Here is a 922,746-nt window from a genome sequence, read left to right on the forward strand (position 1 = left end):
GCCCATTCCTGCGACTGCTTGGTCCGCGGTTGTCCATGCCTATGGCGGCGCCGTCACGGTCGAAAAACGCCCGGTTTATCCTCCGGGACCCGGTGAAGCCCTGGTTCGCATCGCCACATCGCCAATCAACCCATCGGATCTGCTCTACATCATGGGTGAATATGGTTTTCGCAAACCCCTGCCCATGATCCCTGGCTTTGAAGCCAGCGGCCAGATCGTGGCGGTCGGCGAGGGCGTCAGCGAGGCGCTGATCGGCCTACGCTTCGCCTGTACCTATGGCACGATGGATGGGACCTGGGCGGAATACATGCGTACAGCCGCCACCAACTGCATCCCCCTCCCCGACCATATTGATCTGGAGCACGGGGCGATGCTGATCGCCAACCCGTTGACCGCACATCTCCTGCTTGATAAGGCGTCCGGGATGAAGGCGGTCGTCCAGACGGCGGCGGCCAGCGCCTTAGGCCGAATGATCATCCGCCTCGCTCAGCGCCGGGGAACAGGTTATAAACGTCGTCCATCGGCAGGAACAGGTCAGCGATCTGCAGGCGTTGGGGGCGGACCACGTCCTGAACAGCAGCGACCCCGCTTTTGAAACCCGCCTGCGCGAACTGTGTCACGACCTCGGTGCGCATCTCGCCTTTGAATCCGTCGCCGGCCCCTTGTCCGGGCAGATTCCTGAGTGCGCTGCCCGACGCAAGTACGCTCATCGTCTATGGCGCATTGAGCCTGCAACCCTGTGCGATCCCGCCCGCCGAATTGATCTTCCGCAAAAAGCGGGTCGACGGGGTTCTGGCTCATCGACTGGCTGAGTGCTTCCTCCATGGAAACCCTGGTCTCGATTGTCACAGAGGTATTCAGCGCCGCCTAAAGTGACTACAAGACCGAGGTCCGCGCTCACTATCCCTTGCCCGAGGTCGCAGCCGCCATCAACGACTACATGAATCACATGACGGGCGGGAAAGTCTTGCTTGTGCCCTAATCCGCCCGCCAATTAGTCCCTGAAACCAGTTGAAAGAGTGTGAATTGTGTCTGCCCAATCCAACAAAGCCCTGATCGAGCAGTATCTGGAGGCTATCCACATGGACAAGTCACCGGCCACTCTCGACACTTACATCAGCGATGAACTCTTGAAAGAGCACATCGCAGTATCGAGGCGGCTTTCGCTGACTACTGGATCGAAGTGAAAGACATCGTCGCCGAAGGCGACAAAGTGGTGGTCAGGGGGATGATCCACGGCGTGCACGCCGGGCAGCTGATGAACATCGCCCCCACAGGCAGCGAAGTGTCGATTCAAAGCTTCAGTACGTACCGCCTGAAAACGGCAAGATTGTTGAGCACTGGATGCTGGTGGATATGCTGACCCTGCTCCAGCAAATCGGGGCAGTGTCCGCACCGTCTTTGACCTGATACATCAGCAGCCTGTTGAGACACCTGTGCAGTCGTAGATCGTCAGGAGTGGCTCATGGATGTCTCAACAGTGCTTTCCCGTTCAGCTGCTGCACAAAGGAAGAAATACTATGCGCTTACATCGCCGCCCAGCGACGCTAACGTCAGCCAGTCAGGATGTTTGGGAACTGCTTGAGCCCGCCGTTCCCGACTGCCTCGTACACCTTGGCGACAACCACTATCAAGCGAGTTGGTGGAAGCCTGTACCGACGGGCGATATCGAGATACTGCAACGCAACGAGAGAATCCGCATCCTGAACGGGCCGTATGAGCCGAAGAATCTCTCAGGCGGTCTCGCGCTCGATTTTCAGATCCTTACCCAATCATTCATCCATCGTCCGCGGACCAGAGTGGCGTGGACAGCGCAGGGTCGAACTGCTCAACCCATGAACTGAGCACCTCGGCGTTATAAATACAGCCCTCGCTGAGGGCCAATGGCTCGCTTGTTTTCGTTAACTTTGACCGCCTGCCCACCCGGGACCTCGCACTACTCGCCCCGGCAGCGCTCCGGTATGCTCACCCTCACTAATCACGGGCATCCCATTGACAAGGACATGCTGTACCCCGGTCGCGAGTTGATGTGGCTGCGTGAACGTCGCGTGATCCTGAATGGTCGCGGGGTCAAATACGACGAGATCAGCGTAGTAATTGGGCTGAATCAAGCCACGCTGGCGGATGCGCAGCACCGACGCGGGCAGCCCCGTGAGCCGCCGAATCGCATCCTCCAGTGTGATTATCTGCTGTTCGCGCACATATTCACCGAGTACTCGCGCGAACGCCCCATAGGCGCGCGGATGCGGATTAATCTTCAGGAATGCTCCCTCCGGCGCGGGCGCTTGCTCATCTGAACAGAAACTCACCCACGGCAGCGCCATCTGCTGCCGCAGATTCGCCTCGGAAATCGTGAAGTACACCGTATCAATCCGCGAATTGTCTTCCACCAGCAAATCTAGAATCGCTTCTTCTGGCGGCTGATTACGGTCAGCAGCGACGGCGGCGAGCGTCCATCCCGTGTACCTGCGCAGCGGCTCGGTGGCGAATCCGCACAAAAGCACTTTGTCTGCCCCGCCCGCCAGCCGGCGCATGTTCTCCCACGCTGTGGACTCTTCGCCCATCTCCTTGAGAATGCGTGCGCGTGTCTCCGGTGCGACTAACCGTGCGTTCAGCGCGGCCCGTCCGCCTTCGTGCGCCCAGGGCGGCACAGACGAGTCTAGTCCCGTCGCGCCAGCCGGATACGGGTACATATCCGCTGTGATCTCAAGTCCACTCCGACGCGCGTCCTCAATCCGTTCGATCAGCCAGTCGAGCTTGTCCCAGTTGCGCTGCCCCATCACTTTCAGGTGATAGATCTCGCCCCGAATACCGCTCTCTTTGAGAATCGTCAGGAATTCGTCGAAGGCTTCAGCCAGCGTATTGCCCTCGCTCCGCAGATGCGAGATGTACAGCCCACCATATTCAGCGGCTACCCGCGCCAGCGCGATCAGTTCATCGGTTTTGGAGTATGCCGCGGGCGGATAGATGAGCGCCGAAGACACGCCGACCGCCCCGTCCAGCATCGCCTGCCGGGTGAGCGCCTGCATCGTCTCCAGCTCGCTTGCCGTAGGCGAACGATCTTCGTAGCCCATCTGATGGAGGCGTAGCGTCGTCATGCCGACGAACGACGCGATATTGGGGCTGATGCCGCGCCGCACCACCGAATCGAGGTGCTCGCCCAGTGTCGTCCAGTCGATCTCGTATTGCAGTTCCTGTGCAGCCATCATCTCGCGGAAATAGGCTTTCATCGCATCGTTCAGCGGCCCGTAGGAAAACCCTTCGCCGACGACTTCAAGCGTTACGCCTTGGTGTACGTCGCTCTTTCCGCGGCCGTCGTGCAGCAGCGTCTCGGTCGCCCAACTCAGCATGTTGATGAAACCGGGTGCGACGGCGCGCCCGCGGGCATCAATTTCGTTCCGCCCGTGGTCCAGCGCCAACCGACCGATCTTGACGATCCGGTCGCCATCCACCGCGATATCGGCTTCGACGGGCGGCGCGCCACTGCCATCGTAGACCATTCCGCCCCGCACTAGCACATCGTAAGTTGTCACCGTGCCGCTCCTGTTACTTCTTGCTGTAGGGGTCAAGCGCGTCACGCAGCCCATCGCCGATGAAATTGACGCTCAAAACCGTCAGTACGATCAACACACACGGGAACAGCCACAGCCACCACGCGCGATCCATGCGCTCCATCGCCGCCTGCACCATATTTCCCCAGCTCGCCGACGGCGCCTGCACCCCCATGCCGAGAAAACTCGCGCTGGCTTCCGCGAGAATCACGCCCGAGATGCCCAGTGTTGTGGTCACAATGATCGGCGCGAGCGTGTTCGGGAGAATATGCCGCATAATGATCCGCCAGTCCGACGCTCCGAGGGCGACTGCCGCCATGACAAATTCCCGCTCTTTGAGCGATAACACATTCGCCCGTACGAGGCGCGCCAGCCCCATCCATGTCGTGAATCCGAGCACGAGCACGATGACCAGCACGCTGCCGCTCACCGTGCGTCCCAGAATTGTGACTTCGGCGATATTCGCGCCGAGGAACTTGGAGATCACCAGCAGCAAAAACAGCAGCGGAATGCTCATGAGTGCTTCGGTCACACGCATGATAATGCTGTCGAGCAGCCCGCCAAAATAGCCCGAGAGCAGCCCCAACAGCGTGCCGACCATGGTGGTCACCAGCACCGACACCACGCTGATCGCCAGCGAGATTTGGCCGCCGTAGATCGTTCGCGCCATCACATCGCGCCCTACCCCATCCGTCCCCATCAGATGCTCGGCGCTCGGCGCTTGCCACTTCGCCCGGATATTCACGTCGTTGGCATAGGCTTCGCTGAAGGCGAACGACCCGATCACCAGATACGTGATCACCAGCCCAAACAGCAGCACACCGACTAGCGCCATGCGGTGCGTGCGAAACCGCCTCCACATCAGGCCGCGCAGCGTATGCGGCTTGCCGCCTCTGTCGATAATCGGCAGACCGATGCGCGCGGCGGGGCTGCTGGTGCTCACTTCTGACATACCTGCACTCCTGTTGCGCTGGCTAACGGTACGAAATTCGCGGATCGACAATCCCGTAGACGAGATCGGCCAGCAGTTGAAACACGACGACCGCGATCGCCACCATCATCAGAATGCCCATCAACACCGGGAAATCCGACGCAGTGATGCTCTCAATGAACAATCGACCCATGCCCGGCCACGCGAAAATGCTCTCTGTGATTGCTGCGCCGCTCAGGATAAATGGCAAATCCATGCCGACGAGCGTCACCAGCGGCAGCGCCGCATTCTTCAGCACGTGCAGCGCAAATACGCGCCGTTCACTGATGCCTTTGGATCGCGCTGTCCGCACGTAATCGTGATTCATCACGTCGAGGATGCTCGCGCGCACATAGCGCATATAGCCCGCCGTACTGACCAGCACGAGACTCATGACCGGGAGGATCATGCTGCGCGCCAGATTGATCGGCGTTTGCGGTTCACCCAAAATATACATACCCGCTGTCGGCGTGGCGGGTAATCCGATTTGCCGGAACCACACGGAGAAGATGAAGATCATGGCGAGCGAGATGAAGAAGACGGGCATCGACCGCAGAATATACGCGATTGTCGTGAGGAGGTTATCCGCAGCTGAGTACTGGCGGAGCGCGGCGACCACGCCTAACCCGGTCGCCAGCACCAGAGTGATGATATAGACCGGAATCATCAGGATCAGCGTGTTGGGCAGTCGCTCCAGAATGCGCTCGCCGACCGGCTGCCGTGTCACCAGCGACAGACCAAGGTCGCCTCGCAAAATCCCTTGCCTCGTCCCATACAGCGCTTCGTCGACATCCCCGTCCCCGTCCGCATCGATCAAGGTCCAGTCGTTGCCCACCAACCAGTAGAGGTACTGCGTCAGAATCGGCTTGTCCAACCCCAATTGCCGCCGCAGCACGTCGAGCTGGGCCCCGGTCGGGCGGTTTGGTTCGCGCGACAGCACGGCGAGCGGATCGCCAAACGAGTTCATCAGCACAAACAGGAGGATGCTGACCACGAACAAGACAGGCAGCGCTTCCAGAATGCGGCGGAGCGTATACCGACCCATCAAATCACCTTAGCATTGAGCAGATCGCGGGCAGTATACCCGCGATCTGCCTGAACTCGACGGCTTACTCGCTGCGGCTCCACTCGTTCGCTTTATAGAACCGGGTGTTGCCCTGACCATAGACGATATTTTCCAACTGGTTGCTCAGAACCACCGCGTCCGGCAGCCCGACGAGGAAGTACACAAAGTTTTCCTCGGCCATGAAATTCTGAATCCAGTTCACAGCTTCCTGACGCACGGCCGGATCCAGTTCATTCGCCAGTACCGCCCACTGTTCATCCATCTCTGGATAGCATACGCCGTTGAAGTTGATCCCGGCGGGTACCGTCTCGCTCGGAACTTCCGCGCATGCCCACTGATTCGGCTGATTGATCTTGGTGATGCCCACGCCCCACCCGGCCACATGGATATCAAACTGCCCGTTCGGCAGGATACCGCCTTCGGTGAACGGGGCTTGCAGCGTGTCATACGGCTGCTCGCTCATCTCGATGTCGATGCCGAACTCGGTCAGCATGTCCACCAACGCCAATTGCGTGTTGCGGTACGGCCCCGACCATGAGTCCGAATATGTGTTGCTGCGCAGTTGCAGCGGCGTCCCATCCTCAAAGCCTTCGACGCCATGCGCTTCCATGATGCCATCGCCGTCGTCGTCATACCACCCGGCCTCGCGCATCAGTGCGAGCGCGCCTTCGAGATCATACGCGATCTGCGGCGTATCGGGGTTGAACCACGGGGTCCCATCCCAGTAGCTGCGCGGCACATGGGTCACGCCATTGAACAGATCATCCGTCAGCGACTGGCGATCAATCGCCATCAGTAGCGCTTGCCGCACGCGCGGATCTTGCAGCGCCGGGTGCCCGGTCTCCGCGAGGTTGAGTTGGAGTTCGATGCGCGTGCCGGTGAAGTTCGTCTGCACGTTGACCGTCGGCACTTGCGCGGCGAATTCCAGCGAGTCCAGCAGCGGCAGCCCCGCCGCCATATCCGCGCCACCCGTCGCCAGCGTCTGCGCCAGCACGGTCGGGTCCGGGTAGAACGCGATGTTCATTTCATCGAAGAAAATGTCTTTCCAGTAGTTCTCGTTACGGGTGAAGCGCATGAAGCTGGCCGACACCCATTCGGCAAACACAAAGGCGTTATTGCCGACGCTTGGGCTGCGCACCCAATCGGTCAGCGTGTCAAAACCTCTGCCTTCCGCCAACGCCGCCTCGTACATGGGGCGCAGGACGTGATCCGGCAGCGGCATAATCCATGTATTGATGATATCCGGCTGTGGCCCCGCAAATGTGACGACCACATCCTTGTCCGTTGCGCCCTGCGTCACGCTTTCGACCGCCGCACCGTTGGCGAAGCGATTCTGAATCATGACCGACACGCCGTCATTCATCATCTCGAACGGCAGGATGAAGTCCGCTGCGGTGATCGGCTCACCATCGGACCACACCGCCCAGTCGGCCAAGGTGAAGGAAACGGTCGTTTTCCCGTCGGCATTGACGACGCCGCCATTGTCGAGGCTCGGAATCGCTTCGACCAGGATGGGAATGGGCTGCGCGGTGTTATCAAGACCCCACGGCGGCTGGTTGTAGATTTCGTTGAAATACATCGCTGCCCCGCTCAACGCGACGTAGCCGACTAAACCGGGAGGTTCCACGAGAGATGCAATGCGTAGGACGCGCGGAGATGCGTCCTGCGCCTGCAGCCCTCCAGCGATCAGCATAAACACTAGCGACAAAAGACCAACAATCATAAACGGAGTGCTTCGACGCTTCATCACAAACTCCTCGTGCTGCCCGGAACGACGAACAGAAAGGCGGTGATCACGGCTCATGACTCCACTGGCACCTGTCCTATAATATCGCAGGGCACCTACCAGATCCGCCTCATGCACCATGACTTACGCACTATGTTAGCACCAAATCGTTGCATCACAACAACTTTTTGCATCAACATGTTGCAGACTTTTTGTGGATTTGGCATAATTCGTCTAAACGTGAGGCCGGATATGAATGATAAGCAGCGCTCCAGCGACATTGTCGAGCACTTACGCACACTGCACGACAGCCTGAGTGACAGCCAGCGCGCCGTGATCGAGTTTCTTCTGACACATGGGGTCGAAGCCATCTACATGTCCTCGTCGCAAATTGCTGAACACGTAGCGGTCAATCGTTCAACGGTGATTCGTACCGCTCAGGCGGTGGGCTTTGCGGGCTTCTCCGAACTGCAAACGGCCTTGCAGCAGCATTTCTCGCGCCAGTACGGCGGGCTGACCGCCCCGGACATCGGGTCGCACCAGCTCCTCTCGCTCATGGAAACGGGTGATCACACCCAGTCCGTCTTGCAGCGTATGGTCAGCATCGAACTGGAAAAACTGAAGTCGCTGCCGGATATCATCCCCGCCGAGGACTTTGAACGCGCGGTGCACCTGCTCGTCAGCGCCCAACGGGTCGGCATTGTCGGTCTCTATCTCTCCAAGTCCCTCGCGCTCAATCTGTACTACCCGCTTACCTTGATGCGCTCAGGTTGCCTGCTGCTTGAACCCGAGGCGACATCCTTTGTGCGCGATCTGGGCACGCTCACCGCCGGGGATGTGCTGTTCGCCATCTCCAACACGCGCTATGCGCGTGTCACCCTGCAATCGATGGAACAGGCGCGCGCCGCCGGGGCGACCGTCATCGCGCTCACGGACAGCCTGCTCTCGCCTGCCGCCAAACGCGCCGACCTGTCGCTGGTCGTGCCGCCCAAACTCTGGTTCTACGGCAATTCCGTCGTGCCTTCAACGTTGCTGAATGCCCTCTGCGCCTCACTGCTGCTGCACCATTCCGGCGGTCCCAGTCAGGAAATCAACGTCGCAAACCAGATCTTCACCCGCTTTAACACGTTCATCGACGGGGACGATTAAGTCACCCGGCTGAATCAAAGGGCACGCATGGATGATCTCTTTTTGCCTCGGCTGTCGAGCTGGCCCGCCTCATCCGGACGGGCGTCGTCTCCTCTGTCGAAGTGGTGAGCGCGCACATTGACCACATCGAGCGCATCAACCCGCACCTCAACGCCATTGTGCAGTTCCGCCCCGACGCCGCGCTCGCCGAAGCGCGTGCGCTTGATGCCCAGCGTGCGCGTGGTGAGATCGTTGGCCCGCTGCACGGTGTCCCCTTCACCGTCAAAGACTACATGGCCATCCCCGGGCTTATCAGCACGTTTGGTACGCTCGGCCTGGCGCAGAATGTGATGCAGCACGAGTGCGAAATCGTTGCGCGCTTGCGCCGGGCGGGCGGCGTGGCCCTCGGCTTGACCAATATGCCGGAGTTCGGGGTCGCTATTGAGACCGATAATCTGATCTATGGGCGCACCAACAACCCCTATGATCTCGACCGCTTCCCCGGCGGCAGCAGCGGCGGCGAGTCCGCGATCATTGCGGCGGGCGGTTCGCCGCTCGGTGTTGGTGGAGATAGCGGGGGCAGCATTCGTGAGCCTGCGCATTACTGTGGTATTGCCGGGCTGAAAATGACAACCGGCCGTATTCCGCGCACGGGTCTTCTGCTCGCCCCCAGCGGAGCGCTCGCCTTCAAATCCCAGAATGGTCCGATGGCGCGCTACGTCGAAGATTTAGCCTTGGGCATACAGATTCTGGCGGGCGAAGATGGTCGCGATCCGCATGTCGTCCCGATGCCGCTGCTCGACCCCGCTCAGGTCGACTTGAAGGCTCTCCGTGTCGCCTACTACACGGATAACGGCATCGTTTCGTGCACGCCCGAAATCGTCACGATGGTGCATCGGGCCGCCGCGGCCTTCACCGATCTCGGCGTCCCGACCGTCGTCGAAGCGCCGCCGCCGAATGTGAGCAAATCGCTTGATCTGTACCTGCGCTTGTCGATGGCTCCCGGCGCGACCGCGGCGCGTGCCGGCTTACAGGCGCTCGGAACCACCCAGATGAGCGATTTTTACACGGCGATGCTGCCGTTGCTGGAGCAGTCTGACAACCTGAGCGCTGCCGATTTCCTCAACCTGACCGAAGAATGGGATCAGTTCAAAGCGGACATGCTCGCCTACATGCGCGACTATGACATCATCGTCTCGCCGACCACCTCAATTCCAGCCATGCCGCACCGTTCGTCGCTCACCAACCAGACGATTATGCAGTCATTCACCTACTGTTCGCTGTATAACCTCGTCGGCTATCCGGCGGCGACCGTGCGCGGCGGCACCTCGCCCGAAAACCTGCCCATCGGCGTTCAGGTCGCGGCTCGTCCCTGGCGGGAAGATCTCGTCCTCGCCGCCGCTGCGTATCTGGAACGGACGCTCGGTGGTTACCAGAAACCCTCGCTGAGTTGGTTGTCAAACGCCTAAAGGGATCAAATCGTGAACGCACAGACTATCGCCGATGGCATTTACCAGCGTTATCTGGCCCGCACCGCCACCTCGCGCCGCCGTGACGAGGAAGCGCAGCAGGTGCTCCCCGGCGGGGATACGCGCATCGCCACCTATTACGCACCGTACCCGACTTATATGGTACGGGGATCGGGCTGTACGCTCTACGACGCCGACGGCGGCCAATACATCGACTTTCTCAACAACTACACGTCGTTGATTCATGGGCACGCCCATCCGGCGATTGTCGAAGTCGCGGCGGATCAGGTCATGCGCGGTACCGTCTTCGGTGCGGCGGCTGAGCCGCAGATTCAGCTTGCGCGGATGCTCACCGAGCGCGTGCCCAGCATCGATCTCATCCGCTTCGCCAATTCCGGCACGGAAGCGACGATGATGGCCATGCGCACTGCCCGGGCCTTCACCAACAGGAATGTCATCGTCAAAATCGACGGCGGTTATCACGGCTCGCACGACTTCGCTGAAGTCAGCGTTTACCCGGACACCACCTCCAACCGCTTGCCCGAACCGCATGTCGAGGGCCGCGGCGTGCCGCGCTCCGTCCTCAACGAGATCATGGTCGCGCCGTTCAACGATCTCGCCGGGCTGGAACTGATTCTGTCACAGCACGCCGCCGTGATCGCCGCCGTCATCCTGGAACCAATGCCCAATGCTGGTGGCATGGTGCCCCCGCAGCCCGGTTATCTTGCGGGCGTGCGCCGCCTGTGCGACCAATACGGCGTCCTGCTCATCTTCGACGAAATTGTCACCTTCCGCCTGCATTCAGCCGGGATGCAAGCCATTGCCGGCGTCCAACCCGACCTCACTGCGCTCGGCAAAATCATCGGTGGCGGGTTCCCGGTCGGCGCATTCGGCGGCAAACGCGAAATCATGAGCCAATACGACCCGCGTCATCCTCAGTTCATCATGCACACCGGGACGTTCAACGGCAACAACATGACCATGTCTGCCGGAATCGCCGCCCTGGAGCATCTGCCCCAGTCCGCCATCGACCGCGTCAACGCCCTCGGCGACCGTCTGCGCGACGGCATCACTGCCGCGTTCCATACGGCAGGCATCGCTGGGCAGGCGCTCGGCTTCGGCTCATTGATGCAAGTGCATTGGACCAATCAACCCATTCCCGCGCCCCGTGAAGCCGCACTCGCCGCGCGGTCTGCCGGACGACTGCAAGAGCTGCTGCACCTCGAATTGCTCAATCGCGGCGTGCATATCGGCCCGCGCGGTATCATCTGCACCTCGACCGCCATGACCGACGCCGACATCACCTTCGCGCTCGACCAGTTCGCCGCTGCGCTGGCGACTCTGCGCCCGTATGTCGCCGAAATGGCTCCCCACCTGCTCTTGAACCCTGCGCCCTAAGGACACTTGAACGATGGATTATGCAGCCCTTGAACAGTTTCTCTTTCAACAAATGTCGCAGTTCAATACGGCGGGCGTCAGCCTCGCGCTGATCGCCGACGACCAGATCATCTGGGCACGCGGCTTTGGTCTGCGCAGCATCGAACAGTCGCTGCCCGCTACCACGCGCACCATCTACCCGGTCGCCTCGGTGTCGAAATCCTTCACCGCCGCCGCGATTCTCCAGTTGGCGGAAGCGGGCAAGCTGAGTCTGGACGACCCCGTCGAACAGCATCTCCCGTGGTTCACCATCAAACCGGGCGGCGAATCGATTCGCATCACACATTTGCTCTCGCACACCTCCGGCATGGCCGCGCTCGGCTCGTCGGAGCGCATCGCCGGGGCGCTCAGCGGCGCGCGGAATGATTTTCTGCCGCTCGTCACCTATGCCGATGTGCCCCAGTTCCTGAAGGGCGCGGAGTCATGGACCGTTGGTCGCCCCGGTGAACGGTACATGTACAGCAACGAAGGCTATATGCTGCTGGGCTGCATCATTCAGCAGATCACCGGACAGCCACACGAAACTGTGATCCGTGACCAGATCTTCCAACCCCTCGGCATGGCCAACGCCTACTACAACCGCGCCGATGTCGAAGCCTACGACGATGTCGCCTCGCTCTACCAGCTCACCGCGGAAGGCAAGCGCCTCGCGCTGCGTTCCCCCTACCGTGAACTGAACGCGCACAGCGGTATCGTGACCAACGTGCTTGACCTCAGCCGCTACGTGCGCATGTATCTGCGCGGCGGCGAGCTCGACGGGGCGCGCGTCCTGCAACCTGAGTCGGTCGCCGCCATGCAGACCGCGCGGGTGGCGACCTCAAATGGCGCGGAAAACGGATCCCGCTTCCACTACGGCTACGGGTTGCTGAACATACCGGACTTTTTCGACGACACGCTCATCGGTCACGGCGGCTCCATCGGCATTTCGACCTCCTTCATTGGCTGGCTGACCCAGCGCAAAGTCGGCGTCGCCGTCTTGATGAACGGTACCGGCGTCCCGACTGAGTTCATCGGCATCGTCGCGCTGACCATGCTGGCAGGCGCTGACCCGTATCAACTGCCGTTTGTCGTCAACGAGGGATACTACGCGCCGCTGGTCGGCACCTACCGCACCTACATGAACACCGTAGAAGCGCAGGTCCGCCGTCAGGGCGATTTCCTGTCCGTCACCTTCAAATATGACGATTACCGCTCCGTTACGACCGCGCTCGCGCCCGACATCATCACCCGCGACTACTGCCGCTTCTACACCGTGGCGTTCGGCAGTCGGATGAATGTCGAGTTCCATATCCGTGAACAGGGACAGGTCGACTTACTCTACGAACGCTATTTACTGCGGAAGGCGCGCTCATGACTGCCGCGCTGATTGACCAGATCACGCACGATCTGATCGCCGAAACTGACCTCAGCCTTGCTGATCCGCCGCGCCGCACCATCGCCGCTGAGCAGGCGCGCCTGCACGTCCCCGGCGTCAGCGTCGCGTTGCTCGACCACGGTGAAATCGCGTGGGCGCAAGCCTTCGGCGTCCTCGATATCGGTGGCTCGACTCCGTGCGACGCCCAGACCGTCTTTCAGGCCGCGTCGATCAGCAAACCGGTTAACGCGGCGCTGGTGTTGTCGCTGGTCGACGCGGGCTTGCTCGACCTCGACGTCGATGTGAACACCTACCTGCGCTCGTGGCAGATCCCTTCCGTCGGCGACTGGCAGCCCCGCATCACCTTACGCCAGTTGCTCACTCACAGCGCCGGGCTGACGGTCCCCGGTTTTGGTGGCTATTCCCCTGGTTCGCCCATCCCGACCGTGCCGCAGGTCTTAAGCGGATCGCCCCCTGCCAACAGCGCGCCGGTCGTCGTCGATACTGTGCCCGGTTTGCAGTATCGCTATTCCGGCGGCGGCACGACCATCACGCAGTTGGTGTGTATGGAGGTCACCGGACTGCCCTACCCCGAGTTGATCCGCCAGCGCGTGCTGGAACCGCTCGGCATGACGCGCAGCACTTTCGCGCAGCCCCTCCCATCTGACTGGACGGCGAATGCCGCGCGCGGCGTCGACTATCGCGGTCTCCCCATCGACGGCGGCTGGAACATCTTCCCCGAATTGGCGGCGGCGGGCTTATGGACAACGCCCACCGATCTCGCCCGCTTTGGCCTCAGCTTGAACCACGCGCTCGCCACTGACGGTCAATTTCTCTCTCGGGCGATCCGTGCCCAGACCATGTTCAGCCGCACATCGCTGGGGATGCCGGCACGCTCTACAGCCTCGGCTTAGGCGTCTACCTGTCGCCGATCGGCGGCGGCACCGGTTACTGGCACAACGGCTCGAACCCGGGCTACAAAGCGGACTGGATTATGTTCGGTCAGTCCGGTGTGGGCATGGTCGTCATGACCAGCGGCGACAACGGTTTCATGCTCGCCCAGTCGATCATGCGCGCCTGTGCGCGGGCGTACGGTTGGGTCGGCTATCAGCCGCCGCCGCGCCTGCGTGTTTACAAGCCGCCCGTCACCCGTTTGGAACTCTACTGCGGTCGCTTTCTGGTCGATGACCGCCTCACCCTCAAAATCTACGCTGAAGGTGAGAACCTGCATGCGGTCTTCCCCGGTCAGCCTGCTGTCGCTCTCATCCCGGTGACCGAAACGCTGTTCAGCCTGCCCGGCCTGAGCAGTCAGATCGACTATAAACTGGATGTGGCGAGTGAGACTTTCCCTGAGCTGGTCATCAAGCAGAATGGGCGCACCTTTACCGCGACCCGCACCCCGGAGATAAACCCGTGAACCTACTTGAACACACGCAGCGCATCGAAGAGCAATTGATCGCGTGGCGGCGCGATTTGCATCAGCACCCCGAACTCGGCTTTGAGGAAGTGCGCACGGCCACGCTCGTCGCCGATACCTTACGCAGCTTCGGCATCGCCGTCCAGACCCAGGTTGGCAAGACGGGTGTGATCGGCACATTGGGCTCGGGGCATCCGGTTATCGGCATCCGCGCCGACATGGATGCGCTGCCGATTCAGGAAGCGAACGACGTACCCTATGCCTCGGCTACCCCCGGCGTGATGCATGCCTGCGGTCATGACGCCCATACCGCCATGCTGTTGGGCGTCGCGCGCGTGCTCAGCGAACTGCCAGATCGCCCGCCCGGCACGGTCCGCTTCCTGTTTCAGCCGTGTGAGGAGAAGCAGGACGCCGACGGTCTGAGCGGCGCGTCGCGGATGATCAGTGACCACGCGCTCGCCGGGGTGGACGCGGTAATCGCCCTGCACATTGCCAGTGAAGCGCCAACCGGGATCGTCATCATTGATGATGGCCCCATTCACGCCGCCGCTGATGCCTTCGAAGCCGTGATCACCGGGAAAGGCGGTCACGGCGCCTATCCGCATCAGGGTCTCGACCCCATTTATTTGCTCGGATTGGTCATTCAGGCGATCTATGGCATCCGCTCCCGCCGCATCGACCCGACGCAGCCCGCCGTCATCTCCATTGGCAGCATCCACACCGGCACCGCGTCCAATGTCATTCCCGATGAAGTCCGCCTCAACGGGACGATTCGCAGCCTCAGCGACGACATCCGCGCGCAGCTTCACACCGAACTGGAGCATGCCTTCGCCATTGTGCGCCCGCTGGGTGGCGACTACCAACTGACCATTCAGCGCGGCTACCCGCCGCTCCACAACGACGCCACCATCGCGGGCGCTATCCGCGCCGCCTCGGGCGAAATCGTCGGCGCAGAGCGTACTATTCGTTACGGTTTCTCGATGGGCGCGGAAGATTTCGCCTATATGACCCGCACGGTCCCCGGCGCCATGTACTTCGTCGGCGCGCAAATCGGCAGCGATATGCGTCCCCATCACAGCCCCATCTTCAATATCGACGAGAACGCGCTCAAAATCGGGGCCGCCGTGCTGGCCCAGAGCGCGGTACGCCTGCTCACACAGTTAGCAGGTCAATCATGACCGACATCCGCCTGGAACGACTGGCACATCTGCTGGTGCATTACTCGCTGGAAGTCAAGGCGGGGGAGTGGGTCGGCATCACCGGGGATGTCGCCGTGCTGCCCCTGCTCCGCGCGCTGCATCGTGCCATCCTGCGCGCGGGCGCTCATCCGAGCATCATCACGAGCGATGAAGCGATGGAGTTTTGCCTTGCTGCGCGAAGGCAGCGACGAACAGCTCGCGTGGAACGACCCCATGACCAGGTCCTTTATCGAAAACGCACAGGGTTACATCCGCGTTGCGGGCGTCCCCAACCCCCGCGCCAAAACCAACATCGACCCGGCCCGCATACAGAAGCAGCAGGCCGCGCAGGGCGCCACCTTTGGCACCTTCATGCACCGCACCAGCACCGGCGATCTCCGCTGGGCAGTCACCCTCTTTCCGACTCACGGTTGGGCGCAGGAAGCCGGGATGAGTCTCGAAGAATTCACCGATTTCGTCTACGGTGCCGCGTTTTGCGATTTGGACGATCCGGTCGGGGCGTGGCTCAGACTGCGCGATCTCCAGCAGCAAAAAGTCGACTGGCTGCGCGGCAAGCGCCAGATTCGCATTGAAGGCGCTCAAGTCGATCTTGAACTATCTATTGCGGGGCGGAACTTCGTCAACTCGCACGGGCGTCACAGCATCAGCGACGGCGAAATCTATACCGGCCCCGTCGAGAATTCCGCCAATGGCTGGGTGAAATTCAACTTTCCGGCTATGATGCGCGGTCAGTGGATCAAGGGCATTAAGCTGGTATTTCGCGATGGGCGCGTGGTCGAAGCCACCGCCGACGAGAACGAACGGGGACTGCTGGCGCTGCTCGATACCGACGAGGGTGCCCGTGCGCTCGGCGAATTCGCCTTCGGCATGAACGAACGGATACTGCGTCCAACTGGTCAGCTGCTCTTTGATGAGAAGATCGCGGGCACGTTCCACATCGCGGTTGGCGCGGGCTACCCGGACACCGGCAATACCAATCGCAGCGCCCTCCACTGGGATCTGGTGTACGACATGCGACCGGGCGGGCGCATGTACGCTGATGGCGAACTGTTCTACGAGAACGGTGCGTTCATCATCTAGCCTGTCGTGGGCACGGGTCGCGGGGAGGCCTTCTTTCTCCCCTCGCCTTTAGGAGAGGGGTTGGGGGTGAGGTTGCACCGCTTTACCAACCCTGACTTAACCCAAACGCCTCGTCTCCGCACAGCGTTCCCAATCTTTCTCCCCTCTCCTCTTTTCGGAGAGGGGTCGGGGGTGAGGTTCATTCGATCACCCAGCATGCATCGCCTCAGCGCGCGCTTTGAGCGCCGCCGCCATCGCTTGAAACCCGCGCTCGACATCGCTGCCAAACAACGTCACGACGACCAGTCCCAACCCGCCCCGAAATGTCTCCCACGTGTGATAATGCGTTCGCGTTGGCGTGACCGGAGTCAACACCTGATAGCGTGTCGCTGCAACCAACCAGTGCGGATACGCGCCGCGCCACGCAATCCGGTGAGGCGGCTCAATCAGGTGAAACACCTCCGGCGCATCGAGCTTAAGGGCAGCATTCATCCGCACCTTGAACACGAACGGTTCCCCTACGCCCAACGTACCGGAATACCCGTAGGTGAACGGATTCCATTCAGCATAGCGTTCCAGATCCACGAGGATCTGCCAGATCAACGCTTGCGGCGCCTCGATGTCGATTTCAGCGTGGCGTGTCCGCATCTGGTCAAAGCGAGATTGGGGCAGCATCGTTTTCCTCGAATCGTCCAGAACCACGCTATTCCGTCACGGTCACCTTCGTCAAACCTATCGGTTGATCAATCGGCAGCCCGCGCGCCCCTGCCAGTGACAGCGCAAACACCTGCCCCGGAATCACTGCGACAATGGGGCTCAGCCATTCCGGCACATCCGCCGGAATCGGCAGCACGCGCCGTGCCAATCCGGCACACTCGGTTGAGTTCGTCACCACCAAACACTCTGCACCCTTTTTGTGCAGTTGTTGCAGCAAATCATACTGTTTGGCGAACGTGTCCCCGGTCGGCGCGACCAGAATCACCGGGAACCCGGGCTGCACAACAGCAATCGGCCCATGCCGGAAATCCGCCTCACTGTATTCCTCGCCCGGGATATAGCACAATTCCTTGATCTTCAGGCTGATTTCAAACGCAGTACAGTAGTTATAACCGCGGCCAAGCACCGCGTAGCGCTCCATATAGCGATAGCGTTCCGCCCAGACCGGGGTATCCGCCGCACTATCGAGCGTAGCGCGCATCCATCCGGGCAGGCGCTCCAGCGCTTGCCAGAACTCCGGTCGATCGATCAGTGCCGCGCCAATCATCGCGACCGCGGCCAACTCCGCCGTGTACGTTTTGGTCGCCGCGACGCTCAGTTCTTTGCCCGTCCCTAGCGGCAGATGATACGCGGCCACCTGCGCCAGCGGCGATGTATCATCATTGGTGATGCTCACGGTCAACGCGCCCTGCTCTTTCGCATCGCTCAGCACGCGCCGCACGTCCTCCGACTGCCCCGATTGTGAGATACCAATCACCAGCGCCCGCGACAAATCCGGCGTGCTGCCGTAGAGTGTGTGCACCGAGGGCGTCGCCAACCCCACCGCCATTCGCGCGTGCACGCCCCACAAATACTGCGCATACCGCGCCGCATTATCTGACGTTCCGCGTGCGGCAATCCACACAAACGCCGGCTTAAACGCCCGAATCGCTGCACCAATCTCTTTGGCTTTCCCCTGCTGTTCCCGCAGCAACCGCTCTACTACTGCGGGTTGCTCGTAGATTTCATCGTGTAAATGGCTCATCGTCGCCCCCTTGACACCCTCAATTATGCTCCTTATACTACCACAAAGTGAGAAGTAAGTAAAGTTAACTAACTAACAAGTGAAGCAAACGAAATTCATACGCGCGAGTCGATTAGGGGTACGCGCGGACAGCGAAAGTGGAGACAGCACATGCGGCAGTTGATGCACAGTTTTACCGGGTTGCGGGCGCCGACGGACATTCTGGTGGGGGTGGAGCGCGGGCAGATAAGCAGCTTCTGCTTGTTCGCGTACATGAATGTGGAGACGCCCGCGCAATTGCGTGAGTTGAGTGAGGCGCTGCGCCACGCGGCAGCCAAAGGCGGCAATCCCACGCCGCTGATTGGGATTGACCAGGAAGGCGGGCAGCTCATTGCGATTACGGGTGGGGCGACGGAGCTGCCGGGCAATATGGCGCTCGGGGCGACGCGCTCGGTGGCGCTGGCGGAGAAAGCCGGGCGCGTCCTAGCGCGGGAACTGCTGGCGATGGGCATGAACATGAATTTTGCGCCGTCGGTGGATGTGAATATCAACCCGGCGAACCCGGTGATTGGGCTGCGGTCGTTCGGGGATGAGCCGGAAGTCGTGAGCGCGCTCGGGATCGGGATGATCCATGGGATGCAGGCCGAAGGGTTAATCGCGACGGCGAAACACTTCCCCGGGCACGGCGACACTGGAGCGGACACGCACCACGGCGATGCGATCATCCCGTATGACAGCGAGCGCATTCACCGGGTGGAACTGGCGCCGTTCCGCGAGGCGATCAAGGCGGGCGTGGACGCGATCATGTCGGCGCACATCCGCGTGACGACGCTTGACCCGGATTGGCCAGCGACGATGTCACGCAAAATCCTGACCGATCTGCTGCGGCGCGAACTCGGCTTTGACGGGCTGGTGATCACCGATGCGATGGACATGTGGGCAGTGGCGCGGCACGGTAACGAGGAAAGCATTCAGGCGGCGCTCGACGCGGGCGCGGACTTGATTCTGCTGGGACACATCAAAGGGCAGATGGAATTGATGACGCGCTTCACCGAGAATGCGGCATCGGTCGCGCGCATCAATGCGGTGCGGCAGAAGTTAGCCACTACCCTGCCCGCGTTCGACGTGGTGGGATGCGCGGAGCATCAAGCGATTGCGCGAGAAATTGCCGAGGCATCGATCACGCGGGTGAAAGGTGATGTGCGTCTGAATCCGGCGGATAATGCCCATATCCTCGTGATCACGCCCTATCCCGAAAACCTAACGCCCGCCGATACGTCAGCCACGGTGAAGATCAAGCTCGCCGAAGCGATCAGCAAGCGCCATCCGCACACCACGCACATGCAGATCCCGATGGGCGCGGCGGATGTGGCGGCGATTGTGCAGGTGGCAGAGTCGGCGGATACCGTGATCGTCGGGACGATCAATGCGTACCGGGATGCGACGCAGGCCGCGCTGGTGAACGAACTGCAGGCGCGAGGCAAGAATCCCATTGTGATTGCGCTGCGCGCGCCGTACGATCTGGTCGAGTTCCCGAGCATCGAGAACTATTTGTGCACGTACAGCATTCGACCAGTGAGCATGGAAGCGGTGGCGCGGGTGTTGTTCGGGGAGATTGAGGCGCACGGGGTGCTGCCGTGCAAGATTCCGCAGGAGCGGTTTTAGGGGAGGCAACTTCACCCCCTACCGCCCTCTCCGTGGGGAGAGGGGGAACCAACCTCATCCTCGAAATCTCTCGCCAAAACGAGGCGAGGAGACGTGAAAAGCGGACTCACCGAGGGGTGAGCGCAGATTTCATAGAGGAGGTTGCAGGGGGAAAGTCAACCTCACCCCTAACCCCCTCTCCGTGGGGAGAGGGGGAACCAAACTCATCCTCGAAATCTCTCGCCAAAACGAGGTGAGGAGATGTGAAAAGCGGACTCACCGAGGGGTGAGCGCAGGTTTCAGAGGAGGTTGCAGGGGACCCCTAACCCCTTCCGTGGGGAGAGGGAACCAACCTAAAATTTGAGGCGAGAGATGAAAGGTGAGGGTGAGGCAGGTTTCATAAGGAGTTCGGGGAGCAACCTCACCTAACCCCCCTCTCCGTGGGGAGAGGGGGAACCAACCTCATCCTCAAAATCTCTCGCCAAAACGAGGTGAGGAGATGTGAAAAGCGGACTCGCCGAGGGGTGAGCGCAGGTTTCATAGAGGAGGGAAATTCAACCTCACCCCTGCCCCTCTCCTAAAGGAGAGGGGAAAGGCACCTCGCCTGCTTGATCTTCGCTCCAGTGAGAGGAGCAGGACGTGCACTTTAACCAAGAGTGGAAAGTGGAGGCAAGTGAAGAAGGCGACGCGCGGGCAGATCCGAGGGCACAACCGCCAATTGGTGCTGCGTCATGTCTATGACGGCACGGCGACGAGCCGCGCGGCGCTGGCACTGGAAACGGGACTCTCGAAACCGACCATTTCCGAATTGGTCGATGGGCTGATTACCGAGGGGTTTCTGAGCGAGGGCGGCTTCGGGGACTCGACGGACAGCGGCGGCAAGCGTCCGCGCCTGCTGCGCTTTGTGCCGAGCGCCCGCGAGGTGATCGGTCTGTGGCTGACGCCTACGCAGATCATGGGCGTGCTCACCACGCTGGACGGCGAATTGATCGCCGCGCATGCCGTGGAGATCGGCACGCTGACGCCGTTCAATGACGCGGGTATCGACGAAGAATTCGTGCCGCGCTTAGGCGAAGTTGTGCATGGACTGATCGCGCAATTGGACGCACCGCTGCTGTGCATAGGAATCGGCAGCGCAGGCGAAGTGCTGCCGGATGGGGCAATCTACGCGCCGCGCTTCAGCCTCAGCCCAATCCTGGTAGGCGAAGCGGTCGCCGAACGACTGGAAGTCCCGGTGTACAGCGCGAACAGCAGCGCACTAGCGGCGTTCGCACTGTACAGCGCAAAACACCGCTTCAAGCACCAGAATCCACTGGAAGGCGTCAACGAGCGACTGGCGATGCTCACAATCAGCGAGGGCGTGGGGATGGGCGCCGTGCTGGAGAGCGCCGAGCAGCAGTTGGGCAGCGAAATCGGGTCGATGAGAGTGGGTGGCAGCACACTGGATGCCCGACTCGGGTGGTCGGGAGTCCGCGAACGAGCGCGGGCGTTGGGACGAGACCACGCGAGCCCGTATCTCCAGACCACAAGCCTGAATTACCTACACATCCGGCACGCCGCCGAACAGAACGATCCGGCAGCGCTCACGCTGAGTGATGAACTGGCGGCACAGGTGGCCGAGGTGTGCGGTTGGATCATCACACTGCTGCAGCCCAAGCATCTGGCGATCACCGGGGAGATCAGTGCCCTAGGCGAAGCGTTCCTCAAGAACGTGCGGAAGCGCCTGCCGCTGAGCACACAAGCCGGGGCGCGCGTGACGTTTTCGATTGACGAACTGCCGAATCTGGCGGCATTGGGAGCGGCTTACCGGGCAATCCAGATGGAACTGGGGTTGGTTTGATGCAGACCATCGGCGTAATCACCAACGACGAAACGGGCGTGTTTCAACAGGCGATCATCCAGGGCGCGTGGGTCACCGCCGACACCGAGCCGTGCGCGATTGAGGTCTTTTCGGGAAGCAGAGCGGCGCCAGCGCCAAACGCGGCGGATGGTTGGCTCGTGATCGCGAATGCCGCCACCCCGGAATGGCTCGCGAGGATACAGGAGGCGGGTAGACCGATCACGCTGGTGAGCCATGCCCTCCCCGGCTTACCCGCGGTGGTCTTCGACAACCGTCAAGGCATGTTGGAATTGGTCAAGCATGTGGCAGTCCAGTGCGGGCGGCGCAAGTTGGTGTTGGTGCGCGGCGCGGCGGGTCAATATGATACCGAACAGCGCGCGACAGCGTTCACCGATGCGCTGATGCGCTATTCGGTGAGCGCCGCGGGCACAATCAACGGAGAGTTTGCGCCCGACAAAGCAGCGGCGGCGCTCGAGGCATTTCTAGCTGAGGGGCACGACTTTGACGCGGTGGTCGCGAGCGACTATATGATGGCGCTGGCGGTGATCGACACGCTGAAGCGCAAAAAACGCCGTGTCCCACAGGATGTGTCAGTTGTGGGGTTCGGCGATGGGCCGGAAGCCCGCCGGGGCAAGCTGACCACCGTGGCGGCGGATGTCGAGGAACTAGGACGGCGGGCGGCAAAACAACTCGTGCACCAGATGAACGGCGCGAAGGTTAAAGGCGTAACGACACTGAGCGTGAAGCTGATTGAACGGAACACGAGCTATGATGACCCGCCGGACGTGGAACTCCGCAAAGAGAAAACCCCGAAATTCACGAAGAAGCGTTGAGGGCTGCGCAGTGGGTCGGAAAGCTAACCTCACCCCTAAGTCCCCTCTCCGAAAAGAGGAGAGGGGACTTAAGAACTCTGCGCTTCTCCCCACTCCTTTAGGTGTTCATGGCAGGACAGTTTTAGTAATCGGAAGTGCCGCCCGACCCTCAAAGGGTCGGGCTACGGGAAGAAAGCCCCGTAAACGGGGCTGCCTAGCCAGCTTGAGCGGGCTTGCAAGCGCTACGATTTGCCGGAGGCTGTTAGCCTCCGGCGCAAAAACACCCCAATTGTTCAAAGTGTCCTGCCCTCAAGAAAAGAGGAGAGGGGAATTAAGTGGTGAAGGTGGCGGTGAGGCCGAAATGGTCGGAGGGATAGAGGCGCGGGTCATGGGCGGCGGGCTGCGCGGCGACGAGTTCGGCGGCGGTCGGAGTGAGGCGAGCAGGATCAAAGAAGATGTAGTCAAGGGCGACCGGCGGGTAGTCGTAATTGACTAACGGCGTCGGGAAGGTAAGCGGATCGGCACCGTGGAGTGTCGCGTAGGCAGAGCGGAAGCGCGCCGCAATGCGCTGGACGGTGGTGGAGTGGGGCTGCGCGTTGAAATCACCACAGACCAGCCAATTGCGATCCGGTGAGACGTTCAGCCAGTCAAGGAGCGCGCGCATCTGTGGTTCGCGGATAGACTCTTCGAACTCTGGCTCATGGTGCAAATGGGTGTTCACAACGTCGAAAGCATGACCGTCTTTGAGCACACGTATACGCTGAGCCACCCGATTACCCACAGGCAAATCGAGGCTTGACGATTCGAGAACAGGCAAGCGGGAGAGCAAGGCAATCCCTTCGCGGTCAAACTCTGCGCCAGTTTTGGGCTGAACGCGGATCGTATAAACGGGCGCCCTCGTCAACGCAGCGAGATCCGCGGCAAGGAGATCGGCTTGCTGGATGGGAAGCGAAACTTCCTGAAACGCGATCACGTCCGCGTCGTGAGCGGCGAGCGCGGCGGCGACGAGCGAGCGGCGTTCGGGCCAGCGATCCGCGTTATGGCGCAGGTTGAGGGTCAAAGCTTGAAGGTAGACATCGTTAGGCCGCTTCGAGTTCGGCGAGTTCAAGCCGAGCAGTCTCACGCACGGACGGATCAGGATCAAACTGCATCATCTGGCGCAGGTCGGCGCGAATGTCAACGCGCAGGCGGCAGCGATCCGGTTTGCATTTTTCGCAGGCGAGCGCGTGGATGGCATGGCGGCGATTCCTGGGCGTGGGGTCGGTGTAGGCGGCAGCCAACAGCGGAGCGACGTAGGTTTCATCGGCGATATGATCCAGCAACTGAATGCACCACCAGCGAACCTTGCTGTTGCCGTGCTTGAGGCCGCGGATGAGGGCGACTTGCGCGGCATCTGACACGTGCACGCGGCGCAGTTCGGTAGCAGTCAAGCCGCCGATGAGCGCACGAATAACATCGTTGCGCTGCGTTTTGTCCGCTAACAAGTCGACGAGTTGCTCGGGTGAACAGCCTGAATAGTCCATCAGCGCCCTCTGTGAACCAACGATAAAAGCATTATAGAGCGATTTCGGCGCAAATGAAAACATCCAGCGAGGCTGGATGTCGTGCGCGCCCAGAGGGATTCGAACCCACAACCTACGGTTCCGAAGACCGGCGCTCTATCCATTGAGCTATGGGCGCAACTACTCTTATTTTAGCGGAGACGCGGGGAAGTGGCAATATGGTGTGACCTCACTCCCGGGCCGATTCGGGACGAGGGCATTTCCAGTGGCTTTCAGACGAAGGGTAGCTTGGAATCGACCCCACCCCGAATTCAGGGAGGGGAGACAGCAGACGCGCCGTACCCGTGTTCGCGCAATTTGCTGGACTCCGAAATTACCAAGGTTTTTGGAAGACGACGACTCGGAGTATAAGGCGTCTGCGAACATCAAGTGTTGTGGAGGATGCTGCGATTGTGGCGCGTGGTCATGAGGCCAACCTGATCACCGAGGCGGGTTTGCGTGGTTTCGGCAGCGGTGAGCAGTTGGCGGGCATCGGCAGCGGCGTGGTCGCGCGGCAGGCCTTGATCGCGCATTTTGATGAGGAGCGCGGCGAGGTTGGTTTGCGCGCGGGCCAGCGCGTAAGGATCGTCGGCCTGTTCAAGCAGCGAGACAACCCGGGCTAAGTAGCTTTCGGCAACCAGCAACTGCCCTTCGCCTTCGTAGGTGCGGCCAATAGTGGTATAGAGGCTGACCTGAGTGAGTAGATCCCGTGAAGCGGTCACGAGCGCGGCTTCGGCATGGCGGCGGCTGGCGGCATAGTCGCCGAGCGCGAGATAGGCTTCACCTTGCACCATGAGCACACGCGAAACGTCCGGGTGCAGCGAGTCAAGCTGGAGGGCGTCGAGCAGCTGCAGAGCGCGACTGCCCTGCCCCGCTTCGATGAGGATTTGCGCTTCGAGGAGAGTCAGGCGCAAACGCAGATCAGCGTCCAACTGGCGCGAGCGACGCGCCTGCGCGATGAGATCAAGCGCGTGCTGGTAACGCCCCTGATATTTGACGGCGATACTCCATTCAAGCAGCACATAGGCTTGATCGCGAAATTTACCCGCGCGACCTAATTCGGTCGCGGCGTCGAGGAAGACGGTCTGCGCAGCGTCCCAATCCCCAAGGCGGCGGAGGATCACGCCGTAGAGGGTGCGCAGATGCACATCGAGCTGCGTATGGCGGGCGAGGTCTTCAAGGATGGCACGCCAGCGGCCGTGGCGTCCCCGTTCAAGGCCGATGAAGCAGAAACGACGGCACCACGCGATGCGCTGATCGATGGGGAGCGGCGGGAAGTTCGCGGCGAGCACGTGTTCAGCAATGGGGTAAATTGTGGGCGGGCTGAGGGTGGAAAGCGCGGCGATCAGGTCAGCGAGGGCAGCGGAGACGGCGGGCGTGGTCGAACGGAAGATGAGTTCGCGCGCGCCGTTGACGCTGAGCAGGACGTCCGCGCCGTGACGGTCGGCGAGATGGTGGCGCAGCAGCGGCGGCACGGCGAAGTCGGTCAGGGCGTCCCACGGGAGGCGGGGCGCAAGGGCGAGCGCGCACCACGCGATCTGCGCGGCAGAAGGTAGGGAGTCAAAGAGGCGACCAAAAAAGTGCTGCAGCACCCGGTCGGCGAGCTGCGCACCGTCTTCGAACGCCCAGTTGAGCAGCAGCGCCTTGAGCGCGTCCGGGTTGCCGCCGACATGGTCGACGCAGTAGGCGGCGATGGCGCGGTAGTCGGGCAGGTCAGCAGCGCTGTGGCGCTGGAGGAGATCGCGCACGAGCAGTTCGGCGTCCGCCGGCGCGAGATCGCGCAGGGTGAAGTGCGCCACATCAAGCGGGAGATGGACGGTATGCGTTAAGATGACGGTGGTCGAGCTGAGCGTGCGCAGCAGCGATTCAAGGTCGGCGGAGGGGAACGCGGCGAGGTCGTCAAGCACGAGGCCGAGACGAAAACCGTGTAAGCGTGCCGCGAGATCGACGCCTTCGGGCAGCAAATGGTCGGTGAGGTGGTCGAGGACGGCTTGGGCGGAGGTCGGCTGGTCAAGCCAGACGACCGCGTCGAGGCGGTCAGCCTCGATCCAGCGGCGCAGGAGTGCGGCGGCGAAGGCGGATTTCCCCACCCGAGCACGCCGCTGACGAGCAGATGCGCGGGCATGGTCGTGAGCAGAAGCTGCTCGGCGACGTCCAGATCGGCGGCGCGACCGATGAGCGGGACAGGCGCGGGCAGCGCGAGCGCGAGGTAGCGGCGCTTGTGATCGGCGCGCGCCTGCGTCTCGATCTGGATGAGGCGATACGTCAGTTGGCGCACGGCGTACGCCTGATAGCGGCGAAACGTGCGTTCCGTGGCACTGATGAGGTCAGCGAGCTGCGCCGTCGTGAGATTGAGGTCGGCGCGGATGTAGCGATGATAGAGCAAGCTCCAGGCGAGCAGCTCGGGGTTGCGCGGGGCGGCGTCCTCCCGCAGCCAGTCGGCAGCGGCAGCGAGCGGAAGATCGAGTGAGGGAAACGAGAGTTCAAGTGCGCGGCGGATGGCGAAATAGCTATTCAGAATCAATTCGGTGAGCAGATCGCGGATGGCGTAGTCGCGGTCAAGCTCGGTGCGCGGGAGGTCGCTCACACGCTGATCGACAATCAGCAGCCCGTGGAGATCAGCCGGAGGCTCGGCGTGCGAGTCGTAGAGGAGCGCATCGAGGTGACGCGCAACACTGGCGCGGCTGATGTACGGACGGACGCTCACCGCGGGTCACCAGCGCGATTCGGGGAAGGAGTTCACCCCGGAGTGATGACCAATCCGCTTGTACATCTGGAATCCGGTGAAGGGGTGGCCGAGAATGCCGTCGTGAATCGCCCAAGAGCGCCCGCGCACGGTCTGCCAAGCGTCGGCTGGACGGAAGGGATTGTCGCCGCCGAGCTTCATATGGAAGGCGCCACCCGGCTGGAATTCCCGGTTGATGTTTTGCATCTCCTGAAAACCGCGGACATAGCTGAACCCGTAGCGTTCGAAGACGATAGCGTTGTGGTAGGACATGGGCTCGATGAAAAACAGATCGTGCCCCATATTGGTGATAAACTGCTCGAAGACCGGGACCAGTTGGCGGAAAACGCGCAGCCCCTGCCGCACCTGCCCCGGCGCAAGGCCAGCCCGCATGGCTTCAATTTCCGCGGGGATATTCCGCGTGGTCGTGCCGAGATGCGTCGGGTTGCCATCCTCATCATGGTCGATATTGAAACGCGGCGCGTCGGGATCGTTGACCACAACGAGCAGCACCAAGAGTTGATTATTGAACGTATCCGCCATGTTGAGATAGAGCATGGGGTCGATGTCCCCCGCGTTGCGGCGGACGATGCTCTCCAACGCGCGACTGCCCGCCGGGCAGCGAAAGCGGACGACGCGCTGACCGTTGACGGTCAGCGTGTGCCGATCAATGCCGTAGGTCGTGTACAACCACTCGGGAAGCAGGGTCTGATAAATGGCTTCCTTCTCGTCTTCTGGCAGCGCGTTGATGGCACGAATCGAAGTTGGGTAGATCATGGTGGTCCTATTCGTACGAGCGTTCCTTGAGCGCCTTGCGGATTTCGCGATCGCTATCACGCTTGGCGATATCGGCGCGCTTGTCATACTGCTTCTTGCCTTTGGCCAACGCAATTTCAACCTTCGCGCGTCCATCTTTCAAATACACCATCGTCGGAACGACCGTGTAGCCGCGCTCCCGCATGCGTGACGCGATCTGCGCAATCTGCTTCTTGTGCAGCAGCAGCTTGCGCGTCCGCAGCGGATCGACCTTGCCATAGACACCCGCCTGTTCATAAGGGGAAATATTCACGTCGAGCAGCCACATTTCGCCGCCGCGAAACTCCACATAGCCTTCCTGCAGGCTGATGCGGTTGGCCCGAATCGATTTAATCTCCGAGCCGGTCAGAACGATACCCGCCTCGTATTTGTCTTCTAAACTGTAGTCGTGGCTCGCCTTGCGGTTGCGGGCGACCACTTTAATCCCTTTGCCGTCGCTCATGTCGTTTCTCTCCGCATTATGAGCTTCATTATAGTGGTTCATGCGAATGGCGGACAGCCTCATCCTGTGGGGGATGAGCCTCACCTGTCAGGGGGAGGTGCTTAATTGTAGGGACGAGGCATGCCTCGTCCTCCTTTGCCAGCATGGCTGTCACCGCATCCCCTAAAAGATCCTTTTGCTTTCACCGATGATAGATCGGTGCGCAATTCAGGGGGAAACAGGACGAGGCATGAGGGTTTTTAGAAAGCATCCCTTAAAACCCTTCCTTTCGTCAGCGGACGCAATGAATTGCGTCCCTACGAAGACGGATTCGGCTTGGCAGGCACTGTTGGCTCCCTCCCTGAATTCGGGGAGGGGCCGGTGGGGTCGGAATCTGACCTTTTTTCAACACCCTCATGCCTCGCCTCTACAGGAATTTTGGGTGAAGAAAGCCAACACTCCATTGGGAAGCATGAAATACCTACCCCTGTTAGGTGAGCCTCACCCCCGGCGCTCTCCCAAGGGCGAGGGCCGGAGAGATCAGATGGGTTGGAGTTCGTCTTGAAGGCGGCGGATGGCTTCGCCGAGTTCGACATCCCGCCCTGTGGCATCGGGGATCATGGGGATGTCGGGCGTGAGGCCGACGGCGTCGAGCGGCTGGCGGGACGGCGTGAACCATTCAGCAGAAGTGATGTGCATGGAGGATTGGTCGGAGAGCGTGAAAATCTGCTGGACGGTGCCTTTGCCAAAGGTGGTCTGACCGATGAGGATAGCGCGCCCCGAGTCGCGAAGCGCCCCGGCCACCAGTTCTGCGCCGCTCGCGGTCATGTTGTTGACGAGCACCAGCATCGGCAGATCGATCATGCCACCGCCAGACGTCCCTTCAAAGGTGCGCTCACCGTTGCGGTCCCGCTGGTAGACAATGGCCCCGGTGTCGATGAACTGATCGGCGACCTGAATCGATTCCTGCAGGAGTCCGCCCGTGTTGTTGCGCAGGTCGAGGACGAGCGCCGTGATATTGGCGGCGCGCAGGTCGGTGAAGGCGGTCGTAAGCTCGTCCGGCGTGCGCGCGGTAAAGCGCAGCACCTGAACGTAGCCGATGCGCTCGTCTTCCGTGAGGACGCGCCACGTCACAGAGGGGACGTTGATCACGGCGAAGGGAATGAAGACCGTAAATTCCGCTCCACCGTCGGCGCGCGTCACCGTGATTTCGACTCCACTCCCCTCTTTGACCTCACCGCGCAACAGCTGGTCAATGGCGTCCTGCGACAGCGCAGGATCGAGCGGCGTGCCATTGACCGCACGCAGGATGTCGCCATTCGCAATGCCCTGCGCGGCAGCGGGGCTATCGACAAACGGAAAAAGCGCGATCTCCCCGGCTTCGGTGCGTTGAATTTGCACGCCAATGCCACCATAGGTTCCGGAGAGGACATCGGCTTCACTGGCGGCCACGGGTGGATCGATGAAGAAGGTGAAGCGGTCGCCAAGCGCGCCGAGCACCCCACGCACCGCCGCGTACTGCCGCTGGGTATAGTCAGGCTGAGAGCGCAGATAATGCTGGTCGAGCAGCGACTGCATTTCGTCGAGCAGCGGGTAGCTTTCGGCATCCGACGCAAAAGCGGCGGGAAGCGGCTGCACTAGGTCGCGAAAGAAGAAGCCGGCGAGAAAAATCAGGGCAATCCCTAAGCCGAGCACGAGGCCCAAGAGAAGAGAGCGCCCCAGCGCGCGGTCGGTCGGATTGTGATAAGGCTGTTTCATACGTTGGTTTCCATTGGTTGGCGGTCACAACGAGTAGGCGCGATGGTGCACGCCCGTATCCAGAATGTTAGACGAGTTTTGGATTCGGACAAGGTCGGGTCGTTTAAAACACGGTGAACAAGCGCCAACCCCAACCTCACCGTTGGACAAACGAGAAGAGTTTTACGAAGAGTGGCAACGTTTTTGCAATCACCGAAAATTCGCGCATATGATTGATAAGTGGGATGGCATAGACCCCCAAGCTGCGAAAAATAAATTACCGCCACTAGACATGGATAAAGACCGATGGATAAAAATAACTCATCGCCACTGCTCCTCGTAGCAGATGATGAGGTGAATACCACGATCATGCTCCAGCACATCTTTGAGCGCGAAGGCTACCGCGTCAAGGCGGTGACCAACGGGATCGCCGCGCTGGAGACGGCGAAGAAACTGCTCCCGGATGTGATTTTGCTCGACATTCTCATGCCGGGAATGAACGGCTTTGACGTGCTGCTGAATTTGCGCGAAGATGAACGCACGGCCAATATCCCGACAATCATGGTCACGGCGAACGCCCGCGAACCCGCCGACGTGGCGCGCGGCCTCACGCTCGGCGCCGACGATTACCTGTACAAGCCGTTCGCGCCACAAGAACTGCTCGCCCGCGTGCAAAGCAAGATCAAAGCGCGGGCGCTCGAAGAAGCGCTGCACCGCCGCACCCAACAACTGGAAGCCCTACTTCGCGCCAGCGAAAAACTGAATGGGCATCACAAACTTGGTAATCTGCTGGAATTGATTCCAGAACTGGCGCTGCAACTGCTGCCCGGCGAGGTCGCCGTGAGCTATCACCTAGGCGAGAACGGCGAAATCCGCGACTCGCGGATTCTGAATCGCAGCGACAGCGAGACGATCACCCAGCGGATCGAAGAGTGCATTCCGCTGGCGCTAAAGGCAGAGACGGCCGTCAACTGGAACACCAAGACGACCAGCGGCATGTGCGTGCGCATGGAGCATGCGAATTTGCAGTTAGGCGTGCTGGTGGTGCTGAGTCAAGACCAGCCCTACGAAGAACATCACCTGCGCCTGTTCGAAGGTCTGGCGGGACAGGCGGCGCTGGCGCTGCGGAACGCTCAACTCTACGAGATTCAGGCAGACTATGCGCAGCACCTCGAAGAGAAAGTGCAGGAACGCACGGCAGAACTGCAGTCGGCACAAAAGCTGCTGATCCGCTCGGAAAAGCTGGCATCGATTGGGCACCTGGCAGCGAGCATCGCCCACGAAATCAACAACCCGCTGATGCCGATCAACATCTTCCTCGAAGATCTGGAAGGTGATTTGAAGGCGAAGGGCGTGAAGTACGACATGCGCGAGCTGCAGATGATCCGCGACAACGTGGAACGCATCAAGCGGATTGTGCGCAGTCTACTGGAATTTGCGCGCGACAGCGGGCCGGAACTGCGACCGCTGGATGTGGCGCAGCTTTTGGAAGGTGTCATCAAACTCAACCGCAAGTTCTTCGAGCATGAGCGCGTTGACATCAAGTCGAACCTCCCCACCCTGCCGAATGTGTACGGCAGTAAGGATCAGCTCGAAGCGGTGTTTATGAACCTCGCGCTAAACGCGGAAGCGGCCATGGAGGACGGTGGCACGCTGACGATCAACGCCAAGCATCAGGGCAATGAGGTGGTGATCGATTTCATCGACACGGGATGCGGCATCGAGCCAGACAAGATCGAACGGATTTTCGATCCGTTCTTCTCGACGAAACCGAATGGGACGGGTCTGGGTCTGTTCCTGAGCTACGGCATCATCGAGGGACATCACGGGACGATCACCGTGAAAAGCAAGGTAGGTCACGGCGCGAACTTCACGATTCGCCTGCCGATTCATCAGCCGAGTCAGCCACAGAAGTAGGGAAGACCTCACCCCCAGCCCTTCCCCGAATTCGGGGAGGGGAGACAACAGGGAAATAAAAAAGGACGAGGCTTATGGCCTCGTCCTGTGATTCACGGGGAAGTCTGGGTTAGCGCTGCGGCTGCCAACGCTGGCGGAAGTCAACGTACGGGAGTGTACCCGCGGCGTGATCGAGAGCACTCTGGCGGTCGACAGCCATGATGACGAACGCGCGGCCCGTGTTGCAGTCGAGCATGCGGACGCCAACGGCCTGCACGTCTTCGGGCAGAGCAGCGGTGCCATTAGCCAGCGCGCGCATGATGGGCCGGAGGAGCGTCGGGACTTCGCGGCGGTCATTCACGCACACGCCCGCGAGCAGCGCGTCGCCGACGGTCGTCGATTGGCGAACCAGTGGCTCAGCGGCGAGGGTGTAGCGGCCTAACCCGGCGAGCAGCGACTCTTCGGCGGCGCTCAGGGCGACCAGCGTGTCGGTCGCGGCGGGAGCGACGATTTCAGTCGCGAGAATTTCGGCGGTGGGCGTCGCGTCGACCAGCGCGACTTCAGCAGTCGGGGCTTCAGCAGTAGTATCCCCTATCAGCGCGGTTTCAGTCGCGGCGGCTTCGACAGTTGAGGCGGCATCCGTCGCTTCAGCAGTCGCAGCAGCGGTGGCTTCCGCCACAGGCGCAGATTCAGTCGCAGCGGCGGCTTCGGCAGTGGCGTCGGGCGTGACTTCGTCGGTCACAACGAGAGACGGGAGGGTAGCGAGCGCCACTGTAGTCGGCGTGGCGGGCGGGTTCTGCGAGCGCGAAAGCAGCGAGTAAGCCAGCGCAATGATGACGACGATGAGCAGGACACCCGCGAGGATCGGAATCAAGCGACTGCGCGACTCTTCTTCCTGGGGTTCTGGCGCGGGAGTCGCCACGGACGAAGGCGGGAGCGCAAAATCCGGCTCGTCGCCCGGCAGATCCGGGATGTCAATGGGCGGCGGGGGTGGCGGCGGCGCCTGACGGCGCGGCAGTCGGTCACGCAGCGTGGTCAGGAGTTCGGCAGCACCGGGATACTGGGGGTCGATCCGAACGACATTTTCCAAAGCATCGAACGCCTCCTGCGGATCTGTCACGGCATGGCTAAAAACCCACCACGCATCCACATTGTCAGGCTCCGCAGCGAGGACCGGCTCGAGAATGGTGCGGGCCGTATCCAATTCGCCAGCTTCTATCGCGTCAAAGGCCTGTCTCAACGCCGATCTGGTCTCATCGCTCATGCGTGCGTATCCTCCGGTGGCAATTACTCTCTTGGAGTGTACATCGAATGTCGGGGCATCGGCAAGTTTAGGAAATTCAGAAATAGGGGAGAAAGACGATGTGTCGACGGATCAAGACAATGAGGGGAGCAGCACAGACGCGGGAACGACACTTGAGCGGACTAGGAAAGTCGGAATCCAACCCCACCCCCGGCCCCTCCCCCGAATTCAGGGAGGGGAGACAACACTGATCGCAACGTCTCGCCAGTTGCCTGGGAGACAAGCTAGGCGGACACGATCAGCTGCGTCCCCACAAAACTGATTCTGGTGAGCCTATGGGAAACAAAAACATCCAGCGGGTGCTGGATGTTTTTGTATGTTGCCCCGGAGAGGACTCGAACCTCCACGCCCATAGGGCACAACCCCTCAAGCTGCTGCGTATGCCATTCCGCCACCGGGGCGTCAACATAAGCGTATTATACCGAAGGCGATTCGGCTGTCAATGGCGGAGTCTCGCTCAAATGCAAAGAAACTCGGTGCGTTCTGAACCTTTAACGGCGGGGGGATTTCCGCTACACTTCACAGGCAAAAAGCATAAATAGGCCGAGCGCGGCAAAGCACAAACACTCAAACTAACAAAGGATCAACTATGCGAATCGCTTTAGATGCGATGGGCAGCGATACGTACCCCGTCCCCGATGTAGCCGGTGGCGTGCTGGCAGCGCGAGAATGGCGCGACGATACGATCTGTTTGGTCGGCGATGAGAAAAGCTTGCAGGCTGAGCTCGCCAAACATGACACAACCGGCTTGAAGATCGAGATTGTGCATGCGGGTGACGTGGTCACGATGGAAGATAAGCCGTCGGTGGTGGGCAAAGCCAAGCCGAACTCATCAATGCATGTGGGGATGAATCTGGTCAAGGATGGTAAGGCGGACGGTTTCGTCACCGCGGGCAACACAGGCGCGGCACTGAGCATCGCTACCCTGTTCACGCTGCGGCGCATTTCCGGCGTCAAGCGCCCGGCGCTGACCACGATTCTGCCGCTGGGAACCGCCAACCCGATCATGTTGGATGTGGGCGCGAATGCCGACTCGAAGGCCGATTGGCTGGCGCAGTTCGCGATCATGGGCAAGTTGTACGCGCAGAACGCGGGCAAGATCAATGAGCCGCGCGTGGCACTGCTCTCGAATGGCGAAGAAGAAGGCAAAGGCACAGCCCTCATCCATGAGGCGGCGGCGCTGCTGCGCGACCTGCCGATCAACTTTGTTGGGAACATCGAACCGAAGGAAGCGCTGACCGGCGGCGCGGATGTGGTGGTCATGGATGGCTTTGTCGGTAACATCTTCATCAAAACGGCAGAAGCGGCAACGCGAACGATGGCGCTGCAACTGCGCGAGGAAATGATGCGGACGACGATCACGAAGCTGGGCGGCGCGCTGGCTCGACCGGCCTTCCGGCGCGTGCAAAAGATGATTGATCCCTTTGAGATTGGCGGCGCGCCCCTTTTGGGGGTGAACGGTGTTGTCATTATAGGTCACGGACGATCCAACGACAGAGCGATTAAAAACGCGATCGGCCAAGCACGGAAAGCAGTCACTGGCAGAGTCATCGAGTCGATTGAGTCCGGACTGAAGACCTTAGCGTGAATCTAGCTTAATAAGGAGGACGGCGGCATTCGCGCCGCTCAACGCACATGGAACTACTGCGTAACGGTCGCCCCCGCGTGGTCATCACCGGGATGGGCGCAGTCACCTGTTTGGGCGACGTGAAGTCGCTGTGGGAGAACCTGAAGGCCGGAAAATCCGGCATCCGCCACATCGAGACGATTCCGATTGAACACGTTCCCGTGCAAATTGGCGGCGAAGTGCGCGGTTTCGAGCCGACCAAGTATATCGAACATAAGGAAGCGCGCCGCATGGGCCGCGCATCGCAGTTCGCCGTTGCGGCGGCCACGATGGCGACGCAGGATGCGGGTCTGACGACCGAGATGATTGAGGCGGAAGGCGAGCGCGTCGGCACGGTGATCGGGACGACCCTCGGGTCGCACGAACAGTCGGAACAGAGCACGACGCGCTACAAATCCTCCGGCTACAAGAAGCCGAATCCGCTGATGCTGATCAATTCACTACCGAACATGCCCGGTCATTACGTGAGCAAGTTCATGCGGACGCTCGGCCCGCTGATCGCCCCGGCGACGGCGTGCGCGGCAGGAACGCAGGCTGTCGGCGAAGCGAGCGAACTGATTAAGAATGGGCGCTCGGATATGGTGATCACGGGCGGCGTCGAAGCGGTGCTGCAAGACTACGCCATCGCCGGATTTGAAGCGATGGACGCGCTGGCCACCGGCTACAATGATCGACCGGAACTGGCGAGCCGCCCGTTCGATAAGAACCGCTCCGGCTTCGTGTTCAGCGAAGGCTCAGCGGTTATGGTCATCGAGAGCTTGCAGCATGCGCTCAAGCGCGGCGCGCGGATTTACGCGGAAATTCTCGGGCACGCGTCGTCGTCGGATGCGTATCACATCGCGGCGCTCGACCCCGAAGGCAAGGGCGCGATGCGGTCGATGCGGTGGGCGCTGGAAAACGCGCATGTTAATCCCGAAGATATCCAGTACATCAACGCGCACGGCACGTCGACGCAGGCGAACGACGCTATGGAAACGCTGGCGATCAAACAGGTGTTTGGCGAGCACGCCTATAACATGGCGATCTCGTCGACCAAGAGCATGATGGGGCACGCGCTCGGCGCGTCCGGCGCGATTGAAATCGTGGCGTGCGTGATGAGCCTCGTCGAAGGCGCGCTGCACCCGACGATCAACTATGAGACGCCCGATCCCGAACTCGACCTCGATTACGTGCCGAACGTCGGGCGCGATATGAAGGGGTTGAAATACGTGCTGTCGAACAGCTTCGGGCTGGGCGGGCAGAACGCGTCGATTGTGCTAAAGGCGTGGTCGTAAGGGAGGGCTAGCCTCACCCCCGCCCTCTCTCCCAAGGGAGAGGGGCGAAAGAAAAAGCGACCTCACCCCCTTGCCCCTTCTCTGGGTGGCGAGGGGGTGTTTTTTTGTAAAGCAAACCTCACCCCTGCCCCTCTCCTAGAGGAGAGGGGGGAAAGCACGCCCGACGGAGTACCTTCACACAAAGTCTGAGTCGGCAGTCTCTACCCAAACGGCGGGATTTCTGCGATGATTTAGTGGTGCAACGGCGCGCAGCGCGGTTCACGGCTAGATTACCGGAGGGTGAGATGCTGGAACAATTACAGACGATTGACGACCTGCTGCTGAAGCGCGACATCAAGAAAGCAGAGGTGCTGATCGCTCGTCTCCTTCGGTCGGAACAGTCGCTGCAAGGCCGCGCACGGATGCTCATTTTGCGTGCTCGCGCCCGACTGTTCAGCGCGCGGGTCGACGATGCGCTGGAGGATTTGCAGAAGGCGCAGAGCCTCGCGCCGGATCTGTTTGAGACGCCGCGAAACTTAGAATTACTGGCAGATACGCATTTCGCGCGGTTTGAACTAGCGAGCGTCGGATTTGCCGACCGCGCGGATACGGCACATGCCCTGCTGGCCTACGAGAAGCTGCTCACCGAGCACACTACCTACGAAAATCTCGGCTGGATTTACTACCAGAAGGGGCGCGTGCTGCTGACCGAAAATCGCACGATTGATGCGGTCAAGTGTTTGCAGCAGGCGCTGCTGACGCCGAGCACCATCGCGCCGCTGACGGCGTATTGTTACGAACGTCTGGGGTTCGTCGCTTTCTATGAAGATCGCGATCCCAAAGGGGCACTCGCGTTTCTGAACAAAGCCATTGCCACCTACCCCACCACTGAGCCGCGCTTGTGGCTGGTGCAAGTTCATACGCTGCGCAGTCGCATTCTACGGGAGATGTACGATTACGAAACGGCGTTCGAAGTCGCAGCGACCGCGATCACGGTGGCGACGGCAGCGGGGGTCGAAGGGCGACCGGGCTTGAGCGACGCGCTGCTCACAGCGGCAGAAACGCTCTCGCACATGGCAGGGCGCGACAAAGAGATCATCGGGTATTTGCAGCAGTTCGCGCAGATCAACAAGCGACCGTTCGGCATTGACGTGACATGGTCACGCGCACAAGAGATGCTCGGCGATGCGTACTTCCGGACAGCCCAGTACGCGGCGTCGATCACGGCGTACCAGAACGCACTGCAGTTCAATCCTTATCACCCGTGGGAGATTTCGCTCCATTACCGAATGGCGCGCAGCTATTATCAACTGGGCGAGTATGAGAAGGCGATCAGCGCGATCAAGCGGTTGATGCAGTCGGCGAAGACGGATGATCAAGACATCTACGATTACCGCATCTACTATGTGCTGGGGAATGCCTACTTCGCTTTGGGACAGTACGCGAAGGCGCGGGAAGCGTATGGTGAGGCGTTGGAACTCGCGCCGCCGAGTGCGGAACATCTGGACAAAGTGCGGCAGTATTATCAGCAGGCGGGGGAATTGAGCTAGCCTCCCCCCTAGCCCCCTCTCCGAAACGAGGAGAGAGGGAAAAGATGGCGTTACTTAAGGGGAAAACGATCACTAGACTGCTCCTAAAGGAGCAGTGGAATTGGATGTAAGACGGATGGCGACGGTAAAAGTGATTGGCGGCGGGCTGGCGGGGTCGGAGGCGGCGTGGCAGCTCGCCGAGCGCGGGTTCGACGTTGAGTTGTATGAGATGCGACCGCGCAAAACGACGGGCGCGCACGTCAGTGACCGGTTGGCAGAGCTGGTTTGCAGTAATTCGTTCGGGTCGAAACTGGCGGATCGGGCGTCGGGCTTGCTCAAGACGGAACTCGATTTGCTGCGGTCGCTGCTGCTCGACGCAGCGGAAAAAGCGGCGGTCCCGGCAGGCGGTGCGCTGGCGGTGGATCGCGAATTATTCGCGGAAAGTGTGACGAGTGCCCTGCTCAACCACCCGCGCATCCGGTTGATTCGCGAGGAAGTGACGAGCGTGCCGGAAGGGCCGACGATCATCGCGACCGGGCCGCTCACCTCAGAAACGCTGGCAGCCGACATCGCGCGACTGACCGGGCAAGAGTATCTGTACTTTTATGACGCACTCGCGCCGATTGTGACCGCGGAAAGCATCGACATGAGCATCGCCTTCCGCGCGAGCCGCTACGGGCGCGGCGACGAGGACGAGGGCGATTACATCAACTGCCCGATGAACAAGGAAGAATACGAGCGCTTCATCGGCGCGCTGCTCGGATCGGAACGGGCGGCGCTGCGCGACTTCGAGACGGAAGATAAGCTGTTCTTCGAGGGCTGCCTACCGATTGAACAGTTGGCGTCACGTGGGGCGGACGCGCTGGCGTATGGGCCGATGCGTCCGGTCGGGCTGACCGATCCGCGCACAGGGCGGCGACCGCATGCGGTCGTGCAGCTCCGGCAGGATAACGTCGCCGGGACGCTGTACAACATCGTCGGCTTCCAGACAAATATCAAGTGGGGGCAGCAGGAAGAAGTCCTGCGCCTGATCCCCGGGCTGGAGAATGCCGAATTTGAGCGCATGGGTCAGATGCACCGCAATACGTTCATCAACTCCCCCACCCTGCTCCACCCAACGCTGCAATTCAAGACGCGCGCGGACTTGTTCTTCGCAGGTCAGATTACGGGCGTCCACATGCGGAGGCGAAGCACTTCCAGCCGATGAAAGCGAACTTTGGCATTCTGCCGGAGCTGGAAAAGCATGTCAAAGACAAGCGGATGCGCTATGCAGCGTATGTCGAACGGGCGCTGAAAAACATGCAGGCGGAGATCGACGGGTTGGGCGATCCGTATCTGGTTAAGGCGGTGGAGGGGTAGCGCGGCCTCACCCCTATCGAGTAATAAACCTCACCCCTAACCCCTCTCCTAAAGGAGAGGGGACACCGACCTCACCCCCGGCCCCTCCCCGAATTCAGGGAGGGGAGACGACATTGACTGCCGTGTCTGTTCTCTCGGCGAGGCATGGGCGCGGAGAAGCGGAGAGCAGCGGAAGCAATGATGCGATTTAACTTATGAAGGCGGAGTACCGACCCCACCCCCCGGCCCCTCCCCGAATTCGGGGAGGGGAGCCAGCAAAAGCGTCTTTTCTCCCCTCTCCCCGCTTGCGTGCTGAGGAGAGGACATGTTTGGGAAAGGGGTTGAAAAGCAGGGAGTTCATCGTTCACACTGGTAGCGACCAAGCAAACCGAGTATGAGCGATGAACTATCCATTACTGTACCAATGGGAGAGACTGTTGTCAGCCCATTTACCGGGTTTCAATAGTTGGCAACGAGCGAATGTGGCGCTGTTTAGCTACGGGGTGATACAGGCAAAAGCTGCCAGCAAGGGGCATTGCCCAAGCCACCAGCTGTGGAGAGCAAGTGGAAAGCACCGCGCGGCGGTTTCGGCGCTGGTTGGACAACGAGGCGGTGGACTTGGGGCGTTTTTTCGAGGCCTGGAGTCGCTGGGTGGTGAGTTGTGTCGGGGGCGCAGAGATCACGTTGCTCGTGGATGAAACGAAGCTCCACGACCGGATTGGGGTCATGCTGGTGGGAGTGGCGTGGCAAGGACGCTGTTTGCCGTTAGCGTGGCGCACCTACCGAGCCAACAGCGAAGCAGCGTATCCGGCCGAGGGACAAGTTGGGATGATTCGCGCCTTACTGCAAGCGGTGAAAGCAGGCATCGGCGATCTGGCGTCGGTCCTCGTCTTAGCCGACCGGGGGATTGGCTGTTCGCCCGCCTTATGCCGGGTGGTCGAAGCCTTAGGCTGGCGCTATCTGTTCCGCGTAACCTGTCAGACTAAAATCGTGACTGAAGATGCCGACTATCGCATCGCTCGCCAAGTCCAACCGGGCGAGGTGTGGAGGCAGGCGGGTCGGGTCTTCAAGCAGCGGGGACGGATTGAGGCGCACGCTCGGGCATTGTGGGGCGTTGGTTACGACGAACCGTGGGCGCTGGTGACTAATGATGAACGGCTCACCGGATACGAGTATGCGCGGCGCAATTGGCAGGAGCAAAGTTTTCGTGACCTGAAAAGTGGCGGTTGGCATTGGGGCGACAGTCGCCTACGTTCTCCCACCACGTCGCGAACCTGCTCATCCTCTTGGCCATTGCCTACACTTGGATGGTCGCGCTCGGCAGTCAAGCGGTCGCGGCAGGTTGCGCCCAACCCCTGGTCCGTCGCCCCAACGGTGCTTTCCGGCGCTTGTGGAGTCTCTTTCGGGAAGGACTGCGTTACTTCGCGCAAGTCGTTCAACGGCATACCGTGTGTCTGGGCTTTACCTTTATCCCAGACACACGGCTCACTTGAAAACGTGTCCTCTCCTCAGCCGCTTGCGTGGGAGTGGGGTTGGGGGTGAGGGGTAATCCGTATCGTTTTCTTAAACTGCATCATTGCGTCCCTACGAAGGGCGGCCTCACTCCTAACCCCACATCACAGGCAATCGGAACAAAAAGGACGAGGTATACCTCGTCCCTGCGAAAGACAGCCTCAACCCGAGCCCCTCTCCTAAAAGAGAGGGGGGATGAAGTGCCTTATTTGTCGCGGGTGAGCGCGAAACCGCTCATGAACTGCTTTTGCAGCAGCAGAAAGACGATAATTGGCGGGATGCTGGCGATCACGGCGCCGAGCATGAGCGGGCCGAAGCTGGTCATCTGGTCACCGCCCGCCAGTGTGCGCAAGCCCACCTGCACCACCTGCCCCTCCTGCCCCTGCATAATGAGCGCTGGCCAGATGTACATATTCCACATATACACAAACTGGATCACGGCGAGCGCACCAATAGTGTTCCAGCTCATGGGGACGAGCACGCGGAACAGGAACTGCAGCGGATTCGCGCCGTCGAGCTGCGCCGCCTCGGAGAGTTCCGCCGGGATGTTGGCGAAATGCTGACGGAACAGGAATGACCCGGTCGCGCTGGCGAGGAAGGGCACGATCAGCGCGAGGTAGGTGTTGCCCCAGCCGATCTGATTGACGAAGCGGAACAGCGCGATGATCAGGATTTCGGTGGGCATCATCAGCGTGATGAGGACAAACCCAAACACGATCCATTTGCCGGGAAAGCGGAAATAGACGAAGGCCAGCCCCGCCAGCAGCGAAAGCAAAGTCTTGCCCACAGTCACGGCGATGGCGATGAACACGCTGTTGATCATGTAGCGCCACAGCCCCGCGATGTTCATTACGACATCCCAGTTGAAGGCGAGCGAGTCGCCGGGGAGGAAGCGATAGGCGAACACATCGGAATTGCTCTGCGTGCCGACGAGCATGGCGTAGAACAAGGGAAGCCGATGAACAGGCAGGCGATGATCAAAATGAGGTGCACATACCAGCGTTTCGGGATGAGGCGCTCCCGCAGGCTCACTGTCGTGCTGTCCGCCGCGCGGGTGTGATCAAGCGTTGTGGCCATTGGGTTATGCTCCATAGGTGACGCGGCTGTCGGCGCTGCGGAACTGGATCACGGTCAAACCGATGACCATGACGAACAAAATGATCGACTGCGCGGCCGCCTTGCCGAGGTCGCTGTTCTGGATGCCGATTTCGTAGATCTCATACATGAGCGTGCTCGTCGAGTTGAGCGGGCCGCCATTGGTGAGTGTGTCGACCGTGCCGAAGCTTTCGAAGAAGGCGTAGGTCATGTTGGTGATGATCAAGAAGAAGGTGATGGGCGAAAGCATGGGGATGACGATGTGGCGAAAACGCTGGAAAGCGTTCGCGCCGTCAATCCCGCCCGCTTCAAGCAAATCTTTGGGGACGTTTTGCAGTCCGGCCAGATAAAACAGGATGTTGAAGCCCATTGACTTCCACACGCTGGCAAGGATGATCGCCCACGGAGCGGCAGCCGGGTCGTTCAACCACGGGATGGTGAAGCCAAATGCTCCGCGCAGGAAGTAGTTGATGATGCCGCCCGACGGATTGAACAGCAGCAGGAAGATCGCGCCGGCGACGACAGGCGAAATGGCATACGGCCAGATCAAGAGTGTGCGGTAGATCTTGGCGCCAGTAATCGGCTGGTAGGCCATCGTCGCGATGAGCAGCGACAAGCTCAAGCCGATGACGACGATCGCGATGGAGATACCAAACGTGACCAAAAGCGAGCGCCCATAGTCCTCGCTGAAAAAGCCGCTGGCGGCGTCAAACAGGAGGCTGTAGAGCACAACGCCGATGATGAGCGGCACGCCGTAGCGCAGCGCGACCGGGGCGCGGCGTTTGGTGCCAATGAGCGGCTGATCGGTGAAATGGGCGGCGAAGCGCAGCACCAGTACGCCCGCAATCAGCAGACCAACAGCGATGCCGATGAGGGTTAACAGCGACTGCCCGTCACCGGGGTCGCGGAGTAGTCGAGTGAAGTTATCCACGCAGATGAAGGCCGTGCGCCGCGCATCCAACCGGGCAAGCAGAGTCGACAGGCGAAAGGTTTCCAGCGACGGATAATACAGGAACAGCGCCAGAATGATCAGCGTGGGGGCAAGCAGGAACAGCGGCAGCAGACGGCTCTTGAACGCCCCCGGCGAGGTGGTGTCACCCGCGAGCGGCGCATTCTGCAGCAAGCGCGACACGATCCAGCGCAAAGGCAGCAGCACAATCGCCAGGCCGACGACGATCAGCACTAAGCCAAAGAGGACATCAGCGGGGTCGCGTTCCGCCTCAAAAGTGCAGTAGTTGAGCGGCAGCATGAAGAGCACCGGGGCAACCGCCCCGGCGACGCCGCCCAGCGCGATGCCGACCAGCGGATTACCGTGCAAACGCCGATACGTGACGTAGAACAGCGCTGCGCCGATGATCGCCGCCACGGCGCTGATCAGGATGGGGAGTACGGTCAGGTCGGTAAGAAACGAGGGCATAAGCAAAACCCCGGGTAGTTTTCGCGAAAAAAGGTAGGGGCGCAGCATGCTGCGCCCCCACAAATTACACTTTGGATCGGATCTATTCCACGTTGAGCAGGTTGTACTCTTCGAGGATGGTGTTAGCTTCCGCCGCCGCATCGTTCAATACGGTCGCGGGGTCGGCATCAGGCGTGAGCAGCACGGTATCAATCGCCTGCGTGACGACGTTGCGGATCTGCGGGAATGCGCCAAGGAGCGCGCCGCTGGTCGCAGGGGTGACGGTGCTGGCCGCAAGCTGATCCGACGCGACACGGAAGTTCGGATTTTCATCGTACCAACCAGCGGCGGTGAGCTGATCGACCGCGCTCTGGCGAATGGCGATGTAACCGGTGGTCTGGTGCCAGGAGGCCGCATTTTCGGTATTGGTCATCCAGAACAGGAAGCTCAACGCGCCATCTTCAACTTCGGTCGACAGGCCGTCGACGAGCCACAGGCTCGCGCCACCGATGAGGTTGCCAGTCCAGCCGGTCGCATCATTGTAGGGGAGGAACGACGCCACGACTTCGTAGCCATTGTCCACACCCGTCTGGGTGTAAACGGCGGTGTCGCTGCTGCTGTACGCGGCCATCGCGACCTGCTGAGCGCCGAAAGCCTGATCGACGGTGCCCCACGAGTCGCCGCCCTGCGCGCCGCTGTAATACAGGTAACCCTTGTCCTGCTGTTCGCGCATCCAGTTGAGGATCGCCACACCGGCGTCGCTGTTGAAGGCGACTTCGGTCGCGCGTTCGGTACGCCCGTTGTCATTGTTGGCGAACACGGCATCCTGCTGCGCCAGCCACTGTTCGAAGAACCAACCGTGATTCGGGAACGTCCAGCAATATTCCGGGGCTTCCGGCAGCGCCATAATGGCTTCACAGGCGGCGTCAATTTCGGCCCACGTCGCTGGCGGCGTGTCGATGCCCGCGGCGTTGAGGATGTTCATGTTCGAGAACCAAATGGCCGACGAGGTGTTCCACGGCATGGAGGTGAATTCACCGTCGAGGGTGTAGTAAGCGGCCACCGGGCCGATGATGTCATCGAGCGCGGTCGAAATGCCGTTGATTTCGGTGCGGTCACCGAGCGCGGAGGCAATCGACTTGAAGTAGCCGCTGTCACGCGCGACCTGGGTCGCCACTTCGAAGTACTGGACGACGGCGGGCAGGCTGCCCTGTTCCGCGGCGAGGGCGGTGGCGGCGAACAGCTCTTCGTAGTTCGCGTAGCCCTGAATGGTCACGTTATACTGCGGGAACGCGGCGTTAAATTCGGCAGCGCGATCCTGCGCCCAGCCGAGACGATTAGCGTCGGTAAACGCAATCCACACAGGGACTTCAGCCGGATCCTGGGCGAAGGCAGGCACAACGGCCAGCACTGCCAAGAGGGTGAGGCTCAACAAAACGACCAATTTACGATTCATGACGTAAGTCTCTCCTAGATGAACCACTAAACGCAATATTGCAGTGTAGTGGCGTTCGTTTAAGTGAATTACATCACTTGTTTAACGCCACATGATCCGCATTTTATCCCTAAACCAAGGGCAAAATCAAATCCGGGCGATCTGTGGTGATCACATCGACGCCGATGAGATACAAAATCCGGGCGATCCACGGCTCGTTGACCGTCCACACGATGACCTGCCGTCCACTGTGATGCGCGCGCCAGACGAGCGTCGGATCATAGAGCGCGGCACGCCATTCGACATCGACAAACTGGGCATTCGGGATAGTGTCGGCGGTCGGCATCCACGTCCAGAGGCCACCCACGCGCAGATCCGGCGCGGTCTCATGGAAGGCGCGCAGCCAGTCCAGATCGAACGAGATGATGACGACATTGTGTTCGGCGTGGCGGTCACGGATCATGCGCAGCATTTCCTCACCGATACCCGGATAAAGGTTCGGGTCTTTCATCTCAATGACCAGCGTCAGTTCGTGTTCCTGAATGAAGTCCAGCGCTTCGGTCAGCGTGGGGATGCGTTCCCCGGCGAATTCATCACCGTACCATGAGCCCGCATCCAGTTTGGCCAGATCCGCATAGGCGATATCTTTGACATGACCGACGCCATTGCTCGTGCGTTCCAGCTCGTTGTCATGCAGGACGACGATCGTGCCGTCGATGGTGCGCTGGACATCGACTTCCAGCCAGCGAGCGCCGACCGCGTAACCGTTCCGCAGGCTGGCCATTGTGTTTTCCGGCGCAAGCCCTGCCCCGCCGCGATGCCCGACCACGATCATGGGCTGGCGGTTCTGGTTGAGCCGTACAAGATAGATCACCACGCCGAAGACCAGCCATTGAAGCCAACGGGGAATTTTCATCGAGAGTCCTTTTACTGCCAACGTCACGTGGGAGAGTATACACAGGGAATGCGATTTAGGGGCGGCGGAAAGCTGGCAACCGAGCGGACGAGCACTCTAACAAACTTAGCCCATAGCCTAGATCTGCCAGTCTTTTCAATAGAATACCCGAATATACTAGAACAAATATTCTGACTTATCAATCCACCGCCTTATGAGTGAATGTGATACAATATGGGTCTTAACGTCAGTGTGGATGAAGGTAAAAATGCCAACTCCTGCCGCTCGTCTTCAAGCGCTTCCGCCGTATCCGTTCGCCTTACTCACGCAGCGGGTGCGCGAATTGAATCAACAGGGCTTTGACGTGATCGGACTTGACATCGGCAGCCCGGATATGCCGCCGCCCGAAGCGGTGGTCGAAGAACTGTACCGCTCGGCACGCGAACCCGATCATCACGGGTATGCGGGTTATAAAGGCACACCGGAGTTTCGCGTCTCGGTCGCACAGTATTATGAGCGCCGCTTTGGCGTGAAGGTCGACCCGGAAAAGCAGGTGCTGCCGCTGCTGGGGAGCAAAGAAGGCATTGTCAACCTGAGCCTCGCGTATCTCGACCGGGGCGCCATCGCACCCGTGCCCGACATCGGCTACCCGGCGTATTCGATGGGCGCGCTGCTGGCAGGCGGTGAAGTTTACTGGCTGCCGACTCGCGAGGAAAACGGGTATTATCCGGAGGTTGAGAACATCCCGGCGGACGTGCTCCAGCGCGCCAAACTGCTGTGGATCAACTACCCGAACAACCCGACTGGCGCAGTCGCGGACTTGGCCTTCTACAAACGCATGGTCGATTTCTGCCGCCAGCACAATATTCTGCTGGCGTCGGATAACCCGTACTGCGAAGTCACCTTCGATGGCTATGTGGCAGGGAGCGCGCTGCAAGTCGAAGGCGCGATGGACAGCACGATTGAGTTTGTGTCGTTCTCCAAGTCGCACAACATGGCGGGCTGGCGGCTCGGCGCAGCGGTGGGGAACGTCGACGCGATCAAGACGCTGCTGACGGTAAAAAGTAACGTGGACAGCGGGCATTTCCAGCCGATCTATGATGCGGGAATTATGGCGTTTGATGAAATTCCGCAAGAATGGATTTATGAGCGCAACCAAGTGTATCAGCGGCGGCGGGACAAGATTGTCGCTGCCCTGCCCCAGATCGGGCTCAGCGGGCACACACCCCAAGGATCGCTGTATGTGTGGGGGCGCGTTGAGAATGGGTTGGGCGATGGCACCAAGTATGCCGAAGAAGCGCTGATGAAAGCGCATGTGTCGGTGGCGCCGGGCGGCATTTACGGGCCGGGGGGCGCGAATTACGTCCGCTTTAGTGTGGGCGTGCCCGACGCACGTCTGGACGAAGCGCTTGAACGTTTAAAGAAGTGGTACGGGACTCGATGAATCAACTCCAATTTGAACAAGAACAGGCGATCGCAGTCGGCGTTAACCTCAAGGGAAGCCGCCCCCTGCTGTCGATGGAAGACTCGCTTTCAGAATTGAAACTGCTCGCCGATACTGCCGGAATGGCGGTAGTCGGACAAATAACTCAGAATGTCGGCAAAATCGACGCGGCCACGTTCGTCGGGTCAGGCAAGGTCGAAGAAATCAAAGATGCGCTGCTGGGGACGGGCGCAAAAACGGTGCGGTTCGACGACGAACTGTCGCCGCGGCATCAGCGCGAACTCGAAGAAGTGTTTGGCGAAGAAGTGAAGGTACTGGATCGTTCAGCGCTGATCCTCGACATCTTCGCGCAGCACGCCAAGACGCGTGAAGGCGCGCTGCAAGTCGAACTGGCGCAGTACGAGTATCGCCTGCCCCGGCTGACGCGCATGTGGACGCACCTTGCCCGACAGGCGGGCGGCGGCGGCGGTCGCAGCGGCAACGGCGGCGTCGGTTTGCGCGGCCCGGGCGAAACGCAGCTCGAAGTCGACCGCCGGGATATTCGGCGGCGCATCAGCAAGCTGAAGGAAGACCTCGAACACGTGCGCGAACATCGCAGCCGCCACCGCACCCAGCGCGAACGCACGGGCGTGCCGCTCGTGGCGCTGGTCGGGTACACAAACGCGGGCAAGTCAACGCTGCTGCGGGCGTTGACCGGGGCGGACGTGTATATCGCGAACCAGTTGTTCGCAACACTCGATCCGACGACGCGGCGCACCGATTTGCCGAGTGGGCGACAGGCGCTGATCACGGATACGGTCGGCTTCATCCAGAAGCTGCCGACGACACTGATCGCGGCCTTTCAAGCGACGCTCGAAGAGATCAAAGATGCCGATGTGATCCTGGTCGTGGCAGATGTGAACCATCCGAACGTCTTGCAGCATCTGGAAACTGTGGAAGACACGCTGGCGGAGATCGATGTGCCACCCGTGCCGCGCGTGCTGGTCTGGAACAAGGTTGACCAGTGGAAGGGTGACAAAGCCGAACTGCCGAAGCCGGAAAACGCGGCAGATTACGTGGCGCAGGTCGCGGTTTCCGCGACCCAAAACATCGGGTTGGAGAAGCTGCTCGGCGCGGTCGAAACGGCGTTGAAGGCGGCACTGCAAAAGACGAAACTGCTGATTCCGTATGAACGTGGCGATCTGGTATCGCTGCTGCACGAGACGGCCTCAGTCGAAAAGCAAGAACATACGGAAGGCGGCGTGCTGCTCACGCTCAAGCTGCCGCAAGATATGCATGAACGGTTCAAAGCGTACCGCGTTTAGAGGAGTTGCATCGTGTTCAAAGGCATTGACCGCTCCAGTACCCTGGCTCGCTTCCTCGAAGGCCTGTCCGCTTGGCTGGCCAAACGGCGCGGCCTGCCGATCGTGCTCGGTGTGCTGCTGATCATCGTCAGCTTTGTGGTATCGCTGATCGGCGTGAATTCACCATCGCCGCTGCTGGATGTCGTATGGTCGGTGACGCACCATCTGGGGATCATCATTGCGCTGATCGGCTTGCTGCTGGTGCAGCCGCTGGGGAATTAGGTAACCTCCCCCTAGCCCCCTCTCCGAAAAGAGGAGACGGGGAATCGGCTGGCACGCGGGCGAGGCAAGCCTCGCCCCTACAGACGCAGTCATTAGGAGAATGGCCTCACCCTCATTCCCTCTCCCAAGGGAGAGGGAGGAAAGATAAACCTCACCCCCAGCCCCTCTCCTAGAGGAGAGGGGAGAAAGAAACTAACGCCCCTCTGATGAGGGGTGAATTGTGTATGGAGCAAACGGAAGAACATGGCAGCAGACATCGCATACCGAGTGCTGAGCGAACCGGAGCAGTTTGAACACGTCATCGATCTGGAGATTCGCGTGTGGGGCATTGAGCCCCGCGATGCCGTGCCCTCGACAATGCTGCGAGCGCTGCAACATGGAGGCGGGCTGATCAATGGCGCGTATTTGGGCAATCAGCTGGTCGGCATGGCGGTCATGTACCCGATTCCGCTGGCGGGACGGCTGGTGCAGTGGTCGCATATGGCGGGCGTGCATCCTGAATATCAGAAATACGGCATTGGGCGCGGACTGAAGCTGCAGCAGCGCGCATGGGCGCTGGCGAACGGCTACGATGAAATCCGCTGGACGTATGATCCCCTGCTCCGTGGCAACGCAAACTTCAATCTGCGCAAGCTCGGCGCAACATTTGACACCTACCTAATCAACTTTTACGGCATCATGACGGACGCAATCAACGCCGACGGGCTGCCTTCGGATCGCGTGGAGGCGGTGTGGCGACTGAATGATGCGCGAGTGGTCGCGCTGGTGAACGGCGAAGCACTCGAACAGACGGTGGACTACCCGGCCTTGCTGCAGCGCGACGAGCACGGACAGCCTCAGATCGTCGGCGTGGCGGATGGCAAGGCCGTGGGCTATCGGGTGCAGCTCCCGCAGCAGATCAAGGGGCTGAGTCACGATACGCTGGTGGCCTGGCGCTTGGCGCTGCGTGCCACCCTGCAGACAGCCTTTGCCACAGGCTATGCCGCGGTGGACTTTCTGGCAGATGAAGCAGCCTACATTGTGCACAAAAGATAGCTTCAGAACTCGGTACGCCTATCTGTTGCATGATCCCCCAAGCTTCGTATAATTCATCCTCTGTTGTGGATTAGCTACAAAAGTGGAGTTCAGGAAGATGCAGAAACGTTGGCTGGTGCTGCTCACCATTGCGCTGCTGCTGTTCGTCGTACCGGCGATCACAGCACAGGACACCCCGCTCCCGGATCTCGGGGGACGTGAAATCACGATTGCGGTCGAAAACGCCTACCCGCCCTACAACTTCATCAACGAAGACGGCGAAGCGGTCGGTTGGGATTACGACACGTTCAACGACATTTGCGAATTGATCAACTGCGTGCCTGTGTACGTCGAAACGGCGTGGGATGGCATGCTGGTCGCGATTGCCAACGGCGAATATGACGTGGCGGCGGACGGCATCACCTACACCGAAGACCGCGACGAAACGGTCGATTTCTCGTCGCTGTATCAGGCGTACGATGAAACACTGCTCGTCCGCGAAGGCGAAGACCGCTTCACCAACGCCGACGAATTGCTGGCCATCGAAGACGCCTTCGTCGGCACGCAGATCGGCACGACCAACGAAATCACCGCGCTGAGCTTCTTCCCGGCGGAACGCGTGAACTCGTTTGACACCTTCGGCGCGGCGATTCAGGCGCTGCTCAATGGCGATGTCGACGCGGTGCTGGTGGATCGTCCGGCGGCGGAAGGCTGGATCGAGTCACAGGGCGGTCTGATGACGCTCGAATCCTCGATTGGCGATCAGCAAGGTCTGGCGTTCGCCTTCCCCAGCGGCAGCGACCTCGTCGAACCGATCAACGCGGCAATGGCGGCTCTGCAGGCCAGTGGTCGCTGGGATCAGATTTACACCCGCTGGTTCGTGACGCCGGAAGTGCCGGACCTTGAAGGGCGCGAACTCACGATTGCGGTCGAAAACGCCTACCCGCCCTACAACTTCATCAACGAAGACGGCGAAGCGGTCGGTTGGGATTACGACACGTTCAATGCCATCTGCGAACTGCTGAACTGCGTGCCCGTGTACGTCGAAACGGCGTGGGATGGCATGCTGGTCGCGATTGCCAACGGCGAGTACGACGTGGCGGCGGACGGCATCACCTACACCGAAGACCGCGACGAAACGGTCGATTTCTCGTCGCTGTATCAGGCGTACGATGAAACACTCCTCGTCCGCGAAGGCGAAGACCGCTTCACCAACGCCGACGAACTGCTGGCCATCGAAGACGCCTTCGTCGGCACGCAGATCGGCACGACCAACGAAATCACCGCGCTGAGCTTCTTCCCGGCGGAAAACGTGAACTCGTTTGACACCTTCGGCGCGGCGATTCAGGCGCTGCTCAATGGCGATGTCGACGCGGTGCTGGTGGATCGTCCGGCGGCGGAAGGCTGGATCGAGTCACAGGGTGGCCTGATGACGCTCGAATCCTCGATTGGCGATCAGCAAGGTCTGGCGTTCGCGTTCCCCAGCGGCAGCGACCTCGTTGAGCCGATCAATGCGGCAATGGCGGCTCTGCAAGCGAACGGCGTGTGGGACGACATCTACGAGACGTGGTTCGAAGCAGAATAACCTCCTAACATCGCCTGAGGCGGATCAAGCAGTTGATCCGCCTCTTTTTCTAGGATCGCACAATGGCCCAAAACAACCCTGACCTAGCCGCACCCAGAACCTTCTTCGACGGCAGAGGCCTCGTCCGCAACATCATCATGCGGCGGAGCTGGTTCATCGCCTTCATCCTGATCGACATCTTTGTGCTGTATTCCATCTTCAACAGCGAAGTGATGATCGAAGCCTGGGATTACATCGTCGTCGGGATCGGCGTGACTGTGCAAATCACGATCTTGTCGTTTCTCCTATCCCTGGTCATCGGTTTGATCGTGGCGCTGGGTCGCATCTCCAAAAATGTCATTATTTACAACGTAACTACCCTTTATGTGGAGCTATTCCGCGGGCTGCCGCTGCTAGTGATCATCCTGATCTTCGCCTTCGTGGTCACGCCGGCGCTGGTCGATTTGATCGCAGGTACAGAAACACTGCCCGGCATCCCCTTCTTAGACAATTTCATTCAGAGCATTGTGGGCATTGACCCGGCCGTGATCGATACGACGACGCTGCGTGCGCGCGATATTGACCCGGTGGTGCGCATCGTACTGGCGTTCGCGGTCACGTATGGCGCGTTCATGTCAGAAGTGTTCCGCGCGGGCATCGAAAGCATCGGCAAGGGACAAATGGAAGCGGCGCGCTCGCTGGGTATGACGTATGTCGAAGCGATGCGCTATGTGATTCTGCCGCAGGCGATTCGCAACGTGCTGCCCGCGCTGGCGAACAACTTCATCCTGCTGCTGAAGGACACCTCGCTAGCTTCAGTGGTCGCCGTGCCGGAAATTTCGCATCTCACCCGGCAGTACGCCAGCAACCGCTTCCGCTATCCGGAAGGCTTGCTGATTCTGTCGTTCATCTACGCCAACGTCACGATCCTCATGTCGTTGGGCGTGATCTATCTCGAACACCGTTTGCAACAGGATAAACGCGATGAATGAAGCTGCCGCCATAGAAAGCAAGCCCGGTCAGATCGAAGAACCGATCATCCGCATTCGCAACGCGACCAAGCACTTTGGCGCGGTCAAGGCGCTGCGTAACGTCAGCCTCGACATCTACGCGGGCGAAGTAATCGTCATCATCGGGCCGAGCGGCTCGGGCAAGTCAACGCTGCTGCGCTGCATCAACCGGCTGGAAACGGTGAATTCCGGCGAAATCTGGGTGGAAGATGTGCAGGTCAACAGCCCGAAGTGCGACATTAACCGCGTGCGCGAAGAAGTCGGCATGGTGTTCCAGTCGTTCAACCTGTTCCCAAATTTGAGCGTGATGGGCAACCTGATGCTGGCGCAGACGGTGGTGCGCAAGCGCAACCGCGCCGAAGCCGAACAGATCGCGCGGCGGCTGCTGGTCAAGGTCGGCATTCCGGAAAAAGCCGACGTGTTTCCGGCGAAGCTTTCCGGCGGGCAGCAGCAGCGCGTGGCCATTGCCCGGGCGCTGGCGATGAACCCGAAGATTATGCTGTTCGACGAGCCGACCTCGGCACTCGACCCGGAAATGATCAAAGAGGTGCTGGATGTGATGCTCGACCTCGCCCGCGAAGGCATGACGATGGTCGTGGTGACACATGAGATGGGGTTTGCCCGCGCGGCGGCGAATCGCATTATCTTCGTGGATCACGGCGAGAAGATCATCGAAACGACGCCCGCGGATTTGTTCGAAAATCCGCAGCATGATCGCCTAAAGCAATTCTTGGGGAAGATTCTGTAAAGACAAACCTCACCCCCTAACCCCCGCTCCTAACAGGGGTAGGTTTTCAATTGTAGGGACGAGGCATGCCTCGTCCTCCTTTGCCAAAACAACCGTCACCCTATTGGCTAAAACCTTCTTTTGCTTTCACGGATGGCAGGCTTTTCATCCAATCCAGAGAAAAACAGGACGAGGCATGCCTCGTCCCTACAGGGGTTTTGGCGAAAGAAACGCGCATTCCATTGGGAAGCATTAAAAACCTACCCCTGACAGCTAATCCCCTCTCCTAGACGAGAGGGGGAAAGACGACCCCTCCCCGAATTCAGGGAGAGGAGAAAGCAACATCCGCACAGGCAAACGTTAGTCAGAATCCGCGCAGTGTAGAGCGAACCTCACCCCTGCCCCTCTCCCAAAGGAGAGGGGTTTTGTTTGACTGGGTTAGTTTTGGATTTGCGCCCAGTAGAGTTCCGGGGCGAACATGGTGTGGACGAAGATGCGCATGTCTGGCGTGATGACAAGGCCAGCGAGCGGCGCGGTCAGGTCGGTGTAGAGGACGATTTCGACGTCGGCGTTGGAGCAACCGCCGTTTTCAAGGCAGGTCTGCGGGTTGACGCGCCCGACGACACCGCGATTCGCCAGCGAGTAGGCGAAGTAGAGATTACCATCCGGCGCGAGTTGAAGCCCCGTTGTGTTCTGCAAGCCGCTGACGAGCACCTGAGTCTGATCGGTGGGCGCGGCGGTCGGCGTGGCGGCAGAAGCCAGATCGTCCAGCGCGTACCACTCAATGGCGCGGCGGGCGCTGCCGTTGTTGGCGACAAACACATGTTCGTCGGTGTTCACGATGCCCGTGGGCGAAGAGAGACCTTCGAGCACGGAGGTGACATCACCTGAACGCGACACGCGGGTGATCGAGTTGCCAAGCAAATTGGTGATGAGGAAATCCTCGTCACTGATGGCGGTGATGCCCCACGGCCCGTTCAGGCCGGAGGCGACACGCTGCATGCCGAGGCGAGTCACCTGCTTGAGGTTGTTCTCCTGATAATCCGGCACCCACAGATGCATCTGGCGGTCGGAGCCTTCATCAATGTACAGGGTGTGAGCGTTCATGACGCCCCAGATGTAGGTTGCGGTCAGGCCGCTCTCGGAATTGATCTCGTAGAGCGTGCTGTCACCAGTACAGGCGACATACAGGTTGTTGTTGAACAGCCCGATCCCGTTGGGGCGCTGCACGTTCCCGGTTAGGATGTGCAGTTCATTCTGCGTGAGCGGTTCGAGTTCCGCTGATGCCGAAGCGATTTCGGTCACTTCGGGCGCGGGCGTAGGGGTTTTGGTGGGCGCGGGCGCGCTGTCCTGCGCGTAGACGGTCAGCAGACCAAAGACAAACACGAGGCAGACTGCCCCGATCAACGTGAAGCGGCGCATACGACTCCTAATTCTTGACGGCGGTGAGCGGCACGGTGACGGTGAACGTCGTACCAACGCCCACCTGACTGGTGAGCGTTACTTTGCCGTGGTGGTTCTCCACGATGGTCTTGACCAAGCTCAACCCCAAGCCCGACCCGGTGACGTGTTCTGTCCCCTTCTGGTTGGCGCGATAGAAGCGATCAAAGACCCGCGGCTGGAGTTCCTCCGCGATACCGACTCCTGAATCTTCAACTTGAAACACAAGCGTACCGTTTTCTGCGCGAACGCGCACCCCTACCGAGGCGCCTGAGGGAGAGAATTTAATCGCATTCTCAACTAGATTGATGATGGCACGCTCAAACTGGTCAGGATCGCAGGCGAGCGCAGGCAAGTCCAGCGGGACATCGGCGACGAGTTGGATGCGGCGGTCGGTGGCGAGCGCGGCCATTTCGTCGAACGCGCGGTCGACAATCTGCGCGGGGGGGCAATAGTCAAAATTACGCGCGCCGATTTTGACGCGTTCCAGGTCGAGGATACCGCGGATAATGCGGTTCATGCGCGACAACTGCTTGTCGATTTGCGTGATGGAGTCGTCGATTTCGGAGTTGTGAATATCGGCGTCGGTGAGTTCGTCCTGCAAGAGTTCGAGGTTGGCCATCGCCGCTTGCAGCGGGTTCTTGAGGTCATGACTGGTCATGCGCACCATCTCGCTCTTCATGCGATCCAGCTCTTTGAGCTGGGTCACATCGTTGAGGACGGCGACCCACCCGCTGATGCGGCGCGGCGGGTAGCCGAGCGGCGCGAGATGGCAGAGGTAGAATGTATCGCCGAGGGCGAGTTCGTAGGTGTGCGCGCGGCTGCGGCGAATATCGCGGAAAAGCTGGCGGGTGGGCAGCGCATCCGGCGGAATTTGCCCGACGAGGGGGAGATCGTCGCGCACAGGGAACAGGGCGCGGGCGGCGGGGTTGGCGAAGATCAAGCGGTAGTCGCGGTCGACGGCGACAACCGGGCTCTCGGTGCTGGAGAGCACCGTTTCAAGCTGACTGCGCGCGTATTCGACCTGCCGATTCAGCTCCTGCTGTTCTTCGAGCAAATTGCTATGGACGATGGCGACGACAGCCTGGGCCCCGAGCAATTCGAGCAGATAGACATCTTCACGTCCGAATAGGCGCCCCTGCCGACCCGCGACGACCAGCAAAGCGCCGACGGGCTCATCGCCATGAATGAGCGGCGAACACACGAGCGAGCCAAAAGTCTCTTTGGCGAGGGGGAGATCGTCGGAGCCACGCCAATCACGCGCATAGTCGTCGAGCGCGACGGATTGGCGGGTCTGCACGGCGCGTCCGGCGATGCCCTGCCCTAGCGGCATCTGGACGGTCAAGTAGCTCGACGGGAGGTTGTAGACATTCGCCAGTTGAAATACGCCGTCATGGTGGAGGAAGATGCCCACGCCATCGGCTTGTAACAGGGAGGCGGCTTGCCGAGCGATCTGGTTGAGGAAGCGCATCAAGCGAGGCCTGCCGGGTGATCGCGAGGTTGAGGCGCTGAATCGCTTCAACCTGCGAATTGCGTTCCGCCAGCGGGCGCAGAATCTCCAGCTGCAAAATGGCAAAGCTGATGATCAGCGAGGCAAAGGCAGAGATGCCAAGCGAGAGATCGGTGATGGTCAGTTGGGGATTGAGGAAGCTGACGCCCTGCCCCACGACGAACAGAATTAGGCCGAAGCGCAGCATGCTCGACCGGATTTTGCGGTAATAGCGCCAGAGCAGGAGCAGCGTACCGCCGCCAAACAGCACAAAAAACACGGCGGGCAGCACCTGCGGTTGTTCGGGCATGGCCGTAGACGGGACGACGAGAAACAAGCGATAGACGAAAATGACCAGCAGCGAGGCGAACGTCAGCCAGCGGAAGCGCAAGGCAAAGCTGCGCACGAGCACGACAGTCAGCGCGTACAGAGCGACGCTCGACCCGGCAAAACCGAGTTCGACAAAGAGCACCGCCGCATTTCGCAAACCGGGATCGACTTGATCGAGGAGGCCGAGCGCCTGATAAATGAACGAGCCGCCGTTCCAGAAGCACACGAGCAGCATGAACACGCCGAAAAACTGGTTGAGTTCCTTGCGGCGGTCGCTCCACAGCACGATGAGCAAGAAGCTCAGCGCGAGGGGGAGCGTGAGACCACTCAGCAGGAGGGTAGGCGTGTTGAGTTCAGTCGCAGGCGCTAAATCCGATCAATACTTGGCGAGGCAAGATCACGCTAACCCCCCGAATAACGGGAAGTCGGTTTGATGCCAGTAGAGCATGGAATTGCGTCCCTACGAGAAAATTATCTTGTCACGCCTCAGGATCGCGATAAATCGCGTCCGCAAACTCAAAAGCCGACCAGGACAAGCTGCTTCATAGTGTTCTACGCACGTACCGGCAAGCGCCTCGTCCCTATATTCAGAACAGCAGGCTGGCGCAAAAGGGATTTAGCCTCACCCCTAGCCCCTCTCCCCAGGGAGAGGGGAACACGAAGCGCCGGGTCAGGCTTTTTTGGACTGCTTTTCGAAGCGGTAGCCGATGCGATGTTCGGTCAGGATGTAGAGCGGGTTGGCGGCATCCTTCTCAATTTTGCGGCGCAGTTGGCTAATGTAGACACGCGGGTAGTACACGTCGTTGACGTATTCGTGTCCCCATACCTGTTCCAGCAGATCCCGCTGCGAGACGACCCGCCCGGCGTTTTCGAGCAGCACGGCCAACAACTTGAACTCGGTGGGCGTAAGATGCTCTTTGCGGTTGTTGACGTGCACCTGCCGCCGATGAAGATCGACGCTGAGGTAGCCGTCATCATAGCGCTGGTCGCTGTCAGAGCTGGCGAGGCGCATGCGGCGCAGCAGCGCGTCGACGCGGGCGACGAACTCGTCCAAGCGGACGGGTTTGATCAGGTACTCGTCCGCGCCCGCGGTTAAGCCGTCGATCACATCCTCTTCGGTGACGGCCTGCGCGGAGAGCATGAGGATCGGGACATCGGAAACGTCGCGAATCCGTCGGCAAACCGTCAGGCCGTCAATGTTTTCTGGCATTACAATATCCAGTATGACGATATCAGGCCGTTCGGCATAGAAGACCCGCAGGGCTTCATTGCCATCCTGACACAGAAAGACATCATACCCCGCGCGCTTCAGCTTCTTGCCGAGCGCATCGCGGATCGCTTGCTCATCATCTACAATCATAGCTTTCATGGCGCTTACCCCTACGACGAACGGTGCTTATGGCTATAATCTTGCTCAAGAACGCTTGCTTTTTCGATTAAGAAAGGGACGTGATTGATGGTACAGTACAGGAAAATTGTCCTGGTGCTGCTGGTCGTGCTGGCGCTCATCCTCAGCGCGTGCAATCTCGGCGCGGGTAATCCAGCCGAAGAAACGCTGCAGGCGGCCACGACAACCGGCGGTCCAACCGGACTACCAACGCGAACGCCAGCCACAACGAGCGGCGCGCCCACCACCTTGCCGCTCACAACGAACCCAACGCGGGTCAATCAACAGATTCCGCCGACGGCGGTCGTAATCGTCCCAGCGACTGTGCGTCCGCTCCCAACGATCCCGTCTGTGCCTGTCAATATCGTAATCCTATCGCCCGTTCCCGGCAATGTGGTGGCGGGTGGGATCACGATCTTCGGGTCGGCAACCCACCCCAACTTCCTCCAGTATCAAGTGGAATATGGGCCGGAACCGAACCCGGGCAACCTGTGGTACCCGGCGACGCCGGCAATTACCACACCCGTATCGAACGGCGTGCTCGGCGGGTGGACCACATCGTCGATCCCTGACGGCACGTACCAACTGCGTCTGCGCGTGTTCCTGCGCGATGGCACGCTGCTGACGACGGTCGTCAATGGCATCCGCGTGCAGAATTTCCGCCCGACGCCCGTGCCGTCGAATACGCCGCAGATCGAACGGCCGATTGCCGCGTTCAACGTGAACACCGCGACCGGCCAAGTTCCGCTGACCGTGAACTTCACGAACCAATCGAGCGGGCAGATCAACTCGATTCAGTGGAATTTCGGCGATGGCACCACATCGACGGAGGCGAATCCGAATCATGTGTTTGCCAATCCCGGCCTGTATACCGTGACACTCACCGTCTCGGGTCCCGGCGGATCAGCCAACGTATCGCGACAGATCAGCGCGCAGAGTCCGAGTGCTCCGGTCGCGGGCTTCACGCTGGATCGCACCAGCGGGGTCGCGCCGCTGACGATCCAGTTCACGGATCAGTCGACGGGGACAATCAGCGCGTATGCATGGAACTTCCTCGACGGCACGGGCAGCGCCGAACGCAACCCGGCGCACACCTTCAACATCCCCGGCACGTATAACGTGCTGCTGACAGTGATCGGCCCCGGCGGTTCGTCGACCGCGGTGCGGCAGATCACGGTAACCAGCCCGGTGCCGCCGACACCAACATGGACACCAACGTTCACCTGGACGCCGACGACCGTGCCGCCGACGCTCACCTTCACGCCGACTACAACCACCGTGCCGCCGACGTTCACCTTCACGCCGACGAATACGGATGTGCCGCCGACCGCCACGAACACCGATGTGCCGTCCACGGCGACCGAAGTCCCGCCCGATGCCCAGTACAGCTTCGCCGTCGACGCGGTCAATCCGCTGGCAGTGCAGTTCTTTGATCTGTCGACAGGGCCGATCACGTTCTGGCAGTGGGACTTCGCTGATGGCACCACGTCGAACGAACAGAACCCGATCCATGTGTACGCGGCAGGCGGCACCTACAATGTACGCCTGACGGTCGCGAATTCCAGCGGCGCGTCCGACTTCATCGACCAAGCCGTGACCGTCGTCGCGCCTCCGACCGCGACGCTCGAACCCACTGCGACCAACACGGATGTACCTGCGACGGCAACCGAAGTCCCGCCCGATGCGCTCTACAGCTTCGTCGTCGATCCGGTCAACCCGCTGGCGGTACAGTTCTTCGATCAGTCAACAGGCCCGGTCACCTTCTGGCAATGGGATTTCGGCGATGGCTCGACCACTAACGAGCAGAACCCGATCCATGTGTACGCGGCGGGCGGCACCTACAATGTGCGCCTGACGGTCGCCAATTTCAGCGGCACGCCCGACTTCCTCGACCAAGCCGTAACCGTCGTCGCGCCGCCAACCGCCACGCCTGAACCGAGCGCAACCAACACGGAAGTCCCGCCGGTGGCGAACTTCACCTTTGCCCCCGTGGGTGGTGACCCGCTGACGATCCAGTTCACAAACCAGTCGACAGGCAATATCGGCTACTATGAGTGGAATTTCGGCGATGGCTCGGGCGTGAACGAACAGAACCCGATTCACACCTTCCCGACACCGGGCACGTATAATGTGCGCCTGTTCGTCGCAACATCGGCGGATCCGGGTGCGCCGAGCGCGGAGACCACGCAGGTGGTCACAATCGAGACGCCGCTGACGGCAAGCTTCAGCTTCGCGCCGGTCGAAGGCAGCCCGCAGTCGATCCAGTTCTCCGACCTGTCGAGCGGCAACATCGCGTTCCGCCAGTGGGACTTCGGCGACGGCACGACCTCGAACGAACAAAGCCCGCTGCACGCATATGCGGCAGGCGGCGATTACACAGTGCGCCTGACGGTCAGCGACCCGAGCGGCGCCTTTGACACGGACGAACAGTTGGTGTCCGTGACCGCTGCGCCCACGCCGACGGAAACGCCGACGACGGAGCCGACGGTCGGCGCGCCGAGCATCGTCATGCAGACGCCAGTGCTGCCGGATCTCAGCCAGATTCTGGCGAACCTCGGCAACATCTTCAACAACGGTGTGGCGATGGGCAACTCCGCGCAGGTGTTCTCGCTAGCTGGTGACGACCTGTTCGAAAATCGCTTCGACGCCGGGCTACCGCTGCTGACCCCGTTTGGCACAGCCCAGTTCAACCTCGGCGAGAATGGTGACCTGCAAACCGTGATCAACTGGTATAACGCGGTCACGCTGGCGGATGGCACGAACAGTCTGGTGCATGAGTCGCAGGCGATTGGCAGCGACCGCCGCTCATACGACCTGCTCGACTCGGGCAACGTGAACCAGAGCCTGTGCCCCGGCGGCGCCAACGTCCTCGCCTGCGAACTGCAAGCGGTGAAGCCCGCGATCCTAATCATCTCGGTGGGCGCCAACGATGCGCTTGATCCGGGTCGCGATATGTCGGCGTTCCGCAACGACCTGCAGCAGATCATCAATACCGTGATCAGCAACGGGACGATCCCCGTGCTGATGACCACCCTGCCACGCAATGACGGCTTCGTGTCACAGGAGACACTCAATGCGATTAACGAGCAGATCATCGACGCGGCGAACGCGAACATGATCCCGCTGATCAATGTGTATCGCGGCCTGAGCGAACTGCCGAATGCGGGTCTGGACGGCGACAATGTGTCGCTGAGCGTCTCGCCGAACGGCGGCGGCAGCCTCGCGGTCAGTGATGTGACGACCTACGGTGTCAACGCGGTCAATCTGTACATTTTGCGGACGCTGGAGCTGCTGCGCAGCAGCTTGTTCCCGGCGTAGTACAACCTCACCCCCTTGCCCCCTCTCCGAGTGGAGAGGGGGATTAGCCTCACCCCTCAGTCCCCTCTCCCAAGGGAGAGGGGAAGAACAAGCACCCCATGGCAGCGCTGGCTGACGACATCCATACGCTGACGGGGAGGCTCTATCCGAAGCTGACAACTTCAGGTATAAAAGGACTCCAATGCACGATGGAGTTCCCTATGCGACGATTCACTTGGCTGATATTACTGACGTGGGTTCTGCTCGCCGGATGCACAACCAACGATCAACCCTCACTGATCGTGTCACTGGTGGTCGATGGGCAGGAACGCGCCTACCCGCAGTCCAACCCGATCACGGTGGGCGAGTTCTTGACGCAGGTTGAGGTCGAACTAGGCACGCTGGATGATGTGACCCCGCCGCTGTACACCCAGATCAGCGATGGGATGCGCGTCACGGTGGTGCGCGTCAGTGAAACCGAGGACTGTTCCACGACAGATATCGCCTTCCAAGAGCGGCGCGTGCCGAATGAAGGGCTGCCGCCGGGTGAAGAACGCGTCGTGCAAGCGGGACAAAGCGGCGTCGAAGAAACATGCTACCGCGTCCAGATTCGGGATGGCGTGCGGCAGGAACCAGTGCCGATTCGCAGCACGATCATCACCGCGCCCGTGGATGCGGTCGTCTCGTACGGGCCGACGGGCGAACTCGACCCGGTGCAAATCGGCGGGACGCTGGCGTATATCAGCAATGGCAATGTGTGGATTATTCGCGGGAGCAGCATCGACAAGCGCCCACTCACGACGACAGGCGATGCCGACAACCGTGTGTTCGCGCTGACGGACGATGGACGACAACTGCTCTTTAGCCGGGAAACTTCAAGCGAGGACGGCGGGACATTCAATCAACTGTGGCTGATCAACGATACGACGGGCAGCGGCGACGCGATCGCGCTGGTGCCGGAGAACATCATCTCCGCGGATTGGGTGCCCGGCGAGGAAAACACGATCAGCTATTCGACGGGCGAAAAGACGGGTGAAGCGCCCGGCTGGCGCGCGAACAACGACCTATGGATGATGCGGATTGACACCAACAGCGGCGAATCGCTGAATGCGCGGTCGTTGGTCGCGGCATCGACCACGGGGCTGCTCAGTTGGTGGGGCACGACATTCGACTGGTCACCGGACGGGCAGCGACTCGCCTGGGTGCGCGCCGACTCGATGGGGCTGGTCGACCTCAGCTCGGGGTTATTCAATACGCTGCTGACGTATCCCGTGTTTAACACGCGGCAGCCGTGGTCATGGCGGGCGACGGTGTCATGGTCGCCGGATGGCAACCTGATTTTGACGACCGTGCATGGCCTCCCCATTGGGAGCGAATCGGCGGAAACGAGCCCGGCGTTTCATGTGGCGATCACCGAGACGGCCGGAGCCTACAGCGCGGATGTCGTGGAAAATGCGGGCATCTGGTCGAAGCCGCAGTATTCCCCGCTGGTCGCGGAGAACACGGGTTATATCGCTTATCTGCGCGCGCGTGATCTGTCGAACAGCATCAGCGGGAGCGCGGAATACGATCTGGTGGTGGCGGACCGGGATGGCAGCAATGCGCGGGTGTTGTACCCGGCGGCAGGGCAAGCGGGAATCACCGCGGATGCGCCGTTCTTCACGTGGAGTCCCGATGGCCAGCAGATCGCGTTCATCTACGGCGGCAATTTGTGGGTTGTGGACGTGGAGTCGGGCATCGCCAACCAGATCACGCTGGATCGCGGGGCGAGTCACCCGGTGTGGACGCGGTAGCCGATGAAGCCCCCTCACCCTCTCCGAAAAGAGGAGAGCAAGCAAAGAGGACGAGGCATGCCTCGTCCCTACCACCCCTAACAGGATTTCCCCTCAGAGGATGGCATGAGACGAGACATCATCATTGCGCTGGTAGCGCTGATGGCGCTGTGCGGCAGCAGCGTCGCGGCGGCAGGTACAGCGCGCGAACGCGATGAACGCCTGCGCGGCTATGTCGATGCGACGCAGACGGCGGATTTGCCGTTTCGACAACCGCTGCTCGGCGTAAACGCGGAACTCACGCAATACAATGAGCAAGAACTCGCCCAACAGCTCGATTTGATGAAAGCAGCGCAGGTGCACTGGGTGCGGCAGTTTGTGCGCTGGGATGAGATTGAGCCACAAGCGGGTGCCTACGATTGGTCGGCGTGGGATCGGATTGCGGCGGCGTTTGCGGGGCGCGATCTGAAGCTGGTCGCGGTGCTGATGAATAGTCCTGAATGGGCTGCGGGCGAGGCAAGCCTCGCCCCGACAGATGCCTCTCATAGATCGGCGGCGCCCGACGATCCGGCGGCGTTCGCGCGGTTTGCGGCAGAGTTTTCAGCACGCTATGGGCAGACATTTGATTTCTATCAGATCTGGGACGAGCCGAACCTTACAGCGGCCTGGGGAGGCTATGAACCGCGTGCAGCAGACTACGCAGCGCTGCTGCAGGCCGCCTATGCCGCGATTCACAGTGCAGACGCCGGGGCGACGGTAATCGCGGCAGCACTCGCGCCGACGACGGAGAATACGGCGCTCAACATCAGCGATGTGACGTACTTGGACGATCTGTATCGCCTTGGCGCAGCGGACTTCATGGATGCGGTCGCCGCGAAGCCGTACGGCTTTGATCGACCACCAGAGGACTACACGGTAGATCCCAACGTATTGAATTTTTCAAGGATCGTGGCGCTGCGCGACATCATGCTGGAGTACGGCGACGGCCAGAAGGCGCTGTGGGCGTCGGCGTGGGGCTGGAACAGTCTGCCAGCTGATTGGACGGGCGCACCGTCGATCTGGGGGCAAGTCACAGCCGATGAGCGGGTGGCGTACACAGTCGGAGCACTGGAGCGCGCGGAACGAGAATGGCCGTGGATCGGTGGGATGATCCTACGACAGTGGCAGCCAGTCGCCCCGCCCGACGATCCGCAGTGGGGGTTCGCGCTGGTGGATCAGCGGGGAGAAGCAACGCCGCTGCTCAACGCGCTAATTGATCGTCCACAAGTCAATGCGGCGCAGAACGGGCTGTACTTCCCAGCGAATCCGTATACCCGCTACAGCGGCGTGTGGACATTCGGGGAACTGGGCGCGGATATCGGGTGGATCAACGACAGCCAGTTTGAGGTCGACTTCGTCGGATCCAGCGTGGCGCTGCTGCTGCGGCAGGGCGATTATCTGGCGTTCCTCTACCCCACGATTGACGGACGGGCGGATCTCGCCAACGCCGCGCCGCGTGACCCGAACGGGAATGCCTTTATCAACCTGCGCAGTGGATCGGAACTACCAGAGTTAGCCCTCGTAGCCGTGGCACAGGATCTCGGGAATGAAGCGCATACGCTGCACGTCGTGGCGGATCGCGGATGGGATCAGTGGGCGCTAGCGGGCATTGCTGTGAGTTCGGGCGATCTGGCTGCACCGTATAACCGGCAGATCGGCGTCGCGCTGGTCACGGCAGCGGTGAGTTTGGTCGCTGCGGGGCTAGCGTTGGCGCGGATCAACTGGTCGCCGCTGTGGCAGCGGCTGGGAAAGCTGTGGTCAGCGCTCGGCGGCGTCGGGCAGTTGGTGCTGAGTGTTGTCACGTCGCTGGCGGTGATGATCGGCATGCTGCTGACATGGAACGACGCCGTACCGAACGTGTTCCGGCGCGAACCCGTTCAGCTCGGGCTGGCGCTGGTTACAGCAGGTCTGATCTATATACAGCCCCATATGGTGGTGACGATCCTCGCGTGCCTCGTGTTGTTCGTGATCGTGTATCACCGCGTGGAACTCGGCGTAATGCTGGCGCTATTTTACGCCCCGTTCTTCCTGTTCCCGGTGGAGCTGTATCTGTTCGCGTTTCCCATGGCGGAACTGGTGATTCTCATCACGGCAGCGGCGTGGGGCTTGAAGATGGTACAAGCGTTAGCGCCGAAAAAAGCGAATTTCACCCCCGGCCCCTCTCCGGAGGGAGAGAGGGAATTAGCCTCACCCCCTAACCACCTCTCCGAAATGGGAGAGGGGGAAGACGCCTCACGACGCTAGATTGGGGGGTGGTGGCGCTGGTGGTGTGGAGTGTGCTGTCGGTGCTGTGGGCGGCGGATCGCGGTAAAGCGATCACCGAGTTGCGCGTCATGGTCATTGAGCCCGCCCTGCTCTATCTGATGCTGCGAACGACAGCGCGCGAAATCAAAGATCTGCTGCGGGTAGTCGATGTGTTCGTCATCGCGGGCGTAATTGTGTCGGTCATCGGCTTGGTGTTATTCGCCAGCGGGCAAGGCGTGATCACCGCGGAAGGCGGCGCGCAGCGGTTGGCGAGCGTGTACGGGTCGCCAAACAACGTCGGCTTGCTGATCGGGCGGTGCTTTCCATTCGCGCTGGCGTTCGTGCTCGCGCCGCTTGACCGAGCGCGGCGGCTGTTCGGCCTGGGTGCGCTCGGCGTGATGGGGATCGCGGCGGTATTGAGCCAAAGCGCGGGCGCGCTGTTCATCGGCATTCCAGGGGCGGCGCTGCTGGTGCTGCTGCTGGCGCTGCGACGACGGGCACGATTAGCGGTCGTTGCGCTAGCAGGCGTAGGCGCGGCAGTGTTCGCGTTGGCCATGCAGTCGCCGCGCTTCGCGCGGGTGGTTGATTTCGGCGAGGGCACGAGCTTTTTCCGCGTGCGGGTGTGGCAAAGCGCGCTCCAGATGATCGCCGAGCGGCCGCTGACGGGTTGGGGACTGGACCAGTTCCTGGATGCGTTCCGTGGGCAATATATGATGCCGGATGCCTGGCAAGAGCCGAGCCTATCACATCCGCACAACTGGATCCTCGACTGGCTGGTGCGCTTGGGCGCGGGCGGGCTGCTGATCTTCGTCGCGGTTCAAGCTGCCTTCTGGCAGACGACGATCCGCGTGTACCGCGCACAACCGGAGATACTGCGACTGGCGCTGATCATCGGGGCGATGGGCAGCATGCTCAACTTGCTGGCGCACGGGCTGGTCGACAACAGCGTATTCGTCCCCGACCTCGCGGTAATTTTTATGTTTTTGTTGGGGATCGCGAGCAATCTACACAGACAACCGCCCAGTTCTCTGGTAGACTCGACTCAGGTAATCAGTCAGGAAGGATAGGTCCGACTTGCGCGTTCTCATCACTGGAGCAGCCGGATTTCTCGGCTCTCATCTCTGTGACCGCTTCTTGAACGAAGGTCACACGGTTATCGGCATGGATAACGTAATCACGGGCAATCAGCGAAACATCGCCCATCTGGCAGGCAATGCCAATTTCAGCTTCATTCGCCACGATGTGTCCAACTACATCTTCGTCAAAGGACCACTGGATGCGGTGCTGCACTTTGCTTCGCCCGCCAGTCCAATCGACTATCTGAAATTCCCGATCCAGACGCTGAAAGTCGGCGCGCTGGGCACGCATAACGCACTCGGGTTGGCGCTGGCCAAGGAAGCGCGCTTCCTGATCGCGTCGACATCGGAAATCTACGGCGACCCGCTGGTGCATCCGCAGCCCGAAACCTACTTCGGCAACGTGGATACGATTGGCCCGCGCGGGTGCTACGACGAAGCCAAGCGCTTCGCCGAGTCGCTGACGATGGCGTACCATCGCGAACACGGGCTGGCGACCCGCATCGTCCGCATTTTCAACACCTACGGGCCGCGCATGCGTCTGGATGATGGCCGCGTTGTGCCCAACCTCGTCGGGCAGGCGCTCCGGGGTGAACCGCTGACCGTGTACGGCGACGGATCACAGACCCGCAGCTTCCAGTACGTGAGCGACCTCGTCGAAGGCGTGTACCGTCTGCTGCTGAGCGACTTCGCCGAACCGGTCAACATTGGCACGACCGAAGAAATGACCGTGCTGCGCTTCGCGGAAATCGTGAACGAACTGACGGGCAACAAGGCCGGGATCATCATGAAGGAGAGCGAACGCATCAAGGGCGACCCGCAGATGCGCCGTCCCGATACAACTCGCGCCAAAGAAATCCTCGGTTGGCAGCCGAAAGTCACGCTGGCGGAAGGTTTGCCGCCGACCGTGGCGTACTTCCGCGACGTCATCTAAGCTGCGTATGACCACGACCCGCTCGCGTCACAGCGTCCTATGGGGAATGCTCGCCTTGCTGTTCGGCATGGCGAGTGCCCTGTTCCCGGCTCCGATTTCCGGCGCGGGGTTGGCGCTGGCAGCACTGATCACCTGCATCGTGATCACACCCTATGCGGGGCTGGTGTTCCTGCTGGTCTTCGCACCCTTGCGCACGCTGATCGCCACCGAAGCGCCCGTCCAACTGCCCCTCGACATCGGTCAACTGAGCCTGATTCTGCTGATCGGCGTGTGGGCGAGCGCGGCGCTCGTCAATCACCGGAGGCTGCCGCGCATCCGCTGGACGCCGATCTACCTCCCGGTAATCGGGTTTTTCGCGGCGGCGAGTCTGTCGGCGTTCAGCGCGTGGAGCATGAGCGCATGGCTCAACGAATGGCTGAAGTGGGCGCAGATTCTGCTGCTGATCGCCATCGTGTACGACCTTGGGCAGCAGAAGCAGGGACGCGAGTGGATTGTATTCGCGCTGACTGTAGCGGGTATCGGCAACGCGTTGATCGGCATCTACGAGTATTTCGGCGGGAGCGGCGCGCTGCATCTACTGGTGAATGGCAACCATTTCCGCGCCTTTGGGACGTTCGGACAGCCAAATCCGTTTGGCGGCTTCATGGGGCTGCTCGCCCCACTGGCGCTGATGTCGGCGGGCGGATATGGGCTGCGCCTATGGCGCAAAGGGCGGCGCGAGCCGATCGCGCTGGCGGATATCGTCCCAGTGGCGTTTTACGGGATCGCATTTGGGTTGATGGCCATTGGCGTGTACGTGTCGGTGAGCCGCGGCGCGTGGTTGGCCTTCGCTGCCTCGCTCGGCATGATGGCGTTCGCTCTGCCCCGCCGCACGGGCTACGGCCTCGGGCTGATCGTCGTCGGCGCGGCGCTCGGCGTATTCCTGTGGACGACAGGGCGCGTCCCCGCGTCGATTGTGGCGCGCATCAACAGCTTCACGCAGGAGACATTCGCGATCAGCGATGTGCGCGGCGTGACGATCACAGCCGAGAATTACGCCGTGATCGAGCGTTTGGCGCACTGGCAGGCGGCGGTCAACATGGCGACCGCCAACCCGCTGCTCGGGGTAGGTTTCGGCAACTATGAGGCTGCGTATCCGGCTTACAGTCTCATGAACTGGGAGCTAGCGCTCGGCCATGCGCATAATTACTACTTGAATGTTTTAGCAGAGACTGGCATGATAGGATTGCTCAGTTATGTGGCACTTTGGGTGATGATCGGGTGGATCACCTGGCGCGTACGGCGTCACCCCGATCAACTGAGCCGCTTCACAGCTGTGGGTTTGCTCGGTACCTGGGTCTATTTAGCTGTCCACAGCTTCACGGATAACCTGTGGGTGAACAATTTGTTCATGCACATGGGCGTGATGCTTGGCATCCTCGCCCTACTCCAGCACGAAGTTAGAGGACAAGAGAATCTAGGTCTATGACGCATATCCGACGTATCGCCGTTCGTAACCCGCTGGATGCACCGATTCAAACCATTGCCTCCCGCATGGGCGGGGGCAAAGCGAAAGAACTCGAGCGCTTCCTCAAATTTGCCATTGTCGGCGCCCTCGGCGCCATGATCGACGCCGGAACGCTGTTCATCCTCCAAGCGACGATCCTCGCCCCGGTCGAACCGAGCAAAGACCTCAAGGTCGCTGTGGCCAGCAGTATCGCCTTTATCATCGCCGTGGCCAGCAACTTCATCTGGAATCGCTACTGGACCTACCCGGATTCGCGTTCCAGTTCAATCCGCAAGCAGTTGGCGCAGTTCTTCGGGATCAGCTTTGTCGGATGGTTCGGGCGAACAATCTGGATCAGCAATGCGTATCACTGGCTCGGGACAGCGCTGATGCCGGTTTTCCTGCCGGAAATTCAACTGCTGCGACCGGGCTATGTGCCGTCGGAGAGCGCCGAAGCGAAACTCGGCACGATGGTGGCCTGGCTGATCGGCGTGATCATCGTGATGGTGTGGAATTTCCTCGCGAATCGCTACTGGACGTACAAGGACGTTAAGTAGGATCACCCTCTCCCTTCTCCCAAGTGAGAGGGGAACGAAACCTCACCCCCGGCCCCTCTCCTAGAGGAGAGGGGTGAAACATACTCTCACCCTGCGATCTGCGGGAGTCAGGTTAACCCCAATGCCAAGCATCGGAATCGACTATACAGCGGCCTATGAGCAAGGCGGCGGCATCGGGCGGTATGTGCGCGAGCTCGTCACGGCACTGGCGCGGCTCGACACAGCGACCGATTACCGCCTGTTCGTGAGCGGGGTCACGGCGCAAAAGCCGCTGCCCGCTGTGCCGGGCAGCAACTTCACGTGGCGGGGCACCTCGATCACGCCACTGTGGCTGGCGCGGCTGTGGCAGCGCGCCCAAGTGCCGCTGCACGTCGAGCTGTTCACCGGAACAGTCGACCTGTACCACGCAACGGATTTCACGCTGCCGCCGACACGCTCCACGACGCGGCACGCTGCTCACCGTGCATGACCTGTCGTTTGTGCGCGTGCCCGAGGCGGCGAGTCCATCCCTGAAAGCGTATCTCGATGTCGTCGTGCCGCGCTCCGTGCGCCGCGCGGATCATGTACTGGCGGACTCACAGGCGACGAAAGATGATTTGATCGCGCTGTACCAGACGCCCGCCGAGAAGATCACCGTGCTGTTGAGCGGCGTGGATGCGCGATTTCAGCGCACAGAAATGCCGTCGATCCGGGCGAAATACCAGATTCCGGAGCGGCCGTACATTCTCTCAGTGGGGACGGTGCAGCCGCGCAAAAACTACGCCCGGCTGATCAAGGCGTTGGCAGCCCTGCGGGCAAGTGGCCATGATGTTGGTTTGGTGATCGTCGGCGGGAAAGGTTGGCTGGAAGATCCGATCTACGAGACGATCCGGTCGACCGGGATGACCGACTACGTGCGCATGACGGGCTTTGCGGATGATGCCGACTTACCTGCCCTGTACAGCCAAGCGCTGATCACGGCCCTGCCCTCCCTGTACGAAGGTTTTGGCATCCCCGTGCTGGAATCGATGGCGTGCGGGACGCCGGTGCTGACTTCCAACGTATCGTCGCTGCCGGAAGTGGCAGGTGACACGGGGATTATGGTCAACCCGAGCGATCAGGACGCAATCACCGGGGCGCTGGAACGGCTGATTACAGATGCGGCGTTACGCGCGGAGTTGTCGCGGCGCGGGTTGGAACGCGCGAAGACGTTCACGTGGGATGCAGCGGCGCAGCAGTTGGCGAGCGTGTATCGGTCGATGCTAGGGTAAAGCAACCGCCTCTCTGCCCGTCTTGGCGCGGCAAAAGATAGCCTCACCCCCCTCTCTCCTAGAGGAGAGGGGAAAAACCAACTTCACTCCCGACACTTCTCCGAAACGAGGAGAGGGGAGAAAACATCGTTTGCAGAAGCAAGCAGATTTGCGTAACAGTGGTACAGACAGCGGACGCGATGAATCGTCATCGCGGCCCTACGAAAACTATTGATTTGCCCAAACTGGCAATTCTGGCACACAAACAAAAACTTCCCGTTCTCCCGCAGGTCTTTCTTAAGCCGCACGCGAGTTTATCCCCATATATAATCCAAGAGCATTGTAATCATGCCAAGGAAAGTTCATGTCCCGCAGATTCGTCATTGATCCGAACAAACCGTTCTTCATCTTCGACACGGCTGGTGATTGGCAAGCGACTAAGCTCGGCGAATATCTCTTCGACGGGCGCGGCGACTATATCGGCTTTGTGCGTACCGAATACTACGACGTGTACACCAAGTATGGCGAATGGATCGGCAACCTATTCCCGGATGGACGCATTGTGCGCAAACGCAGCGCCAAACGTCCGCCCCTGCTCCATTCCAGCGAACTCCCGTCTGTGCCCCCCAAGACAAAAGTCCCCGGTCGTGCCCCCCTCCCCCCCATCAGCGGCGATCTCGGCTATGACAAGATCGATGTGCTAGAATGGGATCCGGATATCTTCAAGCGCGTCTCCGACCTCGCGCCGGACGCGGGCGAAGATAACGCTTAATCGGATCAACAAACAGCAGATGGGATAAGGTGGCTTGTATCTCACCCTACCCCCGACCCCTCCCCAAATTCGGGGAGGGGAGCCAGCCGAGTCGACGAGGTCGACCAGCAGGCTATATATTGGGGCAGCGACCCGAGCAGTCACTGACTCACCTGCCACACAACAGAACAGGAGAGCAGCCGAGTGGAACGCACGCGCAAGAAAGTCGCGGATTCCCGGTTTACGCTGAGCGCGTTGATGGGGCCGCAGGACGCGAATGGTCACGGCAACGTACACGGCGGCGTGATCATGCGGATGGTCGATGAGGCGGGCGCGCTGGTCGCCATGCGGCACGCGAATCGCCCAGTCGTGACGGTCGCCATCGACAGCATGACGTTCGAAGAACCGATTCTGCTCGGCATGCTGGTGATGTGCAACGCGGAACTGACGTATGTCGGGCGGACGAGCATGGAAACGCGCGTCGAAGTCGTGACCGAGCACCCGCTGCATGGCACCTCCAAAACCACTAATATCGCGTATCTGGTCTACGTGGCGCTGGATGAAGATGGTCGCCCGGCGGTTGTGCCGGAGATCGACTACGTCAGCGATGAGGAACGCGAACGCGCAGAACGAGCCAAAGCCCGGCAAGAATTCCGCAAGCAGCAGCGCGCCACCGAAAAGCGGCGCCATGACTGACGATCAATTCCTCCCCGATCTCGAAGGCACAGGCGCATCGACCCTGCTGCGCATCCTGAATCAAGCGGGGGCGCGGCGCGTACTTTCGGCCAAAGCGCCGGAGCTCGGCATCGCCGATGCGCGCCCTTACCCCTTCACAGCGGTCGTCGGACAGTACGAGATGCGCGTCGCGCTGATGCTGGCGGTGATCAACCCGGCGATTGGCGGCGTGCTGCTGATTGGACCGCGCGGCACGGGCAAAACGACGGCGGTGCGCAGTCTGACCGAAATTCTGCCGGATGTCGAGGTCAGCGACTGCGAAGACGGCGCGCTCCCCTACGAACTCCAAAGCGAGAACGCGAAGTATCTGTACCCCGACTGCTGGGAGAAATTTCAAGCGGGTGAGGCGATCTCGCATTATGAGGCGGTCAAGCTGGTCGAGCTACCGCTGAACGCCCGACTCGAGGACGTGGTTGGCGGGATCAACGAGCGCATCGCCGTGCAGCAGAACAAAATCCGACTGGAACGCGGCATTCTGGCCCGCGCCGATAACAATCTGCTGTACATCGACGAGGTCAACTTGCTGAACGACGAAATCGTGGATGCGATTCTCGATGCGGCGGCGGCGGGCAGCTATACCGTGCGGCGCGGCGCCATGGCGGGGACGTATCGCTCGCGCTTCGTGCTGATCGGATCGATGAACCCGGAAGAAGGTCGCCTGCGCCCGCAAATCATGGATCGCTTTGGGCTGCGGGTGAACGTGCGTGGGCTGATGGAGACCGAAGAGCGGCTCGAAGTGTATCAGCGCGTACGGGCGTACCGACAGAACCCGAATTCCTTCGTGCGGCAGTGGGAAGAAGAGACGGCGATTGTGCGCGAAGAAATCCTGATGGCACGTGACCGCCTGCAAAAGACCACGCTGGCGGACGATGCGGTCAAGCTAGGGCTGAAGCTGGTCAATGAGCTGGATATTGATTCGCACCGCGCCGAATATACGATGTTCGAGGCGGCGCGCGCCCATGCCGCGTCAGACAGCCGCGACGTGGCGACAGTGGATGACATCCGCGCGGTCGCGCCGATGGCGCTGCGGCAGCGGCGGAGCGAATTCATGGTCAACTTCTTCGAAGCGCAAAAGGCCGAAGATGATCAGATTCGCCAGCGGATTGATAACCTTGTGAGTCAAGGATAAGCGCCATGCGATTCCGATTCTGGCTGCTGATTGGCGTGATGATCGCCTGTTACGTGCTGCCGTGGGTGATCAATCCAGGCGTCAGCCTGACGCTCGGCGGGTATGATCTCGGCGAATGGACGAGTCTGCATGAGGCTGTGCGCGGGGAACAACCGCCGCTGCTGACGAGCTTTCTGCTGCGACTGCCGCTGGCACTGATCGCGATGCTGGTGGGGATGCAACCTCACCCCCCAGCCCGCTCTCCGGGTGGAGAGGGGGCGAAGAGATTAGCCTCACCCCCTAACCCCCTCTCCCATGGGCGAGGGGATGACAAGCAGCCTCACTCCCTAACTCCCTCTCCCAAGGGCGAGGGGGTACACCGATGGCTGCTGCCTGTGCTGGTGATCTTGCTGATTACGGTAGCGCTGCTGCCGCCGCTGGAAATTCTCGATTACCCGAACGACCCGAATTATCAGCAGCAGGCGCTGGTCGCAGGCATCGCGCTGGTCGGTGGATTCATTGGCGTGAGCGGGATAGTGCGGCGGGTGGACTCAGGGCTGCGCGTCGGGATCAGCGTGGCGGGTACGGCGGCGGTGCTCATCGGACTGAGCAAAGCCTACCAGTTGATGCAGGGGTTCAACCTGCCCGTGAGCGTGGGACTCGGCGGGGTGCTGCTGGCGGCGCTGTTTGCATCAGTAGCGGTGATCACGATGATCGGGTTCTGGACAGGGCGACGCATAGAGTAAGAAGTCGCGGTCACACCTCACCCCACCCGCTACCCCTCCCCGATTTCAGTTGAGGACAGGACACTTTTAATCTTGGGACCCATTAAGATTCGCGCCTGAGGGCAATCGTATTTCGTAGGGACGCGCAATGGCGCATCCGGCGGACGCCCCGTTGGGCGTCCCTACAATTCCCGCGATTGTTAAAACTGTCCTGCCGTGAACCGAATTCAGGGAGGGGGTGCCAACATCGCGCGCCGAACCGGATATCTTGCCGCCTACGTGGACAAGAGGCAAACGCAGGTAGTGAGCCGCGAATCAGGCAACAAAAAGGACGAGGCGAGGCTCGTCCTGATTGGTGCAAATTTCCGCGCTGAGAGCACGGACAAGGCAAACCGCGCCCGTCCCTACTTGATCATGCGCTCATTGATATAGGTGACAGCTTCACCCACGGTGGTGATCTTCTGGGCATCTTCGTCGCTGATTTCGCCGCTGAATTCTTCTTCAAAGGCCATGATCAGTTCGACGAGATCCAGCGAGTCCGCTTCGAGGTCTTCGCGGAAACGCGCGGGCGGCACTACTTTTTCAGGATCAACGCCGAGCAGGTCGACGACAATATTACGGACACGTTCATCGGTTGACGCCATGCTTTATCCCCCTCCATACGGAGCAAGTCAGTAGATCGAGTTCAGATGCCAAATTATACAAAGATTATCAAGCCCTGCCAGTGTTGTTTATGTTGACACGGTTTGACGTGATCAGGTACGATTGGCTCGTTCAAAATGTGGAAACACGCGAGTCGTGTAAAAGTCACGCGCTTGCGTGAGCAAATTCTCAGAAATACACCATCGCTGCCCCAACATGCGTATATACTCCAGTGGCACAGGCCAGTTTATTTAAAGGAAATCCTCGTCTATGACGACACCCTCGATTGAAGATCGGAAAGCCGATCACATTCGCATCAACCTCGAACGGAATGTCCAGTTTCCCCATTTGACGACCGGACTAGAACGCTATCGCTTCGTGCATCAGGCGCTGCCAGAACTCAACCTGAGCGAAATCAACACGCAGGTGACACTGTTCGGCAAGACGATCAGCGCGCCGATCCTGATCTCGTCGATGACCGGCGGGACGGAACTCGCGCTTAAGCTTAATCGGAACCTAGCAGAAGCGGCCCAGACGCACAAGATTGCGCTCGGACTCGGGTCACAGCGCGCCGGGATTCGCAACCCGGAAGTCGCATACACCTATAAAGTGCGTGATGTCGCGCCGGATGTGCTCTTGTTCGGCAATCTAGGCGCAGTGCAGTTCAACTACGGTTACGGGTTGGACGAATGCCGCCGCGCGGTCGAGATGATCGGCGCGGACGCACTGATTCTGCATTTCAATGTGCTGCAGGAGGCCGTACAGCCTGAAGGCGATACCAATTTCGCCGGGCTGCTGCCCAAAGTCGAGGCGGTGTGCCGGATGCTGGAAGTCCCGGTGATCGCTAAAGAGGTCGGGTGGGGCTTCAGCGAAAAGAACGTGCGCGACCTCGCGAACGCAGGCGTGAGCGCCATCGATGTGGCCGGGTCGGGTGGGACGTCGTGGAGTGAGGTCGAATACCACCGCGCGCCGAACGATTTCCATGCGCGCGTCGCGGCGGCGTTCGCCGACTGGGGTATCCCCACATCGGAAGCGGTGTGCTATGCGGTCGCGGGCGCGCCGCACCTGCCGATCTTCGCCAGCGGCGGTCTGAAGGATGGCATCGACATCGCCAAGTCGATTGCGCTGGGCGCGACGCTCGGTGGACTGGCAGGCGCGTTCCTCAAGGCGGCGGACGTCTCCGTCGAAGCCGTCGACCAACTGATTCGTGAACTCAACGCGCAGCTGCGCATCGCCATGTTGTGCAGCGGCGCGGAAACCATTGCTGACTTACAGCGGACACCACTTCTAAAGGACTAAGCCCTCTTGATAACCCAGCTTGCCAGTCGTTACCTTGCAGAACTCGACGCGACCATGCGCCGAGTCGTCGATGATATGGTCACCGCGCCGGACTTTGGTGTCATGCTGCGTTACCCACTCGGTTGGGTTGATCAGAACGGGCAGCCCTACAATCACCCGACCGGAAAGCGCATTCGCCCCATACTGCTGCTGCTGGCGACGGAGGCCACGGGCGGCGATTTTCGCTCCGCCCTGCCCGCCGCGGCGGCGGTGGAACTGCTGCACAACTTCTCGCTCGTCCATGACGATATCGAAGACGACAGTCCGACGCGGCATGGTCGCTCGACGGTGTGGACGATCTGGGGACGCGCAAATGCTATCAACGCGGGCGATGCGCTGTTCGCGCTGGCCTACGGCGCGATGCAGCGCCTGCCGATCCCGGCGGAAGTCGCGCTCAAAGTATGGGGCATCTTCAACGCCACGAATATCGAACTAACGCGCGGTCAGCACATGGACATGCGCTTCGAGAAGCAAAAAACGGTAAGCGTTGATGAATATATCTCGATGATCCGCGGCAAATCGGCGGCGCTGGTGGCAGCGTGCGCCCAAATGGGCGCGCTGATCGGGTCACACGACGACGAGACGGCGGCGCATTTCGCCGAATTCGGGCTGAACCTCGGGCTGGCGTTCCAAATCCGCGACGACATCCTCGGCATCTGGGGCGACCCGGCGGTCACGGGGAAATCGGCGGCGACGGATATCCTGTCGCGCAAAAAGTCGCTGCCCGTGCTCTATGGGCTGTCACAAAGCCCGGAACTGGTCGAACTGTACGCGCGCGAGCCCTTTGGCGCGGCGGAAGTCGACGCGGCGGTGAGCATCCTCAACGCGGTCGACGCGCAGGCGAAGACGTTGGAATATGAAACGGACTTCTATCAGCAGGCGATGGCGGCGTTGGAGCGTGCCCAACCGCAAGGCCCGGCGGCTGTCGGTTTGAAGAAGCTGACCGAGAGTCTGTTTCAGCGAGCGTTTTAAGAGATAGACGCCTCCCTTCCCCCTCTCCCAAGGGAGAGGGGGAATCTGTGTGCTACACCAATTCACGAAAGACGATGTTGCTGAGCAGGCGACCCTGATCGGTAAGGGTGACGCGCTCATCGGTCACGCTGAGCAGACCGGAGGCGGTGAAGCGGTCGATGGCAGCCCGGTGCACATCCAGCAGGTCGACGCCGAAGCGCTGGCGGAAAGTCTCGCGGTGGATACCCTCGCGCACGAGGCGCAGCCCCATAATGAGCGTGTCGGCGATCTCCCCTTCTCGTGTGACGGGATCGAACATGTCGGTGACGGGCGCGCGCGGGAACTGGTAGTCCTCCGAGACATCCTGCAGAAGCTTGATGTAGCGCTGTGGTGAGAGCAGCACCGAGTAACGCGCGCCACCCGCGAAGCCGTGTGCGCCGGGGCCAAACCCGAGGTACGGCAGATTGCGCCAGTACTGGAGATTGTGCCGACAGGCATAACCGGGACGCGCCCAGTTGCTGATCTCGTACTGGTCGTAGCCCGCCGCGCCGAGCACCTCGGTCGCCAGATCGTACATGTCGGCGGCGAGATCATCGTCAGGCGCGGGCAAACGCCCGGTATTCACCCAGTGATCCATGGCGGTGCCCTCTTCCAGACCAAGCGCATAGAGCGAGATATGCTCCGGCTTAAGCGCAACGGTCTGCGTGAGCGTGTTGCGCCACCCGTCGAGCGTTTGGTGTGGGATGCCGTAGATCAGATCAAGGTTCAGGTTAGCGAAACCGCCCGCGCGCGCCGCGGTCACAGCCCGGGCGACGGCGTCGTTATCGTGACGGCGGCGAAAGAGCTGCAGCTCGTTCTCGTTGGCCGACTGCATACCAATACTGATGCGATTGAAGCCCACCTGCCGCAGCGCGGTCGTGTAATCGCGGTGCAGGTCGTTGGGATTGGCTTCCAGCGTGATCTCCGCGTCCGGGTAGACGTTGTAGACTTCACGGAGCGCGGCAAAGATGCGCGCGTATTGTTCGGGCGTGAGCAGACTCGGCGTACCACCGCCGAAGAAGATCGTATGCACGTCGAGACCGGGCTGGCTGCGCCCGACCAAACGAATTTCAGCAATCAGGGCCGTAACAAACGGTTCGATGAGATGTTCAAGCTGAATATAGGTATTGAACGCGCAGTACGTACATTTTGTCGAACAAAACGGAACGTGAAGGTAAACCGCAACAGGGGTCATGTTAGAATACACCAAGAGCCTCATGATTGCGGTATTCTGTCAGGTTCAATATACTATTTCAAGACTATGATGCCTTGGGTTATAGCTCTGTGCACGTCTGTAAAGTGAGGTCGAATGCCTGAGACGACACAATTCACGGGTGGAGGCGACAACAGTCAAGACACCTCGCTTAAGCCAAATCACGTGCTTCACAACCGTTACAAAATCCTCGGCGTGCTGGGCGGCGGTGGCATGGGGACTGTTTACCAAGCCCGCGACCTCAACTTCTCCGATGTCAAGAAACTGGTAGCGATCAAAGAGATGCTGGCGCAGGTGACTGATTCGGCCCTGCGCGCTGGGATGCTCAAGACGTTTCGGCGTGAAGCGAATATTCTGGCCTCGCTGAGTCATCCGGCGATCCCCAGATCTATGATTTCTTCGACATCAACGACCGCGCCTATCTGGTGATGGAGTACATCAACGGGAAAGACCTCGAAATTCTGCTGGCACAGCTCAAAGAGTTCCCGATTGATAAGGTGATCGAATGGGCGATTGACCTGTGCGACGTGCTGGATTACCTGCACTCGCAGAAGCCCGATCCGATTGTGTTTCGCGATGTGAAACCGCCGAACATCATGATCGACAGCCTGGGTAAGGTTCGTTTGATCGACTTCGGGATCGCCAAAGCGTTCGTGACAGGCGTCAAGAACACGATGATCGGCACGGAAGGCTACTCCGCGCCCGAGCAGTACAAAGGCGATGTGTCGCCGCAAAGCGACATTTACAGCCTCGGCGCGACGCTGCATCACATCCTATCCCGCAAAGATCCGCGCCTCGAACCGCCGTTCAGCTTCCATGAGCGGCCGCTGGCCACGCTCAATCCGAAAGTACCGCCGGGTTTGATCGCCGTGGTCGAGCGCGCGCTGGCCTTCAACGCCATTGATCGCTTCCAAACCTGCCGCGAGATGAAAGAGGCGCTGGAAGGTTTGCGCCAGCGCCCCGGTCTGGTGGTCGCCACACCGCAGACACCCACGCCGCAGCAAATGCCACCGCAGTACCAGCAGCCCTACCCGCCGCCGCAGTACTATCCGCCGCCACAGTACCAGCAGCCCTACCCGCCGCAGTATCAGCAGCCGCCGTATGGGCAGCCGGGTTATCCGCCGCCCCAGCAGCCGCCACCCGCGCAGATACCAACGGAAAAGGCGACGGAATTCTTCAACGAGGTGACGGACAGCACGGTTGAACCGAAGTGGCAGTTCAAGACCGAAGATGAGATTCGCTGCAGCCCGACCGCCCTCGGCGAGACGGTGTTCGTCGGGTCGTATGACAGCAATGTCTACGCGCTCAAGCTGGACAATAAAGAGATGCTGTGGAAGTTCGCGACCAAGGGCGGTATTGCCTCGTCGCCCGTCATCGATGATGTGAATCGCAACATCGTGTTCGGCTCAGAGGACTTCAGCCTGTATGCGGTCGATTACCGCTCGGGTCGCGTCAACTGGACCTTCGCAACCAAAGAACGCATCCGCAGCACGCCCCGCGTCGCGCACAACTTTGTGTTCTTCGGGAGCGACGACGGCAAGCTGTACGCGGTCTCGGCGCCCAATGGGCGCCAACACTGGGCTGTGAACATGGAATCGCCGATTCGGGTGCGTCCGTTCGTGACGAACGAACTGGTGATCGCGGGCTGTGAGACCGGCGAAGTGAGCGCCTACACGCTCTCGGGCAACCGCAAGTGGACGTACCGCGCCCGCCGCAACGTCATGTCGTCGCCGTTTGTCAACATGGTGGAAAGCATGTGTTACATCGGCGCAAGCGATGGCTTTATGTACGCGCTGGATGCCAACACAGGTTACAACTCGTGGCGCTTTCGCACAACCGGCGCGATCATCTCGTCGCCGATGGAAGCCAAATCGCTGCTCTATTTCGGGTCCACGGACGGAAATTTCTACGCCGTGAACACGCAAACTGGGCGCGAAAAATGGAAATTTGAAACCGGTAAACCGATCGTTGCCTCACCACTCGTTCACAAAGACGCCGTATATTTCGGCGGAACAGACGGTTATTTCTACTGCTTGAATGCCGACAACGGGCGCGAACGGTGGAAGTACAAAACAGGAGGTGCGATTACAGCAACGCCATTTGTTGCCGGGGATGTCGTCTTGATCGGCTCGCTCGATCACAACCTGTATGCCTTCCCAATCGGCACTTAAGCACGCACTTCGGAGAAAATGATGAATCTGTTCCGACGCATATTCAGCAACGACCCCAGCAAGCCAACGGCTGACTCTGGGACGCCGACCACCACACCCGCGCCGCAGCCGATCACCGAACTTAAGGTTGAAGCGCCGTACGAAGCGCCTACGACCGCACCGGATATCGCCCCGCACATCATTGCGGACGGTGCGACGCGCCCGCTGTCACAGGAATCCCTGCTCAGCTACCTCGGAAACGATCACCTGATCTTCGGTCAGTTGAGCGATGTGGGCATGGTGCGCAATAACAATCAGGATGCCGTGCTGTGCTATTTCGTCAGCAGCCGGAGCGCGGATGAGCGCCCGGATTTCGGGCTGTTCATGGTCGCCGATGGTATGGGCGGACATCATGATGGCGAAAAAGCGTCGGCCTTAGCCATCAAGACGGTCGCGGCAACGGTCGCCACGACGATCTGGCTGCCGATGCTCAGCGGGCAGACTGAAAACCAAGCGCCGATTACGGAAGCGCTGACCGAAGCAATCCAGAAGGCCAACGGTGATATCATGGTGCAGGTGCCGGACGGCGGCACAACGTTCAGTTCCGTGATTCTGATCGGGGATCTGGCGTATGTCGCCCACGTGGGTGACAGCCGTGTGTATATGATCTCGAAAGACGGGGTGATCGAGCAGCTCACCCGCGATCATTCGCTGGTGCAGCGGCTGATCGAGCTCGATCAGCTCACGCCGGAAGAGGCCGCCGAGCACCCACAGAAGAACGTACTGTACCGCGCGCTCGGTCAGAATGATGTTGTCGAAGTTGATACCATGTTCCGCCGCGTGCCGCCGAAGTCGAGTCTCGTGGTGTGCAGTGATGGGCTGTGGAATCAGGTGCAGGACAAAGAAATCGTCGACATCGTGCGCCAGAACAGCAACCCGCAAGACGCCTGTAACAAACTGGTGGCACTCGCCAACAAGCGCGGAGGTTTGGATAACGTCACCGTCGTGGTTCTGAACTTGCCAGGATAGCCTCTCGCCACTAGACTAGAGGTTGGACGTTAACTTTACTTAAGCTCACTAAGAGTTCGCTCGGATAGCGCGGCCTATGCCTGTCGACTTTGATCCCTATGTGTTGCTAGGCATCGCCCCAGATGCCTCAGAAGACGAGATACGTGATGCCTACCGGCGGGCAGCACGGCGACTGCATCCGGATACAAACCGGAATAATCCCGGTGCCGCCGCGCAGTTTCAGGACATCACCGCCGCGTACAACACGCTCAACAATGCACGTGAGCGGCGCGCCTATGATGACGAGGCGAAACTGCGGTCACCGGATGCGCTCACCTTCTCGCTGCGTGTGACGCCGAGCAAACGCAACATCTACCCGCTGAGCGAGACGCAGGTGGTGTACATGCTGGCTGAGATCCAGGCGGACCCGCGCGCTGAGGAAGTGCAGGAGCTCATTCGCGCCCAAACGCATTTGAATCTGACGCTCGTGCTCGACAAGAGCAATTCAATGAACGCGGGACGCATCGAACGGGTGCAGATCGCCGCGCACCGGATCATCGACCAGCTCGGGCCGCAGGATATTCTGTCGGTAGTGGCCTTCAATGACCACGCGGAACTCGTCATTCCGGCGACCACGGTAGCTGACAAACCGGCGCTCAAAGCGCGCATCAGCATGTTGAAGGCATTCGGCGGCACGGAGATTTACAAGGGTCTAGCGCTCGGCATTGAGCAAAACCGCAAATTCCTCGCGCCGCGCCTGATCAATCATGTCATTCTGCTGACGGATGGCAACACCTATGGCGATGAAGAACGCTGCCTCGCGCTGGCCGCGGAAGTCGAAAAAGAAGGCATCAGCATCAGCGCGATGGGCTTAGGGCACGAGTGGAACGACAAATTCCTCGACGACCTCGCCTCGGTGACGGGGGGCGCGTCAACGCACATCAAAACCCCCCGCACCGTCGTGCAGTTCCTGAATGATCACGTGCGCGGACTCGCCAACGGCTTCGCCGAACGCTTGATGATCTCGATTGCGCCAGATTTGGGCGTCAAGCTGGAATCGGCCTTCAAATTGATGCCAAACCCGCAGCCACTTTCAATTGACACGGGCTATATACCGCTCGGCAGCCTGCAAATCGGACGCCTGACGACGGTGCTTCTGCAATTTGAACTGCCCCCCGATATGACGGAGGGCTACCGCTCGATCGCGCGCATTGTGGCGGTCGGCGACATCATGACGAATGCGCAGCGCAAGTATCAGACACTGAGCGACATTTCGCTGGGGATCACACAAGCACCGGTCAATGAGGAAACGCCGCCCGCGATCATGGATGCGCTCGGACGGCTCACGCTGTACCGCATGCAGGAACGCGCGCAGGAGGCCATCGACCAGGGTAACATCGCCGAAGCGACCAGCCGCCTCGAAAAGCTGGCAACACGCTTGTTCCAGCTGGGCGAAGGCGAACTGGCCGAGGAAGTCCGGCAAAACGCGATTCATGTGCAAAACACGGCGGTGCTCTCCGATGAAGCGCGAAAAAATATCAAGTATCAAACCCGCACGCTCGTGAGCGGAATGATCCGTAACAGCGAACTCGAAAGTTAGGCAGGCTGTATGAAGGAGTGCCGGTTCTGCAAACATGCCAACCGCGAAGGGTTCTTCTTTTGTGAAGACTGCGGCCAACCGCTCGCCGAGGATAAGCCCACAACGGTGTTGACGACCCAGAAGATCGATGAGGAAGCTTACGAGTGGCGCACCAGCTACGGGACAGCCGAATTCAAGCCCGGCGCGAGCATTTTGCTGCGCATTGTCGGCACATCAACGCCGCTGGTGCTAAAGCCTGCTGACCAGATCACTATCGGACGGCTTGATGCCGAGCACAACATCAGACCGGATGTTGATCTGATGCCCTATGATGCGGTGGAAAAAGGGGTGTCTCGTATCCACGCCGTCATTGTCCGATCCGAAGACGGTCTGCTGCTTATCGACAAAGGCAGCGCGAATGGGACGCACCTCAATGGTCAGCGGCTCGTCGCCCAACAACCACGCGTCCTGCGGGATGGTGATGAGATTCGCCTCGGCAAATTGGTCGCTCGCATCTTTTTCAATACGTAGTTGATATAGGAACAAGCCGCTATGCAGACCGTTCTTGTCCATGTAACGAACGAAAATCCGATCAAGTGTGATGTTGATGAACTGCCCCGTCCGACCGATAACGTGTTCGTGGGTAAGAATGTGCGCGATAAAGCCGACAAAGACCTAGACAACCTTGAAGATGGCGTCAATACTCTGATCATTCCGTGGTGGCGGATCACCTTCATCGAAGTGCTGCCGTCGGCAGATGATATCGATGCCTTCCCGCTGCCGTTCCGCAATGATTAGCCGAGAGCTAAAGAGTGTAGCCTCACCCCTGCCCCCGCCTAAAGGCGTGGAATATAGTCGGGGTAGGAAGAAGGAACGTTATGACGAGTAAAGTCCCTAAAGCGACTGGACGCGACGGCAAACGCATCCTCGTAGTGGATGACGAACCGCGCATGATCAACTTCATCCGCATGAACCTCGAGCTCGAGGGGCATCAGGTGGTGGAAGCGCACAACGGACTTGAAGCGCTGGAAGCGGTGCGGACGAAGCTGCCCGATATTGTACTGCTCGACGTGATGATGCCCGAACTCGACGGGTTTGAAACGCTGCGAATGCTGCGCGAGTTCACGAACATCCCCGTGATCATGCTCACGGCGAAGGGTGAAGAAAACGACAAGGTCTACGGGTTAGAACTCGGCGCGGATGATTACATCCCCAAGCCGTTCGGCCCGCGCGAATTGTCGAGCCGCATCAAAGCGGTGATGCGCCGCTTCGACATGCCGTCCAGCTCGCCCGATCAGGCCGTGCTGCGCATTGACGAGCGGCTGAGCGTAGACTTCAACCGGCGCGAAGTGATCGTCAACGGCGAGCGGATCAAGCTGCGCCCGACGGAGTATCGCCTGCTCTACCACCTGATCGAGAACGCGGGCTGGACCGTGCCGCACGATCAACTGCTGGCGAAGGTGTGGGGCTACGAGTACCGCGACGAGGCGCATTACGTGCGGCTGTACGTCAACTACCTGCGCGAGAAGATCGAAGAAGACCCGAGCAACCCGAAATACATCCTCACGGAGCGCGGGGTCGGGTACCGGTTTGTCGATTTCAAGCGGCAAGTGGAGAAATAGGACTGAGGGATGAGGACTGAGGACTGAGTAAGAAGCCGCGTCAGCCTCCCGAAGAGATCGGCCTCGCCCCTACCCCCTCTCCCAAGAGAATTGAGGACAGGACACTTTTAACAATTGAGCCATTGTAGGGACGCGCTTCTGCGCGTCCGTGGTCAGCGGACGGCCAGAAGGCCGTCCCTACAACGTATCGTTTAAGGGAAGATGGTCTCGAAGCATTAAAACTATCCTGCCGTGAACCCAAGAGAGAGGGGGATCTGACCTCACCCTGATCATTGTCCGGATGTAGAGGCTAAATGTTCACTGGTGAAAGCAGTCGTTTCTTCGAGTTATACCTGGATATTCCTGAACAGGATGACGCTCCACCGATTGGATGGTTCCCGGGCGACGCGGTCAATGCTGACGGACACTACTACACGGTGGGTGCCTTTGGTCAAGGAACCTATTTCGAGTCGATCCCCTATGTCGCACTGAAGAACACGCGAATTTTCACACAACCAGATGACTTTGCCTTCAAAGCGGCTTCGTTCACACCCCTCGTCAGCCGACGGTTTGCGGATCTTGTGTGCAAAACAGATCCAACCGCTGTGCAACGCATTCCGGTAGCGTTTCTCGACACAGACATCACTGGTTTTGAAATTCTCAATATCATTCGCAGCATTCAAGGGATCGATTACGAACGTTCAGGACATATCAGCCGATTTAACGCGAATCTTGAACCAGATCGAGGTGGAGAGATCAAATCGATCATTGATCTCAAAATCCGGTCAGATGTCCCACAGGACTATCACATTTTTCGATTGCAGGATTGGCGGCTTCCAGTCATTGTTTCTGCCCACCTGAAGGCGCTTGTCGAAGCAAGTGGCTTTACAGGGGTTCGCTTTTTGCCGTGCTGATCGCGCCCTACTCATCGGTAACCGTGAGTTTCACCTCTTATACCGTTCCTACGTTTTTTTGACAGTCGTCATATACACCCCACCTATAATGAAGCTCGTAACGTAAAAAGAACGAGCTAAAAGGGAAAAGTTAAAAGTAAGGACGGCATAGAAGCTTTCCACTCTTAACTTTCAATTTCGGCTTTTAACTCCTGAATCAGGGGTGTAATGGATATGGCGAAAATTGTCGGTATTGACCTTGGTACGACGAACTCGGTGGTGGCGGTGCTGGAAAACGGCGAACCGGTCGTGATCGCCAGCGCGGAAGGCAGCCGCACGGTGCCGTCGGTGGTGGGCTTCACGAAGAATGGGGAACGGATCGTCGGGCAGGCGGCCAAGCGGCAAGCGGTGGTGAACCCGGAAAATACGGTCTTCTCGGTCAAGCGGCTGATGGGCAAGAACATCAGCGAGGCGGGCGCGGAGACGAAATATCTGCCCTACAAAGTAGAGGGCGGTTCAGCGAACGACGCGCGGATTCGCATTCCGGCGAATGACCGCACGTACACGCCGCAGGAAATCAGCGCGATGATCCTCGGCAAGCTGAAGAAAGACGCGGAAGCGTACCTCGGCGAGACGGTCACCCAGGCGGTGATCACGGTGCCGGCGTACTTCAATGACGCGCAGCGGCAGGCGACCAAAGACGCGGGCAAGATCGCGGGGCTGGACGTGCTGCGCATCATCAACGAGCCGACGGCGGCAAGCCTCGCCTACGGGCTGGATAAGAAGGAAACCGAGACGATCCTCGTGTTCGACCTCGGCGGTGGGACGTTCGACGTGTCGATCCTCGAAGTGGGCGACGGCGTGATCGAAGTCAAGGCGACGAGCGGCGATACACACCTCGGCGGCGATGACTGGGATCAGGTGATCGTCGACTGGCTGGCGGACGACTTCAAGCGCGAACAGGGCATCGACCTGCGCGGCGACCGGCAGGCGCTTCAGCGTCTCAAGGAAGCAGCGGAAAAGGCCAAGATCGAGCTGTCGAACACGGTGCAGACGGAAATCAACCTACCCTTCATCACGGCGGATGCCTCCGGCCCGAAGCACCTGACGGCGACACTCACCCGCGCGAAGTTCGAGCAGTTGAGCGCGGGGCTGGTAGAACGCCTGCGCGGCCCGGTCAACCAGGCGCTGAGCGACGCTGACATGAACAAGAGCCAGATCGACGAAGTGGTGCTGGTCGGCGGTTCGATCCGCATGCCGATGGTGCAGGAGCTGGTGCAGCAATTGATCGGCAAAGCGCCGAACAAGAGCGTCAACCCGGATGAAGTGGTCGCGGTCGGCGCGGCGATTCAGGCGGGCGTGCTCGGCGGCGAAGTGAAGGATGTGCTGCTGCTCGACGTGACCCCACTGAGCCTCGGCGTGGAGACGATGGGCAGCGTCATGACGAAGCTGATCGAACGCAACACGACGATCCCGGTGCGCAAGAGCGAAATCTTTTCGACGGCGGAAGACGGTCAGACGGCGGTGGATATCCACGTGCTGCAGGGCGAACGGCCGATGGCGGCGGATAACATGACGCTCGGTCACTTCCGGTTGGAAGGGATTGCCCCGGCGGGACGCGGGATGCCACAGATTGAAGTGGCGTTCGACATCGACGCGAACGGCATCCTTAACGTGACGGCGACCGATAAGGCGACCGGGAAGGCGCAGAAGATCACCGTGACGGCGTCGACGAATTTGAACAAGAACGAGGTTGACCGGCTGGTGCGCGAAGCGGATCAGAACCGCGCGGCGGACGAACAGCGGCATCAGTTGGTGCAGGCACGTAATGAAGCGGATGCGCTGGTGTATCAGGCGGAGAAATCGCTCATGACGCTCGGCGACAAAGTGCCAGCAGCGGATCGCAGCGCGATCGAAGAGCAGATCAACGCGGTCAACGAGGCGGTCAAGCGCGACGACGTGAACGCGATCAAGCAGGCGTCGAGCGCGCTGCAAAATGCGACCTACGCCCTGTCCCAGCAGATGTACGCGGCGGATAACAGCGCGAACGCGGGCGGCAGCTACAATCCCGAAGGGCAGCGGAATGGTCGACCGGAGGATGTGGTCGAAGGCGACTTCACCGAAGCGTAAATCGGCAAAAGCAGAAAATCGATCTAACGCAGAGAACGCGGAGAGCGCAGAGGAGAAGGTAAATACTCTGGTACTGTTTGCCTCTGCGGTTTTATTTGGCCTGGGGTTCGAGATGTTCGGCGCGGAGGGCGGCGAGTTCGTCGGTGACCTGCGCCAGCAAATCTGACTTGGCGTCTTCCGGCAGGAAGCTGGCGCGTACGCCGTTAAGCGCAATGTCTTCCGCCTCTTCCACCGTGAAACCAAGCTGATCAACAAGCGCAGTGAGTTCGTCCGCCAGCGTGGTTTTGTACATCAGCGGCATATCGGAACCGACCACCAGCGACACATTCTCGTCATAGAGGCGGCGCAGCGGGTAGTCGGCGAGCGCCGTGACCCAACCCTGCTTGAGCGCACGCGTCGGGCAGACGGCCAGCGTGATCGCCTGATCACGGAAGTCGTTGAGCGCTTCCGGTGAGCCGGCCACGCCCCACCCGTCGACGACGCGGTTGGGCACGAGGTGCTCCACCGCCTGCCGTACACCTTCCGCGCCCGCCAGTTCACCAGCGCGAACCACACGCGGAATTTCTTTCTTCTCCACCGCGCGGAACGCCCGTTCAAACGAGGGCAGCGCGGCCATATCTTCACGACCACTCAAGGCCAAGCCGATCACCCCGGCGCGTTTGGCAACGGCGGTGCTCACCCAGCGGGCATAGTCGTCAGCGCGGCGCGAGTCTTCACGAGGGGCGGACAGAATCCAGGCGATGTCGATGCCCCAGGCGCGCTTGGCGCGATCCCGGCCATCGTTGAGGGCGGCGAAGAATGTTTCGATCTGCGACGGCAGCTCGACGTAGAACGTCGGATTAACCATGATTTCGGCATAGCGCACGTTCTGCTTCGCCAGCCAAGTGCCGAGGTCATAGGCGGCACGCGTCAGGTCTTCGCCGTGGAGAAACCACGTGCTTGTGACCTTGAAAATGTCCTGCATGCGCTTGGGATCAGGCTGGTCAAGCAGCTTGATCCAGTCGTTGAAATGCTTAAGCGTTTCGGCGATGTCATTGCGATCCGCCAGCCCCACGAGACTGGCTTTCGGCAGCGCCCCTTCAAACTGGATCAGGACTTCGGCTTTGGGGATCGCCTGAAAGTAACTTGCGACCGACATAAATTTCTACCTCACTTTCCGGTAACGTTCTCTGGTTCGCGTTCATGTGTAGGCGTGTGGCTCGTCTGGATGGCCGTCTGGATGAGCCGCAGGAACAACGGGTGCGGCTGATTCGGACGGCTGAGAAATTCTGGATGGAACTGGCTGCCCACCATGAACGGGTGATCGGCAATTTCCGCGATTTCGACCAGCGTCCCATCCGGGCTGAGGCCGCTGAAGACCATGCCATTATCCTGAAAAGCCTGCCGGAAGTTGTTATTGAACTCAAACCGGTGGCGATGACGTTCCTGCACAGGCTGATCAATCGCGCCGACCGCGCTGTAGGCGGCAGCGGCGGCTGATCCGGGCGTCAGATGGCACGGATAGATGCCGAGACGCATTGTACCACCAAGATCGGTGATGCCGCGCTGTTCGATCATCATATCAATAACATGTGTATCGCCACTGCCTTCGAATTCAGAGCTGGTCGCATCTTCCACGTTGAGGACGTTGCGCGCGAATTCAATGCACATGGTCTGCATGCCTAGGCACAAGCCGAGATACGGAATTTTGTTATCCCGTGCAAAGCGCGCCGCCAGGACTTTACCTTCGACGCCACGATAGCCGAACCCGCCGGGCACGACAATCGCATCGACGCTGCGCACGAGATCCCAACCCTTGTCTTTTTCGAGGTCACCCGAAGGTATCCACACGATTTCCAGCTTGTGATCGCATTTACTGGCAGCGTGGAACAGCGCCTCTTTGACGCTCATATAGGCGTCGTGCAGTTCGACATACTTGCCAACAATGCCAACGCGCACCACCTCTTTGACTTCGCGCATGCGGCGAACCATCTTGCGCCATTCGTCCAACTGCGGCGCAGGCGGCTTGAGACCGAAGTGATCCATGATGAAATCGCCTAAGCCGAGGTCTTCGAGGATGAGCGGCACATCATACAGCAAATCAACGGTCTTGAGAGGTATCACCGCGCGTTCGTCTACGTCGCAGAACAACGCAATCTTGTTGACGACATCTTTGGTCACGTCGTGGTCAGTGCGGGCAATGATGACGTGCGGCTGGATGCCGATGCCGCGCAGTTCCGCCACGCTGTGCTGCGTGGGCTTAGTCTTGAGTTCGTCGGTCGCGCCGATGTGCGGCAGGAAGGTCACATGCACATAGAGCGTGTCAGCGCGATTCATACTCTGGCGAATCTGGCGGATGGCTTCGAGGAACGGGAGGCCTTCGATATCGCCGACCGTGCCGCCAACTTCGACGATGACGACATCCGCATTGTTCTCGCGCCCGACCAGCACGATGCGACGCTTGATCTCATTGGTGATGTGCGGGACGACCTGAATCGTGCCGCCGAGGTAGTCACCGCGCCGCTCTTTTTCAATAACATAACTGTAGACCTGCCCCGCGGTCACATTGCAGCCCCGGTTGAGGTTTTCGTCGATGAACCGTTCGTAGTGGCCGAGGTCGAGGTCGGTTTCCGCGCCGTCCGCGGTCACGAACACTTCACCATGCTGAAACGGACTCATCGTCCCCGGATCGACGTTCAGATACGGGTCAAGTTTCTGCACGGCCACTTTCAAGCCGCGCGCCTTCAAAATCGTCCCGATAGCGGCGGCGGTGACACCCTTCCCTACGGAACTGACCACCCCGCCGGTGCAAAAGATATACTTGGGATTCGCGCTCATCGTCTCCCCGAAAAGATCATACTCAGCGAATACAAGAGAAATTCCGGTGGGCGCAGGAGCGCCACCGCCTAGACACAGCCACAATACAAAAATGCGGCGGGGTGGATGAGTGCCCCGCCGAACTGACTTCTGTGAGGGTTAAGGTAATGACCTCGCTAAACGAGGCGTTCGAGATCGTCGGCGGTCCGGCGCATATCAAGAAGGATCAAACCGAGGCGCGCGCCTTCACGCACAAGAGTCGTCAACACCGCTTCTTCCCCGACGGACATCAGGATGACGAGTCCGTCTTCACCACGAATGTACACCTGATCCAGTTCACCGCGCCCGAGTTCCGAAGCAATTCGTTCGCCGAGCGAGAGCATCGCCGCCGACATCGCGGAGACACGATCTTCTTCAATGTTAGCAGGGAGCGACGAGGCCATCGCGAGTCCATCAACACTGACGACCGCTGAAGCTTCGATTTCCGGCGTGGTCGCCTGGAGGTCTCGAAGCCGATCAACCATCAACTCAGTCCGCGATCTTGGCATAGGGTGCTGCTCCTGTTCGGGGTCGATACTGTCAGAATTATTATACAGGAGGAGGTTCAAACGGCAAGTTAGGGTTCTTCAGATGATGAGCCGATCTGCGAGCGTAACGAGATCATTGGGGCTCACCGGCTTGATCAGCATGAGGTCAGCGAGCGCGGCTTCCGGCGCATGTTCAACTGTCGAATTGCCGCTGACGAGAATCACCTGTACATGTTTCATGGTGGAGGTGGCCCGCACGTGCTGCAGCAGATCTAAACCGCTCACGTACGGCATATTGACATCGAGGATGATCACATCCGGGAGTGGCTGCGTATTGAGGAAATCGAGTGCCCGCTGCCCGTCTGCCGCCGTGTGCACGGCATAGCCGCTTTTCTGGAAGACATACGAAAACAACTTGCGCAAGTCGGCATTATCTTCGGCAATCAGGACTCTTTTGGCATTTACGGGGGCAGCAGTTTGAATTTCAGCAGGCATCATTGAGATTCCACAAACACATCCGAATACCTTAATTCTAGACGCGTTTGTGGAACATCTCAACAGACAAGCATAAAGGTTTGGCCGTCAGCAACCCTACTCAGAGCACCAATTTCTGCTGATGCGCGATCGAGACAGCTTCGGTGCGGGTCGCCGCGCCGAGTTTGCCGAGAATGCTGCTCACATGGAACTTGATGGTCGATGAGCTGACCGACATGCGATCCGCGATTTCGGCATTGCTCAGGCCATCGACGAGCAGGCTGAGCACTTCGAGTTCGCGCTTGCTCAAGTTGTAGTCTTTGGGGCTGCGCTGCGTCTTGGCCTGAATGAGCATGCGGGTGGCTTCCGGCGCGAGCACCGGCGTGCCGTCATAGGCAAGACGGATCGCTTTAGCGAGGTCGGCAATCGAGACATCTTTGAACAGGTAACCGATGGCACCCGCGTTGAGCGCGTCCTGCACCAACTGCTTGTTATCGGTGAAGCTGGTGAGCGCGATAACCTGAATGTTCGGATTCGCATCCCGAATGACGCGAGTCGCATCCACGCCGCCCAAGCGCGGCATGATCATATCCATGAGGATCACATCAGGCTGGAGGCTGCCCGCGAGTTCGACAGCTTCTTCACCGTTGACCGCCTCGCCGACAAATTCCAGATCAGGAAATGCCTTGAGGAACACGGCGAACCCTTGCCGGACAACCTGATGGTCATCGACGATCATGATACGGATTTTGTGTTCATCGCTCATAAGACTGCGCTGCTCCGTTTTTCTGCAAATGGACCTGAGTGCCCTCACCCGGTACGCTAATAATGTCAAGTTCAAGACCGCTGGATTCGGCGCGTTCATACATGATGCGCAGCCCCATGTGGCTGGCAGATATGCCGCGCGCATCAAAGCCAACACCGTTATCGCGGATGTCCAGTTCCACCAAACCCGGCCTACAGTTCAATTCGACCGAGACGAAGGTCGCGCGGGAATGGCGCACAATGTTGTTCATAGCTTCTTGTGCGATGCGGTAAATGCTGACCTTCGTCTCTGGGTCGATGCGCTTGGCACACCCGGCGTTTTCAAACACGATCTCACCTTCCAGACGAGTGCGAAAGCTGTTGACAAGATACGTGAGCAGCTGGCTCAATTCGATCTCCGTGAGCGCGCCGGGGCGCAGTTCAACCAGCAGCGTGCGCATTTCGGCGAGCGCGCCTTTAGTCAACGCAGAGAGTTTATTCAGCCCCTTCATGACTTCGTCGGGATTGGTGTCGTACAGAATGGGGAGCGTTTCCGCGATGACGCTGGCTGAGAACAAGGTCTGGCTGACAGCATCGTGCAAATCGCGGGCGAGGCGCTGCCGTTCTTCCATGGCGACCAACTAGCGCGCCTGTTCAATCGCCTGCTCGCTGACCGTCTCCATGACCGGCGCGCAAATGATCCAGGCATCTTTGCCATGTTCATCCTGCTGGACCGTCATGGTGTTCTCGACCACGACATAATCGCCGTTCTTGATACGAACCCGGTAGCGGAGCGAAGTGGCCTGCCCGCTGCCCTGCGCGAGCTTCTGATACGCATCCAGCGCGATATGGCGATCATCGGGATGGACAAGCTGCACGGGAGTACAATCGCTCAGATCTTCCAGTACATAGCCGGTCAGTCGCTGAAAGAAAGGATTAAGGTAGACAAAGCGTCCCGCGACAGATTGGATCACGAGGGGATGACGTAAGCGGTCTGCCATCAGGCAGAAGTCTTGGAAGCGTATGAAAGAAGTCATTGGATCGTCGCTTAAACACCGTACACATATGCTAGTATAGCGGCTAATCGCCTCGAAAATTATCACAACCTGTGTTACACTCGACGGATACGCAGGTGTAAGGTGAACGCATGCCCGATCAGAATCAGGTCTACAATAACGCCCGTCCGCGCCAACGACTCGAAGTCGTCCAGAACGTCGCAGAACGCATCGTCCACAGCGTCAGCCAAGTGATTGTCGGCAAACGCAATGAAGTCCGCATGACTGTGCTCGGCTTGCTCAGCCAAGGACACATTCTGATTGAGGACATCCCCGGCGTCGGCAAAACCATGATGGCGAAAGCGTTATCAAAGTCGATTGGATGCAGTTTCAGCCGCATTCAGTTCACGCCCGATATGCTCCCATCAGACGTAACGGGCGTCTCCCTGTTCAATCAAGCGACCCGGCAGTTCGAATTCCGCGCTGGACCGATCATGGCGCAGATCGTCCTCGCCGATGAAATCAACCGCGCAACGCCGAAAACGCAAGCCGCGCTGCTGGAAGCGATGGAAGAAAAGCAGATCACGGTGGATGGCGTCACCTATGCGCTGGATCAGCCGTTCCTGCTGCTGGCAACGCAAAATCCCATCGAGTATGAGGGGACATTTCCGCTGCCAGAAGCGCAGCTCGACCGCTTCATCATGCGCATCCAGTTGGGCTACCCTACCCCACACGAAGAAATGAGCATTCTCACGTCGCAGCAGTATGAGCATCCACTCGCGAATGTGCTGCAAGTGGTCTCAGTCGAAGAATTGATCGCCGCGCAGAACGCGACGCGCCAAGTGTATGTGTCGGAATACGTCAAGCAGTACATCATCGCGCTGGTGAGCGCCTCGCGGCAGCACCCGGATGTGTACCTCGGCAGCAGTCCCCGCGGATCACTGGCACTGTTCCGCTGCGCGCAGACCCGCGCGGCGATGGCGGGGCGCGACGCAGTCGAACCGGATGACGTGAAGGCGCTGGCAGAAGCGACGCTGGCGCATCGCATCATCGTGGGGCCAGCAGCGCGTATCCGCGATATTTCGGCGCGCACCATCGTGCAGGACATTCTGAATGCGACGCCTGTCCCCGGCGGTTCAGCGCTGGGTATGCGCCCATAGCGTCGAACCCCATGCAAAATCGCCGCAACACGATCTATTTGCTGCTGATCGGCGCGCTGCTCACCGGGTTGTTCACGGGGCGCGCCATCTTCTTCAACCTTGCGTATTTGCTGGGCGGTTTGCTGATCGTCTCGCTGCTGTGGGCCTGGGTGTCGGTGCGCTGGGTGAGCGTCGCCCGCAAGACGCGGGCGCGCCGCGCGCAGGTCGGGCGCAACCTCGAAGAGGCGTTCGTCGTGCATAACCGGGCGTGGCTGCCCAAGTTGTGGTTGGAAGTTCGCGACGAATCCGAGCTGCCGGGACACCGCGCGAGCCATGTGGTGCCGTCGCTCGGCATCCGGGGCAAGTATCGCTGGTACGTCGAAACGCCGTGCCTGACGCGGGGTGAGTTCCGACTTGGTCCGTTGACGATTATGAGCGGCGACCCGTTCGGCCTGTTCATTTCGCCGCGCAAGTTCGCCGCCACCTCGCGCGTGACCGTGTACCCGGCGACCGTGCCGATCAGCCGCTTTCAACTGCCGATGGGTGTGCTCTCCGGCGGTGAGGCGCAGCGGCAGCGGGCGCAGAATGTGACGACCAATGCGGCGGGTGTGCGCGAATACGCCTCGGGCGACAGCTTCAACCGCATCCACTGGGCATCAACCGCACGCAAAGATCGGCTGATGGTCAAGGAATTTGAGATCGACCCGATGGTCGACATCTGGTTGTTCATGGATTTCTCGCGCGGATCCCTGGTCGAAGAGCCAACCGTACAGCGCCTTCGGGGGAACGGACCGGTTATTCCCAATGGGATCGGCATTCCGCCCTCAACCGAAGAATATGGCGTGGTGATCACGGCGTCGCTGGCGCAGCATTTCATCGAGCAGGAACGCGCGCTCGGGTTCGCGGCGTATGTGCCGCACCGCGAGGTGTATCAACCCGAACGCGGCAACCGACAAATGCTGCATATATTGCAGACGTTGGCCGTCGCGCGGAGTCTATCATCGTACACGCTCGGTCAAATGCTGACGCTGGAAACGCCCTACCTGACGCGCGGCACAACACTGGTGATCGTCACGTCGTCGCTGGATGCGTCGTGGATTGGCGAAGCGCAGATATTGGCGCGCAAAGGCATCCGCCCGGTGTGCGTACTGATCGATCCGTATTCGTTCGGCGGCGGCAGCAAAGTGGATGACACGCGCGCGATGCTGCGACTCGGCAAGATTCCGAGCGTGGTGGTGCGCAAAGGCGACGACATCGCCAATGCGTTGGCGCAGCCACTGAACTAAACAAGTTTTCGGCGAGTCATGAAGCGGACGCGATAAATCGCGTCCCTACAAAAGATATTTTCCCCTTCAGTAGCGCAGCACGTACTGGCGGTAATTGGCGACGTGTTTGTAGCCTTCCGCCTCCACCAACTTGAGCAGTTTGCGGTCGCTGCGCGGGATGAGCGCCCCAGCCGCATGCCAACCGCGCACACCGATCACATAGCGCGCTTGCTGCAGGACGCGGTCGGTGATTTCACCTTCGATCCAGATCGCAGTATCGTTGAGGCGATTGACCGTGATCAGGTAGGATTGGCGGTGATCGGCGACGGAACGCAGCTCTTTGAGCGGCTGATCACTGATATAGAGCGCGAGCACATCCGGCGACGGCTTATAGTCATTCTTCTCGAAGGCTTTCTCTGAAGCGACATTGCCGATACGCACCAGCGCGCGCGCCACGGTCGCATGGGCGGCGCGCCCCGCTTCAGTCGCGGCGGCAATGAGCGCCGTTCCCGTGCCGTGGCCATGATTTTTCGGATCGACGGCGAGCCAGTCGACTTCCCAGCGGATTTCGGCGTCGTCTTCGTCGCGCTGCGTGGCGAACGAATCGACAAAACCGATGATCCCGGCCTCGCCCCGCTCAGCAACAAAGGTCATATGTTTGGGAATCACGTTCGGGAAAACGTCAGGGTTATATTCTTGCCACGCCGCGCGTATAATTCGGGTAATTCCCGGCGCATCCGCGGGTTCAGCACGGCGAATGTGGGTGTTCATTGATTTAGGATTCTCAGTCATTGGCTTACCTTTACCTCGCAGTATTCACCAGCGGCATGACGACCCTCGCGGTCGAAATGCTGGCGTCGCGTCTGTTGGGCAGTGTCTTCGGCACAAGTAATCTGGTCTGGGCCAACGTGATCGGCTTGATGCTGTTATACCTGACCGTCGGTTATTTCGTCGGCGGGCGCTGGGCCGACCGTTCACCTCATTTTTCCACGTTTTATCGCATATTGGTATGGGGCGCATTTCTCAGCGCGGTAATTCCGCTGGTGGCGCGTCCGGTATTGTCGGCGGCGGCGACCGCGTTCAGCAACTTCGACGGGGCGCTGTCCATCGCATCGTTCGCCTCGGTGCTGGTGCTGTTCGCCATTCCCATCACGCTGCTCGGCACGGTGTCGCCGTTCGCGATTCGCCTGACGGTCGCGGACGCACAGTCAGCGGGCAAAACGGCCGGACGCCTATACGCGATTAGCACGCTCGGCAGTCTGGTCGGCACTTTCCTGCCCGTTGTGATCCTCCTGCCCGAACTCGGCACCTTCCAGACGTTTCTGCTGTTCGCGGGCGTGCTGTTTCTCGTCGCACTGATCGGGTTGTGGCGCGTAGAAGGCACACGGGCGCTGCGCTTTTTGTGGATGCCTGTGCTAATCGCAGTGCTGTCACTGTTCGTGCTGAACGGTTCGCCCCTGCGGGCGGCGGCGGAAGGCGCGCAACTAATCTATGAGGATGAGAGCGCGTACAACTACATTCAGGTGCAGGAAGATGCCGCGGGCAACCGCTACCTGTATCTGAACGAGGGGCAAGGCATTCACAGCCAGTGGCACGCAACCCAGTATGCCTACGGGCGCACGTGGGACTTCTTCCTGACCGCGCCATACTTCAACCCGGACACCCAGCCCGACGATGTAGAATCGCTGGCGCTGATCGGGTTGGCGGCGGGGACGATTGCGCGGCAGTACACGCACATCTACGGTGACATTCCCATTGACGGAATCGAGATCGATCCGGCGATTGTGGAAGCGGGCGCGCGCTACTTCGACATGAACCCGGAAGCCATGCCGAACCTGAATGTGATCGTCGAGGATGGACGCTACGCGCTGAATCAACTCGAACGGCGCTACAGCGTGATCGGCATCGATGCTTACCGTCCGCCATATATCCCGTGGCAGTTGACGACCGTCGAATTCTTCAGCGAAGTGCGCGATCATCTACTGGATAACGGCGTGGTCGCGATCAACGTAGGGCGCACCGATACGGATCGGCGGCTGATCGACGCGCTGACCGCGACGCTGCTGCAAGTCTACCCGACGGTGCACGCGATGGATGTCCCCTACTCGTTCAATACGATCCTCGTCGCGTCCGTGCAGCCCACGACCAGCGAAGACTTCATTCGCAACGTGGCGCTCATCCCACAGGACGCGCCGGATGACCTAAAAACGACGCTCAACCTCGCGGTGTCGGCGCTCGTCCCGGTGACAGCGTCAGAAACAATCTTCACGGACAACCGCGCCCCAGTTGAAACAATGGTCGACTCGATGGTGCTGAATTTCCTGTTTGGTGGCGGCGTGGAGCAGCTTAGATGACGGAGACGACCGAAGCGCAGCGCATTGATCGCCCAGCACTGCGTTGGTTGGCGCAAGCCTACTTAACGATCATCCTCGCGCCGCTGATTGTGCTGCTGATCGTGCGCATCGTCATGACGCCCGCCTTCCTGTATTTCGAGTACACGCGCCCCGGTTTCCCTGATGACCCCTATTGCTTCACAACCGAAGAACGTATGAACTACGCACCGTATACGCTGCGCTATCTGCTCAACGGCGAGGATGTCGAATACCTCGCGGATTTAACGCTGAATGATGGGCGCGCTATGTATACGCTGCGCGAACTCCAGCATCTGCGTGATGTGAAGCTGGTCACGCAAATCGCGTTTGCAGCCGCGTTGATCGGCGCGGTGCTGGCGCTGGTCGCCCTGCTCTACCTGTACTATCGCGGCGCGGCGAATCAGGTGGCGATGAGCATCCGCAATGGAGCGCTGGTGACGGTGGCGCTGCTGGTCACAATCGCGCTGACGGCGGTCTTCAATTGGGAGTTCTTCTTCACCGGCTTTCATCAACTGTTCTTCGAAAGCGGGACGTGGCAGTTCTACTACTCGGATACGTTGATTCGCCTGTTCCCGGAACAATTCTGGTTCGACGCGGCGATCACCATCGGCGGGTTGACGATCCTCAGCGCGATCACCCTGTTCTTCATCACGTATCGTGTTAAATCCGCCTAAAAATTTTGACAGCCCGCGGACGTGGTGTTACTCTCTTTGATCAGTGTATGGCGGGTTACGACTAGATGAACCTGGCAAATGCGCTCCAAAAGTGGTTTACGGTGGGGCTGGGAGTTAAGCGCTGGCTGCTGCTCCTCGCACTCGGAATCGGAATCATCGCGCTAAGCCTCGCCTTTGCGATTTTGGAGCTCGCGCAGCCCACGCTGGCGGCGCGCAGTGTGCCAAGCATCGGTTGGCTGGAAATTGGCGCAGGCGTATTCGTGGGGCTGCTGCTCTGCGGGATTGCCGAAATCAAACTGTCGCGCAACATCCTCGCGCCATACCGGAAAATGGTTCAGGGTCGAGTGATTGACGCCGTGTACCGACACAGCATGACGCAGAAGGGCATCAAGGTCGTCGCCGTTGGCGGCGGTACCGGCCTTCCGTCCGTGCTTAAAGGGATGAAACCGTACACAGGCAATATCACAGCAATCGTCACCGTCGCAGATGACGGCGGAAGTTCCGGGCGACTGCGCCGCGAACTCGGCGTGCTCCCTCCCGGCGATTTACGCAATAACATCGCCGCGCTGGCCGATGACGAAAGCCTCATGACCCAATTGTTTCAGTATCGCTTCAACAGTGGTGATCTCGGCGGACACGCCTTCGGCAACCTGTTCATCAGCGCGCTGGCGGGCGTGACAGGCAGCCTCGAAAAGGCGCTGATCGAGACCGAACGCGTCCTCAACATTCAGGGGAGCGTACTTCCGGCAACGTTGGAAGATGTCACCTTAGTCGCGAATGTGCGACTGGCGAGCAAGACCCGCCTGCTGACAGTGCGCGGCGAGTCAAACATCACCGAGGCGGGCGGCGTGATCGAGAAACTCTCGGTCGAACCGGCAGACGCCGAAGCGTATCGCGGCAGCGTACAAGCCATTTTGCACGCGGACATCATCTGTCTGGGTCCGGGCAGCCTGTACACGAGCATCCTCCCCAATATGTTGGTCAAGGGGATTGCCGAGGCGCTGCGGGCAACATCCGCTTACAAGGTGTACATCTGCAATATCGCGATGCAACCGGGAGAAACGAGCGGGTATACGGTGGCCGATCACGTGCTGGCGCTGGAGCGCCACATCGGGCGCGGTGTGTTTCAAGCCGTGCTGGCTAACAATGCCTATCCGTCGGAGAACGCCGGGGCGAACACGCGGTACGTGCAGCCTGCGCCGGAGAACCACGAAATATTGCAGCGATACCAAGTGCATCACACCGATCTAGTGGACTCTGATCGCCCTTGGCGGCATGACCCGCAAAAACTTGTACGGGCGATCTTGTGGCTGAGCGAAACGGAGCGTTCCGGTGGAACGCCGCCCAAAATGTCCATCGCTCAAGTGCCGTAATACGTAAGGAGACAGCAAACATGGCAATTCGTGTAGGTATCAACGGTTTCGGTCGCATCGGTCGTCAGGTCGTGCGCACTCTGCGTGAACGTTATGCTGGCGAAATCGATCTCGTCGCTTTCAACGATCTCGGCGATCTGGATACGATGACGCATCTGTTCAAGTATGACTCGACCTATGGCCGCTATCCGGGCACGGTCGAAAAAGGCAACGGCTCGATCATCATCGACGGTGACGAACTGAAGGCGCTGGCGGAAAAAGACCCGGCGAAGCTGCCGTGGGGCGACCTCGGCGTGGACATCGTCATTGAAAGCACCGGCCGCTTCACCGACAAAGAGACGGCGGGCAAGCACATTGAAGGCGGCGCGAAGAAGGTCATCATCTCCGCCCCCGCGAAGAACGAAGACATCACCATCGTCATGGGCGTGAACGAAGAACAGTATGACCCGGCCAAGCACACGGTCGTGTCGAATGCCTCCTGCACCACCAACTGCCTCGCGCCCGCCGCGAAGGTGGTCAACGATGCATTCGGCATCAAGCACGCGCTGATGACGACCATCCACAGCTACACCAACGATCAGCAGCTCCTCGACCTGCCGCACAAGGATCTGCGCCGCGCGCGCGCTGCCGCTCTGAGCATGATCCCGACGACGACGGGCGCGGCGAAGGCCGTGTCGCTGGTCGTCCCGGACCTGAAGAACAAGTTCGACGGTTTCTCGGTGCGCGTTCCCACCCCGACGGTCTCGCTGGTCGATTTCGTCGCCGTGCTGAACACCCCCACCGATACCGCGACACTGATCGCGAAGTTGGAAGAAGCCGCGAATGGCCGCATGGCGGGCATCCTCGGCGTGTCGCACGAACCGCTGGTTTCCATCGACTACAAGGGCGACCCGCGTTCGAGCATCATCGACGCGATGTCGACGCAGGTGCTCGATGGCACGCTGGCCAAGGTCGTGACCTGGTACGATAACGAATGGGGTTATTCGTGCCGCGTGGCCGACCTCACCAAGTACATGGGCGACCGCCTGTAACACTCAACCTCACCCCACCCCCTCTCCAAATGGAGAGGGGTGCTTGCTAAAGGCGCGCCCCCGTCACACTGGGAGAGCTGCGCCTTTTTTACGCAACACACCCAACTGCCTATCCCGTAGGGGCACGGCACGCCTTGCTCCTACCATCAACAGGAGACACAACCATGAACAAAATGAACGTGCGAGACATCGATCTGAAGGGCAAACGCGTGCTGGTACGCGTGGACTTCAACGTGCCGCTGGACGGTGACAAGATCACCGACGATACGCGCATCCGCGCCGCCGTGCCCACGCTCAAGTACATCCTCAGCCAGGGACCGAAGTCAATCGCGCTGATGTCGCACCTCGGTCGTCCGAAGGGTGGTCCCGATCCGAAGTACTCGCTCAAGCCCGCCGCGGCGGCGCTGGAAGCCCAGCTCGGCGTGCCGGTCAAGTTCGCCAGCGCGACGGTCGGCCCAGAAGCGGAAGCGTTGGTCGCGGAAGGCGGCGTGATTCTGTTGGAAAACACGCGCTTCTACCCGGTCGAAGAGAAGAATGACTTCGAGCTCGCCAAGCAGATGGCGGCGCTTGGCGACGTATTTGTGATGGACGCGTTCGGTTCGGCGCACCGCGCGCACTCGTCGACGGTGGGCGTGACGCAGTTCCTGCCGTCGGTCGCGGGCTTCCTGATGGAAAAGGAAATCGACTATCTGGCGAACGCGGTCGAAAGCCCGAAGCGTCCGTTCGTGGCGATCCTCGGCGGCGCGAAGGTGTCGGACAAGATCGCGGTCATCGAATCGCTGCTTACCAAGGCCGACAAGGTGCTGATCGGCGGCGGTATGGCGAACACGTTCTTCAAGGCGCAGGGCTACGAAATGGGCAATTCGCTCGTCGAAGCGGATGCGATTGAAACGGCGAAGTCGCTGCTGGCCAAGGGCGGCGACAAGCTCGTGCTCCCGGTTGATGGTGTGCTCGGCGACAAGTTCGCGGACGATTCGCAGGTGCAGACCGTCGACGTTGGCACGCCCATTCCGGCGGGCTGGTCGATGTACGATGCGGGGCCGAAGACGATCGAACTGTTCGCCAAGGTGATCGGATCGGCGCAGACGATTGTGTGGAACGGCCCGATGGGCGTGTTCGAAAAGAAGCCGTTCGCGGCGGGCACGAAAGCGGTTGCGCAGTTGGTGGCGGATCGCACCAAGCAGGGCGCGGTGTCGATCATCGGCGGCGGCGACTCGGTCGCGGCGATTGAGGATGCCGGTCTCGCAGACCAGATCACGCACATTTCGACGGGCGGCGGCGCGAGTCTCGAGATGCTCGAAGGCAAAGTACTGCCCGGCGTCGCGGCGTTGAAGGATAAGTAATCTGCGCCCCCTAGTGGGACAACAACCTCACCCCTAGCCCCTCTCCTAGAAGAGAGGGGGATTTGCCTCACCCCTGCCCCTCTCCTTTAGGAGAGGGGTTTTATTTTGCAGTGGCAAACATTCGTTACAATAGAAGAGGATTCGGGCAGGCCGATGGAGCACGCATGGAACAAGTCGGGGCTTACGAGATCAACGCGGTGGTGGGACGCGGCGGCATGGCGACCGTCTACAAAGCGTATCACCGCCGCCTCAACCGCTACGTCGCGATCAAGATGATTCATCAGGGCATGCACAATGATCCGGCGTTTCGCGGACGCTTTGAACGCGAAGCGCAGATCGTCGCCCAACTGGAACATCCACACATCGTCCCCGTGTACGACTTTTCCGAACACGAAGGCAACCCGTACCTCGTCATGAAGTACATTGAGGGTCGGTCGCTGAAAGACATCCTGAGCGCCGGGGCGCTCGCCATCGGCGACCTGGTCAAGATCATCAAGCCGATAGCCGCGGCCATCGATTACGCTCACAGTCAAGGTGTGCTGCACCGCGACATCAAGCCATCAAATATTCTGCTCGACAAAACGGGTGTCCCGTATCTCTCCGATTTCGGGCTGGCGCGGTTGGCGCAAGCGAACGAAAGCACCCTGAGCGCCGACATGGTGATCGGCACGCCGTTCTACATTTCCCCGGAGCAGGCGCTCGGCAAAGGTGAAGTAACCGCGAGCGCGGATCTGTACTCGTTCGGCGTGGTGCTGTACGAGCTGATCACGGGGAAAGTGCCGTACAGCGACGGCACCCCCTACTCTATCATTCACGATCACATCTACCGCGAGCTGCCCCTGCCGAGCGCGATCAACCCGAATGTGCCGAAAGCAGCGGAAGCGGTGCTGCTGCGGGCGCTCGCCAAAGACCCCACCGATCGCTACCCGACGGCAGCGGTACTCGTTGGCGAACTGGAAACAGCGCTGGCGGGCGAGAACAGCCTGGCGCTGCGGCAGGAAGTACGGCACGGCGCTAACGAAACGCTGGCTAAACCGCGCGCCTTGCTGCCCATCGAAGCGAATGTCGCGACCACCATCGAGAAAGCCGCGCGCGCGCCCAAGCAGCGATCGTGGGGGCTCATCGCGGCGATCAGCGTGATCGCGGTGCTCGTGCTGGTGATCGCCGGGCTGCTGATCCGCGGGCGACTGCTCGCACGGAATGCAACCGCGACGGAAGTCAGCACCAGTACCGAGATCGGCGCGGGCACCTCTGGCCCGGTCGCGACCCGCCCGCCGCCCCTACGACCGATTACCCTGTATGATGTCCCCGCGCTGCGACTGCCGGACGCCCGGACTAACCTGACCAGCAACCCAACCGATCCGCTGGCTTACCTCGCGCTGGCGCGCGCGCTGATGGAACAGCGGCGGCTCACCAGCCAGACAGAGGCGCTGCAAACAGTCGTCGATGGGCTGGCGTATGCTGATGATCCCGTGCGCTACGCGCTGACGGCGGGGCAACTGGCGCAGGATACGGGACGACAGGAAATCGCCTTTGAGATTTATCTGGAAGCGATTCGGCGGGCAGAAGGCACTGACCTATATCCGGCAATCCGCGAGCAAGCGGGCGCCCCCGCGTACCGTATCGCCAGCGATGAGACCTTCCCGCGGGTGGTGATCATGGCGGAAGTCACGCGGGCGGTCGAAGCAGAAGATTCGCCGCTGGCACTGAGTCTGCTGGCGCGGGTGCTCATCGAGAATGGGAACGCAGAACTGGCGAATGCCGCGCTCGGACGGGCACTCACGCAGAACAGCGCGCTCGCTGAGGCGCATCTGGTGCTCGGAGAACTGTACGCCCAGCAGAACCGCGCGGGGGATGCTCGTGCCGAGTGGGAAGCAGTGCTCGCCAGCCCAGATGCACCGGGTTGGGCCAGACAACGCGCCTCGGCATTGCTGCAAAGCGCGGTACAATAAGCGGCATAAGATCCACAATCTAAGGAGCTATCACACAATGCGTCAAACTATCATCGCTGGCAACTGGAAAATGTATAAGACCGTCGCGGAATCAGTCGATTTCGTGCGCCAACTTCTCCCGCGCCTCGAACCGTTCAGCAATGTCGAACGCGTCGTGTGTCCGACGTTCGTCGCGCTCGCCCCAGTCGCCGATGTGCTGCGCGGCAGCGCGGTCAAGGTCGGCGCGCAGAATGTGGCGTTCAACAAGGAAGGCGCATACACCTCGCAGATCGCCCCCGGCATGCTGCAAGGGCTGGTCGAATACGTGATCATTGGGCACAGCGAAGCGCGCAAGTATCTTGGCGAAACCGACGAGGACATCAACAAGAAGGCGAAAATCGCGCTGGAATACGGCCTCAAGCCGATCATTGCGGTCGGCGAGAGCCTCGAAACCTATGAAGCCGGGCAGACGGCAGCGTTCGTCGGCGGGCAGGTGCGCGCGGCCTTGAACGGCATCAGCGCGGAGCAGATGGCGAGCATCGTCATCGCCTACGAGCCGATCTGGGCGATTGGCACGGGCAAGAACGCCAGCGCCGACCTCGCCAACCAGATCATCAGCGGCGCGGTACGCGGCACGGTGCGCGACTTGTACGGCGATGCGGTGGCGGGCGCGCTGCGCATTCAGTACGGCGGCAGCGTCAAGCCGGACAACATGGCCGATTACATGAGCCAACCGGATATCGACGGGGCGCTGGTCGGCGGCGCGTCACTCAAGCTGGATGATTTCACCAAGCTGGTCGAAGCGGCGGCGCAGGTCAAGTAAATCCCCCCCTACCCCTCCCCGAATTCGGGGAGGGGAGCAGACATTGCACGCAGGCAGTGAAATGCGCCCAAAGGGTACAGATGCGGTAAGGTTGAACAATGGACGCGATGAAGCGCGTCCCGACGAAAGAACAGATTCAGCGGTAGGTTGAGAAAGGTAAGCGGCTCTGGGTATTCTGGAATTGGTCTTCCCGTGGCTGCTCGTGATCGGGCTGCTGGTCGCCATGCGACGACTTGAGGGATGGCTGCACCAGCATATCTTCAAGGTCGGGTGGCTGATCACCAAGAATCTGCACACCACCACGATTTTGTACTACACGTTCTTCCTCCCTGGCGTCGTCTTTCATGAGTTCGTGTTGTGGCTGGTCGCCGGCGTGTTCAATGTGCGGGCCGAACGAGCGATTGCGTGGCCGGAAGCGCAGGCGATTGCCGAACTCAAACTGAACTTCATTCGTCTATCCAAGAACACGTCCGCATTCAAAGTCGCAGTGATCAGCGTCGCGCCGCTGCTGGCAGGCATCGCCTTGATTGCGTTCGTGCTGACCAGTGTGATGGATATCAGCGGTATCCGCATTCTGATTGCCTCCGGGTCGCTGGACGATGTGAACGTTGCGATTGGCCGACTGACGGCAACGCCGGATTTCTGGCTGTGGTTTTACCTCATCTTCGCCGTCGCCAACACAATGATGCCGGAATGGGACAAGCTGAAAGGCTGGCGTCCGGTACTGATTGTGCTCGGCGTAGGCGTGGTGCTGCTGTTCCTGCTCGGCGTGGGCGATGAGCTGTTCGTCGAGGCGTTCACCGGGCCGCTGGCGACGCTGCTCTCGCTGCTGGCCGGGTCGCTCATCGGTGTGATCGCCATCAATCTGGTGATGACGGGCGTGCTCGGCGGCATCGAATCGTTGATCGAGCGCGTCACCGGGGACAGCGCCACGTTCCAGAACGGCAAGCTGGTCGCCATGCGCCGCGAGGAAATCCTCAAGCAAAAGGAGCAGGCGCGGCAGAAACAGCAGAAGCAGTTGGAAGCGGCGAAGAACGCGCCGAAAACACCGGGCGGCCCACCCTCGATTTACAAGCTGCCGCTGCCGATCCCCGGAGCACCCGGCAAAGAGCCCGAAGCCCTTCCCCGCCCGGCCCCCGTGACAGCGCAGCCCGCACCCTCCGATGATCGCGCAGGCCCAGTGATGATCACCGGGACGGCGATGCCAAAACCGCCAGCGGACGAAGCTGCAGAAGAATAGAGCGAAACCTCACCCTAACCCCTCTCCTAGAGGAGAGGGGAGAAAATCATTTATCTGATGATGCAGGGTGGGAGCGATTGAGGCGCGTGAGGATGACGAAGCCGAGGGCGACGAGCAGGAACATCATCGCGAGCGCGATGAACTTGAACAATTGGCTGGCCGTCACCAGCGTGAGCACCCCGAAAAACGCACAAAACAGGTAGTAGGCGACGACAATTTGCCGCTGCGTGAAGCCGATATCCAAGAGGCGGAAATGCAGGTGTCCCCTGTCGCCCGAGAACGGACTGCGGCCATCGCGAATGCGGCTGACGACCTGCCAGACGGCATCGACGAGTGGGAGGCCAACCACAAGCAGAATGGTCGCCATCTTCGCGCCGCCGATGATGCTCAGCGTGCCGAGCGCGTAGCCGAGGAACGGCGCGCCACCGCCCATGATGATCCGCGCCGGATGAAAATTGAAGAGCAAGAAGCCAAGCGACGCGCCCATCAAGGCGAGATGCAGCAGGCTGACGCTGGTCTGCGCGGGTTCGACGCGAAAAGCGCTGTTGACAAACAGCATCGTCCCGGCGATGAAGGTCACGCCCGCGGCCAGGCCATCCATGCCGTCGAGCCAGTTCATCGTATTCATCATGCCGACGAGCCAGAACAAGCTGAGCACGACCGTCACGATGTACGGGAAGGGATCGGTCTGCGCGCCCGTGAACGGGTTATTGAAATACTGGATGAAGATCTGAAACAGGATGGCGATAGCCGCCGCCGCAAACTGAAAGAGGAACTGTGGGAGCGCCTTGAGCTCGATGAGGTCGTCCAGCAGACCGCCGACGAAGATGATGAGCGAGCCGAGGATGAGCCCAGTCAGGCGGATGATTTCGTAGGAATCCAAGCGCGGCACAGGCAAAAACTGCGCCGCGATCACCGCGCTGATGAAACCGCCGAACAGCGCGATCCCGCCGAGGCGGGACAGGCGCTTATGGTCGGCTTCACTGCTGCGCCGACCACCCGCTTTCGCGACCGCCCCAATGCGCTTGCCCAGCCAATCGGCCAAGGGGATGAGCGCCAGCGAGACACTCAACGCCAGGCCAAAAACCAGAAGATAGGCGTAGCCTTCCGACACAGGCGGCTACGTCCCGAACTGGCGATCTCCGGCATCGCCCAGCCCCGGCACAATGTAGCCGATTTCGTTCAACTTTTCGTCAATTGTGGCGACATGGATCGGCACGTCCGGGTGCGCGGTGGAGAGGCGTTCGACGCCTTCCGGCGCAGCGATCAGGCCAATGTACTTGATGCGCGGAGCGCCCCATTTCTTGAGCACATCGACCGCGGCCACCGCCGAACCGCCCGTGGCGAGCATCGGGTCGAGCACGAGGCAGAGCTGGACGGTCGGCGCATCCGGCAGGCGATTGTAGTAAGCGACTGGACGCAGCGATTTCTCGTCGCGGTAAAAACCAAGATGCCAGACCTGCACATTCGGCAGGAGCGCGAGCGCACCTTCGACCATGCCCAAGCCCGCGCGTAAAATCGGCACGAGGCCGATGGTTTCTTCGGCTTTGCTGCCCGTGGTCGTGGCCATCGGCGTGGTGACCTGCTTGGGCGCGAGCTTCAGGTCGTGTGTGGCTTCGTACATCAGCAGCAGGCAGAGCTCGCGCGTGAGTTCACGAAATGACCGATGATCGGTCTGGACATCGCGCAGCAGGGTCAGCTTGTGCTGCACGAGGGGGTGTTTGGACACGAAGACTTGGCTCATGGGGTGAAATCCTTAAGTTCTGGTGTGAGTGTAGCGAAAAACCATTTTCGGGCCCTTCCCCGTATCCGGGAAGGCAGGCGCGCAAACGCCCCGATTTTACGTCCCCACTACCGCCGTGTCAAAGCATCGGCTATACTACAATAGAACATTTATGCAGAACCAGCGGAGAATTCTATGTCCGATGACGACCGCTTAGTGAGCGGCAAAGCCCAACGCGATGACCGCGAAAATATCGCTTTGCGCCCCAAGCTGCTCCGCGACATCGTCGGGCAAGATCGCGTGCGCGAAAACCTCAAGATCATCATCGACGCGGCGAAAGCCCGCAGCGAACCAATCGATCATGTGCTGTTTTACGGACCGCCCGGCTTGGGCAAGACGTCGCTGGCGTTCGTGATCGCCAATGAGATGAACAGCAACATCCGGATCACCGCTGGACCATCGATTGAACGGGCGGGCGACCTCGCGGCGATTCTCACGCATATGAAGCAGAATGACGTACTATTCATTGACGAAATCCACCGCTTAGGGCGGGCTGTCGAAGAAATTCTCTATCCGGCGATGGAAGACTTCGCGCTCGACATTGTGATCGGCAAGGGGCCAGCGGCGAAGAACGTGCGTCTCAACCTGCCGCGCTTCACGGTGATCGGCGCGACAACCCAGCTCGCGCTGCTGGCGGGGCCGTTACGCGACCGCTTCGGCGCGCGCTTCCGCCTCGACTTCTATGACCAGAAGTCGATGGAGTTCATTATTGAACGCGCCGCCGGAATGCTGAAAATCGAAATCACGCCGGAAGGCAAAGCAGAAATTGCCCGCCGCGCCCGCGGAACGCCGCGTGTGGCGCTGCGTCTGCTGCGGCGCTGCCGCGATTACGCGCAAATCCGGGCGGACAGCATCATCAACGGCAAAGTAGCGGGCGAAACGCTCGAATTGATGGGGATCGACTACCTCGGCTTGGACGACATCGACCGCCGCATTCTGAACGCGATCATCCTGCATTATGAGGGTGGCCCGGTCGGTTTGCAGACGATTGCCGCGTCAATTGGTGAGGATGCGTCCACGATTGAAGATGTGTACGAGCCGTATCTGATGCAGCTCGGCTTCCTCAAACGGACGAAGAGCGGGCGCATGGCAACCTTCCGCGCGTACGAGCATATGGGCATCCCGTATGCGTCGCGGGAAGAAGACAATCAGAAGCCGCTGTTTTAGGTAAGAACTCCTGCCCTGCCCCTCTCCGATCAGAGAGGGGTACAAAACCCACAATTGACACAATTCAACAGAACATGAGTACGTCCATGAAGCTAGCTGATTTTGATTATGAACTGCCGGAGTCGTTCATTGCGCAGACGCCCGCCGAGCCGCGCGATTCGTCGCGCTTGATGCGGCTGAACCGGCAAACGGGCGCGCTGGAGCACCACGTCTTTCGCGACATTGTGAATTACATCAATCCCGGTGATGTGCTGGTGCTGAACACCACGCGCGTGATCCCCGCGCGGCTGCACGCCACCAAAGCCGACACGGGCGGCGCGGTCGAAGTGCTGCTGCTGCGGCAGATGACCGACGTGCGCTGGCACGTGCTGGTCGGCGGGCGGCGGATTCTCCCCGGCACCAAGCTCGTGTTTGGCGACACCGGGCTGACGGCGACCGCCGTCGAGATGCTGGAAGAAGCTGAGCGGATTATTGAGTTCAATGAACCCATTAATAGTCGGCTGGATAACATGGGCGAGATGCCGCTGCCGCCCTACATCCATGCGCCCCTGATCGATCCGGAGCGCTACCAGACGGTCTACAGTCGACAGGAAGGCTCCGCCGCCGCGCCGACTGCGGGTCTGCACTTCACGCCGGATCTACTGCTGGCGCTGCGCAACAAGGGCGCGATCTTCGCGCATGTGACGCTGCATATCGGCTTAGGGACGTTCCAGCCTGTGAAAGCTGAAGACATCCGGGATCACCATATTCACAGTGAGCTGGCGATGCTGACCGCCGACGAAGCCCGCGTGATTAATGAGGCGAAGCTGGCAGGCGGGCGTATTATCGCTGTGGGCACAACCGCAGTGCGCGCACTGGAAACAGCCGGAATTCTGAGCGCAGGCGGTGATCCCGCCCACCCAGAGATCACGCCGAACGCATGCCCGTGGCGTCCGGTGACGGCGTTCAAGCAGGATACGAATTTGTTCATCTACCCCGGCTACCGCTGGCGCGTGGTCGACGCGATGGTCACGAACTTTCACCTGCCCAAATCGAGCTTGTTGATGATGATCAGCTCGTTTGCCGGGCGCGAGCACGTGATGAACGCTTACGAAACAGCCAAGCGCGAAGGCTATCGGTTCTTCTCGTTCGGGGATGCAATGTTCATTGAGTAGAGTTACATGAGGCTAGACGAGCAGTTGTTGGCGGACGATCAAGCACTCATCAAGCGGATCAAGGCGCAGGTGATGGGCGGCACGATCACGACTATGCAGGAGAAATTCGGCATGGGAGCGCAGATGAGCACCCCGCCGCCGCTGGATGAGATTGCGTGGGCGGAAGAGCAGATCGGCTTTCGGCTGCCAGCGCTCATCCGCGAAATCTGGCTGCAGGTCGGCAACGGCGGGTTTGGTCCGGGCTACGGGATTACCGGGGGGCGCCGGTACCCAGCGCTGGTGGAGAGTGCGGTCCACGCCACCAGGGATTGGCTGCTGCAGAGCGCCCAAAGGGGGGCCGCGCACACGCCGCGTCGGTGGAGCGACTGGCAGATGGACCCAGCAGCGTAAAGCGGCGGACGCGATAAATGCGCGTCCCTACGAAAGACGTGTCAGTCGTTTGGCGCTTACCTCAGGATTGACGTTCGCCGCGTGCACCGATACAATACCCGTTCTGTTAGCCAATTTTCCCCGTATTGCGCTACCCGGTGGCGGATGCGGCGGTAAGCGAAATTGGAGTCTCGCGCATGTATGCAATTGTTCGTACCTCTGGCGGCAAACAATACCGCGCAGAACCCGGCACGGTCATTGATGTTGAACGCCTGCCGAATAACGTCGACGAGAAAATCGTCCTGAACGAAGTCCTCTTGATCGGCGACGGCGATAATACGCAGGTCGGGATGCCGACAGTGGCGGGTGCCAGCGTCACGGCGACCGTCGTAGCGCAGTATCGCGCGGCGAAGATCATCGTCTTCAAGTATCGTCACCGCACCAAGTACCGCCGTAAGCGCGGTCATCGCCAGTACTATACCCGTCTCCGCATTGATGAGATTACGGTTTAGGTCGAGGTTAACTAAAAATGGCACATAAAAAAGGTGGCGGCAGCAGCCGCAACGGTCGTGACAGTAATTCGCAGCGCCTCGGCGTGAAGCGTTTCGGCGGTCAGCTCGTTCAGCCCGGCACGATTATCGTGCGCCAGCGCGGGACGCAGTTCCACCTCGGCGAAAACGTCTTCATGGGCAAGGATCACACGATCCACGCCAAGATCGAAGGCTATGTGTACTTCGAAGCGATCCCCGGCAAGACGGGCCGCAAGAAGATCAGCATCTACACCGTGAACCCGAATCCGCCCAAGACGGAAGCGGTCGTTCAGTAAAACCCAGCACGTAAGGATCGCCCCGCTGGGGCGATCTAGATTTCATAGAGCGTACGGACAGACCGTGCGCGTTAACCTAAGGACACCCTCTGATGAAAGAAAAACTTCATCCGGCATGGTTCCCGGAAGCTCGCGTGACCTGCGCGTGTGGTAACACCTGGGTCACCGGTGCCAGCCAGGCGGAAATTCGCACGGACATTTGCTCGGCGTGCCACCCCTTCTACACCGGCGAACAGCGTATCGTCGATACCGAAGGTCAGGTTGACCGCTTCATGAAGCGTCTGCAAGTGCGTGATGCGCGCAAGCAGGAAGTGGAAGATCGCGCCGCTGCCAAGACGCCGCTGACGCTCAACCTGTCGGAAATCGGCCTCGACAAGCGCACGGTCAACCTGCTGACGGAAAACGGCGTGGCGACCGCGGGCGACGCGCTGGCCAAGCTGGAAGGCGGCGATGACGCCCTCCTGAGCATCCCCGGCGTGGGCCGCAAGGTTCTGTCGGACCTGAAGCGGGCGCTGCGCGCGCGCGGCTTCGACGTTCCGAAATCGGAAACCGCAGCGGAATAAGCTCCGCAAAATGAAACCTGAAGGCAGGCCGCATTTGACGATGCGCCTGCCTTTCTTTTTGTATAGACTCCGTGAGGTTGATTGATGATTCACAAATCCGGACGCATTGAAGTGATCTGCGGGAGCATGTTTTGCGGCAAAACTGAGGAATTGATCCGCCGTGTACGCCGCGCCGTGATTGCCAAACAAAAAGTGCAGGTCTTTAAGCCGTTGATTGATAACCGCTTTGCGGTCGAAAAAGTCACCAGCCACAGCGGGCAAAACCTGGAAGCCCAGCCCATCAGTGCGCCCGCCGAAATCATTCCCCTGCTCCACCATGACACCACCGTTATTGCCATAGACGAAGTGCAGTTCTTCGATGAGTCGATTGTCGCGATGGTGGATGAACTGGCCGATCGTGGCTTGCGGGTGATCTGCGCGGGGCTCGATATGGATTTTCGCGGCGAGTGCTTCGGCTCGATGCCGGAACTGCTGTGCCGCGCCGAAGAAGTCACCAAACTGCACGCGATTTGCGTGGTGTGCGGCGACTCGGCCGCCCGCACGCAGCGACTCGTCAACGGGCGCCCCGCGCGCTACGACGACCCGATCATCCTCGTCGGCGCGCAAGAAGTGTACGAGGCACGCTGTCGTGAACATCATGTGGTGATTCGCGAGGAAATAGGTGACAGAACCTAAAAAGCTTGCTAGAATTCTTTAGGTACGCTAAGTAATTAGGAGGATACCTATGAGCGTTGCAAGTGCAAGCTTCTCGACAACGCCGTCTCAGACCGTCCAACAGTCAGGCTTGTGGCTGCGCAGCCGCAACTGGGATCTGGCGTTCATCACCTTCAGCGTAATTTTTGTCCCCCTGCCCTATCTGGTGTATCTGCTGCTCCGCGATGTGTTCGGCGTGCAGGATGACGTCAGCCGTAATGCGGTCAACGCGTTTGTGGCGATTGCGGTTGGTGGACCGCACATGATGTCGACCTTCCTGCGCACGGGCCTGGACAAAGATTTCAACCGCCGCTACCCGATGCTCATCCGTTCGTCAATTATCATCCCCATCGTCGTAGTCTCACTGGCCTTTTTGAGTATTGAGCTGTTATTGACCGTCTTCTTCTTCTGGGCAGCGACACACGTGCTGCACCAGATCATTTACGTGGTCGAACTCTATGCCCACAAAGAGTCGAAGTTTGTCCGCCACACCAAGATTCAATTCTGGTCGCGGATGATCGACTACGGCGTGATCATGACATGCCTGTTCCCGTGGGCGGCGTACAAGATCAGCCAAGGAGAGCAGGGTTTCATGGTCGGCGTGAACGACCTGACCACGGTGATTCCGAAGCTGTTCCAAGCGCAGTGGTTCTTCCTGCTGATGACAGGCATTTTCCTGATCGCGCTGGTGCTCTTCCTCGGCAAGACGGTGTGGGAATTCCGTACGAACCGCCTCAACTGGCCGAAGACAATCTTCCTGCTGCTGACGGTCACGGTCGCGTTCATCATCCCGTCGCTGCCGAATCTCGACACGGCCTTCCAAGGGCTGAACACGTGGCACTCGTTCCAGTATCTGGCGCTGACGTTCTACATCGTCAAGCTCAAGCAGAAGTCGGGTGAACTGGAAACGGACGCCCCGATTGTCGCGCGTTTTGCCAAGCGGACAAAGGACTCAAAGGGGTTATTCCTGCTGAGCACCATCATGCTGGTCGGGTCTCTGGTGGTGTTCTTCATCGTGTTCGCGCTGTCGAACGTGCTGCGCGCGGGCGTCGACACGAACCTACACTTCGACACAGCCTATTACACAGGCATTCTCTCGTTCCTGTGGATCCACTACTACCACGATCACTTCCTGTTCACGAACTTTGAGGCGCTCGACAAAGCGTACACGTGACGCTCGTCAGCATATCAGATCTGAGAAGGACGCACTGCGGTGCGTCCTTTTTATTTTCCACCCATCCTCACCCCACCCCGAATTCGGGGACGGGAGACCGATGGGCGCTCATCAAACCAAAGTCGTTTTCGTGGGGACGCGCAGCGGATGCAATTCATTGCGTCCCTACAAACCTGCAGAGGTAATCAGCGCGGGCGGCGCTGGAGGGTCGGTTCGTTGGGGAGCAGCGTGCGGGTGATTTCGATGCGATTGACGGTTTCTTCGGCGTTGACTTCGAGCACGCCACCATCGTAGTACCACACGGGCGCGCGCTGCCGATCCAGCTTTACCTCAGACGGTTCGCTTTGCATGCCCGCAACTTCGATGCGAATGCGTTTGTACGGCGGTTCAAAGCGCCCGGCACTGCGCCGGGTGATCACAAAGCGGGCATCGCCGCCTTCCCACAGACAAGACATGTAAATCCAACGGTAATTGCCCAGCTCAAAGTCACGGCCATCGCCCGCGTCCTCATAGTGGACATTTTCCCCGTTGCCGGGGAACACATGCAGATGCAACGTATCCGGTTCAGGCGAGATCATGGGCAGAATCGTGCCGCCGCGAATGAAGAGCGGCAGGCGTTCCAGCGGCGCGGTGACTGCAAAGGTCGAACCGCCGCGCACGGGTTCATTCGACCAGTAGTCGTACCACAGCCCCTTGGGGAGCGTCACGGAGCGCGTCACCGCGCCCTTTTCAACGACGGGCGCGACGAGGATGTCGCCAACGAGGTAGCAATCATCGACGTTACGCACGCCGGGATCGCACATGAACAGCGGGCGAATCACGGGCGTCGAGTACTGGCGGCTGTAGGCGATCACCGAATAGAGATACGGGAGCAACCGAGCGCGCAGTTCAAGCGTGAGCCGATTGATCAGCTCATACGGCTGTCCAAAGGTCCACGGCGATCCACTGCCGCACACCTGCGGCACCAACAGCATGGCCTGCAGCCAGCGTGTATAGAGTTCCGGATCACCGCCCACTTCCACGCCCGCGAGCATCACACCGGACAAACTGAGGTTGATGATCTGGCCGATAGACATCTTCAGGTTGTCCCACGTCGGCAGGCCGCCACCGACGCGCACGAAGACGGAGCGCGGCGTATTGAGACCGCCGGAGCGCGTCGTGATCAGCGGGCGGTGCTCCGAGCCAAACGCAGCAACCGACGCCTGCGCCATCAAGCCGCTGAAGAGATTGTGCTGATCGGCGTGCGGTTGACCGTTCGCGTGCAGCAAGTCTTCCGGCAAAGGGATGGGTTTGCCCGACGCGTTCAGGATCGTCGGCTCCGCACCTTCGAGCGCAAACCCGTCAATGCCCACGCGGATGAGCGTGGCGAGGCGATTGCTCCACCCCAACTGCGCCACGGGATCGGTGAAGTCCGGAATGATCGTCACCCCATTGGGCGAGTACAAGCGATCATCGGTCAGCCGCAGGGCTGGCAGGCCATCGTTGAGGGGAATGGCCGGCGAAAGTGAGGCGATCACTTTGACGCCGCTGCGATGAAACTGCTGGATGGTCTGCTGCTGGACATCCCCGGTCAGATACACGACGCTGGTCGGCACACGCTGATTAGGGGCGAGCAGCTGCGGGAGGGTTTCCGCTGTGACGAGATGGCCATAGCCGAGCGCCCACAGCGGCGGCTGATCGAAGCGCCCGAGCAGTTCGTTGTAGCGCCGCTCGACGAGCGTGGCATCCGCGCCCACCATGATGGTGTAGTGCAGATCGCCGCCATCCGCCTCAAACACAAGCTCGCTGCCCGTCAAATCGACTTGGCCGCGCTGCGGGTTGTCCCACAGGATGCCGTAGGAACCGTGCGCATGCACGCCCAGATAGAACGGAAGCGAAAACGGCACGGGGTCGACATCGCGTTTCAGCGGGCCGGGGTCGGTATTCCACAGCTTGTAGCGTCTGCCGCGCAGGTTCAAGCGCGCCGCCCGCGCCCCCAGACCAAAACACTGTTCGTCGGAATGCAAGCTCAGGCTGAGCGCAATCTCGCCGGATTCGCGCCAGCCGATGCCGCTCGCATCCTGACACACCATATGGTGATCGGGCAGCAGTTCCACGCGCAGGCGATAAGGTCTGCGCGCAATCCGGCAAAGCATCGAGCGCGTGCTGAGTTCGATACTGTCCTCGGTATCGGCAAACTCATTTTCGACTGCCAGCCACTGTTCGGGCTGGAAAGTGGTGAAGCGAGGCGGCGCGTGGTCATCGCTGAGCCGCCACCACACCCGCACCGCGTCGGGCGCAAGCAGCGTAAGGTCGACCCAACCGTTTTCACACTGCAAGAGCACCCCGCGTTCGTGCCGGTAAATCTGGCGGACGTGCCCGGGTTGATACCAGACAGGATTAGACCGCGCGCGAAACCCGAGACGTTTCATCATGAAAAGGACTGCTGAACCCACTGCATCGCATCGACGGGGACGCCATTGACCCACACTTCCCAATGGAGGTGGGCGCCCGAGACACGTCCGGTGCTGCCGACCGCGCCGATCACCTGCCCGGCGGCGACGGTATCGCCCAAGCCGACATAGCGATCTGACTGATGACAGTAGACGGTATATACGCCCCACCCGTGATCGATAATGGTGGTCATGCCGCGCACGTTGAGCAGATCGGCGAGCACGACAGTTCCGGGCGCGGTCGCCAGAATCGGCGCACCCGGCGCCGCCGAGAAGTCGGTACCGATATGTATGGTCTGAAAGATGCCGCCGTTATACGAGCGCAGATTGCCGAAATGTGACGAGAGCGGCGCAGCGGCGGGCAAGCCCATCGGCGCGTCGAAATAGCGCGTGGGCGTGAAACCGCTCATGGCGTTGGTGAGGAGTTGAATCTCGGCATCATTGACCGCCGGATCGAGCAAATCGAGGCGATCCGCCAGCACAGTGATGTATTCCTGCCAATAGCCGCCGCCGATCACCTGCACGTTGGTGCTGAAAGCCGTCTGCACGCCAGCACTGTCAGTCAAGGTGAGCGAAAGCGGATAAATGCCCGGCGCCGTGCCCACGGGAACGCCGACCAAGAGCGTGTGGCGGGTGTTATCCTGCTCTGCTCCATCCCGGAGCGCCCGGTCGAGCAGCATACCGCTCACCGTCACCCCGCCGCTGGTCGTCAAGCGAATGCGCCCGGTCTGGCCTTCGGTCAAGACGAGCGGGAAGACATCAAAGCTGGTAAGCGGCGCGGGCAAATCGAGCGCCAGTTCCGGCGATTCAAAGCCGGGGATAATGAGCTGCTGGCCCGCGTAGATCGTCTCTGGATCGGCGATGCCGTTGGCGGTCGCCAGCTCGTTGACGGTCGTGCCGTACTGCGTCGCGATACGAAATAAGGTTTCGCCGGATAGGACGGTGTGAATCAGCGGCGTGGACGCAACCGCGGGCGCCGGCTCCACGGGTGGATCGGCGGCGGCGATGATGAGGCCGAGGCCGACGTAGAAACCGGTCTGATCGGTGATGCTGTTCTCGGCGGCGAGCGCCTCGGGAGTGATACCGTAGAGCGCGGCGATGCTAGCCAGCGTTTCGCCCGGTTGCACCACATGCGCCTGCGCGCTGCCGGTCGTGCTGGTGGGCACAAGCAAACGCTGACCGACAGCGATGCTATCGGCCAGCGTGATGCCATTCAGTTGAGTCAGGACGTCGACGGTCGTCCCATATTCAAGCGCGATGCGAAACAGGTTTTCGCCACGCTGCACGACGTGGATGGTGACATTGGTGGTTTGCGGCGTCTCTTGCGCGGTCAGGCTGGTGGCCATAACCAACAAGGTCAAGAGAAGAGCAGCACGGAGCAAGCGACGCGTCATACAACCTCATCAAACCGCAAGCGATCTCCGATTTGCACCCGATCGAGCAAGTCGGGATTCGCCTCGACATAGTACATAGCTGGCGAGCGCGGCGCGTACATGGGTCGCCACGGCTTCGCCAGCGCTTTATCCACCACTTTACCCGACGCATCCAGCCACACGACGGCAATGGTGAAGAGCATGAAGAACATGTGGATCGCCGTGTGCGACCGGCCTTCGCTGCGGGTGACAAACAGCAAACCCGCATCCGCGGGCAAACGCGGGGTGAGCATCAGGCCTTTGAAATGACACCAAAAGCTCGCACACCACCGCGTCCGCCCTAAGACCACCGCGCCTGTATCCGCATTCCGGAGGACGCGGTAACGGCTCATGGCGCCGGAATGACCAGGACTTGCCCGACATAGATGCGATTCGGATTCGACAGGTTGTTCGCCTCGATCAGGCGGGACACCGGGATGCCGAAGCGCAGGGAAATCGTGTACAGGTTATCGCCGGGCAACACGCGGTACGTCTGACCACTTACGGAAGTCGGAACCGCTGTCGGCGCAACAACCGTCGCCGGAGCGCTGGTCGCCGGAGTGGGCGAACCGAGCGAGATCACGAGCAGTTGGCCGTAGTAGATCAGGTTGGGGTTGGTGATGCCGTTGAGCTGCGAGAGCGCGCGCACGGTCGTGCCGAAGCGGAAGGCGATGGACGACAGCGTATCTCCAAACTGGATCACGTAGGTCACGGGCTGCGAGGCCGCGGGCGGGTTGACAGCGACACTACCAGTTGTCGGCACCGGCGACGCGGTCGGCGCGATGGCCGTCGCAGTCGGGATCGCCTCAACCGGGGTCTCCGACGGCACAGCGGCGGTCGGCGCTTCGACCGTGGCCGTTTCGACTGTAGGCAGCTTGGACACCGGAATCATCAGCGTCTGCCCCACCTGAATGAAACCAAACTGATTCAGCCCATTGGCGGTGATGATGGCGTCAATCGTGCTGCCATAGCGCAGCGCGAGATCGTTCACCGTGTCACCCGTCTGGACGGTGTAGGTGAAAGACTGCGGGAAGGCCGTGGTGTCCAGCGTCGGCGACGGCACGGGCGACGAAACGGTCGTCGGTTCAGCCGTGGCTTCCACCGCCGCTTCAGTCGGCACTTCGACGGTCGGTTCGGTCGTGGGTACGGCTTCAGTCGCGGCGGGCGCAACCTCGGTTGCAGCTTCGACGGTCACCGCTTCGGTCGGAACGGGTGCAGCTTCAGTCACTGCTTCGGTGGCTTCAACAGTCGCAGGGGCTTCCGTTACGACCGGGGCGGCTTCCGTCACTTCCGCGGTCGGAGCCGCTACTTCGGCAGTCGGATCAACAGCGACCGGCACTTCGGCGGTCGCCGCGTCCGTGGCAACCGGAGCGGCTTCGGTGACAGCCGCGCCACCCGCCGCAGTGAGGCTGGCATCGTCCACGTAGATGACGTTGTTAGCGATTTTGGCGGTCGCCGTCGAGCGAATGAACACGGTCACCTGCTCGCCAGCCGCGGTCGCGCTCACACTGGACTGGCTCCAGTCGTCGTACACGGACGCAGGTTCCGACCAGACGATGCTGGCGCTCTGACCATCCGTGCCGCCTGTTGGGTCGATGCCGACGCTAAAAGCAATCTCGCCCGAGCCATCGCTCGTTTCGCTGGCGTCCGATGCCCACAGATAGGCAAACACGCTGAAGGTCAGCTCGGTGCCGGGAGCGATCCCGCTCACCTGCTGATAGAGACCGCCCGTGTGCGTTGAGTAGTAGGAGAAATATTGCTGAGCATCCGCCCCGCCATGGATGCGCGTGGTGAGGCTCAAACCGTTGACCGTATCCGTTGCGGCGAAAAACTCCGGCATCACGTTGTCCGAGGCACTCTGCCCTTCCGTCGCGGGGACATACCAAGGTGACCACCCGGCGGCGACGTTGCTTGGAATATCGCCGCTCAACGGGAGAAACGGCGCTTCAAACCCACCATTCGTCAGCAGATCGCCCGACTGGGCGGATAGCACGCCAGCAGACAAGAGCAACAACATACATAGAACGACTAGACGATACGTGTTTTTCATCTGATAGACTTCCCCTCGAAGCAAGGTCGGTTTCGGTTTGAAAAAAGTTTACACTGTTTTTAGGTTTTACGCTTGCGACAGTGTTCTGCGAATGGTACTGAGTAATACGCTCGCCGTGAAAGGTTTGAAAATGAATTGATCGTCGCGCGACACCCGCATCTCGATCAGCTTCTCGTCGCTCTGCGCGGTCGCGGTCACGATGATGATGGGGATATGGCTGGTTTCCGGGTCATGCTTCAGTGTTTCGTAGACGTTCCAGCCGTCCATGTCGGACATCATCAGGTCGAGGAGCACAATATCCGGTTTTGAATCAAACACTGCTCTGAGGCCGCGGACGCCGCCGCGCGCCCCGATATAGTCATAGCCCTCACGAACCATAAGCAAGCGGAGCAGGTCAATCATTTCAGCGTCATCTTCAATACAGACCACGCGATAGGCCATGCTCATCCTTTCCGAGGGCCACACATCTGAACGGCATTGCTTATTATGCTTCAAGTATTGCGATTTGCGCCTTAATTTCAAGATAAAATAGCGCAGATTGCCAGTATCGCAATTTATTCCGCAAGCCCGTATACTAAATGTTACTGATTCGGTTATCCTATCCATAAACCCTATGCCTCGGATTGCCATTGGCTTGTGTACGTTGGAACTCCACCTACCGGGAGTCGAGTCACTCAAAGAAAAGCGCAGTATTCTCAAATCCCTGCTCAAGCGTCTGCATAACACCTTCAACGTCGCCACCTCCGAAGTGGATTACCACGACGTGTGGGAGTCTTCCGTGATTGCGATTGTGACCGTCTCCACCTCGAACCAGCACATTGATCGATCCATCACCGAGATCATCAAGTGGATCGAGCAGCACTACCCGGATGCACAAATCGTGAATCAGGAGATCGAAATTGTCTGACGCATGAATGTGAATGCGCTGCAAGCTTACCTAGCCAGCTTCGATATTGCCATCGCTACCCCTACCCCGCAGTCGGCATCGCTGCATTTCGGCTTGCGGATCGCCGCTGATGTGATCATTGGCGCGCCGGTGATCGCCGTCTTCCAAGGTCAACATGAAATCGCGCGGGAAGTGATCAGCCCCCTGCTCGGGCTGCGCGCCTACCAAGCGCGGAATCTCGGCAATACCGCCAACCTCGCCCGCGAGCACTGGGATGAGTTCATGCAGTTGGCCGCGGACTTGTACCGCTGCTATCTGGCGGCCAACGCGCTGCTGATTCAGCTCGAAGCGCTGCATATCAGCGAAGGTCACATCACGGCGACACACTGTACGCTGCACCTCGATCAAGCCGCCGAGGTTGGTCAGGCCCCCGAACTCGTCGAGGTGGAGTCCGCCGACGCGCCTAATTTCCGCGCGGTGACGCGCGAAACCGGGATCGCGTTCCTGCCCCTCAAGGGGCAGATTGGCGTGCTGGCGAACGGCGCGGGCTTGGCGATGGCGGCGATGGACATGATCGCGCACTACAGCGGCGACAGCGTCCGCGCGGCAAATTTCATGGATATTGGCAACGACCTGCGCATCGACAAGCTGGCGACGGCGCTGGAGATTTTGCGCGAAGAGACGCAAATTCGCGCGCTGCTCATCACCTTGTTCGGCGCGGCCCAATGCGTGACGGCGGCGCATACCCTCACGGCGCTTGATCATGTGGTGCCGACGGTGGTGTATTTGAGCGGCAGCGACACGGAGGCCGCGCGGGCGATCATCGAGCGGACGAACAGCCCAATCCTGCTGACGGCGGGCACGCTACGCGAAGCGGTGCGGCGGGCGATTCATCTGGTCAGCGGCGCGCAAGCCGAGGGAGCGTGAGATGTCGATCCTCGTGAACCGCGAGAACTACGTGATCGTGCAGGGGATCACCGGGCGCGAAGGCAGTTACTACACGCTCGAAATGATGCAGTATGGCACGAACATCGTCGCCGGCGTGACGCCCGGCAAAGGTGGCGACTGGATCCACGGGAAACCCGTGTTCGACAGCGTGATCGCCGCCGTCGACGCGACAGGCGCGAATACCAGCGTAATCTTCGTGTCCGCGCCGACCGCGCCGGATGCGATCTACGAGGCGATTGACGCGGGCATCGGCCTGATCATCTGCGTGACCGAGGGCATCCCGATCATGGAGATGATGCGCATCCGCGAGTACCTCAAGCAGACATCGACGCGCCTAATTGGTCCGAATTGCCCCGGCGTGCTCACTCCCGGCGACGCGAACATCGGCATCATACCCGGTTATATCAGCAAGGCGGGCAGCGTGGGTGTGGTCTCGCGCAGCGGCACGCTGATGTACGAGGCCGTCCACGCGCTGACGAACGCCAACATGGGGCAATCGTCGATTGTCGGCATCGGCGGCGATCCGATCCTCGGCACATCGTTTGTCGACGTGTTGATGCTGCTGGAAGACGACCCGGAGACGGAGAAAGTCGTGCTGATCGGCGAGATTGGCGGGCGCGGTGAAGCGGAAGCCGCCGAATTCATCAAAGCGCGCATGACCAAGCCCGTGTTTGGCTATATCGCCGGACAGACCGCGCCACCCGGCGTGCTGATGGGGCATGCGGGCGCGATCATCGTCGACGAGAAGTCGACGGCGCGCGCGAAGGTCGCTGCACTACGCGCGGCAGGCGTCCGCATGGCCGACAATCCGCAGGAACTGCCGGAGTTGATGCGATACTGAGGTCAAGCCTCCCCCCCAGCGCCTCTCCAATCGGAGAGGGGACATAGAGACGGCGGGTCAGGGTGTGGGACAGGCGGACGTTTCGGTGGTGGTGGGAGTCCACGGATCGGACGCGCTGACGCGGGTGAAGGTCTCGCAGTAGATCAACGCATCGGCCTGCCCTGACCAGAGCAGAAAGTTGATGTTCGTCTGCAAGCCAATTGTGTTTAGGTCGAGCTGCTGGGTCGACGTGCTGGAGACACCGAGACCACGTTCGTCCGCCTCCATAATCAGCCACAGGCGAATCTGCTGCCCCGGCAGGTTGCCCTGCGAAATCGTAAGTTCACCCTGTGTCGCCATGACGATCAGGAAACAGGGAGCGAGCAGCAGCGTAAACCAAATGATCAAAGCGATGGTACAGCCCAACCGCCGAAGTGGACTGCGACGGCGAACAGTTGGCGGATTCAAGGAGTCGGTCATTCGGTTACCTCGGCAAAACGCAGTTGAATCACATCATGCTCGTCATAGCTCAGATGGGCGAACAGCGGCGCGGCGGGCGGATTATCCAAGATGCGCGGCAAAATCAACGGCAGGTCTTCGACGAGATCCAGCGCGTAGACCTCGGAGCGCGGTATCCAGTGGAGTGTGCCTTCGCTGTTCGCGACGACCGCGCGCTGATCGGCGTAGGCGGTGAAGACGAACAGCATAATCCCGGTCGCTTCGCCCGCGTCAATGTTGTAGACGATGTGCAGACGCACATCATGAACCTGTAAGCCCGTCTCTTCGAAGATTTCACGGCGGGCGGAGGTCAGCGGGTCTTCATCACGCTCGATGTGCCCTCCCACCCCATTGTAGCGATTCGGGAAGACCCGTTTGTGCGGCGCGCGCTTCATGAGCAAAATGTCATCGCCGCTGAGGACAAAGCACAGCGTACGCGGAATGGTCAACCAGCGACCAGCGGTCGCATTGGCTCCCTGCTCGTTTGCTCCCATCACAGACATCCTTCATGCTGTACAATCTAGCTAATCTGAATTGCCGCCCGTGAGCGGGCATGATAACCTTAGCGATGAGCGCTGTCTTAACCTGTTAGGCTGAAAACCCATGACGAATAAAGATGTGCCTACGCCGGATCTGCGAATCGTGCCGACTGCCAGTCTCAAGCCGCACGAAGAACACGATTCACAGCGGTCGCTGCCATTGATCGAGAGCCTCAAGACTGCGCGCTATATGATCAACCCGCCGCTCGTCGCCCCGATGGGCAACGGCGATTACGTCATCCTGGACGGCGCCAACCGCGCCTACTGCTTCTCCGCACTCGACTACCCGCATATTCTGGTGCAGGTCGCCAGCTATGAAAGCGGGCTCGTCGATCTGGACAACTGGCAGCATGTCGTCGCCGGGTGGAACATCGACGCGTTCCTGCAGCAGCTCCGCGCCATGCCGGAAATCCGCCTCGCGGAAGGCGACGCGACCGATGTGGTCGACGATATCAGCGAAGGCGATGCCGACCTCGCGCTCACGCTCCATGAGTATCACCCCGGCGACGATGACCGCGAAGAAGCGCTGGCGCAGATGTACCTGCAGGATGGCCGCGTGGTGTCGATCTATGCGCCCAACAGCTCGCTGCACGAACGAAACGCCGCCCTGCGCAAGGTGGTCGCCGTTTATCAGAAAAACGCCGCGCTCCACCGCACCACCCTCGTCGATACGGACGAAGTCTGGTCGCTCTACCCCGACGCCATCGCGCTGGTGATCTTCGCGCGCTACACCCCGCGCGATATCATCGCCGCCGCGCGGGAATACGCGTATCTGCCGCCGGGAATCAGCCGCCATATTGTGAACGGTCGGGCGATCCGCGTCAACTACCCGCTGGATAATCTGCGTGACGACAGCAAGAATCTGGATGAGAAAAACATGATTCTGCGCCAGTGGATGCAGCAAAAGCTGGCAAATCGTCAGGTAAGATTCTATGCTGAAGGCACTTACCAGTTCGACGAATGATTAAAGGGCAACCATGAGCCAGACCGTCGAGGATGCGCTCAAAGCAGCAAAGCTGTACACGGATAACCAGATCTACCGGATGATTAAACTGCCCGCCCGTGGGGTCGTCGCAGCGGCGGGCGTACTGTCGGAAATCAACGAGCCGTTTGGCGCGGTGATCCTCGACAAAGATGAGGTCACGCTGGTGCTGCCGGACGAAGCGCTCACCGATTTTGCCCGGCGTTTGTATGGTCACACAGCCAGCGCCGCCACCTATCGTCTGATCACCTTTGATGTCGAACTTGAACCGACGCTGACGGGCTTCATGGCGCGCGTCGCGGCGGCGCTGGCGCAAGCGGGCGTGACGATTCTGCCCTTCGCCGCGTACAGCCGTGATCATCTGCTCGTGCCGACGGAGCAGTTCAACACAGCGTGGTCTGCGCTCCAAGGGATCACCGGTTAGCCTCACCCCTTACCCGTTCTCCCAAGGACTGGGGGTGAGAGAAACAGGAATTGACGCATGAACATGCAGTTTTTCGATGAAGATCACGCGCCCCAGGCGCGCGAGAACGTGAAGATCGAACAGCTCGAAGTCGTGGTGTACCCGGATCGCTTCCGCGTATATATTCACATTCGGGTCACACCGTTTCTGGAGCGCCCCAACCTGCTGCTGGCGGCGCGGTCGGAAGCGGGCAAGATCGTGAGCGAGTTGAGCATTATCGAAACGATGCATCACGATATGGAATTCACCATGCATCTGCGCGGTTTGCAAGACCCGGTGGGTACCTACACGCTGACCGCCGATTTGTTCTACGAGACGCGCAACCCGCCGCTGCATCGTGTGGAGCAAATGTTTGTCGTGCCGAGCGAGTCTGAGGTTGAAGAAGAGTAGCCTCACCCCCTCTCCCAAGGGAGAGGGGAGAAAAGCTGGCCTCACCCCTAACCCCTCTCCCAAGGGAGAGGGGAACAGACACTAGGAGTTCAATGTGCGGTTGTGGTTGAAGGATGCGCGGGCGCGGGAAGTCGTCGAACATGGGCAGGCGGAGCATCCGCGCGAAGCGTGCGGCGTGCTGCTCGGTGTTGGAGACGAAGTGCGGCGTGTCGTGCCAATCCGCAATGTGGCAGATAACCCTCTGCATCAGTATCGACTGGATGAGCGTGAACTCGCGCGGGTAATCGGCGGTGCGGATGGGCTGGAGTTGGTCGGTTTCTATCACACCCACCCCAACGGCGACCCGATTCCCTCGCCCGTCGATGTGGCACAGGCAGCCTACCCCTCTACCCCATTCCTGATTATGGGGCTGAAAGATCGTAACTCTCCCCAATTCGCAGTTTGGCTTATTGACTACACGCAAGTGAGTCGTGTTGAGCTGCATCTGAGCGACTCGGCGCCCGACTGGGAGGCCGCAAAACCCCTTAACGGGACACCGCGAATCGCCATATTGACAAGCGCGCTGATCGCCTTCATCCTCATGATCATACTGTCTCTTGCCTTGCTGCCGCCCGCGCCGCCGATTCCGAAATAGGCCGTCCAGCGCTGGCAGTTCACCGGAGTTGACCTTATGGCTTATGTTCTCATCGCGCTGCTCGGCATTATCGTGGGCGGCGTGATCAATATGCTCGCCGATGATTTGCCGCACCGCCGCCGTGTCCAGTTTCCCCCACGCTATCCCGATCTCAGCCCACGACCGCCAAGTGCCTGGCTCGGGTTGACGGCATACCTATTCAATAAGCGCGTGGCACCGAGCGGCGCCAAGCTCAACTGGCGCTACCCCGCGACCGAACTGCTCACCGCCGGATTGATGCTGCTGGCGCTATTCAGCACGGAAAACGACCCAAAAATGACGGGTTTGCAGTTCGCCTTCTGGCTGATCTATATGGCGATTTTCACGCTCATCACGGTGATCGATCTCGAACATCGCCTGATTCTGTTCGTCGTCGTCATCCCGTCGTATGTGGTCGCGTTGATCGACGCGGCGACGACGGGTTACGGCGCGGATCTCGGCGAGGCAATCCTCGGTGCGCTTGTCGGTTTCGGCGTGTTCTTCCTACTGTATATGGGCGGATTCCTGTTCACGTACATCCTCGGCAAGCTGAATGGGCGGCAAATCACCGAGGTCGCCTTCGGCTACGGGGATGTGATGCTAATCACGCTGTCGGGGTTGGTGCTCGGCTGGCAGCCGCTGATCGCGACGATGTTCATCACCGTGTTCCTCGGCGCATTCGGGGCGATTCTGTATCTGATTGTGCGGCGCTTGGCGGGTCGACACTATTCGCTGTTCACGCCGCTGCCGTATGGGCAGTATATCGTGATCGCGACCGTGCTCATGCTGCTGTTCAGCACGGAAGTCACAGCGATTTTGTTCCGCCCGGGCGTGTAGCCTCACCCCGAGCCCCTCTCCCAAGGGAGAGGGGAATAACAATGGCATAAGCGGCAGACGCGATAAATCGCGTTCCTACGAAAGTCAGTTGTGGGTTGCCGCAGGACGGGTGATGACGCCGCCGCCGAGGCACAGATCACCATGGTAAACGACCGCGCCCTGCCCCGGCGTGATATCGCGCAGCGGCTCGTCAAAGGTGACGCGCATCCGCGCATCCGGCAGCGGCTCGACGAGCGCGGGCGCGGGCTTAGCCTTATAGCGGATTTTCACCTCCGCGCGGAAGGGCTCAGTCGGTGGTTCCCCGCTCACCCAGTTGACGCGCTGGGCAATCAGTTCGCGTGAGCCGAGTTCATCGGCTGTGCCGACGATCAATGTATTGGCGACAGTTTGAATGTCGATCACATACAACGGCTCCGGGCTGGTCACGCCTAAGCCTTTGCGCTGACCAATCGTGTAGTTCGAAAGGCCGCTGTGCTCACCGAGCACCGAGCCGTCACGGCGAACGATGATACCGGGCGTCATCATTTCCGGCGCGTGCTCGCGCAGGAAGCGGCGATAGTCGCCATCCCCCAAGAAGCATAAATCCTGACTATCTTTCTTACTGGCGGTTGGGAGGCCGAAGCGCGCGGCGATTTCGCGCACCACCGGCTTGGCGAATTCGCCCACCGGGAAGAGCGTATGGCTCAACTGGGCCTGCCCCATCACACTCAGGACATAGCTCTGATCTTTGGCGTCGTCCAGCCCCTTACGAAGCTGAAACTTGCCATCGTCACCCTGCGCGATGCGGGCATAGTGCCCGGTCGCGAGGTAGTCGGCATCGAGCGCGAGCGCGTTTTTGAGCAGGAAGTCGAAGCGAATGTGACGATTGCATTCCATGCACGGATTCGGCGTCACCCCGTCACGGTGACCGTCGATGAAGAAGTTGACGATGATGTTGCGAAAGACTTCTTTCGTGTCCAGAACGTAGAAGGGGATCTTTAGTTTGTCGGCGATGCGCCGCGCATCGTGCATCTGATCAGGCGTGCAGCAGCGGTTGTGCGCGGTGATCGTCTCTTCGGACCACAGCTTCATCATCATGCCGATCACGTCGTAGCCGCGTTCGACGAGCAGCGCCGCCGCGACCGATGAATCAACGCCGCCGCTCATGGCGACGACGACACGTTTGCGTTCAGTCACAGTAAAACCTCAACTTAGGACTGAGGACTGAGGGCAAAGGACTGAGTAAAATACGCTAACGCAGCAACAGATCGGAAATGGTCAACCTCTCCGTATGCGTCAAAGCAAATGTTTTGCTCAGTCCTCAGTCCTTGTTTGACTCAGTCCTATGCTTTCAGGATGTGCAATTTGGCGACGACGGCGGCGAGGGTGTCCACTGCGTATTCGATGTCTTCGGCGGTCGTATCCTTACCGACGGTCATTCGCAGGCTGCCGAGCGCTGCTTCCGGCGAGCAGCCGAGCGCCAGCAGCACGCTGGACGGCTCCGGATTGCCCGTCTTGCAGGCCGATCCGCTGCTCACGGCGACGCCGCGCACATCCATGTGCATCACGAGCGTGTTACCGTCCACACCATCGAGGATGAAGCTGGCATGGGAAGGTAAGCGCTGCGTCGGATGACCGGTCAGATATGCGGCGGGAACGGTCGAGAGCACACCATCGATGAGCAGATCCCGCATAGCCTGCAAATGGGCAGTACGATCGTCAAATTCGGCGTAGGCGAGTTCCAATGCCTTCGCCATGCCGACGATCCCGGGCGTGTTGGATGTGCCCGCGCGGCGATTGTTCTCGTGCGCGCCGCCCGTCTGCACAGCAGCGAGGTCGACGCCATCACGGAGCACCAGCGCGCCGACGCCCTTCGGCCCGTAGAACTTGTGCGCGGACAGGCTCAACATATCCACGCCGAGTGCGTTCAAATCGAGTGGAAGCTGACCGCCCGCCTGCACCGCGTCGGTGTGCATCAGCACGCCGCGTTCGCGTGCCAACACCGCGATCTGCGGGATGGGCTGGATCGTGCCGATCTCGTTATTGGCATAGACAACGCTAACGAGCGTGGTATCCGGGCGCAGGGCGGCGACAACGTCCTCAGGATCGACTAGCCCATGCGCGTCAACGGGGAGCAGCGTCCGCTCGAAGCCCAGCATATCGGCGAGCTGGTTGACGGTGTTGACGACAGCGGGATGTTCGATGGGCGTGGTGATGAGATGCCGCCCCTGCCCCACCCGACTCCACGCCGCGCCGCGCACGGCAAGGTTGTCACTTTCCGTGCCGCCGCTGGTAAAGATGATGTTCTCCGGTTCCACGCTCAGAATCCGCGCCATGCTCTCGCGTGACTCTTCAATCGCGCGCTCTGCCGCCCGTCCAAAGCGGTGCGCGGACGAACCATTGCCGAAGTCCTGCGTGAAGTACGGCAGCATGGCTTCGAGCACGCGCGGATCGGTCGGCGTGGACGCCGAATGATCCAGATAAACTGAACGTGACACCGTGTGATTCTTTCCCCTAGAGAATTTCGTCTATTTTACCTGAGAATATTCCCTGTGTCAGGATCCGTCATTCGGGCGCTTTCGACATGCGTAAATCGAAAGTCGCGGTATCATAGATACGTTTTGTTCTGAAAACGATCCCATAGGAGATCAATCATGTCGATCATCGAACGCATTCACGGGCGCGAAGTACTGGATTCGCGTGGCAATCCTACGGTAGAAGTCGAAGTTACGCTGGCGGACGGCGCGTTTGGCAGCGCGATTGTGCCGAGCGGCGCCTCGACGGGCGAATATGAAGCGCTGGAACTGCGCGACGGCGATAAAAGCCGCTACGGTGGCAAAGGCGTCTTGAAGGCGGTCAGCGCCGTCAATGGCGCGATTGCCGAAGCCCTGACCGGCGAATACGCGCTAAATCAGGTCAGCGTCGATCAGATCATGCTGGATCTGGACGGAACGCCGAACAAAAGCAACCTCGGCGCGAACGCCATCCTCGGCGTGTCGCTGGCAGTGGCGAAGGCCGCAGCGGAATCGGTCGGCCTGCCGTTGTATTCGTACCTCGGCGGCGTGCACGCGCACACCCTGCCTGTCCCCATGATGAACATCATGAACGGCGGCAAGCACGCCATCGGCGCGACAGACTTTCAGGAATTCATGGTCATGCCCGTGGGCGCGCCGACCTTCCGCGAAGCCCTGCGCTGGGGCGCGGAAATCTATCAGGCGCTCAAGGGCATCCTGCACAAGAAGGGCTTCCTGACGACGGTCGGCGACGAAGGCGGTTTCGCGCCCTCGCTTGGTTCGAATCAGGCGGCGCTCGACGTGATCATGGAAGCCATCGTCAAAGCGGGTTACACCCCCGGCGAACAGATCCGCATCGCGCTTGACCCGGCGACGTCGGAACTTTTCAACAAGGAAGATGGCAAGTATCACCTCGACATCGAAGGGCGCGTGCTCTCCGGCGAAGAGATGGTAGAATTCTGGGCCGACTGGGCGAATCGCTACCCGATTATCTCGCTGGAAGACGGCCTCGCGGAAAACGACTGGGCGAACTGGTCGAAGCTGGTGGCGACGATTGGAGACCGCGTGCAGATCGTCGGCTATGACCTGCTCGTCACCAACGTCGAAAAGGTCAAGCGCGCGATCAAGGAAAAGTCGGCCAACGCGCTGCTGTTCAAGCTGAACCAGATCGGTTCGCTGACCGAAGCGCTCGCCGCCGCGCAGCTCAGCCAGCGCCACAACATGACCGTCGTCAGCAGCCACCGCAGCGGTGAATCGGAAGACACGACCATCGCCGATCTCGCCGTCGCGATGAACGCCGGACAGATCAAAACGGGCGCGCCTTCCCGTACAGACCGCATTGCCAAGTTTAATCAACTGCTGCGTATTGAAGAAGAGCTAGGAAGTGCGGCAAAATATGCGGGACTAGCTGCGTTCAGCAACCTAAAACTAGACATCTAGCCCGTAGAAGAGAGGCGTGGAATTGATCAGCAATCGCATCAACGGTAAGCGCACAAAGGTCGTCGCCACGATTGGACCGACTTCACGCGATGAAGAAACTATCCGCCAGATGATTCGGACGGGTCTGGACGTCGCCCGAATCAACTTCTCCCACGGCGATCACGAGACGCACAGCAAAGCCATTGACGATGTGCGCCGCATCGCGTATGAAGAAGGGGCGGTCGTCGCGATTCTGTGCGACATTCAGGGCCCGAAAATCCGGATCGGCAAGATCGCCAACGAACCGATCGTGCTGCAAACCGGAGACAAGATCACCTTGACGCTGGACGAAGCCGACGGCACGAACAATGTCGTCAGCCTGCCCCACCCTGAATTCGTGCGCGACATCAAAGCCGGAATGCCCTTGCTGCTCGACGACGGCAAAATGGAATTCGTCGTCCGCGCCACGACGGGTCGTTCACTCATGTGCGAAGTGGTTGTCCCCGGCAACCTGACTTCGCGGAAAGGCGTCACCGCGCCAAACGCGAAACTGACGCTTTCGGCCATCACGGAAAAAGATCGCCGCGATGTGGAATTCGCCATCTCCAAGAACACAGAATATCTGGCCATGTCGTTCGTCCGTTCGGAAGACGACATCCGCGAAATGCGGTGGCTGATCCGGCACTTGGGTGGTAACGCGGCGATCATCGCCAAAATCGAAAAGCACGAAGCGCTGGAGAACATTGAGTCCATCGTGGACTCCAGCGACGGCATTATGGTGGCGCGCGGCGACCTCGGCGTGGAAACGCCTGCCGAAGAAGTGCCGTTCCACCAGAAGCGCATCATCCGCCTCTGCAACGCGACCGGCAAGCCCGTCATCACCGCAACGCAGATGCTCAACTCAATGGTGGATAACCCGCGCCCAACGCGCGCCGAGGCGAGTGACGTGTACAACGCCATCCTCGACGGCACGGACGCCGTGATGTTGAGCAATGAAACGGCGAGCGGCATGTACCCGATCCGCGCGGTCGAAACGATGGTCAACATCGCGGCGATTGCGGAACAGCACATCATTCGCGGCGCGGCGCAGGATCGGTCGATTGTGAAGACCGAACTGGAAGGCCGCGAGGCGATTTCGGATGGGATCAGCCAAGCCACCTGTCAGATCGCAGAGACACTCAACTGCAAGGCGATTGTCACCTCAACGCTGACGGGTTACACCTCGCGGCGCGTGGCGAAAGAACGCCCGCGCACGCCGATTCTGTGCGTGACGCCGAATGAAATCACGTATCGCCGCATGGCGCTGGTGTGGGGCGTCTTCCCGCTGCTCGTGCCCGAATTCAACACCATCGACGAGATGATCGGGATCGTGGTGCGCGCCGCCGTCAATGCGCGGTTGGTGCAGCTCGGCGACTTGCTCGTGATCATCGCCGGTGTGCCGTTCGGCATCGGCGGGCAGACAAACTTCCTGAAGATTCACACCATCGGCGAAGCGGGCGAGCTGGAACTGCGGTAACAACACCTCACCCCTAACTCCTCTCCGAAGGGAGAGGGGTAACAGGAATAAAGACGGACGCTCTAAGAGCGTCCGTTTGTTTTGGCGGGAATGAAAAGAGGACGACGGTTACCTCGTCCTGTCCAGACTAATCAGTTGCTTCAGGCGTCGTCGCTCTCGACGAATTCGAGCGAAGCGCGCGGGCGCACATGACTCGACGCGGCGCTGGTCGGCGCGGTGCGTTCGCCGCTGTAGTTCGGGAGCGCCGCCGCGCAGTGCGGGCACAGATCCCACGAGAGTTCGAGCATGCGACCACAGCGCGGGCAGGGTTTCTTCAAGCGCGTGTGGCAATTTGGGCACGCCTGCCAATCATCGCGGACGCGCTGTTTGCAACCGGGGCAAATCGGCTTTTCCTCGATCTCCTGCAGGAGCGCTTCTTCTTCGAGCGAGCGCTCGTAAGCCTCCGACAGCGTTTCGCGCGGACGGAGGAACAGATAGATCAGCAAACCGGGAAACGTGAGCAGCGCCACCATGAGCGCTACGAGAATGTGCGCCAACGCGTCACGAGAGCGGGCACGCATATCGCGGTACGTCCATATGATCATCGCCAGCCACGCCGCTGCCAAAACCATGCCGCCGTAGACGACAATGCCTGTTAAAATTCCGTCGTTGATAATCATCTACACACCTCAAGCGTACAAATTCAGTATAACAGCGGCCCTCCAGTGGCGCAATTGCCCTCACCTTCACAAAGAATCATTTCATAGTAGAATGACAAGCATATATTTCCCGACTTACTAAGGGACATTCATCGGTGACACCTTTGACCCGCTTACTCGCAGATGGTGCCAGCGGCCTGACCAATGCAGAACTCATCGCCGTCTTCTTCGACGGTGAAACAGAGACCACGATCACATTCGCCCAGCAGCTTTTGTCCAGCTATACGGACTTACACAATCTGGCCCAAGCAACCCCGATCGATTTGCAGCGGCTGACGCCAGCACCTACAGCGGGTCGCATCCTCGCCACCTTCGAACTCTGCAAACGACTGGCGCGCGAACAGACGCAGGAGCGCCCGGTAATCGCCAGCGCCGCCGATGCGGCCGCCCTACTGGCAGATATGGCGTATCTGGCGCAGGAGAACGTGCGCGTACTGCTGCTGGACATTAACCGGCGGGTGATCGCCGCGCCGACGGTGTATATCGGCACGTTGACAACCTCGGTTCTGCGCGCCTCAGAGATTTATCGGGAAGCCATCGTACGCGGAAGCGCCATGCTAATCCTCGCGCACAATCACCCATCCGGGGATCCAACGCCGTCGCCCGAAGACGTCGAGATGACCCGGTCACTGGCGGCGGCGGGTCGTCTGCTGGATATCGCGTTGGTTGATCATCTGATTATTGGGCGGGGGAAATGGGTATCGCTGCGGGAAATGGGGTTTAGTTTCTAGGAACATCTTCGCCTGAAACCAACGGCAAACCTCACCCCTAGCCCCTCTCCTACAGGAGAGGGGAATACCGCAGAGCGTTAGCCGAGAGGAATTTCGTGACCATCGGCGAGCAGCGAGATCTCACTCACGTACACATCGTATTCGTGACCGGAAGCGTAGAAGCGAAACACGGTGATCGCATCCGGGCGGGGCAGCAGCGGCTGCGTGAGCAGGTTGCCGCTCTCGTAGATGTACCACGTATCCTGATTCACAATTTCGTGCTGGGTGCAGCCCGCACTGTCACAGTTGAGCGGGTAGTTCAGCTCCGGCCTGAACGTCGAGAAGAAGCCGTGAATCCAGCTCACGAGCTCACCGCCGCGCTCATTGGTGGCCGAATCGACGGGATAGTAGTCCATGCGCAGCATGAGCGGGCATTCGCTGCCCTGTGACCCACACGTACTCAGCGAGTGCCCGGCGACTTTAAACGTCGCGCGAACCGACAGATAGGTGAGCCTGGACACGTCAAAGCCCTGCGTGCCGAACGACAGCGAGCATGACGTTTCAGCGTGCGACACCGCGCCATCGTCGCGGTAGAAGTTCATGGTAGGGCGGCTATCTTCGGTCAGCAAGCGATAGATACCGTCCGGCGCGTCGTTTTCGACGCTGTTGCAGCGCCAGGTATAGGCTGAACGCGAATTCGGATCGTTGTAATCGGCAACGTTCTCGGGTGTGAAGGTCCGCGAACCAATCAAACTGGTGAGCGCGAGCGATGTGTCGAGCGTGTCGGTGTCAACCTGATAGATGATCGTTTCGCCTGCGGGAATGCGATCACTACCCTGCTGTCCCGGTCGAATGAGGACCGCCTCGCCCCCGTTGTTGGTCACCGCGACCTGCGTCCCCACGGCGACAATTGAGTACTGCCCGGGCGCGGTCAGCCAGACGGCGGTCCCCTGCGTCGTGCGCAAGGTGATCAGGATATCGCGCCCCAGATTTTGTGGGATGTACACGTCGATATCGCCATACACCGAGGCAAAGTCCATCCAGTAGGCTTGGGTGCCCCAGTCAAAACGCGGGCGAGAAACGTTTTTCATGTCGACAGCCGAACCACTCTTGAGAGTGACGGTGGCGACAGCCAGATTATCGTGATTCTGGTCGAACACAGTGAGCGCCGCCTGCGAAATGGCATCGGTGCTGATGAGCGCGCTGTTGAACAACTGTACGCCTGTGCGCACGCCCTGCTCCAGCATATCGGAACCGACGACGACGGCCGTCCCGCGGCTGACGCGAAGTTCGGACTCCATCGGCATCGTCGATTCGAACAGAAAGAGGTACGCACCAATCACCGACGCGACACAAAGCAGACAAAAGATCGCGAATGAAATGAGCAGCACACCCCACGCCACCCGCTGCGTGCGATCAAGCGATGCTGATGGAATGATCGACTCTGCCACTAGCTTACCCCCGTTCCATGCGCGGGCATTATAACACAACGTCCGCGTGGAGGGCGGCGATGAGCCAACAGCGTCGAGTGATCGGTGGCTAGTGCACACCAGAGTTTTGATGTTCACACCCCACAGCGGCGTGGATGCATAAATAACAGGATCCCTCTACCTAGAGAGGATAACGGTCAGGTATAATAGAATGAAACAGTTGTGGTACGTGGAGAAAAAGCGGTCATGTCGGGTCATAGTAAGTGGTCAACGATCAAGCGCAAGAAGGGCGTGGCGGATGCGCAGCGCGGCAAAATTTTCACGCGCATCGCGCGCGATATTGCACAGGCGGCGCGTGAAGGCGGCAGCGACGAAAATTCGAATGCCAAGCTGAAGCTGGCGATCCAGAAAGCAAAAGCCAGCAATATGCCCAAGGAAAACATTGAACGCGCGATTCTGCGTGGCACGGGCAAGCTCGATGGCGCGGACATGGAAGAAGTGACGTATGAAGGCTACGGCGTCGAAGGCGTCGCCTTCCTGATCGACACGCTGTCGGATAACAAGAACCGCACGCTAGCCGAAATCAAGCGGGTGTTCAACAAGGCGGGCGGCGCGCTGGCGTCGGCGGGGTCGGTGGCGTGGCAGTTCGAGCAAAAAGGCTCGATTGAACTGGCCGGCGACAACCTCGACTTTGACACGGTGTTCATGACCGCCGCCGAAGCGGGCGCGGAAGACGTAGTCGACGACGAGGGCGCGATCACGGTGGTCACCCCGCGTGAAGCGCTCGCGCTGGTCGAGGAAGCGCTGACCGCGGCGGGCTATGTCGTGGAAAACAGTGAACTTAAGTGGATCGCCAAGAACGAAACAGAAGTCAGCCCGGACAAAGCGGTGGCGAACATGCGCATTATGTCCAACCTCGAAGAACTGGATGATGTGCAAGCGGTCGCCAGCAACCTGATGATCACCGATGCGGCGCTTGAGGCTTTCGAGACCGCCTAAGCGATGCTGTCATTAGGGATCGATCCGGGAACAGCCACGGTCGGGTACGGCTTGGTCAGAGAACTGAATGACGGTTCTCTCCAAGCCGTCGATTACGGCGTGATCACCACGCTGCCGTCGATGCCCATGCCCGAACGCCTCAAGTTGATCTACGACGGCGTCACGGCGCTGGTCGAACGCCATCAGCCGGATCGCGCAGCGGTCGAAGATTTGCTCTTCGGCAAAAATGTGACGACGGCGATCACGGTGGCGCAGGGGCGCGGCGTGATTCTGCTGGCGCTGGTCAACGCGAAAGTGCCGACGCAGGAATTCAAGCCGACGTTCGTCAAACAGTCGATTTCCGGGTATGGTGGCGCGAAGAAACCGCAAATGCAGGAGATGATCCGCATGCTGTTATCACTGGAGACCATCCCCCGCCCCGATGACGCCGCCGACGCGCTCGGCATCGCCATCACTGACTTGCACACAGCTCGATATAATTCATACTAAATACAGCACGGATCGCCGCGAGACGCGTCGAGTTAACGCGCGTCTCGGTAGGGGTGAGGCACGTCTCGCCCAGAGGTCGCTATGATCGCCAGTCTGGAAGGGAAAGTGGCCGTCTCCGCCTTCGATCATCTGGTCGTGGTCGTGAACGGCGTCGGTTTCAAGGTCTTTACGCCGCGCGGCACGGTCACGGCGCTGGAAGGCGAATCGGTCTATCTGCACACGGAGATGATCGTGCGCGAAGATGCGATTACGCTCTATGGCTTCAGCTCAGTGGCGGAACGCGACGTATTCAACAAGTTGATCATGGTCAGCGGCGTCGGACCAAAAGTTGCGCTGTCGGTGCTGGGCAGCGTCAGCATCGACACGCTGCGGAATGCAGTCGCGACCGGGCAGCCGGATCTGCTCGGGCGCATCCCCGGGGTCGGCAAGAAGACCGCCGAGAAAATCGTGTTTGAACTCAAGGATAAGCTCAAGGGCGCGGACGGCATCATTGCGGCGAGTTCAGCGGGCAACGTCGACAAGGATGTGATGGACGCCCTGATCGCCTTTGGCTACAGCATCGCAGAAGCGCAGGCCGCCCTCCAGTCGATTCCGCCGGAGACGCCGAAGGACTTCGACGAGCGGATGCGCCGGGCTTTGCAGTATTTCATTTAGCTAGCAACCTCACCCCCTGCCCCTCTCCTAAAGGCGAGGGGAGAAAAGCAGGAATGAAGTATGGCTACACCAATTGTAAATCTCGGCGTGCGCGCCGATGTGTTGGATAAGGGCTTCGTGGAGCTGCTCGACTACATGCCGCACCCCGCGACCAATGTCTCGGGCGATCTGGCGATCGTCAACGCAGCCCGCGTCAGCTTTATGGGCGAGAGCAAAGGCGAAGACGCCGACCGAAAGCTGCTGTTCTATCTGCTGAAGCATCAGCACACCAGTCCCTTCGAACAGGTGCAGTTCAAGTTTCGCGTCAACGCGCCGCTGCTCACCTACTGGCAGTGGATCCGCCATCGCACATTTCACTATCAGAGCGTGAATTCGCAGTCGGGGCGCTACACGCCATTTGACGAGAATGACTTCTATGTGCCGAGTGTCTGGCGGCAGCAATCGAAGAGCAATAAGCAGGCAAGCGAGGGCGAGATCGCGCCCGAGAAGTCCGCCGACCTGATGCAGAAACTGCTGGCACACTATGATCAGGGCTACAAGCTGTACAGCGAGGCGCTGGAAGCGGGTGTGTCGAAGGAAATGGCGCGACTCTTCCTGCCGGGATTCAGCGTGTATTACACGTGGGTGATGTCCGTTGACGCGCTCAACCTGATGAACTTCCTGCGCCTGCGCATGGCCCCAGACGCACAGTATGAAATTCGCGTCTATGCCGAGACGATTTACGAGAAGTTCTTCAAGCCGGCGCTGCCGTGGACGGCGCAAGCCTTCGATCAGTTTGTGCTCGGGATTGGCGAGGCGAGCGATCCGACGTCGGATTGAATGCGAACCTCAGTTTTAGAAACACCCGCTTGCCGCGCCCAGTAGCGGGAGGGGCAAGTCCCTCCCCTACATTTCCGTCTTTGGGTTGTCAGCCAATGACCGGTGTGAGCGGCGCGCCGCGGGAAACGCAGATCTGGTTCCCGCTGACATCGAGCGGACGCACTTCCCAGGCATAATTGCGCCCCTCGGCAAACAGTCCCTCATCAAACGTGTAGCTGGTGCCACCGCTGGTCGTCACCAACAGCACGTTGGATTGATCATCGCGCAGAATGATGCGGTAGGTCAACGCGCCGGACACTGCCCGCCACACGACTGTTGGCTCAGTACCAATGGTGAAGGTGGACGGCGTGCGCCCGAAATCGACCCCGAAGGTCGCGCATTCGGCGCGGGTAGGCTGCGCCAGGAGTGTCGCATTGGGATCGACGGTGGGCGTAAACGTCGCGGTCGGCGCGTCAGTCGCGCGGACAGTGGTGGCGGTGACCGCCGGCGTCCAGGTCGGTGGCAGCGCCGGGATGTCCGTCGAAGTTGGCGGCGGAGTATTCGTCGGGCGCGGGGTAAACGTCAGGGTCGGCGGCGCGAGCGTCACCTCGGTGGTCGGCGTGGGCGTCGGCGCTGCCGTGCAAGCCGCAAGGGCAATCAGTAGGAGAAGACTAGCGAACCGGCGCAGCATAGTTTTTCCTCAACGACGTGTCAATCCGAAGATAAAGAGAGTCAGCGCAAACACGGTGATGAACACACCGATCGCTAAATAGATGTACAGTGCCCGGGTGAAGCGCGGACGCTCCCCGGCGAACCCAACGAAGACCCGCCACCCAATCACGTAAACCACCACGCCCGCGGCGCTCGAAAGCAGGGCGGGCAGCATGGCCGTCTCCGGGCTGTAGAAGTTGTTCAAGTAGATGTTATCAACCACCGGGGATATGAGCGCTGTCAGCATCAAACCGAACAACGCGCAGATGACGATCCGCGCAAAACGCGGCAGTTCGACCACCCACCCCATTACAACTGCTCCACGTTGATCATGTGCGTTGCGGCGTTTTCGAAGTACTTGTGCATCTCGGCGCGCGCCGGGTCGGTGATGCCGACTTCGTCCACCGCGGCGAGCATGTGCTCTAACCAGTGATCGCGCGCCTGCTGGTCGATCTTGAAGGGCATGTGCCGCCAACGCAGCTTCGGATGCCCGCGCAGTTCGGAATAGGTGGTGTCACCGCCGAACAACTGCATTAGAAACAGATACTGCCAGCGCTTCCCATCGGCGAGATCTTCGGGAAAAAGCGGGCGCAGCACCGGGTCAGCTTCGACCCGCGCGTAGAAGATGTCGACTAGGCGTTTGAAGGTCGGTTCACCGCCGACCACTTCGAAGATGGTCATGAGCCTCACACAGTCCAGATGAATGCGAAGGTCTGCCGCCAAGTTGTCAGCGGACTTGAAACAAACTACGTCTGGAAAAAGCCCCACGTCACGATACAATGGGTAGGGTTTGATTTAGACCATTATACGCTATCCACAAGGAGCAACCACTTATGAGTTTTCTCCCGCGCCGTGTTGGAGGTGGGATGCTCGCCCTACTTGCGCTGCTGATCGCCCCTGTACTCCTCTTAGCTCAAGAGGACGTGACTATCAGAGTTGTGGGATCCGGGGTTGTCACCCCGCTCCTTGAACAAGCCGGGGCGACTCTCGACGTGACCGTGACAGGCACGAACGACGGTTTTGCGCGCTTCTGCCAGGGTGCAGCTGATATCGCAGCGACGACCCGTCCGATTTCCGCCCAAGAAGAGGCGAACTGTGTGGCCAATGGCGTCACGTACCTCGAACTCGTGGTGGCCCACAACGTCGCCGCCGTCGTCACCAGCAGCGAAAACACCTTCGCGCAGTGCTTGACCATCGACGAACTCGGCGCACTGTTTGCTCCGTCCAGCCAAAATACGAATTGGAACCAGATTAACGCCAGTTTTCCGGATAGCGCTTTAAGCCTGAGCGTCCCCGAGTTCAACACCGCGACATTCGCGCTGCTGGACGCGCTGGTTGAAGGTGAAGGCGTGCGCAGCGATGCCACCGCCCTGTCCACCGAAGAAATTCTCGCCGCGGTCAGCGCCAATCCCGGCGCGGTCGGCGTGGTTCCGCTCCCGGCAGCGCTGGCGGGCGGCGTCAAGATTGTTGAATTGAACGCAGGCGACGCGGGTTGTGCCGCGCCGTCGGCGGAAACGGTTGAAGGCCGCACCTATACCGCGGCGCAGCGCTTGTTCGTGTATGCGAACGTGGCGAGCCTGAGCAAGGCCGGGCTGACCGACCTGCTCAACACGCTGGTGGGTGAGAATGCAGGCGCGAATGCCGAAGCCGCGGGTTTCACCGCCGCGAGCGCGGAAGCGTACGAGAATGATCGCGCAATCATCGCGGAAGGCCGCGCGGGCCGCGCGTTCAGCGAAGACGTGAGCGCCTACACCATCCCCGCGGACGTGAGCGGCGCAGTCACAATTGGCGGCGCGGCGGCAGGCGCGAACTACCTCACCTCGGTGACGAGCGCATTCGCAACTGAATTCCCCGGCGTAACCGCTACGACCACGATTGAAGGCGAACAAGCTGGGATCCGCCGCCTGTGCAACGGCGAAGTAGATCTGATCGCCGCGACGGGCGAACTCACGCAGGAACAGGCCGACAACTGCGCGGCGAATAACATCAGCGTGACCCCGGTCGACCTCGGTGAGCAGGCCGTGGTGCTGGTCGCCAACGGCAGTAGCTCGTACCTGCAATGCCTGACCACCGCCGAACTCGGCGCGGTGTGGAATGCGACGAGCACTGGTTCAATCCTCACGTGGGATCAGGTGCGAGCGGACTTCCCCGCCACGTCAATGACGCTGTTCTCGCCGGAAAGCGTGACCGCGCTGACCGACCTGCTGCTGAATAAGACGGCGGGCGTCGGCACGATCAACCGCGTTGACATTCAGTTGAACGATGATCCGCTCTACCGCGCGGCGGCCACGGCGAACGTCGAAGGCGCGCTGACGTTCATGGATTGGGCGGAGTACCAGACGGTGCTGGCCAACAATCAAGCGAACATTCAGCTCGTGGGCGTTGGCGAAGGCTGCGTCCAACCGAGCGAAGCGACCATCGCCGATGGCAGCTACCCGATCAGCCAACCCCTGCGCCTGCTGGTGAACAACACGGCGCTGGCGCGCCGGGAAGTGCAAGCGGTGCTGTATTACGCCGCGAGCGATGCGCAGTACGGGCTGATCACCGCGCAGGGTCTCGTCGGCTTGGGCTTTGACGAGCTCGCCGGTCTGCGCCAGTCGCTGCAGGAAGCGTTCACCGCGGCGGAATTCGCCGTCGCGAACCCGACGCCAGAAGCCACGGCTGAACCCTCAGCCGAAGCGACCGCACGAAGCGACTCCGGAAGCCACCCCGGCGAGCTAGACACGACCTCGGGGTTACGTAGGAGCGCACGGCCGTGCGCCCCTACACAAACCAAATAATCCAGCAGGGGCGCAGCATGCTGCGCCCCTGTCATAACCGCAGGTGTACGCCGGGTCGTCCGGCAGGAAAAGGACTGCTATGCGCGGCGAACTCGTCGCCCTTGATCTTGAAACCACCGGACTCGACCCCACGCAAGACCAAATCATCGAAATCGGCGCGGTTCGCTTCCGCAACGGCGAAGTGATTGACGAGTTCAACGAACTGGTCGATCCCGGTCGCCCGATCCCCCCGATCGTCTCCACGCTCACCGGCATTCAGAACGACGATCTTGTCGGCAAACCCCGGCTGGCGACGGTGCTGCCCAAGCTGAAGGAGTTCGTCGGCGACAGCCCGTTCGTGGGGCACAATATCGGCTTTGACGCGAGTTTCCTGTATAAGCAGGGCGCGCTGCAGGACAACCTGCGCATCGACACCTATGAACTCGCCTCGGTGCTGCTGCCGACCGCCCCGCGCTATAACCTGACCAGCCTGACACAGATGCTCAATTTCGACATCGAGTCGGCGCACCGCGCGCTGTACGATGCGAAGGCGACCGCCTTCCTGTACTGGAAGCTGTGGGAGAAAGCGCTCACCCTGCCCTATGGGACGCTGCGGGAAATCCTGAATCTCACGGGCGAGTTGACGTGGGACGGGCGCCCAGTCTTCGAAGCGGCGCTGCGCGAACGGGTGCTGGACGAAACGGAAGCGGTCTACACGCTGTTCACGCCGGATATGACGGAGCGCAAACCGCTGCGCCCCAATGATGCTCAGACCAAGATCAAGCCGGAAGAGATCGCGGCGACGCTGGATGACGGCGGTTCGCTGGCCGCGGCATTCCCCGGTTACGAACATCGTCCACAGCAGGTCAGCATGGCGCAGGCGGTCGCGAAAGCCTTCAATCAGACGGATCACCTGATCGTCGAAGCGGGCACGGGCACGGGGAAATCGCTCGCCTACCTGATCCCGGCGGTGCAGTGGGCGCTGCGCAACAACGAACGCGTCGTCATCTCCACCAATACGATCAATTTGCAGGATCAACTGCTCGAAAAAGACATCCCCGCGGTACGGGACGCGCTGGGCGTCGATTTCAATGCGGCGATCATGAAGGGGCGCGGCAATTACCTGTGCCCGCGGCGGCTGCTGACCGTGCGCCGCCGCCGCCCGTCCAGCGTGGACGAACTGCGCGTGCTGGCGAAGATCCTCGTGTGGCTGCTGGAAAGCCCGAGCGGTGACCGCGGCGAGATCAGCCTGCGTGGGTCAGAGGATTATGTGATGTGGTCGCGGCTAAGCGCGGAGGATGAAGGCTGCACGACGCATCGCTGTTTGGTCGAAATGGCGGGTGCGTGTCCGTTTTACAAGGCGCGCAAAGCAGCAGACGCGGCACACGTGCTGATCGTCAACCATGCGCTGCTGCTCTCCGACGCGGCCTCGGATAACGCGGTACTGCCGCCGTATGACTACGTCGTGATCGACGAGGCGCACAACCTCGAAGAAGCGACGACCAGCAGTTTGAGCTGGCGCTTGGATGCGCCGACGCTCTTCCGCCGTTTGATCGATTTGGGCGGGGTGCGGCGGGGGCTACTCGGTAACCTGCTGACGAGCCTGAGCGCCAGCCCAACGATCACCGAGAAAGACACGAAACGGCTCAACAAGTACATCAGCATCATCGAAGAAGCAGCGACCGACATGCAGGCACAGATTGACAAGCTGTTCGCGGCTTTCCGCGCGCTGCTCGCCGAAATGAACATCACCCGTTCCGATTTTGCGATGCAGGTGCGCGTGTTGGAGTCGGTGCGCAAAAAATCCGGTTTCGGCCAGCTTGAATCGACGTGGAAGGTGCTGCGCGAATACTTTGACGCGGTCAGCGAGGCGATGGGCACGGTGGCCGCGGCGGTGCGGCGCTTCGAGGATATCGACCAGCACGCCGAACTGCTCAACAGCACGGAGACGGCGGCGCGCTACCTCGACGAAGTGCGCGCACAACTGAACGGGTTCATCGCGGAACCGGATGACAATACGATCTACTGGATTAACTTAAGCCAAGATGACGCGCTCTCGCTGCATTCCGCGCCGCTGCACATCGGCAAACTCGTGACCGAGAAGCTGTGGGACAGCAAGAAATCGGTGGTGCTGACGAGCGCCACACTGGAAACGCGCGGCAACTTCGACTATCTGCGGGACCGCCTGAGCGCACAAACCATCAAGACGCTGGAAGTCGGGTCGCCATTCAACTATCGCGAGTCGACGCTGATCTACGTGCCGAACGATATGCCCGATCCGAACGAAAAGAGTAAGTATCAGCAGGGCGTTGAACGGGCGCTGATCGAGCTGACGACCGCGCTTGATGGGCGCGTGCTGGCGCTGTTCACGAGCTATACGCACCTGCGGACGACAGCGCAAGCGATCACGCCGCGGTTGGCGCTCGGCAACATCGCTGTATACGACCAGAGCGATGGGTCGAGCCGCCAAGCGCTGCTCGAAGGCTTCAAGGCGTCGCCCAAGGGGATTCTCCTGGGCACGCGCAGCTTCTGGGAAGGAGTCGACCTGCCCGGCGATTTGCTGCGTGCCGTGGTGATCACCCGCCTACCCTTTTCGGTGCCGACTGACCCGGTGTTCGCCAGCCGCGCTGACACATATTCTGACGCCTTCAACGATTACACGCTGCCCGACGCGATTCTGCGCTTCCGCCAGGGCTTCGGGCGGCTGATTCGCACGCGAACGGATCGCGGCGTGGTCGTGGTGCTGGATGCGCGGGTGATCACGAAGAGTTACGGGCGGGCGTTCATTGAGTCGCTCCCTGACTGCACGACCATGAAGGGCGCACTGAGCAACCTACCGACCGCAGCGGTCGATTGGCTGCGGAACGAATAACCTCACCCCTCTCCGGCGGCCGCATGAAGGGGTGTTTTCCGCGCAGGATTCAAACGAAAGTAATGTGCGCGTCATACAAAACTCAAATCGACACCGATCAATTTCATGCTATGCTAGTCACGTAAGAGAAGTCGGGAACCAAGATCTATGCGGACGCCAGCCGGAAAAGAATGCAAATTCTATTACGCTGATTTCAATCGCGGGCGCAACCTTCAGGAATGCCGCCTGATAAAAGCGAACCCGGACTCGCTGCCGTGGCAGCCGAGTACATGCACCGCCTGCCCGGTTCCGGATATCCTGTACGCTAATTCCAGCCCGAACCTTGAACTCCAGCTCAGCATCCGTCCACGACTGCTCGGTCTCGGGCGCAAACTGCACCTTGAGGCGAGCTGCGTGAAGCATCGCGTCGCGGTGGCTGACCCGTACGTTGGCTGCCCCCAATGCAATGCGGAACGTCCCAGTCTGGATGCATTTATCCAGGCGCTGGAACAGGGTGACAACGACCCCGCAAAACCGGAGTAAGGCGACGGCGTGTGACTGAGACCCAGCATGTTAGCAGCGTTGAAGATCAGTGGGCTTTGCTCGCGCTCGCTCAGTTAGCCGCCGAGAATGCTGCCCTGCGCGCTCAGCTCGACGAACAGAAGCGCATGACCGATGAAGTCGATGTGCTGCGGAATGCCATCGTGCGCAATGTTTCGCATGAACTGAAAACTCCACTGTTACAGATCAAATCGGCGGTGGCTCTGCTCGCCGAAGAACAGCGCGGTGAAAGCAAATTAGCCGATTACGCGATGGAAGCTACCGTGCGGCTCGAAGCAGTGGTCAGAAACATCACGCAGTTGGCCGATACGCTGGATATTCAGCCCGAACCCATGCCGATCATGGATGCCATCGATCAGGCACTGCGCAATCTCCGCCGCAGTTGGGAGTTTAAAGGCCAGACCGAGCGCATCAAAGTCGAATTAGGTGACGATTTGCCGCTCGTCCTCGCGGATAAGCAGGGTTTGGGCGTGACGCTGCAGCTCCTGCTCGACAACGCGCTCAAATTCAGTCAGAAACCGGTGCGCCTCACCGTCCGGCGTAAAGCGCGCTGGGTGATCTTCACGGTGCGCGACTCGGGCATCGGCATTGCCCCCGATAAGCTGGACAAAATCTTTGACCCCTTCTATCAAGTTGACAATTCCTCGACACGGCGATTCGGCGGGACGGGCGTCGGTCTGGCGATTGTGCGCACAATCCTCGAACGGCATCAGACCGAGATTCAGGTCAAGAGCGAGGTCGGCAAAGGCAGCACGTTCACCTTTGCGCTGCGTGTGGCGGAGCTGAAAAGCCAAGTTTCGTAATAATTAACCGATCGCTCAGCCATCTTTCGTTGACTCTGGGTAGAGATTTAGGTAGAATCAATTCAATAAATTTAGATAGTTCTAAACGGAACAATCGAAATATAAGCATAGGGATTTCCCAATGACCATGCAACACACGTCGGTCGCCGCCGTACAGCCCCGGACAGAACTTGCTGAGACGCTGCCCGCGGCGTTTCAAGCAGTTGAAACCCTCTTGGTTGACGCCGTGGACAGCGAAGTCGCCGTCCTCCGTGACGCCAGCCGCCACATTATCGCGGCAGGCGGTAAGCGATTTCGTCCGCGCCTGACGCTGCTGGCCTACGCTGCGGTCGGCGGAGAAGATCCTAACCACGCCGTCCCAGTGGCCGCCGCGGTGGAACTGGTACATACCGCGAGCGTCGTCCACGACGATATCAACGATCATGGTGTGGTGCGGCGCGGTCGCCCCTCGGTGAACGCCCTGTTTGGCCGCACGTTCGCCCTGCTGACGGGTGATTATCTGTTCACCAAAGTCTACGAACTGATGGCGCCCTACGGCGACCTCAACATTCTGCTGGCTGAAGGTACGAGCGCGCTGGTCGAAGGTGAGACGCTGCAAGCCGCCGCGGTCAAAGAAGGCAACTTCACCCGGGAAGTCTACTACCGCGTGATCGCGCTCAAGACGGCGGCGCTGTTCAAGTCGGCGGGCGCGATGGGCGCGAAGCTGGCGGGCGGCACCACCAAGCAGATCGACGCGCTGGCGAATTTTGGTTTCAACATCGGCCTCGCCTTCCAGATCGTCGACGACATTCTCGACCTGATCGGCGATGAAGAACAGCTCGGCAAGACAGCCGGACTCGATCTCGAACAGGGTCGCGGCTTCGCCACCGCCTACGCGCAGGAAGGCACGGAACCGTCGCTGGACGATAAGGTCAATGCGATCAAGCGCAAGGCGATGGAAGGCGACGCGCTGAATCAGGCGCGCACGCAGGCACACATGCTCGTGCAGCAGGCGATCAACGAATTGGAGATTCTGCCGCCCTCGGCAGCCAAGGACGAGCTCGCCAACCTCGCCCACATGATCGTCGACCGCTCGTTCTAACTATACAACCCCGACTGAAAGTTCCAAAGGGCGCGCCGCGGTGCGCCCTTTTTGATTCAACCCCCACTCCAACGTTACACTCATACGGAGACTGAAACCAAAGAAATGGTGTTACGCGATGATTAAAGTTGTTTCGGTAGCAAAAACACGAGAAATCGAAGCGGCAGCGGACGCGGCCGGAATCACCTACGCCGACATGATGGAACTCGCGGGACGCGCGGTCGCGGACCGGGCACTCGCATTTCTGGCGACGCTGCCCAAGCCGGAAGAGGCGCGGATCACGGTGCTGATCGGCCCCGGCAACAACGGCGGCGACGGCTTGGTCGCGGCGCGACTGCTCGCCGAAGAATCGCCCGCGCTGGTGCGCCTGTATCTGCTCAAGCGGCGCGATGACGAACTGTTCAAGGCGGTGGAGGGCAAGGGTCTGTTCATCGCCCATGCCGAGGACGATCAGCGGAACCGCGTGCTGACAAACATGATCGCCAGCGCGGCACTCGTGATCGATGCGGTGTTCGGCATTGGCGTGGCGCTGCCCCTACGCGACGATGCGGCGAAGTTCCTACGGGCGGCAAAGGCAGCACTCAAAGCCGAGGATGAGAGCGCCGAAGGTGAAATCATCGTGCGCCCGACCGAAATCCCCGCCCGCCTCCCCCACGCCTACGTGATCGCCGTAGACTGCCCGAGCGGTCTGGACTGCGACACGGGCGACATCGACAAGACGGCGCTGCCCGCCGACGAAACCATCACCTTCATCGCCGCGAAGCCGGGCTTATTCGCCTTCCCCGGCGCGGCCAGCATCGGTCAACTCACGGTGGCGACGCTCGGTCTGCCGGATGCGCTCGAAGGACTGAAGTCCGAGAAACGCGTGATTGCCGATGCGGTCACGGTGCGGGATCGCCTCCCGGAGCGCCCGCTCGACGCGCATAAAGGCACGTTCGGTAAAGCGCTGATCGTCGCGGGATCGGTCAACTATACAGGCGCGCCGGGTCTGGCCGCGCGCGCCGCCTATCGAGCGGGCGCAGGCCTGGTGACGGTCGGTGCGCCCGCCCCGACGATCAACGCGCTGGCGGCCAGTCTGCTGGAGGCGACATGGCTGCTGCTGCCGCACGACATGGGCGCACTCGCGGAGGGCGCAGCGCCGATCCTCCGTGAGGAAGCGGCAGAATACAGCGCGCTGCTGCTCGGCTGCGGCTGGGGGCGCGACAAAGCGACGAAATCGGCGCTCGAAAAACTGCTGAACAAAGCGGAGACAGCGCGCCAACGCGGACAGATGGGCTTTACCAAAGCGCCGCCAGCAACGACCATCACAGAAGACAAAAAGCTGCCGCCGCTGGTGATCGACGCCGATGGGCTGAATCTGCTGGCGGAGATTGAGCATTGGTGGGAACGGCTCCCGGCGGAAACCATTCTCACGCCCCATCCCGGCGAGATGAGCCGTTTGAGCGGGTTGGCAACGAGCGAAATTCAGGCGGATCGCTGGAAGATCACGGCGGAAAAAGCGGCGGAGTGGAACGTGATCCTTGTGCTGAAGGGCGCGCACACGATCATTGCGCATCCCGACGGACGCGTCGCCGTGCTGCCGTTCAAGACGTCGGCGCTGGCGACTGCGGGAACGGGCGACATCCTCGCCGGGCTGATCGTCGGCTTGCTGGCGCAGGGCCTCAAGCCGTTCGATGCGGCGCTGTGCGCCGGGTATGTGCATGGTCTCGCGGGCGAAATGATCGGCAATGTGTACCCGCGCGGCGTCATGGCGAGCGATGTACTCGACATGATCAACGCAGCATGGTTAGCGCTCGAAGGCTAAAGAATAAGGTATTGGTCACCCATGTGTCGGGATGCAGTGTATCCACCCATCCCTATGCATGGGTGGCGGTTATTCCAGACCCAGTTCGGCACGACGGCGGCGCGCGGCGGCTTTGCCTTCGGCGAGGCTTTCGGCGACGGGATCCGCCGGGGTGACCGTCGCTTTGATCTGCTGACCAGTTTCCGTCACCGTTTCGGAGACCTGATCGCGGAACTCGCGCCCGCTCTTCGGGGCGGCAAACAGCGCGACGAGCGCCCCGGTCGCCATACCGAGCAGCATCCCCATCACCAACAGGCCACCGTCGAGTCCAGAATTCGCATCACGCCGCATTACTCAGTCTCCTCTTGAATGCGCTTTAAAGCGCGGCGAATGCCGAAGACGTTGCCGACCAGCACAGACATGCCCGCCATAAAGCCGCTGGCTGCGATCACCGGTTCGGCGAGGTTGCTGCCCACGAATTCGACCGTGCCCTGTGCGGTCTTGACTGTTTCCTGCGTGTTTTCGAGAATCGGCTTGACTTCGGTTTGCAGCAGGTTGACGAGACGCGCAACCTGAAGCGTGAGCACGGCCAAGCCGAGAATAATCAGTACACCTTCGAGCGCGAGGAAGATGATGACCAGATCGCGAATAATACGCACAACGCTGCCCACCGATTCGCCGCCCGTCGAAATCAGCAGTGCAATGAGGAACAGCAGCACGATCAAGCCGATGATCACGCCAGACGCGATCAATACAATCCGCCGGATGTCGAAACCCTGTCCTTGTTCCGTTTGAGGTTTGTCCGTCATGCCAGTCCTTTACTTTGCGCTCGTGCGCGCACGAGCCAAGAGCCAAACGGCTACCAGCGCCGCGATTGCACCCAGCGCAGCCGAAAATAAGCGCAGCGTGCCGACGTTCAATGCGTTGATTCCAAAGAAAACGCCGATGAAATGTCCGAGCCCGAAGCCGACCCAGCTTGCCCAGATGTAGAGGAGGAGTCGGCGTAAACTGCCACCCATGATAAAATGGAACGCGGCGCCAAGGAGTGTGGCGAGGATGGCAGCAAAGACGAGCGTCGGCGTTGGCAAGCGCGGTACTCCTTCATAGAAAGATCGTTTGTTATTGTAGCGCAAAAGCGAGAATTTGAACACAGACGCAAAGCGTTTATAATCAACCTGTTATGACTACGATTGACCACAGAATCTTAATCGCCGCAAACCCACCCGTGGTTTGGGACTATATCAGCAATCTGTCACGGAACTCCAAGTGGCAGGTCGATTGCAAGAACGTGACCTTCCTGACCGGTAAGCATGAAGGCCCCGGCACACGTTGGCGTCAAACGAGCGAGAGCGGACGCGAGTACGTACTGGAAGTCACCGCGTGGTATAACGGACTTGGCTACGAGTACGTGTTTGTCGACGGCCCCGGTTACGAGGAGAACATCGGGCGCATCCGCTTGCAGGAGATCCCCGAAGGGACGATCGTGCAGTGGACGTTCACGTACAGCTTGCCGGGCTTATTCGGAGGCATGCGCGACTCGCTGAGCACCCGCCGCCAGATCGACAAGTCGATTGCGGACAGCCTGCGTAAGCTCTACCTGCAGATCAAAGCGCACGGCGCGACGTCACCGCTGGAACCGAAATCCTTGATGCGGGATGCGCCGAACGCCGAAGAACGCGCGCAGTACCAACCGCGGCATCCCAGCCAGCCCAAAGAGGGCGAAAAGCCTGCCGAACCCGTCATCGTGCGCACACCCGGCTTACCGATCATCGACGAGCCGCCGCTCTCAGATGACGACGCGCAGTCGCTCAAGCCGTTCACGCCGATCAGTGAGCGCGATTTGCAGCCTGCACCGCCGGCACCAATAATCGATGAGCCGCCGCCGGCAGTGGATGACACGCGACCGAATCCCGTCATCAAGCCGAGCTCGGAGCCGACAGTCACCACGCCGCTGCCGCTGGTGTCTGAAGTTGACTCATCAAGTAGTGACAAGCTGAGCACCGCCGAGGTCGAATCGATTCCGCCACACAGCGAGCCCGATTTCGATTTCAGCTTCGAGATGGAGAGCACGCCGCCGCCCGCCTACGTGCCGCCCGTGACGAGTTCCGCGCCCGTCGTGATCGCCGAGCCGGAACCCGACCCGCTGTACGATACGCAGCCGCGCCAGCCCGTCGACGACGCGCCGCCAGCAAGCGCGCCTTACGCCGAACCGACGCTCACACATCCGGTCGCGCCCGCGGAACCCGAAGCGATGCCCGTGATCGACGAAGCGCCGCCCGTCACCGCTATCAACGAGCCGACGGAAGAACACGCGTCGGAACCGATTGAGGTCAAGCTGGACACCCCGGTTGAGCGCCCGAAGACGGCGCTGCCGCCGCAGCCGGAACCCGAGCCCACCAAAATCCTTGCGCCCGAGCCGGAGCTTGAGGTCCCCGCCCCGGTAATGGATGAGCCGGTGGTCGAAGAACCCGTCATGGCGCTGCCCGCGGCAGTGGAACCACCACCAGCGCCGGAACCCGTCGAGGTGACGAAGCTCAACGAGGGGCCGACCAGCCGACCGTGGGAAGAGCCGACTATTTCACCGAATGCGACGATGGCGCAGCCGACCACGCAGGATACGGCGAACATCAGCATCTGGGAGATCTTCGGCGTGCAGCGTCCGAGTGATACGCAGCAGATGAAAGCCGTCAGCGACGTGAAACCCGAACCGCTGACCAAAGCCAACCGCCCGGATATGACGCCGCTGCGCATGGGTCTGCGTACGGCGCTGCGCCGCCAGCGGAAGACGATCCGGCGGATTAAACCAACGCAGCAGTAGCCAAACAAAAACAAAAACGGACGGGAGACCCCGTCCGTTGTGTTTCAGGTTGAAACGCTCTGTTCAGCCGCTGCCGCGACTTCGGCCTCTGGCGCATAGGATTTGTGCAAAGCCCCCATGCGGCGCAGTTCCGGCGACAGCCACGCGACCGCACCGACGACTGCCAGCGTCCCAAAGCCACCAAAGACCACCGCCCCCACCGGGCCGAGCAGTGCCGCCGCCAACCCCGATTCGAAACCGCCCAATTCGTTCGATGCGCCGATGAACGTACTATTGACCGCATTGACACGTCCCCGCATGTCGTCAGGGGTGTGGGTGAGCACGAGCGTATGGCGGACAACCACGCTGATGTTATCGAGCGCGCCCGTCAGCGCCAGCATCAGCAGCGACACCCAGAACGAGGTCGAGAGGCCAAAAGCAATGGTCGCCACGCCGAACCCCGCCACGGCCCATAAGAGCGTGCGCCCCGCGCGCTGAAACGGCGGTCGGCGCGAGAGGAACGCCGCCATCATCAATGCGCCGATAGAGGGCGCGGCCCGGAGGAAACCTAACCCGGTCGCATCCACGTGCAGAATGTCTTTGGCATAAATCGGAAGCAGGAAGGTCGCGCCGCCAAAGAGTACCGCGAACATATCGAGCGAGAGCGAGCCGAGAATCACCTGCGTGTTGCGAACGAAATGCCAACCCGCGCGCAGTGCCTTGAGCGGCGGCTCGTCGGTCGGCGTGTAAGTCTGGGGCTTGAGGCGGAGCATGAGCAGCACGATCACCAAGACCGCACCTGCCGCTGCATTCACCATGTAAACCGCCGCCGCATTTCCGGCCAGGCCAATGATGAAACCACCAATCGCCGGGCCGGTGATGGCGGAAGTCTGCCAGACCATCGAACTCCAGGTGGTCGCATTGAAGTAATGCTCAGGCGGAACGGTCTGCGGCGTGAGCGCGCCTTCCGCCGGGTTATTGAAGGCCCGCGCCGCGCCGATCACCGCGAGAACCACATAGAGCAAAGGTAACGGCCCACGGGTCAAGGACAGCCCGGCCAGCGCCAGGGAACAGACGATCAGCACAACCTGCGACCAGAGCGTAATCAGCTTGCGGTCGTAACGGTCGACGATGTAGCCCGCGGGCATCGAGAGCAGCATCACGGGGATGACCTGCACCAACCCGACCAGGCCGAGCGCGAAGGCATCGCCTGTACGGTCGTACAATTCCCAACCGACGGCAACGCTGACCATCATCTCGCCGACCTGCGCGACAAAGCGACCGCTGAACAATAACCGGAAGTCGCGAAAACGCAGCGCGGCATACGGATCGTGTGGAGTTACAGCCATGTTTCTAAAAACCTCATGATTTCCCAACGCATCGCCGCTGTCTCAAGGTGACCGCACGCATAGCGCTTGAGCTGCCAGCGGTCCGGATGAGCGGCATAGACCGCCTGTAGTTCGCGGTCAATGCGATCCAAGCCCGCGACCGGAGTCAGCGGATCGTACAGCCCGGCGAGGCTCAAATGCGGACGAGGCGCGATCAAGGCGTTGATCTGCGCGGTCGTAAAATGTTTGAGTAGTGACGGCACGTAGTAATAAACGCTGTGCCCATCGAGGTTCGCACTCTCGATGAGGGCGTCAAAATCGGTCAGGCAGCAAATATCAACGCATACGCGAATGCGGGGATCAAGCGCGGCTATCCACCAAGACATCGTACTGCCCATAGATAAGCCTAACGCACCTAACCGCTCCGGATCAATATCCGCCCGTGAGACCAAGTAGTCCACCGCGCGCAGCGAATCGTAGACCATCATGCCCCACAGCACCTGCCCGCGCCAGAGCATTTCCTTGAAGACGGCGCTTTCCGCCCGCCCGCGGCGTTCGCCGAAGCACCAGTGATCGATGCACAGAGCGGCATAGCCCCGCTGAGTCAACGCGGCAGCATAGGGTGAAACGAGCGCTTTGCGTCCGGTGAGCAGCTCGCGTTTGCCTAATTCGTAATCGCCACCGTGCGCATGCGAATAGACGATGCACGGTAGGCGTCCGACGGCGGTCAAAGGTTTGACAAAGTAGGCGGGAACGGTCTCCAGACCATTCAGGTCCAAGACGAGGGTTTCGAGCAGATAGCCGTCACGCTCCGTCTGGTCGACGACCTGTACAGAAATCGGGTAATCGCGCGGCGGCAAGTCACCAAGCAGAGCGTAGAGCTGCATTCGATCAGACATAGGCGGTACATCCTCGCATCGGGAGCATCTGGTAGAATAACGCGAAATATGGATAACGCTTCTCTGACCCCACCCCGGCCCCTCCCCGAATTCAGGGAGGGGAGACAACATCACTCGCCATTCCTTTCCTCTCCCCGCTTGCGCGGGAGAGGGGTTGGGGGCGAGGGGACGCGTGAATGAGGCTTATCCCTAACTGACGTTAGAATACTAACTTTCTCACGGACACCAGCGCAATAATCCGATGACGAACAACGAACATAACAACAATTCTGCGGAGCGACGGTGGTGGATCGGTCTGCTGGTGATCGTGGCGGTCGCCGCGATCTTCCGCGTGGTCGGCTACAATTTCAGCCTCCCCTACGTCGATCACCCCGATGAACCGGTCTTCTATCTGACCGCCCTCGAATGGCGCGGCCTGTTTGACAATCAGGCGTACCTGACCGGGTATCCGCCGCTCTATATCTGGCTGATCATGGGCGTACAAGTCGTCATGGAAACGCTCGGCATTACGTCGATGGCGGCGGCGGTCGCCGTGCTGCGGCTGATCAGCGCCGGGTTCAGCCTGCTGACGCTGATCTTGAGCGCGCTCACCGCTCGCTCGCTGTTTCCACGGGGATCGCTGGCGGGCGATGCCGCGGGCTGGATCGCCGGAAGCGCGTGGGGAGTCGCGCCGCTGGTGGTCGAAAACGCGATCTACGCCACGCCGGATCCCCTGCTCTACCTGCTGGTGAGCGCGGCGCTGTATCTTGGGGTCAGAGCGCTGACCGAACCGAATGCAACCCGACTCGCACTTTGGAGTGTAGTCGGCGGCGGACTAGCGATTCTCGCTAAATATTTCACCCTCACTGCCGTGCTCCCCAGCCTGGTCGCTGCAGCGGTGGTCTGGCGGACGGATCGGCGGCGCGGTATACGGTTGGCGGTGATCAGCATCGTCATTCTCGCGGCGGTCATCGCAATCGCCGTGACGGGCATTCTGGTCGTCCCCCGCGAAGGTGCGACGGCCCGTGAAGGCGGGTTCGCGAACATCCTGAATGTCGGGCGGGTGGCGAACAACATCTATCACGCGCTTGTGCCGTTGAATTTCACCGCGTTCGCGCTGATCGTCGGCTTGGGCGCGGTCTCGTGGTTCGCAGGCAAGACCCGTGCCAAGGTGCTGCCTATCGCAGTAACCGCAGCTCTCATTGTTACCATCCCGTGGCTGGCGGCGACCTTCAGCGAAGTCAACGTGCGCGAACGCATGAAAGATGTGCTGCCCGCGACCGCCGCCGCGTGTGTGCTGTTCGGCGTGGCCGCGGCGCAAATCATGAGCACGCTGACGGAATTCAGCGCCAGGCGCGGGCCAAAGCTGGCACCACTGGCAGCGGTGATCGTGCCGCTGGCACTCGCTGTGGGCGTGTTGTTCCCGCACATCAGCGCCAGTACGCCGATCCTGCAAAATCGCCTGCTGCCGGATGCACGGGTCGCGCTGCGCCTGTGGGCAGACGAGAATCTCGAGTCGGGCACGGTGCTCGTGGGCGAAGACAATCACAAGACGTTTAACCCGTTCTGGGGCGGCATCGTCGGGCGGCAGTGGTTCGACTGGTGGCTGAACGACGATTGGGCGGCGCTCCCCCCCGCTGAATGGCGCGCCCAGCACGGAATCAGCTACGCCGTGATTGAGCGCAACGCGTGGGCAGCGCAAACGAGCGGCGCTTGGCTGACCGATGCCCTCCCCTTGCGTACATTCGGCGCACCAACGCGGTCACCGGAATATGTGGTCGTTCGGTTGTGGACAATGCAGCAGCCGCTTGAGGCACGGTTCGGCACGGCGATCCGGTTAGTCGGCGCAGACTTACCCGCTACCACGGCAACAGCAGGTGCATCGCTCCCGTTCCGGTTCTACTGGCAAGCCGACAACACGCCCCCAAGCGATTATTCGCTGTTCATCCACTTCACCCCATTGGACGCCGATCAACCGCTGGCACAGGTCGATGGTGCTCCCGCTGCACCGGCCCGCCCCACCTACGCATGGAACGAACCGAAGTGAGACGCTGATCGGCACGCCGCTCACGCTCACGCTGCCTGCCGATCTGTCTGCGGGACGCTACCGGGTACGCATCGGCTTGTATGACTATCAGACTGGCGTGCGGCTGCCGCTCAGCGGCGGTAGGGACGTGTACGAACTGATGGAAATCACGGTGGAATAAAAGCCCGCCCCGAATTCAGGGAGGCGGATAGAGTAGGAAGCGGCGGACGCGATAAATCGCGTCCCTACGAAAGTCGCTGCCCACATCAATACCCGACCTGCGCCTGCACGGCGGCCAGTGCCTGCAAGACGGTGAGGTTACGCATGGTCGTACCATAGGCGAGATTCGCCGAGTTGAAGATCAGCGTGGCGGCGGGCGCGCCGGGTGGCTCGGAGAGATGAATTCCATCCGGGCTCAAGCCCTGATTCGGTAAAGGCAGCAGCGCGGTATAGAGATCGGTGATCGGTAAGCCGTAAAGCTGAGCGAGCTGCGTGATCACGGCATTGTATTCGAGAATGCGGTCGTTGTACTGCGTGCGCGGCGGCAGCGTGCTCAAAATGGGCACGACGCCGTGCGCGATGCTGATCTCGATGATGCGCGTCATATTGGCACGGTACGTGTCCGCCGGGAAAGCGGGCGCGTCGTTCGTGCCAATCATGATGATGGCGTAGGCAGGCTGGGTGAGCCGATATTCGCAGTCGAGCGCGAGTTCACCAGCGGCACACGTTCCCGAAAGTTCCGGTCGCTCTTCCACCACGACGCTGAAGGTGCTCCACCCCGCCTTGGCCGAAAGCGCCCGCCGCAGAAAAGCATTCCCCTGCCCCGTATCAACATTGAAGTAGTTGATGACGGGCAGCAAATAGCCGTACTGTCCGAGGTCATACCCGTTCACGATGTGGCGGAGGAAAGTTGGGCGTGTCGGTCAGGCTGTCGCCGACCGTAGTAAATACGTTGGCGCGATTGCCCATCTGCCGCCCCGACTCAAAGATGCTGCGAGCGCCCCCGCCGATCAGGGTGACGGAGGGAGCATTGGCGGGCGTCGGCGGCGTGAAGTAGGCGACAGGCTGCGGGTTCGGGTTAGCCGTCACCGCGTCGAGCGTGATGTCCATGAGTTCGACGTACTGCGCCGACACCCACCCGCGATACCCTTCCCTAAGCTGTACAAGCAACCACGCGTTGTCGGTGGTGCGTTCGGCGACGGCGAGCTGGGTGCCCGCCATGAGATTGAGCAGCACGGTCGCATCGATGTTGGGGGCTTGGCGCAAACGCAGCCCGCCGGATTCGAGTTCGACCCGTGCATTCATCTCCGGCACCGCATTGATGGTCACTTCGCGAGTATCCAGCGACGCGATCTCGAAGGTGAGCTGCACACCGTCGGCAGCCACCCACCCCATGCGCCCCTGTTGATCCGTGCCGTGCAGCCACGCGTTGTCGCTGGTGCGCGCATCGATGCGCAACGCGGACAACTGATTGAGCGTATCCTGCAGCGCGTCACCCGCCTCCACATAAAATTGGAGCGCAGCCGACGATACCAAGGCCACCCGGTCATACAGACGCGATTCCCCCGTCACCGCCAGCGACTCGAGCGCGACGGTATGCGCATCCGGCAGATACACCAACCAGCCGACAAACCCATCATCGAAGCGAACTTGCAGCCACTGATTGTCTCCCGTGCGCCCAATTGCCGACCACGGCGCGACCACATTCACGGTGCGCGTAACGGGTGCGAGCAGATCCGGTTCGTCACGCACGTACACCATGTCACCGGCGACCGCCAGATCGCGGGGAATCAGTGAGACAAGCGGTGTCGGCGACGGAACAGGCGTTTCAGTCGGGACGACCGTCGGCGTGGGCGTAGCGCTCGGTTCAAGCGTCGGTGTGACGGTGGGTGTGGGCGTTGGGGTGGGCTGCGCCAGCGTACAAGCACTGATCAGCACGGCGGTGAGGCCAGCGCTGATCAGTGCCCGCACTCCGGCGGGACGGAGGCAACTCATGAGTGAATAGAGGCCGTCCGTTAATTCATAGCAGACATGAGATCGTACAGAATTTGCAGCGATTGCAGTTCACGGTAGGTGCGGCCGTAGGTCAGCTCATCACCGCCAAATTCGCTGCGCGTGGTGTCGCGCACCGACAGATGATAGCCATCCGGCCCGGTGCCGTGATTGTCGTAGTTGAACAGCGCCGCGCGGAAGTCGAGCAGCGGCACGTTGAGCGCATGCGCCACATCGCGGATTTCCTCGTTGAAGAGCTGCGGGCGATTGTTGGTGTTGAAGCTGTCGGCGGTCGGCCACGTGCCCAGGATCGGCACCACGCCGTTATCGCTGAGATAGCGCACAATTTCGCGCAGATTGGCGTTGTATTCGGCTGGGGTGAGGATGCCCGTATCCGCTAAACCGATGTAGATGAACGCGAACGAGGCGCGCGAGCGGCGCACTTCGCACGCCAGCGGCGATTCGTTCGGCTGGCAGATGTCGGCGGGCGCGAACATCGGGTCGAGCGCGTTAACGGTCGCGAAGCCGTTTTGCGCGGAGGCATTCACGCGGCAGAACGAACCAGTCGCGCTGAAACCGTCGACGATGCCCTGCAGATGGGTATACGTGCCGAGGTCATAAGCGCGCCATTCAAAGTTGCACAGGTAGACCGTGCCGGCGGTGTTGCTCTCGCCGACCTTCATCAGCACCCACGGGTCGTTGCCAAGCTGGCGACCACGCGCCCAGATGTTGCGCACATTGCGCCACACGGCTTCCGGCATGTAGACGGCAGGGTAATCGATGTTGTCCGGGATGATGGCGACCGGAGCGGCTTCACCGCCCGCAGGTGCGCCATTGGCATTCATGGTCGTCGTGTTGACCTGTTCGGTCGACACGGGAATTTCCTGACTCACGCGCACTTCGCGCTCAAACGTGACAAAGCCGATCGCGATCCAGCCGCGCAGGTTGAGCGCGGGCGCGGTGACCAGCAGCCAATCGGCGGCTTCGTTGCGCGCTTCGACGATGAAGTCGGTGTGGGGTGGGAATTGGGCGAGCGCCGTACTGGCCCGATCCGGCAATTCACGGACATTCAAAACCTGTCCGCTCGTCGTACCACGAATCACATCCTGCGCGCCGACCAATGAACTGCTCACCAGCACCAGCAGTAGGATGACGAAAAGCCCAAAACGCTGTTTAAGCATAACTACGATCCCCGTCAAGCTGACACATTCGCGCCCATTATAGGGTAAACGTCCAGACCTGCCTAGTGTTCGGACGCTCGGAGAATACGCTATAATGGACGCGTTTTCTGGCTGGGAGAAGAACTGCATCTATGCTGAAACAACGAATTTTGCCGCTCATGGTCGCTGGCCTTTTCATGTTCAGCGCGACGAGCTTGTCCGCGCAAGAACCGATCACACCGCCTGAACTCGGCGACTTTGACCCCGCCGCACTGGACGCCATCGATCCGGCGGATGTGCCGCTGCTGCCCGCGCTGACGGAGCGCGCCCGCGCCATTTTCGAAGCGGGGCAAGCGCTCGACGTACCGCACAACCCCCATGCGTTCTCGAAAGTCGGGGACTCGATGACGGCGTCGGAACACTTCCTCGTAGATTTTGGGAATGGTGAGTACGACCTCGGCGCGTACGCCGACCTGCAAGGGGTGGTGGATTTCTTCGCCGCGGACGACGTGAATGCGTTCAACCGGGAGAACTACGCTAACGCGCTCGGCTTCTCGACCGCCAGCGCGCTGGACACGACGTGGGCGATTGCCGACGTCTGCCAACCGAACGAAACGCCGCTCGCCTGTGAGTACCGCGAATCGAATGCCGCCTTCGCGCTGATCATGTTCGGCACGAACGATGTGATGGCCTTCGACGCGACGCTGTTCGACTACTTCATGCGTCTGGTGGTGATCGAGACGGTCAATGCGAACGTCGTGCCAGTGCTGTACACGATGCCGATTCGACCGGAAGCGCCGGAACTGAGCGTCACCTTTAACCAGATCATCCTGAAGATCGCCACCGACTACGATCTCCCCGTGATTAATCTGCTAATCGCGCTCGAACCGATGCCGAATTACGGCGTCGATTTGAATGACACGCTGCACCTGACGTCGCCCGAAGCGCCGGACAACGCGGCGACGTTCACCGAAAGCGGGCTGACGGCAGGCTATACCGTGCGCAATCTGGTCACCTTGCAGGCGCTCGACGCGCTGCTGACTGAACTTGAACTGTTACCGAGTGAGGGATAACCATGCTCAAGCGTTTTTCGATCCTCCGCTGGCTGACCTATGCCCTGCTGGCAACCCTGGCGATCAGCACGGCAGTCGCGCAGGAAACGTGCGATGTGCCGCTGCTGATTAGCGCGTGCTCTGAAAGTGCCATCGGCACAGCGTGTCTGGCGGACGGCACAAGCGTGCCGCTCGAAGAAGCTCTCAGCGCAACCGAACCGCAGGTGCTGCGCTTGAGCGATACGCTGACCGTGACACTCATCGGGGCGCGGCTGACCGCGTTCGAACAGGGCGAAATCGCCAGCACCAGCGTCGAGATCGGCAATGCTGCCGGGTACAACGTCAATCTGCGCAGCGGCCCCGGCTCAAACTTCGATCAAGTGGGTATCTTCCGCTTCGATGATCGGCTGACGGCCGATGGTCAAAGCGCGGATGGCGCCTGGCTGCGCGTGCAGTTGGAAGATGGTACAGTCGCGTGGGTCGCCAAAAGTCTTGTCATCGTCGATCCAGCGCTCGATACGCTGCCCGTCGTGGAGCAGGGTGCGACCGGGGGTGTCGTCGGTTACGGGCTGACGCTCGAACCCGCTGAGACAGCCTGCGCGCAAACGGGCGCAGTCATCGCCACGAGCGGCGACGCCCCGCAGCGGCTGACGGTCAACGGCTTTGAGTTGGCGAACACCAATGGCGCGCTCTACCTCAGTGTGGGTCCGCTGGGCTTCACGACTTACGCCCTAGCAGGCGAAACGGCGGTCGGTACGGGTGAGAACCGGCAGGTGCTAAACCCCGGCGATGTGGTCGCACGGGTGAATGACGGCAGCGATCCGGCGTCCGAGATCTTCGCGCCGTTCCCGGCACTCTCCCTGCTCGATAACCTGAGGATCGCGCCGAGTGTCTGCCTCATCAATGGCTCCGTGGCAGCATTCGCTGAACCGGACATCAATGCCACTGTGGACACGAACCTTAACGGGGGCGGCAGCTACCCCGTAATTGAAACAAGCGGCGATGGCTGGTATCACCTGACCGAAGCCTTTGGTGGTGGTTGGGTGGAAGCTGACGCAGTAACGACGCTCGGCCCGTGCGCCGACCTGCCAGATGCAAGTGCTGCGCCCGTCGTGTCAGTGATCGGAGGAGGCATGACGCCGGATCAGGTGATGTACGAATATCTCTTGGCACGGTTGGTCGCCGATGGCGGACGGATGCAGGCGCTGTCGTGCGCGAGCTGGGACTCGCAGGCCCTGCTGCAATCGCAGTCGTTCCGGGCAATGCGCGCGGAACTGCTCAATGTGGCGTGCTATACGGCGTCCCAGAGCGGTGCGAACGCGACCGTGCAGTGCGATGGTCAGATCCAGACCGAGTACAACGGCGAATTTCGCCAGTGGGAACTCGGCGCGTACGCCATGAGTCAGGGAAATGGCGCGTGGCGCGTGTGTGGCGAAGCGCGGTAAAGACTAACCTCAGCCCTACCCCCTCTCCTAAAGGAGAGGGGAAGGAAGCGGGGGGAGGGGGGGGGGGGGGGGGGGGGAGGACCGAAAGAATTCGGCAGGCGAGGGGCGGGACAAGTCCCGCCCCTACAAAAGCAGCTGTAGATAGACGGTGCTTTACTGCCCGACGAAACCCGGAGCGTCGCAGTTGGTGCAGGCAACGGTATTGACGTTGCGACCAGCGGCGATGTCCGCGACCCAATCGCGCAGGCGCACCCCGTTGACGGCATACGAGTAGAATTCGCCGCGCGGGAGCATACAGTGCAGGTTGCCGCCCTGCGTATATGAACGGAAGTTGCGCGCCCGGTTGCTGATCTCACGCAGGTTGAGGCGCAGCCCTTCGCGGAAGGCGTAAGCGGCAAAACCGACATCGTGGAAAAAGGTCTGCGTTTCGTCCCAGGCGGTGTTGTACTGCGCGACCCGGCTGTTCGGAAAGCTGCGCGCCGTCGAGCTGTAAAAGGTTTCGATGCTCAGGTTGTTCCCGGTGATGCCGTTGTAGTTCGTGCCCCACAGCGTCCACGCCGCGCCGAGTCCGCGCCAGCCTCCCCCAGAATCGCCGAGTAAGGCGGCGCGTTCGCCCGGGTAGTGCGTCATAATGTCGCTCGCCCAATAGGCCGCGCCAACTGATCCCGCGCTGCAGCCGGTCACAAAAACGGAGTCCGGATTGGGAAAGTTGTTGTAGACCCAGTTCAGCACCGCGGAGGCGTTCACCACCCCCTTGTGCCGGGTCTCAAAATAGTTGCCCTCGAAGTTGTAGCCGACGACGGCGTTCCCCGTGTGCATATCCCCGGTGCAGTAGTTAACATAGACCATGTCATAATTGAGGAACGGGTTCTCCGGGTTGCTGAAGTCGGTGATGCCAACCGGGAACAGCGCCGGGTTATCGCTCGGATCGCCGGGGTTGATCCAGTCGTCGAAGGTGGTCGTCGAGACGTTGCAGGTCTGCGCGTTCCAGCACATGCCCCCACCTTGAAAATTGATCAGCAGGTCTTCGCCCGGGCCTTCGCGATAGTAAAAGCTGTAGGGCGCGCCATGTCCGCACGTGGTTTCGCCTCCGGGCGAAATCTGATTCCATGTGCCAGCGGGCAGCTGCCAGCGCGCGGGCACCTCTTGGGCATAGACCTGCCCGCTCAACGTAAGCAGCAGGCCGACGATCAAGACGAGTCGTTTCATCAAGAGCCTCTATTCCAGTTTTGCGTCTATTGTAGCGTGTTCCGCTTAGATCGACTGGCGGGGCACCAACGCGCATGCGATCTGATGCTGTACGGGCGGGGACGCCCCATTATGGGCGGCCAACAGATACTCGGCGGCCCACCGCCCCATCGCATAGTGCGGGAGCTGCACGCTGGTCAAGCGCGGGTACATCGCCTCGCAGATATCCACCTGATTATCAAAACCGACCACGGCGACATCATCGGGGATGCGCAGTCCGAGTGACATCAAGCCGTTGTAGCACCCGACAGCCGTGCGATCATTGCCGCAGAAGATCGCCGTCGGCGGTTGGGAGCGTCGCATCAACTCCAGCGTGATGGCGTGATTGGTCTGCGGGCGCTGATCCGTGTAAATCAGCAGCGCGTCGTCGAAGTGGACGCCGAAATCCTCATGAGCACGAAGAAACCCTCTGAGCCGACCTTCCGCAGCGGGTGTGGGCGCAATCGGCGTGCCATAGGCGCGGTTCAGGTTGATAAAGGCGATCCGTTTGTGCCCCTGCTCCAGCAGCGCGCATGCGGCATTGTACCCACCAGAAAACTCGTCCGGCACGACCGACGGCAGGTTGCGATCTTTGGCGTAGCAGTTAGCGAGCACGGTCGGCAAGCGCGACATCTGCGGCGGGAGTTCGACTTCGCGGTGAAACATGGTCGCGTAGATGATGCCTTCGACGCGGCGCTCGATCAGCACTTCCAAAGACGACTGCGTCGTCTCGAAATCATAGCCCGCGCTGATGACGAGCAGCACTTTCCCGTTCTGGCGCAGGGTCTCCTGCGCGCCGCGAATGATGTCGACCGCGTACGGCGTTGTGCTGACTTCGTCCGTCTCGAAGCCAACCATATTCGAGGTCTCGGTGCGCATATGGCGGGCGCTGTAATTGGGGCTGTAGTTGAGCCGCTCGATCACGTCGAGGACGCGGGCGCGGGTGTCATCACTGACAGCGGGATGATTATCGAGCACGCGCGATACCGTCCCTCGGCTGACCTCAGCAAGGCGAGCAATATCTTCAATCGTTGGTTTTTGCGTCATGAAGTGCAACCTTTAGTCAGCCCAAAACGGTCTCGTCGACGCAACGACGTTGCGTGAATATAGTTTAATGGAGACCTATTGCAATTTCACAAACTTGTGTTATTGTCGTGTGCATGTGATCGATCCCACGCAAACAGTATAGCTGATTGCTGGCGCGAATTAAACCGATGATCGATGGGAATAGATGGTTCCGGTCGGTCGATTTTTATAGAAATTGTATTTGGGATCGATCCCACAACATAGATTGGTGAGATGATCTTGACAGATATTGCGCGTTCTTTTGTTGATCAAGCTGCGGCCAAGCGCCAGCAACTGGCGACTGATATCCACCGCCCCCGGTATCATTTCTTGCCGCCGTCCAACTGGATGAATGACCCGAATGGCTTCATTCAGTGGGCAGGTCAATACCACCTCTTCTACCAATACAACCCGTTTGGCGCGACCTGGGGCAACATGCATTGGGGTCACGCCGTCAGCACCGACCTCATTCACTGGACCGACCTGCCAATTGCCATCGCCCCCACGCCAGGTTCGTACGATGAAGCGGGGATCTTCTCCGGCTGCATGGTGAATAACAACGGCGTGCCGACGATCTTCTACACGGCGACGGCTGAACAGTGCACCGTGCAAACTCAAGCCATTGCGACCAGCGCCGACAGTCTGATCACATGGACGAAACATCCGAGTAACCCGGTGATGCGCGACGTACCGGCAGAAGCGGGCCAGACGCGCGACTTCCGCGATCCGTTCGTATGGAAAGAGGGCGACACGTGGTATATGGTGGTCGGCTCGCGCATTCAAGACGTCGGCGGCGTGATCTTCCTCTATCGCTCAGCGGATCTGCTCCACTGGGAATTTCTGCATCCCATACTCACCGGCGATATCAAGCAAGACGGCGTCATCTGGGAATGCCCCAATTTCTTCAAGTTAGGCGATGAATGGGTACTGATCATCTCCATGCACGACGGCCGTGCCACCGGCACCGTGATCTATGTTGTGGGCAGCTACGAAAACCAGCAGTTCACGCCCGTCTATCGGGGCGTACTAGATCATGCAGTGTTATACGCTCCCCTTTCGACGTTGGATGATCAGAACCGCCGCGTGCTCTTCGGCTGGCTGCGCGAAGATCGGACAGGTGCTGAGATGACCCGCGCCGGATGGTCCGGCGTGCAGTCGATCCCGCGCGTGCTGACGCTCGATGCGCAGCACCGCCTGCACATGACTCCCGTCCCTGAACTGAAGGCGATTCGCGGTCATCACCAGCAGTTGACCGCGGCAGGCAGTCTAAACGTGAGCGCCGCAGCGGTGGACATTGAGGCGCAGATCGCCGCGGACGGAAACAGCGGTCTCAGCTTCGTGTACTCGTCGGTTACGGAGGAACAGATCGAGATTCGCTATAACGCAGCGGCGCAGCAGTTAATCATTCACGCAGACAGTGCGCGGCGCCGACAGCGCGCCGATCACAAAAGTCAAACAAATGCCGCACAGCGCCGGTACAACACTCAATCTGCGTGTGCTGGTCGACGGTTCGGTGGTCGAAATTATCGCCGATGAGGTCACAAGCAGCACGCACCGCATCTACGCAAGCGGTGTCGGAGATTGTTCGGTGCAGCTCACGGGCAGCGGCGCAGTGGATGTGTGGGAAATGCCGTCAATCTGGCAATTGAGCCAGTGAACTAAGTCTTGGGAGATCAAAAAAAGGAAAACATTGGGACGTCGACGCTCATATCGTGAAGCTTTGCCTCTAGTCGTTTTTCTTATTTAAGGAGATCCAATAATGGCTGAGAAGATTAGCCGTCGTGATTTGCTCAAGATGATTGGCGTGAGCGCCGCCGCTGCTGGCGTCGCCGCCGCGCCGCTGGTTAAGGTCTTCGCCCGCCCCGCTGGCCAAGATGCCGTCACCCTGCGTTTCCAGGAAAATGCCGACGATTACGCCGCCGTCGTGGCCGCGTTCAATGAGCTATTCCCGAACGTCACCATCGAATTCGTCAATGTCACCGGCGTCGACCACGCCGAAATCGCCAGCAAGATTCTGGCGCAGCTCGCCGCTGGCACGCCGGTGAACATCGGCTATGCGGCGACGGAAGCGACCCAGTTGTACGCCGGTGAAGGTCTGGCGATGCCGCTGACCGAACGCGCGCTGGCCGATGCCGACGAAATGGCCGAATACTTCGCGGACGTCAGCCCGACGCTGATCGAAGGCATGATGTACGAAGGCGACCTGTACCAGCTTCCGCGTGACTTCAACGCCGCGCACATTTATTTCAACAAATCCCTGCTTGAAGAAGCGGGCTTCGAAGTCCCCGGCGAAGACTGGACGAAGGATGATTTCCTCGCCATCGCGCAGGCGACCACCGGCATTGGCCCGGACGGCGACAGCTTCGGCTTCGGCTGGACGAATCGTCTGTGGGGCAGCTGGACGCCGTGGTTCTTCGTCAATGACACCAACCTGCTGACCGAAGAACGCGCGCCCGGTGGCGAAGCGATCTGGTCGACCTTCTATGCTGACCAACCGCTGGCTGAAGGCCGTGGTGGTGGCTGGCGCTGGCCGGCCCCGCAGGCGAATAACCCGGCGATGGTCGAAGCCCTCGAATTCGTCGTCGGCCTGACCAATGACGGCTTGACACCGCAGGTGGAAATTGGCGGCGGCGATCGTCTGCAAGGTTTCTTCACCAGCAACAAGCTCGCCATGACGATCGCGGGCGGCTTCTGGGCTGGTTCGCTGAACAATGCCGGCATGGAACCCGGTTCGTTTGATGTCCAGTACTGGCCGATGTGGAAGTCGCAGCGGCACCAGTTTGGCACGGGCGGCGCGTGGATCCTCAACGGCGGCGGTGGCGAAGATCAGGCCTGGGAATTCGTCAAGTTCAACAGCCAGACCGAAGTCATGCTCATGATCCCGTGGATGGCGAATGCCTCGACGACGCCCGTGCGCCGTTCGATGAACACCGCCGAATACTGGGGGCAGACGGGTATGGAAAACTGGCACGTGTTCTATGATGCGCTGGATCAGCGCCCGGACACCGCGCCGATTCCGGCCCCGGTCTTCTCGATTGAAATGACCAACATCTACACCCGCTTCACCAGCCTCGCGACCAGCGGCGAAATGACCCCGCAGGCGGCGCTGGATGGCATGCAGGCGGAACTCGAAGCCCTGTACGCGCGCAACGCCTAGGCGTTTACAACTCCAGTAACTGTTGGGGGACTCGTGTGAGTCCCCCAGCCTAATTATTTCGAGGTGGGGTATGGTTTCCAAAACCGCAGCATATTCTGAACCGCCACGCCGCAACTTCATCGGGCGTTGGTTGGCGGCAGACACGTTGAGCGGCATCAAGCGCCAGCGTGCGATCCTCGGCTATCTGTTTTTGCTGCCGACGATCATCGGTTTGATCGTTTTCATCATTGGCCCGATGATCGGCTCGCTGGCACTGAGTTTCTATAAATGGAATGTTTTTAGAGCCCCGGAATTTATTGGTTTTGACAATTTTGAACGTCTGTTTGCCGATGCGCGGGTACTCGTGGGTTACCGCAACACGGCCATCCTCGTCTTGATGACGGTCAGCTTGCTGGAAGTGCTGGCCTTCACACTGGCGATGCTGGTGCATAAGATCGGCAACCGTTTCCTGTCGACCTTCTTCCGCACCGCGTATTTTCTCCCGGTGCTGCTCTCCGGCGCGGCGACCGCCGTCACGCTCGGTTACCTGTTCCACTATGATTTTGGCGTCATCAACTACTACCTCGGCTTCTTCGGCATCGACAAAATCAAATGGCTGACTTCCAGCGACGTGGTGTTGATCGCCATTTCGCTGACCACGGTGTGGCGTAACCTCGGCTTCACGTTCATCATCTATCTCGGCGGCATCGCCAACCTGCCGACCGAAGTTCTGGAAGCGGCAGAAGTCGATGGCGCGAGCGGACTGCGGCGCATCCTCCGCATTGTGCTGCCGCTGCTCAGCCCGACAATTCTGTTTGCGACGGTGACCGACATCATCAAGATGCTCCAGTTCTTCGACGAACCGTTCATCATGACGCGCGGTGGCCCCGGTGACGCGAGCCGCACCGTCGTGATGCTGATGTACGAATCCGGTTTCGGCAATCTGGAATTCGGATATGCCTCGGCTATCGCGCTGTCGCTGTTCATCGTCATCCTCGGCGTGACGGGCATGCAGTTCTATCTCAGCAAGAAGTGGGTTTTCTACCGCTAACGAGGAATAGGAGCGAACAATATTATGGCTTCGACTAATGTCATGTCGGCGTCAGCGCAGCGCCCAGCCTCACGGCGGAACTTGGCATGGTATCAAAAACGACTGGGGCGCGTGCTGTCGTGGGCATTCCTGCTCTTCATCGCGATGCTCACACTCATGCCGTTCCTGTGGGTCGTGTCGACATCGCTGCGCACGCCCGCGCAATCGTTCAACCTGCCGCCGGAATGGATTCCGGTGGACATGGATTTCACCAACTACAACCGCGTGTTTGAAGAGATTCCCTTCTGGCAGCAGATGGCGAACAGCTTCTTCATCACGCTTTCAGTCGTCTTCGGGCAGTTGCTCACCGCCTCGCTAGCGGGGTACGCGTTCGGGCGCTTGAAATTTCCCGGGCGCAACATCCTGTTCTGGATCGTGCTGGCGACGATGATGATTCCCGGTCAGGCGACGATTATCCCGGTGTTCATCGTGATTTCGCGCGTGCTGCACCTGAACGACACGCTCGGCGCGCTGATCTTCCCCGGTCTGGCGACCGCGTTCGGCACGTTCCTGCTGCGCCAATACTTCATGGGCATCCCCGATGACTTTGAAGAGGCGGCGCTGGTCGAAGGCGCAAACCAGTGGCAGATCTTCACCAAGATTTACTTCCCGCTGGCGTCGCCGGGCATGGCGATCCTCGCCGTGCTGACGTTCAACGCCAAATGGAATGACTATTTCACGCCGCTGATCTTCATGAGCACGAAAGAACGATTCCCGATTACGCTCGGCATCGTCGACTTGCAAGGGTACATGGCGACGGGCAGTATCTCGGTCGTATTGGCGGGTATCGTGCTCTCGACCATCCCCGTGATCATCATCTACATCCTCGGACAGCGGTATCTCGTCGAGGGGTTGATGATGGGCGGCGTTAAGGGCTAATTATGAAAGGTAAGCAGAAACCGGGAGTTCTGTTTCAACCGCAGGTGCATCACTGTTTGCAGCGCGGCATTCACCAGATGGTGAGCGCCATCCGCCCGACCCTTGGACCATTGGGGGGCGGCGTTGTCATCGATCACTTGTACGATACCAAGCCCCTCCCGGAATTCATCGAAGATGCGGGCGTCATCGCGCGGCGCATCATCGAACTGCAAGACCGGGACGCGGATGTCGGCGCGATGTTGGTGCGCTCGATGCTCATCCGCCAGCATGAGCGGCTTGGGGACGGCACGGCGACAACCGCGGTGCTGTTCGAGGCGATCTTCAACGGCGGGCTGAAGTATATCGCCGCCGGAGGGAATGCTATGCAGTTCCGGAAGCATCTGGAACACGCTTTGCCCCACCTGCTCGACGCCATCGACGCCATGACCTTTCCGCTGGAAGGCCGCGCCGCACTCACGAACATGGCGCACTCGCTGTGTCATGACGCCGAACTCGCGGATTTCATGGGTGAAAGCTTCGACCTGCTGGGTGAGTACGGGCGCTTGGCGCTGCGCGAAGGCTATGGCCGCCGCCTGCTGAAAGAATATGTCGAAGGCAGCCATTTCTACGCGGGCGCGGTGGCGCGGTCGCTGCTGCCGGAAGATGCGGAAGCGACGCTGCGCCTCGAAAACGCGGCGATCTTCCTGTGTGACCACACGGTTACCGAGTATCAGACGTTGTTCCCCGTATTACAGGCGGCGAACTCCGCGAATGTCAGCGCATTGGTGATCGTCGCCCGTGACTTATCGGAGAAAGCTGTCTCGCTGCTGCACGCGCACAACCGGCTCAATCGGTTCCCAGTGATCGCGGTCAAGCTGCCGGGTCTGAACGCGGATGATCGCGTGGCGGCGCTGGACGATTTGAGTCTTATGACGGGCGCAACGCCGATTCTGGCCGTCATCGGAGCGACATTCGAGAACGTCAGCGCGCGTGACTTCGGCAAGGTGCGGCGCTTCTGGGCGAGCACCCACGAGTTCGGGTTCGTTGGCGGGCGCGGCGATCCACGCAAGCTGCGCACCCATGTGCTGAAGTTGAAAGCCCGCGCGCGTAAGGTGTTAGACGTGGATGAGCGCAAGAAGCTCCACGACCGGATCGGCGCGCTGCTCGGTGGATCGCTCACGCTGTGGCTCGGCGGCTACTCCGAACCGGAAATCAAGATGCGCAAGGCGCTGGCCGAACGCACAGCACTCGCGATGCGCGCGGCGCTGGAAGAAGGCGTCGTGCCCGGCGGCGGGATAGCGCTGCTGAACTGTCGTCAGGTGCTGGCGGGCCAGATTGGAGCGGACGCGGACGAACGCGCGGCTTACCGCGTGTTGATCGAAGCACTTGAAGCCCCAGCGCGCACCATCTTCCAGAATGCGGGCTGTGACCCCGGTGACATTATGGGGCGCCTGCTGTATGCGGATGTCAACGCCGCCTATGACGTGATGACCGACAAGGTCGTCGACGCGCGGACGGCAGGCATCGTAGACAGCATGTCCGTACTCAAGGCGGGTCTGCGCAATGCGATCAGCACGGCGGCGCTGGCGCTCACCATCGACTCGGTGGTGCATCTGTCCCACCAGAAATGGTAGGCGAACCGGGATGACCCTGCAAGTGAATCTCACCACTGACGCAGTAACTGGATTAGCACGCTCCGGCGCGACCCTCTACGCGGCACGGACGTCCGGCCTCTACCGGTCGGTAGATGGCGGCGCGACGTGGCAGAATACCTTCGCAAAACTGGATGAGGGCCTCGCGGCAACGGCGGTCGCCGCGCTTGACCAAACCGTATTCGTCGGCACGAAAGGCGCGGTCCTGCGCTCAGAGGACGCGGGCGACACGTGGCACATCAGCGGATTAGTCACGCCGCCGCCGCTCGTCGTCGCGCTGGCGGTCTCGCCAAACTTCACCGAAGATGGCACGGTGCTTGCGGGTACGGCTGAAGACGGCGTGTTCGTCTCGACGGATCGCGGCGCTTCGTGGGTGCCTTGGAACTTCAGCTTGCTCGATCTCAATGTGTATGCGCTGGCGCTCTCCCCCCACTATGCGCAGGATCACACCGTCTATGTGGGCACGGAGAGCGGCATCTTCCGCAGCAGCAACGGCGGTCGCGGCTGGCGCGAACTACTCTTCCCCATGGATGTAGCCCCGGTGCTGGCGCTCGGCGTCAGCGCGAACGGGACGATCTACGCCGGGACGGAAGACCATGGCCTGTACGCTTCGACCGATGGCGGCGCTGTGTGGACGCAAATCAAGGCGAGTGGTTCCGTGCAAACGCTGGACGTCAGCGCGGCCCTGAACGTGCTGCTGCCTGACCAACTCTGGCATTCGACCGACGGTGGCCAATCATGGAGCGAGCACCACTTCGCGACCACCGAGTCGGCTTTGAGCCTGCTTCCCGACGGAGAGAACGTGTTCGTCGGGTGGTCAGATGGAGCAATTACCCGCGTTACTCCATGATGTGGTCCCAAAATTAAACCGGGAGCCAGCGTGGGCGTTTGAAACACTCACCTCTCCCACGCAAGCAGGAGAGAGGGCAGATGGCTGCCCGAATTGACATGTCCAAAATCTGGCTGCTCATGTTCGGCCCGGTCATCGTCCTCGTCATTTCAATTATCGGATTGTTCGCGATGCAAACGAGCGTTCCCGTGTACCAAGAAACGTTCCGTCCGCAGTATCACTTCAGCCCGCCCGAAAAGTGGATGAATGACCCGAATGGGCTGGTGTACTTCGACGGTGAGTATCACCTGTTCTACCAGTACCACCCGTACGACGTTATCTGGGGGCCGATGCATTGGGGTCATGCCGTCTCGACGGATCTCGTCCACTGGGAAAACCTGCCCATCGCGCTGGAACCGGACGACAACGGCACGATCTTCTCCGGCAGCGCGGTCATCGATGTGAACAATACGGCAGGTTTCGGTGCGAACGCGATGGTCGCCATTTACTCGTACAACACGCAGACGCAGGGCGTCGCTTACAGCACTGACCGCGGGCGCACCTGGACGAAGTACGCGGGCAACCCCATTATGCCCGCACTGGCGACACCCGATTTCCGCGATCCCAAAGTCTTCTGGCACGAGGAAAGCGGCCAATGGGTGATGGTGATCGCCGCCGGACGTGAAGCGCAGTTCTATACATCGCCCAATCTACTGGATTGGACGTTCGCCAGCAGTTTCGCCGCCGGACATATCGTCGCAACGTGGGAAGTGCCGGACATCTTCCCACTGGATATCGACGGTGAGACGAAATGGGTGCTGCTGGTCAGCGTGGGCGCGTATGCCCCGGCGGGCGGCAGCGGGATACAGTATTTCATTGGCGACTTTGACGGATCCACGTTCACCAATGACAACCCGACCGGGACAACGCTGTGGCTGGATTACGGCGCGGACAATTACGCCGGGACGACTTGGAACGATGAACCAAACGGCGAGCGGATTTACATCGGCTGGCTGAACAACTGGACCTATGCCAACAACATTCCGACCTCAACGTGGCGCGGCGCGACCACCCTACCGCGCACTCTGCGGCTGGTTAACACCGCGGAAGGCGTGCGACTGGCACAAGCCCCGGTCGCCGCGCTCGAAAGTCTGCGCACGCCGTTGGGCACCTGGGATGATTTGACCATTTCCAGCACCGAACAAGTCATCGACGGGGTGGCCGGACGCACGCTGGAAATCATCGCAGAGATCGAACCGAGCAGTGCCGAACGCTGGGGGTTGAAAGTCCAGCGGAGCGACGAGACGGGCACACGCATCGTCTATAGTCCGGCGCGTTCGAGCCTGCTGATCGGGCGTGGAGACACTACCTCCGCCGGACCAATCTACAGTTTCAGCCCGGCCTTCGGCGCGCCGCTGGAACTGAACGGCGACACGCTGCGCCTGCACATCTTCGTCGACGAGTCATCAGTCGAAGTGTTCGCGCAGGACGGGCTGGTTACGCTGACTGCGCAGACGTTCGTCGAGCCGCCCGCGAATGGGCTGTCGTTCTTCGCAGACAATGGCGACATCACCGTGAAGCATCTCGAAGTCTACGCGCTGGACAGCATCTGGTCAGCGCCGGAATAACGTGAACGAGCTATCCCGCCGCCGTGCAGTCACTCCTCGGCCACCTTGTGGCGGGCTTTGAGCGCGTGCTCGGGAGCAATCTGGTCGGCATTTACCTACATGGTTCGCTGGTGCTGGGGTGCTTCAACTACCGCACCAGCGATGTCGATTTGTTGGTGGTGATCGAGCACCCATTGACGCCAGAAACGCACGAAGCATTGATCGCGCTGACGCTGCAGCTCGCGGCCGAGGCGCCGACCAAGGGTCTGGAGTTCAGCATCGTGCTGCGCGAACACGCCGCGCATTTCACCTACCCCACCCCGTTTCAGTTCCATTATGGATTAAACTGGCACGAGCGCTTTGTGGCTGGCGACGTCGACTATGGCGCGGATCCGCGCGATCCCGATCTTGCCGCGCACTTCACGATCACCAAGGCGCGCGGTCACTGCTTGTCTGGCGAACCGATCGCAGCGGTATTCGGGGACGTGCCCGACGGTGATTACTGGGCATCGATCCGCGCCGACGCCGCCGACATTCTCGACAATCTCGCTTATAACCCCGTATACAGTGTGCTCAATTTATGCCGAGTTCTGGCGTACCGCCAAGCCAAATTAATCGTCTCCAAAGCCGAAGGCGCGGCATGGGCACTTGAGCACATCCCCGCCATATATCACGCCCTCATCCAGCAAGCGCTCCACAGCTATACCGCTGAAATCGAGCCTGCTGTCGACGTGGAATGAGGCGGAACTGCGCCAGTTCGGCAGCTATGCCCGCGCTGTAATCTTCACATAGCCTGCGACATTCGATCCATTCGCGCGATTCTTCAATAATGAATATGCGTGCCCTTCTGACTAGACCTTAACGTCAACGCCAAGCCAATGCTGGTGTACACTGTAAGCAAGTTTGTCATCATGAGGTTCTATCGATTATGCGTAGGCTGATCTTTTTGGTGTTCGTACTGCTGCTCACCACAGCGCTCTACCCGGCCCTCACGCAGGAAGGCGAGTGCCCGGCATTCATTGCGACCGCGCTCGACCTGGCGCATGAAACCTGCGACGGCACCGAAACCAATTTCGCCTGTTATGGCCATGCCAGCCTGGAAGCGGAGCTGTTCTCTACGGCCAACAGCGTCGCGTTTGAACAGGCGGGCGATATGGTCGAATTGTCGGATCTGCGGTCACTGCGCCTAAGCGCGCTCGACACCGGTAATCAGCTCTGGGGGGTGTCACTGATGCGTGTGGCGGCGGTGCCGCAGCTCAATCAACCGCTCGAACCGCTCACCCTGCTGTTCTTCGGAGATGTATCCGTCGAAAACCGGGTCGCTGTACCTGTCGAATTCCCGGTGACAGTGGCGGGACGCCGCAATGTGAATATCCGCTTTGCGCCCAACGGCGATGCGGTCGTCCTCGGCACGCTGAGCAGTAGTGCGACCGCGCTGGCACAGGGGCGACTGGCCGACAACTCGTGGATCTACATCAAACAGGAGGCGACCGGGCTGACCGGGTGGGTCTCCGCAGCGGCGCTTCAGATGGATGGCGATCTGGAAGCGCTGCGCGTGGTCACAGCGTCCAATGCCTACTTTGCCCCAATGCAGGCGTTCTATCTCGAAACGACCAGCCCGACCGCTGCTCCGAAGTGCCGGACAGCGGTGTGCTCGTCCAAACGCCGGAAGGCGTGGCGGAGATCAGCGTGTGGATCAACGAGGTGAAAATCAGCCTCGGGTCGACAGCTTATGTGCGCGCCCAACCCGACGGCGACCTCACCGTCACCATGCTCGAAGGCCACGCCAATATCGAAACCTTCGGCGTGACGCAAACCGCTATCGCCGGAACCGAAGTGCTGGTATCGCTTGGTGCCGACGGTCTGCCGGATGCCGTTCCGGAACCACCGCGCGCGCTCACTCCCGAGGAAATCGCGAACCTCCCGGTGACCCTGCTCCCACGGGAAATTCCGCCCGTGCAGCCGGTCACCCCACCTCCGGCAAGTCAAGCAGGCGGCAGTGAAGCGAGTCAAGGCGGTGGCAATGGCAACCAGAATGATCCCTGCCCCGGCAACAGCTGCAATGCACCCGGTCAAACGGACTGCCCCGGCAACAGCTGCAACGCTCCCGGTCAAACGGACTGTCCCGGCAACAGCTGCAATGCGCCGGGTCAGGGTGGCAGCGGTAATGGGAACGGCAATGGCCAGGGCGGTGGCTAAGACAACTAGCCATCTCCGGTGTATAATGTGAACTGTCATACACATCACTCCATTCTAGAGCAACGCTCCGAACGCCCCGCACTGACGGGGCGTTCGCCTTTTTAGCCAACTGTGTAATATTCTGCAATCTAAACATGAATTGTAACAGTGAGAGGAGCTGGCTGAATGAAGCACCGCTGGATCGCCCTATTGTGCGCATTTACGCTGTTTGTGGTCACAGCAATTAGGGCGCAAGACAGTTACCCTCCGGAAGTGGATATCGCCATGGCTGACCTTAACACCCGCCTGGGAACCAATTATCGACTGGGAGCGCTGGTCAACTGGTACTGGGAGGAGCGCGTCTTCCCCGATGCGAGCATGGGCTGTCCTCTGCGGGGCGTCGACTATGCGCAAGTCGAAACAGGCGGGTTTGCGATCTTCCTCACGCTCGGCAGTCAGATCTACGAATACCGCGCGGCTATCAACAGTAACGCCGTCACATTTTGCGGGTCACAGCGTGCCCAACCGCAGCCAACGCCTGTGGGTCGCGCCACCCGCACGCCGGGCAACTGGGAGTACTCGGCGGTGCGCGGGCAGTATCACCCGGCGTTGGCATGGTCACCGACGGCAAGCTGGATCGCGGTCGCCGGAGCTACGAGCGATGCGACGGGCACAATCTATCTGTACGAGCCTGACGATTTGGACCTCACGCCCACGGAACTGACGTTTCCGCAGCCGGTCACGGCGCTCGACTTGTGGGCAGCCGCCAATGGCGTCTACCTCGTGACGGGTGGAGCAGGCGGAGCGCTCGGCCTGCTGCCAGCCGACCCCACCAGCGGCGCACTCATCGAGATGCGCACCGAAGCACTAACCACGCGTGTCAACGCGGTCAGCATCAGCCCGGATGGCAGCGTGATCGCCTCAGCCAACCTGGCCGCTGATCCCGCTGAATCGGCACGAATCAACTTATGGAACGCAACAAACGGCGAGTTGCTTACCAGCATCGATGCGCCTTCACCCATCACATCATTGGATTTTGGCGGCGCACTGCTGGCAGCGGGCACAGCGACTGGTCGTTTGCTGCTGGTAGACTACGCGACGGGCACCACCATCGCGGAAATCGGTCAAAGCGCCGCGGCGTCGGCGCTGGTCAGCTTTAGCCCGGATGGAATGACGCTCGCCGTTGCCATCGACACACAGGTGACGCTGTGGGATAGCACCGATCCCGCCAATATCAGCGCGCAGCAGACGTTCAGCGCTGATTACCCGATCCACACGCTGACGTTCAACCCCGACGGCACGCGGTTAGCCACAGCCGGTGGCGATGAGAACCTGCCGAGCGTCAGCGCCAGCGTGATTCGCGTGTGGGATGTCACTACCGGCGAAACTGCCGCGACCCTGCGTGCGCACACCAACACGGTGAACGGCATCGCTTACAGCCCGGACGGCACGCGCATGGCGTCGGTTAGCGCGGATGGGACGCTGCGCGTGTGGCGCTTTGGGCCAATCCCGTAAGCAGAGTGAGCGTTCGGCTCGTCCGTCGGAATCGGGCGAGCCATGACGGTTCAATGCCCGTGTTCGGCAAACTGCCAATTCAGACTCGCGGATTCCCCTGTTATCATCTGCTGTATCACCCGTCGCGGCACCCCAAAGCGAGGCAGCTATGCACAGGCAGTTCGACGGCACGCTGAAGCACCAGCACGACAAAGCGCACATTCCCCACTCATTCGCCGTTCCCGACGGGACGACAGCGATCAGCATCACGCTCGACTACACATGTGAGAGCCAAGCCGTTGTTCCGCCGCAGATCAGTCTGAGCCTGTTCGATCCGGCGGGGGCGCGCGGCACACGGCACAACAATGGCGATCAGTCGATTCGGCTCACGCAATCGACGGCTTCGCCGGGTTACATGCCAAGAGCGATCCGCCCTGGGGAATGGACCGTGTGGATCGATGTGCATCGCCTGCTGGAACCCGATGTGATGACCTACTCGATCAAGGTCGAGTTGAGCGCTGCGCCAACCGACGAGGCTCCGGTCGCCGTCACTCGGACACCCACGACACCGCGGGGTCGTGGGTGGTACCGCGGTGATTTGCACGCCCATTCGCTGCACTCCGACGCGCGCTTTGAAGTCGCGGAGTTGGTGCAGTTCGCCCGTGACTATCATCTCGACTTTGTGACGCTGACCGACCATAACACGGCCTCGGGTTTGGCCGAATTTGACAGCCTCGCCACCGATGATGTCCTGACGATGGGCGGCGTCGAACTCACGACTTACTATGGGCACGCGCTGGCACTCGGGGTGCGGGAATGGCAGGAATGGCGTGTGGGTCTGGAGGGCTTGACGATGTCGGAACTAGCGCGGCGCGTCATCGACGGCGGAGCGCTGTATGTGATCGCCCATCCGACGAGCGTCGGCGACCCGTGGTGCACAGGCTGTGACTGGCAGTTCGCCGACATGCAGCCCGGCAGCGCGCGACACATCGAAATCTGGAACGAATCGTGGGGCGGTATGGGCAGGAATGAGCACGCGCTGGCGCTCTGGTACCAATGGCTCAACGAAGGCTACCGGATGACGGCCACCGTTGGCACCGATCTGCATGCCCCGCTGACTGATCCGCGCCCCGGTTTCAATGTGGTCTATGCGGATGAGTTGAGCGAACAAGCAATTTACGCGGGGCTTCGGCAGGGGCATAGCTATGTCAGCGCGGGGCCACGTTTGGAATTCACGGCGACCAGTGATCGCGGTGCACAGGCCATGATGGGCGATGTGCTGGCAGGTGAAGTGCTTGACATCACGGTGATGTGGTCACAAGCGGAAATGGGCGCACGAGTGCGCTTGATCGAAGACGGGCAGATCGCAGACGAACAAGGGATTCCCGCTGAAGGTCAACGAGCATGGCGGCGGATCAGTGGTCGCTGGTATGTGATAGAAATCAGGGCTGCCGACGGTGATTTACTCGCGGCCACGAATCCAATTTTCCGGGGCACGGCTGCCGACTGGCGCTAGTCTTTGCGCATGACCAGGACGCGCACGCCAAACAGGCGCAACACGGTGGTCGGCGCAAGTTTGACTTTGAGCGCGGTCGGCGCGTCCTTCCAGCCAATCGTCTGGTAGCCAAAGCGCTGGTAGTAGGGTTCCATTTTGCTGGCGCACAGCAGATACAGCGGTCGGCGTGCGCGCGCCTCAAGGGCAGCGATGAGTGCGGCAGCAATACCGAGGCCGCGATACTCCCGCAACGTGATGAGGCTCCCCAGTTCCTGACAGCCGGGGTACTCTTTGACTTGCCCAATGCCGACGATCTGGCCGCCGACCTCGGCCACGAGGAAGCGTGACCAGTGCGTGCTGGTGGGGTCAAGCTGTTCCTGCCGGATGAGACGGCGAATGGTCGCCTGATCCTCGGCGGTCGCCGCCCGTATCGTGAAATCAGTCATGTTCGCCCCCGTGCGGAAAACAAAAACGCCTCGTCTGCACGAAGCGTTTTGAGAATGGGTGGGAGAAGGGACTTGAACCCTCGACCTCTTGTTCCACAGCTAACCGCTTTTGCGGATAGTCTGCCCCGTGACGCTTTCGAGCACGAAACCAAAATCGATTGTAGCAGATCCACCTATCAGTGAATTACCGCTTCGACTTCTTCTTGCCGCCGCTTTTCTTCTTGCGCATGAGTATCACCCCCTTTCAAAAGCCCAGACAATCAAATACGCAAGCCCAATACAGAACGAGAGCGCCACAACCACCGCTCCCCAACCGAGCATTAGTTCCCGCCGCATTCGCGCCACGTATTCCTTTGGAGCAACGCGCGCGATCAACTCTTTCTCTGCCTTAAGCCAAGCCGTAGTTGGAGTGAAGGCCATGCGCAACCAATCCCCGGTCTGCGCATCCGACAAGACATAGTATTCATCGTCCCAGCGATCGCGCGGCTGCAGCGGTGACTCGGTGACTTCGAACATTGAGGTGAACTCGTCATAGGTAAGGCCGCGGGCTTCGACTCGTTTGCGCAGCGCCTGCATCGTTCTGCGATCATCAGCTTCCACGAGCTTGGTGAGTGCCCATGTGAAGAGCGCCGTGATCCCTAGAATGACGGCGTTGCTCAGCACGATTGCGCCGAAGAATTTGACAAAGAACCAAAGCCAACCGATGGAGGCAAAAACTGGCAACTGGTACACGCCAATGTACGCACCAATCAGTACAGCGACACCAATCTGCATCTCAACAACCACAGACAGCCGCCAATCCGTGAGTCGCTCGAGCATGTAAAGCCGGGCAGCATGGTGAAGATCAATGCAAAGGCCAGCTCATCGCTGATCCTCGCGCCTTCTGGTTGCGTTTGAATCAACCAGATGAGCACGTAGTACCCAAAGGGCAACTACCATCCCCGTGAAGAGCGCAAAGTCCAGACGGTCAATCAACCAGCCCCAGTTGGGCTTAAAGCGCAAAGCCCACCCGAAATACGGATCAGACTGCAATGTTTTGAGACTTACCCCCATTCTTCACGTACCCTTCACTAAGCTGAATATCTGCCACGCAAACAGCAGCGAGCACGCCAGGCTGCTGAGTCCACCAACCCATGAGGCCATGTAATTCAGCGCGACCGCGCCGCGCTCGCTCACCATGAACAAGTTGATCGGACACGGGGACGGCCCGACGAACGACAGGTCACATGCTGGCACCGGACGCCCGCGAAACAATTCCTGACGCGCGCCCAGAGCATAAGCAGCCGCTTCATATTGACCGCTCCAGCGTTTTGACCAGCGTGCTCACCCGGCGGCGCATCTCCATCACCTGCAGGTCGTTGCGGTCGCGCAGCTCGCGGCCCAGCTCGCGCATCTGGGGCGCGTTGGGATCGAAGTTGTGGCTGTTGGTCATCCGACAGATCAGCGCGCTCAGCCGCTGGCGAAACTGGCGATCAACCTCGTGATGCTTCAGCAGCTTCACCAGCTCATCAATGCTATCGACCTTGTAGCGCTTCATGGCGACGGCAATGCCGCGCGGATCGCGCGCGCCCAGCCGGGCCAGCACGCGGGCTTCATCGGGTGACAGCCGCGCATACTCTCCGCTCAGCAATCCGCGGGGCAGCTTGGGGATGCGCTGGCGTGGCAGTACACGCCAGAGAATAGAATGCAGTTTACGTATCATCGGTTTCGTTACTCAGTGACCGGACATACACAAACAGGATGATCATGGAAAGCAGCACTAGCACGACAATCGCGGAGACCCTGGATCACCTGCGTGGGCGTAGAGCCAAAGCGATTCCACGCGCCGACAGCATCGTCTGCGAATTGCCAAACGTTCCATGTCGGCACATTGATCGGCGGCGCGACCGCTGCGGGCATAGGCGTAGGAGTGGGCGGAATAACCACAGCCATTGTTGACCTCGCTAAATGGGCAGTAACGAGCGGGCACGGCTGATGAGCCACACCACACCGCGGAAAATAAGCACAGCCACCCGGATAGTGAAATAGACACTGGTGATGATCACCAGCAAGGTGAAGACAGTTAGCACGAACGTTCCGAGCGGCGCGACGGTCGGACCAAGAAACTCATACATGGACGAACCGGAGAGCAGCCATCGGCCATACCCAAAAACGATACTGGTGTTGGCGCTGGCCAGCAACGGCACACCACCGGGCCGGCTGATGTCATCCGGCAGGTTGTTGACGTTGGCCGCTGTCGTAGCGAGAAAGTTATAAACATCACGCGCGGCACAACCGATTGACTGGTAGGCAGCGGCGTGATCGTCGGGATCGCCGTTGGCGGTGGCAGCACTTGAAGCAGAACTGCGAACAGGATATTACGCCACATCGGTTACGGTTTCTCCTCTGCGGACTAGCTTCATCACCAGCCGGGCAAAAAAGATGATCGACCAGATCACCTCGTCGACAACAAGAATGGGCACGATATAAGCGCCAGGAGTGCCGGGAGCAAGGAGCGTGTAATCAAGGATGTACCAGATCGCGCATAGGTCATGACTCATTGGCGCGCTGGCACACATGGGCAGGCCGGGGATTGGTACCGGTGCTGTGGTCAAGAAGCCGGAAAGCAGGAAATGATTAAGCCGATGATCTGGAATATCCACCCAAAGATGAGGGTGAAGAGTCGCACCGCGATCTGAATGACCAGCAGCACGATGTCGATCAGCTCGCGCAGCGCGTCCAAAATCGAATTAATGATGGCCAGCAGCGAAGCAAAAATCTTGAGGATGGAGCCGATCAGGTTCTGGAAAGTCAGATTCAGCCAGTTGATGAATTCTTGGAAGGTATTCTGAACCCAATTGAAGAAGCCACCAATGGCGTCCAAGATGGCCCATTCACCGTCATTCTCGCCGATGGGATTTCCCATCGGCACCGGGCGTCACGGCGGGATCTGGTGTGCTCGTCATGAACTTGGTGGGGGATGGAATCGGCGTCAGAGCCGTCGCCGTGATATAGGTAGGTGTCACGTTCATGGTGGGCGGTGGCGTGGTGGGCGTCGGGCTGGCTGCGTTTAGCGGCGTGCGGGTGGGCGTCGGGCTAGGGCCTGATGTGCGCGGAAATGGTGTAGATGTTGAAGCGGTCACAGCGGTGTCGAAGTACGCGTATCTGTTGGTGTTCGCGTATTGAGGCGCGTGCGTCGTTGGTGTTGATGTCGGAAGATCGCAATTATGCGCGCCAAAAGGTGAAACACCACCCGAATTACCACGAAATGTGATTGATTGAAAGTGTTATAGTAAGTTGGAGACGTCGGAACTGGATTGTTTTGGATACCAACCGTCAGCGTTCCGAGACTTTGAGTCCCTGACCATGTGTAAGTATGTAAGCCGCTTACGGTTGATGTTAAATAGAAGTTACTCCCATTATTGTTAAGGTAAACTGCTTTAGCAGTAACTGTCCGGGATGTCAGCATCGATAACCAGTTCAATTTGATTGACTGTGTGTGCTACAGCTTTAGTTATGCTTAGAACCTGATACGCAACCGAACTGATCGCAACCCAACTGGTTCTCCAACCTGTACCAGATAGATAGTTGCCATAGGTAGATGGTGATAATGTGAAACCGCCATTTGAAGCTGTGAAATCGAAACGATAGCACCACGGGCCCGAGGGCGTCGCGCTGGGGCCGGGCGTGTTGGACGGTGTAAACGTCTCGGTTGGTAGCGGTGTTTCGGTTGGCAGCGGCGTCTCAGTCGGTAGTGTTGTCCTTGTTGGTTGGAGTGTTGGTACGGTGAATTGTGTACTGGTCGGCGTAGGGGTTGGTTGGCCACAATCATTTTCGGGTGCAAACGGATTCGGATCATACCCCTGAATTTCAACGGACTTTAGCGCCAGCGTGTTCTGGGCCGCCAAGGTAATATTCATCTGCGTTCCAGCTAGCCCAGCATCATTCGGCGCCAGATCAACCGTAGCCTCTGTCAGCGCGTTGGGCAGCGTTTCAACCTGATAATCCCCAGCTTGGGTAATCTCAAAGATGTTCCCAACGAACGCGACATCGATATCGCCAGTGATGCCAGCGCCACGCGCAACCGTGACTCTGACCAATGCTGGCGCAACCAAACGATCATGAACGTAGCTAAATGAGAGATAGCCGTCGACGTTGGTGACAATTCCCACGCCATTGGTTTGTGTACCGGCGGAAATACTCACGCCTTCTGTCCCCGATGTGAAGTCGAAGACATAGCACCAGTCTTCACTGATGACCGGCCCTGGCGCGCATGAGGCGATCAGCAGCGCAAACAAAATGAGCGCGAAAGACAGGCTGTACTTCATTGCGTCGCCTCGGGAGTGGGAGTCTGCGTGGGCGTGGCGGTGGGCGCGTCGCACTGAATAACAGATGTCAGATAGGGAGTCACCGCGTCCCATGACTGATAGATGATGAGCTGATACAGCCCGGGCACGTTCACCCAGGCCGGCGCGCTGGCGTTCGCAAACCCACCTGTACCTAACTCGGGGTATTGCCAGAACCCATTTGCGGCGATCAGTTCGCCTTGGCGGATCTCCCACAGCGCGAGCTGGAGCGGCGCGCCGTAGTTTTGAATGGCGAACGATGGATAGTGATCAATGCACGTTGCGCCAATTGCTACCAGTGCCGGCGGCAACGTGGCTGTGAACGTGGGGGTTAGGCTGGGCGTCTCGCTGGGCGTCCAAGTCGGCGACGGCGTGAACGTCTCAGTATATGTGGCCGTGGGCGTAGCGGTCGGAATTTCTGTCGCTGTTTCCGTGGCCGTGTAGGTAAACGTTGGGCTTGGCGTGACAGTGTAAGTCTCCGTTGGTGTTGCCGACGGGGCGAACGTCGCCGTGACAATAATGATCTGCGGCGGCTCGGTGTTGATGACGATAGGCGGCATTGAGGTAGGCTGCACCTGCGGCGGTGCAACCGTGGGCTGGAGCGGCTGCGCGGCTACAGGCGCAGCGGTATTGAGCCGAAGCGGTGGCAGTGGGGTAGCAGTCGGCAGATTGGTTGGAGGAAGCGTTGGCTGCTCCAGGTACATCCAATCTCCAACCTCATCGGTTGTTTCAGGCGTACCGCGTCGCCAAAGTAATGGAAATGGCGTAAGTGTGGGCGTCTGGAGATCGCACCATGCGCGCGGGCTGGGACGCGTCGCCGTGGGCGTCGGGCTGGGTGTGCCAGTCTCCAAATAAACCGCGGTGCCGGTTAAGCTCCAAGCATCCAACGTAACCTGGATTGGTGTAGCGCTGGGCGTCGGGCTGGGCGTTAGGAACCAGCAATAATCTGGGCTTGGTGTTGGGCTGGCGGTCATAGTTGCTGTACTAACTGCAATCGCAGTGCCGGTCAGGCTCCAACCGTCCAAGGTAGCAGTTGGTGCTGGGCTAGGCGTTTCAGTCGGAGGGAGTGTCTGTGAAGCGGTGGGAGATGCGGTCATGATCACCGCTTCAGAGTTCACCGTGTTTGGCTGTTGCTGCCCAGAGGCAAACCGCGCAAGCACACCGATCAGCAGCACAACCACGCCAATGCCCAAAGCGCTAAAGCCAACCACGCGCAAACAGCCTTTATTCTCGCGTGGTGGGAGCCGATCAAGTTCCTCTTGGTAGCCAGGCGGAACCATGTGAATCGGCGCGCGCTGGGCGAACGGATTGAGATTCATGGCAGCCCTAGAACAACGGGCAGAATAAAGACCAAAGCAATTAGGCAAGCCGTGGTGACAGCTATGCTCCAAGCACGGACCCGTTTCACGCCCGACAGGCTGAATATCGCTTGCACACCACGGTACAACAGGAAGACGAACGCACCGAAGGAAAGCAACACAAACAGCACGGGCACAAGCAGTGCCAGTACGAACATCCCAAGGATGACGGTTGCAACCAAAACCGATTTATCGCGTACAAGAAGCAAAGCTGCTGTGAACACTTTTCCCCCTTAACCAGCAGTGCCGGCACTGGCGATGCCGGCACCGCTGAAGCCCACACTAACGGACGCCTGAGCCGCCGCGAAACGCTTTGATGATTTGCGCGCCGATGAAGGTCAGGATGGCCAGCGCGATCGAGATCGCCACGCCGACGAAGATCACGTCGTCCAGCGAGGTCGTCCAGTTGTTCACCTGCGTGAAGAGGGCGTTCGTATCAATGGTGATCGGCACAGGCGTCTGGGCAAGCATCTGCTTGACCTGAACAGCGAGCGCCATGACGAGCGTAACGAATACGCCCAGAAGCTGGGCGCGCCGGGCGGCCACCCACATGGCCGCGTTATTCATCTGGGTTTGCAGTGCGAGGAGCATTGGACTTTGTGTCCTTTTCAAAGTTAACGAGGTCACGAAACGTAAGGAGAGCTGCCGACACAATCAGCAAAGCGATAGTGATCCCGGCGGATGCCATCGCTGATTGTCCAAAGACGTGCGCAGCAAACTGCGCGTAGGTCGAGTCATTCATTCAGGCTGTCCAGTCACCCCGCGGATCAGGCGGACGCCCACGACAAACGCCCAGAGCACTCGCTCGAACACGAATAAGCCCCCAAGCATCACCGTGAGCGGGAAAGCCAAACTGTAAATCACCTCCATCTCTCAGCGGCTCCTGTAGCGCAGATACAGCACGAACAGACCGAAGAAGAACATGCCCCAGAGCGTATAGAGCAGCCACGTCAGCACGTCGCCGATGTACTTTTCTCCCGCGGTGATCGTGTAATCGAACCGCGTTGCTTGACCGGGGGTCAGTCGACGCGGGCGCGATCGTCGCATAAATGGCTGTATCGGGCGTGGGCGTAACCGTCGGGATGTCTGTCGCTGTCGCCGTAGGCGTGGGCGTATCTTGCGCGTGGGCAGGCGCGATAAAGAACAGCAGTACGAACAGCAGACCAATAACTCTGAGCATGTTTCCCCCTTAAGTAAGAGAGTAACAGAGTAGGAGAGTCACTTGTTGCACAACATTTGTGCAGTAACTTTGTTGCACAACCATTGTGCAATAAAATAAGAGGAGATGGTTATAGCATCGAGGCAAGGATCATGCGGTCATTCATCGTGATAGCGGACATGCACATCAGAGACGAACGAGTCCTTGAGTTCATCAAAGGCGAAGCTAAAGAGCACGGTGGAAGAGCGCGGCTGACCCATGACGCGATCGCAGAGAAGTTTGGCTGTCATCGCAACACAGTGCTGGCCATCACTAATCGCCTCAGTGTTGCTGGCATGATTCGCGTGGATCGCTCAGCAAAGCGCGGCGGGTATATTTACGAGGTCGAATGAATTCACCGGTCGAACTAGATGATGCGCTACCCAAGCCGGGCGAGCCGCTCACGCCGGCAATCGACCCGGCGAACTTGGCCGTGCTGGAGGAGGATCTCGAAGAGCGCAAACGCCGGCTATCTGGCAAGCTGAGCAAGCGCGACCTGTCCCGGCTGCGCAAGCGATACCATCAGTTATGGCAACACCTCACTCGCGTTCACTGGAATGACCTGATCATCGAACGCTGGCAGCTTCACCAAAAATACCAGGAACTGAAATTCGAGTATCAGCAGGCTAAGACCAAAGCCAAGCGCGAGCGTATTGGCGCGCAGGCACAACCGATCCACGCCCGCGGTCGTGAGCTGAATGCAGAGATTCGCAAGCATCAGGCGCTGGCAGACGAATTCGAGAATATCAAGAATCGTCTGACAACTCACCAAGCGGTTATTCAGTGGGAACGCGAAGAGGCGGAGAACTACAAAGCCTTCAAGCGTGAAGCGCGTGTCTGGGAAGATCAGATCAAGGCAGCACTCAGGCAGACGCGGCGCTGCCATCACGCGGGCTATGATGAGCAGAATCGCTGGTTCTGCCACATCCCCAAAATCCAAGATATCGTCTTCAAACCTGACAAAGTACTTTTTCAGATTGCCATCTCTGAGCAGAACATCTTCGGTAAGTGGCGATCAGCGCTGCCTTACAATGTCGACATCACGGCGCTCGCCAGCACCGAAACGCTCGAAAATCTGAAAGGCCATACCAACCGCGTGGTATCGGTTGTACGTGGGGAAAAGGGACAAAACTTTTTCTACGCTGTCAACCGCCCAGACTCACCCGACGGCATCCCGAAACGTGTCCTGTACGCCAAAGTGATGCCGTGGTACCCGGTCGATGACCACGCCAAAACACCGTGGCCCGCCGGCGTCACTGCGGACCGCAAAACCAAATGGTACACGTTGGAGGAAGTGCCGCACACGCTGATCGTCGGCACAACCAAGAGCGGCAAAAGTAACCAAGTCAATCAGATGATCGCGACGTTTGCGACCATGAACAGCCCGCGCGAGCTGCGCATGATATTGATTGACAACAAAGGTGGGATGGAGTTCACCCACTGGAAGAAGCTCAAACATCTTGCGCGTCCCATGATCAAGAATATCGACGACGTGCTGCCAACGCTGGAATGGTTGAACAGAATCATGAAGCGGCGCATCACGGCGCACGAGGCGATCATGGCCAAGACGCTGGAGAAGTACAACTCCAAAGTCACGCCAGAGTCCCGGTTGCCCCGGATTGTCATCATCATTGACGAGCTGGCCACGCTCATGGGCATGGGCGCGCTGACCACAGAAATCCAGAATGCGCTGCGCGACATTGCCTCACAGGGGCGCGCGGTCGGCATTCACCTGGTCGTCTGTACACAGCACGTCAACGCTGAAATGCTGCCTGGCTGGATTCAGACGAACATGACCATGCGCATCGCCGGCTACATCCCCGGCATTCAGGCGAGCTTTGCCATGATCGGCAGTACCAGCGCTGCGCAGATCCCGCAGGATGTCATCGGGCGGCTGGTGTTTGCTCAGGGGCGTATGGAGACAATTTGCCAATCACCCTACATCAGCGATGAAGAGATCGCCGACTCGGTGGTCATTGCCAACAAATACCCCGATCCCGACAACCGTGAATTCGAAGTTTCGCCCGCGGGCGAAGATGACGAGCTGCCCGCCGTGCTGCAGCCCGTCGAAAAGTTCACCAGGTACGATCTAATCAAAGTTGCGCTCGAGCAGTTCGAAGGTCGCCTACCAGCGAAGCGCATTCACGAGGTTCTGGGGAATGAGGTTGTTCCCCGGCGACGACTGGAAAAGCTCGTTGCTGAAATCACCTCAGAGAGCCGGTGGGTCTTCGAAGGCACCACTTACGATGTGGTCAGAGACGGTAAGACCTACGCATTGCGCAAGGCTACGCAATTCCACACCGATCAGGGAACTGGCGACTCTACGATTGGCGGTGGAATTGATGATGGAGATCCGGAAGATGCCGATGAGATCGAAGCAGAAAAGGAGCTCGCAGGTGCAACCGATTGAAGTGGATTTGAACACTGTCTTTGACGCAATGAACACATTGAATTGCCTGCCTATCGGCTTGGTTGTTTCGGCTATCTCTATAGGCATTGCGATTGTAAATCGTGTCGCCAGCGAAGTGATGCACGCAATGAAATATGGGCTCGAGTCGCCCGCCATGATCGAGGTTGAGCCCATGCCGGCAAAACATCAGGAAGACGAAGCGTCCGAATTCTATATCGGTCACGGCTTTGTGATGACTGACGACGGCGAAATTGAGCCGCTGGATCTGTTCAAATGAAAGCTGAAACACACATCGCCGTGGGCGCGCTGGTCGGAGCTGCCATCGTCTCACAGACAAGCGGCTCACAGTTGGACACTGACGACTTGATCATCTTCCTGCTCAGTGTGTTCGGCGCGCTGCTACCCGACATTGACCACGAGGCCAGCATGATCAGCCGGCGCGCCGGCCCGCTCGCCTTGCCCTTTCGACTCGTGTCACACCGCGGCGTAACGCATTCGTTGGCAGCGATCGCGCTGCTCTACTTCGGATTGACCAAGCTGGGCGCGCCACAATTGATCGTGATCGCGCTGCTGGCCGGTTATGCCAGTCACATTGCGGCTGACATGCTCACGGTGCAGGGTGTTGAGCTGCTCTGGCCAGTGTGCTGGCGTGTACGACTCCTGCCTAAGCTGCTCTGTATCAGCACGGGTGGTGTGGGTGAACACGTCTATGCCGTCGTCACCTTCCTACTCCTGCTCGTCATTGGCGTGCCGCTGGTGATACGATGAGACGTGGCGAACAGCGCATTCTCGTGGGAGGAACGATCAGCGCGCTGGGCTTCTCCGTGGCCGCGCTGGTTGTGCGCGACATTGACATCTGGTTGCTGATCGTCGAAGTCATTCTTGGGCTACTGCTGATCGTCTGGTTGCAGCTCATCTTCATGATGATCGAACGGAATGACCGAAATGAATAAGCGCAAGCTCGCCATTGTCTTCAGCGGTTGCGCATTGATGGCTGTTGGTATCTGGACACTCGATACAGCCCGCGCTGATCAGTTTGTGCGCTGCGCTGGAGCGGCGGTCTTTGTGGCTGCTGGAATGCTATTGGCTGTATATGGAGGAAACTAAAGATGGAAGTTCTGGCATCCCGGGGGGGCGGATTTGGAGCGTGGTCTATGGCGTCGGGTTATGTTGGCGCATTCAGCCCGGGGCGTGCGGGGGGCCGCTTTTTATGGGGCGGGTTTTTTTCCGGGGGCGGGGGGGGGGAAGGGGGGGGGGTGGGGAAAGGGGGTTTTGGGCCCGTTTATCGACATTTGGCAGGACTACAAAGCCGGGAAATTGTTCAGCAAATAGCCTATGCAAATGACCATTTGCGAAAGTAATCCGATGATCTATTCACCACGCGAAAACTTCCAAGCTTGGGTTAAACAGTTAATCGTCGACTGTCTTTTGTCAGTTGTCGTACTCACCTTGACAATGGCCTTCGCATATTGGGTTAGGACATCTCCAGTACTTTCACCGTTCTGGGTGTGGTTCGATCAGACCTTCGGTTGGTTATTCGATCATGGTGATTGCCGGATGTGTCTATGATGAGCAGTGAAAGGAATCCTGATGCAACAGATGTTTGAACTCCTGGTTATCCTGGCGTGTGTGCTTTTTGGCTTGAAAACGATTTTCGAAATTACCTATCGCATCATTGACAGCTTTCGCGGAGATGGTCTCGTCGACGTCGACATGCTGTATAACGACGACTTCGAACCTGAGCCCGCTCCAGCGCCAATCAGCGATCCGCAAATGCAGATCATCCGGATGATCGACGATGAGCTACCCAGAGACATGCCGCCGGTCGAGCGCTTCATGCTCGCCATGTCGATCGAAGAGCAGATTGAAGCGGCTCTCATCCAACATCTGTCAAAGGAGCAAGCGTGAACCTTATCCGGATACAACTATTGGGCTTGGCCTTCTCCGCTGGCATGTTGATCATCGTGTCTGCGAATGGGGATTTTGGAACGTTCTTCGGTGGCGTCTTTTTTACGGGGACGGTCATCTCCGCTATCGAGTTAGTAAACTCTCTCTCAGACTTACAAAAGGTGCACCATGATCAAGCTGGCTGAACACATCCCCACCCTCGAGCGGTTGGATCTGACCCAGAAGACGCTCTCAGAAATGGCGAACGACACGGGTTTCAGTATTGCGCATCCGGAGCAGATCAACGAGACGTTCCGGATGGTCGTGGCCGCGCTCGAAGTTTATGTAGAGTGGGTGAAGAACGAAGAGCACCCGGTCGACGAAGAGCTGCAGGCCGGCGACGTCGTGTATGCGCGGACGCTCGTCAACGCCAACCTGTTGGCCGCGCTTGAGCGGTTCAACACCTACCACAATCCGGACAGCGCCTATATCGTCGCCCACGTGTCGGGTGCGCAGATATGCCTCACTCAGCCGGAGTCTGACTGGACCAGCAGCTACTATCCCATGGCGCTATTCACCAAGAGCGACAAGCAGTTCAGGTAGTAGATTACAGGTGGAAAATTCCCCACCTGCCCTAATCCGTGCGTCTGATGCCTTTTGGTTTTCCTCGGTGGACTCTTTCCCCAAACACGTTGTATGTTGGCTGCTGGAGATTGCGACCGTCGCGAATGCTGCCCGGATGATCGCTCCAGATGTGCCGATTAGGATCGGGCGCAGTCGGTGCTAGGTCTTCCCTCGTTGACTCGCGGCGACGGCGCGACGCCCTAACTACTTGCGCCACGTCGTGCACATCCCCTTCTATGCTGAGCAGTAGATCAATCGCCTTTGCAACACCGTAGGTGAGCAGCATAGGCACAACTCCGCCTATGATCGATCCGGCGACAATATACGCTACCTGTAACCAATTGTTCGATGAACTAAGCCAAAAACCTAAATTACTGGCTGTCTTCAATACCACTTCGAATACAAACACAAGGACCGCTGTCAATTTGAGCAAGACGCTGATTAGGTGTAGTTGGGAACGTGTTGACATGCTACAGCAATTGCTCCAACAGTTTCACAGCCAATTCGCGCCGGTCTTCAGGTAGTTGATCCACGATATACGCGGCTCGCTCTGCTTGCTCGCTATGCAGCGAATTCTCGGTAGGATAACCAGCAATCCTCAGGAGTTCAGTTTCAGTGACTTTCAACACTCGTGCGAGCGCGCGTAGGAAATGAGGCTCTTTAAGTGGTGGATCATTTCTGCCATTTTCCCAATGCGATACAGCAGCTCGCGTAATGCTGACCCCTTCAAGTTGGAGCTTAGCGGCTAATTCATCCTGTGTATCAATCCCTACAGCCTCGCGGCGTTGCCTCAGCCAACTCGTCTTCATAGTTATTCGGTTTGCTTTTCGTTTAGTAACTGATACAAAGCATATCAATTAGTTGACAAGTTATTGATACATGATGTACTCTATTCTGCAACAGATTGTTGCTGTGAGGTCATATGGAACGAAAACGGAACAGAACCAAAAAGCAGATGGAAGCGCGGCTGCCTGTTACACCTTGTAGCGCGCAGACACGGGATCGGATGGTCGAAGTAGCAGAGAAGTCAGGGATCAGCTTGGCAGAAGCGCAGCGCCGGGCATTCGATCTTTTTTTGTCCAAGTACGATACAAAGCGTATCACTAATGGACACAAGTTGGAGCAACACCCGTGATCAACTTTTCGCGCGACTGGCCCGGTCAAGTCCTGGCTGTTCTGTTCATGCTGGTGTGGCTGCCCATTTTCGGCGCGCTGGTGCTTGTACTGTTCTGTGTTCGCTGGATTGCGTATCAGCTTGACCGGGCAGAAATTCGCCTGCTGTTCGCGCTGCTGCTCGTGGCGCTGTTCTTGCTGGTCAGCGCGCTGATCGGCGTGCAGCTCCCACTGGAGACGCTGGTACTGCTCTCCCCCGCTGTGCTCGCCCTGTATGTTTTCCTGTCGGTACTTGCCGACCTAACCAAAAGTGAGGAAGAAGATGGAACGCGATAAGCAGTTGATTGAAGCTCTGATTCAGGCACTCACCTTCGTGCGTGATTGCGTCGACGAACAGCACACCGAAGCGGTTGAGCGGCTCAAAGAAGCCATGCTGCCCAAGGCGCTGGAGTTGTGCGGCTTCAGCTTCGATCCCAAGTCGCCCGCCTATGTGGAACTTGTCGATGACTTCGGCGACGAAGTGACGCTGCAGGTGAAGTCGGCATGACCGCCACAACCACGGAACCTAACGATGTGCCCATTGAGGAAGTCATGCGCACCCTGACCGAAGGGACGCGCTGCCTCACGCCGCATCCGGATACCGGCGCGCTGGAGCTGTCCCAGCATGGTCACGACGTGGCGCGCCAACTCATTCGGGAAAAGCTGGACTGCTACTTCGAATACGAGAAGTGGCTGAGCGCACGGCTCAACCCGGCCACGGCGATGATCCGGCTGCTGACCAACTACACGAGCAAAGCCCTCGCCATGAAGGACGAAGCGGCGCTATTCATCCTTAAGCCCAAGATGCGTTACTCACGAGACGGTCAGCCGCGCCCACCGATCGTGCCGTGGGGTGAGTAGATGCGCCAGACTGCCAAATACACGGCGGGGATCACCCTCGCCCGGTCACAGGGTGCCAGCGTGCGCGCGGGCGTCACGTCCCACGAGGCGCTGTATGACACGCTGGAAGCCAAAGGTTATTGGTGGGACTCGGATGCGCAGAAATGGACCGATGCGCCCAAGCCGAGCACCAGCGTGTTCGCCGATGACGGCGCGGGCGATATCCCGTCGGGCGTGGTCAAGCTGCGCGTGATGACGCATCCCAACGAGTCCGACCCCACGGTGAAGCGGCTGCGCGAGCTGCTCGAAGACGACGGCTTCGAAGCGTTGGAGCTGTCCAAGCAATACGAAAATCGCAGAGGGATTGGCGTGAGGGTCTACCTCACTGTATTGAAAAGGAGATCGTAGTTGGCAACACATCAGATCGTCAGTATGACCGCCGGGGAAACGTCCGGCTCAAGTCCCCCATGTGGCGCTGTCGCACACTGGACGGGGAAAAGGTCAACGTGTTCAAGCACGCCGACGAAAGCAAGAACACCTTCGCCCTCTTCGAAGCAGCGGGCTATGCGGCCACCATGCTGGCACTGACGCCCGGCGACGAGCTGACCTGGGAGAACTCCCCGGTTGGCGTGACGCTCCAGCGCACGCCCGACGGTAAATGGTGGAACGTGATCGGCGTGGATGCCATGCCCGCCGGCGCGCTGCCCGATCCGCAATTCATCCCCGATCCGGAACTGTATCGCAGCATGGCCAGCGAGCAAGCCTCTGCCCTGCTCTATCCGCTTATTGACACGGTGATCTGGGATACCGAAACCAACGACGTGGGCAGCAAAGCAGAAATCGTGAGCATTGCCATTGTGCACTGCAGCGGTGAAGTCCTGGTCAATACACTAGTCCGCCCTGAGCATCCGGAGAAGCTCTTGCAGAACGGTTCCGGATTGGTGAACGGTCTGACGCCTGAAGCGCTGGCGACTGCCCCGACCCTACCGGAAGTCTGGCCGCAGATCTGCGGCGCGCTGGATAACAGCAACTGGGTGATCTACAACGCCAAATTCGATGCGCCACTGCTCGAGCGCGAATGTGTCAAGCACGGCCTGCGACCGCCCTATCCCGTCGGCACGACGTGCGCAATGGAACTGGCCGCCAAATTCAATGGGGAATGGGACAAGGCTCGCCAGCAGCATACGCCGAAGAAGCTGAGCGAGATCGCGGAAGCGCTGGGCGTGGAAGTCGTCGATGCCCACAACGCGCTGGGCGACGCACTCACGACGTTGGCCGTACTCAAGGCCATCGCCGCGCAGAGCGAGGAAGAGCCGAGCTGATGCGCGATACCAAGGTGATCTGTGATGGCTGTGGCAAACCGATCCACGCCATGACGAACGCGGGCTTCGTACCGCGTTTCCACGGTGCCCGGTGCCGCAAGCTCTATAAGCGGCGCATGGCGCGCTGGCTGCGTAAGTAGGAGTCGCTCAGACGATGGCCGTCGTCTAAGCGACCAACACTCACCCATAACGGAAAACGGGTGCCCATAGTTTACCAGACGGGGCACCCGCATCAATCACACGACAGGGAGTAAGTGGTTATGAAAATAGTAAAGGAATTATCCAGCCCGTGTCAACCACTTGGGAGCAACCGATCATGATGCTCTCAACTGCGGACAAGGTGCTCCAAGCGCTGCAGGCGTTTGGGATCAAGGAAGAAGGCAAAGGCAAGTATCGGCTGAACTCTCCGCTGCGACCGGGCTCGAACAGCCATGCGTTCACCGTGACCATCGACGATGGCGAGCATGGTGCCTACCATGATTTCGTCAGTGGGGATCACGGCTCGCTCTACGATCTGGCGAAGGCCCTCAACATTGAAATCGAGCGGGTACAGGTCGACGACACCAAGCGCAAGTATCGCGATCTCCTGGACTATGCCAACGCCCATGGCATCGGCGCTGATGTGCTCATCAAGGCGGGCTGGAAACAGGTGGTCAAGGACAACCGCCCTGCTCTGTTGTTCAAGACGGCAACCGGCGACCGCTGGCGCTTCTTGGACGGTGAGAAGCCAGTGTACAAGTCATCGCCGGGTTACAAGAAGTGCTGGTACGGTGTGCAGCGCGCGCTGGCCAATCATGACAAGGATCAACCGCTCATCATCTGCAACGGGGAGATCAGCACGGTCGTTGCGCAGCACTACGGCATGGCCGCCATGTGTGTCACCAGCGGTGAAGGTAAGCTGCCAGATGACTTGCTGCGTGAGTTAATCAGCAAGATCTGGGTGACGCCCGGCGAAACACAGATCCTAGTCGCGCTGGATTGCGACGTGAAGGGACGCATGGCCGCCATGCAGATTCAGTCCCAGCTCGTGCTCGTGGGCTTCACCCAAGCGCGGGCGGTCGATCTCATGCTGGGCGACAAAGGCGACCTAGCTGACTTCTGCAAACTGCATGAGGATAAGGCAGCCGCGGCGATCATCGCCCTGCCCTCGCTCGTCACCAAGGATGACGACGATGCCTTCGACGATGAAGACTTCGAGATCATCGACATCACCCAGTTTCGCGATCTTCCCCCGGTGGAATGGATCATTGATGGGGAAATCCCCAAGCGCGGCTTCGTCACTATCTTTGGCGAGTCGAATGTGGGGAAATCTTTCATCGCGCTGGATTACGCGCTGCGCATCGCGCGCAATGAGCTGGTGCTGTACGTCGCGCTCGAAGGCGAGAGCGGCATCCCGCTGCGCGTGTTTGGCTGGTGCAAGCATCACCACGTCCACCCGGAAAACCTGAAGTTCAAAATGCTGGTGGGCTACGTATCGTTCTTTGACGGCGAAGACATGAAGCGCTTCATCGATGCCATCAATCCACTGAAGCCCTACCTCATCGTCGTCGATACCTTCGGCTTGGTCATGGGCAGCGGTGACGAGAACAGCGCCGGCCATGTCAACATGGTCATGAAGGCCACGCGCCGCATTCAGAACAAACTCGGGTGCACCATCATCTTCATCCACCACACGAACAAAGGCGGTGTGCAGGAACGCGGCTCCGGCGCGCTGCGCGGGCGTATGGACACGATGATCCAAGTGCTGCCCGACGATGACTTGATCCGCGTTGAAAACAGCAAGTCGCGCGATACCAAGACATTCGTACCCAAGTCGATCAAGCTGCTGCCCGTGCAAGTCGACGATATGGGCGAAACGCTGGTACCGATCGACGCTGCGCAGTATGTGCGTGACGAGGATGCCATCACTCCGGACCAGCACAAGATCCTGACGGTGCTCGCCATGTCCGCCAACCGTGAAGGCCTGCCCCAGCGCGAGCTGGCCGAACTGGCCCGCATCACCTACGGGCGGACGGTCCGCGCGCTCTCCAACCTCGTCGACAAGGAACTGATCGACCCGCCGAAGAAGCGTGGGCAGCATCACCGCGTCAACAACGACGGGCGCAAGGCGATAGGGTTGACTCCAATCGACGATGACAAGGACGACGAAGAGGATGATGGATCACAAACGGGGCTTGGATCGCCCGCCAAAAAAGCCGCGTGATCCAAGAATCTCCGCTCGTGGATCGCATGGATCGCATGGATCGCCCGATTCTGCTGACTCCACCAAATTGACTCCATTTCCAAACGGGGGTGATCCACGCGATCCAAGCGATCCAAGCGATCCACACGGGGAAATCATGGATCACGACTCCTACGAAGCGATCCAACAACCCGCCCTTCTCAACCTTGAAGATATGCCGGCAACCGGCAACAGCCAATACAAAGCAGGTGCATGATGAGCGAACAGAAAATCGCACTGGAAATGATTCGGCGGGACGGCGGCACGCAGAGCCGGTCTTATCTCAGCAGCTCCACCATTGAAGACTATGCCGCGGCGATGAAGCGCGGCGAAGAGTTCCCGGCGGTCAAGCTGATCTACACCGGCGACGCCTACTACCTCGTCGACGGCTTCCACCGCGTCGCCGCGGCGGAAAAAGCCGGTCTCGCAACCATCAACGCTGAAGTGGAGCAAGGCACGCTGGAAGATGCGCAGTGGGCCTCCTACGCGGCCAATCCCACGCACGGTCTCCCCCGCTCCAGCGATGACAAGCGCCGCGCCATTACCGCCGCGCTGAAGCATCCCAAGGGTGTAGAGAAGAGCGACCGCGAGATCGCCACCCACATCCGGGTGGACCACAAGACGGTGGGCAGCGTCCGCAAGCAACTGATCGAACGTGGGGAAATTCCCCACCTCGAAGAGCGCGTGGGTGCCGACGGTAAAACGTACAAGGTGCCGGTCGTGCAAGAGTCGATGGACGGATGGAAAGAGAAGTGGCTGCAGCCGTGGGTAGATAGCTTTGGCGAGGCTGAACTCGTGTTGGTGCAATACCAAGAGGGTCTCTACCTCTGCCTTTCAGATAAATGGTCACAGCTCCTGGTGGATAGCTACGCGCTGAGAGTTGATTACACCAGCATTCGCAATGCGAGCGGCTATGTCCGCACGGTCAAGCTCGGACAATCCTACGCTGAAGCCCTGCTCAGCGTTGGGCACTCCATCCACGTCGTTGAACTCAGTGACCTCACACCTTTCTTGAAGAAGTTTGCTGACGCTGCAGCAGCATCACGCCATGCCTGGCAGAGTTTCTCGCCGCTCAGCTTCGATGTTCAGGCTGGTGACTTGGTGATGTCAGAAGGCAGCGTTGTCTATCGAGTAGCAGATGTTCGCCCCATTGTTTTACTCATCGAGATTAACGGCGGTGAGGGCAAGCAGATATTTCAGTTTAGTGAAGTCAAACCCTACAAACTGACCTGGAGCATGGACCAAGAGAACGAATTATCTTGGCAGCATACCCAAAGTGTTAGTGGTGGCACATGGCATAAGCGGTATGCCGCGCTCAAAGCCTACTACGCAGCCAACGCGGTCTTGATTTACAAGACGGCCAACATGGTGATCGCCCTAGGCGAAGACGCTGAACGTTTCAAGACTACGGGGCTGGGGTTGTACGCGCAAACCAAGCTGGGGCCGGCTTACGTGATCATGCTGGGCAAAAAGAAGATCGACTTGAACTTCGGTATGCCCGTGGTCAGCTTTAGCAGTTACCACGATGGCGATGCGGTGAGCTGGGCGAGCGGTTTGATTGGCGATACGTTGCGCAACACGTCTCAGGCTGCCCCTGAACCAGCGCATTCGCCCACGGGCGAAAGCCTCAGAGCTTCAGCGCGACGTGCTCTCCCTGCTGTACGAACTCCAAGAACAGCGTGGCGGCTGGATTGGCAACACCCTCATCAACATCAACGGTACAGAACCCGGTCTGCTGTCCGCCGGGCGCATTGTCCGCCTGCAGCGCCGCGGGCCTTCGGGCGGCGTCATGCTGTGGTATCAGATCACGCCCGCCGGTTGTTCAGACATCGGACGCGAGCCGCTGCCCGTCGTTCCGGAACCGAAAGACGAATACCCGCCGGCAGACGCCAATGCTGAGCGCTACGCGCTGGCCGTGCGCCTGAATGAGCGGTTGATCGAAGTGCGGAATCTGCTGCGTGAAATGGACTCGGTTGATCCGGATCTGCATGGGCAGCTCTACCTCAGCTATGAAGTCATGCGCACGCAGGTGCTCACGGTCATGGGTGTTGAGCTTGAGCCGGAACTGCTCGTCTAGGAACAATCGCGCCGCGGGGTTGGGAGCCAGCGCGGCGCGTTGTGAGTATCGAGATACCTACAGGAGATTATAGCAGTGAACCAATTAGCAAACCTCAAAGGCTTGAACCTTGACCAGTACGAGCAAGCGCGCGGGCGTGCCATTGAGCGCGTCAAGGCTCGCATCGGTGATCGCCCAACCCGTAAGCAGTTCCAGCGCGAGCTGGGTAGCCTGTGGACCGTGTTGGATGGTCTGGCGCTGATCGTCTTCGTGGCAGCGCTGGCCGTGTCCAGTGCCCACATCATCACCCACATGGGGACGCTGGCGACGAACAGCTATGAAGACTCGACCCGCGCGGGCATCATCCTGTCGATCGGCGACTACACAGTGATTCACCAGATCGCCATGATTATGTTGGCTGAGGCTTCCCATGTTGCTGTTTATGGTCATGCACGGAATGAATGCCCACGCCCGCGCCGACCGGTCGAAGTGGCTGGAAGCCGTTGTCACTGCCATTGGTGCTGGCGCTGATCGCGGCGACGTTCGTCTTTGTGGCCAACTGGCAAAGCGGGATCGGGCTGCTGGAGTCAATCATGCCGCCGGTCTTTACCGTCGGCATTGGTCTGCACCTCGAGCGGCTGATCGTCGCCGGGCTGCGCAGACGAGATGACATCGACCAACGTTACTTGACCGCGCTGGAAGTGTACGAGCGGGCGACAGAAGATCCCACCAAGCATCCGGAGTTCAGCGCGCTGCTCAGGCAGGAAGTCTGGGCGCGCCTGATCGCCCTGCCCACCAACAGGGAATGGAAGGAAGCCCCCGCCGCGGTCAAGCACGCTGCTGTGCGCCGTGAGATGGAGCGCGACCCGTGGGCACATGAAGATGCGCCCGGGCTGGTTGAGGAGTGGCAACCGCCGCGCCCTACCAGCGCCCGAACGGGCGATATTGGGAGTACAGCCCCCACAGCGGACGCCCACGAATATACGCCGATGATCGTACCCGTAAGCGTGAATGGAAACGACGTTTCGATCAGCAGCAACGGCAACCATCGCTAGAAAAGTAGACGAAATAAACAGATTGCCCCGGTGTGCAGCCGGGGCAGGAGGTAACCGTGGCAACTATCATCACTTGTATCGACCGGCTGGAGCTTGGCCCCAATGCTCTCGAAGAATTGGTCGCATACATTCCTGACGGCGCGACGATCGAACAACTGAAGCGACTGCTCGAAATGAAAGCAGAGCTTGAAGAGCTGGGCTGCCGAGTCGATATCACCGTGCGCCGGCTGCGCTACATTCACGACATGAAAGCACCTGAAGGCTTTGAGTACGTCGATCCTGATTTGTATCCCGGCTATGTGCCGCCGAAGTGCGATAAGTGCAAGGGAGTCGCTCTGTTCGGTCGCTGTTTGCCGAACACTAATCCAGCCACGACGGCGATGGAATTCCAATGCTTCCACGGCCATCGATGGACTGAAGAAACGCTGTGGGATTGATCGCGATGAGCCCAACCTACACCATTCTCCAGTGGACTCCAATTCCGGGCGTCTATCAGCCACTCCCGCGTTGGCAGATTCAGCAGGCGGAAATCCAATTGAAGATGAAACAAGCTCTTCTCTACGAACAGGCGGTCGTCGTCTGTAACAGAGATGTTACAGTGAGGCGCTCTACTTCTATCACTTCGAGCAAGCGCAGGCGATTATTGACTACTGGTCCAAGCTGTACCCGTTCGCCAAATACCTGTTAATTGGCGGCGTCATGGCACAGCACACCGGGATACACACCAACTAGATCACAGGTGGGGAATTTCCCCACCTGACTCGAGGACACAATGCAGATCAGAGACGCCCTACAAGAGTTTGTGGAAGCCCTGATCGCTGACCGGATGAAGCGTAATACCGCGGAGTGGTACATGGTCATGTTGCAGAACAATGCGAACAGCCCGATCACGTGGCTCGAAGCCCAGCAGTCGGACCGACTCGAAGCCATCACAGTCAAGACCATGCGCCGCTATATCGTTTACTATAGCGAGTGCAACAACACCCGGACAGGTAAGCCGCTCTCCGAACAGACGATCAATGCGATGATCCGCGCGCTGCATAAGTGGCTGCGCTGGTGCTCAGTTGAATACAGCATCCCGAATCCAATGGCCGGGATAGCCTATCCCAAGAGGAAGAGACCGAATAAACGAGTTGAACTAGACAACCTCATTGATTCCCTCCGGAAGATGATCGCGGCGACTGAAGGCAGCGACACGCTTTCCATTCGTGACCGGGCGCTGCTGTTCCTACTCATCGATAGTGGGATGCGTGCCGGCGGGCTGGTGGGGATGGAACGAAGTGATTTGTACCTGGAGCAGAACTGCGCACTGATTTATGAGAAGGGCGATCAGTGGCGGTGGGTAGTGTTCAGCGCAGAGACGAACGCAGCGCTGCAGAGCTGGCTCGCCATTCGAGACAACACGACGAAGGCCGTCTTCCACAATCTGCGCACGCGTGAGCCGCTGACCGTCTCCGGATTGCGGTCGATCATTCGCAGTATCGCCCGGCGCGCCAAAGTCGCTGAGCGCATCTACACACACCTGATGCGTAAGTCGTTCATCTCGCTCTACACCTATTCAGGTGGCGACGTGGTGACAGCATCAAGATTGTCTGGCCATGCCGATGTGAAGACATTGATGGATCATTACGTGGTCTACAATGCCAGGGACCTTGCACAAGTCCACGATCAACACAGCCCTCTGCGTTTTCTGCTAGGAAAAGAAAACGCCCCGTAAACAGCCGGAGCGTTTGTTCTGATTATGGTATGGGTGGGAGAAGGGACTTGAACCCTCGACCTCTTGTTCCACAGACAAGCGCTCTAACCAACTGAGCTACGCCCACCATATTGGATTGAGGGGAGTATAGCATAGGGCAAAAGTGATTTCTAGCCCCTTTTTTGCGCGATGATCACTGTGACGGAGCTATTCGAGCAGGCTTCTTCAACGACCTGCACGGTGAAACCGTACGGTTCCAACAGGCTGATCCACAGGGAGTGATGTTCCGCACTGGCCTCGCGCTGCCCGGTGGCGGCATAGAGCGCATCGATCAGCTTGGCGATTAAGCCGCCGCCCGTGAAGCGCGACGTCGGCACGATGACAAAGCGTCCGCCCGGCTGCAGCACACGAGACACTTCGCGCAGCGTCTCCGGCGCGATGATGAAGTCCGTCGGGAAGGTGCTGATCACGGAAGCGAACGCTGCAGCGCGAAACGGCAGCGTCTGCGCCCTGACCCGCACCAAGTGTGGACGGATGCCCGCACGCATAAGCTTGTTCGTCGCGATCTGCCCCATCGCAGGCGACAAGTCGCAGCCGATAGCATCCCGCCCCGCGGCGTGCAGATCGAGCTGGAGGTTGCCCGTGCCATGCGCCAGTTCGAGGATCAGGCCGTCCGGGTGAAGATGCTTCAGTGAGGCGCGCACCCAGCAGCGCCAAGCGCCGAGCGAGACGACCCAACTGACGAGATCATAGGTGAAGGCAAATTCGTTATAGAGCAGACGAAAGCCCAAGCGGACGAGATGCCACCACAGCCGCATGGCGCTAGCGTTTCACCTTGCCAATTTGCACGAGATCCCCTTCGACGCGCACGGGGAATGTCTTCACGGGCGAAACTGCGGGCGGCGTCAAATGCTGCCCAGTGGTGATGTCGAAGGTCGCGCCGTGCTTGTGGCACTCGATCTCACAGCCGTTGAGCGCACCTTCCGAGAGCGGAACATCTTCATGCGAACAGCGATCTTCCAGCGCGTAGAACTGCCCCTCAACGTTGAAGATCACGACCCAGTCGCGGCCAATCTCTACGACGAGCCGATCACCCGGCGCAATTTCGTTCACCGCTGCCACACTGATCCAGTCGATGGTCACGCTCACTTAGTCATCCTCGAATTTGCGCCACTCGGCGATGCCATACAGCCCAGTTTTGAGCACTTGCAGCGACAACAGCGCGCACTTGATGCGGTTGGGCGACAAATGAATGCCGAGCATCTCGAAGATATCTTCTTTGTTGATCTGGCGGATTTCGTCGAGCGTCTTGCCGAGAATTTCCTCGCCGAGCATCGACGCGGACGCCTGACTGATCGCGCAGCCCTGCCCATCCCAGCCGAGTTCGGTCACACGGTTGTTCTCGTCGATGCGCAGCGTCAGGCGGAGACGGTCGCCGCACAGCGGATTGTGCGCCTCGTGGTCAACCGTCGCCGGATTCAAGATACCCCGGTTACGCGGATTCATCCCGTGATCGAGAATGTTCTCGCGATACAGATCATCCATGATTACAGCCTTTCAAAGAGCGAACAGGAGTGTCCACTCTGCGTACGTCATACTTCTATTATAGCAGAGGACGACCCGCTGATTTGTGACCAATTGACAGCGCGCACGCGATAAATCGCGTCCCTACGAAAGAGGATGTCTCTCGTAGGGATGACGCTTCACGCGGGTTAGACTGAGAATTTCTTCTTGGCTTTGTAGAGCGCGTCGATGAGCGCGTCCACTTCGGCGAAGGTGTTGTAGAGGTAAAAGCTGGCGCGCGCCGTCGCCGGAATGTTCAGGCAGTCGTGGAGCGGCATGGCGCAGTGATGTCCGGCACGCACGGCAATCCCTTCGGCGTCGAGAAGCTGCGCGATGTCATGCGCGTGAATGCCCTTGAGCGAGAACGCGGCCACCGCGCCCTTCTGGTCGGCGTCCGGCCCATAGAGAGTCAAGCCGGGGACTTCGGAAAGGCGATCCAGCGCGTACGCGGTGATGGCTTCCTCGTGCATGCGAATCTTGTCCATGCCGATGCTCGTCAGGTAGTCGACCGCCGCGCCGAGGCCGATGCCTTCGGCAATCGAAGGCGTGCCCGCCTCGAATTTGTAGGGCAGTTCGTTCCACGTGCTGCCGTCGAGCGTGAGGATGCCGCTCCCGGTCGGGCCGATCATTTTGTGGCCGCTGAAGGTGAAGAAATCGGCGTCGAGCGCCTGCACATCGACGGGCAGATGCGGCACGGCCTGCGCGCCATCGACCAGCATCAGCGCGCCCACGTCATGGGCGAGCTTGGCCATGTGCGCAATCGGGTTCACCGTGCCGAGCACATTCGAAACGTACATCACGCTGACCAGCTTGACCGGCTCATCCCGCAGCAGCGCGTCATATACATCCATGTCGAGCGTGCCATCAGGCAGCACGGGCACATAGCGAATCGTGAAGCCCTTTTCCGCGGCGAGCATCTGCCACGGGACGATATTCGAATGGTGCTCCATCTGCGTGAGCACGACCGTATCACCCGACTTGAGGTTCGCCCTGCCCCACGTCTGCGCGACGAGGTTGATGCCCTCGGTCGTGCCGCGCACATAGATCACTTCGCGCTTGTTCGCCGCGTTGATGAACTTTTTGACCTTGATGCGCGCCTCTTCGTAGGCAGCGGTCGCGGCTTCGCTCAACTTGTGGATGCCGCGATGCACATTGGCGTTGTAGCGACGGTAGTAGTCGTCAATCGCGTCGATCACCTGCCGGGGCTTCTGGCTGCTGGCGGCATTGTCGAGATAGATCAGCGGGACACCCGCGTGATGCTCCTGCTGCAAAATGGGGAAATCTGCCCGCACCGCCTCGATATTGTAAGGCAGGGTTCGATCGGTCATGGTGAACTCCTAACAAAAAGGCGCGGTGAGACTCGCCGCGCCTTGATCAGAGCAATCAGGACGAGGCATGCCTCGTCCCCACAAAGTCTACGGCTTATTTCAGCGTGTTCACGCCGACGATCTTGGCTTCCAAGGCGGCGCGCAGACGATCCTGCACGCGCTCAAACGGGATACGTTCGAGCAGTTCCTCGAAGAAGCCTTCCGTGACCATGAGTTCAGCCTGCGGGCGCGGAATGCCGCGGCTCATCAGGTAGAACACGGGCGCTTCTTCCAGCGTGCCGAAGGTCGCGGCGTGTGTACAGCGCACGTCATCCGCTTCGATTTCGAGGCCGGGGATGGCGTCCATGCGCGCATCCTCGCTCAACACGAGGTTGCGACTTGCCTGAAACCCATCGATCTTCTGCATCTGTGGCTGCGACTTGATCATGCCCTGCCACAGGCTGCGAGCTTCGTCTTTCGCCGCGCCCTTGAACAACAGGTCCGACTTGGTCATCGGCGCGTTGTGATTCTGCTGGGTGTCGTGATCAAACATCTGTACGCCATCGGCGAAGAACATACCGGACACGCGCCCCTGCGCTGCATACCCATCGAGTTCGACTTCGATGAACGCCTTGACGAGCTTGCCGCCCATCGTGCCGAGCACCCAATCCAGCGTGGCGTCCTTGCCGACGCGCCCGCGCTGGTGGCTGAACTCGTAGGTCTCGCGATTCCAGTCCTGCAAGCCGACATAGCGCAGGTTCGCGCGCTCGCCGACGAGCAGTTCGGTCGCGCCAATATACGCCGACTGCGCATCGCCTTCGGGCGACAGGTAATCAACCAGAATGGTCGCGCTCGCGGCTTCGTCCAGCGAGACAAGCACGTGACCGAGGGTCGCGCCGGGCTGCGTGTGATACATCACCACATGCAGCGGCAGTTCGACCATTTTACCGCGCGGCACATAGAGGAACACACCGTGCGTCCACAGAGCAGCATGGAGCGCGGCGAATTTGCCATCGCTCGGCTTGACGGCCTGTGTCATCAAACGTTCACGCACGAGATCAGGATATTCACGACAGGCGGTCACTAAGTCCGTGAAGATCACTCCCTGCTTCCGCAGATCGTCGGTTACTTCGTAGAAGACCACTTTACCATCGACAAAGATGAGCGTGCCACCCTGCTGATCGCCGATGAGCGGTTCAAGGTTTTCGCGTGGCACCACATCCAGCGTGGACTGCGCGTTGTTGACAAGCTGGGCTTCATCCCAACGGATGCCGCGGTAATCGGTGCGCCGCCATTCTTCGTCGGTGCGTCCGGGCATCGGGAGCATTTCATAGAGTTCCCACGCCACATGACGGCTCTCGCGCAGCCAATCCGGTTCGTTGTTGGCGGTGCTCAACGCGTCAATATCCGCGGGCGTGTAGATGGGCGCTTCCGGCGAGGCGGAGCGGCGTCGGACTGCAAAAGTCATAAAATCACCTCAAGCTGGTGTGTGGGTGTCGTTATCATCAAGGTAGGGGGAGGGGCATACCTTCCCCTACGGGAAGCGTGTCTGATGTTTAGCCGATTGAGCCTTCAAGCTGAATCTGGATCAGGCGGTTCATTTCGAGCGCGTATTCCATCGGCAGCTCCTTGACGAGCGGCTCAATGAAACCGTTGACGATCATGGCGTTGGCTTCATCTTCGCTCATACCGCGGCTCATTGCATAGAAGAGCTGATCTTCGCCGATACGTGTCACCGAAGCCTCATGCCCCATCGTGACGTTGCGGGCATCGCATTCAATCGTCGGGTAGGTGTCGGAGCGACTGCGATCATCCAGCAGGAGCGCGTCGCACACGACATTACTGCGGACGTTGTCTGCACCTTCGACAATCTTCAGCAGACCGCGGTAGGTCGCGCGACCGCCATCGCGGCTGATCGACTTGCTGATGATCTGGCTGGTGGTGTTCGGGGCGAGATGCGTGATCTTCGCGCCCGCGTCCTGATGCTGGCCGTGCCCCGCGAACGCGATGGAGAGCACTTCACCGTGCGCGCCTTCGCCTTCGAGGATGACAGCGGGATACTTCATCGTGACTTTGCTGCCGAGGTTGCCGTCAACCCACTCCATGGTGGCATTCTTCTTGGCAACCGCGCGCTTGGTCACAAGGTTATACACGTTATTCGACCAGTTCTGGATGGTCGTGTAGCGGCAGCGACCGCCTTCTTTGATGATGATCTCCACAACCGCGCTGTGCAGGCTGTCCGAGCTATAGATCGGCGCGGTGCAGCCTTCGACGTAGTGGACGTACCCGCCCTCTTCGACGATGATCAGTGTGCGTTCGAACTGGCCCATGTTCTGCGTGTTGATGCGGAAATAGGCTTGCAGCGGCATTTCGACGTGGACACCCTTGGGGACATACACGAACGACCCGCCCGACCACACCGAGCTGTTGAGCGCCGCGAACTTGTTATCGGCGGACGGGATGACCGTGCCGAAGTATTCGCGCACCAAATCGGGATAATCGCGCAGCGCCGAGTCCATGTCCGTGAAGATCACGCCTTTGGCTTTCGAGGTCTTTACGGATGCTGTGATACACGACTTCCGACTCGTACTGCGCCGTCACGCCTTGCAGGAATTTCTGCTCGGCTTCGGGGATGCCGAGGCGGTCAAACGTATTCTTGATTTCCGGCGGCACTTCGTTCCAGTCTTTGCCCTGCTGATCGGCAGCACGGACGAAGTAGAAAATGTTGTCAAAGTCGATCCCGCTGAGATCAGCGCCCCAATTAGGCATCGGCTTGGCGAGGAAGAGTTCATAGGCCTTGAGGCGATATTCCAGCATCCACGCCGGTTCATTCTTCAAGGCACTGATCTGGCGCACAATATCGGCGTTCAGACCGCGCTGGCTCTTAAAAGAATAGCTCGTTTCCGAGTCGTGGAAACCGTACTTCTCTTCGTAGGAGCCGCGGACATCCTTCAACGCCGATTCTTCGGCGGTCAGCTGCTTTTCGCTCTCGACAAAATCCGTCATTGCGCTTACTCCTGCTCTACGCCGTACTTTTCACGTACCCAGTCATAGCCTGTTTCTTCAAGGCGCAGCGCGAGATCCGGGCCACCGTTTTCGACGATGCGCCCCTCGAACATGATGTGCACGTAGTCGGGTTTGATGTAGTTGAGAATGCGCTGATAGTGGGTGATCACCAGCACACCAAGATCCGGGCCACGCAAGCTGGCGACGCCTTCCGACACAACGCGCAGCGCGTCGATGTCCAGACCGGAGTCAGTTTCATCCAGAATGGTGATCTTCGGGTTCAGCACGGCCATTTGCAGAATTTCGGCGCGCTTCTTCTCACCGCCGCTGAAACCTTCGTTGAGATAACGTCCCGCAAAGCTGTGATCCATGTGGAGCGAGTCCATCTTAGCGCGCATCAGCTTGCGGAAATCCGACACGGAAATGCCTTTGCTGGTCGGGTCAGCCGCCTTCATGCGGGCGTTGATCGCCAGACGCAGGAAGTTAGCCAGAGTGACACCGGGGATGCTCACGGGATACTGGAAGGCAAGGAACAAGCCCGCGCGGCTGCGTTCGTCGGCTTCCATTTCGAGCAGGTCTTGACCGTCGAAAATAATCTGCCCGGCGGTGACTTCATAGGCGGGGTTGCCGAGCAGGACGTTGGCCAACGTCGATTTGCCCGAGCCGTTAGGTCCCATAAGCGCATGGACTTCGCCCTGCTTAACAGTAAGATTCACACCCCGCAGGATGGGTTTGTCTTCAACCGTGACGTGTAGGTTCCGAATTTCTAAAGCAGCGCCCATTCCGGCGTAACCTCCGCTAAGATCAACAGCAGTTAAATTTACTCTGTACCCAGAGTAGAAAACATAGGGGTAGTATACCAGCGCGGAGCGGCAGAGTCAACATTTTTATGATAGCTATTATAAAAATTGACTTAGAAAAATGGCTATGCTACGATTCGCTGGCACTGGTCAGAAATTGCATGAGGAACTGGTATGACCCAGCAGACGATGAAAACGGAAGAAGAACTGCGCGAGCATCTCCGCGTGGTCGTTGACCCGGAAATTGGCATGAATGTCATCGAACTTGGTCTGGTTCGCCGTGTCGAACTAGACGATAAGCACTGCCATCTCGTCATGATTATGACGACGCCCTTCTGCCCCTACGCGCCGCAGCTGCTCGAACAAACGCGCCGCACCGCGCAGGAATATGCCGCCGTGCCCACGACCATCGAAATGGGCATGGAGATGTGGGACCCGACGATGATGGAAGAAGGCGCCGCCGACGATTGGGGCTTGTTCTAGCGATGAGCCAGATCGTAGGGGCATGGTGGCGCACCATGCCCCTGCAACTGTAGGCCAGCTACCGCTTATTTCGGGCGATTGGCGAGAATGAAGTCTTTCGGATCGACGTAATTGGCGAAGGTCGCGACTTTGTCTCGAGCCGGCCAATGCGACGGATTCGCCTCCAGAATGTTGGTCGGGCTGAGATCAAAGTGCAGGTGGTAGGCGTAGCGTCCGAACGCGTTGCCGACGCGCCCAATCGCCTCCCCACGTTTCACTTTTTGCCCCGGCACCACTGCCATCGCTTCCAGATGCGCACTGCGCGAATACATCACGCGCAGACTGCCCGGCAGCGGATCATGCTTGATGATGATCACATTGCCCCAGATCGGCAGCGCGTTCGCAAACGTCACGATTCCATTTGCGGGTGAGTAGACGAGCGCGTGCGCGTCCGCATCGCTCGGCAGATTGAGATCCGCGCCCGTGTGATACGCTTCCTGCGGTGACCCGATGAAATAGAGTTGGCCAAAGGGACTCGCGTCGAGCCACTTGCCACCCCACACGGTTGCGCCGCGCCGTTCGGCTTCGGTGCCCACGGGTTGATCATAGCCATCGCTGAAGACGTCACTCGGCAGACCGCCCGTCGCGGTCAGCACGCGCCGCCAGCGAATTGCATCGAAGGCGATCTCTTTGCCGCTCTCGCCCGTGAGATCGTTCAGGAAAATCGACCCGGCGTTGGCGAGATTCTTGTCGATATCGAAGACGCCCAGCGTCACCCATTGATCGCGGAAGCGCGACTGATCGACGGGGATGATCGTTTCGGCGCTTCTACCGCGCACACCATGCAGTTTGAAACGCGCATTGAGCGTCGTCGCATGGCGCGTTGGGACAAAGACCGCGATTTCATGGCGTCCGGACTCTTTGATGGTCGGCGTCCAGCGGGCAACCGCTTTACTGGTGCGCGTTTCGGTCGCTTTATAATACGACGTCCAGCCCCACGCTCCGGTGAACGGAATAAATTCTTCTTTGCCGGTGTAGGAGAAGCGCCGGAAACCAGTATCAGTCGGCTTGATGATCTGCTCATCGCTATAAACCGACCCGCCGCCGGTCGACTGATTCGTGCTGTACATCGGCTTATTGATCGCCGCCCATTGGCTCACCACCCCCACGCGCCACCAACTCACACCGGGGGCTTTATGCCGCCATGTAGCCAGCGCCTGCGCGGCCAACATCGAGTCGCCGTTCGCATCCGCTTGCAGCGCCGGGATGATCGGCTTGCCGTAGCTCCCCCACACCTGATACGTCTCGCGCAGTACATCATCCGGAGTGCGCGCCATGATTTCCCAGTAGACCATCGGGTGAATCGAGTTGACGAACGGCTGCCATTCCAACGGGTAAATCGAGTTGTAGTGCCCCGTGCGCGGATCAACGCACATGCCGACGTGGAATGTGCTCGGAATTCCCCGGCGCAGCGCCACCATGAACGGTCGCACCGTCTCCCGGCTGCCCAACCAGAAACCCGCATAAGGCTCAACATCGAGAATCAGCGATTTGACGCCGGGGCGGGTGCACGCCTGAATCAGCAGGCGCGTCTCAGCAGCAATGTCGGCGCCGCGCGGCACCGCCCACGCATGAAACTCCAACCCATACTGACCGAGCACCTTCACCCAACGGTCGATGCTGGCCGTGCCATCAATGGCGAGGGCACGTTTCGAGTCCCAGTAGCCTTGCCACTGCGCGCCGGATTCGCGCGTGTAGTCGCTGACCTTAACCCAGACTTGCGTCACGGCGGGCGCGTTGGCCTTCAAGCGCTGCGCGAATTCCTCGATGCTGTTTTCGGCAATCGAGTCGCCGCGCCAGTGCCACACTGCGACTTTGCGCGTATACGGCGTCGCCGCGAGGCTGGTAGGCACCGAGACCGCCTCAAATGTGACCAGCGTACCCAGCACCCAGCCCTTTGACTGAACCCTGCTCGATCCACACCCAACCGTCTTTCGTGCGGGATTGAGGGTAGTAGGTGCACAACGTGAATTTCAGGAGATCGCCGATATCCCGGTAGCTCGTGCCGGGGCCAGTACGAATATTCACAAAGGCTTGAGCCGTGCCGGCCAGAGAAAGCTGCGGTGTGCCTAAGGTTGCGGGCAGAACTGGTGTATCTGTGGTCATGAATCCATCGCCTGATCAATTAGAGTCCAAAAGCGCTGTACTTCAGACGGCCCCAGTTGCACCGAATAGGTGCCGGCGCTGGTAGAGCCAACGATTTCGATGCCGCCCGTGGCGAGCGGCTCGATGAGCATGTGTTCCGTGATTGACGGGACATTGACGCCGCGAAAGAGCGCGGTCGGGAGCCGTGCCGTCACATCATCGGCATCGTCGGGAAATAAATGGCGGGCCAGATGAAACCACAGCATGTGGGCGGCGCGTTTCGACAGGATTCGCGTCCAGCGGCTGCCATCCTGACTTCGACCGCCGAAGACATACGTGTCTCCGACACCCCGGCGAATCAGAAAAGTGTCTTGCGAGTAGCCGTAAACGCGGTTCGCCGTCATCGAATAATTATCTCTCCATCTCCGGGCAGCACCGATCCGATCAGGGCCGCCGCTTCGCCGGATGCCAGCAATTGGTCGAGCAAGCGCGGCGCGTCCGCGGAGGGCAGCGCAATCAACAACCCACCGGATGTCTGCGGATCATACAACAGGTCCGCCTGATAAGACGCCAGGTCCGCCTCAAGGGTGACCCAGGCTTCGTAATATTCGCGGTTGCGGCCCAAGCCACCTGCGAAGATTTCCTGCTGACCATACACTTGCGCGCCATCAACCCACCGCAGCGCCGCGTAATCGAGCGCCAAACGCACGTGACTGTGATGCGCCAGCTCATGTGCGTGACCGATCAGCCCGTAACCCGTGATATCGGTCATGGCGTGGACGTGGTACGCGGACGCCAACTGCGACGCCGTCCGATTTAAACGCAGCATGCTGGCGACTGCCGCCTCGACATGCGCGGGGTCGGCGACGCCGCGTTTCAATGCAGTAGTGATCGTACCAATGCCGAGCGGCTTGGTCAGGATGAGCTGATCGCCCACCCGCGCCCCGCCCTTCGTGCGAATCCGGGCGGGATGGATCAAGCCAGTGACGGCGAGCCCATATTTCGGTTCGCGATCAGTCACGGTGTGGCCGCCCGCAATCACCGCGCCCGCTTCCCGCACCTTCTCTGCCCCACCCCGCAGAATCTCTGTGAGTATTTCATAGCCGTAGCCATCGGGGTAAGCGACGAGGTTCACGGCAAACAGCGGTTCACCGCCCATCGCGTAGATGTCGCTCAATGCATTGGCAGCCGCAATCGCGCCGAACTGGTACGGATCATCGACGACCGGCGGAAAGAAATCGACAGTCGAGATGACCGCCTGATCAGCGTTCAGGCGATACACCGCCGCATCATCGGGCGATTCAAGTCCGACGAGCAGCGCGGGATACATTTGGGCGGGGAACATCCCCTTCAGCGGCGTCAGAACCTGAGCCAGATCGCGCGGGGCGATCTTCGCCGCTCAACCAGCGCAGGACGCAAGCGCAGTCAGCTTGATGTCCATCACCTACTCCTTGGGTAACTAACAATCTTAGTATAGCGAAAGGTCAGCCGCGTCTCCAGTAAGGATCCGGTGAGCTGACGGTCACTTGCCACTTGAAAGTCATTCTGGGGTGCTCTATACTTAGAAGAAGTACGGCGTATGGCGCAGCTTGGTAGCGCGCTTGCATGGGGTGCAAGAGGTCGTGGGTTCAAGTCCCGCTACGCCGACACCTAACCTCTGAAGCTGTCACAAATAGCTTCAGAGGTTTTTATTTTTTCGTGACAAATCTCCTAGATATTTCCCTCGCTCCTTGCTACACTAGCCGCTGTGGGAGAATCCCTCAATTTTTGAACCTTCTCCAATACGCGTGTGTATTAGTTGTGGACGAAGTACACGCACGTGAGTAGCAGGTTCCATCAATACTTGTAGGTGTATTACAAGGAGTGACGTACATGAAGATTTTCCGTAAGTTCTTGATGATCGGAACCGCAGTCGCGCTGCTCGGCGCGTTTGCTCCGATCGCCGCTCAAGAAGGTGGGCAAGGCGGGATCATCATCGAAGGCAACCTGAGTGCAGACGTTGCTACGATGAACCCCATCATGTCCAGCGACACCGCCAGCCAGCGCGTTATTGGCTTTATGTTCCCCAGCTTCATTGGTGCCGACCCGGCCGCAGCGGTTCTCGCCCCTGCGCAACCGAACTCGCTCGCCGAAAGCTGGGAAATCAGCGAAGACGGTCTGACCTACACCTTCACCCTGCGTCAGGACATGACGTGGAGCGATGGCACCCCCATCACCTCCGCGGACATCCTGTACTCGTGGGAAGCGATCAAGGCGGGTGCTGAAGGTCTGATCGACGTACCCGGCAGCTACATCATCGACCCGACCGGCGCGACCGGCGTGCTCGACGTTCAGGCTCCCGATGATTACACCGTCGTGGTGACGATGGCCTCGCCGGAATGCACGTCGCTGAGCTATGCAGCGTCGATTGTTCCCGCGCCGTCGCATGTTCTGCCCGAAGATGTGACCACCCTCGGCGACAGCGAATTCAACCTCGCCCCGTCGGTTACGCGTGGCCCGTTCACCTTCGGTGAATTCCGCCCCGGCGAACAGGTCAGCCTCGTCAATGACCCGACGTACCCGGCGGTCGATACCGTCCTCGGCTACGTTGCGCCCGAAGGCTTCATCTATCGCACCGTGCCCGATCAGACGGTCATGGTCGAACAGTTCCTCGCTGGCGAACTGAACGTCATCGACGGCCCCGCCGTTGCGCGTCGTCAGGACATCCGCAACAGCAGCGCGACGGTTTACAGCTACCCCGGCAATGCCTGGGATTACCTGGCCATGAACCTCGCCGACCCGAACAATCCGCAGAACGCGTTTGACGAAGCCGGCAACCCGATTGACCAGGGCAACCACCCGATTTTCGGTGATGTCCGTGTCCGTCAGGCGATTGCCCGCGCGATTGATATCGAATCGATCATCGACGCCGCCGTGTTCAACGAAGGCGAACGTATGACCTCCTTCCTGATCCCCGCGTCGTGGGCCTATGCGGACGACCTCGCGCCGATTCCGTTTGACCCCGAAGCCGCCGCCGCCATGCTCGACGAAGCTGGCTGGGTGGATGCGGACAATGACCCCGCGACCCCGCGCGTTGCGCAGGGCTCCATGTACGCTGAAGATGGTGCCGAATTCGTGTTCACGCTGTATACCAATGAAGGCAACACCCGCCGCGAAGCCATCGGCACCCTGATTCAGGATCAGCTCGCGCAGATCGGCGTCCGCGTTGACTTCCAGACCATCGACTTCAACACCCTGCTGGACATCATGGACAGCCAGACGTTCGACACCATCATCCTCGGCTGGCGCAACGGCTACCCGGATGATCCCGATGCCACGCAGCTCTTCACGCCTGCCAGTGACGTCATCGGCAGCGGCAGCAACTTCACCTCGTTCAACAACGAACGCTTCACCGAACTGAACGCTCAGGCGAAGTCGCTCCCCGGCTGCGACCCGGCGGAACGCGCGGCGATCTATGGCGAAATGCAGCAGATCATGCAAGACGAACTGCCCTACATTTGGCTGTTCGCCACCAACGGCATGTACGCTGCCAACAGCATCGAAGGCTTTGACCCGTATCCGTCCCAGCTCTACTGGAACGCGGACGCGTGGTCGGTCAGCACCCCGTAAGTTGTAGGTAGCAATACCTCATCGCCCCCTCGCCAAGTGTGAGGGGGCGGTTTTCAAGAGTATCAACTTAGATATGCTTTCTTTGTAACTTGCAGGCTGCATCTACCAGACTCATAGCGAGCCTAGTTTCGGATAACCGCAGGTTTCCCGATGTACCTGTTTTGTAAAAACATCGTTCTCGTGATCAGACATGTTGGGGACTTAGTCCATGATCAAGTACACACTACGTCGCTTAATTCAAGCGATTCCCACCTTCTTCGGCATCACTATTTTCTCATACTTGCTGATGTCAGCCGCGCCCGGAGGCCCGGTGGCAGCACTGACCTTCAGCCCGCGCATGACCGTCGCGCAGCGTGAATTGGTCGCCAAACGCCTGGGTGTCAACGACCCGCTGCCAGTGCAATACCTGCGCTGGCTGCTTGGTGATGACTGGATGCGCTGGGACTCCGACGGTGATGGTGTCGCCGACCGCAGCTTTTTGCTGGCGCTCGATGTCGATAATGACGGCGAACCGGAACCGCCCGGCCAGAACCGGGGTATTCTCCGCGGCGACTTTGGCGATTCCTTCTTCTACCGCCGTCCGGTGATTCAGATGCTCGGTGAAAAAGTCGGCGCAACGCTGGAACTCGGTATTTCCAGTCTGCTGTTCGGCCTCGTCATCGGCGTGCCGATCGGTATCCTCGCCGCCGTCTACAAAGGCAAATGGTTCGACAATATCACCCGCGTGCTCGCGGTGGTGTTCAACGCGATTCCTATCTTCTGGCTCGGCCTGATCCTGCTGCTGATTTTCGGCTCGTGGCTCGGCGTCCTGCCGATGGGCGGTCGAACGCCAACCACGCTGACGGGTGGTATCCCGCCGATTTGGGATCGCTGGCAGTTCCTTGTCCTGCCGACTTTCATTCTGGCGACGGGGACGATTGCCATCTATTCGCGCTATATGCGGGCGTCCATGCTGGACGTCATGTCGCAGGACTACATGCGCACGGCATTGTCCAAGGGTTTGTCGAGCCGGAACGTGTGGTTCAAGCACGGTGCACGTAACGCGTTGATCCCGCTGGCGACGTTCCTCGGCCCGCAAATCACCGGCCTGTTGAGCGGTGCGGCAATCACGGAAACGATTTTCTCCTGGCCGGGTCTGGGACGCTTTGCGGTGCAAGCCGTGATCGCGCAGGATTTCCCGATCGTCATGACGGTGGTCATTGTCGGCGCGGCGGCGACGATTTTTGGCTACATCCTCTCGGACATTCTGTACGCGGTGATTGACCCGCGCATTCGCTTCGACTAGTGAGATAGTGATAGGAGACTTATCATGACAGCCCAATCTTCGGTCGCAAAACTCTCAGTCGAAAAAGAAGAAAAACGCGTGGGTATTTCGCTGACGCAGTTGGCAATGCGCCGCCTGCGCCGCGATCGGCTCACATTGACGGCTCTGGCCATCGTCGCGCTAATGGCGATCATGTCCTTTTCAGCGCCGCTCATCAGCCGGGTCCTGGATGTCAGTTACACGCAAACCGACGCGTCGCGCACGTTTCTCCCGCTCGCCGCGGGTAACCACATACTCGGCACCGATGATCTCGGTCGCGACCATTTCGCGCGGTTGTTGTACGGCGGACAAGTCTCTCTGGCCGTGGGCTTCCTCGCAGCTATCGTTTCAATTTCCATCGGCGTGACGCTCGGCATTATCACCGGGTTTTACGGTGGTCCCATTGATGACTTCATCAACTGGATCATTTCAACACTGAACTCGATCCCGTCGCTGTTCCTGCTGCTGATCGTCGCGGCGGTACTGCAACCATCGCCAACCACGTTGATTCTCGTGCTCGGTCTGCTCGGGTGGACGGGGACAACGCGTCTGGTGCGCGGCGAAACGCTGTCGCTCCGTGAACGCGAATACATCGTCAGCGCGCGCGCTATCGGCGCGTCGCCGCTGCGCATCATGTTCATGCACATCCTGCCGAACCTGTTCTCGATCATCGTGATTTCGCTGGCGATCGACATCGGTGCGCTCATCCTCTCTGAAGCGGCGCTGAGCTTCCTCGGTCTGGGCATCAAGCCGCCGACGCCGAGCTGGGGTAACATGCTCACCGGCGCGCAGACCTTCTTCACACGCGGCGTGCATCTGGTGATTTTCCCCGGTTTGATGATCTTCGTTACGGTGCTGTGCCTGTATGTCATTGGCGACGGCATCCGCGACGCGTTCGACCCCACCAGCAAAGACTAGCATTTAGCAGTTTCAGTGGCGGTTCAGCGTCAACGACGTTGGCTGAACCGTCTTTTTTATGGCATCGATCAAACGCGCAGACCTGTCCACACTTTGTCCCGGCCCTAGTCTTACGCTAACCGTTACAGCTGCTTCTACCCCACAAACATCTTGCGGCGGTAAATCTCGTCCGGTCGGAAGTAAATGTGTTTGATGTCCTCTGGCGACATGAACACCGGTTCGCCAACCGCGCACGCCCCCGTGAAGATTTTCGCCGCTTTCACAGCCATCGCCGTGATGTTCAGCGCTTCAGTGGGCGTCTGCCCGAGCGCGATCAAGCCGTGGTTCTGCAGCAGAATCACTTTCGGCGCTTCGCCCATCTCATCCATGTAGCGGCGCACTTCGTCGCGAATGGCGACCGCCAGCGGCAGTCCCGGATCAACGTAAGGCACGAACACCGAGCGCGGGCCGCACAATACCGCTTCATCGGGGAATAAGCGATTGTCGGCAAATTGGCGCGCGCGCGTGGAACACAAAATGCCATTCACGGCGACGGGATGCGTGTGCGCGATGCACTTCACATCGCAGCCGTGCAGCAGCATTGCATGGAACGTCACCTCGACGGACGGACGCCCCGGCGCCGACGCATCGACTTTGGCGTCGATCATCGCCTGCTGCAGCGTGGCACGGTCGGCCTCCTGCCGATCAAAGAGCGCGAGAATCGGGTCGAAGCGCACCGCGACGAAGCCGTTGACGTCAATCGCGCTCATGCCCTGCCCGCTCGCCTTGATCAGGAACGTATCCTGATCGATGCGGTACGACGTGTTACCCTCGCCGATGATGACGTATTCGTTCTGCGGCTGTCCTAAAGTGCGGGTCAGGTTGAAAATCTGCTCAAGGGGTGTCGAGGTCGTCACGAGGTTTGTCCCAATCCTTTAAACCGCGCGAAGGCAGCATCCCACGCAGCGGTATTCTTCGGCTCATAAACTTTGATATCGGACTGCTGGCTGAGCAGCGCGCGACCATCGGCGACGCTCTGCAGCTCACCCAACGCAATCAGTTGCACGATGGCATTGCCCAACACGGTCGCCTCGACTGGCCCCGCATACACCGGGCGACCGATGGCGTCGGCGGTCATCTGGCAGAGAACCGCGTTCTGCGACCCACCCCCAATGATGTGCATCCGGTCGACGGTTTGCCCGGACAGCGCGATCATCTTGTCGAGCGCTTCCCGGTAGCGCAGCGCGAGGCTTTCGTAGATCACGCGCAAAACCGCGCCGGGGGTTTCCGGCACAACCTGACCCGTGCGCGCACAGAACTCGCGGATGCGCGCGGGCATGTCGCCGGGGGGGAAGAACGACGGATCGTCCGGGTCAATGAACGCGAGGAACGGCGGCGCGTCGGTCGCCATCGTCGCCAGTTGATCGTAACTGTAGTCGGTGCCTTCGGCCCGCCACGCTGCACGCGACTGCTGCACCAGCCACAAACCCATGATGTTCTTCAGGAAGCGCAGTTTACCTTCGGCGCCACCCTCATTCGTGACGTTCGCCTCGTAGGCGGCGTCGTTGATGATCGGCGTTTCGATCTCCAGCCCGATCAAGCTCCACGTTCCACTGCTGATATAGGCGAAATTGCGTGTGGTGGTCGGCACCGCGATGACCGCCGAACCTGTGTCATGCGTCGGCGGCGCGATCACGGGGATGCCGCGGTAGTCGCCGAGACGCGTCCCCGGTTGGACGATGTGCGGGTAGATGTCGGTCGGGAGACCCACCGCGCCAAGCAGTTGGCGATCCCAATCTCGCGCTCGTGGGTTGTAGAATTGGGTCGTTGTCGCATGCGTAAATTCACACGCCTTGACGCCCGTCAGCCAATAGTTGATCAAGTCAGGGAAACCGAGATACGTCGCCGCGACTTCCAGCAGCGGGCTGTTAGCGCGCAGCAGGCTGGCAAGCTGGTAGAGCGTATTGAGCTGCAAGAACTGACTGCCCGTACGCTCGAAGATTTCGCGCCGCGGCACCCGCTTGAACGTCCATTCCATCGCGCCATCGGTGCGGCTGTCGCGGTAGCACACCGGGTTACCGAGCAGATTGCCGTCGCGGTCAAGCAGCGCAAAGTCGACGCCCCAGGTATCGACGCCGATGGAACGCGCACCGTCTTTAATCAGCTCAATGCCTGTCTTGATTTCGTGCCACAGGCGAAACGTATCCCAGTAGAGCGTTTTGCCGACTTCTACCTGAATATTTGGAAAGCGGTGCGCCACTTCCATCGTGAGGGACGCCCCAGAATACGTGACTTTAGCCACGCGCCCCGACTCCGCGCCCAAATCGACGGCGACTAAGTGTGTCATATGCCTAACAATCCTTTGTTCATTCAACCGGTACGAGATCTACGCGCGTCCCGCCGTGACGGAACGCCTCCACTTGATCGAGCGGCGCGTCTTGCGTGCTGATGATATGCTGTGTTTTATCAGGTCGGAGGAAGGTATACGGGGCAACTTGACCCCACTTCGAGCCATCCGCCAGAATAACCGTGTGCACACACCGACCGATCATGGCGCTCTTCATCGCCACTTCATCCGGATCGATCTCCGTGCAACCGCCAATCAAGGAAATACCACGTGTGCCAAAAAAGCCAATATTCAGGTTGATATCGGGTAAACCATCGGGACGGCCCACCGTCGAGATTGAGTCGCGGCGCAGACGTCCGCCGGACACCAGCACCTGAATCTGCGGGCTGTCGAGGAAGTTCTGCGCGATCAGCAAGCTGTTGGTGATGACGGTGACTTTCTTGAGATTCTTGACGTACGGGATGAGCGCGTAGGCAGTCGTACTGGCGTCGAGCGCGACACTGCACCCATCTTCGAGCAATTCTGCCGCCGCCGCCGCAATCGCGACCTTTTCGGCGCGGCGTTTGGCTAAACGCACGTGAAACGAAAGTTCGGGCGGAATCGTGCTGCTCTCCCGGCTGACCGCCCCGCCATACGTGCGTTCAAGCAGGCCGCTGTCTTCCAGAGCGCGCAAGTCTTGACGGATGGTCACGGCGCTGACATTCATGAGCTCGCTCAAGGCTTTGACGGAGACCCGCCCGTGCTGTTTGAGCTGTTCCAGAATAATGCGGCGTCTTTCTTCAACAAACATCGGGTCAGACATGTAGGCACAACTTTCTTGAGCGCTGACTCTGACAAACAGACAGCAAACGGAGTCAAAAGAAACCAATTTACTTTCATTGTAGCCAATCCTACGCGAAAGCGAAAATCAGAAAGTGGAAAATTGAGCGAGAAATCGGCAAAATACTATAGAAAATTCAGTACGGGAACCCGTTTCGCTGTTCCCGCATCGCTTAAGGAGAAACAAGCTTATGCAGTATCGTGATTTTGGACGAACCGGATGGACAGTCTCGGATATCAGTTTTGGCGCGTGGGCCATCGGGTCGGCGTGGGGCTCGGTGAATGACGACGATTCAATGGCGGCGCTGCATAAGTCGCTGGATGTGGGCATCAACCTGTTTGATACCGCCGACGTGTACGGCGATGGTCACAGTGAACAGTTGATCGCGCGGCTGCGCAAAGAACGCCGCGAACCGTTCTACGTCATCACGAAGGCGGGTCGCCGCCTGCCCCAGCAAACGGTCGCGGGGTACACGCGCGAAAACCTGACCCTATGGATCGAGCGCAGCCTGAAGAACCTCGATGTCGAAACGCTCGACCTCGTACAATTGCACTGCCCACCGACTGACCTCTACTATCACGCCGAAGTTTTCGGCATCTTGGATGATCTCGTGCAGGCGGGGAAAATCCGCTACTACGGCGTGAGCGTGGAGCGCGTCGAAGAGGCACTTAAGGCCATTGAGTATCCGAACGTGCAGAGCGTGCAGATCATCTTCAACATGATGCGCCTGCGCCCGTCGGAGCTGTTCTTCAGTGAAGCCAAGCGGCGCAAAGTCGGCATATTGGCGCGCGTACCGCTGGCGAGCGGCATGCTCACCGGGAAGATGAGCAAGCAGACGCAGTTCGCCGCCGATGACCACCGCAACTTCAACCGCCACGGCGAAGCCTTTGACGTGGGCGAGACCTTTTCCGGCGTGGACTATGAGACCGCTCTGGCCGCAGTCGAGCGGTACAAGGCGCTGCTCCCCGCGGGCGTGACTCTCGCCGCCTACGCGCTGCGCTGGATTCTCATGTTCGACGCGGTCTCCTGCGCGATCCCCGGCGCGAAAAACCCCGCGCAGGTGGAGAGCAACGCCGCCGCCTCAGATCTGCCGCCGCTCACGCCCGAAGCCATGACCGAAGTGCAGCGCGTGTACGACGAGCTGATTCGCCCGCTCATTCATCACCGCTGGTAGAAATAAGTCTTCAGTTATCAGTTCACAGTTGACAGTAAAGAAAAAGGACGAGGGTACCTCGTCCTTTTTGTATGGATTATAGGTACAGTTCGCTCAACCGCCGACCGGGAGCACCCCGGCGACTGTGCACGAGTTGTAGTTGCTGCCGAGAATGACATCGAAGTCATATTCGCGGTTGGCGTTCGGCTCCAAGCGAATATTCTCCGGACGCACGTTGAGCGTGTGCGCGATTTGTTCGAGGCTGCTGCCCTTGGTGCGCCCCGTGTAATCGATGAGAACCGTATCGGTGTAGTCCGTCCTGTCCGCCGCACCCGCTGCCGTCGGATTGAAGCCATCCCATGCCAACCGTTCCGCCGCCACGCGATCCCAGTCAGCGTTGGCCGTGCCATTCAGCACACGGATGCTTGACCCTTCCGAGACAAGCTGGCTGTCGGTCGCAGGGCTATAAAAGTCAACCAACGTCTGACGGATCGGCTCATAGTTCGGGAGCTGAACGTTTTCGCCATCGGCGGTCGTCCACGGCGTGGTGTGATACAGTCGCTGCAAATTGAAACTCTCGATACGCGTCGAGTCCATGTTGAGCGCCAGAGGCACCAGACTGAGCAGATCTTCAATCGCCAGGTTGGTTTCGACATACTGGCTGCCCTCATTCCACAGCGGAATGATGTTGTTGAACAAACCCTGGTCGCGCGCACGGCGCAGCACCGCCCGCAGCACCTGCTGCTGCCGCCGACCGCGGTCAAAGTCGGAACTGTTATCACGGGAACGCGCATACCAGAGCGCTTCGCCACCTGTCATGTGATAGTAGCCGACCGGCAGTACGTAGTTGCCGACTTCATCCGAGCGATACGCCGACGCGGGCACATCCGCGCCAATAAGCGGCAGATTCTCGATGGCACAGTCGACCGCGAGATCGACGCCGCCGACCGCATCGACCACGGCACGGAAGCCGCTCAGGTTGACCATCGCATAATAGTGCACATTGATGCCAAAGTTATAGAAGATCGTCTGGCGCAGCAGACCAAAGCCGCCGCCCGTCCAACCGATTGACTCGCCGTGTATATAGGCGAGATTCAGGCGCTGCATCGTCCAACCGGGGATGTAGACGAACAGGTCGCGCGGGAGGCTGAGCATCGACACCGTGCCCGCCGTCCGGTTGATCGACACGATGATCATGGTATCCGTACGGATAAAGCCGTCGTTGGTGAGTTCGCCATCATGCCCCAACAGCACAATATTGAGCAAATCCATGCCGTGACGATCCACCGCTTCGACAGGCGTGGGTACGGCAGTGCCGTTGGCTTCCACCACATCCGGCCCCTGATACACGAAAAGCGTGGGGAGCGGGCGCGGCGTCGCGGTGATATCCGGGGTTGGCGGCATGGTCGGCTCGACCACGGCCTGCGGGGTATTGGTCGCAAACGTGATATCCTGCGCGGGCGGTTCAAACAGCTTGGCTAAATTGAGTTTGACATCGCCTTCGGGCGTGATTTCAGCAATCGCGGTCGCCGTGGCCGCATAGGCCGGACGGCGGCTGGTCGCCTCAGATTGTTCGCCGAGATAACGCAGCAGGTTCTGCGCGACACCGACCAACACCACGGCAATCGCGATGATTAGCACTAATGGAAGCAAGCGGGCAAACACCAACCGCGCGACGCGACTGCCCCGCCTTTGTTTCTCTACAGCCATGACTCTCTCCAGAATGCAGCACACTACTGTGCGGTTTTGCCGCCCCAGTGTAACGGATGATCCCCGCTGACGGTAGAGTCAGCGGGGAAGCACAGGGCAAGCAGTGGTCAGCGGAAAATGACGGGGATGGCGCAGGGCGTCGGGAATTCGCCATTCGGCTGCACCAGCGTCAGGCGAATCCAGTGTAAACCATCGCCAAACAGATGCGTATTCACCTCGGCCAGCGTCCCATTGAAGATTTGCACCTCGGAACGCGAGTAGAGATTAAAGAGCTGGGCGGCGTCCGGTCGGATTTCGATGCGATAATAAGCGAAGCTGTCCTGACTGGCCGTACCTATCACGCTGAAGACGCCATCCAGTTCTTCACCAGGGAGCGGCGCCGTGATCACCGAACCGGGGAACGTGCAGCCAACCTGCGGGGGCGATGCTTCCGGAACAACGGGCGCATAGACGGCGACCGGTTCGACAAACGGACGCGGAAGCGCAATCGTCATGCCGGGGAGCGGAGTCTCTGCGCCGCTCAAGCAGTTGCCGACAATCAGTTCGTTAACCGACGACCCGGTCGCCGCAGCCAGCGCGAACAGGGTGTCGGTGTCGGTGAGGGTATAGGTCACCCAGCCTTCGGGCAGCGGGCAGTCGAGCGTCATCGGCTCAGGAGGCGATGTGGGTTCCTGCGTCGGGCGCGGCGTCCGGGTCGGATGGGGCGTTTCGGTGGGCAGCGGCGTCTCCGTCGGCGTTTCCGTGAAGGTCGCCGTCGGTTCCAGCGTCGCCGTATCCGTCGGCGTGGGGCTGGGCAGCGGCGTTTCGGTGAACGTCGCCGTCGGCGTCAGGCTCGCGGTCTCCGTAAACGTCGGTTCTGGCGTAAACGTCTCGGTCGGCGTTTCCGTTAAAGTCGCCGTGGGTTCAGGCGTCGCCGTTTCCGTCGGCGTGGGGCTCGGCAGCGGCGTCTCGGTTGGCGTCGCCGTCGGCGTCAGGCTCGCGGTCTCCGTAAACGTCGGTTCCAGGCGTAAACGTCTCGGTGGGCGTTTCCGTGAAGGTCGCCGTCGGCGTCAGGCTCGCGGTCTCCGTGAACGTCGGTTCCGGCGTAAACGTCTCCGTCGGCGTTTCCGTGAAGGTCGCCGTCGGTCCAGCGTCGGTATGGGTGGGGGGCGGTCGCGGGCGTCGGTGGGTGTCTCCGTGAACGTCGGTTCAGGCGTCGCCGTCTCGGTGGGCGTTTCCGTGAAGGTCGCCGTGGGTTCAAGCGTCGCCGTCTCGGTCGGTGCTGGGCTGGGCAACGGCGTTTCCGTGAAGGTCGCCGTCGGCGTCAGGCTCGCGGTCTCCGTGAACGTCGGTTCAGGTGTCGCCGTCTCGGTCGGCGTTTCCGTGAAGGTCGCCGTCGGTTCCAGCGTCGCCGTCTCGGTGGGTGTCTCCGTGAACGTCGGTTCAGGCGTCGCCGTCTCGCTCGGCGTAGACGTGGCCGTCGGTTCCAGTGTCGCCGTCTCCGTTGCAGTCACTTCAAGCGTAGCGGTCTCGGTTTGTGTAGCCGTCGGCGTCTTGCTTGGGAGCAGCGCGGTCGCGGTTGGTTCCAACGTCGCCGTCTCAGTTACGGTTTCCGTCGCCGTTGGCTCCAGGGTAGCGGTGTCCGTCGCCGTTGAGGTTTCGGTCGCGGTTGGTTCCAACGTCGCCGTCTCAGTTACAGTTTCCGTCGCCGTTGGCTCCAGGGTAGCGGTGTCCGTCGCCGTTGAGGTTTCGGTCGCGGTTGGTTCCAACGTCGCGGTCTCAGTTACAGTTTCCGTTGCCGTTGGCTCCAGAGTAGCGGTGTCCGTCGCCGTCGCTGTTTCTGTGGCCGTCGGTTCGAGCGTCGCCGTATTTGTCGCAGTTACTGTCTCTGTGTTTGTAGCGCTGGCGACCGCGAGGGGCTGGACAGCGGTCGAAGGCGGCACTGTAACCGTAGGCGCAACCGTCGGCGGAGCCACCGTATTGCTCGGTTGGAACGTGAGCGTAGGCGCGGCGGTTGAATCGGGCGGGACAAACACGGTCGCGCTCGGCAGCACGGTCGCCGGGAGAATCGCAGTTGGGTTCTCCGCGACCGCTGTCTCGACCGGGGTGGTCGCCGTGGCGGCGCTGGGCGGTAAGGTGAACCGCACGGTGGGCTGGCGGGTGGCGGACAACGGTATAGCGGTCGCCGAGCCTTGTTCGCCATTGGAAATCGTGAGTACGATGCCGAAGATCACTGCAAACGCGATGACCCCCACTGCGGCAATTGCTACAATCACCTCATTACCGATGTCCCGACGCACGTTCAGCCTCCGGTTGGATTTCGAGCGGAAGTGTGAAGTTAAAAGCGCTGCCAATGCCGGTTCGGCTTTCCAGCCAAATTTCGCCACCATGCGCTTCAACGAGCGCCCGGGCAATAGCCAAACCGACACCCGTATCGCCTAACCCCTGAATCAGCGGGTTTTCGGCTTTGTACTTGCGGGCGAAGACGCGGCTCTGGTCTTCCGGCGCAATGCCGCCGCCGCGATCTTCGATGCTCACCAATACCCGATCTGCGACGCCGCGGCGCGCCTGCCGGGTATCGCGCCGGGCGCTCACGAACACTTCGCCGCCGGGCGGGGACGCGAGGTACGCGTTCGTCAGCAGTTGGCCGACGATCTGCGTGATGGCTTCTTCGTCAGCGCGCGCGGGCGGCATGGAATCTTCAAGGTCGAGGTGGACGATCAAGCCCTTCTCGCTCAGCGTGGTCGAAGCCGCGGTAATGGCATCTTCAATCACCTCGACGACATCCACGCGATCTGGAACAAGGACGAAACGCCCGGCATCGAGCGTCGTGATGCGCGTCAGATCTTCAATCATCGACGTCAGGCGCACGACATTCGCCGAAACGCGCTGCAGGAACTTGCGCTGCATTTCGCCGAGAATGCCCGCCGACTCGTTCATGAGCAAATCAACATAGCCGACAATCGAGGTCATGGGCGTGCGCAGTTCCTGCACCATACCAAGGATGAGATCGGGGTTGTCAGGTCGATACGCCGGCTGCAGATTCTGCGCATTGGAGCGAATTTGCAGCATTTCGATCCGGTCGTCCGCGGTGGCCAGTGCGACGCGCATGTCGTTGAGCTGACGTTCGAGATCGCTGCGCTGACCCGGAGAGTTCTTCGATCATCTTGGTGAGCGTGCCCACGCCTTCAACACCCAAGTGTTCCAGCCGCTCGCGGTCACCTTCGACACGCGCCAGCAGTTGATCGCGGTCGTTTTCCACAGCCTTGAGCGCGGCGGTCAAGCGATCGCGTTCGCGCACGTAGAAGCTGCGCTCGTTCATCAAGCCTTGAATTTCGCTGCGCAGATTACGCTGCTGTTCGTGCGCCTCAGTGAGTTCCTGCTCGAAGCCTGCGACTTCCGCCATAAGGCGCGCCTGCTGCTCTTTGAGCGATTCCTGCCGCTGCGCCACTTCATCTCGCTCGCTGCGCAGTCGATCCCGCTGGCGGGTGATCGCTTCGCGGTCAGCGGCCAAGTGCTGTACCTCAGTCGAGAGCGCTTCGAGGCGCTTCTCGCGTTCTTCTTCGCGGCGAATGGCTTCTTCAAGCTGCGCGCGCTCGTGGAGGAGCGCATCGCGTTCGCGCTTGAAGGCATCGCTCTTGGCGATCAACGCCGAGCGCTGTTCGTAGAGCTGGGCGATCAACTGCGCGACGCCGTCGGTACCGCCTTGAATGCCCAATGCGACCAACTGCGTCTCAATATCGGTCAATTTGCTGGATAGCCGCTCGTTTTCGACCTCCAGACGCGACTTTTCCGTGCCCATGCTGTCGATGAGTTCTTGCAGCATATGCGGGATCGGCGCGCCGCGCCGCAGTTCGGCCAGTTGATCGTGTAGGCGGTCACGCTGCGTCACCAGTTGATCGCGTTCGCGCCGCAGCAAATCGATCATGCTGCTGAACATGATTTCCTGATCAGAAGAGGTTGCGCCTGCTAAGGCGGTCTCAGCTTCGCGCAAACGCGTCGCCAAACGGTCACGTTCTTCGGTCAGGCGCTGCTGGTCGTCGTTGAGCACTTCCAGCCGCTGTGTGATCGTGCGTCCCGTATCGGAGTCGCCGAGTTCAGACGTCACGCGACTGCGTTCGTCGTCGAGTTCAAGCTTGAGGCGGGTAACCTGCTGCGCCATTTCGGTGAGCTGCCGCCGCGCTTCGTCGAGTTCGGCGGTGAGCTGCTTACTCTTGTCGGTATCCAGCAGGGCATCGACATCGCTGTCGACGAGCGTACCAATGGTCTGATTACGCGCGCGCAGGTCCAGTGCCGCATCACCGAGTGCCAGCAGGTTCGCTGCGATAATGCCGATCCCCTTGAGCAGTTCGACTTCCTGCGGCGTGAGTTCCCGGCTGGAATACGGCTGTCCGATGATCAGTACGCCGAGCAGCTCTTTCTCGCTGACCAGCGGCTGGAAGTAAGTCGGGCCAATGGGCTCAATATCAAAGCGCGTATACAGGTCGTGCAGTTCTTCGATATTACGGTCGGAGTACAGCGGCCGCTGCAGCTTGCGCTCAATTGCATTGACGAGCGTAGGCTGCGTTTCAAGATTAATCGATAGGCCGCTGATCGAGCGATTGAGCACCTTGTCGACGCCCCACACGATGTCGGCGTAATTGGCGCTTTGAATGCGCAAGAGCGCGCCAATGTCAGCCCGCAGCACCGTGAGCGTCGAGGTGACGATGCGTTCCGGGATGGTATCAAGCGTGGTACGTTCCAGCATCATGCCGAGCGCGCGCATCAATTGGGCGGATTCGCGATCCGCAGGCGTGATCGGGGCGACCTCAGGATTATCCATGCGCACGGCGGGCACAATCAACGGCGCGGGCTTCTGAGCGATCTCAACTTCGAGATGCAGCAGAATCGTGCGGTAGATCAGCACCGGAACGATGAGCAGCGCGCCGACAAACGTCAACCGGATCAGGCCGGAGTAATCGCCGATGATCGTCCCCTGCGTGATTTGCACGAGGGTCGCCACATAGCCGACGAGCACCATGACGAAGAACACCAGCTTGAGCGGCACATCGACGACACGGCGATAGTAGGCGACCATGAGCAGTGTGCCCAAGGCTGCGATCACCGCGGCGTTAAACGTCCACGCGACGCCAAACCCGCTCAGGTTGAAATCAGTGGTGGCATAGTCGCCCGCCCATTCCAGCCCGGTCAGGATGTAGCCGAGCGCCGCCGCGCCGATCAAAAGCAGGAGCGCGTAGTTCGGTACCCTGCCCCAGTGGTCGTGGTCGGCGGTCAAAAACGCCCAACCAAGCAGTACCAGCGCGACGAGCTGCGCAATGCGTTCCATGGGTGGCAAAATCGAGTCGGCGGGCTGGCGCGTCAGCAGCGCGAACAACGCTCCGATTAAGAGCAGCGCCCACGCGATCACCACACCACCGAGCGCGATGGTGTACTGCCGGAAAGGACGCGCCGTCGGGCGTTTCAACTGCTGCCCCAGCGACATGAAAAGCGCCGCCTGACTGATCGCCATGACGATCAGATAGTAGAGGAGATCACCGGGTGGGCGTAGGAACAGACTCGTAAAATCGACTGAGATCAAGGAAGCATCCTCTTTTCACGCAATCAAGTATAGCACAAGCGCATTTATCGGCACGCGTTTTCGCCAGCAGCTTGACGACGGGTTGTCAGAGCTCCGGTTGTCGGCTAGACTCAGGCGCTGGTGTTGGTTTAGTTCAACTGTATGGGTTATGACTTCTCTCAGTGGATTGGGTACGCGTCGGCGCTCGCGCCGCCTCCCGATAATTCCCCTGTTTTCGTGGTTGTTCATCTTCGCGGCGCTCGGGCTGCTGCTGCTCGAACTTATCCGCTTTAGTCAGCAAACCGAACGGTTCTCCAATGAAGTCGTGGTGGCAGGCGTTCCGATTGGCGGGCTCTCCGCCGTCGATGCCGCCAGCCGCATCGAACAGGCCTACGCTCAACCCGTCACGCTCTGGTACGCGGACAGCCCGATTCTGCTCGATCCAGCCTCAATCGGCTTCCGGACGAATCGCGAAGCTATGCTCGCTGAAGCGCGCGCAGGCGGCGCCAGCGAAGTCGCCTTCTGGCAGCAGTTCTTCAATTATCTGGCGGGCAGTGAATCGGAAACACAGGTCAATGTGACTTTGACGGCGGATTATCAGGAGGCGCTGCTGCGGCAGATTGTCAGTGATATTGCCGCGCGCTACGACCGTCCGCCCGGCGAAGGCAGCTATGACGTGCAAACGCTCACCTTCCGTACCGGCGACGCGGGCTATGTACTGGATACGAATGTCGCCCTGCCCCTCATTGACGCGGCGCTGCGCGACCCGATCAATCGACAGGTCGTGCTGCCTGTCGACAGCACCGATGGTCGCAACACCAACATCGATTCACTGCGGCAGTTGATCATCGCCTATCTCGACTCGGAAGGCTTCGTCTACGACGGGCAGTCGACCATCGCGTCGGTGTTCGTCATGGATTTGGAGACGGGTGAGGAAGTCAACCTGCTGAGCGATGTGGCCGTTTCCGCCGCGAGTACGGTCAAGGTGTCGATCATGATCGACTACTTCCGCAACCTGCTGTTCGCGCCCAGCGACGACGAGGCGTATCTCATGGCGCAGTCGCTGCTGTGCAGCAATAACAGTTCTTCGAATCTCATCATGCAGATCATCGGCGGCGGTACAGATACCAGCCTCGCGGCGGGCATCGCCGACGTGACGAACACCGCGCGCTATGTCGGCGCCCGGAACAGCTACATCTCCGCACCCTTGTTCTTGGGTGGCGATCAGCAGTTGTTCTCGATTCCGGCACCGTCGACTTCCCCCAATCAGAGTTTCAACACGGGCGCGGATCCGTTCAACCAGACGACAACCGAAGACCTCGGCACACTGTTCAGCATGATCTACGACTGCGCGAATTACGGCTCAGGCTTGATCACGGCGTACCCTGACGGCAGTTTCACCCAGAACGAGTGTCGTCAGATGCTGGAACTGATGAGCGCAAACGACCTCGAACGCCTGCTGCAAGGCGGAATTCCGGCAGACGCGCGCATCTCGCACAAAAATGGCTGGCTGGAAAACGTGCATGGCGATGCGGGGATCGTGTTCCCGCCGAATGGTCGTGACTATGTCATTGCCGTGTTTGTGTGGGAGAACACCGATTTCTTCAGCTACGCGCGGGCGTGGCCGCTCATTGAAGGTATTTCGCGCGCCGCGTGGAATTACTTCAGCCCGGAAGATCCGCTGATTGCACCGCGCACTGATCTGCCGGAGCAAGCGGTCGAGTGTCTGAATTTCGCCCCGCCCTACGGTGAGGTGAATCTCGACGATATCAACAGTTGGCGCAGCGGCTAGCCGCGAGCTTACTTCTTCAGGCGGGCAAGCGCGTGTTCCGGGGAGTCGGCGATGGTGAAGACGAGGTTTAACCCGATCATCTCCAGGACTTCCCGAACGCGCCCAGTGAGCGTGACGAGAATGAGATCACCTTTGGCCGCGCGCGCCGCTGCCACGCGCTCACGAGCGTTTTGAACCCCGCGCTGGAGATATAATCGACTTCAGCTAAATCCAACAACAGCCAGCGGTTGCCGTCCGCGAATACCTGCCCGAATACCACGGCGAGTTCGCGACTCTGCACCGAGTCGAGTTTGCCGCTGGGTGCAATGAGGACCGTTTTCGGGCGCAGTTCCTGCAGGCGGATCGGCTGTAAGCGCGCCTCGGCGGGCGGTTCACCCCCATTGTGATGGGTGCTGATGCCTTTGCTCATCATCAGGCGATTGCTGGCTCCATCATGGATGTAGTCGACGCGATCCATCAGCTTTTTGATGAAGAAGATGCCCCACCCGCCCGGTTCGCGCTGAGCCAACGGCGCTTTCACATCGGGATCGGGCACGCCCAACGGATCAAATGCGGGGCTGTCGTCAATGATCGTGATGATGAACTGATCGCCTTCCACCGCGCAGATCAGCTCAATGAAACCTTCCGGGCAGGATTGACCGTAGCCGTGTTCGACGATATTCGTACAGGCTTCGTCCGTTGCCAGATAGCAGTGATGACACGCGGTGGCATCGAGCCCGGCGGCTTGAGCCTGATCAGCGACGAACACGCACGCGGCAGCGACTTCTTCGAGGACGCTCGGAATCCGCAGCAAACTGGGAGTCATGCACCCGGCCCTGGCTAGTAGCTGCCGACCGCATCCAGTTGCGTGGGGAAGATTTGGAAAATGGTGTCCAACCCAGCCATCTCCAAGACTTCCTGCACGCGGGGTGAGGGTTGCGCAAGCCGCAGGTCACCGCTGATCCGGCGCACCTTCTTGAAAGCGGAGACGAGTTCGCGCAGACCCGCGCTGCTCATGTAGGCGACCTGCGACAGATCGAGGACGATCTGGGTGCCGCCATCCTCAATGGCGCTGGAAAGCGACAGCCCTAATTCGCCAGCATTTAAGCTGTCGACACGTCCATTCACTACGACAAGGGTCACCTGCTGTTGTTTAGTCACGTGAATGTCGAGCATCGCCTTACTCCTGAACCAGTATCTCCCGAATTATAACCTCAGGCACATAGGTTATGCACATGACAAAAGATGGAGCTTTTACCTCCGACTAAGGCAGGAGTTGTACAATAGCGCGCAATTGAGTCGTTGTATGCGAAAGTGGAAGCCATGCAGATCGGGATTATCATCCTGCTGACGGTTGCTATCGGCATCATGCTGATGCTCGTTCAGCGCAGTGAGCGCAAACGGCGGTTGATGGTCGCCATCGGGATGCTGCTCATCGGCGAGATCATCCGCCGCTATATCTGGTATCGCAGTTACCATGCGGAAGGCTGGATCGCCCTCATCGCCGCGTTGGTGCTCAACGGGCTTTTTTGGGCGCTGATCGGGCGCTACAACCCCGTGGGCAGCAGCGACCGGATTCATGTGTACGGGCTGGATGACTAGCTTCTGCGTATAAATCAAAAAGGACGAGCCATGAGCCTATTTCACAATTGGTGAAAATGCTCAACCTCACCCCCGGCCCATCTCCTAGAGGAGAGGGGAGACGTGCCGAGATCTTAAGTCCCCTCGGCCTTGGGAGAGGGGACTTAGGGGTGAGGTTAGGCAGACTACCGATTCTGAAATGACTTCATGCCCCGTCCCCACAGGGTTGGCTGGACTGGGTTAGCCGATGATATTGAGCGGAATTACGTCGGCAGTTTGCAGCATGACCACGCTGATACGAGCGGCCACGGTCTGCGCCATCTGCGTGAAGGCTTTGCCCGCCGCGCTGTCCGGCTGGACAATCGCCACCGGGCGACCATAGTCCCCGCCCTTGCGCACTTCAGCATCCAGCGGAATGCGCCCGAGGAACGGGATCTTGCGATCGTTGGCGAGGCGTTCGCCACCACCCGTGCCAAAGAAATCACCCGCCATATTTTCGACGATCCCGAGCAGCGGCACATTGAGCTGTTCGAACATGGCAGCGCCGCGCAGCGCGTCGGAGACGGCGACATCCTGCGGCTGCGTAACAACGATCGCGCCTGTCAGCGGGAAGGATTGCGCCAGCGACAGCGGGGCATCACCCGTGCCGGGCGGCAGATCGACGACCATGTAATCGAGGTTGCCCCAGTTCACATCCGTGAAAAACTGGCGAATGGCGCTGTGCAGCATCGGGCCGCGCATGATCATGGGCTTGTCCGCTTCGATCAGGAAGCCCGTGCTCATCACCTTGACGCCGTACGCCTCAATCGGCAGCATCTTGTTGTTGACGACGCGCGGGCGGCCATTGCCGAGGCCCATCATCATGGGGATGTTGGGGTTGAGGATATCGGCGTCGATAAGACCGACACGCGCGCCCGCATCCGCCAGCGCAACCGAGAGGTTGGTCGCAACCGTGCTCTTGCCGACGCCGCCCTTGCCACTGGCCACGGCGATAATGCTGCGCATGGGCACATCCAGATTGCCGCCGATGCGTCGATCGGTTGGCACCTGCGCATCCCACTTGATGTCGAGACGGCTGATGCCCGACACTTTGCCGATGACCGCATCATTGCAGCGGCTCAGGAAAACATTCTTGAGGGGACAGGCGGGCGTGGTGAGCACGATGGTAAATGTCGCGGTATCGCCCACGATCTCGAGATCGCGCACCATATTCAGCGACACAATATCACGGTGGAGTTCGGGTTCGATGACGGTGCTGAGTGCCGCCATGACCTGAGTTTTCAAATCGCTCATTGGGACTCTCGATAAATATGCTGATTTCCTTCTATTTTATCCCCGATGGACAGCGCTTCCAAGGTGATCTTCATCCCGGTTTTAAGTTCGCCCCAAAATCGGCAGCGTTACCGTGAAGGTTGAGCCCTTATCAGGCTGACTTTCAACCTCAATCCGTCCGCCGTACAGCTCAACCGCCTGCGCCACCACGCTGAGGCCGATCCCCATACCGCGCTCCCCTTTCGCGTTGCTGCCGCGGAAGAAGAGTTCGAACACATGGCCCTGCTCCTCGGCGAGAATCCCAATACCCTGATCACGCACGACGAATTGGAGCGCGTCGCCAACCCGCGTCACGTCCAGGCGAGTCGTGGTGGATTCGGGCGAGTATTTCACGGCATTGAGCAGCAGGTGCGTGAGAATGCGGCGGACGAAGGTGCATTCCATGTTCACCTGCGCCAGATCGCCCGTAAACGTCGTTTTGATCAGTCGGTTAAGGCCGACGACCTGCCGGAAGTCGAGGATGAATGCATTGACGAACACCTCGACATTTTCCACCTGTGGTCGCAGTTCCAACGCGTCAACCGTGCCTTTGACGAGAAAACTCAAGTCTTCCAGCATTTCGGTCAGTCGATACACCTGCTTGCGGATGATACCGAGGCGTTCGTGCCGCTGGGCATCGGTCAACTGGGCGTGATAGCGGTCGAGCACGTCGCGCTGCAGCAAAATGAGTGCCAGCGGTGTGCGCAGCTCATGCGCGATGGTGACCATCAGCTCGGCCTTGGTCGCATTGAGTTCGCGTTCTGTCTCCAGTTCGAGGCGCAGACGTTCCTGCTCTAGCCGTTCGATCTCCAATTGCTTGCGCTGGGTCACATCGCGCAAAATGCTCTGGATGTAGAGCGGCGCTCCAGCTTGGTCGCGGATCAGGGCGACGTTCACTTCAGCAATCAGAATCGAGCCATCTTTACGCTGAAAACGCCGCTCATAGATGGGCATCACCACGCCTTGAAGCAGCTGCTCGCGGACATCTTGGCTTTGTGGCACTTCATCTGGGGCGACCAGATCATGCACGCTCATCTCCAACAGTTCGGCGGTAGTAAACCCGAACATTTCACAAGCGCGCTGGTTCACTTCGCGGTGAATACCGGACATGCCGATGATGAACACCGCGTCATTCGTGTGATCAAACAGGGCGCGGTAGCGCCGTTCGTTGAGGCTGGACTCGTTCGTCGGCATCAGGTTGGCTGACAGTCGGGAGTACGATGAGGTGTTTGCGTTATCTGGGAGCATAGGTCACTTCGATCACCACCACTACTGATCTTTTAGTGTACGGACAAACATAGTTCACAACAATAGTGTGTGAATCCCGCATGAGAAATGCCGCGCAGAGCAATCGCAATACACTTCGTTATCTTATAATAGAGCCGACGGTAGACATAGGAGGAGAACCATGACGATGCGACAGAACGAGTCCGGCCAATCACGGTCGATCATGTCCATGGTCCGCACAGGCATGGCGGTCTATGATGCCAATGGCGATCACATCGGTAAGGTGGAGGATCTGTACTTCGGCGCGGATGCCGATGCCTCACTGCTGGACGCTTCCGGCGCGGCGACGACCGGCATGCCCCGCACCACGCGCGGTGGCGGAGTGCTCGACGACTTGCTGCGGGCGGTGTTCGCGGACGACCGCCTGCCCGAAACGCTGCGCAATCGCCTGATGAACGAAGGGTTCATTCAGATCGAACCGGGCACCCTGCTGGGCGGCGACATGTTCGCGACGCCTGACCAGATTGCGGGGGTGACAAACGATGGTGTGCGCCTGAGCATCGAAAGAAAACAGCTCATCCACGAGTAGGCCCCGAACTAGACCGCAGCTAGAAAAACGACGAGCCCCAGCGGTGGGCTGGGGCTCGTCGTCTGCGTCGGGTGAGTCCGCTATGGACTACCCGTTACCCTTTTCCTTCTCGGCGCGCTTGCGGGCGAGCGCTTCTTCGCGCTTGCGCAGACGTTCGGCCTTGGCGGCTTCTTCGTCTACGACAGGCGCGGCCTGAGCCTGCGTCTCGACCGTTTCCGCGGCGCGAGCAGTCGCCGCGGCGCTGGCACTCGCCGCCGCTGCCGGCTCGCTGGTCGCCGCCACCGGGCCGGGAGCCACGGCAGCGGGAGCCGCGGGCTTCGGCGCTGCCGCGGCCTTCGCCGCCGCATCCGCCTGCTTCTTCTTTTCCTTGATCACGTCCGGATGTTCCCACCCGCCGCGCGCTTCGGCCTCTTCTGCCGCCGTGGTCGGCGCGATGGTCTTCCAGTAGCTGAATGGCTTGCCGAGCTTCTGCTTATCGTAGATGTGATTCTGCGTGCGGTCGTAGCTCGCCAGTTCGTAGTTGTGATCCATCTTGATCGCATCGAACGGGCAGAATTCCGCGCAGTAGCCGCAGTTCATGCAGATGTCGATGTCGATGAAGAAGGCTTCCGGTTCGGGAATCGGGCGCTTGGTCACCGGGTCTTCACCGCGCACAATCCAGATGCACTGGGGCGGGCAGACCTTCGCGCAGATACCGCAACTCGTGCACCAGTCATGGCCAGGACGATCCGGGTGATCCGGGTCTTCCTGCACGAGGAACGGCACAAAACGGAAGCGCTCCGGCACGGCCAGCTTCTCATCGGGATACTGCACCGTGTAGATACCTTCGGAGTCGAGGCTCTGGCGGCGGGTGAACACCGTTTCGTCACCGAGCAGTTTCGCCCCTGCCCCACGCAAGTCTTCGATGTAGCTGTTGATGAAATGGCGGAACGTGACGCCCAGCCCTTTCAGAATACCTAATCCGTACATAGATTCGCGCTCCTAACGATCCGTCTCACCCAACACGATGTCGATGCTGCCGAGGATCGCCACCACGTCGGCCACCTTATGACCTTTGCACATTTCGCCCAACGCCGTCAGGTTGATGAACGATGGGGCGCGCACGTGATACCGCCACGGGTTCTGCGTGCCCTTCGGATCGCCCGCCGACACGACATAGTAGCCGAGTTCACCCTTGGGGTTTTCCACGCGGCCATACGACTCGCCGAGCGGAACGCGCGGCGTGTGCAGCTTGCTGCCCGCGAGGATCGGTTCACCCTTGGTCGCTTCAAGGCGCGGCAGAATCTGCTTGAGGATGCGGATGCTTTCGCGCATTTCGTCGAGGCGCAGCAGGTAACGGTCGTAGATGTCACCGTTCGGGCGCACCGCGATGTCGAAGTCGAGTTCCGGATAGATGCCGTAGGGATCCGCGCGGCGCACATCGTACGGCACACCACTCGCGCGGAGCAGCGGGCCAGCGGCGCTGGCATTGATCGCCAGTTCCGGCGGCAGGTAACCGACGCCAATGGTACGCGTGCGGATGATTTCGCTGTCGCTCAGGAAATTGTCGAGGTCGTCAATCGCGCGCGGCAGACGCTCATTGATGAGCTCAGTCAGATAGTCCATCGTGTTGAAGTCGCGCACGCGGTCATTAAGCAGATTCGCCACGCCACGAATGCGATCCGGCAGGTCTTTGGAGACGCCGCCAAAGCGCATGTAGTTGCACATCATGCGGCTGCCCGCGGTCGCTTCGAAGAAGTCCAGCACCTTCTCACGTTCGGCAATCGCATACAACGCGGGCGTGAAGAACGCGCCGAGGTCGTTGAGCAGGAAGCCAATCGCCCAGAAGTGATTGACGATCCGGGTGAGTTCGGCCATCAGTACGCGGATGACTTCCGCACGGTAGGTCGGCGGTTGGTAACGCGCGCCCTTCGCCAGCAAGCCTTCGACTGCCATCGCATAGCCCCAGTTATTGCTCATGCTGGCAATGTAGTCGAGGCGATCCGTGAACGGCATGTTGTGCAGGTAGGTGTTGCGCTCCCCGATCTGCTCGTGGTTGCGATGCAGATAGCCCATGACGGGTTCGAGGTGCTCGATGGTCTCGCCGTCGAGCTGGATGACCATGCGGAACACGCCGTGCGTACTGGGGTGATGCGGCCCGAGGTTAACGACGAGCTTATCCGTCTTGATGCCGCCGCCGTCTTCAAGGTCACTCGCGTCCACGCCTAAACCCATGCTGCCATACAGGCTGGATTCGGTCGTGTCGGTCAGCTTGCTCAGGTCGAGATCCGCCGGGTACTTGACGTTCTTGCCGTAGGCGTTCAGTTCTTCGGCGCGGCGCACATAGCCCTTCGGCCAGCGGCTCTCAAACGGCTTGTGTTCTTCTTCGTAGTAGGCTTCTTTCCAGTCCTTACGCATCGGGTGGCCATCAAAGCCGTCCCATAACAGAATGCGCTTGAGATTGGGGTGACCGCTGAAGCGAATGCCGTACAGGTCGTAGATTTCGCGTTCCTGAAAGTCCGCGCCCTGCCACACGTCGATGACCGACGGGACTTCGGCATTGTCACGCGGGGTCTGCGCCTTGAAGAGGAGCGCCGGACCGCCGGATGTGCGGTACGCGTGATACACGACTTCCATCTGGTCTTCGATGCCCAGATAGTCGACACCGGTCACGCTCGACAGGTAGTCAAAGCCGAGATCATCCTTGAGCGTGCGCGCGACTTCGGGCAGCTGCGTGCGATCCACAATGACGCCGCTGTAGCCCGGACGCGTATCCGCCTTGATCGCACCGGGGAACTTCTGGTTCAGGTAGTCGACGGCATTTTCAATCGATCCCGTCGTCAGAGGGGCAAGTGTTTGATCGACCATTTACTCACTCTTTCCTTGCGCGGCACGCTTCCGCGCCAACGCTTCTTCGCGCTTCCGCAGGCGTTCGGCCTTTTCGGGGTCGTCAGCCGCATCCGCCGCCTTGGGCGCCGCGACCGCAGGCGCCGCCGCCGGTTTTGCCGCCGCCGCAACCTTCTTCGCCTTCTCGACCACGTCAACCGCCGCCTTGGGCAGTTCACGCGCGCCGAACGGCAGACCGGCCGCCGCAGCCTGCGCCTGCTGACGGATCAATTCCATCTGGCGCGGGTCGATGACGTCCGGCCCGAGGATCGGCACCGGGACAGGATCCGACGGACCGACGCCGTACCACGGAATGTCGTCCATATCCATGAGCGACTGACCGTCAATGCGCTGCTGCAGGCTGATCAAGCCGAACATGAGCGCTTGCGGGGTGGGCGGGCAGCCGGGCATATACACATCGACCGGGAGATACTGGTCAATGCCGGACACGACGTTGTAGCCTTCCTTGAAGGGGCCACCGCCGCTGGCGCACGCGCCCATCGCCAGAACGTATTTCGGTTCCGGCATCTGGTTGTAGAGGCGGACAATCGGCACGACCATCTTCTTCGTCACCGTGCCGGAAACGATCATCAGGTCAGCTTGACGCGGGCTGGCGCGCATCACTTCCATCCCGAAACGGGCCAGGTCGTAGCGCGATGCGGCGGTGCAGATCATCTCAATCGCGCAGCAGGCCAAACCGAACAGCAGCGGCCACATCGAATTGCGGCGGCTCCAGTTATAGATCCGGCTCAGGCTGGTGATGGCGACGTTGTCCTGCAATTCCGTCGGGACGGGAAACTCGGTGCTTTGCAGTTCACGTAGATCAATTTGGCTCATTCAGAGCTGTCCTCCTCGTACCACTCCCGTAGAATATCCCGCAGGATACCCTCGTTCGCTAATCGCGGGTCATCCGCGAACTCTGGTAACTCGACAATCATGCGGTACAACTGATCCATCCCTACGGATTCAACCTGCACGTCAGGATAACGCTCCATGAGCGTCAGGACGATTTCGTAGGAGTTTTCCCAATACAACAACATCCGATACCTGTATTTTACCGCAAGTCGCGCTCAAATCCGAGTGTCGGACACGCCGTATTTAGAGCATTGGATGAGGGAGATTTCATCCCGACATACGGATGGCTACCCTTCACGGTTGTCGATTTGCGCGCGCTGTAAGCGTCCGCTGTAATCGACATAGACCGACTTCCATTCGGTGAAGCTATCCAGCGCCGTCGACCCGGCTTCGCGCATGCCGTTGCCCGTGCCGCGCGTGCCGCCGAACGGGAACTGAATTTCCGCGCCGGTCGTGCCGTGATTGATATAGACGATACCCGTCGTCAGGTCGCGGATGGCGCGGAAAGCGGCGTTCACATTTTCGGTGAAGATGCTGCTCGACAGGCCGAACGGCACACCGTTGTTGACTTCAATCGCCTGTTCCAGCGAGTCGACTTCGATCATCGACAGCACCGGCCCGAAGATTTCTTCACGGGCAATGCGCATGGTCGGCGTGACGCCTCCAAACAGCGTCGGGCTGTAGAAATAGCCGCGTGCGGTGTTGGGACGACCGCCGCCGATCAGAATTTGCGCGCCTTCGTCGCGACCAATGCCGACGTAGCGTTCAACCTTCTCTAACGCCTTCGCGTTAACGAGCGGGCCAACTTCGACGCCGTCTTCCAAGCCATAGCCAACTTTGAGCGTGCGCGCGCGATCGCCAAGCGCCTCGACCAACTGCGCTTTGATATCCTTGTGGACAATCAAACGGCTGGTGGCGGTGCAGCGCTGCCCGGTCGTGCCGTAGGCGCTCCACGTGATCGCCTTACTCGCCAGTTCAAGGTTCGCATCATCCATGACGATGATGGCGTTCTTGCCGCCCATCTCCAGGCAAACTTTCTTGCCCAACGACGCGGCTTTCTGGTACACCTTCAAGCCGGTGTCGGTCGAACCTGTAAACGAGATCACGCGCACGTCGGGATGCGCCACGAGCGCGCCGCCCACATCACCCGCGCCCAACACGAGATTCAGCACGCCGGGGGGCAAACCCGCATCTTCGAAGACCTTGACGAAAGCCGCCGCGACGGCGGGCGTCTCTTCGCTCGGCTTCCACACGACGGCATTACCGGCTACCAGCGCGGGCAGCATCTTCCAGCTCGGCACAGCGACCGGGAAGTTCCACGGTGTCACCAAGCCGACGACGCCGACCGAGTCGCGGAGCGCCATGCCGAACTTGTCCGGCATTTCGACGGGCGCGGTATAGCCAAGCATGCGCCGCCCTTCCCCGCCCATGTAATACGCCATGTCGATGGCTTCCTGCACATCGCCGCGCGCTTCGGACAGCACCTTGCCCATTTCCTGAGTCATCAGGCGCGAGAGCGCTTCTTTGCGTTCGGTGAGGAGCTGCGCGACCGCATAGAGCACTTCACCGCGCCGGGGCGCAGGCGTCAACCGCCAACCGCGATACGCCGCCTTCGCCGCCTGCACCGCCGCGTCGACCTGCTCGACCGTGGCTTTGGCAATCGGCGCGATCAGCTCTTCGGTCGCGGGGTTGCGTGACTCAAACGTCTCGCCCGACTCCACCCATTGACCGCCAATGTAATGGCGTACAAGTTCAGACATTTCTTTCCTCAAGAAAAGGTTATTTTGCAGATGGTGAGTATAAAAAGCCCATCTGCGTTTGTCAACGATTTCACAAATGACGCGATGGTGTTTTCATCGTAGGGGCGCACGGCCGTGCGCCCCTACAAACGCAATAACACGGAATGCTTACGCGCCTTCGGAGACGTGCACGCTCGATCCCTGTTCGCTGACCGAGGCTGCGCGCGCTGTGCAGCCCAACCCGAGTTCGGCGTACACCATTTCTAAAGCAGAGACGACTTGCAGCGCCGTTTCGTGACTCGCGCAGACCGCGCACAGCGTCGGTCCTGCCCCGCTGATCACCAGAGCCAGCGCGCCCGCAGCTTTGGCCGCGCGCCGCGCTTCGAACAGCCCCGGCATGAGATGCGCGCGGGCGGGTTCGATGACGACGTCGGCTTCCATCGCCGCGGCCATGCTTTCGAGATCGTCGGTGTAAATGGCGCGGATCAAACGGGCGACTGAACCCGTCTGCTTGACCATGCTCTTGAGCGGAATCTCTTTGGGCAGCACCGCGCGCGCCATCGCCGTCGCGACTTCGACATGCGGCGTGACCAGCGCGAGGCTGAGTCCGCGCGGAATGGGCAGACGTTCGATTTGATGCGCTTCGATGCCATAGCTCAACGTGATGCCGCCGAACAGGCACGGCGCGACGTTATCAGCGTGGTAGCCGCTGGCAATCGCCTCACCGTCCAGCGACGGTGCGAGGAGTTGGTCGCGGGTGAGCGGTTCACCAAGAAGCGCGTTGACTGCGACCGCCGCGCCCACCGCGCTCGCCGCGCTGCTGCCGAGACCGCTGGCCGCGGGCAAGCCCTTCTGAATGGTAAGCGCCACACCTTGCGTCGAACCGGCAGCGCGCAAGACGCTCAGCCCGGCGACACAGGCGGTATTCTTGTTCGGATCACGCGGAAGCTTGCCGCCATCCCCTTCGATCCCGGCGACGGTGACGCCGGGCGTGTCGGAAAACTCGGCGCTGATGGTATCGCCAGGGTTGTCCAGCGCGAGTCCTAAAATATCGAAGCCAACACCGATGTTCGCCACCGTGGCGGGGGCAAAGGCAACCGCTTTATTCACGAACTGTCCTTAACTTGGGCAAAACGAACAAAACACGGGAAGTATAACATGGATTGTATGTCAGCGCCCAAGTCATTACAATCGGGGCGTATCCATTGAAATGAGGTGCCGTATGTTGAGCGTGCTTGAGTGCATGAACTGTCATCATCAATACCCCGTCGACCAAGTCATCTACACCTGTTCGACTTGCGGCGGCTTGCTCGATCTCAAGCACGACATGGATTGGCTGCGTAAAACTGTCACTCGCGAGTTGTTCGATTCCCGCCTCGGGACGCTCGACTTTCCGTATAACAGCGGCGTGTGGCGCTACAAAGAAATGATTTACCCGGACGTTGACCCTGCCCTGATCGTCAGCCGCCCGGAAGGCAACACGAACCTCTACCCGTCACCGCGCCTATCCAAATGGGTCGGCGTGGAGAAGCTGTACCTGAAGCATGAAGGCGAAAACCCGACCGGATCGTTCAAAGATCGCGGCATGACGGGCGGCTTGACGCAGGCGCAGGTGCTCGGTATGAAAAAGGTGGCGTGCGCCTCGACGGGCAACACCTCGGCGTCGCTGGCGGCGTACGCGGCGTGGAGCGGTATTCAGGGAATCGTGCTGTTCCAGAACAAGCAGATCGCGCTCGGCAAACTGTCGCAAGCGGTCGCGTATGGCGCGACGTGCATCCGCATTGCCGCCGACTTCGACCGCAACCTCGAACTCGTGCGCGAAATCTCAGAAAAGCTCGGCATTTATGTGCTCAACTCGGTCAATCCGTTCCGCCTTGAGGGGCAGAAGTCGATCATGATCGAGACGATCCAGCAGTTGCGCTGGCAGGTTCCCGACTGGATCGTCGTGCCCGGCGGCAATCTCGGCAACAGTTCGGCGTTTGGCAAGGGTCTGCGCGAAATGTATGAGATCGGCCTGATCGACCGCCTGCCGTCGCTGGCGATCATTCAGGCGGAAGGCGCGAATCCGCTGTACCGCGCCTACCAGAACGGTTTCACTGACTATCAACCGATGGAAGCGGATACCATCGCCACGGCGATCAAGATTGGCAACCCGGTCAACTACCCCAAGGCCGTGCGCGCGCTCCAGTGGACGGAAGGCGTGGTCGAACAGGTCACCGACCAGCAGATCATGGATGCCAAGGCGCTGATCGACGCGCAGGGTATCGGCTGCGAACCCGCGTCGGCGTGTTCACTGGCGGGCGTCAAGAAGCTGGTCGAAAATGGGGTAATCAAGCCGCATGAGACGGTGGTCGGCATCCTGACGGGTCACGTGCTGAAAGACCCGGACGCGACGATTGCGTATCATGAAGGGCTGCTGGACGACATCGAGTCGGCGTTCCCGAACCGGGTGTTCGCGGCCAAGCCGACGGTCGAGTCACTGGCGGAAGTCATCAACGACGCGAACTTAACGCCAGCATAAAAGCAAGAAACGCCAAGATTAAACGCAAAGGCGCGAAGACGCAGAGACGCAAAGGAGTTAGTAGAACAATTCCTTTGCGTCTTCGTGTCCTTGCGTCTTTGCGACGAGTCTTGTGCTTGTTACTGGCGGAAGCGGACTTCCCACAGGTTCTGAATCTGCGGATATTCGTGACGGGCACGGATGCCGGACAGCGCCTGTTCCAGATCGTTGATGAGGTCGTTGGTATCTTCGATGCCGACGGCGAAGCGCACCAGATTGTCCTTGATGCCCAACGCAAGGCGTTCTTCGGTCGTCTTTTCGAAGTAGCTCATCAGCGCGGGCTGCTCGATCAGGCTTTCGACCCCGCCGAGGCTCGGCGCGATGTACGGAATGCGCATGCGGTCAATGAAATCACTGGTCGTCTTGAGGTCCCCCTTCACTTCGAAGGTCACGACGCCGCCGAACGCGTCCATCTGCGAAGCCGCGACGGTGTAATCGGGGTGCGACTTCAGGCCGGGATACCACACGCGGTCAATCGACGGGTGCGCTTCGAGGAAGCGCGCGACTTCGAGCGCCGTTTCGTTCTGCTGCTGTACGCGCACGCCCAACGTTTTGATGCCGCGATCCACCAGATACGCTGCATGCGGGTCAACCACGCCGCCGAGCACACCGCGCGCGTCACGCAGCGCCTTCATGCGGTCGCCCTGCCCCACAATCACGCCCGCCAGCACATCGTTGTGCCCCGCGAGGTACTTGGTCGCGCTGTGCAGCACAAAGTCGATGCCCCATTCCAGTGGACGCTGATTGACCGGCGTCGCAAACGTGCTGTCGATGAGCGTGAGCACACGGTGCTTCTTGCCAATCTGGGCGATGCGTTCAAGGTCGGCGATGCGGAGGTAAGGGTTGGTCGGGCTTTCGGAGATGATGATGCGGGTTTTCTTGGGGATGATGGCGGTTTCCATCGCTTCGTAGTCACCCATGTGGACGACGGTGGTTTCAATGCCAAAACGCTTGAGGAAGGTCAAACAGAATTGGCGGGTGCGGCGATAACAGTCATCGGTGATGACGATGTGCGACCCCGCCGGGAGAATGGACAGCAGCAGCGAGGTGATCGCGTTCATGCCCGAGGAATACAGCACGGCATCGTCGCCGCCATCCAGCGCCGCCAGCTTGCGTTCGACCGCGGTTACGGTCGGGTTGCCATAGCGACCGTATTCCTCACGGTCTTCGCCATCGCCCCACGTCTTACGTTCCATAAAATCGATCAGCTCTTGCGTATCGCTGAAGGTATACGTCGCTGTCTGCACGATCGGCGCGGTGAGTGAGTTGTAGGCTTTGGCGCGCTTCGTCCCGCCATGGACTGAACGTGTTTTGCTTCCCCGATTGTTACCATTGAGCATGATCGACTGTCTCCACACCATACAATAAAACCCCACCGTGGCACTCGCTCCACACGGCAGGGTTCGGGAATAAAAAGAGACTTCGGCATGAAGTCTCTTTGAGGTCGTAACCTGGGTCACCAGAAGTACGCTCTCATCTTCCAGAATAATCTGCCGGACTTAGCACCTTCCCGCACCGATAAGGCTGGTGTGGGGGTTGCCGCGAGTTCATCGAGCCGTACTCTCCCTCGCTCTGGATAAGAGTGTTGCGCTATGGGGTTTGTTAACGTACTTGGAGAGGACTATAGCATGCTTTTGGTGTGCTGGCAAGCAGGCAATTCGACCACCCGTCATTACCTATCCACAAGCGGAGGAGTCCCGCTATACTTATGAGAGCAGGATCAGATAACAGTGGTCAGGGTGGCGATGGAAGATAAGTACGTCGGCATTATGCTGATGAGCGGCGTGGATGACGGCCTGCTGCTCACCTTTGGGGATGACGCTGGGTCGCAGGACGGCGGCGATTGGACGCTGACCATCGGGCGCAAGGAAGACAACGATGTGTGCCTGCGTAACGACACCTATAGTTCGCGGTATCATGCCAAACTGCATCGGCGTGACCAGGGGTGGTGGCTGGAAGACTGCGACAGCAAAAATGGCACCTTTATCGAAGATAACGTGGATGACCAGCGCGTGACAGGCACCATCCCGTTGAGCGACGGCCAATTGTTCCGCGTCGGACGCACGTGGATGCGCATTCAGCCTGTCGAATAACCGCGATTACAGACCAAAGACAAAGACTTATGGCGACGATTGGGCTTCGAGACATTCTGATCAATGCGCGGCAAGAATCTTTCCGCATGAATCACTACTACCTCGGCGTCGAGCATCTGTTCATTGGCCTGCTGGACATTCAAAGCGGCCTGACCGGAACGCTGCTCGAAGAACAGGGGTTAACGCCGCAGTATGTGGTTGATGCGATCCGCCGTTTGACAGGCAAAGGCAACCGTCAGCGCCTGTGGGCGGGCGTGCCCGATACACCGCGCACCAAGGTCGTGTTGAGCATCGCCAACGACCTCGCGCTCGAAGCGCACCGTCCGGAAATCGACGAGCGCGATTTGCTGCTGGCGATCCTCGAAGAGAATGACAGCATCCCCGTGCGCGTGCTGCGCAAGCTCGAAATTAATCTGGAGCGGTTGCGATCCGAGGCGCGCACGCGGGCCCTCACCGACGCTCCCGCCCAGTCCTATATCAAGATCGATTTTGGGCAGGACTTCGACGGGACCTTCGCCCTTTCCGACCAGACGATTGCGCTGCTGCGGCGCATGTTCCACGGCTACAGTCAGATTCGCGTTGAGCGGCGGCTGATGGGCGGATACACAGCCGCGCTCATCCTCGTGGTGACGCCCATCGGGACGGATCGCATGGAGGACGCCGCGGTCGTGGTCAAAATCGACACGGCAGATATCGTGCTGGATGAAGCGCAGCGCTACGAGCAGCATGTTAAGAATTCACTGCCGCCGCTCACCGCGCGTCTGGAAGACAAACCGACGACGTCGGAGACGTCTGACCTCGCCGGGCTGAAATACACGTTCGTCGCTGGGACGGACAACAACGCACAGGACTTGCGGACGGTCGCTCAGAAGATCGGCGTGGACAACCTCGGTGACTGGCTGCGGCGTGAACTCTACCCCTACTTCGGCAAAACGTGGTGGCAGCAGCGCCGCGAATTCAGCTTTCAGGTGTGGACGGAATATGATTGGCTGCTGCCGCCGCTGCTCACCCTCGAATACGTGGGCGAAGAGGACGGTTCCGCGCCCATCACTGCGATCAAAGAGCCGATCAAACGCAAGCGCATCAACGAACTGCACTACGGCGACGTGATCTCCATCGAAGGCTTCATCGTGCAGCGCGTCAACCGCGAGAAAAACTGGATTCAGCTCGCACTCGGCAAGGGCGCGGAAGCGGCTAAGCGCGCCTACAAGATTCAGGTGCGCAATGTCAACCTGTCCCGCGACACCTTCTACCGCGGTGAGACGGTCGATCGATTGATCGGACGCGTGTGGCAAACCCGCGAAGAAGCGCTGCTGCGCGCCGCCAGTTCGCTCGACCCTGATTTTGATTACCGCGCGGCGACCATCCCCGTGATCGGCATCCGTCCGGATGCACTGCCCAACCCCGTCTACGCCTACGACGATTTATTGGATCGCTACGTAAACGGCTCGTTCAGCAAGATCCACGGTGACCTGCATCTCGGCAACATCCTCGTCGGGCCGAACAGCAGTGCCTTCCTGATCGATTTTGCGCAGACGCGCGACGGACACACCCTGTTCGACTGGGCGTCGCTGGAAATCAGTCTGCTGAACGATATTGTGATGAAGGCGGCAGGCGATTCGTGGCAGGGCGCGCGTGATGTGCTGCGGTTGATCGCGGCGTTGAACGCAGGGAACGCGCCGGGGGTCAGCCCGACCAGCGTTACCATGCAGCCTATCAGCGCGATCCGCGAGATTGTGCGCGAGTGTCTGGCCGTGCCGGATCAGTGGGATGAGTACTACATCGCGCTGGCAATGGCGTCGATGCGGGCGTTCACGTGGGACACGATGTCAGTGGGCGGGCGGCGGCTGATGTATCTGCTGGCGGCGCTCACCATGAATCTGCTCCAGCATAAGCTGAGCGGCGCAGGGTCGTTCGATACGCTGTCCACCGATCAACCGCAGGAAGAGTAAGGGCAAGAAAAGACTCAACGCAAAGACGCTAGGACGCAAAGACGCAAAGAAAGTAGCAAAAATCTACTTTGCGCCTTAGCGACTTCGCGTCTTTGCGTTAAGCAGTTGACCTTAGATTTTCTCCGCGACGGCCTGCGTGAATTCGGTCGTGCTGACAAAGCTGCCGCCGCGCGGCGCGATATCCGCCGTGCGCGCGCCCTGATCCAGCACGCTCTCAACCGCCGCTTCGACTGCTTTGGCTTCCGCTTCCAGATTCAGGCTGTAACGCAGCAGCATGGCGGCGCTGAGGATCGCGCCGGTCGGGTTTGCCTTGCCCTGCCCCGCAATATCCGGCGCGGAGCCGTGCACCGGTTCGTACAAACCGAGACCGTCTGCACCGAGCGACGCCGACGGCAGCATGCCGAGCGACCCCGCCAGCACCGACGCTTCATCGCTGAGGATGTCGCCGAAGATGTTGCTGGCGACCATCACGTCGAAGCTCGCCGGACGCGTGATCAGGTGCATGGCGCACGAATCGACCAGCGCGTGATCGAGCGCGACATCAGCGTAATCTTCCGCCACCTTGACGACCGTCCGCCGCCACAGACGCATGGAGGCCATGACGTTCGCCTTGTCGACCGAGGTCAGCTTCTTGCGCCGCCCCTGCGCCGCCCGGAAAGCGATGTGCGCGATGCGTTCAACCTCCGGCACGGTGTACAATTCGGTGTCGTAGGCCGAGTCGCCGTCGCCCTGCTCCTGCCGCGGCCCAAAGTAGATGCCGCCCGTCAGTTCGCGGACGATAAGCATATCCACGCCGTTGAGCAGTTCGATGCGAAGCGGGCTGTACTGCGCCAGCGCGGGATAGGTCTTGACCGGACGCAAGTTGGCGAACAGACCAAAGTGCTTGCGAATCTTGAGCAGACCCTGTTCGGGGCGCACCGCCGCCGTGGGATTATCCCACTTCGGGCCGCCGACCGCGCCGAGCAGAATCGCGTCCGACTGTTCGCCGGTGCGCAGCGTCTCTTCAGGGAGCGCTGTGCCGGTCTTGTCGATGGCGATGCCGCCGATCAGCGCTTCTTCATACGAGAATTCGTGACCAAACCGCGACGCGACCTTGTTCAGTACGGCAACCGCCGCGCTGGTAACTTCCACGCCAATCCCGTCGCCGGGCAGTACTGTGATCTTTGCTTTCATCCATGCTCTCCTAAAAGAAATGAAACCGCAGAGAACGCAGAGAACGCAGAGCAATTTACTCTGCGTTCCGAGAGCACGCCGCGGATAGAGTTCTCACATCTCTAGAGGTTATAACCTCTGCAAATCGCTGACCGTGCGCTCGTTCTGCACGTTGCCGGTGTTGAGTGTGCCCTGCGGCTCGATCAGCATGACGTGCACTTCCTGTTCGGCGACGGGCAAATGCTCGACACCGCGCGGGATGATGAGGAATTCGCCTTCGTCCAGCCACACATCGCGATCCCGAAACTTGAGCAGGAGGCGGCCCTTGACCACAAAGAACATCTCGTCCTGATCGTCATGCTGATGCCAGACAAACTCACCGAGCAGCTTGACGAGCTTCACGTCCATGCCCTGCACAGAGCCGACGATCTTCGGGCTCCAGTGTTCGGTAAACTGGCTCAACTTGTCCGCCACATTCACTTTGTCCATGCTGACCTACCTTTTTGTTTGGGACAAACGATCGTCCTGATCGTAACCCCCATCGCTCCCCTCCCTGAATTCAGGGGGGGGGGGGGGCGGAAGTGGCGGACGCGATGAAGCGCGTCCCTACGAAAGACAGGTCAGGCTTGAATTTCCTGCTGTTCCTGCTCGGCGGCGATACACACGCCATACTCGACGCTGTCCGCCAGCGCCAACCAACTCGCGCGAATGATGTTCGCGCCCGCGCCGACGGTACTCCACCGCTGCGTGCCGCTCTGCGTTTCGATCATTACGCGGGTCGTCGCCGCGGTGCCGTTCTCCCCGTCGAGGATACGCACTTTGTAGTCGGCCAACTGGAAATCGGCGATCTGCGGGTAGCGCATGACAAGCGCCTTGCGCAGCGCCAGGTCGAGCGCATTGACCGGGCCGTTGCCTTCGCCCGCCGTGAGCACGATTTCGCCGTCCACATCCAGCTTGACGATGGCCTGCGCCTGTCCACCGCGCCCGCGCCGTTCTTCGACGATCACGGTGAAGTCGACCAGTTCAAAGATCGGCTTGTAGTCTGGTTTGGCGCGATGCAAGCGCACGGCGACGGAAGCCTCCGCGCCTTCAAAGACGAAACCCTGAGCTTCCAGCCGTTTGATCTCTTCGAGCACTTTGACCGCTTCGCTCGTGCCCACGTCGAGGCCAAGTTCTTCGGCTTTGCTGAGCAGGTTGCCCTGCCCCGATAGATCCGACACGAGGATGCGCATCTCGTTGCCGACCATCTCCGGGTCGATGTGCTGGTAGCTGTGGATGTTGCGACGCATAGCGGCAACGTGGATGCCGCCTTTGTGCGCGAACGCACTCTTGCCGACATACGCCAGATGATTATCCGGCGCGAGATTGGCGATCTCCGCGACCGAGCGCGAGACGAGCGTCAGGAAACGCAGATCGCGGTCGGGGAGGCAGTCGTAACCCATCTTCAACTGCAAGTCGGGGATGATGCTGCACAGATTGGCATTGCCGCAGCGTTCGCCGTAGCCGTTGATCGTGCCCTGTACCTGCGTCGCGCCCGCCTCCACCGCTGCAAGTGAGTTAGCGACCGCCAGTTCGCCATCGTTATGGGTGTGGATGCCGACTTGCACCTGCGGGAAAAGTTCGCGCGCAGTATGGACGAGCTTGGCGACTTCCCACGGCAGGGAACCGCCGTTGGTATCGCACAGGCAGATCCAGTCCGCGCCGGAGTCAACCGCGGCGCGCAGCGTGTCAAAGCCATATTCGTAGTCGAGCTTCACGCCATCAAAAAAATGTTCGGCGTCGTAGATGACCTCTTTGCCAATGCTCTTGAGGTAGCGAATGCTGTCACCAATCATGCGCAGGTTTTCTTCAGGCGTCGTTTGCAGCACATCGGTGACGTGCAGCATCGACGTTTTGCCGACGACGGTCACGACGGGCGTTTCCGCTTCGACCAGCGCGCGAATGTTCGGGTCGGTTTCGGTATCCACGTTTTTGCGGCGGGTCGAACCGAAGGCGGCAATCTTCGCGTTCTTGAGCGGAATTGACTTGACCTGCTGGAAATACGCGGCGTCCTTGGGGTTCGACCCCGGCCATCCGCCTTCGATGTACGCCACGCCCATGTCGTCGAGCAAGCGCGTCACGCGCAGCTTGTCCGCCACCGACAGCGAAATCCCCTCGCGCTGAGTGCCATCGCGCAGTGTGGTATCGTAGATCGCTACTCTCGTCATCTTGATTGCGCCTTTGTTTCCATTTGCAGTACCCAATCGGACACAGCGAACAAGGACGAGGCATGCCTCGTCCCTACATCCGTGTTCGTGGGGTTTAGACCGTCTTAACGCGCTGCGGGTGATCCGCTTCATAAGCGGAGATTTCGGTTTCGAGCATGAGCAGATAGCCCATCTGATCGACGCCGTTGAGCAGGCAGTGCTTGGAGAAGCCGTCAATCGGGAACGTGACGCCGCGCCCATCGGGCAGCGTGATCGTTTGCGTCTCCAGATTGATACTCACCCCGGTGTTCGGGTCTTCTTCCGCCAGGCTGATGAGCTGGCGGTGCGTTTCTTCGTCCACCTGAATGGGCAGCAGACCGTTCTTGAGCGCGTTGTTGCGGAAGATGTCCGCAAAGTAGGTGCTTACAACCGCCTGAAAGCCCGCGCCGACCAGCGCCCACGGTGCATGTTCACGCGAGCTGCCACAGCCGAAGTTGTGCCCGCCGATCAGGACAGACGCGCCCTGATGCTGCGGCTGGTTTAGCACAAAATCCGCCTTAGGCGAACCATCGGCATTGTAACGCCAATCCGAGAACAGCGCCGCCCCTAAGCCGGCCTTGTCGGTCACCTTGAGGTAACGCGCCGGGATGATCTGATCGGTATCGGTATCGTTGATGGGAAGCGCGACGATTTTGCCGCTGAACGTGTTGATCGGTTCCATGTCGTCGTCCTCCTAGACCGTGATCAATTCGCGTACGAGTTCGCGCGGGTCGGTGACCACGCCGCGAATGGCCGTCGCCGCCGCGGTGAGCGGGCTGGCGAGGAAGGTGCGTCCGCCCTTGCCCTGACGCCCCTCAAAGTTGCGGTTGCTGGTGCTGACCGCGTACTGCCCCGGCGCGAGCTGATCACCGTTCATGGCAATACACATGGAGCAGCCCGCTTCACGCCATTCCGCACCCGCCTCGCGGAAGATGCGATCCAGTCCTTCGGCTTCGGCCTGCGCCTTGACCTGCTGCGAACCGGGCACAACCATCATGCGGACGTTGTCGGCCACACGGCGCCCCTGAATAAACTTGGCTGCTTCGCGCAAATCGCCAATGCGGCTGTTGGTGCAGCTCCCGAGGAACACAACATCAACGGGCTTGCCGAGCAGCGGCTGATTCGGCTGCAAGCCCATATAGGTGAGCGCCTTCTCCATCGCCAGACGCTGTGAGACATCGCCAAACGCCATGGGGTCAGGCGTGCGTCCGGTGATCGGCATGCCCATGCCGGGGTTCGTGCCGTAAGTGATCATCGGGACGAGGTCATCGGCGTTGAGGACGACTTCGTTGTCGAAGGTCGCGCCCTCGTCAGACGGCAGCTTGCGCCACGCCTCGACCGCGCGATCCCACGCTGCGCCCTGCGGCGCATGGGGACGTCCCTTCAAGTATTCGAAGGTGGTGTCATCCGGCGCGACCATACCCGCGCGGGCGCCGCCCTCAATCGACATATTGCAGATGGTCATACGGCCTTCCATGCTCAGCGCACGGATCGCATCGCCCATGTATTCGAACACGTAGCCCGTACCGCCGCCTACGCCGATCTTGGCAATGATCGCCAGAATGATGTCTTTCGCGGTCACGCCGTCTTCAAGGCGACCGTTGACGCGCACCGCCATCGTCTTGGGGCGATTTTGCAGCAGCGTTTGCGACGCCAGCACGTGCCCGACTTCGCTCGTGCCGATGCCGAAGGCCAGCGCGCCAAACGCGCCGTGCGTGCTGGTGTGGCTGTCGCCGCACACAATCGTCATGCCGGGCTGCGTGAAGCCCTGTTCCGGCCCGATGACGTGGACGATACCCTGATTGCGCGTGCCGAGGTCGTAGAGCGGAATGCCGAAATCGGCGCAGTTCTTGCGCATCACGTCGAGCTGCGCCGCCGCCTGCGTGTCGGTCACCGGGATGATCCCCAGTTCGTTGCGCGGCGTGGTCGGCGTGCTGTGATCCATCGTCGCGAGTGTGCGATCCGGACGGCGGACTTTGAGCCCGCGCTGGCGCAGTTCGGTGAACGCCTGCGGCGAGGTCACCTCGTGGACGAGGTGCAGGTCGATATACAGTACGGCGGGAAGATCATCCGTCTGCGGACGGACGAGATGGCTCTCCCAGACCTTTTCAAACAGCGTTTTTGCCACTTACTCTACCCTCTTGATGTCTCGGTGCGCCTGTGCGCCATTACGTTAATGATTCGACGGTGGTTGTCTTGAGAGGACGAAGCATGCCTCGTCCCTACAGAACAACCACCATCAGATCTGCAATTCCAACGCAGCCGCCACGGCAGCCAACGCATGAATTTCGGTGGTATCGAAAGCGGGAACAGGACAATCCGCCTGTTTGATGAGCAGTCCGATCTCGGTGCAGCCAAGAATCACGCCCGCTGCCCCCTGCGCGACCAACTGATTGACTATGCGCAAGTATTCCGCCTTCGAGTCGGGTTTGATGATCCCCAACACCAGTTCTTCATAGATGATGCGGTTCACGATCTGGCGATCCGCCGCATCGGGTACGATCACGTCCAGCCCGTGAACGTCAGTCAACCGCCCGCGATAGAAGTCCTGCTCCATCGTGTACCGCGTACCCAGCAAACCGATCCGCTGGATGCCCGCCGCCTTGATCGTTCGGCGGTCGGATCGGCAATGTGCATCAGCGGAATGCTCACCGCCGCTTGCACTTCCCGCGCCATCCGGTGCATGGTATTCGAGCAGATGATCAGCAGATCCGCGCCGCCGCGTTCCAACCGCTGCGCCGCATCGATCATGCGCTCGGTCGCCGCGTCCCAGTCGCCCGCGTGCTGCAAGCGTTCGATCTCCGCGAAGTCGAACGAGAACATGAGCGTTTGCGCGGAGTGCAGCCCGCCGAGGCGCTGCTTCACCGCTTCATTGATCATCCGGTAGTACTCGGCGGACGACTCCCACGAGAGTCCGCCGATCAAGCCGATGGTTTTCAAACCGTTTTCCTAACCTGCTAAACCTCGGGCGGGAGGCGGAAACCCCCCTCTCCCATGGGAGAGGGGTCGGGGGTGAGGCGACTCCGTTAATCCCCAATGGCGACGGTCGCCGCTTCGCCTTCCGGCTTGACCGCGCCGAGGCCGAGCGCGGCGATCATCCGATTGAGCGCCGCCAGATACGCCTTGACGCTGGCGACGATGATGTCGCTGTCTGCGCCGTAACCGCCAAACGAGCGCGCTCCGTCGGGTGTTTCAATGCGCACGGTCACTTCACCGAGCGCATCAATGCCTTCGGTGACGCTGTGCACGCTGTATTCGATCAGCGTATTGGGCAGGTTGATGATGGCATCGAGCGCCCGATAGCAGGCATCGACCGGGCCAGCGCCCACCGCCGCATGAATATGAACTTCGCCGTCGCCCGTCGAGAGCTTGGCGGTCGCGGTCGGCATGCCCATCGTGCCGGACATCACCTGAATATCATCGAGATGGAAGAATTCCTGTGGCTTATGGAGTTCGTCGGTCATGAGCGCCGTGAGGTCAGCATCGGTGACGTTCTTTTTGGCGTCGGCCAGCACCTTGAAGCGGTCAAAGACCTGCTGCAAACCCTCTTTGTCGAGCGTGTAGCCCAGTTCTTCCAGACGCACTTTCAGAGCATGGCGACCGCTGTGCTTGCCCAAGACCAGACGACTCTGCGTCCAACCGACGCTCTCGGGCGTCATGATCTCGTAGGTGCTGGCGTTCTTGAGCATGCCATCCTGATGAATGCCCGCTTCATGCGCAAAGGCATTCGCGCCGACAATCGCCTTGTTGGGCTGGACATGAATGCCCATGTAGTTGCTGACCATACGGCTGGTCTTGACGATCTCTTTGGTGTTGATGTGCATGCCGACATTGTAGTAATGCGGACGGGTGGCCAGCGCCATCGCGACTTCTTCGAGGCTGGTGTTGCCCGCACGTTCGCCAATGCCGTTGATCGTCACTTCGACCTGCCGCGCACCCGCCATCACCCCCGCCAGCGTATTCGCGGTCGCCAGACCCAGATCATTGTGGCAGTGCACCGACCAGATCACGCCGCTGCCCTTCCCCGCGCCGGGAGTTAGTTCAATCAGGCGGGCGATCACGTCGTGCCATTCGCCGGGCGTCACATAGCCGACGGTGTCGGGGATGTTGAGCGTCCGCGCGCCGCAGGCGACGGCCAGCGCGCACACTTCCACCAGATAATCCGGATTGGTGCGTCCGGCATCCATCGGGCTGAATTCAACATCGGGCGACAGGCTGGCAGCGAGCGTCACCGCTTTGCGGATCGCATCCAACCCCTGCTGATAGGTAAAGCCAGTCTGGTATTTGAGGTGAATGTCGGACGTGCCGAGGAACGTGTGAATGCGCGGCTTGTGCGCGTCCTTCACGCCTTCCCAGCAGGTGAGGATGTCTTTTTCAACCGCGCGCGCCAACCCGCAGATCGTCGGACTGTCGGGGCCTTGCCCAACTTCACGAGCAACGCGCTGCACGGCGGCAAGGTCGTCGGGGGAGGCGGCGGGGAAACCCGCTTCGATGATATCCACACCCAAACGCGCCAACTGCCGGGCGATCTCCAGCTTTTCCGCGCTGGTCAGCGACGCGCCGGGGCTTTGTTCGCCATCGCGCAGCGTCGTATCAAAGAACACCACTACATCTTGATTGACTACACCGTCGTCCATCACGCTTTCCGCCTTTTCCGCATTCCGCCTGTGCAATAAGCCTCAGTCACCTTTGTAGGGGCGCACCTGCGTGTGCGCCCTTGAGGGCAGACACATCGGTCTGCCCCTACAGGTGGTGAGGTTAGAAGTCTAATTTTCCTGCTTAATTCGCTTGGCTTTCAGGAACGGCATCATGTCGCGCAGTTCCGCGCCAACCTGTTCGATCAGCAAGCTGTGTTCGGTGTTGCGCCGCGGGCGGAAGTTCGGACGCCCGTTGATATTTTCGTCGATCCATTCGCGGGCGAACGAGCCATCCTGAATGCGCGCCAGCACCCCGGCGAATTGTTCCTTGACCGCTTCTTCGACCATGTCGCCGACGACATAGCCACCGTATTCGGCGGTGTCACTCACGCTGTACCACATGTAGCTGAGGCCGCCTTCGTACATCAGGTCAACGATCAGCTTAAGTTCGTGCATGCATTCGAAGTAGGCGATTTCCGGCTGGTAGCCCGCCTTGACCAGCGTTTCGAAGGCCGAGCGGATGAGCGCAGTCACGCCGCCGCACAGCACCACCTGTTCACCGAAGAGGTCGGTTTCGGTCTCTTCCTTGAAGGTCGTCTCAATGACGCCCGCGCGGGTGCAGCCAATCGCTTTGGCATAGGCCAAGCCGAGCGCCTTCGCCTGGCCGGTCGCATCCTGATACACCGCCAGCAGACCGGGCGTGCCCGCGCCGTCCTTGTAGACTTCGCGCACGCGGTGACCGGGGGCCTTCGGCGCGACCATCGCCACGTCGACCGAGGCCGGCGGCTTGATCGTGCCGTAGTGGATGTTGAAGCCATGCGCGAACATCAGCATGGAACCGGGCTTGAGGTTCGCTTCGATGTCGTCGTGGTAGACCTTCGCCTGCATGGTATCCGGGATGAGCACCATGACGATGTCGGCCTGCTTGGTCGCTTCCGCCACCGAGTAGACCTTGAGGCCATCCGCTTCCGCCTTGGCGCGGCTCTTGCTGCTTTCATGCAGGCCAATGATCACGTTCGCGCCGCTTTCTTTGGCGTTGAGCGCGTGCGCGTGTCCCTGACTCCCGTAACCGATCACGGCAATCGTTTTGCCATTCAGCAGCGAGAGATCACCATCTTTGTCGTAGAAAAGCACTGCCATTCGAGATTTCCTTGTAGGTTGAGAATTTGCCGACACATGGTAGGGACGCGCAACGGCGCGTCCGTCTTTTCATCCGATCCCGGCGGACGCCCCGTTGGGCGTCCCTACAAACATACCGGTTTTCGGCAGAAACCAAGTTGTTTCAGTTACACACCGTACACCTGATACTGCGACGTGTGACCATTCGCCGTGACAGGGACGACAGGTTCGTAATCAGTGTCCAGAATGCGGACGCCGCGCCCCATCGCCACCACGCCCGTGCGGACGAGTTCCACGATTCCCAACGGTTTCACATCTTCGATCAGCGCTTCGACAATATCCTCTTGCGCCGCAATTTCCAAAATCGCGACTTCGGGGCCAATGTCGACGATGCGCGCCGGGTAGCGGTCGCAAATCTGCGTGAGCGTGTTGCGCGAATACGCATCATTCGCGCGCACTTTGATCAGCGCGAGGTCACGGCTGACATAGGGTTCTTGCGAGACGACCGTCACGTCGATGACGTTGATCAGCTTGAGCAGGTTGAGCGCCACGCGGCGCGGATCCATGCGTCCGCTTTCCAGCACGATGGTCATGCGCGACATGTGCGGCTTGTGGGTGCGCCCGACGGTGAGGCTGTCGACGTTGAAGTTGCGCCGCCGGAACATGCTCACCACACGATTGAGGACACCGGGCTTGTTTTCGACCAGCGCCACCAGAATATGTTTAGCTCGTGATTCAGACATTTGCTTTGCTCCGCGTTTCGCTACTTCTGTTCTTCTTCATCAGGCTTGGGACGACGCACCATGTCGTGCAGGGCTGCGCCCGCCGGCACCATTGGATAAATCATTTCTTCTTTCTGGACGACGTATTCGATCAGCACCGGGCCGGGGGTTTCCCGCGCAAACTTCACCGACGCTTCCATCTGATCGCGGCTCGTGACCTTCATCGACGGGATGCCGTAGGCTTCCGCGAGCTTGCAGAAATCCGGGTTAAACATGGGGGTGGCATTGTAGCGTTCTTCGTAGAACAGCTCCTGCCACTGGCGCACCATGCCGAGATAGCTGTTGTTAATGATGGCGATGTTGACCTTGATGTTCTCCTGCCGCAGCGTCGCCAGCTCACACAGCGTCATCTGGAACCCGCCGTCGCCGACGATCGCCCACACGTCTTCGTCCGGCTTGCCGAACTTCGCGCCGATGGCGGCGGGCAGGCCGAAGCCCATCGTGCCGAGGCCGCCGCTCGTGAGCATGCTGGCGGGACGCTGATGCGGGTAGTACTGGGCTTCGAGCATCTGGTGCTGCCCCACGTCGGTCACGGTGACGGCGTTACCGTCCGTGAACTTCCACAGGTCATTGACCACCTGCGCGCCGAGCAGCGCGTCTTTGATGTCGCGCTTAAGGATGTCGCGCTCGTCGGCATCTTCGTGCCAATCACGGATGCGGTTCAGCCATTCGCTGTGCTGCTGCGGTTGAACGCTGGGCAGAAGCTGTGACAACACCGTGCGCAGGTCGCCCGCGATCCCCACGTCGACATGGACATTCTTGTTGATTTCCGATGGATCAATATCAACATGAATCTTCTTGGCGTTGGGCGCATATGTCTTGAGCGTGCCCGTCACGCGGTCATCAAAGCGCATACCGAGCGCGATGATGAGATCGGACTCCTGAATGGCGAAGTTCGACGCGGCGTTGCCGTGCATGCCCATCATGCCGACGGTCAGCGGATGATCTTCCGGCATGGCACCCTTACCGAGCAGCGTCAGCGAGACCGGCGACTGCGTGCGTTCGGCGAGTTCGCGCAGTTCCTGCGTCGCGCCGCCCATCACCACGCCATGTCCGGCGAGGATGATCGGTCGCTGTGCCTTCGCGATCAGTTCGAGCGCGGCGGCAATATCGTCGGCGCTCCCGCCCTGCGGCGGACGGTACCCCGGCAGATGGATTTCATCTTCGGGATACACGAATTCGATGCTTTCGTTCTGCACGTCTTTCGGCACATCGATCAGCACGGGGCCAGGGCGACCAGAGCGCGCAATGTAGAAGGCTTCGCGAATGATATACGGCAGTTCATGCGTGTTCATCACCAGATAATTGTGCTTGGTGACCGGCAGCGTCACGCCCGTCACGTCGCATTCCTGGAAGGCGTCGGAACCGATCACCCCGCGTGAGACTTGCCCGGTGATAGCCACAATCGGGGAGGAGTCCATCATCGCCGTGGCCAGTCCCGTGACCAAATTAGTCGCGCCGGGGCCGCTCGTCGCAATCGCGACGCCGACTTTGCCAGTCGCGCGGGCGTAGCCATCCGCCATGTGCGCGGCGCCCTGTTCGTGGCGCACCAGCACATGGTGAATCTGCGGGTACTTCGTCATCGCGTCATAGGTGGGCAGAATCGCCCCGCCGGGATACCCGAACATCACTTCCACCCCTTCGCGGAGCAGACATTCCATGATGATCTCAGCGCCAGTCAGTTTCATTTTTGCATCCTTTGCACAACCAGGTTATCGGTCGCGTAGTCGTCTGGCTCAGCCCGACGATTCCTGTTTCTCAGTCTGATAAACGGGGGTCAGCCACCCGTGACGATCCGCTTTTTCGCCCGACGTGATGGCGAAGAATTCTTCTTGCAGCGCCTGCGTGATGGGACCGCGTGAACCTTTGCCCACCTTGATGCGATCCACGGAGCGCACCGGGGTGATCTCCGCCGCCGTACCCGTGAAGAAGATTTCATCGGCGATGTACAGCAGGTCGCGCGGGATCGCTTCAAATCGCACATTCATGCCGAGGTCGCCCATCAGCTTGATCACGCTGTCGCGGGTGATGCCATTGAGGATCGACGAGCCGATGCCGGGGGTGTAAACCGTGCCTTCGTACACGACGAAGATGTTCTCGCCCGCGCCTTCACTGACCGTGCCGTTAAAGTCCAGCGCGATGCCTTCGGTGAAACCGCCATCGTGCGCTTCCATGCTGATGAACTGGCTGTTGACGTACTGCCCGCCGATCTTTGCCAGCGAGGCGCCTGTATCCGGAGCGACGCGCCGCCACGTGCTGATCTGTACGTCAACGCCCTGCTCGATGGCTTCCTTGCCGAGATAACGTCCCCATTCCAGCGTGAAGATCACGCATTCGGTCGGGTTCTTGCGGCCCTCGACGCCGAGCACCCCCGCGCCCCGAAACACGATCGGGCGCATGTAGCAGGATTCGTGACCGTTGCGCCGGACGATTTCCAGCGCGGCTTCGTTGAACTGCGCTTCGGTGAACGGTACCTCGATGCGCGCGATCTTCGCCGAATTGAGCAAACGTTGCATGTGCGGCTGCAAGCGGAAGATCGCCGTCCCCTGCTTGGTCCTGTAGGCGCGAATGCCCTCGAAGACGCTCGATCCGTAGTGCAGCGCATGGGTGGTGACATGAACCGTCGCCTTCTCCCAATCGACAAATTCCCCGTTACGCCAGATAAGCATGAATGTTATTCTCCCTTGATAACCTGTGACAAAAGTTGAAAGTTAAAAGTAAAGAGTCGGCTGCTTTCAACTTTTGACTTTTACCGTTTAACTTTGGTTTACAAAAACAAAACGCGCTTTCTAGGCATATCCACGGTTGTAGATGTGAGAAAGCGCGTCATGCGTCGGCTGAAGATCCTGATCGTCGCTATGAGACGAACGGCGATCATCCGCGAAACTGAACTGATACGGTTCAGTCCACGGACTGGTACATGGCATGGCGGTCGGCTGCGCCGCGCGACGCGGGCTGACAGGTTGCTGCTGACCGTTGGCTTTTGGTTCCACGTGCAAACTCCTGGAAAAAGAAAAGCCCCCAGGGCTTGGGGGCTTTTTTCGCTGACGTTTCGCTAACTACGTGCCGCTGAACTCACCCAAGCCCAATTACCCCGCCCGTAAGGACGAGTACGCTAATAAGGCTAATGAGGCTAATCAGTACGCGGCTTTTGAAGGACATTTCGTCATTCCTGCTAAAGAACTGTAAGATAGCGTAACCATTAACGCCAAAGCTGTCAACAATCAGATGCGAACCTGCATAAAGTTCGTATAGTGTAACCGTTTACGATTATGCAGGTTGCCTAAACGAGAGAATCTGGGAAGAAAACGCGGACCTGTTCGGATTAGAGCAGCAGCGGCGCACTAAAACGCGGCCTACAACAAGCGTTTCGCGTGTGCGATCTGCTGGCGCACAGATGCCGGTGCCGTGCCACCGATCACGCTGCGGCGCGCGACCGAGGCCGCAAAATTGAACACGTTGTTGACATCGTCCTCAAACAGCGCTGACAGGCCGCGCAGCGACTCAACCGTGAGTTCATGCAGCTTAATCCCCTGCTCCGCCGCTAACCGTACCGCCCGGCCCGACACATGGTGCGCTTCGCGGAACGGCATGCCCTTCAACACGAGATAATCGGCGAGATCGGTCGCCAGCATATCCGGATCGAGTGCCGCCCGCATTTTGTCCGGGTTGAGCTTGAGCGTCTTGATCACCGCAGTGACGACCGGAAGAATCCGCATCAGCGTATCAAACGAATCGAACAGCGGCTCTTTGTCTTCCTGCAGGTCTTTATTGTAGCCTGTCGGCAAGCCTTTGAGCGTCGTCAAAAAGCCCGTCAGGTTCCCGATCAAACGCCCGGCTTTGCCGCGTGCCAACTCCATCGGATCAGGGTTGCGCTTCTGCGGCATGAGGCTTGACCCGGTGCTGTAGCGGTCATTCAACGCGACATAGCCGAAGGCCGGGTTGCTGAACCAGATCAGATCTTCACTGAGGCGGCTCAGGTGAATGGTCAGCATCGACAAGGCATACAGACTGTCCGCGACGTAATCGCGGTCGCTCACGGCATCAAGGCTGTTCGGACTGGCCGCATCAAACTCCAGTTGACTGACGAGTTGATTGCGTTCAATCGGGAACGCCGTCCCCGCCAGCGCGCCCGCGCCGAGCGGCAGCCATTCCAAGCTGGCATCGGCAGCGTGACTCAAGCGCCCGCGGTCGCGTTGGAACATCCAAAAGTAGCTCATCAGCCAGTGTCCCGCCGTGACCGGCTGCGCGGTCTGCACATGGGTATAGCCGGGCATGAGCGTCTCGATGTGAATTTCGGCTTGCTCGACCAGCGCGGCTTGCAGTTGAGCCACGGCTTCACGAGCAGCATTCAGCGCGGCATGGGTCCACAGTCGGAGGTCGGTCGCCACCTGATCGTTGCGGCTGCGCCCCGTGTGCAAGCGACCGCCGACCACGCCGATCAACTCGGTGAGGCGGCGTTCGACGGCAGTGTGAATGTCTTCGTCGCCCGCTTTGAACGCGAATGTCCCCGTGTCGAATTCCGCGCGCACTTTCTCCAGCCCATCGACGATGTGTTCGACATCGTCGCCAGAGATCACACCCGCCTGCCCTAACGCGGTCGCCCATGCGATGCTGCCCTGAATGTCTTCTTTATACATGCGCTGGTCAAAGCCGATGCTGTCGTTCAGCGCGCGCAGATCGGCATCGGTCGGCTCGCTGAACCGCCCACCCCATAATGTCATAAAGCCTCCAAAGTTATCAGTGGTCAGTTCACAGTTCACAGAGAAAAAATCCTTCCTCTGTGTTCTGTGATCTGTGGTTAATCGTTCTTGGCTTTTAGTCGCGCTTGAAGCGGCTGTAATCGGGCTGGATGTACGGGCTCTTGCCGCCGCCGTCAATATTGAGCAGCGCCTCGACCTTCATCGGCAGGCCGAACAACTGGATGAAGCCTTCGGCGTCACGCTGGTTGTACACGTTTTCCTCACCGAACGAGGCGTAATCTTCGCGGTACAGGCTCTGCGCGCTCTTGCGTCCCACGATGATCACGTTGCCCTTGTACAGCTTGAGGCGCACCGTCCCGGTGACGTTTTCCTGCGAGATGTTCACGAAGGCATCGAGCGCATGGCGCAGGCGCGTGTACCACAGGCCGTTGTAGACCAGTTCGGCATACTTAACGGCGAGGATGTCCTTATAGTGCATGGTGTGCTTATCGAGCGTGATGCTCTCCAGCGCCTGATGCGCCGTATGCAGCACCGTGCCCGCGGGGGTTTCGTACACGCCGTGACTCTTCATACCGACGAGGCGATTCTCGACCATATCCACGCGCCCGATGCCGTGCGCGGCGGCGATGCGGTTCAGTTGTATAAACAGCTCAACCGGCGGAAGTTCCACCCCGTCAACGCTGATGGGGTCGCCCTTGTGGAAGCCAATCTCAACGTATTGCGGGGTGTCCGGCGCGTTTTCCGGGCTAACGGACAGCTTAAACATGTCTTCTTCCGGCTCATTCCACGGATTTTCGAGCGGACCGCCTTCATGGCTCAAGTGGAAGAGATTGCGGTCACGGCTGTAAATCGACTTGAGCGTGCTGGTGATCGGCACGTTGAATTCCTGCGCGTAGGCGATGGCATCTTCGCGGCTGCGAATGTCCCATTCACGCCACGGCGCGACGATCTTCAGCTTGGGGTTGAGCGCCATCACGGTCAGTTCGAAGCGCACCTGATCGTTGCCCTTGCCTGTCGCCCCATGCGCGACCGCATCCGCGCCTTCGGCTTCCGCGACTTCGACCATGTGCTTGGCGATGAGCGGACGCGCGAACGACGTGCCGAGTAGATACATGCGTTCGTAGACTGCGCCTGCCTTGAGCGTGGGGAAGACGAAATCGGTCAGGAATTCTTCGCGCAGGTCACGAATGTAAAGCTTGCTCGCCCCCGTCTTGATCGCCTTTTCTTCCAACCCGGTCAGTTCTTCTTCCTGCCCGAGATCGGCGGTGAAGCAGATGACTTCACAGTTGTCGTAGTTGTTCTTCAGCCACGGGACGATGATCGACGTATCCAGCCCACCGCTGTAGGCGAGGACGATCTTCTTGATGTCTTTTCTTGCCATGATCCCCTATCTCCAGAAATAAAAAAGACCCCGTTGGGGTCTTCGCATCCACAATGCATTTGCCGTCACGCAGACGCAATTACCCCGAGATGGAATCGGTATTGCGACGACGGATACGACGGAAGAAGCAGGTAGAAGTTAACATGGGTATAAGGATAACGCGCCCGTAAGAATTGTCAAGCAGTCTAAAAGGCGAACTTGGGCGCGTTATCAGCATTCCAGACGCGGGATAACTTAGGTGCGCTGGGCCGTGATGTTGACCATCCACTCGATGCCGTATTGGTCGGTGAGCATTCCGAAATGATCGCCCCAGGGCGACGCTTGCAGCGGCTGATCAATCGTCGCGCCCACCGCGAGCTTGTCCCAGTAGCCGCGCAGCTGCGCTTCGTCAGTGCCGCTCAGCGACATGGTGATCGTCGCGCCCGGTTGGTAGGCCATATGGCTGGGCGTGTCTGAACCCATGAAGACCAACCCGTTCGCCGCTTCGAGCTGGGAGTGCATAATCTTGTTACCTTCGGTCGGATTGTCGGCCATACCGTATTCACTGAACGTGCTGATGTTGAGCGTGCCGCCAAAAACGCTCTGATAGAATTCCATGGCTTCACGGGCATTGCCCTTGAAATGAACGTACGGGTTCAAGCGAATCATGGGGTCTCTCCTCCTGAGACTAGTGCGCGAATCAGCACATATTCACTGAGTGCCACCCTACATGTTCAGATAGCGCCCATGTGTGAACAAATGTGCTGTATTTGCAGTTTTCAGGTGGATGTTCGCCGGGACGCGCAGCTCAGGTTACAGCGGGACACTGCCCGGCAGCGGCGTCAGGGAGTTCACAATGTAGGTCTGGATAACGGACTGTCCGCTGTCGGTCTGACGAATGATCGTCCATGTCTGATCGGCGAGCATCTGCAAGCGTTCGCTCTTGGCCGCAGGTGCTTTCCAGCGGCTGGCTTCCCAACGCCCAACCACATGCACAACCGCCCGCATCCCGTTATCGGTGATCTCAATATCCAGCTCTTGCAGCGTGTGGACTTCGTCAAAATAGGTGTGGATGATGCCGTCATACCACTTGGAGAACTGAGCGTGACCACGGACTTTCGCTTCGGGGAAGCGCATTTCCATGCCCTTGTCCGCCAGATAGCTGAGCATCTCATCGGTGTCAGCGTGCGTATCGAGCGCGGCATACCAGTTTTCGACCAGATCCTGAATTTCGGGTTCTGTTAAAGGAATCGTGATCATCGAATATGGTTTCTGCTGTTCATTGTCTTCAGTACCAGAGCCTTTTCTACGTTTTAGCTATCGACATGAGCATAGCCCCTTCCGCGCAATTTACTAGCCCATATTCGGAATCATGGCACGATGCCGCTGCGCCAGCGCCGTAAGGTGATACACCAGCTTATCGACATGTTCTGGTGTGCTGTGCTTACCGAGCACAAAGCGCACCTGCCCCATCAAGCGATCCGGATCGACGCCCATCGCCACCAGCACGTGACTCGGCTCCTGCTGGCCGGTCGTGCAGGCGCTGCCACCACTCGCGCCGATGCCCACTTCGTTGAGGTCAAGCAGCAGCGAGTCGCCGTTGAGGCCGCGCAGGGCAAAGCTGGTATGTCCCGGCAAGCGGTCGGTCGGATGGCCAGTCAGCGCCGCTTCGGGAATCGTCTCCAGAATGCGGCGAATGACATCGTCGCGCAGGGGAAGCAGCCGCGCAACTGTGTCAGTGCGTTCGGCTTCGGCCAGTTCGAGCGCCCGCGCCAGCGCAACAATCAGCGCGACGGGTTCGGTCCCCGCGCGGCGATGCGCTTGCTGCGTCCCGCCGAGCAATTGCGGCTGCAGGGGGATGGCACGGCGCACATACAGCAGTCCAATGCCCTTCACGCCGTAAAACTTATGTGCCGACAGGCTCAACAGATCGACGTTGAGCGCCTGCACATCGAGCGAGAGCAGACCGGGCGCTTGCACCGCATCGACATGAAACGGGACACGCCGCTGACGCAGCTCCGCGCCGATCTCCGCAATAGGGTTCAGGCTGCCGACTTCGTTGTTGGCGTACATCACGCTGACGAGGATGGTATCAGCGCGCAGCGCGTCGATGACCTGCTGCGCGGTCACGCGGCCATATTGATCAACGGGCAGAAACGTCACGTCAAAGCCATGTTCGGCCATGTCCTTGAGCACATCGTAGACGGCGTGATGCTCTACTGCGGTCGAGATGATATGCGCGCCGCGTCCGCGCGCCTGCTGTGCTGCTGCGACGCCGCGCAGGGCGAGGTTATCGCTCTCTGTGCCGCCGCTGGTGAAGATCAGCTCGGTGGGCGAGCAGTTGAGGACGCGGGCGATGGTCGCGCGGGCGGCTTCCAGCGCCGCGCCCGCCGTTTTGCCCGCGCTGTGCAGGCTCGACGGGTTGCCGTATAGCTCGGTGAGGAACGGCAGCAGCGCTTCGACTACGCGCGGATCAGTCGGCGTGGTGGCGCTGTGATCCAGATAGATAAAGTCGGTCATGGGGATTATTCCCTTCCCATTTGATTACGGTTAACAACACCCCCCCCCCCCCCCCCCCCCCCCCCCCCCCCCAAGCAGGGGAGAAGGGGAGCTGTCTTTGCCTTGCCCCTTACGCGGGGGGGGCAAAAGGGCGATGCTTGCGAACCCCCCCGGGGGGGGGGGGGGGGGGGGGTTACGACCGCCGCATGAGCACGTCTTGAATGTCGCGCTGTTCGTCGGCGCGATAGTGCGTACCCCGGCTGACCTTGTTGCGCTGCGCGGCAAAGGTGATGGTACGCGCCACTTGAATGGCGTTACGCAAACCGATCAGCGCGTCGTTGAGGCGAGCGCGGCGGTAGAAGTTCTCGATTTCGTGGGCGAGGTGGCGCAGTTCGCGGTCGGCGCGGGCGAGGCGTTCTTCGGTGCGCACGAGGCCGACATAATGCCACATGACGTTCTTGATGGTGGTCATGTCGCCTTCGAGGAGCGCGGGATCGGGTTCATCCACGCCGATATAGCGCCATTCGGGAACGCGATTCAAGGCGATGGGGTCGCGCTGGCGTTCCAGCACATGCCGCGCCGCCCGATCGCCCCAGACTAGACCTTCGAGCAGGCTGGTGCTGGCGAGCCGATTCGCGCCGTGCAGTCCGGTACAGGCGACTTCTCCGACCGCATACAGATTGTCAAAGCTGGTGCGCCCCCAGTCGTCAACCAACACGCCGCCGCAGAAATAGTGCGCGGCAGGCACAACCGGAATCGGTTCGCGCGTCGGGTCGAGGCCGAACTGCGCCGCCGTTTCGACCAACTGCGGGAAGCGGTCGCGGATGAAGGCGGCGTCGCGTTTGCTGGCAATGTCGAGCAGCACGTGTTCGTAGCCATGTTCAAGCAGTTCGCTGTGAATGGCGCGCGCGACGACATCACGCGGCGCGAGTTCCTTCCACACAGGATCATAACGATGCATGAACGGTTCGCCGTTGGGCGTGAGCAGCACCGCGCCTTCGCCGCGCACCGCCTCGCTGATGAGCAAGTTAGGCGCGCCGCGCACGCTCAAAGCGGTCGGGTGGAACTGCACATATTCCGCATTGATAACGCGCACATTGGCACGCCACGCCATCGCAATACCGTCACCCCGTGAGCCGCGCGGGTTGGTCGTGTTGCGATAGATTTGGCCTAAGCCGCCCGTCGCCAGAATGGTATGGGCGGCGAGCACGCGGTGAATTTCACCGGAGTCCCGATCCAGCACATACGCGCCGTGACAGGTCATCGGCTCGTAGGCATCCAGCGGATCGAGCGAGTGATGGGGAAAGGTGATCAGGTCAACGGCGGTGTGATTGGTCAGCAGCGTGACATTCGGGCAGCGTTTGAGCGTGGCCAGCATCTCCGCGATGATCGCACCACCCGTTTTGTCGCCGACATGGATGATGCGCCGCGTCGAATGGGCGGCTTCCAGACCATAGATCAGCTCATCGTCCTCGGTGCGGTCAAAGTGGACGCCCGCCCGTTCAATCAGCACGGACTGCACGAGCGCCGGACCTTCCTCGGCCAGCAACCGCGCCGCACGGGGTGAACTCAAGCCCGCGCCCGCGTTGAGAATGTCGTTCACCAGCAGATCCGGCGAGTCCTCCAGGCCACGCGTGACAATGCCACCCTGCGCCCACGCCGTATTGCTGCTTTTGGCCTCGGGCGAACGCGTGATGATGGTGACATGGTGGCTGGGATCGTCGCTCAAGCGGAGCGCCGCCGCCGCCCCGCCGATGCCGCAGCCGATAATCAGGGTATGGGTGCGTAAGTCGCTCATTTGGGGATCGCCAGCATCCGATCCAGCGCCAAGCGGGCATTGGCCGCAACATCGGCAGGGACGGTGATCTGATTGATCACGCGCCCTTCGACCAGATTTTCCAGCACGTTCGCCAAGTCCAGCGGGCTGATGCGGTACATGGTGCTGCACAGGCACGAAAACGGCGACAGGAGCTGAATGAACTTGTCCGGGAACTGATTCTTGATGCGGTTGACGAGATGCACTTCCGTGCCGACTGCCCACTTCGACCCGGCGGGCGCGGCGCTGATCACATCCACGATGCGCGCCGTCGAACCGACATAATCGGCCTTGTCGACCACTTCCATCGCGCATTCGGGATGCACGATGATGTTGATATCCGGGTGATGCTTGCGCCACAGATCGATGTGATCGGGTCGGAACTGCTGATGCACGCTGCAATGGCCCGCCCACAGGATGATCCTGGCGTTGAGGATTTGCGCATCGGTCAGCCCGCCAAACGGCTTGAAGGGATTCCAGAGCACCATCTGATCGAGCGGAATGCCCATCGCCTTGCCGGTGTTGCGTCCGAGATGCTGATCCGGGAAGAAGAAGACCTTCTCGCGCTGGTTGAAGGCCCAATCAAGCGCGCCATGCGCGTTGGACGACGTACACACGGTGCCGCCACGCGCACCGACGAACGCTTTGAGGTTGGCCGCGCTGTTCATATAGGTGATCGGCATGATGCGGTTGACCGGATCAGCGCCGAGCACCTGTTCCAGTTCATCCCACGCGGTCAGCACCTGTTCAAGGTTGGCCATATCCGCCATGCTGCACCCCGCATTGAGGTTTGGCAGAATCACGACCTGATCCGGCCGACCGAGCACGACGGCGCTTTCCGCCATGAAGTGCACGCCCGTGAACACGATGTATTTGGCGGTGACCTTCGAGCCTTCCTTGCATAGTTGATAGCTGTCGCCCTGAAAGTCGGCGAACTGCACCACTTCGTCGCGCTGATAGTGGTGGCCGAGGATGACCACATCATCCCCTAAAATGGCGCGCGCCCGCGTGATGCGCTCAATTGCGTCTTGCTCACGTTCCAGCAGGGTTTCATCCTGCGTCAGCGTCATATACCGTCATCGTCACTCGCCTTAACTACTTAACCGCATGGACAGATCCAGCGCGGGCGCGGAATGCGTGAGCGCCCCGACGCTGATGTAATCGACACCGGTCGCCGCCACAGCGGCGACGCGATCCAGCGCCATGTTGCCCGATGCTTCCAGCGGAACATGTCCCGCCGTAATCGTCACCGCCTGCCGCATTTGCTGAAGGTTCATGTTGTCCAGCAAAATGCGATCCACCTTCAACGTAAGCGCCTCGCACAATTCATCGAGATTTTTGACTTCGACTTCAATCGGCAAGGCCGCCGCTTGCGCCGCGGTCACCGCCGCCGTGATGCCGCCCGCCGCGTCGATGTGATTGTCTTTGATGAGCACCATGTCGTACAGGCCGATGCGGTGATTCTGCCCGCCACCCATCCGCACGGCGTATTTTTCCAGCAGACGCCAGCCGGGGGTTGTCTTGCGGGTGTCGAGGATGACCGCCTTCGTCCCCTTGACCGCCGCGACGAACTTCGCCGTGAGCGAGGCAACGCCGCAGAGGTGCTGCAAGAAGTTGAGCGCGACTCGTTCGCCCGACAACACCGACCGCCCTGCCCCACGCACTTCACAGATCACAGTGCCGACCTCGACGGACGTGCCATCAGTGAGTAGCAAGTCGACTGTCACCGCTGGATCGATCTGCGCGTAGACCATACGCACGATCTCTAACCCAGCGATTACGCCCGCTTCTTTCGCGCGGATGCGACCCGTGATGATCGTGTCCGCCGGAATCGAGAGTGCGCTCGTCACATCGCCCCGGTCCCCTAAATCTTCGGCCAGCGCCAGCTCGACCAGATGCTGGGCGGCAGTTTGCCATGTGGAATGAGCTCAACTTAGTGTCATTTCTACACTATCTGAACCGATATTTTGAGAGCGCACTCGGCGCTCTCACTTGACACTATCATAGGACCATTCGGACTTGTAGTCAATGTGACACTAAGTCCATTCGGCGCATCCCCCCGCTTTGTAGGGGTCGCAGCAGCACCGGGGGGCGGGGCTCCCCGCCCCACCCCCCCCCCCCCCCGCCCCCGGGGGGGGGGGGGGGGAGGGGGGGGGGGGGTGGGGAGGGGAAGGAGTGGGAGGTCCCCCCCCCCCCCCCCCCCCCCCCCCCGGGCGCGGGGGCCGGGAGGGGGGGGGTGCCGGCCCCCGCCCCCGCCGGGGGGGGGGGGGGGGGGGGGGGGGGGCGGGGGGGTGATGTGCGGATACTAAAGTTCTAGGACACCACCTGTACCACTCGTGAAATGTTCCAGCAGCCGCGCCGCGACTGTAGCGGCGGAGAGCGCGGTTTTAGGCAGCGCAAACGGGACGTTCTGCCAGAACGGCGTATCGACCGCGCCCACTTTGACGAGCGTGAACTTTTGCCGCCGATTCTCTTTCGCCAGGACAGCGACGAAGGTTTCCAGCGCGGCCTTCGCGCCCGCATAGGCGGCGAAGCGCGGAAGCGTGATCTTCTCAGTATACGCACCGATGAACACCATCTGCCCCTCGGGCTTGAGCAGCGGCAGGCTGTGCTTGGCGCACAGATACGCCCCGGTCAGGTTGGCATCGATGACCGCTTGCCAGTCGGCGGCGGCGAAATCGCTCACGGTTTCCGCCTGCAAACCGCCCGCCGCGTACACGACCAGATCTAGCTCGCTCGTCTCGTAAGCGACGCGCGTCACCGCCGTCTGCATACTATACTCGCTCGCCGCGCCGAAGGTCAGCACCAGATCGGCCTCTGCCGGGATACGACTCTCGTCGCGGGCGGCCGCGTACACCTGCCACCCCGCGCCTTTCAAGGTGCGAACAAGGGCGCTCCCGATCCCCCCAGAAGCGCCCCAGATCAAAGCCTGCGGCATGAGGTTAGGCGCGCCCCGCAGTCAACGGGCGATCACTGCCCCGCCGCGTGAAGTAGGCGATCAGCACCGCCACACCAACCACCGCCGCCATCAGGCCCGCGGGCAGCGCCACCACTGAGACAGCCCCATGGCGCACAAGAATGCCGACAAACGCCCACACGACTACGCCCATATAGGCGAGATCACGATTGACAAACGCAATCGTCCCGGTAATCAGTCCGGCGACAACCAGCATGATCGCGCCCCACGTTTCATAGGCGATGCCGAAGCCATCCCAGTTGGCGACGACGCCGACATAGGTGAAGTTGGCGACCGTGGCGACTGCGACCCACGCAAAGTAAATGCTCATGGGCACACGCACCATCCAGAATTCCGTACGGGAAATGGTTTGGCCGTCACGCAGAATGAGGTAAACGCGCAGGAGAGCGAAGAGCAGCACGATGATCACGAGGGTGCTGATGGCGAACTGCTCGTAGTGGAACAGAACTAACCAGGTGCAGTTGGCGATACCGGAGAGGACAAACCAGTAGCCGATGCGGCGCATGCGCGGGTTCTCACGCTGCGATGGCAGCGCCTGGAAGATGGCAAACGCGATCATGCCGAGGTAGATCACGCCCCAGATAGCGAAGACATAGTTGGCCGGAAGAAAATAGGTCCGTTCAGCGAAGCGATTGGCGATTTGCGCGCTGGTGAGATTGTTAATCGGAATGGCTTCCGCGAGACTGTTGAAAACGATCGTAGCGATGACGGCGATCACATTGACGATTTGACGAATTACATCACGATTCATTTTGACTTACCTCTTGTGCTACAAAACTCAAAAGATCCCGGTTAAAATCTGCCGGGTGTTCTTCCATCGGTAAATGTCCCGTCTCCGGGTAGGTGTACCATGCGGCTTCAGGCAGCAGTTCACGCAGACGTTCGCCGCCTGCGATAGGAACCCACGTATCGTTTTCGCCCCAAAGAATGGCGACTGGCACGCTGATCGCGCTGATCTCCGCGGCGGTCAGCGCCTTGCCCCCCAGCCCCGGTCCGGCCAGAATGCGGAGCAGCGCGGCATCCCAGTCCTCGACCTTGAGCGGCGTCGCATAGCCAGCGAGCATCTCCGGTGTGACACTGGTTGGGTCATAGTAGGCATCGCGCTGCAAATCGCCGAAAGCATCCGGGCGGACAAACGTCCGCACGCCAATTCGTGCCCAGCGCGCAATCGGCGCGAAGTCCAGCGCGGCACGCACGATGGGCGGGAAACCGCCCCCTTCGACCTCTTCACCTTGAATTTGCACGGCGGCCGCCACAAACCCGAGTCCCAAAACGCGTTCAGGATGCTGAACGGCGAGATTGGCGATCACCCCGCCGCCCATGCTGTGACCGATCAGTACGGCCTGTTCAATGCCGAGTTCGTCCATCAGCGCCACGGTGAATTCAGCCTGATCGGTCACGAGCAGCGGCAGGTTGTCACCCGTCTTGGTCGATAAGCCATACGGCGGGCGGTCGAAGGCAATGACACGGTAGCCAGCTTCAGCCAGCGCGGGGATGGTGTCGCGCCATGAGAACGTCGACGCCCCCCACCCATGCAGCAGCAGGACGGGTACGCCATCGGATGATCCGCTTTCACGGACATAGGTCTCCAGCCCATTCACCGTGATGAAACGTCCATCGGGGTCGGCGAAGGTCGCTGGATCAGCGCCAATGGTCGGCATGGGAATCAGAAATGGGACGATGAACACCAGTATCAGCAGCACAATCACTATGCGCAGTAACCACTTTTTCATACAGTCTTGACCTTTTTGAAGGCAGCGAGGGTTCGTTGGCGCGCCGCGCTGTGTTCAACCATGGGCGACGGGTAGTCTTTGGGCGGCGTGGGCAGCGTCCACGGCGCGTGAATGTAGGGCGTCAGCACGTCGCGCAGCTCGGGCACAAAGGCGCGGATGTACTCGCCCTCCGGATCATACTGCTCTGATTGGCTAATGGGGTTGAAGATGCGGAAATACGGCTGTGCATCCGTCCCCGTCCCCGCCGACCACTGCCACCCGCCGTTATTCGCCGCGAGATCGCCATCGATCAGGTGCTGCATGAAGTGCAGGTCGCCGCGCCGCCAGTAGATGAGGAGGTCTTTGGTCAAGAAGCTGGCGACGATCATGCGGGCGCGGTTGTGCATCCAGCCGAGCGTATTCATCTGGCGCATGGCCGCGTCGATCACCGGATAGCCCGTCATGCCCGCCGCCCACCGCTCAAACTCTTCGGGCGCATCACGGTACTCCACTCGATCATACTCCGGTTTGAAGCTGCGCTCCAGCACGTGTGGGAAGTGATAGAGGATGTGATTGTAGAAATCGCGCCACGCCAACTCGCTGATCCAGGTCTGGATCGACTGGCGTTCGCTGGCGCTAAGGGCGTCGGCATCTTCCAGAAGACGGGCGGCAGCATGATAAGCCTGGCGCGGCGACAACATACCGAAGCGCAGATACGGTGAGAGCGCCGAGGTGCTGACCAGATCGTCGAAAGGATACGCTGTCAGGCGGTTGCGCGTGTCGCCGTAGCGATAGATCGCGTCGGCGGTGAAGCGTTCCAGCCGATGCAGCGCCACCGCTTCGCCCGCGTCCGGCACGTCGATGACTGCCCCGCACACCCCGAGCTGGCACAGTGACGCAATCGGCGGACTGCACCATAGCGGATGACTAAGCCGCTGCCCCGCCGCTTGAGATCCGCGTCCAGCGCTTCCAAACCTTTGAGCATGAACTTCAGGCGTGCCGCGCTGAAGCGTTCGCCTTTGAGCAGCGCCGGGTCAAAGATGAACAGCGGAATTACGGGCGCGCCCGTCGCCAGCGCCGCATTCAGCGCGGTGTTGTCGCTCAGGCGCAGGTCACGCCGAAACCAGTGAATCACGGGCGTCATTCGACCCCACCCCCTGCGCTACTGCGCATGCGGGGTGTCGTTTCAGTTGAGGACGAGGCATGCCTCGTCCCTACAGAAGGCTGGCGTTTGGAATGGGGAACACGGCGCAGCACATCGGCGGCGACGCGCAGCGCGCCCAGCGTCACGCCCGCCGTCGATTGACCGGGGAAGATCGAGTCGCCGACGAGGCGCACATTCGGGATTCCGGTGAGCGGCGACCGCGCCTTGAACAGCGAGGTCTGCGGGAAACCGCCGACCATGCCCAGGTGCCGCCCCGTGTAGAACTCGTAGGTGACGGGCGTGCCGGGGAGCAGCAGCTTGACCGCGCTCTTGAAACCGGGGATCGCCCGGTCCAGATTGGCGAGAATCTTCTCGGCGTAGTCGGCTTTTTTGTCACCGTATGCCGATTCGTCGAGGCGCAGCAGATCCCACCATGTTTGCGGATTAGTGTGCGTGGTGACGGTCGCGGCGCGCATGCCCGCCGGGGCACGGGAAGCATCCCACTCTGGCGAGAGCGACAGGAAGGCGGTGCGCGTCTCCCCCATCGGCCCGGCCATATCCGCGATCACCTGATGGTGATCGGGCAGATTAGTGGGGAGCTTGGACGCATCGAGTCCCATGTGCAGCACGAACGCGCCCCAGGTACTCGGTCGCGTCTCCGTTTCGCGGCGCAGCGCGGCGGGACTGTCGTCGCCCAGCAGGTGATCGAGCGACCACGGCGTGAGGTTCGCCAGCAGGAAGTCGCAGGCGAAGGTCTCGCCCTTCTTGGTCGTCACGCTGACGGCACGCCCGTCCTGCACGTTGATGCGTTCGACGCGTTGGCGATAGAGCACCTGCCCGCCCAACTCGCGGATCTTCTCGACCAGCGTTTCGGCGATGCCGCCGATGCCGCGCTCGACGTGATACACGCCCTGTCGCGCCAAGTCGAGCGCGGTGGCGCTGTACATGGCATTGGCGTAACGTGAGGTCGTCTGCGAGGAGATCAGCAGTTGGCCATCGATGAAGCGTACGAACGCCGGGTCTTTCGCCAATCCTCGCAGACGCACCCAATCATAGGCGGTCATCAACGCGAAGGGGAGCATGCGCAGATCACGCGGGAAGTTACGCGCACCGACCTTGACCAGCTGCGCGAGTTCCGCGGCGCTCGTCGGCGGCCACGGCAGTCCCTGCGCCGAAAGCGACCAACCGAGATCGGCCAGCGCCGATTGTTCGTCCCAGAACGACGCGCTGTGCGGGAACTGGGCGAGCACATCGGCGTTGTCCCGCGTGAGCGCGACCGTGCGGTCGGGCAGATGCACCACCCACGCGGGATCATGCAGGCGCACCGGCCACTCGATGCCGAGCTTCTCTCCAATGACGGCATGCGGGCCGTTCGGCTGGAAGCCGCCCGCGACCGTCGCGCCCGCCTCGAAGCGGTACCCCTTGTGATAGAACGTGCCTGCGCTGCCGCCGGGATACGTCTGCGCTTCGAGCACGGTCACGGCGCAGCCCGCTTGCGCCAGCAGCGCCGCCGCCGACAGCCCGCCGATCCCCGCGCCGATCACGACGATCTGCGTCATCGAACCTCGCCCCCCTGCCCCGTCTCCGAACGGAGAGGGGGAGACATGCGGGGAGCACCAAGCCGCGTCCGCAGATGCCGGTAGACGAACAGGAAGCGCAGCGGCAGCCCGTCGAAGAACAGACGCGAGAACAGCGCCCAGAAGCCGCCCGACTTGTGCGTGATCTCGATGTGATCGATCAGTTCCGTGCCGCCGGGGACGGCGCGCATGGTGTGCTCGTGCACCCACGACTCGACCGGAGCCGAGAGCGCGCGGTCGATGAACGAAAATGGCGTCGAACCCGCCTCGTGGCGGACATGCCAGCGCGCGGGCAGAAACGTAAACCACAGCGTAAATTCGACCTCGCCCGCTTTGAGCGAGGTGCGCCCGTCGCGGTGCACCTGCACGAAGATCGGCGGCGGGGTCAGCAGTTGAAAGGCGTTCGGTTGGTCGTGGAACGCCCACACCTGTTCGACAGTCGCGGGAATGATGGAACGATGTTCAAACGTGGTCATGGTCGTGCCTGCTTTGGTTGCGGTACACCACCATAATACTTAGCCCACCTTACTGTTGAATCACATAACAGTGAGAATTGGATAAATAGGGGAAACGTCAGGCAACAAAAACGGCCTTGGTGTAAGCTAGAATAAGCAAAGCTAATAACCGTCGAGGTGCGCCATGTTCCGCCGCTTGATTCCCCTGCTGCTCTTTCTGCTGATCACCCCATTCACGCTCACCGCACAAGATGCACATCCGCCGCAGTTCTTGTATCGTGACGGCGATCAGTTGGTATTGGTGAGTATCACGGGTGACACGAGCGAAGCCGTGCCCTTACCAACGATCAGCGTAGGCGGCAATGATCAAATTCGCTGGTCGCCGGATGGACGCTCACTGCTGACCCTAACCGCTTCAGACGGTCGACTCTTTTCCTACTGCCTAAATGTTTACGATGTCGAAAGGTTGCGCTGGATGTATGAAGCGCCAATCGCGTGCCATGTTAGGGAGGCGCAGTTCGCGCACGATTCCTCTACGATTGCCTTTTCTGTTGATATGGGTGAAAACGAGCAGCTCTGGCTCTACAAGCTAGCAGACGATACGGCAGTGATGGTTACAGAAACGACCAACGGCATCACGGGGTTTGAAGCCTATGTAGTCCGCCTTCGCTGGTCACCAACTGATAAGTACCTGCTGTGGGAGCAAATCAAGGATATGATGGGTGGCGGAAGTTCTACGCTCTATGTTCGTGACCTAACCAATAACTTCACTTACACGATCATCGCAGGTTTTGACGGTTACTACGCTTCCTATAATCCGATCTGGTCGCCTGACGAAGAATGGTTTTTGCTCGGTCTGCGAGAAGAATACATCCGCACGAACCATAAAGGGGATGTGTATCTTGTTCATGCGATAGATGGGACGCTTCATAGAATCACCTATACACCTGCCGAGGAGGAGTGGAATCTTCGGTGGACGGACGATGGGCATATCGGCTTCGATGTCGTGCATTCGCGCTACCTCAGCCTAGAGGATGCACTCGGAATCCCGGAAACAGAGATCGATGCAGCATTGGAGCCTGCTCCATATGATCCCAGAGTATTGGCAGTATTGAGTCGGTTTCCCGACAGAGTGAGTAAACTCGACGGTTGGATAGTTTCAACCGGAGAGTCAATCGATAATCCGGCAAGGCTCATCTTGTACATAGGAGACTTTACCGCAAATTGGGAACAACTCTTTTCCGCTGAACTCCCTCGTGACTACCGCACGGACACCGGAATCATCGGTTGGCGACCGACGGGGGACGGAGATTCGTAGAACGCTTGGTACCCGCACAATGAAAAGGACGAGGCAGTGCCTCGTCCTCTCAAATTCAGTTGTACAATAGACAGACAAACCACAGTTCGTCCTGCTTGTCCAACAAGCAGCAACTTTCCCCTCATGCCCAACAATGACCTAGAACAACTCCTAAAGCAACTTCGTACAGCCGCTCATACCGCCGATTGGACGCTTGGAATGATTGTGTGTACGTGACACATCAAGTCGTGCGCGCCCTGCCCATCAAGCGTGCTATGGCGCTGGCACTCGAGCTGGCGACAGCCTTCTTACCCACCTTTGAAGAATTGAATCCGCAGCTCACGTGGGTAAGAGACTGGATCAATGCTGCTCAGAAGCTAGAACGAATTGACTACTCTCAACATAGCTTCGCAATCTGGGCAGACTACGAGGGAGATGAGGCATCAAAAGCCTATCTGGATGGTATTCGGAGTCTCGATGCAGCCTTGTATGTTCAACGGGCCGTTGACACGAATTACCACAATATTGGTGCGGCTATCCACGCGTTCGCGGGAGCCTTCCTTGAAGTTGAAATGAGGCAGTATGACGCCGCGGTGATCACCGCTCATCATGCGGCATTCGATGAGTCGGCTCCGATGTCGGAAGATGAGCGCTATGAATGCCTGATGGCCTTTCGCGCAAGTCCGACACGCAAGCGATTTACCGAACGATTCTGGAATGACTTGGCGGACAAAATTGCCGCGCAAGACCTTGAGGAGAACGGTGGAGCGAACACCTGAATTCGCTCCACCAAGCTGCTGACAGTTATTCTTCCAACGTGCTCGTGTCACCGAGGGGTTGACCCGTCGCCTGCGCCTTCAAGACGCGGCGCATGATTTTGCCGGAGCGTGTCTTGGGCAGGCTGTCCACAAATTCGATCTTCGTCGGCACGGCAATCGGCCCGACTTCGTGGCGAATGTGGTCTTTCAAAGCTTCGCGCAGCGTTTCGTTGCCCTGGAAGTTCGCCCGCAGAATGCAGTAGGCGTAAATCACGTTGCCGCGCACTTCGTCCGGCACGCCGATGGCCGCCGCTTCCGCCACCGCCGGGTGACTGACCAAGCCAGACTCGATCTCCGCCGTGCCGAGGCGGTAGCCGCTCACCTTGATCACATCGTCGTTACGCCCGATGATCCAGATATAGCCGTCCTCATCCTTACGCGCCGAGTCGCCCGTCACATACCAGCCCTGCTTCTCGTACGCGCTCCAATACTGGCGCTTGAAGCGCTCCGGGTCGCCGTAGATGGTGCGCAGCATCGACGGCCACGGCTTCTTGATGACGAGGTTGCCATCCGTGCCCGCCGGGACGGGGTTGCCCTGCTCATCCACCACATCGACTTCGACGCCCGGGAACGGTCGCGTCGCGCTGCCGGGCTTGAGGCCGACCGACGGCATGGGCGTGATCATGAAGCCGCCCGTCTCCGTCTGCCACCACGTATCCATGATCGGACAGCGTTCCTTGCCGATCACCTTGTGGAACCAGCGCCACGCTTCCGGGTTGATCGGTTCGCCGACCGAGCCGAGCAGGCGCAGACTGCTGAGGTCATGACGATTGGGCCACGCATCGCCAAAGCGCATCAGGCCACGAATAGCGGTCGGCGCGGTGTAGAGGATCGTGATACCGTAGTGCTCGATCATCTTCCACCAGCGGTTGGGGTACGGGAAGTTGGGCGCGCCTTCGTACATGAAGGAGGTCGCGCCGAGAATCAGCGGCGAATAGACGATATAGCTGTGCCCGGTGATCCAGCCGGGGTCGGCGGCGCACCACCAGCGATCCTCATCCTTGATATCAAACACCCATTTGAGCGTGGTCGAGGTGTACACCTGATATCCGCCGTGCGTGTGCAGAATGCCTTTGGGCTTGCCCGTCGTGCCGCTGGTGTAGAGGATGAACAGCGGGTCTTCCGCGTCCATGACTTCGGTTTCGCACACTTCGCTGGCAATCGGCAGGTTCATCAGGTCATGGAACCAGTAGTCGCGCCCCTGCTCCATCTTGATCGGCTGCTCGGTGCGCTTGACGACGACCACCGACTCGACAATCGGCGAACGCTTGACCGCTTCGTCGACCATGTCCTTCAGCTTGACGATGCTGCCGCGCAGCCACGCGCCGTCGCAGGTGAGCACCACGCGGCTCTGCGCGTCTTCGATGCGGTCGGCCAGCGCCTGCTCGGAGAAGCCGCCGTAGACGACGCTGTGCACCGCGCCAACCTTCGCACAGGCCAGCATCGCCATCAGCAGTTCGGGGATGCGCCCCATGTAGATGGTGACGCGGTCGCCCTTCTTGACGCCAAGGCTCTTGAGCACGTTGGCGAACTTGTTGACTTCCTTCCACAGCCGCCAGTAGGAAAACGTGCGGCGGTCGCCGGGTTCGCCTTCCCAGATCAACGCCTCTTTGTTGCGCCGCCAGCTCTTCGCATGGCGATCCAGCGCGTTGTAGGCGATGTTGGTCTTGCCGCCGACAAACCACTTGTAGAACGGCGGGTTGCTCTGATCGAGCACCTGCGACCACGGCTGGAACCAATCCAATGCTTGCGCCTGCTTCGCCCAGAACGCTTCGGGATCGGCTTGGGCTTCGGCGTAGAGAGCTTCGTAATCCGGCACATGGGCGGAACGAACAATTTCTTCAGATGGGTAATACCATTCGTTCTCATTGCGTCCGCTGCTACAACAATGGCTGCGGACGATTCGCATGTAGCGCGTCATACCCCTACGATTTCCCTGCCCGATTCGCTTGATACCAATCGCACAGGTGCTTGAGGGGGCACGGCGCGCAGTTGGGGTTCGCCCAGATGCACAACTGCTGCCCATGCTTGAGGTTGGCGACATGGAAGTTGTACAGAAAATACGGGTCGTTCGGCAGCAAGTCGAGCAGCACGCGATGCGCTGCTTCCGTACCTACCTTCGCGCCAATCAAGCCGACGCGCTGGCTCACGCGGTGCACATGCGTATCCACGGGCATGATCGGCTTGCTGAAGCAGAACAGCATGACGAGCGAGGCCGTCTTGACGCCGACACCGGGCAGGCTCATCAGCCATGTCATGGCTTGATCCAGCGGCAAATCCGCTAGGAAGTCGATGTTCGCTTCCCCCCGTTCCTCGATGATGCGCCGCAGCGTCTCTTTGATGTGCGGTGCTTTGGTCTCGGGGTAGTTCGACGGGGCAATCGCCTCGGTGAGTTCGTTTACATCAGCGTCACGAATTGCCTCCCATGAGCCGAACCGATCCCACATTCGCTGGTAGGCAAGTGCTTCGTTGGCATTGGTCGTGCGCTGCGAGAGAATCGTCGAGATCAGCTCATGCATCGGCTGACGGCGGGGCTTGAGCGGACGCTCGCCGTAGCGCTCTGTCAACAATCGGTACATATCCAGCGCCTTCGCCCGCACATCAGTCTGCGTCATCATCACACTTCCTTCGCTCATCCATGTCTATATATGCACCCATTTTCACCGCCCAGCGCTTAACGTCTGATGAACGCAACCCTGCACCTATGCCCGTTATCACTAGCCGAGCGGTGAGCCTCTGCTAAAGTAGAGTTGTTTTGCACAATTCCAACGCTACAATCGGGCCTCATACGGTGAGGCGGGAGAGAACAACCTGATGAAACGAATCGCGGTGCTGACCAGTGGCGGTGACGCGCCCGGTATGAATGCGGCTATTCGAGCGGTGGTGCGGACAGGGCTCGACTACGGCTGCACGATCTTTGGCGTGCACGATGGATATCGTGGGCTGATCGACGATGACATGCAGGAACTCGGCGCGCGTGACGTGGGCGGAATTATTCAGCAAGGCGGGACGATGCTCGGCAGCGCCCGCTGTCCGCAGTTCAAAACCGAGGAAGGGCGCAGACAAGCGCTCGACAATCTCGGCAAGCGCGGCATTGACGGCTTGATCGTAATCGGTGGCAACGGTTCGCAAACGGGCGCGTATGAGCTCAATAAGCTTGGCCTCCCCGTCGTCGGCGTCGCCTCAACCATCGACAATGACCTCGCCGGATCAGACATCACCATCGGCGTGGATACCGCGCTGAATATCGCGCTCGAAGCAATTGACCGCCTCAAGGTGACAGCCTCGTCACATCGCCGCGCGTTCGCGGTCGAGGTGATGGGGCGCGACAGCGGCTACCTCGCGCTGATGGCAGGCATCGCGGGCGGCGCGGAAGCGGTCGTCATCCCCGAAGCGGAAATCGCACCGGAACGCCTCGAAACCATCTTGAATGAGGCGTACGAGCGCGGCAAAAAGCACGGCCTGATCGTCGTGGCCGAAGGCGCGAAGAATAACGGGGAGAAGCTCAAAGAATACTTCCACGCGCACAAAGACCGCATCGGCTTTGAGCTGCGCGTGACGATTCTCGGGCATGTGCAGCGCGGCGGCACGCCCGGCGCCTTTGACCGCCTGCTGGCGACCCGGCTCGCCGCCAAAGCGACGCGCACGCTGTGCGAAGGTCAATCCGGCGTGCTGATCGGCTGGCTCAAAGGGGTGGCGACGCCCACGCCCTACCCGGAAATTGTCGGCAAGCACAAGCCGCTGGATATGGATCTGTTTCAGCTCGCGGATGTGCTGGCGCAGTAGAGTTATCAGTTCATAGTCGTCAGTAATCAGTCAGGACGAGGGATCACCTCGTCCTGTTTCGATCTATTCCTCTGTGCCCTCTGTGTTCACCGTGGTTAATTCGTTTGGCTTTGACCCTCCAGCAGCGCCGCCGCGGGTTTGTCCAGAATCCAGTGGACGTTCGCTGCGCGGACGAGATGCGCGGGAATCGCCTCGGATGGATCGGCTGGCGGCGTGAGCGCCCGCTTGACGATGGCCGCTTTCTCTTCGCCGAGTACCAGAAAGATAATGTTCGTCGCCGCGTTGATCACCGGATAGGTGAGCGTCACGCGCCATGTGTCAAGCTGCGGCACTTCGTTAGCCACCACCCAGCGTTCTTTTTCCGCCAGCGCCTGCGTGCCAGGGAACAGCGACGCGATGTGGCCATCCGCGCCAATGCCAAGCACCATCAGGTCAAATTTGGGGATCTTCATCCCGAGCCGCCCGGTGAAGAATTTCTGCATGGTCGCCTGATAATCATCAGCGGCCTGCTGCGGCGGATGCTGACTTTGGATGCGGAACAACTGCGGCAGTGGCAGCGGAACATGATTGAGCAGCGTCTCTTTGGCCATGCGCGCATTATTGTCGGCATGGTCAAGCGGGACGGCGCGTTCGTCGCTCCAGAAGATATACGTCTGCGACCATTTGATCTGGCGCGAAAACTCGTCCGTCGCGATGAGGCGATAAGCGTCGCGCGGTGTGTTGCCACCGCTCAACACCGCCGTAAAGCGGTCGCGTGAGGACGTCGCTTTGTCGGCAATCCGCACAAATTCGGTCGCCAGCGCGCGCGCCGCTGCGCCCCGGGTCGGGTACACTCGATAGCTCATTCGTCATGCCCTCCGCAGCCGAGACGCCATCCGCGTCCCTCCTGAAACAGTAATAAGTCAGCTTCCTCCGGCCCCCACGAACCGGGTTCGTAGATGCACAAGGGCGGCGCTGACGGCGACTCCCAGCCATGCAAGATGTAATCGACCAGCTTCCACGACAAGTCAATCTCATCCTCACGCGTGAACAGCGCGGCGTCCCCTTGAATGGCGTCTAACAGCAGACGTTCGTAGGCTTCGGGCAGCGGCTGCCCCGCATAGCCCTCGCTGTAATGGAAGTCCATGTCCATCGGGTGAATGTCCGCCGCACCGGGCATCTTGGTCTCAAAGCGCAGATGAATGCCCTCGTCGGGCTGAATGCACAGCGAGAGCAAATTGGGATCAAGCGTTTTACCGCGCGTCATATTCATGAACAGGTGGGGCGGACGGCGGAACTGGATGACGATTTCGCTCGTCTTGCGCTTGAGTGCCTTGCCCGACCGGAGATAAAACGGCACATCCTGCCAGCGCCAGTTATCGATGTACAGTTTGAGCGCGGCGAAGGTCGCCGTCTGCGAATTTGGCGCGACCCCCTGTGTCGCTGCATAGCCCGCGTACTGTCCGCGCACTGTGTCGCTGATGGACATGGGGCGCAGCGCGCTCAACACCTTGACCTTTTCGTTGCGCAGCACTTCAGCCGAGAACGAATTGGGCGGTTCCATCGCCACCAGTGAGAGGAGCTGCAGCAAGTGATTCTGGAACATGTCGCGCATGACACCCGCGCTGTCGTAGTAGCCGGCGCGGTGCCCGACATCGACATCTTCCGCCACGGTGATCTGCACATGATCGATGTAATTGCGATTCCACAGCGGTTCGAAGATGGCATTGGCAAAACGGAAATACAGGATGTTCTGCACCGTCTCTTTGCCGAGGTAGTGATCGATGCGATAAACCTGATGTTCGTCAAAGGCCGAATGAATGGTGTGGTTGAGCGCCGCCGCCGAACCGCGGTCAAAGCCAAACGGCTTCTCGACGATCACGCGCCGCCAGCCGTCTTCCTCACTCGCCAAACCGGAGTCCGACAGGTTCTTGAGCACCTCGTCGTAGTAATCGGGTGAAGTTGCCAGATAGAACAGGCGGTTTGACTGCCCCACTTCGAAATCGTACAAGAACCCCTGCAGCGCGTCGTAATCCGCGCGCACGCCCAGATCGCCGCGGCAGTACCACAGGCGGCTGATGAAATCCGCCCAAGTCTCGGGGGTATAGTCCGGCGTCTGGTTCACCGCATCGTCGAACAGCGCGCGGAATTCCTCGTGGGTGTACGGGCGGCGCGCAAACCCGACGACGTGAAAATTACCCGGCAGCCGCCCCTGCACCTGCAGGCGATACAGCGCCGGGATGAGCTTGCGGTGTGTGAGGTCGCCGGATGCGCCGAAAATGACAATCGTATTGGTCTGCGTTCCGTTCGTCGTCATTTCGCCTCACCGTCGTGCTTGATCGCGTGCCCGCCGAACTGGTTGCGCATAGCGGCCAGCATTTTCGCCGCGAAGCTGTCCTCTTGGCGACTGACAAAGCGCATCATCAGCGAGAGCGTGATCACGGGCGCGGGCACGTCGAGGTCGATGCCTTCGAAGACCGTCCAACGACCTTCGCCGCTGTCCGCGACATACGGCGCGATGCCATCGAGGGTCGGATTCTCACGGAGCGCGGCGGCGGTCAGGTCGAGCAGCCACGAACGCACCACACTGCCGGTACGCCAGATTTCCGCGATTTGCGCCACATCGAGATTGAGATCGGTCTTGGCGTCCATGATCTCGAAACCTTCGGCGTAGGCCTGCATCATGCCGTATTCGATACCGTTATGAACCATCTTGACGAAGTGTCCCGCGCCGTTCGGGCCGACGTGACCCCACCCGCGATCCGGCGCAGGCGCGAGCGTTTCGAAGATCGGGCGCAAGCGTTCGACGGCCTCGGTCTGCCCGCCAACCATCAGGCTGTAGCCTTCCTGCAAGCCCCAGATGCCGCCGCTCGTCCCCACATCGACGTAATGCATGCCGTTGGCCTGCACCATCTTCGCGCGGCGCAGCGTATCCTTGTAGTTGCTGTTCCCGCCGTCAATGATGGTGTCGCCCGGCTGCAGCAGTTCCATGAGTTCGGTGACGGTTTTTTCGGTGGGCTCACCCGACGGGATCATGATCCAGATCGCCCGGGGAGCGGTCAGTTTGCTGACAAGGTCAGCGACTGAGTACGAAGGTGTCGCCCCAGCCGCCGCCGCAGCCTCAATCGGCTCCGGGGTGAGATTGTAGACGACCATTTCGTGCCCGCCGCCCAGCAGCCGCACATTCATATTGCCGCCCATGCGTCCTAAACCGATCAAGCCTAGCTGCATCTCAGCGTCTCTCCTTAAATAGTGAGGGTATGATTATCATAGCGCAGTCCGCGAGTCCCGGTAAATTAACAAAGATATTCGCTCTGCACTCCTGGCCCCGGTTCGCAGACCATCAGGCTGCGCTTGTGTAAGACGTCACATTGTGACTGCCTTACTTCTGTGGCAGAATCTTGATCATTCTGTAGTGAATGGAGTACCCCGTGCAGCAAGTCCCACCCAACACCCAAACCCTTCCCAGCGCGGCCCAAGGCCTAAACGCGATCTTCGCTCCCAAGAATGTCGCCGTGATCGGCGCAACCGAGCGTGCCGGCAGCGTTGGCCGCACCATTCTGTGGAACCTCATCAGCAGTCCGTTTGGCGGCACAATCTATCCTGTCAACCCCACCCGGAACAGCATTCTCGGCATCCGCGCCTACCCGAACCTCGCGGCCCTGCCCGAACAAGTTGATCTGGCTGTCATCGTGACGCCCGCCCGCAGCGTCCCCAATGTGATGCGCGAATGCGCGGCGAACGGCGTCAAAGGCGTCATCATCATCTCGGCAGGCTTCAAGGAGATCGGCGCGGAAGGCGCGGCGCTGGAAACGGAAATCCTCGCGATTGCGCGCGAGTACAACATGCGCATTGTCGGGCCTAACTGCCTCGGCGTCATGAGCCCAATCACCAAGATCAACGCGACTTTCGCCGCGGCGATGGCGAACCCCGGCAACGTGGCTTTCATCAGCCAATCCGGCGCGCTGTGCACCGCCGTGCTCGACTGGAGCTTCAAGGAGAACGTCGGCTTCAGCGCGTTCGTCTCACTCGGCTCGATGCTTGATGTCGGCTGGGGCGACCTGATCGACTACCTCGGCAATGACCCGAACACCAAGAGCATCGTCATCTACATGGAATCGGTGGGGGACGCCCGCTCCTTCCTGTCAGCGGCTCGGGAAGTCGCGCTCAAGAAGCCGATCATCATCATTAAGGCCGGGCGCACTGAAGCTGCTGCGCACGCCGCCGCGTCGCACACCGGATCACTCACGGGCAGCGATGATGTCCTCGATGCGGCCTTCCGCCGCAGCGGTATCCTGCGCGTGGATCGCATCTCCGACGTGTTCTACATGTCGGAAGTCCTCGCCAAGCAGCCCCGTCCGCACGGCAACCGCCTGACCATCATCACCAACGCGGGTGGTCCCGGCGTGCTGGCGACCGATGCGCTCATTATGGGCGGCGGGGAACTGGCGGATATTTCGTCGGAAACGATGGACAAGCTCAACGCGATTTTGCCAGCGCCGTGGAGCCATAACAACCCCGTCGATATCCTCGGCGATGCCGACCCCGATCTCTACGCGAAAACGTTGAGCATCCTCGCCGAAGACCCGAGCAGCGATGGTCTGCTGGTGATCCTCACGCCGCAAGCGATGACCGACCCGACCGCAACCGCCGAACGCCTGACCGAATACGCCCAGATCGAAGGCAAGCCGGTGCTCTCCGCGTGGATGGGCGGCGTCGACGTGGATCGCGGCGACAAGATCCTGAATCAGGCGAATCTGCCGTCGTTCCAGTTCCCGGATACGGCCGTCCGCATGTTCAACTACATGTGGCAGTACAACACCAACCTGAACAGCATCTACGAGACGCCCAGCCTGCCGACCGACTCCGTCGAAGAGACGCCGAATCGCCAGTTGGTCGCCAGCATCGTCGAGCATGCGCGCTCAACGGGGCGCACCATCCTCACCGAGTACGAATCGAAGCAGGTGCTGGCGGCGTACTACATCCCGACGGTGAACACCATGCTCGCGCCGACCGAAGATGAAGCGGTCGCCCGCGCCGAAGAAATCGGCTATCCGATTGTGGTCAAGCTGAACTCGGAGACGATCACGCACAAGACCGACATCGGCGGCGTGCAGTTGAATCTGCGCGACGAAGACGCGGTGCGCGCGGCCTTCCGCCGCATCCAGAGCGCCGTGGTCGACAAAGCCGGCGCGGAACACTTCCAAGGGGTGACCGTGCAGCCGATGGCGAAGCTGGACGGCTACGAGCTGATCATCGGCAGCAGCATCGACCCGCAGTTCGGCCCGGTACTCCTGTTCGGTTCCGGCGGAACGCTCGTCGAAGTCTACAAAGACAGCGCACTCAGCCTGCCGCCGCTCAACACGGTGCTCGCGCGCCGCATGATGGAAGAGACGCTGATCTATAAGGCGCTGAAGGGCGTGCGTGGGCGCGACCCGGTCGATCTCGCGGGTCTCGAACAACTGCTCGTGCGCTTCAGTCAGCTCGTCGTCGAACAGCCGTGGATCAAGGAAATCGACATTAACCCGCTGCTGGCTTCGTCCGAACGCCTGCTGGCGCTGGATGCGCGTGTCGTGCTGCACGGCGCAGACGTCACCGAGGACAAGCTGCCCCGCCCGGCGATCCGTCCGTACCCGACGCAGTACACCGAGGCGTGGGTGTCGAAGCAGGGGCTGGATGTCACCTTCCGTCCAATCCGCCCGGAAGACGAACCGCTGGTTGCCAAGTTCCACGAAGGATTGTCGGAACGCACGGTCTTCATGCGCTATCTACAAGCGATGAACCTCAACGAACGTATCGCGCACAACCGCCTGTCGCGCTTGTCCTACATTGACTTCGACCGTGAGATCGCGCTGGTGGCCTGCACGCGGAATCAGTACAACAGCCAGCAGGAGATCATGGGCATCGGTCGCGTGAGCAAAATCCGCTGGACGAATGAGGGCGAATTCGCCATTCTGGTGAGCGATCGCTACCAGCATCAGGGTCTCGGCAAGGCGATCATGACGCGGCTCATCAAGGTCGCCCAGGATGAAAAGCTGTCACGCATCTTCGGATTCGTGTACAACGAGAACCGAGAAATGATCCGCCTAGTCGAACGCCTGGGCTTCACGCTCCAACCGACAGATCGCGAAGGCATCCTGCTCGCCAGCCTGAACCTGTAATCAGCGTGAGATAAGCTAACCCTCGCTCGCTCCCGCCCAGCCCGTTCCTGAATTCGGGGGGAGGGGGGGAGGGTGCGTGAAATCCGGGTGAGCGGGTCACGGAGACACAACCTGACCTCTGTCCTCCTGCAATCGAAGCGCGCACCCTTGAAACACGATAGAATAAGGCAACTTTGACCGTTGAGACTTACGCGCGTGCAGCCAACCTATGACAAATGAACTTAGCCAAAGCGAAGAACAGCTCCGTTCGCTTATTTCATCACTCGACGATTTTGTTTTTTCGCTTGCTCTTGATGGAAAAATACTTTTTTACCAACCAGTGCAGTGGTCGATCTATGATACGCCCGCAGTGACGAGTGCATATGTGGGCGCCGCCTATCAGGACGTGCTGCCGCCAGAAGTCTCGGCGGTGATTCCCGGCGTCATCGCCGAGGTCAACCGCACGCTGAGCCCCTATCCGATCGAATACACGCTCACTGCCGACGACGGCGTACATTATTACAAAGGGCGGATCGCGCCTATGTTCAGCCCGCAGTACACGCTGATCGGCTACACCTTCGTCGTCAGCGATGTAACGCAGGCGGTGCTCGCCAAAATGCGTGATGATCGCTTGCTGGCGCTGGAAGGCTTGCACCGGGAGATCGGCGCCATCTTCTTTGAGCGCACGGATCCAGCCGCGGCAGTCGATTTAGTGTTGGCCAAAATCGGCGAGATGCTCCGCGTATCGAGCGTATATGTGTGCCACTTCCGCGAAAACGAGCGGCGGCTGGACATGACCCACGAGTGGTGCGCGGCGGGGATTAGCGCCAAACGCGCCGAAACACAAAACTTCGCGTTTGACGAACATATGCCCTCACTGGTGCAGCTCCTGACGCGCGATGGCATCGTAGCCGCCAAAGATATCAACCAACTCCCGCCTGACATGCAATCGGTGCTGAACGGGCAATCGCTGCATAGCCTGCTGCTGCTGCCGTTCCGCGTCAACGAACGACTGGAGGGTTTTCTTGGACTGGAAGAAACCCACTACCAGCGCGATTGGCTGCCCGAAGAGACGGCCGCCCTGCGCACGGCGGCGGATGGCTACGCGCGCCTGATCGAACGCCAGCGCGCCGAACGCGACCTGATCACCGCGCGCGATACAGCGATCCGCTCGGCGCAGCACAAGAGCGAATTTGTCGCCAAGATGAGCCATGAGGTGCGTACGCCGATGACAATCATGCTCGGCATGATGGAGCTCATCGAAGAAACGCCCCTCTCGGACGAGCAGCGCGATCTCCTCACGATGGCGCAGGAGAACGCGCATCGCCTGATGAATATGCTGGTCGAAGTGCTCGATTTCTCGGAACTGGAACGCGGGACAGTCTCACTGCAGGCGATCCCGGTAGATGTGCGCGGTGTACTGGCGGAGATCGAAACGATGTGGGCGGACGCTGCCCACCGCAAGGGACTCGACTTCGCGATCAGCGTGGATGAGCAGGTACCACAGCGCATCGTCAGCGACCCGGCGCGGTTGCGCCAAGTGATCAGCATTTTGACGAACAATGCGGTGAAATTCACTGAAGCGGGCAGCGTTCGCATCGCCGTGTGGCCCATGCCAAGCCGCTACGGCGAATCGCGCCTGCGTTTTCAGGTCAGCGACACCGGCTGCGGCATCCCGCCGGACAAACAGCAGCTCATCTTCGAGAGCTTCATGCAGGCGGACAACTCCTTGACGCGCCGCCATGAGGGCGCCGGGGTGGGGCTCGCCATTTACAAACAGTTGGTTGATCTCATGGAAGGCGAGATTGACGTGCAGAGTGCCGAAGGCGCGGGCAGCACGTTCAGCTTTGCGGCGACATTTCCGCTCGCCTAAGGGGTGGCGGTCTCCGACGGTGACTCGGCCTTGGGTGGCTCGGGCGGCACAGGCGCAGGCGGCGGCGGCTCCGCGGCGGGCGGCGCTTCCGACAAAGGCGCAGTCGGCGGTGGCTCTGTAACAATCGGCGCGCTTACTACCGCCGGCTCAGGGGCTAGCGGTACAGGTGGCACGATCAACTCAGGCGCAGGCAGCGGATCAGGTTTCGCGGGTACAGTGATCGGCACAACTTCCACGGCGGGCAAGCTGGAGGCCACGGGCGCAGCAATCGGCGCCATCTCAACGGTGGGCTGATCAGAAGAAGCCGGAGGAATCTCTACTGTGGGCGGCGTGAGCACGGCGGCGGCTGTGCCGAGTGGTGTGCCCAAGCGCGGCTCAAATGCAGTCTCCGGACGAATGGGCATCGTCTCCTGCGTGGTCGCTTTGGAGAGATAATTCGTCACCAGCGTGCGCAGTTCGGCGGTGGTGAACGGCTTGTACAGGAAACCATTCGCGCCAAGTTCACTCGCGCGCATTTCGTCTTTCGGGTTGCTGCGCGCCGTGAACATGATGATCGGCACGCCATTCAAGTTGGGCAGGCCGCGGAGCATGGTCAACAGGGTGAAACCGTCCGTCATGGGCAGGTTGATGTCAAGCAAGATCATCTTGAAATCACCTTCGGCGGCGAGCTTCATGGCTTCGGCGCCAGTTTCGGCCCCCGTCACTTCAATGCGCAGCGATTTAAGCGTATAGGCAACTAAACGTCGGGTTGCGCTCTCGTCGTCAACCACCAGCAGATTCGTCATTCGTCCCTCACCGACTGAACTGCTTCGCCAGCGACCACTGATTGTGACCTGCGAAGCGTTCGTATTTTACGCTGTCCATCACCTGATGCACAATATAGATACCCCACCCACTCTCCGGAAAATCGAAGATATTGGGCGGCTTAATGACATCCGGGCGCACAAACGCGTGTGATCCGGTATCGCGGATGGTCAGTTCGAGCCGCGAACCGCTCCAGTGTCCATCAATTTCAATCATACCGGTTTCGCCAGCGTAGGAGTGCTGCACGATATTCATACACAGTTCGTGCACGGCCAATACCAACTGCGAACGAGTTTCCGGGTCGATGTGGGCAGCGAGCTGCATGATGTAGTCGGTGATTTGCTCTAGAGCCTGAAAAGTCGCCGGGATGATCAATTTCTCCCTCCCAAGAATTGCAGCGCCATCATCGTTTGATCATCGTGCGGCGGCGCGTTCCCGCGATAGGCATCCGCCTCGGCAAAGACGGTATCCACCACCTGACGCATATCATGGAATTGGCCGGGAATCGCGTTGCGTACGCCCGCTTCCCCCCACATTCCGGCTTCGGTCTCAATTTCGCTCAGGCCATCGCTGATGACGATCATCATGTCGCTGAAAGCCAGCGTTCCCGCGTCCATGTTCGGGCGAAACTCTGGCAGCACGCCGATTGGTGGCATGTTCGCCATGTACGACTGCCACTGGCGGTTCTGTCGGATCAGCACCGGGACATGGCCTGCGTTCGCGAGTTGAAACGCGCCCGTCTGCGGGTCGACGCGGAAGACGACCGCCGTCGCCAGAATGCCCGCGTTGGTGTACGGATCGTAAAATTCGGCATTGGCCGCTTCGAGCGTTTCGTCAGGTGCGAGATCGAGGCGCAGCAGCAGACGCAGCGCCGTGTGCAGCGAGACAGCCGCCAGCGCCGCGGGTAATCCCTTCCCTGCCACATCGACGATGAAGCAGGCGAGTTGACCGCAGGGCTGCGTCACCCAGCCCCAGGCATCCCCGCCGACGTTGCTGGCAGGCTGCCATTCCGCGGCAGTGTCGAGATTGGCCACGTTCGGCACATTGCCCGGTTGAATGGAACGCTGGATGTTTCCGGCGATCTCCAACTCATGCATCATCTTCGCTTCGCGGGCGCGGCTCTCTTCGAGGCGCGCGGCGATCAGTTGGTTAGCAGCGCGCTCGCTCATGCGCGTGAGCATGCGCCGATCCAGCGAGCTCAGCTCCTTGGCCTGATCAGCGAACCCGACGCCCAACGCGCCGATCACTTCACCGCTCACGTTCATCGGCATGAACATCCACAGCGTATGGTCGCCATCGCGCGTAGGGATATCATACGCCCAATAGATATCGGTCTGTTCGCCAAGGTCGACGAAAAAGGGTTGAAGGGCGCTGTGGGCAACCTGATCGTCGGGGAGGATGAACCATTCTTCCGGCTGTCCCTGCCGCGGAAGCAGATAGACCGCGCCAAACGTGGCATCCAAACCGGTCATCAACGCCTCAATGACGGGAGCAATGTCCTGACTCGATTTCGCTTGCTGCGGCGCTTCCTGCAGGAACGGCACAAGCTGATCCCACGCTTGCGCCAATGCCGCCGTCAACGAGTCGAGTTCTTCTTCAAGCTGTTGGATTCGATCTTGGTAGATGGCTTCGTCTGTCATGTTGCTAGCTTAGCATAGAAAGATGGGCACAAACCATAAACGCTCTGACCGACGCGCAGCGCACGCCGCCTGCCGAGCAGAGTATGGTGCGAGTCATTATGGCACGAAGACCGTCCGCGCGACAGCAGACGCGTTGGCGTGAACTGAATGCGACGATCGCCACACTTTTCCATGAAACGTGTGCGTCTTGAACATAGAACCCGTACAAACTTGTTTATTTTTGCCAAAATCAGGTCAGCGCTTTTGATGTAAAGCCGCATAGCCCGTTGTGAATAGTGCACTATAATCTGCACATCGGATAACACGGTTGTGAAAAATGAACGCTGTCGATCTCCCGCCACCTTTCACGCACTACCAACTTTCGGGCGCTTACGACGAGATGTTTGATGCTGACGGCAGCACACGTGGGCACTATGAAGCCTTGTTTCAGCGCCTGCTGGAACTGCCGCCGGACGAGCTCAAACAGCGCCAGCAGGCCGCCGACCTCTCCTTTCTGCATCAGGGGATCACCTTCACCGTATACGGGAACGATGAGGGGACTGAGCGCATCTTCCCTTATGATCTGCTCCCGCGCATCATCCCTGCCGACGAATGGGATGTGATCGAGCGCGGCCTCGTCCAGCGCATCACAGCGCTGAATCTCTTCCTCAAAGACATCTACCACGATGGGCACATTCTCAACGACAAAATCGTCCCGCGCGACCTCGTCTACAGCTGCAAGTACTACCGGCGGCAAATGCGCGGGGTGCGCGTCCCCAACGACGTGTATGTCGCCGTGGTCGGCACGGATCTGATCCGCGTCAATTCCGGCGAATTCGTCGTGCTGGAGGACAATCTGCGCGTGCCGAGCGGCGTCTCGTATATGCTCGCGAATCGACAGGTGATGAAGTACGTTTTCCCGCGCATGTTCAGCACGTACGGCGTGCGCCCGGTCGACCATTATGGGCAGGCGCTGTTGGCGACGCTGCGCGCGCTCGCCCCCAAGCGCCGCGCCGACCCGAATATTGTGCTGCTCTCCCCCGGCGTGTACAACTCCGCCTACTTCGAGCACGCCTACCTCGCGCGACAAATGGGGCTGACACTCGTCGAGGGGCGCGATCTGCTGGTGCATGACAACGTCGTGTACATGCGCACGACAGCGGGCTTGCAGCGCGTCGACGTGATCTACCGCCGTCTGGACGACGACTTCCTCGATCCGCTGGCCTTCCGCCCCGATTCAATGCTCGGCGTGCCCGGTTTGCTGAATGTCTATCGTTCCGGCAACGTCGCGCTAGCCAATGCTATCGGCACAGGCGTCGCCGATGATAAGGCGGTCTACGCTTATCTCCCGGCCATCATCCGCTACTACCTCAACCAGGATGCGATCCTCAACAACGTCGAGACGTATCTGCTCTCCGACGACAAGCAGCGCCGCCATGTGCTCGCCAACCTCGACAAGCTGGTCGTCAAAGCCGTGGGCGAATCCGGCGGCTACGGGATGTTGATCGGCCCGCACGCCAGTAACGGGGAACGCGAAGCCTTCCGCGAGAAGATCACCGCTGATCCGCGCAACTACATCGCGCAGCCGACGCTGGCGCTCTCCCGCGCGCCCTGCTACATCGACGGCAGCGTGGAAGCCCGCCACATCGACTTACGCCCGTACATTCTGTACAGCGGCGATCAGGTCACGATTGTCCCCGGCGGTCTGACGCGCGTCGCCCTGCGGCGCGGGTCGCTGGTCGTGAACTCGTCGCAGGGCGGCGGCAGTAAAGATACGTGGGTTTTGAGCTAAGGAGCGCGGGCCATGCTGTCACGAGTCGCCGATTCACTCTACTGGATGAGCCGTTATCTGGAACGCGCCGAACACAACGCGCGCGTGCTTGACCTGCAGCTCCACTTGATGCTGGAACTCGCCCCGGAAATGGCGGAGCGCAGTTGGATGCGCCTGCTCGACAGTCTGGTCGTCGAGCCTCCCAGCGGGCCGTGCGATCCCTATTCGCTCACGCACCTGCTGACGTTCGATGCGCGCAATGCAAATTCGATTGTCGCGTGTGTCAGCTCGGCGCGGGAGAATGCGCGCCACGTGCGCGAACAGATTAGTTCGGAAATGTGGGAACATGTCAATCGGCTGTCCCTGCAAGCGCGCACCGTCACCCTCGACGCCATCTGGAACGATCAACCCCACGAGTTTCTACGCAGCGTCAAAGAAGGCTGCCACCTGTTTCAAGGCATCACCGATTCGACGATGACGCACGGCGAAGGCTGGCAGTTCATCCAGATTGGACGCGCCGTGGAACGCGCCGCGGCGACCGCCCAGCTCCTTAAATCGCATTACGCCGCCTATCCACACATCGACTCACACGCCCGCGTCAGCGAAGATTTCGTGGAGTGGATTGGACTGCTCAAGTCATGTACGGCCTTCGAAGCCTACTGTAAGGTATATACTGCGGATCTACGTCCGGATCGCATTGCGGAATTTCTCGTCCTCAACCCGGATTTCCCGCATTCGATTCGCTTCGCAGTCAACAGCCTGTCCGCAGCGCTCCAGGCGGTCACGCAGATGACCGAGAGCAAGCGCGCTAAGAGCGTCAACCGGCTTGGCGGACGTTTACGCGCAGCGCTCGACTACGGGCAGATTGACGAGATCATGGTGAGCGGGCTGCATAAGTATCTCGACGCCGTGCTGGTTCAGGCCGAAGCGATTCACGATGCGATCTATGAGGCGTATATCTGGTATCCAATTGATGAACTGGTGATGTAATGTACTACGCCGTCCAACATAAAACCTATTTCCGTTACAGCGCGTCGGTCAGTGAGAGCGTGACCGAAGTCCACCTGCGGCCGCGCAGCGAAGATACTCAGCGCTGTCTGCGCTTCAACCTCATCACCTTCCCGCACGCCCGTGTCAGCGAAACAGCCGATTTCTTGCGCAACAGCGTGCACTTCTTTGACATCCCCTCCTTCCATCAATCGATGACCATCCTCGCGGAAGCGACCGTCGAAATGCTGCCCATGGCGCCCCTGCCCGAGGCACTGACGGACAGCGTATGGGCGGACATCGATTTGCTGGGAGACAACGCCGACTTCTGGGATATGCTCACACCCAGTCCGCACATTCCCGATGGAACACTGCTGCGCGCCTTCATGCGGGAGCTGAATGTGTACCGCCATGCCGATCCACTCACGCTGCTGCGGGCACTCAACACTCAGGTTTACTACGCCTTCGACTATGTGCCGAATGTGACCGCCGTCGATTCCGCGATTGACGATATTCTGACGAATCGTAAAGGGGTGTGTCAGGACTTCGCCCACATCATGATCGGTGTGACGCGGATGCTCGGTTTGCCCTCGCGCTATGTGAGCGGCTATCTTTATCACCTCCGGTCGGATACCGAGCGCTCCACGCCGGATGCCACTCATGCGTGGATGGAAGTCTACCTGCCAACGCTCGGTTGGGTCGGTTTTGACCCGACGAACAACGTCCTCGCCGGAGATCGCCATATTCGCGTCGCCGTGGGACGTGATTACAGCGATGTGCCGCCGACCCGCGGCGTGTTCAAAGGGAAGGCGGAGAGCGAACTGGAAGTCGAAGTGCACATCACACCCGCCGAGCGTCCTTTCGAGCTGGAAGCGCTCGTGCCAATGACGGGCTGGACACCGGAAGAAGAACGCGCCATGCAGGCCGAAGCTCAGCTTCAACAGCAGCAGCAACAGCAGCAGTAATTCGAAAACGCGCACGTCAATTTCGCTCGAGATCAAAACGCGAGATGCAGGCATCTCGCGTTTGATTTTTTGCTGCAAAATGGAGCGAGTTTTTGTCAATTTTTCCGGACAAATAAATCCTTCCCTGAGGGTTCATACAAGACCACTTGCAAAAAATTTGTTCTAATTGTATACTTGAAAAGTTAGTGTTGAACAGTTCATCACACTTCTACGTACTAACGACATAGATCAGAGCGAACTGCCACCTAGGGTCGGTTCGCGACGTACCTTAACAACTGCATATCCTATCAGACGCATTTGGAAGGATAAAGGCTCATGGTTGTGTACTCAAGTTTGCCGGTGTCGCTCCATTCGCTCGTTCTACGTATGCTCCCCGTCCGCAATGAAGATCCCGCGGATCGGATTCGCGCTTGGAACGAATGGCTCTCATTCGGCGGCAGCGATCCGGTGCTCAAGTTCATTCGGTGGAGCAACGGAACAACGACGGACGACGAAGAAATCCTGCAAGAGACACTCATCCTCGGCTATCTGAAGGTGGAACGGGGCGAATATCAAGATCGCAACCTGCCGTTCACGGCATTTCTTGAAGAAGATCGCGTGGTACAAGATCATGGAAGCATCGCGCAAACACGCGGGGCAAGTACCGCTCGACGACTTTTACGAAGTGCTCGCCGAAGAAGGTGAAGAACACGAAGTTGCCGAACACTGGAAAGAGCACGAAGCGCTGCATCAGGCGCTGGCCCAGCTTCCTCCTCGGCGGGCGCGCGTGATGGTGTTGTACGAAGATGGTTACAGCACGGCGGAGATCGCGCAGCACCTCGGCATCAAAGAGGAACTGGTGCGCAAGGAAAAGAGTTTGGGGTTGCGCCAGCTCCGTGACGCGATGCGGCATGTCGCACTGGCGGGTTAATGGTTTGGGGAATTCTGGGCGGGTCGTTGTACTGGTTTCCGCCCGCCCAGAGTTTCCCAGAACAATCGGGGGATTTTTCCCTACCTAGCATGTATTAGCGATAAGGCTTAAAATGCCCTGTAAATCGGGCATTAAACGCCCTGCAGCGTGTGGAATTTTCGGTCAACGCCCGATCGCTAAGGGTTTCGGATTGGGGCGTAAACCAACCCAAATTTCGCCGCTACACAGAATTCGGTAAATCACGTGGCCGATTTCCGACTAAGAGCGCTCTGAGGCTATGCAGCAGCAATTTCATTGGGCCGTTGGCAGCGAATGGAAACCAGCAAATTGGCCCCCTCACGACAGACTCGGCGCAGGCGCGGCGAGTCTGTCGTTTTGTCTTCACACACCGCCGATTTCGCGCATATAGGCTTACGCCAACCGAAAGGAGTGACGTTTGTCCACGCACAGCGAGTTTACCGTCCAAGGTTTACCCCGTTACAACCACAAGAGCGCCATCCGCTGGATCCTCTCTCACCTCTGGCAGCACCGGGTGTTCGTCGCCGGCACGCTCATCTTCAGCTTCATCAGCTACTTCCTGTATTCACAGGGGCAGGTGATGATCGGGCAAGCCGCCGAAGAGATCATCAATCCCACCACCACCGACGCGCTGCTGACAATCTCACTCATCACGCTGGCCGTGTTCGTAATCAGCGGCATCACCGGTTTGATTCAGGCACTGGCGCTGGAAGTTCTGGCGCAGCGGTTGGAGTACAGTGCGCGCCACGAACTCTACGTGAGTCTGCTCGGCAAGAGCCAGACATTCCATGACCGTCAGCGCACCGGCGACATCATGGCGATGGCGACCGACGATATGCAGCAGTTGAACATGATGATCAACCCCGGCATTCTGTTCATCGCGGATATCGTGCTCGGCTTCACCATCCCGACGATCTTCATCGCCTCGATCAGCGTTGACCTGCTGCTGGTGCCGCTCCTGTTCATCCTCAGCTATGTGATTGCGACGCGCATCTATTCGCGTCAGCTCAACCCGGTCGCGTACCGTCAGCGCGAACAGTTCGCCAAGATGAATGCCGTCGCCGAAGAGACGATCTCCGGCATCGAAATCGTTAAAGCGACCGCGCGTGAACCATTCGAACGGCGCAAGTTCCGCCGCAACGCCCGGCTGTTCCGCGGCTTCTTCGTGCGGCAGGGGTGGATCGAAGCGCGCTACCTGCCGCTGCTCCTCTACGGGATCGCCTTCGGCTTGGGCTTCCTGCACGCGACCTACCTGTACAGTCTCGGGCGCATCCAGATCGCCGACATCATCGCTTGGGTCGGCCTGTTCAATCTGCTGCGCTTCCCGACGTTCGTCTCGCTGTTCGCGTTCACGCTGCTGCAAATCGGCGTGGCCAGCGCTGACCGCATCCTGAACATCATCAAAGCAGAGACGGAACTGGACGAGAATCTCGGCGGGCATACGGGCGGGATCAAAGGCGAAATCGTCTTCGAGAATGTGTCGTTCGGCTATGAAGACGGCTTGGTGCTGGAGAACGTATCCTTCCATGTGAAGCCGGGCGAAACCGTCGCCATCGTCGGGCAGACCGGCTCTGGCAAGTCGACGCTCACCGAGCTGATCAACCGCACGTACGACGCCACCCAGGGGCGCATCCTCATTGATGGGGTGGATGTGCGCGAGTGGAACCTGACCAGCTTACGTTCGCAGATCTCAAAGATCGAGCAGGATGTGTTCCTGTTCTCGCGTTCGCTGGCGGAGAACATCGGCTTTGGCGTACCTGACGCGACGCAGGAGCAAATCGAACAGGCGGCAAAAGAAGCGCAGGCGCACGACTTCATCAAGTCATTCGCTCAGGGTTACCACACGGACGTCGGCGAACGCGGCGTGACGCTCTCCGGCGGTCAGCGCCAGCGCATTGCCCTCGCCCGCGCTTTCCTGAGCAACCCGCGCATCCTCATCCTCGACGACTCGACGAGCGCGATTGACAGCGCGACCGAAGACGAGATCCAGAAGGCGATCCGCCGCGCGCAGCAGGGCCGCACAACGCTGCTCATCACGCACCGTCTGTCGCAGATCCGTTGGGCGAATCATATCCTCGTGGTGGATCACGGCAAGGTCGTCGCCAGTGGCACGCACGAAGAACTGCTGCGCCGCTCGACCGACTATCGCCGCATCTTCGCGCGCTACGACGTCGAACTGCCGCCGCTCGAAACTACCGTAGTTCCCGCCTAAGGCGAAGGGAGAAACTCACCTATGGGCTTCATTATGGATGGCCTTGACGCCGAGGCTTACGACCGCAAGTATCGCGATAACGACCTGGTACGCCGCATCGTGGCCTACTTCCGCCCGCACGTCCGGAAGATGGTCGTCGTGGCAGTGGCGATTGTCGTTGCGGCGCTCGTGGAAACCGGTCTGCCGATTCTGATCTCACGCGGCATCGATCAACTGCAAGTGGACGCCAACACCAACCTCGTGCCGTTCATCGTGATCATCACGGTGCTGGCGTGCTCGGGGTTCGTATTCAACCTGCTGCGGCGCTGGCTCTCCGCCGATGTGATCGGCAGCGTGGTGCTCAAAGTTCGCGAAGATGCATTCGACGCGGTGCTCAAGCGCGATCTCTCCTTCTACGACCAGTACACTTCGGGGAAGATTGTCAGCCGCGTGACGTCCGACACGCAGGCCTTCTCAAACGTCGTATCGCTCACCCTCGACCTGATGAGCCAGCTGCTGCTCGTCGTGCTGCTGATCGGCTACTTATTTCTGATTGACGTGCAGTTGACGCTGCTCTTGCTGGCCATCGCGCCGCTTGTCGTCTTCGTCGCGCTCCAGTTCCGCAAGATCGCGCGCAGCACGATCACCCAGTCCCGGCGCATCCGCGCGGTCGTCTCGTCGCACATTCAGGAGACGGTCAGCGGCATCAGCGTGGCAAAGACCTTCCGCCGCGAGGACACGATCTATAAAGAGTTTCTCGACATCAATTCGCAATCGTACCAGATCAACATCCGCACCGGGTTTGTGTTCAGCGGCATCTTCCCGATCCTGAACATCATCGCCGGGATCGGCACGGTCGCGCTGGTCTACTTCGGCGGGCAGAACGTCAAAGGCGGTACGCTCTCCGCCGGCGACTGGTACCTGTTCATTCAAGGGCTGGCGCTGTTCTGGTTCCCGCTGACGAGCATCGCTTCATTCTGGAGCCAGTTCCAGTTGGGGCTGGCCGCCGCCGAGCGTGTGTTCGCGCTCCTGGATGCCGAAGCGAAGGTCGTGCAGACGGATAGCAAGAAGCTCGGCCAGATCGCGGAGAAATCACGTTTGATCACGTCGACTTCCGCTACAACGAGAAGGAAACCGTGCTCGACGACTTCTCGCTGACCATCCGCCCCGGCGAAACGCTGGCGCTGGTCGGGCACACGGGCGCGGGCAAGTCGAGCATCGGCAAGCTGGTCGGGCGCTTCTACGAGTTTCAGGGCGGGCACATCCTCATCGACGGCGTGGACATTCGCTCGCTCGATTTGAGCGACTATCACAGCCGCTTGGGCATCGTCACACAGACGCCCTTCCTGTTCGACGGAACGGTGCGCGAGAACATTCGTTATGGACGCGCGGGCGCAACTAACGCCGAGATCGAACAGGTCTCCAAGCAGATCGGCAACGGTGACTGGCTCAACAGTCTCCCGGCGGGGCTCGAAACTCCGGTCGGCGAACGCGGCGCGAGCCTGTCGATGGGACAGCGGCAGTTGGTCGCCATGGCGCGCGTGCTGCTGCAGAACCCGTCGATCTTCATTCTCGACGAAGCGACGGCCAGCGTCGACCCGATGACTGAGGCGCTCATTCAGGAAGGGCTCGACGTCGTGCTGGACAACCGCACGTCGATTGTCATCGCGCACCGCCTGTCGACGATCAAGAACGCAGATCGCATTATCGTGCTGAGCAAGGGCAAGATCACCGAGCAAGGCACACACGACGAACTGCTCGCACAGCACGGTCACTACGCGGAACTGTACAACACCTACTTCCGCCACCAGTCGCTGAGCTACATTGAGAACGCCAAGCACATCACCGAAACGAGTGAGATGGAACGGCTCGGATCAGTGTAAAGCGGGTACACTCTCGGGGCGCATCAATGTGCGCCCCGACCTGTTTTCTAGAGGCAACCCCATTATGAGCAACTCCCCCTTCGAACAGTGGTTGGATCGTCTCGCTCGTGCCGAAACCCCGGCCGATGCGACCAACCAGTTCGCCTATGGCAATCCCAATAACGACATCCGCCGGGCGAATTTACGGCGCTACCTCGCGCAGATGAACGAACGTCAGCCGACGGTCATGCTGGTCGGCGAAGCGCCGGGGTATCGCGGCTCACGACTAACGGGCATTCCGTTCGGGAGTCGACGCGTGGTGCTGAATGGTGTGCCGGAACTGGGGCTGTTCGGTGTGGAGAACGGTTATCAGGATGCGCCAGAGCCGGGTTTTGAGCGTATTCAAGGCGAGCAGAGTTCGACGGCAGTTTGGGGCACGCTGGCAGCGCTGCGCCAAACCCCGCTGATCTGGGCGGCGTATCCCTATCACCCGCATCTGCTCGGCGAACCGCTGACGAATCGCAAGCCGCGCCGACCAGAGACCGATCTCGGTCTGCCCTTGCTGCGCGGCCTGATCGCGCTGTACCCGGTGACGACGTTCATCGCGGTGGGTAACGTGGGCGAAGAGGCGCTTAAGCGGCTGGGGATCACGGCCGTCAAGGTACGCCATCCGGCGCAAGGCGGTAAAAACGACTTCGTGCGCGGATTGACAGAGGCATTTGCGGCTATAATGAGGTAGAGGTTATCCGAGAGGGTTGGTGATGTCGGCACTGCCAAAACACGTCTGGACGCCAGAAGAATATCTCACCTTTGAACGCGCCAGCGAGGTCAAACACGACTTCCTCAACGGCGAAATCTACGACATGACCGGCGCCAGCCGAAAACATAATCAGATTGTAGTCAATCTCGCTATATCCCTTGGCAGTCAGTTGAAAGGTCGAACTTGTGAGATCTATACGAGCGATATGCGGGTCAAGGTCAACAGCCGCCACTATACCTATCCCGATGCGGTTGTCGTCTGCCCGGAACCCCAGTTTGAAGATCGGGCCTTCGACACACTGCTTAATCCGACCGTGATCATTGAAGTTCTGTCCCCTTCGACGGAAACCTATGATCGGACGGCGAAGTTGAAGAACTATCGGGCCATCGCGTCACTGATGCACTATATCCTCATCGCGGAGGACAGCGCCCATGTAGAGCAGTATAGCCGCACAGGGGATACAACGTGGGTGATCTCGGAAGTCGATGGACTGGACGGTGTAATCGAACTTCCGGCAATTCAAGGCACACTCAGCATGCTGGACATCTACGTTAAGTTGACTTTAGAACTAAAACCCCCAAACTCTGAGGCGTAGACGGCTGAACTTCACCCCATTCTCAGACAAGCATGCTATAACTGAAAAGATGTTTACATTTTTCAGGATTTACATGCTGCGCAAACTCTTCCTCGTCGTTCTGCTGCTCACGACGATTCCCTTACAGGCCCAGACCTCCAGCAAGCCGTTCATCCTGCCGATGCAAGACCCACCCGGCGCGTCGACGTGGCTGCTCGGACAGCCGTACGGCAACACCATCGGCGCCTATTTGCGCGGCGCGGACTGGTATGAAGCGGGTCAGCGGCTCCACTTTGGCCTCGATTTCTCGATGGAATGTGGCACCGCCTTAGTGGCGATGGCCGATGGTGAAGTCGCCTTTGTGGATGATCTCGGCTTCGGTTCCGGGCCGCACAATCTCCTCATCCGCCACGCCGACGCGGGTGTGATCGCGCTGTATGGGCACTTGCTCCAACGTCCGGCGCTCAACCCCGGCGACCGGGTGACGCAGGGGCAGGTCGTCGGTTTATCAGGCGACCCGGACGTGACGTGTGACTCGCGTCCGCACCTGCATCTCGAAATTCGCTCGCTCGACTACTTCACGACCTACAATCCGGTCGACTACATCAACGCCAATTGGCACATGCTGACGTCGCTCGGCGGCTTCCGCTATCCGCTGTTCCAACAGGACTTGGACAACGCACGCCAGTGGATGAGCATCGACGATCAGCCACCTGTGCAGTTCGGCGGACGCGCGCTCAACGCCTATGCCGCTACCTATCCCGATTGGGATGAAGGTCTGCCGCCGGTTAATCCGCCGCTGGCGGTCGCTCCTGCCCCGCTACCCGAGAATGCGACCTTTTCGATTCGGCGCTTTGGCTATGACGGCTGCTGCGCAGGAGCGTGGTGGAATCCGCTCGACCCGACGCGCCTGTTCGTCATTGATGGCGCGGCGAGTCAGCGCGCGGCCATCTTCGAGTTCAGCGCGACCGACAGCGGCGTGTTCAACCTGATCGGGCAAGCGCCGCCACCGCTCACATCACCGGATGGCACGCATCAGGTCGCGCGCGTGAATGGGCTGATTGCGATTCGACGGTTGACTGATAATCTGGAGTGGACGGTTGAAACCGAAGACACGCTGCCTGCCTTCAGTACGGACAATCGATTGCTGATGTGGCAGCTCGTCCGCGAGCCGGCAAACCCGGACGCCCCGGTCGAAATCTGGATCAGTGACGCGGACGGAGCGAATCGGCGGATGGTACTGGCGGAACCGGACATCAGCGCGCAGTGGCTGGACGAGTCACGCTTGCTGATCACGCGGCGCGAAACGATCACGACGACGCTGTGCGTGCTGGATACAACCAGCGGCAGCGACACGGTGCTCGGCGCGTGGGCTTGGCTCCGCGGTTTGAGCATCGGTCCCGGCGGCGAACGACTCATGTTCTATCTGGTGTACGATGACGCGGCGAGCGGGATATACAGCCTGCGCACGCAGAGCGGCGCGCAGGCCGAACGGATGCCGTTTTTCGGCGCGTGGCGCTGGCGCGATGCGGACAGCGTGTTTTACCTGCCCTATACACCCGACGCCGCCTATCATACGCTGTCGTACTATGACTTGGCGAGCGGCGCGAACCGCAGCTTTGTGACCGATCCGTTTCTCGTCGCGAATGGCGATTGGTCGGTGTCACCGGACGGAACGCGGATCGTGTTCCTGAACGCGCTCGATCGTACACTGGGACTGATCGAGCTGCTACCTGTATAATACGGCTCAGAACAGCAGACGCGCGCTGGATACAGCAGATGCTGTGAATGGAATAATGTGATGAGTGAACATGCGCGAATCACGCCTAGCGGCATAACGGAATCGCTGGGGATCCAAGGATGGGATCATCTCGACCCTATCCTCCTCGCCGCCCTCGCCACCGAATCCCCTCTCTTGCTGATTGGCCCTCACGGAACAGCGAAATCGCTGTTGGTCGAAAAGATTGCCGGGGCGCTCTCGCTCTCAATGCGCCACTATAACGCCTCGCTGATCAACTATGACGATCTGGTCGGCATTCCGCTGCCCGAGGTCGGCACCAATCAGCTCCAATTTGTCAGCACACCGGGCGCGATCTGGGATGCGGAGTTCGTCTTCTTTGACGAAATTTCGCGCTGTCGACCGGATTTGCAGAACAAGATGTTCCCGATTGTGCACGAACGCCGCATTGCGGGCATTCGTTTAGGGCGTTTACGCCACCGTTGGGCGGCGATGAACCCGCCCGCGCCGGACGACCCGGATACGAGCACAGGTGAGTACTATCTCGGCTCGGAACCGCTCGACCCCGCGCTGGTGGATCGCTTCCCGTTTGTCGTGCCCGTGCCCAACTGGAAGCAGTTGAGCAAGGAAAATCGGCGGCGGCTGGTGACGCGCTGGCAGCGTGTGGAACATAGCGAACTGGAGGTAGCAGCATTGGGCGATCAGGTGGTGCAGTGTGCCGCGCTGATCGAAACGCTGGAAGAAGAACTCCGCGACTGGTTGATCGATTACGTGGTAAGCGTGGTCGACCTGCTGGAGCAGGCGCAGTTGGGGCAAAGCCCCCGCCGCGCCTATATGCTGGCGCGCTCGTTAGTCGCCATTCATGCCGCGCGCATGATTCTCGAAGGGGACAACGCCGAACTCGAATACAGCGCGGAACTGGCGCTCACATTCGGGCTGCCGCAGAATGCCAGCGAAGTACCGCCCTCGCGCACGAAGCTGATCGCGATTCACCGTCAGGCGTGGGAGATCAGCAGCTTGTCGGAAGATGATGCATGGCGGCAGGTGCTCGAAGAACTCGACCCCGCGCGGCGCATCGTGCTCGCCGATCAACTGGATCTCGCGGACAGCGACATTTCGCGGCTGATCACGCAGGCGATTGGTGCGGAAACATCGGATGCACGGCGCACGGGGCTGGCAGCGGCGATCTTCATCGCCTTCCAGAAGCGGCGCGATCTCTCCGCCTCCGCGTGGGAACCGCTGGCGCAGCTCGCCACCCGCGTTCTGGAGCCGCGCGCTCTGTCGACCCCACTGCGGGCGGGCGCGATGACGGACATCTGGAACGAGATCAATCACTGGCTGCCCGCGCTGGAAGATTGTGTGAATATACGTATGCGTTTGGAACGGAATTATGTGTTGAGCGGCTTCCCGGAATTGTGGATGCGCGTCGATTGGAAAGACGCGCTAGAGCAATTCCGCGCCGACCTCAACCTCTTCAACATTGACGAGGCGATGGAATAATGTCGAAACTTCCCAGTTTTCCGCCGAAACCTTCTGGGCAACCGACCCCGACCCCACCTGCCCCCGGTCAGATTCCGCGACCAGTGCCGCCGAATCCGCTGGGTTCGCTCGGCTCGCGCTTCGGCGCCAAAGCCATGTGGGAGATTCTGCCGCTGACCGATACGCTCATCTCGTTTGAGCTGGCCGCCATCGCCGATGGGTTGGCCAAGCTGTTTGATCTTCCGGCAGATGCTCCACCCGTCGAGGCGTTCTTGACGCTGCTCCACGGCGACAAGGCTTTTGCTGCCGAGCTACGGGAGCGTCTGGACGAAGATTGGCTGCGCTGCGAACTGCATGGTGCGTTCATGGTCTACAACTGGCGCGACGAAATCCGGCAGGCGATGAACGCCCGGCTGCTCGCCATCAAAGTGCCGCCGATGTACACCCTCGTGCGCGACCCGCTGCTCACGTTGAATGTGCTGGGGCGCGCGCGCACAGCGCTGCTGCTGGCGACCGCGCCGCTGGCACTGGACCGCCCTTTCCTGACGCGCTCGCTGGTCTGCGACGATCAACGTATGGCCGAGATTGCGCAAAGCCGCGCGTTTTCGGTCGAACATCTCATCGAACCCCAAGACGAGGAATTCGACGAAGAGGAGTGACCACTACCGCGCCTGTCATATAGACAGACCACACGCGAGCAGAAAGGGTAACGATGAGTGCGAACCGAGTGACGGTGAACAAGGCGACGGAGAGCAGCGAGCTCATCGCGCGGTTGGTGGCATGTCTGCCCGCCGCGACCTTCGAGATGGAAACGCTGTGCCGCCTCGCCGGGATCAAGGCCAGCCGCGAGATTCCCTCGGCAGCGGTCGAGTGTACGTTCCGCCCGCGCCTGCTGCTCAATCCGGATTTCGTCGGGCAGTACTGTGCCCGCGACGAGCATCTGTTCCTGCTGGTCATGCATGAGCTGTGGCACGTGATCCTCGCGCACACGCGGCTGTACCCGCGCGCGACACTGGCCAACAACATCGCCTTTGACGCCATCATCAACGCCGGACTGGCGCGGCAGTTCGAAGCGCCAGAATACCGTGGTTTCTTCGAGGCGATCAACAAGGCAGATGAGTTCCCCGGCTGTCTGCTGCGCCCGCCGGAAGGCTGGCCGGCGAACCCGCAGTACATCGATGCCAAAGATGCGCCACCCGGCGCGCGCCAGATCATCGAACGGCTGTACCCGCCCAATAACCGTTCGCGCTGGTCGGCACCGCTCTACGAGGAGATCCTCAACCTGCTCAAAGAATGGATCAAAGACAAGATCGCCAAAGGCGAAATGATCGTCGAGCCCATGCTGATTGGCGACCACGACGCGCCGGAAAACGATCGCCGTGCCCTCGAAGACCCGTTTGTGCGCGATGTCCTGCGCCGCGTGACCGAAAAGTGGCCGCCGCCGCCGTTTGCCGTGAATAAGCGCGGCGAAGGGTCAGATCTCAGCGAGTTGCAGAACGCACTCGGCGAGAGCAGCGAAGACGCTCGGCGCGCCTTTGTACACGTACTCCAACGCTGTCTCGGCGTGCGCCATGGTCGGCAGTTACGCCGCTCCCGCACGCCGATTCCGGGAATATCCGGCTTGAACGTGATGCCGAACGCCCGCGACCGCCTGGCCTCTGCCCGCCAGCAGCTTGGCGTACAGGGTGTACTCTGGAATCAGCCGGGAATGGTCAAAGCGCGCGTGCCCGAAACGCCGAGCCGCGCCTACGTCTACCTTGACGTGTCCGGCTCGATGAATCAACTGCTGCCGCATTTGCTGGGCTTGCTGCTGCCCTATGTGGCGCACGGTCAGGCGCTCGTGTTCCAGTTTTCAACGCGTGTCGAACCGCTGCCCTTGCCGCAGCTCCGCCGCGCCCAGATTCGCACCACGCAGGGCACCGACATCAACTGCATTCTGACACACGCGCTGGCTGCCAAGCCTGCGCTCAAAAAGGTGTTGATTCTGACGGATGGCTACGTCGGCGCAGCGCAGCCTGACCTGCTGCGCCAGGTGCGCGCCAGCGGTTTGAAGCTCTATGCCGTCCTCCCCGGCGAATCGGCCTACACTCAGGAATTGCAGGGCGTCGCGCGTTCGATTACCATACTACCGCTAATACGATAACGAAAGCGGCCCGCACACTATGATCATCGGCGTGGACATTGGCGGAACCTTTACTGATCTGGTCCTGAGTGACGGCCAGTCGCTCAAAATTCATAAACTACTGAGCACACCCGGCAAGCCCGCGCAGGCCATGCTTGACGGACTGCGGCAGATGGGTGGCGATCTGACAGCCTTTCAGCGCATCGGGCACGGCTCGACCGTGGCGACCAATGCGATCCTCGAACGCAAGGGCGCGCGCTGCGCCCTGATCACGACGGCCGGGTTTCCGGATCTGCTGCTCATCGGACGGCAGAATCGCCCGGTTCTGTACGACCTGCATCCGCACATTGCCCCGCCGCTGATCGAACACACCTTTGAAGTGCCCGAACGGCTCGATCACACGGGCACGATTCTCACGCCGCTCGATCTCGACGCGCTTGATCAGGCGCTGGATGCTATCGCAGCGCTTGGTGTGGAAGCCGTCGCCGTTTCGCTGCTCTACAGCTACGTGAATCCCATCCACGAGCAGCAGATTCGTGCCCGGATCATCGCGCGCGGACAGATGACCGAAGACCAGATCGCGCTCTCGTCGGACGTGCTGCCCGAATTCCGCGAGTACGAACGCACCAGCACCGCCGCGCTTGAAGCCTATGTGCGCCCGGTGATGAGCCGCTACCTTAGCGAATTGGAACGCGCGCTCCCGCCCAACACGCTCAGCGTGATGAAGTCGGATGGCGGGGTGATCAGCGCGCGCACAGCCAGCAAACAGGCGATTCTGACCGCATTGAGCGGCCCCGCCGCGGGCGTGATTGGCGCGTTTCACCTTGCATCGCTGGCAGGTTACACGGACATCATCACGCTGGATATGGGCGGCACCTCGACCGATGTCGCGCTCTGCCCCGGCATCCCCATTCGCCGCGCCGACTCGGAGATCGATGGTCTGCCACTGCGCACGCGCGTCATCGACATCGAGACGGTTGGCGCGGGCGGCGGTTCCATCGCCCGGCTGGACAGCGGCGGTGTGCTGCACGTTGGCCCGGAGAGCGCCGGAGCGGACCCCGGCCCGATCGTCTACGGGCGCGGCGGACGCGAAGTGACCGTGAGCGACGCCAACGCGGTTCTGGGACGGCTGGTGAGCCGCTACTTCCTCGGCGGCTCAATGCCGCTCGACATCGAGGCTGCCCAGCAAGCCTTAGCCCACTTGGCTAAAGCGATGAATCTCTCGGTCAATGACGCGGCGGCGGGCATCATCCGCCTCGCCAATACCAATATCGACCGCGCTATTCGCCGCGTGTCGATTGCTCGCGGTTACGATCCGCGGCGCTTTTCGCTGTTCGCCTTTGGTGGGGCCGGCGGTCTGCACGCCTGCCGGGTCGCCGAAGGCTTGGGCATCCCGCGAGTGATCATTCCCCGGCATCCCGGCGTACTGTGCGCGCTCGGCCTGCTCGTCGCCGATGTGACCATCGACTACAGCAAGTCGGTGCTCGGCCAATCGACGATGAACACGATGGTAGTTTTCGATCACCTGCTGCGGCAGGCGCATCATGATCTCGAAGCGGAAGGCTTCACGGCGGACAAGATGGTCTTTTCGCCGCAGATCGATGTGCGCTATGTCGGCCAAGCCTATGAATTGACCGTGCCCTATCACATCAACTATGTGAACCTGTTCCACGAGGCGCACGCCGAACGCTACGGTTACGCCCTGCGCGACCGGGAGGTCGAAGCGGTGACTGCCCGCGTGCAGGCGATTGGCCTGGTGGACAAACCCACCTTCCCGCACGAACCCGTCACCGATGCGACGGTGCAAACGGTCGGCGGCACCAAAGAGGTGACGCTTTATGACCGCGCGCAATTGCACCCCGGCGCCCGCTTTGTCGGCGCGGCGGTGGTGGTGCAGCCCGACAGCACGACGTTCGTCCCGGTCGGCTGGGCCGCGGAAGTCGACACCTATTACAATCTCATCCTGGAAAAGATCTTTTGACGGTGCGCCATCCCTGCACAGAGGCAACCTGACATGGCAAGCAAACTTTTGACGCTTCTTACGCTGGTGATAGCGTTATGCGCCAGCCCCGTCACGGCACAGACGAGCACGCTGCCCAATGGCGTGGCCGCTGGTGACGCCGATCAGACGTCGGTGGTGCTGTGGGCACGCAGCGAACATACTGGCGCTGTGGTGTTTGAACTGGCCACCGATGCGACCTTCGCCGCGGTCAGCACGACGCTCACGGCGGAAGTCAGCGATCCGCTCATCCCGGTCAAAGTCGACGTGACGGGGCTGACGGCGGGCACGACCTACTTCTACCGCGCGACCGATGCAGCGGGTGTGATAGGAAATGGCACGTTCCGCACGCTGCACGCTCCCGGCGCGCATACCGGACTGCGCTTTGGCGTCTCGGGCGACTGGCGCGGCGATATCGCGCCGTTCTCCTCGATTGCCAATGCCGATGAGCGCGATCTCGATTTCTTCGTGCTGCACGGCGACACGATCTACGCCGACTATCCGAGTCCGGCGGTCAGGGCGGGGCAAGCCACCACACTCACCGAATTCCGGCTGAAACACGCTGAGGTCTATGCGGAACATCTCGGGCTAAATACGCTGGCCGACCTGCGCGCAGCGACGAACGTCTATGTCATGATCGACGATCACGAGGTGACCAACAATTTCGCGGGCGGCGCCGCGCCGCAGACCCATCGACGTTTCGCCGGGGCGAATGTCGAGTACATCAACGACGCGCCGCTGTTTGAAACGGGCCTGCAGGTTTTTCAGGAGTACAACCCGATTCGCGACGAGTTTTATGGCGAGACTGGCGACCCGCGCACGGCGAACGAACGCCGCCTCTACCGCTACCGCACGTTTGGCAGCGACGCGGCGCTCTTCCTGATTGATGCGCGCTCTTTTCGCGATCTGGAGTTACCGGATATCGACGACCTAACGCCCGAAGCGCTGGCGGCGTTTGAGCAAGCCGCCTTCGACCCAGCGCGGACGATGCTCGGCGCAGCGCAGTTCGCCGACTTGCAGGCGGATCTACTGGCAGCGCAGGCCGCAGGTATTACCTGGAAGTTCGTGATGGTGCCCGAACCGATCCAGAATATCGGCGTTATCGAGGCCGCGGATCGCTATGAAGGGTACGCCGCCGAACGCACCGCCCTGCTCCGCTTCATTGCCGAAAACAACCTGACCAATGTGGTGTTCGTCGCCGCTGACATTCACAGCACGTTCGTCAACGACTTGTTCTACCGCGAAGCAGCGGGAGGCGAACAAATTCCGGTCGCCAGTTGGGAGATCACGACCGGCTCGGTCGCGTTTGATGCGCCGCTTGGCCCAACGGTGATCGACATCGCCGCAGACCAGAACCTGATCACCGAGCAGCAGCGTGCGCTCTTCACAGTGCTGCCCCTGCCCGCCCGCGACACCCTGCTGCGCGCCTTCATCGATGGACGGTTGGCGGCGGAAGGTTATGATCCGATTGGACTGGAAGGCGGCCTGATCGACGTTGAACTGCTGCGAGGCAGCTACCTCGTCGCGCACACCTTTGGCTGGACGGAGTTTGAGATCGATGAGGTGACGCAGGCGCTCACCGTGACCACCTACGGCATCCCGGCTTACACGCACGCGGAGATGCAGTCCGACAGCGCGACTATCCTCGCGCGCCAACCGAGCATTTACAGCCAATTCATCGTCCAACCGCACTCATAAGGAAGCCGCATGCCCGTTGATTCGATCAGTTTGGCCGTGTTCCGCAGCCTGTTTGAGGCCGCCGCCGAAGAAATGGGGGTGACCCTCCAACGCGCGGCCTTCAGTCCCAACATCCGCGAACGGCTGGATTTTAGCTGTGCCCTATTCGATGGTGACGCCCGCATGATCGCGCAGGCGGCGCACATCCCGGTGCATCTTGGCAGCATGCCGGCCTCGGTCGAGGCGGCCATTTCCGCCTTCCCGGATCTCGCGCTGGGCGATGTCATCGTGCTCAATGATCCGTATTCCGGCGGCACGCACCTGCCCGATGTGACGATGGTGTCGCCCGTGTTCGTCGACGACATGGTGCAGTTCTACGTCGCCAGCCGTGCGCATCACGCCGATATTGGCGGCATGTCGCCCGGTTCGCTCCCATTGAGCACCGAACTGTATCAGGAAGGTCTAATCATCCCGCCAATCAAGCTCGTCGAGGCCGGGTGGCGTAACGAAGCGGTCATGCGCCTGCTCACTGCCAACAGCCGCGCCCCGCAGGAACGCCTCGGCGACTTTGAGGCGCAGCTCGCCGCGCAACGCATCGGCGAACGACGCTTGCTGGCAATCATCGCCGCGCATGGCCTGCGCGCCGCCAACGAGCACGCCGCCGCGCTACTGGACACATCGCGGCGCATGACGGAAGCCGTCATCGCCAGCATCCCTAACGGCGTCTACAGCTTTGCCGATGCACTGGAGAGCGACGGTCAGCGCGAATTTCTGATCCAGATCCGCGTGACCATCACCGTGAGCCGCTCCCGCTTGATCGTCGACTTCACGGGCAGCGCGCCGCAGGTCGCGGGCAATCTGAACGCCGTCACGGCGATTGTGCGGTCCGCGACGTGGTACTGCGTGCGCCTGCTGGCCAAAGACGATGTACCTGTCAACCACGGCTGCTTCGAACCAGTGCTGGTCATCACGCCGCCGCACAGCCTGCTCAACCCGGACTTCCCCGCGGCGGTCGCGGTCGGCAACACCGAAACCGGTCAGCGCGTGGTCGATGCGGTGCTTGGCGCATTGGCGCAAGCGCTGCCCAACCGCATCCCGGCGGCGAGTCAAGGCTCGATGAACAACATCACGGTGGGTGGCACGTACAACGGCAAGCCGTTCGTCTACTATGAGACGATTGCGGGCGGTCATGGCGGCGGCGCGGCGGGGGATGGGCTGAGTGGGCGGCACAGTCACATGACCAACACGCGCAACACCCCTATCGAAGCGCTGGAGTATGCCCTCCCCTTGCGCGTGACCGCGTACCGCCTACGGGAAGGCTCGGGCGGAGCGGGCGCGGCGCGCGGCGGAGAGGGCGTCGTCCGCGAGTATGAATTTCTGTGTCCGGCGACGGTCACGATCAACAGTGAGCGGCGGCGTTTGACGCCGTACGGCTTGGCGGGCGGTGGTCCCGGTCACTGCGGAGTCAATACCCTCATCCACGGGGACGACGTCCGCACGCTGGGCGGCAAATGGACAGGCAGCGTCGAGGCGGGTGATCGCCTGCGCATCGAAACGCCGGGCGGCGGCGGGTGGGGTCAACTGCCATAAAAAGATGCGCCGGATGATGGAGATATCATCCGGCGCATAAGTGAGGAGGTCAGCGAGGCCCAACAGCAGGCTTATGGTACAGGGGTCAGTTCCTTCTCAGCCGGTTCTTCTTCCGACTTCGACAGCTTCGCTTTTTCCATCTTGCCGATCATCTCGTCGATGGTTGCGTTGAACAGCTTACGGTAGCCTTCAATTACCTCTTTGAATGCGGACTGGCCGTGCTCCTTGAAGCCTTCCGGCAGGAGCGATTCAATGGCCTTCCCGGCTTCCTCGATCGCTTTCTTCTGGTGTTCGATAAACGCCTCGAACGGCTTTTCGTCCACTACCGGGACAACTGCGGGTGTCTCTACAGGTTTCACGGCTTTCTCTTTCTTCTGACGGACTGGTGTTTTGGTTGTCATAACCTTCGCACTCCTTCGTTACGTGCGTTCATCGTTTCAATATAGATTATCGCGACTCGCAGCCACGCCGTCAGCGTGATTTGTATGATCTATTTTGTGATTTTTGTCACGAAACACTTTGCGCACTGTGAACCAGTTCTTGCGCTGACTGCGTAAACGGCATCAGCTTCGCCATCGACCCCTTCTTGAGCTTGAGCGTGCCCCGCATCAACATCATCAGCGGCTGCGACTTGCCCGACAGAATGTTCATCCAGTGCTGGTAATCTGTCTCAAGCACGAAGGCCGCGTGGCTCATCGCTTCGTCGAGCGGGAGCGCATTGGCATCCTTGCACACCCCGTGATCCAGGTCGAGCAGCACAGCGGCGGGTTCCGGGAAACCATGCCGCACGTCGGCTTCCATGACGAACGCGAGCGCGCCCGCATCCCAGCGGGTCGACGCGCGGTAGTAGGCCTGATTGTCATTGATGGCGACTTTCAGCGCTTCCGCCCACGCCTGCGAAAACAAGGCAGGCTTCTGGGGCGCGGCGACCGTCTCTACAACTGGATCAGCGGCCAGCTCAGGTTCGCTGGCGACCGGCGCAGCCGTGGTTAGCTCAGGTTCCGGGGCGCTGATGACGTCCTCGACGGCGGCAATCACTGCTTCGGCGTTCGGCTCGACCGCGGCGACCACTTCCTCACTGACTGGCTGAACATCGGCAGTCGGTTCGGGAACGTCGATCACGACCGTATGCACATCTACGGACTGCTCCACTGCCGCCGCCGTCGCCTTGCCATTGGGCGCAGGCGGCCCGTAGCTCTCTACCGTGACGATAGTTTCAGTCACCACGACCTTCTCGACGGACGGCTCCAATTTCGCTTCAACGACGCGCGGCGGCGCGGGTTTGCTCTCCGGCACCTTCGCCGCTTTGCGGAGCGCCGTATACGCTTCTTGTACGTACTCGTTGAGTTCCAGCACATGCGGGATGATCGCTTCATCCGTGACGAGCGTCACCGTGATGCGTCCGTCATAGCTCATGATGACGCTCGCGAGCCCATTGCCGGGGTTGAGCGGGAAATAGCCGTAGGCATGCAGCATTTTGTGACCAGAGAGGTAGAGCGGCAGCGGCGGCGCGGCTACGTTGGTCGCCCACAAATGAGCCAGATAAGCGAACGCCCCCGGCGCGACATGCCAGATCAGCGGCTGCGTGGGCGATGGGGCGAGTGACGGGAGTGTGAGAATCATGTCGAGGCCGTGCGCCAAGCCGGACTGCTTCATCATCTGCGTGTAATCGGCTACGGCCAGCAGCCGTGCCATCGGATCCGTGTTGAACGGCACATCCATCGGCAGCACGGAGATCCGGTTGCCGAATTCGCCCTTCTCTTCTTTCTCGCGCATGTTGACCGGGACAAGCATCCGCACGAAGTTCTGTCCCGGCGTCAGTCCGTGACGGCGCATGTACTGATGAATCGCACCGCCGATCACCGTGAGCAGCACATCGTTGACCGAGGCATGCTTGACGGTCGCACGGATCGCCTTCACCTCTTCCAGCGGGAATTCGTTCCACGCCAACTGCATCCTGCCCGAATTCTGGCCGTTGATGACCAGTTTCTTGAGCGGCTTAAGGTTGTCATTGATCAAATTAGCAATGCCAATAAAGGTCTTACGCCGCTTCTCGCGATCCGCGAAGATCGAGCTGAAATAGTTCACTTCATGGCCGAGTTTGTCGATCAGGCTGCGTTTCGTATCGAGATCCCGGCGGAAGGCTTCAACCACCATTTCCGGCGCACTGGGGAGCGGCGGCGGCGCATAGGCCGGCTTCTCGTCCGAAAACGGTTTGGAGTCCGGCGTGATGTCGAGCAGGAGCAAAAACAGCTCAATCGCAGACATACCGTCGACCATACAGTGATGAATTTTCCAGATGAGGCCGGTGCGGTCATGCGCCAGCCCATCGATCAAATATACTTCCCACAGCGGCTTCGCCCGATCCAGCATCTGGCTGATCACGGCCCCAGCGAGCTCGCGCAGGTCTTCATCCGTTCCCGGCGCGTCGAGATGCAGCCGGAAGACGTGGTTCTCGATCGCGAACTCCGGGTCGAAGGCCCACGTCGGCTGCCCCAGCGTCAGCGGCGCTTGAATCACCTTCTGCATGTACAGAGGAACGTGATGAATGCGGGAATCGATGAGCGCACTAAAGTGATCAAAATCAATCTTGCCATCAAATATTGTCACCGCGCCGATATTCATCGGCGTTTCGCGGCTGTCTACGTAATAAAAGGCCGTATCCACTGGCCCTAAAATTGTCAGCGGCTTTTGCATATCCATCGAGAACCCCCTCTTCGCATTAACCTCATTGTGCGCGGTACGGCAGATATTCTCAGCGGATAAAGATCATTCATTTTTATGTAAATAGACATGTGTGACAAACATCAGGGGTGATGATTTCTATTCAGCACTAATTTGCTCTCGTGAAAAGCGTTACGTTTAGGCAGACAAATCTATTGAGGCGTGTTATGACCACAAACGGATTAGATGCTAAAGCAAGTCTCGATCCGGCGATTCAGCCGGTGGGACAGGTAATCGCCCTGGATGCTCCTCCCCGCGCCTTCTTCCTAACGGGAGCCACCGGCTTTATTGGCGCGTATCTGCTGCGCGAACTTCTGGAAACAACCTCGGCCACGGCCTACGCGCTCGTCCGCGCGTCTGACCCGGCCAATGCGCTCGACCGCATCCGCAAAAATCTACAAACCTACGCTTTGTGGGAAGAGTGGATGGCCGCGCGTATCGTCCCCGTAGTTGGCGATCTCAAGAACCCCTTGTTCGGTTTGACCCAAGAAGAATTCACCGCCATCGGCGCGGCCGTGGACGTAATCTTTCACTGCGGCAGCAAGCTGAGCTATATCGCGCCGTATGAATACCTCGATTCGGCCAACGTCGGCGGGACGCACGAAGCGCTGCGCCTCGCGACCACCGTCAACACCAAACCGCTGCACTATGTCTCGTCACTCGGCATTCTGCTCGACTACAAGGAACCAGTCGGCGGCGCGGAAGACGATGAACTCGACGAAGATAAAGTCCCGGGGATTGGCTACTTCCAGACTAAATACGTCGCGGAACGACTGGTGCGCATGGCGCGCGACCGGGGCATCCCGGTGACTGTGCACCGTATCGGCTTGATCGTCGGCGACAGCCGCACGGGCATTTCCAACGAAGATGATTTCGTTGCCCGCATGATCGTCGGCTCGATCCAGACGGGTTACGCGCCGGATGTGCGCGCTAACATGGACATGACCCCGGTCGACTTCGTTTCCAGCGCGATGATCTATCTGTCACGCCAGCAGAGTTCGGCGGGCAAAGTCTTCCATCTGCTCAATCCGCAGCCCGTGAACTGGAGTGGCGTGTTCGATTTAGCGGCGGAAGTCGGCTACGCGTCGACCAAGCTGCCCTTCAGCGAATGGGTCGAAAAAATGGATCTGTGCGCTGACCCGAGCACGAACCCGCTCTGCCCGCTGCTGCCCTTCTTCCACATCAATTTCGCGCGGCGGATGATGGGCGTTAACGGTGATGATTACATGGCGCTGCACACCGATGCGACGCAGGCGGCGCTCGCCAGTTCTGGCATCACCTGCGCGCCGATCAACAGCCATTTCATGTCGATCTACCTGTCACACTTCGTTCAGCACGGTCGCTTAAGTGCTACAATTGAGTTAACCTGAGCGCAGACTGACGCCTGCCGCTGAGGTGTGCTTTCAGCCAATGGCGGAGCAATGAATGTGAAACGCCTACGCAATCTCATCGTGGCGCTGGCGGTGATCGCCTTCCTGATGCGGCGCTATCACCGCCACCTCCTCGCCTATCTCCTCCGGATTTCGCCGCCGCGTTACCGCGTCAAAGTGGAGCGCGGCCTTGTCATCCCCATGCGTGATGGCGTGCCCCTCAGCGCGGACCATTACGCCCCGGCGACGCCGCTGCCCGTCCCAACAATCCTCATCCGCTCACCGTATGGACGCAATACGCGGCACAGCCTGTTCGGGCTGCTGCTCGAATTCTTCGGGCAGCGCTTTGCCGAACGCGGCTACCATGTGTTGATTCAGGATACACGTGGGCGCTTCGATTCGCAGGGCAGTTTCAACCCGTACTTCAACGAAAACGACGACGGCAAGGCAACGCTCGACTGGTTATGCCGTCAACCGTGGTCGACCGGGGTGATCGGCCTGTGGGGGGGCAGCTATCTCGGCATCGTGCAGTGGTTAATCGCAGCGGAGAATCCCGCCATCAAAGCGCTCGTGCCGAGCATCACCAGCACGCAATTGCATAAGATTCTGTATCCTGACGGCGCATTTGACCTCGGGCTGGCGCTGCGCTGGCTGTCCCTGTTCCAAACGCTGGACCAGAATCGCCACACGCGGAACCCGATCAAGTGGTTCACCGTGTTGGACGACATCGAACGCGCCATTCAGCCCGCCCTGCTCCACCAACCGCTGGCAGAAGCTGACCAGATCGTGCTCGGGGAGACCACCGCGCCGTTCCAGGAGTGGATCGAATACAGCCGCGCCGACGATGACATCTGGCGCGACAACCTCGAACAGATGCGTCTGCAGGATGTCACCGCGCCGACCCACCTCATGAGCGGGTGGTATGACTTCTTCCTGCGCGGGCTGCTGGACGACTACGAGACGCTGGTCAAAGCCGGACGCCAACCCTATCTGACGATTGGCCCGTGGCATCACTTCATGGCGATCATCGCAATGGCCGACTTGCGTGAAGGGCTGCTGTGGTTCGACACATATCTGCGCGGCGAACCGAATCGGCTGCGCGAAAAACCGGTGCGCCTGTATGTGATGGGCGTCAACCAGTGGCGCGACTTTGACAACTTCCCACCGCCGGCAACGGAGGCGCGCTACTACCTGCAAACAGGGCGGTTACTCTCGACCGAACTCCCGCATGAACGGTCACAGCCCGACCACTATACCTACGACCCGACGGATCCGACCCCCGCGGTCGGCGGCGCGATCTTCAGCATTCGTGGCGGACGCGTGCGCAATAATCGCCTTGAAGCGCGCCCCGACGTGCTGACCTACACGACCAGTCCGCTGCGCCACCCCCTTGAGGTGATCGGACGCGTGCGCGTGGAACTCTACGCGCAGTCAGACCTTGAGCACACCGATTTCTTCGGGCGGTTGTGCGATGTCACACCCAATGGCCGTTCGCTCAATATCTGCGAAGGCTTGTTCCGCGTCGAACCGGGCAAGCTCGAACGGCAGGCCGATGGCTCGCTGTGCGTTGAGATCGACTTGTGGGCGACCGCGCACGTCTTCAAGCGCGGGCACAGCATCCGCTTGCAGATCTCCAGCGGCGCGCACCCACACTGGAATCGCAACCTCGGCACAACCGACTATTTCAGTACCTGCTGCTCGTACCGCAGCGCGCACCAGACGATTTATCACGACAAGGTGCGCCCGTCGGCGTTGATTTTGCCGGTGACAAAATGACCAGTCCCGCTGGAACGCTGAATGCCAGCGGACGCGCAGAAGCGCGTTCCTACGCTGGATCAACGCGCCATGCATGAACTCGCTGTAACCACCAATGTGCTGGAAATCGCGCTGCGGCACGCCGAAAATGCCGGGCGCGTGCGTGAAGTGCGCCTCGTGATCGGCCAACTCTCCAGCATGATCGACGATTCGGTGCAGTTCTATTGGGACATCATCAGCGAGGGGACGAAAGCCGCAGGGTCAAAACTCATCTTCTCGCGCATTCCGGCGGTGCTTAAGTGTCAGGCATGCGGCGAGGAGTACCCGATTGCCACGCGCTATGACCTCACCTGCCCCGCATGCGGCGGTCTCAAAGTGCGCGTACTGACTGGCGAAGAATTTTATGTCGAGTCCATTGAAGTAGAGGAATGCTCGCATGACTACTCAGATTCCCGTGTTGGAGAAGATTCACAGCGCGAATGACCGGATCGCGGCGGCTAACCGCGCCGCCCTCGACGCCGCGGGCGTATTCGCGCTGAATTTTATGGCCTCGCCGGGCGCGGGCAAAACTTCGCTCGTCGAGCAGACGGTCAAGCGACTGGCAAACGCGGTGCACGTCGGCATGATCAACGGCGACATCGCGACCAGCCTCGACGCGGAACGCGCGCAGCTCGCGGGCGCGACCGCCGTGCAGATCAACACGGGCGGCGACTGCCACCTCGACGCAGTGATGCTCTCTCAAGCTCTGCCCGCGCTCGACCTGAACACCATCGACTTACTGATCGTGGAGAACGTCGGCAACCTGATTTGCCCGGCGAACTTCGCGCTCGGCACGCATCACAATGTGCTGATCGCCTCGATCCCCGAAGGCGCGGACAAGCCGTACAAATACCCCGGCATGTATCGTGGCGTCGACGTACTGGTGATCAACAAGATCGATTTACTGCCCTACGTCCCGTTCGATATGGAGTTCTTCCGCAAGGGCGTGGAAATCCTCAATCCTGGCGTGACCGTCTTCCCGCTCTCGTGCGTAACCGGGGAAGGCGTCGACGCGTGGATCGACTGGCTGCGCGCACAGGTCAAGCACGCCTAGGCATTACTGGTACGGGATCGTCGACAATGTGATCAGGTTTTCCAATCGGCGATTCCCGCTGTAGCCCAACAATTTGAGCAGCATGTGGAGCGTCATCACCGCCGCTTCGTCGTTGTTCTTCGGACCAAGAACAATATTCCGCAACGGCACAATCGTTTCATCCGCGCGATCTGAGAAATCGAGGTTGACGTACGGCACAATCCGCGACGACTGCACGCGGAAGTGCACGCCCGTCAGCGCATCGTCATCGGCCACCGCTTCGATCTCGCGCCCCCATTTCACCTTGATCACGCGCCATTCACGCTCGCTCTTGTAGGCCACGTGTTTGTACATGACCGTGAGGTTGAGCAGCGCATTGACCAATTCTTGTGCGGCGCGCCCGCAAAACGGCTCAACGTCGCGGTCGTGAACCTGATCAAACTGCTCCTGAAACGCCTCCGTCATCCGGTCGAGCACAAATTCGAGATGGGCGCGCTGCCGTTCTTCGTCATATTCGACCGGGACAAACGCGATCCCGTCGGTGGGCAGCAGCACCACGCCTTCGACCTTTGCGCGCAGGGCTTTGGGGTCAATGCCCATTGCATAGCCCGACCCGTCATCTCCATAGGCGCGCCACTGATCAAGTAAGTCGCCCTCGTCGCAGAAGCTGGCGATATAGAAGTCACAGTCAAAGGTGCGAATGACGGACGCATGGCCGCCATATTTCTCGCCCAGACACGCCTGATAGATGCGGCTCAAACGCTTATCACAGTGTCCATTCAGCCGATCATGCAGCAGACGCACGGCGAGATCGTCGCCGAATTCGACTTCCTTGCTGTCGTTGAAGTGCTTGTAGTGGGTCGCCCGAAACTTGCGATCCTGCAAAATGCCGAGCAGCCCGGTCGCATCGGTGTAGTGGTAGAGGGTGTCGGGCAGCTTCTTGCCTTCAAACACCCGTTTGGCCAGCTCTGAGCGAATATCTTTGACGGCGCGCAAATCAAACATGACCACTGCCCTACCCCGTTTCGAGTCGTAAGCACCTGATCATACCCCAAATAAAAAGGACGATCCCGTCGGGGACCGTCCTTCTTCCAATCATTGAAGCTAAAGGCGCGTTACGCCTTGTAGCCCTTTTCCTTGAGCGCCGCATGCGCCGCCGCGAGACGCGCCACCGGGATACGGAACGGCGAGCAGCTCACGTAGTTGAGGCCAGCGCTGTGGCAGAAGGCAATCGACTTGGGATCACCACCGTGTTCACCGCAGATCCCGACTTCGATATCGGGACGAGTCGCGCGACCCTTTTCCACCGCGAGGCGGATGAGGTAGCCCACGCCTTCTTCGTCAATCTGCTGGAAGGGATTTTCCGGCAGCAGCCCCGTCTCGACGTAAGCGAGGAGGAACTTGCCTTCGGCGTCGTCACGGCTGATGCCGAACGTCGTCTGGGTCAGGTCGTTCGTGCCGAACGAGAAGAATTCGCTGTATTCGGCCATCTTGTCCGCAGTGATCGCCGCGCGCGGCAGTTCGATCATCGTGCCGACCTTATAGTCGATGCTGCAACCATACGCTTCTTGGACTTCGTTCGCCACGGCGACGATCATTTCGCGCATCAGCTTGACTTCGTTGGCATGGTTGGTCACCGCCACCATGATTTCGGGGTGAACCACCACGCCTTCCTTCGCCAACTGGCAGGCAGCTTCGAACAAGGCGCGCACCTGCATCTTGGTCAGTTCAGGACGCATAATGCCGAGACGCGTGCCACGCAGACCGAGCATCGGGTTGAATTCGCGCAAACCTTCGACCGCGGTCATCAACTCTTCGACCTTCTTCAGTTCGTTCGGACGGTCGCCCATCAGGCGCAGACCAGCGGCGCGCAGCGCCAGACCTTCGTGGTCGGGCATAAACTCATGCAGCGGCGGGTCGAGCAGACGGATGATCACCGGATAGCCGTCCATCGCCTTGAGGATGCCGTAGAAATCGTCGTGCTGGAAGACCTGCAGCTTTTGGAGCTGGGTCAGTTCTTCGGGGCTGTTCGGTTCGGAGAGGATCATCGCCTGCACGATGGGCAGACGTTCTTCCTGGAAGAACATGTGCTCGGTACGGCACAGACCCACACCCTGACCACCGTATTCGCGGGCGCGGCGCGCATCCTGCGGATAGTCGGCGTTCGCGTAGATGCCCAGGCGGCGGAATTCGTCAGCCCAGCCGAGCAGCTTACGGAGATACTGTTCACGCGCGAAATCGGGTTCAACGCGGACGAGTTCGCCAAAGAAGACCTCACCGCTGCCGCCGTCAATCGAGATCGTATCGCCTTCACGAACGATCACGCTGCCGACCTTGAACATGCGATTACGCACGTCAATGTCGAGGGCTTCAGCGCCGCACACGCACGGCACACCGAACTGACGGGCCACCACCGCGGCGTGGCTGGTCGCGCCACCGCGGGAGGTCAGAATACCCTTGGAAGCGAGCATCCCGCGCACATCATCCGGCTGGGTTTCCGGACGCACCATGATGACCGCCTTGCCCGCCTTGCCCCACTTCTCCGCGAGGTCAGCGTCGAACGCTGCCACACCGACCGCCGCGCCGGGGGAGGCATTTACGCCCGTCCCGATCATCCAGCCGTCCTTGCGCGCCTTCGCCTTGGCGTCGGCGTCGAACTGGGGGTGGAGGAGCTGCAGCACGTGTTCGGTCGTGACGCGCATGACCGCTTCTTCTTTGCTGATCACGCCTTCTTCGGCCATTTCGACGGCGATCCGGATCGCGGAACGCGCGGTGCGCTTGCCGTTACGGGTCTGGAGCATCCACAGTTTGCCGCGTTCAATCGTGAACTCGACATCCTGCATGTCGCGATAGTGCTTTTCGAGCTTGCTGACGATGTCGACGAACTGGTCGAAGACCGCCTTTTTTTCCGCGGCGAGGTTGGAGATGCTGATGGGGGTCCGGATACCGGCCACCACGTCTTCGCCCTGCGCGTTCATGAGGTAATCACCGAACAGCTTCTTGTCGCCGTTCGAGGGGTTACGCGTGAAGGCCACACCGGTGCCCGAGCTTTCGCCCATGTTACCGAAGACCATCGTCTGCACGTTGACAGCGGTGCCGAGGTTGTGGGGGATGCCAGCCGCATTGCGATAGTCAACCGCGCGCTTGCCGTTCCACGACTTGAACACGGCCTGAATCGCGAGTTCGAGCTGTTTGTAAGGATCCTGCGGGAAGTCACTGCCGATGTGTTCGGCGTAGACCTTCTTGAATTCACCGGTCAGGCGCAGCCAGTCTTCCGCCGCGAGATCGACGTCCGACTTGACGCCTTTTTTCTGCTTCGCTTCGGTGATCAGGTCTTCAAACGGTTCGTCGGCGATACCCATCACGACCGAGCCGAACATCTGGATCAGGCGGCGGTACGCATCATAGACGAAACGCGCATCGCTGGTCAGCTTGATCATGCCTTCGGCGATCTCATCGTTCAGGCCGAGGTTGAGCACGGTGTCCATCATGCCGGGCATCGAGAATTTCGCGCCGGAACGGACAGAGACGAGCAGCGGATTCGCGGCATCACCAAACGTCTTGGCGGCCTTAACTTCGACGGCGTGCAGGGCATTGACGGCCTGTTCCCACATACCTTCGGGGAACTGCTGGCCCTTGGCGCTGTATTCATTGCATGCTTCGGTCGTGATGCTGAAACCGGGAGGAACTGGCACGCCGGCGCGGGTCATATCCGCGAGGCCGGAGCCTTTACCGCCGAGGAGGGCGCGCACGCCGTCCCACGAACCGCCGACTGCTTCTTCAGCCAGCTTGACTTCATCAAACAGATAAACCCACTTCTTCGTAGCGGTCTGTTTGCCATTGCGCGATTTGGCGTCTGCTGTCGCCGTAGCCATCAGTTGATGTCTCCTAAGTTACGTAAGCGTCTCTAATGAGGCTATTTTCCCACATCGCACCCGTCACCCCTACTGACATTGTGCCGTGTTCGGGGGTGACGGGTGTAATACTTGAATTGATCAGATCGTTGGCTTGTACGTGGTGAGCGCCCGCATATACTGCACGCGTTCGAACACGCTCGGGTCTTCGCTGTTGACCTGGCTCATGCTGCCGCGCATTTGCTGGATCGACACGTATTCATGCTGTTCCATCCATTCAACCATCTCGCGTTCAATCTTGCGGAAGTGGTCGATGCCGTTCTTGAGAATGGCGGAGGTCATCATGGCGACGTTCGCGCCGACCATCATCACCTTGAGCACGTCTTCGGCGGTATGGACACCGCTGGTCGCCGCCATATCCGCCTTGATACGCCCATGCAGGATCGCGATCCAGTGCATCGGCAGACGCAGAGCTTGCGGCGTGCTGAGGATGAGGTTCGGACGAATTTCCAACGTTTCGAGGTCAATATCCGGCTGATAGAAGCGATTGAACAGGACGAGCGCATCCGCCCCAGCGTGGTCGAGGCGTTTCGCCATGTTCGCCATGTTGCTAAAGAACGGGCTCAGCTTGATCGCAACTGGAATGCTGACCGACGATTTGACGGCTGTCAGAATGTTGATGTACATCTGCTCGACTTCCATCCCGGTCACTTCGGCATCCGTCGGGATGTTGTAAACGTTCAGTTCGAGCGCATCCGCGCCCGCCTCTTCCATCTTCTTGGCGAACTGCGTCCACCCGCCGATGGTCGCCCCGTTAATCGAGGCCACCACGGGAACATTCACTGACGCTTTGACGCGGCGAATGTGTTCCAGATATTCATCCGGCTTGGCGTGGAACGAGACCGGTTCGGGGAAGTACGTCAGCGCTTCGGCAAAGCTTTCCGTGCCGTGCGTCAGGTAGTAGTACAGCGCCTCGCGTTCGCGCCGGATCTGCTCTTCGAACAGCGAATACAGCACGACCGCGCCCACGCCCGCATCTTCCATGCGCTTGATGTTGTCGATGTGCTCCATCAGCGGCGAGGCCGACGCCACCAGCGGCGAACGGAGCTTCATCCCTAGATAGGTGGTTGAAATGTCCATGACGATTCCTTATGCCTTCTCGTTATGGCCGTTGCCATAGGTGCGGCTGGCGAGATATTCGTACATTGCCCACTTGAGCTTGACGTCTTCCTGCGCGTGCTTGAACAGTTCGCGCGCGACTTCCGGCTTGCTCAGTTCCAGCATCTTGAAGCGATTTTCCATGTGCAGGTACTCGATGAGCGGGAGCTTCGGCGGACGCGAGTCCAGCGTGAGCGGATTTTCGCCCTGTTCAGCCTTCAGCGGGTTGTGGCGGTACAGCAGCCACTGGCCAGATTCAACCGCGGCCTTCTGGTTCTTCATCGCCGTGGTCATGTTGATGCCGTGCGCGATACAGTGGCTGTAGGCGATGATGAGCGATGGACCGGGGTACGCTTCAGCTTCCAGGAAAGCGCGCAGCGTCTGGTCATCCTTCGCGCCCATCGCCACACGGGCGACATACACATTGCCATAGCTCATGGCGATCAAGCCGAGGTCTTTCTTGCCTGCGGGCTTGCCGCCAGCGGCGAACTTCGCCACCGCGCCCATGGGGGTCGCCTTGGACATCTGGCCACCCGTATTCGAGTAAACTTCGGTATCCATGACGAGGATATTGACATTCCGTCCGCTCGCCATAACATGATCCAACCCGCCAAAGCCGATGTCATAAGCCCAACCGTCACCACCGACGATCCACACGTCACGCTTGACGAGGTCATCGGCGATCGTGAGCAAGCGCTTGGCATCCGGATCGCTCAGTTCGGCGAGCTTGTCCTTGAGGACGGCCACGCGTGCGCGCTGTTCGTAAATACCCGTTTCGTCCGACTGTTCCGCGTTGAGCAGATGTGTCACGAGGTCTTCGCCGATCTGCGACGACAGCTTCTTGAGCAGTTCCGACGCATATTCGACGCGCTTGTCGAGGGCCACGCGCATGCCGAGGCCAAATTCGGCGTTGTCTTCAAACAGCGAGTTCGCCCAAGCGGGGCCTTTGCCTTCCTGGTTCTTGGACCAGGGCGTTGTCGGTAGGGTACCACCATAAATTGAGGAGCAGCCCGTCGCGTTCGCGATCAAACTGCGATCCCCGAACAACTGCGAAATCAGCTTGAGATACGGCGTTTCACCGCAGCCCGAGCACGCACCGGAGAACTCAAACAGCGGCTGCTGCACCTGCTGCTGACGGATGCTGGACACCTTGATGTTGCGGCGATCCATCTCCGGCAGACCGAGGAAGAAGTCCCAATTGCTGTTTTCCTGCTCACGCAGCGGCGCTTGCGGGCGCATATTGATCGCCTTGAGGTTGACCGCCGACTTGTTCTTGGCGGGGCACACATCCACGCACAGCGCGCAGCCGGTGCAGTCTTCCGGCGACACCTGAATGGTGTAATCCATGCCCTGCCATTCGGTATCGCGCACCGCTACCGCTTTGAAAGTCTCCGGCGCGCCCTCGAGCTTAGCGGGGTCGTAAACTTTGATGCGGATCACGGCGTGCGGGCAGACCATCGCGCACTTGCCGCACTGGATACAAACTTCGGGATCCCAGACGGGGATTTCCTGTGCGAGATTACGCTTCTCGTACTGGGTCGTGCCACTCGGATACGTGCCGTCAATCGGCATCGCACTAACCGGGAGGCTGTCGCCATTGCGGGCGATCATCGTGCCGAGGACGTTGGTCACAAACGGCGACGCGTTGCCCTTGATCGGCGGCAGCAGATCGACCGTGGCAGTGACCGCCGACGGAACCTTCACCTCGTACATAAATTCGAGCGTACGATCCACCGCCTTGAGATTCATCTCGACGATGGTCTCGCCCTTCTTGCCGTACGTCTTCTCAATCGAGTACTTGATCGCGGCAATCGCTTCTTCACGCGGCAGCACGCCGGAAATTGCGAAGAAACACACCTGCATCACTGTATTAATGCGCCCACCCATGCCGCTGTCTTTGGCGACACTGTAGGCATCGATCACATAGAAGCGCACTTTCTTAGCAATGAGCTGTTCCTGCGCGGAGCACGGCAGGTGATCCCAGATTTCATCCGGACCATAGGGTGTATTCAGCAGGAACACGCCACCCGGCACGAGTTCTTTGAGCATGTCGTAGCGCTCAAGGAAGATCGGCTGATGGCAGGCAACAAAGTTCGCCTTCGCAATCACATACGGGGAGTGGATCGGGTTCGGGCCAAAGCGGAGGTAGGAAGTCGTCGCGGAACCGGATTTTTTCGAGTCGTAGAAGAAGTAGCCCTGCGCGTAGTTGTCGGTGTTCTCGCCGATGATCTTGATCGAGTTCTTGTTGGCACCGACTGTGCCATCCGCGCCGAGACCGTGGAAAATCGCGCGGACGACGTTGTCCGGTTCAATCGAGAAATCGGGGTCATAGCTCAGGCTGGTGTGCGTGACGTCGTCTTCAATGCCGACGGTGAAGTGGTTCTTTGGCTTGATCATCGCGAGATTATCGAAGATCGCCTTGATCATCGGCGGGTTGAATTCCTTCGAGCCGAGACCATAGCGCCCACCGACGATGCGCGGCATCGGGCCATCCCACGCTTCGTGGAAAGCGGTGACCACGTCGAGATACAGCGGTTCGCCGCCCGCGCCCGGTTCCTTGCAGCGATCCATCACCGCAATCGACTTGACAGTCTTCGGGAAAGCATCGACGAACATCTGCATGTCGAACGGACGGAACAGGCGCACCTTCAATACGCCGACCTTTTCGCCATGCGCGTTCAGGTAGTCCACCATTTCGTGCGTTGCTTCGGCCCCCGACCCCATGATGACGACCACGCGATCCGCATCGGGCGCACCATAGTACTCGTAGACCTTGTACTGGCGTCCGGTCAGCTTCGCGAACGTGTCCATTTCTTGCTGCACAATGCCCGGGGTCGCCGTATAGTACGCGTTGACTGTCTCACGCCCCTGGAAGTACACATCGGGGTTCTGCGCCGTACCGTGAATGACTGGCTTATCAGGCGACATGCCGCGAGCGCGGTAGGCGAACACCATCTCGTCAGTGATCATCGCCCGCAGATCATCGTCGTTCAGCAGTTCCATCTTGTTGACTTCGTGCGAAGTGCGGAAGCCATCAAAGAAGTGCATGAACGGCACGCGCGCCTTCAGGGTCGCGGCCTGCGCGATCAACGCGAAGTCGTGGGCTTCTTGTACGGAATTGGAACCCAGCAGCGCGAAGCCCGTCGAACGCGAAGCCATGACATCGCTCTGGTCGCCGTAAATCGACAAGCCCTGCGCCGCCAGCGCGCGCGCGGCCACATGCATGACCATCGGCGTGAGTTCACCGGCGATCTTGTACATATTCGGGATCATCAGGAGCAAGCCCTGCGACGCCGTGAAGGTCGTCGTCAGCGAGCCCGTTTGCAGCGAGCCGTGGATGGCACCCGCCGCCCCGGCTTCGCTTTGCATCTCAACCACGCTCGGCACCGTTCCCCAGAGGTTCGGCTGCGCCAGCGATGCCCATTCATCCGCCCATTCACCCATCGGCGACGACGGGGTGATCGGATAAATGGCGATCACCTCACTCAGCTTGAACGCGACTCGCGCCACCGCTTCGTTGCCGTCGATGGTCGTGAACGTTACCGTTCGCTCACTCATCATAGAGTTCTCCATGTTTGTTGATGGTTACGGATCGATCATCCCCCTGTAAGGCGCATTCTCACTAGTGATAGGTATCACAGGTGAACGGGATCATTGTTCTGTTTTTACGCGCCATTACGCGATGGAGAGGTCGAACTGAGATTTGCGGGGAAAAGTCGCATTCTTACCCTTGACGGGTGTGTGGGCGGGATTGTATACTCCTCATCGTTGCGCCCAAACAGACGCAGCAACAATTTAGGAGACGTGGTGTAGCGGTTAACATATTGCCCTGTCAAGGCAAAGATCGCGGGTTCGAACCCCGTCGTCTCCGTCGAACACAATATGTGTTCAATTCATAAAGCCCGGTCTATCTGATCGGGCTTTATTGTTATTTAGTTTCTGTACGTACGGGTTCGACTATCAAATCCAAATCATTCATCATATGCGCCACAGTCTTTCTACAATCGGTATCAAGTTAACATCTTCGCTGAAATCCACATTTGCCTAATGGCTATATTTGAAAGTGTCTACTATGCACCATGGATTGGGATCCTTATCGTAAACGTTGTTCCCGTTCCGAGGTAGCTTTCGACATTCAGTGTCCCGCCATGCAGTTCGACGGCTTGTTTGGTGATGCTCAGTCCTAGACCGGTACCAGAAATGTTGCCGACATTGCCCGCCCGATGAAAAGGCTCGAACAGGTGCTTCAAATCTTCTGTGGGAATGCCGATGCCTCTATCTTCTACCGTCATCAGCACCTGTGCACCATCGACAGATAAAGTCAGCTGAACCTGGCTATCTTCAGGAGAATACTTCAGCGCGTTGGACACCAGATTGGTGATCGTCTGACGCATGAGACGTGCATCATAGGTCATGCGGATAGGGGCTCCGAGAGCTGTATAAACTATCCGTCCGCGATGAAGCGTCTGCCCCTCAAAATCGTCGACAATTTCCCGACAAAGCGCCGACACATCACCGGGTACTGGCTTGAATTCCAAGCGTCCAGACTGAATTCGCGCTAACTGCAGGATATCCTCGACGATTCCGTTAAGATGTTCTACCTGCTGCTGGATCCTGCCTAAACGCGCATCGATTTGCGCATTATCCATGCGGTCGCGGTATTTCAGCAACGTTTCGCTGGCGGCCAGGATGGCGGCTAGCGGCGTGCGGAATTCGTGCGACGCGATCGACACAAAGCGCGATTTGAGTTCGCTCAGTTCTTTCTCTTCTTGCAGAGCGCGTTTCAGTGCCTCTTCCGCCTGTTTCCGTTCGGTCACATCCTGCCCGATACCAATACTGCGTCCATCAGACAAGCGCACATTAGCCCAGGAAGTCACCCGTTCGCCACGATGTTTTGTCTGGCTGTTGAAGTCGCGCCACTCTGACCCCGGTGAGAACATGTACTCAAGGACTTGCTGACGATACTGCAGATCAGGATAAAACAGGGCCAGAGAATGCTCAGCCGTGGAAAGGTCTTCAATCGTCCACCCCACCTGATCAAGCCAAGCCTGGTTGACATATTCGAAATGTCCCACCTGATCGAAGAAGCTGATCATCACCGGGATATTTTCAACAATCGTGCGTAGGCGTTCTTCACTCACATGCAGAGCTTCTTCTGCCTCCTTACGGACTGTCACATCCCGTGCCGAAGAGACGAGCTCCATGGCTTGACCACTATCAGGAGAGAAGATGACTTGCCCGGACGATTCCAGCCAGATGTAGTGGCCATCCTTGTGCCGAAAGCGGAACATCAATTGAGCAGCGGGGGTGTTGTTCCGATATAATGCTGACAATCTGCAACAAGTTGGATCGATCATCCGGATGGATATCATCCAAGCCATTGCGGCCAACCATCTCTTCAGGCGCATAGCCCACCACCATGCGACTGGACGGCGATACATACAAGTACTTGCCATCCAGGTCCTGGCGAATGACCAAATCCGTTGCATTTTCGGCGAGAAGACGATAGCGGCTTTCGCTCTCGCGCAGGGCGTCTTCCGCCTGTTTACGCTGGGTAATATCGCGTAACACCGACACAAAGTTGAAAACCTTGCCCGTCTCGGGATCGCGCATGATGCGTGTGTGAACCTCGTACCAGATGTAATGCCCGGCTTTGTGTCGAAGCCGAAATGAGCTGGTATAGGCGTTCTTCCCAGCGACAACGGCGTCTCGAGTTCGGTCGACGACCTGCGGATAATCATCCACATGAATGAATTCGCTGTGCGTCCGGCCCACGACTTCCTCTGGCAGATAACCGAGAAGCTTCTGGCATGATGGGCTGAAATACGTAATCCGCCGATCCATGGAAAATGTCATGATGATGTCTTCGATATTTTCCGCCAGCAACCGATAGCGAGCGTCGCTTTCCGCGAGGTCCGCTTCGACTCGTTTGCGTTCGGTAATGTCATGGACGGCCGCAACGAGCCCATCGCCGGGGATCGAACCGATGCCCAGGACCACGTCAACGTTAACGCCATCGGGGCGCTTGACGCTGACCTCCATTTGGGTAGACCGCTGATCGGTAATGGCCTTCTCAACGCCAGCGCGCACTCGTGCCACCGCCGCAGTATCGAGATAGTTGAGCAGGTTTTCACCCGGCAGTTGCGGCGAAGCATCAAGGAGCAGTTGATCGAAAGCCGGATTGGATTGCACGATGGTGAGATCGCGATCGACCAGCAGAATCCCATCGCGACTGTTGTTCAGGATGGCTGTGAGGCGATCATTGGTGGCCTGCAGTTCCGCCGTGCGCGCCATCACCCGCTGTTCGAGTTCGGCATAGCTGCGAGCGAGCTCGTCCGCCAGCTGTTTTTGATGGACACCGAGCGCCAATTGTCGGCTGATTTCCAGCGCAATTTCCTGATAATCAGCAGTGAAGAATCCGGGAGTATCGGCTAATAAACCGAGCAGTCCGATCGGGCGATCCTGTTCTAGCAGAAGCACCTGTAACCCAGAAACCAACCCCTCATCAGCGAGCTTCTTTGCCTCAGGATGTACCGAGCTCAGTGGTCGAATGTCATCGATGATTTTCATATGCCGTGAGTCGAGTCCTTCAAAGGTAGAAGGCCGAATGGGCACGCGCGTCCCTTGAATCAGGGCTGTCTCCCCGGTGAGATCAACCGCAAAGAGGAGTCCTTCTTGCAAATTGGAATCAAAGACGCCGACTGTCGCCCGCTGGCAAGGAATGAGCGTGCGAATGTTCTTCAGAGCACCTTCAATCACGTGCTGGATCGGGCCGCCCTGGAGTAAGCCACGGTCAATGTCATGAAGGATTTCCAGCCGCCGAACATAACGCCCCAACGCTTCAGAAAGGTGCATCTGGTGGAGAGCAACGGCAAACTGGCTCCCCACCTCAACAGCGACATCTTGATGTTCCAGGGTGAAGAAATCAAGTGTTCTGGACGAAAAACCGAGCACCCCTATGCTAGCGGCCTGACCCCGCAGCAGCACCTGAAGGTGAGACTGAAACCCCTCTTTGGCGAGCTGCTTGAATGGCGGTTCGTCCGCGACATGAAGATTGTTGACGATCCGAGCCCCTTCCGCGTCGAACATCCTCATCCAGTTCGGCGGAATCGGTATGCGCGTGCCCTCCAATAACTCCGATGGATAGTCGAAATTGCTCGTATAAATAACAATCTCCTGGCGGGACTGGTCGATGAGACCCAGCCCAATCCGCTCGCAGGGAATGACACGCTGGAGGTTCTGCAGGGTGCTGGCGATAAGTGTCTTAATCGAACCGCCTTGAATCAAGCCCAGATCAATCGCATGCAGGATTTCCATACGCTGGGCATAGCGTGCCAATTCATCAACCAGCGCCGCTTTGTGCATTCCGATGGCCAACTGGTCGGCAACTTCGAGGGCAATATATCGGTGTTCATCTGTGAAATATTCCGGCGCGACCGAGTGAAAATTGAGCATGCCGATTAAGCGATTCTCGGAATACAGCCCAACCAGCAGAATGCTGCGATCCCCTCGCGAAACAACGTTTGAGGTTCGGGTTTGTCGTCGGAGTGGTATCCTGCAAGAGCACCCACTTGTCATTTTCCAGAGCGGACAAATAGGCAGGCATCACCGGATAAATCCCATGGGGATCAATGTCGGAGGGTTGTTCACTATGGACGGCCAAAAGTTGGAGCGTTTTGGTTTTCGCATCATAGCGGCCGATCGAGATGCGGTCACATGGGAATAAGCCGATAATGTGGTCCAGGGCGACTTTGGCCAGTGTTTCGAGAGAGTCGGCTGTGAGCATCGCTTGATCCAGGCGATGCAGGCCTTCGATCCGCTGCGCCAACCGCTGCGCTGCCCGTTCGGCCTGGATGCGCTTGGTAATATCCCGTCCAACGCCCTGGTATTCCATGATGCGACCGGACGTATCGAACACTGCGCTATCTGTCCATTCGATTATGCATTCTGTCCCATCGAGGAGTATGGAGGGATGCACCGATGTCGTCGCAGGCTGTTCGACGCTTAACGTTCGCACTTTGGATAGAGCTTGCGCACGGTCCGGCGCGGGAATTTCGTCAATGAAGATCGTACCAAGCAACGCTTCGGCTGACTGCCCCTGCCAGAGGCTGTAGGCGCGATTGACGAACGTGAGCCGAAAATCTTTGTCATACCGACAGATCAGTTCAGTCTGCTCATCCACGATGTTTTGATAGTGTGCTTTGGCAATCTGCGCGTCAGATGACCGGGCAGTCAAGCGCCTAGCTGCCAGTTCCTGCCGCACCAACGCGATCAGGTGTTCCCGATCTGTCCACTCGACAAAACCCTGTGCGCCCAAACGCATCATCTCCACGGCATCACGAATCGTACCGCTTTGGGACACCACAATGAGCACGGCCCGGGGTTGGGCCGCCTGGATGCGCGCCAGCGCGCGCGTTGCATTGGGTAGCAACAGTTCAAAATCGCACAGGACAAGATCCCACATCTGGGCGGCCAAGGTGATGTCCCAGTCGTCTGACGTAGCGATCATCCGCTCATCGGCTCTGATTTCAAGCGCAGATTCGAGGGTTTCACGGAGCGACTGAGTCTCAGAAGAAGAACGATTTACCAACAATAAGGTCGCTGTGGGGTCGGACGATGCCCCTGCAAGATACATTATTTTCGACTACCCCAATTCGGAAAGTTATTGTGGTCATTATAGACAAGATATAGTTAATTCAATGTGTCGAAGATCACGATTCCGGCAGAATGCCTTCTGCGGCTGACGGTAACGGACGCTCAACGTGCCGTCTCGGCTCGACCATATTGCACTGCTCTTGCTTGGAAGATTACTGAGGTCTGAATGCGTATGCAGTATGCCGAATTCGAATTCAGATGTACACTTATGATCGAAATAGAGTTTTGCCTCTCCCCCTCCAGCTCATGACCTCAACCGTGATAGAAATTACTGGAGGCACCTACTTGGGTGGACTTTATGCTTCCCCTTGCAGTCCGCTTGTCGCAGTTCATTGCTCAATTACAGCGTTTCGTTAAGCAGTTCTTTGCCCCTGCTCGCGCTGAGCAACCTTTAGATCTGCTTTGGATCCAGCAGCAAATTCTGGACAACAGCCCGTATGGCATGATGCTGGTCGATGCGAAACAGCCCGCTCAACCAATCCTCTATGTGAATCATGCTTTCGTCAAACTGACCGGGTTCAGTTCTGCTGAAGTCCTGGGCAGGAACAGTCGCTTTCTTCAAGGGACGGAACACAATCAGCCGGGAGCTGTGGTCATGCGGGCAGCCATCGAGCACGGCGAGGCTTGTTCCGTCGTCGTGCGGAATTATCGCAAAGATGGCAGTGCCTTTTGGAATGAAGTGCAGGTTGTGCCGATTTGTGATCCACAGGGTGTGCTCAATTACTTTGTGGGAATGCAAAAAGATGTTACCGTCCAGGAAGAAGCCCTACGCGCACTGGAACACAGCGAACGCCGTTACCACCAGATGTTCGAAAGCAACACGGCGATCAAACTGGTGCTCGATCCGGAAACAGGGAGCATCAAAGACGCAAACTCCGCAGCCCTCAAGTTTTACGGGTATACGCGGGAACAGCTGCAGAGAATGCGGATTTCCGATCTGAACACGCTGCCCGAAACGGACATCCAGGAGCAGATGAAGCGCGCTCTAACGCGCGAACGTACGTATTTTGAATTTAGGCATCGCCTCGCCTCCGGAGAAATTCGGGATGTGGAAGTATATTCCAGTCCGGTTGACAGCCCTGATGGGCGGCGTTTGTATTCGGTCGTTGTCGATGTCACTGGTAAACGGCAGGCAGCGCTGGAGTATCAAGCCCTGTTCGAGCAGTCGAATGACGCAGTCTTCATTATCGACCTTGAAGGTCACCACAAGCGGGTGAATCAGCGGGCAGCAAATCTGTTTGGTTACGCGGTGGCAGAGCTGCAGGATCTGTCATTTCGTGAGCTGATCGTGTCCAATGAGCAGAACGAAACCCACAAAATCTTCGCGCGCTTACTTCAAGGAGAGCGGATTGCCCCCTACGAACGCACCTTCCGGCACAAAGATGGCACTCCCATCTACACCGAAATTAATATTGAGTTGGTCCACAACAGCCAAGGCAACCCCGTACACTTTCAGAGTGTAGTGCGCGACATCACCGAACGTAAGCGTCTGGAAGTCAGTTTGCGGGAGAGTGAAGAGCGAACGCGTTTAGCGTTGCAAGGCACATTCGCTGGAACTTGGGAATGGGAGATTCAAACCGGGCACGTAGTCTTCGATGAGCGGTGGGCCGAAATTATCGGTTATACCCTGCCCGAACTGCTGCCAACCACCATCCAAACTTGGAGCGATCTCGCCCATCCTGATGATTTGGACTTCTCAAATCAGCGATTGCAAGCACATTTTGCTGGTCAAACCAAGCAGTATCGATGCGAAGCCCGGATGAGGCACAAAGCCGGGCATTGGGTGTGGGTATTGGACAGCGGCTGTGTCACGGAATGGACGGAAGACGGCCGCCCCAAGCGCATGTTCGGTACGCACATCGATATCACCGAAAGTAAGCAAATGGAAGGTGCGCTGCGGGAGAGCGAAGCCAAGTACCGCCTGATTGCCGAGCATACCTCGGACGCGATTTATGTAGTGAACGCGAAACAGCAGATTCTGTACGTTTCCCCAGCGCAAGAAAGTATGCTCGGGTACAGCACGGACGAATTACTCGCGCTGACGCCCGAATCGGTAGCAGAATTAAATCATCCAGAGGATCGTTCTCGCATCATCACGCATCTCCGCGCTGCCGTGGCTGAGCAAGCGACGACCGTCAGCATTGAGCGCCGCCTCCGCCACAAAGATGGGCACTATATATGGAGCGAAGATCGGGCGACCTTAAACTATTCGCCCACGGGAGACTACCTTGGCGCACACATTGTTTCGCGCAACGTAAGCGCGCGCAAACAAGCTGAACAAGCGCTCGAATTGAGCGAAACCCGCTACCACGCCGCCCTCGAATCCAGTATGGAAGCCTACTACCTGCTGGAAAGTGTGCGCGACGTTAGGCATGAGATTATCGACTTTCGGATTGTACAGGTAAATGGCAACGCGCTACGCGAAATGAGACTTCCTGAAGGCGAACTCGTCGGCAGCTTGATCTGTGAGCACTTCCCAATCAACCGCACCAATGGCTTTTTTGAGCGCTATAAACGCGTCGTCGAGACGAGCGAACCACTCGACGAGGAATACGAAGTTCCACCCGGCTACCTGGCATCAGGCTGGTATCGCCATCAGGTGACGCGCGTGGGTGATGGCGTCGCCATCATGAATCGGAACATCACCGAACGCAAACAGGCCGAATGGGCCCTCGCGCAAAGCGAAGAACGCCTGCGGACAATTGCTGACCATATTCCCATCATGATCAGCCTGTATGATCAGACAGGCGTTATTGAATACGCCAACCCCTTCTGGTGTGATCGCTTAGGCTGGTCATTAAAGGAGGTTCAAGCTATTGGCGATCCGCTGATCTTGTTCTTCCCAGATGTGGCGGAGCGACGACAGGCGCTTGAGTACATGCTCTCTGGTCTTCAGGGCTGGCGTGATTTCGAAGTGATGACTAAACATCACGGGCGCTTGCGAACTTCATGGTGGAATGTGCCCTTATCGGACGGGCGCAGCCTTGGCATCGGCCAGGACATCACCGAACGTTACCAAATGGAACAAGCACTGCGCGAGAGCGAAGAGAAATTCCGCGCGATTGCGGAAAACATGTCAGATGGCATCATCATCTTTGATGCCGCGAGCCGTCCACTTTACGTCTCGCCTAGTTATGATCGCCAGTATGGCTACACCGATGGCGAGAGTTTGACCCGCGACCCACACCGCCTCACCGACGTCCTCCACCCCGAAGACCGCGAGGCGACCGTCGCTGCACTGCGGAACGCAATCTGCAGCCATGCGGAGACCTTGACCTATAGTTACCGAACACGACACAAAGATGGGCACTACTTCTGGCGTGAAGATCACGCGCGTTTCAAATATGGGACTGACGGCACATACCTCGGTACGGTTGTCGTAGCGCGCGATATCACGGAGCGCAAACGGATGGAAGAAGTCGAGTACCGACTGCGGTTGGAAAAAGACCGCCTAGCGATGCTCACGCGCTTCTTTCAGGAGGCGGTGCATGAATTCAGCACGCCACTTTCAACCATTGGCACAGGCCTCTATCTGTTAGCGCGCTCCAACGATGCGGAACGCCGCGCGCTCAAAGCCAAGCAAATGGAAGGCGAAATCGATCGAATCAACCACTTGCTGCAATCGCTTGTGCTAATCATGAAAGTGGAAAGCGTCGGCAGTGCCGAGGTTGCTTCTGTGGATGTCAGCAGCGCGGTGCGCACAGAATGTCGTGTTCTTGAAGACCGATATCGCGGTCAGCCTTCCCTTCAACTTGACATTCAAGCCGATCTCCCCTTGATCATGGGCTATGGTCACTACCTGAATCAGGCGTTCCACGAGCTGTTGGAGAATGCGTATCGCTTTACCCCGGCTGAGGGAACGATTAGGGTCAACGTCCAGGCAGTCGATGATCATATACTGGTAGAAATCAACGATACGGGCTGCGGGATCGCTGAGGCGGATTTACCGTACGTATTTGACATGTTCTGGCGGCATGATGAAGCACACACTACACCGGGTTTTGGTCTGGGCTTGGCCATCGCAAAGCGCATTATCGAGCAGCATGGGGGGACAATCAGCGTTAGCAGCGAGATCGGGCAAGGATCATGCTTCAAACTCACGCTGCTCGTGCAGATGACATCCTAGTCTACCAGAAGGCTTATTTCGGCAATACTTCCCGCGATCTGTGGCTTCTCCTTGGCGTTCCATAGACGACGTTCTGGTCGTCCTATTCGTATTTTGCGAGCTTGGTTGTCACCCTTTGTCACAAGAACGCTACACAGGTACCTCTGCAGTTTTACTTTCGATTCAGCTCGCTGATTGTACCTGTTATGTTTCACGCTTTCTCAACCACTCACATTTTAAATGCAATACACGCACTTTTGCGCCATTCTTGCTTATGTGGAGGAACCAGACGTAGATTGTACACGGTCGTATACAAACCCCGTCGTCTCCGAATTGACTATTTATTACAGATGTGCCAGCACTCTGTAAAGTCGACTGGATAGCGTTCCTCACTTCGAGGGGCGCTATTTTGTTTTCCCCTACTACGAGCGCGAAGTCGCCATGCAGTACGATCGCAATTACTTTATCGTCGTAGACAAAGATTCGATCGACAATTTTGGCGATCAACTGCTTTTTCGCCTCAAGCGGGTTGTCTACAGTGTCGCATTCGCTCCAGTAAAGACGGAAGTTGCCGAGCAAGTCAGCGGCTTCGGTGAGGCTGTCATAATCAAGCGGTCGCAGCGACTCCATCTCTTGTTCAAGCTGCTGGCGCTTTTCGAGATATTCGTCTTTCTCCAGCCTGCCCATATCCCACCGAAAATCAATGCGCTCGATAATTTCATTTATTTCCTCCATTCGCTCCAGCGCCGCCGCGTTCTCGATTTTGTTGCGCACAGCGTGTTCAATCTTCTCTTGGTAATCAGAGGGGATTTGAAGATCCGAGAGAATCGCGACGATTTGGCTATTCAGTTCGTTCTCTTGGACAACACTCTCTCCACAAGGCTTGTAGCCCTGAATGTGGGCAATGCAATGATAGTAGGCGACGTGGTTCTGTCTATGGAAGTACGGTCGCATACGTCCGTAGTTCTCGTGGACTAATCCATGCGGCATATTCGCGCGCAGAATACGCGATCATATAGGATGTGAGTGTGCATGTCGCCGACTGTCTTGCGGTAGCGTTGAACGGCCTGACATTCGTCAAACAGCTCATCAGAGACAAAACCTTGATGCTTGCCTTCAAACCATTCTGTTCGATTACGTCGAGACATCTTGCCCTGCCCCAACGTCTTTTTGTATATGGTGTCGGTGTGTGGGACTCGCCCCGTGTAGGTCCGGTTCTGAAGCAGTTCACGCATCATCTCTTTGTTGATGGGTTTCTGCCCTTGCCGAAGAGACTGAATGTAGGGACGCTCATGCAACCACGCGGCCATATCCGCATCGCTAAACTCCCCAGTGGAATACAATCTGAATGCACGCCGAACGAGCGCAACCGCACAATGATTGACATGTAGTCCAGGACGCCGATCTGATGTCGCATTTGCAGCAATTACAAGATCATAGCCCAGCGGAGCGATACTTCCGTTGTATTCGCCATTTACCGCACGATGCCGTTTGCCGCGTTTTGTCTCAGTACTCAGATTCTTGGAATAGAATGCTGCATTGCGGCGGGGTTGGTCGGCATCGCGAACGCGATGCGGCGCTGCTGCTAGGCAGCGCCAGAGCTCGGTAGGAGCGGACAGGTGAGATTTTCGAAGTACTAGTTCTGTTCAAATGAAGTCGTAGTGTTGAGCTGCTGACGATGGTCTCGCCAATTCGGGAGCACCTGATCTAGGAGTGCGTAGAATGCGGCTTTGTGGTTCATTTCGCGCAGAAAGCAGAGCTCATGCAAAATCACAAAGTCGATCAGTTCGACGAGTGCTTGGATAATCTTGCGATTCAGCGATAGAGTGCCTTTTGCCGTCAAACTACCCCAGCGAGCCTTCATGGAACGCACCACCAGCTTAGGGACTGGTACTCCCCAGTGACTGATACGAGCGAAACAAATACGCAATCGCTCGGCAAACACCCGGGATGCCTGAACATCGAACCAATAATCGACACAATGTGCAAGAGCAATTGGCAAGATCGGCTTGCTGATTTCAACGGATAAGGTTGTGCGCGACCGAGTCGCTCGTGGTACAGAGGGTTCGACTACCTTCAAACGAGGTTGGCGACCAAGATAGCAGTACGCTTCACTACTGGTCTACCCCCGATAAAGTGATTCATTTGCAATTTATGTAAAACGTTAGACTGATCCCTAAAGAAGCAGCAGAATCTTCAGTCGATACTTCATACAAAGTGCGGATTATCCACTTCACGCAGGCCGTCCAAAGTTTTTCATTTGACAAAGAGCCAGCTTAATTATGGTTCAAGGTTGACACATTATAATCTTGTTTGCGAACAAGCAAATCACTGCGACAGCAGGCTTTCTAGCCCTAATAATAGATGAAGCATTGGTTCCAGCCTACCACCACGCTGCTGATGAAACTCTACGCTTTGACGAGCCGAGAATGGCTTATTATGACTACAAATGGAGTTCGATCGCCGCCCGTCGCCTTAGTTCGATCAACTTCCCTGACAACGTGATGAATCTGCCTCGTCCCATCGTTAATCTTCTCACTCGCCAGCGCTGGCTGCTTGTCGCGCTGGTGGTCGCGCTGTTCTTTCACGGCGCGCTGCTGCTGGCCGGGAGCTACCGAGGCACTTATGACGCCTATGTGCACATCTTCTTCGGCGACCACTACCGCCGCGACTGGTTCAGCCTGTGGGATACGCGCTGGTACACCGGCTTCACACTGGTGAGCTATCCGCCGCTCACCCACCAGTTGATCGGCTTGATCGCCAAGCTCACGGGCAACCTGACGACGGGCTTCGTCGCCGTGATGCTCACCTCCTCGCTGACGACCACGCTCGGTGTGTACCGCTTCAGCCGCCTGTGGATCAACGAGCGCGCCGCAGGCTATGCCGCGCTGCTCACCGCCTTCAGCAGCAGCATCGCGGAGACGGTGCACGTCTTCGGTCAACTGCCGACTATGTTCGTCATGGGCGTGATGCTCAACGCGCTGCCGTTCATCTGGTCGTGGCTGAAAGACGCCCGCCTGCGCGATCTGATTCGCGGGTGGGCTATGCTGATGATCGCGGCGGCGGGGCATCACGTGACCACGCTGTTCGGCATGGTGTTTTTTAGCGGTCCGATCATCGCGACGATTCTGCTGTTGATGTTTCGCACCCCGCGCGCCGACGAAGGGGAACGCGCGGACGAACGGGTTTCCCTACACACTTTGTTCCGGTGGGGTGTGCGCCGGGTGCGCCGCGTCTTCCCAACGCTGGCGCGAACGGGCGTGTTCGGCGTCGGCCTGATTCTGATCCTTGTGATCACGGTGCTGCCCTACTGGCTGTGGAGCAAAAGCGACCCGATCACACAAATCAGCATTCCGCACGCCAGCCGCGACAGCTTCATCGTCAACAGCGCCGCTGGCCTGATGTTCTTCCTCGTGCCGTGGGGTGTGCAGCTCATCGCCTTCCCCTATGCGCTGTATAAGGGCTTCGGCTCGCGGAATTGGATTCTCGCTGCATCGTTTGCGGGCTGCGCCTTCCTCGGCACAGGCGGCACGACGCCGCTGCCCGCCTTCCTGCTCAAAGGCGCGTACTACATCCTAACACTGGATCGCTTCACTTTCTGGTCAACGATTCTGATCTTGCCATTCGCCGGGCAGTTCGTGGAAAGCCTCGTGCATGGGCGGCTCGGCGCGTGGATCGCGGCGCATTTTGGCGCGTGGTGGCGCATCGGGTTCATCAGTGTATATTTCGGCGCATTGATCGCGGTGGCGCTGTTCACGGCCAACCTGACGCAGTTCCGCAAGTTCCAACCCGCGCCGCTCGATATGACGCCGATTGTGGAATTTCTCGCCAAAGACAACCACGATCATTGGCGCTACCTGACGCTCGGCCTCGGCGATCAAATGGCGTGGCTCTCCGCGCAGACGACCGCCCTCAACGTGGAAGGCAATTATCACAGCGCGCGCCGCCTGCCAGAAATGACGAGCACGCCCGTCGAACGATTGGACGGCGCGAAGTTCACGGGCATTCCCGGCTTAGGCAGTTTGCAGCAGTTCTTGACCAATCCGCAGCGCTACAACCTCAAATATGTGTTCTCGAATGACGCCTTTTACGATCCGCTGCTGTATTTCTCCGGCTGGCATCGCTTGGGCCGCCTCGACAACGATGTAATCGTGTGGGAACGCTCAGACGTGCCGCCGCTGCCTCGTCGATCCGGTGCAGGTCTACCCGACGTGGCAGCGCATGATGTGGGGCATTCTCCCGGTCGGCAGCATCGTCATTACGCTGATCGTGTTCATCGTGACCACGCTGATCGTCCCCGGCATCCGCTGGCGTTCTGGCCTGCTCGACCGGGTGCGCCGCATCAAGCTCATTAACGACTGGCTGTTCGATGCGCCCGGTCAAGCCCCCGAACCCGGCGGCGATTGGCAGTTCTGGATCAAAATTGTGCGGCGCCTCTTTCCGCGCATCAACATCAAACCGCTGCCGCACCGCGTCATCTATGGCCTCGGTTTGCTGGCGCTCGTCGCCGCGATCGTCATGGTCGGCTTCCTGACCTTCCGCCGCACCGCGTATGCGCCAGAGCGCGTGCTGCTCGACTACTACGACGCCATCGACTTCAAGCGCTTCAGCGACAGCTACGCGTATCTCGACACCAACCTGACGCGCGAAGAATACCTGCGCTGGCTGTCGCTGCGCGGCGGGCTGGTGGCATCGTTCGCCAAGCTCGACAACCTGTACACAACCATCACACCGATCGACGCGACGCATGTGCAAGCCAACGTAACCGCCGAATGGGTGACCGCGCTCGGCACATACCCGCAGGAAGTCAGCTATCAGCTCAACTTGACGCCGGAAGGCTGGCGCATCCAATTTGATGAGGAAGCGCCACCGCGCCCACGCGAAACGTTCGTCGCCGCGCCGACCACCGACTGGTTCCAGAATTTACCGCTCGGCACTCTGGACGAAACAGCGCTCACACGCGGCGTCATTGACCGCTCGTTGGTGAGCGCCAGCCCAGCAACCGTCGTCTATCGCCCCGAAGAACTGGTCGGCTTTCTGCCCACCGGCATCGACGCCAACCGCGAGGGGCGCTTCTACGGCATGATCAGCGTGATTGGCTGGGTGACGAACCGCGATCCCTACCCGGCGGACGTGACTATCACCGCGATTTTGCGCGGCGAACACAACGAACGCCTCGCCGAAACTAACACGATGGACGTGCAGCTCCATCAACTGCTGCCCGGCGAAACGACACCGTACCGCGTTGACTTCTTCGGCGCGGAGGGAAGCGAACTGATGGAGATTGAGACGATAGCGTCGGTCGAACTGAACATTCGCGGCGTCCCCACCCCCTACAACCTGTCCCGCCAGCTCACGCTGATCGGTCCAAACGAGCTGTACAACACCGGCGCGACGATGGTTGACGTACCACGCGTGCTGATCGCGTACATGGACGATGATCAGAACCTGACGTGGGTCGACGGCTACACGCTCGAACTCTCGATCCCGCCGGATGATCAGCTGATTTTTGATCTGCCCGCCGTGCCGGACGACTTGGAAACGCTGGACATTCCGGTGACTGTGGACGGACCGCGCCTAGCCGACTGGGTCCAGCCCGATACCATCACCGCGCCAATCTATCTGCTGCCCTACGGGTTCACGCGATGATGAGGCTCTGGCCCACACCCAAAGTCTGTAGGGGCAAAGCATGTCTTGCACCAACGATTCTCATCCTCCTGCTGGTTGGAGTCCTATCGACACACTTGATTGCTGCACAGGACACGCCGACCGTGATCACGCCGGATGCGCCGTGGACGATCAATGCGGGTGATGAGTGGTCACTCACCGTGATCATCGATGGCGCGGCGGCCGGTACCAAAGCGGACACCACCCTCATCACGGGATTGCGCCGTTACGACGCCGAACTCACACTCGGCTCCGGTGGGATCGCGCGGTGGGACGTCGGCCCGGTTGCCAGCGCGGGCGCGGGCGTCGTGATCGTGCGCTTCGGCGATCAGCAGGTGCGCCATGCGTTGATCGTGCAGCCCGCCCCCGCCGAGACGCTGCAAGCCTTGACGACCGCCAACAATCTGCCCGCCTATGGCGAAGGCCAAGGCATTGTGATCGCGCTGGTCGAAGATGCATGGGGCAATCTGATCGAGCACTGGCTGCGCGCCACCATCACCGCCGATTACCCGGCTGCTGACAGCGAGTCGTATCCGCTGCGCTATGCGAGCGGCCTGTTCTGGACATGGCTGCCGAGCGGCGGCGAACCGGGGCGCGTACTGCTGACCATGAATGTCGATGCGGCGACCGATACGTTCGAACTGAGGCAAGTTCCCGGGGAGGCACAGTACATTCTGCTGCACACCTCGATGCGCTGCCTCGAACAGACCGACGGACGCGATGTGCTGACACTCACTGCGCGTGTGACCGACTCGCACCGCGAACCTGTCATTGATGGCACACTGGTCACGTTCGCTTGGGAAGATGGTAGGGGTTCGGCGTCCGTCGTCAACGGGCAGGCGACGCTAGAAATCCCGGCGCGAGCGGGCACGTATCAAGCCCTGACCGGAAATGTCGTTTCGAGCCGGATGCGCTTGGGAGCCTGCTAGCATGTCCAAGCGCCGTGCCAAGCTGATCATCTTCCTCGCCGCCGCTCCGGTGCTCGCCGTGCTTGGGCTGGTCGCGCTGCGCGGCTTGAGCACGTTCATCGCCTCGTTTCAGGAAGGGGCGAACCCCGCATCGATCTTTCACGGCGCGGAACTGCGCTTGCCCTACTCGGATCAGGTGTTGTGGCTGGACGATTTAGGCGATACCGGTCACACGCCGACGGTGGCGCAGCGCGAAGAACTGATCGCCGCGTACTGGAACGCGTGGAGCGCGCTGGAACGCGCTTACCTCACGGGCAACGCCGACGATTTGACAACCTACTGGGCAGGCGGTGCCTACGAGCAGCTGCACATCGAACCAAACGGCAAGCTGCACCAGTCCACGAGTGGGCATCAACTGCGCCTGCGCTTCTTCGCCGACGATGGCACAGTCGCCGCGCTCGACGATCTCGATTTTCAGATCACGCAAACGCTGGACGGCGAAACGCTCACGTTCACAGCCAGCGCCGCCGTGATCCTCACGCTCGATAACGGCTACTGGCGCATCCGGTCAATCAGCGTGGATTACGCGGTGTAATCCTAAAGACGAGGTCTGAGCGTGCTTAAAGCGCAGCCACTAAAGCCGCTCCACTCGCCCGCGGACGCGATAAATCGCGTCCCTACGAAAACACACTCGGTTTGGCAACAATTTTGTCTCCCCTCTCCTATTTTCGGAGAGGGGCTGGGGGTGAGGTCAGACCTACGGCACGAACAGCTTCAGCCCGGGGATGCGCTTGATCACAGTGACAACGCCGACCGAGAGCACGAACGTCAGCACGGCGGTGAGCGGAATGCCGATCAGCGTGCCGAGCGTGTAGCTGTCGATGACGAAGCCAAGCTTGCCGCTGCCGAGCAGTTCCATGATCAGCATGTGGACGAAGTACACGCCGAGGCTGCACGACGCCAGATACAGCACGACCTTCTGAAAACGCGGGAAACGCGCGTAGATATCTGCCCATGGCAGGCTCTTGAGGAACAGGAACATCCCCGCCGAGACGATCACCATGTTGAAGCCCTGATTATTCAGGAAGAAATCGTCAAGCTGACCGTCTTTCGCCATTGTTAGCGCGTAGGTGCTGTACTGCGTGAACAGCAGTGCCCCGACGACGATCAGCAGCGTCGGCAGAATCTGCTTCGGTTTCAGGAACACATCACGCAGGTAGTACCCGCCGATGAAGTAACCGACATAGTTGGTCATGACGACGAGATCGAGGTTGATCTGCATATTCAGGAGGCGCGAAATCGTCGGCAAGAGCGTCCACGCGACAAACCACACAATCAGGAAGTAGCGCAGGTTGGCACGGGTGGCGCTCTGCACGTATACGCGCAGCACGGGCGTCGCCAGATACAGCCCGAGGATCATCTTGATGAACCACAGGTGATCGTAGACCACGCCGCCGAGCAGCAAGCGAAGCATATCCTGCGGCGCGAGCGGTTCGCCGCGAAAGACGACGCGCCACGCCAGATACACCGCCGCCCACCCGAGAAACGGGATCAACACTTTGAGGAAGCGCTTCTTGAAGAACACGCCCAGCGGCTGATCTTTCGAGATGCCGAGCAGAAGCGCGCCGCTCACAATGGTGAAGATCGGCGGGCCGCCCTTCGACAGTGCATGATAGAAGTTGGATGTCCACCAATCGGTGAGCGAGATGGTGTTATAGTGCGGCGCGAGAATCGCGGCGACGTGGATGAACACCACCAGCGACATGGCGTACACGCGGATCGGTTCGATGTAGAGCAGGCGCTCCGCGGCGCTCGCCTTGGTACGAGCGACCGCAGGCGCAGCACTGATCGGAGCATCCGGCGCGGCGACCGGGGGATCCAGCGCAATAACGTTGTTCATGGCTTTCATGACGAGCGCACCGTGAAGTCTGTGAAGCTAACCTGAGCGAGTGAAGTGGTGAGTCCGAGGTAGCCGCCAGCGCTGAGCAGCGGCACGGCATTGGCGACGGGTAAGCCGTCCAGTTCGATGAAGTACACGCCGTTTCCGACCTTGACTGTCAGGGTGTGCGGGTTGGTCTCCGGGTTGGGAATGCCGAGCGAGCCCTGCGCGACGAAGCCCTGTGACGGGTCAAAGTAACCCCAGACCAGCGTGGACGCATCGACATAGCGCACGAGCTGACCGCCCACGGTCGATTCGCGGTTGGGAACGTTAAACACGATCCCCGCGCCGACCCCGGTCACATGCTGGAAGCGCGTGGTGATCTCCACCTGGCGGCTGTACTGCACGCCGTTCAGGAAGACGAAGTCGTAGCCATCCGTTTGCGCCTGCACCAGACCCCCGCCAGCAAATGACCAGTTGCCGCCGAGACTCACCCAGTTCGTCGGGTCGGTGAACAAGCTCACCGGATTATCGGCAAACGTGGGTGGCGTGACCGTGACCGCATCGGGCGAGATGGCCGTGAGCTGCGGGCGCACAATCAGCAATGTCATCAGCACATTGGCGATCAGGTAGACCCCAACCGCCATCCCCAACCCGCGCACTGCGGTGCGCAGCGAAATTGTTGTCTCCATGCCTTGTCCTGGTGTCAGTGTTTGGGCGCCCAACGCGTGAGCAACTTTTTCAGTTCACGCAGGATGAGTGGCTTGCTGACAAAGTCGTCCATGCCCACTTCTTTAGAACGCTCCATCCAGTCCGCGTGATTCAGTGCCGTCATTGCGATGATCGGCACGCGCGCCGTCCCTTGCTCAGCTTCCAACGCGCGAATGCGGCTCGCCGTCTCAAAGCCATCCATTTTCGGCATCATGCAGTCCATCAGGATGAGATCGTGACGACGAAACGTCTGGGTATATACGAGCAGCGCTTCTTCGCCCGAGGTGACAGCATCCGCCTTGTAGCCCAATGCGCTCAGCATATCGAGCGCCAACTGCCGATTCGGCGCATCATCTTCGACGATCAGCACACGCACGCTCTTGGGTTTCGGTTCGGGGGTCGCTTTGACTTCGGCCACGGGGGACTTCGCGGCAACGCCCAGATGCAGCGTAAACCAGAAGACCGTGCCTTCGCCGACGATGCTTTCCACGCCGATTTTGCCGCCCATCTGCTCGACGAGGCCGCGCACTATGGCCAACCCCAAGCCCGTGCCGCCATAGCGCCGGGTGATCGTGCCGTCCGCCTGCGTGAACGGCTGGAACAGGTGCGGGAGCTGATCCGCCGGAATGCCGATCCCGGTATCGCGCACCAGGCAGCGCAGGGCAACGGCGTCACCTTCTCGCTGCAGCACTTGCAGCACCAGCTCAACCTCTCCCTGCGCGGTGAACTTGACCGCGTTATCCAGCAGGTTGAGCAGAATCTGCCGGAGTCGCACCTTATCCGCCAGCACGCGCGGCAGAGACCGATCCAGTTCCCATTTGAGCATGACTCCCTTGTCTTTGGCGCGCGGGTTCACCACTTCCAGCACGCTTTTGACGACATCGTTCAGGCTCATCTCCACGGGGTCGAGCACAATGCGCCCCGCTTCGATTTTCGAGAAGTCGAGGATGTCGTTGATAATATGGAGCAGATGCTTGGTCTCGTTGTGCAAGATACCGACGAGCTCTTTGTGCTCCGCCGCCAGCGGCGTCAGCCCGAGCAGTTCCGCCGACCCGAGGATGCTCGTCATGGGCGTGCGAATCTCGTGGCTCATCATGGCCAGGAATTCCGACTTGAGGCGAACACTTTCCAAGGCGCGGTCACGAGACTCCGCCAGACCCAGTTCCAACTGCTTAAACTTGGTCACGTTGCGAATGATCCCGACGATACCGATGTAGTCGCCAGCATCATTGCGCAGCGGGATTTTGGTGACCGTGAACCACTCGCGTTCATCCCCCGCGACGATAACAGCCTCTTTGTCGATGATCGGTTTGCCCGTTCGGAAGATTTCGACATCTTCATCGTCAAAGCGCGTAGCGACATCCGGCGGGTAGAAATCAGCGCGGGTATGCCCGAGCACGCCGCTCGGTGCAGTTTTGCCCGTTGCCGCGGCAAAGGCTTGATTTGCCACGATATAGCGGCCATATTGATCGATGATATAGATCTGCTCGGGGATGGCGTCGACCAGCGTATTGAGCAGATGCCGCTCGCTGATCAGGAGCGCTTCGGAACGCGGTTGCTCGCCGAGGTCGCGGATGATACTCTGGATGTAAATCGGCAGTCCAGCCTCATTACGAATGAGGCTCAACCAGACTTCGCCGGGCACGCGCGATCCGTCCGGACGGATGAAATAACGAACGTATGGTGTCACCACCTCACCGTGCATGAGGTGCTGGAGGCGTTCCTGTTGATCCGGGAGTTCCGCTGTACTTACAAAAGTTTGAATGGGCAGCCCAACCACCTTTTCGCGGGGCACTCCGATCAGGAGTTCAGCCCGCGCGTTGAGGTCGATGATTCTCTGGTCGAGCGAGAAGGTGAAGACAGCGTACACTGGAATCGGGTCATGCGCGTTCACCGAATCATAGGTCGCGCCCACCGCTTGCAGGAATGCCTGCCACGCTTCCGCCGACGGCGGAGCATCCGCCGTCAGTCCCAGCGTGCCCAGTTGATGGTTCAAAAACACGTTCATCGTCTAATCCGCCAACAGACCAGCTACAGTTTGCATAATCATCTGCGAACTGGAGGGCTTCGTTAAAAATGAATTCGCGCCCATTTCGCGCGCCGTGCGCACATCTTCGTCCCGACCGCTGGCAGTGAGCATGATGACCGGAATGTGCTTGTAGGTTGGACATTCGCGCACCCGGCGCAGCAGGGTGAAGCCATCAATATCCGGCATCGCGATATCGAAAATGGCAAGATCCACGGGTTCCGCTTCGAACACAGCGGGCGCTTCCGCGCCGCTAGTCACGCCAGTCACCTCATAGCCAGCCGCTTCGAGAATCTGTACGATGATCCGGCGCGCGACCACGCTGTCATCGACTACAAGAATATGCGCGCTCATCAGAAAACCTTCAACGCGTCGATCACCGTTGTTTTCATCACAAACACGCGGTCGAATTTGGTCAGGTGAAAAATGCGGCGGGCGTCATCGCTGCGAGGTGAGACGACAGCCACATCGCCTTCCTTCAGGCGCGCATTCTTCAGCAGGCTGATGAAGGCGGCCATGATCGCGCTATCCATAAACGCGACCTCTGACAAATCCAGCACAAAATTGTAGAAGCCCTGGTTCAACAGGTCCTGCAACCGGGTGCGGAGTTCGGGCGCGTTGTTAATATCCAAACGTCCCTTCAGTGTGACGAGCGAGACCCGAACGATGTGTTCGGCAACCTGCATCTCCATAGCGCTACTCCCTTACTTGAATGTCTTGATCATGCGCCACCGGTTAAACGTGCCCGCGCACGTGTATTCCACCCGATCCATCAGGCTGTACGCGAGCATCAAGCCGAGACCATGTTCCGGCAGCGTGTCTAGATCCGGCTCGGCAACGGCGTTCGGGTCAAAGCCCGTGCCGGTATCCAACAATTCGAACGTCATACAGCGACTCTCAGCCGCATAGTAAACAGACAGTCGAATACGCCCATCGCTCCGGCCTGCATAGGCGTGGTTCACAATATTGACAGCGATCTCATGCAGCGCGAGCTGCACATTGTAGCGATCCTGCTGGACGGTGATGCCGACGCGCTGGAGCGTTTCTTCCACGCACACGCCGATCACCGCCATGAAGGCATTGACTGCCTGAATATCGAGGGTGAGAAGAGGTTGCTCGTCGTTCATTCAGCACTCATTCGCTTGATTATCATGAGAGTCTGGTCATCGTCTTGCGGACGTTGATCGCGGAAATAACGCACCGCGCCGAAAAATGCCGCGGCGCTGTCCTGCGCGCTGACCGCGGCGGTCTTCTCCGTTAAATGGAGCAAACGGTCATAGCCGAATATCTCGCCGGACGGAGCGAACGTTTCGGAGAAACCATCGGTCGCAATTACCAGCGAGCAACCGGGGACAAACGGCAAGGTGTGGTCTTCACAGAAGTTACTGGGGAGCGCGCCCACCGGCAGACCATCCGCTTCCAATAGCTGGGCACTGGCTCCGGGAGCATGATACAAAACGGGCGAATGCCCGGCGTTCGCAATCGTGATTTCTGGGCAGTCGGGATCAACCCGCGCGATGAACAGCGTGGCAAACACGCCAATTTCCGTGAAATCATCGTAGAGTGTGTTGCTCAGATGCTCAATCAGCGCGCTCGGCGAGGATAGCTTGAGCGCATCGACCGCGCTGCGCAGCGCCGACCGCAGCATCGACATGATCATCGCGGCAGGTACCCCCTTGCCGGACACGTCCCCAACCACAAACAGCTGGTTGCCGCAGGCACTCTGCAGAAAGTCATAGTAGTCGCCGCCCACCGAGAGCGCGGGAATCGAGCTGGCGAAAATATCCAGCCCCCTGACCGTCGGCGCACGCCGCGGCAGCAGGTACGACTGCACCTGACGCGCCAGTTCCATCTCTCGATCCGCCCGCTCACGCTCCAGCGTCTCGCGATAGAACACGACTGTTTCCAGATGGGCAGCGGCTTGTTCAGCCACCGCCGTCATCAACTTGATGTCGGGCGAATTGAATATACGCCCCTGCCATAGCAGGACCGCGCGCAGTTCACCGCGTATTTGCATAGGCAGGCAGAACGTCGCCGCGTATTGTTCATGCGTGCCACGTTCCAGCGTCTGCAAGGCGACAGATTCCAGCACGGCTGAATATTCGTAGGCGGCAGTGTGAAAGCGATGCAGCGTCTTGCCATCGTTAAACAGAATCGCCGCCGCGCCGACCTGCAGCATCTGGCGCGCCGCGTCGGCAATGGCGCTCAGGGCAGCCTCCAGCTTGAGATGAGGGCGCAGCGTGTGCTGCAAATCGTAGAGGGTGAGCAGTTGATCCTGATGCTCGACCAACGCCGCCGTGACACTGTCTACTTCCCGATCCTGCGTGAACAGCGCCGCCAGCAGATGCGCATCCGCTTGTAAGTGCGCGGCCTGACCGGGTGCGACGCCCCCCCACACCAAAGCTTTGAGGGCGGGGAGAGTGGACGCTGTGGCGGTCAAACCGGGGTTTTCGGCTGGTAAGGTTCTCGGCAGAGACATGAGCAGTTGATCGTCTTCGCATAAAGCAAATGCAGACGCGCCGGCGTCGAGCCACGCCCGAGCGAGCGTGTCGATTTCGGCGCGAAAGTGTTTCCAACGAATCACGGCTTGGCCACCATCAAAGCTTCGACGGCATCCGCTTCGCTCGGGTAGATGTTGAAAGCTTTATCCAACCGCGTCAGTTCAAAGATGATGGTGACGGGCTGCTGCAGGTGCGACAGGTAGAGGTCGCCGCCCTGTTCGCGGCAGCGCTTCATACCCCGCAGCAGGCAGGCCATCGCCGCCGAGTCGATGAAGCTGACTCCGGCCAAATCGATGACGACGCGGCAGGCCGCCGCCGAGACGTGAGCATCAAACCAACCGATGATAGCGGGGACTTCAAACGCATCAAAGCGACCGGACAGCACGAGAACTTCAACACTACCAGCAACGCGATCTTTGAGTTCCAATTTACTTGGCTCCCTGTTTAATAAGCTGCTCAAAGTGCAACAGATACCAGTCCACCACATCGCGCATGGGAATCCCGCGCGCGGCAGCATAATTGGCTAAACCAAGTTCCCGGCGATGATCCGGGTCGTCGATAATGCGGGCAATGGCCGTTTCCAGGCTCGCCACATCTTCCGGCTGGAAGAATTCGGCGCGGTAGCCTTCTTCGGTCACCAGATGCGCGAAATCGCCGATATTCGGCAGCACCGCGGCTTTCCCATAGCTGCCTGCCTGATGCAGCACGCCTGAACTGCCCGTGGTGCTGCTGTACGGGAACACGACGACCGCCGCCTCGTTGAAGATGCGCGGCACATCATCTTCCGCGACGTAGCCCGTATAGCGCACATCGGGCACGTCGGCGTATTGCTGCCGCATCGATTCGAGATACCCCGCGGCATTCGGGCTGTCCGTCCCAGCGATCACCAATTCCAGCGGTTGTTTCGCCTGCCTGCGCAGCCCGCGGAAGGCTTCAATCAGCATGTCGACGCGCTTGTACGTGCCGAACTTGCCGAAGGTCATGATCTGCGCGGCGCCCGGCGGCAGGTTGAAGTCGGGTTCGGGCGTCTCTTCAAACACGCCATGCGGCGCGAGGAACACGTTCGGCGCGCCGTACTTCTTCTCCAGAATGTCGACATACAGCGGAATCGTCACCGCGATCAGGTTGGAGGTGAGCAGGAAGCGCGTGAACACCGTCCCGAAAATGCGGATCAGCGCCGCCTTGATCGGGTTATCGCCGAAGCCCGCACTCTTGAGATCGACCGTCTCGGTGATGTTGTGCAGCAGGACCGCCGCGGGCACACCGGACAACCGGACGAGCGGCGCGGCCAGCAGCCCGAGCGACGCGGCCACCGGGCTGCCCCCAAAGGTGGCAAACTGCAGGTTGAAGAACACGATATCCGGCTGGTGCTTCTGGACGGCGCGGCGAATGCGCAGCGCATTGTCGAGCGCGCCGAAGCGCCAGCACACCTCCACTTTGACCGGGACGGGCGCGTCCTCAAACTGATACTGATCGCCGGGGGGCAGCTCGTCGACGAGCATGATCACTTCGCTGACTTCCGCCTTCTGGCGCAAGTGCCGGACGAAGTGAAACGCGTACTCGTTGAGCGAGCCTTTACCCGGCGGATACGTGCTGACGATGGCGATACGCATTGTCCCGCTCCCGGTAGATTCCACTAAGGCTGTTGCGTTGAATGGTGACGATGCTCTGCAGGAACCGTTTGACTTCTTTGCGCGTGTCCACCTTTGAACCGGGCGCATCGACCCACGCGACTGGGACTTCGGTCACTTTGTAACTGAACTTTTCCGCGAGGAACAGGATTTCGAGATCAAATGAGAAGCCATCCTGCGTCTGCATGGTATGCAGATGCTTGGCGGCACGCTCGGTGAACAGCTTGAAGCCGCACTGCGTATCCCGCACGCCGACGCGCATGCCGTAGCGCACGAGCAAGCGCAGCCCGCCGCTGAGGATGTGGCGCAGCAGCGACTTGTTGCCTTCCGCTGCGCCTTCCGCCGCGCGCGAACCGACGGCGATATCGAAGCCCTCAACTTCGACTTTGCGCAGCAGCTTGGGCAGTTCTTCGATAGGCGTGGAATTGTCCGCATCGGCGAACAAGACATACTGTCCGCGCGCCGCGAGAATGCCGCGCCGCACCGCGCTCCCCTTGCCGCCGTTCTTCTCCGCGATCAGCAGGTTGAGATTGGCGAAATTGAGGTCGCGCACCAGTGCGACCGTGTTATCCTTCGAACCATCGTCGGCGACGATCAGTTCCCAGTCAAAACCGAGATCCGAAACGTAAGAGGCAATTGCGCCAATGGTGGGCACGATGCGCACTTCCTCGTTGTAGGCCGGAATGACGACCGAGAGTTTGGGTTGCCCCGTGATGGGCGTGAGTTTCCAGTGTTCGTAGTTTTGATACGGCATTAACAGCTCCCTCTCCTGTGACGGTGCCTAGCCGATGAAAATCCAGTTGACGAAAATGGTGGTGAAGATGCCAAGAAAGACGCTGAACCCGACGAGAAGCGCCCGATCCAGCACGGTATGGCGTCCCCAGTGCGCGAGCATCATGAAGAATGGGAAGATCACGAGCACGTAGCGCGTCAGGCTGCCGCTGCCGCTCGACATCGGGATGAGAATCGCCAGCAGCACATAAATGCCGTAGCCCGCGCCCATGCGCCGCCAGATCGCCCATGTGGTGAACAACACGGCGAAGAAGGCGCCGAGATCGAGCAGCACGTGATACCAGATCTCCCCGGTCAGGAAATTCTGCCGCAGCAGCCCGCCGAGATCCCGCAGAACGATGGCGACCGGGCCGAGCATCTGCCGTCCCCACGCCGACTGCGTCGTATTGAACGCGAGCGGGTCGCCGAAGGTGCGCCACAAAAACACCATATAGCTGACCATGCCGAGCGGAATCAACGCGATGATCAAGAGTTGGGGCCAGTCTTTGCGGATGCCATCCCACAGGTTGGCCCATGCCTGCTTCTTATAGATCGTGGCCAGCGTCCAACCGTGTGCCATCAGCCATTCGTAGATGACCAGACCTGCGACCAAAAAGCCGACGATGCGCGACGCCGAGCACAGAATACCTGTCACCGCCGCCCAGCCCCACTGATGTTTGCGCGCAAAATACGCAGTCGCCGTCGAAAACAGCAGGAAGGTGCTTTCGGTGTACACGGCGCTGAAGAAAAAGGCGGTCGGGAAGGCGGCGATATAGAAGACAGCGCGCGTCGCCGTCCCGCTGTCCTTGAAGATGGTCTCAGTGAGCCGGTAGAGGAAGATCAGCCCGAAGAACAGGTACACGTTGCTGACCAGCACGCCCGCCGCAAGGTTCGACCCGGCAAACGGCGCGAGCAAATTCATGCTCAGCGGGTAGACGGGGAAGAACGCGACCGACGACTGCTGGCCGATCACGAAACGGTAACCTTCTTCGGCGATGCGCAGGTAGAAACCACTGTCCCACCGCGCCCAGACATCCAACCAGACGTTGGACGGATTGACATGATAGAGCCCGTCGCCGCTGATGCCCGGAATGGCGATTTCGGCGATATAGGCCGCAAAGAACACAATCGCGCGGGTGATGAGGAAGGCGGCCAACGGGCGCGTCACCCAGTGGTAGCGCGGGTCGTTCAGCTTGTGGAGCAGCGTGCCCACCCCATGGACAGACTGGTTGAATTGGCGTACGGCTTGCATCGCTTAAGCCTCCGGCATGGTGAGCGTGAATTCGGAGAAGCTGACCGGACCGCGGAAGCTCACCAGACCGATCCAACCGGACGCGCGGTCCAAGGGCACGCTGTTGACCAGCGGCTCATCGTCCACGCTGATGCTGTAACTGCCTGCCATGACATCAATGGTGAGGCGATGCGCGACGCTCCAATCGAGATCGAGTCCTGCCCCGCCGAGGCCGACAAACACGCGATCTGCGGTGTAGCTGCCCCAGAAGATCTCGTTGCCACCATTGGCGAAGCGCACCATCGCACCGAACGCGTGGTTATCGCGTTCTGCCATGTGGAAAACGATGCCGCCGCCCGCATCGTCCGGCGCGGCGCTCAACTTCACGTTGACGCTCACGCGGTAGCTTTCTCCGGCGATACCAGTCCCGGCGAAATAGTCGGTCGCTTCTGCATCCGACTGAATAGTGACACCATCCTGCGTGACCCATGTCCCGCTCACCCCATTGAAGTCAACTTCGGTGGGGGGCGGCGTGGGCATGACGGTGGCTTCAGCGGTCGGCGCGGCTTGCAATGCGCGCACTTCGACGCGGTCAAAGGCGACGACAGACTGCGCGGCAGCCAGCCCAACCGCGCCCTGACGGGCGAAAAGGGGCACACCCGCCGCTAGTTCCGCCCCATCCAGGCGCACGGCGTACGTCGTGCCATCGCTGCTCACGCTGAGCGTGTGCGCGTCCGTGCCGGGGTCCGGTACGGACACGCTGCCCTGCCCGACAAACGCGCCGGTTTCGTCGAAATAGCCCCACATCAGGAATTCGTTGTTGTCGACATAACGGACAAGGTGCGCGCCGTTCTTGCTGCCGGGGTTGGTGAGGTTGAACATCACGCCGCCGCCCTTGCCCTGCAGGTGGCGGAACGTCGCATCGAAGGTGAAGGCCGAGAACACCTGATCATTCGAGGCGAACAGATCGAAGCCTTCTGGCTGCGTCTGCACATACGCGCCGTCTTGATAGCCCCACGTACCGGCCACGGGCGTCCAGATCGAGCCGGTACCTGCCGGATTGTCGAAGTCATCGGCGAAAATGACATCGCCTGCTGTGGGTGACTGCGCGGTCGCTTCCGGTGCAGCGAGCTCCGGTGCGGCGGTCGGATCGAGTTGGGCAACCGGGGCATCTGGCGGCGCCCATACATCCGCGGCAAGGTTGTCAAAGCCCACCTGCGAGGTCGAGGTGATCAGACCGAGGCCGCCGCCCTTGTAGACCAGCGGAATATCGCTGGCGACGGGCGCGCCGTCGAGCGTCACCTGATAGGTCTCCGCGCCAACGTTTACACCTAACCGATGCCAGTCGGGGTCGTTGCGGAGCAGGTTGGTCAGCACGCTACCCTGCCCGACGAAATTGCTGTCGTCAGCAAAGTAACCGTACACGATGTACAGGTTGCCATCATCTCCCACGTTGAAGCGGAACATGTGCGTCGCCTGCCGGCTGATGTCCTGCTGTGCGTTGAACAGCAGTCCACCGCCCATGTTTCCGCCCAAATAGCGCAGATCCGCCGCGAACTGATAGGGCTGATCTGCCGGGATGCGAATGGGAATGTAGGTGCCGAGGTCGTAGCCGCTGGGGCTCATCTGGACCAGCGCCTCATCGCGCTGTGCCCAGTCACCGCTGAAGTTTCGGAAGGTCACGGGCGCGGCGAAGGCTTCAGCATAGGGTAGGGTGTATAGTGGGGCGAGAATGGTATCGGCGTGCGGCGGTGCCAGCCGCAGATACAGTCCGAGGTTCAGACCGATCAAGGCCAAGCCCGCAAGCGCGAGAGGGAGCCAGGTACGAGAGATGGAGGGTCGAGTGAGCTGCATCCAAGAATCCGCTCGTATAGAATGATAATCTATTGAAATCTTAGCATTAAGAATGCACGAATTGAATTAAGGTCGCCAACTTTTAGCGAATAATTCACATTGCGGAACGGGGCACCGTGGGTTGATCCGCCGTCCGTAACGCCTGCCACAACACGCCGATCACCAGCAGCAGCATGATGACAATCTGCACGATGATCACCGCGGGCAAGGTTGCATGGAACAGCAAAATACCGATAATCTGCGCCACGCCTGCTGCGAGCAGCATCCACGCGCCGCCGCCCACATTGAGCGCGACGAGATAGGTCATGGCGACGTTGGCAAACACGAACAGCGATGCGGCAATCGTGTAGGTCGGCAGGAGCGCCGCCGCCGGGAGGTAGGCGTCGCCGTAGAGCAGCCCAAGCACTTGCGGAGCAAACAGGAACGACACGAGGAACAACGCCCCGGTGAAAACGCCAACCACGCCCATCAAGCCGAAGAAGATCGGGCGAGTGGGTCGTCCAAGCGCCTGCTGCCGCGCGACGGCGGGGAGCATGAGCAGCATCAACGGCGTCGCGCCGAAGTACGCGATGCGGCCTAACACGGTCACGGCGGCATACTGTCCGGCTTCTTCCGGCGAAAACAGCGTTTTGACGAGCATGAAGTCGCTGTTGGTGATCAACGTTTGGCCGAGCAGGCTAATCGCGACGAAGCCCAGCAGACGCATCCACTCTGATTGTTCAGACGACGCGGAGGCCGTGGCTGGCAGCTTGAAATGCCGCAGCCCTAACCAGCTCACAAACCACGTGATAATCATCGCCTGCCCCAAACCCCACGCCGCGCCATCGACACGCGTGCTTACGGCGACGATCAGAGCGAGGCCGACGCCAGCGCCAAACCGCACCACGCCTTCCGCTAGATATGCTCCCGACAGCCAGAAGTAGCGGCCTGTGCCCTGCAGCACGCCGCGATCCAGCCCCATCAGCACGAACAGCGGCGCAGCGATGATGACGGGCAGCAGCAGTTCCGGTCGTGTGATCTGGAATAGATTGGCGAGCGGCTGTGCCCCGACGATCAGCAGGGCGAGGGTGCCCAGCGCCAGCCGGAAACTCCAACGGCGGCCAAACTGAATCAGCGCTGCCAGCGCTTCCTCTTCACCACGGGCAGCATAGGTCGCACTGAAGCGCGCGCTCACCGTCTGGATCACGCTCGGAAGTAGGCTGATGATCAATTGAATGGTGATGAGCAGCGTGATCTGGCTGTATTCGGCCGGCGTGAGCAAGCGCCCGATCACGAGGTTGTACAGAAAATTGAGGCCGTTGACGCCCGTGGAGATGAGCAGGAAGATGACGCGCCCCGTGAGCAGCGCCGAGCGTACACGCTGAACGAGCGACACACGCCCTTCGGCCAACAGTTCGACGGCCAACCAGTCCATGGCGGTCTGCACGGTTGCCTGCGCCTCTGCCGCGTGCAGGCTGTCCGGGTGCAGGCGAGCGATCACCGAGAACGGATAAGTATAGGGCAGCGGCAGAATCGGCACTTCGAGCGTGAAACCGCCCGTCTCCCGAATCAGCCGCCCATCCTCCGACGTGTACCAGAGCGCCCCGGCGAGGCGCGCGTGCGCATCCTGTTCGGAGAGCGGCAGGCGCGGCGCATCCGCTGGGAAGTAACCACCAGCGGCGGTCAGCGGTAGCACGCGCAAGGCGTCGGCGCTTTGCCGGGTAAGCGGAATGGTATCAGTGCCGACCAGCAGCCACCCACGCTCAAAATCGACCTGTTCCGGCGTGAGCGCGAGCGCATTTGCGGCGGACAAGCCGTTGAGGATCAGCAGCAGCAGGGCGCGTTCGGTTGGATTCAGGAAAGAGGGCGTCAGATTGGACGGCTGGGGAGTCATGAGACTTGTCGCAGTGTAATCATGTGAATGTCTTAATCTTACTCTATTATAGTTTCAATTAAACGCTTGAAGGATTGAGGATTTGTCGGTAAACAAGATAATGTTCAGAAAACTGGGCTGGCCCCGATAGAATGGCACATCCGCACTTTGTGTGAAATATTGATTGAAAATATTCTAGATTGTGGTTCTCAGTTGGAACTGGTTTACCATTCATCTGGGGTAGACCAATCCGTGTGAGACACGGTTTTCGATACTTGTGGAAATCCACTACACCGATTACACCGAATACCGTGTCCCGTGGGGCGTTCATTACCTGAGGTTATTCCTGATGCATGCGAAATTGTTGATATGATGCCAGGTCTTGTCGAGAGAGCTTATCCTGACTTCCCACACAGTGTATCAACCGTAGATTGATACTCGTAAACAAAGACTCCCGAAATATCAAGACGCGCGTTTGAGGATAGCGTCGATTTCGAGCGTGTAGCTCAGTTTGGGCAGGAGAATTACATTGCGAGAGCGGGAACGAGACCCGTCGTCTCCGAACCAGTTATGAAGAGCACCCTCAGATTGAGGGTGCTCTTTTGTTTTCTCCCAACAGCTTGGCAGAATCGCCAGGAAGTACAATCGCCAAAATCTGGACTGACCCGGTTCTGAAGGACGTTAAGCGATATGGCCGGCAGCTCAACACCGCCAGCCAAAGTTCGTTGAGACGGCTCTTCAGATTATTCGCTGCTGCCAGCCCACAGCATGGTATAACCCCAATCCGTCCGGCGCGGCGCAAAGCAATCATCACGGACGGCGTGATTGAGCGCGACGAGCTGACCACCGACCTTGATGACGCGCAATTGATAGTGCCCGGCTCGACATTCCTCTGGCATTAATTCGACTGGCGTGTTTGGGTCAAGAGAGGTGAACAGTCCATCCTCATCAAAACTGAACATACCGCTCGGATAGCCTTGAACCGGAAGACGCTGTGGTACTTTCTACTGTGTCACCAATTACCCATGTGCCGTCCGGGTTGTAACGGATGAAGCCTGGACCGGCGTTAAAGTAGACCGACCACACCCCCACAATGTCCTCCGCTTTGGTTGCGATTACGTCGCAAATCGTGGTCGAGGTAACATCCGTCGGGCATGGCATCAGCGGTTCAACTGGGACGGGCAGTAACGCGGCCGCCACGCTGAGTTCCGAGATGACCGACTGTCCTTCATACTGCAACCGATCCCGGTTGTAGTCGAAATCGGTTCCAGCACTCGGTTCTGGCGGGGCATCCTGGGCGAAAACGAGCACGAAACTCAAGCCCAGCGAGATAATCAGCAGAATAGCAGCCAAAGAACATTTCTTCATCGTGAATTCCTTTTATAAGCCGCTGACACCTCCTATTGAACCTGCATGACTGCTTTTCACGAAGCACTTTGTGATACAGTAACTGATACAGAATTGATACAAAGTGATTATACCGGTGACATTCAGAGAGACGGAGGCGATGATGAACGCCAGCGTATCGTTCGGCCAGTGGCTGAAGCAGCGGCGCAAAGCTCTCGAGCTTACGCGCGAAGCGTTGGCGCAGCGAATTGGCTGTGCCGTGGTCACCCTCAACAAAATCGAGGCGGACGAACGCCGCCCGTCCCACCAACTCGCCGAACTCTTCTCCGAGCACTTGAATATCCCGTTGGATGAACGCCCAGCTTTTATCAGCTTTGCCCGAGCCAAGGCCGGGAAAAATGGCGCGCTCGAGAATCCGCTGTTTCACTCGCCCACCAATCTGCCTGCACCGCCCAATCTCTTGATTGGGCGAACGGCCGATGTCGCGGCTCTCCGCAAGCAGTTGCTGCAGCCGCAGACGCGGTTGCTCACGCTCACAGGGCCGCCGGGGATCGGCAAAACCCGCCTGGCACTCCAGCTCGCTGCCGAGGTACGAGAGGATTTTCTCGATGGAGTCTTTCTGGTTAGCCTCGCTCCCGTCACCGATGCTACCCTGGTCTTCACGACGTGTGCGAGTACGCTGGGCGTACCCGAAGGCGGGCCGCAAACCCCGCTAGAACGGTTGAAGACCTTTCTCCGCGAGAAACAGATCCTGCTGGTACTCGATAACTTCGAGCAAGTTTTGGCGGCGGCCGCTCACATTGCCGACCTGCTCGCTGCCTGTCCGTGGCTGAAGCTGCTCGTGACCAGCCGCGCACCGCTCCGTATTCGACCAGAACGACAATTTCCGGTCACGCCCTTGGCGCTGCCCGATCTCGTCCAGCTACCCGATGCCGACACCGTGTCCCAGTATTCCGCCGTAGCGCTCTTCTTGGAACGGGCGCAGGCCGTCACGCCGGAGTTTGCGCTGACGGAGGCGAATGCCGAAACTGTCGTCGCTATTTGTGCTCGCTTGGACGGCTTGCCGCTGGCGATTGAACTGATCTCGGCACGGATCAAGCTGCTACATCCGGCGCAGCTGCTGGAACGGCTGAGTGGCGGATTAATGCTGCGATCTGACGGTCCACGCGACCTGGAACCGCGTCATCGCACGCTGAATGCAGCGATAGAGTGGAGTTATCAACTGCTCGACCTGGAAGAGCAAACCCTGTTCCGTCGGTTGGGGGTTTTCGTAGGGGGATGGACGCTGAAAGCCGTGGAAACCATCTGTATGCAAAATCTGAGCTTAGACCCGGTGGATGGGTTGGCTTCGCTGCTGGACAAAAACTTGATCAGGCGGGAGGCACAATCCGATGGCGGGCCGCGTTTCGCGATGTTGGAAACCATCCGCGAGTATGCATTACAACAGTTTGGCTTGAGCGGTGAAGCCGAGCTAATCAGTAAACAGTATGTCGCTTATTTCGCAGCGCTTGCGGAAGCACACAACCTAGAATTTGACGGATTGCAGCCTAAGCTGACATGGGATCTTCAGGAAGCCGAACACGCCAATTTCCGTGCAGCGCTCATGTGGTGCCAAAATGCCGGAGATAGCGAAACTTTGCTGCGGTTGGCGAGTTCCCTGCGCGACTTTTGGTCGAGGCGGGGTCATATGCGCGAGGCAAGTGTATGGCTCGCCGATGCCCTCGCACGCTCTAGAGACGTTGTCCACACCAAGCTGTCGGTTCACGCCTATCAACGCCTTCGGGCTACCGCGCTCGAAGAACTTGGACTGATCGACCAGTGGCTGGGCGACTTGGACGCCGCACAGTCACATACTGATGAATCCGTGGCACTCTGGCGAGAACTTGGGGATCAACCAGCGCTTGCGGAAGCAATTAGCGTTTATGGCATGGTATTTGTTTTACGAGCAGATGTCGAGCGAGCCAGACCGTTGCTAGAGGAGAGTCTCGCCCTGTTTCGTACGCTCAATAACTTGAGCGGCATCAGCCTGACTATCTACTTTTTGGGCACACTGGCTTATCTCCAGGGAGAGACCCAACAAGCAGACCAGCTCTGGGAGGAGAGCACCATTAGCACAAGCGCGGCAGGCGATGTTTGGCAACTCGCATCGATACTGGCACAACATGCAATGGTCGCACTGGATCAGCACGATTACGAACAGGCGCGCGCGCGTTTAGTCAAGAGCCTGACGTTGTTTCGAGAAATGGGCGAAAGCTGGCAGGTTATCCATGCGCTCGAAGTAACGGCATCTCTGGCAGCGTTACAAGCGCAGCAATCGATGGATAGTGAGTCGCGGTTGCTTCGGTCAGCGCGCATTTTCGGCGCGGCAGAAAGACTGCGCGACATCTCAGGCGCATTAGTGTTGTCGTTTCAAGGACGTTCCTACGAACGCGGTGTCGCTACACTCCGCGCCCAACTCGACCAGGCACTATTGGCGGAATCCTGGGCGGAAGGTCGGTCGATGACGCTCAATGAGGCGGTTGCTTACGCGCTGTCAGGGATAGATACGGCAGGTGAAGCGGAGGCACCGAGTGAATAACGACGTCCGCTTGGGGGTAGAAAATGCAGTGGAATCACGCCATGATTGTGTACGAGGGGGTATAAGACGTAGATTGTACACGGTCTTATGCGAACCCCGTTGTCTCCGAACCAGCTATAAAGAGCACCCTCAGATTGAGAGGTGCTCTTTTGTTGTCCAACATCAGCCGGGCGAGATCGCTATACGAGTTGTCACCCCCCAAGCAACCGCCGACGTCTGATGGGCTAAGTGTTCAATTCGGCACGAACAAGATTTGTACCCGCCACCATCGCCTTGAGCTTCTCCCGAGCGACCCAGCGCGCAGTCATGCTGAAACCGCAGTCCGAACTAACCCACACGCGCTTCGGATCATTGTATTTGAGCACATCGCGAATGCGCTCCGCGACGATGGCGGGCGTTTCGATAGCGCGGGCTTTCACATCGACCACCCCCGCGGCGAGATACTGATCAGGGCGGGCGTATTTGCTGAAGAGATCGGTTTGCCACATACCGCGGTTGGCGAATTCGAGGTGAATGATATCCACATCGAGGTCGGGGAAGATCGGCGCGATGTGCTCATAGGTGCGATGCGCGACCGCTGGCCGTCCCATGAAATTGCCGAAGCAGATGTGTAAGCCAATGGTCACGCCCAGGCCTTCGACGCAGCGGTTGAACATCTCCACGAAGTCGGGCAGCGGCACAAAATCGTCAATCGCGGATGGCTCGTCGAGCTGGATGTGCGTCGCCCCGGCGGCGACTGCGCGTTTGAGTTCTGCGTTAATGATCGGCGCGAGCGCCCAGGCGATCTCGTTCTTGCTGCCGTAAATGCGCCCCGGGTTGATGCGAAACGCGAACGTCACCGGACCACCGAGCGGCGTCACGAGCGGTTTGCTCGTGCGCTTGCGGGCATAAGCCAGTTCTTCCGGCAGGCCTAACCCGTCCGGCGTGCTGAGTTCGCCAATTGCGCGGAACGCATCGATCATATCCGGCCCTGGGTAGCCTAACTGACGCTCCCACGGGATCTTCTCCAACCCTTTGATCGAGTCGTAGAAGCCAACGAGGAAATTGAAGCGGCGCATTTCGCCATCGCTGATGACATCGACGCCCGCTTCTTCCTGCTCCATGATGGCGAGGTTGGTCGCGTCGTCAAAGGCTTCGCGAATGTCGACTGATCCCATGTCGCCGCGTTTCATCGCTTCGCGCACGACAAATAACCAACCGGGCGTACCGTAACTGCCAATCACTTGAGTCGGCAGCAAGGGCATATTTTGGTAGAGATACATAAGCTTTTTTATCCTTGGGCAGTGGGTTCGATAGGTTTGGTTTGTCCGGTACGCGGATAGTGGTAGTCGCGGATCAGTCGATCTTCTTTATAGATGTACCACGGACACGGCGCGCCGTGATCCAGCGTGTGATCGAGTGGGCGCAGCAGATAGCCGCGCGTCCGTCCCGGCAGCCATTCCATCGCGATGGCACAGTGCGAGCAGTACCAATGAACGCCGGTCTTCTGCCACGTCCACAAGTGCGCTTCCTCGTTGACGCCGTGCACCGTCACATTGATGGGCGCGCGCCCGGTCTCCGGATCGCCGCGCCGCAGCACGCCGCCGCTGCCACATGGGTCAAACGCCACCATGTAGCGGTCGCCCTGATCTTCGACGATGACATCGCCGCGCCGCTGGATTCCGCTAAAATGTCCGCCGCGCATGCCTTCGACGGTGAGCGCGACCTTCTCCCACGGCGTCATGCGATCCCACGCTGCGTAGCGGTCACCCCAGATATCCTGATGCGTGTGCAAAATCGTCTCCAGCACGGCAGGCTCCTGGTACTCCTGCGCAATGAATGTAAGCAGATTTTGCATCCACGCGACAAGAATGTCGTGGACATTGAGAAAGGCGAGGCGCATGCGCTCCAACCAGAACCGCGCATTGGCCGTGTCACCGCGATCCAAGGCGCTGACCGCCTGATCGCGTTCGGTTTCGCCGATGGGATATTGGTCGAAGGTGCGCATGATGCCTGCGGCGGCAATCGTCGCCGGATTATCGCCCGAGCCGGATTTCACGATGATGTAACGAATCGTGTCCTGAATCCACGTGCGCATGATGTTATGCATGATGCGCATTTCCGTGTGGTAGTAGCGGATCAGTGCCGCGGCCAATGCGGCCTGCCCTTCGATTATCGCTTCTTCCGCCAACGTCTGACTGCTCACGCCAATCGTCTCGATAGTGTCGAGGCGCAGCGCGCGTCCAATTGTCTCGGAATGCGCAATATTGACATACTGCAAACGGCTCATCTAGTTCATCTCGATTCCGCCGTCGACGTTGAGCGCCTGCCCGGTGATGTAATCGGCATCATCGGAGCACAGGAACGAGACCGCCGCGGCCAGATCGCCGGGGGTGGCGGCGCGTTTGAGGGGCACACTGTCCACCGTCTTCTTGATCCAACCGCCGCGTTCCAGCCCGAACCGTTCGGCTTGGACACGGTCAATGTCGTCCCACATCGGGGTAGGCACGACGCCGGGGCACACCGCATTCACGTTGATGTTATACGGCGCAAGGTAACCTGCCGCGCTCTGCGTGATGCTGATTGTCGCCCACTTCGCCGCGGAGTAATGCGCGGCATACGGGCGACCGCTGCGCCCGGCAATTGACGAAAAGTTGACGATTTTGCCGTAGCTGCGGTCGGCTTTGCCCGCCGCTTTCACCTCGTCGGGAATCTGCGCGACCATCTGTTTGGCGACCGTCTGCAAGCAGAAGAACAGCCCGCGCTGATTCACGCGCTGCAGCCAATCCCACTTTTCCGGCGTCAGGTCGAAGAGCGGCAGCGTTTCCAGCACGCCCGCGTTGTTGACGAGGATGTCGATGTGCCCGAATTCCGCGACCACATCGGCGACCATTTTGGCGATCTGATCCGTATCGCCGATATCGACCGGATAAGCGAGCGCCCGCGTGTACTGGCTGCATTCATCAGCAGCCGCCCGCGCATTCGCCGCACTGTATTCGGCGATGACAACATGCGCGCCTTCCTGCGCGAACCGCAGCGCGACGCCGCGCCCGATGCCCTGCCCCGCGCCCGTGACGATGGCGACTTTGCCTGCATGACGGTTAGGAATGATGGCCATGTTTACGCTCCGATCTCGCTGGGACGCACCGAGCGGTGCTCGGCGGCGGAAAGATAGGCCGCTTCGATCAAACGCAGCGTGTTAAGGTTGTCGGCGGTATCAGTCGCCGGGAGAGTATCCGTTTCGATGGCCTGCATCAGCCCGGCCATCGGGCCGACGAACGCATCAGGAATCCAGAATTCGTCGAGCGGTAGATCAACGGGCGGCTGATCTTTCTGGCTGTAGCGCAAGGTGTCCGGGCGGCCGCTCGGATAGTTGTACATCAGGCCAATCGTGCCTTCGATGGCGCCCTCGGTGCCTAAGAAGCGGAAAATTGCCGAGGCTTCGGCGTGCATGTTGTAGTGGTTGACGGCGACGAGCGCCTGTAACCCGCTGGCGTAGTCGAAGACGGTGATGGTCTTGGTTTCCGCGCGTACATCGCCCTGCCCCGCATATTTGGCGTGGCGGCTGGTCACCCACTCCGGCGAACCAAACAGGAAGCGCATCGAATCGATGTAGTGGATACTGTGGTACTGCACTTCGAGGCGCGGCGCAGTCGCTAACCACGGCCACATGTGCCACGGGGTCGCGCTGCTCACCTGAATCTGGGCGTCCGTCGGCGTGCCGATCATGCCGCGTTCGATCATGATCTTGCTGGCGGCGATGCCCGAATCCCAGCGCATCTGGTGGTTGACCGCCTGCTTAACGCCCGCTAGCCGCGCCAACTCCACGATTTGCGTCGCCTGCCCGAAATCATCGCTCAGCGGTTTCTGGCACAGCATGTGCTTGCCCGCCGCTGCGACTTGGCGCACCACGTCCAGCTGCGCCCACGGCATCACGGCGATATCGACGATGTCCACGGCGGGATCGGCGAGCAGTTCATCCAGCGACTCGCACACGCGCGCTGTCCCGGTCAGTTCCGCGACCTTTTCGGCGGATTCCCGCTTGATGTCATAGGCCGCGACCATGCGAAAGCCCGCTTTCTGGTAAGCGGGAATGTGCGCGTACTGGACAATGCCGCCGCAGCCGACAAAGCCAATCCCATAGTCCGTCTTGTTTCCCAGTTGGGGACGCCAGTCAATTGAGTTGATGTCCATGCTCTACAGTCCCAGGTTATAGAAGCGGTTCGCAGTGCCACCCCAGATCGCGGCTTGATCGGCGGCGGACAAGCCCGACAGACATTTCCGCGTTTCGGCGACGACTTTGGCGTAGTCCCCGGCGAGGATGGCAACCGGCCAATCGCTGCCGAACATCAGGCGGGACGCGCCGAACTGGTCGAGCGCGAAGTCGATGGCGGGCTGCAGGTCAGCGGCGGTCCAATCGGCCTTAGCAACAGCGGTATTCAAGCCGCTGATCTTGGCGTACACGTTCGGGTTTTGCGCGGCGGCGGCTAACTGATCACGCCAGATCGCCATATCGGCGGCGCTCGGGTACGGCGGTTTGGCCAGATGATCGATCACGATTTTGAGGTTCGGGATACGCTCGGAGAGCGTCGGCACATGCTTGAGATGATTCGGGAACACGGCGACCACATCGAAGGTATAGCCGTGCGCGGCCAGCAGCTTGAGGCTTTCGATCACCGTGTCCTGCACCACCCAGTCGGGATCCGCTTCCGTGTGGATGAGGTGGCGCATGCCCTTGAACAAAAGCTGACGGCGCTTGTGTTCTTCCAACTGGCGGGCGGTTTCTTCCGGCTTGAGCAGCGGCACCCAACCAACGATCCCAGCGACCCACGAGTAGTGCGCCGCCGTCTCGAACATGTAGGCGGTGTCGGCGTACGAGTCCATCGACTGCACGATGACGGTGTGGTCAACGCCTGCCGCCTGCAACTGCGGTTCCAGTTCCGGCGCTTCAAACGTCCGGTAGATTGGGCCGTACTCTGGGACGAGCCACGGGTATTCGACTTTAGCTAGATTCCAAAAATGCTGGTGGGTATCAACGATCATCAACAAAATCCCTTCTAATTCACTAAATTGCACTTCTAACGCACGCAGCAAAGGTTTTCGGTTACGACTGCTCCTCCTTGAGCACGCGGTCGACGAACTGCGCGGCCAACCCCGTATACGCGGCGGGGTCGAGCAGCGCGGCGATCTCGTCACGGGTGAGATGCGCGCTGACCCGGGCGTCTGCAACCAGCACATCGAGGAACGACTGCTGCACCTCAATCGCATGCATCGCACATTCATACACGACGTCATGCGCGTCCTGACGCCCGATATGCTCACCCAACGCAAACATGACGCGTTCGGCGAGCAGCAACCCGCCCGTCACATCGAGGTTGCGCCGCATGCGGTCGGGGTAGACCATGAGGCCACTCATCACCCGCGTCATGATTTCCAACGCGCCGTGGGCCATCACGCACAGTTCGGGCAGGTACGCCCATTCCATCTGGAAAGGACGACCAGTCACGCTCGTGCTCGTTGTAGACGAGCGTGTCCATCGCCGTGGCCGCTTTTTCGCGGCACAGGCGTGCCAGCGTGAGCACGGCCTCGCACAACATGGGGTTGCGCTTGTGCGGCATAGTACTGCTGCCGACCTTCCCCATCGCGAAGGGTTCTTCGACTTCGCCGAATTCCTGTTTCTGCAGGTCGATCACTTCGTGCGCCATACGGCCCATGAGCGCGGCGTACTGGCAGATGATCAGCGCGAATTCCACAATCGAATCGCGGGAGGTGTGCCACGCAATCGGCGGAACGCCGAGGCCAAGTTCGGCCATGAGTGCCGCTTGCACAGCGAATTCGTCGATGCTGCTTTCGGCCAACCCGGCCAGCGTGCCGACCGCGCCGCCGAATTCGCCGACGAGCACCCGCGGCTTGGCTTGATCGAGGCGTTCGCGCCCGCGCCGGAGCTCAGCGATCCACACCGCCAGCTTGGCGCCAAAGGTGGTCGGCAGCGCCTGCTGACCGTGCGTGCGTCCGGCAATCGGCGTGGCGCGGTGCTCCCGGGCGAGGCGGACGAGTGCATCGTGCAGAGCGTCGAGCGTGTGTTCGAAAGCGGGAATGGCATCCCGGATTTGCAGAACGATAGCGGTATCCATCACATCCTGCGTGGTCGCGCCCCAGTGGACATAGCGCCCGGCGTCGCCCGCGCAGCGGTGCGACAACTGCCAGATCACCGAGACGAGCGGATGCACCGTCTTGTCGATGCCCTGCTTGATCGCGTCGGTGTCCATCAAGGCGGCTTGCGCTTGCTCGGTGATCTCGGCGGCGGCGGCTTGAGGGAACAGTCCGAGTTTAGCCTGCGCGCGGGCGAGCGCCGCTTCGTAGTCCAACCATTTTTGCAGCAGCGTGTGATCGTCGAAAATGGCACGCATCGCCGCCGTGCCGAACAGGTCTTTAAAGAAGATGGAATCGATGACGTGCGCGGGCATTAGTCCTCACTCGTCTCGGTCGCGAATTCGCTGGCCAACTGCTGATAGATGCCGTTGCGCGTATGCCAGATGTGATCCTGCGCCAACTGCCGAGCGCGGTCGACGTTCCGGGTCTGGCACGCGGTGAAGATGTCTTCATGTTCCTGATGGATGACGTCGGCGTTGCGCAGCACAAACATGTAACGGTAGCGGTAGAGTTCGCTGCGATCCCACAGCGTTTCGATCATCTGGAAGAGATGGCGATTCTTGGTCGCCGAGTAGATGTGCATGTGGAAGTCGCGGTTGTACTGCATGAAGGCATGAATATCGTCATTGGCGGTCGCGGCGCGCATCTCGTCAATGATGCCGCGCAGGATGACGAAGTCGTGGTCGCTGAGGGCTTGGCACGCCAAGGCGATGGCTTCCCCTTCGACTAATTTACGCGCGAAATACAACTCGTCGAGGTCGTCGAGCGAGATCTCCGTGACAAACGCCCGCGCCGCGGCGTGATCGTTACCAATCCTTCGGCTTCGAGCGTCTTGAGCGCTTCGCGGACGGGAACGAGACTCACATTCAAATCCTCCGCCAACTGGTATTGATTGACACGCGAACCGGGTGCGAGATCTCGCGTGAGGATGGCTTGGCGGATGCGTTCAGCGACCTGGGCTGCCAGTGTGCGCCGATTCTCTTCAATCGGACTGAGAGCCTTCGACATGCTTTATTCCCTTCGGATGCGAGCTACTTGCCATATTATACGACATAAATTATAATACTTCAACAGAACGTAGAAATTGAATTTTTATGTGAAGACACTATGCCTAAACTACAGGTTTTGTACCGTGTATTTGCTGGCTTTGAACGGTCGTTTGCGGCGCAAGCGGCGGCGTTTCAACGCCAGCATCCCGACGTTGATTTCAACATCGTTCCGATTGACCCGGAAAAGCTGTATGAGGATCTGATCGCCAAGCGCGGGATCCTCGGCTCGGACTGGGATGTCGTGCTGCTGCTCACCGACTGGCTGCCGGAACTGCTCAAAATGGGCGGGTTAGCGCGGCTCAACGACTTCATCCAGCGCGACCCGCCACCCGATTATCCGCAGGGTTGGTCAGATAGCCTGCTCGAACTGCAGCGGGATGCGGCAGGCGGAATCTTTGCCCTGCCCTACCATGACGGGCCGGAAATGTTCATGTACCGCGCCGACCTGTTCGAGAATCCCGCCGAACAGACAGCATTTGCCGCACGCTACGGCTATCCGCTCGCCGTCCCGGAGACGTGGTCGCAGTTCCGCGACATGGCGCGCTTCTTCACCCGTCCCGAACAGGGACTATATGGCGCCATGATCGCCGGGCTGAACGACGGTCACAACAACGTGTATGACTTCTTCCTGCATCTGTGGAGCCGCGGCGGTCAGTTGTTCGACGCCGCGTGGAAACCCACCTTCAATGATGCAATTGGGCGCGAGGCGCTTCAGTTCTACGCTGATCTCATTCTGACGGACAAGGTGTGCCCGCCCAAGACACTCGATTATGACAGCGTGGCGTCCGGTGTCGCGTATGCGGCGGGCGAAGCGGCGATGATGTGGAACTGGTGCGGTTTCTCGGCTGTCGCCGAACTGCCCCCATCCAAAATCATCGGCCAGAACCGACTCGGGCTGGTGCCGCGCGGCGATCACGGCGCGCATGCCACGCTCAACATCTACTGGGTGCTCGGTATACCCGCGGGCAGCGCGCAGAAAGAGCTCGCGTACCAGTTTTTGCGGCACTGCGCGACATCCGAAATGGACAAGATCACGGCGCAGAGCGGCGGCACCGGCGTACGCCGATCCACGTGGCGCGATGCGGAGATTCAGGCGCAGTTTCCCTACTACCGCGTGCTGGAAGCGGCACATGCCAACGCCAAAAGCCCGCCGCGCCTCCCGGAATATCCCGCGATCAACGAAGTGTTCAACCAGATGCAGCACGCCGTCGTCACCGGGGCGAAAAGCGTCGAGGAGGCGCTGGATGACGCGGCGCGGGCAGTCGAATCGATCATGGCGGCGGCAGGCTATTACACCTGAGCGCGGCTGTGTTGAGAGAAAAGCTTTTTTGAGTTGAGGAGAGAGAAAATGCTTAGAAAGTTGTTGTTGCTGGTTGGGCTGCTCGCCGTCTTCGGCGTGAGCATGGTGGCGGCGCAGGACAGCGAACCGCAGTTTGCCGGGTTGGATCAACGGTTTGACGGCGTGACCATCAAGGTCGCGACCATCGGCGGCGCGCCGTACGAAGCCATGTACGATTCTATCAGCCAGTGGGAAGAAGCGACGGGCGCGACGGTGGAAATCGTCTTCCTCGGCGACGGCTTCGAAATTGACCGCTACCTGAAGACCAACTATGCCGCGGGCACGGTCGATTTTGACGTGGCGTGGAATCACACGAGCTTCATGAGCCAGTATGTCGACTTCGTCGAACCGCTCCAGAGCTATTTCACCGAAGAAGAACTCGCCCCGTTCAGCGATGCGATCATCTCGTCGGCGATGATTGATGGCGACCTGCAGTTGATCCCGCGCCACGCGGACATCAGCGGCATGCACTATCGCACCGACTTGTTCGGCAATGCCGATTATCAGGCGGCCTTCGAAGCCGAATACGGCTACCCGCTCGCGCCGCCCACCACCATCGACGAAATGTACGACATGGCCGAATTCTTTGTCGCGCAGGGCGCGGTGCAGTACGGCACGCAGTTCGCCGGTAAAGAAGAAGCGCTGAGTGGTCGCTACTACGAACTGCTCGTCGCCAATGGCGGCAACTATTTCGACGACGCGTTCGAGCCGACCTTCAATAGCGAAGCGGGCATCGCGACGGCGCAGTGGATGCGCGATCTGTATGCCAACGGCCTGATCCCCGCGGACACGCCGAACCTGCTGTGGCCGGAAGTCGCGCAGAACTTCTGCGATGGCAATGTGGCCTTCTATCTCGAATGGTACGGCTGGTACAGCTACTTCCAGAGCCCGGATAGCTGCCCGGCAGTTGCCGGCAACTTCGCGATCGTGCGCGGCCCGGTCGGCGCGTCGGGCGATGTCCACACGGGCTGGGCGGGCGCGCATGCCTTCTCCGTGACCCGCGCTTCCCAGAACAAGGAAGCCGCGGTCGCATTAATCAAGTTCCTGACGAGCGAAGCGGTGGAATATCAGGAAGCCCAGCTCGGCGTGCTGCCCGTGCGCGATGACGTGTGGGCGCGCATCATCAGCGATGCCTCCGGTTCGGGCGTGGCGCTCGACACCGAACGTCTGCAAGTCGCGCAGGAGCAGATCAGCGCGGACTTCTTCACACCGCCGCTGTTCCCCGATTGGATCAGCTTCACGAACCTGTGGACGCCCATCCTGCAAGGCGTCATCCTCGGCGATGCGTCGGTTGAAGACGGCGTTGCGCAGGGCGCAGACGAAGCCCGCAGCCTGCTGGATGATCTCGGCTACTACGAATAGCGTTTGAGCAAGCATTATGGGGGTGGGCCTGCCCTGCCCCCATGATAGACAAGGCACAACAGGCATGGTTGCAGATGCAACAACGGTCAGCGCGTCCCGCCCAGCGCGGCGCAGCGCGTTTGAACGACGCAAACTCGTGTTTCCGTGGATACTGCTCGCGCCGACGTTGTTCATCATCGCGGCCATCGTCATCTACCCAATGCTCTACTCGGTGTACGTCAGCTTTACGCCCTTCAACCTGCTGCGCCCGGAAACGTTTGCCTTTGACGCGGAAAAGATGTTCCGCAACTACCAGCGGTTAGTCGAAGACGAAGTCTTCGTCGGCGCGTTCTTCCGCACCATCATCTTCATGGCCGTAACGGTCAATCTCGAATACGTGATCGCGCTCGGCCTCTCGCAGTTGATCGCGCGCGTGACGTGGGGACAAGGCCTCATCCGTACGCTGCTCATGATCCCGATGATGTTCGCGCCTGTGCTGGTGGGCTTTCAATACGCGTGGTTCTTCAACGCGACGGTGGGCTTAGTCAACAACGCACTGATGTCGCTCGGCCTGATGACCACGCCCAAAGCGTGGCTCGTCGATGTGCCAACGGGCATCTTCTCGGTTGGGCTGGCCAGCATGTGGATGAATATCCCGGTGACGACGATCATTTTGCTGGCGGGGACGCTGTCGCTCCCCAGCGAAGTCTACGAGGCCGCCGAAGTCGACGGTGCGAACGCGTGGCAGCAGTTCCGCAAAATCACCATGCCGCTTTTGCAGCCCTTTGTGCTGATCGCGCTCACTGTGCGTTCGCTCGATGTCGGGCGCGCCTACGATATTGTGCGCATCATGACCGACGGTGGCCCGGCAAACCGCACTGAAGTGGTGTGGACGTATGTCGGCGAAATGGCGATTCAGAACTCGCGCTTTGGCCTCGCCAGCGCCATGTCGATGGTGAGCGTCGTCGTCGGCATTTTGTTCACGCTCTACTTGTTCCGGCAGTTGATGAAATCAAGGGTGGTGCAGTAATGCTGACCCATGCCGTCCGCCCGCATGGGCGGTCACGACAGGCGCTCTACAATCTGGTGGCGTTCGCCATCCTCACCTTGGGCGCGCTGCCCGCTGTGTGGATCATCTTCACCGCGTTCCGCCCGGCCTCCGAAGTCAACACCACGCCGCCCATCTGGATTCCGCAGCAAATCACGCTCGATGCCTTCGCCTCACTGTTCGGGCTGAACCCGGACTACGCGGCGGGTGTGCCCGTCGGCGACTACATGCGCAATTCGATCATTGTGGCGACGATGAGCACCGTCGTGGCGCTGGCGCTCGGCACGATGGGCGGCTATGCTTTTTCGCGGTTTGAGTTCAAAGGTCATCGGCTCGTCTTCCTGCTCATCATGCTGTCGCGGGCGGTTCCCGGCATCGCGCTGAGCCTACCGCTGTTTTTGCTGCTGCGTAACTTCGGTCTGGTCGATACCGTCGGCGGGTTGTCATTCGTGTATGTGGCCGTGAACACCCCATTCAGCGTATGGCTGATGGATGGCTTCTTCCGGCAGATTCCGCGTGACCTCGACGAATCGGCGTACATTGACGGGTGCGGCTACTGGACGGCCTTCCTCCGCGTCGATTTGCCGCTGGCGCTGCCGGGCATGGGTGCGGCAGGCATCTTCGCGTTTCTCGCAGCGTGGAACGAGTACCAACTGGCGAGTCTGCTCACGCGCACGCCCGCGGCGAAGACCTTCCCGGTGGGGTTATACGATTTCACCAGCCAGTTTACGGTCGATTGGCGCGGCATGTGCGCCATGTCCGTCCTCATGATGATTCCGGCGATTCTGTTCGTCATCGGCACGCAGCGCAGCATGGTACGCGGCTTGACCTTCGGTGCGATCAAGGGGTGAGGATCGAAAAATGATTGCTGTTTATTTACAAATCTGGATTACAGGGACATTATCATGCCCACAGTGATCGTATATTGGTCACCCGGGCGCAGCCAAGAGCAAAAACAGCGCGTCAGCCAACGCATTTATGCGGCGCTGGTCGAAGACGGCGGCGCGCGACCGGAAGATGTGCTCGTCATTTTTCAGAATATTGAAGCCGGGGATGCATCCCGCCCCGGTGCCGCGGCCAAACCCGCAGAGGATTAGTTGAGCATGGCAGTTGATGTTTTGATGCCCAATCTCGGCTTTGACACGCAGACCGGGCGCTTGCTCGAATGGCTCAAACAGCCCGGCGATGCAGTGTCCAAAGGCGATGCCATCGCCGTGATTGAGTCGGATAAAGCCAATGTCGAGCTGGAGGCGCTAGCGAGCGGCGTGCTGCTCGAACACTTGGCGCACGCCGAGCAAGAAGTGACCATCGGCGCGGTGATCGCCCGAATCGGCAGCGCGACTGACTATCAGTCCGCTGCGCCGAGTACGCCCGCTGCCACTCCCGTGACGAGTGGATCTGGAGCGCGGGTGTCCCCGGTCGCCCAGCGGATAGCACGCGAGCTGCAGGTGCCAGTCGAGCAATTGGCGGGCAGTGGCGGACGCGGGCGCGTCACGCGGCGCGACGTGGAAGCCTATCACAAAGAAGCGGCCCAACCCCATCCCAGCCTGACTAATGGTACGGATGCGCACGGGATCAAAGCGCTGCCGCGTGTGCGTAAAGCCGCCCGAGAACGCGGCATTGATCTGGCGGCGGTTGCCGCAGCCGGCTTCCCCAACCCGCTGACGCTGGAGATGCTCGACGCTTTCAGCGCGCCGAGCGCCGCGCCTGCGCCGTCCGCTCCGACTGTGCCCGAGGGGGCTGTGCTCGTCCCGCTCTCGCGCATGCGGCAGACGATTGGCCGCCGACTAAGCGACAGCATGCGGGAAGCTCCCCACTTCTACGTAACGGGCGAATTCGTGTTCGACGCAGCGCTGGACAAGCTCAAGACCCTGTCGGGCAAAGCCAAGATCAACGATTTGATTCTGCACCTCGTCACGCAAACCCTCAGCCGCGTCCCCGCGCTCAACGCGACCTTTCAGGACGGCTCGCTCTACCGGCACGAGCAGATTCATCTGGCGGTGGCGGTAGCGCGTGAGGATGGTCTGATCACGCCCGTACTGCACAACGCTGGACGATTTTCGCTGCCCGGTCTAGCGGCGGAAGTCCGCAGCCTCGTTGAGCGAGCGCGGACGAACCGTTTGAGCGTCGATGATTTGCAGGGGGGGACATTCACGGTGAGCAATATGGGCATGATCGCCCAGGTCGAACACTTCACCGCCGTGATCAATCCGCCGCAGGTGGCGATTCTCGCGGTCGGCGCGCTCAAACCGCGCCCGGTGGTGATCGACGGCGGGCTGTTCATTCGCAGCACCGCGCATCTGACGCTCAGCGGCGATCACCGCGTGGTCGATGGCATGGATTTGGCCCGCTTCATGGCGGTCTTTCAAGAAGAACTGGATCGGTTTTCAGCGTAAGGGATGGGCATGACACTCGCACTAGAGGCGCGCCAACAGGCGCTGCGCCAGATGTTGGAAACACGGGTGGCGGAAGAGAAGATTCAGGAACTCTTCCTCGCCAACCTGATTCGCGGGACGACGCATCTCGCCATCGGTCACGAAGCGGTCGCGGTCGGCACAGCCGCCGCCTTGATCCCCGGCGACAAAGTGACGTGTACCTATCGCGGGCATCATCACGCGCTGGCGCTCGGCATGACGCTGCGCGCCATGATGGGCGAAATGATGGGCAAGGCGACGGGCGCGTGCAAGGGGAAAGGTGGCAGCATGCACATGACCGATGCCACCGTCGGGCTGCTGGGCGCGAACGCGATTGTCGGCGCACAGCTCCCAATTGCGATGGGCGCAGCGCTCACCGCGCAGGTCAAGAAGACGGGAAATATCGCCGTGACGTTCTTCGGCGAAGGCGCGTCGAATATCGGCGTGTTCCACGAAGCGCTGAATATGGCGGCGGTGTGGAAGCTCCCGGTGCTGTTCATCTGTGAGAACAACCTGTACGGTGAGTACAGTGTGTGGAGCAAAACGACCCCGATTCAGAACATCGCCGAACGGGCAGCGGCCTATGCCATCCCCGGCGTGATTGTCGATGGACAGGATGCTGAAGCGGTTTACGCGACGGTCAAAACGGCAGCGGATCGGGCGCGCGCCGGACAAGGGCCAAGCCTGATTGAGTGCAAGACATACCGCTATCGCGGGCACTCGCGGACAGATACGGCCCCGTACCGCAAGCCGGGTGAACTGGACGAATGGCTTAAACGCGATCCGATTGACATCCTCAAAGCGCGGATGATCGCCGACGGTCAGTTGGACGACGTCGAATTTGAGGAACTGCGCCAAGCCGCCGAAGCGGCGGTGGTCGATGCGGTGGAATGGGCGAAGAACGAGCCGTTTCCGCCGCTGGAATCACTTTATGCCGATGTGTACTACGAAGGGTAAGCGGTCATGGCGGAAATGACGTATCGAGAAGCAGTGGTCAAGGCGTTGGCTGACGAACTCGCCAGCGACCCGGATGTGATCTTTTTCGGCGAAGATGTCGCGGAGGCGGGCGGCGTCTTCAAAGTGACGCCGGGACTCTACGAACGGTTCGGCGGCGACCGGGTGCGCGACACCCCGATCAGCGAACAGGCAATCATCGGGACGGCGCTCGGCGCGGCGATCACCGGGCTGCGCCCCGTGGCAGAATTGATGTTCGCGGATTTTGTGCCCGTCGCGCTCGACCAGATCGCGAATCAGGTTGCCAAGTATCGCTACATGTCGGGCGGGCAGTTCATCGTCCCGCTGACGATCCGCGCGGCGCAAGGCGGCGGCAATGGTTTCGGCACGCAGCACAGCCAGTGCGCGGAGTCGTGGCTGATGAGCTTCCCCGGCATCAAAGTCGTGTCACCGTCCACGCCGGTCGACGCGTATGGGCTGCTGCGCGGCGCGATCCGTGAGAATAACCCGGTGTTCGTGCTGGAACACAAAGGCCTGTATAACCTGAAAGGCGAAGTACCCGACGATACCCAGCCGATGAAGCTGGGCGAAGCGAAAGTGGTGCGCGCGGGCAGCCATGTGACGGTGGTCGCCTCCCAGTTGATGCTGCATCGTTCGCTGGAGGCGGCGGCGAACCTCGCCAAAGAGGGCATCGAGTGCGAGGTGATCGATATACGCTCGTTCGTGCCGCTCGACAAAGCGACAATCCTCAATTCACTCGCCAAGACGAATCGCCTCGTGATCGTCGAAGAAGCGCCGCATCAAGCGGGTTGGGGCGGCGATATTGCATCGCTGGCCGCGGATGAAGGCGTGTACTGGCTGGCGGCGCCGGTGAAGCGTGTCAACATGGGCGGCGCACTGATCGCCTACAGCCCACCGCTCGAAGATGAAGTGCTGCCCAACGTCGGGCGGATCACACAGGCGATTCGCGCCGTGCTGGCGGACTAGGAGCGATCACCATGCAGCGCTTCGGACAAATCATCCGGTTGAAGCCGGAGAAGTACGACGAATACAAACGTCTGCACGCCGCCGTCTGGCCGGAGGTGTTGGCCAAACTGCGCGAGGCGAATATCACCAACTACTCGATCTATCATCGCGGCGGGCTGCTGTTCGCCTACTTCGAGTACGTCGGCAGCGACTTCGCCACCGATATGGCGAAAGTCGGGGATGATCCGCGCACGCATGAATGGTGGGCGGTGACCGATCCCTGCCAGCAGCCGTTTGAAGGCGACTCCCAAGGCAGCACTGAGGGGAACTGGTGGCTGCCGATGGAAGAACTATTCCACATTGATTAAGCAGGCGGTACAGCAAATCTACTGGCGATCACGCTGTGGGAGCACAGAACAACCATGAAAATCGGACTGCTCGGTCTCATCATGAGCGATTTTTCTGATGTCAACTACGACAAGCTGCGCTTTGCGGCGGACCTCGGCTTTCACGGGATCGGCGCGCACTTGACCGTGCCCGCCAGCACCATCAGTGACGAGACGGCGGCGCGGGTCAAAGAAGTGTTCGCCAATCAGCGGATGCCGTTTCTGCAGTTGTGGGGGCCGTACCCCTGCATCATCACCCCAGATGAAACCGTGCGTCGAGCGGGCGTGGAAGGCGCGCGCGATCTGATTCGGTTAGCGGCGAAAATGGGCGTGCCAGAGTCCGGTGTGCGCCCGACGAGTCTGAGTCCACGCGGCGAGTGGTGGCCGCACGCCGACAATTACAAGCCGGAGACGGAAGATCGACTGGTGCGCAGCCTGTGCGAGATTCTCGAAACGGCGGAAGAGTACGACATCACCGTGGTGCTGGAAACGCACGTGACGACCACGCTCAACACGCCTGAGACGATTCGCCGCGTGATCGAGCGTACCGGGTCAAAGCGCTTGAAGCTCAACCTCGATCCGTGCAACTTCGTCGGGGACCTGCAAACCGCGTTCAACTTGCCACCCATGCTCCAGCATCTGTTCGATGTGCTCGGCGACTACATCGCCACAGTGCATCTGAAGGACTTCCTGCTGGAAGATCGCTTCGTCGTCCACATCACGGAGACGGTGATCGGTACGGGACTGATGGATTTCGACACGATTCTGCGCCTGGTCCACCAGACCAAGCCCGACGCGTATGTCGTGATCGAGCACCTGCCCATCAGCTTGATTCCGCTGGCGAAGCGCAACCTTACGCAGAAGATCAAAGACTTGGGGCTGCCGCTCGGCTGAGGCACTTGGCTGCGCACAGCCGTTCATCTCGTAAACGTGAAACAGCACAAACGGGGCGCACAACTTCATTGTGCGCCCCGCCTCAACAACTAACTTCAGTTCAGGGGTGGTGGTCTATTTGACCCCCGCGCTGCCCCCAGAGATATTCGCCTCAAAGACATACTTCTGCCCGAAGAAGAACACCAGCAGCATCGGCACAGTCAGCAGCATGGACGCGACCATGACGAGATTCCACAGCGGCATCGCGCCCGCGCTGGTGACAGCGCTCAACGTGCGCACGGCGACCGCCAGCGGCATCAATTCCGCGTCTTGCAGGTAGAGCAGCGGTTCGAGGAACCACGACCAGTTGAACTGGAACGTAAAGATGGCAACGGCAACCGCGATCGGGCGGATCAGCGGGAAAATGATATAACGGAAAATGCCAATCGGCCCCACGCCATCGATGCGGGCGGCTTCATCCAGTTCGACAGGCAGGCGCACGATGAACTGGCGCATCAGGAAGATATTGAACGCGCCACCAAAGAAGTTCGGCACAATCAACGGGGCGAACGTGCCCAACCACCCGAGCGCGCGATACAGCGCAAACTGCGGGATGAGCGTGACCGCGCCGGGGATCATCATCGTGCCCAGCAGAATCAGAAACAGCACGTTCTTACCGGGGGCGTGAAAGCGCGCGAAACCGTAAGCGACAAACGAGCTGACGAGCACCTGTCCGATCATCGAGCCGACGACGATGATCAAGCTGTTGAGAATGTGCCGCCCGAGATCGATGGTCGGCGTGGTGAACACGCGCGCATAGTTGCCCACCTCAAATTCGTGCGGGATGAGCGTAAACGTCATCTGGACAGCGGTCGTGTCGCTGGCGAGCGACATCGAGATCATGAGCAGGAACGGCGTGATCATCACCACGGCCAGCGCGCCGAGCAGCGCGTAGGTCGAAACAGTTTCAGCCAGTCCAATGCGGCGGTTCATTTCTTCATCTCGCTTTCGTAGAAGACCCACATCGACGAGGAGCGAATGACCACCAGCGTGAACACGAAGATGATGATGAACAGCACCCACGCAATCGCGGACGCGTAGCCCATCTTGTTGAAGCGGAAGGCGTTATCAAACAGGTACGGGATGATCATGTTGATGGCGTTGTTCGGCGTGTTCGGGTCGGCGTTGAGGATGTAGACCTGCGTGAAGGTCTGCAAGCTGGAGATGATGCTCATGATCATGTTGAAGAAGATGACGGGGCTGAGCATGGGCAGCGTGATATTGAAGAAACGCTGGCGCTCGGACGCGCCATCAATGGACGCGGCTTCGTACATCTCTGATGGAATGCCCTGCATACCCGCTAGCAAAAACACGACGCTGCTGCCCATGCCCCAGAGCGACATGAGGACGAGCGCGGGCTTCACCCACAGGGGATCGAGCAGCCATGCCGGGCCAGTGATGCCGATCAGCGCGAGAAAGCTGTTGAGCTGACCGTTGGTTGGCGCGAACACCCAGCGAAAGACCATCGTCGTCGCGACGACCGGCACAACATACGGCAGATAGATCACCGTGCGGAAGAAACGCATCCCCGGCAGGCGCTTGTTGAGCAGATAAGCGACGCCGAGCGAGAGCACGATATTCAGCGGGACGTAGAGCAGCGTGTAGTAGAAGGTGTTGCCGAGCGCCATGCCAAAATTGCGGTCGCGGGTGAACAGGCGCACGTAGTTGTCGAGGCCAATCCATTCCGGCGCATTGAACAGGTTCCAGTCGGTGAAGCTGAGGTAGATCGAGTACACCATCGGCCCGGCGAGCAGCAGCAGCAAACCGACCAACCACGGCGAGATGATCAGGTAGAACCACAGACTTTCGCGGCGGCGCGCCGTGAGCCGCCGCTTGGGTTGGGCTGTCCGCGCCCGATTGGCTAAGTGAGCGGGAGCGTCCACTTGCGCCATCGGTTACGTCCCTTCGCTAAACACGAACGTGGTCACGCTGTGCGGCGTGAGTTGGTAGCTGGCTGACGGCGCGCCAGTGTAGACAGATGCGAGATTATGCTCGTCGGAAGTCTCGTAGGCGCTGACATGCGGCTGATCCAGCCCTTCGAGGCCTGATCGTCTCCGTCTGTGCGCTGTTGTTAATGACAACCACCGTCACCGCGCCCGTCGCCGGGTCAAGGTAGCCGCTGGCGCGGACGACTTCACTATCGAGATCAAGTTGCACGCGCACGGCGCCGGGACGCACGAAGCGGCTGTAGTTGCCGAACGCCCACAAACGCTTGGTTTCGATGAGGCTTTCGCCGTATTCCGGCGCATAGATGAGGCCATCGCGGAAGTTGTACTTGGACACGGCGATCCAGTACTGCCATGAGGTCACACCGCCGAGCGTCAGGTCATCGTGGATGGTGTTCGCCATGATCAGGGCGGAATCCATGCCGTAGTCGCGCCCCTGCTGCATCTCTGTCCATTCAGACATCCACAGCGGCAGGTCAGGATAATGGTTCTGCATGAAGCTGACGAAGCGCAGTTTGTCGCTGGCCTCCGACCAGTACGAATGCACAGCGAAATGCGGAAGTTCGGCGGCCAAGGCTTCATCAGGGAGGATGAGCTGGGCGTAGACCGAGGCTGTGCCCCATTCGCCCGCTTCGATGGCCGAGATGGCGAGATCGAGGCCGGAGTCGTCGATCGCCGTCTGCAGCGCGTGCAGCACGCTCATGATCTCCGCGCCGACATAATGCGTCCCCTCCTGCCCTTTCGATGGCTGCCAATCCCACTGCGGCTCATTGATCGGGCTGATCCAGCGCACCGGGATGTTTTCATCCTCGATCAGGTGGCGGGCGATATCGACCAGATACTGGGCAAAGTCGTCGTGCATGTCTGGCAGCAGATTCGAGTCGCCGCCGGGGTTGCCCGCCGCGCGTCCGCTGATGGTCATGCGCCCGGGGGCACTGTTGGCAAAGATGATCACATCGGTCACGCCGGCGTCCCGCGCCGCGCGCAGCACCCACATCGCGTTGGCATCGCGCGACCAATCATAGTCACCCGGCGCAACCTCGAAGGTCTCCGTGTTGCGCCACGGATCAATTAAGCCCTGCTCACCGCCACCCACATTGTAGCGGTACATCGTCAAGCCGATGCCAAGGGTCGGGTCAAAGAGCAGATCGATCACCCGCTGCCGGGTCGCATCGCTCCACCCGCCAATGATTTGCGACCACCACGCGCCGGACGCGCCGAACCCTTCGAGCGTCTGGAACGTCTGCGTTGGCTCTACCCGGATCGTAGTCACGTCTTGTGCCTGTCCATGCGTTGAAAAGAGAAAGAAAACGAGGAAACTCAGAAGTAAGAAACGGTGCATGTCGTATCCGTGTCAATAAGTTGGGGTCAAGCCTGCGCCTGACCCCAAACTATTTTAGCGTGCTTACTGGAGCAGATCTTCGAGGTCGAACTGCATCTGATCGACGGCGGTCGGCACGTCAATCGCGTTGATGAACAGTTCGTCCAGCGTCGTCCCCATCACGGACTGCATTTCGTTCCACTGCGGGATCAACGGCAGCGCAATGATCGCATCCGCCGATTCGCCGAACGCTTCCATATAGATGTCACGGTTGGCGAAGGTTTCGCCGCTCAGGAACAGCTCACTGTTGAGCACGTTGACGTTGGCGGGCGCATCTTCACCCCGTTCGACAATGACGGTCTGTGCCGCTTCGTCGGTCAGGAAGTTGATAATCTGGAAGGCTTCTTCCGGGTGGGCGCTGCCACTGGTGATGGCAAGGCCGCTGCCGAAAGCGACGGTGCCGCGAGCCACATTGCCCCACACCGGCGCGATATCCCAGTTGATGTCGGGGACATCACGCAGCGTCGAGATGTTCCAGAAGCCGGTCATAATCATGGCGACTTTGCCCTGCGCGAACAACGGGTCGGGGCTGTTTGTGCCGAGGTCGGCGTAATCTTGCGGCGACGGGGCGACGGCATAGGTGTAGACGAGGTCATTGTAGAACTGGAGCGCTTCCTTGACCGCATCGCTGTTCATGACGGGCGCGCCGTTTTCGTCCAGCACCGCGCCGCCGTTCTGATAAATGAAGCTCATCCACCACGGCCACCAACCGCCTGCCGCGAAGCCGTACTGCGTGGTCGCATCGCCATCCTTGATGGTGAGCGCCTGCGCCGCCGCGAGGAATTCCGCCCACGTCCATTCAGCCGTCGGGTAGCCAATGCCAGCCGCGTCGAACATGTCACGGTTGTAGTAGACGATCATCGCGCCGCCGCGATCCGGCAGCGCGTACAGGCTGCCTTCATACTGGTATTGCCGATAATTCGTGCCGAAACGCGCGTCGAGATCGAGCTCAGCATCGGCGACAAATTGGTCGAGCGGCAGGAGCTGGCCGCGGCTGGAATAGCCGTGAATGGCTTCGGCCAACTGCACGATATCAGGGGCATCGCCGCCCGCCATCATCGTCTGAATCCGCTGATCGTAATCATCTGGCGTGTACAGGAGTTCGATAGTGATGTTCGGGAAGGCTTCGTGCGCGAGATCGAGACGGGCTTGATACGCTTCCTGATCCGCCAGACCGCCCCACATGCTCAAACGAAGGGTGACGGGCTCTTGCGCGGCGACCATTGACACGGACAGCGCCAGCAAACATACGACTAAAAGTAAAAGAGCGCGAATTCGCATTTTAAAGTCCTTTCTTAAACAGCAATAGCTCATGAAAGCGGTTTCGAAACCGCTTTCATGAACATAGCATGAGAACACAAGCTTGTCAAACAGTTGGGAGCGGCTGTAAGCCCCTGCATTCGTTTGCGTTACAGGATTCAAATAGTTGATTGTCGGACAGGCCCTAAGCCAGGTACCGGCCCTTCCTTGGCTGCAAACGGTCGCTTCGCCCTGCCCCACCCTGCCGATTACACGCGGCGGCACGAGTCGCGCACCACCAGCTCCATGTCGATCAACACAGAGGCGGGGACACTCTCTTCGTTGATACGCTTGACGATAGTGTCGATGATGGTGCTGCCAAGCGCCGCATAATTATGGCTGACGGTGGTGAGTTCGGGCGCGGAGACGGCTGTCAGGTAAATGTCATCAAAACCCACAACCGACAACTGTTTCGGTACATCCAATTGATGATGGCGCGCGGCCTTGAGCACGCCGAGCGCGACCAGATCGTTGATGCAGATGACCGCAGTCGGTTGTTCGGGGAGCTGCAGCAGTCGTTCGAGGCAGACCTCGCCGCTCTCAATTGAAAAGCTATCCGCGATCAGCCATTCGTCACACACAGTCAGCCCATGTTCGGCCAGCGCTGCCCGCAGTGCTGCCTGACGGTCACGCGTCACGGTGATGTGGGCGCTGCCGCCCAGCATGCCAATCCGCGTGTGGCCGAGCCCCGTCAAATAGTCGACGGCTTGCGCGATGCCGCCGCGCTCATCGGTCTGCACGATGCTGACGAGATCGCTTTGGATGCCGCCATTGACGATCACCGTGGGCACTTTGGCGGCGAAATCGACCAATTCCGCGCGGTAGCGGTCAGACAGCGTAATCTCATTCACGCGCCCCCCCATGAAGATCAAGCCATCAACCTGGTGCCGCGACAGATAGGCCAACCCTTCCGATTCAAGTTCGAGGCTGTTCATGGCATTGAACAACAGCAGCGAGTAGTCGCTGGCGAGAGCGTCGCGCTGCATTTCGGCAAAAATGGTCGAGAAGTAGGGGTTTGTAATATCCGGCAGAATCACACCGAGCATCATCGAGCGCTGGTAGGAGAGGTTGCGCGCCAGCTTGTTTGGGCGGAACTTGTGCTTTTGCAGCACCGCCTCGACGCGCTGTTTGGTCTCCGGGCTGACGGGGGCGCTGCCGGTCAAAATGCGCGAAACGGTGGCGACGGAGACTTCTGCTTCGCGGGCGATATCGTAGATAGTGATTTTGGTGCTCACGGTGAGTTGCCTTAAACGAACTGCCGCACAGGGAACGGCGAAAGCGGTTTCCAAAGGGTCATTATACCGGAAAGCGCGGCATTCTCAGCCCTGAATGACAAAATAGCGGCATTGAGATCACTCAATGCCGCTGTCTAGCTGACAATTGTGTACCGCTGTAAGAAGCCATTTGAAGAATCAATCGTCTTGAATTTCGTAGGGGCAGCGATGTGTCTGCCCTATATTGGGCGCGCACGTTGGTGCGCCCTACGAGAACATTTCCGAATATTCAGATGGCTTTTAAGGCTATTCGGCGACGCGCACCAGCATCGACTGCGGTGACATGACATCCGGGTCGCTGATCCACACCAGATGATTGCCGCTTAGCGTCACGGAGTTAGCGATGAGCGCCCCCTTGATCACCAGACCGTCATTCCCGGCGCTCAACTGGACGTTGGCATTCGGCGCGTAGATCAGACCCCGGAACAGCGTTTCGCCGGAGATTTTGACCGCATTATATGAGCACGGATTATTCCCTGTCCCAAGCGCCATAAACAGCACTCCAGTCGAACCCGACAAGCGGTTATCGCTGATGGCGCGTACTGGTAGTACTGCGCCTCGATGTGATCGCCCTGAATGGTACCCGTGGCGATGAAGGACACCCACCCACCCATGACGGGCTTGGGGGGCGCCCCGGCCCCCCCCTTTTTTGGCGCCCGCCCCCGCCCCCGGCCCGGGGGGCGGGGCGGCCCGGGGGGCCCCCCGGGGGTGGCATCGTTGTAATCAGGATCACCATAAAGATCCGTCCCCCGATGCGTAATCGCGTGGTATTCCGGAGCGTAGCCGGCGACGATGCCGCCGGGCGCGTACTGGCCGATCGCATAGACATAAGCCAGCGGATCAGGTAAAGCAGTGTAGCCTTGATCCGCGAGATCACCCGTGTACGGCGGGTTGAACGTATCGTGGTTCCCCGGATCGGTCTCTTCCAGTGACTGCACCAGACCCGTGAAATCGTTGCCGCTCGTACCTGCCGTCGACTTGATCTCGTTGTTGCTCCAGATCAGCGCTTGTTCCGGATGCGCGCTGCTGGTGCGGATCTCGCCATCCGAACCATCCCAACTGATGGTATTGCCGCAGGTGGGCTCCCGATCCCCGCGATGCCGGGTTAAAGGGGACGGCATTGCGCGCTGGCGCCCAGGGGCCGCGATAGACGACCTGCGCGAAGTAGCTCGGCTTGGAGGCCGAGATATCCGCCTGTACCGCCCATTGATCGTTCGCCAGCGGGCCTTCGGTGGGCATACTGAGGGTCACGGCGCGGCCGTCGACCCCATTGAAGAAACCGTTCGCGTTGCCGCCTTCCCTGCTCGCTGGCTGCTCGGGTTGCCGCTGTTGATGCTGGTACAGCGGGCATAGGCGCCCGCAATCGCCGCCGCGTCTGCCGCGTTTTGCGCGTCACGCTGCAGGAAGAACAAGCCGCCGCCATCCACGGCCAAGCCCAATGCGCCGATTAGCACAACGAAGGGCCATCAATGGCCGCTGGGCTTGAGCCCAGCCGGAGTGTTTTACAGTTTGCTTCTGTTTAGTGTTCATGCTGTGTTTCTCGTTCATGCCTTTACCCTTACGGATTGTATGGCGGTCGTGCCCCGTGTGGGACGTCGCCACGCTTTCAGTACCCAAACCATGCGCTGTTGGAGGCCGGCGGTGATCGGGATTGTGGTGGTCGTCGTACCATTCGCCGACGGCGTGTACGTTCGGAGGCCAGTTCCCAGAGGCACACACGTGTAATCATGACGATTCTGCTGAATTTGATCGCACAGCGCCGTGCCATTGACCGTATGGTAATTGATCGTCAGCGACTGGCCCGCGTTGCCGTACATGACCGTGACCGGGAAGTTCGCTACCCCCGCCGCGCGCGAGACATTCGTGATGTTGCCAATGCTCACCGTCGGCACGTTGCCCGGGTAGGCGTCCGTGCCATCGTTGACCCCATCGCCATCCGTATCGGTCACGAGCGGGTTGGTCAGTGACGTGTTGACTTCGTAACCATCGTTGAGACCATCACCGTCCGTATCGGCTTTGAGGTTGTCGGTGATGTAATTGAACGTGCCGCGCGCCTCATGGTAGTCGCTCAGGTTATCGCCGTCGCTGTCGGTGAGCAGCGGATCGCTGTAGTACTTCGTGCCGGAGCTGGCGGTGTACCCCATGACTTCCTGCGCGTCGGTGAGCAAGTCGCCGTCGCTGTCCGCCGAACGCGGGTAACTGCGGAATGTCCGTACCCCGACCTGCGTGGTCACCGTGACGCCATTGACTTCCTGCGCGTCGCTCAACACATCGCTGTCGGTGTCGGCCATGTTCGGGTTGCTGACATACTGCGCGGTCGCCTTGACCTCCGCGCCGTCCAGCAGCCCGTCGTCATCGGAGTCTGAATCGGAAGGCACGCTTGTATAGGTGGCGTTGTTCGCCGCCAGATACCCGTAGACTTCCTCATAGTCGGTCACGTTATCCGTATCCGAGTCCGCCAGGAGCGGGTTGGTGCGGTGAACGGACTGTTCAGCGCCATCACCCAAACCGTCGCCGTCGCTATCCGAATTCGCCGGGTTGGTGATGTACACGCTGCCGTTCGCTGCGGTATTGCCGAGGAGCTCGTTCCGATCCGGGATCGTGTCACCGTCACTGTCGAGGCTGGTCGGGTTGCTGGTGTAGGTCGTGCCATTGGCCGTCCGGTAACCGAGAACCTCGTCACCATCCTTAATGGTATCGCCATCCGTATCGCGGACCGTGGGGTCGGTCAGGTAACCGTAGGTCGCGTAAACTTCCTGCCCGTCCATCAAACCGTCGCCATCCGTATCAGGGTTAAACGGCGAAACGTTATAAGTCACCACGGTGCCATTGATGTTCACACCGTAAAACTCTGGCCCATCCATCAAACCATCATTATCAGTATCCGCGTCCAGTGGATCGGTCGAAAGTGGATATTCACACTGCACATTGTTGCAACCATCGTTGTCCGGGTCATCGAGGCCGCCATAGGCCCGGGTGAACAGGTAAGCCATTTCCCAGCTATCCGGCAAGCCGTCACCATCGTTATCAAACAGACCGCCGTAGGTGATGCCATCACCGCACTGACCAATAACCGCTAAGTTATCGGCGCAGTTGGCGACAAACGTGTCCCACTGATTCGGGTTGCTCCAAAAGGTGACCTTTTCCTGATAGTCCGTGAGCGTGTCGCCGGGGTAGCCGGAATAGAGCGAGTTCGGGCCGTCGCTGTTGATGTTGTTCGGGTCGGTGCCGTAGAAGCGCACTTCGTAGTAGTCGCTCAACCCGTCGCCGTCACCATCGCTGTTGAGCGGATCGGTCACGGCAAGGCGCAGGTTATAGCCGGTGACTTCGTCGTAGTCGCTCAGCCCATCCCCATCGCTGTCCGATTCCAGCGGATCGCTGAAGTAGCGCGTGCCATTAGTCGCTACGTAGCCGAGCAGCTCCTGTAGATCCGTCAACTGATCGCTGTCACTGTCAGCCAGCGTCGGATTGCTGAAATATGGGTGCGCGAGGTTCTGCCAATCTGTGATGGTGAAACCCGTCACTTCCTGCAGATCAGTCAGCCCGTCGTTATCGCTGTCGTTCGTGTAGGGGTTGGTGTAGTAATGGTTGGCGTTATTCCCGGTGACTTCGTCGTAGTCGGACAGGCCGTCGCTGTCGCTATCCCCGCTCAGCGGATTGCTGTAATAGGTACTGCCATTCGCCACAGCGTGAACTTCCTGATAATCCGTCAGGCCATCCGTGTCGCTGTACACTTTCGGGTTGCTGATCAGCATCACATTCAGAATTGTGCCGTTCGGCATATTGATAGCACGCCGAGCACCTCTTCCCCATCGCTCAGCAGATCGTCGTCCGAGTCGCCATCCAGCGGATTGCTGGTCATCAGATAGCTGAGCGTGCTCATGTCGGGCAGCACTACCGTCACATTCCGCCCGATGACTTCGTCGCTGTCGCTGAGCAGATCGTCGTCGGTGTCCCAATCCAGCGGCTTGGTGCGGTAGCGAAATACTTCGTCGCCATCGTTGAGCAGATCGCCGGGGTCGCCCGCATTCGGCAGATCGAGAGCGTCGCTGTTGGGGTTGGTCGGATCAGTCAGATTCGCCTGTTCACAGCCGTTGTTGCAACCGTCGCTGTCCGGATCATCTGACCCCGTGTACACGTTGTAGACCTGATTCGGATTGATGCCCCGAGCGGCGGCCGCGGAGAAGTACAGCGCTTCCCACGCATCATCGAGGCCGTCATAGTCGACATCCCCCGAAGCACGCGTCGTCAGGCGGATATCAGTCACTACCGTGCGCTGACCCTGAAATTCGAATGTGAGGTTCGGCGCAATCTGGCTGATCAGCGGGGTGATGAGCTGAATCGAGTTGGCGATATCGATTTTCAGCATATCGCCCGTTTCGAGCACGTCGGGGTTGCCGCCCTGCGTCGGATCGACGGCGGAGCACGGCCAGGTAACGGGCGTACCATCGGCATTCTGTTCCACCGCCGATTCATAGCGAATATTGATGGTGGGCGTGCCGACGAAGAACGTCTTTTCGATGGTCTCTTCCATCAGGGCGCAGTTGAGGTAATTGTTCTCGCCGTCACCATAGCCGTACACGGCAGCATTGCGCAAGGCACTACGCAGCGCGTTCGACGCCATCGCATAGCTGAAGAACACGCGTCCGAAATCGAAAATACCCATGATCAAGAGGAGCAGAATGGGCGCGACGAGCGCGAATTCGGCCAAACCTTGGCCCGGTTTGCGTTTGTTCAGCATGAGAAACTCCCGCTTTCTCGGTAGAGTCACGTCTACGTCTCCCGAATGATGGTATTGGAGGCGGACACGGTGAGCGTCACGGGGTTGACCCCGGCGAAACGCGGCATAAACGGACTGAGCAGAGTGAACTGGTAACTGATCGTTACCAAAACCGAGTTCCCGACTGAGTTCGACGGCACTTCGACAGTGATATCCGCATTTGACCAATCAATGTTCGCGCCGCCGGCGTTGCGCGCCCGGTATTCGGCGTTGTTAGGGTCGAGGCAGTCAATCGGAATTTCAGGATGTTCCAAACCGGGCGGATTCGTGCATTCGGGGTCGATGGAGAGGTAAAGAGCTGCTTCGCCTGCCGCGTCTTCGAGCGCCACATAAATATAGAAAGCGCGCCCGACATCGAGGAGCCCGGACAGGACGATGAGCAGCAGCACGAAGCCGAGCGCCATTTCGACCATACTTTGGCCGCGCTCTAGTCGGTGGGATGGCAATGACTTCGAGTTTTGGTTCATGCTTCGCACTCATTTAGTGGGTTATCTTTGATCGTTAAATACAGAAACGTTGGGTTTACATGAATGTCACCCCACATGTTGTAAATTTATCCTTACGATTACGAATTTATTCTTAAGCCTCTCTCTCACATATAATTGAGGAAATGTGAAGAATGTCTGAATCGGGGTGCGTATCACCGAGGGTCTACCTACTGGACATGAAGGCCAGCCTGTACGATCTTCTAACTTTCATGCTAACTTGATTATTCTTCTGAGGATGTATGAATAGGTAGAGTAGTAGCGGGTCAGGAGATTTTGGAACTTGCACCGCCTGATCGGGGCGGCTATACTAGCGTTGCACTTTCTATTACTGTTCGCATTTCACTCACCTCCTTCTGAGCACCGCCCCTCCCTCTGAAATCCCTATTGATGGCTGACCACCCTGCCGCTTGGCGCTGCAGTGCTGCTTGCTGATCGCCTGATAGAAGGTGCAAGTTCTGTTCGGTCAGGTTGAGGGTATTATGTTCGAAACACAGCGGAAAGTTCTCGTGACAGGCGGAGCGGGATTTACGGGCAGTCACCTGCTCCGACGGCTCTTGCAAGCGGGGCATGAGGTGCGCACGCTAGTTCGTGATCCACAGAAGCTCCAGCGACACGAGGACGATCAGTTGGATGTCGTTGTCGGTGATGTGCGTGATCCAGAAATCTGCCGTCAAGCCGTACAAGATTGCGATGTCGTGTACCATATCGCCGCATCCTTCCGCTCCGGCAAGGCCAGCGCGGCCGAGCTGATTGAAACGAACGCCGAAGGCACGACCAACATGCTCAATGCAGCCGAAGCGGTTGGCGTCTCCCGGTTTGTCCACTGCAGCACCATCGGCGTGCTGGGGCATATCGAAGCGCCGCCCGCCACCGAAGACACGCCGTACAACCCGTGCGACGATTACCAGTACTCGAAGATGCTTGGCGAAAAGATCGTGCTGGATTACGCGCAACAGGGGCGCGTCCCGACGACTGTCGTGCGCCCGGCCAGCATTTACGGGGAAGGCGACCTACGCCTGCTCAAACTGTTTCGCTCCATCAAGAAGGGACTGTTTGTCATGGTCGGTTCCGGCGATCCGCACTTTCATATGGTGCATGTCGACGATCTGGCGACGGGGTTTATGCTCGCGGCTTCCAGCGATGCCGCCGTGGGACAAGTCTATATCATTGCGGGCGACCGCTCGGTGGCGCTCAAAGACCTGGCTCGCATCATTGCGGAGGAACTCCACGCCGCCCCGCCCCGCCTGCATGTGCCCTACAACCTGATGTGGGCGGCGGGCGCCGCCTTCGAACTGATCTGCAAGCCGTTCCACATGGACCCACCGATCTACCGGCGCCGGGTCAGCTTCTTTCATCACAATCGCTCATTTGATATTCGCAAAGCGAAGGAAGAGCTCGGCTACCGACCACAGGTGGATCTACTGGAGGGGATTCGCCGGACGGCAAACTGGTACGCGAGCGAAGGTCTGCTGTAGCGCGACCACGTAGGAATCAAACTGTCGGGAGGCACGCACGTGCCTCCCGACAGCAGGCGGTTTACGATCCCGGTGTAGGGGTGGTTTCGGCGCTTTCGACCAAAGTGATGCGGTCTTCTAGGGTCGGGCTTAGCGGACTATGTTCACGGACATACGACTCGAAGACGTCATCGAAGAACACGGTCGTATCGATGGCATCAATCCCCCGATCCGCAAACACCTGATACCCATCCCCACCCTTGCGCATAAAATCATTGGTGGCAATCGTATACAACGCGTTCGGGTCGAGCGGCTCGTAGCTCGTGCCATCAGCGCTGAGCATCTCTACGCTGACAATGCGGCTGAACACGGGTTGACTGAGATCGTAGCTGTAGCGCAGACCCGAAATTTGCGGGAAGCGCCCGGTACCACTGGATTCCCCCACGCGCGAGACGCCATTTTCCAGCGCCAAGACCAGATCAGAGCCGCGCACGCGGAACGTGCTCACCCGGTTGCTGAACGGCAGGAATTCGAGGATGCTCCCGCGCGTCAGCGCCCCTGAGGCGAGACCACCGCGCATCGAACCCCCATTCACCAGCGCGAGATCGGTCCCCATGCGCCAGCGTAACCCATCGGCGACCAGATTCCCCAGTTCACACTCGCGGATGCGGCAGTCGTCGACCGTATAATCGGCGGCGACGAGGACCTGCTCACCTGTGAGTGTCCGCACCGGGCGCGCGCGTTCGATTTGCACCTGCTCGTTGAGATCATCGATGAGCGCGACGATATCGGGATCGGGACGGATACTGCTGGCAAGCAGGATAGTATCCCCCGACCAATCGATGAGGACGCCCTCGGCATCAAACGTTAAGTCGATGCGTCCGAGGAAGCGCAGTTCACCGCGGGCGCCGCCGCCCGACTGCACGATCAGGATCGGGGCGCCGTCGGCGCCTGCTGTGACCGCGGGATACGGCCCGGCGGCCTCGGCATCCGTGTTACTCAACAGTGTGCGTGTATTGCCGCCGACAATCAGATCCACGCCGCGCAGTTCCGGTGCTAAAGCGAGGTCTTCATCATAGCCGAGATACGACAGCAAAATGATCTTGTTGATGCCCTGCTCGGTCAGCGCGTCAACCTGCGCCTGGACGCTGCCGCGGTAGTCCGGCGAGAAGATGAGATCCCGCCCCGGCGAGGACACGCGCGGCGCATCCGCCGTCGTGACGCCAATCACGCCGACCGCTGTGCCATTCACGTCGACAATTGCCGAAGGCTGAATGAGGTCGGCCAGCACATCGGACTCGCTGGCGTCAATATTTGCGCCAAGCACAGGGAAATTCACATTCCGGATGAACTGCGCCAGCGTCTGATCGCCATTGTCAAATTCCGGACTGCCGAGCACCATCGCCTGGTAACCCAGCGCATTCATAATCTGTACGTTATCCTGCCCGGCGTACACGCGATGAAAGAGCGTTCCGGTGAAGCGCCCACCCGCATCCACGAGCAAGCTGTTGTCGACCGCGTCGCGCAGCTGCTTGATGACGGTCGCGGCGCGGGCGGCGCCGCCGACATCGTCGGCATCCGGCAGATGATTGGCGCGCGTATCATTGGTGTGTAAAACGGTAAGCGTGAACGCGGACTGCGCGCTCATCGGGATGACCCCGATGCACAGGCCAGTAATTAGGAGTAGGACGGTGAGTCGACGGACCATAGGTTTCATCCTCAGCGCCAAAAGAGCACGGTTCAGAGCGTCACCGATTGTACGATGAAACCCAAGCCGCCTGTTTTAAGGTTTGACCAATTATTACAGTATATACGATGATCCTAAGGGCGGCGATCTGCGCGGTTATGGGGTAGCGACGCGAACGCCCACCGACGGACTGCGTCGCCCCGGATCGCGCGACACGCGAATTGCCAACCGCGCCGCCTCCGGCGAACTGTTGAAGTTGCCGCCGCGGACCACGCGCTGCGTGCCCTCGCTTGGCCCCAGCGGGTCTTGCACCGCCTCGGCGGGATAGTCGCCAAACCAATCGTTGACCCACTCGCTCACATTGCCGACGAGGTCAAACACGCCGCTCCAACTGCGATCCAGCGTGCGCGAACCACCGCCCAATGGCGCCACAAAGTTCACGCCGCCGGTTGACGTTTCGTTGACGACACTGTAGCCGTTCGACCAACCGTTCCCCCACACATAAATCAGATTGTCCGCGCCACGCGCCGCATATTCCCATTCCGCTTCGGTCGGCAAGCGTCCACCGCGCCAGCGCGCATACGCATCCGCCTCGTACCAGCTTAAATTGGAGCGCGGCGCTTCCGGCACCAGTTCACCGCCGCGATTTTCCGGGCCGACGAATCCATTCTGCTGCACCCACGCCCAGCCCTCTGGCGACCACCAGCTTTCGGTCGTATAGCCGCCATCGTCAACGAACGCCTGAAACTGTCCGTTCGTAACCTCATAAATGTCGAGCCAAAAACCCGTGAGGCACACCTCATGCGCGGGTTCTTCGTTGTCAAAGGCGCGTGAATCGACGCGGATATCGCTGCCCATCTGGAAGCAGCCCTCAGGCACAAAAACCTGCTGCACACCGCGTTCGTCCGTACGATTCTGCCCGGCAACACGCGCCGCCGTGGGCACAACCGTCGGTGTCGGCTCGGGTGGCGCGCCGAACTGTGTCACGACGAGGACGACTCCGAGCGCCACCACTGCGATCAAACCGGCGACCAGCGGCACCAGCGGAATGCGCCGCCGTGGGTTGACCGGGACAACCCGCATCATCTCCGATGTGACCAGCGCATCGTCGACGGGCGGCGGCTTGTGCAGCGTCGACCGCGTCATATCGTGCAGCGCCGCGCCTTCTGGCGCAAACAGGGCGAGGTGCAATTCACGGTAAAGCTCACCCGCGGTCGCATAGCGATCATCGGGCTCTTTCGCGAGCGCGCGCAGCAGCACCGCATTGACCGCCGCGGGCAGCCCGGTTCGAAATGCCTCAACCGGGGAGGGGCGTTCGGTCAGGTGCTTATACATCATGCTGCTGGCGGACTCCGCCTGAAATGGCAGCACGCCCGTGAGCATTTCGTAGACGAGAATCCCGAAGGCGTAGATATCGGAGCGGCGGTCGAGCGGCAGCCCTTTCCACTGTTCCGGCGACATATACGATGGCGTGCCGACAATCGCGCCTGTCTGCGTGAGGTTGGTTGAACCGCTCAACAGCTTGGCAATGCCGAAATCGCTGAGCACGGCGTTGCCGGCTTCGTCCAGCAGCACATTTTGTGGCTTCAAATCGCGATGGATGATGTTCTGGTTGTGGGCATAATCCAGCGCGTCGGCAATCTGCGCGGCAAGGCGATCCGTGCGCTCGATGGTCAGCGTGCCCTCGCTGATAAGGCTTTCGAGGTTGCCTCCAGGCAAATAGTCCATCACAAGGCATACCAGATTACCCTGATTGATGTACTCGATTAACCGGAGGATGTGAGTATGCCGCAGCGTGGCAATCGTACGCGCTTCCTGTTCCAAGCGCCGCGCGAAGTCGCCTTGACCGATCAGCTCAGCCCGGATGACCTTAATCGCCACCGGACGCTCAAACGCATTCAACTGCTGCGCCAGATACACCGCCGCCGACGTGCCCCACCCCAACAGCGATGTGATTTTGTACTGACCTATTTCACGACCGATCAAGTCGTTCATCCACGTTTTCGCCTTGTGTTCGTATCAGTGAGGTCTGAGCATTGTTGTCTGCTGCTGAGGAGTATAGCGCAAAACCGCCCACTTTTGGCACAAGGTTAGGCAGGCATCCGGGACGCGGTTGCGCGTCCCGGATGCGGGTCTCAACTCAATCCGAATCCGTGCCGTTCATAGGAAAGTTTCTCCGGTCTGCGCGCTCAACGCGCTCAGCACCGCCTCGGCCTCAGCGCCCGCGCGCCCATCCTTGATCGCCTGTGCCAACCACTGGGCCGCCTTACGCAGCTGCACCCGGTAATCTCCCGCGACCGTCGTGTGCCCGGCCTGCATGAAGGCCGCCAGCGCGTCAGCGGTCAACTGCGCATCGTCCGCCCAGCTCCCGTTGATCTTTTGCTTACGCGCCAACAGCTTGACCAAAATCTCCGGCTGTCCGTTGTTGGCGGTGAAAATCTGCTTGAGTTCTTCGCGCTCGTCCAGCGGCGGCAGCGTGATCGCGCGCTCATATTCCGGCTCAAAGTCCGCGCTGGACTGGGCACGCGCCGCCGGGGCGCTCCGCTTCCTGAAGAAGTGGTTCCCAGCCTCGCGGTCAGACCGAACAATGGGTCTGGGTGCAGGAGGCGGCGCGCTCATGGCGAAGTGCAGCGCAGCGCCAGCCGCACCACCTGCCGCGCCAAAGCCCTCATAGCGCAGACCTTCAGGCAGCGGCAAGGCAACTTGCACGAGCTGGTCTTTCCCGCCCGTCGTGACTTCGCTGTCAATGGCGACAAACGAGGTATGCCGACTCGCGAGTCCATATTTGAGCGCCAGCTCAATGATCTGCTGGCGTGCGGCTTCGAGGTCGGCAAGCTGCATGCTCAAGGCCTCAATGCGCGCCCGCGCCCACAAGCGCCGCAGCAGCGGCAGATTGCCGGGCGGCACATCCGCGCTGAACTCGACAGGCTCTCCGCCCCGCTGACCGCGAATCATCAGCGTGACGGCGCCCTCGCCCTGCCGCGCCAAGCGTGTGATGATCTCCAGAGGCGCGCCCACATACAGATCGGGCATATGGTTCGGGTACGTGTCCCACGCGTTCGCGCCATGCCATTCCAGCGTGATGTCTTCGAGCGCAGGATAGCTCACGCGATCCTGAAAGCGTGTGATCGCCTTCTCGATATCGTCATCCACGCCGAGGAACTCTGCCCAACCACGTCCGAGCGCCGCCATCTTGTCGATCAGGTAGCGATTGACGGACGGCCCCAGCCCAAACGTGAAGATCCGCGCACTGCCCCGCTTCGCCGTGACTTCCCGCAGGGCCGCGTCCTCCGCGGAGACCGCGCCGTCGGTCAGGAAGACCACATAGCGCCGCCGTTCCGCATCGACGGGCAAAGCGAGCGCGGCGCTGATCGCGCCGAGGATTTCGGTACCGCCACGCGCATCCACCTCGTCGATCCAGCGATCCGCCGCGTCGACCGTCTCCTGTGTGATGGCCATCGCCACGCGCGCGAACCATTCCAACTGGTCATCGAACACGAGAATCCAGAAGCGGTCGTCGGCGCCGAGCATGCGCAAACAGGTCTTCAGCGCGTTACGGGCCTGAACCATCGGATCGCCACCCATCGAACCGGAGCGGTCGATCACGAACACGAATTCGCGCTGTGCGGCGACCGCCTGCCCGGTCGAGCGCGGCGGCTGCACACTCAGCAGCGCGATTTCACTGCCGCCATCATCGATGGTCGCCCACGCTTGCGGGCGAACCGTATCTACCGCCGCCGCAAAGCGCATAACAAAATCCTTGTTGGGGATGTGCTTTCCCGCCAGCGTGACAGTAATCGGTTCACCGCGCGCCACGACGAGTGGATGCGTTGGGCTCACCGGGTCGGCAAAAGCGCCGCGCAAATTGAGCGTTACTTCTACGGGTCCGATGGGCGCATCGGGCGCGGCCAACGGCGCATCGACCGCAGCGGGATGCGGCAGCGTCGGCGTGTGATAGCGCGGCGTGAGGCCCATGGGGAAGACAAATTCGTATTGACCGTCTTTGAAGGTCAGTACCTCATCATATTGAACTTCACACAGAATCTTTTCGCCGGGTTGAATATTGGCCACACGGATAGTGAATAGGTTCGGGCGCTGCTGTTCAAGCAGGCTGGCGCGTTTGCCTTCGGCCTGGGCGTCAGCATACGCTTGCCGTGCCGCCTCGCGTTCGCGCACCTGCGCTTGAATGCGGCGCGTACCAATCGTGATGGCATAGTCGCTGATGGCCGCTTCATGGGGGAGCGGAAATAGGTATTCGACCTCAATCGGGTGTTTAAAGGGGTTACCGAACCGTTGGGCGACGCGCACGGTGGCCGCACCGCCGACGATGTCACCGCTCACCGTCGTGAGTTCGAGCGGGAGCGGTGATGCGGGTTGATCTGCTTGGACAAGGATGAGCGCGCCGAGCGAGAACTCTTCAGACATAGGGCCTCCAAGTTACGTGATCGGGATTTCGCGCAGCGACCTCACCCACCGGTACGGTGTTGTCTGATAGAGTGACGCCATGCGCCCCGGACGATCGACTAACCAACACATCATGCCACAAGCTTCGGCAAAAGCACCATCTGTCCACGGATCATCCCCTACAAATACGGGGGTGGTGGTGTGTAATACCGGATAGCGGTTGAGGATGGCCTGCCAGAGACTTGGATGCGGTTTGCGTTTCGCGCCGGGGAACATGTGCGGCGTAAAGATTTCGCGCACGTGGGCCGCGAGCCCCAGATCACGCGCGTTTGAGGGCGCGATCAGGTTATTCGAGATGACGTAAACCAAATGCCCCTTCTGATTGAGGGCGCGCAGCAATTCCAGTGCGTCGTCAAAGAGCACCGGTTGGTAGCTGGAACGCAGGTCTTTCGCGAAGACGGCCTGCAGTTCATCGGACCAGCCCATGTCCTCAAACAAGCCGCTGAGGACGCCCTGAAAGTGGTCGTTGACACTCCAGCGCTGCTGCGCCGCCAGCACAGCCCGGGCGAGCCGCTCGGGGTCGGCTGGCAGCGCATACGTCTGGATGAGTTTGGGCAGCGCCGTGTTCAGCGCCCACGTGAGCTGGGCAGTCGCCAACGTGTCGTCGAAATCAAAGAACCAGCTCGTAATCTTCATACCACAGCCATTCGGTTCACGCGTGGTACTGGTACAAGACGCTCAAAATCGCCGCCCGGACGATGTTATGCGGCGTATACAACCCCTTGCTGATCCACAACGGGACGTACGTCGTATCGTGCAGGTGATCGGTCAGGAAGCGCGCCGCCTCGTCCATGATGGACGGATCAATGCGTTCGACCGTGCTGTTCCACGTCAGCAGCGACTCCAGCGCGTAGGCCGTCTCTTCGGGCGTAGAGTCGCCGAGATAGCCCCAGCCGCCATCATCGTTCTGCGTTTTGAGAATCCACTTGAGGCGCGAGGACGCGAGGTTATCATCGACGCCGCGCAGCGCGTGGATCGCCACGTTGCTGACGTAGTACGGTGACGTATGCCACTTATCCGACCAGAACGAGCCATTCTCGTCAAAGCGCTTGAGCGCGGTCACGATCTTCTGCACCCACGTTTCGTACATGGGGTGATCCTGCGCGTACTGCAGCGCCTGCAGCAAACGCAAATGTGTACTCGCCGACGGATTCGTTTCGCCCTGATAGCAGCAGAAGTGATCATCTTTCTCGTAATACTTGAACACATCAGCGCTGACGTCGTAACCGCCCCACTTCAACAGCATGTAAGTGGCCGCAGTATCGTCAATATCGACCACCGGGAAATGCGTCGAGTAGCTGATGCCATACTCCGGCGACCAGCGCGACGCCAATACAGCGAGGATTTCCTGCACATCCCGGTCGTTGGGCTGAACGGTTCCCGTCAGCACGAGCTTCATCAAAGTCCAGAGCATTTCAAAAATGTCGATCCGTCCGAACGCCGGGATACCACCAGTCCCGTCGTCGGTCATCAGATCCCGCAGATAATCGACCGCTCCCTCGTGGGAATGCTGCAATAGATAAGCAGCCGTCGCCGCCGGTGAAATGCTCACCGAATAATTGGCTTCCAGCACATCATCGTGCTGGCTGACGGCATGACGCAGCGCTTCTAATGAGAACGTGATGGTGCTTTGACGCCATGGGCGGACCGGCGAGTCGATCAGCGCGGCAACTTTTTTCTTATACGGCGCGGCGTACCGAACCGGAGGCTGCGGCACGTCGAGACCGAGTTTTTCGGCTTCTTGGGCTAGGGAGGTAGACAGGATGGGAAAACCGACGGTGTCACTATCATCTTTGCCGAGATGACCAACCAGCTTCCACAGGGCGTCTTCACCGCGCTTGACGCGGCGTTTGTCACGGGGGTGCGTGCCCACTTCACGCAGCGCCACTATCGCCGCGAGCGTGGAAATGAAACGATCGTGATAGTGAACGTAGGGCGCACCCCACGTACCATCTTCATATTGGTTGCGACGCAGCCATTCGAGCGAAAACTCAAAATCGCTATAGCGTCCCGCAAGTCGAGCAACCCAAGCCGTGTCATAGGCTACGCCATAGACTCGGCCCCGACCAAGGTCGCGAACGAGCATCTTGATTTCATGCGCCAGCAAAGTGCTTTGACCAAGATTCGGTGTCACTGAGCCATCCTTCCATGCACAAACACTGGGGGCGGAGTGCCATCAGATCTTGATCATAATATGAACTTCGTAAATCTATACCGTGAGGAATGTAATCGATTTACGAGATTTAGTAATTACTTTCCCTTTTAGTACTAAAGTCCTGTCACCTACTGGGGTGTTAACCAAAAACGCACCGCAACACCGCCGGGCAGATTCTTAGGCTCAAAGGGTTCCGCTACGACTTCGATATCGGCCTGCCGGCGCAGAATTTCGACATCCATCACCGGAACGGGCTTCCACCAGACGGCCTGATAGACGCCGCCGCCAAGGTGTTCTAAGCAGTCCGGCACTGCCGGAGCGATCAAATCCCAGACACTGTCTTCGACGTTAGTTCTCTGCTGTGGGCGCGTGATCGGACGCATTGTCAGTCCTTCTGTGGAATGTTACCGACTATTAACTCAATCTAGCACAGTCACCCCCAAAATTGATGAAGTAAGGTGTGAATAATTCGTCAATTTTGCAGCGCGTCATAACATTCCTATGTACGCATCAATCAAGCCCGGCATTGACGCGGGTCGGTTTCCGATCAGGTCGACGACGATGGCGCGCTGGTGCGCCCGCTCCGCGGCGTTCATGTACTCCAACGGCGACCGTCCCGCCACCCGTGCCAGCAAACAGGCCAGCGTGTGCTCAACGCACCGATCTTCGTACCCCTCAAGCCAGTCGACTGGCCCTAAGGTTTCGACATACGTCCGCCAATATAAGCGAGCGGCTTCGGCAAAGGTCGCGCGGTGCTCCGGCAGGTGATGCGCTTTGCTCAGCAAATGCGTCAGCGAGAAACCGACATCAAACGCGGGTTCGCCCACATGAATCACTTCATGATCAAGCAGAATGAGCCGATCCTGATAAACGAGGATGTTCTTTGGACTGAAGTCGCCGTGCACGAGCGTCCGCTGCACGGCGCGTGTATCCTCCACCACCCGCTGGATGAACGCCGCGACTTCTGGCACCTGCTTCCCGGTATAGAGATAGTAGGCTTCCAGCCGCAGCGTTTCGTAGAACTCCCGGTTGAAGAACTCCGGCGCGTCGCGGCGAATGTCGTCGAGGTGCTGCCCGGATAAGCGGTGGATCGTGCCAAGCAGCCGCCCAAACTGATCGACATGGCGCAGATCGACGCGGCCGGTCAGCAGCAGCTTTTTCCAGTTTTCGTGCGGTTGGGGTACGGCTTCCATCGCGAGGATGTAGTTCGGCTCATCCTCAAAAATGATCAGCGGGATCGTGCCGGCGGGCGTCATGCGCGGTAGGATGGTGAGTGCGAGTGCCTCATGATGAATGCGTTCCGGCTTGGTGAACCAATCGACGGCGACGCGCAGTTTGGGCAGGCACTGCTTGATCACCCAGGCGCGGCCATCGGGCAAATCCAGCCACACGGTTTTGTTCGACACGCCGCCTTCCAACACGCGCATCGTCGGTTGTGAGTCGGCCGTGATGCGCCCCAGTTCCCGCAGATAAGCAAACAGTTGATCCGGTTGTTCGATGTCCATAAGCGCTCCTTGTGTTCCGCTCAGATTATACTCGGTACAATCTGGTTTTCCGTGTTCCTGCCCGTCTGGCAGCGTCCCCAGTGGAGGATTCCATGCAGCTCAGCGATTTTCAACCGCGCCCGCGCCTCGAAGTCAAACACACGGTGGTCGAGCGGCCGCGTTTTCGCGCCATCGACGCGCACAATCACCTGTCGCCGCCGTTCGGCGGGGATTGGGACGCGCGCCCGGTCAGCGACCTGCTGGACGTGCTGGACGCCGCCGATGTGCAGTTAGTTGTCGATCTAGATGGCGGTTGGGGTGAGGCCAAACTGCAGCAGCATCTTGATCACTTCAAGGCCGCCGCGCCCGAACGGTTTCAATGCTTTGGCGGCGTCGACTGGTCGCAGTGGCAGGATGATCACTTTGGCGAACAGGCGGCGGATCGCTTGCGTGTACAAGCGTCGTGGGGCGCGCAAGGTTTGAAGATCTGGAAACCGTTCGGTTTGCACGTGCGCGACCAGCATGGAAATTTGGTCGCCGTCGACGATGCGCGGCTCGATCCGCTCTGGCAGACCGCCGGGGAACTGGGCTTCCCGGTACTGATCCATGTGGCTGACCCGGTCGCCTTCTTTGACCCCATCGATCAATACAATGAACGCTGGGAAGAACTCGGCAACCATCCTGACTGGCATTTCCCGAGTCCGCCCTACCCCGCCTTCCTCACCATTCTGGAAGGACTGGCGAGCCTCGTCACACGGCATCCGCAGACGACGTTCATCGGCGCGCACGTCGGCTGCTATTCCGAAAACCTGGCGTGGGTCGGGGCGCTCATGGATCGCTGCCCGAATTTCAACGTCGACTTCAGCGCGCGCATCAGCGAGTTAGGCCGTCAGCCGTACAGCGCGCGACGCTTCTTCCTCCAATACGCGGATCGCATTGTGTTCGGCGCGGACGCCTCGCCGAGTGTCGACTACTATCGTCTGCTGTACCGCTTTTTGGAGACGGACGACGAATACTTCTCGTATGGACTGGGAGACGTACCCGGGCAAGGCCGCTGGCAAATCTACGGGCTGCATCTGCCGGATGATGTGCTGCTCAAGGTCTACCGAACGAACGCGGAACGACTGCTCAAGCTTTAGCTCGCAGGATAACGAACCGGGGCAGACCAGAGCCTGCCCCGACACGCATGGCGTGACCTAGCCGCTGAGATTGTCAGCGAGGAAGGCCGTGATCTGCGCCCATGCATCCCGCGCCGCGCCCTCATCGATGGTGTGCGGGTTGACGAACGCATGCCCCACACCCGGATAGATCGTCACTTCGTTGGGAATCCCGGCCGCATCCAGCGCCGCATCGAAGGCATTGGCTTCGCTCACCGGAATTTGCGCATCTTCCGCGCCGAAGACGCCGAGCACGGGACGCCCGTTGGTCAGCAACGCGCCGAAATCCGTCGGATCGTCAATCGTGTCACCGTATAGGTTGATCGTCGCGACGATCTCCGCATTAGCGACACCATGCCGCAGCGCGACTCCCCCGCCGTAACAGAACCCCATCACAGCGATGCGGGTCGGATCGACGTTCGGCAGGCTGGCGAGATGGTCAAAGGCGGCCTGTATATCGCTGTCAACACGCGCTTTGTCCGCGCTAATGCGGAGCGCCAGCGCGCCGGGCACCGTCGTCGCCACGCGCCCGCGATAGGTGTCTGGCGCCAGCACAACATACCCCTGCTCCGCCAGAATATCGGCCATCTCGGCGATTTCGGCGTTCAAACCCCACCACTCATGCACCATGAGCACCGCCGGACGCGGCTCTGAGGCGGCCTCCGGCTGCGCGAGATATCCGACGAGCGTTGTGCCGTCTGCCGCTGGGTATTCGACGTTAGTCACATCCCCAGCCATCTCAAACGCCTGACTATCACCCACCACAACACCGACCACCGCGACCAGCAGTACGCCAATCACGATTCCGAGACCCAGTAAGACTCTACGCAGCATAAAATATCCCCGTTTCACTTGTTTTGAGCGAGTGTACGGGGATTAGGTGAATCTCACGTGAAGAAACGTGGATTATTCGGCGGCTAGTACGCCCGGTGATACTGCGGCGGGCAGGGGATTGGCTGGTGCAGGCGCTGTGCCGCGCGCAGCACCCACTGCGGATCGCGCAGCAGTTCCCGCGCCAAGAACACCATGTCCGCGCGGCCATTGCTGATGATTTCGTCGGCATGGCTGGAATCGGTGATCAGGCCAACCGCCGCCGTCGCGATCCCGGCGCCGTGGCGCACCTGTTCCGCCAGCGGCACTTGATAGCCCGAACCCACCGGAATCTTGATCCCGGCGGCAATCCCGCCCGAACTGCAATCGACCAGATCCACGCCTTCGCCCTTGAGTCGTTTTGCCAGGTCGACTGAGTCCTCAATCGTCCACCCTTCCGGCGTCCAATCGGTCGCGGAGAAGCGAATACCGAGCGGCTTATCATCGGACCATACGCGGCGAATCGCCCGCGCGACCTCGATTACGATGCGCACCCGGTTGTCAAAACTGCCGCCGTACGCATCCGTGCGCTGATTGCTGATCGGCGAGAGAAATTCATGCAGCAGATAGCCATGCGCCGCGTGGATCTCGATCCACTGGAAGCCCGCGGCGTCCGCGCGCTGCGCCGCCGCACCGAACTGCGCCACAATCTCCGCGATTTCGACGACGCTCAGTTCGTGCGGCGTCCGGTAGTCGTCGGTGAAGGCAAGCGCACTCGGCGCAACGACATCCCACCCACCCTGCTCATCGCTGAGCGGCTTACCGCCATCCCACGGTCGAGCCGTCCCGGCCTTGCGCCCGGCATGTGCCAGTTGAATTCCGGCGACCGCGCCCTGCGACCGCATGAAGCGCGTCACCCGCGCCAATGGTTCGATCTGCCCGTCGTGCCACAGACCGACATCGTAAGGCGAGATGCGCCCGCGCGCTTCGACAGCCGTCGCCTCGACAATGACCAGCGCCGCGCCGCCTGCCGCCCGCGCACCATAATGCACCAGATGCCAATCATTCGCGCAGCCGTCATCCGCGCTGTACATGCACATCGGCGACACCCCAAGGCGATTTCGGAGCGTAATGCCGCGAATCGTCAACGGTTCAAACAAGTGACTCATGCAATGACCTCAATGTATGTGACTAACCGCCGACTATTCTACCGCCGGAAATGCGGAATCACGTCCCGGCCTAACGCTTCCACCGCGGCCAGCACATCGCTGCCGAGCGGCGGGCCAAAACTCATGTGCGTGACGCCGAGCGCGGCCAGTTTCTCCATGCGCGCGATCACGTCCGCGGTCGAGCCGACGATGCCAATGCGCAGCATGGCCGGCGTGACCAGACGTTTCGCCTTCTCCATATCGCGTTCGGTCATCACCGCCTGTTCGATGCCGCTGAAATCTTCGCGCGTCAATCCGAGGCGCTCCCAGATCAACGGGCTGAGCGCGTGCCCATAGTAGGCGATTTTCTCGCGCAGCGGGCCGTCATCGTCGCCGATGCAGCACCAGATACAGGCCGCCACATCGATCTCGGATAGATCACGTCCCGCCTTGGCCGCCCCTGCCTGAATGAGTGGCAGCACGGTTTCGTAGTGTTCCGGCGGGAACAGCAGCGGTAGACCACCATCCGCGATCTCGCCAATCGCCTTGAGCATGTTGGGGCTCATCGCGCCGATGTAGATCGGCACGCGGCGCCGCGGCTGGAAGCGTAAATAGGCGTCGGTTTCCCAACCGGGCACGGGTTCGCCGTTGAACAGCGCGTTGATCGCCCGAACGCACTCGGTCACCGCTGTGAGCGGCTTCTCCGGCGTGATATCGATCCATTTGAGGAATTCCGCCGCGCCCGACGACAGCCCGAGATTGAAGCGCCCGCCCGACAGCTCGTCGAGCGTGGCCGCCATCATCGCCATTTCGGCGGGGTGCAGCGTATACGGGTTGACGATGCACGTCCCGATCTCGATCCGACTGGTAGCGACCGCGACCGCCGACAGGATCACCGGGGCGCTGCGCAAAAAGAGGTCATCGCTCACCCAAATCTGATCGAAGCCCGCCCGTTCTGCCGCCTGCGCAATACGCACATACTCGGCGACGGGCAAGTCGTTATTGAGGCGGAGGCTGAATTTCATCGCCTGCTCCGATGATGGCCTCAACTTCGATTTCGACCATGTGCTCCGGCGAGACCAGCGCGCGCACCTCGACCATGGTCGAGACGGGGCGAATGTTCGCAAAGACTTCACCGTGCGCCCGCCCGACTTCTTCCCAGCGGCTGATGTCGGTCACGTACATGCGCACGCGCACGACATCAGCCAACGTCGCGCCCGCCTGCGTCAGCGCGTTTTCGATCTTCTTGAAGATGTACACAGACTGCGCATACGGGTCGCCAATGCCGTGGACGTTTCCCGCTTCATCGCTGGCCGTCGTGCCGGACACATGGACGATGTTGCCGACCCGCACCGCCCGCGAATACCCGACTTTGGCTTCCCACGGCGTCCCGCTCGAAATGTTCTGGCGCATTTCTTCTCTCCCAATCGACATTCCGTCTCTGCAAGTGAAGTCGTTGATGATACCCTATTTGGCACGGTCTGAACCGCCTGCGACATAGAGTCGTTCAGAAGGAGGCACAGCATGATCATCGGCATGGACTTTGGCACGACGAACTCCGGGATTGCCCATTACGACGGCAAAGACCTATCTTTTGTCCCCATCGACGGCGACCTGACCGTCGCGCGCACGGCGCTCTACATCACCAATGAGCGGCAAATTTACCTCGGGCGCAAGGCCATCGATACGTATTTCGAGCAAAACCTCGACCGCCCGGTGCGCCTGGAGATGGTACGCGTGGGTGAAATCACACTGGAATTCGCGGAATTGCCCAAGTTCTACGTTGACGTGCATGTCGAAAAAGACGTGCTCGCCCCCGGTCGGCTGTTCACTTCGTTCAAGATGGGCTTGCCCTCGCTGGATACGCTGGGAACAGTCGTCGGCCAGCACTTCTACATGCTGGAAGACATCGTCGGCACGTACCTCTACATCACCCGGCGGCGTGCCGAGCAGTTCTACGGGCAGGAGATCAAGCGCATTGTGCTTGGTCGCCCCGTGCGCTACTCAGTCAACCCCAAAGATGATCTGGTCGCGTGGCAGCGCATGCTCCGTTCGGCGTTCCGCGCAGGCTACGAGGAGGTCTACTTCCAGTACGAGCCGATTGCCGCCGCCTACCACTACGAATCGACAACACAGCGCGAACAGACCGTGCTCGTGTTCGACTTCGGCGGCGGCACGCTCGACATCAGCGTGATCCGCGTGGGCAACCCAGCGACGCGCGCCGTGCTGGCCAACGGCGGTCTACCGATTGCGGGCGACGTGTTTGACCAGAAGATTGTGCGCGCCAAACTGCCGCCGCACTTCGGCGAAGGCAGCAGCTACCGTGTCAACGGCAAAACACTGCCTGTGCCGAGCAGCTTCTACGAAGCCTTCGCCCACTGGCAGGAACTGCTCACGCTCCAGCGGCGGCAAACGCTCGAACACATCGAAAAGATCGAGCGCACGTCGCAAGCGCCGCTCAAAATCCGCGCGCTCAAGCACCTGATTTCGAGCAACTATGGCCTCAAAATCTACGACATCATCGAAGCGACCAAGCGCAAACTCTCCTCAGCAGACCGCGCCTACATCCGCGTGGAAGCGCCGAACTTCAGCGTCTACGACCAGATCAGCCGGGCGGAATTCGAGGGCATCATCAGCGCGGAGATTCGCCAGATCGATAGCTACCTCGACACGCTGCTGGCGACCGCGGGCATTCAATCGGACGAGATCGACGTTGTGATCCGCACAGGCGGTTCATCGTTGATCCCCGCGTTCGTGCAGATGCTGGAAGGCAAGTTCGGCGCGGCGAAGGTGCGCGCGCTGGACGAGTTCAGCAGCGTAACCGCCGGATTGGCGATCACGGCGCAGCGGATCGAAAGCGGCGAACTGAGTCTGAAAGCGTATCACCCCGGCGAGCTGCCGCCCGAACGCCACTTTGACAGCCCGCAGAACGCGCAGATCATCGACTTTGAGACGCTCAAGAAGTACATCAGCCTGACGGAAGGGAAACCCGAACAGAGCGATCAGATTGTGCTGGTGGGCATCAACGGCGACGTGATCGCGACCGAACTGCCCGCCGATCAACTGGCGGAGGCGGCACCGATCCCCGGCGGCGTGACGGCGCTGCTCGCCCTGCCCGCCGATCAAACCGTGGTGCTCATGACGACCGAATACCGCCTGCTCACGCGCTCCGTCCGCGAACTGGCGCAGATGCGCGAACTCGGTTTGAAGCTGGCGGAGAGCGCCAAGTTTCACCGTGACGACTTCGGCGCGGAGTCGATCAGCGGGATCGCGCCGACGCACGGTACGAGCGAGCACGCGCTGCTGGTCACGTCGGCGGGCGCGTACAAGCTGTATGCGCGCGAAGCGCTGTACGAAAAGCTCGGCGGCACCATCCCCTATTCGATCACACGCATCAAAGGCGACCCGGTCGCGCTGGTGGATGTGCCCGCCAACGGCGAGATCATCGCTTTCAGCCAGTCGGGCAAGGTCGTGCGCCTCAACGTGGGGCTGCTGGCGAACGGGAACGGTCGCCTGATGAGCCTGTACGGAGAAGATCGCATCATCGCGGCGTTTGCCTACCACCCCGGCGATCAATTTGTCATGGCGGCGCAGATTGGGGTGTTACAACGCGTTGGGAACATCGCCCCGGCAACCGCAGTGGACACCGCGGGCGTCAAGATGGCGCAAGGACGCACCGTGAGCGCAGCCAAGATCGACGGTGAGCTGTGGGCGATGACAGATCGGCGGATGCTCAAGGTGGACGCCGCGCAGCTCGACAAACCGCGCGGGACTGTCAGCGTGGCAGCGGGCGAAAGCGTGCGGGCACTGGTTTCACAAGCCTTTAATAGCTGGGGGGTGGCAGAGTCCACCGGGCGAGCTTTCCCGGGCCCGCGACCCTTGCGACAGCCGGGGCCCCCTTACCCGCGTGCCGGGCGCATTCGTGGAAGGGGCGCGGGGCACCTCACCCCGCCCCTAGGAGGGAGCGGTACGTTTTGAGTCCCTCGCCAGGGGGGATAGGGAGGTTTGTGTTACCCATAGCGCGCGTGGTACGTCGGCAGCCAATCCTTGAGCTTGGCTTGGGTCGCCGCGTAGCCGAGTTCGAACAGCGGGCCAGACGCGTCAAATTCGAGGATGCTGTACTGGCTGGCATCCGGTCGAATGAGCAGATCGACCTGATCTTCGACGGTGCGCACGCGGTACACGCTGCTGACCTCCAGCGACCGCAAAATCGTCTTGGCGAGCGTCGGCACGCGCTTGTTCCGCCGCAGCAAGCGGTTGAGCAGTACCGTCCACCCGGAAATCGAGTCTTCGAGATCAAACGGGTGCTTGGGCGCATCGCGAATCGGTGAGACTGTGCAGCCGATCACCATCCCGCCTTCGAGGAAATCGGCCATCACGTCGACCGGAAAGTTGTTCATCGCCCCACCGTCCACCAACAGCTCACCGCCAACTTGCAGGGGCGGAAACACAGCCGGAATCGACAGGCTGCCCCGCACGGCCTGCCGCAGCAAGCCACGCTGGTGCTTAATCGGCTCCGCGCGCGTCAGGTTGGTCGAGATGCAGAAGTACGGCAGCCACAAGTCCTCAATCTGCGTGTCCGCAAAGACGGCTTTGAGCGCGGCGGTCAGCTTAGCAGCGCGGTTGAGCGCGACCAGCGGCAGCGTCGGGTCGAACAGTTTGCGCGTACTGGCAAACTGCTCGGCGATCTGGAACATCGAGTCGACGGCCTGCTTCAGCGCGTAGCCCGCCGCGACGACCGCGCCCATACTCGTCCCACCAATCGCGTCGACCTCTACACCCGCTTCCTGCAGCGCGCGGATCGCCCCGACATGCGCGTAACCCCGCGCCCCGCCGCCGCTCAACACCAAGCCGATGCCGTTCCCCGTCAGCAAGCGCCCGAGACGGCGCACATGCTGCGGGTCGTCACGGCGAATGTGGTGATGCCGCTCTACGGTACGTACATCCAGCCATGCCGCCGCACCCTGCGGCACGGTGGTCTGGGACGGATGAAGCAGCACCAATTCCGTACGGATGTTGGGAAAGCGCTGCGCGATCAAACGCTCGATGGGTCGTACCGTGGGCAAATCATCAGCGGAGGCCAGCAAGATCACCCGGTCGGCCTGGGCGAGGCAGCGCGTCGTCCACGGTGAGGCGTTCGGATCGCCGACGTAGAGCACATATTCATAGCGGAAATCGATGTCATTCATCCAACGCGCAATGGCGATATCGAGCGGATGTGTAAGGCTGAGCTGGGACGCCCCATCAACGCCGTACAGCGCGTCAAACTGGCTGCTGTCGAGCGGGATCGCCGTGCCAAAACGTGCAATCACCGCAGCCAATTGATCGGTGAGTACGCGCAGCGGCAAATCATGCGAGAGCGGGATCAACGCGTAGTTATACGAGCGGGTCGCGTGCACGCCTTTGAGCATGCGCATCTGCCGCCGCATCAGGATGCGCGTGATCTGCGTCATCATGCGCGGGTACTCGTCGAGCAAGCGTTCAAACAACGCAGTCGGCAGCTTCACGAGATTCGAGTCACGCGCCGCGACGATGGTTGCCGACCGCGGATCCCCCGTGATGAGCGCGACTTCGCCGACAGTTTCGCCGACGCTGGCTTCGGCCAGCAACCGCTCGTGACCATCCTCCTCGGTGTACACGATTTGCACGCGCCCCGTCACCACAATGTACAGGCCGTCACCGACTTCACCCTGCCGGAACAACACCTCGCCTTTATGGAGTTCGACCCACTGCATCTCGGCTTGCAGCGCCTTGAGCACGTCGGATTCAAGCTTGCCGAACAGCGTGTTGAGGATGTGCGCGACCTGCATCCGCTGGAGCCGCGGCAGAATCGCGGAGGTGAGCTGCAGCGCCACCTGCGGATAACGGTTGGCAATCTGCATCAAGCCGTGCTTAGAGAGCTGGATGAGGTCACTGGCTTGCAGCGTGTAGACGGTCGCCGTGCGCGGCTGCCCGGTCAGCAGCGCGATTTCGCCGACGCACGCGCCCACACTGTGTTCGTCGATCAACACTTCGGAGCCGTCTTCGGCTGTGCCGCACACGCGGACTTTACCCCGTCCGACGATGTACATGCTGTCGCCAGCTTCACCCTCGCGGAAGACGTACGCCCCCGGTTCCAGCGTGACCTGCTTGAATTCGTGCTCGATCTCGCGCAGCACCGCTTCATCCAGATCGCGAAAAAATTCACTCTGGCGAATGGCATTCAACTTGGCAGCATGAAACTGATCAGTCATTCAACTGCGCTCCGAGCATTACGGGTGATCGACAGCGGTCATTCTACAACCAGGGCGCAGGAATTACACGGCTATACGTTCAACGGCCGCCAGCACCTCTTTGAGCACCGGCTTGTTGGTGAAGTACAGCACTTCACCGGGGATATCTTTCAGGCGTTCCGGCGCGAGGTTAACGCCTTCGTAGACCAGCAGCAGGAGGTCACGCCGCCCCGCCGCCCGCGCCTTCTCGACCTTGCGCCGCAGATAGTCGGGGTGCCAGTAGCCGACGATCTCGATCAGACAGCGGCGGCCATCCCGCGTGTGCGTTACCGAAAAGTCGGGGATCATAACCGAATCGCCAAGCAGAATCACTTCGTCTTCCCGCTGCAGCACCCACTTGCCCCGTTGGGCGTCGCCGAACTTCGCGGCAAATTCGGCGGCGAAATCAGCTTCGAGCGCGCTGTCGTACAGGCCGCTCTTACGAAAATGCGAGGTGAGGGGCAGCGACGAATCAAGGTGATATTCGGTGTTCCAATCGGGCAAATGCACGTCGGCCACCATCGACCAGCGCTCGCCCAGAAACAAGGCGGGCAGAAAGGAAGCGAACTGCCGACCATAGCGCGTCGTCTGGTGGACGAACGGCGAGATCGCGCCTTCCAGCAGCACCTGATAGCCCCCGTCGGGCAGGGCCTGCGCCTCAAACATCAGCTTGAATAACTTCAGGTAGCGCCAGAAATCTTTGTAACCGTCGTGAATGTCGACGCGCATCTGGCTTGACCAGTACAGCACGCCGCGCGCCAATTCGAGGTTGTAGCGACCAATCAGGTCAGCGGGCGTCCATGCCTGCCCCACCGCCGCCAGCACATACTCGGCCGGACGGTCGGCGAACAGCGCGCGCTCAATCGTATCAACGGAGACATCAAAGTGGGCCGCCGCCTCACGGAGCGCATCCGCGCGCGTCTGCGGATGAAACAGATCGGCGCGCTCGAAGACCAACCCACCCCCGAACAGGTAACGCCGCACGTCCACCGGATCAATGTCCAGCGGAATGGGCGTGAAGGTCGAGGCATCTTCTAGCACCTTCGCCAGTCCCCGCACGACAATATAATCGACGCGCGTGCCGACGTAGGCCTCAAATGCGCGATCCCACACGGCGCGCGGTTGGCCAATGTGCGCCGCGAACAACGCGATCAGCGCGTCCGCGGTCGCCAGCATCTTGGGACTGGCCCGCAGCCAATCGATCACCAGTAGTGAGCCACGCGCCTTGATGCGCGGACGAATGAGGTCGGCGGTGAGCATGGTTAGCTGCGCACGGGTCGCCGCCGTTGGGCGCGGCTGACATCGGTCGTGTCGCGGGCAATGACTTCGTAAAGGAGCGCCTCACGGTTTCCCGACTTACGCAGCACGCGCCCCAACCGCTGAATATATTCGCGGGCGCTTGATGTGCCCCCGAGCACAATCGCGACTTTCGCCTCCGGCACATCGACGCCTTCGTTGAGCACCTTTGACGTCACGACCGCGTGATACTCACCTGCCGCGAACGCTTCGAGGATGTGCTTGCGTTCAGCGGCTTTGGTCTCGTGCGTCAGCGCGGGGATCAAATGCTGGCGGGCAATCGCATACACGACGGCGTTATGCTCAGTGAAGATCAGACAGCGGTCGTCGCTGTGTTCGCGCAGCAGACTTTCCAGCGCGGCGAGCTTGCCCTCACAGCCCGCCAGCAGCGTGAGGATGCGTCCCCGCGCCAGCACTGCCGCCCGCGCCTCTTCGTCAAAGCTGCCGCGGCGCAGCAGTTCATTCAGCCAATAGCGACCATGCGTCTTTTGGAGCTGATGCCGCCGAAAATAGCCCGCGTAGATTCCATAGTCGGCGTCGTAGCGGGCGCGTTCCTCCGGCGTGAGGTCGACGCGCACACGCTGCGTCCGGTATTCCGCCAAGGTATCCCCGGCGAGGTCGTCAATCTTGAGCGCGTAAACAATGCCGCCGATCAAATCCTCGACGCGCCAGCGCCCGCCCGATTGTTCTTCCTCGTTGGGGTAGGTCGCAGTCAAACCGAGACGAAACGGCGACGGTGACATGAGCGCGGTCTCGCCCCACGAGGGCGCGGGTAAATGATGTACTTCGTCAAAGATGATGAGCTTGAAGGCATCGCCATGCGCGGCGATCACATCGCCCGCCGAGTGGTACGTTGTCACGGTGATGGGCAGCACGTTCTTCTCGCCGCCGTAGTACACGCCGATGTCGATCCCGAAGGCGTTGACGAACCGCGCGTACCACTGGTGCAGCAAATCAATCGTCGGCGCGACGACCAGCGCCGACCGCTGCACCCTCTGTACAGCGTGGATGGCGACGAAAGTTTTGCCCGCCCCGGTCGGCAGAACGATGCTGCCCCGCCGATCCGCGGCATCCCACGCGTCGAGCGCGGCGATCTGGTAGGCGTGCGCCGGGCGGTCGTCATGCAGCTTCAGCTTGAGCGTTTCCCAGCGCGGCACCTGATCGCGGATGCCTGTTTCGTGCAGCCAGCCGATCAGCCGCGGATAGTGATACGCCTCACAGCGGAGTCGCCCTTTGATGAGTTGAAACGGCACGGGCGCATCGGACACGTCGTACAAGACCAACGTCCCGCCCTGAAACTTGATCGTCCCGGTCACTGCCCATCATCCTGTGTAATCCGCGCTATAATCATACTCAATATTTGAATTTTTGTTCGATAGGAGCTTGTTACATGGACTTTCTCCACGGCGGCGAACTGATCGCGCGCGCGCTGAAGGCGCAGGGGGTGAGCACGCTCTACACGCTCTGCGGCGGACACATCGCGCCGATTTACGAAGGCTGCTTGAACAATAACCTTGCGATCATCGACTTCCGGCATGAGCAAGCCGCCGCGCACGCCGCCGACGCCCACGCCCGCTTAACGCATAACATCGGCGTAGCGGTAGTCACAGCCGGGCCGGGCGTCACCGACGCCGTGACCGGAGTCGCCAATGCGTTTCAGGCACGCAGCCCTATGCTGCTGATCGGTGGAGCCGCGCCACTCAAGACCAAAGGCATGGGCGCGCTGCAGGAGATGCCGCAGACCGAGATGTTCAAGACCTTTACTAAAGCGAGCTTCACCATTGAACGGACCGAAGACATCCCCGCCCTACTCTTCGACGCCTTCCGCACGGCCTTGAGCGGACGCCCCGGCCCGGTGTTCATCGAAGTGCCATTTGACGTGCTGTTCAACGCGGTCGACGCCATGCCCATGCCCGACCGCGTCACCATTGAACCTGTACAGCCGGAAGTTGGCGATCTGGCGCGGATGTTCGAGATTTTGCGCGCCGCCCGCAAGCCCGTGTTGATCGCCGGGACACAGGTCTATTGGGACGGCGGACACGTCGCCTTACGCGAACTCGCCGAACAGACGGCGATGCCTGTGTTCACGAACGGTGCAGGGCGCGGCACGCTGCCCATGACGCACCCCAACTGCCTGAAAGCTGTGCGTTCCGCCGCCACCCGCGACGCCGACGCCATTCTGCTGATCGGCACGCCGCTCGATTTCCGGCTGAAGTATGGGCAGGACTTCAACGCGGATGCCAAGCTGATCCAGATTGAAAACGACCCGGCGGAACTCAATCATAACCGCGCCGCGGATGTCGCCGTCTGCGCGGATGCGCGCCTCGTACTCGAAGCACTCGCCGAAGGCTTGCAGGGTGTTCGCTATGACGAATGGCTAAGCACGCTGCGCGGCAAAGAGGATCGCAAAGACGCAGAACTGCACGACTGGCAGTCCATCGAGTCGCTGCCGGTAAATCATTTTCGGTTTGCGGCGGAAGTCAACCGGTTTGTGGATAACAACACCATCGTGATCGGCGATGGCGGGGATATTGTCTCGGCGTGCGCCAAAGTCATCGACCTTGCGCAGCCCGGTCAATGGCTCGACCCTGGGCCACTCGGCACGCTCGGCGTCGGGCTGCCGTTCGCGATTGCGGCCAAACACCTGTATCCCGAAAAGCGCGTGCTCGTCATCAACGGCGACGGCTCATTCGGCTTGAACGGCTTCGAATTTGACACAGCGATCCGCTTTGGCCTGCCCATCGTCAGCATCGTCGGTAATGACGCGGGTTGGGGGCAAATCCGCACGCCGCAGAAAAACATGGTGGGCGCGGATCGGGCGGTCGCGACGTCGCTCGCGCCGACGCGCTATGATCGCGTGGTGGCGGCGCTCGGCGGCTACGGCGAACAGGTCGAGTCACCTGATAGCATTCTGCCCGCGCTCGAACGCGCTTACGCCAGCGGCCTGCCCGCCTGCATCAATGTACCGCTCGATCCGGATGGCATGAGCAAAACCGGCGCGAGCACGCCATATATCGTTTAGGAGACACGCTTGGATCGTTTGACCGGAGGGCTGCGCTGGATCGTCAAGGGCGCAGCTCTGATCGCCCTGCTCTTTCTCACTCTGCCCATCGTCGCGCTGGTCATCCGGGTCGTGCAAAATCAGGCATGGCAGGATGCGCCCGCTTCCGCCGTCCCGGACGCGATCTGGTTGAGCTTTGTCACAACCTCGATCACCGTAGTGATCACCCTCGCGTTCGGCACGCCGCTCGCCTACCTGTTGGCGCACTGGCGCGGACGCCTACCGCGACTGATCAGCGTGCTGGTCGAACTGCCGATTGTCCTGCCGCCCGCTGTCGCCGGGTTGGCGCTGCTCATCACCTTTGGCCGGCGCGGCCTGCTCGGCGGGGTGCTGAGCGCGGCTGATATTTCGCTGGCTTTCACCACTGCCGCCGTGATCATGGCGCAGGCGTTCGTCGCCGCCCCCTTCTACATACGCGCGGCGCAGGTGGGTTTCGCGGGCGTCCCGCGTGATCTCGAAGACGCAGCGCGCGTCGACGGCGCGGGGGATGCGACGCTGTTTTTATACATCACTCTGCCGTTGGCAAGTCGAGCGTTGGGCGCGGGACTCGTGCTGATGTGGGCGCGCGCGCTCGGCGAATTCGGCGCGACGATTCTGTTCGCGGGGAGCCTGCAAGGGCGGACCCAAACGATGCCGCTCCTCATCTACAATGTGATCGAGCGCGATATTGACGCAGCAATCTGGACGGGGCTGCTGCTGATCGGCGTGGCGCTGGTTGCGCTGGTGATTTCGCATCTGTTAGGGCGCACCGACAGCGACGCGCTGTGACAGCGGAAAATAAAAGACCGGGACAGAGTCCCGGTCTCGTAGTCACTTACTCAGCAGACGGCTTAGTGATGCTCGTCCTTGTTCAACCACTTCGGTTCATTCCACAGTGAGGACAGCAGCAGTTCGCGGACGGCGACCAGTTCCTTCGGCAGGCGGTCATACAGCTTGATGAACAGTTCTTCGTGCGACAGGATTTCATTCTTCCACGCGTCACGATCAATCGACATGACCTTGTTGAACTGCTCTTCCGTGTAGCCTTCCAGACCACGCCAATCGAGGTCTTCGTAGTGCGGCACGCGGCCCAAGGGCGTTTCCGTACCGGCGGCGCGAGTCTGCGCGCGCTGAACGATCCACTTCAGGATGCGCATGTTTTCGCCGTAACCGGGCCACAGGAACTTGCCATTTTCATCCTTGCGGAACCAGTTGACCAGGAAGATACGCGGCGGGTTCGGGATCCAGCGGCCAAAACGCAGCCAGTGATTGAAGTAGCTGGCCATGTGGTAGCCGATGAACGGCAGCATCGCGAACGGGTCACGGCGAACTTCGCCAATCTTACCAGCGGCGGCGGCGGTCATTTCCGAGCCCATGGTCGCGGCATAGTACACGCCGTACGTCCAGTTGAAAGCCTGGAACACCAGCGGCGCAACCGTGCTGCGGCGGCCACCAAAGATGAACGCGCTGATCGGCACACCGTTCGGGTCTTCCCACGCGGGATCAATTGTCGGGCACTGCGAAGCCGGCGCGGTGAAGCGGGCGTTCGGGTGCGCGGCCTTGCTGGTGCTCTGCGGCGTCCACGGGTTGCCCTGCCAGTCGATCAGTTCGGCGGGCGGAACATCGCTCATACCTTCCCACCACACATCGCCCTCGGGGGTCAGACCCACGTTGGTGAAGATCGTGTTGGACTTGATAGTGTCCATCGCGTTCGGGTTGGTCTTGTAGTTCGTCCCCGGCGCAACACCGAAGAAACCGGCTTCGGGATTGATGGCGTACAGCTTGCCGTCCTTGCCGAGCTTGATCCACGCGATGTCGTCGCCGACCGTCGTGACTTCCCAACCCTCGTCTTGGAAAGCCTTGGGCGGCACGAGCATGGCGAAGTTCGTCTTGCCGCAAGCGCTGGGGAACGCCGCGCCAACGTACGTGCGGTGACCCGACGGATCCTTCACGCCGACGAGGGCCATGTGTTCAGCCAACCAGCCTTCGTCACGGGCGATATTCGACGCAATGCGGAGCGCGAAGCACTTCTTGCCGAGGAGCGCGTTACCACCGTAACCACTGCCATACGACCAGATCGCGCGTTCTTCCGGGAAGTGGACGATGTACTTGTTGTCCTTATTGCACGGCCATGTCACATCCTGCTGGCCGGGTTCAAGGGGCGCGCCGACCGAGTGCACCGCCGGGACAAACTGGCCTTCCGTGCCGAGCACATCATAGACCGCTTTACCCATGCGGGTCATGATGCGCATGTTGACGGCCACGTAAGCCGAGTCGGAGAGTTCGACACCGACATAGCTGATGTGGGAACCGAGCGGGCCCATGCTGAAGGGGATGACGTACATCGTCCGGCCCTTCATGCAGCCTTCAAAAATCGAGTCCAGCGTCTTGTGCATGTCACGGGGATGCACCCAGTTGTTCGTCGGGCCAGCTTCGCTTTTGCTGACGCTGCAAATGAAGGTGCGGTCTTCGACGCGCGCCACATCGGCCGGGTCAGAGCGGCAGAGGAAACTGTTCGGACGCAGTTCCGGGTTCAAGCGGATGAACGTGCCCTTGTCGACGAGCAGTTCGCACAGGTTGTTGTATTCTTCCTGTGAACCGTCGCACCAGTACACATCATCCGGCTGGCAGAGGGCAACCATCTCCGCAATCCACTGGCGGAGTTTAGGGTGCTGGACGTAATCGGGAAATTGCACAAGATCGAGAGTCGCGTTGTATGCAAGAGTCATCGTCGAGTTAACCTTTCGTGGCTCGGGATTATCGTTTCAGGGCTCAGCAAGAGCTCGGTATTTCGTTACGGCGGAACCTCACTGAATTCCGATGTATATGGTACTTCTCCTCCCGCACAGTCGTTAGTGCTTCTTATCACAATCAGAGGCGATAAACGTAACGCGGTGCATCTATGTTAGCCGATAATGTTGCGAAAGTAACCAATTAGACGGTCCGTATGCTCGTCAAATGTGAACAAATAGCGTGCAAATCGTGTCAGTCAGGGAGCAATCAGCGCCCATTTTCACTGGTGCTCGCCCGAACCCCATTTGGAAATGACCGTGGAAACGCGCCGACTTTCAAGGAAGGCATGACACCAAAGTTCATCTGAGTCCAAGCGGTACGCACATTAAATGGGATTTTGCTGCAGACGACAAGAGGGGTAACGTTTTTGTAGGGCGCAGCGCGCCGCGCCCCTCGGTGCAGATTTTCATGCCAACACTAACGTTGAATCGCCTTGAACGCTTCGACTTGCGCCCGGATGGCACGTTCAGTCGGCAGACGTTCAGCGCTGGATGCGCCGTAGAACCCGGCGATTTTCGGCATCTGCTTGAGCGCGATGGCGACATTTTCCGGCTCGTCGAACGGCCCGCCGTGGCAAATCACGAGCGCATCCGCGCGCAGCGACCAGATAGCGTCTGCCATCGTCATCACGCTGCTGATCGCCTCATCTAGCGTCATGGCGACCGCCGCACCGATACTGCCCGCCGTCGTCAGGCCAACATGGCACACCAGCAGGTCCGCGCCCGCCGCCACCATCGCCCGCGCCTCGTCCACGTTGAACACATATGGTGAAGTGAACAGATCCATGTCATGGGCGAGACGGATCATCTCGACTTCTTTGTCGTAGCCTAACCCGGTCGCTTCCATATTCTGGCGCATGATGCCGTCAAACAGGCCAGCCGTGGGGAAATTCTGCACGCCGGAAAAGCCGATATCTTTCACCTGCCGCAGAAAGTGCGGCATGATCTTGAACGGATCGGTCCCGTTGACGCCCGCCAGCACCGGCGTATGCTGGACGACAGGCAGCACTTCGCCCGCCATCTCCATGACGATGCTGTTGGCATCGCCATACGCGAACAGCCCGGAGAGCGATCCGCGTCCGGCCATGCGATAGCGCCCGGAATTGTAGATGATGAGCAGATCCGCGCCGCCCGCTTCCGCGAACTTAGCGGAGATGCCTGTGCCCGCGCCGCAGCCGATGATCGGCTTGCCCGCCGCAACCTGCGCGCGCAGCCGGGAAAGAATTTCAAGACGAGGGATGGTCATCAGTTGACCCTTTCAAGTGCTGAGTATAGGTAGCAAGATCGCGTTTCGAGGCGACAAGTCGCCATGACCGCACAAATAAGTCGTCGAAAGCAGCCCGGTCAATCTGGGCGAGCCGCACCAGCACCAACGAGGTTCCCGCATAGTGCGGCGTGATGTAGTAGGTTTCCGGTTCGGCCTCGATCAGATAACGCTGCTCAATCTCCCCGACCTTGAGAACCAGCGCCGCGCCATCATCGGATACCCGTGCGAGAAACTTCTGGCGGGCACGAAATGCGGGTGTCCCGTACGAGGTGCCCTCTTCAACCCCCGGCAGCGATGTCGCGACTTCACGTACATCGTCCAGTGTGATCATGCTTGGCGATGCCCCGAATGCCCCAACATACTGAGGAGTGTCTGCGCGGTCTGCGCGGCGAACTGCGGGTCATTGATGTCCGTGTCGACCTCAACCACGGGAATATCCGTCCGTAAGTTGGCTTTCAGCGTCCGCACGAACGCGGCAATTGCCTCCGGCGCGTAAAAGGGCTTGCCCTCAGTATCCAGTTCTGACCAGCCCCGCAGCGGAATATAGACCGCGGTTGGCCCAGTCGCCGCATTGAGCTTCTCCGCGAAGATTTCGCCGAGCCGCGCATTTTCATCAGGCGTGGTGCGCATCAGCGTGACATTGGCGTTCCATTCGTAGAACGTCCGCCCCGCGTATTTTTCGACCACCGTGTTCCGTTCCCAGAAATTGCACATGTCAAGGCAGCCCGGCGCGACGATCTGGGGGATGCCCGCGCGTCCTGCCGCCTCCAGCCGCGTCGCTCCGGCGCTCAGCACACCGCCGAGCAGTTCATCTGCCCATTCAGTTGTGGTGAGGTCAAGCACGCCCGTGATTAGCCCATCGGCGATGAGCGACTCCATCGTGCGCCCACCCGTCCCCGTCGCATGGAAGACGAGGACTTCGTAGCCCGCCGCTTCGAGGATCGGCTTGGCCTGATTAACTGCGCGTGTCGTGTTGCCGAACATCGTCACGGCAATCAGCGGTTTGTCGTCGCCCTGCGTCGGTTCACCGCTCACCATCCCGCAGATCGCGCCCGCGGCGTTGCTGTAAATCGTGCGGCTGATGCGGTTGACACCGTTCACATCGATCACGGAGGGCATCATGACGATGTCGCTCGTGCCGACGAAACCGCTCACATCGCCCGCCGCCAGCGTGGAGAGCATAACTTTGGGAAAGCCGACCGGGAGTCCGCGCATGGCCGCCGTCGCGACTGAGGTTCCGCCGCCGCCCCCCATGCTGATTACGCCGTGAATGTCGCCATCCGCGTACAGGCGGCGTACAACTTCGGTCACCCCGTCGGACATGGCCCGCATCGCCGCGCCGCGATCTCCGGCGGCAACCAGCGCGTCGAAATCCGCGCCCGCCGCTTCGGCGACCTGCCGCCGCGTCACCTCCGGCGCAAACCCAGCTTCGCCGAGCACGCCGAAATCAATGATCAGCGTCTGGCAGCCGCGCTTCTCAATTTCCGTCTTCAGGAACGCAAAATCCTGCCCCTTGGTATCCAGCGCGCCGATCACGGCGATGGTCTTGGGCATGAGTGCCTCCTAGAAAATCCTTTTGGGCAAGCAATAAGCAGCATCTATACGAGGACTGAGGACTGAGGTTCAAGGACTGAGGTTGTCTCAGCCCTCAGTCCTCGCGCCTCAGTCCTAGTTTTTACAGATTGTACTTGATATCGACCGCGCGCCCGGTCTGCGAGGATTCGACAATCGCGTCGCAGATGACGGCGTTCTTGTAGCCATCCACGAAGTCTGCGCCGTAGGGTGCAACCTCATGCTGGCCGAGGATCGCGCCGAAGAAGTGGTGGAATTCGTGGACAAACGTGTGTTCCCACCCGATGATGTGCCCCTGCGGCCACCAATTCGCCCAGTACGGGTGATACGACTCGCTCACCAGCACGTTGTGGAAGCCGCGCGTTTCTTTCGGCTCTTCATTCGCCCAGAAGACCTTCAGCTCGTTCATGTTCTCGAGATTGAACTCGACCGAGCCGTTCTCGCCGTTGATCTCGATACGATTGAAGTTCTTTCGCCCCTGCGCGAAGCGCGACGCTTCGACCGTACCAATTGCGCCGTTTTCGAATTCCAGCAGCGAAATGAAGGCATCGTCGACATCGACTTTGCCCATGCCGGAGCCATCCGCCAGCGGCCGTTCTTCGACGAACGTCTTGGTCATGCCCATGACGCGCTTGGGTTCGCCGACGAGGAAGCGTGCGAGGTCGAGCACGTGCGCCCCGAGGTCGCCGAGCGCCCCGCTGCCCGCCACCGACTTATCCAGACGCCAGATCTTCGGGAAGTTCGGGTCGATGATCCATTCCTGCAGGTAGACCGCGCGGAAGTGGAAGATGCGTCCGAGCTTGCCGCTTTCGATCAACTGCTTGATGAGCGCGATCGCCGGGACGAAACGGTAGTTGAACGCCACCATGTGCTTGACGCCCGCCTTTTGCACCGCGTCAAGCATCGTTTTGGACTCTTCAGCGTTGCGCGCCAGCGGCTTCTCGCAGAAAACGTGCTTGCCCGCCTGCGCCGCGGCGATGGTCGGTTCGGCGTGCGCGTCGTTCGGCCCGCCATTGTCGAACACCTGCACATCCGGGTCGGCGATCAGGTCACGCCAATCCGTATAGTATTTCTGGTAGCCGTAGCGTTTGGCCGCTTCCGCCGTCGCCGACGCGTTACGCCCCGCGACCGCCACCAGCTTAGGGATGGCAATCGGCGGATACATCATATACGGCAGTTTCTTGAAGGCGTTGCTGTGCGCCTTGCCCATGAAGGCATAGCCGAGCATGCCGATCCCAATTTCGGGCGCTTGACCTTCAGCCTTCGCGCCCGCCATCGTCACAAATCCGACTTGATCACTCATCGCAGCCTCTACCCTTTACTTGTCCGAGTCGAACGCGGCGTCAAAGGCCACATTCGACGGCGCGAAATCCGTCTTGCGGATGTGGTCAATCGCATCCTTCGCCCCGTGTTCGCGATCCATGCCGCTGTCTTCCCATTCGACTGAGAGCGGCCCTTGATAACCAATCCGATTGAGCACGCGGATGATCTTTTCGAGGTTCATGTCGCCGTGACCGGGGGAGACGAAATCCCACCCGCGGCGCGGATCGCCAAAGTTGAGGTGTGATCCGAGGATGCTCGACCGTCCGTTGAGGTTGACCTTCGAGTCCTTGACATGGACGTGATACATGCGATCCGGGAAGGCGAGGATGAACTCGGTCGGGTCAAACAACTGGTGGATAAAATGGCTGGGGTCGAAGTTGAAGCCGAAGGTCTTGCGGTTGCCCAACGCGGCGAGCGTCTTCTCCGCCGTGTAGATGTCGTAGGCGATTTCCGACGGGTGCGCTTCGAGCGCGTAGCGGATGCCCTGCTCATCGAACGCATCCAGCACCGGGTTCCAGCGGTCAGCGAATTCGCGGTAGCCAGCGTCGATCATTGCGTCGGAGGTGGGCGGGAAACGATAGATCAGATGCCAGACGGGGCTGCCCGTAAAGCCATTGACCACGCTGACACCCATCAACTTGGCGGCGAGCGCCGTATTCGCGACTTCCTGCGCGCAGCGGGCTTTCACGCCTTCGGGATCACCATCGCCCCACAGACGCGGCGGCAGAATGCTCTTATGCCGTTCGTCGATGTAGGCTTCGGCAACGCACTGCCCCACCAGATGCGTGCTGATGGCGAAGCACTTCAGCCCGTGCTGTTCGAGAATATCGTGCCGACTGCGGATATAGGCGTCGTCCGAGAGCGCCTTGTCCACTTCGAAGTGGTCGCCCCAGCAGGCGAGTTCTACGCCGTCGTACCCCATGGCGGCGACTTTTTGCGCGAGGACGGAGAGCGGTAAATCCGCCCATTGACCAGTAAATAACGTGACGGGTCGAGCCATTGTGATGATCCTTTTCGCAATACTTTTGAAAAGCGGGGATTGCTCCCCGCGTAGACCACTTTATCCAGTTCTTTGCACTGCCCGCGCTGGTGTTGGCGCAGGCGCGGGTAGGAACACCCCCACCAATTCGCGCACGGCAAAGAACATCAAACCCGCTGGAAACAGATTCAAGATGATGAGAAACCAGCGATCCACATTATTAAACTGCGAAAGTGTCGCGTCGGCAATTTCTGCTTTGCGCGCGTCGTCGTAGGTGTTCCACAGGCGCTGGCGCACCCCATACGGCTCGACCGGTTGGTTGGCGGCAATCGCGCTGCTCGCCAGGACGAACAACACAATCAGCGCAACCACCGCCGCGATGATCTGCTGCGTCGAGGTGAACGGCGGCAGCGAGGAATCGGCTTTGGCGCTCTTGGGCACGACGTGGCTCCACAAGATGAACAGCAGCACCGACGCCAGTACCAGCAGGAAGCCGTAGCGATAGCTGACGAAGAAGAAGGGCTGGAACAAGAAGACCACGCCGCACAGGATACCCGCAATCGCCATCAATTCTATCGGGCGATGCGCGCGATTGGGCAGCTTGCCGTTGAAGCGCCGTGCCACCAGCACGATCACCAGGATGTAGAGCAGGAGCACCATGATAAAGAAGGCGACAAACGGCACGGCGCGAATCAGCACGCCATCGCGCACACGCTCATCGCCAATGCCCGCCGAGAGCGATGGAAACACCAACCCGATGATCAGAAACAGCAGCGCGAAGCCGCCCAAACGTTTGATTGGCGATAAATACTTTTGCATGTTAAGTCCCATAGGCTCTTAGCGACTAGGCCGTTAGCTAACGTCGGTCTCTTGTTTTGAGCTGTTTGCCAACGGCTAACGGCTGATCGCTACGTCAATAACTGTTTCAGGAAAGTGACGCCGTTCTGCGCCAGCGCATCCTGACTCGCCTCAAAGGGCCGCCAGATAGCCGCCGCGCGGGCGATGCTCTTGACTTTGTTGGTGAATGATTCAATCACGACCGGGCCATCGTAGTTGATCGCCTTGAGCGCCGCTGCGACATCGATCCACGTCACATTGCCCGACCCCGGCGCGCCGCGATCATTCTCGCAGGCGTGGAAATGCGCCAACCGCGACCCAGTCTTGCGGATCGCCTCACCGAGCGATTTCTCTTCAATGTTCATGTGGAAGGTGTCGAGCATGATTTTGCAGGACGGGTGGTTGACACGATCGACCACTTCGATAATCTGCGTCGCCAGATTGATGAAGCTCGTCTCAAAGCGGTTAAGCGGTTCAACGCCCATCACCGCGCCGCAATCTCCAGCCACCTTTGACAAGGCGCTCAACTGCTGCACCAGCGTGTCGACATCGCGCGCGCGTTCGTCGGCGGTTTGCTGCCACACCCGACCGACCGCCGAATAGATCGGACCGACGAGATTCGTCCCGCCGACCGTCTGTACCGCCTGCAAGCAGTGGCTGATGTAGGCTACGCCGTTGTCGCGGATCGCCTTGTCCTCGTGAATCAGGTCACGGTCCGGCCCCATCGCGGCGCACATACTCACGTCCAGACCCTGATCACGGATGATCTTGCCCGCTTCAGCATAATCGAAATCGTTCAGACCTTCGATTGGCAGTTCGATCCAATCGAAGCCCATGCCCTTGACTTTCGGCGCGAGTGTCTTCAGCTCATCAGTCGTCAGGGGCGAAGTCCATACCCAGGTATTGACGCCAAAACGCATGATCTTTACTCCTAAGTAATTTTAGAAAACGCACCCGTCATGCCCCCTCTCCTCTAGGAGAGGGGGTGGGGATGAGGTTTTATAAACGTGCTCCATCCACATCAAAGAAATGCAGGCGTTCCCGCGCCAATGTGAACGGCAGTTCATCCCCCAGGCGATAGTTCACTGTGCCGGGGACGACACTGGTCAGCAATTGCTCACCGGACTGCAGGTGCAGGATCGTCTCCACGCCAAGCGGTTCGGTCAGCACCAGCTTGCCGCGATAATCGCCGCTGCCGGGTTTCACGTCTTCCGGGCGAATGCCGACCAGCACTTCGGCGGGCGTTGCCTCGGTCGGCGTGGGGACGGAGAGCGCGCTCTGCACAATATTGAGCGATCCGTTTTCCCGCCGGGCGGGCAGCAAATTGATCTTCGGCGTGCCGACCAACTGGGCGACAAACGTCGTCGCCGGACGGTCGTAGATGTCGTGTGGCGTCCCGACTTGCAGAATCTTGCCCGCGTCCAGCACGGCGATGCGATCCGCCATCGTCAGCGCCTCGATCTGGTCGTGCGTGACGAACAGCGTGGTGCTGCCTTGCGTCTTTTGCAGATGCTTGAGTTCGACGCGCAGCGATTCGCGCAGCTTGGCGTCGAGGTTGGAGAGCGGCTCATCCATCAGGAAGATGCGCGGGCTGCGCACAATCGCGCGCCCGATGGACACGCGCTGCATCTCACCACCCGAGAGCTTGGCCGTCTTGCGCTCGATCAAGTGCATGATGCGCAGCTTTTCGGCGGCTTCCAGCACACGCTGGCGGATTTCATCTTCCGGCGTCTTGCGCAGCGGCGACCGCAGCGGGAACGCCAGGTTGTCGTAGACCGACATGTTTGGGTAGAGCGAGTACTGCTGAAACACGAACGCCGTGTCGCGGTCGGCGGGGGTCAGCTCGTTGATGTTCTCCCCGTCGAAGTACACGCTGCCCGCGTTCTGCTTCTCCAACCCGGCAATGACGCGCAGGGTCGTGGTTTTGCCCGCGCCCGTCGGGCCGAGCAGCACGAAGAACTCGCGGTCTTTGATCTGCAAGCTGATGTCATCCAGCGCGACCGTGTCGCCGAACTGCTTCGTGATGTTTTCCAGCCGAATGTCGCTCATGGGATTACCCTCAGCGCCGCTTCCGTTTCCGGGTTGAAAAAGCGCACCATCGCCGGGTCGATGTCAAAGCGCAGCGGTGTGCCGATAGGATAATCCAGTCCGCGCCCTGCCCGCGCATGCACAATCACGCCGTCCGCGATTTCGAGGTGCAGCATCGAATAGCCGCCGTGCAAATCGCTGGCGTACACGTTCGAGTGCAATTGACCATCCGAACTCACGCGCACCGCCTCCGGACGAAAGCCGAGGATCGCTTTGCCGCTGGCGGGGAGATGTTTCTCCAGCGTGCCGCGCCACTGATCCGGCACGCGATAGTTGTTTTCGCCGGGCAGCGTGATCACGCCTTGTCGGTAATCGCCGCTGATCAGGTTCATGCCGGGGCTGCCGATGAAGCGCGCCACGAACAGGTTGGATGGGTCGTGATACACTTCGCTCGGCGTGCCGATCTGCTGCACCACCGCATTCGACATGATCACGATGCGGTCGCCCATCGCCATCGCCTCGACCTGATCGTGGGTGACGTAGGCGGTCGTCGCGCCTTGGTCGAGATGCAGCTTCTTGATCTCGGCGCGCATCGATTCGCGGAATTCCGCGTCCAACGCGCCGAGCGGTTCATCCATGAGGAAGGCGGCAGGCTTGCGCACGAGCGCGCGCGCCAGCGCCACACGCTGTTGATCGCCGCCGCTCAGTGAGCCGGGGCGCTGGTCGAGAATGTGCTCGATTTTGAGTAAGCGGGCGACGCTCCCCACCTGTTTCTTGATGTCCGTGCCATTCAAACCAGCCGCTTGCAGCGGAAAGGCGATATTTTCGCGCGCGGTCATGTGCGAGTACAGCGCGAAAAACTGGAACACGAAGGCGATATCCCGTTCGCTCGGGTGCAGCCACGTCACGTCGCGCCCATCGAACAGGATGTTGCCGCTCGTCACCGCTTCCAGACCGGAGATCATGCGCAGCGTGGTCGTCTTACCGCAGCCCGACGGTCCCAACAGCACGATGAATTCGCCGCTGTTGATGGTCATGTTGAGCGGTTTGACGGCGTAGCTCTCGCCGAATTTTTTCTCTACGTTTTGCAGTTGAATGGTTGCCATGTTAGCCCTTGCGGATTGCGCCGAAGGTGACACCGCGCAGCAAATGTTTGCGCAGCACGAAGGTCACGATCACCACCGGGATCAGGAAGGCCAGCGACCCCGCCGCAATCGCCGCCCATTCGATGCCGCCCGTCCCGAGCACAAGCGGGATGCTCGGCGGTGCAGTCCGCGCGACGTCCGACGTGAGCATGAGCGCGAACGCGTACTCGTTCCACGAGAAAATCAGCGAGAACACGGTCGTCGCGGCAATGCCCGTGATCGCCTGTGGCAGCACGATCTTGCGGAACGCCTGCAAACGGGTGTAGCCATCGACCAACGCGGCTTCCTCGTATTCCTTCGGGATTTCGTCGATGAAGCCCTTGAGCAGCCACACCGAGAACGACAAGTTGAAGCTGGTATAGAGCAGCACCATGCCGAAGTGCGTATCGTACAGACCAACCTCTTTGTACATCAGGAAGATCGGGATGGTCACGACGACGGCGGGCAGCATGCGCTGGCTGAGGATGAAAAAGAGCAGGTCGTCTTTGCCGGGGATGTTGAAGCGGCTGAAGGCATAGGCCGAGAGCACGCCGAAGCCGACCGAGAAAAACGTCGATGCACCCGCAATGATCAGCGAGTTGACAAGCTGGCGCGGAAAGGCGCTCGTGCCGATGATCGTCTGACCGCGCAGCAGCGCGATCTGATTCGCCCAGTCCATCTCGTCGCGGCGCGTTTCGGCCTCGGCAATCTCCGCCTGGGTCATCTGGCGGCGCTCGGTCAATAGGCTGATGAAGCCTTCGAGACTCGGCTGAAAGAACAACACGGGCGGCGCGGACACCGCATCGGGGCGCGTTTTGAACGCCGTCATGCCCATCCAGATCACCGGGACAAGCATCAGCAGTGCGATCAACACGGCGATGATGGCGCGCACGGTCACGCTGATGCGCTGGCCGCGCCCCACCTTATCGACGCGCGTTGAGTAGTTGACAGGCGTTGTGGGGGTATAAGTCGTCGTCATGGCGATCACCCTTCCCGGGCGCGGTTGAGCGCGCGAATGTACAGGTTGCTCACGGCGATGATGATGACAAGCACGATGTAGGCCAGTGCGGACGACTGCCCGGTATTGAACTGTCCCTGAAACGCCAGTTGATACAACTGCACGCTGACCGTGCGCGTCACATCGCCGGGGCCACCGCCCGTCAAGCCCATGACGAGGTCGAACTGCTTGAACGCCTCGATGGTGCGGAACAGCACGGCGATCAACAGCAGCGGCATGACCTGCGGCAGCGTGATGCGCCGGAACTGGAACCAACCGCTGGCGCGGTCAATCGCCGCGGCTTCATACAAGTATTCAGGAATGGCGCTCAAACCCGCGAGGCACAGCAGCATGACGAACGGGCTCCACATCCACACATCGACGATGATGATCGCCCACATCGCCAGCACGGGTTCCGCCAACCATTCTGGCCCGGTTTCAATCGCTGTCACCCGGGCGAAGAAATCGCCGTAGGTCTGGTCCTGATTGAGCACGAAGCGCCAGAAGAGGTGCGCCGCGACCGGGATCAGGATCAGCAGCGCGATGCGGCCGTAGCGCGCGGACGACTCGCCGATGAGCCTTGGCACCACACGCCAGAGCAGCAGCACCAGAATCACGCCGATGAGCGCGGGCAGCAGCAGCGTGAGAAAGCCAAAGATATAGTTGAAAATGCCGTAGGAGGGGTTGAAGATCAGCCGCCAGAAGACGGCCACGACAATCGGCGAGAGCATCATCGGCACGAGGATCAGCGTCGTCACCACTCCGCTGCCCGTGAACTTCGTCCGCAGGAGCATCGCCAACCCGAAGCCGACCAGCGTCTGGAGCGCCACCGAGATCAGCGCGTACGTGCCCGTCACGCCGAAATAGTGCCAGAACTGCGGGTCGTTGAGGATGTTGGTGTAGTTTTCCAGCCCCACCCATACGGGCGGGTCGGAGGAAATGACAGAGTATTCGGTGAAAGACAAAAATAAGCTGTAGATCAAAGGGAATATATTCATCAGAATGAGCAGGATGATCGTCGGGAGAATGAAGAGCTGGACGATCCGCCGATCACTCAGGTGACGCCGTGCCGCTGGACGAGGCGTCGCCTCTGCGGGTTGAGCCGTGCTGACTTGAGCCACAAAATCACCTCATGGAACGGAGATGCGGAAGTTCGCCGATGGATGGTGTCGGGGCGACCACCTTGATCGCCCCGACTGAATATGATTTATTCGGAGATGTAGCCAGCTTCGACCAGCACTTCGTCCATCTCCGCCGCCATGTTGTCGAGGGCTTCCTGCGCCGTGCCCTGACCACCGACGACGTACGCGTTGAGATAACGCTGCGAGATTTCGAGGAGCTGCCCGTAGACCGGAATGTTCGTGAAGTCCTTGACGAAGGTCATGGTTTCGGCGAACGCGGCATTGTACGGCGCGACTTCGAGGAATTCCGGCGATTCGAGCACGGCGATGTTGCAGGTGTAACCACCGAGTGCCGCCCACGCCTGCTGGACTTCTTCCGAAGCGAACCACGTGATGAAGTCGAACGCGGCCTGCTTACGTTCGTCGCTGATGTAGTTGTTAACGCTGATACCCTGACCGCCGAGCGCCGCGAAGCGTTCGCCATCGGGGCCAGCCGGCATCGCGAAGTAGCCGGTCGATTCCGCATAGGGGTTGATGTTCTGGTTGGCAAGCGCCGGGAAGAAGGCGAAGTAGTTCATAATCATCGCCGCCTGGCCATTCACGAAGGCATCGTTCATTTCCTGGAAGAACGCATTGTTCGTTCCGGGAGGCGCGAATGAGTACAGATCCTTGTACAGTTCGAGCGCCGCAACCGAGGCATCTGAGTTCACCACGCCGAGCGTGTTGAAGGTTTCATCGTACCAGTCGCCACCGTAGGAGAAGAACGGGTTCTGGAAGCCCATCGTGATGGCGTCGCCTTCAAGCTGGGTATAGACGGCCACGCCGTACAGACCTTCGTCCGGGCGGGTGAAGAATTCGGCGATATCGCGCAGTTCGTCCCACGTCGTCGGGACGGCGAGCGGACGGCCATAGGTGGCTTCAAACGCGGCCATGTTGTCGGCGTCTTCGAACAGATCCTTGCGGTACGCCCAACCATTGGCATCACCTTCGGTCGGATAGGCATAGAACGTGCCGCTGCCCGCCGGGTATTCGCCGTAGTACTGGAGGGTCGCCGGGGTCACCGTTTCGGTGATGCCGTTGCTGTTCAGGAATTCGGTCATGTCGACATAGTGGCCTTCAGTCGCGGCCTGCCCCAACCACTGGCTGTCGCCGACGATCATGTCGTAGGCCGTACCCTGCGCCGCCCATTCAGTCGACACGCGGTCCAAGTAGCTTGACCACGGCGTCGTCACGACATTGACCTTGATGCCCGTTTCGGCTTCGTAGTTGTTGCCAATCTGCTGCAAATAGTTGGCGGGATCCCATTCTGCCCACCAGATGTTGATTTCGGTCACGCCTTGCGCGCTCACCGAAACACCTGTCACCACCATCAAGAGCACCGCTACCAGCAAGAGTTTCTTTAACACGAGTAATCTCCTTAAGTGAATACTAAAGTTGATACCTTTTCGAGTCGAGAAACCTGCACAGACTTCTCGTTCACCCCTTACGCCTGATGTGCTCGGACCGCTGCTCCCGAATCTTAGTCGGCACGCAGACAGGATACCTGATGTGTTAGGTCTGGAGAGACAAAAGAAAGTGAAATCATTATCCGGAACGTATGAAACTTATCGAGAAGAAAGCGACTTTACACAAGCAACAATAACATAACTTTGCGAAAGCTGTCAAATATGAATTATAATTTACACAACAGCGACAGATACGCCTAGCTTAGGCGGTAGCAGGGGGTAAGAAATTGAGCGAACGCCCCACTGCCGACTCACGGTGCTGTCCGTCGTTGACTTACATTCCACGCTTTGAATTATGGTTTTGAGGAGAGAATTTTCATGTACGTTTGTATGCACAACTGGATGCGCCCGGAACCGATTGAAGTCACCATTCAGCGCCTCAGCCGCTTGGGCTACGACGGCATCCAAATCATGGGCGAACCGCGCAAATATGACTGGAAAGCAGTTCGCAAGCAGCTTGACGACCACAACCTGAAGTGCTTCGGCTCGGTCAGTATCATGATCGCCGGACGCGATCTCATCCATCAGGACCCGTACTACCGTGAGATGAGCGTCGCTTACGTCAACGAATGCCTCGACATGGTCGGCGCGCTGGGCGGCAACATGTTTACGCTCGTGCCGAACGAAGTCGGGCGCGTGACGCCCCGCTCTACCCCGGAACAAGAATGGGAATGGGCAGTCGAAAATGTACGTAAGTGCGCCAAACACGCCGCGCAGTACGGCATTCGTATCGCGTTAGAACCGCTCAATCGCTTTGAGACCAACTTCCTCAACCGCCACGATCAGGCGATCAAGCTGGCGCAGGATGTCGGCGAGCCGAACGTCGGCATCGCGCTGGATGCGTTCCACATCAACATCGAAGAAGCCGATCCGTATGACGCGATTATGAAGTCGGGCAAATGGCTCGTCGACTTCCACGTCGCCGACAACAACCGCCGCCCGCCGGGCGAAGGCAACTGGGACTGGAAGAAGTTGATCCAGACGCTGAAGGATGCGGGCTACGCCAACGGGCCACTGACGGTGGAATTCGTCGTGCCGTTCGACCGTTCGCCGCTCGCCGAAGCCGCCGAAGCCGCCGGAACGGAAGCCAGCGAAGCAGAACTCAAGTTCATCCGCGACCACGGCAGCGACCTGATGAGCGACGCCGCGTATACCAAGCACGTCGAGAACAGCATCCGCCATCTACGCGCTTGCGGTGCGTAACGGCTGATGGCCACGGTTCTGCTGATCGGTACGCTCGATACAAAGGGACCGGAGACGGCGTATCTGCGGGAGCGCGTGCAGGCGTTGGGGTGTGACGCGCTGGTGCTCGATTCGGGCATTCTCGGTGAGGCGGTTGGGATTGAAGCGGATTTCAACCGCCGCGCCGTCGCAGAAGCTGCCGGGTCGACGATTGACGCGCTGCGCACCGCCGGGTCGCGCGGGAAAGCCGTTGAGGAGATGCTCAAGGGTGTCCGGGCGATCACGCTCGATCTGTTCCACGCGGGGCGTATTCACGGCGTCGCGGCCTTGGGTGGCGCAGAAGGCTCGGTACTCGCCGCGGCGGCGATGAAAGTGCTGCCCGTCGGCTTCCCCAAGCTGATCGTCTCGCCGATTGCCTCCGGTCAGCGCAAATTCGCGCCGTTTGTCGGCACCAAAGATGTCCTCGTCATGCATTCTATCGTCGACATTCTCGGTCTGAACCCGATCAGCCGCGCCGTCTTTGACAGCGCCGCCGCGGCGATCACCGGGATGGCGCACGCCTACGCGACTCGCGCTCCCATCAAGGCGGATAAACCCGCCATTGCGGCGACGATGCTCGGCAACACGACCAAACCGCTCATGCGTGTGCGCCCCAAAGTCGAGGCGGAAGGCTACGACTTCGTGATCTTTCATGCGAATGGGGTGGGCGGCGTGGCGATGGATGAGTTGATACGGCAGGGGTATTTCGCCGCCGTGCTCGATTATACGCTGAGCGAAATCGCCGCGTACATCGCGGGCGGTTTCCACAACGGCGGAGCGACGCGCATGGATGCGGCGGCGGAGACAGGGGTCACCCAGTTGATCGTCCCCGGCTGCCTCGACTTCATCGTCTTTGGAGCGAAGCACGAAGTGCCGGAAACACTGCGTGATCGACCGACCTACTATCACAACCCGGAGTTCACGCTCGTGCGCCTCACCGCCGACGAGCAGATCCGCGCGACTGAACACCTGCTGAGCAAGATTAACGCGGCAACGGGCCAAGTGCAGGTGCTCGTTCCCCTGCGCGGCGGATCGGTCATGGATATCGACGGCGGCGCGTTCTGGCAGCCCGAGCTCAACCAGACGTGCTGGGATTTGCTCAAAAACGGGCTGAAACCCGGCATTCAGTACACCGAAGTCGACGCGCACATCAACGAAGATCGCTTCGCCGACGCTACATTCGATGCCCTCAAAAACTTGCTGCGCACCTAATATTGGCCAACGGACGCCAAGCGTCCGGTAAGAAAGGATTTTTACGATGGCTGAAAGAACGACCAAGTCGCTCGGTTTCCCGTCATTCTGCATGGGTGACCTGAGCTACGTTGATATTCAACAGTATTTGAAACATTCCGATACGATTCTGATTCCGAAAGCGAGTCTCGAACAACACGGGCCGCACCTGCCGCTGTACTGCGACACCATCACCGCAACCGAAGTCGCGCAGCGCGCCGGCGAAGAGGCAGGCATCCTGTACACGCCGACCATCTGGATGGGCTATTCGCCGCAGCACATGCGCTCGCCCGGTTGGGGGGCGGGGACCATCACGCTGCGCGCAGACACGTACCTCAACATGATTTACGACGTGGGCCGCAGCCTGATTCACCACGGCTTCAACCGCCTGATCTTCGTCAACGGGCACGGCTCGAACGTCAAAGTCATCGACCCGGTGCTGCGCAAACTGCGCAACGAGACGGGCGCGCTGATCGCCTACTACAAGCCCTATGCCGAACGCTACATCGGCATGCTGAAAGACGTACTCGAAGGCCCGGTCGAGGAGACCCCCGGCTGGCACGCTGGCGAGTTGGAAACTTCGCAGTGCCTCGCGCACAACCCCGACCTCGTGCGGCTGGATCGCGCGGTGGTCGACAAGGCGCATAGCCCGAAATGGCTCGGCGAAGCCTGGGCGAAAAAAGATGGCATGCCCGACGCCGAATTTCAGGGCTACCAGTACTTCAATTTCCCGTTTGAACACGAGGAATTCACCGATTCGGGCGTGATGGGCAACCCGCACCGCGGGACTGCCGAAAAAGGCGAAATCGCCTTCTCGCGCTTCTCGCAGCATCTGATCGACGCGGTCGCCGAACTGGAAAAAGTCGACGTACAGGTCAAGAACCGCGACTTTACGGAAGGAAAATCGTGGGGATGGTAGCCGATCTGCACAGTCAACTGGCCGCTATTGTCGGCGAGGCGAACGTTATACCGGAGTCTGAAGCGCGCATTCACTACGCCAACGATCAATGGTGGTACGCCGTCGCGGCGACCGGCGCGGGGCAATCGATCAGCCGACCGCAGATCGCCGTGCGTCCGGCGCGCACTGAACAGGTCGCCGCGATTGTGCGCCTCGCCAATGAACTGCGCGTACCGATCACCCCATGGGGCGGCGGCAGCGGCGTGCAGGGCGCGGCCAACGCCGATCAAGGCGGCATTGTGCTCGATTTGCGTGGGATGCAGCGTGTCCGCGCCATTGACACCAAATCACTGACCTGCGTGGTCGAAGCGGGGCTCGCCTGCCGCGACTTCGAGGCCATGCTCAACGAACGCGGGCTCTCGTTCACCCACTACCCTGCTTCGGCGGAATGGGCGACCATCGGCGGGAGCATCGCCGCGCGCGGATCAGGCGTACTCTCAACCAAGTACGGCAAAATCGAAGAACATGTGCTGAGTATCGAGTGGGTCACGCCGACGGGCGAAATCGTCAACACGCCGAATGTGCCGCGGCACGCCGCCGGGCCGGAGCTGACGCAGCTATTGGTCGGCGCGGAAGGCGTATTCGGTATCGTGACCGCCGCGACCGTCAAGCTGCACCTTGTGCCCAAACGCCGCGCCTTCGGCGTGTACGCCTTCGCCAATCTCGCGGACGGGGTCGAAGCGGGGCGGCGCATCATGACGACCGGGCTCAAACCGCCCGTGCTGCGTCTGTACGATACCCATGCGGCCTCCCACAGTCTGGCGCGCGCGGTCGAGACGCCGCTCAATGCGCCGACCATGGTCATGATGTATGACGGCGAATATCCGGAACTGGTCGATCTGGAAGCTAAAATCGGCGGTGACGTGTGCCGCGAACTCGGTGGCACGGAACTCGACCCGGCGATTGGCGCGTTGTGGTGGGATCGGCGCTATGTGTTCTACTACCCACCCTACGCGCCCGAACTGCCCAGCATCTGGGGCACGATCGACGTGGTGGCCGACTTCGAGCATATCGAGGCCGTGTACGATGCGACGACGACGGCGATCCGCGCGGCCTGCCCACCCGAATTCAACCTGTCGCTGAACCCGCACTTCTCGCACTGGTATGAATGGGGCTCAATGATCTATGCGCGCATGAAAGTGCCGACCGGCCCCGCCAAGCTGGAAGAGGCCAAGGCGCTGCACGACGCGATTTTCAAAGCGGGCGTTGAGGCGGCGCTCGATGCGGGCGCGGTCATCAATGACCATCATGGCGTCGGCCTCCGGCTCGCCCCATACATGCCCGCGCAATACGGCGATGGCGGCATGGCGACGCTTAGACAAATCAAAGCAGCGCTTGACCCGAACAACATCTTGTGTCCGGGGAAACTGGGCTTGTAACGTGTGAGCGGTGACAGTACAGTCGTAGGGACGCCGTCTCTGGCATCAATTCGAAAGCGATTGAGCGCGTCCCTACCGTGAAAACTCATTTCTCATTCCCTGCCCTGTTTCTGCGCGGAGCGCTCGTCGTGGCGTGTGCCGCGCTCATCAGCACCGGCAGTCTGCTGATTCTGCTCCGCACGCAAGCGCCACCCGCCGCCATGATCGTATGGATGCGCGGAACACAGGGGCAAGCGTTGTATGTGATCGACACCCAGCGCCGCGTGCAAACGCCGTTGATCGAACCGCCAAGTGCACCCGTGATTGAAGTACCGCACGCCTCCCGCGATGGGCTGCGGGCCGTCTTTCAAACCTCTGACCACGGGCGCTTAACTATTCAAGTGGTTGATGCCCGACGCGGCGTGCTGTACAGCACGGGCACGGAAACCGCCGAGCGACTGGCGGCGCTGTCGCCGGATGGACGGCAGCTTGCCTACTGGGCCACGAACGACACACGTCTGAGCATCCGCTTTCAAAGCTGGCATCTGGCGATTCGCGACCTCGACACCGGTGAATCGCGGATCATCACCGAGCAGAACGCGCTGCTGCCCTACGATCGTCCGCTCTGGTCACCGGATGGTCAGCAGTTGGCCGTGCGCTTCTGGTCGGGCGCGCAGGACGCGGGCGTCCATCTCATCAGCGCCAGCGGCGGCTCTAGTGAAGGCATCTCCGAACTCACCCCATCGAGCGAGCTGTCATGGTCGCCCGACGGCACGCGCATCGCCTTCGACTCCAGCCGTGACCGCAACACGGAAATCTATCTGCTCGACCTCCCCTCGCGCCGCCTGCAAAACCTAACGCAGCATCTGGACAACGATTTCCAGCCGACCTGGTCACCTGACGGCAGCCAGATCGTGTTTGTGTCGAATCGCGCCGACGGCGGCGGCATCTATCGCATGAATGCCGCAGGCGCAGACTTTCAGCGTGTGGTCGAGGCGGGCTGGCAGCCGCTGTGGTCACCGATGGGCGACGAAATCGCGTTCATCTCGCAGCGCAATGGTGACACAGCGATGTACATGATCAAGGCAGATGGGAGTGACCTGCATCTGGTGACAGCCCTCGACGACACCGCGCGGTTTGTCGGTTGGTACGCCAGCGAAAATTAAGTTATTCTCGAAGCGAAAAGCGAGGAAGAAGATGACACTTAACCCCCAACGCACGATTGCTGAACTTAAAGAACTGCGCGCGCTCACCGGCAACGACGACGGAGCGCAGCGCGTCGCCTTTACCGATACCTGGGTCAAAGCGCGTGACTGGCTAAAGTCGAAGCTGGCGGGCCTGCCCGTCGAATATGAATGGGATGAAGCGGGCAACACATGGATTACGCTGCGCGGCGCGTCGGACAAGTGCATGCTCATCGGCGGGCACATTGACTCCGTGCCAAACGGTGGGTGGCTGGATGGTTGCCTGAATGTGGTCGCCGGGCTGGAAGTGCTGCGCCGCATCGCGGAAGAAGGCACGCCGCCCGTCACCGTGCGCCTCGTCGACTGGGCGGACGAAGAAGGCGCGCGCTTCGGGCGCAGCCTGTTCGGATCGAGTGCCGCTTCCGGCACGATGAACCCGGATGACCTGCGCAGTCTCGTCGACCGTGATGGCATCAAGCTGAGCGACGCGATTGCCCGCTTCGACCTTGACCTCGACCACGCGAAACAGGCGCAGCGCCAATTGCAGAACGCCGTCGCCTATCTCGAGCTGCATATTGAGCAGGGCCCCGTGCTCGAAAAAATGGGTTTACCGCTCGGTGTGGTGCTGGGGACATTCGGCGTCGAACGCCACGCAATCCGTTTCACCGGACAGTCGGCACACGCTGGCTCAACGCCGATGGATCAACGGCGCGACGCGCTCGGCGCGGCGGCGAAACTCTCGCTGGAAATCCGCGAGATCGCCAAGCGCAACGGCGGCGTGTGCACAGTCGGCAGCGTGACCACCAAGCCGGGCATTGTGACGGCGGTCGTCGGCCAATGTGATATCACGCTGGATCAGCGCCACTTGAACGCCGAGGCGCTGGCGAAGATGCTGCAGGAAGCCAAAGATGCGAGCGAAAAGTTCGCCGCTGAGGAGAATGTCACCGTCGAATGGCGGCGCATCTGGCAGATTCACCCGATCCTCTTCCACCCGGAATTGATTGAGATGGCGCACGAGGCCATTCAGGAGACGGCGGGCGTGGTGCATCGCTTGCCGAGCGGTCCGCTCCACGACGCGGCAGAAGTCGCGCGCGCCGGCGTGCCAACCATTATGCTGTTCGTGCAGAGTCTGCGCGGGCTGTCACATGCCAAAGAAGAAGATACCAAAGAGGAACATCTCGCACTATCGGTCGAGGCGCTCGATAAGCTGGCGACCAAGACCATGAAGTGGCTGGCGGCCCAGAGTTAGCTGACGGTAGGGGCGCACGGCCGTGCGCCCCTCCGTATCCCGATTCGCCAATCTTTACTCCAACGGCAGCCCCGCGGCCTGCCACGCGATCACCCCGCCGAGATCATAGATGCGGCTGTACCCTTCCCCATTGAGCAGGTTCCAGGCCTGATTCGAGCGGTTGCCGCTCCGGCAGTACAACACTACATCGCGATCCTGCGGGATCTCCGACAGGCGCGTGCTGATCGTGTCAAGCGGAATGTTCACCGCCCCGGCGATATGGCCGCTGGCGAATTCCTCCGGCGTGCGCACATCGACCAATACGTGATCGGCGCTGGCGAAACGCGACTGGTAGTCCTGCGGGCTGATCACGCTGCCCGTGGTCGCGCTTTGGTTCTGCGTCAGGAGGATCACCCCGACGACAACGGCCACGACCACCACCAAAGCGGCAGAAAGAAATAGTCGATTACGACCGGGCTGCTGTTGATTACTTTTCTTCACGGAAATTCCCTTCAAGCGGAGTGCGAGGTCTAAGTGCGAGGGAGGCAGACTCTCACCGGGTGTTCACGTCATGCCACTGCCTCATACTAGAATAGAGAGCTTAGCGTACGGACTTCTTACGATAAGGGCGAAATCGGCAAAGATTCGGATGTAGGTGCAACCCAGCCAAAACGCGGTACACGTCAGCATCGCTTGCGCCCCCTGGCATTGTAGCTGAAGTGGCCAACTGACCCGTTTTCTCGGGCGCACAAACCGTCTATTTTATGACGATGTGTCTGACGATATGGGGAAGCGGTATGCCGCTGTTTCGCAGTTTCTATATGGGCGGGTTTGAGTGTTCGACGCATCGCCTGCGATCAGGTAAGCGGTTGGACGTGATCGCCGCTACGCATCACGATACCCATGTGCGGGCAGATTATGCGCGCCTGCAAGCGCAAGGTATCTACACGGCGCGCAGCGGCCTGCGCTGGCATTTGATTGAACCGCGCCCGTACCAATACGATTTCGCGAGCATCCGCCCCATGCTGGAGGCGGCACGCGACCTCAACATGCAAATCATCTGGGATATGCTGCACTATGGTTACCCTGATGATCTCGATCCGTTCACGCCCGAATTCGTACGTCGCTTTGCGGGAATGGCGCGCGCGTTTGCCCGAGTCTACCGGGAAACCACGGATCAAGTGGCGTTCTTGTGTCCGGTCAATGAGATCTCATTTCATGCGTGGGGTGGCGGGGATGTCGGCTATTTGAACCCGTTTGCGACCGAACGTGGGTTCGAACTCAAAATGCAGTTGGCGCGCGCCGCCATCGAAGCGACGGAAGCTGTTTGGGAAAGTCTGCCTCAAGCGCGCATTGTACACGTCGACCCGGTGATTCACATCGCCCACCATCCCGAGCATCCGGAAGACTTCGACGACGCCGAAGGGCACCGCTTGGCACAATTCCAGGGCTGGGACTTGATCGCGGGGCGCATCGCGCCGCAGATCGGCGGCGATCTCAAGTATCTGGACATCCTCGGCCTCAACTACTACTCGAATAATCAGTGGTTTCACAACGAAGGCGGGATGATCCCTCTAGGCAGCCCGTATTACCGCCCGTTTCGCGATCTCGCGCGCGAGGTGTTCATCCGCTATGGGCGTCCCCTGTTCATCGCGGAGACGGGCGCAGAAGATGGTCTGCGCCCGCGCTGGCTGCGCTATATGGCTGGCGAAGCACGCGCGCTCCTGCAGGAAGGGATTCCGCTGGAGGGGCTGTGCCTCTACCCGATCCTCAATCACCCCGGCTGGGACGATGAGCGGCACTGTCATAATGGGTTATGGGATTACTGCGATGACGCGGGTGAACGCGAGCTGTGCCAGCCCTACGCCGAAGAACTCCAGCTGCAGCGGGCGCTGCACACCCTATCCGACCATATCCTCCCGGATAGCACGCAGCTCGCAAAGGCATCGACCTAAAGCAGCGGGGCGATCCTTGTGAACGCCCCGCTGAATAAAACCGCGGTATGAAGCTACCCCCACAACTGCTTGAGGAAGCGCGCTTTTTCAACCCACTGGTACGTGCCGCCGCCTTCGTGATTATTGAACTGCCAGATCAGCATCTCTTTGCTGCCCGCGTAGTGATTGTAGGCCGCATAGACGGTGCGCGGTGGGCAGATCGTATCCATCAAGCCAACGGAGAACTGCGCCGGGCATTGGGCACGCGCCGCGAAATTGAGGCCGTCGAAGTACGACAGCGTTTTGAAGACGCGATCCACCTTGTCGCGGTGCGTCTTGAGGAACAGCGCGATCTCGCCGTAGGGATGCGTGTCGACCAGTTCGACGGCGGTGCGGTAATGGCACAGGAACGGGACATCCGGCAGCGCAGCGGACACGTTGCCGTCGAGCGCCGCCGCCGCCAGCGTAATACCCCCACCTTGACTGCCGCCCGTCAGCGCAATCCGCATGGCATCGACGGACGCATGCGACCGCGCCGCTTCCACCGCGCGCGCCGCATCAGTGAACACGCGGCGATAGTAATAGGTGTTCGGGTTGAGCACCCCACGCGTCATGAAGCCGGGATAGGCCGTGTCGCTGCCTTCGGGATCGGGCGTATCGCCATTGCGCCATGCGCTCCCCTGCCCGCGCGTATCCATGACGAAATGCGCGTAACCGAGATTCGCCCAGAACAACCAGTCAAACAGATGACCACGCCCACCGCCATAGCCGATAAATTCGACCACGCACGGCAGCGGCGCTGTAGCACCACGCGGTACAATGAACCACCCCTTGATCGGCTGCCCACCATACCCGTTGTAGGTGACGTCGTAAGTGTCGAGCATCGCCAACCCGACATCGACGCGTTCAAAGCGCGCGTTAAGCGGATGCTGGCGGGCCTCGGCCAGCGTCCCCGCCCAGAATTGATCAAAGTCGGCGGGCTCATCGCGCGGCGGGCAGTAAACCTGCAACTGCTCAAGGGGAAAGTCAAACATCGGCATGGTCTGGGCTCCTGCTGGTTAGGAAAAGTTGCGTAGATACAGGTGGGACAAAGCGCAGTTGGGAAGCAGCGCGATCATGCTCTAGAGTCCGGCAAGCGCGAGGAACAGCATGGTGATCATGACGACCATAAGCATGCCGTCAATGCGATCAAACACGCCGCCGTGCCCGGGGAATACATTGAGCCACGGGATATTTGAGTCTTTCGCCCCGTACAGGCGTTTGACATAGGACTCGAGCAGATCGCCCGCGAGATCGGCAAAGGGCATGGCAATCGTCACGGCGATCAGCACCGGAATCAGCGTGTTCGTCGAAATAAGCAGCGCAACTGCGATCACAATGGCGCACAGGCCGCCGATCACCGCCCCTTCGACCGTCTTCCCCGGCGAAATCGCGGGGGCCAGCCGGTGCCGCCCGAACAACCGTCCGCCAATATACGAGAACGTGTCCATCCCAAACGCGCCGATGAACATCAGCAGCCACAGGATGAAACCCGCGGGGAGGTCACGAATGTAAAGCGAAAAATACGCGCCGAGCGCGAGGTACGTCGTGCCGATCACCGACACGAGCGCATCCCGCAGGCGATGCTGCCGCTCACCTGCGGCATAGGCCAACACGAACAGCAGCCCAAGTCCGAAAGCCGCGCTGATCCACACAAGAGGGATACTGCCGCCAAAGAGCGGGCGCATCAACCCGACGACTGTGACAATGATGACGCTGGTGATCGTTGAGAAACGTACATGTTTGTGGGCGGCCAGATTATTGACTTCGAGCGTCGCGATCAAAAGAATGACCATGATCAGAATGGTGAACGCCGTCCCCCCGTAGAACAGCGCCGCCAACGCGACCGGGAATAACAAGAAACCTGTGAGGAGTCGAATAAGGAGATTTCGGGTCATTAAGCGCCCAATCGCGAAGGTCGACTGGTTCGTTAAGGGTGCTGCGTCTGTAGAGGAATCGCCCATTTTTTCCGCCGAACGGGGTAATTATCCTCCATATTGTACCTAAGACCGCGCAGAGACACTAGTACTTAAATAACGGCCTACGTTGGTATTTCACAACCATTTCTCAATTATCATACCACAGTATTGCGATTACATTGAAACGGTTGATGAAAATCGTAAATTTCTCATTTTCACCAACGCTGTTGACTATTCTATCTTCAGGTTCCATTAATTTTTCTTCGTCGTGTCATCGCTCTTACCCGCCGCCCACTGAACCAGATAGAGCCTCAGGAGAACGGTAGGACTATGCTCAGGTCTCAAGTTTCATTGCTCCGGCTGGCTTTGCTCATTGCTGTCTGCACCGCCATTGTCGTCACGCAAGCCCAAAACGCCAGCCCTTCCCCGGCGAATCCCAACGCCAACGCGACCGCCCGCGCGATTCTCAACTATGCCTACGGGCTCACCAGCCGCACTGACAACCGCGTCATCAGCGGGCAGTTCGGCAGCTATGGTGACGGCACAACCTATAATACCGCCCTGCAGCAGATGCAGGCCGTCTACAACCTGACTGGGCAGTGGCCAGCGATCACCGGCATGGACTGTGCCACGCCCGCGGGTATGGGCGAAGTTGTGCGCTACCTCACCGATATGTGGAACGCGGGCAATCTCGTCACGTTATCCTGCCATTTCCGCAACCCGTGGACGGGCGGATCGTCGACCGATTGGGCGAACCGGGATACTGCCGACCAATGGGATCGGCGCAGTGTGCTCGCGCTGACGACGCCCGGGTCCTCGGCCTACACCAACTGGATCGGCATGCTCGATAACCTCGCCGCTAATCTTCAGATTCTGGAAGATCGCGGCGTGGTGGTCATGTGGCGTCCACTGCATGAACTCAACGGCACATGGTTCTGGTGGGGCGGCCAAAGCCCGGCAGATTTCACCGCGCTGTGGCGGCACATGTTCGACTATTTCACGCGCGTCAAAGGCCTAGATAATCTGCTCTGGGTGTACTCGCCCAATACGGGTATGAATGCCACTGCTAACTATCCCGGTAACGACGTCGTTGACATGGTCGGGCTCGACGAATACTCCGGTGTGACGGAAAACCCACTGCAAATCAACTCAGCGGGCGAATACGATCAGCTTGTCGCCACTGGCAAGCCCATCGGCCTGTTTGAGTTTGGCCCGATCCCGGCCACGGGCGCGGGCTGGGATACCACCAACTACAATTGGGGCAACCTGATCCGGGACATCAAGGCGTCCTACCCACGCATTTTCCTCGTGCAAGCGTGGGAATACGTGTGGCAAATGGGCTACAGCCGCTATCAGGGTCAAAGCACGTTCATGAATGACTCGTGGGTGATCACGCGCAGTGACCTGCCCCGCTGGTCAAGTATGCCGACCACGGCGCCAATCACGGCGACGACGCTCGCGCCTACCACTGTCCGCACTAACACGCCGACCCGCACCGCAACTACGCTCGCCCCCACGAACGCCCTCCCCGCCGCCACGCAGGCGCCAGTCGCCGCCCCCGGCACGCGAGTGACGAGCGGCATCCAAGCCTTGTACACTTTCAATGAAGGAACGGGCAGCATCGTGCGCGATACCTCGGGCGCGGGCACCGCCATCAACCTGAATATCAGCTATCCAGCCAACACGCGCTGGTTGCCCGGCGGCGGTTTGGAGCTGTTCCGCGACGTCAACATCACCAGCGGCAGCGCTCCAGCTCGCCTCTACAGCAGCCTCATACAGAGCGACGCCGTCACGCTGGAAGCGTGGGTGAAACCCGCGAACACCAGCATGAACGGGGCACGCATCTTCTCGATGTCCAACGACACGGCGCGGCGCAACCTCTCGCTGGCGCAGTTCGGCACGCAGTATGAAGGCCGCATGCGGACAAGCACAGGCACGGATGGCAACGGCACACAGTTTATGGCGCCGACGAATACGGCCGCCGCGAGCCTTCAGCACATCGTCATCACGCACAGCGCCGACGGAGTCACGAACCTGTATGTCAACGGTGTGGTGCAGTCGACAGCGACGCTCGCAGGGACGCTCGACAACTGGAACACCGTACTCTACCTCAATATTGGCAACGAGTTGAGCGGCAGTGCATCGTGGTTTGGCGAAGTGCACCTCATCGCGCTGTACAACCGCGCGCTGACACAGGCGGAAGTCACCCAGAATCTAGCCGCCGGCGTTCATGGTCAGTCCGTCACTGGGCCGACGCCGCCTACGGCAGTTCCGACCAACACGCCCACACGCCAGCCAACCACAGCCATTCCCACAAATACGCCACGCGCGTTCCCAACAACAGTGGTCCCGACCAACACGCCCACGCTGATCCCACGACCGCCGTCCCCACCAGCCTGCCCACGCTCGTCCCGCCCACCGTCATTCCGCCGACCACCACCCCCGGAACGCCGCAGGTCGGCACGATCCTAGAGTCCGATAACCCGAGTGTCATTCGGTCGGTCGGCTGGGTCAGCGTGAGCGCAGCCAACGCCAGCGGCAGCAGCTATGTTATCAATACCCGGGCGAACGATAACCTGACCGCGACCTTTGCCGGTGTCGGTGTAGAAGTCGTGTATGTGAGCGGATCGTTTGGCACGTTCAATATTGAAATCGACGGGCAGGTGGTGCGCACCGTCACGACGACCGCCGCCGATGGAGAGGTGTATTTCAACGCCCGGGCGCGCATCGATGGGCTGGCGAACGCGCCGCACACACTACGCATTCTCCCCGCCAGCAGCGCTGTGGCGATTGATGCGATTGTGCCGCTTGTGCTCAGTGGCGGGACCGCTGCCGCTCAACCGTTGGTCGCGGGCAGCGAGAATCAGCCGCAGGGGCACGCTTTGGCCGCGCAGTCGGTGGAAGTTCTGCCAACTGCTGATACAAATCTCCCGGTCGCCGTGGTCGCTCCGCTCAGTTTGACGGCGGGGACTACGAATCCGATCACGCGTCGGTGATCAAGACGGCGGGCTGGTCGCTGGCGAGTAGCGGCAGCTTCAGCGGCGGGACCGCGCTGATGAGCAGCAGCACAGATGACAGCCTCACAGTGGTCTTTGAAGGTAGCGCGATCAGTGTGGTGTACGCGGGCAACAGCGGCACGGGCGAATTAGCGCTCGAAATTGACGGGCAAATCGTCCAGCAAGTCAATACGAACAGCGCGACAGATACGTTTGGTTTGGCGCTGAGTCTAGATGGCCTGACGCCGAGCATTCACACGCTGCGGGTTCTGCCGGTCAACGGCGCACACATCATCATCGATGCTATCGTGATTGGCGCGTCCGTGCAGCAGCCAGCGCCCGTCGTGGCTACCAGTTTGCCAGTCGACCCAGCGGCTATCGTGCCGACAGCCGCGCCAACGCTCGCGCCTGTCGAACCTGTCGTCCCAGCCGCGCCGATTGCTCCAGTGGCTTCAGGGGCGTTGGGCGCAGATCATATGGAGGCAGGGACATCGAACTGGATGACGGCGGGCGGCTGGCAGCTCGTCCACGACGACGCGAATGCAGCCATCGGCTACTTCTGGCAGACGATTACGCCGGATAACAGCTCGGATACGCTCACATGGCTCATCCCGTTTGATTTTACGGCAGCCTCGCGCCCGACGCTGACCTTCCAGTCGTGGCTGCAAGCGCCTAACTCGCTCGGTTGGATCGAAGCGTCTGTCGATGGAGTCAACTGGCAGCAGATCACAACGGTCACGCCGTCAGATGCATGGACAACCGTTGGGATAGATCTGTCCGCTTTCGCTGGTCAGCCCCGCGTGAATGTCCGCTTCCTGTGGCAGCAAGGCACAACTGATGCCGGAGCGGTCAACCAGTGGCATATCGACGACGTTGCGCTCAACGCGCAGTAGCGAAGTTCTGAGCAGGAAACAGCTCCTGCCCTTTTAGCAGTTGCTTGGAAGGGCGCGGCGTGCCGCGTCCTTTATTTGTTGGGAAGAAGCAAAGCTCTGAAGGAGAGGGGAATCAAAAACGGACGCTGTTGGCTATCCGTTCGTCGGGTCATGTCAGTTTGGGAATAGAAAAACGAGAAGGGTGGGTTGGCAGTGACCTACTCTCCCACAAGGTCGCCCTTGCAGTACCATCGGCGCTGGTGAGCTTAACTGCCGGGTTCGGGATGGAGCCGGGTGGACCCTCACCGCTCAAACCACCAACACACACACTTCTCGTTCATTCACAAGTTGTTGTTCACTCAATAACGCGTATTCTAGCACGCTCTCCCCCTCGTTTGAAGGGTCAATCGCGCTGTCTGGGTTTCGACTTCATCATTCGCAGCTTCTCCAGCTCAGCCAGAGTATTCTCTTCCCCGCAACACAGAACTCAAAGCCCTCGACCATTAGTACGGGTCAGCTCCACACATTACTGCGCTTCCACCTCCCGCCTATCAACCAGGTCGTCTACCTGGGGTCTTACTCGCTTTCGCGATGGGGAGTCTCATCTTGAGGTCAGTTTCCCACTTAGATGCTTTCAGCGGTTATCTGCTCCGGAGATTGCTACTCGGCTGTGCCGTTGGCACGACAACCGACACACAAGCGCTCCGTCCACCCCGGTCCTCTCGTACTAGGGGCAGATCCTCTCAAACTCCCGACGCCCACAGCGGATAGAGACCGACCTGTCTCACGACGGTCTGAACCCAGCTCACGTACCGCTTTAATGGGCGAACAGCCCAACCCTTGGGACCTTATCCAGCCCCAGGATGCGATGAGCCGACATCGAGGTGCCGAGCCTTGTCGTCGATGTGAACTCTTGGACAAGACTAGCCTGTTATCCCCGGGGTAGCTTTTATCCGGTAAGCTACGACCCTTCCACTCGGAGTCGTAGGATCACTAAGTCCGACTTTCGTCTCTGCTCGGCGCGTTGGCCTCGCAGTCAAGCTGGCTTGTGCCTTTGCACTCACTGGCTGGTTTCCATTCAGCCTGAGCCAACCTTTGAACGCCTCCGTTACCTTTTAGGAGGCGACCGCCCCAGTCAAACTGCCCACCTGCCACTGTCCCCCGAAGGGTTAGGGTCAAAACCACGTCAGGCTGGTATTTCACCGTTGAGTCCACCGAGCCTAGCGACCCAACTTCTCCGTCTCCCAGCTATCCTACACAGACGCAGTCCTAACGCAATGACAGGCTACAGTAAAGCTCCACGGGGTCTTTTTGTCCTGCTGCGGGTCACGCGCATCTTCACACGTACTTCAATTTCGCCGGGTCCCCTGTTGAGACAGCGCTCCACTCGTTACGCCTTTCGTGCGGGTCGGAACTTACCCGACAAGGAATTTCGCTACCTTAGGACCGTTATAGTTACGGCCGCCGTTCACCGGGGCTTCAATTCGCAGCTTGCACCGCTCCTCTTAACCTTCCGGCACTGGGCAGGCGTCAGCCCGTATACGTCCGCTTGCGCGTTAGCACAGACCTGTGTTTTTGGTAAACAGTCGGTAGAGCCCTTTCACTGCGACCCCCTTGCAGGGGCGCCCTTTCTCCCGAAGTTACAGGGCTATTTTGCCGAGTTCCTTAACAGAGGTTCTCCCGTTCGCCTTAGTATCCTCTACTCGTCTACCTGTGTCGGTTTGGGGTACGGTCAGTATGCTTCACCGCTCCGCAGTCTTTTCTTGACCCCTCTCCAGCATCCGTTAACATCCACCCGCTAACGGCTACCTTCAAGCGATGTGCTGCTTCGCTCCACATACTGGTGCAGGAATTTTGACCTGCTGTCCATCGCCTACGCTTTCCAGCCTCGGCTTAGGCTCGACTCACCCGACGTGGACTGACCTTCCGTCGGAAACCTTAGACTACCGGCGACGTTGGTTCTCACAACGTTCTCGCTACTCATGCCCGCATTCTCACTCCCCACCACTCCACCGCACGTTGCCCGTGCGACTTCACCGCTGTGGGGACGTCTCCTACCACTTGCTTGCGCAAGTCCCTGGTTTCGGTGTCATGCTTACAGCCCCGTTCCATTTTCCGCGCAGTCGCGTTCGACCAGTGAGCTGTTACGCACTCTTTCAAGGATGGCTGCTTCTAAGCCAACCTCCTGGCTGTCTCAACACGACCACATCGTTTCCCACTGAGCATCAACTTCAGGACCTTAGCCGGGGTCTGGGTTCTTTCCCTCTCGACGGCTGAACTCATCTCCAGTCGTCCGACTGCATGGCTCACCGACCGGCATTCGCAGTTTGATTGGGTTCGGTAAGCTCACAGCCCCTAGCCCATTCAGTGCTCTACCTCCGGTCGTCATCACCACACGCTAACCCTAAAGTTATTTCGGAGAGAACAAGCTATCTCCAAACTCGTTTGGCATTTCACCCCTAACCACATGTCATCCCCGTTTTTTGCAATAAACGTGAGTTCGGGCCTCCCGTCCGTGTCACCGGACTTTCACCCTGCACATGGTTAGCTCGTCTGGTTTCGTGTCCAATAACTGCCACTAATCGCCCTATTCAGACTCGCTTTCGCTTCGCCTCCGGGTGTCACTCCCTTAAGCTGGCCACAGCTATTGACTCGCGGGCTCATTCTCCAATAGGCACGCCATCAGGGGTTACCCCCCTCTGACCGTCTGTAAGCATACGGTTTCAGATCTCTTTCACTCCCTCGCCGGGGTTCTTTTCACCTTTCCATCACTGTACTCTTGCGCTATCGGTCGTCAAGTGTATTTAGCCTTGGAACGTGGTCGTCCCAGCTTCCCACCAGGTTAGCGTGCCTTGTGGTACTCAGGATACCCCCCACAACCGTCCCCTTCACCTACGGGACTCTCACCCCCCCTCTGGTCGGCTTTCCCAAGCCGTTCGGTTCAGTTTCGGTTGCTGATAGAGGTCCTACAACCCCAGCTTGCGCTGGTTTGGGCTCTTCCGCTTTCGCTCGCCACTACTCGCAGAATCCTTCTCTTTTCCTCGGGCTACTGAGATGTTTCAGTTCGCCCGGTTCCCTCCCCTCGCGGGGTGACAAGCTCACGCCTGCCGGGTTTCCCCATTCGGACATCGTGGATTATTACGGCTGCACACGCCTCATCCACGCTTTTCGCAGTGTACCACGTCCTTCATCGGCACTTGACGCCAAGGCATCCCCCGTATGCTCTTATCCGCTTTGAACCTGTGTTACGGAGAAGAGGATACTCTCGCTTACTTTCGAAGACTTGCTCTTGATTCGTCGTTTCCCATTTGCGTTATTAAGTTGTTAAGGTGCTTCCAGTCGCTCTGAGCGCTTCCGCGCCCTGAACAACAGAACTGTGAGACGAAGAGATCCTTCATTGAAGAGGGTGGAGCAAATCGCGTTTTGACCGGAGTGTTCCGTGTCATTGTCTTGCTTTGGGCCTTGCCTCTCGGCGTCAGCCCGTTGTTTCTCAGAAAGGAGGTGATCCAGCCGCACCTTCCGGTACAGCTACCTTGTTACGACTTCGTCCCAGTCACCCGCCCTGCCTTCGGCGGTTGCCCCCGTAAGGTTGGCTCTCCGACTTCAGGCATGACCAGCTCCCATGACGTGACGGGCGGTGTGTACAAGGCCCGGGAACGTATTCACCGCGCCGTGGCTGATACGCGGTTACTAGCAACTCCAGCTTCATGCAGGCGAGTTGCAGCCTGCAATCCGAACTGGGACCGGCTTTGGGGATTAGCTCCTCCTCGCGGTCTCGCAACCCACTGTACCGACCATTGTAGCGTGTGTGTAGCCCCCGGATATAAAGGCCATGCTGACTTGACGTCATCCCCACCTTCCTCCTGCTTCTCGCAGGCAGTCGGGCCAGACACGTGTAACTGACCCCGGGGGTTGCGCTCGTTTTCGGACTTAACCGAACATCTCACGACACGAGCTGACGACAGCCATGCAGCACCTGTAGACGCTCCTTGCGGTCGCTCACCTTTCGGCTCGCTACTACGCCTATGTCAAACCCGGGTAAGGTTCTTCGTGTAGCCTCGAATTAAACCACACGCTCCGCTGCTTGTGCGGGCCCCCCGTCAATTCCTTTGAGTTTTAGTCTTGCGACCGTACTCCCCAGGCGGCAGACTTATCGCGTTAGCTGTGGCGCCCCCTCCCTTGCGAGAGTGGACACCGAGTCTGCATCGTTTACGGCTTGGACTACCGGGGTCTCTAATCCCGTTCGCTCCCCAAGCTTTCGTGCCTCAGCGTCAGTTGGGACCCAGGACGCCGCTTGCGCCTCTGGTGTTCCTCCGGATCTCTACACATTTCACCGCTCCACCCGGAATTCCACGTCCCTCTATCCCACTCTAGTCCCACAGTCTCAAGCGCGTTTTCCCGGTTGAGCCGGAACCTTTCACACCTGACTTATGGCACCGCCTGCGCACGCTTTACGCCCAGTAACTCCGGATAACGCTCGCCTCCTACGTTTTACCGCGGCTGCTGGCACGTAGTTAGCCGAGGCTTATTCGCCATCTACCGTCCGTTCTCGTCAATGGCAAAAGGGCTTTACAACCCGAAGGCCGTCATCACCCACGCGGCGTCGCTGCATCAGGGTTGCCCCCATTGTGCAATATTCCTCACTGCTGCCTCCCGTAGGAGTCTGGGCCGTGTCTCAGTCCCAGTGTGAGGGATCATCCTCTCAGACCCCTTACGCGTCGTTGCCTTGGTAGGCCTTTACCCCACCAACTAGCTGATGCGCCGCAGCCCCTCTTCAGGCGTCTTGCCCCTTTTCTCTCTGGTCTCTACAACCCGGGAGCTTATCCGGTCTTAGCGTCACTTTCGCGACGTTATCCCAGACCCAAAGGCAGGTTAGCTACGTGTTCCTCACCCGTGCGCCACTATCTTGCGATCGTTCGACTTGCATGTGTTAAGCACGCCGCCAGCGTTCATCCTGAGCCAGGATCAAACTCTCCGTCAGTGTTTGACTTGCTCATCTCTTCGTCTTCACAGTTCTGTTGTTAAGGTGCTGTCTCGCTCAGCGCGAGGGATGTATATAGTATCAAACGCCTACCTTACAGTCAAGGCTGGAGAATGTTGAATTTCTGTAAGATTTTAAATATAGTCGGGAGCGTGTTTTGGATATCCGCGGAGAGCGATTCGCTCAACTCAAACGCCTGCCCCCCTACCCCAACCAGCACCGCGGGCGGCGCCTGTCCATACCAATCGCGCGCTAACGCGAGCAGCAGCGCCGGATCCACCTGATGCGTCCACAAATTCGCGGACACTGCAAGCGGCTCGACCATTTGTGTGCGCACCATGCCATACGGCACATCCACGCACGCGTCGACAAAGGCAACGAAAGCCGCCCGGCTGATTGGCTCCGCCAATTCCAACGTCAGCTGGTGGCAGGCGATGGCCTCCCACCCCGCTTCACTCAACTGCTGAGCGACGACGACACCCACGCCGTCGTCGCCCCGCAAACAATTCCCGCAGCCGATCACCAGCATCAGCCGCGCACCACCGAATCCACGACTTCGCCGTTCGCCGCGACCACATCGACCGCCAGCGGCATTTGCCCATAGGCGTGCGTGGAGCAGCTCAGACATGGGTCGAACGCACGGATGACCGCCTCAACGCGGTTGAGCATGCCTTCCTGAATCTGCGTCCCTTTGACGAAGTGCCGCGCCATTTGCAGCACGCCGCGGTTCATCGCCAGATTATTATGTCCGGTGGCAATAATCAGGTTCGCCCGGGTGATCAGGCCGTTGTCGTCGATCTCATAGTCGTGCATGAGCGTGCCACGCGGCGCTTCGCTCACGCCGACACCCCGATAGCTGTTCGGTTCGGCGAAAGCGCGCACGTGCTTGCTCAGAATATCCGGCTTGTTCAGGATGATTTCAATCTTTTCGAAGCAGTACAACATCTCGATCAAGCGGGCGTAGTGATAATAGAACGAGCTCTGGCGGTGCTCCTTGCGGAACACGCGGAACTCGGCATCCGCCTTGGGCGTATCGAGGCGATCCGCAACATGCAAACGCGCCAGCGGCCCCACGCGATAAATGCCATCCGGGTAGCCGAGCGGCTTGTAGTACGGCGACTTGAGGAACGAATGTGGTTCGACCGCTTCCCCAATGTACTCGTCATACTTACGCGGATCGAGACCATCGGCGATGCGATTGCCATCGGCATCGACGATGCGCAGATCGCCATCATAGAGCGCGAAGTTGCCATCCATCACCGTGCCGACGTACAGCGTGGCGAAATTGGCGAAGAAGTTGATCTCGCGTTCGAAGTGAACGACGATCTCCTTGAACCAATCCAGCGCGCGTTCGGTCGCATCAATCGCGGACGGGATCATCGTGAGAATCTTGTCGCGCTTCTCTTCGGTGAGTGGTTCGCTGACGCCACCGGGCACGATCCACGCCGGGTGAATGCGTTTACCGCCGAGCAATTCGATAATCTGCTGGCCAGTCTGCCGCAAGCTGACGCCATCGCGCGCCAGCGCCGGGTTGACCTGCGCCATGCCAAACAAGTTGCGCTGCGCCGGGTCCGCGTCCATACCGAGCAGTAGATCGGGCGCGGTAAGGTAGAAGAAGCTGAGCGCGTGCGACTGCGCAATCTGCGCCATGTTCATGACACGGCGCAAATCCTTCGCGACGCGCGGGATGGTGACGGCCATCAATTCGTCGCAGGCCTTCGCCGATGCGACGAGATGGCTGACCGGGCAAATGCCGCAGATGCGCGCCATGAGTGACGGCATCTCGTGGAACGGACGCCCTTCGACGAACTTCTCAAAGCCGCGGAACTGCGTGACGTGGAACTGCGCGTCTTCGACGTCGCCCATTTCATTGAGATAAATGGTGATTTTGCCGTGACCCTCAATGCGCGTCACGGGATCAATGACTATGCGTTGTGACATCGTTACGCCCCAAATCTCGTCTTGGCGCTCAAGTCAGGCAGCCGCCCTTCGAGCAGTTCGGCCACCACGTAGAAAATCGTATCGGCATGCGGCGGGCAGCCGGGGATAAATATATCGACCTTAACCGCCGTGTGAATCGGGCGGACGTAAGGCAGCAAATGCGGCACGACCTGCGTCGGCACACCGGGATTCGTCAGATCAGGGTCAAGGTACGCCCGCGTCAGCACGTCCTGCACCTTGATCGGGTTGCGCATCGACGGCACATTCCCCGTTACGCTGCAGTCGCCCAACGCGACGAGGATCTTCGTCCGCGCGCGTACATGCTTGATCTTTTCGAGGTCGTCGTCGCTGCTGATCGCACCTTCAACCAGCGTCACATCCACATCCGGCGGGAAGGTCTTGAGATCAACCAGCGGGCTGTAGACCAGTTCGATGCGATCCGCGATATCCAGCAGGCGGTGATCGATATCGAGAAATGACATGTGACAACCGGAACAGCCATCCAGCCATACCGTTGCGACCCGTACTTTAGCCGTGGCCATTCTTCCCCACCTTTCGCATCGTCGCCAGATACGGCAGGAATTCACGATGCTTGACCATTTCCGTCACCGACTTGCCTTTGAGGAACAGCGCGCCCGTCGGGCACACCTGCACACATTTGCCACAGCTGGTGCACGTCTGCGAGTCGCCCCACGGCTGATCGAGGTCGGTAATGACCTCGGAGTCGATGCCGCGTCCCTTGACGCCCCACGTCTGCGCGCCTTCGTACTCTTCGCACACACGCACGCAGCGCGTGCACAGAATACAGCGGTTGGAGTCAAAGGCATAGCGTTCATGCGAGGCATCGACTTCGCGGACCGGGTTGAGGTACGGCAAACGGATGTGATCCACGCCGAGCTTCACGGCGAGGTTTTGCAGTTCACAGTGACCATTCGTCACGCACACCGAGCAAATGTGATTGCCCTCGGTGAACAGCATTTCGATGATCATCTTGCGGTATTCCTGCAAGCGCGGGCTGGTGGTGTGGACGACCATCCCTTCACGCACCATCGTAGTACACGCGGGCAGCATTTTGGCGATGCCCTGCACTTCGACCAGACACAGACGGCACGCGCCGATCGCGGTTAAGCCTTCGACGTGGCACAATGTTGGGATGAAGATGTTGTTCTCGCGCGCAACCGCGAGCACGGACTGTTCTTCGTTACCGCTGACATCGCGGTCATCGATTTTTAGGGTGAATACGCGCCTCATGTCGGCACCCCCATCTTGCACACGCCCGCCGGGCATTCATGATGGACGATGTGCGCCAGATACTCATCGCGGAAATAGCGGAGCGTGCTTTGCACCGGGTTCGGCGCGCTTTGACCGAGACCGCACAGGCTGGTCGCCTTGACCATTTCACACAGGCGCTCCAGCGTGGCGAGATCGTCGAGATCGGCTTCGCCCCGCGTAATCTTGTCGAGGATGTGCGACATCTGCGCCGTACCCACCCGGCACGGGATGCATTTGCCACACGATTCGTTCATGCAGAAGTCCATGAAGTACTTCGCCACATCGACCATGCACGAGGTCTCGTCCATGATGATCATGCCGCCCGATCCCATGATCGAGCCGATACTGTTGAGCGACTCGTAGTCGACGGGCATGTCGAGATACTGTTCGGGGATGCAGCCGCCGGACGGGCCACCCGTCTGCACGGCTTTGAACTTGCGCCCGTTGGGGATGCCGCCGCCGATTTCGAACACGATTTCGCGCAGGGTGATGCCCATCGGCACTTCGATCAAACCAGTGTGTTCAATTGCACCGCTGAGCGCGAAGACTTTCGTCCCCTTACTCTTTTCCGTACCAATCCCAGCGAACCAGTCCGCGCCATTGTTGACAATTGGCGCGATGTTGGCGAAGGTCTCCACGTTGTTGATGAGCGTCGGGTAGCCCCACAACCCCGCCTCAGCGGGATACGGCGGACGGGGACGCGGTTGGCCGCGCTTGCCCTCAATCGAGGCCATGAGCGCGGTCTCTTCACCGCACACGAAGGCCCCTGCGCCTAAACGGACATCGAGATCGAAGCTGAACGGCGTGCCGCAGATGTTCGAGCCGAGCAAGCCCTGCTTCTGCGCTTGCCGAATCGCCTGCTTCAGCCGCTTGACCGCCAGCGGATACTCCGCGCGGACGTACAGATAGCCGCGATCCGCGCCAACCGCAAACGCCGCGATGATCATGCCTTCGATGACGCGATGCGGTGACGCCTCCATGACGCTGCGATCCATGAACGCGCCGGGGTCGCCTTCGTCACCGTTGCAGATGACATACTTGTGTGCGCCCTGCGCTTTGGCAACCGTGCTCCACTTCAAGCCCGTGGGATAGCCCGCGCCGCCGCGACCGCGCAGGCCGCTCCGCGTGATCTGCTCGACCACCTCGGCGGGCGTCATTTCAGTGAGCGCCTTGAGCGCGGCTTCGTAGCCACCCTCGGCGATGTAATCGTCGATTTCGTCAGGGTTGAGCTTGCCGCCATAGCTCAAAACGATACGCGTTTGCCGCGTGAAGAATGGACTTTCGACCGGATACGCCAGCCGTTCCACCGGTTCGCGGTCCAGGCTGGCGACAATTTCCGCCGCATCTCCCGCGGTCACGGACTGATACAGGCGATTGTCCGGATCAATGCTCACCATCGGACCAGCGGCACATAAGCCTTTGCACCCGCCGGGGCAGACCGCACAGTCGTGCTCCATCCCCATCTTGGCGAGTTCTTCTTCGAGTGCCGCCTTGATGCCGTCACTGTGTGAGGCCATGCACGCTGTCCCCATACAGACAAACATGCGATGGCGGTACTTCGAGCGTTCTTCTTGTTCGAGGGCGGCAATGCGATTGAGTTCTTCAGCAATCATTTGAGCACAGCCTCCACTTTCGCGACGGCGGTGTTGGGATCTAGCTTGCCCGCGACTTCGCCATCCAGGGTCGCAGCTGGGGCCAGCCCGCACGCGCCCAAGCAGCGAGCGATAGTGAGCGAGACCCGGTTGTCCGGCGTCGTTTCGCCGGGCGCAATATCAAAATCGTGATGTAAGCGTTCAAGAATGGCCGGCGCGCCTTTGATGTAGCAGGCAGTACCCATGCAGACTACACAGTGATGTTCGCCTTGAGGTTTAAGATTGAAGAAATTGTAGAAGGTCGCCACGCCATATACGCGGCTGGGGGGGACGTGCAGATTTTCTGCTACGAACTGAAGTGCGTCTTCATCTAAATAACCAAATGATTCCTGAACCGTATGCAGTGTCTCGATGAGCGCATCCGGTGAGAACCCATACCGACGCATCGTCCCCGTGACTATTCGCCAGCGCTTGTCTTCTGACGGGGGAGACTTCGCCGCTGCGGGCATCGTGTTTCTCCTTATGTAGCTCCGATTAAATCAGGGAGGATTTCTCCCTGACTATCAGTGTAGAGCTACTTCAGGCGGCACGGCACGGCCATACCTCCCCTTCGATTGTGACAAGTGTCACAAAACGGAGTTAATCATCAGTGACATTGAGCACATTGACACGCAGCGCATCCAGTGCTTGCAGGGTGAGCAGCGTGCGCAGCGTCCCGCCGAGTTCCTGTTCTGCCCCGGCGAAATTGCAATAATCGCCCACCCGCGCCTTGAGGTGTGAGCGATCTGGGCCGATGCCATGATCAGGGAGTGGGTAAGCTGCCGCCCACAGATTGATCAGCGGAATCTGCTCGGCTTCCGCAATGTCGAGCAGCGCCATGTTCATTTCCAGCGAAAGCGGATATACGTCGGTGCGCTCGGGCAGCACAACAAAGGTCGTCAGCACCGGGATCACCCCACTAGCGATGGACTGCTGCACGATCTGCTCCACCGACGCGCGATAATCGTCCGCCGTGAACGCCAGCACATCGCGGCCACCGAGCATCATCACGGCGACGCTCGGACGCGACACGCGATATTCACACGTCAGTGGCGACTCGCCGCCCTCGCACACCGGATTGGTCGCCCAGAACGGATCAAGCACGGCGGCGCTGGTGAACCCGCGAAAGGCGGCGATACTCGACCCAGCATGCGTGAACGAGTTCGCACTCAGGCCATCCGGCGACACTGAGAAGAAGTCAACCGACGGGCGCAGGTCGTCGTATTCACCCCAAGCACATAGATCGCCGTTCTCCAGACCGAGCGACTGCAAAAAGTCACCATTGGTGGTGTTGCTGTCGCCAATCGTCGTGAACACGTTGGCGCGGTTACCGAGCGCCTGCCCCGCTGCGAAGATCTCCACGAGGCGCGGCGAATCAAGGTTGACGAGGATCGGCGTCTCCAGCAGACGTTGCTCCATCGTGGCGATGTCGTCCTGCGCGGAAACCCCGGTCACCGCCAGTACGAGGAGGCATAACATCAGAAGCAGACCCCACCCCCAACCCCTCCCCGAATTCAGGGAGGGGAGCAAGATGTTTCCGCCGTTCGCCCCTCTCCCCGCTTGTGTGGGAGAGGGGTGGGGGTGAGGGGTTGATCAAATTTCGAATACCGCATTTCTATCGTCTCACCCACCCTAACGATTCCAATTCGGCGCCGATCCGTTCGGCGAGCAACCGCGTCCCCTCCGGCGTGAGGTGCACGGGTGTATCGGTGAATTCATCCGGCGGGATAAGATCCCACACATCGAGATAGTTCTGCCCCTGCATCTGCTCGCTGAGCAGGTCGCGATATTGATCGTACGCCCATCGGGGATAGAAGCTGTTGTAGCGAATGTCGCTGTTCTGCCCGCTGCTGATGTAGATCGGCTCGTTGACAAACAGCAGGGGCACGCCTTCCGTCCAGCGTAGACCATCTTGCAGCACGTCAAACGCCAGATCGTCCAGCGGTTCTTCTTGCGCGTGTCCAAACCATGAATAGTCCGCCTCGAAGTCGGATTGGCGCAGCGTGATCTCCTCCAGCAGCGCCTGATCAATGCATGTCGCCGCCCACGCGAAGCTGTACAACTGCAAGCGCAGCCAATCGGCAAGCTCGCGCCGCTGCCCAAGAAGAGTCAAATCAGGAGTGTCAAAGCGCGGGTCAGAGAGGCTAAATGACGGTGGGTCGGATTCCAGACGCGGCGCTTCTGAGTACTGAGCATTGGTCGCTAATGCTATAGGAAAGCGGTTCTTTTGCACGACAGGCAATTCGATTTGCTGCTCAATTGGAAACGACTGCGCCGTCACCAACCAGATCACTGCGTCGGGTTGATACTCCATGACTTGATGCAGCATGAGCAAATCTTTCGCCAGCGCCATGCCCGGATAACCGAGGTTGTAGACTTCCACGCGGCGCCCATCATCGCTCGTGTAGCCGAGCGCCTCCAACTGCGCCGCCACCGTCTGATCGCTTTCCAGCAGCCACCCCCATGTCCCTGAGTCGCCGATGACGACGACACGAAATTCGTCCGCGGCTTTCGGGCGGCTGATCTCGTGCGACGCGAACATCGCCGGGATGTTAGTCAGGCTGAGGTTGTACGACTCTGTCGGGTTTTCGCCGTAGGGCAAGCGGGCCCGACCGGGGATGAGCGTGTTATAGACGGAAACGCGCCCCAACGCATCGAGCGGGCTAACCAGGGCGTAGACAAGATTGCACAGCACGAAGAAGATCGCCGTCTTGACCGCGATGCGGATCAGTTTGCTCCATGTCATCGCGCACCTCCAAACAGAATGCGCGCCGCCTGGTCGAGCGGCAGCACGAACCATAGCCAGCCAATCACCACATAATGGAAGGTGACGAACCACGAAAACGCCGTCCATGCCCGTTTCTGCGCGGGCTTGTCCGCGGGGCCGCGATACCACACGCGGGTGCGGTCGCTCCACCGCTTGTGCACGAACAACCCGAAGCCGTGCCACACGCCCCACAGCAGAAAGTTCCATGTGATGCCGTGCCACAAGCCGATGACGATCATCGTCGCCAACTGCGCGATCAGCACGTTGAGCACGGCGTTCCACTTGCGTTTGATCATGGCGCGGGAGAGCGGCGAAAAGACATAGGCGCGTGCCCACGCGCTGAGCGTCGCGTGCCAGCTTTGCCAGAAGGCGGTGAGGTTAGTTTTGAGGTACGGGCGGTTGAAGTTTTCGGGCAGGCGGATGCCGAACAGGATGCCGATACCAATCGCGATATCGCTGTAGCCGCTGAAGTCGAAGAAGAGGCGCAGCGCGTAGCCGTACAGGAACAGCGCAAACAGCGGCGCACTCGTGATTTGGTCGGCGATGGTCGTGTTGAGCGACATCCCCAACGCGAGGCTGTCAGCAATCACGAACTTTTTGAACACGCCCATGGCAATTCGGCTGAGGCCATCGGCAAAGCGGTTCGCGTCGAGGCCGCGCAGCGTCGGCAGCGCGCGGTAATCCGTGACGAAGCGCTCAGCACGATCAATCGGCCCGGCGACGAAGGCCGGAAAGAACAGAACGTAGCTCGCGTATTCGCGCAAACCGAGCGCGGGCAAAATCCCCGACTGGCGGTCACGCAGCGTGTGGATCAAGCGGAAGGCGATGTACGAAAAGCCGAGCCAGTTGAGATCGAAGGCCGAGGCGAGTGCCACATCCTGCCCGGTCGCGCCACGCCATGCGCCGCTGATGGCGGCGGCCAATGGTTCGGCTTTCCACAGCACAAACAGCGCAACGATCAACCCGATCAGTGCGGTGATCGGCAAGAAGCGCCGCCCGCCGACGATGATCAATCCGGCGACCACTAACCCGACGACCACCATGAGCGGATCGGGCGGGCGCGAGGGCGTGATGCGCAGGCTTTCGTCGACAAAGCGCATGAGCGACAGGCCGATGATCAGCGCGACAATCACCGCCAGCGTGACCTTGTCCTCGCGGGTGACGGGATCGCCTTTCGGACGGCTGAACCACCACCCCGCCAACACGAGCACCAGCGTGAGCGTCGGCAGAATGAAATCGCTGAAGCGGATCGGCAAAAACGGCTGAAACACGTACACACCGATCACGCTGACGCTGAGAATCAGCCAGCCCCGCCACTTGGACGGAAGAAGACTGTACACGAATGCGCCAACGATGAACAGGAGGATGACTGGGAGATCGAGCGTCACAAGCTAGAAGCCTTGATAAATCCACTGCGGCGCGCTGTCGGTCGTGACGATGATCAAGAGGATGATCAGCAGGCACAAGCCGAGAGCCATCAGGTTTTCGCGCGAGAAGATGCGCTGGATGATGGTCGGGCGCTGCTCCCCGGAAGCGGAGAGCAGCGGTTCGGGCGTCGGGTCGCTCATCAGCCGGACTCGCCGCACCACTTCCATTCGCCGTCCTCCTGCACCACACGGTAGGATGCGAGCGGGAAGCGGTTCGTCTCCGTGCCGTAGGTCGCGACGATTTCGCCCGTGCAGGTGACGACATCACTGTCGCCCTGCCGCGTGCACTCCATGTTTTCGACGCGCGCGCCTTCGACGGTCGAGAACGAGTTGACTTCACGGCTGAACAGCGCTTCCATCGGGCTGCACAACAGCGGACGCAGCGCGTCACCATCACCCGCGACTTTCGCCGTCAGATACCGCTCGACCACATCAGCCGGGTCGCCGCCGCTCGCGCCACCGCCGCAGGCAGCCAGCACCAACAAGAGGAGGAGGAGTCCAATTCGCTTCATTATATGCATCAAGCTCCGGGTTCGTCAGAATTGAGCGCCAGACGAAGGTCGTCCAGCATTTTTAGGCTGAGCAGATTACGCAGGGACAAACCATACCATGACTCATGCCCGCTGTCATATTTCAGATAGGTGAAACCGCTGCGATTCATGTGCATACCGTCGGTCGTTTCCAGCCCATAGTTATCAAGCGGACGCGCCGCCGCCCACAGGTTGATGAGCGGCACTTCGTACTCCGTCGCCACATCAATCACCACCTGATTCAAGGCGACCGCTTGCAACCAGTATTCGTTGTCCGGGCTGTAGCTGAAGGTCGACAATACGGGGATGATGCCGCGTTCGAGCGTGAAATCCAAAATGGCGCGCAGGTTCTCCGCGTACTCGTCGGGATTATTGTGCAGCACATCATTGGGACCAAACATGATGAAAGCAATACTCGGCATCTTGCGCCGGTAGTCGCATTCCAGCGGCGACTCGCCGGAGTTGCATAACTCTGCGTCCGCCCACATGGGGTCAAACACGGTGTACGTCGCCATGCCGATCTTCGCGGCAGTGCTCGCCAGCGCGGTCGACTCGCTGTAGTAGTTGACGGTATCTTCGAGGTAGTCATACGGGCCGAGCACCACGGCTTCCTGACTCATAACAGTCAGGTACATAGGATCAGCAGTGAGGCTGTCGCCGACTTTGGTGATCACATTCGCGCGATTGCCCAGCTCCTGCCCACGTTCGAAGACCTCGATCATCGCCTCACTGATCGGGCTGATGATCGGCGCAGCGTACAGCGCGGCTAATGAGGGCAGTTCGACATTCGCCGGGTCGCCGTCGGGTATGTCCGAATTGATTGGGATTTCGCTCAGGTGAAGGTCAGGATTCGCATTGAGGTAGCCCGTGGGTACCCACCCGCTGATCCCGTCATCGGGGGTCGAAACGAACAACCAGTTGCCAATCGAATTGCGCTCCCGCGCTTCGACCGGCACGCCTGCGGGCAGCCACCGGATCTGCACATGACTGTCACCGGGGCCAGCATAGAGGATCGCGTCCTGAAACGCCGTCATGACCGGAAAAGCGTTTTGGGCAGCAGCGATATGAGTGAAGAGCAGAACGAGCAGCAGGATCAGAATGGACTTACGCGCCACAATAGCTCCGTGATGAAGGAAACAACCTGTCCTATTATGCGGATATTCGCGCAAAAAGGGATAGGCGGTTTCCTGTCACGCGCCGGAACTGGATAAGTTGGTTAAATCAGCCGAAGCGTGCCACCACTTTCGGCTTGCCGTAATTCCCGACTTCCTTATCGACCAAAAAACGTTCGAGCGCCCGTTCAAAGGACGGGAGCGCTTCGGGGTAGTCTTTCATGTAGTGCCCGTATTTGACGCGACTCGGGATTCGACCCGCCGTCGCGAGGCGTTCGCTCTCCTCGCGGAAACGTTCAATGGCGAACGCGGCGAAGTAAGCGGCGCGCGCGTCATATTGATCGTGGATCTTTTCAATCTCAGCGGCCGCATTCGGGCTGTACGTGCGGACAAGGCGGGTCAATTTACGCGCCAGCGCGTGATGATCGGTCATCTTCCTCACCATTCCTTTCAAAGCACATTACGTATAATGTAAAACGTAATACTTGTTCGCGCTATGGGCCTTTTGGGTTATTTCGGACCACATTACATCATTGCGTTACCGAAACTTCAGGAAATAAACGGGGCAGAGCTCGTCCCTGCCCCACCACCACTTACGCCACATTCCCGGCTTGATCGACGGCTGCCGCGGCGAGATTACGCTTGACCTGCGGCACATTGAGCGGCTTTTCACCTGCACGAATGAGTCCACTACTCGCCCGCCCAACGAAGGCGCTATCGAGCACCAGCGGCGCGCTCCCAGCAAAGTCCTTCCACGTGACTTCAGCTTCACCGAGCAGCCACTCATTGACCAGTTCAACGCCCTGCATAACCGAATGATCCATGTTGCCGATCTCATAGCACCACGCGCCGAAGCGTCCGCGGCTGTAGATGCCGTGTTCGCGCAGATACGGCTGAATCGTCGCCAGCGCGCCATTCCGATCCACGGTCGGCACGGGGTAGCTGTAGTCCACGTCGATCAGGTACGTGCTGGAGATGCGGTCGAGGTCGGTGGGTTCCAGCAGCTTGGTGTTGATCAGCCCTTCGACCACGCGGTCGATGATGGTCGCCTTATCTTCTGGCTTGTGCTCGCTGCGGCTCGTCTCCGTGAGCAGCAGGAAGTGATTCGGGTCCGGCGTGATGTACGGCGAATAGTTCGAGAGATAGGTCACCCGATAGAACGGCGCATTCTCTTCGGGAAAGTACAACCAGCATTTCTCGCTCGGGGTTGGCCGCGCCACACCCACGCCGACGATCAGGCCGCTGGAATGATGCAGCCCGCGAGTCGCCATTTTGACGGTTTCCGGTGCGTCTTTCAGCCGTCCGACCAGTAGATCGAGCGGCATGGTTGTCAGCAGCAAATCGTATTCCACGACCTCGCCATCGCTGAACGTGACCGTCTTCGCGTGCTGGTCAACCGCGACCGCCGACTTGTTCAAATGCAGGTTGTCCTTGATGTACTTCTCAAACGGCGTGTAGAGACCGCCAGTGCCGCCATAGAGTGGGTATTTGAACTTGTTGTTCGGTCCCCAACCTTTGTCTGCCGATTCCAACAGCACATTTTTGAGAATGCGTTCAAGGTTCGGCATGGCGACTCGTTCGCCGAGCCAGTCGCGGCTCATGTGTGTCACCGGATGCGCCCACACCTTGAAGTTATATGGCTTCATGAAGTACTTGGCGATGCCTTTGCCAAACTGCGCGTCGATCAGTTGGTCAAACGTCTGCGCTTCGTTGACGGCCTCCGGGTGTTTGCCAGCTTCAACCAGACCGAGCAGGCATTCGAGCACGACTTCGCGCGGCAAATAGCTGATGTTGTTCTGGAACGGGTACGGCACGAAGCGATCCATCATCCACACCCACGCTTCACGCATGATTTCGGTGTAGTTATCGCCGAGCAGCTTATCGACCAGATCGTCGAAGTATTTGTAGTGCGAGAACATGACGTGGCCGCCAATATCGTAGGTGAAGCCCGCGCTGTCGACGAACGAAGTCGCCAAGCCGCCGATGTAGTTGTTGCGTTCGTAAATTGCCCAGTTGCGGTAACCTAATTCCTGCAGACGATAGGCCGCGCCTAACCCGGTTGGCCCCGCTCCGAGGATGACAATTTTCTGTTCGGGATGTCCGTTTACGTTCATGGTGTGTTCCTTTCAGGAAATCTGCGCGGTCGGTTTGGGCTGGCGCTGCTCGACCTGCTGCACCTCGTCAAGCACCAGCTTGCGGTCAATCAAGCGCTGAATTTGCCGCGCGATTCCGTCCCAGGTATGCTGCGTGAGCAGTTCTTCAGCACGCACACGGTTGTAGTTCTTGGAGATGAGCGCCTGTTCACAGTGCTGAACGAACTCATCCGGCGTGTAGCCGATGGCGACAACATCCCCGTACAGCTCGATCACGTCGTGAATCGGCGTGGATACAATCGGCTTGTGCGCCGCCATGTATTCGAGCGTCTTGGTCGGGCTGAGGAAGCGCGTCGCTTCGTTCATGGCGAACGGGACGAGCGCGACATCAAAATACGCGAGGTAGGCGGGCAGCTGGTCATAGCTGCGCATGCCGAAATAGTGAATGTTCGCCGCCTGCGGCAGATCAGCGTAGTCGATTTTGGCGACTGGCCCGACCAGTGCGATGTTCCATTCAGGGTGCGCCGCCGCGACCTGCGCGATCAGCGGCAGATCCATGCGTTCATCGATCACGCCAAAGTAGCCGAGGATCGGTCCGGTGAGCTGCGCGAGTTCCGGCGGGCAGTCGAACTGCTCCCGGCGCGCGGCGCGCGCAAAGTGCTCAATCTCCACGCCGCTCGGCAGTAAGTGCGTGTTAGGGTTATGCACAAGTTTGTCGCGATACAGGCTCACCCCACCCGTGAACACCACATCAGCGCGGGAGAGCAGCGAGCGCTCGCGTTCCTTGAGTTCGGCAGGCGCGCCTTTAAAGGCGGCAAGCTGATCCATTACGTCGTAAATCAGCAGCTTGTGCGGCAGCACGTCGACGAAATCCGACGCCATCGGTGTGTACAACCACAACAGCGGGCGCTTGATGCCCTGCCGATCGAGATAATCCAGTAAACGTTCGCAGTACGTCTGCGCGGTGAGCGGATCACCGTGACCGATCCAGCGGTGGTTAGGGACAGGCTGGACGAGGCGCGCGACCGTCACATTAGCGGTCTTCTGACCGGGCAAGATTTCCAGCAGCGGCTGCCCTTCCCCTTCTACCGTGATGGGTTCTTCAACGAACAAGACGCGGGCATTCCGCGCCAGCCGCGACAGCAGATGCTGCGGCCGCTGCCAGACGAAATCCCAGCGCAAATGGCTGATACAGATCAGATCACGCATTCCAATTCACCCTTAATATCATTTGTAACAACTCGACTCATATCAATATTAATTTCAGCGTTAAGTTTTGTACATGGGTCAGGTGGTTACGCGAAAATGCACCTGACGTCTAATCGTGCTGTTCAGGAGTGGGGTTTATACTAAATGTAATGTAGTAAGTGCGACCTTCACTGTCGCCAAAACATTACACATTGAATTACGAGGCTTTGATGATGTTAGTGATTGATCACGCACTGTATGTGAACGCCCCCGTCAGCGTAACCTACCACCACTGGACGCGTTATCCCGAATTTCCACGTTTCATGCAAGGAGTCGTGAGTGTCAAGCGCCCCACATGGACGCGTCTCCTGTGGCGCACCATTTACGCGGGCGAGCCTGAGCTTTGGGAAGCCCGCATCGTGTGCCACCTGCCCAACGAATGCCTTGCGTGGGAGAGCGTTAACCACCGCGCTAATCACATGCGTCTCGATTTTTCCCCAGTCGCCGCCGACATGACGCTCGTCACGCTGCGCGCCGAGTATGAGGTGCTGCATAGTCTGGAGGATGTCGGCACATCGCTTGGGGCAGTATCTGAGCGGTTGTACGGCGACCTCGTGCGCGCCCAGCGGTTGATCGAAGGCCGCACCGCGCTGCCCCACCTGCGCTTCGTGGCCTTGAACTGACGCAAATTTAGGAAAACGCATGACTGATTTCATCTGCATCAGCGATTTACGCTGGCAAACTTTTCACCACGCCTGCCCGCTGCCGTGGCGCTTCGTGCGCAAACCCCGTGTGCTTTTTGTGGAACCGCCGCTCATCAGCCTCGGCGCGGGCTGCGCCAAGCTCGAAGTCTTGCCCCAGTCGACGACGCTCACGGTCGTACGCTTGCGCATCCCAGCGCTGACGGCGCGCAAACTGGAACACGGGAACAGTACGCTCCAGCCGCTGTACAACGATCTTCTAGGGAAGTACCTTGAGGAGAATAACTATCAGCGGCCGCTGCTGTGGCTCAATACGCCAGCAGGCGCTGGTTTCGCGGATGTGATACCGTGCACGTTGATGATTTACGATGCGGCGCGCATTCAGCCCGCCAAAACGTCCGTGAACATCGAACGCCTCAATCCGGAGGCGATTCTGGTCACGGGCAGCCGCCGTTAAGCAGTGCCCAATCGCACCGGGACGCGACGATTCGCGTCCCAGTGCGTCTTAATCCTCTGGTCCTAGTTCGAATTCTGCTCGGCCTGCATCTGCGTCCAACGCCAAGTCAAGCGCCGCTGATACTGACGCTGCTCCGGCGTCCACCAGAGGCGCATATACGCGATCATTCCGAGGATCTGCTCGTCAGTAAATGCTTCACCAAAGGCGGGCATGGGGAACTGCGCCAGCGGGTTCTGAATGCCTTCGCGCACGGTGCGAATCAGCAGTTGATCGGGGTGCATCCACGTGTGACCGCTGGCATCATGCGCCGGCACGAGCAGCATGCCGAGATCCAGCGTCTGCTGAATCGATTCTTCGACCTGTCCGGTTCCGTCATAACCGTGGCAGTGCGCGCAGTACAAGTCATAATTGCGCTGGCCTTCGATGAGCACGGGATCGGTGAACGACGTGGTCGGCACGGCCTCCGGCGCGACGAGTTGTACGTCGAGGGTGGGCTCTGGCGGCTCAGCGACCTGACCACAGGCGACCAGCAGCAGCACACAGACCAGCAGCGTCACGTGCAGCATGTAGTTTGATCCTTCGTCGGCACGCCCGCAGCGCGCCGCTATCCAGTTTGAGAACGGTCTAGAGATATGATAACAGAGTTAGTCATGTAAGTCGGCTGATCATCATCACGCGATTTCGTAGCGTTTGAAATCGGTGATCTTGTGCGGATGCTCTTCCTCCACGGTGAGGTCATGAACTTGCAGCACATCGCCAAGTTCCGACTGCAGCAACACGACAACGTGATACTTGTCGAGCGCCAGCACCTGCCCCACCTTCAAACGTCCCAACACCTGATAATCGGCGGTGAACGCGTGCAAACGCTCGGTCACATTCTCAGCTACCAGCAGCGGTTCAGCGTAGCTGTCGGCGAGATAGCGGTCGAGGCGCTCCCATTTGCCCGCATTGTAGAGCGTCAGCTGCGCAATCAAGCGCATCCCCGCCGGATTCGTCGTCAGCGCCAGTTTATCGTGCATATGGTGTTTCCTTTCAGCCTTATGTCAGAGACAGCCGGGTAGACTTGAGCCCAATTCAGGAAAAAGTGTTATAGTTAATCCATTGTGATGATTTTCCTGAAACGGTGCAGAACATGATACGAATCATGATAGCGGACGATCACGCTGTTGTCCGTCAGGGATTGAAAATGTTTCTCGCCCTCGACGCGTCCCTCGAGATCATCGGCGAAGCGAGCAACGGCAAAGAGGCGCTCGATGGCGCGCGTCAACTGAAGCCGGATGTTATTTTAATGGATTTGCTGATGCCTGTGATGGACGGAATTGAAGCGACCGCCGCCATCAAGCGTGAACTCCCGGATACCGAAGTGATCGCGCTCACCAGCGTGCTGGAAGATGCGTCCGTTATCGGCGCGATCCGCGCAGGCGCGTTGGGCTATTTGCTCAAGGATACTAAAGCCGAGGAACTGATTCAGGCCATCAAAGCGGCGTCGGAAGGGCAAGTGCAGCTCTCACCGCAAGCGGCCGCCCGCTTGATGCGTGAAGTCCGCGCCCCGGAAAGCCCCGAAGCGCTCACCGACCGCGAAACGGAAGTCCTGCGGCTTTTGGCGCAGGGGCGTTCCAACAAAGAAATTGCGCACCTGCTCACGATCGGCGAAAAGACGGTCAAAACGCACGTGAGCAGCATTCTGGCAAAACTAAACGTCTCCAGCCGGACGCAGGCAGCGCTCTATGCAGTGCGCATCGGGCTGGTCGACAAAGCCGAGTCCTAGTGGTCTATAAGTTTTTCGGATGAGCAGGTGTCTCAGCGATTTTTAAAAGACGAGATCGAGCTTCTCTACGCGGCCTCTAACAAGTTAACCCAAGCCTCTACGCCAGCCGAATCTCTGGAAGCGGTGAGCGACTATGCGCGCGAGAATGGCGCAGTCCGTGGTTTGCTGCTGTACACAGACAATCCACTGCAGCCGGAAGCACTGGAAGTCGTCTCCGAATGGGTCAAAGGTCAGACTTCGGCCTTCGGCATCGGCACCCGCTTTGCGATTCCGCGCAGCCTGTGGAACCGCCTGCTGAATTCCGCCGCCGATCACCCGATTCTCCTCGCGGACATCAACTCGACCGAACAGCTCGAAGACGAAAATCGTGCGATGTTCGCGCAGTTTGAAATGCGCGGCGTCGCCATTCTCCCCCTGCATATCAACGACCGCTGGGTGGGGATGCTGGTGTTCGGCTGGTCGAAGCCTTATTTGTTCGATGAACATGAGCAGCGCATCATGATGGCGCTGATCCAGCAGTCCAGTTCGGTGATCGACTCCATGCGCCTGTTTGAACAGGTGCAGCGCCGTGCCAGCGATCTTGAAATCGCCAAGAACGAAATCGACATCCTGTACAGCGTGTCGAACGCGTTGACCCGCTCACAGAATCACGATGAACTGCTGGCGGCAATCAGCACGTATGCGCGGGACAGCGGCGCGTCCAGCGGCTTACTGTTTTTCACCGAAGGCACCGATACTGCCCCGACCTCGTTGATCGCGTCTGCCCAGTGGGAGAATGCGCGCGGCAAACCGCGCCGCGTCGGCGACCGCTATCTGCTGGCGGCACATGGTATCAACATGATCTGGCTGACTAACCCGACCAGCCCCACCCTGATCGACGATGTCGAATACGATTGGCGTGTGGACCCGGCGACGCGGACGTTCTATCAAGGATTAGCTATCCGCGCGACCGTGCTCCTGCCGTTGAACAATCGCGGGCGCTGGATCGGCCTGCTCGTCTTCAACTGGACGGAACCGCATCCCTTCAACGAGCGCGACCGCCGCGTCTATACCGCCCTGATTCAACAGGCGTCGTCGGCCATCGACTCGATGCGCCTGCTCGAACAGAGCAGCGAACGCGCCGAACGCGCCGAGCTCCTGCTCGAAGTCAACACGGCGCTTTCCCGCGCCACCAACGAAGCGGATATCCTCAACGCCATTGCGTTGTACACCGAATGCCAGTCGGCGGCTGGGCTCACGCTCAACTATCTCGACATCGACGACGAAGGCAACCCGACCAGTTCGCGGGCGGTCGCGGTGTGGATGAACGGCGGCGCTGCCCAGTACGATCCCGCCAAACACGCGATCATTCCAATCTCGAAATTCGGCATCGCTGCGCTGTGGGTGAGCCAGCCCGATGGTGTACTGCTGATCGAAGACATAGCGACCTACGAATGGATCAATGAGGCGGCGCGGGCGGAGATTATCAGCAGCATGAAGACACACTCGATTGCGCTGCTGCCGCTGCACGCGGGCGGGCGCTATCAAGGCGTGCTGTCGATCACGTGGGCGAGTCCGCATATCTTCACCGAACAGGAAAAGTACGTCTACAACGTGCTGATGCAGACCGTGCCGTCGGTGGTGGCCACGCGGCGCGCCTACCTCGCCGAAGAAGCCGCGCGTGAAGAGACGCAGCTTCTGTACAACGCCAGCGAAGCGATCAATGTGGCGCGCACCTTTCAGGAGGTGATCGAAGCGGTCGCCCGCCTCGATATCAGCCTGCACAGCATCGTACTGACGGCGTGGCAGCAGTTCGATTACGCAAATGCCGACTATTTCGAAATCATCGCCAGCACCGCGGGCAGCAGTTATCCGGTCGGGCAGCGTTACACAATTGAAGAGTTTCCCGTCTACGACAAAATGCCGCATCGCGGCCTGTTCGTGGTCGAAAACACACAGGATGACCCGCGTATCGACGCGGTCAGCGCGGCCAACTGGAAGAAATACGGCACGTATGCGCGCATCGGCGTGGCGCTGGCACTCAACAATCGCTGGATGGGCAACCTCGTCTTCCAGAGCCGCGAACCGCGCAAATATACCGCGCGCGAACAACGCCTCGTCGGCGGTATCGGCGACCTGGTCTCGGCGGCCATCGAACGCATTCGCCTGCAAGCCGAAACCGAGATGGCGTTCCAACGGGCCGAAACGCTGGCGCGCGTCAATGCCGCGCTGTCGCAGGCTAAAAACGAATGGGATATTCTGGCGGCTGTCGGGCTCTATCTCAACCAGCTTGAGCCGTCGAACATGGCGCTGCACTATATCGACACGGATGACAGCGGCCAGCCCATCAGCATGGATGTGGTTGCCGCGTGGGAATACGGCCAACCTGCGCCCCATTACCCCGCTCTGGGTATGACATTCGATCTCCGCAACTCACCGGCGACGCAGTTGTACATCAACGCGCCGGATAAAGCGCTGATTTTCGAAGACATCCCCAATGAGAAACGCATCGAAGAGCCGATCCGCACGATGTTCTTGGAACAGCTCGGGCATCACGCGCTGGTCGTGCTGCCGCTGTACAGTGGTGGCGCATGGCAAGGCACCATCGGCTGTGCGTGGATGCAGCCGCGCCGCTTCACCGAGAATGATCGGCGCATCTGCGAGGCGCTCATTCAGACGGTCGGCGCGGTCGTCGCCAGCCGCCGCTCGTATCTCGCCGCCGAAAAAGCGCGCCGGGAAAATGAACAGCGTGCCCGCGAATTAGAGACCGTAGCCAAGGTGAGCGCGGCGGCGGCGACGCTGTTGAGCGTTGATGAGCTGCTGCAGACGGTCGCCGCGCTGACGATGACCAACTTCAACCTGTACCACGTGCAGTTCTATCTGCTGGATGCCCCGGGCAACTCGCTCGTGCTCGCGCCGAACGGCGACGCCAGCGTCGACCTGAATGACGAAGAGCGCGTGGTCGCACAGGCGGGTCATCTCCGCCAGTCGATCATCATCAACGATGTCAACGAAAAGTGCGAGTATGAGACCAACATGCCGGAGACGCGCTCCGAACTGGTTGTCCCGCTCGTGGTGGGCGACAAACTGATCGGCGTGCTCGACATTCACTCGCGCGAAGTCAACCGCTTCAGTGAGATGGACGCGCGCGTGATGACCACGCTGGCCGATCAGATTGCGGTGGCGGTGCAGAATGCGCGGCTGTATGCGCAGGCGCAGGAATTGGCCGTGCTCGAAGAGCGCAACCGCCTCGCCCGCGAACTGCATGACTCGGTGTCACAGGCGCTGTACGGCATTGCGCTCGGCACGCGCACCGCGCGCACGCTGCTGGATCGCGATCCCAAGCTGGTGGCCGATCCGCTCGACTATGTGCTTTCGCTGGCCGAAGCCGGTTTGACGGAAATGCGCGCGCTGATCTTCGAACTGCGTCCGGAGGCGCTGCGCAACGAAGGGCTGATCGCCGCGCTCAATAAGCAAGTCGCGTCGCTGCAAGCCCGGCACGGCATTCAGGTGGACACCGAACTGCCAGTCGAGCCGGAGATTTCCATCGAGATCAAAGAAGCACTGTACCAGATCGCCCGCGAGGCCATGCACAATACGGTCAAACATGCGAAGGCCACCCATGTTATGCTCACGCTGCAGCACACCCCCGAGCAGATTGTGCTGGACCTGCGCGACGATGGCATCGGCTTCGACACGGGCGGCTCGTTCCCCGGGCATCTCGGCCTGCACTCGATGCGCGAACGCGCCACGCGCCTGCGTGGCAAGTACACCGTCGAAAGCACGCCGGGCTTTGGCACGCACATCGCCGTCGTGATTCCGCTGCGTTAGGTATGACAAATGGCGGAGGCGCGTCTCCGTCAAAAGGCGGAGCAAAGTCTCGTTCCTTAGCGAGACGCGGCAGGCATGGTCTTCGCGTTTAATTGGAAGACAATGGCAGCTAAGACTCATCGGGGGAAGATATGGCGCTGCGGCTCGCAACGGCGACGGTCACGGCAAGGCTTTCGGGTCAACGAGGACGCGCGATTGTCAACGCCAAAGGACATCACTACGTCGTCGATTCCCCGCTCACCCTCGGCGGCCCCAACGAAGAAATCAACCCCATTGATCTGCTGCTCTCGTCGCTGGCTACCCACGGCACGTTCACCATCGAACGCGTCGCCCGCGAGAACAACTATCCCCTCAAGAATGTTTCCATGCAGGTCAGCGGCAGCTTTGATCCGCGCGGCGTGACTGGCGAAGCGATTGATCCGGCTCTGCAAACCATCCGCGCCCGGTTGACTCTGGAAGGCGTCACCCATGAACAGGCGCAGGTGCTTGTGGCGGCGTTTCGCAGCCGCTGCCCAGTCTACGCGACCCTCGCGAAAGCCGCCCGCATCGATCTCGAAGTCATCTCCGACTCAGTTGGCTCGAACTAACCCATTCACATCCAGACATCCTTTTTATCATCCTCTCACGATGATTGCTCATCCGGTACTGTATCATAGGGGCAGCTTATGTTATAACGATTGAAATAACAGTACGGAGTAACCTATGCCCTACCCCAAGCCTCTACGCGAGCAGGTCGTTGTGATCACGGGTGCCTCGTCCGGCATGGGTCGCGAGATGGCGCACAAATTCGCCGCCCAGGGCGCGGCGGTGGTGCTGGCGGCGCGGAACGAAGGCGCGCTGGAGATGGTCGCCTTGGAAATCCGCCAGAACGGCGGCACTGCCCACGTCGTTCCAACCGACGTGACCTCGTGGGATCAGGTCGAGATGCTGGCGCAGGAAGCGATCACCGTGTTTGGCCGCATCGACACGTGGATCAATGACGCGGCGGTCGCCATCTATGCGACGGTTGAAGAAACCGACCCCGAAGAATTTCACCAGCTCCTACACGTCAACCTCCTCGGCACGATCTACGGATCCAAAGCCGCGCTCGCCCGCATGAAAGCGCAGGGCTACGGCACGATCATCAACTTCGGCTCGGTATTGTCGGAACGCGCGGTGCCGCTGCAAGCGGCGTATGTCGCCTCCAAGCACGGCGTCAAGGGCTTCACCGAAGCGCTGCGCCTCGAAGTCATGCGCGAAAAACTACCGATCCATGTGACGCTGGTGCTCCCGGCGGGAGTCAACACGCCCTTCTTTGAGCATGCGCGTTCCAAAATCGAAGTGAAGCCGCAGCCGCTCCCCCCGGTATATCAACCCGAAGCGATTGCCGATACCGTGGTCTACGCCGCCCAACATCCTCGCCGTGACCTGCACGTCGGCGGCGCGAGTTGGATGTTCACGGTGCTCCAGCGCATTAGTCCCGCGTTGATGGATCGCTTCATGCTGCTCGGCGACCTTGGCGCGCGTGGGCAGAAGACCAAGGAACCCGACGAAGGCCGCGATAATCTGTTCAAGCCAATCAGCGAGCCGGGGCGCGTGCACGGGGAATTCGCGCACCTGACCAAGCCGAGTTTGTATGCGCGTCTGGTCGAAATGCAGCCTGCGTGGACGCGGTTGGTACTGCCAACCGTGCTGGCCGCCGGGTTGTTTCTGTTAAGAAGGCGATAGGCAGAGAAGGAGCGTACATGATGAATGGACAGCAGATATCCCGGCGGGATCAGTTGATGCAGCAGTTGGAAGAACGTCGCAGCGAAGCCCCCCAGATGAGCAATGTCAACGTCGGCATGAATGAGCGCTATATCTCGCTCATCAGCGGCCTCGCGCTGATCTTCGCGGGCATCCGGCGCGGCGATTTCGTCGGCTTTATGATGACAGCCACTGGCTGTTACATGGTGCTGCGTGGTTCGACCGGACACGACGCCGTGTACAAACAGTTGGGCGTCAACACGGGCGTCGCCACCGACCAGACGCAGGTGAGCGTACCACATCAACAAGGTATCCACGTTGAATCGACCGTGACCATCAATCGCCCGGTCGAAGAGGTGTACAACTTCTGGCGCAACTTCGAAAATCTGCCGCAGTTCATGCAGCATCTCGACACGGTCGAGGTGATGGAAGGCGGGCGCTCGAAATGGACGGCGAAAGCGCCGCTCAACGCCAAAGTCTCGTGGGACGCTGAGATCGTCACCGAAAAGCCTTATGAGGTGATCGGCTGGCGCTCGCTGGCGGATTCGCATATCGCCAATGCGGGTTCGGTCCGCTTCCGGACGGCTCCCGGTGGGCGCGGCACCGAAGTTCAGGTGTCGCTGGAATATGTGCCCCCGGCGGGACAACTGGGCGCAGCGGTCGCGCGCTTGCTCGGCGAAGAGCCGCAGGTGCAGATCGACGAAGACCTGCAGAATTTTAAGCGTCTGATGGAGTCGCGCACGACCTCAACGAACCCGAGCATCAGCCCGCTTTCGCCCTAATGTCGATCACGACGCTGACGCTGTTCGGCTACACCCGCCCGGCGGATCGGCGCTGGGCATTTCTCCAGATGGGACTCGCGCGCCCCGCCTTGTTGTTCCGGCGGGGTTTGCGTTTCTGGAAGCTGCTCGGCTGTGGGCAAGGGAACAGCTTCACCCTGAACGCCGATTGGGGACGTTACGCCTTACTGGCGGTCTGGGAGTCGCTCACCGACGCCGAGGCGTTCTTCGCATCAAGGCAATTCGCCACTTATCAGCGCCACGCTGATGAGATCTGGACAGCCAAGCTCATCGCGTTGACGACGCACGGCGCGTGGTCGGGACAGCGCCCGTTCACGCCGATCAAGTTCGCGCCGCGCGCAGACAGTCCCATCGCCATCCTGACGCGCGCGACGCTGCGTCTGCGCCATTTGCGCCGCTTTTGGGATCATGTACCGGGCGCGAACGCTGACCTCAATATCGCGCCCGGTTTGCTCGCGTCTATCGGTCTGAGCGAGCTGCCCATTCTGCAGGCAGCAACCTTTAGTCTGTGGTCAGATGAGGCGGCGATGCGGGCGTTCGCCTATGGAACACCGCAGCACCGCGAGATTGTCCGCAAAACCTATCATGAAGACTGGTATGCTGAGTCGTTGTTCGCGCGCTTTTACCCGCTGGAAACCAGCGGAACGTGGCACGGGCGCGATCCGCTGCGCGAAGCTCAGGCGGTTTCTACCAGCGCCACCACGTTCTGATTCAGCCGCCCGTCCCGCAGCGCCCACACTTCCCCGCCAAACCGCTCAATGAAGCGGCGGTCATGCGACACGGCGATCACGGGCGCGGGGAAATCCTTGAGCGCGTCTTCCATCCCTTCCAACACATCGAAACTCACATCATTGGTCGGCTCGTCGAGGATGAGCAGGTTCGCCCGCGCCGCCATGACGCGTGCGAGCTGCAGTTTGCGCTGCTGACCGCTGCTCAATGCGCCGACTTCCAGACGCAAATCGTCATACCGGAACAAGCCCATCCGCAGGATCATCGACATCAGCGCCTGATCCGTGCCCGGCAGCCCGTCGCGATACGCATCAAACGCACTTAAGCGGGGATCAAAGGCGCGCCGTTCCTGATCGAGATAACCGATGCGCACCGCCGGGTGCACGGTGATTGATCCGCGGTCGGGGCGCTCTTGCCCGGCCAGCATCTTGAGCAGCGTCGATTTGCCCGCCCCATTCTCCCCGATGATCACGATGCGGCTCTTCGCCCCCACCGTGAACGTCACATCGTCAAATAGCAACCGGTCGCCATAGCGTTTGCTCACATTGTTGACGAGCAGCGGAAAACGGCCATTGAGCGCTTCTGCGTCGAAGTCCGGGTCAAAGCGCAGCGGTTCCGGCGGCATGGGGATCGGGTCGGCTTCGATGCGCTTGAGCCGTTCTTCCGCCACGCGCACTTTCTTCGAGATGGTGTCGGCGTGCGTGTTTTTCTTGATGCCGAGCACAAACTTGTCGCCATCCGTCGGCGCTTTGAACGTGTTCTTGTGCGCGGTCACCTTCATATCGAAACGCAGTTCGCGAATTTCCTCCTGCTGGCGCTCAAAGTCGAGCTGCCACTGGCGCAGTTCGCGCGTGCGCGCTTCCAGATACACATCATAGTTACCGGCATAGCGCTTGGCGGTGCGCTTGTGTTCATCGATTTCAATGATGGCGGTCACAGTCCGGTTGAGGAACAGACGGTCATGCGAGACGATGAGCATCGCGCCGCGATACCGCGCCAGATACTTCTCCAGCCAGTCGAGCATGGCGAAGTCGAGATGATTGGTCGGCTCGTCGAGGAGCAGCACATCCGGCGCGCCCAGCAGCAGCAGCGCCAGACCGACGCGCGTCTTTTCGCCGCCGGAAAGCGTCGCAAATGGGCGCCCGCGGTCGGTGCGATCCACGCCTAATCCAGCGAACACGGTATCGACACGATACTCCAGCTCGTAACCGCCGAGCCGTTCAAAGTGTTCGCTCACCTCGCCGTATTCCGCGAGCACGCGATCTAGTGCGTCCCCTTCCACCTGACTCATCTCGGTTTCCAGTTCCCGCAGCCGCCGTTCCAACCCGTAGACCGCGTCCAGCGACTCGGCAATGAGATCGGCGAGCGTTTTGCCTTCCGTGTATTTGATCGTCTGCGCGAGGTAGCCGATGCGCCGCCCCGCCGCCAGCGTGACACTGCCCGCGTCCGCCTGCACCTCACCCATGATGATCTTGAGCAGCGTCGATTTACCGACGCCGTTCGCGCCGACTAACCCGAGACGGTCGCCATCGTTCAGGGTGAACGACACGCCATCCAGCACCGGATGCAGCGCGTAAGTTTTACGAATGTCAGAGACGGTTATAAACATATGACCCCCTAGTGGTACTTCCTTCGCTGTACCTCACCCAATTGGGTGAGATTGGCTGAGCGGCGGAATCAAAAACGCCGCACGGGGTCAACCTTGCGGCGTTCGATTAGGCACACGAGCGATCAGTTCGCTTTGTCCGGCACACGAATCAAAACATCAGCCCTCAGGTTGATCCAAAACATGATCAGACCAGAATGCGGATGTACGTGTGCATCAACAACCCTTTGCTCAGCGAACGATAATCGTGGGGAGCCTGACTCGCGGTGAGCCAGCTCGGCACGACAGATTCATTGTAATCTCATCTCCGTGCGACTGTCAAGGGATCAGAAACGTACTATACTGACATAGAGAAGCGTTGAGGCGGAGACTGGATCATGCGGCAGTGTGTCCCTTATTTCGGCTATCGGCGTCATTCCATTACCGTCAAGAACTATCAAGTCACTTATTGGGACGAAGGCAGCGGCCCGCCGTTGGTGCTCGTGCATGGCTTGGGCGGCTGTCGCGAGTACTGGGCATGGGTGTTCCCTAACCTGGTCCGCTCCTTCCGCGTGATTGCCCTTGACTTGCCCGGATTCGGCGAGTCAGCCGCCCCCGCGCGCGAACATCTACAGTTCACCAACGCCGTTGACCTGCTGCATGAGTTCGTGACTACCCTGAACCTTGATCAGCCCCTGCTGATCGGTCATTCGATGGGCGGAGGTCTCGTCCTACGCTGTGCCGCCCGCTATCCGGAGAGTTTTCGCGGGGTGATGGCTTTGTGCCCGCCGGGGTTTGGCCGCGAAATCGACGTGGTCAGCCGCGTGCTCACGCTGCCCGTCATCGGCGAAATGCTGTTCAAGCCGACCCACGCCACGATCTTCAGCACGCTGAACTGCCCCACCACAACGGCAGGCGTCGAGCACCTCGTCCGGCTCACCTATGAGCGCCTGTGCGGACCGGAAGCGCGGCTGCGGCATTTGACGATTTTGCGACAAGGGGTGGATATCAACGGCCAGTCGCGGCTCTTCGAGCGGCAAGAGCTTGCGAGCCTGACGATGCCCGTGAAAGTGGTGTGGGGGGAACAGGACGCGACCTTTCCGGTGAAGCAAGCGGCGCGCGTCACCGACCTGCTGCCCCACGCGGAGGTCATGCTGGTACCTGCGGGGCATATGATTCAGCTTGAGCAGCCCAATCTACTCAGCCAATTGATCGCGGAGTTCGCGACCGGGCGGCTCGCCCAAGCAGCGTAGCGGATGTAGGCGACATCAGCGAGAGGCACGAAGAATCAAAAGGACGAGGCATGCCTCGTCCTGACTGACTCACGACCGATGCTATTTACGAATACGGGTGGAAAGCGGTCTCTTTGCGCTGGTTGATGAGCACGACCTGCGATTCCATGCCGTACAGCAGTTTATTGACGTAGGGGTTCTGCAGCACCAGCATTTTGCGGCGCTGCCCATCGCGCACGAGCTCGACGTGGTACACCGTCACCCGGCGTACCCCCGCTAACCAGTGTTCCTGGCGGAAAACCACCCCGCGAATCAGCCACCCATCGTCGAGTGCGGTCACGAGTGCGTCTCCCCCGGTATAGCGTTCGGAACGGCTATCCCAGTGGCGATGAATATTGGCGGAGTCCTTTTCTTCGGGTTCAAGATGAGTCATTTTCAAAAATCTCCGGTTCACCGCCCACCATTGGCGAGCGAAATACGATTACATATAAGCATAGGGGCATTTTCAATCCAGTGGTAGACGACCTCCGGTGGAAATTGCGCGTACGCCAATGGCATATGTTGATCTGGGTCGAAAGGCGGAGCTTCAACCGGTACTCATGCGACTATCATAAAAGCGCCGTATACTGGCACTGTCATTTATAACAATCGTTATATCAAGGATGAACGATGGTAAATGCAGTCAACACCCACGACCCGCAGACGAGCATGCAGTTGTCCACCGGAGCGGGTTTTCCTTTACCCTATGGCGCGACGCCGATCACCAACGGCATCAATTTCTCGGTTTATTCCAACCACGCGGAGAGCGCGACGCTCGTCCTGTTTCACCGGGGCGACGACGAACCTTTCGCTGAACTCTCCTTCCCGCCCGAATATCGAGTGGGCAATGCCTTCACGCTGCAGGTCTACGATGTGGACCCGGCCAGCATTGAGTATGGCTTGCGCATGAACGGCCCCAACGACCCGGAGCACGGCCAGCGCTTTGATAACTCGAAAATTCTGCTCGACCCCTATGCCAAATCGATCAGCGGGCGGGATGCGTGGCGCGGCGGCCATCCACAGCAGGACTCCGCCCGCCCCACGTCGTGCGCGCATCGTACAGTCGAATTTCGACTGGGAGGGCGACACACCGCTGCATACACCGCTCGAAGACCTGATCATCTACGAGATGCATGTGCGCAGTTTCACGGCACATCCGTCCGCGAATGTGCCACATCCCGGCACGTATGCCGGAGTGATCGAGAAGATCGGCTACCTGAAAGAGCTGGGCGTCAACTGCGTGGAACTCATGCCCATCTTCGACTTTGACGAGTGGGAGCACTGGCGCGAAAACCCGGACACGGGTGAGCTGCTGGTGAACTACTGGGGCTACAGCACCGTCGGCTTCTTCGCGCCGAAAGCCGGTTTCGCCGCAGCCGACGCGGGCGGCGAAATTGACGAACTCAAGGCATTGGTCAAGGCGCTGCACCAGAACGGCATCGAGGTTATCCTCGACGTGGTCTATAACCACACTGGCGAAGGCAACGAGAACGGCCCGACGATCTCCTTCCGCGGCATCGACAATCAGACCTACTACATGCTCACACCGGAAGGCTATTATTACAACTTCAGCGGCACGGGCAATACCTTCAACTGCAATCACCCGGTCGTGATTCAGTTCATCACCGACAGCTTACGCCACTGGGTAACCGAGTACCATGTCGACGGCTTCCGGTTTGACCTCGCGTCGATCCTCGCCCGCGACGAAAACGGCGCGCCACTCAACGACCCGCCGCTGCTCAAAATCCTCGCGCATGATCCGATTCTCGGTAAAACCAAACTGATCGCCGAACCGTGGGATGCGGGCGGGCTGTATCACGTCGGCGCGTTCCCGTCGTATGGGCGCTGGTCGGAATGGAATGGTAAGTACCGCGACTGTGTGCGCAAGTATCTCAAGGGGGATGCGGGTCAGGTCGAAGAGATGATTCAGCGGCTGATGGGCTCGCCCGACCTCTACCCGGATCGCGGCGCCTTGGCCTCGATCAACTTCGTCACGGCCCATGACGGCTTCACGCTGGCCGATCTCGTCGCTTACAATGACAAGCACAACGAGGCGAACCTCGAAGACAATCAGGATGGCTTTAGCGACAACAACAGCTGGAACTGCGGGGTGGAAGGTGACACTGATGATCCCGCTATCCTCGACCTGCGCCGCCGCCAGATGAAGAACGCCTTCACGCTGCTGATGGTCAGCCGCGGCATCCCATGTTCCTGATGGGCGATGAAGTCGCCCGTTCCCAAAAGGGCAACAACAACACGTACTGTCAGGACAACGAGCTCAACTGGCTGGACTACACGGCGAAAGAGCGCAATTCCGACATCTTCCGCTTCTGCCAGCGAATGATCGAGTTTCGTAAAGCGCACCCTGTGCTGCGCGACAGTTATCACCCGCGCTTCACGGACTACAACGAGGTCGGTGTGCCGGATATGGCGTGGTTCAGCACCGAAAAGTTCGAGACGGGCAAGCCGGACGAACGCCTGACCATCGCCTTCTTCCTCGGCGGCGCTTATGCTAAAGGCGGACTTGCGCACGATGCCGATATCATCGTCCTGATGAACATGCACTGGGAAGATCAGGCATTTGAGCTGCCGAAGCTGCCGTTTGAGCGGGAGTGGCACATCGCCGTTGACACCGCCGCGCCGTCGCCTGATGACATTGCTGATCCTGGGCAGGAAAAGCCCATTCCGCAGAAGGATAAGCTCATGCTCAAATCGCGCTCGGTCGTGGTGCTGATCGGGAAGTAACAGCATAGATGACTTGTAGGGGCGCATGGTCGTGCGCCCCTCTCGTCTTGAACGTTCGTTACGCCTCAATCGCTGCCATCAGCGCAGCGACCTGTCCCAGGCGGTCACCCAACTGCGCCGGGACGATGTGACACACCTGCGCCGCGAGTGGCAGCGCCTCTTCGCGCACAACGCGCCGCGCGGGTTCAAGCAGCAGATCGCCGAGCACCGCGCCGAGCGTACCCACGATCACGAGCTGCGGGTTGAGCACATCGACCAGCACGGCGATCCCCCGCCCCAACCACACGCCCACTTCTTCAACCAGCACCCGCGCGTCGGCATCGCCGCTCAGCGCCGCGCTGATCACCTCCCGCGGCGTCATCCAGCGCCCCGGCCAGCGGGCACCCGCTAAGTTGACCAGACCCGCGCCGCTGCACACCGCTTCCCACGATCCAACTTTTGCCGTAGGCTTTCAAACCGTGATCGGCAATTTTGATATGCCCGACTTCCCCGGCGAGATCGTTCGAGCCGCGATAAATGCGACCATTGAGGATCAAGCCGGCGCCGAGTCCTGTCCCCATCGTGAGGAAAATCAGGTTCTGCGCCCCCACGTCTTTGCCAGCGCCAAAGCGCCATTCCGCCAGCGCCCCGGCGTTGCCGTCATGTTCCACATAGACGGGCAGCCCGAAGCGCTCGGCTAACTGCGTCTTGAGCGGAACTCGATCCCACAAGGGCAGATTCGGCGGCGCGAGAATAACGCCCTGCTCAATCTGCAATGGCCCGCCAATCGACACACTGATCGCGCTCGGCTGGTACTGCGAGCGCGCGATCACCTGCGCGGCGAGATCGGTCATCCGCGTAAAGGCAAGCTCAAATGGGACATCCGCGCCGTTGTTCACGCTCTCATGTTGATAAATCGTCCCCCGCCAGTCGCCTTCCACCACGCCGATCTTGCTGCCGCCGATATCAAAACCAAGAATTGTTTTCAGCACATTCGATCCTCATACGCTGCAAATCCGCGCCCGCTATCGACGCGAACGCCGACCAGCCTCCCATTCGCCGCTCTACATTAGCGTGTTCGCGGACGAAGGCCAACATCACCGCGCCCGTCGAGAGTTGGCAATCATCGGGTAAGCGTAGGGCAAATCTTACGTTTCCATGCGCACCTAGTTATGTATGATCAGGCCACGTTCTTATTTGCAGTCGGCACTCCCACCCCGCACCGCAGACACGCCGCTTAGGTCATGCGAGAGATGAAATGACGACCTTACCCCGCCCGGAGTACCCCCGCCCGCAGTTCGTTCGCCGTGAATGGCTGAACCTGAATGGATCGTGGGAATTTGACTACGACGACCGCGATCTCGGCCTCAAAGAAGCTTGGTATGTTTCCAACCGCGCCTTCACCCAGCAGATCACTGTGCCGTTTCCGTTCCAGAGCGAGCTAAGCGGCATCAACGACCCGACTTTTCATGATGTGGTCTGGTATCGCCGCGCGTTTGAGCTTCCCCAAGGCTGGGAAAACCAGCGGGTGCGGCTGCATTTCGGCGCGGTCGACTACCGCGCAACTGTGTGGCTCAATGGCGAATTTGTCACCGAGCACGAAGGCGGTCACACGCCCTTCTCAGCCGAGATCAACGCGCTGCCCGGCGTCAATTATCTCGTCGTGCGCGTCGAAGATCGCTCGACCGATCTCGAACAACCGCGCGGCAAACAGTTCTGGAAAGAGCAGTCGGAGAGCATCTTCTACACGCGCACTACTGGCATCTGGCAAACGGTGTGGCTCGAACCCGTCGCCTCGGCCTACCTTGAGCGCGTGCACATGACCCCGAACATCGACGATCTGGCGCTCAAGCTGGAATACAGCGTTGCCCACGCCGAAATTGGTCAGGAACTCGAAATCGACATTCGCTATCAGGGTCGAGTGCTGACACGCGAAACACTGTGGGTGCAAACCGTGCCGTACCGCGCCGCGTGCATATTCACGCTGCCCGAACTCCACCTGTGGAGTCCCGAACAGCCCAACCTATATGACATCACCTTCCGCCTCAAGGACGGTGACCGCGTGCTCGATGAAGTCGAGAGCTATTTCGGCATGCGCAAAGTCTCGACAGAAGGCGGGCACTTCCTGCTCAACAACCAGCCCTATTACCAGAAGCTGGTGCTGGATCAGGGTTATTTCCCCGAAAGTCTGCTCGCCGCACCGAACGATGAGGCGCTCCGGCAGGACATCGAACTCACCAAGGCGATGGGCTTCAACGGCGCGCGCAAGCATCAAAAGGTCGAAGATCCACGCTATCTGTACTGGGCGGATCAGCTTGGCTTGCTGGTGTGGGGCGAAATGGCGAACTGTCACACCTTCGGCGACACAGCGATTCAGCGTATTACCGCCGAATGGCAGGAAGCGATTGACCGCGACTATAACCACCCGTCGATTGTAGTCTGGGTGCCGCTCAACGAAAGTTGGGGCGTGCCGCGCTTGGTCACTGACAAGCGCCAGCCCAATCACGCCAACGCGCTCGTCTACCTCACTCGCTCGCTCGACCCGTCGCGGTTGGTCGTCTCCAATGATGGCTGGGAGCACACCGTCAGCGACCTGTGCACCATCCATGACTATACCGCCAATGAGGACATCGCCCAGCGCTACCAGACCCCGACGCGGGCGGTTTCCAGCAAACCTGCCAACCGCCGCATCCACCTCCCCGGCTATACTTATCGCGGTGAACCGATCATCTTGTCCGAGTTTGGCGGCATCGCCTTCAAACAGAGCGATTGGGATGGATGGGGCTACTCGTCCGCGGAGGACGCCGCCGAATTCTCGCGCTGCTATCGCGAAGTCATGGATCTCGTGTTATCACTCCCGGTGATCAATGGCTACTGCTATACGCAGTTCTGCGACGTGGAGCAGGAGATCAACGGCTTGCTGACCTATGACCGCCGCCCGAAAATCGACATTGAGCTGATTCGCGCCATTAATCACGGGCAGGTTGAAACGGTTCCTTGAGGGGAATTGCAGGTAGCGGGACAGGGAGTGCCCTGTCCCGACCTTGCCTAAGGGGTTGTTAGCTCGCCGCGACGAGCGCAAACGTGATCTGCACCTGTAAGCTGACGCTCAACTGGCCGGGGAGCACGGGCTGCGCCGCCATTTCCATCATCTCGCCCCCGCCGCCGCGCCCATACGGATATGGGAAGCTGTTGTTCAGCACTTCGCTGACGATGACCGGATCGCCGACCGTCAAGCCGAGCGCATCCGCCAGCCGCTGCGCCCGCAGGCGCGCATCTTCGACCGCATCGACGCGGGCGTCATTTTCCAGTTCGGTCGGGTCGTCAATGCCATAGCTCAGGTTGTAGATAGTGTTCGCGCCCGCTTCCACGCCCGCGCTGATCACCTGATCAATCGTGCTGATGTCGCGCACGGTGACGCGCACGGTGTTGCGCACACGGTACACGCGCGACGCCATCATCCCGCTCTGATCGTAGCGATCTTCCGGGTAGATGTTGACGCCGGTCGTCTGCATATCGGCGCGCGCAATGCCCAGTTCTTCCAGCGCCGCGATGATCGCATTCATGTTCTCAGCGGTCGCGTTGAAGGCCTGCGACAGATCTTCTTCCACCAGTTCGACGCCTAATTCCACGTAAGCGACATCCGGCTCACCATAGGCCGTGCCAAACCCAACCACGGTGATCGTGTTCTGCGGGAACACTTCCTGCGCGGAAGTCGCGCCTACCCCAACCAGCAACAGAGCCAGCGTCAGGGCTGCGAGAAGCATTCGTTTCAGCATGTTCATACTCCTTAGAACCAAGTTACACAGACTAAGACGATGAAACTGCGGCGAAAGTTCCATCACTGTAGCATAAATTTCAAGCCGCATTACCAATACTCATGAGACACACAAAAAAAGAGGGCTGGCACGTTACCAGTCCTCATCTAGTTCCAAGAAGCACTTTTTAACCCGCGCGGCCACCTGCGGCACAGAGCGGGAGGATCATCTCAATGAGTCGGTTGGAAGGCGACCACCTCATGCAGCATCGCGCCGAGGCGCTTAATGCCCTCATCGATCATGGCGGGGCGCGCGTTCGAAAAATTCAGGCGGAAGGTGTGCCCGCCCGCCGCTGTGCCACCGACAAAGAAATCTGCGCCGGGGACATACGCGACCTTGTGTTCCAGCGCCACCTTGAACATGTCGGTCATGTCGACGTATTCCGGCGCATAGGCCATGAGGAACAGCCCGCCATCCGGTTTCGCCCAGCGAACTTCTTTCGGGAAGTAGGTTTCCATCGCTTCGAGCATCAGGTCACGCCGCGCTTCGTACACGTCGCGCAGACATTCAACATGCTCATCGAGGAACCCGTCGCGGGCGACTTCGGCTACCAGCATCTGCGTGAGCGTGCTGGTGTGCAGGTCGCTCGCCTGTTTCGCCTGCACCAAGCGTTCCATAATGGCGGGCGGCGCGGCGATCCAGCCAACGCGCACCCCGGGCGCGAGAATCTTGGAGAAGGTACCGAGATAGATCACGTGGCCATCAAAGGTCGTCTTGCCGCTGTACTCCGCGTCCAACTCGTAGAGACTCGGGATGTGTTCGCCACTGTAGCGCAGCTCGCCGTAGGGATTGTCTTCCACGACAATCCCGTCGAACTCGTCCAGCAGTTCGATCAGCGCGCGCCGCCGCTCCGCTGAGAGCGTGACGCCCTGCGGATTCTGAAAATTCGGCACGAGGTAAATGAGCTTAGGGTTTTCGCGCAGGATGCGGCGCAGCACATCAAGATCAAGACCGTCGTGATCGGTCGGGACGGTGTAGTAGCACAGGTTGTAGGGACGCCACGCCTGCAGCATGCCCATATAGGTCGGGTCTTCGACGGCCAGCCCATCGCCATCTTCGAGCAGTACCTTGCCGATCAGGTCGATGCCCTGCTGCGCGCCGCTCACGATGAGGATGTCGTCACGCGTGACGTTGACGCCGCCCCGCGACATCCGCTCGGCGATCAGGTCGCGCAGGTCGCGCACCCCTTCGCTCGCGCCGTATTGCAGCGCTTCCGCGCCGTGCTCGGTGAGGACGCGATCTGCCGCTTCTTTGACGCGCTCGACCGGAAACAGTTCCGGCGCAGGCAGACCACCCGCGAACGAAATGATATCCGGGCGCTGCGTCAGCTTGAGGATTTCGCGAATGGTCGAACGCGCCATGAGGTGCGTCCGCTCCGCGCATTTCCGTTCCCAGTTCACCATGCTAAACAGCCTTCCCGGTGCGCCGCGACGACCGCTTGCGCGCCCGCGTCCAACGCTTTGAGGTTGAGCGGCAGCTTGTCGCGCTTCGATGAATGGACATCGAGCGCGCGCTTGACCGCGTCGAGCGTCAACACCGGGCTGGCGGTGATGAGCGCACCCATCAGCACCATGTTGGCCAGCTTGAGATCGCCAACCTGATCCGCGAGGTCGGTCGCCGGGACGTAAAGAGTCGTGATGTCTTCGCGGATGGCTTGCTTGGTGACGAGCGAGCTGTTGATCAGCAGCAGCCCACCCACTGCAATGCGGTCAACGTACTTATCGAACGACGGATTGTTGAAGACAATGGCGTGCTGCGGACGCGACACCGCGGGTGAACCGATCAAGCGGTCGCTGATGACGACCGAGCAGTTCGCCGTGCCGCCGCGCATTTCCGGCCCATACGACGGAATCCACGTCACCTGCAGGCCTTCATCCATGGCGGCATACGCGAGGAGCTGCCCTGCGAACATGACGCCCTGACCGCCGAACCCGGCAAACACATAATCATGCTGCATAGTCAAGCCTCCATCGCCTTCACCGCGTCCGCGACCTTGTAGTCGCCGAGCGGGTAAGCAGGCAGCATTTCGGTTTCAATCCACTTGAGCGCATCGACCGGGGTCATATCCCAGTTGGTCGGGCAGCTCGAGAGCAGTTCAACCATGCTGAAGCCGAGGCTGTTCATCTGTACCTGAAGCGCCGTTTTGATCGCTTTCTTGGCTTTGCGGATGTTCGCGGGATCGTGCAATGAGCGCCGCACGATGTAGGCCGCGCCATCGAGCGTAGCTAGCATTTCGCTCATACGGACGGTGAAGCCCGTACGCTGCACATCGCGCCCGAGGGGTGAGGAGGTCGTGCGCTGGCCGGGGAGCGTGGTCGGAGCCATCTGCCCGCCCGTCATGCCGTAGATCGCATTATTGACGAACACCACGGTGATGTTCTCGCCGCGCCCCGCCGCATGCATGATTTCCGCCGAACCGATCGAGACGAGATCGCCGTCACCCTGATAGGTCACGACGACTTTGTCGGGCTGCACCCGCTTGATCCCGGTCGCCATTGCCGGAGCGCGTCCGTGCGCCGCCACGCAGCTATCGAGATCAAAGAACTGGTAGGAGAAAACCGAGCAGCCAACCGGAGCGACGAAGATCGTCCGGTCGTTGACGCCGAGTTCGTCAATCGCTTCGGCGAGCAAGCGATGCGCAATTCCATGCGTACAGCCGGGGCAGTAGCTCGTGCGCGTTTCGAACAGCGCGTGGGGATGGGTATATACGGGAATTTGTTGGATCATCATCGCCTCACCAGGTCTGCACGCGGGCGAACAGCCGCTCATACACCTGCTTGATGCGGCCGTAAATCTCATCCGGCATGGGGACCATGCCGCCCATGCGCCCGTAGAATTCAACGGGGATCTGGCCTTCAATGGCCAGTTTCACATCGTCGAGCATTTGCCCGGCGTTCATTTCGACAACAAGGCAGCCTTCGACCTGATCGGCGAGTTCGCACAAACGATCTTCAGGGAACGGGTAGAGCGTTTGTGGCCGGAACAATCCAACGCGCATCCCTTCACTCCGTGCTTGTTCGACCGCCGAATAGGCGATGCGTCCTGCCGTGCCATAACCGATCACCAGCAGCAGCGCGTCGTCGGTCGCGTATTCGGTCGAGCGCTGTTCCTTGTGCCGGATGACTTCTAGTTTTTCCTGAATGCGGATATTAAACGCTTCCTGATCTTCCGGTTGCATATGGAACGGGACGACCGTCCGGCGCGGGCGATCTTTCGCCCCGGTCAGCGCATAGGCGGGCCGGTCAGCGGTCAGTGCGCGCATGGGCGGCAGTTCCGCCGCTTCCATCATCTGACCGATCTGCCCATCAGCGGCGATCACGACGAGATGCCGGTACTCATCCGCGAGGTCAAATGCCAGTGTGGTGAAATCAATCGCTTCCTGCACAGAGGCCGGGGCGAGCACGATGGAATGATAGTCGCCGTGTCCCGCCGAGCGCGTCACCTGAAAATAGTCAGCTTGGGACGGCTGGATGTTGCCGAGGCCGGGACCGCCGCGCATCACGTCGACCAGCACCGCGGGCACTTCCGCCGAGGCGATGTAGGACATGCCCTCTTGCATCAGACTGAAACCGGGGCTGGACGATGACGACATGCTGCGCACGCCCGTGCATGCCGCGCCATACACCATGTTGATGGCCGCGACTTCGCTTTCGGCCTGCAAAAATACGCGCCCGAGTTCGGGCAGGCGTTTGGATAGATATTCGAGCAGTTCAGTTTGGGGAGTAATGGGATAACCGAAATAAGCCGTTAAGCCCGCCCGGACGGCGGCTTCCGCGATAGCAATATTACCCTTCAACAATTCTTTGGTCATTTTACACGCGCCTCTCGGGCCATAACTGGCGCTCGATACACGGTGATGCAAACTTCGGGGCATACGAGCGCGCACACCGCGCAGCCCGTGCACTTTTCGAGCGGGTCGACGAGGGCGGCGGGATGATAGCCTGCGCCGTTCAACGCCTCTCGGTCGATGGCCAGCACGTCTTGCGGACAAAATGCCGTACATAACGCGCAGCCTTTACACCGACTCTGGTCGAGGATGATGCTGCCTCTGCTCAAGATAACCTCCTGTCGAGCGAGCTTAACCTCTACCTTTATCCTAGTCCGATGCGCGGTTAATCAGGAGCGATAAACATCATGCCCCGGTTATCCATATGTCACTTTCGTTCAGGGAATTAGAAAAACTCAGGAATATTTTTAAGCATTTCCACGAAATACCGCAATTTCATTCAGATTGCACCATTTTTCACAGAACAATATTAAGGGCGAGTCGCGACTCGCCCCAGTTTATTCCAGAATCTAGCACCCCGCCGAGCACTCGATCAGTTGGCGGGCACGAACGGCACAAACCGCACTTCAAACATGCGATCCCAGAGCTTACCCGTCACATAGAACACAGCGTTTTCGGCATCATAGGCGATGCCGTTGAGCACGCCATTGCCATCAGCCGGGCGCTGTTCTGGTGTGAGGAGCTGCGAGGCATCGATCAACCCGTTGATCGCGCCCGTCGCCTTGTCGATGCGCACGATAAAATCGGTCTGCCACACGTTCGCGTAGATGTCATTGTCAACGCATTCCAGTTCGTTCAACTGGTTGACGGGCTGCCCGCCGTACGTTACTTCGATGCGATCCAGCGCTTCAAAGGTGACCGGGTCGCGGCGAGTGATGTACTGCGAACCGTCGCTGTGATAGATCGACATGCCGTCATAGCACAGCCCCCACCCTTCCCCGAGGTAGAAATAGGCGCCTTCATAAGCAAAGGTTTCGCGGTCATAGATGAGCGCAATGCCGTCTTTCCACGTCAATTGGATCAAGCGGTCATCGACCAGCGTCAGACCTTCGGCGAAATACGGCGGCACATCGCGCGAGCGCAGCACTTCGCCCGTTTCGATGGCGACTTCACGCACGGTCGACTGGCCGCGGCGTCCAGTGCTTTCATAGAACACGCCATCGTCGATGAGCAGCCCCTGTGTGAAGGCATTCGGGTCATGCGGATAGGTGGCGATCACTTCGGGGACGAGCGGCTCAACGCCGGGCGGAAGCTGCGCGGGCAGGACTGACGCCGCGCTGACTCGCAGTGCGACGATGAGGATCAAAGCCGGGATGATGAAGAAGCGCGTACTTTTCAAGTTCTCTCTCCTGAACGCGTCTCATTATAGCGCGGCGGAGACAGATCAACCTTACCTGACCAGCCCCTCTTCAGCGAAAGAGGGGCTGAACAGCGTTTCGGCACGAGACTAACCGCTATTCTTCGGTGATGTGTGTTTTGATCTTGGCGTGCCCCGCTTCCGCGCGTTTGAGCAGTGCGACGCGATTAAAGATGTGCGCGTCAATCAGGCGGATGCGTTCAGCGATGCTGCAGTAACCACTGTCCTGTTTGACCGGGAAATTGAGCGACCAGTCGGTGATCGTGCGCAGCAGCGTGTCAAATTCATGGTGCAGCGTGGTCAGTTGGTGCGCCAACATGGGCAGCGCTTCACGGGCATATTTCTGCCGCCCGATCATATTGAGCACATCAAACGTACCCGCTTGCAGTTCTGGCGGCTGCCCGGCAATGATCGCCTTCAGAATGTGGACATACTGTTCATGCCAGTAAACCATCTGCGCCAGCACACCATGCGCCGATTGATGACCGTCGGTCAGCTTCTCATCCACACAGCACAGGTAGGCCGCCGCGTCGGCGACCGTCCGATTGAATGATTCGAGAATTTCCTCGTGGGTGACGGTTTTGCCGGTCATAGGGCTACCCCTCTCACAAACTCTTCGGCCAGAATTTCGTCCAGCGTCGGCGTACCAATTTCTTGCAGTTCGTAGCGGACGCGCTTCATGGGCAGTCGGGATTTGAGCACCCGCGTCAGGTCAACGGGCGTCGCGGCGATCACGAGATCAGCATCCGCGGCGTTGATGGTCGCTTCCAGATCGGCAATTTGCTGTGCGCCGTAGCCCATTGCCGGGAGTACTGCGCCCGTCGTCGGATACTTGGCGTAAGTCGTCTGAATTGACCCGACCGCAAAGGGTCGCGGATCGACAATCTCGGACGCGCCAAAGCGTTTCGCCGCGATCACACCCGCGCCGAAAGTCATTTCGCCGTGGGTGAGCGTCGGGCCATCTTCGATGACCAGCACGCGCTTTCCACGAATCTCCAGCGGATCATCCACAAAAATCGGCGAGGCTGCTTCGATGATCAATGCCGCCGGGTTCACCTCTTCGATCTGTTCGCGGACGCGCAGCACATCAGCATAGTTGGCTGTATCGACCTTGTTGATGATGACGATATTTGCCATGCGGACATTCGTTTCGCCGGGGTGATAGCTGGTCTCGTGGCCGGGTCGGTGCGGGTCGACGACGACGATATGGAGCGACGAGGCGAAGAACGGGGTGTCGTTGTTGCCTCCGTCCCATACGATCACATCGGCTTCCTGTTCAGCCCGACGCAAGATCGCTTCGTAGTCCGCGCCCGCGAAAATCACTGCGCCGCGTTCGATATACGGCTCGTATTCCTCGCGTTCTTCGATGGTGCACTCGTGCAGATCCAGGTCAGCATACGAGGCGAAACGCTGCACCGCCTGCACACTGAGATCGCCGTAAGGCATGGGATGACGCACGGCAACCACCCGGAGCCCTTGCTGCTGCAGCAGTGACACAACCTTGCGCGCTGTCTGGCTCTTGCCACAGCCGGTGCGCACCGCGCCAATCGAAATGACCGGACGATGACTGCGTAACTGGGTGGTATGCAGCCCCATCAAGCGGAAATCCGCGCCCGCCGCCATCACCTGCGACGCTTTGTGCATGACGAATTCGTGTTTCACATCGCTGTAGGCAAATACAACCTGATCGACCGTATACCGCTGGATGAGGTCTGAGAGTTCAGCCTCGTCGTAAATCGGAATCCCCTGCGGGTAGAGATTCCCAGCCAGCGATGCCGGGTACACCCGCCCGCCGATTCCCGGGATTTGAGTAGCCGTGAAAGCGACTACTTCGTAGGAGGCGTTATTGCGAAAATAGACGTTGAAGTTATGAAAGTCGCGCCCTGCCGCGCCCATAATCAAAACTCTAGTTCGGGACATTCTAAAAACTCCTGCATTCGTGCCGAGACACGCCAGCTATAGTTTACAATCAGCATAACGCCCAGCAGCACGGGTGTCGCTTGTCATCCGTATCGTTTTCGCCATGACGTTTCGCACTCATGAATTGCTCATAAAACTGACCGCAACTTTTGGCCGCGTTTTTGATCGGTATCGATGTAAGTCAACAACACATTGAGTACCTTGAGGAGATAGCTAAAATGTCAAAGATTTTCCGGATCATGGTCACTGTCTTGATTGTCGCGCTGATGGCGCAGGGCGCGTTCGCGCAGGTCACCCCGCCTACCCCCGTGCTGGCTAGCAATGAATTCGAACTCGTCGGCGTGTTGGAATCGATTTCGCAGACCAGCATGATTGTGGCCGGTTTCACCATCGACATCAGCGGCGCAGAAGTGCAGCGCGGTCTGCTCCCCGGCGACATCGTCAAGGTGCACGCCAGCGTCGGGGCTGCCGGGTTAACGGCACGCGAAGTGGAACTGGCTGGCGCCGACGACGGTACCGGGCTGGACGACAACAGCAATGACAACAGTGTCGGCAACGACAACAGCGTGGACGATAACAGCAACGACAATTCCAGCCTGCCGATTGTCCCCGGCGAATTTGAACTCATCGGCGTACTGAACAGCATTCAGGGCAGCCTGTGGGATGTTGGCGGCCAGCTCATCGATGTATCGGGCGCTGAACTGAAGGACGTCATCGCCGTTGGCGACGTGATCAAGGTGCACGTGAGCAATGCGAGTGGGCAGTTGGTTGCCCGTGAAGCGGAACTGGCTGGCATCGGCAATGCCGCGACGTGCGCGACCACGACGCCGAGCGGCTGGCGCAACTACCAGATCCGCGGTGGCGACACCCTGTCTGCGATTGCCGCCCGCGCTGGCATCACCGTGGAAGAACTCGCCCGCGTCAACTGCATCAACGACATCCGCCTCGTCGTGGTCGGCGCTAACCTGTTCGTCCCGCGTCTCGGCGGCTTCAGCGACGACAATTTCAATGGCAACGACAACAGCAGCAATGATAATGGCGACGACGATAACGGCAATGATAACGGCAGCAATGACAACGGCGATGACGATAACAGCAATGATAACGGCAGCAACGACAATGGCGATGACGATAACGGCAATGACAACGGCGACGATCATGGTGGCAGTGGTCGCGGCGGCGATAATGATAACGGCAATGACAACGGCGACGACGATTAGTTCCTAGGGTCAATCGCTGTGGGGAGGGGAATACACTCGTGTTCCCCTTCCCGGCTGCACGCTGATTGCACAACCTCTGGTTTATTGCTAACTCACTTCTGAAGGATTGAACTCATGCCCACCCTGCGACTCCCGGCGCTCGCGCAAGCCCTCGCCCTCTATCTCGCTGCGTTCGCGATCTTCGCGGTGATCCTCTTCGCAACGCCGGGGTTTTTGGGGACGGACGATTACTACCATACGCGGATGGCAGTCGAGATTCTGGAGCAGCGCAGCCTGCGGGTTGAGTTTCCGTGGCTGCCGCTGACCATCCTCAGCCCGGACAAGTTCACCGACCATCATCTGCTATTTCACATGTACGTTGCGCCCTTCACCCTGCTTGGCGAAGTCACAGGTGCGAAAATTGCGACGGTGAGCATCGCCGCTGGTGTGGTGCTGGCAATATGGGTCTTGCTGCGGCGGATGGGCGTAAGATATGCGTGGCTGTGGGCGCTCGGGTTGTTCGTCGTGTCGCTCCCGTTTATCAACCGTATCCTGATGATCCGTACGCAGGGCGCGTCCTTACTCCTGCTGATTGTCGCGCTGATCGCTCTGCAAGCCGGGCGCTACCGCTGGTTGATCCCGCTGAGTTTTGCCTATGTGTGGCTGTACAACGGATTCATCCTCATGCCGGCCTTCGCGGGGTTCTACTGTGCCGCCGCCTGGGTTGTTGAACGCAAGTTTGAACCACGACCACTCATCTACGCGTTACTCGGCATGGCGCTCGGCCTCGTCATCAACCCGTATTTCCCGCAAAACCTCACCTTCATCTGGGATCATCTCATCGCCAAAGTGGACATTGAGAACAGTGTACGTCTTGGCAATGAATGGTATCCCTATGACACGGACGACCTGCTCGCCAACTCCGCGGGCGCGCTGATCGTGCTCGCGCTTGGTGTGGTCGCGCCAAATCTACGCGGCGCACAGAGCAAACGCGACCGGATGGAGTCGACGCTGCTGCTGTGCGCGCTCGTCACCCTCTTCATGCTCATGCGCTCCCGCCGCTTCATCGAGTATTTCCCGGCCTTCGCGCTGCTCTATGGCGCCGTCAGTTGGGGGCGCGGCATCGATTTCGCGGCCTGGCTGCCAACGCGGTTAGCATGGCGTCCGCTGGTGCCCCTGGCAGGCGCGCTGGGTTTACTCTATCTCGCCTATACCGTTTTACCGGCCGCCTACGATCAGGCAGAAGACTCGCGTTCGCCCGACTATTACGCGGGCGCGGGCGTCTGGCTTCGCGCCAACGTCCCCGATGGTGAGATGATTTTCCAGACGGATTGGGACGACTTCACGCGGCTGTTCTACTACAACCCGGATAACCCGTACATCGTCGGCCTTGACCCGACCTACCTTCAGCTCGCCGACCCGATCCAGTGGGATCAGTGGGTGGCGCTCACGCGGGGTGAAGTCGAAACGCCTTCCACCCTGATCAGTTCTGTTTTCGGCGCACAGTACGTAGTTAGTGATGCCGGGCACGATGCTTTCCGCCAACAGGCCGCAGCCGACACGGCTATGGAATTGGTATTTCAAGATCGGTACAATTATGTGTGGCGCATCAACCCTGTGGAAAGTCCATAGCCCGTCTATGATCGTGCTCGTGCTCCCTGACATCTCCGTTGAAGATCATCTTCTCGCTCGTGCTCGTCAGGGTGAGCAGGACGCGATCTTGCGGATCTACGAGAGTTATTTCTCGCCCATCTACCAGTACATCCGCCTGCGCGTTGGCGATGCAGCCCTCGCGGAAGACATTGCCAGCGACGTTTTTGTCAAACTGGTGGTCGCGTTCAAGAGCCAGAACGCGCCCCGCCAGAGCTTACGCGGCTGGCTGTTCAAAGTGGCGCGCAACGAGATCAACGTGCATTACGGCAAGGTCAAGAAGTTCCCGACGACCACGCTCGAAGATTGGGTTCCCGCCAGCGACGAGGACGCCGAAGCGCGATTTTTGCGCTCGCTGTCGACCGAGCGTGCGCGCAACGCGCTCGGCATGCTGGCCGCCGATCAGCAGGAAGTGCTCATCCTGCGTTTTGGTCAGGCGCTGGATTTGCAGGCGACCGCTGACATCATGGGCAAATCGGTGAGCGCGATCAAGTCACTCCAGTTTCGCGCGGTGAACACGCTGCGGGGAATTCTAGGCGAAGGGTTGGACAATGGCTGATCAACGCTTCGTCAATGCCTTCAACGACTGCATCGACCGTCTGGCAAATGGCGAAACCATCGCCGAATGTCTCCGCCGCTACCCGGAATACGCTATCGATCTACGTCCCATGTTGGAAGCGGGCTTGCTGGCGCGCCGCGCTGAAAGTGATTCGGCGGAAGTGTTAGCCGCCAAAATGCGCGTCCGCGCCCAACTGTTCGACGCGCTTGCGCTCACGCCACCGCGCCGCTCAACACCGCCCATGCTGCGCGTTCTCCCCTTGGTCGCCAGCGTGCTGATCGTGTTCGCCTTCGCCATCGTCGGCGGTTCGGCTCTGCTCTCACGCCTGAATCAAGTCGACCCAACCCCCACCGTCGAACTGTTGCGCACGGAAACGCCGACGCCAACCATGACGGCAACACCGACCCTCACGGCGACGGTCACGCCGTCGCCAAGCAGCACCGTCTCGCCAACGGCGAGTCTCACGCCTACCAGTACGCCAACCGAGACGACCTTGCCGACGCTGCCGTCAACCAACACGCCTCGCCCAACCAACACAGTGAGCCCAACGCTGACTCCGTCGCCCGAACCCACCAATGAAATCACTGGATGTTCGGTCGCGATCCCGGCAGGTTGGATCATTCATCGGATCCAGTCCGGCGACACCTTGTCGAGTCTGGCGGCGCGCGGCGGAACTTCCCTGAACGAGCTTTTGCGCGTGAACTGTCTAGCGGCGACCAGCATTATTGTTGTCGGCCAGCGAATCTATGTGCCACCACTCAGCCCGGCGACCGCACCTGCCACCACGGGCGCGCCCGCGCAAAGCGGCGGGGGGAACACGGGGGGTGGTTCTAGTGATAACGGCAGTGACGACGGAAACGATAACGGCGACGATGACGACAGCAATGATAACGGCGATGACAACGGCGGTTCCGGCGGCGGCGGGGACAACAACAACGGAAACGATGACGACTAGTTTGTGCGAATCGGCACAAATGCAGTACGATTACCGTCAAACACAGTCAGTTTGTCAGGGATAGCACCGTGACCGTTACTTACGATTATGTCATTGTTGGCTCGGGTTTCGGCGGCAGCGTCTCCGCAATGCGGCTCACGGAGAAAGGCTATAAAGTCCTCGTCGTCGAGCGCGGCAAGCGTTTCAAAGACGCGGACTTCCCCAAGTCCAATTGGAACGTCCGCAAGTATTTGTGGGCGCCCGCCCTTCGCTGTTTCGGTATTTTACAGATTAGTCCGCTCAGGAATGTGCTCGTGTTACATGGTTCAGGGGTCGGCGGCGGCAGTCTGGGCTATGCCAATGTGCTCATGGCGCCTGATGATGCTTCATTTGCCAAAGAGGGCTGGAAATTCCCGCACGACTGGCGCTCAATTCTGGAGCCCCACTACGCGACCGCGCGGCGCATGCTCGGCGTCGCCGAAAACCCGCGCTTGTGGCCAGCCGACCATGTGCTGAAAGAGATCGCCGGCGAACTGGGCACGGCAGACACGTTCCGCCCGGCAACGGTCGGCGCATACTTTGGCGAACCGGGCAAAGAAGTCCCCGATCCGTACTTCGGCGGTGAAGGCCCGGCACGTGCTGGCTGCATTCACTGCGGCGGCTGCATGATCGGGTGCCAGCACAACGCCAAGAACACTCTCGTCAAGAACTACCTCTACTTCGCCGAAAAGCGCGGCGCAGAAGTGTGGGCGGAGACGGAAGTCCGCGACGTGAAGCCGCTCAGCGCCAATGAACAGGACGGCGCGCGCTACGAGGTCAAGATGTGGCGCTCGACCGCTATGATCCCACGCCGCCTGTGGAAAGTTCGCGCCCGTAACGTGATCTTCTCGGCGGGCGCGCTTGGCACCCTCCGCCTGCTGTTCCGCTGCAAGGAAGACACGCAGTCACTGCCCAATATTTCGAGCTGTTTGGGCACGCGCGTGCGCACCAACAGCGAGTCGCTGCTCGGCGCAGTCAATCGTGATACAAAAACCGACTATTCCGAAGGCGTGGCCATCACCTCGATCTTCAATGCGGACGACGTGACCAGCATCGAACCGGTGCGTTATCCAGCCGGGTCGTCGCTCATGCGCTATCTCGCTGGCCCGATGATCAGCGACGGCAGCATCTGGCAGCGCATTAGCCAGTCAATTCGTGAAATCGTCACCCACCCGGTCGACTTCGCGAAAACGCATGCTCTGCCCGGCTGGGCGCAGCGCGCGACCATCATGCTCGTCATGCAGCACACCGACAACTACATTCGCGTCAAGCGCGGGCGCAGCCTGTTCACGTTTGGCGTGACCAATCTGGTCTCCGAAGCGGACGCCGAAAACAGCATCCCGACCAAGATTGACATCGGGCATCAGGTCACGCGCCGCTTCGGGGAGAAAACGAACGCGGTCGCGCTCGGTTCGATCAACGAGGGGTTGTTCAATATCCCGATCACCGCGCACATACTCGGTGGCTGTCCATTTGGACGAGACGCCCATGATGGCGTGATCGACGCGAACTGCCAACTGCACAACTACCCCGGACTTTATGTGATCGACGGGTCGATCATCCCCGGCAACCCCGGCGTCAACCCCAGTCTGACGATTGCGGCGATGGCCGAGTACGCCATGAGCCGCATCCCGGCGAAGGCCTAGATCAAGCGTCGTGTTAGCATTGTTATGGGGCGACGTACCTGTCGCCCCTTTCGTTTCGCAGCCTTGAGAAACCGTAAAGATACAACTGTCCTCTAATCTAATCCTCATTTACTAGTGAGAAGTTTCACAATACCCGCAATATGCACCCCTAATTTCATTACATTCATAACTGCATACGAATACGGACCTCTCGTTAAGATGCATGGGTAACAACACGCAAAAAGATTGTGAGAGGTCAGCCTTATGCCCCGCTTGGACAGCGATACGCGCGATATGATCTTGGATACGCTCCGTAAGTATGCCGACAAGAAACTAACGCCGGAATACTTACGTGAACTGGACCACAAGGACGAATTTCCCCGCGAAGTTCTAGCCGAACTGTACGACCCATCCCAACTTGGCCTGCACCTGATGTTCATCGAAGAAGCCGACGACGGTCTCGGCGGTGGCGCGTATGACATCTATCGCGTTTCCGAGTTGATGGCTTCAATTGACCTAGGTATTGCAACGGGCGTGTTGGCAACCTTCCTCGGCTCCGACCCGATCACCGTGGGCGGAACGCCTGAACAAAAGCACTTTTGGATGAGCAAAATCGCGAATGAGTCGCTGCTGGTGGGTTACGGCGCGACCGAGCCGGGCGCGGGTAGTGACCTCGCCGCGCTGACGACGAAAGCCGTCCCCGTCTACGAAAACGATGTGCTCATGGGTTACAAAATCAACGGGCGCAAACAGTGGATCAGTAACGGTGGGCAAGCCGAGATCTACACCATTCTCGCCATGGCGCCCAACGGCCCGTCATGGTTTGTGGTGGAAAAAGACGCCCCCGGCTTCACCTGTGGTAAGCCGGAAGATAAACACGGCATTCGCGCCAGCAGCACGGCGGCGCTGTTCCTCGAAGATGTGTTCGTCACGCCGGATCGTCTGCTCGGCTGTGTCGAAGGGCAAGGCTTGGTGCAAGCGGCAGCCGTGTTCGGCTACACCCGCTTGATGGTCGGCGCGTTCGGCATGGGCGCGGGCTGGGAAGCGCTCAAGCGCGCCATCCGCTACTCGCAGGAACGCATTCAGGGCGGCGAGCCGCTCAGCCAGAAGCAAGGCTACACGCACAAGCTGATCGTCCCCAACGCCGCGCGGCTCGAAGCTGGCCGCAGCTATATCGAATGGGTGGCGGATCGGCTGGATGATGGCGAAATCGGCCTGCAAACCGAAGGCGCGATCGCCAAGTACATCAGCACCGAAGCAGGCAACAAAGCCGCTGAAGATGCCATTCAGGCGCACGGCGGTTACGGCTACACGAAAGAATACATGGTCGAAAAGATCAAGCGCGATGTGCGCATCACGACCATCTACGAAGGCACCTCCGAGGTCATGGAAATGACCATCGCGCGCGACCGCTGGCAGCAGCACCTCAAGACGCGCGGCGGCTACTACAGCGACTGGGCGAAGCGTCTCGATGAATTGCACCAGCGCCAACCGCAGAACGGCGCAAACTATGCCGCGCTGGCACTGCGGGCGCTCAATGTCATCCTTGAACGCTGCCGCCTCGACCGCCTCACCCGCCAGCAGCACATCCTCTTCCGCGTCGGCGAACTCGTCGCGTGGGCGGAAACCGCAGCCGTCTTCGCGGAACGCGTGGTCGATCAGGCGACGGAAGCCATTCCACTGGATGTGCCGACCCGGCAGGCACTCAGCCGTGTCTACGGACGGCAGGCCGCGCTCAAGGTGGCCGCGGACGGCTTGAGCTGGGCCATCGGCGCGGGTCAAACCGACCCGAACCTCGCGAATTCACTGAATCTGCCGGGAATTTACGCCGCGCAGGCTGGCTTGCTCGAAGATATGGATTTCGCCGCAGCGCAGCTCAACGCCGCGTTTGCGCAGTAATGGGGGCTAAACGCGATGAATGACTCGGCGAACCGAGCAGTAGCGATTGTGGGGGTCGGGGCTATTTTGCCCGACGCCCCATCCGCCGCTCACTTCTGGCAGAACATCGTCACCAAGCGCTACAGCATCAGCGATGTACCGTCAGATCGGTGGGCAGTGCGCGACTATTACGATCCCGACCCCAAAGCGCCGGATAAAACCTACAGCAAGATCGGCGGTTGGGTGCGCGGTTTTGACTTTGATTGGAAACGCTTCCGCATGCCGCCGAAAGTCGCGGCAGCGATGGATCAAGGTCAGCAGTGGGCGGTGACGATTGCCGCCGACGCGCTGGCCGATTATGGTTACCCTGAACGCCCGCTCGACACCGACCGCACCGCCGTCATCATCGGCACGGCGATGGGCGGCGAACTGCATTACCTCACAGCTTTACGCATTGCCTTCCCCGAATACGCCCGCGCGTTAGAACAAGTCTCGGAATTCAACCAACTCCCCAAGAACGTCCGCGAAGTCATTATGAATCGCTGGCACGAAATTCTTGACGGCGTGATGCCCCCGGTCACCGAAGATTCGATGCCCGGTGAACTTCCCAACATCGTCTCCGGGCGCGTCGCCAACGTACTTGACCTGCGCGGTCCGAACTTCATCACCGACGCCGCCTGCGCGGGCAGTCTCGCCGCGCTGACGACCGCCATCGAAATGCTGACCGAACATCAGGTGGACGCGGTGCTGACGGGCGGTGTGGACCGCAACATGGGCGTGTCCACCTTCGTCAAATTCTGCAAAATCGGCGCACTCAGCGCGACGGGCAGTCGCCCGTTCGGCGATGGCGCCGACGGTTTCGTCATGGGTGAAGGCGCGGGCATCTTCCTGCTCAAGCGCCTTGAAGATGCCGAACGCAACGGCGACAAAATTTACGCGGTCATTCGTGGCGTCGGCGGTTCCAGCGACGGCAAAGGCAAAGGCATCACCGCCCCGAATCCGATTGGTCAGGTCCTGGCGATCAGCCGCGCGTGGGAAAGCGCGCAGCTTGACCCCGCGAGCGCGGGTTTAGTCGAGGCGCACGGCACCAGCACCCGCGTCGGCGATGTCGTTGAAGTCGAGAGCCTCGCCAAAGTCTTCGGCGGCGCGAAAACGCACAGCATCGGCCTCGGTTCGGCCAAGAGCAACATCGGCCACCTGAAGGCGGGTGCCGGCGCGGCAGGTCTGCTCAAAGCAACCATGGCGCTGTACCACAAGGTACTGCCGCCCACGCTCAACAGTGAACGCCACAACCCCAACATCGATTTCGCGCATTCGCCCTTCCAACTCATTCACGATACGCGCGAATGGCAGAAGAACGGCACGCCGCGGCGCGCAGGCGTTAGCGCCTACGGCTTTGGCGGCACCAACTTCCATGTTGTCCTGGAAGAGCATATCCCCGGTCTGCTCACACAGCCGAAACAGTATCAAGGCGCAAGTGTCCCGCAGTCCAACGGATCGCATGGCACTAAACCCGCTGTGTCGACCAATTCCTCCTCGACGATCAACGCGGGCAGCAACGACGCGCCCGTCTCCGAACGTCCCGCGCAGCCCATTCGCGGCATCCTCGCCCTCGGCGCCGACACGCCGAAAGCGCTGGTCGACAAGCTGGCCGATGTGGTCAAGCGCGTCGAGGCGGGTTGGATGCCCCCGTTCGCGTTCCCGAAAGCGACCGACCTACAAGCGCCGGAGCGCCTCGTCATCGATTACGGCACGCACGAAGAACTCCTCGCCCGGCTGCACACTGCGCAAAAAGCCGCTGGCACTGACAATCCGTCGGCGTGGCGCGCCTTCACCGCGCAAGGCATTTTCCGCGGCAGCGGCAGCAAACCGGGCAAGATCGCGTTCATGTTCCCCGGTCAGGGCAGTCAATATGTGAACATGGGGCGCGAACTGGCCAAGGTCTCGCCTATCGTGCAGCAAGTATTCGCTGATGCGGATGCCGTCATGACGCCCATCCTCGGCAAGCCGTTGACCAGCTACATCTTCGTAGACAGCACCGATCCGTCGGCGATGATGCAAGCGGAAATCGACCTGATGCAAACGGCGATCACGCAGCCCGCGATGCTCACACTCGATACCGCGCTCTACGCCCTGCTCCGCGCTTATGGCTTTGACGCCGATGTCGTGCTCGGACACTCGCTCGGCGAATACGCGGCGCTCATCGCCGCAGGCATCATGCCGTTCGCACATGCGCTCGAAGCCGCCGCCGCCCGTGGCAGCGAAATGAGCAAAGTCAGCGTGGGTGACAACGGCAAGATGGCCGCGATCATCGCGCCGTATGCCGTCATCGAGGAAAAACTCAAAGAGATCGACGGCTACGTTGTCCCGGCGAATATCAACAGCCGCAGCCAGTGTGTGATCGGCGGATCGAGCGACGCGGTCGAACAAGCTGTCGCCCTGTTCGAAAAGCTCGGTTATCAGGCGCTGCTGCTCCCCGTGAGCCACGCCTTCCACACCCGCATCGTCGCCCCGGCGAGCGATCCGCTGCGTGTCGTGCTGAATCGCCTTGATATTCAGCCGCCCAAGCTGCCGATCGTCTCCAACGTGACCGGCGACTTCTACCCGACGGACGTCGAAGCCATCAAAGACTTACTCCAACTTCAGATCGCGTCGCCCGTGCAGTGGGTCGCGGAACTGGAAACGCTCTACGACTACGGCGTGCGCACGTTCATCGAAGTTGGCCCCAAACGCGCGCTGCGCGGCTTCGCCGAAGACGTGTTCGGCAGTCAAGTGCTCGCGCTCATGACCAATCACCCCAAGAACGGCGAACTGCCGAGCTTCAATCAGGCGATCTGCGGGCTGTACGCGGCGGGCTACTATACCGCGCCCGTGCCGAAAGCAGCGCCCGCCCCGGTCCAGATCAACGAACCTCAACAGGTGGTAACAATGACTCAACAGAATCCCTCGTTGGATGCGCTCAGCCAACTGCTCGCGCAAGCCTTGCAGGGGCAGCAGGCCGCGCCACGCCGCTTTGATCGCAATGACCCGCCCACCGGCTCGGTCGTGATCACGGGGACGGGTTTGGGTTTACCGGGTGCGGACAAGCCAGTGATGGCCGAAGACAACGCGCTGCGCATTTTGCGCGGCGAACAGTTCGTCGACCTGATCCCGGAACGCTTCCGCAAAGCCATGCTCGACAAGCGCATCACGCGGTTGGTCAAGAGCGCCGACGGCAGCGGCCACTTTGAAACGATTAACAGCCCCGACGAAGTGATCCGCCTCGCCGGTCGCGGCGGCACCTTTGACCTCGCCGATGAATATGGCATGCCCAGCGATTTGATCGACGCGCTGGACATCACTACGCAGTTGGCGATGGCCGCCGGGCTCGACGCGCTGCGCGAAGCGGGCATCCCGCTCGTGCAGACCTACCGCAAGACCACCACGGGCAAATACCTGCCGGATCGCTGGGTGCTGCCCGCCTCCCTGCGCGACGAAACTGGCGTGATCTTCGCCAGCGCCTTCCCCGGTGGCGACCGCTTCGTGCAGGAGTTCCAGCACTACTTCGAGTATCGCAACCGCATGGAGCAACTCGCCATGCTGGACGATCTGCGCAACCGCACCGACGACCCCCGGACGCTGCGTGAAATCAAGCGCCACATTGATGCGATTAACGATGAACTGACGCGCAATCCCTACGAATTCGACCGCCGCTTCGTCTTCCGCATTCTGGCGATGGGCCACAGCCAGTTCGCGCAGTACATCGGCGCGCGCGGTGCGAACACGCACGTCAATGCGGCATGCGCCAGCACCACGCAGGCGATTGCGCTGGCTGAAGACTGGATCCGCGCTGGTCGTGTGCGCCGCGTGATCGTCATCGCGGCGGATGATGTGACCGACGAACATTTGATGGAATGGATCGGCGCGGGCTTCCTCGCGCTCGGCGCAGCGGCCACCGATGATCGCGTCGATGAGGCCGCCCTGCCCTTCGACCGCCGCCGTCACGGCACGCTGCTCGGCATGGGCGCCGCCGCGATGGTGATCGAAAGCGAAGATGCGGCGCGCGAACGCGGGATGCGCGGCATCGTGGAAGTGCTCGCCACCGAAAGCAGCAACAGCGCTTTCCACGGCTCGCGTCTCGATGTGGAACACATCACGCAGGTGATGGAACACGCCGTGAGCGCCGCGGAACGCCGCTTCGGCATCAATCGCTACGCGATGGCCGAGCAGTTGGTCTTCATGTCGCACGAAACCTTCACCCCGGCGCGCGGTGGCAGTGCCGCCGCTGAGGTGTTCGCCCTCCGCCAGACATTTGGCGAAGCCGCCGACAGCATCGTGGTCGCCAATACCAAAGGCTTCACCGGGCATCCGATGGGCGTCGGCATCGAAGATGTGATCGCCGCGAAGATCCTCGAATACGGCATCGTGCCGCCCATCCCGAACTACAAAGAAGTCGACCCCGACCTTGGCACGCTGAACTTCAGCCGCGGTGGACGCTACCCGGTCAACTACGCGCTGCATCTGGCGGCGGGCTTCGGCTCGCAGATTGCCTTCTCGCTCACCCGCCGCATCCCCGGCGCGCTGGATCGCGTTGACAACAAGCCGCTCTATCAGCAGTGGCTCGATCAGGTCAGCGGTTATGAGCACGCCGTGCTCGAAGTCGAAAAGCGCGTACTGCGCATCGTCGCGCAGGGGTCGCCCAACCGCCAGCCTGCGCCGTCGCAGTGGCAGTATGGGACCGCGCCGACCGTGCGCACCAACGTGAGCGCCGACCAGCGCTACGCGCCCGTCCCGGCGGCCTACAGCCAACCGGTCGACTATAAGCCGACGTACACCCCGCCGCCCGCCCCGGTCGCACCCCGCCTTGAACCGACGCCCAAGCCGATCAGCCATGGCAACGGCAAGATGCAAGCCGAACCTGTCGAACCCGTGACGATCACCCGCGTGGAAGTTGCGCCGGAACCCCTGCAGCCCGCGCCAGTCGCGTCGCCCGCTCCAGTGAGCGCACCCACCGTCGACACCATCGCCGCGCAGGTGCTGGAAGTCGTCGCCGCGCAAACCGGCTACCCGACCGACATGCTCGACCTTGACCTCGACCTCGAAGCTGACCTCGGCATCGACACCGTCAAGCAAGCCGAAACGTTCGCCGCCATCCGTACCGCCTTTGACATCCCGCGGCAGGACAACGTCAAGCTGCGTGAGTACAACACGCTGGCCAAGGTGATCGGCTTCGTCAAGTCGAACCGTCCCGATCTGGTTCAGGCAGCGCCCGCCGCCCCACCGCAGACCAGCGCCGCGCCCGTGCAGGCCGCGCCCGCCCCGGTGACCGCTCCTGCCGTTGATATCATCTCCGCGCAGGTGCTCGCCATCGTCGCGGAACAGACGGGCTATCCGACCGACATGCTCGACCTTGACCTTGACCTCGAAGCCGACCTCGGCATCGACACCGTCAAGCAGGCCGAAACCTTCGCCGCCATCCGCACCGCTTTCGAGATCCCGCGGCAGGACAACATCAAGCTGCGCGAATACAACACGCTGGCGCGCGTGATCGGTTTCGTCAAGACCAACCGCCCCGATCTGGTGGTAGAAGCTCCTGCCGTCATCACACAATCGGTTGACGTAGGGGCGCACGGCCGTGCGCCCCTACCAGAGACACCCGCTTCGGTGAACGCCCCCGCCATCGATACCATCGCCGCGCAGGTGCTCCAAATCGTCGCGAACCAGACGGGCTACCCAACCGACATGCTCGACCTCGACCTCGACCTCGAAGCCGACCTCGGCATCGATACCGTCAAGCAGGCCGAAACCTTCGCCGCCATCCGCACCGCGTTTGAAATCCCGCGGCAGGACAACATCAAGCTGCGCGACTACAACACGCTGGCGAAAGTGATTGGCTTCGTCAAGACCAATCGTCCCGATCTGGTCGTCGACACGCAGCCAGAACCGCCCGAACCCACCCCCGAACCGCCGACCACCCCGCCTCAAGCGGAAGTCAGCAGCGGCACGGATGCGATCACGGCGCAGGTGTTGGCGATTGTCGGTAATCAGACGGGCTACCCAACGGACATGCTCGATCTCGACCTTGACCTCGAAGCCGACCTCGGCATCGATACCGTCAAACAGGCGGAAACCTTTGCCGCCATCCGCACCGCGTTCGAAATCCCGCGGCAGGACAACATCAAGCTGCGCGACTACAACACCCTCGCCAAGGTCATCGGTTTCGTCAAGACCAACCGTCCCGATCTCGCGGAGGCAACCTCTGTAAACCCTAAGTTGGCGGCGGACAGCGCTGACAAACCTGTCGCGCCGCGTATGGTGACTCTGAAGTACAGCGTGGAGGACGCGGACAAAATGCCGCGCCGCGTCCCCACGGCTTCCCTGCGCCCGGCGTTAGAGTTCTGCAAGCCGACCGGGGTGCAGTTGGACGCTTCCAGCCGCGTGATCGTCGCGCTGGATCAGGGCGGTGTCGGCAAGGCGCTGGTCAGCCGCTTGGAAAAGCGCGGCGTGACCGTGCTCACCATTGAGGACGCGCCGCCGAGCGAGGCGCTGCTCGCGCAAATCAACGAATGGCTGGCGCAGGGCGCGATCACGGGTGTGTACTGGCTCCTCGCGCTCGACGTCGAACCGAACCTGAACGACATGGATCTGCCGCTGTGGCGCGAACTGAACCGCCAGCGCGTCAAGAATCTGTCGATCACCATGCGCGCGCTCTACAATGCGATCAGCGAGGCGGGGACCTTCCTCGTCAGCGCGACCCGTTTGGGCGGCAAGCATGGTTATTCGCCGGAAGGCGCGACCGCGCCGCTCGGTGGTGGCGTGGTCGGCTTCACCAAAGCTTACAAGCGCGAACGTCCGGACGCGCTGGTCAAGGCAGTTGACTTCGAAATCAGCCGCAAGACCGCCGGGCTCGCCGATACGTTGATCGCCGAAACGCTGGTCGACCCCGGCGTGGTCGAAATCGGCTACGCGGACGAGATGCGCTATACCGTCACACTCATCGAGCAGCCCGCGCAGGATGGTCAAGCCGGCCTGACGTTCGACCAGAACACCGTGTTCGTGGTCACGGGCGCGGCGGGCGGCATCACCAGCGCGATTGTCGAAGACTTGGCGACGGCCAGCGGCGGTGTGTTCTACCTGCTCGATCTGGTCAAGACGCCCAGCCCGAACGATGCGCACATTCGCCTGTTCCGGCAGGGGCGCGACGCGCTCAAAGCCGCGCTCATCGAAGAAGCGAAAGCGGCGGGCGAAAAACCCACCCCTGTCATGATCGACAAGCGCGTGATGAGCATCGAACGCGACGAAGCGGCGCTCCGCGCCATCGAAGCGGTCGAGAATGCGGGCGGCACAGCCATTTATCGCAGCGTCAACCTGCTCGACGGCGCGGCGGTGACAGCGGTCGTCGACGAAATTCGCCAGCAGTACGGGCGCATCGACGCGCTCGTCCACGCGGGCGGTCTGGAAATCAGCCGCGCGCTCAGTGACAAGGATGCGGCGCAGTTCGACCTCGTCTTCGACGTGAAGGCCGATGGTTTCTTCAGCCTGCTCAACGCCGCCAAAGACCTGCCCATCGGCGCGACCGTGGCCTTTAGCTCGGTCGCCGGGCGCTTCGGTAACAACGGCCAGACCGACTACAGCGCGGCCAACGACCTGCTGTGCAAGATCAGCAGCAGCTTCCGCAACTGGCGTCCAAACACACGCGGTATCGCGATTGACTGGACGGCGTGGGGCGGCATCGGCATGGCGACGCGCGGTTCCATCCCGAAGATCATGGAGATGGCTGGCATCGAAATGCTCCCACCAGAGAGCGGCATCCCCACCGTGCGCCGCGAACTCGTGGCGGGCGGCTTCAAGGGCGAAATCGTGGTCGGAGGCAAGCTCGGCGTGCTGGTCGATGAATGGGACGCCGACGGCGGACTCGACGCCGCCAAGCTGACCGCGCTCGCCCGTGAGAAGAACCTGCTCATGATCGGCGAGGTCAAGGCCGCGAAGATTTACGGCGGCATCGAGGTCGAAACGACGCTCGACCCGAACGTCCAGCCGTTCCTGTACGATCATGCGCTGGAAGGCACACCGCTGCTCCCCGGCGTGATGGGCACGGAGACGTTCGCCGAGCTCGCCAGCCTGATTGCGCCTGATTATCACGTTATCGAAGTCAGCCACGTGAGCTTCGAAGCGCCGTTCAAGTTCTACCGCTTGGAGCCCGCCACGCTGATCCTCAACGCGCGCATCACGCCGGATGCCGCGGGCGGTCTGCTCGCCTATACGCAGCTCCGCTCAATCCGGCAGAGCAAAGCGGGCGTGCAGGAAAAGACGCACTTCACCGCGCAGGTGCGCCTGAACAAGCAACCCCTTGATCAGCCAACGATTGCGTTCACACCGCCGACCACGCTGCCCATCACGGCACAGCAGGTCTACCAGATCTACTTCCACGGCGACGCGTATCAGGTGATTGAAGGCGCGGGCGTGCAGAACGATACGGCCATCACGCTGCTGCGCGCTAACCTGCCGCCGAACAGCGTCCCGGCGCACACCGCCGCGATCATGCAGCCCCGTTTGATCGAACTGCTGTTCCAGACGGCGGGCGTGTGGCAGATCAGCACCAAAGGCGAAATGGCGCTCCCGATGGCGGTTGAGTCGGTCTCGGCACACCGCGTGCCGGATGGCAGCGAACGCCTGTACGGGCTGATCGAGGCAACCGATGGCAAGTTCAACGGACTGGTCGTCGGGGAAAGCGGCGCGGTGTACGTGTCGCTCAAGGGCTATCGCACGGTAGCGCTCCCCGGCACGGTGAAATTCGAGTAAGTTCTCGCCTCACCCTGTCGGGGCAAGGCATGCCTCCCCTCTCCCAGCAGGAGAGGGGGTTCGGAAATAGAAGGATACACGCATCATGATGATTCACTGGCTCATTCAAACCATCGACGACCACCCGGCGCTGAAGCACGCCACCCCACCCGAAGGTTTGCTGAGCGACCAAGAATGGGGAATCTTCACTCAGCTCAAAACCGAAAAACGCGCCCATGACTGGCTCATGGGTCGCTGGACGGCCAAGCAGCTCCTGCATCAACTCACCCAGGCGCCGCACAGCACGATTCGGATTTTCAACCATGCGAACGGCGCGCCCTACTGCCCAGATTTCCCGCAGTACAGCCTGTCGATCAGTCACTCCGGCGACCACGCCGTGTGCGCGGTGATCGAAGGCGAAGGGCTGCAAGTCGGCGTCGATCTTGAACACATCGAACCACGCATCGATGCCTTTGTCGAAGACTACTTCACCCCTGAAGAACAAGCGAGCATTCACCAGTGCGAGGACAAAGACCGTCTGGTCACCCTCCTCTGGAGCGCGAAAGAAGCGGCCCTCAAAGCCCTGCACATTGGGCTGAACATTGACGTTCGGGCGATCAATTGTTCACTGGACACGGAGGCCGCCGAAGACTGGAATCCCTTAACCGTATCCTACGCTCAACCCGATTCGCTCACGACCAACTGGTATGACGGCGTCCCGAAAACGTCACGGGGTCAGGCGAGCGGGTGGTGGCGGCAAGAGGGCGAATACGTGCTGACGTTGATCGCCCTGCAAACGGAGACTGCACAATGATTGAAACACTGGCAAAAGACATGGCGTTCTACATCGCAGAGCTCGAACGCCGCAAGACGATTTCGCAGGGCACGCAGAAGGAAGCCGACGCGCAGCACAGCAAAGGTCGGTTGACGGCGCGCGAACGCATCGAACTGCTGTTTGATCCCGGCACGTTCATGGAAATCGACTCGCTGGTCATGCCGCGCTTCGAAACCTACCTCGGCGGCAAAGAATCACGCTTTGGCGATGGTGTGGTGACAGGCTTCGGCCTGATTAACGGGCGCTATGCAGGCGCGGCGGCACAGGATGCTTCCGTCATGGGCGGCTCGCTCGGCGAAATGCACGCCAACAAAATCGTCAAGGTCATGCGCATGGCGCTGGAATACGGCTGCCCGTTCATCGCCCTGAACGACTCCGGCGGCGCGCGCATTCAGGAAGGCGTGGACAGCCTCGGCGGGTACGCCCGCATCTTCGACGCCAACTGCGAAGCCTCCGGCGTCATCCCGCAGCTCAGCGTGATCATGGGGCCGTGCGCGGGCGGCGCGGTCTACAGTCCGGCGCTCACCGATTTCGTCTTTATGACGCAGTCCAGCTATATGTTCATCACCGGACCGGAAGTTGTCAAATCGGTGATGCAGGAAAACCTCAGCCTCGAAGAACTCGGCGGCGGACAAATGCACGCACAGGAAAGCGGCGTCTGCCACTTCCTCACGGGCGACGATCACGACTGCATTAACAAGGTGCGCACGCTCCTCAGCTACCTGCCGTCGAACAATCAGGAAGACCCGCCCTACATCCCGCCCGTCGATGATGCCGCGCGGCTCACCACCGAACTCGAACAAATCGTCCCGGTCGACCCGTACAAGCCGTATGATGTGCGGCAGGTGATCGCCAGCGTGGTTGATGATGGGCGCTTCTTCGAAGTGCATCAACTGTGGGCAGAAAATATGGTCGTCGGCTTCGCGCGGCTCAACGGCTACGTGGTCGGCATCGTCGCGAATCAGCCGATGTTCCTGGCGGGCTGCATCGACATCAAGGCGTCGGTCAAGGCTGCGCACTTCATCCGCATCTGCGACGCCTACAATGTGCCGATCATCACCCTGCAGGATGTCCCCGGCTTCCTCCCCGGCAAGGATCAGGAATACGGCGGCATCATCCGCAACGGCGCGCGCATGATCTACGCTTACAGCGAAGCGACCGTGCCGAAACTCATGGTCATCCTGCGCAAGAGCTACGGCGGCGCGTACTGCGTGATGAGCAGTAAAGGTCTGCGCGGCGATTTGCTCTACGCCTACCCCAACGCCGAAATCGCGGTCATGGGTGCGGAAGGCGCGGTCAACATCCTGTTCCGTGGCGAACTCAAGGCCGCGGACGACCCGACTGCCAAGCGCAAGGAACTGGTCGAAGACTACCAGAAGAAGTTCAACAACCCGTATGTCGCCGCCGCGCGCGGCCTGATCGACGATGTAATTCAGCCCCGCGATACGCGCCGCGCACTCATTCAGGGGTTGGAACTGACGCTCTCCAAGCGCGAACGTCACGTCAGCCGCAAACACGGGATTTCGCCCGCCTAGGGAGGCGCACATGTTCAAGAAAATGCTCATCGCCAATCGTGGCGAAATCGCGGTGCGGATCATCCGCACCTGTCAGGAAATGGGGATTGAGACGGTTGCGCTCTACCAACCGTCCGACCGCGGCTCGCTGCACGTCCGCCTCGCGGATCAAGCCGTGCAGCTCGACTCGGACTTCAACGACGGCGCGGCGCTGATCGCCATCGCGCAGCAGGTCGGGGCGGACAGCCTGCATCCCGGCTACGGCTTCCTATCGGAAGAACCCGACTTCATCCGCGCGTGTGAACAGGCCAGCGTAACGCCGATTGCCCCACCCGCCGACGTGCTGGCACATATTCAGGAACGCGGCGTGCAAACGGTGACGGATACGCCTGTCAAACCGCTGCACCGTGTGTTCGTGCAGATTCTCGCGGATCAGCACGGCAACGTTGTGCACCTCGGCGAACGCGAAGGCTCGCTGCGGTTCGGCGGCATGCGCGTCATCGAAGAATCGCCCGCGCCCTGCTGCCTGAGTCACCAGCAGCGCCAGGGGCTGTGGCAGGCCGCCATCGAAATGGCGCGGTTGTATAACTTCGTCGGCGTGGGCAGTGTAGAATTCGGCATGAACGAGGAAGGCACCTTCTTCTTCACTGTGTTCAAGGGCCGCATCCAAACCGATCACCCGATTGCTGAGACCATGACCGGCATCGACCTCATCCGCGAGCAGATTCGCATCGCGGCGGGCGAGGTGCTCGCCTATACGCAGGACGACATCAAGATCAGTGGGTGCGCCATCGCCTGCCGCATCACCGCGCAGGACCCCCTGCGGAATTTCATGCCCAATCCCGGCGTCGTGCGCCATGTGCGTCTGCCCGGCGGCTTCCGCGTCCGCGTGGATACGTATGTGTATGATGGCTGCCCCGTACCCGCCGAATACGATCCGCTCGTCGCCAAAGTGACCGTGTGGGGTGAAACCCGCGAAGCCTGCGTCGCGCGCCTATCGCGCACGCTTGACGAGTTCCGCCTGAGTGGGGTGAATACCAACCTCTCGCTGATCAAGCGCATCGTGAACGACCCGGTGTTCATTGATGGGTGCTATACCGCCGATTACGAAGTTGAAGCGCAGGAGCGCATTCCGTCAGACAACCTGCGCGATCTCGCGGTCGCCGCGGCGATTCTGTACGCGCGCCGCAATCTATCGTTCAAGCCGGTTGTGCCGGAACGTCTGCAAAGCGGCTGGCATCGCCGCAACCTGGAGGGATCATGAGCAAGCTCACGGTGACGATTGGCGGCCAAAGCTTTGATGTAGAGTTCATGCTCACCGAAAGCGCCTCGGAACTGGCTGTGAAGGTGAACGGCGAGACCATTCAAGTGGTACGTCCCGACGCGAATCAGCCCTTTGAAGCATGCAGTTGGATGATCATCGATGGGCGCCCCCTGGAGATCGAGTTTGACCGCGATTTGCACTGGATTCGCTCCAAAGGTGACATCGAACCGCTGGAAATCGTGGACTGCGAAGCGGTCGTGGCGCGTCCGCGCAGCGGCGATGGCCGCATCAAAGCGCCGATCCCCGGCCTGATCACGACGGTGCTGGTCGTGCCCGGTGAGTCGGTCGAGGCAGGTCAACCGCTGTTGTATCTGGAAGCCATGAAGATGCAGAACGAGATTCGCGCGCCGTTCGCAGGCAAGGTCAAGGCGATCCATGTGGGCGCGGCGCAAACCGTCACCCGCGATCAGGTGCTCGCCGAAGTCGAGTAAACAAGCCAAGACTCAACGCAAAGGCGCTAAGACGGTAAGGTGCTAAGTAGGGACGAGGTATTCCTCGTCCTTCTGTTTTCAAACACCTTGCCTTATTTGAATTCACTTGCGTCTTCGCGTCTAGTCCTTTCTTTTCCTTCGTTGCTTGTTTTGGATCACTTGATCCCGCTGGACGCGAAACTCTGGATGAAACGGCGCTGGAACAGCATGAACAGGATGACGAGCGGCGCGATCACGATCACCGTGCCCGCCAGCAGTTGACCGTATAATGCCCCGACTTCCGTCGTCGAATACAGCTTGTTCAACCCCACGGTGAGCGGGCGCACTTCTTCGGTGCGCGTCACGATGAACGGCCATAGGAACTCATTCCAGTGCGAACTGATTGACACGAGCGCGAAAGCGACGTAGGCCGGTATACTCAGCGGAATATAGACGTTGAACAGAATCTGGAGCAGATTCGCCCCATCAATGCGCGCGGCCTCTTCCAGTTCGCGCGGCACTTCGCGGAACGTCTGGCGCAGCAACAGCACCCCAAACGCCGATCCCCAATACGGCAGCATGAGCGCCCAGCGCGTATCAAACAACCCCAGCTCGCGGATCGTGGCGTAGTTCTGGACGAGCAGCACCGCCGTCGGAATCATGATTTGCAGGAGCAAGATGAACAGCAGCACCCCGCGCCCGAAGAACTTCATCCGGGCGAAAGCATAACCCGCCATCGTCACCGTGACCAACTGCACGACGAGGGTCCCGACCACGAAAATCACGCTGGTGACGGCGTGCCACGCCCACGGCGCGACGCTCAATGCGGCGCTGTAGTTATCCAGTGTGATGCGACTGCCAAAGAAGATGTTCCCGCTGCCCACACCATCGGCCTGCGGGCGAAAACTCACCAGCACGGCGAAGATCAACGGCAGCAGCCAAATCAGGGAAACTACCGCGGTGAGAATTGTCGCGCCAAATCCGGCTCGTTTTTCAGTCATCTTCGCGCCCCCGCTCGAACAAGGCGAAATTACTCACGGTGAACACCAGCAGAATGAGAACGAGCACGACGGACATGGCGTTAACATAACCCCAGTTCCGCCGCTCGGGAATCGTCTGGAAGATGTAAAACAGCAGGAGATTGCTGCTGTTACCGGGACCACCCATGCCGAGCACCTGTAACTGCTCGACGGTCTGGAAGGCAAACGTGAAGGCAATGACGAGAATGAACAATGTCGTGCGGCGCAGGAGCGGCAGCGTGAGGTAGTAGAACTGCTGCCAGCCGTTCGCCCCATCGAGTTCGGCAGCTTCGTAGAAGTCGCGGGAAATGCCCTGCAAGCCTGCCAGATAGAAAATCATGTAATAGCCGACTTGCTTCCAGATGTTGACGACGATCACCGCCCACAGGGAGATGTTCGGGTCGCCAATCCAGTTCGCCCCGCGCCCGCCAAACGAGCGTACAACCGTGTTGATCAAACCGACCGTATCCGAGAACAGAAACGCCCAGATGCTCGCCGCGCCGATCAAAGGCAGCAGCGACGGGTAAAACAGGCTGAAGCGCCACACGCCTTGCAGCGGCATTTTGCGGTTGAGCAGCAGCGCGAACAGGAGTGCGAGCGGCACGCTGACCAGCACCGTCACAATCGAAAAGGTCAGGGTTTGGCCGATAATCTGCACGAACGCCGAGCCGATGTAGTGATCCGGGTTGAACAGATCGACGTAGTTCTCCAGCCCGACGTACTCCGATGGGTCACGAGCGTTACGCGCCGGCTTATACAGGCTGTCGACCACCGAATTGATCGCCGGATAAACCGTGAAAATGAATACCAGTATCAGGGTCGGCGCGATCAACAGGTACGGCAGCAGTCGCGCGAAGAGCGACTTGCGAAGGCTCACTGACACGGTTCCAGCCATAAACATCCTTTATGGGGGCAGTATCTGCTCACTATAGCGTAGGGGCGCACGGTTGTGCGCCCCTACCAAAACATAGATCAGGAGGATCGAACAGGTCTAGCGGTATTCTTCCAGCAGCGCATCGATCTGTTCCTGCGCCGAGGCCATCGCCGCCGCCGCATCCGTTTCCGCACCGCTGATCACGCTGCTCAACGTGGCGTTGATGATGTTCTGCGTGTCAATCGCGCGGTAGGAGGTGAATTCCGCTGCCGCGTAGGCGAGCTGGTCACGCGCCACCAGATACTGCGGATGTTCCGCGGCCCGGGCGGCCAGCGGGTCGAGTTCCCAGGCACTCGCGCGGGCGGCAATATACCCGGTCGCCGCGCCCCAGTCGGACTGGATTTCGGGCGAAGCCAGGAATTCCGACCACAGCCACGCCGCTTCCAGTTCTTCCGGGCTGCGTTCCGCGCCGGGCGGGTTGAAGATATAGGTGTTACCGCCGCCGGTCACCGTGCCATAACCCACGCCTTCGTCATTGGGCAGGCCCATGGGGACGAACGCCGCGCCGACATTGAACGTCGCGTTATTGAGCAGATTGGTCATCGTGCCGGTGGTGTGGATGATCATCGCCGCCTGCCCATTGAGGAACGCGGTCGGGGTGTCGCCCCACACGCTGCCACCCGCCGGACCAACCGCATATTCCGTACCGAGCTTGGTCGCAAAGTCGAGCGCGTCGATCACCTGCGGATCGTTCATGTAAACGGTCGTCGGGGCTTCACCCGTGATGTTACGGCCATTGCCGATGGCAAACGGTTGGAACACCCAAATCGGGAAGCCACCCGCGAACGGAACCAGCAGACCCCAGCGTTCGCCGTTGGGAAGCGTGAGCGCCTGCGCGGCGGCCAGCAGTTCATCGCGGTTGGTCGGCGGATTTTCGATACCCGCTTCGCTCAGCAGGTCAGCATTGTAATAGAGGATCACGGTGCTGCGCTGGAACGGCAGCGACCAGATCGTGCCTTCTTCGTCCATGCTGTTGATCAGGAACGCCGGGAAGATGTCGCTCACAAAAGCTTCGGGATCTTCGAGCGCGTCGATGTAGTCCTGCGCCGGCACAATCGTGCCTTCGTCGATGAAGCTGTACAGGTCGGTCGTCAGCATAACAGCAACATCTGGGCCAGCGCCGCCGCCGTTGAGTTCGGTGCGGATGGTGTCACGGGTCTGCGTATACGATCCGGTGTAGGTGGGAACGACGGTGATATCGGGGTGCAGTTCGTGGAATTGATCCGCGTACCCCTGAATGATCTCGTTGATCGGGGCATCAACAGCGGTCGGGAAGTAAAATTCGATGGTTATTCCATCTTGAGCCATGACGCCTGCGCTGGTGAGCAGGACAAACAAGGCGACTAGAAACAGCACTTTACGCATTTTGAGCATCTCCTAGAAGATTGCGGTTAGGCGCAAAGACTATAACCTAGAATTGTTAAGAACGACAAGCGTCCGTTTTAAGATGCGAGGAAGCGCTGCACTGTCTCCGCGTAGCGCGTCGGCTGTTCCAGATGGACGGTATGCCCTGCGCCGGGGATGATGGCCAGCGTGCAGTTGGTCAGACGTTCGCTCATACGCCGCGCAATTGCTGTGAATTTGGTATCGAGTTCCCCGGCGATCAACAGCACAGGCAAATGCAGTTCGCCGAGGCGATTCCAGTAGCTCGGCTGCGCGCCTGTCCCCATCCCGCGCAGGCTGTTCGCCAAGCCGACCGGGTTCTGCGCGAGCCGTACGACTCGCAGCCGTTCGCGCACTTCAGGCGACTGGGTGGCGAACAGCGGGTTCTGCTCCCACTTCGCCATAAAGGCCTCAACGCCATCCCGCTCGATGCGTTCCGCCAGCGTGTAATCATTGCCGCGCCGCGCCATGCGTTCGAACTCGTCATCAATGCCCGGCGACGCGCTTTCCAGTACGAGCTTCGAAAGGTATTCGGTATGGTGCAGCGCGAAATCGAGCGCCAAGCGCCCACCCATCGAATAGCCGAGCAGCGTCACAGGCGGGGTCGTTGTGCGCACAATGAGATCGACGAGATCCCGCGCTGCCGTGCTGATACCGTAGCGCCGATAATTATCCGGCGACTCGGTCGCCCCATGCCCGAGCAGATCGGGCGCGATCAACTGGGTCATGGGTGGGAACAAGTCCGCTGACCAGTTCGCGCCGCTGCCCGTGAAGCCATGGAGGGCGACAACGGGCGCGCCGTCCCCTGTCACCCGCACCTGATACTCAACGCCATTGATGTTCATATGTTGGAGAGAAGCTGCTCCTTCACAGCGGCCCGATGAATTTTGCCATTCGAAGTTTGGGGAAGTTGATCGACAAACACGACGGTGCGTGGCTGCTTGTAACCCGCGAGATGCTGACGGCTGAACATGATCAACTCAGGAATTGTGAGCTGCATATTTTGCCGGATGACGACCATCGCCGCGACGCGCTGCCCCCATTCGGCGTCGGGCAGGCCGACCACGCACACCTCCAACACGGCGGGATGCTGGCGCAGCGTATTTTCGACTTCCGACGGATACACGTTTTCGCCGCCCGAGACGATCAGGTCGCTGCGGCGATCTACGAGCCACAGGTCGCCGTCCTTGTCGAGATAGCCGACATCGCCCGTGTGCAGTTCACCGTTCGCGGATGCATGCCCGAGATAACCCTGCATGACGACCGGGCTGGTCACGATGATCTCGCCGATCTCCCCCGCCTTGAGCGCCTTGCCCGTCTCATCGACCACGCGCACCGCGGTGAACATGAGTGGTTTGCCCACGCTCCCCGGTTTCTTGAGCACTTCCGCCGGGAGCATGGTCGCCACCTGCGAGGCGGCTTCGGTCATGCCATAGGTCGTCGCCAACGGCACGCCGCGATCCAGCGCGCGCCCGACCAGATCGGCCGTCGCCGCCGCCCCGCCCAGCAGCACCATCCGCAGCGACACGGGGAACGCCTCGCGCGTATTGAGCAAGCGATAAAGCATGGTCGGCACGAGCGACATCAAGGTGATCTGCTGCGTGTCGAGCGCGCGATTGACTGCATCAAGGTCGAAGCCCGGCTGGAGCACCACCGTAATCCCGTAGAGCGCCGTGCGCAAAATGATCGCCAACCCGCCGACATGGTACAGCGGCAGCGTGCACAACCAGCGGTCGTTGGGCTGCACGCCGATGCGATAGGCCGACCCTGCCGCGCTGTAAAAGTGATTGGCGAACGTGAGCTGCACACCCTTCGGCCTGCCGGTGGTGCCGGACGTGAACATGATGGCTTGGACCGCGTTCGGATTGAACTCCAGCGGCCGCCATGAGTCGGTGAGCGTAATATCCCACCACGACTGCACGAACGGACTGGTCGTTTGATCAACCGAGACGACGCGGCGCACATCGGGGCTGAGCTGGGCGGCAGTCGCTTCTGTTTCAGCCGAGCAGATAACGAGTCCACACTCGGTCGCCGTGAGCTGATACTCGATCTCTTCAGCAGTCAGCCGCGTATTGAGGGGCAGCAGTACTGCGCCCATCCGCGCCAGGGCATGAATGAGCACCACATAATCCGTCTGGTTCGGCATCAGCACGCCGACTACCATGTTTGGCAGCACGCCTAAGCCCGCAATGCGCCCACACAGCACACTGACGAACCGATCCATTTCGCTGTAGGTCAATTCATCTTCCCCGCAGATCAGGGCGATCCCCTCGGGGCGAGCAATCCGCTGTGCTGCCAACCAATCTTTCATACCGGCCTCAATGAGTTCAGTTCACAGATTACAGTTTACCGTATATTCGCCGAGACGCATACACGGCCGCCACGGCGAGACGGCCAACCTCAACCTGTGACCGTCAAGGACGCCACGGGTACTTGCGGAAGTTCGGCGCGCGCTTGTTGACGAACGCATCACGGCCTTCGCTACCCTCTTCCGTCATGTAGTACAGCATGGTCGCATCACCCGCCAGCACCTGCAAGCCCGCCTGACCATCGAGTGCGGCGTTGAAGCCCGCCTTAAGGAAGCGAATCGCAATCGGGCTCTTGTCGAGAATTTCCTGCGCCCACTTGACGCCCTCGGCTTCGAGCTGTTCGACCGGGACGACCGTGTTGACCAAGCCCATCTCCAACGCCTGCTGCGCGTTGTACTGGCGGCACAAATACCAGATTTCGCGCGCCTTCTTCTGCCCGATGATGCTGGCGAGGTAGCTCGCGCCGAACCCACCGTCAAAGCTGCCGACCTTCGGGCCGGTCTGACCGAAGATGGCGTTATCCGCCGCAATCGTCAGGTCGCAGATCACTGAGAGGACATGACCGCCGCCGATGGAGTAGCCCGCCACCAGCGCAACCACAGGTTTTGGCATGGTGCGGATGATGCGCTGGAGTTCCAGCACATTCAGGCGCGCGACCCCGTCATCGCCGACATAGCCCGCATGCCCGCGCACCTTCTGGTCGCCACCAGAGCAGAACGCATACTTACCATCCTGCGCCGGGCCGTTGCCCGTGAGCAGAATCACGCCGACCGACTGATCGCGCCACGCATCGCGAAAAGCATCGATCATCTCGTCAATCGTCTTCGGGCGGAAAGCGTTGCGGACTTCCGGGCGGTTGAAGGCAATGCGCGCCATGCCGTCCGCCTTGTCATACGTAATGTCTTCGTACTGTTTCGCTTGAATCCAATTCACCATGGGTCATTTACCTCTGCAATACCGTCGTTACCAGCTGTTGAATTTGCTTACGCCGCGCGTCATCGTGCGCGGCGTCCGTGCGCACTTCGATGATGCGGGGAATGCGCGCGCCCACCGTCACATCGACGGCGCTGCGGAACCCTTCGCGGTCGGTCACGCTGACAAAGTCGAGGCCGTAGAGCCGGGCGGCATGTTCGAACTGCAAGCCGTGCGGCATCACGAACATGTCCGTAAATGGCGGATCGAATTTTGAAACGGGCAGGCGGTGGAAAATGCCGCCGCCGTCGTTGTTGAGCAGCACAATCGTCAAGTTATCCACGCCGCAGTTGCGGACGGCCAGCAGGCCGTTCATATCGTGATACAGCGTGATGTCGCCGATGAGCAATACCGTCGCTTTGCCCGTCGCCGCCGCGATGCCCAGCGCGGTCGACACATTGCCATCAATCCCGCTCGCGCCGCGGTTGGCGAACACATGCAGATGCTTGGTCGAAGGCCGCGCAAACTGCTCGACGTGCCGCACGGGGAGGCTGTTCCCCGCGAACAGATTCGCGCCGTCCGGCAGACGTTCCAGCAGATCGGCCACGACCTGCCCATCGAAGAATTCGTCGCCGAGCCGCTGACCGAGATTGAGCCAAGTCACCGCTTCGACCATGCGGATACGCTGCGCCCACGGCGACTCGGGCCGCGCTTGCAAACGTCCACTGAGCGACAAGCACAGCAGCGTGGGGTCGGCGTGGACAAACAAGTGCGTGCGGAACGAATCATCTGCCCACACGCCATCCGCGCTGACCTGCACGCGGTGTTTGGCGTCAATCCGGTCGAGATAGGCGTTGAGCACGTTCGAAGTCGGCACACCGCCAAAGCGGATCACTACCTCAGGATCCTCCCACGTCGGCGGCACGGTCAGAAACGTGTCATACGCGCCGATCACGGCGGTCTCTTGTACATGACCGCCGAAGCGCACATCCGATGTCGGATCGGCGAAGATCGGGTAGCCCGTGCGCTGTGACAACTGCGCCACCGCGGACACAAAGTTTTCGCCGAGCGACTTCGGCCCGCACACGATGATCCCGCGCTCATGCCGCTCGAAAAGCGCGAGCAGCGTCTGCATCTGCTGGACGGTGGGAATCGTCGCGCCGCCCGTCATCACCGTGAACGCGCCCGCATAGTCGAACCCCGCATCTTCAATGGCATCGCTGTGATCCGTCTCGACCGGGATCGGCTCCAGCGGCTTGCGGAACGGCAGGTTGACGTGCACGACACCTTTCCGCCCGTCCCCAATGCCGTCGGCGGTTGCATACGCGCGCGCCGCCAGCGTCCGCAGTGCGCGAATCGTTTGCGCGGCAGGCTGACCCTCTGGCAGCGGCGCATCAACCGACCACAGCGCATAATCACCGTACAGCTTGACCTGATCGATCGTCTGGTTCGCGCCGCTGTAGCGCAGTTCCGGCGGGCGGTCGGTCGTCAGCACAAGCAGCGGCACACGGGACTCGTGCGCTTCGATAATCGCCGGGAAGAAGTTGGCGGTCGCGCTCCCCGAGGTGCAGACCAGCGCGACCGGTTCTTCCGTTGCCAGCGCGAGGCCAAGGGCGAAAAACGCCGCGCTGCGTTCGTCCAGATGCGGATAGATGCGGATGCCGTCGTGTTCGGCAAAGGCCATGGTCAGCGGCGTTGAGCGGGAACCCGGCGCGATGCACACTGCGCGCAAACCCGCCCGCGCCAATTCGTCGACGAAGACGCGTGTCCAGAGAAAATTACGATTAGGCGCGTACATGATTCACCTCAGTCGTAGGTTGAGCCTCGCCCCGGTTAGCGCTGTTCACCGCCCCATCTCCCCCGGGAGATGGGGTCGGGGGGTGAGGTTGAGCGGTGCCAATGCCCAAGGCGTTGAGCATGGGGCGAAATTTGAGCGCGGTTTCATCCCATTCGCGCTGCGGGGTCGATTCGGCCACGATGCCCGCGCCGGAATAGAGCCACGCCCGGTCGTTCTGTACCACCGCCGAGCGAATCGCGACGGCGAACATCCCGTCGAGGTTGTGGTCGATCCAGCCGATGGGCGCGGCGTACCACCCACGCGGCACAGGTTCAGCGTCGCGAATATACTGCATCGCCACTTCGCGCGGCACACCGCCGAGCGCGGGCGTCGGGTGCAGGCGTTCGACCAAGGGCAGCACGCCCGCGGGTTCGCGCAGCCACCCGCTGATCGGCGTGTACAGATGCTGCAAATTGCTCAACTTGAGCGGAATCGGCGCATTCGGCACGCTCAAATCCGACGTAATTGGCGTCAGGCGTTCGCGCAGCGCATCGACTACGACGCGATGTTCATACGCCTCTTTCGGGTCGGTCAGCAGGCGAAGCGCGAGCGCGTCATCTTCCTCCGGGGTCTGACCGCGCTTGATCGTCCCCGCGAGGCCCATCGTCGCCATGTCCGCGCCATCCACGCCGATCAGCAGTTCCGGGGTCGCGCCGTAGAAGGCTAACCCGGGACTCGGCTCGAACAGGAAGCGGTAGCAGTCAGCATATTTCTCGTTGAGGTAAGCCAGCGCTGCATCGATGTTGATCCGATCGGCAAAACGTGCTTCGCACACCCGCGAAAGCACGACCTTCTGCATCTCGCCCGCCCGCATGCGCGTCGTTGCATCGGTGATGATCGCGCTCCAGCGCTCAAAGCTGAGGGGATAGTTGACGGTCAGCAGTTCGGGTTGCACCGCACTGATCGGCGGGTCAGCATGCAGGAGCGCATCATAGCGGGCGCTCAAGGCGTCGCACAATTCGGCTTCGTCGTAGCTTTCATCCGCGCCGATCTGCACGTTGATCGTCAACCAGGTATCCGCGCCGCGTTTGACGAGCTGGTAATGCGGCAGCACAAAGTAAGCGGGCGCGAACGCCGCCCACGTATTTTCGGTGACGAAGTCGCTGTAGAAGGAGAACCCGCCGAACAAACGTGGTTTCGCCAGCGGTTCCGCATCGCTAATTACCAGCGCGTCGCGGAACAGCTTGCGTGCCTTATCCTCAATCGTCTTGACGCGCTCTGCGCCCCACGCCGTGAGTTCGGTCGCGATGCCGAACCCCGCGAAGGCGAGATCATCTTTCTCCCAGTAGAAGCGTTCGTGACCCTGCGCCTGGCGCAAAAATTCGGCAATACTGATGTCCGGCGCGCGCTGGCTGTAGCTGATCAAACGGTCGGCGCTCATGCGGACTGCTCCTCATAACCAACGCTTTTGAGCAGCATAGGCAGCAGCGCGGAGAGGATGCGCTCGGAATCCGGTTCGCCTGTGTAAACCCAGCGGATCACGATGCCGTAGATCGCGCCCATCCATGCATAGGAGACGACTTCGGTATCCACTGGCGCAATGTCACCGATAGCGATGGCCTCGTCGAGATACTCTTTAATGAGGTTGGCGAAACGGTCGTTGACGTCCACACGCTTCTTCTCGAACACACTGCCCAGGCCGACCGCCTGCACCAGCATGATCTTGGCCGGGCGGCGGTAGCGCCCGAAGGTTTCGAGACAGGCTTGCAGCGCGGCGCGCACCCGCGCGATACCCTCGGCTTCCTGCTCGACGGCTTCGCGCACGCGGCGTTCGATCAGGTCAGCAAATTGGTCGACGAGCGCCAGAAACAGGCGTTCTTTGTTGGGAAAGTGAAAGTAGATCGAGCCTTTGGAGGTCGAAGAGGCTTCGACAATCTCGTCCATGCGCGTGTCATGGTAGCCCTTGTTGGCGAAGATGTTCAGCGCCGCGTCAAGGATGCGATCACGCGTATCCCGCGGATCATTCATGGTGCTTCTCCTGCTTAGACCGACTGGTCAGTCTATAGTATAGCAAGAGTTTTGCCACTTGTGATCGGGTTTCTCAATAAAGATCAGAACGGGGGGGGGGGGGGGGGGGGGGGGGGGGGGGGGGGGGGGGGGGGGGGGGTTTTGGGGGGGGGGGGGTCAGACGAGGCATAAGGTGTGGAAGAAGGTCGTGTCGAGCGGAGGGAAAGTTTACAATCGCGGGGATGTAGGGAGGGGGCGCACGGCCGTGCGTCCCTACAGAAAATTTAAAAGCCTAATTGTTCCCATGTTAAAAGTGCCCTGTGACTCTAAGCTACGGAATCGCGCCCACCTGCTTCATCATGCCGAGCGTATCGAAGCCTTCCCATTCTTCCGCGACGAGACCATCCTGCATGCGGAAGATCGAAATGCCCATCATGACCATCGGCTTGTGGCTGGCGGCCATGCCCATCAATTCGCCCTCGTGCGTCCCGCGCGAAGTCCAGCGCACCACGACGCGATCCCCGCTGGCAATATAATCATCGACGGTCAAATGTACGTCGGGGAAACCCTGCCGGTACATTCGCACCAGGTTGGCGAATTCATCTGGCCCGTGCACAGTCATCAGCGGCAGATGTCCCACATAGTTTTGGTGGAACACTTCGCGACACGCCTCCAGCTTTCCGAGGTTCCAAATATCATCCCAGATGCGGCTCACGAGCGCCCGCGTCCGTTCCAGTTCTGCGCAGTCCCGAGGAACAATGTCACCGCGCCACAGGGCATCTGCGTATTTCGAGAGAAGATCGTCATTCATGGTCGGCTGCCTCATTTCATCGTCGGTTATTTTGCATTAAAGCAGAATTTCTGAGGAGCGACTTCCGACAGATGTATTTGATTCGATCGTTACATTTGGACAACCACCCGTCAGTCGATTGTCACAAAGCCCATAAAAGTGGTGCATGCGCATTGGGATCGAATGCGGCTATAATCATTTTGGCGAGAGGAGAGTCCTTTATATGTCGGCTGTGACGCATGTACATCCAGATTCGATCCGCGATTTACTGAACGCCACACACGGCGATCCGTTTTCGGTTTTGGGCGCGCACCTCGTGCCTGAGGATCAACTCGCGATTCGGGCGCTGCGCCCGACCGCGAAGACGCTGACGGTGATCGTCGATTCGACTGACGAACGCTTTGAAATGACGCGGTCGCGTCCGGAAGGCTTTTTCGAGGTCACCATTCCCGGCGGACAGGTGCTCTATCACTTCGAAGAAGCGACATGGGACGGGCAAACGCGCACCTTCTATGACCCCTATGAGTTTTCCGCGCTGCTGACAGACTATGATCTGTATCTATTGGGTGAAGGCAAGCATCTGTACAGCTACGAGAAGCTGGGCGCGCACGTCACCGAGATTGACGGCATCAAGGGCGTCAACTTTGCGGTGTGGGCGCCGAGCGCCCAGCGCGTCAGCGTAGTCGGCGAGTTCAACGAGTGGGATGCCCGCGTCCACCCGATGCGCCTGCACCCCGGCAACGGCGTATGGGAGTTGTTCATCCCCGGTTTGGGCGAAGGCACGGTCTATCGCTATAACGTATTTTCACGCTACAACGGCTACCGTGCCGACAAATCGGATCCCTATGGCTTCCTGATGGAGAAACGCCCGCAGAACGCCTCGGTGGTCTGTGACCTGAGCGGTTACCAGTGGGGTGACGAGGCGTGGCTGGAAGCGCGCCAGACGCAGGATCCACTCACCAGCGCCTGGTCGATCTACGAAGTGCATGCCGGGTCGTGGAAACGCAAGGAAGATGGTGCCTGGCTCACCTACCGCGAGCTGGCCGATGCGCTGGTACCCTACGTCAAAGACATGGGTTACACGCATATCGAACTGATGCCCATCGCTGAACATCCGCTCGATGAGTCGTGGGGCTATCAGGTGACGGGCTATTACGCCGCGACCAGCCGTTACGGAATGCCCAAAGATTTCATGTACTTCGTCGATCAGTGCCACCAGAACAACATCGGCGTCATCCTCGACTGGGTTCCGGCGCACTTCCCGAAAGATGGCTACGCGCTCAGCTTCTTCGACGGGACGCATCTCTACTCGCACGCCGACCCGCGGCGCGGCGAACACCCGGATTGGGGCACGTACATCTTCAACTATGGGCGCAACGAAGTCCGCAACTTTCTGATCTCAAACGCCCTGTTCTGGCTGCGCGAATACCACATCGACGGGCTGCGTGTGGACGCCGTATCGTCAATCCTCTACCTCGACTTTTCGCGCAAAGCGGGTGAGTGGCTGCCGAATCAGCATGGTGGCCGCGAAAACCTCGAAGCGATTGGCTTCCTGCACGAGTTCAACGCCGTGGTCCATGCTGAATTCCCCGGCGCGGTGACCATCGCCGAAGAATCCACCTCTTGGCCGATGGTGTCGCGCCCGATCTACCTCGGCGGGCTCGGTTTCACCTTTAAGTGGAACATGGGCTGGATGCATGACACGCTCGACTACATGAAGCTCGACCCCATATTCCGGCGCTACGGGCACAGCCACGTGACCTTCTCGCTGTTCTATGCGTTCAGCGAAAACTTTGTGCTCTCGCTCTCGCACGACGAGGTTGTGCACCTCAAAGGCTCGCTCGTGCAGAAGATGGCGGGCGACTGGTGGCAGAAGTTCGCCTCGCTGCGCCTGCTGCTGGCCTACCAGTACACGCACCCCGGCAAAAAGCTGAACTTCATGGGCGCGGAGATCGCGCAGTGGCGCGAATGGAGCGAAATGCGCCAGCTCGACTGGGACCTGCTCGTCTATCCCACGCACACGGGCATCCAGAACTGGGTGCGCGATCTCAATCGTCTGCTGCGCGCCGAACCTGCGCTCCAGCAGCACGATTTTGATCTGGCGGGCTTCCAGTGGATCGAAGTGAACGACAACGAAAACAGTGTCTTTGCCTACCTGCGCCTCGCCGATGATCCCAAAGACTTCCTCGTGGTCGCGTTGAATTTCACCCCGGTGGTGCGGCGCGGCTATCGCATTGGCGTGCCCGAAGCCGGTTTCTACAAGGAAATCCTCAACAGCGACTCGACCTACTATGGCGGGAGCGATGTCGGCAACGGCGGCGGTCTGGAGACGGACGCCATCCCCTATCACATCTACCAGCAGAGCCTCAAACTCACCCTCCCGCCGCTCGGCGCGGTAGTCTTCAAGTTGGAACGTTCCGCAGCATCCGAGCAACCCACAGGAGACGCAGCGCATGGCGAGCGCGACGCAGACGACGCCGGAAGCGCAGCCTCGTAAGCCGCGCAGCTTTGCCGCCAGCGACAGCGGTGGCGGCATTTTCGGCAAGTGGATAGTCGATGAGGCGGGGCAACCCGCCTTCGAATACACGCTCGATCAGTATGCCGATGATCGCGCCAAGTACCCGACCGTTGAACGGCGGGAACGGCGCGATCACTGGCATCAGATCGGCAACGACGAGATCACTGCGCTGGCCTCCAATGACGGCACCGTGCAGGTCTACGTTGGACATCGCGGCGGACGCTTCCTCAACCGCTTCGCCAGCCAGATCGACGATGTGCTGCGGACGCAGGAGATGGCGCAAATCGCCAACCCCACCCTCCTCCAGCGGATTCATGGCCGTGTCATCCGTGCGCTGGGCAAAACGTGGCTCAACTTGCAATTGTTTATCCGGCATTGGCGCGTACGTCCGCCCAAACAAACGCCGATCCCCGCGCAGCAGGTCGATCATACACAGCCGCAGTCGATGAATCCGCGCGGCAGTCCAGTTGCCGAACCGGTGGCGGCAGTCGCGCAGATTCTGCCCGCCAAGCGCCCTTCGGTGCGCCATGCGCACGCGGGTGGCTTCGGCTACGTCGACGACGGCGAGCAGGTCTGGTGTACCGCCTACCGCTTCCGCCCGCCGACCTCCGAGACGCGGCGCATCTTCGGCATGGGCTACGCTGAGTACAGCACCACCTATGGCGATATCCGCGTCAAGCGGCGCATTTACCCGCCCAAAGACGCCTGCGCCCTGCTGATTGACGTGGAGATCACCAATCTGCGGCCAGACACAGTGCATCTGCGCTATTACGAATACTGGGATGTGAACGTCGAGCAGTTGAAGCTGCAGTGGCTGCGCGGCGACCCGTTCTACGCGATTGCCGATGAAGAACGCCTGTCGGTGAACGACTTATTTCTGCCCGAAGTCACGTTTGAAGACGGGCGCACGCTGCGCTTTCATCAGTCCCCGGTTAACCGGGAGATTGACGTGCGCGCCGTCAACGACATCGACTTCGAGCCACAGGATATCTTTTTGCATGATTTGAGCGGCACGCCGGACGCGTACTACACTGACAAGGTCGCGTTCTTCGGTAAGAACCCGCCGACCAAGCCAGAAGCAGTCGCCGAGCGTTGGGGCACGATTCCCGACGCGCCGTCAACCGACTCGATGCCCTACTGTCTGGTGCTGCGCCGCGACCTGACGCTCGCGGCGGGCGAAACACAGACGCTGCGCTTCGTCTACGGCACGAATCGCTTCACTGTGCCCGCGTTCAAAGGCGAAGCCGCCCTGCTGGATCGCGACGGCGATCTCTATTTCGACACGGGGGCGGATGCGGCGCTCACGCGCGAAATGGCGTGGCACTCGTACTACCTGACCTCGGCAACGGTCTACAACGACTACTACCAGACCTACCTCACGCCCCAAGGTTCAGCCTACTTGTTCATTCACGGGGCAGACGGTGCGCCGCGCGATCAGGCGTTGTTCACGCTGCCGTTATCCTACATCCGCCCTGACCTCGCCCGCGCCAACCTGTGCCTGATCATGGCACTGACGGATCACCAGACGGGCGCGATTCCGTATTCATTCGCCGGGTATGGTTTCCACAGCAACGCCTTCATTCACGACATGCCGTCGGATCTCGATTTATTCTTCCTGCTGGCGATGAACGAGTATCTCGCCGTTACGCGCGATTTCGAGTTCCTACAGCAGGAAGTCCCGTTCTATTCCGGCGACGACACCCCCGGGCATCCGCCCGCCGCGCTGGGCAGCACCGTGCTCGATCACATTCGCGTCGCCGTGCATCACCTGACGCAGCGCGTCGGGATTGGGCAGCATGGATTGGTCAAAATTGGCGACGGTGACTGGTCGGATGGCGTGGTGTTTGACACCTGCACCAAGTTCGGCGGCGTGCTGGCGCTCGGTTGGTTCAGTAATTCGAAGGCGAATGGCGAATCGATCCCTAATTCGCAGATGGCGCTGTACGTCCTGCCGATCACGGCGGCGCTCATCAAGCCGTATGATGCGGTCTGCGCGCGCGAAATCGAGCAGTTCGTCAGCGGATTGGAAGCGGCGGTCATGCGCCAGTGGAACGGCAAATGGTTCACCCGCGCCGTACTGCGGGATGCGCAGAACAAGCCCGTCGTGGTGGACAACAATCACATCAATCTGGAAGCACAGCCGTGGGCGCTGATTAGCGGGTTAGCGCAGCGTAACGGGATCGAATCCACACTCATCACATCGATCAAAACGCTGCTCGACGATCCGTCGCCGACGGGCGCGGCGCTGCTCGAACAGGGTATGATCTGGCCCGCCGTTTCGCAGTTGCTCACGTGGGGTTACACCCGTTCGCGTCCGGATCTCGCGTGGCGGTCGCTCGAAAAACATACGTTTGAGCGACACGCCAAGGAATTTCCCGACAAATGGATCAACGTGTGGTCCGGGCCAGATGGCGTGAACAGCAAAGAGGCGAAGCTTAACCCCGGCGGCACGTGGTCGAGCGCGGCCACACCCATGACCGATTTTCCGGTCATGAACATGAATCCGCACGCGATGGCGCTGCTCGGTTTACTGCGCGTGTGCGGCATCGAGCCGACCCCGGACGGTCTGCTGATCGAGCCGCGTGTGCCGCGGGAGCGCTTCGAGCTGGACACCGCGCTGCTGCGCTTGACCGTCACGCCCGACGAGATCAGCGGGGAATATCGTCCCATTGTGTCATCAGGAACCCAGACGTTGATCATTCGTACGCGGAAGGGTGAGCGACGCATTCCCCTGAATATCAGCGGAAGAGCGCCAATTCCATTCAAAGTGTCGATGATTGAGTTTCGCTAGATTAAGCTTGAATGTATAATTTTGGAAAACTGTCCTTGAAGGGAGTCTCACCTATGTCTAAGGGAAAGATCATCGCTCTCATTTTGACACTCGTCGTCGTGTTGGGCGCGGTGCTGCCGGCGTTCGCGCAGGATGGCTACGTCGCTTCGGTCAACACGGGCGCGGTCAATGTGCGCACCGGTCCCGGTCTGCAGTACGGCTCAGTCGCAACCCTGCCATTCGGCTTTGGCGTCAACGTGACCGCGCGCAATACCGCGGGGAGCTGGGTACTTGTCTCGCTGACAAACGGCGTCACCGGTTGGGTCAACGTGAACTACCTCTACACGCCTTTCCGCGTGTTCTCGCTGCCGATCACCGAAGTCGCAGTGGCGCCGTCGGTTGTCCCGACCGGTTCGATCACAGGCTATCTCGAAGCCGTGCTCCGGACGGGTCCCGGCCCGAACGATGCCGTGGTGGGAACCGCTCCCCTCGGGACGGCGGTCGTCCTGCTCGGTCGCAATTATGATGCGACCTGGGTGCAGATTCGTCTGCCCAGCGGCGTGACCGGCTGGACCGAAGCCGTCGCGGTTTCCGGCACGGTGCCGGTGCGCGGCCTCGCCCGCACGGATGGCAGCGTGTTCGTCCCCGGCGCGCCGGATCGTCCGACCACGGGCGGCACTTCGGGCGGCACGGGCACGATCTACATTGTGCGCGCAGGTGATACGCTGTGGCGCATCGCCCAGACCTACGGCATCAGCATTCACACGCTGGCCGCCGCCAACAGCATCTACAACTACGACCTGATCTACGCAGGTCAGCAGTTGGTCATTCCGGGTTAATTCCGGTCGAGAAAGTCTTTCACTCAGCGGGACATCGGGTCTGATGTCCCGCTGTTTTTATTGCAGAAGTCGGCGGGCTGCGTCGAGCGCCGCGCCGATTTGTTCCGTTGTCGCGGGCACACCCCCACCCTGCGCCATCGCGGGTGTCCCACCGCCGCGCCCGTTGATCGATGCCAGTGCTGATTTGATCAATGCATTCATATCTTGCGGCACTCCTTCGCTCCGCGCAAAGATCAACTGCGCCTTCTCGCCCGGCACGCCGAGCAGCGCGATCACCCCAGATGTTTGCACGAGCTTCGAGGCGATTAAGCGCACATCACCGGCGTCCCGATCCGCAAACACCTTACTGACTATGCGCAAATCATTGACTACTGGTGTCGCGGCGATGAGGCTGGCGACTTCCGCATCCAGCAACAGCGACTTCGCCGCCTTGAGGTCACGCTGCGCCGCCTTGACATCCTCCTGCATCCGCATGATCGCCGGGGAGACTTCCTCCGCTTTACACGTTAGCAGCGCCGTGAGCTGATTTACGAGCGCGTTCTGTGACCGAAACACCTCCAGCGCGCGCGCCCCACAGCGAAATTCGACCCGCGTTTTGTCGCCCCGTTTCTCCGTCCGCAACACCTTGATCAGCCCGATTTCGCCCGTCCGCCGTACATGCGTCCCGCCGCAGGCCGTGAGGTCAAACCCATCGATATCGACGACGCGGAGGCCGTCAGTGTGGATTTTCTCGGGCAGCTTGCGCATACGGATATTAGCCGCCTCGTTCAAGCTGATAATCTTCGCTGTGACCGGACGATCTGCACAGACAATCTCATTGGCTAAGTCTTCTACCCGGTTGATCGTCTCAGGTAACAGGTTCAGCTTGTCGAGATCAATGGTCAAACTATCTGCGCTCATGTGGAAACCGACCGTGCTGGCCTCGGCGACCTGAATGAACGCCTGCGACAGGATGTGCTGCCCGGTGTGGTGCTGCATGTGATCAAAGCGCCGCGCCCAGTTCACTTCCGCATTAACTGTGTCGTCCGCCAGTTCGCCGGCAAGCACATGCACGACCGCGCCGTCTCCCTCCCGGCTGATAACATCGATCACAGGCACATCGTTGACCATTCCCGTGTCGTTCGGTTGTCCGCCGCTCGTCGGGTAGAAATAGGTCTGGTCAAGGACGACAGCGGGGTGTCCACCGGCCTGCGTTCGCTCGATCACCTGCGCCGTGAACTGCATAACATACGAGTCGTCGTAGTAGCGCCGCATACTTCAGCCTCTTTTCGCCTGCAAATACGCGCGTATTGTAGCGAATCAAAACGGCGATCCGCAGATACACAGATCGCCGTTGTTCACTTCACCCGTTGCAATGCGACTCAGTTGTAGGGGCGAGGCTCGCTAGTAAGGGCGTAACATAGTGTGAAATTGGGTGACAGGTCGGTTTTGGAGTTTAGCGGACGCAATGAATTGCGTCCGCTGCTTCTGAAGCGCCTTCACACCATTCGACCGAGCTGCCAGCTCTCCTCGCCGTTGTAGGGGTGGGACAAGTCCCACCCCTACAACGGAACTTTTATGGGCTGCCCGCTATTCATACCGCAGCACGTTGAGCGGTTTCTCGCCCGAGGCGCTCCACGCCGAGCTCAGCGCAGCGATCAGCGCCACGGCAATGCACAGCCCCATGAGCAGCAGCGCCGTGCCATACGGCAGCGCCGAGAGCGGCACCTGCGACGTGGTTGCAAAGATAATCAGCGCGACCAACCCGAAGCCCACGCCGATCAAGCCGCCGATCAGACCGAGGATCCCGTTTTCGAGCAGAATCATTGCCAGCACGCGCTCACGCTGCAAGCCGACCGATTTCATCACGGCGATCTCACGCCGCCGCTCCATCGTGGTCAGCGCCACCGAATTGGCGATCACCACGCCGCCGACGATCAGTCCCAGCAGCGCGACCATCGTCGGGAACGCGGTGAACGTGCCCAGCAGCGTGCTGATCAGGTTGGTCAGGAAGGCCGTTTCGATGACGAACACGCCGAGCATGCCCGACAATTCGCGGCGCAGTTCCGGCAAGCTCTCTGGCGCAACATTCGCCGTGATGCTTACACTCGACGGGCCGATGCCCTCCGACACCGCGCCTTCGATCATATAGTTGGAGCTGGTGAAGCTCGCGCTCATCGCGCCCCGGCTCGTCAAGCCGACCAGTTCCAGCGTAACTTCCTGCGTTTCAACACCTTGACCGAGCAGTCCACCGCTCTGAATCGAGTAGGTGATGCGATCACCGGGGGTCAGACCTACACTCGCGAGCATAGGCGTTTCCTGAATGATCAGGTAAGGTTGGCCGACATCCTCAGCGGTCAGCGCGCGACCGCTGGCCAGCGGACGATCCGGCAGACTTTGTGGTGCCAGCATGTCGACCGAACCGACCAGACGCTGAAACATGTCGACATCGTTGAAGCCTTGCATGCCCGCAGACCGCGCTTCTTCACCGGACATTTCTTCGACATTGCCCTCGTCATCCGAACTGAAGAAACGCACACTCGACAGGTCCATGCGTTCGGCAACCTGTTCCGGCGTCAGCGTTTCGCCCGTCTCGTGGTCAAACAGTGAAACAACCTGCATCTGATACGAACGCACCACGCTGTAGCTGCTCACACCCTCGACGTTGTTCAACGCGTTTTCGACGCCGCCGAGCATCAACGTCGTCGGCACAGAAACGTAGACGTTGCCGCCGCTCTGTTCTTCCAGGCTGACGCGCAGCAGGCTTGTGATCGAATCGGCCATGAGCGTAATCGTGCTGAGCGAGAACACGCCGACCACCAACGCCAGCAGCGTCACCGCCGCGCGGGATCGTCCGGCACGCATCTGCCGCAGCGAAATGCGCAGGTCGACGATGCCAAAGGACGGGAACAGTCGTCCGAACAGCCAGATCAGCACGTTGAGCGCGAGATACAGGAACCCCGCCGCCACGAACGCGCCGACCACCACCGCGAATGCGATGCCAATATTGTTGACAATGGGCGTCGCGATGAGCGTCAGCACGCCGACGATGACCAGCAGCGCCAGCAGCGTCGAGACACAGCCCGCTTTCGGGATGATATTGTCGTTCGGGCGCAGCACCACACCGGGACGCACCTGCCCCGCCGTCAGCGTCGGCAGGAAACCGAAGACCGTGGTCACGATCACGCCGACCAGAAACCCGATCAATGCGGGCACGGGCGCTATCTGGAACGGAAGTTCGGTCGCCAGCAACCGTTCCGCGGCGCCGCGGACAATGAACACCGCCCCCCAACCGAGCACGATCCCGGCGAGACTGCCGATGATGCCCATCAGCACCGCTTCGACGAGGAACAGGCGTGTCACCTGCCCGGCTTGCATGCCAATCGTCTTGAGTACGGCAACTTCAACCGTACGCCGCCGTACGATCACTTGCATGGTATTGACGATGCCGATGCTGCCGATCAGCATGGAGAGCAGCCCCATCACCGACACGAGCGTGTTGATGTTCTCCGACAGCACTTCGTAATTGCTGCGCAGGTTCTCGGTCGTGGTGGTGTTCAGATAACCAAAACGCCCGGAGACCGCCGACTCAATTTCCAGCACAAGATCCGGCGTCGGGTTAGCGATGCGGAAGTAGAGCGTGTCGATTTTGACGGGAACGCCTTCGAACAACGGCAGCGACCGCGCATCCACATAGTAGTAGCCAAACAGTGCCGTGAACATGTCATTCCCGGCGATGTTCTTGACTTCGGCCTCGTCCGGCGTGATGCCCCGCACCGTAAAATCGGTCGTTGTCCCGCCGATGCGAATCACCGCGCCCACGTCCGCGCCCAAATCGTTGGCGACACGGCGGCTAAGCACCAAATCCGTTGGTTCGCGCAGCAAATCCGCGAGCGGCGTGCCTGCTTCATCGACCGTTTGGTCGTAATACGGATAGACCGAGGAGTCGATCATGACGGGAATGGCCGACGACACCTGTGCGCCCGTATCCGCGACCGTCAGCGATGAGGCTTCGCCGCCACCAAACAGCGCGCTAAACGGATTCATGAGCGCATAGCGCGGCGTGATTTCGACTTGGCCGGGATAGCGGTCATTCAACCACGCGCGGATCGTGTCCACGCCCTGCGCGGTCAGATAGTAGTCACTGGAGGACTGGCCGAAGATCGAACTCTCTTCAAGGGTCAAATCGCCCGCATCAACCGCCGCCGTCATGGTCGTATCCGAGCCATCGGCCCCGAACATGCTGACGACCTGCGCGGTGATATCGCCGCGGTTGTTGCGCTGCAAGTTCCCCGTCAGGGTGTCAGAAATCATCACCGCCAGCGTTTGCAGCGAGACAATCGCCGCCACGCCCGCCGCAATGCACAGCAGCGCGAAGAACGTCCGCTGCCCGTTCACGCGCAAATCGTTGAACGAGTGGCGGATATAAAACGTCAGGTTTTCGAACATCGCGTTAGCCCTTCTTCGGGTGGACGAACGCTTCGAGTTCGCCAGTCGCGTATTTGTCTTTGAGCATCTGCACGGCGGCGCGCTGGGCGGTCGAGCGCGGGTCAACATCCGACGCAATCTGCCCGTCAACCAGCGTCACGAGGCGATCCAGATGCGCGGCCACGTCCATGCTGTGGGTGACGATGATCACCGTTGTGTTGAGGCTCTTCTGCACATCGCGGAGCGCGTTCATCACTGTCTCGCTCGATTCGGTGTCAAGGCTGCCTGTCGGCTCATCACACAGCAGCAGCGGCGGATTATTCGCCAGCGCACGCGCCATCGCCACGCGCTGCTGCTGACCGCCAGAAAGCTGCGTCGGGCGGTGATGCAAACGGTCGCCGAGGCCGAGCATGGACAGCAGTTCGGAAGCGCGTTTCTGCGCGTTCTTCTTGTGATTGCGGGAGAACTGCATCGGGAGCGTGACGTTTTCCAGCGCGGTGAGTGTCGGAATCAGGTTGAAGAACTGAAAGACGAAACCAATCTTCTCGTTGCGGATGGTCGTCAGCGCGCGTTCCTTCATCTTGGTGATATCCGTGCCGTCGATGACAACTTTCCCGGCAGTGGGTGTATCCAGTCCGCCGATCAAGCCGAGCAGCGTCGATTTGCCGCTGCCGGAGGGGCCGACGATGCCCATGAATTCGCCGCGATCCACCGCGAGTGTCACGCCGCGCAGCGCGTGCACGACAACTTCGCCCATCTTCAGGTCTTTGCGCAGGTCTTCGACGTAGAGAACGGTGTTTCCGTTTGGTTTCCGCTGGTTATCCATGCTTCCCCCGGGTGCTATTTTTCGTATCTCACATCTATACGAACGTAGACAGCATAAAGTCGCGGAATCCACACGCGCTAGAGGCAAATGACTGATTTTGGCTCAACCCAGACCGCCGATAAGCAATAAAAAAGGACGAGGTGTGCCTCGTCCTCATCGACACTGGATACGGTTTCGGCTCGACTGCTTAGGCGATTTCAAACGCCACGGGCCAGATCGGACGACCGGGCGGTCGCCGTCCCGCGTTGACATCGGCATAGTAAGCGTCAAAGGGGCTGGGCTGGAAGGCGCAAGCCATCGCCGGTTCCCACGATTTCGCTTCGATGTGCGCCTCCGGGAACGCCCCCGCCGAGGCCGACGCCGGATGCAGCGGCAGTTCAATGCGGGCGCCGCCGCCGATCATGCGCGCCATCTGGCGGGCAATCTCATGATCGCGAGCGAAGAAGGCGCCCGGCGACTGCCCCTCATCACGATGAATGCGCGTATAGCCAACCACTTCCTCGTTGAGCACGTAAACCGACGAGGTGATGAGCGGGTTCGGGCTGAGCCAATCGATCAAGCGATCCCCCGGGTCGATGCTGAAGTCAACCTGCGCTTCTTCATGCTGCCACAAGGCGCGGAGCGCGGGTAAATCAGCCGCCTGCGGTTTGCGTGTGTCCAGCTCGCTCTCCGGGAGATCATGTGTCGCGGTTTTGCAGCTCGACATGCCGAAAGCGTGTGGCACATACACGAAGAGTGGGTAGTAGGTGGGATGACCGAGCAGGAAACAGAGCGCAAACCCCTTGGCGCGCGCCAGCTCATGGCCGCGCGCGATCAAAGCCGCGCCCACCCCCTTGCGTTGAATCGTTGGATTCACCGCGATTGGCCCAAGATTGACCGCGCGCACCGTCGCGCCAGAAATCTGCAGCAGCATGGGCGAAAACAATGCGTGACCGATCAACTGTCCTTCGTCTTCGGCCACCAGCGAGAGTTCCGGATCAAACAGCGCCCGCTGGCGGTGCAAGGCGACGATCAGCGCCTCATCGGCCCGCTCTTCGAACGCCAGAACGTTGATATTCGCAATCTCCGCATAATCACGAGGTGTTGCTGAACGAATGATCATGAGTTTGACTTCATTTCTCGAAAGACCGGCGCGCCCCAAGTATAATCACTGTTGTGAAGCTAGAAACAGTGACAAGGATCACCATGCAAGTAAACCAAGCTGCACAATTGTACCGCTTGCAGACGCTCGATTTGAATATCGCCAAGCTCCGCAACCGCCTCAAGCAAATTGATGATCTGCTGGGCAATGACGAGGAAATCGTCAAAGCAACGGCACAAGTCGCCGCGGCGCAGGCAGCTCAAAAACCGCTGCACGCCCGCGCCACCGAACTCGATCTGGAAGTGAAAAGCGTCGCTGCCAAAATCAGCGAAACGGAAACGGAACTCTACAGCGGCAAGCAGTCGAACCCCAAGGCGTTGAAGGAACTACAGGAAGAGGTGAACGCCCTCAAACGGCGCGAAACGAGCCTGCAAGAGACCCTGCTGGCCACCATGCAACAGGTCGAGGACGCGAACAACGCCATCACCGCCGCCGAATCCGCGCTGACGGTCGCTAATGAGACCAAAGCCGGGCGACAGATCGATCTCCAGGCGGAAAAAGAGAAGGTGGTGAGCGATATCGCCGCAGTCGAAACCAAGCGCCGCGACCACGCCGCCAAAATTGACCCGGCTGCGATCAAAATTTACGACGGTCTGCGGTCGCGGATGAAAGGCGTGCCCGTCGCCGTACTGGGACCGGATGGCTGCTCGTACTGTCACGTCGAACAAACGTCGCTCATCAACCAGCAGGTGCGCATGGGCACGAAGATTGTGTACTGCGAAAGCTGTGGACGCATTCTGGCGTCGGCTTAACGCGCTCGGTTGATCGCGTCGCGCAGGTCACGCGCCGCCCCCGCCGGATCCGCGGCGAAGATGATCGCGCGCGATGAATTAATAATGACGCCCTTCCGGTCGGCATTCACCCCCGCCCGGACGGTCGTTGCTACGTCCCCACCCTGCTCGCCAATGCCCGGGACGAGAAACGTCATATCCCCGACCAGCGCACGAATGTGGCGCATCTCGTCCGGGTAGGTCGCACCGACCACGAGCATGCAGTTATCCGGCCATTCCCGGCTGACGCGCTGCGCGACATGCAGGTACAGCGGCTGACCTTCGATAATCAGATCCTGAAACTCCCCCGCGCCGGGGTTGGACGTGCGGCACAGGATGATACAGCCCTTGTCTGTCCGCGTCAGGAACGGCTTGAGCGCCTCGCGCCCCAGATACGGCGAGAGCGTCACCGCGTCAAAGCCCAGATCGTCGAAGATGGCTTGAGCGTAGGCTTCGCTCGTGCTGCCAATGTCACCACGCTTAGCATCGCATATCGTCAGCATGTCCGGGTAGCGTTCGCGCAGATAGCGCATCGTCTCCCGTACCTCGCGCCACCCCGCTTCGCCGCGCGCTTCATAGAACGCGATGTTGATTTTGAAGGCGGCAGCGTAAGCCTGCGTCTGTTCGATGATGGCGCAGTTAAAGGCGTACTGCGGTGTAGGGTGGGCGCGGTACTCGGCAGGCAGACGTTTCAGATCACTATCCAGACCAACACACACCAGCGAATTGACCGCATCGGCGCGCTGATTGAATTTCTCAACAGCGTTCATTTCACGTACTCCACTTATCCAGATTGGCGGGCGCGCTGCCCGGACTAAAGATTCGGATTCCAGCCGCGCGGGTTTTGCATCCAACCGCGGACAACTTCGGCTTCGGTTGCGGGCAGTTTGCCCATCATATCCGCCGACAACAAGATCGCGTCGAATGTGGTCAGCGTGTGCAAATGCACATCTGCCGCTTGGAACGCGGCGACGGCTTCCGGGAAACCATAGCTGATGATGGCACACACGTCGGTCACGACCGCGCCCGCGCTCCGCAGTGCTTCGACCGCGTCGAGGCTGCTCCCGCCGGTCGTCACCATATCTTCGATGAGCAGCACGCGCTGCCCCGTCACCGCGCCGCCTTCGATGCGCTGGGCCTTGCCGTGTTCCTTCGACTCTTTGCGCACGAACACGGACGGCGCACCGAGCACATACGCCAGCGCAGAACTATGGGGAACGCCGCCCACGGCCACCCCGGCAATCACGTCGTACGGCAGCGCCTTCTCCGCGATCAACGCCTTGAACCCATCGATGATGACGTGCCACTGCGCCGGATGATACGGCAGAATGCGATTGTCCACATACACGGGCGACAGAATGCCCGACTTAAACGTGATCGGCTTCTTCAAGCTGAAGCCGACCGCGCCGATCTCCAGGAGCGTCCAAGCGACCGAGCTGCTCATATTCCCTCTCAATGTGTGCTGCCGCCAATGCGCCGCGATAGATCAGCGCTGACCAATACTGGCCGGCTGGCGTACCGAACCTGGCAAAATCCTCACCACTCAGGATGCCCCCGCACGCGACGACATCGATTGTATAGCCTGCGCGCGCCTTTGCCCGTAACAAATGCGTAACAGCCTCGACCGCCGCCGCGTGCAAGCGACCACCTGCCATCCCCGCCGAGACCTGCGGATTGTCTGGCGTCGGCTGCGCGAGCGTATTGGTCGCGATGACGGCCTGTGCCCCGGTTTCGACCGCCGCGTGCAGCAGCGCCTCATACTGCTCTGCCGCGAGCGCCGGACTCAGCTTGACCCACAGCGGCGCGCGCCCACCGATTTCCGCGACCGCTGCCGCGCAGTACCGCCGCGCCAAGGCATCGGTCTGGTTCGCGCCGGGGTCGTCTTCCGTGTTCGGACAGCTCAGATTGAGCGTAAACCATGCGGGCACAACGCCTAGATCGAGAAAGAAGCGCAGCGCTTCGCGAATCTCCCGCTCGCCCTGATTAAGTTCGTCGACACCCGGACTCACGGCAATATTAATCCCGAGCAGGCGCGGCAGGTGGTGCGCATTCCGCGCCAAAAACGCCGCCGCCGCCCGCGCACCGGGATTCTTCAAGCCGACGCGGTTCTGCGTCGACTGCGTCGCCGGGTCGCGCCACATCACGACCCCGGCGTTGCCCACCCGCGGATAGCGCGTGAACGACCCGAACTCGACCAACCCGACCAGCGCGGGCATGGAACGCCAACCCGGCATAATGTTCTCGCCGCGTTCGACCGCGGCCAGCGCCTCACCTTCACTGGCGAAGCCGTGACCTTTGACGAAGCCCGCCGCCAGCATCAGTGGGTGATCGAGGTACACCCCGCCGACGCTGACCGGGCGCGACTGGCTGAACGCCTGCCACCCGATCATACGCAGCGCCGCACACGCTAGTGCCGACTTATCCGCCAACGCAAGCGCGCGCAGCACCAGCGCGTGCGCGTCCATCGGCGTCAGGTTGAAGATCAGCGGTTTCATGACTCCATACAACCACTCAGTGCTGTACAACACGCTGACCAAACCCTTCCGCCGCTAAAACTCGTTCACCATCATAGGCCAAGGCGCCGCGCACCCGCGTTTCGATCACCTTACCCGTGACCTGCATCCCCGCGTACGGCGACCAGCCACACGCCGAATGCAAATGCGCCGCGTCGATGGTATAAGTCGCGTCGAGGTCGACCAGCACATACGTTTCCGGCGGGCAGGCCAGCCCCCAGAGGCGGCGCGGATTGGTCGATACCAGCTCGACGACGCGTTCCCTGCTGATACAGCCATCGTGCGCCGCCGTCAGCATCAGCGGCAGCGTCGTCTCCAGCCCCGGCACGCCGTAGGGCGGCTTGGCAGAGAGCTTCTCTTCACGGGTATGCGGCGCGTGATCCGATTCGATCACATCGACCACACCGTCACGCACCGCATCCCACAGCGCCGCGACATCGTTCGCCGTCTTGAGCATCGGCTTCATCCACGCGAACGCGCCGAGCGTCCGCACATCATCTTCGGTCAGGAACAGGTGATGCGGGCACACACCCACGCTAATCGGCAGACCTTCGACTTTCGCCGCGCGCAGAAAACCGATCTCCTCCGCCGTGCTGATGTGCAAGAAGTGTGTGTGGCGGCGGTGCTGCCGCACCAGTTCGAGGATTTGCAGCACCGTTTCGCCTTCGGCGTGCACAGCAATTGGTTTGGGGCTCGTCCACGCGGCGTACATCCGGTCGCGCAGCCCCTGATCCTCCACCAGCAGATCGCCCGTCGTATCGTTGCAGAAGATTTTCAGGCCGCAGATGTCCGCCCACGTTCCGGCGAACTCGCCTGTGTTATCCGCCTGCGACGCGCCGAGGTACACCCCCCAGTCACAGCGGGCAGTCGCACCGATCGTGTGCAGCTTGGTATCGAGCGCCGCGCGGTTGATCGTCGACGGCGGCGTATTGGGCATATCCAGCACTGCCCAATAACCACCCGCCAACGCTGCCGCCGTTTCGCTCGCGAAGGTCGCCTTGTGCGCCCATGCGAGATCGCGCAGGTGCACATGGGGGTCGACCATGCCATCGATGCGGAGGACGGCCATTACACATACACTCCGCGCAGCACCTTCGCCAACAGGGCCATGCGGACGAACATGCCGTTTTCCATCTGCTCGAAGTAGACCGCGCGCGGGTCTTCATCCAACACATCGTGATCGGCCTGCGTGCCCATCTCATGCTTGCGCGGGAGCGGGTGCATGAGAATGGCGTCAGCCTTCGCGTGGCTGAGCAGCGACGGCGTCATGATGAAGCGGTCTTTGATCGCCTCGTAGTCGCCGGGGTTCTCGAAGCGTTCTTCCTGGATGCGCGTCCAGTAGATGACGTCGCTTTCGCCAAGTACATCCATGAGGTCAGCGGTTTCGTAGGTCGACACGCCCAGTTCCGCCAGCATAGACATAATCTCGGCGGGCATGCGCAGCGAGTCCGGCGAGACGAAGGCGAGCCGCGTCCCGGTCACGCCGTAACGCGCGATCAGCTTGGCCAGCGAATGCACGGTGCGCCCGTTCAGCAGATCGCCGACGAGGGTGATCGTCTGTCCGTCAAACGTCTTTTTGTGGTCATAAATCGTGAACATGTCGAGCAGCGCCTGCGTCGGGTGTTCGCCGATGCCGTCACCGCCGCTGATGAGCACAGTCGGGTTGTCGATGCGCTGATTCAGCTTGTCGAGATAGTACGCCGCTTCAAACGACGCGCCCTTCTGCGGGTGGCGCATGACGATGACATCGGCGTAACAGCCCGCCGCGCGCACGGTATCAGCGAGATTTTCGCCCTTGTAGACTGACGAGAACTGCACGCCGTTGCTCGCGCCGACCACATCGCCGCCCAAACGCCGCATGGCCGCCTGAAACGAGAGATCGGTACGCGTGCTCGGCTCGAAGAACAGCGACGCCATCACGCGCCCCGCGCACAGTTCGGTCAAACCGCGGTCATGCTGCCGCAGGCGTTTGCGCAGCGAAATCGTCGCGTTGAAGATCGTTTCTAAATCTTTGCGCGCGAATTGATCAACGGTGACGATGTGCTTGCCGACGAAGTCGCCACCAATCAGCGGCGGGGTGTAAGACAGTTCGCGAATCATGGGTTTCTCCTTGCAATTGGCAAAAAAAAGCGGGGAAAACGCCCCCGCTTTCGTTCACTGTGAAATAACGCCTAAAGCAATTCCGGTCGCCCGAACAATGAGATCATGTTCGGATAAATGCATCCGCCGCTCAAACTCGTCGAGCGGCTCTCCGGGTCGAAAAATGACAGGTGCCTGCGCGATCACCGCCCCGGCATCCACCTCCGGGATCACGTAATGCACCATGATGCCCGTCTGGTCAAGGTCGCCGCGCTGGTAAGCGGCATACGCTCGCTGAATCGCATCGACGCCGGGAAACGCGCCGGGCAGCGCCGGGTGTAAGTTGATCACCTTATGCGGGAAGCGATTCAAAAATGCGGGCGACAGAATGTGCATCCACCCGGCTAAGACGATCAAATCCGGGGCACACGGCGCGATCTGGTCCGCGAGATCGGCGTCATACTGCGCCCGATCCGTATAGCCTTTGAGCGGGCAGTACAGGGTCGGGATCTGTGCCAGTTTCGCCCGTTCGAGCGCATAGGCGTCCTTGCGATTCGATACCACGAGCGCAATCTCGACTCCGAGAGCGGCGCGCGCATCGATCAACGCCTGCAAATTCGTTCCCGAACCGGATACCAGCACGACAATCCGCTTCATACGAGCTGCACACCTCGCCCTTCGACAATTTCGCCAATCCGCTTGGCCGTCGGGATGATTTCGACGGTCTTGTCTACCTGATCGACGGGGATGACAAGGATCATCCCGATGCCCATATTGAAGACCCGGTACATCTCCGGGGTGATAATTGAGCCTTTGCGCTGCATAAGGCTGAAGATCGGCGGGATGTCCCACGCCCCCCGGTTGATTTTCGCGCCGATGTTGGGCAGGAAAATGCGCGGCAGGTTTTCGACCACGCCGCCGCCGGTCAAGTGCGCCAAACCGTGCGTTTCGACCCCCGCTTCCCAGAGCTTCGTGACTTCCGAGAGATAGGAGCGGTGCACGGCGAGCAGCGTGTCACCGATAGTCGCGCCATTCAGGTCAGGGTGTGGGATCGTCCAATCTTCTTTTTCGAGCACTTTACGCGCCAGCGAATAGCCGTTGGTGTGCAAGCCGCTCGACGGCAGGCCGATCAGCACATCGCCGACCTTGATGGCCTTGCCCGTGATGACTTTGCCGCGTTCGACCGCGCCGACAATCGTCCCGGCCACGTCAATCTCGCCCACTTCGTACACGCCCGGCATTTCCGCCGTCTCGCCGCCGATGAGGGCGATACCCGCTTCGCGGCAGGCATCCGTCATTCCCTTGATGACCGCCGCGATGATGTCCGGTTGGATTTTCGCGGAGGCGACGTAATCGAGGAAGAACAGCGGGCGCGCACCCTGCACCAGAATGTCGTTGATACAGTGATTGACGAGATCCGCGCCGACTGAGTCCCAGCGATTCAATTTGGCGGCGACTTTGGTCTTCGTGCCCACGCCATCGGTCGAGGCGACCAGCACGGGCGACTGCATGCCCTTGAGCCCGGTCGCATCAAACAACCCACCGAACGTCCCCACATCGGAGAGTACATTCGGGTTGAAGGTGGAGCGCAGGGCGGCTTTGATCTTCTGCACAACGTCATTACCGGCGTCAATATTGACGCCCGCCGCCTTATATTGGCTTTCGGGTTCCGGCGCGGGCGCTGAGGCCGCGCTGTCTTTGGTATCTTGATCGGTCATGTCCCGGATTACTCCAATGTCGCGTCGAAACTGCCTGCCCTCAAAATGAATGCGCTCTACGCCCACGTAAGCCCGTTCGAGCGCGAGCGCGAGCGTGTCGGCAACGGCAGTCACAGCGAGCACGCGCCCGCCCGCCGTCACGATCTGTTCACCGCTCCGCTTCGTCCCCGCGTGGAACACATGGATATCCTCCGGCACACCCGCCAGTCCCGTAATCGGGACGCCTTTGGTGTAGTCGCCGGGATACCCGGCGGAGGCCAAGACCACCGTCGCGCACGCACCGCTTTTCCAGCGCACATCCAGCGACTTGAGTCGACCCTCCACGCAGGCACTCATCACATCATAAAGCGGAGTTTCCAACAATGGCAGTAAAGCTTGCGTTTCCGGGTCACCAAAACGGCAGTTGAATTCCAGCGTGCGCACCCCATCCGGCGTGAGCATCAACCCAGCGTACAGCACACCGACATAGCGCCGACCTTCCGCCGCCATGCCCCGCACCGCCGGTTCGAGCACCTCGCGCGTATACCTGGCAACATCCTCGACGCTCACGTCGGGGACGGGGGCATACGCGCCCATCCCGCCCGTGTTCGGCCCTTGGTCGCCGTCGTGAATGCGTTTGTGATCACGCGCAGGCGGCATCGGCACGACGGTCTCACCATCGCTGAAGGCCAGCAGCGAGACTTCACGCCCGGTCAGCCGTTCCTCGATGATGACTTTCTCGCCCGCCGCGCCGAACAGCGCGCCGTGAAAGATCTCCCATAAAATCGAGGCAGCTTCGTCGCCCGTATCGGGCAGCAGCACGCCTTTACCCGCTGCTAACCCGTCCGCCTTGATGACGAACGGTTTGGTCAGTGTGCGCACGTAGGCCACCGCCGACTCGTAATCGCTGAAGGTGGCGTAGTCCGCAGTCGGGATGTTATGCCGCCGCATGAAGTCTTTCGAGAACGCTTTCGATGATTCGAGTTCACCCGCCGCTTGGGTCGGGGCGAAAATGCGCAGCCCCGCCGCCGTGAACTGATCGGCGATGCCCTGCGCGATGGCGACTTCCGGCCCCACCACGGTGAGGTAGATCTGCTTTTCACGCACAAAGTCAATGAGCGCCGCGAAGTCCGTTAGTGCGACGTTCTCGCACGGGGCCACACCGTCCGCCGCTGGCCATTCGGTGCCCGCATTGCCCGGCGCGACGTAGACGTGATCAGCTGACCGCGCCAGCGCCCAGGCGAGCGCGTGTTCACGCCCACCTGATCCGATGATAAGGACTCGTTTCATACGCGCAGCTTCGCCTCGAAGATGGTTTTGTCGCGCTCGTCCGCAAACAGCCAATTCGGAATGGTAATCGGGTAGACGCCCGAGAAGCAGGCGTTGCAATACCCGGCATCATGCCCCAAAACCGTGCGAATCGCGCTCATCATGCCCGGCAGGCTCAGATAGTCGAGGCTGTCCGCGCCGATCTTCGCGCAAATCTCCGGGATATCGTACTTATTGGCAATCAGCTCACGGTAGGTCGCCATGTCCACGCCCATAAAGCACGGGTGCTTGACCGGCGGCGACGCCACGCGCAGATGCACTTCGCTGGCACCGCTGTCGCGCATCAACTGCACCATCGGGCCGGCGGTATTGCCGCGCACAATCGAATCATCAATCAGGATGACGCGCTTGCCCTTGAGGTTGGCGGTCAGGCCGTTGTACTTGAGGTTAATGCCCTGCTTGCGCAGGTTGTCATCCGGCTGAATGAACGTCCGCCCGATGTAGCGATTTTTGGTCAGGCCTTCGGTGTACGGCAAGCCGCTTTGCTGCGCAAAGCCGATAGCGTGCGGCGTCGCGGAGTCGGGCACGCCGACAACAATATCGGCATCAGCCGAGGCTTCGATGGCGAGCTGACGCCCCATCTGCTGCCGCACGAGATGGATCATTTCGCCGCCCATCACCGAGTCCGGGCGGGCGAAGTAGACATATTCAAACACGCACAACGCCTCTTTCGGCGCCTGCTTGCCCCGGACCGACGAAACCCCCGCCCGATCCAAGCGGAGAATTTCACCCGCTTCGAGTTCGCGGACAAACTTCGCGCCGATGGTCATGAGCGCGCACGTCTCCGAGGCGATCACGTAACCGCCACCGTCCAGTTCGCCGAGGCACAATGGGCGCAGCCCGAGCGGGTCGCGCACCGCGTAGACCGCATCTTCGGTCAGAATCGCCAGCGAGTACGCGCCTTCCGCGATCTCCTGAAAGGCGCGAATGCGCACCATCCAGCGATCCGGCACCGGATCATCGGGGTTGAGCTGGAAAATGTCGCTGCCCCACACTTCCGGCGGCGCGGCGAGGATTTGTGTGACCAGTTCGGTGTCCGTCGTCGACGAGAGGCCGACGCCGCGCTCCAGCAGGCGCTGGCGCAGTTGGAGCGCATTGGTCAGGTTACCGTTGTGCGCCACCGCGAGCGGCCCGTACATCGTTTCGATCAGCGTGGGCTGCGCGTTGCGGATATGCGACGATCCGGTCGTCGAATAGCGCGTATGGCCGATGGCGAGGTGTCCCTTCAACGGCGACAAGTTCTCCTCGTTGAAGACCTGTGCGACCAAGCCCATGCCTTTATGGGAGTAGGCCGCGCGGCCATCACTGGTGACAATGCCCGCGCTTTCCTGCCCGCGATGCTGCAAGGCGTACAGGCCAAAAAACGTCGTGCGGGCGACATCGCGCCCCGGCGCATAGACGCCGAACACCCCGCAAGCTTCGCGGGGGTGATCCTCGTGAAACGTCATCCGTTTCCCTTGACCTCTGCATCATCCTTGACGATGGTGTCGATCAGCTTGCGCTGATAAGCTTCGATCCGTGCCTTCATTTCCGGATCACCTAACGCGAGAATCTTGGCGGCCAGCAGCGCCGCCCCGGTCGGCTCGATGATGACGGCGGGCGCAACCCCGCTCGGCATGCGCAGCGATGAGTAGATGTCCGCTCCGGCAAACGTGTTCGAAATGGGCGGGCACGCGATCACAGGCGCGCTCACCTGCGCATCGACAAAACCACTCAGCGCGTTCGAGCGCCCGGCGATGGTGATGTACACTTTCGCGCGGGGATCAGCTTCGTAAGCCTGCAAAATCGCCAGCACATGCGCAGGCGTTTTGTGCGCCGAACCGACGCGGATTTCCGATGCGATGCCGAACGTTTTCAAGGCTTCGGCAATCGCCTGGGCCTGCGACAGGTCGGCGCGTGAACCCATGAGGATCGGGACGATGGCGTTCATAGTGTCTTCTCCCGGTACGGTGCTAAATTACGAGCGATACGATCAGCGGCGGGTTGTGCACCCGGTACGAACGTGCTTCCGGTCAACCGCTCATAGGCGGCAATATACAGGCCGGCGGCCTGCGCGACGAATTCCGGTGTGAGCGGTGGTTGGACACCATCACCGCGATACCCCTGCGCCACAAACCACTTGCGCACGAATTCCTTATCATAGTTTTCCGGTTCCGCGCCTGTACCGTAAGATTCTGCCGTCCAATAGCGGCTGGAGTCGGGCGTGTGGATCTCGTCAATCAGCGCGAGCTGGCCGCCGATCAGACCGAATTCGTACTTGGTATCGACCAGCAGCAAGCCCGCCTGGCGCGCCACTGCCTGCCCACGCGCGAAGATCGCCAGCGCCGTTCGTTCAATCTGCTCCCACAGCGACTGTTCAACCAGCCCCGTGCTGATGATCTGGTCGCGAGTCAGGCGTTCGTCATGCGCGCCACCTGTCGCTTTAGTCGTCGGCGTGATGATCGGCGTCGGCAGCGCGTCATTCTTCTGCAGGCCATCCGGCAGGCTAATCCCGTACGGCTGGCGGTCGCCCGCCGCATACAGCGTCCACAGCGACGTGCTGGTCACGCCGGTGATGTAGCCGCGCACAATCACCTCAACCGGCAGCGCCTCGGCTTCGCGGGCGACGGTCACATTCGGATCGGGTACGTCAATCACATGATTGTTGACGAGGTCGCGCGTCTGGTCAAACCACCACGCGCTCAACTGATTGAGCACCTGCCCTTTGAACGGGACGAGGCCGACTACGCGGTCAAACGCGGAGATGCGATCCGTCGTGATGAGGACGCGTGCGCCACCCGTCATGTACATGTCGCGAACTTTGCCCGCCCGTTTGTCGCCGAAACCATCTAAGTTCACCGTATCGAGGACGTGCGGCACTGCCGCCAAAATCTGATCCTGTGTGAGCATTCGTTCTCCACCGAATTGATTGACTGGTGTGGGGACGCAGTCGCCCGCGTCCGCAGCAATGGGCGGGAAAGCCCCGCCCCTTACGGTAGGTTAAGCGTGTGGGTTACGCGAACTTCACCGCGTTCTGGAACAGGCGCAAGCCGAGCATCCCCGACTCACCGCGCGTCCAGCGCGGATGCTGCCAAGCGAAAATGTGATCTTCCGGGTGCGGCATCAGCCCAAACACGTTCCCGGCTGGGTTCGTCAATGCCGCAATCGCGTAGCTCGATCCGTTCGGATTAAGCGGATAACCCACCGCACCGCCCCGGCTGTCAACATAGGTCAGGGCGGCCAGGCCCGACGTCCACAGCGTATCCAACGCCGTTTGATCGCGCGCCGCGATGCGCCCTTCCCCATGCGCTACCGGGCAGTAGATCGGCTCGGTCAGCCCATCGGTGAACAGTGACGGGCTCGCGATGTTCGGCTGCAAATACACCCAGCGACATTCAAAGTGGCCAGACTCGTTATACGTCAGCGTGACCGAACCGTCATGTTCACGCCCCGGCAGCAGCCCCGCCTTGACCAGCACCTGAAAGCCGTTGCAAATGCCCAGCACCGGGCGACCGCTGGCGACAAACTGCGTGAGTTGGTCAGTGAGGCGGTGGCGCAGATCCGTCGCCCACAGCTTACCCGCGCCGAGGTCATCACCATACGAGAAGCCGCCGGGAACAATCAGCAGGTCGTAGTCAAGCACGCGCGTGTCACCGTTGAGCAGATGCGTCATGTGGACGATGCGACTCTCCGCGCCCGCAACCTCGCAGGCCAGCGCCGCATCGCGGTCGCGATTCGTCCCGGTCGCGTGCAGAATGAGAGCTCGCGGTTTGGCCGTGCGCGGGTTCACCGTGCGCGCAGTCTTCACTGCGGCGCTAATTTCCGGTCGAGTCAACTCGACAGGTTCGGCGGCGACCGCGCCGCGCCACGCGTGTTCAAATTCGTCAATGCGCGCGGTCAGGAGCAGCGACGCATCGTCCTCGTAGATCGAATAACGCAAGTCCAGACGGTTATCCGGAGTCACGCGTCCGATCAGCGCTATGGGCGCGATGTTCAAAGCGGCGTCAAACGCTGCTTGATCTTCGAGCGCAACTTCGACGATGAACCGCCCGCTCGATTGTGAGTACAGCACGCGTTCGGGATAGGTCTCCGCATCAATGTGTCCATCAAGCTTGTGCAGGAACACTTCCGCGCCGAGCTGCCCCGCGATGCACATTTCGGCGAGTGCCACGGCGATGCCGCCTTCGCTCACATCATGACATGCTTTGACCAAGCCCGCCTGCATAGCGGCGTGCAGCGCGCGCATGATCTGGAGCGCATCCGGCACGGGCTGCGGCACAACACCGCCCGTCACCCCGTGGATCAGGTGATAGTGACTACCGCCGAGTTCGTCACGCGTCTCGCCAATCACATACAGCAGGTTCCCCGCCGCCTTCAGATCCATCGTGACCGCCTTGGTCACATCCGGCACAATCCCCAGTGCGGAGATCAACAGCGTGCCGGGGATGGCATGGCGCTGACCATCCGCGCCCATGTATTCGTTGTTTAAGCTGTCCTTGCCACTGACAAACGGCGCGTTGTAAGCGATAGCCGCGTCATAGCACCCCTGTGACGCCCGCACCAGCGACCCAAGGCGGTCGGGCAGCAGCGGATTGCCCCAGCAGAAGTTATCGAGCAGCGCGATCTGGTCGGGGTCAGCGCCGACCGCGACCGCATTGCGAAACGCTTCGTCGACCGCCGCCCACGCCATCGCGTAGGGGTCAAGATCACCGTAGGGGGTGCACAACCCAGCAGATAGTGCCGCGCCCTTGATGGTCTTGGCAGCCTCTGTCACCGTGCCGAGCGGCACGATCACGCTGGCGTCGTTTGGACCGTGTTCGTCCACGCCGCCCAACGGCTTGACCGCCGTCCCACCCTGTACCTCGTGGTCGTAGCGCCGGATCACGTCTTCTTTGCTGCGAATGTCCGGGTGCGCCAGCAGTTTCAGCAGCGAATCGGTCAGCGTTATTTCACCCCCTCGCCCCTGGGAGAGGGGGTCGGGGGGGGAGGTTGTCGGTTGCCACACCGCTTGCAAATGGCGGCGCGGAATGCCGTCATGCAGGAAGTCCATCGACATCGCCGCGACCAGCTTCTCGCCGTAATACAGGCTCAAGCGCCCATCAGCGGCGAACGTGCCGATGCAGACCGCTTCGATGTCCTGCTCGTCGGCAATTGCCTTAAGGCGCGGCCAGTTTTGCGGCGGCACCGCGAACACCATGCGTTCCTGCGCTTCCGAGAGCCAGATCTCCCACGGGCGCAAACCGGGGTACTTGAGCGGCACATCCGTCAATTGGACGTGAATGCCCGTCTTCGCGCCAAGTTCGCCGACCGCCGACGACAACCCGCCCGCCCCGCAGTCGGTGATCGCATGGTAGAGCCGCTCGTCGCGCGCCTTGAGCACAACTTCCAGCGTCTGTTTCTCGTGAATAGGGTGACCGATTTGCACCGAACTCCCGGCAATCTCGCTGGTCGACTGATCCATCTCCATACTGGAGAAGGTCGCGCCGCGCAGACCGTCGCGCCCGGTGCGCCCGCCCACCACGATGATCAGGTCGCCGGGCTGGGGGTCAGTCGGGTGCGCGCCGTGCGGCAGCAGCCCCAAACACCCGCAAAACACCAGCGGATTCGCCGTGTAGCCGGGGTGATAAGCGATCGCGCCGTTGACCGTAGGAATGCCCATCTTGTTGCCGTAGTCTTCCACGCCGTGAATGACCCCATCGGCGATACGGCGCGGATGCAGCACACCCTCCGGCACGCTGTCAAACGGCATCTCCGGCGGGCCGAAGCACAGCACGTCAGTGTTGGCAATCGGACGCGCGCTCACGCCGAGGATGTCGCGCACCACGCCGCCGACGCCCGTATTCGACCCGCCGAACGGTTCGAGCGCAGACGGGTGATTATGCGTCTCGACCTTGAAGGCGAGGTCGAAGCGATCATCGAATTTGACGATCCCCGCGTTGTCGACAAACGCCGACCGCACCCAATCGCGGTTGACCTGCTCGGTCGCCGCGCGGATGTAGGTCTTGAGCAGTCCATCGATCTGCGTCGTCTTGCCGTCCGCATCGGTGAAGTCGATCAGCGCCTTGAACGTCTTGTGGACGCAGTGTTCGCTCCAGGTCTGCGCAATCATCTCCAGTTCGACATCGGTCGGTTCGCGGTTTTCCGAGCGGAAATAGGCTTGCACCGCGCGCATCTCGTTGAGGTCGAGCGAGAGCCGCCGCTCCGCGCTGATCGCTTTCAGGCGGGCGTCGTCGGCGTCACAGACCAGAATAGTCTCGACCAGCCCATCGCCCGGCTTATGCGGCACAAACGGCGCGCTGATCGGCGTGTCAATCTCATAGCGTTGAATGACTGGATTCGAGAAGACTTTGACGGCCAGCGTTTCGAGGTCAGCGCGGGTCAGGTCGCCTGTCAACAAGTAGCGCTGCCCGGTCGCGGCCCGCTCCAGCGCCGTCACGCCGAGCAAGTGCGCCGCGCGGATGAGGTTTTCCGCCGCCGGGTCGGTCACGCCGGGGAGGAGCGTCACTTCCAATGTATGTTGAAACGAGTGGGGTGGGAGGGTATCAATGCTGTACTGCTCGGTGACCGCATCGGCGAGGAGTTCCGCCGCCAATTGCGTGACCTGCTGGTGCGTCAAGTCCCCATACAAAAAAAATAGCCGGATATACTCACATCCGACTACCGATGATACACCTAATTGGTGAGCGGTATGAACTCTGGGATCGCGTCCAGCACTGCTCGTACGTGACCAGACTTCGACACGGTATGTCCGCGCTTCGTTCAACCGGCGACTCCTTATGTTTCAGCCGCATTAAAGAAACGTGCCAAATCTTAAAACGTCCTTAGCAATTGCGCAAGCTTTTGATCGTTAAGATTTTATATCCCTGACCGTAGGGGAAACGTGGGGTAGAGGTGGCGGTTTCACCCCATCTAATCTGCAGTTTTCACTAGAATAGTGATCATGATGAATCGACCAACACCCTACGTCCAGCAGCGCCCCATACCGCCCCGCCGGCGGCGTAAGCGCTCAAATCCACCCTTCTGGCTGATCGGTGGAGCAGCGGCCGTCATCGCGTTCGTCGGCTTGCTTGGCGTGGCGCTGATCGCCTTGATCGCGCTGTCGCCGCAGCGGGTCATGGCGGGCGTGCAGATCGCGGGCGTCAATGTCGGCGATGTGACTGTCGCCAACGCGCGGGCGGCCGTCGAAACGCTGGCGAGCAGTCCTGTCGCGGCGGTCGATGGCGAACGGCGCTGGAATATTCCGCTCTCGGATCTCGGCGCGACGCTCGACGTCGAAGCGACGCTGAAAGCCATTGAGTCAGCTCCGGTCAACACACAGGTGACCCCAATCTACACTGTGGATTTGAATCTCGCCCAATCCGGATTGTATGCCTTGAGCGAATCCGCGAATATCGCCGCTATTCCCGGCGATCCGCCGCAGATTGGCCGCGCCATGGATATTCCGGTCATGCTGGATCGCCTGCGCGTCGATGTCTCCGGCGAACTGGCCGATGGCGTGTTCGAACTCGACATGATCGAAGTGCAGCCAGAAGAAGAGACCGCGGCCAATTACACTGGCGCGACCAGTACGCACATCGTCGCAAGCGGCGAAGAACTCGGCTTGATCGCGCGGCGCTATGGCGTGACGGTCGACGATATCATGGCGCTCAACCGTCTCAGCGATCCCAATTTTATCTGGGTGGGGCAGGAACTGACGATCCCGGCGGCAGGCGAGTACGTACCCGAAAATGTGCCCGCCGCACCTGCTGGTCGCGGCAAGTCGATCCTCGTGTCGAACGACCAGCAGCGCATCTACGCTTATGAAGATGGCGCGCTGGTGTGGACGCGGATCGTCTCAACCGGACTGCCCGCCACGCCGACCGTCACGGGCGATTACAACATCTACGTCAAATACGTCGCCGACGACATGAGCGGACCAGATTACTTTCTGCCGCAAGTCCCCTACACCATGTACTTTTATCAGGGGTACGCCATCCACGGGACGTACTGGCATAACAAGTTTGGCCGCCCCATGAGTCATGGCTGCGTTAACCTCCCTGTCGGGGACGCGCAGTGGATATTTGACTGGGCGGAAGTCGGCACGCTCGTGCGTGTGATTTAAGCTGGGCTGTCGCCATCGGGACGCGGCAGCGCGTCCCGACACCCTCGCCCCATTAGATGCTCTTCAGGCATATTTCCACTTACACGAGTAAATTCCCGTGACTTCGTGCACTTTATACGAGCTTTTGCAGCCCCAAATTTCAAACAGCGCTATAATTAGTTGCACGTGCAACAAATTTGAGGACTATAACGTTGTTAACCGCAATTTCTGAGTCCGTGGCCCACCAAGAGTACCGCCTCATCATCGATATCTTCATCTATCTGGATGCGTTTGACCGTCAACTGCTCCGCCGCTTCGGTTTGACCCCGACCCAATACAACGTACTCCTGCACCTTGATCCGCTGTCGGGCCAGCAGCTCGTCACACTCAGCGATCTGATGCTGGTAGCGCGCAGCACGATCAGCCGCATCATCGACCAGATGGAGGCCGCCGAACTCGTTCACCGTGTCACCGACCCGGATGATCGGCGGGCGCAGCGCGTTGTCCTCACGCGCGCCGGCGTCGATCTGCGTGACCGTGTGCACGAAGCGCACGGCAAAGCGCTGGAGGAATACCTGAGCGGCGTTGATCTCGCCGAGCAGGAAGAACTGCTGCTGCTGCTCCGGAAAATGCGTTCCGGCTTAGCCGCTAATGTTGGGGACGGAAACTAAGGAGGTCTCGCGTACACCAATCGTTCGTTCTCGTCGCCGCTCGTTTCTCGATTACTTAAGCAAGTAGGGAGAATCAACCCCAATGAAACGCAATATGTTGTTTGTGGCTTTAGTGCTGGTCATCACTGCTCTGTTTGTGACCCCTATTGCTGCCCAGGATGATCCCGATCTCCTGATTTGGGCAGACCGCACCCGTACCCCCGCCCTGACCGCCGCCGCGGAACAATTCTCCGCTGACTTCGGCGTGACCGTCGAAGTGCAGGAAATCGGCATGGGCGATATTCGCGCCAATCTTGGCGTCGTCGGCCCGACCGGCGAAGGTCCGGACATCATCATCGCCGCGCACGACTGGATCGGCGAACTGGTGCTGAACGGCTCCGTCCGCCCGATTGACCTCGGCGATGCGGCGGAACTCTTCACCCCGGCGTCGCTCTCCCTGTTCACCTACAATGGCGAACTGTACGGCGTGCCCTACGCGGTGGAAAATGTCGCCTTCTTCCGCAACACCGACCTCGTCCCCGAAGCTCCGGCGACGTGGGCCGAAGTCAAGGAAATCAGCGAACAACTGGTCAGCAGTGGCGCGTCGGAACACGGCTACGTCATTCAGACCAGCGACTTCTATCACTTCTTCCCGATTGTCAGCGCGTTCGGCGGCTACATCTTCGGTCGCGATGATGCGGGCAACTACGACCCGACCAACGTCGGCATCGACAGCGAAGGCACGATTGCCGCGGGCGCTTGGCTCCAGAGCATGGTGGAAGCCGGGCTCATCCCCGACGCTATCGACTATGACGTCATGCACGCCATGTTCGAACAGGGCGACGCTGCGATGATCGTCACTGGCCCGTGGGCGCTCCCGCGCATCCGTCAATCGGGCGTTCCGTACGCGATCAGCGACATTCCGGCGGGCGATGCTGGCCCCGGTCAGCCGATGATCGGCGGTCAGGGCTTCATGATCAGCGCTTACACCGAAGATGCCCTCCTCGCCGAAGCCTTCCTGATTGACTTCATGGCGACCGAAAGCGCGATGCAGGCGATGTACGATGTCGATCCGCGTCCGCCGGCCTTCGTCCCGCTGCTCGAAACTCTCGCCGATCCTGATCTCGAGGCTTTCCAGAGCGCTGGTCTGGTCGGTGTGCCGCAGCCGTCGATCCCTGAAATGTCGTCGGTGTGGGGCGCAGCCGCCAACGCGCAGCAGTTCATCATTCAGGGCGACCTGCCCGCTGACGAAGCCTTCCTCACGGCGGGCGAACAGATCCGCACCCTGATCGCGGGCGGTGAAATCGAAGCAGTTGCGGCCTCAACGGTCGGCGACACCCCGCCGGAAGATGGCCCGCAGGCCGTCTCGATCCCCGGCACGGTCAACTCGGCCATGGGCTGCGCGGGCGACTGGGATCCGGCGTGTGCGGAAGCTCAGCTCGCTTACAGCGCCGCGGGTGATGTGTGGCAGGGGACGTTTGTCCTCGCCGCGGGCGAATATGAATATAAGGTCGCGCTGGATGGCGCGTGGGACGAAAACTACGGCGCGAATGCGGAACGTGACGGCGCGAACGTCGCCCTGTCGCTGGCCGAAGAAACGCCCGTCACCTTCATCTACGACAACAAAACCCACTGGGTCATGGACAACGTCAACTTCATGCTGCTGACCGCCCCCGGCGATTATCAGGATGAAATCGGCTGCGAAGGCGATTGGCAGCCCAACTGCCTGCGTTCGCTCCTGCAGGATGCGGATGGCGACGGCGTGTACAGTTTCACCGTGAACACGCTCCCCGCGGGCGATTATCAGGCCAAGGCCGCGCAGAATATGGCGTGGGACATCAACTGGGGTGTCGATGGCGCGCGCGATGGCGCGAACATCACCTTCACCGTCCCCGCAGACAACGCGGAAGTCACGTTCTCGTTCGACTCCAGCAGCAGTGTTCTGACTGTTGAGGTCGCTGGATGAGCGCGGCAGCGCAAGCTAGGGGTCCGCAAGGGCCCCTAGCCTCCCTCAATCTGACCAACCTCGCCATTCGCCTGCTCGTCATCGCGATTGCCGATGTCTGCGCACTTTTGCTCGGCGTCGCGGTGATCGGCGATGGCAACTGGTTCCTCGGCCTCACGATCATCATCACCGCGGCCATCCTCAGCTACGTCAACCTCAAGCCAGAGCTGTGGCCCGTCCGCTGGATGACCCCGGCGCTCGCGCTCGTCGCCCTGCTCGTCATTTACCCGATGGCCTATACGCTGTATGTCGCCTTCACCAATTACAGCGACGGACACCGCTATACCAAAGTCGAAGCCATCGAAATGATGGGGCAAACCCTGTACCTACCGGAAGGCGAAGCGAGTTACGAGTGGGAAGTCTTTCGCAACGAAGCGGGCACTTATGCTCTGTGGCTGAGCGCTGATGACGGCCAGCAGTTCTTCGCCAGCCCCGGCGCGGCGCTGGTGCCGGTCACAGGCGATGTTCCGGAGGCGTACGAAGGTTACACACACTTAGAAGGCGGAGAGCGTTTCCGCGCTTTATCCGAAATCCAAGAGATGCAATTCGGGCCGGATGACAACCCCGTCGGGATTGCTTCCCGCACGCAGGCCGGCGTTTTTCGCAAAAAATGGGAGTTTGACGCCGCGCAGAATGCGCTCGTCGACCGCGAAACGGATACCCCCTATTTCGCCGACGACACGACCGGCTTGTTCACCGCCACCAGTGGCGAAACTGCACCGCTCGGCTACTGGGTCGCCGTCGGCTTCGGCAACTTCACGCGGATTTTCACCAGTTCAGTGATCAGTGGGCCGCTGGCGCGCGTGTTCGCGTGGACAATTGCCTTCTCGCTGATTTCGGTGATCACGTCGTTCGCGCTCGGCCTGTTGATCGCGCTCATCCTCAACAAGGGTTTCACGGGCGTCCGCATCGTCCGGTCGCTGCTGCTGATTCCGTATGCCGTCCCCGGCATGATCAGCATTCTGATCTGGCGCGGCATGCTCAACCCGAACTACGGTGTCGTCACCACAGCGATACAATCGGCTTTCGGTTGGGCGCCTGAGTGGAATTCCGACCCCGGTTGGGCGAAAGTGGCGATCCTGCTGGTCAATCTGTGGCTGGCCTTCCCCTACTTCATGCTGATTTGCAGCGGCGCGCTCCAAGCGATTCCCACGTCGATCTACGAAGCCGCGGAAGTCGACGGCGCGAACCGCTTCCAGCAGTTCTGGAAGATGACGATGCCGCTGCTGCTGGTCGCAGTCGGCCCACTGCTGGTCGCTTCGTTCACATATAACTTCAACAACTTTCTGATCATCGAAGCGATGTTTGGCGGCGGCCCACCCATGATCGGTACGAGCGCGCCTCCGGTTGGCCACACGGACAACCTGATCAGCTACACGTTCCGCTACGCCTTCTCCGCGGGCGGCACGCGCGATTACGGCTTTGCCTCGGCCATCGCCATCGTGATCTTCTTCATCGTGGGCGCGCTCACCCTGTTCCAGTTCCGGTTTACGCGGCGTTTAGAGGAGATCGGCGAAAATGTCTAACGTCACGACAGCACCTCAGACGCAGGCGGCGCCTCGGGCTAAAGCCGAACGCAAGCTAGGCAGCACACCGCCAGCGCTGCTGGTGGTCCAGATCATTATCATCGGGCTGGTGATCATCTTCGCGCTGTTCCCGGTCGTATGGATCATCTCGGCGGCCTTCAACCCGAGCGGTTCGATGGTCAGCCAGAGCTTCATCCCGCAGAACGTGAGCAGTGTCGACGAACTGCTGACTAACTTTCGCCGCCTGTTCGATGACCCGACCATCCCGTTCTGGCGCTGGGTCGGCAATTCGCTGGTGATCTCCAGCGTGACGACCGTGCTCACAGTGAGCATGACAGCGTTGAGCGCGTATTCGTTTTCGCGCTTCCGCTTCTACGGTCGGCGCACCCTGCTCGTCGGCTCGATGCTCATTCAGGTGTTCCCGAACATTCTGGCGATGGTCGCGCTCTACCTGCTGCTCCTGCAGGTCGGGCAGTACGTGCCGTTCTTCGCCATCAACACGCACGGCGGGTTGATCCTCGTCTACCTCGGCGGCGCGATGGGCGCGAATACGTGGCTGATGAAAGGCTTCTTCGACTCGATCCCGCGTGATATCGATGAGTCCGCGATGGTCGACGGCGCTACCCACTGGCAGGCCTTCACACAATTGATTCTGCCATTGGTTGTCCCGATTATCGCCGTCGTGTCCATTCTGGCGTTCGTCGGCACGCTCAACGAGTTCTTGCTGGCGCGCATTGTGCTGACCGACCGCGAAAACTGGACGCTCATGGTCGGCCTGTTCAACTTCGTGAGTGCTGAATTCACCAACGACTGGGGCGTGTTTGCTGCCGGCTCATTGATCGCGGCGACGCCGGTCGTCATTCTTTATCTCTCGCTGCAACGGTACATCGTCGGCGGCCTGACGGTCGGCGCGGTGAAAGGTTAATCGTGGATTTCATCTTTGGAACGTGGTCAACCGATGAACTTAAGCTGATTCACCATCGGGCAACGCGACGCGGCTTGCAGCATCATGGCACCATCAGCCCGCGTGACCCGCAGCCGGGTCAGCCGGTGGTGGTGGATGCGCTGACAGGCGGCGATTTTCACGCGGATCACGTCGCCCTGTACTATACGCTCGATGGCAGCCTCCCCGCCGGATCGCGCGGGGTCGCTGCCAACGGCATCGCGCTCCCCATGGATCGCGTCACCATTGAATGGGACTCGATCTCGTGGGCGTACCTCACGCACTGGCGCGCGACCATCCCCGCGCAGCCCGACGGCGCGGTTGTGCACTACCGCATCAGCGCGTGGTCAGACACGAACGGGAATGAGGAAACGTTCGCCAACTTCCCCGACTCGCAGCAGATCGTCGAAGTTGCCGCGTCGAATTACTTCAAAAACCTGCCGATGCCGAACAACTACACACCCGGCGACCGCTGCGGCGAAGTGTTCACGTATCATGTCGACAGCTTCCGCTCGCCGCAGTGGGCGCACGATGCCGTGATCTATCACATCTTCGTCGACCGCTTCTACCCCGGTGACGGGAAAACGTGGACGCAGACCGAAGATCTCTTCGGCTTCTGCGGCGGCACGCTGTGGGGTGTGATCGACAAACTGGACTACATTCAAGACCTCGGCGTGAACTGCATCTGGCTCAGCCCGACCTGGGAAAGCCCCTCGCATCACGGCTACGATGTCACCGACTACTGCAAGACCGAGCCGCGCCTCGGCGGGGACGAAGCGCTTAAGGCGCTGGTCAAGGCGGCGCATGCGCGCGGTATCCGTGTGCTGCTCGACCTCGTGTGCAATCACATCAGCAACGAGAATCCGGTCTTCCAGTCGGCGCTCAACGACGTGAACAGCCCGCACCGTGACTGGTTCATCTTCGATGATTCGCCCATCGGCTACCGCACATTCTTCGCCGTCGCCTCGATGCCGCAGGTCAACTTGACGAACCCCGGCGCGAAAGCGTGGATGCTCGACATCGCGCGTTACTGGCTCAAAGAATTTGACGTGGACGGGTACCGCCTCGACTACGCGAACGGCCCGAATCCCCAATTCTGGTGGGAGTTCCGCGCCGCCTGCCGCGAAGTCAAACCGGACAGCTACATCTTCGGCGAAGTGGTCGAAGCGCCGGATAACATCGCACACTACATCGGGCGGCTGGACGGCTGCCTCGACTTCCACATCGGCGAGGCGCTGCGCCGCACCTACGGCTGGAAGAATCTCTCGGAGAAGGCGCTCGACGAGTTCATCGCGCACCATCACCTGTACTTCCCGTCGGATTTTGTGATGCCCTCCTTCGTCGACAATCACGACATGGATCGCTTCCTGTGGATCGCTGAGGGGGACAAAGAGGCGCTCAAGCGCGCCGCCGCCTACCAGATGAAGCTGCCCAACCCGCCCATCATTTACTACGGGACGGAAGTGGGGCTTAATCAGGATCGCGGCACGCATGGCAATGGCTTACACATGAGCCGCGTACCCATGCTCTGGGGCGAGGATCAGGACGCCGACATGCTCGCCTTCTACAAACAAATCATCAAAGCGCGTGGGTAATATTCAGTCTTTAGTGGGACGAGATTGACTCGTCCCATTATTCGGCTCTAGCTACGGAAGTCCCATAGGCGCATTACCCCATCACGTCCTACAGTTGCAAACATAGTACCATCAGGAGAGAGAGCAACTTCCTCAATGACCGCCAAGGTAGCTGGAATACTATATTCGCGTCGGTAATCGATCAATCGCAACTTTTCACGTGCTGCAACGTCCCACCAATCACTTGCCCATACACACTAACAGAAACTAGATACAGCCCGTCTGGGGTGAAATCTATGTCAAAGACAGAGTCGATATGTTCGCGAGGCAACAGATACTGCTCACTAGTTTCGAGACTCCGCAGATAAATATTCGCCGACGCTGTGCTCCACGCTACCCATTCCCCGTTCGGGCTGAATTCGACATCATAGATCCGCGTTGAGTTCGTATTCGCGATGGAGAACGCTTCTGTGTCATCATTCAAGCTAAATATCCGCAGCACTCCATCTGTACCCCCAGATAACAAACTTGAGCCATCTCTACTGAAATCTACTCCCCCAAAACCCTTTGTGTGTCCCGCAAAAAGGGCCGCCCACCCGCCCCCCGGGGCGCCCCCCAAAAGGGGGACGCCCCCGCCCGCCCGGGGGGGGGGGGGGGGGGCGGGGGGGGGGAGAGCACAACATTGGCTGCATTCGTGGAAAGAGCATGAGCAGATCCTAATGTGTCAAGATCAATCAATCGGACGCCTCGACCGTCGCAAACAAAAGCCAGGAAACGCCCATCCCAGCTGTAGTCTAGACTGATGACATTTGGGCAGTCGTCCGGTTCGATCGAACGCGAAATGGCTTGGGATGCCACTTCCCAAAACAAAATTGTTCCAACACTCGCACCCAAAGCAATCGTCTGACCATCAGGCTTAAACGCGAGCGAGCGCAAGGAGTTATCGTGGGTATAGGTCGACACTTGCGCAAATGAGTTAACAGTCTCGCGTGAAAGCACAAAAGAGAGAGTTGCTACGGGACTGCTAACAAGCAATTGGGTTGCAGTTGCAGTGCTGGTAGGTAGAACATATTCGGCAGCTTCTAACGTGCGTAAACGAGAGTCGAGCGTGCCTGTTGCCTGACTCAGCGTCATAATCTGGTTATTCAAAGCCACTTGCGTTTCGGCTGCCCGGACGGCTGATTGCGTTTCGCCAGCATTTCGGGTGCGCTCGATATCATTCCGAGCCCGATTGGTAAGCACAACTGCCGTAAAGGCGACCATAATGATCACCAGTACCGAGACGCCGATGAACACTGCTACGGTTCGTCGACCACTACGCAGTTGAATCGCTTCTTTCGCAACCTGCACAACCCGCAGCGTCGAGCGCGGATACCGCGCGATTTCCCGCAGAATAGTGATGGCTTCGCGCTCCGTCTTCGCTCCGACGCGGGCGGTTGCGCTCAACTGGTAGACGATTTCGAGCATGTCCTGTTCAGTCAGCGTGTCGATGTGCTCAAGTTTCTGGCGGATTTCCGCTAATGGGTCGGGCGGAAACGGAAACGCCGGACGCGACGGCAGCGGATCAGGCGGTGGGAATTCGCCTGCCGCCACCCGATCTTTGAGTACAGATAGTGCTTTCGACAGTTCGATGATAGTTTCCGGGCGGTTCAGCGCCCGCCCGTTGACGAACTGCGTCTCGCGCAGCTTGCCCACGGGCAGTTCTGCGTCGAGCAGCATTACGGGCAGGATCGGTTTATTCAGGTCGAGCGCGTATTGAAATTCCGCGCGGCAGGCCGACGAATTGGTCGATTGCGGCGAGAGCGCGAACACAAACACTTCGCACCGTTCAATTGACGAAGTGATACTCTTCCACCAATCCTCACCCGCCACGATTTCTCTATCAAACCACGCATCGTGCCCTAAGTCAGTGAGGAGCTTTTCCAGCGTTTCAACCTGCTTGCGATTCACACGTGCATAGCTGATAAAGATCTTCATATCATTCTCCGACCCGCACCTCGCGACCTTCAAGCGCAGATTTATAGCACGCATCAATGATTTCGGTGCGCCGCATGCCTTCGCTGCCATCATGGGCTGACCAGTCACCGGACCGGACCGTGTTCACAAAGTTGCGCACGACCGCCTGGTGCCCTTCTCCACGCCAGACACGCGGGCGAATTTCTGAGGGCACACCCGCCGTATCGTTATAAATCGTGAGGGTGTCTTCCCACCCGTAGTTCTTCACGGTGATATCCGCGCCGCCATCCGTGCCGTACAGAGTCACGCCGAAGTCATCCGCCGCCTTGCCGTAGACCGCCCAACTCGCTTCGACCAGCAGCGTCGCGCCGTCGGCAAGGCGCAGGAATGCGGTCGCCAAGTCTTCGACTTCATAACCGCCCGTCCCGACGAGCGTTTGATTGCGACTGCCGCGTCCGCGCGGGCCGAGCTCGGAATACGTCGCCGCACTGACCGAGACCACCTGTGGTTCTTTCATCAGGTAGAGGATCATATCGAGGACGTGCACGCCGAGGTCGATCATCGGACCACCGCCGGCCATTTCGCGGCTCGTAAACCACCCGCCCATGCCCGGAATCCCGCTGCGCCGCATCCAGGTCGCTTTGCCGTGATACACGCGCCCTAAAGCACCCGTATCGACATAGTTCTTGAGCACCTGCACATCGCCGCGCTGGCGGTGATTAAACGCGACTTCCAGCACCCGCCCTGCCGCCCGCGCCGCCTCGACCATTTGCCCGCTTTCCGCCCCGGACCGCGCCAACGGTTTCTCGCACAGCACATGCTTGTGATTTTGCAGTGCCGCGACCGTCACCGGCATGTGCAAGTGATTAGGCGTCGCCACGCTCACGATATCCAGATCAGGGCGTTCGACCAGCTCACGGTAATCCGTGTACAGCGCCTCAATCCCGTAGGTCTTACCGACATTGGTGAGGCGCACCTCCTGTGGTTCCGCGAGTGCGACCACTTCCACATTCGGGAGATTGAGGTACGACTTGAGATGCGTTTCGCCAGCCCAGCCCAAACCAACTACACCTACGCGGAGTTTTTCCGTTTGATTTTGCATAGTTCTGTTCTCTCATCGAGATTCGGATCAGTGTGGATTATTATAATCAAGGTTATGGACAAGGGGTTGTACCATGAATCATACCGATCATGTGAACTTGATTCGCGGCGGTATCATCAGCGGCACATGGGCAGATTTTGGCTCCGGCACCGGGGCATTCACGCTAGCGCTGGCCGATTTGCTCGGCAAAGACGGCGTGATCTACTCGATTGACAAGGATCAGGCGGCGCTGCGTGAGCAGGAATCGGCTATGCAAGCGCGCTTTCCACACGCCAAAGTCTACTACCGTCACCTCGACTTTCGCCAAAACTTTCAACTGCCGCCGCTCGATGGTGTGCTGATGGCGAATTCGCTGCATTTCTATAAGGACAAAGAAGCCCTGCTGGCCACCATTCGCGCGTTCATCCGCCCCGGTGGGCAGTTCGTGCTCGTCGAGTACAACACGGATCGCGGCAATCAGTGGGTACCGCACCCGCTCTCGTATCACACATGGTCTGAGCTGGCTCCGGCGGCAGGCTTCCGACGCACGTCGCTGCTCGGCACGCATCCCAGCCGTTTCCTCGGCGAATTCTTCAGCGCAGTCAGCGAGAACTAACCGTTCTGACCCCTCATGCGTTTTCCTAGTTGACAGAGACGCGTGTTTGTCGTTTAATAGCTCATGGCGCAGCGTGGCGAACCGGGTTCGCTGCCCTCGTCCTGATGTGTCCGAGAGAGTGAAAGGCCGACCATGTTAACGGTCAGACAGAGCTAAGAAGCCCCATAGTAGGCTTTTTCTGCTTGCTGCTGACCTATGCTGCATGTGTCTTGACATTCCTATCTCCCGGCGCTCCACTTGGATAGCCGTGTGCTGAGACGAATTGCGCCGCATGGGTCACCTGTGCGGCGTTTTTTATTTTCCAATGGAGACGAACTCATGGCGTTACAACCTCAGCCCTTTAGCGGCGACAAAGACTTCCAAGCAATGCGCTCGATCCTGACCGCAGGTATGCAGGCGTCGCGACACTCCGGCTATGTGCATATCGGCGACCTCAATTGGTGGCTGTACTACATTCTGCCAGCGAAAAGCTGTGACCTGCGCGAGAGCGCTTACGTGTGGCGCGACGGCGACGCCGTGCTCGGCTGGTCGCTGTTCTCGCCGAACGGCGTTTTCGATCTATTCGTGCACCCTGACGAGCGGCGGGGCGCGCGCCGCGCTGACATGCTGGCGTGGACGGTCGAACAAGCCACCGAACGCGCCAGATTTGCCGGAGAAGCGGAACTCAGTACCGAATTTGTCTTCATGGACGATCCGGTCTGGAGCGATCTGTTGGCGGCGCACGGCTTTACGCCAGACACTGCGAATCCGTCGCTCTACACGGCGTTCGATCTCAGCAGCGGCCTTCCCACAGCGCCCATCCCGGACGGTTTCACACTGCGTACCGTAAGCGGAATTCATGAAGCGGCCGGACGCGGGAGGCAGTGCACCTGGCTTTGTTCCGCAAACCCTGACCGAAGAGAAATACAGCTTCATGACCACTGCGCCCGATTACCGCCTAGATCTCGACGTGGTGGTCGTCGCCCCCGATGGACAGTTCGCAGCCTTTGCGCAGGGTTGGGTCGATGCCGAAAACGGCATCGGCTTGTTTGAACCCGTTGGCACCCATCCCGATTTTCGCAAGCTGGGGCTGTGCCGCGCCGTCATCTACGAAGGACTGCGCCGCATGCACGCCGCGGGCGCGACTGAAGCACACGTTTATCCCTACGAAAACCACGACGCGAGCCAGGTCTACCGCAAACTGGGCTTCCAGACGCGGGGCAAGATCATCGCGTACAGAAAGGCACTCTGATCATGAGCATTCTCAACGCGCACAACCTCAGCCAGCAATATGGCGCGTTCACCGTTTTCAGCGGCATCACCGTGAATATTCCGCACGGCGCAAAGATCGGTTTGGTCGGCGCGAATGGCATCGGCAAGACGACCCTGCTGCGTATCCTCGCCGGACTCGAAGAGTCCCCAACAGGGGGCGTGCACATCGCGCGCGGCACGCGCCTCGGCTATTTGCGGCAGGAGGCCATCGAAGCCTTCGCGCAGCGCGACAATTCGCTGATCGACGAAATGCTGCTCGTCTTCGCGCCGCTGCAGGCGGAAGAAGCCGCGCTCACCGCGCTGGCGCATCGCCTCGTTGACGAACCCGAACTGCTCGACGAGTACGGCACGCGGCAGGAAGCGTTCATGCAGGCGGGCGGCTACGACTATGATCTGCGCATTGAGCAGACTCTGAGCGGCCTCGGCTTCAGCGAACGCCATTACGATCTCCCGCTGACCAAGTTGAGCGGCGGGCAAAAGACGCGGGCGCTGCTGGCGAAGCTGCTGCTCGAACGTCCCGATCTGCTGATTCTGGACGAGCCGACCAACCACCTCGACATCGAAACGGTCGCGTGGCTGGAAAAGACGCTCTACAAGTGGGATGGCGCGCTGCTGATCGTCAGCCATGACCGCTACTTTCTGGATCACGTCGTCAATACCATCTGGGAGATGTCGCGTGTCGGCATGGAGGCGTATCGCGGCAACTACAGCGCCTACGTCCGCCAGCGGCAGGAACGCTGGGAGCGGCGCGACAAGGTGTATCAGGAAGAAGTCGAACGCCTGTCGAAAGAACTCGACTACGTCAAGAAGAACATCGCCCGCGCCAGCACCAACGCGCAGGCCGTCGGTCGCTTGCGCCGCTTAGGCCGCGAACTGACCGCGATTCACGAGCTCGGATTGCTGGCGTTCAAAGACGCGAAGAATTGGATGGACACGGGCATCGGCAACCCCGGATTAATGGGTGTCGCCGAAGTTGAGCAGATGCTCAAGACCATGCCCTCGCCTAACCTGCGCCCGCCTCGCCTGAGCATGCGCATCAAAGCGGGCGAACGCGGCGGCGATCTGGTGCTGCGGACGAACGGGTTGAAGATCGGCTATGCTGATCACCCATTGTTCAGCGGTGACAACATCGCTCTGCTGCGTGGGGAATGCGCCGCGCTGATCGGCGGGAATGGCACGGGCAAGACGACCTTCCTCAAGACGCTGACGGGCGAACTCGCGCCGCTGGCGGGCAAGCTGCAGTTGGGGATCAACATCAAGCCCGCGTATTTCTCGCAGGCGCACGAGGCGCTCAATCTGGAGAACACAGTGCTCGACGAGCTCATCCGCCACAAGCCGATGAAGCCGGGGCAGGCGCGCAACGTGCTGGGACAGTACCTGTTCCGCAGTGACGAGGTGTTCAAACCTGTCGGGGCGTTGAGCGGCGGCGAACGTGGGCGGCTGGCGCTGGCGATCCTCGCGCAGCAGGGCGCGAACTTCCTGCTGCTGGACGAGCCGACCAATCACCTTGACATTCAGGCGCAGGAAATTTTGCAGGAGGCGCTGGAACACTTCGAGGGAACGATACTGCTCGTGTCGCACGACCGCTACTTGATCGCGGAACTGGCGACGCAGATCTGGCAAATCGAAGACGGGCGCATGACCGTGTTCAATGGCACGTACGCCGAATTTGCCGCGTGAGCGGGTGCGTGGGTGATGGCGTCACAGCCGCGGGCGGCCCCGGGCGCGGGGGCGGCCGCGCCGCCGGCGCGCGGCGGGGGCCCCCGGGGGGGGCGCGGGCCCGGCGGGGCCCCCCCGCCCCCCCGGGCGGGGGGCGCGGGGGCTCCCGGGGGGGGCGCCCGCCGGGGCGCCCCCCGGCCGGCGCGGCGCCGGCGCGGCGGGGCGGCGCCGGGGGGGGGGCCGCGCGCCGGCACGGGGGGGGCCCGCGGGGGCCGCCCCCCGCGGCCCGGCCGGGCCCCCCCCCCCCCCCTGAAGGGCCGAGCGAACGGGAGTTAAGCGGTATGTCGCCACGACAGTTTTACGTCAGCGCGAACGGGATGCAGCAGTCGGTCTACGAATGGGCAGGCATGGGAACGCCGATCCTGTTCGTGCACGCGACCGGGTTTCACGCCCGCGTATGGGACGCCGTGATCGATCTGCTGCCGGGTGTGCACGCCTACGCTGTCGACATGCGCGGGCATGGGCTCAGCGACAAACCCGCGCCGCCTTACCCTTGGCAGACGGTCGGCGACGACATTGCGGTGTTGAGCGCGGCGCTCGGGTTACGCGGGGTGCTCGGCGTGGGGCATTCAATGGGCGGCCATGTGCTGACCTACGCGCAGGCGCATCACCCGGAACTCTTCGGCGCGCTGCTGCTGGTCGATCCGGTCATTTTGCCGGAAGCCTATTACATCGGCGCGCTGGACGGCGAACACTTCGCGACCAAACGCCGTGCGGACTGGTCATCACCGGACGAGATGTTCGCCAAGTTCAAAACGCGCCCGCCGTTCGACCGCTGGCAGGAGCAATCCCTGCGTGACTACGTGAACTACGGGCTGCTCCCCATGCCGGAGGGCGGCTATACCCTCGCCTGCCCGCCCGCCATTGAGGGGTCGCTCTATATGCAGGCCAGCGCCGCCAACATCTACCCGGAGATCGCACAAATCGACATTCCGGTCACGATCATGCGTGCGCGGACTGCCACCGACAGCGCGGCAGGCCCGTTCGATTTCAGCGCGTCCCCGACCGCGCCGGATCTCGCCAGCCGCTTCCAGCACGGGACCGATGTCTATTTGCCCGACAACACCCACTTCATCCCGATGGAAGCGCCGCAGATCGTCGCGGACCACATCCAGCGTCTGCTGCGCGATCTCAAGTCGTTGCCGTAATGTTCCGTTTGCGGTTAAATCTCATCGCTAATTACTAATGGCTAATCGCTAAAGGCTTCTTTATGAAACGCTCGGAAATTAACGCCATCATTCGGGACTCAGACGCTTTCATCCAGCGTCATTTGTTTCACCTGCCCCCTTTCGCCCACTGGACGCCGGAGGATTGGCGCGGCAAGGGCGCGGAAGTTGCGGAAATCGCGGAGAACGGCCTCGGCTGGGACATCACCGACTTCGGTCAGGGCAAGTTCGCCAAGCTTGGACTAACGTTGTTCACCATCCGCAACGGCAAGCCCGCCAACCTCAAGACCATGCAGGGTAAAACCTACGCCGAAAAGCTGCTGATCGTGGACGCGGGTCAGGTGACGCCGTTCCACTTCCACTGGCAGAAGACTGAAGACATCATCAACCGCGGCGGCGGCCTGCTCAAGCTGCAGCTTGCCAACTCGACACCGGATGACAAGCTCGCCGATACTGACATCACCGTGAGCATGGACGGCGTCGAATATCACTTCCCCGCCATGCACACGGTCACGCTACGCCCGGGCGAGAGCATCACGCTGCCGACGCGCCTGTATCACAAGTTCTGGGCAGAAGGCGAGCGCGTGCTGGTCGGCGAAGTTTCGACCGTCAACGACGATAACAGCGATAACTGCTTCCTCGAACCGCTCGGTCGCTTCCCCGCCATCGAAGAAGACGAGCCGCCGCTCTATCTGCTCGTCGGTGATTACGGCAAGTACTACACGGCCAAGTGAAAGAAAAACCAAGACTCAACGCAAAGACGCCAAGTCGCTAAGACGCCAAGTGTGGAACTAGATTATCAGCTTACTTTGTGCCTTTGCGTCCTTGCGCCTTTGCGTTGAGTCTTTCTCTTTCCTTTTGCGCTTTTCTTGCTTTTCCCTCTAGAAAGTCCGTGTAGCCGCCTTCGAAGCTGGTGAGCGCGCCGTCGTCCAGTTCGACCACGCGATCCACCACGCGATCCAGAAAATAGCGGTCGTGCGAAATGACGAACAGCGCGCCTTCAAAGTCTTCCAGCGCCGTTTCCAGCGCCTCCGACGATTGGATGTCGAGGTTGTTGGTTGGCTCGTCCAGCAGCAGCAGATTCGGGCGCTGGAGCATCAGCGCGCCAAGCTGCAACCGACTGCGTTCACCGCCGCTCAACGTGCCGATGGGCTGGCGCGTCTGCTCGTAGGTGAACTGGAAGTTGAGCAGAAAGGCGACCGCCGCCCCTTCGCTCGATGGGGAGGCATCGCGGATGAACTCAATCGGCGTGCGCTCGTACCATGAGAACAGCGTCTGATGTTCCTGCGCGTAGTAGCCGAGCTTGCTGCTGTTGCCGATCTTGATTTCGCCGTCCAGCGGCGCGAGTTCGCCCAGAATCAGCTTGAACAGCACCGACTTGCCCGATCCGTTTTTGCCGACCAGGCCGACCCGTTCACCGTGCCGCACGAGCAAATCCAGATCGAGGAAGATCGGATCATCATCGAACGCCATTGACAGCTTCTTGACCTCTAGGGCCTTCGTGCTGCCCCGCGATCCGGCGAAGTCCAGTTCTAGCTGGCGGCGTTCGCGCACCTTATCGACCAGCTCGCCGCTTTCTTCCCAGCGTTCGAGCATCTTGCGACGGCTGCGCGCCTGCCGCGCATGACGTTCGTTGAGATCGGCGGCCGCGGCCAGCTCAAAGCGCTTGATCGCCGCTTCCACCTGCGCAACCCGCTTCTGCTGCGCCACATACATCTGCTGCTGCCGCAAACGCGCCTGTTCGCGCAGCAAAGCATACTGCGAATAATTTCCCTTGTAGGCGGTCAGCTTGCCCTGTTCCATCTCGACAATCTGCTTCACCAGTTCATCCAGCAGGTAGCGGTCATGCGAGACGATCACCACTGCGCCGGGATAGTCACGCAGAAAGCCTTCCAGCCGCCGCTTGGCGTCCAAGTCGAGGTGATTGTCCGGTTCGTCGAGCAGCAGCACGTCGGGCTGTTCCGCCGCCAGCCGGGTGAACTGTACGAGCTTCTTTTGCCCGCCGCTCAAGGTCTCCGCCGGGAGATCGTAAGCGTCCGGCTTGATGCCGAGGTGCGCGAGAATCGACCGGATGCGCCCGGCATGCGCTGATCCGCCGAGCGCCTCGAACTGCTCGACCAGTTTCTCCTGTTCACCGAGCGCCCGGGTGAGAGCGTCGGCATCGTTATACACTGCGGGGTCGGTCAACTTATGTTCGACGGCGTGCAGCGCCGCGTCGACTTCGGCCAGCTTGGGGGGCAGGATCATCGCTTCTTCGATGAGCGTGCGCCCCGGTGTCAGCGTGACATGCTGCGGTAGATAGCCGACGCTCACGCCGCGCTGCTTGACCATGGCCCCGGCGTCCGGTTGGTACAGACCCGCAATGACTTTCAGCAGGCTCGACTTGCCCGCACCGTTGTGCCCGATCAGCCCGACGCGATCCTGACTGTCAATCACCCACGATAGGTCCTTGAAAATCACCCGCCCGTCATAGTTCACGGTGATGTTGTTGACATGAATGATGTGCATCTTATCTCCTTGCCGCAGAATCAAAAACGGCTGCGAACGCTATGCGCCGCAGCCGTCAAAATGACGAAATGTTTAATTGACCTATGCGGTCAACAGGCGCATCTGTACAAGGGATGCGCCAGATCGGACGCGATCAGTACAAATGCGAGCGTAGAGGAAGGGCTAATGTAAACCATGTGCATCAGCGTAGCAGAAAATATGCACGCTTGTCAATTGCCCGCCGCCAGCGCGCCCACGCTGTCGTGTTCAGCGCGAGACTCGCCACTGATATCCACTACAACCACATGTGCGAGCTGATCCGGCGGCGGAACATGATCATCGTCAGCGACAAACGGCGGCAGCGCGATGGGCGCGTAATTCGCCACCGTCAGTTCCGGGCTGATGGCCAGCGTATTGATCGCGTTATCGCGCACGAGCTGTGTTTCGTTGCAGGTCGGGTTATCCGCCGCGCAGCCAGAATTCTCGCCCAACCCGAGCGGATGATCTGCCGGGCCGTTCCCGATCACGTTGTTGACGATGTGCAGATCAACATCGGCCAGCGCGGGTGACGGCGCGTTCCCCTGACCACCCCCGGTAAACGGACCAAAGATGGTGAACTGCTGCCACTGCGACTGCGCGCCTTCCGGGTTATAGAACAGGTTGTTGTAGATGTAAACGTGGCGGTTGGGGATGCGGACGTAGTTCTCCCCATCCGCAATCAGGTTGTTACCCCAGCCGCCCTGCGCTGCGTACTCGTCGCAGCGTTCACGGCTTTCATCGCCCGGCTGACCGTCGCAGCTCCGCCCGCCAAACACAACTTCCAACAGGTGACTGCGCGCGCCGATATTCAGAAAGGTGTTGTAGGCGATCAGGATATTGTAGCCGCCCTGCACGCCCACACCCGCGCCCGTCGCGTCGTGCACGTAGTTATTGACGAAGCGGATATAGTACGCCTCATAGCGCAGGAACGGCGGGACCATATACTGAAATCCCGTCCCCTGCCCCGCGCTGAAACCGCCATTGCCACAGTTGTAGAGCTCATTGGCTTCATAAGTGATGTAGGCCGAGCCGCCCTTAGCATACGCGCACCAGTCGCCCGAATTGTGAATGGCGTTCCCGACGACATGTCCGGACTGCACGGCGACAAAGTCGATCACATTGTCCCAGGCACCGGAAATGTCGCTGTTTTCGATGTAAATGTTGGTCGACTGGTTGACCTTCACCGTCTCCTGCGTTTGATAGCTTTCGGGATCGGCTCCGGTGATGATCAGGTTGCGCAGCAGCACGTGATCGCAGCGTTCGCAGTGGAAGGCATCGACACCGGGACTCAGCGTGAAACCGTCGAAATAGACATAGCGGGAGTCGTACAGGTTGATCGGCGCGAGCAGGATCACCCCGAACACTTCGCTCTCCCCGGAGATGAGTATCGGATGCTCATACGTCCCGTAGCGCGACTCCCAATATACGGGAATGGTGTCTTCCGGGTACTCGTCGGGCAGCAAATGAATGTGGTAGCCGGTTGTCAGTTCGACGCCCATCGGGATGCGATTCCATGCCTCGGTGATCGTGCGCAGCGCGGTCTGCGGCGTATCCCCGGCATTGAGGTCATTGCCAGCGTAGGGATCAACCCACACATCGGTGAACGTGGGACTGCCGATATCGTAGTAACGGGTATCAGCGGCTTGTGCGGAAACAACGGTCGCGGACAGAAGCAGCAGAAGCAGAGCGAGCAGGATGGGCTTCATCGTAGACTAGGCCTTTGGGTAGCGATCGCGGTCGGGCGGACGCACCGATTCACGTCCATGCACCGATTCTACGGCACATTTGCCCGGCCCTCGATCTCAATTCTGTGAGGCGCTTCACTTCTGCGTTTTGGCACAGCCTATGACAAGCCATCAATTCCCAGTCGAATGGCAAGGCGTTAGCCACTGTTTACTGTCTACTGTGAACTGAGAACTACTTACTCTGCTTCTGCTTGGTGATCGCTTCGAAGGCGGTGTTGATCTCCGCCATTTTCGCGGTGTACTTCTCTTTTTCGGTCGGGTGCAGGTCGGGGTGATACTCGCGCGCCTTTTTGCGGTACGCCTGCTTGACTTCCTCAAACGAGGCTTCGGCAGACACGCCAAGCACGGCATAGTGCTGGCGCTGCTCGGAGGCGACAGATTTGCGCGTGCGGCGCTGCTGGCGGTTCTTATCCGCTTCGCCCGCCCAGTCCCACTGCGGCTCATCTGACCCGCCGACATCGCCATAATTGCGCGAAAATTCCTCCCACGAACTCCAGCCGCTCGGGGTCTCTTCTTCCTGACGTGTCGATTTCTTTTCGCTGTACGACCAGTTGCGCCACGAGTAGCGGTACTGCGCCTCTTCAAGCGGCGCTTTCTTCTTCCAGAACGAACCTTCGCCGAAGTTTGCTGCGGCGAACCGTCCCGTGATCAGCTTCGAATTCGATTCGATCACGTCCGTGTGCAGGTCGTTGATATTGACGATCTCGCCATATTCGACAAAGCGCGGTGCGTCGCCCCAGCGCCATTCAATGTGCAGCGGGCGGATGGTCACGCTGCGCCCGTCGAGATGATAGGTATAGATGCGGCTGCATGTCAGCGTGTGCAGCGCCTCCATCCAGTGCGGCGGCGGTTCAATGCGACTGTTATCCAGCGGCAGCATGCGCGCGTCGAGAATGAAGAGCGTATGCACGCCCCGCGAAGTGTTCCCTTCGTATGTCTCCTTGATTTCAGGCAGACGAATGGCGCGGTTGATCACGAAGACACTCACCGTCTTGCCGTTCTTCAGCTTGATGGAGAGGTCAGAATCTTTCTGCTGGGTGCAGGCGATCACGCGGTCGGCCTGCCGGCATTCTTGAATCAGATGATCTAGGACAAATTGTTTCATTGGCCGTGTTGCACCATGCCTAATGACGATCTATGCTTCTGCGCGAGTTGAGGGCTACATTGATTGTACCCTACAGAGTGACGTTGATCGATTGGACTTGTCGAGAACAGCTTGAAAGCCATTGTAACCGCGATTCTACTATTTTATACCCTTTCTCTAACACAACCGTCAGCCAATTTGGATGTCGCCCTTGCCCAACGGTTGGCCGTCGTCCCGCTGGATAGCCCCTCTTTTCACCGCGAAGTTGGGCGAATTGCTGACGAAGCTGGCGCGATCATTTATGCAGAAACGGTGGATCGGCTGACGGGTACAGCCTACCCCGGCTTAATTGATTGGCTTATCGGGATCCATCAGAACGGGTCATGGCAGGTTTTCTTACCCGGCGATTCCGGCTATCAAGCCGCTTACGAGCAATTACCCTTGAGCATCCGCGCCGCCGCCGATTCGACGCCGTACAAGCCGAGCGCCGACCCCGCCTTTGCGCCCGCAGCGCCCTACGCCCTCCCCTTTGCCGATGGCGCGTATGGAACGGTCACACGCAGCTTCAACCTGCATGGACGCGGGCAAATCGACTTTGACCTGACCGGACGCGAGATGGCCGCCGCCAAAGATGGCACAATCATCTATGTGAACGACTCCGCGGACGTCAACGGCTATACGGCGGGCGCATGGTGGTACTGGAATGTGATCATCATTCAGCACGCCCCGCACGAATATTCGCTCTACGGACATCTTGCGCCGCACAGCATCCCCACGTGGATCACTGATCAATGCTCGGCTGAGCACAGCGCGGCGAACTGCGCTGTCCCCATCCACGCGGGCGAGATCATCGCCCAAGAAGGCAACACGGGCACATCATCCGCCGCACATCTACATGTCGAATTCGGGCAGGAATATGCTGTCGCCGCCTACATGGACGTGCTCGACGCTGACCGCGACGGCGACCGTACCGAGGCGGTTTACGGTGGCTATGTGTATGCCGAACAGAACGTGCCGATCAGCGGGTATTCTATGGCTGAAGCGGCGGGCTGGGCGTACGGAACGGTGCTGCAAGCTGCCCAACATCCGATCCCGTTAAGTGACGCCAATCTCGTGACCAACGGCGATTTCAGCGCAGGTACCGAGGCGTGGACACCGTCCGGTTGGGTCAACTGGGCGGTGCGCGACGGCGTTATGCGCGCAACACGGTTGCGCTCGACGGAAGCGCCGGATTGGGGCGGCTTCTATCAAGCACTCCCCGGTGGCGCGTGGGCTCATACCGCGTTTGAGGTCGCGCTGCGGTTGGGCAACGGCAGCGCCATCGACAAAACGGTCAGCGTCGGCTTGACCAATGGCATTAATGGCGTATGGTCAGCTATTGTGGTCGCAGCGAATACCCCATTGCAGCCATACGCGCTCATGCTCACCGTTCCCAACTCATGGGCGACCGTCCGCCTGATGATCCTCGTCAACCCCGCGGATAATGCGCCCGCCGCCCTGATCGACGACATCGAGGTGTATCGCCGTCAGTGACATTGATCAGGGCGTGATCATGACACCGCGAGTCGCTTTTTGGCCTCCCTAATGCGAGAATAAGGTGAGTCTAAAAATCACCGTAGGGTATCATGGTCGAACTGCTGCAAACCTTCTCCCCACAACTCCAAGCCCTGCTCGCGACTTTGTTCACGTGGGGCGTGACCGCCCTCGGCGCCGCGACCGTCTTTCTCACCGGGCAAGTCAGCCGCCGAACCCTCGACACCATGCTCGGCTTCGCGGGCGGCGTGATGATCGCCGCGTCGTTCTGGTCGCTGCTTGCCCCCGCTATCGAAATGGGCGAAGGCGGCGTGCTGCCCGCGTGGTTCCCGGCGGTGACCGGATTCATCCTCGGCGGGGTGTTCCTGCGCGCGCTGGACTATGTGCTGCCGCATCAGCATCCCGAATCCGACCAACCGGAAGGCATCAAGACCGAGTGGCAGAAGTCGCTGCTGCTCGTACTGGCGATCACCCTGCACAACATCCCCGAAGGCTTGGCAGTCGGCGTGGCCTTCGGCGCGGTCGCCCACGGTCTCTCCTCGGCGACTTTGGCGGGCGCGGTCGCGCTGGCGCTCGGCATTGGCCTGCAAAACTTCCCGGAAGGTATCGCGGTCGCCGTGCCGCTGCGCCGCGCGGGCATGAGCCGCCTCAAAAGCTTCTGGTACGGCCAGCTCTCCGCCATCGTCGAACCGATCGCCGGAGTGATCGGCGCGGCGGCAGTGCTCTACGCCCGGCCGATCCTCCCCTACGCGCTGAGCTTTGCCGCCGGGGCGATGATCTTTGTCGTGGTTGAAGAAGTGATTCCCGAAGCGCAGGGCAACGGCAACACCGACCGCGGCACACTCGGCGCCATGCTCGGCTTTGCCGTGATGATGTTCCTCGACGTGGCGCTCGGCTAATCATCTGATAGTTAACCGATGGTGACAAGCTGTCAATTTGCATTGCGCTCCGCTCAGGTTTGCGCTATACGTAGGGACGCTTGCAAACAGGAGGAACGATGACGAAAGTCATTTGGATCACAACTTTACTGCTGCTGCTCGGCGCGGCCGCCGTGTCCGCGCAGGACAACACGCTCACGGTCGTCGCCCACGACAGCTTTGCCTACACAGAAGAGATACTCGCACAGTTTCAACAGGAAACGGGCATCACTGTCGAGGTACTGCGTTTGGGTGATGCCGGGACGATGCTCAACCAGCTCATTCTGAGCAAGAGCAATCCGCTCGGCGATGTCGTGTTCGGCGTGGATAACACGTTTTTGAGCCGCGCGCTGAACGAAGACTTGTTTATCGCCTACGAATCGCCCGCGCTGCAGAGCGTCGACGAGGCGTTCATTGTCGATCCCGACCACAACGTCACCCCGGTCGACTACGGCGACGTGTGCCTGAACTACGATATCGCCTATTTCGAGGAGAACGGCCTCGCGCTGCCGGAATCGCTCGCCGACCTCACCAAGCCCGAATACAGCGGATTGCTCGTCGTGGAAAACCCGGCCACCTCGTCGCCCGGTCTCGCCTTCCTCATGGCGACCGTCGCTGCGTTTGGCGCAGAAGGCGATTACACGTACCTTGATTACTGGACGGATCTGGTCGCGAATGATGTGGCGATCACCGAAGGCTGGACGGACGCCTATTATGGCGAATTCACCCGTTACGGGGGTTCGCGTCCGCTGGTAGTGAGCTATGCCAGCAGCCCGCCTGCCGAAGTACTGTTCGCCGACCCGCCGACCGATGTCGCCCCGACCGGATCGATTGTGGCGGATGGCACCTGCTTCCGGCAGATCGAATTCGCGGGCATCCTGCAGGGCACGGATAACCTCGAAGCGGCGCAGCAGTTCATGGACTTCCTGTTGAGCGTCGACTTCCAGGAGGATATGCCGACGCAGATGTTTGTCTTCCCCGTGAATGGCAATGCGGAACTGCCAGAAGTCTTCATTGACTATGCGCAGATTCCAGAAAACCCGGTCGTGCTTGACCCGGCGGACATCGATGCCGGACGCGAAGAATGGATTGAGGCGTGGACGGAAACCGTTCTGCGCTGAGCTGGCTGGGGCGGAACGGGTTGATCCTGCTTCCGCCCGCCTTCCTCCTCATCTTCTTTTTCTACCCGCTGATCAGTTTGTTCGTCGTCAGCCTGACGCCGGACGGTGTGCTCGATCTCAGCGGCTTCGCGGAAATCTTCACGGATGACTACTACATCCGCATCTTCCTGTTCACGACCGGGCAAGCCGCGCTCTCGACCCTGCTCACGGTCGGGTTGGCGCTCCCCGGCGCGTATGCCTTCGCTCGCTTCGACTTCCCCGGCAAGGCACTGCTGCTCTCCGTCTCGACGCTCCCGTTCGTGCTGCCGACAGTCGTGGTCGCGGCGGCTTTCAGCGCGTTGATCGGCGAACGCGGCATCCTCCCGCTCAACCTCGAAGGTACGCTAACGATCATCCTGATCGCCCACGTCTTCTACAACTACGCGCTGGCGCTGCGCATGATCAGCAGTTACTGGGCAACGCAAAGCCCGCGCATCGAAGAAGCGGCGCGGGTACTCGGCGCGCATGGCTGGCGCTTGTGGTGGGAGATTCGTCTCGCGGCGATTCGCCCGGCGATTCTGGCATCGTCCGCGCTGATTTTCATCTTCTGCTTCACCTCGTTCGGCGTCATGCTGATCTTGGGCGGCATTCGCTTCGCCACGCTGGAAGTCGAAATCTACCGTCAGGCCAACAGCCTGCTCAATTTGCAAATCGCCGCCGCGCTGTCGATCTTTCAACTGGCGCTGATGTTCGCGCTCATGCTGGTCTACACGCGCTTGCAGGCCCAGACCAGCACCGATCTGCAGGCCGCGCAGACGGTCGCGCGGACGCCGAAAACGCCGCGTGAAAAGCTGTTCGTCGGGGGCAACATCGCCTTGATGGCGGTACTGCTGTTCGCCCCACTGATCGCGCTCTTGCTGCGCTCGTTCTGGTCGGCGAACGGCTGGACGCTGCAATACTATGCGGCGCTCTCCACCAATGCACGCGGATCGGTGCTGTTCGTGCCGCCGCTGGAAGCCGTCGGCAATTCGGTGGTCTACGCGCTGCTGACAACCGTGCTCTCGCTCATTCTCGGCTTGATCGCCGCCTATGGGCTGGCGCGGCGTGGTCGGCTCTCCAGCCTGCTTGACCCAATCTATATGCTGCCGCTGGCGACCAGCGCGGTGACGCTCGGCTTCGGCTTTATCATTGCCCTCGACGAGCCGCCGCTCAACCTGCGCACCTCCCGCGCGCTGATCGTGATCGCGCACACGCTGGTCGCCATGCCCTTTGTCGTGCGCAGCGTGCTGCCCGCCCTGCGCAGCATTTCGCCCAACGTGCGCGGCGCGGCGGCCCTGTTAGGCGCATCCCCCACGACGATTTTGCGCCTGATCGACCTGCCACTCATCGGGCGCGGGCTGATCGTCGGGGCGACGTTCGCTTTCACGGTGAGCATGGGCGAATTTGGCGCGTCGCTGTTCGTCGCGCGTCCCGAAACGCCAACGATGCCGCTGGTGATCTTCCGTCTGCTTGGGCAGCCGGGGGCCCTTAATTACGGTCAGGCGCTGGCTATGAGCGCCATTTTGATGGGCGTGTGCGCGATCAGCTTTGTGCTGATTGAGCGCGCGCGCGTGCTGGGAATCGGGGAGTTTTGATGCTGTCAGTGACCGGGATAACGCGCTCGTTTGACTCAACGCCCGTCCTGCGCGGCATCGATCTGAAGGTCGAACGCGGCGAAATTGTGTGTTTACTGGGCGCGAGCGGCTCGGGCAAATCAACCCTGCTGCGCATCGTCGCGGGGCTGGATCGCCCCGATGCGGGCGACGTGCAGCTGGAAGGCAGATCAATCCTCAAGCAGCCCGTCCACACCCGCGACTTCGGCCTGATGTTTCAGGATTTCGCCCTGTTTCCGCATTTGAACGTCGCGCAAAACGTCGAATTTGGCCTGCGCATGAGACAAATCAAGCCGGGCGAACGTCAGCGCCGCGTGAGTGAAGTCCTCGCGCTGGTGAACCTGAGCGGCTTTGAGCGGCGGGACGTAGCGCAGCTTTCCGGTGGCGAACGCCAGCGCGTCGCCTTGGCACGCAGCCTCGCGCCGAGCCCACGCCTCCTCATGCTCGACGAGCCGCTCGGCGCGCTGGACGCCGTGCTGCGCGAACGCCTCATCCTCGAACTGCGCGACATCATCAAGGCGGTGGGCTTGACGGCGGTCTACGTGACGCACGACCGCCGCGAAGCCTTTGCGGTCGCAGATCGGTTGGCGATCATGGAGTCCGGCGTCATCGCCCAGATCGGCACGCCGATGGAAGTGTATCACCGTCCGACGACCGTCTTTGCGGCGCGCCTGCTCGGCTTGGGGAATGTAGTGACGGTGACGGACTGGCGCGATGGACAGGCAAACACGGCGTTAGGCAGCTTCCCGCTCGATCAACGCGCGCCCGCGCTGCTGCTGCATCCGGATGGCATTACGCTGGGTGGAGACGGCAATCTGCGCGGCACCGTGACCGAAGCCGTGTTTCAGGGCGACGCCCTGCAAGTCAGTCTAGAGGTGAATGGCGTACCGCTGGCGTTCAAATACGACTCACGCAGAGTCGAGCAACCACCTCGCCCCGGTGAACCGATTGCCCTCAGCATCAATCCCGCCTACGTACTGCCACTAAAGAACTGAACTGCGGAGACCGCAGAGAGGACAAAGAGGACGAGGCGTGCCTCGTCCCTACTCGCTTGGCGTCTTTGCGTTGAGTCTTTTCTTGTTTGCTCTGCGTTCTTTGCGTTCTCTGCGGTTAATTATCCCTTGTCACATCGGCGATGTACTCTTCGAATTTGCCCGCGTTGCATGCATCGACGTAGCGCATGAACTCCCCGCCGCCAATCGGGTACAGCGGATAGCAGGAAGTCGGGTACGCGCCGCGCGGCGCATGTACGAGATGCGTCGTCGCCGGCGCGGGCATCAGGAAGCTGTCAGCCGTGCGTTCAACCCGCTCGACGATGTTTTCGACCGTGACAATCACGGTCTCAGCGAGATAAATCAATTCCATATCCACGCCAAGGTTGTTATTCAGCTTGACGTTACCGCGCGCATCCCCTTCCAGCGCGTGGATCACCACCACATCACAGTGAATGGCCGGGAACGCGACCAGTTCTTCGCCGCTGTACGGGTCGATCACCGTTTTGACATCGGGGCGTAAGCGCGGTAAGTCGGTACCGATCCACCCCATGGAGGGCATAAATCCCACACCGGCCATATGGGCGCGCATGCCCATCGCGAGACTCTGCTCTGTCTCTTCGATCACGCGGATTTCGCCGCGGTTCGCCCGCTCGGTGAACATTGGCGCGAGGCCAAACGATTCGAGGCCGAAATAGGCCGAGCGCACCGTCGCCACGCAGCCCGCGCCAACCAGTAAATCGCTCTCAATGCCAGCCGTAAAGCACAACAAGGTCAAGTCTTTGGGGCGCGGCGTGCGGCGCAGCAGCGCCTTGACAAACGCCACCGGACGGCGATACACGGTCATGCCACCGAGCGCCAGCGTCGCGCCATCCGGGATGAGCGCCGCCGCTTGATCCAACGTAATCCACTCTGCCACCGTCTATCCCACCTGTTCTCTACGCTTCTCGGGTCTTGCTGCCGATACAATACATCAACAGCCCGCAACACAACAGATTGAATTACCCACTCGGCCACCCGCTCTCCATCTTTGGTCGGGGAAAGTCGATCCATCTGAAATCGGAGTAAGGGTTAGCTGTCTGTTGGATGAAACCGGGTTGGTAAAGGCGTATAGTTGCCCTTGGAATTATGCACTAGGAAAGAACGAATCATGCTGCGAGTCTTGTTAGCGGTTATTCTGGCGGGGTTGGTGTTCACCGTTGGCGCCTTCGCAGCGGTGAGCGGCGCATCTCAGCCCGCCCTGCAAGTGAGCGTCACGCCGCGCCCCTCGGCGACATTTGCGCCCACGGCTGAACCGACACCCGCCGCCCTGGTTGGCGATCCGGTACGTGGTCAGCAAATCTTCGCGCAGGGCGTCAATGGCGCGCCGCCGTGCTCATCCTGTCACGGCACAAGCGGTGGACGCAACGCGTTTCAGCTTGCACCAAACATGATCGGTCTCGACGAACGCGCCGGTCAGCGCGTCGCCGGGCTGAGCGCGGAAGCTTATATTCACCAGAGCATTGTCGAACCAGAAGCTTATCTCGTTCCCGGCTTCCGCCCCATCATGCCCCCAACCTTCGGCGAAACGCTCACCGAGCAAGATATCGCCGACCTAATCGCGTTTCTCCTCACCCTTTAGTCCTGTCAGGGCGGCCCCAGAGCCGCCCTTTTTGATCACCACTCCCCTGTTCTAGCGTACAATCTACGCATCTCTCACAACACATTTACCCGCACATCTGTGCAAGACGCCGTATAATCGAAGTCTGAGAGTTCAGTGGAGTTACCCCATGAAATTGTCAAGTCAACTGCGCGGGCGCTGGCAGCACCTGTCGACAGCCATCATCCTCGCCCTCGTCTTCACGGCCGGCTTCGCCATCGGCAATGGGCGCGGGCTAACTCAGGCTCAAGGCGGCGACACCACCCCCCCCGCCGATGTCCAGCGAGACTTTGAACCGTTCTGGCAAGTGTTCAATCTGATCAAGAGCGATTACCTCGACGAGATCGATACGTCGGTGCTGGTTGATGGCGCGATCAGCGGCATGGTCGACGCGCTCGAAGACCAATACAGCGGCTACATGAATCCGGAAGTCTATGACCTGCTGAACAGCGATCTCGAAGGCGAGATTGAAGGTATTGGCGTCGTCATTCACACGGTCGAAGAAACGGGCGAGATCGAGGTCGTCGGCGTGCTGGAAGGCACCCCCGCGCAGCTCGCGGGCATGATGAACGGCGACATCTTCGTCACCGTGGATGGTCAGGAAGTCGCCGGCATGAACCAGACGGAACTGGCGGTGCTGGTGCGGGGTCCGGCGGGCAGCACCGTCGACATCACCGTACGGCGCTACAATGAGCTGATCGAGTTCACGGTCGAGCGGGCGCACATCATCATCCCCAATGTCGAATATGAAATCCTCGACGGCAACTACGGCTACGTCAAGCTGAATCAGTTCACGGCGGAAGCCCGCCATGACCTTGATAACGCGTTTGCCAGCATCGACGTGAACAGCTTGAATGGGCTGGTGCTCGACTTCCGCGATAATCCGGGTGGTCTGCTCAGCAGCGCCATCGAAATTGCGAGCGCGTTTGTCGAAGAAGGCACCGTGGTCGTCGAAGATTTCGGCGACGGCAATGCGCAGACCTTCACCGCCAACGGTGACTTCGCCGGGATCACTGTGCCGATTGTGCTGCTGGTCAATGAGAGCAGCGCGAGCGCGTCCGAACTGGTCGCGGGGGCGCTGCAGGATTCGGGCGCAGCGACCATCATCGGCGAGACCACGCTCGGCAAGGGCACAGTGCAGACATGGCATCCGCTCATCAACGGCGGCGGCGTCCGCCTGACGATTGCGCGCTGGCTCACGCCGAGCGGGCGCTGGATTCACGAACAGGGCATCGACCCGGATATCACGATCGAATGGACGCCGGAGAGCTATAACGATCCGAATGATCCGCAGTTGGCAGAAGCGCTCAGCTTCCTGCAAACGCAGGTCGCCGCGCCCGCGCAGTAAATCAGCATTTCAGCGGTCGGGGTGCAGAGTGTTGCACCCCGACGCTTTCCCCTCGTTTGTCAGCCGCCACTTTGCATTCCCTTCGCCCCATGCTATACTGCGAACGCTTTTTATCAGCTAGGAGTTTACGGCATGGAAGCTGCCTTACAGATCGTCTCGATTATTGTTTCAGTGGTGTTGGTTATTCTCGTGCTGATGCAGGCGAAGGGCTCCGGCCTCGGCGACTTGTTGGGCGGCGGCGAAAGCGGCGGCATCACCCGCACGCGCCGTGGTCTGGAAAAGACGCTCTATCAAGTCACCATCGTGTTGGGCTTCGTGTTCCTGATGGTCGCCATCCTTTCATTTGCGCTCAACAACTAACCGCACGAATCCAATTTGTCTTGACAGGTGTTTCGCCCAGCCGGGAAACACCTTTTTTGCGTTGAGGTGAAGTGTCATGCTGCGTGGATTTCGCTGGCAATTGATCGCCCTGCTGCTGGCGGCGGCGCTGTTTGTGATCGGTCTGGTGGTGCGGAGCAGCGATGCGCCCGCCCCCGCCCCGACGGCAACGGCGACCATCGGCGGTGAAGAAGCAGGCATCGCGGCGCTGCCCAGTCCCACCCCAAACCCAACGTCACCGCCGCTGCAAGTGACGCTGACGACGGACGGCGGCACCTACCGTGAAGCGTTGATCGGCACCGTGCAGCGGTTGAACCCGCTGTTCGCCAATCTCAACCCGGTCGACCGGGACATTACCGCGCTCATCTTTGAGGGCTTGACCAAAACCGATGCCTTCGGCGAACCAATTCCGGCGCTGGCCCAAAGTTGGGTGATCTCGGCCGATGGTCTCGAATACATCTTTACGCTGCGGCAGGATGTCCTGTGGCAGGACGGCATCCCTTTCACCGCGGCGGATGTCGCCTACACCATGTCTGTACTGCGGTCGCCGACCTTCCCCGGCAATTCGGAACTCGGGGCGTTCTGGCGCACGGTCGAAACCGATCAGCTCGGCGATTACCTGATCCGTTTCCGGCTCACGCAGCCGCTCGGCACGTTTCTGGATCGGCTGACCATTGGCATCCTGCCGGAACATGCGCTGCGCGGAACCACCGCCGACGCGCTGGCGACCCATCCGTTCAACCTGGCGCCGATTGGCACGGGCGCCTACCAACTGGATAGCATTCACGCGGACAGTCAGCGCATCACCGGCGTCGAGCTGCGTCTGGCGCCCGTCTACCGCCAGCGACCGGAAGGTCAAACGGGCGTATATGCCCTCGACCGAGTGAGTTTTACGCTCTACGACTCCTTCCAGACCGCCTACGACGCGCTGGCGGGCGGCGCAGTCGAAGGGTTGGCCGCGCGTGACTGGAACGAGCGCGCGCCGCTGTTCCAACTCACCCTGAACCAAACGACTCTCATCGCCAACAACAGCATCGAACCAACGCTCGGCGCGATCATCTTCAACTGGGTTGCCGACGATTCGCGCTTCTTCCGCGAACAGCGGGTGCGCGTGGCTCTCGACACCGGGCTGGATCGCTCGTCGGTGCTGGATCGCAGTATGTCGAATGCCGCCATTCGCGCCGACAGTCCTATGATCCTCGGCTCATGGGCGTATTCACCCGAGGTCGCACCGCCCGCCTACGATCCGACGACCGCGCGCGCCCTGCTCCAGCAGGCCTTTGAACGCTTGGAGCGCTTGAACGGCAGCGCTGAGAGCACAGCCGAAGCGACGGCCGCCCCGGAAGGCACAGTCGAATCGGCGGCGCTGTTCACCTTCAGCATCCTCACACCGGATGATCCCGCGCTGGTGCGGTTGACTAATGAAATCGCGACGCAGTGGTCGCAGTTGGGGCTGAACATCAGCATCGACGCAGTCGATCAGGCGACGTACGACGAGCGCCTGCGCGCGCACGACTTCGACGCGGCGCTGGTCGAGTACGCGCTCGGTGACAGCGCGGATCCGGATGTGTATGCGTTCTGGCACCAAGGGCAGTACCCGGACGGCTTGAACTATGGGGGCGCGGATGATCGCCGTATCAGCGAACTGCTGGAGCGCGGACGGCGTGAACCCTACGGCATCAACCGCTTACAGGATTACCGCGCGTTCCAGAACATCTTCGTCGAACGCGCCATCGCCATCCCGCTGTATTACCCGGTCTACACCTTCGTCACGCGCTCCAACGTGACTGGAGTGCAGTTGGGTTACCTTGGCACACCCGCCGACCGCTTCCGCAATATTGCCGACTGGAACGTTCAGTAAGAAGAACACTTAACCACAGAGAACACAGAGGAGGAATGATCAAATTCTCTGTGCTCTCTGTGTTCTCTGTGGTTCATTTATTTATCTTTTCAGCTAGAGCGCGTTTTCCTTCTCTAAAATTTCGCGCAGCAGGTCTTTACGGGCGCTGCCGCCGAGCATTTCCAGCTTGCGCACCCCAAGCGGATCGATCACCTCGCGCAGCAGGCGCACTTCTTCCTCGGTTGGGAGCGGCGTCTCGTGAACATCATCAGCGACTTCCAGCTCAAAGCCTGTCTTCTTCTTGACCTGCTCGATTGTCACGCCGGGATGCGTCGCAATTAAGCGCATCCGCCCGTGTGCCCAGTCGAACTGCCCCAGGTCGCTGAGCAGATACTTCGGGCCGCTGCCGCGTTTACGCTGCGGGCTGTAGCCCAGGCCGCTCACAAAGTCGACCTTTTCGACAAAAGTCACTTTGGAATGCCGCGGCACGTACAGATAGGTGTGATCGGAGTACGGCGTCACATCAGGGATGCCGCCCGTCCCCGGCAAGCGCATGCGCGGGTGTTCGTAGTCCTGCCCGAAGGCGATATTATTGGTATTACCGAGCGCGTCGATCTGCGCGGGACGGAAGAACTCTTTCGGGTTGTACTTTGGCAGCAAGTCGACCGCCGCGGCGACAAAGCCCACGTTGATCAAGCCTTTGCCGAGCCAGATATCCTCAATCCGCCCCACGCCGAGCGGAGCCCACTCGTGCGCGATGCTCTGCCCAATCGCGGAGGCGAACACCACATGGGGCGCGTGTGTCATCTGTGAAAGGATGAAACCCGCCATCACCAGCGGTGTGTTGATCCCCTGCGCCAGCACCTCGCCATCCACCACCTGCCGCGAGATGCATACGCACAGCAGTTCATCAATCGTACAATCGACCACTTAATCGTCTCCGGGTTCGTCGGACATGCGCACCATGAGCGGCGCGAACTTGCCAAGAATGTCAATCAATTCGCTCTGCGCGGCGATCACCTGTTCAATCGGCTTGTAGGCTTGCGGCGCTTCGTCCATGCCGCCGCCCAACAGGGTAACACCGCGGTCTTTCAGGTAACGGTCGCGTTCCGTCTTGGTGATCGCCTGGATCGCCTGTTTGCGCCCCATCGCCCGCCCCGCGCCATGTGACGCCGAGTTCAACGCGTTGGTGTTCCCCTTGCCGCGCACCAGATAGCCCGGATCGCCCATCGAACCGGGGATGATGCCGAGCACGCCCGCGCCCGCCGGGGTCGCCCCCTTGCGATGCACGAACACCTTGCGCTCGTTCCCCTGAAACCCCGCCGGGGCGGGGATCGTTTCAATCCATGCGAAGTTATGGTGGTTTTCGACCGAGAAGATCGGCTTGAGGCCAATGGCCTTCGCCACCCGTTGGTGAATCACCTCGTGATTCGCCGCCGCGTAGCGCCCCGCCAGCTCCATCGAGAGCCAGTATTCCTGCCCCGGCTGCCAGTCGAGCGGCAGCCACGCCAGATGTCGCACGGCGGAGTCGAGCTTGGGGTGCAGTTCCATCGCCAGCTTTGAGTAATGGTTGGCAATTTTGAAGCCCACGGCACGTGACCCGCTGTGCGAGAGCAGCGCAAGGTAGCTGCCCGCCTTCAACCCGGTCTCAGCGTCATCTTGCGGCACCGTGAACGCGCCCCATTCGACAAAGTGATTGCCGCTGCCGCTCGTGCCAAGCTGATCGTACGCGCCATCTTTCAGCGACTTGAGATACTTGGTCGCCTCCCACGCGGGATCATCAAGAACGTCATGCTCGTTGCGGTCGTTCCCGGTGAATTTCGCGCCGACGCCGAAGCGCGTCTGCTCCATGAGCGCCTTCTTGAACTGCCCCGGCTTCTGCCCCACCGTGATCGGTGAGATCGGGTAGAGGCTCAGGCGCATCCGGCAGGCGATATCCACGCCAACCGCGTACGGGATCACCGCGTTTTCGGTCGCCAGCACACCACCGATCGGCAGGCCATAGCCGACATGCGCGTCCGGCATAAGCGCCCCGGCCACGCTGATCGGCAAGCGCATCGCCGCGTCCATCTGGGCGATGGCGCTGGCATCGATATTCTCTGCGCCCCAAACCTGATACGGGAGCGGCTGCGCGCGCAGATCGTCTTGGTGCTCCATAGTGGGTTTCCGTGTTACAATTTTTCAGGTGCGGGTTAGTGTACACCTATTCCAGTCAATTTAGGAGATGCGTATGTCTCTCGTGACCACCCTGCGACAAGCGGATATCTTCTACGAACTGACCCCCACGCAGTTGGAGCTCGTCGCATCGATTTGTACCGAGGTCACGTACAACCAAGGCGACATCATCTTCGAAGAACAGACCAACGGCAGCGAAATGTATGTCATTGCCAGCGGCGAAGTCGAGATTCAGATCAACCCGGCACTCATCGACAAGGTCGGTGTGAGCGAACCGCAAACGATCAGCGTGCTGCGGCGCGGGCAGTCGTTCGGGGAGATCGCGCTGGTGGACGAAGGACTGCGCTCGGCGCGCGCGCGCGTAGGTCAGCCGGACACGCACCTGATCATCATCCCGCGTGAACAACTGATGTATCTGTGCAGCACCTACCCGCAAATGGGTTTTCGCCTCATGCGCAACCTCGCCGCCGATCTCGCGATGAAGATCCGCAACACCGATCTCAAAGTGCGTGAGTATCTTCTGTGGCGGCAGCGCCAGTAACCAAAGAAACCGACCAACAACCTATGCTCTATCCCATCATCCTCGTCATCGTGTGCCTGCTCATCGGGTTGTCGAAAGGCGGCCTCGGCGCGGCGCTGGCTGTGCTGGCCGTCCCACTGCTTAGTCAGGTGATGCCCGTCAGTGCTGCCCAAGGCGTAGCCCTCCCCCTACTCATTGTCGCCGATTGGTTCGCGCTGTGGGCGTACCGCGGCACGTGGAACATGCACTACATCTGGCGCACGATTCCATTTGCGACCATCGGCATCGTGGTCGGCACAGCCTTGCTCACCGGCCTGCCCAATCAAACGCTCAAACATATTGTGGCGCTGTTCACGCTGTTCTTCGTACTCTACCGCCTCTTCGGTGACCGCCTGATGACCGCCGAATATCAGCCGCGCACGTGGCACGCCTACTTTGCAGGCGCTGTCTCTGGCCTCGGTTCGGCGTTGGCCAACGTCGGCGGGCCGCCGTTCACGGCCTACATGCTGCTGCAGAAACTGGAACCGCTGCCGTTCGTCGGCACGATTACCCTGTTTTTCGCCATCGTTAACGCGCTCAAGCTCCCCGGCTTGATGATCGCCGGAATCTTCGACTTCAGCCGCCTGCTCAGCATGATCTGGGTGCTGCCCGTGCTGCCCATCGGCGTCTGGATCGGCCGCTACGTGATCAAGCGCATCAATCAGCGGGTGTTCGAGCGCTTCATGCTCGTCATGCTGGTGCTCACCGCGCTGATTCTATTGTTCGGCTGACAGGCCACGAGCGCGGCTGTTGCCCACGGTAACTCCATAAGACATGCATTAGTGTTTATACTTTTGCCGATGTACCGCTTCAACTCCTCACTATAATGACGAATTGTATTGCGCAATTCGTATTGTAAGGAGGCAAAGATGCGGAAATTTGGATTCGTGTTACTGCTGCTGACCCTGCTGACCGCGTTCGCGGTGACGGCTCAGGAAATCACCACCGAACCGACCGCCGAAGTCACCGTTGACCTTAACACCCCCACGCCACAGGCGGGCGCGACCACGGCCCCCGGTGCCGATCAGACCACGCCGCAGGCGACCATGGAAATGGAAATGAGCACCGAAGCGACGGCGGAAGCGCTCACCGACGAGCGCGTGCATGTCCGCTTCGCGCACTTCGCGCCGACAGCGCCCGCCGTCCAGATCAGCCTGAACGGCGAGGTGCCGGAAGAAACCGCGACCCTCGAATATCCGTCCATGTCGGATTGGATGAGCTATGACGCGGGAACGCTCAGTCTGGAAGTCATGACCACGGGTGATGGCAGCACGACGGTGCTCGGTCCGACCGACCTCAGCTTGAGCGTCGGCACGTGGCAAACGATTGCTGTCATTGACAGCGGTACTGATGGCACTCTGAATGCGATCATCGTGCAGGAAGCCTACGACGATCCGCTGCCGGGGACGGGCGGCTTGACCTTCCTCAATGCGTTGGCGGGCAGCCGCGCTGTTGACCTGAATCGTGATGATGTGGTGTACTTCGCCGCGCTCGACTTCCCCAACTCCGAGGGCGGCATCTTCTTCTCGACGCTGATGGCCGATTCCGGCACGTATGACTTCCGCGTGAGCGCTAACGACGACCCGGCAACCACGCTGGCCGAAGCATCGCAGCAGGAACTGGAAGAAAACGCCTACACCTTCATGGCGTTGATCGGCACGCCTGACGCGCCCGAGCTGTTCGTCGACGTGACCGACCGTTCGGAAGTCGCCATCGAACTGGGACTGCTGCCCGAACCCGGCACGCTGCTGGATGCGCTCAGCGCAGACGATAACCTCACCGGGTTGGAAAGCGTGCTGGCGTCCAGTGAGCTGCTCGACACGTTGAACGCGGAGGGGACGGAATACACCATCTTCGCCCCGGCTAACTTCGCGCTCGACGAGGTTGATATGAGCGGCATGACGCCCGAACAAATCGATCAGGTGCTGCAGAGCCATGTGGTCGAGGGCAAGCTGACGTCGCGTGATCTGCTCAATGGCGAGCCGATCACGACGCTGGCGGGGACGCCGCTGGAAGTGACGGTCGAGGGCAACAACATCTACGTCAATGGGGTGCAGGTGATCGCCGTCAACATCCCAGCGACCAACGGAGTGATTCACATGCTCAACGCCGTGCTGCCGCAGGGCGAAATGCGAAGCTAAGAGGAATTTCACCCTGGGGAAGGGCAAGCCCTTCCCTCTCCACTGAGGTTGGAACAGGGACAAAGTGGGCGGGACAAGTCCCGCCCCTACAATTGTTCCACGGGACACGGGCGAGGTTATTCCTTCACCAAGCGCACGAACTTGCGCTTGCCGACTTGCAGCACGGCAGGCAGCATGTCCGGTGAGACGACCGCCGCGATATCGGTCACAGGCTGATCGTTGAGGCGAATGCCATTCTGCCCCATCAGGCGCTTAGCTTCCGCGCCGCTGGCGACCATGTCCAGCCGCCGCAGAATATCGATCACCTTCTCGGTCGCAGTCAGCACCGACTCGGGAATGTCTTCCGGAACCCCGCTGCCCATCCCACGATGTGCTTCATCCCACCACTTTTGCGCGCCCTGCGCCGCCGTCGGGCTGTGGAAAATCGAGACGATTTCGCCAGCGAGACTCATCTTGGCGTTGTTCGGATGAATCGAGCCGTTCGCTAGGCCTTGCTCCAATTCACGCAGGCGATCTGGCGCCCACCCGAGCACGAGCTTGTGATAGATCAGCATGGCCTTGTCGGGAATGCTCATCACCTTACCGAACATATCTTCGGGCGTGCTCAGCAGCGGGATGTGGTTGCCGAGGCTCTTACTCATCTTGATCTCGCCGTCCGTCCCCGGCAGGCTTTCGCCCATGATGATGGCGATCTGCGGCTTCTGCCCCATGCCCTCTTGCAGTTTGCGCCCCGCGACGAGGATGTTGAACAATTGATCCTGCCCGCCGATCTGCACATCAGCTTCCTGCGCGACCGCGTCATACCCTTGCATCAGCCCGTAGAACATCTCATGCAGGTAGATCGGCTGGCCAGCATCGAGGCGCTTGGCGAAGTTTTCGCGCACCAGGAACTGCTGCACCGTGAAGTTGCTCGCCAAACGGATGATATCGGCGAAATCCAGCGTGGACAGCCATTCGTCGTTGCGGCGAATGCGCGTCAGACTCGGGTCGAGAATCTTGAAGGCTTGTTCGGCATACGTACGCGCGTTGATCTCCACCTGTTCACGCGTCAGTTGATCGCGCACCTTGTCCTTGTCGGACGGGTCGCCGATCAAGCTGGTGAACGTACCGATCAGGAAGGTCACATCGTGGCCGAATTCCTGAAACTGGCGCAGCTTACGCATGGTGATGGTATGGCCGAGGTGCAAATCCGCCGTGCGCGGGTCGTAGCCGCAGTATACGCGCAGGGGGCGGCCTTCTTTTTCCGCGTCGACTAAGCGTTGGCGCAGTTCGCGGCGCATGGTTTCTTTGGTTTGCGGGTCGCCATATTCCGCGCCTGACATCAGAATGTCAACCTGCTCGTCAAGCGTTTTAGTGGGTGTCGAAGTCATCGTAAGTTCCTAGACAGAATGGATGAACGTGACACTAGTATATAGCACTGGCGTAACAAAAATAAACGCCGGGTCAGGGTTGACCCGGCGTTCCGTCTGCTGTGGACGGTCTACCTGATGGGCATGTACAGGTCGAGCACCATCTCCGCCGGAGCGACCTCCGCGCCGACGCGGATATGTTCTTCCAGCCACTGATGCGCCGCATTCTGGAAGCCGCTGGCCTCGCGCCACTTGACAAATTCCTGCCATGTCGGCGCGATGTTGTCCACGCCAGTCACGCGCGTCACCGCGTATTTACCGCCGCCGAACTGCTTGATCTGCGCCACATTATCCGCTTGCACGTCCGCGCCCACCGTGATCCAGACTTCGTAGCCGTACTGCGGGCTGCCCACCGACGGGCTGGGGTTGTTGAACCCGAACAGGCGGTGCGGCTGATCAAACAGGTGATGCTCACCCGCCCACGCGAACATCTGATTCCACGCCAGCATTTCCGGTTCCGTCCCATAGCCGAGCACACTGGCCACACGCAAAGGTTGCAGTTCGACGATTCGTACGTCCATGAGCTGTTCTCGCTTTCTTGTCGAGCGTTCCGTCATTCGATCGCTCTATGACACATAGTACGGCGCAAAGATGACATCCTCTGTCAGCTTTTCACGGTAGTCTAGGAGCAGGATCGACGGAGGGGTAAACATGCGCGCTGATCGCCTGATTAACCTGATTCTGCTGCTGCAAACTCGGGGCACAGCTACCGCACAGGAATTAGCCGACGAACTCGGCGTGTCGAAACGCACGATCTACCGCGACATGGATACGCTGGGGGAACTCGGGGTGCCGATCTATGCCGATCATGGCGTCACTGGCGGCTATCACCTGCTCGAAGACTATGGCGGTGAGCTCAACGGGCTGACGCGCGACGAGCGCGGTTCGCTGCTTATGCTCAGCGTGCCGGACGGGCTCGCCGAACTGGAAGTCGGGCAAAAGCTCAAGACTGCTTTGCTCAAGCTGTACGCCTCTGTGACGCAGGGGCGACCGCCGCGCATTCTGCTCGATTGGACGTGGTGGGGGCAGCGCGAGGCGACTACGCCGCATCTGCGCGCGCTCTACGACGCCGTGCAAACAGACCGACAGGTGCACATCCGCTACCGCCTGTGGGGGCATGTGCCGATTGAGCGCATGGTCGATCCCTATGGGCTGATTTTCAAGGCAGGGGTTTGGTATGTGATCGCAAGCAGCGGTGCAAGTCTCCACCATTACCGCCTCGGCGATCTGGACGATGTTCAGGTGAGTGTCAGTCGGTTCAACCGCCCCGGCGATTTCGATCTGGATGCGCACTGGCAAGCGATCTGCGCCGAGGCCGAACTGCCACCACCCGCTTTCGAGGTAGCACTGCGCGCGTCACCCGCGCTGCTGCGTACCTGGACGCAGCCCTATACCCTGATTCAGAACGAGGGTGAATCAACTATCATCAGCTTGGCGCTGGAGAGCTTCGAAGCAGCGCTGAGGTTAATTCTGCCATTGGGCGGCGCAGTCGAGGTGCTGGCACCAGAAGCCCTGCGGCTCACGGTGCAGGACTACGCCGCCCAGATTTTACGCCGATACGGTCACGCCGCGCCGACGATCATGCGACCTTCATGACCTTGTCGATCTTGAAGCGGATGATCATCATGTCGAGCGTGGTCCGCCAGAGTTCGATGTCCTTGTCGGCCTGCGGGTTTTCCTCATAGCGGTAAGTCATCTGCTTGAGCCAGCGGTAATCGGGGTCTTCCTCGTTAGAGCAGCGCCCTTTGAAGCTATAGCCGACGCCTTCGACCGAGTCGCCGCCCATCGTGAGCGACGCTTTCGGGTTAGCCGCAATATAGTCGATCTTCTTGGTCTTGCGGTCGCTGATGATGATGATATCGTCGCCATCCACATCAAACCAGAGCGGCACACTGTGCGGATAGCCATTCGGGTCGATCACGGTGAGGCGGGCAATCAAAGGTTTCTTCAGAAATTCGCGTACGTCGTTTGTCAGCATGAGTTATGTCCTTTTTTCAACTGCAAATTATAGCGTTTCGCCCGGGAGAAAGTAAAAGCGCGGAACCTGGTGGGATTCCGCGCTTTTACTTAAGGAGGAGGAGAGATGTACGTTAAGCGACAGGTGCTGCCGTCTCTACAGAGAAACGGATAAGCGTCAAATTGGGATTAGACAGCCATTCGGCGACATCGAGCTTGACCTGACGGTCGCCTTCATAACGATTGGCGATCCGCTTGAGCGTCTGGTAATCGGGCTTGCGCTCGATCATGAGTTCGCCCGTGAACACATACCCTTCGGCTTCGCAGTTCGTCGCGCCGATGATGACCGTGCCCCGACTGCGCGCAAACTCGACGGATTGGTTGTTGCGGTGGCTGATCAGCAGTAGGTCGCCACCCTCCACATCGAACCACAGCGGGATCGAATGGGGGAAACCGTCATGGTCAATGACGGACAGCGTGGCGGTCAACGGCTTAAGCAGGAACTGCCGAACGGGTTCGGTCAGGACAATGCTTGGAGTGTCAATCACAGAAGTCTCCTCAGGAGTACTTGCCGTCCAGCGCCGGAACGCCGGGTTACTTATGTGTTTACAAAACTCATTGTACTCCCGACCGCCGCCGCAAAAAACCGACATACGTCACCTTGATCGGGGGCAATTGCTCCCAATTTCACAAGGTGGTCTTCACGAACGCATCCCCTACAAAAAACATCGGTCGCAGACTATAATTTCAGTGAAATGTACGCCCCTTCACAAGGACTTATGATGAAACCGATGACCAGCGCCGAGGCGCGCAAGGCATTCTTAGACTTTTTTGCAGAAATGAAACATCAGGAAGTGGCGTCCTCGTCGCTGGTGCCATCCAATGACCCGACACTGCTGTTCACCAACGCGGGCATGGTGCAGTTCAAGGATGTGTTCCTCGGGCTGGATTCGCGCCCGTATTCCCGCGCGACCACCTCGCAGAAGTGTATGCGCGTTTCGGGCAAGCACAGTGACTTAGAGAACGTCGGCCCGTCGCTGCGCCATCACACCTTCTTTGAAATGCTCGGCAACTTCAGCTTTGGCGACTACTTCAAGCGCGACGCGATCAAGTATGCTTACCTGCTGCTGACCGAAGTCTACGGTCTGCCCAAAGAACGCCTCGCCTTCACCGTCTACCAGAACGACGACGAAGCTTATGACATCTGGGTCAAGGACATGGGCGTTGACCCCAAGCGCGTGGCGCGTCTCGGCCCGAAGACGAACTTCTGGCAGATGGCGGAAACTGGTCCGTGCGGCCCCACCAGCGAACTCCACTGGGACAAGTACCCGGATCGCGGCATCGACGACATCATCCCGTCGCTGACCAAGGAAGATGATCGCTTCCTCGAACTGTGGAACCTCGTGTTCATGCAGTTCAACCGCACGCAGGACGACCCGGATCACACGGGCGCGTTCGATGTGCCGCTGCCCAAACCCGGCGTCGATACGGGGATGGGTCTGGAACGCGTGCTGAGCGTTGTCAACGGCGTGCTCTCCAACTATGAAACCGACCTCTTCCTGCCAATTTTCGCAGCCACGCAAAAGCTCACGGGCGACAGCGACGAGCAGCGCGACGCGAACATCGTGCCCTACCGCGTCATCGCGGATCACCTACGCGCGGCGGTCTTCCTGATCGCTGATGGCGTGCTCCCTGGCGCGAAAGGCCGCGACTCGGTCTGCCGTCTGGTCATCCGGCGCGCGTCGCGCTTCGGCTCCAAGCTCGGCTTTGACAAGCCGTTCCTCGGCGGGCTGGTCGACGCGGTGGTCGGTATCATGGGTGCGCAGTACCCTGAACTGGTCGAACGCCGTGACGCGATCATCAAGGTCATCACGCAGGAAGAAGAACGCTTCCGCCGCACGCTCGACCGCGGCTTGACCGAACTCGAAGAAGAACTCGACCGCCTGCAAAGCGCTGGTCAGACCGTGCTGAGCGGCGACAAAGCCTTCTACCTCAAGGCGACGCTCGGCCTGCCGATTCAGGTGACCAAAGACATCGTCGAAGAGCGTGGTTTCACGGTCGACGAAGCGGGCTTCAAAGCCGCGGAAGAAGCGCATTCGCTCGCGAGCGGCGGCGGTCAGGCGATGGGCACCATTGCCAGCGCGGACGCCTACAACGACACGCTCAACGCGCTCAAGTCGTCGGGCGCGCTGGCGTTCAGCGGCGTGATCTACACGCCCTACACCGCCTCCCCGGTCGATGAGCCCGTCGTCGCGCTATTTGTGGACGGGCGCCCCGTGCAGGATGCGCTCGTCGGCGACAAAGTCGAAATCGTGCTGCCCAAGACGCCGTTCTACGTTGAGGCGGGCGGTCAGGTGAGCGACATGGGCGTGATTAGCGGCAAGGGCTGGCGTGTCGAAGTCGAAGACATGCGCCGCCCGGTCGGCGGTATGATCGTGCACGTCGGCGAAGTCGTCGAAGGCACGCCGAAAGTCGGCGACGCCGCCCACGCGCAAATCGATTTCGAACGCCGCGGCGATATCACCCGCAATCACACCGCGACCCACCTGCTCCACGCAGCGCTGCGCCGGCATCTCGGCACGCACGTCCAGCAGCGCGGTTCGCTGGTCGCGCCCGACCGTCTGCGCTTCGACTTCGCGCACGACAGCAAAGTCACACTCGACCAGATCCGCGAGATCGAGACGGAAGTCAACGACTACATTCTCAAGAATTACCCGGTGCTGACCGTCGAAAAATCCCTGGCCGACGCCCGCGCAGAAGGCGCGATGGCGCTGTTCGGCGAGAAGTACGGCGAACGCGTGCGCACGGTCACCGTCAAGAAAGAAGATGACCGCTACAGCTATGAACTGTGCGGCGGTTGCCACGTGAGCGAGACCGGGCAGATCGGCGCTTTCATCATCACCGCCGAAGGCAGCGTGAGCGCAGGCATTCGCCGCGTCGAAGCGCTGACCGGGCACGGCGCGGTCGAATACATCCAGCGCAGCATGAATACACTCGGTCAGTTGGCCGCGCAGTTGAGCACGTCGCCCGACCAGGTCGGCGACCGGATCGCCGCGCTGCAAAGCGAACTCACGACGGCCAAGAAGCAGGCGGCGGCGCTCCAGCGCGAACTCGCCAAGAAGAGCTTCGACGTGCTGGTGAGCAGCAATCTCGAACAGATCAACGGCGCGCAGGCGCTCATCGCCCGCCTAGACGACGTTCCGCCGGATATGCTGCGCGAAGTGTCGGACTGGTTCCGCAACGCGGTCAAGAGCGGCGTGATGGTCATCGGCAGCGTGATCGATGGCAAGCCGCAATTGGTCGTCGCTGTGACGGATGATCTCTCCAAGAAAGGCTATCACGCGGGCAATCTCATCAAGGGGATTGCAGCGGTGGTCGGTGGTGGCGGCGGCGGGCGTCCGACAATGGCGCAGGCCGGCGGCAAAGACGCGGGCAAGCTGAATGAAGCCCTCGACACGGCCCGTCAGTTAATCGCTGCGGCGGGCGGATGAAGGCCGAATTTCTCCAGCTCGAAACGGGTGAGGATGTCGCGAGTATCCGCGACCGCCTCACCTTTTTGCGCGGGCAGCGGGTGCTGTTGATCTGGCCAGAAAACGGCACCGCGCTCACCCGTAAGCTCGATCTCGTGCTGGTGCAGCGGGAAGCGATGCGTTTAGCGATTCGTCTCGCGCTCATCACCCACGATGCCGTCGTGATTCGGCACGCGGCGGAACTCAACATCAGCACGTTTGAAACGGTCGGCCAGAGCGAGCGCGGCAAGTGGAAGCGCGGACGCTCGAAGGTCTTCACGACGCGCTTTCAGCGCCCCAAAGACGAACCCGAAGCCGAAGAGCTTAAGCAGTACGCCAGCCGCGTGCTGGTCGACGATGAGCCGCGCAGCGTGAAGATTCGCCGCGCCATCGGTCGGCTGGTCGCGCTGCTCCTGCTGCTGGGCGTGCTGGTCGCCGTAGGCATCGTCGTGCTGCCGAGCGCCACGATCACGGTGACACCCGCGCAGGAACGCCTGCAAATCGATGCGACCATCACCGCTGACCCCGAACGCGCGGGCGGCTTCCCCGACGTCGAAAACGGCATCATCCCGGCGATTAGCCTGATCGCGCAGATCGAGGAGCGCGCCACTATCGAGACGACCGGCGCGCAGGACTTGCTCGATACGACGGCGACGGGCAGCGTGATCTTCATCAACCGCACCAACCAGAACATCACCATCCCGGCGGGGCAAGTCGTCGCCACCAGCGCCGGCACGACCATTCGCTTCCGCACCACTGCCGAGACGACCGTCCCGGCGGGGATCGGCCTGCAGATCGAAGTCCCGGTCGAGGCGGAAGCGACGGGCAGCAGCGGCAACGTCGACGCCAACCAGATCAACACGGTGGTCGAGAACGACGACCTTGCGCCGCGCGTGGAAGTTCGCAACCTCGCGCCGATCACGGGTGGCGAGGATCGCGCCGTGCGCGCGGTCAGCGCCGACGACCGCGACCGTCTGATCGCCATTTTGCGCCAGCAATTGCAAGACCGAGCCTATACCGAAATGCTCACCCGCATTGATGAATCGCAGTTCCTGATTCCCGAAACCGTCCGCATCAGCGAAGAACGCACGGACTGGATGACCTTTGATCACGAAGTCGGCGACGTGGCTGATTCGCTCTCGCTCACGATGCGCGTCATCGTCGCGGCAACGGCGGTTGACGAGCAAACGGCGCAGCAGGTCGCCTTTGCGCGGCTGGCGGGACAGATCCCGGCGGGGCGTTCGCTGCGACCGGAGACAATCCTGTATGAGCGCGGCGCGGTGACGAGCTTTGAGGCGGATGGGCGCGTGATCTTCAACCTGGCATGCAGTGCACTCGCCGCCCAGCAGATCAACTATGGTGAGTTGGGCAACCAGTTGGCCGGGCGCACACCCGAGGAGGCGCTGCAAACACTTACGACCTCGCTCGACCTCGCTGAAGGCACCGTCCCGCAAATTAGCATTAACCCCGAATGGCTGCCGCGCCTCCCGCTGCTGCCCGTGCGCATCCAGATCAAGACGCAGAGCCCCGGCGTATGACCGAACGGTCAATCGCGGGGCGACTGCTCGGGCTGGATCATGGTCTCGCGCGGATCGGCGTGGCGCTCAGTGACACGACAGGGTTGGTCGCCAAAGAACTGGCGATCATCGAGCGCAAATCTAAGCGGGAAGATTTCGAGAAGATCAACCGCTTGGCGGCGCAGCATCAAGTGATCGCCTTTGTGATCGGCCTCCCGACCGATCTCGACGCGCCCGAGGACAAATTCACGCAAGCGGATAAAGTCCGCAATTGGGTGCAGGCGTTTGCCGTGACAACCACCCTGCCGATCATCCTGTGGGACGAGCACATGACCACCGTCGACGCCAGCGAAATTGCCCGGCGGCAGGGGCGCAAGCTGCGCGACCACGTCGACGATCTCGCCGCCCGCGTCATGCTGCAAAGCTATCTCGATGCCGTCAGGGATGGATTGGCCGCGCCGCCAGATCGACCTCACCCCCCACCTGAGGGGGGGCAAAAGGCAAGGTGACCTGGTCCCTCTCCCCACGGAGAGGGACGGCTTGCGCAGCAAGCAGGGTGAGGTTAGCCCTTGATCACCCGCTCGTAGAATTCGACTGTATCCCGCGCGATCTCTGACCAATCGAAATCCAGCGCCAGCGCCGCCGCCCCCTGTTTGAGCCGCACCCGCAGCTGCGGCGACTCGTACAGGCGGTGCAGCGCGTGCGTCAGCGCATGCGGATCATCCGGCGTAACGAGCAGCAGGTTCTCCTGATTTTGGAACGTCGGAATATGCACGCGGGGGATCGTCGTCACGGTTGGGCAGCCATAGCGTATCGCCGCCATCAGACTGCCTCGGCGATACGATGCCCCATCCGCGAACGGAAGTACGACTGCGTCCGCCGCCGTCAGATACGCGCCGATAACCGTGTCGTCTTCGATGTAGCCGAGGCGGTGAATGTAGGGCGCGAGCTCCAGCCGTTCGATCAGCCCGTCGATCTCTTCCATATAGGCGACGTTCGTCGGGTCGCTCGACCCGGCATTACCGATCATGATCAAACGCGCGGGCACATGCTCGGCGCGCAATTTGGCGACGCTCTTGAGCAGGGGTTCCAGCCCTTTGCTGCGGTTGATCAACCCGAAGTACGCCAGCAGAAAGTCGCCATCCCCGGCTCCAGCCTGCCGCCGCCACTCCACCGCGTCGAAATCGTCGGCCAGCGGCTTGAGGATATTGCTGCCAATCGGGATGAGCGCTGTGCAGGGCAAATGCCCGATCTTGAGCGCGTCCTCGTGATTGGTGGCGATCACCCCATTCGAGGCCTTCGCCAGATGCGCGACGATCCAGTCCCGCAGCCGCCCAGCCTTCGGGAACAGATACGGAAAGCGCAGGTCGTGGAAGGTTGTCACCACGGGCGTACGTCCGATGACGTCGGGCAAAAAATGCACAATCGGCGACATATCGAACGCGGCAGTCTGGTACTGCAGGTTGACGACATCGACGCCACGCGCCCACGCTCGAATTGCGCCAAGACTGCGCACATCCCATGTACCAATTAGCGGGTCTAGGTGAATCGCTGGCTCATCTTCAGTCGAACCAACGCGGGACAGCACATGAACCTCATGTCCCAAGGCAGCGACGCTGCGCGCGAGAATCCGCGTGTAGGCGCCGATCCCGCCTTGCATCGGCGGGTATTCCCCGGTGATCAGCCCAACGCGCATCAGGTCACCTTCAAGCCGGAACGCAGCACCTGCGCGTAGGCCTGCATGCGTCCGCGGCGCAGTTCGCGCTTGTGCCCAATGAGGAATTTGCCACTTTCTTCGATGAGTTGGATCGCATAGTTGAACAGCAGGAACAGGCGCAGCAGATGCGCCAGCAAAGCACCATGATACTTGCGAAAGTAGCGGATTTTGCTCTGCTGGAAGTAGATGTGCGACCGCGCGACCATCTGTTCCGTGCTTTTGCCGCCGTGATGCACGATGTGCGCGTCGCCCAGGTAAACAACCTTCCAGCCCGCGTCTTTGGCGCGCTTGCACCAGTCGAGCTCTTCGGAATACATCACGTAGCCCTCGTCCAGCCCGCCGATCTGCGCGTAGACTTCGCGCCGTGCTAGCAGTGCCGATCCCTGCACCCAATCGACCTCGCGGGTGGCGGTCTCCGGCGTGCCATCCACGACGTAGTAATAATCGAGCAGATGCTTCGGCGCGTGCGGCTGCAGCCACGTGCTCTCGACAAAGCCGATCAGCGGCGTGGGAAAGCGCCGCCGCGTCGACTGCGTCGTGACGCGGTCGCTGTTGTAGGTGTGCGGGCCGACGATGCCGACCTCCGGATGCGCGTCCAGATAGCGCACGAGTACGGGCAGCGCATCGCCCATGATTTCGGTATCCGGGTTGAGCAAAAAGTGATAGCGACCACCTGCCGCCGCCAAAGCGATGTTATTGCCGCGCGTATAGCCGACATTTTCGCTCTGCGCCAGCACAGTGACTTGGGGGAAACGTTCACGCAGCACGGCGACGGTATTGTCTCGACTGGCCGAATCGACGACGATGATTTCGAAAGTAAGGTCGCCCTGCCCCGCCAGAATGGTCTCAATACAGGTGACGAGCAGGTCGGCGACGTTCCAACTGACAATGAGGATGCTTAAATCGATCATGCAGAAATTTTACCAATGATTTTCAATTGAGCGGAATTTTGATTACATGTGCCATCCATCCTAAAGGATGTAGTCGAATGGACATAGGAGATCAAGACAATGAACGCGAAGAAATTCGGTGTGACGGTGGTTCTGGTTGGGGCATTGGCCGGTGGCGCGCTGGTGGCACAGGCGCAGGAGAACCCCCCTCCGACAGATCCGCAGGCGCAAGACGGACAACCGGGACCCATGGGTGGCCGCGGCGGCCGCGGCGGACAGATGGGCGGCGATCAGCGCGGCGGGCGCTTGGGGGAAGATCGCCAGATCTACTTGATGCAGGCGGTCATGGATGCCACGGGCCTGAACCTCATCGAAGTCAGCACGCAGGTGCGCGACGGCGCGACGCTGGGCGAAATCGTCACGGCCAACGGCGGCTCGATTGACGCAGTCGTCGCCGATGCGGTCGCCGGAACAACGGAAGCGATCAATCAGGCGGTCGCCAATGGTCGCCTGACGCAGGAACAGGCCGATCAAGCGCTGGCGCGGATCACCGAGGTGTTCACTAACGTTCTGACTGGCGAAGCGCGCGATCAAGCGTTGAATCGCGTGATGGATGTCGGCATCGTGCAGTTGGCGGCGGAACAGACCGGTGTGAATCCGCGTGATCTCGCGCAGCAGCTCCGTGATGGCGCGGCGCTCGCAACCATCCTCACCGATAACGGCGTCGATGTGACCGCCTTCGTGACCGAAGCGACCGAACGAGCGCAGGCGCGGATCAATTTGCAGGTGGCGGAAGATCGCATCACGGCGGAACAGGCGGCGGAGCTCATGGCGCAGTTCAGCGAGCAGTTGAACACGCTCCTGAATGCGACGACACCCGCGCTGTAAGCACCGCTCGTAGATCAAATATCCGGACGAGGCTTGGCCTCGTCCTCTTTGCGTTCAGTTCGATGGCTGCCCGGGGAGCCGGAATAAGCGCTCGGCATTGGCGGTCGTCGCGGCGGCAAACTCGTCCAGCGTCAACCCCTTGAGCGCCGCGATGCGGTCGGCGACGAGCGCGACATAGGCGGGCTCGTTGCGCTTGCCGCGATGCGGCACGGGGGTAAGGTACGGACCGTCTGTTTCGACCAGCATCCGGTCGAGCGGCGCTGCCAGCGCCACACGGCGTAACTCCTCCGCATTTTTGTAGGTCACCGGGCCAGTGAAACCGAGGTAAAAGTTGATCGCCAGCGCGCGCTCGGCGATGCTCGGCGGCGCGGAGAACGAATGCAGCACGCCGGGGCGCTCTTTGAGCGCGGGCGGCAGCGTCGCCGCCCACGCTTCGAGAATCGGCAGCACGTCGTCGCTCGCTTCGCGGTTATGGATGATCACGGGCAGTTCCAGCTTGGCGGCTAAGGCCAACTGCGCTGCAAAGGCGCGCTGCTGCATCGCTTTTGGGCTGTCATCCCAGTGATAATCCAGCCCGATTTCGCCGATGGCGACGACTTTCGGATGCGCGGCCTGTGCCGTGATGGCCTCAAGGTCGGCATCGGTGAAGTTGGCGGTGCTGTTCGGGTGGAGGCCAGCGGCGGCGAACACTCCCGCATACCGCTCAGCCAGATCAATCCCCTCCTGCCCCGTGACCAGATCGACCGAGGGGATGATGATGCGCGTTACGCCTGCGTCGGCGGCGCGCCGTAAAACTGCCTCTCGATCCGCGTCGTAGCCGTCAAAGTTGAGGTGGCAGTGCGTGTCAATCAGCATCAAAGGTTGTGCTCAGCCTTGAGTTTGTCGTAGTCGGATTTGACCATCATTTCGACCAACTGCTCGAAGCTGACATGTGGTTTCCAGCCCAGCACCTTCACCGCTTTGCTCGGGTCGCCAATCAGCAGATCGACTTCGGCGGGACGCATGAACTTCGGGTCTTGCACGGCGAAATCGCGCCAGTTCAGCCCCACACAGTTGAACGCGACTTCGACCAGGCGCTGCACAGTATGCGTCTGTCCGGTCGCGACGACGTAATCGTCCGGTGTTTCTTGCTGGAGCATCAGCCACATCGCTTCGACATAATCCCCGGCAAAACCCCAGTCGCGCTGCGCGTCGAGGTTGCCGATGCGCATTTCTTCGGATAAGCCCAGCTTAATCCGCGCGGCAGTGTACGCGACTTTGCGCGTGACAAATTCGCGACCGCGGCGCGGGCTCTCGTGGTTGAACAGAATCCCCGATGTCGCGTGCATGTTGTAGCTTTCACGATAGTTCACGGTGATCCAATGGCCGTAGACCTTCGCGACGCCGTACGGGCTGCGCGGGTAAAACGGCGTGGTTTCCCGCTGTGGCACTTCCTGCACCTTGCCGAACATTTCGCTGCTGGACGCCTGATAGAAACGCGCATCCGGCTTGGCATTGCGGATCGCGTCGAGCATTTGCGTCACGCCCAGCGCGGTGATCGCCCGTGAACACAGGCTGCGACCACGAGGTCGGCACGAAGCTTTGCGCCGCCAGATTATAGACTTCATCCGGCTGCGCTTCGCGAACCGCCGAGATCAGACTCGTCAGGTCGGACAGATCCGCCTGTATCAGGGTTACGTCATCCTGAATATGCTGGATACGCTCGAAATTGGTAGTGCTGCTCCGGCGAATCGTCCCGAATACCTGATAGCCCTTCGCCAGCAGAAATTCTGCCAGATACGAGCCGTCTTGCCCGGTGATGCCGGTGATCAATGCACGTTTCATGCGGTTGTCTCTCTAAAAGTGAAAAAGTAATGTCATCCGATATAATTATACAGGGGGCGGCAATTACGCTCCGCCCCCCGTACATTGTTAGATGACTCAGCCGCCAGCCGGGGCTTCCGTTGGCGTGCCCGTGGGCGTCGGAGCGAGGGTGGGCACCGCGGTCACTTCAAACGACCGTCCATTGAAAGACAGTTGGATGTACTGCGCCCAGACCCAACCCGTCTGATCCTGATAGGTGGTTTCCAGCCAGATGCGGCCATCGGTGTCTACGGACTGCGCCGTGATGACGAGCGTCGTGCCGTTGGGCAGCAGCGCAATCGATTCGGAGGTCGCGCTCGGGCGGCGGCGCATGTGCAGGTTTGCGCCCGGGTCGAGGCCGATCACTTCGCCGACAATCGCGTCGCGCAGCGGGGTTGCCGTTGGGGCGGCCGCCTGCGGCTGCACTTCGATATCACCGCGTTCTTCATCTGCCACCGTGACCAATTCTTCACGTGTGACCAGTTCTTCAATAGTCGTCGGCTGGCCATTGCGCTGATAGCTGATGAACGACGTGTTCACCCAACCACGCAGCGCACCACCATCGGGGCTGGTATAACGCACGAACGCCCAATCCTGCGCCTCGTTCAGGCCGAGGAAATCGAGCACTGTGCCATTCGGGATGCGCGCCAGCGATTCGCCTTCGCTCGTCGGCGTGCGGCGGATGTGCACGTTAGCCGACGGATCAACGCCGACAATCGTCACCGTGAGCGCGCTCTGCCGTTCGGTCGGCGGCTGGATGGCCGTGTTGGACGCGAAGCCGTAGCGGTTGCTCGGGATCGTCAGCAGCTCACGCAGCATGAACGTTTCGCCGTCAGCATCGCTCAGCGCGAGGAACTGCGCGTTCACCCACGCGGTGATCGAACCGCCGTCCGGCGTGATGTACGTGACATACAGCCACGTTTCTTCCGGCACGAGATCCGTATCTTCATCTTCCAGCAGTGTGACCGGGTCGACAAACGGCGTCGTGGTCGGCGTCGGGACGAGGCCAGCAACCGGGCCGGGTTCGCCTTCGCGACCGAGCACCAGCAGGATCGCACCGGACGGCGCGAGACCGAGCGAACGCGCATCCGGACGCGGATATTCACGCAGGTGCAGGTTCGCGCCGGGGTTGAGCATAATCTGCGCGGTCGGACCAGTGAAGGCGGCGGGCGCGGTGGCCGCCGGAACCGCCAGCGTAGCAGTCGGCAGAATTTCCGGTGCGGCGGTCGGCGCAGCAGCAGCTTCCGTCGGTGCGGCGGTCGGTTCGAGTGTCGGTCCCGGCGTCGCGACAGCGCTGACAGGCGCGCTCGACAGGTCTTGCGCGATGCTCGCCATATCGACGATCACCTCGCCACCATCCACCAGAATCGCCGTGTAGACGACACCACCGTACACGCCGCCGGGCAGGTCGAGCGGCTGCACACCCGAGGCATCATTGGTATTGATGCCGAGGATGATATCTTCGGTGGTCGGCGCGACGAGTGCGGACTGCGCCGTGCCCGAGGCCAGATCCGCGATCAAGCCAGCGCCTTCCGTCAGCGAAGCCGTCACCGACGAGACGCCGCTCAGCGCATTGATGACATACAGCGCCGATTCGGTGCTGCTCACCGTGCCGAAGGTTTCGGAGAACGTCTGGAGTTCCGGGGCGCTCGCGCTGCCCAGCACAATCGCGCTGACATAGTCGCCCGAGCCCACCGAAACGCTGCCTGAGGCAACATTGTCGCCCGAGCCAGTCACGCTCACGTTGACCGTGTATTCACCCGCCGGCAGTGCGACGTATTCGGTCAGTTCGCCGAACGCCAGCGCCGGCGCGAGGAGCACATCATTCACGTACACATCGACCGCGGGAGCGTCCGCGACGCCGTGCACCAAACGCAGCGCCCCACCCTGCCCATCGCCGTTGGTCGGCGCGCTGAGCAGCAGGGCCTGCGGATCGTTCGCGGTGCCATAGGCCAGCGCCACATACGACGTTCCGCTGTCGAGCGCGTAGGTCGCCGCCGCGATGAGCGCGTTTTCCAGCGAGTCGCCGACCGGAACGACCGCGAGGTCATAGGTCATCGCGGGCAGGTCAAGCGTGCCATAGGGCTGGTTGTAGGTCAGTCCCGGAATCACGGGCTGTCCGGTCGCCAGAATCACGTCAACCGGGTCGGCATCCGCAATCGCATGGATCGCCGTGAAGCGCGACTTGCCAAGCGGCAGCGGATTGAGGTCATCCGTATACTGGGTGAATTCCAGCGGTTCGATGGACGAAGCAATCAGCGTCGACGCCGATTGATCTGCAAACGTCAGGCTTTGTTCCCACAGCGCGGTCGTCGCGCCTTCCTGCGTGACGGTCAGCGCATGGTCGCCCGCCGGGAGCGCGATATAGTCCGTCGCGCTGCCAAATGCCAGACTGCTCACCGCCAGCTGCCCATCGACGTAAATGTCGACGGCGGACGCGCCGGGAATCGCATGGACGAAACGCGCTTTCGCGCCGTTATCCTGCCCGGCCACAGGGATGATCGCCAACGCTGACAACATCAGCACCAGCGCAATCAAGGTGAAGCGTTTGAGAAACTGCATATCGCGGACTCCCTTCGGACGAAAATGGTAAATTTTACGTGCCTTCTTCCCACTGGGTCAGATAGTGCGCCTGCTGCTCGGTCAGCGTATCGATCTGGATGCCCATGGAGAGCAGCTTGAGACGAGCGATTTCCTTGTCGATGTCTTCCGGAACAACGTATACATTCGGCTTGAGCACAGCGGCATTCTTCGCCATATATTCCGCGGCGAGCGCCTGATTCGCGAAGCTCATGTCCATCACGCTGGCCGGGTGACCTTCGGCGGCGGCGAGGTTGATCAGGCGGCCTTCGCCGAGCACGTAGATCTTCTTGCCCTTGACAGTGTACTCTTCCACGAACGGACGCACGAGGCGCGGCTTGCCGCCCGCCATTTGTTCCAGCGCGGGGATGTTGATTTCCACGTTGAAGTGGCCGGAATTCGCGAGGATCGCGCCGCTCTTCATGGTGGCGAAATGGTGTTCGTCCAGCACGTTGATGTCACCGGTTGCGGTGATGAACAGATCGCCCACCGCAGCGGCCTCGGCCATCGGCATCACCCGGAAACCATCCATGACGGCTTCGAGCGCGCGCATCGGGTCAATTTCGGTCACGATCACGTTCGCGCCCATCCCCGAAGCACGGCTGGCAATCCCACGACTGCACCAGCCGTAGCCCGCGACCACAACCGTCTTGCCGGCCAGCAGAATGTTGGTGGCGCGCACCACACCGTCGATCGTGCTCTGACCGGTGCCATAGCGATTGTCGAACATGTGCTTGGTATTGCTGTCATTGACGGCGATCACCGGGAATTCCAGCGCGCCATCTTGCGCCATGGCGCGGAGGCGAATGACGCCTGTGGTCGTCTCTTCCGTGCCGCCGACGATGGTTTCCAGCAGTTCGCGACGGGTCTTGTGAATGGTGCTCACGAGATCCGCGCCGTCGTCCATCGTCTGATGGGGGACGTGATCCAGCGCCGCCTTGATGTGATCGTAGTAGGTGCTGTTGTCTTCACCCTTGATCGCGTAGACGGGGATTTCGTAATGTGAAACCAGCGAGGCCGCCACATCATCCTGCGTCGAGAGCGGGTTGGACGCGCACAGAACGATATCGGCACCGCCAGCTTGCAGCGTGTGCATCAGGTTCGCGGTTTCCGTGGTGACATGGAGGCACGCGGAGATGCGGACGCCGGCCAGCGGCTTTTCAACGGCGAAACGTTCGCGGATCGCGCGCAGGACGGGCATCTCACGTTCGGCCCATTCGATGCGGTAACGACCGCCCACCGCCAAATCGAGGCTTTTCACATCATGTTCTACAGTCATGTAGTCTCCTGAATTCCAGAATCACGGGGAATTATCCCCAAAACGTTGGGATTGTAACACATTGATCGAATTCACGAATAGGTAGTAACGGCTATGACTACCCTACGACTAGGCGGACGCCGGTTGGAACAAGCGCTCCAGAGCGCCATCATCGGCATAATGGGTGCGGAAACGCGCCGCGAACTCTTCTGCGGTGAACTTGTGGCTCTGCGTGCCGACCTGTTCCAGCACATAGGCGGCGCACAACGATCCGACTTCGCCCGCCAATTTGAGCGGCGCGCCATTCATCATTCCAAAGATCAAGCCGGAACGATAGGCATCGCCGACGCCCGTCGGGTCTTTGATCGAATCGATTGGAAAGACCGGCACTTCGGTCATCGTCCCATGCTGGTAAATATGCGACCCGTTTTTGCCTTGGGTAACGATCAGGATCTCAATTTGATCGCGCAGTTGGTCAATCGTTAAACCAGTCTTGTTGGAGATCAGTTCGGCTTCATAGGCGTTGACAACCATGGCATACGCGCCCTGCATACCCTGCTGCAGTTCGGCCCCGGTGAGGCGTGGAACTTGCTGACCGGGATCGTAGAGGAAACGAATACCCCGAGTGCGGCACTCTTCTGCCAGACTTGTCATCGCAACCGGATCATTAGGGGAGATGATGACGAGATCGGGGATGCCATCGTAAACATCGGCGATGCGGTAGTTCTTCGCCAGCGCCATCGCGCCGCTGTAAAACGACGAGATCTGATTGTTATCGAGGTCAGTATTGGCAAAGAACGAAGCCGTGAACACGTTGTCGATCTGGCGGACGGTGCTGCAATCTACGCCTACCGACTCCAGCCACAGGCGATAGTCCCCAAAATCACGTCCAACCGTCCCAAAGAGCTTGGGACGCATCCCCAGCAGCGCCATGGTATAGGCGATATTGGCGGCGTTGCCGCCCCAATGCTTGGACATATCTTCCACAAGAAAGCTCAAGCTGACTTGATGCAGATGCTCGCGGATGATATGTTCGCTGAAGTGTCCGGGAAATCGCATCAGGTAGTCATAGGCGATTGATCCGGTTACAATGATGTCCATTACTTTCAATGTCCTTACCTTAACGTGAACGCGGCGAAGTATAGCAAAACTTACCGGGACAATTCCATGACCGTTTTTGACCACCAGAGAAATACCCGCATCAATATGGATTTTGCGGGGCTGCGGCGCGGTCTGTACAGTGACAAGTATTTCGCCAATGTGGTCGATGTGCTCAGAGCGGCACAGGCGTCTGGCTATCGTTTCGCAGGTCGGCGTCCGCGTTCCCTCCCCGTTGATTTGTCCACCGTGGCGGTCGGCGATCTCGTCGTGGAGGCGCAGGTCTTCACGCGGCGTGCCCCGTACGCCTTAATCGCGGGCGTCGACGCGGCGCTGGCCATGCTCCGGCACGGCACAGGCTACTGGCACGACGACACGTTCGTCGAGACGTGGAAATCGCTGGATGTCGAGGCGGTCGAAGATGGTGTGCTCATCCCTTACGCCGGGCAGCCCGATCAGGTGCGCCCCGTGCTCAAAATTCGCGGCTGCTACCGGGACTTCGCCCTGCTCGAAACGCCGATTCTCGGCGTGCTCGCCCGCGCCAGCCGCATCGCCACCAACGTGCTGGATGTGCTGCGCGTCTCTAATGGTAAGCCCATTTTGTTCTTCCCGGCACGCTTTGACCTGCCTGAAGTTCAGGCCGTCGACGGCTACGGCTACTGGCTGGCAGTGCAGGCCTACAACCATGAGACGGGCCAGTCGACCAAACCCGCCGTTAGCACCGATCAACAGGGGGCGTGGTGGGGTGGGCACGGTGGCGGCACGATTCCGCACGCGCTGATCGCCGCCTTCTTCGGCGACACCGCCGAAGCCATGGTCGCCTTTGCGACGAGCATGCCCGTCCATGTGCCGCGCTATGTGCTGGCTGACTTTAATAATGATACGGTCGGCGACGCGCTGGCGACGGCGGCGGCGTTCTGGCCGCATTACCAGGCTGCGCTCGCCGCAGGTGACGCCGCTGGTCAGCGGCGCTGGACGCTCGACGGTGTGCGGCTCGATACCAGCCTGAGTGTCCGCGATATCTCACTCGGCGACGATGATCCCTATGGCGTGAATGAGAAGCTCGTCCGCGTCGTACGGGCGGCACTCGACCGCGCGTGGGAAAGCTGGAATATCCCTGATCACCTGCGTGACGCGGCGCAAACCTACTGCCAGAACATCAAGATCGTGGTAACGGGCGGCTTCAACGCCGAACGCATCGCCCAATTTGAACGCGACCGCGTCCCGGTCGATATTTATGGCGTCGGGTCATCGCTGCTGCGCAATGATTCGGCCACCAACACCGATTTCACAATGGATGTCGTGCGTGTCCAGATCAATGGGGTGTGGTACGATGTGCCTAAAGTTGGTCGGATGCCCAATGCCAATCCCGATCTCCAGCCCGTCAACTTAGGAGAGCTAGACCAGCATGACCGATGATCGTCCCTTGCGCCCCAACGCCGATGAAGGGCGCGAACCGCAGTTCGTGACTGCCCGCCGCGGCACCCGGATGATGTCGCTGGCGGCGCTCAAAGAGCGCATCGCCGACCAGTTCTTCGAAGAATACGGCGAAGACTCGCCCCAGATCCGCGAAGCCGATACGCCGAGCAAACGCCTGCGCATGGTGCTCGAAGTCGCCAACTACGTCCTCGCCGTCGAATCGATTGTCATCAGCGATGACGAACGCGCCGGGCTAGTCAGCGGCATTTACAGCGATCTCTTCGGTTATGGGGCGCTCGACACGCTGTTCTTGGACGAAAGCATCACGACGATTTCAATTTATGGCGCGGATCACACCTCAGTGCGCTACGGGCACGGCGAACTCGTCAACCTCAAGCCGCAGTTTGAAGACACCGAGCATTTGCGCCGCGTAATCGGTCGCTTGGTCATCGATGCCGGGGCGGAACTGCGCGACGACACCCCCGATCCTCGAAACGGGTTTGCGCGTCGGCGAGCGGCGCGCCGCCCTCAACGTGATTATGCCGCCCTACGCTCCCGTGATTAGCGTCGACATTCGCCTCCACCCGGTGCAAGCGCCAACGCTGAACTCGCTGGTTGAAAGCGGCTTTATGACCGCCGAGGCCGCAGCGTTCATTCAGAAAATCGCTGTTTCGAAGTATGGCGTCACGATTGCGGGTGAACCGGAGTCGGGCAAAACGACGCTGTTGAATGCTTTAGCCTCTGCCCTCGCGCCTGCGGACAGAGCACTAGCCGTCGAACGCTCCGGTGAGATGCACTTAGCGCCGCACTACGAGCGGTTGATGGTACAGTGGGCGGTTGGCGAGCAAGCCGGAGCCTCGTTCGGGAATCAGATTGAGGCAGCGCTCGCCCGCCAGCCCGATTTGCTCATCCTCGACGAAATTCGCGCCGATGAGCCGCTCTCCATCGCGCCGCTGCTCTCCATTGAGAATCCGCCGCGTCAGGTGTGGAGTGTACGCGGCGTGCCCGACGCTAAACGTCTGCAAAGTGCGTTGGGCATGCTGGCGCGGCGTTCAGCCATCGGTCAGGGCGAGAAACTGGTTCACGCTCTCTACGAACGCTTGCCATTGGTGCTGACGACCGCCCGGATCGGGGGTCGCCTCCAACTGTTCAGCATCGCGGAATGGCAGTCCCGTGCCGACTCGGATTACCCGGATTACGTGATGCTGTTTCAGTACAGTGATGGCGCATCCCGCCCCACCGACCGCAGCGCCGCGCGCTGGCTCTAAACAGGCCAGCGCTGGACGCCCAGCGCGCTACTTAAGGTCCATCAAACTGCTGATCTGCACGAGCGGTTGTACGTTCGTGTAGTTATGGATATCGCCCATAATCCACGCCCCTTCCGCCATGAAGCCCTTCTGAAAGCCTTCCAGCGTTTCGAAATTGAATTCACAAAGGCACGCATACGGCGGTGGCTGACCGGGCAGCGCTGACCCCATGCCCGAATGCAGTTGGACGCGCACGAGTCCCAGCGGGTCAAAAATTTCGTGGATGCGCTTGATGTGGCTGCTGATGAAATAATCCCAATTAAAAGTGCTGTCAGTCGTCTTGGGGTAGAGCATGATGATCGAAATCACGGTGTCTTCTCCTCATTGGGCGGTGGCCCCATAGTAGAGGACTTTGATCCGTGCGTAATCCGACAGGAGTCGTGCGTCCGTCTCAGCACTTCGATTGATGTCACAATCCGTCAATTTCGCTAGGATAGCAGCGAGCATAGGCAAACATTCAGACAAAGCGAGAAAATCATGCGTAGAGATGTCAGCTTTTTGAGTGACGGGGAGCAGGTAAGTGGTTGGCTGTATGTCCCGGAAGCCCTGACCGGGAAAGCGCCCGCGATCGTCATGGCCAATGCGATCAGCGCCGTGAAGGAGATCACCCTACCGGGTTATGCCGAACGTTTTTGTCAGGCGGGTTTTGTCGTCCTCGTCTTCGACTACCGGCATTACGGCGGCAGCGCTGGCGAGCCGCGCAATCACCTTGTTCCGCACGAACAACTGCAAGATATCCGCAACGCCATTACCTGGCTGCGCGCGCAGCCGGAAGTCGATAAGGACAACATCGGTGGTTGGGGCCTCTCTATCGGCGGCGTGCATATGCTCAACTTAGGCGCGTACGACCGCCGCTTAAAAGCGGTCGTCAGCGTTGCAACGGGCCTGAACTCACAAGAGAGCATGCTGGGCGCGACCGCGCTCAAAGGGCTGCTCGGTTTCATCAATGGTGACCGTGATACGCGCTTCCGCGCAGGCACAGCCGCGACCTACATGCCCGCGGTCGGGCTTCCCGGCACCAATGCGGCCATGCCGCTGCAAGAAGCTTACGACTTTTACACCGAAGCCATGCAGACTTACGCCAAGTCCTACGAAAACCGCATCACGATTGAATCCGTCGAGCACCTGCTCGGCTATCACGGTGATGCCGCAGTGCACCTGATTTCTCCGACGGCGCTGCTCATGATTCACGGTGAGAAGGATCTGATACCCCCCGAACTGGTCCGCGCCGTGATGGAGCGCGCCCAAGAGCCGAAGAAACTTGTGATCTACGACTGCCTGCACACCGACTTGTACACCCGTCAGCCGTGGGTGACATACGCCGCCGATGAAGCGATTCAGTGGTTCAACAAGTATCTGCACAATCCGCGTGGTTTGATGGGAGCGCCGCAAAACCCGGAACGCAACAAGCAAATCATCCAATATTTCTATGATCAGACAGCGGTCGGGAATCTCGCCGTCTACGACGAACTGTTTGCGCCGGAGTTCGTCAGCTACACCAGCGCCGCCGGGCAGGAACTGCGGGGCGGCGAGGCCTTCAAACAGGCGAACATCATGTACATGAACGCCTTCCCGGACTTTCAGACGAGCGTCGAATACATGGTGGCCGAAGGCTCGTATGTCATGGTGTACGGGCCGGCCAGCGGGACCAACACCGGTTCGATGTTCGGGCAACCGCCGACCAACCGGCGTGCCGAATGGACGGGTATGGCCATCTATCGCTTCAATGATGATGGGAAAATCGACGGCCGCTGGCAGGAATTCAACGGGGTGAAGATGTTCCAGGATCTGGGACTGATTCCGGCGCCGGGAGGCGCGCAGGCCTAGAATTTCCTGTGTGACGGTCGGGGCGCACGGCTGTGCGCCCCGACACTGTGACCTTACTGAGCCGAGCCAATCGGCGCGAAATTGCTCGCGTCGAGCGTGTACGTCGGCGCGGCACTCGTGCCCTTCGACGAGGCACTCACGTTGAACGAGTAGCTCTCATACGAGCAGTCTTCGACATCTTCGTCGTAGCGCAGGTTCACCACCGCCAGCACGACATCATCATAGCCGTCCGTGCTGAATGTACCGGCATGACCCAAGTTGAAGATGTCCGCTTCGTCGCCGCGCACAGCAATGACGACGAACTGCATCTCTTCGCCACCGTCGGCAAAAGACACATCAAACGCCCCGCCGCCCAACTGCACGTCATAGTAGTTGGTGGCCAGTTCTTGAATGCCCTGCCCCGTGAATGTCCATTCGCCTGTGTTGTTGATCGTCTCTTCGCGCCACACCGTCGCGCCAAAGCGATCGGCGTATGGATAGGTGCGCGTGACGTTCTGCGCCGCGTAGCGCAGCATCGAGTTTTCAATGCTGTCGCCATACCCGGCGAGCGCACGTTCGAGCGCTTCAAACCCGTCATAGTCGACCGCACTTTCCCACAACGAACGCACCACATCTATACCGTGGACATCCGCCAGCGACTGCAGGTACAGCCAGTGCCCGTAAATCAGCGTGTCGTCCTTCGAGCCAAAGCAGACTTCCGGATAGCTGAAGTTGTCGGCCACATAAATGGTCGCCGCTTCATCATCCTCCGCAACGTAGATTTCGTGCCACGAGGCAATCGCTTCAAAGAACCAGTTGTGCGGTTCCGCAGCGTCGTAGCCGAACTGAACATTATGATTGAACTCATGGGCGAGCGTCGTGTGCAAGTCAGCCAGCGCACGTTCTTCGCCGCCGCACGACCCACCAACCGGGTTATCACGGTCGTAGTCGTTATCGACGACCAGATAGCTCGTGTAAGCGTTGGTCTCCTGCTTGCTCGTGTTCGGGTTGTCACCGCTGCCGATGCCCGGTTCACTGCTGGCGTAACCGTAGAGGCATTCATCCGCCTCGTTGAAGATGTTGGCGAGGTAGATGTCAAAGCGATCATCCCCACCCGAACCCTGATCCGGCGGCGGCGCAGCCCAGCCCATCTCGTTGATTTCGACGTTCCACACCGAATCGGCGTATTCCGCCGCGGCATCCACGTATTCCTCAGTCGTCGCGTCTTCACCTTCCAGTGTGTAGTGGATGATGAAGTTCTCCGTCTCGCGGGTGAGCGCCGTGCCGCTCAACTGCACGCGCTTGATATTGTCGAACTGGTCAACCAACTCTTCGCCGCCCACCGTTACGGCCAGCGTGAACCGTCCAGTCGTGTCGCCGTAGCTGCTCACCACCGCGGTATAGGTGCCGCCCTGCTCTGCCGTGAAGACGATGCCCGAGTTATAGCTCTCGCTCTGGTAGTCGTCGTTATAGGCGACTTCCGAACCACTCGGGTCGAGAATCGTCAGAATGGTGTCAAGCGTATCGTCAATTGCTTCCGTCTGAATCAGCGCGGTTTCGCCCGCTTCCAGATTAAACGTGAAATCGAGTTCCGAGTTCGAAGACGTTATTTCACCGCGCTCAACCTGTTCCGCCGCGCCGATCGTCACGGGCTGTTCGCCGCCCGCCGTCATCAAGCCCGTTGTCACCGTAAGCAGGAATTCGCCGACTGAGTCGTCGTAGCCCGCCACCCCGACCGTATACGTCCCTGAGTCGTCCACCGTGAACGAAATCGCGGAGTTGTAGTTGTACGAATCGGTGTTGATGTCGTCGTTCTCGTAGTAGACCTCGCCCTGCGGATCATACAGGGTGAGCACGGTATCCAATTCACCACTCAGCGACTGAGTCTGGATCACCACTCCATCACCCGCCACCAGTTCAAGCGGATATTGTGCTATCAAGGCCGAACTGGTCAGCTCGTCCCGGAAGATCTGCGTGTTCGCTTGCGGCGCATTCAACTGCGTGAAGACGAGCGTGAAGTCACCCTCGCCATCGTATGCACCAACGCGCGCGGTATAGATCCCGGTCGTGTCGACATCGTAGAAGATCACCGAATTGACGTTGCTGCCGTCGAGATTAATGTCGTCGACGGTCGTCACCTCGCGCCCATTCGGGTCAAGCAGCGTCAGCGTGGTATCGAGGTTGCCGGTCAGGCTCTGCGTTTGCAGGATGATGCTGGTGCCTGCCTGCACTTCGAGATCGAATTCCACTTGATCCGCGCTGCTGCTGATCGAGCCTTCGAGCACGGTGGTGAAGCCCGGCTCACCGCTGGAGCTCGTGCCGCCGCGCCCCGGCAAGCGGGGAGGTTGCGCCGCTCCGCGAACGATGGCCAATTCAAAGTCGCCTGTGCCGTTGAAGCTGCCGACACTCACCGTGTACGCGCCCGCGCTCTCCGCCGTATAGACGATCTCGGAGTTGTAGTCGCCGCCTTCGAGGTTGATATCGTCGTTATAAGCGACCGAATTCCCCGCCGAATCGAATAGTTCCAGCGTCGTATCGAGTTCATCATCCAACGCGGTAGTCGTCAGGGTAACGGTTTCGCCCATTTGAAGATCGAGCGGGAAATCGACCGTCGGGTTACGGCGATCAATCGTGCCCGTCAACAACGTCGCTTCACCAACAGGTTCGGACGGCGGCGCAGCGCTCCCAAATTCCACCGTGACTTCAAAGTCACCTTCACCGGTAAAGCTGCTGACGCGCAGGGTGTACTCCCCCGCGTCGTCGGCGACATATTCGATTAGCGAATTGGTGTTGCCAGCGGAATAGTCAATATCATCGTTGTACGCCACTGTGTCACCGGATGGGTCAAGTAGTTCCAGTGTCGTGTCCAGATCGCCGTTGATCGCGGTCACAGTGAGCGTCACCGCGTCGCCAGATTCAAGGGGCAGAGCAAAATCCACCGCTGGGTTTTTCGTGTCAATACTGCCCGTGAACGTCTGCACGTCCTGAGCAGCTGCCGTAAAGATGCCAATAAACAACAACGATACCATTACCAGGACGGATCGTCTCAACATAGGGAGTCCTTTTTGGATGTAGGCAAGCTGCTCTCATTCTAAACCAGATTTGTCACTTGAAACGCAAGTGGATCTTCCGGAATGGGTGATTAATCCTATCTTCGCGGCTGATTTCTCATCTGCGGACCAGGGCTGAGCGCCCCGCGAACGGCTTGCCAAGCCCCCTGACCTCGGTGATAATCCATGTACCGACAAACAATCATCAACAGGGCGAGACGATGGCATTCCCCGAATTTTACGATCCAGACAAGGTCGGTCAGATTTACGTGCCCGCGACCGCCGCCGCGGTGAACGCTGGTCGCGCCGCCGGTTTAGCCTCGGCCGCCAAAGCCCAGGTGCGGACGATTCTCGTGCTGGTTGACGTGCAGATCGACTTCGTGCATGAGCAGGGCGCGCTCACTGTCCCCGGGGCCGTTGCCGACACACGGCGCACAATTGAGTGGATTTACCTCAACGTGAGCCGTCTCACCACCATCGCCGCCTCCTTGGACAGCCATGTGCCGATCCAGATCTTCTTCCCGCTCTGGTGGGTCGACGAGAACGATCAGCACCCCACCCCTTACACTGTGATCCGCAGTGCGGATGTTCAAGCGGGTAAGTGGCGTCCGCTGTTCCAACCGGAATGGTCAGTGGAGTATGTCGAGATACTAGAACATAACGCGAAGCGAGAACTGATGATTTGGCCGTATCACTGTCTGACCGGTTCGGTCGGCCATGCCCTCATGCCCTCGTTGTACGAAGCAATCGCCTATCATTCCGCGGCGCGGCAGGCTCAACCCCTGTTTTTGGCCAAGGGGAACATTCCGGAAACTGAGCATTACTCGATCCTAGAACCAGAAGTCAAAGTCCCAAATCACCAGCAAGGGACGCTCAACACCGACTTCCTAAATATGCTGGCGGGTTACGACCGGATTTTCATTGCGGGGCAGGCCAAGAGTCACTGTGTGCTGGAAACCGTCAATTCGATGGTGCGCTTCTTTGACGATCAGCCGAAGACACTGCGCAAAATTCGCATTCTACGCGATGCGATGTCGTCGGTCGCCCACCCGACCATCGACTTTGAGGCACTGGCAGCCAAAACCTTTCGCGACTTTGAGTCGCGCGGGCTGCAGATGGTCGACACAAGCATGCCGGTACGCTGACGGCTTACGGGAAGAAGCGCCGGGCTTTCGTTTCGAGCTGGGCATCGTCGCGGAATCGGAACAGCTTGGCGGGGCGTCCGCCCGTCTCGCGGTAGCGGCTCACTGGCTCGACAATATTCGCCTCGCGGATCTTCTTGCGAAAGTTCGCCTTGTCGAGCTTATGGTCGTTGAGGATGACCATGTAGGCGTCCTGTAGTTCGCGCAGGGTGAACTCTTCGGGCAGCAGTTCAAACGCCACCGCCGAATATTCGATCTTGTAGCGCAGGCGCGTGAGCGCGTAGTTGAGGATTTCGGCGTGGTCAAAGGCGAGCGGTGGCAGAGCGTAGACGCTGTGCCACGATGGCGATCCGCTGGTGTCTTTGAGGCTGTTGGGGGTTAAGCGATCTTTCGAGACGAGGGCAAAGTACGCCACGCTGACGACGCGCCGGCGGGGATCGCGCTCCGGGTCACCGAAAGTATATAACTGCTGCAGGTAAGCTTTGCTGATATGCAGTGTATCCTCGATCTGCCGCTGCGCCGCGCTGTCCAACGATTCGTCGAGGCGCAGCAGACAACCGGGCAGCGACCAGTTCCCCGCGAACGGTTCATGATCGCGTCGCGTGAGGCAGATTTTCAGATCCCGGTCAACCAGTGTAAAAATCACCGTATCAACCGCGACTTGAAAGCCGTTCTCCATTGTCTCTGGCATGGTTTCACTTTCCGGCGCGGCGGAGCAAAGAGCGTAGGGATCAGACAAGTCCAACCCCTACGCTGAGGACACGGTTCTCGCAGCTTACGAGACCCGCGGAGATAGTCAGTTACTGTGCCTGTTCGACCACCGCGCCCAGCACGTCAATCGTGACGCTGCCGCGATTATACACCTGACCGTTGTAGTTGATGAACTGCGCGGGGCCATCGTTGTAGCGCACCATCACGGCGGGCGTCCCGGTGATCTGGCTGGTGCGGCCAAAGTTGATGTCAGTCGTCACCTGTGACGCGTCGCTGCTGCACGTGAGCAAATCGCTGTAGTTCATGTTCAGGTCGGTCGCCAGCGTGCGTCCCACGTCACGGTTGTAGCGGCCGCCTTCCGAATAGCCGTACAGCAGACCGTAGGCTTCCCAGAACGCGCCGGGACGCTGTTCTTCCGCGCATTCCTGTAACTGCGCCGCAAACCGGGTGAGGTCGCCGCCCGCCGTCGGGAAATTGCGATATTCGAACTTTGCTTTGCCGGTCACAACATACTTCTGAATGAATTCCTGCATCGTGCCATGATAGGTCAGGCAGTGCGGGCACCCGTAATCGGCAAATTCGATGATGGTAATCGGTGCATCCGGATTGCCGAGGACAAACGCGCCATCATCACCGCGGGACTGCGGCAGTTCCGTATAGTTGATCGCGCCCGACACCGATCCGGTGCCCGCCAACGCAATCACAACAATCGCCAGGACAATCGCAGCCACCGCCACTACGCCGATGACGAGCAAGCCTTGCCGCGAACTACCGGGCGCGGCTGCGCTGTTAAGTGCCTTTTGTGTAGCCATTCAGTAAGGTCTCCGTTACAATAGCTCTCTCAAGTCCGGTCATTTTAACGTATCTTGGCCATTGCTCAACAGTCTTTATGTAAAATCTACCTGAAAGGTTGATAATGCGCGCGATCGACATCATCGCCCATAAGCGTGATGGCCTCCCCCTGAGCAAAGCTGAAATCGACTGGTTTATCAGCGCGTACACGCGCGGCGACCTGCCCGATTATCAGGTATCAGCCCTGCTCATGGCGATCTATTTGCGCGGGATGAACCGGCAGGAGATCGTCGATTTGACGCTGGCAATGGTCGACTCCGGCGAACGCCTCGATCTTTCGGACATCAGCGACTATTGGGTCGACAAACACTCGTCCGGCGGCGTGGGCGACAAAACGTCGCTGATTGTGCTGCCGTTGGTGGCTGCGTGCGGCGTACCGGTCGCCAAAATGAGCGGACGCGGGCTGGGGTTCTCCGGCGGCACACTCGACAAGCTGGAAGCGATTGCCGGGTACGATGTCAACCTGTCCGGCGAACGCTTCCGCCAGTTGGCGCGTGACAACGGCATTGTGCTGGCGGGTCAATCGCTGGCACTCGCCCCGGCTGACGGCAAGCTCTACGCCCTGCGCGATGTGACCGCGACCGTCTCTACCCTCCCCTTGATCGCCAGCAGCATCATGAGCAAGAAGATCGCGGCGGGCGCGAATGGCATTGTGCTTGATGTGAAGTTGGGACGCGGCGCGTTCATGAGCACTGTCGAGGAGGCGCGCGGTCTGGCGCAGACGATGGTCGCCATCGGCAAAGACGCGGGACGCGACGTGATCGCCGTGCTCTCGGACATGAATCAACCCCTAGGGGAAATGGTCGGCAACGCGCTGGAAGTCGCCGAAGCGATTGAACTGCTGAACGGCCGCGGCGCGCACGACATCCGCGAGCACTGCATCCAGATTGCCGGGTACATGCTCAAACTGGCGGGGCGTGGTCAGAAGTGGACAGACGCCGAAGATGTCGACCGCCTGCTGCGGCTCAAGTTAGCCAACGGCGAAGCGCTCGCCAAGTTCCGCCTCTTGGTCGAAGCGCAGGGTGGCGACGTGCGCATGGTCGATGATCCGGCGCTGCTCCCGCAAGCCTCGATTGTGGAAACGTACACCGCGAAACAGGGCGCGTATATCGCCCATATCTACGCCGATGAAGTCGCATGGGCAGCGTTTGAACTCGGCGCGGGGCGCGAAAAGAAAGGCGACGCGCTCGATCTGGCGGTTGGACTGCGCGTGCCCGTCAAGGTCGGCGAACGAGTCGAAGCCGGGCAGACGTTGGCGACAATTTACGCGAACGATGCGGCGAAGCTCGCCGCTTGTCGCGCCCACCTCGACGCGGCGTTCGGCTTCAGCCTGCACCCGGTCGAACCGCTGCCCCTGTTCTACGACGTACTTGAATCGTCAGACTGAACCACTGGAGGGGCGCACGGCCGTGCGCCCTACGCCTCGGCGTTCACCCAAACCCCATTTTCAAAACGGTAGCGATGGATGGGCGCATCGATCCAATAGCCATCGTCGCCAAACGCGATCACCCCGTTGAGGCTGTTATGCTGCCCCTCGCCGAGTAGTCGCCACGCCGCCGCGCGTTCGCCCGTGCTCGCCGCTTCGATCAGAAACGCCGTCGCGTCATAGGTCAGCGTCGCCAGCAGATTCGGGTCAGGCGCGAACTGGTTGCCCGCCGCATAGCGCTCCGCGAAGTTCGCATCGGGGATTGATCCGCTCGTCACCACTGTGATCCCATCAAGCGAGCCACGCAGCAACCGCGCGCCTTCGAGCATCCACACGTCACCACCAAGATAAGGAGTGTCAATCTCATCCGTGACTGCATCCAGCGGGGTGTCAATCTCCGCGGCTGACAGAATATACACGTTGTCAGCCGCGCGGGTCTCCGTCCAGCGTCCGACCATGATCGCCGGAATGTCCTCCAACGCCGCTTGCACTTGCGAATCCGCGGCTTGGTAGCCGAGGATGAGTGCCCCAATCACCTGTGGGTCGTGGGTCAGCGCTTGGGCGCGCAAGACCGCCGTGGCTACGCTGCCCCCGTCGTCAATCGGCATGAGTTCGACGTTGGCGAATCCGCTTTCGGTGAAAGCTAACCGGGCTGCATACAGCGCGTTGTAACCGATCTCCCGGTAGCGCCCCTCGAACGGCGCGAGCAGCGCGACTCGGTACATGGTCGGCGTACGCGTCACCGCGCACGCGGACAGAAGGAGGGCAAGCGTAAGCGCACTTATCCATACGCGAACCTCACCCCCTAGCCCCCTCTCCGGTTGGCGAGGGGGAACTTCCCCTCTCCCTCTGGAGAGGGGACTGAGGGGTGAGGTGGCTTTAGCAGCTCTTCGACAGGTGTTCTTCATACGTCTCACTGAAATTGTGATAGCCGCTGCCGCTGCAATCCGCTTGGAAGAAAAAATAATCGCTCGGCGTCGGGTTGAGCACGCCGTTGATCGCCGACAAGCCGGGGTTGGCAATCGGCCCCGGCGGCAATCCGGTCACGCGATAAGTGTTATACGGCGAGATCACGCCCTGATAATCTGCCTGCGTAATTTGCCGCCACCAGTTCCCCGCCCCACCGAGCGGATACTGTACGGTCGGGTCAGCGTCCAGCTTCATGCCAATATTCAAACGGTTGAGGTACACACCCGCTATCTGCGGGTCTTCTTCACGGTGAATCGCCTCACGCTGCACAATCGACGCCAGCGTGACCACTTCAAACAGCGTGCGGTTCTGCTGCGCCGCGCGTACAAACGCGCTCGAACCCACCTGCCGCAAGAACTCTTCGGTGAGCAAATCGCGCAGACCAAAGGCCGTGATATCCGGCGGAAGCTGGTAAGTATTCGGGAACAGGAAGCCTTCCAGCGATGCGCCGACCGGCATGCCCACCTGCGATACAAACGCCGGGTCGAACTGCACGCCTGCGCCGACTACACGCAGGAAGTCCGCGCCCGTGAAGCCAAACAGCGGGTTGCGGTCAATAGCGTCAGCGACCTCTTCAATCCGCCACCCCTCGATGATCGTGAAGTTGATCACACTGTTGCGCGAATCGGTCAGCGCCAACGCAATTTCGGAAATGGTCTGCGTCTGGCGAATGAAATACGTTCCCGCTTCCAGTTCGGTATCCAAGTCATTCGCGCGCAGGTAGTCGACAAATAAGTCGGCATCGGTGATGAGGCTGGCGGCCAGCAGATTGCCGGCAATCGCGCGCGGGCTGTCGCCGGATGCGACCGTGAAACGCACCGGATCGGGGTTGCTCCCCGCGGCAGCATTGAGATCATCCTCGCGACCCGCCAAACGTAAGCGAATCAAGGCCGTTTGTACCCCATCGACGGGGTTGCCGCCCGTCGCGACGAAAATTACGCCGACACACACCACGCCGACCAGTGCGGCGGCGACGATCAACAGCAGTAACAGGCGACCCAATCGACTCAAGAAGACCTCTCTATCATGGTATCCGAACGCCTATTGTAACGTCTGCGCGGATGTGGGTACACTGGAAACGGTCTATTGGTCACCGATGATTGGGCTACGATCCGCATGATTTCTTCCGCCACGCTCTACCGCCGCCGCGATTTACTCGCCGTAATCGCCTTGATCGCGCTGTGGTTGCTGTTCTTCTGGCGGCTGTTCACGCCGGTGCGCGCGGATCAAGCCTCGCTCAGATCGGGTGACTTCTCCGGCCAGTTTATGACGTTCGCGGGCTACCAGTACAGCCGCTTCGCCGAGGGCGAAGTGCCCCTGTGGAATCCCTATAACAATGGCGGTCTTCCCTTTATCGCGGATACACAGGCCGCCGTCTTCTACCCGCCGCGCTTACTGACGATCACGCTGGCTCGGCTTGCCGGGGGTTGGACGTATCAGGCGCTGGAACTGGAAATGACGTTCCATGTCCTCGCCTTCACGCTCCTAATGTACCTGTTCGTGCGCCGCGTCACCGGGAGCGTGCTCGGCGGTTTTGTCGCCGCGATCGTAGCCGGCTATGGCGGCTTCTTGAGCGGCTATCCACCGCTGCAAATCGCCTTGCTCGAAGCGGGCATCTACCTGCCACTGGCCGCGCTGGGTATCTACGAAGCGACACGGGATGACCGCCTCGGCCTCAAATGTCTGATCGTCACCGGGGCGGCGCTCGGCCTGTCATGGATGGCGGGACACCCGCAAACCAGCTTCTTCCTGACTTATCTGCTCGTCGCCTACTTCGGCTGGCGCATATACGAGCGGCGCTGGCGGTTCACCTTGTGGATAGTGGGCTGCGCCGTCTTCGGGCTGATCGCCTTCGGGCTGGCTGCCGTCCAGTTGCTCCCCGGGTTCGAATACCTACTGTATACCACGCGCGCTGAATTCGGCTACGACGCCAAGAGCAACGGCTTCCCGATTCAGGACGTCATTCAATTCATTTACCCCACCATCCTAAGCATGTTTTCGCCGCTCTATGTCGGCGTGACCGGGCTGTTCTTCGCGTTGATCGCGCTGTGGCGGCGCGTATCGGGCGCGTGGTTCTGGGGTGTCGTCGCGCTGATCGGTCTGCTGTGGAGCTTCGGTGGCAACAGCGCGGTCTTCCCGGCGCTGTACAACGTACTGCCCGGTCTGCGGTTTTTCCGGGGTCAGGAACGCGCTGCCTATCTGGTCGTCAACAGCCTCGCGATCCTCGCGGGTCTGGGCGCGACCCGCCTTGCTCAATGGGACACGACCACGGACTATCCCGCCGCGCTTCGGTTGCGCGTCTGGCTGAATACGGCTGTCCGCGCGGCGCTGCTGTTCACCGCGCTGGTCTTCGTGTTGTGGATCGGTCAGCCCGACGCCTTCGGACGCGTCATCAGCGTGGTGACGCTCGTGACCCTCGTTGTCGGCGCGCTGGCGCTTCTCGTGCCGAGCATCACTGGGTATGCGCGTCCGGCGTGGGTGTGGGGCATTGCCGCCCTGCTCGTGCTCGAACTGTTCACGATCAACATGGATGCTGAACCTGTCTATGACCCAGTGCCCGCCGATATGCAAATCAGCATCAGCCCACCGCCGCACGTCGCGCAGGTATTGGCCGATACCGACGGCGTGTTCCGCGTTGATGGTTTCCGCGGTCTCGGCGACAATTACGGTAGTTTATATGGCGTGCAGGATATTCATGGCATCAGTCCATTGTGGCTGGGCAGCGCCTACAGCCTGATCGAAGGCGCTCTCCCCGACGCACGGACATGGGAACTGTTTGCCGTGCGTTACGTCTACTCTGATTGGGCGGAGCTACCCGTGTCAGCCCAACTTGTCGGCACCGGGACAGATCGCTATGGTGACATCAACATCCACCGTCTCGATAACCCGCGCCCCTTCGCCCTGCTGATGTACTCTGCCGCGATCATGGGCGACGACGCACAAGCCTACAGCATCCTCGCTGACGCGGGGTTCGATCCGCGTCAAACGCTGCTGCTGCAAAATGATGCACCCGTCGAACTAAACGGCGGCGAGTCGCTGCCAGCGATTGTCACGCGCTTCGAGCCGGAACTGATCGAGATGAGTGCGAGTTCGCCGCAGCCCGCGCTGCTGTCGATTGCACTGCCGCAGTATCCTGGCTGGCAGGCGACCGTCAATGGCAGCACAACGCCGATTCAGCGGGCGTATGGCGGTTTGACCGCCGTCGCTGTACCCGCAGGCGACTCGACGGTGCAGCTCGTGTTCGACCCGCTGAGTTACCGCATTGGCGCGCTTCTCAGCCTCGTAACGTGGATCAGTTTGCTGGTTCTGGCGGTTGCGGCTTTCGTCCGACCACGGCGGACATAGTCCCAACGCCCTGTTCTACCAATGCGTGCAGGTTCTTCGAATAGTAGGCGTCCGCCAGCCGACCAAACAACTGCACGGTCGACCAGTTCACCAGAAACCCGATCACCGCGCCTGCGCCCGGAATCACCTTGGCCACCGTTTTGAGGAGAATCGTCCGCAGCAACCGCTGAAAGGCCGCGCCCGCGAACTGTTCCTGATACATGATCAGTTGATCGGGCGTGACTAGCTTGTGGCGCAGCATCAGCATTTGGCTGACATTGAGCGCTTGCGCCTCATCCTGAATGCCATACACCTGCGCAATGAAATACGACATCGCTGAGGTTGAGCGCGCCGAATAGACGAGGTCAATCAGCAGACCGAGCGGCAGTTCCAGCAAACCGCCAAAACTGGTCAGCGCGCCAACGATCCCTTGACGGATGGCATAACGGTTTATAATGCGGCGAACGCGCTGTGATTGGGTATCATGGGGATGAGCGGCGACCAACTGCTCGTACATCCGCTGGAGTTCATCCGTGTTCGGCGCGCTGTAGTTCGGCAGGTTGCGGAGAAAGCGCGGGAAGTTGCGCACAATCAGCCAACCGATGATCAGTAAGGTTAGCGACGACAGGACACAGGACAGAACCAACAGTTGACCGAAATCCAATTTTCCGCCTCACAGAGCGCAAACCGAGTTTGGCATTCAGTGTACCGGAATTTGAGCGTTTACATAACGACGGCAGAGAGTATGAACTATGCTGTATCTGACTAATCCCCTGCAAGACTGGATCGCGCGCCTTGACCGCCGCGCCTACGCCCTGCTGATCGGCACGGCGCTCGGCGTGCTCGGCGGCGTGACCGGCTTGCTGATCGCCGTATTCGACCCGCTGATCGCCTTCGGGCTGATCGTCGGCGTCATGCTCGGCCTGTATGTCATCACCAACGTGAACGCGGCGCTCTACGGTGTGATCGCGGTCATGGCGCTCGTGCCGTTCGCGACCTTCCCGGTGAAAATCGTTTTCACGCCAACCTTCATGGATGCCGTGATGGGCGCGTTCTTCCTCGTCTACGCTTTCCAGTGGATGACGGGCAAGCGTCACTTCTTTCGGCTGACGCCCGTGCACGGCGCGATTCTGCTCTATTTGTTGTGGCTGATCATCAGCTTTGTGCTCGGCTTGCGCTATGCCATGCCGACGCCCGCCATCGCCCGCCAGTTCGCCGAAACGCTGCTGAGTATCAGCATGGTATTCGTACTTGTCGATTTGCTGCGCGAACCCGCCGCACTGCGCCGTCTCGTCCTCGCGGTGATGATCGCGGTCGGCGCACAAGCGACTGTCGCGCTCATCCTGTATGCGATGAATGATGCGGTCGCCGAACGCACGCTCGTACGCCTCGCCCGTTTCGGCTATCCCAATGGCGGCGTAATCCGCTATATTGAAGACAATCCTGCCGACGCGGAACGCGCCATCGGCACGTGGGTGGATCCCAATGCGCTCGGTGGATTTCTCGCCGTCGCCGCCACGATGATCGCGCCGCAGGTGTTCGCGCGGCGTCCGGTGCTGCGCTCGCGCTGGATCGCGTGGGGCGTGCTCGGCATCGTCGGCTTGGCGCTGGTGCTGACGCTGTCGCGCGCCTCCCTGCTGGCTTTCGCCATCGGCCTGTTGTTCATCGGTCAGGTGAAAGGCTACCGCCGCTTCATCACGCTGATTGCATTGGGTGGCACGCTCGTTCTCATCCTTCCGCAAACCCAAGCCTATGTCGGGCATTTCATCAACGCCTTCACGGCGGGCGACATCTCCACGCAAATGCGCATCGGCGAGTACACCGATGCCTTCCGGCTGATTCGCCGCTACCCCTTCACGGGCGTCGGCTTCACCGGGACGCCGGATAACGACATCTACACCGATGTCGCCAGCATGTACCTGATTATGGCCAACCAGATCGGCTTGATTGGTGTCGGGTTATTCGCGCTGACCCTCGGCAGCGTGTTCGCCTATGGTCGCCGCGCGTGGCAGTATGTGCGCGACAACCCTGAACTGCGCTCGATTCACCTTGGCTATCACGCCGCGCTGCTGACGGCGCTCATCAACGCCACAGCCGATCTCTACTTTTTCCGCCTTGACTTCCAGGCGTCAATCACCCTGTTCTGGTTGGTAGTCGCGCTCGCGCTGGCCTCGTCCCGTCTCGCCATCGAAGCGGGTGAGCAGCAGACACCGCCGACGCTGCGAACGACTCCGCAAATCTAGTTCCGCGGCCCTGTCGATTGATGCAGGCCTGCGTACTGAAACCACATGGTTCCTCGGAGGGGCGCACGGCTGCGCGCCCCTCCCCAAGCAAGTAGAGCTTACGTGTCTGCGTTTTCGTTTCCACAAGCATCACGACCCCAGTTTGTTTGTGGGCCGCCACACCTTTCAAAAATCACATGCCATCATAATCTACCGTTGTCAAAGCCCCCTCCATCCGCTATGATGCTGCCCATAACCCATCTTATGTTCTTTCCGCTTTGTGCCAGGGCACCCTCGCGTCTGGTTCAGGGCAAACCCAGGGAAGGGGTAACTCAGAGTGAAACGACCTTACGAAGTCGCTTTTATCGTGCGTCTGGATGTTACAGACGAAAACTCGGTGAACAACACCATTGATCAGGTGCGCGCTTGGATCGAAACCGACCAGCTCGGCGAAGTCAAGAAGATTGACCGCTGGGGTCGGCGTAAGCTGGCTTACGAAATCGACAAGCAGCGCGAAGGCTTTTTCGTGTTGATGGAATCGCAGATCGAACCGCGCGGCCTGCCGGAGCTGGAACGCAGTCTCAACCTCTCGCCGTTCATCTTACGCTATATTATTGTGCGTACCGACGAATAACCCTCCCCAATCTGTTGTTTTGAGTAGAGGTGTGTTGTTATGGGACGCGGTCTAAATAAAGTCATCATCATTGGTTATGTAGGACGGGATCCAGAAATGCGCTACACCCCCAGCGGTCGCCCGGTGACAAGCTTCAGCGTCGCCACCAGCCGCACGTGGGTGTCTGCCGAAGGCGAACGCCGCGAAGAAACTGAATGGTTCAACGTGGTCGCCTGGGGCAATCTCGCCGAAATCTGCAAAGCCCACCTCAGCAAGAATCAGCAGGTGTACGTTGAAGGTCGCCTGCAGACGCGGGGTTGGGAAGATGAAACCGGCAAGAAGCACTTCCGGACCGAACTCGTCGCCAACGAGATGATTTTACTGGGAGACCGTCGTCCACATCACAGCGACTTCGACTACGTCAATGACGACAGTGATGGCAGTGATTACGCATTTTAAGGACATGTCAGGAGACTACCTGTGAGCGATAACGACAATCGCCGAGATTTCGACAGTGACGATGGCGGCGAACGCCGCGGCCGTCGTGAAGACCGTGAAGAGCGTGGGGATCGTGGTGACCGCGGCGAACGTGGCATGGGCCGCGGTCGCTACCGGACGCAGAACTACTGCCCCGATGGCAAGTGCTTTGACTGGAAAGACGTTGATACGCTGAAGAAGTACATCAACGAAACCGGCAAGATCAAGCCGCGGCGTCAGACGGGCAACTGCTCGCGCTGCCAGCGGCAGTTGGCGCGGGAGATCAAGCGCGCACGGCACATGGCGCTGCTCCCCTTCATCATCATCACGGAATAACTCACCTGTGCCGGACTCACCTCCGGCACATTCATTTAAATCGTCATTATAAGTGGATCACGTGGACGACGTTGGGACGCGGTTGGCTGCGCCCCGGCATAGTAGCCTGCATGATTAGGAGTACGCATGAGCAAGCGTAGTCAAACGACAGGGATGCCCAAGCCCGGTCAATCCAAAAAAGTCGTAGAGAAAAAAGAAGAACCGAAGGGCGCGCTGCAGCGGCTTCTCAAAACGGATTACGAACACAAGCACGAGCGTGAAGCGGCGATTCAGCGCCTCGTGATCCTCGGTGTGGGGCTGGTGATTGGGATCGCGGCAATCATCTTCGTTGCGGCCTTGTTGGTCGACACGCTGATCACGCCGAATCAGGCTGTTGCAACCGTCAATGGCACGACAATCACGGTCGCGCAGTTCGAAAACCGCGTGCGGTTGGAACGCGCCATCCTCAACAACCAGTTGAATCAGGCCGTCGCGCTGTACCGCCAGTTCGGCGCCACCGACGACCAGATCAACCAGCAGTTGTTCTCGCAAGCGCCGTACAGCACGTGGCTCAACGAAATGCAGGTGCCGGATCAGTTGGGCAACCGCATCATCAACGAAATGGTGGACGATGAACTCGTGCGCCAGCAGGCAGCTGAACGCGGCATCACCGTGACGGCGGAAGAAATCGACGCGGAAATTCAGGATTATTTCGGCTTCGACCCGAACGCCGCCGATGCGACTGCCGAACCGACGGTCGAACCCACGCTCACGCCCACCCCGTTCGTCTCGCCGACACCGTCGCCCGTGCCCACCAGCACGCCGACCCCGCCGCCGACCGCGACGCCGGAATTCACGCCTGCGCCGACGGTGACCGCGTTCCCCTCGGCGACGCCGACCAACACGCCGAATGCGACGGAACGCGCCGACCAGTTCAACACGCAGCGCGAAGATTTCTTCAGCTATCTGCGCCGCGCGGCTGGCCTCGGTGACAGCGAAATCCGCTCCTACTTTGAAACGCAGCTCCTGCGCAGCAAGTTGGGCGAAGCGCTGATGGAAGGCAAGACGACGGGCTTGTGGGTGAATGCCCGCCACATCCTCGTCGACACGCCGGAACTCGCGCAGGACGTGATTGACGCGCTGAACAACGGCGAATCGTTTGCGGCGCTGGCGACCCAGCTCTCGACCGACACCGGCAGCGGTGCGCGCGGCGGCGAACTCGATTGGTCGCAGGTCAGCGGCTTCGTGACGGAATTCGGGGAAGCGGTGACCACCGCCGAAATCGGTGCCATCGTCGGCCCAGTGCAGACGGAGTTCGGCTATCACATTATTCAGGTGCGCGCTCGTGAAGAACGCGAACTGGAAGGCAGCGAACTCGACAACGAGCAGACCCGCCAGGTGAACGTCTATCTGGACGATCTGCGCGCGGCGGAGACTACCTCGGTCGAAATTCTGGATGCGTGGACGAACCACGTGCCAACTTCGCCCGCTCTCTCGCTGACCGGCTCGTCGAACTAATTTCAGCCTATGAATCGTAGGGGCGCACGGCCGTGCGCCCCTACGATTCATAGGGATTATCTCTCCCCACCGTTTTCCCAACGTTTAGGATTCTCCAATTTCCCCGCGTTGCCGCTGACTAGCGGCCTCGGTTATAATGCCCGGCATGAATGATCAAGGTCTATCCCGGTTTGAAACGCAGCTTGAGCGGCTGATCGAAGGCGCGTTCGCCAAACTGCTGAGCAAAACGATCAGTGCCCATGACATTGCCCTGCAGGTTGTGCGCGCGATGGAAGACGATCTCTGGCAGGCGACGGACGGCGATCCGCGCCCCTTTGCGCCGGATCAGTACGCGATCCGCATGAACCCCAATGTGCAATATCACCTGCTTACGCGGCAGCCGTCGCTCGGGACGCTGCTGGTTCAGCACATCATCGAACTGGCCGCGCAGTCGGGTTACCGTCTCAACAACACGCCGATCATCCAGATCATCGCCGATCCCGACTATGCCGCGAACGAACTCAAAGTGCAGACGCAGCACGTCGACAAGCGGCAGGACTCGACCGCGGTCATGGAGCGTATCGACACCCCGCGCGACGAACCCGCGCCGCATAATCCCCAGTTGATCATCAATGGCCAGAAGACGGTCAAGCTGCGCGACGCGATCATCAACCTCGGGCGCGGACGCGATAACCATATTGTGCTGGATGATCCCTACTGCTCGCGGCATCACGCGCAGCTCCGGCTGCGTTTCGGGCGCTACACGCTGTTCGATACCAACAGCGCCAGCGGCCTCAGCGTCAACGATGTCGCCGTACGCGAACACCGCTTACAGCCCGGGGATGTCATCCGCCTCGGCAAAACCCAACTCGTCTACTGGGAAGACACCGTTCCCGGCGATACCGGGATCAATGAGCCACAGTGACCACCGACGCCGTCTTGTTCATCCTCCGTTTGCTGGCGGGCGTGATTCTGCTCGCCGTGCTCGCGATATTGTTCCTCGTGATGTGGCGCGACTATAAAAGCGCGCTGATCCATGTGGAGTCGAGCCGCCGCGCCTATGGGCGCTTGGTCGCCGTCGAAGAACTGGATGGCGTACAGATCGCCGGGCAGGTCTACGCGCTGCTGCCGCTCACGAGCATCGGGCGGTCGCCCACCAACACCATTACCATTGACGACGACTTCGCCAGCGGCGAACACGCGCTGGTCGCGTATCGCGGCGGGCAGTGGTGGCTGGAAGATCGCCAGAGCCGCAACGGCACTACGATCAATGATATCCCCGTCACGCAGCCCATTATCATCACCGATGGGGATGTGATCGGCATCGGCAGTTGTCGTTTTCGCCTCGACTTGGAGCATTAACGCATGGATTTAGGCCTCCGCAACGCCAAAGTACTGGTGACCGCCTCCAGTCAGGGATTGGGCAAAGCCACTGCCCGCCGCTTTAGTTTGGAAGGCGCCATCGTCGTCATCAACAGCCGCAACCTGGCCGAACTGCAAGCGACCGCCGCCGAAATCAACGCCGAGTCGGGCAATCCCGTCTTCACGCTCGCCGGCGACGTGAGCGATCCGGTCCAAGCGGCCAAGCTCGTCCGCAACGCTGCCGACATGCTCGGTGGGCTGGACATTCTGGTAACGAATGCGGGTGGACCGCCCCCCGGCACTTTTGAAGACTTCGACCTAGAGCAGTGGGAGCAGTCGACGAAGCTGATCGTGTTCAGCGTCGTTAGTCTGATCAAAGCGGCCCTACCCCATCTCAAGCAGTCCAAGCGCGCGGCGATCCTCGCTGTACAGTCGATGTCGGTCAAGCAGCCCATCGTCAACCTGACGCTTTCCAACGCAATTCGCCCGTCAGTCGTCGGCTTGACCAAGACGCTCTCGCAGGAGTTGGGGCCGCAGGGGATTCGCGTCAATGCGATTCTGCCCGGCAGCACGGAAACCATCCGCATCACCGAATTGATGGAAGCGCGCGCGGTCAAAAATGGCACGAGCGAAGCCGACGAACGCGCGCAGGCCTCTGCCGACATCCCGCTGCGCCGCTTCGCCACCCCCGACGAATTCGCTAACGCTGCTGTGTTTTTGTGTTCGCCTGCCGCCGGGTACATCACGGGAGTCGCGCTCCCGGTCGATGGCGGCGTGATCAAAGCTACGCTCTAAGGATGCGATCCCATGACTGAACCCATTTTGATCGGCGTGATCGGCGGCTCTGGTCTGTACCAGATGCCCGAACTGACCGATGTGACGACCGTCGCGGTCGATACCCCATTCGGTAAGCCCAGCGCGGACATTGTGATTGGCACACTCCGCGGCAAGCGCGTCGCCTTCCTGCCCCGCCACGGCGTCGGGCACGTGTTCACGCCGTCGACCGTCCCCTACCGCGCCAATATCGCGGCATTGAAAATGCTCGGCGTCAAGCAGATCATCGCTGTCAATGCGTGCGGTTCGCTGCGTGAAGACTACGCCCCCGGCGACATTGTGCTGCCCGACCAGTTGTTTGACCACACCCGCGGCACCCGTCCGCGCACCTTCTTTGATACGGGTATGGTCGCGCACGTCTCCGTCGCCGACCCCTTCTGCGCGCAGCTCAACGAGGTGACGGCGGATGCGGTCGAGAAAGCGGGCGGACATGTGCATCGCGGCGGCGCGTATATCACCATCGAGGGCACGCGCTTCAGCACGCGCGGCGAAAGCGAAGTCTATCGCCAGTGGGGCATGTCGATCATCGGCATGACGACCTGCCCGGAAGCGTTCCTCGCCCGCGAAGCCGAGATGTGCTACGTCACCATGTCGCACGTCACCGACTACGACGTGTGGCACATCAGCGAAGAAGCCGTCACCGTCGACAAGGTGATCGCCACCATGCACCATAATCTGGCCATCGCGCAGAACGCGGTCGCCAACGCTGTAGCCGCCCTAGATGAGCACCGCGACTGCGCCTGTCACCGCGCGCTCGACAATGCCATCATGACCGACCCCAAACGCATCCCGGCGGACGTTCTCGAACAGATGCGTCCAATTGTGGGGCGCTTGTTCGCCTGATGTTCGCGCCGACGGAAAGCCGCCGCGCTGAATTCGCGCTGCTAGGCGTGTCGATGCTGTTCATCGTCATCAGCACGCTGGCGCTGAGTTTGGCACGCGGAGAGATGCTGCCCGCTAACTGGCTGCATCTGCTCTCGTGGGCGGTCTGCGCCGTGCTTGGCAGCCTGTATCTGCATCGGCGCCTGCCCAACCGCGACCCGCTGCTGTTTCCGCTGGCGATGTTCATGTCCGGTTGGGGGCTAATTCTGATCGAGCGCCTCGCGCCGCCCTTCGCCGAACGGCAGGCGCTCTGGCTGATCGTCTCAACCGCGGCGCTGCTGATTGTGGTCAGCGTGCCGCGCATATTGTTCTGGCTGCGTGCCTACCGCTATACCCTGCTGGTCTTCGGGTTGGGGCTGCTCGTCGCGACCATTGTGCTCGGCACGAACCCCTCTGGGCAAGCGGGCGCGCCGGAGTTGTGGCTCGGCTTCGGGACGCTTTTCTTCCAGCCGTCGGAAGCGCTCAAGGTGATCCTCGTCGCCTTCCTCGCCAGTTACCTCGCCGAGCAGTACCCGGCGCTGCGCGCGTTCGCAGGGGTTGAGCAACGGCGGCTATCCCCGCGCATCCTCGGCCCCATTCTGCTGATGTGGGGACTGTCGGTCGTCATTCTGATCTGGCAGCGCGACCTCGGCACGGCGATTCTGTTCTTCCTCGTGTTTCTCACCCTGTTGTATGTCGCCAGCGGCTACACCCCGCTGTTGATCGGCGGCGCGCTGCTGGTGCTCATCGCCGGCGTGCTCGCCTACCAGTACATCCCGCTGGTGCAGCTGCGCATCGACATCTGGCTCAATCCGTGGCCGGATGCTGACAACCGCGCCTTCCAGATCGTGCAGAGTCTGCTGGCCTTCGGCGCGGGCGGCATCTTCGGGCAGGGCGTCGGGCAAGGTTCACCGACGTTCATCCCCGTGGTGCATTCCGATTTCGTGTTCGCGGCATTAGCCGAAGAATGGGGCTTGCTCGGCGTGATTGTGTGCATCGCCTGCGTGCTGATGTTCGTCATGCGCGGTTTACGCATCGCCGTCAAAGAGAATGGTCGCCCCTTCCATGCGCTGATGGCAGTCGGCCTCAGCGTGGTGCTCGCCGTACAAAGCCTGATGATTATGGGCGGCGTCCTCAAGCTGATTCCGCTCACAGGGGTCACGCTGCCCTATTTCAGCTACGGCGGCAGCTCGCTGCTGGTAAATTTCATCATGGTGGGGCTGCTGCTGAAGCTCTCGGCGGGAGAAACGTGATGGGTTTTAGCCGCGAGATCAACCGCCTGCTGGTCGGTTTGCTGTTCATGTTCGGGATCGTCGCATTATCGGCGGCCTACTGGAGCATCACCGGACCGGACACCATTCTGCGCCGGGCCGACAACCCGCGCCGCGTGGAAGCCGAACGCGCCATCGAACGTGGAGCGCTCGTCGACCGGAATGATCATGTGTTAGCGTACACCGAAAGCGCGGATGGTATTGTCACGCGCCGCTATCGCTACCCCGCAATGTACAGCGCGCTCGGCTATTACAGCTATCGCTACGGATCGAGCGGCATCGAAGGAGCCTACGATGCGCTGCTGAGCGGCACCGATCAGGTCACCTCGACCGGAGATGCGCTGCTCAACGGCTTGATGCATCGTCCACAGGTGGGCTCGGATGCGCGCCTGACGCTCGATCTTGAAGTGCAGGAAGCGGTCGCCGCCGCGTTGGCGGGGCAAACAGGCGCAGTCATCGTGATCGGCGTGCCGAATGGCGAAGTCCTAGCGCTCGCCAGTCTGCCCACCTACGACCCAAATACGCTCGACGAGAACTGGGACGCCTTGATCGGCGCGCCCGGGAATCCGTTCTTCAACCGGGCGCTCCAAGGTCAGTACCAACCCGGTGCAGCGTTGCAGACGCCGCTGCTGGCCGCAGCTATGCTCGTCAACATCCCGTTGGAGACGGTTGATGCGAGCGCAACGCAGCCCGTCCCGCTCGGCGATCTCAATCTCGCGTGCGCGGTACGCCTGCCGGAAATTGAGCTCACCCTGAGCGAGGCCTACGCCTTCGCCTGCCCACGCGCCTTTGCCGACATCCTCGATCCGATTGGCGTTGACACTTTGAACACGGTGCTGATGACCTTTCGCCTGAACGAGTCGCCGCTTCTCGCCGGGTTTGAACCGCCGCCGACCAGTACTCCGTCGACGCTGCGCCTCACACCTGATAACCTGCTGGAAACGGCGCTCGGTCAGGGGCAGTTCACCGTGACGCCGCTCTCCATGGCGCTCATGGCGGCGGGCATCGTTAACGACGGCAACGCGCCGCAGCCGTACCTGCTCCAACAGTCGCGCCAGCCGGATGGCGCATGGATCGATGTGCGCACGGCGCGGGCGAGCCTTCCGATCACGACCACCAACAGCGCCCGCCGCCTGCAAGACCTGATGCGCGGCGCGGTCGCCTTTGGCGCAGCCCAAAACGCCGGGCGTCCCGGCATTGATATCGGCGGACATGCGTCAATCGCCTATTCGGGTGAAGGCTCGCAGGCGTGGTTCGTCGGCTTTGCGACGTTTGGCGGGGCGAACGGCGCGGCGGTCGCCGTTATTCTGGAAAACAGCGATGACCCCGGTCGCGCGGCAGATATCGGCGGCACGGCGCTCGCCGCCGCGCAAGCCGCGCTCCTTGGACAGCCGAGCTCATGAAGATTCTAGCCCTCGAACGGGAAGTTCCCGGCACACCCGCCGACGCATTCGCGCCGCACCTCAAAGCGGAAGCGCGGCGCGCGTGGGAACTAGTCCAAGCTGGAGTCATCCGTGAACTGTACTTTGACCGCGATCAGCACACCGCCGTGCTCATGCTCGAATGTGCAGACCTCGATGCCGCGCGGGCGGCCCTCGCGACCTTACCGCTGGTGGAAACGGGTCTTATCACCTTTGAATTGATTCCGCTCGCGCCGTATTCCGGTTTCGCGCGGTTGTTCATGGCGGATTAGCCACCTTCCCATAACCGCGGGCTCAACCCGAGTTTCTTCGACCATTTGGCAGTTTTACTGTGAATGTGCACGAACCATGAGCTATAGCGGTCGGTGTGCTGGGCCTGCTTGAGCGCGTTGAGGAAGGACGCTGCATCGTCGAACGGTTCAAGTTGCATAACGGCGCGCCCGTATTCGCCGCGGCTGTGCGCATCCGACCCCACCGTGCCCACCAGTTGCCGCTGTCGGGCAAATGCCAGCGCCTTGACGTTATCTTCGGCGAACACACAGCGAGCATTGAAAATCTCAATCGCATCGACTTTATCGATGATATCCAGCAGATCTGGTTCCAGCCATGCCCCCTTGCGTAGGCGGTCAAACGGATGCGACACGCTGATCACCGCGCCCTGATCCCGCAGAATACGGATAGTTTCATCTGGCGTCAAACCCGGCGGAATTGATTCCTGCACAAAGTAGGCCAGCAGCTCTCCGCGGTCGGTCATAATCTCTTCGCCGACGATGATCCGATCCGGCGCGCGGCGGCACATCTCCAGCGCCCCCCGTGCCGTATTGTGATCCGTGATGGCTATGCGGTCGACACCGCGTTTATCGCACATCTGCAGAATCGTCTCGAACTTGATAAGGCAGTCTTTGGACCATTGGGTGTGGCTATGCAGTTCGACATTCAGCATTCTCATCTCCTTATCCTCGCGCGCCATTCTACGGGATCGCCCGGAGCGTTTCAACGGCGCAGCGTGTGAATGTGCTATAATACCCCGCGCGTTTGCAACCGTCAGAGAGTCGTCAGGTTGCCAGTCACATTTTGTGGCAAACTAACGGCATATCTATGGGAAGAATGTATTGAGAACTCAAACAACAATGGATCACGCATCCAACCTCCATGCGCCGCCGCGGCTGCTGCTCTGGGCGGCGTTGACCTTGTTCGTGCTGATTGTAATCGCCGGATTAGGCGGGATTGCGTATTTTTCCAGCGGACGTCTCGCCTCGCTGCTGCCCTACGCCGTGATCGGCGCGCTCGCCCTGTTCCTGAGCGTGATCGGCGGCGCCGTGCTCTTCCGGCGCACACTCCCGCGTTTGCTCTGGCTCTGGACTTCGATTGCTGTCCTCGGGCTGATGATCGTTGCCGCGTTTGGCGGCACGCTGCTCTTCCGCAACAACCTGCCCCCGCGCTATCAGGAGCAGATGATCACCGAAGTCCCCTTCATGAGCGGTTTCCTCCGCTCACTGATGCAGCCCACTCCGGCGGGCGGCGCACTGCCAACCGCCGCGCCGAACACCAGTGGCATTGACCCGCTGTCGCTGCTCGGCGGCGCAGAACCGACGGTCGCCGCCACGGAAGAAACCACGCCTGAAGCGATAAGCATCGTGCCGACCGCAACCTTCACGCCGCCGCCCACCGCTACCACAGCCCCGACCCTCCCGCCGACTACGGCGCCGACCGTTGCCCCCACTGTCGCGCCGACCGAAGTCGTCGCTGTAGCCGCGTCCGCTCCGGCGCGAGCCCTTGCGGCGCGCATGTATGGTTTCACACACGTGCAGCAGGGCTGGAACAACTGCGGCCCGGCGAACATCACCATGGCGCTGAGTCACTATGGCTGGCAAGGCACCCAGGATGACGCCGCGTCCTTCCTCAAACCGGTCGACGAAGACAAGAACGTCAGCCCGCATGAGATGGTCAACTTCATCAACACGCAGACGGGCGTACGCGCCGTCACCCGCCTCGGCGGTGACATGGAGCTCCTCAAGCAGTTGATCTTCAACAACATCCCCGTGATCATCGAAACCGCCTATACGCCGGAAGGCTATGACTGGATAGGTCACTACCAGACGGTGGTCGGCTATGACGATAACGCGGGCGTATTCTATATCTACGACAGCTACCTCGGCACGGGCGAAGCGGGTGAAGGTTTGCCCGAACCCTACGCCGAATTTGACGCCAACTGGCAGGCCTTCAACCGCGTGTTCATCGCCATTTACGATCAACCGCGCGAAAGTCTGGTGACCGAAGTCCTCGGCGAACGCGCCGACCTGCCGCGCTCGTACGAGATCGCGCTGGAAATCGCACAGGAAGAAGCGCGCGCTGACCGCCGCGACAAGTTCGCGTGGTTCAACGTCGGCACCGCGTTCACGCGCCTCGGCCAGTTCGAACAGGCCGCGAACGCCTTCGATATCGCCCGCCAGCTTGACCTACCCTTCCGCATCATGTGGTATCAGTTCGCGCCGTTTGAAGCGTATTTCGGCGCGGGGCGCTACGATGACGTGCTCGTCCTCGCGGAGACCACGATCAATAACAGTGACGAGCGTATCGAAGAAGCGTACTACTGGCGCGGTCGGGTTTACTCGGAACAAGGACGCGCCAATGACGCGAGCTCTATGTATCAGATTGCGCTGCGCCTGAACCCTAACTTTGAACCGGCGCAGCAAGCGCTGGCAGGATAACCACCATGGCCGCACAGAACACCCGGCAGCTCGCCCGCTCCACGCTGATCGTCATGGTCGCGTTTGGAGCGGCCAAAGTCGTCAGCCTCGCGCAGCAGTTCATCGTCGCCCGCGAGTTCGGCGTCGGCAGCGAATGGGATGCGTATGTCGTCGCCAACAGCATCCCCGAACTGATCTTCACACTGATCGCGGGCGGCGCGTTGGCCTTCGCCTTCATCCCGATCTTCGCGGGCTTCCTCGCGGAGGGTAACCAGCCGAAGGCGTGGAAGACGGCCAGCCATGTCATCAATTCGCTGTTCCTGCTCACGATCATCGTGAGCGCCGTGGTGTTTTTGATCGCGCCGTGGCTCGTCAGCAATGTGATCGCCACGGGGTTCCCCGCGGACGCGCAGGCGCAAACCGTCGACATGATGCGCATTCTGCTCGTCGGCACGCTGATCTTTTCGGTCAGCGGCATCCTGATGGGCATTCTGCAAAGCTACAACAACTTCCTGCTGCCCGCCCTCGCGCCGATCATGTACTCGGTCGGCTTGCTGATCGGCGTGGTCATCCTAACAGATAGTCTCGGCGTTTACGGCGTCGCCATCGGCGCGGTGATCGGGGCGGCGCTGCATCTCAGCATCCAGATTCCCGGCCTGATCCGCGTGCGAGCCCAATGGTCGCCCGAACTCGGTTTGACCGACCCAACGCTCTGGCGCATTTTGCGTCTCATGCTGCCCGCGCTCGGTGGGCTGGCCGTCTTCAGCGTCAACTGGCTCATCATGAACAACCTCGCCTCGAACATGGGCGAGGGCGCGGTCAGCGCGTTGAGCTGGGGCTGGCGCATCATGCAAATCCCGGAAACGCTCATCGGCACGGCGATGGGCACGGTCATCTTCCCGACGCTCGCCGCCTTGAGCGCTGTCGATAACCTCAAGGGCAAACGCGAGGCGATGGCGGGCGCGATCCGCTTCATCCTGACCGCGACCATTCCTGCGTCGATTGCCCTGCTCGTGCTGGGGCGACCGCTGCTCACCGTGCTGGAAGGTGGCGCGTTCGACGCCTCCGCGACCGACTTTGTCTACAGCACGCTCCAATTCTTCACGCTTGGCTTGATTGTGCAGTCAGTGTTGGAAATCGCCGCCCGCTCCTTCTACGCCGACAAAAACACGGTGATTCCCTTCATCACGTCGAGCATCGGCGCGGCGATCAACATCGTCGGCGCGTACGTGCTCAGCGCGAGCCTGGGCGTCGGCGGGTTAGCGCTGGCCAACTCGCTCGGCATCGCCGTCGAAGTCTCAATCAACCTGATTCTGCTGCGGCGGCGCTGGCACGGCATCGAAGAACGCTCGCTGTTCCTTACAGCCGCCAAGGGAGTAGCGGCCAGCCTCGTCATGGCGGCCATCATCCTCGGCGTCGGCGCGGTGTGGTCAGCGCTCGGTCTTGGTGAGCGGGGCAAAGCATTCCTGATCGCGCAGATCGCTGTGCAAGGCGTGCTGGGCGGCCTCGGGTTTTTGGCCGCAGCGTGGATTTTGCGCATGAAAGAATTGGAAGAACTGCTGCGTCTGATTCGTAGGCGCTCCACTGCACCCGTTGAGGCGGCTGTTTCATGAGTATCGAAATCAAATACGTGACGCTTGGTCTCGCGCAGACGAATGCTTATCTTGTCGCGGATACCGAGACCAACGATGCCATCCTGATCGATCCTGTCGATCAGGCCGAACTGCTGCTCAAACTGGCGACCGACGCGGGCTGGACGATCAAGCTCATCCTCGCCACCCATGCCCACTTCGATCACGTCCTCGCGAGCGCAGCGCTCAAGGAACTGACGGGCGCGCCGTTTTATATTCATTCTGAAGCCGTCCCCATGTTGAAAAACCTGCCACAGACCGGTCTGCGCTTTGTCGGGCAGCTCTACCCCGAAGCCGCCGAACCGGATCGCCTGCTCACGACCGAATCGGAGACGATCACCCTCGGCGCGATCCAGCTGGAAACGCTGTATACCCCCGGTCATGCGCCGGGACATCTGGCGTTCTACATGCGCGACCAAGATATCGTTTTCAGCGGTGACGCGCTGTTTGCGGGGAGCGTCGGGCGCACCGACCTGCCGGGTTCAAGTTGGGCAGTGCTGGAGCGGTCGATCTTCGACAAGCTGCTCACGCTGCCCGATCAAACGCGCGTGCTCTCCGGGCATGGCGCCATGACGACGATTGGGCGGGAGCGCCAAACGAATCCCTTCTTGATATAGGCGAACGATGACCATAGCGAATCAGTTTTCGTATGTTCTCTTTGCGCTCGGCACGCTGGTCGTCGTTTTGGCGGTGCTGCGCTGGCGGCATGTCGCGTGGCGCTCGACACTGATCGCGGCTCTGGTGCTGGCGCTCGTCTTCACGGGCGGATTCCTCGCCTTCCGCGTGGGCGCAAGTGACGTCACAAGCGTCGGCGCGGCGCAGGCGCAGATCGGCAACGGCAAGCCGACCTTCCTGGAGTTCTACAGCAACTTCTGCGCGGGCTGCATGGCGGCGCGTCCCGCGGTCGACGAGTTGGTGACCGCGATGGGCGACACGTTCAATATACTGCGCATTGATATTCACACGGCGGTTGGGCGCGAACTGCGCGCCATCTATGGCTTCACCTATTCGCCGGAATTTGTCCTGTTTGCTGCGGATGGCAGCGAATTGTGGCGCGCGAACAGTCCGCCTACGGCTGTGGAGCTTGACCAAGCGACAACCAACACGATCTCCTCACCCTGACCATACCTGCCGCCCGGCGTTCGTGTTATTACTATATATTGGATACTCATATTCTCGCCGGAAGTGCACTGTGTGTCTTCCGGCTACGCCATTGAAGGGGACTTGTCCCACATGAAACACATCCTGCTCATATTTCTGGATGGGATCGGCTTGGGGGAGAACGACCCGACCACGAACCCGTTTGCGGCGGCTACCACCCCCACGCTCGATGCGCTGGCGAATGGTCACCGCTGGCTGCGCGACACCGGGGCACAGGTCAGCGAGCGTGCCATCTTCGTTCCAACCGATCCGCGCATGGATACTCCCGGCAAGCCGCAGAGCGCCAGCGGTCAGGCGGCCATTTTGACGGGCAAGAATGTCCCCGCGCTCATCGGCGAGCATTACGGCCCACGCCCCAACCCACCGATCCGCCAAATTCTGATGGAAGACAACTTCTTCAAGCAGGTGACGCGGCGCGGCCTGCCAGCAGCGCTCATCGAGGGCTATCCGCCGCGCTTTCACGAGGCGATCAACAGCGGCAAACGGCTCCGCTCCAGCTATCAGGAAGCGCTCTTCGCCGCCGATCTGCCTCTTTTTGGCGAGGACATGATCTACAGCGGCGACGCCTTGGCTGTCGATTGGGTTGGCGAAGGCTGGCGCAAGGAACTTGGCTACACTGACACGCCGATCTACGAGCCGTATGAAGCCGGGATCAAGATGGTTGAGATCGCCCGGCGCTACAGCTTCGCCTTCTTCGCGCACTGGGTCACCGATGTGATCGGGCATCGCGGCACGGTGGCGGATGGCGCGCGCAACCTCGAAATCTTCGACGGCGTGATGCGCGGCGTGCTCGACGTGTGGGACGACGACGAAGGTTTGATCGTCATCACCAGCGATCACGGCAACATGGAAGACCTATCGCACACCAAGCACACCGAGAACGATGTACCCACGGTCGTGATCGGCACAGGCAAAGAGGAATTCGCCGCAGGCGTGAAAACGCTGGCGGACATCACGCCGCAGATGGCCGCTTACCTGTTCGCCCAACCGCACGGCTGAAGTGCAGCCCTTTTACGAAACCGTGGTGAGGCGGGCGTTAGAAGCGTCATAGAACTGTCCCTACGAACAGGTGAAGCTAAGCATTTCTCGTCTATACTCAGATCAGAATTGTACTGGTATGAAGGCTGTGGATGATGGATGCTAACAATTTACGTGAAACCATGCGCCTGTGGGCGAGCGGCGTCTCGGTGGTGACGACCGCTGACGCAGTGTGCCGCGCGGGCATGACCGTCAGCGCGTTCAACTCGCTCTCGCTCACTCCCCCGGCGATTCTGGTGTGCTTACAGAAAGATACCCGCACCGCCGAGGTGATCCCCGGCGCGGGCGTATTCGCCGTGTCGATTCTCGGCGCGGATCAAGCCTATTTGTCGGATCGCTTCGCGGGGCGCGTGCCGCTCGGCGACACGGAAGATCGCTTCGACGGGCTGAACCTAACGACGGGCGTGACCGGTGTACCGATCCTCGCGGATGCTATCGCCTGGCTGGACTGCAAAGTGCGCGAAATCCACGATGGCAGCACCCACTGGATCGTGATCGGCGAGGTCGTCGCGACCGGCGTGCCAACCGATGGCGCATCGCCCCTGCTCTACTTCAATCGCAGCTACCACACCTTACAGACGCAGAATGTAGCCTCACCTTGATTCTTATCCCTCGCTCCACTACAATGAGCGCTGACTTTTCGACGGGTAGACCTCATGTTTGAGCAGCTTACAAACCGCCTGCAAGACGTCTTTGACGGCTTAGGGCGGGTCGGCAAACTCACGGAAAAAGACGTAGACAAGGTAATGCGCGAGGTGCGCATGGCGCTCCTCGAAGCGGATGTTGCCTTGCCTGTGGTCAAAGACTTCGTGGGGCGTGTCAAAGAACGTGCCATCGGCGCGGATGTGGCTAAGAGCCTCAAGCCCGGTCAGCAGGTCGTCAAGATCGTGCACGAGGAACTGCTCACCACGCTCGGTGAAGGCGCGAAGCTCAATTTCTCTGGCAGCACTAAACCGCATGTGATCATGCTGGTGGGTCTGCAGGGGTCGGGCAAGACAACCACCGGTGCCAAGCTGGCGCTGTTCCTGCGCCGCGAAGGCCGGTCGCCGTTCATGATTGCCGCCGACACCTATCGCCCTGCCGCCGTTGACCAGTTGGTCACGCTGGCGAAGCAGATTCAGGTTCCGTACTACGAGGAAGGCACAACCGCCAAACCGCCGGACATCGTCGCGCGCGGGTTGAAGGTCGCCAAAGAGCAGAACGCCGCCGTCGTGATCGTCGATACGGCGGGTCGTCTGCAAATTGACGAAACCCTCATGACGGAGCTGGAAGAGATCAAACGGCGGACTCAGCCCGCGGAAATCCTGCTCGTCGCGGACTCGATGACGGGTCAGGAAGCCGTGCACATCGCCGAAGGCTTCAACGGCCGCCTTGGTATCACTGGGCTGATCCTCACCAAGATCGACGGTGACGCCCGCGGTGGTGCGGCGCTCTCGATGCGCGCTGTGACGGGCGTGCCGATCAAGTTCCTCGGCACGAGCGAAAAGGTCGACGGGTTCGAGGCGTTCTCGCCGGATCGTCTGGCGCAGCGCATCCTCGGTATGGGCGATGTGATGGGCTTGATCGAAAAGGCGGAAGCTGAATTCGATGAGGCTGAAGCCATCAAGCTGCAGAAGAAACTGATGGAAAATCAGTTCACACTGCAGGATTTTCTGGAACAGCTCCAGAAGATCAAGCGCATGGGCAGCATCACCAGCCTGCTCGGCATGATCCCCGGTATGAACCGCTTCCGGGACCAGATCGACGAGCAGCAGGTCGACAAACGTATCCGCCGCGTGGAAGCGATCATCAACTCGATGACCAAAGCCGAGCGGGAAAACCCCAAGGTCCTCAACGCCAGCCGCCGTAAGCGCATTGCAGCGGGCAGCGGCGTCGAAGTGCGGGATGTGAACGAAGTCTTGAAGCAGTTCAAAGACATGCAGTCGATGATGAGTCAAGTTCGGAAGGGCAAATTCCCCGGCATGCCCGGTGGCGGCCTGCCCCCCGGATTTCCGCGCTAAGACCGCCCATCGGTCTTTCCGCAACTGAGTTATTTTGTTCTCAGTGGCTCTCCGTCCATAGGTGACGCCTGAGAGCGCAACTAGAAAGGTACATTACCCATGGTTCGTATTCGTCTCCGCCGGACTGGCCTCAAGGGTCAGCCGAGCTACCGTATCGTCGTGGCCGATCAGCGTTCTTCGCGTGGTGGCGGCTTCATCGAAATCATTGGCACGCACAATGCCCGCACCCTGCCGATCACGGACATCATCGACGAAGGTCGTGCGCTGTACTGGTTGAGCGTGGGCGCGCAGCCGAGCGAAGCCGTGAACTATATCCTCAAGCGCACCGGCACGCTGGATCGCTTTGAACGTATGAAGAAGGGCGAAGCCGTCGAAACGCTCGTCGCCGAAGCGTCGGCTGCGGCTGCCGCGCGCGATTACAGCGTCAAGACCCGTCACGATGCCCCCGCCGCTGGCGAAGGCACCATGAAGCCCAAGGGCAACTAAGCTTCACCTCCCCCTCGCCTTGCGGAGAGGGGTGGACATGGTGATAATCTGTAGGGACGAGGCATGCCTCGTCCTTTTTGGTATAATGATTTGTAGCATGGGGATGCGTTGAACGGCGTCCCGGTTTGCACAGGAGCACAAGACGATGGAAGAACTGGTCGAATACGTCGCCAAGAGCCTCGTGGATGATCCGACGTCGGTGAAAGTTCGCCGCCGCGACTCGGGCTCGTCCGTCGTGATCGAACTGCACGTCGCCCAACATGACACCGGCCGCATCATCGGCAAGGGTGGCCGCGTAGCGAACGCTTTGCGCGCGCTGCTCCGCGCGGGCGAAAGCAAGAACAAGCGCATCGTATTGAAAATCAGCTAGGCATGCAGCCCAAACACCTGATTTTAGGCGAAATTTTACGTCCGCACGGCGTGCGCGGTGAACTGCGCGTGCGTCTGCTCACCGATTTCCCCGAACGCATCAGTCAGCTCAAAAGCGTGTATCTCGGCACGGATCCGAACGGCAAGGTAACTGCCTACAACGTCGAATCCATGCGCATGAATCAGGAATATGGTCTGCTCAAGCTTAAGGGGATAGACGATCGCACCGAAGCCGAACGCTACCGCCAGCTCCTCGTCATGATCGACCTGAAACATGCTGTGCCGCTGGAAGCGGGCGAATTCTACCTTTATGAGCTGATCGGGCTGGAAGTTCGTACTGAAGATGGCGAAGTCCTCGGTACACTGACCGAAGTCCTCGAAACCGGCGCGAATGATGTGTACGTGGTCAAGGGCGCGCAGCATGGCGAAGTCCTGGTTCCGGTGCTGCCGGAGACGATCATCAAGACCGACATCGCCGCCAAGCAGGTGATCGTGCGCCTCCCGGCAGGTTTGCTCCCCGGGCAAGGCGAAGACGCTTAAGCATTCCCGCTTGACAGCCTCTATACCCCGCGCTTATGCTGTCCTCAAATACCCTAAGATCATGCGCCGGGAAACGCCGTGAGCGATCACCCCTATTGGCTCGGCTTCAGCCTCGTCCCCGAAATCGGTCTCAAACGCTTCAACCTGCTGCTGCACGCCTTCGGTGACCTGCGGAGCGCGTGGTATGCGGATCCAGCGACGCTGCGTAACAACGGGCTCGATGGCAAAGCGCTCGCCAATCTGATCGCTTTCCGCGACCGGGTAGATCTGGACGCCGAACTGGCCAGAATCGAGCGTGTAGGGGCACGCCTGCTCACGCTGCTTGATGATGAGTACCCCGTGCTCCTGCGCACCATTAACGGCGCGCCACCACTGCTTTACGTGCGCGGGACGCTCACCCCCGCAGATGGTCTAGCCATCGGACTAGTCGGCACGCGCAAAGTCACCGTGTACGGCAAAGATGCCGCGGCGTATTTCAGTAAGGGCTTAGCCGCTAACGGCGTCACGATTATCAGCGGGCTCGCCCACGGTGTCGATACGGTCGCGCATCGCGCCGCGCTGGACACAGGTGGGCGGACGCTGGCGGTGCTCGGCTGTGGTATTGATGTGATGTACCCGCGCGATAATGCCGCGTTAGCGAAAGAGATTGCAGCGCATGGCGCAATTCTGAGCGAGTTTCCGCTCGGTACGCCCCCGGAAGCACAAAACTTCCCCCGGCGCAACCGCATCATCAGTGGATTAGCGCTCGGCGTGCTGGTGGTCGAAGCGCCGGAGAAGAGCGGCGCGTTGATCACCTCGTCGTTTGCCGCCGAACAGGGGCGCGACGTGTTCGCCGTCCCCGGCAATATCTTCAACCCGTCGAGCATGGGCGCAAACCGCTTGATTCAGGATGGCGCGAAACCCGCGCTGACGGTCGAGGACATTTTAGGCGAAATCAATGTCACTTATACGACGATGACCACGCGCGAACAAGCTCAAGAATTCGCGCCGGAGGATGAAAACGAAGCGGCGCTGCTGCAATTTCTGAGCGCTGAACCGATCCACGTGGACGATTTGGTGCGCCTGAGCGGCCTCTCGACGCCGACCGCTATCAGCACACTCACCTTGCTGGAACTAAAAGGCGTCATCAGCCTTGTTGGGCATATGCAATATCGAACCGAAAGGAAACCGTAAGTGAATCACAACTACGCAATGATCATGGCAGGCGGTGGTGGTACGCGTTTGTGGCCGATGAGCCGCGCCGATATGCCGAAGCAGCTTCTCCCCCTCGTCGAAGATCATTCCATGTTCCGCGTGAGCGTCGAACGACTCGCGCCGCTCTTCCCGCCGGAACGCATCTACATCGTCGCGGGCCGCAATCACGTCGAGAAACTGCGGGCGGACGCGCCCAGTATTCCCGCGCAGAACTTCATCGTCGAACCCTATGGGCGGGACAGCGGCCCCGCCGCGGCGCTCGGCATCGCCGTCATCCAGAAGCGTGATCCGCAGGCCGTCGTCGCCATTCTCACCGCCGATCATCACATTGCCCACAAAGAGATGTTCCGCAATGTGTTGGGCGCGGCGAGCAAGCTGGCGCGGCACGGGCACATTGTCACACTCGGCATCTCGCCTTCCCTGCCGTCGACCGCTTTTGGTTACATTCGGCGCGGTCAGGCGATCAAGAAAGTCGATGACTTCCAGTGCTACGAGTCGCTCGGCTTCACCGAAAAGCCAGATACCGTCAAGGCGATCAGCTTCATCCGCTCGGGCGAATACAGTTGGAATTCCGGCATGTTCATCTGGACGGCGGAACGCGCCATGAGCGAATTCGCCCGCCAGCAGCCCAAGATGCACGAGCTGATCATGCGGCTGCAGCCCACCGTCGATACGCCGGACTATGACGCCACACTCGATGAGATTTGGGCGGAAATTCCGCGTATCTCCATCGACTTCGCGGTTATGGAAGGCGCGCAGAACATGGCCGTCATCCCGGTCGATATCGGCTGGAGCGACGTCGGCAGTTGGGATGCACTCTTCGATGTGCTCGACTTGGACGACTCTGGAAATGGCTTCAAAGGAGCATCGGAAGATCGGATCACGGTTGACACAAAGAACACACTGGTTTACAGTGACAAACTGACGGTCACCATAGGCATTGAGAACCTCGTGATCGTCGACACCCAAGATGTGCTCATGATCTGCCACAAAGAACGCACACAGGACGTCAAAAAAGTCGTCACGATGCTGCGAGAGACAGACAACACGAATTACCTATAGAGGGTTAGACCCGCATGACTGAACTTCAGGCGTACTGCGTGAAATGCAAGACCAAACGGGAAATTGCCAATCCGCAACCCGCCTTCACGAGCAAAGGCACACCGGGCGTCAAGGGGTCGTGCCCGGTGTGCGGCACGACCTTGTTCCGCATGGGCGCAACCGAAGCACACGCTAACCTGCCAAAACCCGTGATCGAGCCGAAGCCCGCCGCGGCGAAGAAAGCCAGCGGGAAGAAGGCGACGACTAAAAAGAGCGCCACGGCGAAAAAAGGCAAGAAAGCGGCGAAGGCGTCCGAAAAGGCAGCGCCACGCAGTAAAGCGCCGGTCGGCAAGTTAGTGATCGTCGAATCGCCGGCCAAAGCCCGCAGCGTCGGGCAGTACCTCGGCAAAGGGTATGTGGTCAAGGCGTCGAAGGGACATGTGCGCGACCTGCTGGTCTCGCAGCTCTCCGTCGACGTCAAGAACAACTTCGAGCCGAAATATCGCGTGTTGAATGATAAGCGCGATGTGGTCAAAGACCTGAAAGAAACGGCGGAACGCGCGCAGGAAATCTACCTCGCGACCGACCCGGATCGCGAAGGCGAAGCGATTGCGTGGCACTTGCACGCCGCCGCCGATATGGAAGCGCTCACGGGCAAACCGGTGCAGCGCGTGGTCTTCCACGAAATCACTCAGAGCGCGGTGCAGGAAGCGTTCTCGCACCCGCGGCAGATCGACATGAATCTCGTCAATGCGCAGCAGGCGCGCCGCATCCTCGACCGTTTGGTCGGCTACAATGTGAGCGAACTGCTCTGGGAGAAGGTGCGCAATCGCCTCTCCGCCGGACGCGTGCAGAGTATCGCCGTCCGCTTGATCGTGGATCGCGAGCGCGAAGTCGAGACGTTCGTACCCCACGAATACTGGACGCTGGACGCCAAACTGCGCAAGGCGCAGAATGGCAAAAAGGAAGATGGTAAACCCTTCCTCGCCCGCCTGTTCAAAATTGGCGACCACGACGTGCATTTCAATTCCAAGACCGCCGTCGATCAGCATCTCGAAACGCTCAAGCACAGCCAGTACGCGGTCGCCGATGTCAAACGCGGCGAACGGGCACGGCGGCCGTCGCCACCGTTCACCACCAGCACGCTCCAGCAGGAAGCGTCCCGACGCCTGGGCTTCAACGCGCGGCGTACGATGTCGGTCGCCCAGCAGTTATACGAAGGCATTGATGTCGGGACGGAAGGCTCGGTGGGTCTGATCACGTACATGCGTACGGACAGCACCGCCGTCTCGCATCAGGCGCAGAAAGAGGCGCGCGACTACATCGGTAAGCGCTTCGGCAAGCCGTATGTGCCCGCCCGTGCCCCGGTCTACAAGACCAAGACCAAAGGCGCGCAGGAAGCGCACGAAGCCATTCGCCCGACCAGCACGATGCGCGAACCGGATGCCATCAAGCGCAATCTGTCGAGCGAACAGTACCGCCTGTACAACCTGATCTGGCAGCGGTTCGTCGCCAGCCAGATGGAAAACGCGGTCTACAACACGCTGCGCGTCGACATCGACGCCGGGGCGACGCCCGCCGAACGCAAGTATCACTTCCGCGTATCGGGCAGCACGATTAAGTTCAACGGTTTCCTCGCCCTTTATGAGGATGCACGCGACGAAGACCTTGCGCTGGACGAAGACGAAGGGCGCATCCTGCCGGAGATGTCGGTCGACGAGCTGCTCGACCTGCTGCAGCTCATACCAGAACAGCACTTCACGCAGCCACCGCCACGTTACACCGAAGCGAGCCTCGTCCGCACGCTGGAAGAGTTCGGTATCGGTCGTCCGAGCACCTATGCGCCCACCGTCGCCGTCATTCAGGATCGCGAATATGTAACTCGTGAGGACAAGCGCCTCATCCCAACCGAAACCGGCCGCGTCGTGAACGATTTCCTCGTGGAATACTTCCCGGAAATCATGGATTACCAGTTCACCGCCCGCATGGAAGACGAACTGGACGAGATTTCCGACGGCAAGCGCCAATGGCGCCCCATGCTCGGCGATTTCTACAATCCCTTCCAGCAGCAGTTGTCGCATGCCCGCGCCACCGCGCCGGACATGAAAGCCGAAGAGGAAATTGGCCGCCCCTGCCCCGTCTGCAGCAAGCCGCTGGTGATTCGCTATGGACGTTTTGGCAAGTTCATCGGCTGCTCGGACTATCCGAACTGCCGCCACACCGAACCGTGGCTGGAACGCCTTGGCGTGAGCTGCCCGGTGTGCGGCAAAACGCACCACGGCGAAATCATCATCCGGCGGTCGAAGCGCGGCCGTACGTTCTATGGCTGCTCGCGCTACCCGGACTGCGATTTCACCAGTTGGAAAAAGCCGCTCCCGCAGCCCTGCCCCAACTGCGGCGGGATGCTGGTCGAAGCGTCGCGAACGCGCGCCGAATGCACGAGCTGCGGCACCAAGCACTCCCTTGACCGTCTGCCATCCATCAGCGCAGAGCCCGTCTAGTCTAAACTCCCCGTAAGCACGCTGAAAAGAGCGTGCCTACGGGAGTACATTTGTCTGTGTTTCCTTTGCGCTTTCTACCGTTTCGTGTACTATATTCTTATTCGTTGTCGGACGCGCTTTCACCCGGAAGGCTGCTCGTATGCAATGGTTAAAAGATACATATAACGGGCTGGTAGTCGTTCTGCTCAAGCCCTATTTGCCTCGACGTGTGACCCTCTTCGCAATTCTGTTGGGGATTTTGATCGGTTTTCTGGGCGCTTATGTGCTCTTCCCCACGCAGTATTACGATGGTGACCTCCGCACGCTCGAACAAACTTGGCAGAATGAATGGGTGAAACTGCTCGCCGATCGCTATGCAGGGCGCACGTCAGACACCAGCGCGTTCATCACCGATGCCTTACGCCAGGTGGATAATCCACTCGGCATTGTCGATACGCTGCTCGCGACGCCCGAAGAAGCCGAGAATTATGCGAAGCTGCAGGCCATTCGCCCGCTGGCGGAAGCCGCCCAGCCGACTGCAGCCGCCGCCCCACCCGAACCGACGGCCTTGGATAACCTCCGTCCGTTCCTGATTGTCCCGATTGTGACCCTGCTCGTCGTCACCATCGTGATCATCATCTACGGGATGTTCATCTACCCGAACTTGATCGAACCGCTGTCGCGGCGCGGTCAGAAACCTGACCCGGTACGACAAGCTGAAAAAGAAAACCGGGAAGCGGCGAAGAAGGCCTTTGAAACTCAGAAAACCGACTTTTCGGCGGCGGCCAATAACTACGGCCCACCGCTGATGCAGAAGATGTCGACCTACACCAAGGGTTTCGGCAGCTACGACGACTCGTTCACGATTGAGGATGCCGAAGAGAAATTCCTCGGCGAAACCGGTGCACTGATCGCGGAAGGCGTCACCACCGACGGCTCGTCGACCGCCTTTGAAGTGTGGTTGTTCGACAAGGACGACTTTGTCCGCACGATGACCAAGGTTTTCGCCTCGGAACACGCTTTCAACGACCCCGGCGTCCGCTCCAAGCTGGAAGAAAAAGGCGATGTGGTGCTGGCACAGCCGGGCGCCATCCTCGTGCTGGAAACCGCCGCGCTCCGCCTGCAGGCACGCATCATCGAAATGCAGTATGTCGCAGGAACGCCGATCCCGAACAGCCAGTTCCAGAAGCTGACGCTCGAATTGGCCGCGTGGCAGAAAGCGCGCACAGGCGCACCCGCCACGGTGACCGCACCAGCCGCGCCGCCGCTCGCCCCCATCACCCAACCGCTGCCGCCCGTCCAGCCGACTTACACGCCCGCGCCGACGCAGCCGATCTACACGCCGCCACCGCCGCCAGTGCAGCCGGCGCCGCAGCCCTACACACCAGCGGGTTATGGGACACAGCCGCCCATCCAGCGGCCACCCCTGCCCCAGCAGCCGCCCCCCGCGCCGCCGCCGCGTACTACTCCGGACGATGATCCGTTCGGCGGTACCGGCGATTTCACGCCAATCACCTAATTCAGACAGAATCAAAACGCCCGGCATTATGACCGGGCGTTTTTTGTTGACACAATCAGCGGATGTTGTACCTACTTGATGCTCTTGATCTTCACGACGGTTTCGCCGTTCGGGGTCTTCACGCGCACCTTGTCACCCTTTTTCGCGCCGAGGAGCGCCGCGCCAATCGGGCTGAGATTGGAGATTTTGCCTTCAGCGGGGTTCGCCTCGGCCGCGCCGACGATGCTGTAGGTCTCTTCGTCGTCGTAGCCTTCCTCAATGATCGTCACCATCGAACCAAGCGACACCACATCGGTCTTGCCTTCGCGCTGGATGATGGTCGCCGTGCGCAGAATATGTTCCAGATACTTGATGCGCCCTTCGATGAACGCCTGCTGTTCTTTCGCATCGTGGTAGTTGGCGTTCTCTTTAAGGTCGCCTTCAGCCACGGCCTCGGCGAGTTTCTTCGCGAGTTCAGGGCGGCGCACGGTGATTAACGTATCCAATTCGCGTTTCAGGTCCGCGTAGCCTTCGGGGGTGAGCGCATTCTCACTCGTCATGGTGTTTGCCTTACTATCTCCCTATCGGTACCATCCAGCAATTCTCGGCGTTGAGCCGCCAGCGTCATCACATTTTGCCGATGCAGTTCAACCGCTGAACCGTGCAGCAGAATGCGGCTTTTGCCGCAGCGTTCAATGTCGATGTTTTCCAGCGGCTGACCTTTTTCCAGCGCTTGATCGACGGCTTTCCGCAGCGCATCCAAATAGGCGATGTCGTTTTTCAGCCGATCTTCGATTTCTCCGCGCAGGACGATGTCGCCATGCCCCTGAATCACGTTCTCGTAATTGCCGCCGCGCAGACTCTGCAGCGAGGCGTACAGTTCATCAAAGCTGCCGTCGACAAAATGCGGCAGCGCCATGACCGTGTCTGCGGCCAGCAGCACACGATCTTCCTTGACCAGGCACACCACGGAGTCCGGGCTGTGACCGGGAGTCGACCAGAGGTGAAAGCTCTTATTCCCCAACGAGAATTGATAGCTTTCCCGGAATGTCGTATCCGGCAGCACCAGTTCCACATCACGCAGTTCAGGCACATGCTGCTTCGCCTGCTCCAAACTTTCCCGACCGCGACGTTCCAGCAGATCGCGGCACTTGGCATGCGCGATCACCTGCGCGTTGGGGAAAAAGCAGGTTCCCGCCGTGTGATCGGCGTGAAAGTGGCTGTTGATCACGACTTTGACGGTCGTACCCAAGCGACGTTCGACATAGCGGTGAATCTGGCGCGTTTCGTCGGGGTACAGGAGCGTATCGAACAACACCGCCCCTTCGTTCGTGGTGATCAACGTCGCATTGACTTGTGCGTACTGGTCACTGATAAAGACGTAGATATCGTCGGCGACGCGCTCACGCTGCATTATTCAGTCCTACACAAGAACAAAGCGGAACGTAAGACAGTATAGTCACTGGAAAATCGAAAATCAAGTCGAGAAGACGGTGAGAGTGAGGCGAAAAAACTGGAGTATAATGTACAATGAAATGTATCTACCCGATATTCAACAGAGAGACAAGGCTATGCGAAATCCTCGAACGAAGTTGATCTGCATCCTTCTGCTCGTGCTCCTGGTTCCTCTCTCCGGGCTGAGTGCCCAAAACGACATCCCGACGCTGACGATTGCCGTCATCGACGACCCGAGCGGGCCACTCATGGATGGCGCGCGCTTGGCTGTCCGCCAAATCAACGCAGACGGTGGCGTAGCGATCACAGCGACGACGACAGCGCAGCTCAACTTGCTGCCCGTTCTGGATACGGCCCGCGACAACCCTGAAGGCTTGGTCGCGGCGCTGCAGGCGCAGGATGTCATAGCGGTGCTCGGCCCTATCACGAATGATGAAGCGATCAGCCTGATACCGCAGTTGGTCGCGCTCGGCGTACCGATCATCACTCCGGCCACGAGTGACACCCTGCTCACCAGCGACGCGAGCGGGCTCGTCTTCCGCAGCCGCGCATCGGATGTGGTGCAGGGACAGGCCCTCGCCGCCTTCCTGATTCAGGAGCTCGGCCTGCGCACCATCGCCACCGCGCAGTTGGATATCGCCAGCACGGCGCAGCTCTTGGGCTTCGCGACCTCCGCCTCAACGCTCGGCGCTGCCCCCTCGCCGACGCTCTTCATCAGCGACGCGAGTGAGATCGCGACGCAAGCCGACCAACTGATCGCGGCCAACCCGGAAGCCATTCTCGCGTATGGTGATGTGCCCTCCGTCGCCAGCCTGTATGCCGCGCTGAAGGCCGGCGCGTGGAACGGGCTGTTCATCTACCCGGATGCGGCGCGTTTGGGCAGCGTGCTGCCAGATGGCTTGAGCAGCGGCATCCTCGGCACGACGACGTGGGCGTACACCTTTACCGATACCCTGAGTATCAATTTCGTCAATCTGCATGTGCGCACCTATGGCGAAATTCCGAGCGAACTCGCCGCCGCGGGCTATGACTCCATTCGCATGCTCGCTGAAGCCCTGGCGCAGCCCAACGATTTGCGCACCAACCTGCTCACCCTGCCCGAAGCGCGCGGACTGCAAGGCGTGCTCGATCCGTCGACACTCGCCAACGGCGAAACCACTGAGAACGTCGCCATCACCCGCCTGAATGAGTTCGGCGCTCCCGAAGTGATTGCGCTGTACCGGCGCGGCGACCCCTTCACTGCCGCGCAAGACCCGGTTGTCATCGTCCCGACCGCCACACCGCTGCCTGATGGCACATTCGTCACCATTACCAGCACGCTGCAAAACGTGCGTTCTGGCCCCAGCATGGACTACCCCATTCTCGGTCAACTCAATGAAGGCGATCAGGCCGAAGTGGTGGGACGCAGCATCGACAGCCAATGGGTGGTAATTGAGTTCATCGGCGATCCCGGTTGGCTGGCCGTTGATCTGCTCGAAATTACGGGCAGCCTCGCGGATGTGCCCGTCGTCGCGCCGCCAACCACGCCCGTCCCGCCGACCTCCGCCGTTCAGCCGACGGCCACCCCTGCGGGCACTCCCGATGTGATCATCCAGTCAGCCGTCGTCAACCCGACGCCGATCATCTCCGGGCAGACCTTCACCATTGCCGTCACGGTCACGAACATCGGCGCGGCTCCGACCGGAACGTTCTCGGTGGGCGGCACGTTCGCGCCCAGCAACCTATTCCTGAGCGGGCAGGTGCCAGCGCTCGCGCCCAGCCAATCGCTGGTCGTGAATCTCTCCGGCGTGTTCATCGCCAACGGCCAGTTCACCTCGTCGCTCATCATCGACTCGAATAATCAGGTCAATGAGGGAGCAGTTGGCGAACAGAACAACATCTACAACCTGACCTACAGCATCGACCGAGCCGTCCTGCGGCAGGCCTCGCAGACGCTCAACCTCGGCGACACGCTCGACCTTGAAGGCAACGGCGTGCAGGGAGATGTCAACTGGAATGCGGATGGTGGAGTGGGCCTGGATGGTCTCTTCGGCGCGAAGCTGGGGATTGTGAGCGGCGTCGATCTGAACGCCATCACCTATGATGCGATCAATCCGGCCAACCTCACGCGCGACAGCATCCCGCGCACCGAGATGTTCCCCGGCACCTTGATCGGTGTGCGCACTGCCGACGGAAATCGCGGTGTGCTGCGCGTGGACGCCGTCAGCGACACGCAAATCACCGTGACGTTTAAGGTTTACAGCGGCGGGTAACCAGTCCTAAACCGTTCACGCTCAACTGTCCCTCCCTATTCAGAGAGGGACAGTTGAGCGCATCAATTGGGTTTAGCTGCTAGTTAAGCTGCACGTTGATAAACGTGGTCCGGTTTGGGTAAAGATAGATCAACTGCTGGAAGCGGACGCGGCCATTCTCGCCGACCGTCACCATGTAGTAATCCGCGGGAATATCGCCGAGCGTGAAGTTCTCTCCGAACACATCATCCCCGTTGACTGAGGTATCCGCGTAGGTCCACGCGTAACGTGTCAAGCGTTCTGACTCCACTTTGAGTGTCACATCATAGAGGATGTTGCCCGCCGCATCGGTGACCCGCCCCGCCAGCGTGCCATACGTCGGATACGGGCGAATCCAGAGTTCCGGGTTGCGGGTGGCGCAAAAGCACTGCGGGTCGCCCACGCGCACTTCAAAGTGCACATGGGGTCCCATCGCGACGCCGGTCGCGCCAATCGTGCCAATCTGCTGACCATTGCTGACAGGCTGCCCCGTCTGCACCGCAATCTGATCCATGTGGCCGTACAGCGTGAACAGCGGACGACCATCCGGCGCGGTCGCGTTGTGCTGAATGATAACCAGATTGCCATAGTAATTGGTGATCGGGCCGAACATGGATGTCAGGTCATCACCCGCAAAATAGACGACGCCATCCGCCACCGCGTACAGCGGCGTACCGCGCGGATTCACGAATTCGACGCCGTGGTGCACCTGCAAGCGTCCGCCATTCGTCGCGCCATACGGATAATTCCGGTCGACCCAATTCGTCGCCGTGTCGCTGACCGGACGGCGGAACATGAAGTGATCCGCTACCTGCACCGACGGATCGGGCGGCGGCGGCGTGAGCGTCGGACGCGGCGTGCCGCTCAGTTCAGCTTCGGAGACGGTCGCCGAGGCAATGATCAATTCGAGCGGTGTGGGCGTCAGCGTGAGCGTGGGCGGGCGCGTGTTGGTCGGGAAGAGCGTCGGCGTGTAGGTCGAACTTGGCGTCAGCGTGGGTGTAGGTGTTTCGGTCGGGGTTGCGGTATCCGTCGGCGTGACCGGAATGGTCGGCGTCCGACTCGGCAGCAGACCGCCCGCGGTCGGCACCGGAGTGCTGTTCTGCGCCAACGCCTGATAGGTCGGATCGATGGTCGCTACGAACGGCGTCACCACGTCGACCGGCTGACAAGCGTTCAACACGAACGCGAATATGACAAGGATGGTTAGCTTGCGAACCAAATGATCCTCACCGAAATAATCTGGGCAGAGAACGGGTTAGGTTTCTTCATCGTCGACAAAGGTCGGCGGCTTGGTGGGCGGACGAACCTCAGGTGGGGGTGTGCCCGCGCGCAGCGACTTGAGCGTCTCTTCGTCAATGGTGCGCCCGTTATAGCGCGCGTACAGCGCCGGGCTCTCAAACGGATCGACCGCATACCGCCAGGCATGCGCGCCAACTTGGCGCAGCACAGAACGACACTCGGTGCAGCGCACCGTACTGCGCGGGCGCGGAATACCGACAAGGCGATCCGTGCGCGTCTCGACATTCAGATGGCCGCGACCACACACGGGGCAGGTCTCGACGATGAAACCCTCGGCAAAGCGTTCCTGCGCCGCCAAACCACGCCAGTACAAGCCGATATACACGAGGATAACAATCAACGCAATCACGCCGATCACGGCTTCAAGCGAGATCTGCACACCACCGCCCGTGGGCGCGGTCGTCTGTGGGGTGGGCGTCGGTGTGAGTGCCACTTGGGCGGCCGCAGCGGTGGCCGTGGGCGGGAACAACTGCACCACTTCGCGCGTCGCACTCGGAATAAGGTCGACGGTCGGCGTTGCGGTGGTCGTCGGGACCGATGTTGCGGTCGGGACAGGCGTATTCGTTGGTGGTACAGGGCTAGCTGTGCTGGTCGGACGCTCGGTCGCCGTCTCCGAGGGCAGCGGCGTGGGAGTGGGCGTCTCGGTGGCGGGCACGGGCGTGCGTGACGGGCGACGCGTCACCGTATCGGTCGGCACCACGGCCACGGCGACTTCTTCGGTGGCGGTACTGCTCGCGGTCGGCGTCAGCGTATTCGTCGCCGTTGGCTCGACCGTCGCCGTATTTGTAAATGTCGCGGTCGGCTCAGCGGTGTTCGTCAATGTAGGCGTGCTCGTCTCGGTCGGCAGCGCCGTGTTGGTATTGGTCGGTTCCGGTGAAGCTGTCGCCGTGTTCGTGGACGTCGCGGTCGGCTCAGCGGTGTTCGTGAAGGTGGGCGTGCTGGTCTCGGTCGGCTCCACCGTGTTGGTATTGGTCGGCTCCGGTGAAGCCGTCGCCGTGTTTGTGGACGTCGCGGTCGGCTCAGCGGTATTCGTGAAGGTGGACGTGCTGGTCTCGGTCGGCATCGCCGTGTTGGTATTGGTCGGCTCCGGTGAAGCTGTCGCTGTGTTCGTGGACGTCACGGTCGGCTCAGCGGTGTTCGTGAAGGTGGGCGTGCTCGTCTCGGTCGGCATCGCCGTGTTGGTATTGGTCGGCTCCGGTGAAGCTGTCGCTGTGAAGGTTGCGCTCGGTTCCGGCGTGAGAGTCGCCGTAGCTGACGGGGTCGTGGTACTCGTGGGTCCAGGCGACACCGAGTTCGTCGCGCTCGGGACTGCCGTCCGCGTCGGCACGGCCGTATTGGTCGGGAATGGCGATGGCGTGGAGGTAGCCGTGGGCGTCCATGTGAAGGTCGCGGTCGGCGTTAGGCTCGGCGTATTGGTCACGGTGAACGTCGCCGACGGGGTCGAGGTCGCGCTCGGGGTTGGCGTGAACGTCCCCGTCGCTGTGGCGGTGGGCGTCGCTGACGGCGTGAAAGTCGCACTGGGCGTCAGCGCATAGATTTGCAGAATCGGCAGGGAGGGCAGCGGAACGGCCAAATCAACCAAGCGCCGCGCAATCCACGCGAAGCCATCGCCAAAGCGAATAAGTATCCAACTGGAATCTTCCGTGCGCCCGACCGGCTCGATCACCGTGCCGCTCTCGAGCTGCCCCAAGACCTGATAGCGGAAGTTGGGACCCGACCGTACGAACGCTTCGACCCCGGCCGCATCCACCCAACTCCCGTTCGGTGTGGCCGTCGCGATAAACGGCGTCTCCGTCGGATCAGGGGAGAGCGGCGTCGGCGTCAGGTTACTTTCGTCGAGTGTGGGCAGCGCGTCAACATCGACCGCCCAATACGCGAGATCACGGCGAATCCAGCCAAAGCCGCGGTTATAGCGAATCAAAATCCAACTACCCGATTGGCTGCGGTTGACCGGAAACACGCGATCGCCTTCGACCAAGCGCCCGACCGGGAGCGACTGCTCCGTCGGAGCCGACCGCACGTAAATATCCCGTCCGGTGACATAGCTGCCAAGCGGTGTTGGCGTCGGCTCTTGCGCCCACGCCAGCGATGCGCTCAACAACGTAAGTATCAGCACGATGATCAGACGGAATTTCACAGAGACTATTCCTACGGTAAGCACGGCCAGCTTATCCTACCATGACGGCTCGACATACACCACTTTACATACCGATTGTAAACGTGAGCGGGTCGTTGATCGGGCTGTCGTTGGCGAAGAGCTGCACCGACCACGTGCCTGCGCCAAAAACGTCGCTGGTCGGCTCAATGTAGAACCACAAGCAGAAATCGTCGTCATCCTGCGCCACCGTGAAGGACTCGCTGTAAGACGGCTCTCCTTCGTAATTCCACTGCACGCGCATGACCGTGCCTGCGCGGATGTTGAGCGCGCGTGTGGTCACATAAATACGCCCCACATCCGCGGTAAAAGCGGTCACCAACCCGTTGGAACAGCCATCCGAGTCGCGGACGGTGAGCGCTGTGCCCACATCACTGAAGGGCGTGTTGCTGGTGATCTGCGGATCAGCGGGGTTCGCGGTCGCGCCGGCGGCGGGCAGGGGTGTCGGCTCTCCCAGCACGCCGAGCGGCGCAGGCGATGCAACATGCCCCGGCGTCGCGCCACCATTATTCTGAACCACTTGCTCGGTCGGGGGGAACACGGCGCGCATGGTCAGCAGCAGTTGATTGTTGATCTGTTCGCCCGCCGCGACGAGCGTTTCGCCCGCGCTCACCGTAGCGCGAATTTCCGTCGCCTGCGCCTGTGCCGCCTGAGCGATACTGGTCGCTTCCAATTCGAGTCCGGCGCGATTCGCCTGTACAGTGGCGGCGGGGTCGGGGGCGCTCAAGGCGCTGCAGCCAACGCTGAGCAGCATGAGCAGCAAGGCGAGCACAACGATGGGCAACCGACAGTACGTTTGTTTTCCGATCATGCGTCTCATCATGGTTAGCGGACAAAACAGGCGGACTTTAGCAGATTTCCGGTACAGATACCAGACTATCTTGCACAGAACCCTATTCGATGCTATCATGACCTCATTCGGAGGCCCCCATAGCTCAGCGGATAGAGCGTTGCCCTCCGGAGGCAAAGGCGCAGGTTCGATTCCTGCTGGGGGCACCTTAGCGACGTTGACACCCAACGTCGCTTTTTGTTGTGCCTGCTATGTCCGCTGATGATTGACCCCGGCGGCGTAGAACTTGTCCTGCAGGCGTTTGGCGGTTGTATCCGCCTTGATCGCGCGAATCGCTTCGACGAGCGCTTGCGCCGCGCCGCTGAGCAGTTCTTCGCCTTGAGCCGCCGTCGCGCTCGCCGCATTGCCGGCATAGTGCGTCGGGTGATCTCCATACCACCAAATACCCGTCATAGCCCCCTTATCCAGCAGATGATTCATGCGCCCCAACGCCTCGCCCTCACCATCGGTCGGCACATGCTCCATGTGGACGAGATCCGGGCGGATAACAAGCATCGCGCTCGTCTCAGTCGGGCCAGCATGGTCGGTAGCGAAATTGGAGCGACTGGCGAGATAGACCACATAGTCACGCGCGCTGACGAGCTGACTCTGCTGGAAGTAGGGCACCAACGCATTGTTACCGCCGTGCGCGTTGACGATAACGATCTTTTTCAGTCCGTTACGTGCGATTTCCCGGCACACGTTATCCAACAGGTGCAAAATGAGGTCCGGGTCGATGGCAATCGTGCCCGCGACGTGCCGCGCTTCAAGGATCTGCGTGAAGATAAAATCCGGGAAAATGACGACGGGTTCGAGCGCCGCCGCCCGGTTACAAACTTCCCGAGCGATAAACATGTCTGTGCCCAGCGGCGCGTGATGTCCGTGGCGTTCGATGCATGACAGCGGCAGCAAACACACACCTTCGCTTTGGGCAACCGCCTGACCAAACTGATCTCCAGTAAGTTCTTCCCAACGCATCTTGTTTTACCCTTCTGCCTCAAACCACTGCACTTTTAACGTAAGCATAGCAGGAAACGGGACATTCGGGGCGGTCGAGCGCAGCCAATTGCGCCCCTTGATCTGACCAAGCATCGCCGACAACCATTGTGGAAAAGTCCATCCCTAAATCCACTGAATGTCGTAATATACTGTTAGGCAGTGGTTAGAGATTGCCCAATGAGTTCACTATGCAGACTGGCATCGAACAAGCTTTTATCGACGATATGCGGGCTCTTCAGGAGCTGCATCTCGAGCTCCTTGAGGTGGAAGACCCGGAACAACTTTACGTGAAGATGGTGCAGCTCGTGCAAGAACGACTGCACATTGACCGAATCGGCCTTTTCCTGCTCACTCCCGATGGACGGCAGCTCCTCGGCACGTACGGCGTCGATGTGGACGGCGGTATTCGGGATGAACGCTACTATCGCGAAGACGTGTGTACTAACCACTGGACGTTCGAAATCCTCAACAGCCCCAAACATGTGAAACTGTGGGAAACCGGGGACCTTCGTGACAACGGGGAGACCGTCGGTCAAGGGTGGAAAGCCGCCACGACCCTGTGGGATGGCCGCAACGCGATCGGCTATATCGTCATCGATAATTTCGTCACCCACCGCCCACCGCGCTCCTACGAAGCCGAGCTCATTTCGATTCTCGGCAACACCTACGGCCATCTGATTGACCGCAACCTGCGGACGAATATGGAACAGGCCTTTCTGGATGACATGAAAGCGCTGCAGGAGCTGCACCTCGAACTCCTTGAGGTCGAAGACCCCGAACAGCTCTACATCAAAATGGTGCAGCTCGTTCAAACCCGCCTGCACATCGACCGCATGGGGTTGTTCCTGCTGAACGAAGACGGAACGCAGCTCAACGGCACCTACGGCGTGGATGTCGACGGGCAGATCCGCAATGAGCGCTACTATCGCGAAGAAGTTACCGCTGACCACTGGACGTTCGAAATCCTCAACAGTCCCAAGCACGTCAAACTGTGGGATGCCGGCGCTATTCACGACGACGGCCGCGTCATCGGTCACGGATGGAAAGCTGCGGCCACCCTGTGGGACGGGCACAAAGCCATCGGCTACATTGTCATCGACAACTTCGTCTCCCACCGCCCGCCGCGCCCTTACGAAGCTGAACTCATCTCCATCCTCGGCGGTACCTACGGCCACTTGATTGAACGCAAGCAGTATGAACATTTCGTCCAACAGCAGAACGAAGCGCTGATCAAGACAAATCGCGAATTAGCCGTCGCGCGCAAGCAGGCCGAATCGGTCAGTCAGCTTAAGAGCCAGTTTCTCGCCAACATGTCCCACGAACTACGTACGCCGCTCAATGCGATCATCGGCTACACGCAGCTTCTCCTCGCCGGGATGGCCGGCGCGCTCTCCAGTGAGCAGCAAGATTTTCAGGATCGCATTCTGGTCAATGCCCGCCACCTGCTCGCGCTGATCAACAGCGTCCTCGATTTATCGAAGATCGAAGCCGGACGCATGGAACTCGTCGAGCGCACGTTTGATCTGCGCAAATTCTTCACGAACCTGCACGCTCAAAACGCGGTGCTGGCGCAGAATAAAGGTCTCGCGCTGAACTTCCATATCGACCCTGCCCTGCCCGACGTGATAGTGGCAGATGATGAGCGTTTGCGGCAAATTATCATCAACTTGCTCTCGAACGCGATCAAGTTCACGGATCACGGCGTGGTCGAGCTCGAAGCACGCTGCGGGGATAGCAATTCGTGGCGATTGATCGTTAAGGATACCGGAACGGGCATCCCCGCGCACATGCAGCAAAGCATCTTTGACGAGTTCCGGCAGGCTGATGATGGGCTGCGCCGCGGTGGCACGGGCTTAGGTCTCGCCATCACCCGCCGACTCGTCCTCATGATGAATGGGAATATCCGCGTGCACAGCGAAGTTGGGGCCGGCAGCCGGTTCATCATCGAACTGCCCTTGGTCACCGAAACCACATATGCCGCTGGGTGAAGGACGGCAGCGTTCCTTAACCAAAGAGAGGAAATGGCAGGAGATGTCAGGAAACGCCGATAAAAACTGGACCGTTCTGATCGTCGATGACACAATGGATAACCTGATTGTGGCTAAAACCGTGCTCAAATTTCACGGTGCGACGGTCTACACCGCGATGAATGGTGAAGAGGGTCTGAAGGTTCTGCAGGATGTCACGCCGACCGTGATCCTGCTGGATATACGTATGCCAACGATGGATGGTTGGACCATGTTCCGTCTGGTGCGTGAGAACCCGGCGCTCAACCACATCCCCATTATCGCCGTGACCGCGTATGCCATGCTCAGTGACCGGGAAGAGATCTTAGCGGCCGGCTTTGACGGTTATATCTCCAAACCCTTTGATATCAGCCAGTTTATCATCGACATCGAAGATGTCGTTAATCGTGCAGCCCAACACAGGAATTGAACTCATCAATGAAAACATCTGCTTGGAAAGTCATTGTCGTTGAAGATACCTACGATGATCAGCAGGTCGTCTCGTACATGCTGCGTCATCATGGCATTGAAGTGCACATCGCTCACAACGGCGAGCAGTGCCTCGAAATGCTGAACATGTTTGAACCAACGTGCATCGTCACTGATCTGGACATGCCCATCCGTGACGGTTGGCAAACCCTGAGCGCTGTGCGGGCCGAAGCGCGCACGGCCCATATTCCGATCATCGCCATCACGGCGTATCATGCGACGGACGTTGCCGAAAGCGCCATCCGCGCCGGGTTTGATGGCTACTTTCCGAAGCCATTGAATCCGCAGACATTCGTCTCGCGCTTGCAGGAGATCGTTCAGGTCTAGGGCGTCATGGCCACGATGCGAAACCCGCGATCATAATTCCAATCATCCGCGGGGAAGCCAGCCTGAAACGTGACGCGGGCCTCATGCTGTGAGCTCGTCCATGCGCCACCACGCGCATAAGCATAGGGGCGACCGTCAATCTCAAATAGATCGTCGCACCACTCCCACACATTCCCACTCATATCGAGCACGCCAAACGAACTTATCCCCTGTGGGTACTGCCACACAGGGGTGGCTTGTTTTTTCTGGCTCTCCCGCGTGTTGCAGCACGCGACATCAAACTGGTCGCCCCACGGAAAGCGGCGGTTCTCATCGCCTTGTGCCGCGCGCTGCCATTCGGCCTCGTCCGGCAGCCAGATGATACCATCACCCCATTCGCGCGTCAGCCAGCTGCAAAAGTCCGTCGCCATGTTCCATGTGACGTTCGTGCGCGGCACATCATCCCCGGCGAACGCCGACGGCTTGACTTCCGTGCCGGTCGCCTTGGCAAAGACCCGGAACTGCGCATTCGTGATCGGGTACTTGGCGATGTAGAACGGCGCGACGGTCTCGACGGTTTGACGCTCGCCCTCGCTCAACGTGACCGTGCCCGACGGGATCGCGCACCATTCAAATGGTTCCGGCAGAGGCAGCTTCGGCGGCTCAAAATCGGGCAGCAGCGCCGGAGCGCTGACCTCGGGCGGAATGATCTGCGCGAGTTGGGTGTAGAACTTCTGCGGCGGCATGCCACCCTCACGCGCGTCAAAGTGCTGGAGCGATTCGACGGCCAACCAAATGTCGCCGTCGATCCAGATCGGGAAGATCGGCTTATTCAAACGCTGCGCGCGGCTCAACTCATTCTTGACCCACGTCGACGCCTTCGCGTTCCGCGACATGATGAGCACAAACGCCCCGCATTCGTTCAAGTGCGCTTCAATCACGTCCGACCATTCCGCGCCATAATCGATGCGGCGGTCGATCCACACCTGAAAACCCGAAGCTTCGAGCGAAGCACCTAGCTGATTCGCGTATTCACTATCTTTGTGGCTGTAACTGATGAAGATGTGGCTCATAGGCTCTGTCTTGTTAGCGGGTCACCATGCTATCATACTCAGGTATGGTGAAATGGATCAAACGCCTTTTATCCCTGCTTGCATGGATGATCCGCCTATTGGTCGCCGTGTGGGCGGTCAACGCGCTCGTCCCTGCCCCACCCCGCGCCGCGCTCGAAGTGCCGGATCGCGTGGTGGAGACGGTGCACCCGCACGTCTGCATGCATACCCGGCTCATTGACGAAGTCGAAGAGTGGAAGATTCAGCGCACGCTCCAACTGGTGCGCGAGATGGGCGCGAACACCATCGTCGAATTTTTCCCGTGGGCATACATTGAGCGCTCGCCCGATCAATATGACTGGTCGAGCGCCGACCGCATCGTGCGCCATGCCCGGAATCAGGGCATTCACATCATCGCGCGGTTGGGGCTCGTGCCGGGGTGGGCGCGGCAAACCGCCGACGATCCCCGCGCCGAGCGCAGCACGCTCAACACCCTCCCCACTGACCGCTTCGACGACTTCGCGCAGTTTGCCGCCGATTTCGCCGCGCGCTATGCGGGGATCATCGACCATTTGATTATCTGGAATGAGCCGAACCTCGCCTTTGAGTGGGGCTATCAGCAGGTTGACCCGCGTGGTTACGTCGATCTGCTGCGGACAGTCTACACACCGATCCACGCCGCCAACCCGCACGCAGTGGTGCTGGCGGCGGGCCTCGCGCCCACACTTGAACCCGCGGGCAGTCCGAACGGGTTGAACGACATTCTGTACCTTGAAGCGCTCTACGCCAACGGCGCCGCCGATTATTTCGACGCTTTGGCCGTGCACACCTACGGCTTCACTGAACCGCCGGGGGCCGAGCCGCAGCCGGACGCGCTCAACTTTCGCCGGGCGGAACTGCTCCGCGCGGTGATGGTCGAGCATGGCGATGCGGATACCCCCGTCTACATCACCGAAATGGGCTGGAACGATCATCCGCGCTGGACGAAAGCTGTCCACGCATCCCAACGCGTGACATATACGCTGGACGCGCTGCGCATGGTCGAGAATGACTGGGAATGGGCCGAAAAGGCGTGCCTGTGGGTTTTTCGCTACCCCTACCCGACGTTCAGCTACCCGGACAACTTTACGTTCGCCAACACCGAATTTCAGCCGCGTCCGATCTACTATGCGGTGCAAGCCTATGCGCGCGGTTGGGAAGAGACAAGTCTCACACCTAAAGAAAAAACCAAAAAACCACGGGGGGGGGGGAAAAAGAAAGGGTTGTTGGAAGGGAAATATTTGGGGGGGGGGGGGGCCCCCCCCCCCCCCCCCGGGGGGGGGGGGGGGGGGGGGGGGGGGGCCCCCCCCCCCCCCCAAATCATCAAGGTACTCAATGATGCGCGCCACTCGCTTCACCCCGCTGCTGGTGCTGACCGCGCTCGTGCTGGTGCTCGTCGCGCAGCCGGGCGCGGAGCCGAACGCCTACGAGATCTTCCACACGGCGGAAATCCGCGTCGGCGTGGATGCCAGCTACCCGCCCTTCGCCGTCGCCACTGCCGATGACCTGTTCGGCCTCGAAATCGATCTCGCCCGCGCCATTGGTGAACGCATCGGCTTGCCTGTACGCTTCGTCAACCTCGGTTTTGACGGGCTGTTCGACGCGCTCACCACCGATCAGGTCGATGTGCTGATCTCGGCACTCCCGATTGATATGGCACGCATCGGCGCTGTTCACTACACGCAGCCCTATTTCAACGCGGGGCTGGTGCTCATCAGTGACGGGACGTACACGACCATGCGCGACCTCCCGGACCGACGCCTCGCCTATGAGTACGGCTCAACCGCCGAAAGCGAAGTCCGCTTCTGGCTGCGGCGCATTCAGCCGTTCGACCTGCTGCCGCTCGAAACACCGGATGCCGCGTTGGAGGCTGTGCGGAATGGTGACGCCGACGCCGCGCTCGTCGACGCGATCACGGCGCGGTTGTACCTGCGCGACCGCGCCGAGTGGAACGCGAATTATAGCTATGTGACTGACACGCTCTACGCACTGGTCACCCGCGGCGACCGCCCCGATGTCGCCGCCCGGATCGACGCGGCGCTGGCCGAACTCTTCGCCGATGGCACGGTCGCCGCCCTCCTCGACCGCTGGCTCTAACTGGACATCCACCCATCCGGCGGCTATACTCCCCGCCATGATCGGCATTGACGCACGTCTGACCTACTACCGCACTGGCGGCATCAGCACCTACATCGTTCGCCTCATACAGGCGCTGGAACGGTTGGATTTTGAGCACCCGTACGTCGTCCTGCACAGCCGCAAAGCGCGCGAAACGCTGGTCACGCGCTTCCAACGTGCTGACCTATGGACGCCGTGCCATCATCGGCTGGAGCGAGTGGCGCTGTCCGTCGAGCTAGCGCGTTTTCGGCTGGCATTGCTGCATTCGCCCGATTTCATCCCGCCTCTGCGCGGGGCACGGCGGCACGTGATCACCGTCCATGACCTGAACTTTCTGTTCTATCCGCAGTATCTGACTGCCGACAGCTTACGTTACTACAACGGGCAGATCAACACAGCGGTCGAACAGGCTGATCATATCTTCGCAGACAGTGAGGCGACGAAGCGCGATTTGATCACCATGCTGCATGTCCCCGCGGAGAAAATCACCGTGCATCTGCTCGGCGTCGACGAGGCGTTCCAGCCGCAGCCACCCGCAGAGATCGCCCGCGTACGCGCCGCGCTGACTCTTCCGCCCGCGTATTTGCTCTATGTCGGCACGTTTGAGCCGCGCAAGAACATCGCCGGGTTGATCGAAGCCTATGCCCAGCTCCCGGTCGACGCGCCGCCGCTCGTGCTGGCCGGCAACCGGGGGTGGCTGTTCGAGGAGACGATGCAGCAAATCACGCGTTTGAACCTCGGCGACCGCGTGCTGTGGCGTGAGAAAATCCCACAGGCCGATCTGCCGGGGCTGTACAGCGGGGCGTCCGCGCTCATCACACCGTCGTTTTATGAAGGGTTTGGCTTGCCCGCGTTGGAAGCGATGGCCTGTGGCACCGTGCCCATCGTCAGCGACCGCGGGTCACTGCCGGAAGTCGTCGGTGATGTGGGGCTGCAGGTCAACCCGGACGACACCGCCGCCATCGCCCAAGCCATCAATCATGCGCTGAGCGACTCAGTCTGGCGTGACCAGCAGCGCGCCGCCGGGTTACGTCGGGCCGCTACCTTCCAGTGGGAAGCGACGGCGCGCACGGTTTTATCGGTCTACCAAGCTTTACTGTGAACGGCAGGGTTCGACTGTAATGCACATTCTATTGTTGACACCCGCGCTCCCCTATCCGCCGCACCAAGGGGGTGCGCTGAGAAACTACGGCATTCTGCGCGGCCTACGGGAAGCAGGACATCAGATCACGCTGTTCAGCTTCAGCGAACAATCCGCCGAAGGCACCCCGCTCCCCGGGCTGTGCCATGAGATCGTCACGGTGAGGCCGCCCGTCCGCAGTACGGCGCGCCGCCTGCGCGACCTCGCCCTCTCCAGTCATCCGGATCTCGCGCGGCGGCTGGAAACCCACGAAGCCCGCGACCAGCTCTCCCGCTTGCTGATGGCTAAGCGCTTCGACCTGATCCAGTTTGAAGGTCTGGAAATGGCGATTTTCCTACCGTTGGCGCGGCAGCTCCAGCCGCAGGCCAAGCTGATCTATGACGCGCACAACGCGGAGTACGCGCTCCAACGGGTGATCGCGCAGGTGGAGACCAAGAGCCGCAAGCGCCTCGCCGCAGCGGTCTATTCGCAGATTCAGGCGGCGCGCATCTTCCATTTCGAAAAGCACATCTGCGCCACGGCGAACGGCGTCATCGCCGTCTCCGATGAGGATGCCGCTGCGCTCAAAGTCTTCCGCGCGGATGGCAAAATCCACGTGCTGCCGAATGGCATTTTCGTCAGCGACTACCTGCAGCCGCCGCAGCAGCGCCTTGAACTGGGCGACCACGTCTTGGTCTTCACGGGGAAAATGGATTACCGCCCGAACGTCGATGCTATGCAGTGGTTTGCCGACGATGTGCTGCCGCTCATCACTGCCAGCATACCGGATACGCGCCTCTACATCGTTGGGCAGAAGCCGCACGCCAGCCTCGACTCGCTCCGTTCACTGGAACAGATCGAAGTCACAGGGTGGGTAGCCGAAGTGCAGCCCTTCCTGCACGCCGCCAGCGTGTATATCGCGCCCTTGCGCATGGGCAGCGGCACACGCCTGAAGATCTTGGAAGCGATGGCAGCGGGCTGCGCGGTCGTGGCGACGAATGCGGCGATTGCCGGGCTGCGCGATGACGCCCGCCAAAACATTCTGGTCGATGACAGCGCGCGCGGCTTTGCCGATGCTGTCATCCGCCTGCTGAATACCCCTGCCGAACGCGCGCGCCTCGGCACCGAGTCCCGGGGCGTGGTGCGCCAGCACTATGACTGGTCAGCGCTCACTCCCTGCCTGCTGGCGATCTACAAGGACATAGGTGTTGGATAGAGAAGCTCTCGTTTTACGCAATCGCGCGATGGCGGCAGCGTTCCACGCGACGCCGACCAAACATCGTGTGCGGCGGCTGGCTTTGGGCACCATCGGGCATCTGCCGATCCCCAAGCAGAAACCGCGCGATCAGGAGCGCATCCTGTTGATCCGCCCCGATCACGTCGGCGATGTCCTGCTCACCACCCCGGCCATTCAAGCGCTGCGCCGCGCCCGCCCTACCGCCGAACTGCACGCGCTGGTCGGCCACTGGTCAGCCGATGTAATCGCCAACTTTGACGATATCGACTACGTGCTCACGCTGCCGTTTCCCGGTTTCACGCGCCAAACCAAGCTCAACTGGCGGTCACCCTATGAACTGCTGCTCGCGTCTGCGAGCAATTTGCGGCGCATCGGCTACTCCAGCGCGATCATCTTCCGCCCGGATCACTGGTGGGGCGCTATGCTGGCGCAGGTGGCGGGTATTCCGGTGCGCATCGGCTACGACCTACCGGATGTCGCCCCATTCTTGACCGAAGCCATTCCCCATGAATACCAGCACGCCGTGCTGCAAAGCGCCCGTCTCGTCGAGCGCATAATTGGCGCGCTGCCCGCCGAAAGCCTCACATTACGCTATCCCGTTGCCGAGGCAGATCGCAGTTGGGTCGCTGGTTACCTGAGCGAATGGGGGGTAGAGGAGCGAATTTTCGCCATTCATCCCGGCGCGGGGCAGTGGGTCAAACGGTGGGACGAGGCGAAATGGGCATCCGTCGCCGACACGCTGTGCGATCAATTGGAAGCGACGGTGGTCTTCACCGGCGGCGATCACGAAGTCGCGCTGGTGCGGTCGATCATCAGCCACATGCAGCACCGCGCGTGCGTCATGGCGGGCGATACGGGCATCGGCTCGCTCGCGGCGCTGTACGAACGCGCGCTGGTCGTGCTGGGCGCAGACAGCGGCCCCCTACACCTCGCGGCGGCGGTCGGCACGCCAACAGTTACGCTGTTCGGCCCCGCCGACCCGGTCGAATTCCGGCAATGGGGTTCGCCGGATAAGCACATCGTGCTCACCTCGAATATCGGCTGTCGCCCATGCCGCATCCTCGACTGGGGCGGCGACGACCCCGCCCATCACCCGTGTGTACGCGAAATTCCCGTCGGCAGCGTGCTCGAAGCCGCGCGGCGCGTGGTGAATGTCGACGTGTAGGGACGCAACGCGCGTCCGCTGCCACGCTGCACATTTAATCTGGAGCCCAACGGCCGGGATCACCACCGTGCTCAAATCCTCGGCGGGTTCGGGATACTGCAAATTCATCGACTCCAGTGTTTCGACCACCGTCCGCGTAATCACCAGATTGCGGTACCACTTCTTGTTCGCCGGCACGATATGCCACGGCGCGTGGTTCGTGCTGCACTTGGTGAGCACGTCCTCGTAGGCGCTCATGTAGTCGTCCCACTGTTCGCGCACCTTGAGGTCGCCCGTGTTGAACTTCCAGTGCTTCGCCGGGTCATCGAGCCGCGCTTGCAGGCGTTCTTTCTGTTCATCCTTGCTGATGTGCAGGAAGAACTTCAGAATGCGCGTGCCCGTCTCGCTTAGCATGCGCTCGAACTGATTGATCTGCTCGTAGCTGGCTTTCCAGACCGACTCCGGTACGAGCCCATTCACGCGGACCACTAGCACGTCTTCGTAATGGCTGCGGTTGAAAATACCGATGGTGCCCTTCGGCGGCACTTCGCGATGCACACGCCACAGAAAATCATGCGCCAGTTCATCGAGGCTCGGCGCTTTGAAGTTGGCGATGCGAATACCGTTTGGGTTGACCACATCAAACACATGCTTGACCGCGCCGTCTTTGCCGGACGTGTCCATGCCTTGCAGGATGATCAGCAGGGACTGCTTGCCGCTCGCGTACAGTCGTTCCTGCAGCTCGACCAACCGTGGTTCCAGCTTGGTTTCCTCAGCGCGGCCAGTTTCTTTGGTGTAGCCATCGGTCTCAGTCGGGCTGAAATCGGCAAGCTTGACCTTGCCTTTGGGGATGAGGAGTTGCTTGGGCATGGAAGACCTCTCCGTCGGGACGATAATGTCTTCCATTCTACTCTAAAAGTCCGTTTCCGCTTGCGGGCTCACCGTGCGGGTGGTCTCATGGCGATACGTCACCATGCCGACCGCCCCGCCCTTGATTTTGCGCACATAGCGCCGCTCGGTCACATCGACGATGACTTTGCCCTCGCCGCGACTGGCACTGTAGTAGGCTGCCAATGCTGCCGCGCCTTCGATCACCCGTTCGGGGATCGGACGTCCGTCAAACTTGATGATCACATGTGACCCGCCGACGCCGCGCGCATGTAGCCACAAATCCATCGGGCTGCCCTTGTCAAAGGTAACGATCTCGTTCTGGCGGCTGTTACGCCCGATCCAGATCACAAAACCATCGCTTGTGACAACCCGCAGGGGTGCGCTCTTCTGCCCGCCAATCTTCTGCTGTGGCTTGCCCCGCCAGATGCCCTTGGCTTGCAGCGTCTGCACTACCTCGTCGATCTCGGTCCAGTTGGCCGCGAGTTGCACATCCGTCGCCAACTGCTTGAGGAAGTCGAGGTCGTGTTCCGCCTCTTCGATCAAACCGGGGACATCTTCCAGCGCGCGCTTGGCACGGTTGTACTTGTCGAAGTAGCGCTGCGCGTTCTCCAGCGGCGTGAGCTCGGGGTCGAGTGGAATGCTAAGTTCCGGTGCGTCGAGATCGTACTGTGCTTTGAGTTCGGTCTGGCCTTTGGCGATGCTGTACTGATAGGCGAGGATCAGTTCCCCGCTCTGCTTGAGCGTTTCGCGCTCCGACTCGTCTTTGAGTGAGCGGCGCAGTGACACCAACCGCCCTTCGATCTTGGCCGCGCCTTCGGCGATCTCTTCCTGAATGGGCTTCTTCGCCGCATTGTACGCGTCCTCACCGACGGGGGCGCTGTAGTACAGCGTGAGCGCCTCGCTCACCAACTCGACGCGCCGCCAACCGGGCTGTGACTCCAGCGGATACACGCTGAAGGCAGTGATGCCGCGTTCGCCTTCCGCGATGCCGGGCTGCCACTCGCGCCGCGCTAACGGATCGACGAGGCTGTGCAGCGCCGCCAGCAGCTTTTCCGGGTCAGCCTCTGCCGCTTTCGTCTCGGTTGATCTGGTCGCGCGGAAGACGATCTCTTTCGCCACCAACGGACTCGCACCGAGCAAGCGCGCCGTCAGGAGTTGGTGTGTCTTCTTCTTCGGGTCGTCGTTCTGCGCGAAGATGCCGAGCAGACTTTCAAGCGTCAGCGTGAGCGGATTGAGCTTGCCAACCTGTGGCGGCGGTGGAACATACGGATGCTGCGGCAGGCTGACACGGTAGCGGTTCTCGTCCGCTCCTACCCGCCGCACACAGTCCAGAATGATGCCGTTCTGCACGAGCAGCAGGTTGCTGCGCCGCTCCATGGGCTCAATGATGAGGCTCACCTCACCTTCTGGCCCCTGCACATTGATCTGCAGTACGCGCTCCCACGCTGGCTGGCTGACGTGGGCGATCAAGCCACCTTCGACATAGCGCCGGAACAGCAGCCCGACGGTGGAGGGCTTGGCTACCCCGCGGCGCAGTCGATCCGGCACGAGATGCACGCGCGGCGTCGACTGATTCGCGCTCAGATACAGGTATTGGCGGCGGTGATTAGCGTAGATTTCCAGACCGATGCTGTCCTCATCCACGCCGAGCGAATCCTGCACGCGCCCGCCGACGAGCGTGTCCATGAATTCATCCACCAGCGCGGAGAGGGTGAAGGCATCGAGGTTCATTTACTGCGCGTCCGCTGTGAGCAGATAGGCGATGATGTCACCCAGTTCCTGATCGCTGATGCGGGTGCCGAAGTTGGGCACCATCGAGTTGGGGTAGCCGTCCACCAGAAACGCCTCCGGGTGGATAATTGACTCGTAGAGATAGGCGTCCGCCGGCATGGGCGGGCGGCGTGTCGCCGCTCGTTCGGCCACACCGACCCACGACGGCGCGATCCCGTTCGCCGCGCCTTGACGATGACAGGCCGGGCAGCCGTATTTCTGAATGGCCGCCTCCGCATCCGCGGGGTTCGCGTTCGCCAGCAGCGCATCGACGCGCTGGCGATACGCACTCGCGCTGAGCGGCTCAATGCCAACCGCGCCCTGATTGAAACTGAAGGCTTCGACGAGGAACAGGATGACGACAATGATGAGCAGCGCCGTCGCAACGACCACTGCCCACCCGATCCGGTATTTCTTCATAGGACGGACTCACGTTGGGACGCGCCGCAGCGCGTCCACACAGACCAGATAGATTACAGGATCACCGTATCGATGATCATGATCAGGAAGAGGAAGGCGAGGTAAGCGGTGGAGAACTTGTAGGTCGACCGCGCCGCCGCGCCCGTCTTCTCCTTGATCAAATTGACTGACGCGCGAATCAGGCCGATGCCCAGCAGCACCGCGCCCATGCCGTAGATTGCGCCCAGTGTGCCAAATGCGAATGGCAGCAGGCTGATCAGCAGCAGCATGATCGCGTAGAGCAGAATCTGCTGGCGCGTGACCGCCTCGCCGCGCGCGACGGGCATCATCGGCACATTGGCGCGCGCATAATCGGTGTTGACCAGCAGCGCCAGCGCCCAACTGTGCGGCGGCGTCCAGTAGAACACGATGGCGAACAGCAGCCACGCTTCCACATTCAGCGTCCCAGTGACCGCCGCCCACCCGACAAGCACGGGCATCGCGCCTGCCCCGCCGCCGATCAGGATATTCAAAACGGTATTGCGCTTGAGCAGCACCGTGTAGATGACTACATAATAGAGCGAACCGCCGAGCGCCAACCCCGCCGCCAGCCAGTTGACGAACACGCCGAGAATGAACACCGACCACACGATCAGCGCCACGCCGAAAATCAGCGCGTTGGTGGGCGATACACGCCCCGACGGAATCGGACGGCGCGCCGTGCGCGTCATTTTGGCGTCCATGTCACGATCATAGTACTGGTTGATGACGCTCGATCCACCTGCGGCCAGCGCCCCACCGATAATCGTGGGCACCAGCACGGCGAATGACGGCGCACCTTCCGCCGCAATGAACATGGCGGTCACGGTCGTAAACACGAGCAGCAGCACAATGCGCAGCTTGGTCAGCTCAAGATAAATCTTGAGCGTATCGCCGAAACTCGTCGGTTTCATCGGCTCGCTTGGGAAGACGGTTGCCATCCAACCTCCGGCTGATTAAATGTTCGATTGTTGATCGTTTCGACCGCGCTGAGCGCGACGAGCAGCGCCCACGTGGCCGCCGCAAACCCAACATGCGCCGCGCCCCATAACGGAGACGCCGCGGTCAGCACGAACAGTGCGCCGATGGTGGCTTGCGCCAGATACATGACCAGTGCCAGGAGCGCCAACCGCCGCACCGGCCTCGCCTGACGGGCGCGCCATGCCGACCACACCAGCATTGCCAGTGAAATGCCGAGCGCCGCCACCGAATACCGGTGAGTCATGTGGATGATCTGGAGCTGACCCTGATCGAGCGGCAGCACCGAGCCGTTGCACAGCGGATAATCGACGCATGCGAGCGTCGCACCGCTGCCGCGCACCAGCGCTCCGGTCAAAATGATGACCAGCGACAGGGCCGTTGTGATATAGGTCAGAGTGGTGAAACTATCCCGCTGATTTTCCGACTGCGCCGGTTGTTTGTAGGTCGCAACGATGGCAGCGACCAGCAGCGCGCCGAGCAGCAGCATAGCGGTACCGAGGTGCAGGGTGACGAACGTTGGCGGCAGGTCGAACACGACGACAATCGCGCCGAGGCCGCTTTGCACCGCGAACAGCACCGCCGCGATCACCGTGAAAGTGAGCGCCCCGCGATTCTGCTTGCGATACGCACGGACGGCGACGATCAGCGTCCCCAACCCGAACACACCAATCAACATGGCGAACAGGCGGTGGAGCCACTCGATCCACGCAGTGAGGTTATCCAGCGGCGGAATCACCGTGCCGTTGCACAACGGCCAGTGATTACCACAGCCCAACCCGGAATCGGTGACGCGCACAACCGCGCCAAAGACGATCAAACCAACCGTTAACAGTGCCGTCGCTAACGCTAAACGTGGGAACAAACGACTTTGCATTCCAATTAACCCGCAGATGCCAGAAACAGGGACTTGAGGAACTGATGAACCGTGCAACCAACCCGCGCGGACGCCGCGCAGCCAACCACCTTACGACTGTTTAGCCGGGGTCTTCGGGGCGACTGCGCCTTCGGCCTTGGCGCGGCGCACACCGCGATCCAGCAACCACAGGATAATTGCCAGCGTCACCGCAATGCCAACCAGGTTGAAGAGCAGGAAACCGATCAGCGCGAACAACTGATTCGCCTTCCACTGCGTCATCACCGTGCTGGATGCTTCCGGACTGCCGACAATTTGCAGCACGGGGAGCACGCCGCCACCCTCATTGGCGATTAACAGCGAGGTCAAGCCGCCACCGATCAGGAGAAGCAGGAGCAGACCGATTACTAAGCCAAACCGCTTCACACTACGCCTCCACTATTTGGATGTCTGAAAAGAACTCGTTGATTGTACAGTTTTGAACAAAGACCTGCAAGCAGGAGTCAGCCGCGCTTTGGCGACTCCCAGCCGAATTTACTCGCAGCTCGCGCCGCGTGCCCGGGGCAGTGTGACGAAGAAGGTTGTGCCCTCACCGAGTGCGCTTTCAAGGGTGATCGTGCCGCCATGCTTTTCGATCACCGCCTTGACAATCGACAGACCCAGACCCGTCCCTTCGATGTGTTCATGGCTGTGCGAGCGCACGCGGTAGAAGCGGTCAAAGATGTACGGCTGATCCTCTGGCGCGATGCCAACGCCCGTGTCGCGGATCGTCAGATGCACATGGCTCTCAGACTTCTTCGCCGTCACCCACACGTTCCCGCCCTGCCGATTGTACTTGATGGCGTTGTTGACCAAATTCAGGATCGCTTGTTCGAGGCGGCGGCCTTCCGCCGGGATGACGCCCAGATGCGGCTCTATCTCCAGATGGCAGGTGACTTCCCGCCGCGCGGCCATGTCTTCGAGTACAGAGACCACTCGCGTGAGCAGTGCCGCCACGTCGCAGTCGTCGCATTGCAGCGGACGATCCGCGTCAATCCATGAAAGTTCGAGGAGTAAGCCGACGAGCTGTTCCATGTGCTTGAGGCTGTTCAACGCGCGTTCGCTGAACTGCTGCTGGCGTTCGTTCAACTCGCCAACCTGTTCGATGAGTTCCAGGTAACCTTTGACGGAGGTGATGGGGGTTTTCAGGTCGTGGGCGATGACGCCGACAACTTCAGTCCAACTGCTTTCGGGCATGGTCTAGACTTCACTCTTCGATGGACACAAGAGATTGGGGAGCGTATTCAAGGCGCGCGCCAAACGGGTACCATGCCACGTCAGCAGCGAACCATCGACTAAGCGAATATTCTGGTTGCGCGCCGCCGGAATATCCAGCGCAGCAAACACAGGGATGTGACTCGCATTGAAGGCGAATGGTTCGCTCGGCAGCAGAATTACGTCGGGCTGCGCTGCTTCGACTTCGGCCAGCGTCACACGTGGATAGCGCGTATCCCGCCCCACCGCGCGCGGATCGTCCGCGCTCAACGGTTCAGCCTGTCCGAGATCCGCCGCCAGCGGATACAGCCGTTCGCGGTCGGCAAAGACGTTGGTCCCGCCGCACACGCGCAGCACATCATGCGCGAAGGTATCAGCGTTGAACGTCATCAGCGGGTCAGACCAGATCGGCACGAAGACTTTGCACTCGGGTTGTTCCATGCGTTCCAGCCAGTCACACAGCCACTCGGTTGAGCGGATGCGTTCGACCATGGACGGTTCATCAAACACGTACATGATATTCCACAGCAGGTTGAAGGCTTCGCGCACGGTTTTGGGGAACGTCACCCACACGGGGATGCCAGCGGCTTGCAGCGCGACGACATCCGCCTCGCGGTTCTCTTCCTGATTCGCGATCACGAGATCCGGGCGGAGCGCGATGATCTGCTCCACATCCGGGTTCTTCGTCCCGCCGATGCGCGGCAGGCGGGCGACCTGTTCAGCAGGATGGACACAGTAATCGGTGATGCCGATTACGCGGTCGCCGACGCCGAGTTCAAACAGCGACTCGGTCACGCTCGGGACAAGCGACACCACCCGCTGCGGCGGTGTGCTGACCGGAGCTTCCATCGTATACCGGTATGTTCCATCCTGCTGCATACACTCAACTTATCGCTGCACTAATTGATCACGTTCCGGGCCAACGCTCACAGTGTTAACTGGAATTTCGAGCAGTTCGGCAATCCGGTCAATGTACGCACACGCCGCCTTCGGCAAATCATTCCACGTGCGCGCGCTTCCCAGTGGTTCATCCCACCCGGGGAGCGTTTCGTAGACCGGTTTGACGCGCATCTGGTCGGCAGTCGTGACCGGAATACCATCCAAAATTGTACCATCGATCTCATAGCCCACGCCGATGGTTATTTCAGGTAGACCGCTTAAGACATCGAGCTTGGTCAGCACCAGTTCGGTGAAGCCGTTCACGTCCCGCGCGTATTTGAGGATGAGCATGTCCAGCCAACCGCAGCGGCGCGGACGACCGGTCGTCGTGCCAAATTCATCCCAGAAGTTCTCGCCCGTGCCGCGCAGGCGCGCCGCGAGTTCGCCTTCAACTTCCGTCGGGAACGGGCCAGAGCCCACGCGCGTGCTGAAGGCTTTCGCCACGCCCACCACGCGATCCACCCAGCGCGCGCCGATCCCCAAGCCGGTCAGTGCCCCGCCGACAGTCGGCGACGAGCTGGTCACAAATGGGTAATCGCCGTGGTCGATGTCGAGCATCGTGCCCTGCGCGCCTTCGCATAGAATAACGGCACCTTCACGCAAACGCGCATTGAGATACGCCGAGGTATCCGCCAGATACGGCTTGAGCTTGTACGCCGCGTCGATGTACTCTTCGGCAGACTTCTGCGGATCAAGCGGATCGTTGCCATCGCGCACGAGCCGTTCATTCGCCGCGCCCGTGTGCTTATACAGCGCATCGGCGAACGCTTCCGGGTCCGCCATTTGCCCCGCGCGCAGACCGGAACGATTCGTCTTGTCAGTGTACGCCGGGCCGATACCACGCAGCGTCGTGCCGATCTTGTCTGCGCCGCGCGCCTTTTCCCCCGCCGCATCCAGCGCGATATGCGCCGGGGCGATGATGTGCGCACGCGTGCTGATCAGCAGGCGACCGGGGCTGACATCGACGCCCGCCGCGCGCAGCCCTTCCATCTCTTTCACCATGTTCACCGGGTTAATGACCGTGCCATTGCCCAGCAAACATACTGCCTGATCCCGCAGAATTCCCGACGGGATCAAATGCAGCTTGAACACCTGATCGCCGACGTAAACGGTGTGTCCAGCGTTATCCCCGCCTGCATACCGCGCTACGACATCCGACTGCGCCGCCAGCCAATCGGCGACGCGTCCTTTCCCCTCGTCGCCCCATTGAGCGCCGATCACTACTGTTGCAGGCATGTCTACACCCTCTTATGTGCGAAAAGCTGATCCCAGAGCAACGGTGACCTGTCCCCTACCCCAGGGTTCAATCTGACCATCCGGGCCGAGCGCCAACGCCGATCCGGGTTCAATCGCCAGCGCGACCGCCGTCGGCTGCACGTCGAAGACGAGTTTGGCGCGCGCCGCCGTGTCCTGCACGCCGACCAAAATCAGCGCACCTTCCAGCCATTCCAGGCCGTCACCCACAGGCGCGATCCACGACCCAAAGGCCGCCGCTGATTCACCTTCCAGCAAAATGACTGCGCCGTTGGCATATGCTTGCTGCATCCCCGTAATGGCCGCGCCGCGCAGCGTCGACCGGGCTTCACTGGCGGAACTCGCGCTGCTCACGAGCACGACGCCCGCCTCGGCGAGTTTGCTCTCAATGGCCTCGTCGTCTTCCGTGAACACGTCGACGGCGTAGCTGGACGGTGCACCGAGATCGCCGAGGTCATCGCTCAGGCGTTCCCCCGACCCATCCAGCGCGATCACAGCGATCCCGCCATCCGCGCTGGAACGGTTGATCGCCAGCGCGCGCACGTCGTCGTCCGCGCCCCCCGCCAATACAATCCATCCACGCCCATCAATCCACCGCAGCACATTCACGCTGGGCATGATTACTCCGGCAGCACGTACGCGGCAACCGCCTGACTCAGCAGCGCCACAGCGAGCGGAAGCGAGTTCTCGTCAATCGAGAACTTCGGGTGATGATGTCCGTAGTAGGCGTCGGCGGTCATATCCTGCGCGCCGACAAAGAAATAGAATCCGGGAATATCGTTCATGAACAGGCTGACATCTTCCGCACCCATCGTGCGCGCTGTGGTGTCCAAATTGTCTGCGCCGAGCATCTCCGCGAACAGCGGACGCAGCTTCGCGCCGACTTCCGCATTATTGATGACCGGAATCGTCAGATCAACAAAGTTGACTTCCACTTCGCAGCGCATAGCAAACCCGACATTCACGGCGATTTCCCGCATGCGTTCACGGGCGAGGTCGCGCGTTTCGTTGCGGAAGTAGCGCACGGTGCCGTGCAGTTCGGCAAACTGGGGAATGACATTGTAGGCATCGCCCGCGCGAATCTGCGTGACCGACACCACCAGCGTATCAAGCGGATCGGACGAGCGGCTGACAATCGTCTGCAGCGCGGTCACAATCTGCGCGGCACACACCACCGGGTCAATGCCAACATGCGGCAGTGCACCATGCGTGCCCTTGCCCGTCACCTTGATGTCGAAGATCGACGCGCCCGCCATCGTCGAGCCATCGGCCACGCCGACTTTGCCCACCGGCATGCTGTTCCATAGGTGCAAGCCAACCGTCACATCGGGGCGCGGATCTTCCAGTGCGCCATCGTCGACCATCGCCTGCGCGCCGCGTCCAACTTCTTCGCCGGGCTGGAACACAAACTTGATCGTCCCGGCGATCTCATCGCGGTGTTGGGAGAGCAGTTTGGCCACGCCGAGCGCAATCGCCGTATGACCATCATGACCGCAGGCATGCATCTTGTTCGGCACGCTCGACGTGAAATCGGTCTGGTTTTCCTCAAGAATGGGCAGCGCATCCATGTCGGCGCGCACGAGAATCGTCTGGCCTTCGCGCCCACCTTCCAGCAAGCCGATCACGCCCGTCTTGCCGACACCCGTCCGTACTTCCAAACCCAGTTTTTGCAGCTCTTGCGCCACAATGCCCGCCGTCCGAAACTCCTCAAACGCGAGTTCCGGGTGCGCGTGGAAATCCCGCCGCCGAGCGATCAATTCATCGCGCAGCGCTTCAGCCTGCGCCTTAAAGTCTATGGCCATCATCCTCACCGATCAAATGTAATCACGCGAAAAGTTTCCATATAGCGCGGCGCATCAGGCGGAGCTTCCGGGTCACGGTTGCCCCGCTGGCGTTCGGCCAGCGCCTCCATATCGGCGATCTGGCTTTTGTGTTCGCGCAGCGCCGCGATCTTCGTTTCCAGATACTCTGTGACATCGACTTTGAGGTTGCCGCTGTATGTCCCGCTGATGTACAGGTGCTTAACTTTGTGTGGTTCGAGCCCCTCGTCCGTCTCCAGTGACGGGAAGTTCAGGCGGTCGCGCGCGGTTGGGTAGACGGAGTCGAGCGTCGCCTCACCTATCGCCCGGTGATCAGGGTGATTCAGTCCGCGGTCGCCGAACCAGAACACGGTCGGGTCACACGTGACGACCGTATCCGGCTTGTACAGGCGAATCTGGCGCACAATGTCGCGCCGCAAGTCGAGCGAGGGCGTGAGTTCGCCGTCGGGGTAGCGCAGAAAGACCACCTCTTTGACGCCGAGCACGGCAGCCGCATTGCGTTCTTCAACTTCACGAATCGCGACGAGCGCCGCGTGCGTCATGGCGGGGTCACTGCTGCCTTTGTCGCCGCTGGTCGCCAGCACGAAGATGATCTCCGCGCCTTCCGCCGCCCAGCGCGCGAACGTCCCACCCGCGAAAAATTCGGGGTCATCCGGGTGCGCGAACACCCCCAGCACCCGCTTCACTACCTCTGCTGCCATGCACAGCTCCGTTTGTTGGTTCGAGGCGAGATCGCGCTCGCCGGTTTACAAGGGCGGGAAGGTTTTCCCGCCCCTACGTATACCGTATCTGATGGGGGTGTCGCAACATCCCACCCCGAGGAGGTGAAGCGCGGTGACGTTATTCAGCGGCTTCCGGGCTGCCGCCGCCACTGTTCTCTTGATTCTTCGGACGGCGATCCGGGCGATTCTTCTTGCGCCGCCCCTGCCCACTGCCGCTTCCTTCCGGTCGTTCGCCGCGCGGCGGACGCTCTTTGCGTGGTTCACCCTGCGGTTTGGCCTCCGCCTGGGCGCCTTGTTTCGGCTGCTGCGGACGATCTCCCTGGCGGCGATCACCGCGCTTGCGCTGGCGCGGGCGGTGCGACTGATCCGACGGCGACTGTTCCGACCGGGCGACGGCGCGCGCTGGCAGCGGCGACTCGCCTTCCCCACCTTCCTCAGCCCCGGGGACTTCATCGCCAGCGACCGCATCGACGGGGGCGGCTTCGGCTTTGGCTTTGGGCGGTTTCGCGCCGCAGTCACAGCCTTCATCGCCGTGAACGGTGCACGGTTCTTTGGCCTTCTTCGCCAGCGCTTCGAGCTCCTCTAAGGGTACGATCTCTTCGCGCTTGACCGTCTGCAAGCCTTGTTCTTCGATATACACCAGCACGGAGTCGGCCAGCGGGAACACGTCGACGACCTTGGCTTCGCCGTACGGCGTGCCGATGCGTTTGTTCTTCTTGGGGAGCTTCTGCCGCGCTTCGACATACTGCTCGTACTCATAGACGAGGCAGCAGCGCAAACGCCCGCACATCCCGGTGATCTCTGACGGGTTGAGCGAAATGCCCTGCGCCTTCGCCATTTTGATCGAAATCGGGCTGAAGTCGGTCAGGAACGTCGAGCAGCAGCGCAGTTCGCCACATGCGCCGTAGCCGCCGAGCAGCTTGGCGACATCGCGCGGGCCGATCTGCCGCATTTCCACCTGTGCCGGGAAGGCGCGGGTGAGTTCGTTCCACAGCCGACTGACGTTCACCTTATCTTCGGCGGTGTACAGGAACGTGAGCATCGTGCCATCATAGTTGTAGGCCGCCATGATGAACTTGACATCCGTGAACCCGCCCATGTCAGCGGCCTTCTGGCGACAGGTCGCCAACGCGGTATCCTGCTGAAGCTCCCAATGGTGCTTCAGAATCAAATCGCGCGGGCTGGCCATGCGCATGATCGGTTTATATTCGCGCATGTCCTTGTCGTCTTCGACGGCGTTGAAGCTCATCACTTCACCCATCTGGCGTCCGCGCGCCGTTTCGACAATCACATAATCGCCGACCTTGAGGTCGGGGTATTCACTGAAATCAAAGTGATACAGTTTGCCGACGCGGTGAAAGCGCACTCCGGCCACTGTCTTTTGCATCGTAACAGGTTGGTCTGTCATGGGATACCTGATAAAAATACGTTACACATCCGCCATTAATGATAGGCGACATCGTCACAATCGCAAAGAGTTGACAAAATTTCGGCACGGTGCTAGTTTGTTAACCTAAAGATTTCACCCAGTAGATCGCGCGTCGATGAGCACATTAGTGATGAAGTTCGGCGGTACATCCGTCGGGATGACAACCGGGTTGAGTCAAGTCTTGAGTATCGTGCTGTATGAGCACGAACGCTGGACGAACTTGATTCTGGTGGTTTCCGCGTTGGAGGGGGTGACAGACGCCCTCATCGAAGCCGCTCATTTAGCCCAATTGAACAACCAGCGCGGGTATCGCCGCATTGTGGCGACACTGCGGACGCGCCATCTCGCCTTGATCGAGCATCTACCGCTCGGCTCGACCGAAAAGACCGCCCTGCAAACCGACCTCGACCGCTTGCTGTACGATTTGCTCGGCACATGTCAGACGGTCGCCGAGCATCATGACGATGCGCTCCGCCCGGAAGTTGCCGACAAGATCGTGCATGTAGGCGAACGCCTCGCCGCGCGCATTGTCGCCGCGCTCCTGCGCCAGAACAATCTGCGCGGCGTTGCCATCGATGCGACCGACTTGATCATCACCAACAACGCCTACGGCAACGCTATCCCCGACCTCGCGCTCACCCGCGAACGGATCGCGACGCATCTGCTCCCCCTGCTCCAGCGCGGGATCATCCCGGTGGTGACCGGGTACATTAGCTCCAGCGTGACGGGCAAGCCGACCACGCTCGGTCGCGGCGGCAGCGACTACACGGCCTCCGTGTTAGGTGTAGGCAGCGATGCCCGTGAAGTGTGGGTATGGACGGATGTCGACGGGCTGATGACCGCCGATCCGCGGGAGATTGACGATGCCCGTGTGATCCCGACGCTCTCGTATGATGAAGCGGCGGAACTGGCGTATTTCGGGGCGCGCATTCTGCACCCGCGTATGATTCACCCGCTGCGCGAACAGTCGATTCCGCTGCGCGTGCGCAACGTGTACACGCCCCAGCAGCCCGGTACGCTCGTCCGCGATAAGCTGGCATCGATGCTGCCAGCCATTCGCGCCGTGACATCAATTCAAGGTCTGGGGATGTCGACGTCGCATAACGGCCCGCTCGCCCCGCTCGCCCAGACGGTCGACAGTATGCTCGCCGACCTCACCGGCAGCCACACCGATGTGACGATCACCTCGCAGTCGTCATCACACAGCTTCATCTGCTTCGTCATCCCGACGATGGCCGGGCCAGACGCGCTGCACAGTCTGCAGGTCGCACTCAACCAGGATGAAGAACTGTCGGCGGGCTGGAACACGCGCCCCGTGCAGGTCGTGACCGTCATCGGCACGCGCTTAGGTGAGATTCACACGCTGACGGCCAATGTGCTGCTGGCGCTGGAGGGGATTCCGCTGCTGGCGCTCTCGCAAGCGCCGTCGCATTGCAGCGTGTCGCTGGTGGTCGAAACGCAGTACGGCGAAACCGCCCTCACCCGCATTCACAACCTCATTTTGAAGAACGGCTGACCATAGGCCGGGAATCGTCGGGGCGCACGACCGTGCGCCCCGACAAAAATTACGCCACTTGATCAACCAACCCCACACCTAGAACCGATTGATATATCGATCCAGTTCCCACGGCGTGACCTGCCGGTTGTAGTCGTCCAATTCCTGCTGCTTGGCGGCGAGGTAACGGTCGCCAATATAGTGACCGAGCGCATTCATGATCACGTCGTCGCCCTTGAGCGCGTCCAAGGCTTCTGCCAGCGAGGTGGGCAGCGTCTCGGTGTAGCGCAGCCGTGAGCGATCCGGCTTGGTGAGCGACTCTTCCAGCGCATCCTGCAGCGACATCTGCTGGCGAATGCCATCGAGCCCGGCTTCGAGCATCACCGCCGTCGCGAGATAGGGATTCGTGCTCGGGTCTGGGCAGCGCAGTTCGAGGCGCGTGTGCGCTTCTTTGCCGGGGGAAATGTGTGGCACGCGGATCAGCGCCGCGCCCGCCCGGTTGACGTGCGCCCACGTCACGTATTTGGGCGCTTCAAAGCTCACGCTCAAACGCTTGTAAGAGTTGATCAGCGGGGCGAGAATAGCGCACATGGCGCGCGCATGCGCCAACTGTCCGGCGAGGAAATAGCGCGCCGTCTCCGACAAGCCGTATTCGTGTTCCGGGTCGGCGAACACATTCACGCCCGTATTCAAATCGTGCAGGCTTTGATGCGTGTGCATCCCCGACCCCGGCAAGTTTGCTGAAGGACGGGGCATAAACGTGCAGTGCAGCCCTTTTTGCAGCGCAATCGCCTTGAGCGCCACTTTCGCCGTCAACACATTGTCCGCCGAGACAAGCGCGTCATTATAGTCGAAGTCGATCTCCTGCTGGCCCGCGCCGATCTCGTGATGCGACGAATCCACGCGAATGCCCATGTCCATCAACGTGGAGAGCATGCTCCGGCGCACGCCGAGCACCCCGCTGTTGGACATATCAAAGTAGCTGGCCTCGTCATACGGTTGGAGCGGCAGCAGTTCCGCGTGGCGGCGGAACAGGAAGAATTCGAGTTCCATGCCCGTCTTGAACGTGAAGCCCATCGAGGTGGCGTTATCCAGCGCCTTGATCAGCATGTTGCGCGGGTCGCCGATGAACGGCATGCCGTCGGGAGTCTGCACCGTACAAATCAAGCGAGCGGTCTTGGGATTGTCCCATGGCAGCACGGCGAACGTATTGAGGTCAGGCATGAGCATCATGTCGCTTTCGGCAACACGCGCAAAGCCTTCAATCGACGATCCGTCGAAGTGCAGTCCGTCGTCAATTACCCGCTCGATCTTCGGCGTGGGTATAATAATGCTCTTGACGATGCCCGTGATGTCGGTGAACCACAGGACGACAAATTCCACCTGATGTTCCTGAATGGCCGCAAGCACCGCATCTTTCGTCATCATCGGGATGTAATCCTCATCATTTTTACGTCTGAATCCCGGCAGCCACGCAACCGGATGCCACTAAACCTTGTCTGAATTATACAAAGCAGGTGATCAGGGACTTATAGTGATCTTGTCTAAATTTCACATAAGACCGCTTGGCAATACATCACAGACTATCGAGCAAGCCCAAATGACCGAGCATAGCATCGAGTCCAAGCAGGTAGCTGCGCCAGCCAAAGCCGCTGATTTGTCCAACACACACAGGGGCAATCACCGATTTATGGCGAAATTCCTCGCGGGCGTGAATATTCGACAAATGCACCTCGATGACGGGCAGCTTGATCCCGCTCACGGCATCGCGCAGCGCAATCGACGTGTGCGAATAGGCGCCGGGGTTGAAAACCACCCCATCCGCCCAGTTGCGCGCAATATGCAATATGTCGATCAGCGCGCCTTCATGGTTCGACTGTTCCGCGCGCAGCTCAATGCCATGCCCACGAACGTGATCCGCCGCGCGGTTGTTGATTTCTTCGAGCGTCATCTTGCCGTAAACGTCCGGCTCCCGCGTGCCCAACAGATTTAAGTTCGGCCCATGCAACAACAAAATCTTCTTCTTCATCACAGTCCCCAGTGGAAGTTATCAGTTGTCAGTTCACAGTTCACAGTAAAAGCGGCTTATGACTGATAACTGTGAACTGATGACTGTAAACTTGTCTTTAGCGCAGCCGCCGAATATCTTTGCGGCGCTGCGTCGCGTCCTTGTCCTTGATGTGTTCCAGCACCGCGATCACATCGCCTTTGCGCACATCATTCACGATTTTCGGCTGGCCGATGCCTTCGAGCAGCACAAAGCGGGAGCGCCCGTGGCTCCACTTCTTGTCGGTCGCCATCGCCGCCCAGATCGCTTCCGGGTCGAGATCGTCGATGCGCGTGGGCAATCCCACGTCTTCGATCAAGCTTTCCACCAGCTCGATCAGGTTGGGCGAGCACAGGCGGAGCTGCGCGGACAGCAGCGTCGCCGCGATCAACCCCACGCCGACCGCTTCGCCATGCAGCCACGTGTAGCCGCTCACCTGCTCAATGGCATGGGCGAAGGTGTGCCCGAGATTGAGGTGGGCGCGGATGCTGCGCTCATACGGATCCGCTTCAACGACCGCGACCTTGACCTGAATCGCCCGCGGGATGATCTCGTCGATATTCACGCGGTAGTCCTGCGCGAGCTCCAACAGCACTTCATCGGCCAGCAGCCCATGCTTGATGATCTCCGCCATGCCGCAGCGCCATTCACGCTCGGGCAGGCTGTCCAGCACATCAGGATCGATGATCACCTGCTGTGGCTGCTTGAACGCCCCGACGAGATTCTTGCCCTGCGGCAGATCGACGCCGACTTTGCCGCCCACGCTCGAATCGACCATTGCCAGCAGGCTGGTTGGCATCTGCACGAACGACACGCCGCGCATGTAGGTTGCCGCCGCGAAGCCGACCGTATCGCCGACCACCCCACCGCCGAGCGCCACCACCACCGCCGACCGATCCAGCCCCGCCGCGACGAAATCACTGTACAGGCGGGCGACCGTTTCGAGCGTCTTGTAGTGTTCGCCATCCGGGATGGTGATCAGGCTGGGGTTGGGCAGTGCCGAGGCTAACGGTTCACCGTAGATCGGTGCCACCGTCGTGTTGGAGACCAGCGCCACCTGCCCATTGAGTCCCAACGCCGCCGGGTTGATGTGGCTGAGCAGCCCCCGCGCAATGATGATCGGGTAGCTGCCGTCCAACGTCTTTACGTCGATTCGGTCTGCCATAATCGGATGATCCTCTCTGCCACCTGTTCCGGTGTACAGTTCGCCGTATTCACATGGAGAGGAATGGCGGCATAGGCCGCGCGCCGCTTCTCCAGCAGTTCTGCCCAGTTGGCCGCCAAAGGCCGCCCGCTGTCACGGGAGAGCCGCGCGCCGATCACCTCGGCTGAGGCGTCCAAACACACGACCAGCGCCGTTGGCAGCAGGCGGTCGCGGTTCTCCGGGTTGACCAGCATGCCGCCGCCCGTCGCGATCACCAGTCCGCGTTTCTCCGCCAGTTCCGCGACAAGATCGCGTTCGTACTGGCGGAACACAGGTTCGCCATCCTCAGCGAAGATGGCCGGGATCGGCTTGCCCGCCCGCTTGACGATCTCCACATCGGTATCAACGAACGGACGCGCCAACTGCCGCGCAAGCATCGTCCCCACGGTGGTTTTGCCCGTGCCCATAAAGCCCGTGATCACGATGCTGCGATCATTCGGGGTAGCCAAACCGCCACTCCCGATTATCCATTAATAAATCACTCAACCGCGCACGGCGCAAGCTGTTGAAGCGTGGATGCATTTCCGCCACGCTGTCCCCGCCGAGCTTTTCGATCAACGCTTCAGCAATGACAAACGCCATCATCGCTTCGAGGATCGGCACGGCGCGCGGCGTCGCGCAAAAGTCGCTGCGTTCATAGGTCGTCTGTTCGGCCTGCCCCGTCGCCAGATTGACCGATTCGAGCGACTGCATGACCGTCGCAATCGGCTTCATCGCCACGCGCGCCACAATCGGCTCGCCCGTCGTGATGCCACCTTCGAACCCACCCGCGCGGTTGGTCGAGCGGTGTAGGTTGCCGTGCTCGTCGACGCTGATCGCGTCATGCACTTCCGAACCGCGCTTGCCCGCGTTTTCGAACGCCGGGCCGATCTCCGCGCCCTTCATGGCGTGCACGCTGACCATCGCCGCGACGATTTTGCCGTCCAAGCGGCGGTCATAATGCACGTGTGATCCGAGTCCCGGCGGCACGTTGAGCGCGACGACTTCGATGACGCCGCCGAGCGTATCCTTGGCGATCTTCGCCTGCCGAATCTCCTCATGCATCAGTTCCGCTGTCGCCGGATCGGGACAGCGCACATCGCTGGCTTCCGCCGCGGTGAAGCGCTGCTCGTAGGTCAGCGCCGGGTCAAGCGTCACGCTCACCCCACCAATTTGCACCACATACCCGCCGATCACAATGCCGAATTCGGCGAGGAGCTTCTTGCACACCGCGCCGACCGCCACACGCATCGTCGTTTCGCGGGCGCTGGCTCGCTCTAGGGCGATCCGCAGTTCGCGATAGCCGTACTTGATCGCGCCTGTGAGATCGGCATGACCGGGTCGCGGCGTCGTCATCGGCGGAATGTCTTTTTCGCGCCAATTCTTGTAGTCGCGGTTCTCGACCCACAGGGCGAGCGGCGCACCGGTCGTCATGCCTGCCGCCACCCCCGCCGAGATATGAATCTCGTCGCGTTCGATGTTCATGCGCCCGCCCGATCCGTAACCCGTCTGGCGGCGCGCCAGCTCGGTGTTGATGTACTCCGCGTCGAGCGCGAGTCCCGCGGGCATGCCCTCTAGTATCGCCGTCAGCGTCGGCCCGTGCGACTCACCCGCCGTTAAAAATCTCAGCATGTAGCTACCTCATCTCATGACCGCAAAGATCAAGACTCAACGCAAAGGCGCAAAGACACGAAGACGCAAAGTATCATTTGAACAAATCCTTTGCGCCTTGGCGTCTTAACGCCTTGGCGTTAGGCATTTTCTTTTCTTTCGTTTAGCGCTTGCTGGGCCGCTTGCAGCATCACGTCGACCGGGGGATACACACCCGCCCACAGGTGGAAGGCCGCTGCGCCCTGCCGCACGAGCATGCCCAGTCCGCTCACCGCCCGCCCGCCCGCCGCCTCGACCTGTTCCATGAGCCGCGTCTTGGCCGGACGATAAATCATGTCGTAGAGCGTCACACCAGCGGGAACGATCTCCAATGGCGAGGCGTCGACTTTCGGATGCATGCCGACGGGCGTGCAGTTAATCACGATCCGCGCGCCCGTCGCAAACGCTTCGTCGGCGCTTAGGACGTCCGCCGCCACGCCGACCGACTCGATCATCTGCTGCGCTTTGTCCGCGGTGCGATTCACGACGATCACCTGCGCGCCGGCCTTGCTCAGGCCGTAGACCGCCGCCCGCGCCGCACCGCCAGCGCCGAGCACGATCACCGTTTGCCCGTTCACCTGAATGTCATGCGCGGCGAGGTCATCCATCAGGCCGATCACGTCGGTGTTGGTGCCTACGTTGGTGCGAAAATCAATCGTATTGACCGCGCCAATCGCCCGGGCGGTCGCATCTGGTTTGCAGTGCGGCATGACCGCCTGCTTGTGCGGAATCGTCACATTCACGCCGATGAAACCATGATCGCGCAGTTCGCGCAAGCCAAGCTTGACAATATCCGGCATCAGCGGAATCTTGTCGTAGAACCAGTCCGTCATGCCGAGCGCCGCGAAGGCCGCGTTGTGCATCACCGGGCTGAGGCTGTGTTCTACAGGCCACCCGATGACGGCGACTTTCTTCTCGCTCATCAATCGAGCACCTGCACGCGCACATCCGCCCCTAACTTGCGCAGCGTCTCGGCGTAACCGGGGAATGAGTCCGCGGCGCATTCGGCATCAAGTACCGTCGTTTCACCGTCCGCCGCCAACCCGGCCACCACCAGACTCATCGAAATGCGGTGATCGTCGTGACCGTACACTTCCGCGCCGCTCAACACCTGTGGCCCATCGATGATGAACCCGTCTTCCGTCTCAATGATGTTCGCACCCAACTTCGTGAGTTCGGCAGTCATCACCGCGAGACGATCCGTCTCTTTCACGCGCAGTTCACCCGCGTCGCGCACGATGGTGCGGCCTTCAGCGAATAACGCCGCCACCATGAAGATCGGGAACTCATCGATCATGCGCACGACGACTTCGCCGCCGACCTGTGTCCCCTTCAACAGACTGGAACGCACACGAATCGTACCCACGGGATCGCCTGCTTCCGTGCCCGTCTCAGTGATTGTCAGGTCAGCGCCCATCGCCTGCAAGACCTCAAACACGCCCGTGCGCGTGGGGTTGAGGTTGATGTTGGCCAGGGTGATGTCACTATCCGGCACAATCAACGCCGCAACGATTGGAAACGCCGCCGATGACGCATCGCCGGGGATAGTGAAGTTGATCGGCTTGAGTACAGGCGTCGGTTGGATAGTGACGACATTGCCCTCCGTCACAATCTTGACGCCCATCGCGCTTAACATGCGCTCGGTATGATCGCGCGACGGTCCGATTTCGATCACGCGTGTTTCTGCATCTGCGAACAGCGCCGCCAGCAGCAGCGCGCTTTTGACCTGTGCGCTGGCCACCGTCATTTTATGTTCGACGCCTTTGAGCTGCGCCGGGCGCACGTACAACGGGCAGTAGCCGTTCGTCCCTTCAAGATCCGCGCCCATCACCCGCAGCGGGTCGATGATGCGCTTCATCGGGCGGCGGCGGAGCTGCTCGCTGCCGTCCAACACGCTCGGGAACGGCTGCCCAACCATGATCCCGGTGAGCAGGCGAATGCCCGTCCCGGCGTTGACCAGATCCAACGGTCGATCCGGCTTCTGGAGCTGACCGCCATGCACGGTCAGTTCGGTGTCGCTGTGCCGCTCGACTTCCACGCCCAACGTGCGCATCGCGCCGAGCGACGCTTCCGTATCACCCGCGGGCAGCCACGCCTTGACGTGCGTCTCACCCTGCGCCAGCGCGCCGAACATCACCGCGCGGTGTGACATCGACTTATCGCCGGGGACAGTCGTCACGCCTTTGAGGGCGCTTCCCGGTCGGACTGCAAAGTAATCACTTGCCGCTGCCATTTTTCGCCGCCTCCACGCGCTGCATCCATGCGAGCCGCGCTTCTCGCGCGGGACTCAAGAGTTCCGCCAGTTTAACATCATCCTGCGAAATCAACATGGCTTCGATCATGGCCAGTTCGCGCCGGAACAACGCCAGAATGCGCGCCACCGCCCGCGTGTTGGTGCTCAGGATATCGCCCATCATTTTGAGGTCGCTTGCTGCCAACCGCGACGTGTCGCGAAAGCCACCCGCGGCTAAGCGCCACACGGCGTCGTCCTGATTCCCCTCTTGCGCGACGGTGGCAACAAGCGCGGCGCTCAACAGGTACGGCAGGTGACTGATCGCCGCCACTGCCTGATCATGCCGCGTGGCGTCCATTTCAATCGACACAGCCCCGACCGCCTCGACCAGCAGCAGCGCCCGCGCCAGCGTCGCCGGGGTGGTGCGCCGCGACGGGCAGAGCACGAATGGACGCCCGACATACAAGTTCGCGTCGCTCTCCTCAATGCCGTTCGACTCTTTGCCCGTCATCGGGTGCCCGCCAATCGCCTGCACGCCAATCGGCAGGCGCGCCATCGCGTCGCAGATATCGGCTTTGGTGCTGCCAATGTCGATCAGCAGCGTGTTCGAGCGCAGGTACGCCCCGATGCGTCCTTCGATCATCTGGATGATAACGCGCACGGGCGCAGCGAGAATCACCGTATCGGCTTCGCTCACGCCCGCTTTCAAATCTTCCATGCTTACATCGATAATGCCGTGATCCAACGCATATTTCAGCGTATCGGGATCGCGATCCACACCCGTGATCACCTCGGCGCGGCTGCGCAGAGCGCGCGCTAGTGATCCGCCCATCAAACCTAGTCCGACGACCGTCAGGTGTCGGCTCTTAAAGCCACCGCTCATGCTGAACGCCCTACCGCCTGCGCGACCAACTGAATCCGCTGCATCATCTGCTTGAAACCGTCATAGTTCAAGCTCTGGCGGCCATCGGAGAGCGCGCGTTCCGGCGTCGGATGCACTTCCACGATCAAGCCATCCGCGCCCGCCGCCACCGCCGCCAGTGCAATCGAGGTGACATGTTCGCTGTAGCCGACCGCATGGCTCGGGTCTGCGATCACAGGCAGATGCGTGCGCGCCTTGAGTACGGGAATCGCGTTGATGTCGAAGGTGTTGCGGGTGTACTTTTCGAAGGTGCGGATACCGCGTTCGCACAGCATGACGCGCTGGTTGCCCTGCGCGAGGATGTATTCGGCGGACATCAGCAGGTCTTCCATCGTGTTCGCCATGCCGCGCTTGAGCAGCACCGTGTGCTGACTCCGTCCGACTTCGCTCAACAGCACGAAGTTTTGCATGTTGCGCGCGCCGACCTGCAGCACATCGGCGTATTCCGCCACCATGCCGACCAGACCGGGGTCCATGACTTCGGTGACAATCGGCAAACCCGTGCGTTCGCGCGCTTCCGCCAGCCACTTGAGCCCGGTTTCGCCGTGCCCCTGGAAGCTGTAAGGCGACGTGCGCGGCTTGAACGCCCCACCGCGCAGCGCGGTCGCGCCCGCTTCTTTGACGGCACACGCGATCTCAATCGTCTGCTCGCGGCTCTCGACCGAACACGGCCCGGCGATCACCAGCACCTTATTTGCGCCTGCCTGCGACCCGTTGAGGGCGACATGCGTATCCATCGGGTGATACTCGCGGCTGGTCAGCTTGTACGGCACCGAGACGCGCATCACGCGCTCAACGCCCGACATTGAGCTGTAGTTGTCTTCGCGCAGCGGTGTCGGGCTTTCGCCCACCAGCCCGATGATTGTGCGTTCTTCGCCTTCGGTCAGACTCGCCTTGTAGCCGTCCAACTCCACGCGCCCCACGACATTCGAAATATCTTGCGCCGAAGCGCCCTTCTTCATCACGACGATCATGGTTTCTTGTCCCCCTGAGAGTACAGCTATTAGCTGTTAGCATTTAGCGAAAGATAAAGACAATAACTGGCGAAGCTCTACCACTTCTGTAATCGGCTATGTGGGTCAAAGTGACTGGCCGTTTCCGATACACGGTGCTAAAATGGCTAATCGCTAACTGCTATGAGCTGACCGCTAAATCCGGGCGCAAGACAACCGCGCCCCGCTTGAAAATGTGTCGGATTTCGCCAATCGACTTGGTGGTGTTCCAGTGCAGCAGCACGCGCAAACATTTGGGTACGCCGCCCGGCACATCCATTTCAATGCAGTCGATCAACGCGACCTGCCGCCAGCCGAGATCCCGCGCTGCCTTCGCGGGGTAGGCCGCGTTCAAGTCGGGCGTGCAGGTGAAGATCACGCTGGCAACATCGTCTTCTTCAATGCCATTGGCCGCGATGATGTCTCGCAGCAGTTCCGCCGTCGCCGACCAGATCGCCTCAGCGGTGTTCTCCTCCACCGTGATCGCCCCGCGCACGCCTCTAAATTTCATACCTTCCGCCTTTCGACAATAAAAAAGGCGCGGAGCGTTTGCTCTGCGCCTTTCGGATGACTCGATTGATTCTCCCGCTAGACAGCTTGCAGCGCCCGACCCTCGACTATGTCGCCCGTAAAGTAATAATAGAAATAGGCAAACGAGTTGTGCGAACGCATGACCAGACGTGTCCTAGCGAATGAACTTGTCGCAGAGCATAGCATGTTAAGTTGCGGCGTGTCAATCAAACGGCGAGCTGCGCGCCAATTTCCAGCAGAAATTTCACCAGCGGCAGCGAAACAGGAATTATCTTCGCGGCTACACCGATTCAGGCGAATTTTCGTCAAGCGCGTGGCGCAGATCGCGCGCCAATGTGCGCACCGCTTCGATGCCCTGCCCGCCCGCGCGCACCATCGCCGAACCGACGATGAAACCGTCGACCAGATCGTTCATGCGCCGCGCATGTTCCGGCTTGCTGATGCCAAAGCCCATGACGAGCGGCACATTATGAGCATGCTGGCGTACGCGCCCGATGAACTCGGTCAGTCCCGGCGGCAGATCCGTGCGCACGCCCGTGACCCCGGTCAGCGACACCACGTAGATAAACCCGGTCGCCTGCTGCGCCACAAGTTCGACGCGCGCCGCGCTGCTGGTCGGCGCGAGAAAGAAGACAAGGGCCAGGTCTTCCCACGCGCACAACTGCGCCAATTCCGCGGCTTCTTCCGGCGGCAAATCGGGCACAATGAAACCGTCCGCGCCCGCCGCTTTCGCCTCCTTGACAAACCGTTCCAGCCCGTAAGCCAGCAACGGGTTGAGGTAGCCCATCAGCAGCATCGGCTGGTCGACGCCCCGCGCCCGCAGTTCGCGCACCGCTTCTAGACACTGTTTGACCGTGATGCCGTTCTCCAGCGCAACCTGCGTCGCCGCCTGAATGAGCGGGCCATCCGCCAGCGGGTCGCTGAACGGAATGCCGATCTCAAAACCATCTACACCTTCCGCCGCCATCGCAGCGATCATCTCGACCGAGTCGGTATAGGTCGGATAGCCAATCGGGAAATACGGCAGGAAGGCCGCTCGTCCTTGTTCCTTCGCGCGTGCGAACAACGCGCTGATGCCTTGCATACCTCTCATGATTTCACCTGTTTGAGCAGCCATTCGTAGAGGGCCGGGTCGGCATAGGCGCGCCGCGCGGCCTCCGTGTGGCCTTCTGACTGATAACGGGTATAGGTGTATTCAATGCTGCACTCATTGAGCTTGGCCACGACCGCATCCGACCGATCCGTATGTACAATCGGGTCGCCTGCGCTCTGGATGATCCACAGCGGCGTAGCGCCAATCGCGCACGGGTCAATCGGCTCCGGAATGAAGACTTCGTGGTAGAGCGTCGTCCCGGCGACAGGGAGCATCGCCGCGAAGCGGTTCGGATTCCGAGTTACATACGACCACGCGCCATAACCGCCCATGCTGAACCCGGTAATTGTGATACGCCGTTCATCGACCCGGTGGTGGGCGAGGAAATCATCCAGCGTGGCGTCAAGGCGGCTAATCACCTGCGCCCAAGACAGGTTCAACGGGCATTGCGGCGCAAGCACATACGCCGGGAGCGTGTTCCCCTGCTCCAGATAGGTACACACGGCGTACAGTTTGACGGGTTCGAGGTTGCTTCCGTCGCCGCGTTCGCCGGAACCATGCAGATACACGATCAACGGGTACGGCGCGCTGCCGCCCGTCGGTTCGTAGAGTAAATGCGGTAAGGGTTGGCTCATAGTTCTACCTCCAACAACGGTCGGGTGAGCGCCTCCAGACCGGCTTCAATCACTTCATTAGCGACGCGCACGCGAAACGCCCAGTTGGTCGGCTTAGCGTCATACGCCTCGGCAACCTGCGCCTGCCGCTGGTCATCAGCCGCCTTGTCCTGATACTGATCTGCCGACTCCCAATCTAGACCTTCGACTTCGACGGACTGGATTGAGAAGCCACCCCGCCATGCCAGCACCGCCCATTCGGCATCCGTCCCCATTGGGCGAATTGGCTGGCTGTTCTGCAGGATAAACCGCGCCGCCGCCAGACTAAACCCCTTCGACCCGGCTGCGAGATCGAGCGGCTGCCCTAACCACTGCGACAATACGCGATTCGTGAGCTGTTCGGTGGTCTGCAGGGACTGCGGATGCGTCGCAAAGGCGGCGGGTGTGCGCCCGATCGCCGTGAAGTCGGCGCGTGAAAGCTGCTCCACCGTCTGCGCCAGTTCGTCCGGCAGGCGTTCATGCCAGCGCACCAGCCGATCCGCATCGACATAGTGGATGTAGTCCGCGCCCGTGGCGACGCCTGCACGCAGCGCTACATACCGCCCCGACGCCCATTCGCCCTGCCCGACCACCTGCATATCGAGCGACTGCAGCGCCGCCACCGCCGCTGGATCGGCGCTCGGCGGGATGACCACCGTCACCGACTGGTACAGCGCGCGGATCGCCGGGTAGAAGCGTACCAGACGCCCCTCCTCGCCGCGTGGCATCCATGTGAGCACGAGCGCCGTCGTCACAAGCGCCCCGCTTCCAGATCATCGAAGAACTTACTGACGACCGGCCCTTTGGCAAAGCCGAAGTTCAGCCCCGCCGCACCTGCCCGATCATAGAACCCCATTGTCAAGCCTTCATGCAGCGTGAGCGACTCGACCGGGCGCTCCGTCGGCGCGACGAACACATGCACGATCACGTCGAGTTCACCGGGAATGCTGCGATCCGGGCAGGTGTAGGTGTACCAGTGACGGATCGGCAAATCGAGTTCGAGTTCTTCCTGTAATTCGCGCCGCGCTGCCACTTCAAACGACTCATCTTCTGGTTCGACTGCGCCGCCGAAGATCGTCCAGTGGCCGGGATACTTAATCGCCGGGTTGTAGTCCCGCTGCTGCAAGAGGGCCTCGCCCTGCGCGTTGTACGGGATCACGCTCACCATATGCTTTGTAGCGACCATCAGCCCAGCGCCTTGATCACCGTATCGAGGTCTTTGTCGCCGCGACCGGAGAGATTGATGAGCAGAATGCTGTCTTTCGACATGGTCGGCGCGCGCTTGATCGCCTCGGCGACGGCGTGCGAACTTTCCAGCGCCGGGATGATCCCTTCCAGCTTGGACAGCGTTTGCAGCGCGTTGAGCGCTTCGTCATCGGTGGCGTAGGTGTAGTAGGCGCGTTCGCTCTGGCGCAGGTAGGCGTGTTCCGGGCCGACCGAGGCGTAATCCAGCCCGGCTGAGATGCTGTGCGTGTTGACGATCTGCCCGTCTGCGTTCTGCATAACGAACGACTTCGTCCCTTGCAGCACACCAATCCGCCCGATGTTCGGATCGGCGAAGCGCGCCGCGTGTTCACCGCCGCTGATGCCGTGCCCGCCCGCCTCCACGCCGATCAGTTCAACGTGTTCATCCTCGCGGAAAGCGTGGAACAGGCCAATCGCATTGCTGCCGCCGCCGACACACGCGATACACACATCGGGCAGGCGTCCCGCCTCTTGTACGATCTGTTCACGCGCTTCCACGCCGATCACGCTTTGGAAGTCGCGCACCATCATGGGGTATGGGTGCGGGCCGAGCGCCGAACCGAGCAGATAGAACGTGGTATTCACATTCGTCACCCAGTCACGGATCGCTTCGTTGATGGCATCCTTGAGCGTCTTGCTGCCGCTCTCGACCGGAACGCACGTCGCGCCAAGCAGCTTCATGCGGAAGACATTCGGCTGCTGCCGCGCCATATCCACGCTACCCATGTACACGATGCACTCCAACCCGAGCAGCGCCGACGCGGTCGCGCTGGCGACGCCGTGCTGCCCCGCGCCCGTCTCCGCGACGACGCGCTTTTTGCCCATGCGCTGAGCGAGCAGCGCCTGCCCAAGCGCATTGTTGATCTTGTGCGCGCCCGTGTGCGCCAGGTCTTCGCGCTTGAGGTAGATCTGCGCGCCGCCCAGATGATCGCTCAGACGCTTGGCATACGTAACCGGCGTCGGGCGTCCCGTGTAGGTGCGCTGCAAGTGCGCCAGCCGCCCCTGAAATTCGGGGTCGGCCATGGCGTCTCGGTAGGCGATCACCAATTCGTCCAGCGCGGGGATCAGTGTTTCGGGGACGAAGCGCCCGCCGAAATCGCCGTAATAGCCACGCTCATCAGGGACGTTCGTCGTCCCCGTCTTGATATAAGTCTCTACATCAGGCATTCTGTTATTAGCTTCCCTCTATCTCGCAGTTGGAATTCTAGCGAGTCGGATCTTCTCAGCCCATTCGTTGAACATTTGTATTTGTTCTTCTGTTAGCTCATTAAGGCGTTCGTCTCGAAGCTTATCATCAACTGCGAAGTCACTTTGAGCAAATAACGAACTTCGACTGGCGACGAAACTCAGCAGGATTTCCACGTCAGTAATGAAATTCGGTGCGTTCGGTCTGGGTGCATATTCCCACTCGTCCAGTACCGGATAATTTCCAAACCATAGGACTTGAAACAACTCATACGCAGTTTGGTGAACCTCTTTGATCTCAGCAATATTGAGCGCCAAGCCCTTCAACTCTACGACACTAGAAGGGTCTATATGGGTTGGATAGTCCATATGGGCGATATAGCGATTGCGAATTTCATTGATTTTCATGGCAACCTGCTTCGAACGTGATTTGAAATCAACTCGCCTCAGTTGCTTTTTTAGGTACTCGTCTACACTAACATCAATATCTGGTCGCTTGAATTTTGTCATTATGCGATTCTGGAAAACTTGCAGAGCGAATAAGCCATCTTGTTCTGCAACCAATGTCCACAAGTTAACGATGATTGATTCGATAAGAGCTCGTTTAATTAGTTTCCAGAAAGTTCGCCTAGGAACAGCTGTAAACAGGTCAAATGGAAAACTCTCAATCTTTTCGAGAATGAACAACTCGTTATGAATTGCCCATAACCGCCAATAGATTGCTTGACATTCCTTTTGATAGACCTCAATGTACTGAGGCGCAATAACATCCACATCCTCAATTTGCATAATGTCAGCTCGTCCCAAACATTTGATGCAATCAGAATTTGTGCGCTTCCCCAATGAACGCCCGCACCTTCGCGGGATCTTTGCGTCCCGGTTGATCGCCTTCCACGCCGCTGGCGACATCCACGCCCCACGGCTGCACCGCCTTGACGCGCTCGCCCACGTTCTCCGGCGTGAGTCCGCCCGCCAGCATCAGCCGCGTACTGATGGCGTTGACGGCGACCGCGATCTCGTCGGCAATCGACTGCCCGGTACCGCCGAACTCACCGGCCTTATAGGCGTCCAGCAAAATCGACGGGATGCGCGTGTTCGTCAGCGGAAACTGCCCGTAGTAGCTCACATCGTCCAACGCTTCGGCTTTGCTGCGTGGGCGAATCGCCTTGAACGCGATGCCGCGCATCTCGCGCAGCATCTCAAACGACTCGTCGCCGCTCAACTGCGCGAAGTTCAACCCCACCTGCTCCATCGTCACGGAAATGCGGCTCACAATATCGTTGACGAACACGCCCACCAGCAGCGGGGTCGCCGCGCCGAGCTGCGTGCGCAGTGCCGTCGTCAGTTCTCGCGCCGCCGCCGGTTCGATGTAACGCGCGCTCTTCTTGAAGAAGTTCAAGCCGAGCATATCCGCGCCCGCTTCCGCCGCGACTAACGCGTCTTCCAACGTCGTGATCCCGCAAATCTTGACTATCGTCATGGTCGCCCCACACTGCTGAATAACCGCACTTGTTCGGCGATCTTACCCGCTTTGACCAGCCCTTCGCCAACCAGAATCGCGTGCGCGCCGAGTTCCGCCATCCGCTGGACATCCTCCAGCGAGCGGATCGCGCTCTCTGCGACCAGCGTCACTTCCGGCGGCACCCGCTTGGCGATCCGCCCGGTCGTGTTCAGGTCTTCGCGGAAGGTCTTGAGGTCACGGTTATTCACACCGATCAGCGTCGCGCCGATCTTCAGCGCGCGTTCCAGTTCGGTCTCGTTGTGGACTTCGACCAGCGCCGCCATCCCCAACGATTCGATCAGCGCGTGCAGGTCAGCCATGTGCGCATCTTCCAGCGCCGCGACGATCAGCAGGATCGCGTCTGCGCCCGCTGCCCGCCCCTCGTAGACCTGATACGCATCAACGATAAACTCTTTGCGCAAAATGGGCGTCGCAACGACTGCCCGAACCGCCCGCAGGTAATCCATGTGGCCTTGAAAGAAGTCCTGATCGGTGAGGATCGAGATCGCCGCCGCGCCATTGACCGCGTAGATTTCGCCTAACGCCACTGGATCAAAGTCCTCGATCAGCACGCCTTTGCTCGGCGACGCCTTCTTGATCTCCGCGATCAACGCCACCGTCTCACGTCGTAAACCCGCCGCAAACGGCTTCGGAGGCGGCGCGACCTGCGCCGCCGCGATCATCTCCGACAGCCGCGCCCGATCTGCGTCCACCTCTTCAACTTTCCGCGCCAGAATTTTGTCTAGAATCGTATCCGTCTTGACGAACATACTCGTCCCTTGATTGAAAAGATGATGAACCACAGAGAACACGGAGAACACAGAGTAGAAAGCTGAATTATGGAGTCGCAGAGTATCCTTGCTGCTTAATCAAAACACGCTACTTTCTCTGCGCTCTTGGCGTTCTCTGCGGTTCACATCTTTTTGTCCGATCCTCTGTGTTCTCTGTGCTCTCTGTGGTTAACAGTCTTTACGCCACCGTCTGTGATGCGAACGTCTGGCTGTGCGCAATCAACGCGTCCAGCTTGCCGAGCGCCGCGCCGCTGTCGATCACCTGCGCTGCCTGCGCCAGCCCGTCCGACAAATCCGCTGCCGTGCCCGCCGCCACCAGCGCCGCCGCCGCGTTGAGCAGCACCACATCGCGCTTCGCATCCGTGATTTCGCCGCTCAAGATACCGCGCAGAATCGCCGCGTTAGTCGGCGCATCACCGCCGAGCAGTTCGGAGATGTGCGCGCCCCGGAAGCCGTAGTCTTCCGGGTTGATGTCATAGGTTGTCACTTTGCCGTCGCGCAGGTGGCTGATGTGATTCGGCCCGGTCGTCGTCAGCTCGTCAAGGTTGCCGTAGCCGCACACCACCAGCGCTGAGGTCGAGCCGAGTTCGCCAAGCACGTGCGCCAGCAGATCGGTCAGATCCGGCGCGAACACGCCCATCAACTGCCGCTGCGCGCCCGCCGGATTCGTGAGCGGGCCGAGGATGTTGAAGATCGTTCGCAGGCTCAGCTCACGGCGCACGCCGATGGCGTACTTCATCGCCGGGTGCAGCTTGGCCGCGAACAGGAAGCCGATGCCGACCTGATCCACGCACTGGCCCACCTGCTCCGGCGTCAAATCGAGGTTGACGCCCAACTGCGCCAGCACATCGGCGCTGCCGCACTTGCTCGACGCCGCCCGGTTACCATGCTTGGCGACGCGCACGCCCGCGCCCGCCGCCACAAACGCGACCGTCGTGCTGATGTTGAACGTCCCGCTCTTATCGCCGCCGGTGCCGCACGTATCGAGCAGTTCGCCGTCCACGCTGATCGGCACGCGGTGCGCGTTCGCCCGCATCGCCCGCGCGCTCCCGGTGATCTCGTCGCGCGTTTCGCCCTTCATGCGCAAGCCCATCAGGTACGCGGCGATCTGAGCTTCGGTCGCGCCGCCGCTCATGATCTGGTTCATCACCAGTTCGGCTTCATCCGGCTGCAAGTGACCGAACTTGCTGACGATGTCGATGGCCTTTTGAATATCCATGCTAGACCGCCTGTTCCGGCACGCGGACTTCGAGGAAATTCTGGAGCAGGCGCTTGCCGCCTTCCGTCAAAATGCTCTCCGGGTGGAACTGCACGCCGTAGACCGGGTGTTCCTTGTGCCGCATCGCCATGATCTCGCCGCTGTCCGCATAAGCGGTGACTTGCAGCGCGTCGGGCAGCGTGCTCTCCTCAACAATCAGGCTGTGGTAGCGCGTCGCCTCAAACGGGCTGGGCAGCCCTGCGAACAGCAGGTCGCCATTATGCTGAATCTGGCTGGTCTTGCCGTGCATCAGCTTGCCTGCGCGCTTGACCACGCCGCCATAAGCCTGCCCGATGCTCTGATGCCCGAGGCACACGCCGAGGATCGGCGTGGTCGCGCCAAATTCGCGGATTACGTCCAGCGAGATGCCCGCGTCGTCGGGATCGCCGGGGCCGGGGGAAATCACGATATGCGACGGGTTGAGCGCGTGAATCTCGTCGAGCGTGATCTGATCATTGCGGACGACGCGTAAATCCGCGCCCATTTCGCCCAGATACTGCACGAGGTTATAGGTAAAGCTGTCGTAGTTATCGATCACGAGGATCATGTTGTTTCGCCTCTAGTTCAGTTACTGCGGAAGTCCGCAAGCCTTCGAGATGTAAGCAGTCATCGACTGCGACAAGTTTCCAACTGTCACCGCTGCGCCGCATGGTAGTCACCGACGTATTGCCGAGATTCACCGCCAGTGGGTTGTAACCGGGGAACAGGTCTTCCATCAACACCTTGAGCGCTGTCGTATGCGTGAGGATGCCGACGGTTTCGCCCTTCGCCTGGGCCAGCACATCGGCAAACGCCGCCTTCATGCGCACCCGCACATCCTCGCGCGATTCGCCACCGGGTATACGGTAGGTGTCCGCGTCTTTGAGCATGGCCGCGTATTCGTCCGCGTACCATTTGCGCATTTCGTCGAGCGTCAGCCCCTGCCACAAGCCGATATTGCGTTCGCGCAGGCGTTCATCCGGGATCAGTTCAAACGCGCTGAACCGCGCCAGAATTTCCGCTGTTTGCAGCGCCCGCTTCAGATCGCTGGTGTACAACGCCGTCATGCCAATCGACCGCATAAAGCGCGCCAATGCTTCGGACTGCTGCCGACCATGTTCGTTCAGCGGGACAGCAACCCATCCCTGCCAGCGTTCCAGCTTGTTCCAATCGGTTTCGCCCGGACGAATGAAAATGATGCGCTCGACTGCCATGATTTAAACCTGTCCCCTTTAGAGTAAGCCCTGTTCAGCGCGGCGAATGGTCAGGATCATCGCGCGCGCCTTATGGAGCGATTCTTCAAACTCCGTCGATGGTACACTATCCGCCACCAAACCCGCACCTGCCTGAATGTAAATCATGTCGCGCTGAATGAGCGCCGCGCGGATGGTGATGCAGGTGTCCATCGAGCCGTCAAAGCTGAAGTAGCCGACCGCCCCACCGTACACCCCGCGCCGCGTGCCTTCCAACTCTTCGATGATCTCCATCGCGCGGACTTTGGGCGCGCCACTGAGCGTGCCCGCCGGGAGCGTCGCCCGCAGCAGATCAAAAGCGTTCATGCCCGCGCGCAGATTGCCCTGCACGTTGCTGACGATGTGCATGATGTGGCTGTAGCGTTCGATGTACTTCATATCAGTCACCTTGACCGTGCCGTATTCGCACACGCGCCCGAGGTCGTTGCGCCCCAAATCCACCAGCATGATGTGTTCGGCGACTTCTTTGGGATCGGCCAGCAGTTCGGCTTCAAGACGCTTATCGTCGGCCTCGTCGCGACCCCGCGGACGCGATCCGGCAATCGGGCGCGTCGTGGCGATGCCATCTTCGAGGCGCACCATCATCTCGGGCGACGCGCCAACCAGCGTGAACTCTTCGCTGAAGCGCAGCAGGAACATGTACGGCGACGGGTTGGTCGCCCGCAGTGCGCGGTAAATCGTGAGCGGCGAGGCGGTCGTCTTGCGGCTCAGGCGCTGGCTCAGCACGATCTGGAAGGCGTCACCCGCGGCGATGTACTCCTTCGCCTTGAGCACACCTTCTTCGAACTGCTGGCGCGTCATGGTCGATTGCAGCTCTTCATCCACGGGAGCGGGGTTTTCCTGCGGCAGCACGAGCGGCTGACGCAGTGCAGCCACAATCTCGTCAATGCGGCGTACGGCATCATCGTAGGCGGCGTCGGCATCGCCCTCGTTGTGCGCGTTCGCCAGCACGATCAACTGGTGCTTGGCGTGGTCGAAGATCACGAGCGTGTCAATCAGCATGAAGGCGAGATCCGGCACGTCGAGTTCGCGCCGCGCTGTGGTGGGCAGGCGTTCGAAGTAGCGCACGATGTCATAGGCGAGGTTGCCGACCGCGCCGCCGACGAACCGCGGCAGCCCTTCGAGGCGCACGGGCGTCACACGGGTGAACTCGCGCTCAACCACATGCAGCGGATCTTCGCCGGCGGCCAGCGGGCGCGTCTCGGTTTCGCCGTGATAGGTGCGCGTCATCACGCCGTCTTTCACGGTGATCACGCCCTTGGGGTTGACGCCGAGGAACGAATAGCGCCCGACCTGTTCGCCGCCTTCCACGCTTTCCAGCAGGAAGGAGACTTCTCCCATCTGCGTGAGCTTGAGATAGACGGACACGGGCGTTTCGAGATCGGCGAGCTGCGTTTTGTACACGGGGACAAGATCGCCTTGCCCGAACAAGGTATGGACTTGCTCGCGGCTGGGCAGGATGTCGGAACGGACTTGCGGATACGTCAAGGTCATGGTTGGTGTCTCCACTCTTTCGCGTCGTCGCCGACGCAAATAAAAACCCCTTCCCGCGTCAAGGACGAGAAGGGGTTCCCGTGGTGCCACCTTGTTTGCCGCTTTGCCGAGGCGAAAGCGACCACTCTCAAGAGTACGGGCATTACTGCCGATACTCCGCGCCTTGATAACGGGTGCGCTCTCCCGGTGACCGCTACTTAGGATTAAGCCTGTTCGCCGTCACAGCTCCCCAGTCCATTCGACATCTGCGCGTGTACCGCCCTCTCAGCTGTGGGCGACTCTCTGTGACACCGCTTTGATGTGTACTCGTCTGGATCGACGCTGTTGTCCTATGTGTAATTGCGCAACAGCATAACGACATTCCGAAAACGTGTCAAGTTATTCAAAAGTGAATTGGACAAAGCGCATGCCCGCCAGAATTTGCTCAACCCGTTCTTCGCCTAATGTGCCGAGATAGTCGCCAAGTTCGGTTTTGAGCACAATTGATACTTTGGAGACTTCGACCACGCTAGACTTGGGCAGATTGGCTTCCCCAGCCTCAAGCAGCACATTCCCCGGCAGACTTACGCGCTTCAGATTCGACGTCAAGGCGCAGGCCACTACCGTTGGTATACGACTGTTGTTTAAGACCGTCGCCTGCACGATGACATAGGGATGGGCTATCCCCGACTCAAATCCATCAAGATTGGATATCCAATAGATGTCCCCTTGCTGAATAGGGACATGATCGGCAGGCAAAACTCATTCCGGCGTCGCCACCATTTCGAGCCGCACTTCGCCCGCCTGCGATTCACCCGGTTGCAGCGTGAACACACCGGATTCGTCAATGCCCCGCGCCAACAGATTGAACCCATCGTTGACGTTGGTCATGGGTTCGAGCGCGAAGAACGGCTGTCCGACGGGCGCATACAGAAGCAGGTGGCGGTAGATCGGGTCGGCGCGCATGAGCAAACCAACGTTCGCCGAGGGGAACTGCATAAAGGCGGGGGCATCGACCACGCGCCCAGTCAGCACGTCGTTGATCTCGTCGTTGCCCAACGCGCGCGGCTGCTGAAAATTGAGGCGATTGGTCAGCAGGACGGGGCCACCCTCCGCGAGATAGTTCACGAGGTTGAACTGCTGCTCACAGGGAACCATCACCTTGGGCTCCGCCTCCGGGCGCACGAAATACGGGTGGAAACCGAAGCCGCCCGGCATCGGTCGCGTGTCCTCGTTTTTGAGCGTCAGCCGCCACACAAAATCCCGCCCTTCCAGCGCGTATTCCGCCCGCGCCGAAAACTTGAACGGGTAATTCATGTCGGCATAGTCCGCCGAGCTGATCGTCAGGTAGACATGGCGGTAGCTCTGGCTTTCCACCTGCCACCCGCGCTTGCGCACATCGCCGTGCCGCGCCGTGCCATCGTCTTTCTCGGTGCGCATCTGGTAGGTCTGTCCGTTGAAACGCAGCACGCCGTCGCGGATGCGGTTGCACCACGGCAGCATGATGAAGTTCGCCGCCTTGCTCGAATTGCCATAGTCCTCGGGCGCAGTCGGGCGCATGAGGTCGACCCAGTCTTCGCCCACCCGCACCCGCCCATACGCGGTCGACGCGCCGGTTTCCGGTAAAATCCCCACCTGCCAGAATTCGTTTTCCAGTGCGACGACGTTCACGTTCTGCGTCCTCTCCATGCGCTGACCCAATACCGTCTAGCATACCCGATTTCAGGGGAAAGAGCGCGGAACCCACAACAGTCCAGTTGTAGGCGGTAAGGGGCATTGGCAAATGCACAAAACACCCTAAACACGGGTTACAAGTTGGTTGTGGGATTTGGCGGACGCGATAAATCGCGTCCCTACGAGAAGGCGGTGTTAGTGTAGGGACGCAATTCATTGCGTCCGCTGCAAATGGGCAAGGCAAGCAATCCCTAAACCACACGAAGATCGGACGAAAGTTGCGGCATGCTTTCCCCGAATTCGCTCATGAAGTATAATTATTCCTGAACAGAGGTTCTAATAGGCAGGGACAAATGGCGCTGACCAACCGCGAGATTGCGGACTTGTTCGATACGATTGCCGATATGCTGCAAATCAAAGGTGAAATCATTCACCGTGTCATGGCCTACCGTAACGTCGCGGGCGCAGTGCGCGAACTTCCGCGCGACCTGCGGGCGATTGCCGCCGATGGGGAACTGGAAACCATTCCCTTCGTCGGCAAGATCATCGCGGAAAAGCTGACCGAAATCCTCGAAACGGGACAGTTGGAATTCTATAATCGCCTCGCCGAAGAAGTGCCGCCCGGCGTGGTCGACATTCTCCACGTCAACGGCGTTGGCCCAAAGAAAGCCAAGCAGTTCTGGGATGCGGGCATCACCACGCTCGAAGCGTTGGAAACCGCCGCGACCGAAGGCAAGCTGCGGGATATGGCGGGCATGGGCGCGAAATCGAAGCCAAAATCCTCGAAGGCATCGAATCCTACAAGCGGCGCGCGGCCAATACCCGCATCCGCCTTGGCGACGCGCTGCCCACCGCCGAATCGATTCTCAGCCGCCTCATGGCGCTACCGGGTGTGCTCAAGGGTGAAATCGCCGGGAGCATTCGCCGCGGCAAGCCGACCATCGGCGATGTCGATCTGCTGGTCGCCAGCTACGACGCCAAGCCGATCATGGATACGTTTGTCACGCTGCCGGAAGTCTCGCGCGTGCTCGGTCACGGCGACACCAAGAGCAGCATTGAAACGCACAGCGGCCTGCAAGTCGATCTGCGCGTGCTCGCGCCAGAGCGTTGGGGTACAGCGATTCAGTATTTCGGCGGGTCGCAGGCGCACAACATTCACACGCGCGAACTCGCGCTGCAACAAGGCTATTCGCTCAACGAACACGCGCTGACGCCGGTCAATGGCGGCGATCCTCTGCTGTTCGACAGCGAAGAAGCCCTGTACGAATTCCTAGGTTTGCAATGGGTGCCGCCCGAAATCCGCGAGGATTGGGGCGAGATCGAAGCGGCGCAGGCGAAGAAAATCCCCACACTCATCACGATCAACGACATCCGTGCCGATCTGCACATGCACACCACGTGGAGCGACGGCAAGCTCTCGATCCGCGAGATGGCGGAGGCAGCGATCAAACGGGGACGCGAATACATCTGCATCACCGACCACTCGAAAAACGCGACCATTGCTAACGGCCTTTCGGTCGAACGCCTGCTGGCCCAGCGCGAGGAAATTCGCCGCGTGGATGCCGAGCTGCGTCCGTTCCGCGTGTTTCACGGCGTCGAATTGGAGATCAAAGCGGATGGTGACCTCGACTACCCGGATGATGTGCTGGCCGAGTTAGATTTTGTCGTCGCGTCACTGCATGTGGGTTTGCGCCAACCGCGCGAACAGGTCACCGCACGGCTGCTCAACGCGATTCGCAACCCGCACGTCGATCTGATCGGGCATCCGCGCGGGCAGTTGGTCAACGAGCGCGACCCCGCCGATCTCGACATGGACGCCGTCTTCGCCGCGGCGAAAGAGAGTGGGATAGCGCTGGAAATCAACGCCAACCCGCACCGCCTGGATCTCGAAGCGTCGCTCGCCCGCCGCGCCGCCGAGATGGGCATCTGGATCGCCATCGACACGGATGCGCACAGCGAGGCCGACATGGATAACCTGCGCTACGGCATCACGACCGCACGGCGCGCCTGGTTGACCGCCGCTAACGTCATCAACACGTGGCCGCTCGCCACGTTTGAGCAGTGGATTGCCGGGAGGGGGAAAGCATGAGTCATGTCCAGATGCCGGAAAACCGGCGCAAGCGACCGGATCGGAAGACCAGCGGCCTCTACCTGCCCGCGTGGTCGATTGCGGCTATGCTGCTGATTGTGATCGCCATCGTCGTCGCGCTGGTGACATTGTTGATCACGCTCGGCGGCGGGACTCCCGCCAGCGGCGATCCCCGCGTGGTGATCATCACCGCCGTGCCGACCGAGACGCCCCTGCCCTCGCTGGCAACCGTCACGCCGAATCCCACCGCTATCCCACAAGGCAGTGTGGCGGGTGGCACAACCATCCCCGTACCAGAGTTCGCGCTCGAAGGGCCGACGCTCCAGCCGATTATCTTCACGCCAACGCCGCTGACCATCGCCGTCGGCGTGACCGTGCGCAATGACGCGGACGGGTTGAACGTGCGCGAAGCGCCCGGCCTCGACCAAACGATTCTGTTTCAGGCGGAGCAAAATGCCCTCTTCCGCGTGATCAGCGGGCCGGAACAAGCCAGTGATATCACGTGGTGGAAGATCGAAGACCCCAACGACCCGACGCGCAGCGGCTGGGCCGCCGTCGATTATCTGATTGCACAGCCGTAGGAGAGGAACATGTCGGTCGATGTCAATCAACGCGCCCATGAACTGCGCGAGCAACTGCATTACCACAGCTATCGCTACTATGTGCTGAGCGATCCCGTCATCACCGACGGCGAATTTGATCGGCTTTATAACGAGTTGGTTGAACTAGAGAAGGCGCATCCCGAACTCATCACGCCGGATTCGCCGACGCAGCGTTCCGGCAGCGATGTCTCGGAAGACTTTCCCAAAGTCCGGCATCCCGCGCCGATTCTGAGTTTATCCAACGTCTACAACGCCGATGAAGTCCGCGCGTGGGAAGAACGCAATTTGCGGTTGCTGCCCGCCGGGACACAGTTGGCCTATACCGTCGAACCCAAGCTGGACGGCCTGACCGTTGTGCTCACCTACGAGAACGGCGTGCTCACGCAGGCAGCGACGCGCGGCAACGGCGAAATCGGTGATGTGGTTACACCCAACATCAAGACGATTCGCACCGTGCCGCTGCGCATTCCCGCGCACCCTAACGGCAAGCCCGCCCCGCAGAGATTGGTCGTGCGCGGCGAAGTCATGTTCCTCAAACGGGATTTTGACGCGCTCAACGAGCGGCAGGCCGCCGCGGGGCTGCCCGTGTTCATCAATGCGCGCAATGCGGCGTCCGGCGCGCTCAAGCAAAAAGATTCCCGCATCACCGCCACTCGACCGCTAACCGCGTTCCTCTACCAGATCGTCGAGCTTGTGGGAATCACGCTGGATAAACAGTGGGATATGCTGGATTACCTGCGGGATATGGGGTTTCAGACCCCGCCGAACAGTGCGCTGTATCCAACGTTATCCGACGTTATCCAGCAGATACCCGCGTGGGAATCCCGCAGAAACACACTCGATTTCGAAATTGATGGCGTCGTCATCAAGGTGAACGACCTGCGCGTCGCCGGAGAGCTCGGCGTTGTGGGAAAAGACCCACGCGGCGCGACCGCCTATAAATTCCCCGCGCAGGAAGGCACGACTAAGCTGCTCCGCCATGTGGTGAGCATTGGCCGCACCGGCCGTGTGATTCCCAACGCGCAGTTGGAGCCCGTGTTCGTCGGCGGCACGACCATCAGCAATGCGACACTGCACAACTACGACATCGTCGCCGCGCTGGATATTCGCGTCGGCGATACAGTCGTCGTCAAACGCATGGGGGACGTGATCCCCAACGTGACCGCGCCGGTCGTCGCCCTGCGGGATGGCACCGAGCAGGCCATCCAACCGCCCGCGCACTGTCCCTTCTGCAGCACGCCGATCATCCGTCCCGAGGGGGGCGTCGATTTCTACTGCCCGAATCTCCACTGCCCGGAACGCATCTTGCGGCAGGTCGAATTCTTCGTCTCACGCGGCGCGCTGGATATCGACGGTATGGGCTCGCAGACCGTCAAAACGCTGATCGACAAGGGACTGATCCACGACGAGGCCGATATCTTCGCCCTGCGCGCCGATCAACTGCTGGAATTGGAAGGCTTTGCCGACAAAAAGGTGCAAAAGCTGCTGGCCTCTATCGAGACCGCGAAAACCCGCCCGTTTGAGCGCGTGCTAACCGCGCTCGGCGTGGAAGGCGTGGGCAGCACCGTCGCCGCTGACCTCGCCGCGGCCTTCGGCTCGATGGATCGGTTACTGACGGCCACCCTCGAAGAAGTGGACGCCGTCGAAGGCATCGGTGAGGTGCTGGCGCGTGGGATAGTGGAGTGGTTTGCCGACCCGTATCACCGGGCCGTGTTGGATAAGTTGATCACAGCGGGTGTTAACATGCGCGCCGAGGAACGGATCGCGGCGGGCGACCAGTTAGCCGGAATGACGTTTGTGCTGACGGGAACGCTGCCCACGCTCACCCGTGAGCAGGCGGAAGAGCTGATCATGGCGCACGGCGGCAAAATCAGCGGGAGTGTGAGCAAGAAAACCAGCTACGTGCTGCTGGGCGATTCGCCGGGGAGCAAAGCGGAAAAAGCCGCCAAGCTCGGCGTGCCCATCATCAGCGAGGATGAACTGCGCGGCTTGATCGGCGGTTAAGTCGCGACCTTGCGGCTGTCAATGTAGTCCTGCACCTCGTCGACCGTGAGGTGCAGGGTACGGTCGTTGTGGTTCAGAAATTCGACGATTTCGGGAATCGATTTCACAACCTTCAAGTGATCGGACCCGACCATCTGAATGATCACCGACACACCAAAGGTGACAACACTCTTTTCGCTGCCAAGCAGCAGCATCCACCCGGTATTGGGATGCATGGACGTATACCCAAACTGGCGCAGCTGCGCAATGGACGGAATCTTGATCGATGGGGAATGGACATCGACGATGGTATGCACCGGTGCTAGCCCCTCATCATGGTTGCGCAGCTGCAGCTCTTTGACTGCCGCGACATCCGCCCCGGTCACCTGCCCATAGGCGTGAAAATACACGACCCGCTTTTCGACCATCCAGGTCGCTTCAATCGGCATGTTGCTTCCTCAATCTAAACGGTCTTTAGGCTTCGCGAATGCGTGCATCCGCCCAATCGAGGGCAGTACCTACGGCGAAGGCGAGTGACGGATCGTTCGTGGTCAAAAACTCGACGGCTTCGTCGACTGTCCGGGCATTCTTGTACTCATGGATGTTGTTAAGCTGTTTGAGCAGCGACACGGTGAACGGAATCAGGCGCGTGGACGCATTAACGACCACCGTCCAGCCGACTTTGTTGTTCAAAGCGCCAAACGCCCGCTGCCGGGCCTGCATCAGAGACGGCATGATCACGGTCTGGGGATCAAGATCGATGATCATATGCACCGGGCCAATCCCGTCCACATATTGTTGATACTGCGTATCGAGGATGTCTTCGATGTCAGCATTCGACACCGCGTCCGTAATCGAGAGGTAGATAACACGCTTGTCTAAGAGCCAGGATGTCGTCAGCGGCATAGGTCGAACCTTTGTATAACAAATTCGTAATCACTATACGTCCAAGTTCAACGTAAGAAATCCGCCGAACGGCTAGGTAGGATAGGTGGATTTCGCCTAGCCACCTGTGCCTACCCGCCCTGTGATACAATGCAAATTCATTCGCATGTCTAAGCAAAGGCCGTCTATGTCAGCGCGTATCGTCATCAAAGCCGACCGGGAAAAACCGATCATTAATCAGCATCCGTGGGTCTTTTCTGGCGCCATTGATGAGTTGAAAGGCCGTCCCGCCCCCGGCGATATCGTCGATGTGGTCTCCAGCAAAGGCAAGTTCCTCGCGCGCGGCTACTGGAACCCAAAATCGCAGATTCAGGTCCGACTCCTCACCTGGCACGACGAAGTTATCGACGGGGAGTGGTGGGCCAAGATGATCGCGCGCTCGGTCGCGAGCCGTCGTCCGCTGGCCGTCAGCGGCGGCGCGCAGCGGCTGATCAACGCCGAGAATGACTACCTGCCCGGACTGATTGTCGATCGCTACGGCGACTGGCTCGTATTGCAAGCCTTGACGCTCGGCATCGACCAGCGCAAGCAGGAGATCGCGACCATCCTCGCCGATCTGCTCAAGCCGAAGGGCATTTTCGAGCGCAGCGATGTGGATGTCCGCTTCAAAGAAGGCTTGCAGGAAGTGACCGGCGTGCTGTGGGGCGAAGAACCGCCCGAACTCATCAGCGTGGCAGTCGAAAAGCGAATCGAGTTTATCGATGTGCGCAAGGGCCACAAAACCGGAACCTACCTCGACCAGCGCGATAACCAGCTCATGCTCTCCGATTTCCTGTCGACCGATCCCAAGTGGGAGTCGCTGCGCCTGCTCAACCTGTTCAGCTACACGGGCGGGTTCGGCCTTTCCCACGCGGGCACAGTCACCAACGTCGATGCCTCGTTCGAGGTGCTCGAACTCGCCGAGAAAATCTACGAGCTCAACGGGTTTCCTGAATCCAAAGTCGAATTCATCCAGGCGGACGTGTTCGAATATCTGCGCGACACGGTGGATCGCAAAATCCAGTATGACGTCGTGGTGCTCGACCCGCCGAAATTTGCGCACAACGCGCAGCAGGTCGACAAAGCCGCGCGCGGCTACAAGGACATCAATCTGAATGCGTTCAAGGTGATCGCGCCGGGTGGCTATCTGCTCACGTTCTCGTGCTCGGGGGCGATCACGCGTGACCTGTTCCAGAAGATCGTGTTTGGTGCGCTGGCGGATTCCGGGGCGGCAGGGGCAAATCGTACGCTATCTGAGCCAAGCGGAGGATCACCCCGTGGCACTCACGTTCCCCGAAGGCGAATATCTCAAGGGGCTGCTGGTACGGGTGTTTTAGAACACACCTTTTTCGAAGGGACGAGGCATGCCTCCGAAGGATACAGAGGACAGGGCATGCCTTGTCCCTACAAAAACCCTCTCATCAAGACAACTGTGCGCCTTTTTTTAGACCCCTTCTTGATGGCGTCCACAGTTTCCCTTTTCAAGAGCAGCAGACGCGATAAATCGCATCCCTACACAAGAACGGTCCTCGTTCCCACTACCGCTCCCGCGCGATCTGTTCCGCGGCCAGCTTCTGAATACGTTTGTAGGTATCGTTCCACGTGATATCGCTCAAGCCGAGCTTGTCGCGCAGATGCGTCAGGAGCGAGTCCGGCGCGGAAGTCGCGCACGGCACAGGTCCAGCGCATCATCTCAAACGAGATCTTCATCGGCACGACGGCGCTCAGGTCTTCCAGCACATATTCCAGCGTCCGCGGCGAACAGTTGAAAATCACGTCTTTGGGCAGATACGCGCCGAGGTATTCGTCGAGCACGCTCAGCCATGCCGGGCTGACCTCGATGATGCGCTCTTTGTAAACGTCTTTCTGGCTCTTATGCCGCACGGTGATTGTGGGCGGGTTGGCGCTCCGGTCGAGCATGGCGGGCGTCAGGCTGAGCGTCTCATTCTTCTTGATGCCCGTTTCCAGCAGCAGGCGGAACAACGTTTCCGGGCGGGCATCCGGCTTGTCGCCGCGCCGCAGACTGGCCGCGAACGCCAGCACCTCGTCAACCTCTTCCGGCGTCAGCACGACGGCCAGCGGTGCAGCCTGCGGCACTTGCAGCACCGCCCGCGCCGGATCAACTTCCAGCACATGGATCGCATTGAGCCATTTGAAGTACACTTTGAGCGTGGTTACGCGCCGGGCATAGGTCTTCTGGCTGCACGGAACGCCGCGTTCGTGCTGCATCCAGTGCAGAAATTCGTTGAGCCGCTCCGTGCTGAATGAACCAACCGCGGCCTCGTCGCCCGCAAACTCGCTGAACACGCCCATATCGGCGGTGAACGCTTTGAGCGTGTGCTGCGACTTGCCCTCGCGCAGCAGGAAGCGTTGAAACAGCGCGATCGTGTCTTTCAGCGTCGTGTGGCGATTGAGGTCATCCTCCGACTGCGGCTGCGCCGGAAACATGGGGAGTTGGCGAACGTCAGACATACCAGTCCTTACGCACATCTATTCTAATTTCAAGGTAACACAAAGCCTTTTAGTTCGTCAAGACAACCGACAGGAACAATCCAACATGGGCAACATTTTTCACGGTGAGCGGGTGCGTTTGCGCGGCGTCGAAGAGTCCGACTTTGAACACTATTTTGCGTGGGAGCAGGACACCGACGGTTCGCGCATGGATTACGAGATCTGGTTTCCCACGTCGACCACCTCCCGCCGTGAATGGGTACAGAGTCAGGCGCGCGTCACGGGTGAAGGGGACATTTTCCGCTTCACCATCGCCACCCTCGACGATGTGGTCGTCGGTTCACTCAACACCCATACGGTCAACCGGCGTAATGGCACATTCAGCTACGGCTTCTTCATCGATGCTAACCACCGACGCAAGGGCTACGCCAGCGACGCGCTGCGCATCCTCTTCCGCTACTTCTTCCACGAACGCGGTTACCAGAAAGTCAACGCGGAGGTTTTCGCCTTCAACGAGCCATCAATGCGCATGCATGAGCATTTTGGCTTCACGCTGGAAGGCCGCTTGCGGCGCATGATCTTCACGCAGGGACAGCACCATGACGCACTGATCTACGGGATGACACGCGAGGAATTCGAGACCAAGCATCTCTAGCGGCGAAATGTCCACTCGTCAGAGCCGTAGATTTCGCGTTCGAGCTGTTCGGCGTGCGCCAATTCGTCGGGCGTAAGGTCACGAGAAGTCAGGCGCGCCAGAAAATCGACGCCAAACGCCGCGCTGATATGCTCGACGAGCAGCGACTTGAGCGGCGGGCAGCCGACGCCGCCGCACAGCCCATCGACCAGTGTCGTGGCATGCGCGCGTACATCGAGCTTGGCTGCCGCGCGTGCCGCCTCGTCGGGATACACGAGGACGTCGCAGATATCGGCGATATCTCCGGTGAGCGGCAGCGATCCATGCTGCAGCATGCCACCTTTGCGCCGCACCTGCGCGCTGCCGATCAGCTTTTTGCCGTCAAACGTGATCTCGTAATGGGAAGGTGTCTCAAAGCACACGGGCGTGAGGTGCGCATCGTCGGTCATGCGGTCGGCGTTCGCCTGCAAGCCGAGCGCGCGCAGCCCGCTCAACAGCGCGTCACTGATGCGGCGGTAGCTCTCAATGATGCCGCCTACCGCAATCGGGTGGTCAATCGGCAGCGCGAGACTGTACGTCAGCTCATGGCGATGCAAAATCGCGCGCCCGCCGGTTGGCCGCCGCACAATATCCCACCCGCGCTCCCGCAAACGCGCTCCCGTCAGCTTCCCGCGCCCGCTGCCCATAGCCCAGCGACAAACAGGCCGGTTTCCACTGGTAAAAGCGCAGGGTTGGCGGCACACCGCCTGCTGCGACTGCGGTGAGAATCGCCTCGTCGACGGCCATATTGCGCGCCCCACGCGTAGGGGGATCGTAGATCAAACGCCATTGCTCCACAGGCACTCACCCGTATACTAAGGTTTGTGAACGGAGATTTTAACCGATGAGTGATTTACCTCCTACGACCAACGACCTTGAACACACGCAGGTGAACCTGAATGTCGCGGCGGATATTCCCGCGCCGACCATTCCCCTGCCGCGCAAGCATGTCCCGGTCAGCTATGTGAATAATCCGCCACCGCCCGCCCCACCCCGCCGCACCGGGTTGATCTTCGGCGCGGTCTGCACGGTGATCGCGCTGCTGGCGGTATTTGGCATCGGGACGGTGCTGGTGTTGAGCGCTGAAGCGCCTGCCATCACCCCGACGCCGATTGATATCGCGGCACTGCCGACCGCGGTCGACGCGCGTATTCACTACGACCCAGCGCTCCTGCCCACGCGCGCGCCCGTCGCTACTGCGCTGCCCACGCTCGTCGCCGATGCCGTCGGCTATAACGCGTGGAACGGCTCATCACGTCTCACGGTGCTCGTCATGGGGCTGGATCGCCGTCCCGGTTACACGGGCTTGGGCTACCGCACCGACACCATGATGCTTGTCAGCATCGATCCGGCGACCAACTCAGTCGGCATTCTCAGCATTCCACGCGACCTGTATGTGAATGTGCCGGGTTACAGCGCGCTGCAGCGCATCAACACGCCGATGGTGCTGGGCGAATACAACGGCGCGGGCGGCGGCCCCGAACTCGCTATGCAAACCGTGGAATACAATTTCGGCATCCGCGTGCAGCATTACGTGGTGGTCGATTTCGAAGCAGTCACCACACTGGTCGATGCCATCGGCGGCGTGGACATCAACGTGCCGCATCCGATCGCCGATTACCAGTTCCCCGATATGTACGATGGTTACGATCCGCTGGTGCTCAATCCCGGCTTGCAGCACATGGACGGCTACACCGCGCTGAAATACGCCCGCACCCGGCACGGCGACAGCGATTTTCAGCGCGCCGAACGCCAACAGCAGGTCTTGTTCGCGGTGCGGGACAAGGTGCTCAGCGAGAACGCGATCCCCGGCTTACTGGTGCAAGCGCCATCCCTCTACGGTTCGCTCAGTCAGGATATCTCGACGGATCTGTCGCTCGACGAACTGATTCAGCTTGGCCTGTACTTGAAAGATGTACCGTTGGACAGCATCGAGACGGGTGTGATCGGCATTGACTATGTCATGGGTTACACCACGCCGGAAGGCGCGCAGGTGCTCGTGCCCAACCGCGCACTCCTCGCCGACCTGCTCACCGAGGTCTTTGGAGCGGGGAATAAAGTCAGCTAGGGAGGTTTTGCAAGCCGGGCCCTGAGGGAGGCGAGGGGGGTCAGAGAACTGTTATCCATAACTCACGTGGGGAATAAGTTCGGGACGCCCCAACGGGCAGCAAAAAAGGCGACCAAGTTGGTCGCCTTTTGGTGTCAAGTAAGCCCGCTATGCCGTGTGTTGCGATGTTTTGAACCTGCTTTCGCAGGTGGGAGTCTTGCTAGCTATGAGGTCTTGGCTACGCGAGCCTATCACCTTGCTTCTAGAACCCGACTCCCCATAAAGGGGTGTTGGCTCAAAACCCGGCGCGACATCACGAACACAGCAGGTATCATCTTTATACCAGTCGCCTACAGGGCTGTAAAGGGTAAATGCAGGTCTTCACAAAGTCTTTAAATATGTCCTTATCCAGTGTTCGACAGGCTTTGCGGCCTGTACGCCAGCCCCCTATAATCAACCTAGCATGTGACTGGTATACAGGAGCTCTTTCGATGAATGATTCGCTGTTAAAGGGTGCGATTGCAGAATTTTTAGGGACGTTTACCCTCGTGTTCGTCGGCGCGGCGGTCGTGGCGACCGGTAACGGTCTCGTCGCGGCGGCGCTGGCCCACGGCTTGATCCTCGTGGGCATCATTTTGATGTACGGGCGCATTTCCGGCGCGCACGTCAACCCGGCGGTGACGCTCGGTCTGCTCGTCGGGCGGCAAATCACGCTCGACAAGGCGATCTTCTACTGGGTAGCGCAGTTAGTTGGCGGCATCGTCGCGGCGCTCGTCCTCAGCCTGTTAATCGGAACGGCGCAGGCTCCGCTCGCGGAAGGCAGCGACGTGCTCAACCTCGGGCAAACGGTCGGCGCGCTCACCACCAGTCAAGTGTGGACGGCGGGCGCTTTCGAAGCGGTGCTGACGTTCTTCCTGGTGAGCGCGGTCTATCAGGCGGCGGTCTTCGGCAAGCTGAACAATCTCGAAGCCCTCGCTATCGGCTTGACGCTGGCGGGCAGCATCTTCGCGGGCGGCGTGTACACGGGCGCGTCGCTCAACCCGGCGCGCACTTTCGGCCCGGCGTTGATCGGCGGCGGCGACATCAGCTATGTGATTCCGTACCTCGTCGGTCAACTGCTCGGCGGCGCGGTCGCCGGTCTGCTGCACATGGCGCTGTTCCGTCCGCAGGCCACCCCGGAACAAAGCTAAAGCAGCGGCGGTAGCTAGGCAGGTCGCCTATCTACCAAGCACACTCGATCTGGAAGGTGTTGGCAGCCGCTGCGCTTCACGGGCAGTCAACTGCTTAAGCACCTTCTTGATCGTGGCCCAATAATGGCACTCAACCGCGCCGCCCGCCTGCCCCTATCCGGGCGGTGCGCTGTGATACAGCATCCGGTAGACCATATGCGCCATCTCCTCGGGGCTGTAAGCCAGTTCTCCCGCTAACCATTTGCGTAACACGGCGAGCACCGCTCCTGCGCTAAACGTCGCCATGACCTCAACGGGCAAATCCATCCACCTTGGGTATAAGAAAGCATTCGTCGCCAGCGATTGTTTGAAGCCTTCGATCATCACGTCTTGAAAACGTTGGGCCAGGTGCACGGCTTTCGGGTGATTGAGGACCAACAGCACATCTTTGAGTTCAGCCGCCCGTTCAAAGGCGGCTTGCCAGGCGCGAATCTCTTTCTCCGGCGACTCATGCTGCGCCATTAAGCTGTGAATATCAGCCTGCAGATGCCAGAAGCCGCGCATGCTGAGCGTCAGCAGCACCGCATCGACATCCGCGAAATAAGCATAGAATGTGCCACGCCCAACGTTCGCCTCCGCCGCGATGCTGGTGACCGTCAGGCGCTCGTAACCATCCCGCAGCAAACACGTCAGTGCGGCCTCCAGCAACCAGTTTTCTGTGCGCCGGCGCGCATGTTCATAAGTAGACATATGTCCAAAATCGAACATTTTTACGATAGTGTCGAGATTATTGTATGCTCAAACCAATGGCAAATCCAATATAAGGTCAATTGAGGCATGAAAGCGATCATCATCGGCGGTGGGGTGGGCGGTCTGACGACGGCGCTCGCGCTGCAAAATAACAACATCGACGTGACAGTCTACGAGCAGTCGCCCACAGCCCGGGCGGATGGTGCCGGGCTCGCGCTCTGGCCAAACGCCGTGCGCGCGCTGCGACAGTTGGGCGCGCACGCCGCAATCACCGGGAGTTATACAGGTGGCGTGGGGTCAATTCACCGCTGGGATGGAACCACGATCTCAGCCTTGGACGCGCGAACAATCGAACAGCGCTACGGCGCGCCAATCATCGTTGTTCATCGCGAAGAAATCATGCGTGGATTGCTGGCGCAAATCGGCGGCGTCGTCCACTATGGCAAACGCATCGCCTCGTATCAGCAAGACGCCGACGGTATCCACGCGTTGTTCGCCGATGGCACAAGCGCCAGCGCTGATGTGTTGATCGGTGCCGATGGCATACGCTCCGCGGTTCGCGCCCAGATGAATGCGGACGCACAGCCTGTCTATCAAGGGTACGCGGCATGGCGCGGAGTCGTCCCTTTCGCGCATGCTCAGGTCGGGTCGATGTGGGGCGAGACGTGGGGGCGCGGCGCGCGCTTTGGCATTGTGCCGCTCAGCAGCGAGCACTTGTACTGGTTTGCGACCGCGAATCGACCCGCGCACACACCGCCCGCGAATCACAAAGCGGAACTGCGTCGCCTGTTCGGGGCATGGCACGCGCCCATTCCCGTGTTACTTGAGGCGACGCCCGACGCAGCAGTGCTCTACAACGATATCGGCGACTTACCGCCGCTGAGCACCTGGGTCGACGGACGCGTGGCGCTCCTCGGTGATGCAGCGCACGCCACGACGCCGAATATGGGTCAAGGCGCGTGTCAGGCCATTGAGGACGCATTTGTGTTGGGACAGGTCCTGACTCGCAGATCCGATCCGATACAGGCGCTCAAGGAATACCAGGCGCGGCGGATGCCGCTTGCGCGGCAAGTGGTGCTGCGTTCGCGAACCATTGGGCGCATCGGTCAGCTTGAGAATCCGCTGTTGGTGGCGCTCCGCGATGCGTTTATGCGCACTATCCCCGATCAACTGACCGCGCGCCAGTTCGATTTTGTGCTGCGGAAAACGTACTAGGCAAACAAAAAAGGACGAAGCTCGGCTTCGTCCTTTTGATTTCACGTTGTCGTGCGCTTTACGGCTGCTTCTTCGGCTCGGGGTGCACCACGCGGATGTGCAGTTCTTCGAGCTGCCGCGGCTCGGGTTCGGACGGCGCATTCGCCATAATATCCGCGCCCTGCTGCGTTTTGGGGAAGGCGATCACTTCGCGGATATTCTTCTCACCCGCCAACACCATCACCAAGCGATCCACGCCCGACGCCAGCCCACCGTGCGGCGGCGTGCCGAATTCGAACGCCTCCAGCATGTGACCGAACTGCTCTTTCGCCTGTTCGAGCGTCAGCCCGATCAGCGGGAAGATCTTCTCCTGAATGGCGCGATCGTGAATGCGGATGCTGCCGCCCGCGACTTCGTAGCCATTGCACGCGAGGTCATACTGCGAACCGCGCGCCTTGCCGGGGTCGGTATCCAGCAGATGCAGGTCTTCCGGCATCGGCATGGTGAACAGGTGCTGCGACGGATCCCAGCGCTTCTCTTCCTCGTTCCAGTAGAACTCGGGGAAGTCGATGATCCACGCGAAGGCCAGCACTTCCGGGTCGATCAGATTGAGTTCCTGGGCCAGATGGCGGCGCAGCGTATCGACGATGCGGTATACCGTGTCGCGCTCATCGGAGATGAACAGCAGCAGGTCGCCGGGTTCGGCGGCGGTCTGCGCGAACAGTTCCAGCTTCTGGTCAACGGTGAAGTACTTGCCAATCGGCCCCTTAACTTCGCCCTCTTCGGTTTCGGGCAGCGCCAACCATGCCAAGCCCTTCGCACCTGCCGACCGCGCCAGCGCTTCAAGTTCTTCGGCCAGTTTACGGAGCGCCATGCCGCTGCGCAGCCCCATCTTCGGCGCGCGCAGCACCTTGACCGGCTTGCCCGCCGCGACGTTGTTCACGAAAATCGGGAAGCCCGTCTTGCCCGCCAGTTCGGTGATGTCAACGGCGGCGAGCTCGTACCGGAGATCGGGCTTATCTGAGCCATACTTTTCCATGGCATCTTCATACTTGATGCGCGGGAACGGCGTCCACTTCGGTTCACGGCCCGCCACTTCGCGGACAATCGCCGTCATCAGGCCCTCGATCATCGCCATGACGTCGTCGCGCTGGACGAAGCTCATTTCCAGATCCAACTGCGTGAATTCCGGCTGGCGGTCGCCGCGCAGGTCTTCATCACGGAAGCAGCGCGCGATCTGGAAGTAGCGTTCGTAGCCCGCCACCATCAGGAGCTGCTTCAACTGCTGCGGGCTTTGCGGCAGCGCGTAGAACTGACCGGGGTTGAGGCGGCTCGGCACGAGGAAGTCACGCGCGCCTTCCGGCGTCGTCTTGAACAGAATCGGCGTTTCGACTTCGACAAACCCGCGCTTGTCGAGGTAGTCGCGCATGAACTTGACCACACGGTGCCGCAGCACGATATTGCTCTGCATTTCCGGGCGGCGCAGGTACAGGTAGCGGTACGCCATCTTCGACTCGTCGTCGACGAAATCCTCGCGGTTGATCGGGAATGGCGGCGTCTTGGAGGCGTTCAAAATCGTGATATCGGTGCCGACGATTTCGATCCCACCCGTCGGCAAATCCGTATTTTCGGCCCCGGCGGGGCGCTGGCGCACGGCGCCCGTCACCTGAATGACGTATTCCGACCGGGCGCTGTCCGCGACGCTGTGGGCGTCGGGATTCGTTGCCTTATCGACCACAATCTGCGTGATCCCCCAACGGTCGCGCAAATCGATAAAGATCAAACCACCTTGATCGCGGCGTCGGTGTACCCATCCCGCCAGCGTGACCTGCTGTCCGGCGTGATCGGAACGCAGCTCGCCGCAGTTGTGTGTCTTCAACATGCAATTGCTCCTGCGAAGGGACTTTTCTTAAAAACCCCACAAAGCATAGCATGAGGCGTTCGAGAAATAAAGCACAGTACGAAATTCTACTCACGCTCGCGCAGATAAAAGAGCAAATCCTGCTCGACGCCCGCCACGCCTAGGGTATGCAGCATGGCGAGAATTTGCGCTCGGTGATCAGTCGCATGGTTCACGATATGAAACAGCAGGTTGCCAACCTCATCCTCAAACGGCATGCCGCGCGTCGTCCGGTAGGCGAACCTCTGCCCCAACTGCTCATCGGTGATCGTGCTCAGGAAGGCGCGGCTATTCGCCTCAACCTCGCGCCATGCCGCTTGCACGGCTTCGGGCGTGGGATACTCGTCAGGATTAAGCACATGGGTTGGCGAACGCCCCTGTAAGCGTTCGAACCACAGCCATTCCGCGCTCATGGTATGCACTACCTGACTGCGAATTGACCCAATCGAGTAATCGAGCGGCTGCACGAACTGCTCCGGCGTCAGATTGGCGATGCAGTGCCACACCCGGCGCATCGCCCAGTAGTGATAATCAAACAGCAGACGCAGATAATCGGAAGTCATGGTTTCTCTCCTCGCACCTTCGCAGCAACGCAAAAAGGACGAGGTGAACCCCGTCCCAAAACTGTGACTGCGGAACTTCGTCTGGAGAGATTATACGACGGTGAGGTAATTCCCTGCGAGCTGCCTGTCGACCCATTTGGCGATCACCGGGTAGCGGTAGTCGCGGCCGTTGTAGGTTTCGATGGTGGCGAGCGTCGCATACAGCACCATGGCCAGCGGCAGCAGCATCACGACGAGCAGCAGCACCAAACCGACCAGCGCCCACACCGGGATGAGCACAAACCCGACGAGCACCAGCAGCGCCAGCATGGCGATCACCATGCCGATGGCCCACACGAACCCGCCGACGATCAGCAGCAGCATTGCGCCAACCGTGCCGATTAACTGGAGGACGAACGCCTGCAGCGCATGGAAGGCCACATAGTCCGAGCGCTTGCGGAACATGAAATAGATGATCAGTGGGACGAATATGCTGAGCGGCGTGATCACGCCAATGCTCAGGATCGATCCCAAAAACGTCACCCACGCGCTGCCATGCGCCACTGCCGCCCACATCTTCTCTTCATCGGTGACGCGCATCGTGCTGTAACTGCGCGGCATCGCGCGGGGCTTCACCCGTTCGGGTTGATACCGCCGCTCATATTCCTGCACCACTTCCTCGCCACCCGCTTCCGCGGTGGCGGGTGGCGGTGTCGAAGACAAGCGCGAAACGCGCTCTTGATCGTCAGGTTGGCTCATGGGTGTATCCTCAAACTGCGGTTATGCTTAAACTCTACATCACACTATACGCAGGCCGCTTTTCAAAAGTTGCAGACCTGTTATACTCTGGCTTATGGTCTCAAATCACTTCACGCTCACCAAACGCTTACTCGGCCTGCTCCTGCTGATCGCGGGAGTTGTGGGCTTTATCGCCATCCTCGCCATTGATGTGCTCAACCCCGGTCGCCAAGGCGGCATCGGTCCCGCCCAGCGCCTCGCCCTCGGGTTGTGCGTCGCGCTGGCGCTCGTCGGCCTAACGCTGATCCCTTTGGGCAGTCAGCCCGCTTGAAGACCGCACCCAACGCGGAGAAACGATGTTATCCCCGGTGAAACGCATCTCACAAACGCTGCACCCCGTCCTGATGCTCAGTGCGATCGGGCTGCTGCTGTTCTACCTCGTCGTCTACCTCGTCTTCGCGCTGAACCTGATCCAGTTTCCATTTGACTACGATCAAGGTGAAGGCTTCGAACTGGTCGACACGATTCTGTTCAGTCAGGGTGAATTCCCGTATAAAGATACCAATATATACCCGTTTTATTCCAGCAACTACCCACCCCTCTTCCATGTGATCGCCGCGCCGTTCGTGTGGCTGTTCGGCCCTGCCTACTGGTATGGGCGCTTGCTTGGCACGCTGGCGGGCCTCGTTGCCGCATCTGCGATTGGCTATGCCGTCTACCGGGACGGTGGCCGCCAGTGGGGTATCGCGCTCCTATCGGGCCTGGCGTTCCTCGCCTCGAACACGATCTATCACATCGCCCCGCTCTTTCGCCAGCATCTGAGCATGGTCATGTTCGAAACGCTGGCGGTCGTCGTGCTGGCCAACGTCAACGAGATTCAGGATCAGCGCACGCGGCGGCGCGTATTGTTCACGGGGCTGGCGTTTGTGCTGGCCGCGGGCTACACCAAACAGCTCGCCATTGCGACCGCGGTCGCCGTGTTCGTCTTCCTGTTCATCCGCCAGCCGCGCCGATCCATCGTGTGGGGCATTGGCTTCGCGCTGGTCGGCGGCGCCATCTTCGTGTGGATGAACGTCGCGACCAACGGTCAATGGTGGCTGCAGTCGATCACCGCCAATGTCAATCCGTTCATCCCGGATCAAGCGGTCGGCTTGTTCCGGTTATGGTTCAGCCTGCACGGCTTCTTGATCGTCCCGGCGGCGTTGTACGTCCTCTATGAGTTGTATTTCACGCGCCTGTCCATCTATTCGATCTGGTTCGTGGCGGGCATTGGCGTGAGCATCCTCTCGGGCAAATGGGGCGCGGGCGACAGCTACTTCTCCACGTCGATTGCGGCGCTGTGCCTGTTGAGCGGCCTATTCGCCGCCAAGACGCTGCGGGGTGAGTGGCGCTTCCCAACGACCAACCTCTATGGGCGCTGGCTGCGTCCGCTCGGGCGCGTCGTCAAGCCGCTGACAGGCGTCGGCCTGGTGATCGTCCCCCTGCTCTACCTCGGCTATGGTCGCGCGGTGCTGCATCTGCCGACTGACGCGCCTGTCTTCAGCACCATCGCCGACGTGCTGCAAATCGAGCCGAACGCGCTCAACGGCTTCTACGACTCCGCCGGGCGTATCGCGGGCGGTTACGCGGATATTGGTCACCTGACCACACCCGCCGACATCGAAGCGGGCTGGCGCATCGTCGAACTGGTACGCGCCGCCGATAAACCCGTACTGAGCGAGGAAGCGGCCTTCAATCTGCTCGCGGGCAAAGACGTGATCACCAACCCAACGCAGCTCCTCAACCTCGACCAGCAGGGGTTGTTCGACTCGTCCGCGCTGATCGCCATGATCGAGGCGCAGGACTTCGGCTTAGTCATCATGCGCGCGCAGTTCTACCCGGTCGACGTGCTGCAAGCCATCGCCCGCAATTATGAGGTCAGCGAGACGATCCCCATGAACGGCTTCGAGTACCTCATTTTCACGCCCATAGACAGGACTGAGGACTGAGTGCAAGCTTGGTTCTTTCTCTGTCCTCAATCCTCGAACCTCAGTCCTACTCAAAACCCGTGCTTGGCACGGATCGTATTGATCTGGTTGATGTGGTTGATACCGTGTCCGGCGTAACGCCGCGCCACCTCTTCGACCGTCACCTGCCCCCATTCGCCATGCACCGCCGTCCTGTTCCACTGCTCCTCGGTGAGCGACTCCAGCAGCGCGACCCAGCGCGCATGCAGCCCCGGCAAAATCGAGAGCGAGATTTCGAGCGGCAGCGCGTAATCGGGTTGCAGCGCGTACTTGTCCTGATCGTAGCCGGGGAGCGGCGGGTTGTCCTCGGTGAGCGGCAGGCGGAAGCGATTGTTCGCGTTCATGTGCGAATCCGCGACGTGATGCACAATCTGGCGGATGCTCCATTCGCCCTCGGCGACGCGGCATTCGAGCTGCTCGTCGGTGAACTGGCGCACGAGCGCGGCGAACTGTTCGGGGAACTCGCGCAGCATTTGAATATACTGCTGACGTTCGGCGGCAGGCATAGGTGAACTCCTAGCGATTAGCTTTTAGCAGTTAGCGATGACGCTAGGCTAGCAGAAGTTGGATGTGGGGATTATTACCAATTCAGGCCGCAGATTCGCCCCTCTCCCCGCTTGCGTGGGAGAGGGGTTGGGGTGAGGGGTCACCCGAACGGCGTTTTGTTCGGCTTCTTGTTCGAATTGATCAGGCCAATCGGGCGGCGCTGCGTGAGGAAATCCCGCTCGGAGCGCATCTGCCGCAGCAGGCTCTCGACCGACTGCGTGAGCAGTTCCGGTGTGACCTCGGTTTTGTGCTCGTGCGCGGCCAGCATGCGGGCATGCAGCGCGACCTCGCGCACAAACGCCCCCGGCTGATCGATCAGGTCGGGCACGACGACGTTGTGTCCCTCGTGCCACTGCTCGCCCATGTAATGCTTGAGCATCTCGACCGCCTGCGCCTCGTCCTGAATGGTCGGAATCACGAAGATGCGATCCAGCCGACCGGGTCGCTTGGAAATGCGCTCGTCAATGGCTTCCGGGTAGTTGGTCGTCGCCAGCAGGAGCGCGCCTTTGGGGTTGTTCGGCGACTCGATGCCGTCCAGCACATTGAGCACGCGCGCTTTGTCGTCGCCTTGCAGATAGGCGTCCAATTCCTCGACGATCAATAGAACGGGGTAGCGCGCCGCCGTGACCGCTTGCAGCGCCCGCTGAATCTTCTCGAAGGACGCGCCATCGCGATCCGCGCCGGAAACGTACACCACCACGCGCCCCTTGCTGATCGCGATTTTGGCCATCGCCGCGCACAGCATCGTCTTACCCGTGCCGGGGACCCCTGCCAGCAGCAGCTTGCGAAAGGGCGGCAGCTTCAACTGGCGATAGATGCCGACGCCCTTCGTGAAGAACGCTTCCATGTCGTCGAGCAGACGGGCCTTGATGTCGTCCGCGAGGATGATGTCATCCCAATCGACGGTCGGGTCGAAGAAAGCGTCCGTCCCGCCGATGATATACACATCGCGGCGGCGGCGAATCCGCGGACGCACGGCGCGCGCGCACGCAAACTCAAACGCCGCCCAGCCTTCCAGCTTGTTGGCGGGGACGAGCGCCACGGCCGTCAAATCCTGCACATCGTCGCTGAAATATGCGCTGGCGTAGATCGCCTCAAAGGCATCGCCGCCATCTTCCGAGAACTTGAAGGCGAATGCACCGGCGCTCGCCGTGAGGACCATCTTTTTGCCGCGTGACCCGTAATCGCTGATCGGCACGATGTACGGGCAGTCCAGGGGTTCCGCGCCATCGTAGCGCAGTTTGCCGCGCAGCTTGCGCCCAGTCTTGACCTGACTCTGAGCGATCATATTGCTGCATTCCGTCGATGCCCAGACGGTGACGTAGGGCTGGTCGCCCCACCGCGCTTGCCATGTCTCGCGCGCCCACTGGACAAGCCGTTCATACTGCATAGGTTCAGTCCTCTTTTTACCCTTCTTGTCCGCTTGCATGCGCCGCAAGAGGGATAACTGGTTACGCTTTCGTTCAGTCATTATAGATTGTTCTTTTAAGAAACACGATTCACGGTTATCATGCGGTCACTGTGCAGAAAGGCTTGTTCATGACCACGCTGTATGTCACGCATCCGCGTTTTCCGGAACACGACTCCCCCGGTCACCCCGAACACGCGGGGCGCATCCGGGCGATTTGGCAGCGGCTTGACGAGACCGGATTGGCGGCACGGATGCAGGCGGTCGAAGCGCCTTCGATTGAGCGTGACTTGATTCTCAGCGTACACACCCCACGCTATCTCGACCTTCTAGACAAACTGAGCGGGCTGGATCGTACCGTACGTCTCGATAACGATACCTATGCCAATCCGTGGTCGTATGAGATCGCGCGGCTGTCCGCGGGCGGCGTGGTGCGCGCCGTCGATGCCGTTGCCAGCGGCGCAGTTCACAACGCGCTGGCCGCCGTGCGTCCGCCGGGACATCACGCGATGCCGGATCACGGCATGGGCTTCTGCCTGCTCGGTAATATTGCGCTGGCGGCGCGCTATGCGCAGCAGCAGTCTGGGTTAAGGCGCATCCTCATTGTAGATTATGATGTCCATCACGGCAACGGCACCGAAGCGATGTTCTATAACGACCCGTCCGTACTGTTCATTTCGACCCATCAGCAGGGGATTTACCCCGGCACGGGTGCGATCAATGATACACGGGCGTCGGCAAAGGGTGGGTTTCAACATCAATATTCCGCTCATGGGCGGTCATGGCGACGCCAGCTACGCGGCGATCTTCGAGCAGATCGTGTGGCCAGCGGCGTTGCGCTTCGAGCCAGAGCTGATCCTCGTCTCGGCGGGCTTTGACGCGCATTGGGATGATCCGCTGGCGGGCATTCACCTCTCGCTGAGCGGTTACGCACATCTCACACGTGAACTCGTGCGCATGGCGGATCAGCTATGTGGGGGCAAGATCGCGTTCATCGTGGAAGGCGGCTACAACCTCGACGTGCTGAGCGAAGGCGTAGCGAATATCGCGCGCGTGCTGTTGGGCGAGGAAACGGTCGATCCGCTCGGTGCGTCACCGTACAGCGAACGCGCAGGCGTCGAGAACGTGATCGCGCGGGTCAAGCAGGTGCATGGGTTATAGCTGGTGATGTGTTCTTCGTCTATAACTCCGAGTAGGGTAGTCAACGCAAATCTCTTGAACCCACAACCCGGAATCCGAAATCCGCAAACCATGATCTTGGATTCAAGGTATAGTCACGGCGATATCTAGCGTGGACACGGCATTTATCGCCGTTAAAGGAACCGCCCCTTAGTATCCTCGCGTTTGCCCCTTCCAAACTGTTCTCGCCAGTTTTCCCATCAGTCAAACACCATTCCCAAACATTGCCACTCATATCCATGACACCAAAAGGGCTTGCACCCTCAGAGTAGCTCAATACCGAGGTTGTTTTACTGAAACGGCTTTCGGACGAGTTGTATTTCTGCATATCCCATTCATTTCCCCAAGGATATTTGCGTTCATCGTTCCCTTGTGCCGCCCGTTGCCACTGTGCTTCGGTTGGCAATGATATTCTTTCTCCTGTTTTAGCACTTAACCATAAGGTAAAAGCTACAGCAGCATACCATGTAAGATTTTCACGAGGGCAGTCGGTGCAATCTGCAAATTTGGCAGGTTCAATGTTCGGATTGCCATAGTACCAGTCCATTGCCTCCTTTGAGTAATTCCACCATTGTGGAAGGCGTGAACCATCTTTGGCTGCAACGAATGCATCGAATTGCGCATTGGTGATCGGGTAGCGGGCAATCCAGAATTCGGCTACGTCAAAGATAGTCTTCTCTTTCAAGTAACCGCCCGGTTCCACTGTCACCTTGCCCGCTGGCACAACACACCATTCAAACGGCTCAGGAATGATCTTGCCCACCCAATCCGGTTTGAAGATCAGCGGGAAAGTACGCTCTTTTACCTCTGATCCTCGCGTAGGTTTTGGCGTAATTAATTGACGTAACCGTTCGTGGAAATCGTCTTTAGGGAAACTGCCGTCGCGCACATCCGCATATTGCGTGCGCAAGAACATCGACCAGTTATCACTGCTGAGTAAATCGCCGTCGCGCAGCACTGGGAAAATCGGTTTCGGTAAATGATCGGCGAGTGTGACCTCGCGTTGTACCCACTTCGAAGCATCCGAATCGGGTGTCATTACAACCAGAAACGCCGCACATTCGCGGATTGCCTTTACTATCACCTGCCACCAATCTTCACCATAATCAATACGATCATCGATCCATACATCAAATCCGGTATCCAGTAACTTGTTGGCAAATGCGCGGGCGTAATCGCGATTCTTTTTGCTGTAGCTGATGAAAATGTGGCTCATGGGTGGAAACTCAAGGTGACGATTCGATTAATAGCGTTCATTATAACCAACAAAAAAGGACGAGGCATGCCTCGTCCCTACAAACGTCTGCTTTTACTCAGTCCTCAGTCCTGAAGTTCTCAGCCCTGCCCTTACACCGTCGGCGGCTTCTCGCGGATCAGCCGCCCATAGCTGCCCATCCACGTATCTTCCTTGCGCGTCATCTTCGTCACGTTGATGTCGCTCACATACGGGAACAGCTTGATCATCAGCGGCGGCAGATCCGCCCACTTGTCACCGAAGACAATCGCTTGAAGTTGGTCGGCCATGCGCCCCGCCCACGACCAGCGGTTGCGCAGTTCGTCGGCTTTCATCCAGTAGTCGCGCTTTTCCCACGCCTGCGCTGATTCTTCGATGCCCACATCGATATCGCGCAGGGCAAACACGAGGCACGCCACCATATCTTTGGCGTCATCGTCAAATTCGGGTTTCTGACCCAAGCGGCGCAGCACCTCGGCGATGGTCCGCAGCAGTTGATTGCGCTGCTTACCGTTGCTGTCCGGGTTGATCACACGTCCCATACCAATCCTCCAGTTAAAAGTCGAAAGTTAAAAGTCGAAAGTGAGGGGTTTTTACTTTCACCTTGTCACTTTTAACTTTTAACTGCTTCTAGTTCGTCGTCGGACGAATACCTTTATACACCCGTCCGCCGCTCAGCGTTTTCAACACCAGCGACGCCGGACGTCCGATATACTCGGAAATCTGCTGCGAGTTGACGGGCTTGTTGCCGTTCGCCAGAAACACGCGGAAAATGCTGTCCACGACCGCTGTATGTGGATTGATGAAGTCCGGGTCGAGCGACGCCGAACGGATCGCGAGCTGCAGTTCGTCCAGCTTGCTGACCTCGCCCGTCTCCGGGTCAATGTAGTCGACCTCGCGGGTTTCGGTGGTCTGGCTCAGACGTTCGCGCTGATCCGGGGACAGATGGCTCAATAAATATGTGCGCAGGTCTTCACCGCTCCGCTCGAACCACGAATAATCGATGTGATAACGAGTTTCCAGAGTCGGCTTCACTATCGCGCTGGGTTTAGCAGATTGCATAAAATCGCTCCCTACGCGCCGAAGCGCCAATAATGATTCCCAACATACTGAAATTCCGGGTCGTCGTTGAGCGTCGCGAAGACCGCGCCGGGCGACGCACGCCGCAGCACGTTGACCGCACTGTACAATGTCTTGGCGTGCAGCGTCCCCTGCGGCGAATTGCGCGTAAGTTCGGCGGCGACCGCTCGCAGCGCTTGGTTCAACGGGCGCTTGCCGTTGTAGGCACTGTCGGCGGCATTGACTTCATCGCTCCACAGGATGAGCAGTTCGTCGTATTCCGCGCCAATCGAGCGGCGTTCTTCTTCAAAGCTCACCAGACTGGCCTTCGGCGTGATCACGCGCACCCACTCGGTACGCGGACGATGTGCGCGGAAGTCCACGACGATCCGGTCGCCGTCACGGCGCACGACGATGAAGGCGCCAATCGGCAGCTTGTGCTTGCGATAGAACTTGTCCAACCCGAAGACGTAGCGATCCGGGCGCACCACCCACCCCGAATACGTTTCGCCATCCTGGCCATCGACCAGCGTCACCGCGATGCGCTGCGTGCGCCGCGCCGTCGGGAAAATCGCCTGCATTTTGCGGTTGAGCGGCAGCGTCCCCGCCCGCCAGTGTGCGTAGTTCAGCGTCAGCGTGACTTCATCACCCGCCTCCGCCGACTCGCCATCGGGCGACCATTCGTCGTCAATCTCAATTTCCAGCGCCCGCTGTTCGTTGGAGAGCAGCGTCACGTCATAGTCGATTTCGTTGTACTTGAGGACGTTGGGGGTATTGAGGACTTCGGGCGGTTCAAAGGTGCGGAGGTACCACATCACCGTGTTGATCGGCCCGACTTCGTCGAAGCGCGGGTCACGGTTGAGCGCGTCGTTGACGCTGAAAATTTGCAGTTCCAGCGGTGCGGAGTCGCTCACCCCACCGATCTCGGTGACGATGCGCTCGGTCGACATCGGCCCGCCCTCGATAGTGTAGAGCACCGCTTCGGCAAGGTTGAGATGCCCCTCGTTCACCTCAAGGATCAGGTCACGCGAGAACCACTTGCCCGCCACGCTGACCAGATCGCCGCCTTCACGCAGCCGTTCTTCCAGCGTGGGGACAATCACATGCCGGTTGTGCGCGAAGATTTCATCGGCGCTGCCCGCCAACTGCGGCGCGGCGTCTTCATTGAGCATGTCGCTCAGTTTATGATAGCTTTGCAGTTCAGCGGCAAATTCGCGCACGCTGCGACCATCAAAGTCCACTGCGATCACCTTGAAGGCGCCGTATTCCGGGTTGTCGCCCGCGCGCACATCGGTCACCGTGCCGACGGTGTAGTCCTCCTGCGGGAAAAACACCTTCTGGCCGACTTCATAGGTCTGCGCGGGATTGTACATCCGCGAATCTTTGAAGCGTTCGCGTTCGGCGGCGGCCAGTAGTTCTAACCGCTGCGCGATCAAGGCGTGCGCCAGCTCATCAATTGAAAGGGGGGTTTCCCGCTCTAACAATAAACCGGTCAAATGTTCAAGATCATCATTAGTAACGGTGAAGTCATCCGCCCATTGGCGCATAGGGTTGCTCCGGGAAACTCAAGGGGAGTAAAGCACGAATCCGGTTTGAGAAAAGTTAAAAACCACATTGATTATAGCGGAGACGAAAGTGCGTTTGCAAGCGTTGGGTTGACCACCCTCCCCCTGTCGATTATACTTATCCCCTGTCCATCAAGCTTTTTTCAGTAGGAATGACGAAGAATGTCAACCAAGCGTACTTACCAGCCCAAAATCCGCCGCCGTGCGCGTGTGCATGGATTCCGCCAGCGTATGGCCACCAGCACCGGGCGTGACGTGTTGAAGCGTCGCCGCGCCAAGGGTCGTCACCAGTTGACGGTCAAGCCGGTGCACGTCAAGAAGATCGACTGGAACGCTCGCTAGATCGATTGGGATGCAGCGGCGTTATCGTCTCCGTCGCAGCGCAGATTTTGAGCATCTGCGCCGAGTGGGTCACGCTCAGCAACATCGCCTGATGCTGTTAAGCGTGACCACTAACGATCTGCAAGACAACCGCTATGGCTTCATCGTCTCAAAAGGGTTAGGCAAGGCGGTGACTCGCAATCGCATTCGACGTTTGCTGCGCGAAGCGACACGCCTTTTGCACCCCCAGCTCGACCCCGGTCATGATGTCGTTATCATCGCCCGTCGTCCCATTGTCGGGCAACCTTTCTCTGTGGTTCAGCGTACAGTATATGAACTGTTCCGTCGGGCGAGTTTGATTAAAGAGGGATAACATCGTGAAAGCCGTCGCGCTGGCGCTGATTCGGTTTTACAAGCGATTTATTTCGCCCATGCTCCCGCCGAGCTGTATTTACGAACCAACTTGTTCGGTGTATACCTATCAGGCCATCGAGAAATACGGTGTATTCAAGGGCGGTTGGCTGGGCATCAAACGCATTGCGCGCTGCCACCCCTTTCACCCCGGCGGCTATGATCCCGTTCCATAACTGAGGAGTCCCCGTTTGAAGATCGTTCGGCTGTTTAGACGTTTCGGGATCGCTGCCGCGCTGCTGCTCGTTCTCTTGGCATCGGCATGCGTTCCGCTCCCCACGGACACCAATTGGGGACACATGACCCTTGCCGGTGATCCGCAGCAGATTCTGTTCGCATTCCATGATCGGATTGTGCTGATCAACCCGCAGGACGGGTCGGTCGCTCAGCTCCGCGATGCAGATGGCAACCTGCGTTACGATGACCAGAATAGCCCGCGTTTGTGGTCGGTTCAGGTCACCGGAAACGCGCAGACTCGCTTTTACAGCAACCCGCTGTTCACTGAAGACACCATGTATGCTGTCTCTTACGATACGGGTCTGTTCGAGGTTGATTTTTCGAATGCACGTGTCGAAAACACCACCGGGATTAGCGTCGGCGGCCATGTGGTAACCGATCCAATCAGCGATGGCCAGCGCCTGTTCCTCGGCTTGAGCGATGGCGACCTGATCGCGCTCGACATGACCGATCTCGCCAGCCGCGTGTGGACGCTGGATACCGAACGCGGTGTCTGGTCGGAACCGCTCCTCGCCGATGGTGTTCTGTACGTCGGCAGTATGGATCACAAGCTCTATGCCGTGAACGCCGAGACGGGCGAAGAACTCTGGCGCGTGGATCTCGGCGGCGCAATCGCCGACACGCCTGTGCTGTATGACGGCAATCTGTACATCGGTTCGTTCGCACGTAAAATTTTCCGCATCTCGCTGGATGGACAAATCACAGCCGAGTACTCGACCACCGAATGGGTGTGGGGTACGCCGGCCATTGTCGACGATACGTTGTACGTAGGCGATGCGGGTGGTTGGGTGTACGCCCTCGGCTTGAGCGCTGATGGTTTCACCCCCGTGTGGAGTCGCCAGGTCGCTGGACGTGTTATCCGCGCAACCCCGGTCGTCACGGAAGCAAGCGTAATCGTCGCCTCGCGCGATCATAAAGTTTACTGGTTGGAACGCGCCACGGGCGCCGAAGTCCGCCAACAGAACACCGACGCCGAAATTCTGTCGGATATGCTGGTCATCACGCCGGAAGACAATGCCGAACTCCGGGAATCGTTACTTATCGTAAGCACGATGGCAAACGACAAGCTCTTGTTCGCCTTTAGCTTGGACTCGGGCGACTTGCGTTGGCGTTATGCGCGTTAGTTGAGGGCGTGATATGGATATCATCGTCAACGTATTCGTTACCCTGCTGACCTTCCTGTATTCAGTTCTGAATCAGGATATGGTGCTGGCGATCATCGTCTTCACCGTGCTGACCCGTCTGCTGCTCTACCCGCTGACCGCGCAGTCGCTGCGCTCGTCTAAGGCCATGCAGCAGCTTCAGCCCGAACTCAAGGCGCTGCAAGAGAAGTACAAGAACGACCGCGAAAAACTCGCGCAGGAACAGATGGCGCTCTATCGCCAGTACGGCATCAACCCGCTGGGTGGCTGCCTGCCGATGATCATTCAGCTGCCGATCTTCTTCGCGCTCTACGGCGCGATCAACTTTGCGCTGGCCTCGACCCCCACCCACCTGCTCGACCTCTCCGGTCGTTTGCTGGTACCGGGTTTGGACAATGTCATTCCGCTCAACTCCTCGTGGTTGGGGATGAACCTGACGCAGTCGGCGAGCGTGATTGGTCTGAACCCGTTCACCATCGGCTTGATCGCGCTGATCGTCGTGACGACGTGGGTACAGATGAAGCTGTCGATGCCGCCACAGCCCAAGCCCGCGCCCGGCGAACAGCCCAGCACGGCTCAAGCGACATCTCAGTCCATGACGACGGTTATGCCGTTGATGTACGTGTTCTTCGGCATGTCGTTCTCCATCGGCGTGTCGATCTACATCATCGCGACCAACGTCGCCATGATTGCGCAGGGTCTGCTGACCGGACAGAGTAAACTCAGCTATTTGCGTGGGATTCCAGATGACAAACCGCCGCAGGTGGTGCAGGCGCGTACGGAAAGCCGCAAGACTTCCGGCGCGAAGGCGCTGGCGGACAAAACGAAGAGTGACGGCAAAACCAAGGCCAGCTCCGAAAAAAGCGGCAGCAAAGCCAAGTAAAAACCGGTCATTCAACATATCATTAGATCATGGGCGCAGAGATTCAGCTGCGCCCATTTCAAAGACGGATTTTACTTTCCTATTGTGAATTTAAGGACTCTCAAAATGAGTTCACCACAGTCAATCGAAACGACCGCCGACAGCATTGAAGAAGCAATCGCCAAAGGGTTAGCTGAACTCAAAGTCGGACCTAGTCAAGTTATCGTCGAAGTCTTGGACGAACCGAGCGCCGGGATGTTTGGGCTGCCGGGTCGTCCGGCCCGCGTCCGTTTGCAGGTGTTGAGCTTCCCGAAGCCCGTGTTCGATGCACCGCCGCCGCCCCCGCCACCTCCCGTTGAGCCGCCGCGCGTCGAAGCGCCGCGCCCGGCGGCTGAACCCCGCGCCGAACGTCCAGAACGCGAGAGCCGGCCAGAACGAACCGAACGTCCCGAACGAACCGACCGCCCTGACCGCAGCAACCGGGGCGAACGCTCCGACCGCGGGAATCGCGGTGATCGTCCGGGGGGCCGCGAACGGCCGCAAGGCGAACGCCGTGCCGACCGGAATGAAGAGCGCCGGGATCGCCCGCCGCGTCCGCCTAAGCGCGAGTTCCAGAACGAATTCCCTGACTACATGGACGTGGACGATGAAGAAGTCCCCGTTCTGACGCAAACGCCCGAAATCCCAGAGGAAGAATGGGACGACGAAGCCTCCATCGGGCGCGTGGTGCTCAACGAACTGCTCTCGCACATGGACGTGCGCGCGCATATCGCCGTGCGCCGTGCGGAAGCGGGCGAACAGGGCGAAAGCACCCCGTGGGTGCTGGATATCGCCGGGAGCAACCTGCAGCGGCTGATCGGTCGGCGCGGCGAAACGCTGGCCTCGCTCCAGTACATCACCCGCCTGATCACCAGCCGCGACCTTCAGCGCCGCTCGGAAGTCATTGTCGACGTGGAGGGTTACAAAGCCCGCCGCGCCGCGTCGCTGCACGCGCTGGCCCTGCGCATGGCGGATGAAGCAGTCCGCACCAGCCGCACAATTCCGCTTGAACCGATGCCGCCACACGAACGCCGCATCATCCATCTGGCGCTGCGGGGACGGCAGGATGTCGTGACCAAAAGCGTTGGGGAAGGTGTCGGGCGCAAAGTGACCATCGTTCCGAGTTCGCAGGCATGATTGATTACCTGCTGATCGGACATATGACGGCAGACCTCACCCCCGGTGGTCGTAAGGCCGGGGGCACTGTTTCGTATGCCGCGCGCACTGCCGCCGCATTTGGCCTGCGGGTCGGCTTGCTGACGAGCGCCGCCGTGGACGAGCCACTGCTCGACACGCTGCGCCCCTACGCCGAAATTCGGTCGCTCCCGGCGGCGGAAACCACCACGTATGAACACATCTACCGTCCGACGGGGCGTACTCAGTACGTCCGCCCGGTCGCCGCGCCGATTCGCCCGGAAGACATTCCGGCGGACTGGCTGGACGCGCCGCTGGTCCACCTCGCGCCAATTGCGGGCGAAGTTGATCCGCAGGTTGCGCACAGCTTCCACGACAAAACCGTGCTGCTCACGCTGCAAGGTTGGCTGCGCCGTTGGGAAGCGGATGGGCGCGTGCATTTCCGCCGCTGGTTTGACGCGGACATTCTCAAATCTGTCAACATTGCCGTGTTCAGCGAGGAAGATATCGTCGAAGCGCCGGACATGGAAGCCGCGTTCGCCGCGAGTGTCGACCATCTGCTGTTAACGCGTGCGGAAAAAGGCGGCACGTACTACCACAAGGGCACGCCGACCAACTACAGCACGCCGCGCGTCGAGCTCGTCAATGCGACGGGCGCGGGCGATGTATTTGCCGCCGCGGTGCTGGCGAGCCTCCCGGCGCTGGGTCATGATCTGAACAAGGCGATCCAAGTCGCCGCGCAGCTCGGCGCCATTTGTGTGACGCGCTACGACATCGACGGCACGCCAACGCCGGACGAAGTTCGACAAGCAATCGCCGCAGTTTAAGTTACAATCACATTCACGCTGATCAGGACGCCATCGCTGGCGTCCATTTTTGTTCTAAAACTGACGCGCTGCGGCGGTTATTTTCGCTTTGATGATTTTGATTTGTGAGCAAGCTGATGATCAATACGATTCTGTACAATGCCCGCATCGTCACCCTCGATGAACGGCATCCGCACGGCACCGTGACCGCGCTGGCCATCCGCGATGGCAAAATCGCCGCGCTCGGCAGCGACAGCGAAATCTTGCCGCTGGCGACTGTCGGCACGAAAAAGCATGATCTGCACGGGTTAGTCGTCATTCCCGGCCTGATCGACGCGCATGTCCACTGGAAGTGGACGGCCGAGTCGCTGCATCAGGTGCAGTTGTATGGCACACGCAACATCCGCGAAGCGGTCGACCGGGTCGCGGCGATGGCGGCTAAACTGCCTCCGGGCGAGTGGGTGCAGGGCTACGGCTGGTCGCAGGACACTTGGGAAGAACACCGCTTTCCCACCACCGCCGACCTCGACGCGCTGGTGCCGGATCGCCCTGTGTTTCTGCGGTCGCGCAGCGGCCACGCGGCGTGGGTCAACTCGCTGGCGCTGCGCCTGTGCGGCATCGACGCCAGCACGCCTGATGTGATTGAAGCAGAGATCCAGCGTGACGCGACGGGCGAACCGACGGGCATCCTCATCGAGTGGAACGCGATGAATCTGGTCGCCGACCGCATCCCGACCCCTACGACGGCCCAGACCGCCGATCAGATGCGCAAAGCGCAGGGGATGGCGTACGCCATGGGCGTCACGGGCATCCACGACTTTGACAATCAGGACTGCCTCGCGGCGCTGCAAGTCATGCGCGAACGCGGCGAACTCGGTCTGCGTGTGCTCAAGCAGATCAACAAGGGTTTCCTCGACTCGCTGCTGCACATGGGCTTACGCACGGGCTTTGGCGACAACTGGCTGCGCCTCGGCAACCTCAAACTGTTCGCGGATGGTGCGATTGGCGCGCATTCCGCCTATATGTTTGAGCCCTACATCGGCGAACCTGATAACTACGGGATCGTCGTGGTGGGCAAAGAGGAAATGCTCGAACTCGCCAGCCGCGCCAGCACCCACGGCTTTGCGACGACCATCCACGCCATCGGCGACCGCGCCGTGCATGATGTGCTCGACGTATTCGAACACGTGCGTGGGGAGGAATTGGCGCGCGGCATCCCGCGCAGCACGCGCCGCCATCGCATCGAACATGTGCAGGTCATCCACCCGAGTGATGTGGATCGCCTCGCCGAGCTGACGATCATCGCCTCGACGCAGCCCATTCACGCCACCTCGGACTACCCCATTGCCGACGCCGTATGGGGCGCAGATCGCTGCGCCTACGCCTACAACCCGCGTTTGCAGTTGGATCGGGGAGTCACAGTGTGCTTTGGCTCGGATTCGCCGTGCGATGAGTTCGGCGCGCTCAAGGGTATCCACGCCGCCGTCACTCGCCGCCGTCCCGACGGAACGCCCGGCCCCGAGGGTTGGTATCCGCAGGCCAAGGTCAGCGTGGATGAGGCGCTCAAGGCCTACACGGTCGGCGCAGCTTATGCAGCTGGGCTGGAAGGCATACAGGGCAAGCTCGCGCCCGGTTATCTGGCGGATTTGGCTGTCATTGACCGCGATCTCTACGCCCTTCCCGGCGACGAAATCCTCGACGTGAACGTCTGCGGCACAATGGTCGATGGTGGGTGGCGCTACGGCGAATGGATGGGATAGAATTGCATTTGGAAATAGTTGAATGCTGGGGAGTAGCTGAATAGATGTCACGCGCTGGAATGTTTATCGGAGAAACCGAACACCCCGTTCAGAATGCCATGCTCCAAGTTGGCGCGGCCGCACCGGATTTTCGGCTGACCGCCAACGACTGGTCGACCAAGTCGCTGGCCGACTACGCGGGCAAGGTCAAGATCATCAGCATTGTGCCGTCGTTGGACACCCGCGTGTGCGCCGCGCAAACCCGCCGTTTTAATCAGGAAGCGGCCAACCTGGGCGAGAACATCGTCATCCTCACCGTGAGCGCCGACCTGCCCTACGCGCAGCGCCGCTGGTGTGGCGCGGAAGGCATCGACAACGTGGTCACGCTGTCCGATCACAAAGACATGAACTTCTCGGATGGCTTCGGCGTGCACGTGAGCAGCCTACGCATTTGTCAGCGCGCGCTGTTCGTCGTCGACCAGAACGACGTTGTGCAGTATGCCGAGTACGTGCCGATCATCGGGCAGGAAGTTTCGTTCGACGCCGCGCTCGCCAAAGCGCGGGAACTGGTTGGCTAGAGAGGTTTCGTAGGGACAAGGCATGCCTTGTCCTTTTTTCATCAAGAATCAAGCGGACGAGGTATGCCTCGTCCCTACCATTGAAGGATTTGTCATGAGTGATCCCCGTATTGATAAACTTGCCAGCGTCTTGGTCAATTATTCGACCAACGTGCAGCCCGGCGAATGGGTCGGCGTGCTCGGAGATGTCTCCGCGCTGCCGCTGGTGCGCGCCGTCTACATGGAAGTGCTCAAGGCGGGCGGCAACCCGTCGCTGATGCTCACCGATGAATACCTGACGCGCAACTTCATCCGCAACGCGACCGACGCGCAGATGGAATGGATGGACCCGGCGCAAAACCTGTATTACGAGAACGCGGATGTCTACATTCGCTGCGGCGCGCTGCCCAACACCCGCGCTATGACCACCGTCGACGCGAAGCGCATCCAGAAGAACACGGGAGCGAAACGTCCGTGGCTGGAAACGCGCATGCGCCGCGCCGCCGAAGGCCAGATGAAATGGGTCGGCACGCTGTTCCCGACTGAAGGCTCGGCACAGGAAGCGGGCATGAGCCTCGAAGAATACGAGGCGTTCGTCTTCCGCGCGACCTTCGCCGATCAGCCCGACCCGGTCGCCGAATGGAAAAAGCTCGGCGAGATGCAGCAGAAGAAGATCGACTGGCTAAAGGGCAAAAAGCACGTCAAGCTGCAGGGGCCGAACATCGACCTTGAATTGTCGATTGACGGGCGCGTATTCATCAATGCCTGCGGTGAACGCAACATGCCGGACGGCGAAATCTTCACCGGCCCGGTCGAAGAATCGGTCAACGGCTGGTATCGCGCGACCTTCCCGTCGATTGTGCAGGGGCGCGCCGTTGAAGGCATTGAGCTCAAGTTTGAGAACGGCAAGGTCGTCGAAGCCAGCAGCAAGACCAACAGCGACCTCATGTTCGCGCAGTTGGACGCCGATTCGCGCTCGCGCTACCTCGGCGAATTCGCCATCGGCACGAACTTTGGCATCCAGCAGTTCACGGGGAGCATCCTGTACGATGAAAAGATCGGCGGGACGGTACATGTCGCCGTCGGCGCAGGTTATCCCGACACGGGCAGCCTTAATCGCAGCGCCGTGCACTGGGACATGATCTGCGACATGCGCACCGACAGCGAAATCCACGTCGACGGGGAACTGTTCTACAAGAACGGGCAGTTCGTCGTCTAATCAGTACAACTTAGAAAAACAAAGGACGAGGCGTGCCTCGTCCCTACGGGGGGGGGGGGGGGGGGGGGGGGGGGGGGGGGGGGGCCCCGGGCGGGGGGGGGGGGGGGGGTGGGGGGGGGGGGGGGTTTTCCAACCGCTCGAGCAAACTTTAGCCGATGAGCATCCCGGCGGGATCTTTGTCGGCCAGCGCCTGCTTGAGTTCAATGACCTGATCGCGCAGCAGCGCCGCCTTCTCGAACTCCAGCGCCTTGGCCGCCGACTTCATCTCCGACTCCAACTCCTTAATCATCTTGTGCAGTTCGTCCTTGGGCAGCGCCGCCAGACTGACGTTGCCGCCCGGCACAGCATGTTCTTCCTCGGCGATCTGCGCGCGCACCCGATCGGTGAGGTCGCGCACCTGCTTGACGATCTGCGTCGGCGTGATGCCGTGCGCTTCGTTATGCGCGTGCTGAACGGCGCGGCGGCGGTTCGTCTCGTCGATGGCGCGTTTCATCGAGTCGGTCATCTTGTCGGCGTACATCACGACTTTACCTTCCAGATGGCGCGCCGCGCGCCCGATATTCTGGATCAGTGCCTGCTCGGAGCGCAGGAAACCTTCCTTGTCGGCGTCGAGAATGACGACCAGCGATACTTCCGGCAGGTCAATCCCTTCGCGCAGCAGGTTGATCCCAACCACGACATCGTACACGCCGAGGCGCAGGTCGCGCAGGATTTCGATGCGTTCCAGCGTTTCGACTTCGGCGTGCAGGTGGTGCGCGCGAATGCCGATTTCATTAATGTAACCTGCCAGTTCTTCCGCCATGCGCTGCGTGAATGTCGTGACGAGCGCGCGCTGCCCCTTCTTCACTCGCGCGGCGACCTCCTGCAGCATGTCGTCGATCTGACCCTTCGTCGGGCGCACAAACACTTCCGGATCGAGGATACCCGTCGGGCGGATGATCTGCTGTACCGTCTTCTCGCTCTTGTTGCGCTCGTACGGCCCCGGCGTCGCCGACGTGTAGAGGGTCTGCCCCATGCGCTCCTCAAACTCGTCGAACTTAAGCGGACGGTTGTCAACGGCGCTCGGCAGTCGGAAACCATAGTCAACCAGCGTCGACTTGCGCGTGCGGTCGCCGTTATACATGCCATGGAGCTGCGGGATGGTCATGTGGCTTTCGTCGATGACGAGCAGATAGTCTTTCGGGAAGTAGTCGACCAGCGTCCACGGCGGCGTACCCGGCGCTCGTTGATCGAGATGGCGCGAATAGTTCTCGATGCCGGACGTGAAGCCCATCTCGCGCAGCATCTCGAGGTCGTAGCGCACGCGCTGTTCGATGCGCTGCGCCTCCACCAACTTGCCCTCGCGCTTGAAGTTCGCGATCGTCTCATCGAGTTCCTTTTCGATGTCCGTCAACGCCTGCTTGAGCTTCTCATCATCCGCCATGAACTGCGCCGCCGGGAACACGACGACGACTTCATGCTGCGCCAGCAGTTCGCCCGTGAGCGGATCAAACTGGGTGATACGTTCGATCTCGTCGCCGAACAGCGCGACCCGGTAGGCTGACTGCTCGTAGGGCGGGTAGACTTCGAGCACGTCACCGCGCACGCGGAACGTCCCTGGCCCTAAGTCCATATCATTGCGGTCATATTGCAAGGAGACGAGCTTGCGCAGGAGGGTTTCGCGCCGCACTTCGCTGCCCTTGCGGAACTCGACAATCGACTTGCCCCACGTTTGCGGATCGCCGGTGCCGTAGATGCACGATACCGACGCCACGATGATCACATCTGGGCGGGAGAGCAGCGCCGCTTTCGCCGCGATGCGCAGGCGCTCGATCTCTTTGTTGATGTCGGTCTGCTTCTCGATGTACAGATCGTAGCGCGGCACATATGATTCCGGCTGGTAGTAGTCGTAGTAGCTCACATAGTATTCGACCGCGTTGCGCGGGAAGAACTCCTTGAATTCGGCGTAGAGCTGCGCCGCCAGCGTCTTGTTATGCGCGAGGATCAACGTAGGGCGCTGCACCTGCTGGATCACCTGCGCGACGGTGAAGGTCTTGCCCGTCCCGGTCGCGCCGAGCAGCACTTGATGCCGCAGATCAGACGCTAGACCATCGACCAACTGCGTAATTGCCTGCGGTTGATCGCCTGTCGGTTGAAACTCGGATACTAGTTCAAATCGGGCCATGGGCGGCTTATCCTATCAGAACACCAGTTCGTCTATTATACCCGATCCGGGGCGGGAATGCGGCAGTCGGTTACACTGCTATATGCTGAAACATGCCCACGGTGTGAGGCGAGAACCACGCCTAAATACATTCGTTAAGCAATTCATGAATTCGCCTGAACTCACCGTTGACACCCGGTAGGGCGTCTGATACTATAATCAACATATTGCGGGGTAGAGCAGAGGCAGCTCGTCGGGCTCAAGGTGTCGGATTGACGACCAAGACTCAACAAAACTAACGCCTAGTTTGTTGAGGGTCAAGAGGACACGGGGCTGCGTACAGGGAAACTTGTACGTGAAAACCTGTCAAAGTCGGGGAAGCCGGTAGCGCGGTAATCCCGAGCCAAGCCGCAGCAATGCGGAAGGTGTAGAGACTAGATGGCAGGCACCTAAACGGCGTAAGCCGCAGGGTGAAGGGATAGTCCAGGAAACAAGCCGCAAGGCGGAATGAAAATTCCAGTTTCCCGCATAACCCGGAGGTCGTGCGTTCGAATCGCACCCCCGCTACTAGCAATACTGGAAGCACCTACTAAGTTAGGTGATGTAGCTCAGTTGGTTAGAGCGACGCACTCATAATGCGTAGGTCCTCAGTTCAAGTCTGAGCATCACCACCTAAGAACCCCTTTAACGGGGTTTTTTGATTCTACGTTATGCTATAATCGAACCGCAAATTGCTTCTGCACCAGAAAGTCGCTGGTTCGATTATGAAACGTGAAATACGACTCAAAGCGCGCGATCTGCGTCAGCAAGGGCATTCGATCGGTGACATTGCTCTAATGCTCAGCCTCTCCAAAAGTACTGTCAGCGTTTGGGTACGTGATATTGAACTCACCTCGCTCCAAGTCGAACGCCTCAAAGAGAAAAATCGTTCCTACGGTGCGCAAAACAAGGGCGCAGGCACTAACCGAAGCAATGGACGTTCGCAGAGGATAGCCTTTCAGGAACAAGGGCGGCTCAAAGCCCGCGAAGGCCGACCGCTACATCTCGCTGGCTGTATGCTGTACTGGGCCGAAGGTTCCAAAGACCGCAATACTTTCTACTTTGTCAATTCCGACGCCAACATGCTCCGACTATGCATGCGGTTTCTACGCGAAGAAATGGCAGTGGGTGAAGATGATTTCACTATTCGGATTCACTGTCATTCGAACGATCCGATTGAAATGAAGCGAGTTGAGCAGTATTGGTTAGACACATTGGGCTTACCAGTCACTGCCCTATGCAAAACTCAGTTCAAGCAAGGTAGTGACAAGAGCAAGCGTATTCTGGCAAACGGCATATGCGCGCTTCGCATTCGGCGAAGTACGCATCTCGTTCAGCACATCTATGGCGCAATTCAAGAGTATGGCGGCTTTGAGAATCCAGATTGGTTGTTCTAGCCCCCTAGCCCAGCTCCGCCGCCACCAGATCATCCCACGACTCGCGGCGGCGAATGACCGACCAAGTGTTACCGTCCGCACTGACGAGCACTTCCGGCGGACGCAGGCGCGCATTGTAGTTGCTTGCCATGACCATGCCGTAAGCACCTGCCGTCAGCAGAGCGAGGGAGTCACCCGCTTCTAAGCGCGGCATCGCGACATCACGCCCCAGCACGTCAGTCGTCTCGCACACTGGGCCGACCACCTGGACAACTTCGGGCGCGCCCCCCTTCTCCACCAGCGGCACAATCTCATGATGCGCCTCATAGAGTGCCGGACGGATCAGGTCAGTCATGCCGGCGTCGAGGATGGCGAACTTCGCCCCACCTTGATCTTTGACATACTGCACACGCGCTAGCAATAGACCAGCATCCGCGATAATGGAGCGTCCCGGTTCAAGGATGATATCGTAGCCTTCAAGCAGCGGGAGAATCGCCGCAGCGAACGCCTCGATGGTCGGCACAGATTCCTCCGCGGAATACGGCACAGGCAGCCCACCGCCGATGTTGATGGTCGTGATCTCCGGGAACGGGTCGATGAGTTCCAGCACCGCGCGAATCGCAGCTTGGGTCGCACTGGCGTCATGGAGCTGACTGCCAATGTGAATGTGGATGCCGTTGAAACGCAGATTCGGATAGTCGTCCTGATGCGTGAGGATATAGCGGACAGTATCCGCGTTCAAGCCGAACTTGGCTTTGCCGTGCCCCGTCGCGATATGGCGGTGCGTATTGGCGGTGATATCCGGATTGAGACGCAGCGCGACGCGCACCGACGAGATCGCCGTGCCGACCATGCTGTTGAGCAGGCGCAGTTCCTCGACATTCTCCACATTGAACCAACCAACACCCTGTGAGAGCGCGTAGAAGAGCTCCTGCCCGGTCTTCCCCACCCCGGCGAACACCACATCGGCGGGATTGACGCCCGCGAGCAGCGCGCGATGAATCTCACCCGCGCTCACCGCATCGATGCCCGCCCCTGCGTTGATTAGGGTGCGCAAAATGCTCAGGTTGGCGTTAGCTTTGGCGCTGTAATGAATGTGGGCCGTCGGAAAGGCTGCCTGAATGCGCCGCAGATTGTTCAACATGCGTATCGTGCTGTAGACGTAGACGGGTGTCCCCACTTGCGCGGCAATATCGGCGAGGGCCACGCCATCACACACCAGCCGCCCCCCTGCATAGCGAATAGATGAGTTGAGCATAAAAGCGATCTCTTGTTAAGAGCCGCATGGGTAATGTGCGGCTTAATCTACCTGATAGAAGTGGGGTATAGTATACTCTATTCGGAAACTCAATGTGAATCGCAACACAGGACATGACGTGACCCCTGAAACAAGCACCAAACTGGCGGCAGAATACGATACCCTCCGCCGCCGCGAGCACGAACTCATCACCGATTTACTGGACATTGTGCCGAAAATCGATGGATTGGGTGAGGAGCGGGTGTCGCAAATGCGGGATGCGCTCTTTCACGCCGATCACCCCTATCTGATTGTGCTGATGGGACCCTATAACGCGGGTAAATCGAGCATCATCAATGCTCTCCTGGGGACAACCGATTTGCTCCCTGTTGGGCCGACGCCGACAACCGACCGCATCACGATCTTGCGCTACGGCGAACAAGCGTCGCGCACCCGTTCCGGCGATGTCGACACCGTGTTCTACCCGTCGCCGCTGCTGCAAAAGGTCAGCTTTGTCGATACGCCCGGCCTTGAATCGATCTTCCGCGAACACGAAGAGATCACCCGACGCTTTTTGCATCGCTCCGATACCGTACTGCTCGTCATGATGGCGACACAGGCCATGACCCAGCACAACCTCGACTATATCCGGACGCTCAAAGAATATGGCAAGCAGGTCATCCTGATTTTGAATCAGGTCGATTTGCTCACCCCCGAAGAACGTGAAACCGTCCGCCAGTACGTGACCGATCAGGCGCGGACGGAACTGGGCAAGAACCCGGAAGTCTGGCTGATGTCCTCCCGCGAAGCCATCGATGCGCGGCACGCCGACGGCACGGTCGATGAGGAAAAGTGGGCGGCGAGCGGCATCAAGCAGATTGAGAACTATGTCGACACGCAGTTGAGCGATGTGCCGCGCTTGCGGCAAAAGCTGCAAACGCCGCTCAATATCGCGCAGAATGTGCATGGTGCGGCTTTGAACGCCGTGCGCGGCGGTCAGTCGGCGCTCGACCAGTACCAGAGCATTGCGCAAAATGTCGAACAGCAGTTGACCGTCTTCCGCCGCGAAAGCGACAAAGTCGTGACGCAGACGACGGACGAGGTCAAAGCTAAGTTTGAGGACGCGAGCAAACGCGGCGCGGAAGCGATTCACGAGCAGTTCCAGTTTTCACGGGCGCTCGGCTCAATGTTCCGCGGGCTGGCCGAACTGGTTGGCCTCTCGTCGATTGCGCGCAGCACCAGCGGCGGCTCATATACCCGCGCGGCCTTCGAACGGCACAAGGTTTTCGAGCCGATTGCCGAACTGCCTATCATTGCCGACAAGCTGCCACCGCGGCTCGAAGGCAAGGATTTGCAGGACACCGACGATCTGGTCAAGTATGCGAAAAAAGAGATCGACGCACTGCCCGCCTTAATCAAGTCCAAAGTCATCGGCACGGTGCAAACGCCAACGCGTTACGACCGCACGGCGATGCAAGGCATGCGGAACGAACTGCAAACGCTGGAAGACGAAGCGCGCATCGTTGAAACGGAAAAGATCGAGCGGGCGCTGCGCAATTCACTGCTCTATCTGGCCGCCTATGAGATCATCATGCTGGTGTTCGCCATCTTCATCTGGCAGGCGAACCCGTTTGGCACCACCGGGAACGGCGGCTCGACCGAACTGATCGTGATCATCGTCATCCTCGGCCTGATGCTGCTCGGGCTGGCCTTCCTGCCGCTGCGCGGTCGCCAGTTGGCGAATGAGTACGTCAAACGGATGCAAGTACTCGCGGGCAAATACAGCGACATTCTGACCCGCGCGGCCAACAAGCAGATTGACTATGGGATGAACCTACGGCGTGACGCGATTGCTCCGCTCACCCGGTTGATCGACGCGCAGACCGAAATTCACACGGGACAGCTTCAGCGCTTGCAGACCGCCGGCGAGCAGTTGGTCAAGATCGAAGGCGATTTGACGGCGCTGGGCAAACCGGGCTTACTGGGCATTCTGAGGTAATCAACATGGCAGTACACATTCAAACGACAAGTCTGGATGGCGCATTGGCGGCCTTCCGCGAAGGCGAAGTCAAATTGCTGACCGAGATCGCGACCGCCCTGGCTGAATTCAAAGAAGCGGACGAAGATCGGCGGCGCTTGCTCGACATCGCGCAGGATCTGCGCGAGATGTTCTTCCTCGTCGTGGTGATCGGGGAATTCAACGCGGGTAAGTCGTCGTTCATCAATGCGCTCCTGGGGGACGAACTGTTGGCGATGGGCATCACGCCGACGACCGACGCGATCCATGTCATCCGTTACAACGAAAACAGCCCGCGCAAAGCCAATATTCGCGAAGACGGCATCTACGAATGGACGCACCCGAACACGATTGCGACGGGCGTGGCGCTGGTCGATACCCCCGGAACGGGGTCGGTCTTCCAGAAGCACGAAAAGATTGCCAAGCAGTTCCTGCACCGCTCCGATCTGGTGATTTTCGTGATTTCGGCCAAGCGCGCCTTTGCCGAAACGGAGCGTCTGTATCTGGAACTGGCGAAGAACTACGGCAAGAAGATCATCCTCGTCGTCAACCAGACCGACCTGCTCAATCCCAATGAACTGCGCGAAGTGCGCACGTTCGTCGAACGGCAGGCGAAAGAACTGCTCGACTTCGAACCGTTGATCTTCCTTGTCTCCGCCAAGGACGCGCTGCAAGCCCGCCGCAATGGTCAGCCCGACGCGGGTGGCATTGATGCGGTCAAAGCGCACCTGCGCGGTGTGCTCAGCGAAGCGCCGCCCGCCAAGCAGAAGCTGCTGGCGCAGTTGGATACCGCCGAGCGCACCGTCAAGCATTACTACGATGCAGCCAAATCCAAGTACGATCTGATCGGCGCGGACACCACCAAAGTCCGCGATATTCAGCGCGAACTGGAGACGCAGTCCGGCGGCTTGAACGCGCAGTTGACGCGCGCGCGCGCCGACATCGACGCGGTGTTCGAAGGCATGCGCATGCGTGGCCTCGAATTCATCAACAAGAACTTGTCGCTGCGCAGCATCGGGCGTGGGTTGAACCGTGAAACGCTGCAAGCTCAATTCACCGAAACGGTCGTCGGGCAGGCAACGCGCGATATCGAGACCGCGACGGGTGACTATATCAACGTGTTGATTGACAACAGCCGCCAGTACTGGCGCGGTGTGATCAATCGTTTGAACCAACTGCGCGACCTCATGGAGCAGGAGGTCGGCGGGCTAGACGCGGGCATGTATGCCGAACAGCGCGAAGCCCTCGAAGACGCTATCCGCATCGCCGAAAGCGAACTCAAGAGCTATTCGACCGGGCGCGTCATCGGCGAAATGCAGGAAGTCTTCGCTACAAATACCAATGGATTCCTGCTCGGCTTCAGCGCCGCCGTGATCGGCACGCTCGTCACCATTCTGGCGATTGCCGCACCCGGTCCGGTCGTTGGGCTGGCAGCCGCCGCGACCATCGTCGCCGCGCCCGCCGCCGCGCTCGGTGGCTATGTTGCCTACCGCTACTATCGCCGCGTAGCGCGGGATACCAAAGACGACATGAATAAGCGGATCGATGCGATTGAGAAGGCGTACCACGACGCGCTTGATAATCTCACGCGCAAAGAGCGCAGCCGCCTCAACGAGTACGGCAAGCAGGTACTCACACCGATCTTCAGCCGACTGCAGGTGCTCTCGGAACGCTATGAGGCACAGGCCGAAGGCTTCCGCAAGTATCTCGATCAGAGCACGACCCTGCGGCGCGGCATTGAGGAGTTGAAGTGAGCGTATCCTTGGAGGCACAGCTCACGATTGCCTTGCAAATCATCCTCGCGGGCATCCTCAGCGGGTTGATTGGCATGGATCGCGAACGGCGCGGGCATGACGCGGGTTTGCGCACGCACATGCTCGTCGGCATGGGCTCGTGCCTGTTCACGGGACTGTCCGTTCTGGCGTTTCCGGGAGGCGATCCGGGTCGGGTCGCCTCACAGATTCTGCCAGGACTCGGGTTTCTGGGAGCGGGCGCGATCCTCAAGCAGGGAGCGAATATTCAGGGACTAACCACCGCCGCCAGCATGTGGGTGACGGCGGCGGTGGGCATGGGAGTAGGCACCGGAGCGTGGTTCGCGGCCATCTGTGGGACGATCATTATCTGGTTTACTCTGGTGATTGTTCAGCGTATGAAGCCCGATGACTTGAACAGCAAGCGCCACTAACCTCCGGCGCTTCGCTCCTGCTCAACCGCATCTCAGCGCCAGCCTAAGAGGGATGAGTATCGGTCATGAATTTCAACTTTCTGCTGCTCATCTTCGAACTGCTGGCGCTTAATTCCCTGTTGTTAGCGATTCACCGGCTCAGTCCGCGCTACGGCATTATCTCGATCGTCGGCATCAGTGCCGCGCTCGTCGGCATGATGCGCTTCGCATCTGCAATCAGCGTATACGTGACGGTCACGCCGGATCTGCGAATCACTTACGCGAGCGGCTTGTTCATCCCGACGATTCTGCTGGTCGTGCTGGTGCTGTACGTGGTGGAAGGGATCATTCCCGCGCGCGCCGCTATCGTCACCATCATCGGCGTTGATCTCCTCTCATTTCTGGTCTTTTTGAGCCTCTGGCTGCACACACTCATCCCCGGCGGCGGCTTGCGGGCGGATCGCGAGGTCACTGCTCTCCTGGTCAACCCCAGTCTTCGTACGGTACTGGCGTCCAGTGTGGCGTTCGGCATCGATCTGATCGGGATTGGCATCCTGTTTCAGGCACTGGTCAATCACCTGCCCCGCTTACCCCTCTGGGCGAAAAGCGGCCTCACCCTCACCGTGATTCTGGCGATCAACAACGTGGTCTTCTGGGCGCTGGCTTCCGAAAGTGTGGACGAATTCGTGGCGTTTACGCCGGGCAGCGTGCTGAGCAGCCTGATCTCGGCGCTGCTGCTCACCCCGGTACTGGCGGTCTACCTCGGTCACATCGCGCCCCGACTGCCGCATTTTCGCGGCTTGGAGCGGCGTCCAACCTTCGCGCTGCTGTTCGGCTCCTACGGGCAGATCGAGCGCCGCCTGACCCGAGCAGAAACGGCCCTGCGCGACCTGATGGCGAAATACATCGCAGAAGTGGACGACGAACGCACGCGCGCAAACCGACTGCGCGACTTCATCAATGAGTTGGTACACGATATGCGGAATCCACTGGCGGGGATTAATCTGCGCATTCAAATCCTTGGGCGCACCGGAGACAACCCGGAACAGCGTCAGCGTCAGCTTGAAGCCGTCCAGCTTCAGTTGAAGCACTTGTCCACGATGGTCGACACGGTGGTGGACATTGTACGCCTCGAACAAGCGCCTCACAGCCGGGAAGGGGCCGATTTGGTCGAATTCCTAAGCGAAGTTTTTGCCGCCACCCACGTGAACGGCGAAGCTAAAGGTCTGCTGATGACCTTGACCCTGCCCGAACAAGCGCTCACTGTCCCGATGGATCGGGTCACGCTGGCGCGTGCCGTCATCAACCTGATGGATAATGCTATCCGCTACACCGAGACGGGAACTGTCGCCTTAGCTGGATATCGCGACGGTGACTGCGCCGCCATCACCGTCGCCGATACAGGCATCGGTATCGCACCTGATGAAGTCGCGCACATCTACAAACGCCATTTCCGGTCACCGCAGGCCGTGCGCGAGACGAACGAGGGGCTAGGATTGGGGTTGGCCATCGTGAAGCGCGTGGTCGAAGAACACAATGGTTCGATCAGCGTGACCAGCCAGAAAACCCCGTCGAGCGGCACGCGCTTCACCATCACCCTTCCCTGCGCGTAGCGGTCAGCCAAACACGATCCCGAGATCCCGCGCCATCTGCACCATATCGCCGTTCGGGTCGACCTGTTTCATTTGCAGTGCGTCAGTCATCGGTACCGACACGATCTGTTCGCCGCGCAGCGCGACCATATAGCCCCACTGCTCTTGCGCGACTAACTGCACTGCCGCGGAACCAAAACGCGTCGCTAGCCAGCGATCATGCGGCGTTGGCTGACCGCCGCGCTGCAGGTGCCCGAGCACAGTCACCCGCACTTCCGCGCCAATGCAATCGGCGATCATATTGCCGACGATGTAGCCAATGCCGCCCAGTCGCATCACACCGCCCGTCTGGATGTAGTATTCCTGCGCCCCATTGATCGGCGCTGCACCTTCCGCGACCACAATCAGGCTGTAGTTGCGGCCATGTTCACGTGCCTGCTGAATATGCGCGCACACTGTGGCGATGTTAAACGGAATTTCGGGAATGAGAATGGCATCGGCGCCGCCCGCCACGCCCGCTTTGAGCGCGATCCAGCCCGCGTTGCGCCCCATGACTTCCAGCACCATCACGCGATGGTGACTCTCGGCGGTCGTCTGCAGCTTATCGAGCGCATCCGTCGCCGTGAGAATCGCCGTGTCGAAGCCAAACGTCACATCCGTCTGCGCGAGATCGTTGTCGATGGTCTTAGGCACGCCCACCACGCGCGCGCCACGATCCAGCAGTTTCTGCGCAATGGCCATCGTGCCATCGCCGCCCGCGACGATCAGCGCTTCGACGCCCATATTCGTCAGACGCCGCAGCGCTTCATCGGTCAAATCGATCGGTTCAACCGCCCCATCGGCGGTCTCTACCACTTGTCTGAAGGGGTTGCCGCGGTTGACCGCGCCGAGGATCGTCCCGCCGCGCGTGAGCAGCGGGCGCACACGTTCTTCCGTCAAGATGTTAGCAGGCGCGTCATGCAGCAGGCCGTCAAATCCCTGACGAATGCCGATGACATCCCACCCATACCGATGTTTTGCTGTGAGGACCACCGCCCGAATGACCGCGTTCAATCCCGGCGCATCACCGCCGCCTGTCAGAATACCGATCGTTTTCATCGTTCTACCCCAGTCTTACGGGGGGATTATACAGCACAAAAAGCACATTTGTGTTAAAATCAGGGAACATATCGTCACCAGTTGAGAGAGTATATGGCACGTAGACGAAGCAGCAACCGGAGCAGCTCATCCACGAATCGTGGGTATCAGGGTCGGCGTAAAAGCGATAACGAAGCGCGCGTCGAGCGGTTCACATGGGCGCTGTTAGTGCTGGCGTTCGCCGTGACCCAGCTCCTGCCCGAAGGCTCGTTCCCGAATTGGTTCATCCCCCTGTCGGGCGCGGTGATTCTCCTTGGCTCCGCCTTCTACCAGTATACGCGCGGTTGGCGCGTCGGGCCGATCACCTGGATCGGCGGCGCGGTCGAAGGGCTGCTGGCGTATTACGTAATGCGCGTGAATCCCGCCGCGGACATGCTCGGCGAATCCCTGCTGGTATTCGTCGCCGTGATTTTGTTCGGTTTGATCACCGGTGAAACCTAATTTCTTGACTTTTTAGCCTAAATAGGCTATTTCATGGGTGTACTTTTTGTGCAGATTGCCCGAAGGAAACAATGAGCGAGTCGACCCCCCGCGTTACCGTTGAAGATGTGCGAAAACTGGCGCTCCCCTTGGGAACGCGGGTTGTCGCTGGAGAGGGCTTGCTCCTCAACCGAATCGTTGCCTGGACGACCGTCATCTATCCTGAAGACGGCGTCAGCAACAAAACGCTGCAAAAAGATGAACTCGTGCTGGTCGCGCCGAATGAAAACGGCACGCGGCACATGTTGGATGCCGACGTGGTGCGCTGGGCATCCGAAAACAAAGCTTCGGCGGTTGTGTTGAGCGATAACCCCTCCCCGACGGCCATCGCCGAGGCTAACGCCTACAGCATCCCCGTGATGATGCTCCCGTCAGGCAGCCGCATCCGCATGGTGGAAAAAGCGGTCGTCAGCCTGCTCGTCGATCAAAAAGGCCAAATCGAGCGGCGCGGCACCCAGATTTACCGCCAGCTTACGCAGATTTCCTCCCGTAACGAAGGCATGCCCGAACTCATCAATGCGATGGCACGGCTGACGAACAAATCAGTGGTTGTGCAGGATAAGCGCCTGCAAATTCTGTACAGCTCGGTCCAGCCGCAGTTCGTCGCCTTCTGGGAAGATGTCGAAAACTTTCTGCGCAAGGTTGACAACCTCCCGGTCGAGATTCAGGATCGTCACCGGGTGAGCGAAGTCGAAAACCCGGTGCTCATGCAAGCACTGCCGACCCCCAGGACTAGCGCGGCTCGTTTCGCCGATCATCACCAAAGACATCGGGCGCGGCTATCTGTCGATCATCGGGCGCGACACCGACCTCGACGACGTCGATACTGCGGTCGCCGAGCATGGCGCCGCCGCCTGCGCGCTGGAAATGGCGAAGGCCAAGGCGATCAGCGACACTGAGAAGCGGCTGCGCGGCACGTTTCTCGACCGCCTGCTCATCGGCGATGTCAGCCAGCAGGAAGCCATTCGGCAGGGCGAACGCTTTGAGCACGACATGACGCAGACGCACGTCGCGATTGTGCTGGCGTGGCAGGGCGATAAAGCCCCGTCGCTGCGCCGCCTCGAAACGACGATCAACACGCTGGTCGCCCAGCAGCACGCGGCGGCGCTCGTGTGGCAGCGCGAACGCGAAAACGAAGTGCTCGTATTCCATGCCGTCGAAGAGAAAGACCCCGTCAATTCGACCATGCGCCTCGCCGAGGTCTTCAGCAAGGAGATCCAGCGGCAGTTTTCCAGCTCGCGGGTTGCCATTGGCGTCGGTCAAGCCGCGCGGGATGTAACGGTGTGGCGCAGCAGCTACCGCGACGCGGTACAAGCCCGCGACCTCGCCGCTCGGTTGCAAACCGATGCGCCGCTCTACATTGGCGACCTTGGGGTGTATCAGCTCATCCTCTCGCTGTCCGACCGGGATAAGCTGTTGGCATTCTGCGAGCAAACGCTCGGCACGCTGGTCAAGTATGACCTGAGCCAGCATGCCGACCTGATCAAGACGCTGGAGGCGTTCTTCGCCTGCCACGGGAACTTGAGCCAGACCGCCGAGATGCTCATCGTACACCGCAATACGCTGTTGTATCGCATGAACCGCATCAACGAGATCGCCCAAATTGACCTCAACCGCCCAGAAATTCGTCTCGCGCTGCACCTCGCGCTGACGATTCGGCGCCTGTTGTCGATCAACTAGACGCCCATTCAGGCACGGCGCGGTTTGACAGACGGGACGCCCACTGGGCGTCCGTGGTGTTTACTTGACGCGACTGCTCGATCTATCCAACCGCAGTGGCATAGATTCCGGGCACACTGCACAAGCCTCTGGCTCTTGCCAAACGCCATAGTGATTGGGTATTATGCGGCCATTATGGCAGGTTGCCTAAAAACCATTCGTTCGGGCAGGCTGCATAATCTTACTCTGCCGAAATTTTCCAGTTCCCCCAAGAATCCTGCGCACATGCTCAACCCTATTTGTACGCATTGACCAGATTTAGCGCCAAAATTTGATGTAGATTTCACGATCATTTTGCCCCATACTTACGCTGACCCTTTTTATCCCTGTAGTATGAGGTGGATGTAATGTCACCGGACGACTGTGATCAGCAGTTTCCCCTTCACCGCGAAGACACCCGCGAACGCGACGCCTGCGCTCTGATTTGCTCCGTGCGCAAGGGCGGACAAGCCACTCACGGTAATGTAAAACGCACAATCGAAGCTCTCACCCGCATGGGCCATCGCACGGGGATCGTGGATGGTGAAGGTGACGGCGTCGGGATTATGACGGATATCCCCCGCGAGTTGTGGTCGAAGACGCTCGCATCCAGTGGTTTGCGCTACGGGTTGGCGGTCAACCCGAATTTCTGGGTCGCGCACCTGATGATTCCCGTGCACATGCGCTCCGACGCGGACGCGGTAACGCGGCTCATCTGTGACCGCATTCAACAGGCCGGTCTCGAACCGCTCTACGATGGCGCGGGCAAGGTGAAGAGCAACGTGCTCGGTCGCAGCGCCGCCAAGAACGAACCGCTCTTCTGGCAGTTCGCCGGGATGAACGGCAGCGTCAAAAATGATCAGCTCGAAAAAGTCCTCTACCGCCTGCAAACCAGCATCGAGCGCGACCTCGGCGTGCATTTCGCGTCGTTCTCTTCGCGCAGCGTGGTCTACAAAGTGCAGGGCACGGTCGAAATCCTGCGCCGTTACTATCCCGAACTGCAGGACACCGAATACGCCTCCACGGTGACACTCGGTCACGCCCGCTATTCGACCAACACGAATCCGGTGTTCGAACGCGCGCAGCCCTTCAACGTGCTCGGTCACAACGGTGAATTTAACACGATCTCGCGCTTCCGCCTGGAAGCCGCCATGCTCGGCATTGACCTGTCGGAGAACAACTCCGACTCGCAGGATATCGACAACCTGATCGACGCGCTGTGCATGAAGTATGACTTTGACCTGATCGAAGCGATGGAATACGTCTTCCCGCCCTTCGATCATGATCTGATGCAGGGCGCGGACGAAATCCACGAGATGTACGAGAACATCCGCCGCTCGTTTGGTCCGTTCGCGCAGGGTCCCGCCGCCGTCGCCGCCCGCGTGGGTGATCAGTGCGTGTTCAGCGTGGACGCGCTCGGTCTGCGCCCGCTGTGGTTCGGCGAGACGGAAAAAGAATACTTCGCCACATCGGAACGCGGCGTCTACCCGCTGACGATGATGTCCTCCGCGCCCAAGCCGCTCGCTCCCGGCGAAAAGATCGCGCTGGTGATCAAGCCCGGTCGCGGCATCGAAGTGCTGGACTACCCGGCGATTCAGCAGCACGTCTTCAACCGTTCACGTGAACGCGGCATGTTCAACAACGGCAAGCCGCGCGGCGTGTGGGCGATGAACAGTTCGGCCCTGCGTCCCAGCAACGGCAACGGGAATGGCAATGGTCATGGTAACGGCGGCGGAACTGCTGTGAAGCCGACGCCCGCGCCAACGGCAGTCGCCTTGGCGGCGCCCCTGCCCCAGCGTTCGACCGCGATCAATGCCGTGACGATGGCCGCGCTCGGCTGGGAGCGCTATCACCTGAACATCATCCAAGCGATGGCGGAAACCAACAAGGAACTGATTGGCTCGCTCGGTTGGGATGGCCCGCTCGCCGCCATCAGCCAGACCCGCGTCAACATCGCCGATTTCTTCCAGGAAGTCGTCGCCGTCGTGACCAACCCGGCCATCGACCGCGAACGCGAACAGGCGCAGTTTTCGACCACGGTGTACGTGGGCGCGCGTCCGGAACCCGGTCAGGCCAACAGCCCGGACGATATCGTCGTCACGCTCAAGACCCCGGTGCTCCTCGGTGGGCACACGGCGCTCGGCGCGGATGAGGATCTGCGTGCCGTGGCCAGCAAGTTCGGCACCAAGACGATTGACGATCTGATCGCCGACTTTGGCGACCATGCGGCGACGCTCTCGATGAGCGCATTCCCGGAAGAAACCATTGAATCCGCGGTCGCCCGCTTGGCGAGCGAAGCTGCCGAGCTGGTCGCGGGTGGCGTGCAGTGCATCATCCTCGACGACGGCGATGTCTTCGCTGGCGAACGCTTGTGGATCGACCCGCTGCTGGCGGTCGCCACTGTCGACCGCGTACTGCGCGAAAGCAACGACAATGATATTAATCTGCGCCGTCGCGCGGGCATTGTGCTGCGTTCCGGCGCGCTCCGCGACCTGCACGATGTGGTCATGGCAATTGGTTTGGGCGCCAGCGCGGTCAACCCGTACATGCTCTACGCCGTCGCGCTGGATATCGCGCCGCGCGCCCCGCGGGAACCGCTGCCGAGCGAAGAAATCAGCAAGCGCCTGACCAACACCGTCAACTCGCTGACCACCGGCATCCAGAAGGTCACGTCGACGATTGGCTGCCATGAACTGCGCGGCTACGGCCAGTCATTCGCCTCGGTCGGGCTGGCGTCCGGCGTCGCCGATGTGTTTGGCACGCCCAACTACTTCGGCTCGGACGAACGCGGTTTCGCGTGGGACGATGTGCAGCGTGAAGCCGAAACCCGCGCGGGCGAACTGCGCTCGGGCAAAGGCAGCAAACTGGAAAACCCGGATCGCATCTACCCGAAGATGTGGAAGAAGGTCGAAGACATTGCCCTCGGCGAAATGACGCTCGACCAGTACGAAGCCGAAATGCTGGAACTGGAACGCGAGATGCCCGTCTCCGCCCGCCACATCATCGACCTCAAGGTGACCGACTCAGGCATCGATCCGGCGACCGTCGATACCCGCGTCGGCAAGCACGACCTGCCGATGATCATCGGCGCGATGTCGTTCGGCTCGCAGGGTGAACTCTCGTACAAGGCGTATGCGGAATCGGCGGCGCGGCTCAACATCATCTGTGTGAACGGCGAAGGTGGCGAACTGCCGGACGTGATGGGCAAGTACCCGCACAACCGCGGCAACCAGATCGCCTCCGGTCGGTTCGGCGTGAACATCGAATTTCCTGAATTCGTGCGACTACCTCGAAATCAAGATCGGTCAGGGCGCGAAGCCCGGCGAAGGCGGTCACCTGCCCGCCTACAAGGTGACGGAACAGGTCGCGCTGGCACGGTCGACTGCACCGTGGGTTGACCTGATTTCGCCGAGCAACAATCACGATCTGTATTCGATTGAAGACCTCGCGCAGTTGATTGACGAACTCAAGATCGCCAACCCCAATGCCAAGATCTCCGTGAAGATCCCGGTGGTGCCCGGCGTCGGCATCATTGCCGTCGGCATCGCCAAAGCGGGGGCGGATATCATCAACATCGCCGGTTACGAAGGCGGCACGGGCGCGGCGCGCGCGCATTCGCTGCGCCATGTCGGGCTGCCCGCCGAAATCGGCGTGTGGCTGGCGCACCGCGCGCTGATCGAAAGCGGTCTGCGCGGCGACGTGGAGCTGTGGTCAGATGGCGGCATGAAGAGCGGCCGCGATGTCGTCAAGATGATGTGCCTCGGCGCGAACCGCGTCAGCTTTGGCACGCTGGCGATGGTCGCCGTTGGCTGCACGATCTGTCGCAAGTGTCACGAAGGCACCTGCCACGTCGGCATCACCACCCACATCACCACCAAGGAACAAGCCCTCGAACAAGGCATCAAGCACTTTGAACCGCGTGACGCCGAACAGGCCGTCGGCGGCATCGTGCGCGTGTTTGAGGCGCTCGGCGAAGACATCCGCCGTTGGACGGCCAAACTCGGCTTCACCCGCGTGCAGGATCTCGTCGGGCGGGCGGATCTGCTCGAACAGGTGCAGATGCATGAGCGCATCGACCTGCGCCCGCTGTTCATCCCGGTGCCGACGGTCAGCAAGCGTGAATTCCTGCCCGGCGTCGGTCGTCTGCTGGCGCGTCCACGCAATACCATGAGCAAAAGCATCACCGAGATCATCAACGATGCGGCGCAGCCCGGCGATCAGGAAATCACTTACGACGACGAACAGGTCATGGCGATGGACCGCGCGCTCGGCACGCACCTCTCCGGCGCGATAGAACGCGGCGAAGTGTCGGGCGACCTGGGCGTCATTCACCTGCGCTTCAGCAACTCCGCCGTGCCTGGCAACGGTCTGGCCGCGTTCACAATGGATAAGCTGGATGTGCTGGTGGAAGGCGGCGCGCAGGACGGCGTCGGCAAGTGCGCCAAGGGCGGTACGATTGCCGTACTCAAGGGTCTCAACCACGACGGCCAGCGCCTCGATGGGTCGGTCGGCAAGAGCTTCGCTTACGGGGCGCAAGCGGGTCGGTTCATCGTGCAAGGCGATGCGGACACGCGCGCCTGCATCCGTCTTAGCGGCGCGGACATCGTGTTTGGTGGTGAGGTCAAGCAGCCCCTGCACGACGATCTCGGCGGCTTAGCGGCACGCGCGAACCTTAAGGGCTATGCCTGCGAATATATGACCTCCGGGCGCGTGCTCGTGCTCGGCGACCCCGGCCCGTGGCTGTGCGCGGGGATGTCGGGTGGCACGCTGTATCAGCGCATTCAGCCAGAAATGAATCTCACGGTCGACGCGATCCGCCGCCGCATCGCCAAGGGCGCGACGGTCGAAATCCGTGAGCTGGACGCGCGCGGCGTGCAGGACATCATCGACCTGCTCGGCAACTACATCGCCACGCTGGAAGCCAACAATCAGGGTGACGAAGTGCAGCATCTGTACCCGCTGCTCAACCACCCGGAACAATACTTCGTGATGCTCGCGCCGCCGTCGCGGCTCAAGCAGGCAGTCTAGAACACTTAACCAAAACGGAGGGGCGCAGCCGGCTGCGCCCCTCCGTTTTATTTTCCCCTGCGGCTGATTCTGGAAAATAAAAAGCCCGCGTCGGGTGACGCGGGCTGACTGCACTTGATATTTACTACTTCTTTTCTTCCGGGTATTTCGACTTGTCCCAGTCCGCCTTGCTGACGAACTTGGTGAGCATACGCCCATCCTTCGTCTTGCCACGCAGACCGTAGCGAACCTGACCGTTCGCGGTGGTGAAGGTGGTCTTCAGCACGTTTTTGTCGTCGATTGACACCTTCTGGCGGGTTTTAACATCGTAGAACTCAACGCTCATTTTGGAAAACCCCTTTTCTGTATACGCGCGATCTAAATTACGCTTTACAAGCGACATTCTACCACATATTCTTAAAATCGCGCTAGCGAAATGAGGGGAAATTGGACGAATTTCCTCTTATTTGCCCGGAATGATGGCTAAAACCCGCTGAACTTTGAGCGCCAGATGCAAAATTAGGCGGTTATCGGCCTTCTCCAAGTCGAGTCCGGTGAGCTCGCTGATGCGTCCCAGACGGTAAACCAAGGTGTTGCGATGCACATCCAGCATCTTCGAAGCTTCGGCTAAATTGCCATTGGCTTCGAAGAAACCGCTCAGCGTGCGGATCAGATCACCCTGCTTGCGGTCGTCATGTTCGACCAGCAGCCCGAGCGTTTCATTATAGAAACGGCGCAGGTGATCGAGGTTACGTTCCTTGAGCGCCAGCAACAGCTGAAACAGCTTGAGATCACCGTAGAAGGTCGTCTGCTCGCGGTCACCGAGTTCATTGGCAATACTGACCGAATCCTTCGCTTCGCGGTAGGCCTCGCGCAGCGCGGACAGCCCCGCCGACGGTCGGCTGATGCCTGCAGCGACCAAACCGCTCGGCGTGCGCGCGGCCAACTGTGAGCGGACTTCATCCACCATGCGGCGTAATCGCGGCAAATGCGAGGGGTTTTCCAGCGGGTAGAGCGCGACAATCACGTCGACATACTGCCCGACCGAGCCATTCAGCGGGCGGCGCGCCATATCATCGCGTACCAGCGGCAGCAGCGATTCCAGCGGCAGCCCCGCCCCGGAATCGGTCATGGCGCGATAGACGACGACAATGTAGTTCGCGGTGGGGTCAAAGCCGGCCTGCTGGGCGCGCGTCGACATCATATCATCGTCGGTCGGCGTGCCGCTTAGCCACATCTGCACCCAGTCACCGCGCGCCTGTTCGACGGCAAACGCAATCGCGCGGGTTTTCGCCAGTTCAATGGCGCACACATCTGCGCCATAGGCCAGCACCATGCGGTCAAAATCGTCCAGCGTTTCGCGGTTGTCCACCATCGACAGATACCCGGCTACGCGTTTCTCGACGCGCAGCACAGTCGTATAGCCGAGCGGGCTGTGCACCGTGATGCCTTCAGCGGGCGGGGTTTCGCGGGTCAGCCAATTCTGGAAGGCGCTGTAGGGGAGGTTTTGCATCATGGTGCGCCCACTCCCGGTCGGCGTGCGCCGCGCGACATTCGGATACACCTGCGCCATGAGCACGCCAGCGTCGTCATGCACAACCATCGGCTTGGCGGTGGCGCGCGCCATGATCTGCAGCAGGCTGTTGAGATCGCGGTTCTCGGCGGCACTGCGCGCCAGTTGGCGTTGAATTTCCATCGCGCGCTGGGCGATCTGCGCCTTCGCATTGACAATCAGTGTGTTGATGGCGCGTTCGATGCGTGGCAGGCTGGTCTCTTCGGGCAGCGCCAGCAGCGCCACGCCGCACTCGTTCGCGACATCGACCGCGGTCATGGCGATGTTGTCTTTCGCTGCCACCGCACTGATTCCCACTTCTGCCAGCCCACGCACCACTTCCGAAAGCGTGATGCGCGCATCATAGCTGCGCAGTACATCCATCGACACCAGCGCCAGCTCACCGCCATAGACATCGGGAAAGGCGGGCGGCTGCGTCTGCACCACTACAGCCCAGGTGATTGTCTTCTCCGGCATGCCAGCGAGCAATTGAGTTCCCAACGGAAGCGCATACTGTAACAGGGCTTGCAGGGTGGCGCTGTGATTTTCAACCATACTCAACAATCCACTTAGACTATTCCACGATTGTATGCACAGGGTCAGCGAAATCATACAATCATTTTGACGAGGCTATCGCACGGGTTTTTGTCACTATTCACCAACAAACTCACCGTGACACATGCGTAGATTGTTGAATTCTACCAGCGTTTCCTCTGATATAATTGCAGCTTATGAAACCAACCCCTTACCCCAACGTCAACGCCGTTTTGGAGATTCTGCTGCAGCGGCAGCAAGCGATCTTTGGTGACAAGCTGATCGGCTTGTATCTCTATGGATCTACAGCGCTCGGCGCGTTCACCGACGGCATTAGCGATCTTGACCTACTCGCCGCGCTCACGTCGGATCTCACCCCGGCAGAGGCCGCTGCTATCGAGCAGATGCACGCGCAGATCGTGGCAGAACTGCCCGAGTGGGACAACCGCATCGAAGTGCAGTACTACAGCGTGCACGCGCTCGCCACCTTCAAAACCGAACGTCACCCGATGGGCAACATCAGCCCCGGCGAACCCTTCCACATCATCGAGGCGGGCGCGGACTGGCTGATGAACTGGTATCACGTGCTAACATCGGGGATCACGCTGTATGGGGTACCGCCCGCGACGATCATCGCCCCGGTCACGACTGACGAGTTCATCACTTCCATCACGACGATGCTGCTGGAATGGGACGGCGGCTATCTCGACCACATCCAGAGCCGTCCGTCACAAGCTTATGTCATCATCACCTTGTGTCGGGGGTTGTATACGCTGCGCCACCGCCAGCATGTGTCGAAACAGGCAGCAGCCGAATGGGCGATGGCGGCTTATCCAGCCTGGGCGGCGCTCATCAGCCATGCGCTGACATGGCGACTCGATCCGGGCGCAGTCGTGGATCACGCGGCTACCCTGCCGGAAACCCTGCGTTTTGTCAGCTTCATGTGGGACGAGATCCGCGCAGCCTTGTGACCTATGTCGATTGTTAGACCAAACAAAAAGGACGAGGCATGGCCTCGTCCTTTTTACTTGTACAGTGTGACTAGACGCGCTTGACGCCGATGGCCAGCGTTTCGCCGTCGATGGAGGTGTCCTTCTTCGGGTCTTCGTCCGGCTGATACGTAGCGCTCACGAAGTCGCCGTTCGTCTCGCCCTGCTCCAGCGTTTCCGCCAGCGTCTGCGCGCGGATGTAATCGGCGAAACGGGTGATCGCCTTGCTCAGCCGTTCGCCTGCCTGATAGCGCAGGTTGATGCGGTCTTCGATGTTGAAGTCCGCGTCCTTGCGCAGGCTTTGCACGCGGCGTACGACTTCACGCGCCAACCCTTCGTCGATCAGGTCGTCGGTGAGGCGCGTGTCGAGTGAGGCCAGATAGCCGCCGTCTTCCGCGACCGCGAAGCCTTCGGCAGCACTGCGGCTGACCTGCACTTCGTCCGGCGCGAGCTCGTACTGCTTGCCGTCCAGCTCCACCGTGATGCTTTGGCCGCTCAGCAGGGCTTCGCCCCACTTGCGCTTGTCTTCGACCGGCGCATCGTCGCGCACCCACTTCTGCACCTTCGGGAAGTCGGCGCGCAGCTTCTTGCCGAGCAGGCTTTGCAGCGGGTTCAGCTTGAACAGCACGACATCCCCGGTCGCATTGAGCGTCCCCACTGCCTTAACATTGAGTTCGCTCATGATCAGCTCGGCGTAACGCGTGACCACATCGGCCTCGCGCGGCTGCACCGCGAACCGAGCTTCTGCCAGCGGCTGGCGCACGCCCATCCGCACCGATTCGCGCGCGGCACGCCCGAGGCTGACCAGCTTTTCGACCAAGCGCATATCCCGCACCAGCGTTTCGTTGAGCAATGCCGGGTTGCTTTCCGGGAACAGCGCGAGGTGCACGCTCATCGGCGCTTTCGGGTCGATTTCCACGACCAGATTGCGATACAGCGCATCCGCGAGGAACGGCATCGTCGGCGCGAGCAGCTTGCTCACGGTGACTAAGCATTCATATAACGTGGCATAGGCGCCCTGCTTGTCCGCGTCGCTCTCCGACTTCCAGAAACGGCGGCGGCTCAGACGCACATACCAATTGCTGAGCATCTCGACAAATTGCTCAATCGGGCGCGTCGCGCCGGGCACATCGTAGTTGTCGAAGGCTTCGGTCACTTCGTTGACCAACTGGTGCAGTTCCGCCAGCACAAACTGATCGAGCAGGTCGCGTTCGGCGACGGGCGGCTGCGGGCTGTTCGGCGTCCAGCCATCGAGATTGGCGTACGTCACGAAGAAGCTGTAGGTGTTCCACAGCGTCAGCCAGAAGCGGCTGATCACCTCCCCTACCAAGTCCTTCGAGAAGCGGCGCGGTTCTCCGGGCGGCCCCGATGTGAACAGATACCAGCGGAAGGCGTCGGCCCCGTGCGCGTTGAAGATTTCCCACGGGTCGATGATGTTGCCCTTGCTCTTGGACATCTTCTCGCCCTTGGCGTCGAGGATGTGCCCCAAGCAGATGACGTTCTTGAACGACACCTGTTCGAACAACATGCTGCTGATCGAGTGGAGCGTGTAGAACCACCCGCGCGTCTGGTCGACCGCTTCGCAGATGTAGTCCGCCGGGTACTGTTCCGCGAACATTTCCTGATTGTGCGCCGGGTAACCCCACTGCGCCAGCGGCATCGCGCCGCTGTCAAACCACACGTCGATCACTTCCGGCACACGATGCATCATGCCGCCGCGCCCGTTCGGGTTCGGGAAGACAATGTTGTCAACATGCGGACGGTGCAGATCGAGATCCGTCAGGTCGCGCCCGGCGAATCGGCTCAATTCTTCGACGCTGCCCACCGCCAGCGACTCGCCCGTCTGGTCGTCGATCCAGATCGGGAGCGGCGTGCCCCAGTAACGTTCACGCCCAAGCGCCCAGTCTTTGAGTTCCGTCAGCCAGTTGCCGAAGCGCCCATCGCGGACGTGATCCGGCACCCAGTTGATCGTCGCATTCAGGTCGATCATCTTCTGGCGGTACTCGGTCGCGCGGATGAACCACGCGTCACGCGCGAAGTACAGCAGTGGCGTGCCGCAGCGCCAGCAGAACGGGTAGGTATGCGCGTAACGCGCCTGCTTGTAGAGCAGCCCGCGCCGCTTGAGATCCCGCGTGATTTCGGGATCGGCGTCCTTGACCCACACACCGCGCCATTCCGTCACCGCGTCGATGAATTTGCCATCCGCGCCGACCGTTTGCAGCACGGGCAGGTTGTTCTCCTTGCCGACCGCCATATCGTCCACGCCGAAGGCCGGGGCGATGTGCACGATGCCCGTGCCGTCGTCAGTGCTGACGAAATCGCCCGCCACGACATAGGCGTACTTGGTCTCGACCGGGAGGAAGGTGTACAGCGGGTTGTACTGCATCCCGAGCAGGTCTTTGCCCTTGAAGTGCTTGACGATCTTGTACTCTTCACGGTGGGCGAGCACCTTGTCGACCAGCGCTGCCGCCATGATCAGGTTTTCTGTGCCTTCGCCGCCCTGCACGGGGCCTTCGATCTGCACGTAGTCGAGATCCGCGCCCACGGCGAGCGCAACGTTGGCCGGGAGCGTCCACGGCGTCGTCGTCCACACGAGGAAGTAGACGCCGGGCTTGTCGCGCAGCGGGAAGCGCACAAATACGCTCGGGTCTTCGACATCCTGATACCCGAGCGAGACTTCGTGACTGCTCAGCGGCGTGCCGCAGCGCGCGCAGTACGGAACGACCTTCAAACCCTTATAGAGCAGGTCTTTGTCCCAGAACTGCTTGAGGATCCACCACACGCTCTCGATGTAGTCGTTCGTGAACGTCACATAGGCGTCGTCGAGGTTCGTCCAGTACGCCATGCGCTCGGTGAACGTTTCCCACTTGCTGATGTTGCGCAGCACACTGTCCCGGCAGCGCTTGTTGAATTCGGCGATGCCGAACTCTTCAATCTGCCGTTTCTGCGTGAAGCCGAGCTCTTTTTCGAGCGCGAGTTCGACGGGCAAGCCGTGGGTATCCCACCCGCCCTTACGCAGCGCGTAGTAACCGCGCATCGTCTTATAGCGCGGGAAAATGTCTTTGAAGGCGCGCGCCAATACGTGATGCACACCCGGCGTGCCGTTGACGGTCGGCGGGCCTTCATAGGTCACGTAACGCGGAGCACCTTGGCGTTCTTCCATCGAACGCTGAAATACGCGATTCAGCCGCCAAAAGTCCAGCTGTTCGCGTTCCAATTTCTGGATGTCAACTTCCGGTTTGACTGCCTTGAACATGGTTCATCCTCTCTATGTCGATACGGGTTAGTGGTCGATGCGTCTAGCGTCGTATTCGCATAGAGGGGGCAATCGACCGTGATGTGAGCAGACCCCTCACCATCACGGATCACCTCCTTATAACCAATGGGGAGAATCGTCTTAGTATTATGACGCAAAATTGCAGTTAAGTGAAGATTCAACCCCTTGCTCCTATAATGAACTGGTTTGCCCAATCCCACAGAAAAGAGACTCTATGTTTCGGGAAGCTTCCCCGCCGAACCTTGAAGCCGCCGCCGAAGACAACGCCTATGCCCTGATCGAAACGTTTGGCCGCCTGCCCCGTGCCGAATTGATTACGACCCCCGCCCTCGTCCGCTGCCGCGTCGCCGGGATTGAATCCGCGATGTTCAACTCCGTTGGGCGCAATCGCTTCACCCTCGCTGATGCGGACCAAGTCATCGAAGAGACACTCGCCGATTACCGCGCTGCCGGGACGAAAGCCGTCATGTGGTGGGTCGGCGGGCAGACGCAGCCCCCAGAAATTGGCGCGAAGCTCGAACAACATGGTTTCGAGAAGGCGTATGACTCGCCTGCGATGGCGGTTGCTCTCCACCACATGGATGAGACCACTACTACCCCGCCGAATTTTCGCATCACCACGGTGACAAGCGAATCACAAGTACGGGTGTGGGCGACAACGTTTGCCACCAGCTTCAATCAGCCAACCGCCGTCGGCGACGCGTGGCACGACGCCACACTGCGGCGCGGCCTCGACCATGCCCCGTGGACGCTGTACCTCGGCTGGTTGGATGATGTGCCTGTGGCGACGGGGATGTTGTTTTACGGCGCGGGAATTGCAGGAATCTACGGGATTGGTACGCTGCCGGACGCGCGGGGTAAAGGCATTGGCAAGGCGATCACGCTGCGCCCGCTGCTCGACGCGCGCGCCGCCGGCTGTCACATTGGCGCCTTGTTCGCCTCACCATCCGGCTACCCGATTTACCAGAGAATTGGCTTTGGGCACTACGAATCGCTCATCCGCTACCGCTGGGAGCAGGCGTAGCGGCACGCGGCCCGGTGCCGATCCAGAAGACTTCGCGCTCAAGGTTGATGGTGGTGGGCGTGTTCGGCGTGTCGTTGTTGCGCAGTACCAGCGCCCACCACTGCATATTGAAGATCGAAAAGGCAACGTTCCCGTGACAGCGCGCAACCGTCGACTGCGCCAGCTCGCTGAACGGCGCGGATCCCGGTTCGCTGCACTGCAGCGGCGTGTATTCGCAGGTGCCGCCCTGCGCTTCGTAGAACGTCGCGACGGCACACGGATCATCGACGGCGGTATAGCTCCAGATATCGGCGCCGTACGCCTCGCTCTCATGGCTGATCTGCGTGACCCGATCCGGCAGCGGCGGCAGCGGCGGCGCGATCACACCGTACAACACGCGCAAAATATTGAAGCCTACGATCAACGCGAGACCGAAGGCTATCAACAAGGCTATCAGGAGAAACGGCGGACGTTTCGCTTGATCGGCGTCGTCAGGACTGCCAGAGTTGTTCATATTTGACAACGGTCATACCCGCCGCATCCAGATTCGGATCAGGATTGGCCAACCCCGGGTAAATCACGACCAGCGTGTACTGCGTCGAGCGGAAGCCGGAATGATCGAACATGCAGCTAAACTGGAACGGCACGCTCTGACCGGTCTCTGCCGGGGGCGCTTCGCCCACCGCGGGAATGCGGATACAGCGTTCAACTGCATCACCGTAGTGCTCGTTCATTTTTTGCTGATAGTAATTCACGACGTTGTCAATCGAATCGGCAACGCGGTAATACATGTTACGCGAATTGGTCGAAACATCACTTTCGCCCCAATACAGCGCGCCGGGCGGCGGCTGAATATCAAACGGCGTCTGCCGTGAGGCCTGATCGACAAAGAACGAGACAACCCCTGCCCCAATGATCAGAATGCCGACAATGCCGGCAATGAGGCTGTAGCGGACAATGGAAGAACTTCTGCGCTTTTCTGCTGACGTGCTCAATTCAACGCTCCCTGCAAGTCTTCAATGTCATTTTTGAGCGCCTCACCGTAGAGCGTGTGTCGAAACCGGTCTGCGCTGGCAATCCAGTACGGCAAGCCCTCGCGAATGAGGTCGGGGGATGGCGGCGAGAAACTGAAGCGGATTTGATGGAGTAAGTAGGCGCGCATCAGTTTACGATAGGATTCATCGGGCACCGTGCTGTCCAGCTCGATCAGCGCTTCGTCGAATGCCCCCAAGCGATAATAAGCTTCGCCCAGGTCGAGGCGCACCACCGTTGGCGCCCCCTGCGCGACCGCCTGACGGATCGCCTCCACCGCCCCCGCATAATCACCCTTTGCAAGCAGTGTACGCCCAAACCCATAGCGCGGGAAATAGAGATCTGGAGCTTTGTCTACAGCTTCTGACAAAACCCCCTCGCTCTCGCTGAGCCGCCCGAGTTGGCGGTACGAATTTCCCAGCAGTGTGAGCGAACGCGCATCAATTTTTCCCCGTGCGCGCGCGCCTTCCAGCAAGCCGACTGCCGCGCCAAACTCCCCTTCGAGGTAATGGCGCTGCGCCTGACCATACAGCGAAATCATGCCGCGGTTGCCCCACAGCACGGCGAGCTCCGAGACGACAAGCAAGCCCCCCACGCCAATCAGCGCGGATTGGCGCAGGTCGGGCACGGTGATGGCGACGACCAGCAGCAGAATGACCAGCACCGCCCCGCTGATCACGGCGACCTGCGTGAAGCGATCCCAGGTCTTGAAGTCTTTGCGGATGCGCGAAATCGCCCAGATCATCCGAGGTTCCCCGCGTCCGCATCGGCGATAGCCTGGTCAATCGCGGCGATTTCATAGCGCAGCGCCTGGCCATAAGCCGTGCCTTCCAGCGGTTTCAAGCCCGACTTCCACGTCACCAGACCGTCACGCGCGCTCATCATCTTGGCGATGGCGCGCATGGCCTTTTTGGTCTCGCCCGCCGCGGAATAGGCATTCGACAGATGATAGAACACGCGCACCCCGTAGGGCGCGGGCATGGCGTGGGCTGCCGCCTTCTCAAATGACTCGACGGCGGCGGCTTCATTGCCGGCAAACCGCTGCGTGAAGCCGAGTTCCGCCCAGATCACGGGTTGATCCGGAGACAATGTCGCTGCCCGCATGAGTGTGCCCGCCGCCTCATCATACGCGGCCTGCAAACGATAGCCATTCGCCAGCGTGATATAGGAGTCGGGATCATTCGGGAATAACTGCACCGCCCGGTCAGCGGTCGCCTGCGCTTTGGCGAGCTGTCCCGTGTAGGCATAGGCGCTCGTCAGCAGCATCAGCACTTCGGCAGTCTCTTTCCCCTCGCGGATCGACCGTTCGAGCAGCGGAATCGCGTCACGGAACTTGAACGCCTCGATCAAGCGGTAGGCTTCGCCGTAACCGGATCCCTGCGCGCGCGTTTGCCGCGCCAGCAGCACGCCAACCAGCCCAAACCAGAAGACGAACATCAGCGCGGCGAGACACAACCCGCCGAGCGCCAACACCACATAGGGCGACAGATTAAGCGCATCCTGCGGCGCGCGGGAGCTGAACAGTTCCGCGGCCAGCCCGCCGATAAAGACGACGAGGCCGACGAACGCCAGCACGAACGTCACATACACGCCGACCAGCCATTGGCGGCGCATTACGAGGCCGCTCCCAGCGCCATCACATCCAGTTCCCCGCTGATGAGTTGGGTCGCCAATTCGACATCCTGTCCGATCACCGCGCGCAGGGTTTCCGCCTGATCGCTGGCGAGGATGGTCGTCCATTCACTGATGCCGCTTTTGTCTTTGCGCAGCGTGATCAGCTCGGCCTGCGCATTGGCCGTATCGCCGAGCCGCGCATAGGCGCGCACGAGGTAGAAGCGGATGAGCAAGCGGTGCCGCGCATCGCGCACACCCGCGGACAGCGCCTGCGTGAGGTGCTCGATGGCATTCTGTGACTGGCTGAGGCGATCTTCAATCATGCCGAGGTTGTACAGCGCGACCCATTCACCGGGCGCCAGTTCCGCGGCTTTATGCGCGGCGGCCAACGCATCCGTGAAGCGCCCCGCCTGCAAATTGACTTCGGCCAGCCCGTTGAACGCGACGGCCGAGGTTGGGTCTATTTCGGTCATCTTCTGGTAATCGCGCCGCGCTCGGTCGAGCTTACCCCACAAACGCAGCAGTTCCGCCCGAAAGCGGTAGTGATTCGGCTGATTCGGTTCGTCCTTGATCATGCCGTCCATGACTTTGACGGCTTCTTCGTACTCGTTGTGGCGCAGATGTCGAATCGCCTTCTGGTATTCGATGGGCGCGCGTCCGCGAAAAACGATCAACCCGGCGACGATCCACCCGATAGCCGCGCCGACCAGCGCCAGCGCCCAATTCGGCAGAAAGAACACCCCCAGCACAATCAACCCCAATGCGGGGACGAGCAGCGCGATCCAGCGCTGACGATCTTCGCGCTCCATGCGCGTAACGATGATCGCCGCCGAACCGAACGCCGCGATCAGCATGAGCGCCGACTGCACGGGCACGACCCAGGTTTCGCCCTGCACGGCGTTCAGCATCAGGCTGACCAGCCCCGTCCCCGCGATCAGCAAGAACAGCGCGCGCAGCCGCGCCGCGCCGAGAAAAATGACAAATTCGCTAAATACCCGCTCCAGTGACTTGATCAAAGCCTACGTACTCCCTGCCGTTAGATGGCAGCTTCTGCTAAACGTGCCCAGATTGTATCAACGGTTTGCGCAACCGTCAGTGCTGAGGTGTCCAACCACAGTCCGAGCCGGGGCGTTGACTCACGCAGTTCCCGGTCGAGCCTATCGGGTGTCCAATCGCGGTAGGCTACCTTATCGCGGCCAGCATCCCGCACCAGAACGGCTTCTACCGTCGGGCACAAGACGGTTAGGTAGACGGGATAGCCACCAAGTCGGTAGAGATCGACGACTTCGCGCAGCATGTCGCCGATGATGATATCCTGACACACCGCGTCGAACCCCGCGTCGCAGTAAGCGTGCGCGGTCTGGGCTGCCAGACGATAGCGTAGACGAAGCTGCACCAGCGCCTCGTCATCGTAGTCCACGGTCATCTCTTTGCGCCCGCTAATGATCATGCGGCGAAAGACATCCCCGCGAACATGTACGCTCTTGGGCAAGCGCTCGGCGAGTGCCTGCGCCACGGTCGATTTGCCCGCTGCCATAATCCCTGTGATCAAGAAAATGCGTGGTTGTTCATTACTTCGCTCCTGTTCGCCGCTTATTGTACCCAGCTGTTCCTGTGCAACCGTTTCGCAGTCAGCCGCGTATAGGGTAATGGGGTTAGCGATAGGGAATGTGATGTCTGAGCAGGAATTGTACGAACTGGCAACCAAGCGCGTGAACCAGCGCACCCGCCGCTGGCGGCTGTGGGCACTCGACCTCTTAGGGTTGATCTTCGTACTGATGGCGCTCATCGCCTTTGGGGAACGCAACTATGCCAACCTCATCGCCGCCGTGTTCATTGGCTGGATGGGCATATTCGCCATGCACTCGATCTTTGCGTGGATGGCGGAAAACCGCGACGGTGACATCGAGAAGGAAGTCGCCAAACTACGGGCGGCGCTGGAATACGAGAAGCCCAAGCGCTTGGAACTATCGGATGACGGTGAATTGGTCGACTGGGACGCAGAAACAGCGGAGAAGGCGAAGCATTCAAGCTAAATCGTTGTTGTAGGGGCGCACGGCCGTGCGCCCCTACAGACTCAGAAGTCATTCAATCGCGACGTACAGCCGCTTGTTGATGCCGCCCTTGCTCTTGTAATCAGTGATGCGGATGTGCCCAACTTCGCGCGTATTGGCGACATGCGTACCGCCATCCGCCTGCAAGTCCAGCCCGACGATCTCCACCGTACGCACTTCGGTGATGCCTTCCGGCAGCAAGTTAATCTTCGTGCGGATCAGATCGGGAATCTGGAACGCTTCTGCGCGCGGCAGAATCTTCACGCGCACATCGCGCGCCGCGGCGATCTCCACATTGATCTTCTGCTCAATCTCTGCGATGACTTCCGGCGGCAAACGCTCAAACTCAAAGTCCATGCGCCCGGCCAGCGGTTCCATGTTGCCGCCTGTGACCGCGGCGCTGTAATCGCGCCACACCACGCCGCACAGGATATGCATCGCGGTGTGCGTCCGCATCAACTGGAAGCGGCGCTCCCAATCGAGCACGCCGATCACGGATGCGCCAACGGTAGGTAGCGCATCCCCATCAATGATGTGCGCGTTCCCTTTCCGCACTTCCTTGACCGGGTAGGTCACGCCGTCGGCTTGGAGCACGCCCGCGTCGCACGGCTGACCGCCCCCGCCGGGGTAAAACGCTGTGCGATCCAGATACACGACGCGCGCTTCGGGATCAACGGCGGTCACCGTTGCGGTGAATTCACGCAGATAACTGTCGAGCTGATAGAGGAGTTCAGTCATGTTTATCTCCAAATGAGTTAAAAGTTGCAAGTCGAAAGTTAAAAGCAGCGGTTGTCTGCACTTACTTTTGACTCGTCACTTTTAACTGCTTCACAGTTCCCCGCGCATCCGCAGCATCACATCACGCCCGCCGACCTTGCGCCAGAATTCGACCGCATCGTCGTTGAGCGCCGCAACATGCCATTCAAAATAGCGCAGGCCCTTGTCCCGAAACCATGCGCTCAGGTGTTCAACTAGCGCCCGCCCGACTCCGTGACGCCGGTAGGCCGTGTCGACGTAGATGTCGGCGAGAAAACCGCTCGGCGATTGCGCGAACATCTCCGGCGCGAGGTCGACGACCATGCCGAGCACGTAGCCGACGACTTTGCCCTCGGTCTCGGCCACCAAGACGCTCGTCATCGGGTCTTCGAGGCGATCGACTAGACGGCGAGCATACCGCAGCGCCCCATTCGGAGCGGCGGGGGGCAGATCGGGGTCGATCTCCCGGTGGTAACCAACCAGCGCCAGCCACAACTGCGCAATCGCGTCGACATCCTGCGGCGCTGCCGGACGAATTATGACTTTATCCACAAACACTCCATCCACTCTAGGGCACCGACCGAACGCCAGAACGCCTGCTCGACCGGAGAACGCCGCGACGACCACGCGGCGAGCGCAGTGATTCCGCGGTCGGCGTACCACGCCCGCACCGCCTCAACCAGCGCGCGCCCGACCCCACCCTGATAGCTGTGCGCGTCAAGCGCCAGCTCAGTGATCAGGCCGAGCGCATCGCCCGCGAGTCCCGGCATCGGCTGAATCCATCCCACCACATAGCCGACCGGGCGACCGTCGTTCTCGGCGGTCAGCATGACGCAGCGCGCATCGCCTAACCACGCCGTGGCTGATATCACCCAACGGTCAACCGATGTGGTATAACGGGAATCAGCTTGCAGGACGATTTTCTCCTGCCAGAACTGCGCCAGTTCCGGCAGATCGTTCAGAGTTGCGGCGCGAATAGTCAACATGGTTCACAATGATTAAGCATACGTCGGCCAAGCATAGCACCAGCCGAAATCAGGATCAAGCGGTGATGACGATACCTGCGAACGAATTACCTGTGTGGATGAAACGCGCTCTACGCCGCACCGATTGGGGGCTGCTGCTGGCGCTGGCTTTCAGCCTGCTGGCGGGCTGGTCGTTCGTGCTCCAGCCGGGTTTCTTCCACCAGAACGCCAACGAAAACTACATTTTTCGCACGGCGGAGTATGCGCGCGCGCTGGCCGAAGGACGGCTGTATCCGCGCTGGTCGGCAGAAACACTCGCCGGGTACGGCGCGCCGATTCCACATTATGCGCCGCCGGGCGCGGGCTACCTTCCGGCGCTGATCCAGCAGTTGTACACCAACGACCCGGCGCAGGCCGTGCGCTTGGTCTACATCGCCGCCTATATCCTGGCGGGACTCTCGATCTATGCGCTCGTCGCGCGCCGCCTGAACGCCATCTCCGGTTTGATCGCAACCCTGCTCTACGTCTACAGCCCCTATTTCGCGCTGACCGCGCCGCATATCATCGGCGATCTGCCGGTCGTCCTCGGGTTGGCGCTGTTGCCCGCCTTACTGTGGAGCGTTGATCGCTGTGTCCTCCAAAATGAGCCAACTGACCTCCTGCTCACGGGCGGATTGAGCGCGGCGCTGCTCATGACAGAACCGCGCATCTTGGCGGCGGGGGTGATTTTGGCGGGCGTATGGCTCAGCGTGCCGGACCGCCAGCGCGGGCTCGGGCGGTGGCTGCCATTCGCCGGAATCGGTTTCGGCGTGCTGATCGCCGCGATCTTCTGGCTGCCCGCCGTCGTCGAAGGCGGCGTGGTCACCTGGCTGGAACGCGGGCAAGATCTCCGCCCCACCATCAGCCTCACAGGGCTTTTCGCGCCGCTGCGCATGCTCGACCCGGACGCCATGATCCCGACGGCGCAGTTCACCTTCGGGTGGGCGAGTCTCGCTGCCGCGCTCATCAGCGTTCCGGTGATCATCCGCCGTCGACTGGCGCTGCCCGCAATTTTCGCCGTGCTGACCGTCGGCATCATCGTTCTGCTGCTGACCTTCCGGTATCAAGTGTGGCTGCTGGGGATCGGTGCGTTTACGCTGGCGGTGGCCGGGAGCGGCCTCGGTGCGGCACGCCGCCTGCGCCAGCGCCGGGCGGCACTGACACTGACGCTGGCCGCGATCCTCGCCCTCTCGTTCCCCGTGTGGATCGCGCCGGACAGCACTGAACTCAATATGGATGCCTCGCCCGAAGCACAGCGCCTCTACGAACAGCTCGGCTACGGCATCGCCGTGCTCCCGCCCGATGCGCCCCTCCCCACCACGCCGCGCGGAACCAGCCTGGCCGCCAGCTCGGCGCTTAACGGCAAGCTGGCGGCGGGTCAGCATGGCGGACAAATCGGCACGCTGGCGCACACCACACACAGCGACACCTTCCAATTGCTGTTGAATGAACCCCTGTCACTGCAAATCCTCACCAGCTACTTCCCCGGCTGGACAGCCACCTTCCACGGCGACAGCGTGCGCGTCAGCCCGCATCCGGAAGGCGGACTGATGATCAACCTCGCCACACCGGATCGCGGCGAACTGGTGGTCGAACTTGGTACCACGCCGCCCCGTTTAATGGGCTGGATCAGCACATTGGTAACGTTCGGTCTGCTGCTGCTGATCACGTACTGGCGCTACCGTCAGCCGCACAGTCGTTACGTCGAAAGCGATCAGTTGAGTCTCGACGAAGCCCGCGTGGGCGGCGCCCTGTTGATCGTGCTGCTGTTCGCGCTCGCGTTCCTCTCGACGGGCATCTTCAATGCGCCGAACGGCTACGGCCTCGCCGACAGTGTGTCCGTGCGCGCGCAAACCGACACCGGGCTGGAGCTCTTGGCCTACCGCGTGGATCGGTCCGGTGCTGCGCTCGATTTGACGCTGTACTGGCGCAGCGCGCGCTTTTTGCCCGATAACTATCAGGTTCAGGTGTCGGTGATTGACCCGCTCACTCAAGCCACAACCGCCCTCGCTCCGGCGCGTCATCCCGGAGGCTATCCCACGCGGCGCTGGCTGACCAATCTCTATGTGGCAGATCGCTATACGTTAAGCGTGCCACCGGATCAACCAGCCACCCTATCCGTGGAAGTCCTCACGTCGACGCAGGCGCCGCTGACCTTCTTCGCTTCCAACGGGCTGACGATTGGCTCAGCCATGCCGATCACGCTGGGCACAGATTGAGCGCACACACGCGCTTGTAATCTTTCCCACCGAAAGTACAATTAACCGCAAATTCGCTTGCAGAAGGATGTAGGTAGAGATGGCACAGAACGAACAGGCAGACGCTATCGCACGTGCATGGCACTTGCACCGTGAAGGACGACAGAACGATGCGATCAAGGGGTTTGAGGCGGTCTTAAAGGCTGTGCCGGATCACATTGACGCGAATTACGGTCTGGGGTTGGCGCAGCGGGCCGGCGGCGCCAAGGAAAGCGCGCTCGAAAGCTTCCAGAGCACCGCGCGGTTGGTTTCGCGCGAGATGGAGACGAATCCGGTCTCCCGCTACCAGATGCTGCAGCGCATGGTACAGCAGCGCATCAACGAGCTGACTCAACCGAGCAAATGACCGATGAATAAACGCGAACGGCTTGAGCGGACGATTGCGGGTGAACCGACGGACCGCGTCCCGGTGTCGCTCTGGCGTCACTTTCCCGGTGATGACCAGCGCGCCGCCGACCTCGCCCGCTCAACCGTCGATTTCCAGCGCGCCTACGACTGGGATTTCGTCAAAGTTACCCCGGCGAGCAGCTTTTGCCTGACGGATTTCGGCGTGCAGGATCATTGGGAAGGTTCACTGGAGGGTACGCGGGTCTACACCCGCCACGCTATCCAGAAATCGCTCGATTGGACGAGTCTGCGCCCGCTTGACCCCACGCGCGGCGGTCTCGGTCGGCAGGTGGATTGCCTGCGCCTCATCACCGACGAACTGGGTGAAGAGATCCCGGTCGTGCAAACGATCTTCAGTCCGTTGGCCCAGGCGAAAAACATCGCGGGCAAGCAAACCCTCATCCGGCATATGCGCCTCAACCCGGATCGCGTGCACAGCGGTCTGGCGACGATCACCGAGTCGACGCTGCGTTTCATCGACTCGCTGCGGCGGCTGCCGATTGCGGGCGTCTTCTACGCGATTCAGCACGCCAGCTATGACACGCTCTCCGAAGACGAATACCGTCAGTTCGGGCTGGTCTACGACAAGAAGATCCTTGACGCGCTGCCGTCGAAGTGGTGGCTGAACATCACGCACATCCACGGCGATGCGCCGATGTTCAAGTTCGCGCACGAATACAAGACACAGGTCATCAACTGGCATGACCGCAAGTGCGAGCCAGATCTCGTCATCGGCAAGACGCTCGTCAACGGCGCCGTCTGCGGCGGGCTGGCGCAGTGGGAGCACTTGCATCAGGGCACGCCGACGACCGTGCGTGATGCCGCGCGCGAAGCGATTCACCAGACCAACGCGCGCCGCTTCGTCCTGTCCACCGGGTGCGTGGCCATGATCACCACCCCGCTCTCGAATATCCGCGCCGTGCGCGAAGCGGTCGAAAACATCTGATGGGTATTCGCGTAATTGCTGGCACGGCCAAAGGTCGTCAGTTGAAACTCGTCCCCGGCGACACCACCCGGCCGATCATGGATCGCGTGAAAGAGTCGCTCTTTAACATCATCGGGCGTGACATTATTGACGCGCAGTTCCTCGACCTGTTTGCGGGGACGGGGAGTGTGGGCATCGAAGCCCTGAGCCGCGGTGCCGCCCACGCTACTTTCGTCGATCTCGAAAAGCGCGCCATCCAGACGGTCAAAGAGAATCTGGTTCTGACGAAATTCACGCCGCGTGCGACAATCACCCATGCGGATGCGTTTATATTTTTGGAACAGGGACCGAAACTCAGCTATAATTTCATCTACATCGCGCCACCACAATACAAAGATCTTTGGCTCCGCTGCCTGCAGCAGCTAGACGAACGTCCGGCTTGGCTGCATCCGGAGCTTGAAGTGATCGTTCAGATCGACCCAGCGGAGGAACAACCGCTCAACCTCACCCGACTTGAGGTGGTCGATCAACGTCGCTATGGCAATACTCTACTCTTGTTCCTTCATCCCAAAGTGCGAACCGACGCGGAGTCATTGGAGGAGTAATGCGCGTGGTCGATATGCAGCAGTTAGAAGCGGTGGCTCGCGAATTCATCAGCTTGTTCAACATCAGCGCGCCACCGATCCCGGTCGAAAAGATTTTGCAGTCGCCCCTGCCCGGCATGTGGGACGAGGTCGATGTGAGCCAGATGACAGCGCGCTTGGATCTGTCATCGCCGTACTCACCGCAAATGTCGATGGCGCGACTGCTGGCACGGAATATCATTGGTAGTCCGTGGGGGGGGCAGCATGGGGTCGGCGACCTTGATGAGGATGATCAGGCCGTACGCCGGTTTGCGCGTATGCTCGTCATGCCCGCTGACATGATTTTGCAGTTGAATCAGACGTCACGCACGCCGCAGCTCCTCAGCCTGCACTTTGAAGTGCCGGAAGCCGAAGCCAGCTTGCGTTTGCAGGAGCTGGGCAAGCAGTAACGCACGAGCGGTTCGCCCGTGCGGGTTCGTCAGCCAAACCTCACCCGTTATGATTGAGACGCGCTCGGGCTACCCGCAGCGCGTCTTCTACAGACTCCACGTCGCCCGTGACCTGCCCCTCGCGAATGATCTGCAGTAGATCGCCCACCAGTGAGCTCGGTTTCAAGTTGAGCTGCTTCATCAACTCGCTGCCGTTGATCAGCGTCGGCGGCTCGACGTAGCGTTCGTACTCCTCAAAGTAGGCGCTGAGCAGCAGCTTCGTGTTTTCCAGCGCCTGCAGCCAGCGATCCTGATCGATCTTCGGTCCCACTTTGCCGAGGTAATCCGCTAACGTCACGAAGATCACATCCACACCCGCTGGCCCCAACCGCCGCCAATAGCGGTGCATCAGCACGGGTGTCAGTTGGGGCGTCCACACCTCGGCGGACGAGTGGTTGCGCACGACGAGCGTCACCCGATCGCGCTCCGCGGAACTGAAATGCAAATCGCTGAGCTTGGTTTCGGCAATCGTCGCGCTGGCTTGCTCGTGCTGCGGGTAGACCGTACGCGCGCCTTTGCTGGCAGGCATAACCGCGCCCTTCCCCACATCATGCAGCAGCGCTGCCAGCAGCAGCAGCGCCCGGTGCGAACGTTCATCCGGCCAGACTTTGGCGAAATGCTCTTCCAGCCGCGCGCGGAAGCGGCCAAACGCGACCGCGATCATGCCCATGCTGAACTGTGACGTCGCTTCGTCGCCGCGCGTGGGGCTCATCGTGCCGAGCATTTCATGCAGGTTATCGACGACGGCCAGCGTGTGATTCCACGCATCGGCCACATGCGGCGGTGACTGTTTGAGGTTATGCAAGGGAATCAGCTCTGGCAGCGCCACGCCCAGTGCGCCGACCGCATCTGCTACGCGCAGCGCACTGACGGGCTTGGGCAGCGTCAGCATGCGCATGAGTTCATCGCGCACCCGTTCCGGCGAGGTTTCCATCAGCCGCGGAGCGTTCGAACGCAGGTCAGCAATCGTCTCCGGTTCAATGCGAAAACCGAGCTGCACGCTCTGCCGCACCGCCCGCAGCACCCGGATCGGATCATCCCAGACCGAAGTGGGTCCGCAGCGGCGCAGCACCCGATTGAGCAAATCGGGGATGCCCCCTATCGGGTCGATGACTTTCTGCAAGTCACCCGTCAGATGCACGGCCAGCGCATTGATCGTGAAATCGCGGTCGCGCAGATCCGCTTCAAGATCCGCGCCGCGAAAGCCCGCCACATCGAAAATCAGCCGCCCTTCTGGCGTGTCGACGAGCGCCCGCCCGACATCGCGTCCGGTGTCAAGCGCGTAAAAATCCCCTTTGAGACGGTTAGCGATCTTCTTCGCCAGCGCAATGCCGCTGCCCGCCGTCGCAATGTCTACATCCTTGATCGGGCGGCGCAGCACCGCGTCGCGAACGGCCCCGCCAACGATGTAGGCGGGCTCGCGCAGGTCGCTCAACAGTTCCGCTAAATCGAGAACTGTCTCCGACCAGACCAGAATGAGGTCAGACATTCCCTACCGCTCCCGGCTTGACCACGCCGATAAAGGGTAAATTACGATACTTCTCGTCGAGGTCCAGCCCATAGCCAAACACAAACTTATCTTCAATCGCAAAGCCTGTGTAATCAATCTTGATGTCAATCGTGCGGCGTGACGGCTTATCCAGCAGAGTACACAAACGCACACTGGCCGGTTGGCGGGCGCTCATCACTTCCATGACGAATTTGAGCGTGTGCCCACTGTCGATGATGTCCTCGACGATCAGCACATGTTTGCCGATCACTTCCGCCTTCAAATCCATGTCGATGCGGACGCTGCCCGTCGTCATACGCGCGCCCTTGCCATAGCTGGACACAGAGAGAAAATCAATCTCATGCGGGACTGTAATCGAACGCATCAGATCGGTGAGGAACATCACCCCACCCTTGAGAATACAAATCAGCAGTAGATTATGCGCGCCCGCGTAATCGTTGGAAATCTGCTCGCCGAGTTCTTCCACCCGTGCGCGCAGAGTCGCTTCATCAATCAAGACTTCCTGCAATAAATGATCCAGTGAGTGACGCATCCGGCATGTGCTTTCGGTTAGTGGCTGGTCTCGTTTTTACCTAATGTCAATTATAACGAATTGACACACGAGTGGTACAATGAGTCGGCTTTATACGAATAGTAAGAGTTCGAACTACCATGACATCATTACCCCACATTGTCGTCTCGCAGCCCCGGGATACCGTCCGCGTGACCCTGGCCTCCGGCCAGGTGCTGGAAGGTCCAGTCGGCACGACCATCGAAGACTTTTTGCGCGCCGACCGCGATCAACATCCGGATCAGTACACCAGTCCGACCATTGCCGGCATCTTTGACGGCAAACTGCGCGAATTAGCTTACAGTATCAAACGGGATGGCTCGCTTACGCCCGTCCTGCTCTCCACCAGTGACGGCGGGCGCATCTACCGCCGTTCGCTGATTTTGCTGCTCGTCACCGCCGTCGGCGAACTGTTCCCCGAGGTCAAAGTCAGCGTAAGCTATGCCGTACCCGATGGCGGCATGTTCTGCATTCTGCGCAACCGGGCGCCGTTCACGGTCGAAGAGGTGGCGCGGGTCGAGGCGCACATGCGCGCCATCGTCGCCGCGAATGACCCCATCGACAAAAAGAGTGTGACGCTGGAGGAAGCGGTCGCGCTGTTCCGAGAGCGCGGCGACGACGACAAGCTGCGTCTGCTGGAAAGCCGCACGCGCAACGGGCTGATCCTGTATACGCTGCGCGGGCGATCCGACTACTACTACGGCTACATGCTGCCATCGACCGGCATCCTCCAGACATTCAGACTGCTGCCGACCGAAGGCGGTTTCGTCCTGCAGTATCCGCGCCAAGGCAGCCCAACCGCCCTGCAGCCGATGAAGACCTACACCAAAGTGAATCAGGTCTTTCAGGAAGCGGAAGACTGGCTCACCAAGATGAACTTGCAGGATGTCGGGACGCTCAATCGCCTCGTGCGCGAAGACCGCATGCAGGAACTCATCCTCGTCGCCGAGGCCCTCCATGAGCAGAGTATCGCCTATATCGCGCGCACCATCAGCGACCGCCTGCGCGATCAGGGCATGCGCATTGTCTTGATCGCCGGGCCATCGTCCTCAGGCAAGACGACCTTCTCCAAGCGTCTCTCGATTCAACTCTTGGCGCATGGTCTGCGTCCCTTCACGCTGGAAATGGATAACTATTTCGTCGACCGGGAGAAGACGCCGCGCGACGAAGACGGCGGCTATGACTTCGAGGCGCTGGAAACGCTCAACCTGCCGCTGCTCAATGAGCAGTTCGCCGCCCTCATCGCAGGAGAGCAGGTTATCACGCCTAAATTTGACTTCCTGACCGGCAAAAGCCTTCCCGACCGCCCCAGCCAGTTGAAGGACCATCAGATCATCATCGCCGAGGGCATTCACGGGCTGAATCCGCGCTTGCTCACGGAGATTCCGAACGAGAAAGTCTATCGGGTGTATGTGTCCGCGCTCACTCAGTTGAACATCGACTTCCACAACCGCGTCCCCACGACCGACGTCCGCCTGCTGCGGCGCATCGCCCGGGATGCCGCGCGGCGCGGCTACAGCGCCACCGATACGATTCTGCGCTGGGAGAGCGTGCGCCGGGGCGAGAAGAAGAACATCTTCCCGTTTCAGGAGAACGCCGACGTGATGTTTAATTCAGCGCTCGCCTACGAACTGGCCGCGCTGCGCCCACTCGTCGAACCGCTGCTGCTGCAAGTCGAACCGGGGACGCCCGCGCACATTGAAGCCAACCGCCTGCTTTCATTTTTGCGCTGGGTGCAGCCGTTCACCGAAACGCAGGAAGCCCGCATTCCGGATACCTCGCTGCTGCGCGAATTCATTGGTGGCTCAATTCTTGATGCCTATCACCCGAGTGATCAGGGATTCTGATCGCGGTCGCCGGTCCACACCTCGGCTCAGGGGCAAGATGAACCTTGCCCCGCTCACCCCCGGTCTATTGACACATGTCCCAACGCCAACATTTTTCACAATTATTCACGCGCAGGTTCATGCTCATAATTGAGAATGTGCCTTACAATTCTTCTAGGGATCATTTATTTTCCGTTGTCATCTCGTTAGAGAACTCACATGGCACATAAACTGGCAATCGACTTTGGCACGACCAACAGCGTGATTGCGCACTGGAACGAAACGACTGGCGCACCCGAAGTCGTCACTTTGCCGGATATCGGCACACTGGGCGATGGCGAATACCCGCCGGTCGTGCCCTCCCTGATCTACATCCGGGACGGCCAGACCGGGGCAGTGACGCTTGGTCAGGAAGTCCGCTATCAAAAGCTGGACTTGCAGAAAGATAATCGTCTGTTTCGCAATTTCAAACGGGGCATTGTCACCTCGCCTGCACCCGAACCGCGAACGATCGACGACAAGGTCTGGGGCGACAACGACGCGGGCAAAACCTTTGTCCACACCTTACTCAGCGCGCTCCCCTATAGACTCGACGAGCTGGATCAGTTGGTACTGACCGCGCCCGTCGCATCCTTTGAAGGCTACCTCGCGTGGCTCAACAACATGTTCGACGAAGTCACGCAGAACAAAATCCGCATCGTCGACGAATCGACGGCGGCGGCGCTCGGCTACGCCGTGACCAAACCGGGCGCCATCGTGCTGGTCTTCGACTTCGGCGGTGGCACGCTCGATATCTCACTGGTCGAACTGCCGGAGAGCCGCGAGAAGACGGGTGGCCTGCTCAAACTGCTGCGGCGCAACAGTACCGCCCACCACACTGCCAAGGTCATCGCCAAAGCCGGACGCATCATCGGTGGCAGCGACGTCGATCAGTGGATGGTCGCGGATGTGCTGGAAAAGTCAGGGCTGTCAATCAAAACGCTGGGCAAGGATTACCCGCTGCTGCTCACCCGCTGCGAGACGGCCAAAATCGAACTCTCGACGGAAGAGAGCACGTCCATTCTGTTTGAGGCGGGCGGTCGCCCCTACAGCGTGTATTACACGCGCGAAGACCTCGAAAAGCTGCTGGAAGCCAATGGCTTTTACACTGCGCTCCGCCGCGTCGTCGACAAGGTGATGCATGTTGCCCGGCAGCGCGGCATCTTCAAAGAAGACATTCACTACGTGCTGCTGGTCGGCGGTACGTCGCTGATGCCGTCTGTGCAAGCGACGCTCAAAAGCTACTTCACCGATACCGCCGTGCGCGCCGATAAGCCGTTCACCGCGGTCGGCGAAGGGGCGCTGCAAGTCGCCGCCGGGTACGGGCTGGAGGATTACCTCGTGCACAGCTACGGCATTCGGCATCTCGACGAAGCGACCAACACGCACAGCTATGACGAGATCATCCCGATGGGCAGCCGCTACCCGACGGAAACACCGATTGAAGTGTTGCTCGGCGCGGCGCACCCTAACCAGCGCGATGTTGAATTTGTCATCGGCGAAATCAACACTGACTCGGTCGCCATGATCGAAGTGAAATACGAAGACGGCCAAGCGGTTTTCGTCGCGCAGGCCAACACCCAAGGTCAGCAGATCGTCCAGCTGAACCCCGACGCGACCACGCTCGCCGCGCTCATCCCGCCCGGTCAACCCGGCGGTGATCGTTTGAAGGCTGAATTCAGCGTGGATGCGCGGCGGCAGCTCCGGGTGACCGTGACCGATCTCCAGACCAGCCGGAAGCTTTTACAGGATGTTGTGGTAGTCACACTGCATTAGGAAAGACTTGGAAATGACGACCCAAATCACGGGGCGTGAACCCCGCCTCTCTTTGCAGACGAACGCGCGCGGCGAGCAGCGTCTGTCGCTGCGTAAGCTCGCCAGCATGCTCAACATCCTGCCACCCGACGCCGTGTCGCTGCCCGCGCTCGACGAAATGCTGCGCAATGAAGAGTTTTACGTGCGCTACAACGCCGCGCAGATGCTCGGTCGGCGGGGTGACCGCGAAGCCCGCCTCATCATGCAGAACGCGCTCAATTCAGGCGAAACGCCGACCCGCGCCAGCGTCGCCCGGCATCTCTACGGCTTCTCGTGGTTTTCCGCGGAACCGCTGCTGCGGCAGGCGCTCAAAGACCATGATACACGCGTGCGCGAAGCGGCCATCTATGCGCTCTGCGACCTGCGCGAGCTCAACGCGTATCAATTGATGACCGAAATTCTCAAAGCCGAAGGCGATGACGTCAAGATGGCGGCAGCGTGGGGCTTGCGCAACAGTCAGGACTCGGCGGCGGTGCCCGTCCTCGAAGCCGTGCTCTCCGCGGAAGACCCGGAAGTCCGCATCAAAGGGTTAGAAGCGCTCGGTCAGAATGACACGCCGGAAGCGATGCCCGTTGTCCGGCAGGCGATGAACGACCCGGATCCCGACGTGAAATACGCGGCAACGCTGAGCTTGCTCGAACTGGCGGGCGAAGGCTGGCTGCAGGAACTCTCGGGCATCATCGGGCGCACGACGGGCGTCACGCGCCAGCAGATTCTGCGCGGCTTCTTCCACGCCACCAATTACCTGAAGATTGATGTCGCCAAGACCCAATCTGCCGATCTGCTGATCGACGCGCTGGAGACGGCCCTACTCGACGATATGGACGATGTGCGGATGGCCGTCGTTTGGCCGCTGGCGTGGATGCGCCATGACCGCACCCCCGGCGTCCTCAAGCGCGCCTATCTGGTCGAACAGAGTGAAACCGTCAAAGCGCATATGGTGCGGGTGGCTTCCAGCCTCATGTCCGATGCTGCCGACGAAATTCTACAGGATGCCCTCAAACATAGTGGGCGCGTGCGCCAAGTCGCTGACCAGATCATGCAGGATCGCGGCGGCCGTCCGCCCATCAAGTATGAAACGAGCGCCATGCACGCGAGTGCGGGAGTGTAAACAGTGCCGGAGGCTCAAAGCCTCCGGCGTTATTCTCATCTACACCTGATGATGCACCTGTAAGCTGCGCACCTTGAGCGGTTTCTTGCGCAGCGCGCGCACCGCTTGCACGACCGCTTGCGCCGCGCTCATCGTCGTGATGATCGGCACGCCGTACAGATGCGCTGTCCCGCGAATCAGCCCGCCGTCGTAATGCGCTTGACCGCCGCGCGGCGTGTTGATGATCAGGTCGATCTTCCCGCGCGGATCAGATCGACGACATGCGGCGATCCATCGCTCACCTTGTTGATGGGCTCCACCGGGATGCAGAGTTCCGTCAAATAGTCCGCCGTACCTCGCGTTCCAATCAGTTTGAAGCCCATGCCATGCAAATCCCGCGCGATTTTTGTCACCGCCCCGCGGTCAAACGGGTTCACGCTGATGAAGACCGTGCCTTCCAGCGGCAAGCGTGTGCTGGCGGCCATTTCGGCCTTAGCGAAGGCGTGCCCAAAGCTTGAGGCGTGCCCCATCACCTCGCCCGTCGACCGCATTTCGGGGCCAAGTCGGGCATCAACGCCGGGGAACTTCTGGAACGGCAGGACGGCCTCTTTGACGAAGAAGCCATCGACTTCAGGCTCTTCTTCAAAGCCGAGATCCGCCAGCGTCTTCCCGGCGGCGATCTGCGCGGCGTAGCTCGCCAGCGGCACACTCGTCGCCTTGCTGACAAACGGTACGGTGCGGCTGGCGCGCGGGTTCACTTCCAGCACGTAGACGATCTCGTCCTTGATGGCGAACTGGATGTTAAATAACCCCTTCACGCCCAGCGCCAAGCCAATCTGTTCGGTGTACTCGCGGATGATTTCCACGTGATACTGGCTGATTTTGTAGGCCGGCAGCACGCAGGCCGAGTCGCCGCTGTGGATGCCCGCTTCTTCAATGTGCTCCATGATGCCGCCGATGGTAACGTGGTCGCCGTCGCACAGCGCGTCCACATCGAATTCAAACGCGTCGTCGAGGAACTGGTCGATCAGCACGGGATGCCCTGTCCACTGGATGTGTTCGTCAATCCAGCGCACCAGCATATCATCGTCGAACACAATCGCCATGCCGCGCCCGCCGAGCACATAGCTGGGACGGACGAGCACCGGGTAGCCGATCTTGTGCGCAACGGCGAGGGCTTCCTCGCGGTTCATGGCCGTATCGCCGGGCGGCTGCGGAATGTCCAACTGCGCCATGAGCGCATTGAAGCGCTTGCGATCTTCGGCGAGGTCAATCGTATCGACCGATGTGCCCCAGATCGGCGCGCCCGACTCATGCAGCGCGCGGGCGATATTCAGCGGCGTCTGCCCGCCGAACTGCACCAGCACGCCGTCGGGCTGTTCGCGATCGACGATGTTCATCACGTCTTCAAAGGTCAGCGGCTCAAAATACAGGCGATCCGCCGTGTCATAGTCGGTGCTGACCGTCTCCGGGTTGCAGTTGACCATGATCGTCTCGTAGCCCAGTTCTTTGAGCGCGAAACAGGCGTGGACGCAGCAGTAATCGAACTCGATGCCCTGCCCGATGCGGTTGGGCCCCCCGCCGAGGATCATGACCTTTTTGCGGTCGGTCGGGAAGGCTTCGTCGTCTTCCTCGTAAGTTGAATACAGATAGGGCGTGTGCGCTTCAAATTCCGCCGCGCACGTATCCACACGGTAGTAGCTGGGGATGACGCCCGCCGCTTTACGCGCCGAGCGGATCGTCAACGGCGGCGTGTGCAGAATCTGCGCGAGATGCGCGTCGCTGAACCCGTAACGCTTGAGTTCGAGCCACTCGGCAGCGCTGAGCTGATCGACGTTCCGTTCGCTGATTTGGTCGCGCAGGTCGTCAATGTCGGCCAACTGGGCGACGAACCAACTATCGAAGCCCGTTTTCTCGCGACTTCCTGCGGCGTCACACCCTGACTCAGCGCGGCGGCCACCTGAAACAAGCGCTGCGCGGTCGGCAGTTTGAGCGCCTCGGGCGCGGTCTGCGGCAGTGTATAGCCGAAGCCCAGCATACCGATATCCAACGAGCGGATGCCCTTTTGCAGCGCCTCGGCGAACGTGCGGCCAATCGCCATGACTTCGCCGATGGCCTTCATCTGCGGGCCGAGCGTCTGATCAGCACCGGGGAACTTGGCGAAGTCCCAGCGCGGGATCTTCACCACCACGTAGTCGAGCGACGGCTCGAAGCTGGCGGGGGTCACGCGGGTGATATCGTTGGGGATTTCGTCGAGCGTGTAGCCGACGGCCAGCAGCGCTGCGATCTTGGCAATGGGGAAACCGGTCGCCTTGCTGGCCAGCGCCGACGAGCGCGACACACGCGGGTTCATCTCGATCACGTACACCTGCCCGTCGGCGGGGTTGACGGCGAACTGCACATTCGCGCCGCCCGTCGCCAAGCCGACCTTATCCAGCACGATGCGCGCCATGTTGCGCAGGCGCTGCAATTCCTTGTCGGTGAGCGTTTGCGCAGGCGCGACCGTGATGCTGTCGCCCGTATGCACGCCCATCGGGTCGAGGTTTTCGATGGTGCAGACGACGACAAAGTTGCCCGCCACGTCGCGCATCACTTCCAGTTCGTACTCTTTCCAGCCGAGCACGCTCTTTTCGATCAAGACCTGCCCGACCGGGCTGAGCTTGATACCGCGCTCGGAGATTTCGCGCAGTTGGGCTTCATCAAACGCTACACCGCCGCCCGAGCCACCGAGCGTGAACGATGGACGGATGAGGCACGGGTAGTTGAGCGTTTCCGCCGCAGTCAGCGCTTCTTCAACCGTGCTGACGATCTCGCTCGGCGGGCAGCTCAAGCCGACTTCGACCATCGCCTCTTTGAACAACTGGCGATCTTCGGCGAGGTCGATGCTTTCCAGCACCGCGCCGATCAATTCGACGTTGTGCTTGGCGAGGATGCCGCTTTCCGCTAGCGCCTTGGACAAGTTGAGCGCCGTCTGCCCGCCGACCGTTGGCAGCAGCACATCTGGCTGTTCCGCTTCGATGATGCGTTCGAGCATTTCCGGCGTGAGCGGTTCGACGTAGGTCGCATCCGCAAATTCGGGATCGGTCATGATGGTCGCGGGGTTGGAATTGACCAGCACCACGCGGTAGCCCTGCGCGCGCAGCACCTTGCACGCCTGCACGCCGGAATAGTCAAATTCACAGCCCTGCCCGATGACGATGGGACCAGAGCCGATGACGAGAATCGTCTTGATGTCAGTTCGTTTTGGCATAAGCTCACTTCGTAAGGGCGCTCTGGAACTCGTCGAGCATGAGCCAGACCGCGATTGCTGCCGTGCTGAACAAGACACACGCGCCACCGATCAGCAGTGTGATGGTGAGCCGCGGGTGTTGGCGAAACCAGTGTCTGCTGTACCAACCCCCGCCGATGAGCGCCACACCTGCCGTGAACAGCAGAATTGACGTTGCATCAGGGAGGGTCGGCGCGGCAGAGGTCGTCATACGCTGACTGTGCCCTTGACTCGATTCACGAACTCGTCAAACAGATAGAGCGAGTCATGCGGGCCGGGTGCGGCTTCCGGGTGATACTGCACGCTGAACGCGCCGAGTCCCTCGTGGCGCAGCCCTTCAATCGTGTTGTCGTTCAGGTTGATGTGCGTGACTTCCGCGCCGCCGAGATCGCTGTCCGGCGTGACCGCGAAGCCGTGATTATGCGAGCTGATCTCGATCACGCCCGTGAGCAGGTTCTTGACGGGCTGGTTGCCACCGCGATGCCCGAAGCGCATCTTTTCCGTCTTGCCGCCCAACGCCAGCGCCAGAATCTGATGCCCGAGGCAGATGCCGAAGATCGGCACTTTGCCGAGCAGACTGCGCGTGTTGTCGATCATGCTCGTGACGGCGGCGGGATCGCCGGGGCCGTTGCTCAGGAAGACGCCCGCCGGATGTATGGCGAGCACCTGATCGGCTGGCGTGGTCGCCGGGACGACGGTCACGCGCAGCCCGCGGTCGGTCATCATGCGCAAAATGTTCTTCTTGATGCCCGTGTCATAGGCGACAATCAGCGCGCCGTTGGGATCATAGGGATGGTTAACATACCAACCGGGGTCGCTCGTCTGTGTCCAGTTGTACGGTTCGGCGCACGTCACATCATCGACGAGATTCCAACCAGACATATCCGGCGACTGCCGCGCGATGTTGACCAGTGCCGCCGCGTCTTCCGCTGCCTCACCGTGCGCGATGGCCGCGCGCATCACGCCCTTTTCGCGGATATGGCGCACGAGCGCGCGCGTCGCCACGTCCGAAATGCCGATCACGCCGTGCTCGCGCAGGTAGCCGTCGAGGTCGCGCTGCGACCGCCAATTGCTCACTACCGGGGAGAGCGAGCGTACAACGAAACCCGCCACCCACACTTTATCCGACTCGACGTCCTGCGGGTTGATACCCGTGTTGCCGACGTGCGGCACCGTCAGCGTGACGATTTGCTTGTGGTACGAGGGATCGGTCAATATTTCCTGATACCCGGTCATCGACGTGTTGAAGACGAGTTCCCCCGTCTGCACCCCATCCGCGCCGAAGCCCGTCCCGGCGAACGTCCGCCCGTCTTCCAGTGCGATCAATGCTTTCATTCGTTGTCCTCAATGTCATTGTAGGGACGCGCTTCTGCGCGTCCGCCGCCATCTAAAAAACGGACGCCAAGAATGGCGTCCCTACAAGGTCGTCTAGCTTCGGTAGTGCCCGTTGATCGACACATAGTCATGGCTGAGGTCGCACGTCCACACCTTAACGGCGTTACCACTCGTCAGGCCGCAGTCGAGATCAACCCGGATTTCCGTCCCCTGCATGATGGCGGTGGCCGCGGCTTCGCTGTACCCGGTCGGCTCACCGTGCGCGATGAGCTGCACGGCGTCACCACCCTTGAGTGGCGCAATCGACAGGCTGAGCTGGCCCGCGTCGAGCGTCACGCCCGCGCGTCCGGCCGCAGCCAGAATGCGTCCCCAGTTAGCATCCGCGCCGTAGAACGCGGTCTTGACCAGCGGCGAGGTCGCAATCGTGTTGGCGATCTTGCGGGCGTCGTCCTTATTCTGCGTGCCGCTCACCGTGATCTGGATGAACTTGGTCGCGCCTTCACCGTCGCGCACAATTTCGCGCGCCAGCAATTCGCAGGCCGCGCCGAGCATGATCTCGAACTGTTCCAACGCCGCCGGGTTATCAACGGTCGCGCCGCTCGCGCCGTTCGCCAGCACTAGAACGGTATCGTTAGTGCTCGTGTCACCATCCACAGCAATGCTGTTGAACGTGCCTTCGTTGACGCGCTTGAGCACCGCATCGAGATCGGGCTGGCTGATGGCCGCGTCGGTGACAATCACGCTGAGCATGGTCGCCATGTTCGGCGCAATCATCCCCGCGCCCTTAGCGATACCACTCAAATGGGCTTCTTTGCCGTTGATCGGGAAGACGAAATGCACGGCTTTCGGGCGTGTATCCGTCGTCATAATACCTTGCGCCGCGCTCAGCCAGTCGTTGCCGAGTGCGTCGGCGGCGAGCTCAATGCCACGCGCGATCTTCTCCATCGGCAGCTGCGTGCCGATCACACCCGTCGACATGACGAGCACACTATCAGCGGGCACGCCGAGCTTATCGGCGGTGAGCTGCGCCATCTTGTGCGCGTTCTCGATGCCCAACTGCCCGGTGCACGCGTTCGCGCACTTGGTATTGACGGCCACCGCACGCATCCCGGCCGAGTTGGCGGCGACCTTCTCCATGTCGACCAGCACGGGCGCCGCCTTGACCTGATTGGTCGTGAACACACCCGCCACCGTGCATGGGGTCTCGCTGACGATGAGCGTAAAGTCAAGCGCGCCATCCGCTTTGAGTCCCGCACTTACCCCGGCAACTTTAAACCCCAGCACCGATAAGTTTTCGGCTTCCACTGCCTCTCCCCTTTTTGCGAAAGATTTCACAAAACCCTCAACCGAGCTTACAATGTAGTTGTGTGCGGTTCAGCTTTCAGAAAGGAACGACTCCATGAAACTTGAACGCAGACTCCTCGTCTCTCTACTCATCCTGCTCACCCTGAGCGTCAGTTTTTACCCCCTCAGCGCACAAATCGCCCCACTGTCACAGTTTGCGCGCACCTTGGATGGGACCATTTCCGTCCATTTACCGGCTGGTTGGATGTCCCAAGACACGGCAACGTCCGTTTTCACCTCCGCATTCGCCTTTGGCGACAACGCCGCCTCGCTCCAGGAACTGCTCGGCACCTTGACGGGCGGCGAAACCGCTTTGACCACCCCGCACAGCAACGGCTTGATCGGCATTGTTGATACGCGCTTGACGAGTGGGCTGTCCACCCAACTGGCGATCACCTCGCTGCTGCAAGGCATCATTCAAGACTTGACCCCGCAAGGGGCGCGCATTCTCGAACAGCAGTCGACGCTGCTTGGCGGTCAATACTCGGCGTCGCTGATTGTAGTCGAAATCCCCGCCCGCAGTGCCAAAGGTTTTGTCGGCGTATTTGAGACACCCCTCGGCATTGCCGAAGTCAGTCTCGGGGCTGTACCGCAGCGCAACTTTGACAGCCTGCGCCCACAGTTGGAAGCGATCCTCAACAGCATTCGCATTCCAGCAGAAGAAGCGACCGCAGTTCAGCCCCCGGCTGTCGAGCCGAATCCGGTGGCACAACCCATCGAAACAGCGGGCGGCCTCATTCGCAGCCCCAATCATCAGTTTTCGGTGGGTCTGTCCGCCAATTGGATGAGCCACAGCGCTGCAATCGAAGGCTTTGACGATGTGGTCGCCTTTGGCAGCACCCAGGCCGCCGCAGATGCGATTACAACCCTGATCACCGATGGTACGGGCATCGAGACGTTTGCGGGCGTTGGCGGTTTGATCGGTGTCGTCGACACTACGCAGTTGGACGCCACGCAAGTCACCGCAGCCACGATTGCACCGTTGATGCAGCAGCTGCTTGCCAGCATCGAGTCGGGCGAAGTGCAGGTCATCGTGCAGCCCGCTGATCATACCTTCGGCGGTGCGTATCCCGGTCAATTGGCGCTGACGAGCATTGGCTATCTCGGTGTGTTGTTCGCCAATCAGCAGTTCGTCATCGTGCTGGTCGTGACCGACGCGCTCGACGCCCATCAAGCGGAGATGCTGGCGATTATCGAAACGATCCGCATCCCGGCGGCTGACGTTGGCAGTGTCGCGCCGCTGATCAACGAAACTATCACCGTGCGCGCCGCGCAAGACAGCCTGTCGGTGGAACTCCCTGCGAACTGGGTCACGCTGGACTTTGTGGCGACAAACGACGCCTTCGCCTTTGGCGACAGCGATCAGGCGGCGCAAACCCGGCTCGCCTCGGCTAATCCCCAACTGGCGGAAAGCGGAGCCATCAGCGGCCTCGGCGGCTTGATCCTGCTCTACGATGCCGCCGCCGTGAACCTTGATCCCGCGCAGCCCAACTTGACTGCCCTGATGGATCAGGTCGTGAGCGGACTGCAAGGCCAGGGTTATCGCGTCATCGAAGCCGCGCAACCTGTAACTATCGGCGCAAACACTGGTTTGATCGTGCAAATTGCTGGCACGGAACAGGGCTATCTCGCGCTCGTGCTGTTTGGCGACCAACTCGCCTACATCACAGCGACGGGAACGCCGAACAATTTCGCGCGGAACGACGCGCTGCTGCTCGGCATCCTCCAATCGATCCGCGTCCCGGCCGCAGCGGCAAGCGGCGGCTTGGGTGGTCTGGGCGGAGTGGGCAGTAATGCCACGCCCACGCCCCCCGGACTGGGCGGGTTGGGCGGAAGTTAAGCACGTGTGGGGCGCAGATGATCCTCTGCGTCCCACCCTGTTCCTGAATAATCACCTTTAGGCCTGCTCCGCGAGAATGGTGGTGAGGCGTTCAACCAGACGATCCACATGCTGCTTGGTGGCGATGAGCGGTGGCACAAACCGAATCGTGTTCACGCCTGCGCTGACCATCAGCAGACCCTGTTCATAACCCGCTTCGACGACCGAAGACACGTCTTTGGTCAGTTCGAGACCGACCATCAAGCCACGCCCGCGCACTTCCTTGACCAGCGGGCTGTTGATTTCGCTCAGGCGATCGCGAGGTATTCGCCCGTCTCGGTGACCTGTGCCAGAAATTCCGGTTGACTGATGCGGTCCAGCACGTACTTGGCGACGCCCGTCACGAACGGGTTACCGGCGAAGGTCGAGCCATGATCGCCGGGGTGAATGTGTGACGCAACCGCTTCCGTCGTCAAAATCGCGCCAATCGGCAGACCACCCGCCAGCGGCTTGGCCAGCGTCATAATATCCGGCGTGATGCCGCTCTGGGTATGCGCCCACAGGTCGCCCGTGCGTCCCATGCCGCACTGCACTTCGTAGAACACCAGCACCGCGCCATATTGATCGCACAGGCGGCGCAGCGTCGCGAGAAACTCGGGTGACGCGTCATAAATGCCGCCTTCGCCCTGCACTGGCTCGACGAACACCGCGCACGTCTTGGCACTGATGGCCGCTTCCGCCGAGGCAATGTCGTTGAATTCAGCCAGCACAGCGTCGGGCATCAGCGGCTGGAAGGCCTTCTGATACTTTTCTTTCGGCGTGAGCGCCAGCGACCCCATCGTGCGCCCATGAAAGGCGTGGCTGAAGTGGACGATCTGCGTTTTGCCGGGGACGCCGCTGTCCGCGGCGACCTTGCGCGCAAACTTGATCGCACCTTCGTTGGCTTCCGTGCCGCTGTTGGTGAAGAACACGCGGTCGGCGAACGACTTCGCGCACAGCGCCGTCGCCAGTTCGGCCTGCGGTGCGGTGTAGTACAGGTTACTCGTGTGGATCAAGCCTGTCGCGGCCTTCTGGATCTCAGCGGTGAGGCCGGGATCGCTGTAGCCGAGCGCGTTGACCGCAATGCCCGCGACCCAATCGTCGTAGGCTTTGCCAGAATTGTCGTACAGCGTCATCCCCTCCCCGCCGACCAACACGAACGACGGGCGCTTGTACGACTGGACGATGTGTGTGTTTTCCAGCTCTATGATCGGATGAACCACCCCTCTTACCCTCTTTCTGCTGACTGCTGCTTGATAAAGTCCGTCCAATGCAATTGATTTTCGACCCATGCGGGCAAATCTCTGCCCTGTTCGATCCATCCGTTATTCGCTTCATAACGGACGGTCGCTAAACACCATCCCAAAATCTTCTCCGCCGTGTCTGCGCTGATCTTGCCCGAAAACAGCACATGGAGCACCAATTTGCGGCTGTACTCCGAGTCGCGCACGAGGGCGTTGTACATCAGGTGATGCAGCTCGTGACAGTTCGCGCACAACTGGATGGTCACCCGATTCTCGCCGTGCATGGCGATGTCCCACAGGTGATGCCGGTGCGATGCCGGATAGCCACACGCCGAACACGCGGTCACGCGTTCGCGGTAGGTCGGGCGGCGGCGCACCTTAGACCGGCGGTACTTCTGCAACCGGTAGAAGTCCAACCAGTGATCGAGTACCGCCTCGACGTCTTCGCTGTCGTCCGCGAACACCTTCTCGAACGACTCGACGATCTCACCCGCCTGTTTCTCGCGGTACAGCTCGCGGATCAATTGGTAAAGGGCTTGCTTGCGTTCCTCAGACACTGCACCACGCTTTCCACCCAACCTTCTCATCAAGGACTGAGGACTGAGGTTAAAGGACTGAGCAGGTGTCTCAGTCCACAGTCCTTAGTCCTCAGTCCAGTTTTTCAGCGAATACCGTCCCGCCGCCGCTGGACAAGCCTTTCAGGTTCGTGATCACCGCCTGTGCTACACCTTCGGCCAGCGCCTCAAGCGCCGTCTTGACCTTCGGGATCATCCCGCCGAAGATCGTCCCATCGGCGATCATCTCGCCCACCTGATTTGGCGTCAACTGCGGAATAACGACGCCATCTTTGAGCACGCCTTCGACGTTGCTCACGAACACGAGCTTCTCGGCTTCCAGCGCCGCCGCCACCGCCCCGGCGACATGATCGGCGTTGACGTTGAAGTTGCTGTCTTCGCCCAGGCAAATCGGCGCGATCACGGGCGTGACGCCCTGATCGAGCATGTCGACCAGCAGATCGACACGCACGGCGGTGACTTCGCCCGTGTAGCCCATATCGACGGACTCGTGCGTCATCTTGTCCGCGCTGACGAGCCCGCCATCGACGCCGCTCAAGCCGACCGCATCGATCCCGGCATTCACCAGTGTACGCACGATGCGCTTGTTGACCGTACCGCACAGCACCATTTCGACCAATGCCAGCGACTCGGCGTCGGTGATGCGCAGCCCGTCGACATAGCGCGGCTCAATGCCTAACCGGGTTTGCAGCGCCGTGATCTCTTTGCCGCCGCCATGCACAATCACGACAGGCGTGTCAAAGTGCTTCAGTGTTGCAGCCAGCTCGGCCAGAAAATCCGGGCTGTCGAGTTCGTGACCGCTGATCTTAATGACAATTGGTGCAGGCATTAGGATTCACCTTATCTCTGTCTTTGCCCTCCCCATCCCTCTCCCGATTCAGAGGGCAAGCAAGCGCTGTTTGCTCCCCTCATGGGGGTCGGGGGGTGGAAATTACAATAGAGCTGTCGTCTCGTCGTAGCCGTACATCAGGTTGAAACACTGCACCGCCTGCCCCGCCGCGCCCTTGCGCAGATTATCGGTCACGCTGGTGATGTGGACATAGCGATCGGTGTTCGGCGTGATGCTGATGGCCGCCTTGTTGGTCTTAACCACATGCTTCAGTGTCGCCAGCTGGCCTTTGGGCAGCACATCGACCAGCGGCTCATTGGCGTAGGTCTGCTCGTAGAGTGCCTGCACCTCGGCGCTGGTATGGCCGGGCGCGAGTTCGACGTAAATGCTCGCCATCAAGCCCCGATCCACGGGGAGCAGGTGCGGCGTGAAGATCAGCAGCCCGGCGTTCCGGGTTGATCTTCTTCATTTCCTGCTCAATTTCACCGACATGGCGGTGTGCCCGCCCGACACCATACGGCGAGAAATTACCATACACTTCGACAAAGTGGGTATTCGGCTTCGGTTCACGTCCCGCGCCGCTCACACCCGATTTGGCGTCTACGATGATCGGGCGCTCGTTGACCAGCCAGTTGGCGCGCAGCAGCGGGTAGATGCCGAGGAGCGTGGTCGTCGGGTAGCAGCCCGGCGCGGCGATGCGGTCGACGCCGCGCAGCGCCTCACGGTTGAGTTCCGGCAGGCCGTAGGGTGTCGGCAGCAGTTCGGGATGCGGATGGGGGTGGCTGTACCACTTCTGGTAGAGTTCGGGCGTATCAAGGCGCAGATCGACCGACAGATCGATCACGCGGACATTGTGGGCTTCGGCTTTCTTCGCGGTCTGCGCAGAGACACCGTGCGGCAGCGCGAGAAACACCGCGTCAACGCTTTCCAGCGGCGCGTCATCCGGCTTGATGTAGCGCAGGTTCGTGAACGGGACGGCATCGCCCGCGTACGTGCCCGATGTGGCGAACACCAAATCGACACACGGATGCTGTGACAGGATTTCGACCGCGTCCTGCCCCGCGTACCCCGATGCGCCGTAAACACCGACGCGGACTCGCTGCTGCTGCATGTATTTCCCCTTTGTGCTCACCAAGCGCGTCTCAGCGCGCCACTTCGTGCCCAATGCATAAAAAATCCCCCTGCCTCTCGTCTGAGGTCAGGGGGATTGCTTTGGCTTCGCGGTCGTGTCTCGTTACGCCTAACGCAAAAATCCCTGCGTGACCTCAGTGGTCTGCGGGCTGCGACGGCGACGACGGATTTCGGGTAACGAGACGCTGTACATTGTTCACCTTAATGAATGCGCGAAAAATATAGCGCATCCCTGCACCGCTGTCAACTGGTGTTTCGCGATCAAAAATCTGGTTGATCCAACGCTTGGTGGTACACTCTGGGAGCGATTGCAGAAATGTTTTTTGATAGGAGTTCTGATGCCAAAACGCTTGTTACTTGTACTCGCCCTGCTGCTCGCGCTGGCTATCCAGGTGAGCGCCCAGGCTGACCCCATTACGCCAGATCTCATCATTGACGACTTTGAAGCAGGCGTGCCGCTTGTGCTGGATGAGAGCAATACCGCGGTCGGTTTTGTACCGTGGGGCAGCGAACCGGGCAACGTGGTGCTCTCCGCGCGGCAAATTGTCGGCGCATCGACCTACGCCCTTCCTACCACAATGACCACCGCCAACACCGTGCTCGCGCTCGACTATGACATCGGCAGTTGGGGCGGCTTTACGCATGCCTTCACCGATGGCGCGGCTTGGACGAGCATGGATTGGACGCCCTACAGCGCGCTGACCTTCTGGCTGTTCGGCAGCGCCAGCGGTGCGCAGATTCAAATCGATCTGTTCGACAATCGCAGCGCCACCCAACCCGGCGATACCGCCGAACGCTACTTCTACCGCATCCCCGACGATTTCAGTGGGTGGCGGCAGTTCGTCATTCCGTTTGAACTGTTCCAACGGCGCACCGACTTCCAGCCCGGCGGCGCGCCCAATGACGGCTTAGGATTGGATGCGGTTTCGGGGTATGCAGTCGGTCTGCCCGCCGGAACAGGCACCGTGTTGCTCGATGATATGGGACTGGTGACCGACAGCGGCAGCGATGTGGTCATCTGGCAGGGTGAGGAAGTGGTTGTCGCTGCCGCGGAACCTGAACTCGATTTGGAGGCTGAGAACTTGTGGAATTCACGCGAATGGACACTGCTGTGGTCGGATGAATTCGATGGCGCGGCGGGTACACCCATCGACACGACCAAATGGACGGCGGAAATCGGCGGGCACGGCTTCGGCAACAATGAATGGGAGTACTACACCGACCGTGTCGAAAATGCCTCTTTGGATGGTGACGGCAACCTCGCCATCGTCGCGCGGCAGGAAACGCTACCCGACACCACCTGCCACTATGGGACGTGCCTCTACACCTCCGCCCGCCTGATCACGAACGACAAGTTCGAGTTCACCTACGGGCGCGTCGAAGCGCGCATCAAGCTGCCGTTCGGTCAGGGGATCTGGCCGGCGTTCTGGATGCTCGGCGGCAACTTTGAGACGGTTGGCTGGCCGAACAGCGGTGAACTCGACATTATGGAATACATCGGACGCGAACCGAACACGATCTATGGCACGGTGCACGGCCCCGGCTATTCGGGCGCAAACGGCATCGGCAGTTCGGTGCGCTCCGATACGCCCTACGCCGACGATTTCCATGTCTACGCGGTCGAGTGGGACGAGGACGCGATCCGCTGGTATGTCGACGGTGAGCTCTACCACATGCTCACGCCCGCTGATGTGCGCGGCAACCCGTGGGTCTTCGATCACGACTTCTTCATCCTGCTCAACCTCGCCGTGGGCGGTAACTGGCCGGGCTATCCCGACGAAACGACACAGTTCCCGCAGACCATGCTGGTCGACTACGTGCGCGTGTATCAACTAGCCGGCGAATAGCGATTTATGATTTATATTGTAGGGGCGCACGGCCGTGCGCCCCTACCCTCTGCTCAGGCTTGTTCCGTACACGCCTTGAGCATCAACCGCAGGTTGTAGTTCAGCATGTTCTCCATCTCCCACGCGATCTCCATGCGCGGCAGAATATCGTGGTGGTAGCGCAGCGCGGTGTACAGCGGCGCGATGATCTCCGCCGCAGCGTACGCCTCTGTGCTGCCGAGTTCACCCCATTCGCTGAGATACGCCTGCACTAAGCGATCTTTAGCGCCGGGTACATCCGGCAGGTCAGCGCTGATTTCCGCGAGGAAGAACGCGACGTCGAAGAACGGATGCGCGACGGCCGCGTCCGACCAGTCCGTGAACAACACGCGATCATCCTCGGTCTGCACAATCTGGCCTGCCCAAAAGTCGCCATGCGTGAGCGTCGAAAGTTCCGCCTCCCGCAGCCGCTCCACCGCCGCCGCGATCTTTGGCGCAGCGGCGACAAGCTGGGCGCGCTCCTCGGCGCTGATTGGTTGATAACCCCGGTTCAGCGTATCCTCGTCGCTCAGCAGTGCTCGCCAGCGTGCCTCAATCCACGTCAAGTCACGAATAGGCACCCCCGTGTCGGCGACGAGCCGTGGCATAGCGGCGGGGGTCGCCTGCTGAAACCGCGCATACTCCCGGAGCGACCGCTCCCACAACGTGATCTCGCGCTTGCTCTCAGCAAACAGCGACACGCCACCGTAGTCCGCCATAACGAACCAGTGCCCTGGTTCAGCCGCGATGATTGCCGGGACGCACTGCGGGAACGCCTGTGCCAACCACGCCGACAACTGCGGTTCATGAGCAAACATCGGCGGCACGAGTTTGAGGTAGGCGGTCGTGTCGGTGATCTGCAAGCGCCAGATCGCCGAGCGCCCCCACGAGCGGACCTGTTCTAAGTGAGTCCCCGTGCCGAACCGATCATGCATGGTCTGTGTGATCTGGTCGGAAAAATCTGGGCGATACCACGGGACGCGGTGCGGATGTTCGGTCACCAACCATGCCAAAGCTGCTTGCGCGGCTGGCGACGCACGGTCGGGAAATGTCCACGCCGCGTTGGGCGGGAGATCGCCGCCGCGGTACTGCATCAGGTAGGTGAAGCGCGTGTCATCGCCCCACTCGGTTTGCGTGACACGGATCGTGATCACTTCAATACCGAAGGCGGTTTTTAGCGCGCGGTTAGCTTCGGCACACGCCTGCCAGAAATGAAAATCATGAGAAACTTGGGGGAGAAGACCATCGATCAGCAGTACACTGTGGTCACTGTCGAGGACGATAAACACGTCAGTATGCGTCATGCTTAAATCCTTTGGCTGGTTTTGGACGAATCAAAGCAGGGGCGAATGCCCGGTCAAAACCGATGAGAAGCGTTCCAAAGGATCAGTTAACGAATCACGTTGCGACCTCCTTGACTGCACCTCATTCTACCGGGATTTTGTTCGAAATTGCATAGATCACGCCTTTGCCCGCTTGACGCTCCCTATGGCCGGGGTTAGCATCGAAGTTGTGAAGCACAGATCGAGATACCACGACTCATGATCGAAGCCAAAGGCTTAACCAAACGCTACGGTGATCGTCTCGCCGTAGATGGCATCAGTTTCACCGCCAAACAGGGCGAAATCGTCGGGCTGCTCGGGCCGAACGGCGCGGGCAAAACCACGACCATGCGTATGCTCACCGGGTTCATGCCGCCGACCACCGGCAGCGCCCAGATCGCCGGACACGACATCGTCGAGGACTCGCTGGAAGCACGGCGGAATGTCGGCTACCTGCCGGAACGCGTCCCCCTCTACCCGGATATGACCGTGCGCGGCTATGTGACCTTCTGGGCGAAGCTGCGCGGCGTCAAAGCGAGCAAACCCGCCGTCGATGCGGCGCTCGCCCGCTTTCACCTGACCGACCGCCAGAATCAACTCGTGCGCCACCTCTCCAAAGGCTTGAAGCAGCGGCTCGGCTTGGCGCAGGCGCTGGTGCACAACCCGCCCGTGATCATTCTCGACGAGCCGACCATCGGCATCGACCCGCAGCAGGTGATCGAAGTGCGCGACGCGGTGCGGGCGCTCGGTCAAGATCACACGGTGCTGTTCAGCACGCACATTCTGAGCGAAGCGGAACAGGTCTGCGACCGTGTTCTGATCATCAACCACGGCAAAATTGTCGCGCAGGGCAAACCCGCGGATTTGCGCCGCCAACTCCAACCCGGTTCGACGCTCTATGTGGTCACGCGCGGTGCAGACAAGAAGAAAGTGCGCGACTTGTTGGCCAGCGTCGCCGGTGTGACCCATGTCGAGGGCAGCGGCGACGGCTTCACGGTTAAGGCGAACACCGACGTGCGCGGCGAACTCTCGGCGCACATCAGCGCGGCGGGTGTGACCTTGCTGGAAATGCGCCCGGTCACCACCTCGCTTGAAGATGTGTTCCTCGAACTGGTGAAGGAGGGCTAGCCATGGCGACATGGATTGTGTTCCGCCGCGAAGTCGGGCAATATTTCGCCTCTCCCTTTGCCTACCTGATCACGGCGGCGGTGCTCGTGCTGACCGGGGTGCTGTTCAACAGCGACCTGCAGGGCAGCATGACCCTCAAACCCGCCGAACCCGCGCTCGTGCCGCTGGTCATGTCCTTCACGATGATCTTCTTCGCGCCGCTCCTGACCATGCGCCTGTTTGCGGAAGAACGGCGTGAGGGCACGCTCGAACTGCTCATGACTGCGCCCGTCACCGATGCCAGCATCGTGTTCGGCAAGTTCCTCGGCGCGTGGTTCTACTTCACACTGCTCATGATCCTCACCTTCATCTACCAGTTCATCCTGTTGAGCATCACGCAGCCCGATATCGGCGCGGCGATCAGCGCGTATGTCGGCATCTGGTTGTATGGCGGCGCGACGCTCACCGTTGGTATGCTCTTCTCCGCCATGACCGAAAACCAGATCGTTGCGGCATTCCTGAGCATGATCGTATTGTTCCTCATGTGGATGGGCGATCAGGCGGGGCAAATTGTCGCCAACATCGATGTCGCCCGCGTCGTGCGCGCGCTGTCGCTGCAAGGCCACTTCTCGACTTCGTTCGCCTCCGGCCTCATTCGCGCCGAAGACATCGTGTATTTCGCCGGAATCATCACCGTCGTGCTGTATGTGACGATCCGCGTCATCGAATCGAACAGGGTGCGCTGATGCAGAGACAACCGATCATCATCCGGCGCGGGCATATCGCCACGCTCGCCAGCTACATGGGGGTGGCCGCGCTCATCGCCGCCGTCATCGGCTTGATCTGGCAAGGCGGCGTGACCCCCTACATCATTGCCGCCTTCGTCCTCGGTCTGGTTGGCATCGTCCTGTGGGCCGTCATGACGCCGACCGAATTCCGCGCCTTCATCACCGGGCGCGGCATGCGCTTCGGCACGGTCACCGTGTTTTCGACGCTCATGCTCATCGGCATCGTCGCGCTCGCCTTTTTGTTCTTTCAGCGCGGCGCGCTCACGCTCGATCTCACGCAGGGGCAGCGCTTCACGCTCAGCGCGGAGACCGAAGGCATTCTCCGGCGCCTCTACCGCCCCATTCGTATCACCGGGTTTTACACCTCCGACTACCTGCCCACCCGCGAAATCGATGATCAGTTCTTCCGCCTGTACGAGACGGCCTCCGATGGACTAGTCACCCGCCTGTATATTGATCCTGACGAACAGCCCGCGCTGGCGTCACGCTACGGTGTTGAAGAAGATGGACAGGTGTTCGTCTCGTATTTGAACGACGATGGCTCGGTCGATTTCAATACGCTGGCGCGGGTACCGCGCACGGCCAATCAGGAACGCGACATCACCCAGGCGATTTTGCGCTTGCTGATCTCCGGCTCGATTCGCGTCTACTTCGACACGGGCAGTGGCGAACGGGATCCGCTCGACAGCACGCAGGAAGGCGTGTCTGGCATCAACGCGGGCATGCAGGAGAGTGGGCTCGTCACGTTACCGCTCGATTTGAGCGACATCGCCGCGGCGAACGGCGATATTCCCCGCGATGCGGGCGCGGTGCTGTTCGTGCGTCCGCTCACCGACTTAACCGATGCCGAAATCGCCGTGGTCGACCGCTATCTGGCGCGGGGCGGCGCGTTGTTCATCATGACCGATGTGCTCTACAACGAGGATCCCTTCCTCAAGCAGGACGGCGCGTTCAACGCCTATTTGTGGGCCAACTACGGCATTCGCGCGCTCGACGCCGCGGTGGTCGAATCGCCAGATACGAGCGGCGAAACCCCGCTCGACATCATCGCTGCCTATGTCTACACGGCGACCTCGCTCGGCGAACGGCTCGATCCGGCGGAGAACCCGCTGCTGTTCAGCGTGGCGCGCGCCCTGCAAGTGGATCTCGAAACCGCGCCCGCCGACATCGCCAACGGGCAGATTACGCTGTCATCAGAGGTCAGCTATGGCGAAACCGACCTGCGCACGCTCGGCGATACCAACACCTACAGCTATGACCCCGCGACCGACCTGCCGCCGCAGTTAACCACCGTCGTGTGGTCATGGGATCAGACGACCGGGGCGAAGATCCTCATGGTCGGGGACAGCAACTTCGTCAGCAACGGATCGGTATTGGCGGCGTCCGGCAATGGGGTACTCTTCACTGACGGCATCGCGTGGCTGACGGGCATGGACGAGCAAATCCGCTTCGGCGTGCAGGGTTACAGCGCGGGCGTCCCGCTGATCTTCATCGACAGCGCAACGCTCGACCTGATCAGCTTCATCACGTTGATCATGATGCCGGGTGTGGTGCTGGTCGCCGGGCTGGCGATCTGGGCGCGGCGGGTGCGCCGATGAAACGCGACCGTCGTTTAATGGTGATCTTCGCGGTGGTCTTCGTTGTGCTGGCGGCGCTGGTCTTGCTCCAGTCGCAGCCCACCGAAGAACCGTCGCCGTATGCCGAAAACCGTGTATTCAGCGGCTTCGCGGATACTGATGTTCAGGCAGTCCGTCTCAACAGTCCCGGTGAAGGCTTGACGTTTGTGCTCAACCGAGCGGTCGACGGCACGTGGACCGCTCCCGAGGCCAGCGGCATGCTCAACACACCGGTCGCTGACCTGATCGCGCGCACCATGATTCTGCTGCCGTACACGTCCACGCTGCAGCCTGAAAGCGACCTGAGCGTGTACGGATTCGTGCCGATTGCGGGACTAACTGTCGAATTTGTACTAACTGATGGCACAACGCATGGGATCGTGGTAGGCTTTCGCAACCCAACGGAGACCGGCTATTATGCGGCGGTGGACGAACGGGTAGAAATCTATATTTTGGAGCGTGCCGCCGTAGATTTCCTGATCAGTGTATTAAGAAATCCGCCAGTTGCTTGACAGATTTTTTAATACTCGATATTCTGTTTGATCGCAGTTAGGGACAGGCAGGCTCTACATCTCCTGCCTGTTATCTTGTTAGTCAGCCGTCCTCTTTTGCGTCATAATCTTAGTTTAGACGTAAGATTCTTCGTGATACTTCGTCTAATTTATGTTCTGTAAACGACGGTGTATCGCGTGTGGTGCATAGTGTATGCTTACGGTAATGGTACAGAAAGACGAACTCCGTAACCAACTCATCGAGAAAGCGCGTAAGCAAGGCAACAGCCTCAGCTATGATGACTTGCTGGCCGTTTTCCCTGATGCCGAACGCGACATCAGCTTGCTTGATGACGTCATGGAAGAACTGCTCGATGCAGGCATCGACGTCGTCTCTCAGAGCGAACCAGACCCTCGTTCCTTGTATAACATGGGACAGAATGGGGATGTCGATATGGGATTGGATATGGTGGAGGAAGATGAATCCGACCTCGTGTTTTATCGGGATGACGATTTGATCGAGGATTTGGGTTATCAGCAAGCGCTCGACAGCGATGACGTTGTCGGACTCTATCTGAAAGAAGCGGGTCGCGTACCGCTGCTCACCGCAGACGAAGAAGTGAGTCTTGCCAAGCGAATGGAAATCGGCAAGCACGCTTCGGACATTCTCGCGGAGCGCGGCGACGAACTGCCGCTCGATGACGTGTACACCTTGCGCGAAAAAGTCGCCGATGGCGAAGCCGCGCAGGAACATCTCGTCCGGGCGAATGCTCGTCTCGTGATCAGCGTCGCCAAGAAGTATATCGGGCGTGGCGTGCCGTTCCTTGACCTCATTCAAGAGGGCAACATCGGCTTGATCCGCGCAACCAACAAGTTTGAATACCGGCGTGGCCATAAGTTCAGCACGTATGCGACGTGGTGGATCCGGCAGGCCGTGAGCCGCGCTGTCGCCGATCAGGGACGCACGATTCGTGTGCCCGTCCATATGGGCGATCAGCTTAACCGGATGCGCCGCGTGCAAATGCGCCTGACGCAAGAACTAGGCCGCGAGCCGTCGATTGACGAACTGGCAACCGGGATGGAAACGACGCCCGACAAGGTGGAAAACCTGCTGGAAATCGCGCGCCGCCCGGTCAGCCTGGAAACGCCCATCGACGAAGAAGGCGATTCGACCTTCGGCGATTTCGTCGAAGATGTGACCAGCCCCGCCCCCGCCGAAGAAGTGGCGACCAACCTGCTCCACGAGCAGTTGAACGCCGCGCTCGACCGCTTGCCCGCCCGCGAAGCGCAAATTCTGCGCCTGCGCTACGGTCTCGAAGACGGTCGCGTGTACACTTTGGAAGAAGTTGGGCAAGCGATTGGCGTCACGCGCGAACGCGTGCGACAATTGGAGGCTCAGGCGCTTAACCGCCTGCGTCAGTCGTCCGCGCATGTCATTCTGCGCGATTATCTCTACGAGGAGTAGACCCGCGTGCGCGCTACCCGAGGAATGCTGGTTGGATCACTGGCGCTGATCGCGCTGGGGATCGTCTTACTGCTGCAAAACTTCCTCCTGCTCGCGGATTTTAATGTGGGAGCCTTCGCGCCGTTGATCCTCGTGATCCTCGGCGCGATCATCCTCCTGCGCGGTGACCTGCTTTCGGGTGGGGAAGCCCGCACGTTCGGCATTACGCGCGGCAGCGTCGAACGCGCGACGCTGGAAATCAGCGCGGGCGAAATCGACGTGAGCGCGCAGCCCCTGCAGCGCGAAGGCCGCTTGATCGCCGGACAATATGCGGTTAACAGCCGCCCCGCCCTCGATGTTCAGGACAATCACGCTACGCTCCTTATGAATCGCGCGGCCACCCCGTGGCTGTCGTTCGCCGATTGGTCAATGAACCTCGCGCACGACCTGCCGTGGACGCTGCTCGTGAGCACGCACCTTGGCCAAGCCAATTTTGACCTCACCGGGTTGATCGTCCAGCGTGCCGTGATCGCGACGGGTTTTGGCGACATTCGCCTCATCGCCCCGGCTGAAGCCTTTGAACCGCTCATCCTCAAATCGACACTCGGCAATATTCAGGTACTGGTCCCGACCGGGGTCAATGCCCGCGTGACCGTGAGCGGCGCGCGCTTCTTCAAGATTCACGTCGATGACAACCGCTACACCCGCGACGATGCTGCTGGCGCCTACCTCGCCCGCGAGGGTGATGGTCCGCTGGTGGACATTTATGTCAGCGGGACATTCGGGGACGCTTACCTTGCATGAGTACCCCTACCCCTTTTCAAATTCGTGACGGCTTAGAGTCCGATCTCCCGGACGCCTTGGCGCTGGATCACAGCTTCGAGACGGATACGGTCTGGCAGATGACCATCCGGCAGGAAGAAGGCTGGCACATCAGCTTCCGGCGTGAACGCCTGCCCCGCGTCATCGAAGTGGCGCACGAAGCCGACGAAAAACGCCTGCGCAGTATGCTCCCCGGCAACCAATGCTTTCTCGTAGCCACCCGCCGCGACGACAGCAGCGTCATCGGCTATTTGGCGATGCGCCGCGACTACCTCAACCAGATCGGCTTGATCACTGACATCGTCGTCACCCGGTCGCACCGCCGCATGGGCGTGGGCGCGCGCCTCGTCGCCATTGCGGGCGTGTGGGCGAAAGAGCACGACCTGACCCGGTTGATCATCGAAACGCAGACTAAGAACTACCCGGCGATCCAGTTTTGCCAGCACAGCGGCTTCGCCTTCTGTGGCTATAACGATCAGCAATTTCGCAATCGAGACATCGCGGTCTACTTCAGCCAATCGCTGCGGTAAGGGTGCAACGTGCAGGAAACGCTCGCTTATGCGCTGGAACTGATGAATGAGACGCTCGCGGCGGCGATTGTGGTGATCGCGGCCTCGCTGGCGCTCTACAACCTCACCCGCAGCTTCGACAACCGGGTGGCGCGCACGTCGGGCATTGTGCTCGGCTTCATGACCATCGCCTATCTGGTGGATACTTTCACGGCGTTGGGGCCAACACCGGGCACGTATCAGGCGATGCTGCGCGTGCAGTGGATCGGCATTGCTTACATGCCGGTCGCGCTCTATCACCTCTCCGACGCGCTGCTCGCGACCACGGGCCTGCCCTCGCGTGGCCGCCGCAAACGCGTGATCCGCATCCTGTACGCGATCAGCACGGTGTTTCTCATTGCGGCGGCGTTTACTGACACCCTGCTCACGCCCGTGCGTCTGATCCCGGAATTCAGCACGTTTGGCCTGGTGTATGGCGTCAAAGCCGGCCCCGTGCTGCCCGCCTACCTCGTTCACTTCTTCGGGGCGACGGTCGCCGCATTCATCAATGTGCAGCGCGCGCGTAAACGGTGCCTCGCCCGCTCTACGCGGCGGCGTATGGGCTATTTACAGGTGGCAATGCTCACGCCCGCCTTCGGCATTTTCCCGTTCAGCCTGCTCTTAGGCCAAGGCAGTGAGTTCACGCTGACCGGGTTGTTCCTCGTCAACCTGACAAATGTGATCGTCGTGTTCATGCTGCTGTTCCTCGCCTATCCGCTCTCATTTTTCGGCTCGCGCATCCCTGACCGCGTCGTCAAGGTCGACCTCATGCGCTTCATTCTGCGCGGCCCGGCGACGGCCTTGCTCGCGCTGGTAGTGATCACCTTCACGGCCCCGGCGACGCGCATCCTCGGCCTGCCCGGACAGGACTTCATGCCCTTCGCGGTGGTCGCCGTTGTGCTCGGCTGGCAGTGGGGCATCGCGCTGGCGCTGCCCTTCCTCGAACGCCGTCTGGTCTACGGCGGTGAGGACGCCGATCAACTGGAAAAGCTGCAGAACCTGAGCGAACGCCTACTCACCCGCTCCGACCTGCTCCAACTGCTCGAAGCGACGCTCTCGTCCACCTGCGACTATCTACGCGTGAACAGCGCGTTCGTCGCTGGGCTGAGCGACAGCGCGCCCGAGGTGATCGCCGCCGTCGGTTCGATTCGTCCGAGCGCCGCCCTCCTCGCCGAGGAAACTGCCACCATTGACCAACTGCTGCGCAACGGCGTCGACGAACTGCACATCGCCACGTGGCACACCTATTGGCTCATGCCGTTGTACAGCCTGCGCAGTGACACCAGCGAACTGGTCGGTTTCATGGGGATTCAGGCGCGTGCCGTCGAAGTCGATCTCGACGAAGATGACGCGGCTATGCTCAAAACCTTCACCCGCCGCGCATCCGGCGCGTTGGATGACATGCGTCTGCAGACCGATGTCTACGCCGCGCTGGAAGGCTTGCTGCCGCAGATTGTGCTCACGCGCACCGCCGCCGCTGAGCTCGAATACGCGCAGGGACGCGACGGGACAGCGCCCAAAGCCATCGACGTGGACACAGAGCAGTTCCGCGAACAGGTACGCGCCGCACTGCGCCATTACTGGGGCGGTCCTGGCCTCTCCAGCAGCACCCTCCTCGATATGCAGATCGTCAAAGATGCTCTGCCCGCCAATGATAACAATGCCGTGCGCGCGCTGCGCAGCGTACTCCAGCAGGCGATTGAGCGGCAAAAACCCGACGGTGCGCCGAAATCGACTGCGCCCGAGTGGATGATATACAACATCGTGCAGATGCGCTTTGTCGACAAAATGAAGGTCCGCGAAGCCGCCTACAAACTCTCGATGAGCGAACCGGACTTTTACCGCAAGCAGTTGATCGCCGTGTATGCCGTCGCCGATACCCTCCTTGCTATGGAAACCGAACGGCTCAACGGCACAGCGGACTAAACCGGACGCGTTCCAATCCGTCACGAAAACGGCGTAACGAACATAACAAGCTGACCGGATCGGCGTTGGGATCAAGCCGGATCGCGGACAGCATCTCCCCTTCCTAAGCTGTTCTAAACCATTACGACATGTCTCGAAACTGTTTGAGACTGTGGGGGAAGATTTAGCCCGCTTGTGCGAAACGAGCGCGACCTGTATACTAGGATTAGCTAACAACCAACTGAAAATCAGCGTTAAAGAAACGTGTTTATCGTAAGTTTTAGAGGATAAAAGCATGACCGCGAATGTACAGCGTCGGGACCACACGCCGCCCCCGCCGCTTGAGGAGGGGTATTGGGCGGCGCTGTTACATGAAGGGGAATTCGCGGAAACCGTTCCAGTTGAAGACCAGCACCACTCGCAGTCGAGCGAAGCTACCGAAGATTACATTCCCCCGATGTCGGTCGAACCGCAGGGTTCGGACTGGGATGAAGTCCGCCGCATTATGCAGGATGACGAAGTTATCGATTTACTGGTCTCGGGTTATAACCGCGGCGGTCTACTCGTCGAATGGCGGTCGCTGCGCGGGTTCGTCCCCGCCAGCCAACTGCTCGACTTTCCGGCCACCTCTAACGATCTCGCCCGCCGCAAAACGCTGCTGAATCGCGTGGGACAGCAGCTCGTTTTGCGCGTGATCGAACTCAACGAAGAACAGAATCGCTTTATTCTCTCAGAACGTGCTGCTAAAGCGGAACGTGGCGAACGCGCGGACATCCTCGCGCGCCTCAGCACGGGCGACAGCATCTCCGGTAAGGTCACCAACCTGTGCGACTTCGGCGCATTCGTCGACCTCGGCGGGCTGGAAGGCTTGATTCACATCAGCGAACTGAGCTGGGGGCGCGTCGGGCATCCCGCGGATATTCTGGAACGTGGGCAAGAAGTCACGGCCTACGTGCTGGAGGTCAATCAGGAAGCCGGGCGCATCGCGCTCAGCCTCAAACGTCTGCATGACGACCCGTGGGAAACGGTGCACCTGCGCTACCAGATCGGCGAAAACGTGCAGGGCGTGATCACCAATGTAGTCGATTTCGGCGCGTTTGCCCGCATTGAGGAAGGCCTGGAAGGGTTGATCCACGTCAGCGAACTGGCGGAGGGGCATTTCCTCCACCCGCGCAACGTCGTCTCGGAGGGGCAGGAGATCAACGCCCGCATTCTGAGCATCGATGGACGCGCGCGACGCCTCGGGCTCAGCCTGCGTTCCATTTCCTAGTAGGGTAAACCGTTGGCTCAGGGTAAATCCAGTAAAGTCGAGGCGAAGAAGCCCGACACAAAAGCGAATAACAAGACGGCCAAAGCCGCACCACCGCCCGTCGAGGATCGTTCCGACCGGCTTGACAAATACACCGTCAAGCCGGAGTTCTGGGATACGATTCTCGACGCCCTGCCGCCGTGGGGCGACGAGATCGCCGCCATTGTGCTGATCATCTTCGGCGTGATGTCGTTCCTGTCGCTGCTCAATGCTTCCCCGGATGCGAGCGTCGCCGCGGCGTGGTCAAGCGCGCTCACGGGGCTGTTCGGCTACGGCAGCGCCATTGTGTGCGCGGGCATTTTCGGCCTTGGCGTGATTATTCTGCTGCCTAAGCTCGGCATCGTCATCCGCTTTCCGACACGGCGCATACTCGCGCTGGAGATCGCCTTCCTGTCGGCGTTGGCGCTGCTGCACCTGCTGGCCGGCGAAACCGAACTGCGCGCATTGGCGCGGCTCGGGCGCGGCGGCGGTCAGGTTGGCTGGGCGCTCTCGTCGATTATCACCAGTCTGCTCGGGTCGGGCGTGGCGCTGGCCGTGTATGGCGCGCTCTTCGTCATAGCGATTGCGATGGTCATCGGCATCCGCCGCGCCACCGTGATCAACTTCTTGAGCCGCATCACCACAGCGCTGCGCGACTCCGCTGACCGCCTGCGCCCACCGCCGGAAGCCGAACCTGAAATCAAAACCACGCTGGATACTGCGCTCAAGCCGGATACCACCGTCGTCATCGATCAGGCAGGCGTCCCGGCGCTCGTACCCACCGCCAGCGCGGCCAATGTGCAGCGCGTCAAGGCGTATGGCATCATGCGGATCCGCGTGAAGCCCGACAATCTGCCACCTTCCATGCGCCCCGGTGTGGCGACCGCTGCCAGCACGGTCGACGCGGCGGAGGACGCCGAAGCACCCATCGATGTGTCGCAGCACCCGCTGTTCCAGCGCCGCGAAACGGTCGCCAATTTCAACGCGATTGGCACGCGCCAACCCGCCAAAAAGGGCACGCCGCAGATGGTCGAGCGCCCCGATGGCCGCGTGAAGCGCTATTTCACCGTCGAAAACATGCGCGAAGCCCGGCAGGTCGGCAAGCGCGATCCGCATCTGCCCGCACTCGATTTGCTCCACGACATCGATCTCCAGCTCCCCGAAGAGAGCGAGATCAATCACAACGTCGTGCTGATCGAAAACACGCTGCTCGAATTCGACATCGATGTGGATGTGGTCGATGTGCGCGTGGGCCCGACCGTCACGCAGTTCGCGATTCAGCCCTTCCGCGAGTCGACCAATACCGAAGGCGAACTCGCCTTCAGCCGCACGCGCATCAACAAGATCGTCAGCCTGTCCAGCGACCTCGCGCTCGCCCTATCGGCTAAGCGCTTGCGCCTCGAAGCGCCCGTCCCCGGTCACAGCTACATCGGCATTGAAGTGCCGAACAAGAAGCCGAGCACGGTCGCGCTGCGGTCGGTCTACGAGAGCAAAGCCTATTTTGAGCAGGCGCAGAAGAAGAAATCGCCGCTCTTTATCCCGCTTGGTCGGGATGTATCTGGTGCGCCCGTCGGCATTGACTTGGCGACCATGCCACATCTGCTGATCGCCGGGACAACCGGCTCGGGCAAGTCGGTGTGCATCGCGGCCATGGCGACTTCGCTCGTCATGGACAACTCCCCCGGATCTGGTCAAGTTGGTCATGCTCGACCCGAAAATGGTGGAACTCAGCCGCTTCAACGGCCTGCCGCATCTGCTCGGCAACGTGGAAACCGAACTCGAACGCATCATCGGCGTGCTCCGCTGGTGCACGCGCGAAATGGATCGGCGCTACAAGATTCTCGAAGAGAACGCCGCGCGCAACATCGACATCTACAATTCACGCCTCGGGCGCAAGAAGCGTGACGAATACATGCCGTACATCGTTATCCTGATCGACGAAATCGGCGATCTGATGCTCTCGCAGCCGGACGAAACCGAAAAGACCATCACTCGTCTCGCCCAGATGGCACGCGCGGTCGGCATGCATCTGGTCGTGGCGACGCAGCGCCCCAGCGTTGACGTTATCACCGGATTGATCAAGGCGAACTTCCCCTCGCGCATTGCCTTTGCCGTCGCTTCTGGCACCGACTCGCGCGTCATCCTCGACTCAGTCGGCGCGGAAACGCTCATGGGGCGCGGTGACATGCTCTACCAAGCCGCCGACGCGATGGCACCGCGCCGTTTGCAAGGCTGCTGGGTTACCGACGACGAAGTGCGCGGCGTGGTCGAATACTGGAAGGCGTGGAAAGAGAAAGAAGATGCCAAGAACCCCGGCCCGGATTATCAACCGGCCCCGTGGGAACGCGGCCTGACGCGCCGTGAAGTCCTCGCGGAAACCGATCCCATGCTCGAACAGGCGATCAGCGTGGTGGTGGCGGAAGGCGAAGCGTCCGCCTCGCTGATTCAGCGCAAACTCAACCTCGGCTATCCGCGCGCGGCGCGCATCATGGATTTGCTGGTGGAATTAGGCGTGGTCGGCGAGTTCAAAGCGGATCGCCGCAGCCGTGAGGTGCTCATTAAGCCCGGCACCGACCCCTTCAAAGACATTGTCGAGAAGCGGCTGAACTAAAAAGACTAAAGACTCAACGCAAAGACGCGAAGTCGCTAGGGCGCAAAGGAGCGAAGTTCAATCGCACTTTGCGTCTTCGCGTCTTCGCGTCGTGGCGTCTTTGTGTTGAATCTATTCTTGGTCGTTTATGAAGCGAGGGGGACGATGCACTCCGGCGTGTCCATACCCGCCTTGTTGACCGCCTTCGACACTTCGTACGCAGTCATCAGCTTGGGGTCATAGCCCCGCATCAGCGATTGCAGCTTAGGCACGGCGACGTTATCGCTCAGCCACAGTCCATAATCCTCACGTCGCAGGATCACGGGCATGCGGTCGTGAATCGGCTGCATGAACTCGTTGGCGTCGGTCGTCAGCACGCTGAACGTCCGCAGTTCCTGACCTTCGGGACTCGTCCAGATGTCCCACAAGCCCGCCATAGCGAACACTTCGCGGTCTTTCAGCGAGATAAACATCGGCGCTTTGCCGTTTTCGCGCTGCTGCCATTCGTAGAAGCCACTCGCCGGGATCAAGCAGCGGCGACGGCGGAACGGCGTGCGGAACGACGGCTTTTCCGCCGCGGTTTCCGAGCGGGCATTGTTCATTTTCGCGCCAATAGAGGGATCCTTCGACCATGACGGAACTAACCCCCAGCGCAAATACGAGATTTCGCCCGGCTTCTCGTTGGTGATGACGGGCAGAGTCTGCGTCGGAGCGATGTTATAGCGCTGGCCGCCAATCTCCAGAACGCCCGACAGATTAAACTCTTGCTGGATCAGGTTGGGATCGGCAATCAGAACGTAACGACCACACATCGAATTCGCTTCCCTTATCTCTTCTTACCACGCTTGGGTTCGGGTCCCTTCCCCATCTCCGCGATCTGGCGCACCATCGCCAGCGCCGCCAGCCCCAGGCCGATCACATCGCCAGTCTGCACGCGGTTCGAGCCGTCTTGCGGCTGACCGTTGTCGTACGCAGCCCGCGTGTACATGTAGGCCGAAATCAACCCGAACAACAGCCCGGCCGCCGCGCCGATGATATAGGACTGGGTTTTCCACGCATCGTTGCGCGGGGTGGGGTTAGGAAGAAGATTGCTCATTTGATCCCTTTCGTGATGGGCTTCCAAAATTGCTGAGTTTGTCGATGAAGGCGAAGCGCGAATTTACATTGATTGAGACGCGCGCCGCCCGGTCGGTGAGGCTGTAGGTGCGGTCGCGCAGTTTGACGGTCACGCCTTCGATGCGGCTCATCGTCTGCGCCGTCTTATCGTGCGCGCGGCCCATGCCGACGACCATCAACACCATGAGCAGGTAGATCGGGAACATGCAGAGCACCAGCGGGCACAGGATGAACAGCGTCAGGAAACATCGCTGATCACGCCAATCCGCGCCCCACCCTGATTAGCGGCGATCACCAGCAGCAGCACCAGCAGCAGAATGCCGCCCGCAAATGGCAGATAGATGGCCAAACGGGTCTGCCGCCGATGTTCGCGGATCGTCTCAGTTTGAGGTGAGGTCATTTCAGCCCTATCTACGCAAATTTTGTAACAAACTACATTATAACGCGCGCGCATAAGACAGGCAATAGGCGCGCGCGGCTTTGTCAGCTAAAATTCATCTTCGCTGAAAATCGCCAATCACGCGTACCTCGCTTGTGAGGTGCGGCGTATGCACAGAAAACCAGGTATAGCTATGACCCACTTGCATTTTTCGCCGGAAGTCAAAGCGGCGCTCGCCGACCAGCGCCCGATCGTGGCGCTCGAATCTACCCTCATCACCCACGGGCTGCCCTACCCGACTAACCTCGATACCGCCGCGGCCATGGAAAACGCCATCCGTGAGGCCGGGGCGACGCCCGCGACGATTGCGATTCTCAAGGGCCAAATCACCGTCGGCTTGACGGCTGATCAACTCTCTATGTTGGCCGAAGCCCAAAATGTGAGGAAATGCAGCCGCCGTGACCTGCCGATTGCGGTCGGCTTGGGCGAAGACGGCGCAACCACCGTCGCCGGGACGATGATCGTCGCGCACAAGGCGGGCATTCCCGTATTCGCTACGGGCGGCATCGGCGGCGTGCATCGCGGTCAGCCGTTCGATGTGTCCGCCGACCTGATCGAACTTGGGCGCACCCCCGTCGCCGTGGTGTGTTCTGGCGCGAAATCGATTCTCGACCTGCCGCTCACGCTGGAAGTGCTGGAAACGCAGGGCGTGCCGATCATTGGCTTGGGAACAGATACCCTTCCCGCCTTCTACCAGCGGTCGAGCGGCCTGCCGATTGATGTGTGCGTCGAGACGCCCGCGCAGGTCGCCGCGATCATCAAGGCGGCGCAGGTGCTGGAAGCCAAGCATGGCATTCTGATCGCCGTGCCCGTGCCCGCGGAAGAGGAACTCAAAGAGGACGCCGAAGCGGCGATTGAACAGGCGACGAAGGAAGCGCATGACCTCGGCATCGTCGGCAAGCGGATCACGCCGTACGTGCTCGGGCGCGTAGCCGAACTGACCGAAGGCAAGTCGCGCGGCGCGAACACCGCCCTGCTCATCAACAATGCGCGCACCGCGGCGAGTATCGCCATCGCGCTCAAGAATTGAACCACAGAGAACACAGAGAAGAAACCAGGGTCTAGAGATGCCACTGCTGGCTTGATATGCGTGCTCTTGTACCTCTCTTCTCGTGATCTACTCTGTGTTCTCTGTGGTTAACCATTTTTGTGTATAATCCCGGCGTGTATGGAAGGACACTTTATGCTGATTCGCGTTGAAGGACGCCAACCGCTGAACGGAACCTACCGCCCATCGGGGAATGCGAACGCGGCGCTGGCGTTGATCGCGGCGGCGCTGCTGACCGATCAGCCGGTGACACTGCACAACGTGCCCAAGACCGCCAGCACGCACGCGGCGATCAGCGCGGCGAGCGCCATGAGCGTGTCGGTGACGTGGACGGATGAGGCGACGCTGACCATCAAAGCCGATCAACTGACGCGGCGCGTGCTCACCCACGAAGACACGGATGTGTCACTCGGCACGATGCTGCTGGTCGCGCCGCTGCTCGTGCGGCGGCAGGTGGCGCGACTGGAACTCGATTTCCCGCTTAATCGCATCCGCCCGCACCTCGAAGCCCTGCGCGATCTCGGCCTCGATGTCGTCAACAGCAGCGACGCGGTCGAGATCAAAGCGGCAACGTGGGAGAAGCGCGACATCATCCTCACGCAGGCCAGCGTCACCGCTACCGCAATCATCATGCTACTGGCGGCACGGCTCGGCAAGGAAACGGTGATCTACAACGCGGCCTGCGAACCCCATGTGCAGGAACTCGCGCACATGCTCACGGCGATGGGCGCGCGCGTTGACGGCATCGGCTCGAACCTGCTGCGCATCTTCGGCGTACCCGAACTCAGCGGGACGGAATGCACGGTCGGCGCGGACCACATCGAAGCGGCGAGCATCGCCGCGATGGCGGCGCTCACGGGTGGTCGCGTGCAAATTGACGGCATTCGCGGGCGCGACATGCGCGCCATCGCCAAAATCTACTGGCGACTGGGCATTCAACTTGACATCGACGAGAGCACGATCTTCGTACCGCGCCACGAGAAGCTGAACGTCTCCAACCGCGAAGAAGATGTCGACTCATCGATTGAAACCGCGCCGTGGCCCGGCTTCCCGTCCGATCTGGTCGCGGTCGCCACAGTGATCGCGACACAGGCGCGCGGCACATCGCTGATTCACGAGAAGCTGTTCGCCAACCGTCTGCTGTTCGTGGATAAGCTCAAAGCGATGGGCGCGCAAATTGTGCTGTGCGACCCGCACCGCGCCATCGTCGTCGGCCCGACGCCCCTCCGCTCGGTCTACATGGACACGCCCGACGTGCGCGCCGGGTTAGGTCTGCTGGCGGCGGCGCTGGCCGCAGACGGGATCTCCAACATCGACAACGCGAACGTGATCGAGCACACGTTTGCGGGCGTTATCGGCAAACTACAGGCGTTGAACGCGAAGATCACGGTCGAATGATGCAGCATGTGACGGTCACAGGTGGCGACGGTGTGCCCGTCGTTTTGCTGCATGGATGGGGCGCGAACCTTCAGTTGATGCAGCCGTTAGCGGATCGCCTTGCGCCGCTCGGTCACACGGTTCATCTGTTCGATCTGCCCGGCTTTGGCGAAACCCCACCGCCATCTGTCGCGTGGAGCGTACCTGACTACGCGCAGTGCGTGCTCGAAGCGCTGGACGCGCTCGGCCAAGCTAAGTTTCACTTGGTCGGGCACTCGTTCGGCGGGCGCATCAGCCTTGTGCTCGGCGCGGAACACCCGGAACGCATCGGCAAAATCGCGTTGATCGACAGCGCAGGCGTGCCCAACCCGCCGAATCCATCGGCAAACACGCGGCTGACTATTTACAAAACTATCCGCGACACGCTCTACAAAGTCGGCGCAAAAAGCTTGGCCGACGGTCTGCGCACGTGGTACGGCCAGCGCTACGGCTCAAGCGATTTCAATGCCGTGAGCGGCGTCATGCGCGAGACCTTCGTCAAGGTGGTCAACCAAGACCTGCTGCCCTACGCCGCGCGGATCAAAGCGCCAACGATTCTGCTGTGGGGCGAAAACGATCAAGATACACCGCTGTGGCAGGCAAAAAAGCTCGAACAGACCATCCCTGACGCGGGATTGATCACCTTCCCCGGCGCGGGGCACTACAGCTATCTCGAACGTCCCGCCGAAACTGTCCGCATCCTCGACCACTTTTTCAAGCACTGACACGGAGCGTCAAGCATGTGGGGAATCAAGCAGCAGATCGAAACGCCCTTCGGAATCAACGTTTTGGTTCGGCCATTGTTCGGGTTGCGCCGATGGGTCTTGAATTTTAGTGGGCGGATTCCGACCAAGAGGCTTTTCAGGCGACCGAAGCGCCAGAGATGCAAAACCTCGGGCTTCGATAGCGACAGTGGCACATCGCAAATACTTTGAAGCGCATTGGGGGGGGGGGGGGGGGCTGGGAACTTCGACCAGCTTTCAGACGGCGGAGGGACCGCCCGGACCACCCCGGGGCTCGCGAAGCCGTGACTATGGTCAACCCAAGCTACCCTGCAATCCCGCATGGGGGCGGTCATGCTCTCTTATAAGCTCAGTGACCAGAAATCGGGGAAAACGCAGCTTGGCTTTGCATCTGAGTAACGTGGAATCTCAACATGCTTGATGTTTTAAGTCTTGTTATAACGCTAATCTGGATCGCCGGGACGTGCGTCCGCATATACCGACAGGCGCGCTTCTACCAGATTGAAGAGTACATGAGCGGGCGTTATCTGCGCTGGCTGTTCGCCAAACGCGACCGCTGGCTGCCGACGCGCCCAAACGCCGCCGCGCTGATCGGCTCGGTGTTTGCGTTCCTCTCCGAAGCGCCGGAGAGCGTCTTCCCGGCGATCATCGGCATCGTCGCAGCACTCATCGCGGTCATTCCACCCGGCGAAGGCGAAATCAAGAAGAAGTTCCGCGCCACCGACCGCGCTAAACGCATGTTGGGCGCGGCGTTCGTGGTGATGGCGCTCGTCATGCTACTGATATTCGCGGGGCTCGTGAGCGCCATCAGCAATGTCGAATTTCGCGGCATCGCCCTCACACTGGCGGGTCTGCTCGTCTTCCTGTGCGCGCCGCTGTTCCTGATCGCGGGCAATCTGCTCATGACGCCTGTCGAAGCTTTCTTCCGGCGGCAGTTCATTAACCGGGCACAGCGCGTGCTGGAACGCGTCAACCCGACCGTGATCGGCGTCACGGGCAGCTACGGCAAGACCACGACCAAAACCTACATCGCGCACATCCTCAATGGGCGCTACCATGCCTACCCCACCCCCAAAAGCTACAACACGCTCATGGGCGTGTGCATCGCCATCAACAACGACATTGCCAACGACCAGCGCGTCGAATACTTCATCGCGGAGATGGGCGCATATGTGCCGGGAGAAATTCAGCGCATCGCTGAACTCACGCACCCAACGATTAGCGTGGTGATCGAAGTCGGCCCGCAGCATCTCGAACGCTTTGGCAGTTTAGAAAACGTGGCGATTGCCAAGTACGAAATCATCAAGGCGCTGCCGCCCGATGGCGTGGGCGTATTCAATTGGGATAACCCGTATGTCCGCCAGATGATCGAGCGTGGCTACCCGGCGACCCGCCTCACGGTCAGCAAAACCGTTGATCCCGCCAATCCGCCGCCGAATCCGCCGCGCTTCGTCGCCTCGGAGATCAACGAAACGCTCGACAACCTGATCTTCCGCGTCACCGATCTGGAAACGGGCGCAAGCGAGGTGTTCGTGACTTCGGTCATCGGCGAGCACAATGTCACTAACATTCTGCTGGCAACGGCCGTCGCCGTGCATGAAGGCATGTCCCTCAAAGAGATCGCCGGGCGCGTGCGCGGCTTGCAGCCCGCCGAAAGCCGCCTGACGCGGCAGGTGGATGCCAACGGCGTGACCGTGATCAACGACGCCTACAGCGCCAACCCGGTCGGCGTGATCGGCTCGCTCAAGGTGCTGGCGCTGCACCAGACAGGCAAGCGATTACTCATCACCCCCGGCATGGTCGAACTCGGTTCGCTCATGGAGCAGGAGAATCGCAAACTCGGCGAAATCGCGGCGCAGCATGCCACTGACGTGATCCTCGTCGGCGCGCAACAGACCGAACCGATCAAAGCGGGCTTACTGAGCGCGGGCTTTCCCGCCGACCGTTTGCGCGTGGTCGAAACACTGGCTGAGGCGGTGAATTGGTATCAGAGCAACTTAAAGGCAGGCGACACCGTATTATTCCTAAACGATCTGCCAGATACCTATTCAGCGTGAGGATATTATGCCCTTTGCGAGTACACCGCTCATCGCCCTATCGCTCGTGGTGATGATTTTCGGGGTTGTCGCGTCTTTTGTGCCCGTCGTGCCGGGAACCATATTAGTCTGGGCGATCGCGACGATTTTCGCCGTACTTGACCAGTTCGTCCATATCACCGTGCCCGCTGTCGTCGTCATGACGGTGCTCATGCTCATCAGCCTCTCGCATGATGTCTGGCTGCCCCTGATCGGCATCAAGTCGTCCGGTCTCTCGTGTCTCGGCGCGGTCGGCTTGACCGTCGGCGGGCTGATCGGCACCTTCGCCATTCCGCTGCCGCTGGTCGGATCACTGCTCGGCGCGGTCGCCGGGGCGTTGATCGTCGAATTCATCAAAATGCGCCAACTCCGCGGCGCGGTCAAAGCGGGGACGGTCGCTGCTAAGTTGTTTTTCATCGGCTACGTCATCGAAGTGGGGTCGGCCATCGCCGTCTTCGTCGTGTATTTGTACAGCGTATACTCAACGGCGGGTTGAGAAGCCCCCCGCCGATGCGCTACAATGGGGCGCGTGTTGACCAACGTACAGGACTCCAATGGCAGCAAAACGTAAACAGACAGTCGGCGTGATCTTCGGCGGGCGCAGCGTGGAGCATGACGTATCCATCGTCACCGGTCATCAGATCATGCAGGCCTTTGACCCCGAATATACCGAAATCGTCCCGATCTATATTGATCGTGAAGGCCGCTGGTTCACGGGTGAACCGCTGCTCAATCTGAAAAACTACACCAACGAGATTCCCAGCCTGGCGGGTGTGCTGCCCGTCGCGCTCTCGCCGAGCGTGCAGCACCACGGGCTGATCATCAACCCATCGCCGACTGGTTTGTTCGCCAAAAGCCAAATCAAGCGCTTGGACGTCGTTTTCCCGGCGATCCACGGCTCGCACGGCGAAGATGGCACGCTGCAAGGTCTGCTGGAAATGGCGGACATTCCCTACGTCGGCTGCGGCGTGATGGCCTCGGCCATCGCCAATGACAAAATGATGACGAAAACCGTGCTGCGCGAAGCGGGCATCGCCGTGACGGACGGCGTGTGCTTCACCCGCAACGAATGGCAAGCGGATTCCGACGCGGTGATCAAGCGCATTCACGCTGAACTGCATTACCCGCTGTTCGTCAAACCCGTCACGCTCGGGTCGAGCATCGGCATCTCTAAAGTCAACGACGAGCGCCTGCTGCGCGCCTCCATCGACGTGGCCGCCAACCTCGACCGCCGCATTCTGGTCGAAAGCGCCGTGCTCAATGCGCTGGAAATCAACTGCTCGGTGCTCGGCGACGACCGCGGCGTACAAACCTCGGTGCTCGAACAGCCCGTCTCATGGGACAACTATCTCACCTTCGAAGAGAAGTATCTGCGCGGGGGCGACGGCATGAAAAGCGCCGAACGCATCATCCCCGCACCCATCAGCGATGAACTGACCGCCAAGATCAAGCGGATGGCCGCTGACGCCTTCCGCGCCATCGACGGACGCGGCATCGCCCGCATCGACTTCCTCGTGCAGAAGGACACCAACGTCGTTTTCCTGAACGAATTCAACACCATGCCGGGCTCGCTCTCGTTCTACCTGTGGCAGCCCTCCGGGCTCTCCGGGCGCGACCTCGTCAACAAGCTGGTGGCGCTGGCGCGCGATGCCAGCGCCGACAAACGCCGCAACACCTATAACTACCAAACGAACCTCGTGTCACTCACCGCTTCACGCGGATTAAAGGGCGCTAAAGGGGCAAAGTCGAGTCGAGTAGAAAGCAAAGAGTAAACTGTGCCCTATCAATCCGGTGGAGGACGCCGCAACAATGTGCAGCTCGGCGTCGGTCAATCGATCTGGGCGGGCACGCCGCCGCCCGCGATTCCGGAGCGGGTCCTCGACGGGATTCCCGGCTGCGCCACCTATCTCGCCCTCCTGCTGTCGATAGCGCTGGCGGTCGCGTTTCCGCGCGTGCTGCTGTGGATCGCGGTCGGCTTCGCGCTGTATTCCGCCTATCGCTTCCTCATGGCGGGCGTCGCCAATGTGATCGGCCTGCGCAAGATCAAGCAGTGGCAGAAGATCGACTGGTGCGAGATGTACCAGAAACATGCCCCGCCGGATGCGCTCAAGTGGGACGATGTCAAATACATCGTCATCATCCCCAACTACAAAGAGCCGCTCCATGTGCTGCGCGACACGCTCGACTCGCTGGCGGCGCAGTACGAAGCAGGCAAGCGCATGATCATCTGCATGGCGATGGAAGCCGCCGAAGCGGGCTGCGCGGAAAAAGCCGAGCAGCTTCAGCTCGAATACGCGCACAAGTTCCACGGCTTCTATGCGACGATCCACCCGCGCGGCCTCCCCAACGAACTGCAATCCAAATCCGCGAATCAGGCGTGGGCGGGGCGCTGGATCAAGCGCCGTCTGATCGACGAACTCGGCTATAACATCGACCATCTGATCGTCGTGACGATGGATGCCGATACCATGTGGCATCCGCGCCACTTCTACGCCCTTACCTACTTGTTCGCCATCAACCCTGACCGCTATCTGTCGTTCTGGCAGTCGCCGATTCGCTATCACGGCAACATCTGGGAGATCAACCCACTGCTGCGCACAGTCAACGCCTACGCGACCGCGCTCGAACTGGCGTATCTGGCGCATCCGTGGTGGATTCCCATGCCGATGTCGTCCTATGCGCTCAGCCTGCGCCTGCTGGATTCCAGCGGCTACTGGGACGCGGACGTGATCGCCGACGAATGGCACATGTTCATCAAGGCGTACTTTGCGCGCAATGGTGAAGTCAAACTCGTGCGCGTCTTCCTGCCGTTTCTGGCGCAGGCCACGGGCGGCGACACGCTGCTGGACGCCATCAAAAACCGCTATCTGCAAACCCTCCGGCACGCCTGGGGCAGCAAAGAAGTCGGCTTCATGGTCGCCAAGATGCTGGAGCATCCCGAAATGGATATGCGCCCGACGATCCGCCTGTTGTTCCGCATCGCGCACGACATTCTGCTGGCAGGCGCGGGCTGGGTGATCATCACCGTGGGGGCGCAGCTGCCACTGCTGCTCAATCCCGGTCTGCTGACCGAAATCGCCGCCGAAGGTTTCCGCAATCCCCTGTTTGCGCTGCTGCAGGTTGGCTTCATCCTCGTGTCGGTGCTCGGTGTCGTGTTCTGGTATCAGGATGTGATCGTGCGGCCGCCCCGCCCCGCGAACTGTCCGCAGACCATCCAGGAGCGCATATTGACGCTGCTCAGTTTTCCGTTACTGCCCATCCTCACGCTGATCTTTGTGGCGATCCCGACCATTCAGGCGCAGACCCGCCTGTTGATCGGCATGCCGCTCCAGTTCCGCGTGACCAAGAAGATTTAGGCCAGCACCAACATTCGTCGCGTAGGGATCGCCCCTACCCTAACAACGCAGAGGAGATCAATATGTCGAAAGTCGGCTATATCGGGCTGGGCATCATGGGCGCGTCGATTGCGCGCAACCTCATGAAGGCCGGGCATGAACTGGTCGTGCACAACCGCAGCCGCCAGATCGTCGATCAGCTGGTAAGTGAGGGCGCAACCGCTGCTAGTTCGCCCAAAGAAGTCGCGCAGCAGGTCGATTTCATCTTCACCAACATCCCCGATTCGCCTGACGTCGAAAAAGTCGTACTCGGCGAAAACGGGATCATCGAAGGCGCGCATGCCGGGCTGATCTACATCGACAACAGCACGATTAAGCCGGAATTGGCGCGCGTGCTGGCGGATAAACTCGCGGCAGTCGGCGTCGAAGCGTTGGATGCCCCGGTCAGCGGCGGCGATGTCGGCGCGAAGAACGGCACGCTCACAATTATGGTCGGTGGCACGCAGGCCGCCTTTGACCAAGCCGCGCATCTGTTCGCGGGCATGGGCAAAGCGTGGGTGCTGGTCGGTGACGCGGGCGCGGGTCAGATCGCCAAAGTCTGCAATCAGATCATCGTCGGCGCGCAGATGGTCGGCCTCGCCGAAGCTCTGATCACCGCGCAAAAAGCGGGCGTCGACCCGCGCCGCGTGGTCGATGCGATCAAGGGCGGCGCAGCGCAAATGTGGACGCTGGATGTCAAGCCACCGCGTCTGTTCGCGGGCAACCGCGGCCCCGGCTTCAAAGCCTACATGCAGCACAAAGACCTCGGCATCGTGCTCGATACGGCCAAAACCTATGGCATTCCCCTGCCCATGACCGCTGTGATCATGCAGTTGTACGAAGCGATGCTCCAGCAGGGCAACCGCGAACTCGACAACAGCGCGATCATCAGCGTGTACGAGTCGCTGACGGGGATTAAATTAGTTGAGGACTGAACTAAAAGGACTGAGGACTGAGTAACAATTTCTCGAACCGCCCGGTTTCCCGGTCGCAGTTCTTTACTCAGTCCTTAGTCCTCAGTCCTCGGAACTGATCCTCTGTTTCACCCCACATAAACCGTATAATAAGATCAGTGAAGACTAACCCAAAGTAAAACCGCCGTGAAAGAGCGTCTACAAAAATTACTGGCCCAGGCGAATATCGCCTCGCGCCGCACTGCCGAGGAATATATCGAGCAGGGGCGCGTGCGCGTGAACGGCGTGGTCGCCAAGCTCGGCGACAAAGCCGATCCCACGACTGACACCATCGAACTGGACGGCGACAAGCTCAAGTTCAACCAGCGCCCGATCTATATCGCGGTGAACAAGCCGCGCAACATTCTGGTGACCCACAAAGCGCATAAAACCGACGAGCGCGACACGATCATCGACATGATCGGCCGCAAAGAGCGCCTGTTCCCGATTGGCCGCCTCGACGCCGACAGCGAAGGTCTTGTCGTGCTGACCAATGACGGCGAACTCGCGCAGAAAATCACACATCCGCGCTTCCGCCACACCAAGACCTACATCGTCGATGTGTACGGCATCCCCGACGAGGCCGCGCTTGAAAAGTGGCGCGGCGGTCTGTTCATCGAGGATGAACGCACCGCGCCATGCTTTGTCGAAATGACGAAGAGCGGCAACGGCATCGGCACCCTGCGCATCATCATGATCGAAGGCAAGAAACGGCAAATTCGCCGCGTCGCCTCCGCGCTCGGTTTTCCGGTGCGCAAGCTCGTCCGCACGCACATCGGCCAGCTCGAACTGGGCGATCTGCCCGTAGGCGAATGGCGCGAACTTTCCGACGAAGAGGTTAAGCTGCTGCAAGCCCCGGCACCGCAGATAAAGCAGATTGGCGCACGCCCCTCGCGCCGCCGTGAGGACGAAGGCCGTCCGCGCTGGCGTAGATCAGAGGGGGCCAGCGCGGATGTCGAAGATCGTCCGCGCCGCTCGTCGCTCTCGCGCTTCCGGGATGAGGCAGATCGCGAAGAACGCCGCGCTGCGCCCCGTCCGCGCCGTGACGATGAAGCGGGGGACCGCCCCCGCCGTTCAGCGGATTCTGGGGATCGCCCTGCGCGTCCGCGCCGTGATGGTGATGGCGACGACCGTCCGCGTTTCCGTCGTGATGAGAGTGGCGAAGATCGTCCGCGCCGCAGTGCTAGCTCCGGTGACCGTCCCTATCGCCCGCGTCGTGACGGTGACACCACGGAGCGTCCGCGCCGCACTGAAGGCAGCGGTGACCGTCCTTATCGCCCCCGTCGTGATGGTGACTCCACCGACCGTCCCCGCCGTACTGAAGGCAGCGGCGATCGCCCTTATCGCCCCCGCCGGGATGGCGACTCCACGGATCGTCCCCGCCGTACTGAAAGCAGTGGCGACCGTCCCTTCCGCCCGCGTCGTGACGGTGACACCACGGAGCGTCCGCGCCGCACTGAAGGCAGCGGTGACCGTCCTTATCGTCCGCGTCGTGATGGTGACTCCACCGACCGCCCACGCCGTGAAGGCAGTGGTGACCGTCCTTATCGTCCGCGTCGTGATGGCGACTCGACGGAGCGTCCGCGCCGCGAAGGCAGTGGTGACCGTCCTTATCGCCCACGGCGTGATGGTGACTCCACGGATCGTCCCCGCCGTACTGAAGGCAGTGGCGACCGTCCTTATCGCCCACGGCGTGATGGTGACTCCACGGATCGTCCTCGTCGTACTGAAGGCAGCGGTGACCGCCCTTATCGCCCCCGGCGTGATGGCGACTCCACCGACCGTCCGCGCCGCGAAGGCAGTGGTGATCGCCCCTTCCGCCCCCGCCGTGATGGTGACTCCACTGACCGTCCGCGCCGCGAAGGCAGCAGTGACAGTCCCTATCGCCCCCGCCGGGATGGTGACTCCACCGACCGCCCCCGGCGGGAAGGCGACTCCAGCGACCGTCCGCGTCGCTCACCGACCTCACGTCCGCCACGGGAAGGCGGATCGAGTGATCGCCCGCGCCGTCCGTCGTCGGGCACGTCGCGCCCGCGCCGCGATGATAGTCCAACCCGTCCGCGTCGTTCCAGCAATGACGCGCCTCGCCCACCCCGTAAGCGCAAAGACGAAGACGAAGAATGACCGAGAAGATCCTCAGCGTCCAGGAATATGTCGCCATGCAGCCTCAGCTGGCATGGCGACGCCAGTTAATGCGCGCTTGGATGCGCGCGACTTTCCGTCTGTTTACAAAGATCACCGTTACCGGGACGGAGAATATTCCGCCCAGCGGCGGTACGATTCTGATGATGAATCACATTTCGTCGCTCGACCCGATGTTGTGCATGGTTACGGTGCAGAACCGCTTCGTCGTGCCCATGACCAAAATCGAAAACATGCATATCCCGGTACTCGCCCAGTTGATCCGCTTCTGGGGCGCGTACACTGTCGAGCGCGGGGAAGTCGACCGCACCGCGCTCATGAACTCGATTGAGTTGATCAAGAGTGGTGCGATGATTCTGATTGCGCCAGAAGGTCATCGCCAGAAGAATGGCATGGTGCAGCCTAAAGAAGGCATGACCTATGTCGCGACCAAAGCCGACGCGATCATCCTGCCGACCGGACTGAGCGGCGCTATCGGGTGGGATCATAACCTCAAGCGGTTCAAGCGCACGCACATCAACGTGCATTTCGGCAAACCGTTCAAGTTCAAGACGGGCGGCAAAGCCCGCGTCTCCCGCGACGAACTGGCGCAAATGACCGAAGAAGCCATGTATCAACTGGCGCTCGCTGTTCAGGACGAGGGTCTGCGTGGCGTGTATCACGATACCAGCAAGGCGACCACCGAACTTCTGGAATTCGTAAATATTTAACGTAACCGCGAAAAAACGGCTCGCAAGTGCTTGCCACCGCGTCACTTTCCCGCTACTATTCGATCCATAAGATGAAAGTGGAGGTGACGCGGGCAGCATCAGCTTGGAGAGCGAATAGCGCATGGCCCTGCTTCGGCAGGGTGACGAGGTGGCGGTTTCTCCCTTCACCGGGAGACTAAGCTCCGAACTCGGGGCGAAAATCGAAAGATCAGCGGATGCCGTCAGGACGACCCACCGTCCTCGTTTGCTTCTCCCCCATATCAAGAAAGGCGACCCGTGAAACAGCCGGAAAACCGGCGCACAAGCGGTGAGCCAGTGGCTTTGAACTTCCCGATGTTTTCACGTCGGTGAGTTTGGCGTTGGATTGCCCGGCCCGACACATCCGCGCCGCCTATTGCCTATGCATAGACAATTGAGGAGAGCACCATGTGCGGTATTGTCGGCTATGTCGGCGCCCAGAACGCGACCCCGATCATCATCGACGGTTTGCAGCGCTTGGAGTATCGCGGCTATGACTCGGCGGGCGTCGCCGTGTTTCAGGACGGCGCAATTCATTTGCGCCGTGATGTGGGCAAACTGATCAATCTGCGCAATAAGCTGCACGCCGACCCCATCGGCGGCGGCATCGGCATCGGGCATACGCGCTGGGCGACGCACGGCGTCCCCGCCGAACACAACGCCCATCCCCACATCAGCATGGATGGCGAATTCGTCGTCGTGCACAACGGCATCGTCGAAAACTACCTCGAACTGCGCGAAGAACTGCAGGCTGAAGGCGTGGAATTCAAGTCGGAGACCGACACGGAAGTGATCGTGCAGTTGGTAGCGCGCTTTGCGGCCAACGGCGCACAAGGTGACATTACCGAGGCGACGCGCAAGGCGGTCGGCTACCTGCGCGGCGCGCATGCCATCGTCGTGATGAGCAAACGCCAACCAGATCGTCTGGTGGCGGTACGCATCGGCAACGCGGGCGGCGTGGCGATTGGCTTGGGCGACGGTGAAAACTTCATCGCCTCGGATATTCCCGCCATTCTCGAACAAACGCGCAAGATGATTTTCCTGGAAACGCGCCAGGTGGCGACTGTCTGGGCGGATCACTACACTGTGCAGTCGCTGGATGGTGCACCCATCAGCGTGGTCACGCACGACATCGCGTGGGATCCGGTCAGCGCGGCCAAAGGCGAATTCAAGCACTTCATGCAGAAAGAGATCTTCGAGCAGGCGCGCAGCCTCACCGACACCATTCGCGGGCGCGTCGAATTCGAACGCGAAGAGATCGTGCTCGGCGATCTCGTGCTCACACCGGAGCAGGCGCGCGACTTGCAGCGGATCGTGACCGTCGCCTGCGGCACGAGCTACTACAGCGGCTTAGTCGGCAAGTTCTACATCGAGAACATCGCCCGCGTGAACGTCGAGGTCGATTACGGCAGCGAATATCGCTACCGTGACCCGATCCTGAACGACAAAACTGCTGTACTGGCCATCACGCAGAGCGGCGAAACGGTTGACACGCTGGCGGCGATGGAAGAAGCCCGCGCTAAAGGCGCGCAGTTGTGGAGCATCGTCAATGCGTTCGGCAGTCAGGCGATGCGCATCGCTGACGGCTACATCACCATGAACGCCGGGCCGGAAATCGGCGTTGCCTCGACCAAAGCCTTCACGTCCAGCATCGTCGATCAGTATTTGCTGGCGCTGTACCTCGGTCAGCAGCGCGGTGTCCTCACGCCGACGCAGCGCCGCCAGCACATCCACGACCTTGCCCGCCTGCCCGATCTCGTCGGGCGCGTGCTCGACAACAGCGCCGCCGTCGAAGCACTGGCGCACAAGCTGTATCACTACACGGACTTCCTCTACCTCGGGCGCGGCATCAACTACCCGATTGCGCTGGAAGGCGCGCTCAAGCTCAAAGAGATCAGCTACATTCACGCGGAAGGCTACCCGGCGGGCGAGATGAAGCACGGCCCCATCGCGCTGATCGATGAGCACATGCCTGTGCTGGCCATCGCCCTCAAGGACTCGGTCTACGACAAGATGATCAGCCAGATTGAGCAGGCGAAGGCGCGCGGCGGCGTGGTGATCGCCATTGCGACGGAAGGCGACACGTTCATCAGCACCAAAGCCGACCACGTCATCTACATTCCGGAAGCGCCGGAACTGCTCTCGCCAATTCTCGCGGTGATCCCACTGCAGCTCCTCGCCTATGCGGTCGCGGTGGCACGCGGCGCAGACGTGGATCAGCCACGCAATTTAGCGAAAAGCGTGACGGTGGAATAAGTTGATTACGGGGCGGACAGATCGTTGTCCGCCCCAGCCTCAGCTAATCGTTTTGCCCATTCCGATTCCACACAACATCAAGATGGCGCTTGACGGCAGTCTGAACATCCTTCGCTGACCATCCGGTTTGCAACTCAATACCTATACCCGCCCAGTCATATAGCAAAAGAAGTTGCTTGGGCACGAATATGCTCCGATACCACGCAGCAAATCGCATCACAAATGACTCTTTTCCGGTCAAAACAATGCTAGATTGATCTCGATGCAGCCCACCGATTAGATGCTGCCCGTAAAGTGTGATGTGCCAATCTAACACGTAAGTGCGCGGTTTTGGCTGGCGCACATTGAACTCTACATGATCCCAACGCTTCGCAATTGCCTGTTTCAGCCAATCGGGATCAATATTCAGTTGAGGCGGGTCATAGTGCAGCGTGTCATAGATCCAATTTTCACGCCAGCGCCGATACTGCATTATGAAGGTTGTGTATTCTGCTTGTGGGCTAATAAGCCAGCTACCGCCATGCCACGAATACGGAAATTCGTGATCTATTCCGTACATCCGATAAGGCTGTGAATAGATTTGTTCCAGCGCTTCCAAGGCTTCTCGATCCACATGCCAACCCCAATGTGTGGGCAGTTGATGGTCGAACGCTGCCACACGATCCAGCGCATCAAGCGCCGGGGCAGTGTCTAATCCCCACGCCTGAGACAGTCGATACGCTGCCCAAAAACGTAGGTCTGGGGATTCATCGCTAAGGAGGCGAATGCACGTATCGACCAGCACAGGAACTTCGAGGAACATCTCGACCACACGGCAGCGCACTTCGAGATTTTCGGTCGGGTCGAAAGCGATACGGAGATAAGCTTGCACAACTTGGTCATCGGTTGACCCAAGGAGAGCATCAATTGCTCCGATGCGGTCGCGTTCGTGCGCATTGCGATTAACCACTATGGGTAACAGCGCTTCCAAATCAAGCGAGTAGTAATCGATCACGAGGTAATGTACCGCTCCGCATTCTCGGCCACGGCCAGTGCTAAACCTGCATCGCCGCTGACCCCTTCCAGCGTCCACGCCGCACTCAGACATGCGTACGCAAAGGTGAACGCCAGCAAGCGCCCGAGGTCAACCCCCATGCCGCGCGCAAGAATTTCGGCATTACGCAGCAAGCGCGTTTCACTGCGGAGGAGGTCGGGCACACCATCTGGGTTGCACAGCGTATTCGCCGCGTCGAACGCCCGCTCCCCGACCACCCCTTTCGGATCGTAGGCCAGCCAACCCCGCGCCGACTGCCGAACATTGTAATGATGCATGTCGCCATGCAGCACGCGCACATCCCGCGGGTCGTCGAGCAGACGGCGCGCCACAACCGCCGCCCGCGCAAAGATGGTGTCCGGGTACAGACTGGCACGCTCGAACAACGATTGGAAGCGCCGTTCGAGCAACCATAAGCCATTCGGGATGGGCGACCGAACCGCATGCAGTTGATTCAGCACGTCGGCGATGATTTCAGCCGCTTGTTCGTCGTCACCCCGTTCAACCATAGCCGTCAGGTTGTCGCCCTCGGCGTATTCGAGCAAATGGGCGATCGCCCCATGACGGAGCAGCTTGACCGACCCGCTGCCGTTCCAGTAGTCGAGCGCGACCGCCCCGCTCTGCTCATCGTCGACGCCAATCGGCGTGAGCAGCTTGAGCACAACGCGCTCCCCCTGATACGTGACCGTGTAGACCGTGCTGGTCGCCGTCTTGGCCAGCGGCTGCGGATCAGTGAGTTCCCACTCCTGCAAATAGTGGCTCAGATCCAGCATTGGTCGCCCAGCCGTTTCTTGCATTCTTCCAGCATCTCCACCGTACGGGTTGCGCCGGAACGGGTGACGCCCAGCGCGCGAATCTCCAGCAGGCGATCCAACGTGCGCACGCCGCCCGCCGCTTTGACCTGCACCTGCGGCGGAGCATGCTGACGCATCAGCTTGAGGTCGTCGTCGGTCGCGCCGCTCGGCGCGTAGCCCGTCGACGTTTTGACCCAATCCGCGCCCAATTCGCCGCACATCTCGCACAGCTTGATCTTGTGCGCGTCTTGCAGGTAGGCGTTCTCGAATATCACTTTGACCTTGCCGCCCGCCGCATGTGTCAAGTCGATCACCGCGCCGATGTCCGCGCGCATATAGTCCCAGTTTTCGCTCAGCACCTGACTGATATTGACGACCATGTCCAGTTCGATGCCGCCATCGCGCAGCGCCTGTTCGGCCTCCGCGACCTTGATCGCGGTCGTGTGGCCGCCATGCGGAAAACCAATGGTCGTACTCGGCGCGACCGTGCTGCCCGCCAGCAGTTCGGCGCAGCGTTTAAGGCCAAACGGCATGATGCACACGCTCGCCACCTCATACTTGAGCGCGATCTCGCAGCCCTTTTCCAGCTCGGCAGTCGTCAGCGTCGGGTTGAGCAGCGAGTGATCGATCATCTTGGCGATCTGGCTGTAGGTGTAATCCATCGTAGTTCCTTTCAATTCGCGTTCAAAAACGCGATGACGTCCTCATTAAAGTCGGCGGCTGCTTCTTCCATCGGCTGATGCCCGGTGTTCGGGTAGGTGATGATCTCGCTGTTGACGAGCGTGAGCGCCAGCAAGCGCCCATTGTCGAGCGAGGTCCATTGGTCGGCTTCGCCCCAGAGCAGCAGCGTGCGCGCCTCGATTTCGGCCACCTGCGCCTCGCTCAGCTTATTGCCCGCCGAATCGCGCGTCAGGCCGATCAGCCCCATGTCCCAATCCGGCGTCTGGAAGGCGCGCCAGTAGCCCGCGAAATCGATGTCGGTCAGGAAGGCGGGATCGGCGTGGAAGCTGGCGACCGTGCTGCGCACGCTCGCTTCCGTCAAACCGAGCCGCGTGCCAATCCGCGCCCACCGCGTGATCGGTGGAAAGCCCACGATCCCCCCGACGAATGGCGGCGGGCCGCTCGCACCAAGGATCGCGCCGTCGACGATAATCAGCCGCGCGACGCGATCAGGATGTCGCAGCGCGAAGTGCGCCAGCACATTCCCCCCGGCGCTGTGCCCGACGATCACCGCCGTGTCGATATTCAGCGCATCCATGAGGTGCGCGGTGAAATCGGCATTGTTGGCGTGCGCATAGTTGAAATCAGCGGGTTTGGCGCTTAAGCCCGCGCCCGGTCGATCGAACGCGATCACGTGATACCCAGCCTCGGCAATCGCATCCAGATTGTTGCGCCACACCCACGTCGAGCCATACAGCCCGTGCAGGAAGATCACGGCGGGTGCGGCGGGATCGCCTTTCTCGACGATATACGTGCTCACGCCGTCGACATCAATAAAGCGGCCAGCAACATCGGCGAACACGCGGGGATCGGTGCCGCTGCTGTCCAGCGGGATCAGAAACGGGAGGATGAAGGCGACAAAGAGGAGAACAAGAATCGCAATCAGCAGAACACGAGTACGACGGCGCATAGGCAACCTCGGATGAGCCAAACCGTTCGTATTGTAGCGCAGCTTCTCGATCTGATTGACATTTAGAACAAAATTTCGTATACTAGTGGGTATGATTATTCGATCCGAACCCGACTCCCTGCAGAAATTGGCGCTCATGGCGGAAAACGCCGCCTACGAGCGCGCGGGCGACGCGCCCCTCGCGGAGCGTCCGTATCAGTCGCACAGCCTCGCCGAATGTATCACCAACGTGAGCACGCCCAAGGGCAAAAAGCCCGTGCTCAAGACCATGATCACCACCGCCTGCGAGAAGAACTGCTTCTACTGCCCGTTCCGCGCGGGTCGGGGACGCACCAAGCGCGTGACCATCACGCCGGATGCCATGGCGAAAGCCTTTGACGTTTTGCAGCGCGCCAAGCTGGCCGATGGCATCTTCCTCTCGTCGGGCATCATCAAGGGCGGCACCGCGACGCAGGACAAAATCCTCGACACCATCGAGATCATCCGGCGCAAGTACGGCTACAAAGGCTATGTCCACCTCAAAATCATGCCCGGCTCGGAATATGATCAACTGGCACGGGCTTTGCAGCTTGCCGATCGCGTGTCGATCAACCTGGAAGCGCCGACGCAGGAACGGCTAGAGGCGCTCGCGCCGAAGAAAGACTTCGCCAACGACCTGCTGCGGCATATCCAGTGGGCGCATGACATCAAGCAGAAGACCGGGGCACGCGCCAGCGTCGTAACGCAGTTCGTCGTCGGCGCGGTGGGCGATACCGATCTCGAACTGCTCGCGCTGACCGAAAAGCTGCACCGCCAGATGAACCTCGCCCGCGCCTACTTCTCCGCCTTCAGCCCGGTGATCCAGACGCCGCTCGAAAACATCACGCCGACCGCGCCGCTGCGCGAGCATCGGCTGTATCAGGCGAGCTTTCTGGTGCGCGATTATGGTTGGAGCGTCGAAGAACTCAATTTCGCCGGAGCGGGCAACCTGCCGCTGGAAGTCGACCCCAAGAAGGCGTGGGCAGACATTAATCTGCTCAACGCGCCCATCGACCTGATGCGCGCGGAGCGCGACGCCTTGATGCGCGTGCCCGGCATCGGCGCGAAAGGCGCAGACGCCATTCTGCGTGCCCGAACCACTCGCCGCCTGACCGATTTGGGTCAACTCCGAGCGCTTGGCATCGCCGCGCCGGAACGCCTCGCGCCCTATGTGCTGCTCGCCAACGGGAAACCCGCGCAGCAGCTGTCGCTATTTTAGTCGCTGGTTAACGGCACACGCACGGTGTAGACTGCGCTGCCCTGCCCATCCAGACTCGACAAGCTCACGCGGAGTTGATCCGGCATTTCGCCGCGCTCCACGCTGACGCGATACTGGGCATCCGTGCCCCATTCGAGTTGGTCGTCGAGTACAACATCCGACAGCAGCAGAGTCGCGTTCCCCTCAAGATCGGACAACAGGAGATCGCCCTCTGACAAATAGGGTGTATCCAACACATCCCGATCCGTGTTGAACAGCACTAGATAAGCGTTGTCCTGCCCCGCCAACAGCAGTTGCCCCGGCAGCGGCGTCTCGACCACGTTGTTCTCCCGTCAATTCACAGTACACAATGCTGTCGGTATCGCACGCGGCCCCGATAGGCTGGGCCGCTTGCTCTTTCGAAACAGAACAAACAAGCCGTCATCGAGGCTAAAGAGATCACCACCCGGCGAGGCATCAGGATCTGAATTAGAATAGCCTATTCTACGGACTTGTCCGCTCATAATGTCGAAAACGCGGCGGTCGCGCTCCTCCCAGTAGTTTCCAGCCGTGCGCCGATATATAATCTCATGTGTATATGTATCCAGCAGGGCGACTTCAAACTCCGGAGCTTCATGGTTCGCTATTTCCGTCCTCCACAGGCAAGTGTTGTTGTAGGCAACGCTTAGGTCTTCATTGATGAGATCGATGCAACCGTTCTCATCGAGGATCAACGTCGCATACCGCTGTGCAGGGTCGAGATCATTCAGGCGCTCGACCTCCCCGTTGTACCACACCTCACGTTCACCCGTCGCCAAATTTACACGGATCAGATCGCGGGAAACAGCTTCTACGGTGCGGTAAGGTTCGTCTCGCACTACGCGAAAGCGAATGGGCATGAACAGATAGTCCCCATAAGGGTCATCATTCAGCGGCATTCCAACAACACAAATATCCGAAATGTAAAAAGTTTCACGTGCTCCAGTCGACTCAATTATCCAGTTCAGGTTACATCCCTCGGCTGTATGTTCGATCCAGGCAATGCGCCGCGGGTTTTGATAGAAGGCGAACCACGGTACCTCGCGAAGTTTCAGTAGCGAAGCTAGATGCATCAAGCTACCTGCTTGATCGACCTGCGCGAGCGAAACCTGTGCCCAAACTGAAGAATCCGGCTGATTCGACTCGTCAATCAGCACGGTTATATCGCCATACCAATTTACCCACTGATTGTCATAGCCCAAACCTTCACCAAGTACAACCACCTCATCCTGCTCAAAATCGTAGCCGAAGAAGTGCATGCCACCGACAATGACAGCGTAGCGTCCGCTCGGCGACGTGCTGATCCCCTCAACATATTCGCCGACTTGCAATTCGCGGCGCTCACCCGTATGCCAATTGCAGAGCGTCAGGGGCACGATTTCCGCGTTCGGCGCATAAATTTGGGCTTCGGCATAGTCGATGAACCAGTCGTCGGTTTCGCCTAAATGCTGGTACGAGACAAAACCGCAGTACGCGGCGGGGGTCGGGACAGGTGTTGGTGTACGGTACCTAGGCACGTACGGCGGAATGATCTCCACGGTGAGTACTTCGATGCCGGGAGCAAACACTCGTTCCGGGGTGGGCACAGTAAACTCCTGACCGGACACCATCCCGTTCACCAACAGTCCCAACAGTAGTATCGTGCTGATCACAATGCGAGGTTTCACGCCGAGCCTCCTTGATCGCTGCGCTGATGCTCAATCTTATTTGAGCTAAGCCTACTCCGGTGGTCAGACGCAGACAAGTGACGAACCTCAGCGGTTGCTCTGCGTCCAGCCTACGGTCGTTTTAGGCTGTATTTAGGCCATTCTTCGCTATAATCGGTTAGCTTATTTGCATCCAGGGAGATCAAACCGCGTGCGCATCTTGATCACGGGTATTGGTGGTTTTGTCGGTCGCCACCTCAGCGATTATGTGCTGGCACACACACCGGGAGCGGAGCTGCATGGCGCGATTCTCGCGCCGGAACACGCCATCCCGCAGGCGACCTGCCACGTCGTCGATCTCAAAGACAAGGCGGCGCTGCAGGACCTCGTCGCCCAACTCCGCCCGGATCATATCTATCATCTGGCAGCCCAGGCGTCGGTGCGGCGTTCGTTTGAAGACCCGTGGGAAACGCTCGAAAACAACATCCATGCACAGCTGAACCTGATCACCGCGTGCCTCACCCTCGACAAATCGCCGCGCCTGCTCATCATCAGTTCGGGCGAGGTCTACGGCACCGAAGACTTTGCCGACGCCCCGCCGACCGAAGCTCCCCCCTTCCGCCCCGGCAACCCCTACAGCGTGAGCAAAGTCGCGCAGGACATGCTCGGCTTGCAGTACTACCTGAGTCACCAACTGCCGATTATGCGAGCGCGACCGTTCAATCACTTAGGCCCCGGTCAGCGAACCGGGTTTGTCGCGCCGGATTTCGCGCTGCAAGTCGCGCGGATCGAAGCGGGCTTGCAAGAACCTGTGATCCGCGTGGGCAGCCTGAGCGCCGAACGCGATTTCACCGATGTGCGCGATGTCGTGCGTGCCTACCAACTGATCATGGAGCGCGGCACGCCCGGCGACGCCTACAACATCGCCTTGGGCAAATGCATCACGATTCAATATCTGCTCGACGTGATGCTCGCCGACAGCCGCACGCCCATCCGCGTCGAGGTCGATCCTGCGCGCATCCGCCCCGGCAAAGATAATCGCTCGTGGGGCGACGCTAGGCATCTGCGCCACACCACGGGCTGGGAGCCGCTCATCCCCATCGAGCAGACGATTCTCGACGTACTGAACGACTACCGCCAGCAGCTCAAGGCGGGCGTATGAAAGCTGTGCTGTTTGATCAACCGGGCGGCGCGGAAGTCCTGTACTATGGAGACGCGCCCGACCCGATCCCAGCTGCCGATGAACTGCTCGTGCGCGTCCATGCGACCGCGCTCAACCGCGCCGATCTGCTCCAGCGGCAGGGCGGCTACAACCCGCCGCCCGGCGCATCGCCGATCCTCGGCTTGGAGTTAGCGGGCGAAGTCGTGACGGCGAACGGCGAGTTTGCGGTCGGGGATCGCGTTATGGCCGTCGTCACAGGCGGCGCGTACGCCGAATATGCGACCGTGCCCGTCGGCATGGCGCTGCGCATCCCCGACAATCTCACCTACGAACAAGCCGCCGCTGTACCTGAAGCCTTTTTGACCGCGCATCTCAACCTGTTCACGCTGGGACGGCTCAAGGCGGGCGAAACCGCGCTGATCCACGCGGGCGCCAGCGGCGTGGGCACGGCGGCAATTCAACTGGCGCGGGCAGCGGGCGCGCGGGTCATCACGACCGCCGGATCGCCAGAGAAGATCGCTCGCTGCGTCGAATTGGGCGCATACGCGGCGATCAACTACAGAACCGAAGCCTTCGCGGAACGGATAAAACAACTTACGGAAGGTCGTGGCGTCGACGTGATCCTCGACTTCGTCGGCGCGCCGTACTGGAACGACAACCTCGCGTCACTGGCGGTCGGCGGGCGGCTCATGCTGATCGGCTTCCTCGGCGGCGCGGCAGGTCAGCTCAACCTCGGCGCGATTCTGCCGAAAAGCCTGACGATCAGCGGGACGACGCTGCGGCGCACCCCGCTCGACCAGAAGATCGCGCTCACGCGGGACTTTGCGGCGTTCGGCCTGCCCAGACTCGCCAGCGGCGAACTCATCCCGGTCATCGACCGCGTGTTCCCACTAAAAGAAGCCGCGGAAGCCCACCGTTACATGGCGTCGAATGCCAATGTCGGCAAAATCATCTTGTCCGTGCCTTAGTTTTGGCGATCTGCACACACAAACCCGACGATCATTCGACTGCCTTGCACATTGACGGAGCTTTGTTAAAATAGCACAATCAAATAGCAATAGGTATGCGAGCGAACGATGAACCTGCGCACGATGACCACGACTATGAATACTGATGGAGTGCCACAACAGTAGGCGGGGTTCGGCGCGTATATTGAGAGACGACAACCACACCCCGCCGAGGGGTGTTTTTGTTTTATTCAGCCTTTAGCACTGGAGATGAATTTTGGTCGCACAACCCGTTAGTTTGGACACCCCCGAGTTTTCGATTGCCGCCCCGGCTAATCGCGTGCCGGTCAGTGATTACCCCGCGCACATGATGGAAATTCCGCCTTCGCGTATGTTCCTGATCCGCGATGCGCTCAAGGCGTACAAGACCAAGTACGGCGCCGATGCCGCCACCTACGATGCGTCGCAGGGCGACGGCGGCGCGAGCTTACCCGGCGTCCCGCGCGACATCCTCGAACGCGCGCTGCAATTGCAAATCGAACATGGCAGCGCCTACGATCAGCCGTTTGGCACCGTGCAGTTCCGCAAAGTCGCCGCCGAAAACTACTGGCAGTTGGACGCGGCCTCCGGCTGGACGGGCGATAACATCGTCTTCACGCAGGGCGGGCGCGACGGTCTGCAAAAAGCCTACTCCGCGATGATCGCGCTCGGCGCGAAGGAAGTCGGCAGCGTGCTCGTCGTGTCGCGCGTCCCGTGGATCAGCTATCACTGGGGGCCGTATGCGCTCGGCTTGAACGTACTGCTCGCCCCCGGCGACCCCGCCGAAGGCTGGCGCTTCACCCCGGAAGGTATCCGCGCCACCGCTGAATTCGCCAAGCGCGAAGGCCGCAAAATCGCCGGGCTGGTCATCACCTCGCCGGATAACCCGACCGGGCGCACCATCCCGATGAGCGAACAGATCGAACTAGCGAAGGTCGCGCTCGCCGCGGGCTATCCGTACGTGCTGCTCGACTGGATCTACCACTGGGTGACCGACAGCGGCCACAACAACATCAACGAGCTGCTGCAGGCCTTTACGCCCGAAGAACGTGACCGCCTGATCATCCTCGACGGCCTGACCAAGAGCCTCGGCGCGTCGAACGTGCGCAGCGCGCATCTCTTGGCGGGCAAGAAGGTCGTCAGCCACATCGTGAGTCAGGCATCCCACGCCGTCGTGCCGAGCTATTTCGGGCAGGCCGTCGCCATCGCCGCCTATGAGATGGGCTTTGAGAAAGCCGCCGCCAGCATCATCGAACCGACGAAGGAAAGCCGCCGCATTCTGCGGGAAGCCCTCGCCGCCAGCAACCTGCCCCATATCATGGGTGACGGCTATTACGCCTTCATCGACTGCTCGGAGGCCATCGCAGCCGCGGGCTACAGCGACTCGGAAGCGCTGCTGACGCACCTCGGCGAAAATCACGGGCTGGCCGTTGTCCCCGGCATCTACTTCTCGCAGGCCGGCGCCAACTGGATTCGCTTCTCATACGCGCAGTCGCCCGCCAAGACCGAAGGCGCGGTCAAGCGGCTGTTCGAAGGTCTCGCCGCTCTGAAAAAGTAACGAAAAGACTCAACGCAAAGACGCGAAGACACAAAGGCGCAAAGCCAAAGCATCTTGCAACGCGTAGGGGCGCACGGTCGTGCGCCCTTATTCATTATTGCCTCTCCGCTCTGCAATGGACGCCAATCGACTTTGTTCAACTCCTTTGCGTCTTGGCGACCTTGCGTCTTTGCGTTGAGTCATTCTCTTTGCATCCCCTACCAATTGCGGTATTCCCTGGTGAAAATCAGGCGTAGAATACAGATAGACTTGAAAATCTACGGGGGACGCTATGAATTTTGGCAATCGATCCGAAGGGCGCGGCAATCTGCTCAGTTATGAGCAGGTACGCCCGCTGCTGCGCTGGACGTATGCGTGGATGGTGCTCGGCCTGCTGGTCACGGCGGCGGTCGGCGGCTACACGCTCAGCAACATCACCATGCGTGATTTGCGCTTTAATTCCAACATTGTCTTGTTCGCGGTGATCGCCGAGTTCGTCCTCGTGATCGCGCTCTCATGGGCGATGCCGCGCCTCGCGCCGTCGGTCGCCGCGCTGATGTTCCTAGCCTACTCCGCGCTCAACGGCTTCACGCTTTCGGTGATCGGCTTGGTCTACACCAGCGAGTCAATGGTCGCCGCGTTTGTGACCACGGCGGGGCTCTTCGGCGCGATGAGCGTATTCGCCTTCACGACCAACATCGACCTCAGCCGGTTCCGCGGCATTCTGTTCATCGGCTTAATCGGCATCCTAATCGCGATGGTGGTGAATATCTTCCTGCGCAGCGAAAGCATGATGTACATCATCAGCATTTTCGGCGTGGTGATCTTCACCGGGCTAACCGCCTACGACACGCAGAAGATCAAGAATATGGCGGCGTCGCAGGGTCTGGACTCCAACCCGGACATGGTCACCAAACTGAGCATCTACAGCGCGCTCATCCTGTACCTCGACTTCGTCAATCTGTTCCTGTTCCTGCTGCGCCTCATGGGCCGCCGCCGCTAAAACCCACCGCAGCGTGACTTCCTCGACGCGCAACAATTGAACTGGCGTCACTCCCCCTGAAATTAGGTGTTTTTCAGGGGTTTTCTTTTTTATCATACAAGTAAGCAAAATTATCGTAAACAAGTGACGACTGGATACTCAGAGGAAAGACATGGCCTACAGCAACTTCTTGGATCGCAGCCGGGAGCTCCCGGTCAGTCAAACCTACAGCGAGGTCAAGCCGCTGCTGAAATGGGTATATGCGTGGATGCTCATCGGCTTGTTGGTGACGACTTTCACGGCAGCCTTCACCGCCAGCAGCCCCGCCCTGCTTGAGCTCAGCCTCAACCCGATTGTTTCCATCGGCTCGTTCGTGCTGCAAATCGGGCTGGTGATCGCGCTCGGCGCACTGATCAACCGCTTGTCACCCGCCGCCGCGGCCATCATGTTTCTGGTCTATGCGGCGTCGCTCGGGTTCACGCTCTCGCTGATCTTCCTGGCCTTCAGCGCGGCTTCGCTGGCGACCGCGTTTGGCACGACGGCGCTCCTGTTCGGCTTGATGACGGTGGTCGGCTTCACAACCAATATTGATCTCAGCCGCTACAGCAGCCTGCTGTTCATGGCGGTGATCGGCATTGTAATCGCGTCGATTGTGAATATGCTGATCGGCAGCAGCTTCCTGATGATGATCATCAGCGCGGTGGGTGTGATTGTGTTCATGGGTCTGACCGCCTACGACACGCAGAACCTCAAGCGCATGGCCTCCGCGCCGGAAATTCAGGGCGATCAGGCGATGCTGGCGAAGTTCGCCATCTACGGCGCGCTCTCGCTCTACATCAACTTCATCAACATCTTCCTGTTCCTGCTGCAGCTCATGGGCGGCGGTGGCGGCGACGACTAAGCGTGTCCCCCGCACTTACATAGTGTGGATAATCGCAGAGACCGCCGAGGGTTCCCCCGATCCTCGGCGGTCTTTGCGTCCAGAAACTCACCGGGCGCATTGGCGTGCCCTCGTTCTTTAGCTGAACTCCAGCTTTTCTGTTTACTGTGAACTGTAAACTGTGAACTACCTTCTACCCGCCGAGATACGCTTCAATCACGCTGGCATCATTGCGCAGGTTATGCGCCGTATCGGCGTGCGTGATATACCCCGACTGGAGAACATAGCCGCGATGCGCGACCGCCAGCGCCATCTGCGCGTTCTGCTCTACCAGCAGAATGGTGGTGTTGGCTTCGCGGTTCAAATACGTAACCACGTTGAAGATTTCACGCACGAGCAGCGGCGCGAGCCCCATCGACGGTTCGTCGAGCAGCAGAATGCGCGGACGCCCCATCAGCGCGCGCCCGATGGCGAGCATCTGCTGTTCACCGCCGGAGAGCGTGCCGCCGAGCTGCTTCTGGCGTTCCTTCAAACGCGGGAAACGTTCGAAAACGGCGTCCATATCCTTGCCGATTTGCGCGTCATCACGGGTGAAGGCTCCCATTTCGAGATTCTCGCGCACGGTCAAGCGCGTGAAAATTTTGCGGCCTTCCGGTGATTGAATCACGCCGCGCTTGACCGTTTCGTGCGCGGGTACGTGCGTGATGTCCTGCCCTTCGAGCACAACGCTGCCCGAGCGCGCCGGGGTGATGCCGCAGATCGTATTGAGCGTGGTGGTCTTGCCCGCACCATTGCCGCCGATGAGCGTGACGATTTCGCCCGCATCCACCGTGAGCGAAATCCCCTTCAGCGCTTCGATGTTGCCGTAAAACGTGTGAATGTCGTGAACTTCTAACAGGCTCATGTTTCCGTCACCTCATCGACGGGCGCTGACCCGAGATACGCTTCGATCACTTTAGGATCGCGCTGCACTTCGTGCGGTGTCCCCTGCGCGATCTTCTGCCCGTAGTCCATCACGCTCACCTGATCGCTGATGGTCATGACCAGGCTCATGTCGTGCTCAATGAGCAGAATGGTCAGGTCGCGCTCATCGCGCAGGCGGCGGATGAGGTGCATCATTTCGTCCGTCTCTTGCGGATTCATGCCCGCGGTCGGTTCGTCCAGCAGCAGCAACCGGGGATCAGACGCCAGCGCGCGCGCAATTTCGAGACGGCGCTGCAACCCATACGATAAATTCGCCGCCAGTACGTCGCCGGTGCCGCTCAAGCCCATGTAGTCGAGCAATTCCAGCGAGCGGTCAATCGCGTTGAGCTGTTCGCGGCGGCTGCCCGGCAGGCCGAGCACCGCAGACACGGGATTCGACTTCAACCGGGTGTGCATACCGACCAGCACGTTTTCCAACACAGTCATACCGGAGAACAGCCGAATATTCTGGTAGGTACGCGCAATGCCCGAATGCATGACGCGATCCGGCGCAAACCCGGTGATCGTCTTGCCGTCGAACACGACCTTGCCTTCTTCCGGCGTGTAAAACCCGGTGATGCAGTTGAAGAAAGTCGTCTTGCCCGCGCCATTCGGCCCGATCAAGCTGGCAATCGTCTTGCGCGGAATTTCGAGATCGACCCAGCGCACCGCCGTCAAGCCGCCGAACCGTTTGACCAACCCGCGAACGTCGAGTAGTAAATCGCTCATGGCGTGTTCCTCTTGAAATAGTTCCCCTTCTCACGGGCGACTTCGGTCAGTTGACGGACAGGCGGAGGGATCAGGCCTTGAGGTTTTATCAACATCATCACCACGAGCAGCACGCCGAACGCCAGCAGGCGATAATCGGAGAGTTCGCGCAGAATTTCCGGCAGGCCAACCAGCACCAGCGACCCGACAATCGCGCCGGGGATCGACCCCAGACCGCCGATGATGATCAGGCTGAGCACGTTGATCGACACGAGGATCGTGAAGCTGTCCGGATAGGCGCCGTAGAGACGCGTCCCGGCAAGCGCGCCGCCCATCCCCGCGAACGCCGCGCCGATGGCGAACGCCGAGAGCTTGGTGCGCGTCAGGTTGACGCCCATCGCCTGCGCGACGTCTTCGTCGTAGCGCATCGCGAGCCATGACCGCCCTAGCCGGGTATCAACCAAGCGTGACACCACTACTCCGGCGACGAGGATCCCCCCCAGCACCAGATAGTAGATGCCCGCTTCGGTCGTCAACTGGAACACCCACGCCGGATTCAGCGCCGATAGATCAATGGTCGGACGCGGGATGTTGGCAATACCCTGCGCCGCGCCGAACAGCGGCTTGAAGTCATCAAACTTGACGAGGATGCGGATGATTTCGCCAAAGCCGAGCGTCACAATCGCGAGATAGTCACCGCGCAGACGCAGCACCGGAATACCGAGCAAAATCGCCGCGAACGCGCTCATAAGGATGGCGACCGGCCATGCCTGCCAGAAGGTCATGACGCCCGTACACGCGCTGATGAGCGTCTCCGGCGTCAGATTTTCCGGCGCGATGCCGCCGCACGTGAGCAGACTCGGCGTCGTCAGCAAACCAATCGTATATGCGCCGATCGCGAAGAACGCCACATAGCCGAGGTTGAGCAGCCCCGCGTAACCGACCACAATGTTCAGGCCGATGCCCATGATAATGTACAGGCCGACGAGGTTGAACACGTTGGTGATGTACTGCCCCATGAACACCGGCGCAACGATCAGCAGTGCCAGCAGCACGACGAACGACAGGCCAGCGCGCGTGCGCTGCGCCGGGCGGCTGAGCGATTCGTACTCATGCTTGGCGGTGTCGCCCATCTGCGGCACGAACCACGCCATCAGGAACAGCAGCGCAAACGTGAGCAGCGTCGCGATATCGTTCATGCCCCGCTGCCAGTTCAGCACGCCGATGATGATCAGACTGATGGTGAACTGCACCAGTCCATTATGGAAAGTTTTGGAGGTGCCGCGCGCCAACCCACCTGCCAAACTGACGAGGCCGAAGATGATCGCCAGCGCGATCAAGCCGCCGCCCGTCGAGAGGATGACCGGGACGGTGCCTGTACCCCGCAGAACACCGCCATCCGCCAACGCGCCGCCGTTGACCAGCGCACCGAAGATGATGCCCAGAACCAAACCGGGCACAGCGCTGGCGATCAAACGGGGGATGAGCGGCAGCTTGAGCAGCAGGCTCACGGCATAGCCGAGCGCAAAAGCGAACGCGATGGTGAGCGCATCCGGCAGGGTAATGATGTTCTGAATCTGGCTTTCGAGCAGGCCAACCACGACGGTGAGCGCCAGCGCATACAGCAGTGCGGTACGCAGTCGTGCCGGAATGATGAGCAGAACCGCCATCAGCACACCGATGACCACGCTTAAGCCGATCAGCGTGATCACGCCCGCGCCAATCTCTTGCCCGAAGGCTAACGTCGTGCGGGCGGGCTGCTGCAAGTTCGGGAAGACAAAGGTGAGATCGACATTCGCTTCGATGAACACGAACAGCGCCAACACCGCGCCGATGATCACGCTGCCGATCACCGCATTGATCAGAATTGCCGTGCTGCCGCCTGACCGCGCCCGTGAGCCGGTCACGTAGGCCGCCGCGCCGAGCATGAGTACGAGCGCCAGCACATCGAGTGTGACGCGCCCCTCGACGACTTCACGCCCGCCAAATGAGGCGAAAATCCCGGAGAGTGAGAGGATCACCGCGATGACCGCCGTGATCAGGGCATAGCGAAGAGTATCGCGCCGCATGATTTACGCTTTCTTCTTGGCGAGCACTTCGCCGAAAATACCCGTGGGCCGGAAGATCAGGATCAGGACGAGCATCCCGAACGCGATCACGTCCTTCAACTGCTGCGACAGGCCAAGCAGCGACGGTGCGACCGATTCGACCACGCCGAGGAAGAACCCGCCGAACATCGCGCCGGGGATATTGCCGATCCCGCCCAAGACCGCCGCCGTAAACGCTTTGATGCCGGGAATAAACCCGATGAACGGCGATACCTGCTGGTTATACAGCGCGAACAGGACGCCCCCGGCTCCGGCCAGCGCCGCGCCCAGCACGAACGTCGTCACAATCACGCGATCCACGTTGATGCCCATGAGCGCCGCCGTCGATTTATCTTCGGCGACCGCGCGCATCGCTTTGCCCGTCTTGGTACGCTGCACGATGAACCACAAAATCGCCATCAGTGTGACGGCCAGAAAAAACACAACAAAATGGATCGGCAGAATGCGCAGTTCCAGACCGGCGATGACGACGTCGTAGCGGCCTTTGATCAGGTCGATGCCCTGACACACGGTCTGCCCGTTCACGTCGATGCATTCCTGATTCGGGAACAACTGCGGCAGCACGTAGAAATTGACATCGGGATAGCGGCGGGTGCTCGCGCCGAACAGGCGGAGGAACAACTGCTGCAGCGCAATCGACGCGCCAATGGCGGTGATGAGCGGCACGAGCCGCGGCGCGCTCCGCAGTGGGCGATAAGCAATACGTTCGAGCAGCACCGCCACGATCACTGATGAGATCGCGCCGGTGAGGATCGTGAGCAGCAGCGCCAGCGCGGGCTGCGTAAGGAGCAGGCCGTTCCGCTCGAAAGCGTCAATCGTGAAGAAGCCGATATACGCCCCCGCCATGAAGATTTCGCCGTGCGCGAAGTTGATCATGAGCAGGATGCCGTAGACCAGCGTATAGCCGAGCGCGATCAACGCATAGATGCTGCCCTGGGCGAGACCAAAAATGAAGTTCTGCACGAAGCGTTCAAGGCTGTAACCACCCTCAGCGATATTCGCATAGGCGGTGTAGAGCAGGAACAGGATGAAGATCATGCCCACTAAGCGCAGCGGGTTGCGGATGGTATTGTCGAGCAGCCACTCACCCACTGATGATCGAGCAGTGGTCGGCTGAGCGAGGCGCGGTGAATCTGACGCCATAATGACTCCCTAAGGCGAGTTTATTTTGTGGGTGATATTTATAACAAACGTGGCTGAAAAATTACAGGGATGCGGACGATTTGATTTCACATGAATTTAACGGGGTTTGTTTGTGCAGTTTGCCGCATTGAACAGCAGAGGAAACTGTGTAGAGGCGCCATGTCATGCCGCCTCTACGACAATTGTCATACGAGTCGGGATAAGGCTGCCCCTACCCCGACTGATTTCCAAACTTAGCTCGAAGCGGTGGCTTCGGGCGTCACTTCCGCGGCGGGCGTCGCTTCGGGAGTGGCTTCGACCGGAGCTTCCGGCGCGGGTGCATCTTCGATCACCACTTCACCGTCGACCACGCGGCCAACGCTGATGAGGGCGAAGTCGCCATCGGTCGCCTGATAGATGCCGATGTCCGACACCGAGGTCTCGCCATTGCCTTCAGCGTTCAGCACGCCGGTGAGGCCCTGGAAGTTCTCAACGCTGCGGATGTATTCCGCAATCGCCGCGCGGTCGAGCACGAGGTTGCCGCTGGCATCCACCGTACCAGTCGCTTCGACAGCGTCGAGGAACAGGTTGGCCGCATCGTAACCATTCGCATGGTACGGAGCCGGCGGTTCTTCGCCGTAGGTCGCCACGTAACGTTCGAGGAAGGACGCGAGAGCATCGCTGCTCGCCGCCACCGCGCTCGTCGCATACACGCCTTCCGACGACGCACCGGCGAGTTCGAGCACTTCCGTGCCACGAATGCCGTCAGCGCCCATGAACGGCACATCTTCGAGGCCCGCATCCGCGCGCTGTTCGATAATACGCGCCGCTTCCGCCGGGAAGCCGCCGAAGTAGATCAGTTCCGGTTCCTGCTGCGCGATGTCGTCGAGCAGACCACGGAAGTCAGTGTCACCGACGGTCACCGCATCCGAAGCAACCACTTCGCCACCCAGTTCGGTGAAGCGCGCGGTCACGACGTTGACGAGGCCTTCGCCGTACGGGCTGCCGTCATGGATGGTGGCGATCTTGGTCAGACCAAGCACGTTATAGATGTATTCCGCAGCGATCCGGCCCTGGAAGGCATCCGAAACCACCGCGCGGTTGAAGCTGGTGTAACCGCTGGCCGTGAGGTCAGGGGCGGTGCAGCTCGGGCTGATGGTCGTGTAGCCAGCCGCATCGAAGATGGGGGCGGCCGCACGGCACGCGCTCGAGCACATCGGGCCGACGACGCCAATCACGGTCGCATCCGCCGAGAAGCGGTTCGCGACAGCCTGGCCACCTTCAGCCGCGCACAGGTCGTCCTGCGCATCGAGGGTCACGGCGAATTCCGCGCCACCCACGGTGACGGTCGGGCGATCTTCGAGCGCCAGTTCCACACCGCGCTGAATGTCGACGCCGAGCGGGGCGATACCTTCGCCGCTCAGACCAACGGCCACGCCGATGACCAGCGACTGACCGGGTTCAAACGTGATCGCGCCAGCAGCTTCGGCCACCGGTTCAGGGGTCGCTTCTTCGGTCGGGGCGACCGTCGGTTCAACGGTCGCTTCTTCCGTGGGTTCGACGACCACGGCTTCTTCGGTCGCCACTTCAGTCGCTTCCACAACCACGGCTTCTTCAGTCGCCACTTCGGTCGCTTCCACAACCACGGCTTCTTCGGTCGCAGCTTCGGTCGCTTCCGCAACCACGACGGCTTCTTCGGTCGCGGCTTCCACAACCATCGCCACTTCCGTAGCTTCTTCGGTCGCGGCTTCGACGACGGCTTCTTCAGTTGCCACTTCGGTCGCTTCCACCACAGCTTCTTCGGTCGCAGCTTCGGTCGCTTCTTCAGTCGCAGCTTCAGCCACGGCTTCGGTCGGCGGCACTTCCGTCGCCGGCACTTCCGTCGGCGGACGCGGCGTAGGCGTAGACGTGGCGGCTGGCTGGCACGCGGCCACAACCAACGCCAACACGATCAGGAGTACTAAACTCCAACGAACTCTCGACATACTTCCCCTCCAAATGATGAAACACGTGCAAATCAAACCAAATGACTAAAAGGAGACTCTCCTTTTAACATCATAACAAAAATTGTTTCAAAAAAGCGAGCTTTGCTATTGTTTTTCCACAAACAGGCGTAAATTGGCGACGGTGTTGATCGGCACGGCGGTTTTGGTTTCGTCAATCCGCTTATTCAGCCCGACCAGCACGTCTTTGGTGCCAATTTCGAGGAAAGTCTGCGCACCATCCGCCACCATGTGCTGCACGGTTTCTGTCCAGCGGACCGAATTGGTCAGTTGGGTCTCCAGCTCACGCCGAATGTCGGCGACCCCAGCGAGAGGCGCGGCGCTGACATTCCCGTAGATGGGAACGGTCGGCGCGCTGAAGTCAACCTGCGCCAGTGCCGCAGCGAAGGCATCGGCGGCGGGCTGCATCAACGGCGAATGGGAGGCGATACTCACCGCCAGCTTGATCGCGCGGCGCGCGCCAGCGCTTTTCGCCAACGTCAGCCCAACTTCCAGTGCCGCCGTATCGCCCGAGATGACGGATTGGCCGGGACAGTTGTCATTGGCGAGCACGAGCGTGCTGCCCGTTTGCGCGGCAGCTTCGGCGCATACTTCGCGCACCTTCGCTGAGTCGAGGCCGAGAATCGCGGCCATCGCGCCGGGCTGCGTATCCCCCGCGGCTTTCATCAGACGACCGCGTTCGCGTACGAGGCGCACCCCCGCGGCAAACGGCAGCGCCCCCGCCGCCGTCAGCGCCGTGAATTCGCCGAGGCTGTGCCCGGCGACGAACGCGGGCTTAGCGTCGGGGAGTTCGGCTTGCAGCGCGCGCAAAATCGCCAGTCCGCTAACATACAGCGCTGGCTGCGTATTGATCGTGTCGTTGAGAAGTTCGTCTGGTCCCTCGAACATGAGGGCGGACAGAGAGAAGCCAAGGATATCATCAGCTTGCTGGATGAGTTCGTGCGCGACAGGATAGGAGTCGGCAAAGTCCTTTGCCATCCCCACAACCTGCGATCCTTGACCGGGAAACACAAAAGCAGCAGAAGACCAATCCATAACCAGAAGGCAGCTCCGGTGAATGTGAAAAGGCGCACAGGGTCTAGAATAGCCTAAATGAGAAAGAAAGCAAGTACCGAGAATGAGAAATCTCGGAAACACAAGAGCCATTCACAATGGAATGGCTCTTGAGAAGGCTAAGGCTGGATTGAAAACGAAGAAATCTACTTCGATTCGACTTCGATACGCGTTTCACCACGATAGTTGCCGCAGTTCGGGCACACGTGATGAGCGACATGATATTCGCCGCAGCTTTCACAGCGAACCAAGTGGTTGAGCGTCAACGAATCGTGCGCGCGCCGACGATCACGGCGGCTGCGGGAGTGCTTTCTTTTTGGTAGCGGACCCACGGATTTGCTCCTCAAACTCGCAAAGCCGACCGCAGCAGGGGGTCGGCGGCTGTTGTCAATAGATGGGTCATTATAAAGGCCCGCGGAGTCCGGGTCAAGGTGGAGGGGGACGACCCGCCAAATCTACTTACGCCGCCCCACCCCATAGCCGATCAGGGCCGCAACCAATACGATGACTGCCCACACCAACGTCCGCGGATCCATTGGAGCCATCTGCTCACCCCATTGACGGCGCAGCCCTTGCCGGTACTGAGGAATCATCAGGAGCGCACCAAACCAATCCAGCGCCCAGCGCATCGACGCGGGCATGTGCGGCGACGGCTGCGGACTAATGGGCTGCGGCTGCGTTTCCGCAAGGGTGACCTCGGCCACCGCTACGCCATCGCCCTCCGCCTCGACGCAGTCGAGCGTCCGTCCCTGCGCGTCGATGATTTTGGCAAACGGGCCATACCCCGACTCGAGCGTCACCTCATCGGCAGCGCGCCAGAAGCGTGGAAGCTGTGGGCTCACACCAAGCAGAGACAGCAGCGACAGCAGCGAGACGGGCATCCGTGACCGAAACGCGCCTCCCCCTGAACTCGCGACCACCGGCACGCGCAGCCAGCCCGCCTGCTCGTTCACCGTCAGGTCCTGAAAATGAACATCTTCGGGGATCGGCACGCCAAACGCGGTGCTGCGTGTTCGCTCACCATCCGGTAGGACAAGATCGGCGCGATGGAGATTCGGCGGGCAGCTCGTGATCACCAGCGCATCGACCAACCCGGCGTAGCGTCGCCAGAGCTCAGGGTGGCCGCTGTCCCAACAGATCAGCATGCCCAATTTGCCCAGATCAGTCTCGGCGACGGTGATGTCGCGCCCCTCGCGGAAGTAAGCGCGCTCCCACACATACGGGTAAATTTTGTCGTAGCGCCACGTGCGGCCATCCGGCGCGACGATGAAAGCACTGTTGAAAACCTCATCGCCGTCCAGCAGCATGAACGATCCGGCAAGATGCAAGCCAAACTCGGCGGCTGTCGCTTTCAGCCACACCATCGTCGGGCCAGTGAGCGGTTCAGCTAAGCCGTAGTTGCGGTCGTGATATTCATAGCCCACATTGAAGAGTTCTGGCAGCACGACGAGCTGAGCACCGGCTTCAGCGGCCCGGGCGATAAGCGCCCCTGCTCACGCGAGGCGATCAGGCGTGGGGGCGGGCGCAGCATCCATTTGTACGGTCGCGAGCTTCAGGGTGCGGGACATTCCATCGGCCTTTCACCGAAAACAGCAAGGCCCCGATTATACCGGCAATCCGCTGGTTACGACGTCGGAAAGAACTTCTTGCCGTGCAGCGCTTCCGGGAGTAAATCGTCCTCAGTGTACATTTCGTAGCCGCTGCCGTACCCGAGATCTTTCATCAGGCGCGTGGGCGCATTGCGCAGCTTGAGCGGAATCGGCAGGTTACCGCTGCGTTCGACCTCTTCCAGTGCGCGGAAGAAACTATCGCACGAGGCGCGGCTCTTCTTGCACTGAGCGAGGTAGACCGTGCCATGCGCTAGGTTAATCTGCGCTTCCGGGTAGCCGACCGTCTCGACGGCATGGAACACCGCATTGGCGACGACCAGCGCCGTCGGGTTGGCGATGCCGATGTCCTCGCTGGCGAAAATCACCATGCGCCGCGCGATGAATTTGGGATCCTCGCCGCCGCTGACCATACGTGCCAGATAGTACAGCGCTGCATCGACGTTGCTCGCGCGCATGCTCTTGATGAAGGCACTGATGGTGTTGAAATGCTCTTCGGCCTGCTTGTCATAGCGCAAATGCTTGGACTGCAGCGTGTCTTTGATGCGCTGCAAGCTGATGTCAGTTTCGGGCGCGTAGAGCTGCGCCGTGGCATCAAGCAGATTCAAGGACTGCCGCGCATCCCCGCCCGCGTAATTGATCAGGTATTCGATGGCGTCTTCGCTCAGGGTGACGCCGAGTTTTTCCATCCCGCGCCGCAAAATCTGGTCGATATTCGCCTCACTGAGCGGTTCCAGCACGAAGACCTGCGAGCGCGAGAGCAGCGCCGGAATCACTTCAAAGCTCGGGTTTTCGGTCGTCGCGCCGATCAGAATCACCGTGCCGTCTTCGATATACGGCAGCAAAAAGTCTTGCTGCGCCTTGTTGAAGCGATGGATTTCGTCGAGAAACAAGATCGGCGATGGTTTGGCCTGCTCCGGCTCGTTGAGGCTGAACAGATCACGCTGCCCGCCGGAACGTTCACGCCGCGCCCGCTCGACGATCTGCCGCACGTCATCCTTACCCGCCGACACCGCCGACAATTCGTAGAAGGGTCGCCCGGTCGCGTGGGCAATGATGCGCGCCAGCGTCGTTTTGCCGACGCCGGGCGTGCCCCACAGAATCATCGAATGCACGCGGTTGTTCTTGATCACCTGATAGATCGGCTTGCCGGGTCCGACCAGATGTTCCTGCCCAATGAATTCATCCAGCGATTCCGGGCGGATGCGATCAGCCAGCGGGCGCGACGCTTGCGACATGGGGTTTCTCCTCGGTTGACGCGTCGGGACGCACCGCGTGCGCCCCGACAGAATGGCCTCTATTCTAACACCTGTTCGCTTTACGGGGTGACCGGCCACACCAGCGGCACGATTACAATGGCCACAACGAAGATCAACACGGTGAGCAGCGTTCCGACCTTCAGGAAGTCGGCAAACTTGTAGCGCCCCGGCGCATAGACCAGCAAACACGAGGGTTCGAGCGGTGTCATATACGAGCAGCTCGCCGCCACAGCGATCATCATGGCGAACGGACGCGGATCGAGCCGGAGCTGCAGCGCCGTTTGCAGCGCCACCGGGACAATCACGACTGCCGCTGCCTGATTCGACATGGGCTGCGTGAGGATAACCGTCACGACGAAGAAGGCGGTCAGCAGCAGCAGCGGTGACAATCCCCCCGTCAGCGTGACGATCACCCCGGCGATGTAGGTCGCGGTGCCCGTCTTGTCCATCGCGATGCCCAACGCCAGCATGCTGCCAATCAGGATCAACGCCTTCCATTCGATGTTGCGGTAGGCTTCCTCCGGCGTGATGCAGCGGGTGAGGAACACGAGGATCGTCCCGATGACCATGGCGACGGCCAGCGGCACAATGTTCAAAACAGCCAGCGCCAGCGAGGCGAGGAAGATCGCAATGGCTATCCGCGCCCGCCCCGGATTCGGAATATGCGGCTCATTCGTTTCGAGGATGCGGATGATGTCACCGCGTTCAAGCTGCGCGATTCGATCTGGTTCGCCCTGAATCAGCAGCGCATCACCCAGTTCCAGGCGTATGAGGCTGAGTTTACGCCGAATCGACCGCCCGTGGCGGTTGATCGCCAGCACCTGCAAGCCGTAGCGATCGCGAAAACGGATGCCGTTCAACGTCCGCCCGATGAGCGGCGACCCCGGCAAAATCAGGCCCTCGACTAAACCAAGATCGTCCAATTCAATTTCCGGGTCGCCCAACTTGGCGTCCGCTTTGATATCCGCGCCGTTCATGGTCTTGACCTTGAGGATTTCGTCGCGTCCACCCTCAACCAGTAGTTCGTCCATCTCCTGCAGCACCTGATCGGCGTGCGGCACAAGATAGCGCTTCTTTTCGCGCACAATGCGCATCACCCGTAAGTCGAGATCCCGCCCTAGACTCGACTCACCGAGCGTCTTGCCGATGAACGGCGACTCGGGTGAGATCACGATTTCGGTGATGTACAACCGCGCATCCAGCCCACCCTCGATTTCGGCAGTTTCAAAGCGATCCGGAATGATGCGCTTGCCGACGATGTACATGTAGGCGATGCCAACAACTACCACCGGAATTCCGACCGGCGCCAATTCAAACATGCCCATCGGTGCGAGATCGTAGTTGACCATTAACCCGCTGATCAGAATGTTGCTCGACGTGCTGACGAGCGTCACCGAACTGCTGAGGATCGACGCGAACGCCAGCGGCATCAGCAGCTTCGCCGGGCTCATGCGGGCGCGCCGCGCAATGCCGATCACAAGTGGGACGAAAAAGGCAGTCGAAGCGGTGTTGCTCATGAACGCGCCGACAACTGCCGACGCCACCATGACGATGAGCAGCACGCGGCTCGGACTGCTGCCCGTGTAGCGATAGATCAGGCGCCCCGCGTAGTCCACCACGCCGGTCCGCGTGAGCGCCTCCGTCTGCACCAACAAACCAAAGATCAGCAGCACGGTACCGCTGCCAAACCCACTGAACGCCTCTTCAGGCGTGAGCATTCCCGTCAAGATCAGCGCGATCATCACACCGAGCGCGATGACATCCACAGGCACCCGTTCTAGCGCAAACAACACCAGCGCGATCACAATGATCAGCAGCAGCAAACCGATTTCGATTGTCATTAACCACCATAGTTATAACAGTTGAAATGAAGCTCCCAATATCGTACACAGATTACCACAACCTACTGTGAGCAGTTGGCTAGAAATTAGTCCTAAGTTGGAGTCATAATGGGGCAAATTGAGAACAAAAGATCGACCATGAAAATCAACCTGTCAATCAACCTCATTTCCGGACTCAGCCGTCAAGCGCGAGAGCACCTCGCCGCCAACGGCATCACCAGCCTCGACCAGATCGCGGCGATGCACCCTGACGATCTGCGCCCGTTCAAAGGCATCAAGTCGACCGCTGCGGCTATTCACGCCTGCGCTCGCGCCTATGTCGAAGAGCGACCGGTCTGGTTCAATTCCCTGCCCCATGACTGCCTGCACGCTGGCATCATGTTTGACATTGAAACCGACCCCTACACGGGGAAAACGTGGTCATGGGGTTGGTGCGATGTTGACGGCATGACGCAGAACATCGTTGTCGCCCATCGTGACGGGAGCGCACGCTTACCCGACGGCCGCACGATTATCACCGTGCGCGACACTGACGAGGGGTGGCGCTTGTTCGCCGAACTCACGCCCGACGCGCCGCGCATCTATCACTGGACGGGCTTTGACGCGTCGGTCATGCGCGCGCAAGCTCCGGACGAAGCGCGTGAGATGCTCGATCCGCGCATGTACGACCTGCACCACAGCTACAAAAGCTGTGTGCGCTTTCCGGTCTACGGGGCGTCGCTCAAAGTGGTGGCCCGCTATCTCGATTTTGAGTGGGATGAATACGATGCGTGGGATGCCGCCTACCGCGACTACGCGCAGTGGCTGATCGACGATGACACCTATGCCCTCGCCCGCGCGGCAAACTATCAGCGTGCCGACGTGGTGGCACTCGCGGTCGTGTGGAAATGGCTCAACGAGAACCGGGGTACGACGTGAAGTTGGTTGGCCGACTCGGTCAGGGAGCTTGCTTGGCGTTCCAATTCCCCTGAATATCTGCCATTCGGTTCTCGATATGTTCGCTGCCTGCGCCGAGAAGTTGAAGCACAACAACCTGACTGACGACCCGCCGCCGCGCAACCTGCAACCGGATGGTCGGATCACTGCTGACGCGATCATAAGCGGCGAAATTGGCGCGATACTCGACGATATTTGCCTGCCACTGTCGGAGCGCCGCACGTAGATCATCTGCTTCATCCAGATGCCCTTGCGCCACGCGGAAGCGCTCTCGATCGTCAAGATATTCGCGAACAAACCGCTCGAACGTCACATAGTAGGAGCCGATCACCTTGCGCGTCTCGTCGAAGCTCTGCGCAAGTTCGATGGCGATATCGAGGTCTTCATCCAGGGTTCCAGCTTGCTGTAGGGCGGGCAAACCTTTGGCAACCCGCGCCAATTGGAGGTTAGTGGTAATCAGCGGATCGGGTGTGGTGACCATTCTCAACAGCGCATCTTTGAGGTCAGCCGTCCCCTCGATAAAGCGAGCGGCGCGTTTCAAAAGATAGCTCTCGACAAAAGCGGGAAGTTCCATGCGAATCTCATCGCAGTACACTTGATCGCGGAGGGCTTGCGGAATAGCCTGAATTTGCGCTTCGATCTGTTCAATCTGTTTCAGTTGGTCGGCGCGGCCAAACCGATCATATACGACATTCGCATCGGCGAGCTGTTTCTGTAATGTACGCAGGCGCTGCAAGTACTGATTCGCATCCATGATTAGCTTCTCTTCTGCATCCGTTTGCGCAAGTCTTCCGGCACATATTCCGCCCCCAGCTTGAGGGCGAAATCCAGTTCCAGGCGGTTCGTGGCCAGCGCGATCCGCGTTTCCAAAATCAACAACCAGCAGGTGATGAGGAACAGTACTGCGCCGATCACGCCGAGCAGCAGCGGCAGCCAACTGGTGTTGGTCTGCACGAGCTGCACGGCGGCAATCGTAATGCTCGTGGAGACGAACAGCGCCAGCGTCATGTAGAGGAGCGCCAGCGCCCGCTGCAGCAAGGTGACCCGGCGCGCCACCATCTCTAGCTGGCGGAAGAGGAGCGCTAACCGTTCATCACTCAGCGCGCCCTGCCCGCGAATATGTGTTTCGATCAGGCGGGTCAGTTCGCGCACCCGTTCGATGGCGCGAATCAAGCGGGTCGACGTAGAAATCGCCAGCGTCGCGCACGCCGAAATCAAAATCGCAGGCGTGAGCATCGCTGAGAGAATTGAGAGAATAGCAGCGGGATCGGCAAAAGACATAGGACTTACTGCGCTTTCGGTCGATATTGAACAGCTTCGGCGACGTGCTGCACTTGAAGTCGGTCACTGTCGGCGAGTCCGGCTCAGCTTGCGCACCCGGTGATAAGCGCGCTCAACTGCAAACAGCGAACAGAGAGTTCAAGGTACTACTTAGCTTCCGGCGCAATCATGCAGAACTGATCGGTTTCGTTCACTATCATAGCGCACTTGGCGACCACACAGGCGCTGCAAATCGTTCCGGCTGACGAATGCTGACAAGATCCTTGAGGTACTACTAATCCAGCGCAAAATGAACGCGCTGGTTCCCATGCTCAACTTCCTAACAGCTAGTTGCAGAATCACGACTAACGCAGTATGGGCCTGTTCACGAAGCAATCTTACTCATTCCAGTGTTGTCCACCAGAGCAACGGCACCGGATCGATCGGGGTGTGGAAATCGCGCACCGTACCCGTTTGCACATCATACGTGCGGATACCAGCTGCAGTCGAATAGGCGAGTATTGCCCCTGTAGTCGACCACGCCGCGCAGCAGCTATTCGCCCCGCCGGGCAGTTGCAGCAGACTTTGAGTTTCAGTGTCATAAAGCTGGAAACCGAGATAGCGAGTGTAATCATCATAGAGTGAAACACGCCAGCGACGGTGTAAACCGATTATGTAACGACCGTCTGCAGAAGCGCTGGCGCGCCTAACAACCAACCACTCGAGGTCCGGTGTCGAGAAGTGCATTTGCTCTTCGCCCTGAGTGTCGTACAGAATAAAGTCGGTGTCATTTCCGACAATAAACCAGCGGCCATCTGGTGACCAGGCAGCAGTGTTGTACGAGTAATTGACAGGAATTCGCTGAAGCAGCTCACCGCTGTCAATCGCGATGAAATGATAGTAGCAATGCGCGGTGTCGAAGCATTGAGGATAGGCTAACCGCTGTCCATCAGGAGACCATCGTGCGCCATAGTGCGTACCGGGCGACTGGGCAGGAGCATCGAATATGCGCTGTTCCACCAAGAGTTGGCGGATGTTCCCATCCTCTACGCCCACAAAGTTGATTTCAAGGAGTTCGTCGCGATTGGTCAGCATGGCAACTTGACTGCCGTCAGGTGACAGCAGCACGTTACAACGCATATCAACCTCAGCAGGTAAACGCAAAGTCGCTGCCTCGCCAGTGCGAACATTCAGCACGGTTGGCAGCTCGTTGAATAGGAGTACGATATGTCCATCCAGCGACCACAGCGGCGCGCAAGCGTCCGGATCATAGGTGATTAGTAAGGTACTCTCGCCGCTGTCGACATCCAGCAACCTGAGGTTGCCGCATAGCTGTAGATCAGAACCTGCCTGATAGCAGCAGTACGCTCAGGCAACCAGAGGGAACCAACCATCAGCATACCGCAGCATAAGAACAGTCCTAATCGATATCCGATCGGCAATTGTTCCTCCTACCAGATTGTCTTCACATGGATCGCTGCTGCGGTCGGTATTGGACAGCTTCGGCGACATGCTGCACTTGAATCAGGTCACTGTCGGCGAGATCGGCAATCGTCCGGCTCAGCTTGAGCACCCGGTGATACGCGCGCGCACTCAACTGCATGCGGCGAACGGATAGTTCCAGCAGCTGCTTGGCTTCCGGCGCGAGCACGCAAAACTGGTCGATCTCGCTGACCGTCATATCGCTGTTGGCAACCACATGCGGATGCTCGGCAAACCGTGCCTGTTGGCGGGCACGCGCCGCCTCCACGCGCTGCCGAATGTTGACGGAGGGTTCGGCGCGTTCTCCGCTCATCAGCTTGTCATACTCTACCCGCGCCACATTGACATGGATGTCGATACGGTCAAGCAAAGGGCCGGAAAGTTTGCTCTGGTAGCGGTCGATCATCACCGGCGTACACGTGCACGCCTTGACGGGATCCCCAAAATAACCGCAAGGACAGGGGTAGTCACAATCTGCACTTTTCAATCGAGTACTCCCTTCAGAGCAACACGATTATATCTACAAACATCTTATAGAATGCTCTTCTATCATCACGTCAAAATGTCCCCCTCCGAAATGAAATCTACAACTCTGAAACCGCGAACAATATCGGTGATGCATGCCGAGAGGCATACGAACTGCTGCTTAACAGCGTACTAGTCCATCAATCAGGCAACTCATGTGGAGGTCGTGTTGCTGTCACTTTCGCACCCTAGAAAAAATCACCTCAATGCGCCCTATGACAGGAGACATTCGACGGATACTGTGAATGTTTGGGATCAAAAATGGTCTCGCGGAGGAGGGTTTCAGATTAGGATTTGAGTACATATGTCTTTCTTGGTGCACAAATCTACCTACCAGTTCTTGACATTAGGAAGCCCTCCTGTAAAGCTTGTGTTGCTACACTCCTATACTACGGCACCCACACTTTTCGGATTGCCTTTCTTTCGCTTGCTCCTTAGATGTATGCATATCGATCCAACGTCGCTGAGACAAATTCAGCACAGATGCTCCTAAAGCGGTAGTTTTCCTTCTGATAGCCGAGAAGTAGCTAGACACCAAGTAGTTACCATGTATTATCAGCTTTTAATGTAATCGCGGAATAAGTCGCTATAGTGCTTAACACTTCCACATCCATTTCGTTAAAGACAGCGATGTCTTTCCAAAAAACGAAGAGAACCCCGAGGATTTGATTATGTGCAAGTAAAGGCAAACACACAGCTGATCTGATACCTTTATCGTACCAACTTGTATCGAAATGCTCACTTTTAGCAATATCTTCGATCCAGATCACTTTCTTTAATTCGGCCACCATGCTTACAGCACTCTTGGAAGTGTTAATGTTGGGAAGCCAAGCATCTACGCTAGATGGTTCACTATAGACAGATTTCGTACTGAATGCTTCACTTTCTCGATCAAAGATGTAAACCACAACACCATCTGCTTGAGTGTGCTGTCGTGCAACTTCAACGAGACGGCTAAGTATAGAACCAGTATCAGAGCTTTGTAGCATTTCTAAAGTAAAATCATGCACGAACCTCAAGAAATTGCTGGTTTTCCAGAGCTCTTCTTGTAATCTTGCACTATGGAGGGCTATCGCTGCTTGATATGCAAAAGGTTCAATGACTGTTCGAACTTCGTCTGGATATACCCCTTCCTTATGGTGACTTATTGTAATTAAGCCAACTGCTTCTGTCCTGTAATACAGGGGAACGCCTATCCAAGATCTTTCATCGCGCGTAGTATCATTTGATACCCAATTCTCGTTGTCACGCGTGTCTGAAATTATCGTTATTCTATTACTTTTGAGAATCTCAGTGACAAGGGAGTCTTCAAAAACCGGTCTTAACAGGAACTCCCCTTCCCTAAACTCAAAACCTTTATACGCGGCCATGGCCCGATGATTGTTCACGATAACTTGAATTGACCCTCTATCATATTCTATGATTTGGCTCAAAACATCTAGTATTGCTTTACATATTTCTCCAATCCCCGTGGTTTCGCTCATCGCAGAGGAAATCATGGATAGACCTTGAATCATTTGCTCAGATTGTCGTGTTTTCTTAGTATTGTGGTCAGCTCTTTCTCTGCTCGTTTGGATATACCGTCTTTGTATTTCGGAAGGCAACGGATTGGCGACTTTTTCTCTTCCTGCCCCTTTGTCCATTGGGGCTCTGGCAAAAGTCTCAGCTTTTCGTAGCCAGTCCTCCGCACGATCGATCTCTGAACCAACTAAAAGGAGGTCGTCATCACGCAACTCTTGCTCCCATTCGATTGCACGAACTACATATTTAGTATGTGCTTTCACGTATTCCAGATCACTCTGTATGCTCGCTAACAGGCTACTGAAGCCTTGTTCAAATTCATCGCTATCACGCAAAAAGCACCAATTAATTCGACTGATTTTTCGCCAATTATCTCGCGTAATGACCAATGGATCTCTGTTTCCAAGTCTTTCTTGTGTTGATAAGTCAGGTATGAAATCAGCCACCGACGCAAATACGCTGCGGATCTCAACGTCCAAATATACAATTGGGATAATGCGCTTTTTTAGCTCAAAAGCATAATCCAATTCCAAGTTACAAAAAATCGAGGCCATTGAATCATTACTAATAATGAACATGAAGTTGTCTGCGGCCTCGATTCCGGCCTTAATCTCATTCCACCAATTGGGAGCCGTGCGAGGGATTGCTTCCCAATCAATCCATGCACTTTTCTCGTTCGAATTGAGACTATCTATTAGTCGCTTAGCAAAGTCCTGATTTTTGCGCGAATACGAGACAAATACATCAGCCACTGCCACACCCCATTCTGAACTTAGCAATTAGATTATCTTTCATAACCTTATTTTTGGATACTTAGCGAAATGTTCTTGATGGCTACCCGTACTCGTGCTCGACTTTCCCATATCACATTGTCGGGTAACCCTGCCACGATTAAATTCAGGATTTCTGCACGCAGGTTGAATGTCGGTCTGAACCTCGATGATCCAACCGTCTGGACCGACAATAGCGTAGGCACGAACGATTGAGAGCATGGGTTACACCACGATGATCAAGAAAGCAGATATTCGACGGATATAGAGGGTGTTTACGAGTGAGTAGTGTTCATTTGATTTCCGTGAGTGCGCCTGAACATAATCGACGCACTCAATTAGTACCGGCTTCAGCTGAAGTTCGGTAAAGAGGATCAAACTCGCTGATTACGTAGGTTCAACTCGTTGCGCAAAAACCCTGAGGATGTCAGCCAGTGTCGCTCGTGTAGATACTAGATGCATCTGATTGTCCTCTTCCCTATCAATACCACCAACAAGCGAATTCGATAGAAAAGTACAAACGGCGTCTACTTCCTCTTTCTTGTATTCGTCGTCGGGATAGCGGCTGAACATCATGAAAAACACATTATCCACCGTCATTGACACTTTCAACCCCCGCTGATTGGTCTCAGCCATCAATTCGACCGTTCGATTAAGCAAAGTTACCGTCCGCTCAAAATACGCTTGGGCATGCGAAACCGAGTCAGGAACGGAAGCAATCAGACCCGGTCGCTGAAAGAATGCTCGGTACGTCTCCATACTTCGGGGAGAGTATTGATGCAGTTTCAACCAAGCTGCAAGGGTAGAAAGGGTGATCAAGACAATGTCGTTTGCTTGAGCGACACGCACAATGGGATTGTAGAAACCTTCCGACACTACCACGACATAGTCCGCCTGATGCCGCTGTTGATGCTTATGCAAAGTTTGTGGTTCAAGGTTATTGAGAACGCGGGCTTTGCGCGCTTTCGCATCGATGATCGCCGTATACCCGGCTGACCCCATATCGGCATAAGCAATCACATCGGTTTCGCCCGGTTTCCCACTGATCTCTACCCGAAAACCCAAGAAACGAAATGCGCGTGCCAGAGCTTCTTCCAGTCGTTGATGGTGGTCACTGTCCCGCGATGCCAGAAACAGTTCACGTGCAATGATTTCATACTCCGGCATCGATGGACGAGGCTCGACCTCTTGTGCGTAATAGGGACGCGGCGCTTCGGGATAGAATTCTTTGACGACGGTTTGCCCATATTCCGTTATGCGGTACGTTTCCTCTCCAATTTCCTCTAGACAGCTGAGTGCTTCTAAGAAGATGGTACGCAACTTTGCATCACGACCGACTAGACCTAAGTGTCCGATGCTTGTAAGTTCGGCGTCCAGTTCTTCAAGGGAGATTGGTTCGTTAATTGTGGCAAATACTGCCAGAATGACATCCGCACGTTCTACCCGACGCATAACCTGCTGTACCAGCAGACTTATTTGTTCTTCTTGGTGAGGACCTAAGCACCGTCGTGCCAAACTCAGTATGCATGAACTCACCTGCTCCGGGTAGTTATGAGACCCAAACGGGTCGCTAGCTGCTGGTAGTCTTTGGCGTGAGTTTCTACGGCGGCAAAGTGGTCGTACGCCCATGCCCGGTACTTGTGGTAGCTCGCCTTTTCCTCGCGCGCCTCCATCTCGCTGATCCATTGCAAAAGTTCCAAGAGGAGTGTCAGATAGCTGCGGCTGTTCTTAGGCAGAATTGGCAGGTTATCAATTGGACGTAGGTAACGCATAATCAGTGTTCCTTTACTGTGTACGGATAAAATGTGGGGGGTATGAGCAAACTCACAGCTCATACCCCGATGTGAATCACTTGGTTAGCTGGAAAACCATGAAGTTGAGGGCAGTTCGCTCTTCGCCTGCGACAATGAGGTCTTGAAACGAACTGGTGTAGGCAATCGGCATGTCTTCTTCTACAAGATAGTCATTGGCAATCGTGATGCCTTTGACTGCCTGACTGATAGCTGCGGCCCCAATCGCTCGCAGATGGGCTGTTCCTGTCAAGCGGATGCGTTTCGCAACTGCGCCTGCTAGTAGCGTTGGGTCAGTATTTGACCGCACACGAATAATTTCATTCGCATTGGGGTCGCTCTGCGGTTGGGCGTCATTGTGCTGCATTGTCTGTGTCTCCTTGACTAACCTAAGCGAAATGTGACTTCTGTTGACGCTGTTTCCGTTTTCGACAGCGATCCGAGCATGTCCGTTTGTTCAAGCGTGTGCCCTTCGGCAGGCGTGTACCACAGACTTCGCAGTGCCGGGTGCGCGCACGTAGTCGGGGCCGCTGTGCGCGTGCTCGCTGACGTTCCACGGTGAAATAGTTGATGCTTACGCTCCTAAAGGGAGTGCTTCTAGAACCACATGATTCTCATGTACCGATGCAGGGGCAATTTCACCTCCTTTCCCCGGCAGTTCCGGTTGTTCGTACCATGTTTCGGTATGAAACTCCCGCCAGACTAGCGCGCGCCAATCGGCGGTTGTCAGCTCATTAAGATTAAGTGTGCGCCTCGCTTTGTTCGCGGTCCGTAGTCCATCACGCAGGGAATTCGCATAGAACTGTGGCCAACGAGGATGATTCTCAGGATTGGCTGCCGCCTGTTTCCATTCCGCCAGTGCTTGCAAGTAGGCGCGCTCATGAGCGTGGCGCTGCTCAATCGTGTCGAGCATCTGCGATTTCAGAACATAGGCCGTGGTAAGTACCAATAAGGGCGGAGCGACCGCTTCCAGCCAACCGAAAGGATTGTTCCAATCGCCCGGCAGCGCGACTTGAATATTGCCGATGAGGGCAATTGCAGTTGCAATTCCCATCGAGCCGTAAAGTAAGATTTTCACTGCTCTGGTCGATGGCAAGACTGCTAAGGCGAGCGAGAAGACAATCTGGCCAGTTTCAGCGAGGAGAATGGTAGCAATGCCGACAACCTCCATCGAAGGCAGATGACTGATAGCACTGCCAAAAGTAGTTGAACCGATATGGTAGAGCCGGATCGCCGATGGAGTGAAAGCGGCAAACAGAAGCAAAATGCAGAGTGCTGTGATGAGTCGCATGATGGAACGCGGATAACGGCTAAGTTGAGGAACGTCAAAGGTCGCCCGATCCGGTTTTGCGCCGCTCATCGTAACGATAGCCGCGCGGGCAGCTTCACGAGCAGCGAGACGTTCTTCTTGAGAGAGCGGACGGACAAGTGCCAACATTTCCGAAGGGGCAGTCATGACATGCATACTCCTGTTTCCAGAGCGTGTCAGCGGCGCGCTCAAAAGTGAAACAGAAAGGGCGGTTAGCTGCACCATTGCTAATGCAACCAACCGCCCTGAATATGCATACAAAGAATTCGCCCGTTGACAGGGGAACTTTGCAATTTATACTCAAAGACGCTGTGCCTGTTACAGCAGGTGCAGCCAGCCGGGCGGGCGTTCCAGCGCCGCGCTCGGCAACCCTTTCAGGGTGCTGAGTGTATCAATTCCACAGCCGACTTCGTTCCAGCGAAGGACGGCTTCTTTAGTTTCTATTGTACGAATAAGTGTTCGAAGCGCAAGTGTTTGATCGTTAAACTTTTGAGCAGTTTTTCCCGCAAAGATGGCTTCTGTGCTCTTCTCCCCTCAACTAGATTCTTCCCCATGTATGGCGGCTAGAAAGATGATCGAGTTAACATCACGCGCCACCGTCTCGCTTAGAGGGCAGTCAACTGTTTATATGAATTTGGACTGAAACTTGATATATCTTTTGTTGACAGTCACCCCTTCACATAGAGCAAGCGCCAATGCCCAAACCATTATCGTTTGTATAAGAGCGGCATTATATAGTGGCACAGTTTTACTTCGAGCCGATGACCCTTAGAGCTTCACACTCGTCCAAAACAACATAATCATTGGTAGCTGCAAGAACATTTGCAACGTTATCCTCAAGCCCGCTTCTACTAATCCCGGGTTGCACGATAACAACCTCATACTTAATTGGCCTTAATGCCTGCTGATTTGCCTTAACATGTTCATCCCAAGCCGCCAGACTCCTTTACAAATTCCTTTGTACGTAACTTAAGCCTTTGTTGAATACGTTTGCGTAGCATAGCTGGTTTCTTGATCCAGTTTAGGCACTTGACCGCTTGGCCGCATACCTCGTATACGTCACTAACTCGTGATCTTTGCGGCGAACCGCCTGCTTTCTTGACGTGGTACAGAGAAATCTTGATCGCATTATCTAGGCGCGACAGGCAAACAAAATCAGCAATTTCACCACTACCGTGATCGTAGAATACTAACTCATGTATGTTCGGCAAAGCTGTTTTTAAGTACGAATGTATCGAGTCTTTGGTGCGAGCATTGGGTTTATCATATTCTTTAAAGATATTTACACCATTGCTTTCCCAATCCCAACCCAGAATATTGTTTGGATCATATGTACTGTAGGTATCAGGTGTTCGGTAAATTTGAGCTCCAATTATCATTCCACTAGCGGTATATATTCTGAGGGGATACTCAGCCAAGAAATCCTCTAAAGTGAGATTGGCCTTACCTCTTTGAATAGATACTCGGACTCCATCAGTTTGTTCATAACGAAACCAAGGAAAGCCGAGAGGATTGTAAATCAACGAAATTGATACCGGATAATTGCTGAGAACTAGAATTGATGAATTGCGTCTTTGATTTATGCGTTTGATACTGAGTTGTAGGTCTAGTAAATCAAATTTATAGCGACCGTCAGATGAGACAACTTCGATGAAGTAGTTACTTTCACCGTCACCGTAAATGGTTTCATGCCAGTCAACAAAAAGTAGGTCAGGTGGCAGACTTTCGAGAGAGGATCCTACTGACAAGTGGTCTAGATCTGATTGCGTGGAAACTTCCCGTTCACTCTCAAAGCGCTTGGCAAGACTTTCGCACCATTCGATAAATCCTTGAATACCTTGCTTGTGTTTTGTAGTACTCCAAACTCGAGACGAACTACTATAACCAACTGTCACGGTTTGCCCCTCTACAGTTCCTCGTCCAAATACGTGACCTTGATTAAATAGTCTCCCATCACTCCGCCTAATAGCTAAGTGTGCTCCGGAACCAGCAATTATCCTATAGGACTCGCTGCGGCTGTTTGCTAGCCGATTGCGCATACCGATATTGAAAAACTCAAGCGAATCTAGATCAAGTAACGCTTTGTTTAGTCGGCTTGACGGCAAGGGATCATATCTACCGGCAGTTACTATCTGCTGCATCACTTGACCGTATATGCTTTCATTGCGGGTTGAAGAATTTACGAATACATATTGCCGACTGACATGGATTATGACGAGATCGTATTGCGTTTCCCTAAAGACGCGTGATTTTGACCATTGGGGCCGACGGCTTGCTTTTACAACAAATACTAAAGTAGATTGATCGCGGTGGAGTTTCGGACTAAGTACTTCGAAGCCAGTTATGCCAATGCTTCGCGTTAAGTCAAGCCGCGCACCTTCCGCTAATTTATAGACTTTTGCATGGTAAGAGGGCTTGATGGAACTTATAGACCATTCTTCAGAATACGGCTTCCTGTCATACGCAATCGGCAAATCTTCGAAATTCTCCTCAACCTCTTGTCTTTCTTGCTCCCGTTCAAGGCGATTTTGGTAGAGTTGAGGAACGATTTCTGACCACACTTTCCCGTCAAGATATAGTTTCTCACGCTCTATCTCAAGCTCAGGGTCTTCAATTGCTAACAGTTGTCCTCTCGATACAATCTCTGATCCCTCAGTTCGAACAAATCTACCAATGAACTGCAATGTGGCCGGTAGCGAGATGTGTTTTTTGTGAATCACACCGATCTTCAAGGTAGAGACGTCGAATCCTTCTCCCAACATTTGTACAGCGATGACACCATCAAGTACATGGTCCTTTAACTGCCTTATCGTTTCTGCGATATCGTCATAGGAGATTCCTGAATGAACAGCTTTGACATGCAATTCCTCTGCTTGATATACTTCTTCAAGCCGATTCGCATGTGCTTTTGAGTCAGTTCGAACCAAGAGCGACTGATATATCCCTGTTGCACGAATTTGACCAAGTAGTCGCTTGGCTTCCCGAGCAAGAACCACATCTTCATTCTCTTTCTCAGCTTTAACGCCGTGAAAGTCTATACTCGTAATAATGCCGTCCTCAAATGCCTCTTTCATTGAGTAATCATAAATCATTGTGCCGGAGATCTGTTTCTCATCTCGCCGATATGGTGTAGCGGTAAAAAGCACCTTCTTTGCGTCTGGAAATGTATCGAGTAGGCTTCGCCAAGTCGCAGCAGGCTCATGATGACCTTCATCCATTAGTAACAAATCAAACAAATCAAGATCGTTTGGAGGTTTTACAACCCCTCTTGCCTCGCCCGGGCTTGCTATATCAGGTGTTGCGATGACAACGTCGTAGCTAAGGAGATCTCTCCATCCTTGTTCGCTTCTGACCCTTTTTCTTAGGATTTTGACTCTAGGTCTAGGTATGTTTGCAGGTAGAGTTCCAAGCTCCGTCAAGAGGTCTAGGCACTGAAAATCATGGTCAATCTGAGCGTTAATGATCTTATTGGGCGAGACCACTAGTACACGAGTAGCACTGAGCACAAACGGACTCAGTACGAGCACTGCTGTTTTTCCCGATCCTGTTGGCATTACAACTATCGCAGGAGACAACTTCCTAGGTTTAGTACGTCGCGTAAAGTAAGACGAGATAGCATGTATACCTCCGAGCTGTGCGCGACGCAGACCTTTAGTAGTATTTGAAGCGAGCGGATAACGTACATCGCTATAGTGCTCACTGAAATAGCTCATAGTTTTTGCATACGCCTTTAATTAGTCTGAAGCGGTATAAGTTCCTTGATGCTACCGATAGCACCGAAAAAGGTGTATTGAGTTTCGTCGTACGTGAATTCCTCACGTAGTCAGTAGACATCCTTATGCCAATTCGAGCGGGATAGTCATGATCATTATTCTCGATAAGGCCATTCGCTGATAACCTATCCGGCAAACTACTATAACGTGAGTTGAGTCTTGATTTCCGGAGCTGTTGGGCGATTTCTGCGCGGGTTTTCCAATCAGCCGTGTCATTCATGACAGCTATGATTTTGCGGGCTTGAGGAGTATGTTCCAACCGTATTGCCTCTAGGGCTTTTGGCTGGTCAACACCCATGTCTGTTTTCGCGCTTTCGATGATGATTAGAACTGATGTCTATTATAACATCAGTCGCTAATACTCGCCCACTGCAACGAGGACTTTTGATCACCCTATTGAGACCAGAGACAGTCTAGACAGTTGGTTTGTTGGATTGACGAACATGCAGAAACATCTTGGGAGCAAGGAAGGCCAGTTACTCTGGTTGCCTCACTGACTAATGGCTATGCAGTCTCAAGCCCAAAAGGACGTTTGATCCTCAGTATTTTAGTCAGGTGTTACGCGAGAAAGGTTATTGCCAGACTTGTCCGGCAGGAGATCGCCCTATAAGTATATTATGCGGTTTTCTTGCTTAGCCTTCCAAGGACAGTTTCCCCGTTACAGACTTCAATATAATTCGAATCACGTCAGCCAATCCTAACTCCTGCTCTTTCAGATATGAGGGTACCTTAGCTGTAATTCTGATTGCAGTTAACCACCTAAATGTGATAAATAGCAATGGAAGTAATAAATAGGAGATGTTCAATTTTAGACTTGCAACTCTCACTGATTCGATCTGGTCCAGTGCATCACACAAATAAGCTATAGCTCGATCAATGTGCCTCAAGTCTCGTTCCATGATTGCAAGACTAATATAGGTATTGGCTATACATTCCTTGTCGTCCAGTGATCTACCAAGCTGTAGAGCAGTATTGAGATGTTTAGTTGCCTCTTCGTATTCGTGTAGGTGCACAAGAACCTTGCCTAATCTGTGCGAACAGTTAGCAATTGCCTCCTTAGATTCATTCAATCGCAGCTTGATTTCTAGTGACTCCCATAGAGCTTGTTTGGCCTCAATGTACTTCTTGTTAAGGGAATAGGCTTTGCCCAAGGCATATAAGCTAGTATGTGCAAGGCCATCTCGCTCGCCTATTTTCTCCCATATCTCAAGACTCTCCCGCAAGATTCGATATGCTTCGTCAAATTGTGCTAGATACACCTTGATATTGGCCAGTTGAATTAAGGTGAACGCCTTTATTCTGTGGTTTGAATTTGCGTCACACACTTCAATGCAACTGCTAAGGATAGCCACCGCTTGCTCAAAATTGCCTCGGTCTACGAGGCTAGCGCCAAATTGAAAAAGCGTTGTTGCGAGCTCTTGGTTAGCTTTTACATCTGTACTATGTTTTAAAAGGTTTGTCGCTTCTGTGTAGATTTCCTCAAGCGAGCCAAAGTTGCTACGATTGCCTTCTATCGTTGCGAACTGCACAAGCAGTCGTCCCAAAAGAACGGGGTTACTTCCTTTGCGAGCGAACGGAATAGCCGTTTCGCGCCAGTAGGTGGAAATTCGCTCCCATTCACCAAGTGTGTGCATGTGGTAGTAAAGTTCTTGGAAAACCTCTGAAATTAATTCGGAAAAATCATTATTTGGATAATAAGTTCTTGCGTCCTCTGCGCATTTTACTACAGCTTGGATAAACAATATGTCGAGAACCTCTTTGGGAATACCTTCCTGCTTGACTCTGACAAGTTCACTGAGGAATCTCTCAAATCGACTCCTTAGTAATTGCTCGCGTGGAACACTACTCAATGTCATGTTAGGTTCTACAGCTGATTAAAGATATCATTTTGCAAAAAGTATAGGTCAGTTGGTGTATCGTATAAATGTACTTCGGCGAACTTCTATCGATAGAAATCAGTGATTTTGCACTAAGTCCCCTAATGCCTTCACGGAGATCGGAGTCGCCCAATCCGCTCATCAATTGAATTAGCTTCCAATCTGCCCCACTTACGCCTACATCCCCAAGAGTCATCAAAACTGCTTGTTCAAGAGAGCTAAGCAACTCCCATGAACGAGCATATAGTGCCGAAACATTTTTTGACCTTCTTTGCTAAGATTTGCTGTAAGCCCCTCCAATACACTGTCCAAACCCAAGTCTGACAACTGCCCGACTACTAACTTCACGGCTAGAGGATTCCCGCCTACAGTATCGAAAATGACCTTCAACTCCTTGTCAGGTACTTCTCGGACCCAATCAATACTTCTCTGATGGCTCTCGTATCTAACTAAATTTAGGGTGTCTGTCATACCCAATTCCTTCAATGGGTGATGTGTTATCGGCTCTACGTCGTCAGATACTGCGATTCGTGACGTAAGCAAGAAGGTTGTAGGATTGGAAAGTTGTTTGAGGATGGGAATAAGCGCTTTGACGTCACCCGGTGTCTGTAAATTGTCAATAACGATCAAATTTGGCGTCGACTTTAGTATTTTCCGGATAATCTTCGCTTTTTCCGTGACCGGGAGTAACGGAACTGCTTCCAAACCGAGTTGTCTAGCAATTGCGTCGTAGATGTAGTTTTCGTCTACAATGTAACTACTATCTTGATTGACATCATCCCATGTGTCGATACCATTTTGCCCTACGACAATCCAGTGTTCAGCTGCGAAGTTTCGATTTTCAAGAGCAGCCATCTGCCTTAGCGTATACGCTACAAGGGTGCTTTTACCGATTCCCCCTAGACCTTCGATACTATGAATCCAAGACCCCTTCGAATCTAAGATCTCTTCGAGTAACTTGCCTGCCACTTCTTCTATACCAAAAAGTTGTCCGTAGGATGGGCCAATTGAAAGTTGCACAGGAGGATGCACAATAATATCCGAAGTCTCTGTTTTTACTCCGTTTGATACAAGCAAATCAATCAATTGCGAAACCCCTGCAAAATAATCAACTCGTAAATCTATCCATTGAAGAAGTTTCAGGCGGAAGGGAAGATCGCTGTTCTTTAAGCCCACGCTGACAATTAGAGGAACAACTTGTTTACCTATGCTTAGTGCAAGATTCCATTCTGCTTTAACCACAGCGGACTCTAAGCTTTCGCGCGTGACTACAAATAGTAAGACTGATGATTTCTCGATTGCTGCTTCAATTGCTGAATCCCAATCGGTTCCGGGGGATATAGTGTTTGGTCTGTGATCTATCCATACCTCAATACCATTCGATTCAAGATCTTTTCCAAGCTGTGAAACAAAAGATCATCATGCGTAGAGTGAGAGATAAAAGCACTGACCTTACTGTCGTCCACTGCTGTTCTCCTTCTGCATCGTGATCAGTTTAGCCAGAATCGAAAAGGCGTACCTATGGCAGCAAGCGGTAGGGCCTAGAGAAAAGGCAGCCCCCGGTCCAAAGAACCTAACGCCGACACCTAATTGTTAGTTAAATGGTAACCGAAAAACCGCAATAAGATCGAGGAATATACTTGTCATTTGAAGCTAACTAAATCGTATAGACGGGCCAATATCCAAGATCGCGGCCTGTGCCGGTAGTTCTCCGAGGACGCTCAAGCACTGTTTGTTCACAGGCGACACGGTGTCGTTTTTATGGTTGTAACCGTTCATGCATCTGCTGGATGCGCTCCATCACCGTGTCGTAGTCCAAACCCGCTGCCTCACAGAACCCTTCCATTGACAGCCGATGCTTCTGCTTGTGAAAATGAACCTGACGTGTCGTGAAGATCATGTTGGATAGTATGTTGCTTCCTCCGTCTGTCAGACTCACCAGATGATGAAGCACGGCGGTTCTCGGCTCTAGTGGCATTAGCGTAAACGGGCAAATACCGCCCTGCGCTTCCCACAAGGCTTCCAACGCGTGCAATGAGATGCGTTCTGCTGCTCCGTAGCGCTTCGCATTAGCGTTTACGACCGTCCGCTTATAGTCCATTGGGCGTTGTGATCGCCACGCCTGCTTAAGTTCGTTCCGCTTGTGTCGTTTGCTTCGATTCTTGATGCGCTGCCGTTCGTTCAACTGCTCCCGATTTCGCTGTCGATAGGCCCGCTCATATTCGCGTCTCGACTCGCGTTTTGCGATCCCGTCCTCACGAATGCATAGTTTGCAGCGGCTCACTACTCCTTGTGCGCTTTTGGTGCATCGATGAAATTCTGTTTTCGGCTTGGCGACGCCGCATTTCGCGCAGCGGTAGGTTTGCGTCCACATATCTAAGCCCCCACCGCTGCCAGTAGATCAGCGGGTTGTGCATATGCAGCTGGAGGACGGCGCAGCTTACCATCAAGATCGCCGATGTAACGCCGCGTCACTTGCAGATTCACATGCCCCATGTTGCGCTGGATACGAAGTTCGTCCATCCCTGCCTCATAACAGCGTCGGGCATACGTTCGACGTAAGTCGTGTGCCTCCACACATACCTTTTTGTTGTCAAATACCAGTGGATACCGGGTCAGCATATCATTCAAGAAACCGGGATGCATGTGCCCGGTCTCTGCCCGCACTTTGTGATGCTTCTCGGTTGCATACCAGAATACGCGTCGAAAGACGGCTCCTAATTGAATATTCGCTGATCTCAGCCACGCATCGACGAATTGCAGACACCAGACTAGTTCCCCATAAGGGATCATCCTCGTTTTGCCACCTTTTCCGTTCCTCACGTGAAGCGCGAGTTCGCCGTCAAGCTGTTGTCGTAGGTCAGCAACAGTCAAATTCACTAGTTCGCGTTCTCTAATACCAGTACATAACGCTAGCGCAATCGCTGCCGTATCACGCAGTCCAAGAAGCGTAACCACCCCCGGCGCGCGCAGCAGTTCGTCGGCTTGATCTTTGGTCAATCGTTGATGCTCATTGTCTGGCACATCCTGTATGACACCTATACGAACTCGTGTCGCGTCAGGATGAACGGCATTGCGGATACGTTCGACCAACTCGTCAATGACCGCTTTCTTTTCCAACAAGGTCATTGGTTGGACGATTAAGCTGTAGAGCAGGTCTCGATCTCGTGCTATCGCTTCTAGTCGTTTCCGTATAGTGGTTACGTGAATAGAAACGGTGGCTGGACGCAAGCCAGTGTCAAAGAGGAAATCGCGATATTTGCTCAGATCAGGCACGAGGAAAAAGCCGGGCTGAAACCTTGACCAATTCACATACTGTTGGAGCACGTAGCGGTCGTTCTGTTGCATGTTCGGGGAATTCGTCAACATTTCTTCAGCAGAAAGGCGTGGGTTTAGATAACCGCGATACTCGGCTAACGAGCTGGTGTGGTCATCCGCTGGTAACTGCTGCGTGAGTAGGATGCGCGGCGCAGTTGTCATGTTCACCCCATTCCTCCAACTCCACTAGAATAGGGAACAACATGTGTGTCACCCATTTCCCCATCGATTTCGAATCGAAAGAGCTGCGGGCAAACACGTGGACCGCTAGGGTTTACAGAATGGGGTGGATCTTGAATGATAAGTGGATTGACCATGACTAAACTCCAAGAGAAATAGGAGTTCAGGGGTCACGGTCTGAGGTGAGCGCCGAACATTTTCGATATTGCAGTAATTATACCATCAATTGTGAGACTTGTGTGCAGTTTCTTGCTTGATTAGGTGAACTTCTGTTCGTTCTAATCAACACGGTGAACCGCGTTACCACCCATAAATTCCAACAAACACAGATGGCTGAAGTAGGTCAATAGACCATCGGTCTCTTAAGCTGGACTTTGATTTAGTGTGTTTGGAAACCACAATTGCGCGAGTGGGCAATGGTGAAGACTGTTGGGGCGTCAGGAGTTGTAGAGACGAGGTAGAAGATGCCTCGTCTCTACTGAGTCAGTTCTTGGTATTCACGTAATGCCGATTAGCCGCAGTCGCGTGCTCCATTGCTCGGACATTGCGTAAATACTCCATACATGGTGTAAGTGTTCGTGTTGCCATTACCGCCAACCACGCGATCATCATAGGTGCGTGTCGGCGTTCCTGATCCTGTTCCCATCGATAACCTAGCAGGTAACGGTGTTCCCGGCACATCGACGCCGTAATAGCCATACTGACTTCCGTTGGGGTAACGCCACATATAATTCGTTACCTGTCCGGCGCTGGCAACCGCTTGTGACCATACCGAACGCGCGGAAACGCGATAGTAATGGCGCGTTCCTACACTGCCTAATGTGATGGCGCGCAGAGGTGGATCGATGATGTAATAGACAGTCATTTCCTGACCAGCGTTCAGTTCGACTGCTCCGTCAATCAGCGACAAGAGGATGACCACATCTTCATCTCCGAGACGTTCAGTGTCCGGTGGCAGCGAGATTACGGGCATTTCCGGTTCGTCCATCGCAATAGTAAAGGCTTCAACCCCATTGCTATACAAACTCTGTTGATCTAGATCGCCGAGCGATCCCTGATCCGCAGCTTCGGCAAGCGCAGTCTCCAATAAGGCATTTGCCCGTGATAGAACCTCATCTGACAACGCCGGGTCTCCGGTTAATTCGCTAATTGCATCGCGCAATGTTAGTCCTTCGCTTGCTCTGTCTCGCTCGAAGTTGGCGAACTCGGTCACATCAAGCCCTGTAACCTCGGTCAGCGCTGTCAGGAACGAATCGCCCAACGCGAAATCCGGTGCGTACACGAGGCTAGCGTCTGTTGCGATGGCTTCAAAAAGATGCGCGCAGCATTTAGGTATTCCACCACTGCCTGCGATTGGGCTCCATAGACGGTTAAGCCCAAAACTTGACCTTCGGGATTTGTTACTTCGATTTCGATACCGATGCCGCCATCCACTTCGGATAGATCGTTCTCCGTGAAGGCTTCGCCATTTGGGGCAAACGCCGTTAATGGGGTCAGCTCAACGTTATCGGCAGTGTGTTCAGCGAAATACTCGTCCGGTGAAGTGAAACCCTCACCCTGATCTTGTGATGCGACAAACCAGAACGGTATGAGCGACACTGTTAGTAGCAGCAGCGTCAGCACAACAAACATCGTTCGACGCTTCATGAAATGCTCCTTTGCTCACTCTGCACATCGAAAACCAAGATCGAGCAGGGCTAAGTTCGGCTCTGCTGGCGTGCGCTGAGCCAGTGGGCTGAGCGTAGCCCCGCTTATCCACATCCCATTTGCCCATCCTTGCCCGACGAACAAGACGGGTGAAGTACCGTCCCATTCGCGCTGACAACCGAGTTCGCAGTCAGAGGGTGTGTTCGTCCACTCCTGTACGTTGCCAAGCATGTGAAATATGCCATCGGGTGTTGCGCCACTGGTATAGTCTGGATCGTTTGCCGGAACGGCATGAAACGCGAATAACTCTGGAAAATCGGAAAGCGTCCAGTTTATCCGGTGGTCTTCTCCCGGTTCCTCACCTCCCCAAGGAAAAAGTCGCGCATCTGTGCCACGTGCGGCACGCTCCCATTCATCGGCTGTGGGAATACGCCGACCGATCCAATTGCAGTATTGGATGGCTTGTGACAGCGTGACCCACGATACCGGGAGATCATCGGCTTTCTCTTCTGCCATTGTTGTAGAAGGGTAGAGCGGGGGTAGACAGATTCCTGCTTCAACACATATGTTGTACTGGCGGTTTGTAACCTCAAAACGTTCGATCCCAAATGCATTTAGTTGAATCGGCTGTTCCTCCGCGCCGAGTCTGGCGGTGCTGGCGGGAAAAGTAACCACTTCGCCTGCTGCATCGACGATGAGACTTCGTTGGTACAGGGTCTGGAATGACAATGCGCTAACTATCAATAGGGTTGCTGTGTAGACGAAGCGCCAGAGTAATCGAATCAGTTGACGCTGCTGTCGAGATCGGGCCATAAATGTTTTGGCATCTGGCGAGTCGAAGTCGGCAGCATAGTCTTTAAACCATCGTTCGGCAACCGCAAGACGCAAGCCGGTGTAGTGATAACTGCGATCTCGATTGTGCGTCACCCATGCACGCACATCAGCGTCGAAATCGGTTTTCCAGCGCAGAAACTCGCCATCAGATTTCAGCCACGGCTGAAGTTCGTCCCAACTAGAGAGGATTGCCTCATGCGCTAATTCGACTACAGGCTGATTCGACCCATCTCGGCTGTAAACGAGCAGATGCGCTCGGTCAAGCCCTTCCAGTAATTGCTGTGCCGCCGCATTAGTCCCGAATGCCGTTGTTGGTACGCCATGACGGGCAATAGGCTCGTTGCGTTCATTGAGTGTGACGAGACGGCGAAAGACGAAGGGCAGCGTAGCTTTTGCCTCTGGCGACAAGAGAACGAACTGCTTATCCGCTTGGGCGCTGATCGCGCCTTTGATACCGTTCATGCTGAGGTATGCTGCGCGTGTCAACGTTCCAGTTTGCTTGGACTGCTCAAAGAGCTCCCGCAAGACATAAGCAGCTAGGGGTAGGGAACCCGGCTCATCCTTCATATCGGCAAGAATGAGTTCGACCAACTCCGGTTCAATGGCGATCTGTGATAGCGTCGCCGGACGCTCGATGATCGCCCGTGTTGCACGCAATCCCGGCTTCAGCACAGTGTAATTACAACGTCCGACCAGCGTATTGAGGATGGGGTATTGTAGTACGTCAGAGCCAGTGCCAAGAACGGATCATGCGCTGTACCTTCTGCCGGAAGTATATGTAGGATGATCCAGTCGTGACTGCCTCGGACGGCGTTCCCTTCAAGACGCGGCAGCAGGCCCGCATTCACCAACGATGATTTGCCGCTGCCAGACGCGCCAAACACGGTGATGAAGCGGTTGTTCGCGACAAGGTTGACCAGTTCATCGGTCTCCACACCGCGTCCGAAGAAATTGCGAGCTTCGGTAGTTGTGAATGGTCGTAAGCCGGGGTAGGGGGACGCAACGTCTGCTGCCGTGACGGAAGTAGGCGGGACGACGACGTTATGCTCGATGGGCAGCAATCGTTTGATCAGGCTCCGGAGGTGTGTTTCGAGTTTGTCGCGGAAATCCTCGGGTGCAGTGTAATTGTTCACTCCGCCGCGCAGTGACTCATCACGGTTTACAAAGCTTTCGAAAAATCGCTGGACACGCCGCTGCTGGATCAGCTTCTTCTTGAATTTGGGATCGTTGGTCGGGTCGAGTAAGACTGGTTGTGTGCGGCGATAGACCACCAAGAGTGGTTTACCCTGCGCCTTAGCCATGTTATAGGCATCGTAGTATTCCCATTCTGTGCCAGAAAGATAGCGACTGCCATCTGGTTTGGCATATTCGATGGGGAGTGGCGTTCCCATGCGTGACCAGAAAATCACGATCACAATATCGCATTCAGAAGGCTTCGGTAGCCCTGCGCTGATCGCTTCTTGTGGCGTCATTGTGGCTAAGAGCGGCGCGTCCGCACCGGGCTTATCCCACGCGACAACCCGAATGGTGATCTGGTCGCGCAGGAGGGGATCTTCGTTGAGGCGGTCAAAGACCTTCAGCGCAATTGCTCGTTCGTCGGCAACATCACCCGGCGAAGATAAAAAGACCCGAATTTCACGTACGGTTGACATGACGGATCTCGCTAGTCAATTTTATCTTATAGTATAATTGTGTGTTTACGATTTTTGCCTTACAACATCCTAACCTCGTGAGCGGATATTCAGCAGTTACCGGGAAATGATTGGAATGCGCAGCGTGGTTACACACGATTGACTTGGCGGGACAAAACCGCTTGTGGACGTGATGAACTGCCTGAGCGAAGCGGCGCGGCCCCTTATTCGCAACGCTGACGGGTATCCATATAGGTGCAACAGGGTCACACGACACCGTGTCGTTTGGCGGTTGTGCTCGCTCAGGCCGCGCACGATATACTGTTATAGTATTACCTCCATGTAAAGTCGAGAGGCGAGCGCCGATCCCATGCCCAAGCTGTTCATCTCCTACAAGCGCAAAACCGATGGCGTCGAGAAGTTGAAAGCCGATCTGCGCACGGCCAAATATGGCCTCTGGTTCGACCGCGACGACATCCACTTAGGCTCAGAAGATTGGCAGGCGGACATCGAACGCGGGATAGAAGGCTGCGCGGGGTTGATCCTCTGCCTGACACCCGCTGCTTGTACGTCTGAGCCCATCAAATTCGAAGTGAACACGGCGCGCCGACTCAACAAGCCGATCTTCCCGATCCTGTTGGAAACGTTAGCTGACATCCCCGCCGGGCTGCGCGACATTGGACTGCCTGAGCGCCAGCATGTTGAACCATTCACCAGTCTCGACACATGGGATGAGCAGTTCGCCAAGCTGCTCACCAGTCTGCGCGAACGGGGTCTCGGCGTTACACCGCACGACCTGCGCCAGAAACCCGATGAGAAAGAGCATCGATGGCATCAGGACTATCTCGACAAAGTGATTCGGCAGGTGGGGCGGTTGCCGCTGGCGGCGATCAATCCCAAATACACGCATGCTGAAGGCGCGCCGCTTGAGGATGTGTACATCCCGCTGCCTGTGAAATACGCCCTGAGCATCGAAGTCCGCGACTACCGCATCGACGATTGGTGGATCGGCGAAGTAGGCAAAGACGGAGAGCGACGCTATCGCTATGGCACGGCAAAGCCCGAAGATTATCCGCCTTCCACCCGCCGACGTCCGGCTGACTTAGGGTGGAAGGACGTCGCTGCGCTCGAAGCCCTCATCGATCAGCGGCAGATCAAACTTGACCAGGCAAAAGCAGCGAAAGAAAAAGGTGTCCTCTTCTACGGTCAAGTTGAGGATGGGGTATATCCGAATGATATCCCGCTCGACTTTGAGGCTGCGGCTGCGGCCTGCAACCGCTTGGTGCTGCTGGGATCGCCGGGCAGCGGCAAAACGATTGCCGGGCGGCATCTGGCGCTGTGTCTGGCCGGGGTACAACGCAAACACTGGACGCGCACCGCGACGCTCGCGGGTCTTGGTCATTGGCCGTACAACGCGCTCACGCCGGTCTATGTCGAACTGCGCGCGCTGGTATCGAGCCCGCATTTCCCGCAGTCGCTCGACGTACAGCCCACCGCCGATCATTTGTGGGCGTACATCCGCCATGAAGTGCTCGGTGAGGCGCTGGCGGACTACGCGCCGATCCTTGCAGATGACCTCAAGAGCGGCTCAGCCGTACTGATCCTTGACGGGCTGGATGAAGTCCCGTACCCGCGCGGCAAAGGCAACCTACAAAAGCGCCAGACGCAGTTGAAGACGCTGGCGCGCGCCATTGACGATGCTTATGGCGGCATCAGGGTGATCGTCACCAGCCGCCCCTACGCCTACGAAGGTTGGAGTCTGCCCGGTTATTCATCAGTTGAACTCGCGCCGTTTGCGGATGCGCAGCGCATCGGCTTGGCGGGCAATCTGTACCGCTGCGGCGGCGATCCGGCTGATGCGGCACAAGCGCGCGCTGGACGGCTGAATGAGGCATTACAGCCCGTCGACGCCGAACTGAAAGACCGCCCGCTGTTCGTCACTCTGATGGCGACGCTATTCGCGGCGGGCGAAAATGGCGAAGGCCTGCCCACGCGCAAAGGCGCACTCTACCGTGAAAGCATCCTGTTGCTGCTCGACCGCTGGACGACAGCCAAGCCCGGCGCGCCCACGCTGACCACGCTGCTCGGAAATGCGAGCCGCGCCGACCTGCTCGACCGGCTCGGTGCGCTGGCATATGACGTGCATGAGCAGCTTGGCGTTAAGCGGGGGACGCCGGAGATACCGCGTGCGCTGCTCTCGCAGCACATCTTCGAGATGGAGATGGACGATCCATCAATCAAGGCGGCGCAGTTGGTCTCGTACCTAAGCGAAAACGCGGGCATTCTGGTTTCGCCCGGTCACGTCGATGCCGGGGCGGTCTTCCATTTCGCCCACCGCACCTTTCAGGAGTATCTGGCGGCGCGGCACATCGTCCGGTTATGCAAGAACGACTTCACCCCGGTGCGCGATCACATCACGAGCCGCCCGCAGTTGTGGCGCTTCCCGTGTCTGCTAGTGGGCGACGTACTGCGCGACCGCGACGATGCGAAGAACGCCTACGATGACCTGTGGGCGCTGCTGGAAGACCTGCTCTATCTCGAAGACGACGTGCCGGAGACTGTGCCGAAGGATGATCCGCGCTGGTGGTCGATCTGGTTGGCGGCGCGCATCGCCGCAGAACAAGAACTGCATACACAGAAGGTCAAGCCGAGCCGCCGCGCGATCCGTGACGGGTTGATCGACTGGCTGGTGCGGTTGGTCGAAACGGCGAGGGCGCTCGATCCGGTCGAACGGGCCGACTGCGGGCGGACGCTTGGACTGCTAGGCGATCCACGTGAGGGAGTCGGTGTGCGGACGGATGGCTTGCCCGACATCGTGTGGTGCGACATCCCGGCGGACGATTTCCTCATGGGCAGCGATCCAGCAAAAGATCCGCAAGCGGACACCGGAAGTTACAACGAGACGCCGCAGCAGCGCGTTCACTTAGACGCCTACCGCGTGAGCAAGTATCTCGTCACTTATCAGCAGTATGCAGCCTTCGTGCGCTCTGACGGTTACACCAAGCGCGACTACTGGACAGAAGCAGGTTGGGAGTGGAAAGGTGATAATATGACGCAGCCCAACGCCTCCTGGAATCATCGAGTATGGCACGTCGATAATCATCCTGTTGTCGGGGTGACGTGGTACGAAGCCCATGCCTTCTGCTGCTGGCTGACCGCGCAGTACCACGCGGCGAACCTACTGCCGCATGATTGGGGAATCCGCCTGCTGACGGAAGCGGAATACGAACGGGCGGCGCGCGGCACCGACGGATTGATCTTCCCTTACGGCGACACGGGCGATCCGGCGAAGGGGAATCATTCTGAGACGAACATCGGCAGGACGAGCGCTGTCGGCTTGTTCCCCGATGGCATGTCGCCTTACGCGGCGCTGGATATGTCGGGCAATGTCTGGTGCTGGTGTCTGACCGCGTGGCGCGATTCATATGCCGCTCCTGAAGATAATCAGCCGGAAGGAAATAGTACACGTGTTCTGCGGGGCGGCTCGTGGCGCGATGATGTTCAGCTTGCGCGCGCCGCCTCTCGTCTCAGGCTCGATCCTGTCACTGGGCTCAGGTACTTCGGTTTTCGGGTGTGTTGTGCCCCTATAGAAAAGCGCTGACCGCTGAAGCGTCGCAGCGGGCGGTTCACGAACCGCCCCTACGATAGGGAATGCGTCTGGCACGGTGGTCAAATCGTTAGGTAGGTTGATCGGCGCGTTCAAGACGGTTTCGTCAAAGGCGATCAACGAGCGGCGCAGCACACCCGGCGCGACCATCTGGCAGCGGGATTTCTAAGAACATGTTGTTCGCGATGAGCCGGATTTGAACCGGATTCGCGAATATATCCTTGGCAACCCGGCCCGTTGGTCAGAGGACGAAGAGAATATCCGGCGTAGGGGCGGTTCGTGAACCGCCCGCATTCGGCGATTCAGCGGTCAGCGCTTTCTATAGGGGCACAAACACCCGAAAACCGACGCTCCAGTGCCAGTAGTTCCGGATTGCTCCCGTAACGAGAGGCGGCGCGCGCAAACTGTACAACACCGAGCCACGAGCCACCCCGCCGAACATGTGTTCTATTTTCATCCAACCGCGCCTGCTCCGGCTCATCCCATTCGCTGAGTGTCCACTCCCATACGTTCCCGCTCAGGTCATACAAGTCATTTGAGGGATTGCGCCCCTGTGGGTAAAGGCCGACCGACGAAGTCTGATGCAGGTAGTGAGGGCCGACCTGAGTTTTCGTTTCGTCAATATTGGCGTACCCGCTGATGTACTCGCTGTCCCACGCAAACACTCGACCATCGGGATAACGCGCGGCAGTTTCCCATTCCTGCTCGGTTGGCAAGCGAATTTCCCATTCCTCTGGCAGCAGTCCAGCCGCGCGGTATTGCGCCGTCAGCCAGTGGGTATAGGCCACGGCTTGATACCAACTCACATTTTCGCGTGGATGGTTATCATATTTGAAAGACTGCTCCGCCATCGGCTGCTTGCGGTAGTCGGGCGTCAACCCATCCCACCATGTGTCGCGCCCGAAGCCGTCCTCTGCTTTGAGGAACACCTCAAACTGGACGTAGGTGATCGGGTATTTCGCCAGCTTGTACGCCTGCTTCACGACATATTTCTGCGCTTCAAGGGGCTCGTAAGCGTCTTTGTCCCCGCCAATGGGGTACGTCCCGGCGGGAATCTCGCACCATTGAATATCGGGCAGCCCATCGGGTCGCAGACCAACGCCGGGACGGTCATCGAGATGCAGCAGTCCCAACGCGCGACCCACGTTGGCGCGCGCTTCCGGCATCGGGTCAGTATTCAAATCAGTCAAACGGGGAATCCAACGCGGATGCAGCGCCTCAAGTGTCGTCTGCGGGGTCTGTGCGCCGCTTTCCAGAATGCAGCGGGCCGTCAGTTCGGGCTGTGCGTCCCGCATCCACTCGATTACAGGCGTCGTGTCGTCGCTGTACAACCCCGCCAGCAGGATCGCCGTCTCTTCCCACCCCGTAGGCTGCCACCACGAGTCCGCCTTCCAGAAGTCACGCGCAGGACGCTCCGCGTTCATCTCCCGGTCGAGCCGCTGCGCCGCGAAGTATTCTTGCAGCAGTTGATGCGTGAAGCGGATCGGGTCACTGCCGCTGAGCAGGTTGGCGCTGCGGGCCGCATACAGGGCTTGCTCGTCGCCGAGATGCGCCATCACCGCCGCCAGCGGGAAGGCTGTGCCTTCGCCCTGTGCCTGCATCGCAAAAGCGAGATCGGCGAGTCGTGCGCGCAGATGGTCGGCGGCGGCCTTGTCCAGCTTTTCACGTTTGGTGAGCAGGAAATCTACAAATGTACCGAACAACTCGCCGCGATTGGGCGGGATGCGCCGCTTCTGCGTGTAGACCCCCGTCATCATGTACAGCATAAAAGGGTTGGACGCCAATGTCAGCAGGCTGCGCGGTTGATGGCGTGTTTTGCGCCACTCACGCCAAGTCCAGTTGTCATAACCCCATTGCACGCCTTCGGGCAGGTCATCCGCTAACCAGAACACCGCTTCCCGCTGAGTCGGATCGATCCGAACGTCTTTATCCCCTTCGAACCGCTTCCAATAATGCTGAACTTCCTGTCCAGCCAGTTCCCAAAACAGTGCGTCGCCCCGGCCTGCTGGCTCTTTGATGTAGGCGTTGGCGAATTGGCGAATACGGAGTGGATCAAGCGGGGTGATGACGATCCGTTCGGGAATGCCCATGTCCAGCGCGCCGACGTAATCCAGTTCGCGGCAGGTGACGATGGCGATCCCCGCATCGCGCTGCGCCCGCTCAATTAGCCGCTTGACGTGGGTAACGTTCTCCGCGCGGCCATCGGTCGGCAGTTCGTTCAGTCCGTCGAACAGCAGCACAACCCGCTTCTCGTTCAGCAGGGCGTCGAAATGCTCGCCAAGTCCCCCCAACGCCGCCCTGATCTGCGCGGCGACGGTTTTGCTCGTTCCCAACTCACCGAGTCGGACGAACACCGGGATGGGCTGCGTCGGATCAGCTTTGGCCCGTTGCGCGTACTCGACCGCGATCCGCCAGAGCGTGCTCGTTTTGCCTGCGCCCGGCTCGCCCAAGATGACCAGTTGGCGCATCTCTGCCACGGCTTCAAGCATGTCGCCATACTCGCGCTTCTCCATGGGCTGTTCGCGGGGTTTCAGCCGCTTATCGATGAACCGGGCAAACTCCTGCGCGATCTCGGCGGGAGCGGTCACCATCTCGATAGGGTCGTCTTCCGGTGCATCGACGCGCATCTGCCCCACACCTGCCATGGGCGTGTAGACTTCCTGCCAGACTTTGTTGCGGAAGATGAGCGCCTCAAGGTAGTCGAGTTCCAGTTGGCGGCGGTCGATCTTCGGTGGGTCGGCGGGACGTTCAACGGTTTCTGTCGGAATGGGGTGCGCGGGCAGCGCCGCCAGCAGCCCATGTACCCCGGTATCGAAATCAGGATGCGCATGGATAACATTCATGTCCAGCATGACCATCGGGATTTCGCAGCCATCCACCTTAATCGGCAGGATTTTCTTTTTGCGCCGCTCGGCTTCCAGAAATTCCAGCCTGACCCACCGGCTCTCCTGCGCTTCAGCCGACACGACCGTCACCACCGCATAGGCGCGCCGGATGCCATCAGCAATGGACTCGATCCAGTCGTCGCCACCGGGGATGGCCGTCGTATCCTGCCACACCCGATGCCCGGCATCCTCAAGCGCGTTGCGGATCTTCGCCACAATCGACAGGTTGCGCCGGGTGTAGCTCAAGAAGACATGATTCCCGCGTTTACGCTCGACCAGCGCCTTGATTTCCGGTTCGCGTAGCAGCGCATCCAGCTTGGCGATCACTTCATCGAAGCGTCCATGCATCTCGCCGCGCAGGTTGTTGAGCGCAGCCGTCATCGACTGGATATCGCGCGCCAGCAAAATCGCGCCGTAGGTGGAGTGCGTCGCGAACGTTTCACGCATGGTCTTGAGATAACCAACCAGCTGTTCACGCACCGTCGGCGCGTCCGCCGGGGTGAGAAAGCGCCGCGTGTAGTCTTCCGCTAATCCATCGATATCGACCTGCTGCCCGCGCACGATATAGGCGGCGAGCCGCTCCTGCACCGTGGGCATGTCGATGAACCCCGCGTCGAAAAACTGCGGCAGCACCACTTGAGCAGCCTGCGCGAAGGTGTCGACAGCATCGTGCGTCAGCCTACGGAACTGATCGCCCCGAAGCGCAGATCTGATGGGCTCACGAAAGCGAGTTAGCTCAGGGCGACTCCAGATCGCCGCTGCGACGGACTGGACTATTTGTTCGGTGATGGGGTCTGATAGATTGAACATACGCTGCCTATAGCAGTGATTTGATTATTATCCATCAGTATAACGCGCTGTTGTTCTTCAAACGACACCGTGTCGTTTGTGCTCATAGCGTTTTTGCTTCGGCTGAAGCGAGTATCGATGTCCACGAGGGTGATATATTCTTGGGATGTGACGCTCGCTTCTACTTCCGGCGTTTATCGCCTATTGGTTTTCCAGCCCAACAGGTGATGAAGTGTCCTAATGCCCGGCGGTTTCAATCTTGGAAGTGGGAGGAGTCGTGTCAACGACCTCTTTATCTTTATATCCATTTAATATGTATATATTTCCTGTTCCAACGTTGAAACTTTCAACGTTGGAACTATTGATTGTTCCAACGTTGGAACTATTAGGGAGAGATTCGCTCTTTTGTTCTTCACGGAATTGAGCGGTGGATTCGGGATTTTAGCGGTATAATTGGTGCTGATTAATTAGAAAAATCAGTACCAATCGGAAAAGTCTAGTGACTATGCAACTCACCCCATTATCCGAAACCTCGCTTCCTGAAACATCTCTCGCTGAGAGACAAGGTGTCATCGGTGTTTTGGCAGATGATGCAGCTCGTGCTGGTATCTTTGCGGATTATCAGAAGGACAAGCCCGCCAACACGCTCCGACGTCAAGCTGGCGACCTTGCGGTCTTTGCTCGTTATCTGTTTGCCCTGACGTTTTATGCTTACACCTTCGATAGCGATGCTGATTGGCAAATCGCGAAGCAAGCCAATGCGTTGATGTCTGACCCGGCAGAATGGGCACAAATCACCTTCGGCATCGTAAGCGGCTTTGTGCAGTGGCAGCTACAGCAGGGTTATGCGATTGGTTCGATCAATGTGCGACTGGCAACGGTCAAGCGATATGCAGCACTGGCATTTCAGGCCGGTGCGACTGATACCGACACTGCTGCGAAGATCTCAAGTGTGAAGGGATTCGCCTATGGCAAACGAGCAGAGGCAGATAAACGGCGCGCAGCAGAGGGGCAGGCAACTCGAAAGGGATCGAAGAAGGAAAAAGCTGTTCCACTGACCAAAGCACAGCGTCGAGCACTCAAGACACAACCGGACACGCCACAAGGTCGCCGTGACGCGTTGCTCATATGCCTGCTGCTCGATCACGGACTGCGCTGTGGTGAAATAGCCATCCTCGAAGTCACCGCATTCACGTTCGACCATGAACATCGTGCGGGTTACTTCACGTTCTACCGTCAGAAGGTCGGGAAAACGCAAACCCACGATCTCACCCGTGACAGTTACAAGGCGGCAATGGGTTACATCGACCAAGACGCGCCTGTCAGCGGTAATCTCCTCTGCCCTAGCAGTAAGGGCGGCAAACTCGACAAATCGGGCAAGGGAATGAGTGAACGGGCCATTACGAAGCGTGTCGAATTTCTTGGTCGGAAAATTGGCATAAAAGGGTTGTCTGCGCACGATGGGCGGCACAGTGCCGCGACCGAAGTTGCCCGCCGCAAAGATGTGACTCTCGACCGTATGGTTGAGATGTTCGGCTGGAACAGTCCAGCGATGGCGCTCACCTACATTGAGGCGGCAAAGCGAGCGAATGAAGGCGTTGACTTTGACGAATAGCCTATCAGAAACTAATTGCGTTTGAAAACTTGTATGCGCCGAATATCTACCTTACAATGACCTGAAACCATCAATAGGCGAGCTTAGGGGTTTGGCGATGGGTAATGCGGGTTTGCTGCAACAGTCAAAGACCACTAGCATTGACTTGATATATGATGAGTTATCACGTGGCATTGAGTATCAACGTGATGCTCTTGAAGCGCTACAAAACAAAGCCGGAACTCTCTTAGGTTTTTCGGGAGCAATTCTAGCCCTGCTATTTAGTAGCATCAAAGACCAAAATATCCCCGTTTCTGCACAACAAAGTATGATCTTTGGTGTTGGTCTAGCAATCTGTGCAATCCTTTTAGGAGCAATGGTGTTCTGGTCAAGACGACTCCGGATTGATCCAGCGCCGCATATACTGCTTCATAAGTATTACGACAAACCTCATGAAGAGACAATTACTCAGATAGCGGTAAACCGAGCTGAAGCATTTGAACAGAATTTTTACCAAATTGAACGTATTGCACTCATTCTTCGGGTTGCCATGTTGCTCCAAACGCTCTCCATTATCTGTATTGCACTGGCAATAGTCTTTATAGTCAGCTAGGGTGACCCATGCCGAAAAAACGTCTAAAACCGAATAGTTCCGACAACAAGCTACCTAAGCCTGACAAGGATATAAAGCTGTCGATGTCGTCGAGACAACAAGACAAAGATGACTGGCGGATATTTCATATGGACGGTAATTCCATTTCTATCAGTGAGGTCTCTGGCAACATCGTAGTTGGCCATATTGAAGGTTATGTGCGCGTCAGCAATGACAATGATCTCTCTATGTTAGTTGCTCAGCTATCTACTGAGCTAGACAAACTTCCTGAAGATGTCGAAAGGGACAAGTCGAAAATCAAAGCAGTATTAGGCAAAGTGCTAAAGACTGCGGCTCAGGAAAATCCCGACAAAAGAGGCCGTTTGACGGAGTTAACAATAGAACTAGGTCGCGCCAGTGAGGATCTATCTGCGGTTGCGCCGACTATTGTATTGCTTGTAAAACAGATCATTGCCGAGGTAGTCAAGGAAGGCTAGGCGTGCTTCACAAAGGCGCTCAGTAAGGGTTGGAATATCTAGTTAGTTCGCATATTTCATATTCTCGCAGGCAGAAAAAGAGATATACATTTTCAGTAGCGGTTTGAGGGCGTTTTAGTACCGCTTTTCCTCGTGCTGACCCATTCCTCAATCCATGTGATGCGGCGCAATCAGCGATCTGCGCTATACTAAATGCAAGTAATAAACATTCCCTTTGAGACTAAGCTAACACATGACGAATACGCCGATTAACCAAGACGAGATCAACGCCATCCTGTGGAGAGCGTGTGATACCTTCAGGGGTACGATTGACCCCTCCGAATACAAAAACTACATCCTCGTGATGCTGTTCGTAAAGTACATCTCGGATGTGTGGCGCGAGCAGCGCGAGACGCTGGAACGCCAGTTCCCCAACGACCCCGAACGCATCGAGAAGAAGCTGAGCCGCCAAACCTTCCGACTGCCGAAGGGGAGCGACTTCTATTCGCTGTGGGAGCAGCGCAACGCGCCGAACATCGGCGAGGAGATCAACATTGCGCTGGCGGCGCTGGAAGAAGCCAACAAAGAGAAGCTGGAACGCGTCTTCCGCAACATCGACTTCAACAGCGAGGCAGCGCTTGGCAAAACGGCGCAGCGCAATGAACGCCTGAAGAATGTGCTCAACGACTTCGCCGATCCGCGCCTCGACTTGCGCCCCTCCCGCGTCGGCAAGCTCGATATCATCGGCAACGCTTACGAGTACCTGATCAGCCGCTTCGCCTCAGATGCAGGCAAAAAGGCGGGCGAATTCTACACCCCGGCAGAAGTGAGTGAACTGCTGGCGCGTCTGCTTGATCCACAGCCGAACGAGCGCATCTGCGACCCGGCGTGCGGCTCCGGGTCGCTGCTCATCCGCTGTGCGAAACATGTCGGCAGCGAGGCGTTCTCGGTATGGGGACAGGAAGCGAACGGCGCGACGTGGGCGCTGTGCATGATGAATATGTTCCTGCACGAGATGCCCGTCAACCAGACGCACATCAAATGGGGCGACACGATCAACGAGCCGATGCTGCTGGAAGGCGACCACCTCGCCAAGTTCAATGTGGTCGTGGCGAATCCCCCGTTTTCGCTCGACAAGTGGGGCGCAGAGCGCGCGGCGACCGACCGCTATGAGCGGTTTCATCGCGGTGTGCCGCCCAAGAGCAAAGGCGATTATGCCTTCATCACCCACATGATCGAGACGACCTTCGCCGACCCGGCGCAGAATGGGCGCGTCGGCGTGATTGTGCCGCATGGCGTGCTGTTTCGCGGATCGTCAGAAGGTGCGATTCGGCAGCGGTTGATTGACGAGAACCTGCTGGACGCGGTGATCGGCTTGCCGCCGAACCTGTTCTTCGGGACGGGCATCCCCGCCGCGATCCTGATCTTCAAGCGCAACCGTGCCGACGATGGGGTGCTGTTCATCGACGCCAGCCGCGAGTTTGAAGCGGGCACAAACCAGAACCGCCTGCGCGAGAGCGACCTCGCCCGCATTGTGGCGACCTACTGTGCGCGCCAACCCGTTGAGAAATACGCGGCACTGGCGACCCGTGAGCAGATTGCCACCAACGACTACAACCTGAACATTCCGCGCTATGTGGACACCTTCGAGGCGGAAGAAAAAATCGACCTGAGGGCAGTACAAGCGGAGATCGACACGCTGGAAACCAAGCTCGCCGACGTAAAAACACGGATGGCCGCTTACTTGAAAGAACTAGGACTCGAATAAGCTTATGTCACACGCCTACCCCAAAATGAAGCTCGCGCTGCTGCTGGCGATTCGGGAATTGCAGCCGGTAAGCTACAAGGACTTGCTGGAACTGGTCAAGCGCACCGATCCCCGGCTCCCGGTGAACTGCCGACCGCATCTGCCCTTTGCCCAATTCAATCGGGTGGGGCTGCACTACATCCACGAATTAATCACGGCGGGATTGGTGCAGACAGAAAATGGCGACCGACTAGAGAGCAATACCCTGATCAGAGCTACGCCCGCGCTCAGCGTGATTCAAGACCTGTTCCGGCTGAGCCTCAACGAACTGCTGCTCAAACCCGAAGACACCATCGAGATGAGTCCGCTCTTCGGGCGACCTCTCGGCCAGAATACCGTCCATCAGTGGGCGCGGATCTTCGTCGCGATGCCGTTTCTTGACGAGCTGCTGCCCGTCTACCGCGACCATATCGCGCAGGTGGCGGGACGCCTCCACGTGAGCTGTAAACGCGGCGATGATTTTGCCACGACCAATAGCATCATTCAGGAAGTGTGGTCGGCGATTTACCATGCTGACCTGCTGATAGTGGACTGCACGCATAAAAACCCCAATGTGTTCTATGAGCTTGGGGTGGCGCACACCCTAGGCAAAAAGGCCGTCTTGATCGCGCAGAGCCGCGAGGATTTCCCCTTCGACGTGCAGCATTTGCGCTCGATTGTCTACAGTACCGATCCCGCTGGAATGAAACGCTTTGAGGCTCTGCTGGAAAAGACCCTCCGGACTGAATTGGAGCTAGAACTTAAGACGCGCGTGCCGCCGTCCCCGTTTCCCGGTGAAACGCCATGAAGTCGATGAAGACGCGCATGGTGGCTTATTTGAAGGAATTGGAATAGTGAGGCCAGATTTATGCCGATAAAGAGTGGTCTCATTGCGCTGCTGTCGGTTATTCGGGAGTTGCAGCCCATCAGCCTCCGCGAAATTTTCGGTTTGCTCAATCAGGATGATCCGCGCTTACCTGATCCTGCAAGGATGTTTTTGGTGCTGCAAAAATCGGTACGGTTTCAACTGCCAAGATACGCTAAAGATCTTCTCGGATTGCGATTAATCGAAGTCGAGAATGCAGCCGAATGGACACCAGATACACGTCTCAGCACCACCCTCCTATTAAGTGACCTTCTGGATGTTTTCGATGTTAGTCTAACGAATTTGCTCAATCGGCAGTCGAACAGCATCGAGGTGATACCTATCTTTCCAGCCCCCCTTCCGAAAGGGTAAGGATGCATGGGCGCGAATCTTTGTTGCTATGCCGTTTGATCCGACTTTACTCTCCATCTATACCGAGCATGTATTGAAGGTGACTAATGCGCTTGGCGTGACTTGTGTACGTGGAGACGACTTCTCGACGACCAATAGCATTATTCATGAAGTGTACTCTGCTATCTACCATGCCGACTTACTGATTGTTGACTGCACGGGCAAGAATGCGAACGTGTTCTACGAGTTGGGCATGGCGCATATGATGGGCAAGAAAGCGATCCTGATCGCCCAAAGCCGCGAAGATTTCCCCTTCGATATTGCCCATCTACGCTCGATTACCTACACCAACACACCCGAAGGCATGCAGAAGTTTGAAGCGGGTGGTTGATTTAACTAGCGGCAATTTATCTCCTGAAAACATGATTACTACGTCTCAGGAGATCAGCCAGTCTTATAGGAGAACTATTCTTCAACAAGACGACTTGATGATCGCTCTACGTGGCGAAATCGGGTTTGTCGCTAAAGTACCGCCTGCGCTTGTCGGCGCGAACCTTACGAGAGGGGTCGCCCTCATAGCGCCCGACCGAAGCAAAGCGTTACCTGATTTCTTAGTACAGGCTATCCGTTCGGACTTGGTTCGTGATGAAATTCTGAATCAGGTTAATGGTTCTGCGCTAAAAGAAATTCCAATATCCGGACTGCGAAAGGTTCTTGTCCCTATTCCCCCTCTCCCCGAACAGCGAGCGATTGCGGCGATCCTCAGTACATGGGACGAGGCGATAACCCTCACGGCGAAGTTGATCGACGTGCTCAAACGGCGCAAAGCGGCGCTCATGCAGCTACTCATAAGAGGGGACAGCGACTTACCAGAAGGGTGGCAATTGGGTCAGCTCAGTGACTTTTTGAAACAAAACAAAGAGTACATAACCGAGCTTGAAGACAAGCCTTATCCGCGTATTTCAGTAAAGTGGTGGGCTAAAGGCGCAGTTGTTGCTGGATATGATAATGGCCTAAACGTGAAAATGGAGCGACATCAACCTCGCCAAGCCGGGGCAGATAATCGTCTCAGAAATATGGGCGAAGCACGGTTCAATCGGCATTATCCCGCCTGATGGTGAAGACGCACTGATAACGAGCCATTTCTTCCTTTTCGATTTCCTTTCAAATGCTGAAGCCTATCGGCGTTATATCTGTGCGCTTGTCGATGCAAATTACTTTATGCGCCAAGCAGATAGGGCATCTAAAGGAACAACCGGATACGCGTCTGTTCGAGCAAGTGATTTCTTGAAGTTCAACGTTCCTGTGCCACCCCTTGCTACACAAAAGGCGATTGCTGATGTTCTTGAAACAAGCGATGAACTGACAGAGCTTTACGAAAGCTATCTTGAACGACTGCAAACACAAAAACGTGGGCTGATGCAGCAGCTTTTAACGGGCGCGGTGCGCGTCGAGGTGGATGATAGTGAAGGGTGAGCAGTTCGCGACAGTAATTTGCTACCAATTATCCAGTGAACCATAGAGGAAACGCCATGAATTACGCCGAAATTTCACGACGGCTGATTGAACAAGGCAATCAAGCCTTCAACCAACGTCAAAAGCGTATTTCAGAGTTTACAAAAATTCCTGAAGTGGATGAGCGGCTCAATAACCTTGATGAGTATCCGCATTTGTTTGTCCTCGGCTGTGTGATGGATCAACAGGGTGATGCTACCCGTTTTTGGAAGATCCCCGTTCTTGTTGCTGATCTGATCGGGGGGATGGGATTTACGCACTTTGCCGCAACCAGCGACGAAAATACCGGCAGATTTTTGCGGAAGGAAAACTTCATCGCTTCAATTCAAGAATGGCGAAGTTCTTTGCGTCGGCAGTGAGACGAATTGAACATGAATATGAAGGGGATGCTTCTCGTATATGGAGCGGTTGTCCAAGCAGTGCAACAGTTGTTCGCCGTTTTCTAGAGTTCGACGGCATAGGTGTGAAGATTGCGCCAATGGCAGCGAATATTTTAGTGCGGGACTTTCAGATACCGATGCGCGATCTGCATTTCATTGATGTGTCGCCAGATCGTCATGTCCGTCGTACGATGTATCGCTTACATCTGATCTCCGATAGAGCAAACACTGATGACCTCATTTATGCTGCCCGTGAAATCTATCCGGAGTTCCCCGGCATTATCGATATAGCTTTGTTTCAGCATGGCAAGGACATCTGCAAAGCGGTTAAGCCTCTGTGTTCACAGTGTTCGTTTGCAGATGTGTGCCCAAAAGTCGGCGTAAGCCAGTCCAAATAGATTAGGTAGTCAAGGTGACCATGAGCGGGAACCCCTCGTACCTCGAAGATCGCGTGTCGCAGCTTCCCGCTGTGCGGTTGCTCATGGCGCTCGGTTGGCAGTACCTCCCCCCGCAGGAAGCGGTCAGCGCGCGCAATGGCAAGGTCGGCGGCGTGCTGCTCGATACCATCCTCACGGACTGGCTGTCCCGGCGCAGCTTTGCCCACAAAGGCAGTCGTTACTCCTTCAGCGCGGCCAACATCACGGCGGCGGTCAATGCGCTCAAGGATGTGCCGCTCAATCAAGGGCTGACGGCGGCGAGCATGGCGGTCTACGAACTGCTCACGTTGGGCAAAGGGGTGGAGCAGGTTATCGACGGGAGCCGTACCAGCTTCAATCTCGACTTCATCGACTGGCAGCATCCCGCCAACAACGTGTACCACGTCACCGACGAATTCACGGTCGAACGGCGCGGCAGCTATCAAACGCGCCGCCCCGATATTGTGCTGTTCGTCAACGGCATCCCACTCGCCGTCATCGAGTGTAAACGCCCCGACAAAGAGGCGAATCGCGGGGAATGGGGGGCGTATGAGGGTGTCAGCCAAATGCTGCGCAATCAGCGGCTGGAAGACGAAATCCCGCACCTGTTCGCCTATGCGCAGCTCCTCATGGCGGTCGATACCAATCACGCGCTGTATGCGACGCTGGCGACCCCCAAGAAGTTTTGGGCAGTGTGGAAAGAGGAAGGCGACATCGAACCGGAGGTCATGCGGCTGATCAACACGCGCCTGACCGCTGCGGAGAAAGATCGGCTGTACGGCTGGCACTCCGATGCCGCTCGTCTGCGCCGCGAGATGGACGCCAACGACGCTCAGCCGCGCTTACCCACCGGGCAGGATCGTGCTGTGTATGCGCTGCTTCGTCCCGCGCGCTTGCTGGATCTGGCCTATGGCTTCGTGCTGTACGACAACGGGCGTAAGAAGATCGCCCGCTATCAACAGTATTTCGCGGTCAAGGCCACGGTCGAGCGCGTCAAGGACATCGGCGCAGATGGCACGCGGGCGGGCGGCGTGATCTGGCACACGACCGGGAGCGGCAAATCGCTCACGATGGTCATGCTGGCGAAGGCGCTGGCGCTGCATCCGCAGGTGCAAAATCCGCGCGTCGTCCTCGTCACCGACCGCATCGACCTTGACGATCAAATCTGGAAGACGTTTCGCGCGTGTGGCAAAACGGTCGCGCAGGCGCGGTCGGGCAAGCACCTCACCGACCTCATCCGCGAACCGCGCCATGAGATCATCACCACGGTGATCGACAAGTTCGAGACGGTCGCCAACAGCGATTTACGCGATGCCAACCCCAACGTGTTCGTGCTGGTCGATGAGAGTCACCGCAGTCAGTACGGCAGAAGTCAGGCGAAAATGCGCGCCGTCTTCCAGAAGGGGTGTTACATCGGCTTCACCGGGACGCCGCTGCTCAAGGCGGAAAAGAGCACGGCGACCAAGTTCGGCGGGTTCATCCACAAATACACCATGCGGCAGGCGGTCGATGATGGGGCGGTCGCGCCGCTCTTGTACGAGGGGCGCTTGGTCGATATGGATGTCAGCCGCGATCAGCTCGATCAGTGGTTTGAACGGCGCACGCGCAAGCTCAATGCGGAGCAAATCGCCGACCTCAAGCGCAAGATGAGCCGCGCGGAAGAGGTCAACCGGGTGAAGGCGCGCCTGCAACTCATCGCCTACGACATCGCCGAGCACTATAAGGACAACTGGCGCGGGACGGGCTTCAAGGCGCAGTTGGCGACGAGCAGTAAAGAAGTCGCGATCCTCTATCGGCAGATGCTGCAAGACGAGGGCATTGACTGCGAGGTGGTCATTTCCTCGCCGGATACCCGTGAAGGCAATGACGATGTCGATGATGGTGAGCTGCCCCTCGTGCAAACCTTCTGGAAGCAGATGATGGGGCGCTACACCGATGAGGAACGTTACCTCAAAGGGGTGAAGGCATCCTTTGCCCGTGACGACGGGACCGAGATTCTGATCGTCGTGGATAAGCTGCTCGTCGGCTTCGATGAACCGCTCAACACCGTGCTCTACATCGACAAGCATTTGCAGGAGCACAACCTGCTGCAAGCCATCGCCCGCGTCAATCGGCTGTACGAAGGCAAAGAGTTCGGCTACATCGTGGATTATCGCGGGGTGTTGGGCGAACTCAACGAGGCGATGCAGACCTATAACGCGCTCGAAGGCTTCGACCTTGAGGACGTGCAGGGATCGTCATCCCGGCGGGGAGATCGCCAATGAGCTGCCCCAACTGCACGATCAACTGCTCAGTTTCTTCAACCCGGTCGGCAACCGCCGCGATCAGGAGGCACTCGAACGCTTCCTTGAACCTGAGGATCGGCGGCGCGAATTCTACGAACGGCTGACCAAGTTCATCAACCTGCTGCGCGTCGCTCAAAGCCGCGCCGAATTCGCCGAACCGGAATGGGATGCCCGTTTACAGGCGTATAAGGCGGATCTCAAATTCTTCCACAGTCTGCGCATGTCGGTCAAGCTCCGCTATGCCGAAAGCATCGACTACAGCGAGTACGAGGACAAAATCCGCAAGCTGCTGGACGATCACATTCAGGCCAAAGAGGTCGCGGTGATTGTGCCAGAGGTCAACATCTTCGATGAACGCCAATTCGAGTCGGCGGTCGCGGAGTTCACCGGGGGCAGCACCGAAGCCCTTGCGGACAGCATCGCCTACCGCCTGAAGAAGACGGCGACGGAGAAGCTGGAAGAAGACCCGGCGTTTTACCGTAAGTTCTCGCAGATGATCGAAGACACGATTGAGGAATATCGGCAGGGACGCCTGAGCGAAATCGAGTACCTGAACCGCATGGAGGGCGCGCTCGATCAGATCCGCACCGGGCGCGACAGCTCACTCCCGCCGCAGCTCGACGGACGTAAAGACGCCCCGGCGTACTATGGACTGCTGGTCGAGACGTTCACGCACACCGCCGCCGATGCGCTATCGGCTGATGTGCTCTCGCAGGTCGCCGATCTCGCCATCACGTTTGAGGAGTCCATCCGTCGCCTGCAAATCCGCGACTGGATGTATAACCCAATCGTGCGCAATCAAATGTGCGACAAGCTGGAAGATGCCCTCTATGATGCACGGGATGCGCTCGGCGTTCCGCTCACAGGCGGCGATATGGACACGATTGTCGATAACGTGCTGGCAACTGCGCAGCGCCGCTATGAACTGAGCCTATGAACCGTCTCGGCGGCACGCATCACTATCAGTACGGCACAACCGACATCGAGTATGAGCTGGTCTACACTAATCGCACGACGCTGAAATTGGAGGTCTACCCTGATCTCAGCGTCGTCGTGTATGCGCCCCTTGATACCCCATTGGAGGCGATTGAAGGTGGTGTTGCCAAGCGCGCGCCGTGGATCGCCAAACAGCAGCGCAAGTTCCGCGAAGCACCGATTGAATCCCCTTTGCCCCGGCGCTATGTCAGCGGTGAAGCCTACCGTTTTCTCGGTCATCAGTACCGCCTCAAGGTGCTCGAAGATCGGGTTGAACGTGTTCTGTTGGACGGCAGCTACATCGCCGTGTATACGCCCAAAACGGGGGATAAACGGCGCGTAGCTGCATTATTGGATAGTTGGTACAGACGACAGGCAGAACGCGTGTTTTCGGAGCGTTTAGACGCTTGTTTTGCCCGTGTCGAATCGCTCGGCATCCCCCGTCCGGAGATCGTCGTCAAGGACATGAAAACACGTTGGGGAAGCTGCACACCAGCGGGACGGCTAAGCCTCAACCCCAAGCTGGTCAACCTGCCTCTTGAGCTAATCGACTATGTGCTCCTGCATGAGCTGTGTCACCTCAAAGAGATGAACCACAGTCCCGCATTCTTCAAACTGCTAGAGCGCATTCTCCCCGATTGGCAGCAGCGGCGAAACCGGCTTAATCGAGCGGAGACTAGCTAGCCCTGAATGCTTGCACCTCAAACGACACCGTGTCGTTTAGGCTTTTCGCAAAAAGGCGACGGCCTTTGTGAAATGGCTATCAGGATCAAAGTATAATTAAGTACGTTTTTTCCTCAGTTGCCAGCTTGGGAGTTATTCTTGTGAGTCCGAGTTTCTTCATCAGTTACAGACGCGACGATAACAAAGATTTCACCTATCGGATTGGCGATAAGTTCAAATCACGTTATGGGGAGCAAAATGTGTTTATTGACTTCAATATGGAGGCTGGAATTGATTTTCACCAAGAATTGACTAAGAGAGTCAAAGAAGGGGATGTCCTAATTGTTGTTATTGGCGTGAGATGGTTGGAGCTGCTCAAAGAAAAAGCCTTCAAACAGGATTGGGTACGCACCGAAATTGAATTGGCGCTGGAGAATAATCGTATTGTTGTTCCGATCTGCCTTGAGGATGCACAACTACCACTAAGTGACGACTTGCCAGATAGTTTGAAACCATTGTTGCGATTAAACGCCAAGAGGCTTCGGTCAGATGACACTTTTGGTGCGCAAATTGAGTCTATTTTCAAAGATATAGATGTAGCTGTTAAACGTGCAAAGAAAGATGAGAATCCACCTCTTCGAGACAACTTGAGTAAATTCCTTGATGTTTTTGACCTAGCAGACACTGATCAAAAGCTTGAAGAGCGTTACGCCCAAGCAAGAAAGAAACTTATCGATGCTATTTTTGAAGGAAAACGAATAGAACCATAGGCTCAGAAGTACTAAGGTTGCTATTTGTTGACTACTTTTTGAGACCGATCAACATAGTGTTTGTGTTTAAAAACCATAAGTCGAATGGACTTTTACAGGCCGGAGCTTATGCAAAGGACATCCAAGCGGCTGCGGTTACTCTTGTGAGGCATGGGACAAGAGAATTTCACTGTGAAGATACGCCCCCGAGGTCTAGCAATTGGGGAATTAATCGGGTTTGAGACTTTAACACCGGACGATAACCCGGTGTATGAAACTATTGCGAATGGGGCAATCGCACTTGAACTTTTTCAGGGTGACATCAAAATGCTTATTAAGGTTGCCAGTAGCGCGACGACGTATGAAAAAATGCTCAGGCAATCTGTATTCTACTTAACAGAGCAAAACCTAGAGTTAAAAACTAGTATGGGTGAACTTAAGTCGACAGCTAATGTACTGACAGGCAGAGCATTCATCAAGGAGCGTTTAGGATCTATTTCATCAACGGGTTCTTGAAAATCTTGAGATCGTAAGAAGGCTCCTGCACAAATCCGAATTGCTTCGAGATTTTCTAAGAGCCTCAACAGATCATTGATTTGAACTTACCCCATTCAAAATTACGTAAGGGTTGATAGTTTACTGGAATTGGCGGTGGTCTGGTCAAGTGATATGCTGCTCCGCCAAGTGACTTACGTCCCTTGTAGGTGTCTGTAGTCCATTCAGAATGCTTGCTTTCGCAGTACTTGTATCTAACTCTTGCCACCGTTGACACTTTTGTGTTTTGACATCTCGAATTGCGGGATTGAACTGAATTCATGACCTGAGATGTCGAGAATACCGCGACCACCCTTTTCTGAGCTGAATAACCCAATGGACGATAGAGCATGATTTCGCTTGAATTCGTCGCTTAACATGGTGATACAGTAAACGACCGACAGGTGAACCTGTCTACATTTCCATCCGGATGTTGCACATCTTATAAATAGGAAGTCACCTAGAAGTGACATTTCTGGTAGTTTGGGGACTAGTTGCTTCCAATCGTTCGAAGTGACCTTAACCGCTGTGTGTCTCTTGGCTCGTCGCTTAGCCAGATTCCTTAGGTAGTCGGATTTCCACCAATTTTGTGAGAAAGACACGCGATTGTAGCCAGAGGGCAGATCGATGTGTCCGCTTAAGGCTGCATCATTTAACTGGCGAAGGTTTCTGCACATATATTGCGCTAAGTACTTCGGACTATAAACTTTACTGATCCATACCCGTAATCCATATTTCTCTGCAATTTTCTGGAAGGTTTCCGACTGGTAGCGATGAGGATGCGATTTCGATGGCATAGGTTCTCCATCAGGGATCAAGCTGAATATCGCGTGAGTATGGAGTTGGTGTGGAGTCGTTGCGTCATCAGACTTAGTACCAGAGATGCGCATAAAATACAACTCTCTCTTTTCGGTTCTGGCAAACTTGCGCATCTCTTTGAGTGCTTTGTTCAGCAACTCGTGCGTGGCGCTTATTTCCTGCATTGTCTCAGTTGGTTGACTGACATTCTTCAGATGCAGGGTGACGAAATAGAGTTCATGTCCTTCATTCAGTAACTCTGTCAGTCCCATCTCTATTCGACGTTCTACCCGGTACGACCATAGGTCGCGGCAACGTCGTTTCTTGCAATTCCATCGACCACACGGACGATTGTTTTTGCCCTTACGGGAATAGCACGAACGGTAGTTCCGTACAGTATAAAAACGTCCGTGTGGACCAAGATCATGATTGGCTGTGCTGTTAGTTGAATTTCCAGACATAAAAACATCCTGTGACATCACGTATCAAGCAAAAGCTGTGGCTGTTACACAGCTGAAGTGCTTGAACGCGACGCCATCAGGATGAATTCATCCGTCACGAAATGGTTGAAAATCCATTTAGTGATTTAGTGAGCGTGGGGTTCTCTATACTTCTAATACGGAAAGTGTACCATGCATTTTAAGTTGCGGTATTGATCAGTTTCTGAATTCTCCCAATTGGGTAGTTGTGCGTTTCAGTGAACGATGATAATCTTTATATAGAAGCACATTTAGCTACTTCTCTATGAACGAACGTCTCGGATCGCCTCCTCAATGGAATCCATCCGAGATGAAAAAGTTTGGCGCGTCAACCAGTTTGATCCCGAGCTCGTTCAAAATCCCCAAGGAGGGGTATTTTGGCGACTCTGGTTGACAACGTAGATCACGTTTGTCCTACTCAATCTACCTCGCAAACTCAAGATGAGTCTCGGTTGCGTCACGCAGCTACATTGCTGATCGAATGGATGTTCACGCAACAGTACGGTGATTTAGCGAGCCTCGTCGACAAACCGCTGGAAGAGTCAGTTAGTTGAGGCACTCGCCCACATTGAGCCATTTCTCAATCTTCCAAACAGATGGACAACAAACCATCACCATCATTTCGCAATGTTTTGATATTCGCCGGACAGCAGGTAGATTGGAGGGTACAGTAGCTTGACAATGTAGGACACAGGTACTACGATGAGTGAAGAACTAGGCGATCTGGTGCCCGTGCCAGAAGCGGCACGGCGAGCAGGCGTTGCAAGAAACACGTTGCATCTTGCTGCCAAAAACGGAACGATAAAGGCAGTGAAAATTGGGCGAGACTGGTTTGTATATGCCAGCGATCTCGAAAGATGGAAAAACGAGAACTATCGACCGGATATGGCGCATAGATATCCGGTCAAGAACAAAAACGATACTGAGTAATCAGATGGAGATGAATCAAGAATGGCTAATCCCGATTTCTTCAAAGCTGTCTTCGATCAACTTGCGACAGGGGAGTCATTGGTGATCCAAACGGTATACTCGCCTTTGCCTATCTTCGAGTCTCAAGCCATGATCAGGCTGACGAGGGGCGAAGTGGTCTGCCACGCCAAATTCAACACATTCATGAGATTGCAAAAGCGAAAGGCTTCTACATTCCTTGGGACATGATATTTGCCGATGATGCTTCAGGATTTGAGTTTGAAGATCGTCCGCAACTCACATTGCTTCGTAATGAGATCAAGTCTAAACAATCAAGACGTGCTGATGTTGTGATAATCGAACATCTAGACAGATTGTCACGCAATGCTGAATGGCATCAGGGGTATTTACGACATGAGTTGGAGACCAAGCATGGCATTGAGCTCATATACTGGAAAGATCCAGGCCCCCTTACCCAACGGGCAGTAATGGGAGCAGTAGCCCAAGAGGGAATGGAACGGGCAAAGCAAGTCATGATCGAAGGAAAGATACTCAAAGCGAAAAGCGGTCGAGTCACGGCAACAAGCGCTGCATATGGATACAAATTGGTGGATGACAGCGGAAAAGAAGGTGAACGCGCAAAACGCTTCACCTACTACGCCATCAATGATGAAGAGGCCGAAATCGTCCGCCAAATCTTTCAACGTTATCTGTTAGGCGATTCAATGCGCCAAATTGCATTTGATCTTGAGCAAACTGGTATCAAGCCACCTAAGAAGTACAAACATTGGGAGGCAGCTCAGATCCGAGTGACGCTCATAAACGAAGTCTACAAGGGGAATTTTTACTCACACCGATGGGAACACAAAACGATTGAAAAACTGTCGAGAGACGGAATTTCAACTCGGAAAGTGAAGTGCAAAGTGGAACGCCCACGTGAAGAATGGATACACGTACCTGTTCCTGCAATCGTCTCACCTGAGGATTGGGATGCTGCAAATCGAATGCTGGCACAGAACAAAAAGACTGCACGCCGAAACGCCAAAGTCCCTTATCTCTTGACCGGACTCGTAAAATGCGCTTACTGCGGTTGGTCCTTCACTGGTTCAACGCATCGAAAAAAGAATGGAAAAGATCGCCACTATCCGTATCGCGGCTACAGATGCCCGTTCTACAGCACGCGCCCGAAATATCTACGTAAATCAGAGGAGTGTCAGAATAGCCAAATACGTTGCGATATATTGGACGATGCGGTTTGGCATATTGTGTGCGAGGCACTGCTAAACCCTCAGGTATTAATTGATGCACTCGAGTCGGACGCAACAAGCGAACGAAATAAAGGGCTCCAAGCCCAAATCGCATATCTACAGAAAGAACTCGACAAATTCCCTGAACGCGATAGGAAATTGGCTCGCGCATATGAGGCAGATGCGTTTGATGCACAAGAATATGCAGCTGAGCGAAAAAAGCTCAAGGAAGAAATGGCGAATCTGAATTTCCAGATTGCGAAACTTCGCGCGCAGGTTCAGAGCCCTGAGCAAGTTGAAGAACGGAAGCGTTCGATTCTCAACATGTCGAGTGCGCTTCAGCAGGCAAACATCAAACTCGATCCACCCTTTGAGCTCAAGCAACGAATCCTACGGCTCGTCATAGATAAAATTGTGCTGGATGTCAAAAATGGTCGGCTCGAACTGGACGGCGCAATAAATGGTGTTTTCACTATTGTGAATACCCACATGGGCAGGGGTTGTGCGCGACGACCAGCAAGAAATTCGCGGGGAACGTCAGGCTGCCTTTGGCGCGGCTGATGGTGACAATCTTGTCTTCGATGGGCTGGCGCAGAACTTCCAGCACATGCACCGACATCTCGGTAACTTCATCCAAGAAGAGGATGCCGCGGTGCGCGAGGGTGCATTCCCCGGGCTTGGGAATTGATCCGCCGCCGATGATGCCCGCTTGACTCGTCGTGTGGTGCGGCGCGCGGAATGGTCGATAACGTACCAGCGGCTCATCGCTTTGCAGCATATCCGCCACTGAGTAGATGCGCGTTACGTCGAGCGCTTCGGCGTAGCTCAAGGGCGGCATAATCCCCGGCATCGCCCGCGCGAGCAGCGTTTTGCCCGTCCCCGGCGACCCGATCAAGCGCACGTTGTGATTACCACCCGCGGCGATCTCCAGCGCTCTTTTCACAAAGTGCTGCCCCTTCACGTCGGCAAAGTCGACCAAGCCATCGGGGATCGCGGGTTCGGCTGTGTCCACAACTGCGAAATACACAGGAATGGGGTTCAGACCGTAAAGATGCTCGACCAGTTCAGCGAGCGAACGCACGGGGATGATTTCGATCCCGGCGACGAGGGCGGCTTCCGGCGCGTCATCCGCCGGGACATAAGCGCGCGCAAACCCGGCCTGCTGCGCCGTGTAGACCATCGGCATAATGCCTTTGACATGGCGCACGCTGCCATCGAGCGAGAGTTCGCCGAGAAACACCGCCCCGTCAATGGAGGTCAGCGGCACTTGATCGGTCGCCGCCAGCACACCGACCGCGCCCGCGAGATCGTAGGCTGGACCGCTCTTCGGCAAATCGGCGGGACTCAGGTTGATCACGTACGCCTTGTTGATAAAGTCGAAACCACTGTTGCGAATCGCCGACCGGACGCGTTCCCGGCTCTCTTTGACGGCATTATCCGGCAGGCCGACGATGGTAAAACTGGGGAGACCAGCACGCGGATTAAAATCGGTTTGTACTTCGACGATGCAGCCTTCCAAGCCGATGACCGCGCAGGCGTTGACAATTGCCAGCATGACTCCCCCAGAGCGAATCCTTAATTGCTAGTGCCAAGTATAGCGGTCAGCGGATTTTCAGCAATCAGTGCGCTTGTCGGAACAAAGTCGCACTCCAGCCTCGGGTTTTCGGCGGGTTTTCGACGGAGATCACGCGCATAGGCCAACATGATCACTATACTGAATCGTATCAACCAATAGCTGCTAGCGTTTGAGCAGAAGTTACTATCGGTGCCGGCCACAAGCAACCATTTTGGGATGCACACGCACGAGTCCCCAAGCTAGTTTGGGTGCTGTCAAGGAGGTCATCGGGCTGCTCGTGGCCAAAGCGACCGCAAGTCGCGGGGCATCGACGGGGATGCCCCGGATCAAGCGTGTTAGGTCTGATTCGCAGTGACGATTACGACGCGATACAGGATCGTTCCCGGTTCGGTGGCGGTTTCGGGATCACGTTCGGCGATGTCGAACACCGACCCCATGCCTTCCAGCACCTGTCCAAAGATCGTGTAGCCGCCCGTCAAGCGGCCAACGGGCGCCAGCGTGATGAAGAACTGACTGCCGTTGGTATCTGGTCCGGCATTCGCCATACCCACCACGCCGATGCCATTGAAGGTCAACTCGTTATCCGTTTCGTTGACGAATTCATAACCGGGGCCGCCTAAGCCCGTCCCCAACGGATCGCCACCCTGTACGACGAAGTCCGGGATCACTCGGTGAAAGGTTGTGTTATCAAAGAAATGGTTGAGCGCGAGATACACAAAGCTGTTGACGGTGATCGGCGCTTCCGTTTCATACAGGTCGACGTGGAAGTTGCCCGCCGCCGTGCAGAAGATCGCGCCGTAGTCGACGCCGGGCTGCAAGACTTCTTCCGGCGCGAAGTACTGCAAGCGTGTCGGTTCGGGCGTGTCGGCGGCCTCCGCGCACACATCGACCGGGAGTTCGGCGCTCAGCGCGGCGGCCTCAGCCATCACGGGCAGATCAACCGCCGCCGTTTCGACCGTGAGGGTATAGTCGCCCGCACCGCCATCGCCTGCCGTCGCGACTTCGATCACGAGCGTCGTACCGCCGGGCACGACCAGCGCCTCGAAGCCTGCCGACGTATCCTCCGCGCTGATGTCGCTGCTCTGCACCTGCGGCGCGTCCCCTGCGTCGGCGTACAGGCGCAGATAGGCATCCGCGTCGGCGCTTTCGAGCAGCACGCGCAGCGCGGTCGTCTCGGTCAGCGTGAGCGTATAACGCTGACGTTCATTCGGTGTGAACACGCCCTCGACGACCTCGTCGAGGCTGATTTCGCCGAAGTCCACCACCGCGGCGGGCGGTACCACGCGCAGCGTGTACGGACCAGCCCCCGTATCGCCATACGTGCCCACTTCGATGATGAGCGAATCGCCCGCCTCCACCGCCAGATCCGTCACCGCGGAGAACAACGTGCAATCGCCGCGATCATCGTTTTCCGCCAGCGGAACATCGTCGCCGTTGCGGTACACCCGCAGATACGTGTCGGTATCCGCCGTACCATCCAGAAACACGTTGACCAAGCCGTCTTCAGCTATGTCGAGCGTGTACTGGTCACGTACCCCGGCTTCAAACTCGCCCTGCGCGCTCGCTTCCACCGTGATCGCGCCCATATCGTTCGGCACATAATCCTGAGCGAACGTTACCGCCGCGCCCAACAGCAAGAGGATCAGCCCCAAGCCAATTCGCCGCATCACCTGACCTCATTTCTGATAGAAAATGTCAAACGACATTCTAACCCGTTTCGCACCAATTTGCGCCGATTCCATTCCTTCATAGAATGAAACTACTTTAGCGAGAAGATAGCGGAGCCGTATGATGCAACATTTGCGCTGGCGCCTTGCTGCGCTTTCGACCACCCTCATCCTGATCATGCTGGCCGTCCTGATCCAGCGTCCGAGTCTGCTGAGCGCATCTGACGATGGGCAGATCATCCAGACACTGCCCCTGATCGTTGAGCTGCTCGTGCCCACTGCGACCCGCACGCCGACCCCCGTTAACCTAGGTAACTTCGTGTGGGATGACCTTGATCAGGATGGGCGGCAGGATGCGGGCGAACCCGGCATGAGCGGCATCACCGTCCAGTTGTGGAATCCGGCGAAGACGCAGCTCATCGGTCAAACCACGACCGGAGCCAACGGGCAATATACCTTGATCGCGCCGCTGCCCGGTTCGTACCGCATTCGGGTGGTCCTGCCCAGCGTGCTCGACAACTTCTCACCCAAAGATCAAGCGGGCGGGAGTGACACGGCTGACAGCGATGTGAACCCGAGCGGGAGCAATATCGGGTTCACCGACATCATCAACATCGCCAGCAACGTCATCTCAATCTCTAATCTCGACGCTGGGATCGCCCGCTTCCGTACCCCGACCCCCACCCGCACCCCGACGCCGATTAATCTCGGCAATTACGTGTGGGACGATCTCGATCAGGACGGGCGGCAGGACGCCGGTGAACCGGGATACGCGGGCATCACCGTGCAGTTGTGGAACAGCGCCAAGACCCTCATGATCGCCAGCACAGTCACCAGCCCAACGGGGAACTATACGCTGATTGCCCCAACCCCCGGCAACTACCGGATCCGCGTGGTGCTGCCCAGCGTTCTGGATCAGTTCGCGCCCAAGAATCAAGCGGGCGGTGATGATACCGCCGACAGCGATGTGAATGCGTCGGGCAATGACCTCGGTTTCACCGATACGATCAGCCTTGCCAGCAACGTCATCTCGATCTCGAACATCGACATCGGCATCGTGCGCTTTCGCACCCCTACCCCCACGCGCACGCCCACGCCGATTAACATCGGCAACTTCGTGTGGGATGATCTCGATCAGGATGGACGGCAGGATGCCGGCGAACCGGGCATAGCGGGCATCACGGTGCAGTTATGGAACAGCGCCAAAACCCTCATGATTTCCAGCACCGTGACCAACGCCACTGGCGCGTACACGGTCGTCGCGCCACTGCCGGGCAGTTATCGCATCCGTGTGGTGCTCCCGGCCATGCTCGATCAGTTCGCGCCAAAAGATCAGGCGGGCGGCAATGACACACAGGACAGCGATGTGAACCCGAGCGGAAACAACCTCGGTTTCACCGACATCATCAATATCGCCAGCAACGTCATCTCGATCTCGAACATCGACATTGGCATCGCGCGCTACCGCACGCCAACGCCCACCCGCACCCCCACGCCGATCAACATCGGGAACTTCGTGTGGCGCGACACCGATGGCGATGGACGGCAGGACACCAACGAAGTCGGTATCAGCGGTGTGACCGTGCAGTTGTGGAACAGCGCCAAGACTCTCATGATCGCCAGCACGGTGACCAACGCCAACGGCGCATACACAGTCGTTGCGCCGCTGCCGGGCAGTTACCGCATCCGCGTGATCCTGCCAGCCACCAGTGCCTCGTTCGCGCCCAAAGATCAAGCGGGCGGCAGTGACACCCAGGACAGCGACATCAACCCAACGGGAAACAATGCCGGTTTCACCGACATCATCAACATTGCCAGCAATGTCATCTCGATTTCTAACGTTGATGCGGGCATTCGCCAGAACAACATCATTGTCCCCATCAGTACGATTGGCATCCTGCCACAGCCATCGGCGACACCGGGCAACCAACTTCCGCCACCTCAGATCAACCCTTGCGGCGGTTTCCGGCTTACCTCGCCGCTGGACGGTCTGCCGAATGGAGTCGCAACCTTCTACTGGGATCCGTCCATCAGCGCGGGTGTGACCTACGAAATTCGCATCCTCAACGAGGCGCGCAGTCTACTGGCGATTGTCCCGGCAGGGACGAATACCAACGTGGTGATCGACGTGAGTCAGGGCACCATTGGCGGCGGTTTCACGCTGATCGTTCAGGCGAATGTGCTGCTGAATGGTGCCATCATCTGCACGGACGAACACGCCATTCTGCGCGCTGCGCTCGCCGCGCCGCCCATGCCGACGCCAACACTTCGCCGCCGCGGGAACTAGGCCGCAAACCGAATGTCAGCTACAGGACGAGGCATGCCTCGTCCTGTTTTGGCGTCTTTTGGACACTGGCTTGAGTAGGTTCTCGAAATAAGTCCAATCAGAAATCGCCGTTGTAGGGGCAAGGCGCGCCTTGCCCCTGCACAACAACTTTCGGTAACCTGCTTTTAGGACGCGGATCAATCAAATAGCTTGTCGGTCAGAGTGCACAGGTGTGCGCTCTGACTGCTGAGCGGCACGCGCTACGGCGTACCAAAATACTCCACGCGGATCGGCGCGACCAGTTCAATCTGTTCTGGCGTGAGCAAGCCCCAGAAATCGTCCGGCGTAACGATGCGCCCGCTGCCCGCTTCGGCATAGCGCCGCAGCCAGTCGAAGAAATCCTCGGTGCCGAGGACTGCGCGCAGGTCCTCCAGCATGATTGCCCCGCGCAGGTACACCGCATTGATGTAGTCGCGGATGCTGGCGAACTGGTATACCGTCGCATCGACGTTGTTGCCGCTGAAGCGATCCCCCACATACTGATTCACGCGGAAATTCCACCACCAGTCGACCAGATCTGGCTCAAATTCCTCGTAGTAGACCAGTTCGCTGTACGTGGCGAGCGCTTCGTCGAGCCACGGCACGAGCGCCTGATCGTTGCCAACACGGGCGTACCACCACTGGTGCGACGTCTCATGCACGGTGATGAACGTCAGATACGACTCAGCGGTACCTGTATTGATCTCAAACCAGCGGTCGGAGACGAACACCACATCGCTGAACTCCATGCCGTCGGGGAAGTCGCCCTGAATGACGACAAAGCGGTCATAAGGGTACGCGCCAAAGAGATCCGAATACATCTCCATCGCCTGTGCCGCCGCAGTCAGCGCCTGCTGCGATCCATTCGCACTGCCGACGACGTTTTCGCCGAAGGCGTACAACTGCACCGTCACGCCGTTGGCGGTTTCCTGCTCGTAGACCTCATAGAACGGGCTGAGGCTCAGCGTGAAGTCGCGGGCGTTGGTGTGCACAATGCGCCAGACACCGTCGTCTTCGGCACGCAGCGTGCCGGGAGCCGCGACGACCATATTCGGCGGCGCATTCGTCACGGTCAGCGTGACATCCCAGTCAGCGATCTCGGAGACAGTTTGCTCGCCAATCGGAATCGCATCGTGCGTCACCCAATCGTCGATGCCATGGACGGCGACCATCGCCAGCCAATGCCCGAGGTTCATCTGGCGGATGCTGTAACCAAAATAGCCCGTAAAACCGCTCAACCCGCGCTGAATCTCCGGCACGCGCAGGCTGTAGTTGAGCGTAACGTCGAGGCCGCACTCCGGTTGAATGGGCGTGGCCAGATCGAGCGTTAGGCGGCGCCCGGTCAGCTCATAGCTGATCACCGTCTCGGTCGGCAGTACGCTGTTGAGTGTGAACGCGTTCGGCACGCGGTTCGGCTCAATGTCGAGCACCAGCGTGGTAAGCGGCTGATCGGTCCGATTGATGTAGAAAATCGCCTGTTCAACCTCAACTCGATGCAGTTCATAATCGACGGTGGCGCGCACCGTATGCTGCGCCGTTGGCAGCCCCGCGGTAGCTTCGCAACCCGGATTCAGGGGCGTGGTCGGCGCCGGGGTGATCGTATTGATCGGCTGAAGCTGCCGCTCCAGCGTTGGCACGAGCGTGCTCTGAATTACGCGGACGGTGGTCGCCGTCGGCGGAATTGCGTCAACTTCCGCCGAGCTGAGCGTGCACGCCGCCAACAGCATCATGAACACGGCATAAAGACGAAACATAAGTCCCCTTTTGGTGTAACTTTCCGTTGACCTACTGCGTAACAATACTACAATGTGGAGCGTGCGTAACAAAAACGCAGTTCTCGTGTTATCTTTAGCGAACACTCATCAAGTTTTAACTAGGGGGAAATTTGAACAAGGCAACTTTCGCTGAACAGGTACGCGGCCTCATCCAGCTTTCGCGCTGGACTGAGTATGTACCTTTCGTCATTCCGTTGACTGTTCTCGGCGGTTTGTTGGCGGCGCGCCCCCATGGCGTGAATCTCGACTGGCGTTTAGTCGCCGTCACGCTGGCGAATATTCTGGCTGTCGCCTATGCCTTTATGATCAATGACATCGAGGACGCGCCTGATGATGCGCGAGACCCCGCGCGCGCCGCCCGCAATCCCATTGCGACCGGTCGCATTGGCACACGCATGGGCTATAACGCCTGTCGCCTCGTCGCCGCGGTGACGCTCGTCCTGTATGCCTTCGGCGGCGGTTGGGCGTTCCTTATCGGTGTTGGAACGCTGCTGCTCTCGCACCTGTATTCATGGCGTCCTGTGCGCCTCAAGGCGTGGCCGGTCACCGATATCGTCTCGCACTCGCTCATGCTGAGCGGTTTACTGCTGCTGGCGGGCTATTTCGTCTACCACGACGCGCCCGGTCTCGTGTGGTTTGTCGCGGCGGCGGCGACGCTCGTCTCCGTCTACGGCCAGCTCTACAACCAACTGCGCGACTACGACATGGATAAGGCTGCGGGACTGTACAACACCGCGATCATCCTCGGCGAAAACAATACCCGTCGGGCCATGTATCTCGCCGTGCTGCTGGCGCTCATCTGCCTGATCGTCGCGATCACGCAGGGCGTGTTCCCGCTGTGGCTGGCGCTGGTGGGCGTGCTCAGCTTCCCGGTCAGCATGTTCTTCAAGTCGCAGACCGATATGCGTGGCGGGGCGCTGGTCGATGCGAGCGGCGGAGTCCAGTTACAGGCGCTCGTCGTCATGAATTTCGTCATCGCGGCGTGGGTCATTGAGTCGATTGTGGTGCAGTTCCGTCTGCTCGGGTGATCGTGAACGATATTCACAACATTCTGTTTAACGCGCACATCCTGTTTTCCATCGCTCTCGGCGTGTGGAGTGTAACCATGGCCGTGCGCAACCAACCGATCTCCGGTAACTTCTGGGGATCACTGGCGACTATTACCATCCTCGCGGCGGCGATCACGCTCGTCGGCGTCATCATGACGCTGATGGGCCTGCGCCCGCCGCGCATCGTCACCTACTACCTGTACATGTCGTGGTTAGTGGTGATTATGCCAGGCTTGTTCACCATGCTGCGCGGACGCGATGATCGAAATGCGGCCATCGCCTTCGCCATCCTGTGTTTCTTCAACGCGACGACCTCGTTCAGCATGCTCCAGCGCGAAGTCGTCGGCCCGTGGATGCTGCCCGGTGCGTAAACGGTTGTGCCTGCTGCTCATGGCGGCTGTCCTCTTGATTGCCGCCTGTGAAGCACCACCGACGCCGCTCCCCGTGGTGATCGAGCCGACCACCGCGGCAACGCCTACGCCGCCCAACCAGACGATCCGCTACGCCCTCGCCCCGAACGCCGTTAACAGCCTGATTGACCGCGCCAGCATCGAACCCTACGCGCAGCTGATCGCGCTGGACGCGCCGCCCACCGCGGATGGTCTCGGCGCGCAGTACGATCTGGCCGTAGCGCTCGGTCGCTACGACGGCGCGCAGCAGTCAACGGTGCCGTATATCGCCTCCCTCGTCATCCGCACGGACGTTCCGCCGCTCGACAATGCCGAAGTACAGGCGATCATCCGCCGTGCCGCGGTACCCGCTGAACTCATTGCCGGACTGGACATTCCCGGCGTAGAATTGCTCAAAGACGAACCGCTCGGCAGTCTGCGCGCTGATCTCGCGAGCGCAGGTTATCCCGACGGGTTCGATTTGACGATCAGCAGCGCGTTTGTGCCGGGGATCGAAGCGTTCGCCGCGCGCCTGCGGGAAGCGGGGATCACTGTGGAGGTAGTGCCCATGGAATCGACCGAAGCCGCCGTCCAATTGGTGGCAGGCAGCAGCGCCGAGGGGTGGATTGACCTGTTCCGCGCGCCGATCAGCTACTGGATCGCGCCGGGCGTGCCGCTCCACTTGAGCGCGAATGGCTTCCCGCTGCCACCACGCGCGATGCCCTAAATCATGCATTTGATTCTGTGTCACGATAACGCCGACTTCGACGCGGTCGCGTCGCTGTTGGCCGCGCATCGGCTCTACCCGGATGCGCTCCCTGTGCTGCCGCAGCGCCTCAACCGCAACGTCGAACGCTTTCTCGCGTTGTATCGCGGCGGGCTGCCGTTCGTCACCCATGATGAGCACCGGGGGCGCGTGACGCAGGTTACGCTGGTGGATACCAACTGCGCACCGGAACGGGTGCGCGGCATCAAGCCGAACACGCCGATTCACATCATTGATCACCATCCGCTGACGCGCGAACTTGAGCCGCACGAGACCTTTGACGGCGAAGTCATCGGCGCAAACGTCACCCTGCTGATCGAGAAGCTGCAGGCGGCGGGTATGACGCTCAATTCGCTGGAAGCCACCCTGCTGGCGCTCGGCCTGTACGAAGACACGGGTTCTCTCACCTATCGCCCGACCTCCCCGCGCGATATCCGTGCCGCCGCCTGGCTGCTCGAACAGGGTTTCGCGCTCGACGATGTGCGCCGCTTCCTCAATCCGCCGCTCAACGACGACCAGCAGGCGCTCTTCGAGACGCTCGTCACGTCGATGGAAAGCCGCACCGTGCAGGGTTATGCTGTGCTCGTCGGCTCGGCCAAACTCGACCGCTACCTGCCGGAGATCAGCGGCGTGGCGCATAAGCTGCGCGATACGCTCGACCCGGCGGCGCTTTTTCTGCTCATCGAAATGCCCAAGTCGCTCCAGCTCGTGTGCCGTTCAACCGACGACGCGATCAATGTGGGTGAGATCGCGCGGCATTTCGGCGGCGGTGGGCACGAACGCGCCGCGGCCTCGACCGTGCGCGGCCTGACCCGCGAGCAGGCGCTCGATGTGTTGTGGGAGCAAATCTATCTCACGGTGCAGCCTGCCGTGCGCGTCGCCGACCTGATGTCGCAGGGTGTGCAAACCCTCGAGGCGACTGCCAGCGTGGAGAGCGTCATCCGGCGCATGCGGCGGATCGGACACGAGGGCTTCCCGGTCGTGAGCGGCGGAAAAATCGTCGGCTTGCTCACCCGCCGCGACGCCGACCGCGCCGCCGAGCATGGTCTCGGGGCGCTGACCGTCGGTGAGATCATGTCGAGCGGCGAAGTCACGCTGCAGCCCAGCGACTCGGTCACGCTGCTCGAACAGAAGATGGTCGAAAGCGGCTGGGGGCAAATCCCGGTCGTGGACAGCAAGAACAAGCTGATCGGTATCGTCACACGCACCGATTTGATCAAGCATTGGGCGCGCACGCACCCAACCAATGCGCCGCCCGAAGCGCAGCAAATCACGAGCGAGCAGCTCCGCGACGTGCTGGATGTGCCCGCCGCCCGCCTCATCGAGCAGATTGCGGCCTACGCGCAGGAACGCGGCGTCAACCTGTATATGGTCGGCGGCGTGGTGCGCGACCTGCTGCTGCGCCGTCGCAACCTCGACCTCGATTTCGTAGTCGAAGGCGACGCGATCCAATTCGCGCAGGGCTTGAGCGAACGCTTGGGCGGGCGGGTGTCCAGCTTCAAGCCGTTCGGCACGGCGAAGTGGCGCTTGTACGAAGGCGAGCTCAAGGCGGAAGCGCTTGGCGACCCGCTGGCGCTGCCCGATCACATCGACTTTGCGACCGCCCGCAGCGAGTTCTACGAATACCCGACCGCTCTCCCCACCGTATACAGCGGCTCGATCAAGCTGGATTTGGGGCGGCGCGACTTCACGATCAACACGCTGGCCGTGCAGTTGAGTCCCGTTTCCGGGCGTGTGCTCGACTTTTACGGCGGCATCACCGATCTGTCGGCGGGGCGCATCCGCGCGCTGCATACGCTGTCGTTCGTCGACGACCCAACCCGTGTGCTGCGCGCCGTCCGCTTTGAGCGGCGGCTCGGCTTCACCATCGAACCGCGCACCGCTGAACTCATCCAGACGGCGCTGCCCATGCTGCGGCGCATCACCGGGGAGCGCATCCGCAACGAACTAACGCTGCTGCTCAAAGAACGCGACCCGGAACTCAGCTTCCTGCTCTTGCAGCAGCGCGGCATCCTTGAAGCGATTCACGGTGCCTTCCGCGTCTCCGAGGCGATTGTGCCCCGAATGACCGCCGCCCGCACCGCCGAACCGCTGGCGACCATGAAACCCGTCGAACGCACCGACCTGCTCTGGATCTTGTTGCTGCTCGATGTGCCCCACCTGCCCGACCTGCTCGAACGCCTGCTGTTCAGCGGTGCGCTGGTCGAGAGCTTGCACGAAACGATCAGACTCGGGCAGCATCCCCTCACCGACTTCCAACCGAGCCGTGTCGTCGCGCGGTTGGACGGTATGAGCGAACTCGCGCTGTTCGCGGCGTGGTTAATTGCAGCCGACCCCCTAGCGCAACGCGCGATTCAGATGTATGTTGAAACATGGCGTCATGTCCGCCCGGTGACGGATGGGCATACGCTGCGGCAGCTCGGCCTAGACCCGGGCCCGCGTTACGGCACAATTCTGGCGCGGCTGCGCGCCGCCCGGCTGGATGGCGTGATCACGACGGATGAGCAGGAAGCACATCTGCTCAAGGAGCTGCTTCACGATGACGGGACTGAATAGAGCGACTCTGCCCATTCAGCTAGACATCACTTTTCGACTGGCCAAACGCACCGACCTGCCCAAACTGGAATGGTACGGCGAATACAGCCATTTTCGCACCGTATTTCGGCGGACGTTCAGCGAGCAGGAACAGCGCCGCCGCCTGATGCTCATTGCCGACTGCGCCGACTTCCCCATCGGGCACATATTCATTCAATTGAACAGCAGCCGCAGCCTGTGGGACACCCGCACGCGCGCTTACTTCTATTCTTTGCGCGTCATGGAGATGTTTCGCGGCAAAGGCATCGGCACGCGCCTGCTGGAAGAGGCCGAAACGATGGTGCACGAGCTCGGCTGTGGCTGGACGACAATCGCCGCCGCCAAAGATAACCCCGGTGCGCGCCGCTTGTACGAGCGCATGGGCTACCGAATCTTTGCGGAAGATAACGGAGATTGGAGTTATATTGATCATGAAGGTAAACTTCAAAACGTACATGAACCGTGTTGGGTCTTGGAAAAAAAGCTCAACTTCCGTTAAAATGTACATGCATCGACCGTTATATAGAGGCAGAGTATGGCAATCGAACAAGACGCTGTGCGTGTGATTCGTTGGAGTGGTGGCCAACACCCGACATTGTCGAGTATTACACGACAGATGCAAAAGGAAGGGCTGCGCCCTTACGCTTGGGAGAACACGCCAAACCAGCGTTACGCCGTCCGTTCCCATGGCTATACAAAGGTCATGTACGTCGTTCAGGGTACCATCGAGATTACCCTGCCGGACAGTAACAAGAGCGTGAAACTGCGTGGTGGCGACCGGGTCGAAATTCCGGCGGGTGTCCGTCATGGCGCAATCATCGGCAGCAGTGGCGCGAAATGCGTCGAAGCGGCGGTCAACCCAGTCCGCGCCTGATGCCGACCAACCAACACATTCGCTCAATTCCACCGATTAATTCGCATGTGTGGGCTTTCTCAATCGGTGGGCTGGTACGCCATCCCCTGATCCTGTCCTACGCCGATTTACTGCGCCAACCGTCGGTCACGCTCCCGGTGAGTGTGATCTGCACGGATCGGCGAAGTCTTGATTCCGCTCACTACACAGGTGTGCCTCTATCCGCCCTATTTGACCTCGTCGAACTGCGGGAGGGCGCACAGTTTGTCACGATGCATGCCTACGATGGGTACACCAGCGTTTTGCGCCTCGACGACCTGCGCGAGCAAGCCTATATCGCCTATGCCATTGACGGCCAACCGCTCACGCACGAACAAGGCGCGCCTGCCCGCTTGGTGATTCCCGGTCGCTATGGTTACAAGCTGCCCAAGTGGATCACGCGCCTCGAAGCGACCGAGCAAGCGATAAGCGGCACATGGGAAAAACGTGGTTTTGATCGGGACGGCCAACTCAACGCGGTGGTGGAGATCACCACTCACGAAACACTGGCGGATGGGCAAATTCGCTTATATGGTTTCGCCTACAGCCCCACTGAAACGTTGGACATGTTGGAAATCATGGTGGATCGCGGATTGTCCACACGCTTCCCATTGAGCGGGACCTACTGGCAGGTTGATTGGATGCCACCTTATCCTAATGGCAACTTCCGTTTTGAAGCAGCAGTCGGGACACGTCGACAGGGCCGCCTCGCGCTTGTTCGTCAGCACTACCTGATTCGCACATGATCTCACGCCGCGACTTTCTCAAAGCCGCCGGAATTACTCTCTTCGCTGCCCACGTGCCCGGCTTCATCTCTGCAACGCCAGCAGCAGCCACGCCGAACTTTGTTCCGCTGTATGGGCGTATTCTCCGGGGACATGGTGGTTTGTGGACGGATAGCATCATCCCAATTCACGCCACGCTGCCAGACGGCTACCAGACGCCACACGGTCTCATTCCGAAGCGCAACCTGCAACCGATGCTCACGTCCGCGGTGTATCAGACGGCGAGCAACCCCCCGCCCTTCACCGCTGAGGTCGTCGGTGCCAGCGCGGTGCTCCATCGCTGGTGCAACAGTGATGCGCCGCCCGTGGAGAGCGTCGGTCATGGGGGTCTGCTCCGTGTCGTAGATCGGCTGAGTTATGACGGTGTGGACTGGTATGGGGTTGATCTGCATGGGGATGGACGACTATTCTGGACGCACAGCGCCCCCCTCGCGCCGCTGACGCTGCCCGCGTCTGTGCCAGACCTCACGCTGCGACTAGACCATTCCTCGTATACGCTCACCGCGCTGCAAGGCGACCGGGCTCTGTTCAGCGTGCCCTTTGGAACAAAGTATCTCCCAGCTGATGGCGATTTTTCGCTTTCACAGCAGACTTTGATTGCGGAAACACAGATCTACCGCCGCCTCGCGCCATTCGTCACTTCTTTCAGTGATCAAGTTCACCTCTACGGCGCGTACTGGCACAATGATTTCGGCGGTTTCTCTCACGATGAGGGGATACAAGTCCCGCCGTATATCGCCAAATGGATCTACGGAGCTTCTCAGGGTGGCGCACGGGTAATGATCACCTAGCCAACGTGCTCTATAATAGAGTGAAGTACAACGCAACCGGGTAAAACTCTATGTCTGTCACCTTTTCTTTGGCGTTCATCGCCGGATTAGTTTCATTCTTGTCGCCCTGCTGTTTGCCACTCGTCCCCGCCTACATCGGCTACATGGGCGGGCGCTTGACCAACACCGTCGCGGCGCAGGTCGGCGGGGCCGCTGTCATGACGCGCCCCACGCTCGCCAGCCGCTTCACGACGTTTACGCACGGCCTCGCCTTTGTGCTCGGCTTCTCGGTGGTCTTCGTGTCGATTGGCTTGCTGACGACCGCCTTCATCAGCGTGGTTGGGCGCGGCAGTGTCAGCGTCATCACCGACATCATCAGCCGCGCGGGCGGCCTGCTGATCATCTTCTTCGGCCTCAACTTCATGGGCTTGCTGCCGCGGTTCTTCCGCTACCTGCTCAAAGAGCAGACGATCATCAGCACGCCGGTGACGGGTGTCGTGTTCGGCGCGGCGATGGCGCTGCTGCTCCTGTGGGCGCTTATCGATTGGCTGATCGCCCTGCCCTTCATCACCATGCTGGTGCTGTGGCTGGTCCTCGGCGGCGCGTTCACCCGCCCGCAGACCTTCTGGACGAACACGCTCAACCGCCTGCAAATGCTGTGGTTCGCCGATACCCGCAAAGAGATGGTCGCAGGTGGTCATCAGAACTATCTCAGCTCCTTCGTCATGGGGATTGTGTTCTCGGCGGGCTGGACGCCGTGCATCGGCCCGATCTACGGCAGCATTTTGACGATGGCGGCGACTGGCGGCAGCGCCAGCGAAGCAGGCGCGATGCTCGCGGCGTATTCGCTCGGCCTCGGCATACCCTTCCTCGCCGCCGCGCTCCTGCTCGACAGCGCGCAGTCCTTCCTGCGCAAGCTCCAGCGCCACATCCACAAAATCGAACTGGTCAGCGGCGCGTTCCTCGTCCTGATCGGCGTGCTGGTCGCCACGGGCAACCTGCAGCGCCTCAGCCAGAACTTCGCCGTCACCTTCTCCGACTTCTCGTATAACCTCGAAGACTGTGTCGTCAAGGTGAGCAGCGGTGAACTGGCCTTTGGGCAAATCATCGACTGCGTCAACGGCAATCTGCCCGCCGAAACGAGCGCCGCCCCCGTGGTCGAAGCGCCGAGCATCACAGATCTCGCCGCTGCACCGGGCATCACCGATTTAGCGGGTTCAGGTGAAATTGGCTTGGAGGTCGGGAAGATTGCGCCCGACTTCCAAACCGTTGATGAGGACGGCGAGCCATTCCGCTTGTCCGATCATCGCGGCGAGGTGGTGCTGCTCAACTTCTGGGCGACGTGGTGCGGCCCGTGCCGCGTCGAAATGCCGGAATTCGAAGCGGCATATCAGGCGAACAAAGACCGCGGTTTCGTCATCGTCGGTGTGAACAACGGCGAAACGCCGCAGGCCGTGACCGCCTTCCGCGCCGATCAACGCGTGACCTTTCCGCTCGTCATGGACGAGTCGTTCGCTATCTCCGACGAATATGTCGTGCAGCAGTTCCCGACAACGTATGTGATCGGGCGCGATGGCACGGTGCTGGCACGCAATTACGGCGCGCTGACCGCCGAACAGATCGCGCAGTTTGTGGACTCCGCCCTCGCGTCCTGATGCGAGAGCCGCGTTCGCTGATCCTCGCCGCCGGATTGCTGATTGCGGCGGCGGCACTGGTCATCGGCGCGGGATTGCCGCAGCGTAGTGACTATACGCAAGTTGGTGTCATCGGGAACCTTCCCATCGCGCCCGAAGTCGGCGCGCTCGCTCCCCCCATTCCACTCAACTCAAGTACGCTCTCTTTCCCAACCGGCAAACCCGCTATAATCAACTTCTGGGCGACGTGGTGTGCTCCCTGTGAGGCCGAAATGCCTGAACTCCAAGCGTTTCAAGCCGCGCATCCCGACGTGCAGGTGATCGCCGTGAATGTCGGCGAACAACGTGCCGTGGCGGCGGACTGGCTCACCGCGCGGGGGCTTGACCTGACGGTCGCCTTTGACCCCAACGCGGACACTTTTCGCTTGTACGCGGTGCGCGGCCTGCCCACGACGTTCGTCGTCGCGCCCGATGGTCGCATTCGCCACATTGCCTTCGGCGGAGTGACGCAAAGCGCGCTCGAAGCGCAGCTCACGGATTGGATCGACTGAGGAGGACTTACCGTTTGAACGCACTTGACAGACGCCGTCAGCGGGCGCTGCGCCTGAACCGCTGGACGTTGGGACTCGCCCGCCATTGGCTGAAGATCGCCTTGGTGGTGGTCGGCATCTTCGCGGCGCTGCCGTGGATCGCGCCGACGCTTATGCACTTCGGCCTGACCGGGCCAGCCCGCGCGCTTTACACCGTGTACAGCCCGTTCTGCCATCAGTTTGCCTTCCGCTCGATCTTCCTCTACGGCGATCAAACGTTTTATCCGCGGGCGGTCAGCGGGACGACGCAGCTTCCCTTTGAGGTCGAAGCGTCGGCCTCAGCGGAATGGCAAGCCGCCGTCGCTAACTGGGTGGGTATTCCCGGACGCAGCATGTTCGCCTCCGTTGAAACGTTCGATCCGTACGTCTGGTCGCCAGATTTGCAGTTCGCCGCGCGCGAGTTCCTCGGCAGCGAGCAAATGGGCTACAAGACGACGCTCTGTGCCCGCGACATGGCCAGCTACACCATGCTGTTCGTCGGCATGCTGATCTACAGCATTCCGGTGGTGCGGCGGCGACTGCGCCCGGCGCCCGTGCTGCTCTATATTCTGCTCGGGCTTGCGCCGATTGGCATTGATGGGATGAGTCAACTGCTGGGCTATGCGCCCTTCAACCTATGGCCACCGCGCGAAACCGATCCGATCTTCCGCGTGGTGACGGGCGGCTTGTTCGGCCTGATGAACGCGTGGCTCGGCCTACCCTACCTCGAAGCGTCGTTCAAAGATACCCGCCAGCAGATCGAGATCAAGCTGCTGCGGGCAGGGCTCACGCCGTAAAGCGAACATCCGCACTGATGGAACTGTGTCGGTTGGTCCAAATGGCGCAGCGCACAGCGCCTTGATTTCCTCTTGGTAACACACCAACCGAGCCATCCCTTAATCACGACAAATAAAAACCCCCGGTCATTTCTGACCGGGGGTTTTCGTTAACCCTAGAACTTATTCACCGCCACCGCCCTGGAACGGCGTGAACGTCGGCGTGAACGTGTTCGTCGGCGTCCGCGTCGGCGTGCGACTCGGCGTCGGCGTGACCGTTTGCGTCGGCGTGGCCGTCCGCGTCGGCGTCGCCGTTTGCGTCGGCGTGCGGCTTGGTGTGAAGGTGAACGTCGGCGACGGCGTTGGCGTGCGACTCGGCGTGTTCGTCGGCGTACGCGACGCGGTGAACGTAGCCGTTGGCGACGGCGTAAACGTGTTCGTCCGCGTTGGTGACGGCGTGAACGTGTTCGTCCGTGACGCTGTGAACGTGGCAGTCGGCGTCCGCGACGGCGTGAACGTAGCCGTGAACGTTCTGGTCGGCGACGGGGTGAAGGTGTTCGTCCGCGTGAAGGTCGGCGTGAACGTGTTCGTCCGCGATGGCGTGAACGTCGGCGTGAACGTGTTCGTCCGCGATGGCGTGAACGTCGGCGTGAACGTGTTCGTCCGCGTGAACGTCGCCGTGAACGTCGGCGTGCGCGACGGCGTGAACGTCGGCGTGAACGTGTTCGTCCGCGACGGTGTGAACGTGATCGTTGGCGTCCGCGTATTCGACGGCGTAAACGTCGGAGTAAAGGTTCTGGTCGGCGTCCGCGTGTTCGACGGCGTAAACGTCGGCGTAAAGGTTCTGGTCGGCGTCCGCGAAGCCGTCATGCTGGCCGTGAACGTCGGCGTGAACGTCGGGGTATTGGTACGCGTCGGCGTGTTGGACGGCGTGAACGTCAGGGTGGCCGTGTTAGTCGACGTGAACGTCGCGGTTGGCGTGCGCGTGCTGGTCGGCGTGCGGCTGCTCGTCGTCGTGGCCGTCGGAGTCGGCGTGCGCGTCGCTGTGTTGGTCACGGTGGGCGTATTGGTCGCGGTCGGGACCAGTTCGTCCGGCGTCACGGTATACGTGCCCGTGCACAGCGACGTGTCGAAGTAGAAGACCGTACCGCTGAAATCGGTGTACCACATACCCGGGAAGGCCGTCGACACCGGCTCAGCGCCGCTGCCCACACCACCGCGGAAGCTCAGGTAAACGGAACGGGTCGCACCCGGCGCAATGGTCAAATCGACCGCGCCCCACGTGCCTTCGGGCGTGAAGCCAACGGGCGGCGTTTCGGACGGACGGTAGCCACGGCTCGGCGGGCTGGCATCCTGACCCGTTGCGCCCGACCACAGCAGCAGACTGCCGGGCGCGCCGGGCAGCACATTGCCGCCGTGTACGGTTGCCAGTATCTGACTGACATCATAGCTCGTCCAGTGAATGTCGAAGCCCACCAGCGTCACCGGGAAGGTGCGATTATTGGTGAAGTCGAAGCGGACGATACCGAACGACATAAACGTCGCCGCCGAAATATCGATGTTACCCGACGTACACACGACGGTCGCGGTCGCGGTGGGCGTCGCCCCGGGGGTCTCGGTCGGCTGGATGAAGTTGAGCGTCGAGGCGCAGTCTGTGCCCGTGCCGGGATCATCAATGTAGAACGTCGTCCCATTGAACACCCAGTTCGGCATGTTGACTGAGTTCAGCGCAGCGGGGCCGTTGAGGAAGCGCACGCCAAAGGTATTGAACGTTCATCAACCCTTCGTAGCCAGTCACGGCTTGCCAGTTGATGACGACGCGCTTGAGCGTCACCGGGTACGGGAGGCTGTTGGTCAGCGTGAAGCGGACTTCGTCGTTCAGGTAGGAGACGCTGTTCGGCACGATGACCGAGGAACAGGTGAATTCCGGCGTGCTTGTGTTCGTCGCGCTTGGCGTCAGCGAAGGCGTCAGCGTGGCCGTCTCCGTATGGGTTTGGCTCGGCGTGAACGTGTTCGTCGGCGTATCCGTACGCAGACCGCTCGTCGCATCCGGCAAGCTGTAGGAAATCGGGCTTGACCGCGGCGCGCGGAAGGCTTCATTGACCGCGGTACGCCGCGCCTGCAGCGGCAGGAAGGCCGCCAGACCGAGCGGCGTCACCAGCGGGTGATTGAAGGTGATGACGATGGTGATCGTATCGCCGGGGCCACCTGCGTCGAGCCACGTGGTGCTGTTCGTATCCCCACCACCATCGTAGGAGTTGTACGTCCAGCCTTCAGTGTCGAGCGTACCGCCCGGCGCCGGTTCTTCTTCCAAAATACAGGCCGGGGCCAGACCACCGCCGAAAATACGCGTTTCATAGCGGAAGTCGACCGTACCCGCGCTCGGGTAATTGGAGCTATCCAGCTTGGGTCGCGAGCTGCAAATCATCATGCTGAACCACCCCGGTTCGTCGGAGTGGGTGAGCTGCTCGTAGACGGCGGGCGTCATAGCATTCGCATCGGCGTCGCCGGGCAGCGGACGATACCAGACCTGATACCACGGCACGGTCGTCGGATCGGGATACAGACGATTCGGCGTCACGCTCGCGCCATCCCACCACGTCCCCGAGTCGGCGGTGATGCCAGAGCTACCCGTTCCGACCAGCGGTTCCGGCGGCAGTTGACTGCCGAGCGCCAGACCCGCCGCGCCACGCCGCGCTTCCCAGTAGATCGAGAGGATGCGCGCCATATCTTTACGGCGGTTCTGATCTTCGCTGTCGGATGGATCGCAGTCATCCCCACCCCACCACGTGGCGTAGAGACTTTCTGGCCCACCGACGAAGACCTCGACCTTGTCATTCGGGTCCCCCGGGTCGTTGGGATACAACGTCGAGGGTTGACCACGCTGCGCGAGGTTCGCGGCGTGTGCGGCATCGATCTCCGCCTGCGTCGGCGAGGTGTCTTCGAGGATACCGTCGTCGTTGGTATCACCGGCGACTTCATTGCGAATACACGGCACAATCGAGTCCAAATCCCCGGTGGCACCGAGGGTGGGCACGAACGACAGATCAAGCTGATACTGATCGTCGTCGTATTGGCCGGTGGTGGCATAGCGAGCAGCCGCTCGCGCCGAGTTTTGCAGTGTCACCCACGCCTGAAAAATGCGCCCGAATTCAATGATCCCGAACAGCAGCATCAACAGAATCGGTAAGGTGATCGCGAACTCGGCTAAGGTTTGCCCCCGCTTGCGTCTAGTTGATTCGGGTTCAATCATAGCATCCTCGTTCCGATGAAACGTTAGCGAGACAACCGCGTAAACATACGCGCCGCGATCTCGTTGAAGACCGCAGTGAGTTCGTCAGAGCCGGTCTGCGCGCTGAAGTAATTGCCGCAGCTCGTTTGGGGCGCAAGCGGTGACCACACGCCCTGTACCCCGGATTCTGTTTCGCAAGGCCCACGGCCGCCCCAATCCGGTGACGGTCCCGTGACCGTATTCGGGATGCGGTTGCCCAGTACAGACTGCCAGTAGTCGTTATCCATGCGGAAGTTGTCGCCCACATCGCCGATGTAGCGCAGCAGTTCCTCGCCAAGATAATCAGACGCGCGCGTTTCAGTGGTTTCACCCGTGGCAACCAAGCCCGTCGCCAGCGTAATACCGCGCTGGCACGCTTCGCGCTCGGCCACATTGCCAATGCCGCTGCATGCGCCATTGTCGAAATTCAGACCGAAGCCAATTGTGAAGATTGTGGGCAAGAGCTGCTCGCTGACGCGGCCTGTCCCGGTTGATCCGGCACCGGTGAGGTCAGCCAGACCGACCCAGTCGGCCCAGTCACGCGCGTAGTCGTCCACATCGTAGTACGTGATGCAGCTATTCTCGTCGAGCCCCTGCTGGTTAGGCCAGGTGGGCGTTGTCGCGCAGAAGTGGCGCGTCTGTGGGTAACGATCACCGCAGTACGGGAAGTACACACCGCGCAGCACTTCACCCCACCCATCGTTCGTCGTGATGCCATCGCCGTCGCTGTCGACCGCGTCATCCGGGTCTGCTGCACCGTATGGGCACAAACCAAAGGAGGCATACCCATAGGCTGGCGCCGAAGCCGCAAGCGGATCGCTGCCGCCGGTGAGGGCATTGGTGCGGAAGGGCTGCGGCGGATCAGGGATGTTGGCCGCATTGCCGCCAACACGCGACATGGGGTCACTCACGCCAGCCGCGCCGTCGCTCAGGAGCACCATAATCCACACCGCGCCTTCACGCCGCCCATTGAAGTAGAGCGCGTTAGCCGCTGTCCCGAGCGCACCGCCGATATTTGTCCCGCCACACGAGGCGCGGTTTTCGTAGCTGCGTTCACGGCGGAAGTTATAGTCGGTATTGGCCACCCACACCGGCACTGTGATCACCCCGTTCAGCGGCGGCGGAGCGTTCGCGTCCAGCAGGTTGCCATCGGCATCATACTTATACGGGCTGAAGGGCGAGCGCAGCGACACCATGTCAAACGGACACGCGCCGCGCACGGGTTGATCCTGAATTTCGCCAATCGTGCGGACGCTGTGCAGGTCCGCCCAGTTCGCCCAGTCCTCGCGGTCAGACACATCATCGCGCACGCCTTCGTCATCGCGGAAGGCATCCCACTGACCGTCGTTGTTGGTGTCCACATACGACCCAGTTTCGGCACGCACGCCGATGACGTTGCGCAGCGTTTCGACGGCGCCGACACGGTTTTGTTCCGGGTGGCCGGCGACGGTGAAGCTGGTCTCGGTTTCAATAAACGGATCCTGCAAGCTCACGTCGGCGTTGCCGTCCGCATTGGTATCGCGAGCCGGGCCATCCGGGTCAATCAATGTGGCGAAGCGGTCAAACGTGACGAACGCTACGCGGTCACCGCGCTTGAAGTCAAGGCGGGTGAGGAAGCCTTCCGCCGCGTCACGCGCTTCACGGAAGGGCTGGCACACGAGATCGCCAAAGCTGAAGTTACCATCAGTATCAACCAGACCATCCGGATCATTGCAGCAGCCGTAGAAGTTGTACATCGGCACAAATTGTGAGAAGAAATAACCGCTCGTGGCGACATCGCCGGGCGCGAGATCAAAATGCGCGTCGAGGCTCAACGACTGGCTGGTGAGATAAGTGTTGTATTCCGCCAGCAGCCAATCCGGCACGCGCGGGTAGTTGTTCTGCGTGCGCGGCCACGCGCGGATCTGGCATTCAGCACGCGCAGGCAGTTGACCGGGGCTTGTCGGCGAGTCAAACGCCGCGAACTGCGACGTAAGCGTCTCCAACAGTGGATCTTGACCGGCTGGCGTCACCGCCGCGTTGATCTCGGCCTGGGTATGCGTCAGGATATAGTCCCATGAGGTGTAATGGGCATCGTCAATGCCGTCGCTGTCGGCATCAGTGAAAATGGGGTCGTAATCCTCTTCCCACAACACGGGCGGCAGGTAGCGCATGCCCTGCCCGACGTTTTCCCAGTCCGCGTAGGTCGTCTCGTTGAGCATCGACTCCGACACGTCGAGGATGAGAACGACATCGAGCACCGCCGTCTGCGACATCGCCGACGCGGTGAGCGTCACCGTGGGATAACCGAGCAGATACAGGAACATCGTCGGTGCATCAATCTGCGCGGTGACGCGGACCAGCTTTAGTTCGTCTTCCGTGCACAATTCCTGATACTTGGCGACCTGTGTCTGATTCGCGCTCGTGTTGATGGTGCCATCCAGATTAAAGAGGGGCACGTTGTTCTCATCGAGCGGGTTGCCATTGGCATCGCGCCCGACCTGCTGCGCGCGGCACGTTTCGACAATCACATTGCTCGGGTCAAGCCCGTACAATTCAATGAACGAGCGCGCCGCGAGGTTCAGGTTGGCGACGCTGCCCGCTTCATCTTCCGCGATGTCGTCAATCCCGTCGCTGTTCGCATCAGTGAACGTCGTGTCCTCGATGCGGCGCATCTGGCTGGCCGCCGACACGGCCGCCGCGTCGACTGCGCGCCCCAACGTGCTGTAACGAATGAACAGCACAGACACATCGGTGACAATGCCGACAAAACCGACTAACGCGATGAACCCGATGGCGAGGATGAAGAGCGCCTGCCCGGATTGACCGCGTTTCATAAACCGTCTTAAACCACGCATAAGCTGTGTTCCATCTCAATCAAACGAAATGAAGGGTTCGACAGCCGGGAGCGGGAACGCTGCCCAGACTGAAATGGTGGCACGTTCTGAACCAATGGCGACGAACACGGGTGACAGCACGGGGATGTTCAGCAGCAGACGATGCTGCCAGAACATTTCCACCATGATAATCCCCTGTCCGGGTATCATTCGCCGCGCGCCAATCACTTCCGGGTCGCCGTAGTCGTCCAGCTCCAATGTCGAACTCAGGTTGACGACGCGCGACAACTCTTCCAAGGTCCATTCCGACCCGACGCACGCCGTCCCAGTAATGCGATGATTGCCGAACAGCGCAAACCCGACCTGCTTTTCGGCATTGGCGAGGTTCGCCGCAGGCACATCCATGCCGACGATCTCGTCAAAGTCGTCTTCACCAGTTACGTTGATACGGGCGGGGTTGGTTTCGGCAAACGTTTCATCGGCAATGTCATCGACATCGCGATCACCGCTGTAGTTGAAGTCGAAGGGATCCCGCGGCTCCAGTGCGCCAAGCGCCGGGGTACCGATGCCGTCCCAGGTGGCTTCGCATTCGTTGGCGTTGGTGGGGTAACGTCCGACGACCACGAGCTGCGGCACGTTGGCCGCCAGTGGACGCCAGTCAGAACCCAACGTCCCCAGCCAGGCATTACCGCGGCTGGCATCAACATTTTCGATGGAAACACCCGAAATGATGATGTCGTCGACCCCATTCTCCGGCGTCATGCGCAGCGGGTCCATCGACGCGAGCATCACGCAAGAGATCTCGTGATAGAACGTGCGGTTGGCCGTATTGCAGCCAGTGGGGTTAAAGGTGGGGTGGTAGCGGACGGCCAAACGGGTGGTATCAGTCTCGCCGCTCAGACCGTTGAGGTCGTATGCGGTTTTGAAGTAGTTACCGTCGGCCTGCGAGTCGAAGTAGAACTGCGGAACAAGTTACCCACGTTCATCCCAGAAGAGTGGTGACTGAGCATCTTGGAGAACCGTACCGCGCCGCGCGCGCCGCACGCGAGACGTCGAGCAGGGTCAGGTAGTTGTTCGCGAACCAGCCCACTTCGATCAACCCCGCCAGCAGGATGATGAGGATCGGCGTGACGAGCGCGAGCTCGACTACGCTTTGGCCTTTACGGCGCTCACCATAGATGGCGGGGGTATCGTCTAATATCTGTACGATCTTTGCTAGGGTTCTCAACATCACAGCTTCTCGAACGATCGATGGTTTCCAGCAATTTCATCATAACCCATTGCCCCATCAGTGAACATTCGATACTGTGAAGAAGTTGATAGAGTTTTGTACAGATGTCGATTGAAGGTCGTTACTGCTGGATCGTTTCGTCCTCAAACTGGATGCGCGCCTTCACCACATAACCGCGCCCATGACGCGATTGGATGATCAGCGGGCGTTCCGGATCGATTTCGATTTTACGGCGCAGGTTGTGGACATGATTGCGCACGAGCGCCGCATCGCCCACCCCATCCGGGTACTGCCACACGTTCGCCAGCAGTTCTTCCGTCGAATGCAGGCGGTACGGTGATGTGCACAGATACTTGAGGAGATCGAACTCGACGCGCGTCAGGAGCACTTCGGCATCGTTGACGTACACGCGGTAGCGGTTCGACTGAATGCGGATCGCCGCGACATCTCCATCGCTGTAAAACACGGAGCGCCGAATGTGCGCGCACGCGCGCCGCCAGTTCCCGCGGGACGAACGGCTTGCGGATGAAATCATCGCCGCCGGAATTCAACGCATCCACCACGGTATGCGGAGAATTATTGCCCGTCAGGAAGATGATCGGTGTGTTGGTGGTGCGCGGCATCGCCCGGAGTCGGCGGCACAGGGTCAAACCATCCATGTCAGGCATCATCGCATCGATCACAAACAGATCGGGCGTTTCGTTTTCAATGGTTTCCAGTGCGGATTGTGCAGAAAATGCCCGGAGAACGTGATAACCTTCGCGCTTCAATACAAGTTCTACCATATCCAGAACTTGGGCGTCGTCGTCTACTATCATGATTTCGTACATCGGTTCACATCTCGGCTGTTCATCGCGAAATTATACATAAAAGTATAACTGGGAAGTTTGCCTCGAAGATCGGGTGGCGACGTGAAATCTTCATGAAATTCACGTGACGACGCATGGATTGTCGTGAGAGGGAACACGGGGCAGACAAAAGCTGCCCCGTGGCACACTTACTAGGGGAGTTAAGTCGAGATCATGTAGCCGACACCGTGAATGGTGCGGATGTATTTACGACGCGCGCCCTTCTCGATTTTGGCGCGCAAATTACGCACATGGGCGCGCACGAGATCCGGATCGCCCGTGTTCGGCGGGTACTCCCACACCGCCTGCAATAAATGCCCCGGCGACAGCGCCTGATTCGGGTGTTCCATCAGGTAACGCAGCAAGCGGTACTCGGTCGAGGTGAGCTGCACGGAGTTCTCGTCGACGGACACCTGATAGGTATCCGAGTCCAGGCGCAGATCGTTGAGCTGAAGCACATTCTCCGTCGTGCGGTCGCGTTTGCCGCGCCGCAGGAGCGCCGTGATGCGCGCGCGCAGTTCCGCCAGTTCAAACGGTTTCACGACGTAAGTCGTCTGCGCCCGCATCCAACCCGGTGACGATATCCTCGGTGCCGCCTTTGGCGGTGAGGAACAGAATCGGCAGGGTGATATAGCGGGTGTCGCGCCGTAGCTGACGGCACAACGTCACACCATCGACTTCCGGCATGATCACGTCCAGAATCATCAGGTCCGGCAGGCGTTTTTCGAGCTGCACCACCGCCTGCGCCGCCGAACTCGCCAGCGAGACTTCGTAATCTTCATGGCGAAGCACGCGTCCTACGGTCTCGAGGACCTCATTGTCATCATCTACAGCCAAAATATGCGTCATAGTACTCCGCTCCTCGTGACGGGAAGTCGAATTGTAAACGTTGTGCCTTGTTCCGGTTGGGACTCCACATTGATTGTCCCCCCGACGCGATCCACGACCTGCCGGCAAATATGCAGTCCCAGCCCGGTTCCCTCACCTGCCGGCTTGGTGGTGAAGAAGGGTTTGAAAATTTCGGTGACGATCTCGGTGGGGATGCCCGGACCGTTATCCCACACTTTCACTTCCATCATTTCGGCCTCGGGCGGGCAGGTGATTTCGATGCCAATCTTCGGTTCCGGACGTCCGGTGAGCGCATCATGCGCGTTCAATATGAGATTCAACCACACGTCGTCGAGTTCACCGGGCATGGCCACCACGGGCGGCAGGGCTTCATCAGGCAGTTTGCGCCACCAGCGCGATACTCGAGCGATTGAGATACGAATGCACGAGCGTGAGGATTTCCTCAACCGTCTGCACCACATTGATCGGCTGGGGCGGTGTGGTGCTCGTATTCGGGCGGGCGCTCGCTAATAAGCGCCGCACGACCCCGGCAGCCCGCTTGCCCGCCCAGGAAATCGCGTTGAGGATTTCCGCGTTCTTGGAACCGGGCGCTTCTTTGAGCAGCAGCAGTTCCGTATCCAGCACAATGGTCGTGAGCGGATTGTTGATCTGATGCGCGACGGCGGCCGCCAAGTTCGCCCATCGCCGTCAAGCGTGCCGACTGGACCAGGCGATTCTGCGCCTCTTTCAGATCCCGCAAGCTCGCTTCGAGGTCAGTCACGAGATGGCTGTTGGCCAACGCGGTCGCTGCCTGGGCGACGGTCGCGCGCGCCAGATCGAGTCTCGCGGGGGCTGAAGCGATGCGCATGCTCCGTATCAGCGAACACCACCATCCCCACGGCTGACCGCGTTCGATCAGCGGCAGCGCGAGAATGGAACGGGCCCGCGAATACTTGATGAGCGACGCCGCGCCCAGCGACATCGTCTCTTCGTCGGCATGGCAGTTGATCGCCGCGCGCAAATCGAGCAAATTCATTCAGGTCGGGATGACTGGTCAGGTCGATCTGTGGGCGCTGACCATCAAGCCAAACCGGACGCCCGCCGCAAACTGAGTTTGCAGCCTCCGGCGATCCGTGACTCAGCACGGCGTAGTCCACCCAGTCGGCCTTGACCAGATTCTTGACATCGTGCAGCAGCTTGAGGAAATGCGCGGTCGCCCCTTCTTCGGCCACCGAGCGATACTCCAGAAACATGCGCTGAATGCGATGAATGATCTCGGTGCTCGGTGCCGAGTCCGGCGCGATCAGATAAAAGGCTTGAACCGCGGCGGGCGTCTGTTCGCTCGTCGTGACCGGGACACACAGCATGGCATTCGCCCCGACCCGATCCAGCGCGGCGATCTCGTTGGGCACATCATGCCGCACCCGCACGACCATCACATGCCGGCGATTTTCCATCGCCGTGCGCAGCGCGGGACGTTCCGCCAGCGTTACCACCGGTTCGGTGCCCACGCGCCATTTGGCCTGATAGTGCCGCGCGACGCTTATCAAACCGCTTGTGATCATCGACGCGCTGTAGAATCTCCGCATACGACACGTTGAGCACATGCACAAACTGTTCACAGATCGCCGGGATGACGTGGCTGGGCAGCAGTGAGGCATTGATCGCCTGACTGGCATCGACCAGCGCCTTGAGTTCACGCGCCCGGCGTACGCTCTGCGCGTAGATGCGCGCATTCTCGATGGCGATTGCCGCATACGAGGACAGGTTGGTCAGCAGGTCTTTGTGCCGCTGGTTGAATACGTCATGCTTCGTCTTGTTGTTCACGCCCAACACGCCGAGCGTTTTGCCTTTATGGATGATCGGCACGTACAGCAGCGAATTCACAAAATACTGCGTCTTGACCTTCTGCGGCCCGGCCTCGCCTAACAGCACCGACTGGCCGCTGTTGAAGACCGTCCCGGCGATGGTGTCATGCGTTTTGACGCGGAAATTGGCCGCCACTTCA

822 protein-coding genes, 7 tRNA genes, 3 rRNA genes, 1 other RNA gene, 18 pseudogenes, 1 riboswitch and 1 other annotated feature (1 of these 853 only partly in view) are annotated in these 922,746 nt (G+C 59.7%); of the genes and pseudogenes, 405 read left to right on the top strand and 446 right to left on the bottom strand.

Going from position 1 to position 922,746, the window contains the following annotated elements; translation table 11 throughout:
• From IPK17_RS00680 to IPK17_RS00685, 3 genes are all read left to right on the top strand, one after another.
• Nucleotides 1–595, top strand: a 595-nt coding sequence (locus IPK17_RS00680) for an alcohol dehydrogenase catalytic domain-containing protein (RefSeq protein ID WP_343415744.1), incomplete at its 5' end; no start/stop codon positions are given.
• A complete protein-coding gene (locus IPK17_RS40380) occupies nucleotides 552–812 on the top strand; it encodes a hypothetical protein (RefSeq protein WP_350341610.1) in 261 nt (86 codons plus the stop codon). The genes IPK17_RS00680 and IPK17_RS40380, both read left to right, overlap by 44 nt.
• A gap of 338 nt (nucleotides 813–1,150) precedes the next feature.
• Entirely contained in the window at nucleotides 1,151–1,363 is a 213-nt protein-coding gene (locus tag IPK17_RS00685; protein WP_343416578.1) for an ester cyclase, read from the top strand.
• A 538-nt stretch (nucleotides 1,364–1,901) separates the two neighbouring features.
• On the opposite strand, the gene IPK17_RS00690 is transcribed toward IPK17_RS00685, so the two are convergent.
• From IPK17_RS00690 to IPK17_RS00705, 4 genes are all read right to left on the bottom strand, one after another.
• Nucleotides 1,902–3,533 carry an N-acyl-D-amino-acid deacylase family protein gene (locus tag IPK17_RS00690; protein WP_343415745.1) on the bottom strand — a complete coding sequence of 544 codons (1,632 nt, stop codon included), beginning with the start codon at nucleotides 3,531–3,533 and terminating at the stop codon, nucleotides 1,902–1,904.
• 13 nt (nucleotides 3,534–3,546) lie between these two features.
• A complete protein-coding gene (locus IPK17_RS00695) occupies nucleotides 3,547–4,503 on the bottom strand; it encodes an ABC transporter permease (RefSeq protein WP_343415746.1) in 957 nt (318 codons plus the stop codon).
• 22 nt (nucleotides 4,504–4,525) lie between these two features.
• Entirely contained in the window at nucleotides 4,526–5,566 is a 1,041-nt protein-coding gene (locus IPK17_RS00700; RefSeq protein WP_343415747.1) for an ABC transporter permease, read from the bottom strand.
• Nucleotides 5,567–5,630: 64 nt separating this feature from the next.
• Nucleotides 5,631–7,334 carry an ABC transporter substrate-binding protein gene (locus tag IPK17_RS00705; protein WP_343415748.1) on the bottom strand — a complete coding sequence of 568 codons (1,704 nt, stop codon included), beginning with the start codon at nucleotides 7,332–7,334 and terminating at the stop codon, nucleotides 5,631–5,633.
• Nucleotides 7,335–7,565: 231 nt separating this feature from the next.
• Between IPK17_RS00705 and IPK17_RS00710 the strand changes: the two genes are divergently transcribed.
• The 9 genes and pseudogenes from IPK17_RS00710 to IPK17_RS00750 all read left to right on the top strand — a co-directional run bounded on the left by IPK17_RS00710 (nucleotide 7,566) and on the right by IPK17_RS00750 (nucleotide 16,397).
• On the top strand, nucleotides 7,566–8,462 hold the full coding sequence (locus IPK17_RS00710; protein WP_343415749.1) for a MurR/RpiR family transcriptional regulator: 897 nt from the start codon (nucleotides 7,566–7,568) through the stop codon (nucleotides 8,460–8,462).
• A gap of 104 nt (nucleotides 8,463–8,566) precedes the next feature.
• On the top strand, nucleotides 8,567–9,910 hold the full coding sequence (locus IPK17_RS00715) for an amidase (RefSeq protein ID WP_343415750.1): 1,344 nt from the start codon (nucleotides 8,567–8,569) through the stop codon (nucleotides 9,908–9,910).
• A gap of 12 nt (nucleotides 9,911–9,922) precedes the next feature.
• On the top strand, nucleotides 9,923–11,308 hold the full coding sequence (locus IPK17_RS00720; protein WP_343415751.1) for an aspartate aminotransferase family protein: 1,386 nt from the start codon (nucleotides 9,923–9,925) through the stop codon (nucleotides 11,306–11,308).
• 13 nt (nucleotides 11,309–11,321) lie between these two features.
• Nucleotides 11,322–12,701 (top strand): serine hydrolase domain-containing protein, encoded by a 1,380-nt coding sequence (locus IPK17_RS00725; RefSeq protein WP_343415752.1) that lies wholly within the window; start codon nucleotides 11,322–11,324, stop codon nucleotides 12,699–12,701.
• The gene (locus IPK17_RS00730; protein WP_343415753.1) at nucleotides 12,698–13,615 is read left to right on the top strand and encodes a serine hydrolase domain-containing protein; all 918 of its coding nucleotides are present in this window, start codon (nucleotides 12,698–12,700) and stop codon (nucleotides 13,613–13,615) included. The genes IPK17_RS00725 and IPK17_RS00730 overlap by 4 nt, the downstream gene beginning before the upstream one ends.
• An 80-nt stretch (nucleotides 13,616–13,695) precedes the next feature.
• Nucleotides 13,696–14,118: a hypothetical protein gene (locus IPK17_RS00735; RefSeq protein WP_343415754.1), complete on the top strand. Its 423-nt coding sequence runs from the start codon at nucleotides 13,696–13,698 to the stop codon at nucleotides 14,116–14,118.
• On the top strand, nucleotides 14,115–15,296 hold the full coding sequence (locus tag IPK17_RS00740) for a M20 metallopeptidase family protein (RefSeq protein WP_343415755.1): 1,182 nt from the start codon (nucleotides 14,115–14,117) through the stop codon (nucleotides 15,294–15,296). The genes IPK17_RS00735 and IPK17_RS00740 overlap by 4 nt, the downstream gene beginning before the upstream one ends.
• A pseudogene (locus IPK17_RS40385) lies at nucleotides 15,293–15,418 on the top strand (aminopeptidase); the annotation flags it as partial. The gene IPK17_RS00740 and the pseudogene IPK17_RS40385, both read left to right, overlap by 4 nt.
• 112 nt (nucleotides 15,419–15,530) lie before the next feature.
• Nucleotides 15,531–16,397, top strand: coding sequence for an aminopeptidase (locus tag IPK17_RS00750; RefSeq protein ID WP_343415757.1), 867 nt, complete (start codon nucleotides 15,531–15,533; stop codon nucleotides 16,395–16,397).
• A 186-nt stretch (nucleotides 16,398–16,583) separates the two neighbouring features.
• On the opposite strand, the gene IPK17_RS00755 is transcribed toward IPK17_RS00750, so the two are convergent.
• Both IPK17_RS00755 and IPK17_RS00760 read right to left on the bottom strand, forming a co-directional pair.
• Nucleotides 16,584–17,051 carry an SRPBCC domain-containing protein gene (locus IPK17_RS00755; protein WP_343415758.1) on the bottom strand — a complete coding sequence of 156 codons (468 nt, stop codon included), beginning with the start codon at nucleotides 17,049–17,051 and terminating at the stop codon, nucleotides 16,584–16,586.
• A 28-nt stretch (nucleotides 17,052–17,079) separates the two neighbouring features.
• A complete protein-coding gene (locus tag IPK17_RS00760; RefSeq protein WP_343415759.1) occupies nucleotides 17,080–18,117 on the bottom strand; it encodes an SIS domain-containing protein in 1,038 nt (345 codons plus the stop codon).
• Nucleotides 18,118–18,267: 150 nt separating this feature from the next.
• On the opposite strand from IPK17_RS00760, the gene IPK17_RS00765 reads away from it, so the two are divergent.
• The 3 genes from IPK17_RS00765 (at nucleotide 18,268) to IPK17_RS00775 (ending at nucleotide 22,413) form a co-directional block, all read left to right on the top strand.
• A complete protein-coding gene (locus tag IPK17_RS00765) occupies nucleotides 18,268–19,761 on the top strand; it encodes a glycoside hydrolase family 3 protein (RefSeq protein ID WP_343415760.1) in 1,494 nt (497 codons plus the stop codon).
• Between the two features lie 652 nt (nucleotides 19,762–20,413).
• Nucleotides 20,414–21,580: an ROK family transcriptional regulator gene (locus IPK17_RS00770; RefSeq protein WP_343415761.1), complete on the top strand. Its 1,167-nt coding sequence runs from the start codon at nucleotides 20,414–20,416 to the stop codon at nucleotides 21,578–21,580.
• Complete coding sequence (locus tag IPK17_RS00775; RefSeq protein WP_343415762.1) at nucleotides 21,580–22,413, top strand: LacI family DNA-binding transcriptional regulator; 834 nt, start codon at nucleotides 21,580–21,582, stop codon at nucleotides 22,411–22,413. The genes IPK17_RS00770 and IPK17_RS00775 overlap by 1 nt, the downstream gene beginning before the upstream one ends.
• Before the next feature lie 310 nt (nucleotides 22,414–22,723).
• Here the strand turns inward: IPK17_RS00775 and IPK17_RS00780 are convergent, their stop codons facing one another.
• From IPK17_RS00780 to IPK17_RS00810, 7 genes are all read right to left on the bottom strand, one after another.
• Entirely contained in the window at nucleotides 22,724–23,536 is an 813-nt protein-coding gene (locus IPK17_RS00780; RefSeq protein ID WP_343415763.1) for an endonuclease/exonuclease/phosphatase family protein, read from the bottom strand.
• Nucleotides 23,472–23,915, bottom strand: a complete 444-nt coding sequence (locus IPK17_RS00785; protein ID WP_343415764.1) for a HEAT repeat domain-containing protein — start codon at nucleotides 23,913–23,915, stop codon at nucleotides 23,472–23,474. Before IPK17_RS00785 ends, IPK17_RS00780 begins: the two co-directional genes overlap by 65 nt.
• An 84-nt stretch (nucleotides 23,916–23,999) precedes the next feature.
• Nucleotides 24,000–24,072 (bottom strand) — tRNA-Arg (locus IPK17_RS00790).
• A gap of 247 nt (nucleotides 24,073–24,319) precedes the next feature.
• A complete protein-coding gene (locus IPK17_RS00795; protein ID WP_343415765.1) occupies nucleotides 24,320–26,023 on the bottom strand; it encodes a tetratricopeptide repeat protein in 1,704 nt (567 codons plus the stop codon).
• Between the two features lie 623 nt (nucleotides 26,024–26,646).
• Complete coding sequence (locus IPK17_RS00800) at nucleotides 26,647–27,435, bottom strand: hypothetical protein (protein ID WP_343415766.1); 789 nt, start codon at nucleotides 27,433–27,435, stop codon at nucleotides 26,647–26,649.
• Nucleotides 27,436–27,442: 7 nt separating this feature from the next.
• Nucleotides 27,443–27,916 (bottom strand): SsrA-binding protein SmpB, encoded by a 474-nt coding sequence (gene smpB, locus IPK17_RS00805; protein WP_343415767.1) that lies wholly within the window; start codon nucleotides 27,914–27,916, stop codon nucleotides 27,443–27,445.
• A gap of 519 nt (nucleotides 27,917–28,435) precedes the next feature.
• Nucleotides 28,436–29,653, bottom strand: coding sequence for a S41 family peptidase (locus IPK17_RS00810; RefSeq protein ID WP_343415768.1), 1,218 nt, complete (start codon nucleotides 29,651–29,653; stop codon nucleotides 28,436–28,438).
• 285 nt (nucleotides 29,654–29,938) lie between these two features.
• Here IPK17_RS00810 and IPK17_RS00815 point away from each other — a divergent pair, with 285 nt between their 5' ends.
• Nucleotides 29,939–31,549 (top strand): response regulator, encoded by a 1,611-nt coding sequence (locus IPK17_RS00815; protein WP_343415769.1) that lies wholly within the window; start codon nucleotides 29,939–29,941, stop codon nucleotides 31,547–31,549.
• A gap of 109 nt (nucleotides 31,550–31,658) precedes the next feature.
• Here the strand turns inward: IPK17_RS00815 and IPK17_RS00820 are convergent, their stop codons facing one another.
• Together IPK17_RS00820 and IPK17_RS00825 are read right to left on the bottom strand one after the other, a co-directional pair.
• Entirely contained in the window at nucleotides 31,659–32,792 is a 1,134-nt protein-coding gene (locus IPK17_RS00820; protein ID WP_343415770.1) for a tetratricopeptide repeat protein, read from the bottom strand.
• 359 nt (nucleotides 32,793–33,151) lie between these two features.
• Nucleotides 33,152–33,232, bottom strand: a tRNA-Leu gene (locus IPK17_RS00825).
• A 188-nt stretch (nucleotides 33,233–33,420) separates the two neighbouring features.
• On the opposite strand from IPK17_RS00825, the gene plsX reads away from it, so the two are divergent.
• The 5 genes and pseudogenes from plsX to IPK17_RS00850 all read left to right on the top strand — a co-directional run bounded on the left by plsX (nucleotide 33,421) and on the right by IPK17_RS00850 (nucleotide 40,120).
• The gene (gene plsX, locus IPK17_RS00830; protein ID WP_343415771.1) at nucleotides 33,421–34,419 is read left to right on the top strand and encodes a phosphate acyltransferase PlsX; all 999 of its coding nucleotides are present in this window, start codon (nucleotides 33,421–33,423) and stop codon (nucleotides 34,417–34,419) included.
• A 47-nt stretch (nucleotides 34,420–34,466) separates the two neighbouring features.
• Nucleotides 34,467–35,732, top strand: coding sequence for a beta-ketoacyl-ACP synthase II (gene fabF, locus IPK17_RS00835; protein ID WP_343415772.1), 1,266 nt, complete (start codon nucleotides 34,467–34,469; stop codon nucleotides 35,730–35,732).
• Nucleotides 35,733–36,016: 284 nt separating this feature from the next.
• Nucleotides 36,017–37,261, top strand: coding sequence for a tetratricopeptide repeat protein (locus IPK17_RS00840; RefSeq protein ID WP_343415773.1), 1,245 nt, complete (start codon nucleotides 36,017–36,019; stop codon nucleotides 37,259–37,261).
• A 115-nt stretch (nucleotides 37,262–37,376) separates the two neighbouring features.
• Nucleotides 37,377–38,599, top strand: a pseudogene (gene trmFO / locus IPK17_RS00845) (FADH(2)-oxidizing methylenetetrahydrofolate--tRNA-(uracil(54)-C(5))-methyltransferase TrmFO).
• A 633-nt stretch (nucleotides 38,600–39,232) separates the two neighbouring features.
• The gene (locus tag IPK17_RS00850; protein ID WP_343415774.1) at nucleotides 39,233–40,120 is read left to right on the top strand and encodes a hypothetical protein; all 888 of its coding nucleotides are present in this window, start codon (nucleotides 39,233–39,235) and stop codon (nucleotides 40,118–40,120) included.
• Nucleotides 40,121–40,295: 175 nt separating this feature from the next.
• Here IPK17_RS00850 and IPK17_RS00855 read toward each other — a convergent pair whose 3' ends face one another.
• From IPK17_RS00855 to IPK17_RS00870, 4 genes are all read right to left on the bottom strand, one after another.
• A complete protein-coding gene (locus IPK17_RS00855) occupies nucleotides 40,296–41,039 on the bottom strand; it encodes a carbohydrate ABC transporter permease (RefSeq protein ID WP_343415775.1) in 744 nt (247 codons plus the stop codon).
• A 132-nt stretch (nucleotides 41,040–41,171) separates the two neighbouring features.
• Entirely contained in the window at nucleotides 41,172–42,602 is a 1,431-nt protein-coding gene (locus IPK17_RS00860) for a carbohydrate ABC transporter permease (RefSeq protein ID WP_343415776.1), read from the bottom strand.
• An 82-nt stretch (nucleotides 42,603–42,684) separates the two neighbouring features.
• Entirely contained in the window at nucleotides 42,685–44,037 is a 1,353-nt protein-coding gene (locus tag IPK17_RS00865; protein ID WP_343415777.1) for an extracellular solute-binding protein, read from the bottom strand.
• Nucleotides 44,038–44,146: 109 nt separating this feature from the next.
• Nucleotides 44,147–44,932, bottom strand: coding sequence for a glycerophosphodiester phosphodiesterase (locus tag IPK17_RS00870; RefSeq protein WP_343415778.1), 786 nt, complete (start codon nucleotides 44,930–44,932; stop codon nucleotides 44,147–44,149).
• Between the two features lie 247 nt (nucleotides 44,933–45,179).
• On the opposite strand from IPK17_RS00870, the gene IPK17_RS00875 reads away from it, so the two are divergent.
• The 7 genes from IPK17_RS00875 (at nucleotide 45,180) to IPK17_RS00905 (ending at nucleotide 52,256) form a co-directional block, all read left to right on the top strand.
• Nucleotides 45,180–46,355: an aminotransferase class I/II-fold pyridoxal phosphate-dependent enzyme gene (locus IPK17_RS00875; RefSeq protein ID WP_343415779.1), complete on the top strand. Its 1,176-nt coding sequence runs from the start codon at nucleotides 45,180–45,182 to the stop codon at nucleotides 46,353–46,355.
• Nucleotides 46,352–47,659 carry a GTPase HflX gene (gene hflX / locus IPK17_RS00880; protein WP_343415780.1) on the top strand — a complete coding sequence of 436 codons (1,308 nt, stop codon included), beginning with the start codon at nucleotides 46,352–46,354 and terminating at the stop codon, nucleotides 47,657–47,659. The genes IPK17_RS00875 and hflX overlap by 4 nt, the downstream gene beginning before the upstream one ends.
• A gap of 12 nt (nucleotides 47,660–47,671) precedes the next feature.
• Nucleotides 47,672–47,920 carry a hypothetical protein gene (locus IPK17_RS00885; RefSeq protein ID WP_343415781.1) on the top strand — a complete coding sequence of 83 codons (249 nt, stop codon included), beginning with the start codon at nucleotides 47,672–47,674 and terminating at the stop codon, nucleotides 47,918–47,920.
• Between the two features lie 243 nt (nucleotides 47,921–48,163).
• Complete coding sequence (locus IPK17_RS00890; RefSeq protein ID WP_343415782.1) at nucleotides 48,164–48,955, top strand: GNAT family N-acetyltransferase; 792 nt, start codon at nucleotides 48,164–48,166, stop codon at nucleotides 48,953–48,955.
• A 97-nt stretch (nucleotides 48,956–49,052) separates the two neighbouring features.
• On the top strand, nucleotides 49,053–50,519 hold the full coding sequence (locus tag IPK17_RS00895) for a transporter substrate-binding domain-containing protein (RefSeq protein WP_343415783.1): 1,467 nt from the start codon (nucleotides 49,053–49,055) through the stop codon (nucleotides 50,517–50,519).
• Between the two features lie 62 nt (nucleotides 50,520–50,581).
• Nucleotides 50,582–51,490, top strand: coding sequence for an amino acid ABC transporter permease (locus IPK17_RS00900; RefSeq protein WP_343415784.1), 909 nt, complete (start codon nucleotides 50,582–50,584; stop codon nucleotides 51,488–51,490).
• Nucleotides 51,483–52,256, top strand: coding sequence for an amino acid ABC transporter ATP-binding protein (locus IPK17_RS00905; protein WP_343415785.1), 774 nt, complete (start codon nucleotides 51,483–51,485; stop codon nucleotides 52,254–52,256). Before IPK17_RS00900 ends, IPK17_RS00905 begins: the two co-directional genes overlap by 8 nt.
• A gap of 417 nt (nucleotides 52,257–52,673) precedes the next feature.
• On the opposite strand, the gene IPK17_RS00910 is transcribed toward IPK17_RS00905, so the two are convergent.
• From IPK17_RS00910 to IPK17_RS00925, 4 genes are all read right to left on the bottom strand, one after another.
• On the bottom strand, nucleotides 52,674–53,657 hold the full coding sequence (locus IPK17_RS00910; protein WP_343415786.1) for an NHL repeat-containing protein: 984 nt from the start codon (nucleotides 53,655–53,657) through the stop codon (nucleotides 52,674–52,676).
• A gap of 7 nt (nucleotides 53,658–53,664) precedes the next feature.
• Nucleotides 53,665–55,146: an ATP-binding protein gene (locus IPK17_RS00915; protein ID WP_343415787.1), complete on the bottom strand. Its 1,482-nt coding sequence runs from the start codon at nucleotides 55,144–55,146 to the stop codon at nucleotides 53,665–53,667.
• On the bottom strand, nucleotides 55,067–55,789 hold the full coding sequence (locus IPK17_RS00920) for a hypothetical protein (RefSeq protein WP_343415788.1): 723 nt from the start codon (nucleotides 55,787–55,789) through the stop codon (nucleotides 55,067–55,069). The genes IPK17_RS00915 and IPK17_RS00920 overlap by 80 nt, the downstream gene beginning before the upstream one ends.
• Before the next feature lie 375 nt (nucleotides 55,790–56,164).
• Nucleotides 56,165–56,863, bottom strand: a complete 699-nt coding sequence (locus IPK17_RS00925) for a response regulator transcription factor (protein ID WP_343415789.1) — start codon at nucleotides 56,861–56,863, stop codon at nucleotides 56,165–56,167.
• 87 nt (nucleotides 56,864–56,950) lie between these two features.
• Here IPK17_RS00925 and IPK17_RS00930 point away from each other — a divergent pair, with 87 nt between their 5' ends.
• The 13 genes from IPK17_RS00930 (at nucleotide 56,951) to IPK17_RS00990 (ending at nucleotide 72,855) form a co-directional block, all read left to right on the top strand.
• Nucleotides 56,951–60,199, top strand: a complete 3,249-nt coding sequence (locus tag IPK17_RS00930; protein ID WP_343415790.1) for a PKD domain-containing protein — start codon at nucleotides 56,951–56,953, stop codon at nucleotides 60,197–60,199.
• Nucleotides 60,200–60,399: 200 nt separating this feature from the next.
• Nucleotides 60,400–61,971 (top strand): G5 domain-containing protein, encoded by a 1,572-nt coding sequence (locus tag IPK17_RS00935; RefSeq protein ID WP_343415791.1) that lies wholly within the window; start codon nucleotides 60,400–60,402, stop codon nucleotides 61,969–61,971.
• Nucleotides 61,972–62,076: 105 nt separating this feature from the next.
• Nucleotides 62,077–64,233: a beta-galactosidase gene (locus tag IPK17_RS00940; protein ID WP_343415792.1), complete on the top strand. Its 2,157-nt coding sequence runs from the start codon at nucleotides 62,077–62,079 to the stop codon at nucleotides 64,231–64,233.
• A gap of 11 nt (nucleotides 64,234–64,244) precedes the next feature.
• A complete protein-coding gene (locus IPK17_RS00945; protein ID WP_343415793.1) occupies nucleotides 64,245–65,300 on the top strand; it encodes an O-antigen ligase family protein in 1,056 nt (351 codons plus the stop codon).
• A 7-nt stretch (nucleotides 65,301–65,307) separates the two neighbouring features.
• Nucleotides 65,308–66,243 (top strand): UDP-glucuronic acid decarboxylase family protein, encoded by a 936-nt coding sequence (locus IPK17_RS00950; RefSeq protein ID WP_343415794.1) that lies wholly within the window; start codon nucleotides 65,308–65,310, stop codon nucleotides 66,241–66,243.
• 7 nt (nucleotides 66,244–66,250) lie between these two features.
• Nucleotides 66,251–67,711, top strand: a complete 1,461-nt coding sequence (locus IPK17_RS00955) for an O-antigen ligase family protein (protein WP_343415795.1) — start codon at nucleotides 66,251–66,253, stop codon at nucleotides 67,709–67,711.
• Nucleotides 67,708–68,286 carry a GtrA family protein gene (locus tag IPK17_RS00960; protein ID WP_343415796.1) on the top strand — a complete coding sequence of 193 codons (579 nt, stop codon included), beginning with the start codon at nucleotides 67,708–67,710 and terminating at the stop codon, nucleotides 68,284–68,286. Before IPK17_RS00955 ends, IPK17_RS00960 begins: the two co-directional genes overlap by 4 nt.
• 121 nt (nucleotides 68,287–68,407) lie before the next feature.
• Nucleotides 68,408–68,755 (top strand): glycosyltransferase family protein, encoded by a 348-nt coding sequence (locus tag IPK17_RS00965; RefSeq protein ID WP_343415797.1) that lies wholly within the window; start codon nucleotides 68,408–68,410, stop codon nucleotides 68,753–68,755.
• Complete coding sequence (locus IPK17_RS00970) at nucleotides 68,748–69,536, top strand: glycosyltransferase family 4 protein (RefSeq protein ID WP_343415798.1); 789 nt, start codon at nucleotides 68,748–68,750, stop codon at nucleotides 69,534–69,536. The genes IPK17_RS00965 and IPK17_RS00970 overlap by 8 nt, the downstream gene beginning before the upstream one ends.
• Nucleotides 69,537–69,879: 343 nt before the next feature.
• Nucleotides 69,880–70,287, top strand: a complete 408-nt coding sequence (locus tag IPK17_RS00975; protein WP_343415799.1) for a hypothetical protein — start codon at nucleotides 69,880–69,882, stop codon at nucleotides 70,285–70,287.
• A gap of 183 nt (nucleotides 70,288–70,470) precedes the next feature.
• On the top strand, nucleotides 70,471–70,962 hold the full coding sequence (locus IPK17_RS00980) for an acyl-CoA thioesterase (protein WP_343415800.1): 492 nt from the start codon (nucleotides 70,471–70,473) through the stop codon (nucleotides 70,960–70,962).
• Nucleotides 70,955–72,130 carry a magnesium chelatase ATPase subunit I gene (locus IPK17_RS00985; RefSeq protein ID WP_343415801.1) on the top strand — a complete coding sequence of 392 codons (1,176 nt, stop codon included), beginning with the start codon at nucleotides 70,955–70,957 and terminating at the stop codon, nucleotides 72,128–72,130. Before IPK17_RS00980 ends, IPK17_RS00985 begins: the two co-directional genes overlap by 8 nt.
• A 5-nt stretch (nucleotides 72,131–72,135) precedes the next feature.
• Complete coding sequence (locus IPK17_RS00990) at nucleotides 72,136–72,855, top strand: hypothetical protein (RefSeq protein ID WP_343415802.1); 720 nt, start codon at nucleotides 72,136–72,138, stop codon at nucleotides 72,853–72,855.
• Between the two features lie 383 nt (nucleotides 72,856–73,238).
• Here the strand turns inward: IPK17_RS00990 and IPK17_RS00995 are convergent, their stop codons facing one another.
• Complete coding sequence (locus IPK17_RS00995; protein WP_343415803.1) at nucleotides 73,239–73,478, bottom strand: acyl carrier protein; 240 nt, start codon at nucleotides 73,476–73,478, stop codon at nucleotides 73,239–73,241.
• Nucleotides 73,479–73,746: 268 nt separating this feature from the next.
• On the opposite strand from IPK17_RS00995, the gene fni reads away from it, so the two are divergent.
• Nucleotides 73,747–74,775 (top strand): type 2 isopentenyl-diphosphate Delta-isomerase, encoded by a 1,029-nt coding sequence (gene fni / locus IPK17_RS01000; protein ID WP_343415804.1) that lies wholly within the window; start codon nucleotides 73,747–73,749, stop codon nucleotides 74,773–74,775.
• Nucleotides 74,776–74,781: 6 nt separating this feature from the next.
• The gene (locus IPK17_RS01005) at nucleotides 74,782–75,786 is read left to right on the top strand and encodes a polyprenyl synthetase family protein (protein WP_343415805.1); all 1,005 of its coding nucleotides are present in this window, start codon (nucleotides 74,782–74,784) and stop codon (nucleotides 75,784–75,786) included.
• A 52-nt stretch (nucleotides 75,787–75,838) separates the two neighbouring features.
• Here the strand turns inward: IPK17_RS01005 and hemW are convergent, their stop codons facing one another.
• Entirely contained in the window at nucleotides 75,839–76,999 is a 1,161-nt protein-coding gene (hemW, locus tag IPK17_RS01010; protein WP_343415806.1) for a radical SAM family heme chaperone HemW, read from the bottom strand.
• A gap of 114 nt (nucleotides 77,000–77,113) precedes the next feature.
• Between hemW and IPK17_RS01015 the strand changes: the two genes are divergently transcribed.
• The 9 genes from IPK17_RS01015 to dnaK all read left to right on the top strand — a co-directional run bounded on the left by IPK17_RS01015 (nucleotide 77,114) and on the right by dnaK (nucleotide 86,378).
• Nucleotides 77,114–77,446, top strand: coding sequence for a hypothetical protein (locus tag IPK17_RS01015; protein WP_343415807.1), 333 nt, complete (start codon nucleotides 77,114–77,116; stop codon nucleotides 77,444–77,446).
• Nucleotides 77,446–79,188: a beta-alanine-activating enzyme beta-propeller domain-containing protein gene (locus IPK17_RS01020; RefSeq protein ID WP_343415808.1), complete on the top strand. Its 1,743-nt coding sequence runs from the start codon at nucleotides 77,446–77,448 to the stop codon at nucleotides 79,186–79,188. Before IPK17_RS01015 ends, IPK17_RS01020 begins: the two co-directional genes overlap by 1 nt.
• A gap of 18 nt (nucleotides 79,189–79,206) precedes the next feature.
• Nucleotides 79,207–80,196, top strand: a complete 990-nt coding sequence (locus IPK17_RS01025) for a PP2C family protein-serine/threonine phosphatase (protein WP_343415809.1) — start codon at nucleotides 79,207–79,209, stop codon at nucleotides 80,194–80,196.
• Nucleotides 80,197–80,272: 76 nt separating this feature from the next.
• Nucleotides 80,273–81,775: a DnaJ domain-containing protein gene (locus tag IPK17_RS01030; protein ID WP_343415810.1), complete on the top strand. Its 1,503-nt coding sequence runs from the start codon at nucleotides 80,273–80,275 to the stop codon at nucleotides 81,773–81,775.
• A gap of 9 nt (nucleotides 81,776–81,784) precedes the next feature.
• Nucleotides 81,785–82,285 (top strand): double zinc ribbon and FHA domain-containing protein, encoded by a 501-nt coding sequence (locus IPK17_RS01035; protein WP_343415811.1) that lies wholly within the window; start codon nucleotides 81,785–81,787, stop codon nucleotides 82,283–82,285.
• A gap of 21 nt (nucleotides 82,286–82,306) precedes the next feature.
• Nucleotides 82,307–82,552, top strand: coding sequence for a hypothetical protein (locus tag IPK17_RS01040; RefSeq protein ID WP_343415812.1), 246 nt, complete (start codon nucleotides 82,307–82,309; stop codon nucleotides 82,550–82,552).
• 80 nt (nucleotides 82,553–82,632) lie between these two features.
• Nucleotides 82,633–83,376 (top strand): response regulator transcription factor, encoded by a 744-nt coding sequence (locus IPK17_RS01045; protein ID WP_343415813.1) that lies wholly within the window; start codon nucleotides 82,633–82,635, stop codon nucleotides 83,374–83,376.
• A 293-nt stretch (nucleotides 83,377–83,669) separates the two neighbouring features.
• Nucleotides 83,670–84,269 (top strand): imm11 family protein, encoded by a 600-nt coding sequence (locus IPK17_RS01050; RefSeq protein WP_343415814.1) that lies wholly within the window; start codon nucleotides 83,670–83,672, stop codon nucleotides 84,267–84,269.
• A gap of 213 nt (nucleotides 84,270–84,482) precedes the next feature.
• The gene (gene dnaK / locus IPK17_RS01055; protein WP_343415815.1) at nucleotides 84,483–86,378 is read left to right on the top strand and encodes a molecular chaperone DnaK; all 1,896 of its coding nucleotides are present in this window, start codon (nucleotides 84,483–84,485) and stop codon (nucleotides 86,376–86,378) included.
• Nucleotides 86,379–86,469: 91 nt separating this feature from the next.
• Here dnaK and IPK17_RS01060 read toward each other — a convergent pair whose 3' ends face one another.
• From IPK17_RS01060 to IPK17_RS01090, 7 genes are all read right to left on the bottom strand, one after another.
• Complete coding sequence (locus IPK17_RS01060; protein WP_343415816.1) at nucleotides 86,470–87,516, bottom strand: adenosine deaminase family protein; 1,047 nt, start codon at nucleotides 87,514–87,516, stop codon at nucleotides 86,470–86,472.
• Nucleotides 87,517–87,527: 11 nt separating this feature from the next.
• Entirely contained in the window at nucleotides 87,528–89,195 is a 1,668-nt protein-coding gene (gene pyrG, locus IPK17_RS01065; RefSeq protein WP_343415817.1) for a CTP synthase, read from the bottom strand.
• 155 nt (nucleotides 89,196–89,350) lie between these two features.
• Nucleotides 89,351–89,722 (bottom strand): roadblock/LC7 domain-containing protein, encoded by a 372-nt coding sequence (locus IPK17_RS01070; RefSeq protein WP_343415818.1) that lies wholly within the window; start codon nucleotides 89,720–89,722, stop codon nucleotides 89,351–89,353.
• Nucleotides 89,723–89,800: 78 nt separating this feature from the next.
• Nucleotides 89,801–90,199, bottom strand: coding sequence for a response regulator (locus IPK17_RS01075; RefSeq protein ID WP_343415819.1), 399 nt, complete (start codon nucleotides 90,197–90,199; stop codon nucleotides 89,801–89,803).
• A gap of 97 nt (nucleotides 90,200–90,296) precedes the next feature.
• Nucleotides 90,297–90,941 (bottom strand): response regulator, encoded by a 645-nt coding sequence (locus IPK17_RS01080; RefSeq protein WP_343415820.1) that lies wholly within the window; start codon nucleotides 90,939–90,941, stop codon nucleotides 90,297–90,299.
• Nucleotides 90,931–91,551, bottom strand: a complete 621-nt coding sequence (locus IPK17_RS01085; protein WP_343416579.1) for a sensor histidine kinase — start codon at nucleotides 91,549–91,551, stop codon at nucleotides 90,931–90,933. Before IPK17_RS01085 ends, IPK17_RS01080 begins: the two co-directional genes overlap by 11 nt.
• A gap of 9 nt (nucleotides 91,552–91,560) precedes the next feature.
• Nucleotides 91,561–91,920 (bottom strand): PAS domain-containing protein, encoded by a 360-nt coding sequence (locus IPK17_RS01090; protein WP_343415821.1) that lies wholly within the window; start codon nucleotides 91,918–91,920, stop codon nucleotides 91,561–91,563.
• A gap of 146 nt (nucleotides 91,921–92,066) precedes the next feature.
• Between IPK17_RS01090 and IPK17_RS01095 the strand changes: the two genes are divergently transcribed.
• Nucleotides 92,067–93,074 (top strand): AAA family ATPase, encoded by a 1,008-nt coding sequence (locus IPK17_RS01095; RefSeq protein ID WP_343415822.1) that lies wholly within the window; start codon nucleotides 92,067–92,069, stop codon nucleotides 93,072–93,074.
• Between the two features lie 11 nt (nucleotides 93,075–93,085).
• Nucleotides 93,086–94,339: a DUF58 domain-containing protein gene (locus IPK17_RS01100; protein WP_343415823.1), complete on the top strand. Its 1,254-nt coding sequence runs from the start codon at nucleotides 93,086–93,088 to the stop codon at nucleotides 94,337–94,339.
• Nucleotides 94,340–94,405: 66 nt separating this feature from the next.
• Here IPK17_RS01100 and IPK17_RS01105 read toward each other — a convergent pair whose 3' ends face one another.
• A complete protein-coding gene (locus IPK17_RS01105; protein WP_343415824.1) occupies nucleotides 94,406–95,089 on the bottom strand; it encodes a GNAT family N-acetyltransferase in 684 nt (227 codons plus the stop codon).
• 20 nt (nucleotides 95,090–95,109) lie between these two features.
• Here IPK17_RS01105 and IPK17_RS01110 point away from each other — a divergent pair, with 20 nt between their 5' ends.
• From IPK17_RS01110 to IPK17_RS01145, 8 genes are all read left to right on the top strand, one after another.
• Nucleotides 95,110–96,672: a spermidine synthase gene (locus IPK17_RS01110; RefSeq protein ID WP_343415825.1), complete on the top strand. Its 1,563-nt coding sequence runs from the start codon at nucleotides 95,110–95,112 to the stop codon at nucleotides 96,670–96,672.
• The gene (locus IPK17_RS01115) at nucleotides 96,669–97,364 is read left to right on the top strand and encodes a TIGR01906 family membrane protein (protein ID WP_343415826.1); all 696 of its coding nucleotides are present in this window, start codon (nucleotides 96,669–96,671) and stop codon (nucleotides 97,362–97,364) included. The genes IPK17_RS01110 and IPK17_RS01115 overlap by 4 nt, the downstream gene beginning before the upstream one ends.
• Nucleotides 97,365–97,429: 65 nt before the next feature.
• Nucleotides 97,430–98,737 carry a gluconeogenesis factor YvcK family protein gene (locus IPK17_RS01120; RefSeq protein ID WP_343415827.1) on the top strand — a complete coding sequence of 436 codons (1,308 nt, stop codon included), beginning with the start codon at nucleotides 97,430–97,432 and terminating at the stop codon, nucleotides 98,735–98,737.
• A gap of 20 nt (nucleotides 98,738–98,757) precedes the next feature.
• Nucleotides 98,758–99,768: a type I glyceraldehyde-3-phosphate dehydrogenase gene (gene gap, locus IPK17_RS01125; protein WP_343415828.1), complete on the top strand. Its 1,011-nt coding sequence runs from the start codon at nucleotides 98,758–98,760 to the stop codon at nucleotides 99,766–99,768.
• A gap of 164 nt (nucleotides 99,769–99,932) precedes the next feature.
• On the top strand, nucleotides 99,933–101,111 hold the full coding sequence (locus IPK17_RS01130) for a phosphoglycerate kinase (RefSeq protein ID WP_343415829.1): 1,179 nt from the start codon (nucleotides 99,933–99,935) through the stop codon (nucleotides 101,109–101,111).
• A 164-nt stretch (nucleotides 101,112–101,275) separates the two neighbouring features.
• A complete protein-coding gene (locus IPK17_RS01135; RefSeq protein ID WP_343415830.1) occupies nucleotides 101,276–103,063 on the top strand; it encodes a serine/threonine-protein kinase in 1,788 nt (595 codons plus the stop codon).
• Nucleotides 103,064–103,100: 37 nt separating this feature from the next.
• Nucleotides 103,101–103,865, top strand: coding sequence for a triose-phosphate isomerase (gene tpiA, locus IPK17_RS01140; protein ID WP_343415831.1), 765 nt, complete (start codon nucleotides 103,101–103,103; stop codon nucleotides 103,863–103,865).
• Between the two features lie 181 nt (nucleotides 103,866–104,046).
• Nucleotides 104,047–105,105: a hypothetical protein gene (locus IPK17_RS01145; protein ID WP_343415832.1), complete on the top strand. Its 1,059-nt coding sequence runs from the start codon at nucleotides 104,047–104,049 to the stop codon at nucleotides 105,103–105,105.
• 46 nt (nucleotides 105,106–105,151) lie between these two features.
• Here the strand turns inward: IPK17_RS01145 and IPK17_RS01150 are convergent, their stop codons facing one another.
• Nucleotides 105,152–106,219 carry a glycosyltransferase family 4 protein gene (locus IPK17_RS01150; protein ID WP_343415833.1) on the bottom strand — a complete coding sequence of 356 codons (1,068 nt, stop codon included), beginning with the start codon at nucleotides 106,217–106,219 and terminating at the stop codon, nucleotides 105,152–105,154.
• 6 nt (nucleotides 106,220–106,225) lie between these two features.
• A complete protein-coding gene (upp, locus tag IPK17_RS01155; RefSeq protein ID WP_343415834.1) occupies nucleotides 106,226–106,849 on the bottom strand; it encodes a uracil phosphoribosyltransferase in 624 nt (207 codons plus the stop codon).
• Between the two features lie 174 nt (nucleotides 106,850–107,023).
• On the opposite strand from upp, the gene ruvB reads away from it, so the two are divergent.
• From ruvB to IPK17_RS01195, 8 genes and pseudogenes are all read left to right on the top strand, one after another.
• Nucleotides 107,024–108,055 (top strand): Holliday junction branch migration DNA helicase RuvB, encoded by a 1,032-nt coding sequence (ruvB, locus tag IPK17_RS01160; protein ID WP_343415835.1) that lies wholly within the window; start codon nucleotides 107,024–107,026, stop codon nucleotides 108,053–108,055.
• A gap of 86 nt (nucleotides 108,056–108,141) precedes the next feature.
• Nucleotides 108,142–109,209, top strand: coding sequence for a tRNA preQ1(34) S-adenosylmethionine ribosyltransferase-isomerase QueA (gene queA / locus IPK17_RS01165; RefSeq protein ID WP_343415836.1), 1,068 nt, complete (start codon nucleotides 108,142–108,144; stop codon nucleotides 109,207–109,209).
• 6 nt (nucleotides 109,210–109,215) lie between these two features.
• A complete protein-coding gene (locus tag IPK17_RS01170; RefSeq protein WP_343415837.1) occupies nucleotides 109,216–109,599 on the top strand; it encodes a hypothetical protein in 384 nt (127 codons plus the stop codon).
• A gap of 176 nt (nucleotides 109,600–109,775) precedes the next feature.
• Nucleotides 109,776–110,090, top strand: a complete 315-nt coding sequence (gene rplU, locus IPK17_RS01175) for a 50S ribosomal protein L21 (RefSeq protein ID WP_343415838.1) — start codon at nucleotides 109,776–109,778, stop codon at nucleotides 110,088–110,090.
• 17 nt (nucleotides 110,091–110,107) lie between these two features.
• Nucleotides 110,108–110,404, top strand: coding sequence for a 50S ribosomal protein L27 (gene rpmA, locus IPK17_RS01180; protein WP_343415839.1), 297 nt, complete (start codon nucleotides 110,108–110,110; stop codon nucleotides 110,402–110,404).
• A gap of 92 nt (nucleotides 110,405–110,496) precedes the next feature.
• A pseudogene (rpmE, locus tag IPK17_RS01185) lies at nucleotides 110,497–110,700 on the top strand (50S ribosomal protein L31); the annotation flags it as partial.
• A gap of 351 nt (nucleotides 110,701–111,051) precedes the next feature.
• Nucleotides 111,052–111,642, top strand: coding sequence for a thymidine kinase (locus IPK17_RS01190; RefSeq protein ID WP_343415840.1), 591 nt, complete (start codon nucleotides 111,052–111,054; stop codon nucleotides 111,640–111,642).
• A 49-nt stretch (nucleotides 111,643–111,691) separates the two neighbouring features.
• The gene (locus IPK17_RS01195) at nucleotides 111,692–112,834 is read left to right on the top strand and encodes a hypothetical protein (protein ID WP_343415841.1); all 1,143 of its coding nucleotides are present in this window, start codon (nucleotides 111,692–111,694) and stop codon (nucleotides 112,832–112,834) included.
• A gap of 185 nt (nucleotides 112,835–113,019) precedes the next feature.
• On the opposite strand, the gene IPK17_RS01200 is transcribed toward IPK17_RS01195, so the two are convergent.
• The 5 genes from IPK17_RS01200 to IPK17_RS01220 form a co-directional block, all read right to left on the bottom strand.
• Nucleotides 113,020–115,248, bottom strand: a complete 2,229-nt coding sequence (locus IPK17_RS01200) for a glycoside hydrolase family 31 protein (protein ID WP_343415842.1) — start codon at nucleotides 115,246–115,248, stop codon at nucleotides 113,020–113,022.
• Nucleotides 115,245–116,660 (bottom strand): LysM peptidoglycan-binding domain-containing protein, encoded by a 1,416-nt coding sequence (locus IPK17_RS01205; RefSeq protein WP_343415843.1) that lies wholly within the window; start codon nucleotides 116,658–116,660, stop codon nucleotides 115,245–115,247. The genes IPK17_RS01200 and IPK17_RS01205 overlap by 4 nt, the downstream gene beginning before the upstream one ends.
• Complete coding sequence (locus tag IPK17_RS01210) at nucleotides 116,657–117,031, bottom strand: DUF192 domain-containing protein (RefSeq protein WP_343415844.1); 375 nt, start codon at nucleotides 117,029–117,031, stop codon at nucleotides 116,657–116,659. The genes IPK17_RS01205 and IPK17_RS01210 overlap by 4 nt, the downstream gene beginning before the upstream one ends.
• Nucleotides 117,028–118,695: a LysM peptidoglycan-binding domain-containing protein gene (locus IPK17_RS01215; protein ID WP_343415845.1), complete on the bottom strand. Its 1,668-nt coding sequence runs from the start codon at nucleotides 118,693–118,695 to the stop codon at nucleotides 117,028–117,030. The genes IPK17_RS01210 and IPK17_RS01215 overlap by 4 nt, the downstream gene beginning before the upstream one ends.
• A gap of 99 nt (nucleotides 118,696–118,794) precedes the next feature.
• Complete coding sequence (locus IPK17_RS01220; RefSeq protein ID WP_343415846.1) at nucleotides 118,795–119,169, bottom strand: response regulator; 375 nt, start codon at nucleotides 119,167–119,169, stop codon at nucleotides 118,795–118,797.
• A gap of 172 nt (nucleotides 119,170–119,341) precedes the next feature.
• Here IPK17_RS01220 and IPK17_RS01225 point away from each other — a divergent pair, with 172 nt between their 5' ends.
• From IPK17_RS01225 to sucD, 3 genes are read left to right on the top strand one after another with little or no spacing between them, the layout of a single operon-like run.
• Nucleotides 119,342–119,635, top strand: a complete 294-nt coding sequence (locus tag IPK17_RS01225; protein WP_343415847.1) for a DUF503 domain-containing protein — start codon at nucleotides 119,342–119,344, stop codon at nucleotides 119,633–119,635.
• A 3-nt stretch (nucleotides 119,636–119,638) separates the two neighbouring features.
• Nucleotides 119,639–120,541, top strand: coding sequence for a hypothetical protein (locus tag IPK17_RS01230; RefSeq protein ID WP_343415848.1), 903 nt, complete (start codon nucleotides 119,639–119,641; stop codon nucleotides 120,539–120,541).
• Between the two features lies 1 nt (nucleotide 120,542).
• Nucleotides 120,543–121,403: a succinate--CoA ligase subunit alpha gene (sucD, locus tag IPK17_RS01235; protein WP_343415849.1), complete on the top strand. Its 861-nt coding sequence runs from the start codon at nucleotides 120,543–120,545 to the stop codon at nucleotides 121,401–121,403.
• 57 nt (nucleotides 121,404–121,460) lie between these two features.
• Here sucD and IPK17_RS01240 read toward each other — a convergent pair whose 3' ends face one another.
• Together IPK17_RS01240 and IPK17_RS01245 are read right to left on the bottom strand one after the other, a co-directional pair.
• Nucleotides 121,461–121,862 carry a hypothetical protein gene (locus IPK17_RS01240; protein WP_343415850.1) on the bottom strand — a complete coding sequence of 134 codons (402 nt, stop codon included), beginning with the start codon at nucleotides 121,860–121,862 and terminating at the stop codon, nucleotides 121,461–121,463.
• Entirely contained in the window at nucleotides 121,859–122,374 is a 516-nt protein-coding gene (locus tag IPK17_RS01245) for an NUDIX hydrolase (RefSeq protein WP_343415851.1), read from the bottom strand. The genes IPK17_RS01240 and IPK17_RS01245 overlap by 4 nt, the downstream gene beginning before the upstream one ends.
• Before the next feature lie 109 nt (nucleotides 122,375–122,483).
• Between IPK17_RS01245 and IPK17_RS01250 the strand changes: the two genes are divergently transcribed.
• From IPK17_RS01250 to IPK17_RS01270, 5 genes are all read left to right on the top strand, one after another.
• Nucleotides 122,484–123,383: a ParB N-terminal domain-containing protein gene (locus IPK17_RS01250; RefSeq protein ID WP_343415852.1), complete on the top strand. Its 900-nt coding sequence runs from the start codon at nucleotides 122,484–122,486 to the stop codon at nucleotides 123,381–123,383.
• A gap of 13 nt (nucleotides 123,384–123,396) precedes the next feature.
• Entirely contained in the window at nucleotides 123,397–123,825 is a 429-nt protein-coding gene (locus IPK17_RS01255; protein WP_343415853.1) for an ACT domain-containing protein, read from the top strand.
• A gap of 57 nt (nucleotides 123,826–123,882) precedes the next feature.
• Nucleotides 123,883–124,254: a hypothetical protein gene (locus tag IPK17_RS01260; RefSeq protein ID WP_343415854.1), complete on the top strand. Its 372-nt coding sequence runs from the start codon at nucleotides 123,883–123,885 to the stop codon at nucleotides 124,252–124,254.
• 94 nt (nucleotides 124,255–124,348) lie between these two features.
• Nucleotides 124,349–124,888, top strand: a complete 540-nt coding sequence (locus IPK17_RS01265) for a M67 family metallopeptidase (protein ID WP_343415855.1) — start codon at nucleotides 124,349–124,351, stop codon at nucleotides 124,886–124,888.
• A gap of 36 nt (nucleotides 124,889–124,924) precedes the next feature.
• Entirely contained in the window at nucleotides 124,925–125,743 is an 819-nt protein-coding gene (locus IPK17_RS01270) for a prepilin peptidase (protein ID WP_343415856.1), read from the top strand.
• Nucleotides 125,744–125,827: 84 nt separating this feature from the next.
• Here IPK17_RS01270 and mnmA read toward each other — a convergent pair whose 3' ends face one another.
• Nucleotides 125,828–126,919, bottom strand: coding sequence for a tRNA 2-thiouridine(34) synthase MnmA (mnmA, locus tag IPK17_RS01275; RefSeq protein ID WP_343415857.1), 1,092 nt, complete (start codon nucleotides 126,917–126,919; stop codon nucleotides 125,828–125,830).
• Between the two features lie 146 nt (nucleotides 126,920–127,065).
• The gene (locus IPK17_RS01280; RefSeq protein WP_343415858.1) at nucleotides 127,066–128,220 is read right to left on the bottom strand and encodes a cysteine desulfurase family protein; all 1,155 of its coding nucleotides are present in this window, start codon (nucleotides 128,218–128,220) and stop codon (nucleotides 127,066–127,068) included.
• Between the two features lie 156 nt (nucleotides 128,221–128,376).
• On the opposite strand from IPK17_RS01280, the gene eno reads away from it, so the two are divergent.
• Both eno and pyk read left to right on the top strand, forming a co-directional pair.
• Entirely contained in the window at nucleotides 128,377–129,675 is a 1,299-nt protein-coding gene (gene eno, locus IPK17_RS01285; RefSeq protein WP_343415859.1) for a phosphopyruvate hydratase, read from the top strand.
• Nucleotides 129,676–129,691: 16 nt separating this feature from the next.
• Nucleotides 129,692–131,170, top strand: a complete 1,479-nt coding sequence (pyk, locus tag IPK17_RS01290) for a pyruvate kinase (protein ID WP_343415860.1) — start codon at nucleotides 129,692–129,694, stop codon at nucleotides 131,168–131,170.
• A gap of 140 nt (nucleotides 131,171–131,310) precedes the next feature.
• On the opposite strand, the gene IPK17_RS01295 is transcribed toward pyk, so the two are convergent.
• The gene (locus IPK17_RS01295) at nucleotides 131,311–131,829 is read right to left on the bottom strand and encodes a zinc ribbon domain-containing protein (protein ID WP_343415861.1); all 519 of its coding nucleotides are present in this window, start codon (nucleotides 131,827–131,829) and stop codon (nucleotides 131,311–131,313) included.
• 134 nt (nucleotides 131,830–131,963) lie between these two features.
• Between IPK17_RS01295 and IPK17_RS01300 the strand changes: the two genes are divergently transcribed.
• The gene (locus IPK17_RS01300) at nucleotides 131,964–132,599 is read left to right on the top strand and encodes a JAB domain-containing protein (protein ID WP_343415862.1); all 636 of its coding nucleotides are present in this window, start codon (nucleotides 131,964–131,966) and stop codon (nucleotides 132,597–132,599) included.
• A 77-nt stretch (nucleotides 132,600–132,676) separates the two neighbouring features.
• Here IPK17_RS01300 and IPK17_RS01305 read toward each other — a convergent pair whose 3' ends face one another.
• A complete protein-coding gene (locus IPK17_RS01305; protein WP_343415863.1) occupies nucleotides 132,677–134,029 on the bottom strand; it encodes a hypothetical protein in 1,353 nt (450 codons plus the stop codon).
• Between the two features lie 225 nt (nucleotides 134,030–134,254).
• On the opposite strand from IPK17_RS01305, the gene IPK17_RS01310 reads away from it, so the two are divergent.
• The 4 genes from IPK17_RS01310 to thyX all read left to right on the top strand — a co-directional run bounded on the left by IPK17_RS01310 (nucleotide 134,255) and on the right by thyX (nucleotide 136,969).
• Nucleotides 134,255–135,007 (top strand): YebC/PmpR family DNA-binding transcriptional regulator, encoded by a 753-nt coding sequence (locus IPK17_RS01310; protein WP_343415864.1) that lies wholly within the window; start codon nucleotides 134,255–134,257, stop codon nucleotides 135,005–135,007.
• A gap of 3 nt (nucleotides 135,008–135,010) precedes the next feature.
• On the top strand, nucleotides 135,011–135,496 hold the full coding sequence (ruvC, locus tag IPK17_RS01315) for a crossover junction endodeoxyribonuclease RuvC (protein WP_343415865.1): 486 nt from the start codon (nucleotides 135,011–135,013) through the stop codon (nucleotides 135,494–135,496).
• Between the two features lie 81 nt (nucleotides 135,497–135,577).
• Nucleotides 135,578–136,150: a Holliday junction branch migration protein RuvA gene (gene ruvA / locus IPK17_RS01320; RefSeq protein WP_343415866.1), complete on the top strand. Its 573-nt coding sequence runs from the start codon at nucleotides 135,578–135,580 to the stop codon at nucleotides 136,148–136,150.
• Nucleotides 136,151–136,210: 60 nt separating this feature from the next.
• A complete protein-coding gene (thyX, locus tag IPK17_RS01325; RefSeq protein ID WP_343415867.1) occupies nucleotides 136,211–136,969 on the top strand; it encodes an FAD-dependent thymidylate synthase in 759 nt (252 codons plus the stop codon).
• Nucleotides 136,970–137,057: 88 nt separating this feature from the next.
• Here the strand turns inward: thyX and IPK17_RS01330 are convergent, their stop codons facing one another.
• Genes IPK17_RS01330 through IPK17_RS01340 form a run of 3 tightly spaced genes read right to left on the bottom strand, consistent with a single transcriptional unit; the run spans nucleotide 137,058 to nucleotide 138,340 of the window.
• On the bottom strand, nucleotides 137,058–137,639 hold the full coding sequence (locus IPK17_RS01330; protein ID WP_343415868.1) for a hypothetical protein: 582 nt from the start codon (nucleotides 137,637–137,639) through the stop codon (nucleotides 137,058–137,060).
• Nucleotides 137,640–137,648: 9 nt separating this feature from the next.
• On the bottom strand, nucleotides 137,649–137,969 hold the full coding sequence (locus tag IPK17_RS01335; protein WP_343415869.1) for a hypothetical protein: 321 nt from the start codon (nucleotides 137,967–137,969) through the stop codon (nucleotides 137,649–137,651).
• Nucleotides 137,969–138,340 (bottom strand): globin domain-containing protein, encoded by a 372-nt coding sequence (locus IPK17_RS01340; RefSeq protein ID WP_343415870.1) that lies wholly within the window; start codon nucleotides 138,338–138,340, stop codon nucleotides 137,969–137,971. The genes IPK17_RS01335 and IPK17_RS01340 overlap by 1 nt, the downstream gene beginning before the upstream one ends.
• Nucleotides 138,341–138,492: 152 nt before the next feature.
• Here IPK17_RS01340 and IPK17_RS01345 point away from each other — a divergent pair, with 152 nt between their 5' ends.
• From IPK17_RS01345 to IPK17_RS01370, 6 genes are all read left to right on the top strand, one after another.
• Nucleotides 138,493–140,439, top strand: a complete 1,947-nt coding sequence (locus IPK17_RS01345; protein WP_343415871.1) for a substrate-binding domain-containing protein — start codon at nucleotides 138,493–138,495, stop codon at nucleotides 140,437–140,439.
• A gap of 79 nt (nucleotides 140,440–140,518) precedes the next feature.
• A complete protein-coding gene (locus tag IPK17_RS01350) occupies nucleotides 140,519–143,290 on the top strand; it encodes a helicase C-terminal domain-containing protein (protein ID WP_343415872.1) in 2,772 nt (923 codons plus the stop codon).
• A gap of 147 nt (nucleotides 143,291–143,437) precedes the next feature.
• Complete coding sequence (locus IPK17_RS01355) at nucleotides 143,438–143,812, top strand: hypothetical protein (protein ID WP_343415873.1); 375 nt, start codon at nucleotides 143,438–143,440, stop codon at nucleotides 143,810–143,812.
• 11 nt (nucleotides 143,813–143,823) lie between these two features.
• On the top strand, nucleotides 143,824–144,633 hold the full coding sequence (locus IPK17_RS01360) for a sensor histidine kinase (RefSeq protein WP_343415874.1): 810 nt from the start codon (nucleotides 143,824–143,826) through the stop codon (nucleotides 144,631–144,633).
• Nucleotides 144,634–144,754: 121 nt separating this feature from the next.
• Nucleotides 144,755–145,714 (top strand): polyprenyl synthetase family protein, encoded by a 960-nt coding sequence (locus tag IPK17_RS01365; protein WP_343415875.1) that lies wholly within the window; start codon nucleotides 144,755–144,757, stop codon nucleotides 145,712–145,714.
• A gap of 118 nt (nucleotides 145,715–145,832) precedes the next feature.
• Entirely contained in the window at nucleotides 145,833–147,518 is a 1,686-nt protein-coding gene (locus IPK17_RS01370) for an NAD(P)H-hydrate dehydratase (protein WP_343415876.1), read from the top strand.
• Between the two features lie 69 nt (nucleotides 147,519–147,587).
• Here the strand turns inward: IPK17_RS01370 and IPK17_RS01375 are convergent, their stop codons facing one another.
• The 3 genes from IPK17_RS01375 to IPK17_RS01385 are packed head-to-tail and all read right to left on the bottom strand — an operon-like array spanning nucleotide 147,588 to nucleotide 148,585.
• On the bottom strand, nucleotides 147,588–147,848 hold the full coding sequence (locus IPK17_RS01375; protein ID WP_343415877.1) for a YtxH domain-containing protein: 261 nt from the start codon (nucleotides 147,846–147,848) through the stop codon (nucleotides 147,588–147,590).
• Nucleotides 147,848–148,306, bottom strand: coding sequence for a hypothetical protein (locus IPK17_RS01380; protein ID WP_343415878.1), 459 nt, complete (start codon nucleotides 148,304–148,306; stop codon nucleotides 147,848–147,850). Before IPK17_RS01380 ends, IPK17_RS01375 begins: the two co-directional genes overlap by 1 nt.
• A 9-nt stretch (nucleotides 148,307–148,315) precedes the next feature.
• Nucleotides 148,316–148,585: a hypothetical protein gene (locus IPK17_RS01385; protein ID WP_343415879.1), complete on the bottom strand. Its 270-nt coding sequence runs from the start codon at nucleotides 148,583–148,585 to the stop codon at nucleotides 148,316–148,318.
• 92 nt (nucleotides 148,586–148,677) lie between these two features.
• Here IPK17_RS01385 and IPK17_RS01390 point away from each other — a divergent pair, with 92 nt between their 5' ends.
• Nucleotides 148,678–150,315 (top strand): SRPBCC family protein, encoded by a 1,638-nt coding sequence (locus IPK17_RS01390; protein ID WP_343415880.1) that lies wholly within the window; start codon nucleotides 148,678–148,680, stop codon nucleotides 150,313–150,315.
• A 44-nt stretch (nucleotides 150,316–150,359) separates the two neighbouring features.
• Here IPK17_RS01390 and IPK17_RS01395 read toward each other — a convergent pair whose 3' ends face one another.
• Both IPK17_RS01395 and IPK17_RS01400 read right to left on the bottom strand, forming a co-directional pair.
• On the bottom strand, nucleotides 150,360–151,643 hold the full coding sequence (locus IPK17_RS01395) for an MFS transporter (protein WP_343415881.1): 1,284 nt from the start codon (nucleotides 151,641–151,643) through the stop codon (nucleotides 150,360–150,362).
• Complete coding sequence (locus IPK17_RS01400; RefSeq protein ID WP_343415882.1) at nucleotides 151,634–152,521, bottom strand: alpha/beta hydrolase family protein; 888 nt, start codon at nucleotides 152,519–152,521, stop codon at nucleotides 151,634–151,636. Before IPK17_RS01400 ends, IPK17_RS01395 begins: the two co-directional genes overlap by 10 nt.
• Before the next feature lie 241 nt (nucleotides 152,522–152,762).
• Here IPK17_RS01400 and IPK17_RS01405 point away from each other — a divergent pair, with 241 nt between their 5' ends.
• Nucleotides 152,763–154,547 carry an ArnT family glycosyltransferase gene (locus IPK17_RS01405; protein ID WP_343415883.1) on the top strand — a complete coding sequence of 595 codons (1,785 nt, stop codon included), beginning with the start codon at nucleotides 152,763–152,765 and terminating at the stop codon, nucleotides 154,545–154,547.
• Nucleotides 154,492–154,707 (top strand): hypothetical protein, encoded by a 216-nt coding sequence (locus IPK17_RS01410; protein WP_343415884.1) that lies wholly within the window; start codon nucleotides 154,492–154,494, stop codon nucleotides 154,705–154,707. The genes IPK17_RS01405 and IPK17_RS01410 overlap by 56 nt, the downstream gene beginning before the upstream one ends.
• Before the next feature lie 85 nt (nucleotides 154,708–154,792).
• On the opposite strand, the gene IPK17_RS01415 is transcribed toward IPK17_RS01410, so the two are convergent.
• From IPK17_RS01415 to IPK17_RS01425, 3 genes are read right to left on the bottom strand one after another with little or no spacing between them, the layout of a single operon-like run.
• Nucleotides 154,793–155,419 (bottom strand): SGNH/GDSL hydrolase family protein, encoded by a 627-nt coding sequence (locus IPK17_RS01415; protein ID WP_343415885.1) that lies wholly within the window; start codon nucleotides 155,417–155,419, stop codon nucleotides 154,793–154,795.
• The gene (locus tag IPK17_RS01420; protein ID WP_343415886.1) at nucleotides 155,406–156,521 is read right to left on the bottom strand and encodes an SH3 domain-containing protein; all 1,116 of its coding nucleotides are present in this window, start codon (nucleotides 156,519–156,521) and stop codon (nucleotides 155,406–155,408) included. The genes IPK17_RS01415 and IPK17_RS01420 overlap by 14 nt, the downstream gene beginning before the upstream one ends.
• A gap of 20 nt (nucleotides 156,522–156,541) precedes the next feature.
• The gene (locus tag IPK17_RS01425) at nucleotides 156,542–157,699 is read right to left on the bottom strand and encodes an SGNH/GDSL hydrolase family protein (RefSeq protein ID WP_343415887.1); all 1,158 of its coding nucleotides are present in this window, start codon (nucleotides 157,697–157,699) and stop codon (nucleotides 156,542–156,544) included.
• Between the two features lie 131 nt (nucleotides 157,700–157,830).
• Between IPK17_RS01425 and IPK17_RS01430 the strand changes: the two genes are divergently transcribed.
• Nucleotides 157,831–158,751, top strand: coding sequence for an SGNH/GDSL hydrolase family protein (locus IPK17_RS01430; RefSeq protein WP_343415888.1), 921 nt, complete (start codon nucleotides 157,831–157,833; stop codon nucleotides 158,749–158,751).
• Between the two features lie 2 nt (nucleotides 158,752–158,753).
• A complete protein-coding gene (locus tag IPK17_RS01435) occupies nucleotides 158,754–160,175 on the top strand; it encodes an SH3 domain-containing protein (RefSeq protein WP_343415889.1) in 1,422 nt (473 codons plus the stop codon).
• Nucleotides 160,176–160,328: 153 nt separating this feature from the next.
• Here the strand turns inward: IPK17_RS01435 and IPK17_RS01440 are convergent, their stop codons facing one another.
• Nucleotides 160,329–161,384, bottom strand: a complete 1,056-nt coding sequence (locus tag IPK17_RS01440; protein ID WP_343415890.1) for a pectin acetylesterase-family hydrolase — start codon at nucleotides 161,382–161,384, stop codon at nucleotides 160,329–160,331.
• Nucleotides 161,385–161,429: 45 nt separating this feature from the next.
• Complete coding sequence (locus tag IPK17_RS01445) at nucleotides 161,430–162,449, bottom strand: LacI family DNA-binding transcriptional regulator (RefSeq protein ID WP_343415891.1); 1,020 nt, start codon at nucleotides 162,447–162,449, stop codon at nucleotides 161,430–161,432.
• 252 nt (nucleotides 162,450–162,701) lie between these two features.
• On the opposite strand from IPK17_RS01445, the gene IPK17_RS01450 reads away from it, so the two are divergent.
• The 13 genes from IPK17_RS01450 to IPK17_RS01505 all read left to right on the top strand — a co-directional run bounded on the left by IPK17_RS01450 (nucleotide 162,702) and on the right by IPK17_RS01505 (nucleotide 176,827).
• Nucleotides 162,702–164,003: a glycoside hydrolase family 32 protein gene (locus IPK17_RS01450; protein WP_343415892.1), complete on the top strand. Its 1,302-nt coding sequence runs from the start codon at nucleotides 162,702–162,704 to the stop codon at nucleotides 164,001–164,003.
• Nucleotides 163,927–164,124: a GH32 C-terminal domain-containing protein gene (locus tag IPK17_RS40390; RefSeq protein ID WP_350341611.1), complete on the top strand. Its 198-nt coding sequence runs from the start codon at nucleotides 163,927–163,929 to the stop codon at nucleotides 164,122–164,124. Before IPK17_RS01450 ends, IPK17_RS40390 begins: the two co-directional genes overlap by 77 nt.
• 102 nt (nucleotides 164,125–164,226) lie before the next feature.
• Nucleotides 164,227–165,624, top strand: a complete 1,398-nt coding sequence (locus tag IPK17_RS01455; protein ID WP_343415893.1) for a twin-arginine translocation signal domain-containing protein — start codon at nucleotides 164,227–164,229, stop codon at nucleotides 165,622–165,624.
• Between the two features lie 70 nt (nucleotides 165,625–165,694).
• Entirely contained in the window at nucleotides 165,695–166,654 is a 960-nt protein-coding gene (locus IPK17_RS01460; RefSeq protein ID WP_343415894.1) for a carbohydrate ABC transporter permease, read from the top strand.
• A 24-nt stretch (nucleotides 166,655–166,678) separates the two neighbouring features.
• Nucleotides 166,679–167,572 carry a carbohydrate ABC transporter permease gene (locus tag IPK17_RS01465; RefSeq protein ID WP_343415895.1) on the top strand — a complete coding sequence of 298 codons (894 nt, stop codon included), beginning with the start codon at nucleotides 166,679–166,681 and terminating at the stop codon, nucleotides 167,570–167,572.
• Nucleotides 167,573–167,574: 2 nt separating this feature from the next.
• The gene (locus tag IPK17_RS01470; protein WP_343415896.1) at nucleotides 167,575–169,185 is read left to right on the top strand and encodes a TCP-1/cpn60 chaperonin family protein; all 1,611 of its coding nucleotides are present in this window, start codon (nucleotides 167,575–167,577) and stop codon (nucleotides 169,183–169,185) included.
• A gap of 10 nt (nucleotides 169,186–169,195) precedes the next feature.
• Nucleotides 169,196–170,053: a WD40/YVTN/BNR-like repeat-containing protein gene (locus IPK17_RS01475; protein WP_343415897.1), complete on the top strand. Its 858-nt coding sequence runs from the start codon at nucleotides 169,196–169,198 to the stop codon at nucleotides 170,051–170,053.
• A gap of 80 nt (nucleotides 170,054–170,133) precedes the next feature.
• Entirely contained in the window at nucleotides 170,134–171,660 is a 1,527-nt protein-coding gene (locus IPK17_RS01480) for a glycoside hydrolase family 32 protein (RefSeq protein WP_343415898.1), read from the top strand.
• 23 nt (nucleotides 171,661–171,683) lie between these two features.
• Complete coding sequence (locus IPK17_RS01485) at nucleotides 171,684–172,379, top strand: aminoglycoside adenylyltransferase domain-containing protein (RefSeq protein WP_343415899.1); 696 nt, start codon at nucleotides 171,684–171,686, stop codon at nucleotides 172,377–172,379.
• Nucleotides 172,380–172,567: 188 nt separating this feature from the next.
• Nucleotides 172,568–173,347, top strand: a complete 780-nt coding sequence (locus tag IPK17_RS01490; protein ID WP_343415900.1) for an SH3 domain-containing protein — start codon at nucleotides 172,568–172,570, stop codon at nucleotides 173,345–173,347.
• The gene (locus tag IPK17_RS01495; RefSeq protein ID WP_343415901.1) at nucleotides 173,290–173,838 is read left to right on the top strand and encodes a hypothetical protein; all 549 of its coding nucleotides are present in this window, start codon (nucleotides 173,290–173,292) and stop codon (nucleotides 173,836–173,838) included. Before IPK17_RS01490 ends, IPK17_RS01495 begins: the two co-directional genes overlap by 58 nt.
• Nucleotides 173,839–174,102: 264 nt before the next feature.
• On the top strand, nucleotides 174,103–175,332 hold the full coding sequence (locus IPK17_RS01500) for a WD40 repeat domain-containing protein (protein WP_343415902.1): 1,230 nt from the start codon (nucleotides 174,103–174,105) through the stop codon (nucleotides 175,330–175,332).
• A 148-nt stretch (nucleotides 175,333–175,480) separates the two neighbouring features.
• Nucleotides 175,481–176,827: a CehA/McbA family metallohydrolase gene (locus tag IPK17_RS01505; RefSeq protein WP_343415903.1), complete on the top strand. Its 1,347-nt coding sequence runs from the start codon at nucleotides 175,481–175,483 to the stop codon at nucleotides 176,825–176,827.
• Here the strand turns inward: IPK17_RS01505 and IPK17_RS01510 are convergent.
• The 7 genes from IPK17_RS01510 to IPK17_RS01540 all read right to left on the bottom strand — a co-directional run bounded on the left by IPK17_RS01510 (nucleotide 176,824) and on the right by IPK17_RS01540 (nucleotide 180,157).
• A complete protein-coding gene (locus IPK17_RS01510) occupies nucleotides 176,824–177,252 on the bottom strand; it encodes a GNAT family N-acetyltransferase (RefSeq protein WP_343415904.1) in 429 nt (142 codons plus the stop codon). The genes IPK17_RS01505 and IPK17_RS01510 overlap by 4 nt on opposite strands.
• A 234-nt stretch (nucleotides 177,253–177,486) precedes the next feature.
• Entirely contained in the window at nucleotides 177,487–178,026 is a 540-nt protein-coding gene (locus IPK17_RS01515) for a hypothetical protein (RefSeq protein ID WP_343415905.1), read from the bottom strand.
• Between the two features lie 282 nt (nucleotides 178,027–178,308).
• Nucleotides 178,309–178,488 (bottom strand): hypothetical protein, encoded by a 180-nt coding sequence (locus IPK17_RS01520; RefSeq protein WP_343415906.1) that lies wholly within the window; start codon nucleotides 178,486–178,488, stop codon nucleotides 178,309–178,311.
• A gap of 52 nt (nucleotides 178,489–178,540) precedes the next feature.
• Nucleotides 178,541–178,954 (bottom strand): hypothetical protein, encoded by a 414-nt coding sequence (locus tag IPK17_RS01525; RefSeq protein ID WP_343415907.1) that lies wholly within the window; start codon nucleotides 178,952–178,954, stop codon nucleotides 178,541–178,543.
• An 8-nt stretch (nucleotides 178,955–178,962) separates the two neighbouring features.
• Nucleotides 178,963–179,184, bottom strand: a complete 222-nt coding sequence (locus IPK17_RS01530) for a hypothetical protein (protein ID WP_343415908.1) — start codon at nucleotides 179,182–179,184, stop codon at nucleotides 178,963–178,965.
• A gap of 11 nt (nucleotides 179,185–179,195) precedes the next feature.
• Entirely contained in the window at nucleotides 179,196–179,432 is a 237-nt protein-coding gene (locus IPK17_RS01535; RefSeq protein ID WP_343415909.1) for a hypothetical protein, read from the bottom strand.
• 410 nt (nucleotides 179,433–179,842) lie between these two features.
• A complete protein-coding gene (locus IPK17_RS01540) occupies nucleotides 179,843–180,157 on the bottom strand; it encodes a hypothetical protein (protein WP_343415910.1) in 315 nt (104 codons plus the stop codon).
• A 104-nt stretch (nucleotides 180,158–180,261) separates the two neighbouring features.
• Here IPK17_RS01540 and IPK17_RS01545 point away from each other — a divergent pair, with 104 nt between their 5' ends.
• Nucleotides 180,262–180,417 carry a hypothetical protein gene (locus IPK17_RS01545; protein ID WP_343415911.1) on the top strand — a complete coding sequence of 52 codons (156 nt, stop codon included), beginning with the start codon at nucleotides 180,262–180,264 and terminating at the stop codon, nucleotides 180,415–180,417.
• Between the two features lie 254 nt (nucleotides 180,418–180,671).
• Here the strand turns inward: IPK17_RS01545 and IPK17_RS01550 are convergent, their stop codons facing one another.
• The 6 genes from IPK17_RS01550 to IPK17_RS01575 form a co-directional block, all read right to left on the bottom strand.
• Nucleotides 180,672–181,559, bottom strand: coding sequence for a hypothetical protein (locus IPK17_RS01550; RefSeq protein WP_343415912.1), 888 nt, complete (start codon nucleotides 181,557–181,559; stop codon nucleotides 180,672–180,674).
• Nucleotides 181,556–182,281 carry a hypothetical protein gene (locus IPK17_RS01555; RefSeq protein WP_343415913.1) on the bottom strand — a complete coding sequence of 242 codons (726 nt, stop codon included), beginning with the start codon at nucleotides 182,279–182,281 and terminating at the stop codon, nucleotides 181,556–181,558. Before IPK17_RS01555 ends, IPK17_RS01550 begins: the two co-directional genes overlap by 4 nt.
• Nucleotides 182,282–182,892: 611 nt before the next feature.
• On the bottom strand, nucleotides 182,893–183,159 hold the full coding sequence (locus IPK17_RS01560) for a hypothetical protein (protein WP_343415914.1): 267 nt from the start codon (nucleotides 183,157–183,159) through the stop codon (nucleotides 182,893–182,895).
• A 58-nt stretch (nucleotides 183,160–183,217) separates the two neighbouring features.
• Nucleotides 183,218–183,526 (bottom strand): hypothetical protein, encoded by a 309-nt coding sequence (locus IPK17_RS01565; protein ID WP_343415915.1) that lies wholly within the window; start codon nucleotides 183,524–183,526, stop codon nucleotides 183,218–183,220.
• A gap of 147 nt (nucleotides 183,527–183,673) precedes the next feature.
• Nucleotides 183,674–183,805 (bottom strand): hypothetical protein, encoded by a 132-nt coding sequence (locus IPK17_RS01570; protein WP_343415916.1) that lies wholly within the window; start codon nucleotides 183,803–183,805, stop codon nucleotides 183,674–183,676.
• A 3-nt stretch (nucleotides 183,806–183,808) separates the two neighbouring features.
• Nucleotides 183,809–183,982 carry a hypothetical protein gene (locus tag IPK17_RS01575; RefSeq protein ID WP_343415917.1) on the bottom strand — a complete coding sequence of 58 codons (174 nt, stop codon included), beginning with the start codon at nucleotides 183,980–183,982 and terminating at the stop codon, nucleotides 183,809–183,811.
• A gap of 264 nt (nucleotides 183,983–184,246) precedes the next feature.
• Here IPK17_RS01575 and IPK17_RS01580 point away from each other — a divergent pair, with 264 nt between their 5' ends.
• From IPK17_RS01580 to IPK17_RS01615, 8 genes are all read left to right on the top strand, one after another.
• Nucleotides 184,247–184,486, top strand: a complete 240-nt coding sequence (locus IPK17_RS01580) for a LexA family transcriptional regulator (protein WP_343415918.1) — start codon at nucleotides 184,247–184,249, stop codon at nucleotides 184,484–184,486.
• On the top strand, nucleotides 184,483–186,543 hold the full coding sequence (locus IPK17_RS01585) for an FtsK/SpoIIIE domain-containing protein (RefSeq protein ID WP_343415919.1): 2,061 nt from the start codon (nucleotides 184,483–184,485) through the stop codon (nucleotides 186,541–186,543). Before IPK17_RS01580 ends, IPK17_RS01585 begins: the two co-directional genes overlap by 4 nt.
• Complete coding sequence (locus tag IPK17_RS01590) at nucleotides 186,530–186,820, top strand: hypothetical protein (protein WP_343415920.1); 291 nt, start codon at nucleotides 186,530–186,532, stop codon at nucleotides 186,818–186,820. Before IPK17_RS01585 ends, IPK17_RS01590 begins: the two co-directional genes overlap by 14 nt.
• Nucleotides 186,817–187,311: a metal-dependent hydrolase gene (locus IPK17_RS01595; RefSeq protein WP_343415921.1), complete on the top strand. Its 495-nt coding sequence runs from the start codon at nucleotides 186,817–186,819 to the stop codon at nucleotides 187,309–187,311. The genes IPK17_RS01590 and IPK17_RS01595 overlap by 4 nt, the downstream gene beginning before the upstream one ends.
• The gene (locus IPK17_RS01600) at nucleotides 187,308–187,496 is read left to right on the top strand and encodes a hypothetical protein (protein ID WP_343415922.1); all 189 of its coding nucleotides are present in this window, start codon (nucleotides 187,308–187,310) and stop codon (nucleotides 187,494–187,496) included. Before IPK17_RS01595 ends, IPK17_RS01600 begins: the two co-directional genes overlap by 4 nt.
• Nucleotides 187,489–187,650 (top strand): hypothetical protein, encoded by a 162-nt coding sequence (locus IPK17_RS01605; protein WP_343415923.1) that lies wholly within the window; start codon nucleotides 187,489–187,491, stop codon nucleotides 187,648–187,650. The genes IPK17_RS01600 and IPK17_RS01605 overlap by 8 nt, the downstream gene beginning before the upstream one ends.
• Nucleotides 187,651–188,133: 483 nt before the next feature.
• Complete coding sequence (locus IPK17_RS01610; protein ID WP_343415924.1) at nucleotides 188,134–188,451, top strand: hypothetical protein; 318 nt, start codon at nucleotides 188,134–188,136, stop codon at nucleotides 188,449–188,451.
• A 168-nt stretch (nucleotides 188,452–188,619) separates the two neighbouring features.
• On the top strand, nucleotides 188,620–189,033 hold the full coding sequence (locus IPK17_RS01615; RefSeq protein ID WP_343415925.1) for a hypothetical protein: 414 nt from the start codon (nucleotides 188,620–188,622) through the stop codon (nucleotides 189,031–189,033).
• A gap of 491 nt (nucleotides 189,034–189,524) precedes the next feature.
• Here the strand turns inward: IPK17_RS01615 and IPK17_RS01620 are convergent, their stop codons facing one another.
• Nucleotides 189,525–189,863, bottom strand: coding sequence for a helix-turn-helix domain-containing protein (locus IPK17_RS01620; RefSeq protein WP_343415926.1), 339 nt, complete (start codon nucleotides 189,861–189,863; stop codon nucleotides 189,525–189,527).
• Between the two features lie 322 nt (nucleotides 189,864–190,185).
• Here IPK17_RS01620 and IPK17_RS01625 point away from each other — a divergent pair, with 322 nt between their 5' ends.
• The 13 genes from IPK17_RS01625 to IPK17_RS01685 all read left to right on the top strand — a co-directional run bounded on the left by IPK17_RS01625 (nucleotide 190,186) and on the right by IPK17_RS01685 (nucleotide 199,417).
• The gene (locus IPK17_RS01625; protein ID WP_343415927.1) at nucleotides 190,186–190,503 is read left to right on the top strand and encodes a hypothetical protein; all 318 of its coding nucleotides are present in this window, start codon (nucleotides 190,186–190,188) and stop codon (nucleotides 190,501–190,503) included.
• The gene (locus IPK17_RS01630; protein WP_343415928.1) at nucleotides 190,490–190,714 is read left to right on the top strand and encodes a hypothetical protein; all 225 of its coding nucleotides are present in this window, start codon (nucleotides 190,490–190,492) and stop codon (nucleotides 190,712–190,714) included. Before IPK17_RS01625 ends, IPK17_RS01630 begins: the two co-directional genes overlap by 14 nt.
• The gene (locus IPK17_RS01635) at nucleotides 190,711–191,067 is read left to right on the top strand and encodes a hypothetical protein (RefSeq protein ID WP_343415929.1); all 357 of its coding nucleotides are present in this window, start codon (nucleotides 190,711–190,713) and stop codon (nucleotides 191,065–191,067) included. The genes IPK17_RS01630 and IPK17_RS01635 overlap by 4 nt, the downstream gene beginning before the upstream one ends.
• A complete protein-coding gene (locus IPK17_RS01640; protein ID WP_343415930.1) occupies nucleotides 191,068–191,454 on the top strand; it encodes a hypothetical protein in 387 nt (128 codons plus the stop codon).
• Between the two features lie 59 nt (nucleotides 191,455–191,513).
• On the top strand, nucleotides 191,514–192,368 hold the full coding sequence (locus IPK17_RS01645) for a 3'-5' exonuclease (protein WP_343415931.1): 855 nt from the start codon (nucleotides 191,514–191,516) through the stop codon (nucleotides 192,366–192,368).
• Nucleotides 192,368–192,508 carry a hypothetical protein gene (locus IPK17_RS01650; RefSeq protein ID WP_343415932.1) on the top strand — a complete coding sequence of 47 codons (141 nt, stop codon included), beginning with the start codon at nucleotides 192,368–192,370 and terminating at the stop codon, nucleotides 192,506–192,508. Before IPK17_RS01645 ends, IPK17_RS01650 begins: the two co-directional genes overlap by 1 nt.
• Nucleotides 192,509–192,684: 176 nt before the next feature.
• The gene (locus IPK17_RS01655; protein WP_343415933.1) at nucleotides 192,685–194,571 is read left to right on the top strand and encodes an AAA family ATPase; all 1,887 of its coding nucleotides are present in this window, start codon (nucleotides 192,685–192,687) and stop codon (nucleotides 194,569–194,571) included.
• A gap of 231 nt (nucleotides 194,572–194,802) precedes the next feature.
• Nucleotides 194,803–196,488: a ParB N-terminal domain-containing protein gene (locus tag IPK17_RS01660; protein ID WP_343415934.1), complete on the top strand. Its 1,686-nt coding sequence runs from the start codon at nucleotides 194,803–194,805 to the stop codon at nucleotides 196,486–196,488.
• 16 nt (nucleotides 196,489–196,504) lie between these two features.
• Entirely contained in the window at nucleotides 196,505–196,666 is a 162-nt protein-coding gene (locus IPK17_RS01665; protein ID WP_343415935.1) for a hypothetical protein, read from the top strand.
• 75 nt (nucleotides 196,667–196,741) lie between these two features.
• Nucleotides 196,742–197,176: a hypothetical protein gene (locus IPK17_RS01670; RefSeq protein ID WP_343415936.1), complete on the top strand. Its 435-nt coding sequence runs from the start codon at nucleotides 196,742–196,744 to the stop codon at nucleotides 197,174–197,176.
• Nucleotides 197,149–197,700, top strand: a complete 552-nt coding sequence (locus IPK17_RS01675; RefSeq protein WP_343415937.1) for a hypothetical protein — start codon at nucleotides 197,149–197,151, stop codon at nucleotides 197,698–197,700. The genes IPK17_RS01670 and IPK17_RS01675 overlap by 28 nt, the downstream gene beginning before the upstream one ends.
• Before the next feature lie 56 nt (nucleotides 197,701–197,756).
• Complete coding sequence (locus IPK17_RS01680) at nucleotides 197,757–198,137, top strand: hypothetical protein (protein WP_343415938.1); 381 nt, start codon at nucleotides 197,757–197,759, stop codon at nucleotides 198,135–198,137.
• 335 nt (nucleotides 198,138–198,472) lie between these two features.
• The gene (locus tag IPK17_RS01685; protein WP_343415939.1) at nucleotides 198,473–199,417 is read left to right on the top strand and encodes a tyrosine-type recombinase/integrase; all 945 of its coding nucleotides are present in this window, start codon (nucleotides 198,473–198,475) and stop codon (nucleotides 199,415–199,417) included.
• A 31-nt stretch (nucleotides 199,418–199,448) separates the two neighbouring features.
• Here IPK17_RS01685 and IPK17_RS01690 read toward each other — a convergent pair.
• From IPK17_RS01690 to sufC, 8 genes and pseudogenes are all read right to left on the bottom strand, one after another.
• Nucleotides 199,449–199,524: transfer RNA gene (locus IPK17_RS01690), tRNA-His, on the bottom strand.
• Between the two features lie 42 nt (nucleotides 199,525–199,566).
• Complete coding sequence (locus IPK17_RS01695) at nucleotides 199,567–200,214, bottom strand: class I SAM-dependent methyltransferase (protein WP_343415940.1); 648 nt, start codon at nucleotides 200,212–200,214, stop codon at nucleotides 199,567–199,569.
• Between the two features lie 4 nt (nucleotides 200,215–200,218).
• Nucleotides 200,219–200,545, bottom strand: coding sequence for a non-heme iron oxygenase ferredoxin subunit (locus IPK17_RS01700; protein ID WP_343415941.1), 327 nt, complete (start codon nucleotides 200,543–200,545; stop codon nucleotides 200,219–200,221).
• A complete protein-coding gene (gene sufU, locus IPK17_RS01705) occupies nucleotides 200,546–200,941 on the bottom strand; it encodes a Fe-S cluster assembly sulfur transfer protein SufU (RefSeq protein ID WP_343415942.1) in 396 nt (131 codons plus the stop codon).
• Between the two features lie 167 nt (nucleotides 200,942–201,108).
• A complete protein-coding gene (locus tag IPK17_RS01710) occupies nucleotides 201,109–202,287 on the bottom strand; it encodes an aminotransferase class V-fold PLP-dependent enzyme (RefSeq protein WP_343415943.1) in 1,179 nt (392 codons plus the stop codon).
• 94 nt (nucleotides 202,288–202,381) lie between these two features.
• A complete protein-coding gene (gene sufD / locus IPK17_RS01715) occupies nucleotides 202,382–203,734 on the bottom strand; it encodes a Fe-S cluster assembly protein SufD (RefSeq protein ID WP_343415944.1) in 1,353 nt (450 codons plus the stop codon).
• A gap of 88 nt (nucleotides 203,735–203,822) precedes the next feature.
• Nucleotides 203,823–205,272 (bottom strand): annotated as a pseudogene (gene sufB, locus IPK17_RS01720) (Fe-S cluster assembly protein SufB).
• 5 nt (nucleotides 205,273–205,277) lie between these two features.
• Nucleotides 205,278–206,054 carry a Fe-S cluster assembly ATPase SufC gene (gene sufC / locus IPK17_RS01725; RefSeq protein WP_343415945.1) on the bottom strand — a complete coding sequence of 259 codons (777 nt, stop codon included), beginning with the start codon at nucleotides 206,052–206,054 and terminating at the stop codon, nucleotides 205,278–205,280.
• Nucleotides 206,055–206,246: 192 nt separating this feature from the next.
• On the opposite strand from sufC, the gene IPK17_RS01730 reads away from it, so the two are divergent.
• On the top strand, nucleotides 206,247–206,555 hold the full coding sequence (locus IPK17_RS01730; RefSeq protein ID WP_343415946.1) for a metal-sulfur cluster assembly factor: 309 nt from the start codon (nucleotides 206,247–206,249) through the stop codon (nucleotides 206,553–206,555).
• A 65-nt stretch (nucleotides 206,556–206,620) separates the two neighbouring features.
• Here IPK17_RS01730 and IPK17_RS01735 read toward each other — a convergent pair whose 3' ends face one another.
• The 4 genes from IPK17_RS01735 to selD are packed head-to-tail and all read right to left on the bottom strand — an operon-like array spanning nucleotide 206,621 to nucleotide 210,120.
• Entirely contained in the window at nucleotides 206,621–208,447 is a 1,827-nt protein-coding gene (locus IPK17_RS01735) for a peptidoglycan DD-metalloendopeptidase family protein (protein ID WP_343415947.1), read from the bottom strand.
• 10 nt (nucleotides 208,448–208,457) lie between these two features.
• Nucleotides 208,458–208,700, bottom strand: a complete 243-nt coding sequence (locus IPK17_RS01740; protein ID WP_343415948.1) for a hypothetical protein — start codon at nucleotides 208,698–208,700, stop codon at nucleotides 208,458–208,460.
• Nucleotides 208,697–209,083 (bottom strand): hypothetical protein, encoded by a 387-nt coding sequence (locus IPK17_RS01745; RefSeq protein ID WP_343415949.1) that lies wholly within the window; start codon nucleotides 209,081–209,083, stop codon nucleotides 208,697–208,699. The genes IPK17_RS01740 and IPK17_RS01745 overlap by 4 nt, the downstream gene beginning before the upstream one ends.
• Nucleotides 209,080–210,120, bottom strand: coding sequence for a selenide, water dikinase SelD (gene selD, locus IPK17_RS01750; RefSeq protein ID WP_343415950.1), 1,041 nt, complete (start codon nucleotides 210,118–210,120; stop codon nucleotides 209,080–209,082). The genes IPK17_RS01745 and selD overlap by 4 nt, the downstream gene beginning before the upstream one ends.
• Nucleotides 210,121–210,252: 132 nt before the next feature.
• Here selD and IPK17_RS01755 point away from each other — a divergent pair.
• The 4 genes from IPK17_RS01755 (at nucleotide 210,253) to IPK17_RS01770 (ending at nucleotide 214,509) form a co-directional block, all read left to right on the top strand.
• A tRNA-Pro gene (locus tag IPK17_RS01755) sits at nucleotides 210,253–210,326 on the top strand.
• Between the two features lie 225 nt (nucleotides 210,327–210,551).
• Nucleotides 210,552–212,288: an ABC transporter substrate-binding protein gene (locus IPK17_RS01760; protein ID WP_343415951.1), complete on the top strand. Its 1,737-nt coding sequence runs from the start codon at nucleotides 210,552–210,554 to the stop codon at nucleotides 212,286–212,288.
• 208 nt (nucleotides 212,289–212,496) lie between these two features.
• Nucleotides 212,497–213,573: an ABC transporter permease gene (locus IPK17_RS01765; protein ID WP_343415952.1), complete on the top strand. Its 1,077-nt coding sequence runs from the start codon at nucleotides 212,497–212,499 to the stop codon at nucleotides 213,571–213,573.
• Between the two features lie 24 nt (nucleotides 213,574–213,597).
• The gene (locus IPK17_RS01770; protein WP_343415953.1) at nucleotides 213,598–214,509 is read left to right on the top strand and encodes an ABC transporter permease; all 912 of its coding nucleotides are present in this window, start codon (nucleotides 213,598–213,600) and stop codon (nucleotides 214,507–214,509) included.
• Between the two features lie 134 nt (nucleotides 214,510–214,643).
• Here IPK17_RS01770 and IPK17_RS01775 read toward each other — a convergent pair whose 3' ends face one another.
• The 3 genes from IPK17_RS01775 to IPK17_RS01785 are packed head-to-tail and all read right to left on the bottom strand — an operon-like array spanning nucleotide 214,644 to nucleotide 217,637.
• Nucleotides 214,644–215,405, bottom strand: coding sequence for a class II aldolase/adducin family protein (locus IPK17_RS01775; RefSeq protein WP_343415954.1), 762 nt, complete (start codon nucleotides 215,403–215,405; stop codon nucleotides 214,644–214,646).
• Nucleotides 215,402–216,835 carry a rhamnulokinase gene (locus tag IPK17_RS01780; RefSeq protein ID WP_343415955.1) on the bottom strand — a complete coding sequence of 478 codons (1,434 nt, stop codon included), beginning with the start codon at nucleotides 216,833–216,835 and terminating at the stop codon, nucleotides 215,402–215,404. The genes IPK17_RS01775 and IPK17_RS01780 overlap by 4 nt, the downstream gene beginning before the upstream one ends.
• 19 nt (nucleotides 216,836–216,854) lie before the next feature.
• A complete protein-coding gene (locus IPK17_RS01785; protein ID WP_343415956.1) occupies nucleotides 216,855–217,637 on the bottom strand; it encodes a DeoR/GlpR family DNA-binding transcription regulator in 783 nt (260 codons plus the stop codon).
• Nucleotides 217,638–217,845: 208 nt separating this feature from the next.
• Here IPK17_RS01785 and IPK17_RS01790 point away from each other — a divergent pair, with 208 nt between their 5' ends.
• Complete coding sequence (locus IPK17_RS01790; RefSeq protein ID WP_343415957.1) at nucleotides 217,846–218,829, top strand: aldo/keto reductase; 984 nt, start codon at nucleotides 217,846–217,848, stop codon at nucleotides 218,827–218,829.
• Nucleotides 218,830–218,922: 93 nt separating this feature from the next.
• On the opposite strand, the gene IPK17_RS01795 is transcribed toward IPK17_RS01790, so the two are convergent.
• The 5 genes from IPK17_RS01795 to IPK17_RS01815 form a co-directional block, all read right to left on the bottom strand.
• Nucleotides 218,923–220,518 carry an LCP family protein gene (locus IPK17_RS01795; RefSeq protein ID WP_343415958.1) on the bottom strand — a complete coding sequence of 532 codons (1,596 nt, stop codon included), beginning with the start codon at nucleotides 220,516–220,518 and terminating at the stop codon, nucleotides 218,923–218,925.
• Between the two features lie 107 nt (nucleotides 220,519–220,625).
• Complete coding sequence (locus IPK17_RS01800) at nucleotides 220,626–221,165, bottom strand: hypothetical protein (protein ID WP_343415959.1); 540 nt, start codon at nucleotides 221,163–221,165, stop codon at nucleotides 220,626–220,628.
• Between the two features lie 402 nt (nucleotides 221,166–221,567).
• Nucleotides 221,568–222,797 carry a hypothetical protein gene (locus tag IPK17_RS01805; protein WP_343415960.1) on the bottom strand — a complete coding sequence of 410 codons (1,230 nt, stop codon included), beginning with the start codon at nucleotides 222,795–222,797 and terminating at the stop codon, nucleotides 221,568–221,570.
• Entirely contained in the window at nucleotides 222,778–223,608 is an 831-nt protein-coding gene (locus IPK17_RS01810; protein ID WP_343415961.1) for a sensor histidine kinase, read from the bottom strand. Before IPK17_RS01810 ends, IPK17_RS01805 begins: the two co-directional genes overlap by 20 nt.
• A complete protein-coding gene (locus IPK17_RS01815) occupies nucleotides 223,517–226,075 on the bottom strand; it encodes a hypothetical protein (RefSeq protein WP_343415962.1) in 2,559 nt (852 codons plus the stop codon). The genes IPK17_RS01810 and IPK17_RS01815 overlap by 92 nt, the downstream gene beginning before the upstream one ends.
• Nucleotides 226,076–226,223: 148 nt before the next feature.
• Here IPK17_RS01815 and IPK17_RS01820 point away from each other — a divergent pair, with 148 nt between their 5' ends.
• Nucleotides 226,224–227,846 (top strand): serine hydrolase, encoded by a 1,623-nt coding sequence (locus IPK17_RS01820; RefSeq protein ID WP_343415963.1) that lies wholly within the window; start codon nucleotides 226,224–226,226, stop codon nucleotides 227,844–227,846.
• Nucleotides 227,847–227,922: 76 nt separating this feature from the next.
• Here IPK17_RS01820 and IPK17_RS01825 read toward each other — a convergent pair whose 3' ends face one another.
• Together IPK17_RS01825 and IPK17_RS01830 are read right to left on the bottom strand one after the other, a co-directional pair.
• Entirely contained in the window at nucleotides 227,923–228,651 is a 729-nt protein-coding gene (locus IPK17_RS01825) for an ATP-binding protein (protein WP_343415964.1), read from the bottom strand.
• A gap of 14 nt (nucleotides 228,652–228,665) precedes the next feature.
• Nucleotides 228,666–229,001, bottom strand: a complete 336-nt coding sequence (locus IPK17_RS01830) for an STAS domain-containing protein (protein WP_343415965.1) — start codon at nucleotides 228,999–229,001, stop codon at nucleotides 228,666–228,668.
• 147 nt (nucleotides 229,002–229,148) lie between these two features.
• On the opposite strand from IPK17_RS01830, the gene IPK17_RS01835 reads away from it, so the two are divergent.
• Nucleotides 229,149–229,427 (top strand): hypothetical protein, encoded by a 279-nt coding sequence (locus IPK17_RS01835; RefSeq protein ID WP_343415966.1) that lies wholly within the window; start codon nucleotides 229,149–229,151, stop codon nucleotides 229,425–229,427.
• A 219-nt stretch (nucleotides 229,428–229,646) separates the two neighbouring features.
• Here the strand turns inward: IPK17_RS01835 and IPK17_RS01840 are convergent, their stop codons facing one another.
• Nucleotides 229,647–230,699: an Mrp/NBP35 family ATP-binding protein gene (locus tag IPK17_RS01840; RefSeq protein ID WP_343415967.1), complete on the bottom strand. Its 1,053-nt coding sequence runs from the start codon at nucleotides 230,697–230,699 to the stop codon at nucleotides 229,647–229,649.
• A gap of 81 nt (nucleotides 230,700–230,780) precedes the next feature.
• Nucleotides 230,781–231,965: a PAS domain-containing sensor histidine kinase gene (locus IPK17_RS01845; protein WP_343415968.1), complete on the bottom strand. Its 1,185-nt coding sequence runs from the start codon at nucleotides 231,963–231,965 to the stop codon at nucleotides 230,781–230,783.
• A 160-nt stretch (nucleotides 231,966–232,125) separates the two neighbouring features.
• Here IPK17_RS01845 and IPK17_RS01850 point away from each other — a divergent pair, with 160 nt between their 5' ends.
• Complete coding sequence (locus IPK17_RS01850) at nucleotides 232,126–232,533, top strand: PRC-barrel domain-containing protein (RefSeq protein WP_343415969.1); 408 nt, start codon at nucleotides 232,126–232,128, stop codon at nucleotides 232,531–232,533.
• A gap of 87 nt (nucleotides 232,534–232,620) precedes the next feature.
• Here the strand turns inward: IPK17_RS01850 and IPK17_RS01855 are convergent, their stop codons facing one another.
• The 7 genes and pseudogenes from IPK17_RS01855 to IPK17_RS01885 all read right to left on the bottom strand — a co-directional run bounded on the left by IPK17_RS01855 (nucleotide 232,621) and on the right by IPK17_RS01885 (nucleotide 239,102).
• Nucleotides 232,621–233,502, bottom strand: a complete 882-nt coding sequence (locus IPK17_RS01855; RefSeq protein ID WP_343415970.1) for a 4Fe-4S binding protein — start codon at nucleotides 233,500–233,502, stop codon at nucleotides 232,621–232,623.
• A 12-nt stretch (nucleotides 233,503–233,514) separates the two neighbouring features.
• On the bottom strand, nucleotides 233,515–234,747 hold the full coding sequence (locus tag IPK17_RS01860; protein ID WP_343416580.1) for an NADH-quinone oxidoreductase subunit D: 1,233 nt from the start codon (nucleotides 234,745–234,747) through the stop codon (nucleotides 233,515–233,517).
• 171 nt (nucleotides 234,748–234,918) lie between these two features.
• A pseudogene (locus IPK17_RS01865) lies at nucleotides 234,919–235,380 on the bottom strand (NADH-quinone oxidoreductase subunit C); the annotation flags it as partial.
• The gene (locus tag IPK17_RS01870) at nucleotides 235,381–236,235 is read right to left on the bottom strand and encodes an NADH-quinone oxidoreductase subunit B (RefSeq protein WP_343415971.1); all 855 of its coding nucleotides are present in this window, start codon (nucleotides 236,233–236,235) and stop codon (nucleotides 235,381–235,383) included. It abuts the pseudogene before it with no gap.
• The gene (gene iscX, locus IPK17_RS01875; protein ID WP_343415972.1) at nucleotides 236,232–236,438 is read right to left on the bottom strand and encodes a Fe-S cluster assembly protein IscX; all 207 of its coding nucleotides are present in this window, start codon (nucleotides 236,436–236,438) and stop codon (nucleotides 236,232–236,234) included. The genes IPK17_RS01870 and iscX overlap by 4 nt, the downstream gene beginning before the upstream one ends.
• Before the next feature lie 102 nt (nucleotides 236,439–236,540).
• Nucleotides 236,541–238,013, bottom strand: a complete 1,473-nt coding sequence (locus IPK17_RS01880; RefSeq protein WP_343415973.1) for an aldehyde dehydrogenase family protein — start codon at nucleotides 238,011–238,013, stop codon at nucleotides 236,541–236,543.
• A 147-nt stretch (nucleotides 238,014–238,160) separates the two neighbouring features.
• On the bottom strand, nucleotides 238,161–239,102 hold the full coding sequence (locus IPK17_RS01885; protein WP_343415974.1) for a homoserine kinase: 942 nt from the start codon (nucleotides 239,100–239,102) through the stop codon (nucleotides 238,161–238,163).
• Nucleotides 239,103–239,214: 112 nt separating this feature from the next.
• Here IPK17_RS01885 and thrC point away from each other — a divergent pair, with 112 nt between their 5' ends.
• Entirely contained in the window at nucleotides 239,215–240,513 is a 1,299-nt protein-coding gene (gene thrC / locus IPK17_RS01890; RefSeq protein ID WP_343415975.1) for a threonine synthase, read from the top strand.
• Nucleotides 240,514–240,632: 119 nt separating this feature from the next.
• Here the strand turns inward: thrC and IPK17_RS01895 are convergent, their stop codons facing one another.
• Nucleotides 240,633–241,892 carry a trans-sulfuration enzyme family protein gene (locus IPK17_RS01895; protein WP_343415976.1) on the bottom strand — a complete coding sequence of 420 codons (1,260 nt, stop codon included), beginning with the start codon at nucleotides 241,890–241,892 and terminating at the stop codon, nucleotides 240,633–240,635.
• Nucleotides 241,893–242,022: 130 nt separating this feature from the next.
• Nucleotides 242,023–242,135: riboswitch (SAM riboswitch) on the bottom strand.
• A 162-nt stretch (nucleotides 242,136–242,297) separates the two neighbouring features.
• Between IPK17_RS01895 and IPK17_RS01900 the strand changes: the two genes are divergently transcribed.
• Nucleotides 242,298–242,645, top strand: coding sequence for an FHA domain-containing protein (locus IPK17_RS01900; protein ID WP_343415977.1), 348 nt, complete (start codon nucleotides 242,298–242,300; stop codon nucleotides 242,643–242,645).
• A gap of 29 nt (nucleotides 242,646–242,674) precedes the next feature.
• Nucleotides 242,675–244,597, top strand: coding sequence for a Clp protease N-terminal domain-containing protein (locus IPK17_RS01905; protein ID WP_343415978.1), 1,923 nt, complete (start codon nucleotides 242,675–242,677; stop codon nucleotides 244,595–244,597).
• Between the two features lie 111 nt (nucleotides 244,598–244,708).
• Here the strand turns inward: IPK17_RS01905 and leuB are convergent, their stop codons facing one another.
• The 27 genes and pseudogenes from leuB to IPK17_RS02040 all read right to left on the bottom strand — a co-directional run bounded on the left by leuB (nucleotide 244,709) and on the right by IPK17_RS02040 (nucleotide 272,776).
• Entirely contained in the window at nucleotides 244,709–245,770 is a 1,062-nt protein-coding gene (leuB, locus tag IPK17_RS01910; protein WP_343415979.1) for a 3-isopropylmalate dehydrogenase, read from the bottom strand.
• Nucleotides 245,771–245,878: 108 nt separating this feature from the next.
• Nucleotides 245,879–246,238, bottom strand: coding sequence for a cupin domain-containing protein (locus IPK17_RS01915; protein ID WP_343415980.1), 360 nt, complete (start codon nucleotides 246,236–246,238; stop codon nucleotides 245,879–245,881).
• 131 nt (nucleotides 246,239–246,369) lie between these two features.
• Nucleotides 246,370–247,956, bottom strand: a complete 1,587-nt coding sequence (gene cimA / locus IPK17_RS01920) for a citramalate synthase (protein WP_343415981.1) — start codon at nucleotides 247,954–247,956, stop codon at nucleotides 246,370–246,372.
• Nucleotides 247,957–248,050: 94 nt separating this feature from the next.
• Nucleotides 248,051–248,656: a 3-isopropylmalate dehydratase small subunit gene (gene leuD / locus IPK17_RS01925; RefSeq protein WP_343415982.1), complete on the bottom strand. Its 606-nt coding sequence runs from the start codon at nucleotides 248,654–248,656 to the stop codon at nucleotides 248,051–248,053.
• A gap of 12 nt (nucleotides 248,657–248,668) precedes the next feature.
• The gene (gene leuC / locus IPK17_RS01930; protein ID WP_343415983.1) at nucleotides 248,669–250,102 is read right to left on the bottom strand and encodes a 3-isopropylmalate dehydratase large subunit; all 1,434 of its coding nucleotides are present in this window, start codon (nucleotides 250,100–250,102) and stop codon (nucleotides 248,669–248,671) included.
• A gap of 111 nt (nucleotides 250,103–250,213) precedes the next feature.
• Nucleotides 250,214–250,914, bottom strand: a pseudogene (locus IPK17_RS01935) (aspartate/glutamate racemase family protein).
• 86 nt (nucleotides 250,915–251,000) lie between these two features.
• Nucleotides 251,001–252,611, bottom strand: a complete 1,611-nt coding sequence (locus IPK17_RS01940; protein ID WP_343415984.1) for a 2-isopropylmalate synthase — start codon at nucleotides 252,609–252,611, stop codon at nucleotides 251,001–251,003.
• Nucleotides 252,612–252,740: 129 nt separating this feature from the next.
• Nucleotides 252,741–253,751: a ketol-acid reductoisomerase gene (gene ilvC / locus IPK17_RS01945; RefSeq protein ID WP_343415985.1), complete on the bottom strand. Its 1,011-nt coding sequence runs from the start codon at nucleotides 253,749–253,751 to the stop codon at nucleotides 252,741–252,743.
• Between the two features lie 146 nt (nucleotides 253,752–253,897).
• Complete coding sequence (gene ilvN, locus IPK17_RS01950; RefSeq protein WP_343415986.1) at nucleotides 253,898–254,473, bottom strand: acetolactate synthase small subunit; 576 nt, start codon at nucleotides 254,471–254,473, stop codon at nucleotides 253,898–253,900.
• A 20-nt stretch (nucleotides 254,474–254,493) separates the two neighbouring features.
• Nucleotides 254,494–256,200 carry a biosynthetic-type acetolactate synthase large subunit gene (gene ilvB, locus IPK17_RS01955; RefSeq protein ID WP_343415987.1) on the bottom strand — a complete coding sequence of 569 codons (1,707 nt, stop codon included), beginning with the start codon at nucleotides 256,198–256,200 and terminating at the stop codon, nucleotides 254,494–254,496.
• Between the two features lie 48 nt (nucleotides 256,201–256,248).
• Nucleotides 256,249–257,181, bottom strand: coding sequence for a branched-chain amino acid transaminase (locus IPK17_RS01960; protein WP_343415988.1), 933 nt, complete (start codon nucleotides 257,179–257,181; stop codon nucleotides 256,249–256,251).
• 120 nt (nucleotides 257,182–257,301) lie between these two features.
• A complete protein-coding gene (locus tag IPK17_RS01965; RefSeq protein WP_343415989.1) occupies nucleotides 257,302–257,505 on the bottom strand; it encodes a hypothetical protein in 204 nt (67 codons plus the stop codon).
• Between the two features lie 363 nt (nucleotides 257,506–257,868).
• On the bottom strand, nucleotides 257,869–259,236 hold the full coding sequence (gene argH, locus IPK17_RS01970; protein WP_343415990.1) for an argininosuccinate lyase: 1,368 nt from the start codon (nucleotides 259,234–259,236) through the stop codon (nucleotides 257,869–257,871).
• A 94-nt stretch (nucleotides 259,237–259,330) separates the two neighbouring features.
• On the bottom strand, nucleotides 259,331–260,596 hold the full coding sequence (locus IPK17_RS01975; protein ID WP_343415991.1) for an argininosuccinate synthase: 1,266 nt from the start codon (nucleotides 260,594–260,596) through the stop codon (nucleotides 259,331–259,333).
• 234 nt (nucleotides 260,597–260,830) lie between these two features.
• Nucleotides 260,831–261,244 (bottom strand): VOC family protein, encoded by a 414-nt coding sequence (locus IPK17_RS01980; protein ID WP_343415992.1) that lies wholly within the window; start codon nucleotides 261,242–261,244, stop codon nucleotides 260,831–260,833.
• Between the two features lie 144 nt (nucleotides 261,245–261,388).
• Complete coding sequence (locus tag IPK17_RS01985; protein ID WP_343415993.1) at nucleotides 261,389–261,835, bottom strand: YybH family protein; 447 nt, start codon at nucleotides 261,833–261,835, stop codon at nucleotides 261,389–261,391.
• A 93-nt stretch (nucleotides 261,836–261,928) separates the two neighbouring features.
• The gene (locus tag IPK17_RS01990; RefSeq protein WP_343415994.1) at nucleotides 261,929–263,095 is read right to left on the bottom strand and encodes a cysteine desulfurase family protein; all 1,167 of its coding nucleotides are present in this window, start codon (nucleotides 263,093–263,095) and stop codon (nucleotides 261,929–261,931) included.
• Nucleotides 263,096–263,267: 172 nt separating this feature from the next.
• Complete coding sequence (gene nadB / locus IPK17_RS01995) at nucleotides 263,268–264,872, bottom strand: L-aspartate oxidase (RefSeq protein WP_343415995.1); 1,605 nt, start codon at nucleotides 264,870–264,872, stop codon at nucleotides 263,268–263,270.
• Nucleotides 264,869–265,960 (bottom strand): quinolinate synthase NadA, encoded by a 1,092-nt coding sequence (nadA, locus tag IPK17_RS02000; protein WP_343415996.1) that lies wholly within the window; start codon nucleotides 265,958–265,960, stop codon nucleotides 264,869–264,871. The genes nadB and nadA overlap by 4 nt, the downstream gene beginning before the upstream one ends.
• A 21-nt stretch (nucleotides 265,961–265,981) precedes the next feature.
• Nucleotides 265,982–266,785 (bottom strand): carboxylating nicotinate-nucleotide diphosphorylase, encoded by an 804-nt coding sequence (nadC, locus tag IPK17_RS02005; RefSeq protein WP_343416581.1) that lies wholly within the window; start codon nucleotides 266,783–266,785, stop codon nucleotides 265,982–265,984.
• Between the two features lie 410 nt (nucleotides 266,786–267,195).
• On the bottom strand, nucleotides 267,196–267,828 hold the full coding sequence (locus IPK17_RS02010) for an SDR family NAD(P)-dependent oxidoreductase (protein WP_343415997.1): 633 nt from the start codon (nucleotides 267,826–267,828) through the stop codon (nucleotides 267,196–267,198).
• 4 nt (nucleotides 267,829–267,832) lie between these two features.
• Nucleotides 267,833–268,618, bottom strand: a complete 786-nt coding sequence (locus tag IPK17_RS02015; RefSeq protein WP_343415998.1) for a TspO/MBR family protein — start codon at nucleotides 268,616–268,618, stop codon at nucleotides 267,833–267,835.
• Nucleotides 268,608–269,600 (bottom strand): alpha/beta fold hydrolase, encoded by a 993-nt coding sequence (locus tag IPK17_RS02020; RefSeq protein ID WP_343415999.1) that lies wholly within the window; start codon nucleotides 269,598–269,600, stop codon nucleotides 268,608–268,610. Before IPK17_RS02020 ends, IPK17_RS02015 begins: the two co-directional genes overlap by 11 nt.
• Complete coding sequence (locus IPK17_RS02025) at nucleotides 269,597–270,436, bottom strand: cryptochrome/photolyase family protein (protein WP_343416000.1); 840 nt, start codon at nucleotides 270,434–270,436, stop codon at nucleotides 269,597–269,599. The genes IPK17_RS02020 and IPK17_RS02025 overlap by 4 nt, the downstream gene beginning before the upstream one ends.
• Complete coding sequence (locus IPK17_RS02030; RefSeq protein ID WP_343416001.1) at nucleotides 270,343–270,723, bottom strand: deoxyribodipyrimidine photo-lyase; 381 nt, start codon at nucleotides 270,721–270,723, stop codon at nucleotides 270,343–270,345. Before IPK17_RS02030 ends, IPK17_RS02025 begins: the two co-directional genes overlap by 94 nt.
• Nucleotides 270,720–272,282, bottom strand: coding sequence for a phytoene desaturase family protein (locus IPK17_RS02035; protein ID WP_343416002.1), 1,563 nt, complete (start codon nucleotides 272,280–272,282; stop codon nucleotides 270,720–270,722). Before IPK17_RS02035 ends, IPK17_RS02030 begins: the two co-directional genes overlap by 4 nt.
• A complete protein-coding gene (locus IPK17_RS02040) occupies nucleotides 272,279–272,776 on the bottom strand; it encodes an SRPBCC family protein (RefSeq protein ID WP_343416003.1) in 498 nt (165 codons plus the stop codon). Before IPK17_RS02040 ends, IPK17_RS02035 begins: the two co-directional genes overlap by 4 nt.
• 163 nt (nucleotides 272,777–272,939) lie before the next feature.
• Between IPK17_RS02040 and IPK17_RS02045 the strand changes: the two genes are divergently transcribed.
• Both IPK17_RS02045 and IPK17_RS02050 read left to right on the top strand, forming a co-directional pair.
• Nucleotides 272,940–274,073 carry a hypothetical protein gene (locus IPK17_RS02045; protein WP_343416004.1) on the top strand — a complete coding sequence of 378 codons (1,134 nt, stop codon included), beginning with the start codon at nucleotides 272,940–272,942 and terminating at the stop codon, nucleotides 274,071–274,073.
• Nucleotides 274,074–274,285: 212 nt separating this feature from the next.
• Nucleotides 274,286–274,831 (top strand): hypothetical protein, encoded by a 546-nt coding sequence (locus IPK17_RS02050; protein ID WP_343416005.1) that lies wholly within the window; start codon nucleotides 274,286–274,288, stop codon nucleotides 274,829–274,831.
• Between the two features lie 25 nt (nucleotides 274,832–274,856).
• On the opposite strand, the gene acs (IPK17_RS02055) is transcribed toward IPK17_RS02050, so the two are convergent.
• Both acs (IPK17_RS02055) and IPK17_RS02060 read right to left on the bottom strand, forming a co-directional pair.
• Nucleotides 274,857–276,791, bottom strand: a complete 1,935-nt coding sequence (gene acs / locus IPK17_RS02055) for an acetate--CoA ligase (RefSeq protein ID WP_343416006.1) — start codon at nucleotides 276,789–276,791, stop codon at nucleotides 274,857–274,859.
• Nucleotides 276,792–276,795: 4 nt separating this feature from the next.
• Entirely contained in the window at nucleotides 276,796–277,488 is a 693-nt protein-coding gene (locus IPK17_RS02060; protein ID WP_343416007.1) for an endonuclease III domain-containing protein, read from the bottom strand.
• 196 nt (nucleotides 277,489–277,684) lie between these two features.
• Here IPK17_RS02060 and pfkA point away from each other — a divergent pair, with 196 nt between their 5' ends.
• Nucleotides 277,685–278,656 carry a 6-phosphofructokinase gene (pfkA, locus tag IPK17_RS02065; protein ID WP_343416008.1) on the top strand — a complete coding sequence of 324 codons (972 nt, stop codon included), beginning with the start codon at nucleotides 277,685–277,687 and terminating at the stop codon, nucleotides 278,654–278,656.
• Nucleotides 278,657–278,751: 95 nt separating this feature from the next.
• Here pfkA and pgl read toward each other — a convergent pair whose 3' ends face one another.
• From pgl to gnd, 3 genes are read right to left on the bottom strand one after another with little or no spacing between them, the layout of a single operon-like run.
• Nucleotides 278,752–279,501 carry a 6-phosphogluconolactonase gene (gene pgl / locus IPK17_RS02070; RefSeq protein ID WP_343416009.1) on the bottom strand — a complete coding sequence of 250 codons (750 nt, stop codon included), beginning with the start codon at nucleotides 279,499–279,501 and terminating at the stop codon, nucleotides 278,752–278,754.
• A complete protein-coding gene (gene zwf / locus IPK17_RS02075; RefSeq protein WP_343416010.1) occupies nucleotides 279,498–280,952 on the bottom strand; it encodes a glucose-6-phosphate dehydrogenase in 1,455 nt (484 codons plus the stop codon). The genes pgl and zwf overlap by 4 nt, the downstream gene beginning before the upstream one ends.
• Nucleotides 280,949–281,866: a phosphogluconate dehydrogenase (NAD(+)-dependent, decarboxylating) gene (gene gnd, locus IPK17_RS02080; protein WP_343416011.1), complete on the bottom strand. Its 918-nt coding sequence runs from the start codon at nucleotides 281,864–281,866 to the stop codon at nucleotides 280,949–280,951. The genes zwf and gnd overlap by 4 nt, the downstream gene beginning before the upstream one ends.
• Nucleotides 281,867–282,054: 188 nt before the next feature.
• Between gnd and acs (IPK17_RS02085) the strand changes: the two genes are divergently transcribed.
• Nucleotides 282,055–284,796: an acetate--CoA ligase alpha subunit gene (gene acs, locus IPK17_RS02085; RefSeq protein ID WP_502748318.1), complete on the top strand. Its 2,742-nt coding sequence runs from the start codon at nucleotides 282,055–282,057 to the stop codon at nucleotides 284,794–284,796.
• Between the two features lie 364 nt (nucleotides 284,797–285,160).
• The gene (locus IPK17_RS02090) at nucleotides 285,161–286,648 is read left to right on the top strand and encodes a sensor histidine kinase (protein WP_343416013.1); all 1,488 of its coding nucleotides are present in this window, start codon (nucleotides 285,161–285,163) and stop codon (nucleotides 286,646–286,648) included.
• On the opposite strand, the gene IPK17_RS02095 is transcribed toward IPK17_RS02090, so the two are convergent.
• From IPK17_RS02095 to IPK17_RS02105, 3 genes are read right to left on the bottom strand one after another with little or no spacing between them, the layout of a single operon-like run.
• Entirely contained in the window at nucleotides 286,645–287,433 is a 789-nt protein-coding gene (locus IPK17_RS02095) for a response regulator (protein ID WP_343416014.1), read from the bottom strand. The two genes, IPK17_RS02090 and IPK17_RS02095, sit on opposite strands and share 4 nt — an antisense overlap.
• Nucleotides 287,434–287,440: 7 nt before the next feature.
• Nucleotides 287,441–287,827, bottom strand: coding sequence for an ATP-binding protein (locus IPK17_RS02100; protein ID WP_343416015.1), 387 nt, complete (start codon nucleotides 287,825–287,827; stop codon nucleotides 287,441–287,443).
• Nucleotides 287,824–289,092: a PP2C family protein-serine/threonine phosphatase gene (locus IPK17_RS02105; protein WP_343416016.1), complete on the bottom strand. Its 1,269-nt coding sequence runs from the start codon at nucleotides 289,090–289,092 to the stop codon at nucleotides 287,824–287,826. The genes IPK17_RS02100 and IPK17_RS02105 overlap by 4 nt, the downstream gene beginning before the upstream one ends.
• Nucleotides 289,093–289,408: 316 nt before the next feature.
• On the opposite strand from IPK17_RS02105, the gene IPK17_RS02110 reads away from it, so the two are divergent.
• From IPK17_RS02110 to IPK17_RS02190, 17 genes are all read left to right on the top strand, one after another.
• Complete coding sequence (locus tag IPK17_RS02110; RefSeq protein WP_343416017.1) at nucleotides 289,409–290,863, top strand: circularly permuted type 2 ATP-grasp protein; 1,455 nt, start codon at nucleotides 289,409–289,411, stop codon at nucleotides 290,861–290,863.
• Nucleotides 290,864–290,875: 12 nt separating this feature from the next.
• On the top strand, nucleotides 290,876–291,832 hold the full coding sequence (locus IPK17_RS02115) for an alpha-E domain-containing protein (protein ID WP_343416018.1): 957 nt from the start codon (nucleotides 290,876–290,878) through the stop codon (nucleotides 291,830–291,832).
• A complete protein-coding gene (locus IPK17_RS02120) occupies nucleotides 291,832–292,794 on the top strand; it encodes a transglutaminase family protein (protein WP_343416019.1) in 963 nt (320 codons plus the stop codon). The genes IPK17_RS02115 and IPK17_RS02120 overlap by 1 nt, the downstream gene beginning before the upstream one ends.
• 315 nt (nucleotides 292,795–293,109) lie before the next feature.
• Nucleotides 293,110–293,478, top strand: a complete 369-nt coding sequence (locus IPK17_RS02125) for a hypothetical protein (protein WP_343416020.1) — start codon at nucleotides 293,110–293,112, stop codon at nucleotides 293,476–293,478.
• Nucleotides 293,405–293,704, top strand: coding sequence for a sigma-70 family RNA polymerase sigma factor (locus IPK17_RS02130; RefSeq protein WP_343416021.1), 300 nt, complete (start codon nucleotides 293,405–293,407; stop codon nucleotides 293,702–293,704). The genes IPK17_RS02125 and IPK17_RS02130 overlap by 74 nt, the downstream gene beginning before the upstream one ends.
• Nucleotides 293,705–294,140: 436 nt before the next feature.
• On the top strand, nucleotides 294,141–295,934 hold the full coding sequence (locus tag IPK17_RS02135; RefSeq protein WP_343416022.1) for an ABC transporter ATP-binding protein: 1,794 nt from the start codon (nucleotides 294,141–294,143) through the stop codon (nucleotides 295,932–295,934).
• A gap of 21 nt (nucleotides 295,935–295,955) precedes the next feature.
• Complete coding sequence (locus IPK17_RS02140) at nucleotides 295,956–297,071, top strand: ABC transporter transmembrane domain-containing protein (RefSeq protein ID WP_343416023.1); 1,116 nt, start codon at nucleotides 295,956–295,958, stop codon at nucleotides 297,069–297,071.
• On the top strand, nucleotides 297,050–297,796 hold the full coding sequence (locus tag IPK17_RS02145; protein ID WP_343416024.1) for an ABC transporter ATP-binding protein: 747 nt from the start codon (nucleotides 297,050–297,052) through the stop codon (nucleotides 297,794–297,796). Before IPK17_RS02140 ends, IPK17_RS02145 begins: the two co-directional genes overlap by 22 nt.
• 64 nt (nucleotides 297,797–297,860) lie before the next feature.
• Nucleotides 297,861–298,514 (top strand): uracil-DNA glycosylase, encoded by a 654-nt coding sequence (locus tag IPK17_RS02150; protein ID WP_343416025.1) that lies wholly within the window; start codon nucleotides 297,861–297,863, stop codon nucleotides 298,512–298,514.
• 22 nt (nucleotides 298,515–298,536) lie between these two features.
• The gene (locus IPK17_RS02155) at nucleotides 298,537–299,130 is read left to right on the top strand and encodes a Uma2 family endonuclease (RefSeq protein WP_343416026.1); all 594 of its coding nucleotides are present in this window, start codon (nucleotides 298,537–298,539) and stop codon (nucleotides 299,128–299,130) included.
• 73 nt (nucleotides 299,131–299,203) lie between these two features.
• Nucleotides 299,204–300,850 (top strand): M23 family metallopeptidase, encoded by a 1,647-nt coding sequence (locus tag IPK17_RS02160; protein WP_343416027.1) that lies wholly within the window; start codon nucleotides 299,204–299,206, stop codon nucleotides 300,848–300,850.
• Between the two features lie 60 nt (nucleotides 300,851–300,910).
• Nucleotides 300,911–302,347: an AAA family ATPase gene (locus tag IPK17_RS02165; protein WP_343416028.1), complete on the top strand. Its 1,437-nt coding sequence runs from the start codon at nucleotides 300,911–300,913 to the stop codon at nucleotides 302,345–302,347.
• Nucleotides 302,347–302,985 (top strand): hypothetical protein, encoded by a 639-nt coding sequence (locus tag IPK17_RS02170; RefSeq protein WP_343416029.1) that lies wholly within the window; start codon nucleotides 302,347–302,349, stop codon nucleotides 302,983–302,985. Before IPK17_RS02165 ends, IPK17_RS02170 begins: the two co-directional genes overlap by 1 nt.
• 53 nt (nucleotides 302,986–303,038) lie before the next feature.
• Nucleotides 303,039–304,469: a vWA domain-containing protein gene (locus IPK17_RS02175; RefSeq protein ID WP_343416030.1), complete on the top strand. Its 1,431-nt coding sequence runs from the start codon at nucleotides 303,039–303,041 to the stop codon at nucleotides 304,467–304,469.
• Nucleotides 304,470–304,488: 19 nt separating this feature from the next.
• Nucleotides 304,489–306,429, top strand: coding sequence for a hydantoinase/oxoprolinase family protein (locus tag IPK17_RS02180; protein WP_343416031.1), 1,941 nt, complete (start codon nucleotides 304,489–304,491; stop codon nucleotides 306,427–306,429).
• A 33-nt stretch (nucleotides 306,430–306,462) separates the two neighbouring features.
• On the top strand, nucleotides 306,463–308,145 hold the full coding sequence (locus IPK17_RS02185) for an alkaline phosphatase D family protein (protein WP_343416032.1): 1,683 nt from the start codon (nucleotides 306,463–306,465) through the stop codon (nucleotides 308,143–308,145).
• Between the two features lie 9 nt (nucleotides 308,146–308,154).
• Complete coding sequence (locus tag IPK17_RS02190) at nucleotides 308,155–309,714, top strand: hydantoinase B/oxoprolinase family protein (RefSeq protein WP_343416033.1); 1,560 nt, start codon at nucleotides 308,155–308,157, stop codon at nucleotides 309,712–309,714.
• A gap of 71 nt (nucleotides 309,715–309,785) precedes the next feature.
• On the opposite strand, the gene IPK17_RS02195 is transcribed toward IPK17_RS02190, so the two are convergent.
• Both IPK17_RS02195 and IPK17_RS02200 read right to left on the bottom strand, forming a co-directional pair.
• The gene (locus tag IPK17_RS02195) at nucleotides 309,786–310,115 is read right to left on the bottom strand and encodes a hypothetical protein (RefSeq protein ID WP_343416034.1); all 330 of its coding nucleotides are present in this window, start codon (nucleotides 310,113–310,115) and stop codon (nucleotides 309,786–309,788) included.
• Between the two features lie 106 nt (nucleotides 310,116–310,221).
• Nucleotides 310,222–312,417, bottom strand: coding sequence for a wax ester/triacylglycerol synthase family O-acyltransferase (locus IPK17_RS02200; RefSeq protein WP_343416035.1), 2,196 nt, complete (start codon nucleotides 312,415–312,417; stop codon nucleotides 310,222–310,224).
• A 188-nt stretch (nucleotides 312,418–312,605) separates the two neighbouring features.
• Here IPK17_RS02200 and IPK17_RS02205 point away from each other — a divergent pair, with 188 nt between their 5' ends.
• From IPK17_RS02205 to hypB, 4 genes are read left to right on the top strand one after another with little or no spacing between them, the layout of a single operon-like run.
• A complete protein-coding gene (locus tag IPK17_RS02205; protein WP_343416036.1) occupies nucleotides 312,606–313,808 on the top strand; it encodes an SDR family oxidoreductase in 1,203 nt (400 codons plus the stop codon).
• A 57-nt stretch (nucleotides 313,809–313,865) separates the two neighbouring features.
• Nucleotides 313,866–315,584 carry a CocE/NonD family hydrolase gene (locus IPK17_RS02210; protein WP_343416037.1) on the top strand — a complete coding sequence of 573 codons (1,719 nt, stop codon included), beginning with the start codon at nucleotides 313,866–313,868 and terminating at the stop codon, nucleotides 315,582–315,584.
• A gap of 21 nt (nucleotides 315,585–315,605) precedes the next feature.
• Nucleotides 315,606–316,046 (top strand): hydrogenase maturation nickel metallochaperone HypA/HybF, encoded by a 441-nt coding sequence (locus IPK17_RS02215; protein ID WP_343416038.1) that lies wholly within the window; start codon nucleotides 315,606–315,608, stop codon nucleotides 316,044–316,046.
• Entirely contained in the window at nucleotides 316,000–316,656 is a 657-nt protein-coding gene (gene hypB, locus IPK17_RS02220; protein WP_343416039.1) for a hydrogenase nickel incorporation protein HypB, read from the top strand. The genes IPK17_RS02215 and hypB overlap by 47 nt, the downstream gene beginning before the upstream one ends.
• Nucleotides 316,657–316,659: 3 nt before the next feature.
• Here hypB and IPK17_RS02225 read toward each other — a convergent pair whose 3' ends face one another.
• From IPK17_RS02225 to nifJ, 4 genes are all read right to left on the bottom strand, one after another.
• Nucleotides 316,660–317,640, bottom strand: a complete 981-nt coding sequence (locus tag IPK17_RS02225; RefSeq protein ID WP_343416040.1) for a DUF2971 domain-containing protein — start codon at nucleotides 317,638–317,640, stop codon at nucleotides 316,660–316,662.
• A gap of 110 nt (nucleotides 317,641–317,750) precedes the next feature.
• The gene (ppdK, locus tag IPK17_RS02230; protein WP_343416041.1) at nucleotides 317,751–320,510 is read right to left on the bottom strand and encodes a pyruvate, phosphate dikinase; all 2,760 of its coding nucleotides are present in this window, start codon (nucleotides 320,508–320,510) and stop codon (nucleotides 317,751–317,753) included.
• Between the two features lie 120 nt (nucleotides 320,511–320,630).
• A complete protein-coding gene (locus tag IPK17_RS02235) occupies nucleotides 320,631–321,629 on the bottom strand; it encodes a dihydroorotate dehydrogenase-like protein (protein ID WP_343416042.1) in 999 nt (332 codons plus the stop codon).
• 9 nt (nucleotides 321,630–321,638) lie between these two features.
• Entirely contained in the window at nucleotides 321,639–325,205 is a 3,567-nt protein-coding gene (gene nifJ / locus IPK17_RS02240; RefSeq protein WP_343416582.1) for a pyruvate:ferredoxin (flavodoxin) oxidoreductase, read from the bottom strand.
• A gap of 240 nt (nucleotides 325,206–325,445) precedes the next feature.
• Between nifJ and IPK17_RS02245 the strand changes: the two genes are divergently transcribed.
• Nucleotides 325,446–325,518 (top strand) — tRNA-Asp (locus IPK17_RS02245).
• A 199-nt stretch (nucleotides 325,519–325,717) separates the two neighbouring features.
• On the opposite strand, the gene IPK17_RS02250 is transcribed toward IPK17_RS02245, so the two are convergent.
• From IPK17_RS02250 to IPK17_RS02260, 3 genes are read right to left on the bottom strand one after another with little or no spacing between them, the layout of a single operon-like run.
• The gene (locus IPK17_RS02250; protein WP_343416043.1) at nucleotides 325,718–326,938 is read right to left on the bottom strand and encodes a PAS domain-containing sensor histidine kinase; all 1,221 of its coding nucleotides are present in this window, start codon (nucleotides 326,936–326,938) and stop codon (nucleotides 325,718–325,720) included.
• The gene (locus IPK17_RS02255; protein WP_343416044.1) at nucleotides 326,865–329,102 is read right to left on the bottom strand and encodes a PAS domain S-box protein; all 2,238 of its coding nucleotides are present in this window, start codon (nucleotides 329,100–329,102) and stop codon (nucleotides 326,865–326,867) included. Before IPK17_RS02255 ends, IPK17_RS02250 begins: the two co-directional genes overlap by 74 nt.
• Complete coding sequence (locus IPK17_RS02260; protein ID WP_343416045.1) at nucleotides 329,059–330,282, bottom strand: PAS domain S-box protein; 1,224 nt, start codon at nucleotides 330,280–330,282, stop codon at nucleotides 329,059–329,061. The genes IPK17_RS02255 and IPK17_RS02260 overlap by 44 nt, the downstream gene beginning before the upstream one ends.
• A 318-nt stretch (nucleotides 330,283–330,600) precedes the next feature.
• On the opposite strand from IPK17_RS02260, the gene IPK17_RS02265 reads away from it, so the two are divergent.
• Complete coding sequence (locus IPK17_RS02265) at nucleotides 330,601–334,428, top strand: PAS domain-containing protein (RefSeq protein ID WP_343416583.1); 3,828 nt, start codon at nucleotides 330,601–330,603, stop codon at nucleotides 334,426–334,428.
• Between the two features lie 183 nt (nucleotides 334,429–334,611).
• Here the strand turns inward: IPK17_RS02265 and IPK17_RS02270 are convergent, their stop codons facing one another.
• From IPK17_RS02270 to IPK17_RS02280, 3 genes and pseudogenes are all read right to left on the bottom strand, one after another.
• A complete protein-coding gene (locus IPK17_RS02270) occupies nucleotides 334,612–335,361 on the bottom strand; it encodes a hypothetical protein (RefSeq protein WP_343416046.1) in 750 nt (249 codons plus the stop codon).
• 20 nt (nucleotides 335,362–335,381) lie between these two features.
• Complete coding sequence (locus IPK17_RS02275) at nucleotides 335,382–336,026, bottom strand: recombinase family protein (protein WP_343416584.1); 645 nt, start codon at nucleotides 336,024–336,026, stop codon at nucleotides 335,382–335,384.
• Nucleotides 336,027–336,043: 17 nt separating this feature from the next.
• A pseudogene (locus IPK17_RS02280) lies at nucleotides 336,044–336,511 on the bottom strand (M48 family metallopeptidase); the annotation flags it as partial.
• 325 nt (nucleotides 336,512–336,836) lie between these two features.
• Between IPK17_RS02280 and IPK17_RS02285 the strand changes: the two are divergent.
• The 3 genes from IPK17_RS02285 (at nucleotide 336,837) to IPK17_RS02295 (ending at nucleotide 341,577) form a co-directional block, all read left to right on the top strand.
• Entirely contained in the window at nucleotides 336,837–338,762 is a 1,926-nt protein-coding gene (locus tag IPK17_RS02285; protein WP_343416047.1) for a putative glycosyltransferase family protein, read from the top strand.
• A gap of 1,389 nt (nucleotides 338,763–340,151) precedes the next feature.
• Complete coding sequence (locus tag IPK17_RS02290; RefSeq protein WP_343416048.1) at nucleotides 340,152–341,003, top strand: hypothetical protein; 852 nt, start codon at nucleotides 340,152–340,154, stop codon at nucleotides 341,001–341,003.
• A 1-nt stretch (nucleotide 341,004) separates the two neighbouring features.
• Nucleotides 341,005–341,577: a hypothetical protein gene (locus tag IPK17_RS02295; protein WP_343416049.1), complete on the top strand. Its 573-nt coding sequence runs from the start codon at nucleotides 341,005–341,007 to the stop codon at nucleotides 341,575–341,577.
• A 162-nt stretch (nucleotides 341,578–341,739) separates the two neighbouring features.
• Here IPK17_RS02295 and IPK17_RS02300 read toward each other — a convergent pair whose 3' ends face one another.
• The 15 genes from IPK17_RS02300 to IPK17_RS02370 form a co-directional block, all read right to left on the bottom strand.
• Complete coding sequence (locus tag IPK17_RS02300) at nucleotides 341,740–342,891, bottom strand: acyltransferase (RefSeq protein ID WP_343416050.1); 1,152 nt, start codon at nucleotides 342,889–342,891, stop codon at nucleotides 341,740–341,742.
• The gene (locus IPK17_RS02305) at nucleotides 342,888–343,553 is read right to left on the bottom strand and encodes a hypothetical protein (RefSeq protein WP_343416051.1); all 666 of its coding nucleotides are present in this window, start codon (nucleotides 343,551–343,553) and stop codon (nucleotides 342,888–342,890) included. The genes IPK17_RS02300 and IPK17_RS02305 overlap by 4 nt, the downstream gene beginning before the upstream one ends.
• Nucleotides 343,554–343,567: 14 nt before the next feature.
• Complete coding sequence (locus IPK17_RS02310; RefSeq protein WP_343416052.1) at nucleotides 343,568–345,580, bottom strand: ATP-binding protein; 2,013 nt, start codon at nucleotides 345,578–345,580, stop codon at nucleotides 343,568–343,570.
• Nucleotides 345,581–345,583: 3 nt separating this feature from the next.
• On the bottom strand, nucleotides 345,584–345,952 hold the full coding sequence (locus IPK17_RS02315; protein WP_343416053.1) for a response regulator: 369 nt from the start codon (nucleotides 345,950–345,952) through the stop codon (nucleotides 345,584–345,586).
• A complete protein-coding gene (locus tag IPK17_RS02320; protein ID WP_343416054.1) occupies nucleotides 345,952–346,290 on the bottom strand; it encodes an STAS domain-containing protein in 339 nt (112 codons plus the stop codon). Before IPK17_RS02320 ends, IPK17_RS02315 begins: the two co-directional genes overlap by 1 nt.
• Before the next feature lie 12 nt (nucleotides 346,291–346,302).
• Nucleotides 346,303–346,725, bottom strand: coding sequence for an ATP-binding protein (locus IPK17_RS02325; RefSeq protein ID WP_343416055.1), 423 nt, complete (start codon nucleotides 346,723–346,725; stop codon nucleotides 346,303–346,305).
• On the bottom strand, nucleotides 346,722–348,182 hold the full coding sequence (locus IPK17_RS02330) for a PP2C family protein-serine/threonine phosphatase (protein WP_343416056.1): 1,461 nt from the start codon (nucleotides 348,180–348,182) through the stop codon (nucleotides 346,722–346,724). Before IPK17_RS02330 ends, IPK17_RS02325 begins: the two co-directional genes overlap by 4 nt.
• Nucleotides 348,179–348,526, bottom strand: a complete 348-nt coding sequence (locus tag IPK17_RS02335) for an STAS domain-containing protein (RefSeq protein ID WP_343416057.1) — start codon at nucleotides 348,524–348,526, stop codon at nucleotides 348,179–348,181. Before IPK17_RS02335 ends, IPK17_RS02330 begins: the two co-directional genes overlap by 4 nt.
• A 1-nt stretch (nucleotide 348,527) precedes the next feature.
• A complete protein-coding gene (locus IPK17_RS02340; protein WP_343416058.1) occupies nucleotides 348,528–349,712 on the bottom strand; it encodes a glycosyltransferase in 1,185 nt (394 codons plus the stop codon).
• The gene (locus IPK17_RS02345; RefSeq protein WP_343416059.1) at nucleotides 349,675–350,484 is read right to left on the bottom strand and encodes a dolichyl-phosphate beta-glucosyltransferase; all 810 of its coding nucleotides are present in this window, start codon (nucleotides 350,482–350,484) and stop codon (nucleotides 349,675–349,677) included. Before IPK17_RS02345 ends, IPK17_RS02340 begins: the two co-directional genes overlap by 38 nt.
• A gap of 27 nt (nucleotides 350,485–350,511) precedes the next feature.
• Nucleotides 350,512–351,753: a mannosyltransferase family protein gene (locus IPK17_RS02350; protein ID WP_343416060.1), complete on the bottom strand. Its 1,242-nt coding sequence runs from the start codon at nucleotides 351,751–351,753 to the stop codon at nucleotides 350,512–350,514.
• A 3-nt stretch (nucleotides 351,754–351,756) separates the two neighbouring features.
• The gene (locus IPK17_RS02355) at nucleotides 351,757–353,586 is read right to left on the bottom strand and encodes a LamG domain-containing protein (protein ID WP_343416061.1); all 1,830 of its coding nucleotides are present in this window, start codon (nucleotides 353,584–353,586) and stop codon (nucleotides 351,757–351,759) included.
• 94 nt (nucleotides 353,587–353,680) lie between these two features.
• Nucleotides 353,681–355,459, bottom strand: coding sequence for an MATE family efflux transporter (locus IPK17_RS02360; RefSeq protein ID WP_343416062.1), 1,779 nt, complete (start codon nucleotides 355,457–355,459; stop codon nucleotides 353,681–353,683).
• Between the two features lie 722 nt (nucleotides 355,460–356,181).
• Nucleotides 356,182–356,400 carry a hypothetical protein gene (locus IPK17_RS02365; protein WP_343416063.1) on the bottom strand — a complete coding sequence of 73 codons (219 nt, stop codon included), beginning with the start codon at nucleotides 356,398–356,400 and terminating at the stop codon, nucleotides 356,182–356,184.
• Entirely contained in the window at nucleotides 356,387–356,806 is a 420-nt protein-coding gene (locus IPK17_RS02370) for a hypothetical protein (protein ID WP_343416064.1), read from the bottom strand. The genes IPK17_RS02365 and IPK17_RS02370 overlap by 14 nt, the downstream gene beginning before the upstream one ends.
• A 139-nt stretch (nucleotides 356,807–356,945) precedes the next feature.
• Here IPK17_RS02370 and IPK17_RS02375 point away from each other — a divergent pair, with 139 nt between their 5' ends.
• Nucleotides 356,946–359,363 (top strand): ATP-binding protein, encoded by a 2,418-nt coding sequence (locus tag IPK17_RS02375; protein ID WP_343416065.1) that lies wholly within the window; start codon nucleotides 356,946–356,948, stop codon nucleotides 359,361–359,363.
• Between the two features lie 224 nt (nucleotides 359,364–359,587).
• Here IPK17_RS02375 and IPK17_RS02380 read toward each other — a convergent pair whose 3' ends face one another.
• From IPK17_RS02380 to IPK17_RS02420, 9 genes are all read right to left on the bottom strand, one after another.
• A complete protein-coding gene (locus tag IPK17_RS02380) occupies nucleotides 359,588–360,625 on the bottom strand; it encodes a uroporphyrinogen decarboxylase/cobalamine-independent methonine synthase family protein (protein ID WP_343416066.1) in 1,038 nt (345 codons plus the stop codon).
• 8 nt (nucleotides 360,626–360,633) lie between these two features.
• On the bottom strand, nucleotides 360,634–361,632 hold the full coding sequence (locus tag IPK17_RS02385) for a hypothetical protein (protein WP_343416067.1): 999 nt from the start codon (nucleotides 361,630–361,632) through the stop codon (nucleotides 360,634–360,636).
• On the bottom strand, nucleotides 361,633–362,460 hold the full coding sequence (locus tag IPK17_RS02390) for an SDR family NAD(P)-dependent oxidoreductase (RefSeq protein ID WP_343416068.1): 828 nt from the start codon (nucleotides 362,458–362,460) through the stop codon (nucleotides 361,633–361,635). It abuts the gene before it with no gap.
• A 2-nt stretch (nucleotides 362,461–362,462) separates the two neighbouring features.
• On the bottom strand, nucleotides 362,463–363,536 hold the full coding sequence (locus IPK17_RS02395) for a Gfo/Idh/MocA family protein (RefSeq protein ID WP_343416069.1): 1,074 nt from the start codon (nucleotides 363,534–363,536) through the stop codon (nucleotides 362,463–362,465).
• Nucleotides 363,537–363,539: 3 nt separating this feature from the next.
• Entirely contained in the window at nucleotides 363,540–364,385 is an 846-nt protein-coding gene (locus tag IPK17_RS02400) for an amidohydrolase family protein (protein WP_343416070.1), read from the bottom strand.
• Nucleotides 364,386–364,446: 61 nt separating this feature from the next.
• Entirely contained in the window at nucleotides 364,447–364,746 is a 300-nt protein-coding gene (locus IPK17_RS02405) for a lyase family protein (RefSeq protein ID WP_343416071.1), read from the bottom strand.
• A complete protein-coding gene (locus IPK17_RS02410; protein WP_343416072.1) occupies nucleotides 364,661–365,809 on the bottom strand; it encodes a class-II fumarase/aspartase family protein in 1,149 nt (382 codons plus the stop codon). Before IPK17_RS02410 ends, IPK17_RS02405 begins: the two co-directional genes overlap by 86 nt.
• Nucleotides 365,809–366,201 (bottom strand): GntR family transcriptional regulator, encoded by a 393-nt coding sequence (locus IPK17_RS02415; RefSeq protein ID WP_343416073.1) that lies wholly within the window; start codon nucleotides 366,199–366,201, stop codon nucleotides 365,809–365,811. The genes IPK17_RS02410 and IPK17_RS02415 overlap by 1 nt, the downstream gene beginning before the upstream one ends.
• A gap of 20 nt (nucleotides 366,202–366,221) precedes the next feature.
• On the bottom strand, nucleotides 366,222–366,503 hold the full coding sequence (locus IPK17_RS02420) for a GntR family transcriptional regulator (protein WP_343416074.1): 282 nt from the start codon (nucleotides 366,501–366,503) through the stop codon (nucleotides 366,222–366,224).
• Nucleotides 366,504–366,602: 99 nt separating this feature from the next.
• Here IPK17_RS02420 and IPK17_RS02425 point away from each other — a divergent pair, with 99 nt between their 5' ends.
• The 10 genes from IPK17_RS02425 to IPK17_RS02470 all read left to right on the top strand — a co-directional run bounded on the left by IPK17_RS02425 (nucleotide 366,603) and on the right by IPK17_RS02470 (nucleotide 375,886).
• On the top strand, nucleotides 366,603–367,844 hold the full coding sequence (locus IPK17_RS02425; RefSeq protein WP_343416075.1) for an extracellular solute-binding protein: 1,242 nt from the start codon (nucleotides 366,603–366,605) through the stop codon (nucleotides 367,842–367,844).
• 48 nt (nucleotides 367,845–367,892) lie between these two features.
• Nucleotides 367,893–369,245, top strand: coding sequence for an ABC transporter substrate-binding protein (locus IPK17_RS02430; RefSeq protein ID WP_343416076.1), 1,353 nt, complete (start codon nucleotides 367,893–367,895; stop codon nucleotides 369,243–369,245).
• A gap of 64 nt (nucleotides 369,246–369,309) precedes the next feature.
• Nucleotides 369,310–370,254, top strand: a complete 945-nt coding sequence (locus IPK17_RS02435; RefSeq protein WP_343416077.1) for a carbohydrate ABC transporter permease — start codon at nucleotides 369,310–369,312, stop codon at nucleotides 370,252–370,254.
• Nucleotides 370,254–371,123: a carbohydrate ABC transporter permease gene (locus tag IPK17_RS02440; RefSeq protein WP_343416078.1), complete on the top strand. Its 870-nt coding sequence runs from the start codon at nucleotides 370,254–370,256 to the stop codon at nucleotides 371,121–371,123. Before IPK17_RS02435 ends, IPK17_RS02440 begins: the two co-directional genes overlap by 1 nt.
• Before the next feature lie 54 nt (nucleotides 371,124–371,177).
• Nucleotides 371,178–371,369, top strand: coding sequence for a tautomerase family protein (locus IPK17_RS02445; RefSeq protein ID WP_343416079.1), 192 nt, complete (start codon nucleotides 371,178–371,180; stop codon nucleotides 371,367–371,369).
• A 6-nt stretch (nucleotides 371,370–371,375) separates the two neighbouring features.
• On the top strand, nucleotides 371,376–372,668 hold the full coding sequence (locus IPK17_RS02450) for a dihydrolipoamide acetyltransferase family protein (protein ID WP_343416080.1): 1,293 nt from the start codon (nucleotides 371,376–371,378) through the stop codon (nucleotides 372,666–372,668).
• Between the two features lie 9 nt (nucleotides 372,669–372,677).
• Nucleotides 372,678–373,643, top strand: a complete 966-nt coding sequence (locus tag IPK17_RS02455) for a thiamine pyrophosphate-dependent dehydrogenase E1 component subunit alpha (RefSeq protein ID WP_343416081.1) — start codon at nucleotides 372,678–372,680, stop codon at nucleotides 373,641–373,643.
• Between the two features lie 6 nt (nucleotides 373,644–373,649).
• Nucleotides 373,650–374,627 (top strand): alpha-ketoacid dehydrogenase subunit beta, encoded by a 978-nt coding sequence (locus IPK17_RS02460; RefSeq protein ID WP_343416082.1) that lies wholly within the window; start codon nucleotides 373,650–373,652, stop codon nucleotides 374,625–374,627.
• 11 nt (nucleotides 374,628–374,638) lie between these two features.
• Entirely contained in the window at nucleotides 374,639–374,974 is a 336-nt protein-coding gene (locus IPK17_RS02465) for an L-rhamnose mutarotase (RefSeq protein WP_343416083.1), read from the top strand.
• Between the two features lie 54 nt (nucleotides 374,975–375,028).
• The gene (locus IPK17_RS02470) at nucleotides 375,029–375,886 is read left to right on the top strand and encodes a sugar phosphate isomerase/epimerase family protein (protein ID WP_343416084.1); all 858 of its coding nucleotides are present in this window, start codon (nucleotides 375,029–375,031) and stop codon (nucleotides 375,884–375,886) included.
• 114 nt (nucleotides 375,887–376,000) lie between these two features.
• Here the strand turns inward: IPK17_RS02470 and IPK17_RS02475 are convergent, their stop codons facing one another.
• The 10 genes from IPK17_RS02475 to IPK17_RS02520 form a co-directional block, all read right to left on the bottom strand.
• Entirely contained in the window at nucleotides 376,001–376,858 is an 858-nt protein-coding gene (locus IPK17_RS02475; protein ID WP_343416085.1) for a carbohydrate ABC transporter permease, read from the bottom strand.
• Nucleotides 376,855–377,817, bottom strand: a complete 963-nt coding sequence (locus IPK17_RS02480; protein WP_343416086.1) for a carbohydrate ABC transporter permease — start codon at nucleotides 377,815–377,817, stop codon at nucleotides 376,855–376,857. The genes IPK17_RS02475 and IPK17_RS02480 overlap by 4 nt, the downstream gene beginning before the upstream one ends.
• Nucleotides 377,818–377,911: 94 nt before the next feature.
• A complete protein-coding gene (locus IPK17_RS02485) occupies nucleotides 377,912–379,144 on the bottom strand; it encodes a glycoside hydrolase family 30 protein (RefSeq protein WP_343416087.1) in 1,233 nt (410 codons plus the stop codon).
• 132 nt (nucleotides 379,145–379,276) lie between these two features.
• Nucleotides 379,277–380,533 carry an ABC transporter substrate-binding protein gene (locus IPK17_RS02490; protein WP_343416088.1) on the bottom strand — a complete coding sequence of 419 codons (1,257 nt, stop codon included), beginning with the start codon at nucleotides 380,531–380,533 and terminating at the stop codon, nucleotides 379,277–379,279.
• A gap of 227 nt (nucleotides 380,534–380,760) precedes the next feature.
• The gene (locus tag IPK17_RS02495; RefSeq protein WP_343416089.1) at nucleotides 380,761–381,786 is read right to left on the bottom strand and encodes a LacI family DNA-binding transcriptional regulator; all 1,026 of its coding nucleotides are present in this window, start codon (nucleotides 381,784–381,786) and stop codon (nucleotides 380,761–380,763) included.
• Between the two features lie 285 nt (nucleotides 381,787–382,071).
• A complete protein-coding gene (locus IPK17_RS02500) occupies nucleotides 382,072–382,317 on the bottom strand; it encodes a DUF7305 domain-containing protein (RefSeq protein WP_343416090.1) in 246 nt (81 codons plus the stop codon).
• A 755-nt stretch (nucleotides 382,318–383,072) separates the two neighbouring features.
• Nucleotides 383,073–383,279, bottom strand: coding sequence for a pilus assembly protein TadG-related protein (locus IPK17_RS02505; protein ID WP_343416091.1), 207 nt, complete (start codon nucleotides 383,277–383,279; stop codon nucleotides 383,073–383,075).
• Nucleotides 383,280–383,369: 90 nt separating this feature from the next.
• Nucleotides 383,370–385,607 carry a binary toxin-like calcium binding domain-containing protein gene (locus IPK17_RS02510; RefSeq protein WP_343416092.1) on the bottom strand — a complete coding sequence of 746 codons (2,238 nt, stop codon included), beginning with the start codon at nucleotides 385,605–385,607 and terminating at the stop codon, nucleotides 383,370–383,372.
• Nucleotides 385,586–386,566 (bottom strand): TadE family protein, encoded by a 981-nt coding sequence (locus IPK17_RS02515; protein ID WP_343416093.1) that lies wholly within the window; start codon nucleotides 386,564–386,566, stop codon nucleotides 385,586–385,588. The genes IPK17_RS02510 and IPK17_RS02515 overlap by 22 nt, the downstream gene beginning before the upstream one ends.
• Before the next feature lie 32 nt (nucleotides 386,567–386,598).
• Nucleotides 386,599–387,072, bottom strand: coding sequence for a TadE/TadG family type IV pilus assembly protein (locus IPK17_RS02520; RefSeq protein ID WP_343416094.1), 474 nt, complete (start codon nucleotides 387,070–387,072; stop codon nucleotides 386,599–386,601).
• Between the two features lie 500 nt (nucleotides 387,073–387,572).
• Here IPK17_RS02520 and IPK17_RS02525 point away from each other — a divergent pair, with 500 nt between their 5' ends.
• Nucleotides 387,573–388,568 (top strand): NAD-dependent epimerase/dehydratase family protein, encoded by a 996-nt coding sequence (locus tag IPK17_RS02525; RefSeq protein ID WP_343416095.1) that lies wholly within the window; start codon nucleotides 387,573–387,575, stop codon nucleotides 388,566–388,568.
• 61 nt (nucleotides 388,569–388,629) lie between these two features.
• Here the strand turns inward: IPK17_RS02525 and IPK17_RS02530 are convergent, their stop codons facing one another.
• The 7 genes from IPK17_RS02530 to IPK17_RS02560 all read right to left on the bottom strand — a co-directional run bounded on the left by IPK17_RS02530 (nucleotide 388,630) and on the right by IPK17_RS02560 (nucleotide 398,358).
• Nucleotides 388,630–390,255, bottom strand: coding sequence for a bifunctional metallophosphatase/5'-nucleotidase (locus tag IPK17_RS02530; protein ID WP_343416096.1), 1,626 nt, complete (start codon nucleotides 390,253–390,255; stop codon nucleotides 388,630–388,632).
• A 135-nt stretch (nucleotides 390,256–390,390) separates the two neighbouring features.
• On the bottom strand, nucleotides 390,391–392,229 hold the full coding sequence (locus IPK17_RS02535; protein WP_343416097.1) for a bifunctional serine/threonine-protein kinase/formylglycine-generating enzyme family protein: 1,839 nt from the start codon (nucleotides 392,227–392,229) through the stop codon (nucleotides 390,391–390,393).
• 165 nt (nucleotides 392,230–392,394) lie between these two features.
• The gene (locus IPK17_RS02540) at nucleotides 392,395–394,659 is read right to left on the bottom strand and encodes a VIT domain-containing protein (RefSeq protein ID WP_343416098.1); all 2,265 of its coding nucleotides are present in this window, start codon (nucleotides 394,657–394,659) and stop codon (nucleotides 392,395–392,397) included.
• Nucleotides 394,660–394,671: 12 nt separating this feature from the next.
• Nucleotides 394,672–395,334, bottom strand: coding sequence for an HAD family hydrolase (locus tag IPK17_RS02545; protein ID WP_343416099.1), 663 nt, complete (start codon nucleotides 395,332–395,334; stop codon nucleotides 394,672–394,674).
• A gap of 16 nt (nucleotides 395,335–395,350) precedes the next feature.
• Nucleotides 395,351–396,832, bottom strand: a complete 1,482-nt coding sequence (locus tag IPK17_RS02550; RefSeq protein WP_343416100.1) for a hypothetical protein — start codon at nucleotides 396,830–396,832, stop codon at nucleotides 395,351–395,353.
• Nucleotides 396,833–396,981: 149 nt separating this feature from the next.
• Nucleotides 396,982–397,236: a hypothetical protein gene (locus tag IPK17_RS02555; protein ID WP_343416101.1), complete on the bottom strand. Its 255-nt coding sequence runs from the start codon at nucleotides 397,234–397,236 to the stop codon at nucleotides 396,982–396,984.
• A 105-nt stretch (nucleotides 397,237–397,341) separates the two neighbouring features.
• Nucleotides 397,342–398,358 (bottom strand): phosphotransferase family protein, encoded by a 1,017-nt coding sequence (locus tag IPK17_RS02560; protein WP_343416102.1) that lies wholly within the window; start codon nucleotides 398,356–398,358, stop codon nucleotides 397,342–397,344.
• Nucleotides 398,359–398,450: 92 nt separating this feature from the next.
• On the opposite strand from IPK17_RS02560, the gene IPK17_RS02565 reads away from it, so the two are divergent.
• Nucleotides 398,451–399,476, top strand: coding sequence for an amidohydrolase family protein (locus IPK17_RS02565; protein ID WP_343416103.1), 1,026 nt, complete (start codon nucleotides 398,451–398,453; stop codon nucleotides 399,474–399,476).
• Nucleotides 399,477–399,533: 57 nt separating this feature from the next.
• Here the strand turns inward: IPK17_RS02565 and IPK17_RS02570 are convergent, their stop codons facing one another.
• The 4 genes from IPK17_RS02570 to IPK17_RS02585 all read right to left on the bottom strand — a co-directional run bounded on the left by IPK17_RS02570 (nucleotide 399,534) and on the right by IPK17_RS02585 (nucleotide 402,865).
• Nucleotides 399,534–400,328 (bottom strand): dienelactone hydrolase family protein, encoded by a 795-nt coding sequence (locus IPK17_RS02570; protein ID WP_343416104.1) that lies wholly within the window; start codon nucleotides 400,326–400,328, stop codon nucleotides 399,534–399,536.
• 83 nt (nucleotides 400,329–400,411) lie between these two features.
• Entirely contained in the window at nucleotides 400,412–401,473 is a 1,062-nt protein-coding gene (locus tag IPK17_RS02575) for an NADH:flavin oxidoreductase/NADH oxidase (protein WP_343416105.1), read from the bottom strand.
• 38 nt (nucleotides 401,474–401,511) lie between these two features.
• The gene (locus tag IPK17_RS02580) at nucleotides 401,512–402,477 is read right to left on the bottom strand and encodes an LLM class flavin-dependent oxidoreductase (RefSeq protein ID WP_343416106.1); all 966 of its coding nucleotides are present in this window, start codon (nucleotides 402,475–402,477) and stop codon (nucleotides 401,512–401,514) included.
• Nucleotides 402,452–402,865: a RidA family protein gene (locus IPK17_RS02585; RefSeq protein WP_343416107.1), complete on the bottom strand. Its 414-nt coding sequence runs from the start codon at nucleotides 402,863–402,865 to the stop codon at nucleotides 402,452–402,454. Before IPK17_RS02585 ends, IPK17_RS02580 begins: the two co-directional genes overlap by 26 nt.
• A gap of 111 nt (nucleotides 402,866–402,976) precedes the next feature.
• Between IPK17_RS02585 and IPK17_RS02590 the strand changes: the two genes are divergently transcribed.
• On the top strand, nucleotides 402,977–405,430 hold the full coding sequence (locus IPK17_RS02590) for an Hsp70 family protein (protein ID WP_343416108.1): 2,454 nt from the start codon (nucleotides 402,977–402,979) through the stop codon (nucleotides 405,428–405,430).
• 32 nt (nucleotides 405,431–405,462) lie between these two features.
• Here IPK17_RS02590 and IPK17_RS02595 read toward each other — a convergent pair whose 3' ends face one another.
• The 3 genes from IPK17_RS02595 to IPK17_RS02605 all read right to left on the bottom strand — a co-directional run bounded on the left by IPK17_RS02595 (nucleotide 405,463) and on the right by IPK17_RS02605 (nucleotide 410,315).
• On the bottom strand, nucleotides 405,463–407,685 hold the full coding sequence (locus IPK17_RS02595) for a cyclic nucleotide-binding and patatin-like phospholipase domain-containing protein (RefSeq protein ID WP_343416109.1): 2,223 nt from the start codon (nucleotides 407,683–407,685) through the stop codon (nucleotides 405,463–405,465).
• A 63-nt stretch (nucleotides 407,686–407,748) separates the two neighbouring features.
• Nucleotides 407,749–408,963 carry a DUF790 family protein gene (locus IPK17_RS02600; RefSeq protein ID WP_343416110.1) on the bottom strand — a complete coding sequence of 405 codons (1,215 nt, stop codon included), beginning with the start codon at nucleotides 408,961–408,963 and terminating at the stop codon, nucleotides 407,749–407,751.
• A 2-nt stretch (nucleotides 408,964–408,965) separates the two neighbouring features.
• Nucleotides 408,966–410,315: a DEAD/DEAH box helicase gene (locus IPK17_RS02605; RefSeq protein ID WP_343416111.1), complete on the bottom strand. Its 1,350-nt coding sequence runs from the start codon at nucleotides 410,313–410,315 to the stop codon at nucleotides 408,966–408,968.
• Nucleotides 410,316–410,389: 74 nt separating this feature from the next.
• On the opposite strand from IPK17_RS02605, the gene IPK17_RS02610 reads away from it, so the two are divergent.
• Both IPK17_RS02610 and IPK17_RS02615 read left to right on the top strand, forming a co-directional pair.
• Entirely contained in the window at nucleotides 410,390–412,021 is a 1,632-nt protein-coding gene (locus IPK17_RS02610) for a thiamine pyrophosphate-binding protein (RefSeq protein ID WP_343416112.1), read from the top strand.
• A 9-nt stretch (nucleotides 412,022–412,030) separates the two neighbouring features.
• Nucleotides 412,031–412,828 (top strand): ABC transporter permease, encoded by a 798-nt coding sequence (locus tag IPK17_RS02615; protein WP_343416113.1) that lies wholly within the window; start codon nucleotides 412,031–412,033, stop codon nucleotides 412,826–412,828.
• Between the two features lie 62 nt (nucleotides 412,829–412,890).
• Here IPK17_RS02615 and IPK17_RS02620 read toward each other — a convergent pair whose 3' ends face one another.
• From IPK17_RS02620 to IPK17_RS02680, 13 genes are all read right to left on the bottom strand, one after another.
• Entirely contained in the window at nucleotides 412,891–414,768 is a 1,878-nt protein-coding gene (locus IPK17_RS02620) for a phosphoenolpyruvate carboxykinase (GTP) (RefSeq protein WP_343416114.1), read from the bottom strand.
• A gap of 481 nt (nucleotides 414,769–415,249) precedes the next feature.
• A complete protein-coding gene (locus IPK17_RS02625) occupies nucleotides 415,250–416,077 on the bottom strand; it encodes a phosphoenolpyruvate hydrolase family protein (protein ID WP_343416115.1) in 828 nt (275 codons plus the stop codon).
• A complete protein-coding gene (locus IPK17_RS02630; protein ID WP_343416116.1) occupies nucleotides 416,058–416,429 on the bottom strand; it encodes an MmcQ/YjbR family DNA-binding protein in 372 nt (123 codons plus the stop codon). Before IPK17_RS02630 ends, IPK17_RS02625 begins: the two co-directional genes overlap by 20 nt.
• A complete protein-coding gene (locus IPK17_RS02635) occupies nucleotides 416,426–417,652 on the bottom strand; it encodes a Tm-1-like ATP-binding domain-containing protein (protein WP_343416117.1) in 1,227 nt (408 codons plus the stop codon). Before IPK17_RS02635 ends, IPK17_RS02630 begins: the two co-directional genes overlap by 4 nt.
• 121 nt (nucleotides 417,653–417,773) lie before the next feature.
• Complete coding sequence (locus tag IPK17_RS02640; protein WP_343416118.1) at nucleotides 417,774–418,973, bottom strand: Gfo/Idh/MocA family protein; 1,200 nt, start codon at nucleotides 418,971–418,973, stop codon at nucleotides 417,774–417,776.
• A 15-nt stretch (nucleotides 418,974–418,988) separates the two neighbouring features.
• Nucleotides 418,989–419,993 (bottom strand): sugar phosphate isomerase/epimerase family protein, encoded by a 1,005-nt coding sequence (locus tag IPK17_RS02645; protein ID WP_343416119.1) that lies wholly within the window; start codon nucleotides 419,991–419,993, stop codon nucleotides 418,989–418,991.
• 60 nt (nucleotides 419,994–420,053) lie between these two features.
• A complete protein-coding gene (locus IPK17_RS02650; protein WP_343416120.1) occupies nucleotides 420,054–420,791 on the bottom strand; it encodes a hypothetical protein in 738 nt (245 codons plus the stop codon).
• A gap of 89 nt (nucleotides 420,792–420,880) precedes the next feature.
• A complete protein-coding gene (locus IPK17_RS02655) occupies nucleotides 420,881–421,729 on the bottom strand; it encodes a sugar phosphate isomerase/epimerase family protein (RefSeq protein WP_343416121.1) in 849 nt (282 codons plus the stop codon).
• A gap of 79 nt (nucleotides 421,730–421,808) precedes the next feature.
• Entirely contained in the window at nucleotides 421,809–422,858 is a 1,050-nt protein-coding gene (locus tag IPK17_RS02660) for an ABC transporter ATP-binding protein (RefSeq protein ID WP_343416122.1), read from the bottom strand.
• Complete coding sequence (locus IPK17_RS02665) at nucleotides 422,855–423,943, bottom strand: ABC transporter ATP-binding protein (protein WP_343416123.1); 1,089 nt, start codon at nucleotides 423,941–423,943, stop codon at nucleotides 422,855–422,857. Before IPK17_RS02665 ends, IPK17_RS02660 begins: the two co-directional genes overlap by 4 nt.
• A 1-nt stretch (nucleotide 423,944) precedes the next feature.
• On the bottom strand, nucleotides 423,945–424,940 hold the full coding sequence (locus IPK17_RS02670; protein WP_343416124.1) for a carbohydrate ABC transporter permease: 996 nt from the start codon (nucleotides 424,938–424,940) through the stop codon (nucleotides 423,945–423,947).
• Nucleotides 424,941–424,945: 5 nt separating this feature from the next.
• The gene (locus IPK17_RS02675; RefSeq protein ID WP_287693380.1) at nucleotides 424,946–426,079 is read right to left on the bottom strand and encodes a carbohydrate ABC transporter permease; all 1,134 of its coding nucleotides are present in this window, start codon (nucleotides 426,077–426,079) and stop codon (nucleotides 424,946–424,948) included.
• 86 nt (nucleotides 426,080–426,165) lie between these two features.
• Nucleotides 426,166–427,449: an ABC transporter substrate-binding protein gene (locus tag IPK17_RS02680; RefSeq protein ID WP_502748399.1), complete on the bottom strand. Its 1,284-nt coding sequence runs from the start codon at nucleotides 427,447–427,449 to the stop codon at nucleotides 426,166–426,168.
• A gap of 453 nt (nucleotides 427,450–427,902) precedes the next feature.
• Here IPK17_RS02680 and IPK17_RS02685 point away from each other — a divergent pair, with 453 nt between their 5' ends.
• From IPK17_RS02685 to IPK17_RS02710, 6 genes are all read left to right on the top strand, one after another.
• Nucleotides 427,903–428,787, top strand: coding sequence for a sugar phosphate isomerase/epimerase family protein (locus IPK17_RS02685; protein ID WP_287693382.1), 885 nt, complete (start codon nucleotides 427,903–427,905; stop codon nucleotides 428,785–428,787).
• Between the two features lie 6 nt (nucleotides 428,788–428,793).
• Nucleotides 428,794–430,017 carry a Tm-1-like ATP-binding domain-containing protein gene (locus tag IPK17_RS02690; protein ID WP_343416126.1) on the top strand — a complete coding sequence of 408 codons (1,224 nt, stop codon included), beginning with the start codon at nucleotides 428,794–428,796 and terminating at the stop codon, nucleotides 430,015–430,017.
• Nucleotides 430,018–430,063: 46 nt separating this feature from the next.
• Nucleotides 430,064–430,954, top strand: coding sequence for a creatininase family protein (locus IPK17_RS02695; protein WP_343416127.1), 891 nt, complete (start codon nucleotides 430,064–430,066; stop codon nucleotides 430,952–430,954).
• The gene (locus IPK17_RS02700; protein ID WP_343416128.1) at nucleotides 430,948–432,372 is read left to right on the top strand and encodes an FAD-binding oxidoreductase; all 1,425 of its coding nucleotides are present in this window, start codon (nucleotides 430,948–430,950) and stop codon (nucleotides 432,370–432,372) included. Before IPK17_RS02695 ends, IPK17_RS02700 begins: the two co-directional genes overlap by 7 nt.
• Nucleotides 432,373–432,449: 77 nt before the next feature.
• Nucleotides 432,450–433,517 (top strand): beta-propeller domain-containing protein, encoded by a 1,068-nt coding sequence (locus IPK17_RS02705; RefSeq protein ID WP_343416129.1) that lies wholly within the window; start codon nucleotides 432,450–432,452, stop codon nucleotides 433,515–433,517.
• A gap of 31 nt (nucleotides 433,518–433,548) precedes the next feature.
• Nucleotides 433,549–434,784, top strand: coding sequence for a M20 family metallo-hydrolase (locus IPK17_RS02710; protein WP_343416130.1), 1,236 nt, complete (start codon nucleotides 433,549–433,551; stop codon nucleotides 434,782–434,784).
• Nucleotides 434,785–434,838: 54 nt separating this feature from the next.
• Here the strand turns inward: IPK17_RS02710 and IPK17_RS02715 are convergent, their stop codons facing one another.
• On the bottom strand, nucleotides 434,839–435,264 hold the full coding sequence (locus IPK17_RS02715) for a rhodanese-like domain-containing protein (RefSeq protein WP_343416131.1): 426 nt from the start codon (nucleotides 435,262–435,264) through the stop codon (nucleotides 434,839–434,841).
• 296 nt (nucleotides 435,265–435,560) lie between these two features.
• Here IPK17_RS02715 and IPK17_RS02720 point away from each other — a divergent pair, with 296 nt between their 5' ends.
• Nucleotides 435,561–436,718: a beta-glucosidase gene (locus tag IPK17_RS02720; RefSeq protein WP_343416132.1), complete on the top strand. Its 1,158-nt coding sequence runs from the start codon at nucleotides 435,561–435,563 to the stop codon at nucleotides 436,716–436,718.
• A 53-nt stretch (nucleotides 436,719–436,771) separates the two neighbouring features.
• Here IPK17_RS02720 and IPK17_RS02725 read toward each other — a convergent pair whose 3' ends face one another.
• On the bottom strand, nucleotides 436,772–437,737 hold the full coding sequence (locus tag IPK17_RS02725; protein WP_343416133.1) for an acetylxylan esterase: 966 nt from the start codon (nucleotides 437,735–437,737) through the stop codon (nucleotides 436,772–436,774).
• A gap of 81 nt (nucleotides 437,738–437,818) precedes the next feature.
• Entirely contained in the window at nucleotides 437,819–438,634 is an 816-nt protein-coding gene (locus IPK17_RS02730; protein WP_343416134.1) for a phosphatidate cytidylyltransferase, read from the bottom strand.
• Nucleotides 438,635–439,021: 387 nt separating this feature from the next.
• Here IPK17_RS02730 and IPK17_RS02735 point away from each other — a divergent pair, with 387 nt between their 5' ends.
• The 3 genes from IPK17_RS02735 to IPK17_RS02745 are packed head-to-tail and all read left to right on the top strand — an operon-like array spanning nucleotide 439,022 to nucleotide 442,544.
• Nucleotides 439,022–441,127, top strand: coding sequence for a glycosyl hydrolase (locus IPK17_RS02735; RefSeq protein WP_343416135.1), 2,106 nt, complete (start codon nucleotides 439,022–439,024; stop codon nucleotides 441,125–441,127).
• 44 nt (nucleotides 441,128–441,171) lie between these two features.
• A complete protein-coding gene (locus IPK17_RS02740) occupies nucleotides 441,172–441,651 on the top strand; it encodes a hypothetical protein (RefSeq protein WP_343416136.1) in 480 nt (159 codons plus the stop codon).
• Nucleotides 441,648–442,544: a hypothetical protein gene (locus tag IPK17_RS02745; protein WP_343416137.1), complete on the top strand. Its 897-nt coding sequence runs from the start codon at nucleotides 441,648–441,650 to the stop codon at nucleotides 442,542–442,544. The genes IPK17_RS02740 and IPK17_RS02745 overlap by 4 nt, the downstream gene beginning before the upstream one ends.
• A gap of 184 nt (nucleotides 442,545–442,728) precedes the next feature.
• On the opposite strand, the gene rrf is transcribed toward IPK17_RS02745, so the two are convergent.
• The 18 genes from rrf to IPK17_RS02835 all read right to left on the bottom strand — a co-directional run bounded on the left by rrf (nucleotide 442,729) and on the right by IPK17_RS02835 (nucleotide 461,486).
• Nucleotides 442,729–442,845, bottom strand: a 5S ribosomal RNA gene (gene rrf, locus IPK17_RS02750).
• A 162-nt stretch (nucleotides 442,846–443,007) separates the two neighbouring features.
• Nucleotides 443,008–445,762 (bottom strand): 23S ribosomal RNA (locus tag IPK17_RS02755).
• A 255-nt stretch (nucleotides 445,763–446,017) separates the two neighbouring features.
• A 16S ribosomal RNA gene (locus IPK17_RS02760) occupies nucleotides 446,018–447,504 on the bottom strand.
• The 16S, 23S and 5S rRNA genes sit together here, the layout of an rRNA operon.
• Before the next feature lie 100 nt (nucleotides 447,505–447,604).
• Nucleotides 447,605–448,033 carry a hydrogenase maturation protease gene (locus IPK17_RS02765; RefSeq protein ID WP_343416138.1) on the bottom strand — a complete coding sequence of 143 codons (429 nt, stop codon included), beginning with the start codon at nucleotides 448,031–448,033 and terminating at the stop codon, nucleotides 447,605–447,607.
• Nucleotides 448,033–449,445 (bottom strand): Ni/Fe hydrogenase subunit alpha, encoded by a 1,413-nt coding sequence (locus IPK17_RS02770; protein ID WP_343416139.1) that lies wholly within the window; start codon nucleotides 449,443–449,445, stop codon nucleotides 448,033–448,035. The genes IPK17_RS02765 and IPK17_RS02770 overlap by 1 nt, the downstream gene beginning before the upstream one ends.
• A gap of 2 nt (nucleotides 449,446–449,447) precedes the next feature.
• Entirely contained in the window at nucleotides 449,448–449,987 is a 540-nt protein-coding gene (locus IPK17_RS02775; protein WP_343416140.1) for an NADH-quinone oxidoreductase subunit B family protein, read from the bottom strand.
• A complete protein-coding gene (gene hoxU / locus IPK17_RS02780) occupies nucleotides 449,974–450,696 on the bottom strand; it encodes a bidirectional hydrogenase complex protein HoxU (RefSeq protein ID WP_343416141.1) in 723 nt (240 codons plus the stop codon). Before hoxU ends, IPK17_RS02775 begins: the two co-directional genes overlap by 14 nt.
• Entirely contained in the window at nucleotides 450,693–452,330 is a 1,638-nt protein-coding gene (gene nuoF, locus IPK17_RS02785) for an NADH-quinone oxidoreductase subunit NuoF (protein ID WP_343416142.1), read from the bottom strand. The genes hoxU and nuoF overlap by 4 nt, the downstream gene beginning before the upstream one ends.
• Nucleotides 452,327–452,818, bottom strand: a complete 492-nt coding sequence (gene hoxE / locus IPK17_RS02790) for a bidirectional hydrogenase complex protein HoxE (RefSeq protein ID WP_343416143.1) — start codon at nucleotides 452,816–452,818, stop codon at nucleotides 452,327–452,329. Before hoxE ends, nuoF begins: the two co-directional genes overlap by 4 nt.
• 130 nt (nucleotides 452,819–452,948) lie before the next feature.
• On the bottom strand, nucleotides 452,949–453,827 hold the full coding sequence (locus tag IPK17_RS02795; protein WP_343416144.1) for an SGNH/GDSL hydrolase family protein: 879 nt from the start codon (nucleotides 453,825–453,827) through the stop codon (nucleotides 452,949–452,951).
• 136 nt (nucleotides 453,828–453,963) lie between these two features.
• On the bottom strand, nucleotides 453,964–455,094 hold the full coding sequence (locus IPK17_RS02800; protein ID WP_343416145.1) for an SGNH/GDSL hydrolase family protein: 1,131 nt from the start codon (nucleotides 455,092–455,094) through the stop codon (nucleotides 453,964–453,966).
• On the bottom strand, nucleotides 455,091–456,503 hold the full coding sequence (locus IPK17_RS02805) for an MBOAT family O-acyltransferase (protein WP_343416146.1): 1,413 nt from the start codon (nucleotides 456,501–456,503) through the stop codon (nucleotides 455,091–455,093). The genes IPK17_RS02800 and IPK17_RS02805 overlap by 4 nt, the downstream gene beginning before the upstream one ends.
• Nucleotides 456,504–456,506: 3 nt before the next feature.
• On the bottom strand, nucleotides 456,507–456,710 hold the full coding sequence (locus tag IPK17_RS02810; RefSeq protein WP_343416147.1) for a hypothetical protein: 204 nt from the start codon (nucleotides 456,708–456,710) through the stop codon (nucleotides 456,507–456,509).
• Nucleotides 456,683–457,054 (bottom strand): nuclear transport factor 2 family protein, encoded by a 372-nt coding sequence (locus IPK17_RS02815; protein ID WP_343416148.1) that lies wholly within the window; start codon nucleotides 457,052–457,054, stop codon nucleotides 456,683–456,685. The genes IPK17_RS02810 and IPK17_RS02815 overlap by 28 nt, the downstream gene beginning before the upstream one ends.
• A gap of 8 nt (nucleotides 457,055–457,062) precedes the next feature.
• Nucleotides 457,063–458,187 (bottom strand): GDSL-type esterase/lipase family protein, encoded by a 1,125-nt coding sequence (locus IPK17_RS02820; RefSeq protein WP_343416149.1) that lies wholly within the window; start codon nucleotides 458,185–458,187, stop codon nucleotides 457,063–457,065.
• 106 nt (nucleotides 458,188–458,293) lie between these two features.
• Nucleotides 458,294–458,617: a hypothetical protein gene (locus IPK17_RS02825; protein WP_343416150.1), complete on the bottom strand. Its 324-nt coding sequence runs from the start codon at nucleotides 458,615–458,617 to the stop codon at nucleotides 458,294–458,296.
• 160 nt (nucleotides 458,618–458,777) lie between these two features.
• Nucleotides 458,778–460,298 (bottom strand): protoporphyrinogen/coproporphyrinogen oxidase, encoded by a 1,521-nt coding sequence (locus IPK17_RS02830; protein WP_343416151.1) that lies wholly within the window; start codon nucleotides 460,296–460,298, stop codon nucleotides 458,778–458,780.
• Between the two features lie 12 nt (nucleotides 460,299–460,310).
• Entirely contained in the window at nucleotides 460,311–461,486 is a 1,176-nt protein-coding gene (locus IPK17_RS02835; protein ID WP_343416152.1) for a glycosyltransferase, read from the bottom strand.
• A gap of 209 nt (nucleotides 461,487–461,695) precedes the next feature.
• On the opposite strand from IPK17_RS02835, the gene IPK17_RS02840 reads away from it, so the two are divergent.
• On the top strand, nucleotides 461,696–462,148 hold the full coding sequence (locus tag IPK17_RS02840) for an SRPBCC family protein (protein ID WP_343416153.1): 453 nt from the start codon (nucleotides 461,696–461,698) through the stop codon (nucleotides 462,146–462,148).
• A gap of 19 nt (nucleotides 462,149–462,167) precedes the next feature.
• Nucleotides 462,168–462,623, top strand: coding sequence for a hypothetical protein (locus IPK17_RS02845; protein ID WP_343416154.1), 456 nt, complete (start codon nucleotides 462,168–462,170; stop codon nucleotides 462,621–462,623).
• A 62-nt stretch (nucleotides 462,624–462,685) separates the two neighbouring features.
• Here the strand turns inward: IPK17_RS02845 and IPK17_RS02850 are convergent, their stop codons facing one another.
• Nucleotides 462,686–463,189 carry a c-type cytochrome gene (locus tag IPK17_RS02850; RefSeq protein ID WP_343416155.1) on the bottom strand — a complete coding sequence of 168 codons (504 nt, stop codon included), beginning with the start codon at nucleotides 463,187–463,189 and terminating at the stop codon, nucleotides 462,686–462,688.
• A 105-nt stretch (nucleotides 463,190–463,294) separates the two neighbouring features.
• Nucleotides 463,295–463,642, bottom strand: coding sequence for a hypothetical protein (locus IPK17_RS02855; protein ID WP_343416156.1), 348 nt, complete (start codon nucleotides 463,640–463,642; stop codon nucleotides 463,295–463,297).
• A gap of 113 nt (nucleotides 463,643–463,755) precedes the next feature.
• Here IPK17_RS02855 and IPK17_RS02860 point away from each other — a divergent pair, with 113 nt between their 5' ends.
• From IPK17_RS02860 to IPK17_RS02885, 6 genes are all read left to right on the top strand, one after another.
• Nucleotides 463,756–464,391 carry a response regulator gene (locus IPK17_RS02860; RefSeq protein ID WP_343416157.1) on the top strand — a complete coding sequence of 212 codons (636 nt, stop codon included), beginning with the start codon at nucleotides 463,756–463,758 and terminating at the stop codon, nucleotides 464,389–464,391.
• Nucleotides 464,392–464,418: 27 nt separating this feature from the next.
• Nucleotides 464,419–468,201 (top strand): GAF domain-containing protein, encoded by a 3,783-nt coding sequence (locus IPK17_RS02865; RefSeq protein ID WP_343416158.1) that lies wholly within the window; start codon nucleotides 464,419–464,421, stop codon nucleotides 468,199–468,201.
• A 131-nt stretch (nucleotides 468,202–468,332) separates the two neighbouring features.
• Nucleotides 468,333–468,788, top strand: coding sequence for an OsmC family protein (locus IPK17_RS02870; protein WP_343416159.1), 456 nt, complete (start codon nucleotides 468,333–468,335; stop codon nucleotides 468,786–468,788).
• 115 nt (nucleotides 468,789–468,903) lie between these two features.
• A complete protein-coding gene (locus IPK17_RS02875; protein WP_343416160.1) occupies nucleotides 468,904–469,908 on the top strand; it encodes an SDR family oxidoreductase in 1,005 nt (334 codons plus the stop codon).
• 17 nt (nucleotides 469,909–469,925) lie between these two features.
• Complete coding sequence (locus IPK17_RS02880) at nucleotides 469,926–470,708, top strand: SRPBCC family protein (RefSeq protein WP_343416161.1); 783 nt, start codon at nucleotides 469,926–469,928, stop codon at nucleotides 470,706–470,708.
• The gene (locus tag IPK17_RS02885; protein ID WP_343416162.1) at nucleotides 470,708–471,436 is read left to right on the top strand and encodes a spheroidene monooxygenase; all 729 of its coding nucleotides are present in this window, start codon (nucleotides 470,708–470,710) and stop codon (nucleotides 471,434–471,436) included. The genes IPK17_RS02880 and IPK17_RS02885 overlap by 1 nt, the downstream gene beginning before the upstream one ends.
• Here the strand turns inward: IPK17_RS02885 and abc-f (IPK17_RS02890) are convergent.
• Nucleotides 471,403–473,064 (bottom strand): ribosomal protection-like ABC-F family protein, encoded by a 1,662-nt coding sequence (gene abc-f / locus IPK17_RS02890; RefSeq protein ID WP_343416163.1) that lies wholly within the window; start codon nucleotides 473,062–473,064, stop codon nucleotides 471,403–471,405. The two genes, IPK17_RS02885 and abc-f (IPK17_RS02890), sit on opposite strands and share 34 nt — an antisense overlap.
• A gap of 374 nt (nucleotides 473,065–473,438) precedes the next feature.
• Here abc-f (IPK17_RS02890) and IPK17_RS02895 point away from each other — a divergent pair, with 374 nt between their 5' ends.
• Entirely contained in the window at nucleotides 473,439–474,293 is an 855-nt protein-coding gene (locus tag IPK17_RS02895; RefSeq protein WP_343416164.1) for an alpha/beta fold hydrolase, read from the top strand.
• Between the two features lie 85 nt (nucleotides 474,294–474,378).
• Here the strand turns inward: IPK17_RS02895 and IPK17_RS02900 are convergent, their stop codons facing one another.
• Nucleotides 474,379–474,705, bottom strand: coding sequence for a hypothetical protein (locus tag IPK17_RS02900; protein WP_343416165.1), 327 nt, complete (start codon nucleotides 474,703–474,705; stop codon nucleotides 474,379–474,381).
• Between the two features lie 236 nt (nucleotides 474,706–474,941).
• Here IPK17_RS02900 and glgX point away from each other — a divergent pair.
• Nucleotides 474,942–477,056: pseudogene (gene glgX / locus IPK17_RS02905) on the top strand (glycogen debranching protein GlgX).
• A 58-nt stretch (nucleotides 477,057–477,114) separates the two neighbouring features.
• Here glgX and IPK17_RS02915 read toward each other — a convergent pair.
• Nucleotides 477,115–478,027, bottom strand: a pseudogene (locus tag IPK17_RS02915) (ROK family protein).
• 266 nt (nucleotides 478,028–478,293) lie between these two features.
• Here IPK17_RS02915 and IPK17_RS02920 point away from each other — a divergent pair.
• The gene (locus tag IPK17_RS02920; RefSeq protein ID WP_343416167.1) at nucleotides 478,294–480,036 is read left to right on the top strand and encodes a glycoside hydrolase family 2 protein; all 1,743 of its coding nucleotides are present in this window, start codon (nucleotides 478,294–478,296) and stop codon (nucleotides 480,034–480,036) included.
• A gap of 58 nt (nucleotides 480,037–480,094) precedes the next feature.
• Here IPK17_RS02920 and IPK17_RS02925 read toward each other — a convergent pair whose 3' ends face one another.
• The 9 genes from IPK17_RS02925 to IPK17_RS02965 form a co-directional block, all read right to left on the bottom strand.
• Entirely contained in the window at nucleotides 480,095–480,814 is a 720-nt protein-coding gene (locus tag IPK17_RS02925; protein WP_343416168.1) for an SIMPL domain-containing protein, read from the bottom strand.
• Nucleotides 480,815–481,023: 209 nt separating this feature from the next.
• Nucleotides 481,024–482,256 carry an aminotransferase-like domain-containing protein gene (locus tag IPK17_RS02930; protein WP_343416169.1) on the bottom strand — a complete coding sequence of 411 codons (1,233 nt, stop codon included), beginning with the start codon at nucleotides 482,254–482,256 and terminating at the stop codon, nucleotides 481,024–481,026.
• On the bottom strand, nucleotides 482,250–482,810 hold the full coding sequence (locus IPK17_RS02935; protein ID WP_343416170.1) for a 2-oxoacid:ferredoxin oxidoreductase subunit gamma family protein: 561 nt from the start codon (nucleotides 482,808–482,810) through the stop codon (nucleotides 482,250–482,252). Before IPK17_RS02935 ends, IPK17_RS02930 begins: the two co-directional genes overlap by 7 nt.
• 2 nt (nucleotides 482,811–482,812) lie before the next feature.
• Nucleotides 482,813–483,583 carry a thiamine pyrophosphate-dependent enzyme gene (locus IPK17_RS02940; RefSeq protein WP_502748328.1) on the bottom strand — a complete coding sequence of 257 codons (771 nt, stop codon included), beginning with the start codon at nucleotides 483,581–483,583 and terminating at the stop codon, nucleotides 482,813–482,815.
• 4 nt (nucleotides 483,584–483,587) lie between these two features.
• On the bottom strand, nucleotides 483,588–484,664 hold the full coding sequence (gene vorB, locus IPK17_RS02945; RefSeq protein WP_343416171.1) for a 3-methyl-2-oxobutanoate dehydrogenase subunit VorB: 1,077 nt from the start codon (nucleotides 484,662–484,664) through the stop codon (nucleotides 483,588–483,590).
• Nucleotides 484,661–484,909 (bottom strand): 4Fe-4S dicluster domain-containing protein, encoded by a 249-nt coding sequence (locus IPK17_RS02950; RefSeq protein WP_343416172.1) that lies wholly within the window; start codon nucleotides 484,907–484,909, stop codon nucleotides 484,661–484,663. Before IPK17_RS02950 ends, vorB begins: the two co-directional genes overlap by 4 nt.
• A 263-nt stretch (nucleotides 484,910–485,172) precedes the next feature.
• A complete protein-coding gene (locus IPK17_RS02955) occupies nucleotides 485,173–485,979 on the bottom strand; it encodes a glutaminyl-peptide cyclotransferase (protein WP_343416173.1) in 807 nt (268 codons plus the stop codon).
• Between the two features lie 115 nt (nucleotides 485,980–486,094).
• Nucleotides 486,095–486,589: a hypothetical protein gene (locus tag IPK17_RS02960; RefSeq protein WP_343416174.1), complete on the bottom strand. Its 495-nt coding sequence runs from the start codon at nucleotides 486,587–486,589 to the stop codon at nucleotides 486,095–486,097.
• Entirely contained in the window at nucleotides 486,586–487,917 is a 1,332-nt protein-coding gene (locus IPK17_RS02965) for a cyclic 2,3-diphosphoglycerate synthase (protein ID WP_343416175.1), read from the bottom strand. The genes IPK17_RS02960 and IPK17_RS02965 overlap by 4 nt, the downstream gene beginning before the upstream one ends.
• A 218-nt stretch (nucleotides 487,918–488,135) precedes the next feature.
• Between IPK17_RS02965 and IPK17_RS02970 the strand changes: the two genes are divergently transcribed.
• The 11 genes from IPK17_RS02970 (at nucleotide 488,136) to IPK17_RS03020 (ending at nucleotide 508,665) form a co-directional block, all read left to right on the top strand.
• A complete protein-coding gene (locus tag IPK17_RS02970) occupies nucleotides 488,136–489,137 on the top strand; it encodes a LysM peptidoglycan-binding domain-containing protein (protein ID WP_343416176.1) in 1,002 nt (333 codons plus the stop codon).
• A 114-nt stretch (nucleotides 489,138–489,251) separates the two neighbouring features.
• Nucleotides 489,252–490,748, top strand: a complete 1,497-nt coding sequence (locus tag IPK17_RS02975) for a hypothetical protein (RefSeq protein ID WP_343416177.1) — start codon at nucleotides 489,252–489,254, stop codon at nucleotides 490,746–490,748.
• 7 nt (nucleotides 490,749–490,755) lie between these two features.
• Nucleotides 490,756–491,325, top strand: coding sequence for a sigma-70 family RNA polymerase sigma factor (locus tag IPK17_RS02980; protein ID WP_343416178.1), 570 nt, complete (start codon nucleotides 490,756–490,758; stop codon nucleotides 491,323–491,325).
• On the top strand, nucleotides 491,318–492,280 hold the full coding sequence (locus tag IPK17_RS02985) for a LysM peptidoglycan-binding domain-containing protein (protein ID WP_343416179.1): 963 nt from the start codon (nucleotides 491,318–491,320) through the stop codon (nucleotides 492,278–492,280). Before IPK17_RS02980 ends, IPK17_RS02985 begins: the two co-directional genes overlap by 8 nt.
• A 68-nt stretch (nucleotides 492,281–492,348) precedes the next feature.
• Entirely contained in the window at nucleotides 492,349–493,944 is a 1,596-nt protein-coding gene (locus tag IPK17_RS02990; protein ID WP_343416180.1) for a GMC oxidoreductase, read from the top strand.
• A 243-nt stretch (nucleotides 493,945–494,187) separates the two neighbouring features.
• Nucleotides 494,188–495,822, top strand: a complete 1,635-nt coding sequence (locus IPK17_RS02995; RefSeq protein ID WP_343416181.1) for an acyl-CoA dehydrogenase family protein — start codon at nucleotides 494,188–494,190, stop codon at nucleotides 495,820–495,822.
• 15 nt (nucleotides 495,823–495,837) lie between these two features.
• Nucleotides 495,838–504,582, top strand: a complete 8,745-nt coding sequence (locus tag IPK17_RS03000) for an SDR family NAD(P)-dependent oxidoreductase (RefSeq protein ID WP_343416182.1) — start codon at nucleotides 495,838–495,840, stop codon at nucleotides 504,580–504,582.
• A gap of 85 nt (nucleotides 504,583–504,667) precedes the next feature.
• Nucleotides 504,668–505,375, top strand: coding sequence for a 4'-phosphopantetheinyl transferase family protein (locus IPK17_RS03005; protein ID WP_343416183.1), 708 nt, complete (start codon nucleotides 504,668–504,670; stop codon nucleotides 505,373–505,375).
• The gene (locus tag IPK17_RS03010) at nucleotides 505,372–506,931 is read left to right on the top strand and encodes an acyl-CoA carboxylase subunit beta (RefSeq protein WP_343416184.1); all 1,560 of its coding nucleotides are present in this window, start codon (nucleotides 505,372–505,374) and stop codon (nucleotides 506,929–506,931) included. Before IPK17_RS03005 ends, IPK17_RS03010 begins: the two co-directional genes overlap by 4 nt.
• Nucleotides 506,932–506,941: 10 nt before the next feature.
• A complete protein-coding gene (locus tag IPK17_RS03015) occupies nucleotides 506,942–508,174 on the top strand; it encodes a biotin carboxylase N-terminal domain-containing protein (RefSeq protein ID WP_343416185.1) in 1,233 nt (410 codons plus the stop codon).
• Entirely contained in the window at nucleotides 508,171–508,665 is a 495-nt protein-coding gene (locus IPK17_RS03020) for an acyl-CoA carboxylase biotin carboxyl carrier protein subunit (RefSeq protein WP_343416186.1), read from the top strand. The genes IPK17_RS03015 and IPK17_RS03020 overlap by 4 nt, the downstream gene beginning before the upstream one ends.
• Before the next feature lie 155 nt (nucleotides 508,666–508,820).
• Here the strand turns inward: IPK17_RS03020 and IPK17_RS03025 are convergent, their stop codons facing one another.
• From IPK17_RS03025 to IPK17_RS03070, 10 genes are all read right to left on the bottom strand, one after another.
• The gene (locus tag IPK17_RS03025; RefSeq protein WP_343416187.1) at nucleotides 508,821–509,645 is read right to left on the bottom strand and encodes a carbohydrate ABC transporter permease; all 825 of its coding nucleotides are present in this window, start codon (nucleotides 509,643–509,645) and stop codon (nucleotides 508,821–508,823) included.
• Entirely contained in the window at nucleotides 509,638–510,558 is a 921-nt protein-coding gene (locus tag IPK17_RS03030) for a carbohydrate ABC transporter permease (RefSeq protein WP_343416188.1), read from the bottom strand. Before IPK17_RS03030 ends, IPK17_RS03025 begins: the two co-directional genes overlap by 8 nt.
• A gap of 96 nt (nucleotides 510,559–510,654) precedes the next feature.
• Entirely contained in the window at nucleotides 510,655–511,962 is a 1,308-nt protein-coding gene (locus IPK17_RS03035; protein WP_343416189.1) for an extracellular solute-binding protein, read from the bottom strand.
• A gap of 77 nt (nucleotides 511,963–512,039) precedes the next feature.
• Nucleotides 512,040–512,825 carry a 2-succinyl-6-hydroxy-2,4-cyclohexadiene-1-carboxylate synthase gene (gene menH, locus IPK17_RS03040; RefSeq protein ID WP_343416190.1) on the bottom strand — a complete coding sequence of 262 codons (786 nt, stop codon included), beginning with the start codon at nucleotides 512,823–512,825 and terminating at the stop codon, nucleotides 512,040–512,042.
• Nucleotides 512,822–514,291 (bottom strand): o-succinylbenzoate--CoA ligase, encoded by a 1,470-nt coding sequence (gene menE, locus IPK17_RS03045; RefSeq protein ID WP_343416191.1) that lies wholly within the window; start codon nucleotides 514,289–514,291, stop codon nucleotides 512,822–512,824. The genes menH and menE overlap by 4 nt, the downstream gene beginning before the upstream one ends.
• A gap of 103 nt (nucleotides 514,292–514,394) precedes the next feature.
• Complete coding sequence (gene menB / locus IPK17_RS03050) at nucleotides 514,395–515,225, bottom strand: 1,4-dihydroxy-2-naphthoyl-CoA synthase (RefSeq protein ID WP_343416192.1); 831 nt, start codon at nucleotides 515,223–515,225, stop codon at nucleotides 514,395–514,397.
• Nucleotides 515,226–515,232: 7 nt separating this feature from the next.
• Complete coding sequence (gene menD / locus IPK17_RS03055; protein ID WP_343416193.1) at nucleotides 515,233–516,999, bottom strand: 2-succinyl-5-enolpyruvyl-6-hydroxy-3-cyclohexene-1-carboxylic-acid synthase; 1,767 nt, start codon at nucleotides 516,997–516,999, stop codon at nucleotides 515,233–515,235.
• Complete coding sequence (locus IPK17_RS03060) at nucleotides 516,986–518,419, bottom strand: isochorismate synthase (RefSeq protein ID WP_343416194.1); 1,434 nt, start codon at nucleotides 518,417–518,419, stop codon at nucleotides 516,986–516,988. Before IPK17_RS03060 ends, menD begins: the two co-directional genes overlap by 14 nt.
• Nucleotides 518,416–519,006: a TetR/AcrR family transcriptional regulator gene (locus IPK17_RS03065; protein WP_343416195.1), complete on the bottom strand. Its 591-nt coding sequence runs from the start codon at nucleotides 519,004–519,006 to the stop codon at nucleotides 518,416–518,418. The genes IPK17_RS03060 and IPK17_RS03065 overlap by 4 nt, the downstream gene beginning before the upstream one ends.
• Nucleotides 519,007–519,316: 310 nt before the next feature.
• Entirely contained in the window at nucleotides 519,317–519,796 is a 480-nt protein-coding gene (locus tag IPK17_RS03070) for an ester cyclase (RefSeq protein WP_343416196.1), read from the bottom strand.
• A 202-nt stretch (nucleotides 519,797–519,998) separates the two neighbouring features.
• Here IPK17_RS03070 and glgB point away from each other — a divergent pair, with 202 nt between their 5' ends.
• From glgB to IPK17_RS03085, 3 genes are read left to right on the top strand one after another with little or no spacing between them, the layout of a single operon-like run.
• A complete protein-coding gene (glgB, locus tag IPK17_RS03075) occupies nucleotides 519,999–522,272 on the top strand; it encodes a 1,4-alpha-glucan branching protein GlgB (protein ID WP_343416197.1) in 2,274 nt (757 codons plus the stop codon).
• Entirely contained in the window at nucleotides 522,229–525,084 is a 2,856-nt protein-coding gene (locus IPK17_RS03080) for a GH36-type glycosyl hydrolase domain-containing protein (protein ID WP_343416198.1), read from the top strand. Before glgB ends, IPK17_RS03080 begins: the two co-directional genes overlap by 44 nt.
• Nucleotides 525,085–525,137: 53 nt before the next feature.
• Nucleotides 525,138–525,902, top strand: a complete 765-nt coding sequence (locus IPK17_RS03085; protein WP_343416199.1) for an SH3 domain-containing protein — start codon at nucleotides 525,138–525,140, stop codon at nucleotides 525,900–525,902.
• Nucleotides 525,903–525,959: 57 nt separating this feature from the next.
• Here the strand turns inward: IPK17_RS03085 and IPK17_RS03090 are convergent, their stop codons facing one another.
• From IPK17_RS03090 to IPK17_RS03105, 4 genes are all read right to left on the bottom strand, one after another.
• On the bottom strand, nucleotides 525,960–527,156 hold the full coding sequence (locus tag IPK17_RS03090; protein ID WP_343416200.1) for an alanyl-tRNA editing protein: 1,197 nt from the start codon (nucleotides 527,154–527,156) through the stop codon (nucleotides 525,960–525,962).
• A 315-nt stretch (nucleotides 527,157–527,471) separates the two neighbouring features.
• Nucleotides 527,472–530,330, bottom strand: coding sequence for an ABC transporter permease (locus IPK17_RS03095; protein ID WP_343416201.1), 2,859 nt, complete (start codon nucleotides 530,328–530,330; stop codon nucleotides 527,472–527,474).
• A gap of 4 nt (nucleotides 530,331–530,334) precedes the next feature.
• Complete coding sequence (locus IPK17_RS03100; RefSeq protein ID WP_343416202.1) at nucleotides 530,335–531,135, bottom strand: ABC transporter ATP-binding protein; 801 nt, start codon at nucleotides 531,133–531,135, stop codon at nucleotides 530,335–530,337.
• 187 nt (nucleotides 531,136–531,322) lie between these two features.
• Nucleotides 531,323–532,237, bottom strand: a complete 915-nt coding sequence (locus IPK17_RS03105; protein ID WP_343416203.1) for a GNAT family N-acetyltransferase — start codon at nucleotides 532,235–532,237, stop codon at nucleotides 531,323–531,325.
• Nucleotides 532,238–532,320: 83 nt separating this feature from the next.
• Between IPK17_RS03105 and IPK17_RS03110 the strand changes: the two genes are divergently transcribed.
• On the top strand, nucleotides 532,321–533,028 hold the full coding sequence (locus IPK17_RS03110; RefSeq protein WP_343416204.1) for a zinc ribbon domain-containing protein: 708 nt from the start codon (nucleotides 532,321–532,323) through the stop codon (nucleotides 533,026–533,028).
• Here the strand turns inward: IPK17_RS03110 and pyrF are convergent.
• From pyrF to purL, 11 genes are all read right to left on the bottom strand, one after another.
• A complete protein-coding gene (gene pyrF, locus IPK17_RS03115) occupies nucleotides 533,025–533,816 on the bottom strand; it encodes an orotidine-5'-phosphate decarboxylase (protein ID WP_343416205.1) in 792 nt (263 codons plus the stop codon). The genes IPK17_RS03110 and pyrF overlap by 4 nt on opposite strands.
• A 44-nt stretch (nucleotides 533,817–533,860) precedes the next feature.
• Complete coding sequence (gene pyrE / locus IPK17_RS03120) at nucleotides 533,861–534,490, bottom strand: orotate phosphoribosyltransferase (protein WP_343416206.1); 630 nt, start codon at nucleotides 534,488–534,490, stop codon at nucleotides 533,861–533,863.
• Complete coding sequence (locus IPK17_RS03125; protein ID WP_343416207.1) at nucleotides 534,414–535,541, bottom strand: hypothetical protein; 1,128 nt, start codon at nucleotides 535,539–535,541, stop codon at nucleotides 534,414–534,416. Before IPK17_RS03125 ends, pyrE begins: the two co-directional genes overlap by 77 nt.
• A gap of 16 nt (nucleotides 535,542–535,557) precedes the next feature.
• Nucleotides 535,558–536,628, bottom strand: a complete 1,071-nt coding sequence (locus IPK17_RS03130) for a dihydroorotase (RefSeq protein WP_343416208.1) — start codon at nucleotides 536,626–536,628, stop codon at nucleotides 535,558–535,560.
• Nucleotides 536,628–537,659 (bottom strand): aspartate carbamoyltransferase, encoded by a 1,032-nt coding sequence (gene pyrB / locus IPK17_RS03135; protein ID WP_343416209.1) that lies wholly within the window; start codon nucleotides 537,657–537,659, stop codon nucleotides 536,628–536,630. Before pyrB ends, IPK17_RS03130 begins: the two co-directional genes overlap by 1 nt.
• A 54-nt stretch (nucleotides 537,660–537,713) precedes the next feature.
• Nucleotides 537,714–538,295, bottom strand: a complete 582-nt coding sequence (gene purN / locus IPK17_RS03140; RefSeq protein WP_343416210.1) for a phosphoribosylglycinamide formyltransferase — start codon at nucleotides 538,293–538,295, stop codon at nucleotides 537,714–537,716.
• Nucleotides 538,292–540,625 carry a phosphoribosylamine--glycine ligase gene (gene purD, locus IPK17_RS03145; RefSeq protein ID WP_343416211.1) on the bottom strand — a complete coding sequence of 778 codons (2,334 nt, stop codon included), beginning with the start codon at nucleotides 540,623–540,625 and terminating at the stop codon, nucleotides 538,292–538,294. The genes purN and purD overlap by 4 nt, the downstream gene beginning before the upstream one ends.
• Nucleotides 540,622–542,112, bottom strand: a complete 1,491-nt coding sequence (purF, locus tag IPK17_RS03150; protein ID WP_343416212.1) for an amidophosphoribosyltransferase — start codon at nucleotides 542,110–542,112, stop codon at nucleotides 540,622–540,624. The genes purD and purF overlap by 4 nt, the downstream gene beginning before the upstream one ends.
• Nucleotides 542,109–542,594, bottom strand: a complete 486-nt coding sequence (locus tag IPK17_RS03155; protein WP_343416213.1) for an AIR carboxylase family protein — start codon at nucleotides 542,592–542,594, stop codon at nucleotides 542,109–542,111. The genes purF and IPK17_RS03155 overlap by 4 nt, the downstream gene beginning before the upstream one ends.
• Complete coding sequence (locus IPK17_RS03160; RefSeq protein WP_343416214.1) at nucleotides 542,591–543,553, bottom strand: phosphoribosylaminoimidazolesuccinocarboxamide synthase; 963 nt, start codon at nucleotides 543,551–543,553, stop codon at nucleotides 542,591–542,593. The genes IPK17_RS03155 and IPK17_RS03160 overlap by 4 nt, the downstream gene beginning before the upstream one ends.
• A gap of 103 nt (nucleotides 543,554–543,656) precedes the next feature.
• Nucleotides 543,657–547,259 (bottom strand): phosphoribosylformylglycinamidine synthase subunit PurL, encoded by a 3,603-nt coding sequence (gene purL / locus IPK17_RS03165; protein ID WP_343416215.1) that lies wholly within the window; start codon nucleotides 547,257–547,259, stop codon nucleotides 543,657–543,659.
• 324 nt (nucleotides 547,260–547,583) lie between these two features.
• On the opposite strand from purL, the gene IPK17_RS03170 reads away from it, so the two are divergent.
• From IPK17_RS03170 to IPK17_RS03195, 6 genes are all read left to right on the top strand, one after another.
• Entirely contained in the window at nucleotides 547,584–548,744 is a 1,161-nt protein-coding gene (locus tag IPK17_RS03170) for a L,D-transpeptidase family protein (RefSeq protein WP_343416216.1), read from the top strand.
• A gap of 191 nt (nucleotides 548,745–548,935) precedes the next feature.
• Nucleotides 548,936–549,394 carry a MarR family winged helix-turn-helix transcriptional regulator gene (locus tag IPK17_RS03175; RefSeq protein ID WP_343416217.1) on the top strand — a complete coding sequence of 153 codons (459 nt, stop codon included), beginning with the start codon at nucleotides 548,936–548,938 and terminating at the stop codon, nucleotides 549,392–549,394.
• An 82-nt stretch (nucleotides 549,395–549,476) separates the two neighbouring features.
• Nucleotides 549,477–551,339, top strand: coding sequence for an extracellular solute-binding protein (locus tag IPK17_RS03180; RefSeq protein WP_343416218.1), 1,863 nt, complete (start codon nucleotides 549,477–549,479; stop codon nucleotides 551,337–551,339).
• Nucleotides 551,336–552,904 carry an ABC transporter permease subunit gene (locus tag IPK17_RS03185; protein ID WP_343416219.1) on the top strand — a complete coding sequence of 523 codons (1,569 nt, stop codon included), beginning with the start codon at nucleotides 551,336–551,338 and terminating at the stop codon, nucleotides 552,902–552,904. Before IPK17_RS03180 ends, IPK17_RS03185 begins: the two co-directional genes overlap by 4 nt.
• A complete protein-coding gene (locus IPK17_RS03190) occupies nucleotides 552,897–553,829 on the top strand; it encodes a sugar ABC transporter permease (protein WP_343416220.1) in 933 nt (310 codons plus the stop codon). Before IPK17_RS03185 ends, IPK17_RS03190 begins: the two co-directional genes overlap by 8 nt.
• A gap of 2 nt (nucleotides 553,830–553,831) precedes the next feature.
• A complete protein-coding gene (locus IPK17_RS03195) occupies nucleotides 553,832–555,442 on the top strand; it encodes an alpha-amylase family glycosyl hydrolase (RefSeq protein ID WP_343416221.1) in 1,611 nt (536 codons plus the stop codon).
• A 181-nt stretch (nucleotides 555,443–555,623) separates the two neighbouring features.
• On the opposite strand, the gene IPK17_RS40395 is transcribed toward IPK17_RS03195, so the two are convergent.
• From IPK17_RS40395 to IPK17_RS03205, 3 genes are read right to left on the bottom strand one after another with little or no spacing between them, the layout of a single operon-like run.
• Nucleotides 555,624–556,040 (bottom strand): WD40 repeat domain-containing protein, encoded by a 417-nt coding sequence (locus IPK17_RS40395; RefSeq protein WP_350341612.1) that lies wholly within the window; start codon nucleotides 556,038–556,040, stop codon nucleotides 555,624–555,626.
• Nucleotides 555,971–557,398, bottom strand: a complete 1,428-nt coding sequence (locus IPK17_RS03200; RefSeq protein ID WP_343416222.1) for a toll/interleukin-1 receptor domain-containing protein — start codon at nucleotides 557,396–557,398, stop codon at nucleotides 555,971–555,973. The genes IPK17_RS40395 and IPK17_RS03200 overlap by 70 nt, the downstream gene beginning before the upstream one ends.
• Before the next feature lies 1 nt (nucleotide 557,399).
• Entirely contained in the window at nucleotides 557,400–558,479 is a 1,080-nt protein-coding gene (locus tag IPK17_RS03205; protein ID WP_343416223.1) for a Gfo/Idh/MocA family protein, read from the bottom strand.
• A 73-nt stretch (nucleotides 558,480–558,552) separates the two neighbouring features.
• On the opposite strand from IPK17_RS03205, the gene IPK17_RS03210 reads away from it, so the two are divergent.
• Nucleotides 558,553–559,074, top strand: coding sequence for a class I SAM-dependent methyltransferase (locus IPK17_RS03210; protein WP_343416224.1), 522 nt, complete (start codon nucleotides 558,553–558,555; stop codon nucleotides 559,072–559,074).
• A 558-nt stretch (nucleotides 559,075–559,632) separates the two neighbouring features.
• Here the strand turns inward: IPK17_RS03210 and IPK17_RS03215 are convergent.
• On the bottom strand, nucleotides 559,633–559,914 hold the full coding sequence (locus IPK17_RS03215) for a hypothetical protein (protein ID WP_343416225.1): 282 nt from the start codon (nucleotides 559,912–559,914) through the stop codon (nucleotides 559,633–559,635).
• Between the two features lie 73 nt (nucleotides 559,915–559,987).
• On the opposite strand from IPK17_RS03215, the gene IPK17_RS03220 reads away from it, so the two are divergent.
• The 4 genes from IPK17_RS03220 (at nucleotide 559,988) to IPK17_RS03235 (ending at nucleotide 563,944) form a co-directional block, all read left to right on the top strand.
• Complete coding sequence (locus tag IPK17_RS03220) at nucleotides 559,988–560,305, top strand: GNAT family N-acetyltransferase (RefSeq protein ID WP_343416226.1); 318 nt, start codon at nucleotides 559,988–559,990, stop codon at nucleotides 560,303–560,305.
• A gap of 2 nt (nucleotides 560,306–560,307) precedes the next feature.
• Complete coding sequence (gene abc-f, locus IPK17_RS03225; protein WP_343416227.1) at nucleotides 560,308–562,005, top strand: ribosomal protection-like ABC-F family protein; 1,698 nt, start codon at nucleotides 560,308–560,310, stop codon at nucleotides 562,003–562,005.
• Nucleotides 562,006–562,325: 320 nt separating this feature from the next.
• Nucleotides 562,326–563,192 (top strand): alpha/beta fold hydrolase, encoded by an 867-nt coding sequence (locus IPK17_RS03230; RefSeq protein WP_343416228.1) that lies wholly within the window; start codon nucleotides 562,326–562,328, stop codon nucleotides 563,190–563,192.
• Between the two features lie 62 nt (nucleotides 563,193–563,254).
• On the top strand, nucleotides 563,255–563,944 hold the full coding sequence (locus IPK17_RS03235) for a D-lyxose/D-mannose family sugar isomerase (protein ID WP_343416229.1): 690 nt from the start codon (nucleotides 563,255–563,257) through the stop codon (nucleotides 563,942–563,944).
• A gap of 70 nt (nucleotides 563,945–564,014) precedes the next feature.
• Here IPK17_RS03235 and abc-f (IPK17_RS03240) read toward each other — a convergent pair whose 3' ends face one another.
• The 3 genes from abc-f (IPK17_RS03240) to IPK17_RS03250 form a co-directional block, all read right to left on the bottom strand.
• Entirely contained in the window at nucleotides 564,015–565,718 is a 1,704-nt protein-coding gene (abc-f, locus tag IPK17_RS03240; RefSeq protein WP_343416230.1) for a ribosomal protection-like ABC-F family protein, read from the bottom strand.
• 209 nt (nucleotides 565,719–565,927) lie between these two features.
• Nucleotides 565,928–567,442: a right-handed parallel beta-helix repeat-containing protein gene (locus tag IPK17_RS03245; RefSeq protein ID WP_343416231.1), complete on the bottom strand. Its 1,515-nt coding sequence runs from the start codon at nucleotides 567,440–567,442 to the stop codon at nucleotides 565,928–565,930.
• Between the two features lie 211 nt (nucleotides 567,443–567,653).
• On the bottom strand, nucleotides 567,654–568,586 hold the full coding sequence (locus tag IPK17_RS03250; RefSeq protein ID WP_343416232.1) for a J domain-containing protein: 933 nt from the start codon (nucleotides 568,584–568,586) through the stop codon (nucleotides 567,654–567,656).
• Between the two features lie 177 nt (nucleotides 568,587–568,763).
• Between IPK17_RS03250 and IPK17_RS03255 the strand changes: the two genes are divergently transcribed.
• The 5 genes from IPK17_RS03255 (at nucleotide 568,764) to IPK17_RS03275 (ending at nucleotide 574,762) form a co-directional block, all read left to right on the top strand.
• Nucleotides 568,764–570,098, top strand: coding sequence for a M23 family metallopeptidase (locus tag IPK17_RS03255; RefSeq protein ID WP_343416233.1), 1,335 nt, complete (start codon nucleotides 568,764–568,766; stop codon nucleotides 570,096–570,098).
• Nucleotides 570,099–570,190: 92 nt separating this feature from the next.
• The gene (locus IPK17_RS03260; protein WP_343416234.1) at nucleotides 570,191–570,997 is read left to right on the top strand and encodes a ZIP family metal transporter; all 807 of its coding nucleotides are present in this window, start codon (nucleotides 570,191–570,193) and stop codon (nucleotides 570,995–570,997) included.
• Nucleotides 570,998–571,095: 98 nt separating this feature from the next.
• Nucleotides 571,096–572,136, top strand: a complete 1,041-nt coding sequence (locus IPK17_RS03265) for a thiamine ABC transporter substrate-binding protein (protein ID WP_343416235.1) — start codon at nucleotides 571,096–571,098, stop codon at nucleotides 572,134–572,136.
• Complete coding sequence (locus IPK17_RS03270; RefSeq protein WP_343416236.1) at nucleotides 572,112–573,749, top strand: ABC transporter permease; 1,638 nt, start codon at nucleotides 572,112–572,114, stop codon at nucleotides 573,747–573,749. The genes IPK17_RS03265 and IPK17_RS03270 overlap by 25 nt, the downstream gene beginning before the upstream one ends.
• Nucleotides 573,749–574,762: an ABC transporter ATP-binding protein gene (locus IPK17_RS03275; RefSeq protein ID WP_343416237.1), complete on the top strand. Its 1,014-nt coding sequence runs from the start codon at nucleotides 573,749–573,751 to the stop codon at nucleotides 574,760–574,762. Before IPK17_RS03270 ends, IPK17_RS03275 begins: the two co-directional genes overlap by 1 nt.
• A 115-nt stretch (nucleotides 574,763–574,877) precedes the next feature.
• Here the strand turns inward: IPK17_RS03275 and IPK17_RS03280 are convergent, their stop codons facing one another.
• Nucleotides 574,878–575,678 carry a CoA transferase subunit A gene (locus IPK17_RS03280; protein WP_343416238.1) on the bottom strand — a complete coding sequence of 267 codons (801 nt, stop codon included), beginning with the start codon at nucleotides 575,676–575,678 and terminating at the stop codon, nucleotides 574,878–574,880.
• Between the two features lie 231 nt (nucleotides 575,679–575,909).
• Between IPK17_RS03280 and IPK17_RS03285 the strand changes: the two genes are divergently transcribed.
• From IPK17_RS03285 to IPK17_RS03300, 4 genes are all read left to right on the top strand, one after another.
• The gene (locus IPK17_RS03285) at nucleotides 575,910–576,380 is read left to right on the top strand and encodes a c-type cytochrome (RefSeq protein ID WP_343416239.1); all 471 of its coding nucleotides are present in this window, start codon (nucleotides 575,910–575,912) and stop codon (nucleotides 576,378–576,380) included.
• Between the two features lie 148 nt (nucleotides 576,381–576,528).
• Nucleotides 576,529–577,746: a S41 family peptidase gene (locus IPK17_RS03290; protein WP_343416240.1), complete on the top strand. Its 1,218-nt coding sequence runs from the start codon at nucleotides 576,529–576,531 to the stop codon at nucleotides 577,744–577,746.
• Between the two features lie 132 nt (nucleotides 577,747–577,878).
• Nucleotides 577,879–578,106 (top strand): preprotein translocase subunit SecG, encoded by a 228-nt coding sequence (gene secG, locus IPK17_RS03295; RefSeq protein WP_343416241.1) that lies wholly within the window; start codon nucleotides 577,879–577,881, stop codon nucleotides 578,104–578,106.
• Between the two features lie 76 nt (nucleotides 578,107–578,182).
• Nucleotides 578,183–579,985, top strand: a complete 1,803-nt coding sequence (locus IPK17_RS03300) for an ABC transporter substrate-binding protein (RefSeq protein WP_343416242.1) — start codon at nucleotides 578,183–578,185, stop codon at nucleotides 579,983–579,985.
• 93 nt (nucleotides 579,986–580,078) lie between these two features.
• On the opposite strand, the gene IPK17_RS03305 is transcribed toward IPK17_RS03300, so the two are convergent.
• Complete coding sequence (locus tag IPK17_RS03305; RefSeq protein WP_343416243.1) at nucleotides 580,079–580,894, bottom strand: CoA-transferase; 816 nt, start codon at nucleotides 580,892–580,894, stop codon at nucleotides 580,079–580,081.
• A complete protein-coding gene (locus IPK17_RS03310; protein ID WP_343416244.1) occupies nucleotides 580,895–582,121 on the bottom strand; it encodes an RtcB family protein in 1,227 nt (408 codons plus the stop codon). It lies immediately after the preceding gene.
• 73 nt (nucleotides 582,122–582,194) lie between these two features.
• On the opposite strand from IPK17_RS03310, the gene IPK17_RS03315 reads away from it, so the two are divergent.
• The 3 genes from IPK17_RS03315 to IPK17_RS03325 all read left to right on the top strand — a co-directional run bounded on the left by IPK17_RS03315 (nucleotide 582,195) and on the right by IPK17_RS03325 (nucleotide 584,839).
• Nucleotides 582,195–582,680 (top strand): cyclic nucleotide-binding domain-containing protein, encoded by a 486-nt coding sequence (locus tag IPK17_RS03315; RefSeq protein ID WP_343416245.1) that lies wholly within the window; start codon nucleotides 582,195–582,197, stop codon nucleotides 582,678–582,680.
• Entirely contained in the window at nucleotides 582,662–583,429 is a 768-nt protein-coding gene (locus IPK17_RS03320; RefSeq protein ID WP_343416246.1) for a sulfite exporter TauE/SafE family protein, read from the top strand. The genes IPK17_RS03315 and IPK17_RS03320 overlap by 19 nt, the downstream gene beginning before the upstream one ends.
• Nucleotides 583,430–583,567: 138 nt before the next feature.
• The gene (locus tag IPK17_RS03325) at nucleotides 583,568–584,839 is read left to right on the top strand and encodes a fasciclin domain-containing protein (RefSeq protein ID WP_343416247.1); all 1,272 of its coding nucleotides are present in this window, start codon (nucleotides 583,568–583,570) and stop codon (nucleotides 584,837–584,839) included.
• Nucleotides 584,840–584,955: 116 nt separating this feature from the next.
• Here the strand turns inward: IPK17_RS03325 and tyrS are convergent, their stop codons facing one another.
• Nucleotides 584,956–586,209: a tyrosine--tRNA ligase gene (gene tyrS / locus IPK17_RS03330; protein WP_343416248.1), complete on the bottom strand. Its 1,254-nt coding sequence runs from the start codon at nucleotides 586,207–586,209 to the stop codon at nucleotides 584,956–584,958.
• A 110-nt stretch (nucleotides 586,210–586,319) separates the two neighbouring features.
• Nucleotides 586,320–586,769: an AraC family transcriptional regulator gene (locus IPK17_RS03335; RefSeq protein WP_343416249.1), complete on the bottom strand. Its 450-nt coding sequence runs from the start codon at nucleotides 586,767–586,769 to the stop codon at nucleotides 586,320–586,322.
• 130 nt (nucleotides 586,770–586,899) lie between these two features.
• Here IPK17_RS03335 and IPK17_RS03340 point away from each other — a divergent pair, with 130 nt between their 5' ends.
• Nucleotides 586,900–587,844, top strand: coding sequence for a helix-turn-helix transcriptional regulator (locus IPK17_RS03340; protein ID WP_343416250.1), 945 nt, complete (start codon nucleotides 586,900–586,902; stop codon nucleotides 587,842–587,844).
• Here the strand turns inward: IPK17_RS03340 and IPK17_RS03345 are convergent.
• Together IPK17_RS03345 and IPK17_RS03350 are read right to left on the bottom strand one after the other, a co-directional pair.
• Nucleotides 587,828–588,226, bottom strand: a complete 399-nt coding sequence (locus IPK17_RS03345) for a pyridoxamine 5'-phosphate oxidase family protein (protein ID WP_343416251.1) — start codon at nucleotides 588,224–588,226, stop codon at nucleotides 587,828–587,830. The genes IPK17_RS03340 and IPK17_RS03345 overlap by 17 nt on opposite strands.
• A gap of 112 nt (nucleotides 588,227–588,338) precedes the next feature.
• On the bottom strand, nucleotides 588,339–588,752 hold the full coding sequence (locus tag IPK17_RS03350; protein WP_343416252.1) for a pyridoxamine 5'-phosphate oxidase family protein: 414 nt from the start codon (nucleotides 588,750–588,752) through the stop codon (nucleotides 588,339–588,341).
• Between the two features lie 231 nt (nucleotides 588,753–588,983).
• Here IPK17_RS03350 and alaS point away from each other — a divergent pair, with 231 nt between their 5' ends.
• From alaS to ruvX, 3 genes are read left to right on the top strand one after another with little or no spacing between them, the layout of a single operon-like run.
• A complete protein-coding gene (alaS, locus tag IPK17_RS03355) occupies nucleotides 588,984–591,695 on the top strand; it encodes an alanine--tRNA ligase (RefSeq protein WP_343416253.1) in 2,712 nt (903 codons plus the stop codon).
• Nucleotides 591,692–593,251, top strand: a complete 1,560-nt coding sequence (locus IPK17_RS03360) for a baseplate J/gp47 family protein (RefSeq protein ID WP_343416254.1) — start codon at nucleotides 591,692–591,694, stop codon at nucleotides 593,249–593,251. Before alaS ends, IPK17_RS03360 begins: the two co-directional genes overlap by 4 nt.
• Entirely contained in the window at nucleotides 593,248–593,739 is a 492-nt protein-coding gene (gene ruvX / locus IPK17_RS03365; RefSeq protein ID WP_343416255.1) for a Holliday junction resolvase RuvX, read from the top strand. Before IPK17_RS03360 ends, ruvX begins: the two co-directional genes overlap by 4 nt.
• 53 nt (nucleotides 593,740–593,792) lie before the next feature.
• Here the strand turns inward: ruvX and IPK17_RS03370 are convergent, their stop codons facing one another.
• Complete coding sequence (locus tag IPK17_RS03370; protein ID WP_343416256.1) at nucleotides 593,793–594,926, bottom strand: glycosyltransferase family 4 protein; 1,134 nt, start codon at nucleotides 594,924–594,926, stop codon at nucleotides 593,793–593,795.
• Complete coding sequence (locus tag IPK17_RS03375; RefSeq protein ID WP_343416257.1) at nucleotides 594,926–595,858, bottom strand: glycosyltransferase family 2 protein; 933 nt, start codon at nucleotides 595,856–595,858, stop codon at nucleotides 594,926–594,928. Before IPK17_RS03375 ends, IPK17_RS03370 begins: the two co-directional genes overlap by 1 nt.
• Nucleotides 595,859–595,957: 99 nt before the next feature.
• Between IPK17_RS03375 and IPK17_RS03380 the strand changes: the two genes are divergently transcribed.
• Entirely contained in the window at nucleotides 595,958–596,725 is a 768-nt protein-coding gene (locus IPK17_RS03380; RefSeq protein WP_343416258.1) for a hypothetical protein, read from the top strand.
• Nucleotides 596,726–596,779: 54 nt separating this feature from the next.
• On the opposite strand, the gene IPK17_RS03385 is transcribed toward IPK17_RS03380, so the two are convergent.
• From IPK17_RS03385 to IPK17_RS03405, 5 genes and pseudogenes are all read right to left on the bottom strand, one after another.
• On the bottom strand, nucleotides 596,780–597,580 hold the full coding sequence (locus tag IPK17_RS03385; RefSeq protein WP_343416259.1) for a TatD family hydrolase: 801 nt from the start codon (nucleotides 597,578–597,580) through the stop codon (nucleotides 596,780–596,782).
• Nucleotides 597,580–598,549 (bottom strand): annotated as a pseudogene (gene gmd / locus IPK17_RS03390) (GDP-mannose 4,6-dehydratase). The gene IPK17_RS03385 and the pseudogene gmd overlap by 1 nt, the downstream one beginning before the upstream one ends.
• A 96-nt stretch (nucleotides 598,550–598,645) precedes the next feature.
• Nucleotides 598,646–601,129 (bottom strand): DUF4397 domain-containing protein, encoded by a 2,484-nt coding sequence (locus IPK17_RS03395; RefSeq protein ID WP_343416260.1) that lies wholly within the window; start codon nucleotides 601,127–601,129, stop codon nucleotides 598,646–598,648.
• A gap of 34 nt (nucleotides 601,130–601,163) precedes the next feature.
• A complete protein-coding gene (ahcY, locus tag IPK17_RS03400; protein WP_343416261.1) occupies nucleotides 601,164–602,426 on the bottom strand; it encodes an adenosylhomocysteinase in 1,263 nt (420 codons plus the stop codon).
• 108 nt (nucleotides 602,427–602,534) lie between these two features.
• A complete protein-coding gene (locus IPK17_RS03405; RefSeq protein ID WP_343416262.1) occupies nucleotides 602,535–603,506 on the bottom strand; it encodes a carbohydrate kinase family protein in 972 nt (323 codons plus the stop codon).
• Nucleotides 603,507–603,572: 66 nt separating this feature from the next.
• Between IPK17_RS03405 and IPK17_RS03410 the strand changes: the two genes are divergently transcribed.
• The 3 genes from IPK17_RS03410 to IPK17_RS03420 are packed head-to-tail and all read left to right on the top strand — an operon-like array spanning nucleotide 603,573 to nucleotide 606,190.
• On the top strand, nucleotides 603,573–604,922 hold the full coding sequence (locus IPK17_RS03410) for a nicotinate phosphoribosyltransferase (RefSeq protein WP_343416263.1): 1,350 nt from the start codon (nucleotides 603,573–603,575) through the stop codon (nucleotides 604,920–604,922).
• Nucleotides 604,912–605,487: a hypothetical protein gene (locus tag IPK17_RS03415; RefSeq protein ID WP_343416264.1), complete on the top strand. Its 576-nt coding sequence runs from the start codon at nucleotides 604,912–604,914 to the stop codon at nucleotides 605,485–605,487. Before IPK17_RS03410 ends, IPK17_RS03415 begins: the two co-directional genes overlap by 11 nt.
• Nucleotides 605,375–606,190 (top strand): ATPase, T2SS/T4P/T4SS family, encoded by an 816-nt coding sequence (locus IPK17_RS03420; protein WP_343416265.1) that lies wholly within the window; start codon nucleotides 605,375–605,377, stop codon nucleotides 606,188–606,190. Before IPK17_RS03415 ends, IPK17_RS03420 begins: the two co-directional genes overlap by 113 nt.
• Nucleotides 606,191–606,217: 27 nt before the next feature.
• Here IPK17_RS03420 and IPK17_RS03425 read toward each other — a convergent pair whose 3' ends face one another.
• Nucleotides 606,218–606,538 (bottom strand): EthD family reductase, encoded by a 321-nt coding sequence (locus IPK17_RS03425; protein WP_343416266.1) that lies wholly within the window; start codon nucleotides 606,536–606,538, stop codon nucleotides 606,218–606,220.
• 168 nt (nucleotides 606,539–606,706) lie between these two features.
• On the opposite strand from IPK17_RS03425, the gene IPK17_RS03430 reads away from it, so the two are divergent.
• Complete coding sequence (locus tag IPK17_RS03430) at nucleotides 606,707–608,056, top strand: alpha/beta fold hydrolase (protein ID WP_343416267.1); 1,350 nt, start codon at nucleotides 606,707–606,709, stop codon at nucleotides 608,054–608,056.
• A gap of 53 nt (nucleotides 608,057–608,109) precedes the next feature.
• Here IPK17_RS03430 and IPK17_RS03435 read toward each other — a convergent pair whose 3' ends face one another.
• Nucleotides 608,110–611,052, bottom strand: coding sequence for an MXAN_6640 family putative metalloprotease (locus tag IPK17_RS03435; protein WP_343416268.1), 2,943 nt, complete (start codon nucleotides 611,050–611,052; stop codon nucleotides 608,110–608,112).
• A gap of 254 nt (nucleotides 611,053–611,306) precedes the next feature.
• Between IPK17_RS03435 and IPK17_RS03440 the strand changes: the two genes are divergently transcribed.
• Nucleotides 611,307–612,230, top strand: coding sequence for a cysteine hydrolase family protein (locus tag IPK17_RS03440; protein ID WP_343416269.1), 924 nt, complete (start codon nucleotides 611,307–611,309; stop codon nucleotides 612,228–612,230).
• A 4-nt stretch (nucleotides 612,231–612,234) separates the two neighbouring features.
• Here IPK17_RS03440 and IPK17_RS03445 read toward each other — a convergent pair whose 3' ends face one another.
• Nucleotides 612,235–612,918 (bottom strand): NUDIX hydrolase, encoded by a 684-nt coding sequence (locus IPK17_RS03445; RefSeq protein WP_343416270.1) that lies wholly within the window; start codon nucleotides 612,916–612,918, stop codon nucleotides 612,235–612,237.
• Nucleotides 612,919–613,027: 109 nt separating this feature from the next.
• Entirely contained in the window at nucleotides 613,028–613,750 is a 723-nt protein-coding gene (locus IPK17_RS03450) for a thioredoxin domain-containing protein (RefSeq protein ID WP_343416271.1), read from the bottom strand.
• Between the two features lie 104 nt (nucleotides 613,751–613,854).
• On the opposite strand from IPK17_RS03450, the gene IPK17_RS03455 reads away from it, so the two are divergent.
• Nucleotides 613,855–615,177: a thymidine phosphorylase gene (locus IPK17_RS03455; RefSeq protein WP_343416272.1), complete on the top strand. Its 1,323-nt coding sequence runs from the start codon at nucleotides 613,855–613,857 to the stop codon at nucleotides 615,175–615,177.
• A 29-nt stretch (nucleotides 615,178–615,206) separates the two neighbouring features.
• Here IPK17_RS03455 and IPK17_RS03460 read toward each other — a convergent pair whose 3' ends face one another.
• Both IPK17_RS03460 and mltG read right to left on the bottom strand, forming a co-directional pair.
• Nucleotides 615,207–615,959: a hypothetical protein gene (locus IPK17_RS03460; protein ID WP_343416273.1), complete on the bottom strand. Its 753-nt coding sequence runs from the start codon at nucleotides 615,957–615,959 to the stop codon at nucleotides 615,207–615,209.
• Between the two features lie 136 nt (nucleotides 615,960–616,095).
• Complete coding sequence (gene mltG / locus IPK17_RS03465; protein ID WP_343416274.1) at nucleotides 616,096–617,196, bottom strand: endolytic transglycosylase MltG; 1,101 nt, start codon at nucleotides 617,194–617,196, stop codon at nucleotides 616,096–616,098.
• 75 nt (nucleotides 617,197–617,271) lie between these two features.
• On the opposite strand from mltG, the gene IPK17_RS03470 reads away from it, so the two are divergent.
• Nucleotides 617,272–619,530 carry a YfhO family protein gene (locus IPK17_RS03470; RefSeq protein WP_343416275.1) on the top strand — a complete coding sequence of 753 codons (2,259 nt, stop codon included), beginning with the start codon at nucleotides 617,272–617,274 and terminating at the stop codon, nucleotides 619,528–619,530.
• Here the strand turns inward: IPK17_RS03470 and IPK17_RS03475 are convergent.
• Complete coding sequence (locus IPK17_RS03475) at nucleotides 619,478–620,173, bottom strand: hypothetical protein (protein WP_343416276.1); 696 nt, start codon at nucleotides 620,171–620,173, stop codon at nucleotides 619,478–619,480. The two genes, IPK17_RS03470 and IPK17_RS03475, sit on opposite strands and share 53 nt — an antisense overlap.
• Nucleotides 620,174–620,261: 88 nt before the next feature.
• Between IPK17_RS03475 and IPK17_RS03480 the strand changes: the two genes are divergently transcribed.
• The 12 genes from IPK17_RS03480 to IPK17_RS03535 all read left to right on the top strand — a co-directional run bounded on the left by IPK17_RS03480 (nucleotide 620,262) and on the right by IPK17_RS03535 (nucleotide 630,654).
• Nucleotides 620,262–621,752: an O-antigen ligase family protein gene (locus tag IPK17_RS03480; RefSeq protein WP_343416277.1), complete on the top strand. Its 1,491-nt coding sequence runs from the start codon at nucleotides 620,262–620,264 to the stop codon at nucleotides 621,750–621,752.
• A 316-nt stretch (nucleotides 621,753–622,068) separates the two neighbouring features.
• On the top strand, nucleotides 622,069–622,365 hold the full coding sequence (gene rpsF, locus IPK17_RS03485; protein WP_343416278.1) for a 30S ribosomal protein S6: 297 nt from the start codon (nucleotides 622,069–622,071) through the stop codon (nucleotides 622,363–622,365).
• Between the two features lie 39 nt (nucleotides 622,366–622,404).
• Nucleotides 622,405–622,803 (top strand): single-stranded DNA-binding protein, encoded by a 399-nt coding sequence (locus IPK17_RS03490; RefSeq protein ID WP_343416279.1) that lies wholly within the window; start codon nucleotides 622,405–622,407, stop codon nucleotides 622,801–622,803.
• A gap of 21 nt (nucleotides 622,804–622,824) precedes the next feature.
• A complete protein-coding gene (gene rpsR / locus IPK17_RS03495) occupies nucleotides 622,825–623,157 on the top strand; it encodes a 30S ribosomal protein S18 (RefSeq protein WP_343416280.1) in 333 nt (110 codons plus the stop codon).
• A gap of 126 nt (nucleotides 623,158–623,283) precedes the next feature.
• Nucleotides 623,284–624,654, top strand: coding sequence for a peptidylprolyl isomerase (locus tag IPK17_RS03500; RefSeq protein WP_343416281.1), 1,371 nt, complete (start codon nucleotides 623,284–623,286; stop codon nucleotides 624,652–624,654).
• A gap of 145 nt (nucleotides 624,655–624,799) precedes the next feature.
• A complete protein-coding gene (locus IPK17_RS03505) occupies nucleotides 624,800–625,558 on the top strand; it encodes an FhaA domain-containing protein (protein WP_343416282.1) in 759 nt (252 codons plus the stop codon).
• Nucleotides 625,555–625,995, top strand: a complete 441-nt coding sequence (locus IPK17_RS03510; protein WP_343416283.1) for an FHA domain-containing protein — start codon at nucleotides 625,555–625,557, stop codon at nucleotides 625,993–625,995. The genes IPK17_RS03505 and IPK17_RS03510 overlap by 4 nt, the downstream gene beginning before the upstream one ends.
• A 3-nt stretch (nucleotides 625,996–625,998) precedes the next feature.
• Entirely contained in the window at nucleotides 625,999–626,790 is a 792-nt protein-coding gene (locus tag IPK17_RS03515; protein ID WP_343416284.1) for an SDR family oxidoreductase, read from the top strand.
• 12 nt (nucleotides 626,791–626,802) lie between these two features.
• Nucleotides 626,803–627,672, top strand: a complete 870-nt coding sequence (gene mtnP, locus IPK17_RS03520) for an S-methyl-5'-thioadenosine phosphorylase (protein WP_343416285.1) — start codon at nucleotides 626,803–626,805, stop codon at nucleotides 627,670–627,672.
• A complete protein-coding gene (locus IPK17_RS03525) occupies nucleotides 627,672–628,943 on the top strand; it encodes an FtsW/RodA/SpoVE family cell cycle protein (RefSeq protein WP_343416286.1) in 1,272 nt (423 codons plus the stop codon). The genes mtnP and IPK17_RS03525 overlap by 1 nt, the downstream gene beginning before the upstream one ends.
• Nucleotides 628,943–630,364 (top strand): penicillin-binding transpeptidase domain-containing protein, encoded by a 1,422-nt coding sequence (locus tag IPK17_RS03530; RefSeq protein WP_343416287.1) that lies wholly within the window; start codon nucleotides 628,943–628,945, stop codon nucleotides 630,362–630,364. Before IPK17_RS03525 ends, IPK17_RS03530 begins: the two co-directional genes overlap by 1 nt.
• Complete coding sequence (locus IPK17_RS03535; RefSeq protein WP_343416288.1) at nucleotides 630,361–630,654, top strand: superoxide dismutase; 294 nt, start codon at nucleotides 630,361–630,363, stop codon at nucleotides 630,652–630,654. The genes IPK17_RS03530 and IPK17_RS03535 overlap by 4 nt, the downstream gene beginning before the upstream one ends.
• Here the strand turns inward: IPK17_RS03535 and IPK17_RS03540 are convergent.
• A complete protein-coding gene (locus IPK17_RS03540) occupies nucleotides 630,651–631,325 on the bottom strand; it encodes a PHP domain-containing protein (RefSeq protein ID WP_343416289.1) in 675 nt (224 codons plus the stop codon). The two genes, IPK17_RS03535 and IPK17_RS03540, sit on opposite strands and share 4 nt — an antisense overlap.
• Before the next feature lie 187 nt (nucleotides 631,326–631,512).
• Between IPK17_RS03540 and IPK17_RS03545 the strand changes: the two genes are divergently transcribed.
• The 14 genes from IPK17_RS03545 (at nucleotide 631,513) to IPK17_RS03610 (ending at nucleotide 646,531) form a co-directional block, all read left to right on the top strand.
• On the top strand, nucleotides 631,513–633,093 hold the full coding sequence (locus IPK17_RS03545; protein ID WP_343416290.1) for a C39 family peptidase: 1,581 nt from the start codon (nucleotides 631,513–631,515) through the stop codon (nucleotides 633,091–633,093).
• Nucleotides 633,094–633,098: 5 nt separating this feature from the next.
• Nucleotides 633,099–634,685 carry a murein biosynthesis integral membrane protein MurJ gene (gene murJ, locus IPK17_RS03550; protein ID WP_343416291.1) on the top strand — a complete coding sequence of 529 codons (1,587 nt, stop codon included), beginning with the start codon at nucleotides 633,099–633,101 and terminating at the stop codon, nucleotides 634,683–634,685.
• Entirely contained in the window at nucleotides 634,682–635,320 is a 639-nt protein-coding gene (locus IPK17_RS03555) for an MBL fold metallo-hydrolase (protein ID WP_343416292.1), read from the top strand. The genes murJ and IPK17_RS03555 overlap by 4 nt, the downstream gene beginning before the upstream one ends.
• A gap of 7 nt (nucleotides 635,321–635,327) precedes the next feature.
• Nucleotides 635,328–635,825, top strand: coding sequence for a TlpA family protein disulfide reductase (locus tag IPK17_RS03560; RefSeq protein ID WP_343416293.1), 498 nt, complete (start codon nucleotides 635,328–635,330; stop codon nucleotides 635,823–635,825).
• Between the two features lie 111 nt (nucleotides 635,826–635,936).
• Nucleotides 635,937–636,863, top strand: coding sequence for an alkaline phosphatase family protein (locus IPK17_RS03565; RefSeq protein ID WP_343416294.1), 927 nt, complete (start codon nucleotides 635,937–635,939; stop codon nucleotides 636,861–636,863).
• Nucleotides 636,864–636,994: 131 nt separating this feature from the next.
• Entirely contained in the window at nucleotides 636,995–637,504 is a 510-nt protein-coding gene (locus tag IPK17_RS03570; RefSeq protein ID WP_343416295.1) for a flavin reductase family protein, read from the top strand.
• Between the two features lie 54 nt (nucleotides 637,505–637,558).
• Nucleotides 637,559–638,902, top strand: a complete 1,344-nt coding sequence (gene ffh, locus IPK17_RS03575; RefSeq protein ID WP_343416296.1) for a signal recognition particle protein — start codon at nucleotides 637,559–637,561, stop codon at nucleotides 638,900–638,902.
• A gap of 99 nt (nucleotides 638,903–639,001) precedes the next feature.
• Complete coding sequence (gene rpsP, locus IPK17_RS03580) at nucleotides 639,002–639,388, top strand: 30S ribosomal protein S16 (protein ID WP_343416297.1); 387 nt, start codon at nucleotides 639,002–639,004, stop codon at nucleotides 639,386–639,388.
• Between the two features lie 145 nt (nucleotides 639,389–639,533).
• The gene (locus IPK17_RS03585; protein WP_343416298.1) at nucleotides 639,534–639,758 is read left to right on the top strand and encodes a KH domain-containing protein; all 225 of its coding nucleotides are present in this window, start codon (nucleotides 639,534–639,536) and stop codon (nucleotides 639,756–639,758) included.
• A gap of 2 nt (nucleotides 639,759–639,760) precedes the next feature.
• Nucleotides 639,761–640,297 (top strand): ribosome maturation factor RimM, encoded by a 537-nt coding sequence (rimM, locus tag IPK17_RS03590; RefSeq protein ID WP_343416299.1) that lies wholly within the window; start codon nucleotides 639,761–639,763, stop codon nucleotides 640,295–640,297.
• Nucleotides 640,298–640,375: 78 nt separating this feature from the next.
• A complete protein-coding gene (gene dprA, locus IPK17_RS03595) occupies nucleotides 640,376–641,470 on the top strand; it encodes a DNA-processing protein DprA (RefSeq protein WP_343416300.1) in 1,095 nt (364 codons plus the stop codon).
• Complete coding sequence (locus tag IPK17_RS03600) at nucleotides 641,471–642,553, top strand: mannose-1-phosphate guanylyltransferase (RefSeq protein WP_343416301.1); 1,083 nt, start codon at nucleotides 641,471–641,473, stop codon at nucleotides 642,551–642,553.
• Nucleotides 642,554–642,567: 14 nt separating this feature from the next.
• Nucleotides 642,568–645,033: a type I DNA topoisomerase gene (gene topA, locus IPK17_RS03605; RefSeq protein WP_343416302.1), complete on the top strand. Its 2,466-nt coding sequence runs from the start codon at nucleotides 642,568–642,570 to the stop codon at nucleotides 645,031–645,033.
• A 139-nt stretch (nucleotides 645,034–645,172) separates the two neighbouring features.
• Nucleotides 645,173–646,531 carry a hypothetical protein gene (locus IPK17_RS03610; protein WP_343416303.1) on the top strand — a complete coding sequence of 453 codons (1,359 nt, stop codon included), beginning with the start codon at nucleotides 645,173–645,175 and terminating at the stop codon, nucleotides 646,529–646,531.
• Nucleotides 646,532–646,602: 71 nt separating this feature from the next.
• Here IPK17_RS03610 and greA read toward each other — a convergent pair whose 3' ends face one another.
• Together greA and IPK17_RS03620 are read right to left on the bottom strand one after the other, a co-directional pair.
• Nucleotides 646,603–647,070, bottom strand: a complete 468-nt coding sequence (gene greA / locus IPK17_RS03615) for a transcription elongation factor GreA (RefSeq protein ID WP_343416304.1) — start codon at nucleotides 647,068–647,070, stop codon at nucleotides 646,603–646,605.
• A complete protein-coding gene (locus IPK17_RS03620; protein ID WP_343416305.1) occupies nucleotides 647,067–647,924 on the bottom strand; it encodes an MBL fold metallo-hydrolase in 858 nt (285 codons plus the stop codon). The genes greA and IPK17_RS03620 overlap by 4 nt, the downstream gene beginning before the upstream one ends.
• A 157-nt stretch (nucleotides 647,925–648,081) precedes the next feature.
• On the opposite strand from IPK17_RS03620, the gene IPK17_RS03625 reads away from it, so the two are divergent.
• Nucleotides 648,082–650,217: an ABC transporter substrate-binding protein gene (locus tag IPK17_RS03625; RefSeq protein ID WP_343416306.1), complete on the top strand. Its 2,136-nt coding sequence runs from the start codon at nucleotides 648,082–648,084 to the stop codon at nucleotides 650,215–650,217.
• A 79-nt stretch (nucleotides 650,218–650,296) separates the two neighbouring features.
• On the opposite strand, the gene IPK17_RS03630 is transcribed toward IPK17_RS03625, so the two are convergent.
• The 3 genes from IPK17_RS03630 to IPK17_RS03640 form a co-directional block, all read right to left on the bottom strand.
• Entirely contained in the window at nucleotides 650,297–651,454 is a 1,158-nt protein-coding gene (locus IPK17_RS03630) for a M23 family metallopeptidase (protein ID WP_343416307.1), read from the bottom strand.
• A gap of 36 nt (nucleotides 651,455–651,490) precedes the next feature.
• Nucleotides 651,491–653,671, bottom strand: a complete 2,181-nt coding sequence (locus tag IPK17_RS03635) for an SH3 domain-containing protein (protein WP_343416308.1) — start codon at nucleotides 653,669–653,671, stop codon at nucleotides 651,491–651,493.
• A 64-nt stretch (nucleotides 653,672–653,735) separates the two neighbouring features.
• Nucleotides 653,736–654,500, bottom strand: coding sequence for a hypothetical protein (locus IPK17_RS03640; RefSeq protein ID WP_343416309.1), 765 nt, complete (start codon nucleotides 654,498–654,500; stop codon nucleotides 653,736–653,738).
• Between the two features lie 113 nt (nucleotides 654,501–654,613).
• Between IPK17_RS03640 and IPK17_RS03645 the strand changes: the two genes are divergently transcribed.
• A tRNA-Arg gene (locus IPK17_RS03645) sits at nucleotides 654,614–654,685 on the top strand.
• A gap of 43 nt (nucleotides 654,686–654,728) precedes the next feature.
• On the opposite strand, the gene IPK17_RS03650 is transcribed toward IPK17_RS03645, so the two are convergent.
• The gene (locus IPK17_RS03650; protein WP_343416310.1) at nucleotides 654,729–655,496 is read right to left on the bottom strand and encodes a creatininase family protein; all 768 of its coding nucleotides are present in this window, start codon (nucleotides 655,494–655,496) and stop codon (nucleotides 654,729–654,731) included.
• Nucleotides 655,497–655,705: 209 nt separating this feature from the next.
• On the opposite strand from IPK17_RS03650, the gene IPK17_RS03655 reads away from it, so the two are divergent.
• Genes IPK17_RS03655 through IPK17_RS03665 form a run of 3 tightly spaced genes read left to right on the top strand, consistent with a single transcriptional unit; the run spans nucleotide 655,706 to nucleotide 658,339 of the window.
• The gene (locus tag IPK17_RS03655; RefSeq protein ID WP_343416311.1) at nucleotides 655,706–657,505 is read left to right on the top strand and encodes a sensor histidine kinase; all 1,800 of its coding nucleotides are present in this window, start codon (nucleotides 655,706–655,708) and stop codon (nucleotides 657,503–657,505) included.
• Nucleotides 657,492–657,953 (top strand): response regulator, encoded by a 462-nt coding sequence (locus IPK17_RS03660; RefSeq protein WP_343416312.1) that lies wholly within the window; start codon nucleotides 657,492–657,494, stop codon nucleotides 657,951–657,953. The genes IPK17_RS03655 and IPK17_RS03660 overlap by 14 nt, the downstream gene beginning before the upstream one ends.
• Nucleotides 657,954–657,961: 8 nt before the next feature.
• Nucleotides 657,962–658,339: a response regulator gene (locus tag IPK17_RS03665; RefSeq protein ID WP_343416313.1), complete on the top strand. Its 378-nt coding sequence runs from the start codon at nucleotides 657,962–657,964 to the stop codon at nucleotides 658,337–658,339.
• On the opposite strand, the gene IPK17_RS03670 is transcribed toward IPK17_RS03665, so the two are convergent.
• Entirely contained in the window at nucleotides 658,336–659,391 is a 1,056-nt protein-coding gene (locus IPK17_RS03670) for an SUMF1/EgtB/PvdO family nonheme iron enzyme (protein WP_343416314.1), read from the bottom strand. The two genes, IPK17_RS03665 and IPK17_RS03670, sit on opposite strands and share 4 nt — an antisense overlap.
• A 44-nt stretch (nucleotides 659,392–659,435) precedes the next feature.
• Between IPK17_RS03670 and IPK17_RS03675 the strand changes: the two genes are divergently transcribed.
• Genes IPK17_RS03675 through IPK17_RS03695 form a run of 5 tightly spaced genes read left to right on the top strand, consistent with a single transcriptional unit; the run spans nucleotide 659,436 to nucleotide 665,049 of the window.
• On the top strand, nucleotides 659,436–660,914 hold the full coding sequence (locus IPK17_RS03675) for a glycoside hydrolase family protein (protein WP_343416315.1): 1,479 nt from the start codon (nucleotides 659,436–659,438) through the stop codon (nucleotides 660,912–660,914).
• On the top strand, nucleotides 660,871–661,506 hold the full coding sequence (locus tag IPK17_RS03680; RefSeq protein ID WP_343416587.1) for a substrate-binding periplasmic protein: 636 nt from the start codon (nucleotides 660,871–660,873) through the stop codon (nucleotides 661,504–661,506). Before IPK17_RS03675 ends, IPK17_RS03680 begins: the two co-directional genes overlap by 44 nt.
• Nucleotides 661,424–662,629, top strand: a complete 1,206-nt coding sequence (locus IPK17_RS03685; protein ID WP_343416316.1) for a glycosyltransferase family 4 protein — start codon at nucleotides 661,424–661,426, stop codon at nucleotides 662,627–662,629. The genes IPK17_RS03680 and IPK17_RS03685 overlap by 83 nt, the downstream gene beginning before the upstream one ends.
• Nucleotides 662,630–662,648: 19 nt before the next feature.
• Entirely contained in the window at nucleotides 662,649–663,863 is a 1,215-nt protein-coding gene (locus IPK17_RS03690; RefSeq protein ID WP_343416317.1) for a glycosyltransferase, read from the top strand.
• Nucleotides 663,856–665,049, top strand: a complete 1,194-nt coding sequence (locus tag IPK17_RS03695; protein ID WP_343416318.1) for a glycosyltransferase family 9 protein — start codon at nucleotides 663,856–663,858, stop codon at nucleotides 665,047–665,049. Before IPK17_RS03690 ends, IPK17_RS03695 begins: the two co-directional genes overlap by 8 nt.
• Before the next feature lie 81 nt (nucleotides 665,050–665,130).
• On the opposite strand, the pseudogene IPK17_RS03700 reads toward IPK17_RS03695, so the two are convergent.
• The 13 genes and pseudogenes from IPK17_RS03700 to IPK17_RS03760 form a co-directional block, all read right to left on the bottom strand.
• Nucleotides 665,131–665,934: pseudogene (locus IPK17_RS03700) on the bottom strand (polyphosphate kinase 2 family protein); the annotation flags it as partial.
• 6 nt (nucleotides 665,935–665,940) lie between these two features.
• Nucleotides 665,941–667,650 carry an Rqc2 family fibronectin-binding protein gene (locus tag IPK17_RS03705; RefSeq protein WP_343416319.1) on the bottom strand — a complete coding sequence of 570 codons (1,710 nt, stop codon included), beginning with the start codon at nucleotides 667,648–667,650 and terminating at the stop codon, nucleotides 665,941–665,943.
• The gene (locus IPK17_RS03710) at nucleotides 667,651–668,109 is read right to left on the bottom strand and encodes a c-type cytochrome (protein WP_343416320.1); all 459 of its coding nucleotides are present in this window, start codon (nucleotides 668,107–668,109) and stop codon (nucleotides 667,651–667,653) included. It lies immediately after the preceding gene.
• A 53-nt stretch (nucleotides 668,110–668,162) separates the two neighbouring features.
• A complete protein-coding gene (locus tag IPK17_RS03715; RefSeq protein WP_343416321.1) occupies nucleotides 668,163–669,068 on the bottom strand; it encodes a heme o synthase in 906 nt (301 codons plus the stop codon).
• Nucleotides 669,038–669,982: a COX15/CtaA family protein gene (locus tag IPK17_RS03720; RefSeq protein WP_343416322.1), complete on the bottom strand. Its 945-nt coding sequence runs from the start codon at nucleotides 669,980–669,982 to the stop codon at nucleotides 669,038–669,040. The genes IPK17_RS03715 and IPK17_RS03720 overlap by 31 nt, the downstream gene beginning before the upstream one ends.
• Before the next feature lie 90 nt (nucleotides 669,983–670,072).
• On the bottom strand, nucleotides 670,073–670,387 hold the full coding sequence (locus tag IPK17_RS03725; protein WP_343416323.1) for a hypothetical protein: 315 nt from the start codon (nucleotides 670,385–670,387) through the stop codon (nucleotides 670,073–670,075).
• 108 nt (nucleotides 670,388–670,495) lie between these two features.
• Nucleotides 670,496–671,197: a sensor histidine kinase gene (locus tag IPK17_RS03730; RefSeq protein ID WP_343416324.1), complete on the bottom strand. Its 702-nt coding sequence runs from the start codon at nucleotides 671,195–671,197 to the stop codon at nucleotides 670,496–670,498.
• A 3-nt stretch (nucleotides 671,198–671,200) separates the two neighbouring features.
• Entirely contained in the window at nucleotides 671,201–672,094 is an 894-nt protein-coding gene (locus tag IPK17_RS03735) for a helical backbone metal receptor (RefSeq protein WP_343416325.1), read from the bottom strand.
• A gap of 9 nt (nucleotides 672,095–672,103) precedes the next feature.
• Nucleotides 672,104–673,390: an adenylosuccinate synthase gene (locus IPK17_RS03740; RefSeq protein ID WP_343416326.1), complete on the bottom strand. Its 1,287-nt coding sequence runs from the start codon at nucleotides 673,388–673,390 to the stop codon at nucleotides 672,104–672,106.
• A gap of 12 nt (nucleotides 673,391–673,402) precedes the next feature.
• Nucleotides 673,403–674,026 carry a hypothetical protein gene (locus tag IPK17_RS03745; RefSeq protein WP_343416327.1) on the bottom strand — a complete coding sequence of 208 codons (624 nt, stop codon included), beginning with the start codon at nucleotides 674,024–674,026 and terminating at the stop codon, nucleotides 673,403–673,405.
• Nucleotides 674,027–674,028: 2 nt separating this feature from the next.
• On the bottom strand, nucleotides 674,029–675,213 hold the full coding sequence (locus IPK17_RS03750) for a M20 metallopeptidase family protein (protein WP_343416328.1): 1,185 nt from the start codon (nucleotides 675,211–675,213) through the stop codon (nucleotides 674,029–674,031).
• 2 nt (nucleotides 675,214–675,215) lie between these two features.
• Nucleotides 675,216–675,929 (bottom strand): PIG-L deacetylase family protein, encoded by a 714-nt coding sequence (locus tag IPK17_RS03755; protein WP_343416329.1) that lies wholly within the window; start codon nucleotides 675,927–675,929, stop codon nucleotides 675,216–675,218.
• Nucleotides 675,930–676,068: 139 nt separating this feature from the next.
• Nucleotides 676,069–677,358, bottom strand: coding sequence for a PSP1 domain-containing protein (locus IPK17_RS03760; RefSeq protein ID WP_343416330.1), 1,290 nt, complete (start codon nucleotides 677,356–677,358; stop codon nucleotides 676,069–676,071).
• Nucleotides 677,359–677,494: 136 nt separating this feature from the next.
• Here IPK17_RS03760 and IPK17_RS03765 point away from each other — a divergent pair, with 136 nt between their 5' ends.
• Nucleotides 677,495–678,895: an aspartate kinase gene (locus IPK17_RS03765; RefSeq protein WP_343416331.1), complete on the top strand. Its 1,401-nt coding sequence runs from the start codon at nucleotides 677,495–677,497 to the stop codon at nucleotides 678,893–678,895.
• 78 nt (nucleotides 678,896–678,973) lie between these two features.
• Here the strand turns inward: IPK17_RS03765 and IPK17_RS03770 are convergent, their stop codons facing one another.
• From IPK17_RS03770 to IPK17_RS03885, 24 genes are all read right to left on the bottom strand, one after another.
• Nucleotides 678,974–680,302 (bottom strand): glutamine synthetase family protein, encoded by a 1,329-nt coding sequence (locus IPK17_RS03770; protein WP_343416332.1) that lies wholly within the window; start codon nucleotides 680,300–680,302, stop codon nucleotides 678,974–678,976.
• Nucleotides 680,303–680,450: 148 nt separating this feature from the next.
• A complete protein-coding gene (gene aroQ, locus IPK17_RS03775; protein WP_343416333.1) occupies nucleotides 680,451–680,903 on the bottom strand; it encodes a type II 3-dehydroquinate dehydratase in 453 nt (150 codons plus the stop codon).
• Between the two features lie 97 nt (nucleotides 680,904–681,000).
• Nucleotides 681,001–682,086 carry a 3-dehydroquinate synthase gene (aroB, locus tag IPK17_RS03780; protein ID WP_343416334.1) on the bottom strand — a complete coding sequence of 362 codons (1,086 nt, stop codon included), beginning with the start codon at nucleotides 682,084–682,086 and terminating at the stop codon, nucleotides 681,001–681,003.
• The gene (locus IPK17_RS03785; protein ID WP_343416335.1) at nucleotides 682,065–682,574 is read right to left on the bottom strand and encodes a shikimate kinase; all 510 of its coding nucleotides are present in this window, start codon (nucleotides 682,572–682,574) and stop codon (nucleotides 682,065–682,067) included. The genes aroB and IPK17_RS03785 overlap by 22 nt, the downstream gene beginning before the upstream one ends.
• Entirely contained in the window at nucleotides 682,558–683,733 is a 1,176-nt protein-coding gene (aroC, locus tag IPK17_RS03790; protein WP_343416588.1) for a chorismate synthase, read from the bottom strand. The genes IPK17_RS03785 and aroC overlap by 17 nt, the downstream gene beginning before the upstream one ends.
• Nucleotides 683,734–683,855: 122 nt before the next feature.
• Nucleotides 683,856–684,677, bottom strand: a complete 822-nt coding sequence (aroE, locus tag IPK17_RS03795; RefSeq protein ID WP_343416336.1) for a shikimate dehydrogenase — start codon at nucleotides 684,675–684,677, stop codon at nucleotides 683,856–683,858.
• A complete protein-coding gene (gene aroA, locus IPK17_RS03800) occupies nucleotides 684,677–685,987 on the bottom strand; it encodes a 3-phosphoshikimate 1-carboxyvinyltransferase (RefSeq protein WP_343416337.1) in 1,311 nt (436 codons plus the stop codon). Before aroA ends, aroE begins: the two co-directional genes overlap by 1 nt.
• Complete coding sequence (locus IPK17_RS03805) at nucleotides 685,971–686,870, bottom strand: prephenate dehydrogenase (RefSeq protein ID WP_343416338.1); 900 nt, start codon at nucleotides 686,868–686,870, stop codon at nucleotides 685,971–685,973. The genes aroA and IPK17_RS03805 overlap by 17 nt, the downstream gene beginning before the upstream one ends.
• Nucleotides 686,867–687,883 carry a 3-deoxy-7-phosphoheptulonate synthase gene (aroF, locus tag IPK17_RS03810; protein WP_343416339.1) on the bottom strand — a complete coding sequence of 339 codons (1,017 nt, stop codon included), beginning with the start codon at nucleotides 687,881–687,883 and terminating at the stop codon, nucleotides 686,867–686,869. The genes IPK17_RS03805 and aroF overlap by 4 nt, the downstream gene beginning before the upstream one ends.
• A 160-nt stretch (nucleotides 687,884–688,043) precedes the next feature.
• A complete protein-coding gene (gene aroH, locus IPK17_RS03815) occupies nucleotides 688,044–688,412 on the bottom strand; it encodes a chorismate mutase (protein ID WP_343416340.1) in 369 nt (122 codons plus the stop codon).
• A gap of 300 nt (nucleotides 688,413–688,712) precedes the next feature.
• Nucleotides 688,713–689,525 (bottom strand): tryptophan synthase subunit alpha, encoded by an 813-nt coding sequence (gene trpA, locus IPK17_RS03820; RefSeq protein ID WP_343416341.1) that lies wholly within the window; start codon nucleotides 689,523–689,525, stop codon nucleotides 688,713–688,715.
• On the bottom strand, nucleotides 689,522–690,160 hold the full coding sequence (locus tag IPK17_RS03825; protein WP_343416342.1) for a carboxylesterase family protein: 639 nt from the start codon (nucleotides 690,158–690,160) through the stop codon (nucleotides 689,522–689,524). The genes trpA and IPK17_RS03825 overlap by 4 nt, the downstream gene beginning before the upstream one ends.
• Nucleotides 690,157–690,933 carry a PALP domain-containing protein gene (locus IPK17_RS03830; protein ID WP_343416343.1) on the bottom strand — a complete coding sequence of 259 codons (777 nt, stop codon included), beginning with the start codon at nucleotides 690,931–690,933 and terminating at the stop codon, nucleotides 690,157–690,159. The genes IPK17_RS03825 and IPK17_RS03830 overlap by 4 nt, the downstream gene beginning before the upstream one ends.
• Nucleotides 690,930–691,364: an NUDIX domain-containing protein gene (locus IPK17_RS03835; protein ID WP_343416344.1), complete on the bottom strand. Its 435-nt coding sequence runs from the start codon at nucleotides 691,362–691,364 to the stop codon at nucleotides 690,930–690,932. The genes IPK17_RS03830 and IPK17_RS03835 overlap by 4 nt, the downstream gene beginning before the upstream one ends.
• A complete protein-coding gene (gene trpB / locus IPK17_RS03840; RefSeq protein ID WP_343416345.1) occupies nucleotides 691,364–692,590 on the bottom strand; it encodes a tryptophan synthase subunit beta in 1,227 nt (408 codons plus the stop codon). The genes IPK17_RS03835 and trpB overlap by 1 nt, the downstream gene beginning before the upstream one ends.
• Nucleotides 692,591–692,608: 18 nt before the next feature.
• Nucleotides 692,609–693,397, bottom strand: coding sequence for a hypothetical protein (locus IPK17_RS03845; RefSeq protein WP_343416346.1), 789 nt, complete (start codon nucleotides 693,395–693,397; stop codon nucleotides 692,609–692,611).
• Between the two features lie 31 nt (nucleotides 693,398–693,428).
• Nucleotides 693,429–694,088, bottom strand: a complete 660-nt coding sequence (locus IPK17_RS03850) for a phosphoribosylanthranilate isomerase (protein ID WP_343416347.1) — start codon at nucleotides 694,086–694,088, stop codon at nucleotides 693,429–693,431.
• Complete coding sequence (gene trpC / locus IPK17_RS03855; protein ID WP_343416348.1) at nucleotides 694,085–694,879, bottom strand: indole-3-glycerol phosphate synthase TrpC; 795 nt, start codon at nucleotides 694,877–694,879, stop codon at nucleotides 694,085–694,087. The genes IPK17_RS03850 and trpC overlap by 4 nt, the downstream gene beginning before the upstream one ends.
• Before the next feature lie 199 nt (nucleotides 694,880–695,078).
• Entirely contained in the window at nucleotides 695,079–696,119 is a 1,041-nt protein-coding gene (gene trpD / locus IPK17_RS03860; protein ID WP_343416349.1) for an anthranilate phosphoribosyltransferase, read from the bottom strand.
• A 1-nt stretch (nucleotide 696,120) separates the two neighbouring features.
• Entirely contained in the window at nucleotides 696,121–696,705 is a 585-nt protein-coding gene (locus IPK17_RS03865; protein WP_343416350.1) for an anthranilate synthase component II, read from the bottom strand.
• Nucleotides 696,686–697,351 carry a histidine phosphatase family protein gene (locus IPK17_RS03870; protein ID WP_343416351.1) on the bottom strand — a complete coding sequence of 222 codons (666 nt, stop codon included), beginning with the start codon at nucleotides 697,349–697,351 and terminating at the stop codon, nucleotides 696,686–696,688. The genes IPK17_RS03865 and IPK17_RS03870 overlap by 20 nt, the downstream gene beginning before the upstream one ends.
• 18 nt (nucleotides 697,352–697,369) lie before the next feature.
• Nucleotides 697,370–698,884: an anthranilate synthase component I gene (gene trpE / locus IPK17_RS03875; protein ID WP_343416352.1), complete on the bottom strand. Its 1,515-nt coding sequence runs from the start codon at nucleotides 698,882–698,884 to the stop codon at nucleotides 697,370–697,372.
• 57 nt (nucleotides 698,885–698,941) lie between these two features.
• Nucleotides 698,942–699,212 (bottom strand) — a binding site (T-box leader).
• Nucleotides 699,213–699,262: 50 nt separating this feature from the next.
• On the bottom strand, nucleotides 699,263–699,622 hold the full coding sequence (locus IPK17_RS03880; RefSeq protein WP_343416353.1) for a type II toxin-antitoxin system PemK/MazF family toxin: 360 nt from the start codon (nucleotides 699,620–699,622) through the stop codon (nucleotides 699,263–699,265).
• Nucleotides 699,623–699,625: 3 nt separating this feature from the next.
• Nucleotides 699,626–700,534, bottom strand: coding sequence for an aldose epimerase family protein (locus tag IPK17_RS03885; protein ID WP_343416354.1), 909 nt, complete (start codon nucleotides 700,532–700,534; stop codon nucleotides 699,626–699,628).
• A 407-nt stretch (nucleotides 700,535–700,941) separates the two neighbouring features.
• On the opposite strand from IPK17_RS03885, the pseudogene IPK17_RS03890 reads away from it, so the two are divergent.
• The 4 genes and pseudogenes from IPK17_RS03890 to ligA form a co-directional block, all read left to right on the top strand.
• A pseudogene (locus tag IPK17_RS03890) lies at nucleotides 700,942–701,244 on the top strand (helix-hairpin-helix domain-containing protein); the annotation flags it as partial.
• A gap of 83 nt (nucleotides 701,245–701,327) precedes the next feature.
• Nucleotides 701,328–702,626, top strand: coding sequence for a DNA polymerase/3'-5' exonuclease PolX (polX, locus tag IPK17_RS03895; RefSeq protein WP_343416589.1), 1,299 nt, complete (start codon nucleotides 701,328–701,330; stop codon nucleotides 702,624–702,626).
• Nucleotides 702,623–703,207, top strand: a complete 585-nt coding sequence (locus IPK17_RS03900; protein WP_343416355.1) for an SH3 domain-containing protein — start codon at nucleotides 702,623–702,625, stop codon at nucleotides 703,205–703,207. Before polX ends, IPK17_RS03900 begins: the two co-directional genes overlap by 4 nt.
• Before the next feature lie 9 nt (nucleotides 703,208–703,216).
• Nucleotides 703,217–705,232: an NAD-dependent DNA ligase LigA gene (gene ligA, locus IPK17_RS03905; RefSeq protein WP_343416356.1), complete on the top strand. Its 2,016-nt coding sequence runs from the start codon at nucleotides 703,217–703,219 to the stop codon at nucleotides 705,230–705,232.
• Here the strand turns inward: ligA and IPK17_RS03910 are convergent.
• Both IPK17_RS03910 and IPK17_RS03915 read right to left on the bottom strand, forming a co-directional pair.
• Nucleotides 705,229–705,660, bottom strand: a complete 432-nt coding sequence (locus tag IPK17_RS03910; protein ID WP_343416357.1) for a hypothetical protein — start codon at nucleotides 705,658–705,660, stop codon at nucleotides 705,229–705,231. The genes ligA and IPK17_RS03910 overlap by 4 nt on opposite strands.
• A 25-nt stretch (nucleotides 705,661–705,685) precedes the next feature.
• Nucleotides 705,686–706,117 carry a hypothetical protein gene (locus IPK17_RS03915; protein ID WP_343416358.1) on the bottom strand — a complete coding sequence of 144 codons (432 nt, stop codon included), beginning with the start codon at nucleotides 706,115–706,117 and terminating at the stop codon, nucleotides 705,686–705,688.
• Nucleotides 706,118–706,283: 166 nt separating this feature from the next.
• Here IPK17_RS03915 and IPK17_RS03920 point away from each other — a divergent pair, with 166 nt between their 5' ends.
• Complete coding sequence (locus IPK17_RS03920) at nucleotides 706,284–707,741, top strand: class I SAM-dependent rRNA methyltransferase (RefSeq protein ID WP_343416359.1); 1,458 nt, start codon at nucleotides 706,284–706,286, stop codon at nucleotides 707,739–707,741.
• Here the strand turns inward: IPK17_RS03920 and IPK17_RS03925 are convergent.
• Complete coding sequence (locus tag IPK17_RS03925; protein ID WP_343416360.1) at nucleotides 707,648–708,607, bottom strand: tyrosine-type recombinase/integrase; 960 nt, start codon at nucleotides 708,605–708,607, stop codon at nucleotides 707,648–707,650. The two genes, IPK17_RS03920 and IPK17_RS03925, sit on opposite strands and share 94 nt — an antisense overlap.
• A gap of 85 nt (nucleotides 708,608–708,692) precedes the next feature.
• On the opposite strand from IPK17_RS03925, the gene IPK17_RS03930 reads away from it, so the two are divergent.
• Nucleotides 708,693–709,241 (top strand): GNAT family N-acetyltransferase, encoded by a 549-nt coding sequence (locus IPK17_RS03930; protein ID WP_343416361.1) that lies wholly within the window; start codon nucleotides 708,693–708,695, stop codon nucleotides 709,239–709,241.
• On the opposite strand, the gene IPK17_RS03935 is transcribed toward IPK17_RS03930, so the two are convergent.
• Both IPK17_RS03935 and IPK17_RS03940 read right to left on the bottom strand, forming a co-directional pair.
• Nucleotides 709,238–709,846, bottom strand: a complete 609-nt coding sequence (locus tag IPK17_RS03935; protein ID WP_343416362.1) for a lipoate--protein ligase family protein — start codon at nucleotides 709,844–709,846, stop codon at nucleotides 709,238–709,240. The genes IPK17_RS03930 and IPK17_RS03935 overlap by 4 nt on opposite strands.
• Nucleotides 709,803–710,042 (bottom strand): lipoyl protein ligase domain-containing protein, encoded by a 240-nt coding sequence (locus IPK17_RS03940; protein ID WP_343416363.1) that lies wholly within the window; start codon nucleotides 710,040–710,042, stop codon nucleotides 709,803–709,805. The genes IPK17_RS03935 and IPK17_RS03940 overlap by 44 nt, the downstream gene beginning before the upstream one ends.
• A 61-nt stretch (nucleotides 710,043–710,103) precedes the next feature.
• On the opposite strand from IPK17_RS03940, the gene IPK17_RS03945 reads away from it, so the two are divergent.
• Entirely contained in the window at nucleotides 710,104–711,327 is a 1,224-nt protein-coding gene (locus tag IPK17_RS03945) for an LCP family protein (protein WP_343416364.1), read from the top strand.
• Between the two features lie 137 nt (nucleotides 711,328–711,464).
• On the opposite strand, the gene ssrS is transcribed toward IPK17_RS03945, so the two are convergent.
• A non-coding RNA gene (gene ssrS / locus IPK17_RS03950) (6S RNA) lies at nucleotides 711,465–711,640 on the bottom strand.
• A gap of 157 nt (nucleotides 711,641–711,797) precedes the next feature.
• Between ssrS and IPK17_RS03955 the strand changes: the two genes are divergently transcribed.
• Complete coding sequence (locus IPK17_RS03955; protein WP_343416365.1) at nucleotides 711,798–712,496, top strand: MIP/aquaporin family protein; 699 nt, start codon at nucleotides 711,798–711,800, stop codon at nucleotides 712,494–712,496.
• Between the two features lie 153 nt (nucleotides 712,497–712,649).
• Here the strand turns inward: IPK17_RS03955 and IPK17_RS03960 are convergent, their stop codons facing one another.
• A complete protein-coding gene (locus IPK17_RS03960; protein WP_343416366.1) occupies nucleotides 712,650–713,225 on the bottom strand; it encodes a TetR/AcrR family transcriptional regulator in 576 nt (191 codons plus the stop codon).
• A gap of 87 nt (nucleotides 713,226–713,312) precedes the next feature.
• On the opposite strand from IPK17_RS03960, the gene IPK17_RS03965 reads away from it, so the two are divergent.
• On the top strand, nucleotides 713,313–714,440 hold the full coding sequence (locus IPK17_RS03965; protein WP_343416367.1) for an FAD-dependent monooxygenase: 1,128 nt from the start codon (nucleotides 713,313–713,315) through the stop codon (nucleotides 714,438–714,440).
• Between the two features lie 58 nt (nucleotides 714,441–714,498).
• On the opposite strand, the gene aspS is transcribed toward IPK17_RS03965, so the two are convergent.
• The 3 genes from aspS to IPK17_RS03980 form a co-directional block, all read right to left on the bottom strand.
• Nucleotides 714,499–716,301 carry an aspartate--tRNA ligase gene (gene aspS / locus IPK17_RS03970; RefSeq protein WP_343416368.1) on the bottom strand — a complete coding sequence of 601 codons (1,803 nt, stop codon included), beginning with the start codon at nucleotides 716,299–716,301 and terminating at the stop codon, nucleotides 714,499–714,501.
• Nucleotides 716,302–716,387: 86 nt separating this feature from the next.
• Nucleotides 716,388–716,882 carry a DinB family protein gene (locus IPK17_RS03975; RefSeq protein WP_343416369.1) on the bottom strand — a complete coding sequence of 165 codons (495 nt, stop codon included), beginning with the start codon at nucleotides 716,880–716,882 and terminating at the stop codon, nucleotides 716,388–716,390.
• Between the two features lie 90 nt (nucleotides 716,883–716,972).
• Nucleotides 716,973–717,620 carry a DUF4870 domain-containing protein gene (locus IPK17_RS03980; RefSeq protein ID WP_343416370.1) on the bottom strand — a complete coding sequence of 216 codons (648 nt, stop codon included), beginning with the start codon at nucleotides 717,618–717,620 and terminating at the stop codon, nucleotides 716,973–716,975.
• Nucleotides 717,621–717,714: 94 nt separating this feature from the next.
• Here IPK17_RS03980 and IPK17_RS03985 point away from each other — a divergent pair, with 94 nt between their 5' ends.
• Together IPK17_RS03985 and IPK17_RS03990 are read left to right on the top strand one after the other, a co-directional pair.
• Nucleotides 717,715–717,930, top strand: a complete 216-nt coding sequence (locus IPK17_RS03985; protein ID WP_343416371.1) for a hypothetical protein — start codon at nucleotides 717,715–717,717, stop codon at nucleotides 717,928–717,930.
• A 37-nt stretch (nucleotides 717,931–717,967) separates the two neighbouring features.
• A complete protein-coding gene (locus tag IPK17_RS03990) occupies nucleotides 717,968–719,587 on the top strand; it encodes a glycosyltransferase family protein (protein WP_343416372.1) in 1,620 nt (539 codons plus the stop codon).
• Between the two features lie 50 nt (nucleotides 719,588–719,637).
• On the opposite strand, the gene IPK17_RS03995 is transcribed toward IPK17_RS03990, so the two are convergent.
• Together IPK17_RS03995 and IPK17_RS04000 are read right to left on the bottom strand one after the other, a co-directional pair.
• Nucleotides 719,638–720,111: a DinB family protein gene (locus IPK17_RS03995; RefSeq protein WP_343416373.1), complete on the bottom strand. Its 474-nt coding sequence runs from the start codon at nucleotides 720,109–720,111 to the stop codon at nucleotides 719,638–719,640.
• Nucleotides 720,112–720,251: 140 nt separating this feature from the next.
• Nucleotides 720,252–721,541: an AAA family ATPase gene (locus tag IPK17_RS04000; RefSeq protein ID WP_343416374.1), complete on the bottom strand. Its 1,290-nt coding sequence runs from the start codon at nucleotides 721,539–721,541 to the stop codon at nucleotides 720,252–720,254.
• A 149-nt stretch (nucleotides 721,542–721,690) separates the two neighbouring features.
• Here IPK17_RS04000 and IPK17_RS04005 point away from each other — a divergent pair, with 149 nt between their 5' ends.
• Together IPK17_RS04005 and IPK17_RS04010 are read left to right on the top strand one after the other, a co-directional pair.
• Nucleotides 721,691–722,437, top strand: a complete 747-nt coding sequence (locus tag IPK17_RS04005) for a histone deacetylase family protein (RefSeq protein ID WP_343416375.1) — start codon at nucleotides 721,691–721,693, stop codon at nucleotides 722,435–722,437.
• Complete coding sequence (locus IPK17_RS04010) at nucleotides 722,331–722,720, top strand: arginase family protein (protein WP_343416376.1); 390 nt, start codon at nucleotides 722,331–722,333, stop codon at nucleotides 722,718–722,720. Before IPK17_RS04005 ends, IPK17_RS04010 begins: the two co-directional genes overlap by 107 nt.
• Nucleotides 722,721–722,760: 40 nt before the next feature.
• Here the strand turns inward: IPK17_RS04010 and IPK17_RS04015 are convergent, their stop codons facing one another.
• The 4 genes from IPK17_RS04015 to IPK17_RS04030 all read right to left on the bottom strand — a co-directional run bounded on the left by IPK17_RS04015 (nucleotide 722,761) and on the right by IPK17_RS04030 (nucleotide 726,578).
• On the bottom strand, nucleotides 722,761–723,954 hold the full coding sequence (locus IPK17_RS04015; RefSeq protein ID WP_343416377.1) for an SUMF1/EgtB/PvdO family nonheme iron enzyme: 1,194 nt from the start codon (nucleotides 723,952–723,954) through the stop codon (nucleotides 722,761–722,763).
• 131 nt (nucleotides 723,955–724,085) lie between these two features.
• Nucleotides 724,086–724,514 (bottom strand): hypothetical protein, encoded by a 429-nt coding sequence (locus IPK17_RS04020; protein ID WP_343416378.1) that lies wholly within the window; start codon nucleotides 724,512–724,514, stop codon nucleotides 724,086–724,088.
• An 88-nt stretch (nucleotides 724,515–724,602) separates the two neighbouring features.
• A complete protein-coding gene (locus tag IPK17_RS04025) occupies nucleotides 724,603–725,034 on the bottom strand; it encodes a hypothetical protein (protein ID WP_343416379.1) in 432 nt (143 codons plus the stop codon).
• Between the two features lie 11 nt (nucleotides 725,035–725,045).
• On the bottom strand, nucleotides 725,046–726,578 hold the full coding sequence (locus tag IPK17_RS04030) for a hypothetical protein (protein ID WP_343416380.1): 1,533 nt from the start codon (nucleotides 726,576–726,578) through the stop codon (nucleotides 725,046–725,048).
• A 180-nt stretch (nucleotides 726,579–726,758) separates the two neighbouring features.
• Here IPK17_RS04030 and rpmH point away from each other — a divergent pair, with 180 nt between their 5' ends.
• From rpmH to IPK17_RS04080, 10 genes are all read left to right on the top strand, one after another.
• Complete coding sequence (rpmH, locus tag IPK17_RS04035; RefSeq protein WP_343416381.1) at nucleotides 726,759–726,938, top strand: 50S ribosomal protein L34; 180 nt, start codon at nucleotides 726,759–726,761, stop codon at nucleotides 726,936–726,938.
• A gap of 10 nt (nucleotides 726,939–726,948) precedes the next feature.
• Nucleotides 726,949–727,290: a ribonuclease P protein component gene (gene rnpA / locus IPK17_RS04040; protein WP_343416382.1), complete on the top strand. Its 342-nt coding sequence runs from the start codon at nucleotides 726,949–726,951 to the stop codon at nucleotides 727,288–727,290.
• A gap of 4 nt (nucleotides 727,291–727,294) precedes the next feature.
• The gene (gene yidD, locus IPK17_RS04045; protein WP_343416383.1) at nucleotides 727,295–727,504 is read left to right on the top strand and encodes a membrane protein insertion efficiency factor YidD; all 210 of its coding nucleotides are present in this window, start codon (nucleotides 727,295–727,297) and stop codon (nucleotides 727,502–727,504) included.
• Between the two features lie 15 nt (nucleotides 727,505–727,519).
• Nucleotides 727,520–728,689: an outer membrane protein assembly factor BamB family protein gene (locus tag IPK17_RS04050; RefSeq protein ID WP_343416384.1), complete on the top strand. Its 1,170-nt coding sequence runs from the start codon at nucleotides 727,520–727,522 to the stop codon at nucleotides 728,687–728,689.
• 13 nt (nucleotides 728,690–728,702) lie between these two features.
• Nucleotides 728,703–729,590 (top strand): YidC/Oxa1 family membrane protein insertase, encoded by an 888-nt coding sequence (locus tag IPK17_RS04055; protein WP_343416385.1) that lies wholly within the window; start codon nucleotides 728,703–728,705, stop codon nucleotides 729,588–729,590.
• Nucleotides 729,591–729,695: 105 nt separating this feature from the next.
• Nucleotides 729,696–730,745 (top strand): RNA-binding cell elongation regulator Jag/EloR, encoded by a 1,050-nt coding sequence (gene jag, locus IPK17_RS04060; RefSeq protein WP_343416386.1) that lies wholly within the window; start codon nucleotides 729,696–729,698, stop codon nucleotides 730,743–730,745.
• Complete coding sequence (locus IPK17_RS04065) at nucleotides 730,742–731,569, top strand: PfkB family carbohydrate kinase (protein ID WP_343416387.1); 828 nt, start codon at nucleotides 730,742–730,744, stop codon at nucleotides 731,567–731,569. The genes jag and IPK17_RS04065 overlap by 4 nt, the downstream gene beginning before the upstream one ends.
• Nucleotides 731,570–731,673: 104 nt before the next feature.
• Entirely contained in the window at nucleotides 731,674–733,308 is a 1,635-nt protein-coding gene (locus IPK17_RS04070; protein WP_343416388.1) for an amidohydrolase, read from the top strand.
• 44 nt (nucleotides 733,309–733,352) lie between these two features.
• Nucleotides 733,353–733,865 (top strand): thiol peroxidase, encoded by a 513-nt coding sequence (gene tpx / locus IPK17_RS04075; protein WP_343416389.1) that lies wholly within the window; start codon nucleotides 733,353–733,355, stop codon nucleotides 733,863–733,865.
• A 94-nt stretch (nucleotides 733,866–733,959) separates the two neighbouring features.
• Nucleotides 733,960–735,063 (top strand): aminopeptidase, encoded by a 1,104-nt coding sequence (locus tag IPK17_RS04080; RefSeq protein ID WP_343416390.1) that lies wholly within the window; start codon nucleotides 733,960–733,962, stop codon nucleotides 735,061–735,063.
• Nucleotides 735,064–735,211: 148 nt separating this feature from the next.
• Here the strand turns inward: IPK17_RS04080 and uvrB are convergent, their stop codons facing one another.
• On the bottom strand, nucleotides 735,212–737,227 hold the full coding sequence (gene uvrB / locus IPK17_RS04085; protein ID WP_343416391.1) for an excinuclease ABC subunit UvrB: 2,016 nt from the start codon (nucleotides 737,225–737,227) through the stop codon (nucleotides 735,212–735,214).
• Between the two features lie 576 nt (nucleotides 737,228–737,803).
• Between uvrB and IPK17_RS04090 the strand changes: the two genes are divergently transcribed.
• A tRNA-Met gene (locus tag IPK17_RS04090) sits at nucleotides 737,804–737,877 on the top strand.
• Nucleotides 737,878–737,970: 93 nt separating this feature from the next.
• Nucleotides 737,971–738,642: a hypothetical protein gene (locus IPK17_RS04095; protein ID WP_343416392.1), complete on the top strand. Its 672-nt coding sequence runs from the start codon at nucleotides 737,971–737,973 to the stop codon at nucleotides 738,640–738,642.
• Between the two features lie 4 nt (nucleotides 738,643–738,646).
• Here IPK17_RS04095 and lysA read toward each other — a convergent pair whose 3' ends face one another.
• Entirely contained in the window at nucleotides 738,647–739,879 is a 1,233-nt protein-coding gene (lysA, locus tag IPK17_RS04100) for a diaminopimelate decarboxylase (RefSeq protein WP_343416393.1), read from the bottom strand.
• A 118-nt stretch (nucleotides 739,880–739,997) separates the two neighbouring features.
• Between lysA and IPK17_RS04105 the strand changes: the two genes are divergently transcribed.
• From IPK17_RS04105 to IPK17_RS04120, 4 genes are all read left to right on the top strand, one after another.
• Nucleotides 739,998–741,857 carry a dynamin family protein gene (locus tag IPK17_RS04105; protein WP_343416394.1) on the top strand — a complete coding sequence of 620 codons (1,860 nt, stop codon included), beginning with the start codon at nucleotides 739,998–740,000 and terminating at the stop codon, nucleotides 741,855–741,857.
• Nucleotides 741,858–741,862: 5 nt separating this feature from the next.
• Nucleotides 741,863–743,629, top strand: a complete 1,767-nt coding sequence (locus tag IPK17_RS04110; protein ID WP_343416395.1) for a dynamin family protein — start codon at nucleotides 741,863–741,865, stop codon at nucleotides 743,627–743,629.
• Nucleotides 743,626–744,060 (top strand): MgtC/SapB family protein, encoded by a 435-nt coding sequence (locus tag IPK17_RS04115; protein WP_343416396.1) that lies wholly within the window; start codon nucleotides 743,626–743,628, stop codon nucleotides 744,058–744,060. Before IPK17_RS04110 ends, IPK17_RS04115 begins: the two co-directional genes overlap by 4 nt.
• A gap of 65 nt (nucleotides 744,061–744,125) precedes the next feature.
• Nucleotides 744,126–745,652: a sensor histidine kinase gene (locus tag IPK17_RS04120; RefSeq protein ID WP_343416397.1), complete on the top strand. Its 1,527-nt coding sequence runs from the start codon at nucleotides 744,126–744,128 to the stop codon at nucleotides 745,650–745,652.
• Nucleotides 745,653–745,655: 3 nt separating this feature from the next.
• Here the strand turns inward: IPK17_RS04120 and IPK17_RS04125 are convergent, their stop codons facing one another.
• Nucleotides 745,656–746,729 carry a 6-phosphofructokinase gene (locus IPK17_RS04125; RefSeq protein ID WP_343416398.1) on the bottom strand — a complete coding sequence of 358 codons (1,074 nt, stop codon included), beginning with the start codon at nucleotides 746,727–746,729 and terminating at the stop codon, nucleotides 745,656–745,658.
• 93 nt (nucleotides 746,730–746,822) lie between these two features.
• Here IPK17_RS04125 and IPK17_RS04130 point away from each other — a divergent pair, with 93 nt between their 5' ends.
• The 5 genes from IPK17_RS04130 to IPK17_RS04150 all read left to right on the top strand — a co-directional run bounded on the left by IPK17_RS04130 (nucleotide 746,823) and on the right by IPK17_RS04150 (nucleotide 753,974).
• Complete coding sequence (locus IPK17_RS04130) at nucleotides 746,823–747,209, top strand: hypothetical protein (RefSeq protein WP_343416399.1); 387 nt, start codon at nucleotides 746,823–746,825, stop codon at nucleotides 747,207–747,209.
• Nucleotides 747,210–747,280: 71 nt separating this feature from the next.
• Nucleotides 747,281–748,147 (top strand): hypothetical protein, encoded by an 867-nt coding sequence (locus IPK17_RS04135; protein WP_343416400.1) that lies wholly within the window; start codon nucleotides 747,281–747,283, stop codon nucleotides 748,145–748,147.
• Nucleotides 748,116–748,928, top strand: coding sequence for a PucR family transcriptional regulator (locus tag IPK17_RS04140; protein ID WP_343416401.1), 813 nt, complete (start codon nucleotides 748,116–748,118; stop codon nucleotides 748,926–748,928). The genes IPK17_RS04135 and IPK17_RS04140 overlap by 32 nt, the downstream gene beginning before the upstream one ends.
• Before the next feature lie 386 nt (nucleotides 748,929–749,314).
• Nucleotides 749,315–752,344 carry a glutamate synthase central domain-containing protein gene (locus IPK17_RS04145; RefSeq protein WP_343416402.1) on the top strand — a complete coding sequence of 1,010 codons (3,030 nt, stop codon included), beginning with the start codon at nucleotides 749,315–749,317 and terminating at the stop codon, nucleotides 752,342–752,344.
• The gene (locus tag IPK17_RS04150; RefSeq protein WP_343416590.1) at nucleotides 752,247–753,974 is read left to right on the top strand and encodes a glutamate synthase-related protein; all 1,728 of its coding nucleotides are present in this window, start codon (nucleotides 752,247–752,249) and stop codon (nucleotides 753,972–753,974) included. The genes IPK17_RS04145 and IPK17_RS04150 overlap by 98 nt, the downstream gene beginning before the upstream one ends.
• A gap of 124 nt (nucleotides 753,975–754,098) precedes the next feature.
• Here IPK17_RS04150 and IPK17_RS04155 read toward each other — a convergent pair whose 3' ends face one another.
• Both IPK17_RS04155 and IPK17_RS04160 read right to left on the bottom strand, forming a co-directional pair.
• Complete coding sequence (locus IPK17_RS04155) at nucleotides 754,099–754,299, bottom strand: hypothetical protein (protein WP_343416403.1); 201 nt, start codon at nucleotides 754,297–754,299, stop codon at nucleotides 754,099–754,101.
• Between the two features lie 117 nt (nucleotides 754,300–754,416).
• Nucleotides 754,417–756,060: a helix-turn-helix domain-containing protein gene (locus tag IPK17_RS04160; RefSeq protein ID WP_343416404.1), complete on the bottom strand. Its 1,644-nt coding sequence runs from the start codon at nucleotides 756,058–756,060 to the stop codon at nucleotides 754,417–754,419.
• Between the two features lie 176 nt (nucleotides 756,061–756,236).
• Here IPK17_RS04160 and IPK17_RS04165 point away from each other — a divergent pair, with 176 nt between their 5' ends.
• Nucleotides 756,237–757,010: an aminoglycoside adenylyltransferase domain-containing protein gene (locus IPK17_RS04165; protein ID WP_343416405.1), complete on the top strand. Its 774-nt coding sequence runs from the start codon at nucleotides 756,237–756,239 to the stop codon at nucleotides 757,008–757,010.
• A gap of 70 nt (nucleotides 757,011–757,080) precedes the next feature.
• Here the strand turns inward: IPK17_RS04165 and ileS are convergent, their stop codons facing one another.
• A complete protein-coding gene (ileS, locus tag IPK17_RS04170; protein ID WP_343416406.1) occupies nucleotides 757,081–760,284 on the bottom strand; it encodes an isoleucine--tRNA ligase in 3,204 nt (1,067 codons plus the stop codon).
• Nucleotides 760,285–760,519: 235 nt separating this feature from the next.
• Here ileS and IPK17_RS04175 point away from each other — a divergent pair, with 235 nt between their 5' ends.
• Nucleotides 760,520–761,329 (top strand): GNAT family N-acetyltransferase, encoded by an 810-nt coding sequence (locus IPK17_RS04175; RefSeq protein ID WP_343416407.1) that lies wholly within the window; start codon nucleotides 760,520–760,522, stop codon nucleotides 761,327–761,329.
• Here IPK17_RS04175 and IPK17_RS04180 read toward each other — a convergent pair.
• From IPK17_RS04180 to IPK17_RS04205, 6 genes are read right to left on the bottom strand one after another with little or no spacing between them, the layout of a single operon-like run.
• Nucleotides 761,301–761,822, bottom strand: coding sequence for a hypothetical protein (locus IPK17_RS04180; RefSeq protein WP_343416408.1), 522 nt, complete (start codon nucleotides 761,820–761,822; stop codon nucleotides 761,301–761,303). The two genes, IPK17_RS04175 and IPK17_RS04180, sit on opposite strands and share 29 nt — an antisense overlap.
• The gene (locus tag IPK17_RS04185) at nucleotides 761,800–762,303 is read right to left on the bottom strand and encodes a hypothetical protein (protein ID WP_343416409.1); all 504 of its coding nucleotides are present in this window, start codon (nucleotides 762,301–762,303) and stop codon (nucleotides 761,800–761,802) included. The genes IPK17_RS04180 and IPK17_RS04185 overlap by 23 nt, the downstream gene beginning before the upstream one ends.
• Entirely contained in the window at nucleotides 762,300–763,085 is a 786-nt protein-coding gene (locus IPK17_RS04190; RefSeq protein ID WP_343416410.1) for a tetratricopeptide repeat protein, read from the bottom strand. The genes IPK17_RS04185 and IPK17_RS04190 overlap by 4 nt, the downstream gene beginning before the upstream one ends.
• Nucleotides 763,082–763,954: a tetratricopeptide repeat protein gene (locus IPK17_RS04195; RefSeq protein WP_343416411.1), complete on the bottom strand. Its 873-nt coding sequence runs from the start codon at nucleotides 763,952–763,954 to the stop codon at nucleotides 763,082–763,084. Before IPK17_RS04195 ends, IPK17_RS04190 begins: the two co-directional genes overlap by 4 nt.
• Nucleotides 763,954–764,970 (bottom strand): tetratricopeptide repeat protein, encoded by a 1,017-nt coding sequence (locus IPK17_RS04200; RefSeq protein WP_343416412.1) that lies wholly within the window; start codon nucleotides 764,968–764,970, stop codon nucleotides 763,954–763,956. Before IPK17_RS04200 ends, IPK17_RS04195 begins: the two co-directional genes overlap by 1 nt.
• 20 nt (nucleotides 764,971–764,990) lie before the next feature.
• Nucleotides 764,991–765,605 (bottom strand): AAA family ATPase, encoded by a 615-nt coding sequence (locus IPK17_RS04205; RefSeq protein ID WP_502748400.1) that lies wholly within the window; start codon nucleotides 765,603–765,605, stop codon nucleotides 764,991–764,993.
• A gap of 22 nt (nucleotides 765,606–765,627) precedes the next feature.
• Here IPK17_RS04205 and IPK17_RS04210 point away from each other — a divergent pair, with 22 nt between their 5' ends.
• Complete coding sequence (locus IPK17_RS04210; RefSeq protein WP_343416413.1) at nucleotides 765,628–765,990, top strand: hypothetical protein; 363 nt, start codon at nucleotides 765,628–765,630, stop codon at nucleotides 765,988–765,990.
• 48 nt (nucleotides 765,991–766,038) lie between these two features.
• Here IPK17_RS04210 and IPK17_RS04215 read toward each other — a convergent pair whose 3' ends face one another.
• The 3 genes from IPK17_RS04215 to IPK17_RS04225 form a co-directional block, all read right to left on the bottom strand.
• Nucleotides 766,039–766,746 (bottom strand): alanyl-tRNA editing protein, encoded by a 708-nt coding sequence (locus IPK17_RS04215; protein WP_343416414.1) that lies wholly within the window; start codon nucleotides 766,744–766,746, stop codon nucleotides 766,039–766,041.
• Nucleotides 766,747–766,836: 90 nt separating this feature from the next.
• A complete protein-coding gene (locus IPK17_RS04220) occupies nucleotides 766,837–767,316 on the bottom strand; it encodes a GNAT family N-acetyltransferase (RefSeq protein ID WP_343416415.1) in 480 nt (159 codons plus the stop codon).
• The gene (locus tag IPK17_RS04225) at nucleotides 767,301–767,750 is read right to left on the bottom strand and encodes a GNAT family N-acetyltransferase (protein ID WP_343416416.1); all 450 of its coding nucleotides are present in this window, start codon (nucleotides 767,748–767,750) and stop codon (nucleotides 767,301–767,303) included. Before IPK17_RS04225 ends, IPK17_RS04220 begins: the two co-directional genes overlap by 16 nt.
• 65 nt (nucleotides 767,751–767,815) lie before the next feature.
• Here IPK17_RS04225 and IPK17_RS04230 point away from each other — a divergent pair, with 65 nt between their 5' ends.
• The 5 genes from IPK17_RS04230 (at nucleotide 767,816) to IPK17_RS04250 (ending at nucleotide 772,371) form a co-directional block, all read left to right on the top strand.
• A complete protein-coding gene (locus tag IPK17_RS04230) occupies nucleotides 767,816–769,987 on the top strand; it encodes a glycosyltransferase family 39 protein (protein ID WP_343416417.1) in 2,172 nt (723 codons plus the stop codon).
• Between the two features lie 79 nt (nucleotides 769,988–770,066).
• Entirely contained in the window at nucleotides 770,067–770,372 is a 306-nt protein-coding gene (locus IPK17_RS04235) for a hypothetical protein (protein WP_343416418.1), read from the top strand.
• 3 nt (nucleotides 770,373–770,375) lie between these two features.
• Nucleotides 770,376–771,359: a uroporphyrinogen decarboxylase family protein gene (locus tag IPK17_RS04240; RefSeq protein ID WP_343416419.1), complete on the top strand. Its 984-nt coding sequence runs from the start codon at nucleotides 770,376–770,378 to the stop codon at nucleotides 771,357–771,359.
• Nucleotides 771,359–771,943 carry a 16S rRNA (guanine(966)-N(2))-methyltransferase RsmD gene (rsmD, locus tag IPK17_RS04245; RefSeq protein ID WP_343416420.1) on the top strand — a complete coding sequence of 195 codons (585 nt, stop codon included), beginning with the start codon at nucleotides 771,359–771,361 and terminating at the stop codon, nucleotides 771,941–771,943. The genes IPK17_RS04240 and rsmD overlap by 1 nt, the downstream gene beginning before the upstream one ends.
• A complete protein-coding gene (locus IPK17_RS04250) occupies nucleotides 771,943–772,371 on the top strand; it encodes a M78 family metallopeptidase domain-containing protein (RefSeq protein WP_343416421.1) in 429 nt (142 codons plus the stop codon). The genes rsmD and IPK17_RS04250 overlap by 1 nt, the downstream gene beginning before the upstream one ends.
• Nucleotides 772,372–772,411: 40 nt before the next feature.
• On the opposite strand, the gene IPK17_RS04255 is transcribed toward IPK17_RS04250, so the two are convergent.
• Entirely contained in the window at nucleotides 772,412–773,899 is a 1,488-nt protein-coding gene (locus tag IPK17_RS04255) for a CCA tRNA nucleotidyltransferase (protein WP_343416422.1), read from the bottom strand.
• A complete protein-coding gene (gene hpt, locus IPK17_RS04260; RefSeq protein WP_343416423.1) occupies nucleotides 773,892–774,452 on the bottom strand; it encodes a hypoxanthine phosphoribosyltransferase in 561 nt (186 codons plus the stop codon). Before hpt ends, IPK17_RS04255 begins: the two co-directional genes overlap by 8 nt.
• 119 nt (nucleotides 774,453–774,571) lie before the next feature.
• Here hpt and IPK17_RS04265 point away from each other — a divergent pair, with 119 nt between their 5' ends.
• The 3 genes from IPK17_RS04265 to IPK17_RS04275 all read left to right on the top strand — a co-directional run bounded on the left by IPK17_RS04265 (nucleotide 774,572) and on the right by IPK17_RS04275 (nucleotide 779,261).
• The gene (locus tag IPK17_RS04265) at nucleotides 774,572–776,317 is read left to right on the top strand and encodes a nucleoside kinase (protein WP_343416424.1); all 1,746 of its coding nucleotides are present in this window, start codon (nucleotides 774,572–774,574) and stop codon (nucleotides 776,315–776,317) included.
• A gap of 198 nt (nucleotides 776,318–776,515) precedes the next feature.
• Entirely contained in the window at nucleotides 776,516–778,111 is a 1,596-nt protein-coding gene (locus IPK17_RS04270; protein WP_343416425.1) for an Hsp70 family protein, read from the top strand.
• Nucleotides 778,112–778,124: 13 nt separating this feature from the next.
• Nucleotides 778,125–779,261 carry a HEAT repeat domain-containing protein gene (locus IPK17_RS04275; protein ID WP_343416426.1) on the top strand — a complete coding sequence of 379 codons (1,137 nt, stop codon included), beginning with the start codon at nucleotides 778,125–778,127 and terminating at the stop codon, nucleotides 779,259–779,261.
• A 39-nt stretch (nucleotides 779,262–779,300) separates the two neighbouring features.
• On the opposite strand, the pseudogene carB reads toward IPK17_RS04275, so the two are convergent.
• The 4 genes and pseudogenes from carB to argJ form a co-directional block, all read right to left on the bottom strand.
• Nucleotides 779,301–782,490: pseudogene (carB, locus tag IPK17_RS04280) on the bottom strand (carbamoyl-phosphate synthase large subunit).
• A gap of 4 nt (nucleotides 782,491–782,494) precedes the next feature.
• Nucleotides 782,495–782,719 (bottom strand): hypothetical protein, encoded by a 225-nt coding sequence (locus tag IPK17_RS04285; RefSeq protein WP_343416427.1) that lies wholly within the window; start codon nucleotides 782,717–782,719, stop codon nucleotides 782,495–782,497.
• A complete protein-coding gene (gene carA / locus IPK17_RS04290; RefSeq protein WP_343416428.1) occupies nucleotides 782,716–783,843 on the bottom strand; it encodes a glutamine-hydrolyzing carbamoyl-phosphate synthase small subunit in 1,128 nt (375 codons plus the stop codon). Before carA ends, IPK17_RS04285 begins: the two co-directional genes overlap by 4 nt.
• Nucleotides 783,844–783,936: 93 nt before the next feature.
• Entirely contained in the window at nucleotides 783,937–785,148 is a 1,212-nt protein-coding gene (argJ, locus tag IPK17_RS04295; protein ID WP_343416429.1) for a bifunctional glutamate N-acetyltransferase/amino-acid acetyltransferase ArgJ, read from the bottom strand.
• 94 nt (nucleotides 785,149–785,242) lie between these two features.
• Between argJ and IPK17_RS04300 the strand changes: the two genes are divergently transcribed.
• Nucleotides 785,243–787,027: a hypothetical protein gene (locus IPK17_RS04300; RefSeq protein ID WP_343416430.1), complete on the top strand. Its 1,785-nt coding sequence runs from the start codon at nucleotides 785,243–785,245 to the stop codon at nucleotides 787,025–787,027.
• Nucleotides 787,028–787,084: 57 nt separating this feature from the next.
• Here IPK17_RS04300 and IPK17_RS04305 read toward each other — a convergent pair.
• The 5 genes and pseudogenes from IPK17_RS04305 to IPK17_RS04325 all read right to left on the bottom strand — a co-directional run bounded on the left by IPK17_RS04305 (nucleotide 787,085) and on the right by IPK17_RS04325 (nucleotide 790,804).
• Nucleotides 787,085–788,367, bottom strand: a pseudogene (locus IPK17_RS04305) (aspartate aminotransferase family protein).
• Complete coding sequence (locus tag IPK17_RS04310; protein ID WP_343416431.1) at nucleotides 788,274–788,846, bottom strand: hypothetical protein; 573 nt, start codon at nucleotides 788,844–788,846, stop codon at nucleotides 788,274–788,276. Before IPK17_RS04310 ends, IPK17_RS04305 begins: the two are co-directional and overlap by 94 nt.
• Nucleotides 788,847–788,937: 91 nt before the next feature.
• Nucleotides 788,938–789,693, bottom strand: coding sequence for an acetylglutamate kinase (gene argB, locus IPK17_RS04315; RefSeq protein ID WP_343416432.1), 756 nt, complete (start codon nucleotides 789,691–789,693; stop codon nucleotides 788,938–788,940).
• Nucleotides 789,694–789,795: 102 nt separating this feature from the next.
• On the bottom strand, nucleotides 789,796–790,089 hold the full coding sequence (locus tag IPK17_RS04320; protein WP_343416433.1) for an Asd/ArgC dimerization domain-containing protein: 294 nt from the start codon (nucleotides 790,087–790,089) through the stop codon (nucleotides 789,796–789,798).
• Nucleotides 790,007–790,804, bottom strand: a complete 798-nt coding sequence (locus IPK17_RS04325) for an Asd/ArgC dimerization domain-containing protein (protein WP_343416434.1) — start codon at nucleotides 790,802–790,804, stop codon at nucleotides 790,007–790,009. The genes IPK17_RS04320 and IPK17_RS04325 overlap by 83 nt, the downstream gene beginning before the upstream one ends.
• Nucleotides 790,805–791,162: 358 nt before the next feature.
• Between IPK17_RS04325 and IPK17_RS40975 the strand changes: the two genes are divergently transcribed.
• On the top strand, nucleotides 791,163–792,671 hold the full coding sequence (locus IPK17_RS40975; protein ID WP_502748375.1) for a family 16 glycosylhydrolase: 1,509 nt from the start codon (nucleotides 791,163–791,165) through the stop codon (nucleotides 792,669–792,671).
• A gap of 53 nt (nucleotides 792,672–792,724) precedes the next feature.
• On the opposite strand, the gene IPK17_RS04340 is transcribed toward IPK17_RS40975, so the two are convergent.
• Complete coding sequence (locus tag IPK17_RS04340) at nucleotides 792,725–793,993, bottom strand: phosphotransferase (RefSeq protein ID WP_343416435.1); 1,269 nt, start codon at nucleotides 793,991–793,993, stop codon at nucleotides 792,725–792,727.
• A gap of 237 nt (nucleotides 793,994–794,230) precedes the next feature.
• On the opposite strand from IPK17_RS04340, the gene IPK17_RS04345 reads away from it, so the two are divergent.
• The 11 genes and pseudogenes from IPK17_RS04345 to IPK17_RS04395 all read left to right on the top strand — a co-directional run bounded on the left by IPK17_RS04345 (nucleotide 794,231) and on the right by IPK17_RS04395 (nucleotide 806,631).
• A complete protein-coding gene (locus IPK17_RS04345; protein ID WP_343416436.1) occupies nucleotides 794,231–795,139 on the top strand; it encodes an ABC transporter ATP-binding protein in 909 nt (302 codons plus the stop codon).
• Nucleotides 795,140–795,141: 2 nt separating this feature from the next.
• Nucleotides 795,142–795,864 (top strand): ABC transporter permease, encoded by a 723-nt coding sequence (locus IPK17_RS04350; protein ID WP_343416437.1) that lies wholly within the window; start codon nucleotides 795,142–795,144, stop codon nucleotides 795,862–795,864.
• Complete coding sequence (locus IPK17_RS04355) at nucleotides 795,864–797,504, top strand: DUF7088 domain-containing protein (protein ID WP_343416438.1); 1,641 nt, start codon at nucleotides 795,864–795,866, stop codon at nucleotides 797,502–797,504. The genes IPK17_RS04350 and IPK17_RS04355 overlap by 1 nt, the downstream gene beginning before the upstream one ends.
• On the top strand, nucleotides 797,501–798,034 hold the full coding sequence (locus IPK17_RS04360; protein WP_343416439.1) for a hypothetical protein: 534 nt from the start codon (nucleotides 797,501–797,503) through the stop codon (nucleotides 798,032–798,034). The genes IPK17_RS04355 and IPK17_RS04360 overlap by 4 nt, the downstream gene beginning before the upstream one ends.
• A gap of 193 nt (nucleotides 798,035–798,227) precedes the next feature.
• Nucleotides 798,228–799,478 (top strand): sigma-70 family RNA polymerase sigma factor, encoded by a 1,251-nt coding sequence (locus IPK17_RS04365; protein ID WP_343416440.1) that lies wholly within the window; start codon nucleotides 798,228–798,230, stop codon nucleotides 799,476–799,478.
• Between the two features lie 6 nt (nucleotides 799,479–799,484).
• Nucleotides 799,485–800,261, top strand: coding sequence for a toast rack family protein (locus IPK17_RS04370; protein ID WP_343416441.1), 777 nt, complete (start codon nucleotides 799,485–799,487; stop codon nucleotides 800,259–800,261).
• A complete protein-coding gene (locus IPK17_RS04375; RefSeq protein WP_343416442.1) occupies nucleotides 800,258–800,809 on the top strand; it encodes a GNAT family N-acetyltransferase in 552 nt (183 codons plus the stop codon). The genes IPK17_RS04370 and IPK17_RS04375 overlap by 4 nt, the downstream gene beginning before the upstream one ends.
• 9 nt (nucleotides 800,810–800,818) lie before the next feature.
• Nucleotides 800,819–802,753, top strand: a complete 1,935-nt coding sequence (locus tag IPK17_RS04380; protein ID WP_343416443.1) for a hypothetical protein — start codon at nucleotides 800,819–800,821, stop codon at nucleotides 802,751–802,753.
• A gap of 274 nt (nucleotides 802,754–803,027) precedes the next feature.
• Entirely contained in the window at nucleotides 803,028–804,002 is a 975-nt protein-coding gene (locus IPK17_RS04385) for a 30S ribosomal protein S1 (RefSeq protein WP_343416444.1), read from the top strand.
• A gap of 1,095 nt (nucleotides 804,003–805,097) precedes the next feature.
• Nucleotides 805,098–805,682: pseudogene (locus IPK17_RS04390) on the top strand (DNA translocase FtsK); the annotation flags it as partial.
• Nucleotides 805,683–805,722: 40 nt separating this feature from the next.
• Nucleotides 805,723–806,631 (top strand): FtsK/SpoIIIE domain-containing protein, encoded by a 909-nt coding sequence (locus IPK17_RS04395; RefSeq protein ID WP_343416445.1) that lies wholly within the window; start codon nucleotides 805,723–805,725, stop codon nucleotides 806,629–806,631.
• Nucleotides 806,632–806,756: 125 nt separating this feature from the next.
• Here the strand turns inward: IPK17_RS04395 and IPK17_RS04400 are convergent, their stop codons facing one another.
• Genes IPK17_RS04400 through IPK17_RS04415 form a run of 4 tightly spaced genes read right to left on the bottom strand, consistent with a single transcriptional unit; the run spans nucleotide 806,757 to nucleotide 808,126 of the window.
• The gene (locus IPK17_RS04400; RefSeq protein WP_343416446.1) at nucleotides 806,757–807,422 is read right to left on the bottom strand and encodes an SOS response-associated peptidase; all 666 of its coding nucleotides are present in this window, start codon (nucleotides 807,420–807,422) and stop codon (nucleotides 806,757–806,759) included.
• A 14-nt stretch (nucleotides 807,423–807,436) separates the two neighbouring features.
• Nucleotides 807,437–807,706, bottom strand: coding sequence for a hypothetical protein (locus IPK17_RS04405; protein ID WP_343416447.1), 270 nt, complete (start codon nucleotides 807,704–807,706; stop codon nucleotides 807,437–807,439).
• A complete protein-coding gene (locus tag IPK17_RS04410) occupies nucleotides 807,687–807,932 on the bottom strand; it encodes a hypothetical protein (RefSeq protein WP_343416448.1) in 246 nt (81 codons plus the stop codon). The genes IPK17_RS04405 and IPK17_RS04410 overlap by 20 nt, the downstream gene beginning before the upstream one ends.
• Nucleotides 807,933–807,964: 32 nt before the next feature.
• The gene (locus IPK17_RS04415) at nucleotides 807,965–808,126 is read right to left on the bottom strand and encodes a hypothetical protein (protein ID WP_343416449.1); all 162 of its coding nucleotides are present in this window, start codon (nucleotides 808,124–808,126) and stop codon (nucleotides 807,965–807,967) included.
• A gap of 172 nt (nucleotides 808,127–808,298) precedes the next feature.
• Between IPK17_RS04415 and IPK17_RS04420 the strand changes: the two genes are divergently transcribed.
• From IPK17_RS04420 to glmS, 11 genes and pseudogenes are all read left to right on the top strand, one after another.
• Nucleotides 808,299–809,195: a pseudouridine-5'-phosphate glycosidase gene (locus tag IPK17_RS04420; RefSeq protein WP_343416450.1), complete on the top strand. Its 897-nt coding sequence runs from the start codon at nucleotides 808,299–808,301 to the stop codon at nucleotides 809,193–809,195.
• Between the two features lie 153 nt (nucleotides 809,196–809,348).
• Nucleotides 809,349–810,611 (top strand): UDP-N-acetylglucosamine 1-carboxyvinyltransferase, encoded by a 1,263-nt coding sequence (locus IPK17_RS04425; RefSeq protein WP_343416451.1) that lies wholly within the window; start codon nucleotides 809,349–809,351, stop codon nucleotides 810,609–810,611.
• Nucleotides 810,608–811,354, top strand: coding sequence for an alpha/beta fold hydrolase (locus IPK17_RS04430; RefSeq protein WP_343416452.1), 747 nt, complete (start codon nucleotides 810,608–810,610; stop codon nucleotides 811,352–811,354). The genes IPK17_RS04425 and IPK17_RS04430 overlap by 4 nt, the downstream gene beginning before the upstream one ends.
• A 431-nt stretch (nucleotides 811,355–811,785) precedes the next feature.
• Entirely contained in the window at nucleotides 811,786–813,429 is a 1,644-nt protein-coding gene (locus tag IPK17_RS04435) for a Mur ligase family protein (protein WP_343416453.1), read from the top strand.
• A 7-nt stretch (nucleotides 813,430–813,436) separates the two neighbouring features.
• Nucleotides 813,437–813,943: a DUF456 domain-containing protein gene (locus tag IPK17_RS04440; protein ID WP_343416454.1), complete on the top strand. Its 507-nt coding sequence runs from the start codon at nucleotides 813,437–813,439 to the stop codon at nucleotides 813,941–813,943.
• 58 nt (nucleotides 813,944–814,001) lie between these two features.
• Complete coding sequence (locus IPK17_RS04445) at nucleotides 814,002–815,219, top strand: D-alanine--D-alanine ligase family protein (protein ID WP_343416455.1); 1,218 nt, start codon at nucleotides 814,002–814,004, stop codon at nucleotides 815,217–815,219.
• 3 nt (nucleotides 815,220–815,222) lie between these two features.
• Nucleotides 815,223–816,803, top strand: a complete 1,581-nt coding sequence (locus IPK17_RS04450; protein ID WP_343416456.1) for a hypothetical protein — start codon at nucleotides 815,223–815,225, stop codon at nucleotides 816,801–816,803.
• Nucleotides 816,804–816,832: 29 nt separating this feature from the next.
• A pseudogene (locus IPK17_RS04455) lies at nucleotides 816,833–817,756 on the top strand (NAD(P)-dependent oxidoreductase); the annotation flags it as partial.
• Between the two features lie 165 nt (nucleotides 817,757–817,921).
• Entirely contained in the window at nucleotides 817,922–819,898 is a 1,977-nt protein-coding gene (locus tag IPK17_RS04460; protein WP_343416457.1) for a pseudouridine synthase, read from the top strand.
• Nucleotides 819,895–820,626, top strand: a complete 732-nt coding sequence (locus IPK17_RS04465) for a lysophospholipid acyltransferase family protein (RefSeq protein WP_343416458.1) — start codon at nucleotides 819,895–819,897, stop codon at nucleotides 820,624–820,626. Before IPK17_RS04460 ends, IPK17_RS04465 begins: the two co-directional genes overlap by 4 nt.
• A gap of 426 nt (nucleotides 820,627–821,052) precedes the next feature.
• On the top strand, nucleotides 821,053–822,900 hold the full coding sequence (gene glmS / locus IPK17_RS04470) for a glutamine--fructose-6-phosphate transaminase (isomerizing) (protein WP_343416459.1): 1,848 nt from the start codon (nucleotides 821,053–821,055) through the stop codon (nucleotides 822,898–822,900).
• A gap of 43 nt (nucleotides 822,901–822,943) precedes the next feature.
• Here the strand turns inward: glmS and IPK17_RS04475 are convergent, their stop codons facing one another.
• From IPK17_RS04475 to IPK17_RS04490, 4 genes are read right to left on the bottom strand one after another with little or no spacing between them, the layout of a single operon-like run.
• On the bottom strand, nucleotides 822,944–823,894 hold the full coding sequence (locus IPK17_RS04475; RefSeq protein ID WP_343416460.1) for a HEAT repeat domain-containing protein: 951 nt from the start codon (nucleotides 823,892–823,894) through the stop codon (nucleotides 822,944–822,946).
• Nucleotides 823,891–824,730, bottom strand: coding sequence for an aminoglycoside phosphotransferase family protein (locus IPK17_RS04480; RefSeq protein WP_343416461.1), 840 nt, complete (start codon nucleotides 824,728–824,730; stop codon nucleotides 823,891–823,893). Before IPK17_RS04480 ends, IPK17_RS04475 begins: the two co-directional genes overlap by 4 nt.
• On the bottom strand, nucleotides 824,694–825,389 hold the full coding sequence (gene deoC / locus IPK17_RS04485; RefSeq protein WP_343416462.1) for a deoxyribose-phosphate aldolase: 696 nt from the start codon (nucleotides 825,387–825,389) through the stop codon (nucleotides 824,694–824,696). The genes IPK17_RS04480 and deoC overlap by 37 nt, the downstream gene beginning before the upstream one ends.
• Before the next feature lie 11 nt (nucleotides 825,390–825,400).
• A complete protein-coding gene (locus tag IPK17_RS04490; protein ID WP_343416463.1) occupies nucleotides 825,401–826,357 on the bottom strand; it encodes an alpha/beta fold hydrolase in 957 nt (318 codons plus the stop codon).
• A gap of 91 nt (nucleotides 826,358–826,448) precedes the next feature.
• On the opposite strand from IPK17_RS04490, the gene IPK17_RS04495 reads away from it, so the two are divergent.
• Nucleotides 826,449–827,594, top strand: coding sequence for a radical SAM protein (locus IPK17_RS04495; protein WP_343416464.1), 1,146 nt, complete (start codon nucleotides 826,449–826,451; stop codon nucleotides 827,592–827,594).
• On the opposite strand, the gene IPK17_RS04500 is transcribed toward IPK17_RS04495, so the two are convergent.
• Nucleotides 827,591–827,914, bottom strand: a complete 324-nt coding sequence (locus tag IPK17_RS04500) for a hypothetical protein (protein WP_343416465.1) — start codon at nucleotides 827,912–827,914, stop codon at nucleotides 827,591–827,593. The genes IPK17_RS04495 and IPK17_RS04500 overlap by 4 nt on opposite strands.
• 12 nt (nucleotides 827,915–827,926) lie before the next feature.
• The gene (locus IPK17_RS04505; RefSeq protein ID WP_343416466.1) at nucleotides 827,927–829,279 is read right to left on the bottom strand and encodes a hypothetical protein; all 1,353 of its coding nucleotides are present in this window, start codon (nucleotides 829,277–829,279) and stop codon (nucleotides 827,927–827,929) included.
• A gap of 190 nt (nucleotides 829,280–829,469) precedes the next feature.
• Here IPK17_RS04505 and IPK17_RS04510 point away from each other — a divergent pair, with 190 nt between their 5' ends.
• From IPK17_RS04510 to IPK17_RS04530, 5 genes are all read left to right on the top strand, one after another.
• Nucleotides 829,470–830,420, top strand: coding sequence for a GDP-mannose 4,6-dehydratase (locus IPK17_RS04510; protein ID WP_343416467.1), 951 nt, complete (start codon nucleotides 829,470–829,472; stop codon nucleotides 830,418–830,420).
• A complete protein-coding gene (locus IPK17_RS04515) occupies nucleotides 830,417–831,388 on the top strand; it encodes an NAD(P)H-quinone oxidoreductase (RefSeq protein WP_343416468.1) in 972 nt (323 codons plus the stop codon). The genes IPK17_RS04510 and IPK17_RS04515 overlap by 4 nt, the downstream gene beginning before the upstream one ends.
• A 256-nt stretch (nucleotides 831,389–831,644) precedes the next feature.
• Entirely contained in the window at nucleotides 831,645–832,964 is a 1,320-nt protein-coding gene (locus IPK17_RS04520) for an aminotransferase class I/II-fold pyridoxal phosphate-dependent enzyme (protein WP_343416469.1), read from the top strand.
• A 271-nt stretch (nucleotides 832,965–833,235) separates the two neighbouring features.
• The gene (locus IPK17_RS04525) at nucleotides 833,236–833,946 is read left to right on the top strand and encodes a Bax inhibitor-1/YccA family protein (RefSeq protein ID WP_343416470.1); all 711 of its coding nucleotides are present in this window, start codon (nucleotides 833,236–833,238) and stop codon (nucleotides 833,944–833,946) included.
• Nucleotides 833,947–834,097: 151 nt separating this feature from the next.
• Nucleotides 834,098–834,826 (top strand): Bax inhibitor-1/YccA family protein, encoded by a 729-nt coding sequence (locus IPK17_RS04530; RefSeq protein ID WP_343416471.1) that lies wholly within the window; start codon nucleotides 834,098–834,100, stop codon nucleotides 834,824–834,826.
• Between the two features lie 172 nt (nucleotides 834,827–834,998).
• On the opposite strand, the gene IPK17_RS04535 is transcribed toward IPK17_RS04530, so the two are convergent.
• The 10 genes from IPK17_RS04535 to IPK17_RS04580 all read right to left on the bottom strand — a co-directional run bounded on the left by IPK17_RS04535 (nucleotide 834,999) and on the right by IPK17_RS04580 (nucleotide 847,469).
• Nucleotides 834,999–835,709, bottom strand: coding sequence for an ABC transporter ATP-binding protein (locus IPK17_RS04535; protein WP_343416472.1), 711 nt, complete (start codon nucleotides 835,707–835,709; stop codon nucleotides 834,999–835,001).
• The gene (locus tag IPK17_RS04540; RefSeq protein ID WP_343416473.1) at nucleotides 835,706–836,497 is read right to left on the bottom strand and encodes an ABC transporter ATP-binding protein; all 792 of its coding nucleotides are present in this window, start codon (nucleotides 836,495–836,497) and stop codon (nucleotides 835,706–835,708) included. The genes IPK17_RS04535 and IPK17_RS04540 overlap by 4 nt, the downstream gene beginning before the upstream one ends.
• Nucleotides 836,494–838,545: a branched-chain amino acid ABC transporter permease gene (locus IPK17_RS04545; RefSeq protein WP_343416474.1), complete on the bottom strand. Its 2,052-nt coding sequence runs from the start codon at nucleotides 838,543–838,545 to the stop codon at nucleotides 836,494–836,496. Before IPK17_RS04545 ends, IPK17_RS04540 begins: the two co-directional genes overlap by 4 nt.
• Nucleotides 838,546–838,548: 3 nt before the next feature.
• Complete coding sequence (locus tag IPK17_RS04550; RefSeq protein ID WP_343416475.1) at nucleotides 838,549–839,727, bottom strand: branched-chain amino acid ABC transporter permease; 1,179 nt, start codon at nucleotides 839,725–839,727, stop codon at nucleotides 838,549–838,551.
• A gap of 233 nt (nucleotides 839,728–839,960) precedes the next feature.
• On the bottom strand, nucleotides 839,961–841,691 hold the full coding sequence (locus tag IPK17_RS04555; protein WP_343416476.1) for a branched-chain amino acid ABC transporter substrate-binding protein: 1,731 nt from the start codon (nucleotides 841,689–841,691) through the stop codon (nucleotides 839,961–839,963).
• Between the two features lie 105 nt (nucleotides 841,692–841,796).
• Nucleotides 841,797–842,744, bottom strand: a complete 948-nt coding sequence (fabD, locus tag IPK17_RS04560; RefSeq protein WP_343416477.1) for an ACP S-malonyltransferase — start codon at nucleotides 842,742–842,744, stop codon at nucleotides 841,797–841,799.
• A 164-nt stretch (nucleotides 842,745–842,908) separates the two neighbouring features.
• Entirely contained in the window at nucleotides 842,909–843,094 is a 186-nt protein-coding gene (rpmF, locus tag IPK17_RS04565) for a 50S ribosomal protein L32 (protein ID WP_343416478.1), read from the bottom strand.
• Nucleotides 843,095–843,217: 123 nt separating this feature from the next.
• Nucleotides 843,218–844,243 carry a carbon-nitrogen hydrolase family protein gene (locus tag IPK17_RS04570; protein WP_343416592.1) on the bottom strand — a complete coding sequence of 342 codons (1,026 nt, stop codon included), beginning with the start codon at nucleotides 844,241–844,243 and terminating at the stop codon, nucleotides 843,218–843,220.
• Nucleotides 844,244–844,386: 143 nt separating this feature from the next.
• Nucleotides 844,387–845,607, bottom strand: a complete 1,221-nt coding sequence (locus IPK17_RS04575) for a replication-associated recombination protein A (protein WP_343416479.1) — start codon at nucleotides 845,605–845,607, stop codon at nucleotides 844,387–844,389.
• An 80-nt stretch (nucleotides 845,608–845,687) separates the two neighbouring features.
• Nucleotides 845,688–847,469: an SLC13 family permease gene (locus tag IPK17_RS04580; protein ID WP_343416480.1), complete on the bottom strand. Its 1,782-nt coding sequence runs from the start codon at nucleotides 847,467–847,469 to the stop codon at nucleotides 845,688–845,690.
• A 138-nt stretch (nucleotides 847,470–847,607) separates the two neighbouring features.
• Here IPK17_RS04580 and IPK17_RS04585 point away from each other — a divergent pair, with 138 nt between their 5' ends.
• Nucleotides 847,608–848,387: a ribonuclease H-like domain-containing protein gene (locus IPK17_RS04585; protein WP_343416481.1), complete on the top strand. Its 780-nt coding sequence runs from the start codon at nucleotides 847,608–847,610 to the stop codon at nucleotides 848,385–848,387.
• Nucleotides 848,388–848,406: 19 nt separating this feature from the next.
• Here IPK17_RS04585 and IPK17_RS04590 read toward each other — a convergent pair whose 3' ends face one another.
• The 19 genes and pseudogenes from IPK17_RS04590 to IPK17_RS04680 all read right to left on the bottom strand — a co-directional run bounded on the left by IPK17_RS04590 (nucleotide 848,407) and on the right by IPK17_RS04680 (nucleotide 870,343).
• Entirely contained in the window at nucleotides 848,407–849,159 is a 753-nt protein-coding gene (locus IPK17_RS04590; protein ID WP_343416482.1) for a hypothetical protein, read from the bottom strand.
• 2 nt (nucleotides 849,160–849,161) lie between these two features.
• Nucleotides 849,162–849,686: a DUF2721 domain-containing protein gene (locus IPK17_RS04595; RefSeq protein WP_343416483.1), complete on the bottom strand. Its 525-nt coding sequence runs from the start codon at nucleotides 849,684–849,686 to the stop codon at nucleotides 849,162–849,164.
• A gap of 381 nt (nucleotides 849,687–850,067) precedes the next feature.
• A complete protein-coding gene (locus IPK17_RS04600; protein ID WP_343416484.1) occupies nucleotides 850,068–850,979 on the bottom strand; it encodes a WD40 repeat domain-containing protein in 912 nt (303 codons plus the stop codon).
• A gap of 151 nt (nucleotides 850,980–851,130) precedes the next feature.
• Nucleotides 851,131–851,634, bottom strand: coding sequence for a magnesium chelatase subunit ChlI family protein (locus tag IPK17_RS04605; protein WP_343416485.1), 504 nt, complete (start codon nucleotides 851,632–851,634; stop codon nucleotides 851,131–851,133).
• Nucleotides 851,635–852,214: 580 nt separating this feature from the next.
• Nucleotides 852,215–853,945: a GAF domain-containing protein gene (locus tag IPK17_RS04610; RefSeq protein WP_343416486.1), complete on the bottom strand. Its 1,731-nt coding sequence runs from the start codon at nucleotides 853,943–853,945 to the stop codon at nucleotides 852,215–852,217.
• Between the two features lie 405 nt (nucleotides 853,946–854,350).
• Nucleotides 854,351–855,415: a restriction endonuclease gene (locus IPK17_RS04615; protein ID WP_343416487.1), complete on the bottom strand. Its 1,065-nt coding sequence runs from the start codon at nucleotides 855,413–855,415 to the stop codon at nucleotides 854,351–854,353.
• A gap of 80 nt (nucleotides 855,416–855,495) precedes the next feature.
• Nucleotides 855,496–855,735: a hypothetical protein gene (locus IPK17_RS04620; RefSeq protein ID WP_343416488.1), complete on the bottom strand. Its 240-nt coding sequence runs from the start codon at nucleotides 855,733–855,735 to the stop codon at nucleotides 855,496–855,498.
• A 76-nt stretch (nucleotides 855,736–855,811) separates the two neighbouring features.
• A complete protein-coding gene (locus tag IPK17_RS04625) occupies nucleotides 855,812–856,120 on the bottom strand; it encodes a stage V sporulation protein S (RefSeq protein WP_343416489.1) in 309 nt (102 codons plus the stop codon).
• Between the two features lie 207 nt (nucleotides 856,121–856,327).
• Complete coding sequence (locus IPK17_RS04630) at nucleotides 856,328–857,287, bottom strand: hypothetical protein (RefSeq protein ID WP_343416490.1); 960 nt, start codon at nucleotides 857,285–857,287, stop codon at nucleotides 856,328–856,330.
• Between the two features lie 698 nt (nucleotides 857,288–857,985).
• The gene (locus tag IPK17_RS04635) at nucleotides 857,986–860,775 is read right to left on the bottom strand and encodes a DEAD/DEAH box helicase (protein WP_343416491.1); all 2,790 of its coding nucleotides are present in this window, start codon (nucleotides 860,773–860,775) and stop codon (nucleotides 857,986–857,988) included.
• A gap of 692 nt (nucleotides 860,776–861,467) precedes the next feature.
• Complete coding sequence (locus tag IPK17_RS04640) at nucleotides 861,468–862,577, bottom strand: tetratricopeptide repeat protein (RefSeq protein ID WP_343416492.1); 1,110 nt, start codon at nucleotides 862,575–862,577, stop codon at nucleotides 861,468–861,470.
• Between the two features lie 330 nt (nucleotides 862,578–862,907).
• Nucleotides 862,908–863,744, bottom strand: coding sequence for an NB-ARC domain-containing protein (locus IPK17_RS04645; RefSeq protein WP_343416593.1), 837 nt, complete (start codon nucleotides 863,742–863,744; stop codon nucleotides 862,908–862,910).
• Nucleotides 863,745–863,804: 60 nt separating this feature from the next.
• Nucleotides 863,805–864,116 (bottom strand): annotated as a pseudogene (locus IPK17_RS04650) (toll/interleukin-1 receptor domain-containing protein); the annotation flags it as partial.
• Between the two features lie 355 nt (nucleotides 864,117–864,471).
• On the bottom strand, nucleotides 864,472–865,086 hold the full coding sequence (locus IPK17_RS04655) for an HNH endonuclease signature motif containing protein (RefSeq protein WP_343416493.1): 615 nt from the start codon (nucleotides 865,084–865,086) through the stop codon (nucleotides 864,472–864,474).
• Between the two features lie 2 nt (nucleotides 865,087–865,088).
• Nucleotides 865,089–866,192 carry a tyrosine-type recombinase/integrase gene (locus IPK17_RS04660; RefSeq protein WP_343416494.1) on the bottom strand — a complete coding sequence of 368 codons (1,104 nt, stop codon included), beginning with the start codon at nucleotides 866,190–866,192 and terminating at the stop codon, nucleotides 865,089–865,091.
• A gap of 529 nt (nucleotides 866,193–866,721) precedes the next feature.
• Nucleotides 866,722–867,471, bottom strand: a complete 750-nt coding sequence (locus IPK17_RS04665) for a hypothetical protein (RefSeq protein ID WP_343416495.1) — start codon at nucleotides 867,469–867,471, stop codon at nucleotides 866,722–866,724.
• Nucleotides 867,453–867,857 (bottom strand): hypothetical protein, encoded by a 405-nt coding sequence (locus IPK17_RS04670; protein ID WP_343416496.1) that lies wholly within the window; start codon nucleotides 867,855–867,857, stop codon nucleotides 867,453–867,455. Before IPK17_RS04670 ends, IPK17_RS04665 begins: the two co-directional genes overlap by 19 nt.
• Nucleotides 867,858–867,872: 15 nt before the next feature.
• Nucleotides 867,873–869,363, bottom strand: coding sequence for a formylglycine-generating enzyme family protein (locus IPK17_RS04675; RefSeq protein ID WP_343416497.1), 1,491 nt, complete (start codon nucleotides 869,361–869,363; stop codon nucleotides 867,873–867,875).
• On the bottom strand, nucleotides 869,357–870,343 hold the full coding sequence (locus tag IPK17_RS04680; RefSeq protein WP_343416498.1) for an nSTAND1 domain-containing NTPase: 987 nt from the start codon (nucleotides 870,341–870,343) through the stop codon (nucleotides 869,357–869,359). The genes IPK17_RS04675 and IPK17_RS04680 overlap by 7 nt, the downstream gene beginning before the upstream one ends.
• A 349-nt stretch (nucleotides 870,344–870,692) precedes the next feature.
• Between IPK17_RS04680 and IPK17_RS04685 the strand changes: the two genes are divergently transcribed.
• Entirely contained in the window at nucleotides 870,693–873,923 is a 3,231-nt protein-coding gene (locus tag IPK17_RS04685) for an SUMF1/EgtB/PvdO family nonheme iron enzyme (protein WP_343416499.1), read from the top strand.
• A 308-nt stretch (nucleotides 873,924–874,231) separates the two neighbouring features.
• Here IPK17_RS04685 and IPK17_RS04690 read toward each other — a convergent pair whose 3' ends face one another.
• Nucleotides 874,232–877,624: an SUMF1/EgtB/PvdO family nonheme iron enzyme gene (locus IPK17_RS04690; RefSeq protein WP_343416500.1), complete on the bottom strand. Its 3,393-nt coding sequence runs from the start codon at nucleotides 877,622–877,624 to the stop codon at nucleotides 874,232–874,234.
• Nucleotides 877,625–878,108: 484 nt separating this feature from the next.
• Between IPK17_RS04690 and IPK17_RS04695 the strand changes: the two genes are divergently transcribed.
• The 16 genes from IPK17_RS04695 (at nucleotide 878,109) to IPK17_RS04770 (ending at nucleotide 890,766) form a co-directional block, all read left to right on the top strand.
• Complete coding sequence (locus tag IPK17_RS04695; RefSeq protein WP_343416501.1) at nucleotides 878,109–879,218, top strand: tyrosine-type recombinase/integrase; 1,110 nt, start codon at nucleotides 878,109–878,111, stop codon at nucleotides 879,216–879,218.
• A 97-nt stretch (nucleotides 879,219–879,315) separates the two neighbouring features.
• Nucleotides 879,316–879,810 (top strand): Pycsar system effector family protein, encoded by a 495-nt coding sequence (locus IPK17_RS04700; protein ID WP_343416502.1) that lies wholly within the window; start codon nucleotides 879,316–879,318, stop codon nucleotides 879,808–879,810.
• 8 nt (nucleotides 879,811–879,818) lie between these two features.
• Nucleotides 879,819–880,286: a hypothetical protein gene (locus tag IPK17_RS04705; protein WP_343416503.1), complete on the top strand. Its 468-nt coding sequence runs from the start codon at nucleotides 879,819–879,821 to the stop codon at nucleotides 880,284–880,286.
• Nucleotides 880,287–880,518: 232 nt separating this feature from the next.
• A complete protein-coding gene (locus IPK17_RS04710; RefSeq protein ID WP_343416504.1) occupies nucleotides 880,519–882,033 on the top strand; it encodes a type I restriction-modification system subunit M in 1,515 nt (504 codons plus the stop codon).
• Nucleotides 882,034–882,037: 4 nt separating this feature from the next.
• Nucleotides 882,038–882,859, top strand: a complete 822-nt coding sequence (locus IPK17_RS04715) for a hypothetical protein (protein WP_343416505.1) — start codon at nucleotides 882,038–882,040, stop codon at nucleotides 882,857–882,859.
• Nucleotides 882,860–882,919: 60 nt separating this feature from the next.
• On the top strand, nucleotides 882,920–883,288 hold the full coding sequence (locus tag IPK17_RS04720) for a hypothetical protein (protein ID WP_343416506.1): 369 nt from the start codon (nucleotides 882,920–882,922) through the stop codon (nucleotides 883,286–883,288).
• Between the two features lie 79 nt (nucleotides 883,289–883,367).
• Complete coding sequence (locus IPK17_RS04725; protein WP_343416507.1) at nucleotides 883,368–883,658, top strand: hypothetical protein; 291 nt, start codon at nucleotides 883,368–883,370, stop codon at nucleotides 883,656–883,658.
• Entirely contained in the window at nucleotides 883,651–884,382 is a 732-nt protein-coding gene (locus tag IPK17_RS04730) for a restriction endonuclease subunit S (protein WP_343416508.1), read from the top strand. Before IPK17_RS04725 ends, IPK17_RS04730 begins: the two co-directional genes overlap by 8 nt.
• Nucleotides 884,372–884,743, top strand: a complete 372-nt coding sequence (locus tag IPK17_RS04735; RefSeq protein WP_343416594.1) for a restriction endonuclease subunit S — start codon at nucleotides 884,372–884,374, stop codon at nucleotides 884,741–884,743. Before IPK17_RS04730 ends, IPK17_RS04735 begins: the two co-directional genes overlap by 11 nt.
• A gap of 56 nt (nucleotides 884,744–884,799) precedes the next feature.
• A complete protein-coding gene (locus IPK17_RS04740; RefSeq protein WP_343416509.1) occupies nucleotides 884,800–885,141 on the top strand; it encodes a hypothetical protein in 342 nt (113 codons plus the stop codon).
• Nucleotides 885,114–885,560 carry an iron-sulfur binding domain-containing protein gene (locus IPK17_RS04745; RefSeq protein ID WP_343416510.1) on the top strand — a complete coding sequence of 149 codons (447 nt, stop codon included), beginning with the start codon at nucleotides 885,114–885,116 and terminating at the stop codon, nucleotides 885,558–885,560. The genes IPK17_RS04740 and IPK17_RS04745 overlap by 28 nt, the downstream gene beginning before the upstream one ends.
• Before the next feature lie 20 nt (nucleotides 885,561–885,580).
• Nucleotides 885,581–887,842, top strand: coding sequence for a type I restriction endonuclease subunit R (locus tag IPK17_RS04750; protein WP_343416511.1), 2,262 nt, complete (start codon nucleotides 885,581–885,583; stop codon nucleotides 887,840–887,842).
• Nucleotides 887,796–888,800 carry a type I restriction enzyme endonuclease domain-containing protein gene (locus tag IPK17_RS04755; RefSeq protein ID WP_343416512.1) on the top strand — a complete coding sequence of 335 codons (1,005 nt, stop codon included), beginning with the start codon at nucleotides 887,796–887,798 and terminating at the stop codon, nucleotides 888,798–888,800. The genes IPK17_RS04750 and IPK17_RS04755 overlap by 47 nt, the downstream gene beginning before the upstream one ends.
• Nucleotides 888,797–889,522 (top strand): M48 family metallopeptidase, encoded by a 726-nt coding sequence (locus tag IPK17_RS04760; RefSeq protein ID WP_343416513.1) that lies wholly within the window; start codon nucleotides 888,797–888,799, stop codon nucleotides 889,520–889,522. The genes IPK17_RS04755 and IPK17_RS04760 overlap by 4 nt, the downstream gene beginning before the upstream one ends.
• A 140-nt stretch (nucleotides 889,523–889,662) precedes the next feature.
• Nucleotides 889,663–890,271 (top strand): toll/interleukin-1 receptor domain-containing protein, encoded by a 609-nt coding sequence (locus IPK17_RS04765; protein ID WP_343416514.1) that lies wholly within the window; start codon nucleotides 889,663–889,665, stop codon nucleotides 890,269–890,271.
• A gap of 171 nt (nucleotides 890,272–890,442) precedes the next feature.
• Nucleotides 890,443–890,766: a hypothetical protein gene (locus IPK17_RS04770; RefSeq protein WP_343416515.1), complete on the top strand. Its 324-nt coding sequence runs from the start codon at nucleotides 890,443–890,445 to the stop codon at nucleotides 890,764–890,766.
• 233 nt (nucleotides 890,767–890,999) lie between these two features.
• Here the strand turns inward: IPK17_RS04770 and IPK17_RS04775 are convergent, their stop codons facing one another.
• On the bottom strand, nucleotides 891,000–891,854 hold the full coding sequence (locus IPK17_RS04775) for a hypothetical protein (protein ID WP_343416516.1): 855 nt from the start codon (nucleotides 891,852–891,854) through the stop codon (nucleotides 891,000–891,002).
• Nucleotides 891,855–892,763: 909 nt separating this feature from the next.
• Between IPK17_RS04775 and IPK17_RS04780 the strand changes: the two genes are divergently transcribed.
• Both IPK17_RS04780 and IPK17_RS04785 read left to right on the top strand, forming a co-directional pair.
• Complete coding sequence (locus tag IPK17_RS04780) at nucleotides 892,764–892,991, top strand: helix-turn-helix domain-containing protein (RefSeq protein WP_343416517.1); 228 nt, start codon at nucleotides 892,764–892,766, stop codon at nucleotides 892,989–892,991.
• Nucleotides 892,992–893,086: 95 nt separating this feature from the next.
• On the top strand, nucleotides 893,087–894,778 hold the full coding sequence (locus tag IPK17_RS04785; protein WP_343416595.1) for a recombinase family protein: 1,692 nt from the start codon (nucleotides 893,087–893,089) through the stop codon (nucleotides 894,776–894,778).
• Here the strand turns inward: IPK17_RS04785 and IPK17_RS04790 are convergent.
• The gene (locus IPK17_RS04790; RefSeq protein WP_343416518.1) at nucleotides 894,690–895,772 is read right to left on the bottom strand and encodes a YifB family Mg chelatase-like AAA ATPase; all 1,083 of its coding nucleotides are present in this window, start codon (nucleotides 895,770–895,772) and stop codon (nucleotides 894,690–894,692) included. The two genes, IPK17_RS04785 and IPK17_RS04790, sit on opposite strands and share 89 nt — an antisense overlap.
• Before the next feature lie 356 nt (nucleotides 895,773–896,128).
• Nucleotides 896,129–897,460: a peptidylprolyl isomerase gene (locus IPK17_RS04795; protein WP_343416519.1), complete on the bottom strand. Its 1,332-nt coding sequence runs from the start codon at nucleotides 897,458–897,460 to the stop codon at nucleotides 896,129–896,131.
• Between the two features lie 121 nt (nucleotides 897,461–897,581).
• Here IPK17_RS04795 and IPK17_RS04800 point away from each other — a divergent pair, with 121 nt between their 5' ends.
• Complete coding sequence (locus IPK17_RS04800) at nucleotides 897,582–899,747, top strand: SdrD B-like domain-containing protein (protein WP_343416520.1); 2,166 nt, start codon at nucleotides 897,582–897,584, stop codon at nucleotides 899,745–899,747.
• Nucleotides 899,748–899,986: 239 nt separating this feature from the next.
• Here the strand turns inward: IPK17_RS04800 and IPK17_RS04805 are convergent, their stop codons facing one another.
• Entirely contained in the window at nucleotides 899,987–901,519 is a 1,533-nt protein-coding gene (locus IPK17_RS04805) for a M1 family metallopeptidase (protein ID WP_343416521.1), read from the bottom strand.
• A 131-nt stretch (nucleotides 901,520–901,650) separates the two neighbouring features.
• On the opposite strand from IPK17_RS04805, the gene IPK17_RS04810 reads away from it, so the two are divergent.
• The 11 genes from IPK17_RS04810 (at nucleotide 901,651) to IPK17_RS04860 (ending at nucleotide 911,765) form a co-directional block, all read left to right on the top strand.
• Entirely contained in the window at nucleotides 901,651–902,568 is a 918-nt protein-coding gene (locus IPK17_RS04810) for a UbiA prenyltransferase family protein (protein ID WP_343416522.1), read from the top strand.
• Nucleotides 902,569–902,570: 2 nt separating this feature from the next.
• Entirely contained in the window at nucleotides 902,571–902,960 is a 390-nt protein-coding gene (locus IPK17_RS04815) for a hypothetical protein (protein WP_343416523.1), read from the top strand.
• Nucleotides 902,953–903,705 (top strand): hypothetical protein, encoded by a 753-nt coding sequence (locus IPK17_RS04820; RefSeq protein WP_343416524.1) that lies wholly within the window; start codon nucleotides 902,953–902,955, stop codon nucleotides 903,703–903,705. Before IPK17_RS04815 ends, IPK17_RS04820 begins: the two co-directional genes overlap by 8 nt.
• Before the next feature lie 3 nt (nucleotides 903,706–903,708).
• Complete coding sequence (locus tag IPK17_RS04825) at nucleotides 903,709–906,300, top strand: CBS domain-containing protein (protein WP_343416525.1); 2,592 nt, start codon at nucleotides 903,709–903,711, stop codon at nucleotides 906,298–906,300.
• Nucleotides 906,284–906,817 carry a GNAT family N-acetyltransferase gene (locus IPK17_RS04830; RefSeq protein ID WP_343416526.1) on the top strand — a complete coding sequence of 178 codons (534 nt, stop codon included), beginning with the start codon at nucleotides 906,284–906,286 and terminating at the stop codon, nucleotides 906,815–906,817. Before IPK17_RS04825 ends, IPK17_RS04830 begins: the two co-directional genes overlap by 17 nt.
• Before the next feature lie 204 nt (nucleotides 906,818–907,021).
• Complete coding sequence (locus tag IPK17_RS04835) at nucleotides 907,022–907,192, top strand: cupin domain-containing protein (protein WP_343416527.1); 171 nt, start codon at nucleotides 907,022–907,024, stop codon at nucleotides 907,190–907,192.
• A complete protein-coding gene (locus tag IPK17_RS04840; protein WP_343416528.1) occupies nucleotides 907,156–907,956 on the top strand; it encodes a molybdopterin-dependent oxidoreductase in 801 nt (266 codons plus the stop codon). The genes IPK17_RS04835 and IPK17_RS04840 overlap by 37 nt, the downstream gene beginning before the upstream one ends.
• The gene (locus IPK17_RS04845) at nucleotides 907,953–908,786 is read left to right on the top strand and encodes a hypothetical protein (RefSeq protein WP_343416529.1); all 834 of its coding nucleotides are present in this window, start codon (nucleotides 907,953–907,955) and stop codon (nucleotides 908,784–908,786) included. Before IPK17_RS04840 ends, IPK17_RS04845 begins: the two co-directional genes overlap by 4 nt.
• A gap of 50 nt (nucleotides 908,787–908,836) precedes the next feature.
• Nucleotides 908,837–910,420, top strand: coding sequence for a redoxin domain-containing protein (locus IPK17_RS04850; protein ID WP_343416530.1), 1,584 nt, complete (start codon nucleotides 908,837–908,839; stop codon nucleotides 910,418–910,420).
• The gene (locus tag IPK17_RS04855) at nucleotides 910,420–910,950 is read left to right on the top strand and encodes a TlpA family protein disulfide reductase (protein ID WP_343416531.1); all 531 of its coding nucleotides are present in this window, start codon (nucleotides 910,420–910,422) and stop codon (nucleotides 910,948–910,950) included. Before IPK17_RS04850 ends, IPK17_RS04855 begins: the two co-directional genes overlap by 1 nt.
• A gap of 14 nt (nucleotides 910,951–910,964) precedes the next feature.
• Entirely contained in the window at nucleotides 910,965–911,765 is an 801-nt protein-coding gene (locus IPK17_RS04860; protein WP_343416532.1) for a DUF2085 domain-containing protein, read from the top strand.
• Between the two features lie 162 nt (nucleotides 911,766–911,927).
• On the opposite strand, the gene IPK17_RS04865 is transcribed toward IPK17_RS04860, so the two are convergent.
• From IPK17_RS04865 to IPK17_RS04925, 13 genes and pseudogenes are all read right to left on the bottom strand, one after another.
• Nucleotides 911,928–913,457: a hypothetical protein gene (locus IPK17_RS04865; RefSeq protein ID WP_343416533.1), complete on the bottom strand. Its 1,530-nt coding sequence runs from the start codon at nucleotides 913,455–913,457 to the stop codon at nucleotides 911,928–911,930.
• Nucleotides 913,417–914,997, bottom strand: a complete 1,581-nt coding sequence (locus IPK17_RS04870; protein ID WP_343416534.1) for a TadE family protein — start codon at nucleotides 914,995–914,997, stop codon at nucleotides 913,417–913,419. Before IPK17_RS04870 ends, IPK17_RS04865 begins: the two co-directional genes overlap by 41 nt.
• A 23-nt stretch (nucleotides 914,998–915,020) precedes the next feature.
• Complete coding sequence (locus IPK17_RS04875) at nucleotides 915,021–917,831, bottom strand: hypothetical protein (protein ID WP_343416535.1); 2,811 nt, start codon at nucleotides 917,829–917,831, stop codon at nucleotides 915,021–915,023.
• A gap of 36 nt (nucleotides 917,832–917,867) precedes the next feature.
• Nucleotides 917,868–918,704: a hypothetical protein gene (locus IPK17_RS04880; RefSeq protein WP_343416536.1), complete on the bottom strand. Its 837-nt coding sequence runs from the start codon at nucleotides 918,702–918,704 to the stop codon at nucleotides 917,868–917,870.
• Nucleotides 918,705–918,813: 109 nt separating this feature from the next.
• Nucleotides 918,814–919,062 carry a TadE/TadG family type IV pilus assembly protein gene (locus IPK17_RS04885; RefSeq protein ID WP_343416537.1) on the bottom strand — a complete coding sequence of 83 codons (249 nt, stop codon included), beginning with the start codon at nucleotides 919,060–919,062 and terminating at the stop codon, nucleotides 918,814–918,816.
• Nucleotides 919,063–919,183: 121 nt separating this feature from the next.
• Nucleotides 919,184–919,528 (bottom strand): winged helix-turn-helix domain-containing protein, encoded by a 345-nt coding sequence (locus IPK17_RS04890; protein ID WP_343416538.1) that lies wholly within the window; start codon nucleotides 919,526–919,528, stop codon nucleotides 919,184–919,186.
• A gap of 76 nt (nucleotides 919,529–919,604) precedes the next feature.
• Nucleotides 919,605–919,892 (bottom strand): annotated as a pseudogene (locus IPK17_RS40405) (response regulator); the annotation flags it as partial.
• Nucleotides 919,893–920,071: 179 nt separating this feature from the next.
• On the bottom strand, nucleotides 920,072–920,452 hold the full coding sequence (locus IPK17_RS04900) for a winged helix-turn-helix domain-containing protein (protein ID WP_343416540.1): 381 nt from the start codon (nucleotides 920,450–920,452) through the stop codon (nucleotides 920,072–920,074).
• Nucleotides 920,439–920,759, bottom strand: coding sequence for a response regulator (locus tag IPK17_RS04905; RefSeq protein ID WP_343416541.1), 321 nt, complete (start codon nucleotides 920,757–920,759; stop codon nucleotides 920,439–920,441). Before IPK17_RS04905 ends, IPK17_RS04900 begins: the two co-directional genes overlap by 14 nt.
• Nucleotides 920,756–921,106, bottom strand: a complete 351-nt coding sequence (locus tag IPK17_RS04910) for a sensor histidine kinase (protein ID WP_343416542.1) — start codon at nucleotides 921,104–921,106, stop codon at nucleotides 920,756–920,758. The genes IPK17_RS04905 and IPK17_RS04910 overlap by 4 nt, the downstream gene beginning before the upstream one ends.
• 25 nt (nucleotides 921,107–921,131) lie before the next feature.
• Entirely contained in the window at nucleotides 921,132–921,431 is a 300-nt protein-coding gene (locus tag IPK17_RS04915) for a histidine kinase dimerization/phospho-acceptor domain-containing protein (RefSeq protein WP_343416543.1), read from the bottom strand.
• Between the two features lie 80 nt (nucleotides 921,432–921,511).
• Nucleotides 921,512–922,249 (bottom strand): hypothetical protein, encoded by a 738-nt coding sequence (locus IPK17_RS04920; protein WP_343416544.1) that lies wholly within the window; start codon nucleotides 922,247–922,249, stop codon nucleotides 921,512–921,514.
• A protein-coding gene (locus IPK17_RS04925; RefSeq protein WP_343416545.1) for a GAF domain-containing protein crosses the window boundary here: on the bottom strand, nucleotides 922,152–922,746 show its 3' end. The gene runs 596 nt beyond the window's last position; the window shows 595 of its 1,191 coding nt (coding positions 597–1,191); the start codon falls outside the window, past its right edge; the stop codon is at nucleotides 922,152–922,154. Before IPK17_RS04925 ends, IPK17_RS04920 begins: the two co-directional genes overlap by 98 nt.

This window comes from Candidatus Flexifilum breve (genome assembly GCF_016713355.1).

Coding starts and splice junctions, on each gene's coding strand:
- IPK17_RS01370 (WP_343415876.1), top strand. CDS start 145,833: ATGATTAAAGTTGTTTCGGTAGCAAAAACACGAGAAATCGAAGCGGCA.
- purD (WP_343416211.1), bottom strand. CDS start 540,625: ATGAAACGAGTCCTTATCATCGGATCAGGTGGGCGTGAACACGCGCTC.
- IPK17_RS01650 (WP_343415932.1), top strand. CDS start 192,368: ATGCGCGATACCAAGGTGATCTGTGATGGCTGTGGCAAACCGATCCAC.
- IPK17_RS02040 (WP_343416003.1), bottom strand. CDS start 272,776: ATGACCACGTTTGAACATCGTTCCATCATTCCCGCGACTGTCGAACAG.
- IPK17_RS00820 (WP_343415770.1), bottom strand. CDS start 32,792: ATGAGCGATGAGACCAGATCGGCGTTGAGACAGGCCTTTGACGCGATA.
- ahcY (WP_343416261.1), bottom strand. CDS start 602,426: ATGACTGTAGAACATGATGTGAAAAGCCTCGATTTGGCGGTGGGCGGT.
- IPK17_RS03125 (WP_343416207.1), bottom strand. CDS start 535,541: ATGAAACCGCTGATCTTCAACCTGACGCCGATGGACGCGCACGCGCTG.
- ruvC (WP_343415865.1), top strand. CDS start 135,011: ATGCTGTCATTAGGGATCGATCCGGGAACAGCCACGGTCGGGTACGGC.
- IPK17_RS04490 (WP_343416463.1), bottom strand. CDS start 826,357: ATGCGCCGTCGTACTCGTGTTCTGCTGATTGCGATTCTTGTTCTCCTC.
- IPK17_RS02125 (WP_343416020.1), top strand. CDS start 293,110: ATGGTTGTGTACTCAAGTTTGCCGGTGTCGCTCCATTCGCTCGTTCTA.
- IPK17_RS03490 (WP_343416279.1), top strand. CDS start 622,405: ATGGGACGCGGTCTAAATAAAGTCATCATCATTGGTTATGTAGGACGG.
- IPK17_RS04875 (WP_343416535.1), bottom strand. CDS start 917,831: ATGAAACGCGGTCAATCCGGGCAGGCGCTCTTCATCCTCGCCATCGGG.
- pyrB (WP_343416209.1), bottom strand. CDS start 537,659: ATGATTCGCGAACTGTCTTACACCCCGCCGCTGATTGGTGGCGACTTC.
- IPK17_RS02700 (WP_343416128.1), top strand. CDS start 430,948: ATGGTAGCCGATCTGCACAGTCAACTGGCCGCTATTGTCGGCGAGGCG.
- IPK17_RS00705 (WP_343415748.1), bottom strand. CDS start 7,334: ATGAAGCGTCGAAGCACTCCGTTTATGATTGTTGGTCTTTTGTCGCTA.
- IPK17_RS03975 (WP_343416369.1), bottom strand. CDS start 716,882: ATGACTTCCGATTATCTGCGTCTGCTGTTTGATTATCACTACTGGGCG.
- IPK17_RS04855 (WP_343416531.1), top strand. CDS start 910,420: ATGCGAGAGCCGCGTTCGCTGATCCTCGCCGCCGGATTGCTGATTGCG.
- IPK17_RS02810 (WP_343416147.1), bottom strand. CDS start 456,710: ATGGAAGTGGTGCGGCGAGTCCGGCTGATGAGCGACCCGACGCCCGAA.
- IPK17_RS00930 (WP_343415790.1), top strand. CDS start 56,951: ATGGTACAGTACAGGAAAATTGTCCTGGTGCTGCTGGTCGTGCTGGCG.
- IPK17_RS01900 (WP_343415977.1), top strand. CDS start 242,298: ATGGAAGATAAGTACGTCGGCATTATGCTGATGAGCGGCGTGGATGAC.
- plsX (WP_343415771.1), top strand. CDS start 33,421: ATGCGAATCGCTTTAGATGCGATGGGCAGCGATACGTACCCCGTCCCC.
- IPK17_RS01615 (WP_343415925.1), top strand. CDS start 188,620: ATGATCAAGCTGGCTGAACACATCCCCACCCTCGAGCGGTTGGATCTG.
- IPK17_RS03865 (WP_343416350.1), bottom strand. CDS start 696,705: ATGATCCTCGTGATCGATAACTACGACAGCTTTACCTATAACCTCGTG.
- IPK17_RS01940 (WP_343415984.1), bottom strand. CDS start 252,611: ATGGACGACGGTGTAGTCAATCAAGATGTAGTGGTGTTCTTTGATACG.
- thrC (WP_343415975.1), top strand. CDS start 239,215: ATGTTGAGCGTGCTTGAGTGCATGAACTGTCATCATCAATACCCCGTC.
- IPK17_RS03925 (WP_343416360.1), bottom strand. CDS start 708,607: ATGTCTGACGTTCGCCAACTCCCCATGTTTCCGGCGCAGCCGCAGTCG.
- IPK17_RS01870 (WP_343415971.1), bottom strand. CDS start 236,235: ATGAGCCAAATTGATCTACGTGAACTGCAAAGCACCGAGTTTCCCGTC.
- menH (WP_343416190.1), bottom strand. CDS start 512,825: ATGAACATCAATGGCGTTGAGTATCAGGTGCGGGTGACAGGGGACGGC.
- ruvX (WP_343416255.1), top strand. CDS start 593,248: ATGACCGAACGGTCAATCGCGGGGCGACTGCTCGGGCTGGATCATGGT.
- IPK17_RS03215 (WP_343416225.1), bottom strand. CDS start 559,914: ATGAATTCCGCTTACGGTACGCAGTGTGAAACCGTCCGGGATGGGCGC.
- IPK17_RS01400 (WP_343415882.1), bottom strand. CDS start 152,521: ATGTCTGATCGAATGCAGCTCTACGCTCTGCTTGGTGACTTGCCGCCG.
- IPK17_RS01655 (WP_343415933.1), top strand. CDS start 192,685: ATGATGCTCTCAACTGCGGACAAGGTGCTCCAAGCGCTGCAGGCGTTT.
- IPK17_RS04065 (WP_343416387.1), top strand. CDS start 730,742: ATGATTGATTACCTGCTGATCGGACATATGACGGCAGACCTCACCCCC.
- topA (WP_343416302.1), top strand. CDS start 642,568: ATGACTGAACTTCAGGCGTACTGCGTGAAATGCAAGACCAAACGGGAA.
- IPK17_RS04130 (WP_343416399.1), top strand. CDS start 746,823: ATGGCACGTAGACGAAGCAGCAACCGGAGCAGCTCATCCACGAATCGT.
- IPK17_RS02165 (WP_343416028.1), top strand. CDS start 300,911: ATGAGTGAACATGCGCGAATCACGCCTAGCGGCATAACGGAATCGCTG.
- IPK17_RS01090 (WP_343415821.1), bottom strand. CDS start 91,920: ATGGCAGACCGCTTACGTCATCCCCTCGTGATCCAATCTGTCGCGGGA.
- IPK17_RS03160 (WP_343416214.1), bottom strand. CDS start 543,553: ATGCTCACACAGGATCAGATTTTGGCGGCAGTGCCGCACGTCCTCGAT.
- IPK17_RS03570 (WP_343416295.1), top strand. CDS start 636,995: ATGATGGATGCTAACAATTTACGTGAAACCATGCGCCTGTGGGCGAGC.
- IPK17_RS02585 (WP_343416107.1), bottom strand. CDS start 402,865: ATGCGCCAGAACATTTCGAGCGGGACGCCGTGGGAAGCCAAAGTCGGG.
- IPK17_RS03825 (WP_343416342.1), bottom strand. CDS start 690,160: ATGAGCCAACCCTTACCGCATTTACTCTACGAACCGACGGGCGGCAGC.
- rimM (WP_343416299.1), top strand. CDS start 639,761: ATGCAGCCCAAACACCTGATTTTAGGCGAAATTTTACGTCCGCACGGC.
- IPK17_RS04805 (WP_343416521.1), bottom strand. CDS start 901,519: ATGTTTCGTCTTTATGCCGTGTTCATGATGCTGTTGGCGGCGTGCACG.
- IPK17_RS01840 (WP_343415967.1), bottom strand. CDS start 230,699: ATGAGCGATTTGAAAACTCAGGTCATGGCGGCACTCAGCACCGTCATC.
- IPK17_RS04825 (WP_343416525.1), top strand. CDS start 903,709: ATGCATTTGATTCTGTGTCACGATAACGCCGACTTCGACGCGGTCGCG.
- mtnP (WP_343416285.1), top strand. CDS start 626,803: ATGACTGAACCCATTTTGATCGGCGTGATCGGCGGCTCTGGTCTGTAC.
- abc-f (WP_343416227.1), top strand. CDS start 560,308: ATGAGCATTCTCAACGCGCACAACCTCAGCCAGCAATATGGCGCGTTC.
- IPK17_RS01915 (WP_343415980.1), bottom strand. CDS start 246,238: ATGGACAAAGTGAATGTGGCGGACAAGTTGAGCCAGTTTACCGAACAC.
- IPK17_RS03920 (WP_343416359.1), top strand. CDS start 706,284: ATGTCAGCGCGTATCGTCATCAAAGCCGACCGGGAAAAACCGATCATT.
- IPK17_RS00905 (WP_343415785.1), top strand. CDS start 51,483: ATGAATGAAGCTGCCGCCATAGAAAGCAAGCCCGGTCAGATCGAAGAA.
- IPK17_RS01475 (WP_343415897.1), top strand. CDS start 169,196: ATGACCCTGCAAGTGAATCTCACCACTGACGCAGTAACTGGATTAGCA.
- IPK17_RS02555 (WP_343416101.1), bottom strand. CDS start 397,236: ATGCGTCCGATCACGCGCCCACAGCAGAGAACTAACGTCGAAGACAGT.
- IPK17_RS01740 (WP_343415948.1), bottom strand. CDS start 208,700: ATGACCACAGATACACCAGTTCTGCCCGCAACCTTAGGCACACCGCAG.
- IPK17_RS01430 (WP_343415888.1), top strand. CDS start 157,831: ATGCTGAAACAACGAATTTTGCCGCTCATGGTCGCTGGCCTTTTCATG.
- IPK17_RS02600 (WP_343416110.1), bottom strand. CDS start 408,963: ATGCTCACCGCCGACCTCATTCGTCCGCGCATCAAGGCGCGTGGCTCA.
- IPK17_RS03965 (WP_343416367.1), top strand. CDS start 713,313: ATGAAAGCGATCATCATCGGCGGTGGGGTGGGCGGTCTGACGACGGCG.
- IPK17_RS02015 (WP_343415998.1), bottom strand. CDS start 268,618: ATGAATCGTGATGTAATTCGTCAAATCGTCAATGTGATCGCCGTCATC.
- IPK17_RS02020 (WP_343415999.1), bottom strand. CDS start 269,600: ATGAAAAAGTGGTTACTGCGCATAGTGATTGTGCTGCTGATACTGGTG.
- IPK17_RS02650 (WP_343416120.1), bottom strand. CDS start 420,791: ATGCAAAAGTATTTATCGCCAATCAAACGTTTGGGCGGCTTCGCGCTG.
- IPK17_RS01905 (WP_343415978.1), top strand. CDS start 242,675: ATGGCGACGATTGGGCTTCGAGACATTCTGATCAATGCGCGGCAAGAA.
- IPK17_RS03300 (WP_343416242.1), top strand. CDS start 578,183: ATGCTGCGTGGATTTCGCTGGCAATTGATCGCCCTGCTGCTGGCGGCG.
- IPK17_RS02430 (WP_343416076.1), top strand. CDS start 367,893: ATGCTTAGAAAGTTGTTGTTGCTGGTTGGGCTGCTCGCCGTCTTCGGC.
- iscX (WP_343415972.1), bottom strand. CDS start 236,438: ATGTTGTTGTATTGGGAAAACTCCTACGAAATCGTCCTGACGCTCATG.
- IPK17_RS04010 (WP_343416376.1), top strand. CDS start 722,331: ATGGGCGGTCATGGCGACGCCAGCTACGCGGCGATCTTCGAGCAGATC.
- IPK17_RS02255 (WP_343416044.1), bottom strand. CDS start 329,102: ATGCTCAATTTTCACTCGGTCGCGCCGGAATATTTCACAGATGAACAC.
- IPK17_RS01035 (WP_343415811.1), top strand. CDS start 81,785: ATGAAGGAGTGCCGGTTCTGCAAACATGCCAACCGCGAAGGGTTCTTC.
- sufU (WP_343415942.1), bottom strand. CDS start 200,941: ATGGATGATCTGTATCGCGAGAACATTCTCGATCACGGGATGAATCCG.
- tpx (WP_343416389.1), top strand. CDS start 733,353: ATGTCACGCGCTGGAATGTTTATCGGAGAAACCGAACACCCCGTTCAG.
- IPK17_RS02300 (WP_343416050.1), bottom strand. CDS start 342,891: ATGAAAGCCATGAACAACGTTATTGCGCTGGATCCCCCGGTCGCCGCG.
- IPK17_RS01070 (WP_343415818.1), bottom strand. CDS start 89,722: ATGCCAAGATCGCGGACTGAGTTGATGGTTGATCGGCTTCGAGACCTC.
- IPK17_RS02960 (WP_343416174.1), bottom strand. CDS start 486,589: ATGACCGGCAAAACCGTCACCCACGAGGAAATTCTCGAATCATTCAAT.
- IPK17_RS01515 (WP_343415905.1), bottom strand. CDS start 178,026: ATGCAGATTGGTGTCGCTGTACTGATTGGTGCGTACATTGGCGTGTAC.
- IPK17_RS03230 (WP_343416228.1), top strand. CDS start 562,326: ATGTCGCCACGACAGTTTTACGTCAGCGCGAACGGGATGCAGCAGTCG.
- IPK17_RS01555 (WP_343415913.1), bottom strand. CDS start 182,281: ATGTACCTGGAGCAGCCAACGCTTCCTCCAACCAATCTGCCGACTGCT.
- IPK17_RS01490 (WP_343415900.1), top strand. CDS start 172,568: ATGCGTAGGCTGATCTTTTTGGTGTTCGTACTGCTGCTCACCACAGCG.
- IPK17_RS04125 (WP_343416398.1), bottom strand. CDS start 746,729: ATGAAAACGATCGGTATTCTGACAGGCGGCGGTGATGCGCCGGGATTG.
- IPK17_RS03090 (WP_343416200.1), bottom strand. CDS start 527,156: ATGCGGCGCTACTACGACGACTCGTATGTTATGCAGTTCACGGCGCAG.
- smpB (WP_343415767.1), bottom strand. CDS start 27,916: ATGAGCGACGGCAAAGGGATTAAAGTGGTCGCCCGCAACCGCAAGGCG.
- IPK17_RS04790 (WP_343416518.1), bottom strand. CDS start 895,772: ATGCTGGCAATTGTCAACGCCTGCGCGGTCATCGGCTTGGAAGGCTGC.
- IPK17_RS01880 (WP_343415973.1), bottom strand. CDS start 238,013: ATGTCTGAACTTGTACGCCATTACATTGGCGGTCAATGGGTGGAGTCG.
- IPK17_RS01790 (WP_343415957.1), top strand. CDS start 217,846: ATGCAGTATCGTGATTTTGGACGAACCGGATGGACAGTCTCGGATATC.
- IPK17_RS02315 (WP_343416053.1), bottom strand. CDS start 345,952: ATGAGCGCGCATATTCTTGTAGTCGATGACAGCGTGGTCGCGCGCCGG.
- IPK17_RS02590 (WP_343416108.1), top strand. CDS start 402,977: ATGATCATCGGCATGGACTTTGGCACGACGAACTCCGGGATTGCCCAT.
- IPK17_RS04300 (WP_343416430.1), top strand. CDS start 785,243: ATGAAACTTGAACGCAGACTCCTCGTCTCTCTACTCATCCTGCTCACC.
- IPK17_RS04700 (WP_343416502.1), top strand. CDS start 879,316: ATGGGTAATGCGGGTTTGCTGCAACAGTCAAAGACCACTAGCATTGAC.
- IPK17_RS01620 (WP_343415926.1), bottom strand. CDS start 189,863: ATGAAGACGAGTTGGCTGAGGCAACGCCGCGAGGCTGTAGGGATTGAT.
- IPK17_RS01975 (WP_343415991.1), bottom strand. CDS start 260,596: ATGGCAAGAAAAGACATCAAGAAGATCGTCCTCGCCTACAGCGGTGGG.
- IPK17_RS04710 (WP_343416504.1), top strand. CDS start 880,519: ATGACGAATACGCCGATTAACCAAGACGAGATCAACGCCATCCTGTGG.
- IPK17_RS02560 (WP_343416102.1), bottom strand. CDS start 398,358: ATGGACATCGAACAACCGGATCAACTGTTTGCTTATCTGCGGGAACTG.
- IPK17_RS01460 (WP_343415894.1), top strand. CDS start 165,695: ATGGTTTCCAAAACCGCAGCATATTCTGAACCGCCACGCCGCAACTTC.
- IPK17_RS01575 (WP_343415917.1), bottom strand. CDS start 183,982: ATGCGACGATCGCGCCCGCGTCGACTGACCCCCGGTCAAGCAACGCGG.
- IPK17_RS02180 (WP_343416031.1), top strand. CDS start 304,489: ATGATCATCGGCGTGGACATTGGCGGAACCTTTACTGATCTGGTCCTG.
- menD (WP_343416193.1), bottom strand. CDS start 516,999: ATGTACGCGCCTAATCGTAATTTTCTCTGGACACGCGTCTTCGTCGAC.
- IPK17_RS02845 (WP_343416154.1), top strand. CDS start 462,168: ATGACTGATTTCATCTGCATCAGCGATTTACGCTGGCAAACTTTTCAC.
- IPK17_RS02980 (WP_343416178.1), top strand. CDS start 490,756: ATGATCGTGCTCGTGCTCCCTGACATCTCCGTTGAAGATCATCTTCTC.
- IPK17_RS00755 (WP_343415758.1), bottom strand. CDS start 17,051: ATGCTGCCCCAATCTCGCTTTGACCAGATGCGGACACGCCACGCTGAA.
- IPK17_RS04760 (WP_343416513.1), top strand. CDS start 888,797: ATGAACCGTCTCGGCGGCACGCATCACTATCAGTACGGCACAACCGAC.
- IPK17_RS01270 (WP_343415856.1), top strand. CDS start 124,925: ATGGCTTATGTTCTCATCGCGCTGCTCGGCATTATCGTGGGCGGCGTG.
- IPK17_RS02130 (WP_343416021.1), top strand. CDS start 293,405: ATGGAAGCATCGCGCAAACACGCGGGGCAAGTACCGCTCGACGACTTT.
- IPK17_RS01765 (WP_343415952.1), top strand. CDS start 212,497: ATGATCAAGTACACACTACGTCGCTTAATTCAAGCGATTCCCACCTTC.
- IPK17_RS04625 (WP_343416489.1), bottom strand. CDS start 856,120: ATGCAGCACAATGACGCCCAACCGCAGAGCGACCCCAATGCGAATGAA.
- IPK17_RS03260 (WP_343416234.1), top strand. CDS start 570,191: ATGGTCGAACTGCTGCAAACCTTCTCCCCACAACTCCAAGCCCTGCTC.
- ligA (WP_343416356.1), top strand. CDS start 703,217: ATGTCGGTCGATGTCAATCAACGCGCCCATGAACTGCGCGAGCAACTG.
- abc-f (WP_343416230.1), bottom strand. CDS start 565,718: ATGCACATCATTCATGTCAACAACATCACCGTGAACTATGACGGGCGG.
- IPK17_RS00775 (WP_343415762.1), top strand. CDS start 21,580: ATGCAGACCATCGGCGTAATCACCAACGACGAAACGGGCGTGTTTCAA.
- IPK17_RS04780 (WP_343416517.1), top strand. CDS start 892,764: ATGAGTGAAGAACTAGGCGATCTGGTGCCCGTGCCAGAAGCGGCACGG.
- IPK17_RS03130 (WP_343416208.1), bottom strand. CDS start 536,628: ATGGCCGTCCTCCGCATCGATGGCATGGTCGACCCCCATGTGCACCTG.
- IPK17_RS01250 (WP_343415852.1), top strand. CDS start 122,484: ATGACGAATAAAGATGTGCCTACGCCGGATCTGCGAATCGTGCCGACT.
- IPK17_RS02310 (WP_343416052.1), bottom strand. CDS start 345,580: ATGAACGTGTTTTTGAACCATCAACTGGGCACGCTGGGACTGACGGCG.
- trpC (WP_343416348.1), bottom strand. CDS start 694,879: ATGTTCGTCAAGACGGATACGATTCTAGACAAAATTCTGGCGCGGAAA.
- IPK17_RS03715 (WP_343416321.1), bottom strand. CDS start 669,068: ATGGCAACCGTCTTCCCAAGCGAGCCGATGAAACCGACGAGTTTCGGC.
- IPK17_RS03385 (WP_343416259.1), bottom strand. CDS start 597,580: ATGCTGATTGACACGCACTGCCACCTCAACTTTGACGGCTACGACGCG.
- IPK17_RS04385 (WP_343416444.1), top strand. CDS start 803,028: ATGACCGCGAATGTACAGCGTCGGGACCACACGCCGCCCCCGCCGCTT.
- IPK17_RS04340 (WP_343416435.1), bottom strand. CDS start 793,993: ATGACGCATACTGACGTGTTTATCGTCCTCGACAGTGACCACAGTGTA.
- hypB (WP_343416039.1), top strand. CDS start 316,000: ATGACTACTCAGATTCCCGTGTTGGAGAAGATTCACAGCGCGAATGAC.
- IPK17_RS03625 (WP_343416306.1), top strand. CDS start 648,082: ATGCGAAATCCTCGAACGAAGTTGATCTGCATCCTTCTGCTCGTGCTC.
- IPK17_RS04775 (WP_343416516.1), bottom strand. CDS start 891,854: ATGGGACTGACAGAGTTACTGAATGAAGGACATGAACTCTATTTCGTC.
- IPK17_RS01985 (WP_343415993.1), bottom strand. CDS start 261,835: ATGATCACGATTCCTTTAACAGAACCCGAAATTCAGGATCTGGTCGAA.
- IPK17_RS02030 (WP_343416001.1), bottom strand. CDS start 270,723: ATGACGCCCGTGATTCACTGGTTTCGGCGTGACCTGCGCCTGAGCGAC.
- IPK17_RS03640 (WP_343416309.1), bottom strand. CDS start 654,500: ATGATCGGAAAACAAACGTACTGTCGGTTGCCCATCGTTGTGCTCGCC.
- rpmA (WP_343415839.1), top strand. CDS start 110,108: ATGGCACATAAAAAAGGTGGCGGCAGCAGCCGCAACGGTCGTGACAGT.
- IPK17_RS04885 (WP_343416537.1), bottom strand. CDS start 919,062: ATGTTGAGAACCCTAGCAAAGATCGTACAGATATTAGACGATACCCCC.
- IPK17_RS03210 (WP_343416224.1), top strand. CDS start 558,553: ATGAATCATACCGATCATGTGAACTTGATTCGCGGCGGTATCATCAGC.
- IPK17_RS00975 (WP_343415799.1), top strand. CDS start 69,880: ATGTCCCGCAGATTCGTCATTGATCCGAACAAACCGTTCTTCATCTTC.
- IPK17_RS03870 (WP_343416351.1), bottom strand. CDS start 697,351: ATGGCAGTCGAGCGCATCATTTTCATTCGTCCGGGCGAAACCGATTGG.
- IPK17_RS01835 (WP_343415966.1), top strand. CDS start 229,149: ATGCAGATCGGGATTATCATCCTGCTGACGGTTGCTATCGGCATCATG.
- IPK17_RS04055 (WP_343416385.1), top strand. CDS start 728,703: ATGGATATCATCGTCAACGTATTCGTTACCCTGCTGACCTTCCTGTAT.
- zwf (WP_343416010.1), bottom strand. CDS start 280,952: ATGACGACGAACGGAACGCAGACCAATACGATTGTCATTTTCGGCGCA.
- IPK17_RS03290 (WP_343416240.1), top strand. CDS start 576,529: ATGAAATTGTCAAGTCAACTGCGCGGGCGCTGGCAGCACCTGTCGACA.
- IPK17_RS02215 (WP_343416038.1), top strand. CDS start 315,606: ATGCCAGCGGACGCGCAGAAGCGCGTTCCTACGCTGGATCAACGCGCC.
- IPK17_RS01635 (WP_343415929.1), top strand. CDS start 190,711: ATGACCGCCACAACCACGGAACCTAACGATGTGCCCATTGAGGAAGTC.
- IPK17_RS01540 (WP_343415910.1), bottom strand. CDS start 180,157: ATGGGAAATCCCATCGGCGAGAATGACGGTGAATGGGCCATCTTGGAC.
- IPK17_RS01660 (WP_343415934.1), top strand. CDS start 194,803: ATGATGAGCGAACAGAAAATCGCACTGGAAATGATTCGGCGGGACGGC.
- nuoF (WP_343416142.1), bottom strand. CDS start 452,330: ATGATTGCTGAAGAACTCAATCGCATTGCCGCCCTCGAACAAGAAGAA.
- IPK17_RS04905 (WP_343416541.1), bottom strand. CDS start 920,759: ATGACGCATATTTTGGCTGTAGATGATGACAATGAGGTCCTCGAGACC.
- IPK17_RS02305 (WP_343416051.1), bottom strand. CDS start 343,553: ATGGAGACAACAATTTCGCTGCGCACCGCAGTGCGCGGGTTGGGGATG.
- IPK17_RS00870 (WP_343415778.1), bottom strand. CDS start 44,932: ATGAAAATTCCCCGTTGGCTTCAATGGCTGGTCTTCGGCGTGGTGATC.
- IPK17_RS02320 (WP_343416054.1), bottom strand. CDS start 346,290: ATGGAGATGCAGGTTGCCGAACACATCGTTCGGGTCTCGCTCGTCACA.
- IPK17_RS01505 (WP_343415903.1), top strand. CDS start 175,481: ATGCACAGGCAGTTCGACGGCACGCTGAAGCACCAGCACGACAAAGCG.
- IPK17_RS02815 (WP_343416148.1), bottom strand. CDS start 457,054: ATGAAGCGAATTGGACTCCTCCTCCTCTTGTTGGTGCTGGCTGCCTGC.
- IPK17_RS02450 (WP_343416080.1), top strand. CDS start 371,376: ATGGCAGTTGATGTTTTGATGCCCAATCTCGGCTTTGACACGCAGACC.
- IPK17_RS02235 (WP_343416042.1), bottom strand. CDS start 321,629: ATGGACATTTCAACCACCTATCTAGGGATGAAGCTCCGTTCGCCGCTG.
- IPK17_RS04365 (WP_343416440.1), top strand. CDS start 798,228: ATGCTTACGGTAATGGTACAGAAAGACGAACTCCGTAACCAACTCATC.
- IPK17_RS00910 (WP_343415786.1), bottom strand. CDS start 53,657: ATGCGCCGCTTCACGTTGATCGGGGCAGTCTGCCTCGTGTTTGTCTTT.
- IPK17_RS03340 (WP_343416250.1), top strand. CDS start 586,900: ATGCGCGCTGATCGCCTGATTAACCTGATTCTGCTGCTGCAAACTCGG.
- IPK17_RS04225 (WP_343416416.1), bottom strand. CDS start 767,750: ATGTTGACTATTCGCGCCGCAACTCTGAACGATCTGCCGGAACTGGCG.
- IPK17_RS03065 (WP_343416195.1), bottom strand. CDS start 519,006: ATGAATGATCCGCGGGATACGCGTGATCGCATCCTTGACGCGGCGCTG.
- IPK17_RS01980 (WP_343415992.1), bottom strand. CDS start 261,244: ATGATTCGCTTGAACCCGTACGTTCATTTCAAGGGCAATGCCCGTGAA.
- IPK17_RS02265 (WP_343416583.1), top strand. CDS start 330,601: ATGCTTCCCCTTGCAGTCCGCTTGTCGCAGTTCATTGCTCAATTACAG.
- IPK17_RS01330 (WP_343415868.1), bottom strand. CDS start 137,639: ATGCTGCGCCGGTTCGCTAGTCTTCTCCTACTGATTGCCCTTGCGGCT.
- IPK17_RS02385 (WP_343416067.1), bottom strand. CDS start 361,632: ATGAGCCGTTTGCAGTATGTCAATATTGCGCATTCCGAGACAATTGGA.
- IPK17_RS01195 (WP_343415841.1), top strand. CDS start 111,692: ATGAGCGTTGCAAGTGCAAGCTTCTCGACAACGCCGTCTCAGACCGTC.
- IPK17_RS01335 (WP_343415869.1), bottom strand. CDS start 137,969: ATGGGGTGGGTGGTCGAACTGCCGCGTTTTGCGCGGATCGTCATCTGC.
- IPK17_RS01080 (WP_343415820.1), bottom strand. CDS start 90,941: ATGAGCGATGAACACAAAATCCGTATCATGATCGTCGATGACCATCAG.
- IPK17_RS01340 (WP_343415870.1), bottom strand. CDS start 138,340: ATGACCATCTTCGAAGTGGTCGGCGGTGAACCGACCTTCAAACGCCTA.
- IPK17_RS04540 (WP_343416473.1), bottom strand. CDS start 836,497: ATGAGCGATTTACTACTCGACGTTCGCGGGTTGGTCAAACGGTTCGGC.
- IPK17_RS01510 (WP_343415904.1), bottom strand. CDS start 177,252: ATGACTGATTTCACGATACGGGCGGCGACCGCCGAGGATCAGGCGACC.
- IPK17_RS02340 (WP_343416058.1), bottom strand. CDS start 349,712: ATGCGTATCGCCATCGTCAGCACGTATCCGCCGGGTAAAGGCTCGCTC.
- IPK17_RS02425 (WP_343416075.1), top strand. CDS start 366,603: ATGCCTAAACTACAGGTTTTGTACCGTGTATTTGCTGGCTTTGAACGG.
- IPK17_RS03995 (WP_343416373.1), bottom strand. CDS start 720,111: ATGCCTGCCGCCGAACGTCAGCAGTATATTCAAATGCTGCGCGAGTTC.
- IPK17_RS03190 (WP_343416220.1), top strand. CDS start 552,897: ATGTCTAACGTCACGACAGCACCTCAGACGCAGGCGGCGCCTCGGGCT.
- IPK17_RS02730 (WP_343416134.1), bottom strand. CDS start 438,634: ATGACCCGAAATCTCCTTATTCGACTCCTCACAGGTTTCTTGTTATTC.
- IPK17_RS04175 (WP_343416407.1), top strand. CDS start 760,520: ATGTTTCGGGAAGCTTCCCCGCCGAACCTTGAAGCCGCCGCCGAAGAC.
- IPK17_RS01420 (WP_343415886.1), bottom strand. CDS start 156,521: ATGAGTTGCCTCCGTCCCGCCGGAGTGCGGGCACTGATCAGCGCTGGC.
- IPK17_RS03665 (WP_343416313.1), top strand. CDS start 657,962: ATGAAAACATCTGCTTGGAAAGTCATTGTCGTTGAAGATACCTACGAT.
- IPK17_RS03430 (WP_343416267.1), top strand. CDS start 606,707: ATGCGTAGAGATGTCAGCTTTTTGAGTGACGGGGAGCAGGTAAGTGGT.
- IPK17_RS00760 (WP_343415759.1), bottom strand. CDS start 18,117: ATGAGCCATTTACACGATGAAATCTACGAGCAACCCGCAGTAGTAGAG.
- IPK17_RS01230 (WP_343415848.1), top strand. CDS start 119,639: ATGAATGTGAATGCGCTGCAAGCTTACCTAGCCAGCTTCGATATTGCC.
- IPK17_RS03930 (WP_343416361.1), top strand. CDS start 708,693: ATGGGCAACATTTTTCACGGTGAGCGGGTGCGTTTGCGCGGCGTCGAA.
- abc-f (WP_343416163.1), bottom strand. CDS start 473,064: ATGTTTATAACCGTCTCTGACATTCGTAAAACTTACGCGCTGCATCCG.
- eno (WP_343415859.1), top strand. CDS start 128,377: ATGTCGATCATCGAACGCATTCACGGGCGCGAAGTACTGGATTCGCGT.
- IPK17_RS03760 (WP_343416330.1), bottom strand. CDS start 677,358: ATGACAGACCAACCTGTTACGATGCAAAAGACAGTGGCCGGAGTGCGC.
- IPK17_RS04720 (WP_343416506.1), top strand. CDS start 882,920: ATGCCGATAAAGAGTGGTCTCATTGCGCTGCTGTCGGTTATTCGGGAG.
- IPK17_RS01580 (WP_343415918.1), top strand. CDS start 184,247: ATGCGGTCATTCATCGTGATAGCGGACATGCACATCAGAGACGAACGA.
- IPK17_RS03960 (WP_343416366.1), bottom strand. CDS start 713,225: ATGTCTACTTATGAACATGCGCGCCGGCGCACAGAAAACTGGTTGCTG.
- IPK17_RS04250 (WP_343416421.1), top strand. CDS start 771,943: ATGCGCGTGGTCGATATGCAGCAGTTAGAAGCGGTGGCTCGCGAATTC.
- IPK17_RS02830 (WP_343416151.1), bottom strand. CDS start 460,298: ATGAACGTAAACGGACATCCCGAACAGAAAATTGTCATCCTCGGAGCG.
- trpB (WP_343416345.1), bottom strand. CDS start 692,590: ATGCCTGATGTAGAGACTTATATCAAGACGGGGACGACGAACGTCCCT.
- IPK17_RS02525 (WP_343416095.1), top strand. CDS start 387,573: ATGTTCGAAACACAGCGGAAAGTTCTCGTGACAGGCGGAGCGGGATTT.
- IPK17_RS01210 (WP_343415844.1), bottom strand. CDS start 117,031: ATGAGCCGTTACCGCGTCCTCCGGAATGCGGATACAGGCGCGGTGGTC.
- IPK17_RS02200 (WP_343416035.1), bottom strand. CDS start 312,417: ATGGATATGCAAAAGCCGCTGACAATTTTAGGGCCAGTGGATACGGCC.
- IPK17_RS03070 (WP_343416196.1), bottom strand. CDS start 519,796: ATGAATGACGATCTTCTCTCGAAATACGCAGATGCCCTGTGGCGCGGT.
- IPK17_RS02620 (WP_343416114.1), bottom strand. CDS start 414,768: ATGACTCTTGCATACAACGCGACTCTCGATCTTGTGCAATTTCCCGAT.
- IPK17_RS04285 (WP_343416427.1), bottom strand. CDS start 782,719: ATGACGACCTCTGCCGCGCCGACCCTCCCTGATGCAACGTCAATTCTG.
- IPK17_RS01215 (WP_343415845.1), bottom strand. CDS start 118,695: ATGTTGTTGCTCTTGTCTGCTGGCGTGCTATCCGCCCAGTCGGGCGAT.
- IPK17_RS03845 (WP_343416346.1), bottom strand. CDS start 693,397: ATGCAAATTGAGGATGTGGATGTTATTGCGCCTCAGTACATTGAGGTC.
- IPK17_RS02840 (WP_343416153.1), top strand. CDS start 461,696: ATGATGTTAGTGATTGATCACGCACTGTATGTGAACGCCCCCGTCAGC.
- IPK17_RS01570 (WP_343415916.1), bottom strand. CDS start 183,805: ATGGAGGTGATTTACAGTTTGGCTTTCCCGCTCACGGTGATGCTTGGG.
- IPK17_RS04210 (WP_343416413.1), top strand. CDS start 765,628: ATGTCTGAGCAGGAATTGTACGAACTGGCAACCAAGCGCGTGAACCAG.
- IPK17_RS01245 (WP_343415851.1), bottom strand. CDS start 122,374: ATGGGAGCAAACGAGCAGGGAGCCAATGCGACCGCTGGTCGCTGGTTG.
- IPK17_RS02800 (WP_343416145.1), bottom strand. CDS start 455,094: ATGACATGGAGCAAACTGATCCGCATCGCGGTCAAGACGGCGATCTTC.
- IPK17_RS01825 (WP_343415964.1), bottom strand. CDS start 228,651: ATGACTCCCAGTTTGCTGCGGATTCCGAGCGTCCTCGAAGAAGTCGCT.
- IPK17_RS02035 (WP_343416002.1), bottom strand. CDS start 272,282: ATGACGCAGATCGTCGTGATCGGCGCGGGGATCGGCGGGCTGTCGGCG.
- IPK17_RS02345 (WP_343416059.1), bottom strand. CDS start 350,484: ATGCCGTATCAAAACTACGAACACTGGAAACTCACGCCCATCACGGGG.
- IPK17_RS02405 (WP_343416071.1), bottom strand. CDS start 364,746: ATGGTCTACCCCGACCGCATGCGGCGCAACCTCGATGTGACGGGCGGG.
- IPK17_RS02410 (WP_343416072.1), bottom strand. CDS start 365,809: ATGCCCGCGCACGTCATCGATTCCATCTTCTTTAAAGACCTGTTCGGC.
- IPK17_RS04415 (WP_343416449.1), bottom strand. CDS start 808,126: ATGACCTCACCTCAAACTGAGACGATCCGCGAACATCGGCGGCAGACC.
- IPK17_RS04795 (WP_343416519.1), bottom strand. CDS start 897,460: ATGCGGCGAATTGGCTTGGGGCTGATCCTCTTGCTGTTGGGCGCGGCG.
- argB (WP_343416432.1), bottom strand. CDS start 789,693: ATGCCTGCACCAATTGTCATTAAGATCAGCGGTCACGAACTCGACAGC.
- IPK17_RS01115 (WP_343415826.1), top strand. CDS start 96,669: ATGACGGAGACGACCGAAGCGCAGCGCATTGATCGCCCAGCACTGCGT.
- trpA (WP_343416341.1), bottom strand. CDS start 689,525: ATGAGAGGTATGCAAGGCATCAGCGCGTTGTTCGCACGCGCGAAGGAA.
- IPK17_RS02205 (WP_343416036.1), top strand. CDS start 312,606: ATGACCACAAACGGATTAGATGCTAAAGCAAGTCTCGATCCGGCGATT.
- IPK17_RS01710 (WP_343415943.1), bottom strand. CDS start 202,287: ATGACCGATCGAACCCTGCCTTACAATATCGAGGCGGTGCGGGCAGAT.
- IPK17_RS03675 (WP_343416315.1), top strand. CDS start 659,436: ATGGTGAAATGGATCAAACGCCTTTTATCCCTGCTTGCATGGATGATC.
- IPK17_RS01525 (WP_343415907.1), bottom strand. CDS start 178,954: ATGATACGTAAACTGCATTCTATTCTCTGGCGTGTACTGCCACGCCAG.
- IPK17_RS01640 (WP_343415930.1), top strand. CDS start 191,068: ATGCGCCAGACTGCCAAATACACGGCGGGGATCACCCTCGCCCGGTCA.
- IPK17_RS02930 (WP_343416169.1), bottom strand. CDS start 482,256: ATGGTGAACTGGGAACGGAAATGCGCGGAGCGGACGCACCTCATGGCG.
- IPK17_RS03750 (WP_343416328.1), bottom strand. CDS start 675,213: ATGATGGCCATAGACTTTAAGGCGCAGGCTGAAGCGCTGCGCGATGAA.
- IPK17_RS01685 (WP_343415939.1), top strand. CDS start 198,473: ATGCAGATCAGAGACGCCCTACAAGAGTTTGTGGAAGCCCTGATCGCT.
- IPK17_RS01260 (WP_343415854.1), top strand. CDS start 123,883: ATGAACATGCAGTTTTTCGATGAAGATCACGCGCCCCAGGCGCGCGAG.
- IPK17_RS03945 (WP_343416364.1), top strand. CDS start 710,104: ATGAGTGATTTACCTCCTACGACCAACGACCTTGAACACACGCAGGTG.
- IPK17_RS01630 (WP_343415928.1), top strand. CDS start 190,490: ATGGAACGCGATAAGCAGTTGATTGAAGCTCTGATTCAGGCACTCACC.
- IPK17_RS03265 (WP_343416235.1), top strand. CDS start 571,096: ATGACGAAAGTCATTTGGATCACAACTTTACTGCTGCTGCTCGGCGCG.
- IPK17_RS00815 (WP_343415769.1), top strand. CDS start 29,939: ATGGATAAAAATAACTCATCGCCACTGCTCCTCGTAGCAGATGATGAG.
- IPK17_RS02395 (WP_343416069.1), bottom strand. CDS start 363,536: ATGGACATCAACTCAATTGACTGGCGTCCCCAACTGGGAAACAAGACG.
- IPK17_RS02460 (WP_343416082.1), top strand. CDS start 373,650: ATGGCGGAAATGACGTATCGAGAAGCAGTGGTCAAGGCGTTGGCTGAC.
- IPK17_RS02640 (WP_343416118.1), bottom strand. CDS start 418,973: ATGAGTGATCAAGTCGGATTTGTGACGATGGCGGGCGCGAAGGCTGAA.
- aroE (WP_343416336.1), bottom strand. CDS start 684,677: ATGAGCGAGAAGAAAGTCGCCGTCATCGGGTGGCCTGTAGAACACAGC.
- IPK17_RS02045 (WP_343416004.1), top strand. CDS start 272,940: ATGTTCCGCCGCTTGATTCCCCTGCTGCTCTTTCTGCTGATCACCCCA.
- IPK17_RS03755 (WP_343416329.1), bottom strand. CDS start 675,929: ATGGCAGCAGAGGTAGTGAAGCGGGTGCTGGGGGTGTTCGCGCACCCG.
- IPK17_RS04025 (WP_343416379.1), bottom strand. CDS start 725,034: ATGCAATCTGCTAAACCCAGCGCGATAGTGAAGCCGACTCTGGAAACT.
- fabD (WP_343416477.1), bottom strand. CDS start 842,744: ATGGATTGGTCTTCTGCTGCTTTTGTGTTTCCCGGTCAAGGATCGCAG.
- IPK17_RS02370 (WP_343416064.1), bottom strand. CDS start 356,806: ATGAAGAAATGTTCTTTGGCTGCTATTCTGCTGATTATCTCGCTGGGC.
- IPK17_RS03235 (WP_343416229.1), top strand. CDS start 563,255: ATGAAACGCTCGGAAATTAACGCCATCATTCGGGACTCAGACGCTTTC.
- IPK17_RS02920 (WP_343416167.1), top strand. CDS start 478,294: ATGACGACCTTACCCCGCCCGGAGTACCCCCGCCCGCAGTTCGTTCGC.
- IPK17_RS01015 (WP_343415807.1), top strand. CDS start 77,114: ATGCCTGAGACGACACAATTCACGGGTGGAGGCGACAACAGTCAAGAC.
- IPK17_RS04525 (WP_343416470.1), top strand. CDS start 833,236: ATGAATTTTGGCAATCGATCCGAAGGGCGCGGCAATCTGCTCAGTTAT.
- IPK17_RS02985 (WP_343416179.1), top strand. CDS start 491,318: ATGGCTGATCAACGCTTCGTCAATGCCTTCAACGACTGCATCGACCGT.
- IPK17_RS01855 (WP_343415970.1), bottom strand. CDS start 233,502: ATGTACGGATTAGGTATTCTGAAAGGGCTGGGCGTCACGTTCCGCCAT.
- alaS (WP_343416253.1), top strand. CDS start 588,984: ATGATGAAACCGATGACCAGCGCCGAGGCGCGCAAGGCATTCTTAGAC.
- IPK17_RS03030 (WP_343416188.1), bottom strand. CDS start 510,558: ATGGCTGGAACCGTGTCAGTGAGCCTTCGCAAGTCGCTCTTCGCGCGA.
- IPK17_RS04410 (WP_343416448.1), bottom strand. CDS start 807,932: ATGTTCCCGATCTACCTGCTCATGGTGTTGATGGTCGTCGGCATGGGC.
- IPK17_RS04435 (WP_343416453.1), top strand. CDS start 811,786: ATGCTTGATGTTTTAAGTCTTGTTATAACGCTAATCTGGATCGCCGGG.
- IPK17_RS01445 (WP_343415891.1), bottom strand. CDS start 162,449: ATGACGCAAAAACCAACGATTGAAGATATTGCTCGCCTTGCTGAGGTC.
- IPK17_RS04015 (WP_343416377.1), bottom strand. CDS start 723,954: ATGAGCCACATTTTCATCAGCTACAGCAAAAAGAATCGCGATTACGCC.
- IPK17_RS01455 (WP_343415893.1), top strand. CDS start 164,227: ATGGCTGAGAAGATTAGCCGTCGTGATTTGCTCAAGATGATTGGCGTG.
- IPK17_RS03480 (WP_343416277.1), top strand. CDS start 620,262: ATGCTGTATCTGACTAATCCCCTGCAAGACTGGATCGCGCGCCTTGAC.
- IPK17_RS04495 (WP_343416464.1), top strand. CDS start 826,449: ATGATTATTCGATCCGAACCCGACTCCCTGCAGAAATTGGCGCTCATG.
- IPK17_RS03025 (WP_343416187.1), bottom strand. CDS start 509,645: ATGACTGAAAAACGAGCCGGATTTGGCGCGACAATTCTCACCGCGGTA.
- IPK17_RS01170 (WP_343415837.1), top strand. CDS start 109,216: ATGAGGCTAGACGAGCAGTTGTTGGCGGACGATCAAGCACTCATCAAG.
- IPK17_RS04145 (WP_343416402.1), top strand. CDS start 749,315: ATGTCACCGGACGACTGTGATCAGCAGTTTCCCCTTCACCGCGAAGAC.
- IPK17_RS01105 (WP_343415824.1), bottom strand. CDS start 95,089: ATGAACACCCACATTCGCCGTGCTGAACCCGCGGATGCGCCGGGAATT.
- IPK17_RS04350 (WP_343416437.1), top strand. CDS start 795,142: ATGGCGACATGGATTGTGTTCCGCCGCGAAGTCGGGCAATATTTCGCC.
- IPK17_RS00915 (WP_343415787.1), bottom strand. CDS start 55,146: ATGCGCTTCCTCAACCAGATCGCTCGGCAAGCCGCCTCCCTGTTACAA.
- IPK17_RS04615 (WP_343416487.1), bottom strand. CDS start 855,415: ATGCGTCGGGTAGAACGTGCGGATGTCATTCTGGCAGTATTTGCCACA.
- purN (WP_343416210.1), bottom strand. CDS start 538,295: ATGAAGCGGATTGTCGTGCTGGTATCCGGTTCGGGAACGAATTTGCAG.
- IPK17_RS03670 (WP_343416314.1), bottom strand. CDS start 659,391: ATGAGCCACATCTTCATCAGTTACAGCCACAAAGATAGTGAATACGCG.
- IPK17_RS02625 (WP_343416115.1), bottom strand. CDS start 416,077: ATGACCATCCCTCGTCTTGAAATTCTTTCCCGGCTGCGCGCGCAGGTT.
- IPK17_RS04575 (WP_343416479.1), bottom strand. CDS start 845,607: ATGTCGCAAGCGTCGCGCCCGCTGGCTGATCGCATCCGCCCGGAATCG.
- IPK17_RS04120 (WP_343416397.1), top strand. CDS start 744,126: ATGAATTTCAACTTTCTGCTGCTCATCTTCGAACTGCTGGCGCTTAAT.
- rpmH (WP_343416381.1), top strand. CDS start 726,759: ATGTCAACCAAGCGTACTTACCAGCCCAAAATCCGCCGCCGTGCGCGT.
- IPK17_RS03375 (WP_343416257.1), bottom strand. CDS start 595,858: ATGATCGATTTAAGCATCCTCATTGTCAGTTGGAACGTCGCCGACCTG.
- IPK17_RS03345 (WP_343416251.1), bottom strand. CDS start 588,226: ATGCTGACAAACGACGTACGCGAATTTCTGAAGAAACCTTTGATTGCC.
- IPK17_RS01375 (WP_343415877.1), bottom strand. CDS start 147,848: ATGCGGCGTGATGCGAATTCTGGACTCGACGGTGGCCTGTTGGTGATG.
- IPK17_RS01355 (WP_343415873.1), top strand. CDS start 143,438: ATGCGGACGCCAGCCGGAAAAGAATGCAAATTCTATTACGCTGATTTC.
- IPK17_RS02095 (WP_343416014.1), bottom strand. CDS start 287,433: ATGACGAATCTGCTGGTGGTTGACGACGAGAGCGCAACCCGACGTTTA.
- IPK17_RS01045 (WP_343415813.1), top strand. CDS start 82,633: ATGACGAGTAAAGTCCCTAAAGCGACTGGACGCGACGGCAAACGCATC.
- IPK17_RS02535 (WP_343416097.1), bottom strand. CDS start 392,229: ATGAACGACTTGATCGGTCGTGAAATAGGTCAGTACAAAATCACATCG.
- IPK17_RS02900 (WP_343416165.1), bottom strand. CDS start 474,705: ATGACTCATCTTGAACCCGAAGAAAAGGACTCCGCCAATATTCATCGC.
- IPK17_RS04800 (WP_343416520.1), top strand. CDS start 897,582: ATGATGCAACATTTGCGCTGGCGCCTTGCTGCGCTTTCGACCACCCTC.
- IPK17_RS00710 (WP_343415749.1), top strand. CDS start 7,566: ATGAATGATAAGCAGCGCTCCAGCGACATTGTCGAGCACTTACGCACA.
- IPK17_RS02570 (WP_343416104.1), bottom strand. CDS start 400,328: ATGCTGCGTAGAGTCTTACTGGGTCTCGGAATCGTGATTGGCGTACTG.
- IPK17_RS04160 (WP_343416404.1), bottom strand. CDS start 756,060: ATGGTTGAAAATCACAGCGCCACCCTGCAAGCCCTGTTACAGTATGCG.
- IPK17_RS02670 (WP_343416124.1), bottom strand. CDS start 424,940: ATGACGACGACTTATACCCCCACAACGCCTGTCAACTACTCAACGCGC.
- IPK17_RS04325 (WP_343416434.1), bottom strand. CDS start 790,804: ATGCAGCAGCAGCGAGTCCGCGTCGGTGTTTACGGCGCATCGGGGTAC.
- IPK17_RS01025 (WP_343415809.1), top strand. CDS start 79,207: ATGATGAATCTGTTCCGACGCATATTCAGCAACGACCCCAGCAAGCCA.
- IPK17_RS04215 (WP_343416414.1), bottom strand. CDS start 766,746: ATGACTGAACTCCTCTATCAGCTCGACAGTTATCTGCGTGAATTCACC.
- hemW (WP_343415806.1), bottom strand. CDS start 76,999: ATGACCCCTGTTGCGGTTTACCTTCACGTTCCGTTTTGTTCGACAAAA.
- IPK17_RS03915 (WP_343416358.1), bottom strand. CDS start 706,117: ATGCCGCTGACGACATCCTGGCTCTTAGACAAGCGTGTTATCTACCTC.
- IPK17_RS03530 (WP_343416287.1), top strand. CDS start 628,943: ATGGGTTTTAGCCGCGAGATCAACCGCCTGCTGGTCGGTTTGCTGTTC.
- IPK17_RS01895 (WP_343415976.1), bottom strand. CDS start 241,892: ATGCTCAATGGTAACAATCGGGGAAGCAAAACACGTTCAGTCCATGGC.
- glmS (WP_343416459.1), top strand. CDS start 821,053: ATGTGCGGTATTGTCGGCTATGTCGGCGCCCAGAACGCGACCCCGATC.
- IPK17_RS02835 (WP_343416152.1), bottom strand. CDS start 461,486: ATGCGTGATCTGATCTGTATCAGCCATTTGCGCTGGGATTTCGTCTGG.
- IPK17_RS01050 (WP_343415814.1), top strand. CDS start 83,670: ATGTTCACTGGTGAAAGCAGTCGTTTCTTCGAGTTATACCTGGATATT.
- IPK17_RS01770 (WP_343415953.1), top strand. CDS start 213,598: ATGACAGCCCAATCTTCGGTCGCAAAACTCTCAGTCGAAAAAGAAGAA.
- IPK17_RS02325 (WP_343416055.1), bottom strand. CDS start 346,725: ATGAACGACGAGCAACCTCTTCTCACCCTCGATATTCAGGCAGTCAAT.
- IPK17_RS03620 (WP_343416305.1), bottom strand. CDS start 647,924: ATGCAGCGTGAGCGCGTCGCCGACGATATCTACGTCTTTATCAGTGAC.
- IPK17_RS03770 (WP_343416332.1), bottom strand. CDS start 680,302: ATGATGACGAAAGATGCGGTGCTTGCGGCCATTCAGGAACATCAGGTG.
- IPK17_RS02775 (WP_343416140.1), bottom strand. CDS start 449,987: ATGGCCACGGCTAAAGTACGGGTCGCAACGGTATGGCTGGATGGCTGT.
- IPK17_RS01405 (WP_343415883.1), top strand. CDS start 152,763: ATGACGAACAACGAACATAACAACAATTCTGCGGAGCGACGGTGGTGG.
- IPK17_RS02850 (WP_343416155.1), bottom strand. CDS start 463,189: ATGCTGCACGTGACGCTGCTGGTCTGTGTGCTGCTGCTGGTCGCCTGT.
- IPK17_RS01820 (WP_343415963.1), top strand. CDS start 226,224: ATGACTTCTCTCAGTGGATTGGGTACGCGTCGGCGCTCGCGCCGCCTC.
- IPK17_RS02870 (WP_343416159.1), top strand. CDS start 468,333: ATGGCGCTGCGGCTCGCAACGGCGACGGTCACGGCAAGGCTTTCGGGT.
- IPK17_RS03010 (WP_343416184.1), top strand. CDS start 505,372: ATGATTGAAACACTGGCAAAAGACATGGCGTTCTACATCGCAGAGCTC.
- IPK17_RS02795 (WP_343416144.1), bottom strand. CDS start 453,827: ATGTTATGCCTCCTCGTACTGGCGGTGACCGGGGTTTCCGCGCAGGAC.
- IPK17_RS00735 (WP_343415754.1), top strand. CDS start 13,696: ATGTTCGGTCAGTCCGGTGTGGGCATGGTCGTCATGACCAGCGGCGAC.
- IPK17_RS03660 (WP_343416312.1), top strand. CDS start 657,492: ATGCCGCTGGGTGAAGGACGGCAGCGTTCCTTAACCAAAGAGAGGAAA.
- IPK17_RS02925 (WP_343416168.1), bottom strand. CDS start 480,814: ATGCTGAAACGAATGCTTCTCGCAGCCCTGACGCTGGCTCTGTTGCTG.
- IPK17_RS02365 (WP_343416063.1), bottom strand. CDS start 356,400: ATGTTCAGTTTTGATGAGGATGGACTGTTCACCTCTCTTGACCCAAAC.
- IPK17_RS02360 (WP_343416062.1), bottom strand. CDS start 355,459: ATGACTCCCCAGCCGTCCAATCTGACGCCCTCTTTCCTGAATCCAACC.
- IPK17_RS03735 (WP_343416325.1), bottom strand. CDS start 672,094: ATGCAGCAGGATGGAACATACCGGTATACGATGGAAGCTCCGGTCAGC.
- murJ (WP_343416291.1), top strand. CDS start 633,099: ATGGCCGCACAGAACACCCGGCAGCTCGCCCGCTCCACGCTGATCGTC.
- ppdK (WP_343416041.1), bottom strand. CDS start 320,510: ATGGCTACGGCGACAGCAGACGCCAAATCGCGCAATGGCAAACAGACC.
- IPK17_RS00995 (WP_343415803.1), bottom strand. CDS start 73,478: ATGGCGTCAACCGATGAACGTGTCCGTAATATTGTCGTCGACCTGCTC.
- IPK17_RS03415 (WP_343416264.1), top strand. CDS start 604,912: ATGACCGATGATCGTCCCTTGCGCCCCAACGCCGATGAAGGGCGCGAA.
- IPK17_RS02285 (WP_343416047.1), top strand. CDS start 336,837: ATGGCTTATTATGACTACAAATGGAGTTCGATCGCCGCCCGTCGCCTT.
- IPK17_RS01220 (WP_343415846.1), bottom strand. CDS start 119,169: ATGGCCTATCGCGTGGTCTGTATTGAAGATGACGCTGAAATGATTGAC.
- IPK17_RS03835 (WP_343416344.1), bottom strand. CDS start 691,364: ATGGTCGCTACAAAGCATATGGTGAGCGTGATCCCGTACAACGCGCAG.
- ileS (WP_343416406.1), bottom strand. CDS start 760,284: ATGTTCAAGGCAGTCAAACCGGAAGTTGACATCCAGAAATTGGAACGC.
- IPK17_RS00730 (WP_343415753.1), top strand. CDS start 12,698: ATGACTGCCGCGCTGATTGACCAGATCACGCACGATCTGATCGCCGAA.
- secG (WP_343416241.1), top strand. CDS start 577,879: ATGGAAGCTGCCTTACAGATCGTCTCGATTATTGTTTCAGTGGTGTTG.
- IPK17_RS01345 (WP_343415871.1), top strand. CDS start 138,493: ATGAGTTTTCTCCCGCGCCGTGTTGGAGGTGGGATGCTCGCCCTACTT.
- upp (WP_343415834.1), bottom strand. CDS start 106,849: ATGAGCCAAGTCTTCGTGTCCAAACACCCCCTCGTGCAGCACAAGCTG.
- IPK17_RS04840 (WP_343416528.1), top strand. CDS start 907,156: ATGCGTCGAAGCGGCGGTCAACCCAGTCCGCGCCTGATGCCGACCAAC.
- IPK17_RS02435 (WP_343416077.1), top strand. CDS start 369,310: ATGGTTGCAGATGCAACAACGGTCAGCGCGTCCCGCCCAGCGCGGCGC.
- IPK17_RS02260 (WP_343416045.1), bottom strand. CDS start 330,282: ATGTATCTTGCAGGGGCATCGTCCGACCCCACAGCGACCTTATTGTTG.
- IPK17_RS01800 (WP_343415959.1), bottom strand. CDS start 221,165: ATGACGCTCGACTGCCCGCTGCCCGAAGGCTGGGTGACCTATACCCTC.
- IPK17_RS03560 (WP_343416293.1), top strand. CDS start 635,328: ATGACCATAGCGAATCAGTTTTCGTATGTTCTCTTTGCGCTCGGCACG.
- IPK17_RS02010 (WP_343415997.1), bottom strand. CDS start 267,828: ATGCCGCAGGCTTTGATCTGGGGCGCTTCTGGGGGGATCGGGAGCGCC.
- IPK17_RS01470 (WP_343415896.1), top strand. CDS start 167,575: ATGAAAGGTAAGCAGAAACCGGGAGTTCTGTTTCAACCGCAGGTGCAT.
- IPK17_RS03805 (WP_343416338.1), bottom strand. CDS start 686,870: ATGAGCGGTGGCTTTAAGAGCCGACACCTGACGGTCGTCGGACTAGGT.
- IPK17_RS03650 (WP_343416310.1), bottom strand. CDS start 655,496: ATGCGTTGGGAAGAACTTACTGGAGATCAGTTTGGTCAGGCGGTTGCC.
- pgl (WP_343416009.1), bottom strand. CDS start 279,501: ATGAGCTATCGAGTGTACCCGACCCGGGGCGCAGCGGCGCGCGCGCTG.
- IPK17_RS01845 (WP_343415968.1), bottom strand. CDS start 231,965: ATGCTCCCAGATAACGCAAACACCTCATCGTACTCCCGACTGTCAGCC.
- IPK17_RS03455 (WP_343416272.1), top strand. CDS start 613,855: ATGCGCGCGATCGACATCATCGCCCATAAGCGTGATGGCCTCCCCCTG.
- IPK17_RS04345 (WP_343416436.1), top strand. CDS start 794,231: ATGATCGAAGCCAAAGGCTTAACCAAACGCTACGGTGATCGTCTCGCC.
- IPK17_RS03000 (WP_343416182.1), top strand. CDS start 495,838: ATGAATGACTCGGCGAACCGAGCAGTAGCGATTGTGGGGGTCGGGGCT.
- sufC (WP_343415945.1), bottom strand. CDS start 206,054: ATGGGCGCTGCTTTAGAAATTCGGAACCTACACGTCACGGTTGAAGAC.
- deoC (WP_343416462.1), bottom strand. CDS start 825,389: ATGGATTACACCTACAGCCAGATCGCCAAGATGATCGATCACTCGCTG.
- IPK17_RS04190 (WP_343416410.1), bottom strand. CDS start 763,085: ATGATCTGGGCGATTTCGCGCATCCGCAAAGACTTCAAGACCTGGGAT.
- IPK17_RS03450 (WP_343416271.1), bottom strand. CDS start 613,750: ATGGCTACACAAAAGGCACTTAACAGCGCAGCCGCGCCCGGTAGTTCG.
- IPK17_RS02520 (WP_343416094.1), bottom strand. CDS start 387,072: ATGAACCAAAACTCGAAGTCATTGCCATCCCACCGACTAGAGCGCGGC.
- IPK17_RS00955 (WP_343415795.1), top strand. CDS start 66,251: ATGACCACGACCCGCTCGCGTCACAGCGTCCTATGGGGAATGCTCGCC.
- hpt (WP_343416423.1), bottom strand. CDS start 774,452: ATGCGTCACTCACTGGATCATTTATTGCAGGAAGTCTTGATTGATGAA.
- IPK17_RS02975 (WP_343416177.1), top strand. CDS start 489,252: ATGCCCACCCTGCGACTCCCGGCGCTCGCGCAAGCCCTCGCCCTCTAT.
- IPK17_RS01205 (WP_343415843.1), bottom strand. CDS start 116,660: ATGACGCGTCGCTTGCTCCGTGCTGCTCTTCTCTTGACCTTGTTGGTT.
- ilvN (WP_343415986.1), bottom strand. CDS start 254,473: ATGTCTGAATCACGAGCTAAACATATTCTGGTGGCGCTGGTCGAAAAC.
- IPK17_RS04155 (WP_343416403.1), bottom strand. CDS start 754,299: ATGAGCGTTGAGTTCTACGATGTTAAAACCCGCCAGAAGGTGTCAATC.
- IPK17_RS02825 (WP_343416150.1), bottom strand. CDS start 458,617: ATGACCGATCATCACGCGCTGGCGCGTAAATTGACCCGCCTTGTCCGC.
- aspS (WP_343416368.1), bottom strand. CDS start 716,301: ATGTTGAAGACACACAACTGCGGCGAGCTGCGTTCCGATCACGCCGGA.
- IPK17_RS04705 (WP_343416503.1), top strand. CDS start 879,819: ATGCCGAAAAAACGTCTAAAACCGAATAGTTCCGACAACAAGCTACCT.
- IPK17_RS00890 (WP_343415782.1), top strand. CDS start 48,164: ATGGCAGCAGACATCGCATACCGAGTGCTGAGCGAACCGGAGCAGTTT.
- IPK17_RS02195 (WP_343416034.1), bottom strand. CDS start 310,115: ATGACAACCAAAACACCAGTCCGTCAGAAGAAAGAGAAAGCCGTGAAA.
- IPK17_RS04630 (WP_343416490.1), bottom strand. CDS start 857,287: ATGGTGCAGCTAACCGCCCTTTCTGTTTCACTTTTGAGCGCGCCGCTG.
- IPK17_RS02480 (WP_343416086.1), bottom strand. CDS start 377,817: ATGGCGCAAGTGGACGCTCCCGCTCACTTAGCCAATCGGGCGCGGACA.
- IPK17_RS03080 (WP_343416198.1), top strand. CDS start 522,229: ATGGCGAGCGCGACGCAGACGACGCCGGAAGCGCAGCCTCGTAAGCCG.
- IPK17_RS03310 (WP_343416244.1), bottom strand. CDS start 582,121: ATGGAGCACCAAGACGATCTGCGCGCGCAGCCGCTCCCGTATCAGGTT.
- IPK17_RS00925 (WP_343415789.1), bottom strand. CDS start 56,863: ATGAAAGCTATGATTGTAGATGATGAGCAAGCGATCCGCGATGCGCTC.
- IPK17_RS02855 (WP_343416156.1), bottom strand. CDS start 463,642: ATGCACGATAAACTGGCGCTGACGACGAATCCGGCGGGGATGCGCTTG.
- IPK17_RS02470 (WP_343416084.1), top strand. CDS start 375,029: ATGAAAATCGGACTGCTCGGTCTCATCATGAGCGATTTTTCTGATGTC.
- IPK17_RS04355 (WP_343416438.1), top strand. CDS start 795,864: ATGCAGAGACAACCGATCATCATCCGGCGCGGGCATATCGCCACGCTC.
- IPK17_RS02515 (WP_343416093.1), bottom strand. CDS start 386,566: ATGCTGAACAAACGCAAACCGGGCCAAGGTTTGGCCGAATTCGCGCTC.
- IPK17_RS03745 (WP_343416327.1), bottom strand. CDS start 674,026: ATGCCCAGCGTGAATGTGCTGCGGTGGATTGATGGGCGTGGATGGATT.
- IPK17_RS01990 (WP_343415994.1), bottom strand. CDS start 263,095: ATGACCGACTTTATCTATCTGGATCACAGCGCCACCACGCCGACTGAT.
- IPK17_RS01605 (WP_343415923.1), top strand. CDS start 187,489: ATGAATAAGCGCAAGCTCGCCATTGTCTTCAGCGGTTGCGCATTGATG.
- IPK17_RS04750 (WP_343416511.1), top strand. CDS start 885,581: ATGAGCGGGAACCCCTCGTACCTCGAAGATCGCGTGTCGCAGCTTCCC.
- IPK17_RS02160 (WP_343416027.1), top strand. CDS start 299,204: ATGCTGCGCAAACTCTTCCTCGTCGTTCTGCTGCTCACGACGATTCCC.
- IPK17_RS02575 (WP_343416105.1), bottom strand. CDS start 401,473: ATGAGTCACTTGTTTGAACCGTTGACGATTCGCGGCATTACGCTCCGA.
- IPK17_RS01435 (WP_343415889.1), top strand. CDS start 158,754: ATGCTCAAGCGTTTTTCGATCCTCCGCTGGCTGACCTATGCCCTGCTG.
- IPK17_RS02720 (WP_343416132.1), top strand. CDS start 435,561: ATGCCGCTGTTTCGCAGTTTCTATATGGGCGGGTTTGAGTGTTCGACG.
- IPK17_RS02940 (WP_502748328.1), bottom strand. CDS start 483,583: ATGATGATCCAACAAATTCCCGTATATACCCATCCCCACGCGCTGTTC.
- IPK17_RS01785 (WP_343415956.1), bottom strand. CDS start 217,637: ATGTCTGACCCGATGTTTGTTGAAGAAAGACGCCGCATTATTCTGGAA.
- IPK17_RS01960 (WP_343415988.1), bottom strand. CDS start 257,181: ATGCTTATCTGGCGTAACGGGGAATTTGTCGATTGGGAGAAGGCGACG.
- IPK17_RS03545 (WP_343416290.1), top strand. CDS start 631,513: ATGGATCACGCATCCAACCTCCATGCGCCGCCGCGGCTGCTGCTCTGG.
- IPK17_RS02660 (WP_343416122.1), bottom strand. CDS start 422,858: ATGAGCGACATTCGGCTGGAAAACATCACGAAGCAGTTCGGCGACACG.
- IPK17_RS01075 (WP_343415819.1), bottom strand. CDS start 90,199: ATGATGCCTGCTGAAATTCAAACTGCTGCCCCCGTAAATGCCAAAAGA.
- IPK17_RS01450 (WP_343415892.1), top strand. CDS start 162,702: ATGATCTTGACAGATATTGCGCGTTCTTTTGTTGATCAAGCTGCGGCC.
- trpD (WP_343416349.1), bottom strand. CDS start 696,119: ATGGATATTCAAAAGGCCATCGACATCGTCAGCAAGTTCGGTCACTTG.
- ilvC (WP_343415985.1), bottom strand. CDS start 253,751: ATGGCAGTGCTTTTCTACGACAAAGATGGTGATCTCTCGCTGCTGAAT.
- IPK17_RS04395 (WP_343416445.1), top strand. CDS start 805,723: ATGCTCGACCCGAAAATGGTGGAACTCAGCCGCTTCAACGGCCTGCCG.
- IPK17_RS03180 (WP_343416218.1), top strand. CDS start 549,477: ATGAAACGCAATATGTTGTTTGTGGCTTTAGTGCTGGTCATCACTGCT.
- IPK17_RS02580 (WP_343416106.1), bottom strand. CDS start 402,477: ATGAAATTCAGCCTCCGCCTCAATAACGACTTGCCCGTCGCCGAGTAT.
- IPK17_RS03705 (WP_343416319.1), bottom strand. CDS start 667,650: ATGAACCTCGATGCCTTCACCCTCTCCGCGCTGGTGGATGAATTCATG.
- IPK17_RS01810 (WP_343415961.1), bottom strand. CDS start 223,608: ATGCGCGTCGCACTGGCCACCGCGGACGACCGGATCGAAATGCTGCAA.
- glgB (WP_343416197.1), top strand. CDS start 519,999: ATGTCGGCTGTGACGCATGTACATCCAGATTCGATCCGCGATTTACTG.
- IPK17_RS03955 (WP_343416365.1), top strand. CDS start 711,798: ATGAATGATTCGCTGTTAAAGGGTGCGATTGCAGAATTTTTAGGGACG.
- fabF (WP_343415772.1), top strand. CDS start 34,467: ATGGAACTACTGCGTAACGGTCGCCCCCGCGTGGTCATCACCGGGATG.
- ruvB (WP_343415835.1), top strand. CDS start 107,024: ATGTCCGATGACGACCGCTTAGTGAGCGGCAAAGCCCAACGCGATGAC.
- IPK17_RS02060 (WP_343416007.1), bottom strand. CDS start 277,488: ATGATGACGCAGACTGATGTGCGGGCGAAGGCGCTGGATATGTACCGA.
- IPK17_RS04620 (WP_343416488.1), bottom strand. CDS start 855,735: ATGCGTTACCTACGTCCAATTGATAACCTGCCAATTCTGCCTAAGAAC.
- IPK17_RS03720 (WP_343416322.1), bottom strand. CDS start 669,982: ATGCAAAGTCGTTTGTTCCCACGTTTAGCGTTAGCGACGGCACTGTTA.
- IPK17_RS00800 (WP_343415766.1), bottom strand. CDS start 27,435: ATGATCTACCCAACTTCGATTCGTGCCATCAACGCGCTGCCAGAAGAC.
- IPK17_RS01410 (WP_343415884.1), top strand. CDS start 154,492: ATGGTGCTCCCGCTGCACCGGCCCGCCCCACCTACGCATGGAACGAAC.
- IPK17_RS02120 (WP_343416019.1), top strand. CDS start 291,832: ATGTACTACGCCGTCCAACATAAAACCTATTTCCGTTACAGCGCGTCG.
- IPK17_RS03610 (WP_343416303.1), top strand. CDS start 645,173: ATGCAATGGTTAAAAGATACATATAACGGGCTGGTAGTCGTTCTGCTC.
- IPK17_RS02965 (WP_343416175.1), bottom strand. CDS start 487,917: ATGTCCCGAACTAGAGTTTTGATTATGGGCGCGGCAGGGCGCGACTTT.
- nifJ (WP_343416582.1), bottom strand. CDS start 325,205: ATGAGTGAGCGAACGGTAACGTTCACGACCATCGACGGCAACGAAGCG.
- IPK17_RS04865 (WP_343416533.1), bottom strand. CDS start 913,457: ATGCCGAACTGGGTGTTCAATGGGACGACGTTCTACATTGATGATCCC.
- IPK17_RS02655 (WP_343416121.1), bottom strand. CDS start 421,729: ATGCGTTTTGGCGTCAATACCTGGGTATGGACTTCGCCCCTGACGACT.
- carA (WP_343416428.1), bottom strand. CDS start 783,843: ATGAAAGCATTGATCGCACTGGAAGACGGGCGGACGTTCGCCGGGACG.
- IPK17_RS03655 (WP_343416311.1), top strand. CDS start 655,706: ATGCAGACTGGCATCGAACAAGCTTTTATCGACGATATGCGGGCTCTT.
- IPK17_RS02860 (WP_343416157.1), top strand. CDS start 463,756: ATGATACGAATCATGATAGCGGACGATCACGCTGTTGTCCGTCAGGGA.
- IPK17_RS01595 (WP_343415921.1), top strand. CDS start 186,817: ATGAAAGCTGAAACACACATCGCCGTGGGCGCGCTGGTCGGAGCTGCC.
- IPK17_RS04740 (WP_343416509.1), top strand. CDS start 884,800: ATGAATTACGCCGAAATTTCACGACGGCTGATTGAACAAGGCAATCAA.
- IPK17_RS04910 (WP_343416542.1), bottom strand. CDS start 921,106: ATGCCCGGTGAACTCGACGACGTGTGGTTGAATCTCATATTGAACGCG.
- IPK17_RS01120 (WP_343415827.1), top strand. CDS start 97,430: ATGAACCTGGCAAATGCGCTCCAAAAGTGGTTTACGGTGGGGCTGGGA.
- IPK17_RS04580 (WP_343416480.1), bottom strand. CDS start 847,469: ATGACAATCGAAATCGGTTTGCTGCTGCTGATCATTGTGATCGCGCTG.
- IPK17_RS01850 (WP_343415969.1), top strand. CDS start 232,126: ATGACGATGCGACAGAACGAGTCCGGCCAATCACGGTCGATCATGTCC.
- IPK17_RS01565 (WP_343415915.1), bottom strand. CDS start 183,526: ATGCTCCTCGCACTGCAAACCCAGATGAATAACGCGGCCATGTGGGTG.
- leuB (WP_343415979.1), bottom strand. CDS start 245,770: ATGAAAGCAAAGATCACAGTACTGCCCGGCGACGGGATTGGCGTGGAA.
- IPK17_RS04165 (WP_343416405.1), top strand. CDS start 756,237: ATGAAACCAACCCCTTACCCCAACGTCAACGCCGTTTTGGAGATTCTG.
- IPK17_RS02685 (WP_287693382.1), top strand. CDS start 427,903: ATGTACGTTTGTATGCACAACTGGATGCGCCCGGAACCGATTGAAGTC.
- IPK17_RS03020 (WP_343416186.1), top strand. CDS start 508,171: ATGAGCAAGCTCACGGTGACGATTGGCGGCCAAAGCTTTGATGTAGAG.
- tyrS (WP_343416248.1), bottom strand. CDS start 586,209: ATGACTTCGACACCCACTAAAACGCTTGACGAGCAGGTTGACATTCTG.
- IPK17_RS03565 (WP_343416294.1), top strand. CDS start 635,937: ATGAAACACATCCTGCTCATATTTCTGGATGGGATCGGCTTGGGGGAG.
- IPK17_RS02765 (WP_343416138.1), bottom strand. CDS start 448,033: ATGCTGGTGATCGGCTGCGGGAATTGTTTGCGGGGCGACGACGGCGTG.
- IPK17_RS01500 (WP_343415902.1), top strand. CDS start 174,103: ATGGCTGACCTTAACACCCGCCTGGGAACCAATTATCGACTGGGAGCG.
- IPK17_RS01550 (WP_343415912.1), bottom strand. CDS start 181,559: ATGAAGTACAGCCTGTCTTTCGCGCTCATTTTGTTTGCGCTGCTGATC.
- IPK17_RS02610 (WP_343416112.1), top strand. CDS start 410,390: ATGGACTTTCTCCACGGCGGCGAACTGATCGCGCGCGCGCTGAAGGCG.
- IPK17_RS04405 (WP_343416447.1), bottom strand. CDS start 807,706: ATGAGCAATCTTCTTCCTAACCCCACCCCGCGCAACGATGCGTGGAAA.
- IPK17_RS04375 (WP_343416442.1), top strand. CDS start 800,258: ATGAGTACCCCTACCCCTTTTCAAATTCGTGACGGCTTAGAGTCCGAT.
- IPK17_RS04685 (WP_343416499.1), top strand. CDS start 870,693: ATGCCCAAGCTGTTCATCTCCTACAAGCGCAAAACCGATGGCGTCGAG.
- menB (WP_343416192.1), bottom strand. CDS start 515,225: ATGGTGAATTGGATTCAAGCGAAACAGTACGAAGACATTACGTATGAC.
- IPK17_RS04845 (WP_343416529.1), top strand. CDS start 907,953: ATGATCTCACGCCGCGACTTTCTCAAAGCCGCCGGAATTACTCTCTTC.
- IPK17_RS04680 (WP_343416498.1), bottom strand. CDS start 870,343: ATGTCAACCGTACGTGAAATTCGGGTCTTTTTATCTTCGCCGGGTGAT.
- IPK17_RS03105 (WP_343416203.1), bottom strand. CDS start 532,237: ATGATCATTCGTTCAGCAACACCTCGTGATTATGCGGAGATTGCGAAT.
- IPK17_RS03420 (WP_343416265.1), top strand. CDS start 605,375: ATGCCGGGGCGGAACTGCGCGACGACACCCCCGATCCTCGAAACGGGT.
- IPK17_RS04545 (WP_343416474.1), bottom strand. CDS start 838,545: ATGCGGCGCGATACTCTTCGCTATGCCCTGATCACGGCGGTCATCGCG.
- IPK17_RS04195 (WP_343416411.1), bottom strand. CDS start 763,954: ATGCGCCGCCAATGGCTGGTCGGCGTGTATGTGACGTTCGTGCTGGCG.
- IPK17_RS02190 (WP_343416033.1), top strand. CDS start 308,155: ATGCCCGTTGATTCGATCAGTTTGGCCGTGTTCCGCAGCCTGTTTGAG.
- IPK17_RS03285 (WP_343416239.1), top strand. CDS start 575,910: ATGCTGCGAGTCTTGTTAGCGGTTATTCTGGCGGGGTTGGTGTTCACC.
- nadA (WP_343415996.1), bottom strand. CDS start 265,960: ATGACGCTGACGCAGGATGAAACCCTGCTGGAACGTGAGCAAGACGCA.
- IPK17_RS02880 (WP_343416161.1), top strand. CDS start 469,926: ATGATGAATGGACAGCAGATATCCCGGCGGGATCAGTTGATGCAGCAG.
- queA (WP_343415836.1), top strand. CDS start 108,142: ATGAAGCTAGCTGATTTTGATTATGAACTGCCGGAGTCGTTCATTGCG.
- IPK17_RS02475 (WP_343416085.1), bottom strand. CDS start 376,858: ATGAACCGCCGCATTGGACTGGCTGAAACTGTTTCGACCTACGCGCTG.
- IPK17_RS00960 (WP_343415796.1), top strand. CDS start 67,708: ATGACGCATATCCGACGTATCGCCGTTCGTAACCCGCTGGATGCACCG.
- IPK17_RS04440 (WP_343416454.1), top strand. CDS start 813,437: ATGCCCTTTGCGAGTACACCGCTCATCGCCCTATCGCTCGTGGTGATG.
- IPK17_RS04670 (WP_343416496.1), bottom strand. CDS start 867,857: ATGAAGCGTCGAACGATGTTTGTTGTGCTGACGCTGCTGCTACTAACA.
- IPK17_RS03185 (WP_343416219.1), top strand. CDS start 551,336: ATGAGCGCGGCAGCGCAAGCTAGGGGTCCGCAAGGGCCCCTAGCCTCC.
- IPK17_RS01135 (WP_343415830.1), top strand. CDS start 101,276: ATGGAACAAGTCGGGGCTTACGAGATCAACGCGGTGGTGGGACGCGGC.
- IPK17_RS04535 (WP_343416472.1), bottom strand. CDS start 835,709: ATGAGCCTGTTAGAAGTTCACGACATTCACACGTTTTACGGCAACATC.
- IPK17_RS00985 (WP_343415801.1), top strand. CDS start 70,955: ATGACTGACGATCAATTCCTCCCCGATCTCGAAGGCACAGGCGCATCG.
- IPK17_RS01310 (WP_343415864.1), top strand. CDS start 134,255: ATGTCGGGTCATAGTAAGTGGTCAACGATCAAGCGCAAGAAGGGCGTG.
- IPK17_RS01200 (WP_343415842.1), bottom strand. CDS start 115,248: ATGATGAAACGTCTCGGGTTTCGCGCGCGGTCTAATCCTGTCTGGTAT.
- IPK17_RS04095 (WP_343416392.1), top strand. CDS start 737,971: ATGAAACGTGAAATACGACTCAAAGCGCGCGATCTGCGTCAGCAAGGG.
- rpsP (WP_343416297.1), top strand. CDS start 639,002: ATGGTTCGTATTCGTCTCCGCCGGACTGGCCTCAAGGGTCAGCCGAGC.
- uvrB (WP_343416391.1), bottom strand. CDS start 737,227: ATGGCCCGATTTGAACTAGTATCCGAGTTTCAACCGACAGGCGATCAA.
- IPK17_RS03515 (WP_343416284.1), top strand. CDS start 625,999: ATGGATTTAGGCCTCCGCAACGCCAAAGTACTGGTGACCGCCTCCAGT.
- IPK17_RS02155 (WP_343416026.1), top strand. CDS start 298,537: ATGTCGGCACTGCCAAAACACGTCTGGACGCCAGAAGAATATCTCACC.
- IPK17_RS01730 (WP_343415946.1), top strand. CDS start 206,247: ATGACCCAGCAGACGATGAAAACGGAAGAAGAACTGCGCGAGCATCTC.
- IPK17_RS03410 (WP_343416263.1), top strand. CDS start 603,573: ATGACCGTTTTTGACCACCAGAGAAATACCCGCATCAATATGGATTTT.
- IPK17_RS04270 (WP_343416425.1), top strand. CDS start 776,516: ATGGCACATAAACTGGCAATCGACTTTGGCACGACCAACAGCGTGATT.
- IPK17_RS00895 (WP_343415783.1), top strand. CDS start 49,053: ATGCAGAAACGTTGGCTGGTGCTGCTCACCATTGCGCTGCTGCTGTTC.
- IPK17_RS03100 (WP_343416202.1), bottom strand. CDS start 531,135: ATGGATAACCAGCGGAAACCAAACGGAAACACCGTTCTCTACGTCGAA.
- IPK17_RS02390 (WP_343416068.1), bottom strand. CDS start 362,460: ATGGCCATCATTCCTAACCGTCATGCAGGCAAAGTCGCCATCGTCACG.
- IPK17_RS01040 (WP_343415812.1), top strand. CDS start 82,307: ATGCAGACCGTTCTTGTCCATGTAACGAACGAAAATCCGATCAAGTGT.
- menE (WP_343416191.1), bottom strand. CDS start 514,291: ATGAAAGATTGGTTGGCAGCACAGCGGATTGCTCGCCCCGAGGGGATC.
- rnpA (WP_343416382.1), top strand. CDS start 726,949: ATGCAGCGGCGTTATCGTCTCCGTCGCAGCGCAGATTTTGAGCATCTG.
- jag (WP_343416386.1), top strand. CDS start 729,696: ATGAGTTCACCACAGTCAATCGAAACGACCGCCGACAGCATTGAAGAA.
- IPK17_RS04320 (WP_343416433.1), bottom strand. CDS start 790,089: ATGGCGAGCATTTACGTCGAACTCGCGCCCGGCCATACCAGCGCCGAG.
- IPK17_RS01390 (WP_343415880.1), top strand. CDS start 148,678: ATGACTACGATTGACCACAGAATCTTAATCGCCGCAAACCCACCCGTG.
- IPK17_RS04240 (WP_343416419.1), top strand. CDS start 770,376: ATGAATAAACGCGAACGGCTTGAGCGGACGATTGCGGGTGAACCGACG.
- IPK17_RS03245 (WP_343416231.1), bottom strand. CDS start 567,442: ATGAAGCCCATCCTGCTCGCTCTGCTTCTGCTGCTTCTGTCCGCGACC.
- IPK17_RS02355 (WP_343416061.1), bottom strand. CDS start 353,586: ATGCAGCTCACTCGACCCTCCATCTCTCGTACCTGGCTCCCTCTCGCG.
- IPK17_RS02380 (WP_343416066.1), bottom strand. CDS start 360,625: ATGTATCTCTACCAAAATATGCCCTTGCTGCCGACTCAAGTGATTGGC.
- thyX (WP_343415867.1), top strand. CDS start 136,211: ATGGCTACACCAATTGTAAATCTCGGCGTGCGCGCCGATGTGTTGGAT.
- IPK17_RS04000 (WP_343416374.1), bottom strand. CDS start 721,541: ATGCAGTATGAACGGCTTGTCCAGTGGGCGCGCGAGACATGGCAAGCG.
- IPK17_RS01795 (WP_343415958.1), bottom strand. CDS start 220,518: ATGGCTGTAGAGAAACAAAGGCGGGGCAGTCGCGTCGCGCGGTTGGTG.
- IPK17_RS03220 (WP_343416226.1), top strand. CDS start 559,988: ATGACCACTGCGCCCGATTACCGCCTAGATCTCGACGTGGTGGTCGTC.
- IPK17_RS02115 (WP_343416018.1), top strand. CDS start 290,876: ATGCTGTCACGAGTCGCCGATTCACTCTACTGGATGAGCCGTTATCTG.
- IPK17_RS04690 (WP_343416500.1), bottom strand. CDS start 877,624: ATGTTCAATCTATCAGACCCCATCACCGAACAAATAGTCCAGTCCGTC.
- IPK17_RS03335 (WP_343416249.1), bottom strand. CDS start 586,769: ATGGACGTACGAATCGTCGAACTGCAACCTTTGCGTGTGGCCAGTGTG.
- IPK17_RS02500 (WP_343416090.1), bottom strand. CDS start 382,317: ATGGCGCTTGGGACAGGGAATAATCCGTGCTCATATAATGCGGTCAAA.
- IPK17_RS01545 (WP_343415911.1), top strand. CDS start 180,262: ATGGTGGGCGGTGGCGTGGTGGGCGTCGGGCTGGCTGCGTTTAGCGGC.
- IPK17_RS03850 (WP_343416347.1), bottom strand. CDS start 694,088: ATGACGATAGTCAAGATTTGCGGGATCACGACGTTGGAAGACGCGTTA.
- IPK17_RS02105 (WP_343416016.1), bottom strand. CDS start 289,092: ATGACAGACGAAGCCATCTACCAAGATCGAATCCAACAGCTTGAAGAA.
- aroF (WP_343416339.1), bottom strand. CDS start 687,883: ATGATCGTCGTGATGAAGAAGGGCGCTTCGGCGCAAGATATTTCGAAT.
- IPK17_RS03690 (WP_343416317.1), top strand. CDS start 662,649: ATGCACATTCTATTGTTGACACCCGCGCTCCCCTATCCGCCGCACCAA.
- IPK17_RS03155 (WP_343416213.1), bottom strand. CDS start 542,594: ATGAACGCCATCGTCCCGATCCTCATGGGTTCACGCGCCGACCTGTCG.
- IPK17_RS03525 (WP_343416286.1), top strand. CDS start 627,672: ATGTTCGCGCCGACGGAAAGCCGCCGCGCTGAATTCGCGCTGCTAGGC.
- IPK17_RS04745 (WP_343416510.1), top strand. CDS start 885,114: ATGGCGAAGTTCTTTGCGTCGGCAGTGAGACGAATTGAACATGAATAT.
- IPK17_RS03585 (WP_343416298.1), top strand. CDS start 639,534: ATGGAAGAACTGGTCGAATACGTCGCCAAGAGCCTCGTGGATGATCCG.
- aroB (WP_343416334.1), bottom strand. CDS start 682,086: ATGGCAGACCGAATCGACGTAAAGACGTTGGACGGCAGCTACCCGATC.
- IPK17_RS02995 (WP_343416181.1), top strand. CDS start 494,188: ATGCCCCGCTTGGACAGCGATACGCGCGATATGATCTTGGATACGCTC.
- IPK17_RS02710 (WP_343416130.1), top strand. CDS start 433,549: ATGACACTTAACCCCCAACGCACGATTGCTGAACTTAAAGAACTGCGC.
- IPK17_RS01295 (WP_343415861.1), bottom strand. CDS start 131,829: ATGATTATCAACGACGGAATTTTAACAGGCATTGTCGTCTACGGCGGC.
- IPK17_RS00900 (WP_343415784.1), top strand. CDS start 50,582: ATGGCCCAAAACAACCCTGACCTAGCCGCACCCAGAACCTTCTTCGAC.
- IPK17_RS02350 (WP_343416060.1), bottom strand. CDS start 351,753: ATGCAAGCCGTACGCCAATTCAACCAGTCTGTCCATGGGGTGGGCACG.
- IPK17_RS01350 (WP_343415872.1), top strand. CDS start 140,519: ATGCGCGGCGAACTCGTCGCCCTTGATCTTGAAACCACCGGACTCGAC.
- IPK17_RS04230 (WP_343416417.1), top strand. CDS start 767,816: ATGACGATACCTGCGAACGAATTACCTGTGTGGATGAAACGCGCTCTA.
- IPK17_RS01440 (WP_343415890.1), bottom strand. CDS start 161,384: ATGAAACGACTCGTCTTGATCGTCGGCCTGCTGCTTACGTTGAGCGGG.
- IPK17_RS04360 (WP_343416439.1), top strand. CDS start 797,501: ATGAAACGCGACCGTCGTTTAATGGTGATCTTCGCGGTGGTCTTCGTT.
- IPK17_RS00695 (WP_343415746.1), bottom strand. CDS start 4,503: ATGTCAGAAGTGAGCACCAGCAGCCCCGCCGCGCGCATCGGTCTGCCG.
- IPK17_RS02140 (WP_343416023.1), top strand. CDS start 295,956: ATGGGCTTCATTATGGATGGCCTTGACGCCGAGGCTTACGACCGCAAG.
- IPK17_RS04235 (WP_343416418.1), top strand. CDS start 770,067: ATGGCACAGAACGAACAGGCAGACGCTATCGCACGTGCATGGCACTTG.
- IPK17_RS03325 (WP_343416247.1), top strand. CDS start 583,568: ATGCGGAAATTTGGATTCGTGTTACTGCTGCTGACCCTGCTGACCGCG.
- IPK17_RS01130 (WP_343415829.1), top strand. CDS start 99,933: ATGAACAAAATGAACGTGCGAGACATCGATCTGAAGGGCAAACGCGTG.
- IPK17_RS04635 (WP_343416491.1), bottom strand. CDS start 860,775: ATGAGCTATTTCAGTGAGCACTATAGCGATGTACGTTATCCGCTCGCT.
- pyrF (WP_343416205.1), bottom strand. CDS start 533,816: ATGAACGCTGTTGAGAAATTCAATCAGCGCGCCGATGCGGTCAATTCG.
- IPK17_RS02170 (WP_343416029.1), top strand. CDS start 302,347: ATGTCGAAACTTCCCAGTTTTCCGCCGAAACCTTCTGGGCAACCGACC.
- aroQ (WP_343416333.1), bottom strand. CDS start 680,903: ATGAAGAAGAAGATTTTGTTGTTGCATGGGCCGAACTTAAATCTGTTG.
- IPK17_RS01085 (WP_343416579.1), bottom strand. CDS start 91,551: ATGGAAGAACGGCAGCGCCTCGCCCGCGATTTGCACGATGCTGTCAGC.
- hoxE (WP_343416143.1), bottom strand. CDS start 452,818: ATGCCCGCAGCGGCGAAGTCTCCCCCGTCAGAAGACAAGCGCTGGCGA.
- IPK17_RS04515 (WP_343416468.1), top strand. CDS start 830,417: ATGAAAGCTGTGCTGTTTGATCAACCGGGCGGCGCGGAAGTCCTGTAC.
- sucD (WP_343415849.1), top strand. CDS start 120,543: ATGTCGATCCTCGTGAACCGCGAGAACTACGTGATCGTGCAGGGGATC.
- IPK17_RS00865 (WP_343415777.1), bottom strand. CDS start 44,037: ATGAATCGTAAATTGGTCGTTTTGTTGAGCCTCACCCTCTTGGCAGTG.
- IPK17_RS40975 (WP_502748375.1), top strand. CDS start 791,163: ATGCCAAAACGCTTGTTACTTGTACTCGCCCTGCTGCTCGCGCTGGCT.
- IPK17_RS04020 (WP_343416378.1), bottom strand. CDS start 724,514: ATGGGACGTGTGATCAACCCGGACAGCAACGGTAAGCAGCGCAATCAA.
- IPK17_RS01020 (WP_343415808.1), top strand. CDS start 77,446: ATGGAGTACATCAACGGGAAAGACCTCGAAATTCTGCTGGCACAGCTC.
- IPK17_RS01365 (WP_343415875.1), top strand. CDS start 144,755: ATGACCATGCAACACACGTCGGTCGCCGCCGTACAGCCCCGGACAGAA.
- pfkA (WP_343416008.1), top strand. CDS start 277,685: ATGAAACGAATCGCGGTGCTGACCAGTGGCGGTGACGCGCCCGGTATG.
- IPK17_RS04255 (WP_343416422.1), bottom strand. CDS start 773,899: ATGTCTGACCTCATTCTGGTCTGGTCGGAGACAGTTCTCGATTTAGCG.
- IPK17_RS03910 (WP_343416357.1), bottom strand. CDS start 705,660: ATGCCGATTGAAGCGACCTGGATGGTCGAAAAGCGGGTCGTGTATTTT.
- aroA (WP_343416337.1), bottom strand. CDS start 685,987: ATGGCAGCGGCAAGTGATTACTTTGCAGTCCGACCGGGAAGCGCCCTC.
- IPK17_RS02110 (WP_343416017.1), top strand. CDS start 289,409: ATGAACGCTGTCGATCTCCCGCCACCTTTCACGCACTACCAACTTTCG.
- IPK17_RS01585 (WP_343415919.1), top strand. CDS start 184,483: ATGAATTCACCGGTCGAACTAGATGATGCGCTACCCAAGCCGGGCGAG.
- IPK17_RS03275 (WP_343416237.1), top strand. CDS start 573,749: ATGCTGTCAGTGACCGGGATAACGCGCTCGTTTGACTCAACGCCCGTC.
- aroH (WP_343416340.1), bottom strand. CDS start 688,412: ATGAAATTTAGAGGCGTGCGCGGGGCGATCACGGTGGAGGAGAACACC.
- IPK17_RS03985 (WP_343416371.1), top strand. CDS start 717,715: ATGGTCTCAAATCACTTCACGCTCACCAAACGCTTACTCGGCCTGCTC.
- IPK17_RS02645 (WP_343416119.1), bottom strand. CDS start 419,993: ATGGCTCGACCCGTCACGTTATTTACTGGTCAATGGGCGGATTTACCG.
- IPK17_RS03730 (WP_343416324.1), bottom strand. CDS start 671,197: ATGCCCGAAAGCAGTTGGACTGAAGTTGTCGGCGTCATCGCCCACGAC.
- IPK17_RS02270 (WP_343416046.1), bottom strand. CDS start 335,361: ATGCGACCGTACTTCCATAGACAGAACCACGTCGCCTACTATCATTGC.
- IPK17_RS03765 (WP_343416331.1), top strand. CDS start 677,495: ATGAGCACATTAGTGATGAAGTTCGGCGGTACATCCGTCGGGATGACA.
- IPK17_RS02250 (WP_343416043.1), bottom strand. CDS start 326,938: ATGTTCCGCTTTCGGCACAAGGATGGCCACTACATCTGGCTGGAATCG.
- IPK17_RS04030 (WP_343416380.1), bottom strand. CDS start 726,578: ATGCGCCAATGGGCGGATGACTTCACCGTTACTAATGATGATCTTGAA.
- IPK17_RS02970 (WP_343416176.1), top strand. CDS start 488,136: ATGTCAAAGATTTTCCGGATCATGGTCACTGTCTTGATTGTCGCGCTG.
- pyrE (WP_343416206.1), bottom strand. CDS start 534,490: ATGAGCAGCTCGGTCGCTTGGACGCTCCTGGAGATCGGCGCGGTCGGC.
- IPK17_RS02185 (WP_343416032.1), top strand. CDS start 306,463: ATGGCAAGCAAACTTTTGACGCTTCTTACGCTGGTGATAGCGTTATGC.
- gap (WP_343415828.1), top strand. CDS start 98,758: ATGGCAATTCGTGTAGGTATCAACGGTTTCGGTCGCATCGGTCGTCAG.
- rsmD (WP_343416420.1), top strand. CDS start 771,359: ATGGGTATTCGCGTAATTGCTGGCACGGCCAAAGGTCGTCAGTTGAAA.
- IPK17_RS04585 (WP_343416481.1), top strand. CDS start 847,608: ATGAAAATCAACCTGTCAATCAACCTCATTTCCGGACTCAGCCGTCAA.
- IPK17_RS04695 (WP_343416501.1), top strand. CDS start 878,109: ATGCAACTCACCCCATTATCCGAAACCTCGCTTCCTGAAACATCTCTC.
- IPK17_RS03035 (WP_343416189.1), bottom strand. CDS start 511,962: ATGCGTAAAGTGCTGTTTCTAGTCGCCTTGTTTGTCCTGCTCACCAGC.
- IPK17_RS03445 (WP_343416270.1), bottom strand. CDS start 612,918: ATGCCAGAGACAATGGAGAACGGCTTTCAAGTCGCGGTTGATACGGTG.
- IPK17_RS02420 (WP_343416074.1), bottom strand. CDS start 366,503: ATGTCGAAGGCTCTCAGTCCGATTGAAGAGAATCGGCGCACACTGGCA.
- IPK17_RS02935 (WP_343416170.1), bottom strand. CDS start 482,810: ATGCAGCATGATTATGTGTTTGCCGGGTTCGGCGGTCAGGGCGTCATG.
- IPK17_RS02695 (WP_343416127.1), top strand. CDS start 430,064: ATGGCTGAAAGAACGACCAAGTCGCTCGGTTTCCCGTCATTCTGCATG.
- IPK17_RS02690 (WP_343416126.1), top strand. CDS start 428,794: ATGGCCACGGTTCTGCTGATCGGTACGCTCGATACAAAGGGACCGGAG.
- IPK17_RS04110 (WP_343416395.1), top strand. CDS start 741,863: ATGGCAGTACACATTCAAACGACAAGTCTGGATGGCGCATTGGCGGCC.
- sufD (WP_343415944.1), bottom strand. CDS start 203,734: ATGACTTTTGCAGTCCGACGCCGCTCCGCCTCGCCGGAAGCGCCCATC.
- IPK17_RS02565 (WP_343416103.1), top strand. CDS start 398,451: ATGCAGCTCAGCGATTTTCAACCGCGCCCGCGCCTCGAAGTCAAACAC.
- IPK17_RS02510 (WP_343416092.1), bottom strand. CDS start 385,607: ATGCCGAACGGCACAATTCTGAATGTGATGCTGATCAGCAACCCGAAA.
- IPK17_RS02595 (WP_343416109.1), bottom strand. CDS start 407,685: ATGACTGATCAGTTTCATGCTGCCAAGTTGAATGCCATTCGCCAGAGT.
- IPK17_RS01060 (WP_343415816.1), bottom strand. CDS start 87,516: ATGTCGGTCGCAAGTTACTTTCAGGCGATCCCCAAAGCCGAAGTCCTG.
- IPK17_RS04590 (WP_343416482.1), bottom strand. CDS start 849,159: ATGGATGCGAATCAGTACTTGCAGCGCCTGCGTACATTACAGAAACAG.
- IPK17_RS02465 (WP_343416083.1), top strand. CDS start 374,639: ATGCAGCGCTTCGGACAAATCATCCGGTTGAAGCCGGAGAAGTACGAC.
- IPK17_RS02530 (WP_343416096.1), bottom strand. CDS start 390,255: ATGGTCCGTCGACTCACCGTCCTACTCCTAATTACTGGCCTGTGCATC.
- trpE (WP_343416352.1), bottom strand. CDS start 698,884: ATGACCTTGACGTATCCGCAAGTCCGTTCCGACATCCTGCCCAGCCGC.
- IPK17_RS03370 (WP_343416256.1), bottom strand. CDS start 594,926: ATGCGCGTTGGGCTGATCACCGGGGAATACCCGCCGATGCAAGGCGGG.
- IPK17_RS03095 (WP_343416201.1), bottom strand. CDS start 530,330: ATGTTCGAAAACCTGACGTTTTATATCCGCCACTCGTTCAACGATTTG.
- IPK17_RS00810 (WP_343415768.1), bottom strand. CDS start 29,653: ATGAAACAGCCTTATCACAATCCGACCGACCGCGCGCTGGGGCGCTCT.
- IPK17_RS01425 (WP_343415887.1), bottom strand. CDS start 157,699: ATGCTTAAACAGCGTTTTGGGCTTTTCGTCATCCTACTGCTGGTGCTG.
- IPK17_RS00765 (WP_343415760.1), top strand. CDS start 18,268: ATGCGGCAGTTGATGCACAGTTTTACCGGGTTGCGGGCGCCGACGGAC.
- IPK17_RS01465 (WP_343415895.1), top strand. CDS start 166,679: ATGGCTTCGACTAATGTCATGTCGGCGTCAGCGCAGCGCCCAGCCTCA.
- IPK17_RS03900 (WP_343416355.1), top strand. CDS start 702,623: ATGAGTCATGTCCAGATGCCGGAAAACCGGCGCAAGCGACCGGATCGG.
- IPK17_RS04480 (WP_343416461.1), bottom strand. CDS start 824,730: ATGCAAGAAACGGCTGGGCGACCAATGCTGGATCTGAGCCACTATTTG.
- IPK17_RS01100 (WP_343415823.1), top strand. CDS start 93,086: ATGCAAAATCGCCGCAACACGATCTATTTGCTGCTGATCGGCGCGCTG.
- IPK17_RS04425 (WP_343416451.1), top strand. CDS start 809,349: ATGCTGATTCGCGTTGAAGGACGCCAACCGCTGAACGGAACCTACCGC.
- fni (WP_343415804.1), top strand. CDS start 73,747: ATGACGACACCCTCGATTGAAGATCGGAAAGCCGATCACATTCGCATC.
- IPK17_RS04555 (WP_343416476.1), bottom strand. CDS start 841,691: ATGTCGAGAGTTCGTTGGAGTTTAGTACTCCTGATCGTGTTGGCGTTG.
- gnd (WP_343416011.1), bottom strand. CDS start 281,866: ATGCAGCTAGGCTTGATCGGTTTAGGACGCATGGGCGGCAATATGAAT.
- IPK17_RS04850 (WP_343416530.1), top strand. CDS start 908,837: ATGTCTGTCACCTTTTCTTTGGCGTTCATCGCCGGATTAGTTTCATTC.
- IPK17_RS03405 (WP_343416262.1), bottom strand. CDS start 603,506: ATGGACATCATTGTAACCGGATCAATCGCCTATGACTACCTGATGCGA.
- IPK17_RS01830 (WP_343415965.1), bottom strand. CDS start 229,001: ATGCTCGACATTCACGTGACTAAACAACAGCAGGTGACCCTTGTCGTA.
- IPK17_RS01190 (WP_343415840.1), top strand. CDS start 111,052: ATGATTCACAAATCCGGACGCATTGAAGTGATCTGCGGGAGCATGTTT.
- IPK17_RS00935 (WP_343415791.1), top strand. CDS start 60,400: ATGCGACGATTCACTTGGCTGATATTACTGACGTGGGTTCTGCTCGCC.
- IPK17_RS03500 (WP_343416281.1), top strand. CDS start 623,284: ATGAGCAAGCGTAGTCAAACGACAGGGATGCCCAAGCCCGGTCAATCC.
- IPK17_RS03005 (WP_343416183.1), top strand. CDS start 504,668: ATGATGATTCACTGGCTCATTCAAACCATCGACGACCACCCGGCGCTG.
- IPK17_RS03980 (WP_343416370.1), bottom strand. CDS start 717,620: ATGAGCCAACCTGACGATCAAGAGCGCGTTTCGCGCTTGTCTTCGACA.
- IPK17_RS01030 (WP_343415810.1), top strand. CDS start 80,273: ATGCCTGTCGACTTTGATCCCTATGTGTTGCTAGGCATCGCCCCAGAT.
- rplU (WP_343415838.1), top strand. CDS start 109,776: ATGTATGCAATTGTTCGTACCTCTGGCGGCAAACAATACCGCGCAGAA.
- IPK17_RS02770 (WP_343416139.1), bottom strand. CDS start 449,445: ATGTCACAACGCATAGTCATTGATCCCGTGACGCGCATTGAGGGTCAC.
- IPK17_RS02630 (WP_343416116.1), bottom strand. CDS start 416,429: ATGATCACACTGGACGATGTACGTGAAGTCGCGACATCGCTGCCGGGG.
- IPK17_RS02295 (WP_343416049.1), top strand. CDS start 341,005: ATGTCCAAGCGCCGTGCCAAGCTGATCATCTTCCTCGCCGCCGCTCCG.
- IPK17_RS04140 (WP_343416401.1), top strand. CDS start 748,116: ATGGCGAAGGCCAAGGCGATCAGCGACACTGAGAAGCGGCTGCGCGGC.
- IPK17_RS04005 (WP_343416375.1), top strand. CDS start 721,691: ATGACCACGCTGTATGTCACGCATCCGCGTTTTCCGGAACACGACTCC.
- IPK17_RS03440 (WP_343416269.1), top strand. CDS start 611,307: ATGGCATTCCCCGAATTTTACGATCCAGACAAGGTCGGTCAGATTTAC.
- IPK17_RS00875 (WP_343415779.1), top strand. CDS start 45,180: ATGCCAACTCCTGCCGCTCGTCTTCAAGCGCTTCCGCCGTATCCGTTC.
- IPK17_RS03685 (WP_343416316.1), top strand. CDS start 661,424: ATGTCGCCGCCCGGATCGACGCGGCGCTGGCCGAACTCTTCGCCGATG.
- IPK17_RS04530 (WP_343416471.1), top strand. CDS start 834,098: ATGGCCTACAGCAACTTCTTGGATCGCAGCCGGGAGCTCCCGGTCAGT.
- IPK17_RS01395 (WP_343415881.1), bottom strand. CDS start 151,643: ATGGCTGTAACTCCACACGATCCGTATGCCGCGCTGCGTTTTCGCGAC.
- IPK17_RS01240 (WP_343415850.1), bottom strand. CDS start 121,862: ATGACCGACTCCTTGAATCCGCCAACTGTTCGCCGTCGCAGTCCACTT.
- IPK17_RS01255 (WP_343415853.1), top strand. CDS start 123,397: ATGAGCCAGACCGTCGAGGATGCGCTCAAAGCAGCAAAGCTGTACACG.
- IPK17_RS02875 (WP_343416160.1), top strand. CDS start 468,904: ATGCCCTACCCCAAGCCTCTACGCGAGCAGGTCGTTGTGATCACGGGT.
- IPK17_RS03250 (WP_343416232.1), bottom strand. CDS start 568,586: ATGAAACAATTTGTCCTAGATCATCTGATTCAAGAATGCCGGCAGGCC.
- IPK17_RS01530 (WP_343415908.1), bottom strand. CDS start 179,184: ATGGCTGTGGTTATTCCGCCCACTCCTACGCCTATGCCCGCAGCGGTC.
- IPK17_RS02725 (WP_343416133.1), bottom strand. CDS start 437,737: ATGCCGATGTTTGACTTTCCCCTTGAGCAGTTGCAGGTTTACTGCCCG.
- IPK17_RS04660 (WP_343416494.1), bottom strand. CDS start 866,192: ATGACAACTGCGCCGCGCATCCTACTCACGCAGCAGTTACCAGCGGAT.
- IPK17_RS03200 (WP_343416222.1), bottom strand. CDS start 557,398: ATGAAGATCTTTATCAGCTATGCACGTGTGAATCGCAAGCAGGTTGAA.
- IPK17_RS04080 (WP_343416390.1), top strand. CDS start 733,960: ATGAGTGATCCCCGTATTGATAAACTTGCCAGCGTCTTGGTCAATTAT.
- cimA (WP_343415981.1), bottom strand. CDS start 247,956: ATGACGAGAGTAGCGATCTACGATACCACACTGCGCGATGGCACTCAG.
- lysA (WP_343416393.1), bottom strand. CDS start 739,879: ATGCTCAACTCATCTATTCGCTATGCAGGGGGGCGGCTGGTGTGTGAT.
- tpiA (WP_343415831.1), top strand. CDS start 103,101: ATGCGTCAAACTATCATCGCTGGCAACTGGAAAATGTATAAGACCGTC.
- IPK17_RS03395 (WP_343416260.1), bottom strand. CDS start 601,129: ATGCAGTTTCTCAAACGCTTCACCTTGATTGCGCTGGTGCTGATGTTG.
- IPK17_RS03710 (WP_343416320.1), bottom strand. CDS start 668,109: ATGAAGAAATACCGGATCGGGTGGGCAGTGGTCGTTGCGACGGCGCTG.
- IPK17_RS01600 (WP_343415922.1), top strand. CDS start 187,308: ATGAGACGTGGCGAACAGCGCATTCTCGTGGGAGGAACGATCAGCGCG.
- IPK17_RS40390 (WP_350341611.1), top strand. CDS start 163,927: ATGCCGCACAGCGCCGGTACAACACTCAATCTGCGTGTGCTGGTCGAC.
- ruvA (WP_343415866.1), top strand. CDS start 135,578: ATGATCGCCAGTCTGGAAGGGAAAGTGGCCGTCTCCGCCTTCGATCAT.
- IPK17_RS02175 (WP_343416030.1), top strand. CDS start 303,039: ATGAGTGCGAACCGAGTGACGGTGAACAAGGCGACGGAGAGCAGCGAG.
- hflX (WP_343415780.1), top strand. CDS start 46,352: ATGAATCAACTCCAATTTGAACAAGAACAGGCGATCGCAGTCGGCGTT.
- IPK17_RS02540 (WP_343416098.1), bottom strand. CDS start 394,659: ATGTCTGAAGAGTTCTCGCTCGGCGCGCTCATCCTTGTCCAAGCAGAT.
- IPK17_RS00940 (WP_343415792.1), top strand. CDS start 62,077: ATGAGACGAGACATCATCATTGCGCTGGTAGCGCTGATGGCGCTGTGC.
- IPK17_RS02680 (WP_502748399.1), bottom strand. CDS start 427,449: ATGGTGGTGACAGGTGTTTCGGTGAGCGCGCAAGGCGTGACCGAAATC.
- IPK17_RS00860 (WP_343415776.1), bottom strand. CDS start 42,602: ATGCCCTCGTTTCTTACCGACCTGACCGTACTCCCCATCCTGATCAGC.
- vorB (WP_343416171.1), bottom strand. CDS start 484,664: ATGACCAAAGAATTGTTGAAGGGTAATATTGCTATCGCGGAAGCCGCC.
- IPK17_RS01095 (WP_343415822.1), top strand. CDS start 92,067: ATGCCCGATCAGAATCAGGTCTACAATAACGCCCGTCCGCGCCAACGA.
- IPK17_RS01745 (WP_343415949.1), bottom strand. CDS start 209,083: ATGACGGCGAACCGCGTTTACGGCTACTCGCAAGACACTTTTCTGATT.
- IPK17_RS03540 (WP_343416289.1), bottom strand. CDS start 631,325: ATGCTGAATGTCGAACTGCATAGCCACACCCAATGGTCCAAAGACTGC.
- ilvB (WP_343415987.1), bottom strand. CDS start 256,200: ATGAAACTGACTGGCGCTGAGATCATCATGGAATGTCTGCTCCGCGAA.
- IPK17_RS02490 (WP_343416088.1), bottom strand. CDS start 380,533: ATGCGAATTCGCGCTCTTTTACTTTTAGTCGTATGTTTGCTGGCGCTG.
- IPK17_RS01760 (WP_343415951.1), top strand. CDS start 210,552: ATGAAGATTTTCCGTAAGTTCTTGATGATCGGAACCGCAGTCGCGCTG.
- IPK17_RS04715 (WP_343416505.1), top strand. CDS start 882,038: ATGTCACACGCCTACCCCAAAATGAAGCTCGCGCTGCTGCTGGCGATT.
- IPK17_RS02400 (WP_343416070.1), bottom strand. CDS start 364,385: ATGATCGTTGATACCCACCAGCATTTTTGGAATCTAGCTAAAGTCGAA.
- IPK17_RS02665 (WP_343416123.1), bottom strand. CDS start 423,943: ATGGCAACCATTCAACTGCAAAACGTAGAGAAAAAATTCGGCGAGAGC.
- IPK17_RS01860 (WP_343416580.1), bottom strand. CDS start 234,747: ATGGGTTTAGGCGTGGACGCGAGTGACCTTGAAGACGGCGGCGGCATC.
- IPK17_RS00750 (WP_343415757.1), top strand. CDS start 15,531: ATGACCAGGTCCTTTATCGAAAACGCACAGGGTTACATCCGCGTTGCG.
- IPK17_RS02635 (WP_343416117.1), bottom strand. CDS start 417,652: ATGCCCAAGACCATCGCCGTGATCGGCGCGCTGGATACCAAGGGGCAG.
- IPK17_RS04550 (WP_343416475.1), bottom strand. CDS start 839,727: ATGGCGTCAGATTCACCGCGCCTCGCTCAGCCGACCACTGCTCGATCA.
- IPK17_RS04275 (WP_343416426.1), top strand. CDS start 778,125: ATGACGACCCAAATCACGGGGCGTGAACCCCGCCTCTCTTTGCAGACG.
- IPK17_RS03360 (WP_343416254.1), top strand. CDS start 591,692: ATGAAGGCCGAATTTCTCCAGCTCGAAACGGGTGAGGATGTCGCGAGT.
- IPK17_RS04400 (WP_343416446.1), bottom strand. CDS start 807,422: ATGTGTGGTCGTTACGTTCTGATTGCCGATCCCAACCTGATCCAGCAA.
- IPK17_RS00990 (WP_343415802.1), top strand. CDS start 72,136: ATGCGATTCCGATTCTGGCTGCTGATTGGCGTGATGATCGCCTGTTAC.
- IPK17_RS02445 (WP_343416079.1), top strand. CDS start 371,178: ATGCCCACAGTGATCGTATATTGGTCACCCGGGCGCAGCCAAGAGCAA.
- IPK17_RS01645 (WP_343415931.1), top strand. CDS start 191,514: ATGTGGCGCTGTCGCACACTGGACGGGGAAAAGGTCAACGTGTTCAAG.
- greA (WP_343416304.1), bottom strand. CDS start 647,070: ATGACGAGTGAGAATGCGCTCACCCCCGAAGGCTACGCGGACCTGAAA.
- IPK17_RS03380 (WP_343416258.1), top strand. CDS start 595,958: ATGAACGCGAAGAAATTCGGTGTGACGGTGGTTCTGGTTGGGGCATTG.
- IPK17_RS04870 (WP_343416534.1), bottom strand. CDS start 914,997: ATGATTGAACCCGAATCAACTAGACGCAAGCGGGGGCAAACCTTAGCC.
- IPK17_RS04420 (WP_343416450.1), top strand. CDS start 808,299: ATGACCCACTTGCATTTTTCGCCGGAAGTCAAAGCGGCGCTCGCCGAC.
- IPK17_RS00785 (WP_343415764.1), bottom strand. CDS start 23,915: ATGGACTATTCAGGCTGTTCACCCGAGCAACTCGTCGACTTGTTAGCG.
- IPK17_RS00965 (WP_343415797.1), top strand. CDS start 68,408: ATGCCAAGCATCGGAATCGACTATACAGCGGCCTATGAGCAAGGCGGC.
- IPK17_RS04135 (WP_343416400.1), top strand. CDS start 747,281: ATGAGCGAGTCGACCCCCCGCGTTACCGTTGAAGATGTGCGAAAACTG.
- nadB (WP_343415995.1), bottom strand. CDS start 264,872: ATGAGCGACTTACGCACCCATACCCTGATTATCGGCTGCGGCATCGGC.
- IPK17_RS01225 (WP_343415847.1), top strand. CDS start 119,342: ATGCCTCGGATTGCCATTGGCTTGTGTACGTTGGAACTCCACCTACCG.
- IPK17_RS01480 (WP_343415898.1), top strand. CDS start 170,134: ATGGCTGCCCGAATTGACATGTCCAAAATCTGGCTGCTCATGTTCGGC.
- IPK17_RS02885 (WP_343416162.1), top strand. CDS start 470,708: ATGTCGATCACGACGCTGACGCTGTTCGGCTACACCCGCCCGGCGGAT.
- ffh (WP_343416296.1), top strand. CDS start 637,559: ATGTTTGAGCAGCTTACAAACCGCCTGCAAGACGTCTTTGACGGCTTA.
- IPK17_RS02150 (WP_343416025.1), top strand. CDS start 297,861: ATGAGCAACTCCCCCTTCGAACAGTGGTTGGATCGTCTCGCTCGTGCC.
- IPK17_RS03085 (WP_343416199.1), top strand. CDS start 525,138: ATGTCTAAGGGAAAGATCATCGCTCTCATTTTGACACTCGTCGTCGTG.
- pyrG (WP_343415817.1), bottom strand. CDS start 89,195: ATGAGCGCGAATCCCAAGTATATCTTTTGCACCGGCGGGGTGGTCAGT.
- IPK17_RS03535 (WP_343416288.1), top strand. CDS start 630,361: ATGAAGATTCTAGCCCTCGAACGGGAAGTTCCCGGCACACCCGCCGAC.
- IPK17_RS03110 (WP_343416204.1), top strand. CDS start 532,321: ATGCAAGTAAACCAAGCTGCACAATTGTACCGCTTGCAGACGCTCGAT.
- IPK17_RS04180 (WP_343416408.1), bottom strand. CDS start 761,822: ATGAACAACTCTGGCAGTCCTGACGACGCCGATCAAGCGAAACGTCCG.
- IPK17_RS03315 (WP_343416245.1), top strand. CDS start 582,195: ATGTCTCTCGTGACCACCCTGCGACAAGCGGATATCTTCTACGAACTG.
- IPK17_RS04830 (WP_343416526.1), top strand. CDS start 906,284: ATGACGGGACTGAATAGAGCGACTCTGCCCATTCAGCTAGACATCACT.
- IPK17_RS02225 (WP_343416040.1), bottom strand. CDS start 317,640: ATGTTTGATTTGCGCGCCGTCAAAGATATTCGCTCAGAGCTGGCCAAA.
- IPK17_RS04430 (WP_343416452.1), top strand. CDS start 810,608: ATGATGCAGCATGTGACGGTCACAGGTGGCGACGGTGTGCCCGTCGTT.
- hoxU (WP_343416141.1), bottom strand. CDS start 450,696: ATGAGGCGCGTATTCACCCTAAAAATCGATGACCGCGATGTCAGCGGT.
- IPK17_RS04595 (WP_343416483.1), bottom strand. CDS start 849,686: ATGTCTTTTGCCGATCCCGCTGCTATTCTCTCAATTCTCTCAGCGATG.
- IPK17_RS03015 (WP_343416185.1), top strand. CDS start 506,942: ATGTTCAAGAAAATGCTCATCGCCAATCGTGGCGAAATCGCGGTGCGG.
- IPK17_RS01695 (WP_343415940.1), bottom strand. CDS start 200,214: ATGCGGCTGTGGTGGCATCTCGTCCGCTTGGGCTTTCGTCTGCTCTAT.
- IPK17_RS03060 (WP_343416194.1), bottom strand. CDS start 518,419: ATGAGCGCCGACCGTTTGATCAGCTACAGCCAGCGCGCGCCGGACATC.
- IPK17_RS04265 (WP_343416424.1), top strand. CDS start 774,572: ATGACATCATTACCCCACATTGTCGTCTCGCAGCCCCGGGATACCGTC.
- acs (WP_343416006.1), bottom strand. CDS start 276,791: ATGACGCGCTACATGCGAATCGTCCGCAGCCATTGTTGTAGCAGCGGA.
- IPK17_RS00840 (WP_343415773.1), top strand. CDS start 36,017: ATGCTGGAACAATTACAGACGATTGACGACCTGCTGCTGAAGCGCGAC.
- IPK17_RS04445 (WP_343416455.1), top strand. CDS start 814,002: ATGGCAGCAAAACGTAAACAGACAGTCGGCGTGATCTTCGGCGGGCGC.
- IPK17_RS01610 (WP_343415924.1), top strand. CDS start 188,134: ATGCAACAGATGTTTGAACTCCTGGTTATCCTGGCGTGTGTGCTTTTT.
- IPK17_RS03505 (WP_343416282.1), top strand. CDS start 624,800: ATGAATGATCAAGGTCTATCCCGGTTTGAAACGCAGCTTGAGCGGCTG.
- IPK17_RS04465 (WP_343416458.1), top strand. CDS start 819,895: ATGACCGAGAAGATCCTCAGCGTCCAGGAATATGTCGCCATGCAGCCT.
- IPK17_RS03740 (WP_343416326.1), bottom strand. CDS start 673,390: ATGCCTGCAACAGTAGTGATCGGCGCTCAATGGGGCGACGAGGGGAAA.
- dnaK (WP_343415815.1), top strand. CDS start 84,483: ATGGCGAAAATTGTCGGTATTGACCTTGGTACGACGAACTCGGTGGTG.
- IPK17_RS02440 (WP_343416078.1), top strand. CDS start 370,254: ATGCTGACCCATGCCGTCCGCCCGCATGGGCGGTCACGACAGGCGCTC.
- IPK17_RS01380 (WP_343415878.1), bottom strand. CDS start 148,306: ATGACGGACAAACCTCAAACGGAACAAGGACAGGGTTTCGACATCCGG.
- IPK17_RS02455 (WP_343416081.1), top strand. CDS start 372,678: ATGACACTCGCACTAGAGGCGCGCCAACAGGCGCTGCGCCAGATGTTG.
- IPK17_RS00700 (WP_343415747.1), bottom strand. CDS start 5,566: ATGGGTCGGTATACGCTCCGCCGCATTCTGGAAGCGCTGCCTGTCTTG.
- IPK17_RS02895 (WP_343416164.1), top strand. CDS start 473,439: ATGCGGCAGTGTGTCCCTTATTTCGGCTATCGGCGTCATTCCATTACC.
- purF (WP_343416212.1), bottom strand. CDS start 542,112: ATGACGTTTCACGAGGATCACCCCCGCGAAGCTTGCGGGGTGTTCGGC.
- IPK17_RS02375 (WP_343416065.1), top strand. CDS start 356,946: ATGATGAACGCCAGCGTATCGTTCGGCCAGTGGCTGAAGCAGCGGCGC.
- IPK17_RS00725 (WP_343415752.1), top strand. CDS start 11,322: ATGGATTATGCAGCCCTTGAACAGTTTCTCTTTCAACAAATGTCGCAG.
- IPK17_RS03555 (WP_343416292.1), top strand. CDS start 634,682: ATGAGTATCGAAATCAAATACGTGACGCTTGGTCTCGCGCAGACGAAT.
- argH (WP_343415990.1), bottom strand. CDS start 259,236: ATGACATTATGGGGTGGGCGGTTCAGCGAGCCGACCGATGCCGATCTG.
- IPK17_RS03205 (WP_343416223.1), bottom strand. CDS start 558,479: ATGCAAAATCAAACGGAAAAACTCCGCGTAGGTGTAGTTGGTTTGGGC.
- IPK17_RS04655 (WP_343416493.1), bottom strand. CDS start 865,086: ATGTGGACGCAAACCTACCGCTGCGCGAAATGCGGCGTCGCCAAGCCG.
- acs (WP_502748318.1), top strand. CDS start 282,055: ATGGAGTACCCCGTGCAGCAAGTCCCACCCAACACCCAAACCCTTCCC.
- IPK17_RS03170 (WP_343416216.1), top strand. CDS start 547,584: ATGATGAATCGACCAACACCCTACGTCCAGCAGCGCCCCATACCGCCC.
- IPK17_RS01780 (WP_343415955.1), bottom strand. CDS start 216,835: ATGACACACTTAGTCGCCGTCGATTTGGGCGCGGAGTCGGGGCGCGTG.
- IPK17_RS02545 (WP_343416099.1), bottom strand. CDS start 395,334: ATGAAGATTACGAGCTGGTTCTTTGATTTCGACGACACGTTGGCGACT.
- leuD (WP_343415982.1), bottom strand. CDS start 248,656: ATGGAACCGATCAACACGTTCAGCGGCAAAATCGTCGCGCTTCCCATC.
- IPK17_RS04835 (WP_343416527.1), top strand. CDS start 907,022: ATGTACGTCGTTCAGGGTACCATCGAGATTACCCTGCCGGACAGTAAC.